We start from the raw sequence: 922,746 nt of genomic DNA on the forward strand, positions 1-922,746 counted from the left end.
TCCTTTATGGCCGCTTCACGAAGCGTATAGGAAATGTCCAGTCCAGAGTCACGCATGTTCAAACCTTGGTTCAACCCTTGGGCACCACAGCCCACTATTACAATTTTCTTGCCCTTAAGAGCGGTAACACCATCAGCGAACTCACTTGGGTCCATAAACCTACACTTTCCCAATTGGGTCAATTGTTCACGAAGTGATAGTGTGTTGAAGTAATTTGCCATTTTAACTATTTGATTTTGCTATTTATTGATTTTGAAATTCTGCTAAAATATTGGTGATCGGCATGGCCGCCTTACTCACGGCTATCCTTCCGGAGCGTACAAACTGCATGATCCCGTAAGGCTCCAATGCATCGTGCATCTCATCGATTTCGTGACGACGCCCCGTCTTGGCCAAAACAAAGAAATCCCTGCTCACGGTAACAATCTGTGAATTGCTCTCTTTGATGATGTTCTGGATCTGTCTTTCATCAAACAACAAATGGGATGCTACCTTAAAAAGGGCCGATTCTTGGTAAATGGTTTCGTCATCTGTATGATAGTAGGCCTTGATGACCTCAATCTGTTTTTCTATTTGGTTGACAATTTTTCGCGCCCAATCTTCGGTGGAAAAAATCACAATTGTAAACTTTGACACGTTCTCAATCTCTGATTTTGAAACATTTAAACTCTCAATATTAATGTGTCTCTTTAAAAATATCCCAGATATTCTGTTGAGCAAACCCACATTGTTTTCGGAATACACCGATATGGTATACCATTGATTTTCCATGCTTATTTTATTTTAACCGCAACTATGAGTCCTGTGGACCAGTCCATTTTTGTAATTGTTATATCTTTTCTTTTTTCCAATAATTCAATCAGCTCGTTCGCCTTATCCTGATGCCCTACCGGCCAATTGGGTTGCCTGCTCATATCGTCAATGACATAAAAGCCGCCCATCTTAAGTAAGGCCAGGGCATTCTCCAGATGACTGTATTTTCCAGGCCAAGCATCCGCAAAAATCAAATCGAACGAATCGCCTTGATAGGATTCCAGCCACTCCCCACCGTCAGCGCAAACAAGCTCCAAGCGGGGTTCGTCTTGAAAAAAGGCCTTGGCAATCTGGATAAGTCCAGCTTCATTGTCCACACTGATGACATGGGAATCTTTGTCCATCCCCTGCACCATCCAAGCCAATGAAAGACCAACTCCCGTACCCAATTCCAAGAAATTTCCATTGGATTTGGAAGCCACCAATGTCCTTAACAAGGAACCTACCCCCATATCCGAAGACATGGAAAAGCCCATTTCCTTGGATTTGGCAAGCAAAGCGGGATAGTTGACCGGTATATCCAAACTATTGGCCTGATTCATCTTTATTTCAATCTGATATCAGAAATGGAAGCCCCTGTTGGAACCATTGGGAACACATTGTCTTCCTTCTCTACCCGAACCTCCAAGAAATAAGGGTCTTTGGAAGCCATCATTTCCTCTACGGCATCCTTCAATTCCGAACGCTCCACTACCCTTCTTGACTTAATGTGATATCCTTCAGCGATTTTCACAAAATCAGGATTGGTCATAACGGTTGAGGCATATCTTCTTTCAAAGAAAAGCTCCTGCCATTGACGCACCATTCCCAAGTGATCATTGTTCAATACCACTATTTTCACCGGTAGATTATGCTGAAAGATAACCCCAAGTTCCTGAATGGTCATTTGGTACCCGCCATCACCAATGATAGCAACGACCTCGCGGTCCATAGCCCCCATCTTGGCGCCAATGGCTGCCGGAAGGGCAAATCCCATGGTACCCAAACCACCTGAGGTGATATTACTTTTAGTCTGTTTGAACTTGGCATACCGACAGGCCATCATTTGATGTTGACCCACGTCGGAAACAATGACCGCCTTGTGACCAGAGGCCACATTGATCTGTTCCAAGACCTCGCCCATGGTAAGTCCCGGCTTAGTGGGATGTATATCTTTCTGGATTACAGTATCAAATTCGATTTGACGCTTTTTTTCAAACTCGCCCAACCATTCCTTATGTTCATTTTTATTCACCAAGGGAAGCAGCAATTCCAAGGTCTGTTTGGCATTGCCCAAAACAGCAACATCCACCTTCACATTTTTGTTGACTTCCGCAGGATCTATCTCAAAATGAATGATCTTGGCCTGCTTGGCATAGGTTTCCAAATTTCCGGTTACCCTATCATCAAAGCGCATCCCTATGGCAATGAGCAAATCGCACTCATTGGTAAGGACATTGGGGCCGTAATTTCCATGCATACCCACCATACCCACGTTCAATGGATGGTCCGTATCCATGGCCGAAAGTCCCAAAATGGTCCATGCCGCTGGGATTCCTGCTTTCTCGACCAAAGCTTTGAGCTGTTCCTCTGCTTCACCCAAAATCACCCCTTGTCCAAAAACGATATAGGGTTTTTTGGCATTGTTGATCAATTCCGCCGCCTTTTCAATAGCACTTACTTCGATATCTGGAGCAGGTTTATAACTTCGTACACCTGTACACTTCTCATACACGAAATCCAACTCATCAAATTGGGCATTTTTGGTGATGTCCACCAAAACGGGACCCGGCCTACCGGATTTGGCAATATAGAATGCCTTGGCCATTATCTCTGGGATTTCTTCGGCCCGGGTAATCTGATAGTTCCATTTGGTCACAGGTGTTGAAATTCCAACAATGTCCGTTTCCTGAAAGGCATCGGACCCCAAGAGATGTCTTGCCACCTGTCCGGTGATGCACACCATAGGTGTTGAGTCTATTTGGGCATCGGCTATACCGGTCACCAAATTGGTGGCACCGGGACCTGATGTTGCCATGGCAACCCCAACCCTTCCACTTACCCGCGCATATCCTTGTGCAGCGTGGGTAGCTCCTTGCTCATGCCTTGTGAGGATATGGGTAAGCTTATCCTGAAACTTGTACAGTTCATCATACACAGGCATGATGGCCCCGCCAGGATACCCGTAAATAAGATCTACCCCTTCGGCCAATAAGCAATGTATAATAGCCTCAGCACCCGTAATACGTATGGAGGTGCTCTTTTTATTCTCTTTTTTTTGTGCTTTCAATGTTTCCATAAGCCTTTAATTTGGAAATACATATCCTTCCCTCTATGGGCATTTAGTGTTTGTTTTGTTAAAATAAGTCGGTAACACATCCTTTAGAGGCAGATGAAACCGTTTTTGCGTATTTGTACAGGCTCCCTGATTTTATTTTCAGCTCAGGTTGCTTCCATGCTTTTCTTCGTTGTTCCAATTCTTCATCGGAAATATTGATGTTGATGGTATTGTTCACAGCATCGATAGTGATTTCATCCCCATCTTTCACCAAAGCGATACCTCCACCTACTTGGGCTTCCGGGGAAACGTGACCTACTACAAAGCCGTGGGATCCTCCCGAAAACCTTCCATCTGTGATCAAGGCAACATCCTTGCCCAAGCCTGCGCCCATAATGGCCGAGGTTGGTTTCAACATTTCGGGCATTCCCGGAGCTCCTTTAGGTCCTTCATAACGAATGACCACCACATCTCCTTTTTGGACCTTACCGGTGTGAATTCCTTCGTTAACGGCAGTTTCGCTGTCGAAAACACGGGCCGTTCCGGTAAATTCCAATCCTTCTTTACCGGTAATCTTCGCCACAGCACCTTCCGTGGCCAAATTTCCGTAAAGGATGCGGATGTGTCCCGTCTCTTTGATGGGTTGGTCCAGAGGTCTGATAATATCCTGTCCTTCTGCCAAATCTGGGGCATCCAAAAGGTTTTCGGCCAATGTTTTTCCGGTCACGGTGATGCAATCACCATGAAGCATTCCTTTCTTCAACATATATTTAAGTACCGCTGGAACACCGCCTACCTTGTGAAGATCTTCCATAAGATATTTTCCACTGGGTTTTAAATCTGCCAATAAGGGCGTGGTCTCGCTGATTCTTGTAATGTCTTCCAAAGTAAAATCAACCTCAGCAGCGTGCGCAATGGCCATAAAGTGCAATACAGCATTGGTAGAACCACCCAAAACGGTTACCAATCGGAACGCATTTTCCAAGGATTTTTTGGTGACAATATCCTTGGGCTTGAGGTCATTTTGCAATAGGTTGAGCAAAGCGGCTCCCGCAGCTTCGCAATCGGCGCCTTTGCTTTGGTTCACCGCAGGGATTGAAGAGTTGAACGGCATGGACATTCCCATGGCCTCAATGGCCGATGCCATGGTGTTGGCCGTGTACATTCCTCCGCACGCGCCGGCTCCCGGACATGCTTTGTGGATTACTTCCTTATATTCGGTTTCATCAATGGTTCCCGCCACTTTTTGACCATAGGCCTCAAATGCGGAAATGATATCCAATTTCCTATTATTGTGACATCCCGGGGCAATGGTTCCCCCATACACCAAAATAGAAGGTCTGTTCAAACGCAATTGGGCCATCAAGGCACCAGGCATATTTTTGTCACAGCCCACAACGGTCACCAAACCGTCATAACTCATGGCTTGTACCACGGTTTCCACGGAATCTGCAATAATGTCCCTTGAAGGCAAGGAGTATCGCATCCCGGGGGTTCCGTTGGAGATACCGTCGCTCACCCCTATCGTATTGAAGATAAGTCCGACCATATTGGTAGACTGCACCCCTTTTTTCACTTCCAATGCCAAATCGTTCAAGTGCATGTTACAAGGGTTGCCCTCGTAGCCTGTACTTGCGATGCCTATAAGTGGTTTTTGTAAATCTTCGTCGGTCAACCCTATGGCGTGCAACATGGCTTGTGCAGCAGGAAGGGTTGGGTCTTGGGTCACATTTTTACTAAACTTGTTCAGTTCCATTGTCAAATTTCGTTCGAATCGAGAATTTTGTTGAATTTCTTTATGTTATTCAAAGATAGATGTTTAATAAACCCCATATTTTTAACAGTTTCGGGCTATCTAGGTCCATTTGAAATATTATCAACGCAACTCTCTTAAAATCAATTATTTATACTTAAAAAAATCCAATATTCATTTATTTTTATAATACAAAAGAAAAAGGGCCTGCATCAATCTTGATACAGGCCCTTTTCATCAACAGCAAGTCTGTATCATTCCATGTTCGGAACAATAATGACGACACCGTTGACTAGAATATTTCTTTTCATGCCCCAATGTTACAAAAAAATACTTTTATGAAAGCCCCCTATCAATTAAAAAATAAAATATTTTATCCAATCATAGGAGTTTGAAGGATAGGGTATCCCCCAACTTCTTTTGAGCAAGTGTATTTATGGCAGCTTCCGATAGTTGCAATATCCGGGGGTAGCCTCCCGTGGTCTGACCATCTTTCATCAAAATGATCAAACGTCCGGCCGGCGTAAATTGGATGGTTCCCGGCAAGGTTCCCGAAGTGAGCATGGAATGCCCATGTCCCGGAATCAGTTCCTTAAGCTGATAGGCCATCCGATTATTTTCTTTGGAAACCGTAAACGGTTTTGAAAAAATGGCGGCCAATTGTTGATCGGACAAAAGAGAAAATTCAGGCCCCTTGAACACTTCCAGTTCCTCACCCAGAAAATGGTCTTCTATCTTGACCTCGGAAATAATCGGCGCATAGGAATCGGTCTTTGTGTAAGGAATCTCTTCCCCATCCTTGATGTGTTTCTTTTTGGTGACCGGAATAAATTGGGAGCGGCTTCCTAACACTTTTGGGGTCTGAAACCCATCCTTAATGGCCAAATAGCCTCTAAATCCGTTTTCCAACCTGCCGTAAGAGAGAATGTCTCCTTTGGAGACTTGCACAACCTGATAATTTTCAATGGGAGCATTGTTCAAGGTAGCAGAAATATGCGCTCCGGAAAGACAAATGGCCGTAGGCTCTTCAAATTGGAGTGTTGGGCCCTGCATGGTAATCTCAAGTACGGCCGCATTGGGGTCATTTTCCAACAACAGATTGGCTTTTTTCACCGAATCCATGTCCATAGCGCCGGAAATGGGCACTCCTATATCCCGGTGTCCAAACCGCCCCAAATCCTGTACGGTCATAAAAAAACCGGATTTCAACACCTTAAGCATTCAATACGGTTTTCTCTGGTTTGTAAATCCCCACTTCTCCCTCAATCTTGTGCAAGTCATACTCGGCCCTTGATATTTTTTGAAACTGAATTTTATCACCCACCTTCACAAAACAGGGTTCCTCTGCTTTTGGATTGAACAATTCCACGGGGCAATTCCCTATGATGTTCCAACCACCCGGTGAATCTTGGGGATACACCCCGGTTTGTTTTCCTGCCAATCCCACAGAGCCTTTGGCGACTTGCAGACGAGGTTCCGCCCTTCTTGGGATTTCCAGGCCCGTTGGCAATCCTCCCAAATACATGAAACCTGGCAGGAAACCAATCCCATACACCACATATTGATGTGCCGTATGTTCTTGTATCAATTCGTCGGGGGATAACTTCAAGGTTTGGGAAGCTTCTTCCAAATCAATGCCGAATTCCAAATCATAACAGACCGGTATTCGCCATAAATATTGGATTCTTTTGGTTTTGGAGGCAGCTTGCCTTGAATGGCAGTCCAATACAAGTTTCTTTATGGTCTCAAAGTCCAGATGTTCTTGGTTGCAGACCATGGTCAAGGAATTGTAAGCAACGGACATCTCCCATCCGGGGAGCCCCAATTCCTTGAAAGCATCCATAAAATCAAGGATGTCCGCTAAAATAGACTCTTCCACTTGGTTGGGCCATTCCACTAGAATAGCGCGTTCTCCAAAGGGCTTAATGGTGATGGGGTAACTTTTCACTACTGTAATCGTACCTGATGGTTAGGCAATTCTCTCGAAAGATACATCAATATTTCCAATGCGGAAGCAGTATCGCCGTGTATGCATAAAGTTTGTGCCTCTATTCCGATCTTTTCTCCTGTCATGGCCAAAACCTTGCCTTCCGTTATTATGGAAACTACATGTTTCAAGACCTCCTCAGGGTTCTGGATAAGGGCATTGGGCTGTTTTCGCGAGACCAAACTTAAATCCCTGTTATAGTTCCTATCCGCAAAAGCCTCGAACCAAATTTCAAAACCGCGTTGCTCAGCCTGTTTTGAAATAACAGATTCAAACGGAACATACAGCAAGGCCTCCTTCGCATAGGGTGTGAGGGCATCCAAATAGATTTCAGCCAATGCTCTATCCTTTGCAGTCTGGTTGTACAAAGCCCCATGGGCCTTAATATGGTGTAGCTTGACCTGCTCTTCCTGCAAAACCTTCATAAAGGTTTTTAACTGGTCTTTGATACTTTCCTGAAGCTCTTGGGGTGAAATATCCATGACCTCCCTTCCAAAATTTGCCCTATCCGGGTAGGAAGGGTGCGCCCCTACCTTAATATGATGCTGCTTGGCCAACTTTACAATGTGTCTCATGGTCTCCAAGTCCCCTGCATGCCCACCACAAGCAATATTGCAGGAGCTGATGTATGGGAAAAGTGCAGCTTCATTTCCCACTCCTTCGCCTACATCGCAATTGATATCTATATACCACTGCCCCATCACAACCATCCGATTACTTTAAAAATGCTCTTTGCTCCCAAAAATATACTGAAGCCCACTATGGCAATTCCAATGATATTTTGAATCCATGTGTTTTTGTAGAGTCCCATAACCGATTTGCGATTCACGATCCACAACAGCAGAATTGCCATGATGGGAAGCAACATCCCATTGGCCATTTGTGCAAACTGTATCACCTGGATGAGCTGTATGTCGAACGACAAAAAGAATACCCCGCAAAAGAGTACAAAACTCCAAACCATTTTAAACCTTTTGTCCCGCATTCCCCCACTCCACCCAAAACAACTGCTGACCACAAATGCTGCGGCGAGTGCTGCGGTTATGGCCGAAGTGATCCCGGCAGCCAAAAGTCCGACAGCCATAAGGTATATGGCCATCTTGCCGAACAAGGGCTCCAAGCCTTTGGCCATATCCAAAACATTATTCACATCATCTATAGGAGCTGCGGAAGCCGTAACCAAGATAGCCAAGGACACCAGTCCACCCAATCCAATGGAGATGGCCGTATCCCACTTCACCGCTTTCAAGTCATTATCTGATTTCCATTTTTCCTTGACCAAGGAGGCATGGAGAAAAAGATTGTAGGGCACCACAGTGGTCCCCACCAAGGCAATAACGGTCAACAAGCTCCCTTCGGGAAGTCTTGGAACGAACATGCCTTGTAAAATATCCAGAATGGAAGGTTGGGTCAACAGGGCACAGATTACGAAACATACCCCCATGAGAGCGACCAAGCCTACAAAAATCCGCTCCAAAATCTTATAATTGCTGAACCAGAGCAACACAAAAATGAACAAACCCACCAACAAAGGATAAAATGGCATTAGCTGTTGTTGGGGAAAAAGTTGCTCCAATCCCAAGGTAGCCCCACCAATGTTTCCCGCCTCATAGGCAGCGTTGCCAATAAGAATAGCGCCCAAGACCACAGCAATGACCAGTTTTTTCACCCAAGGGTTTTTGAGCTCCCCTCTTACCACATCCACAAGTCCAGTCTGTGTCACCACCCCTATTCGTCCTGCCATTCCCTGTAGTGCGATCGTGGCTAGAATGGATACCAACAACGCCCATATAAGGGCGTAACCAAACCGAACCCCTGCCAGCGTGCACATCGCTATGGTACCCGGCCCTACGAATGCAGCGGCGACCAAAACACCCGGACCTATTTTTTTAAACATGATGGTATTGGTTTCTTGGTCTTCAAAATAAGAGGATATCTGGAGAAATGTTGTATTTCATCCAAAAAAATGCATTTCGTCTAAAAGTGGGGTGTTTTACATCGATAATTTATACGATAATGAAAAAGCGAAAGTTATAATAATCCCAAATCATACATAGACCTAAACCGAACAAATACTTATGACATGTAAGGATTGCGCCAGAAGTATCGGACACGAACAATACAGGGAATCTTTTGATTCGCTAGGTGTTGAACTTTGCGAAAGACATACCAAACTCATTAAAAGGGTTATTTTAAACAACGACACCCCCCTTGAAGCCATACAACTTTTTTACGCATTGAAAGAAGCTGGCGCCAACCCCATGCTGGAATGGTGGGACGGCAAACGTTCCGTGGACATTGCCATCTCCCGGGTAAAACTCAATATTGAAATTGACAAGGACTACAACATGATCACCCATGAACAGGCCATCAACGATCTTGAGGACGCCATGCATTCATTCAAAAACGGATTCACAACAGTAAGAATCCCCCATTTAGCGGTAAAATATTACCTAACGGATACTGTGGATAACATTTTGGGTATCATTTCCGGACTGAAGGCAAACATCAGGGCCATTTAGTTGCAGAACTGCAACTTGTTGTCCAGTTTGGTTTCTTTGTATTCCAGAATATTGATCACAATGGGGTCTTCGCCTATGTTTTCCAAATCGTTCACATAGTTTTTTCCCCTGTACTCGAAGTATTCCGTATCCCCGGCATCCAGTTTTATCATGTCTATCTTTCCGTTTCCATAACGGGTCAAGGCCAGTCCCCCTGTGGTACATACCCAACCATAGTTGGTATTGTGCTTTCTAAACGGAATACGTTCCCTTGGGGCGAGACGTAATTCCCATAGTTTTACACTTTCATTTTCAAACACCAATCGATCACTCAGCGATTGTGTTATTTCTTGATGCAGCAACTCATCTATCTTCTCCTGTTCCCACGGGTCAAAATTTCCTGCAGGATTCAATTCAACACATTGCATTCCTTCAAAATTTAAAAAACCCTGCAAAAATACACCTTAATCAACTCATAAACAGATTAATACAAGATATTTAACGTATAATTTGCGTAATCCCTTGTTTAAGATCAATCTATTGTCAAAATGATGAAATACCGAATCCATTTTTAGGATTTTTCAAATAAAACAGCTTCTACCTCCTTGACCTACAATTTTTTATCTAATTTGTAACAGGGCAAATCAATTGCTTTAAAATTTCAGATAACCAACCTCTACATCAATAATGAAAAAACTACTTTTAGCACTTCTTGCCATTGTCTTGGTAATTGTTGCCGTTTTGATCACCAACACACTATCACTGACCTCTAAGCAAGTAAATCCCGAAACACTCGTTTCGATGGACTTTTCCGAGAATGCCTATAACCGACTTTCCAAAGCCGTCCAGTTCAAGACCATTTCTTATAATGAAGAAACCCTGCCCGATTCCACAGCCTTTAATGGATTCCATGATTTTTTACGTGAAACTTTTCCATTGTTGCACCAAAACCTAACCTTGGAAAAAATCAACGACTATAGCCTGCTTTATAAATGGACAGGTTCGGACCCAGACCAACAGCCTATTATTTTACTATCGCACCAAGATGTGGTACCCGTGGACCAACCTACCCTAGCCGATTGGGAGGCCGGCCCATTTGATGGAACCATAACGGACACACACATTATAGGAAGAGGGACCATGGACGATAAAAGCTCCCTAATGGCACTGATGGAATCCGTGGAACAATTACTGAAAGAATCTTTTGTTCCTACCCAGACCATTTATCTGGCTTTTGGACATGATGAGGAATTGGGTGGCGAAAATGGGGCCAAGAATATTGCATCTTACCTGAAAGAAAAAGGAGTCCATGCAGCCATGACCCTTGACGAAGGCGGCTTTTTGGCAGAAAACATGGTGCCCGGTTTTGACAAGACGGTTGCCATGATAAATTTAGCGGAAAAGGGATATGCTTCTTTCGATTTAATTGTGGAAACCAAAGGAGGGCACAGCTCCGCCCCACCAGAACACAATACAATCGGTATGCTAGCCCAAGCTATTGTGGACCTTGAAAACAATCAACTACCATATGAATTGGTAAAGCCGTTGGATTATCAGTTTGAATATATGGGAGCGGAAATGTCTTTTTTCAAAAAAATGGCCTTTGCCAACCCATGGCTGTTCAAAGGGTCTGTTCTAAAGGCTTTAAATGCCCATACCACTACGGCCCCAACCATCATTGAAGGCGGGGTCAAGGACAACGTAATCCCTACCGTGGCCAAAGCCACCATCAATTTTAGAATATTACCCGGAGAAACCGTTGAGTCCGTAAAAGCACATGTTCAAGAAACCGTTGGGGATAAGATCAAAGTAGAATTGGCTGGATTTGCCACCAATCCATCCCCAGTGTCGGGAATTGATTCCGATGCGTTCAAAAATCTTGAGACCACCATACGCTCTGTGTTTCCGGAAGTAGTGGTCGTTCCGGGTTTGATTGGCGGTGGAACAGATGCCCGTTATTATTATGATGTTTCGGACGAAGTGTACCGTTTTTATCCCATTCGCATTGCTCCTGAAAGTTACACCCGTTTTCATGGTATCGATGAGAAAATCAGTAAAGAGAATTACAAAGAAATGGTACAGTTCAGTTATCATCTGATTCAACGTTTCAACAAGTAACCTTAACCCAACCAACCTTCCCGGTCCAAGCTTCTGTATTGAATGGCTTCGGATATGTGGGATTCCTGTATACGTTCAGAATTGTCTAAATCCGCTATGGTTCGGGCCACTTTCAAAATCCTATCATAGGCACGTGCCGATAGGTTCAACCGTTTCATGGCGTTTTTTAGCAATTCTTTTGATGCATCCCCAAGTACGCAGAATTTTGCAATCTGTTTGGTTCCCATTTGGGCATTGTAATGCAGATTCCCCATTTCCATAAACCTCCCATTCTGTATTTTTCTGGCTTCCATTACCCGTTTTCTAACGGTAATGCTATCTTCCCCTTTTCTATTTTCCGACAGTTTCTCAAAAGGAACCGGCGTAACTTCGATATGAATATCAATCCTATCCAACAAGGGACCGGAAATTCTGCCCAAATACCGTTGCATCTCCGCCGGGGACGAGGTCACTGGAGCATCCGGATCATTAAAGTACCCACCGGGGCTGGGGTTCATACTGGCCACCAACATAAAACTACTGGGGTAAGTAACCGTATACTGGGCCCTGGCAATGGTCACCTCCCTGTCCTCCATGGGTTGCCGCATTACTTCCAACACCCTGCGTTCAAATTCAGGGAGTTCATCCAAAAAAAGCACTCCATTATGTGCCAATGAGATTTCACCCGGCTGAGGATAACTTCCGCCACCCACCAAGGCCGCGCTGCTAATGGTATGGTGTGGACTTCTAAACGGTCGCTGCCCCATGAGTCCTTGGTTTCTCACTTTACCTACTACACTATGGATTTTTGTGGTTTCCAAAGCTTCGTTCAAAGTCATGGGTGGCAGTATGGAAGGAAGCCGCTTGGCCAGCATGGTCTTTCCTGCACCTGGCGGTCCGATCAAAATGATATTGTGCCCGCCTGCCGCAGCAATCTCCATGCAGCGTTTTATACTTTCCTGTCCCTTTACATCCGAAAAATCGAACGCAGGATCGTCCATATGTTTGTAAAACTCCTTTTGGGTGTCTACAAGTGTCTGTTGCAATGGAACTCCAGCATCAAAATAATCGATGACTTCCTTGATGTTACCAACACCATAAACTTTCAATCCACTGACTACGGCCGCTTCCGCAGCATTCTCTTTGGGGAGTATAAATCCTGCATACCCTTCCTCCTGGGCTTTTATGGCAATTGGAAGGGCTCCTTTTATGGGTTGAAGGCCGCCATCCAATGAAAGTTCCCCCATGATCAAATATTCCTCAATACCGTTTGACTTGATCTGATCGGAAGCCGCCAATATCCCCAAGGCCAAGGTAAGATCATAGGCAGACCCCTCTTTTCGCATATCGGCAGGAGCCATATTAATGGTGATTTTCTTTCCAGGAATCTTATAGCCTATATTTTGCAGTGCCGCGGCTATTCGATAATTACTCTCTTTGATGGCATTGTCTGGAAGGCCCACCAAATGGTAGCCCACACCTTTATCTATATTTACTTCAACTGTGATGGTGGTGGCCTCAATACCAAAAACGGCACTTCCGTAAACTTTTATGAGCATTTGGTACTTTTCGGATTAAATGAGCCCAAAAAGTAGGTGATTTCAACCAACCCTATCCTCCCGTTTGACGGATACCGGGTTTTGAGTTGACGTAACCCCTTCCCCAACCAACGGATGGGTAAAAGGGTATTGGTTTTTTGGCTATTCCTTGTTGAAAATAAGAACGGACTCTGCCGTATTTTCAATTTCTTCTTGGTTCATCATCATTTTTCGGAACTTCCCTTGCACATACATCTCCGCTTGGTCCTTGTAATGTTTGCTGAACGGATTCCCAGATTGTCCTGTGGGTAAGATGCTGATGCTGTTCTCCACGTCCGAAAAATCTATAATTCGTCTTGTCGATGGTCCTGAGTTGACCTTATAAAGCCCTGTACTGTCATAGGGAAATCCCATGTTATTGATGACCTCACGGCTTCCTTCCACAGGAAACGGTCCAACATTGAAGTATTTTCGTAAGGATTCCACCTGCCCAATGGGGTGCGGATGTTCCAAGGTATGTACTTTGTCCCACGTCCATTGGCTTGGGTCCGGACCAAAGTCCTCGACCAAGGAAGTCCATGCATCAGCAAAAGATTTTAATACAATGTCCCTGCGGGTTTCCACCATATCCTTGGTATGCACATTGTCCCACCATTTGCCTTCGGCCATATTGGCTCCCCAAGCAATCTGTCGTTTAAAAAGGTGGGTGGCCAAAAATTTATTGAACAACTCAGTCCCCATCTCATCTTCCATAGTGTTTTTCACCATAAAGTACTCGCATCGATGATACAAGGTAGGGCTTGTGCTGTTCAAGGAATAATGTCCGTTCCAGTTTTTAAGTGAGTCCACCTGTACCAACTGTTCATTGGTGAGTGTGGTGACATCGAACATCTTAATGAGTTCCGTGATCAAGGACGGATTGACGGATGAGGTCACATCCAATATCATCTCCGATGCGGATTCCTTATCCCAGTCGTCCTTGGGGTCCAACAGTTCCACAATACGTTTGGCCCTGTTCTCCGGCAAATAATACCCGGGATAGACCATTCCCGCAATGGAATCGGGTTGATTATTGGCCGAATACACATAATGCCACGGCGGATTCACAGCACTTGGGTTCTCCGAAAAATCCAAATAGCGCAAAGGTTCTTCTTTTCCCGAGGCCCCGTTGAGAATAAATTTGGTGGACAGGCTATCCGGCATTTGGTATAGTTTGGCCGTGGCCCACCAAGCCACATTGCCTTGGGCATCCCCATACATTATATTGAGACCGGGAGCGTGTATCTTGGGAAGGGCACTTTTAAATTCTTCGATGTTGGTCGCATGACTGATTCCATGTAAGGCATCCATGACCTCATTTTTGGGTTTCGTGAAGATCCAAGACATGGAAACAGGAGTTTCTTGTGAAATTTGGTCGGCAATACCATTCAATACCGGACCGTGGTGTGTGTTTTTATAGGTAAAGGAGACATCTTCCCCGTCTTTTACTTTGATGGTCTTGGTTACATATTCAAAGTCTTTCCACCCTGATGCCACCTTATATTTTGTGCTATCAGATGGATGCATCTCCTCATAATAAAAATCAATATCATCATTTTCAAACATGGTCATTCCATAGGCCAGGTTCCGATCATGGGCCAACAACGGAAATGGCACACCAGCCAAATGATAGCCATATTTTTCGTAGCTGGGCGTGCTCACATGGGCCTCGTACCATACCGAAGGTTGTGCAAAACCAATATGCGGGTCATTGGCGAAAATCACCTTACCGTTTTTTGTCTTCTCGGGGGCTATTACCCAACTGTTACTTCCAATAAACTGGGGTATGGGCAATTTTTCAAGGGCTTGGGCCACACTATTCGTGATATCCACTCCCAAAGAGTCCATGGATACTTTGGGATAGTTTTTGATCCATATCGTGGACGTGTCCGAGTCAATCGCCAAATCATTGAGGTATTCCGCACCTAGCTTGTCCCTTAAACTGCTCAACAGTGGGTCTGTTTTATGGGCCATGGCAAAACTAAAGGCCATATACCCCACGGCATCATACACATCTTCCAAAACAAAAGGTTCCTTTTCCAATCCGGTAAGGTAGAACTCTACAGGGGTGGGTCCCTTCTTTATAAACTCATTGATTCCATCCAGATAGGCTCTTGAAAGCACCACCATGTCACTATTCATGTCGAGATTGGCCACCGTTTGGGCCGAATAGTCATCAATCCCCAAGGAGAGAAAGAACTTGTCCGTCTTTACCAAATCGGGTCCGAAAACCTCGGAAAGTCTTCCTTTGGCCACCCTACGCAACAATTCCATCTGCCAAAGCCGGTCCTGGGCATGCACGTATCCCAAGGCCTTGATGGCATCAACCTCATTCTCCGCATAGATATGGGGAATCCCATAGGTGTCGTAAAAGACATTGACCTTACTTTCCAGTCCCGGCAAGGTCTTTTCTCCTGAATAATCCGGTTTAAGGGTGTTGACAAAAATCAGTGCTCCTGCAATTATGAGCACTAGCAAAGCTGCCAATGCCCAGAGTACCTTTTTTATCCTTTTCATGGAATTTTGGTTAAGTTGATTAGCATTCTAAGGTAAGTTTATTTTCTTGAATGCATTAAAAATCAACACAAAATAAATGTTATCTGTTCATGGAAAGCTGATGCTTTTCCAGACCGGACCTGAGCCATTTTTCATAGGTCTCCACATCCACATACTGGACGGCATCATTCAGGATTTCCAAATCTGGGGAAAGCAGCACATAATACGGTTGCGAAGCCGCATTGAAATTGATGGTCTGGAACGTGCCCCATTTTTGCCCTACGGTCTCTATGGACTTTATTCGACCACTATCATACTGAAAATCAAATTTTTCTGCATCCGGGAGTTCCTTTCTGTCATCCACATAAAGGGATATGAGAATATACTCCTCTTTCAATATGGGATAAACACTGGCATCACTCCAAACATTTTCTTCCATTTTTCTGCAGTTCACGCAGGCCCAACCTGTAAAATCGAGCAAAATGGGCTTGTTCACCTCTTTGGCATAGGCAACACCTTCCTCAAAATCCTTAAAGCAATCCAGTCCCAATGGGCAATCGCTCTCGGTTTCTACCACACTGTAAAAACTGGGGGGAGGAAATCCACTCAACAGTTTCAAAGGGGTCACGTTGAATATCCCCAGCACCAAATACACCGAGAATGCCAATCCTGCAATCCCAAAAAACTTTCGGGTCGCGGAAAGCTTTTGTTTGGGCCCGTCATGCGGAAAACGTAGCAACCCAAAAAGATAGAGGGTCATCAACACAAAAAGTACAATCCAAATCCCCAAGAAAATTTCACGCTTGAAGATGCCCCAATTGCCCACCAAATCCGCATTGGACAGGAATTTGAAGGCCAAGGCGAGTTCCAAGAAACCCAACACCACTTTTACGGTGGTCATCCATCCGCCGGATCTGGGGAGGGAATTCAACCAAGCGGGGAATAGGGCAAAGAGTGCAAAGGGCAATGCCAACGCCAGGCCAAAGCCTACCATCCCAATGGTAAGGTTGGTGGCCACATCGCCTTCGGCCAAGGTAGTACTTCCTAAAAGTCCGCCCAAAATGGGGCCCGTACAGGAAAAGGAAACAATGGCCAAAGTCAAGGCCATAAAAAATATGCCCAAGCCGCCTCCTACTTTGGATGAGGCAGAATCCATCTTATTGGCCCATGAACTGGGCAAGGTAAGTTCGTAATAGCCGAAGAACGAAAAAGCAAAGACCACAAAAATGACAAAAAATGCCACGTTAAGCCAGATATTGGTGGCTATGGTGTTCAGTATTTGGGAATCCACCGAATTGAACAGGTGAAAGGGCAAACTCAACAAGAAATAGATCAAGACAATGAAAAAGCCATAGAGTATGGCATTGGCCACTCCTTTGGACTTTTGTTGCGATTGCTTGGTGAAAAATGACACCGTCAATGGGATCATGGGAAAAACGCAGGGTGTGAGCAAGGCGATAAGCCCACCTAAAAAGCCGAGACCGAAAATCACCCATAGGTTGGATTTTCCTTCGGAACTCCCAAGACCGCCTTGGTTCAACAATGCTTTGTTCTTTAAATCCAAACGCAGGGATTTTCCAAGGGCAATACTGCGCCCGTCCAGTTCCTTTTGCACATCGGCAAATGCATTGCCATCCAGGGATATCTGGAAGTATTCATCTTTGGGGATACAGACCTCCTTGCAGATTTGGTAAAAGAGATTTACGGTGATTTGCCGTACTTCTGAATTGAGCAGTTTGATTTTTTGGGTGAAGATGGCCTCTTCCTTAAAAAAAGTCTCCTCTACTTCAAAAATATCGCTGTATTCCTTGATAGTCTCACTCTCTGCAGTCTTGCCTATCAATTCATAGTCCTCTCCTACTTTCTCAAAGGTAAATTCACTGGGAAGTGACCCTCCTTCGGCCGTGTATTGGGAATACACATGCCACCCGTCCATGATGACACCCTTAAAGACCAGTTCGTACTCCGTGTCCGACAGTTTGTTCACTTCATGGCTCCAAAGAGCAGGGTTGGCATCCGTTTGCGCAGAACTATGCAGGTTGGCAAACAAAAATCCGAATACAAGCAAAAAATACTTCATGAAACCAGTGTGATCTTTAAAATTTCCTTGGTCGAATCCTCAACCTTAAATCGTTCGTCCGCCCTTCGTCCCACTACCCAAACAATAATGTCATCTGAACACAACAACCATTGCTTTTCCTTGGAAATGACATCCACTTTTTCATCCTTGAAGAACTTGGACAGCTTTTTCTTCCCTTTCATTCCGTAGGGATAAAAATAGTCGCCTTTTTCCCAATTCCTTAACTGTAACGGGAAGTTTAACTTTTCCTTATCCAAATAGATGACATTTCTACCCGTATTTTCAACAGCTTTAACGTTTTGCAACCTAAGGTTGATGGGGTGTTCCAGTTCCTTGACATTATCTAAAATCCAAAATACTTCCTCCGGTCCGGTTTCGATTGGCGATAAAATCAAATGGGTACGGTCCTTTACCAGTCTATGGGTTTTGGACAGCACCTCCTTGCCGCTCATGGCGTGCAACAAGCCTTCCACATCATTCCATTCCGTAAAGCCATACGCTTGGAAGAGTTCGTATAGATACCCAGCTGTGGGTTTCAGTTCTTGCAGCTTTTCCACGCTTATTCTGATGGTATCTCCATCACTTTCAAACAGTCTTGCCCTGATTTCCTCCATGTGATGACGCACCAAGGATTGGGTTTGCTCCAAATGGGCTTGGGTTCGCATGAAGTTTTTCAAAAAGGTAGGATGCAGTGCTTTAAGTTGGGGCACAATATCCAATCGGATTTTATTGCGAAGGTATTTGCTCTCCGAGTTGCTACTATCTTCCCGCCATTGCAGATTATTGTCTTTCGCATAGGACAAAATTTCCTGTCTTGAGAAATTCAATAGTGGCCGAATTACTTTTTCATTCTGGACAGGAATCCCTGAAAGTCCCTCAATACCCGTTCCACGGGACAGATTGATCAAGAAAGTCTCTAAATCGTCATCGGCATGATGGGCCGTCATGATATAATCAAACTTCTCAGAGCCCAAAAGCTCATTGAACCATTGGTAGCGCAACTCCCTTGCCGCCATTTGAATGGAGCCTCTATGCGCTTCCGCATATTTCTCCGTGTCAAAGGATTTGACCATCACTTCAATACCCAATTCATAGGAAAGATTCCGAACAAAAGCCTCATCCCCATCGCTTTCATCCCCTCTTAATTGAAAGTTGCAATGGGCCAAGGTCACCTTTAAGTCCGCTGCAACGCATAAATGGGCCAATACCACACTGTCCACTCCCCCGCTACAGGCCACCAAAAGGGATTTTTCCTTTAGGAAAGGAAGATTGGTGCCCATATGTTCCGAAAATGGTTTCAGCATACCACAAAAATAGCAATAAAGATCAGTCGGTTTCCAAAACGTTGCGCATGGCCTTGGCCTTCAGCAAGCACTCCTGATATTCCTTTTCAGGATCCGACTTTGCTGTAATGGCACTTCCTACCGAATAGGACACATATTTGTTCGCTGCATTGTACAGAATACTTCTGATCACCACGTTAAAATCGAAATCCCCATTTGGACCAAAATAGCCTACAGCCCCACTATACAGACCTCTTTTCGTCTCTTCCAGCTCTTCGATGATCTTCATGGCCGAAATCTTTGGGGCGCCTGTCATACTACCCATGGGAAAGGTCTCTTCAATAAGCTCTACTGGGTTTTTGTCTTTTGGAACGGCAGCGATCACCGTGGAAATCATCTGGTGCACTTGTTTGTAAGGGTATACCTTGCAAAGTTCCTGAACCACCACACTTCCCTTCAATGCACTTTTGGACAGGTCATTGCGGACCAAATCGGTAATCATGATGTTCTCGGCGCGCTCCTTTTCATCTTGGGAAAGCTGTTGCTTCAACCTTTCATCTTCCGCTTTGTTTTGACTTCTTGGGGCTGTCCCTTTAATGGGCTGTGAAATCACCGTTTGCCCCACCTTTTTTAAATAGCGTTCCGGAGAGGCACAGAGCAGATATTTTTCATCCCATCGCATAAAGCAGGCAAAAGGAGGTTGGGAAATGGCATTTAGTCGCCTGTAGGTTTGCAAAGGATCGATCGTGCTGTCTTCGGCATAAAACTCCTGACAGAAATTGGCTTCGTAAATATCCCCGCGATGGATATGCTCCAAAAAACGGTTGGCTTTTTCAAAGTAAGCATCCTTATGGATGCGCATTTTTATTCGGATGGGAGTGGATGGAATTCTCTCCTGTTGCCACATTCCCCTATTTGACAAAAGTTGTCCATAATCACTTTCAATATCCTCTGCACAATGTTCCAAGTACAAAAAAGTCAATTCTTTCCCATTGAGGAGTACTATTTTTTCGGGCTGAAAAAAGTGCACGTTGCCAAACTCCAATCCATCATAATTTTGGGAATGTAGGCCCTCCAGTTCATTCTTAAGATCGTATGAAACATATCCGAACAGCCAATCCTGTATTTCCTCCATGGAACTTTTCAGTCCATCCAGTGAATCAACGACCTTGGACTTACCGGTCTTTGCCGATAGAGCTAGAACCGCATCATAGGAATGGTATTCACTACGATGTCCATTATCGTCCAACCAAACAACCTTTTCATAATTGCCCGACCAGTCCAACAAAGCTTCTTTGATCAAGGAGGGATCGGTGATGGTATAGGTTCGCCGCTTTCGCAAGGGATGTCTATTGAAGTGTTTGTAGAAAAGTGTCCAAAGCCTTTTGATGCTTTTCCTTTAACTCATTCTCTATAATATTCCCATCCTTAAAATTCTCATGGAACGATGGCAAGGAAAAGGTAGATACAATCTCGGCACCAAATCTGGGCAACATATTTTCAATCACACCCAAAGAGCCAATGCCCCCTCGTTTACCTCCCGAGGCGGACATGAGAAAGACCTTTGTTCCGTCCAAAAACTTACGGTCAATACGGGAGAGCCAATCCAGTACGTTCTTAAAATAGGCTGAAGGATTTCCATTGTGCTCGTTCACCGAAAGAATCAAGCCCTGCACTTTTTGGATTTCATCCTTCAAGTCCACCAAGGCATCGGGATATCCGTCTTGTTTTTCAAGATCCTCGCTGAACATGGGAAATGGGTGTTGGGCCATATTGAGCTCCTGAATATCATGATCTTGCACCAATGAGGTGGTATACTGAACCAATTTAAAATTGATGGAAGTTGAAGAATTGCTCCCGGCGAGTGCCAAAATTTCAGCCATTACAAGAAATGTTTGATTGTTTCGCTAAAATACCCCAATTGGGGAACAGATGCGAGTATTTTGTATAATTTTGCCCCGGAAAGCATCCAAACCCACTGCTAAACAAGTATATAGGGTAGCCAAGAGCAAATGAACGCACAGACCAACAGATTATATTTTATTGATGCCATGCGGGCGTGGGCCATCCTTATGATGCTCCAAGGGCATTTCATTGATGGGCTAATGGACCCCATTTATAGGGATACTGGAAACGCTGCGTTCAACATCTGGCTATATTTTAGAGGTATAACCGCTCCGGTCTTCTTTACGGTTTCCGGATTTATTTTCACCTATTTATTGATTCGGGTGCCTCAAAAAGGGTTTGAAAACCCAAGGGTAGCCAAGGGTGTTCGTCGCGGATTGCAGCTTTTGCTAATTGGCTATTTACTCCGTTTGAACCTTTTTGGGCTCTTCAAGGGACAAGTGTACAACACTTTCTATCTGGTGGATGTATTGCACTGCATCGGACTTTCCATTCTTGTTTTGATAGGGATTTATCTCATCACAAGTAAGCGAAAACCATATCTTTTCCCAACACTTCTCTTGGGTATTACTTTGGTGTTGTTCCTCTTTGAACCGGTTTACAAACAGTGGTCATTTTCCTTTTTGCCCAATGCCTTGGCCAACTATTTCACCAAGGCCAATGGGTCCGTATTTACGATAATCCCTTGGTTAGGCTATGCAACTTTAGGTGGGTTCATTTCAGTACTCTTCACCCGTTTCAAGGATTTTAAACACTTGTACTCGGTGGGAATTCCTTTGGCTGCAGCAGTGGGATATGTGTTGATCTATCATTCATCCAGTGCCTTTGCATCCTTGCATGGATTTACCGGATGGGAGTTTTTTGGATTGATTCCTTTGAACAACTATCTGTTCATACGGCTTGGGAATGTCTTTATCGTTTTTGCCGTGTTCATGTTCTTACGGAGATTCTTGACCAACCGTACCATTTTGAACATAGGTGCCAGTACATTATCCATCTATGTCATCCACTTTATTATTCTCTATGGTAGTTTTACCGGATTGGGGCTATATCGCTTCTTTAACCACTCCCTTACTCCCCAGACAGTGATTCCCGGAGCCATTCTTTTTATGGTGGTCTGCACCTATCTGGCCTTGAAATACAACCAACATGAAGCGGAGATAAAATCGCAGATTGCTTGGGCTTTGGCTTCCATGAAACGTCAAGCCATTGAGGTAAAGGAAGCTTCAATTCCCATGTTAAGGGAACTTTCCATCCGTGTGCGCTTGGTATTGCGCAGGTTTCTACGTACCGTTAGGGGCTAAAAAAAGCCCAAAACGTCAACGATTTTACTCGATAAACCCTTTGGGCAAATTTCCTTACAGCCTTTGGCTGATGGTATCCTTTAAACGTGTATGGCCCTATCGGCAGTAGCGGCCAAAGCAGCTTCCTTAACGGCTTCTGCAAACGTTGGGTGGGCATGGCTCATACGGGCAATGTCTTCTGCAGATGCCCTGAATTCCATGGCAGTGACCCCTTCCGCAATCAAATCCGCGCTTCGAGCACCGATCATGTGTACTCCAAGGACCTCGTCGGTCTTTTTATCGGCCAAAATCTTTACAAATCCATCAATGTCCATACTGGCACGGGCACGACCCAAGGCACGCATGGGAAATTGACCCACTTTATATTCCACCCCAGCTTCCTTGAGCTGCTCTTCGGTTTTACCCACCGCGGCAACTTCGGGCCACGTGTATACTACTCCTGGAATCAGGTTATAATCGATATGTGGTTTTTGGCCGGCCAACAATTCCGCCACCAAAGTTCCCTCTTCCTCTGCCTTGTGGGCCAACATAGCACCACGGATGACATCACCAATGGCATAAATATTGGATACATTGGTCTGAAGGTGATCGTTCACCTCTACCCTACCGCGATCATCCAATTTTACTCCGGCGGCTTCAACATTCAATCCATCCGTGTAAGGTCTTCTTCCCACACAGACCAAACAGTAGTCTCCCGTAAAGGTGACTTCCTCTCCTTTTTTGTTGTCGGCCTTTACAATGACCTCGTCGCCTTTTCGCTCCACCGATTTTACTTTGTGGGATAGGTTGAAGCCTACTTTTTGCTTCTTCATCACCTTCATCAACTCTTTGGAAAGTGCCCCATCCATTCCGGGAATAATGCGGTCCATGAATTCCACTACAGTCACTTCGGCACCAAGACGTTTGTACACTTGTCCCAATTCCAAACCAATGACCCCGCCTCCGATAACGATCATGTGCTTGGGCACCTCTTTGAGTTTCAACGCCTCTGTTGACGTGATAACTCGCTCTTTATCAATTTTGATGAAAGGCAATGAGGAGGGCTTGGAACCCGTAGCTATAATGGTATGCTTTGCTTCGATGGTCTCTTTTTCGCCATCGGCTTTATCTATGTTGATGTGGGTGGCATCCTTGAAGCTTCCAAAACCTTGGTATACATCAATCTTGTTCTTGTCCATCAAGAATTGGATTCCCTTGGTGGTCTGGTCCACAACACCCTGCTTACGGGCTATCATCTGCTCTAGGTTCACCTTTATCTCTCCAGGAATATCAATCCCGTGCTCTTCAAAATGCTTTACGGCATCTTCATAATGATGCGAGGAATCCAAAAGGGCTTTGGATGGGATACAACCTACATTTAGGCAAGTTCCCCCCAAGGTGGCGTATTTTTCAATTATTGCAGTTTTCATTCCCAATTGGGCACAACGGATTGCCGCTACATAGCCTCCAGGTCCAGAGCCAATAATGGCCACATCATATTGATTCATAGTAAATGCTTAGAGATAATTATTCGTTCGATTATCAGCTACAAAAATAACAATGTTTCTCCGATAGACCATGCATTTTTCCTTAACATATCCGAGTAAAAAAGTTGGTTGTGGCTCTAGCCGAAGAACTACACTGGGGCCAAGGGAAACTTAACAGCACCGTAGCATCCCAACCAAAGTCCACCCAAAAGAGAGAGGTGTACGCCGGACTCAAACCACATAGGTCCACCCCACTGTCCACAAAGTGCCACCATGGATAATTTTCCAACAATAAAGAGGGAGATGAAAAAATGGGGCCAAAAATTATCCCGTACCACAATCAATGAAGAAATGAAACCTGTGAGCACGGCCGAGGTGAACATAGCCAATGTACCCAGTGTCAAATCCATTGTAGAGGAAGAGCAAAAGCTCATGCCTTCAAACAAAATATCTTGGGAAAGTGTGGTGTACAGGACCAAACACAGCCCTCCAATGACCGTGGCCAACACGGTGAGAAACAATCGGGTACGGGTTTTCATGACGGAAAAAGAAGTCTTTTGATGGTTGTTCGTTTTTTGATACGCCAAAAATTACACATCCCCCTTTATCCGATGGGCTTTTTTAACATCGATTTAGGTTAAAGTTTGCTAAATGTGGACCGCAGGGCTGTTTTTCACCTCGTTGATAACGAACGAACTCTGCGTATTTCCAATATTGTTGATAGTGGTGAGTTTCGTCAACATGAATTCGCGATAGCTCTTCATATCCTCCACATGGATCTTTAAAATGTAGTCATAGTCGCCTCCTACATGGAAGCATTCGGACACCTCTTCCAGTTTAAGGATTTCCCGTTCAAATTTCAATACATTTTCCTTGGTGTGCTGAACCAATCGTATCTGACAGAGTACCATAAAGTCGCGCCGTACTTTCTCCTTATCCACCAAGGCCACATATTGGGTGATTACCCCATTGCGCTCCAATCGTCGTATACGCTCGTACACCGCCGTTTTGGAAAGTTGTAAACTATCCGCGTATTGTTTTGTGGTCTTTTTACAGTCTTCCTGAAGCAGGTGTACCAGCTTTATATCCGTTGTGTCGAGTTCCATCCTGATGAATTTTCTGTTTCTGATTGAATATCACATTAAAAATAGAACATAAATCTTTATTGTAAATAATAAGCCAATTTAAAATCTATATAACGACATAATGCTTGACTTAATGTCTTTACTTATATACTTTTCACCTAAAATTATCACACAATGGACTATAAAGCATCAGAACATATCCAAGACTTGCAATATTTTGGTGAATTTGGCGGGGTGAACCCTTCCATATCGGACTCTTCCACCTATACCTTTCTTTCCGCAAAGACCATGTTCGACACCTTTGAGGGCAATACCGAAGGTTGCTATCTGTACAGCAGACACTCCTCCCCTTCCAATCTATATTTGGGCGAAGCTATGGCCCAGCTGGAAGGCACGGAATCGGCCAATGTGTTTGCCAGTGGAATGGGCGCCATCAGTGCTGTGGTTTTTCAGCTTTGCGATACAAACGACCATATAGTCTGCAGTAGGACCATCTACGGAGGCACCTATGCCTTTTTGAAAAACTTTGTGAAGAAGTTCAATATTTCCACATCCTTTATAGATATCACCGACTTGGACATCGTGGAGCAGTCCATCACCCCAAAGACCAAGATGATCTATTGCGAAGCCATCAGCAATCCCCTTTTGGAAGTAGCGGACATTGCGGCCCTTTCCAAATTGGCCAAAAAGCATGGTATTCCCTTGGTGGTGGACAATACCTTCTCTCCCTTGAACATCAACGCGGCCCAATTGGGTGCGGACATTGTCATCCACAGTCTTACCAAGTTCATCAATGGCAGCAGTGATTGCGTCGCTGGCGCCGTTTGTGCTTCAAGCGATTTCTGCCTAAGCCTAAAAGATGTGAACAATGGAGCGGGAATGCTCATGGGAAGCACGTTGGACAGCCTCCGAGCGGCATCCATCCTCAAAAATATGCGTACACTGCACATCCGCATCAAAAAGCACAGTGAAAATGCCCTCTACTTGGCGCAACAATTTGAAAAAGATGGTTTAAAAGTGGTATATCCAGGATTGGAAAGTCACCCAGGCCACAACGTAATGAAATCCCAAATGAATCCCGAATACGGTTTCGGCGGCTTGCTTACCTTGGATGTAGGCTCTGTAGACCAAGCCAATGCCCTTATGGAACTCATGCAAACCCAGAAATTGGGGTATTTGGCGGTAAGCCTCGGTTTTTACAAGACCCTCTTCAGCGCATCGGGCACTTCCACCTCTTCGGAGATTCCCATGGAAGAACAAGAAGCGCTAGGGTTGTCGCAAGGGCTGATCCGCTTTTCCATAGGATTGGACAACAATATCCACCAGACTTATTTGGCCATGAGAGCTTGTATGGAAAAAATGGGGATTCTGTCCCCATCCACATCCACAATTGATTAAACGATAAAAAAGCCGTTTGGAGAACAAGGTTCAAAATCGTAATATTACCTCTTAACAAACTCAGACCACATGCCAAAAAAAGAGGAAGCCCCTAAGTACAGACAGGATGAGCATATTGTTGAAAATAAGGAGCTGACCATTGGGGAAGCCTTGATTCCTGTTTTTGCACTGGTGGCCATGCTGGCCTACAATGTCTACGTTTTTGGTGATGATGCCCTGAGTGGATCCAACCAGTTCATCCTTCTTATGGGAGGAGCCATGGCGGCCATCGTGGGCTTTTTCAATAAGGTATCCTACAAACAGATGATTGCCGAAGTGGCCGAGAATGTGCGTTCCACTACTGGAGCGCTGCTCATTTTATTAATGGTAGGCGCCCTATCGGGAACCTGGTTGGTCAGCGGTATTATTCCTGCGATGATCTATTACGGCCTCCAAATATTGAATCCCACTATATTTTTGGCGGCATGCGTTATTATTTGCGCCATCATTTCCATTGCCACGGGAAGTAGTTGGACCACGGCCGCAACGGTGGGTATTGCCTTGGTGGGCATTGGGGAAGCCTTGGGCATTTCTTTGGGTATGACGGCAGGCGCAGTGCTTTCTGGAGCCTATTTTGGGGATAAGATGTCCCCTTTGAGCGACACTACCAACTTGGCCCCTGCCATGGCGGGCGGCGAATTGTTCTCCCATATTCGGTACATGGCACTGACCACTGTACCCACCATTGCCGTAACCTTATTGGTGTTCATTATTATGGGCTTTACCATTGAAACCGAAGGGGTGGCCGATACAGGCGCCATCCTTGAAACCATTGGAGACACCTTTAACATCAATGGTTGGTTGTTCTTGGTACCCGTTGCCGTGATTTTTATGATCGTAAAAAAAGCGCCTCCCTTATTGGCTCTGTTGATAGGGACTTTGTTGGGAGCTGCCGTTGCGTTGATTTTTCAGCCGGATATTGTCACTACCATTGGAGGAAGCGAAAGTCTCACTTTTGAGTCGGGATATAAAGGAATTTTAAACGCCATCACCGTGGACACCTCAATTGCCACGGATGACCCCGCACTGAACGACCTGTTCTCCTCGGGAGGAATGGCAGGCATGTTGGACACCATTTGGCTGATTGTCTGTGCCATGGTCTTTGGCGGTATCATGGATGGTATAGGTGCCTTGGAGCGCATTACCGAATCCTTGTTAAAAATGGCCAAGACCACATTCGGACTTTTTGCCAGTACCGTGGGCAGTTGTTTGGCGCTCAATGTAACCGCATCGGACCAATATCTGGCCATTGTGGTCCCCGGAAAGATGTTTTCCAAAGCATACCGGGAACGTGGTCTGGCCCCGGAAAACTTGAGTAGGTCCCTTGAAGATTCAGGAACCGTAACTTCCGTATTGGTGCCTTGGAACACCTGTGGCGCCTACCACAGCGGAGTATTGGGCGTAGGGGTTATGGAATATGGGATTTATGCCGTCTTCAATTGGTTGAGTCCGTTCATGACCTTGTTGTTCGCAGCCTTCAAAATCAAGATTAAAATGTTGACCGAAAAGGCCCCTGCTTAAAAAATCAAGAGTACACTTTTACCACAGGTTGATTTCTTTGCCGAATTGTGATTTTCCACCTATTGCAATTGTCGGCTTTTCAAAAATCCATCGCTTTTTTTACACCATAAGTCTAGGCTATCCTTCCATAGGAAATACTGATTTTTTCCTTTGGGAAAGGCATTTCCCTGCGCTAATTTTGCAGTATAACCTTTATAAAAAAACACAAGAATGACATTAGTCGGAAGAAAATTTCCAAACATCGAAGTAAATGCCATTGATGAATTGGGCGACACTTTCAAAATCAACATTTTAGAAAAAGCCAAGGCCGAAAACAAGAAAATTTTACTTTTCTGGTACCCTAAGGATTTCACCTTTGTTTGCCCTACGGAGCTACACGCTTTTCAACAACATTTGGCCGAATTTGAAAAAAGGAACACTTTGGTGATTGGCGCATCTTGCGATACTGCAGAAGTACACTTTGCTTGGTTGAACACTGCAAAGGACAATGGTGGGATTGAAGGGGTAACCTACCCTATCGTTGCCGATAGCAACAGAAACTTGGCCAAGGCTTTGGGCATTTTGGACATCACAAATGAAGATTACAATGAGGAGACCGACTCTGTTCTTGTGGAAGGTGACAATGTAACCTACAGGGCCACCTATCTGATCGATGAAGAAGGTACGGTGTTCCATGAAGGCATTAACCACATGCCCCTTGGTAGAAACGTGAAGGAATTCATCCGTTTGGTGGATGCATTTGCCCACGTACAGGAAAAAGGAGAGGTATGTCCTGCCAACTGGGAAGAAGGTAAGGAAGCTATGAACGCCAACCGCGACGGGGTAGCGGAATATTTGGCCAATCACGTAAACTAAGGAACATGGTCATAGAATTGGAAAAAGACAACCTGAGCGAGCTTGTTGCCAGCAACGAGTCCGTAGTGGTGCAATACTCTGCATCCTGGTGTGGAAATTGCAGGATTATGAAGCCCAAGTTCAAAAAAGAGGCTTCGCTTAACCAAAATGTCACTTTTGTGATGGTTGATGCAGAAAAATTCCCGGAGTCACGGAAAATGGCCAATGTGGACAATCTGCCCACCTTTGCCGCCTTTTCCAACGGGACATTAAAAAATCAGGTGCAGACCAACAAATATGATGTACTAAAAACCTTGGTCAATGAAGTTGCCCATCATTAAACAACTGGTAAATTTTGTTGAGGAGCATGACGAGGATTATCTGTTGGAAACAGCGGAAACCTTGGAAAGCATTTGCGAGGTCGCCACGTTAAAGGACAATGAACTGGACACCATCGGAGAAATCATCTCCAATATCTATGGTGCCTTGGAAGTGTCCAGCGAGATACAAAAGGGGACTCCAAAGAAAGAGGCCATGAATGCCTTTATGTCTCGGGTGCTCAGTTCCATCGACAAATAAACCATACTATATTTTCTAGTCAAGAACCTTCCCGTAATGCATTATGGGAAGGTTTTTTTTAAGTACTTTTGGACCTGAACCAAATAGAAAAACATGGCTACAGTCACCTTAAAAGGAAATGAAATACACACTCTTGGAAACCTTCCCGAAAATGGTTCCCAAGCCCCGGAATTCAAATTGACAAAGAACGACCTCTCCCCTGCTTCCCTATCGGATTATGCTGGCCAAAAAGTGGTCTTGAACATATTCCCAAGTATAGATACCGGTACTTGTGCACAATCGGTTCGCCAATTCAACCAGGAAGCTGCCGAACTGGACAATACCAAAATACTTTGTATCTCCAAAGACCTCCCTTTTGCCCAAACCCGTTTTTGTGGTGCCGAGGGGATTGACAAGGTTGAGACCCTATCCGATTTCAGGGATGGAAATTTTGGAAAATCCTATAAGGTGGAGTTTACCGATGGTCCATTGCAAGGGCTTCTGTCACGCTCCGTGGTAGTACTTAATGAAAATGGACAGGTCATCTATTCCGAACAAGTTTCCGAAACTGTGGACGAGCCCAATTACAAAGCCGCGCTTGAAGCATTGATGGATGCCTAAGGAATCTTTTTTCAAGAATAGGATCCGTAGTATAGGTTATGCGCTCAAAGGCATGTTCTTGCTTTTGCGTACCGAGGCCAGTATCAAAATCCAATTTTTTATTGCCTTGGTAATGACCGTAGCAGGATTCTATTTTGAAATCTCGGCCACGGAATGGATTCTTCAACTCTTTGCCATTGGATTGGTCATGGGTATAGAGGGAGTGAACACGGCCATTGAAAAATTAGCCGATTATGTACAACCCGATCATGACCCAAAAATTGGTCTGATCAAGGATATTTCGGCGGGTGCCGTGATGATCGTATCCATTGTGGCCAGTATCATTGGATTGATCATCTATATACCCAAACTGATGTAATGACATCCAAGACCCGGTATAGCAGCGTAAATTTGTAAATTAGCCCCATAGCAAACGGATTAATGGCAAAGAAAAGGACAAAATCAAAATCCAAACCTACAACCGCCAAAAAGAAGGTCTCCTTTAGGCCTTCCAAGCAAAACAAGATTATCTTGGGCAGTTTACTGATTGTACTCAGCATAGCACTTTTCTTCTCGTTCATGTCCTATTATTTCACCTGGCAGGAAGATCAGAGCATTCTATCCGAGTTTGCCCACAGAAACGCCGAGGCCAGTAACTTATTGAACAAGTTCGGGGCCAGTGTGAGTCATTTTTTCATGTACCAAGGATTTGGCCTTGCATCGTTTGCCTTTCCTTTATTACTGGCTGTCACTGGACTATACCTGTTTTTGGGGCTAAGCGGAAAAGGTCTCATTGGTAAATGGATTTGGGGCTTCATCGGTATAATCTGGGTATCCATTGCCTTGGGTTTCTTTGCTTCGAGCCAACCTTTGTTGGGTGGACTTATTGGCTTTGAAATGAACGATTTCCTCCAAGATTACACCGGAAAAATCGGGGTGTTCCTAATCTTGATTTTCATGCTGATGGTCATCTTGGTGCAACTCTTCAATTTTACACCTGAAGGGGTCGCCAATTTCTTCCGTTCGCAACGCCAAAAAATAAAGTCCGATTTTCAAACGGAAACCACTGTTTCGGAAAAACAGGAAACGGAAGAGCACCCTATTGAGTTGGACGTGCAAGAGGAAGAAGTTGCCATTTCCGTGGACACCTACACCCACAAAAAAGATATCCCTCCCCTTCAGAATGAAGCTGGGTTGGACGTGAACCTTCCCCAAGAAGAAGAGGAGGATATCAGCCTAGAGGTTGAGAAGGTTCAAGAAGAAAAGGAGGAAAAAGACATCAAGGCCGAAAAGTTGGTCAAGGATTTTGGGGAATTCGACCCAAAGCTGGAACTCGGCAGCTATAAATTCCCTCCTTTGGAACTATTGGAAGCCCATGGTGCCGCTGGTGGCATTACCATCAACCAAGAGGAACTGGAGGAAAACAAAAACCGTATTGTAAGCACCCTAAAGAATTACAAAATAGGGATCGCGCAGATCAAGGCCACCATAGGCCCTACGGTCACCCTATACGAGATTGTCCCTGAAGCGGGCATCCGCATCTCCAAGATCAAAAATCTGGAAGATGACATAGCCCTTTCCCTAGCCGCTCTGGGAATTCGGATCATTGCCCCCATTCCTGGCAAGGGAACCGTGGGTATTGAGGTGCCCAACAAGAACGCTTCCGTTGTCTCCATGCGATCGGTGATTGCATCCAACAAGTTTCAAAAAGCGGAAATGCAACTTCCCATTGCTTTTGGAAAGACCATTAGCAACGAGACCTTTGTGGTGGATCTGGCCAAAATGCCCCACCTGCTGATGGCGGGTGCTACCGGGCAAGGGAAATCCGTAGGATTGAATGCGGTGATCACTTCGCTCCTCTACAAAAAACATCCGGCAGAAATCAAGTTTATTTTGGTCGACCCCAAAAAGGTGGAATTGACCCTCTACAACAAAATTGAACGGCATTTCTTGGCCAAGCTCCCGGATTCGGACGAGGCCATCATCACGGACAACACCAAGGTAATCAACACCCTGAACTCCCTCTGTATTGAGATGGACAATCGCTACGAGTTGTTGAAAACGGCCATGGTACGAAACATTAAGGAATACAATGCCAAGTTCAAGGCCCGTAAATTAAATCCGAACGATGGACATAAATTCCTTCCCTACATCATTTTGGTGATTGATGAGTTTGCAGACTTGATCATGACCGCGGGCAAGGAAGTGGAAACGCCTATTGCCAGATTGGCACAGTTGGCCCGAGCTATCGGGATTCATTTGATCATTGCCACCCAACGACCTTCGGTAAACGTGATCACGGGTATTATAAAGGCGAACTTCCCGGCAAGGATTGCGTTCAGGGTAACCTCCAAGATAGATTCACGGACCATTCTGGACGCCCAAGGTGCCGACCAACTTATTGGCCGCGGGGATATGCTCTACACCCAAGGGAATGATGTGACCCGTTTGCAATGTGCCTTTGTAGATACCCCTGAAGTGGCCAAAATCACCGAATACATTGGGTCGCAACGCGCCTATCCAGAAGCCCATTTACTGCCAGAATACGTAGGTGAAGACTCTGGCACGGGTATTGATTATGATATTTCGGAAAGGGATGCCATGTTCCGCGAAGCCGCCGAAGTCATCGTTACGGCACAACAAGGTTCCGCCTCCCTGATCCAACGAAAACTGAAATTGGGATACAACCGGGCCGGTAGGATCATTGATCAACTGGAAGCCGCTGGGATTGTAGGTCCTTTTGAAGGAAGTAAAGCCCGTCAGGTCTTGATTCCGGACATGTATTCCTTGGAACAATTTTTAGAAAACGAATCAAAATAATACCATGATCAAAAAACACATTCTTTTTATCGGACTTTTTACCGTTGCACTATTCTCATATGGGCAGAGCTCATCGCAGGCCAAGGCACTTTTGGACGAAGTCTACAATAAGGTGAAAAGCTATGACAACATCTATATCGACTTTACTTCCACCTTGGAGAACAGTGAGGCCAATTTGAAACAGGAAACCCATGGCAATGTTTCCCTAAGTGGCGAAAAATACTTTTTGAACTATTTTGGGGCCCAACAATTATATGATGGCACCAAGGTCTACACCGTTGTTCCCGAAAATGAGGAAGTAACCATAGAGGATGTCGATCAAGATGCCGACAATGTGAGCCCTTCAAAAATGCTCACCTTCTATAAAACCGGGCATAACTATGCCTGGGACATCTTGCAAAATGTGGGGGGAAGAAAAATACAATACGTAAAGCTCACCCCTATTGATTCCAATACCGAGATCAAATCCGTACTCTTGGGCGTTGACACACAGACCAAACACATCTACAAGCTCATCCAGACGGGAAACAACGGTACAAAAACTACCATAACCGTTAATTCTTTCAAAACCAACCAGCCATTTTCAAGTACCCTCTTTACCTTTGACGAGAAAAAATACGAGGATAAAGGGTATTACATAACACGAAACTAGCCATTGAAAATACTAGACCAGTATATATTATCGAGGTTTCTCTATAACTTCTTTAGCTCCTTTGTCATCTTGATCGTCATATTCATTTTTCAGGGAATATGGCTTTTTATAGATGATTTGGCGGGAAAAGGTCTAGGCATGGTCATTATTGGGAAGTTTATTTTTTATTTCATCCCCACTTTGGTGGACAAGGTATTGCCCCTAACCGTATTACTGTCGTCCATCCTTACCTTTGGTACCTTTGCGGAAAACTATGAGTTCGCCGCCATGAAGGCTTCTGGAATATCCCTTCAGCGAGGGATGCGAAGCTTGATAATCTTTGTCCTTTTTTTGGGAGTGGTCACCTTTTTCTTCGCCAACAATATCATTCCAAAATCGGAACAGAAAATATTCAACCTACGGCGTAACATTGCCAAGGTAAAACCTGCTGCAGCCATTACCGAAGGAGTTTTCAGCGATTTTGAAGGCACCGGTGAGGGCATGAACATTAAAGTGGAGCGAAAGTACGGGGAACAAGACCGGTTTTTGGACAATGTGGTCATCCACAAAAAAACCAACCAAAATGTAAACAATACGGTCATCAAGGCCAAAGGTGGAGAGCTGATCAGTAGTGAAGATTCCGACATTATCCAGCTGGTACTGAAAGATGGCAATTACTACGAGGAGCTGGTCCCAAAGGATAACAAGGAAAAGAGAAAACAACCCTTTGCCAAGGCCCATTTTGAAACCTACACCATCAACATAGATATTTCGGAACTGAACAACCAAGACTTGGAAGAAGACGGCAATATTACCACGGACAAAATGAAGAATGTGGGACGTTTGATCAAGGATATCGATTCATTGGGAACCAACAATCTGGAAAAAGTGGAGGCATTCTCCAAAAATATTGTCAACCGTATGGGGGCATTTCCTCCAAAATCAACTGTTGGGGACACCATTCAAACCGCAACCCAGATTCCCGTAACCAAAATTTCAAAGGATTCCCTCAATAGTGTGGACGAGCTTTTGGCATCATTGCAGGACTGGCAACAGCTGCAGGTGGTCAACAATGCCAAAAATTCGGTTTCAAGTGTCTTGACCACCGTAGTTTCCAAAAAAGAGGAACTGCAACAACGGTTCAAATTTTACAACAGTCATATCCTTTCCTTGCACAAAAAGTTTGCCTTGGCATTTTCGTGTATCATTCTATTTTTTGTGGGAGCACCCTTGGGGGCCATTATCCGAAAAGGAGGCCTGGGATTACCCATGGTGATTGCCATTGTCTTATTTTTGACCTACTATTTTATTGGAGTGTTTGCGGGCAATTACGCCAAGGAAGGTAATATACACCCAGCCATTGGGGCCTGGCTTTCTACCTTGATCATGCTTCCCTTAGGGGTTTCACTGACCAAAAGGGCCACCGCGGATAGAGGACTGTTTGGGTTTGGACATATTATAGATCGCATTAGGAGCATATTTAAACGAAAAAGAAAAGATTCTGAAGAGTAATGGTCGAGGAGAAAAAAATACAATTGCACGCCATAGAGGAAGCCATTGAAGACATCAGACAAGGTAAAGTCATTATTGTGGTGGATGATGAAAACCGCGAGAATGAAGGTGACTTTGTGGCCGCTGCCGAACTGATTTCCCCCGAAACAGTGAATTTCATGGCCACCCATGGTCGAGGGCTTATCTGCGCCCCACTTACCGAAGGGAAATGTAAAGATTTGGGACTCCACATGATGGTCACGCACAATACCGACCCGCTGGAAACCGCCTTTACAGTTTCTGTGGATTTAAGGGGAAATGGGGTCACTACGGGAATTTCCGCCTCGGATAGGGCCAAAACCATTTTGGCCTTGACCAATGCCAATACAAAGGCCCATGAACTGGCCCGCCCCGGACATATTTTTCCACTCATTGCCAAGGAAGGTGGCGTATTGCGCCGCACCGGACATACCGAAGCTGCCATTGATTTTGCCCGCTTGGCAGGATTGGAACCCGCTGGCGTCATCGTGGAAATCATGAACGAAGATGGCACCATGGCCCGATTGCCCCAACTTTTGGAGGTAGCCAAAAAATTTGACCTTAAAATCGTTTCCATCGAGGATTTGATCGCTTACCGAATGGAACATGATAGCCTGATTGAACTCAAAGAGGCCTTCACTATCCAAACCCGATTTGGGGAATACCGTCTGCGCGCCTACAAACAGACCACCAACGATCAAGTACATATTGCTTTGGTCCGTGGTAGCTGGAAGCACGGCGACCCAGTCCTGACCCGTATCAACTCTACCCTTGTGAACAATGATATTTTGGGCACCTTGACCAACAATCCGGATGAAACCTTGAACCGAATGTTCAATGCCTTGAACGCCGAGGATAAGGCTGCCATGATCTTTATCAATCAAGGGAACCAATCCAAGAATTTGTTGGGTCGCTTGGCGGAGTTCAAGAAACTTCAGGCGGAGGGGATCCACAAAGCCCCAAAAATTGATATGGACACGAAAGATTTTGGTATCGGCGCCCAGATTTTGCACGACCTCAATATTTCCAAAATCCGCTTGCTTTCAAATTCCGCACAGACCCGAAGAGTGGGGATGGTAGGTTACGGTTTGGAAATTGTGGAGTATGTGAATTATTAGGTTTTCCCAAATACAAAATTGTGGGCTAGATGGTTTTCTTGAGGATTTCCGCTATTTTTTTTGCCCTTTCCCGGACTTCGTCTTCCGTCCAACCCAATTTGATCAGACAGGAAATGGTCCGGCCCACCCAGTGGTCCGAGGCAGAAAAATCGGCCTTGGAATAATCCGGTAATCCCTCAATGACTTCCTGGGGCAGCTTGCCCAATGATTTCAACTGGGTGAGATGCTCCCATTTCCTGTAGTAGTGCCAGTTGTTGTTGTACCAATAGAAGCAGGCATCAACCCCTGCTCCGCCCAAAGCTTTGTGGGCTTGTTGGGCAATCGCTTCCGAAGGAAGAAAGAAACTCAGGAAGGAGTAGTTTTCCTCACCCCCATCAGGTACCGTCCGAAAAGTAACCTCCGGAACCTCTGACAACGCCTCCCTTAAAATGGTATAGTTTTTCTTCTGCAGGGCAATGAATTCATCCAATCTATCCAACTGGGCCAATCCCACGGCAGCATTCAACTCTGAAATTCGAAAATTGTATCCCAAAAAAGGATGGGCCTCTGCTCCCCTATCATTTCCAATATGGTCATGGCCGTGGTCCGAGTATTTATGGGCATTTTCATAATACGCTGTAGTATTGGTGATGACCGCCCCGCCTTCACCGCAGGTGATGGTTTTTACATAATCAAAGGAAAAACAGCCCAAATCCCCAATGCTACCCAAAGGTTTTCCTTTATAACTTCCCCCTATGGCCTGGCAGGCATCTTCCAAAAGCAAAAGGCCGTGTTGGTCGCAAATCTGTTGCAGTGTCTCCAAGTTGGCCATGGAACCGCACATATGCACGGGCATCACCACTTTGGTACGGGGGGTTATCGCTTTTTCCACTGCAGATGGGTCCAACGTCAAGGTATCATCTATGTCCACCAAAATAGGAATGGCGCCAAGGGCCAAAATGGATTCAAAACTGGCCACAAAGGTGAACGTGGGCATGACCACCTCGTCCCCTGCCCCTACGCCGGCACTGGCCAACGCTACCGTAAGTGCGGCCGTGCCACTGCTCAACAGGTGTACATGCTTGGACTTCATTTTAGCGGAAAGGGCAGCTTCCAGCTCCTTTGCCTTCCAATGTCCGTTACGCATTCCATCGAACCCATAACGCATCAATACCCCCGAGTCCAGCACATCCTGTACCTGTTCCCGTTCCCTATCTCCAAAAAGTTCAAAACCCGGCATACTTCCCTTGTTTAAAATTGTTTAAAAAAACCACAGTTTAATGGCCATGACTATGACCACGACCACTAAAAAGGTCTTTATGAACCCGTCTCCCTTTTTTACCGAATAACGGCTCGCCACCCATGCTCCGGAGCCATTTCCAATGGCCAAAATAAGTCCCAATTTCCAATTCACCTTATCATTAAGGGCAAAAACGGCCAAAGCGGACAGCATATAAATAAAAACCACGGCCACCTTGGTGGCATTGACCCGAACGAGGTTCATCCGGTTTACGTAGTGCATAAAAAATATCATTAAAAACCCTAGACCTGCATTGATGAATCCGCCATAGATCCCAAAAAAGAAGAACACAATAAGACTCAGCCACAGGTATTTGCCCGTGAGCCTTTCTTCCATGTCCTCCAAGCGCATCTTGGGCTTGAAAACAATGATAAGCACCACGGCCAACATGACCATGGCCAAAATCCGGTTAAAGGTCTCGCCGTTGATATCAATCGCAATCCAAGCTCCCAAAATAGCCCCTAAAAAGGCCGCAATACCCAAATATAGATTGAAAGGGAATGTGGAAACGCCCTTACTCTTGAATCCTGCAGTGGCCAAGGCCGTTTGGATAACAATGGCCACCCTATTGGTACCGTTTGCCACGGCTGGGGGAAGTCCCAAAAAGATAAGGGTGGGCAAGGACAGTAAGGAACCCCCTCCCGCCACGGTATTGATAAAGCCTACAGCAAAACCAACCGCAACCAAAAGCACATAGTGGTACCATTCCATCATGTAGACAAAAGTACTCCCTTAAAATGGGATTCATTCGTGCAAAAAATTAAAGTTTATAAACTTTTACAGAACCAAAAAAGCTTTATATATTTGCACCCGCTTAGGAGGAATGGCAGAGTGGTCGAATGCGGCAGTCTTGAAAACTGTTGAGGGTCACACCTCCGGGGGTTCGAATCCCTCTTCCTCCGCTGAGAGACATCATCTCAAAACAATGGACCCTGTGAATAATTGATTCACAGGGTTTTTTATTTCCCTTGACTTAAGGCACCAATACATTCAAAGCCCCTTCCTCTACCGAAACACTAACTTGTCTGTCCTCTAAATGGTGTAGTTCCCCATCTGCCTGCATAAAACGGTTTTCATCTTGACCCTCAAAGCTAAACTTGAGTTCCTTTACTTTAAAGTACTGTATCTTTTTGAGATATTGATTGAGCCTAAGTAGCATAAAAAGTCCAAGTATAAGGATTTCACCTTTTGTCAGGTTTTCTATAATCACCACATCCAACAATCCATCTTGCAAGGAAGCCATTCGGGTAAGTGAAATATCGTACCCCATTACCTTGGAGTTAGAAACGAAAAACATAAACGGATTTGTCTTAAAGGTCTTTTGGTTAAACTCAACCTTGATCCTTTCCTTGCTGCTAAAATCCCTGATGGACCGTACAACTGCCTTGACATAGGCCCAAAACCTGCGTTGGCCGCCGGCATTGTAATTGGAAATCACCTTGACATCAAAACCAATCCCCATATTGCTAAAGAAGGGTCTGCCGTTCACCATGGCGACATCTATACGACTTACCCTGCCCTTTTTAATGGTCTCCATCGCTGCTTTTAACCGCCGTGGAATCTTGAGACTTTCGGCCAATCCGTTTCCAGAACCCATGGGGACAATTCCCAATAGAACAGGAGTGTGGACCAAACATGAAGCCACTTCATTGATGGTCCCATCCCCTCCACAGGCCACGAGTACATCCACTCCGCTTTCAACGGATTCTTTGGCCAGTTTGGTTGCGTGTCCAGCATAATTGGAGGTCTTTACGGTTATCTCGTAAGCTGTTGCATCGAAATATCCGGACAGAGCCTTTTCGTCCAATACACTCCCCTTACCTGCAATAGGATTTACAATAAAATGGACCTGTGTCATTGTGCAAGTTTTACGTCAAGCCCGCCATGGTTATACAGATGGTCGGCCAATTGATAAAATGAAATGGTCTGGTTCAAAAATGTTGTGTCCACAGCCTCCTTTGTCAGACTATTGTCAGCTTGGTCCCATTTGTATTGGTTGGCGGTCTTACCATCTCCCAATACCATCAAATCGTCTGACTTCAACAATCCGAGCTTCCTGTAGTTCCCAATAAAGGCCCTTTGTTCCGAAGGTTCCATGCTAAAAACATCCCTTCCGAAGAAGTTGTTCCGGTACTGCCATCCCAACAGCGAGAAAACGGTTGGCATCACATCTATTTGGGAGCATTGCTGGGTAATCTGTCTTTGTTTAAACCCATCAAAATTCACCAAGATTGCAGGAATCCGATAGTTGGCGACATCCAATTCCCACTTCCCGGCACTACTGCCACAATGGTCCGCCATGATCACAAAGACCGTATTCTTATACCAGGGCTTGGTCTTGGCCTTTCGCAAGAAGTTCCCTATGGCATAATCCGTATACTTGACCGCTCCACTTCTTCCCGTTCCCGATGGAATATCAATTTTTCCCTCAGGATACGTGAAGGGCTTATGGTTGGAAGTGGTCATTATAAAATTGAAAAAAGGCACCCCTTTCTTTGAAGACCGTTCAGCTTCTTGGATGACCTTCCCAAAAATATCCTCATCGCATACGCCCCAGGCATTCTCAAACGTCACCTCATCATCTTCAATGTTTCTTCGGTCCGTGACAATATCCCCAGATGGCAAAAAGCCTCTCCCACGATCCACAATATCAAATCCATTTCCACTGAAGAATTTGTCCATATTGTCAAAATAGCCATCACCCCCATAAAAGAAAGTCCTGGAATACCCCTTGCTTTTGAAGACTTCCCCAATGGTATATAGGTCTCGGTTGTGTTCTCTTTTTACAATGCTTCTTCCCGGTGTTGGCGGTATGGCCAATGTTATGGCTTCCATTCCCCGGACCGTTCTAGTTCCGGTGGCATATACATTGGTGAAGTATGCTTCTGCCTTGGCTACGGAATCCAGATGGGGTGTCAAATTTTTGTCATTCCCAAAGACACCCAAATACCTGGCACTCAAACTTTCCACACAAATGAGCACTACATTTGGTCTCTTTTCCACCTCTCCCTTCACGAGCCGTAAAATGTTCTTTTCAGGAAAAAGAAGACTATCGGAAGGAGCCTTAATCTGTTCCTCTGCGGTAGCGAGGACTTTCCTTTCGGGCAAGGTCTTGTAGAAATCCGTGTAACTGAGTTCATTGTTCCTAAATGCCGCAAAGAAGGAATAAATGCCCGCTTTGGACAATTCATTGTTATAGCGATTGCTTGATAGTTCCGCCTGTTCGTTCTGGATGGTACCTGCAAAAAATAGCATGATGACCATGGCTATACAGGCTGGCGCCAACTTTTGTCTGAAAGTTGTGGTTGATTTAAATGTTTCTTTAAAAGTTCCCTTTCGATTGAACCACCAAACAGTAAGTCCCACCAAAAGTAACATCCCTCCAATAAGCAGTGGTAAAGGATAGGATTCATTGATATTCTTTATCACCTCATAGGTATAGATCAAGTAATCCACGGCAATAAAATTGAACCGTCTTTGGAACTCGTCCCAAAAGGTAATCTCGGCAAAAAAGGAAAAATAGATGATCAACAGACCTATGGCCAAACCAAAATAGCACACAATCCGGTCAAAAATTGAACCATATAGCCTTTGGGGCAACAGTAGAAAATATAGGGAGGCCACCACGTAGAAAAAGGACAAGGTGCCCAAATCAAAGAAGAAACCAACAAAGAAAACCTTGAGCAGTCCCCAAAACGAATGCTCCACCTGCGAAAAATCCATCAGCAAAAAGGTCAAGCGTACCAAAAAGGAGAGCCCCAAAAACACCACCGAAAAAGCGTTGATGATGGAAAAACGGGATGGAAAAATATTTTTTAACATATACAAAGTGTTCTTTTCTAATCCATTACAAACTTGAACCCAACACCAAAGTAATTGGCCTTGAGACCCGTGTTCCGGTGATAGTTGTTATACTTCAGGTCAATGCTCTTCAGGCCAAACCGCCACGTCCTGAACTTGGTGAAGATGTCCGTATAGGTAACCCCAAACCCAAATTGATGGGCATCATAGGCAGATAGGTCAAAGTCTGATGTGTAGTATTGTTCCGTGGATAAATGGGTATCGAACGGGGCAAAATAGTCTATCTGGTTCTGCGTGTAATAGCGATAGGATGGGTAGAGCGTAAAGTTTTGCGAAACCTTGATGGGCAACTCAATATTGGCCGTATGGGCCTGTAATCCCCAATCGTCAAAATAATAGCGATAATAGGTGCGTACCGTAAGTATCTCATTGAAATAGTGGTTCAGGCGAAATCCAATGGGGAATTTCAATCTTGTATCCGGCAAGCGTTCCATATCATCCGCCAGCATAAATACATCGGTATTTTGTGATGAAGTGTAATTGGGGATACTGGCAGGATTACCAATAAAGTAGTTGGAGACATCGGCAAAATAGACCCGCTGCATGGGATTGGCCAGCCACCCCTGTTGACTGACCACATCGGCAAAAATGGAAATTTGGGTATTCTTGCCCAGAATCTGTGAAAAGGATGCCGATAGCGCAAAACTGTTCCTTTTTTTATCAGAGATCAAGCTAAAACCATCAACGGGCCTCCAGGTAGCCGTACCATTTTTATTCGTGACGAGCCCATTCCTGTTCAAAATATCCACCCCAGCGAAAAACCCACTGTTAAGATTGCCCCCTACCTCCAGATAACTGTCCAACTCGGTAGGATATCTTGGCAGCCATGTATCCAAAAACACACTCCCCTTTATACTGACTTCCGTATTCTTTTCATTAAAAAGCTTGGTGATTCCTCCTCCAAAACCAACGGAGACATAATCATATTCTGAAGCGAAGGAGGCATTGGCATTCCAAATCTGGTTTCGGTCATCGGAACTATGGGCATACGCTACCGAAACACTGCCCCAAGTATCTTGTCGGGAAGCCCCGGAAGAAGCCACCCAAGGACTTCCAATGACACCGGAATAGCCTCCGTTGTTATCATCATCAAATTCGTCATCATCCCCTACTCCGCCAACTCCAGCATTTCCTGAGGCTCCACTAATGCCCGAACCGGTTTTGGTCAGGTCAAAAGGATTCAAATTGCTGGAAGAAGCCGAGGTATAGGTAGAAATTCCAACGTCAACGGTCAGCACATTATCATCGTTCAAGGGTATGCTCACCACAATGGAGGGTGCCACATCAGTCAATTGTTCTGTTCCGATACCCCCGGTAACGGAGGCATTGTTCCCGGTCTGTTCATAGTAACTGGAAAGAATATCCACCTCGGTGGATTCCAATACCCGCTTCTTATATCCTTCCGTGTTTGCTTGCTGTGCCATACCCATCAGAGGGCACAACAGCAAGATCCAGATAATTCTTTGCCTTTTTGGTTCAATTACATCCACAGCCGCCGCCTGTTTTTCCACCATTTCCCCCTGAAGCTCCTTCGCGGTAGACCTGATAGTTGATTTCGAACTTTGTAAACTTTTTATCAGCCAGGACCATATCGGGGTCATTGAGGTTTACTTTGTCATATTCATGCAGCACTACACAGGACGATAGGCTACAGAGACCATACAATGCAATTAAAATCTTCTTCATAGTTGAATTCATCTACTTTGGGTTTCCACTTCTTTTAGGGCGATATTCTTTGAGGTGACCACTTTATTGTCCTCATCCACAATAATGCACTCCACTCCTTTCAATTGGTTCACAAAATCAAGACCTGTTTCCACTCCCATAACAAATATGGATGTGGCCAGGGCATCCGCCAGTTCGGCATTCTTGGTAAAGACCGTGGCACTTAGAATCCCTTTGCTGGGGTAACCCGTTCTGGGGTCAATAATGTGGGTATAGCGCTCCCCATCAAGAATGATATACTTTTCATAATTGCCCGAAGTGACCACAGCCTGGTCCTTAATGGGCAACCAAGAGAAAACCTTATTTTTATTCAAGGGATTTATAATGGCCACCATCCAGTCCTTACCATCGGGCTGGGAGCCCCAGGCATTTAGGTCGCCCGATGCATTGATGATGCCCGACTCCACCCCGTGTTGCATTAGCAATTGCTTGGCTTTATCGGCGGCATACCCCTTGCCAATGGCACCAAAGCCGATCTTCATGCCTTTGTTCCTCAAAAAAACGGTTTGGTTTTCGTGATCCAACAGGATATTTTGGTAACCCACCTTGGAAACGGACTGCTTGATCGTTTCGGCCGGGGGCATTTGGGTAACAGAACCATCAAATTTCCAAATACGGTCCATGGAAGCATAACTGATATCAAAAGCCCCTTGGGTCAATTTGGAAATCTTCAAAGCTCGTTCAATGAGTTGAAAAAGTTCCTCGTCTACCTTTACGGGCTTCAACCCTGCATTATTGTTGATGGCAGAAGTCTGTGACTTGGGATCCCAGGAGGAAATCAGTTTTTCTATCCGGGAAATCTCCGATATGGCCAAATCCAAATACGCATTACCCTTTTCAGGGTTCTCAGCAACCACGGTGAGATCAAACCGACTTCCCATCAGTTTTAGGGTGCGCTGGTACACTTGAAGTTCGGTTATGGTATCGCTGGTTGTGCGGGACACTTCTTTGGGATGTCCCCAAAACCCCAAGCAGAAAATAAATGCGGTGGATATCACTTGCCCTATTCTCAACATAATCCAGTCTTAAAATGCGTTCAACTTGTTGAAATAGGCTTTTGGGCTCGCTTTTTCATAACCTGCCTGACCCAAGACATTCCCCTTGGGATCCAATACCACCACATAGGGGAAATACCCGTTGGGATTATATTTGGCCGCCAACGATTTATTCCTAGCTTCCTGTTCCTCGGGTAGTTTATTGCTTTTTTTTCGGGGGAAATCCGCCTTGAGCATTACAAAGTGGTCCTTGGCCAGATCTTGGAATTCCTTGGAACTCCATATTTCTCGATCCAGCTTAATACAAGGGGCACACCAATCGGAACCTTGGAAGACCAATACAATGTTATTGCTACTTTTTTGGGCCAGATCTTTGGCTGTGTCAAAGTTGGTTTGCCAATCTTGGGCCAAAACACCCTGAAAGAAAAATACACCACAGATGACCCATAGTGCTGCCCATTTTTTGTTTTTCATAATCAGATTCATTTCTTTTCCATTACTTAGACAGGTAAATAGAAAGACACCCTATTTTTTTCTAATTATTTTTGTGTGCCCCTAAAAGGGTTTCGCCAAAACAGAGCATGACAGAGGAAGACCCATCCATTTGTGAACAAAAAATCTACAATCAAATATTTCGTGCCCATTATGGGGCCGTGACACGGTTTGTATATTATAAATGTGGTGACCTTCAACAGGCTGAGGATATTGTACAAGACGTTTTTGTGAAGCTTTGGAGGTTGTGCTCCACCGTTTCCTTTTCCAAGGTAAAGGCATACCTGTACAGAGCGGCCAACAACTCTTTTCTCAATGAAAAATCCCATGAGAAAATTGTACTGAAGCACCTGCAAAGCACTTCTCCCTCCGTGGATTATGAAAATCCAGAATATTTGATGCAAATGGATCAATTCCATGAAAAATTGAAACAGGCCATAGCTACATTGCCCCAAAAGGAAAGGGAGGTGTATCTGCTGAGCAGGTTGGAAAAGAAAACCTATCCGGAAATCGCGGAACTATTGGGACTTGGTGTTAAGGCCGTAGAACGAAGAATGAGCAAGGCCTTATTGATTTTAAGGGACATTCTTGGAAAGGAATTAAAATTTTAATAGGGTAACGGATTGTTTAACTGTCTTTTACATACAAAGCGCAAATGCCTATGAAAGAAAAGTACGCGAATGAAGATTTTTTGACCCGATGGCTGGCTGGAGAGTTGAGCGATGAAGAGCTGGCGGGGTTCGAGGCATCCGATGTCTTTAGGGAACTTATGGCTATTGACGATGCGGCCAAATCCCTCAAAGGTCCAGATATTGATGTGGAAAAGGCCCTTTTGACGGTTACTTCAAAAAATCAAAACGTACAAAAGGCACCCAAGGTAAAACGCTTATGGGCATTTTCAGCAGCAGCGGCCTGTATTGCCCTCCTATTTGCAAGCTACACCTATTTCTTTGGCATTAAAACCTATTCCACGGGCATTGGCGAAAAAGAGACCATTCTTCTCGCTGATGGTTCCACAATCACATTGAATGCCAACTCATCCATATCTTATAGAAGATTCAATTGGGAGGAAGACCGAGCCGTGGATTTTGATGGAGAGGCCTTCTTTGATGTTTCATCTGGAAATGATTTTTCCGTTAAGACCCGTAAAGGAACCGTTTCTGTATTGGGAACCCAGTTCAATATCAAAAACCGAAAAGATTTTAAAGTACAATGCTATGAAGGATCCATTGAATTTAACCCATTGGATGTAAACCATCCTAGCATGAGACTTCAAAAAGGCATGGAGATATCCTTGATGAACGGGGAAATCCATCAAAGGCAATTTTCTAAAAACACCCCGGATTGGAAAAATGGATTTTCCTCTTTTTCCGAACAACCTCTTTCTGAAGTATTGGACGAACTTACCATTCAATATCCCATTCAATTTAAAATAGATGCTATTGACATCAATCGCAGATTCACTGGAAACTTTACCCATACCCATCTTGAGAATGCCCTAAAAACCACTTTGGAACCCATGGGAATCCAATATCATGTTTCTGCAGACAAAAGAATTGTTACCTTGTCTGAATAAGAAATGAGGTGTTTTATATCAGTCTTGCTACTCTTTCTTGGCATTTCCATGTCCAATGCCCAGGAAAACCTATTCTTTGAATTTGAGGAAACTCCCCTAAAAGATGTGATCCAGCGACTGGAAAGGGAAATTGATCTGCGTTTTTCCTATGCGGAAGATTTGGTGGAGCATAAAAGTATTACCGCTATTGCCGAAAACCTGTCTCTTGACGAACTACTCGGCCTCTTGGAAGCCCAGACCGGATTACATTTTGAAAAAATAGCGGAGCACCCACAGGTCATTATTGTACCCAGAGTACCAGATAAGGACATCTGCCTCTATTTTTTGGATCAAGATACCCGATTTCCCATTGCCGAGAACGAAGTAATGCTGGACTCAAGCTTGGTGATGGAAACCGACAAAAGTGGACTGATCCAATTTAAAAATACTGGAAAATCTACCTATCAACTGGAAGTTGCCGGATATCATATGGTACAGGTAATACCCAAAGAAACGTGTACCTCCGTGTACCTTGCCCCCGTTTATAAAGAACTCAAGGAGGTCGTGGTCACCTCTTACATTACCACCGGAATCGACAGAAACCGTGATGGATCCATTACCCTTTCCCAAGCGCCCTTGGGGTCCATACCCGGCCAGACCACCCCTGATATTCTCCAAAGCATCCAACTTATTCCAGGGGTTGCCAGTTTGGATGAATCAGCATCCGGCATACAGATACACGGGGGCACTTCCGATCAGAACTTGGTGCTCTTTGACCATATCCGGGTATTCAATACGGGGTATCTGTATGGCATGTTGTCCAGATTCAATCCCTACGCCACCGAGAAAGCCACTATTTTTAAGACCGCCACCAGTGCTGCTTTTGGGGATAGGGTTTCAGGTATCATTGATATCAGTACAGACGATGAGGTCGCTAAAAAATTATCAGGAGGGCTTGGGTTGGATGGGTTAAGTGTTGACGGGTATATCAAAGTACCCCTTTCAAAAAAATCATCACTGTCCCTTTATGCCCGAAATGCCTATTTGGATGTATACAAAACCCCGACCTATGAGGCCTATGCCAAGAAAATTTTCAACAATACCGGCTCTGTGACCGATATGAATGGAAATCCATTGAACGTAAGCACGGATGATAGCTACACCTACAATACCAGTGAAAATGAGTTCAGATTCTATGATCTCAATGCCAAGTATGTTTACAATCCCAACCCGAAGGACAAGATTTCCCTGAGTGCGCTAATGACCCGAAACCGAACCCTTTTCTCCTTTAGCAGTCAAGGCGAGACCAAAAAAGATTCTCTCACCACAGGGAACGGAGGCGTTAGTATCAACTGGGAACACCGCACATCCCCAACACAGACGGATCAGATCACCACCTATTTCTCGTCTTATGATTCCTACTATAAAAATGAGGAGTACATCGGACAGATGTTGGAAGAAACCAACATTAGGGGAAACAGGATCAGTGATTTTGGCTTTGAGCTTAAATCGGACAGGGTTTTAAGGAACAATGATGCACTGGGTTTTGGCTACCAACTGTCCAATACCAATTTGGAAATAGACCTGAGCAGTGTCTCCCACCTGGATTTGAGCAACGAAGTTAGTCTGCCTGTCCATGAAAGCAACTTGAAAAATGTTCTTTTTGGGGAGTACTCTATCAGAAAGGACAATGGAGGTATGTTTAGATTGGGGCTCAGAACGGTCCACTATGGCAGTTTGGGAAAAGTATATCTGGAACCCAGACTCAATATTGAGTTGCCGATCAATAAATCATTTCGAATCCGGACCGGGCTGGAAAGAAGAAACCAGCCCATCTCCCAACTCATCGAGTTCAACCAAACCGAACTGCGACTGGATAACAATCTCTGGAGGCTTTCCGATAATACCAACTATCCCCTCCTTCAGGGCAATCAGTTTTCGGCAGGCCTACTTTTTGATCGGAACGGTTGGACCTTGGATGCGGAAGGATACTATAAGGGAATAACCGGACTCACCTCATATAGTCAGGGGTTCCATCTCCCCCAGCCAGACCTCAGCGAAGGAAAAAGTCGGATTATAGGTGTTGATCTTCTATTAAAAAAACGTATTCGAAATTATAGGTTCTGGGTGGGATACGCTTTCAACGATGTGAATTTCACTTTCGATGATATCCAGGAAGATAGTTTTTCCGGGAATAATGACATTCCCCATAGTTTTCGGATATCCAATAGTCTGGATATAAAGAACCTGGAACTTTCCTTAGGGTGGCAGTACCGCTCCGGAACGCCTTTTACCCCCATAGAAAGCTATAACGAAGCAACGAGGGAGGTTGTCTTTGGTACAATCAATGAGAGTAGACTGCCCAATTTCCATAGATTGGATGCTTCGTTGACCTATCGGTTCCCCATACAACACCGGTCTTCCATAATACAGATTGGTTTTTCCGCACTGAACCTCTATAACCGCATTGTACCCCTGTCCATTATCCATAGGACCACTCAAGAAAATGACCAAGTACTCTTGGAACAGGTGATACACAGAAGCTCATTGGGCTTTACACCGAACCTCCACCTTAGGATGTTTTTTTAATGTACTTTTATAGGGAATATATCATGTACATATATCTGAGGAAGAATTTGCGCAAGCTCTGGAGCAAGCGGGATTACCCAAGCCTGTTGCCCCATTTTTCGCGGGAACACATACAGCTACCTTGCATGGAGATCTATATGATGATGGCAACCCGTTGAGCCAATTGATAGGAAGGCCAATCACTCCAATTTCAGAATCACTTCTTAAAGTTTTATCATACAAGCAGGTTTTGTAAATTAAACCTAGCATGAAAAGAAAATATTTTTTAAAATCGTTCAATCTACTGCACTAAAAGGCACCGCAATGAATCTAAAAGACCTAAATAAAATGACTTCCCATCTGGGCAATACAGGCAAAATGCCCGTATTGTTCCTAGGGCATGGAAGCCCCATGAACGCCATTGAGGAAAATGAATTTGTCCAAGGGTTCAGAAAGGTCGGCAAGGATATTCCAAAACCCCATGCCATACTTTGTATCTCGGCCCATTGGGAAACCCGTGGCACCTTTGTTACGGCGATGCAAAACCCAAGGACCATTCATGATTTTGGTGGCTTTCCCCAAGCCTTGTTCGGTGTACAGTACCCCGCACCGGGCGACCCGGAACTGGCCCAAGAAACCCAAAAGCTCATTACAAAGGCCCATGTGGGACTAGATGATAACTGGGGACTGGACCACGGTGCTTGGAGTGTGATCAAACACCTCTACCCCAATGCGGATATTCCCGTGATCCAAATGAGTATTGATTACTCCCAACCCGCCCGTTATCATTATGAACTGGCAAAGCAAATCAATAGCCTACGCCAAAAAGGGGTTTTGATCATTGGAAGTGGCAACATGGTCCACAACCTTAGAATGGTGGCTTGGAACAAGTTGAATGAGGAGTTTGCCTTTGACTGGGCAACCGAAGCCAATGAGAAAATGAAATCGCACATTCTAAGTGGTGACCATCAAAAACTCATTGATTTTAAATCGCAAGGAAGGGCTTTTGACTTGGCCATCCCTACCCCTGAACATTATTTACCGTTGCTGTATGCCCTTGCCCTTCAAGGAGAAAAAGAGAAAATAACCTTGTTCAACGATAAACCCGTAGGGGGTTCCTTGACAATGACCTCATTAAAAATCGAAGAGGCCTGATCGGGCCTCTACACTTTACAAAGTCTCAAAAAGTTCGTGCAGCGGCTTGCGCACCTTCTTTCTAAACTGCGTATGGTCTTCTTGGGAACGATAGCCCACGGGAACGATTACGCTTGCATTCAAACCTTGTTCGGCCAAACCTAGGATCTCATTGTACTTTTCCACCTGATAGCCTTCCATGGGGCAGGCATCAATCCGCAGTTCGGCACAGGCCATCAAAAGCGTGGACATGGCCAGATAGGTCTGCTTTTCGGACCATGAAATCCAAGTGGCATCGTCCATTTCCACCAGACTACGCTTGATGAGGTTCCCATACCCCTCCAATTTGTCCACTGGGGTGCCCTGTATTTGGGAAATGGATTGGATATAGGCATCCACATCTTCATCCTTTCGTTCCGTATAATTACAGAACACAAAAAGATGGGAGGCATCCGTAATTTGATCTTGGTTCCATGAAGCCGTTTTCAATTCCTCCTTGAGCCCCTGGCTTGAAATCACCAATACTTTATACAACTGCAGTCCATAGGACGAGACGGATAATTGTATCGCCTCTTTCAGCTTCTCCATATCCTCTTTGGACACTTTTAGGTTAGGATCGAATGTTTTGGTGGCATATCGCCACTTCAAATGCTCCAGTAGTTCCATCTATAATTTCTCAATGGCGATGGGAGATATCCCATGCGGATTCACATACAAAAATAACCCATTGTATAAAAATATGGTCAAAACAGCTTTCAACGTTAACTACGCCACACTTTTACGACCTAGTTGGTACCACTATTAAAACAACACCATCATGACCCGTACATCCATCATCCATCTATTGTTGAAAATCATTGCCGCTGTAATTTTATTACAGACCCTATATTTTAAGTTCACTGCCGCCCCGGAATCAGTATATATATTTGAGACCTTGGGTCTGGAACCGGTTGAACGGATAGGAATCGGGGTATTGGAACTGTTGACCGCCATCCTTTTATTGGTACCAAGAACCACAGGGCTTGGGGCGGTATTGGGCATGGGAATCCTTGGAGGGGCCATTTTTTCACACCTTACCCAGCTTGGTATTGAAGTCCAGAATGATGGAGGCACCCTTTTTATCTTGGCCGTGATTACTTTTATCATTTGCTGTTACTTGGCCTGGCACCATCGTTTTGATATCCCCATATTGAAAAACCTATTGGGAAAGTGATAATATGGAGTTAAACCCATTATCGGTTTTGGCCCATTGGAAATGGAGATTGTACCTTGCGCAAAAAAACACCTGTCCGTGGATATTACACCCGACCAAAACCTTAGCTGGGAAGATTTTCAAAAAGTACAGATGGTAGTCGGCACCATCATTTCTGCTGAAATATTCGAAGAAGTCCGAAACCCGGCCTACAAGATGATCATCGATTTTGGGGATTTGGGAAAGCGAAAGACCTCTGCCCAAATCACACAACTATACACCCCCGAAGACCTTGTTGGAAAGCAAGTGGTGGCTGTGGTGAACTTCCCCCCAAAGCAGATTGCAAACATCATGAGTGAATGTCTTGTTCTTGGCGGAATTGGGGACAACAAGGAAGTAACCCTTATGCAACCGGAGCGAAACGTAAAAAACGGAACGCGGATTGGGTAAAGCTGTGTATCTTGTGACGATATGTCCAGATACCGTCTTAATAGTCCCTTACACTTTTCCCTTTTTGGGATTTTTTTCTTTTGCCTATTTTTTTCATGCTGGCAGGTACATTCGCAGCAAGATACCAGTAGGATTGTCACGTACACCGACAAAATTATTCTGAAGGCCAATATAGATACCCGGACCGATGTGCTTCTCTATAGAAACCAAAATGAAGATGAAAGACTGGAGCTGACCCCCAACAGCAGGTACCGACTTTTTCTATCATTGGATTATGAATTCGTTGGGGTAAGTGTGGGACTCGTTCCAAAATTCATGGGCGGGAATGTTGATGAGAACCTTAAGGGCGAATCATCATTTACCGACTATCAGTTTCGGTTTTTCTTGGGCAAATGGGTCCAAGGGTTGACCTATAACAAAACTTCTGGCTATTATGTGAGGAACACAGCTGATTTTGCACCGGACTGGATAGAAGGGACCCACCCGTACATACAATTCAACAGCCTTACCAACTCACAATATGGTATGTCCACTTCGTACGTACTCAACCCAAATTTTTCATATCGGAACATTGTTTATCAAAATGAGTGGCAGAAAGTCAGTAGCGGCAGCCTTATCCCAACCTTATATTATGACTACAATACTTTTACTTTTGATGAGCTGGACATCCGCAGTAAAGAACGGTTTTTTAACTTCAGGCTTTCCCCAAGATATTTCTACACCCTGGTATTGCATGAGAATTGGTTTATTTCCGGGAATGTATCCCCTTCCCTTGGTGTTCGCTTCTCCAAAGATGTGTCCACAGAAAATGGAATCACCGAGATTGAACGGAACACTTATTTCATCCGTTCCGTGTCAAGTGGCATCAATTTGGGGTACAGTTCAGAGAAGGTAATCTTTGGAATGAACCTAACCCTTAACTCCGATTGGTATAACGAAGACAGCAACAGCAGTGTGAAGACCGACCAATTTTATGGGGTACTGTATCTAGGCTATCGTTTTGAACCTCCACGATTTGTAAAAAAGCTATTTCGCCCTTTTACAACGAACTGAGACGGGCAAGACAGGAAATAGCCCATGCTCCCATCAACCACAGATTGCGGACTTTATATATGTAAAAAGGTCATCTTTTAGCAGATAAAAGGTTAAAAATCACCGATAAACGTTATTTGAAGCTTGTCTGAATGAAAAATCTTTAAAATTTTTTCGATAAACTGTACTTTTTACTCGGTAAAAGTAAAAACCTATGAAAAATTCATAAGTATTCCCTTAAAATCTTTTTGATCTTTGTCATGTATTAACCCCCAAATCAGAATATCATGACACGTTCACTTATCTACAGCCTACTTTTTTCTGGAATACTAATGTATAGCCAAAACAGCAATGCCCAAATGGACAAGGACCTTGTAACCCATGTCATGGAGGGCAATTTATCCACCTTGGATGGTTATGTACCTTCCATGACAGTGACCCAAGACGGTCAAACCGCTTATTTCAGTAAGGCTACCTATCAAAAGCCTTTAACCGGTGTGTTCTCCAAGAAAGAACTTATCCATGAAATCTACAGGGCCGAAAACATCAATGGCGAATGGAAGAATGTGACCAAAATGGAGGTTTGCCCAAAATATGCTTCCGCCAAACACCCTACCATTTCTAATGACGGCAAGCGTTTGTTCTTTGCTTCCAACATGCGAGGCAGCTATGGAAAATATGATATTTATGTAGCCGAAGTCAAGCCAGACGGTAGCTTGGGCGTATCCAAAAATTTAGGACCCAAGGTCAACACCAAGGAAGATGAGCTATATCCAAACCTCTACAATGGAACCTTGTTGTTCTTTGCTTCCGAAGGACGGGACGGTTTTGGTGGACTGGACCTGTATGCCACACAGGTTGTATTGAACACCTTGACCCCTTCTGTAAACCTGGGAGACCATATCAACAGTGATCGTGACGACTACGCCATTCAATTGAGTCCTGAAAAAGGATTGGGATTTGTAGTCTCCAATCGAGGTCAAAACCACACCATTTCACAGTATACGGTAGCCTACGGACATGCCAAAAAAGAGGACAACCGATATGTAGCGGATAGAGATAGCAATATCCAAACCGCCATGAACACCACCCAAGAGTACACCAGTACTTCTTATGAGGATAAATAAAACATGAAATAAAAGTCGGTCAACTACCTGAGGTGTCATCTGATTCTGTTTCATAGCCGAGATTCGAAACACTCATGACCATGATAAGAAAGACAGGGGGAACTGACAGTCTATCATAGAAGCGGGTTGTATTATTTCAATCTGACCGATTTTACCAAGAATAGGATGCATTAAAATGCATCCTATTTTTTTTGTATTGTTTTGAAATATAGGTATTTGCATTTTATTCCGTTCTTCCTTATCGTTGATTTTCAGCAAAACCAACCCATTGGCCGGAATGCATTTGAACGAAAAACACTACAAAAAATTCTGTGGGAGTGAAAAAAAAACTAATTTAATTTTTGAAATAATACAAACCCAAATCTATTAGTCATGAAAACAAACTACAATTCTCGGAAAAAAGGCATACCTAAAGCGACCTACAAGCTACTTTTTTAAGGTATCCAAAACCTTTTCTATACTACATTTTGATCTGACCCTATAAGGGTCAACCTGCCCTATTTGTTTGATTCGGACAATGGCAGCATTAGATGCGTGCATTTGATATTCAATGCTATGCTTCTTTGATATGCTTTCCATTTTCCTTCCATTCAACTGGCGGAACAGGTAGTTTTTGCCCAAACTTTCCCAAAAAGGGATTTAATTACAATAACAGAATCAGATGACCCCCAAATCTATGCGTCATGAGAACTTACCCCTTACAAATTGCGATCATCGATAATGATGAAAGCCTAAACCCTATGTATAAATTGTATTTTGAAGATACAGTGGAATACGGACTGCACGGTATTTATAGGACCGTTCATGAGCTTTTGTCCAATTTTGGAAGAAAGGCCCCGGATATCATTCTATCCGAAGTGACCTTGACCGGAATTTCCGGAATTGATGGCCTGGAATACTTCCTCAGGAAAGATGAAGACTTGAAAGTCTTGATGATGAGTCGCAAAAATGATTTCAAGCTCATCAAGGAAGCCTTTAAAAAGGGAGCCAGTGGCTACCTTACAAAACCTTTGACCAAAGAAAGGCTCTTTGCTGCCGTTGCAGCACTAGATCAGCATGGTGTGGCCCTGGAACACGATGTGGCCAAAAAAATCATCCACTCTTTCCAGACCAAATCCTTTGATTCCTTTTCAAGAAAGGAAAACCAAATAGCCGAACTCCTTACCCAAGGATTCACCTATAAGATGATTGCGGACAAGCTCTGCGTTACGCCGAGCGCGGTCAATTTCCATATTCAAAACATTTACGTAAAACTCAATGTCAACTCAAAATCAGAGGCCCTTGAAAAGCTTCGAGAAATGGAAATGCGCCAATTGAACGCAGCATAAAACCCAAATCAAGCAAACAAAAAACCCTGACCAAAGTCAGGGTTTTTTATTATTTATGATATTCGAGTATTACTTCACTTCTTCGAAGTCAACATCCTCTACATTATCACCTTCCTTGGCATTTCCTCCAGCAGCGCTATCAGCACCGGCAGATGGATCAGCACCATTGGCTTGGGCCGCATCGGCCTGGGCCTTGTACATCTCCTCTGAAGCCACTTTCCAAGCCTCATTGATTTTCTCCAAAGCAGGTTCTATCACCGCAACATCTTTGGTTTCATAGGCTTTCTTCAACTCCTCCAAAGCATCCTCGATAGGCTTTTTCTTGTCATCGGACAATTTATCACCAAACTCCTTCAACTGCTTTTCGGTCTGGAAGATCATACCATCGGCCTCGTTCAGCTTATCGGCCTTCTCCTTGGCTTGTTTATCCGCCTCGGCATTGGCTTCGGCTTCGGCTTTCATCTTTTTGATTTCTTCCTCGGTCAAACCTGAAGATGCCTCGATACGGATATCTTGGGTCTTGTTGGTGGCTTTGTCCGTAGCAGAAACCTTGATGATACCGTTGGCATCTATATCAAAAGTCACTTCAATCTGAGGCGTACCTCTTGGTGCCGGTGGAATACCGTCCAAGTGGAACCTACCAATGGTTTTGTTGTCTGCAGCCATAGGACGCTCTCCTTGCAACACGTGTATCTCAACCGAAGGTTGGTTATCCGCTGCTGTGGAGAATACCTGTGACTTTTTGGTAGGAATGGTGGTGTTTGCCTCGATCAATTTGGTAAACACACTTCCCATGGTCTCGATACCCAATGAAAGTGGGGTAACGTCCAAAAGAAGTACATCCTTCACATCTCCGGTCAATACACCTCCTTGGATAGCGGCACCTACGGCCACAACCTCATCCGGGTTCACCCCTTTGGATGGTTTTTTGCCGAAGAACTTCTCAACAGCTTCCTGTACCGCAGGGATACGGGTAGAACCCCCTACCAAGATAATCTCATCTATATCACTTTTTGAAAGACCTGCAGATTTCAATGCGGTCTCACAAGGTGCAATCGTTCTTTTTACCAAGTCATCGATCAACTGCTCAAATTTGGCTCGGGTCAATGTACGCACCAAGTGTTTGGGGCCTGACGCAGTTGCCGTTACATAAGGTAAGTTGATTTCGGTCTGTGCAGAGGAAGACAATTCTATCTTGGCCTTCTCGGCAGCTTCACGCAAACGCTGAAGCGCCATGGCATCCTTACGAAGATCCATGTCCTCATCCTTCATAAACTCCTCGGCCAACCAATCAATGATTTTTTGGTCAACATCATCTCCCCCTAAGTGGGTATCCCCATCCGTGGCCAATACCTCAAAAACGCCGTCACCCAATTCCAAGATGGAAACGTCATGCGTACCTCCACCGAAATCGAACACTACGATTTTTTGATCGGTGTCTTTTTTATCCAAACCGTAGGCCAATGAAGCAGCCGTTGGCTCGTTGATGATTCGTTCCACGGTAAGACCTGCAATCTCACCAGCTTCTTTGGTGGCCTGTCTTTGTGAATCGTTAAAGTAGGCAGGAACCGTAATCACTGCACGGGTTACATCCTGACCCAAATAATCTTCGGCGGTCTTCTTCATTTTCTGAAGAATCATGGCCGATAGTTCCTGTGGGGTATACAAACGGCCGTCGATATCCACTCTTGGGGTATCGTTATCGCCCTTTACCACATTATAAGGAACTCTGTCCGCTTCCTTTTTGGATTCAGAAAATTTGTTTCCCATGAATCGCTTGATGGAATAAATTGTTTTGTTTGGATTGGTAACCGCCTGTCTTTTGGCAGGATCTCCCACCTTGATCTCTCCACCTTCCACAAATGCAATCACGGAAGGGGTGGTACGTTTACCTTCGGCATTTGGAATTACCACTGGTTCGTTACCTTCCATTACAGAGACGCAGGAGTTGGTTGTACCCAAGTCTATACCTATAATTTTGCTCATTGTATCTAAAGTTATATCTGTTTGAAATTCATTTTTGTCTCGTTCATGAAATGTCAATGATCATGCCACGGCCCAGAATATGACAAGGTGTCAGACAATCCCCTTTAAATTCCATAAATACTCACAAATTGCCATGCTGAAGCAACGGTTTAGGCATAAAATCATTAAGACTTATTTCCTGTTTTATCCCAACCGACTTGTTATATTTGGAACAGTAAATTGGACCTATGGAATGTATCAGTGTGTTTGATATGCTCAAAATTGGTGTGGGACCCTCAAGTTCCCATACCCTTGGCCCATGGCGGGCTGCGGAACGATGGATAGCCGAGCTCAAGGAACAAGAGGTATTTGATGACGTCCAACAAGTCTCGGTCTCCCTGTTTGGCTCTCTTTCCCTTACAGGAAAAGGCCACGCCACTGATATTGCCGTTGTCATGGGACTGCTGGGCACTGATCCGGTAACCGTTGCCATTGACAGTATTGATGGGGCCATGGAACACGTAAAGAACAGTTCTACACTAAACTTGGGCGGGATTCATCCCATCTCCTTTGATTTTAAGAACGATATTGTCTTTAAAAAAGAGTTTCTTCCCTTTCATTCCAATGGCATTCGCTTTGAGGCCCAGTTGACGAATGGGGAATCCGTTTCCGAAACCTATTATTCCATTGGCGGTGGCTTTGTGGTAAAGGAGGAGTTGATCCATTCCAAGGAGAACAAGGAAACGTTCAAAACCTTTCCTTATCCTGTAAAAACAGGCCTTGAGTTGCTGCAATACTGTCAGGAGCACCAAAAAACCATTTCGGAAATCGTTTGGGAGAATGAACTTTCGTTACGTCCAGCCAATGAAATTGACCAAGGATTGCAACGCATTTGGGATACTATGTTGGAATGCATGTATACCGGCTGCCACACCGAAGGAAAACTTCCGGGAGGCCTCAACGTAAAACGCCGTGCTTTTGAAATCCATCAAAAACTGAAAGGCAATGTCCCCTACTCCACTCCCCAAGAATGGTTGGAGAGCATACGGGACACCGAAGTGAGGTTCCGCCAAATCATTAAATGGGTCAGTTGCTTTGCCCTGTCCGTGAACGAGGTGAATGCCTCGTTGGGTCGGGTGGTCACCGCACCCACCAATGGCAGTGCAGGGGTTATCCCTGCGGTTTTGATGTACTATATGGTCATTGAAAACCACGATGCCGACTTTGACGATGTAAGACAGTTTCTATTGGTAGCCAGTGAAGTGGGGAGCATCTTTAAAAAAGGAGCCACTATCTCCGCCGCCATGGGAGGCTGCCAAGCTGAAATCGGGGTTTCGTCGGCCATGGCCGCTGCCGGACTTACAGAACTGATGGGCGGCACCCCCGAACAGGTATTGATCGCTGCAGAAATTGCCATGGAACACCATCTGGGACTCACCTGCGATCCCATTGGGGGGCTAGTGCAGGTTCCCTGTATAGAACGCAATGCCATGGGGGCCATAAAGGCAATCAATGCCGCAGAACTAGCACTTGACACGGACCCTAATGAGGTCAAAGTACCTTTGGATAAGGTAGTGAACACCATGTGGGAAACCGCCAAGGACATGAGTTCCAAATACAAGGAAACCTCAGAAGGTGGCCTGGCCGTAGGGGTCTTCTTGAGTGATTGCTAATCCAAACAACCTTCCTTTCCCCTAGTGTCAATAAGATAGATGACTTTCCATTCCCCATCAAAATTGACCAGTTGAAAAGAATTTATGCCACAATGACTGAAGGCATCATTCAACCAAAATTCATAGCCTACCCAAGCATTGGCCATGGTCCGATCCACCTGAATGGAAAATGAGGTGAGTTTTTCCTCAAATTTGATGCTGTCAGGAATACTGCAAATGGAAGTAAGAAATTTAGAAAATTCCTCGTTTCTGAAGCGGGTCTTGCCCTCTTGGTCCCTCCCTGTGGTCTGGAGTACCACATGATCGGCCGAAACGCTTTTTATAATGGTGGAATCCTGCTTGTGAAATCCATCAAAAAAGGTTTCAATGACCTGTTTTATCTGTTGTTCCGAATCAACTTTTGGAGGGTTTGGACTTTGGGCGGCAACCGTAAGGCATGCCATGCATAGAAATGCAAAACTTAACACTGTTCTCATGAGATGTAGTTTTTTGATTGAAGCCCAAATTAAACAAATCTGCTTACATTTAGCCCGTAAAAAAGAACCAAATGTCTGTCGCCAAGAAAGAATACAAGAGAATTACGGTAAAATCCTTGATCGAGATGAAGCAAAATGGGGAGAAAATCTCCATGCTCACCTCCTACGATTATTCCATGGCCAAAATCGTTGATGCAGCCAATGTTGATGTCATCTTGGTGGGGGATTCCGCCAGTAATGTCATAGCCGGCCATGAAACCACCCTGCCCATTACCTTGGACCAAATGATCTACCATGCCAGTTCCGTGGTCCGTGCCGCAAAAAGAGCACTTGTGGTGGTCGACATCCCCTTTGGAAGCTACCAGAGTGATTCCAAGGAAGCCTTGCGCTCCGCCATTCGCATCATGAAGGAAAGTGGTGCGCATGCCATCAAGGTCGAAGGTGGGGCAGAAATCAAAGATTCCGTAAGCCGGATTCTACAAGCAGGCATCCCTGTAATGGGGCATTTGGGACTTACCCCTCAATCCATTTATAAATTTGGCACCTATACCGTAAGGGCCAAAGAAGAGGAAGAGGCGGAAAAGTTGAAACAAGATGCCAAAATGCTGGAGGAATTGGGCTGTTTTGGTATTGTTCTGGAAAAAATACCGGCAAAATTGGCCAAAGAAGTAGCGGAAAGTGTATCCATCCCTATCATTGGGATTGGCGCCGGAAACGGTGTTGATGGGCAAGTATTGGTGGTACATGACCTACTGGGTATGACCCACGAATTTCACCCTCGTTTCCTCAGAAGGTACATGAACCTTTATGACGAAATGAGCAATGCCATTTCACAATATGTGGATGATGTAAAGAGCAGTGATTTTCCCAATGAGGAAGAGTCTTATTAGAGTGTTGGAATATTGGATTTTTGGACTTTTGGATATTTTGATATCTTTCTTCCTACAAAATCCTACTCATGCATCGATTCAAAGACTTGGACATATGGAAATTGAGCCGAGAATTCTGTTCTGATATTTACGAAGTGACAGGCAGCTTCCCCGAGACCGAAAAATTCGGAATTTCCAATCAACTGAGACGAGCAGCTGTTTCTATCCCTTCAAATATTTCAGAAGGATGTTCAAGAAAATCCAATAAGGATTTTTCAAGGTTTTTAGAAATCGCCATGGGTTCCATGTACGAAGTAGAAACACAACTCCTTATATCAAATGATTTAGGTTTTTTGTCAGACAAAAGATTGGAATTCTTAGTGGACAAATTGAACGCAATCATTAAAATGACTTCTAAATTTAAATCCATCCTTAAGTGAGTTCCAAAAATCCAAAAGTCCAAAAATCCAATACATCCAACCTCCAAGTGCTCTATGAGGACAACCACCTCATTGTCATCAATAAAAGGTCAGGGGATATTGTACAAGGTGACAAGACCGGTGATACACCCCTGAGCGATGTGGTGAAGCAATACCTGAAGGAGAAGTACAACAAACCGGGAAATGTGTACCTAGGTGTGGTCCATCGGTTGGACAGACCCACAACCGGGATTGTAGTTTTTGCCAGAACCTCGAAGGCCCTACCCCGACTGAACAAGCTTTTTTCAGAAGGAAACACCCAAAAGACGTATTGGGCCGTGGTAAAAAATGCTCCAGAGAAAGAACGTGACACCTTAACCCATTGGTTGGTGCGCAATCCTAAACAGAACAAGTCTTACGCCCATAGCAAAGAAGTCCCCAATAGCAAAAAGGCCATTTTGGAATACCGAATCCTAAAAAAATTGGATAGCTATTATCTATTGGAGATCGATTTGAAAACAGGCAGACACCATCAAATCCGGGCCCAGCTGGCGGCCATAGGATGTCACATCAAAGGAGATTTAAAGTACGGAGCTGACCGAAGCAATAAGGATGGAAGCATCCATTTACATTCCCGTAGTCTGGAATTGGAACATCCCGTAAAAAAAGAGCCCCTCACTTTTTTGGCCCCACCTCCCAATGACCCTGTTTGGAACGCCTGTCTTAACGGGTAAGCGCTAGGGCCTTTTCACGAATGATCTGGGAAACAGGTTTGTTCTCTAAGTGACTTTCCAACCAAGAGAGAATGTCCAGATACAAAAATGCCCTTTTCTCATACGGATGGTTCTCATATTTCTTAAGCTCATTGTAAAGCTTTTGAAACTCATCCTTAAGCTCGTGTGGATAGATATCCCCAAGGTTTCTTAAAAACTTGATCATTTCCTTTTGAACGGCATGTAAGTCATTCATTTTCAATAAAAATTTGTAAGTGCTCTTAAGTTGGACTTCAAGGTGGTAATCCATTCCCGCCTCATAGTGCGCCACCAAACTCAGCACTCTTGCAAAGCACATTAAATCCTCCCTCATTTTAAGATTCTTGTTGGAGATGATCTTTTTCAGATAGGCAATGCAGTTCTTATTGTCCCCGTTGCCAAAATACAGGCAGGCTATCTTATAATAAAGCAGCATAATATGATGCTCATCTATTCGCTCTCCATGCTTTTTTATACCGTATTCAATCACGTTGACCAAGTACAGCCCCTTATCAAAAGTGCCCTCCAGAAAATGAAGGTTCAACTTATTGGAGTTGATGTATAAAAAGGCCAAAGAGGCAATATTATCATTCTGCGGAAAACTTGAGCTTTCTACTTGCACTTCCAAACGATCCAGGGTTTCCCTAAATTGGGAAGAATACTTTACAAAGAAAAGCGACTCCAAAAGGTAGTGGTTCCCTTTCAGGTAAAAAACGGGGTTGAGCGCAATCATCTCCTGATGATCATAGAAAAGATCTACCCATTTGCTGGCATAACGGTATGCCGAAAGAAAATCCTGTATCAACAAACTGTACCACAAATAGGCCTTATAAAGCCATAACTTTTCCCTGAAACCTAGACTCTCCAGATTATAATCCGGTAAATGGCCCTCAAAATAGGATTTAACCTTCTGCAGGTCCTCATCGCTACGGACATACCCCACCTTGAGCATCATTCCGTATAGCTGAAGGGAAAGATTGGAAAGCTTGCTCGTCATTACATTTTGTGCAGAAAGCTCCTTGGCCTGTACCGCCAATTCATCGGCCCTATCCGGAATACTTCGGGTAATATATTGCGTCTCTATGATCTTCTCGAACTCTACAATTTCGTAAGCCACATTCTTTTCTTCATTCTCAATGGCCACCGTCTTGGCCTTATCTAAAATCTTCAAGCTTTGCTTGTACAGTCCCTTTTGATATAAAATGGTGGCAAAATCCAGTTGTTCCCTAATTTGGATCCGTATATTCTGATTTACAGGGTTCAAACGAAGGCTTACCAAAATCTGTTTGTAGAGATGCGCCTTAAGATTGGATAGTTGCGCTTTTTTCACAATACCACTTTCCAAAATTTGTCGCTCATCATAACGTCGCATTTTGTCCAACAAGTTAAAAAGAGCCAAAAATTTGGCATCTGTGTTGACCCCCAAGCGGCCCACATACAGTTTAAATTGACGCTTTTCCGATTTGGACAGCGATTTTACCAGTACAAACAAAGCATCCTTATGGGCATTTGTCATCGTAAAAAATATAATTTAAACAATTGAATATCAATTAATTAATTGACACCAAATCCAATTTAACGTTGTATAAGGTTTTGACCCTCCTTTTACCTTCTGGCCCTCCTTCTCTATTTTCGTATGAATTCGAACAACAGACAAAAGATAATGGGTAAAGATAAGGTACAAATTTTTGACACTACGCTAAGAGATGGAGAACAAGTTCCGGGTTGTAAGTTGGACACGGAACAGAAATTGGTCATCGCTCAGCGCCTGGACGAATTGGGCGTTGATGTCATAGAGGCCGGATTCCCCATTTCAAGCCCCGGTGATTTCAAATCTGTGCACGAAATCTCCAAATTGGTCAAAAATGCAACGGTCTGCGGATTGACGCGAGCCGTCAAAAAAGACATTGAAGTGGCCGCCGAGGCCCTGAAAGCAGCAAAAAAACCAAGAATACATACTGGAATCGGAACTTCTGATTCCCACATTAAATATAAATTCAACTCTACAAGGGAACAAATCATTGAACGCGCCGTTGAGGCCGTTGCCTATGCAAAAACCTTTGTGGAGGATGTTGAATTTTACGCAGAAGATGCCGGACGTACAGATAATGAATTTTTGGCGCAAGTCTGTGAAGCGGTTGTAAAGGCCGGAGCCACAGTTCTTAACATTCCTGACACCACTGGGTATTGTCTTCCAGAGGAGTATGGTGCCAAAATGAAGTATCTAAAAGAAAACGTAAAAGGTATTGACAAAGCCATTCTTTCTTGCCACTGCCATAACGATCTAGGGTTGGCAACCGCCAACTCCATAGCAGGTGTGATCAACGGAGCACGACAGATTGAATGTACCATCAACGGTATTGGGGAACGTGCCGGAAACACTTCCTTGGAAGAAGTGGTGATGATCCTTAGACAACACCCTTACCTAAACCTTGATACCGGCATCAATAGCAAGCTATTGTGGGATACCAGCCAAATGGTTTCCCAGAAAATGGGAATGCCCGTACAACCCAACAAGGCCATTGTGGGCTCCAATGCCTTTGCCCACAGTTCCGGAATCCACCAAGATGGAGTGATCAAGCAACGTGAAACCTATGAAATCATTGACCCCAAAGATGTGGGGGTCAACGAATCCTCCATTGTGCTTACCGCAAGAAGTGGAAGGGCTGCATTGGCATACCGGGCCAAAAAAGTAGGTTACGAGCTTACCAAGGTCCAATTGGATGCCGTCTATGAGAACTTTTTGAAATTTGCGGATACCAAAAAGGAAATCTTGGATGAGGATATCCACGAAATTGTGGAAACCAGTAACATTAGCTTACAAAGCCTCGCTTAATAATAAATACCAAGCGACTTTTTTGATTCCAATCCTGTCATCGTATGAACTTGAACATTGCTTTGCTTCCCGGAGATGGCGTAGGACCTGAAGTTTTGGCCCAAGCGGTAAAATGTCTACAGGCGGTTGAAGAAACCTTTAATCACAATTTTGTTTACAAGGAAGCCCTTATTGGAGCCATTGCCATCGATAAAAAGGGGACGCCTTTGCCCAATAATACCCTAAAGCTCTGCAAGGAAGTCGATGCCGTGGTGTTGGGAGCCATTGGTCACCCCAAATACGACCTCAATCCCGATTCACCCATCCGCCCTGAACAAGGCTTGTTGAAACTACGGAAAGAGCTCGGACTTTTCACCAACATACGACCTGTAATTGCACACTCGTCATTGGTTGACAAATCCCCATTAAAAAAAGAAGTTGTCTCGGGTACGGACTTTGTTATTTACCGTGAATTGACGGGGGGCATTTATTTTGGTGAGAAAAAATTAAATGCGGAAGGCACGGTAGCTTCCGACCTTTGTGAATATTCCGAAAAAGAAATCAGCCGTATAGCCCATTTGGCCTTTAAGGCCGCCAAGAACCGAAAAGGAAAGCTCACTTTAGTGGACAAGGCCAATGTGCTGGAATCCTCCAGACTTTGGCGAAAAGTGGTGACCCGAATTGGTGAAAGTTACCCAGAAGTGACCTTGGAATACCTATTTGTGGACAATGCCGCCATGCAGATTATTCTAAACCCCACCCAATTTGACGTTATCCTTACCGAAAACATGTTCGGCGATATCATTTCCGATGAAGGAAGTGTCATTGGTGGCTCCATAGGATTGTTGGCCTCTGCCTCCATTGGTGAGGAAAGTGCCCTTTTTGAACCCATCCATGGGTCCTATCCCCAAGCCAAGGGATTGGACATTGCAAACCCTATTGCTTCCATACTTTCCGTGGCCATGTTGTTGGAACATTTTGGGCTCATTGATGAGTCCTTGGCCGTCCGCAATGCCGTTGACAAAGCCTTGAAAAAAGAAATTGTCACTCCCGACCTAAAACCCAACAGTCATTTCGGGACCAACCAAGTCGGTGATTATATTGCCAACAATATTGTTGATATTGATGATGATTTCAATATCAATGACGAAAACATCCACTTGGGGAAATCCACCATTATTTAGGAATCCGTTTCGATTGTTTCTGCGGCCAATCCACGGACTGTTTCGGCGAATTGCTTTTTGAACTGCTCATATTTCTCTCCAGTTGCAGGGCCGTTGAAGCCGGTATGTATTTTTCTCACCGCTCCATTCTTATCAATATAAATAGTTGTGGGATACGACAGGATATGGTTTAACATGGGTAGTTTCTCATTGGCTTTTTGCTTGTTTGAGGTTCCGTATTGGGCCAACAATATGGGATAATCCACCTGAGCTCTTTCTTTGAGGCGCGCAATGCCCGCCAGGGCTTTATCCTCGGTCTTGGCGTACTCAAAGGCAAGGGCCACCAACTCAATATCCAAATCAGGATTGTTCTTTAAAAATTCCACATAAAACCGGGTTTCATCCAAGCAATTGGGACACCAAGAACCCATAATCTGCACCAAGACCGGCTTTCCCTCGAATCTTGAATCGGACAGGCTTACCATTTTTCCCGAAGAATCCGGGAATGAAAAGTCGAACCGATCATACCCTTCCCGAAGAAAGGTCAATGAATCCGCATCAGGGAGTTCAAAAGCTTCGTTCCTGGCCGCCATAAACTCTTCAACGGCATGATTTCCATTATAAAACTGTCCTTCAAGGGTACTGTCCGTTACCTTTGCCATGAACAGGTACACATGTGCCCCATCAAAAGCGGAAAGTTTTAAACTATCCCCGGTGACCACTCCATCCAAGTATCTGTAATCCCCCGTCTTGGTCCTAAAAGTACCTTTGACCCGATTACCATTCTGCATGAATATTCCCTTGGCCGGATATTCATTATCCGTATTGAGGTCAAAATAGGTCTCCCAAATGCCAGAAATATTGACTTGGGCATCTTGACCCACTTCAAAACGGTCTTGTTTTCCGTGGACCGCGGTGAAAGGAACGATCCGATCCAAGCTTTCCTTTATGAAATTGCCTTGGATTTGGTTTTTCGAAAAAGTACCTGACACATATCCTTCAAAAATGGGCATTTGAATCCGTATGGAATCTCCTTCAATTTCAATTTGATCAATGGCAATCACCTCATCGGCATTGTACATCTCCATACGGTAATCCCCATCATCATTCTTGAACAACGTAAAGGTAAAGGGAAGTTCTTTGGAGGAAGAAACCTTCATCTTTCCCAACCATTCACCCAACAACAATTCCTTACTTTCCTTTTTGCATGAAAATACCGTTAAAAAGAGCAAACATAACAGCGCTATCCTGTTCATATATTGAAAGATTTTTCCTAAAAGTAGAAAATACTATACAAATCTTACAAATTCCAAATAGAACACAGGGTTATTTACATTGAATCTGTTGCCCTATTGTTTTATATTTGTCCACTCTAAAATTGGGGTATGAAGATTTCTTATAACTGGCTACGCCAGTTTTTGCAGATTGATTGGGATTCACAAAAGACCGGTGAGCTTTTAACGGATTTAGGCCTTGAGGTTGAAGGCATATCCCATTTTGAGTCTGTCAAAGGCGGCCTGAAGGGTATTGTGGTAGGCCATGTACTTACCTGCGAGCAACACCCAAATGCCGATAGATTGAAATTGACCACTGTGGATATTGGACAGGGAGAACCTTTACAAATTGTATGTGGTGCCCCTAACGTGGCCGCAGGACAAAAAGTTCCGGTCGCTACCATTGGAACTACTTTGTACGCCAAGGATGGAGAGGCTTGGGAAATCAAAAAAGGGAAGATCAGAGGCGAGGAAAGCCATGGTATGATCTGTGCCGAGGATGAATTGGGACTGGGAAGCAGCCATGATGGCATTATGATCCTATCCGAGAGCTTGGAACCCGGAACCCCTTGCTCCAAAGTATTCGACATTGAAAGTGACGAGGTCTTTGAGATAGGCCTTACCCCCAACCGTTCAGATGCCATGAGCCATTTTGGCGTGGCCCGTGACCTAAAGGCCGGATTGGAACAAAAAGAGATACAAAAGGAGTTGGTTACCCCTTCCACCAGTAACTTTTCCATTGACAATAGGTCCTTAAAAATCGATGTGGAGGTCAAGGACAGTCAACTGGCCCCAAGGTATTGCGGTGTTACCATCAGCAATCTTGTGGTGCAAGAGTCGCCCCATTGGCTAAAAAATAGATTGAAGGCCATTGGCCTATCCCCCATCAACAATGTGGTGGATGTGACCAATTATGTGCTCCACGAATTGGGACAGCCCCTACATGCCTTTGATGCTTCCAAAATCAAGGGTAATAAGATTGAGGTGAAGACCCTTCCGGCGGGAACCAAGTTCAAGACCTTGGACGATGTGGAACGCGAGTTGCATGAGGATGACCTTATGATCTGCGACACGGAAAAGCCTATGTGTATTGCCGGGGTATTTGGAGGAATCAACTCTGGGGTTACCGAGCACACCTCATCCATCTTTTTAGAGAGTGCCTATTTTGATCCCGTATCCATCAGGAAATCGGCGAAAAGGCACGGTTTGAACACGGATGCCTCTTTTCGGTTCGAGCGTGGTATCGACATCAACCTTACCGAGTATGCGCTGAAGAGAGCGGCTCTGTTGATTCGTGAGATTGCGGGTGGGTACATTACTTCGGAAGTGGTAGACCTATATCCTAAGAAGCCCCAGGACCGACAAGTGTTCCTTACTTTTGATAAAATCAACTCATTGATCGGGCAGGAAATCCCGCGGGATACCATAAAATCTATCCTGTCTTCCCTTGAAATCCGTATCAACAATGTTACCGAATCCGGACTGGGCCTTACCATTCCCACCTACCGCGTGGATGTGACCCGCGAAGTGGATGTGATCGAGGAAATTTTACGGGTTTACGGCTACAACAACATCGACCACAAGGAAAAACTTACGGCCTCCATTGCCAAAACCTCGCGTTTTGAAAACCATAGGATTCAAGATGTTGTTGGAAACTTGTTGGCCGCAAAGGGTTTTTATGAAATCATGACCAATAGTTTGGTCTCTCCTGATGCCCATGCGCCTAACAAGGAGGAAGAAAAAATCAGCATGTTGAACCCTTTGAGTTCTGACCTATCAGTTCTAAGGACCTCCATGTTGTTTTCCGGACTTCAGGCCATAAGCTACAATCACAATCGGCAGAAAACAAACCTTAAGCTCTTTGAGCTTGGAAAAACCTACCATAAGATAAACGGTGAAAATCAGGAACGCCAACATTTGGCCATTTTCACTTCCGGAAATCGCACTGCAGATAGCTGGAACACCCCTGGCCAAAAAACAGATTTCTTTTACCTCAAGGGCATCGTGGAATCGTTGTTTGAGCGATTGGGTCTGCGGGACATCCAAACTACACCCTGCAAGGATGATCTTTATGCGGAAGGCCTGTCTTACCATAAAGACGGGAAAGTTTTGGCTGACTTCGGATTGGTCGGGAAATCCGCGCTAAAGATGTTGGACATTAAACAGGATGTATTTTATGCTGATTTTGATTGGGATGCCGTCTTGGAACTGGTGGGCACACAGAACATCATCTTCACGGAAATTCCTAAGTTTCCCGAGGTGACCCGCGATTTTGCTTTGTTATTGGATGATTCGGCCACATTCCAACAAGTGTTTGACATTGCTTGGAAAACGGAGAAGAAGCTTCTGAAAAAGGTGAATCTTTTTGATGTGTACACGGGCAAAAATCTACCCAAGGGCAAAAAATCCTACGCGGTGAGTTTTACGCTTATGGACGACAAAAAGACCCTTACGGACAAACAAATCGACAAGATAATGGCCAAATTACTGGCCCAATTCCAGAAAGAGCTTAGCGCGGAATTACGTTGATTACATTTGGGTAGGTAGAATCACGCTATCAATCTCATGAACCACCCCGTTCTTTAAATTGAGGTCGGCCGATGTGATACGCGCGGTGTTACCAATGGGGTCGGTAAGGACAATATCATACCCATCCATGTGGGCCAACAGTTTTTTGCCCTGAATGGTGGTAAAGCTGGCTTTACCATTCCCTCGGCACATGGCACGCAAAATACGGGATGCCGTCAAATGTCCGGCAACGATATGATAAGTAAGCAAGGACTTGAGGGCACTTTTATCCTGAGAGTTGAGGAGCTCCTTTATTTTTTCGGTGGAAAACCGCTCAAAAGCAGCATCTGAAGGCGCGAAAATGGTAAACGGCCCCGATTTCTCCAAAATCTCCTCCATCTCAGTAACCTTTACGGCTTCCAAAAGTATTTTATGATGCTCGGAATCAATGGTTTTTGTTCTTGGCACATTGCTCTGTGCAAAAGAGAACATTGAAAAGGCCATGCAAAGACCCAAAAATAGTTTGGTAAGGGGGAATTTCATCAGAGTCGGCTCAAATTTGGGACTTTAGTGGTTTTCGTATGGTTTGTCGATTAAATGCTAAAAACTTCGATAAGTTACGTTTTTTAATGGAAAAGAGTGCTGTTTTTCCAGTCATCACATTTGATTTAACACAATGTTAACAAAACATGTTTTTTCCTAACAAACAATCCCTCATACAATTCCTTAACTTTGAATGGATTGCTAAGAAAAAAGGATATGAATTTCGCCCATACGGACATTGAAAAGCAACTCTCCAGAGTCAGGGAAAAAGAAAAAAAGGAAGACCGAATTTTGCAGGAAGTGCATGAAATTTTGGAAAAGGACGTCTTGAAGGAAGAAAAAATCGTCAAGGAACTCCGTTCCAAAAATGCTCCCGCTGGGAATTCTTTTGTTTTTGACCTTTTAGAGACCGACAGAATCTATCATTTGGACCATATCAAGAAAATCTGTATCGATTATCGGCTTCGCTTTTTGGACAGTTCTTTTTTTAAAGGGGATTTCCCTCAAAGTGCCCTTACCAAAATCAAGGCATTGGAAGCCGCACATGATATCGATATCAAAGGTTACAAGATTATGGCGCCCTCCAAGCTTTTTAAATTGGAGGATAAGGACGACCCTTTGCTCTTTGCCCCCATTGGAAATGGATATTATTATTTGGTGCACAAATGGGGCAATGACCTCCACCCTTTCCGAAGGGTACTGGTCTGGCCTTTTAAAAATATAGTGAACCTCACCCTTTTTGTGGTACTGATAAGCTACTTGGTGACCCTTATGGTTCCCGACGGGCTATTTTCCAAGAAAAATACAACGGCGGAGTTTTGGATCATCTTCTTTTTCATGTTCAAGTGCATTGCCTCCATGGTCATCTTTTACGGATTTGCCTTGGGCAAGAATTTCAACCCCGCCATTTGGAACAGTAAGTACTTTAATGCCTAAGCCGTAACGGCGTACATTTTTTCCCGTTGTTCCTTGATTGCCTTGTCCGACATATAATCATCAAAGGTCAAGTAACGGTCTATGGAACCTTTGGGCGTAAGCTCAATGATCCGGTTGGCCACGGTATGTACAAACTCATGGTCATGGGTAGTGAGTAATACAGTCCCCTTAAAGTTCTTCAAGGAGTTATTGAACGCCGTGATACTTTCCAAGTCCAAGTGGTTGGTGGGTTCATCCAAAAGCAAAACGTTGGCACGGAGCATCATCATACGGCTCAACATACAACGCACCTTTTCACCTCCAGAGAGTACCGTGCATTTTTTAAGGGCTTCTTCCCCACTGAACAACATTTTACCCAAAAATCCCCGGATATAGACCTCTTCGCGCTCCTCTTCGGTCTTGGCCCATTCGCGTAGCCAATCCACCAAGTTGACATCATCCTTAAAATAATCGGAGTTGTCCGCAGGCAAATAGGACTGGGTCGTGGTAACTCCCCATTGGTATGACCCTCCACTGGCTTTGGTCTTTCCGGTAATGATATCGTAAAAAGCCGTAGTGGCCCTGGAATCTTTGGATAGGATGGCCACCTTATCACCTTTGGCCAAGTTGATGTTCACATCCTGAAAGAGCAAATCACCATCTTCAGAAACTGCGGAAAGTTTCTCCACATTCAGAATTTGATCTCCGGCCTCACGCTCCCGATCAAAGATAATAGCGGGGTATCTTCTGCTGGATGGTTTGATGTCCTCCACCTTAAGCTTGTCCAACATCTTTTTACGGGAAGTCGCCTGCTTGCTCTTGGCCACGTTGGCACTGAAACGCTGGATGAACTCCTGCAGTTCCTTTGCCTTTTCCTCGGCCTTTTTGTTCTGTTGTGCGCGTTGACGGGCAGCCAATTGGCTACTCTCGTACCAAAAGGTGTAATTTCCGGAAAAGAGATTGATCTTTCCAAAATCTATATCCGCAATGCTGGTACATACCGCATCCAAAAAGTGCCTGTCGTGAGAAACCACAATAACGGTGTTCTCGTAATTGGCCAAGAAATTCTCCAACCAGTTAATGGTCTCGTAATCCAAATCGTTGGTAGGCTCATCCATGATCAACACATCGGGGTTTCCGAACAAGGCCTGGGCCAAAAGCACCCGTACCTTTAATTTGGAATCCATATCTGCCATGGTAGTATAGTGCATGTCTTCCGAAATCCCCAAATTGGACAAAAGAGCCGCGGCATCACTATCGGCATTCCACCCGTTCATCTCCTCGAACTGTACCTGCAACTCCCCTATCTTTTCGGCGTTTTCATCCGTATAGTCCGCATACAGTGCATCGATCTCCTTTTTGATGTTGAACAAGGGCTTGTTCCCCATTACCACGGATTCCAACACCGTAAATTCATCGTACGCATTGTGGTTCTGCTCCAGAATGGACATCCGTTTGCCCGGTTCTAGGTGCACGTGCCCTGAGGTAGCGTCCATCTGACCTGATATAATCTTCAAAAAGGTTGATTTCCCCGCTCCGTTGGCGCCTATGATGCCGTAGCAATTTCCATGGGTAAAGGTCACATTGACCTCATCGAACAATACTCGCTTTCCAAACTGTACCGATAAATTGGATACTGATAACATGTACTATTTATTTTTTTGCAAAAGTAGCTAAAACCACTCCTTATTTCGAAATTTAAACGCACTTTATTAAACTGCACAAAAACAGGGTTTTACAACATTTAACTCGCCATTAACAGGATGGGGCTAAGGGGATGCTTAATTTTGTTTGTAAATGTATGGTTCCCATTATATGGTAAGATTATTACTCGGCCTCACCTTACTGTCCTTTCTAGCATGCGGGAAAAAATCCTCGGATTGTGCCGCTGTTTTCTTTGGTGGTGAGATAGTGAACCCTACCAGCGACTATGTGGTCCTGTATCGAAATGACGTTTACGTGGATTCGGTGAAACTGGACAACAACAATCGTTTCTCATTTGATCTTGAGGGAATTGAAGAGGGATTGTACCATTTTGACCATACCCCTGAACTTCAATATGTATATCTGCAAGGAGGAGACAGTCTACTGGTCCGATTGAATACCTTGGAATTTGACGAATCGCTTGTATTCTCCGGAAAGGGAAGTGAAATCAACAATTTCCTGATTGAAATGTTCCTCACCTATGAAAACGAGGAGCCCCTGATTTACGACCTCTACGAACTGGACCCTGATTCCTTCGACCAAAAGATTGATTCGTTAAAAACCCTAAAGATTGCCCACTTAAAGGAACTGGAAACCGACAATGGTCAATTTACGGGGAAAGAGCTGGCCATGGCCAAAGCGGCCATTGACTACAATAGTTATCTGTACAAGGAGAAATATCCTTTTTACCATAAAAAACGAACCGGCGAGGAAACCGTACATGAACTTGGCAGTTCGTTTTATGAATACCGAAAGAACCTCAACCTCAACAATAAGGACCTTACGTATTTTAGGCCCTATTTTGATTTTATGAAATGGCATTTTGGCAACCTATCCTACATGACCTGCATGGAGGATTGCCATACCGGAAAAGCTCCCATCAGCGACCGCCTCCACTTTAACAATCACAAGCTTCATCTTGTGGACAGTTTGGTGCAAGAGCAGGAACTCAGGGACATTCTTTTCAGGAATATTGCCGTGGATTACTTGCTGAAAGAACACAACCCCAGTGAAGAATGCCGGGTATTTATAGACAAATTCCGCTCCCTTTCTTCCAATGATGACCACAAAAAAGAGATTGACGCACTGTATTCCGGTATCAAGAGTCTTCAGCCCAACAATAGTCTTCCCGATATCGTGGTAAGGGATGTGGACGATAACGAGGTTTACTTAAAGGATGTGGTCAGCAAAAAGAAAAACACCGTCTTTTATTTTTGGACCGCCGACCAAAAAGGGCACTTTAAAAATATTACCCAACGTATCGCGCTACTGGAAAAGAAACATCCGGAATACAATTTTGTCGGTATCAACCTAAAGACGAGCCACACCCAATGGGTTAATATGCTGGAAGAATTTCATTTGGACAAGACCAACCAATATCACGGAGAAGATTTCAAGGAAATCCAGATGGCCATGATTGTGGATGGACTCAACAAATGTGTGATCACCAAAGACACCTTGATTGTCAATGCCTTTGGCAATCTTTATGCATCCTTTTAATTGACCCCATAAAAAAAGCCTCGGTCTCCCAAGGCTCTTTCTTCATCTCATTTTCTTTACTTACGAGTTTCCTTTTCGGTAATCGGCCAAGAATTTTTCAAGTCCGATATCGGTCAGTGGGTGATTCAACAATCCGGTGATGGACGATAAAGGTCCGGTCATGACATCGGCACCGATTTTTGCACAATCGATCACGTGCATGGTGTGACGAATGGAAGCGGCCAAAATCTGGGTATCAAATCCGTAGTTGTCATAAATCAACCTGATTTCGGAAATGAGGTTCAACCCATCGGTTGAAATATCATCCAAACGACCCAAGAAAGGAGAAACATAAGTCGCTCCCGCCTTTGCGGCCAACAAGGCCTGTCCTGCCGAAAAGACCAAGGTACAGTTGGTTCGTATGCCGCTATCCGAAAAATATTTCAGCGCCTTTACCCCATCTTTGATCATGGGTACTTTCACCACTATCTGCTCGTGCAGCTCGGCCAATTCCTCACCTTCCTTCACCATCGCTTCAAACTCTGTGGCCACAACTTCTGCGGATACATCCCCATCAACAATGTTACAGATGTCCACATAATGCTTTAAAATATTGTCTTTTCCAGTAATGCCCTCCTTGGCCATCAAGGACGGATTGGTAGTAACACCATCCAAAACACCCAATTGTTGGGCTTCCTTTATTTGGTCAAGATTAGCGGTATCAATAAAAAACTTCATTCCTTTAATATATAAGTGATTAGTATGAGGTATAAAACTACAATTTATAATGGTTGATCAGTAGTTTTTCGTAGAGTTTATCGGGTAAAATGTTCTTCAGCACCAAGGAAAACTTTTGCATAAAGGCTCCCACGGGATTGTGCACCTTGGGTCGTTTTTGGTTGATGATCCTGTACACCGCCTCGGCCACCTGAATGGGGTCCCCGGCGCTGTTCACATCATCATTGATGGATTCAATGGTATGGGCATACTTGTCCTCGTAGGGCGAACCGTTCAGCACTGGGGCATGGTATCTGCCTGCGGCTATGTTGGTGGCAAAATCCCCAGGGGCCACATTGGTAATGGTAATCCCAAAATCCTTGACCTCCATGCGCAACGCTTCGGTAATCAATCCCAAAGCACCTTTGGTGGCCGAGTAAAACCCTCGGAACGGCAGACCCATGTATCCTGCAATGGAAGTAATGTTGATGATGGCTCCCCCACCCTGCTGGCGCATTTGCGGCAGTACGGCTTTCATCACATGGACAGGTCCGTGAAAATTGGTATCAAATACATCCAAGATTTCTTCATGGGGGGTTTCCTCAATGGGACCGGTAATGCCTTTTCCTGCATTGTTGATCAATACATCCAAACGACCTTCCTTGGAAACAACTTCGGAAATGGCTCGTTGAATGCTCTCCACATCCTTCACATCCAGTTGGATGAGTTCAAAAGCATCAAAATAAGGGTAATTGTCCGGGTTTCGGGTGGTTCCGTAAACCGTTAAGCCTTTGGAGGTTAAAAAGGTTCCAATGGCCTTGCCTATGCCAGAGGAGCCGCCGGTGATCAAAACAACTTTCTTATCCATGGCCATCTGAGTTTAGGGAACAAAAAAAGGCAAGCTACCTACATCGCACCGCTACGACCACATACCCTTGCTGCGTTCCCGCCCTGGGGGATTCTGCAGGAGCTGGTCGTGTAGGACTTGCCTGTGCAAATATACGACCTTTTAAAATTTGCCACAATCCTATTTCATCCTTAATTTCGAAGTGTAAGTATTTTTACCATGAAACATGCACTTGAGACCATGATCAAATTAGCTTCCATTTTTGGGTTTTTACTCTTCTTCCTAGGTTGCGGCGGAGAAACCGACCCAGCCAAACTCTTCTCCATCGATTTGGAAAACAACAACATACAGCAAAACCAAAAGGTAGGGGTTGCCATCAAGAACAAGAAGGACCTTGAAATTTCCAGCATCAAATACGTTCTGGAGGGTCGGGAACTTTCTTTGGAAGGCAACCAAATTACCATCGATTCAAAAACTTTGGGAAACAAAACCCTAGTGGCCCAAATTGAAATCGAGGGACAAACCGTGGAAATCAAGGAAGATTTTCGACTCTTGGCCGCCCAAGCCCCCGAAATATACACCTACGAAATCGTGAACACCTATCCCCACGACCCCACGGCCTATACCCAAGGTTTGGAGTTCCATGACGGGACATTATACGAAAGCACTGGAAAAAAGGGAGCCTCCACCGTTAGAAAAGTAAATTTTGAAACCGGGGAAGTCCTTCAAAAAATAGATTTGGACCAAACCGTTTTTGGGGAGGGCATTACCCTTCTCAACGACCGCCTGTACCAGCTTACCTGGCAAAGTGGCATGGGCTATGTGTACCATACTTCCAATCTGGAAAAAATCAAGGATTTCAGTTATGGTGAAAGCCGGGAAGGCTGGGGACTCTGCAATGATGGCAAAAAACTGTACAAAAGCGATGGAACCGAAAAAATCTGGTTCTTGGACCCCGAGTCGCTTGAAGAAATGGGCCATATTGAAACAGCGACCAACAAATCCATTTTCAACAAGGCCAACGAGCTGGAATATGTGGATGGGAAAATCTACGCCAACGTCTATCAAAAGGAAAGCATGATGATCATTGATGCCACCTCTGGGGCCATCGAGGGAGTCATTAATTTTGGTGGGCTCAAGAGCAAGGTCAATAAAGGACCTAACTGGGACGAAACCAATTCCGTACTCAACGGGGTGGCCTACCACAAGGAAAGGGGTACTTTTTTTGTCACCGGAAAAAATTGGGACAAGTTGTTCGAGGTACATATCCGCAAAAAAGATTGATGAAGACTTACGCTGAAGTATTAAACGTGTCCGAAGGAGACCTGGACGACCTGAACCACGTGAACAACATCCGTTACGTGGAATGGATTCAGGATATTTCCAAAAAACATTGGGAAAAGGTCGCCCCACAAGCCATGCGGGAAGATATGGTCTGGGTGGTGCGCAACCACAACATCAACTACCTAAAATCCGCCGTTTTGGGCGATACCCTGCAAATCTCTACCTATATAAAGGACAATACCGGACCATTGTCCACCCGTGTGGTGGAAATCAAAAACCATAAAACGGGGCAACTGTTGATTAGCGCCCATACAGAATGGTGTCTGCTGGATGCGAAGACCTTTCGACCCAAACGCGTCCCGGAAACCGTTCATAACCTATTCTTATAGTGGTTCGGCACATACAATTTTCCTCAATCGCAGTGGGCTTGTCATAATTGCACTTGGGGTATCATGCCGCAAGGTTTTTGGTGTGGTGCCTTGTTCTGGCCAGTTGGCGTTTTCCAAGGATACCATTTACTGCAGTTTAACGATAACAATGGTCAGTTTGGAGAAAATCCACCCTATAATTTTGGCGATACGGACCTTTACCGTAACATCGTGTTGAACCAAGAACCAAACTTTTTCAACCGATCTAAAAACCAACTGACCATTCATGACAACTCTGCAGCCATTGACAAGGCCGACCCCGACGCTTCACTTTCCGTTCCAATAGATATTTTAGGAATGGATAGGACCCAAAATTCAGACTTGGGCGCCTATGAATTCACGGACAACAATTGATTTTTAACCTTTTTTTGTGAAAAAAGTAGGAAAATAGCCCGGTTTAGGGGGAAACCCATAGTTTTTTTAAGGTAAAACTGCAATGAGTTTATTTTGCACGTTAGTAACTTGCAATCAGCATTTTGCATATGGATTACACCTACACTGTCATAGATTCCAGCGCAACCTCAAAGCTTCAATTGCAGCTCTATTTGCAGGAATATGAAGACTTGGTCTGTGCAGGGGAGGCCACCAGCGCTACAGAAGGGTTGAACATTGTTCTAAAGTTCTCCCCAGACGTGGTGTTCGTGAATTTGGCCCAAGATGGTCTGGAGTATTTCCAGATGGTGACGGAACTCAACCAGTACATGCCCACACTTCCTATTATCATTGGGTATGCCACCACCAAAAAGTATGCGTACAATGCCATTAAAAGTGGCTTTTTCGACTATTGGATACTGCCTCATAATGAATTTGACGTACGTAAGACCATTATGAGGCTCCGCAAAGTGCATCCCAAGCACCACATGCCTTCTACCATTTGCCTTAAATCCTATAATGATTATAGGTATCTGGACACCAAGGATATCCTTTACCTAAAATCGGACAACAACGCCACCGACTTTTTTATGCGGGACGGCAGCGTGGTAAGCGCCTTTAAGACCCTTAAATCTTTTGAGGACAAATTGCCCCAAGGTTTCATCCGCATACACCAGAGCTATATCCTCAACGGCAACTACGTTTCCCGTATCAACTACGGCAAATCCATCTGCACATTAAAGAACGGACAAGAGGAGCTTCCGTTCTCCAAAACCTACAAGGAACAAGTGGACGGTCTTAAGGATTTTCTCTCCAAAACGGCAGTTGGCGAGTTAAATTGATCAAATTCTAACAGATTCCCGCAGAATTCTAGCAGAATCCCTACAAATTCTAAAAACTTTTCAATGGAGTAAACTTCTCGGTATTAGGTGGATAATTTGGCAGCACAAACCTATTTCATTAAACCATAAACCTAATATTATGAAAAAATTACTATCTATTTTCGCGATCGCCCTTCTTACTACTGGACTATTTTCTTGTGAAGCAGAAACCGATGTACAAGACACGGAAGCTATGGTAAAGAGCATTAGCGTGGACATTGATCAAAGTGCCACGGATGGAAAACAATCCGATTCTGAAGATAGAGGAGGGAGCAATTAATTTTTGTATTCCACTGATTCTCTATAGTTTTAGGTCATGAAAAAAACGTTTCGCCTCCTTAGCGGTACTCTCATAATGTGTGCACTTGTCGCCAACGATCAGGAAAGGTCCCCCATAGGTAACCTACAGATTCAATCGGCCCTGATAGACATGGATGACAGGAGTTCACCACCGGATAAGGTAAGGCTGAACACCTTCAGACACCATCTGTCCGGGTTCCGATCCAATACGGACGACCGGAAACTCTAAAGGATAGACCCACATACGATATAGCCCCAACCTCACTCACGGTATGGGGCTTTTTTGTTACCTTGTATGAGCTTAATATGTACTAAACCTACTGCATTTTGAAAATTGGATATTTTACCATCGTCTTGATCCTACTTGCAGGCTGTGCCAAGCGCACTCCTGAAAGTGTAGACCCCTTCTCGCAAAAGGTCGAGACCATTAAGCAATTGATCGGTTCCGCCCGGGACAGTACTGGGTTGCCCATGGAGGAACGCCAACAGTTTCTGCAACAAGCACAAGAAATTACCTTCTCCTTGCCCAATGATACTTTATTATTGAACAACCTTTCCGACATCTCCTTGGCATATAGGGATCTTCCCGACTCTTTGGCCTTTCGAAAGACCAACAAACAGGTCATGTTCATGTCGAAAGAGACAGAACTCTATACCACTTTAGGAAATTCCCACTGGGACTTGGCTTCTTTTTTTCAGTTCAATGGAGTTTTGGACAGTTCTTTTTATCACTACCAAAAGGCATTGAACAGCTTTGAATTGTTACCTGTTGACCCAACCTCCCGCTCCCTTAAAGCTAAAATGCTCTACAGCATGGGGCGTATCCAAGATTCCTACAAAGATTATCTGGGCGCGGAAACCAGTGTGACCGATGCTTTGCGGATCTTTACCGATTTAGGGGACACCAAAAGGATCTACAATTGTTACAATCTGTTGGGCATCATTGCGAGCGGTATGGGCAATAGCGACAAATCCTTGGAGTACTTCCAAAAAGCGCGTTCCTATGTAGAGGACATGGAGGGTATGGACCGCATAAAATACACGGAGCAGACCCAGAACAATATCGCCCATGAGTTTCTAAAGAAAGAGGACTATGGCCGCGCCAAGGTAGCCTTTGGAGAGTTGCTCCAGAACAAGGACATTTATACCCGGAACCCGGAACTGTACTCCTTATCGCTCTCCAGCAGGGCCTATTCCCTTTATAAAGATGAGCAGGATATGGAGACGGCCAAAAAGTTATTGGAACAGGCCATAAAAATCAACGACAGTATAGAGTACGCATTAGACCAACCAAGGGCCAAATATTATTACGCGGAAATCTTGGCCGATCAGGGCGATACGGCCAAGGCCATTGCCTATGCCCAAGAATCCCATGACTTGGCCAAACTGACCTACAACAACGATCGACTTTTGGAAGTACTGCGCCTGCTCACCAAATTGGACAGTAACAACGCCGCGGCCTACTCCAATGAGTACTACGATCTTAACGAGACCATAAAAGCGGAGGAGCGCACCAAACGGGACAAGTTTGCGCGCATACGCATGGAAACCGATGAAATTAAACAAGAGAACGTGGTCCTTACCCGCCAAAGCCAAATTTGGGCAGGGGTATCTGTCTTGACCGTCATTTTGCTTTTGGGGGGTTATATCATCTCGGTACAGAAGATCAGCAACGACAGGTTAAAGTCCGAGGAAAAGCAGCAAAAGCTCAACCAAAAGGTCTATGACCTCATGCTCCAGCAGCAGGGCAAATTTCAGGAAGGCAAACAATTGGAGCAAAAACGCATTTCTGAGGAACTGCACGATGGGGTTCTGGGCGAGATGCTGGGCATACGTCTCATTCTCAGCTCCCTCAACAACAAGGAGGACGAAGCCTCTGTGCGGAAGCGTAACGACTTTCTGGAGCGTTTGCAGCATGTGGAGGAGGACATCCGGACCATTTCGCACGAACTGAACGATGCGGCCTATAAAAAATTTCATAATTTTATCTTATCCGTGGAGGCCTTGCTCAGCGAAACAGAGGATTCCTCCATGGCCAAATGCTCTTTAACGTACAACAACAAGGTAAATTGGGACAGGCTCTGGATGGAAATCAAGATCAACGTGATCCGGATCATTCAGGAAAGCTTGAAAAATTCCACCACCCATGGCCATTCCGAAAACATAAAGGTCGCTTTTGACCTACAGGGTGATAAATTGAAAGTCACCATAGCCGATGACGGAATCGGTTTTGATGTGAACAAGGGCAAGAAGGGCATTGGCCTCAAGAACATTGCCTCCAGAGTGGAAAAGATAAACGGAACCTTGACCGTGGACAGCACCAAGGACAAAGGAACCACCATTGTAGTCACCATTCCTTGTAAGTACGAAGAAGCGGCAGCAGCCCCAAACACTGATGATGAAGATTTTGAACAAGAAGTTATTAATGCCTAAACCTAAATCCTACACAAAATAGAACACATGAACACATTGAGAATATTGGCCATAGATGACCATGAGATGACCACGCTGGGATATAAATTTACCCTAGAGGGCATGACGTTAGATGACTATGATACCATTATTGTGGATACCACCAACACCTTTGAGGAAGCGAAAAAACTCATTGAGGATTCCGTGAATTCCTTTAAATATGACTTGTTATTGCTTGATGTGCAATTGCAGAATCCGGACGAAAGTAGTGAACAGCCCCAAACCGGAGAGGAATTGGGCATCTTGGCCCGAAAAATTGTACCGGAGACCAAAATTGCCTTTATGTCCTCCTTTAGCGATAATTTTAGAATCAATGGCATTCTGAAAACCGTGGACCCGGACGGATATCTGGTAAAGACGGACATAGACCCCAAAACCTTGAAAGAGGCCATTAAGACCGTAATCCAGAATCCGCCTTACTATTCTTCCAAAGCGTTGTCCGCCATACGGAAGAAAATGTCAAACGACTTGGATATTGACGAAAAGGACCGACAGATCTTGTACCACCTTTCCAAAGGGACCAAGACCAAGGACCTTGAAAAATTCATACGGCTTTCTCCCTCTTCCATAGAGAACAGGAAACGACACATGAAAACGCTTTTTGGAACCGAGAACGAGAACGATCTTGCCTTGATTCTTGCAGCCAAAAACCGAGGGTTTATTTAGAGCGTTCTTTCCCTTTTTCTTCGGACTTAGGGAAATTGGTGACCGGTTTTTGCGGTTTATGCCCTAAAAAACCTACAAACTGTACAAAAACCCCAGAATTTTTAAGGATTTCCTTCAACCCTAAAAAAAAGATTCATTCTAACTTTAAGGGTAAAAAAAAATTAGAACACTTTTCACATGTCATTCCCAAAGAAAACAAACCTAAATTTCCACCTTAGCGGCTCACGAGTATATGAGGTCGCAAATGGGCTGGACGAGTTTCTGAAAGTTCTGGAAAGGGACTTTTTCGCAGAAGCCAAAGTGCAGTGCAATTTTGATGCGGAGACCAAGAAGACCGATCTTGTGCTCGGCATCCATCTTAATTTCGGGATTACCGAAAGTCTACATTATCTCAATAAAGGATCATGGGGAGGAATGACGTTTACAGAACATAACTCCGTGGCCTCCTCGTCTTTTAAGGATGCCCTGTTGCGCTTGAACCAACAAAACTCCTATTCCATTGATATTGCTGAAATATCATTTCACTTTAAGGACACTTCCGTTGTGGTATCCAGACTGTACGACCAGAGCATTCCGCAACAACTGGGCGACATCCTTCTGATGGTCAGCAAGCATTTTGTATACCTTACCAAAGGACTTACCGAAATGCCCTATGAAATATTTGTTCCGGTATTTGAGGATAAAACGCAAAAGGCCGGAGAGCCCTTGCAAAAGCACAATGACTACTTTGACTTTTGGGGCCTGTACTTTGAGGATGAAAAGCAGCACCAAGTAATGGTATATTCCCTTGAGGAAAAAAGACTCAACCAAGATGACCTTTTCCTATTGGAGTAGTACTGCAATACTATCACACACATAAAAAAAGCGCCGTAGTATTTACGGCGCTTTTTTATATTCTATAGGTATATGCTTATCCTTTGAACAAAGGTCTTGATTTCATAAGCTCGTTGACCTTTTTCCGTACTTGGGCAATATTGCCTTCATCTTCCGGATTGGTAAGTACTTGGTCTATGAGCTCCACGATAGTCTCCATATCCTCTTCTTTTAGCCCTCTTGTAGTGATGGCAGCGGTACCAAAACGGATACCTGAAGTAATGAACGGTGATTGGTCATCAAAAGGAACCATGTTCTTGTTCGCTGTAATGGCGGCAAGTTCCAAAGCTTTTTCGGCGTCTTTTCCCGTGATATCCTTGTTCCTTAGATCGATGAGCATCATATGGTTGTCCGTACCTCCAGAGATTACTTTGTAATCCCGCTTTACAAAAGCATTGGCCATGGCTTCGGCATTCTTTTTCACTTGGATCATGTAGTGAAGGAACTCATCGGTAAGCGCTTCACCAAAAGCCACTGCTTTGGCTGCGATGATGTGCTCCAAAGGCCCTCCTTGGTTTCCTGGGAACACGGCCAAATCCAATAGGGCCGACATTTTTCTGAGGTTACCATTCTTTAGTTTGATCCCGAATGGGTTATCAAAGTTTTTTCCCATCAAAATAAGACCTCCCCTTGGTCCCCTTAAGGTTTTGTGGGTGGTGGTGGTCACAATATGGCAATGTGGAATAGGGTCGTTCAAGATGCCTTTTGCTATCAATCCCGCTGGGTGCGAGATGTCTGCCATTAAAATGGCACCTACACTATCGGCTATTTCACGGAAACGGGCAAAATCCATGTCACGCGAATAGGCAGAGGCGCCCGCAATGATCAATTTTGGTTTTTCCCTTTCGGCAATCTCTTGGATCTTGTCGTAATTCAATGTTCCGGTTTCTTCATCCACCCCATAAAAAACGGGACGGTACAATCTACCTGAAAAATTCACGGGCGAGCCGTGGGTCAAATGCCCTCCGTGTGCCAAATCAAAGCCCAAAATGGTATCACCGGGCTTCAAGCACGCATGGTACACCGCAGAATTGGCCTGTGAGCCAGAGTGTGGCTGTACGTTGGCATATTCGGCACCAAAAAGTTCCTTGGCGCGGTCAATGGCCAATTGCTCTACCTGGTCTACCACTTCACAACCCCCATAATAGCGCTTTCCGGGGTAACCCTCCGCATATTTGTTGGTCAGTACCGATCCTGCAGCCTCCATTACCTGTGGGCTGGTAAAGTTTTCGGAAGCGATCAGTTCCAATCCTTCTATTTGTCTATCCCTTTCCTGTGCTATCAGGTCAAAAATCTTCTGGTCTCTTTGCATTTGGCAATTAAATTTAACAAGGGCTAAAATTACGAATTGCTTACTGAATAATTCCAAAAAAAAAGGAAGAGTATGTGATTTTTTCAAACAGGAATCAACAATTTCCATTTTCACATAACCCACTGAAAACAAGCTATTTTTAGGTCATTTCATCGAACATATACTACCGTTCGTCCTTTTTCGTTTATAAGTTGTGGGTTTTTGGCACAGCTGTTGAAAACAATAACACAACCAAATAAATTCAACGACCATGAAAAAAATTCTACTTTTTAGCATCATCACGCTTTTGGCAGCCTGTAGCGGTGTCAAGAAGACCTCAGAAGCGCTGAACACAGGAAACTATGTTTCGGCCATGAACAGGGCCATAAAAAACCTTGCAGAAAACAAGACCAAAAAAGGTAATCAGACCTATATCGTCCTATTGGAGGACGCTTTTGCCAAAAACACCCAAAGGGAACAAGCAGAGATTTCATTTCTTCAGAACGATGGGAATCCGGCCAATCTGGAAACCATCTACAACAAATATCTGCAGTTAAAGGAAATCCAACAACGGATCAGGCCCCTATTACCGCTGACCCTTTATGAGGAAGGACGCGATGCACGCTTCAGTTTTGTGAACTATGATGCCAAAATCCTGAATACCAAGGACGACCTTTCGGAGCACCTATACAACAATGCCCTGGGACTACTTTCCAGTGCCAGGACCAAGGCAGACTATAGGGCCGCCTATGATGACTTGAACTACCTACAGGAAATCAACCCTGGATATAAGGCCACCGTTGCCAAAATGGATGAGGCCTATAATAAAGGACTGGAATTTGTTAGGGTGGATATCGCCAACCAGACCGAACAGATCATCCCAGAACGCTTGGAGAATGAACTTTTGGACTTCAACGCTTTCGGAATCGACAACTTTTGGTTGCAATATCACACCAACCCCTTGTCCAATATAAAGTATGACTACGCCATGAACCTGGACTTTATGGAAATCAATGTTTCCCCAGAGCGTGTGAACGAGACCCAGATCATCAAGGAAAGACAGATTAAGGACGGTTGGGAATACCTATTGGACCGAAATGGAAATGTAGTAAAGGACAGCTTGGGCAACAAGATCAAAGTGGACAAAATGCGCACCGTAACCTGTAAATTCTTTCAATTTACACAAAGTAAAAGTGCCCAGATTGGCGCCAAGGTCCGATTTACCGATCTAAGGAACGGGCAGGAAATCAACGCCTACCCCTTATCCAGCCAATTTGTGTTCGAACACATTTTCGCCAACTTTCAAGGCGATAAAAGAGCCTTGGAAGATGACCTCTTGGTATACTTGAATGCCAGGGAGGTACCTTTCCCGTCCAACGAGCAAATGGTCTACGATGCCGGAGAAGATCTCAAGACACGCCTGAAAGGCATTGTCTCAAAATATCAGTTCAATTAAAAAAAGGCCCCGATTCGGGGCTTTTTTTATAGGTAATCCCCAATATTGATATCCGTAATGGCCCCATGCGAGGTGTGAAAGGAAACTTCCCCTCCCTTAACGATCAATAGTTGTGGGGATTCATGCCGCACGTTATACATGGAGGCTATGGCATTGGATAGGTCCCTATGTGCATGGATGTCCAAAAAATAGGGGTCGCAGTGTTCTTCCCAGTCATGGGAATCCTTGAACATACGCCAGGTCATCCCACTGATGCCACAAGTTGTGGAATGTTTAAAGATGAGTTGTGTTCGTTCCTTTGAACGCTCTTTTATCTCTTCCAATTGATCTTGGGTCGTCAAAGAAACCCAAGCCGATTTTGTATCTTTATTTGGAACTTTTTCGCGTTTTCCAAATACATTGTCAAATAATCCCATGCTGCAAATTTAGGCGATATGTCGAGCAGAACCAAAAACCTTACAACTGACGAAATGTCTTATAAATCCAAGGATTTACCGCCATTTTGACGGTGCTCCTTCTCTGGTAAGGTTGTTGACATCATCCATAAAAAACAGTACACTATGAACTTTAATAATTTTACCATAAAATCCCAGGAAGCCATCCAAAGGGCCCAACAACTGGCCCAGGAGCATGGCCATCAACAAATAGAGAACGAACACCTTTTCAAGGCCATTGCCGAGGTGGATGAAAACGTATTGCCGTTCATCCTAAAAAAGCTGAATGTCAATACTTCCCTCGTCAATCAGATTGTGGATAAGGAACTTCAGAGTTTTCCCAAAGTAACGGGAAGCGAGATCATGATGTCCCGTGAGGGCGGCAAAACCTTGAACGAAGCCAGTATCATCGCCAAAAAGATGGGTGATGAATTTGTATCCGTGGAGCACCTGTTGCTGGCGGTCTTCAAATCAAAAAGTAAGATTGCCCAAATCCTAAAGGATCAAGGGGTAACCGAAAAAGACCTTACCGCTGCCATTGAGGAATTGCGCAAAGGAGGGAAAGTGACCTCCCAAAGTGCCGAGGAGACCTATAATTCCTTGGACAAATACGCCAAAAACCTCAACCAATTGGCGGATAGCGGCAAGTTGGACCCTGTTATTGGCAGGGACGAAGAAATTAGGAGGGTACTGCAGATTCTGTCCAGACGTACCAAGAACAACCCCATGCTTGTGGGTGAGCCCGGTGTGGGTAAGACGGCCATTGCCGAAGGCTTGGCCCACAGAATCGTGCAGGGCGATGTTCCCGAAAACCTAAAGGACAAGATTATCTATTCCTTGGATATGGGCGCTTTGATTGCCGGAGCCAAGTATAAAGGAGAATTTGAGGAGCGATTGAAGGCCGTCATTAAAGAGGTGACCTCTTCGGACGGCAATATTGTGCTCTTTATTGATGAAATCCACACCTTGGTGGGTGCCGGTGGTGGACAAGGGGCCATGGATGCCGCAAACATTTTAAAACCTGCCTTGGCCAGAGGGGAACTCCGGGCTATAGGGGCAACCACTTTGGACGAGTACCAAAAATATTTTGAGAAGGACAAGGCCTTGGAGCGAAGGTTCCAAAAAGTCATGGTGGATGAGCCCGATACCGAGAGTGCCATTTCCATCCTTCGGGGTATCAAGGAAAAATATGAGACCCATCACAAAGTACGTATCAAGGACGAGGCGGTAATTGGCGCCGTGGAACTTTCACAACGCTATATCACCAACCGATTTTTGCCCGATAAGGCCATTGACCTTATGGACGAGGCTGCATCCAAATTACGTATGGAAATCAACTCCAAACCCGAGGAACTGGATGTTTTGGACCGAAAGATCATGCAGTTGGAAATTGAGATAGAGGCCATTAAACGTGAAAATGACAAGGCAAAGTTAAAAACCTTGAACTTGGAGCTGGCCAATCTCAAAGAGGAACGCAACGAAATTTTTGCGCAATGGGAAAGCGAAAAAACCGTGGTGGACAATATCCAAAAGACCAAACAGGACATTGAGGACTTTAAATTGGAAGCGGAACGTGCCGAACGTAACGGTGACTACGGAAAAGTGGCTGAGCTACGCTACGGTAAGATCAAGGATGCACAGGAAAAGTTGGACAAACTCCAAGAGGAACTTGCCGAGCAACAAAGCGCCGGCACCTTGATCAAAGAAGAGGTGACCTATGAGGATATCGCCGAAGTCGTTGCCAAATGGACCGGGATTCCCGTTACCAAGATGATGCAAAGCGAACGCGAGAAACTCTTGCAACTGGAAGATGTGCTCCACAAACGCGTCATCGGCCAGGATGAGGCCATTGTAGCCGTATCGGATGCCATACGTAGAAGTAGGGCCGGATTGCAGGACGACAAAAAACCCATTGGTTCCTTCCTGTTTCTAGGAACCACAGGGGTTGGTAAGACCGAGTTGGCCAAAACCTTGGCCGCTTATTTGTTCGATGATGAAAACGCCATTACCCGAATTGATATGAGCGAATACCAAGAACGCCACTCCGTAAGCCGATTGGTAGGGGCACCTCCGGGATATGTGGGATACGACGAGGGAGGTCAGTTGACCGAAGCCGTCCGTAGAAAGCCCTATTCCGTAATCTTGTTGGATGAGATTGAGAAAGCACACCCTGACACCTTCAACATCCTGTTACAGGTATTGGATGAAGGAAGATTGACCGATAATAAAGGTCGTGTGGCGGATTTCAAGAACTCCATCATCATTATGACCAGCAACATGGGAAGCCATATCATTCAGGAGAAGTTTGAAAATGCCGTGGATATAGAAAGTGCCTCGGAAGCAGCCCGCGTAGAAGTCATGGGGTTGCTGCGCAAGACCATCCGTCCCGAGTTTTTGAACCGAATCGATGATATTATCATGTTCGCTCCGTTGAACAAGAAAGACATCAAGGATATTGTTGGGCTTCAATTGAACAATTTGAAGAAAATGTTGGCCAAACAGCACATTACTTTGGATGCCACCTCGGAAGCCATTGACTATTTGGCCGCAAAAGGATTCGACCCCCAGTATGGTGCACGACCTGTAAAACGATTGATCCAGAAAGAAGTGCTCAATAACTTATCCAAAGAGTTATTGGCCGGAAAGATAAAGTCCGATAACATTGTACTTTTGGATTCATTCGATGACCAATTGGTCTTCAGAAACCAAAACGAATTGGTGGAATAAGACCCAATTTTTAAAATGAACAGCCCCCATTTTGTTAAAGTGGGGGCTTTTGCTTTTGTAAAATACCGTGCAGTATGTGTTTTTTTATATCTTAGTTACCCCTCAACCAACCTAGACCACCATGACAAAAAAAGCAGAGCGTACCACTGCCTATATTATTGAGACCGTAGCGCCTATATTCAATAGGTTTGGCTATGTAGGCACCAGTATGAGCGATCTTACCGACGCCACAGGCCTCACCAAAGGGGCCATTTACGGCAACTTTGAGAACAAGGAAGCCCTTGCCCTGTCCGCTTTTGAGTATAATCGGAACCATTTACTGGCCGTAGTTGATGAGAAACTTGATGTGGAGGGCAATGCCATGGAAAAGCTATTCTCCCTAATGGCCTTCTACAAGCAATACGATGTCTTTTCCCTACCCTTGGGCGGATGCCCCATTCTCAATGTAGGTGTGGATGCCCAAAACAACAATAAACTTTTGGCCGCGGCTGTAAAAGAGACCATAAAGGAAATTGAAGGAAAAATAGCGCTGGTACTTGAGAACGGTGCCAAAAATGGAGAAATCAAATTACCTGTTCCTCCTCTCCAGTTTGCCAAACAACTATTTACCATGATTCAAGGGGCCATTGCCATGAGCACTATGACCCGGGATCGGAAATATCTAATCAACACCATTACCTATTTGGAGCATTTGGTAGGTAGCGAGATACGGAAGTAGTCTTCCTTAATCTGCTTTCACCCTAAAAATCCAAGTTTTATCGGGGTATTTGCCTGAAAACTTACTATCCCTGGCCTTTCGGGCTTCTTCCATGGTATTGTACCGTTCCAAGTACACATAGTTATACTTGTTGGCACTTCGGTAAAAAGATTTGGGTTCCAACCCTTTTTGTTGGAGCGTCTTCATGAAATTTTCAAAATACTTTTTGGTCCCGAAGACATTGGCAATGAGGTAAAAACCGGGTACCAGACCATCGGCTTGGGCGACTTCCTCATATCTTTCATTGGGTTGAACGGCCACTTTTTCCTTTTGTAGGCGCGCTAAACTATCTTGACGCTGTTGCTCCAATTGCCGCTGCAATGCCAACGCCTGTGCTTCTTGTATGGAATCGTTTCTTCGCTGCTCCTCAACCAACAAACGCTGTCTGATCAGTTCTTGTTCCTTTTGCTCTTCCTCCAAATGTTTCTTTTCCTCCAAAGCTTCCCGTTCCTGCTGCAATTGCTCTTCCGTCATCTTTGTAATGGCAGTGTCCTCTTCTTCTTCCTTTTGTTCTTCTTCAGATTCCTTTTTCTGCTTTTCTTGCCTTGCAAAGCGATACGCCACCAACAACTCCAAAGTCGGGTCCTCCCCACTAAGCGAAGTGTCGGTCCCAAATTCCATGAGCCCCCCAACGGAAAAAGCCCCTCCGAGGGTCACTCCCAATCCTGCCGAGGCTCCATAAAAACTGTTATATCCTCCCTGCAACCATACTTTTGGCGTTGAAAGCAATCCATTGACACCAATCTGGGTATCACCATCCGGAATGGATTTAACGTACACCATAGGGCGGATAAAACTGTTACCCGTTCCTGATAAAAAAGATGTGGGAACATCGTAATTCAGGCTACCTACAATGGTCTTAAAGTTTGAGGCTTCCAAAATATCACTATCGTTAGCCCCTACCCCTATGGCATTCTCAAAGGCAAGTCCCACACCCAACTGATTGGCCTGAAGCCGGATTCCCGGGGAAAACTGTACCATAAAACCTTCGGCAGCTTCCAACTGGGTCAGATCAATCCCTACATCGGACATAAAAAAGTCATCAGCCAGGGTGCGTTGCGATGCGAAAACGTTAACCCCCGTCAATACGGCAATGCCATCACCAAACGAAAACTTGTATACATAATTGAGGTTACCTCCAATATCCAAAAAAACACCTGTGTTGTGCTGCAAAAAACCCAAACTCCCGGTAGAGACTTCACTGATTTGATGGGTGTAATTGGCAAAAATGGTGGTGGGGTCCCCGTCTATGGTCTGCCATTGCCAACGCGACCAAACTGCAAGGGAATTGGGATTGTTCCAATTCTGGGCATAGGTTGGATTAAGGAGGTTGGCATTGAACTGGGTAAGGGTATGCTGTCTAAAATCCGAGGGCAGTTCCACTTCCTGTGCCTCTCCGAAAACAAAAACCAGTAACAAAGAAAGGCGACACAAAATCTTTGGCATGCGAAAAAATAAAAATTAAACGTTACTTTTAAAATCAAAATGACAAAAACGCGGGAACTTTACAATAATACTATGCGGACCATTAAGCCTCTAATTGCCCTTGCAATTTTACTGATAGCATCCATCAGTTGCAAAGAAGATACGAAAATTGCGGAAGATCCCACCATCTCCACCTTTTATTTTATACGACATGCAGAAAAGGATCGAACAGATGCAGAAAACCCCGATCCAGAGCTGAACCAAGATGGGCTAGATCGTGCCATTCGTTGGGCCGAGGTTTTTGACCCCATTTCCATTGATGTCATTTATTCCACCAACTACGAACGCACATCCATGACCGCCGCCCCAACTTCGGTCAAAAAAAATGTGGATATTAAATACTACGACCCCAATAGCCTTGATATTGATGCATTTAAAGCCGAAAATGAAGGACGAAACGTTTTAGTGGTTGGGCATAGCAATACCACACCGGCCTTTGTGAACAAGATGATAGGGTTTGATAAATACAGCCCGATGGATGACAATGACAATAGCAGTCTTTTCATTGTTCGCATCATTGACGGTGTTCCCACCGATTTCCGATTGAAAATGGATTAATCCTTTTCCACCGTAATATCCGTAAGTTCAATTTTTGAAAGCAGTTCCAAGTCCCCGCTGCTGAACAGTTTGCCAATATCCAGGATATCCGAACCCTCTTTCTTGGGTTTGTAGTTTTCATAATCCACAAATCGGATACCGTTCACGTACCGCTCGTTGTATGCCTTCCTGAACCGTTGCCCCCCTCCATTTACATGAAAGTCATAGGCCAGGTATTCCGGTTTAAACGTTTCTTTATCAAACCAATACACATAGGTGTCGTCATAATCGTCACCACCACCGTTTTGGTCGAACGTCACCTTTACTTTGTAAAATGTTTCTCCAACAATGGATTCTTCCCCAAGGAGCTCCTTGTTTACGGCAGCATCGTTCAAGCCATACGGCAAGCGGGAAAAGTAGTGCACGGAATTAACCGAATTGGCATATTTGACCGCCATAGTATCGGGCACCGCAACTAGGGAATCGTTTAAAAACCGTTCAAAATCATTCCCGTTTTTCACATCGGTAATGGTCACGGAATCCAATTGAAATGTTCTTTTGAGTACTTTTTTACCTTCAACGAAATCAGAAAGGTATGTACGGTCCCTAAATACAAAAGAGGTGTTATGATCGGCATAAAGTCCACCTCCACTTACCGCTATGGACTTATCCACTATATCCTGGGCAATCAAATTGTTTTCTGGTTTTTCTTTACAGGCAAGGAATGTGACCAACAAAAGGGCCGCAACATATCTATTCATGGTTTGGGTTTTATAGATAATCGTAAAATAAGCCACAACATTACAATTTTCTTGGCGAAGAGTTTATATTTTTGCCCTCCATGATGAAAAACATCAACATAAAGAACAAACGGGCCCGATTCGATTACGAGATTTTGGACACCTACACCGCTGGTATTGTGCTGGGCGGTACCGAAATCAAATCCATTCGATTGGGAAAGGCCAACCTATCCCAAAGTTTTTGCGAGTTCAATAGCAAGGGAGAATTGTTTGTGATCAATATGCAGATAGATGAATACAGTCATGGCGGGCATTACAACCATATGCCCAAAGCGGAACGAAAACTACTTCTGAATCGAGGAGAACTCCGAAAACTCCGAAAAGAAGTCACTACCACCGGACTTACCATTGTCCCGCTCAATCTCTTTATCAATGACCGTGGTCTTGCCAAAATGAACGTTGGATTGGCCAAGGGTAAAAAACAGTACGATAAACGGGAAACCATCAAAGACCGGGACAACAAACGCAATCTTTCCCGAATCAAGAAAGATTTCAACAACTAGTTCTTGTCCTCCAACAAGGGCACAAACCGAAAAGCACCCAGTTCCTGTTTTTCAAATTCTTTTTCCGATTTTCGTATAAAAAGGGTCATGACTTGCTCATCTACCCCAACGGGAATCACCAACCTACCCCCAACTTTTAGTTGGGACATGAGTGCCTTGGGGACTTCCGGCGCACCGGCAGTCACAATGATGCCGTCAAACGGAGCCTCTTCCGGCAATCCCTTGTACCCATCGCCAAAAATCATCTTCTTGGGTCGATAGTGCATCTTATTGAAAAACAATCGGGTCTTCTTAAAAAGCTCCTGTTGGCGTTCAATTGTGTATACTTTGGCCTTTAAATGGAGTAATACGGCGGTCTGGTACCCACTCCCCGTTCCAATTTCCAAAATGGAATCATTGGGTTTCACTTGGAGCAATTCCGTTTGGAACGCCACGGTATAGGGTTGTGATATGGTTTGTTCCGCACTTATGGGAAAGGCTTTGTCCTGATAGGCATGATCCTCAAAACTACTGTCCAAAAACAGATGCCTTGGTATGGTTTTGATGGCCTCGATCACCTTTTTGTCCGTTATTCCCTTGGCAGACAGCGATTCTGCCAACTTATTGCGCATGCCCCTGTGCTTAAGCGTATCCTTCATGGTATTGGTCTGGTCCACGAATTTAAAAAGTTCTCCAAAAACTTTCCCTTGGTTCCCGTCTTATTTTTATGGAAGAGTGCCGCCATATCCTTATTTTTGACAAAAACAGATACTATGCTAAAAGTTGGTGTCCTGGGTGCGGGACATTTGGGCAAAATCCATCTACGTCTCCTGAACCAATCGGAAAAGTATGAACTTGTTGGTTTTTACGACCCGGATGAGATCAATGCAAAAAAGGTCGCGGCCGAATTTGGCTATACCTATTTTGAAAACATCAACACCTTGATGGATGCTGTGGATGTGGTGGATATTGTTACCCCTACCCTTTCCCATTTCGATTGCGCCAAAAAGGCCATTGAAAAAGGAAGGCACATTTTCATTGAGAAACCCATCACCAACACCTATGAAGAGGCCCAAGAGTTGCTTGCCTTGTCTAAAAAGCATGCTGTAAAGGGCCAAGTGGGACATGTAGAGCGGTTTAATCCGGCTTTTTTGTCGGTAAAGCATAAAATCGGACAACCCATGTTCATTGAGACCCATCGTCTGGCGGAGTTCAACCCAAGGGGTACCGATGTTCCCGTAGTGCTCGACCTTATGATCCATGATATTGATGTGATTTTAAGTGTGGTGGACTCTGGTGTAAAGCAAATCAATGCCAGCGGGGTATCCGTAATCAGTAGCTCCCCGGACATCGCCAACGCCCGAATAGAGTTTGAAAATGGTTGCGTGGCCAATTTAACCGCCAGTCGTATTTCCTTGAAGAACATGCGAAAATCCCGTTTTTTCCAAAAAGACGCCTATATCTCCGTGGATTTTCTGGAGAAAAAGGTAGAGGTGGTAAAAATGAAGGATGCCCCTGAAAATCCTGGTGATTTTGACATGATCCTACAAAATGCCGAAGGAGAGAAAAAACAAATCTATTTTGAAAACCCGGAAATCGAGGTAAACAATGCCATATTGGATGAGCTGGAAACCTTTGCCGATGCCATTCAAAATGAGACCACACCTGTAGTGACCTTGGAGCAAGGCGCAAAAGCCCTTCAAGTGGCCCTACAGATTATAGAATCGTTTGAAAAATAAGGTATGTCGTTCCCGACTATGCTCGAACTGACATACGTTCAATCCGAATACCATGAAAAACATAGCAGTGATCGGTGCAGGGACTATGGGCAACGGAATCGCCCACGTGTTTGCACAAAATGGATTTCAAGTCAATCTTGTTGATATTTCTCAAGCTTCCCTGGACAAAGGGATTGCCACCATCACCAAGAATTTAGATCGGATGTTGGCCAAGGAGGTCATTGACCAAGGCACAAAAGAAAGCACCTTAGGCAATATTACCACCTATACCGATTTGAAGGATGGAGTTTCCTCTGTAGACTTGGTGGTCGAGGCTGCTACGGAGAATCTGGACATCAAACTAAAGATTTTTAAGGATTTGGATGAAATCTGCGAAGCAGGCACCATTTTGGCCACCAATACCTCGTCCATCTCCATCACCCAAATCGGTGCGGTTACCCAACGTCCGGACAAGATCATTGGAATGCACTTTATGAATCCGGTTCCCATCATGAAACTGGTGGAGATCATTCGAGGATACAACACTTCGGATATGGTGACCCAGACCATCATGGACCTTTCCAGAAAGTTGGGAAAAACTCCAACTGAGGTGAACGATTATCCCGGGTTTGTGGCCAATCGCATTCTTATGCCCATGATCAACGAAGCCATTGAGACCCTCTACAACGGAGTGGCCGGTGTCCATGAAATAGACACGGTGATGAAACTGGGAATGGCACATCCCATGGGACCTCTACAATTAGCGGATTTTATTGGACTCGATGTATGCCTCTCTATTTTGAACGTGATGTACGATGGGTTCAAAAACCCAAAATATGCCCCTTGCCCCCTATTGGTGAACATGGTCATGGCCGGGAAATTGGGTATAAAGTCAGGTGAAGGTTTTTACGATTATTCCGAGTCCAGAAAAGCGGAACATGTTTCTACGCAGTTCAAATAGATTTGCATGGCCCTAGTAAGACCCTTTAAGGCCATAAGGCCTACCAAGGACAAAGTCTCCTTTGTGGCATCACGTTCGTATGAGGAATATTCCAAAGATGAACTGAAATCGGTATTGAAGTACAATCCACTTTCCTTTCTACACATCATCAACCCCGGGTTTAAGTTTGATAAGAACATTACTGGAAAAGAGCGGTTCCGATTGGTCCACAATCGCTATTTGGAGTTTTTGGAGGAACATATTTTCCAAAAAGACGAACAAGCTTGTTTTTACCTCTATCAAATTGAAAAAGATGATTTCACAAGTTTGGGGTTCTTTTGCGCCTGCAGTGTAATGGATTATCGGACGGATGTCATCAAAAAACATGAGGATACCATTCAACTCCGGGAGCGACTTTTTGCCGACTATTTGCATGCCGTTGGCTTCAATGCCGAACCCGTTTTGATGACCTACGAAGATGATAATCAGGTCCATGGGATTTTTCAAAGGGAAATCCAGCATCCACCTGAATTCGACTTTTCTACCCCTGATAGGGTAAACCACAAGATGTGGAAGATTTCAGATCCAAAAACCATTGGACAAATTGAGTCACTTTTCGACCAAAAGGAAGCTCTTTATATTGCCGATGGACATCATCGCAGTGCTTCTTCCAATCTTTTGGCCAAAAAAATGGAGCAACAAAACAAAGCCCACACCCACGATGACTCCTATAATTTTTTTATGGCGTACCTCATTCCAGAGTCAAACATTAAAATCCATGGGTTCAATCGTATGATCAAAGACCTAAATGGTCTTACCGCAAAGGAGTTCTTGATTAAGTTGGATGGATATTTTCGAATTGAAAAACAGGAAAATGGATTCCGAAGACCTCTCAAAAAACATCATTTCTGCATGTATTTGGACGGCGAATTTTATTCACTCCATCTTAGAAGGACCAACTATACCTTTACGGATGCCTTGAGCAGATTGGACACTCAAATTCTGTGCAAGACCATTTTGGAGCCTATTTTAGGGATAACGGACCTACGGAACGACCAACGCATCTCCTATGGTCATGGCAAGGGCAGCCCCATTGCGATGAAGGAACGTGTGGATGAGGGGGAATTTGCGGTAGGATTTAGCATGGCACCCATAACCATGGAAGAAATCAAGGCCATTGCCGATGCCGGTTTGGTGATGCCCCCCAAGAGTACGTATATTGAGCCTAAACTACGAAGTGGTTTGGCGATTTACGAATTTTAAAAACACTTATGTCAATACAGGATAATCTGAAAGCCATAAAAACGGAATTACCCGAAGGAGTGACCTTGGTAGCGGTTTCCAAGACCAAGCCCAATGAAGCCATCATGGAGGCCTATGAGGCCGGACAGCGGGTGTTTGGTGAAAACAAAGTACAGGAAATGACCCAAAAATGGGAAACGCTCCCCAAGGATATCGAGTGGCACATGATTGGCCATTTGCAGCGCAACAAGGTAAAATACATGGCCGAATTTGTCTCGTTGGTCCATGGCGTGGACAGTCTGCGGCTGTTGCAGGAAATCAACAAACAGGCCCAAAAACACGACCGGGTGATTCCTTGTCTGCTACAAATGCATATTGCAGAAGAGGACACCAAATTTGGGCTGGATCAATCGGAATTGCAAGAACTCGTCCAATCCGAAACCTTCAAAGCCATGGAAAATATAAAAATTGAAGGATTGATGGGCATGGCCACCTATACTTCGGATGAAACCCAAATCCGTAAAGAGTTTGCCCACCTTAAGGTTATTTTTGACTCGCTAAAGCAAGAGCTTTCCGATATTTCGGTACTCTCCATGGGAATGAGCGGGGATTATACCCTGGCCATTGAGGAAGGAAGCACCATGGTACGTATTGGAAGTAGTATCTTTGGAACCAGAAACTATTCATAAAACAGCAAAGCAGTTTCATGTACGCCATACTCGACATTGAAAGTACCGGAGGAAAATACAATGAGGAAGGTATCATGGAAATTGCCATCCATCGGTTTGATGGGCACCAGGTAGTGGACAAGTTTATCTGTCTGATTGACCCGGAACGTGAAATCCAACCCTTTGTCTCCAAACTCACGGGAATCAACAATAAAATGCTTCGTTCCGCGCCAAAATTCCATGAGGTGGCCAAACGAATAGTAGAGATTACGGAGGGGGCTATCTTGGTGGCCCATAACGCCCAGTTTGATTACCGTATCCTCAGGACCGAGTTCAGGCGTTTGGGATACGACTATCAACGAAAAACCTTATGTACCGTAGACCTGTCCCAAAAATTGATTCCGGATGCGGAATCGCACAGTTTGGGAAAATTGGCTCGTTCCCTTGGGATTCCCATGAGCGACCGTCACCGGGCCAACGGGGATGCCATTGCCACTGTTAAACTTTTTAAGCTTTTGTTAAGCAAGGATTCCGACAAGGGCATCATCAAAGAGGTCATTCGCGAAGCGGCCTATGGTGAACTCTCCCCCAATCAGCTGGATATGGTGGTTTCCCTCCCCTCGGAAACAGGGGTGTATTATATGCATGATAAAGAAGGAGACATCATTTTTCTGGGAAAGACCACCAACATCAAAAAAAGGGTCAACCAACACTTTACCAATGTGGGAGGTCTGGCCCGAAAACTCCAAAAGGAGACCAAAAGGGTCTCATACGAGCCTACCGGAAGTGAATTGATCGCCCTCTTGAAAGAATACCAAGAATTGCGGAAGACCACCCCCCGTCACAATGGAAACAAGAAAAGAAAACTCTTTTCCCATGTTGTAAGTTTCAACAAGAATGGTTCAGGGCACATTACTTTGGGCATCGAAAACGGTACTTCCCAAGCCACCCAAAAGATACGGTTCAACGGAGTTGCCTCCGCCAAGAACTTTTTAGATCGGATACAGTCCGAGTTTGACCTCTGCCCCTCTTCTTTTGATAAAAAGACAGCGGATAGCGATACCGAGGAAACCGTACATAACTGCAATGAAAAAGTCAACTCCGCCTTCAACAGATATAGCATCCACAGCAAGAACGTGGTGCTTGTGGACCGAGGCAGGGAAACCGGGGAACGAAGTTTCATCCTCATAAAAAACGGTCAACTTCAAGGCTTTGGATATGTGGAACTCAATCATCAAATGAATAATATTCATATATTGGAATCCATAATGACGACCATGTCGAATGATGAGAACACCGCATTTATCATTGAATCTTATTTGCGAAAGAACCATAGGATCAAAACCATAGCGTTAACCCCTTAACCTTGAAAGAACAGAATGCACAGCCCGGTTGGAAAATGAAACTTCATGAAATCATCTATGAAGCGGACACCCCCATGGGAAGGTTATTTGACATTGCCCTGTTCTTTTTGATCATTCTTAGTGTAATCCTGGTCATGCTGGAAAGTGTGAAGGACATTGACCAAAACTACCACAAAACACTATTGACCTTGGAGTGGGGGGTTACCATCTTCTTTAGTTTGGAGTACATTGCCCGGGTCATCAGCATAAAAAAGCCGTGGAAATATATATTCAGTTTTTACGGCATCATCGACTTTATTTCCACCATCCCATTATACATCAGCTATATTCTGGCCGGGTCGCAGGTACTTTTGGCCGTGCGGGCGTTCCGCCTTTTGCGGATTTTCCGGATTTTGAAATTGGTAAAGTTCATCGGGGAGGCCTCACAATTACAGTCGGCTTTGAAGGCCAGCCGCACCAAAATTGCCGTTTTCATCTATGTGGTCCTAATCCTTTCCGTAATCTTGGGTACTTTAATGTACCTTATTGAAGGGGACGAGGCCGGTTTTACCAGTATTCCCCGAAGCATCTATTGGACCATTGTGACCCTGACCACGGTAGGCTATGGCGATATTGCCCCACAGACCAGTCTAGGGCAATTTATGGCGACAGTGATCATGATTTTGGGATACGGTATCATTGCCGTTCCCACAGGAATTGTCACTGCAGAGTTTTCCCGTAGCAAAAAGGGACGGGCAGATGACCAAAACATGGTTCATGTAAACACCCAGGCGTGCCCAAGCTGTTCCGCCGAAGGGCATCGTGACGATGCCACGCATTGCTATAACTGTGGCCATTCATTATGAGTTCCAAAGTACTGATAGCAGTGGTGGGACCCACGGCCATAGGAAAGACCGCCTTGGGAATCTTCTTGGCGCAACACTTTAAAAGTGAAATTGTTTCCGCGGATTCCCGGCAATTTTTCAAAGAAATGGAAATTGGTACAGCTGTTCCCTCTTCCGAGGAATTGAAGGCCGTTCCGCACCATTTCATCCAACACAAAAGCATTTTTGAGCCTTATTCCGTAGGGGATTTTGAAAAAGAGACCATTGCGTTGTTGAACGCATTGTTCCAAAAAATGGATGTGGCCATCATGGTAGGTGGAAGTGGATTGTATGTGGACGCGGTAGTCTCAGGTTTGGATGAATTCCCGGAAGTAAACCCAAAAACCCGGGAGTCCCTTAACGAACGATTGGAAAAAGAGGGGCTAAAAAGTCTTCAGGACGAATTGAAAAAGAGAGACCCTGCCTATTACCGTATCGTGGACCTGGAAAACCCACATCGCTTGATACGGGCATTGGAGGTTTGCATCACCGCCAACAAACCCTATTCCTCTTTTTTGAACCAAAACAAACCCCAAAGAGCGTTCAAAACCCTGTATGTAGGCATTGCAGCACCACGGGAAACCATTTATGAACGTATCAACACCCGTGTGGACCTCATGATGGCAGCTGGATTATTGGAAGAAGCCAAAAAATTGCATCCCCACAAACATCTAAATGCACTACAAACAGTTGGTTACAAAGAACTTTTTGAATATCTTGATGGACACTGTTCCTTGGAAGTTGCCGTTTCCGAAATCAAAAAGAACACCAGACGCTTTGCTAAGCGGCAATTGACTTGGTTGCGAAAAAACGAAAACATACTCTGGGTGAACCACGATACAAAACCAACAGATATTCTTACAGCGGTATCGGACCAACTAAAAAGCCTTCACCATGACCAAGACTAAGGTGCTTGTGGTCATGGGGGTAAGCGGCACGGGTAAAACCACTGTGGGCAAGTTGCTTTCGGAACAATTGGGATATCCTTTTTTTGATGGGGATGACTTTCATCCCGAAGAAAACATCAACAAGATGGCTTCTGGAAAGCCGTTGAATGATGATGACCGAAAAGGGTGGCTCCTAAAATTGAACCAATTGGCCCTGCAACAGCACGATGTTGGGGCCGTAATAGCCTGCTCTGCGCTAAAAAAGGCCTATCGGAGCCTTTTAAGGGCCGGTATGGGAAGTGATATGCAGTTCATCTACCTGAACGGGTCCTTTGATTTGGTCAAGTCCCGTTTGGGGAACAGAAAAGATCATTTTATGCCCATTGCCCTATTGAAGACGCAATTTGAGGCCCTGGAACCTCCTTCCAAGGCCATTGCCGTATCCATAGCACAACAGCCCGATCAAATTGTGCAAGAAGTCCTAAAACAACTCAAATGACCGATACCAATTTGTTTGTTGCCGTAATTGCAGGCATTGCCATTCTTCTTTTTTTGATTTTAAAGCTTCGTATACATGCTTTTATAGCGCTCTTGATCGGAAGTATTGCCGTAGGGTTGATTGCAGGATTGGACGCCAAGCAGATGATAGACACCATCCAAAAAGGGATGGGTGGCACACTAGGGTTTGTAGCCACAGTAGTTGGGCTGGGAGCCATTTTCGGAGGCATCTTGGAAGCATCGGGTGGAGCCAAGACGATTGCGGACTTCATGATTTCCAAATTTGGGTTGAAAAATGCCCCCGCCGCCATGGTCGTATCGGGTTTTTTGATTGCCATTCCGGTTTTCTTTGATGTGGCCTTTATTATTCTGGTGCCCATGATCTATGCTCTGCAACGAAAGACAGGAAAGTCACTATTGCTATATGCCATTCCCCTTTTGGCCGGATTGGCAATAACCCATGCCTTCATCCCGCCCACGCCAGGTCCCATTGCCGTAGCCGACATCATAGGAGTGGATTTGGGTTGGGTCATTTTAATGGGTTTTTTGGCTGGAATTCCCACGGCCCTGATTGCGGGACTGGTCTTTGGAAAGTACATCTCCAAAAAAATATTCGTTGAAGCACCAAAACAGATTGAGGACCAAAAGCCCATTAAACTTCCCCAAATCGGTCAGACGCTATGGATCATAGGCCTTCCCATCATATTGATTCTCACCAACACCTTATTTTCGGCAGGGACGTTCAAAGTGGATGCATCCGTTTTGAATTTCATTGCCTTGGTCGGCCACCCTTTTTCAGCCTTGATCATTGCCAATTTGCTGGCATGGTATGTATTTGGTATCCGCAAAGGGTTTTCCAAGGACCAGCTTCTTAAGATATCGACCAAATCCTTGACCCCGGCGGGAACCATTATACTGTTGACAGGCGCAGGCGGTGTCTTCAAACAGGTCTTGACAGATACTGGAGCTGGGGAACTTTTGGCCACCTCATTGGGCAATGCCGGAATACCAATTCTGATCTTCGCCTATATCAGTGCAGCCATCGTTCGGGTCATCCAAGGATCATCTACCGTGGCCATGATCACTGCCGCCGGATTGGTTTCACCTTTGGTGGTCAATTCAGGAATGAATTCTGTGGAATTGGCCTGTATGGTCATCGCCATTGCTTCAGGGGCCAGTATTTTTTCCCATGTGAACGATAGCGGCTTTTGGCTGGTGGGACAGTACCTAGGTATTTCAGAAAAACAGACCTTTAGGTCTTGGACCGTAATGACCACCATTTTATCTGTTGTGGGAATGCTTTCCGTATGCCTGGTATACTTATTCATTTAAATCTGGAACTTTCAGCACAAAAAAAGCCGCCCCAAGGGACGGCTTCACAGTATTTAAAAATTCTTTTCTATTGATTTTCAGCTTTGATGACCAATCTGAACCCTTCTCCATGAATGTTGAGGATTTCTACCGTATCATCACGTTTTAGATATTTTCTAAGCTTGGCGATATATACGTCCATACTTCGGGAAGTAAAATAATTATCGTCTCTCCAGATTTTGGTCAATGCCAATTCACGGGGCATCAAATCATTCTCATGCAAGGCCAGCAAACGCAATAGTTCATTTTCTTTGGGAGAGAGTTTAATAGGCTCTTCATCCTTGAATTTTAGAAACCGTAGTTTGGAATTCAAATGGAAGTTTCCAATTTGGAACTCAAATTGCTTGCTGTCCGCCAAAGTGCTGGATGCCTTTCTTTGAAGTATGGCTTTAAGTTTCATGAGCAACACCTCAGAATCGAAAGGTTTGTTCAGGTAATCGTCCGCACCGGCCTTATATCCCTTGAGCACATCTTCTTTCATGGTCTTGGCGGTAAGGAATATGATGGGAACGTTCTCGTTTTTTTCACGGATTTCCTTGGCAAGGGTAAATCCATCTTTATAAGGCATCATCACATCCAAGATACAGACGTCATAATTGTCCTTTTTAAATTTTTCAAAACCTTCCATTCCGTTTTTGGCCAGAACCACATCAAAGTCGTTCATGGACAAATAATCCTTTAGGACTATCCCAAAATTTGGGTCGTCCTCCACCAATAATATCTTCTTTTTTTCTGTTTCCATAGTTTGCTTTTAAATTAGTGGGAGTTTTATGAAGAAGGTGCTTCCTTTTCCTTTTTCACTTTCTGCATAAACCTCGCCTTGATGGTCGTCTGTTATTCTTTTTACATAGGCCAATCCCAATCCATGGCCCTTTACGTTATGTATGTCACCGGTATGTTCCCGGTAAAACTTCTCAAAAACCTTTTTAAGTACGGCCTTGCTCATCCCCGCCCCTTGGTCCTGTACCTTGATAATGATATTGTTTTTCACCACCTCGGTGTACACATCTATTTTAGGGGACTCCGGAGAGTATTTTATAGCATTGTCCAAAATGTTCACGATGACGTTGGTCATGTGCATGTCATTGGCCAAAATCTCCGATCTTTCCGCATCCAGATGGGCGTTCACGTAACCTCCCCTATCTTGGACTATCAATTCCACATGGGCAATGGCGTCACCAATAATGTCGTGCAAGTCTACCCTGTCCTTACTGATATCCAGCTGGTTTTTCTCCAATTTGGATATGCGCAAAACATTTTCCACTTGGGCGTGCATACGTTTGTTCTCGTCCCTGATCATCCCCAGATACCGCAACACTTTTTCCTTGTCCTCTATGATCTTTGGATTGCGAATGGCTTCCACGGCCAAGTTGATGGTGGCAATGGGAGTCTTGAACTCATGGGTCATATTGTTGATGAAATCCGATTTGATCTCAGATATCTGTTTTTGCTTTATCAACTGGTATATCGCACTGGAATACGCCACCAAAATCACCAAAGTGAATATCAAGGACAATAGCGCCATTCCCATAATGGAGCTGAATAGGAACTTATCCATCTTGGGGAACGTAAGCAATAAAGAAAAATTGGTAAACCCTTCGCTATCCTTAAAAATTGGGGCTTTGTACATCTTGGTCCCCGAAAACTTAAACTTTTTGGACCTGATCTTGGTAGGGTAGCCTTGACTATACACCCCATACTCATAATCAATGTCAATATTCCTATTTTTCAGCTCTTGACTCAACAGAAGTTCCAATTCTTGGTTGGACACTCTTTTATGGATGGGCCTGGTCTTTGCATATTCCATAAAAACATCCTCCCATGCCGCTTTGTCTATCTTGGAAAGTCCACCTATCTTTTCCGCCCTCTGAATAGGGGTCAAACTATAACTCTTTCCATCCAATCCATATTCTTCCTTGAATATGGCCTTGGTACGCTTGCTGGTATAGTTCCTAAACGTAGTGGTATCTTCCTCTCCGCCTATGTTATCAAAGAACGTAGATGTTATATTGTAATCTTCTTCAAGGATTCCGTGGGAATAAAAAAGAATCTCATCAGAGTTTAAATCCCGGTCCACGAACAAAAAATTCCTGAACTGGGTACTTTTGGGCTGACCAATACTATCCACAAGTGAAGCCAAACGATCGGAATAGTCTTTCATCTCCTTCATTTCCACCCTACTGGCCACTTTGTCCAATATATCCGTGACTGTCCTTGAAAATTGTTCTTCCTTGTCGTTTATGGATGTCCGTATCCAATACACTTGAACGAATATGATCCCCACCAGGGACATACTCATAAGAATGACGAGAAGAACGAATAGCTTCTTGTTCATTGGGTCAAAATTAAATATTTAACATTTAGGCCTTTGGCCGTTTAACCTAACCTTAACAAAAATGTTAAAATTATGAAGAGCTCAAGGTTACAAGTCTGGCGTGAAGTTCTCCAACCTTGTTCTTTGTAGTTTCCAAATCTGTGTTGACAATACAAAACTGGGCCAAGTCCACTTTTTGGGCATCATCCATTTGGTTTCCCATGCGGTCCAGTACTTGCTGTTCGGAGATTCCGTCCCGTTCCACGACCCGTTGTAATCTCGTATTCAACGGAGCAGTCACCAAAATAACAAAGTCATATTGATCTTGGGTGCCATTCTCAAAAATAAGTGCAGTTTCCTGAATGACATATGGTGCTTTCTGTATATCCGCCCAAGCCAAAAAATGTTTCCGGACCGCAGGGTGCACTATTCCGTTCAATTGCTCCAATAATTCGGGGTCATTAAAGACCTTTTGGGCAATGAACGATCTGTTGAGCGTATCTTCTTGGTATGCATCCTCCCCAAGTAGATTTATAATCTCTTCCTTCAATTTTTTTGAAGAGTGCATCAATTTTTTGGCCTCAACATCCGAATCATAGACCGGAACACCCAAATCCATGAACATCTGCGCCACCGTGCTTTTTCCACTTCCTATGCCTCCTGTAAGCCCTACTATCTTCATTCTTGCTCCAATACAAAGTTCACCGAGGGTTCCTGCAATTTAACATCGTAAACATTTTCGGGGCTTTTGCTCAGCTTAAGAAAGAGTATATTCTTATCTGCCCCATTCAGTTGTCCATAATCCGCAGTAACCCCAAAATCATTGAGGGATAGCTCTTTTAATCGGTCTACAGTAGCCTTACAAAGCACTGTCACCACATTGGGAAAGGTCTTTACCTGATATCCTTCGGGCAGATTGACTACCTGAACGGGAACCTCGAATACTTTCTCGGAAAACCGTACTACCTTTCCCGAGACGTTGACCCTTCCATTGGAGAAGATGGTATTGTCCAATCCCTTGGGAAAAACCAAAGGGACTTCCCTTGAAAAATCAGCGGATAGGTTTGCGAGTTGAACAGGTCCCGTCACAATGGACTTCAAAGTATCCACTTCAATTCCCGGCCCCTTGACCACCACATGGCTTGGCGTGATTTCCAATGCTCCATCCAAAATGTAGTTGGGTTGAAATTGAAGGTTTAAATCGGCTTTTACGGGCACTTCCCTGGACACTACCTGATAGAGGTCAACATTCAATTGACTCTGTCCCAAATCCATCAGTGAAATGTTTTGGGACAACTGTTGTTCTATCTGCTTTTTCAAGACTGCCTCTGTCAACACATATTTCCCATTCTGATAGGTCACTTGGGACACATCCAAATCGATACGTTTCTTGAAAAAATTAAAGTACAAAAACTGAAACCCGCTGGTCCTCAACTTGGCCTCCAGGGTATTTTCCGAATTCTTGCCCAACAAAAGTGTATCCGGAAGGTTCCTGTAGTTGATGGTAAAGTCGGCCCTGGATTCATAGGATTCGGATAGATTACTTAAAAACCAAGCCAAAAAAGAACACAGCAAAAACAGTGAAAACACTTTCACTTTTCTTTGATTGAGGCCGTGCAATAGTTTTTTGAACACTTCTTACTTCTTCTTAAAAAACAGCTTTGGAAACAGTTCTTCAGGTTCCTTCTTACTAAATGTAAGCAAGATTGTGGACTTGAAAAAACCTATTCCGTATCCTGTAAACTGTGTCAACGCCGCAAACAGGGCCAAAATGGCCACTTTTAGGTTCGCGTTCTTGAGCAAGGCATCAACAAACAGCACCAAAAAATAGAAGCCGTACAACACCAATGGCAGTAAAATGCCCATCAAGGCCAACACAAGGGACACACAGAGTCCCAACATAAAAAAAGTAGGGAACCAATAGGTTGGACGTGCAGTGCCCGGATGCCAAAGGTTTAAAATGGGCCGAACCATCCCAAACTTGTTCACTTGAATGTAGAATTTATTCCAGTCAATACGCCTTTTGTGGTACACATACGCATGGGGAAACAAACGGGTATCAAATCCCGCCTTCCAAATCCGAAAGGTCAAATCCGGGTCTTCTCCGGGATGGATACGTCCAAACCCTCCCGCTTTTTCAAAAGCTTCCTTGGAGATTCCCATATTGAAGCTACGCGGCTGAAACTTTCCCACGGACTTTTTCCCACCGCGGATACCCCCGGTTGTAAAAAAGGATGTCATTACATAGTTGATGGCCTTTTGTACCGTGGTAAACGATGCATCAGCAGCATCGGGACCACCAAAACAGTGTACAAATTCCCTCTCAAGCTCCTTATCCACTTCAGCGAGGTACTGCTTGGGCAAAATACAGTCCGAATCCAAGATGATATAGTAATTCCCCTTGGCCTTTTGCATACCAAAGTTACGGGAATCCCCTGGCCCGGAATTCGCTTTGTAGTAGTAGGAAATGGCAAGGTTATCCTGAAAAGTCTTTACCACATCCTCGGAACTGTCCGAAGAGCCATCCTCTACAATGACCACTTCAAAATCTTTCTGAAAAGTCTGCACGGAAAGACTTTCCAACAACTCCCGAATTTCGTCGGGCCTGTTGTAAACGGGAACCACTATGGAGAAAAGAGTGTTCATAAAAGTATTGATGTCAGTTCGAGCGCAGTCGAGAACGCTTTAAAAATCCTGAATACGTAATATACATCTCGACTGCGCTCGATGTGACAACCGAAAACCTCTTTGGTCTAGGTTAGTTACTTGGTAAATTCATCGATTACCTCTTGGCTTACGCCTGTATTGGAAAACCCGCCATCATGGAAGAGGTTCTGCATGGTCACTTTCTTGGTCAGATCAGAAAAAAGACTCACGGTATAATCGGCACAATCAGCAGCCGAGGCGTTGCCCAAAGGCGACATTTTTTCGGCATAATTGATAAAGCCATCAAATCCTTTTACCCCTTGGCCTGCAGTAGTGGGCGTAGGAGACTGTGAAATGGTGTTTACCCGTACTTTTTTCTCTTTTCCAAAGAAATAGCCAAAGCTTCTGGCCACCGATTCCAGATACGCCTTGTTGTCGGCCATATCATTATAATCAGGAAAAGTTCGTTGGGCTGCCATATAGGTAAGGGCCACGATACTGCCCCACTCGTTCATGGCATCGGCCTTATATAGGCTCTGCATTACTTTATGGAAGGAAAGTGCCGAAACATCCCAGCCCTTTGCGGTGAAATCATAGTTCTCATCAGTGTAGTGTTTTCCTTTTCGCACGTTTACGGACATTCCTATGGAATGCAGCACAAAGTCCAATTTTCCTCCTAAGATTTCCGTGGCCTTTTCCACAAGGTTGTTTAAATCTTCCTCATTGGTGGCATCGGCAGGAATGATCTCTGAATTGGTCTTCGCCGCCAATTCCTTGATCTGTCCCATCCGCATGGCAATCGGTGCATTGGTCAATACAAATGTACCGCCTTCCTCATGCACGCGTTCAGCCGTTTTCCAAGCGATGGAATTCTCATCCAAAGCTCCAAAAATAATTCCTCTTTTTCCTTTTAAAAGATTATACGCCATAGGTGTTTTGCTATTGTTGGTTCTGCGACAAAGATATTTATTCTATTTTGAAGTTTTGTGCTTTTTGGGCAAATGTATGGTCCATGCCCTTACTGTAAAAGCTGCCTTGCATGGGCCAAGGCCGATTCGGACAGGGACTTGCCTCCCAACATCTCGGCCAATTCCTGGACACGTTCGTCAACACTGAGCTTTTTCATTTGGGTACTGGTACTCCCCTCCTGCTCTTCCTTGAACACCTTGAATTGATGCTGGCCTTTGGAGGCCACTTGGGGCAAGTGGGTGATGGAGAATACCTGCATGGTCTTGCTCATCTGTTGCATGATCTCTCCCATTTTGTTTGAAATTTCCCCGGAAACGCCCGTATCAATTTCATCGAACATCATGGTGGGTAATTGTTCGTATGTGGCCAGAATGGACTTTATGGTGAGCATGATTCGGGACAACTCCCCTCCCGAAGCTACCTTTTTCAATTCTCCGTAGTTCGAACCCTTATTGGCTGAAAACAAAAAGACCAAATCGTCTTTGCCGTTTGTTTTGAAGGTATTAGTTGGATTTACCTCAATCTTAAAACTTGCCGAAGGCATGCCCAAAGCGGACAGGTTCTCCTGCAGCATATCTTTAAGTTGCGGAATGACCGATTGCCGGGCCTTGCTTATTTTTCCGGCCCAATCGTCTACTTGCTTGGTGATTTGCGAAACCTCGGCCCGTTTGGCGTCAATCTTTGCTTCAATATTGGCGACCGCTTCCACTTTTCGGGACAGTTCTTCCCGTATTGCGATAAGTTCATCCACGGTAGCCACATGATGCTTTTTCTGTAGATCGTACAACAGCTGCAATTGTCCATTCACCGTTTCCAGACGCTCTGGATTGGCCTCCACGGCATCCTTCATGCTTTCCAACTCCGAAGCAATATCATCCGTCTCAATTAGGACAGACTGTATTCTTTCGTTGAGGGATGCGTAGGCAGAACCAAAACTTGACAGGCTTTGAAACGCCCGTTTTAAATCGGCCAAACGTCCCAAAATTCCCAGCTGCTCCTCATTCAGAAGCTGGTATCCGGCCGCCAGTTGCTCCATGATCTGCTCCACATTGCTCAACTGCTCGTATTCGTCCTCCAGCTCTTCCTGCATTCCAGTTTTTAACTTGGCTGCTTCCAATTCTTGTAATAGAAAACTATTGTACTCGTGCTCCTTATCGGCATTGGATTGAAAATCCTCCAATTCCCGTAATTCTTTTGAAGCCTTTGTATGTTGGGCCAAATGGACCTTGTATTGTTGTAGATTTTCCGAGTTGGCCGCGAGTGCATCCACCACCTTTAATTGAAAGTCGTTTTCCGTTAAACGAAGGGTCTGGTGTTGGGAATGTACATCCACCAATCTATCGCCCAAGGCTTTGAGCACATCCAAAGTAACCGGGGTATCATTGACAAAAGCCCTTGACTTACCACTGAGCAAAATCTCCCTTCGAATGATGGTCCGGTCCTCATAGTCCAGATCATTTTCCGTAAAAAAGGGTTTTAACCCATATTTGGAGATGTCGAATTCTGCCTCAATCACACATTTCTGCTCCGTGTTTTTGAGCGAAGACAGATCGGCCCGTTTGCCCAAAACCAAGGAAAGCCCTCCCAACAAAATGGATTTTCCCGCCCCTGTCTCCCCTGTAATTGTGGTAAAACCATTGGAAAAGGTGACATTGACATCGTCAATCAAAGCATAGTTTTGGATGGAAAGATTTGCTAGCAAATTGGAAAATTTTCTCCGTAAAGATAATTGTCTTTGGAGAACTGCGCTAGTAATTTATTTCGTTCCAGGTATTGGAATAAAACGGGGCCACTTTGTTCAGGGTTTCCTTAAGCTTTACAATATCGATCTTAGGCCCATCGGAAAAGATATTTTGGATTTCCTCTGATTTAGCGTCAAAGAAGGTCTGGATCAAGAAGGCATTGGGTCGTCTTTTGATTAAAGTCTCGAACAAACGAAGACTCCCGGCGATCACCTGCTTTCCGGTGCTGTTGTTGTCCCCAAGGATATCCAACCCCTTTCTGTGGTAATTGTACATAGCAATGCGGTATTCCCGGAACGAATTGCTCAAAAGATTGTCCACCAATTCAAAACGGGTACGTTCCCCGGTTTCTTGGCTCCATCCACTATAGTTTGATCCTTGCGCCTGGGTAACAATGTTCTGGGCCCTACGGTAATGATCGCCACCACCTTCCAAAGAAAATGTATCAGCATCCAAGCCCAAGACCACATACACATAGTACGAGATAACCCCAACCAAATTGGAATCGAACACATTGGGATTATACACCAACGGTTGAAATTCTTGATACTGGAAATTAAAGGCATCGTCCTTGTAGTTAAAAACCGGACTTTCATAAGAGGTGTTGAACACCGGCCGTGAGGATTGTATTTGGATATTGGCCTCAAAACGATCGGATTCGTATTGGGTCACCGTAATAAACATACGCGCATTGACCCTTTCGTTTTCCCGATAGACCCTATTGGTCCACTTGGTATTGTTCACAAAATCATTCAATGAACGCTCCAGCGTCTTGAAAATCTGCTGATTGGTCTGACCCACTTGGTCCGAATTGACCGTGATCACGCAATTGAGCTCCTGTGCGGAAACCGCCAAAGAAACAAGTAGAAAAAAAGTGGACACTAGTATGTTACGCATGGATGGCTGCAATGATTTCTTCCCAAATATCCGAGGCCACTTCGGGCTTCGTCTTCAATCCAAACGTTTTTATCCCCAAATTCTTATCAATGAAGGTAATTTTATTGGTAGCTCCGCCAAAACCTGCTCCATCATCTTTAAGGGAGTTCAGTACAATGGCATCCAGATTCTTGCGTTGTAGTTTGCCTTTGGCGTTATCAAGTTCGTTTTCCGTCTCCAAGGCAAACCCGACCAAAAACTGATGGGTCTTGGCTTCTCCCAATGAAAGAAGTATATCTGGATTGCGCTCCAATTCAATATGCAAATCGCCTTCCTTCTTCTTCATTTTCTCCTTGGCCACATGTTTGGGTCGATAGTCGGCCACGGCCGCTGCACAAATGGCAATATCGGTTTTGGCATAATGCACATGGCAGGCATCGTACATTTCTTGGGCCGAAGTGACCCTCTTCAGTTCAATGGAGGGGTGCTCTACGGATAAGTTTGTAGGTCCGGAGACCAAAACCACCTTTGCACCTAAATCGGCCGCTTTTTTGGCCAGTTCAAAACCCATGGTCCCAGAAGAGCGGTTACTCAAAAAGCGAACAGGGTCCAAAGCTTCGTGCGTAGGTCCTGCTGTGATAAGTACTTTCTTTCCTTTCAAGGGCAATCCTTCCGTCAAATGGTCTTGAAGAAAGCTTACAATGTTTTCAGGTTCTGCCATGCGACCTTCGCCGTGTAATCCGCTGGCTAGTTCGCCGGATTCGGCCGGAATCAAAATATTACCAAATGACTCCAATTTTTCAATGGAAGCTTTCGTGGAAGGGTGTTGATACATGTCCAAATCCATGGCCGGAGCAAAATACACCGGACATTTTGCGGACAAATAGGTAGCCAAAAGCAGATTATCGCATACCCCATTGGCCATTTTGGAGAGGGTATTGGCCGTTGCAGGTGCTATGAGCATGATATCGGCCCACAGACCGAGTTCCACGTGATTGTTCCATGAGATACTGCCATCTTCCTCATTGACGAAATCGGTGAGCACCGGATTCTTGGACAAGGTGGACAGTGTAAGGGGAGAAACAAAAGAGCCGGCACTCTGGGTCATCACTATTTTGACCTGGGCACCAGCTTTTATCAATAACCTGACCAGAAATGTGGTCTTGTAGGCGGCAATTCCCCCGGTAACACCTAAAAGGATATTTTTACCGCCCAACATTTCTTAGGCGTCTTTCTCTGTATTTCTGTAGTAGATTTTGTCTTCCAACCACTCCAATACGGCCAAGGCGTGTGGTTTTGGCAATTTTTCGTAGAACTTGGAAACCTCAATCTGCTCCTTGTTCTCAAAAACCTCTTCTAAGCTATCGCTGTACGTGGCAAACTCTTCCAACTTTTCCAACAATTCCTTTTTGATCTCGGAATTGATCTGGATGGCACGTTTGGAAGCTATGGAAATGGCTTCGTAAATGTTCCCGGTCTTGTCATCGAACTCATTCCTGTTCAAGGTCACTGTGGAAACCGGGGCTTTTGTATTTTTCAAATCTTGCATATGCAACTGTTTTAAAAAACTATTTATTTGGAATCGGAAATAACGGTAAACGCGCTCAACTCCTTTTGAATCTTATCGGAAAGGTTGTCGGCCTTCTTTTTGAATTTCGATTCAGGATAGTAGCGCAATAGATTTTTATACGAATCAAGAGCTTCTCTAAGACGCTCCTCCTTTTTATTGTCTACACTGTTCAAGGCCAATGTGGCCGTAGCTTCGATACGATAGTACAATGCCTCTTCCCTATAAATGGAACCTGGATTGTCCGAAACAAAGTTATCCAATGCGGTAATCGCCGAAACCAATATGGAATAATCCCAAGCACCCAATTTATTGAACTGTTTGGCAATTTCCATCTGTTTCTTCTCTTTTTTGGAAGTCAACTCCTTGGCCATGGTATTGGCCTCTTCAAAGTGCTCCGATTCTGGATAGGTATTGATAAAGGTCTGCAGCTTGGCCAAGGCCTTATCCGTATCCGTCTGATCCAAGGAATAGGCCGGGGAAAGCATATAATAGCTTTTGGCTCCCATAAAACTGGCCTCTTGAAGTTTTTCGCTCTTGGGATACGATTTCATGAAACGTTCAAACTGATATCCAGAAAGATAATAATCCTTGTTCTGGAAGTAACTGTCGGCGAAAAAGAACATCACCCTTTCACCTTGTGGTCTTCCCACATACTTTGGGGCAATCTGCTCAAACAATCGAACAGCTCTTTTATAGTCGCCTTCCTCATAGAGTTTTTCGGCCATGTCATATTTGGTCTTTACGTCCTCATTTTTAAGCGCTTTTTGATACTCGCTACAGGACGAAAGAAAAACTATCGCAAACAGAAAAGGGAGAATGGACCTCATTTTCAAAAACATTTTGCAAAATTAGTGATAATGAACGGATTTAAAAAAAGAATTTGGTACCCAAAAGTAAGGGGTACCATGGCCACTCACCAAGGTTTTGGGCAAGTTTTAACTTTATTTAGGCATGTGCCGTGTCCAATGCCCGCAAAAAAGTACCGATTCTGTTCTTGAGCGAAGCCGTGGCATCCACCAAGGGCAAGCGTACCGTAGACCTACAAAGCCCAAGGCTTTCGAAGACACTTTTTATCCCGGCTGGGTTGCCTTCCTCAAAAATGAGTTGCATCAAAGGCAATAGGCTATGGTGTATTTGATAGGCCTCATCCACACTCTCTTCCAGCCCAAGGTTGATCATTTTGGAAAATTGACTGGGCAATCCCTGTCCCAAAACAGAGATTACTCCTGCACCACCCGCCAAAACCGTAGGAAGTGCCGTAAAATCATCCCCTGAAATCACCATAAAGGCCTCAGGCTTTCCTTTGATGATCTTATCAATCTGTACCATATCACCACAAGCTTCCTTGATGCCAATAATGTTGGGGACGTCATGCGCCAACCGCAATGTGGTTTCCGGCAACATATTGCTTCCTGTTCTGGAAGGTACATTGTATAGTATGATTGGTTTTGGGGAAGCCTTGGCTATAGCCTTGAAATGCTGATATATTCCTTCTTGCGTAGGTTTGTTGTAATACGGGGAAACGGACAGTATGGCATCAAAATCGGATAGGTCAAGAGTACTCAATTCTTCTGCAACAGCCGCGGTGTTGTTCCCTCCCACTCCCAATACCAAGGGTAATCTCCCAGCATTGGTGCGTACCACAACATCCATGGCCAAAAGTTTATCGGCCTTGGACAAGGTAGCGGATTCCCCCGTGGTCCCCATGACCACAAGATAATCTACCCCACCCTGGATATTGTGCTCCACAATCTGCTCCAAGGCGTTCACATCAACCGAAAAATCTTCTGTAAAGGGGGTTACCAAAGCAACGCCCGTTCCTACCAACTGTTCCATTACAATTCTTTTAGAACCTTCAAGTATTTTTTTAACTCTCCTTTGAACAACTCAAAATCCTTCAAAGGTGTACTTAAGATCAAATCATTGACTTTGGGATCCTGTGTTCCCAAACCTACTTTCAATCGGGCTTGGGCCTTTACGGACAACAACTTCATCATGAGGTTGTCTTCCTCGTAATAATTGATCAGCATATCATATTCCCTACCCAAAAACTCCAGAACGTAACCGTTCTCTATTTGTCCCTTCCATCCCAAATCCCTATCGGAATACATTTGAATGGCATAAGGGGAGCTTTTGTCGTACTCCCGTTTGTATCCAATGATCTTTATGGCATTGGGTTTTAGGGAATATTCACCGATCAACTCATAAAAGGCCTCTGCATTCTGGAAATTATCGGCATCCACTATACAGCCTATACTGGTAATTCCCTTTTCCCGGTTTACGGGAACAGGAGGTTTTTCCATTTCCTCCTTTAAATATTTAAGCCCTGATTTAACCTTAAATTTATCTTGGAGCCCCTTTATAAACATAATTTTATGCATTTTTACAAAGGTAAATATTCTACCAAGACTACATGACAAAGATACGCAGGTGAGTGTTTTAAAATTAAAACAGTTTGTTATATTTATAACATTATGTTCTGTGGTTTCCTGCAAAGAGGGGCCTCAGCAACTTTCAAAAATCGAGGGGAAACAGCTTCCCATCAATGCTTCATTGGAGGAAGTGGATTCCATTGCATCCTTTGTTGCGCCATTCAGGAACCGGATAAACGAAGTGCTGGACAGTACTCTGGCCTATGCCCCAAAACCCTTTTTGTTGGATGATGGCAAACGCAATACCTCCATGGGCAATCTCATGGCCGATATTGTTTTTGAGGAAACCGCGCCCATATTCAAATCCAGGACGGGAAATGATCTGGATTTTGTGGTCCTCAACTACGGCGGGGTCCGTTCCATAATTTCCGAAGGAAATGTGAGTGCCCGGAATGCCTATGAGGTCATGCCCTTTGAAAACAGGATTGCCATCGTGGAAATGAGCGGTTCGGCGGTTCGGGAACTTATTTCCTTTTTGATCAATGCCTCTCGAAGGCATCCTTTTTCAGGCATGCAGATCGTATTGGACAAAAAGGGCAGTTTGGAATCGGTGAACATCCAAGGAAAGCCCTTTGATGAAACCCGAAGCTATTTTGTGGGTACATCGGACTATCTGGTACAGGGTGGACCCAGTATTGGTTTTTTTAAGGACACTATTTCCACGACCGACGTAGATTACCTCCTCCGCAATGCCATAATTGACCACTTTAGAAAAGCGGACACCTTGAATGCCGTAGTTGATGATAGATTTATACAATTGGATTAAATGAAACGAAGGGACTTTATTACCAACACGGCAGCAGCATCCACTTTGGTGGGTATGGGCGGACTGGGGCTTAGCTCCTGCTCCAACCTCAGCGGAAAAAAAATCACCATTCTCCACACCAATGATGTACACAGTCATATTGACCCTTTCCCAAACTCGCACTCCCAATATCCCAACTTGGGCGGGGTGGCGCGAAGGGCAACTTTAGTGGAGCAGATACGTAATGAGAATCCCAATACCTTGCTTTTTGATGCCGGGGATATCTTTCAGGGCACCCCCTATTTCAATTTTTATGGGGGCGAGCTGGAGTTTAAACTGATGAGCAAGCTCAAGTACGACGCCGCTACCATTGGCAACCACGATTTTGACAATGGTGTGGACGGACTATTGGCCCAAATGCCCTACGCCTCGTTTGATATGCTATCGGCCAACTACGATTTTTCCAATACGGTCATGGATGGCTATGTAAGGCCTTACAAAACCTATATGGTGGATGGCATCAAAATTGGCGTATACGGCCTCGGCATTGCCTTGGACGGGCTGGTGACCAAACGTCTGTACAAAGAAACCCGGTATTTGGACCCGTTTGAAATGGCCTTGGACATGGAACGCCAACTCAAGGAAGAGGAACAGTGCGACCTCATCATCTGCCTATCACATTTGGGATATGATTATGAAAACCCTCAACGTCCTTCCGATACGCAACTGGCGCAACGCACCCGCCACACCCAATTGATTATTGGGGGACACACCCATACTTTTTTGGAAAAACCCGATGTTCGCATCAACCAAAATGGGGATTCCGTATTGGTGAACCAAGTAGGCTGTTATGGCCTGAATGTGGGCCGAATCGATTTTTATTTTGATGCCACGAAAAAGGCCACGGCTCAAGGAGTGAGTATTTCCGTTTAGGAGCACAATTGAAAATGGGCAACGAACAACACTGTCCTCATTCAACTTGACAATTGGACTTCAACTTACCAACCATACCTCGGATAAAACCCACAATTTATCCGATGAAATGCAGCTTTCCCATCGCTTCATATTGTTAACCTAAAAAAGTGGAACAAACCCTTTGTTTTTCGTTAAATTTTTAACATTTTAGAGGAATCACACAAACCATTATATATGAAAGAAAAGACTTTTACCCTACACCCCAGACATCTTTCCCTATCCCTACTCTTTAGCTTTCTTTTGACCTCATCCATTTCATTGGCGCAAAGCCAAAAGTCCCTTCCAGGACCAATTAGTCAATTGACGGTAAACAGTAATGGTGACATTGCCTGTGAAATCCATGCTACCGATGCCGCAGCGGCAACCCATCACAGTATTGGGAGCGCACGCTCCGGACTGCGGATGAACGGAAGCGTTAAATCCGCTTCAAACACCAAAAAATCCGCGACAGGTGCCAACATTATTGTGGACTATTACAATTTTGACCCTGCGCTGCCCGTGGAAGATTTTATCATTGCCGCCACAGCGTTCCAATCCGCAGTGAATGCATGGGCAAGCCTATTGTCCTCAGATATACCCATCTATGTGGCCGCTGTTTTTCAACCTTTGGATGAAGGCATTTTGGGCTCTGCAGGTCCTACCAGTGTTTTTGCCAACGCCCCGGGGCTGGAGCGAAACACATGGTACGGCAACGCCTTGGCCGATAAGCTATCCGGAGAGGACCTTTCTCCCGAAAGCTATGATATCATCGCCAACTTCAGTACAGTTTTTCCAAACTGGTATTATGGTACCGATGGGAATACCCCTGCAGGCATGTACGACTTTAAGTCCGTGGTGCTGCATGAACTGGGTCATGGACTGGGCTTCTTCGGTTCTTTGTATGTGGACAACGAAACCGGTGTTGGAGATTATGGATTTGGCATTCCCAATCCCATTTTCCCGGCCATTTATGACCGATTGGCCCATTCAGCCGACGGAAAATCCATCTTGAAGGAAAACAAATACGGGAATTTTACCACGGAACTGGGCGATATGCTCCTTTCCGGCCCTTTGACCGCCAAGGGACCTCGAATCAAGGGAACCACCCAAGGTAAAGGCGCCCAGGTGTTCACCATATTGGATTCCGATATTTTAGGTGGTGAAATTCCGGGGCTTACCGATATTTGGTTGCCCGGCTCAAGCTATTCGCACTTGGATTATTTCACCTACGCGGGCGGACCTAACGGACTTATGGTTCCGTTTTTGTCCACAGGAGCCTCTTTTGATGGTCCCGGCCCCATTGTTCTTTCCATTTTTGATGACATAGGATGGAACGGTAAGGTGAACCGTGAAATCATGGAAAGTCCCAACGCTCAGGATGATGGAGGAGATGACCCTTCGGCCGGAGCTGATAATGTAGTGGCCGTGTATCCCAATCCTTTTTCAAGCAACATCAATATTACCTTATTGGAGGGACGGTCTATTAAAAAGGCCATCCTTACCGATGGTGGAGGCTATAAATACACGGTTCCCAAAGGGAAAATTGGCAGTGGACAGCAGACCACTTTAGACCTATCCAGTTCCAGAGGGCCTGCCGGACTGTACTTTCTTCAATTGACGTATGATGACAATTCCAGCGAAGTCGTGAAACTGTTCAAACAGTGACAATACCACCTAAATAGTATAGAAAATGCCGACTAAAAGTCGGCATTTTTATTGTTTACAGATTGGCTTCTACCAATATCCGGAGTTCCTCTTCCAAACCATATCGGGGAAAAGATTGGCCCGCTTGAGAGTACCAATATTTGGCATTCCAATCGTCGCCCTCTTTTCTATGGAGGTACGCATGGATCCAACTACCCATAGGGGTATGAAGGTCCTGCGCAATATCATGCGAAGTCTCCCAATCGCCACAGGCATCATACCAAAGGGCCTGAAGGGCCAAGGGCCATGTTTCCAAAGGCTTGCCCTGTGCTAAGGTTTTTTGAAATGACGGATAGTTTTCAGGGATCATGCGCTTACTTTTTCCATAAATTCTTGCTCCGAAATGATAGGTACGCCCAAACTCTCGGCCTTGGTCTTCTTGCTGGGTCCCATATTGTCGCCCGCAACCACAAAACTGGTCTTGGATGAAATGGATGAAGCCACCTTTCCCCCATTGTCCTCAATGAGTTTTTTGAGTTCATCCCGACTGATGTTTTCAAAAACACCGGACACTACAAAAGTCTGCCCCTTCAACTTGTCGGTTTGATTTTCCAGTTGCTCTTCGGACAATGAAAACTGCAATCCGTAGGATTTCAATCGTTCCACAAGGGCCACATTGGTGGGTTCCGCAAAGAAACGAATCACGCTTTCAGCGATTCGCTCTCCTATTTCGTCCACAGCGACCAATTCCTCTTGGGTGGCCACCATTAAAGCATCGACATTCTTATAGGCCTTGGCCAGTTTTTTGGCAACGGTCTCCCCGACATATCGGATTCCCAGAGCGAACAAAACCCTTTCAAAAGGAATGGATTTTGATGCCGCTACGCCATTCACCAGATTTTCTGCAGATTTTTCCGCCATTCGCTCCAAGGGCACCACTTGCTCCTTGGTCAGTATATATAGGTCGGCATAATTGGCAATCAGTCCTTCCTTGAACAACAATTCCACCGTTTCGCTGCCCATGCCTTCAATGTCCATGGCCTTCCGGGAGATAAAATGTTGGATCCTTCCCGTTATCTGGGTGGGGCAACCGGTGTCGTTGGGGCAAAAGTGTTGCGCCTCTCCTTCTTTCCTGATCAGCTCGGTGCCACATTCCGGGCAATGGGTAATGTATTCCGTGGGTTTTGAATCGGCCGAACGCTTCAAGAAATCCACTCCTACGATCTTCGGGATGATTTCCCCTCCTTTTTCCACAAAAACGGTATCCCCCTCACGGACATCTAACTTGGCAATCTGGTCCGCATTATGCAAGGAAGCCCGTTTTACTGTGGTCCCGGCCAACAGTACAGGTTCTAGATTGGCCACTGGAGTAATAGCTCCGGTACGCCCCACTTGGTAGGTGATTTCATTGAGCACGGTGGACACCTGTTCCGCCTTGAATTTGTAAGCCATGGCCCAACGCGGGGATTTCGCGGTATAGCCCAATTCCTCTTGATTTTGGATACTGTTTACCTTGATCACCACTCCATCGGTTTCGTAGGGTAGACTATGGCGGTGGGTGTCCCAATAGTCCACAAACTGCATCACTTCCTGGGTAGATTTGCACAACTTGGCCACGGTAGGCACCTTAAAACCCCATTGTCTTGCTTTTTCCAATACTTCAAATTGGGTCTTGATGCCCAAATTATTTCCAGTAATGCTATACAACAGACACTCCAAAGGACGTTGGGCCACCAAGGCACTGTCTTGCAGTTTAAGGCTTCCCGAAGCGGTATTCCTTGGGTTCATATAAGGGTCTTCCCCCGCTTCAACCCGCTCTTGGTTCATTTTGGCAAAACCTTCAAGAGTGAGAATGATTTCACCTCGGATGTCAAATTTTTGAGGGTAGTCCCCTTTTAATTGCAAAGGAACGGATTTGATGGTCTTGATGTTCGTGGTGACCTCATCGCCTTGAAAACCATCTCCCCGGGTCACCGCCCGTACCAATCGTCCATCCTCATAGGTGAGGCTTATGGAAGCGCCATCATATTTCAGCTCACAGGTGAATTCAACCTGCACATCACCCAAAATACGTTGGATGCGCTTTTCCCAATCCTCCAGATCTTCCTTGGAATACGAATTGTCCAACGAATACATCCGATGCTCATGCACTACCGTCTCAAAGTTCTTGGTCACCGCTCCCCCAACCCGCAATGACGGGGATGTTGGGTCATGGAACTCGGGATGCTCTTCTTCCAGTTTTTGGAGTTCCTTGAGTTTCATGTCAAACTCAAAATCCGAAATGGAAGGTTGGTCCAACACATAATATTTATAGTTATGCTCCCGGAGCTCATCCCTTAGGGATGCAATTTTTTGTTCGATGCTGCTCATCTGCTATATCTGATCTTTTTTAATCCATTTTGGGGTTGCTGTAGGCTGGTATGCCCTCATCTGGTCCAGAAGTCCTTCAGAAGTTGTATCCACTAAAAGCATATCCCTATTTTCTTGTTTCAATAGTCCTGTGGCCACCATGCCATCCAAAAATTCCAACAGCTTGGTATAATACCCATTGATATTCAAAATTCCGATAGGCTTGGTGTGCAGGCCCAACTGTGCCCACGTGATCATCTCGAACAATTCTTCAAGGGTACCAAACCCACCGGGCAGGGCAATGGTACCCTCCGAAAGTTCGTGCATTTTCATTTTCCGCTCCTGCATGCTGTCTACTACGATCAACTCGGTAATCCCGTCATGGAAAATTTCCTTGGACCGCAGGAAATCGGGAATCACACCAATAACCTTTCCTTGATGATCCAGCGCCCCGTTGGCCACCTGCCCCATAAGGCCTACTTTGGCCCCGCCATAAACCAAGGTCATATGTTCATGGGCCAATAACGTACCCAATGCATACGACTCACGGACAATGGTTGTATCATTTCCATTACTACTACCGCAAAAAACCGAAATACTTTTCATGGATTGGGATTCGCCTTGATCATCCTATCATTGCCAAAGATGTCCTTTCGGAGTTCAATTTCCGAAAAATTATGGGCTTTCAAAAGGGACTGGGTTTCTGCTCCCAAATATTGATTGATTTCCAGATACAAACTCCCTTTTTTGGTAAGTCTTCTGTTAGCAAAACGGGCAATGGCCCTATAAAACAGCAAAGGGTCTTCATCCGGAACAAAGAGTGCCAAATGGGGTTCGTGGTCGGCTACATTTTTCTTTATCTCCTTTTTTTCCAACTCCCTGACATAAGGTGGATTGGAAACGATGATATCAAAATTAAGTTCAAGATCAAGTCTAGGGTCAAGAATGCTTTGTTTCATAAAGGTAACGTCCACGGAATTGGCTTCGGCATTCTTGCGAGCTACGTCTAGGGCTTTTTCGGAAATATCCAAAGCGTAGACCTTTACAGTGGGGATGTATTTGGCCAAGGCTATGGCAATACAACCGCTTCCTGTGCCAATATCCAGTATTCTTATTTCTGATGTCCGATGTTCGTTTTCTGACATCTGATATCCGATGTCGGATGTCTGACTTTTCACATCATCCATAATCCATTGTACGAGTTCCTCGGTTTCGGGTCGGGGAATGAGCACATCTTCATTGACGGTAAACTCCATGTCCATGAAATGGGCCGTGCCCAAAATATACTGCAGAGGTCGTTCTTGCTTCAGTTGTGTCAAAGCTTCAAACAGGGGCTGCTCTTCTTCCTTGTTCACCGTGGTGTTGGGTTTCACCACCAACACAAACCGTTCCAATCCCAAGTAATGTTCAATACATCGGTAGAAGAATGCATCCACTTCCTCTTTGGGATAGACACCATCCAATTCCTTATGAAAAATGGTCTTGATTTCTTGGAGCAGCATTACAGTTTTTTTAGCATCCACACCGGACAGGAATAATGCCCTGTATTGCCCATGGGGGCATCAATATATTCGAAACCGCTGCGTTGGTAAAGTTTTTGGGCCGATTCCATGTAAGGCATGGTCTCCAAATAGCAAGCCTCAAAACCATAGGTCTTGGCCTTATCCAAGCATACCTTAATCATCTGCGCGCCAAGTCCCTTTCCCCTGGCTTCTTCCAAAAAGTACATTTTTTGAAGCTCGCACACGTTTCCATCATAGTTATCCAAAGGTGCAATTCCAGCACAGCCAATGATACGCCCATCATATTCCACAACAAAGTAATTGGCTTTGGGCATATCATAGGCGGCATACATATCATCCAAAGCCTTGTCGGCATAGGCGGTCCCAACTTTGGGCACGCCCAAATCCTCCAAAACCTTGCGAACCACTTGGGCTACCTGCGCATTGTCTTCCAGAGTGATCTCACGGATTACCGCATCCTTCATATTGCGTTTTATTGTTCTATTTTTGTTGGGTGAAGATACACCAAAAATACATCCTTCGAGGCATAGAACTGGGCAAAAAGGGACTGGGAACCACTGCTCCGAACCCCATGGTGGGTTGTGTTATCGTGCATGAAGGGAAGATTATTGGTGAAGGATACACAAGTCCGTATGGCGGCCCCCATGCAGAGGTGAATGCCATCCGTTCGGTACAGGATAAAAGCCTTCTTGCCAAAGCGACTTTATATGTAACCTTGGAGCCTTGTTCCCATTATGGAAAAACCCCTCCCTGCGCCGATTTGATTGTTCAACATGCTATTCCCGAGGTGGTCATCGGAATCAAAGACCCCCATGACAAGGTGGCCGGAAAAGGCATCCAAAAGTTGGAAGCTGCGGGATGCAAGGTCACGGTTGGGGTTTTGGAGGAAGAATGTCGTGTGCATCTCAAGCGCTTTTTGACCTTTCAGGAGAAAAAACGCCCCTACATTATATTAAAGTGGGCAGAGACCCAAGATGGTTTCATCGCCCCGGACCCAAAATTAAGGAAGAGCAACCCGGAACCGTTTTGGATCACCAACCCCTATTCCAAACAAATGGTACACCAGTGGCGCAGCCAAGAGCAGGCTATTTTGGTGGGGACCCAAACCGTATTGGAGGACAATCCAAAACTGACCACCCGTGATTGGGCCGGGAAAAACCCGGTGAGGGTGGTTTTGGACAGGGATTTGAAAATTCCGAAGGGTTTTCATGTGCTGGACCCAACGGTGAAGACCCTAGTCCTGACCCAAGTCCATGATGCCACCCGCTATTTGGAGGGCATTGTTTATGAAACCGTCGATTTTTCGAAGACGATTGCCACACAAATCTGTACTGTACTTCATCAACATGCCATAACCAGCATGATCATTGAAGGTGGTTCGCGTACCCTTCAAACCTTTATTGATGAAAACTTATGGGACGAGGCACGGGTCTTTACGGGAACATCCGTTTTTGGAAGTGGGGTCCCCGCACCAAAACTTCATGGAAAACCAATTAGTGAACAGTCCATTTTAACCGATACCTTATCCATCTTTACAAATGATTAAAAACATTATACTTGATTTTGGGGATGTGTTCATCAATCTGGACAAACCTGCCACGGCTCGGGAAATGATAAAATATGGTTTTTCGGGCGTTACCCCAGAATTGAGCCTCTTGTTTTCGGCTTACGAAAAGGGAGCCTTGGATTCCCAGAAATTTCTAGATCAAGTTTCAGGCTATTTCCCCGAAGCCAAGGAAGACAACCTAATCCAGGCATGGAATGCCATTTTAAAGGATTTTCCCGATGAGCGACTTACCTTTCTGGAACAATTGGCCGAAGAAAACCAACACCGCCTTTTCCTTTTGAGCAATACCAATGACCTACATATAGAATGTGTGAAAGAGCAAATGGGAATGGAAAAATTCAACCGGTTCAAGGAGGTATTTGAAGTGTTCTACCTGTCCTATGAAATGGGAATGAGCAAACCTGATGCGGAGATATTTGAGTTCGTCTTGGAGCAAAACGGTTTAAATCCGTCCGAGACCTTGTTTGTGGACGACACCAAGGAGAATACCGATGTGGCGGCCGAGCTCGGTATCCAGACTTGGAACCTTTTGGTGGGCCATGAAGATATCACCCAACTTAAACGCTACCTATAAATGATGGACCTGGCCCTAAGTATTCTGAGTTCCACCCTAATTTTTGTGGCCTTTAAATTGTTCGATGTGTACAAGGTCCAGACACTTTATGCCATCATCACCAATTATATAGTGGCCTGTATCGTTGGACTTTTCCTTTACGAAGGAGATGTAGAACCATCTAAAATTATCGAAGCATCTTGGTTTTGGGGCCCCATGCTCTTGGGCGTTCTTTTTATCACAGTTTTCAACCTTATGGCCAAAACCGCCCAGGTTGCCGGGGTATCTGTGGCTTCTGTGGCCACCAAAATGTCATTGGTCATTCCCGTATTGTTCGGGGTACTCTTTTATCAGGAGCATCTGTCCGCATGGCAGATAGTTGGAATTCTGCTGGCCCTTGTGGCTGTTTATATGGCTTCGTTAAAGGAGCAGCATATCACCATCCATAAAAGAGACCTGATATTGCCCGCTTTGGTTTTCTTGGGTTCAGGGATTATTGATACGAGCATTAAATATTTTGAGGAACAGCATCTGACCTCACAAGAAATCCCACTTTTCTCTTCCATGGTCTTCGGTTGTGCCGCATTGACCGGATTGGTCTTTATTGGCGTAAAATCCGTTAAAAATCCACTACGGGTCAACCTTAAAAACATTTTGGGTGGGATAGCACTGGGGGTACCCAACTACTTTTCCATTTTCTTTTTGATTCGTGCCTTGCGCTCAGAAATGCTGGAAAGCGCCGCCCTGTTCACGCTGAACAACGTGGCCATCGTCATGTTTTCCACCCTTGTGGGGATACTGATGTTCAAGGAAAAGCTTAGCATGAAGAACTGGGGCGGTGTGGTTTTGGCCGTATTGAGCATAATCCTTGTAGCTTTGTTCTAATGGAAGACGACCGGTACAAAACCATAGCAAGACCTTCATCCGAGGTTCTTTTCAAGGACCGGAAAAGCAAATTCTTCGCACAAGCCTTCCCTATCCAATCCGAGGATGAGGTAAAACCTATTGTTGAGGAACTTCGAAAAAAACACCATACTGCCAACCATGTATGCTATGCATGGCAATTGGGCGAGAAAGAACATTCCTATCGCGCCAATGATGATGGCGAGCCCAACAATTCTGCCGGAATGCCCATTTATGGGCAGATACAGTCCTTTGATGTGACCAATGTACTGGTCACGGTGACTCGAATTTTTGGGGGAACCAAATTAGGCGTTGGCGGTTTGATCCAAGCCTACCGTGCCGCAGCGCAAATGGCGCTTGAAGATTCCAAAATCATCGAAAAGACCCTGGCCACCAAATTCCAATTGCGATTTGGGTACCCTGAAATGGACAAGGTCATGCGGGGTATCAAGCAAAGAGGTTTGGATATAGTTTCCCAAAAAATGGAGATGGACTGCGAACTTATCATCTCGGTACGGGAAAGTGAAGCGGAACAAACGCAACAGTTTTTTGAGGAGATGCAGCATGTACGTATCAAGAAAATGGGATAAGGAACCACAGTTAAGTACAAACTCAAATGCAAGTTCATTTGTGGCAATTCGTGTCAAAAATAGTTGAGCCGTATTCTAAATTCTTCGCTTGTACGGCCATAACTTCCTTACACCTTATAAATACCAAGTAAAATAGAAGAATCAACTTTCCAGTTTTTCCAAAATATACTCCGGACATTTAATGGGTCGGTTGGTCTTTTTATCCATAAAGGCCAACACGGTATGTGCCGTGGCCAAAAGTTCCTTGGCTTCGTTATATATCTTATAATCGAACTCTATTTTGACCAAAGGCTTTTTGGTCAATGAGGTTTCCACGGTGATCAAATCATCATAAAGCGCAGATTTTTTATAGTCTATCTGCAAAGAAATTACGGGTAACATGACCCCATTCTCCTCCATGCTTCGGTAGGTTATTCCTAAGGCCCTTAACCATTCCACCCGACCCATTTCAAGGTATTGTGCATAATTGCCATGGTAAACTACCCCCATTTGGTCGGTTTCTCCATAACGAACCCGAAAAGAATGCGAATTTAACCTCATATTGTAACTGAAAAATTATATATTAGAGACTTGGTTAACATTTGGGCAACATGCGAAAAAAAAACAAAATATTCAATGAGCGATTCATTTTTTTTTTAAAAGATTTGTTCACATATTTGTCGCATCCATTGGGCATCTAAGTACCCCTAGATGTTACATCTAAAAGTGTTATTGCTAACCAACAAAAACAAGGAAAAACTTCATGAGTGTTACTGCTAATTCCGTATGGAACAACTGTTTGGCTTTTATCGAAGATAATATCCAACCGCAGGCATTCAAAACGTGGTTTGAGCCCATCAAGCCCATTAAGCTGACTGACAAAGCACTGAGTATTCAGGTTCCCAGCAAGTTTTTTTACGAGTGGTTGGAAGAGCATTACGTGAAGCTTTTAAAGGTGGCCTTGACCCGTGAACTGGGTAGCAACGCAAAACTGATTTACATTATCAAAATGGAAAACAAGTACGGGAACAAAGAACCGTTCACCGAACAGATTCCAAGTTCCAACCGTACCGCTGTCGCACCCCAAGAATTGGACGTGCCCATTACCTCCAAAAGTCCCGAGTTGAAAAACCCGTTCGTTATTCCCGGGATACGGAACATAAAAATAGAATCCCAACTAAACCCCAATTACAATTTCGAGAATTTCCTGGAAGGTGATTCCAACCGATTGGCAAGATCGGCAGGGATGGCCGTGGCCAATAAGCCGGGTGGAACTTCTTTCAATCCTCTCTTGGTGTTTGGCGGTGTTGGTTTGGGAAAAACCCACTTGGCACATGCCATTGGGGTAGAGATAAAGGACAAGTATCCCGAAAAAACGGTGCTCTATATCTCTGCGGAGAAGTTCACCCAACAATATATCGAATCCGTAAAAAAGAATACCCGAAACGATTTCATCCATTTCTACCAATTGATAGACGTACTCATTATTGATGATGTACAGTTCCTATCCGGTAAATCTGGTACCCAGGATGTGTTCTTCCACATATTCAACCATTTGCACCAGAACGGAAAGCAGGTCATCCTGACTTCGGACAAGGCGCCTGTTGATATGCAGGATATAGAACAGCGATTGCTGTCCCGTTTCAAATGGGGACTTTCCGCCGAATTGCAGAGTCCGGATTACGAAACCCGTATTTCCATTTTAAAGAATAAGCTGTACCGTGACGGTGTTGAGATGCCCGATGACATTATCGATCATGTGGCCAAGAACATCAAAACCAATATTCGCGAATTGGAAGGCGCCATTATTTCACTGATAGCACAATCCTCTTTCAACAAGCGTGAAGTGACCTTGGAACTGGCCCAGCAAGTTGTGGAGAAGTTCGTGAAGAACACCAAACGTGAAGTTTCCATAGACTACATCCAAAAAGTGGTTTCCGACTATTTTGAAATGGATGTGGCCACCCTTCAATCCAAAACCAGAAAACGCCACATTGTCCAAGCCAGACAATTGGCCATGTTCTTTGCCAAAAAGTTCACCAAGGCCTCTTTGGCCAGTATCGGTTCACAAATTGGAAAACGAGATCACGCCACCGTATTGCACGCTTGCAAAACTGTGGACAACCTAGCTGAAACCGACAAGCAGTTCCGAAAGTATATCGAAGACCTGAACAAAAAGTTCTCTTAACCTCCAGTACATAATGAAAACCAAGGTATTGATGGTCTGCTTGGGCAACATTTGCAGATCACCGTTGGCCGAAGGCATTTTAAAATCTAAGGTGGATTCCAACAAGGTATTTGTGGATTCCGCCGGAACGGCCGGTTACCATGTTGGCAATGCCCCGGACCAAAGATCCATTGATGTGGCGCGAAAGCATGGGCTTGATATTGGATTCCAGAAATGCAGACGGTTTTCAGAAATGGATTTCACGGAGTTCGATTGGATCTATGTCATGGACCGAAGCAATCTGTCCAATGTGATGGATCTGGCCAAAAACACGGAAGAAATCAACAAAGTGAAATTGCTCTTGGATGAGGTCAATCTGGGCATTAAGGAGGTACCCGACCCTTATTATGGAGGTGTGGGTGGTTTTGAGGATGTATATCAAATGATCGATATGGCTTGTGAGGCTATCGCAAAAAAACTAAATTAAACCTATGGAAGAAGAGGTTAAACCGGGTTTGGTCATGGGTAAGGTGTATTTGATTCCTACAACACTTGGGGACAATGCCCCGCTTGAAGTACTGCCCATTTCCATTAAGCGCACTATTGAGAACATAGATCACTATATTGTTGAAAACGAGAAAACAGCTCGGCATTTTATCAAAAAAGTGAGCCCTGGCAAATCCCAACCCGACCTACATATAGAATCCCTGAACAAGTATACGGACCCCTCCATGATTCCTTCTTATTTAGACCCTTGCATCCACGGTCTTGATGTAGGGCTTTTGTCCGAAGCAGGTTGCCCTGGCATTGCCGATCCTGGTGCCGATGTGGTCAAGGTGGCCCATGAACGAAGAATCCAGGTAGTGCCCTTGGTTGGCCCCTCCTCCATTTTAATGGCCATGATGTCCAGTGGAATGAACGGGCAGAATTTTGCCTTTAACGGCTATCTTCCCATTGACAACAAGGAACGTAAAGCCATGATAAAAAGCCTGGAACGCCTCTCAAGGGATAAAGGTCAATCCCAGATTTTTATGGAAACCCCATACCGAAACAATAAGTTGGTCCAGGAATTGGTAAGAACCCTGCAAAAAAGCACCCGTCTGTGCATTGCCTGCGACATTACGCTTCCTACGGAGTTCATCCAGACCAAAAGTGCCCATGAGTGGAGTGAAATCAATGTGGATTTGGACAAACGTCCCACCATCTATATCATTCAGGCATAAAAAAACCCAGAACAATTATATTCTGGGCTTTTCCATTCTTTATTTCTTGCCGAATCAAATCTTTGGATTCTTCTTCTGCGGAATGATGGAAACATCATATCCCGAGAACTTTTTAATGTAGTACGAAATGCTACTCCCAAAGGCATCGGCCACGTCATTTTGGCCATACGACCTAAGGTATTTCTTCACATTTCCGGCCCCAGCCAAATGGGCAGCGGCCAAAATCCCTGATTCCGTGACCACGGCCCCTCCTATACGTTTCCCTTTAAACCGTTTGATATCCCTACGCAATATCCATTTATTCCTTGCAATATTGGTATCAAAGGCCTTTTCTTGAAGCATGGGGTCGTCCAAAAAGCTCTCAATGTCATGAACGCCCATCAAGTTCAGGGTGCTTCCCCCAAACTGATATTTGCCCAAATAGCCCAATGTATTTACAACGTGGTATTTCCCTTGGGATTCCTTGAAAGCCAGCGCTTCCTTAAATCCAAAATATGCTTTCCCAAGGAACGGAGGGGTCACTTCATCAACCTCATTTACAGCAACTGAATCCTGAGGTGCAAAAAGTTCCAAGTTTTCCTCTACCTTCAGAAAATCAGGAACTTCCACATTCCTTTTCTTCGTAAGGGTATAAGAACCAAAGCTTGTCAAAACTACAATCATGGCAAGATGTAGTATAAAACCTATCCATCTTTTCATAATGCTCATATTAGTGATCTCAATACATATACGTATTGAAATTAATTTTGGCCGGCAAAGATAGGGGGAGTGTTCTTGTTGATTGGTGTAAAGCTCCTAAGATTTTCTTAAAAGAGGCCCAAATTACGTTAAATAACTGAAAATTAACGATGAATAACGTTATCTGAGTACTTTTTGCTCATTGAGCCATCGGGTATATTGCACCTTATTCCGGTTATGTTGCGCCAAAGTTTTGGCAAACATGTGGTATCCAAAGTTAGATACATCGGCCACAAAATAGAGATATTCGTGTTTTTCTGGGTTGAGTACCGCTTCTATGGAGGAGATATCGGGCATGGTAATAGGACCTGGTGGAACCCCGGCATATTTATAGGTATTGTAGGGGGAATCCATCTCCAAATCACGGTACAGCACCCTTTTAATTATGGTGTCATAATTCCCCGTTTCCTTTTTAATGGCAAAAATGACCGTGGGATCGGCCTGCAACAGGATTCCTTTTCGGATTCGGTTGAGATAAACCCCGGCTACCCTGCGGCGTTCATCCACTTTGGCCGTTTCTTTTTGTACCACGGCCGCTAGGGCTATTACCTGCTCTGGGGTAAGGTTTTGTTCTTTGGCTTTTTGCAATCGCTCTTCATTCCAAAATGCACGATACTCCTTGAGCATTCTATCACGGAAGCCTTCTGCCTTGGTGTTCCAGAAAAATTCATACGTATTGGGAAGGTACATCCCCAACTTGCTGTCTTCATCGAAATTGGTTTCTCGAAGAAAATCAGAATCATTGAATGCTTGTAAGAGTGATACACTGTCGGCCTCCAATTGTTCCGATATACGACCCGCCAAGGACTCCAAGGACTCTTGGTTGTTGAAGGATACACGAACCGGAACATTGGCACTCCGCAACGTATTGATGATCTCGTTGTTGTTCATCCCCTTTTTTAAGGCGTATTTTCCTGCCTTAATATTGGTGACATAGCCTTTTCGTTTGGCAACCGCTTCAAAGGTGGACAAATCTTTCAACAAGGGATCTAAACTGGACTTTACATCGGTGAAGGTAGCATCTGAGGCAATATAGACAAAAGCCTCATTGTTATTGAATTGCGTATTTGGACTAAAGATGGCATTATAGATTTGGTAGGCCACCAATCCGCATACCAAAAGCCCAAGCAAGGCCACTGTCCAAAGTATTTTTTTAAGATACATCCTTTTTTATCTTTTGAAACATTATCTCATTTTTGAACCCTGTACTGGTCCTGATCCATTCCTTTTTCACGCCTATCTTTTCAAATCCCAACTTTTCAAACAAATGGATACTATTGGTGTTTTCTTCCAAAATATTGGCATACAACTGATGAAGATCCAAAACGGAGAAGACATAATCGCATAACAAGTCAAGAGCTTCCGCTCCCACTCCTTTATTTCGGTTATCAGGGTTGGCTATCACTATGCCTATTCCCGCTCTTCGGTTTTTGGGATCAAAATCGAACACATCAATTAAGCCAACACATTGGTCATCTTTATCGCAAATACACAATCGCAGTTGTTTTACGTCATAAATGTCTCGATGGGCATTCTCCAAGTAAAGGCGAAGTACTTTTTTGGAATACGGCCGTAAGGTCCCACTGATTTCCCAAATGGAAGTGTCGTTTTCCAACTGATATAGAAAATCCAGATCCGTGGGTTCCAAGGCCCTCAGGTAAATATGTTCTCCCTTTAAGGTCAACATGATATTACACCTTTGAATACTTGTATGGCCGGTCCTTGCAAAAAGACATTTGTATAAGTATCATCCTGTTGTTCGAAACTTATGGTAAGGTTACCTCCTGGCGTTTTCACCTTTACAACCTTGGATTCGGTTTTTCCGGATTGATGCATGGCAATGGCCACGGCAGTGACCCCCGTTCCACAAGAAAGCGTTTCGTTTTCAACACCTCTCTCATACGTCCTTACCTGAAAGGTATCATCCGTTGATTGCTCCACAAAATTGATGTTGCTACCAGATTTTCCATAGATTCCGTACCGGAGCTTGGCTCCTTCCTTGGGCACATTGAAATGCTTCAAATCCTCCACAAGCTGCACATGGTGAGGGGAACCTGTGTCCAAAAAACTGTAATTGGGCTTTTCCCGAACCTCGGCCACATCCACCATCTTCAACTTCACCATATCCCTGTCAATAGTGGCATGGTGCAACCCATCGACCGCATTGAAAGTAGTTTCATTACCGATCACCCCTAAAAAATGGGCAAAGGCCACCAAACATCTTCCTCCATTGCCACACATACTGCCTTCGGCCCCATCGGCATTAAAATACACCATCTTAAAATCCGTGCTGGGGTCATTCTCCAGAAGAATCAATCCGTCTGCCCCTACCCCAAAACGCCGATCGCACAAATGTGCCACCAACTGGGTGTCATTTTTGGGAAATCTTCCCTGCCGATTGTCAATGATCACAAAATCGTTCCCTGTTCCTTGGTATTTAAAAAACTGTAGTTCCATAATTCGCTACAAAGGAACAAATATAGGGCATTCTTTAAGAGTTTTTTGGTAGTTAAAAACGAGTTAAACCCATAAAACCGAAAAATGAATTCTTTTAATTTTGTTAGAGCTAAATGTTAAATTAGTATTGATTATGAAGAGAATAGCTAGTTTATTTCTGGTATCCTTATTCGCAGGGGCAATCACCCTGGGAGCTTACAAATTATTTTTTGAAAAAGGCCATTACCAATTGGCCGTTTCACAAGAAGAGATTCCTTTGTTGAGCACAAGTAACCTGCCTACCTCGGCGAGGGGTGCGGGCATCAATGAGGTGGACTTTACCCTGGCCGCGGAAAAAACCGTGAACTCCGTGGTGCACGTGAAAAACTTGACCTTGAGCAAAGGCCCAAGCAGTCTATCGGATTTCTTTTATGGTTTTGAACGCCAACAGACCCCACAAATCGGGTCCGGTTCGGGTGTCATCATCTCTCCCGATGGCTATATTGTCACCAACAACCATGTGATCGACAATGCCAGTCAATTACAAGTGAACCTGAACAACAATAAGACCTATGAGGCCGAAGTGATCGGTTCAGATGCCGATTCCGATATAGCTTTATTAAAAATCAATGCGGAAGAACCACTGCCCTACTTGGCCTTTGGGGATTCGGACAATGCCAAAATTGGGGAATGGGTGTTGGCCGTTGGCAACCCATTCAACCTTACCTCCACGGTAACTGCTGGAATTGTAAGTGCCAAAGCAAGGTCTTTGGGTCGCAACCAATCCTTTATCCAGACCGATGCCGCGGTAAATCCGGGTAATAGTGGTGGTGCCTTGGTCAACACCAATGGAGACCTTATCGGCATCAATACGGCCATTACCTCGCAAACTGGCTCCTATGTGGGTTATGCCTTTGCTGTACCTAGTAATATTGCTAAAAAAGTGGTGGAGGACATTATGGAATTTGGCAACGTACAAAAAGGATTGTTGGGTATTCAAGGAGGGGACCTTACCTCTTCCCTTGCCGAGGAAAAAGGACTTAGTGGCTCGGACGGGGTTTATGTTTCCAAAGTGACCGAAGAGTCTGGCGCTGCCGAGGCAGGGCTACAAGAAGGGGATATTATCAAACAAGTGGACAACATAGCTGTCCATAAGTTTTCGGAATTATCCGGATATCTATCTTCCAAAAGACCCGGTGATGTGGTTGAAGTGGTTGTAGATCGTAATGGAAAGAATGTTTCCAAAAGGGTCACGCTCAAAAAACAGTCCAGCATCATCCTTCCCATGACCGGTTTTACGGTTAAAAACCTTTCCAAGGAAGACCAAAAGAAATTCGGAATCTCCAAAGGGGTTAAAATCATTGATGTTCCGGAAGCATACGGAAGATATGGGTTGGAAAACAAGATCATCACCGAAGTAGATGGCAATGAAGTCAACAATATTGATGATGCCAAGCGCCATTTCGGTGAGATTTCAAGGTATGGCCGCACCAGCTTTACCATGATCAATGAAAAAGGTGAAAAAGAACATATGATCCTGCAATAAAGCACATGGAAAACAAAATACGAAAGCACCTCGATCGGGGTGCTTTTTTTATATCGAATTCTTTTACGAAAACGTTTGAAATATCTAATTTTGCCAACATCTATCTAACTAAAACAATCGTTTCCAAGAGCTTATGAGCAACATCAAATCCTACGAAAAAGAGCTTGCCTTCCAAGCAGACCGAAGAAAGGCCACCACGGAATTCATAAAGATCATCAGTGATCTATGGTACGACAAGGCCATTGAGGTGGTGCTCTTCAAAAATCAAATTATTGACAAGAACGTGAGCGACATCATCAACCTGCACGAATATGCCGGGGAGTTTGTCCAGAAACCCATTTCCATTTTTGATTCGGTCGAAATTTTACGTGCCATTAACGACATCAGTCTACCACCGGCCAAATTGGACATTGGCAAACTTACCTACGAGTACCATTCCGATGACAATACCCATCTCAATGTAAAGGCATTTGTTCTGGACAAGCTAAAGGATGCCCAATTTTCCAAAGAGATCAAACCCAAGGATGTGGTACTGTACGGATTTGGAAGAATAGGAAGATTGGTAGCACGGGAACTTATGGCCAAAACCGGAAGAGGTAGTCAGTTACGGCTCAGGGCCGTTGTGGTCCGCGACCAATTGACCGAGGAAGTCCTTGAAAAAAGGGCCGCTTTGCTGCGCACCGATTCGGTTCATGGGCAATTTATGGGTACAGTGGACGTGGATGTCAAGAACCAGGCCCTCATCATCAATGGCACCACGGTAAAGTTCATCAGTGCCGCAAGGCCGGAAGACATTGACTACACCAAATATGGCATCATTGGCGCCTTGATCATAGACAATACCGGAGCCTTCAGGGATAAGGAAGCATTGTCCAGACATTTGGAATCCAAAGGGGCCAGCCGGGTATTGCTCACTGCCCCCGGAAAAGAGGTACCCAATATTGTCCACGGCGTAAACCATAAGGAGTTTGACCCGGACAAGATCAAAATTTACTCCGCCGCATCCTGCACCACCAATGCCATAACACCTATATTAAAGGTCATCGAGGATTCCTTAGGCATCAAAAAAGGGCATTTGGAAACCATTCATGCCTATACCAATGACCAAAATTTGGTGGACAACATGCACAACAAATATCGTCGGGGACGTGCTGCAGCACTGAACATGGTCATTACGGAGACAGGTGCTGGAGCTGCCGTGGCCAAGGCATTGCCTTCCCTAAAGGGAAAATTGACTTCCAATGCCATTCGGGTTCCGGTTCCCAACGGTTCGTTGGTGGTCCTCAATCTAGAAGTAAAGAACAAGACCACTGTGGAAGGCATCAACACCATCCTAAAAAAATATGCCTTGGAAGGGGATTTGGTGGAACAGATAAAATATTCCCTGAGCAATGAGTTGGTATCTTCGGATATCGTAGGAACCTCTGCACCATCCATTTATGACAGCAAGGCCACCTTGGTGTCCGGGGACGGCAAGAGTGTGGTGCTCTATATATGGTACGATAACGAATATGGATATTCGCACCAAGTCATTCGGTTGGCAAAATACATCGCCAAGGTTAGGCGTTATACGTATTATTAGTAGTGTATTGCGAAAGCGTTTCATCCAGGGTCAGAAGGTTTTTCTTTTGATTTCTGGTTTATTGATGTAATTTCGCCCTACCCTTAATCTAAATTTAATACGAGAATACTATTGACTATGAAGCATTTAAGAGTTTTATTGCCCCTCGCCCTACTTGTAACTTTCTTTTCATCCTATGCCCAAGAGGAAGAAACCTCAGAGAATTCGGACATGACCATAAAAGGCCAGTTTGAGGAGATGGAAAGAAAATCCACCAACTATAGATCTGGAAATGGTGTTCCCTATGAAGTAATTCGGCTATCCAGTCTCAATGAGGTGAAGAGCAATATTTTTGATACCATCAATACGGCGTACAAGAGCATCAAGGACCTTTCCGCAACCATAACCGGCAACGAGGCACAGATAGAAGATCTCAATACAAAACTACAGGATACCACCAATAAGCTGAACACGGTCACAGAGGAAAAGGACAGCATATCCTTTTTTGGTGCTTTGATCAGCAAAGGGACCTATAATTTCATTTTATGGTCCATCATCTTTGCCCTTTTGCTGTTTTTGCTCTTCTTTATCTACAGGTTCAGAAACAGTAACTTCCTGACGCATCAAGCCAAATCTGCCCTTACCGATCTGGAAAAGGAATATGAGGACCACAGAAGACGTGCCTTGGAGCGGGAGCAGAAAATAAGCCGTCAGTTGCAAGACGAATTGAACAAGCAGAAAAAATAAAGAAAAGGCTTCCCTCAGGAAGCCTTTCAACTATCCGTACAAGAACCTAGAATCTATCCCATGACCGTAAAAAAGGCAACCCTATCCGATTTGGAGCACATTGCCCCCCTTTTTGATGCCTACAGGGTCTTCTACGGACAGCCCTCGGACCTTGAAGGTGCCAGTTCTTTTTTAAAAGAACGGTTTACCAATGAAGATAATATTGTTTTCTTGGCCTATGAGGATGAAAAAGCCATTGGGTTCACCCAACTCTATAAAACCTTTTCATCCGTTTCCATGCAACCCCTCTATATCCTGAACGATCTTTTTGTGTTGCCCGAACATCGAAAAAACGGAGCGGGAGAAGCTTTGCTGGAGCAAGCAAAAGTGCACTGCCAGGCGATGGGCTTTAAAGGTTTGGCTTTGGAGACCGCTGCGGACAATCCAGCCCAAAAGCTGTATGAACGCTTGGATTGGAAAAAGGATACCGCATTCTTTCACTACTTTTGGAAGAATCCCAAATAACGTATCAATAAAACATGCATTATTTGCTATACATCTATGAGAATTGACATCATCACCGTATTGCCGGAACTGCTTGAAAGTCCTTTTGAGGCCTCCATACTAAAAAGGGCCCAAGAGAAAGGCCTGGTTGAGGTGCATTTACACAATTTACGGGAATACACCACCGGCAATTACCGACAGGTGGACGACTATCAGTTTGGCGGAGGTGCCGGAATGGTCTTGATGATCGAACCCATAGACAAATGCATCACCCAGCTTAAAAGCGAAAGGGAATACGATGAAATCATCTACATGACGCCGGACGGCCACACCTTGAACCAACGTATGGCCAATGAAATATCCCTGAAGAAAAACCTTATCATCCTGTGTGGACATTACAAAGGGGTGGATCAACGCGTAAGGGATATGTTCGTGACCCGGGAAATCTCTGTGGGCGATTATGTATTGTCTGGCGGCGAACTCGGTGCTGCCATTTTATGTGATGCCGTAATACGATTGCTACCCGGGGTCTTGAACGATGAGACCTCTGCCCTAACCGATACGTTCCAGGACAATCTACTGGCCCCTCCTGTATATACCAGACCTGCCGAATATAAAGGAAAGAAGGTTCCTGAGATTCTCCTCAGTGGAGATTTACCGAAAATTGAAAAATGGCGCGAGGAACAAGCTTTTGAACGCACAACGCAACGAAGACCCGATCTATTAAAATAAACCGATATGGACAACACCGACTCTATCTACTTTGCCGCAAGTGGGCTATTGCATGGCATTATACAATTGGTTGTGATAGTGGCATGCATCATCCTAGTGGTCAAACAAAAGAGCGGTGCTACGATTTTAATGTTGGTTGGACAAATTTTGGCCCTGATGTTTTCCATGGGTAGATACGTCTGGAACTTTGTTGCCGCCCGTGACGGAGTGGATTCCCTGTTGATGGCCAATAAGATCATGGCGCTTTTAGGACCGCTCCCTTATGCTATTTTTGCCATTGGATTGGTTTTGTTCGCTACAAATCAGGTGAAAAAGCAGCATCCAGAACAAGAAAGCGCTTAAAGTTCACAAAACAGCTTGCCAATTCTAAATATTGCATTACTTTTGCAATCTCAAAATCAACCTCTGACGATGTACGTGAAAGTTGATCTTGTCAAACACTTAAAAAAAACATCATGGAATCCTTAGTAAAATTTGTTGAAGACGAATTTGTTCCAAAAAAAGATTTTCCAAAATTCTCTTCCGGAGATACCATCACGGTATATTACGAAATCAAGGAAGGTGAAAAAACACGTACCCAGTTCTTTAAAGGAGTTGTAATCCAGAGAAGGGGAAGCGGTGCCACTGAAACCTTTACCATCAGAAAAATGTCCGGTACGGTAGGTGTGGAAAGAATTTTCCCCATCAACATGCCAGCCCTTCAACGTGTTGAAGTGAACAAAAGAGGTAAAGTCCGCAGGTCAAGAATCTTCTATTTCAGAGGCCTTACCGGTAAAAAAGCCCGAATCAAAGAGATTAGGGGATAACAAAACCCCGACACCAAAAAAAAGCACCTTTTCAAGGTGCTTTTTTTATGAACAATTGTTAATAACATCGGTTCATACAATGTTGATTTTTAATCGGTTACAAAATTTGGATATCTAAGACTTAATCCTATCTTAGCAGAAGAAATAATGAAAATGATACCATCAGATTCTTATTTCGATTTTAAAGTTGACGTTCTTTAAATGCTGATGTTTCCCTTTAAATTGGTAACACTACTGATCACAAAAGGAATTTCAAATCAAGGTAAGGCTCAGGCTGCTTGGGGAGAAATAATAAATTTTATGTGCGGGTGGAAGAGCAATTTTCCATCTTGATAAGATTTAGGAAACAACTGGTACCACTTTGCAAGACGTTGTTTAGTTGAAAAATTAAGGACAGAAAGCAGGGTAAACGTTAAAAGGGCAACAGATGCGGTCTTCGGATTTGCAGTTTTGTAGCAACACAAAACAAGTCTTTTAGTCCTTTTCAGAAAGCCATATCAATGTGCATACATCGATATGGCTTTTGTTTTTTCACATTCCCTCTCATTTTTGTGCCCATTTCCTTTATTCCGCACCATTCATAAGTCGTATATTTGCACCGCTCAAACAAATACATTTAAATGGCCAAAATTTATTATACCAAAACCGACGAGGCACCAGCCTTAGCAACTTTATCTTTCTTACCCATTGTAAAAGCCTATACCGATACTGCCAATATTTCCATTGAAACCAAGGATATTTCCTTGGCGGGCAGGATCATTGCTGCTTTTCCGGAGTTTCTGGACAAGGAACAACAAATCTCTGATGACCTTGCCATTTTGGGAGATTTGGCCAAAACTCCAGAGGCCAACATTATTAAACTACCCAACATCAGTGCTTCCATTCCCCAGCTTAAGGAGGCCATCGAGGAATTGCAAAGCAAAGGCTACAAGCTTCCGAGTTATCCGGATGAAGCAAAAACTGATGCAGAAAAAGACATCAAATCCCGTTACGACAAAATCAAGGGAAGTGCTGTAAACCCCGTATTGCGTGAAGGAAACTCTGACCGAAGAGCTCCAAAGGCCGTAAAAAATTACGCCAAGAAAAACCCACATTCCATGGGAGAATGGTCACCCAACTCCCACACCCATGTGGCCTCTATGGCGCATGGCGACTTTAAGGCCAATGAAAAGTCGTTGACCATGGATCATGCGGGCGATGTGCGCATCGAGTTGCAGGACAACGCAGGGAACACCAGTGTATTAAAAGATAAGATTGCCTTGCAGAAAAGCGAGGTCATTGATGCCACCGTAATGAGCAAAAAGGCATTGGTTGAATTCCTTACCAAGGAAATTGCCGATGCACGAAAAAACAATATCCTACTTTCACTGCACTTCAAGGCGACCATGATGAAGGTCTCCGACCCTATCATCTTTGGCCATGCCCTTGAGGTATATTTTGCCGATTTATTTGAAAAGTACGGTGATACCTTCAAGAAATTGGGCATCAACCCTAACAATGGTCTGGAGACCCTTTTGGACAAATTGTCCGAACTTCCAGATGACCAACACAAAGAAATTGAGCAAGCCATTGCGGCAAGCATTGAAAACGGCCCTGATTTGGCCATGGTAAATTCCGATAAAGGAATCACCAACCTCCATGTGCCCAGTGATGTGATTATCGATGCATCCATGCCCGCCATGATCAGAAACTCTGGTAAAATGTGGGACAAAGACGGAAAGCTTCAAGATACCAAGGCCGTTATTCCTGATAGCAGCTATTCCGGGGTGTACCAAGCTACCATCGATTTTTGTAAAGAGCACGGTGCTTTTGACCCCACCACCATGGGAACTGTACCCAATGTGGGACTTATGGCCCAAAAAGCTGAGGAATATGGCTCACACGACAAAACATTTGAGATTCCCACAGATGGCACCGTGAAAGTAGTCGATGCCACTACCGGAAAAACCCTGATCGAGCACAAGGTGGAAGCCGGCGATATCTGGAGAATGTGCCAGGTTAAGGATGCACCCGTACAGGATTGGGTGAAATTGGCCGTGACCCGAGCCAGAGCTACGGACACTCCCGCAGTGTTCTGGTTGGATAAGGACAGAGCGCATGATGCCGAACTTATCAAAAAAGTCAATCTATATCTTAAAGACCATAATACCGAAGGTTTGGATATCCGAATCCTATCGCCACTTGAAGCCACCAAATTTACCTTGGAGCGTATCAAGGAAGGAAAGGATACCATTTCCGTGACCGGAAACGTGCTACGGGATTACCTTACCGACCTCTTCCCTATTTTGGAAGTGGGTACCAGCGCCAAAATGCTTTCCATTGTTCCTTTGATGAACGGTGGTGGACTATTCGAGACCGGTGCTGGAGGTTCCGCCCCCAAACACGTTGAACAATTTTTGGAGGAAGGTCACTTGCGATGGGATTCTTTGGGTGAATTTTTGGCCCTTGCCGTTTCCCTGGAGCACTACAGTGAGAAAAACGGTAATGACAAGGCCAAAGTATTGGCCGTAGCATTGGACAAAGCCACCGAAAAATTCCTTGACAACGACAAATCCCCTTCACGAAAGGTAAACGAATTGGATACCCGTGGAAGCCACTTCTATTTGGCATTGTACTGGGCCGAACAGTTGGCCAACCAGAATGAAGATGCCGAACTGAAATCGGTTTTCGGTAAAGTATTTGAAGCCATGTCTTCCAACGAGGCGAAAATTGCACAGGAATTGATTGATGCGCAAGGTGCGCCAGTGAACATTGGTGGATACTATCTGCCCGATGCCACATTGGCCTCAAAGGCCATGCGTCCCAGCGATACCTTGAACGCGATTATGGAGACTATCGCCTAACAACGTATTTGAATTCATCTTTAAAAAAGGGTGTAGTGCTGATTTTAAATCTGGCACTGCACCCTTTTCAATTAGCATCTGTTTTTCAGAAAGTTACTTACCAATTTTAGCTTTTATATTTTCTATAAATGTGTATTTTGTAGGAAAATCCACAGAATGTCCAAACGATACCTGATTTTGGTTTTTGCTTTGTTTGCGAAAATTGGTTTCATACAGGCACAACAAAAATTCACATTGAGTGGTACCGTTTCGGAAGCCAATAGCAATGAAACGCTGATAGGGGTCACCATTGCCGTTCCAGCTCTTAAAACTGGTGTCACCACCAACGAATATGGGTTTTACTCCCTTACCCTTCCCCAAGGGGAATATGAAATTGTTTTGAGTTATCTCGGCTTTCAGGACATACGGCAGACCATACGTCTTGACAAGAACATAAAAAAGGATTTCAGCCTTCTGGAAGCTGCGGAAGAGTTGGAAGAAGTTGTGGTCACCGACGATGCAGAACGACTGGATATTAGAAAACCCCAAATGAGTGTGACCACCTTGGCCGCCAAAACCATCAAAAAAATTCCGGTGGTCTTGGGAGAGGCCGATGTGGTGAAATCGCTTCTGTTATTGCCCGGGGTGACCAATGCCGGTGAAGCTTCTTCAGGATTTAACGTCAGGGGTGGTGCCGCTGACCAAAACCTCATCCTATTGGATGAGGCCACCGTGTTCAATTCTTCTCATTTGTTTGGTTTCTTCTCGGTCTTTAATCCTGATGCGATCAAAGATGTAAAACTCTTCAAAGGAGGCATTCCCGCCCGATATGGCGGAAGGGTTTCATCCGTACTGGAGATTTTCCAAAAAGAAGGGAACAGCAAGGACTTTAAGGTCAACGGTGGTATTGGTGCTGTGGCCAGTAGATTATTGCTTGAAGGACCCATCATTAAAGACCGAACCGCTTTTTTAGTGGGTGGAAGGGCTTCCTATGCCCATCTTTTCCTTCCCTTGTTCGATGTGGACAATAAAGCCTATTTCTATGATTTGAACACAAAAATCAACCATAAGATCAACGATAGAAACAGCATCTTTCTGTCCGGTTATTTTGGAAGGGACCTTTTTAGCCTCAGCGAAAGCTTTGTGAACACCTATGGCAATGCCGTGGGAAATTTTAGATGGAACCATTTGTTTTCAGACAAGCTGTTTTCCAACCTATCCCTTATCTATTCCGATTATTTTTATGGATTGGAGCTTGATTTTGTGGGATTTGAATGGGATTCTGGCATTCAAAACTTTAACCTGAAGTACGACCTAAAACATTATATCAATGATAAGCTCCAGCTCAATTACGGCATGCACAACACCTACTACGTGTTCAATCCCGGAAGGATACGCCCCAATAGCCCAGATTCTGGTATTGTTGAGGAGCAACTGACGAAAAAGTATGCCAATGAAAATGCCATTTATTTGGATGCTGAGCATAAGATATCGGACAACCTCAGCATGAGTTATGGCCTAAGGATCAGTCAATTCAATAGATTGGGACAAGATGAATTCTATGTATACGAAAATGATAACCCCGTATTGTTCGACCCCTTTACCTTGATCTATCGGGAAGCGGAGCCCATAGACACCATCAACCCGGGAAAAGGCGGAACCCTTAAAAAGTTCATTAATCTGGAACCCCGTGTATCGGCATCCTATAATTTCAATGGGAAAAGTTCCGTAAAAGCCAGTTATACCCGCTTGGCGCAATATTTACATTTGCTGTCCAACACCAGTTCCCCTACCCCTTTGGATGTTTGGACCCCCAGCGGCCCGTTTGTGGAACCTCAATTGCTGGATCAATATGCCATTGGATATTTTAGGGACATCAAAGAGGGTGTTTTTTCCTTTGAAACCGAGGCATTTTACAAAGAGATACAAAATAGAATCGATTATATTGATGGTGCTAACCTTATTGCCAACAACGCCATAGAACAGATTATTTTGAATGGTGAGGCCCGGGCCTACGGCCTTGAATTCCTCATCCGGAAGAATGAAGGGAGGCTTACCGGCTGGTTGGCCTATACTTGGTCCAAATCGGAACAAAGGACACCTCCCAGAGATCTTACGGCTTTTGGAATAGACACGGGTCGCTCCGACCTTGAAACAGGCATTAATCTGGGACAGTGGTACAGCACTCCCTATGACAAAAGACACGACCTTGCACTCTATGGCAGCTACGAGTTGAGCAAAGCTTGGAGCTTTAATGGGAACTTTGTATTTCAGACCGGACAGCCCACCAATTATCCCGTGGGGCAATTTGAATTTGAGGGATTGGCTGTTCCCTATTATGGCCTGCGAAACAAAGAACGGCTGCCAGACTATCACAGAATGGACATTTCAGCCATCCTCACCCCAAAACGAAATGACCGGAAAAAGATACAATCCGAATGGGTGTTCAGCATCTACAATGTCTACAACCGGAAAAATGCGGCTTCCATCAACTTTAGGGAGAATGAGGATACCGGAAGAAATGAGGCCGTGCGAACCGCCATTTTTGGGATTATCCCATCCATAACCTATAACTTTAAATTCTAGTGTTATGAAAAAGGAAATTTTCTACATATTGATTCTGTTTTCATTGGTTTCTTGCGAGGATGTGATAGACGTAGATTTGCCCGAAACCGAACCCAAGCTCATTGTAAATGGTCTGTTACGGGTGGATAAAAGTCAGGAATTTGTTGATGTGCGCATAGAGATGCGGGAAACCACCAACTTTTTTGAGGACAACACCATAACCCAAGTGGAAAGTGCGGTCATTGGCTACGGGGTACCCAACCAATTTGGGGAACTCACCCAATTGGCCTTTTCCTCGCTGACCGAGGAAGCACCAGGAACAGGAGTCTATGTCCCTGACCCCAACTTCTCATCGGACCAACGCATACGTACTGCCGCCGTGGAACCAGGAGTGGTCTTTATCCTTCAAATACAGCACAAGGATAAAAGTTATTATGCCAGAACGGAATATGCCCCTACGGTTCCGTTGGATAATTTGGAGCAAGGGGACAATACGCTTTTTGATGAGGATGAAACCGAGGTCATTGTAACCTTTACGGACGACCCAGACACCTTGAATTATTACGTCTTTGATTTTGGGTACGGTAACTTTCAAGCGTTGGAAGATCAATTCTTTCAAGGGCAGCAGTTCCAATTTTCCTATTTCTACGACAACAATCTGAGCCCTGGTCAAACGGTTACCATAAGTATCCTAGGGGCCCATCAAGAGTTTTACAATTACATGGACCTCTTGGTGGAACAGACACAGGCCGATGGTGGAGTGTTCCAAACTCCTGTGGCCACAGTCCGGGGAAACGTGTTTGACGTCACAGGATTGGACAATATCGATATTTTTGACAATGTGCAGCGCCCTGATGAGTATGCCTTGGGCTACTTTGCCGTGGTCCAGGAATTTTCACGATCCCTTGTTATAGAATGATGCCATTTCTTATTGTACAAAGTACAACAAGAGTACCATTAAGATCCCCACGATACCTTGAAACAGGGTGCCTAAAGTATGTCCCCGCAAAGCGGTTTTAACGGTGATGTTTGAAAACTGGGAAACCACCCAAAAATAGCTGTCATTGATATGGGAAACGGTCATGGCCCCTGCCCCAACAGCCAGTACGGCCAATGATTTATCCATGGCGGAAACCAATCCAAAACTTTCCAGCAAGGGGGCAATAATCGCCGAAGTGGTAATGATGGCCACTGTGGAAGACCCTTGGGCCGTTTTCAACACCGCTGCAATCACAAAAGCAATCAACAGACCTCCCATTCCTGAACTGGATTCCAAATTGATCATGGAAGCAATGTCCATGGTGCGCAAAATGGCTCCAAAAGCTCCTCCAGCTCCAGTTATCAAAACAATGGCCCCAGCTTGCTTAAAGGCTTCCGAAACCCAGCCTTCCTTATCCTTGGCGGGTACCTTGCGCCCTAGGGAGAGGGCCAAAAACACTCCCACCAACAAAGCCATGATGGGATTTCCCAAAAAGTCGAGGAGATGAAAAACGATCCCTTCCCCCAAGGGATGGGTAGGATAATTGACAATGGATTTCATAGCGATCAGCACTATGGGTACCAAAAGCGGCATAAATGCCTGAATGGGTTTAATGGAGGTCTTGAATTCTTCTTTTTCCAAAACATCATCCACCGTTTCATCCTCTTTCAAGGATTTCCCAATAAGTCTGGCCCAAAAATAACCCGCCAGTGACACGGGAATGGACACGGCAAGACCCATGAGCAGTACCAGGCCCAAATCGGCCTCCAATAAAGCTGCTGCTGCCAAAGGTCCCGGGGTTGGGGGAACAAAAACATGGGCTGCATACAATCCCGTGGCCAAGGATATGGCGAATACCATCACCGGAATTCCTGTTTTTTTGCTGATGGCCTTGTTGAGTGAGGAAAGGATGATAAATCCCGAATCGCAAAACACCGGTATGGAAATCACATACCCAGCCAGATTGATGGCCAAAGGGGAACGTTTAAGGCCGATTATTTTTAAAATACTATTGGCAAGAACCTGGGTACTTCCGGTTTTTTCCAAATAAATCCCAATGACCGTCCCAAACGCTATCACCAGCCCAATACCAGAAAGGGTCTTTCCAAACCCCTCCGCAATGGTATTCATGATATCCGTAGGCGAAAGCCCCAAAAGAAAACCTGAGGCCACCGCCGCTATGGTCAGGGAGAAAATGGGGTGCATCTTGAATTTCACTGTTGCCACAATGATAAAGAGCACCACCAAGGCCAAAACCAATAGTTCCATGTTCAATTTTTATGCGATATCCCTTAAATATAAGCTAATATTCCTACTTTGGTCCCATGAGACATACGGATAAGGAGCTTTTGGTAAAGGGAATCAAATCGTTTGGCTATACCGTTGCCACCATGTTTTTAGGTCCCTTTCTATTGTATCAGGCTTTTAAAAATGAAAATCACCCCTTTTATATTCCCGTTTTGATACTGGGAATCCTTGTTGCGGGACTGGCCATTTATCTCGGGTTCAGGTCCGTGAATATTGTAATGGATGCCTTATTTGGAAAGAAATCAAAGGATTAATTTTTAGAGCTCGCAGGGGCGTTTTTCCATTTGTTGCTCAACTGGGCATAATCATAATCCAAAACCGATTTCTGCCGGTCCAGTCGATTTGAGGCAAATGCCCGTTGCAAAATATCCTCAATGAGATAGTCTTCGTGCACCTGTTCCGGTCGGAATTCCTCTTTCAAGCTAATGCTGAACATGCTCGCCGTGGTATTGTACCAAAAGGCCCGCCATCCACTTCGCAATTCCTTGACCAGATCAAAGGCAGTGGTACCGGTCTGCCGATAAATCAGTTTCACCAAGATCTGACCTTCGGTCCGGGTCAATTTTTTCAACTCGGCCGAAAACTCCTCTTCAATGAACTTTTGCACCTTCTTGGTATATCTTTTTTGATGTCGTCGCTTTTTAATGTGTTGTAGACTGTCGTTCAGTTCCACCAATCGCTCGGCAGCCAACTTGGCGTAGGGATACACTTTCAGGGTCTTTCTTCTCAGGATATAGTACCGGAGTTTTTCATTGCGATCGGCAAATTCCAGTTTCCCAAAGAGATACACTTCGTCCAATGCAATGGAACTGTACAGAATGGAATCCCCCTCAAACCGCACATAGTAATCCTCAATGGAATCCTTGGGATTCACCAAGGAGTCCGTTCCCATTTCCTGCGAAAAACCAAGGCCATGCAGGGTTAAAAAGACAATCAAAAAACTAGTGTGCCACATGCGGTCCATTGTTCAAAAGTCTTGCCAAAATTAAGGATAAAGGTAAGATTTGGCTATTAAATAAAAGTGAATATTAGTATGTTTGTGTACTAAATTGAACACATGGCAGCAGCAAAGATCATCAACGCTAAATCCCTTAAATTCCTTGAAAAATATCTAAACAATGCTTCTCCCACCGGCTACGAATGGGAAGGACAGAAGATTTGGATGGAGTACCTGAAACCTTATGTGGATGAGTTCATCACGGACACCTATGGGACCGCCGTAGCGGTCATCAACCCGAAGGCCAAGTACAAAGTGGTGATTGAGGGACATTCCGATGAGATTTCATGGTATGTAAACTATATTACGGACAATGGCCTGTTGTATGTAATCCGAAATGGAGGGAGCGATCACCAGATTGCACCGTCCAAGTGGGTGAACATCCATACCAAAAAGGGCATTGTAAAAGGTGTTTTTGGATGGCCTGCCATCCATACCCGTGACAGGGCCAAGGAAGAGTCACCAAAGGTGGAGAACATCTTTATCGATATCGGGGCCAAAGACAAGGCCGAAGTGGAGAAAATGGGTGTTCATGTGGGCTGTGTTATTACCTATCCCGATGAATTCCACATCCTGAACAAGGACAAATTTGTCTGCCGCGCCTTGGATAACCGTATGGGTGGGTTTATGATTGCCGAAGTGGCGCGTTTGCTCCATGAAAACAAGAAAAAGCTTCCTTTTGGATTGTATGTCACCAATTCGGTTCAGGAAGAGATTGGGTTACGTGGTGCCGAAATGATCACCCAGACCATTAAGCCCAATGTGGCCATTGTCACCGACGTTTGCCATGATACCACCACCCCTATGATCGATAAAAAGAAGGAAGGGGAAACCTCCATAGGTTCCGGACCGGTAGTTTCCTATGCCCCTGCGGTACAGAACAAGTTGCGGGAACGCATTCTGGAAACGGCCGAAGCCAAAAAAATACCCTTCCAACGATTGGCGGCATCCCGCTTCACGGGAACGGACACCGATGCCTTTGCCTATAGCAACGGTGGAGTGGCCTCTGCGTTGATTTCGCTGCCTTTACGCTACATGCACACCACTGTGGAGACCGTGCACAAGGATGACGTGGAAAATGTAATTCGTTTGATCTACGAAACTTTGTTGACCATCAAGGAAGGAGAGACGTTTAGCTATTTTGATTAAACACAGTCATTTCGAACCGAAACCCAATTGATATTCGGTAGAGCGTGAGAAATCTCACCTTTAGATTTCTTAATCGATACAAAGTATCTCATTTCATAATGACCCTTTTGAAATAAAATTGAAAGCACATCAACCTTTTTGGTTTTTGTGCTTTTTTTGATGCAATTCGTCACCTCAAACTTGTGTCAGGGTCCCGACATAAATAGATTCCTACTTTCACAGAAATTACATACTCGATTAAATTCATTTCTAAATTATGTACCATCTCGGCTGCACTCGATGTGACATTTTCTTATCTTTAAAGAACTATGGATGAACGGGTCGACATTTTGGATGAGGAAGGTAACCCAACGGGAGTGTCCTGTTTAAAATCCGAAGCGCACCGAAAAGGCCTGTTGCATCCTACCATCCATGTGTGGCTTTACACCAAAGACGGGCGGGTATTACTCCAACAACGGGGCAAGCACAAGGATACCCATCCCCTACTTTGGGATGTTTCCGTGGCCGGACATGTATCGTCCGGAGAGGATATTGAATGGGCCGCGGTACGAGAAGTGCAAGAGGAAGTAGGGTTGACCATTTCAAAAAAGGACTTGGAATCCATCGGTACCTACAAGGCCATCCATAAAATTTCGGAGGATTTTGTCGATGCTGAACTACATCATATTTTTCTATGCAAATTGAACATTCCCATCAATGAATTGACCAAACAAGACAGTGAAGTGGATGACCTGGAATTGATTCCTCTCTTTAAGTTTGCCGAAGAAACCTGGGGATTGGCCAATACGGCAAAGTATGTCCCACACGGCCCTACCTACTACAAAAAAATCGTTCAGGAAATTAAAAAGAGGCTTTGACCAGCTCTGCAAATTGACCCAAAGCATCCAGCTTGTAGGCATTCTGTTCCCCGGTCACCATATTTTTTACCACAAAGTTGCCATCAAGTAGTTCCTGTTCTCCCAATAGGATCACATACGGAACCCCTCTTTTGTCGGCATATTTGAATTGCTTCTGCATTTTGGCATCCGTTGGGTACAAATCGGCCCGAAGACCTTCTTTTCGTAGCCCTGAGACTAATTTTAAAGCCGTCAGACCTTCGTTCTTCCCGAAATTGAGGCAAAGTACATCCAAGGAAGTATCCAAGCTGTCCGGGAAGAGGTTAAATTCCTCCAAAACCAAATAAATTCGGTCCAACCCGAAGGAAATGCCCACTCCGCTCACATCTTTCAATCCAAAAATACCTGTAAGGTCATCGTAACGGCCACCGCCACCAATGGAGCCCATCTGGACCCCTTCTGGTGCGGCCACTTCAAAAATGGCCCCTGTGTAATAGTTGAGCCCACGGGCCAAGGTCACATCCAACTGCAATTGAGCCGATTGTAATCCAATATGTTCAGCGGTGGAAATGATTTCGTCCAACTCTCCCACTCCGACCATACCAACCTCAGAATCGGCCAAGAGGCTGCGTAGTTGCTCCAACTGTTCCGAAGCGGTACCCGCCATGGAAAACAAGGGCTGCGCCTTTTCAATGGCACTCTCGGAAATGCCCTTTTCCAGCATTTCTTCCTTGACCTTCTCTTCCCCTATTTTGTCCAATTTATCCAATGCCACGGTGAAATCCACCAACAGGTGTTTGGCCCCAATCACTTCGGCAATGCCGGAAAGAATTTTTCGGTTGTTGATTTTGATGGTGGCACCCTTTAATCCCAAATCGGTAAAAACCGCATCGTAGAGCTGCACAAACTCCACCTCTTGCAAAAGGGAGTTGGCCCCTACCACATCGGCATCGCACTGGTAAAACTCACGAAAACGCCCTTTTTGGGGCCTATCGGCACGCCAAACGGGTTGTATCTGATATCTTTTGAATGGAAAATCAATCTCGTTTTGATGCATCACCACATACCGGGCAAAAGGCACGGTTAAGTCGTACCGAAGCGCCTTTTCCGAAATCTTCGGTGTGAGCGATGCTGAATTTTTGGAACTATAGGTCACATCGTCCACCTTTGAGATAAAATCCCCGGAGTTCAATATTTTAAAAATCAAGCGGTCCCCCTCATCACCGTACTTGCCCATCAAGGTATCCGAGTTTTCAAAGGACGGGGTCTCTATGGGCTGGAAACCATAGGTTTCAAAATGCTTTTTTATGGTTTGGATGATATAGCTGCGCTTGGCCACTTCAGCCGGCGAAAAGTCTCGGGTTCCCTTGGGTATGGATGGTTTTTGTGCCATATAGTTAAAAATTCTCGTGCAAATATACGGGGTTTGTTAAATGTATAGAATGCTTGCGAAGTCATTTCGAACGAATGTGAGAAATCTTATCCATTGCGGGTTAGATTTCTCGTCGCTCATACTTCGCTCTGTCGAAATGACAAGACTAAAATGCCATACTGAATGAAGAGAAGTATCTCAAAGATTTCTCATCGCTCATGCTTCGTTCTGCCGAAATGACGAAGAACGGTAGCCTTCCCCCAATATCCATTGTTTGAATCCTAGTTCTGACCCAAGCTGCCAATAATTTCCTTCATCCATCAACTCAAATGGGGCATTCGTCAATTTAGGAAGGACATCGAGATGGTTTGAGGCTATATTTCAATATAAATCATTCGTTATGAGAACACCACTGCTTATCCTGCTTGCTTTAAGCCTAATTCTTATGTCTTGCTCCGGTGAAGATGGGGACGTTGGTCCGCAAGGGGAATCCGGGGAAAATGGCTATCACTGCTGGGACACCAACACCAATCGGTCCAATGACCCAGAGGAAGACACGAATGACGATGGTGAATGGAACAACTTGGACTGTATTGGAATGGATGGGCTCAATGGCGAAAATGGGATCAATTGTTGGGACTTGGATGCCGATTTTATGAACGATCCAGAGGAAGACACCAATGAAGATGGCAAATGGGATGTAACCGACTGCCAAGGAGCGGACGGCAACGCCGATGTGCAGAAAATTATTTTGGACCTTAATGACGCCGATATATATTTTTCCATTCTTGAATTGGCTGTCCCGGAACTTACACCAGAAATTTTACAAGAGTACGTATTACTGTTCCATTTTGAATATGTTAGTATAGATGCTAGTTCATATTTACCCCTTCCTGGAGGGCTGGCTCAATGGGATAGAAGCTACAATGTTGCGTTTGCCCCTGGGTTTGTGTATATCATAGTTTCAAACTTCGATGGCTCAGATACCGACCCTGGATGGTTGGGTGAATGGGACTTTTTACACATTACCCTTATAAAAATTTCTGCCTTGGAGGACAAGGGCCAAACAGCGCAAATCCAAAAAGCGCTTATGGAAGCGGACATTGTTATTGAAGATTATAAAGCCCTTTCTCCGTATTTTGGCAAGGAATGAACCCTAGTTTAGTTTGCACTTAGTGCATTTAGGTTCTCGACTGCGCTCGAACTGATAATTTTAGCGAAGTCGAAGGAGTTGTGGGAAATCTGTTTGATTTTGGGATTTCTCGTCCCTCATGCTTCGCTCTGTCAAAATGACAAGACCGATAGCTGATGTGCTGAACGGAGAGAAGTATCCCAAAAAACAATGGTTGAGATTCCTCAGTCGCGCTGCTTCTTCGGAATGACACAGAAATGCAAAGAGCCCTCTTCTCCCCTGATTTGTTCTCGACTGCGCTCGAACTGACAATTACTCCACATTTCCTCAGATATCAGATATCTGAAACCAGAAGTCTAGTATCATATCATTCCATAATCTGCTCAAACCACTGATAGAGCTCCCCTTTGGTAATGACAGCACCTTGTTTGATGAGTTCAAACTTGTCCACATTTTTATCTTCCCCATACGCTTTGGAGGCGGTGAGGTATTCCACAAAATCGGATTGGAAATTCCGTTTGAACCAATCAAAGCCCACTTTGGTGCGCAGGTCAATTTCTGGGTTCATGACCTTTACGGACAACAATTTCATTTCCTTTTCGGTCAAGTGGAACAGGTGCATGTGCATTTCGGACACATTTTCCAAATACTCCACCTTATTGAGCACCCCTTCCCATATCAAATCGCTAAAGACATCGATTTCCTCTTCGGCCACTTCGGGTTTTTCCGCTTTTAGGGTATTCCATTCCTCTGCGGTTATGGATTGGGTGGCCAAAAAATTGATGAACTCCGGATGCAATTCTTCCAACTGCTCTTTTGTAAGTCTTTTATACTTCATACCACAAAAATAAAAGGCTTTATTAAAACTTGGTAGTAGGTAAAACAAAAAGAGGGCTATGCTTTGCATAGCCCTCCAGTATTATTGGCTGAAATCAGCTTATTTGGCTTCAGCGATCACTTCAAAAGGAAAATCAACAATAACTTCACGGTGAAGTCTGATGATGGCATCATAAGGTCCAACCCTTTTGATGGCCCCTCCTTTGATACTGATGAATTTTCTATCGATTTGATGACCTTCTTTTTCCAAAGCGGCGGCCAAATCAATATTGCTGACGGAACCGAACAATTTATCACCGGCACCTGCTTTTGCAGCGATGCGGATTTCCAATTGTTTAAGCGCTTCGGCAACTTTAGCGGCCTCGTCAATTATCTTTTTCTCTTTATGAGCTCTTTGCTTAAGGTTTTCGGCCAAAACTTTTTTGGCAGATGGAGTAGCCAATGAGGCCAAACCTTGAGGGATCAAAAAGTTTCTTCCGTAACCGTTCTTTACGGTAACGATATCATCCTTAAATCCCAAATCCTGTACATCTTCTTTTAGAATAAGTTCCATTCTTCGGTATTTTTTTATTTCAACATATCGCCAACGTACGGCATTAACGCTAGGTGACGGGCACGTTTCACGGCCTGGGCCACTTTTCTTTGGTATTTCAAGGAAGTACCTGTAAGTCTTCTAGGAAGAAGTTTTCCTTGCTCATTTACCAATTTCATCAAGAAATCCGGGTCTTTGTAATCAATGTACTTAATACCTGATTTTTTGAACCTACAGTATTTCTTTTGCTTGCTGGTCTCAATGTTAAGAGGGGTCAAATATCTGATTTCCCCGTCTTTCTTTGCTTTTGCCTGTTGCTCTATAGATGCCATAACCCTATGCGTTTGCTTTTAATTTGGTTCTTCTTTTCTCGGCCCAAGCAATGGCATGCTTGTCCAATTTAACGGTCAAGAAACGCATAACGCGCTCGTCTCTCCTAAATTCCAACTCGTACGGGCCGATAGCCTCTCCAGGAGCTTGGAATTCGAACAAGTGGTAAAAACCACTTTTCTTGTGCTGAATGGGATAGGCCAACTTTTTAAGTCCCCAATTTTCCTTGGAGACCATTTTGGCACCATTCTTAATCAAGAAATCCTCAAATTTCTTGACTGTTTCCTCTATCTGTGTTTCAGACAGAACGGGATTCAAAATGAAAACAGTTTCGTAATGGTTCATTATAATATATTTTTAAAGGAGCGCAAAATTAGTAATATTTCTTTCTCCCTGCAAGAAAAGCTAAAAAACTTCGTTTAAATCCCAAGAGTTATTAACAAAAAAGAACCCAATAAACCTACGTATCGTATATGGCAATATACACAACAAAATAGACCATGTTTACATCTTTTGTTGCTGTTAAACGTGTTTTTTGTGTAATTTGCCGATGATTTAAAACCCTACAAATCACCCCATTCTATGAAATTAAAAAGTATAATTGTAGACGATTCCTCGATGCAACGGATGGCCGTTGCAAAGTTGGTCAACAATCATCCACATCTTGCTTTGGTTGCGGAGTACAGCAACGCCATTGAAGCAAAAAATGGCCTAAAGAACCACGAAATCGACCTTATCTTCCTAGATGTTGAAATGCCGATCATTAGTGGTTTTGACCTTTTAGAGGCCCTAGAGAACCCACCACAGGTTATTTTGATCACGGGAAAACCTGACTATGCCCTTAAGGCATTTGATTATGATGTTACCGATTATCTTCACAAACCCATCACACTTGCGCGTTTTGAAGCTTCTGTAAAAAGAGCAGTGGCCAAATATGAGCAAATGAACCGTGTAGATGAGGATGAAGAGCACATCTTTGTGAAAAGCAACCTTAAAAAGCGTAAGGTTATCTTAAACGACATTAAATGGATAGAAGCCCTTGGCGATTACATTAAATTGGTGACCGATGAGGCCAATATCGTAATCCTATCCACCATGAAATCTTTCGAAAAGCAATTGCCGCCCGAAAAATTTCTGAGAATCCATAAATCCTATATCGTGAATCTGGAGAAGATTGAAAAATTCAACAGTAAGAATGTTGAAGTGGGGGGCAGACAGATTCCTTTGAGTAGAAACAAAAAGACTGAATTGGCAGAAGCACTAGCCAACGTATAACTAAATGTGGTCCACATTGTAGACCAGTCTTACACTTTTATACTTGGAAATAGCATTAAAGGATTTCTCAATTCTTTTAATGCTATTTTTTGTTTGTACCAACGACTGTTGCCTGGGTATCTTGATGAGAATGTTTTTAAGATAATCCCTTCGAATACGTGCTACCGGGGGATACTCTGGACCTAAGATGTCCTGCCCCAACACGTTTCTGAGAGAACCTGCCAGCCAACTGGCGGCCTCGTTCAGCTTATTGAAATCCCTATCCTTTAAAGTGATTTTGACAATACGCACCAAAGGTGGGTATTTAAACTGCTCCCGCTCGTAATACTGCTCCGAGAACATCTTCTTATAATCATTTGTGGTGACTTGTTGCAATATTTGGTGATAAGGATTATACGTCTGTATGAGCACTTTGCCTCTTTTTTGGGTCCGCCCTGCCCTTCCTGCCACCTGGGTAAGCATTTGAAAACTACGTTCATGGGCCCTGTAATCCGGAAAGTTCAACATAGAATCCGCATTCATGATCCCCACCAAGCTCACATTTCTAAAATCGAGCCCTTTGGTGACCATTTGGGTTCCCACCAAAATATCCATCTCTTGATTTTCAAAGGCCGAGATAATCTTTTCATACGCGTACTTTCCCCTAGTGGTATCCAAATCCATTCGCCCTACGGCCACATCAGGGAAAAGATGGTTGAGCTCTTCCTGAATCTGCTCTGTACCAAATCCCTTATTGTCTAAAGTGGCACTGCCGCACGCCAAACAGGCTTGCTGCAACGCCATGTGGTAGCCACAATAATGGCAGCGAAGCTGATTTCTCCGCTGGTGATACGTTAGACTCACATCACAATTGGGACATTGCGCCACATGGCCGCAGGTGGTACACTCCACCACTGGGGCAAATCCCCTACGGTTTTGGAAGAGGATTACCTGCTCTCCCTCCTCCAAAGTCTCTGAAATGGCTTTGAGCAGCACTTCTGAAAAATGCCCCTTCATCCGCTTCTTTCGGGTCGCCTCCTTGATATCCACCAAACTGATGTCCGGCATGAGCACATTGCCATAGCGATATTGGATGGAAGCATATCCATATTTTCCTTTTTTGGCATTGTCCATACTCTCTATACTGGGCGTAGCCGACCCCAGAACAATATGGGACCCATGAAGGGAAGCCAACACAACGGCCGCGTCTCGGGCATGGTACCGTGGAGCGGGATCAAACTGTTTAAAGGAGCTTTCGTGCTCTTCATCCACCACCACCAATCCCAAATTGGAAAACGGCAAAAACAGGGAAGAACGGGCGCCAATGACAATTTGCGCTTTTTCCGCATTGGCCAATACATTGTTCCAGACCTCCACCCGTTCGTGAATGCTGTATTTGGAATGATAAACGGACACTTTATGTCCAAAATAATGTCGCAACCTATTGATCAATTGCGAGGTCAGTGCAATCTCGGGCAACAGATATAGAGCCTGTTTGCCCTCTTCCAAACATTCTTGGATGAGTTTTACATACACTTCGGTCTTTCCAGAAGAAGTGACGCCATGCAAAAGGACAGCTTTGCCCTCTGAAAAACCAGCTCGAATGGTTTCCAAGGCCTTGGCCTGATGTTCATTCAGGAGCATATGTTGGGATTCTTCCGATTGGCCGTCAAAATTCACCCGATCAGTCTGGATATGGTATTCCTTTAATACCTCCTTATCAATTAGAGTTTTAATGACTGCCCGCGAACTGCCACTCTCTTTTTCCAAATCGGCTATGGGGATAGGCTTCTTGGTTTTGGCCTGTATTTGAAACAGGGACAACACCACCTGACTCTGTTTGGGCGCCCGGGTCAGCTCATTTAACAACTGCTCCAATTGGGTCTCGTCATCATAGGTTTCGGAAAGCTTGACATATCGTACCAGTTTCGGTTTATACTGCTCGTACAGTTCTTCTTTTTGGAGCACCCCCCCTTTATGCACCAGTCCATTGATGAGTTTCAGGACATTTTTTTTGTCCACAATATCACTTACCTCGGATATTGTCAATGCGGTCCGGTGTTGCAGCGCCTCATACACCAGAAACTCATCGTCACCCAATTGCATTTCATCAATCTGGACGTCTTTGTTGGGCATGACCAAGGTCTCGCTTTCCAGCAAAAAAGCGCTGGGCAGGGCACTTCGTACCACCTCACCCAAGGTGCACATATAGTACTGTGCCATCCATTGCCAATGTTTCAATTGAATTGCATTGACCAAGGGGTTTTCATCCAAAATCTGATAGATTTCTTTAGCCTCGTAGGCCATAGGAGCATTGGTGTGGACTTGATAGGCCAAAGCCGTATATATCTTGGATTTCCCGAAGGGAACGGCCACACGCATCCCTGGCTGCAGAAAATCCGCCTCCTCTTGTGTGATCTTATAGGTAAAAAGTCGTTCCAAAGGAATAGGTAGGACGACATCCAAAAAATACTCCATACACTTATTCTTCCTTTACCCGATGCCACGTCTGGGTCCTGTATAAAAATGCCAAATAGCCCCTGACCATTAATTTATCCATATCCTCCGGATGGAGCCACAATTTTCCCCTGAAGGTCATTCCGTGTTCAGGGTCCAACATATTCGTGCCCTTATACTCATCCTTATCGTTCTTTATAAGGTTTTGAAAAATCTTCATCCCCAATACGGGTTGGTTCTTGAACTTCCCCTTACACTTGGTACAGAGCGCATTTTTCTTCCCTTTTTCCAAAATATCGATGATTCTCGCCTGCAACATCCCATTTTCGCGATAAATCTCCACAATGGCCTTTGTAGCCCCACTTCGGTCGTCCACCGTCTTCCATTTTCCGAATACGGATTGGGACCACATGTTCTGGAAAGCCAATACGGTCAAAACAAAAAAACATTTATGGAACATCTTGGTGCCTTTCATGCCGCTTCTTTAATGAATTCAAGGTGGCATTCAGTTCAAAACCCAACAATAAGATATTGGAATTCAACCAAATGAACACCATCAAAATCAACAATCCCCCCAGTGCCCCATAAAGTTCGTTATATCGAGCAAATTTTTCCACATAGATCCCAAAAAGATAGGAAGTGAGCACAAACAACAGGGTCGTCATCAAGGCCCCTGCCGAAAAGAACCTGGCCTTGCGTCCTTCGGCCGTCCCGAAATAGTAGAGAATGGAGGTGGTCAGATAGGACAGTACCATAAAAAACAGGATTTTGGCCAATTGGATTCCTACTGTATCCCCTTTTTCAATATCGGTTCCAAAGGTCTTTCCAAAGTATTCGCTGGTGTATTCCACAATATAGAACTCAAAATACACAAAGGCCACGGCACCCACAATCAGCAAAATGGACAATAACAGCCCCACCATGAATGCATAGAGGTATTGCCTAAAAAAATTCCGGGTGAGTTCCACATGATAGGAGTTTTCAAAACCGCCAAAAATGGCATTGACCCCATTGGCTACCAAGAAAATGGACAACACAAAGGCGGACGACAACAACCCACCTTGTTTCTGGTCCTTGATCTGTTGGTAGATCTCCCCAAAATAATCTCCCGTTGCCGAAGGCAGGAAAGATTCCAGAAAAAGGAGGAACTGGGCATCAAAATTTTCGTTTCCCACCCGCACATATGGAATAACAAAAGGAATAAGCGTTACCATAAAGATAAGCAGCGGGAACAAGGCCATGAATACGCTAAACGCAATGGAACTAGCCCGTGTGGAAACGGCACCTTTTACGATACCGACCACATACATTTCCATCAAATCATAGAAAGAGAGTCCCTCAAAAGCCTTGAGTTTTATGTTTTTCAATAACCGAACCAGCCAATTGACCACGGGTATTTTTTCCAACTGCTCTTCTATGGCTACAGACATCTAAACCGCTTTTAAACTAAGGTCCATGTTATATACAGAATGTGTCAATGCCCCTGAGGATATATAATCCACACCACACTCAGCATATTTCCGTATAGTATCTTCCGTAATTCCGCCCGAAGATTCGGTAAAGCACTGATCCCCTATGCGTTGCACAGCCTTTCTGGTATCTTCATAATCAAAATTATCCAGCAAAATCCTGTAGACGCCTTTGGATTGCAGGATTTCTTCCACTTCATCCAAATTCCTTGCCTCCACAATGATCTTTAAATCCTTGCCTTCGTCCCTTAAATACTGTTGGGTCTTTTGGATAGCTTTTGTGATTCCACCGGCAAAGTCGATATGGTTGTCCTTCAACATGATCATATCATACAATGCAAACCTATGGTTTTCGCCACCTCCGATCTTAACGGCCCATTTTTCCAAGGCTCGAATACCCGGGGTGGTCTTTCGGGTGTCCAAAATCTTGGCACCGGTACCTTCCAGAAGCGAAACATAGTATTGGGTCTTTGTGGCAATGGCACTCATCCGCTGCATGGCATTGAGTACCAAACGTTCGGCCTTTAGAATGCTTTGGGAACTTCCCTCCACGTAAAAGGCAATATCACCATGCTTGACCAAGGTGCCATCAGGTAGTAAAACTTCGACCTTAAGTTCAGGGTCCACATACTGAAATACTTGTTGGGCAAAGGCCACACCGGCCAGTACGCCCTCATCCTTTACCAAAAGTTTTGCCTTACCCATGGCAGTTGCCGGAATACAGGCCAATGAGCTATGGTCGCCATCCCCGACATCTTCCCGAATGGCGTTGGCAATGATCAAACTGAGTTCTTTCTGAAATTGTTCTTCGGATATCATCCACGAGGGGTTTTAACGAAAATAGTAAAAACATTCCTCCTTACCCATGCCCAGTACATGGTTCTTGTTTCAACACAAAGGATTATTTTTGGGGATGCAGATTACCTTGATCGCCATAGGCAAAACCGATGATCCTGATCTAGAACGACTTATCGCCATCTACGAAAAGCGATTGCAACACTACATCAAGTTTCAGCTACAGGTTATTCCCGATATTAAAAACAGTAAAAATCTTTCCGAAGCCCAACAAAAGGAAAAGGAAGGGGAACTGATTTTGGGACAGCTCCAAAATTCCGATGTACTCATCTTACTTGATGAAAAAGGGAAACAGTATACCTCGGTCGAGTTTTCCCAATTCCTCCAAAAGAAAATGAACAGTGGCATAAAGAATTTGGTGCTAGCCATTGGTGGTCCCTACGGCTTCAGTGATACGGTCTACAACAGGTGCAATGGAAAAATAAGCCTGTCCAAAATGACCTTTTCCCACCAAATGGTACGCTTGTTCTTTGTAGAGCAATTGTACCGAGGGTTCACGATTCTTCGGAACGAACCTTATCACCATCAATGATTAAATCTTAGACCGCTTCGCTTAAAGATTCAAGAGCAAAGACGCTGATCTCACTTGGTTCTTGAGCTTTAGCTTATTTTAGGATTTGGTACTTGGGATTTGTTGATTCAGTTATTGATTTACTTTCTCGCGAACTTTATCTTTTCTCTTTCGTCTTGTGATTCTTAACTCTAGATTCTTGACACTTGAGTTTTGCCTAGTAAAGTACCCTGAACTTAATGGTGTTTTCTATCGCCTTAAGTTCTTTGATGACGTCTTTGTTGTACTCCTTGTCCAAATCAGAGATTACATACCCTACTTCTGAATCTGTGGAAAGGTACTGACCCGTGATGTTCAAACCATACTTGGCCAACACCTCATTGATTTTGGCCATGATCCCCGGAACATTCCTATGGATATGTAAAAAGCGGTGCGCCTTGTTTTGCTTGGGCAGTCTAATATTGGGAAAATTCACCGCATCCACAGTGTTCCCTGAGTTAATGTAATCCATGATCTTGTTTGGCACAAAGTCGGCTATATCACGTTGGGCCTCCTCCGTACTTCCACCAATATGAGGTGTAAGAATCACATTGGAAAGTCCTTGCAATGGTGTTTCAAAAGAACCGTTGCTTCGTGGTTCGGAAGGATACACATCCACAGCGGCTCCGCCCAGTTTTCCACTTTTAATGGCTGCGGCCAAAGCATCGATATCCACCACAAATCCACGGGAAAGATTAATAAGCTTGGCGCCGTCTTTCATTTGGTTGATTTCACGCTCACCAATGAAGTTTTTATTCGCCTTGTTATCATCCACATGCAAGGTTACCACATCAGAAACGGACAATAAGTCTTCCAAGGTGCTGCACTTAACGGCATTACCTATGGCCAACTGATCGTTTACGTCGTAATAATATACTTTCATCCCCATGGCCTCTGCCAAAACAGACATTTGTTTTCCAATGTTTCCGTAACCTACAATACCCAAGTTCTTGCCTCTCACCTCTTGGGAACCGGCTGCGGTTTTGTTCCACTCACCGTTATGGATTTCCGTACTACGCGGAAAAATGCTTCGCATCAACATAATGGTCTGCCCTATGGCCAGTTCCACTACGGAACGGGTATTGCTGTAGGGTGCGTTGAACACCACAACCCCTTTTTTCTTGCTGTATTCCAAATCGATTTGAGTGGTACCAATACAGAAGGCTCCCACTACCAAAAGTTTGTTGGCAGCATCCAGAACCTTTTGGGTTACCTGGGTCTTGGAACGTATACCCAACACATGCACTCCCTTGATACGCTCAACTAAGTCGTCTTCGGAAAGACTGTGCTTGACCAATTCTACGGAAAACCCTTCTTCCGACAGGTTTTTGAAAGCATCGGGATGGACATTTTCAAGCAATAATATCTTGATTCGGTTCTTGGGATAGGATAAATTACGTGGCAAATCGTTCACAAATAAAAATTCATCTAGGTTAGGTGCTACGTGGTCCGCATTGTTCGTCGCTTTCTCACGGTGCACATTTTCAGTATAGGCGAAAAACTTATGGGCAATTCCGGCCTCACGCATCACATAGTCGCTATAGCCATCACCAATCACTTGGACCTCGCCATCCAAATCCAAGTTTTTTAAACACTCAATTTTCCCATTATGGGAAGCGAGAACATTGGCTTCATCGAATCCAATGATGTTTCCTTCTTCATCAAATTTAAAGGTATTGGCATAAACCCGATCGGATGGAATGTTGTACTCTTTTACTATAGGATCGATAAATTCCTTGAATCCGCAGGAAATCACATAAATATCATCCGAAAACTCTTTAAAAAAGTCTTTGTTCGATGCTATGGATTTGGAAATTTTGTGTCGCAATTCACCCACCAAACGCTCCAAATCGTTCTTGTGCGCATTCAATAATCGAATTCTTTTTTCAAGGGATTCCGTAAATGAAATGTCCCCATCGATTCCCAAGTTGGTAATTCTCTGGATCTCCTTGACAACTTCTTCCTTATTGGATTTGCCTTGAAGGGTAATTTCCGCCAAGACATCCAATGCCTCTACCCGGGTAAGGGTGCTATCAAAATCGAAAACGTATTTGCGTCCCTCTTCTACCATGATGTTCTCAAAAAATTAAGGCGTAAAATTAAGCATTAATTCCATCATCCAAATTGGAACCCGACCAAAACCTTACAGAATTGCGGATAAATCAAAAAACGCTTTTAAAATGTTTGAAATGGCACCCGAAATCCACTTTTTTGTAATGATTGCGTTCAAAACCAACGCCGGGTAATCTTGGAATACATCCGATATTCCTTTCCAAATACCTCCTCCAATGCCTTTTCTTCATTTTGAATCTGAAAATGGTTCATATATGATACAAATCCGGCAGCCAAAAGGGTGTTGAACGCATTGCCCAACCAAAGGCCAAAGGCCAGTAAAAAAAGAAGCATCCCCAAGTACATGGGGTTCCTGGTGAATACATAAATACCGTTGGTCACCAATTTTCTTGCCTTTTCGGGGCTCAAGGGATCCACCGTGGTTTTAGAGTCCAAAAATTGGCCCACTGCGATAAGTATCACTAAAATACCCAATCCACAAAGTACCATCGAAAGTGTTTTGCGTCCAAAAAAATCAAACTCCCCAAAGGGCAAAAAACTGTCCAAAACATACATCAGACCGCTAAAAACAAGTAGCACCAAAGCTGGGGGTATCCGTAGTCCCATATTCCAAAAGTTATGCTTCGAAATTACTACTTTTGAGCCTTATCTGAATTTTATAGTGTGAGACTTGTCTTTGCCACCCATAACGACCATAAACTCCGTGAGGTACAACAATTGCTTCCCAACTCCATTGAACTGCTCTCCCTAAAGGATATTGGCTGTTTTGATGAAATCCCTGAAACTGGGGAGACCTTGGAGGAAAATGCCAAAATCAAGGCCGATTTTGTGACCCAAACCTATGGTTTTGACTGTTTTTCAGACGATACGGGGCTTTTGGTGGATGTGCTCAACGGCCAACCCGGGGTCTACTCCGCCCGATATGCCGGAGAGCAAAAAAACGCCCAAGACAATATGGGCAAATTACTTTCCGAAATGAAAGGGAAAGAGAATAGGAATGCGCATTTCAAAACCGCCATCCACTTGAATACAGGTGGTAAAAGCCTTGTCTTTGAAGGGATTGTTGAAGGTGTCATCACCGAAAAAGAGACTGGAACGGGTGGTTTTGGATACGACCCCATCTTCATGCCTATAGGCTATGACAAAACCTTTGGGGAACTGTCCGCGGAGACCAAAAATGCTATCAGCCACAGGGGAAGGGCCATCCAGAAACTGGTGGACTTTTTAAAAAAGAAAGCATAAAAGCTTCCACGGAATATATTTAGCGTACATTTGCCGCTTTATTAACGCCGCCGGTATGGGCAAGGTGTTGCGATGGGCTTGAAAGGGTTATACGAAAATCGCTCTATGCAACACAACATATTTGCGATTTAAGGTATACACCGCTATGACAAAATTTGAAGCCTTGGGGTTAGATCAACCCCTATTGGATGCTATTTCCGATCTTGGATTTGAATCTCCATCCGAAGTACAAGAAAAATCAATCCCCATTCTTTTGGAACAAGACACCGATTTGGTGGCCTTGGCCCAAACCGGAACAGGTAAGACCGCTGCTTTTGGTTTTCCCATGATCCAAAAGATCCATGCGGAGAGCCGGACTACACAAGGTTTGATTCTTTCCCCTACCCGTGAACTGTGTTTGCAGATTACCAACGAACTAAAATTATACTCCAAATACATTAAAGGTCTGAACACCGTGGCCATCTATGGTGGCGCCAGTATCACCGAACAGGCCAAACAGATAAAACGTGGCGCACAGATCGTCGTGGCCACGCCTGGCCGGATGAAGGACATGATCGGCCGTGGCATGGTGGACATTTCCAAAATTGACTATTGTGTATTGGATGAGGCCGATGAAATGCTGAACATGGGCTTCTATGAGGACATCAAAGACATTTTATCCAACACCCCTCAAGAAAAATTGACATGGTTGTTTTCAGCGACCATGCCCAAGGAAGTGGCTTCCATCGCCAAAAAATTCATGCACCAACCCGTGGAAATCACCGTGGGCACCAAAAATGCAGGAGCATCAACGGTACAGCATGAGTACTATGTGGTAGGTGGACGTGATCGCTACGCAGCCCTGAAACGTTTGGCCGATGCCAATCCCGGTATCTTTTCCGTGGTTTTCTGTAGAACCAAGCGCGATACCCAACGTGTGGCCGAAAAATTGATCGAAGACGGATACAACGCAGGGGCATTGCATGGTGATCTAAGCCAAAACCAGCGTGATTTGGTCATGAATGCCTTCCGAAAAAAGCAGGTGCAAATGTTGGTAGCTACGGACGTGGCTGCTCGTGGAATTGATGTGGATGACGTGACCCACGTAATCAACTATCAGTTGCCCGATGAGATCGAGACCTATACCCACCGAAGTGGACGTACGGGACGAGCCGGTAAATCAGGTATCTCCATGGTTATTGTCACCCGTTCCGAACTGAGAAAGATCAAGGCCATTGAAAATAAAATCAAACAGGAATTTCTAAAGAAAAACATTCCTGATGGAATCGAAATCTGCGAGATTCAATTATATCACTTGGCCAACAAAATCAAGGAAACCAAGATCAACAAGGAGATTGATAGTTACCTTCCCGCCATCAATGATGTATTGGACGGTATAGACCGCGAAGAGCTTATCAAGAAAATAGTTTCCGTGGAGTTTACCCAGTTCTACAACTATTACAGCAAAACCAAAGACCTTAATAGTCAAGATGGTGGCAGGGATAGAGATGACAAAGGGACTTCCAAAGGAGAAATTCCAAATGAAGGTTCCGTGCGTTACTTTATCAATGTTGGTGAGCGCGATGGTTACGATTGGATGTCGCTGAAAGACTTTCTAAGGGATACATTGAACCTGGAAAAAGAAGATATTTTCAATGTCGACACCAAAGACAGTTTCTCCTTCTTCAATTCGGATGCGCATCTGGCCGAATTAATTATCCAAACCTTTACCGAATTCAAATTGGAAGGTCGCTTCATCAATGTGGAAATTTCTACCAAGCCCGGTGGTGGCGGTGGAAAAGGTGGAGGCAAAAAACGTGGACATCGAAAAAGTGGACACCGAAAAGGCGGAAGCAACAAACCATCCTTCAAAGGAGGAAAAAAAGGTGGATACGGTAAGAAAGGTGGCAAAAAGAGGTCTGGCTTTTATTAGTTAATTCTATATTAAATCACACGGGCTTCCTGTTTATTTTTCTTTGTTTAGTATTTTTATACCTACAAAGATTGCATGAGAAGATATCTACTTTTACTTTTTTTTCTGAGTGTTGGATTTTGCTTTGCCCAAAATGACGACGAATCCAGCGTTCAGGAAGAGTTGACCGCTACAGTAATCAACGCCCAAAGTGATTTTCCTTTGGAAAGTGTTCACATCATTAACCTTAACCAGGTAAAAGGGACCATCACGGACCAAAATGGAAAATTCACCATTCAGGCAGCTGTAAACGATACCTTATACCTTTCATACTTGGGATTTAAGACCCAAAAAGTACGGGTCACCAATGATATGTTCCGGTTCAAGGATACCAAAATAGCGCTGACCGAGCTAGCCTATGCCTTGGAAGAAGTCATCGTAAAGCCTTATCAGCTCACAGGCTATTTGGAAATCGATGTAAAGAATCTTCCCATCAACAATGCTTATCAGTACAGCATCTCTGGCCTGAACACCAGTTATGAAGGAGGCAACAAGAGCCCCAGTGCCGTGACCAAGGTCTTGGGGGCCATCTTGAATCCGGCCGACCTCCTGCGGAACCTCTTTGGTAAAAAGCCCAGACAGATGCGGAAATTACGTCAGATGAAAGAAGATGACAACATCCGGAATCTTCTGGCCTCCAAATTTGATAGAGAAACCCTCACCGAACTGCTGCAATTGGAAAAAGTGGACATCGAGGACATTTTGAATAACTGTAACTATTCAAAATCCTTCATCAATACGGCCAATGACCTGCAAATATTGGATGCCATTTCCAGCTGTTACGAAGAGTACAAAGTACTCAACCGAAAGTAACGAACACCGTTTTACGCTACACCCGCAGTGCCTTGGGACTATAAATAAATTTTAGTTTTCCATATTCATTTTATAGCTTTAGGGAAAATCCCAATGCATGAAAAAACTACTTGTACTCATGTCAATTCTGTCCATTTTGTTCGGTTGTAGGGAAGCTAAAAAAGAGCAACAAACCACAGAACAGGTAGTTGAGGAACAAAACCCCAAAAAGGAGGTTCCTTTTGTATGGGAAGGGGCCAATATTTATTTTCTGCTTACGGACCGTTTCAACAACGGGAACCCGGACAATGATATCAATTTTGACAGAACTGAGGACACTGCCGTACTCAGAGGCTTTGAAGGAGGTGACCTCCAAGGGGTAACCCAGAAGATCAGGGAAGGCTATTTTACCGATTTGGGCATCAATGCCATTTGGCTCACCCCGCTAGTGGAGCAAATCCATGGAGCAACGGACGAAGGATCTGGAAAAACCTATGGCTATCATGGCTACTGGGCCAAGGATTGGACAGCCTTGGACCCTAATTTTGGCACTCGAAAGGATTTGGAGAACATGGTAAAGACGGCCCACGCCAAGGGCATTCGCATTCTTTTGGATGTGGTGCTCAACCATACCGGTCCTGTTACCGAAAAAGACCCGGCCTGGCCAGATGATTGGGTTCGCACAGGCCCCAAATGTGATTTCACTTCCTACGAAACCACCACCGCATGCACCTTGGTAGAAAATTTACCCGATGTGCTTACCGAATCCAACGAATCCGTGGAACTTCCCGATGCCCTATTGGCCAAATGGAAGGAAGAGGGGCGGTTGAGCCAAGAACTGGACGAATTGCAGCTGTTCTTTGAAAGGACAGAATATCCTAGAGCTCCAAGATACTATATCATCAAGTGGCTCACCGACTATATCAATGATTTTGGGGTTGATGGGTTCCGTGTGGATACGGTGAAGCACGTGAACGAAAATGCATGGACAGATTTGCACAAAGAAGCCAATTACGCCTTTGAAATGTGGAAAAAGAAGCATCCGGATCATATTTTGGACAATAATCCTTTTTATATGGTCGGCGAAGTGTATGACTACGGCATTTCGGGAGGACGGGAATTTGATTTTGGGGACAAAAAAGTGGATTACTTCAACTATGGCTTCAAAAGCCTGATCAATTTTGAGTTGAAGGATGATGGCATGAAGGAATATGAAACCATTTTCAAAAAATATAGCAGCCTACTCAATACCAAACTAAAAGGAAAAAGCGTCCTTAACTATCTTACCTCCCATGACGATGCCTCCCCTTTTGACAAGGAACGCAAAAAACCCTATCGCTCCGCCAATGTTCTGTTGTTGACCCCAGGTGCTTCACAAGTATACTACGGGGACGAAACCTCCAGAACCCTTACCATTGAAGGAGCTGAAGGCGATGCCACTTTACGGTCCTTCATGAACTGGGAAGAATTGGACAGTCTGGCAAATGTTCAAAAGATTCACGAACACTGGCAAAAGTTGGGTCAGTTCCGAAGGAACCATCCTGCCATTGGAGCTGGGCGCCATAAACGTATATCCAAATCTCCTTATGTGTTTTCCAGAACCTATGTTGATGGGGACTATCGGGATAAAGTGGTGGTTGGACTTGACCTGCCCAAAGGCAAAAAATCCCTTAGTGTGAAAGGTTTCTTTGGGGATGGCACCAAATTATACGACACCTATTCAGGTACTGAAGTGACTGTTACCAAAGGTAAAGTTCTTTTGGACAATGCATTTGATATAGCCCTTTTGGAACTGGTAGAATGATCAATTTCTGGAATGTAGTGCAATCCGGTTGCCTTCGGAATCCAAGAACAATCCCATATACCCCACATCTGGACTAATTTGGGTCTTTGGTTTTAAAATTTTGCCTCCTGACGGCTCCACACGGTCCAATTCCTGCTGCAAATCGGTACAGGCAAAATAAATCAACACCCCTTCCGTATTGCTGGGCGTATACCAATCCGTATTCTGGATAAGACATCCCGCCGCACCGGTTTTGGCCTCATCCCATGGGAACCACCCCATCTTGGTGCCGCCCAAATCATGTACCTGGATGGCAACCCCAAAAACCGCTTCGTAAAAATTTTTGGCCCGGTCCATATCGGTAACGGGAATCTCAAACCATCCCACCATGTTTCGTTCCATATTACCCCTCCAAATTTGATTTTAAATTGTCCAAGCCCTCCTCAAAATCCTTTCCTACCATTTTATCCATGTTCATGAACAACATCATAATACTGAACGGAAATTTGTTTTTCCCGGAAAACCCCCAAGTCACCTTGGTGGTATCGGGATCCACGGATTCTGTAGCCAAATAGGCATCGGAAGTGGACTTCCAAGGTTTCAGGAATCGAAGTTCGGACTCAACGCGTTCACCTTCCACAATTTTGGTGATTTCCTGTTCTCCTTCGCCAACATCCTTATTCCCATTCCAATAACTGATCGCGCCCACCTCTCCATCGGTTCCCGTGAACTTTTTCTCCATATCGGGGTCTTTCTGGTTCCAAGGGGACCATTGGTCTTGATTCTTGAGAAATCGGAGGTTTTCAAAAACCTCGGATTTGGGTTTCGCGATTACAATGGATCTTGAAACATGGTACGTCTTGGGTGCAATGACCGCCAAAATAATAATGAGCAGCACAACTCCCGCCAGAATATAGAGTATCGTATTCATTTGTTTTTGAATTGGTTAGAAACTAAATGTACAAAAAACTTTATTCAGAAAGATACCGTTCAATAATTGCTTCCACACTTTTGATGGATTTCTTGGTCCAGTCCAAGCGTTTCTCAAGAATTTCGGTTTGGGTGAGTTGCCAATCCACATTGGATTTCCTGATTTTTTGGGCCAACTCTTGTATAATGATTGCTGCTGATACCGAAACATTCAGGCTTTCCGAAAAACCGACCATGGGTATTTTCAGGTATCCATCCGCTTGTTGCATCACCTCCTCACTTAAACCTTCCTTCTCCGTTCCAAAGAACACGGCAGTTTTTTTCTTCGGAAAAAAGTCAGGAAGCAGCAGGGAATCGTTATGTGGGGTCGTGGCGATGATTTGATACCCCAATTGCTTCAATTTAGAGATGCATTCAGAAGCATCCCCATATTTATGCACATCCACCCACTGTTCGGCCCCAACGGCTATGTTTTTATCCAACCGTTTTTGAAAACGATCTTCCACCACATGTACCTCTTGAACACCAAATACATCGCAACTCCGCATAATAGCGCTGGTATTGTGCATTTGGTACACATCCTCAATGCCCACGGTCAGGAATTTGGTACGGTTTTGCAACACCTCAAGGAAACGTTGCTTACGTTCATCGGTCAAATACCCCTCTAAATAGGTCAACAAATCATCATTTTGCATAAATGCCAAGATAGAAAAAAATGAAATTCCTATTTTTGAAACTCCCCTGCTCTGGTAGCCCCAAACTTCCAACTAAGAAAACTAAATAATGTCCAAAAAGAAAATAGTGGTGCTCACTGGCGCAGGAATGAGTGCGGAGAGTGGCCTCAAGACCTTTCGTGATTCCAATGGTCTATGGGAAGGTCATGATGTCATGGAAGTAGCCTCTCCCCAAGGTTTTGCCAAAAATCCTGAATTGGTCCTTGACTTTTACAACCAACGCAGGCGACAGCTTTTGGAGGTCAGTCCCAATGCAGGACACCATGCTTTGGTAAACTTGGAAAAACATTTTGAGGTGAGCATTGTGACCCAGAATGTGGACAACCTCCATGAACAGGCCGGCAGCTCCCATGTGGTGCATTTGCACGGCGAGCTGTTCAAAGTGCGTAGTACCCGGGACGAAACCCATGTATTGGAATGGAAAAAGGACTTGGTCTTGGGTGATGTGGACGCCAACGGGCACCAACTGCGCCCCCATATAGTCTGGTTTGGGGAAATGGTCCCCATGATGGAGACTGCAGCACAAATCACCCAATTGGCGGATATCTTGATCATTATAGGGACCTCCATGCAGGTATACCCTGCAGCCAGTTTAGCGAATTATGTGGCGGGGCAGACCCCAATCTTTTTTATTGATCCCAAACCCAGTGTACGACCATCGGACTTTGGGAACCTGACCATAATTTCCCAAACTGCTGTGGAAGGGGTGCCTACTCTTGTGAATCACTTATTTGATACAATGACCTGACTCCAATGGCCCAATCCAACAAACTTTTTTTCTGTGCTTCGGTAAGTCTGGCCTCTTTGTGGGTCCATGTATATTCTTTGAGAGGCATTTTGCCTTTTTTAACTTCCTCGACCAATTCTTCCAGCTTATGATCTTTCTTTTTGTCCGAATAATTTCCCCAATCCGAAAAATTAAGCTCCTCCTTACCTTCTTGGACATGGTGGTCCAACCAATACGAAATGGGTGCCACATTATTGTACCAAGGATAGACCGTGTTTCCGCTATGACAATCATAACAGGTAGACTTCAAAATCTGTTTGACCTCTGTACTAGGTTGGGTCTCGGCCTCAAAAACTGCAACATAATCACCATCGGACAGATTTTTGTTTGGTCTGTAAAACTGCATACCAATCAGGACGACCAACAAGGCAATTCCTATTTTTTTCGCTATTTTCATTCGTAATGGATTTTAACTAAAAATACACTTTTGTGACCAAACAACAGCTACATATCCATTTGCATTCAGGAAGACTTTCCAAAGTCCATATAGATCAATTGGTGGAACAATTGGTGAAACAACCTTCGTTGACCGAGTCACTCTTTCTTGAAGTTCTCCAAGAGGACAAAACAGGAACTTTCAATGCCAGCTGGACCTTTGATCATTTAATGCGGAAAAGATTGGTCTACCTATTGCCCATGATGACCCTTTTCACCAATAGCCTGTCCGAACTTCAGAGCGAATCCTGCATCCGCCCCATGGCCCATGTCTGTGAAATGGTCACAGAGGCTTATTTCAAGAAAAGAGACCTTATTTTCATCAGGAATATTGCTGATGAGCATCTTGAAAAAATAATGATCTCCTGTTTCGACTGGCTCATCAGCCCCATGAACATGGCCCCAAAGGTCTTTTCCATGACCAGTCTTTATTATTTGGGGTTCAAATTTGATTGGGTACATCCTGAATTACGCATCATTTTAGAGGATTCCTACGCCTCGGGTACGATCGGATATCAGAACAGGGCCAAAAAAACACTGGACAAGCTGGCCAAATTAAGCCAATAAACTCTACAAGTTTGAGTATCTTTGCCACTTTCAAAACAGTACGCAAAAATGTCCCTAACGCAACTCAATGCCATTTCACCGATCGATGGTCGGTATAGAAACAAAACTGAATCCTTACAAAATTACTTTTCCGAGGAAGCACTCATCAAATACCGCGTTCAGGTAGAGATTGAGTATTTCATCGCCCTTTGTGAAATCCCATTGCCCCAATTGGCCAATTTTGATGGCACCAAGTTTGAGGAGCTTCGGTCCATTTACAGGGATTTTTCTGCTGAAGATGCACAGGCCATCAAAGAGATTGAAAAAACCACCAACCACGATGTAAAGGCAGTGGAGTACTTCATCAAGCAGCGTTTTGATGCCTTGGGATTGGAAGACCATAAAGAATTCATCCATTTCGGGTTGACTTCACAGGATATCAACAACACTGCCATTCCACTTTCCATCAAGGAAGCGATGAACGATAGCTATGTTCCTTCCTATTTTGAGGTTTTTGAAAAATTGAAGGAATTGGCCAAGGAATGGGAAAACATACCCATGTTGGCGCGTACCCACGGACAACCCGCCTCCCCTACCCGTCTTGGCAAGGAAATCGATGTGTTTGTGGAACGTTTGAAAGAACAGTTCAATTTATTGAACGATATTCCCAGTGCCGCCAAATTTGGAGGGGCCACAGGAAACTACAATGCCCATAAAGTGGCCTATCCCAACATCGATTGGAAAGCCTTCGGCAGCAAGTTTGTGCAGGAAAAATTGGGTCTTTACCACTCTTTCCCCACAACCCAAATTGAGCATTACGACCATATGGCCGCTTTGTTCGATTGCCTTAAGCGCATCAATACCATCTTGATCGACCTCAACCGGGATGTTTGGACCTATATTTCCATGGATTATTTCAAACAGAAAATAAAAAAGGGAGAAGTGGGCTCATCGGCCATGCCTCATAAAGTGAATCCCATAGATTTTGAGAATTCCGAAGGGAACCTGGGACTGGCCAATGCCATTTTTGAGCATTTATCGGCCAAACTCCCCATTTCCCGATTGCAGCGCGATCTTACGGATAGTACTGTCCTTCGAAACGTAGGGGTACCCTTTGCCCATACCTTAGTTGGGTTTCAATCCACGTTGAAGGGGTTGAACAAACTCGTATTGAACCAAGCAAAATTTGAACAAGATCTAGAGGATAATTGGGCTGTTGTGGCCGAGGCCATCCAGACCATTTTACGCCGTGAAGGCTATCCCAATCCGTACGAAGCCCTTAAGGGCTTGACCCGAACAAACGAAAAGATTACCCAGAACTCTATCGCTGATTTTATTGAGACTCTGGAGGTTTCGGATGCCATCAAAACAGAATTGAAACAAATAACCCCAGCGAATTACACCGGGGTTTAATTAAACTCGAATTTCTCCGATTTGATAATTTAACTATCCCTCCTTGTGGATTTCCACTTGGTGCGGATACGGAATTTCGATTCCAGCGGCATCCAGGGCCAATTTGCAGTTTTCATAGGTGGCAAAGTACACATCCCAATAGTCCTCGGGCTTACAGAAAGGCCGTACCGCAAAGTTCACAGAGCTATCCGCCAGTTCCAATACGTTTACGGAAGGGGCCGGGTCTTCCAAGACCTTGGGGTTCGTGGTAAGCACCTTGAGCAACACCTCTTTGGTTTTTTTGATGTCCTCTCCATAGCCCACACCAATTATGGTATCTACCCGCATTTTGCCTTCGGCGGTGTAATTGATGATATTTCCATTGGCCATGGCCCCATTGGGGATAATGGCCAGCTTGTTCTGTGGAGTCACCAGTTTGGTGGTGAAGATTTCGATGCCCTTTACCACACCCAAAACACCTTGGGCCTCTATAAGATCGCCAATGCGGTACGGTTTAAAGATCATGAGCAATACCCCACCGGCAAAATTGGAAAGGGAACCTTGCAAAGCCAGCCCCACAGCCAAACCTGCCGCCGCTATCACTGCAGCGAAGGTGGTAACGTCCACGCCCAATCTTGAAATGACTATGATGATCAAAAATACTTTGAGGCCCCAGGATACCAAATCCAACAGAAATCGTTGTAAGGACTCATCATATTTACTTTTGGACATGACCTTTCTGGCGGTCTTTACAATTTTCTTGATGATCCACGCGCCTATGACGTAGATAAGGATCGCGGTGAGGAGCTTGGGTCCAAACTCCTTGGCCAATTCCAGGCCGTAATTCATCCATTCTTCTGCTTTTTCCATAGTGTAGTTGATTTGTTAGTGTTCTTGTTATGAGACACTAAGTTAAAAAAGAAGGTCACAAAACCCCGAGGATTTGGCAGATATCAATAAAAAAAGGGCAACTATTGTCGCCCCTTGGATTGTGTTGTGCCCGATTGTTATCCTTTCAAAAATTCGCCGATCTCTCCCAGTCCCTCTCCTTTGTAGTCCGATTTTTGGATGGCCTGCATGAGTTGTATGATATGGGCCGGGTTCATATCCTTGCCCAAAACGCGAACCAGGGCAAAGCCCTTGTCATCACTATCCCCGTAGATGATCACTTCATCAATGGCATCTTCCTCACCCAAATATTTTACCACGCCCTTGCCGTACTTGGAGTTGATCTTCATGAGTTCCACAAAGTCACCGTTTTTTAGGATCTCCCGCACCTTGTTGCGCTCCACTTCAAATTCTGCGGCATTGCCCGAATTCTTTTTGAACGCCAAAAGGTTGAACTTCCGAAGGGATTCCACCGCCTCCTTTTGGGTCGGGGTCAAATCCACCGCATCCATTTTAAGGATACTTGCCGGGACATCCACAACGATAAAATTGGGATTCTCCGAATTGTGCACGTAGTATTCCTGTAAACTCTGGCGTGAGGAGCAAGAAGCCAAAAGAGCCACTCCCATTACCAAAATGCCTTTTACTATATTTTTCATCTGTACTTTTTTTGATTGATTTGTTTTTAATAGAATCAGCTGACAGTGATTGGTTGATGAAACTTGATTTTTGTTACACCACAGCCCCATCACTGTCAACCGATAAATGACTTACTCTTTTTTGCCCGCCCTGTTCAACTCTTCGGGAAGGTTCATTTTTTTGGTCAAGGAATTGATCTTGTTCAAATCAATATCACCGGTCAATGAAAGCAGTACCGTCTCTATCTTTCTGCCATCGGCCTCCACTTCGTTCAGATCGGTGACCAACATCAGCAGTTCGCTTACATGGTCATCGTCCCTGCCTTGTTTAATGTAAAACTTTACATTGGCATCCTTGTCCTTCACACGCATAAGCTCTTCCATCTGGGAAGATTTTAGGTAACTGTTCACGGAGGCCCTCATATCGTCCCCTATCTTTTTGTTTTCCGTGGTAAAAACTTTCAAGCTTTTAAGGCTACTGGCGATATCCATAAAATCCCGGGCCTCTGGGTCGTTCACTTCCACATCGATTTTTGCCAATAGGTTGAACATGCTCTTGTTCACCACCACGGAGGTAACCTCATCCAAGTCTTCGAACTTATCGAACAAAGATTGTGAAAATCCCGACAATGGGAGAGCTGCGATCAAAATGATTAAAATATTCCTTCTCATGTTTTTCGTTTTTAATTGTTGTTGTAAATTTTTTGTTTTGCTTCCTCGAACTCTTTTAGGTAGGCCACTTTCTCCGTTCCTCGGCCAAAATTCTCCGCTAAAAGTTCAAAAGCCTTTTTGGTTTCCTGGTAAGCGTATTCCGCTTTCCTTCTTTCCTGGTACTCGTTACCAAAGTAAATACCAAAGGTTAAAACTGCGACCGCTGCAACGGAAATCCATTTGTATAGATTACTTCTGGTTTTTAATGGAACCTGCTTGGTAAACCGTTCTTCCTTGGCGTTGGAAAAGTAATTGAACATGGGTTTGTATGGCTCAAGGTGCGCTGGTACGCTTTCTTGTGCAAAATACTCCCGAAGCTTTTCCTCCTCAGCCACCGTTGTGTTGGCTTCAAAGTACTTTTCCAATAATTTTTCTATGTTATCCAATGCCATAGCTATGTTTTTTTATCAATTCTTCCCGTACTGTTTTTCTTGCTCTGGACAATGCCACCCGTACGGCAGTGGGCTTCATGTCCATCAATTCACATATCTCCTCAAATTCGTATTGTTCCACATCGCGTAATTGCAATACCATTTTTTGTTGTTCGGGCAGTTCCTGCATGATCCGTTCCATCCACTGCACACTGTCCTCGGCTTCCAATTGGCGTTGCAATGAAGTGGTTTCGTCACTGTAATTGCTGTGTACCAATTTTAGGTTACCGGCCTGCTTGGATTTCAATCGGTCCAAACAAAAGTTCTTGGTCATGGTCATCGCAAAGGCCTCAACGTTCTTGTACTCCGTCATGGTCTCATTCTTTGACCATAGTTTCATCAGGATTTCCTGTGTGGCGTCCTCTGCTTCCTCCCGCGATACCAAAAGGCGCTTGGCCAGTCGGTAGAGCTTGTCCTTAAAGGGCATCACCACATTTAAAAACTCTGATTGTTTCATTGGTTTGTCTTAGTTGTTTGCAGCCCCTTTATATCGGCCTACATTATCACGACGACACATATCGAAATTTGTTACAAAAAATTTGTATTCTGCTTTTATGTACCTATTTTGTACAGCAAATTTGTAAGAAATTATAAAATTTATCGCCTTACTTACCAACCTCATCACATATTTGGAACAAAAATTGAGGAATCCAATAAAAATTCAGCTATGAAAAAATATCTTCTTCCACTGTTGGGGCTAGTGTTCTTCTTTACAGCCTGCAACAATGATGACGACCAAATAAAAAATGGGGAAACTCCAAGTTTGAATCCAGGGTCTTCTGCCATAAGCCAGCATTTTATGTGGCAGGCCATGAACCTATGGTATTTTTGGCAAGGGGATGTGCCTGATCTAGCCGATGACAGGTTCTCTTCCAATAATGAATACACTTCGTTTGTAGAAGCTACCCCCAATCCAAGGAACTTTTACTACGATGTCCTTCTTTTTAATGATGACCGTTTTAGCTTTTTGAACGACGATTATACCGAATTGGTCAGCAATCTTTCTGGAGTGTCCAAAAGCAACGGACTGGAATTCAATCTTAAATATTTCCAGGATGAGTTCAATGTCTTCGGATATGTTATTTACATTGTACCTGATTCCGATGCCTCAACCAAAACCATTCAAAGGGGAGACATCTTTACACGCGTGGATGGTCAACAGTTGACCGAGGACAACTACATCAGCCTTCTTTATGGAAGCAATGATACCTACACCTTGGGGATGGCCGACATTGTTGGAGGTGAAATTGTGGACAATGACACTGAAGTGACCTTGACCAAAATTGAAAACCAAGTGGAAAACCCCATTTTGGTGGCCGAGACCTTGGATATAAACGGCACCAAAATCGCTTATTTGATGTACAACAGATTCTTGAGCGATTTTAACGAAGAGCTCAATGCCGCCTTTGGAAAGTTCAAGACGGATGGGGCTACGGAACTTGTTCTCGACATGCGCTACAACCCAGGGGGCTCGGTAAACACATCCCGTCTCTTGGCCAGTATGATCTATGGCACCAACACCAGTGAACTCTATATTAGACAACGCTGGAACGATAAGATACAAAGCCAATTAAGCACTGCACAGTTGGAAGACTATTTCGCCAGTTCCACCGGAGCAAGTGCCATAAACTCACTAAATTTAAGTCAAGTATATGTGTTGGCCACGGAAGACTCCGCCTCTGCCAGTGAATTGGTCATGAACGGTCTGGTCCCTTATATGGATGTTATCCACATCGGAGAAACCACAAGGGGAAAAAATGAATTTTCCATCACCTTGGTGGATGACCCCGAAAATGCATTTATTTATGATGAGGACCGGGAAGGCAACATCAACTCCCAGAATAGTTGGGGCATACAGCCCTTGGTGGGAAGAAATGAAAACGCAGCTGGGTTCTACGACTATACGAGTGGCCTAGCTCCCGACATTGTCCTCCCGGAAGATTTGGCCAACCTAGGTGTCCTTGGAGACCCCAATGAGCCGCTTTTGGCCCGTGCCATAGAGGAAATCACCGGAGTATCGGCCAAGAAAAGTTTTTCGGTCCAGATACCTGCAAAAGGTTTTATTAGTTCCAGGGTTTTGACCCCGGTAAAAGATAATATGTATTTGGATAAACCACTGGATGTAAACCTAACGTTGAGCAAGAACCAATATCTACAATAAGAAAAGCGGCCTAGGCCGCTTTTCTTTTTTACTCTACTGTTTGAAAGTTCAGCTGTCGACATTTACCCCTTAAGTTTTCTGGTATTTCCAGGACCTCAGGGTGGAAAATTCCGGCCAGCACTTCTATTCCGTTCACCAAGGTATTTGCCGATGATTGCGTGAACATATCATAGTCCGCAATAAAAACCTTTCCCTCCTTGACTGCCTTGATCTCATCCCATCCGGGTCGTTTCATTAACAGATGGATTTCCTCCAAGGTTCGGTCAATCCCAAAACCGCAGGGGGCAATGACCAAGACCTCTGGGTCATATTGCGTGATTTTTGACCAAGAGGTGACCACACTATCTCCGGAGGGGTTGGAAAGCATGTCCACACCTCCCGCATAGGCAATCTGATGGGGAATCCAATGACCACAGTTGAATATAGGCTGTATCCACTCCATGAGCATCACCCGCTTGGGCAAAGCCTTAGCTGAACGTAATTTATCGGTCACCGAACCAATACGCTTATGAAGTCCTTCCAAATACTTATAGGCCACCTCTTCCCTGTCCAACGCCTTCGCAATGGTAATCGCCGATTCAAAAACATCTTCCAAGGATTCAGGGCTAATGGAAATCAGTTCAGGTTGCTTCTTTAAATTGGCAACAGCAGCAGAGGTACAGGCGGTATCAATCTGGCAAACATCGCACATATCCTGGGTGAAAATAATGTCCGGGGCCATTTGCTCCAAAAGCCTTTCATCCACATAGTACAATTGCTTCCCTTGATGCTTACTGGCCGAGAAAAGCGAATCGATTTCCTGGCTGGACAAATTCTTGCCCTCAAGGATACAGCGCACCACGGGTTTCTTTTCCCGCAAGCCCTGTTCGGGGCACTCAAAGGTGATTCCCATCAAATGTCCATCGAGGCCCATATCATAGAGCATTTGGGTAACGGCCGGCAAAAAGGAACAGACTTTCAACATAAGATTGGAAAGGGTTTATAGGTTCAAATTCAATCCAAAGGCCAAATTTCTACCACGAGTGGTGAAGCCGATTACTTCGGTATATTCCTCATTCAATAGGTTATAGCCATTGACAAAGACCTTCAACCTGTTGGGTAACAATTGATGCTCCACATACAGATTCACCAAGGAAAATGCCTCCAAGGGCTCGTCCATATAAGTCATGAAATTGGTATCAAAACGTTCCCCGGTATAGGCATAGCTCAAGGATAGGTTGGTGGTTTCACAAATTTGGTAGCCCAAGGCAAAATTTACCTTGTGCTTGGGAATTCGAATGGCATTGTCCCCCTTTCGTTCCGTAAAGGTGTAGTTGGCATTGATGTCCAACACATCTACGGGTTTCCAAGACAGCTCCACTTCCACCCCAGTGGCATCGATCTCATCAGAAATGTTGATGCTGGTGAAGTTCTGGTCGTACCCGATGGCATTTTTTTCATTTCTGTTGAAATACAGGGCACTTACACGCAATCCATCATTGACCTTGTACTCAACTCCCCCTTCAAGGGTTCTATTCTCCTCGGGCTCCAAGTCTGGATTGGAACCAAAATCCCCGAACAATTGGGTCAAACTTGGCGTAATGTATGAGGTGGCATACGACCCGAACAGTTTCACATACCCATTGGCAGATGAAAAAACATAGGAAGGGTTAAGATTATATACAAAATGACTACCGTACTCAGAGTGATTGTTCCAGCGGCTGCCAAGGTTCAGGTTCAATCCAAAATCGGAAACATACACCACATTGGCATAGGGGTCAACGATATTGAAGTCCGTGTCGTTGGAAAAAGTGGCCTCATCCTTGAGATAGTTCACGCCCAAAATGGTATGCCATTTATCGTGGACCACATATTTGTTGTAAAAATCGAGCACCAAATTCTTTCCGTCCGATAAACTCTCACCATAGGTGCTTTTGGAATCCGTTTCGTAATCCGTATACGCTGCGTTCAGGTGCAACGACCCATTGCCATATGCAAAAGATGAGGCAACCCCGGCCCTCTTTTGGTCCACTCTGGAGCGGTTCGGGGCTTCCATGAAATCGGCATCAAATTCATTGGAATAACGGGTCTGGTTTCCATAAACCGACAACCTAAAGTCCTTGGAAAATTGATATCCCAATTTAACATTGGTACTGAAATGGGAAAAATTATCCTCTTCATTTTCCGGGGTCACCGCTGCGGAAAGCCCTTTGGAACTGCGGTTGGAAAAATCCACCACATAATCGAATTTATCCAAGGTCCCATTCAAGGAAACCGCATTGCTGAGATTCCCCAAATTGTAGTTTTGGTCATCAGCCGTCTGATTGGTTCCCACTGTGGATTGAAAATTCCCAGCCAATTTCTCTTTGGAGCTTTTCTTGGTAGTGATGTTGATCACAGCCGTAGCGGCATTGGTCCCGTAGAGGGTACTGGCCGCTCCCTTGATAATCTCTATGCTTTCAATATTTGCCGTGGAAAGTAATCGCAGATCGTACTCTTGGCTAAAAGATGATGGGTCGGAAACCCTGACCCCGTCAATGATGACCAAAACCTGTCTTCCTCGACCGCCACGGGCAAAAACGCCCAAAACATCGCCGTCACGTCCACGACTTCCCGTAATCTCGATCCCACTTTTGGTGTTGATGATCTGGGCCACGGTCTGGCCTTGTTTTCGTTCTAATTCCTCAGCAGTGATCTTGATCACGGTCTTTCCTGAATTCTCTCGTTTCAGTTCAAATTTGGAATCGCTCACTACAACCTCATCCAGTTGTTGCACGTGGGCCGAATCTTGTTGTTGGGCACAAAGTCCCTTGCCTGCCAAAAGGGCGGCACATAACCATAAATGATTTTTCTTCATTTCGTTTAAATCAATAAACGGGAGCGTAGTATGATGTTCATACGCAAACTTTTATCCCGAAAGTTTAACATTGTTTGTTTGAATTTGGCAGGTCTCCTGACTTGCTTTATGCGGTTTGACCTTCCCATCCCGGTCGGACAGTGGTTTAGAAGAAACCGCATCCCTTTTTAAGGGTGCCAAAACAAGTTTGGCATAAACTTACAGTTGCGGGAACAGTTCTGGATTTTCACCGGATTCCCTTTTAATCACACGTCAACAACAACGTGCAAACCAAAATTCATCGCGAAAGTAATCAATCTGTTTAATCTTTTTTTGCAAAAGTTAAATAATCTTACTTTTGGTCCATGGCAGAAAAACAATTATCCAAACTTCTCATCGGAGTCGCTTTCTTGCTCCTTATTTTGGGCTGTGATGAAAAAAAGAAGGCTCCAGCCATCGACCTAGCAACTACGGAAGAATCCCAAATCCAATACGCTACGGGCTTCACGGTCAATCATAATGGACAGTTCACGGAAATTGAGGTTACGGCGGCTTGGCCCGGTTCCGAAAAAAGCTTCAAATATGCCTTGGTGCCCCGGGAGAAGTTGGCCGTCATTACCCTACCCAGGGACGCCTATGATGCCATTGTGGCCACCCCAGTGGAACGCTTGGTGATTACCTCTACCACACATATCCCATCCTTGGAAGCCTTGGGAGTACTGGAATCCGTGGTAGGATTTCCCAATACCGATTTGATTTCCTCTCCTGCTACCCGACAAAGAATTGACCAAGGCCTGATCAAAGAGTTGGGTACCAATGAGAACATCAATACAGAGGTGGTCTTGGAACTCAACCCCGAACTAGTCATGGGATTTGGCATCAACGACACCAACAAGGCTTATGACATCATCAAACGCGCTGGAATTCCTGTGGTCTATAATGGGGATTGGGTGGAACAGACCCCATTGGGAAAAGCGGAATGGATCAAATTCTTTGCCCCTTTCTTTCAGAAAGAAATGGAGGCCGATAGCATTTTTAACGATATTGAAAAGTCTTATCAAGAGGCCAAAGTACTGGCCAAAAATGCCAAAGAACGTCCTACCGTACTTACTGGGGGACTTTACAAGGATGTTTGGTATGTTTCTGGAGGAAAAAGTTGGATGGCGCAGTTTTTAGCGGACGCCAATACCGATTATATCTGGGCCGATACCGAAGAGACCGGAGGAATTGGTCTAAGTTTGGAAGCCGTCCTCGAAAAAGCACAACAAGCGGATTATTGGTTGAATCCGTCCCTTCACGGGACGTATGAAGAATTGGAAAAGGCCAACATCCATTACCTCCAATTTTCGGCATTTTCCAATAAGAAGGTATATTCCAATGCCATCAGGAAGGGAGCCACAGGAGGTTTGGTCTTCTATGAATTGGCACCCCAACGCCCCGATTTGGTATTGAAAGATCTCATTTCTATTCTGCATCCGGGGCTCTTGACCGATTATGAACCTCATTTTTATAGGCCTTTGCAATAGATGTCGCACCCAAGATCATATCGCCTTTCCTTTGTGTTGATTTCGGTCGCGCTCTGCCTTGCATTGGTATTGAACATCAGTTCGGGTTCCGTTTCCATTCCCTTTTCTGCAACCCTTTCCGGGCTTATGGGGAAACCTTTGGAAGTATCTTCATGGGAATACATCCTTTGGGACTATCGCATCCCCAAGGCGCTTACGGCACTTTTGGTAGGTGGTGGGCTTTCCCTGAGCGGACTCTTGATGCAGACCTTGTTCCGAAATCCACTGGCAGGACCCTTTGTCTTGGGCATTAGCTCCGGCGCCAGTTTGGGGGCCGCACTGCTTTTGATGGGCACCTCCTTCATTTCAAGCTTTGCTTCCCTGTCTTTTGTGGGCGATGTGTCCCTGACCATTGCTGCCAGTCTGGGCAGTTTTTTGGTGCTGGCCGTAGTGCTAACCGTTGCGCAACGGATACGCGACACCATGGCCTTATTGGTCATTGGGTTGATGTTTGGTAGCATTACCTCGGCATTGGTAAGCGTGCTGGCCTATTTTACCAGCGCGGAAAGTTTACAAAGATTTATTTTTTGGTCTTTTGGTAGCGTAGGCAATTTGAGCACCCAACAATTATCGCTTTTAACAGGGATTGTGTTCTTGGGCGTTTTGCTCTGTATCCTCTCCATCAAAGCCCTCAATGCCTTCTTATTGGGAGAGCATTATGCCCAAAGTCTTGGAGTTTCCCTTAAAAAATCAAGGTGGATCATCATCATCGCGGCGGGTTTGTTGGCCGGTGGCATAACGGCTTTTGCTGGTCCCATTGTTTTCATCGGTTTGGCGGTACCACACCTTACCCGACAGATATTCGACACCATGGAACACCGTGTTTTAGTGCCTGCCGTATTCCTGTATGGGGCCATTCTTATGCTGCTCTGTGACACCTTGGCCCAATTACCCAACTCAGTGAACGTATTGCCCATCAATGCCATTACCTCATTGGTAGGGGCACCCGTTGTAATATGGTTGTTGGTACGAAAACGCAAAATGATATTCTGATGGAAACCGTTGAAGAACATATCCTTTCCACCAAAGAACTTGCCATTGGGTATGGTGCAAAAGTTGTGGCAGAACACATCAATTTTTCTTTGGAAGCGGGAACCTTGTGCGGTATTGTTGGGGCCAACGGAATCGGGAAATCCACCTTGCTCCGAACCTTGGCTGGTTTTCAATCCAAACTAGGAGGTCGTATCGATATAAAGGGCAAAGCCTTGGAGGACCATTCGCCATCTGAAATGGCCCAAAAACTCAGTGTGGTCCTCACCGAACCCCCGGCATCCAAAAACCTTACTGTCCAAGAACTCATTGCTTTGGGAAGACAGCCCTATACCAACTGGCTGGGAAGCCTTACCGCATCGGACAAAGAACACATCAACCAAAGTATAAACGCCTTTTTGCTCAACGATTTACGAAATGCCAAATGCCACGAATTGAGCGACGGCCAGTTGCAACGGGTTCTTATTGCCCGAGCCATGGCCCAGGACACCCCTTTGATTCTTTTGGATGAGCCCACTACCCATTTAGACCTCTATCACAAGGTTCAAATCTTGAAATTGTTGCAACAATTGGCCCACGAAAGCAAGAAAACCATCGTCTTTACCACCCATGAGATTGACTTGGCCATTCAGTTGTGCGATAAGACCTTGATTTTGGACGGCGTAAACAACCCGTTCGGAGCACCATGCGAACTGATTGAACAACATCATTTTGAACGCCTGTTTCCTTCGGAAATGATTCAGTTTGATGCCAAAACGGGCACGTTCAAGGTGAATAAGTAAGTTTGTTTTCCATTTCGGCATCCATCGGAATCCGTTATCTTTATCCGAAGAAATCTTTTCATGAGTACAGAACTGATCTATCTATTTATAGGAATCATTGCCTTGGCATTAGGGCTGTTTGGTGGCATGTACATCCAAAAGTTAAAGACCAAGTCCACCGAAAGTGTCTGGGGCGAACGGGAGCAACAACTGCATGCCTCCATCAAATCCCTCAATGATAAATTGTTGTTGGGTGATGAGGAACGCAAACAGTTACAATCCGAAAAAGAACAGCAAAGCAACCAGTTGGTGCGTTATCAGGCCGATTTGGAAAACCTTCAACTCAAAAACAGGGAACAAAAGGAAGAGGTTGAAAAACTACAGGAAAAGTTCACCAAAGAGTTTGAGGTCCTTGCCAACAAAATTCTGGAAGAAAAAAGCGAAAAGTTCACCAAGAGCAATAAAGAGAACATTGAGAACATCCTCACCCCTCTCAACAAAAAGATAAAGGAGTTTGAGGAAAAGGTGGAAAATTCGCAAAAGGAAAACATCAGCATACACTCGGCCTTGAAGGAACAGTTGCACCACCTCCAGAACCAAAACCTTAAGATAACCCAAGAGGCGGAAAACCTGACCAAAGCATTGAAAGGCGATAGCAAAATGCAGGGAAACTGGGGAGAATTGGTGTTGGAACGGGTCTTGGAAAAGTCTGGTTTGGAGAAAGATAGGGAATATAGTGTCCAGCAAAGCTTTACCCGTGAAGATGGCAGCAGGGTCTTGCCCGATGTCATCATCCATTTGCCCGATGGCAAAAAAATGGTCGTGGATTCCAAGGTCTCATTGACCGATTATGAGCGATATACCAATGCCGAGGAGGATGACCGACCTAAATTCCTGAAAGATCATATCAACTCCCTTCGAAAGCATGTGGAGCAGTTGTCCGCCAAAAAATATGAGGACCTCTATGAAATGGAAAGTCCGGATTTTGTATTGATGTTCGTGCCCATTGAGCCTGCCTTCGCCGTGGCCATAAACGAGGACGTATCGCTCTACAACAAGGCCTTTGAACAGAACATTGTGATTGTGACCCCATCTACCTTGCTCGCCACGCTTCGTACCATTGATACCATGTGGAGCAACGAAAAGCAACAAAAAAACGCCATGGAAATTGCCCGACAGGCAGGGGCCCTTTACGATAAATTTGTTGGTTTTATGCAGGACTTGACCCAAGTGGGCAAAAAAATGGATGATGCCAAAGGGGAATATAAAAATGCCATGAACAAGTTGTTCGATGGTCGAGGTAACATAGTAATCAGTATCGAAAAATTACGAACCATGGGGGCCAAAGCCAAAAAATCCTTGCCCGAGCCTATTTTAAAGCGTGCCCTCGAGGATGATTTTGAAGAAGACCCTAAACTAGAACTATAAGTCGTGAGAAAGTTTTTATTTATCGCCATTTCTGCCATAGTGCTGGGAATCGCAGCCTATTTTGCCTTTATCTACTACGTGCCCTTCAGTGAGGGCTATCGCTCCGGGGAGCTCATCAAGTTCAGCCGTAGGGGTGTGGTGGTAAAGACCTGGGAAGGGCAAATCAGTCAGGGACTTTCGGGTACCAATGTGTTTTCCTTTTCCGTGGAGGACAACCAAACGGAAATCATCGAAAAGATGAAGGAATATCAAGGTCAGTACATCAAAGTGACCTATAAGGAACGCTACGCCACCTTCTTTTGGCTGGGTGATACCAAATATTTTATCACCGAAGTGGAAACCGAAAAATCACCGCTATTCAGAAATCAATGAAAAAATTCAAGTCGTCCAAAGAAAGTAGGGTCTCCATTACCGAACTGATGCTTCCTTCCCATTCCAATTTTGGGGGCAAGGTGCACGGTGGACACATTCTTAACCTTATGGACCAAATAGCTTTTGCCTGTGCCTCCAAACATTCGCAAAGTTACTGTGTGACCGCTTCCGTAAACCGGGTGGATTTTTTAAATCCCATTGAAGTGGGTGAATTGGTCACGCTCAAGGCCTCCATCAACTACACCGGAAAAACTTCCATGGTGGTCGGGGTCCGGGTAGAGTCCGAAAATGTGACCACAGGGGAGGTAAAACACTGCAACTCTTCCTATTTCACCATGGTATCCAAAGGCACAAACGGAAAAAACAAAGCGGTTCCCGGATTGATCTTAAAAAGCAAACAGGACATCCGTAGGTTTGCCCGAAGCAAGGAACGGAAGCAATCCGCCTATAATCGCGACAGCAAATACGAATCCAACAACTTTAAGGTAAACGAGTTTTTGGAGTTTTTGGAAGGTGAAAACGTGACTATGGATTTGGACTAAGCCCTGCGGCGGCATCCTCATCCAAAAACCAAACCAGATTTCCCGATGTTGGATTGACCAAGGTAGCTGGATATGCATCGGAACCTTCGGTTTTTTCCACAATCACCTTTACTTTTTCTGCTTTGGAAGCCCCGGTGACCAAAAAAGCTACTTCTTTGGCCGTATTGATGACCTTCCCATTGATGGAAACCCTTTTTTGACCTGAATCGGGATGGGTAGCCACCACACAATGGTCTTCAGCATTCCAAAGTTCAATCTCATGGGGAAAAATGGAAGCCGTATGTCCGTCATCGCCCATACCCAAGATCACCAAATCAAATTGTGGGACTTCCTCTACCCTATCCAAATTGATTTCCAATAGGTTGGCATAGCGCATGGCTTCACCGTTGGGCTCATTTTCTCCCAATACACGGTGGATATTCGCTTCTGGCACCTCAATTTTTGAAAATAGATGCTCCACGGTCATTTTGTAGTTGCTGTCGTCATCAGTTGGAGGAACGCAGCGTTCATCTCCCCAATAAAAATGAATCTTGTTCCAATCGATTTCATCTGAAAACTTTTGGGCCAATACATCAAATACGATTTTGGGTGTACTCCCCCCGGAAAGCGCCACATGGAACTCCCACGAATTGGCCCTCTCCTTAAAATAGACTGAAAACTGCTCCGCTACCTCTTGCTTGTCTTTATATATTTTTAACTCCATCAACCTCTAATTTCATTTGTTCTTGACTAAACTGGTTCTCGACTGCACTCGAACTGACAATTATTTATTGCTTATTGTTCATTGTTATTAGCAAATCACACAATATCCGGGATCATCGGCGAGATTTTCCCCTGGGTTCCTCCAAAATCCAGATCCATTCATCAGATTATCGGCATTTTCAGGACCCCATACCCCAGCAGCATATCCGTACATACGAACATCCTTGCCATTCTTCCAATAGTCCAAAATGGGGTCTACAAACTCCCAAGCGGCTTCCACCTCATCGGCGCGGGCATATAGCGTGGCGTCTCCCTGCATGGCATCCAACAAAAGTCGTTCATAGGCCTCCATGACATAGGTTTGCGCCAAACTAGAGTAGTAGAAATCCAAATTGGCCCGCTCCACCTTAAATCCCTGCCCTGGAACCTTTACCCCGAATTTGATCAAAATACCTTCATCCGGCTGTATTCTAATAATCAGTTTATTATCCTTGCTGTCCATACCCGAGTCCTTAAAAATCTGGTGGTGCGGTGCCTTAAAATGAATCACGACTTCGGTGACCTTGGTAGGCATCCGCTTTGCGGTACGCACATAAAATGGCACCCCGTGCCAACGCCAGTTGTCCGCATAAAACTTAATGGCAGCATAGGTTTCGGTAGTGGAATTGGAATCTACCCCCTCCTCTTCCCGATATCCGTTCATCTTTTCCCCATTGATTTCAGAGGCTACATATTGGGCACGGATCGTATTGTCGAACAAGGTCTGCTCGTCCTTCATAATACGAAGCGATTTCAGGGCTTTTACCTTCTCATTGCGGATTTCCTCAGGCTGATTGCCTATGGGCGGTTCCATCACCACCAAGGATACAATCTGAAGCAAATGGTTCTGGAACATATCCCGAAGTGCCCCTGATTTGTCGTAATACCCCCCTCTTTTCTCCACACCAACGCTTTCGGCATTGGTAATTTCCACATGGTCGATATAATTCCGGTTCCACAACGGCTCAAAAATGCTATTGGAAAAACGGGTCACCAATAGGTTCTGTACGGTTTCCTTTCCCAGATAATGGTCTATCCGGTATATCTGGGGCTCCGTAAAATATTTGTGAAGTCCTTTATTGAGCTGTCTTGCCGTTTCCAGGCTATATCCAAAAGGCTTTTCCACGATCAAACGCTTCCAACCGTTGTTTTGGGTGTTCATGCCTGCTTCGGACAAATTTTGGGCGATGGTCTCGTATAATGTCGGCGGAGTGGAAAGATAATACATGATATTCCCAGAGGTGCCATAATCAGCCTTCAGGCTTTCAACACGCTTGCGAAGCGGCGCATAATCCGTGTCGTAATCCTTTCCCAAGTCCATGTAAAAAAGCTTATCGGCAAAACCTTTTACCTCACCCACATCCAGTTTTTGGATTTTCTCTTTCAAATAGGGGCTTTTATACACCACCCTATCCCGGAATGCCTCATCCGTCAGGTCACTTCTACTGGCTCCCAATACCACAAAATTGGGCGGGAGCTGCTTGGCCAAATAGAGATTGAAGAGGCCTGGAATCAATTTTCTTGCGGTCAAATCGCCAGATGCCCCAAAAATCACGAGCATTTGGTTTTCGGTCTTTTTCATACGATAGTTGATATTGGCTGAGTAATTTCTTCGGATGATCGCATACGTCATCCAATGAAGTCCTTTTATATTTGAGCATAACGAATATAAGGTTTATTTTAGGTTCTGATTTCAACAAATAGCTTACTTTAAATTGTCTTAACATAAGAAGCTGAAAACGAAGCACAATGACAGATACGTATGATTTTGGCCTAGTAGGTCTGGGAGTAATGGGACGCAATTTTATCTTGAATGTGGCCGATAATGGCTTTACCGCCTTCGGGAACGATTTGGATACCGAAAAAGTAAATGCACTGATCCAGGAAGGTGGCGATACCTCAAAAGTAAACGCCAGCTCCGATGTGAAAACCTTTGTGCAAGCTCTTACCGCCCCAAGGAAAATCATGCTCTTGGTCCCTGCCGGAAAGGTAGTGGACATAGTCATTGAGAGTTTATTGCCCCATTTGGACCAAGGCGATATCATTATTGATGGTGGAAATTCATTTTTTACGGATACGGACCGACGCGAAGCCTATTTGAAGGAAAAAGGCATCAACTTTTTTGGGGCCGGGGTTTCCGGTGGTGCCAAGGGGGCCAGAAAGGGTCCCAGCATCATGCCCGGGGGTTCCCGGGAGGCCTATCAGCATGTGAAACCCATTTTTGAAGCGGTTTCTGCCAAGTATAAAGGTGAGCCCTGCGTGGCGTATTTAGGCCCAAAATCGGCCGGAAACTATGTAAAAATGGTGCACAATGGCATTGAATATGGGTTGATGCAGCTTACTTCGGAGATTTACGACTTGCTCAAAAAAGCGGGTGGACTCTCCAATGAAGAACTCCACATAACCTATTCGGAATGGAACCAAGGGCGATTACAATCGTTTTTGGTGGAAATCACTTCGGAAATATTTACACAAAAAGACGAGCTCACCAGTAGCGACCTCGTTGATATGATTTTGGACAAGGCCAAGCAGAAGGGAACCGGAAAATGGACTTCCCAAAATGCCATGGACTTGGGCATTCCCATCCCCACTATTGATGTGGCGGTGAGTATGCGGGAAATCTCGGCTCTAAAGGACGAAAGAGTCAAAGCGGATGCGTTGTACAACCGCCCAACACCCAAAGGTGTTGACAAAAGTGACTTTACCTCCAAAGCGGAACAAGCGTTGTATTTTGCCTTTATCATAACCTATGCCCAAGGTATGCACCAATTGGCAGATGCCTCCAAAGAGTATGGTTACGAACTGGAACTGGGCGAAATTGCCAAAATATGGCGTGCCGGTTGCATCATCAGAGCAGCTCTTTTGGCGGATATCACCGATGCCTATCGTGAAGATAAGGACTTGCAAAACCTATTGCTCTCCCCTTCTTTTGTTAAAAAAGTGCAGGGAACGGTTGATGCAGCCCGTGAACTGGTGGCCTATGGTGCGGCCAATGGCATTCCCCTACCCGGATTGTCCAATGCCCTTACCTACTTTGATGCCTATACCAGCAGCCGTTTACCGCTGAACCTCATTCAGGCGCAGCGCGATTATTTTGGTTCCCACACCTATGAACGGGTGGACCGAGAAGGAATTTTCCATACGGAATGGGAGGAATAGCTCCCATCACGTATGACATTAAATAAACCTATGGACCTCATATCAAACATTCAACAATGGCTTGCCAACCATCCCTTGGCAACTGCCGTTATCAAGTATTTGGTTTGGGTCGTTTTGGTTTTTTTGCTTATCAAATGGGTGCGGCAATTGGTCAAGAAAAACCTTCCTGACAATTCCTTGAAATATAAAGCCCAAAAGGCCATTGAGGTCATCGGGTATTTCCTGATCATCCTAATCACCATTTCTTATTTTACGGGAAACATCAATGATTTTGGTCTTGCCATTGGGTTGCTCACGGCGGGCATCACCATCACTCTGCAAGAATTGATCCTGAGCATTGCAGGTTCCTTCTATATCTTTTTTGTACGGGTCTATAAACCTGGGGACAGAATCGAATTGAACGGCATTAAAGGAGATGTCATTGACATCGATAGCATTTATACCACCATGATGGAGATTGGGGAATGGGTGTCCAGTGATAATTACAGCGGCCGCATTGTCAAAATCAGCAATGCCTTTGTCTTTAAAGGGCCTGTATATAATTACTCCCTCGATTTCCCCTTTGTTTGGGATGAGTTTGACCTTCCCATCCGATATGGTTCGGATATGGAATTGGCCAAGCAAATTGTAATTTCCGTAGCGCAGGAAAAATTGTCGGAGTATGTGAAAAATTCCATTGCAGGCTGGAAAGATGTCGTCAACAAATACTACATTGAAGACGCCCAAGTAGACCCAACCCTTGCCATCACCATGACCGATAATTGGATTCAGTTCAATTTGCGGTACATTGTGGACTATAAAAAACGGCGGATGACCAAACACCTTCTCAATGAAGAGATTGGCAGAAGGATTTTAGCAACTGACGGTAAAGTGACCTTGGCATCCTCAACATTTGAAATCGTTAGAATCCCAACGTTGGAAGTCAATCAGGATAAAAGCATCGAAAAATAAAATCAAGTTTTTCCCAGTCGCTCAAAATAGTAATCAACTAATCACAATACCATGAAAAAACTGCTCAGCACTTTCATTCTCTTGGTCGCTTTTATCCCTTTGGGATATACCCAAGTACAGTCCAATTTGGAACTCTTGGACATCTTCAACATGGAGTACGTTTCGGACCCGCAGATTTCCCCTGATGGCTCCAAAGTCATTTATGTACGGAATTTTAAGGACGTCATGACCGACAGAAACCTATCCAATCTTTGGATCGTGAATTTTGACGGTTCCAACAACCGTCCCTTGACCACGGGAAACCACAATGATTTTGCACCCAAATGGTCCCATGACGGCACAAAAATCACCTTCAAATCCAATATGGCCGATGAAAAGATGAAGCTCTACCTCATGTGGTTGGATACCAAGGAAACCTTGGCCTTGACCAACACACCACAAGCTCCGGGGCAGGTTTCTTGGTCGCACAACGACCGGTATGTGGCCTTCAATATGTTTGTGCCCAAGGAAAATAAATCCATCATCAAGATGCCGGCCAAACCGGAAGGCGCCAAATGGAACGACCCACCCAAATACATAGATCAAATGAACTATCGCGGAGATGGCCAAGGATATATAAAAGGTGGAAATATGCAATTGTTCACCCTACCCATTTCCGGGGGAACGCCCAAGCAGCTTACCTTTACCGATTTTGACCACGGAGGTCCTATTTGGTCCAAAAATGACAGTCATCTTTATTTTAGCGCCAATTTCCACAAGGATGAAGAGTTTGAGGCCCTGGATAGCGAAATTTACCAAATCAGCGTAGGCTCCGGTGAAACCAAAGCCCTCACCGACCGTAATGGTCCAGATGGTAATCCCGTGCTTTCCCCTGACGGTTCCAAAATTGCCTATTTGGGTTTTGATGACCGTCTTCAAGGCTATCAACTGACCCGTCTCTATGTGATGAATGCGGATGGAAGCAATGCCCAATTGATTTCCGGGAACTTTGACAGGGATGTGGAAGATATGGTCTGGAACAGCAAGGGAGATGGTCTCTATGTTGCCTATACCGATAAGGGATTGGGGAAATTGGCGTCCATAACCTTATCCGGAAAAGTTACCGATATGGTGACAGGCTTGGGCGGACTGTCCTTGGGCAGACCTTACAATGCAGCCAGCTTTTCGGGTTCATCCAACAACAAATTTGCCTACACCTTGGGCACAACGGACCACCCTTCAGATTTGGCGGTTGTGGATGCCAAAGGGAACAGCAAACGTTTGACTGCGCTCAATGATGACTTATTTTCGTTCAAAAATTTGGGCAAGGTAGAAGAATTATGGTGGGAGTCTTCCTATGACCAACGGAAAATACAGGGCTGGGTAGTTACCCCTCCCAATTTTGACCCGTCCAAAAAATACCCCTTGATCCTGGAAATCCATGGAGGTCCCTTTACCAGCTACGGTTTTGTGTATTCTGCGGAAATCCAAGCCTATGCAGCGGCCGGTTATGTGGTGCTCTATACCAACCCTAGGGGTAGTACCAGCTACGGGGAGGAATTTGGCAACCTGATCCATCATGACTATCCCAACCATGATTATGACGACCTCATGTCTGGCGTGGATGCCTTGTTGGCCAAAGGTTTTGTGGATCAAGACAACCTTTTTGTCACTGGAGGAAGTGGCGGTGGGGTACTCACAGCCTGGATTGTGGGCAAGACAGACCGTTTTAAGGCAGCCGTAGTGGCCAAACCGGTTATCAATTGGTACAGTTTTGTTCTTTATGCCGATGGCGTACAGTTCTTCTCCAAATATTGGTTCGGAAAAAAACCGTGGGAAGATCCTGAAAACTACATGAGACGTTCTCCCCTCACCTATGTGGGCAATGTAACCACACCAACCATGCTCATGACGGGTGAAGAAGATTACCGAACCCCGATAGCGGAATCCGAGCAGTTTTATGCCGCCTTGAAATTACAGAATGTGGAAACTGCGATGGTGCGAATTCCTGGAGCTTCGCATGGCATTGCCAATAAGCCGAGTAACTTAATCGCCAAAATAGCCAGTGTGTTGGCTTGGTTTGAGAAGTATAAGGATAATGAATAATCTAGCCCGAATCAGTTAGGTTACCCAAGAGTATAATTAATTAAAACCCCCATTTACAAATGTAAATGGGGGTTCGCTTTGAGAAACCAATAGCGCATTACGTAGGCACAACAACTATTGATTTGGGGTTTTTAATTCCAGCCACCCCCCAAGGCACGATACATATGTACCTGGGCCAGCATCTGGTCCTTTTTGGTCTCCACCAGCTCCATCTTGGACTCCAAGGCTTCGCGCTGCGCCAACAATACCTCTATATATTCCACCCGTGCGGATTGGAAAAGGCGTGTAGACAACTCAATGGATTCCGTGAGGGCCTGTACTTGACCGTCTTTTAATTCATAACTCTTTTTCAGGTTGTCGATGTTGGACAACTGATTGGCCACTTCGATGTAGGCATTCAAAATGGCCTTTTCGTATTCAAAAACCGCTTGCAACTGTCGGTCCGTGGCGTTCTTATACTCCGCTTTTATGGCATTTCGGTTGATCAAGGGAGCTACCATATCGCCCATGACCGAATACAACACGGATTCTGGGGTGGTGGTAAGGTATTTGGTGTTGAACGCCTGCAATCCCAAGCCGGCCTTGATGGTAAACTGGGGATAGAAATTAGCCTTGGCCGCTTTGGTGTCCAACTTGGCAGCTGCCAACTCAAACTCCGCCCGTCGTACATCAGGCCTATTCTGCAACAATTGTGATGGAATCCCGGCATAAATGCTATCAATGGAGGTATCGATAAAGTTGTCAGACTCCCTTTGAATATGTTGCGGAGTTCGTCCCAACAAGAAATTGAGTTTATTCTCCGTTTCCACGATTTCTTGCTGGATCTCGTACTTATGGCTTTGATTTTTCAGCACCTCTGCCTGAAAACGACGAACTCCCAGCTCGGTGGCCCTTGCAGCCTGCTTTTGGAGCTTAACCATTTTTAGGGCATTCTGCTGAATCTCGAGGTTCTGCTGAATGATGGCCAACGCATTGTCCAACGCCATCAGCTCATAGTACGAATCGGCAATTTCCGAAACCAACTGGGTTACCATAAAATTCTTGCCCTCCACACTGGACAGGTATTCAAACACGGCTGCCTTTTTCTCATTGCGCAGCTTCTTCCACACATCCAGTTCCCATGTGGCAAAAGCACCGACCTTATAATCCGTCAAAGGTTCTGGGAACTCCTCCCCTTCCTTGACCTCAAGGTTTTTCTCAACGGCACCATTTCGGGTATATTCGCCCACTTTTTCCACTTCGGCTCCTGCCAAAAGGTTCACAAAGGGCAAATACTCCCCTTTTTTGGCCTGAATTCCGTTCTTGGCCATATCCACCTGCTGGAAAATAATATTCAACTCTTGGTTGTTCACCAAGGCCGTATCAATCAAGGCCACAAGGTTGGGGTCTTTAAAGAACTCCTTCCATTGTACCGCTCCTGTATTCACGGTATCTGTGGATTGGCTTTGATATTGCTCGGGCACTGTCCTGTTTTCATCCCGGATTTCACGGGTGGGCACACAGGCGTAAAAGGCCGCTGCTGCCAGCACAGCGACCCCGTATAATTTCCTATTCCGTATCATTGTCTCCTTTTTTCTTGTTGTTACCATTTCTTGTCGCCATCTTTTTCAATAGCTTATTGATTTCACGGAGTCTGGCCCTAACCTTGCTCTCTCCCTCACTGGTCCTGAACAATTCTTCAGAAATAGGTTCATGATGTTCGTCCTTGATAAGACTCTTACCTTCCGCCATTTTGGCAAAAAGGTAGTACAGTCCTGGAATCAACAATACGCCGAACAAGGTTCCAATGAGCATTCCACCCAAGGCGGAACCACCAATGGTCCGGTTTCCAATGGCTCCTGCCCCAGTGGCCACTACCAACGGGATCAAACCTGCAATAAAGGCAAAAGAGGTCATCAAAATGGGTCGGAACCGTTGTTTGGAACCTTCAATCGCCGCAGCAAGGATCGTAGCTCCCTGACGGTGCTTCTGCACGGCAAATTCCACAATCAATACGGCATTTTTACCCAACAGTCCCACCAGCATGATCATCCCGATCTGGGCATACACATCATTGGACAGCCCCATGACCTTGAGCAATAAGAATGAACCAAACACCCCAACAGGCAGGGAAAGTATCACCGCCAAGGGCAGTAAGAAGCTTTCATACTGGGCGGCCAAAACCAAATACACGAATATCAATACCACGATAAAAATGTAGATGGATTCATTACCACGCTGTGCCTCATCATAGGAAAGACCTTCCCAGGCAATATCATAGCCCCGAGGGAGGGTCTGCTCCGCCACTTCCTGAATGGCCTTGATGGCATCCCCACTGGTATACCCCGCTGCCGGTAATCCACGAATGGCCGCAGAATTGTAGAGGTTGTATCGGGTAATCTCGTTGGGGCCCAGCTTTTTTTCCATGGTCATAAAAGCCGAGTAAGGAACCATTTCCCCTTCTTCATTTTTGACATAGAATTTCTCCAAATCCGAAGGCATGCCCCGATACTCCGGCGCCGCTTGGGTATATACCTTAAAGAAACGCCCAAAGCGGATAAAGCCTTGCTCATAGGTACTCCCGATCAGGATATTGAGATTTTCCATCGCTTTTCCAATGGAAACACCCTTTTGCATGGCCACTTTGTTATTGATCTTCAACTCGTACTGAGGATAATTGGCCGCAAAGAAGGTAAACAAACCTGTCAACTCCTTGCGTTCCCGAAGGGATTCCATAAACGCATTGTTGATACGCTCAAACTCATGGTAATCCGTACCATTGGTTTTGTCCAACAATCGCATGGAGAATCCGCCGGAGGAACCAAAGCCTGGGACGGCGGGGGGCTCAAAGTATTCAATGACCGCCCCTAGGTCTTTGGTTTCTTCTTCCAGCTCTTCCATGATCTCGTGTACGGAATGTTCTCGTTGCGACCATGGTTTAAGGTTGATGAGACAGGTACCGGCATTGGATCCCCGACCTTCGGTCATAATCTCATATCCAGCCAAAGAGGATACGGATTCCACTCCTTCAGTCTCTTCACAAATTTTCATAAGCTTACGAGCCACCTCATTGGTACGCTCCAAAGTTGCCCCGGGAGGCGTTTGGATAATGGCGTAGATCATCCCTTGGTCCTCATTGGGAATAAACCCTGCAGGCAATACCTGATTGGTAAGGAAAATACCGGCACAGAACGCCAATAAGGTCCCAAAAGTGACCACTCTTCGGTTTACGATCTTGGTCAAGAAGCCCACATATTTTCCTGTAAGCTTTTCAAACTTTCCATTGAACCAATCGATGAATCGGTTTACGGGTGATTTTCTTCTGGGCTGACCATGGGTGTTTTTCAACATCATGGCACAGAGTACCGGAGTCAGTGTCAAGGCCACAATGGCTGAAATGACAATGGAACCTGCCATGGTAATGGAAAACTGGCGATAGAATACCCCTACTGGTCCGGTCATAAAGGAAATTGGGATAAACACCGAGGTCATTACCAAGGTAATGGCAATAATAGCGCCTCCAATTTCACCCAACACTTCATAGGAGGCTTTGTAGGGAGTAAGGTTCTCTTCGTGCATTTTCACGTGCACCGCCTCCACCACAACAATGGCGTTGTCCACCACAATACCAATGGCCAATACCAGTGCGAACAGGGTGATCAGATTGATGGACAGACCAAAAAGCTGCATCACAAAGAAGGCACCGATAAGGGAAACAGGTACCGCAATTATCGGTATCAAGGTAGATCGCCAATCCCCCAAGAAGAGGAACACCACAATGGCCACCAGGATGAAGGCATCCCGAAGTGTGTGAAGTACCTGATCAATGGATGCATCCAAGAAGTTGGATACGTCGTAACTGATCTTGTAATCGATGCCCGGAGGCATTTCAGCTTCCAATTCATCCAGTTTTTCCTTAACGGATTTGATCACATCGCTACCGTTACTTCCAAAGGTTTGTTTCAATACAATGGACGCTGAAGGCTTTCCATCCAAGTTGGAATAGATATCGAAGAATTCACTTCCGAGTTCCACACTGGCCACATCACCCAACTTGAGCAACTCTCCTTCTTCATTGGCTTTGATGATGATGTCCTCGTACTGCTCAGGTTCGCTGTACCGGTCTTGGTACACCAAAACATACTCCAAGGACTGCGCCTTTTTACCGGAACTTCTTCCCAAACGCCCGGGACGGGCCAAAATACTTTGGTCTTCCATGGCTTCTAGAACTTCTTCTGCTGAAATGTTGTACGCCCTCATACGATCTGGCTTCAACCAAACCCGCATGGCATATTTACGGCTACCCAAAATCTGCGCACTGGCAATCCCGTTGATCCGCTGGATCTCTGGAATCATCTTGGTGTAGGCATAGTTATAGAGGAACTTCTCATCATTGTTCTTGGAATCACTGTACAGGTTCACGTACATCAGCATACTGGGCTGTACCGGGGTGATGATGACCCCTTCACGCTGTACCAACTCGGGCAAGAGGGGCATTACTTGGTCTACCCGGGTCTTTACCCGAACCACAGCTTGGTTGGGGTCGGTGCCCGGTTCAAAGATCACACGCAATGTACCTTCGCCCGCACTGGTGGCATCGGAAGCAATATACCGCATTCCCTGTACCCCATTGATGGAGGTTTCCAAAGGAATCAAGGTCGATTTTACCAACACATCGGCACTTGACCCCGGATAGGCAATAAAGATATTGACCGTGGTCGGTGCAATTTGGGGAAACTGCGATATGGGCAGTTGTTTTATGGCTAGTAGCCCCGTAAACACAATGATCACGGAGATCACTATGGCCAAAACGGGCCTATGAATAAATTTTTTGAACATCTTATTGAAAGATTTTGGGTTCTACTACTCAGTGTACAGGTCTAGCTTGGAAAGGATTTCCTCCGGCTTTTCAAAATCGTAATGGATTTTCTCACCGCTACGAACCATTCGTATGCCTTCCAACAAGACTTTGTCATTTTCCGAAATTCCGCTTTCCACCACAAAAAGATGGGGCAACTCGGCACCTACTGTAATCTCACGTTGCTGCACTTTATCCTCCTTGTCCAAAACGAAAACATACTTTTTGTCCAATACCTCAAAAGTGGCCTTCTGGGGAATGAGCATGGCATTCTGCAAGGGAACCTTCATTAAGATGCTACCGGTCTCCCCGTGACGAAGTATTCCATCGGGATTGGGGAAAGTGGCCCTAAAGGCGATGTTTCCCGTTTCGTGGTTAAATTCCCCTTCTATGGTTTCCACGATACCGGATTGACTAAATTTCTTGTTGTTGGCCATCAAAAGGTCCACCGCTTGTTTGTTATCCTTGTTGGCGCTGGTGATATAATCCAAATATTCGGCCTCAGGAACATTGAAATAGACCCACATTTTACTGTTGTCTGATAGAGTGGTCAAGAGTTCGCCTTCATCCAGAAGGCTACCTTCCCTTGCTTCAAGGTGGTCCATGATCCCATCAAAAGGGGCGCGGACATTGGTAAAGCCCAAATGGGTTTCCGCCAGGGTCACCTCCGCTTTGGCTTTATCGTATTCCGCTTTGGCCATGGCCAATTCGTTTTCGGACACCACATTGCTGTCCGACAACAATTTGGTGTTCTGGTATTCAATTTTGGCCACTTCTGCTTCCGCCTTGGCCTTTTGAAGGTCTGCTTGATAAACGTTGGGCATGATGTGGAACATCTGCTGTCCTTTCTTTACATGCTGCCCTTCATCCACATAGATATGTTGGAGGTACCCTTTTTCAAGTGCCCTCAATTCAATATGGCGAATGGAATGAATTTGACAAACGTAGTCTTTGGTGATGGATGTGTCCATACGAATGGGACTGCTGACCAGATACTTGGTTTCGTCCTTTTTTTCATGTTTTTTGGACTCGCAGCTTGCATGGAACAGCAATACAAACATGCCAATGAAGATGGAAATTCTCCTCATAATGTTTACAGGTTTAAAAAATTGGTTTAATTGATTGTAGGGAAGTCCAAATCCAGTTTACCATGGACCTACCCCATTGTGTTGAAATTATTTCAAAGGATGGAAAGCGGTCTCATATTCCACAAGACCTACTAAAAGCTAAAAATTCTAAATTCGGAATACTTGAAACCGTATATGCCGCTTTTGGGTTGCGGTACTGAAATTAGGTTCCAAATGTCTTGGATTGGTCTCAAGTTGACCAAAGGTCTGCTCAGAGAGCGAGCCATTAAAAAAGGCAGTCAAATAACTGCCAAACCGAATATCAACGTTATAGGAAGCCCCGTTCTCGTCGCGTTCTTCCTGTTCCTCCACATCGGTGATCTCCACGAAAAGATTCTTCTCGGCCCCATTTAGAGGGATGGCAACGGTAGAATTATCGATGTGTTGATAGTCAATGATACAGGCACTTTCCGAAGTGTCTTGCGCCTCTGCATAGACATGGTTCATGAATCCTCCCAAGAGAAGGATACATATGGGAACCAAATATTGCGCTAGTGCCTTTTTCATTTGGGGAACAAAACTATGTCACGCAAACAACACGCACAAATAGTCATTGTTAATATTGGTTAAAATCGATAAACCGTCTACTTTTTTTGTCAAAAATTTTGTAAACGGCCCTGAAAAATCAATTCTCCATAAGAGCTCATGATAGTATTTTCCAAAATAGCTGAAAACCATGCAATTGTTTCCCAATACTTCAATACAAAAACTTTGAATTACCGAAATGAAAATTCAAAACGGCATGGGTAGCTCTGAACCATCATAGGGTTTTGAGTGGGCCAGCACTGGAAAACATTCTTAAACCCGCTTAAGTTTTTTGGTCTTTGGGTTGGATACCTTAGCCGTATAATCCAAAAGCAAAACACCAATGGAGCAACGAATTCAAATTGACGAAACCGAACCTTTGGCCTATAAAGCCATGTTTGGTTTGGAAACATACCTAAAACAAGGAAGATTGAGCACATTGCACTATGAACTGATCAAAATAAGGGCATCCCAACTCAATGGTTGTGCCTTTTGCATCAACATGCACACCCAAGCGGCCCTAAAAATGGGAGAAAATCCAAAAAGGTTATTTCTCTTGGATGCTTGGTGGGACACCGATCTATTCAGTGAGGAAGAAAAAGTCATCCTAAAAATGACCGAGGAAATTACCATGGTCCATGACCAAGGACTTACCCAAGAAACCTATGAAAAAGCCATAGCCCGATTTGATGCCCGCTATATTTCCCAGATCATTATGGCCATTGTTACCATAAATGCATGGAACCGAATTGCCATAAGTACCCAAAAACCCTTGGAAAACTGAGTTGATCACCCCAAACAAAAAAAGGCCCTAAATGGGCCTTTTACTATACTATTCGTGAGCTATCTACTTGCTCAAATACATTTTACGACGAGAATATAGGTTGTAAAACTCATCATCTTTTAAGCTATCAATAAACAGTATGCTTTCTCCCGTACTCTTCATTTCAGGCCCAAGATTTTTGTTTACGTTCGGGAACTTGTTAAAGGAGAAAACCGGCTGTTTAATGGCGTATCCATCCAATTTAGGGTTAAACTCGAAGTCTTTCACCTTCTTTTCCTTCAACATCACCTTGGTAGCGTAATTCACATAAGGTTCCCCATACGCTTTTGCTATGAAGGGAACTGTTCTGGATGCCCTTGGGTTGGCCTCAATGATGTATACTATGTCATCCTTGACAGCAAACTGGATATTGATCAATCCCACCGTATTCAGCGCCAACGCAATCTTTTTGGTATGGTCCTTTATCTGTTGCATTACAAATTCCCCTAAGTTAAAAGGAGGCAATGTGGCATTGGAATCTCCGGAGTGGATACCACAGGGCTCTATATGTTCCATGATCCCGATGATATAGACATCCTCCCCATCACAAATGGCATCGGCCTCTGCTTCTATAGCCCCATCCAAATAGTGGTCCAAAAGGAGTTTGTTGTTGGGAATGCTTCGCAGCAAATCCACAACATGGGCCTCCAATTCTTCTTTATTGATGACGATCTTCATTCCCTGTCCTCCCAAAACATAAGAAGGTCTTACCAAAAGTGGAAAGTTCAATTGATCGGCAAGGGCCAAGGCCTCATCGGCTGTTTCCGCTACCCCGAATTTTGGGTAAGGAATATCGTTGTTCTTCAACAAGGTGGAAAAACTGCCCCTGTCTTCGGCCAAATCCAAGGATTCAAAGCTTGTACCTATAATGTTGATTCCGTATTTGTCCAACTTTTCGGCAAGCTTCAATGCAGTCTGCCCACCCAACTGAACAATGACCCCTTCGGGCTTTTCATGTAGGATGATGTCATAAATATGCTCCCAAAAAACAGGCTCAAAGTACAGCTTGTCCGCCGTATCAAAATCCGTGGATACCGTTTCCGGATTACAGTTGATCATGATAGTTTCATAACCGCATTCGGCTGCGGCCAAAACTCCGTGCACACAACAATAATCAAACTCGATTCCCTGTCCGATCCTGTTGGGACCGGAACCAAGCACCACAATCTTCTTTTTATCGGTCACCTCGCTGTCATTGGCCACATAACGTTGGCCGTCAGCAGTTTCGATCTCTTCCTCAAAGGTGGAGTAATAATACGGTGTAACGGCCTTGAACTCAGCCGCGCAGGTATCCACCAATTTGTACACCCGATTGATGTTCAAATCCATCCGCTTGCTGTGCACTTCACTTTCCCAACAATCCAACATGTGGGCAATCTGTCTATCGGCAAAACCTTTCTGCTTCGCTTCCAACAATAGTGCTTTGGGCAGGCTTTCTATGGTGTACTTTGATATTTCCATCTCCAAGTAGTGCAATTCCTCATATTGTTTCAGGAACCACATATCTATCTTGGTGATTTCGTGGATACGCTTCAACGGGATTCCAAGCTGGATGGCATCGTAAATCACGAAAACCCTGTCCCAACTGGGCACCCTCAATTTCTCCATTATAGTTTCGTAATCCTTGTTCCCTTTGCCATCAGCTCCCAATCCATTTCTTTTGATTTCCAAAGATTGTGTAGCCTTGTGCAGGGCTTCCTGGAAGGAACGTCCAATACCCATTACTTCCCCTACGGACTTCATTTGAAGCCCCAAGGTTCTGTCGGAACCTTCAAACTTATCAAAGTTCCATCTTGGGATCTTTACGATCACATAATCCAGTGTAGGTTCAAACAAGGCCGATGTGGACTTGGTAATCTGGTTGTCCAATTCATCCAAGGTATATCCAATGGCCAATTTGGCTGCAATTTTTGCAATCGGATAACCTGTGGCCTTAGAGGCCAAAGCAGATGATCGGGAAACCCTAGGGTTGATCTCAATGGCAATGATATCTTCTTTTTCGTCCGGACTTACGGCAAACTGCACGTTACATCCCCCTGCAAAATCCCCAATACTGCGCATCATATGGATGGCCATATCCCGCATACGTTGGAAGGTTCTGTCTGATAACGTCATCGCCGGAGCAACGGTAATGGAATCCCCGGTATGGATACCCATGGGGTCCATATTTTCGATGGTACAGATGATCACCACGTTGTCGTTTTTGTCCCGAAGCAACTCCAATTCGTATTCTTTCCAACCCATCAAGGCCTTATCGATCATTACCTCGTGGATAGGCGATACTTCCAGACCGTGGCTCAACATATCGTCAAAATCCTCCGGGTCATATACAATACCTGCCCCAGCCCCTCCAAGGGTAAAGGAGGCCCGTATCACCAAGGGGAAGCCAAATTCCTGTGCAATTTCCTTTCCTTTTAGGAAAGAGGTGGCCGATGCTTGTGGAGGCATACCCACACCTATTTTCAACATCAACTCCCTGAACTTCTCACGATCTTCGGTAATGTTGATGGCGTCAATGTCCACACCAATGATCTCCACACCAAAGTCTTCCCAAATGCCTTTTTCATCGGCCTCAATACATAAATTCAGAGCTGTTTGTCCTCCCATAGTAGGTAGAACCGCATCTATATTGGGGTGGTTCTTTAAAATCTCGACAATCGATTTTGTGGTAAGGGGTTTCAGGTATACATGATCCGCCATGGAAGGGTCCGTCATGATAGTGGCGGGGTTACTGTTGATCAAAACAGTTTCTATCCCATCCTCACGTAGTGACCTAAGGGCTTGGGAACCAGAATAATCAAACTCACATGCCTGGCCGATGATGATAGGGCCAGAACCGATAATCAAAATGGATTTTAAATCTTTTCTCTTTGGCATTCTAAAAAGTGTTACTCGTTTTTGGTTTCAAGTCAAAAAAAAGGTGTTACCTAGAAAAGTAACACCTTTAATTTAAATCTAAAATACTATCATTATTTTTTATGTCTTGGCTCAGAGGAAACCGTTAACTTCTTTCTTCCCTTGGCTCTTCTTCTCGCAAGAACTTTTCTACCATTGGCAGTCGCCATGCGCTCCCTAAAACCATGCTTGTTTCTTCTCTTCCTTTTTGACGGCTGATACGTTCTTTTCATTTCGGAACTCTTTTAATGGATTGTGTTGTGGAAAGATTGTCTTCCCGAAAAATTCTGGGCGCAAATATACGAAGACTTTTTACTTTGACAAGTCCTGAACAAAAATATTTAATTTAGTTTTTACTACTTTTGCCACCTCTTTTAATCCAAAGAAAATCAACTGGAATATGTTCAACAAAAATCTTAAGCTCGTTATAGCCGGTCTCATTATAGCCTATGCCGTATACCAATTTGTGGAAGGAAACATTGGCAATGGCATTTCATTGATCCTGCTCTCCTTGGTATTCATCTTTCTGTACTTTAGGAACGAGTTTATCCTTTTGGCCTTCTTGCGCATGCGCAAACAGGATTTGGAAGGCACCCAAAAGTGGTTGGACAAGATCAAAAACCCCGAAGCGGCCTTGATCAAGAAGCAGCAGGGATACTTTAACTACCTGCATGGGATCATCTTTTCGCAAAAGAACCTTACCCAGGCCGAAAAATACTTTAAAAAGGCCCTAAAACTAGGGTTGACCATGGATTATGATGTGGCCATGGCCAAATTGAGCCTGGCGGGCATTGCCATGCAAAAGCGCAGAAAGCGTGAGGCCACCCAATTGTTGCAGGAAGCCAAAAAGTTGGACAAGAACAACATGCTTACCGAGCAGATCAAGATGATGCAACAGCAGATGAAGAAGATCTAAGGGTTCTCCACTTCTTTATTTTACTTTCTTTTTTTCGTTGGGATGGGCCATCCGTCAATCCAAATGGGGTATTGGTCAATTCATTCCGATTTTATTCTTGAATAAGTCATTTCTTCATTCCTCAGTAGGAGTGAATAAAAACTTATTTTAAAATGAAAATACCCCACTCAAATGTTTCCAATTCAATACAAATTGTAGAAGCTTCCAAGAAAAAAAGATTTTTCAATTATCTGATCGATACAATATTTTGTTTTCTATTGGCATTTGTCATTCAGGAAACACAAAAGTTGTATATAAACATATACATCTCCAAAGAATTGATTCTTATTTTTACTTCTGCCGGATATTATATATTAATGGAGTTTTTTTTAGGAAAAACAGTGGGAAAACATTTCACTAAAACAAGAGTCGTTGATTTATCTGGTAAGAATATTGACTTTAGGACTTCAATGGTCAGATACTTTTGTAGGTGGATACCTTTTGAAACATTTTCACTTGTCTTGGGTGGGAATGCAAAAGCTTGGCATGATGTAATTTCGAAGACCTTAGTGGTAGAAGATAAAATTTAATCATGTTTTCCATTGGAATCAACTAAACTTACCTTATCCAACAATAGGTAAGCATTATTCATTTTTCCATTTCATAATTTTCGCCCCACTATAACATGTACTCCCCCCTCAACCGAAACAGCCTTACCATCCATGCCTTATTTGGTATTCTTCCCTATACCTTTTCCCTTTTTATGCCCATCCGTCAATCCAAATGGGGTATTGGTCAATTGCCCGTGGCAAATTATTCAAAGAAATTATTACTTCACTTATGGTCATTATAATTCATAAAAAATAAACTGAATTGTATCTTACATTACAAACTATAAAATGAGAAGGATTTTCTATATCTCTCTCTCCGCAGCATTTTTATTGACTTCCTGTAAAAACATTTCACAATCATCAATTGAATCAGGCAAGAAAATTCAGGCTGTTGAACAAGCAGAAGATAAATTTTTTTATATAGAATTTGTTAATCTGGATAGTACAAATATATATAGGAACTCTATCGATCTGGTAAAAAAAGAACTTTTAAATAATGGCTATATCGTTGACAAAGAAAACAATAACGATTGGCAAGGAATTCGAAAAATTGATAAATCCGAGCATATAATACTTGATGAAATTAGTGAATATCACCCAAATATTCATCGGTTTATCAATTTCTCCGAGCATGATTCAAATAATGGAGATATTGAAAAAATTGTAATTAATATTAATAAACCTATAAATGATACTATCCCGAATTTTAACTATTGTTCTTACAAGAAGCTAGGGCACGAAGATTGGCAGTCAGTTTTTAATCCTGGAAACTTCAGGTATAGAGAAAGTAATGCATTTAATGAATCCGAATTAGCCAATTGGATGATTAAAACTATTGTATTACTGACATTTAAATAAAAAGCTTGTAAAAATGAATGCATAAATGGTATTAAAACGACCGTACACTAAACGATAAGTGAACCCTTAAAATCCCGTACATAGCTATCTCCCCACACTCCCCACGCGATAATAGCCTTTGTTTGGGGTTCCAATTCCCAAAACACCAAGGTTCTTTGGTTGGAATTTGGGGCTTCATATTTGTCCAAGTGGCCATCCGTCAATTCAAATGGGATGTTCGTCAATTACTAATGGGATTTTAAATCCACAAAGCTAACTTCACTTATTGTTAGACACACATCATAGAAAACAGATTCATATACTTCTAGTTGATGGAAATTGAAATAATAATTATTAAGTCATTGTCAATATGGGATGGTTTGATATAACCCTAGTTATATTAGAAAAAGCTCAAAATCGAGATTCGTTTCTTTCTTCATTCAACAAACGTTTAATGTCAATAGATGTAAAACTGGATATAGAAGATGGCGAGTTTATTTGCTATAATGATACCCGGTCAGGTGATGAAAAGGAAATTACAGACTTGTATAATGGAATGAAAACAGAAGATGTTTTGAGGTTATTATCTCAATGGCCGGGATTGGGAATATTAAGTTACAGGCACCCAAGCTTTTCCCATTATGTCACTATTAATTACTTAACTTGGGACGACAATCTCATTAATGGTTTTTCGATTGGTTTTAATGGTAAAGAAGTTTGCTTAGATCCTAAAAAAAAACAGAGTGAATTATTAATAAATAAGATAAGTCAATTTGTGGATTACAGATTTGTTGTTGGAAATATTTATAATGTTATCGATACCAGTAACAGACTATCAAGAATCGTGAAATACATTGAAAAAACAACTTTTGAATTCGATAAACGAAAAAATACCACTAACACGATGAAAAAGCATTAAAAACGACTTTACATTAACCGATAAGTCAACTTCTGAAAAATTGGCATTAAACCCAGGAAAGATGGGTAAAATCCAATACTTTAATTCACCTCCCTACACTTCCCACCCGGTAATAGCCTTTATTGGGGATTTCAATGGTGTACTTTTTGCGTGAAGCGTTGTTCAAATGGGGCTCGCGCAACCAAGGGTTATGGCGTTTCAGCACCTTGTAGTTGATCTCGTAAAGCTCGGCAAAATCGGCCCAACTGGCCACGGCGGTATCCACCTCAACGGTAAAGGTGGGGACTTTTTCGTACATGTCCTCCTCGTCCAATTGGAAACCATATTTATCACGGTTGGAGATAATCTCCTTGATGGCCAAAATACGGAACACATAGCGTCCGGTCTCCTGGCCCAATAGCAAATCGTAGTAATCATTCACCTGTTGGATGCCCATATATTTTTGGATGCCTCCGGGTCCCGCATTATAGGCCGCTGCGGTCAAGGTCCACGTACCAAAACGGTCTTTCCATTTTTTCAGGTACTCACAGGCCACTTGGGTGGCTTTTTCCACATGGTACCGCTCATCCACGTTATCGTTCACCTCCAGACCGTATTCCCTGCCTGTGGCTTTCATAATCTGCCAAAAACCGGTGGCACCCGCCGGGGAGACCACATTCTCCAAGCCACTTTCGGCCACGGCCAAGTACTTAAAATCGTCCGGGATGCCATTCTTTTTAAGAATGGGCTCAATGATCGGGAAGTATTTATTGGCCCGTTTCATGATCAAAAGGGCATTGGACTGCCAATAGGTGTTCACCAAAAACTCACGGTCCACACGCTCCATGATCTCTGGGTCTTCCTGCGGAACAGGCTCGCCCGCAAAATTCAAATCCTTTGGAATCTCTATGGCACTGATCTGATAGGTATCGGCCACATTCTTGTCCAAATCCTTAACCTCATTGGGAGGTGTCCCCTTCTTTTCAATCGTGTCCACTGAATCGGTCTGAACTGCAAATATGAGCGTACTCACCACTGCCACCAAACCAATAATCGCCAATATATTTTTAATCTGTTTCATACCAATATTCTATAAAATTTACAGTAAAGATACTATAAGAACGGCCTTATTCTAAAATAATTGGGGGGAGATTTTCATTGAACCACTTGGCCCGGTGGATGATCATGGTATGGGTTCCGTTCTTTACCGTGATGCAATTTTTGATATTGACAATGGGAAAAACCGCGTCCTTTTCACCATGGATATGCACCAAATTTTGGGGCGGTCGGGTTTGGTCCCAGTTCACGATATGATCTATGGACCAATCTATATAGGTCTTGTCCCTAACCGAAAGGTATTTTTTGTAGAGGTCCAAACGCTTTGTGGCCGTTTCCCCAAAGGCGTACTTGGCCAAAAGCTCCACATTGTTCACCAATCCCGTAGGCAAAAGCTTGTGGACTTTGGTATACTTGGCAAAAATCATCCGTTTGGGCAGTTCATCCTTGGTTTTTACCGTGGATACTACAATCACCTTTCGGGTCTGGATATGGCGTGCCATTTCCTGTACCAACATCCCTCCAAAGGATACTCCAAGTAGAACAGGGTTATCATGTGCAATCTTGCCGCACATCTTCACGGCATAGGCTTCAAAGTCCATACCCTTATCCGGAACAAACCATTCCAGGGTATGCGTCACGAAGGTATCAGTAGGGAGTTTTAGGCCATCAAATATAGATGGGTTGGCAGCCATTCCCGGCATGAGGTAGATATGGATGGGATTGTCGGGCATTTCGCACCAAATATCGATAAGGGTTAGGAAATTAGCAATTTTTTGAGTAATTTTGTACCCCTTTTGTAATGAACCTCACGTGACATAATGCTTTTTCTAAAGGGATAGTCAATTACCGCTTTGGTAATTTAGGTCAAGTCAATTTTAAAAACAATACTATATGACTGAAATTGAAATCAATGACAATAGCTTCTTGCGCCAGTTTGAGACCAAAGTGGATGGCATTTTAGCTAAAATTGAGTACTCTTCACAGGAGCGTAAAGTATTTTTGACCAAGTTGGTGATTCCTGAAGGGATTACCCAAGATGGTTTTAAAGAAGCCTTTATCAAGGCCGTTCTGCACCACATTCAGGAGCAGAATCTGAGAGTAGTTCCCACCAGCCCGCACATTGCAGGTTTTTTACGGAAAAACAGACAGTACAAAGAGATGTTGCCCGTAGGGATTCGCATCTGACCAAACCAGTATGAAAACATTAAAAACCTCTCGCTTTTGAGAGGTTTTTTTATGCCGTTACGGCATGGGGAACAAATTCAAATCGCACCAGGCCGTCCTCATCTATTTGGGTAAGCTCCACTTGGTGCAAGGTGTTCACCAATTCAGGATTCCAAGGCGCCTTGACCTTTACGTAGTTTTCGGTAAATCCGTGAATATATCCGGATTTATTCTCCCCCTCAAACAAAACAGTGCGTACCGTACCCAACTGGCTTTCGTAGAATGCCCTCCTTTTTTTTACCGATAACCCCCGAAGCATCTTACTTCGCTTGCTCCTCACTTTTTGGGGCACCACATGGTCCATTTCCGCCGCCAGGGTATTGTCCCTTTCCGAATAAGTGAACACGTGCAAATAGGAAATATCCAATTCGTTCAGGAAATGATAGGTTTCCAGAAAATGTTCATCCGTCTCCCCTGGAAATCCAACAATTACATCCACCCCAATACAGGCATGGGGCATGGTCTCCTTAATGCGTTTCACCCGGTCCACATAAAGATTGGACAGGTATCTGCGGCGCATCAGTTTTAAGATTTCATCGCTTCCGCTTTGCAGGGGAATATGAAAATGGGGGACGAACGTATCGCTTTGGGACACAAAATCAATCGTCTCGTTCTTCAATAGGTTGGGCTCAATGGAAGAAATGCGCAAACGATGAATCCCATCAATGGTATCCAAGGCCTTCACCAAATCCAAAAAGGTATGCTCGTGCTTTTTATTGCCGAATTCCCCCTTGCCATAATCCCCGATGTTGACCCCGGTCAGAACAATCTCCTTGATATCCTTTGAGGCAATTTCGCGGGCATTGTGTAGCACATTTTCTAAAGTGTCGCTCCGCGATATACCCCTTGCCAAGGGAATGGTGCAATACGTGCATTTGTAGTCGCATCCGTCCTGTACCTTTAAAAAGGCTCGGGTACGGTCGCCAATGGCATAACTGCCCACATAAAAATCCGCATCCGCTATCTCGCAGGAGTGCACCTCTCCCCTATCATTTTTGGAAAGATCGTTCAAGTAATCGGTGATCTTGAACTTTTCCGTGGCCCCCAACACCAAATCCACACCATCCACAGCGGCCAACTCTTCGGGTTTCAACTGGGCATAGCATCCCACGGCGGCCACAAAGGCATCGGGATTGCTCTTCTGGGCCTGCTTTACAATGGTTTTGAACCGCTTATCCGCATTCTCGGTCACCGAGCAGGTATTGATCACATAGATGTCCGCTTCCTCGGAAAAATCCACACGCTTAAAATCCTCTTTTTCAAAACTCCGGGCGATTGTGGAAGTCTCGGAAAAGTTGAGCTTGCAGCCCAAGGTGTAAAAAGCGACTTTTTTGTTCATTACCAAGCCTTTAATTAAGGGATGCAAAGATAGTGATTTGTTGGAAGTTGAACCATGGAGGCCAAGGACCAAAAAATATTGGATTCCATATGGTGCCCAACCACTTCAGGTGAATCCGTGCAACCATGGTACAGATGCACGTCCTGCATCTAAAAATCTTGAATCATCAACTATGGTCTTGCTTAGAAAACAAATAGGTTTTCCAGCAAAATATCACTAGCACATTGGGAGTTAGTAATTTATTTTATAAGTTTGGCTTATCGAATATTATTCTTTCGGTAGCGCACAGCATATCCCCTTTACATACGTTTCACAAGCATCGTGTTCAAGACATAGGAAATTTCCATGGTCTTGATTGAGGCTTGAGTCTGCCCTATGAGGGCTTTAAAAATCATAAAACTGAAACAGCATGAAAAAGGTTTTAAAGTATGTGTTGATTGGTCTCGGCTCTTTTTTGTTGATACTGGCAGCCAATTTTTTCATTGTGAAAAAATTAAATCAAAAGGCCATGGAAATGGCCAATTTCCATCCAAACGAAGATTTGACTGCAATCCCTTATCTGGTGCCTTCCCGATTTCTGGATGGGGAACGCTTTTTTGCCAAAATCCCTACTATTGGTGGGGACACGATTTTAGGCTTTTGTGATACCGGTGGCGGACTATCAATGTTGATGCCTGCCAAGAAAGATAATCCTGCAGTAAAACCATTGGTGAAAACTGGAATATTAAAAGGTTTCATGCCCGTTGACTATATTCTGTTCAAGGACATGGTTCCAGATTTACACTTCCCAAAACCCTCTCCTATGCCAAATTTTGTACTGCGAAAACCTTTTGCACAAATCAAGCAACCCTATTTAGTAATACCACCGGAAAACGAAGAACTAGGAATGATTACAGAAAAAATGCCTCAAATGGGAGCATTTTTGGGACAAAACTTTTTTGTGGGCAAATCTTGGACCTTCGATTATATCACCCAAAAAATTTGGCTTAACACACCTCTCAAAAAAAGTGAGTCCAACAACCCGAATGTCCAGTCCTTGGGATTCAAGAAGAACAGTAAGCATGTTTCTGTTTACGGACACCCAAGCATGACCATTGAAGTTGCAGGTGGATCCATCGACGTCTTGTTTGATACTGGAGCCTCATTTGTGCTTTCAGAAGATGGGCAACGCTTGTTCAACACGTCAAAAGAAACCCTTGGAGGTTCATTCATTGCTGCCTCCATATTTGAAGAGTGGAAGGAAAAGCACCCAGATTGGAAAATCTATCCAAAGTCCGATCTGTCAAGAGATATCATAGAAGTCCCTTCCATTACCATAGGCGAATATACGGTTGGGCCCGTACTATTTGCCAAACGTCCGGACGAAAATTGGTCAGAAGGGATGATCCGTTCAATGGACAAAGTGGTCAAAGGCGCTATTGGAGGTTCTGCACTCCAATATTTTAAAGTAACCATAGATTATAATGCAGAACTGATTAGGTTTGAACGCCAATCCTCCTCATTTGGAACAATACCAACATCTAACTAAAACACAAGTATCCCATAAACAATCACTTACCATTAAAATACATAACCGCTAAAGTTGCAACTCTCTTTGTTCATTATCAAGCCTTTAATTAAAGGGTGCAGGACCAGTGATTTGTTTTTTCGCTACCTTTAAGCACACCATCAAAGAATCCCATGCAACCTTGTAACCGGTGACCCAGTGAACATTTTCTTGAAATACTTCTTGGCATGGTTTCCCATGTTGATTTTGGCCATTCTGAACGGAACTCTCAGGGAATTTGTATTTAAAAAGTATTTTGATGAACTGGCCGCCCATCAATTGTCCACGGTTACACTCCTTATCCTATTTGCCGCCAGCATGGCCTTCATGGTGAAAACGTTTCCGCCAGAATCCTCAACACAGGCCCTTTGGCTTGGTCTCTTTTGGATGGTGCTCACCCTTATTTTTGAGTTTGGCTTTGGCAGGTTACGAGGAAATTCCTGGGAAACACTGTTACATGATTATTACATCTGGAAAGGACGTATATGGGTCCTGATTCCCATCGCCTTGGCCATAGGACCCTATCTTTTTTATCGTCTTTTTAAAAATTGATTTATTCAACCACTTTGCTTTTAATTCTTTACAAACATATCATTCCATAAAAATCCATACCTTAAACCCAATACTAAAAATCAACCTGTATGAAATTCCGTTTGCTGTTCTTGGGCCTTTCTGTTCTGGCCACCTATTCCTGTAAAAAAGAGGCCTCACCCGCTTCCTTGACCCATTTTCAAGGTGATGAAACCTACACTGTCATTGTTGGCGAAAACAAGGTAGGATATCTCAAGACCCACATTTTGGGAGATACCATTCATATTGATTATGACTATAAAAACAATGGAAGGGGACCAACCATGAAAGAAACCATCGTGCTCAACGCAGATGGCTTCCCGGTTCACTGGAACATTACCGGAAACACCACTTTTGGAAATGCTGTTGATGAGGAATACAATCTAGAAGGTCAAAATGCCTCATGGACCGATGCCACAGGCTCAGGGAGTGCAACTACAGAGACCCCAAAACTATATGTGAACCAATTTGGAAGTCCGTATGGGGATGCTTTGACAGCCCGGGTACTGCTCCAGGCCCCAGAAAATACATTGGAGGTACTTCCAGCAGGTCAACTGACCTTGCAGGAGATGGAAACCTTAAGTGTTCCCAACCCTTCAGGTGAAGGCGAATTGGCCTTGACCTCCTATGCCCTATCCGGCGCAGGGTTGGACCCTTCCTATTTTATATTGGATGATGCACAACGTTTCTTTGCCTACATCACCCCTAGATACATTGCCATCCGGGAAGGATATGAGGCCGTGGAAAAAGATATGCGGGAACTCTCCGAAAACTATTCCGCCGATCGGTACGAAAACATACAAAAAGAGTTTGCCCACAAGTATGATGGAAAAGTACGCATACGCAATGTCCGCATTTTTGACCCCGAAGCTTTGGCCCTGACCGAACCGGTTTCTGTGGTGGTTGATGGCGAAAAAATCTCCGCCATTGAGGCGCCTGATGCCCAAGGCAGTGAGGGTGAGGTTGAAATTGAGGGCAACGGAGGCACCTTGGTGCCCGGCCTTTTTGAAATGCACGCCCATACCGGCGACGACGATGCCCTGTTGAATGTTTTGGCCGGGGTCACTTCGTTCAGGGATATGGGGAACGATACCGAAGTCCTGAGCAACCTTATTGAAAAAATAGAATCCGGAGTGCTGGCCGGGCCAAGGGTTACCCGTCTCGGTTTTATTGAAGGAAAAAGCCCCTACAACAGTAACAATGGTATTTTGGTGGAAAGCAAGGAAGAAGCCTTGGCCGCCGTGGACACCTATGACAGCTTGGGCTTTTATGGGATAAAACTATACAATAGCATGAATGGGGATTGGGCTCCTGAAATCGTCAAAAAGGCGCATGACAAAGGTATGTTCGTTACGGGACACGTACCTGCCTTCTCCAACGCCAATGCCATGCTAAGAGCAGGTTTTGATGAAATGACCCACATTAACCAAACCATGCTGGGTTGGGTATTGGAGCCGGATGAGGACACCCGTACCCTATTGCGTCTCACCGCCATGAAACGCTTCCCCGAGTTGGATTTGAACAGTCCAAAGGTACAGGAAACCCTGGACCTTTTTGTGGCCAACAATACCGCCATAGATCCCACCTTGGCCATCCACGAATTGTTGATGCTGTCCCGAAACGGCGAGATTTCTCCCGGCACCAAGGATTTTATAGACCATTTGCCCCCCAATGAACAACGTGGCTTTAAAGTCGCCATGGCTCAGATTGCCGATGAAGAAGAAGACAAAGCCTATCGGGAGGCCTATCAAAAAATCGTGGAGACCATTACCCTTATGAAGAAGAAGGGCATTTTTATAGTCCCTGGGACCGATTTGGGCGGTGCATTCTTCCTGCACCGCGAACTGGAGCTCTATCAACAATTGGGCTACACTCCTGCTGAATTGCTGAAACTGGCATCCTACGACATGGCCCAATACCTCGGAAAGGACCATCTGGGCAGTATAGCACCCGGGAAACTGGCCGATTTCTTTTTGGTGCCCGGTAATCCCGCAGAAAACATCAAGGATATCAAGACCATTTCATTGGTATCCAAAGGAGGTACGTTTTACTATCCCACAGAAGTGTATCCCGCTTTTGGGATACGGCCTTTTACGGAAAAACCGGGAGTCAAGGAATAAATAACATAGCCCAATTTTCTTCCTTTCATCCAAAATTTTATTGGTATTATAGTCTTTATCCTAAATTGGTAATATGATTAAAAAATCCAACCTCACCTTAGGGATCAGCCCCCTCCTTTTCTTTTGTCTTGTATTAATAAATGGCTGTTCAAAGGGGGATTCCCCAACAGAAAAAGATCCTATAGGTCAAACCCCTGAGCCTGAGCCTGAGCCTGAGCCAGAATCTGAACCCTATTTCACTTTTACCTCATATTGGACTACCGAACAAACCAACGAAATGGACAATTGGATCATTATACATGATTCCAATGGGAATCTATTGGATTACAAATCTTATGAAGGTGGGGATACGATAGAATTTAGGGCAGAAGATGACGAGCCTTCAGGGAAGATCACCGTTACCATCCTTCAAATTGAACCCTATACCCATTATTTTGATGTGGATGGAACCTCCCAATCTTGTGAAGGCACCGAAACCTCCGCCACTACCTATCCGGATATCTCTATTGGCAGCCATTGGGAAAAAGGAAGGTATATTCCCTCCAATGTACAAGCCAGTCCAACACCCAACAATTTGGGGGAATTCACCTTGACCTTGACCAATGTTCCGGGTGAATATCCAATTCTAAACAATTCGGGGTGGAATTTGGATAATGACAACGCCGGGAATATAACCACTCTCAAATACATAGAGTTCGGGCATAACCATCAAGCTTCATATGATGGAGAGTACACTACGGTAAGTACTGAACAGGTGAAAAACTGGGAGAATACCAGCTATATGATGAGTGTGCTGCATGAAGATGAAGGGTTGAAATACCTCTTCTTCCAAAATCCTGAAGCAGGCCATGACCTAACCTTGGATTATGGTAATTTTCAAAGTTTTGATAGTTACTCATACCTACCTGCAATCCCACCAAATGATGACTACACAGTTGCCCTTAGGGCGTTTGAGAGTGAAAATAGTTTCAAGACAGATATAGGGTACTTTTGCATCTATATCAATGATGTGAACAATGGTATGCAGATACCCTTTGGGTATTTGGACCGCTTCACCCATTACCGAAGTGACGTGCGGATTGTGCGGGACAATACCGAGTACCAATACACCTTGTTCGGTCCAAAACCGGACATTAATTCCTATCCCGAAAAACCAAATGTAAGCTACACCCTTGAACAAATCAATGGGTTTGATTTGGTTACCGACCTCAATTACATCAGAAGAATTGATCACTGGGCGACACCGTGGCCGACCTCTGAGGAATTTTGTCACACGACAAGATGGTCCGTGGTAAGCAATCCACAAAATTACCCTGTGATAAATGAGTTTCCCGAAGAACTGCTCACCAAGTATCCCGATATGGCTCCTTTGGATGAAATTGAGTATTCTGGATCAATTTTTTATATGAAGGGAAGAGATTATGCCGAACATATCCGTTTTGAATTTGATTCCCATTATGACGACACTATACAATATGGCCAAGAAGTTGAAAGCTTTTGGGTAAAAAAAGAATAATCGAAACCTTTACCATGAATAAAAAATCCAATCTCGCCCCAAAAGTTATTTTGCTCTTATTTGTGAGCCTTTGTTTGGCCATTGGCTGTTCCAAGGAAGAAGCTCCTAATGAACCCCCTCCTGTAGGTTCAGAACCAGAACCAGAACCAGAACCAGAACCTGCGGTCTATTTTACTTTAACCGTTGACAACACCAATACCACAAATACTGATTATGAAGACAATTGGGTGATTGTTTACGACTCAAATGGAAACGTCCTTGACCATAAACCCTATGAAAGTGGAGAGGTGTTGGAGTTTACCGCCTTGGATTCTGACGTAACGGATAAGATTACGGTCACCTTATTTTCATATAGGGAACGAACCATAGGTTATCTGGAAGGTGAAACAAGTCTAACCTGTGAAGGGTCGTTGTCCAATTTGGTCTCTTATCCCGGCATATCCAAAGGAAGTCATTGGGTAATGTCCAGATACCCATCTAGATTGCCCAGCAGCTCTACCCCCAACAATTTGGGGGAGTTTACGTTGACCGTGGAGAATATACCTAGATCGGGTTCTGTTCCAGAGGAATATCCCATACTCAACAATTTCAATATGAATTTAGAGGGAAATAATTTCGGAAACTTATCCACCCTACGATTTCCTGAGTTTGGATCGGGGGGCACGATCACCCATAGTACCGAGTATACCAAAATGGTTGAAAATGGCATTCGAAATTTGGAAAACACCTCCTATTTGATGAGCATCTTACATGCGGAAGAGGGGTTAAAATATCTCTTTTTTCAAAACCCCGATCAGGGCAGTGACCTGACCATTGACTATGGAAATTTCCAAGCTTTCGACAGCTATGCTTATTTTCCTGTGGTTCCGGAAAACGAACGTTATACCCTGCAAATGGTAGGATATGAAAATGAAACCAGCTTTAAGACCCATACCGGGTATTTTTGTCTGGAAGTCAATGATGTCAACAATGGCATGCAGATTCCCTTGGGCTTTTTAGACCGCTTCACCCATTACAAAACCTTTTTCAACATTAACTTTGGCGATCACCGATATCATTACCGTATTTTGGGGCCAAAACCCAACATCACCTCTTTTCCAGAAAAACCGAGCTTGGCATTTACCCAGAATGGCATCAACGGTTTTGATTTCTCTACCAATGCCAATTATATAAGAAGGACTGATTATTTTGCAGGTCAAGAGCCTATAAGTGCCGAAAATTGTCATGCCACCTATTGGAAGATAGAATGTACTCAAGAGAATTATCCGCAACTGTCCGCTCTTCCAGATGAGCTGTATACCCAGTACCCCAATTTAGTGCCTTTCGACCAAATAAAATACGGCTCATCCACCATTTATCTCCAAGATAAAGAATATGATGAGTTTCTCCGTGATCAATTTGACCCTACCTATGATCATATCTTGAAGTATGGGGATATCACTGAGTATTTTACCATAACACGGGAATAACTATTTTGATTCGTATGAATAAAAAATCCAACCTCGCCCCAAAAGTTTTTTTGTTTTTATTTTTAAGTTTGTTTTTGGCCATTGGCTGCTCAAAGGAAGAATCCCCTGTTGAAAAAGAGCCCGTAGGCTCAACTCCGGACCCGGACCCGGACCCGGAGCCAGAACCGGAGCCAGAGCCGGTGGTCTATTTTACTTTTTTATCCGATGGCACCATTAATACTGCTGATAAAGATCATTGGATAATTATATATGATTCCAATGGAAATCTTTTGGACCATAAACCCTATGAAAGTGGGGAGGTTTTGGAGTTTACCGCCTTGGATTCCGACGTAACGGACAAGATCACGGTTACCCTATTCTCTTACAGAGATAGAACATTGGCTTATATGGAAGGAGACGAACCTGTACAGTGCGAAGGGTCCCATATAGACCTCACCTCATATCCTGAGGTCTCCAAAGGAAGTAATTGGGTAAATTCATTTTATTCCAGTAGACTGCAAGCCGACCCAGCTCCAAACAACTTGGGACAATTTACTTTGACCCTTGAGAATATATCCGGCGAATATCCAATACGCAATGATCTTTTCTACAGATCTGGAAATGTCAAGTGGGGCAACTTGTCCACTTTGAGACAATACATTTCGGGAGGTAGCGGGGTAATGTCATACAATTCTGGATATACGACCATGACAAGCAGGAGAATAAATTGGGCCAACACCTCCTACCTGATGAGCATCTTACATGCTGATGAGGGGTTAAAATATACCTTTTTCCAAAACCCTGATGAGGGAAGTGACCTTACCATAAATTATGAGGACTTGCAATCTTTTGATAGCTATGTCTATCTTCCTACTATTCCGGAAAATGAAAGGTATTTTATACAATTGCTTGGATTTGAAGATGAAACCAGTTTTAAAACCTACAACGGATATTATTGTTTGAGCGTTCATGATGACAACAATGGCATACAGATTCCTCTGGGTTTTTTAGACCGTTTTACCCATTACAAGACCTTTCTTGATATTGATTATGGAAATTACGAATACCACTATCAATTATTGGGACCTAAACCCAATATCACTTTCTTCCCTGAAAAACCGAGTATTGGCTTCACCCAAGATGATGTAATCAATTTTGACTTTGCAACCAATGCTGATTACATAAGAAGAACTGACTACTTTGGAGGACGGGAACCGCTGGGCCCGAATAATTGCAGTATTACCGAATGGAGCGTAGAAAGTAATCCAGAAAACTATCCTATACTATCTCCCCTTCCAGACGAACTGTATACCAAATACCCTGATTTGGTACCTTTTGATGAATTGAAGTATGAATCATCAACCTTATATCTCCAAGATAAAGAATATATTGAGTTTCTCCGTGATCAATTTGACCCTACTTATGATCATATCTTGAAGTATGGGGATATCACTGAGTATTTTACCATAACACGGGAATAACTATTTTGATTCGTATGAATAAAAAATTCAACCTCGCCCCAAAAGTTTTTTTGCTTTTATTTTTCAGTTTGTTTTTGGCCATTGGCTGCTCCAAGGAAGAATCTCCTGTTGAAAAAGAGCCCGTGGGCTCAACTCCGGACCCGGAGCCAGAACCCGAACCCGAACCAGAGCCGGTGGTCTATTTTACATTTAGTTCGGACCCCGCTTTTTTTGATACAAGTACACAGGACAACTGGATCATCTTGCATGACTCCGACGGAAATCTTTTGGACTACAAACCCTATGAAAGTGGAGATATTTTAGAATTTACTGCCCTGGATTCAGAACTTACGGATACGTTCACAGTTACTTTATTCCTACGTAGGATAAGTACCCGGTTCCTTACCGTAGATAACATACAAACATCCTGTGAAGGATCTCAATTCAACATTATTTCGTATCCCAGCGTTTCCAAAGGTAGTAATTGGCTAAAATCCCAGTATCCTACAAGATTGCCCGGCAGCCCCGCCCCAAACCATTTGGGAGAGTTTACATTGACCACAGAAAATATCCCAGGGGAATTTCCGGTGCTCAATAATTATTTTCACGATTTAGGAAACGGCAATAGAGGTAATTTATCCACCCTGCGGTTCTCTGAACATCCAAATTCTAGTTCCAGTTCCCATAGTGCTGGATACACCACCATTATCCAATCCGGCATTAACAATTGGGAAAACACCTCCTATATGATGAGCATTCTACATGCCGATGAGGGGTTAAAATATCTTTTTTTCCAAAACCCAGATGCGGGCAATGACCTGACCATCGACTATGGAGATTTTCAAGCTTTCGATAGCTATACTTATTTCCCCTTGATTCCGGAAAATGAAAATTACACCTTACAAATGGTGGGATATGAGAACGAGACCAGCTTTAAGACCCATACCGGATATTTTTGCCTTGAGGTAAACGATATCAACAATGGCATGCAGATTCCCTTAGGTGCTTTGGACCGCTTTACCCATTACAAGACTTTTTTTGACATGAAGATCAACGATAATGCCAGATACCAATATAGCATATTGGGTCCAAAACCCACCATCAGTGTCATTCCCGAAAAGCCAAGTGTAAGTTTTACCCAAGACGGTATCATCGGTTTTGATTTCACAACGAACACCGATTACGTGAGAAGGGTGAGCTATTTTGGAGATCCTGAGCCAATAATAAGTGCTGATGACTGCGATGTGACCTTTTGGGGCATAGCAAGTGACCAAGAGAACTATCCTGTTTTATCTACCTTGCCGGACGAGTTGTACACCTTGTACCCCAATTTGGAACCTATTGATCAATTGGAGTATAAATCATCCACCATTTATCTCCAAGGCAAAACATATGCAGAGTTTCTACGATTTGAATTTGACCCTACCTATGATCATATCTTGAAGTATGGGGATGTCCAAGAGTATTTTACTTTAAATAGGGAATGATTATTTTTAAGCTCACGCTCTTCCAAAAGTTATGGATAAGGCAGTCAAGAGATATGGCTTACCTATATGGCTTTTGTGTTTGACCAACCAAGGATAGTATATGAAACGTAGGCCATTTTTCAAAAAAACCACTGCCGCACTGATGGGGATAGGGTTTACCTCGGAAGCTTTTTCAAATACTTCGGAGAAGAAAACCGCCAAACCCCTAAAGGTTTGTACCACCGTGGAACAGGAAAAGGTCTTTTTCTATGCCGAGGTCATCCATGAATCCATCAAGGTGGTCCATATTGCCGACACCCATTTATTCAAGGATGATGACAGGGGAATCCCCTATCAAGAGTATAGTGGGCGCATGGCCAAAGCCTACAACCGGACCACACATTTTAAAACACGGGAACAGACCAATCCAGAAGAAGCCTTTGAAGAAACCCTGGCTTTCGCCAAAAAAGTCAATGCCGATGTGATTACCTTGGTCGGGGATATTTTCAGCTTCCCCTCCGAAGTCGCCATTGAGTGGGTATTGTCAAAATTGAAGGAAACCGGTATTCCCTACATCTACATTGCCGGGAACCATGATTGGCACTACGAGGGTATGGAAGGCCCTTTGGAAGATTTGCGCGATACCTGGATCCAGAAACGATTATTGCCCTTATACCAAGGAAACCATCCATTGATGGCCGCTTATGACATCAAAGGCGTGCGATTTTTGGCCATCGATAATTCCACCTATCAAATCAACCAGGAGCAATTGGATTTTTTTAAGGAGCACGTAGCCAGTGGGGTCCCTCTGGTCTTATTGGTACATATTCCATTATATGCGCCCGGAAAGAGTATTTCCTTTGGATGTGGCAATCCAAATTGGGGAGCGGCCACTGACCGGAATTTTAAATTGGAACGGCGTCCCAAATGGCCGGAAGAAGGACATACCGCCACCACGCTCAACTTTCACAAGGAGGTTTTCAATGCCCCTAACCTCTTGGGCATATTTACGGGTCACATCCATCAAAATTCCTTGGAAGCCATTAAAGGGAAACCTCAAATAGTAAGTGATGATAATGCCAGTGGAGGCTATTTGGATATTAGCTTTTTGCCCTTGGCGGAACAGGACAGACAACTGATATTGTAACTGTGGCCCCATAAATACCTCAATCCATTGATTCCAAGGTATTTTTCCATTACATTTATGATTTTGCCAATACCTATGTTTGAAAAAGGACCATTCCGATTTCATTACAAGAGATTATAACCATTCCAACCACCATGAAAACCAAATTCAATCCCCTAATCCTACTGCTCACCATATGGGTAGCTTCATGCACTAAGGAAAAGAGCACCAAGATGCCCAACGTGATTCTTATTATGGCCGATGACATGGGGTACGAATGCATTGGGGCCTATGGTTCTACTTCATACCAAACCCCCAATATCGACCAACTGGCCTCGCAAGGAATCCGTTTTGCCAATTGTGTTTCCCAACCTCTATGCACCCCTTCAAGGGTGAAGATCATGACAGGCAAATACAACTACCGCAATTACGATCATTTCGGACATTTAAACCTTTCGGAATACACCTTTGGAAACTTGATGCAAGATGCAGGATACGAAACCTGTATTGCTGGAAAGTGGCAATTGAACGGCTTGTCCTATAAGGACATCATATCGGATTGGAATGACAATACCAGACCCAACAAATTTGGATTTGACGAGTACTGCCTTTGGCAATTGACCAAGCCCAGAAAAGAAGGTGGTCGTTATGCCGACCCCTTGATCGAACAAAATGGTCAAATCTTGGAACGCAATTCGGATGATTATGGCCCAGACATTTTTTCCAATTATATATTGGATTTTATCGAACGGAAAAAGGACCAACCCTTCTTTGTATACTACCCCATGGTCTTGGTCCATGACCCTTTTGTTCCCACTCCGGATTCCCAGAATTGGAGTGATTCCGAAAACCGATATAAGAACGACACCACCTATTTTAAGGACATGGTGGCCTACACCGATAAGATTGTAGGCAAGATTGTTCGTAAACTCGAAGAATTACAACTGGATGAAAACACACTGATCATTTTCACAGGGGACAATGGCACACATCCCTCCATTACATCGCAACTGGTGGAAGGTGCTGTTCAAGGAGCCAAAGGAAATACCATAGATGCAGGTACCCATGTGCCCCTCGTGGCTTATTGGCCCTCTCAAATCAAAGAAGGTAAGGTGTTTAATGACCTGATAGAATTCAGTGATTTTTTCCCAACACTGGGAGATATGGTCAAGGCTGAGGTCAATTCCGATGGAAAAAGTTTTTATCCATTATTGACCGGAGGGGCATATACACCAAGGGAAACCGCATTTGTTCATTATGACCCGCAATGGGGTAAAAATGTAAACCGCTACCGAAACCAATTTGTACGTTCGTTGGATTATAAATTGTACCCAGACAGTACATTTTATCACCTGAGCAACGATCTATTGGAGAAGAATCCCTTGTTTTTAGATTCGCTTACTACCGAACAGGCTGATATTAAAACTGCTTTGGAAAAGGAATTGAAACGACACCCAGACTGGAAATAATATTACGGAAAGCTTTATCGGCCAAAATCCAGTGGGTTTTCACCTAGTACTTGCGCCATTTCTGTGTCAGTTCAAAGACCTTGTTCAGGATACTTTCCTCAACCTCGTCAAACTCCTTACCCCTACGGGCCATCATCACCTTGGCAGCCTCAGAGGCTTTTTTGGGGTGGTATTCCTTAAATCCCGATGCCCCGCCCCAACTAAAACTTGGGATGAAGTTTCGAGGGAACCCAGGAGTGTAGATATTGCTGTTCACCCCAATGACCGTACCCGTATTGAACATGGTATTGATGGCCGTTTTACTATGGTCTCCCATCATAAGACCACAGAACTGGAGCCCCGTATGGTCAAAAGTTTCGGTATCGTAATTCCATAATCGGACCTTGGCGTAATTATTCTTTAGATTGGAGTTGTTGGAAGCAGCCCCGATATTGCACCATTCTCCCAGCACAGAGTTTCCTAGATAGCCCTCATGCCCTTTACTGGAATGTCCAAAAATAACCGAGTTGTTGATTTCCCCACAAACCTTTCCATAAGGCCCCACAGTGGTAGGCCCGTAAATCTTTCCTCCCATTTTCACAATGGCGTGGTCGCACAGGGCAAATCCACCGCGGATAAGGCTTCCTTCCCAGATTTCGGCTTTTTTGCCAATATAGATAGACCCTTTGGTGGCATTCAATATACTGTGTTCAACCGTAGCTCCTTCCTCCACAAAGATTCTCTCAGGATGTATTAGACTATTGGTGTCCGATATGGGGGCACTCTTCCTCCCCTTGGTCAGCAATTCAAAATCAGCTTCCAAAGCCTCTCCATTTCTACTGAAAATGTCCCAGGTGTTTTTTAGGGCAAAGACTTCCGATTTGTATTCAACCCTTTCATAATCATCCAAGCGGAAAGGCTTTTCCGGTTCGTTTGTCCCGTAGGCAACCACCTCGTTTTTGTAGACCAAGGCTTGTCCCATCCCCAACTGTTTTATCTGCTTCACCAATGGGACATCAGGAAGGATGTTCCCTATGATCACTACATTCTCATCTGCGGCAACAAGTGGAAACTTTTTGGAGAGATAGTCTTCGGTCCGGAAACTAACCTGGGTCTGCAACCATTTTTCCCACTTTTCCCGTAGGGTCAAAATCCCTATACGAATCTCGGCCACGGGCCGGGTAAACGTAAAGGGAAGCATCGCTTTTCGGTAGTCACCATCAGAAAGGATATAGTTCATAACAGTTGTTTAGATTGCCCTAAAATTAAAAAACGCCCCTGATAAAGCATCAGGAGCGTTCATATATTTCGTTGAAAGTACGGACCTACTCGGCCTTCTTCTCTTCTTTCTTGAATTTCTTGTACTTGTTCTTGAACTTATCGATCCTACCAGCGGTATCCACCAATTTGGTCTTACCGGTGTAGAAAGGATGCGAAGTTCTTGAGATTTCCAACTTTACCAAAGGATACTCAACACCATCAATGCTAATGGTCTCTTTTGCCTCTGCAGTGGATTTGGTGATGAACACATCCTCGTTGGACATGTCTTTGAAAGCCACTAATCTATAATTCTCTGGGTGTATACCTTTTCTCATCGTCTTAAATACTTAATCTCAGAATTTTCGAGGTGCAAATTTAATGATTTCTTTGACACCTCCAACTTTAAAAATGGAAAAAAGAAAAAAACTACCTTTAGCTGTAACAAAGTTACGCTTTTGTCCACTAACAAACAGATCAACACTAAAAACTTTTTATATGGAAGAACAACAACCAAAAACCGGTAAATTCGCTCTAAATTATGGCCTTTTGTTAGGCGTGGTTTCAGTCGTGTTCGGCGTAATGCTCTATTCACAAAAACTGCATTACGAAACAAGCGCTCCCGTCATGATCGTTTCCGTTATTTTAACGGCTGTGGCCATTTTCTTGGGGGTAAATGCGTTTAAAAAAGCCAATGGGGGTTACTTGAAGATTGGCGAAGCCTTAAAAGTCGCAGTAGGTATTGCCCTTGTCTCCGCCATCATATCCCTCTTGTTCCAATACGTCCTTACGAATTTTATTGAACCCGATTTTATGGATAAGGCCATGGAAATCGCCAAGCCGAAAGCCTTTGAACAAAACCCATCCTTGACCGAGGAGCAATGGGAGAAGGGGGTGGAAATGCAAAAAAATCTTGCTTGGATGCGCTACCCAATTGGTTTGATCATTAGCTGTGTCATTGGGTTGGTACTAGGTTTGATTACCGGCTTGATCCTGAAAAAGGAAAAACCCGCCTACTAAGGCAAAAAATACTACTTTTGAAAGGAATTCCAGAAACAAGAAATGCAGATTTCCATTGTAATTCCTTTACTTAACGAGCAAGAATCGCTCCACGAACTGCATGATTGGATTGTACGCGTAATGCAATCCAATCATTTTTTATATGAGATCATTTTTATTGATGATGGCAGTACCGATGGTTCTTGGGAAACCATCACCCAACTCTCCGAAAAGAATGAACATGTAAGGGGAATCCGTTTTCTAAAGAATTATGGGAAATCCCAAGCCCTCCACGCTGGATTTAAGGCGGCGCAGGGCGAAGTGGTGATCACCATGGATGCCGATCTACAGGACAATCCCGAAGAAATCCCCGAACTGTACAACTTGATTACCCAAGAAGGCAACCAAGTGGTTTCGGGCTGGAAGAAAAAAAGGTACGATTCCGTCATCACCAAAAATATTCCCTCCAAGTTGTTCAATTGGGCGGCCCGAAAAACTTCTGGGGTAAAATTGCACGATTTCAACTGTGGCTTAAAGGCCTTTGACCATAACGTAGTAAAAACCATTGAGGTCCATGGTGAAATGCACCGCTACATACCCGTGTTGGCCAAAAATGCAGGGTTCACAAAAATTACCGAAAAGGTCGTTCAACACCAAGCCCGAAAATACGGTACCACAAAATTTGGGGCGGAACGTTTCATCAATGGATTTTTGGACCTGATCACCATTTGGTTCGTTTCCAAATTTGGTAGGCAACCCATGCACCTTTTTGGAGCTATGGGCGTTTTAATGTTCATCGTAGGCTTCGGGTTTTCCCTCTATTTGGGCATAGACAAGTTGTTTCTGAACCCAACCGGACGCCTGATCACACAACGACCACAGTTCTATATCGCCCTGACTGCCATGATTATGGGAACCCAAATGTTTTTGGCGGGCTTTATCGGTGAAATCATGGTACGCTCCAGAAAAAATGATACCCGATACACCATTTCCAATAAAATCAATCTTTAGGGTTTTGTAACCCATAATCTTTGTATTTTTAAGACAATAAATTTTAGCTAAACACTATGGACGCCATTACTTCCACAGCACACTCTTGGCTGACCGATTTTTTTGATGAAAAGACAAAAAAAGAGATCCAAAACCTGATCCAGAACGACCCAGAAGAACTCAAGGAACGTTTTTATAAAGATCTGGAGTTTGGCACAGGAGGCATGCGAGGCATTATGGGTGTGGGCACCAATAGAATCAACAAATACACCTTGGGCAAGAATACACAAGGTCTCAGCAACTATTTAAAGAAAACGTATTCCGACTCCGACCTTAAAGTTGTGATCGCCTATGATTGCAGGCACAATTCGGATACGCTGTCCAAAACCGTGGCCAATGTCTTTGCGGCCAACGGCATAAAAGTGTATCTGTTCTCCGAATTGCGCACCACCCCCGAACTATCCTTTGCAGTTCGGTATTTGGGCTGTCATGCAGGGATTGTCCTCACCGCTTCCCACAATCCGCCAGAATACAATGGATACAAAGTATATTGGGCCGATGGCGGACAAATTGTGCCACCCCAGGATGGTGAGATCATTGCGGAAATCGATTCCCTTTCCTTTGAGGACATCAAGTTCGATGCCGATGAAAGTCTGATTCAACATATTGACAAAGAGGTGGATGAGGCTTTTTTCAAAGCTTCTGTCGAGAATGGCAGTTTCAATGCCAAAGGCAAAGACGATTTCAAAATTGTGTTCACCTCCTTACACGGCACTTCAATCACAGCCATTCCAGAGGTGTTGAAGCGTGCAGGCTACAACAATGTCACCATCATTGAAGAACAGGCAAAGCCTGATGGCGGATTTCCCACAGTGGCATCCCCCAACCCTGAAGAGCCGGAAGCACTGGCCATGGCCATTGCCAAGGCCGAAGAAATTGGTGCGGACATGGTGGTAGGTACCGACCCGGACAGTGACCGCTTGGGAATAGCCGTTAGAAACCTTGAAGGAAAAATGGAACTGCTCAACGGCAACCAAACCATGGTGCTGATGACCAAATTCCTATTGGACCGCTACAAGGAAAAAGGATTCAAAGGCAACGAATTCATAGCCTCAACCATTGTGTCCACCCCCATGGTGGAACAAATGGCAAAAGCTTATGGTGTAGAGTACAAGACGGCTTTAACGGGCTTTAAATGGATCGGTAAAATGATCAAGGATTTCCCCAACTCCAAATTTATTGGGGGCGGTGAGGAAAGCTTTGGGTATATGGTGGGTGATTTTGTCCGGGACAAGGATGCCGTTACCGCTACCCTACTCGCCTGCGAAGCCGCCTCCAGCGCCAAGGCCGAAGGAGGTTCTTTCTATAAGGAGCTGATCAACTGTTTTGTACAGTTTGGGTTCTATAAGGAAAAGTTGATTTCCTTGACCAAAAAAGGCATCAGTGGCGCAGAGGAAATCAAACAAATGCTCAAGGATTTCAAAGAAAATCCCGTGGAAACCGTCCAAGGATCAAAGTTATTGTGGATTGAGGATTACAACACCTCCATCGCCAAAAATGTGCAGACCGGTGAGGAAAAAAGCATCAAATTGCCCAAATCCAATGTATTGATCTACGAAACGGAAGACGGCACCCGAATCGCCGCCCGTCCCAGCGGAACGGAACCCAAAGTGAAGTTTTACATCAGTACAAATGCCAAATTGGACAAGGCCGAGGATTTTAAATCCGTAAATTCGCAGTTGGATGCCAAAATAGACGGTATCCTTTCCGAACTGAATTTGTAGGTGAATGAACTACTTTAGAAAGATTCTCCGTTTTGCGGGACCTTACCGTAAATACGGTTTTTTGAACATTTTCTTCAATATCCTCTATGCACTTTTCAGTGCATTGTCCTATGCTGCCCTTATCCCAATGCTCAATGTGCTGTTTGATAAGACCCAACAGGTACACACCCCTCCAAAATTGGAAGGCATAGGAGGATTGAAGGATTACTTTATGGACTACATGAACTACCAAGTCACCCAATATTCGGGAAATGACCCCATGAAAGGGCTTGTTTTGGCCGTAGGACTGATTTTGTTCCTGTTCCTGTTCAAAAACATCTTCAACTATTTGGCCATGTACTTCATCACGTTTTTACGGAATGGGGTGCTCAAGGATATCCGTAACAAGATGTACGAAAAGATTGTGGACCTGCCCATTTCCTACTTTTCCGAAAAGAAAAAAGGGGACGTCATTGCACGGATCACTTCCGATGTACTGGAGATACAACATTCTTTCCTCTCCATTTTGGAATTGATCGTACGGGAACCCCTTACCATATTGTTCACGATCATTGTAATGTTCCTGATCAGTGTAAAGCTTACCATTTTTGTGTTCATTTTTATTCCCATCGCCGGAATGATCATTTCCAGGATCGGGAAATCCCTCAAACGTAAATCGGACCGGGTACAAAAAGAACAGGGCGAGTTCCTTTCCATTGTGGAAGAGACCTTGAGTGGACTGCGGGTCATCAAAGCATTTAATGCCGAATCTAAATTCTTTAAGACCTTCCAAAATTCAACCAGTCGTTTTTTCAAGTTCTCCAACTCCTTGCTGAACCGACAAAATTTGGCATCGCCAACGGGAGAGTTTTTGGGGATTTTGGTCTTTGGGGTACTACTTTGGTTTGGAGGCCGTATGGTACTGTTGGAAGGGTCGCTGGACGCCGCTTCCTTCATATCCTACATGGGTCTGGCCTTCAATATCCTGACCCCGGCCAAAGCCATAAGTAAGGCCTCTTACGGAGTTAAAAAAGGAAATGCCGCTGCGGAACGGGTATTGGAGATACTGGAATCCGAAAACCCCATTAAAGATGCCGAGAATGCACTGGAGAAAACCGATTTCAACCAAGGTATTGAGCTTCAAAACGTATCTTTCAAATATGAGGACGATTATGTACTGAAAAACTTCAACCTAAAGGTTGATAAAGGCCATACCGTAGCCTTGGTGGGGCAATCCGGAAGCGGAAAGAGCACCGTGGCCAATCTGGTCACTCGTTTCTACGATGTCAATAAAGGGGAAATCCTGATTGACGGGACCAACATCAAAAAAATCTCCAAAAAATCGCTTCGCGGGCTTATGGGATTGGTGACCCAAGACTCCATTTTGTTCAATGACACGGTAAAGAACAACATTGCCATGGGCAAGGAAAATGCCACCACCGAAGAGATCGTGGCTGCCGCCAAAGTGGCCAATGCCCATGAGTTTATTATGGACCTTCCCCATGGGTACGACACCAATATTGGGGACAGTGGCAATAAATTGAGTGGCGGACAAAAACAGCGCCTGTCCATTGCCAGGGCCGTACTGAAAAACCCACCGATCATGATCTTGGACGAAGCTACTTCGGCCTTGGATACCGAAAGTGAACGCTTGGTACAGGATGCGCTGGAGAAAATGATGAAAAACCGCACCTCCATCGTCATTGCGCACCGTTTGTCCACCATCCAAAATGCAGATTCTATTGTAGTGTTGAACAAGGGTGAGATTATGGAACAGGGCACCCATGAAGAACTGATGAAATCCAAAAAAGGCTATAAAAAGCTCGTGGAGATGCAGTCGTTCTCCCCCTAAGAAGAAGACGCACATTCGTAAAAATTAGTGCCATTCGTGTCAAACCTTTGAAAGTTCAAACATCAAGTTCAAGTACAAATGATTTTTGCATAAATACTCGTATCCGATTTCTGAGGTCTGAATATTTAATATTTGAATAGATTTCTCACAGCTCCTTCGACTTCGCTCAGGACAGGGCTCGAAATGACATCCGGTACATTCGTGCAAATTAGTGCCATTCGTGTCAAACCTTTGAAAGTTCAAATATCAAGTTCAAGTACAAATGCTTTTTGCATGAATACCCATATCCGATTTCTGAGGTCTGATTTCTGATTGTTAAAACAGATTTCCCACACCTCCTCCGACATCGCTCAGGATAGGGCTCGAAATGACAGTATCACATTGATGATTGTTCATTGTCCATTGAAAATTGACCCTTGAACCCCATCCGTCAACCCAAACGGGGCATCCGTCAATTGACACCCGTTCTTTTTGGCTTCTTTCCCTTTCTTGCCAAAAAATTTTACCCATGAAAAAAATTCCATTACAAGCATCACTTACCTTATTGTTATGCCTTTTCGCATTCTCCTGCGGAAAGGATGAACCCAACGACCCTGATCCCGTGGACACCTCCCCCTCCATTACGGGCTTTTCGCCTACATCTGGCCCTGTGGGTACCTCGGTGACCATCAACGGGACCAATTTTAGCGCCACAGCATCTGACAACACCGTAAAGTTCGGTACCGTGGCCACAAGCGTAGACAATGCATCAACCACCACACTAAAGGTAACCGTACCTGAAGGGGCACAGACCGCCAAGATCAGTGTGACCGTGGGTGGCGAGACCGCCACCAGTTCCAATGACTTTACCGTGACCAACCCCGACCCCACCACCATTGCCCTGGACCAAGAAACCATGGAGCTAAAAACCTTGGACACGAACCAACTCACTGCCACAGTAACCGGGGCCGGGGCCAATGAGACCGTGGTCTGGAACTCGGACAACGAAGAGGCGGCACTGGTGGACCAAGAAGGGAACGTGACCGCCACCGGAACGGGAACCGCTACCATTACTGCCACCGTGGACGAAGTTACGACCTCTTGCGCCATTACCGTGAACCCCGGTATCATTGTGGGCGGGACCGTAGAAAGTGATAGCGATGCTATTGGTGTAGCCTCCTATTGGATCAATGGGACCAAAATTGAACTAAACGATGGCAATAGTGAAGAGGTATCCCTTGATGTAAGCGGAACGGACGTCTACACCACTTTTGTGGAGTATAGTGTAGACGCAATTTATGTTCGGGTTATGAAGAACACCGCCCTGCACTCTACATTAGGCGGGATGGATAATAACTACAAAACTCCCTATGCCATTGATGTGGTCGATAATGATGTTTATGTTTGTGGCTTTGAATATAATGGAAGCTTCTATGATGCCAAATATTGGAAAAATGGTGATGAAATCATTTTGTCCGATGGTTCAGATGCAGTCAGTACCGATATAGAAGTACATGGAGGAAGTGTTTTTGTAAGTGGATACCAAGAAATCGACGGACAGTATGAGGCCTTCTATTGGAAGGATGGAACCCCTACACAACACAATACAATGAGTGATTTGGGCATTTCTGCATGGGACATTTTCATTGATGACCTTGGTGATATCTACACAGCCGGTAATGAGGGTGCCCCCAACCAAAACCAACCCTATGTGTGGAAAAATGGAGAGGAACTATATATTCTTGGTAATGGCGACATTGAGGGCACTGCATATGCCGTAACTGTTAAAAATGGTAATGTATTTGCAGTTAGTGAAAGTGCAACCAAAGAATGTGGACTATGGATAAATGGTAATATGGTTAGTGAATGGTCTGGTTACGCAAGGGCAATGACTGTTCTTAATGGCACCATCTATGTAGCGGGCACCAAATACGATGGCAACATCAACAGCTATACCCCTACCGTCTTTACATTTGACACTTCTGGTAACCTAATCGAGGAAATCAGCCTTCCCAGTGATGGTTCCGATGGCTATGCCACCTCCATTGTTGTTAAATAAGACATGTACTTTTTTGGATTTTGAGATTTCCCCCGCTTAAGCGGGGGTTTTCTTTTAAAAAAACATTCGTGCAAATTAGTATAATTCGTGTCAAACCTTTGAAAGTTCAAGTTTCAAAATCAAGTTCAACACTACCTAAACGCTGGGTTCCGATTCCTGATTTCTGATTGTTAAAACAGATTTTCCACATCTTCTTCGACTTCGCTCAGGATAGGGCTCGAAACGACATATGGTACATTCGTGCAAATTGGTGCCATTCGTGTCAGTATAAACTCAAGTTTCTAAATCAAGTTCAACACTACCTAAACGCTGGGTTCCGATTTCTGATTTCTGATTGGTAAAACAGATTTCCCATACCTCCTCCGACTTTGCTCAGGACAGGGCTCGAAACGACATATGGTACATTCGTGCAAATTGGTGCCATTCGTGTCAGACCTTTTGAAAGTTCAAACATCAAGTTCAAGTACAAATGATTTTTGCATAAATACCCATATCCGATTTCTGATTACAGACATCTGATCAATGAATTCCCAACCGAAGTAGATTGCTCATTGCTCATTGTTCATTGTCCATTGAAAATTGCCAATTGCATTAAACCTTTTACCCCTATCTTAGTCAAAGCACCAAATTGTACGGACAATTGATTGCCGAAGAAACCCTAATCAAAGAACTCAAACAAAAGGAAAGCCAAGCAAAGGCCTTTGAGGTGTTGGTGAACACCTACAAAGAACGCCTGTATTGGCATATCCGAAGAATTGTCCTGGATCATGACGATGCCGATGACGTGCTACAGAACACCTTTATTAAAGTATACCGGAATATTGAGGGTTTTAAAGGCGAAAGCAAGCTGTATTCTTGGTTGTACCGTATCGCCACCAATGAATCGCTGACCTTTTTAAAACAGAAATCCAAGAAAGCCGGAATCAGTGATGAAGAACTCAAAAACCGCATGGTGGAGAACCTACAATCCGATGTGTATTTTGAAGGGGACGAGATCCAATTGAAATTGCAAAAGGCTTTGGCCACCCTGCCGGACAAACAAAAATTGGTGTTTACCATGAAGTACTTTCAGGAAATGAAATATGGGGACATTTCCGAGGCCTTGGAAACCTCGGTCGGGGCCCTAAAGGCCTCCTATCATTTGGCCGTAAAGAAAATTGAATCGTATCTTAAGGAAAATTAAACCTTTGGCTTGTTTTGGAGTCAAATTAAGGACATGAAAAAGGATAAAGAAAATAGTTTCAACACCCCGGAAGGCTACTTTGAAAACTTCCATGAGCGGCTTATGGCCCGGATGGAAAAAGAAGCCCAAACGGAGTCCGTTATCCCAAAATCGGATGGTTTCGCCATTCCTGAGGGTTATTTGGATAGGGTGACCCCAAAAATCATGTCCAAAACAGTCAAGGAAAGTGGCAAGGTCATCCAGTTAAAATCTTACAGAAAATTCTACTATAGTGCCGCGGCCGCGGCCGCAGTCTTTGTTTTGGTCTTCGGCATCAACTGGAAATCCACTCCAACCGTTGCATTTGATGACTTGGCCAATGCGGAAATCGATGCGTATTTTGAAAGCAATGAACTGGATATCAATACGTATGAACTTGCCGAACTGGTCTCGTTGGATAATGTGGAACTGAACGATGTTTTGGAACAAGACCTGAATGCCGAAAATATTTTGGAATATTTGGATGAAACCATAGACGATATTGACGAACTAAACATAGATTACAGCGATTATGAATAAAAGAATACTCATACTGTTCGCTCTGTTGGCAGGAACCGCTTACTTGCATGCCCAAGGTCCGGTCAGGGACCGCATAAAGACCCTGAAAGTGGCCTTTATCACGGAAAGGGTTGGACTCACCAGTCAGGAAGCACAACAATTTTGGCCCATATACAACGCCCATGAGGAAACCTTGGAGAACATCCGAAGAAAGGAACGCCGGGAGCTTCGCTCAAGAATATCCCTGGCCCAAGACTTATCGGACAGTGAATCTTCCACCCTTTTAAACAATCTCATGGCCCTTCAGAAAGAAAAACATAATGCCGAACAAGATTTCATCACAAAAATCAGGACGGTCATCTCAGCCAAAAAAACATTACTGCTCATTAAGGCCGAAGAGGACTTTAAAAAGCGTCTGTTGCAGCAATACCGAAAACATAATGATGGTGGGTAACGCAATCTCACTACAAGAAAAAAAGAAAAGAGCCTTAAGGCTCTTTTTTTGATTAAACCTTTTTCTACAACCCAAGTCTTACCCATATAAACCCTTAAAATCCATTAGTCATGAAAAGTTTAAAAACAATTTTGATCATGGTGGCCCTTATGGGGAGTATGACTTTGGCCCATGCACAAAGAACCGTGGTAAGAACATATCCTGCATACGGAACCGTAGTGACCACTATAAACCGCCCCCATCTGGTGGTCCATAAAAACAAGAATTTTTATTATGCCGATGGCATTTGGTACAAGGCCAGAGGGAGAAGATATGTGGTCTGTGCCGCACCCAACGGGGTTAAAGTTTCCGTTTTACCGAGAGGATCGAAGGTGGTTTACGTTAACGGTAGAAGACTGTACCAATATAGAGGGGTGTGGTATAAAAGAACAGGACGGCACTATAGCGTTGTTACCGTATAGTTTTTTTGATTTGGTTAGTTGTTGAACAAAAGAGCGGCGAGATCTCACCGCTCTTTTTATTGGAAGACCAATTTCGCTATCCGATTTTTCCCGGCAGCAAAAGCGACCGTATCGTTCAAAAAGCGTAAGGTATAAAAAGACTCCTCACTCATGGATTTCCAGCTTTCACCGCCGTTGGCCGAATAGGAAATTCCTGTAAAACCTACAGCCACCAATCCTTCTCCTTCCGAATTGGGAACAAATTGCACACAACTTTTATAGCCGGGGTGTTGACCATCAGCAATCAACTTCCATGTTTTGCCACCATCTTGGGTGATGATCTTGTTGGCCGTATTGGCATCCGGTTGGGTATAATCCCCTCCTATGGCAAAACCTATACTTTCATTATAAAAATCCATGGAGTAGATTCCTTGGGTAGGTTCTCGGTGAATGATGGGACTCTGCTGTATGCTCCAAGTAGCTCCTTTATCCGAAGAATGATAGATCCTTCCTTCCGTGGTACCTATCCACACGTCATTGCCTGCAATGGCAATATTACTGTTGCTTGCCGCAAAGGCTCCTTCCCCCTCAATCCCTTCTGGAAGATTTTCGCAGGATATCTTGGACCAGGTCTGTCCCCCGTCCTTGGTAAGGATAATGGACAGACAACCATTCACGGTGTCCCCCACAGCAATCCCTTCCAAATCATTCCAAAAGGCCATGGCGTCATAAAACACGCCTTCGCCCTCTTCGGTATATACCAGTTCCATTTTACCTTGGTCACCCGTTTTGTACAACAAGGCCGGATTCGCCACGGAAAGCATAAAAAAATCTGTGGAGGTATTTCCCACGGCCCTAAACTCAGGAACTATGGAGTCATAACTCTGTACATTGGTCCGTACTTTTTGGGTCCGCACATCCACCGTTCCATAGGTACCCTTACTCCCAGCAAAGGCCAACGTATTGCTGTCCAAAAAAGTAATGGCCCTGATGCTCACCAAATCTTCATAAACCGGGGTCACGGATACCGTTTTAAACGGTTGGGATTGTTTTTCATCAACACAAGAAACCAAGATTACGGCCAATAGCAAACCAATAGAAAATCGCATAGTGGATATTTTGCTATAAAAGTAAGTAGAAATGATACCTTTGCAACTTATTTTACACCATGCGTTTACATCGAAATCTTGTTTTTGCCGTTATAGATGCCCTGAACCTCATTTTCAATGAGGGGGAATATGCCGATAAGGTCATTGAAAAAGTCTTGCGTTACGACAAGCGTTGGGGCGCACGGGACCGTGGTTTTATTGCAGAAACCACCTATGACATTGTTCGATGGAAGCGGTTGTATGCTGAGATTGCCGAGGCCCACGAACCGTTCACCCGTCCCCATTTATTCCGATTGTTCTCGGTTTGGTGTGTGTTGAAAGGGATTCGAATCCCGGATTGGAAACAGTTGGAAGGCACACCGGAGCGTCGTATAAAAGGACGGTTTGATGAGCTTTCAAAAATTCGAAAGTTTAGGGAATCCATTCCCGATTGGATGGACGAATTGGGTGAAAAATCCTTGGGAAACAAACTTTGGACCAAGGAAATCGCCGCACTCAACCAGCAGGCCGATGTAATTCTCCGCACCAACACCTTAAAAATTCAAAAGGATCAACTTCGGTCCTTTTTGGCCAAGGAAGATATTGAAACTCAAATCTTGGATGGATATCCAGACGCCCTTCGGCTCAAGGAACGGAAAAACGTATTTGTCACTTCTGCTTTCAAGGATGGACTTTTTGAAGTACAAGATGCTTCATCGCAGTTGGTAGCCCCATTTTTGGAGGTTGAACCCGGACAACGAGTAATCGATGCCTGTGCGGGTGCTGGAGGTAAAACCCTTCACTTGGCCTCCCATATGGAAAATAAGGGGCAGCTTATTGCGCTGGATATTTATGAGAGTAAACTCAAAAAGTTGAAGGTCAGGGCCCGTCGAAATGGGGTGCACAATATGGAGACCCGGGCCATAGATTCCACCAAGGTGATCAAAAAACTGTACAACAGCGCCGACCGTTTGTTGTTGGATGCGCCTTGTTCCGGCTTGGGCGTCATCAAAAGAAACCCTGACTCCAAATGGAAGCTGGAACCTGAGTTCATTGACCGTATCATGGGTGTTCAACAGGATATTTTACAGAATTACAGCAAGATGCTGAAAAAAGGTGGGCAAATGGTCTATGCCACCTGTTCCATCCTTCCCCAAGAAAATTCGGAACAAGTCAAAAAGTTCTTGGAATCCGAAAATGGAAAGGGTTTTGAGTTCATCAAAGAGAAAAACGTGTACGCTTCGGAAAGCGGCTTTGACGGATTCTATATGGCCTTGATGAAGAAGAAAGCCTGATAGGGCAACCATTTTCGTTAAAATTAGTGTCAAGCTAATGATGGTTGGAATGCCTGATTTTTGGATTGTTCGTGTAAATCTGTGTAATTCGTGTCAACCAATAAAATGTTCGATAGCTCGACAATTGGATTTTTGTCATTCTTATGGAGTGCAACGATTGAAGAATCTAAATAATCCATTTTGAAGCTGAAGATATTGTCAGTTCAAGCGCAGCCGAGATGTACCTAAAGGTTTTCGACTGCGCTCGATATGACACTTTAAAAATTTCTATTTTTTTACTGTGGGATACTCCACGCCCAATTGTTCCAAATAGGTATCGTATTGGGTCTCATCAAAGTAATACTTCTGTAATTCCGAGCGATAGGTATCCTGCTTCTCTTTGTTCAAATAGGTGGGGGGCATATCATCCGCAGCGATCATAGGTTGGTATTTGGTCTCTTTGCTCTGTTCATTGTTGAAGTAATCCCACGCTCCTTTGAGCAACTCCGGATTTAAGAAAAAGTCCAATAAGGTCATGGCTTCGGCCTTTGCCCCGGCTGTAACGCCTTTATGGGCAATGGGAGTGGCCATGGCAATGGCATTGCTCCAATGATGCCCCTGCAATCCTGGGATATTGGACGGAAAACGCATGGTAACCGTGGGCACTTTCCAAGAGATATCACCAATATCATCCGAACCACCACTAACAGGTTCCAGTACAGGAAGTCCCAGCTCGGCCAATTCGGTAGGAAGCCCTTCGATCTTTTCAGAACCCACCTCGGTTTGGACAGCTTTGGCAAGGGCTTGGTCTGCCGCAGACCAAGTAGGCAAACCTACTTCTTTGATATTTTCATACATGGTCTCCGCAATCACTTTATTGTAATGTCTGGGCCATGCTGTTCCCAAAACCCTGGAGGTCATGGTGGTTCCCGTCATTAACGCCGCTCCTTTGGCAATATCGTTGGCCTCGGCATACATCTCCATGATGCCCTCATATTTGATGTCCCTAAAATAGAACCAAATGGCTGCTTTGGAGGGCACTACATTGGGCTGGTCGCCAGAATCGGTAAAAATGGAATGGGATCGTTTCAATGGGTGTAAATGCTCTCGTTTATAATTCCAGCCAATATTCATAAGCTCCGCTGCATCCAAGGCACTTCTGCCCCGCCATGGAGCACCAGCCGAATGGGCCGCCTCTCCCTCAAAAAGATATTCCACCGAGATTAACCCTGTTCCGCGGGTTGGACCCCATGAAACCCCGAAATTATTCCCGACATGGGTAAAGATGCACATATCGATATCATCAAAGAGGCCGTCCCGAACGTACCATGCCTTGGCCGCAACCAATTCTTCGGCAATACCGGGCCAAAGAACCAAGGTACCGCCTATGTTTTCGCGTTCCATAATCTGTTTTACGGCCAAAGCCGAGGTGATGTTCAATGGGATACCGGAGTTATGGCCCTCCCCATGACCGGGAGCCCCTTCCACAATAGGCTTGTGATAGGCCACCCCTGGATATTGGGAGGCCTTTGGAATACAATCCACATCGCTTCCCAAGGCAATTACTGGGCCATCCCCATTGCTCCAAGTGGCAAACCAAGCCGTAGGAATCCCAGAAATGGAATGTTCAATGGTAAAACCGTTGTTTTCAAGAATACCGGTAAGGTATTTGGAGCTTTCCTCCTCCTGAAAACCCAACTCGGCAAAACTGAAGACCTTGTCCACCATTACTTGGGACTGTTTGTGGTGATCTTCCACGATTTGGGCAACTTCGGACTTTAATTTTTCAATTTGACGTTTGGAGTATTTTTTTTGTGCAGTTGTCGTGGCAACACCACAAAGAATAAGGAACCCGGACAACAGGGTCTTGAAAGTTTTCATACGGTTGGATTTTGAATTAACAAGTATCTTCCTAAAATACAAATAATTCGGTTTGCATTTTAACACTGCCAAGGCGATACTACTTTTTGACAATGCCTTACCAAATCCTTGCTATACTCCTTATGAAGTTTTTCAGAACATGCTTAATAAAATTAAGCTGTTCCCTTTCATCTAGCTCCAAGATCAAAAAAGTAAAGACCACAATCATCAATCCAAGAACCAAATACTTTAGGTTCTTTTTGGCCCAATATTTATTATGTTCGACTTTCATGACATATGGAATCTATCCAAAATATCACTTACATCAGGAAACTAATTCACCAATACCCCATTTGAATTGATGGTTGGGCATTTTATCCTTCAAAACATCATAAATTAATTAACACCTTTGGTGTAAAACTCAAAACGAAGAGGTTTAAAAATAAAACTGAAAACCGTAAATTTGCACTTTCTCAAACCGTTCAATCCATACATTGTATGATTCATTTTTTTGGGGACAAGGCTAACAAGGTTTTTGCCGTCCAGACCACTCAAGAAATTACTCAGGAAGATAATAGTAAACTGACCTGGTTGTTCGGCAACCAACCCAAGATAGAAGCGGCGTCACTGGACGCCTTTTTTGTTGGGCCACGTGCCGCCATGGTGACTCCGTGGAGTACCAATGCCACCGAAATTACCCAAAATATGGGCATCGATGGAATCCTGCGGATTGAGGAGTTCCACGCGGTTTCGGAAGACCATACCGGGTACGACCCCATGCTGCTCCAAAAGTATAAAGGGTTGAACCAAGATATTTTCACCATTGCCATAGTTCCTGAGCCAATTTTGGAAATTGATGACATTGCAGCCTACAACCAAAAGGAAGGACTGGCCCTGAGCGATGAGGAAGTGGCCTACTTGGAAGACCTTTCCACAAAATTGGACCGTAAATTGACCGATTCCGAGGTTTTTGGTTTCAGTCAGGTGAATTCGGAACACTGTAGGCATAAAATATTCAACGGCACCTTTGTCATTGATGGCAAAGAAATGCCTTCCTCGCTCTTTAAGCTCATCAAAAAAACCTCAGAGGCCAATCCGAATGACATTGTTTCGGCCTATAAGGACAACGTAGCGTTCATTGAGGGACCAAAAGCCATCCAGTTTGCTCCAAAAAGTGCCGATAAGCCCGATTACTACGAAGAAAAAGAGTTTAATTCCGTTCTATCCCTAAAAGCAGAAACCCATAATTTCCCCACTACGGTAGAACCCTTCAATGGTGCTGCAACAGGTTCTGGGGGAGAAATCAGGGACCGCTTGGCCGGAGGAAAAGGGTCTTTGCCTTTGGCAGGAACCGCCGTGTACATGACCTCTTATTCCCGTTTGGAAGAGAATCGTCCATGGGAAAAGGGAATGGCAGAACGTGACTGGCTATACCAAACCCCAATGGATATTTTGATCAAGGCCTCCAACGGAGCTTCAGATTTTGGCAACAAGTTTGGTCAACCCTTAATTGCTGGCTCCGTCCTCACTTTTGAGCATCAGGAAGAAGCCCGAAAATTAGGCTTTGACAAAGTAATTATGATGGCTGGCGGTATTGGCTATGGAAAAAAGGATCAAGCCTTGAAAGATACACCCAAGAAGGGAGACAGAATAGTCGTTCTAGGTGGTGACAACTACCGAATTGGAATGGGTGGTGCTGCAGTTTCCAGTGCCGACACGGGTGAATTCAGTTCTGCCATTGAGTTGAATGCCGTGCAACGTTCCAACCCGGAAATGCAAAAAAGAGCTTCCAATGCGGTTCGCGGACTACTGGAAAGCCATGACAATCCTATAGTTTCCATTCATGACCATGGAGCCGGTGGTCACCTTAATTGTCTCTCGGAACTTGTGGAAGATACAGGAGGTACCATTAACACGGACAAACTCCCTATTGGTGATCCTACCCTATCCAAAAAAGAACTCATCGGCAACGAATCCCAGGAACGTATGGGTCTCGTCATCGGAGAAAAGGATTTGGAATTGCTGGATCGCGTAGCGGCCCGTGAACGTGCTCCTATGTACAATGTGGGTGAGGTTACTGGCAACCACCGATTTACTTTTGAATCGCAAAAATCAGGTGAAAAACCAATGGATTTGGAGCTCTCGGACATGTTCGGAAGCTCTCCCAAAACCATTATGGAAGACGCTACTTCCCAACAAAAATATCCTGCCCTGTCCTATTCCTTGGAACATTTCCATGACTATTTGGAACAGGTACTCCAATTGGAAGCCGTAGCCTGTAAGGATTGGCTCACCAATAAAGTGGACCGCTGTGTGGGTGGTCATGTGGCCAAACAACAATGTGCCGGCCCCCTTCAACTGCCCTTGAACAACTGTGGGGTAATGTCCTTGGACTTCAAGACCAAGGAAGGTATTGCCACCAGTATTGGGCACTCCCCTATTTCTGCGTTAATTGATGCCAAAGCCGGTAGTAGGAACAGTGTGGCCGAAGCCCTCACCAATATCGTGTGGGCCCCACTAAAGGATGGTTTGAAATCAGTTTCCCTTTCCGCCAACTGGATGTGGCCTTGCCGCAACGAAGGTGAGGATGCTCGCCTCTACGAGGCCGTGGAGTCCCTCTCCGATTTCAGTATTGCACTGGGCATCAATGTCCCCACTGGAAAAGATTCCCTGTCCATGAAACAAAAATATAAGGATAGTGAAGTATTGTCCCCCGGAACTGTGATTGTTTCCGCAGCGGCCAATTGCAACGATATCACCAAAGTGGTGGAGCCCGTACTTCAAAAAGATGGCGGTGCCCTCTACTACATCAATATTTCCAAGGATGGGCATAAACTGGGAGGTTCGTCCTTTGCCCAGATTTTGAATGGCATTGGGGATGAAACCCCTTCGGTTTTGGATGCAGACTATGTAAAAACCGTTTTCAACACCTTACAGGAACTCATTAAAAAGAATCAGATCTTGGCTGGTCATGATGTGGCTTCCGGTGGTTTGATCACCACCCTTTTGGAACTCTGCTTTGCCGATAACGACCTTGGGGCCAACTTGGACCTTTCCAGCCTTGGGGAAACGGATATCATCAAGCTTTTGTTCAGTGAAAATGCAGGCGTAGTGTTCCAAGCCAAGGATAGCACTGTGGAAGTTACCCTCCAAGAAGCAGGCATCGATTTTGCAAAGATCGGAACCGCTACTTCGGAAGGCATCCTGAAAATCAAAAATAATGGGGTGGAAATTGGACTGAACATCGCTTCCCTTCGCGATACCTGGTTCAAGACTTCTTATTTATTGGACAACAGGCAAACGGCCAAAGGCTTGGCCAAAAATCGATACGAGAATTACAAAAACCAACCCCTTCGTTACGTTTTCCCTGAAAGTTTTGATGGGAAACTGTCATCTCGAGCGCAGTCGAGAGACAATAGCCGACCCAAAGCGGCCATTCTCCGCGAAAAAGGAAGCAACTCCGAACGTGAAATGGCCAATGCCATGTACTTGGCTGGGTTTGACGTGAAGGACGTGCACATGACCGACCTCATTTCGGGCAGGGAGACCTTGGAAGACATTCAATTTTTGGGTGCCGTGGGTGGTTTCTCCAATTCCGATGTTCTGGGCAGCGCCAAAGGTTGGGCCGGTGCCATCAAATACAATGAAAAGGCCAACAAAGTGATCAATGATTTCTTTGCCCGCCCCGATACCCTTTCCGTGGGTATCTGTAACGGTTGCCAGTTGTTCATGGAACTGGACCTCATCAATCCCGAGCACGAGACCCATGGCAAAATGACCTACAATGAGTCCAGGAAACACGAGAGTAATTTCATTTCGGTGAAAATCCAAGAGAACAACTCGGTAATGTTGTCCAACTTGGCCGGAACCACATTGGGGGTATGGATTTCACATGGCGAGGGTAAATTCAGTCTTCCCCATGATGAAAGCGACTATGGCATCGTGGCCAAATACAGCTACGAAGGTTATCCCGCCAATCCCAACGGAAGCGATTATAACACCGCCATGCTCTGTGACAAAACCGGAAGGCATTTGGTGACCATGCCGCATATTGAGCGGTCCACCTTCCCTTGGAACTGGGCCCACTACCCAAAGGACAGGAACGATGTGGTATCGCCATGGCTCCAAGCTTTTGTCAATGCCAAGGAATGGATTGAAAACCTTAAAAAATAACCCTTTGCGCCTTTCCTGAATACCAAAAAGCTTTAAGGATATGGTAAAAAATACGCTAGGGAATTGTTAAATCGATTTCTTGGAATGGCGACGATTTGCTATTTTGCAATTACCAAATAGAAACTTAGTATGCAAAACGTTACCCGATTGTTTGATTTCCCCTATTACCAGTTGAAAAAACTTCCACTGGAAAAGTCATTGGTCACCAAATACAATGGCAAATGGGTAGCAACTTCAACCCAAGAATATGTGGACAAGGCCAACGCCATTAGCAGGGGGCTACTGCGTCTGGGGGTACAGCCCAACGACAAGATTGCCATAATTTCCATGACCAACCGTACGGAGTGGAACATCATGGACATTGGGGTACTCCAAATCGGTGCGCAGACCGTTCCCATTTACCCAACCATCTCCGAAGAGGATTACGAATATGTACTAAACCATTCCGAAGCCAAGTATTGCTTTGTTTCCTGTGGTGAAGTACTGGAGAAGGTTTTGGCCATCAGCTCAAAACTTAAAAATCTAGAAGATATTTTTTCTTTTGACCAACTGGATAACTGCAAACATTGGGGGGAAGTCCTGGAAAAAGGAGCAGACAATTCCAACCAAGAGGAAGTGGAAAAATTGAAAGATGGGGTAAAGCCAAAAGATTTGGCCACTTTGATTTATACTTCGGGAACTACTGGAAGGCCCAAAGGGGTTATGCTCTCCCATGACAACATTGTATCCAATGTGCTTTCAAGTGAAACAAGGGTACCCTTTGAAACTGGAGGCAGTGCACTAAGTTTTTTGCCCGTTTGCCACATTTTTGAACGGATGATCTTGTATCTCTACCAATACTGCGGTATTGAAATCCATTTTGCGGAAGGGCTGGACAAGATCAGTGACAATGTCAAGGAAGTAAAGCCCAATGTAATGACAGTGGTGCCCCGGTTGCTGGAAAAGGTGTATGATGCCATTATTGCCAAAGGGACCCTACTTACTGGGATTAAGAAGAAACTGTTCTTCTGGGCCGTGGATCTAGGCCTAAAATACGAACCCTACGGCAAAAACGGCTGGTGGTACGAACAACAACTTGCCTTGGCCCGAAAGCTGATCTTTAGCAAATGGCAAGAAGGCTTGGGTGGAAACCTAACGGTCATGGTATCGGGAAGTGCCGCTTTGCAGCCTCGTTTGGCCCGTGTATTTGCCGCGGCGGGCATGCCGGTCATGGAAGGTTACGGTCTTACCGAGACCTCTCCCGTAATCGCGGTTAATGACGAACGGAACAAAGGCTGGAAAATAGGAACGGTAGGCCGTATCATCGATGGGGTTGAAGTGAAAATCGCCCAGGATGGCGAAATTCTTTGTAAAGGCCCCAACGTGATGATGGGCTACTACAAAGATCCAGAAAAAACGGCCGAAGTCCTTACCGATGGCTATTTCCATACCGGGGATATTGGCGAAGTGGATGCCGATGGCTTTTTGCGCATCACGGACCGTAAAAAGGAAATCTTCAAGACCTCTGGCGGAAAGTATGTGGCGCCACAGTTGTTGGAAAACCGGTTTAAACAATCCCGCTTTATAGAACAGATCATGGTGGTGGGCGAAGGCGAAAAAATGCCCGCGGCACTGATACAACCTAATTTTGAATTTCTGCACGAGTGGGCCAAACGCCATAAGGTAACGGTTGGGGAAAACTCGGATATTGTACACAACGAAAAGGTCATCGCCCGTATCCAGGAAGAAGTGGATCTGGCCAATGCCGATTTTGCCAAGTGGGAAAAGGTAAAACAGTTCCGCTTGACACCTGACGTGTGGAGCGTAGACAGTGGCCACCTGACCCCTACCATGAAACTGCGCAGAAAAATCGTGAAGGAAAAGTATCTGGACCTCTACAATGATATTTATGGGCATTGAAGTTCTAAAGAATCAACTCTTTAAATTAAAAAGGGGAAACCAAATTGGTTTCCCCTTTTTAATAATTCATTTTTTCCCTTATCAACTGTTTGTAAAGTTATTGACACTGACTGTCTCCAGAAATCTGCCATCCATAGGTATTTATGAGTTCATTTCTTGCATCTATGGCTTCTTGCCCACAAAACACTAGTTCATGTGAACCTAAAGTAATATCAGCAGGCACATTCTGCTGGGCTGACCAACCTATCAAGGTGTTACTATAATTGGCCTGGTCAAGTCCAGATGATGAAAGCATGTTATACATAGTATTCACACTTTTTATATTCCAACCACCCAAATCCTGGTTAAAATTAATAGCATTGGTAAACATCTCAGACATTTGGATGACATTAGATACGTTCCAATTGCTAATGTCACCGTTGAAGGCACTATTTGTGAACATGACACTCATATATAAAACTTCATTAGTAATCCAACCCCCAATATTACCGTCTACAAATGAAGTAGTACCACGAAACATTCCACTCATATTAAGGACCCCACTCACATCCCAAGTACTAAGATCTCCGTTGAATGAACTACAATACGCAAACATCTCTGACATGATTATCACATTTTCAAGGTTTGGTGAGTCGGTGGCTTTGTAGACCATATTTGTACAGCCTTTAAATGCTCCCGCCATGGTCTCCCACTCAATGGTGCCCCATTGATCTATGCTTTGCAATGACAAGGGTGTTGCAGCTTGTTCTATCATGTGTATGTAAGGAAAAGTTCCAACGATGGACACCGTATAAGTTCCTGCAGTTTCGTAGGTATGTGTTATGGTTTTGTCTAGATTTTCATTTGTGGACGTTTCAATGTTCCCATCCCCCCAATTAATCTGATAATCATAGGAGAGTTCAAAGAACAAACCTATCGCAATCTCTTCATTATCGGTTGTGGTCTTCCAAGTAGTCACAAAAGCATTCTTGTCATCAGAGTGGGCCTCGGGCACATCGGTTACGGTAATATACATCCATGCCTCCACAATGTTTTCCCCGTCACTTGCCGTTACAATAATACCAAATTCATGGGCGGTCTCATAATCCAAGGAGACTCCCTCTATCAATGTCAATTGGCCATCCGCTGAAATGGCAAATAACGGTTCGTTTATGGAATACCCATCATTCTGTTTAATCTCAAAGGTCAAGTCGTCGTCATCCATGGCCACCACAGTGCCAATTACATCTATGTCGCCAATGTTCTCCGCCACTTCAAAACTTTGGTCCTCCATTTGTGGGAGCTGGTTAACATCGGTCACATTAATGATCATGTCTGCCTGGGCACTATCCGTGCCATCATTAACACTCACCGTGATGGTGTGCTGTGCTTTGGTGGCAAAGTCCAAACTCTTATTGGCGGCCAAACTCAGTTTGCCATCTGTTTTCCCTATCTCAAACAGTCCGTCACTGTTGGTGGCAATGGAAAACTCAAGGGGATCGTTGTCATCATCCTGCGCGGAGACCGTACCGATCACAACGGCATCGTCAATGTCCTCATCGACCATAAAGGTCTTCCCCTCTATAGTTGGTGCGGTGTTGGTATCCGTTGGTGGTTTTGGGGCATCTTCCTTGCCACAGGAAACCACCATAAGGGCCAGAGGAACCAAATTGAGCAATCTTTTTAATTTCATTATTCTATGGATTTATAGGTTAAGGGTACAATTTGCCCAATCCAAAGGTTTTTCTTGGGGATGAATTGACGGATACCCCGTTTGAATTGACGGATGGGGATCAGTAAACCATGTTCAATTATACAATCACCAATTCTTTGATGGGGAAAATCCAAACTTTTTATGTAACTTACTATACCTCTTGCCATTTCGGGCACTGCAGAGAAATCCTTTATCCAGATTATTATTCCTTTTGAGTTAACTTAAATTTATTATGCATGCATAATAAATTTGTTTATATTTGAGGAAACCAAACCGGGCTATGAAAGATTTGACCATTGATTATGCATTGCGGGCTACATGGCAGGCGGTCAGTAGAATGTACAATGAGGAAGCCAAGAACTATGGTGTTACCATGGCCATTGGGTTTACCCTGTTGAGCATAGACCCAAAAAAAGGAACACCAAGTACTGCCTTGGGACCTAAAATGGGCATGGAGGCCACCAGCCTATCCAGAATCTTAAAAAATATTGAGGAAAGAGGATACATCCAGCGTAAACCCAACCCTAACGATGGTAGAGGCGTACTGATACATTTAACCACCTTGGGCCTGGAGAAACGGGAAGAATCCAAGGGAGTGGTGCTCCGGTTCAATGATGTGGTCAAGGAACACATCGCCGAAGAGGACTTGGTCGGTTTTTTTAACACCGTTGAAATCATAAACAAACTCATTTCCGATAAAAAAGTGTACATAAAAACAACTAATTAAAACAAACATTCATAAATGAAAAGGCATATCAATAAAGTTGCCGTCATCGGTTCTGGTATCATGGGAAGTGGCATTGCTTGCCATTTTGCCAATATTGGGGTCGAGGTCCTTTTGCTGGACATTGTTCCCCGGGAACCCAATGAAAAAGAAAAGGCCCAAGGCTTGACCTTGGAGGATAAGGTCGTTAGAAACCGTTTGGTCAACGACTCCCTTGCTGCTGCATTAAAGTCAAAACCGTCTCCTATCTATCACCAGAAATTCGCAGACCGAATTATTACGGGAAATTTGGAGGATGATATCGCCAAGGTGGCCCAAGTGGATTGGATCATCGAGGTGGTAGTGGAACGGCTGGACATTAAGAAGCAGGTATTCGAGAATCTGGACAAACACCGTACTGCCGGTACCTTGATTACCTCGAACACCTCCGGTATTCCCATCAAGTTTATGAGTGAGGGACGCAGTGAAGATTTCCAAAAGCATTTCTGTGGCACCCACTTCTTCAACCCGGCCAGGTATTTAAAGCTCTTCGAGATCATTCCAGGGCCAAAGACCTCCCAAGACGTATTGGACTTCTTGAATGGGTATGGCGAACAGTACTTGGGAAAAACCTCCGTGGTGGCCAAGGACACCCCCGCCTTCATCGGGAACCGAATCGGAATTTTCAGTATCCAAAGTCTTTTTCATGCCGTGAAGGAGTTGGGCATGACCGTCGAAGAGGTAGATAAATTGACAGGACCTGTGATTGGTCGACCTAAATCAGCCACCTTCCGTACTGTGGATGTGGTAGGGTTGGATACCTTGGTGCACGTGGCCAATGGCATTTATGAAAACTGTAAGGACGATGAACGCCATGAACTCTTTAAACTTCCAGATTTCATCAACACCATGATGGAAAACAAATGGTTGGGGAGCAAATCTGGACAGGGATTCTATAAAAAAGTACAGGGCGACGATGGGAAAAGTGAAATCCTCACATTGGATTTGGACACTATGGACTATCGCGCCAAAAAGAGTGCAAAATTTGCCACTTTGGAGCTCACCAAGACCATTGACAAGGTCATTGAGCGTTTTCCCGTATTGGTCGATGGCAAGGATAAGGCAGGGGAATTCTACCGAAAAAGCTTTGGGGCCCTATTCGCCTATGTGACCCATCGTATTCCCGAGATTTCAGACGAACTGTATAAGATTGATGATGCCATGAAGGCCGGATTTGGCTGGGAGCATGGTCCATTCCAGATTTGGGACGCCGTAGGACTGGAGAAAGGCTTGGAATTCATCAAGGCCGAAGGGCTGGAAGCTGCCTCATGGGTTGCAGACATGAAAGCGGCAGGTATTGATTCATTCTATACCGTAAAAGATGGGGCCACCTATTTCTATGACATCCCCAAAAAGACCATGGAAAAGGTTCCTGGTCAGGATGCCTTCATCATTTTGGATAATATCAGAAAATCCAACGAAGTGTTCAAGAATAGTGGCGTGGTCATCGAGGATTTGGGCGATGGAATTCTTAACTGTGAGTTCCAATCCAAAATGAATACCATTGGAGGTGACGTATTGGCCGGATTGAACAAAGCCGTGGACTTGGCCGAAAAAGACTTTCAAGGATTGGTTGTGGGTAACCAAGCGGCCAATTTCTCTGTTGGGGCCAACATCGGCATGATTTTCATGATGGCCGTGGAACAAGAGTATGATGAGCTTAACATGGCCATAAAATACTTCCAGGATACCATGATGCGGATGCGATACTCCTCCATTCCCACCATCTCAGCGCCACATGGCATGTGTTTGGGAGGTGGCTGTGAGTTGTCCATGCATGCCGATAAAGTAGTGGCCGCCGCAGAGACCTATATTGGTCTGGTGGAATTTGGCGTTGGCGTCATCCCCGGTGGGGGTGGTTCCAAGGAAATGGCACTCCGCGCTTCGGATACGTTTAGGAAAAATGATGTGGAGTTGAATGTACTACAGGAATACTTCCTGACCATAGGAATGGCCAAAGTGTCCACTTCGGCTTATGAAGCCTACGATTTGGGCATTCTACAAAAAGGAAAGGATGTAGTGGTCGTGAACAAAGATCGACAAATTGCCACGGCCAAGGCCTACGCCAAATTAATGGCTGAGGCAGGCTATACCAAACCCGTTAAACGCAAAGACGTAAAAGTACTTGGAAAACAAGCATTGGGTATGTTCTTGGTGGGAACGGATTCCATGGAAGCCGGACATTACATTTCGGAACACGATAAGAAAATAGCCGATAAACTGGCCTACGTCATGGCCGGGGGAGATCTCTCCGAAGCCAGCTACGTTACCGAACAGTATCTATTGGATTTGGAACGCGAAGCCTTCCTTTCCCTTTGTACAGAACGGAAAACCTTGGAACGTATCCAACATATGTTAAAAACCGGTAAACCCCTGAGAAATTAGATGATTTGGAATGTTAGATTTCCAGAAGAGTTATAAAACTAATCTAACCATCCAAAAGTCAAAAAATCAAAGAATCCAAAAAAATATGAAAACAGCATATATCGTAAAAGCATACCGGACCGCAGTGGGCAAAGCGCCACGGGGACTGTTCCGTTTTAAAAGACCGGATGAACTGGCCGCTGAGACCATCGAACACATGATGAAGGAACTACCGCAGTTGGACAAAAAACGCATAGACGATGTCATTGTGGGTAACGCCATGCCGGAAGCAGAGCAAGGGTTGAACATGGCCCGACTCATCTCCTTAATGGGATTGGATATTGAAGATGTTCCGGGAGTGACCGTCAATAGATATTGTGCCTCTGGACTTGAAACCATTGGAATTGCCACCGCAAAAATCCAATCCGGAATGGCAGATTGCATCATTGCAGGAGGCGCCGAGAGCATGAGCTACATTCCAATGGGAGGCTACAAACCCACCCCGGATTATGCCACTGCCAAAGAAGGGCATGAGGACTATTATTGGGGCATGGGACTTACCGCCGAAGCGGTGGCCCAACAGTTCAAGGTATCCCGGGAAGACCAGGATGTCTTTGCCTATAATTCACACATGAAGGCCTTAAAAGCCCAAGAAGAAAATAGGTTCCAAGACCAGATTGTTCCCATTGAAGTACAACATACCTTTATCAATGGAGCGGGCAAAAAAGAAACTACTAGTTACACGGTCAACAAAGATGAAGGGCCACGAAAAGGCACCAACATTCCTACCCTGAACAAGTTGAAACCCGTTTTTGCGGCGGGCGGAAGTGTTACCGCAGGAAACTCTTCCCAAATGAGCGACGGTGCAGCCTTTGTCATGGTGATGAGCGAGGAAATGGTGAAAGAATTGAATCTGGAGCCCATTGCCCGATTGGTGAACTATGCCGCTGCGGGGGTTGAGCCCAGAATTATGGGAATTGGCCCGGTAAAAGCTATTCCAAAGGCCCTAAAACAGGCCGGAATGAAGCAAAGTGACATCGAATTGATCGAATTGAACGAGGCCTTTGCCTCACAATCCTTGGCCGTTATCCGTGAGCTGGACCTAAACCCTGAAATTGTCAATGTGAATGGCGGTGCCATTGCATTGGGGCATCCATTGGGGTGTACAGGGGCAAAATTATCCGTGCAACTCTTTGATGAAATGCGGAAACGCAACATGAAAGGCAAGTACGGTATGGTGACCATGTGCGTGGGAACCGGACAAGGGGCCGCTGGGATTTATGAATTTCTATCTTAAGAAGTAAGAAAAGAGATCAGAGAGAAAAGACGTCCTAATGAAAAGACACAACTATAAAAGGATGAAAATATGGTTACTAGGATTAGAGATTGCAAATGACATTTCTGATTTGCTCCTTAAGTTTCCCAAACATGAACGATATGACCTAAGCTCACAAATAAGCAGATGCTCAATTTCAATGCCAAGCAATATAGCCGAAGGATCTTCCAGAACGGATAAATCTTTTAAGCATTTCATAGATATAGCATTGGGGTCCTCTTTTGAACTTGGAACTCAACTCTTAATCGTTAAACACAGAAATTATATTAACCCAAAAATTTTAAATACCCTTGAAGATAAAATAGGAGAATGGCAAAAAATGACCATGGGATTTCAAAATAGATTGAAATAAGTCTTTCCTCTATTTTCTATCTTCTTAAACCTTAATCAAAATGGAAACAGCAGAAAAAAACATACTGAGAGGAGGTCAATTTCTGGTAAAGGAAACCCCATGTGAGGATGTTTTCACCCTTGAAGACCTTACCGAGGAACAAAAAATGATGCGAGAAAGTACCAAGGAATTCGTAGATCGGGAACTTTGGGCGCATTGGGAACGTTTTGAGAAAAAAGACTACGCCTATACCGAGGAGTGTATGCGAAAGGCCGGTGAATTGGGCCTATTGAGCGTTGCCGTTCCCGAAGCCTATGGCGGAATGGGAATGGGATTTGTCTCCACCATGCTGGTCTGCGACTACATCTCAGGGGCTACAGGCTCCTTTAGTACGGCCTTTGGGGCACATACCGGAATCGGGACCATGCCCATTACCCTGTACGGTACCGAGGAACAAAAACAAAAATACGTCCCCAGGCTTGCCTCTGGTGAATGGTTTGGCGCCTATTGCCTCACCGAACCCGGCGCCGGTTCCGATGCCAATTCAGGGAAAACCAAGGCCGTTTTGTCCGATGATGGCAAATATTACAGCATTACAGGCCAAAAAATGTGGATTTCCAACGCGGGGTTCTGCAATATGTTCATTGTTTTTGCCCGAATTGAGGATGACAAGAACATCACCGGTTTCATTGTTGAGAACAATCCGGAGAATGGCATCACTTTGGGCGATGAGGAAAAGAAACTGGGCATCCACTCCTCCTCTACCCGACAAGTGTTCTTCAATGAGACCAAGGTACCTGTTGAAAATATGCTTTCCGAAAGGGGCAACGGATTCAAGATTGCCATGAATGCCCTGAACATTGGTCGGATTAAACTGGCCGCCGCCTGTTTGGAAGCCCAAAGACGGGTGCTCAATGAAGCGACCAAATATGCCAATGAGCGTATTCAGTTTAAAACTCCCATTATGAACTTTGGGGCCATCAAGGCCAAAATCGCCGATATGGCCACCAATGCCTACGTGGATGAGTCTGCCTCTTACCGAGCTGCAAAAAACATCGAGGACCGGATTGCTATTCGGGAGTCCGAAGGCAACTCGCACCAAGAAGCGGAACTTAAAGGTGTTGAAGAATACGCCATTGAATGTTCCATTTTAAAAGTGGCCGTATCCGAGCATGTGCAACACACTACGGATGAAGGTATCCAAATTTTTGGGGGAATGGGCTTTAGCGCGGATACCCCAATGGAATCTGCTTGGCGCGATGCCCGTATTTCACGGATTTATGAGGGAACCAACGAAATCAACCGTATGCTGGCCGTGGGCATGTTGGTGAAAAAAGCCATGAAAGGCCATGTGGACCTTTTAGGTCCTGCCACTGCCGTTGGTGAGGAATTGATGGGCATTCCATCTTTTGATACCCCTGACTTTTCCAAACTATTCTCCGAAGAGAAAGATTTGGTGGCCCGGATGAAAAAGGTCTTTCTTATGATTGCCGGTAGTGCCATTCAAAAATTTGGTCCGGATTTGGAACAGCACCAGATGTTGTTGCAATCCGCCGCGGATATTCTGATTCAGGTGTATTTGGCCGAATCTACCATCCTGCGTACCGAGAAAAATGCAAAACGTTTTGGAGAAGAAGCCCAAGCCACGCAAATTGCCATGTCCAAACTCTATTTGTACAGAGCCGTGGATATCGTCATCCAAAAAGGAAAAGAAGCCATAGTTTCTTTTGCCGAGGGAGATGAACAACGTATGATGCTGATGGGACTGAAGCGTTTCACAAAATATACTAACCAGCCCAATGTTGTGGCACTTCGCACGCAAATTGCGGATAAAGTTGCTGCAGATAACGGGTATACCTTTGACTGATGCAATTGTTTTTTGAAACAAAACAACTGAAGAGCCGCCCTTTTAGGGCGGTTTTTTTATATCCTATTTTGCAAGGTTGTATGGACAGCATACCTTTATGCTATGGAAAGGAACACTATGGAATCCCTTTATGACCAAAGGCAATTTAGGGAAATGGGTCACCGATTGATAGATCTTTTGGCCGACCATATCGACAACACCACCTCAGGGAAAAACCCAAAGACCATTGATTGGGCAGAACCCAGTGTTGAATTGGAATCTTGGAAAGATTTTTTCACCAACGGAAATGCAGACGATTTCTTTGAAAAGGTCATACAAAGAACCACCCATACCCATCATCCCAAATACATTGGGCACCAAGTGGGCGTTCCGGCCCCAATTACCGCCTTGACCGGCTTGCTGGCCTCTTTGTTGAACAACGGAATGGCTGTTTACGAAATGGGAATGTCCCCCACGGCCATGGAACGCATCGTCACGGATCATATTTGCAACAAAGTGGGTTATGGGGAAGCATCCAGAGGGTTGTTGACATCAGGTGGCACATTGGCCAATCTCACCGCATTGTTATCGGCACGGAAAGCCAAGGCAAAGCACAACGTATGGACGGAAGGCAGCTCCCAACAACTGGGTATCATGGTAAGCGAAGAAGCCCATTATTGTGTGGATCGCGCAGCACGCATCATGGGATTGGGAGACCAGGGAATCATTAAAATTCCGGTCACAAAAGATTTTACCATGGACATTTCCAAACTGGAGGAATACCACGCCAAAGCCTTGGAAAATGGGGTCCACATCTTTGCGATTGTGGGCAGCGCCCCATCCACCGCAACGGGTATTTACGATGATTTGGAGGCCATTGCCCGGTTCTCAGAAGAAAAAGGGTTGTGGTTTCATGTGGATGGTGCCCACGGAGGTGCTGCCATCTTTTCCAAGAAATACAAGCATCTGCTCAAAGGGATTGAAAAATCGGATTCCGTGGTCATAGACGGGCACAAAATGCTGATGATGCCCACCCTTACCACGGCACTTCTGTACCGGGAAGGTATCCACTCACACACCACCTTTGTCCAAAAGGCGGACTATTTATTGACCCATACGGATGAGGAAGATTGGTATAATGGAGGGAAAAGAACTTTTGAGTGTACCAAATCCATGATGGGCTTACATTGGTACATCTTATTAAAACTATACGGGGACGACATTTTTGACCAAAATGTGACCAAACTGTATGATTTGGGAAAAGAATTTGCCCAATGGATACAGAGTGATCCTAATTTTGAGTTGGCTATTGAACCCATGTCCAATATTCTCTGTTTCCGGTATGTGGCACCTCAACTGAGTTTGGAGCAGCTCAACAGCCTGAACCAATCCATCCGACAACAACTTTTAGAGGATGGGGAATTTTACATGGTCCAGACCCAACTAAGAGGAGTGCATTACCTAAGGACCAGTTTAATGAACCCCTTCACTACCCTAGAACATTTGGGGTGGTTACTGGAAAAAATCAAAACCCTTGCCGAAAAATTGATGGCTCCGGGACCTACGCAATAGATTCCAATATTTTTTCCTCGCTCTGTTTTCTTGAAAAGTTGATGGCACATTCGATCAAGGCCAAATGGGAATAAGCCTGCGGGAAATTACCCAACAAGCGCTTGGTCTTAAAATCAATATCCTCGCTAAAGAGTCCCAAATGATTGCTATGGCCCAACAAACGCTCAAAAAGTTCCAAGGCCTTTTCTTCCTCCCCTATTTTAAAGAGGCTGTTGATGAACCAAAAGGTGCAAATGGTAAAGGACGATGAGGGTTCGCCAAAATCGTCCTCATTCTTATAACGATACAATAATCCATCGTTGCTCAATCCCTCCTCAATGGCCTGTACCGTGTTCACATATTTGGGATCTCGGGCATTGATAAAACCATAGGGCTCCATCAACAATACCGAGGCGTCCAAATGGCGGGAACCATACGATTGCACAAAGGCATTGATGTCACTGTTCCATGCATTTTCATGGATATCCCTTTTGATTTCTTGCTCAAGGGCGGTCCATTTTTCAATCTTATGGGTCTTTCCAAAGATTTTGGCCACTTTAATGGCCCGGTCCAAGGCCACCCAGCACAGTACCTTGGAGAAGGTAAAATGTCGGTCTTCCCCTCGGAATTCCCAAATACCCTTATCCGGTTCTTTCCAGTGCTTACTGACAATCCAAACAATTCCTTTGGTGATGCTCCAGAGTTCCTCCACATTTTCAATATCATTGCTAAACTTCACCAACTGCTCATAGATGACATCCATAAGAATGCCATAAATATCGTTTTGTTTCTGCTTGTAGGCCGCATTTCCTATACGGACGGGCTTGGACCCCTTGTATCCATCCAAATGGTCCAAGGTCTGCTCTGTAAGTTTCTTTTCTTGATTGATACCGTACATAATCTGAAGTTTTTCATCCTTGTCCGGCATAAGGTCAATGATAAACTGCAGGTATCTTTTAGCGGAATTCTTATGCCCCAGTTCGGAAACCACCTTGATCACCATGGAGGCATCCCTGATCCAACAGAATCGGTAGTCCCAATTACGGACCTCACCAATGGTTTCGGGCAAAGAGGTCGTGGCGGCGGCCAAAACCGCCCCCGTTTTATCGTAAGTAAGCATTTTCAGGGTAATGGCACTCCGTACAATCTCCTTGTTGAATTTTTTATAGGTTGGGGTCTTATCCACCCAATCCAACCAATACACTTTGGTACGTTCCAATTCCAAGGCCATTTTTTCCGTAGTGGGCTTTAGGATCTTTTCATTGTAGCAGACCATAAAATAACCATCCTCTTTTAACGGAATCTCTACGCCCTCCAGCACCTCTTCTTTGTTGAAAGAGGTATAAAGGAACAAGGTGTCATACTTTAATTTATGGGTGAGGCTTGCCACAAAATCCTTTTTCACATGATGTTCCGTCTGTCCCAATCCGTATTCCAGTTTGGGATCATACTTCACTTTAAAGCTCGGCTTTCCCGAAACATACTTTACATACCGAACGATTTCTGGCGGGGCATTGTACTTTCCATTATTGTGTTTATGGTGCCTCGGCATAAAATCATGCACCTCAAAGACATCTTCCCCTCGGGAAAAACGTGTGATCAATATGGCCGTCCTTTCATAGTATTGTTGATGGATTTCATAGGCATCATCCACCAGAAACTCAAAGCTTCCTCCTTTTTTCTCATCCAACAACTTTGCAAAGACCGAAGTGGAATCAAATTGGGGCAGACAACACCAATCCAGCGAACCCGTTTTTGAGATCAAGGCCGCACTCCTACAATTTCCAATAATTCCATAATCCAGGTTCTCCATAGGCTAATTATCCTCAAAAGGTTTAGAATGAATTGCTTTTACAGTCGAATTTCCCGAAATTTAAAGAAACTTAAAAGTAAAACCTGTCAAAAAACACCCTTTTATGGCCAAAACTATCATAATCTCAAATCGACTGCCCGTTCAATTGCAAATCAACAATGGAAGCATCAATGCCATCCCCAGTGTAGGAGGATTGGCTACCGGAATGAAGTCGGTGCATAGTGGTAGTGAAAGCCTTTGGATAGGTTGGTCTGGCCTCACGGATGAGGATACCCCGCCCGAGCTTGAGGACGATATTGATAAGGCCTTGAAAGAAAATGGCTGTGCCAAGGTAAAACTGAATGCCCAAGAAGTGGACGGTTTTTACTTTGGTTTCAGCAATAGGACCATATGGCCCTTATTTCATTATTTTTTGAAGTATTCCGAGTTTGAACTGGATTTTTGGAACACCTATAAAGCCGTGAACCAGAAATTCGCCGATGCCATCATTGAAAAATCCGATGAGGATGACACCATTTGGGTACATGACTATCAGTTGATGCTGGTTCCGCAAATGGTCAGGGAAAAACGCCCTAATACCTCCATTGGATTCTTTTTGCACATTCCGTTTCCTTCCTACGAGATCTTTAGAACCCTCCCTTGGCGTGAAGAAATATTGGAAGGCTTGTTGGGGTCCGATCTTATTGGGTTCCACACCTATGACTATGAAAGACATTTTCTGAGTTCGGTGCGGAGATTATTGGGAATGGAAGTAAGCTTCAACGAGATTTTCATGGACAACCGTGTGATCAAAGTGGACTCTTTCCCCATGGGCATCGATTACAAAAAGTTCAGGGATGCCGCTTTGGTTCAGGGTGAACGGAAAAAAGACAACCGAAGCGATCTACAACAACGGTTGGATGACCATAAAGCCTCTGCCCCGGACACCAAATTGATCCTGTCCATAGACCGTTTGGATTATAGTAAAGGAATTGCCAAGCGCATCAATGCCTTTGAGTATTTCCTCAACAAATATCCAGAGTACAAAGAAAAGGTGCGTTTGATCATCCTTGCGGTGCCCTCGCGTTCCAACGTTCCCCAGTACCAGTTGCTCAAGAAAGAAATTGATGAGTTGGTGGGGCGTATCAATGGCGAATTATCCACTGTGAATTGGACCCCGATTTGGTACTTTTATCGTTCCCTTCCCTTTGAAAACCTCATCGACCTATATACTTCCAGTGACATTGCATGGCTTACCCCGCTTCGCGATGGGATGAACCTCGTGGCCAAGGAATACATTGCCACCCGAACGGACAAATCCGGAGTGCTTATTTTGAGTGAAATGGCCGGCTCTGCCTATGAAATGAACGAGGCCCTATTGATCAACCCCAATAATTTTGAACAGCAGGCAGATACCTTGCGCCAGGCCATTACCATGCCTCTGGAAGAGCAGCAATCCCGGAATACCTTCCTCCAAAAACGGTTGGAACGCTACAATGTGGAAGTGTGGGCCAACGAATTTATGAGTGCACTCAACCAGAAGAAAACAGCGGGACACGCCTATATTTCCCAAAAAATCACAAACGAGTGCCTCAACACCATCTCCAAGGAGTACGCTGACTCTTCAAAACGGCTGTTGTTCTTGGATTATGATGGCACTTTGGCCGGGTTCCACAAGGACCCTCAAAAGGCATTACCCGATGAAGAGCTATACGCCCTACTGGACCAATTGCACGAACAGGACAATACCACCCTCTTTTTGATCAGCGGTAGGGACAAGCAGACCTTTGGCAGGTGGTTCCTTCCCAAAAAATACAATATGATCGTGGAGCATGGGGTTTGGATTTCCAAGGATGGTGAGGACTTCAAACTCTTGGAAAATGTAAAGAGCGAGTGGATGGAAAAAATCAAACCGGTACTGGAATCTTTTGTGGATCGAACGCCCGGATCCTTTATCGAGGAGAAAAACTACTCCATGGCGTGGCATTACCGAAACACCGACCCTGACTTTGGTGAAAAAAGGGCCACGGAATTGAACACAGTCTTGACCAGTCTTATCGGGAATGACGATATTAGCGTTCTTAACGGAAACAAGGTCATGGAAGTCAAAAGCAGTAATGTAAACAAAGGTAGAGCCGCAGTGCGCATGCTGGGAGAGGATGACTATGATTTTGTGTTTGCCATTGGCGATGACTGGACCGATGAATTTATGTTCCAAGAACTTCCCGACTCGGCCATCACCGTTAAAGTTGGGCTTAAAAAGACCCAAGCCAAATACCATGTTGAAAACACCAAAAGGGTACGGGAACTTTTAAAACGGTTTGCAAAACCATGATGCAGCGATTTTGTTTTTTGCTTTGCTTGCTGGGAACCCTAAATAGTTTCGGTCAGGCTAATACCGAGGTCTACCTTTTTGACCTTGACATGAATACAAAGGATGCTCCATTGTCCAATCCCAAGAATATATCCAACAATCATGGGTATGACAACCAACCTTCATTTTGGGATGATAATACAGTATTGTTCTCTTCAACAAGGGCAGACCAAACCGATATCTTGCGATTCAACATCAACCAGGGAAGTACCTCTTCCTGGATTACCAATACCCCTACAGGAAGCGAATATTCACCTTTGAGAATACCTGGAAAAGATAACATATCGGCCATTCGGTTAGATTTGGATGGACTACAGCGATTGTATGAATATGATATCAAAACTGGGGAATCCCAACCCATTTCCGATTTGAAAATCGGTTATCATGTGTGGTACAATGACCATATTTTGGTATCCACCGTATTGGTGGCAGACCGGATGGATTTGGCTGTAATCGACCTTGATAATGGCTCCCACCGCATAGTGCATAAAAATGTTGGACGCTCCCTGCATAAAATTCCGGGTTCAGATTTGGTTAGTTTTATCAGCAAGGGGTCTTCTGAAAAGGAACTGTGGCAAATCAGATCCCTTGATGTGACCGATGATAAAATCGATTCTATCCTGACCTTGGTCAACCCAGTGGAGGATATGGTATGGTTGCCCAATGGCGCGCTCCTTATTCCCAATGACAATAGGATTTCCCTCTATAATCCAAAAGCGGGGGATACCAAAGATTTTCAGTTTTTTGACCGAGATCAAGTCTTTAAAATATCCCGAATGGCTGTAAATCCAAGTGGTACCCGATTGGCCTTGGTCACCGAGGTTTCACCCAAGGAAATTGTGCAAAGACAAGTGGATACTTTCAATAAACGGGATTTGGATGGGTTTGTCTCCTGCTATGCTGATAATGTGCTGGCACAACGCTTTCCCAACGATACCATGTATGTGGGAAAACCCAAGATGCTGGCCAATTACGAACGGTTTTACACCAACACCAAAAACGCAAAGGTTGAAGTGGTTAAACGAATTACCATTGGAAATAAAGTAATCGATGAGGAAATCACCCTAGTCGATGGTCGACAAGGCCATCAAGTGGCGTTGTATACCATTGAAGGTGGACTCATCACCTCAATGACCTTTATTTTTCCCGATCAGGAAACCGCAGATGCAGAGGCTGTTGTACAAGAACAATTGGATGCCTACAATGCCCGCGACATTGATGCCTTTATGGATACTTACTCGGACCATATCTCCCTCAATAATTTTCCCAACCAAGTTACCAGTAAGGGTAAAACGGATATGAGGGTACGGTACGATTCGTTCTTCGAAAGCACCCCCAATCTCCACTGTACCATCAAAAACCGTATGGTAATTGGGAACAAGATCATTGACGAAGAACAGGTAACGGTCAATGATTCGGTAATACATGCCGTGGCCATCTATGAGGTTGAAAATGGAAAAATTGCAAAAGTCACTTTTTTACGATGAGTCTTTTTGCTACTTTCATGGGATTTCTAAAAAAGCCTCTTTATGAAAACCCACTACCTTTTCTGCCTCATTTTGGCATTGACCTTCAGTACTGTACAAGCGCAGGACGAATATGAAAGACTGACCGTGTCTATTGGGGTGGTCGTCTCGGACCTCGAAACCTCCATTGATTTTTACACCAATATTATGGGTATGGAGGAAACCGGCGAACTGGACTTGGACAGTTCCTTTGGAAAAGCTTCTGGATTGACCGGCGGAAGGCCTTTGTTGGTAAAAATTTTAAAGCTAAAGAACAGTCCGGATGCCACAGAGTACAAATTGGTGTCGTTCGGAAACGATAAAACCGGTTTTGACAAACACATACAGGATCAAAACGGAATGCAGTATACCACCTTCTTTATAAAATCCACAGAAGACATCATAAAACGAATCCGCGAAAACAATATCGAATTTTTGGGGGACACCCCTATAAAACTGCCTGATGGAAGGACTTTTATCCTTATTCAAGATCCTGATGGAGTTTTTATTGAAATTGTAGGCAATTAAAATCCATTTTAATGAAACAAAGCATAGCGTTTATTTTTTTAATATTTAGTCTATCCATTCTAACCGCGCAGGATGACACCCGAATATATGACATCATCAATGCGGTTTCCGCGGAACGGATAGAGAAAGATGTAACCACCTTGGTCAACTTCGGCACCAGACACACTTTGAGTGATACCACCTCACAAACTAGGGGAATAGGAGCTGCAAGACGATGGATCAAATCAGAATTCGAAAACATTTCTTCCGATTGCAATGACTGTTTGGAAGTTTTCTACCAAAAGGACCTGATCAAAAAAGGCGAAGGTGCCCGGATTGTAAAGGATGTTTGGGTAGTAAACGTGGTGGCCATCAAACGGGGCACCAAATACCCCAACCGCTTCATCATCATGAGTGGGGATATTGATTCACGGGTGAGTGACCCCAATAACTTTACTTCGGACTCACCGGGAGCCAACGACAATGCCAGCGGTATGGCAGGAACCCTTGAAGCCGCAAGGGTACTTTCCCAATATTCATTTGAGAGCAGTATCATCTTTGTTGGGCTCTCCGGGGAAGAACAAGGACTTTATGGTGGCAGGGGCTTGGCCGCGCATGCCAAGCAAAACAACTGGGACATTGTTGGGATTTTCAACAACGACATGATTGGCAACATCACCGGAGTGGATGGCGTGGTCAGCAATCGGGATTTCCGTATTTTCTCGGAACCCGTTCCCCCCACCGAAACCGAGGAAGAAAGACGCGCCAGACGTTTTTATGGCGGTGAAGTGGACGGTATCTCACGCCAATTGGCCCGATATGTTTACAAAACCACCAAAACCTATATGCCCGAGATGAACCCCATGCTCATCTATCGTTTGGACCGTTTTGGCCGCGGTGGGCATCACAGACCTTTCAACGATGCCGGTTTTGCGGGGATACGTATCATGGAAGCCCATGAAAACTATACCCAACAGCATCAGGATATCCGTTTGGAGGATGGTATCGCCTATGGCGATGTCCTGAAACATGTAAACTTTGGGTATGCCAAAAAATTGACTACCGTAAATGCGATCAATTTGGCTTCCATAGCTTGGGCACCTCCCGCACCGACAACCGTTGAAATAGGAGGAATTGTAGAACCCGCAGCCAAATTAAAATGGAGCAAGGTAGACGGTGCTGTAGGATACAAGATTTATTGGAGGGATACCACCTCCCCAACTTGGGACAATCACAGATACGTAGGAGACATCAATGAGTATACCCTGACCGGCATTGTCATTGACAACTTTTTCTTTGGTGTGGCCGCTGTGGGCAAAGATGGACATGAAAGTCCGGTGGTTTTTCCAAACAAGGTTTTTAGATAAAACGAATGACGCGTCTGGTTGAGATGCTTTTATAGAATGGATATGAAACACTATTTTATACTATCAGCATTCATATTGGGAGTTTGCACCGCATCCGCCCAAAATTTTACCCGTCAGGACACCCTAAGGGGAAGCATTACCCCAGAACGGGCATGGTGGGATTTGAATTACTATGACCTCAATGTAAAGATTGAGCCTGAAAAAAAGTTCATCTCAGGACACAATCTGGTGCGCTACAAAGTGCTCAACGCCGCAAAAGTGTTGCAAATTGATCTGCAGGAACCTATGCAAGTAACATCCGTGACCCAAGATAATCAAGCGCTAGAGGTCACTTCCGACGGAAATGCACACTTCATTACCTTGAAAAAGGAACAAGTTCCGGGTGAGTTCAACACTATCAATATCCATTTTTCCGGTCATCCCCGTGAGGCCGTTCGAGCTCCTTGGGACGGCGGTTTTTCATGGAAAGAGGATACCCAGGGAAATCCTTTTGTGGCCACATCCTGCCAAGGATTGGGGGCCAGTGTGTGGTGGCCCAATAAGGACCACATGTACGATGAGGTAGATAGCATGCGAATTAGTGCAACCGTCCCGAAAGATTTGATGGATGTTTCCAATGGGAAACTGGAAAGTATAGAGGAGAATGGCGACTTTAAAACCTATAATTGGTTCGTGGCCAATCCCATCAATAATTATGGAGTGAATGTGAACATAGGCAACTATGTCCATTTTGGTGAAAAATACGATGGTGAAAAAGGTGCTTTGGATGTGGATTATTATGTGCTGCCAGAAAATCTGGAAAAAGCCAAGGCGCAGTTCAAACAGGCCCCAATGATGCTCAAAGCCTTTGAACATTGGTTTGGCCCCTACCCTTTTTACGAAGATGGGTTTAAACTGGTGGAAGTGCCCTATTTGGGCATGGAACACCAAAGTTCGGTCACCTACGGCAACCAATACGCCAATGGCTACTTGGGCCGCGACCTCTCCGGTTCCGGATGGGGCCTTAAGTTCGATTTCATCATCATCCACGAAGCGGGCCACGAGTGGTTTGCCAACAACATCACTTACAAGGACATTGCCGATATGTGGATCCATGAAGGCTTTACGGCCTATTCCGAAAATCTCTATCTGGATTACCATTACGGGCCCAAAGCCGCTTCGGAATATGTTGTGGGTACCCGTACCAATATTCGGAATGATCAACCAATTATTGGCCCTTATGGTGTCAACCAAGCAGGTTCGGGAGACATGTACTACAAAGGAGCTAATATGCTCCATACCCTCCGCCAACTCATCGAGGATGATGAATTGTGGCGCCAAATTTTAAGGGGACTGAACAGCGAGTTCTACCATAAAACCGTGACCACACAGCAAATTGAGGACTACATCAGCAAAAAGACCAAAAAAGACCTTTCCGCTTTTTTCAACCAGTATCTGCGCACCACCATGATTCCAAAGTTTGAATATCAACAAAATGGGAGTTCCATAACCTACAGGTATGTGGATATTGTGGAAGATTTTGATATGCCCATTCGTGTCTTTGTGGATGGCAACGAGCAATGGCTCTTCCCAAATTCAGAATGGAAAACCGAATCCCTCAAGGGGAATGAGTTGATTTTTGATCCTAATTTTTATATCGAAACCCAAAAAATCTGATGTGAACCAACTTCCCGAACACTATTTCCAAAACGACTCCGAATGGCGGGATTGGCTGCATGAAAACCATGATAGCTCGGATGGCATCCATCTCATTTTTTTCAAAGTGGAACACCATATGGAAAGTATGCGATGGGAGGAGGCCGTGAGGGTCGCCCTTTGCTACGGGTGGATAGACAGTACGGTGAAAAGTCTGGGCGATGGCAAACGGAGACAATATTTCTGCCCTAGAAAACCCAAAAGTGTATGGAGCAAACTTAACAAAGAGCACATCAAAGACTTGAAAGCCCAAAAATTGATGCACAAAAGTGGATTGACCACCATACAAGTTGCCAAAGAGAATGGCTCTTGGTCCGCATTGGACGATGTGGAAAACGGAGTGGTTCCCGAGGACCTTCAACAGGCATTCAATCAAAACAGGGAGGCTCAAAAGAATTTTGAAAACTTCACCCATAGTCAGCGTAAAAGCTACTTGTATTGGCTCAATCAGGCCAAGCGGGAAGATACCCGACAGAAACGGATAGCTGAGATTGTGGGAATGTCGGCCCAAAACATCAAATACCGAACCTTAGGAAGATGAAACATAGCATCAAAACATTGGTAATATCCACATTGATCCTACTCGCCTTAGCCTGTATGGACAAAAATTCCAAACAACAGGTGGACCTAGCCATAACCAATGCGCAGGTCATCCATCTTGAAACAGGGACCGTGGAGACCCAGGACATCTTTATTTCCAATGGGAAAATCCAGGCAATTCTGGATGTAGGTACCGAGAACACCTTCGAGCCCGATACTCTTATAGACGCTACCGGAAAATTTGTACTTCCCGGTTTTTGGGACAATCACATTCATCTTAGAGGTGGTGATTCGCTGGTGGCCAACAACAAAAACTTCTTGAAACTGTTCATTACCAATGGGATTACTACGGTCCGCGACGCAGGCGGGGATCTCACGCCTTCCGTCATCCAATGGAAAAACCAGATTGCATCCGAGGATTTGGTGGGACCTACCATTTATACATCGGGGCCAAAAATTGATGGTCCCAATGCCACATGGGCGGGCTCCCTTGAGGTGGAAACTGAAGAAGATGTGAAGAATGCCTTGGATTCCCTTCAGGAATTGCAGGTTGATTTCGTCAAACTTTATGACAGCCGGATTTCGGGTGGGAATTACCTCAACGCCATCAAAGAGACCCAAAAAAGAGGTATGACCGTCTCGGGCCACATGCCTTTTACGGTTACGTTGAAGGAAACTGTGGAGGCTGGCATGGATGCCATGGAACACCTCTATTATATCATGAAAGGGTGCGCCAGCAATGAGCTGGAGGTAACGGAAAAACTTAAATCCGGAAAAATGGGCTTTTGGGATGCCATGCCCGCACTAATGCAAGCGTATTCAGACTCAACCGCACAAAAGACTTTTACCATGTTGAAAGGTCATGATGTCTTCGTGGTCCCTACGCTGCATATTGGAAAAACATTGAGCTATTTGGATGAAGTGGACCATTCCAACGACCCCTACCTGACATACATGGGGCAAGGAATCATCCAAACCTATCAAGGAAGGATTACACGGGCCATGAGTGCTTCGGAAGAAGTCCGAAAAGACCGGAAGGAGTTGGATACTTTTTTTGGACAACTGGCCCAATCCCTGAACAAGGCCGGGGTGAAACTCTTGGCGGGTTCGGATAGTGGTGCCTTCAACTCCTACACCTATCCAGGTATCTCGCTCCACAAAGAATTGGAAGCCATGGTTCAGAACGGAATCCCTCCTTTGGATGCGTTGCGTACATCAGCCTATAACGGTGCACAGTTTTTGGATAAATCCAGCAACTATGGTAGTGTTTCCAAAGGAAACGTATCGGATTTGGTGATTTTGGATGACAATCCTTTGGAAGATATTCGCAATACGCAACACATTTATACGGTGGTCAAGGGAACCCAAGTGTTCTCCAAAAACCAGTTACAGGAACTATTGAACTCTGCTATCATGGATTGATGCCTATTTCAATTTTAAAACCATACACAATGATCCATTCCTCTTCAAAAATCAAGGTAAGCCCAAATATTTGGGGACTTTTATTGCTATTTCTGCTTGCCATACCTATAAAAGCACAAGTTTTATTGGTCCCTGACCGGGTATTTGATGGCGAAGAAATGCATTCCAATTGGGTAGTGGCGGTCAATGGTAATCTAATTACCTATGCTGGTCCAGAAAGTGGGCTGAAAAAAGTCAACTCCTATACCAAACAAGAGCTGAAAGGGATGACCCTGATGCCCGGAATTATAGAGGGGCATTCACATCTGTTGCTGCATCCCTACAACGAAACGGACTGGAACGATCAAGTTTTAAAGGAATCCCCGGTGGAACGAGCCATACGAGGGAGCGTCCATGCCAAAAAATCCCTAATGGCCGGGGTAACGACCATGCGCGATTTAGGCTCGGAAGGTGCCGGATATACCGATGTCTATTTAAAAAAGTGTATTGATGACGGAATCATCCCGGGACCTCGATTATTGGTAGCCGGACCTGCCATCGTAGCTACGGGGGCCTATGGGCCAAAAGGATTTCACGACGGGGTCCGCGTTCCCTTGGGTGCCGAACCCGTAAGTGGAAGGGACGAAGCCATCAAGGAGGTTAGGAATCAAATGGGGAAGGGTGCGGACTTGATCAAAATTTATGCAGATTACCGTTGGAGCCCAGGTGCAATCCCGCAACCTACCTTTTTACAGGAAGAAATCGATGCCATGGTAGCCACTGCCACCACTGCAGGCAAATATGTTGTGGCCCATGCCGGAACCCCCGAAGGGATGCGGCGAGCCATCTTGGGTGGTGCCGAGACCATAGAGCATGGGGATTGGGGCACCATGGATATTTTCAAGCTGATGAAAGAAAAAAATGTGGCCCTCTGCCCTACCTTGGCTGCCGGCGATGCCATTGAACGGTACAAAGGATGGAAAAAGGGGAAAGAGGCCGATACGGACCGCATTGCAAAAAAGAAGCAGTCCTTTGCCTTGGCCCTACAGTCCGGAGTGGACATTGTCTTTGGAGGTGATGTGGGCGTATTCCCCCATGGAGAAAATTATAGGGAACTCGTACTTATGGTCGAATACGGAATGCAGCCCCTCAAGGCTTTACAATCGGCCACATCAGTGAACGCAAGGGTATTCCATCTAGAAAATCTGGGAAGCATCAAAAACAACTTTTTGGCCGACCTCATCGCCGTGGAAGGCAATCCCCTTACCCACATTGAACAGATGCAACACGTACGGTTTGTTATGAAAGATGGGGTGGTCTATAAAAGCGAATAGACCATTCAATTCAAATAGAGAGGGTTTCCCCGCAGTCTGGTTCCAGTTAACATCCTTTTAAGAATTCCACTTGGGGTTTTTGGTATCTTTAGGCGACTAATTGACCTTAAAAATGAAAAAGCCTCTTTTCCTATTGATGCTCTTTGCATCAATATCCCTTTTTGCCCAAGAATTTTCAATGGATTTGGTTCAGGATATGAAACCAAGAAACATAGGCCCAGCCGGAATGAGCGGACGTGTTACCGCCATTGATGTGGTCCATTCCAATCCTGACATCATGTATGTGGGAACCGCATCGGGTGGTTTGTGGAAATCCACCTCTGGGGGTATCCAATGGGAACCCATATTCGACCATGAGGTTACTGCCTCCATCGGCGCGGTTGCCATCCAGCAATCCAACCCATCCGTAATTTGGGTCGGTACCGGGGAGGGAAACCCCAGAAATAGCCTCAACGGAGGGTATGGCATCTACAAATCCTTGGATGGTGGTAAAAGCTGGAAATCCATGGGGCTCGAAAAAACACGTCACATTCACCGAGTCATCATAGACCCTACCAATCCTGATATCGTCTATGTTGGGGCCATTGGCTCCCCTTGGGGCGAACACCCTGAACGGGGTGTTTTTAAAACCACCGATGGCGGAAAAACGTGGGAAAAGGTACTGTTTGTAAACAACAAAACCGGGGTGGCCGATTTGGTCATGGACCCCACCAATCCCAATAAATTGATGGCGGCCATGTGGGAACATAAACGTGACCCTTGGTTCTTCAAATCCGGTGGTGAAGGCAGTGGGCTGTACATGACCCACGATGGTGGCACCACTTGGAAACAAATCACCGAAGAGGACGGTCTGCCCAAGGGTGACCTGGGGCGTATTGGTATCGCCATAGCCCGAAACAAACCCAACGTGATCTACGCCTTGGTCGAGGCCCAAAAAAATGCCTTGTACAAGTCGGTCGACGGTGGGTTCAAATGGGAAAAAATCAACGATAAAAACGATATTGGCAACCGCCCTTTTTATTATTCCGAAATCTATGTGGATCCCCAGAACGAAAACCGGGTATACTCGGTGTTCACTTACATCAATGTTTCAGAAGACGGGGGCAAAAACTTCTCCCAATTGATGCCGGCCTACGGTGTGAGCAATGGGGTACATCCCGACCACCATGCCTGGTGGATACACCCGACCAACGGACAGTTTATGTTGGACGGTAATGACGGTGGGTTGAACATCACCAAAAATGGAGGTAAGACATGGCGATTCATTGGTAATCTACCTGTGGCACAATTTTATCATATCAATGTGGACAATGAGTATCCCTACAATGTATACGGAGGAATGCAAGACAATGGTTCTTGGCGAGGTCCCGCCTATGTGTGGAGGGACCAAGGGATTCGGAACAGCTATTGGCAGGAAATTGCCTTTGGTGATGGTTTTGATGTCATCCCGGATAAAGATGACAGTCAATTTGGATATGCCATGAGCCAGCAAGGCTACGTGCGTCGTTACGATTGGAAAACAGGAAATGACTATACCGTCCGACCAACCCACCCCGACCCCAAAGTGGAGCTCCGTTTCAACTGGAATGCAGCCATAGGCCAAGACCCTTTTGATACCAGCACGGTATATTTTGGAAGTCAATTTGTCCATAAATCCACCGATAAGGGATTGACGTGGGGGGTCATTTCACCGGACCTAACCACCAATGACCCAGAAAAGCAAAAGCAGGGTGAAAGTGGCGGGCTTACCATGGATGCCACCGGTGCGGAGAACCATTGCACAGTTATTGTCATAGAGCCTTCGCCCGTGGAGAAAGATATGTTGTGGGCCGGTACGGATGATGGCCGGGTACACTTTACCCAAAATGGAGGTGCCACATGGACCGATGTCACCAACAACATCAAAGGATTGCCCAAAGGCAGTTGGATTCCCCAAATCAAAGCATCCCAAAAAAATAAAGGAGAGGCCCTATTGGTCGCCAACGATTACCGAAGGTTCAACTATACGCCCTACGCCTACCGGACCAAGGACTATGGAAAAACCTGGACCCGTATCGTGGACCAAACTGATGTGGAAAGCTATACGCTGAGCATTTTGGAAGACCCGGAAAATCCCAATCTTATGTTTTTGGGAACCGATGACGGCCTCTACATTTCCTTCGATGCAGGTTCCAAATGGCAAAAATGGGACAAAGGATTCCCTACGGTATCCACAAAAGATTTGGCCTATCACCCCAGAGAACAGGATTTGGTGATCGGCACCTTTGGAAGGGCGGCATGGGTTTTGGATGATATCAGACCTTTAAGGGCCTTGGCGGAGAACAAGGCGCTGTTGCAAAAGGATATCAGCCTGTTTAAAAGTCCCGATGCCTATTTAGCTGCCTACCAACAACCCACGGGAAGCCGTTTTGGGGGAGATGCCCTATACAATGCCGAGAACAGGCCCTCGGGAGCCATGATTACGTACTACATCAAAGATGTAGCGTCCAAGAAAGATGACAAAAAAACCGACGAAACCAAGGATGCCGCTTCCGAAGAGGATAAACCCAAAGAGAAGACCAAAGATTCCATCTTCTTTAATTTTTATGATGGCGATAGGCTCATCAGAACCTTAAAATACAAGACACCCAAAAAAGCCGGGTTCCATAAGATTTACTGGGAATTGGACGAGAAAGCCCCTGCTTCCCCGTCAAGGACCATTGTAAAAAACCCGAGGGAGTCGGGCGGATTATCCGTTAAACCAGGCACCTATAAAGTGGTGGCGCACTATGGCGGGCAAAAGGATTCCACAAGTGTGACCGTAAAAACGGACCCGCGGTTGAATACGTCTATGGCTTCCATCAATGAGGTGTATGCCCTGGGCAAAAAATTGGAAGGCTTTACACAAACCGCCGCCGATGCCGTAAAACAATTGGTGGAGAACAAGAATTTGGCCAACAAATTCCAAAAAGAACTCCAAGACCTGGACAAGGAAAAATTCAAGGAGCAGATTGAGGCTTCAAAGAACATCATAAAAGAAATAGATTCCGTAATTGCCCTGTATTTGGGCAAGGAGGACAAGCGCCAAGGCATTACCCGAAACCCGGAGCCATCAGTGGAACAAAGACTTGGTACGGCCAGTTATTATGTGAGCAGCCGCCAGTCTGGAATCACTGAAACAGAAAAAAGATTGGTCCGCTTTGCGGAAGATGAATTAAAGTCGGCCTTGGACAAGACCAATGCCTTCTTCAACGAAAAATGGAAACCGTATCGCGAATCCATCGAAGCCTTGGATATATCACCTTTTAAAGAAACAGAAACCTTTAGTTTAGATTAATGCAGCATAGAAAAAGAAAATTGCTTTCGACCCTTTGGGTCGCACTTACCGTTACCGTAATATTGAATGCCCAAGAACCTGGAGAGGACAAATGGGGGGCTTGGTATATGTATTTTGGAACCAACAAGATTGCCGAACGCCTTAGTGTTCATACCGAGGCCCAATTCCGTTTTTATGAGACCACCAGCAATTTTAACCAGTTGTTGTTGCGTACCGGGCTGAATTACCATATCAACCCCAATGCCATTGCCACCATGGGGTATGGTTTTATCAAGACCGATGGTTCTTTTGATGAGCCCCTTGGCGGATTGGATGGTAGGGAGCATCGAATCTTTGAGCAGTTTATCCTGAAAAACAAGGTTTGGGAATTACTTTTTGAGCATCGTTATCGTCTGGAACAACGCTTTTTGGAATTAGGGAATGCTACGGACACCCAGCACAGGGCACGTTACCGTATCCAAATGACCTTGCCGCTCACCGACACCTTTTTTCTTAATTTTTATGATGAGTTGTTCATCAACCTACAGGATGACCTGTTCGGACAAAACCGTTTGTACGGTGCCGTGGGGGTTCATCTCACGGAGAACAGTAGTGTGCAGTTGGGGTACCTCAGAAACCAGTTTGCCAATGCCGTTTATGATCGGTTACAGATAGGTTTCTTTTTTAATCCCGACTTAAGAAAAGTCTTTGCCAAAAAGGCCAAGGACGAAAGTTAAATATGTATGGCCCCTTTGAGGTAATGGTGAATGGGCCTGTTTTATGTCTATTAACCTAAAAAAGCATCATGGGGCTACAAAAAGTAACATTCAACAATAGAGAGGGCCAGACTTTGGCGGGACGCTTGGAGCTGCCCGTAGACCAGCACCCACATAATTTTGTGTTGTTTGCACATTGTTTCACTTGCACCAAAAACCTTTTGGCCGTTGCCCATATTAGCCGTGCTTTGACCTCCAAAGGTTTTGGGGTGCTCCGTTTTGACTTTACGGGCTTGGGAGAGAGTGAAGGGGATTTCGAAAACACCAATTTTTCTGGCAACGTTCAGGATTTGGTGGCTGCTGCGGACTACTTGAAAGACAATTATAAAGCCCCAACCTTGATCATTGGCCATTCCCTTGGAGGTGCGGCATCTATATTTGCTGCTGCCAAAATTGCTTCCGTGAAAGCGGTAGCCACTGTGGGTGCGCCTTCCAGCCCCGCACACGTAAAGCATTTGTTGAGAAGTGAGCTCGATGAGATAGCATCTACTGGTAAAGCCACCGTAAACCTAAGTGGAAGGGACTTTACCATCAAAAAACAGTTTTTGGATGATTTGGAGAACAATTCCCTCACAGCTACCGTCAAAAATCTTAGAAAAGCGCTATTGATCCTGCATTCTCCCCAAGACCAAATTGTAGGGATACAAAATGCCGAAGAACTTTATGTGGCTGCCCATCACCCCAAGAGTTTTATTTCCTTGGATGGTGCCGACCATCTGTTGTCCAACAAAAACGATTCTATATATGTTGGTGAAGTCATTGCGGGTTGGGCTACTCGATATGTGGATATGGCACCCCATGAATCCTTAACAACCCAACATCAAGTGGTGGCCAGTTTGGATGCGGAGGACGGATTTACCACATCCATGAAGGTGGGAAATCATTTTATGACTGCTGATGAACCTATATCCTACGGAGGAAATGATTTTGGACCATCGCCCTATGAGTTGGTTTCCGCAGGACTTTCTGCCTGCACGGCCATGACCATTCAAATGTATGTGAAACGGAAAGGATGGCCCCTCACCAATGTGGAAGTGCATACTTCTTATGAGAAAACCCATGCGGTGGATTGTGAAAATTGCGAAAGCGAAGGAACAAAAATTGATACCTTTTACCGGGAAATACAATTGACAGGGGCCTTGGATGAGCAACAAAAAGCCCGAATCCTAGAGATTGCCGATAAATGTCCGGTGCACAAAACCTTGCACAGCAAAACGCAGGTAATCAACAAATTGATTTAAGTAGTAAGAGGTTTACAGTCGTAGGTGACGGATATCAAAATAATCCAATTCCAACTCAATTACGGCATTGTAGATATTGCGTAATGATTTTACATACTCTCTTTGGTTGATATAGCCTTTTAGTTTGTTTTCTTTCAAACGGTGGTATACCTTACAAAAAGACCTTTTCTTTTTGCAGTAGATCAAGAAGTTGATATAGTCCGTGGCTGTACTGACCAAAATGAGTGTTTTGTGTTGAAATACATTAGTACTTCTATAACGGCCCCACCCTTAAAATCGTATGCTTTCCTTTGGAAAACCATCAAGTGATTGATGGGGAAAATTGTTGACACCTCCCCAAATAATGATTACCTTAGACTGAACCTAAAAATTCTTTCTAATGAAAAAAATACCCGCAGCGGTAATTGGATTGGCATTGATGACCGTCTTTAGCTGCAAGCAAGTAAAAAAAGAAGCGGAAGAGACATCCGAAGAAATAGAGGAAACCGTTGAACAGGTGGTAGAAACCATGGAACCTACATCCATTTCCTTCAAAATGGAACCCAAAAGTGACAGTAATGTCAGTGGTGATGTAACTTTTATGGAAGAAAACGGCACCGTGGTAATGAAAGCCACATTGTCCGGTCTCACCGAAGGGGAACACGCCATCCACATCCATGAGAAAGCCGATTGCTCTTCGGCTGATGGAAAATCTACGGGAGGCCATTGGAACCCAACCTTCCAACCCCACGGTAAATGGGGCGCCGAAGAAGGCTACCACAAAGGTGACATTGGTAATTTTGTTGCCGATGCCGATGGTAACGCCACAGTGGATTTTGCCACTAAGGAGTGGTGCATTGGCTGTGATGATGAAACCAAGAACATTGTGGGCAAGGCAGTGATCGTACACCAAGGTGTGGATGATTTCACTTCGCAACCCAGTGGTGCTGCAGGGGCAAGGGTTTCCTGCACCGGTATTATACAGTAATGAAAAAGGGCAATCTATAGATTGCCCTTTTATTTTTTGAACATTGATATGGAAATCACAAAAGAATACTCCAATGGGGAACTTACTGTGGTATGGAAGCCCAAACTGTGCCAACATGCAGGGATTTGTGTGAAAATGCTGCCCCAAGTCTACAATCCCAAGGACAAACCTTGGATCAAGGCTGAAAATGCCTCAACACAGGAATTAAAAGATCAAATTGCCCAGTGTCCTTCGGGAGCACTGAGCCACTACACCCCTACCGCCCCATAATGAAACAAGAATATCAGCTTGTGGACAACGCGGAAGCCAAACAATTTGAGTTTGATTTGGGCGATGCCATTGCCAAAATAGAATACATCCGCGCCAAGGAAAAAATCTATCTTACCCATACCGAGGTTCCGGAATCCTATGAAGGAAAGGGTATTGGTTCCCAATTGATTCGAAAGACCTTGGAACATATCAAAGCCCATGACCTCACCCTGATTCCCCTTTGTCCGTTTGTTGCCCTGTACCTCAGCAGGCATCCGGAATGGAAATCACTGGTCCTAAAGGGAATAAACATCGCATAGACCATTTATATTGACATTCCGTCGTGAATCCATAATGGGAAAGGCTTTTTTTATATCTTTAGCTGACCCGCTATGGACTTAGACAACCTCATACAAAGATTCCAGAAAAAAGATACGGTAGCTTTTGAGGCTTTGTATGATATGTATGCGGAAAACATATGTGGAGTAATCAACGTGATTCTCAAAGATCCTGAACGATCCCAAGAGCTTTGTCAGGATGTTTTTGTGAAAATCTGGAGTAAATCGGACCAATATGACACTTCCAAAGGTCGCTTTTTTACCTGGATCCTAAACATAGCCCGCAATACGGCCATCGATGAACTGCGCTCGAAAAGCCATAAAAACCAAAAGAAAAACCTCCCAGTGGATTCTCTCGTAGGTATTCATGAAAACAGCGAAGATTTAAACGGAAAAATAGACACTATAGGATTGCAATCCCTATTAAAGGGACTTAAGGATAAATGCATTCTTTTGATTGACCTGCTCTACTTTAAAGGGTTTACACAAAAAGAGGCTGCGAAAGAACTAAAGACACCAATAGGAACCATAAAAACACGGATTAGAAGTTGTATTTCCGAAATTCGGAAAAATATGGCATAGTAAAATGGATGTGAAGGAGTACATAGCATCAGGAGTTTTGGAACTCTACGTGGCAGGCGCATTGAGCCCCGAGGAAAACTTGGAGGTACAGCACTACGCCCTACAATACCCTGAGGTGAAGTCAGAGATTGAAGCTATTGAGAAGTCCATTCTAGAGCTTACCCGGACAACCTCGCCCAAACTATCCAAAGACAGTTTTAAGACCGTCCGCGCCCAATTGGACGACGTCATCCAATTCAAGCCTGAAGCCTCGGAAAGGAAAACTCCTTGGGGCAATTATGTGGGTTGGGCAGCTTCCATATTGCTTGCAGCTGGCCTTATTGGTGTTTACCTGCAGAACAACCAGCTTAAAACCGAGATAGAGATCACCAATCAGGAAAAGGAAAATCTGGAACAAATTCTATCCACCACCCAGGAAAAGGTTATTGACAAGGAAGCGCTTTTACAACAACTTCGGGATAAGAATGTCACTGTGGTGGCGCTAGGCGGACAGGCTGTATCTCCAGATTCGTATGCCAAGGCCTATTGGAACAGGGAAGAGAGTAAGGTCATCATTGATGCCCAAGGGCTTCCTGAACCCCCACCGGGCTATGCCTATCAAGTTTGGTCCTTGAAACTGACCCCGCTCACCCCCACCAGCATTGGTCTTCTAGAAGATTTTGCCACGGATGACAGTAAATTGTTCGCGTTGTCCAATCCCAATGAATCCGAAGCTTTTGGTATTACCTTGGAGCCCGAAGGCGGTAGCGAAACCCCTACTTTGGAACAACTTTATACCTTGGGTGCTGTAGGGCCCTAAATTCACTCTTTATATTTTTTACGTTACCGGTTACTTATTTTTTATATATTTACGTAACTAGTTACACTTTTATGATGACCAATGACTTTCTCCAAGAAATAGCACATTTAGGTTTTACAGCTCGTATAAAGCGGTTGAACGAAAAGATTGTATCCAGCACCCTGGACCACTATTCCCGATTGGGATTACCTATTGAACCCAATTGGCACGTTGTCTTTTTATTGCTGAAAGAAAACGGAAGGCTCACAGTTACCGAAATGGCCAGTGCCTTGGGTTTTTCCCATCCTGCTATCATCAAGATTGTCAAAAAGATGAAGACCAAAGGGTATCTAGAGAGTCAAAAGGACTCCAATGATGGGCGCAAAACCTTTATCTATCTGTCCCAAAAAGGAGAGCGGGCTTTAAGTTCCCTTGAAGTGGAGTGGCATCGTATCCAACAGGTACTCAAGGAATTTGTAAACCCTGATTTTTTGGAGGGATTACGCCAACTGGAACAGGAATTTGACTCCAAAGGATTCCAAGAACGCTATCAGCAACGCTTTGGCCACAAAGGCTTTTACATCCGCACGGCGAAGTCCATGGAATTTGAAGCCATAGGTAGATTGATGGTGGATGTCTACTCAGGTCTTGAAGGATTCCCTAAGGCAGACAATCAGCCCGAATACTATGAAACCTTGGCCAACATAGGTGATTTTACCCAAAAATCCGGCGTTGAACTTTTGGTTGCTGTTTCGTCTGATGAAAAGGTTTTGGGAGCGGTCCTTTATTTTGAGCATATGGAACATTATGGTGCCGGGGGTATAGCAAAACAAGAAAAAAATGCTTCAGGGTTCCGTTTGTTGGCCGTTGACCTGGCAACCAGAGGAATGGGCATAGGGAAAGCCTTAAGTGAAGCTTGTATTGAAAGGGCGAAAACCCGCGGACATCTCAATGTCATCATACACAGCACCTCGTTCATGAAAGTCGCCTGGAAAATGTATGAAAAATTAGGTTTTGTTCCCTATCCAGAGTTGGATTTTAAACAAGGGAAACTCCAAGTCTATGGATTTCGCTTGCCTTTGGGGTAACCTGTTCTACCCATTATTTCCAGGTTTATAATATTGAAGGGCGTTCTGGAATTTCCAGAACGCCCTTCAGAGGATTGGTTAGTATTGAAATATCACCTACAGTTTTACACCTACCCCGAATCCAAATATCCATGGGTTGATATCCACATCAGCCACCACAGTAGCTCCCAATGCCGTAGTGGCATTAACGGTGGCATCTGTATTCAGAAACAGTTTTTTCACATCCACATTTAAAAACCATTTGTCATTGAGCATAAAGTCGAATCCTCCTTGCAATGCATATCCCACGGCGGTATCGTAATCCACATCATCGGCCACAGGTCCCTCATCCACTCCATAAAAGAGGGTAAGGTTCAATCCAGCTCCCACATAGGGCACAAAATCACCACCGGTAAAATGGTACTGACCGGTCAAGGTGGGAGGAAGCAGCCACACATGTCCCAAATCAATATCCCCAACTAAGGTCCCAACAGCTTCCACATCATGTTTTGTGGTGGCCAAAATCAATTCCAAAGACCAATTTTCATCGAAAAAGTAAGAGATGTCCAACTCCGGTACAAACGCAGTGGAAATGGATGCATCCCCACCAATGGCTTCTATATCCGCACTTTCATCTGGCGTCACCACGATTCCTCGAAGTCGGAACTGCCATGGACTACCACCGTCACTCGACGAAGCATCCTGCGCTGTTCCCATGTTGATGAATCCCATTAACGCCATCGCTGCAAAAAGTACTGTTCTTCTCATTTTTTTGAATTTTAAGATGAGACAAAGCTACAATGCGATACATGCAGGAAATATGACGTTTATCATTGGAAAATAAACGTTCACGCCATGTCTTGGACGACATTCAATTAAACAAAAGTCAATGGGCCATCTAAAAACCGGAATGGTGTCTTAAAACCACTTTTTTCGTTTAAAGATGAGTATGGAAATGAGGGTAACGACCAGCATGAGCCCTAAAAGGATAAAATAGCCGTACGGCCACTTGAGTTCCGGGATGTTCTCAAAGTTCATCCCATAGATTCCCGCCAAAAAAGTAAGGGGAATAAATATTACGGAAAAGATGGTCAAGGTCTTCATGACCTCATTGAGGCGATGGCCTTGAATACTGAAAAATAGGTTGATTTGGCTTTCCAACTCCTGGGTATCGGAATCAACATCATTGGCCAAGCCGTTGATCTGCTCCCTGAGCTCACTGAAATATTTGGTATGGAACCCCTTTACCTGTACCCTTTCCAGTCGGGTTACAATGTCCCTCAGGCCATGTGATGCTTTCCGAAAGTGCTGGATCATAGCCTTTTTTTGTTCCACTTCGAACATAAACTCCGGTGTGGGTTCCATTTTGGTGGCACGGTCCAGCATGTTTTCCATCAAAACCATTTCCTCATACTTTTCCTTATAGTTGGAAATCAAGGTCTCCAGGATAAAAAACAGGAGGTAATCGGCCCTCTTTTTTCGTATGATTCCCTTATTATCGAATATCCGTGCCCGTATCCAATCAAAATGATCCCCCCATTTTTCCTGTATGCACCACACAAAATCCTTGGCCACCACAAAAAACATCTGTTCCGACTCCAAGCTTTGGTCTTCCGTCTTTATGATTCGGGCAGCAATAAAAAGCTGTTCTTCCAATTCTATGACTTTATTGCCAAAGTTCTGGTTGAGCAATAACCGAAGGAGAAAATCGTCCAACTCGTTGTGGAGCACCATCTTCCTAAACTCTTCCGTATAGCCCAGACCATAGGTATTCACCCAAGTAATACTCTTGTCATTTTTGGACAATTGCGCATCTTCATCCATGGAAAATTTCCGATTGTAGTAATCCTCAAGGGAATAGTTGATGACCCAGGTATTATTTTCGAAATCTGTAACCATTATTGTAAAAGTAAAACGGGTTATTCGTAGTTTAGAGCAATAAGTTAACCCAAATTTAGCAAGATTGGATCATGGTGGGCGTAATGTCTTTTAAAACCGAAATTTTAGTCACAGGAATTTTACTGGTTGTTGTATTTGTTTTAAACTCTTTGACCAAAAGGGCCATACGGAGATTTGGCAGGACCAGTGCCATTGATATGAACAACAGAAAGATCATCTTTTATCTCAGTAATCTTTTCTTCTATGGCTTTGCCCTTGTTGGAATTTCACTGATTTGGGGAATGAATTTGAAGGATTTCTCCCTTTTTCTTTCCTCAACCCTGGCCATATTGGGGGTAGGTTTTGTGGCGCAATGGTCCATCCTTTCCAATTTAACCGCCAGTGTGATACTGTTTTTTAGCCATCCCTTGCGTTTGGGGGACAGAATCAGGGTATTGGACAAGGATTTTGATTGGACCGGAAAAGTGGAGGATATCAGCGGTTTTTACCTTTTTATGCGAACAGATGATGGTAGAAGGATAACCATCCCTACCAATTTGGTGATTCAGAAAGGTATTGAGATCCTGAAAAACGAAGAAGAAGATACCGATGAAGAGGAATTCATTGAAAATTGATAGGATGCGCCATAAAGGATTCATGACGCATCCAAACAACAACCAAGTAGCAACCCAAAAACCACTACTTTGCCTTCAATTTCCTGCCTATAAACTCAATATGTGATGTTCCTTTACCGGACCCAATTCGTATAGGGCCCCCGTTAGTTCCTGCTTCAGTTCTTGGACCTTTTTATTCTCGCCGTTGGCCTTATAGACTTCAGCTGCTTGACTGAGCGTGGATGGTTCATAGGTTTTTCCCTCAATATGGGTCTTTACCAGTTGTAGGGCTTTTTCCTTTTCCCCCTTTTTTAGATAACTATAGGCCAAAAGACCATACGTTTCAGGGGTAGACCTGTTTTTCACCTCCCGTTTTGCCAACTTCAAGGCTTTTTCGGTAACATCTATAGCAATGAGAAAATCCACGTTATGGGCATTGTACATCTCTCCATAATCCACATTCCCCACCTTTTTATGGAAATTATCCAGAGCTTGCAATTTTAAGGACTCATTACCCATAAATTCAGCGATTTCCGCTTTGAGCAAATCGTATTCCAGTGATTGGTGTTTATGCATGATGCTATCCATAATGCGCAAGGCCTCTTCTCCATTTCGTTCATGGGAATACACGATCCAGGCAATCCCTTTTTTGGCATAAGCATTTTGCGGATCTATCTCCAATGCTTTTAGATAGAGTTTGTATGAATTTTCAATACGACCTGCATGTCCATAAAAGTCTGCCAAATTGGTAGTGGACCATAGTAAAAGGTCCCTGTTGTTGGACATTTTTGCCCTATCATATGCCTTTTCCATAAACCGAATGGCCGTATCCAAGTCACCTTTATGATCATTCCATTTGGCCAACCGGATCAGGTATCCAAAATCCGACATGTTCTGGATACTGTCCAAATACGCATGGGCCTCTTCGTAATTGCCGAGTTCCATTTGCACATCGAACAAGAGAGCCTGCGTGGCATTGACCCCACTTCCTTGCTTTCGTGCCGATCGGGCCAATTCCAAAGCTTCCCTGAACCTATGCTGGGAGATATAATTTCTCGCCAAGGCCCTCATATACCCTGCCTTTCCCAATGCGGCCGCTTCCAATGCCTTTTCCAAGGAGCGTTCTGCCATCTTTAGGTATTTGATATCCCCGGTCCCTTGAAAGAACCGGTTGTATTCACTGGCCACATTGGCCAGTCCCATCGTTTGCAGACTATCCTGTTTTATCTTGGAATCCCATAGCTGGAAATATTTTGAGGTGGTCTTTACGGGGTTGGACGCCAAATAACGGTTATAGTCCTTTTTATCGGTCTTGAATACCCTTTCTTCTTCCTTACATGAAAACAATAGTACTGTGATCAAAAGGATGAGTTTAATTTTTGTTGCTTCCATAATCTTGTTGTTGTTTTTATAAAAAGGGAGAGGACGAATCCTCCCCCCCCTTTCCCTTTCATAGCGATTACTCGGGATCTCCCAAGTAAGGGAAACTTGTTGAAATATCTGCGGTAAGCGCAACCCCGTCCGAAGTCAATCTAGGCAAGTCTGCCATTCCATCATCATCCAAATCCTGACCACTGAAACGGTCTCCTTCCATTCCTCCAAAGAAAAGAATGAGGGACACATCTATAATGTCATCATTGGGGTGTCTGCCCGTCAAGGCCACTTCATCACCATCCGGCACCAAAATGCGACCGTCATTATCAAAATCGGTTCCTGGGTTAAAATAGGTTGTGGGCAAATCAGGGGCCACTTCCAGAACATCTGCCGCCAAAACGGTGGTCAAGGTGGCCGCATCCAATCCCAAAATATTGTTCTCGTAGTCCACATCAGCAGGGTCCAGCCCCAACTTTATGGCATACACATCATGGTATTGTTCCAACCTTGCTTGAAAACCGGCTTGAAAAGTTGTGGACATTTCTGAAGGAATTGTGGTATTGTGCGCATCTTTTACGCTGGGTTCCCCTTCCATGTCAAAACTTAAAGTGGTATTGATGCCGGGGCGCCCTATGTGGTCCACTTGGGCATAGGTTCCCGAAAAATCGGTTCCCATCATATCATCGTCATCATTCATCATCATATCGTCATCCATACCCATTTGATATGGGGCCTCATCATCATTGCTGCATCCAATGACCAATCCTAGGGTCAATATCAGTGCTGCGAAATATATTGCTTGTTTTCGTATCATCTTTTTCAATGTTTTAAGTTGCTTATTGTTTTCTATTTGTTGTCACCCAAGTTTTGTATACCGTAAGTCCCAAGGCATTGGTGGCCGTTGGGGTTCCCAGCATGGCATTGGGGATTTCCACAATAATGGAAAGGGTATTGGCCCCATCAAAAGTGTCCGCTGCCTCTTCTGGCGGAAGGAATCCACCGGGGGCCGATTCCATATCAGGGGAAATGACCGCATTGAATTGGAAGAAATCAAAAAAGAAGGGGTCCTGTCTGGGTCCTGCGAACAACGAAACCCCATTGGTGGTTTCCACAATGGGCGTTGCCCCGGAAATTTCCACATCGCCTAGAGGAGAGTCCATAAGTACTTGACTGTTCAATCCCGTCTGCGCGGGTGCAGCGGGACCGAAGAAGTACATCCTTCCATCCCTAGCAATGGCCTGAATGACCTGGTCTTCTACCAAATCCCCGTCCAAATCTATATTGATTTCGGTAAGTACATCCTCATCAAAGGTGCCATACGCCAATTCTGGCAGCACATTGGATTGGACGTCCACTACGAAAACCGTATTATCTGAACCTTCACTGGGTTCAAAGGCGTAAAAATCGGCAATATCCGAAGTGGTCCCTGCGGTCGAAGGTGCATCAATATGGTCTGCAGACACCAGAACAATTGCCGATGCGACCAAAGCACCTAGACCCATTACATACTTTGTTGTTTTTTTCATGTTACTTGTTTTTAAAGTTTCCTACACCCCTACCTACGCAACCTCTTCTAGGGTGGTTTGGTTTTTAAATGTTAAAAAAAACTTAATGGATTTTTAATGTGAGCTAGGTGCATTGTTCACCATAAAGTCGCATAATTGTTTTACTTTGGTCTGTAAATAATCACCTAATGAACCCTTCTGCTTCTGGATGGATCAAGAAGTTTGGCCACCTTGTAACCAAAGAGGCCTCATATTTTCAAGATTTTGATGGCCTGTACCACGAACTCAAAAGAAGTGGTTTTGTCTTTGGGGTACATTTAAACATTCCGTCCTTTATTGAAGCGGAGCATACCTTGAGTGAGGACGAGATAGCCAAAATCAACCTGCTTACGGCGCTCTATTTCACCTTTCAATTTGAGAAGGGAAAGACCAGCTTCAATCATTTTGTCAATACCGTTTTTGAATATTATCAGTCCTTGGAGGTGGCCCATATCTCCTTTCTGAACAAAATATTGAGTGGTAAGCATACCGAGGCCCAATTGGAAAAATTAATCGATTCCCGAATCTATTTGGGCGGCAATGCATTCAATAGGGCCTTGGGTAGTAGCCTGACCAATTCACTGCTTTATGTAGATGTCCTCATCTTTAAAAACTATTTAAACTCCAAGGAGTCCTTTAAGGAACATGCGCAACTTTTGGAGTACGTCACGATTAACATTGCCTACCATATCCTAAACTCCAAAGAAGCCAAAAAGAATGATGACAAACTCATTCAACTTTTGGATGCCTCCCTCACTTATGTGAATTTGGATGAGGCAAAATTTGATGGTACTTATCTAGACCTTTTGGACGCAAACTTTTCCTCTTTTGAGAAGGATTATTTTTTGGATATGGCCTGCTTGACCATATGGGAAGATAAGTCGATTGACTACACCGAATCCGATTACATTTTTGGTCTCGGAACCCATCTTGGAAAGTCAAAAAAAGAGGTAGAAAACACCCTCGAATATGTGAAAAAATTCTTTGAGGAAAACAAGGAGAAAATTGCTTATTTAAATGACAAGAATTTGGCCCTTCAATTCTATGATGGCATGTCCAAAAATGTGAGCAAACTTATTTTGCGAAACAGCAAAAGACTCAAAAAAGAGCTTCAGGAAAGTAGGGAATTAATGTCGCTTTTGTCTAAATCTACCGTAAAGGATTTAACCGAAGATGAGAAGAAAAAAGTGCAGAACCAACTTATCGATATTTTTAAAAGCATCCCATCCTTGGCCATTTTTATGTTACCTGGAGGGGCGGTTCTTTTGCCTATTTTCATCAAACTCATCCCAAAGTTGCTTCCTTCCGCCTTTGACGATAACCGCATAGAGGAAAATTGACCATTTTAGCTTAAAAAAGCCACTATAAGGAAAATTTATAGTGACTTTTTAAATAAATCAATTATTTGATAATCAGTTATTTTAAATCATTTATTCCAACCACAACTTAAAGTCTCTTACACGTTCCCTACTCACAATGATTTCTTGCTCATTGAAGTGGTTCAACTTCAATTGAAGCCTGGAATTTGTGTATGAAATGATGTCTTTTATATGGTTGATGTTCACATAAAATTTGCGGCTTACCCGGAAGAAAATCTTTGGGGACAACTCCTCCTCCAACTGTTCCAAAGTGGTGTCCAATAAATAATTTCTACCCTCCGAAGTTGTGGCATACGTCCCCTTGTTCTCACTGTAGAAACATTCCACATCTTCCGCGTTTATAATTTTGAGGTGCTGCCCCACCTTGACCGTAAACCGTTTTTTGTATTCGCGTTCCAAGGGGTCTGCCAACAGCTTTTTTATGTCCTCAAAATCGACCGAAATTTTATGCTGGTTCGGTTTAAAATCACAGTACTTTTTTACCGCCTTTTCCAGCTCTTCATCATCGATGGGTTTCAACAAATAATCTATGCTGTTCAACTTGAAAGCTTGGAGCGCATATTCATCAAAAGCAGTGGTAAAAATGATGGCACTTTTCACCTCGACCACATCAAAAATTTCAAAGGATAATCCGTCCGATAATTGGATGTCCAAAAAAATAAGATCAGGGTGCGGATGATTTTGAAACCACTCAATGGATTCCTCAACGGAATGCAACATCGTGGAAACCTCGACCTCCAAATCGGACAATAAACGACCCAATCTTCTGGCCGCGGGTTTTTCATCTTCAATGATGATCACATTCATTTTTTATAGGTATTTATCCATTTCCCTTTTGTCCTTTTCGATGAACTTTTGGATTTGGCGTTCTTCCCAATTCTTTCCAAACAATGGGTTAAATCCAAAAACCTTGGCCGCGTGAAAGGCCAATCCAATCCCCCAACCAAAGAGTGTGACAAAATGGGGCCATGTCCAAAAAGTGTCGGCATTGATATAAATGCTTATCAAAATAAAGGCATTGATGACCAGGTACACCATGACGTGAATGTAAAACGACTTAATTTCCTCTACACGTTTTTTGGCCCTAGTAAACTTTTCTTGCTCAAAATTTTCCATGATTATTTCCATTTTGTGGCTTCATCCTCTTCTTCTTTCATAAACTCCTTTATCTTCTTTTCCTCCCATCCCTTTCCAAAAAAGGGATTTAGGTTAAAGGTTCCAATGGCATGGAACATGACTCCTATGCCCCATCCAAAAGCAGCCCATAAAAACCACATATAGCTGAACCCATTGGTAAGATAGTTGATCAAGGCCAATACGGTCATGACCATGATGTAGGACCACACATGGGCATAAAACTTTTTAAGCTCGCCAACCCGTTCCTTGGCCCTCATGTACTTGCTTTCCCTATCCAAATTTTCCATACTAAAGACATTTTGGCTACTGCTAAATATAAACATTGTTAATATTCTTTTTGCTCCATGAACTCTTTGATCTTGCGTTCCTCCCATCCCCTTCCCAAAAGAGGATTGTAGCCTTGTGCACAGAACCACATCCCCACAAGACCTATGCCCCATCCCACTGCCGGGAAAATGATCCAAGGAAAACTTGTTGTTCTATAATTGAGGTACGCCAAAATCGGGATTACAATGCAATAGGCCAATAAACTGGAATAAAAAGCCTTTAGCTTTTCCACTTTCTGTTTGGCCCTATCATACTTTTTGTTTGAATTTTCCATAACGGTTCGTTTTTATGATTTAGTGATTACGTATGCCCCAAAATTCATCATTTACCGAAAGTGGAAGAAAAATAGGTTCGTGAACTGTCAATTATTGCGGATGAGTTGTTGGAAGATCTGAGATTGGATTTCTGAGCCGGAAAAGTCTAAAACTCATCCTTATCCATAAGTTCCTGGATTTTTTGTTCTTCCCAGCGTTTGCCCCACAGTGGGTTGTACCCAAAAGCTTCCATCCCATGCATAATTACACCAAATCCCCAACCCAAAGTGGGAAAAAATGCCCAAAGAAAATCGGTGGTCCTTAAATTGATCCACCATAAAAATGGTATCACGACACAATAGGTGATCAGGTTGCTGTAAAAGTCCTTCATGGCCTTCACCTGTTCCTTGGCCTTGGCATATCGCTTTTGTGCTATGTAATCCTTCTGCGTTTCCACAACGGTCAGTTTTTGGGTGAGTATAGGCAATGACACCCTAAACTCTACATCCGATTTTTGGATGACCACCTCCCGGTCCGTTAAAATATTGTAGCGTTGCTTAATGTTCTGAAGCCCCACCCCACTGCTCTTTTTCACCACCTGTTTTTCCTGGAGATTGTTGCTTACCACCAACATTCCACCTTCCTCGAACACTTTTATGTGCAACGGTCTGGAAGCGGTGACCACATTGTGTTTTACCGCATTTTCCAAAAGCAGCTGCAATGAAAGCGGGACTATTCTAGCCTCAGGTTGGGTGCAACTTTCCGGAATCTCAAAAACAATACTGTCCTCAAAGCGCATTTTTAACAAACGCACATAGGTCCGGGCAAAATTGAGCTCTTCATCCACCGTGACCAAGTCTTTGTTCTTTTGCTCCAATACATATCGATATACCTTGGAAAGTGAAGTAGTGAACTTTTGGGCTTGATCGGGGTCTTCTTCAATGAGACTGGTGAGCACGTTTAGGCTATTGAAGAGAAAATGGGGGTCTAATTGGTTCTTCAAGGCATCGAACCTTGCCGAAGCGGTTCCTGCAATAATCTTTTGCTCCTTTACCCGCTTTTCTTGCCAATTCCTGTAGAAATACGCCGCATAGAAGAACACAGACACCACTACGGTAATCAAAAGCGCCACGATATAGAACATGGGGTCCTCCCCTAACACAAAGGTTTCCCATGTTTCTCCTTCAAAACCCAAGTTAATGACAATGCGTATCCAAAAGATGCCCAAAAGGGTAAGTACAACTCCACCAATGCCACTGATGAATATCCGATAATTTGCAAACCTCCTCCACTGCACCCGATGGTTGATGTAATCATAGTACAGACTGTTTATGAAGGTGAGGACGATGGAGTACAACAGGTAGTGACCCACTTCCCGCATTAAATCCTTGCCAAACACCACTTCCCTACCCAAGAGCGCCTCCACGCTAATGAAAACAAGCGCTATCAATAGCCCCAAACCTATTGCGGTAAGCAATAGTTTGCCAATATATTGGATTGTTTTTTCCATGATCGCTAATCGGGTTGGTGGAAGGATACGCTTGACCATTCCACCTTAACATGATTAAAATTAACAAAAACCATAGGTTTATTCTGAAGGTTGTCCCCACTTACCTTTCCAAATTGGACAAAGTGAGAAAAAGACCGTCCGTTTTTTGATTGATGCACCAAAGTTGCAGGTTTTCCAAGAACAAGGAAAAAATGAACTACTGAACTGTGGTTTTTCCCTGACGGATCGTATCCACAAAAAAGCTCGATGACAAAAAATCATCGGGCCTTTAAATTTAAATCAAGAGAGTTAATTTTTGGAATAGTCCTTATGGATAGCCTCTTCAAAAGCTTTCCAATGGGCATCCGTCATCCTACCGGGTGTAAATAGACATATCCCTTCTGCTCCATTCTCCATGGATACTTTAATGGCCTCACCTATTTCCCCAGGCAACAGACCGTGATTTTCAGGGTCTTTTTCATCACCTTTCTTTTCTGGTTTTGGGCAGATGAACAAGCCACTGTACACAGGCGCTCCGTCCTTTGCAGTGGCGACCTCTTCGGCAACCATTTCACCGACCCATTGGGGGCCTTCCAAATAAAAGTCGTTGTAGTTCATGGGATATATGGCATCCAAGTCCCATTTGCCCCAATCCTGTCTTACCAATTTTTTCGCAATGGATGGACCCGGGAAAACCGCCCCATTGATCTTCTTGTTTTTGGAATGTACCACTTCGGTCAAACGGTTGACCATATTGGTAATCAAATCATATCGGAACTGTTTCCATTCCATCACTTGTGAAGGGTCTTCCACCTCTAGAATATCGACACCTGTTTTGTCTTTAAATGCCGAAGTACAGTCGTCACAATAGCAGTAATCAAACTGCGGAAACTCCCTATCCATCACCAATCCGTATTTGTCCCATAGACCACGGGCCAAGATCACGTCGGGAAAACGGATGTAATCCAAATGAATGCCATCCACATGCTCAACCTCTGCCACGCTTCCATACAGATCGGCCAAGAAATTGTACACCCCCTCCTTGCTTGGGCATAAAAAGGTATAGTGCGAAACATAGGCCGGTTTATCATATGCAGATTCGCCTTTACCGTTAATAGCATACCACTCTTCTTTCAACTTGGGGTTTTTGCCCTGTACCATGGTAGGGATCCAAGTGTGGAACTCCATACCGGCCTCTTTTACGAGCTTCCCTACCCTTCTGTAGGTTTCCGGGTCGTGCCCGCCATTGTACATTAGCCCATCAATTCCCTTTGCCTTTAGGTCGGCAAACTTCGTGGCCAATTCTTCGTCCGTGGCCTCTCCAGGTCCATAATCCCATGCATAAACAGGGATTTTTGTTGTTTTAGTGGAGGTTTTCTCCGCCTCTTTATCCTTACATGCTACCATTGAGATGGCCAAGACCATCACCATTAAAACTTTCCTCATTCTTTGTTTTTTTGTTTAGTTGATATGAAGTTAATCAATCCCATTGCGGAAAAATTAAAATTTAGACCAACAACAGTACAACCCAAACCAACGTCCATTAAAAAACTTTCTTTTTTTACGCACCTCTAAACACTTGGCAACCAAAGCTATTGGGCATCAACAGTAAAATTGACAACCTTTTCTTCATCTTCCCCATGCAACCTTCCAATTTCCAAAGTGTCCTTAGTGCGAGTGAATCAAAAAACGATTTCATCTTAACCTGTAATTCAAAAAATCACAAATGAAACAAAAAAAGAAAAGGCATGGCCCGGCATTTTGGCTTTTGGGTCTTTGCCTCTTATTGGGCACAATGCTCGTTCAGGCCCAAAACAATTTCACCATTAGCGGAAAAATTTCGGACGGTACCAATGGGGAGACCTTGTTTGGCACCTCCATTTTTTTACGCGGCACCGATATTGGTGCGATCAGCAACGAATATGGTTTTTACTCCATCAGTGCACCGAAGGGGACCTATACCTTGGTATTTTCATACATCGGTTACAATGAAATGACCCGGGAGGTGACCTTGGATCAAAACATGACCCTTGATGTGGAACTATTGGAGTCGTCTACCCAACTGGATGAAGTAGAGGTCACTGCTGAAGAGCCCGAACGGGCGCTACTGCGCAAACCTGAAATGAGTGTCTCCAAACTCAACATAAAGACTGTAAAGCAAATGCCTGTGGTTTTGGGCGAAGTGGACATCATAAAGTCCCTTCAGATTCTACCGGGGGTTACCAACAACGGGGAAGGTTCCAGTGGATTTCATGTTCGCGGGGGAGCTGTGGACCAAAACCTGGTATTATTGGACGAGGCCATCATATACAACACCTCCCACTTATTGGGCTTTTTCTCGGTCTTCAATGCGGATGCCGTAAAAGACCTTAAACTGTACAAAGGTGGCATCCCTGCGCGGTTTGGGGGTCGGGTTTCATCGGTATTGGATGTAAGACAAAAAGACGGAAACAGTAAAGCGTTTGCCATGACCGGGGGCATTGGTGCCATTTCCAGTCGATTGGCCCTTGAAGGTCCCATGTTCAACGACCGAGGATCCTTCTTGATTGCCGGACGTGGGTCATACGCCCACCTGTTCTTAAAATTGGCCGGGGAAGACAACAGCGCCAACTTTTACGATTTGAACTTGAAGACCAATTACAATCTCAACCCAAACAACAAATTGTACCTCTCCGGTTACTTTGGCCGCGACCTTTTCAATATTGGGGGTTCATTTAGCAGCAGCTACGGGAATGCATCGGGCAATCTACGCTGGAACCATATTTTCAACGATAGGCTCTTTTCCAACTTATCATTGATCTACAGTAACTATGATTACGAACTGGGTATTGATTTCTTTGATTTTGATTGGGTCTCTTCCATCCAAAACTACAATGTAAAGTACGACCTTAAATACTACTTCAACGATGCATTCAAGCTCGATTTTGGAGTAAGCACCATAAAGTATGTGTTTGATCCCGGTCGTATAAAACCCACTGACCCAGCTTCTGCGATCAATGAGTTGCAGCTGGACAAAAAACGGGCTTTGGAAAGTGCGGCCTATATCAACGCAGAGCATAAGCTTACGGATAGGTTAACCGCCCAGTACGGTATTCGGTTCAGTCATTTTAACCGCATGGGCGGACAACCCTTGAACGAATACCAAGATAATAGACCTTTGGTCTATAACAGCACGCTTCGCATTTACGAAAGGCAAGACCCTATTGATGAAATCAGCTATAAAAAGAGTGAGAGCATTGAAACCTTCAGCAATTTGGAGCCAAGGGTTTCCCTAGCCTATCAACTCAACGAGCTATCCTCTGTAAAATTGGGGTATTCCAGGGCAGCCCAGTACATCCATCTATTGTCCAACACCTCATCAGTAACTCCTATTGATGTTTGGACCCCGAGTGGAAAGTACATCCAACCCCAGTTATCGGACCAATTTGCCTTCGGATATTTTAAAAATTTCAAGGGCAATGTCTATTCCATGGAAGTGGAGACTTTCTATAAGACCGTGGACAACCGAATCGACTATATTGATGGTTCTGACTTAATTGGAAACAATACCATAGAACGTGAAATCCTGAACGGTGAATCAAAAGCCTATGGTGTTGAATTGTTATTACGAAAAAATGAAGGTGCCTTCACTGGTTGGTTGGCCTACACTTGGTCCAAATCACAACAGCGGACCCCCGGAGGGGACGCTGGTGGCCCGGGAATCAACAATGGGGATTGGTACAGTACTCCACATGACCGCACCCATGACGTATCACTCACCGGGGCCTATGCCCTGAACGAAAAATGGAGTTTTGGGGCCAATGCCATTTTCCAAACGGGAAGACCTGTGACCTACCCCAATGGGCAATACCAGTACGAAGGGATTTCCGTGGCCAGTTACTCCGACCGTAATGCCAACCGTTTGCCGGCTTACCACCGATTGGACGTTTCGGCCACCTACCGCCCCAATAGAAAGCCGCAAAATAGATGGAAGGGCGAATGGGTCTTTGGCATCTACAATGTGTTCAACAGGAGAAATGCCGCATCGATATCCTTTGGACAGAACATGGAAACGGGCGCCAACGAAGCCACCCGTACCGCCATTTTTGGGATTGTCCCTTCAGTAACATACAACTTTAAATTTTAAACACATGAAACCATTTTATATAGCTTGCATTGGGATATTGCTCCTGTTCGCATCCTGCACCGATGTTATTGAGGTGGATGTTCCCGAAGGGCCTGAAAGGTTGGTCATAGAAGCTTCTTTGGACTGGGAGAAAGGAACATCTGGAAACAACCAGACCATTGTACTCAGCACCTCCACCCCTTTCTTTGCCGAACAAAAAATTGTCCCTGTACTTGGTGCTTCGGTCAAGGTCATCAATACGGATACGGCTGCTGAATTCATCTTTACCAGTCAAAACAACGGAGAATACACCACCTCGTCCTTTGTTCCGATTGTTGGGGATACTTATCAACTTGAGGTCCTCTATAACGGGGAGACCTATACGGCTACTGAAACCCTGTATCCTTTGGTGGACATCATTGAAGTTTCCCAGTCCAAGGACGGCGGTGAGGATGATGAGGCTCTCGAGGTAAATGTAACATTTCAGGACCCTGAAGGGCTTGGCGATTACTACTTCCTACGCTTCAAAAGTCAGAACGACCTACTTTCGGAGCTTTATTATATCAAGGATGAATTCATTGATGGCAATGAGGCCACATTTTATTACGAAAAGTTGGAAGGTGAAGATAGTGTTGACGAGTTTAAACCCGGCGATGTTGTGGATGTGGCCTTGATGGGCATTTCGAAACAGTACCACGATTACCTTAGGCTTTTGGTGGACCAGTATGAAAATGCCGGGACTCCTTTTAGCCCCACACCGGTTCCCTTGGTGGGCAACTGTGTAAATGTGGACGACCCCAACAACTTGGCCTACGGATATTTTAGGGTTACCGAAATCATACAGACCGAGTATACTTTTGAATAAATTCCTAGGGGCATGTTGGACACCTTATATCCGACATGTCCCTTCTTTTTTACTGCAACAGTTCATCCAAGGCCATATTTCACGAAAAACCAACCGAATTGCGTAAGAAAACACCTTGTATTTGATGGGTTTCAAGCAAAAAACACATCATTCAAACCTCTGATTAACAGTTTTTTATTATATTTATAAGGACCGACTGTTTACAACCTCCCCCTTGCATTCTTCTCGGCAAGTCCCACATCTAAATAGATCTTTGTACTTGCATGTCATGTTGACCCACGCCGTTCGGAATTGAGCAAGTTGCCTTTGTACCACAGATTTCCACAACCTGTAAATCAATCTTTTGAAAACACTGACGATTCTGGCTCATTTGACCCATGAAGATGGTGCAAACTCGCTGCATGTGGAATATTTTATCACAAGGAACCCACTTGTGATAAGGACAAGACCTGATTTTTCCAATTTCAAATCAAATTAAAACATATGCCCCGGCCCTGTGGTCGGGGTATTTTTTTACTAACCTTAAATCAACAAACAATGAAAAAAATTCTTTTATCATTCGGGATGGTGGCCCTATTGTTAGGCGCTTGTCAACAAGGTCCAGTGCGGTACACCCAGAATTCCCCAGAGATTGACACTGTCAAGAAATTGATTGCCAATTATGACAGTAAAAACTACGATACCAGCATGTATGCTGATACTTCCAAAACCTATTACAACACCAATGACGATGCCCTATCGCCCTCAGAGGCTATGGATTATCACAGACAATCGGAGGTCAATTATGCTTCCAGGGGCTTTGGAAATGAACATCAAGAATATGAAATGGTGGTGACCGATGATGGTGAAACCTGGGTGAACAGTTGGTTGGAATGGGAATGCACCCTAGCCGCCAACGGAAAGGAAATTAGTGTTCCCGTTCACCTGACCTTTCAATTTGTGGACGGAAAAATTGTAAAGGAATATGGGTATTGGGACCCAACCGAGATTGTATTGGAACTCCAAAAAATTGAGGCCGAGGCCAAAATGATGGAGGAAGAGCAAACAGAATGATCAAAAACTAAACTAAAACTAAAGACAATGAAACGATTACTTTTAACCCTAGTACTGGTGCCTATGGTAATGATGGGCCAACAGACAGAGCAACCACCCATTTTTATGAATGTGATGATGACGCCGCATCCTGAAAAGATTGAGGCCTTTGAAGCGGGAATGGCAGCCCACAACAAGAAATATCATGCCAATAATCCAGGCTCAGTTAGTGTGTTTTGGGTGGCCAGTGGCGAAAATTCAGGAAAATATGTGTGGAGTATGGGCCCAACCTCTTGGGCGGCCATGGATGATGTGAGCAATTATGACGATGCCCATACCAAGGACTGGAACACCAATGTGGCCGCCAATGCATTGGCCAAAATGGAGACCACCTATTGGAAAAATGATTTGAAACATTCCAATTTCAGCAGGGATTTTAACCTGAAGAACCTTTCCATTTTTATGGTGGACGTAAAACGGTTCAAGCAAATGGAGTTCGCCTCCATTTTAGATCGCGTGCAAAAGGTTTTCAAAACCAAAGACCCAGACCATCAATGGGGAAGCTACTTCAACGAACTCCCCAATATGGATGGCCAGGATTTTGTTTGGGTCGATTTCTTTGACAAATCGGCCTGGATGGGAGAAGAGGACAAGTTCATGGAATGGTTTGAGGAAGTCCACGGTGCCGGTAGTTTTTCAAACTTTTTAAAGGATGTTGAAGCCGCCACAAACGGAGACCGTGGAGAATTATGGATCTATAGAGGTGATCTTAGCGGTACCAGTGGAGAAGTAAAAACAAGGGGAGACGGACAGTGATTTTGTAGGATTTTACCTTAAACAGTATTGAAAAGCTTGCATTTCATCGAAAAAACAAGATTTGGACGCGTATAGACACCTTTTTGCCCGTATCTATAACACGAACCTATTGATTAAACCCCATACGATGAGAACAAAAATCTTTTTTTACGCATTGAGTTTTATCCTTTTAACCTTTACAGGCTGTTCAAGCGATGGAGATGGTGGCAATGGTGACACCATGGGAAGGCTAACGGTAAAAATGACCGATGCCCCTTTTCCATTTGATATGGTAGCCGAGGCCAATGTTACTGTCTTTAAAATAGACGCAAGACTGAAGGATGGCGAAGATGACGATGAAGAAATGGATGATGATGAAAGTGGTTCCTCTTTTGTCACCCTAATGGAAGAGGAAATTTCAGTGAACCTTTTGGATTTGACCAACGGTACCACTGAAACCATGGCCGATTTGGACATTCCTGTTGGCACCTATGACCTTATACGGGTCTACGTAAAGGGAGTGAATGTGGTATTGACCGATGAACGTAGCTTTGATCTCAAAGTTCCTAGCGGCGAGCAGACCGGTATCAAAATTTTTATCGACCCTGCTTTGACCATTGCTGGTGGTCTTTCCAGTGATCTATTGCTGGATTTTGACGTAAGCCGCTCTTTTGTGGCCAAGGGCAATATGAATTCAGTTGATGGCATTACCGGCTTCAACTTTAAGCCAGTGATCAAGGTGAGTAATCTATCCACAGCAGGTACATTGAGTGGGGCGGTAACCACCATGGATGGGGAATCTTCCGTTGCTTTGGAGGACGCCCAAATTTCCATACTGGATTTGGATGAAGAGCCAGTGACCTCTGGAGCTACCAATATAGATGGGAATTATGCTATCATTGGCCTTAATGCAGGAATCTACAAAGTGTTTGCTTCCATGAACGGATTTGCGAACAGTGATACCGTTGAAGTGGAAATTGTAGCCGCAAACAAGACTGTACAAGACTTCGTCTTGGAGGCCGAAGTAGTAGAGGCAGGCAACTAGTCCCTCTTCAAAATATGTAATTGAAAAAGCGGGGCAATGCCCCGCTTTTTTTATGTTGACCTGAAATTGTAATAGGCGTGTATTCGTATCTTTGGACCATCATTCCATAACCTTACCCTAGCATGTACATTCCACATTACTACAAGAATGAAAATCTTGATGAAATAAAGGATTTCTTGATCCAGAACAGTTTTAGCATTTTGATCAATACGGTGGACGGAAAGCCTTGGGGCACCCATATCCCTCTGGAATTGGATACAAATGCGAATGGCCAGAATATCCTAGTGGGGCACATCTCAAAGGCCAACCCACAATGGAAAAACTTCAACAGCCCCTCAGAAGTGCTGTGTATTTTCAATGGACCCCATTCCTACATTTCTTCGTCATGGTATAAAGAAGAAGAGGTTCCCACTTGGAATTATATTGCCGTGCACGTCTATGGGAAAGTAACCATTTTGGATGAGGAACAGACCATGGCCTCAATGTACAAGCTTGTGGACAAGTATGAACAAAACTCGAAGAATCCCATTTCCTTGGACCATATGTCACCCAAGACCCTGCGCCAAGTAAAAGGCGTGGTAGGCTTCGAAATTGAAATCACAGAGATTCAGGCGGCTTACAAATTGTCACAGACCCGTGTGGATGATCACCCTGCCATCATTTCAGAGCTGAACGAAACCAACGACCCCGGAAGTAAGGCCATTGCCCATAAGATGAAAAAGGGATAACCCCGATCGCCTTATTCGTTGTCTTGGAAAATGGCATCGGCCCAATTGGAATATCGGGGGTTGTCTACATGCATGATCCATATCTCATCCGTGTACTTGCCCTTCATCTTGGAACGGTAGGCGGCATAAGCCTGTTCGTTTTCTTCATACTTGGCCAAATACACATAATTAAGACCGTTATCAGGATTCTTAAAATATTCGGCATCCAAGCCTTGGGCCTTGAGCTTGTTCATAAAGCTCTTTAAATAGCGTTCGTTCTTGAACACATTGGCAACAATGTAGTGTCCTTGCCCCACTCCATCCAGATTGATGAACTTTTCAATGGGTTTATAATCCCCTCCTGAAAAAGAACCCGTAGTCTTAGGTTTGACACCATTTCTGGAAGTGCTGGTTGAATTATCTGCCAACTGCGTTTGGGCCATTATTTTTGCCAAAGAATCCAAATCCTCGTTCTTGGCCAAATAGAGTTCATGGGCTTTTTGCTCAATATCAGGTCTGGTATCCCCAGTCTGTTGTTTCACCATATGCATTACCATTTCAAATCGCTTTTCCAAGTCGCGTTGCCGGTTCTGCTCCATGGAATCCATCCGGAAAATAAGCTCGTTGATCACAGCGTAGTTGTCTTCTTGTTGTGCCCTTAATTGCTCGATTTGTTCTTCCCAAAACGCCAGATCCTCTTTGTTGGAAGGTCGCAAAATGGTTGCTACATCCAATTTGCTTTTCTGTACTTCCTTTTTGGACTTCTTGGCATCGGCCACCAAACCTTCACCCTCAATGGGTTTTCTATTATCCTTGTCGTTCTCCTCATTGGAGACCATAACGTTTTTGGACAAAGTGGGTACAAAGGAATAGGCTATGGACACCTCATGGGTTACCCCAAGATTAATCAGGTTGTTGTTGATGTTCTTTTCAAAGTTATACCCAAAGGAAAGTCTTCGGTTCAGGTTAAATCCTGTTCCGGCGGAGGCTCCATAAAATTGGTCGTACCCACCTTGGACCCAGCCCAATTTGGGCAGATCCAATATAACTCCGCCACCAAAGATAGGGTCATTACTGCCCTCAAACCTTGCCCGTGCCAAAGGCATGAGCCTACCATCTTCCAAAATTCCATGGGCATTTTCAAACTCATGGGTAAACTGAACATGCCCTGAAAATGTCTTCTCCGCAATATTGGTGAGTGATTTTCCAGACTTAATATTGTAGTCTACCAAATTTTGGGCAAAAACCCCAAAATCAAACTTCCCCAATGAAAGGTTGAGTCCCGGTTGGAAGGAAATAATGGAACTTTCGGATGCTTCGTTCAACAACGGGTCGTCCTCAAGCGCCACTGCCCTATCCGGGTCCAAACTACTTACATAATAAGGGATGTTCACCCCAAAAGTAAGGCTGCTTTTCTGTCCCAATTGTATACCGTGGGAATAATTGGCCATCACTCCCAAATTGGAAATCACTCCTGATTTCTGGTTGTACAAACTCAAACCCAGACCTATCCTTTCGTTTATCTGACCACTATAACTCAAAAAGTAGTTCTGGTTATTGTCACTGAACTCTGCACTTTGACTTCTGTGAAAAAAGTTCACATACGATTTATCCTCGCGGACCGCGCTAAAGGTCGGGTTTATCAAAAACCGATTGTATTTGAGCAGATTCTGAAATGGAATATCATAGCTCACATAGGGATTGCTTTCTTGGGCCAATACCGAATGTAAGGAAAGCCAACAGAAAAGTATCAAGGGTACGATTCCACTAGAACGGAATAAGCGGAGGGGGTTCCTTAAAGAGAATAGTAGTAGTTTTTCCATAGCCGATTGGAATTTGTAGGTTAAGGTACCTGATGGGGTCAGGCATGTGTATTTGGTTCAGTCTCATTGCAAGATTTGGGAACTTGTAAGAGTTTTATTACTAATATGAGTTGTAATATTACGCAATAAATCGGTAAACAACCAATTTTTTCGTTAAACGGAGAGGTTAATTATAGATATAACGAAACTAGACCAAAAAAATTGGTTATTCCACTCAAAAAAAGAAGGTTATGACTCAAATCCTTGATATGCTTTTCAAGGTTTCCCCTTAACTTTGCAAGGCAACTTTTAACCGATTCGGCATGGCCATTTCCCCTAAAATAGTACCCTATTCCGATACCTATCGGGAGGCATTCAGGACCCTCAATGAAGAATGGATAAACACCTATTTCAAAATGGAGGAAGCAGACCGCATATCGCTGCACCATCCCAAGGAAAACATTTTGGACAAAGGTGGTTACATCGCTGTGGCCTTGTTGGAGAATGAGCCCGTAGGCGTATGCGCGCTTATCCCCAGTAAACATGACGGCTATGATTTTGAATTGGCCAAAATGGGAGTTTCCCCGAAAGCGCAAGGAAAAGGGATCGGCAAACTTTTGGGCATGCATATGGTTGACAAGGCCAAGTCCTTGGGGGCCCAGAAACTCTATCTGGAGAGCAACAGAATCCTGAAACCCGCCCTTAACCTCTATAGGAAGCTTGGTTTTGTTGAAATTATTGGGGTTTCATCGCCCTACGAGCGTAGTGATATCCAAATGGAATTGGTCTTGAAAAACGGATAAAACCGCTATTGGAATATAAACGCCGTAGCGTTCCTTCTACAATAAATATTGGACTAAAAACAGGGTTTCCACCCGGATTTATTTCCTCATATCACTAAAAATGAGTACCTTATAGTATTCAACCTATAAATCCGTTCACTATGGGAACCGTAAAGGACTTAAACAAATGGGCCAATGCCCATACCTATTATCCGTTGGATTTGTTGCGTATTGCCCTAGGGATTTTTCTTTTTATCAAGGGCATTGAATTTATGACAAATCATGAGCAGATGGCCTTGATGGCCAAGCCTTTTGAAGGTATACCGGGAGGTATGATTCTACTACATTATATTACGCCGGCCCATTTTGTAGGGGGCTTTTTAATTGTAATAGGTTTATTGACCCGTTGGGCGGTAATTGCACAGTTGCCCATTCTTATCGGTGCTGTGCTCACCAATTTCTTGGGAACCATGCACCCCACCAATTTAATCATGGCAACCTTGGTTCTGTTGGCATGCATTTTTTTTACCTTTTATGGATCCGGAAAACATTCGGCGGATTACTATCTAAAAATGCAGCAATAATCCATACAGTTACCTGAAAGTTTGATGCAGTATTGCCTGAGCTATTTTTGTGGGTATCACTTTAATGCACTACATTTAATTTACTGTTTATCAACCTAAAGCCAACACTATCAAACGCTCTGTATTCATACTACTCTTCGTATGTCTTGTTGCCACCACTACGCAGGGACAAACAGGGCTTATAGACAGTCTTCAGCAAAAATATGCCACTGTTGACTCCGACTCTCTTCGGATACGGATACTCAAGGATATTGCCTGGGAATATCTGAACAATCGCGGGAACCCCAATTTGGCAAAGAAGCATATCGATAGCTTGCACACCATCAGTCAAAATGCAAACCTTTCTTGGGGAATTGCCATGGCGGACTATCAATATGCCGTATGGGAAAGACAAATTGGAAACTACAGCAAAGCCCTGAATCATATTGATGCGTATCTGAACTATTCTGGTACCCAAAAAGAACCATTCGCCCTAGCCAACGGCCTATATCAAAAGGCCATTATTCTGGACAATCTGGGAGATTTTGACAAAAGCTTGGGAATCTACTACGATATCCTGAAAATATATGAAGACCATGACGACCAATTCAGTATTGCCACTACACTGAATGCCATGGGCGAAATCCTGAAAAAAACAGGCAAAATGTCCGAGGCCATGGACCATTACCAAAGAGCCTTGAACATCTTCAGTGCCTTGAACGATAAAACGGAAATGGCCAATTGCCTTTTTAATATTGGGGATACGTTCATGCACCAAGAAGATTATGACCAAGCCTTGGACTACTTCAACCGGGCCTTGGCCCTTGATCAAGAGACCAACAGCGATTGGGGAAAAGCATTTGATTATGAGGCTCTGGGAAAGGTCTACGGACGTCAAAAAAGATATGCATTGGCCTTAGAGCATCATAACCAAGCATTGGCCTTGAGGGAAAAATTGGGGATGAGGCTGGAGCTCTCCATGAGTTATACTGAAATAGGGTCCATCAATCTTGAAATGGGAAACTCCAAAGAGGCTGAAAAATCCATCCTAAATGCCATTGCCATAGCTAAGGAAATTGGTGCGCGTTCCCACCTTCAGGAAAACTATGACATCCTTTCCCGTATTTATGAGCGCAAGAAGGAATATGACAAGGCGCTAATCTATAAGAATAAGTTTGTGGCCTTGAAGGACAGTTTGTTCAATGAGGCCAAATCCAAACAAATTGAAGAACTCCAAGTAAAGTTTGATTCCGAAAAAAAACAGGATGCCATTACCACGCTCCAAAAAGACGCAGAGATCAACCAGTTGAAGATCAAACAGCAGAAAACCCTTCGGAACATTATTATAGGGCTTGCCGTGGCCGCACTGTTGTTCCTATGGTTCGCCTTTAAACGTTATAAGCAGGATCAGCGCGTAAAACAGGCCGACGAGGAAAAAAAACGGGCCGTCCAAGAAGAGCGAAATCGTACGGAAATCGAAAGACAGCGGGTGGCCGAGCTTCAAAAAATCGATGCCTTGAAAGATGAATTCCTCGCCAACACCTCTCACGAACTGAGAACGCCCTTGGTGGGCATCATTGGCTTATCGGAATCCCTAAAGGATGGCGTTGCAGGAAAACTCCCCCAAGCCGCCTTGGAAAATTTGGAGATGATTTCCAATAGTGGAAAGCGGCTCTCCCATTTGGTTAACGACATCCTTGATTTTTCAAAACTCAAGAACCAGGACCTGTCGCTTACCCTACAACCGGTGGATCTTTATGCCATATCCAATATCGTACTACGGTTGTCCCAGCCCCTGCTCATGGACAAAAAACTAAAGCTCATCAATTCCATTCCAAAGGATATCCCCTTGGTAACCGCCGATGAAAACCGGGTACAACAGATCATGCACAATCTCATTGGCAATGCCATAAAGTTTACCGAGAAGGGGTACGTTACCCTTTTTGCGGAGGTGAAGGATACGATGATCTCCATCTCCATATCGGATACGGGAATAGGCATTTCAAAAGATAAGCAGGGTACCATTTTCAATTCGTTTGAACAAGGGGACGGATCCACTCAAAGGACTTATGGCGGTACCGGACTGGGCCTTTCGGTCACAAAACATTTGGTGGAACTGCATGGGGGCACCATTCAGGTTGAATCGGAACCAGGAAAAGGTTCCATTTTCTCCTTTACCTTACCCGTTAGCGAAATCAAACGAAAAGAACTCAAACAAAAGGGACAAATGGGTCAAGACGTTGTTCAAACCTTGAGCCGGGGCCATGAAGATTTGGTGCCGCAAAAAATTAAGTCCAAATCTCTGGAGGGAGCCATAAAAATACTGGTGGTGGACGATGAACCCGTAAACCGAAGGGTATTGGAGAACCACCTTACCGTAGCAGGGTATGAAATTGTTGAGGCCAGTTCAGGTAAGGAAGCCCTCAAATTATTGGATGGGGAGATTCCCTTCCAATTGGTGCTATTGGATATTATGATGCCCGGCCTTTCCGGGTACGAGGTCTGCGAGACCATCCGTAAGCAATACACCGCCAGTGATTTGCCCATCATCCTGCTCACGGCCAAAAACACAGTCAATGATTTGGTCATCGGATTCAATTCCGGCGCCAACGACTACCTCACCAAGCCCTTTTCAAAAGGGGAATTGCTGAGCCGGATACGGACCCACATCAACCTGAACACCATCCATAGGGCCACATCCAAGTTTGTCCCCTCCGAATTTGTGCAATCCGTAGGAAAGGAATCCATTACCGATGTTAAATTGGGAGACCATATTGAAAAGAATGTGACGGTACTTTTTTCCGATATCCGCGATTACACCACCCTTGCCGAAGGCATGACACCCGAACAAAACTTCAAGTTTGTCAACGCTTATGTAGGTCGGATGGGGCCCATTATCAAGGAAAATGAAGGTTTTGTGAACCAATATATGGGGGATGGCATCATGGCCCTATTCCCAAAAACTCCCGAAAATGCCTTGGATGCCGCTGTTGAAATGCAGCGTGCCCTTTCCCTGTACAACAAAAGAAGGGTGGAGGAAAAAGGATACAAACCCCTATCCATTGGAATAGGCTTACACACCGGACCATTGATCATGGGAATCATTGGGGATTCCAAGCGGAACGATCCCGCCGTAATCGCGGATACCGTGAACAGTGCTGCACGGGTCGAGGGAGTCACCAAACATTTTGGGGCCAATATCATAATCAGTGAGGATAGCATACAGGTCATGGAGGATGCCACAGGATTCAATTTTAGGTATTTAGGAAAGGTTCGCGTAAAGGGCAAGCAAAAGGCGATTGAAATCTATGAATGTATCGATGGGGACAGCATTGAAAGCATTTCGCTAAAGCTGGAAACCCTGGCCCACTACACCGAAGGCATCCAAGCCTATTTCAAAGGGGAATTCAACGAAGCATCCACAGCTTTTGAGTGGGTCCTCTACAAAAACCCAGGCGATTCCGTAGCCCACTATTTTAATGACCAAGCCAAAAAATATGCCGTGTTGGGTGCCCCGGAGGGTTGGGCCTCTGGAACTGTTATGCACGAAAAGTAGTGGACAATACCGCCTAATATACCGAACTCAATTCCAGCGTATTCGAAATAGCCAAATGGCTATACCGTTCAAACCGATCATCCACATTTTGCTGGACTTTTTGAAAGAGTCTTGTAGAAGAATCATCCTCACCATCAAAAAAGGCATCAAACCGTTTTTCCATACGCAAATAGTTCTCCACAGGTAGGTTGGGTCGTTCCGAATCCAATTGTAGGGAAGCAAGACCTTTTTCCACCCTCGAGGGATCATTACGATACAACAACCACTGCCCCGATGCGACCGCAGCTTTGTGGTATTTGGACGGGTGCCTCATATCAATACCATGAGCCGGACTATGGCAATACGCGATGATGATGGATGGTCCATCATGACGTTCGGCTTCCAAAAAGGCCTTCAAGGTCTGCTCTTGATCTGCACCTAGGGCCACGGATGCCACATAAACCTCTTCATACTGCATGGCCAAAGCCCCCAAATCTTTTTTTGGTTTCGATTTTCCCTTGGCGGCGAATCTTGCCGAAGCCCCATACGGAGTCGCCTTTGACATTTGTCCGCCCGTATTGGAATATACCTCGTTGTCCAATACCAAAATGTTCACATTCCTTCCCGATGCCAAGACATGATCTAATCCTCCATAACCAATATCGTAGGCCCAACCATCGCCTCCAACGATCCATACACTTTTCTTTACCAAGCTATCGGCATTTCTGGACAGTATTCTTGCTTCGGGCATCTGGACTTTCTTCAGTATGGATTTTAATTGGTCAACACGGTTCCTTTGCCGGTTGATTTCCTGCTCCGTGGTTTGCCTCGCATTTAAAATATCCCGAACCAATCGGTCACCGATAAATCCTGAAAGCTTTTGAAGCAACTTCTGTGCTTCCAATTCCTGTTGGTCAAGGGACAATCTATACCCCAAACCAAACTCCGCATTGTCCTCAAACAAGGAGTTGGACCAGGCCGGTCCCCTACCCTCTTTGTTTTTGCTCCATGGTGTGGTGGGGAGTGCCCCTCCAAAAATGGAACTTGCCCCGGTGGCATTGGCCACCAATAATCGATCACCAAACAATTGCGACATTACTTTTAAATAGGTGGCCTGTCCACAACCATCCTCGCCCATGGGGTATTTGAACAGGGGTTCCTGCAATTGTTGTTGACTTACTTTGGAAGCATCAATACTATTTCGGCCCATCTCCGAAATGGCATCAAAATAATCCCAATGTTCCTTTTCCTGCTCCAAACGGGGTTTGGCATGGGTCATTACAAGAGCTTTTGCAGGACAAGCATCCACACAGTTATGACAACCCGTACACTGATCGGGATTTACCTGAATGGTGTAATCCAATAGATTGAGTCCTTCCATTTCGGCCAATGTTTTCATGGATTTCCACTGTAAGGGTGCTTCCCTTAAACTTTTGGCGTCATAGGCTTTTATACGGAGTGCCCCGGATGGACATGCCATACTACAGGCACCACACTGTATACACTGATCCGTATTCCAACTGGGGAGTTCTTTGGCCAGTTCCCTATCATTATATATTGAGGTTCCCGTTGGATAGGTTCCATCCACGGGGAGTAGACTCACTGGGGCTTCACCCCCCTTTCCAGCCAAAAGTCGGCCTAAAAGCGTTTGGGCAAAGTCTTCGTCCCTATTCAATTCCAGTTCGATATGTTGATCTATGGATGACGTATCCACCCTTTTGATTTCTTCACGCCCTACAGAAAAGATTTGATGGCTGGAAACAGGGTTGTTCATCATCAAATAGCTGACGTGCAAAACGGAAATGTTTTCGCCACTATTAATTATAGATTCCGATAGTCTTTCACTATGGACCACATAAAGTTTCACCTGCTTCTTTTGAATGGTCTTTTGGGTTTCCTTGGAAAGTGTATTCCACACTTCAGTGGGCTGGTCTTCGGATAGCACCACGACCACCCCTTGAAAGGCTACACGCTCCAAGACAGAGTCTTTTTCAAGAAATTGAAGATTTTCACAGGCCACAAAATCCGCATTCGACACTAAAAAAGGTGCCTTTATGGGCAAATTGGAGACCCGAAAGTGGGCCACATTTCGGGAGCTTGATTTTCTATAATCGCACTCCTCATAGCCTTGCACAAAATTGCCCTCCGTATTTCCCACATACTGCAAAAGATTTTTAAACTGCTCGGAAGTTTTTGGATTTTTAATCGAATAAAACAAGGCCTGACCATCAAAGGGAATGGCAACCTCCATTTCAGGTTTGGTAAGGCTCAAATGGGTAATATCATCGGTAATGCCTACCGTAAAATTATTCTTCGGCACTTCTTGCTTTAAATTGGAAATGATGGATTTGACCATATGGGGTGTAAATTCCTTGGAACCCAACCCATACCTACCTCCAACAATTTTGGGGAGAAAACCATTTTTATGGTTTTGCACCAAGGCTTGGGTCACATCCAGATACAAAGGTTCCCCTACGGAACCAGGTTCTTTGGTTCGGTCCAAAACGGCAATGGCCTTGCATGTTTCTGGCAGGCTATTGATAAAATGTTCCACGCTGAAAGGTCGATACAATCGTACTTTTACCAGTCCAATCTTCTCCCCTTGGGCATTCAGATGACCTATGGTCGTTTCAATGGTCTCTGTACCTGAAGCCATGGCAATGATTACCTGTTCCGCTTGGGGGTGTCCCGCATACTCAAAAATGTGGTACTGCCTTCCGGTAAGCTGGGCAAATTCGTTCATTTTTTGCTGCACGATTTCCGGACAGGCATTATAAAAGGTATTCACCGCTTCCCGACTTTGAAAAAACACATCGGAAGCTTGGGAGGTTCCCCTGATCACGGGGGTATTGGGATTCAATGCCCTGTCTTTGTGGGCTTGTATGGTTTCGATATCCATCATCTGACCAATAACAGTATCGGATACCTTCTCTATTTTGGAAACTTCATGCGAAGTTCTAAAGCCATCAAAAAAGTGTACAAAGGGGATTCTTGATGCCAAGGATGCCGCTTGGGAAATCAGTGCAAAATCCATGGCTTCCTGAACCGAGGCGGAACCCAATAAGGCATATCCGGTATTGCGAACGGCCATGACATCACTATGGTCTCCAAAAACGGACAAGGCATGTGTTGCCACAGATCTAGTGGCCACATGGATCACATTCGGGCTAAGTTCACCCGCTATTTTGTACATGTTGGGCATCATCAAAAGCAATCCTTGTGATGCCGTAAAGGTGGAGGTCAATGATCCGGTCTGCAAGGCACCGTGCATGGCCCCAGCCACACCGGCTTCGCTTTGCATTTCAAAAACCGAAGGAACATTGCCAAAAATATTTTCGTGTTGGTAAGCGCTCCATTCCTCAACCAGCTCAGACATTTCCGAAGATGGGGTAATGGGATAAATGGGAAATACCTCATTGGTACGATAGGCTACATGGGCTACGGCCTGATTTCCATTTACGATATTGTATTTCTGGTTTTGCATGGGAGCGAGGTAATTTTTGTTCGTTGGATAAAAAAATAAGCCGCCCATTTTTAGGCGGCTTATTTTGCTTGGTCTTACTTTTCAAACTCGATGGTAACCGGAGTTGGGTTGGTTATCATATCGAATACGGGAGAGAATTGTGACAAGGCTCTCAATTGCTCTTCGGAAGCATCGGATTTCACTTTGAACTTTACAGTGATACCATTGTATCCTTTGCGTACTTCTGGATCAAGTCCCAAAAATCCGTGAAGGTCCACATCACCATGCAATTTGGATTCAACACCTTCAATGTCGATACCATTGGCGGCAGCGTGATAGGCCATGGCTCCTGTTAGGCAAGAACCCAAAGCGTGCAAAACAATCTCGGCTGGGTTGGGTGCTTGGTCTTTACCTAAAAGAACCTCAACATGGTCGGCTTCCATGGTAAAGGCATCTTTTCTTACAGGATGCTCTTGTCCTACTCCATAATAATCTTGGATGCTGGTCACACAATGACCTCCCTCGATCCAGTTGTTTTTGGCCCTGAACTCGAACTTTGCCAATTCTGGGTTTTCTTGTACTGCGTTGATCGTGTCTACTAGTTGATCTACGTTTACTCCGTTCTTAATGTTTGCTGTTGTAATCATGTTTTTAGATTTTTAAGATTAATTGATTAACATTTGCTTTAGAATATGCATTTGCCGTGCCAAACAACACAACTACTTGATAATCAATTAATTCAAATCAAAAAACATAAAAGAAACACTCACGAAATTTCGTTTGTTTACGAGATTTCGTCAGTGCATTTACGAGATTTCGTCAATTTAGACCGGTCTGGAGATTCCCAGTGCCTTTATCTTGGAGTTTAGTGTGGTGGGACGCAGGCCCAATAGCGCTGCAGCACCATTTTTCCCCGAAATCTTCCATTGGGATTTCTTGAGGGCGTTTAAAATATTCTGTTTTTCCAATTGGATCAATTCTTGGGAAGTATAAATATGTTCGTTCTTGGTCTTTGGCACCATCTCCTCCAAAGGATTGGAATTTGGGATGATGTTGGACCAATCTATCCCACCGTTTTGGGAAACAATAACGGCCCGTTCTATAAGGTTTTGAAGTTCACGTACATTTCCAGGCCACCCATATTCCAAAAACAATTGCTGTTGTGCCGAGGTCAAGGATTTGATTTTTCTACCTATTTTCTTAGAGAAGTATCCGATCATGTCATCGGCAATCAAGCAAACATCCCTTCCCCTATCCCGCAAAGCGGGAATTTCAATCGGAAATACATTCAAGCGATAGAACAGGTCTTCCCTAAACTTACCTTCCTTGGACAGTTTCAACAAATCCCGATGGGTAGCAGCAATGATCCGTACATTTACCTTTATGGTCGTTGAGCTTCCCACGGGGTCAAATTCCCCCTCTTGGATCACCCGCAACAGCTTGGGCTGGAGGTCTAACGGAAGTTCCCCGATCTCATCCAAGAAAATGGTGCCTTTGTCCGCCAATAAAAATCGTCCCTTTCTACTGTTGGTCGCTCCAGTAAAAGCGCCCTTTTCATGTCCAAAAAGCTCACTCTCTATCAAATTGGCGGGGATGGCCCCGCAATTGATACGGATCAAAGGACCATTGCTCCTGGCACTGGCTTCATGAATGGCCCTGGCCACCAATTCCTTTCCCGTACCTGTTTCGCCATGCACCAAAACCGTAGCTTGGGTTTGGGCCACTTGTTGAATGAGCTCCAGCACCTTTTTCATGGAACTGTGTTCCGCAATGATACCGTGGTCATGGGTAAGCTCCTTGATTTCTTCCTGCAAATACTCGGTCTGACTTTCCAGGGAGGTGATTTTATTTTCAGCCAACAACCGATCTTCCATATTCCTAAGAATCAACGTATAAAAGGTGTCGGTATCGTTTCCATAATGACTCAAAGTTCCCTCATTGAGGGTTTCCTTTCCATTGGATCCAATAATCTTTACCATCTTGGGCAAATAAGTGTTTGAGCCTTCAGCCCCGTTCTGGCAGACGGATTCCAACAGCTGGGCCGATTCCTCATCCAAAAAGAAAAGGACGTTCCGCTGGTCCACATCTTCATTTTCCAATAGTTTTTTTGCGGAATCGTTGGCCAAGAATATCCTAAAGTTGGCATCGAACATTAGAATGGCATCCATGGCACCATTGATGAGCCCTGTCATCTTGGAGTTGGTCAATTCCAATTCCTTCTTTGATGAGGCCAAGCGCTCTTGGACCCTATCCAGCTCCCTATGCCTTTTGATGAGAACTGACATGATTCCTTTTACAAATCCGCTGTTAGAATCCATCAATTCTTGAAAATGGGTGGTCTCTATTTTTAACAGAAGGGTTTCTTCTTCCGCAGTGACCGATACCGATCGTGGTTTACTGTCAATCAAAGCATACTCCCCGAAGCACTCGCCCTTGTGAAGCTCCCCATAGATATGATCTTTATCATGCACCTTGACATGGCCTTCCAAAATAACATACATGGCCTCCCCTAGCTCTCCCTTTCTTATAATAGTCCTATTGATTGGGTATTGTTCCTCCACCCCATTTTTGCACAACTGCAACAACGACGCCTTATCCACTTCAGAAAAGAACGGGACTTCCTTTAAAAAATTCACCAAATCCATGAGTCGTGCCGAGGTCATTGTACGCTTACAAGAGGTTATAGATGAAATAAATATAGGGATTTGCCGTATAATACAGGCTTGGTCAAAATCTATTGTTCCATTTTCACGGAAGGAAACATATCTTGGTTTACCATAGATTAAACTGATGGTTTTTTATACTTTTATGCTTCAAATTTATAATTGATGACCATTACCCAACTTCAGTATGTGCTTGCTGTTGCAGAATACAAGAATTTTACCTTAGCCGCCGAAAAAAGCTTTGTTACCCAGCCCACGTTGAGCATGCAGGTACAAAAATTGGAGGATGAACTTGGTGTTTTAATATTTGATCGGAGCAAAAAACCCATTTCCATTACTGCAGTTGGAGAGAAAATTGTAAACCAGGCCAAAAATATTGTTGCCGAAGCGGAGCGCATCAAAGACATTGTGGACCAAGACAAAGGGTTCATTGGTGGGGACTATACTTTGGGAATCATCCCCACGGTAATGCCCACTTTGCTACCCATGTTCCTCAATACGTTCATTAAAAAATATCCCAAGGTCAATCTTATTATAAAGGAACAGTCTACGGATGCCATGATACGGAATATCTTGGATGGGCATTTGGATGCAGGTATTGCGGCCACTCCATTGGAAATTGAGTTTATCAAGGAACGTCCCCTCTATTACGAGCCGTTTGTAGGCTACGTTCCGCAAAGCCACCGATTGTCCCAAGAACCTATGCTCACCACTGAAGACCTGGATGTGAACGATGTGCTGCTCCTACAGGACGGACATTGTTTTAGGGATGGGGTGATCAATCTGTGTAAAGCTTCCAAAAATGTACAGGGAGAAATGTTCAAAATTGAAAGTGGCAGTTTTGAAACCTTGGTGAGTTTGGCGGATGAAGGCATGGGAATGACCCTACTTCCTTATCTGAATTCCTTGCATCTAGATCCTAAAAAACGGCCCAACATACGACCCTTTAAAAATCCATCCCCCGCCCGAGAGATCAGTTTGATCTATCATAAAAGTGAGCTCAAGATACAGATAACCGATGCCCTCAAAGACGTCATTTCAGGTATTGTCCGTGGTGCCATCGCCTTTCAGGATGTAAAGATTGTGAGCCCTTTGGCCCAAAAATAAAAAGGGCCGCTGATCAGCGGCCCGTGTTTATGCTTTTAACAATAATAATGTGGGTCGTAGTTCTGGTTTGTCCAAAATATAGAATTGTAACCAGATCTTAAGTTCCTCTATTTCGCTTGGCAGTAGCCTGGAAACAGCTTTCTTCAATTCTTTAGCGAAGAGTTTGGCATCAAAACTCACCTTTTGAAGGATTGTTTTGGTGTAATCTAACATGGCTCTGGGCATTGAATTTTTGATTAAATTGGATTAAATGGTTGCACTACTAATTTAGAAAAAATCTTAATTGTTTGTTTGTGCCCGCAGTTAAAAATTGGATAAATTCGTGTTAAATTCGATAAACTACCTCATGCAAATAACTTTCAAGTATTTGAAATACAGTATTTTAACATCATTATTCTTAGTCATCGGATGTTCTTCCGTAAAGAAAACCCTCAACACGCAGCTACAAAAAGACCCCCTAAAAAATTCATTCCACGGTCTGGTAGTGGTCGATGCCCATTCCCAAAAGACCCTATATGATCAAAACGGTGACCGTTATTTTCTACCTGCTAGCAATACCAAGGTGGTAACCTTCTATACAGGTGTGAAAATGCTTCCCAAAAACATCCCTACCCTAAAATATGCCGTGTCCAACGACACCCTTTTTATGGAAGGAACGGGAGATCCATCATGGTTACACCCACACTTAAAGGACAGCACGGCCATTCAATGGCTAAAAAAACAAGGCACCATTGCACTCTACCTCAACAATATAGAAGAAGATAGATATGGTCCCGGTTGGGCATGGGAAGATTACGACACTTACTTTTCCCCCGAAAGGGGAAGCCTTCCCTTGTATGCCAATGTGGTGACCCTGTCCGCAGTGGATAGTCTGCAAGTGTCCCCTTCCTATTTTGCCGAGAGTGTGAGCCTGCAAAAAAAGCCTAAAAGCAGGGTGGAGTTCTCCAATCAATTTTTCATAGACCCCAAGGAGCAGGACACTTTGGAAGTTCCTTACATCACGGACAAGAACATTACCAAAGCATTGTTGGAAACGGTACTGGAAAAGGAGATTGTCCTAGTGGACCATTTTCCGGATACGCCCAAGCAAACCCTTTATGGCATGGAAACCGATTCCATTTATAAACAGATGCTGTACAAGAGTGATAATTTCTTGGCAGAACAGCTGCTGATTGCGGCCTCCTCGACCATTTCAGATACTTTGGGAACCAAAAGAGCCATGGATTATATGCTGGAACACGACTATAGCGACCTTAGCCAAAAGCCCCGGTGGGTGGATGGTTCCGGATTGTCTAGATATAACCTTTTTACCCCGAGGTCCTTTGTGGAGATTCTCCAAAAACTCCATAACGAGGTACCTGAAGAGCGATTGTTCGGGATTTTTCCCATGTGGGGTCCGTCCAGTACCGTAAAGGAGTGGGAAGATCCCACCACCGAACCTTTTCTTTTTGCCAAATCCGGTTCTTTTGGCAACAACTACAATTTAAGTGGTTATGTGAAGACCAAATCGGGGAAGTTGCTCATCTTCAGCTTTATGAACAATCATTTTAGAATCCCGTCCTCCGAAGTGCGCAAAACCATGTACGAAACCCTCAAAAAGCTCTATCTCACCTATTAAAAAGGTTGTTGATTTGGGCATATTGAAGCAGCATAATGGTTTTGGCATCCTTGATCTCGCCTTTATCCATCATCCGTAGGGCTTCATTGAAATCCATTTCCAAGACTTCGATGTTCTCCGTTTCATCCTCGGCTCCCCCACCCTCGCCTACTTTCATGGCATCTTCATACTGTCCAATAAAAAAGTACAGTATTTCGGTAACGGAACCTGGGGACATATAGGCCTCGAACACTTTTTTTACCTGGTCTATCTTATACCCAGTCTCTTCCTCCACTTCCATTTTAATGGTCTCTTCGGCATTGCCCTTCTCCAAAAGTCCGGCACAAGCCTCGACCATCATCCCATCCTCATTTCCATTCAAGTAAGTGGGCATACGAAACTGTCGGGTAAGCACCACGGTTCCTTTTTGGGCATTGTACAGCAGGATGACCGCACCATTGCCTCGGTCATAGGCTTCGCGGATTTGGGTCTCCCATTCCCCATCTTCCCGTTGGTATTCAAAAGTGACCTTATTCAAGGTATACCAATTGTTGGAGAGCAATTCTTTTGTGATGTTCCTTACGTTCCCATGTTTCATACCGATGCAGATTTGTTCAAATATTGGCGAAAAGGGAGCATTTCCTTATACACCTCCACTATTTTTTCCTTGAATCCTTTTTGAAAGACCTCTTCCCTTTTCAGCTCATGGACCACCGCAAAGGTCTTGTTCCGTAATAAATGAATGTGCGGATGATCATTGGAAAATCCTTTGGGGGCATTGGTCAGTTTTTCATCTTCGTACAGGTCGCCGAACAATTTTCTGAAAGAAGGTTTATTCAATAGGGCCTGTAGCTCCTCTCCATTGTAATCTATCCCGTCACGTATACTACGCAGGGTCTTGGGGTCAGGTCGCCAAAATCCTCCAGCCAGCATGCAGTGCTTTAATCCAATTTCGATATAAAAATCAGCGGAAAGGGGCGCTTTGTCCAAACCTGCACCAAAATGGTCCTTGTATACTGGCTTGTTGGGATGGAACATGAGGTTATTATTGATTCGGTTGATGCCTTTTTTTCCAGGAGTGGGATAATAATCGGAATGCAATTGTGCCACGGTCAAATCCAAGTCATCCAACCATCCTATAAAATCATTGCGGAGGGATTTGTACCATTTCCGGTTGGCATCCATCCATTCCTTATTATTGTTTTGTTGAAGTTCTTCCAGAAATTGGAACAGGTCTGTAAAGTTCATAGTACGAACATAGGAAAAATACCTCTAAACCTTCTTCGGAAATCAGACTTCGGGCATCAGACATCAGACATATATAAAACAAAAGATTTCTCGACTGCGCTCGAAATGACATATAATTTAATCACTGAGCCCTAACTCCTAAAATTAAAACCTATTGTCCCCGTCCAGCAAATCGCCAATACCACCAAGAAGACTACCTTCCCCTTTGCCCTTTCCACCTCCTTTGGGAGCAGCGGCCCATACCCTACTGGCCAATCGGCTAAACGGCAAAGATTGGATATACACGGTACCTGGTCCCCGCAAAGTGGCAAAGAACAATCCTTCTCCGCCAAAGACGGTATTCTTGATTCCGCCCACAAACTCAATATTATAATCCACGGTTTGTGAAAAACCCACAATACATCCGGTATCCACTTTTAACACCTCGCCCGGACCCAACACCTTTTTGGCCATGGTTCCCCCGGCATGCACAAAGGCCATTCCGTCACCTTCCAGTTTTTGCATGATAAAGCCTTCGCCTCCAAAAAATCCGCGGCCCAAGCGCCTGGAAAACTCTATTCCTACCGAAACCCCCTTGGCGGCGCATAGAAATGCATCTTTTTGGCAGATGAACTTACCTCCTTTTTCCGAAAGGTCTATGGGAATGATCTTACCTGGATAGGGCGAAGCAAAGCTTACCAGCTTTTTGCCCTGACCTATGTTAAGGAAGGCGGTCATAAAAAGACTCTCTCCCGTGAGCAAACGCTTGCCTGCGGAGAACAGTTTCCCCAAAACCCCGGAATCTTGGTTGGAGCCATCACCAAAAATGGTGTCCATTTGAATATCGGAATCCATCATCATAAAACTGCCGGCCTCGGCCACAACAGCTTCTTGGGGGTCGAGTTCAATCTCTACGTATTGCATTTCTTCCCCGTAAATGTGATAGTCTATTTCGTGTGCGTTCATGTATGTTTGACTTATTATATTAAATATCTAGTTACCATCTTACAACCTGTTAGTAGGTATCCTTGGAGTATTGTTACACGTAAAAACCAAAATTCAGCACCCTTTGAGGAACCCTTCTCATTACATATGGCCTCAGACCTTCCTATTTATAAAAGACTGAATACTGTCTGATTATCCTACATTTAGTATACCAAATGAGCCTTATCCTTGATTTTGGTGGGTTTTCTCAATCAAGGTTCCCATGAGAAAATGGAACTCATCCAATTTCATGAATTTTGACACAATTGGGATGGGTTCCTCCAAGTACGTCAAGTGTATATTAACACACAAAACGGAATCAGATGCATCAATACCAAAGTCTTTAATATCACCATAATTGATTTCAATCCCGAAAAGAGAAAAATTGTGCTCTCTAAAAATAATCTTGTCATCCTTCAACCGGTAAAACTGCAAAAACGAATATATCAGGTACACGGACCATCCAATAATACCCAGAACTGCTATTAGGCATACCTGGTTGATCCATGCTTCTTTTATGGTCAACACTCCCAATCTATAGATGACAAAAGCACCATATAATTGACCTATCCCTAAAAACAGCAAGGCATATAATGGTTTAATTTTTATTATTTTCAACGGTTCTGCCATAATCATTCACTATCTTCCTACTCCTTTTTAAAGAATTCCATGGTTAGCCTTTTTGTTTTGTTACTCGTTTTCATTTGGGGATATAAGTTGACAAAAATCCTACTTAATTCAAAGGATTTGATAAGATTCGCGGAAGAATTTGACAAGCTCTCCAAGAAATACAAATTTTCAGATACGCAAAAATCGGAGCATTATCGGATAGAAGCAAACCACTATAGGATGTTCAATAAAAAAACAACTAGGTCCAATTTAATTTGGTTTTTTGTTGAAATAGGGAGCATCGTGTTGATTTATTTAGTTTTTGTAAAAAAATATTTTTCATCCGACCTATTCTAGTTCTGCTCCTCAAACCTATGATCAAAAATTAATTGTTTTTTTGGTGCAGGAAATCTATCAGCTTTTCACCTTCACCGTCCACTCAAAGTGAAAAGTGGATACTTCCACTCCATCGGCATTCACGCCTACGGATTTCATCCAACAGGTCTGCCCCTCGCCTGTGGCTATGGTTTTTTGGATGGCGTCGGCAATCAAATGACCATCCTCGCAGGTAAAGGTGATACGTCCCGTGGCCTTTTTGGTAAAGGTGGCCTTGTTGTTGGCCACGAGCATGGAGATCTTCTTACCACTTTTTTGGATTTCGTTCATGACCAAAGCCCCGGTACTCAGCTCAGCGGCCATGCCTTGAACCGCCCAAAACATGGATTTAAACGGATTCTGGTTGATCCACCGATGCTTTACAGCAGTTAACGCCTTCTGCTCATCTATATACGTTAAACGAATTCCCGTCCACCATGCGGAAGGAAGCTTTAAGAAGGTAAAAGTATTGATTTTACTGGGTGTCAGTGCCATACCATTAATTTAGGAAGTCTAAAAATAGTCAAATTTGAATTGATTTCAACTTGTTAAAAAAATGTTAATTTATAGTACTTTGTTTTGCATAGTACTGTCTTTTGGATATATATTTGCATCGTAAGCTAATAGGTGATGCTTGTCATCAACCTGAACTTGATTCAGGTTCTCATCAAAATAGAGGCCAGCTTTCATAAAGATTCTGAACTAAATTCAGAATGACAATTTGTAAATCATCAATCAAAAAATGGCTACAACATTAACCAAACACGAACGAAATCTATCCGCGATCATACACGCGTCCACCTTTTCAAAGTACTTTATTCCCTTTGGGAACTTTATACTTCCCTTGATCTTGTGGACAGCCAATAAGAAAGAGCATCAATTTGTGGATTACAATGGTAAGCAGGCGCTCAACTTTCAAATGAGCATGCTCCTCTACTCCATTGTGGCCGGCTTGATCAGCATTCCCTTTTTTATCGGTGCTATGCCCGACCTGTTCAACTGGGATCTTTTCGGCATCCATAGATTAAGTGACCTTAACAACCTAAATATCCATATAGACAGTGACAACTTTAGGCTTGGACGGTTGTTTTGGCCTGCAGGCATCAGTGGTATTATCCAAGTGGGATTGGCTTTGGTGAACGTTGTGTATTCCATCTTGGCCACCATCAGAACCAATGAAGGGGAATATTTCAAATATCCCTTCACCATAAAATTCATCAAGTAATGCAAAAGGCAAGATACATATTGGGAATGGGCATCATGGTCCTATCGCTTAGCCTTCAAGGACAGGTCACCAAGGACACTGAGTTGTACAAGACCTTGAAATCCAAGGACAGTATTTTGTTCGATGCCGCCTTCAATCGATGTGATGTGGCTACCTTGGAATCCTTGTTCACCGAAGATTTTGAGTTCTACCATGACAGAGGCGGTTTTACCGATGGCAGGGAGGCATTTTTGAAATCTGTCCGGGAGAATTGTGCGAAGCAGAATCCGGCCGAGCCCCAAAGTTCCAAACGGATCTTGGTGGACGGAAGTCTGGAAGTATATCCGCTCTACAAGGGCGGGGAACTTTATGGGGCTATTCAGCATGGGGTACATACCTTTGAGTTTTTTAACGACAGAAAAGAATATCAAAAAGGGGATATCGCCAAGTTTACCCATGTTTGGCTGTTGAAAGACGGACAATGGCAGGTAAGAAGGGAATTGAGCTATGACCATCATGCCCAGACAGTATCCAAGGAGGCAATCGTTCTTTCGGAAGGAATTTTGAACAGCTATGTGGGGGATTATGAATCGCCCCAAGCGGGAAAGGTGACCATAACCAAGGATTCCGATCACTTGCTCTTACAATCAAACGGATTTGAAGCGAATCTGTACCCAGAGGCTGAAAACATTTTTTTTCTGAAGGAAAGGGGCACCAAGTTCAAATTCATCTTGAGTAATGGCCATGAGGTTTCAAAGATGGTCATCTTGGAAAACAATACCATTGTAGACGAAGCAAACAAAATCTAAATACAAAAGGGAGTTTAATCATCAATCAAAAAACGAACAATTCATCAATCAATCATCAATCATCAATCAAAAAACCGTTTCCACTCCCCTGCTCATCACAGGGGACTGGAGTGGAAACAAAAGCGAACAGTTAATAAAATAGAACCATGAAGTTATGAACATAGAAAACACAAAAGCACAGATGCGAAAGGGGGTTCTGGAATACTGTATCCTGTCCATCCTAAAGGATGACGACAAGTATGCATCGGAAATTCTGGAGGCCTTGAAAGACGCCAAGATGCTAGTAGTGGAAGGGACCATTTACCCTTTGTTGACGAGGTTAAAAAATGCGGGGTTGCTCAACTATCGTTGGGAAGAATCCACATCGGGACCTCCACGGAAATATTACGCCCTCACCGAAACGGGCCGTTTGTTCCTCAAAGAACTCAACGGCACTTGGGATGAACTAAGAAACGCAGTGAATTTGGTAACCAACACTAAATAACAATCTAAAATGAACAAGACAGTAAATATAAATTTGGCCAATACGCTCTTCCACATAGACGATGACGCGTATAACAAGCTAAGACGCTATCTCGAGTCCATAAAACGGTCGTTTGCCGGAACTCCCGGAAGCGATGAGATCATAGCCGATATTGAAGCACGGATCGCCGAGCTCTTTCTCGAGAAAATGGAGAACGAACGACAGGTCATCACCCACAAACAAGTGGATGAGGTGATCAACGTCATGGGGCAGCCCGAAGACTATATGGTGGACGAGGATATTTTTGAGGATGAACCCAAAAAGACCTACGAACGCACCACTACTGCCCGTTCCAAGAAATTGTACAGGGACATCGATGAAAAATACATTGGTGGGGTCTGTGCCGGTCTGGAACACTACTTGGGGTTTGATGCCCTATGGATCCGTTTGATCTTTCTCCTTTTGGGGGTATTCACCGGTTTCGGGTTGATTGCCTATATCCTATTATGGATCTTGGTACCCGAAGCTGCCACCACCTCGCAAAAATTGGACATGCGGGGAGAGCCTATCAACATCAGCAATATAGAACGCAAGGTTAAAGAGGGGTTTGGTGATGTTGCCGACAAGGTAAAGAACGTTGACTACGAGAAAGTGGGCAACAAGGTCAAAAGCGGCTCCAAGACCTTTTTCGACACCTTAGGGGATATCATCATGTTCCTGTTCAAAATTTTTGGCAAGTTCATTGGTATTATGTTGATCATCATAGGCGCATCTACCTTGATCGGATTGTTTGTGGCCCTATTTACCGTAGGCATGTTCAACGCAGTAAACTTTCCCGGAGTGGATTTCTACGAAATCGTGAACACCACCGGAGCCCCGGTTTGGGCTGTTTCCCTGCTATTGTTCTTTGCCATTGGCATTCCATTCTTCTTTATCCTTTATTTGGGACTGAAGATTTTGGTAAACAACCTAAAATCCATCGGGAACATTGCCAAGTTTTCCCTTTTGGGACTGTGGTTGCTTTCCATAGGCTCCCTATTTGCCTTGGGAGTTCGCCAAGCTGCTGAATTCGCCAATGTAGGTAGTGTACACGAAGACTATGAAGTGGTGATGGAAAACCCTGCCGACACGTTGTTCATCAGCATGAAGGATACGGGCTACCAATACGGTATGGATGATGTTCATTTTGGACGCATGACCTTTACCTATGATAAGGATGACAATAGAATCCTGATTTCTGACGAAGTGGATATCAGGATTCGCAGATCGGAAGATGACCAGGTAAAGATCAATGTGCGCAAGGATTCCCAAGGAAGCTCGGTACGGGCAGCCAGGGACCGGGCCAAAAACATCAACTACAACTATGAGGTTAATGGAAATCAAATCCTGTTGGATGAACATTTGACCACCGATGTTTCCAACAAGGCCAGGAACCAAGAGGTCACGGTGACCATTTATGTGCCCGAAGGAAAAACCTTGATTCTTAAAGAATCCACCCATGGGCATATTGGCCGTGGTATAGAAAATGACAAGGATTATTACCGCAGCAGTATGGTGGGATATACCTGGGTCATGGGCAGTGATGGGGAACTCAAGTGCCAGGATTGTCCCGAAGAGGAAGAAGAAAACCCCGACGAGAGAGAAGAGGGCGGAAAGATCATCATCGATGAAAATGGGGTAAACATTGACATCAAGGACCATAACGATTCCTTTGAAATGAAAATCGGCGAAGGCGGTATTAAAGTTAAGGCCGGTGACAAAAACAACAATTGAGAAAGCATTTTCTACAGTTGGGTAAGCTTTACTGTATTAAATAGAAAACAAAAACGAGTTTTACACCGAAATAATAAGTAACAATCATCAATCAAATCACGAACAGTCCCTGATACGGGGACAAAAAACAACAACCATGACAACACTAGCAAGATTAGCAATCGCAGTACTCTTTTCCTTATTTGCTTCTTCCTGTATGATGGACATCAACTTTGGAAGCGGTAAAAAGGGTAATGGACAAGTGGTGGAAGAAACCCGAAATGTCTCTGAAGACTTTACCATGATCTCCGCCTCGGAAGGTCTGGATGTTTATGTTACCCAAGACCGCGACTTTAAGATCTCCGTGGAAGCGGATGAGAACATCATAGACTTGATCGCCACCGATGTAAGGGATGGAAGGCTTAAGATCCATACGACCGAGAACATTGGCAGGGCCACTAAAAAAATCTATGTTTCCCTTCCAGAGATCACTGCTTTGGAAAGTTCCAGTGGGGCAGACCTCATTGTTCAAAATGTCATTGAGGCCCAAAAAATCGAACTGGATGCCAGTAGCGGGTCCGACCTACAGGTTGAACTTGTGGCCGATGAGATTTCAGCAGAAGCCAGTAGCGGTGCCGACATCAAGATTTCCGGAAAGGCCAATATGCTCTACGCCGATGCCAGTAGCGGGTCCGACATCAAAGCAAGTGAATTGACCACCAAAACATGTAATGCCGATGCCAGCAGCGGCGCCGATATTTCTGTGAACGTAACCGAGTCATTGATTGCCGATGCCAGCAGTGGAGCGGATATCTCGTATACCGGTGAAGCCAGTGTACAAAAGAAAAAATCCGTATCAGGGAGCATTCATAAGTATTGAACGGACTAAACCATCCAAAATCTTGAAAACCCACTGAAATTTCAGTGGGTTTTTGCTTTTTCAACATCCGATGTGGTTATCTTAGCAAGTCCAAAAATCATTGTACAAATGCGCATAGAAATCAAAAAATACGTGTTGCAACTGCAACATCCCTTTGGCATCTCAAGAGAAACCCATGTCACCCAAGACACCATGATTGTCTGTCTTTCGCTTAACGGAAAAACAGGCTATGGGGAAGCTACCTCCAATCCGTATTACAACATCACGGTGGAAAGCATGAAGGCCGAAATAGAAAGTCTACAACAGGAGATAGAGAGCTACGATTTTGATACGCCCGAAAAGTTTCATGCATACCTAAAAGGTTTAGGGCTACAAAACTTCACCCTTTGTGCCATGGATTTGGCCGCCAATGATCTTTATGGTAAACTCCAGGGGAAGCCTCTATATGAAATCTGGGGCACCAATACTTCCAAATACCCCATTACCAATTATACCATTGGTATTGACACCATTCCCAAAATGGTTGAAAAACTACAGGAAAAACCTTGGCCTGTCTACAAAATAAAACTGGGCACATCGGATGACGTGGCCATTGTAAGGGAATTGCGAAAACACACGGATAGTGTGTTCCGTATAGACGCCAATTGTGCATGGACCGCCGAAGAAACCCTAAGAAATGCTCCTCTTTTAAAAGAGTTGGGGGTTGAATTTTTGGAACAGCCCTTAAAGGCGGATGATTGGGAAGGCATGGAAAAAGTGAAAAAGGAATGTGTGCTCCCGGTCATTGCCGATGAAAGCTGTATCGTAGAAAGCGATGTCGAAAATTGTGGCGGCTACTTTGATGGTATCAATATAAAATTGACCAAATGTGGTGGCCTTACCCCTGCCCGCAGGATGATCCAAAAAGCCAAGGAACTGGGATTAAAAGTAATGGTAGGCTGTATGACCGAGTCCACCGTAGGCATATCGGCCATTGCCCAGCTACTGCCCCAACTGGATTATGTGGATATGGATGGTCCATTGTTGTTAAAAACCGACATTGCAAAAGGCGTACAGATTCTGGATGATGGTAAACTCATTTTTCCAGAGCTTCCCGGTAGTGGAATACAATTGCTGTAATGGCGTACTTGCTGCAACACATACCTGACCGGACCATATTGGTAGATGGTAAGGAGTATCTCTATTTTGGGGGCACTGCTTATCTGGGATTGCAGTCCTATGTACCCTTCATGGACCTATTCTTGAAGAATGTGCAGCAATACGGACTTCATTATGGAGCATCCCGTAAATCCAATGTGGCTTTGGAAGTATATCCCCAAGCTGAAGAATGGTTGAGCCATTGGGCAGGTAGCGAAGCGTGTGTGACTTTGTCATCAGGATATTTGGCCGCCCAGTTGGTGGTCCAGACCCTTTTGCAAAAAGGGCATCGCCTTTTTGCAGCACCGAACGCCCATACAGCCCTCTTGGTACATGGTGTGGTGCAAACCCAAAGTTTTGAGGAGCTGCACCAGCACATCACCCTAACCTTGGAAGAAAACCCTGAAAGTAAACCTCCCGTGGTGCTTTTTGACACTTTGGATTTTTCGGGTAGACAGTTTCCCAATTTTGAGGCATTACGGGAACTTCCCTTGGAAAAAATCATTTTAGTGGGCGATGATTCCCACGGTATTGGCATTGTGGGAGAACAGGGCAAGGGTTGTTATACATTGTTGAAAGATCTAAGTCCGGCACAGCTTATGGTCTGCTGTTCCTTGGGAAAAGGTCTCGGGATACAGGCCGGGGCTGTACTGGGAACAACCGACAGCATACAAATGCTCCGAAACACAGCTTTTTATGGAGGTGCGAGCCCGGCGGCCCCTGCTTTTATGGGCACCCTTTTGGATGCCGCCCCAATTTATAGGGAAAGAAGGGCTGTTGTCATGGAGCATTTGGAGCTTTTTAAAAAATCCTTGCATTCTTTGGAAACCTTCACCCATATTGAAGGGCATCCCACCTTTGAGTTTTCCAACCCAGAATTGGCCAAGTCACTGGAAAAGAATGGCTTTGTCTTTACCAATTTCAACTATCCGGATGACAATGGGCCCATCATCAGTAGAATTGTATTGAGCGCCTACCATCAAAAAGAGGACATCCTACGATTGGCAAATGATCTAAACCGCCTGACTCGTTAAGTCCATATCACTCTAATTGGTTATTTTGCATGGATTAACCAACCAAAACATTTAAAAACACATTCATGAAGTATCCAAGCTTTCGCGAAAAAGGATTATCACTCCTACTGACGCTGTCCATTCTCTTTACGGCATGCAAAACAGATACGACCGAAGAAAATGACAAAGTCGATGCCCTTATTTCCTCTACCAAGGAAACCTTTGCACCGGACAAGCGCGTAGCCATCTTTGACATCGAAGTTGATAAAAATGCTCAAGGTTATCTTATAAAAGGTGTGACCAACCTTCCGGATGCGTTAGAATCTTTTCGAGAAGGGCTCGAAAGTCAAAAAATCAGCTATACCGACAGTATTGAAGTGCTTCCTTCTGCGAGCTTGGAAGGCAAGGTTCAAGGTGTGGTAACAGTTTCCGTGGCCAATTTAAGGGGAAATCCTGCACATTCCGCCGAAATGGTGACCCAAGCAACCTTGGGAACCCCATTAAAAGTGTATCAGAAAGAACGAAACTGGTATTGGGTACAAACCCCGGACCACTATTTGGGGTGGGTAGATAGCGGTGGATTGGAATTGATGGACCAAACCGTTTTTGGGGAATGGCAAGCCTCCGATAAGTTGATCTACACCCAAACCTATGGAAATGCCTTTGCCGAAGCGGATGCAGCATCCCAAGTGGTGTCCGATTTAGTCTTTGGCAATATTGTACAACTGGTCTCCGAACAGGGTGGTTTTTATGAAGTGAACTATCCTGATGGGAGAAAGGGATTTATTTCCAAATCAGAGGCAGCCCCCTACGCGACGTGGACCTCCGCGTTGCCCCTCACCAAAGAAGCTTTGGTGGCCACTTCCAAAAAAATGCTGGGCGTGCCGTACCTCTGGGGAGGGACCTCCGCCAAAGGTGTGGATTGCAGCGGTTTTACCAAAACCGTGTATTTTATGAACGGGATGATCATACCCCGTGATGCCTCCCAACAAATTCATGAAGGGATTTTGATTGATGATTCCAAGGATTTTGACAAATTGGTTCCCGGTGATCTGCTCTTCTTTGGAAGAAAGGCAACCGACACCAACCCAGAAAGGGTAATCCATGTGGGCATGTGGGTTGGAAACAATGAATTTATACACTCTGCCGGGGATGTGCATATCAGCAGTATGGACAAGGACTCGGAAAATTTTGATGAATACAATTACAATCGCTATCTCCGCAGCAAACGTATTCTAAACGAAACGGACGAGGGACTTTTGTACTTGAGGGAAAAGAACATCTTCTAGGTTCAAAAACATTCAACAGTAAAAAAGGCCATCCCAATTGGGATGGCCTTTTAATTATACTCTAGGTCTATTACTATTCATCCCACCAAACAGGAGCAACAGGATCCTTTTGGTTGGCCAGTACGTTGGCTTCATTCCTGTTCAACTCACTGGTAGGATAATTTGCCCTTCTGAACCATTGGCCAGGAAATTCAGTATCCGCACTTTCTTCCTCACTTCTGATTTCCAATCCGGTGAAAACATCGTCTGAAAAGTCATATCTCCTATAATCCACAAAAGTTTCAGGATTTAAGAAATTATGGATGTACTTTTCTTTCATGATATGGCTCAACATCAAGGCGCCTTCACCAACGGCAATGGCACCATCCGCCATATAATCCGCACCGTCCACTTCGTACATTTCCATACTGGCGGCAATACCGTCCATGTATGCGGTGTACGCTGCTGCGTTGGAGCCCACACTGGTCTCATTGCCTCCATTCGCCAAGAAAGCGGCTTCCGCTTGAATGAACAATACTTCGGCATAGCTAATGAGGATCAAAGGAGAATCCACGCTGGTGTAAAACCCATCTGTTCTGAAGCCTGTGTTGGCATCAGTACCATCTGGGGCCACACCGCCTCCACCACTTACGTAGCCTTTGTACTCCGCTTCATCATTGTTTTCGGCAAACAACGGAAGCCTTGGGTCTATTTCCACGGTTCCGCCTACAAAGGGAAAATACTCCCCGTTCATGGAACTCACCAATTGGCTTGCGATATCCTTGCTCAGGTTTCCTGTATTTCGGGCCAAAACCTCCTCGGAATACCAAGGGTTGATGTTTCTATCGTCATAATACATGGCGAAGTTGTCCTCGTTTGAGGTGAATCCATTTGCCACGGTGGCCAGAACATCATTTGGTGAAACAACCCCTTTGTTGACCAAATGCAGTTGATAGCGTGCTTTCAATGAATACGCGGCTCTCAGCCATTTGTCCGTATCCCCTCCATAGATCAAATCAGAGGAGCCCAAATCGAACACAGAGGTATCCGCAGCTTCCAATTTGGTGATGGCAGCATCCAACAAACTGAAAATCTGCGTGTAGATTTCCTCTTGGGTATCAAAGGTTGGGAAATTGTTCGCTGGGCCATCGCCTGCTTCAGAATATGGGATATTGTCCCAAGTATCCGTAGCGATACCAATATTGGCCGCGATGAGAATGTCTGAAATGGCCTCTATATGGGTCGCTCCATTTTCCACTGCCTTTGCCTTTATCACTTGCAGATTGGGCAAAATATAGAGATACACCTGGCTCCATAAACCATCCACTGAAGTCTGCCCGGCAGCGCCTCCGCCGGTATTCACAAAATATTGTACGTAATTGCCAAAGGAAAGTTCGGCAGATCGTTGCCCTTCCATGGTGCTGTGTATTACAGGGGCCATAAGGTCCTGCATTCGCAGGGCCTCCTCCGTGGCGGTATTGGAAGGGGTGTTCACATCAAAATAATCCTCACTGCAACTCACGGCAAACACTAGGGAGCACAGTAGAAAAACCTTATCTATACTTATTCTTACTCTTTTCATAGTCATTTTTTAAAATGCAATATTTAAACCAAACGAATAGCTTTCACTCAATGGAATGTTCAATCCAGTGAATCCATATACATTGCTACCAGCACTGTACTGGTTTCCTTCTGGATCATACCCATCAAAAGGAGTCCAGAGCAAAACGTTATTGACACTGGCCGAAACACTAACCTTTTCAAGGTTTAAATCCCTGATGATCTTACTTTGGATATCATAGGACAATGATACACTTCTGAGTTTCACCCATGATGCATCCTGTACCAAAACTTCCGAAGCACGGTTGTACGCGTTGGAATTTCTGTAGTAGTTGGCATCTATCAAGCCCTCCGTGGTATTGGGCACAAATCCTCCATTTCCGTCATCCATGACACCATCCAGTACCACATTGACATCACGTTGCAGTGTGCTCAAAGGGTTACCGTTCCTAATGGAGTTTCTTAGACCTGCATCGTACAAATCGCCTCCTTTCTTGTATTCCAACAAGAAATTAAAGCCAATACCTTTCCATTTGAGGTTACTTCCAATGGAAGAGATGAAATCTGGAAAAGCATTTCCAACTATCACTCTTTCGTCCGTGTTGATTACAGGATAACCATTGGCATCTATGTAACGTTCCCCGTTTTCATAGACCCATTTGTATCCGTAGAGATTCCCCATTTTATCACCTTCCCTCACTTCTGAGGTCACCCCGGCAAATCCAGAATCGGCAAAAATGATGGATTCAACATCGTCAGGAATTTCAAGTACCTCCCCTTCACTGGTAGACCAGTTTAGGATAAGTTCCCATCTAAGGTTTTGGTTCCTGATGATATCCGCACTCAACAGGAACTCATGTCCAAAAACTTTGTAGTCCCCTGCATTTCTGAAAATCTGGGAATATCCAGAGGAGTTGGCCACCCCTACACCAAATATTTGATCTTTGACACGGGAGTTATAGTAGGCATAATCCAACCTAATACGGTTGTCCATAAACCTAAGATCGGCACCAAATTCCGTGGACTGGTTCTTTTCGGGTACAATTTCGAAACCTCTTTGGGTACTTCTTCTGTATCCGCCAACACCACCAAAGGGAAAGTCACCATCCACTACGTAGTACTGTCCTGCTTGTCCAAATCCTGGGCCCTTACCTACTTCGGCCCATGAAGCTCTTAACTTACCAAAAGTAAATACGCTGTTCTCCCCGAATAGGTCCGATATGTCATAGGCCAAACTTGCCGATGGGTAAAAGAACGATCTGTTTTCAGCGGGCAAAGTGGAAATCCAGTCATTTCTTCCAGTTAAAGACAGGAATAATTTGTCTTTGTATCCGAATTTAAGCTCTCCAAAAACACCCATTACGCGTTCCTGTACTACACTTTTATTGATAAAAAAGTTGGTGGTATTGCCTATTTCGTTCAATCCGGGAATGTTCAATCCCTCTCCCCTAGCTTCAAGATAGGATCGTTTTGAATCGGACAATTGATGTCCAACGGTCAAATCCGTTGTAAAATCATCTGACCAAGACTTATTGAACGCTGCCAAAAAGTTGGATTCCAACCCTGTAAAATTAATATTCTGTTCCAGGATAAAACCGCCCACTTGCGAGCCGCCATCCAAATCAGGGCCCACATAACGGTTCCTGGCATCGGAGTAGTTGTCTATCTGGGCAGCGTAGGTAAAGGTAACCCAATCTTTTGGAGACCACGTCATGGTAGTGTTCCCAATCCATCGGTTTACATCATCCTCCAAATTACTGGTTTCCATAAGGTACCTTGGGTTGTCTATAATACCAAAGGAATAATCCCGCTCACTACCGTCAGGGTTCTTGTAATCATTGATAGGAAAGGTTCCTGAATAGTAGGAAAGGGCACTCATCACGGATTTATCACCACCATTGGCCCTCTTTCCTCCAGAATTGGAGAACGCTACCGAACCATCGATGGTAAAGTTATCCGTTACCTTATATCCTGCCTTCAACCTAAAATTGGTCTTTTTATAATCCGTATTGGGCAAAACCCCTTGCTCGCTGTTGTTACCCACAGAGAAATAATAATTCAACCGCTCACTGGCCCCACTAAGGTTCAAGTTGAGCTGGGAGTTGAACCCGGTTCTAAAAATGTCATACGGACTGTAGAAACGGTCATTGGACAAATCAACAATCTCTCCTCCACCCAAATCGTAGGAATCCAGTGCATATTCTGGACCCCATGAGTAGAAAGAGGTTGCGTTTTGAACCCGGTTGAAACCCGTTTCGGAGTTTGGATCGTACAATGTTCTTGGAGCACCGGAAAACCCTTCCCTATATGTAGTTTGAAGGGGGGGAGTGGTCCTCACCGTCCTGAAAGTAGTTGAAGCGGTCAAATTGATCTTCGCTTTGCCCTGCTTTCCTTTCTTGGTGGTAATGATAATCGCCCCATTGGAAGCCCTTACCCCATAAAGTGCCGTTGCCGCCGCACCTTTTAACACGTTAAAACTTTCGATGTCCTCTGGGTTAAGATCCCCCGCCCTGTTCGAAAAAGCAAACTGCTCCGAGCTGTTTGGCGAATTGGAACCTGCACTGGGTCGTACTTCACCCGCAAAGGTATCGTTGTTAAGGGCCAGACCATCCACAATGATCAAAGGTTGGTTGCCCCGGGAAGGGTCAATGGAAGTTACCCCACGGATCAAGATGTCCACCCCACCACCGGAAGTTCCCGATGTACGATTGATCTGTACCCCTGCAATACGTCCCTGCAGGGTTTCGATCGGGTTGGCCTGTCCAACAAGGTTAACATCTTCAGCACTTACCTTGGTAACCGAATATCCAAGGGATTTTTGCTTCTGTTCAACACCAAAAGCGGTTACCACCACTTCATCCAGTTGTGTTGAATCTTCTTCCATGACCACATTGAGCCTGGTCTGCGACCCAACGGTCACATCTTGCGTCTGCATTCCCAAATACGAAAATTGCAGTATCTGTCCGCTTGAAGCGGTGATGGAGTAATTCCCATCAAAATCTGTTGTCGTGCCATTTGATGTTCCTTGAACAACAATGGTCACCCCTGGTAAAGGTTGGCCCGATGAATCACTGACCGTTCCTGTGATAGTCTGCCCATAGGTGGTTAGCCCCATAAACAGTCCCATCAAAATGAAATAAACGTTCTTCATTCTTTAGTTTTTGTTATTTAATGATGAATATTGAGAAAAAAATTTAATAATCAAACAATAACTTAAAAAAATGTTGTATTTGTAAAAATATCAGGATAAGAGTGTGCAATATTCAAAAAAATCATGGAACCGCAACTTTTTTCTAATTTTTATTTCTCCTATCCATTTCAGACTCAAGAATCACCTGATTGAGATATTGTTAATTTTTTAATCCTGTTTTTGTGGATTGTTCAGTTTTTATCGTATCTTATTAAGGCTTAACAATCATTAACTTAAACACACCGATCATGAAGAAAATACTTGGATTGGTTTTATTGGTGTTGGTTTTTATTTCCGCAGCATGGCTCACACCGCCAAAACCTGAAACAATGCATTCCATTGAGGGAACATGGGAATTAAAGAGCTTTTACAGCTACGATGATGGAGTAAACATTTCGGACACGGTACCCAAAGCAGATGGATACCGACAGGTAAAGATGTATTATAATGGCAGGGTCATGTGGTCTCGTTATGTGCCACAGGATACTGTGGAATGGTTTGGGTATGGTAGCTATAAGATCACACCGGATTCCTTGATCGAAACCTTGGAATATGCCTCTTCCTCCATGATGAGCGCTTTGGATACCCTACGGGTGTTCCGTTTTGAGTTAAAGATCACAGAGGATGCCTATAGCCAAATAAGCTTTGATGAAGAAGGCAATAGGACCTTCTCCGAAAACTACGTACGAATTGATTGATTAAATCAAGGTTGCACTAAAAAAGGCACCGGAGATTCCGGTGCCTTTTTTCATTATATGAATTTAACTGTACAGCTATTTAGGAAACCAAGGTCTCCTTGCTTTCCACAGTAGCCAAATAACGTTCTGCGTCCAAAGCGGCCATACAACCTGTTCCTGCTGCGGTAATAGCCTGTCTGTATATCTTATCCTGGGCATCGCCACTGGCAAAGACACCTGGCTTACTGGTCTTGGTGGACTTGGGTTGGGTAATGAGATACCCTGTTTCGTCCATTTCCAGTTGGCCCTTGAAAATATCGGTATTGGGCTTATGTCCAATGGCAATGAAGAGTCCCGTGATGGCAATTTCCTCTTTTTCCCCAGTCTGGTTGTTTACCATTCTAAGGCCTTCCACCACTTGGTCCCCAATTACCTCATCCACTTCGGTATTGTACCGAACCTCTATATTTTCAAGACTGTTCACCCTGTGCTGCATGGCTTTTGAGGCCCTCATTTCGTCCTTACGGATCAGCATGGTGACCTTTTTGCAGATATTGGCAAGGTATGATGCTTCTTCCGCAGCAGTATCCCCACCACCTACGATGGCCACTTCCTGACCTTTGTAAAAGAATCCATCACAAACCGCACAGGCTGATACTCCCCCACCCCTTAAACGTTGTTCGCTGGGGATGTTCAAGTATTTTGCAGAGGCTCCTGTTGAAATGATAACGGTCTCGGCTTCCACGATTTTGGAATCATCCACAGTAACTTTGTGGATTCCTCCCACCTCATCGCTTAAATCCACCGCAGTGATCATTCCTATCCGCACCTCGGTGCCAAATCGCTCCGCTTGCTGTTGCAATTGCATCATCATGGTGGGGCCGTCTATCCCTTCGGGATATCCAGGGAAATTATCCACCTCTGTTGTGGTGGTCAATTGCCCACCAGGCTCCATTCCAGTGTACAGCACAGGTTTCAAATCGGCCCTAGCAGCGTAGATTGCCGCCGTGTAACCCGCAGGTCCCGAACCAACAATCAATGTTTTTACTCTTTCCAGTTGTTCTGACATAACAAAAATCTTCCTCAATATTCTATCCTACAAAAGTAGGTTTTTTGTATAGAAACTTACAAAGCGGGATTCGGCATTCCTCTTTGGATTTATTAAAAAGATGTGAACATTTATCAGCAGAGACGTAAACCATGACCATGGATAAATAAAAAAGAGCCGTTGGGAGCGGCCCTTCTTGTTTATAAGTAGATTCAGTCCATGAAAAAACAGTTTTGCCTGGCTTTTCAAAAACCGTTACAACCAAGGGGCTCAACCTCAAAAACCCCCTGGCGCAACGGAAACCTCTTTAGAACTAGAACTTAGGTAAAGAACACTATGAGTACCCTACAATTACCCCATCCTATTTTAGGAGGTTTGTGCTTTTAACTTTAAAGCATCTTGTTTTGACTGGGGTAAACTTACAGTGAATCGTTTTTTAAAATAGGGGTGAATTAACCAATGACCCTTTTGCGTTCACGAATGGCCGTTTTGAATTCATATTTTTAAAATGACTTCTACAAAAGCGCGTGAAGGAAAAGAAAATTCCTACGAAAAGTAAATTCCAACGGGAATGTTCCGCTATCTGGAGTATTTCAGCTTTTTTTCTATGGTCTCGATCATGACGTTGGCGATGTCCATTCCCGTGGCGTTCTCTATGCCCTCCAAACCGGGGGAAGAGTTCACCTCGAGTAACAGTGGCCCTCTATTGGAACGGATGATATCCACTCCCGCCACGTCCAAGTTGAGTACCTTAGCGGATTTAATGGCCAATTTTCGTTCTTCAGGGGTGATCTTTACCAAAGAGGCGGCCCCACCTTGATGGATATTGGCCCTGAACTCCCCTTTTTGTGCCTGACGCTGCATGGAGGCCACGACTTTTCCATTCACCACAAAACAGCGAATGTCCTGACCGTTGGCTTCCTTGATGAATTCCTGTACCAAAATGTTGGTCTGCACACTTTTGAAGGCATTGATGACACTTTCTGCCGCTTTATTGGTCTCTGCCAACACCACACCTTTGCCCTGGGTACTTTCCAAAAGCTTTATGATCAATGGGGAACCGTTCACCATTCGTATTAGGTCCTTGGTATCCATGGGGGATTTGGCAAAACCGGTAATGGGGATATGGATATCGTTTTTGGAGAACAATTGGGAAGCAAACAGCTTATCCCTGGACTTTGTAATGGAATCAGCGGTATTGAGACAGTACACCCCAAGGGTATCAAACTGCCGTAGTAGAGCGCACCCATAAAAGGTAACGGAGGGTTTTATCCGTGGAATCACCGCATCAAACTTATCCAGAATATTCCCGCCCCGGTACCGAATCTCAGGAGAACCTGCATCCAGTTTCATGTACACGTTTTCCACGTTCAGAAAAACTACTTTGTGTCCCCTCAACTCACCCGCCTCAACAATTCTTTTGTTACTATACAGTTCTGGGTTGCTGGCCAAGAGACCCAAGGTCAATCCCGACTTTTCGGTCATGAAAGGCCTGTACTTTCTGGTAATTTCGTCTTGGGGAACATCACCCTGACAAAAACTTTTGGAAGGATCTACCAAAAAACGTCCATTGAGGGCCTCGCGCCCCAAGAGCATGCGATACTCCATGGTATCCCTATTGGCAAGGGTCAGTTCTATTTCAAACGTTTCGTTACCAATGGTGACAGGGGTCTTGATCACTGGGCGTTCCTCGGAAATACCCTGGGAGCTCTTTACGTTTCGAACATCGTACAACTTTGCTTGGCAAAGAATGGAAATACTTCGGTTATCCTGCAATGGGTTTACTTCAAATCGCACCCAGTCTTCCAATCCTTTTGTAAAAATCTTGATTTTGTTGGCTTGAATCGAAGAGGTCTTCGCCCCTGAGTCCACCCGTGCCTTTATGGCCGGAATTCCCATTTCCTCCAAACGGCACCACTCCTCGCTGCCCAATATTTTTGTTACGTCCAAAATAAATTATGATTAATTGATCAATCGCATAATGAATAGGTCCATGACCTCGACCAAAATCAAAATAATGATGATCCATTCCAGTCTGCTGCTTTCCCTATGGTCCATTATGTCCTTGAAAAGACTTAAATTTTCCTTTATGATGTATCCTTGTTCCTTAATGGTACGATATCTTTCCTTAAGGTCAAAGGTCTGTTTTAAATTTTTGTCCAATCGGTCCAAAGCCTCATCTTCCCAAGCCACTTCATGGGAGTCGAAAATATAGAGGTTTTCGGATATCTGGTTGTTGATGTTCAATACCCTACCGATATGCTTTTTCAGTTTCTTTCCGCCCAGGTCCAACTTTCCAAAGCGTTCCAGATAGGTCGTATGGGCCCGCGTCTCTTTCATGATCTGCTCTGAAAGTCCGGCAAAATAGTCCAAGGCCACAGATTGCGAAAGATGGAGTAAGGTAAGGCGCATGGCCTCTATGTTGGATTTTGGTAAGATTACTTTATTGTTCCCTACTTTGGGCTGAAAATCCTCCGATTCCAGTTGTACCTCTATTTCTTCCGTAAGTTCCGGGGAACGCCATTCCAGACAAAACGGTTGGATCATTTCCGAAATTTGGTCTATCCCATTCCAATCATACCCGTAGAACGCTACAATTCCGTACTTGAATATATACAAATACCCTATGTCATCGGAAAAGAACAGCTCATCACGGTCCCCAAACAGAAGCTCTCCCTTGATGGCCCGTCTGCAACTGGAAATATCGATGCTTGCGGCCAAGTGTACCGCTATAGCTTTTGTATCCATTTTTACAGCGCAAAAATCTCACCGGAGTCCTTGAAGCTTTTGAACTCTACCATATACCCATTGGGGTCTTGTACAAAAAAGGAAAGGTGTTCCCCTGTTTTGTTTTGCATAAAGGTGGCTTCGGTGGTGATTTCCAAATCCAATTGGAACAATCTCGAGTATAGTTCGCCCCAAACATCCACAGGCACAATGACGCCAAAATGGAAGGAGGGCAAGATATAGTCCTCCAAGCGATAATTCTTGAAATCAAAATTAAAACTACCCGACTCGGTAAAGGTCAGTTGATGGCCAAAAAGGTCAACATCCAACCACTTTTCCGTCTGCCTTCCCAAATTGGCCTTCACCACATCTTGGTAAAAAGCTTTGGTCTCGGCAATGTTCTTACATGGCAAGGCGAGATGAAACTTGATGTCCATTATTCTTATTTTTTGCTTTTCTCTTAAAACTTTTGAAATAAGACCGTACTGCCATTCGGTCCGATTTATCCATAAAGGGCAAGGCTTCTTTCCAAGGCATCCAACTAGCAGCCGCAAACTTGTGCTTTTCCTTCACCTTGATGGGTTTTGCCTCCAAGTGTACCAGATAATAGTTTTTGACGACAGCACCTTCTTTTCCTTTTTTTAGGTGGGAAAGGTAAAATTGGAACTGCCCAGCGGACAATTTCAGCTTAACTTCCTCCCCAACTTCACGAATCAGGGTCTCCTCTTCGGTCTCCTTCCTTTTCTTGACACCGCCGGGCAAGGTATATCGAAGTGGCTTATCCACCTTTTTCAATACCAACACCTTGTCCTTATGGGTGGCTACCAACCTAGATTTGACCACTTTTTTCATTTGAAAGTGTATGGACAAGGGCAGAGGGTATCTGCCCTTATCTGATTATTCCAATACTTTTAAATCCACTATGACAAGAATGTCATACTCTTCTTCGTCTTCATCAATTGCGGTATCAACTTTGTAGGTAACCCTGAAGAGTTTCCCCACTAAATCGGTTGAGTCCAAATCGTACTTTTCGGCTGCAGAGGGTTCAATCTCCGCGAATCCATACGTAGATCCGTCCGCATCGGTGAAATCGTACAAGTCCTCCACATAACCATTAAACGTAGCCTCCACAGCAGATTCCTGGGTGGTAGGCACTTCCATAAGGGTTGCCAAGGACAAGAACATTAAAAAAATAGTCTTCATACACTAAAAAAAATTAATGATCTGTACTCATTGTTTGGACCTTTTACTGGATGCTCACTCCTCTTCGGAAGTCTCCAACCCATCCGTGTCCAGGGATGTTTCTTCGTCGTTATCGTTGTCGGATTCTTCATGGTCCTCCATGGCCATGACCAATCGCTTACTCACTTTTACCAAATACGCCGTATCATCCGTCCTGACCTCGATGCATTCCACAATCTCATTGTCACTGTTTCTGTAGGTAACAATGTCCCTATCGTCGTACCCATCCGGATATTTCTCCACCAAAAGATCCAGCACATGCCGGTTAAGTTTTTTGTAATCGACGATTACCCGTTTCAATCCTAAAGTTTGCCTGTTCTTCATCATTACATATTTAAAAGGTAGGCAAAAATCAAAGGCGCCACGATGGTCGCATCGGATTCTATGATATATTTTGGAGTATCGATATCCAATTTCCCCCAAGTGATCTTCTCATTGGGTACTGCCCCAGAGTACGATCCGTAGCTGGTGGTTGAGTCGCTGATCTGGCAGAAATAGCTCCAAAAAGGAGTTTCGGTCTGTTCCAAATCCTGATACAACATGGGCACCACACAGATGGGGAAATCCCCGGCAATACCTCCTCCAATTTGAAAAAAGCCAATGCCCTTTTCGGAGTTCTTCTGATACCAATCGGCCAAAAAGGTCATGTATTCTATTCCCGATTTCACGGTACTGGCCTTTAACTCACCCTTGATCACATAGCTGGCAAAAATGTTCCCCATGGTGCTATCTTCCCAACCAGGGACCACAATGGGCAGGTTTTTTTGTGCAGCGGCGTACATCCAAGAATCCTTTATATCAATCTCGTAATACTCTTCTAAAACGCCAGATAAGAGCAATTGGTACATATACTCATGCGGAAAATACCTTTTTCCTTCTTCCTCGGCCTTCTTCCAAAGCTTGTAAATATGCTGTTGCAATCTTCTAAAAGCCTCTTCCTCTGGGATGCAGGTGTCCGTAACACGGTTCAATCCCTTTTCCAGTAAATCCCATTCTTCCTGAGGGGTAAGATCCCTGTAGTTTGGAATTCTTTTGTAGTGGGAATGGGCCACTAAATTCATAAGGTCTTCCTCCAAGTTGGCCCCGGTACATGAGACAATGTGTACTTTGTCCTGGCGTATGATCTCCGAAAAAATCTTGCCCAGCTCCGCGGTGCTCATGGCTCCCGCCAAGGAGACCAGCATTTTGGCCCCTTGATCCAATTGTGCTTCATATCCCTTCGCCGCATCGACCACGGAAGCCGCGTTAAAGTGAAGGAAGTATTTTTGAATGAATTGTGATATTTCTCCTTTGTTATTCATCGTAATCGTCTATGGCATTGGAAGATTTCTTAAAGCTATCGTCTGCTTGCGAAAAACCTTCTTCCTGAAAATCATTTTTCTTTAAAAATTTATAACTCAACATTTTGTAGTACAGCTTTGCAGCCAAAAAATCCGAGGAACGGTCCACCTCATTGGGGCATAGCTCCACAATATCAAAACCTACCACGTTCTTCTCCTCGAACACTCTTTTTAGGAAATCCAAGGTCTCGTACCAAAACAATCCTCCGGGTTCAGGGGTTCCTGTGGACGGAAGGATGGAAGGATCAAAAGCGTCCAAATCAAAGGTAATATAGACCGTATCGGTCATCAAATCCAACGCACTGTCCATCCAAAAATCATCAGTCACCATTTCATGGGCAAAGAACACCTTATCCCTATCCATGACCAAGGTCTCGGCATGATCCATACTACGGATACCTACTTGAACGAGATTGGTAGTCTCATTGGCCTCATAGAGGGCGCAGGCATGGTTGTACTTGGTGCCAAGGTATTCCTTACGCAAATCGGCGTGGGCATCAATCTGCAGTACGGTCAAATCTTCAAAAGACTCATTAAACGCCCGGATTGCACCAATGGAAATGGAATGCTCCCCACCGAACATTGTTACCAACTTATTTCGTTTGATGTATTCTTTCACAGTTTTGTGCACCGCATTCACCATGGTCTCGGGGGTTTCAAAATCCGTGATGGGCTCAGAAAGGTAAATACCTTCCTTGTATACCTCGCTATCCGTTTCAATATCGTATAGCTCCATGTTTTCAGAGGCATCCAAAAAGGCATCCGGGCCTTTGTCCGCACCTTTACCCCAAGTACTGGTGCCATCATAGGGAACGGGCAACAATACCACTTTGGCCTTTTCGGCCGAACCGTATTCCTTTGGAATACCGGCATATGTTTTATTCGTATTCATTTTAATTGATTATTCGTATTCAGTTTTTGCTGGATACCAGCAGTTTTTTTGGGTCTATCAAGACGTTTTCATCTTTTTTGGTTCCGTATCCCAAGATGGAAAGAAACTCTTGTGCGGTCTGCTGTTCTGCAAACACGGAGGTCTCTATATTTCCATCCTCATCCTTACTGATTAGAATGTGCTTTGGGTGTGGAATAAGACAGTGCTGCAAACCGCCAAATCCACCAATGGTCTCTTGATACGCCCCAGTATTGAAAAATCCAATATATAGCGGTTTATCCTTTCTGTATTTGGGCAGATAGATGGCGTTCATGTGCTGTTCCGAGTTGTAATAATCATCACTGTCGCAGGTAAGCCCTCCCAACAGGATACGCTCATACTCCTCGTTCCATCGGTTAATGGCCAGCATGATGAACCGTTTACTAATGGCCCAGGAATCTGGCATGGTAGTAATGAACGAAGAATTGATCATGTTCCACTTTTCCCGGTCATTCTGTTGCTTCTGGTAAAGCACCTCATAAATGGTTCCTCCGCTTTCTCCTACGGTAAAGCTTCCAAACTCGGTAAAAATGTTGGGCACCTCCACTCCTGCCTCATCACAAGCCTGTTTGATCTGATGAATGATTTCATCCACCATATAGGCATAATCATACTCAAAGGCCAAGGAATTCTTGATTGGGAACCCGCCACCAATGTTCAAACTGTCCAAAGTAGGACAAACCTTCTTCAGGCTTACGTATACTTTCAAACATTTTACCAGTTCGTTCCAATAGTAGGCCGTATCTCGAATCCCCGTATTGATGAAAAAGTGCAACATCTTCAGTTCCACCTTGGGATTTCCCTTTATGGATTGATTGTAAAAAGGCACAATGTTCTTGTATCCAATGCCCAACCTAGAGGTATAAAACTCAAACTTGGGCTCTTCCTCGGAAGCAATCCGTATTCCTACCTTAAAATTGTCCTCAATGGCTTCTCCCAGAAGTTCCAGTTCCTCATAGTTGTCAATAATTGGGATGCAGTTCTTGTGTCCATTGTTGATCAATCGGGCAATATTCTGCACATATTGGTCCCTTTTAAAGCCATTGCATAGTACATAGGTATTCTTGGAAATCTTCCCGCTTTTCTTCAAATGCTCCACGATATCAATATCAAAAGCTGAAGAGGTCTCAATGTGGATGTCATTTTTAAGGGCTTCATTAAGAACATGTTCAAAATGCGAGCTTTTGGTGCAATAGCAATAATGATACTTTCCCTTGTAGGCATGTTTCTCCATGGCTTCTCCAAACCATTTTTTTGCCCGCTGTATGTTATCGGAAATCTTGGGCAAATAGGTAAACTTCAAGGGAGCTCCATAGCGCTGTACCAAATCATATAAGTCAATGCCATGGAATTGTAATTTATTGTCCTCCAATTGGAATTCCTCTTGGGGGAAATCATATGTCTGCTCGATCAAGTCGATGTATTTTGTTTTCATCTGTATTTCGCGTTGTTAAAAAACTAATAGGTAAAAATTGAATGGAAAGAGAACAGCTTCTCAGATGCGAAATTCAAATACGGTATAGGCCACAAAGAAAGGTCTCCGTGAGAAATCACGGATTACGGAGTGCATTTCGGAAGTCAGCCCTAAGATTCGGTGTCTTATCCCTAAGACGGCTTTTTGGGTAGACTTCCTTATTCCCAAAAGCCCGAACATGAAAAAAGCTTTCAAAGTATAGGCAATGCGACCCCTTATTGGGTCTCATTCATGGGTCAAACATAAACAAAAAATGAATACAACAATTTTTTTGATAAAAAAATTTTCAACCCTATACCATATTGATATTCAGCATATTGAAATCTAAAACTTCTTTCCTATAGATTACAATACCATTAAACAGTTCACAAAAAAGTGTTTCGTATCAGCCTACCAAAGGTGGTTTGTCATTTATAAAAGGCTGATGGTAATACCTCCTGCCGGTTGCACGATATAGTGCATTGGCCAAAGCCCCCATGATCGGAGGCAATGAAGGCTCACCCAATCCGGTTGGATCTATGCCATTATCCACAAAAAAGCTCTCTATTTCCTTGGGAGCTTCCATATTCCTGATCAAACGGTAGGTATCAAAATTCTTTTGGTCCGATTGGCCATTACTGAAGCTCAAGGCACTATAGGTAGCATGCCCTATTCCATCTACAATTCCTCCTTCAATTTGGTTTTTGGCACTCAACGGATTGATTACAATTCCACAATCCACCGCACACCATACCTTATCGATGTTGGGTTTGTCACCGTCCACGGTCAAGTCCATTACCTGGGCCACATAGGAGTTATGGCAATAGTAGGCCGATACGCCCCTTGATTTGCCATTGTTGGCTCCACCGGTCCAACCGGATTTCTCCCGCACCAATTTTAGGACTCCCGCATAACGTTCTGGGTCGTAATCATTGTTCTTTGGGTCTCCGACCGGGTTGTTTATGGCCCTATCAAAAAGCTCCAAACGAAAGGCGATGGGGTCTTTTCCTGCCGCCTCGGCCACTTCGTCCATAAAAGCTTGCTCGGCTCCTGCAATAAAGTTGGAGCGTGGTGCCCTCCATGCTCCTGTGGTAACATTGGTCTGTAAGCTATGCTTTTCGGCCAAATAGTTATCCACGGCCCCAGCAGGGAAACGATTTTCAAAAATCAGGTCGTCATTGGTTCCTGCACCTCTTACATGCCAAGCAATCAGATTGCCTTTATCATCCAAACCGGCTTTATAACGTACTTTGTACGATGGGCGATACGTCCCTTGGGTCATATCATCTTCACGGGTATATACCAATTTAATAGGGGCTTGCATTCTTTGGGAAATCACAGCGGCTTCCACTGCAAATGTTCCGTATAGGCGGCGACCAAATCCCCCTCCCATCCGGGTCATCATGATATCGATTTTCTCTGCTGGCATTCCCAATACGGATACCAAGGTCTTTTCCAGGAATTCCGGCGTCTGAATGGGTCCCAAAAGCTCCGCTTTTTCCGGGGTCACATGGGCGAAGAAGTTCATGGGTTCCATGGTGTTGTGCGCCAAAAATGGAGCGGTATAGACACTTTCCACAATTTTGGCGGCGCTTTTGAAAGCCTTCTCCACATCGCCGTCCTTACGTGCTGCTTCCTTGGGGGCAGTTTCCAACAATTGGTTCAATGCTTCATCATGGTAGGCACTGTTTTCCAAAGTTGAAGCTTCTTCCCACTCTATCTCCAAAGCCTTCTTGGCCTGCATACACTCCCAAGTACTATTGCCCACTATGGCCACTTGTTCTGCAATGGCTCCTCCGTCGGACCATTGTTTTTCAGCATCTTCGGGATACACCACAACTGGAAACACATCCTTGATTCCGGGCATGGCCTTGGCTGCCGTAGCATCCATGGATTTATATTTCATTCCAAATGCGGGAGGGTGCACAATCATGGCGGTGAGCATTCCTTCCCGTTGAATATCCAAACCGAACAAAGGTTTTCCGGTCACTATCTTGGGACCATCCACATTTTTTCGGTCCGTACCTACGATTTTGAATTCGCTTATTTCTTTCACCGAGACTTCTTCCGGAACCTCCAAACCTGCAGCGATGGACGCCATTTCACCATATCCAGCCGATTTATCACTGGCGGCATGATGAAGCATTCCCTCACTTGTGGTGATTTCATCCACGGGTACTTGCCAAGTCTGGGCAGCGGCCTCTTTCAACATTTGGCGGGCGGTGGCCCCTGTCATTCGCAAACTTTCCCATCCTTGACGAATGGATTGGCTTCCTCCTGCCAATTGACGGGTAAAAATGTCCGTGTTCAAAGGTGCCTGTTCCACAATGACATCCTTCCAAGCTACATCCAACTCTTCTGCCACGATCATGGGCATGGCGGTTTTTACATTTTGACCTATTTCGGGATTGGGGGACATAATGGTGACCATGCCATTATCGCCCACCTTGAGAAATCCATTGAGCTCAAACCATTCCTTGGGCATGGCATTGACCTGCTCCGGGGTCATTTTACAGGATGCCAGCCAATTGAACCCCAAAACAAGGCCTCCACTGGCCAAACCGGTATTTCTGATAAATGATCGTCTTCCTATTTTTGTCTTTACAAGTGTCATGGTAATAGTTTTATGTTGCCCGGTTGGATTATGATTCTGAAGCCATTTTCACGGCTTTTCGGATACGGAGATACGTACCGCAGCGGCAAATATTCCCGTTCATGGCCGTTTCAATTTCTTCGTCTGTTGGATTTGGATTCTTCTCCAATAAGGCCGATGCTGTCATAATCTGCCCTGCCTGACAATACCCGCATTGGGGCACGTCCACTTCCAACCATGCTTTTTGCACAGGGTGGTCCCCATTCTCGGAAAGCCCCTCAATGGTCGTGATGTTCTTGTCCCCGATACTGGATACCGGCAATATGCATGATCGTGTGGCCGTTCCGTCCAAGTGAATGGTACAGGCGCCACATTGGGCGATGCCACAACCAAATTTTGTCCCGACCATGTTTAAATGGTCGCGAAGAACCCAAAGTATGGGCGTGGAGGGGTCTACGTCCACCTCCTGTTTTTTTCCGTTGATGTTCAGTGTAAATGTTGCCATAGTCTCAAAAATTCCATTGAATTTATAAAATTTTCATCACGTAGCGGTTGTAAAAATCAAACATCTACTAAAAAATTAACATTGAAATTGATTTCCATGGGATTCCATAACTTTTTTAGACGAAGAAACAGCCTAAATCTTCCTAAATAAAGGCTTCAATCCATACTGACTTTTTTTTGGTTTCCTGCCCTTTCACAAATCCAGAAAACAACAGAAGGAGCAACAGGAGCGAACACGTTGATGCAATGACACTTTTGTTTTTCATGACAAACGTTATTTGTCATCAAAAGTAGCTGTGGCACAATGTCTTACAACAACGTATTTCAAAGGGATACTTACAAATTTCAAACAATGGTTAGATGTGCCGTTCAAAACTAGATGCCGCCATCAAAATCCACTATCGTACGGAAGGTAAGGTTGATTCGAGGCGTCTTCACCATTTTAGTGGGAGGTAAGCGGTGCAACCAATGGGTTTGGGTGGTTCCCTTCATCACCAACAAACTTCCATGCTCCAGGGCAATGGAAACCTTTTCCTTGGTGGTTTTATGTTTAAAAGAGAATTTTCTTTCCGCCCCAAAGCTCAAGGAACCAATGGTGCCATCCTTTTTTAAGTCCTTTTCGGCATCACTGTGCCAAGCCATGCCCTCTTCCCCAGAATGATATAGGTTCAACAAGCATGAATTGAAGGTTTCCCCGGTGTGTTCCTCCACCAATTTTTTAAGCTCAAGAAGCTCAGGCGTCCACGGCAATGCTCTTTTGGTGGTATTGGAATAGGTATACTCAAAAGGCAGGTCTCCATGCCAAGCCACCTTTCTTTTGGTCTCAATGCGTTTGCCATAAATGATGGCCACATCATTTTTCCAAGCAATGGCATCCATCAACTTTTTATAATACGCATTGGCTCGATCATAAGCCATAATGGACCCATGATAGTTTACAATACCATCACGGGGCAACCAATTTTGGTCAGGGTTATTTTGATTGGAGAACAAGTTCACTTTTCCATTGTTTATAGGCTATTCGCATACAGTGGCCACAGGGTCTATATCCCAAAGAAATGGCCTCTTTCCCGGTTTTGAAAAAGATACGGTTTTCCCGTTTCATGCGTTTGCCCGATGCGCATTTCAAGGTACCATAAATCTTTAACTTCCTATGGCCGGCATATGTGATTTCTCTTTGCCTAATTCCTTTTCTTACCTCAAAATCTTTCAGATGGGCGTGGTACAACATATCAACTTATTGCATCGTGAAAAATGATTCCCAAAGTATAGCGTTCCCCATGGGAAACTTCACTGACTCCATGCTTCATAGTTGCCCTGTAGTACCTTTTTTGGCCTTGTATGGGCCTAAAATTGGTGGTGAACACAAGCATATCCCCTTTTTTCGGTCTCAAGACCATTGCTTTTGACTGGGCTCTGGGTGTTTGCTGGGTCAAGACAAATTCCCCACCTTCATAATCTTGCCCCGGATTGCTCAAAAACACTACTGCTTGCAAGGGAAAGTAAACTTCTCCATACAGATCTTGGTGTAGAGTATTGAAGCCTCCTTTACCATATTTCAAAATCAAGGGAGTGGGCTTCAACTGGTTTTGTTCCTTGCATTGTTCCATCAGTTCTTGATGGGCATTGGGAAACGTCTTTTCCATTTTCAACACTTTCATCCAAAGGTTGGCTACGGGTACGAGATAAGGGTATATGGTCTCCCGAAGGGTCTGGATGTTCTTGGGTAAAGGATAATCAAAATACTTGTACTCCCCCAATCCAAACCGGTAACGTTCCATGACTACGGTCTTTCTGTAACCACTAGGATTGCCATACAGCTCCTTTAACCCCTCACACTCCTTTGGAGTGAGTAAATTTGGCACTAAGGCGTATCCTTTGGCATGCAGACTTTCTTCCACAAGGGACCAGTCCACTTTATGGATTTTTGATATGAGGTCATTCATTTTTAATGGATTCTGTTTGAATTAGCTTGAGGTCTCCGTTTGAGCCGCTTCCCAACCGATGATGGCACTCTTTCGGGTAGTTCCCCACATGTATCCACCGAGCTGGCCCGAGGATTGGATGACCCGATGACAGGGAATCAAAAAGGCAACGGGATTGTTTCCTATGGCCGTCCCTACGGCCCTAGCCGCTTTGGGTTGATCAATTCTTTGCGCAATTCCTCCGTAGGTGGATAGATTTCCCATGGGAATCTTAAGGAGTGTTTCCCACACTTTTAGTTGAAACGGGGTACCGTTCAGGTGAAGTTTTATCTGGTCCAACCTCTCCCATTCATGCTGAAAGATAAACAGGCCATCCTGTTGGTTTTTGTCCAACATTTGATGATACTTGGCCTTTGGAAATCTGGATTTCAAACCCTCGAATGCCTGGGTCTCATCACGGATAAAGGACATATGGCAAATTCCTTTGGGGGTCGATGCCACCAATAAAGGGCCAAATGGACTTTCGGCAAAACTATAATTGATGGTCAGGTTCTCGCCTCCATTTTTAAACTCACCCGGGGTCATCCCCTCAATGTTTATGAACAGGTCGTGGAGTCTACTGGTTCCCGAAAAACCGGTTTCTTGGGCCGTATCGAACAAGGTGGCCTGTCGTTCCTTCAGCAGCTGTTTTGCATATTCAACACTGATATACTGCATGAATTTTTTAGGACTCACGCCCGCCCATTCCGTAAAAAGACGTTGAAAATGGTATGGACTCAAATGCACGGTCTCGGCCACTTGATTCAAGGTGGGCTGCTCCTTGAAGTTATCCCTGATAAAATCGATGGCCTTTGCTATTCGTTTGTAATTGTAATCTGCCTGGGTTTCCATAACTATACGATTTGAAACCAAAAGTATAGGGCTTCACTTTGTTTCAAAACCCGATTCTTGCTCATTTGGAAACCACGGATTGTCACTCCAACATTTCTTGGCTTTTTCTCAACAGCTCCACTACCCTTTCCTTGAGGGCCTCCGGCTCGACTATCTTGGCAAAATCCCCGAACATCAAATACCATCGGGCAAAACCGTTCTCCAAATCCATGGACATAAAGGTCATCTCCACAAACTCTCCCTTTTGGGTTTCCGAAACAAAACCGTAGTGTTTTCTGCTTCCTTGTATGTATCTGGCCACGGTTTTATCCACCAATATCCTGACCTTTGTCTTTGGTGGTTTCTTTTCCTTTTGACGGTACTCATCCAAGGTGCCGTGGTCCAATACAAAATCAAGCGGTGTTCGCTCAATCCTGTGGATTCTGTCGGTTCGGAAATATCTATAATCCTTCCGCAAATGGCAGTACCCCAAAATGTACCAAAACTCATTTTCGTTGAAAAGTCCCACGGGTTCTATCTTCCGTTCCGACGGTATTTCTGTCTGAAGGGCCCCATATCGTAAAAAGACCTGCTTTTTTTCCGCAATGCTCTCGAACAGAATCTCTAGAGCGTTGGGAACCTTTTCATTAAAGAGTTCCTTGCCAGGCATAATGGACACTTGGGACTCCAAAGCCTCGACCCAGGCTTTCTCCCTTCCCCGCAAAACGGATTTAAGCTTGAACATGGCCGATTCGTGATAGGCCCCCAACGATTTGTCGGTAAACTTTTGCATAAGCTTTTCGGCAGCCACAAAGCTTCCGGCTTCCTCGCGGGTGAACATTACCGGGGGCAATCGATACCCTTCCATGATGGAATAGCCCACCCCTGCTTCGCTGACAATGGGTACACCCGATGCCTCCAAGGTACGAATGTCCCTATATATGGTTCGCAGGCTTACATCAAAGCGATCGGACAATTCCTGTGCCTTTACGATACGCTTGGATTGCAGTTGGATCAAGATCGCCACAATCCTATCAAAACGTTTTACGGTATCCATTCCCATAATTGAATGCGCTATCTCCCAAAGATAGGATTTCAATCCAAGGACGGGAGACCATTTCCATTTCATTTTAATTCGTTTTAAAATCCATTTTATGGAAGCTGCCCGTATCTGGATTTCCATGGAGCGCGCGCAACTTCACAGCTTACAAAATTCTGTATGGGATATGACAACCCTATGTCAGCACCATTTTTTTTGATGGCGTTTTTTGCTGTTGACAAAGGGCTGTCACACCCGGCTTCTACCTTTGGTTCCACAATCAAAATCTAAATCATGTATCATGGAAAAAACAATGGAACAACAAAAAGAAACAGTACAAGTTATCACCCCTTCCCAATTATTGGAGCATTGGCAAGGACACAGAAGGGTCACGCGCCGGGTCATCGAAGCATTTCCAGAAAAAGAACTCTTTACGCACTCCATTGGAGGGATGCGTCCATTTTCGGAAATGGTGAATGAACTTTTGGGTATTGCCGTTCCGGGGCTACAGGAAATTGTTTCAGGTAAGACCACAGAACTTCAGGAACATTTTGACCACGGAAACAGCAAGGCAAAGGTTCTGGAAGCCTGGGATGCCTCCACGGAAGAAATCACCAAGCTTTGGAACAAGATCACTTTGGAACGCTTTCAGGAAAGCATTGTCCTATTTGGTCAGTACGAAGGTTCCGTGCAATCTTCTATCTTCTATTTTATAGACAATGAAATCCACCATCGTGGACAAGCATATGTTTACCTGCGGTCTTTAGGGATAGAGCCCCCATTTTTTTGGGAAAGGAACTAAAGACACCTATATAATATGAAGACCGTTTTAGTGTTTAAAACATCCGTTCTTGACCAAAAAGGGGTGAAAAGGCTCAAACCTAAGTTGAATCAGCTGGTAAACAAGAATGGGGAATGGAATTTTGATCTGGAGGATTGTGACAACATTCTCCGGGTCGAAACCAAAAATATTGGAGCCTTTACCATCTCTTCCCTCCTCCAGGAAAATGGATTTGTTTGCGAGGAATTGCATTAATTTCCGCAAAACCATTCCGCAGTCCCCGCGTTAGGTTGTTTCTAAACTGAAAATGCAACTACACCTTTCCTGAAATTTGTAGGAAATTACATTCAATCCGCGGGTCTAAAAGTTAAATCTTCATCCTGCTAAAGATTTATTTTGCTCACTTGGATAAGGCCTCCCATTTACCGGAGGCCTTATCAATCAAGGCTCTTGAATCATTTCGCCATACCCTCATTAAAGCTCTGTTAAATATTTCACAAAATGAATCCCATATAAAAAGTAGGACTTACGTTTTTTTTTCTATATTAGGAAAATATTATCAACCTCTTAACATAATGTCATTAATACATAGCATTTCGGAAGGTTACGATTATAATGATAAGAAAAGTTCTTCTCAGGATTTTTCGAAGTCTTTTGATTGTGCCATGGAATGGAAGCTGTTTTGTGACGGCAGCGAGTCTGCTTTTGTTAAGATATACAACCACTATTTTCAGTCTCTCTATAATTTAGGCAGGCAATTTTCAGGAGACACCGACCTCCTTAAGGATTGTCTTCAAGAAACTTTCATTTCCATTAGAAAAAAGAGACATGATCTACACAAGGTAATATCCGTAAAGGCTTTTCTAATTAAATGCTACCGAAACAAAATCATTACCGAGCAAAAGAAGCAAAAGAAGAAAAATAAAAAGATGGACTTTGACCTGGCCAATGAATCTTTCGGCTTTTTGGTCACCCCATCCCATGAAAGCTTACTTGTAAACAAGCAGTTTCATACAGAACAGGTAACTTTAATACAAAAATCCCTGAACAAACTGACCCAAAGACAACGTGAGGTAATTTATTACTTCTATTACAATGGGCTTTCGTATTCCCAAATTAAAGAGGTTATGGGCTTTTCCAGTGTAAGGGCCGTGAGGAATTTGATGTACCGATCACTTTCCGAGTTAAAAAAATATGCTGAGGCTCCAGTAAAACAACAATAGTCAATCTTGTTTCAAAACCTTGCCCAGCACTTTCAAAAACTTTAGTTAATGCCAATATACTGGTCCCCAAATAATTCCACAATCAACCGAAAAATCAGTTTCGACATTCTACGCACCACATCCCTTTTTATTGTTAAAAAATATACTGGATTCTCAACAAATCAAAAGCATATCTGCGTAGAAAACAGAATCTTGAATTTTTTTTTAAAAAAAAGTTAATCTTTTTTGATGTCATTTGAGAATTTTTGATGTCATATAGATACAGTGCCAAAGTTTATGGATTATCACGAACACGAATTGGAAGATTTCATGGCTGACCCAGAGTTTAGAAACTGGGTGTTGAAGCCAAATCCTTCCAACCATTTCTTCTGGAAGAAATGGTTGGCTGCCAATCCGTGCAAAAAAAGGACGGTCTTGGTAGCAAGGGAAATCATCCTTTCTTTCAAATATCGTTCTTCAGAAGATATAGACCTTATTGATCAAGGTGAGATCCTTAAGTCTATTTTGGCAAAGAGGGACACGCAGATTTCACCAAAGAAAACAAGTAGTTCCCTTATGGCATTCCAAGCTGCTGCCTGTGCTTTGATCATGGCAGCACTGACCATAGGAATGAAATGGTCTTCATCCACGGAGATTGTTCCCACATTCAGTCCGGCAAAACTTATTGTAAAGGAAAATTTCCGGGGACAAAAATCAAGAATCACATTACCTGACGGGTCAACCGTATACCTTAATAATAATAGTAGGGTTTCCTACAGTTCCAGTTTTGTTCACAAAAGGGAGATTTTTTTAGAGGGTGAGGCTTTTTTCGAAGTGGTAAAAGACCCTTCGAGACCTTTTGTGGTCAACTCCAATGGTTTATTGACCAAAGCTTTGGGGACGTCTTTTAACATAAGGGCACCGCAAGGAGAAAAAGTTGAAGTTGGACTGGTTACCGGAAAAATTTTGGTGTCCCCCGTTATATCGGACGATTCGGGCTCAAAAGTCATTGAAGACCTTGGAGGCAAGGCAACTTATGATACCCATGACGGTAAATTGGACATATCCTCTTATCCCGATATGGATTTTTATCAGTGGACCAAGAGGATATTGGTATTTAAGGCAGCAAGCTTCAAGGAGGTCAAGGAAACCTTGGAAAATTGGTACGATGTGGACATTTCCGTACGGAACCTGAACAGGGCCATTACGTATACTGGAAAATTTCCGGCGGAAAGTTTGGAAAGCGTATTGGAACAAATGGCTTATGCTGAGCGCTTTTCCTTTAAAATGGACAAGAAAGACTCAAGAAAAATAACAATCAATTTTAATAACTGAAACCTTTAAACTTTAAATCTATGGGAATGAAAAACTCGACGTAAAAATAAGTTTGCTCCAAAGAAAATGGCACTTTCGATGGAGGCAAACTTATCATCAAAAGTTCAATTAAAAAATATATCAACTAAACCGACGTAAAAGTATGAAATTTAAACTAACTAAAACGATCGCTGTGCTCTCAAGAATCTTTATTTTGCAACTAGTATTTTGCTATTTTGCAATGGCCAATGAGGGGTATACACAAAGCTTGAAAGACATTTACCTCCAGTGGAATTCCGCTAAGCAAGTGGATGTATTGGATGTCTTTGAAGAAATTGAGAGTCAATCGGCTTTCAAGTTCAATTATGACGAAAGAGATGTCAACAGAAAGGCAAAACTCGTCATTACCTCAGGTTCATACTCTGTTTATGACCTGTTGGAACAAATAAGCCGGGAGGCCGCCCTTAATTTTAAAAGGACCAACAGCACTATTGCTGTTAGCCCAAGACCTAAGAAGGAAACTCCTGTAATTGTGGAAAAAGAGGTGGTTCAAAAAACAGTGACAGGTACTGTTACTGCCGCTTCAGATGGTATGCCCTTGCCTGGGGTGAGCATCTTGGTGCAAGGAACTACCAACGGTACCCAAACTGATTTTGATGGAAACTATACCATTGAGGTTTCCCAAGGGGAAGTCTTGGTATATTCCTATTTGGGAATGTTGTCCCAAAGTATCACTGTAGGTGCCTCCAACTCAATCGATATTGTAATGCAGGAAGACGCCAGCCAATTGGACGAGGTGGTTGTTACCGCATTGGGTATCAAAAGACAGGAAAAAACCCTAACGTACGCCCAACAGACTGTAAAGTCTGATGAGTTGACCAAAACAAGGGATCCCAACTTCATGAACGCACTTTCCGGTAAGACCGCAGGTGTTGAAATCAAGAAAAGTAGTTCAGGTGCCGGTGGATCCACCAAAATTTTGCTTAGGGGTAACAAATCCCTTAGTGGAGATAGTTCTCCCCTATTCGTAATCGATGGTATTCCAATGGCCAACAACAAAGGAGGCCAGCCAGGTATGTGGGGTGGTACTGACGGTGGTGATGGACTTTCCGCTTTGAACCCTGATGATATTGAAAGTATCAGTATCCTTAGAGGTGCCAATGCCGCCGTACTTTATGGTAGCCAAGGTGCCAATGGTGTTGTATTGATCACTACCAAAAGTGGTGCAGAAGGAAAAACTACAGTTACCGTTAACAGTAGCTATACCTTTGAGCACTATTTGGAATTGCCCGAACTACAATTTAAGTATGGTGCCGTGGGTACGGCCAAAGAAAACTGGGATACTACTCCTGGCAACTATGAAAGTGATTATGTTGAGGACTTTTTCCAAACTGGACACAACTTCTTCAACTCTGTAAGTGTAAGTGGTGGTACAGAAAAGACCCAAGCGTATTTCTCTTATGGTAACATCAGTGCTTCAGGGATTACTCCTAAGAACAAGTACTTGAAGAATAACTTTACTTTCAAGCAATCCACAAAATTGTTTGATGACAAGCTTACTATTACTTCAAACGTTATTGGAGCTTTTGAAAGCAGCCACAACAGACTGCCTTCAGGGTATTACCTGAACCCGCTTACAGGAATTTACTTTTTCCCAAGAAACCGTAATTTCAGCGCATTCAAAGAAAATTATGAGTTTTTTGACCCTACCAGAAACTTAATGAGACAAAGCTGGTTTGTTTCGGATCACCACCAATCCAATCCCTATTGGATCATCAACAAGCAGCCTCAGATGGATAAGAGAGACCGTTTCATTGGTAACCTTACCCTGAGCTATGACATTGCTGACAACCTTAACATTCAAGCAAGGGCCAACTATGATTACGCCACTGTATTGAAAGAACAAAGACATGCGGCAACGTCCAACTCTACCAACGTGCATCCAAAAGGTGCTTGGAACTATCAGAAATATGAAGATAAATTGCTTTATACCGATGTTATCTTGAACTACAACACTGATTTGAGTAGTGATCTTAGTTTCAATGCTTCTTTAGGTGCCAGCCACCAGGAGACCAATTATGGTGTTGGTGTTGCTGTTGGTCCAGATGGAAACGGAACAGGAACTTTAGGGCTTCTTTACCCAAATGAGTACTTCTTTGATAACTTGCCCACCAACGTACCTGTAGTTTCCACTATTGGCTCAAGAGCAATCAAAGAAGGAGTTTTCTTGAACGCACAGTTTGGCTACAAAGAAATGTTGTTCTTGGATCTATCCGGACGTAACGACTGGGCCTCTACCTTGGCGCTTACCGGTAACGATTCTTACTTCTACCCATCTGTTGGTGTTACTGCTCTATTAAATGAGATGTTCACTATGCCACAAGCCATTAGCTTTTTTAAACTAAGAGGATCATGGACCCAAGTGGGCAATGAGGTACCTTACAACAGGATCAACCCTCAGAATAGCATTGCCGCCAATGGTGGTGTGGACAGGAATACTGTAAAACCATTCTATGATGCCGATCCAGAAATCATTACCAGTGCTGAAGCAGGATTTGACCTGAGATTGTTCAACAACAGACTTGGGTTGGATTTCACCTATTACTCCATCACTAGTACAGACCAATACCTCGAGGTGCCAACAGTTTCAGGTGAAGGAGGATATACTACTGAATATATCAATGCAGGTGAGATCAAAAACAGCGGGGTTGAGATTACTTTGAACACAACCCCAATCCAAACACAAGATTTGGAGTGGAACTCTTCATTGAACTTCACTTCCAACAAGAACGAGGTGGTTGATATAGGACCGGATGATGAGAGAATCTTCAACTTAGGTTCTTCTGAAGGGTACTTTTCCAGACTTGTTGAAGGTGGTAGATACAACGACCTATATGTTTACAAGTTCTTAAGGGACGATCAAGGCCGTATCTTATTTAGCAATGGTGCTCCAAGAAAGACAGACCTTCCTGAACTTATTGGTAACTTGGATCCTAAGTTTAGCTTGGGTTGGAACAATAGCATTTCGTTCAAGCGCTTCACTTTTGGAGCTTTGATCAATGCCAAATTCGGCGGAAAAGTATTTAGCCAGACCCAATCCATGTTGGATGGTTATGGAGCTTCCAAAGTGACTGCAGACGCTCGTGATGCTGGATCGGTGACCGTAAATGGTTTTGATGAGGATTCTGGAACGGCTATTACAAGTGTCAATCCTGAAACTTGGTACAGAGCTATAGGTGATAGGAACGGTGTTGGTGAGGCGTACGTATACGATCGTACCAACATTAAATTGAGCCAGCTTTCCGTTGGATACAACTTTGATTTGTCGAATTCAAGTTTACCTATCAAAGCAGCTAGTTTGTCATTCATAGGAAACAATCTGTTCTTTTTCTACAAAGATGCCCCATTTGACCCTGAATTGGCGATGAACACGGGTAGAGCTTCACAAGGTTTGGATAACTTTAACTTGCCATCCACAGGAACCTATGGGTTTAACCTAAAACTAACTTTCTAAAAAATACAGTATGAAAAAGTTTTTATATCTATTAACTCTGGTAGCGGCTTTTAGTTCATGTACCGAAAATTTTGAGGAAACGAACACAAACCCTTACGAGATATCCAATGAATCGCTAAAACAGGACTTTAACCATGTTGGGGCTTTCTTTCCGTCAATGCTTAACTCTATTTTCGGAAATCAGATCGATCACAACTTGACCAATGTTTCATATGCACAACATTTGGCGCAACCTTCTGTTTTTACGGGTAACGTCAACAACACTACCTATTACATCCGATGGAACGGTTATTGGGGACGTGAGTATAGGGATATCATGGCTCCGGCCAAACAGGTTATCGAAATTGCAGAAGAAGACGGATATACAGTGTTCGTAGAATGGGCCAACTTGATCAGGATTCTGTCCATGTCAAGGGTTACCACATATTATGGTCCAGTAATCTATACGCAATATGGTAATGATGGTCCTGGAGTGTATGATAGTGAGCCTGAGTTGTACAATGCATTTTTCAGTGATTTGGATCGAATCATTGCTGAGTTCAGTGCCAATATGGACTATACTGGTCTTGCGGCCTTTGACGCCACGTATGAAGGCAGTGTGTCCCAATGGGCCAAGTTTGCCAATTCATTGCGTTTGCGTTTGGCCATGCGTATCTCCAAAGCAGATCCTGCTTTGGCTAAGACCCAAGGAGAAAAGGCTTTGGCCGATCCAGTAGGCTTGATTGAAACGAATGCAGATAACATGAATATTTCCTTGTACGGAAACAAGTTTCACCCTGCCCAAATTTGTTATGAGTGGAATGATACCCGTATGAGTGCCACCATGGAATCCATTTTAATAGGTTACCAAGATAATAGGATACATAGTTTTTTCCGTCCTATCTCCGTTGCTGACCTAGTTGAAGACTATGCAATTTCTGTAGAAGCTGCCACAACTTTACGTGATCAATTAATTGCCGCTCACCCAGATATGCCATATAAAGGCATTCGAAATGGAGCTGAACTTATAGCCAAGGATGACCATACGCCTTTTTCCAAAATTCATAAGGATTTCAATGAACCATCTAAAGTTACCTCTAGAAAAGTACTTAGTGCCGATGAGGTATTCTTTATAAAAGCAGAGGCCGCCCTACGTGGTTGGGCTGGTGCAGGTGATGCACAGACCAACTATGAAAATGGGGTCAAAGCTTCCTTTGAACTTTGGGGTGCAGCAGGTGCAGATGCTTATCTTGATGATGATAGCAGCTTGCCTATTGATTATGATGATCCTGTTTATCCAGATCCAATCAACGATTTCACCAACCAAATCACAACTACGGTTGCATGGGATGAAGTTGCTTCGGATGAAGTTAAACTGGAAAAGATCATCACCCAGAAATGGATAGCAGCCTATACCAACGAGATGGAGGCTTGGGTAGACTTTAGACGTACAGGATATCCTAAACTGCCACCAGTTTATCAGAACAGCAGTAATGCTGACTGGGGTGTTGTTCCTTCTGGCGAGTTTATCAAAAGGATGCCTTTTGTTAACGACGAACGTGAAAACAATCCCGCAGGTGTTGCGGACGCAACCTCCAAACTTGGAGGTCCGGATGAACTCAATACCCGCCTATGGTGGGATACCGGAGGTCCCAACTTCTAAATAAATGGGAAAACCCAAAAAAAACCTGTGGGATTCCCCACAGGTTTTTTCTTTTTAATTGCAACCTAATTTCATCTCAATCCCTCGAAAAATGCGCTTTACGTATATCATTGGTGTGATAGGTGCCTTGGCACTTACCTCATGCCTAAAGGATAACCCTGCCCAATTGTTTTCTAAAATGTCTTCTGCCGATACAGGTATCAAGTTTAAAAACCTGGTCATGGAAACCGATGATCTCAATATCCTCACCTATGGCTATATCTATAATGGTGGTGGTGTGGCAGTAGGCGACATTAATAATGACGGATTGATGGATCTCTACTTCACCGGAAGTATGGTGGGTAGTAGATTATATGTGAACAAAGGCAACTTTGAATTCGAGGAAATCGCTGAAAAAGCAGGCGTTTTTGCAGAAGGACTTTGGAATACCGGTACATCCATGGCCGATGTGAACGGTGACGGATTAGTGGACATTTATGTTTGCCGCTCCGCAGCAAAAGACGCTTCAAAAAGAAAAAACCTATTGTTCATCAACAACGGAGACCTCACCTTTACCGAAAAAGCCACTGAGTATGGCTTGGACGACATGGGATACTCCACAGAAGCCAATTTCTTTGATTATGACAGAGATGGCGACCTTGATGTGTTTGTACTCAACCATTCCGTACAACCCTATTCAAGTTTTAGAAATACCTCCAAGGAACAGCGGTCCAAATACATTCCTGAATACGCAGACCGCCTATACCGGAACGACAACGGAAAATTCACCGACATCAGTTCCGAAGCTGGAATCATTTCCAGCGTGTTGGGATTTGGTTTGAGCGTGTCCATAGGCGACATCAACAATGATGATTGGCCAGACATGTACATTTCCAATGACTTTCACGAACACGATTTTTTATATCTCAACAATGGCGACGGTACTTTTACCGAAAGCCTAAAAAAATATATGGGCCACACCTCCTATTTCTCAATGGGTTCAGATGTGGCCGACATCAACGGGGATGGCAAACTGGACATCGTGACCCTTGATATGTTGCCCGAAGGAAACTTTAGGCAAAAAATGGTCTCAGGACCGGACAACTATGACAAATACGAGTTTCTGGTGGAATCCGATTTCCACCACCAATATATGCGCAATATGCTGCATATAAACAATGGCAACTCTTTCTCCGAAGTAGGACAACTTTCCGGAATCCATGCCACAGATTGGAGCTGGGCTCCCCTACTCACCGACTTTGACAATGATGGCCTTACCGACCTTTTTGTCACCAATGGTCTTAAACGGGATTATACCAATATGGACTTTATGAACTTTGCCGTGCAAAAACGTCTGGAAGAAATGGATTCCGGCGTGGATATGGCCATAAAGGACCTACTACAAGAAATACCATCCTCCATTGAGGAAAATTATGCCTACAAGAACCTTGGGCATCTCCAATTTGAAAAAGAGACCACAGCCTGGGGCCTGGGAGGAAAATCACTCTCCAGTGGGGCCGCCTATGTTGACTTGGACAATGATGGGGATTATGATCTTGTGGTAAACAATATGGATGAAGAGGCCTTTATCTACCGTAACAACACGGAAAAAGTCACACAGAACAACCATCTCAAGGTACAATTAAAAGGAAAAGGCAAAAACACCTTGGCCATTGGCTCCAAGGTAATCCTTAAAGCAGACACCTTAAATCTGCAACATGAGCTGTATACCTCAAGAGGGTTCCAATCCTCTGTGGACCCATCCATAATTTTTGGACTTGGAACCATAGATACCATTGCTGAGCTTAAGGTTATCTGGCCCGATGGTAGCATCACCCAAAAAAATAACCTTGCCGTAAACCAAACGCTGCATTTAGATCAAACTGAGGCAACGGTACAAGAAAATACCGTTGAAGAGATAGCAACCCTATTTACCGAAATTACACAGGATAGCCTGGTTGCCTTCAACCACAAGGAAAATAAATACATTGATTTTGAAAGGGAGGTGCTCCTCCCCCACATGCTCTCCACCCAAGGCCCTAAATTGGCCGTTCAGGACGTCAATGGCGACGGTTTGGAGGACATTTACATTGGTGGCGCAAAAGACCAGGCCGGTGCATTGTTCATTCAGACACCCAACGGCAGCTACCTTTCCAAAAATGAAGCAGTTTTTGAAGGTGACAGCAAGTTTGAGGACATTGGGGCCGTTTTCTTCGATGCCAATGGTGATTCGCTACCCGATCTCTATGTGGTAAGCGGCGGAAATGAATACGATACCCTCCCTGGCAATTATACAGATAGACTTTACATCAATCTAGGCAATGGCCGATTTGAAAACCAGAGCACACTTCTTCCCAAATTGAGCTTTAGTGGATCATGTGCCGTTGTGGGCGATGTGGATGGAGATGGGGACCAAGACCTCTTTATTGGTGGTCGCTTGGAACCCGGACGATACCCACTGGCTCCCAAAAGTCAGATTCTTTTGAACGATGGAAAAGGAAACTTCTCCGATGGCACCGATGCCATTCTTGGGGAAAATTCCAATTTGGGAATGATCAACGATGCTGTGTTCACGGATTTCAATGCTGACGGAAGTTTGGACCTTATTGCAGTTGGGGAGTTCACCCCGGTAATCTTCCTAGCCAACAAAAATGGAAAACTTGTACCGGAAACCCCTGAAGGGCTGCAAAACTCTGATGGCTGGTGGAACAGCATCACTCCCATTGACATCGACAATGATGGCGATATGGACTATGCACTGGGCAATTTTGGTCAAAATTCCCAATTGAAAGCCAGTGATACGGAGCCTGTTACCCTTTATGCGGATGATTTTGACGACAACGGCTCTTTGGACCCCATTCTTTGCTGTTATCTGGGTGGAAAGAACCATCCTGTTTATTCCAAGGACGATATTGGCTCCCAATTGGCCTACCTTAAGAGCAAATATGTCAATTTTGCTGACTATGCCTCCCAGACCGTTTCTGAGGTTTTGGGCGAGGACAACTTGGCCCGGGCACAAAAATTTGAGGCCCACACCTTTAAAACATCCATTTTAAGGAACAATGGCAATGGCTTCAGCTTTGAACCACTGCCTATTGAAGCACAGTTCGCTCCAATTTATGCCATAGTCCCTTTTGATGTGGAAGGTGATGGTGATACCGACCTGATGTTATTTGGTAATTTCTTTGAAACCAGGGTCAAATTCGGCAGGTATGATGCCAACCATGGACTTGTACTCACCAATGACGGAAACGGTCATTTCACCACAGTGGAACAGTCCAAGACCGGCATGAACATCACCGGACAGGTACGGGATGCCAAACTCCTAAATGGTTCAACGCTGCTTGTGGCCCAAAACAATGGCCCGCTATTGCTTTATAAAAACAACTCGACAAACTAAAAATGAAACTTTTTCTTTACTCAGGCCTCCTACTCTTTTTTATAAACGGATATTCCCAGGCTACCATTACCGAGGAAACCATGTCACTGGACACCTATGGGTTTGACACGCCAAACCCGGCCCCAATTCTTACGGAAAACCCAAAGATCTACCCCTATTTCAAGTATGAGGGCTATTCCCATACATCCACAAAGAAAAACTGGAATGTGGTGAAGTTGGAAAACGAGTATATCGAAGTTTACATATTGCCAGAGATTGGTGGAAAAGTTTGGGGCGCTGTGGAAAAGAGCACAGGAAACGAGTTTTTGTACAAAAATGAAGTGGTAAAATTCAGGAACATTGCCATGAGAGGACCTTGGACCTCGGGTGGTATTGAATTTAATTTTGGTATCATTGGACACCATCCCGCAACGGCCACACCCGTGGATTACATGACCCGAACCAATAGCGATGGCAGTGTAAGCTGCATAGTGGGCAATCTGGACCTACCCTCCCGTACCTATTGGCAGGTAGAGATCAAACTGGAAGAAGACAAGGCCTATTTTGAAACCAATGCCTCATGGTACAATGGAACGCCATTAGATCAGTCCTACTACAATTGGATGACCGGTGCAGCCGTGGCCACAAATGACCTAGAGTTCTTTATTCCCGGAAATGGCTATTTGGAACACAACGGTACTTGGGAGAAATGGCCCATTGATGATCAGGGAAGAAACTTGGCCCTCTACAAAAACAACGATTTTGGACCAGCAAAGTCCTATCATATTGTAGGGGACTACCAAAACTATTTTGGAGGATACTACCACGACAGAAACGTAGGTTTTGGCCATTTGGCCCCTTATGAGCAAATGCCTGGGCAAAAACTATGGCTTTGGGCCCTATCGCGTTCAGGAGGTATTTGGGAAGACTTATTGACCGATACCGATGGACAATACATTGAATTTCAGGCCGGGCGTTTGTTCAACCAGTACTCTCCCGGGACTGAAAACCCCATAACACAGGCCAATTTTGACCCGTATGTCATGGATTCTTGGAGCGAACAATGGTTCCCCATCAAACAAATTGGCGGTATGGAAGCCGCTTCAAAATATGGGGTGCTCAACGTGGAACGCAACGGGAATTCGGCCTATTTGGGAATCAATGCGCTTCAAGCATTTGATGAATCGTTACAGATTTTGGTAAACGGAAAAGAAGTATCCGTTGAAAACCTTCGATTACAACCCATGCAGATTTTTGAAAAGACGATTACCTGCAAGGACACCGATATTTTGGAAGTCAATCTTGGGAAAGGGAAGCTATACTACACGTCAAAGAGTAAAACCTTGCTTAAAAGGAGTTTCGAACAAGATGCCGACCTACAAATCTCGGAGGTGGAAAAACTATACCATGAAGCTTCGGAAGCCATTAAGTTCAGGGAATATGCCGTAGCCGAAGAACAATTGAAAGCGCTTTTGGCTTTGGACCCCTCCCATCCGGGCGGATTGGCCCTCAGTTCCATTTCGGAATACCGAAAAACCAATTATAGCAAGGCCTTGGACTATGCAAACAAGGGCCTACAGCTGGATATATATGACCCTACGGCCAATTATTTATCGGGAATAGCCTATTGGGCCCAAAATGATGCCCTAAACGCTTTGGAAGCTTTTGGATGGTCCGCAAGATCCATACAATACCGTTCTGTTTCGTATGCGCAGATGGCGGAAATCCATTTGCACGAAGGCAATCTGGAAACTGCCAAGGACTATGCCAAAAAAGCCTTGGATTACAATCAACATAATCTCAATGCAAGACAAGTTCTCTTGGTTGTACATAGGAAGATGGCCAACACCAACGCCTTCAATCAACAAATCCAAGAAATTTCCAAAATCAGCCCCATCAACCATTTTGCGGCCTTTGAGCAAATACTTCTATCGCAAAAAGACCCAAGCAACGTGCTGAAGGGTATTCAAAACGAATTCCCCAATGAGACGTTGTTGGAACTTGCCCTCTCCTACATCAATTTAGGTCAGCAAGAAGCCGCCACCCAAGTGCTGGGCGTAACAACAGATCCTAAGTCCCAACTTCTCATGGCGTACTTGGACCGAAACAGTACAACCGGCAAGAGTGCCGAACTTTTGGAGGAACTTTCCAAACAGTCCCCGGATTTTGTATTTCCGTACAGAAGGGAAACGCTACCCGTTCTGGAATGGGCTGCTTCAGCCAACCCAAATTGGAAGTTCAAATATTATTTGGCGCAAAACTACTTGTCCGTTGGTTTGGATGATAAGGCAAAAAATGCCCTTGAGGAGTGTGGTGAAGCACCAGACAATGATACGTTCTACAGATTTAGGGCAAAAGTGTTCCACAATGAGCCTTACGCCGTTCAGCTAAAGGATTATGAGAAGGCCCTTGAACTCAATGACGGCTATTGGAAAAATTGGGACGATCTTATGCTTTTCCTTTTGAAGCACGACAAAAATGAAGCTGCGGCCAACTTGGGGAAAAAGGTGGTCCGAAAGTTTCCGAAGAACTACAACGTGGGATTAAGCTATGCGAAGGCCCTAGTAGCCACCAATGTGTATCCCAAAGCGATTTCAATCCTCAACAATATCCAGATATTGCCTTTTGAACATGCTTCCGAAAGTAAAAGGGTCTATACCCAGGCACACATTTACCAAGCCAGAATGTATATGGTCAAGAATCAGTTTTCCAGAGCCATCCCCTTATTGGAGGCGTCAAAAAAATGGCCGGAAAACTTAGGTGTTGGCGCGCCCTACAATCCTGATGACAGAATGGCGAACTACTTATTGGGGCTTTGCCATTCCAACATGGGAAATACCTCAAAAGCCGATGCTGCTTTTAAAGAAGTGGCCGATTATGAAACCGCAAGTACCCCTAGGATGAATGACATCTTTTCTGCATTGGCCATGAAAAAGTTGAACCAACAGGATTCCTTGCAAAAACTTCTGGAAAAAATTAAGACGGGTGCGGACAAAAACCAGAATGCCGCCATCGTTTGGGCCTTGTACAACCAAAACAAGGACCAGGCCAAAAACCTAATGGTTTCAGAAGGTACGGATGAAAGACTGATAGACATTTTAACGGATTTATAATTTAAAAGAGTATGGTTTTCAAGCACAAAATCAGGAGCATTATTCTTTCCTTGGGCGTTGTTTTTTGTTTGACGCAATGCACGGAACCGGGACGTCATGGAGGACTTTTTCTGCCCGATGGTTTCGCCTCTGTGGTGGTTGTGGACAGTATTCCTGAAAGGGTACGCCACATGGATGTGACCGAGGACAATATTCTTTACGCCAAACTCAGAAACTCCAAAGAAGAAGGCGTTGCAGCGGCTTTACAGGATACTGATGGCAATGGCGAAGCTGACATCATCAAAAAATTTGGAGGAAGTAGTGAGCCCCAACGTTGGAGCTATGCCACTGCCATGCGAATCTATAATGGTTACATCTATTACAGTTCCGAATTGGTGGTGTATCGACAAAAACTGAGCCCCGGCAGCTTGGTTCCGGAAGGGGAAGTCGAGGTGATTTTGACCGATGACCATGAACATGGCAAGCACGAGCATATTGCCAAACCTGTGGCCTTTGATGACAAAGGAAATATGTATGTGCCCTTTGGAGCACCCTCAAATGCCTGCCAAGATCCAAAACGTACCCCGGGTGTTTCTGGAATGGATCCCTGTCCGCAATTGGAAGACCACGGAGGCATCTGGAAGTTCGATGCCAACAAGTTGGGGCAGACCCAAAAAGATGGTGTAGAATATGCAACCGGTATTAGAAGTGTGGTAGCCCTTACTTGGAACCCCGCAGATGGCGAACTCTATGGGGTAATGCACGGAAGGGACGACCTTTTGCGTTTATGGCCCGATAAATATACCCCATGGGAAAGTGCGCTTTTGCCCTCAGAGGAATTCATGAAAATCACCGAGGGATCGGACTTTGGATGGCCGTACTGCTATTATGACCAAATCAAGGGTAAAAAAGTCTTGGCTCCAGAATACGGTGGGGATGGTGAAATTATAGGAAGATGTGACCAGTACGAAGACCCTATCATGGGTTTTCCAGGGCATTGGGCCCCCAACGATGTGGTTTTTTATCAAGGGGATCAATTTCCCGATCGCTATAAAAATGGGGCTTTCATTGCCTTCCATGGATCCACCAATAGGTCTCCTTACCCCCAATCGGGTTATTTTGTGGGATTTGTCCCTTTCGAAAATGGTAAGCCCAGTGGGGATGTAGAAGTATTTGCCGATGGTTTTGCCGGCGTGGACCCTCTAGTAAGCGTAAGGGATGCGGTATATCGCCCCATGGGAATTGCTTTTGGCCCCGATGGTTCCATGTACATCTCCGACTCTGTAAAAGGAAAGATTTGGAAAATCATCTTTAATGGCGACCGCAACAATTTTGGGGAAGAGCAATTATTGGCCATGGAAGATCGCAAGAAACTCTCCCATATCAGGACACCCGATGAAATCAAGGACAACCTCATTTCAGGAGGACTGGTGGGAGGCCCAAAGGCATATCAGACCTATTGCAGTGCGTGCCACCAACGAAATGGTAAAGGAGCGCCGGGTAGATTCCCTCCCCTTACCGGTACCGATTGGGTAACCGGAGACAAGGAAAGACTCATCAGTGTAGTGCTTCGGGGTATGGAAGGCAGCCTAAAAGTGGGAGATGAAGTATACAATGGCATGATGCCCCAACACAGCTTTTTGAGTGACCAAGAAATTGCCGAGGTACTCACCTACATTAGGTCCAATTTTGGTAATGACGCCAGTTCTGTAAGTAAAAATGAAGTGACCAAATTAAGGGAACAACTCCAAGAGAGTGGTGAAAATGGTCCAATACAAGTGCAAACAGATTAACATTTATAAATAAAACCAACTTATGAAAACAAAAATTCTTTGGATAGGGAAATTGTATGCAACATCCTTCATCTTCTTATTTACCATGGTGACCATGGCCCAAGATTATGACATCTTGATCAAAAATGGGCATTTGATCGATGCCAAAAACAACATTGACAAAGTCATGGATGTTGCCATAAAAGATGGCAAAATTGCTGAAGTTTCCAATAGCATATCCAAAAACAAAGCCAAGACCGTAATCGATGCCAAGGGACTTTATGTAAGTGCCGGCTTGATAGACATCCATAGCCATAATTTTTATGGTACCGAATCCAATGCTTATTTGAGCAATGGTTTTTACGCTGTTCCACCAGATGGTTTCACCTTCAGAAGCGGTGTTACCACAGTTGCCGATGCCGGGGGTGCCGGTTGGAGGAACTTCAGACAGTTTAAAGAGCAGGTGATCGATAGATCCAAAACCAGGGTACTATCGTTTTTGAACATTGTAGGTTCTGGAATGAAAGGTGGCCCTATAGAGCAAAACCTAAGTGATATGGATGCCCGGATGACCGCCATGGTGGCCAGACAGTTTCCCAACGATGTGGTTGGGGTAAAATTGGCACACTTCAGTGGATTTGATTGGACACCCGCAGAAAGGGCTGCAGAGGCAGGAAGACTTGCCGATATCCCGGTTATGATCGACTTTGGTGGAAGTGAGCCCGAATTGTCTTTGGAAACACTCTTCATGGAAAAGTTACGTCCCGGAGATATTTTCACCCATGCCTATGGTCACGTAGATGGCCGTACCCCCATTGTGGATGAAAATGGAAAAGTAAGGAACTATGTTTTTGCCGCACAAAAAAGAGGGATCATTTTTGACGTAGGCCATGGTGGTGGAAGTTTTGTTTTCGAGCAAGTTGTTCCAGCCATGGAGCAAGGTCTGAAACCCAATTCCATCAGTACCGACCTTCACACTGGAAGTATGAATGGAGGAATGAAGGATATGGCCAATATCATGTCCAAGTTCCTAAACTTGGGTATGTCGTTAAGCGAAGTTATCACCGTATCAACTTGGGAACCGGCCAAAATCATTCAACGAACCGATTTAGGACATATTTCTGTAGGGGCTGTGGCCGATGTTACCGTATTAAACCATAAAAAGGGAGAATTCGGATTCATCGACACCAGGAATACCAAAATGGAAGGAGATCAGAAAGTAGAATGCGAACTCACCATCAGGGATGGTAAAGTGGTCTACGACCTCAACGGTCTTTCAAAACCTGCTTGGAGCAAATAGTGAATCCGTATTTCAATAAAAACAAATCCAATAAATAGTAAGAACATTTTTAATATAAACAACCAAAGATTATGAGCAGAAGAAAAGTTTTAAAAACGCTTTCCGCCCTACCCGTTGCGGGCGGATTAATGGGAACCGGATTGTTGTCCGCAAAAACCCTTGAAACAACGGTCACCCAAACCGCGGGCCGGAATTTCTTCAAGGAGTTGGGCGTACGTACATTTATCAATGCTGCAGGCACCTATACCTCCATGACCGGATGTCTAATGAGAAAAGAAGTGACCGATGCCATTAAATATGCAACCACTGAATACGTAAACCTGGACGATCTACAGGACAAGGTTGGCGAACGTATTGCCGAATTGCTCGATTGTGAGTATGCAACCGTTTCCTCCGGGTGCTTTGGAGCCATGACCATTGGATTGGCCGGTGTTATCTGCGGAATGGACAACAAAAAGGTAAGCCAGCTTCCTGACACAACCGGATTGAAGAATGAGGTTATTGTACAAAAAGGACATGCCATTGGATATACCCATGCCCTATTGAACACTGGAGCAAAAATTGTTGAGGTGGATGGTGTCAAGGAATTGGAAAAAGCCATCAATAAAAACACGGCAATGTTTTGGTTCCTTAATGCAAACACCGCTAACGGTAAAATTAAGCACGAGGAATTTGTAGCCCTTTCCCAAAAGCATGGTATTCCTTGTATGATTGATTGCGCTGCTGATGTACCTCCAGTGGAAAACTTGTTCAAGTACACCAAATTGGGCTTTGATTTGGTATGCTTTTCAGGAGGAAAAGGAATCCGTGGACCTCAGAGTGCCGGGCTTCTATTGGGTAAGCGTAAGTACATTGAGGCAGCAAGATTGCACTGCCCACCAAGAGGTACTACCATTGCCAGGGGTATGAAAGTGAACAAAGAGGAAATTTTGGGTATGTTGGTTGCTTTGGAGGTTTACTTGTCCAAAGACCACGAACAAGAATGGAAACTTTGGGAAAGCCAAATCGAATTGATCAGTGAAAGTGCCAAATCCGTTGCAGGTGTTGAGACTGAAATCCATGTACCTCCGGTTGCCAACCATGTACCCAGTCTAAGAGTAACTTGGGATGAGAGCATTGTGAAAATCACAAAAGAGGAAGCCCGTAAACAACTTCGTGAAGGTCACCCATCCATCCAAACCGTTGGAGGTAAGGATGATATAGGTATTACCACTTGGATGATGGACCCAGGACAAGAACGCATTGTTGCACAACGCTTGAAGGAAATATTGGCTAACGCATAAATAAGTCTGATATGAAACGTACAATCGCTTTTCTTGCCGTGGTCTTGATAGGAGCTGTCTCCTGTCAACCCAAACAAGAAAATTCAACCACAGTTGAAAATGAACCCGTAAAAAAAGAGGAGGTGATTGATCCCAGTTATAATCCTGAAGCAAAAATTCAGGAGCTGGGCATAACGTTGAGTGAGCCTTCTCCACCAGTCGCCAATTATGTGAATGCCGTCCGTGTTGGGAATCTGATTTTCCTTGCCGGAAAAGGTCCCCTTAAACCCGATGGCAACAACATCACTGGAAAAGTAGGTGACGATCTTTCCATTGAGGATGGATATGAAGCAGCTCGAATTACGGGAATCAACCAACTCTCCGTTCTGAAAGGGGAATTGGGCAACCTCAATAAGGTGAAACGTGTCGTAAAAGTGAAGGGAATGGTGAATGCTGCACCCGATTTTACGGACCACCCCAAGGTAATCAATGGGTATTCCGATCTAATGGTCGCCGTTTTCGGTGAGCGCGGAAAGCATGCCCGTGCCGCCGTGGGAATGGGTTCTTTGCCAAGCAATATTGCGGTTGAAATTGAAATGATAGTAGAGGTACAAGACTAAATCAACCAACACTATATAAAAGGGAAGGTAGAATTGCTCTTATGGGCAATTCAATCTTCCCTTACTTTTTTCAGCTCTTGGATATACTCCCTTGGTGATTTTCCCGTGTATTTCCTGAACACCGTTGAAAAGTATTGCGAAGAATTAAACCCCAAAGCATAGGCCACCTCGGTCACGGAAGACTCCATTGGCAATATTTCCTTGGCTTTTTCCATACGTTTTCGGTTAATGTATTCCTTCGGGGTATTCCCCGTGTTCAGCTTAAACCATGCCTTAAAATACCCTGTGGACACCTGGATCAGGTCGGCCAGCTCATCCACATACATATTTCGATATAGATTCTTCTCTATGAAATCGTCGATCAGTATAACCCGTTGGGAAACCTCAGCTTCCAGTTTCCGTTGGGAAAGGTCCAAGGTATCCAATAAGAGACGAAGCAACAGCGCTTCCCTTCGAATTTCACCCAAATCCATTGCTTTATGGGTCGACAAGGCAAACAGTTCCACCAACAGCTCCTTGACCTGCTGCGCACCTCTAAAAGGAATATTGGAAGCCTCCTCCAGCCTTTGCAAAAGCAAACTACTTTTTGTTTGGGGAAGATGGCATAGCTTTCCCCCATCCCCTATAAGTTTCAACTGTATCCAATACAGCTCACCCTTTTCCTCGGGCATCCCACCCGTGTCATGGGCCCTATTGGGAGGGACTATTAAAATGTCACCGCCTTTTAGGTAATGTCTGTGACCTTCCACGATATACTGTTGCACCCCATCAAGGCAATAACAAATTTCAATCATATCCGCATGGAAATGGGTTTCCAAACCCGGATTTGCCCTTGCATACCTGTAATGCCCAAATTGTTCCACCCTCGGAATGCGGTGCTGATGGGGCAAAAGAACAGTTCGGGTGGATATCTCTTTCATTAAATGTTCAAAAAAGTAAGGTTGTACAAAAATAGTAGCTATTTTGGATTGGAGTTCTGATTTTTGGAAAAACGAAATATCATGGAAAATATCAAAGAAACTTTCAGCGTAGAAGGCTATGTGGCCATCCCTTCACTATTGACAGCCCATGAGGTTGAGGAGCTACGAACCATATACAATCAACTCCTATCTGAAACGGAGAAGACCAAAGGCTTGCGCAGTGACTTGGCCGGTAGCACCAATGGAGATGGTAAAAAAGTAGAGCGCATCACCCAAATTATGCGACCCAGTATGATCGAGGAAAAACTAATGGCACATAATGCCTATAAAAAAGCCTCGGAATGGGCCAAGCATTTGCTTGGAGAGGACATGGAACTTGATTTTGATATGTTGATCAATAAAGCACCCCATACTGACACCGAAACACCATGGCACCAAGATGCTGCCTACTGGATTGATTTGCCAGATAAGCGAGCCGCAAGCTGTTGGATTGCATTGGACCATGTGCATGAAGCCAATGGTTGTATGTGGTTTTTGCCTGTTGATGAAAAAAAAGTGCTCCCCCATCAAAGTCTACCCGGAGGTGGAGCCCTCTATTGTGAAGCCGATACCGCGAATGCCAAACCCATTCCTTTGCAGGCTGGTGGATGCACCTTTCATGATGGGCACACCCTGCATTACAGCAAGGGTAATAGTACGGATGGACAACGCAGGGCATTGATTTTGAATTTCAGGCCAAAACAGATGATCCTTTTGGAACGGGAACAGGGAATGGACCATACGGGCAATCGCGAAAAAAGGAGTTAACAGCCTGTTTACTATATACTCCCAAACATAAATCGCATAATAGCCTAGAAATGATTCAAGTAAAGAAGAATGCTGAATGATACATGACCAAGCCCAGTCCGTTAAACAGGACCGGGCTTGGCCAACTGGTATAGAGAACTAAAGTCTAGCGCTGCGTTTCTACGTAGCGTCTTTCCACTTCTTTCCAATCGACCACATTCCAAAAAGCATCGATATACTCTGGTCTTTTGTTTTGATAGTTGAGGTAATAGGCATGCTCCCAAACATCCAATCCCAAAATGGGAGTACCTTGGTCTGGGGCCGTATCCATCAGTGGATTGTCTTGGTTTGGAGTGGATGTTACTTTCAATGCACCATCTCCATCAACGATCAACCAAGCCCATCCAGAACCAAAACGGGTTGCTGCAGCATTGGCAAAGGCCGTTTTAAACGCTTCCACCGATCCAAATGCACTTTCAATGGCCTCGGAAAGCTTTGCCGGTAATTCGGTACCAGCTGGTGTCAAAATGGTCCAGAACAGACTGTGGTTGTAGTGACCACCGCCATTGTTTCGGATACCACTGGACAAATTTGAGATCTTTCCAAAGAGACTTTCCAAATCAGAGTCCTCAAGTTTGGCCTCTTCCAATGCAGCGTTAAGTTTGCTCACATAGCCTTGGTGATGCTTGGTATGGTGAATTTCCATGGTTGTTGCATCAATATAGGGTGCCAAAGCGTCATAACTGTACGATAATTCCGGTAATTTGTAACTCATAATATGTAGATTTGAATAAAATGACTTTTAAAAACAATACAAAGATATTACATTTGTCAAATAAACCAAATAATCACTTTGTTTATTATGAATAATAGTGTTCCAGAAAACGAACGGGCTATTTGGATACTCAAAAATGAGGGTGAAAAAACGTTGAAAGATTTGGCCCAGTCCCTTGGTGTAACTACGGAAGGTGCTCGGTTTCAGCTTTTAAAACTCTCCAATGATGGCTATGTAAAATCTGAAAGCAGGGCCTTGGGACGAGGACGCCCACAACAATTCTGGTCTTTGACAAAAAAAGGGCATGGCAAGTTCCCCGATTCCCATTCGGAGCTGACCTTGAGATTGATCAACACCATCAAGGAGAACTTGGGAGAGGAAACTTTGTCCCAACTCATCAATTCAACAGGAGAGGATAACCTACGGAACTATCGCAAGATGATTGTGGAAACGGACCCTTTGGAGTCAAAAGTTGAAAAATTGGCCGAATTACGTGAAAAAGAGGGCTATATGGCCCATTACGAACAAAATCAGGATGGTGATTACCTATTGATAGAAAACCACTGCCCCATTTGTGCCGCTGCCACATTATGCCAAGGTTTTTGTGCCACGGAACTGAATACCTTCCAATCGGTTCTTGGACCCAACGTCAAAGTGGAACGTATAGATCATATTCTTGCTGGGGCCAGGCGCTGCGCCTATTTGATCCAGGATAAAACAAAAAGCTAACGCAAAACCACCATTCGCTCTTCCTGTATCTTCCCGGGGCCATGGAAAAGCCTTCCTTATCCATTATAAACCCGCCAAAACCTTCAAATTAAGTCCTTATCGAATTTTAAGGATCAATAAAAGGCCTATCTTGTAGAGACTAAACCTCAACCATTAAGAGCATTGCGAATACACAGCGACTGTAAAGGTCATGTCACATCAGCCTCTTTTAAGATACTAATCCTGATTCTTTGTATTGGGACTTATGTATCTGGTTATACCCAAAATTCATCCACCACCCACAATAGATTTTCTTTCAACGACCTTACCGTAAACGACGGGCTTTCCCAAAATAGCGTGGTGAGCATAGCCCAAGACACTACCGGGTTTCTTTGGTTTGCCACACAAGACGGGCTCAACCAATATGACGGAAAGGAATTTAAGATTCTCCAAGAGCAGTTCGAAGATGTTACCCGACCTTCCTATAGCAAACTGGGCAAAGTTTACATTGATTCAAAAAATACCCTCTGGGCCATTACCAACCCCGGAACCTTGAAATTTTATGACGAAAAAAAGGGGAGGTTTCAAAAAGTGGAGGCCTTGGACAGTGCAAGCGTTATTTATGAGGATTCCAAGAAGAACCTTTATGTGGGCACTTTTGGAAGAGGGCTCTACAGGATATCACATGATACAGGGGACACCTTATCCATCCTGGACAAAGCGGTCCAAAACCCAAATATTCACGATCTCATAGCATACAAAAATGACCTCTGGATCGCAGCTTCGGGCGGAGTGTTCAAACTGAATCCCAAAGAGCATACCTTGAACGAAATTCCCAGCATACCCGACACCAATTTCAGCTCCTTTGCGCAAAAAGACAATACCATTTATGTAGGAAGTTATGGAAAAGGACTCTTTATGGCTTCCAACGATAATGATGGCTTGGAGCAGTTCAACGGGTTTAAAGAAAAAATGTTCCCCAAAGATTTGGTAATTCTGGACCTATTGATCGATCAGCATGGTAAACTTTGGGTGGCCACCTATGGCCAAGGGCTGTACATTATTGATTTCTCTTCCGAACGCATTAGTCATTTTATGGCGAACAAGAACAACCCGAACGCCATTCACTATAACGACATACTCTCCTTATTTGAAGATGCTTCCGGAACCGTTTGGTTGGGAACGGATGGGGCGGGTCTCAGCTATTTTGATCAATATTTGGCAAAATTCAACACACTTACCAATAAACAACTTCCAAGGGACATCCATGTTGATGTTATCCGTGCCATTGCAGAGGAAAATGGGACCATCTGGCTTGGGACATCGGGAAAGGGCTTGACGAAAATTAGGCTGGGCACACAACAGTACAGAACCATCAAAGCAGAAAATTCCAATTTACTGGGAGACCGAATCATGTCCTTACACTATGATGGTACCACCTTGTGGATAGGCCATCAGGACCACGGTCTACAATTGATGGATTCCAACGGAGGCATTGCCACTGCCCAAGGAACACAGAACTTTACCATTTGGAAAATCCTTGACGCCCCGAAAGACCGCCTATGGCTATGCACCCGCAACCATGGCTTGATCCTCTACGATAAGATAAACGGAAAAACCATCCAATATACCGCGGAAAACTCTGGGCTAAGCTCCAACAACATACGAACCGCGGAAACGGGAAAATCAAACTTCCTTTGGATTGGGACCGAACAAAACGGTCTTTTTCTCTTGGATGTGGCCAGCAACACAATTACTGGGGTCACATCGATTCCCGATAAAATCAAATCCCTCTATTACAGTTCCGATACCCTTTGGATAGGCACCAATGGCAATGGGCTGAAATCCTATGTTCCATCCAATGGAAACATTCAACACTTTACCACCCAAGATGGTCTCCCCAACAATGTCATCTATGGTATCTTGCCAGATGCACAACATAATTTATGGCTGAGTACCAACAAGGGGATTTCCAAATTTTCCGTGACCAATGGAAATCCCGACATTGAAAACTATGAAAACTACGATGGCCTGCAATCCTATGAATTCAATACCGGGGCCTATTTTAAAGCAGACGATGGCACACTGTATTTTGGAGGACTGGAAGGACTCAACTGGTTTAAGCCCGATCAACTGGAAACCAACCCTTTTAAACCCAAAACGGTAATCACCAATGTAAAGATTTTCAATGCCAGCCGTAACCTTACCGAGAATGTCCCCTTAAAGCATACACAAAATACCATCACCTTTACGTTTTCATCCCTGCAATTTTCACAACCCAATTTAAACGAATACAAATACCGTTTGACCGGCTACGATGAAGATTGGGTGTATGCAGGAAACAACAATGAGGTCCGCTATACCAATTTGCCTCCTGGCGAATACAATTTTCAGGTAATGTCCAGCAATTATGATGGTGTTTGGGGCGATATACCCGCTTCCTATGATTTTGAAATAGAACAGCCGTGGCACTTTACCAACATGGCCATTGCTGTATTCACCACATTTATCTTCCAAGGGTGCTTTATTGCCATTGGCATTTTTATGTTGCTGTTGTATTTCAGGTTACGGAAACAGGACTATCTATTGTACGGTATTTACATTTTGATATTTGCCACCTATTTCTTTTTAAGAATAGATCTTGAACTGGAGTTGCAGCTGTTTTTTGAAAATTATGACACTTCCTATTATTTTTTGGCTCCGTTGGTATTCTTATTATCAGGGGTTTTTATAGCCTTCGTGGACTCATTTGCAGAGATCAGGGAACATCATGCCAAATTTTCACGGGAACTCAAATGGTTTTCCGTCGCCACCTATTTGGCGGCAATTTCCATATTCTTTTATGTGCTTCTCACCAAGGATTTTTTACTGGTAAAAAGGCACTTGAACCTGCTATTATTGCCTTTGCACCTATATGGGATCTACGCCGTGATCAGGGCCTTCATTGTGGTAAAATCCCCTTTACGATATTATATTCTCTTGGGGAATTTTTTCCTCATCGGGTTTAGCATGGTGGGGTTGAACTTGGGGAATCAGCATTCATTTTCAGGGGGTGTGGAATCCAATAACGTTTTTGGCTTTTACAGTTTCAATATCACCCAGTTGGGTGTTTTCTTGGAACTACTGGTATTCTCCCTGGGGTTGGGACACAAGTTTTATCTGGTTGAAATCGAAAAAAACAGATTTCAAAAACTTGATGAACTAAAGACCAAACTCTACACGGATATTTCGCACGAAATTAGGACACCCCTTACCCTAATTTCTGGCCCCATAGAGCACCAACTGGGCCGAACAGGACTTTCCACCGAGGACAGAAAAGAACTGTCCCTAATAAAAAACAATGCCCAAAGGCTTCTGGGGCTGGTCAACCAAATGTTGGACCTCTCCATGATAGATTCCGGCCACTTACAGCTCCATATTGCCAAGGGAGACCTTAGGGGATTGTTGATACAGTTGGTTGAGGCCTTTAGATACATCGCCAAGGAAAAACACATCACCATTACCTACGACTTCAAAAAGATGGACCATGCTTGGTTTGATAGGGACGTGATTGAAAAAATAGTATCCAACTTATTGTCCAATGCCGTAAAATACGCTCCAAAAAACAGTGAGGTCTTGGTCAATGCGGAACGGACGGAGGACAGTTTTGTCTTTTCCATACTGAATTCCACCAGCGAAATGGAAATTGAGGATTTGGGCAAGCTGTTCCAGCGTTTCTACCAGAACAATGAGTCCACCGAAGGCGTTGGGGTGGGACTGGCCCTAGTCCGGGAATTGGTCACCCTATCCAATGGGAGCATCATTGCCAACAATATTGGAGAAGACAAGATTCAATTTACCCTTACCCTGCCCATTACCCAAACGGGTTATGATATGGACACCCCTAATGATTCCTTCGCAGCAGAAGGTGATTCCATAAACTCGGTCCAAACCATACCACAGGTCACCCAAAAACCCTCTTTACTCATTGTTGAGGACGACAAGGATGTCTTATCCTATACCGTTTCCATTTTTAAGGGTGAGTACAAGATCATGACGGCGGGGAACGGAAAAGAAGGTGTTGAAATGGCCCTGAAAAATCTTCCCGACCTGATCATAAGCGATGTCATGATGCCTGTTCAAAATGGCATAGAACTCTGTGACCAAATAAAGAGCAATGAGCTTACCAGTCACATTCCAGTGCTATTGCTTACCGCAAAGACCAGTGAAGAAAGTCAGCTTAAAGGGCTAAAAACAGGAGCGGATGCCTATGTGACCAAGCCTTTCAACCCCAATATTTTAAAAGTTCGGGTAGAAAAGCTTTTGGAGAACAGGGAACGACTTCGGGAACATTACTCCAAAACCTTTAAGGTAAATCCCGGTCTTGTTCCCACCAAAACGGAGGCCGAATTTTTAAAGCGTCTCCAACAGGTGCTGGACGATCACATTACCTCTTCGGAATTTACCAGCGAAAAATTCTCCGAGTTGATGCACATGAGCCGTTCACAACTGCACAAAAAGCTCAATGCCATCACGGGAATGTCCACAACAGAATTTGTTCGGGCACAACGCATCAACTTGGCCACAGACCTCTTGCGCAAATCCGACGCCCCAATTTCTGAAATTGCCTATCAGGTTGGATTCAACACACCCTCTTATTTTAATAAGTGTTTTAAGGAAATCCAGGGCTGCACTCCTGTTGAGTTTCTTTCCAAGTAGCCCTAAAACAGGCTTTTCTCCCCTTTGGAAACATATGTTACATCATTGAAAACATATGTTACATCCCCGTCTTTTCCCGTAAGATACCTTTACGACAAGTATCATTTTTAGGCATAGGCCACCCCAGGCACCATGAAAGATAAAAAGGGACACGATAAAATTTACCTGAGTATAGACCACCTAAAAAATGGAACATACCAACTGAACATCCTATTGGCAAACAAAGTTGTACAGACCTTGGAAATCCATAAAGAAGGAACCCTAACATCAAAAATGTAACGGACGGGAACGCCCCCCTCCCATCCCTTACCTCAATTAAACATAAAGAACCATTAATACGATCATTATGAAAAGAAGAGTGAAACTATTGCTGATATGTAGCTTGGCCGTATCGTTTTCCACACAGGCCCAATTTTTGAAAAAGCTGAAGAAAAAAGCCGAAAATGCAGTTGAGCGCACCATCCTGAACCGTACGGACGAAGAAGTATCCAAAGGAACCGATAAGGCCATCGATTCCATTACCCAAGGAAAAAAAGAGGGCAAGACCAGTGGAAAAACCACTAGCGGAAGCACCTCAAAGAATATTGGGGAGACGGAAAAAAACTTGGACCAGAAAAAACAGGATCAAGCCAAGGAAGCCGCCATGCAGAAAAAAATGGCCGGTCTCTTAGGTGGGGGTGGACTCAAGGGAATCCCCGATGTCTATGAGTTTTCCTATAGGGCCACCATGAAGATCACTACCCAAAAAGAGGATACCGAAATCCAATATTGGATGGAACCCGGTCAACGCTATTTTGGCAATTGGCACAAAGAAGGCAAGATGAGCAATATCACGGTGATGGATATGGAAAACCAAGCCATGGTAATGTTTACGGATGATGGGGAACGCAAATCGGCCATGAAGATTCCTTCCAGTAAAAAAATGATGGAAAAACTCACCAAAAAAATGGAGGAAAAGAACCAAAATGCCAAAGAAGACATTAAAATCACCCCCATTGCCGACAAGACCATTTTGGGGTACCGTTGCAAAGGGTATCAGATAACCAGTAAGGACGGTATTTCCAAAGTATGGATCACCAATGAGACTCCAGTGGGGTACTTGGGTGGCATAGCCAATGCCGAAAATCTTCCCTCCAGCGTATTACCTCTTGGCGAGAACACCATGTTCATGGAAATGCAATTTGAATCGGCCAAGAAGCAAAAGGACAACTTTAGCATGGTATGTACCGAACTCAAGGAAGAAAGCATGACCATAAAGAAAGAAGAATACGCCACCATGGGCGGGTTTTAATAGGATTGAACCTCTAAAATGTACGACATGAAAAAAATATTGGGATACACCATACTCTTCCTGTTCTTAAGTACAGGAGCAAGGGCACAGGAATTTGACCTTGGGGACATCATGGGCGAAGCACAGGAATTTTTTGGAGAAGCGCAGGAAAAAGCGGAACACCAAGCAGATACTGAGGCCCAGAAAAAGTTTGAGGCCGCATTCAAGGATAAGTTTAAAAAATGGGGAGAATACTTGAATGAACTTGACGGCTATTCAGCCGACACCAAATGTGCCTATATGATCTTTAAATATAAAATAGAGTACGATGCCCTTGTCAAAGAAACTACAGCTGCTACAAACTGTTCAAAGAAATATGACCTGTATGGTATGCAACTAATGGCAAAATTGTCCTCAACAAGTATCATTTATTGTTCTGAAGATTTATTTAATCTTATAAACTATAGTTTGGGGGGGGAAGAAATCGAAAATAGGGATGCCAGGGTCCGTACTTTGGAGAAAGAGATTTTTGATATCATCAAAATTAGTCGCAATACACACAGGAGGGATGCAATGAGCTTGAGAGACCCGGAACTATCCGATTTTGAGGCCACATTTTTGGAGGTCTTTGGTTATAAAAATCCTGATTTGATGGAAGACCACTTTAATCATGAAGCGGATGACTCGATATTAGCAGAGATCAACGGTGTTCTTATGGCATATTTTCATCCCGCACAGCTCCTTGCCAGTACAATTTCAATTAGCAAGGAAATGGATAAACTTAAACCCTGTGCAGGTCTTTAACATCAAACACAACACCATGAAAATCAATACACCATACTTTATCCCTTTGATTTCACTCCTTCTCATTTCCTGTGGGAGCAAAGAAGAAAACAAAAAAGAACCGGAAACATCCGTCACTACCGAGCTTGTCAAAATAGTCAAGGACACTCAGGAAAACCGGGAAACACTGGTCCATGAAACCCCGCTTACCAAAGAGCAGTTTGCGGCTTGGTTGCCCGAAACAGTATTGGGGATGCCCTTGACTTCCTCAACCATTAACATGCTTCCGGGAATTGGTTCCTGTGGTGCTACCTACAGTATACAAAACAGAAGGGTGCGGGTAATGATCATTGATGGCGCTGGCGAAAAGGGAAACAATGCAGTGAGCACCTACCGGATGTCCAGCACCATGGAATATGACGAAAAGGGCTCTTGGGGCAGCACCAAGACCACCACCATCAATGGAATTAAAGTAAAGGAATCCGCTTTAAAAAATGGCAAGTTCAATCTGTCCATGTTCTACGACAACCGATTTGCCGTTGATGTGGAAACCTATGAAGTAAGCCACGAAGAATTGGAACAACTCGTCAAGGAATTGAATTTAGGGCAGCTTCACTGATCTCATCAACCTTATCTGTATGAAAGACCATAGCACATTATTGATTTCCGATGCCTCTCGAAGGGATTTTTTCAAACAACTGGTATTGGGCGGTTCCGGACTGTACCTATCTCCCTTGTTGTTTCAAAGCTGTACCAGTGAGGATTTGGGCAGGCCTCCCTTTGGAATTTGGGAAGACATGATCAAAATGTTGGAACAAAGCCCAGACCACTTGATGGCACGGCGCAAAACCCTTGTGGCCTCCAAAGACCCCAAAGCTATGACGGATTTTGTAAGGGATAGTTTCCAAGCAATACCGTCCTATCGGGATTTTTTATCGCAAATTGCACATTACACCCAATACGGGACAGAGATGGCCTTACGCTGTGGACTGGCCACCCCAAGGGAGAAGGCCGAAATATTGAAAGATATGTTGATAGAGGCCGGCTTTGAGGCCAAAGTGGTGTGGGAGCACACGAATATTTCATTGGAGGAATCCAAAGCCATTGTTTTTAAAAAATACATCCCGGAATTTGATCCCCCCATTTCCAATCGGAAAATGCGAAGATGGCACAAGGCATTGGATATTACAGAAACAGGAGAAAGCTTTGAGGTCATCCCCGATTGCATGGAAAAGTCTGAGGCATTGGCCCATGATCTCTTGGGAAAAATTGACAAAAAATATATCCGGGAAGCGGTCATCAACCAAAAAATTCATAAAAATGGGGTTCCCTCGGTAGTCTTCACCGAAAATGGGGAAGAGAAATATGCCCATGTGTTCGACCCCACAGTGCCCTTCGGTCAGCTGCACCCCACCAACGAAGAGAAAGAGTTCGATAATGCCACTGCACTAAAAAAACCTAAGGAACAAAATATTACCATAAGCCTTTCGTGCAGGAACGTTATGGACAAATGGAACGAGACAACCCTAGTTTCAGGAACTTGGAAACTATCCGAACTCCTTGGAAACCAGCTTCAGGTGCAATTTTTGAACAATATGACATTTGGGAATCAAGCCACAAAAACGGTATCCCAAATATGCAATTTCACCCCATGTCTGGCCCTGCAGGATATCTATAAAGATGTGGCCTATTTGGAAGAGCGTTCCTTTTTAGGTGAACCCATCACCTTGGAAGGCGAAAAAGTGCTGGAACGATACAATCCTGCCGTACTCTCAGAAGAAGATTCCGCAGTAGCTATTGGCTACATTCACTCTTTTGAGGGAAAGGTACTTCCACAAGCCTATCCAAAGGTACGATTGGAACTGGAACCCAAAGATGCCGAGGGGAATATCATTGGCGGACTTTCGGCTTCCAATTTTGAGTTGGTGGACAATGGGGAATCACCCATAGGGTGGATGCAACAGAACTCCATTTCCCCCAAAATACTTTTGTTATACGACACCTCCTTGAGCATGCCGGTAGAATATCGGGGTAAAGGTATCAAAGAGTTTTTGGTGCGAACTGAAAATATGATACGGGAAGCCTATCCATCTGCCAAAATAATACTTCAAGAAACAGGTTCAAACGTCTACACTTCCCTGTTAAATGCAAAACAAGTGGATGCCGACCTTATCTTATATGCAACGGACGGGCATAACAGTGATGAGTACGATGAGTCATATCAATCCATTTATGATGCAGGCCCTCCAGCCATTTTGCTCAATGTATTTTCGGTAGACACATTCTACAAGCCCCTAAGGGAAAATATGGACTTTGTTGAGATTGCTGCTGATGACCAGGAAAAGACCATAGCTGAAATCAAAAATTTTGTGGGTCAATTAAAGTTTCCCACCTATGTACTTACCTACAATTCCTTTGATGAAAATGAAAGTCACAAGCTCATGGTAAAGGTCAAGGGAACGGAACACCAAATTGAGCTGTCTTTCACCTTTCCAAAAAATGAAAATATATTGGGAAACCGGATGATTGGGCTCTACCTGACCATAAAAGGAACTGGTTTGAGTCCCATAAAAAGGGTTTTGGCCGGATATGAACCGGATCTTGACAAGCACGGGAATGCGTTAGGCCCAAACCGACAAATGATAGACGAAGTCCACCAAATGTTATTGGGCGGTGCGGTCATGTCCTTTGAACGGGAAGCCCCTACCCTTTCACTTCAACTTACCGAATATTTAAAGACCCTGATGAGCAATCGGGAATGGTTTGAGGCTTTTCAAGATAATGAAACTGACATGGCATTGGAAGCATTGGGAAAGGGGACCTTAAGTTATCCGTCAATTTTGCTGACCATGATGCAGCCCTTGCAAGATCAGGTCACGGAAAATGCAATAACCTATCCCAGTGGGTTCAGAACTTGCCTCATCAAGTGCATTCCTGGCTATTACAGCAAAACCACCAGGATGTCCTTTGATTATATGCCTACCTCCGAATACCTTTCCATAACATACAGTGGCTTGAATACTTTTGAGGAAACCGTTAAAAAAACGGCTCAATTGGCCATTCTGGAAGCACATATGTTCAGCGATAGCGCCTATTCCCAATTGCATAACAAACCATTGCTTTTGAATAAGGATAGGGGAAACCATGAAGCGTTTGTCAAAAAAGCGTTGAAAGAAGATTTTCCCTATTTCTACCCTTTGGTGTATGGTGGTTCCGAGTTGAAATTTATGGATACCTCATTACAAACAAGGTCCTTTTGGAAGATAGACCCCTTGAGGGGTGAGCTCTATGGTATTCTCCCCGACCAGACCGGAGGCGGCAGCAGTAGTACCGAAGAGCAATTGCGCAATCTCGAAACCGTGATGAAAGAGTACAATAAAATACTGACAGCCATAAAGGTGGGAATGGCCATTCCCGGAATTGGCTCGGCCCCACTTTCCATAGTGGCGGCCTACAGTTTCACCTTGGTGAGGCTTTATGCCATAGCCTCGGAAGCCATCATCTTGATGTCAACGGAAAAAATGGATGAACAACTTTCGGCTGCCATGCAACAACTCGCTTGCAATGTTTTAAAGGCGATTACGGTTTCCAGGGTAAAAGGGCCTTTGTCCAAAGGCAATAGTGGGATTGAATTTCTAATAGCGGCCATGGGAAGCAATGCTCCCATCTGCTAACCAAACCTACCCATCTCCAAAGCCGTTTCAATGTCGTTGGCCAATTCTTCCACCACCTTTATATTGTCCAACTTTCCGGATGGAAAAGAAAACAGTCCGTCACGATTCAACACCGCCAAATACATCTGTCTATGCTGAAAAGACAGAAATATGGGGCGATCAAACTTTTCTTTGGGCGCTGTCGCTCCACTAACTTGACCACGCAGCTGCGTCACTTTTAGCAGTATTTCCTTTTCGTGTGCCATGTACTTATTGAGCATGGCCACAAGGTTCGGGATTAAATCGAACCGCTTCTTCAGATAGATTTCAATACTGCCAAAGGCTTGTACCACTTGATTCTTCCTAGCACTGATTTGGTTGTTGGCGATGATGGCAATAAGGCCAATAAGCGCCACAACGGAACCAATGATTATAATTTTCATACCCATGTTTTATTCGTTTTTGTATTCCTCACCATTGAATTTCAACCCTGAGGTTTTGGTTGAGGTCGTTTCTTTTGAGATACACTCCCCGCTTTTATCTTCTTCGTTTATGGTCTCGGTAATCTTGCTTTTTACCAAAAAATCAAACCAACCGTTGGTCTGCTCGGCTGATGGGATGAGCAACTTCTCAGTGCGAAGAAATTGCCCCAAACAATCGGTATCCCATTCGCCACCGTACTCCATGACACTATAATTGCTCAGAATTTTTTGCAGGGATTGGCCCGATTCCACAAAAAGCGATAGGGTCTCATTCTCATACGGATTGGCATGGGACATCCCATAATAGTATACCCGTATGCCAAAGGCCCTCTTAGCTTCAGTGACATGATAGGGGGCTGTATCGATTTTTATCTCTTTAAGCACTATGGCATCAGAGACCCATTGATTGGTTTTGGCACTTTCAAAGAATCTATGTGTTATTTCCCCTGTATGGGCATTGGCAATCACAATATGACGGTTGAGTTCAAAATAGTGCTCTCCCTCATCAACGATTTCGGGAATGACCATAATCTCACCACCGGGGTATTGAGGCATGGCCTTAGCGGTGACCAAACTCATATCAACGGCCAATGGGTGAATTCGGAGTTCATCTAAAATGGACAAAACCAAAGTGTACTCCGCAAGGGTTTCACTTAATGTTCTAGAATCCATCGCTTCTATTATTCCATCTCCATGGATGCTGTATTCCTTTTGCTCAATCTCCTTTTTTTCGGACCAAAAAATATGGTTCACCGTAAGCTTGTCCGCGCTTATCCTGGATTCCACTCTGGACATGCCTTCGGCTATTTCGTCATAAGCCACCAATTGATGGTCAATGATGTTGCCTTCAAAGTCATAGTTGATCAATGTGGATTCCATTTCGTGATCACCCTTTCTGTAGGTCACAACCACGGTATGAAAGCTTGGGGACAATTCCAGTCGGTATAAGTCCATTGCCCGATAATTGGAGCCTTCATCATGGAAATCGGGATATATTCCTTCTATGCCAAGCGCCTTGTCATTAATCTCGCTTATATCGTCTTCATCAATAAAACGGTCAAAATTCGTTGTATCGATTTGAGGTATTTGTTTGGTCTTTATTAAGGCCATTGCCTCTTTAAAACCAAGGGTTGTTTCCCCATGGTCGACTACCGGTTCCAAATGGACTGTTTTTTCTTCCGGTTCGGCAACCTCTGGTCCCTTATTCTCTTTTGGCTTTTGATTACAGGAGACCAATAAGGTCACTGATAGCGCATATACTAATTTCATAGCTTTTAAATTAGATTTATGGTTTTTTCCAACAGATAGTGCAACGTGGCCACCGAGATCAGTATGACCAATAGGGCGATTATCCGTATCCCAAGTTTGTTCTTGCTCAAAGTCCATTTCCTGTTGATGAGGAAGACATCAAAAATTATAAATAGGACAGCTACAATACCCCCAATGATCAACCCAATACGAACCAACCCAAAGAGGTATATTTTACCAAGGAAAAAATTCCAAGTGTTTGTGGGTTCTGGTGGCGGGCCCAGCACAACATACATATAGCCAATCCCAAGGAGAAGTGCAGCCATGGTCCATAGCGCGTACTCCCAAATAGTTTTGGCCCACTTTTTCCGTGAAATGGTTGCTTCCCTGTTCATTTTTTGGACCGGGAATTGGATTTGACAGGGACCATCTCCCACAAAATCTCTGTTTTGGACACCTCCCCTTTGTCAAAATAAATTAGTTCACCGCAATACTGTCCAGAACCATTTTCACAGGGATTCCAATGGAACTCTGCCAACCGATAATTGCTATACATGGACAATTCTTCCACGACAAAACCACTGGGATCTTCCTCATTTTCCAAAAAATAGGCCGTACCTGCATCTGCAAATAGGTTGATACCCCAGCTCTTGCTGTATTGATAAAAACGCAAGGAATAATTGGAAGCAGCTTTTAAAGTGGAGACACTCTCATTGCTTTTATTCACCTGTTCAATGACATATTCCTTAATGGCAGCATTCAGCTCCTTTTTGTCCTTGATCGGGTATTTAACTAGATACAAATCAGGATATACCTTGGATGGTATGAAATGCATCTTTTTAAAAAAAACATTGTTAACACCCATAATCAAGAGTACTATACCACACAGTGAAAGGCTTACCATGGCATGCCCTTTACTTTTGAACATAAACCGGAGCAATTTGTAGCCCAGAAAAACCAATGCGACCAACAAAAGAACCAACATGATGGTGATCAGTATCTCCATTTCAAAGTTTTTGGTTGCGTAGTGTTGACATCAGCGCTATTGGTCATCGTAATGCCTTTTGATTTCACTTAGGATTGCGTAAACGATCTTGTCATTTTTTTCTATTTCCCTTCTTTTCCAAAAGGTGTACTTCCAATATTGCCCATGGGAGTTTTGGGTGTCCGCTTTAAAATAAATATCCTCAAAGAAGGCCTCTTTGTTATTCTGATCTGCAATTTCTTCGTAGGCGGATAGACATTCATCAACTCTTTTTTCAAAGACTTTTTGGTACAGACTCTTGGGAATATTTTTTAAGAGATGGGTCTTATACCGATCAAATGCCCTTTGTAAATTGCTTGGGTTTCGATATCGGTTTAAAAAAACAAGGTTGAGCCTGTTGGCCAACGAACTTCGTTCAGAAAAGAGATTGTCCAAAAAAGTATGGTCCAAAGCAAGGTTATCATAGTCAATACTGGCACCGATCACGGCATTTATAAAACCCTGTTCCCCAAAATCATCTACCACTACATCCAATATCGTATTCAAGCACAGGGCATCAAGTTCACCAGAGGCCTGAAATTTTTGCATGCACGGGTTGATGACGGCATACTCGGGTTTGCTTAAATCAATGGATTGATAAATGATGGTATTGCCGTAAATTAATTCTTCCCCGGCAGATTCCTTTGCAATCATCTCATTTTCCAAAAGAACCTCATTTAAATGCTCGTCTTCTTGTACCTGCTCCATCAACTTGAGTGATTCACGTGAAAAATAATAGGCTGCTCCTACCAAGCCAAGACCCATAATAACCAAGATGATGACTGCTTTCTTCATTTCAATCTTTATAATGATCTTGGATTTCCTTTAAAATGGCATAGACCTCAGAGGCATTGTTTTCCCCAAATCGCCGGTCCCAAAAACTAAAGGGCCATGAATACTCGAAAGAGCTGGTATACTCCAATGATGGAAAATCCAAGAAAACCTCATCCGAAACATCGTACATTCTATAAAACTCTTCATAGTTCAACGTTGAGGTAATGGTGTCGTGTATTTCTATCAAGTCATCCACCATCCGTTTGCAGAGTTCATCATATTTGCTTTTGGAAAAAAACGTAAAGACGTATGCCTTATTCTGTTTCCAGAGATCGGTAATATTTTCCGCAGACCGATCTACCGTCTTTGCTTTTTGGGAGATGTAGAGCAATTGGCAAGCACGTTCAAAAAAAGAATAGTTTCCTGCATCCCCCAAATCACCATAATCCTCATCCAAATCAGGGTGTTCGTAAACGGCGGGCACAACATAGAGTGCGCTATAGTTTGATCTTTGGTATGTTTTGGTATTCACATCATAGTCAAATGCGATGGTAAAAATGGTATTCCAGTAGTTTTCACTGTACTCTTCATTTTCCATATGGCGCATTATCTCATCCCTTATGGTATTCTGATACGAAAATTGATCCCTGCCATTCAGCCCTATTTCCAATAAGAAAACTTCGTAGCCGCTCAAAGCATTACGATAATCTTGGAAATACTTAAACCCGGCGTATTTGTTTTCAGGACTACTATTATTTTCAACAATCTCTACAATGCTTTTCTCATGTAGGTTGTACCTTTCCACTCTTTTTTGATAGGCAGCATATTCCATGTACGCATAAACCGATGCGGCCGTAACAAAAAGTCCGGTCGCAAATAACACTATCATGGTAACGGCTTTCTTTTTGGACGTGGCCAAAACCACCCCTATAAAGGCACAGAATAGTACCGATGCCATTACTATTTGCAGGGCGAGCGTCATTTCCGTATAGTTTTCAATTATATCGATCTATTATTAAACTTATACGCTATCTTATCTATTTACTGAACTGGGTCATCTTGGCCCCAAAATCATTCACGAACTTATTGTCCAACTCATCTGCCCTAATAGCCAGCTGCGTAATGTTTTCTAACACACTATCCGCAGTTTTAGAGTACAGATCGCTTATGTGCACACGGTATGAAAGGAAAATCTGGTTATCGGAAATGGACAGTCGGTGTTCGCCCGTATCCGCGGTCAAGATATACTCGTATACTTCGGCCAAGTTTGTACGGGGCAGGTCGTTCAAAGGAGAGGTGGCGAACAGGTAATTGTTATCATAGACAAACATTCTTATTTCTGCACTTCCCTGATGAAAAAACCAGCGTTCCCTTCCCGATCGTGCCAAAACGGGGTTCAGTCCCAGACCATGAATGGCTTCTTCGACCGTTAGGCTAAAATCGGACAATGGGCTTTCTTCAAACAACCCCTCGTCCATATCGTTCCCACAATTGGGACAATACTGCGTCTTTTCAACCATAAGGCCATTACAACTGGGACACCCAATGGTAAGTCCATCGAACAGTTCGCCAACGATCATAAGCTCTTCATGGAGTGTTTCCATGGGTATGGCAAAACCCATATTGTCCGCATCGGAAAACTTGGAGGTCACGATTCCCATAAGTTCCCCTTTTTCATTGACCACTGGGCCACCACTATTTCCTGGATTGATGGCAGCATCGGTCTGTATAAAATCACTTCCCCCTATCATCTGCCGCGGGTTGGAAACAATACCTTCGGTTACCGTGAAGGGCATACCAAAAGGATACCCCAATACCAATACCTTGTCTCGTGTGGAGGCCTCTGTTTGATGCCTTGTCACAACCGATTGGGAAGGTTTTGGCAGTGTTTCCGCCTTTAAAAAGGCAATATCCTTTCCGGGATTTACATACACCACCTGTGCCAAATATCTATTCCTATCCCCATCCTCCACGCTTACCGAAAGACTACCGGACACCACATGGAAATTGGTCACGATCACGTCATCTTGCAAACTATAAAAACCGGTTCCGGAACCATTGGCGGTGTTGATCCTATAAACTGAATTTTCAATATATTGAATTGCGTCCATTGCTTACTTGGTATTTAAATTGGCCATCATTTGCTGTATTGCCGCCATGGATTGTTGCATTTGCGCACCCATGATCTTTGATAGGTCCATTCCAAATTCATCACCAAAAATGGAGTCCTCCATAATGGATTCCATTCCTTTCAATAAAATGGGAGCTGCTTGGTTGTATTCCAGCCCGCTGGCCTCACTCAAGGCATCGGTTATGGGTTTGCTGATGTCAGAATTCAACAAGTTGTAGTAGAACAGACTATAAAAACAGGATTGCATTAGGTTACAGGCATCCTCAAATCGGGAATTGGCCATCATCTCTTGTACCTCCCCATAGCTATCCTCCCAGTTTTCTCTGATACTCTCTTTTTTACTGCTGTATTTATAGGGAACAAAGGTTTCTATTTGGTATAGATCTTCCGAGAATTTATCCTTTGGATAGTTTTTCAACTTTTCCAAACTCGACTTGCCGTGGAGCAATCGGTCCTGGAAAGGAATCCTTCGGTCGTAAAGGCCATCCACTGCCTTTTCCACCAAGGTACGCAGATAACCTTGGGGTTCTATGTGGAACTCTATTTTTTTAAGTGTGGTGTTCAGGGTGTACCACGCGTTGTTTCCATGACGTTTTTCCATGTAACGGTCCAGACGTTGTATGCCTTCTTCAAGGATTTCCTGACAATTGGCATAAGCTTCCTGTTTTACTTCCTCTGAAAAAGGCATTGTCTTTGGTGCTTGCAGATGGGCAGCATCAAATTTTTCGATGAACTCATCATCAAAGCTATCTGCATGATAACAGATTTCCCGAAAGACCCCGTAGATTTTGTACGGTTCACATAGGTCGATGGGGCATGAGAACGTAAAATAGACCAGATTATCCTCCAAAGCCACATTGGCCAAGTTGAGCGGATACATGCGTAACTCCGACAACCGTCGCATTAAGGGCACTTTCTTGGCATTTGAAATATTTAAAAAAGGACATCGCACCTGCAGTCCATCCGATGTTTGGGTAATGGAGAGCACCACGGAACCATGCGGTATCTCATACGTATTTCCCGTTTTCTTGTTTTCAAAATGGTTGCCGACATATTCCATTAAGGTGGGTACCACCTTATCGTATTGTTTGTTATTGAAAAATGCCACCGCTTCATCCCATTTTTCATCTTGTCTTGTGGATGATTTCTTGGTATTTATGGGTGGAAAATACGCGCTGCTTTTATCCATTTTTGTTTTGTAATTAATTGGATTACATCCTTAGCTTTAAGCTGCTAAATTTTTAATTTCACCCTCTAATTCTTCAAATGCTTGTTGTTGGGGTTTTACTAAGATGGCCTGCTTTATTACTCCGGCAATCACTTCTAAGATGTTTCTACGCGCCTTTACACTTTTTCCGAAATAGGCATTCATTAATTTATTGGGAATGATATGATTTATTTTTACCGTGTTTTCATTCACAAAAAATAGTTTTACGGCGTGCATGCCACTTTTTTTAAGCACAATACATTGCGCCATTTGCCCGCTGGTGTCCGTACGATGTTCCCAAGTGTCATATTCTTTTGAGCATTCGTAACTAGAACTTTTTAAAAGTTCATAAAGGGCATCCAAATTGGTATAGTTGGGCTTAAGCCGAATTAGATTTTCCATAGTTTTCAATGTTTTTGGCTATAATTTAAAAGCCACAGATGGTTATGACCATCTGTGGTACTAATTTTTAAAAATCCGTAAAAGCTCTTATAGCCCTAACACTCAAAAAATCATTATCCTTTGGAATATTAAAGCCTTGATTAATATTCCACCAAATCGCATCATTAATATCAACTTCAGTTGAACTCCAATAGGAATTTGATATAACGTCTCCTCCATTTGATGTTATAGCGTTACCAACTATTGATACGTTTGAGTAAAGCTCATTCAATTCGTCTGCACTTGGCAAAAACCAGTCATCAAATCCGTTTTCATTTAAATTAGAAGCTATTTCTGCAGCACTTCCAGAAGCACATGAAGAGGCCATTATTATATCTGTATTTGTCTGTCCGGTACCTATAGCTGTTCCTGTTGCTCCAGTGGCAATTCCTAAACAACCCCATGGAACATTTGTTGCTTGTACATTTAGAGAGACAACCAATCCACTACTATTATTACTAGCAGGGTCTATCCAAAAAATGACACCCCCATATTTAAATTCCCCAATCTCGTTTAAGTCATTAAGCGCCACGAACGCATTGGCGGAAACAGTTTGGGTACCGTTGCTTACTGAAATGGTGGCCAACATATTGGGGTTGGTCTCAAAATCGAAAAGCGTTTCGTCCGCCACTGATAATTCACCTGTATTTTGATTTATGTTAAAAGCTCCTGCAGGGTTTTGGAACGTAATGGTGTACGTTAAATTAGAACCACTTGACTGTAGAACTCCAATAACATCCCCGTTAGATGGGTTTTCATCAATAGTCAAGTTGGTATTTGTTGCAGATACTTCATCCACATCATTTAAATTAATTGTGGCTGTAGCACTAATGGATTCCGTACCATCGGTAACAGAAATATCAGCTGTGATTACGGGGTTGGTTTCAAAGTCGAACAGATTGGGGTCAAGGACCGTCAACTCTCCCGTACCTGTATTTATGGCCATGGCACCCATTGGGCTTTGTGCAGTAATGGAATAACTGAGAGTGCCATTGCCATTGGCTTGAATGTTTCCTAAAACCTGGCCATCGTTTGGATTTTCATCGACAGTAACTGTAAAATCCTGAATGGTAATTTCAAGGACATCGTTTAGGTTTACCGTAACCGATACTGGGTTTTGGGCATCCTCCATGGAAACCGTTGCAGTCAAGGTTGGATTTGATTCGTAATCGAACAACGTGGCGTCTGCCACAGTGAGTTCTCCCGTACCGGAATTGATACTCATGGCGCCTGTTGGCGACTGCGATGTTATGGTAAAACCAGAGGCACTTCCATTGGTCTGTAAAGTACCTATGGATTGTCCATCGACAGGATTTTCATCCATGGTTACTTCGAGACTTTGCGCCGAAACCTCGCTTACATTGTTCAGATTGACCGTAACAGTTACCGTATTTTCCGCATTTTCCGCAGTGACCGAAGCTGTCAAAGTAGAGTTTGCCTCGAAATCGAACAAAGAGGCATCGTCAACGGTCACCTCACCGGAAGTGGGATCAATACTCAACGCACCCGAGGGCGTTTGGGAGGTAATACTGAAACCTTGGCCTGCACTCCCATCGGTTCCTATGGTTCCAATCACTTGTCCATCTGTGGGATTCTCGTCAATGGTGACTTCCAAGTCTTGTAGGCCGACCTCAATATTTGAACCTGCATCATCGTCATTACTACAACCAATGGTTATAAGTAGGACAGATAAAATAAATAAATAGGATTGTTTAATTTTTTTGTTCATGATTTTGGGTTTGATGTTTATGATATTCATTTCTTTACTAATTCAAGTGGGTAAGCACTCCATTTAACCCATAGCTAAATGTAAAAGTGGTTCCCCCGTTTTCAGGCTTGAGCATTACCACATATTCCATTTTCTCCCTATTGCCGTTTTTGGGCATCTTTATGAAGGCCATGTGCAATGAAGGGTTTTCAATGTCTTTTTCTGTAGTTAGCTGTTCCTTGGATTTTTCCACGAGTTCCCCCAATTGACCTAGATTGACCATATCACCCAATTGAAACATAAAATCGGCCGCCTTGGTACCCTCTGGTATTTCCAAGGTTATTTCAGAAGTTTGGTTCCAGTTGCCCAATGAGTAGGTCCACTGCCCCATTTTTAAAGATTCGGGGGCATCGGTAACCGTAACACCCACAATATTGCCTATGGTTTCATTGTAGGTGATCGTTAGATCCGTATAATGGGCCCCGTCCCCAAACCTGCTTTTCAGGATATTTTCAATAGTCCCAAAACCTTGGGCATTGGCCTCTTGCTTATTGGTTCCCCCACAGGCAACCAGTAGGACCACAATAAAACAAATAAGGCTGTTTTTCAGTTTTTCCATGATGTACGTTTGAGGTTTCAATCCTCGTTGTCCCTCCCGAACAGAAAAAACAAAACACCTCCCACGAGTATCAGTAGAATCCTAATGACCCATCCCGCGGTACTGCCCCAGATGTCTATCCAGGACAAAAGCCTAATGTTATAGTTGAAAATTGACAACACCATGGATATAATTCCCATTGCTGCCAGCACAAGTCCTCCTTGGCCTAATTTTACTTTGATATTTTCCATACTAATTGTGGTTTGTTCCATTTCCAGCTTAGGACAGCCCTGGGAAAGAAGGTGTTTTCTGTAGGTAGTTCCAAGTAAGAAATGGTTTTCGCAGGTTAAAGCTGCGCCAAAATAATTTCTCGGGAAATGGGGAATGTATATTCGGGAACCCTCAATAAATATTTGTTGGGTCCAAATCGGAATTCGTTTTGCAACGAACCGTAAATGCTATGGAATCTAGGTTTGAAAAGTAAGAAACTAAGGATGGTTGTAATTAAGAAAAGAAGTCAAGAAACCCTCTTTTTTTCGAATGGAAACAGGTATTTTTTTTCCATTTTTCAAAAAGATAATACCCGATTTATCATACTTGTCAATGAATTTCAAGTTTACCATGAACGACTGATGAGGTCTTGTAAAGGACACCTTTTCAAGCTGTTGTTCATATTCCTTTAAGGGTTTTGAGGCCACATACTTTTTTCCATTGTCCAGGTGGAACGTGGTATAACCTTTATCAGATTCACAGTACAGTAGCTCTTGCAAATCTATTACCTGAAAACTATCACTCAGGGACAGCACTAAAGTAGAATCGTTTTTGTGCCAAACTTGTTTTACCGTCTTTATCTGTTTTTTTTGTTCGGTTACGGGCAGTCTTTTGACTTTTTCCAAGGCCAATTGCAGTTCTTCAACATCCACAGGTTTCAACAAATAGTCAACGGCCCCAATCTTTAACGCCCGCAAAGCGTATTCTTCATATGCGGTGATGAAGATCACTTTGAAATCCAAATGTTCGGTCTGGTCCAAAAAATCAAAACCGGAACCGTCACTAAGGTTGATGTCCAAAAAGATTAGGTTCGGCTTACAAGCATTGGTCACCACTACCGCTTCTTTGACAGAACCGCATTCCCCTATGACCTCCACATCGGTTTCAATGGATTTCAACAAATTGAGCAGTCCTTTTCTAATATATTCTTTGTCTTCTACCAACAGTGCTTTCATGCGGCCTCAAGTTTTTTATAGGGTATCACCAATGTCACGACCGTACCCCTTTCGTGGTACCTTGCCCGGTCTTCAATGGTAACCGATCCATTCATTTTAAAATCTTTCGACAATATTTTTAGACGCTCCGAGGTTATGGCCGTTGCCAATGATTTCTTTCCGTTCCCTTTGTTTTCTTTATGGGAATCAATGCCAATCCCGTTGTCGGTTATCGTACAGATCAACGCTCCGTTTACATATTTGATAAGGGTTGCCAATTCCCTATCACCCTCAAGATCGGTAAACGCATGTTCAATGGCATTTTCAATGAAAGGCTGAATGAGCATGGGGGGGATTTCAAACAAAGAAGTGTCTAGGGCTTCATCAATTTCAATGGTATAATTGTATGCATCACTTTCCAGGTTATGAAGCTCAAGATAGTTTTCCAAAGCCCTGATCTCTTGCGAAAGTAGTACCATTTTATCCCGTGAATTTTCCAATGTTATCCGCAAAAGCCTAGAAAATCTTGACAAATAGCGAACTGACTTTTTCTCTTCCTTATTGAGTATCATGCCTTGTAGGACGGACAACGAGTTGAAGATAAAATGTGGTGTCATTTGTGATCGCAACAATTTTTGCTCCGTGACAATATTCTGGTTTTTGATCTTGATGGTATGGAATTTCTGATAGAAGACCATGGACCCCAACAAAATCGACACCAATAAAATACCAATAACCGCCCAAAGGTAATTTTGACGAGATCTGACCAGGTCTTGTGATGTTGTCATCACCGTTTTGGTCAGCTCCAGTTCCCGGATACTGGCAGAATCCAAGGCCTGCTTGTACTTGTATTCATATTCCAACTGGGCAACCTTTTCCACATTCTCTTTATTAAAAAGGCTATCGTTCAATGATTTGAATCGCTGGTGGCTTTCAAGAGCATCCTTGTAATTTCCTGTATTTTTGTAAATTTCGAAAAGCAGTTCCTGCGCCATACTTTGGTATAATAAAAGACCATGGTCTTCGGCCAACTTCTTGCTTTTTAAGGCATTGGTAAGTGCTTTATTATAGTCATGTTGATTTGCATTTACCTTCGCTAACCCCCAGTAAGAAATACATAAACCTTTTTGGTTTTGGATCTCCAAGCTTATCTTTCTTGATTGTTCATAATATTCATAAGCTTTCGTATAATTTTTTGTCTCCAAATAAATATACCCAATATTGTTCAAGACAAAAGATTCACCTCGTTTATCATTGACCTCTTTGTAAAGTTTTTGGCTTTTTTCCAAATATTCATAGGCCAGTTCAAGATTGTTCTTTTCTTTATAGGCCAAGCCGATATTACTAAGGGTTTTTGAGTTTATTCCTTTATTGGCGCTTCCCGAAAGTGTCAGGATTTCTTCGAACAGTTCTATGGCCTTGTCATATTTTTTCAGTGCCACATAAATATTGCCCATATTGCCCAATGTTAGCAGTACACGGCTTGTATTTGAATTTTTTTTTGCTATTACAAGAGTTTGGTTACAATAATCAAGGGCTACAGGATAGTTTCCTTGGTTGGAATACGTAACGGAAATACCATTTAAACAGGATGAAATTCCTGATGGATTCCCAATTTCTTCATTTAATTTTAATGCCCTGAATAGGTATGACCTTGCCTCATTGTAATTGTCCATTTCTATGTAAGACCACCCCATCTCATATTGGACCTGGGCTATTTCTAGCTTGTTATTGATCGTTTCAAAAATTTCAAGCGATTTTTTGAAATAGGCCACTGCTTCATTTTGATTACCATTATAGTACATGTAAATACCCATGTTCTTGTAGCATGCAGCAATACCTTGGTTCCAAGCAATACGCTCATATAATTCAAGGGCCTTGGCATAATTTGAAAAGCCTCGTTCATAATTTGATTCATAGGCCTCTAGCAAACCCCTTACGTAAAAATTCTTGGCTTTTCCTTTGATGTAGTCAAGAGAATCTGCAAGCCGCTCTGATTCTGCCAAATATCCTTCCGCTATGGCGCGATCTTTTTCCAAATACCCATCAACCAAATGATGTAGGAGGTCCACCCTAACAATATCTCTTGTTTTATGATTTTCCAGTTCAACTTTAAGGCTATCTATTTTGGGGCTTTGGGCTTGCATGTTTCCAATAGATAAGAACAAAAAGAACCAGCCAAAGAGTTTCAGGTAAAGTAACCTCCGTGTTGTTACACCTGCTTCGTTCATGGATGAGGATAGACAAACCATAGCAATCAACACATTACCCTGAAAACTGGTTTGTACATTCATATGTTATGCCACTATTGGACCGAAAGGACAAAATACGGCATTTAAATTTCGTTCGAAAGGTTATAAGGGTAGTTTTCTTTACAATGCACTACTGTAAATGTACATCTGTGAGATTGGGATAAATATCTGCAGACCCTGAACACATATTCGACAATCATTGCCATTCCCATTTGGTCTTCCTTTCGAATAATTGGTCACTACATGGTTTCAACTCCGTAATGGTCGTATAACAGGAATACCAAGAAGTTTACAGGAAAGGTGGCTCCAATAGTATCTAAGGATTCCATAAAAAAACACTGAAAATCATAAGATTAACAGTGTTTTGATTTTACCTGAAAAGGTTAAGTCGGGATGATTGGAAGAAAGCGTAACTTACAACACTCAAACAATCAATATTTTACACTTGTCTTAAAAACTGGTTAACCGAACTCTAAACTGTCTATAAAACAGTACATTCAGAGGCAAAACTTATGGATGTTTTACAAAGTAAATTTAATGATATTTCTTAAGAAACGGTTTAACATTAACCTAAGAGTAAGTTTTGCATGTTGAATCCCAACAAGTTTTAAATAATTTTATCAAATCTCAGTTTTATTTGTATTTCCTTGATGAATTAGATTTGACGTAGCCTATTCCGCTTTAAAATTCCAGACTGGGCCAATGGAAACACCTCCTTTTCCATCCTTGGAGACTATTTTCCAAAAGTATTGATTTCCTGTTTCGATTGATACGGAATATGTCATACTTTGATGTTCTTCTTCATAAAGAGGTGGATTCGCATCTGTACCAAAATATAAATCGAACATAAGTACATCCCCATCCTCATCACTGGTGAACCATTCCAAGGTGATGGAATTTCCTGTAACATTTGCATTTAAGACCGGTGCAATAAGTTCTGGTTGCGATGGCAGATTATTGGTTGTGGCCTCAGCTTCGGTATAAAATTTCCAGACATTGCTAAATTCGCTTCCATTGGAATTATTATCCAATGCCTTTACCCTCCAAAAAAGGGTGCTCCCCTTCTCCAAAAGAATATCAGCTGACAAATTGGAAGTAGAAATCTCACTTGCTTTACTGGAGAAATCTTCGTCATACGCCACTTCCACCATATATGTTATTGGATCACCGTCAACATCCTCTGAAGCGTGCCAACTAAACTCAAGTTCATTGTCTATGCACAGAAGATCATTGGTAGGGTATACCAACAATGGCACTGAAGGCGGGTTGTTTTCACTTATGGGATCATCATCAGGCGGGTCAGTTTCCTCGCTGCCTCCTTTGCTGCAACCCACAACAAACAATAATAGCATGATATACTGCCAGTTTAAACCTAATCTCATTTTTTTACTATTTTATGTGTCCTTTCTGTCCTACCTATTATTTTAACAAAATACATCCCTCTTGAATATTGGTCCATATCCATAGTGAATGAATTGTTTTGAACTTTTTCCGTGAAAGACTTCAAAAGACCTCCTTGAACATTGTACAATTCAATCGTAACATCTTCATTGCTTTCTGGAACCAAAAAAGTAGCATTGGAGAAAACAGGGTTGCGATATGAATCTTGCAAGATATCTTGTCCTATTTTGAACGAATATGTTCCCTCGCAATCATTTTTGGACGCTATGGATATTTCATCACCATCACCAACATTTATGGAAAAACTGCTTTCCTCAAACTCATCATATTCTTGTTGATTAACAAAAATCTTGTACGGTGCCGTACCTTTATTCATAGTAATATTCAAACGTTGCGTTAGACCCATTTCCTGAGAACTTATTTTTGCCTCCAAACCTTCAGATTCAAGAATTGTAAACTCATAGCAGTATTGTATACCATAACCACCCTCTGTTACACAGAAAGGATATGTGCCTGGTGCCAAATCCTCAATTAAAAGTGTACTCGCAAAAACATATGAATTGCCGTCCATGAGTAAAATATAATTTGAACTTTCCATGGCCTCAACAGCCAAGGTGCCATTGCTTTTATCGGGGCAGGTTTCATCTGAGACAGTAATCTTAAAATTATCCGATGCAAGTGCATCCAAAGTTATAAACGTCTCCGCTTCGGAATAGAAAACAGTGCCGTTGGAACCCGTTGCCCTAACTCTATAACTATATTCTGTTTCAGGCACAAGACCTAACAATTGGGCCACAAAGAGTGTGGTAAAACCAGTATTGGAAAATCCTGGGTCAGCATACGCAATCCTATCAAACTCCCCTCCAATTCCATATTCCACAACGATGGATCTTAGATAACCATCATTTGTATATACCTTACCCATAACCTCCGCAACATTCCTTTTTACATTTTGAACCCCATCATTTTCTACAATTGTTTTTGGGGATAGACTAAAAAATCCAGTGGGTCCGTATACCACTTTATCACCTTGTCGAGCCCTAATTCGGTATTGATAGGTTTCCATTTCATTCAACCCCGTTAATATGGTGGAAACAAAATAAGAGGTTCCAAAAGCAATACTGTTGGGTGAGACCTCACCTTGATTGGAAAAATCTTGAAATCCATATTCAAAAACAATCTCAGTCAGGTCCTCCTTATTCGCAGCTATATTAGCCCTTAAAGTCAATTCAAGATCAGAGACTATTGGGTTATAGTTGTCCACCCGAAATTCCGGTCTAGTGGTAAATAAAACAGTATCACTATAGACAGTTTCGTTGTCATAAACTGCTTTTGCTCTTATGGAATAGGTAGTTTCAGGCTGCAGGTTGATTAATGATCCTGAGACATTCACCCTATCATCGCTTATTGTTACTGTATTGGGAGTACCAGAAATTTCATTTTCATCATCTTCCGAATCTATGCCGTATTCAAATGAAATATTTGTAAGGGGCTTATTATTTGAAATTACATTAACAATCGGAGTAGCTGAATTTGCCCAAATTTCAAGAACTGGGCCCATACTAAAACTATAATTTTCGAGTGTTGTGACCGTTCCAATATTACTGTAATATTCCTCGCCATTATATGTGGCCACCGCTCTATAGGTATAGGTAGTATTTGGTTTCAACGTTTCCGCCGTAGCGGTTAGAAATCCTATGTTCTCATTTTTTTCAATAGTTCTATTAAAAGGCACGATTTGATCAAACGACCCTTCCTCTCCATATTCAAGCCTTAGATTTGTAAGTGTACCTGAGTTAGAGGCAAATATACTTTCTATACTTACCGATGTAGCTCTAACATCAGTAGCTTCACTTACTCTCACAACCACATCCTCAGCAGTAACTTGACTCCTAAGAATGTTCCCGTTTATTCCCACTATAAAAATTTCATCCTGTTCAGTAATTGTGATGTCCCGTAAGCCATAAAGGGCATAAACTAAGTTCCAAGTATAACCCCCATCTTCCGTTTTATAGATGTAACCTGAGTCTTCAACAACATAACCAACATTCTTGGAATAAAATTGAATTTTCTCATAATAACCATAAGGTAGCTCCAATTTTGTCCAAGTACTACCCCCATTTTCTGTTTTATAAAGAAGTCCTTCATCTCCAACCAAATAACCAGTCTCCAAATCCAAGAAATGAAAATCTTTAATATTCTCTTCAATGGTAAAAACCTGTGACCAATTTTCCCCACCGTCAATGGTTTTAAAAATTACGTTGTAATAATTGCCCACTCTGCTGCCAAATCCCACATCTTCATTTAAAAATTGTATCCGGCCTAGGGATTCGGAAAGCACAACCCTCCAGATTTCTCCACCATCCGTAGTTTTATAGGTTCTTCTTTGATTGAAACCGCCACTGATGAAACCAAGGTTTTCATTTACAAACTCTAGGCAATTGGCTCCCGAAGATTCAAAACTGAGTCCAAAATTTTCCGGTTTGACCCAAGTTTTTCCACCATCGGCAGTTTTATATATTTGACCTGCTCTGGATGATGTACCTGTACTACCACCTGCTATACAAAATCCAATATTTTCATCAATAAAGTCAAACTCTTCTGTATAAGAGCCCTCATTCGGTGTGCCTAAGTAGTCCCAATCCTGACCATTATTTAAGGAACCAAAAAAATCAGAACCGACCTTAATTATTCCATTACCATTGGGCAAAAAATCAATTTGGTCTACCCTTCCATCTATGGGCGAGTAAAGATCCCAGATTTCACCTGAGTCCGTTGTCTTTGCTATTCTTCCCCTGTCGCCAACTGAGAATCCTTCATTTTCGTTAATAAAATAAACTCCATACATATCGGTTGAAGCAACATATGCGCTTTCAAAAGCTATACGTGTCCAAGTATCCCCACCATCGATAGTCTTATAAACGCCATACTCACCAGCACCGAAACCTATCTGATCACTGATAAATTGAAAAGAATAGATTGCTTGATATATACTCGTAGCTATCTCCTGCCAACTTTCACCACCATCAACAGTTTTATAATATTCACTATGCTCCCTTGTGGCAAAGCCCTCATTTTCATTTTTAAAGTAAACCGTAAAAAAGGAATTTGGTATAAAATTGGTGAAATCTGCTGTCACGTACCAATTGTCCCCTCCATCCACAGTCTTTAAAATCTGGCCATCGTCAGACACTGCATGGCCTACTAAATTGTTGGTGAAAAAGGTTTTGTTGACACGGGAATTGGGAATATTTTTTTGTACCCAATTATTTCCCCCATCCACTGAAACATAAATTGAATTATTTCCCGAGACGATTATAGTTTCAGAATCAATAATATTTACTGTGTTCAAAGACTCCGTAAACCCCACATTGATCAATGTCCAATTTGACCCAGAGTCTCCAGTTTTCCAAATATTACCTCCATACCCCGCAATAACACCAAGGTCTTCCCTGAATTCAATATCGCTACCTCCCGATAATGATATTTTTAATTCCCAAAAATTACCTGAATCAACCGTTTCATAAAGTCCATTACTGGTGATATAAAAACCATGTGTTTCTGATACAAAGTGAATATCCAAGCCCCTATCCAAAGTAGGTTTGGGATTTAAAACTTCCCAATTCTCCTGTCCCAGGGCACAATATGCCGCAAGAATTGACACTAAAATTGAAAGTAGATGTTTGTTCATATTTTTAACTTATAAAATCAATCAAAAACGGCTGTTATCTTACGTCCTCTTCTCCCATCCTCAAGAAACCAAATCTCCGTCTCGGTAGGTTCTTTTCCATAATATGAGGGAAATACCGGAAATCTATCCAAAACGACCCTCATGTTTGTTTTCTCAGGGTTAACTGATATATCGGAACCTCTAGGATCCATCAAATAAATTGACCCATTGGGAGCAGGAATGGCAATGTAAGCAGTCAAATTCTCACCAGTTACCACCATTTCTTCATTGAGATGATATACCTCTTTGTCCACAGTCAGTGGCAATGGTGCATCTTCTTGTTTTATATCCACGGTGACACTAGAAATGGTTTGGACACCATTCACCTCATACAATATTTTGTAATTGGAATAGGTTGGCGTGGCATCGGGAATGACAGTATTTATGTATGAGTTTTCAGTCAGCCCATTCATATAATCAGAATATTGCACAATATCGAGTGGGTAGGTATTCGTTCCATCAAACAAATAAATACTAGACCCTGGTAGCGACAAGTCGATAAAACTTCCAGAAATACTCATTTCCGCCCCTACAAAGAACTTTGGCTGAAAGCTATAGCCGCCAATATTTGTAATACGAGGCATGTTGGCTATGACCTTATATTCCTTCTCCTCCCCATTCTCAGCTGTTACGGTATACACCACTGGGTTAGTGAAATCTTGAATTGAATTCAATTCGGGCGATAGTGAGGCATATTGTGAAATTGAAACCTGAGCTTCCAAATCAGTCAAATCATTTTCCCCAAAATCAAACGTAATGATTCCTAATTCCTCATCAATACTAGCCTCTACCATTGTTGTTCCATCTGTTACGGTGAACGATTCTATATTCCTTTCCTCACTCAATGGTCTGTTATTTACAATAACCCTATAGATTACTGGTGTACCGTCTGAAGCAGTTATGATATAAGGAACTATCCGAGAAAAGTCTTGAGCAATATCGGGAGACGGGTCAATAGAGGCCCCTTCAGAAATTTGGACTGTTGGCTTAAGGTTTGTAAGCTCTGCTCCAGCCACATTAAACTCAATTAACTTTTCTTCCTCATCAATGGTTCCTGCTATTGGCTCACCGTTCATCTCAAGTTCAAATAACAACACTGAGTTTTCTGAGTTCAATTGGGCATTGTTGACAATCACCTCATAGATCCTTTCATTTCCATTCTCCGCAGTCACTGTATAGAAGATTGAAGAGTTAAAATCTTGGGGGATAGAACTAGATGGTGTTAAAGTGGATTTAGCAGATACCGTGACTTTGGGCGCAAGGTTCTCCAAAATGGCATTCTGCATGTTAAACTCAATCGTATTTGAAGTATCATTAACATTCCCTTGAATAAATTCGCCATTAACAGGCAGTTCGAAATTCAAGACATAATTCTCTGAACTTAACGGAATCTCTACCGATTCTTCATCTTTTGAACAACCGATGATTAAAAACAAAATGAGGGTTTTGGTTAAATACTTCTTCATAAATCAATTAAAACCGATAATATTAGGGTATACAATAATGTCTCCATTTCCCTTGACAAATGATGGCGATGTTATAACATAATCCCCAATAGTCATTTGCCAAAGCGTATTACCACTTGTGGCGTCCAAACATAGTAAGGTTCCTTCATTGTGACATACATATAGTTTGTTTTCAAAGACGACTGGTGCAGCGACCACTGAACCGGAAACATCTCTTTTCCATAGTTCATTTCCATTGTTGGCATCTAATGCTATAATTGAACCAACACCATTACCTGTAATTCCCATATAAAGTGTTTCATTCTCCAAAAAGGGTGTTGATACGGTTCCCCAGGTGAGTTCTTTTTCCCATAGTATTGACCCGTTTATGGGATTAATGCCATAGATCGCATACAATCCCATAACAATCAACTGTTGGTTATAGAATGTGAAAGACGAGGGGTTTCTGATAGTAAGAACCCAATTTTCTTCCCCTGTGTCTTTATTCAGAGAATACACATTACCGTCGTCTCCAAAAATAATGGACTGCCCTATAACAATTGGCGTGCGTCTGTAGAATGGAACTGCACCTGAAGGAAAACTTTTCAGATTATATTGCCACTCTATACTTCCGTTAAATTTATTAATGGAGAACAGAATGTCTCTTCTACCGACCAGAGTATACAGATGACTCTCCGTCATCGTGCTAGGGGTGATTGTTGACGATATGTTCGAAACATATGTTTTCCAATTTTCACTCCCATCTTTAGAATTAATTGAATATAGGCTTCCGTATTCCTTAAAATAAATTGTATTGAGATCATTGTCCACTAAAGGGTCCGCATATCCCGAATAGTTATTGGATGTAATACTGTCATATACCTGAACTTCTTTGCCCGTTAAAAGATCTAATCCGATTAATTTCTTATCCCAAGACGATAGCACTTTGTTTTCGTGAAATACTGGTGCATAAAAGTTATCGAGGGATTTACCAACCCAAAGTATATCCTGCAGTTTAGTATCAATCGCATACAACACTCCGGAAAAGTTTTTTACAAACAATAGTTCACTGGTGGGCGTCTCTATATCAACTTCCAGTTTACTTGTACCTCCATTTTTATCCGTGGCGAAAATGATTATTTTCTCAATAGAGTTGTAGCTATAGGGAATTGTTATTTCTGATTCACTTAACTCTCCAACTTTAACTTCGTTTTTGTAAACGATATATGAAATCGCATCCGAATCCTCGGCATCCGTCCAATCAATGGTAAATTCCCTTCCAATAAACTCCACCCCAAGAAATTGCATTTCACCTGGAGGAGAATTATTTAACCCTAAATTGGAATTTACAACCACGGTATAGTACCTTTCCAATCCATTCTCCGCTGTTACAGTATATCTAACAATATTATTGAAGTCTTGGGGCGTTTCAGGGTTTGGTATGATGGTGGCTTTATTGGAGTATTCAATAATTGGAGTTAAGGAAGTTGGCAAATCCCCCTCAAATTCAATCGTTATTTTTCCATTCTCAGAATTGATTTGGGAACTGTAGGTGTTACCATTTATTTGAAGCTGAAACTTACTGATTGAGTTGTCAGAACTTTTGATTTCATCTTTGTTGCATGAAGATATCAGAACTGTAATGGACAGAAAAAAAATAATGCTAAAAAGGTCAGTTAGGCTTTTTAGCAGAAAGGCTTTTCGGTTGATAGAATGCCTCATCGGCTAAGTTTAGTTTAAGAATTTACTTGCAAAATAAATATTAAAAATAAACTTGCAACTAATCTATCGATTAAGCTGTCATTTATTAGTTTAAATACAATATTGAGATTTTTTTATTTTTTAAGTTAATTCTATGAAATTTTCAACCTAATTTATTTCCTTGATGTAGCAATTAAAAAGTGAACGAAACGCAATGGAGTGCTGCCAGCGTCCCAAATTCTTATCCCCAACTTTTGCGCATGGATCCTATCGGGTTTTTGTAGCGTTCCGGTAGATAAGCGTAAAGCAAAAACCCGATAGAGCGCAACCTACTTCTTGGATTTCAGTAGCCCATATCCTCACCCGCTCCCCTTGCCCTATTGATACCCTTTTCAAGAGCCTTGATGATCTTGGCAGTCATTTCGACTTTATTGGTCGATATACTGGGACCCTTGCGCCCATTGTCTTTAAAAGTTTAAAGGCCATGTCCATTTCCCTGGTGGGCAGTCCCATGACCTTGGCAAAGAATTTCCCTGGTTCCTTGGCATGGGCCTTTCTTCCAACATTGGATTCCACGTAGTTCCGTTTGAACCCCTTTGTCCTGTCAAAGGTCTTTTCGGCTGCTTGGTAAAAACTGTCACGATCAAACCCTCTCTTGACCGTCTTTCGATTCAGTTCCACTTCGGATGCCTTGTGGTTTGCCATGGGGGAAAGTGTATAGGTGTCCGTTACGTCCCTTCTGCTCCAATACCCTTGCATAGATTATTCCGGTAGGCAATCAATTGTTTCAATGTTTTTCCGCCCTCGTCTTCCCCAAAAAATCTTGCTTTGATAGATAATGGAGTGATTACTTTTTCTTCTGCCATCATCAATCTATGGGCCTCATGTAGTCCTGTATAAATTTGGTCGAGATACTTGTTCAGTGAAATCACATAACTGGAAAAACCCTTGCCCCTTTTACGGTTATTGTCCCATAAATTGGCTTTTATTTCCCGATTTATGCTAAAATCGGTGCGTTCACCATCGATGGTGATCCTACAATAGACAATTAGGTTCTCGGATTGAACCTTGTGCTTTCTTGTAAAGAAATTGATTGTTAAACGATTGTTTTTCTGCATGTTGCAACGTTTTAAACTGTTAATACTGTGAAAGTCAAAACACAAGCAGAATGCTTCAAGAAGTCATCTAAAATTACAACATAAAGTGTAATAGTCTGTTCCCGATAAGAACACCGTTGATATGATTTTAGATGATATGCCTAAAAACACAAAACACTGAAAATCATATGATTAACAGTGTTTTTATTTTACTTAAATAAGGTAAGTCGGGATGACTGGATTCGAACCAGCGACCACACGCACCCCATGCGTGTACGCTACCAGACTGCGCCACATCCCGAAAACGGATTGCAAAAATATAAATTTTACTGATATTACCTCGCCAATTCCTGAAATTAAAAAAGGAAAAAACAAGCCTTTGGAAATACTGTAAATCCCATAAGTACAATTCACAGGTTTGCTGCACTGAAAACAAGACCATACCAAGACTTATCTGTACAAGGTGAAATGCCCCACAAATCGTTGTTTCTCCCGGTCATTGGCATTGACCACGTACCAATAGTCACCCGTGGGCAAGGGTTTCCCCTCGTAGTTTCCATCCCATTTCTTCACTTGGTCCAAATGGGCCACTACCCTACCGTATCGGTCATAGATAATGACTTCAATGTTGGGAAAAAACTCACGATTGCCCGGGTACCAGTAATCATTCAGGTTATCGCCATCCGGGGTAAAGAAATCCGGCATTTCCGGCATTCCCTCAAAGTCAAACGGCATTACCAAATTGGCCACGCATCCGCGTTCATCACGAACCATAATGTTGACATTGGCATCTACACTGATGTTAAAAGTGTTGGTTTCACCATACGATTCCCCTTGGAAGAAATATTCGTATCCGCCATAACCGCCCGTTGCCATGGCAGTCACCTCATTGGGACCTGTTTTAATTGCCTCCAAGGTTAAAGGTTCATAGGCTTCAACTTCAAACTCCACAAAGGTTACACATCCATTTTGGTGATAAATGAATACAGTATGCTCCCCTGCGGGAAGGTCGCCAAAAGTACGTTGCTCGGTAGCCAGGGAAATATCATCCACATCCAAGGCAAACAGTAATTGGGAAACTTGGGAATTATCTGAAATATTGATACGAACAGTGCTATTCGGGAAAATACCATCACAACCATACTCTACCACAGGTTCGGCTTCTATTTCAATCCCAATGCCTATGTCGGCAACAACGGTGGTTTGACAACCATTGGCATCCCTAACAAAAATCACATAGGTCTCCCCTCCTTGGAGATGGTCGAAAAACAGACTGTCATTCTGGACAAAATCGGCATCATCGGCAGAATTCACGCTGGTAAAATACGGTGCAGTGCCCCCCGTTACGTTCAAGGTCAAGGTACCATCGCCATCCCCCAGACATACTTCCGGGGTGGTAGAGGCCACACTTGCCACCAATTCGGCCGGTTGGGTAATTTCCACCGTTCTGGTAATGGTACAGCCCAAGTCGTCCTGAATGATAATATCGTATGTTCTTGGAGACAAATCGTTGAACGTTTTCCGATTCGGATTGCTGGGGTCATCCCCTTCAAAGAACTCACTCAATGTATCGGAAATGGAGTACCGAATAGCTCCCGTACCACCACTGGCCTCGATGATGATCTGTCCGTTGGCATCGCCGGCGCAGACCACGGGTACCGCTTCAAGATACTCTAATACCAAAGGTGGTTTGGGGTCTATTACTATGGGGTCGGATATGGCCTCACATCCGCCACTTTCTGCATATACATAATAGGTTCCGGGGTTCAACTCCCTAAAGATCCCTGAACTTTGTGCCGGGCGTACCATGGTGGCAGGGGTCACTGGCAAGGTGTTGGAGCTTACCAAAGTATACATATAACTACCAATCCCCCCAAAGGCTTCGGAACGGATAATTCCGGTTGCCTCTCCTGCACAATTGATGGTAGCGTTGGTCAAATCCAGTGCAATCACCAAAGGTGCAGCGGGGTCCAAGGAAATTTGGTTGGATTTTTCAAACGGACATCCGTTTGAATTCTGCACATCGTATTGGAATGGACCTGGGTCCACCGTAATGTCCTCGGCAATTACAACGCTGGTCATACCGGCACCAAAGGCCACAAATGGGTCCGATGTACCTGCCCTGCGGTAGAAATATTCCACTCCGGGTTCTGGATTGGTCACGGTGAGTTCCATTCTACCCAAATCCCCACATCCAGGTGGTTGCAGCTCCACAAGCTCGGCGACTATGATTTCTGGGTCATCAATGGTAATAAGATCTGTGGTGAAACTACAGTTCCATCCATCAAAAATGGTAATTCTGTAGTCCCCGGCCGAAAGGTTGGCAAACGTTGGTGTGGTCTGCAACCCACTATTGGTTCCATCCGTAATCCTATTCAACTGATAGAGGTAATTTCCGGGGCCTTGTCCCCCAGACACCAAATCAGCTTGTATTATGGCATTGTTGTCATTGTTACAGGCCAGCCCCTGCACGATTTCTATGTTTGCGGTAATTCCAACTGGTGGTGGCAAAAAGATGTCCCGACCAGCCTCACAACCTCTTACATCCTTAACGTTTACGGTATAGGTGTCGGTGGATAGATTTTCAAAAACAGGGTTGGTGTTGGGATAATCCACCAAAACAGTCCCATCTGACGCTACCAATTGATATTGGTACGTACCCCAACCGCCATCCCCGGTCGCCGTAATCTCACCCAAACCGGGAACATTACAGGTTACTGGTGAAGTTTCTATAGCATCAACAGTAAGTGCCCTGTCCGGGGAACGCACCGTGGTTACATTGCTGATCACATCACAGAACGGGGAATCCAGAGCCTCAATATGTACCACCAAGTTTCCAGCAGGTACATTCGGAATCAACTCTGGTGAGTTGATGGGTGCATTGGTATCAAAACTACCGGTAACCCCTGTAGAAGTCTCTACTCCAGAGTTATCCCTCGTGAACACCTCGTAATTGTACTGTCCGCTATAGTTGTTGATTTCCAAGCTGATGACCCCATCACTTCCATTAAAACACATCACTGGTTGCACTTCGGCAATCACCGCCTCAATGGTATTATATTCCGGCATGTTGACCGTGGCCGTTAGATAGGCACATCCGCCACTACCCACATCGGTCACAGCAAAAATGTAGTCCCCAGGAGTAGCAATATCCCAGGTTACCCGGTCTGAACCTCCTGAACTTCTTGCAGGTTCAGAACCCAAAGGAAGAATTTCCACTTCATAATTTCCAGGCCCCTCATTGATGATAATATCAATGGTGCCCGGATTGACCCCTGTGCCCGAAGCGTCACAGGTAATCTGATTTATATTGTAGCTAAACGTGATGTCCGTGGGGCTGTTGATGGTAACCGATGATGTGTCCTCACAGCCATTCTGGTCCCTAACGGTGAGGGTTATGGTCTGGTTGGTACCATTGTCAATCACCTCAAAAGTGTTACCCGTCTGAAAATTGGTGCCATCAAACTGGGGCGTACCATCATTCATGCTATACGTATATGGTCCGGTTCCCGTACTGGTCCCAGTGCCATCGCCATTGGTATCCGTAAAGATCGTGATTGTGGCCGTACTGAACTGGTTGCTCGATGGATTACAGCTGAACTCGGTATGGATGGCATTGGACTGCAGCAAAGAGGGCTCATCAATGATGATGTTGCCCGATCTATCGGTACAACCTCTATCCGACACCACCTCAACCTGGTAGGTGTTGGGTTGAAGATCATCAAAAACCGGTGAACCTTGAGGTCCTGCAATCACGGTTGATCCCGACCCTAAATACAGCACGTAGTTTAAAGGAGTGTCCGTATCACTTCCCGGTTGCAACTCCACCGAAATGGTACCATTATCGGCTCCATTACAGGTAACATCACTGCTTGGCGTGGCCGTGATCACCGGAGAGTTTACGGTACTCACATTGACTATGGCTTCATCGGAACAAAGAGGAGTGGTATTGGAGCTCAAATCGGTCACCAAAATATTGTAATCTCCGGGCAAAACACTGTTGAACACATTGGTATATTGTGGCGAACCGATATTGGCCAAAGTTCCCGCGTCCCGCAATTGATACTCAAAATTACCACTACCACCCGTAGTGTTCACGGTAATGACCCCATCCCCGGCATTACAGGTGGGAAATGAAGTGGCATCGGCGGAGATGGCAAAGAAATCGAACACCTCTGCCGTAACCGTGTTGGTACAGCCATTGCCGTCCCGCACGGTAATCAAATAGGTTCCGGGGTTGGGCACGGTAAAAGTGGTTCCTGTCTGGAATCCACTTCCTATGTCATATTGAAATGTATTCTCAGGTTCAGGTCCAGAAGTCAACGGGGACACCATATGAATCTGATAGCCACTAGTGGCTGTACATTGGTTCACCACGTCTATGACTGGAGTAGGTACCCCAGCTTCTTGGGTAACCGTTAATGTGGTAAATGCGGTACATCCACTGGCATCCTGCACATAAAAATCGTAATCCGAAGGATAAGGTCCCGCTATCTCAAAAGTAGTTTCCGGGGAAAAAACGGTAGGTTCAGCCGCTCCCGTGGGCACATAGGCATAATTGAACGGCCCGGTACCACCAAAACCGCGAACCGTGACCAAAGCACCGGCATTACAGGTCGCCTCCACAAAGTTATCGATGGCAATGGAAGGGGAACTAAAGCCAATAAAGACCAAGGTACTTCCACTACATCCTGTATCGGTATCGTTGACGATAATCTGATAGTTACCAGGTGTCAGTCCTGTAAACGTATCCGTAAAAGGGAGTGATTCATTGGTAAAGGAGGTTGGTCCTGACAGTGTAGCTCCCGTATCTGTATTTTGTAGGGCAACCGTAAAGTTCGCAGGATTGTTTGGCAATCCCGAAACCTCATAGGTAATGGTTCCGCTTCCCGATACATCGCAAGAGGCCGAAGTGGTCGTTGCCGTGACCGTAACAGTACTTGGTGCGGTAATAGGTTCTATTTCCTCTATATAAATACATCCCAAGGCATCCATCACTTCCACAAAATAGGTAACCCCAAAAGTTACTTCTGCTGAGAAATCGTGAATATCCACCCCATTGACATTGGCCGGCACAAAGGCACCTCCGCCCACAAGTCTAAATTGGTATGGTGCCGTACCTCCAACCGCCTGTACCCTGTATGAAAGAAAAGGGTCGGTACAGTTTAGTGGAGCAGCGTCCAAAGGAATCAAATCCAAGCTGTTTTGGTCAAGGACCACCTCATCACGGTCCTCACAACCCTGTGCATCCGTGGTAACGATGGTGTAATTTCCAGCAGGAAGGTTGGGGAAATTTACGGTGGTACTTGCCGTACTCATGGAAGAGGCCACCAAATTCCCGGCCACATCCAATAGGACATAATCAAACGGAGCAACTCCATTGTTGATCGTTGTGGAAATGGACCCGTTCACGGACCCTGATGAACACACCGGGTCTGTAGGGGTCACTGTGGCATCCAAAGGAGAACTGGCCCCAATGGTGACATCATAGGCTGGGCTTACACAGCCCCTACTGTCTCTAATGACAAATCCGCCATGGGTTCCCGGGCCATATCCCGAGAAGATATTCTGTGTACTAAAAGTAGCCCCATTATCATTACTGAACTCATATGGGGGAATCCCTTGGCTCGTATCCGGAATGAGCTCCACAATGCCACTGGTATTGTCACCACATTGGGTATCCGTACCCACTACCGAACCTGAGATGGTCTCTGGCGGAGAGATGGTCACTATATTGGTTTCGTTGGTACAGCCCTGGGCATCCGTAATCAAAAACTGGAATGTGGTATCCGAAATGATAGATCCATCATTGGGAATACTGTACACAAATGAGTTTCCTGTGATGTTGTTATTGTCCGAAGTATACGGGGCTCCATTGATACTTACTTCATAAATATCATAGTTTCCTGCCGAAGTATATCCATTGCTGATGTTCACCTGAATTTGGGCAGGTGGCCCGGCACAATCCAACTCCTGAATGGTGGTGGCATTGGCGATTACCTGGGGCTCAATGGTCGCTGTGACCGTATCCCGACAATCGTTGCTGTCCATAACCTCGATGGTGTAGGTGCCCGGGGTAAGCCCAGAAAAACTATTGCTTCCGACCCATGCCCCTCCATTGATTCGATATTGATAGGGAGCAACGCCCAAGGTGGCATTCACCACCAAAGTGGCCGCGGTAAAATTATCATAACAAAAATCTGAAGCTACTGTATCCAAAGTCAAGGTAGGTGCTTCCAATTGGGTCAAGGTAAAGCTATCCGTTACCGTACAGCCATTGGCATCGGTTACGCTTACCTGATAGGTCCCATCTTGGGAAAGATTGGAGAAAGTACTTCCATTTTTTGGGCCTCTAGTGGACCCATTCGGCTGGGTAAGGGTATAGCGGTTACCGCCCCATCCCCCAATGGTATTGATTCGCACAGCTCCGATGTTTCCATTTTGACAGCTCATATCGGTAACATCCAAACTCGATATGGCAAAGGCTGTTGAAGGTTCCTCTATAACCAAAGTGGCGGTGTCGGTACAGTTGGTCTCTTCATCGGTCACGGAAATCACATAACTACCCGCCGCCAATCCTGTGACCGGTATAATACTTCCATTCTGACCGGTAAAAACGGTTCCCCCATCAATACTATAACTGTAGGTGGTATTGAACCCATCTACCAAGAACCGACCTTCCCCATCGGAATCCCCAACACAGGTGACCACTTTGGTCTGTTGGGCGGTTACTCCAATGGAACTGATATCGGTAATGGCATAGTTCTCGTCATAGGAACACCCTTCATTATCGGTCACCCTAAAGGTGTAGGTACCCAATCCTAGTCCGGTAAAGGTGTCATTGTTCCCATTATTGACCACACTCGCAGCCGGGGCAATAATCTCATATGTATACGGTCCAGTTCCCCCGGTAACCGTAAGTTGTAGGGAAGCCGTAGTGGTGATACAATCCAAACTGGAAATGGCAAAATCCAGATTGGTGGGTTTGTCCAAAGCATTGAAAACAATATCCGGCAGTGTTTGAACGCATCCATTGGCATCCCGTACCAATGGGGTATAGGTTCCCACTCCCAAATTAGGAAAGACGGTGTTTGTACTGAATCCGGCCCCTACGCTGTATTCATAAGGTGCTGTTCCTCCAGAAACCCCGGAAATGGTAATTTGTCCCCCATTTTCATTGGAGCAGGTAGGAACCGTGTTTGGTGTAGCCGTTGCCACAATGGTCGAAGGCGTTCCAATGGTAGCCACTTGTGGTGTTGTGGTACAGGTAAAGGAGTCCTGTTCGTATCGCAAAACCACATCGTAGTTGCCTGGGGCCAAATTGGAGAATACGTTACTTATTTGAAAGGTAGCCCCATTATTGATGCTATATTCAATTTCATATCCAAATCCATTGGTGACATTGATGGTAACCCTACCATCATTGGCACCACCACAATTGGCATCTTCCTCGGTGATGTTAAAAATTGGCGGTGGAATATCCGGAACATCTACAGAGGCGCTCCGCTGGCATCCATTGGCATCTTCCACCAAAACATTGTAAGTGCCCGGTGTAGACACTGAAAAACTGGTGGAACCGGCATAGGTGGAGCCAAAAGGGGCCCCATCCACACTGAAACGGTAAGGAGCGGTTCCTCCTGAAGTGGTCAGGTTTACATTTACCGAAGTAGCCCCACACCCAAAACTATCGGAGGCCGTGGCAGATACTGCCAAGGGACTTATTCCATTTCCTATGGTGATGGCATCTCCGTTGATATCTGTTGTGATGGTCTCAGAACAATTATTCGTCTCTACCCGGATGCTATAGGTGCCTGGACTGACATTGGCAAACGTATAGGTATCGGCTCCGTTGGGTCCAAAGGTATCCACGGTAACCCCGTTCTTCACCAATCGGTAGGTATAAAACCCCGGAACACCGGATACTTGTACATCTATACTTCCCAACTCCCCACTACAAAGAATGTCATTGGCGGTCACATCCACTGTAATGTCCAAATCGTTGACTGTAACACTGTTTGATGGAAAAACACAGGCACTGGCCGAAACATTTTTCAAACGTACATATACCCTGTAACTTCCTGATGCGGTAATATCGAAGAAGGGTGCATCTTGGTAAGGCCCTGCCGGACTGTTCAAACTGTATTCATATCCCGCAGGAACATTGGTCACCTCTACCCTACCCGGATTGCCACATACAATATCCTCCTTGATCAATTGTGGGTCCAATGGGTTTAAGGTCGATTTAAAATAATAGTATTGACCAGAGCCCACCCGTACCCTGAACTCTCCTGCCGTGGAAAGATCATAGGTAGGGTCTATTCCCACCGTATTCCAAGTACAGGCCCCATTTATGGTGGGACAATCATCCACCACCGTTGGCGCACAGGTATTGGGGTCCAATTTTTGCCATTGATAACTTGCACCTGACTGACTGAGCGTTAGGGTCCTAACGTCACTGGTTCCGCACAGGAAAAATTTGGCAAGAGTGCTTCCATCGTTGGGACAGACCACTTCTTGATTGGCCCCTTGGATAATGGTAGCGAACATACTTGCACTGGCAAAGGAATGGGACATATCCAGCTTGGACTCAGAGGCATCAACAGTATGCACTGAAGTCCCTTCTTCCATCTTGGATTCAGAAACCTTGGATACAATATGGGTGAGCATCTTTTTGACTTCCGTCTTGGCTAATACCGTGGAACAAAAAATGGATATGGATACCACCAACACGGCATATAGCAGATGCCTTGTCTTTTGAGGGAGCATAGGTTAAGTCTTGTTAGGACAGAATATTCAGATTTGGGACCTTAATATTCTAAATCGTAGTTATCTATACTTATAAAATTCTCTTTATCTTTTCAGCAATCAACTACTAAAAAGTAGTCGTTCATCTATAAAATCTATTATTTCAACGTAAAACTATGAAAAAAAGTGTGGTGTTTCTGTATTTTTTCGTTGTACTGCTCGGTACATCTTGCGCCCAAGTCCCCGATAAGGGCATTCATTTTCCAAAAACCATTGATTTTACTGTGGAACCCGTGATTACCGGTATTCAAAACCCATGGGGTATGGCTTTTCTTCCCAATACAGGTATTTTGGTGACCGAAAAATCAGGGGAACTGATTCTTCACAACAATGGAAAAACAACGAAAATCGGGAATATCCCAAAAGATATCTATGCGCGTGGACAGGGCGGTTTGATGGATATAGAACTACATCCCAATTACAAAGAAAATGGGTGGATCTACTTCTCATATGCTTCCAGTGCAGGGGACCAAAAAGGAGGGAATACGGCCATTTTCAGGGCTAAACTTTCCAAAAACAAACTTGCACAGACCCAGCTTCTTTACAAAGCCGAGCCCAACTCCACCAAAGGACACCACTTTGGTTCCCGCTTGGAGTTTGATACAGATGGGTATTTGTATTTTTCCATTGGAGACCGTGGGGACAGGGACATAAACCCCCAAGATATCACCAGGGATTGTGGCAAGATATACCGAATACATGACGATGGGCGTATCCCCAAAGACAATCCGTTTGTTGGAAAAACCGGCGCAAAAACTGCTATTTACAGCTATGGACATCGAAATCCCCAAGGATTGACCCTTCATCCCGAAACGGGAGAATTGTGGGAGCACGAGCATGGTCCAAGGGGTGGGGACGAAATCAATATCATCCAAAAAGGGAAAAACTACGGATGGCCCGTCATTACATTCGGCATCAACTATAGCGGCACAAAGATTACGGATGAAACCTCGAGACCCGGCATGCAACAACCTATATACCAATGGACCCCTTCCATTGGTCCGTCCGGAATGACCTTCGTTTCTTCCAGCAAATACCCCAAATGGAAGGGGAATCTATTGGCAGGTTCCCTATCCTTCCAATATTTGGAACGCTTGGTCATTGAAAATGGCAAGGTCACCTACCGTGAAAAATTATTGGACGGCCTGGGAAGAATCCGAAACGTAAGGCAGGCTCCAGACGGATTCATTTATGTGGGCATAGAAGGCAAGGGGGTCTATAAATTGGTCCCCAAGTCTTGATAGGCAGACTTATTTTAATGCGTCAATCGCAGCCTTAACGGAACCGTATTGCTTTAAGGCCTTTTGAGCCTCCTCATATTCCAGTCCCAGTTCTTCCATGACATAACGGGTACCACGGTCTACCAATTTGATGTTGCTCAACTGCATGTTCACCATTTTGTTTCCCTTAACCCGTCCCACACGGATCATAACCGCTGTGGAAATCATATTGAGCACCAATTTTTGACTGGTCCCACTCTTCATACGGGTACTTCCAGTCAAGAATTCCGGTCCTACATTGATTTCAATGGCAATATCGCTTTCGGTTGCCAAAGGTGATCCAGGATTATTGGTGATGCCCGCAGTAAGGATACCATGCTTCTTGGCATCGGCAATACCTCCCAAAACATAAGGTGTGGTTCCGGATGCAGCAATACCTACAAGGACATCATTTTCATTGATGTTGTGTTCCATCAAATCTTTCCAGGCCTGCTCCCTGTCATCTTCGGCCAACTCTACCGATTTGCGGATGGCAACGTCCCCACCAGCCATCAACCCAACTACCCTGGTATGGGGCATTCCAAAGGTTGGGGGAATTTCTGAGGCATCCAGAATACCCAAGCGCCCGCTGGTACCGGCTCCGATATAGAACAAGCGCCCTCCCTTTTTGAAACGGGGGGCAATCTCATCCACCAGTTGTGCTACTTTGGGCAATACCGCTTCCACGGCATGGGCCACTTTTTTGTCTTCATTGTTGATGTTGGTCACAATATCCAAGGCATCCATTTGGTCCAATTGGTCATAAAGTGACGGTTGTTCAGTGATTTTGATGTGTTTTTCCACTTGGTTACAGTAATTGTATGTTCATATTCTTAAATGCATTGAGTTTAACATCCCATGGCTCCAGTTCGGTAATCAATACGTCTATCTCTTCAACGTCACATATCTTAAAACGTTGCAGCGAACCGATCTTTTCGGATATACATGGGGATACCACTTTTCGGGAACTATGGATCATAGCCTTTTTCATTTGCACAATTTCCCAATCGAACTCCGTGAGTCCCTCAACCGGGTGCAAGGAATTGGTCCCCAAAAAACAGATGTCCACCTTGATTTCAGAAAGCATATTGATGGCACTGCCCCCAATGGCAATCTGGGAGTCTTTGGACATTCGCCCCCCTATAAAAATAACTTCAATATTGCTCTTGGTCAACAATTGCACGGCAATGGGCAAACTGGGTGTAAAACAGGTCAGTTTAAATTTCGAGGGCAAACGCTTGGCCAACTCCAAATTAGTGGTTCCACCACTCAATAAAATTACCTGGCCCTCCTTGATCAAGGAAAGACATTTTTCCGCAATCCGGGATTTCTCCTCCAGCGAGTAAATGGTTTTTCCAATAGGATTATAATTGTTGAAGCCCAATGAAATGGCTCCACCATGCACCTTTTTCAGCAACTTGGAATTATGTAGCTCCTTAATGTCCCTTCGCACCGTATCTACCGAAACATCCAACAAATTGGCAATATCGGTCAACAATACCCTATTGTGGATGCCCACTTCATTGAGAATAAATCGATGCCGCTCTTCTTTTAGCATATGGAGGGTAAAGTTAAATAAATCCTAAAAAGATTGCTTATTACAGCAATATATTGCAAAAATAAGCAGATATTCGGATAATATCGATTAAAATTGCTTTTACTTGCAATCTTTTGCTGTTTTTACATATATTTGGAAGTAGAATTTCGATTTTTTGCAAGAGTGCTAAAGACTTTTATTTATTCATTATTCCTAAAAAAGAATTCTTAATGATTAAAATCAATGAAGTCCTTGGGATTTTGGCAAACCATCAAATTCGCCACGGAAAATATAGCTCCACCCAAAGCCATTGACCGTGAACTAGCTAAATACTATTAACTCTTAATTAAACTACTCAGATTTATGGGAAAACTTCATGATTACTTAGGAAAAATGAGGTTCCGATTGGCTTTACTGGCCCTTTTGGCAACAACGTTGAGCGCGTTTGGCCAAAGTCAGTATACCTTGACGGGGACCGTAACTGAAAGCGGCACTGGACTTCCAGTGGTAGGCGCATCAGTATTTATTGAAAACACATCGTTCGGTACCGTTACCGATTTTGATGGAAACTACAGCTTTACAGCTTCATTGGAATCCGGATCACACAGCCTATCCTTCAGTTCGTTGGGCTTTTCATCCCAAAAGATAGCCATTGATGCCGGTGGCAACCTTACCATTACCACAGATGCTGTCCTTGCAGAGGATTTATTGAGCTTGGATGAGGTGGTCGTAACCGGTACTGGTGCCGGAGCCAACAAAAGAGCCTTGGGGAACGCCATTTCTTCCGTAAAATCAGAAGACTTGGTGGACAATGGGGCCACGCAAATCGACCAGGCCATTGCCGGTAAGATCACAGGAGCCTTGGTACAGCAGAACTCTGGTGACCCTGCAGGGGGTATCAGCATCCGTTTACGGGGACCCAGTACCATTTCCGGTAATTCGGACCCCCTTTATATTGTGGATGGTATCATCATAAGCAACTCCAGTAATGAGCTCGTAGATTTAGGGGGGAATACCCAGAACCGTTTGGCGGATATCAACCCTAACGATATAGAGAAAATCGAGATTATCAAAGGTGCCGCTGCTGCTGCCATTTATGGTTCTAGGGCGAGTAACGGGGTAGTTCAGATCTTTACCAAACAAGGAAGAAGTGGGGAACCCAAGTTTTCTTTCATGACCAATACGCGTATCAACGAGCTACGCAAGGAAATCGATTACAATACCGTGCCTTTGGCGTGGACCGCTCCAACCGACCGTTCCGACCTGAACACGGTTGCTGCAGACCGATATAATCTTCAAGATGAAATCTTTGAGTCTGGCTTTGGTGTGGAAAACTACCTTTCCATGACCGGAGGAACCGAAAAAACTTCCTATTACCTTTCCGCTTCCCATTTGAGCAACGATGGGATTGTGAAAAACACCAACTTCAAACGATATGGGTTCAAGGCCAACCTTACCCAACAAGCCTTTGATTGGTTAAAGGTCACCGGTGGTTTCAATTATGTGCGAAGTGTAAGTAAGGATGTGCCCAATGGAGGGATCAACAATGCCTATGGCGCCATCACCGGATTTGTTTTCAGTGATAACTCGGTAAACCCGGCTCCGGATGAATCCGGCGTGTATCCGGTAACCTCTCTATTGGTTCCCAGGACCAACCCTGCTGAGGCCGTTGCCCGATTCGATTTTGGTCAGAAGACCAATCGTTTCATCACCAGCGTTGCCTTGGATGCCAACTTTACGGATAATCTGAGCGCCAAGTACACCTTGGGTATGGATTATTACAACCAATCCGCCACAGCCTACATCCCCATCAACAATACATCACCTAATGCCGATGGATATGCAAGACGGTCGGATTTGAACAGCTTTCAATACAACTCGGATTTGAACCTTACCTATAAAGCCGATATTACCGATGCCATCGCATCCACTTCAACCGTTGGGGGATCATGGCAATATGAAGAGCGTGACAGGGTAGGCATCAATGCCACAGGTCTTCCTCCTGTTGTGGAGACCGCTACTGGAGGTAGTATTTTGGAGCAAGGCGAAACACGTTCCCAAATATCCTATTGGGGTGCCTTTTTCCAACAATCCTTCTCGTTCAATGACAAAATTTACGTCAACGGAGCCGTTCGTATGGATGGCGCATCAACATTCGGTGAAGACGAAAGAAACCAGTTGTACTTCAAAGCCAGTGGTTCTTATGTGGTTTCCGATGAAGACTTTTGGAAAAGTACCTTCGGTGGAGCCTTCAACCTGTTCAAGCTAAGAGCTTCTTGGGGACAGGCTGGCAACTTGACCGCTTTGGGCGCCTTTGATAGATTTTCAGTCTACAATCCCGATGCCTTGACGGGTTCGGTGAGTTTGATTCCTTCCACTGCCCAAGGTAACGAAGACCTTAAACCAGAACGTCAAGATGAGATTGAAATTGGTTTTGATGCTGGATTGTTGAACAGCCGATTGGGTATTGAGTTCTCCTATTACAAACAAAAAGTGACCGATCTATTGCTTCCAAGAGTTTTGGCTCCTTCCAGTGGATTCGGTTCTCGTTTTGAAAATGTGGGGAATTTGGAAAATACCGGTGTTGAGATCCTATTGCGTGGAGCTCCTATAAAAACCCAAGACTTTAGCTGGGACGTTACCGCCACCTTCTCCAAGAACAAGAACGAGGTGACCAACGTTGCCGGAGGTGGAAGATTGGCCTTGGCTGGAAGTTTCTCAACCAACTATGTTATTGAAGGAGAACCCTTGGGTGTGTTCTACAGACAGTTTTACGCCAGAAACGAAGATGGTTCCATTGCATTGGATGCCGATGGGTATCCTTACAGAGGTACTACCGAGGATGGTGAATCCTCAAAAGTATTGGGCGATCCCAACCCAGATTGGTTTGGTTCTTTCATCAACGAATTCTCTTATAAGAACTTTGGACTTCGCGTACAGTTCGATGCCGTTCAGGGATACGATGTCTTCAACTGGAACCGCAGATTGCTGGACAACGTAATCTTTGGTGGTGGTGCCCAAGTAGGGCAAGAACTATTGGGCAATTTGCCTAAAGGATATGGAAGTGCACAGGCCAACATCTTTGAAGAATTTGTAGAGGATGGTTCTTTTGTAAAACTACGGGAAGTGGCCTTGAGCTATGACTTTAAGCCCAAATGGGAGTGCATAGACAACGTGAAAATAAGTTTGGTGGGAAGAAACCTGATTTCTTGGGACGATTACTCCGGATGGGATCCAGAAGTAAGTGCCGCCGGACAGAGCAACGGAGTACGTGGATTTGATTTTGCCACCGTGCCTATTCCAAGAACCTATCAACTAGGCTTTAACGTTAGTTTCTAATCCAATAAAAAATTGATGATGAAAATATATAGATATACAAAACTAAAACTGATGTTATTGCTTGCCTCCGTGGTGGCGATCACATCATGTGAAACCGATTTTGACAATCCGAATGCCGCAACGGATGACCAAGTATTCTCCTCAAGGGAGGGTATCTTGGCTGCGACCATAGGGATGCAACAACTCTATTCCACGACCGGTTTGCGATGGATCGTAGAAACCCCAGCGATTACCGCTAGGGAGGGAGGTATTACCACCACTTTCCAAAACATGATCGAGCTGGAAGACGGAGGGGACATTCCCAATTCCAACTCCAATGTGGTCGGACTTTGGTCCACCATGCTTCGTGTGGTCGGTATTGCAGAGGATATAGCTGAAAATGCAGCAAACGTGGATATTGATGCAGGAACCCAAAGTGGATTGATTGCCTATGCCAAACTCTACCAAGCTATGAGTATTGGTGCTATGGCACAAAATTATGAGCAGGTGATCGTGGCCACTTCAGAGGACAACCCACCTTTCGTTTCAAGGACCGAAGGTTTCAATACTGCCATTACCCTATTGACCGAGGCCAAAGCAGCCATTGCCGCCAATCCCATATCCGGAGAGTTTCAATCCGAAATCTTGAGAGGGGATATCGATTTGGCCAATACCATTGATGCCATGCTGGCAAGGTTCAACCTTTATGCGGGCAATTATGAAGCTGCCATCAGTGCCGCTTCCGCTGTGGATCAAACCTCTGCCTCTGTATTCACGTACGATTCACAAAACCTGAATCCCATCTGGAGTAGGGTGTATCAGAACAGCGCTCCTAACTTTAAGCCTAGGGACAATTTTGGTTTGCCAGATTCGTTTACGTTCGATGCCAATGATGGTCGGTTTGATTTCTATCTTATCCCATTGGACACGATAAACCAAAACCAATTGCCCATTGAGGACTTGGCTGGTTTCTTTGATGGAGATACTGAATCCATTCCGGTTTATCTTCCCGATGAGATGAACTTGATCATTGCCGAGGCAAATCTAAGAAAGAGCACACCCGATACCGGCGCAGCCATTACCGCATTGAACGAGGTCTTGACCGACACCGATGACGTGTTTGGCGTAAATGCCGACGTTGCCGCTTATGCGGGGGACACCACTGTGGACGCCCTTTTGGACGAAGTTTATAAAAACAGACGTGCAGAATTGTTCTTGACTGGTTCTAGCTTGGAGGATAGCAGAAGGTTCGGAAGACCCCAACCCTCTCCAACGGTACAGAACTTTGACGAGGAACGCAACAGGAATTTTTATCCTTATCCGAATACGGAAAGGGACAACAATACCAATACACCGGCCGACCCGTCAATTTAATCAAAGTAAATTATTTGAGTTGTTAGTTGTTTTAATTTAATCCAAGTGAAAAGGCCTACATTTAGTGCATCGTAGGCCTTTTTTTATTCTTATGAAGCGTATATTATACATACTTCCCGTTATTTTTTGTTTATCCTGTGCCGTGACCAAAGCTCCAAGAGAAGAGTTTAGGGGAGTTTGGATCGCCACTGTGGCCAATATTGATTGGCCCAAGAATCCCAAGGACCCTATTGAGAAAAAGAAAAAGGATTTCATTGAAATACTGGATTTTTACCAAGACTTGAACTTCAACGCCGCCATTGTCCAGGTCCGTACCGCAGGGGATGCCCTGTACGATTCGGATTTTGCACCATGGTCCGAGCACTTGACCGGAAAAGAAGGTGAAGCCCCCGAAGGATTTTCCAATCCTTTGCAATGGATGATATCGGAAACCCATAAAAGGGGCATGGAGTTCCATGCATGGCTCAACCCTTATAGAACCACAATTGATTTGGACACTTCCTCCCTTTCCAAACAACATGACTTCCATCAGCACCCGGACTGGATGGTAAAATATGGGAAAAAGTACTACTACAACCCAGGGTTACCCGAAGTTCGACAGAAATTCAGTAAAATCATTGAAGAATTGGTCACTGGATATGAAGTGGATGCCATCCATTTCGATGATTATTTCTATCCCTACAAGGTCAAAGGAGAAGTTTTTAAAGATTCCATCACTTTTGCTACCTATGGCCTTCCCAATCAAAATATAGAGGATTGGCGCCGTAGTAATGTGGATTCCTTGGTGAAAGATGTACACCACACCATTAAAAAGAACAAGCCATGGGTACAATTTGGAATCAGTCCCTTTGGTGTATGGAAAAACAAGAGTACAGACCCCAAAGGTTCCGATACCCAAGCAGGACAGACTACCTATGAGGATTTGTATGCCGACCCCCTACTCTGGGTGGAAAAAGGTTGGCTGGATTATCTGGCTCCCCAAGTGTACTGGAGCATGGATTACCCAGTTGCCTCCCATAAAAAAATCACTACGTGGTGGGCCAACACCACTCCCAATACCCACCTTTATATTGGAAACGGCACGTACAAAATAAAGAACAACCCGGACAAAGCATGGAAACGAAACAACGAAATCCCCAAGCAATTGGCCTTTGGCAGACAACAGAGCAATATCAACGGAAACATCTTTTTCAGCGCAAAATCCCTAATTGGACAACATGAAAAGGTCACCCAAAAACTTCAGGAAAAATTTTATAAGCTTCCGGCGCAAAATCCCGGTCCGCTGAACCACATCAAAAGGACAGTTGCGATTCCCGTGGTTGAATCTGTACAAAAACATGGCAATCAACTAAAAGTTTGTGTTTCGCACGATGATTCCATTCCAAGATTTATCCTTCTCTACGAACTGAATTCAAAGACCCAGGAGCCAAAAACACTTATTGGAACAGCGTATCTTTCCGAGAGTCAGGATTTGGGTTGTGTTCAAATTGGGTTGGAAAGTAAGAACATCAAAAAGAACATAGGCTTGGTGATTCGTGATGCTTATGGCAATGAAAGCCAGACCCAACCCTTGGAACAAAATCCAGTGGATTAGAAAACATAAGAAAAAAACAATAAAATGGATGTAGCAAAAAAGGACAAAAACGCATGGCTCTGGGTTCCCTTTCTCTATTTCACCCAAGGTATCCCATACGTATTGGTGGTAACCGTTTCCGTTATCATGTACAAACGCTTGGGCATTGGAAATGCAGAAATTGGACTCTACACCAGCTGGCTCTACCTCCCGTGGGTCTTAAAACCGCTTTGGAGCCCCTTTGTGGAGTTGAACGGCACTAAGCGCAAATGGTTCTTGGTCATGCAGTTGATCATGTCCTTGGCCTTTTTGGGCATTGGTCTCTTTTTGCCTTCCAACGCATTTTTCACCATTACTTTGGCCTTTTTCTGGATGGCAGCCTTTGCCTCAGCCACGAATGACATCGCCTCCGATGGTTACTATATGATCGGGCTTTCACAAAAAAAGCAGTCCTTTTTTATTGGTATGCGGAGTACCTTTTACCGATTGGCCATGGTGACCGGCCAAGGGCTTTTGGTGATTGTTGCCGGCTTTTTGGAGCACAAGTATGGAAATAACACCAAAGCGTGGTCCTTGACCATGATCGGTGCTGCGGTATTAATGTTAATCCTGACCGCGACCAACTTTATGGCTGCACCAAAATTCGAAGCGCCACCTACCAAAGATTCTGAAAAGCCCACTAGCTTTTTGGAGGTATTTGCATCCTTCTTTAGAAAAAAACACATTGGAATATCCCTTTTGTTTGTCCTTAGCTATCGCTTGGGCGAATCGCAATTGGTAAAAATGGCCTCTCCTTTTCTCTTGGACAAATTGGAAGTTGGAGGACTCAGTTATTCCACCGAAGCCGTAGGTACCATTTATGGTACGGTTGGGGTCATCATGCTGTCTTTGGGTGGAATCATTGGAGGAATCCTTATCTCAAGGGATGGATTAAAAAAATGGATGTTCCCCATGTTGTTGTCCCTAAACCTGCCTAACATTCTTTATGCCATTTTGGCCATCACCCACACCACTAGCATATATGCCGTGGTGGGCACCGTGGTGGTAGAGCAGTTTGGATATGGATTTGGATTTGCTGCATTTCTGGTCTTTCTCATTTACGTGGCCGAAGGCGCTTCAAAAACATCGCATTATGCCATTGCGACCGGCTTCATGGCCTTGGGCATGATGCTACCCGGTATGCTCAGTGGATACATCCAGGAATGGTTGGGATACGATGGTTTCTTTGTATGGGTAGTGATTGCCGCCATTCCAGCGTTCCTCCTACTCCGATTTATTGAATATCCTGCCGATTACGGCAAAAAGACAAGCGAATTAGATGCATAAAAAAATACTTCCATATACCTCGGGCCAAAAAGACCTATCCTTACGGCAAAAGGTCGGGCAATTGTTCATGCCTGCCGTATTTATAAACGATACGGAAGAAGAGGTTACCAAAATGGAGCAATTGATCCAGGATCACCATGTAGGAGCCCTGTGCTTCTTTCATAGCAGGGCCAGTGCAGCCACCAATTTTGAGGGAAAAAAGAAGGTTGTTCACAACGAAAAAAGTTATGATCGGCTAAAAACCCTCATTGAACGCTATCAAAAAGCGGCACAACAGCCTCTGTTGATTGCCATTGATGCTGAATGGGGTTTGGCCATGCGGATTGAAAATACCTCCCAATACCCGTATGCCATCACCTTGGGGGCCCTGACCAACAACTTGGACCTTATAGAACAGGTTGGCCAGCATATTGGACTGGATTGCAAAGAAGCAGGCATTCATTGGAATTTATCTCCAGTAGTGGATATCAATAGTAATCCCGAAAACCCCGTAATAGGATACCGATCTTTCGGAGACAGCAAGGACGAGGTGCTTTCCAAAGCTGGGGCATACCTAAAAGGTATGGCAAGTTCAGGAACCTTGAACTCCCTCAAACATTTCCCAGGGCATGGCGATACCGCCACCGATTCCCATTTGGGACTTCCCGTAATCGACAAATCCTTGGAAGAACTCCAAGAAAATGAATTGTACCCTTTTCACCAACTGATACAAAACGGAGTGGACTCCGTCATGGTGGGGCATTTACTGCTTCCACAACTGGACAGCGAGGAACCTTCCACGACTTCATCAAAGATTATCACAGATTTGCTACGCAATACACTGGGGTTTGATGGAGTGGTCATCTCCGATGCGCTGAACATGCATGCCGTTTCCCAGCGATATCCCGAAAAGGGCAAGTTGGAGGCAACCGCCTTTGCCGCTGGAATGGATATGTTATGCTTTAGCGAACATGTGCCCGAAGGCATTACCGAAATCCTAAAAACCGCTACCGAAGCACAAATTGAACAAAGTTTTGAACGCATTTGGCAGCTGAAGGAAAAGACATTTTCCCATTCAAAAGATAGTTTTCCGTCCCAAAAACCTTCAGAGCTAAATCGATTATTGGCGCAAAATACCCTTACCGAACTCTACGGTGACATCGAGAAGGTTTCCAAAATCAAGAGTGGTGCATTTCTCAACCTGTCGGTGAACAATAGCAGCTGTAATGGGTTTTCCGTAAAAATCGAGGAGGACCTCGGCCAGAAACAATGGGATTTGGCAAAAGACAAAGCAACCCTTGAAACATTGTTGGAAAAGCATCAAAATGTGGTGCTGTCCATCTTTCCCCCTGCCGTAAAGCCCAAGAACAATTTTGGTTTTGAGAATGAAGTGTTGGATTTCATCAAATACCTCATTGCACAGAAAAATGTACTCATCTATCTTTTTGGAAATCCATATGCCTTGGATATCATGGGACTGTCACCTACATCAAATGCGGTTGTAGTGTATCAGGGTTTCCCGGAATTTCAAGAAGAGGCCTTCCAACATTTCATTGGAAAGTTGATGGCCAAAGGAAAGCTACCCGTACAACTTAAAACCTTTCAGCCATGAAAACCGACATCATTTCATCATGGGAGAAAAATGCATTGGAATGGATCAAGGTCATCCAGAACCAAAGCATCCCCTCCAGAAAGTTCACCAACGTGGCCATGGTGGAAACCCTCAAAAATCTAAAGGGCAAGAAAATTGCCGACATAGGATGTGGTGAAGGTTGGCTAACTCGGGAAATGACGGCCTTGGGATGGGAGGCTACCGGCTTGGATGCCATAGCAAGCCTAATTTCCGAAGCCAAGACCAAAGGAAAAGAAGCCTATCATGTAGCCACCTTTGAGGACATTATATCGGGAAAAACCATTCCCAATGCACCATTTGATGTAGCAGTTTTCAATTTCTGTCTGTATCTGAAGGATGACCTTGTTCCCCTTTTACAAAACACCTTGGACCATTTAACCGATGGAGGCACTGTGGTGATTCAAACCCTGCACCCTTTTTTTCTGGTGCAAAACGGTATGCCCTACAAAAGCCAGTGGCTCACCGATTCCTGGAAAGGTCTTCCCGGCAACTTTGAGGATGGCCATTCATGGTACGCCAGAACGCTGGAGGATTGGATCAACGAATTGAATGATTTACAGCATGGAGGGGTTTCTATTGAAGAAGTGGTAAACGATGAAGAAAAACCCATTTCCTTGATCATCAAAATTAAAAAAGCATGAGCACCTATAAAGTTTTAGGGTTGATGTCCGGCACCTCCTTGGACGGATTGGATATGGCCTACTGTCATTTTACAGAGGAAAATGGACGTTGGAAATTCTCCATTGAGCGCACAAAAGAGGTTTCCTATACCGAGGAGATGCGGGAACACCTTAAAAATGCCATTTTCCTATCCGAGGAAGACCATGCCCAACTCCACAAAGACTATGGGGTATGGTTGGGAGAACAATCCAAACGCTTTATTGACGAAGAAAACTTGGAAGTGGATTTTATTGCCAGTCACGGACATACGTCGCACCATAGACCGGAAGATGGATTCACCTTTCAACTTGGCGATGGTCAACTGTTGGCCAATATCAGCGAAAAACAAGTCATATGTGATTTCAGGACCAAGGATGTTACCTTGGGTGGCCAAGGAGCCCCGTTGGTGCCTATTGGGGACAAATTGTTGTTCCACGAATATGATTTCTGTCTTAACCTGGGTGGCATCAGCAATATCTCATTTGATGACAACGGGGTTCGGATAGCCTATGACATTGGGTTGGCCAACATGCCCTTAAACTACATTACCCAAAGAATGGAATTGGATTATGACGAAAATGGGAACCGGGCCAGAACGGGAACATTGGACCATGACCTACTCCAAAAATTGAACAGTTTGGCGTACTACAAACTACCCTATCCAAAATCCACCGGATATGAATGGTTCACAGGGGAAATTGTCCCTTTGATCAAAGCTTCCGAAGCCACCAACATTGATCTACTTCATACATTTATCCACCACAATTGCGAGCAGATTGCCAACGAGGTAAAAAAGTATGCGGTAAAGACCCCCAATAAATTATTGGCGACGGGAGGTGGAGCCTTGAACCAGTTTTTTATGGACACACTACAAGAAAAATTGGGAAGCACTGCAACCGTTTCCACACCAAGTAAAACCTTGATTGCCTACAAGGAAGCCTTGGTCTTTGCCCTCATGGGGGTTTTACGCCTTAAAGGTGAAACCAATGTGCTGCGTTCGGTTACAGGGGCTCGTGAAGATTCCAGTAGTGGGGAGATTTTTTATCCTATCCAGGATTAAGCAGTCACCATTCTTCTGGGTTTTCTGCGCACCAGCATAAATATCAATACCGAAAATAGCCCGCAAACGGCCAAGCCCACAAACAGGGGCCAAACACTGTTTTTTACAAACTCCCCAATAAAGGTGGCTATCGGAATAGAAAAAACTGTGGAGACAAATCCATTGATGGCCGCTCCAATACCTGCGATATGTCCAATCGGCTCCATGGCTATGGACCGGAAATTTCCCCACATAAATCCCAAACAAAAGAACTGTGCGGACAAGAATGCCACCAATACATAGATACTTGGGTTTGGCGAATTGAAAAAGAACAAGGTGTACACCAAAGCTATAATGGTAAAGGCCACAGTGGCCATAAAGGAGAGCTTACGCATTCCAAAACGCATCACCAAGGTGCCGTTTAAAAAGGTAGAAAGTCCAATGGAAATGGCCAATCCCGCAAAAATATAGGGAAATACCTCCTTGAGGGCATATTGGTCCTCAAAAATATGTTGGGCCGAACTCAGATACACCAAAAACGCTCCGGTGACCAAACCAGATGCAATGGTAAAAGCCACGGTTTCCTTGTGACGCACAAACTCCTTCAACCCATCAATGAACACATGTCCGGAGAATGGTATCTTAAACTCTGGGTGAAGGGTTTCAGGTTGCCGTCTCCAAAACCAAAGCGCTATGATAAGGGCAAAAACCAACTGAATATAGAAAATACCTTTCCACCCAAAACTATCCAGAATCAACTTTCCAATAGCAGGGGCTACCACGGGCACCAAAATAAAGAAGGCCGTTACAAACGACATGATCTTGGCCATATAGTCACCTTCATAGGTATCCCTGATGATGGATATGGATATGGTCCTTGGTGCCGAAAGTCCAATACCTTGTAGGATCCTACCCAGTACCATTACCTCTAGTGATGGCGCATACAAACAAACAATACTGGCCACTAAAAACAGGATAAACCCGGTATATACCACGGGTTTCCTCCCATAGCAGTCGGACAATGGACCAAAGAACAATTGTCCCAACCCCAGTCCCAAGAATATCATGGTGACCAGCATTTGGTTGTCCCTGGAATCCAAACTATTGATATCGGCCCCAATATTGGAAATGGCCGGCAACAAAGCATCAATGGCCAAGGCCACAATGGACATCAGGGCGGCCATTAATGCTATAAATTCAAAATTAGGTTTTTGGGTTTCTTTTTGCATGCTGCAAAATTAGGCATACCCCGCGGGCCCACGAAGCTTTTAAGAAAGTATTAATGTAATGTTTACGAATCAAACGTTGTAGGTAAATAAAACTCATCTTACCGATATTCGAAAACACCATTTTTATGACTTTTTTTGATTTCGTTGTGTCTGGTTCGATGCCTATCTTTGAGAAAACCAAAAACTAAATGGACCTTTTAAAGACCTTGGTCGTAGGTTGTGGCAATATGGGAACTTCCCATGCCCGTGCCTACCACAAACTGGATGGATTTGAAATTGTGGGACTTGTGAGCCGCGGTGCCAAAAGCCGTGAACGATTGTCCAATGAATTGGGAGGGGTGCCCACCTTTTCCGATTATACTGAAGCCCTGGCAACCGCAAAACCGGATGTGGTATCCATCAACACCTATCCCGATACCCATTTTGACTATGTAAAACAAGCTTTGGAATCCGGCGCCCATGTGTTTGTGGAAAAGCCCCTTGCCCTAACGGTCGAAGAGGCCCAAATTCTGGTGGATTTGGCCCATCAACTCGGAAAAAAAATGGTGGTGGGATATATTCTCAGGGTGCATCCTACGTGGACCAAGTTTGTGCAAATGGCCCAGAGTCTGGGCAAACCCTTGGTCATGCGGATGAACCTCAACCAACAAAGTTCTGGCGAACAATGGCATACCCATAAACAGCTTATGAACTCCATGTCGCCCATTGTGGATTGTGGGGTCCATTATGTGGATGTCATGTGTTCCATGGTGCGTTCCAATCCTGTCAGCGTCTCCGCCATTGGGGCCCGATTGACGGAAGAAGTGGACAAAAACATGTACAACTATGGCCAGTTGCAGGTCCGTTTTGAGGATGGCTCCGTAGGTTGGTATGAGGCCGGCTGGGGACCTATGATGAGCGAAACCGCTTTTTTTGTCAAGGACGTCATAGGCCCAAAAGGCTGTGTTTCCATCAATGATATGGATAAAGGGGAATCCGGCGATATTGAAGGCCACACCAAGACCGGAAGCTTAAAACTGCACCATAGCCAGTTGGACAGTGATGGGCATTTTGTAAAAAATGATGAAATCATTGACACTGCCGATGAGCCAGACCATGATGGTCTCTGTCTTTTGGAACAGGAATACCTGCTCAATGCCATTGTAAATGATGTAGACCTCACCGACCACTTGAACGATGCCGTGAACAGCCTCAAAGTGGTGTTGGCTGCGGATGAATCGGTGAAAACGGGAAAAACAGTAATCTTATAGTAAAATGTCAGGTCGAGCGCAGTCGAGACCTTTTCCTTAAAACTTTGTTATGTTTGGTGTCAGGTCGAGCGCAGTCGAGACCTCTTCCAAATATGAAATTTTACTACGTATATCTACTATTATGCGCCGACGGTTCAATCTACACGGGAATTACCGATGCCATTGACCGATGGATTGCTGAACACCAAAACGGAATCAACAAAACGGCTTATACGTATCGAAGAAGACCAGTTCAACTTATTTTCAACAAGAATTCAATGATGTGTTACAAGCCATCTTTTTTGAAAAGAAATTAAAAAAATGGAGTGCCAAAAAGAAAATGGCATTAGTAAAAGGTAATTTGGACTTGCTTCAAATTTTGTCTGAATGTAGAAATGCGACACATTGCAAATACCGTCCTGACCAAGATTAAGGTCTCGACTGCGCTCGACCTGACAATTTCACACTCAATCTTGACTTGATAACCTTCATTTCTATTAAAAAATTTGTTACAACGGTATGTTCCCATGTTTTTTCCTAGGTGGTTGCACCTGTTTCTTTTCCAACATGGCGAAGGCTTTCAACAATTTTCGTCGGGTGTCTTTTGGCAGGATGACCTCGTCGATAAATCCACGTTGTGCCACTCGGTATGGATTGGCAAATTTTTCGGCATACTCTGCTTCCTTTTCCTTGAGTTTGGCCTCTGGGTCGTCCGAAGCGGCAATTTCGCGCCTAAAGATAATCTCGCTGGCACCCTTGGCTCCCATTACGGCAATCTCGGCACTGGGCCATGCAAAATTGAAGTCGGCACCGATATGTTTTGAGTTCATCACATCATAGGCTCCTCCATAGGCCTTTCGGGTAATTAGGGTGACTCTGGGCACCGTGGCCTCGCTCAACGCATACAATAGTTTTGCACCATGCATGATGATACCGCTCCACTCCTGATCGGTACCTGGCAAAAATCCAGGAACATCGACCAAAACCAATAAGGGAATATTGAAGGCATCACAAAACCGGGTGAAACGGGCTGCTTTTCTAGAACTTTTCACATCCAACACACCAGCCAAGAACATCGGTTGATTGGCAATAATCCCCACACTTCTACCTCCTATTCGGGCAAAGCCCACAATAATATTCTCGGCATACTCCTTATGGATTTCGTAGAAGGACTCGGTATCAATGATGCCCTTGATGACCTCATGCATATCATACGGTTTATTGGGATTGTCCGGCACAATATGCGACAGTTCTTCCCGCACCTCATCGCCCAAAACATAGTCCTGTAATTTGGGTGCCTCGGTATTGTTCTGCGGCAAATATTCCAACAGTTTTTTGATATCGTCCAGACAGGTGGCATCATTGGAGGAGGTTTTATGGGCTACCCCAGACTTGGACGCATGGGTACTGGCACCTCCCAATTCCTCAGAAGTAACCTCTTCATTGGTAACCGTCTTAACCACATTGGGTCCTGTAACGAACATGTAACTCGTCTCCTCCACCATCACAATAAAATCCGTCATGGCAGGGGAATACACTGCACCTCCCGCGCAAGGGCCCATCACTGCGGATATTTGGGGAATCACCCCCGATGCCTGCACGTTTCTATAAAAGATATCGGCATAGCCCCCCAACGACCGCACGCCTTCTTGGATTCGGGCTCCCCCAGAATCGTTCAACCCAATGATTGGTGCCCCGACCTTCATGGCCAAATCCATTACCTTACAGATTTTTTCCGCATGGGTTTCTGACAAAGCACCTCCAAAAACGGTAAAATCTTGGGCATACACATACACCAACCTACCATTTACGGTTCCATAACCAGTGACCACTCCATCTCCATAGTACATTTCCTTCTCCATCCCAAAATCCGTGGTCCTATGGGTTACCAAAGCTCCCATCTCTTCGAAGGACCCCTCGTCCAACAGATAATGGACGCGTTCCCGGGCCGTTAATTTCTTTTTATCGTGTTGCTTTTCTATGCGTTTTTCTCCTCCACCCAAATGAGCTTTGGCCAACTTTTCCTGAAGTGCTTTTATTTTTGGTTCCATGGATTCAGTTTTTGGGCAGTTGAACTATTTTTTGGTCCTCAAGGTAGCTGTGGAAAGCCACCAATGCAGCAATTTCCATCTCTTTGGCCTGTTGCTGTTTGACCACTTCCGGGGCATAGTGGGTCTTCACAAAATGGGTGTCAAAATCCCCGGAACGAAAGGCCTCATGGGAAAAGACAAAGCTTCCAAAGGACAACGTAGTCTCAACTCCTTTTATCTTGTACGTCTTGATGGCGTTGAGCATCAATTCAATGGCCTCCTCACGGGTCTTGCCATAGGCAATCAGTTTGGAAAGCATGGGGTCATAATAAATGGGGATATCCATCCCTTCCGCAAAACCATTGTCTACCCGAATGCCTTCACCATCAGGCAATTGATAGGTTTCCAATCGGCCCACACTGGGGAGAAAATCATTCAAGGGGTCTTCGGCATATACCCGTAACTCCACCGCATGTCCATGAATTTTGAGGTCTCCCTGTTTCATGGGCAACTCTTCCCCCCTTGCCACGCGTATCTGCAGTTCCACAAGGTCCATACCAGTAATCATTTCGGTAACTGGGTGCTCTACTTGAAGTCGGGTGTTCATTTCCAAAAAGTAAAAATTGTGGTCGGCATCCATCAAAAACTCCACCGTTCCGGCCCCAACATAGTCGCAGGCCTGGGCCACCTTGACCGCAGCCATGCCCATTTCGTCCCGAAGCTTGGGGGTTAAAATAGAGGATGGCGCTTCTTCCACCACCTTCTGGTGTCGGCGTTGCACACTGCATTCCCGTTCAAAAAAGTGAAGGATGTTACCGTGGGTATCGGCCATTACCTGGACCTCAATATGCCTTGGCGAAGCCACATACTTTTCCACAAAAACGGAACCATCACCAAAGGCGGAGCTGGCTTCGCTAATGGCACGCTTCATGCCCGATTCCAAATCACTTTCCTTTTCCACGATACGCATACCCTTACCTCCACCTCCGGCAGAGGCCTTGATCAAAATGGGATACCCCACTTCATTGGCAATCTCACGGGCGGTGGCCACATCGGTAATGGCTTCATCTATCCCTGGCACCATGGGTATGCCGTACGCTTTGACAGCCTCCTTGGCGGCCAGCTTACTGCCCATCATACGAATGGCCTTTGATTTGGGTCCGATGAACACCAACCCGTTTTTCTCTACTGCTTCAGCGAAGTCGGCATTCTCACTCAAAAAGCCGTAGCCTGGGTGTATGCCATCAACATTCAACGTTTTGGCCACCTCAATGATTTTGTCTCCCCGCAAATAGGATTGGTTGGAAGGTGCCTCACCAATACAAACCGCTTCATCTGCCATTTGCACATGGGGTGCGTTCCGGTCTACGGTTGAATAGACCGCCACGGTACGTATGCCCATCTTCTTTGCGGTTTTCATCACCCGGACCGCAATTTCCCCTCGGTTGGCAATCAATATTTTCTTCATGGTCTCCTATTCAAATTCTATGAGCAATTGTTTTTTGTCCACCGCATCACCTTTTTTCACCCCAATTTTTTTGATAATCCCACTCCTAGGCGAAGCAATGATATTTTCCATTTTCATGGCTTCCAAAATCAAGAGTTGATCGTCCTCCTGAACTTCTTGCCCCTCACTGACCAAGATATCCAGAATCAGTCCCGGCATGGGTGCCATAATGGAATCGATGCTCTTTTGTCCGTTGGAAGCAAAACCCATGGCCTTGATGAGTCCATCCAAAGGGGTGTTTATGGATACTTGATGTTCCGTCCCGTTCACGCTGACGGTATAGGTACGGGCATTGAATTGCGCATCCACCATTTGAATTTGGTAGGAGATGCCATCCTTCAGGAGATGAAATCCATTGGGGCCTGTTTTTATGATATCCAGCGAAGCAATATCCTCTTTTGACAGTTGAAATTCAGAAATTCCATCAACCACAACGGTATACGGATTGTCCATAAATAGTGTTCCTATAGGTTAGTTTGATAAATATAAGATTAATGCCCCAATCGGCATAAAGGCAGTTGGGTTATACAATACCATCAACCACAAATCCCGTCAAATGTTTACTTTTGGGACTAAAATCTTCTTTATGCTGATTCTAGGGATTGCCGGTGGAACAGGTTGCGGAAAAACTACCGTGGTAAACCAGATTGTGGACCAATTGCCCACAAACGAGGTGGGTATCATCTCGCAGGATTCGTATTACAACGATTTGGCGCATTTGACCAAAGAGGAACGGAGCAAAATCAACTTTGACCATCCCAATTCCATAGATTTTGACCTATTGATTTCGCATTTGGAGCAATTGAAACAAGGTAAGACCGTAAATAAACCCGTGTATTCCTTTGTAGAGGAAACCCGTTTGGAAGAAACCATTCCTACACCCCCGAGAAAAGTGATGATCGTTGAGGGGATTTTGGTACTGAGCAACCCGCAGCTTCGGGATTTGTTCGACATCAAAATATTTGTACATGCCGATTCCGATGAACGATTGATCAGAAGATTGCAACGGGATATCCGGGAACGTGGACACGATTTGGAAAAAGTACTGACCCGTTACCAAACTGCGGTAAAGCCCATGCATGAGCAATTCATAGAGCCGTCAAAGGAATTTGCCGATATCATTATCCCCAACAACCATTACAATACGGTTGCAGTGGATATGGTAAGGACCATCATCAACAACAAACTGGTGTAGCACATGAAGTTAAAGGAACTGAGAAATAAGCGGTGGTTCAAGGTCATGACCAATATGTATGTTCTGGTGTTGACCATTTTTGTGATTTGGATGGCTTTTTTCGACACCAATTCCTTTTTGATTCACTGGGAACTTCGCTCGGAAATCAAAAAGCTGGAGAAACAGAAGGAGTTTCTAAAAGGGGAAATTGCCAAGGACAAGGAAATCTTGGAAAAAATGTCCAATCCGGGGGAAATGGAAAAATTTGCCCGGGAGAAATACTACATGAAAAAGGAGAATGAGGAGATTTTCCTTATTGAATATGAAGACAGTCTAAAAATCAAGGAAGATGAGTAAGACAGGCCTATTCGAAGAATTTCCAGAGGTATCCGCCAAACAGTGGAAACAAAAAATCCAGTTCGATCTCAAGGGAGCTGATTACAACGACACCCTGGTTTGGGAGTCCTTGGAGGGGATAGCGGTAAAACCCTTTTATCATGAAGAGGACCTGCAAAACATTAAAGCCCACCCAACTTCCGCTTCCCGAAAATGGCATGTAGGTCAAACCATTTATGCAGGTGATTCGACAAAGGCCAATGCAAAAGCATTGAAAAGCTTGGAAAAAGGAGTTGAAAGTTTGGTGTTCACCATTCCAAATGAGCAGGTTGATTTTAAAGCCTTACTCCAAGGCATTGAGTTGGAAAACATACCATTGCATTTTAATTTTCAGTATTTAGCGACACAGCCCATCAAAAACCTTTTGGAGATTTTGATGGGTAAAAATGTTGAGGCCTATCTCAACATCGATTTGATCGGGCATCTGTCCCGTGACGGAAACTGGTTTCATAACCTTGAAAAGGACCACGCCATTTTGGAAGAAATCCATGGACTTGCCACCACATACACGTCAGTGGTCACCTTTGGTGTGGATATGGCACTCTATCAAAATGCAGGGGCCAATAGTATTCAACAACTGGCCTATGGATTGGCCCATGCCCATGAATACCTGAATCATTTTGCCACTTTAAATACTGACCAGAAATCATTTCCCATAGTATTCAAGGTTGCCGTGGGAAGTAATTATTTCTTTGAAATTGCCAAGCTAAGGGCCCTACGTTGGCTTTGGGGCAGTCTGGCTTCGGAATATGGGATTGATAGCGATTGCCACATTATGGCCATCCCCACCAAACGGAACAAAACCCTTTACGACTATAATGTGAACATGCTCCGTACCACCTCGGAAAGTATGTCGGCCATTCTGGGTGGGGCCGATACCGTGTGCAACCTTCCTTATGATGCCATTTATCATAAAGACAATGCATTTGCAGAACGTATTGCCCGAAATCAACTGTTATTATTGAAGGAGGAAAGTTATTTTGAAGACGTTTCTGCCGTTGCCAATGGAGCCTACTTTATCGAAAGCGTCACCGAGCAATTGGCGGAAAAAGCTTTGGCCCTTTTCAAACAGATTGAAAAATCCGGTGGTTTTTTAAGTGCGCTCAAAAAAGGGACCATCCAACCAAAAATAAAGGAAAGTGCAGTAAAGGAACAGCAACTTTTTGATGAAGGGAAAATTGTACTTCTGGGCACCAATACCTATCAAAACCCACAAGACCGAATGAAAAATGACCTGGAACTGTATCCCTTTGTAAAAACACAGCCCAGAAAAACCTTGATAGTACCCATCATTGAAAAACGATTGGCCGAAACCTTGGAACAAAAAAGACTGGATGATGAGTAGAAAAGACCTTCAACATTTGGAACTGGCTGTCAGGTCGAGCGCAGTCGAGACCCCAAGTGCTGAGCACGAAAACTTCGCTGCGGGCATATCCCCTTTTCTTCGTGGACCTTACTCCACCATGTATGTTCGCAGGCCATGGACCATCCGCCAATATGCCGGTTTTTCAACGGCAGAAGAGAGCAATGCCTTTTACAGAAGAAATTTGGAAGCGGGTCAAAAAGGCCTTTCCGTGGCCTTTGATCTTCCCACCCACCGAGGGTACGACTCGGACAATGAACGGGTGGTAGGCGATGTGGGTAAGGCAGGAGTAGCGATTGACTCGATCGAGGACATGAAAATCCTGTTCGACCAAATTCCCCTAGATCAAATGTCGGTATCCATGACCATGAACGGTGCCGTTATCCCGATCATGGCCTTTTATATTGCGGCGGCAGAGGAACAGGGCGTGTCCATGGAAAAACTTTCCGGAACCATCCAAAACGATATTCTCAAGGAGTTTATGGTACGGAACACCTACATTTATCCGCCTACCCCTTCCATGCAAATTGTGGCGGATATTTTTGAGTTTACGAGCAAAAATATGCCCCGTTTCAATAGCATCAGCATTTCGGGGTACCATATGCACGAAGCCGGAGCTTCCGCGGCCATGGAGTTGGCCTATACCCTGTCCGATGGTATTGAATACATCCGGACCGGGATCAAGGCAGGGTTGAAAATTGATGAATTTGCCCCTAGACTTTCCTTCTTTTGGGGCATTGGGATGAACCATTTTACCGAAATTTCCAAAATGCGTGCCGGTCGTATGCTATGGGCCAAATTGGTAAGTCCGTTCAATCCCAAAAATGAAAAATCGCTTATGCTTCGTACACATTGCCAGACCAGTGGATGGAGTTTGACCGAGCAAGACCCCTTCAACAACGTGGCACGGACCACTATTGAGGCCATGGCAGCGGTATTTGGTGGCACCCAGAGCCTTCATACCAATGCGTTGGATGAGGCCATTGCCCTTCCGACCGATTTTTCGGCGCGGATAGCCCGGAACACCCAAATTTTCTTGCAGCAAGAGACCCATATCACTAAAACCGTGGACCCGTGGGCTGGAAGTCAAGTAGTTGAAAAATTGACTGAAGAGATTGCCGAGGAAGCTTGGAAATTGATTCAAGAGGTGGAGCAACTGGGCGGCATGACCAAGGCTATTGAAGCCGGAATTCCCAAAAGACGGATTGAGGAAGCTGCAGCCAAGAAGCAAGCACGAATCGACAGTGGACAGGACGTCATCATTGGCGTGAACAAATACCAACTGGAAGATGAGGATGAACTCCAAATTTTGGAGGTAGACAATGCCAAAGTGCGCCAACAGCAAATGGAGCGACTGGAACGAATCAAATCGACACGGGATTCCAAAGTGGTTCAAGAAGCCTTGGACAACATTCGATTGGCCGCCAAAAAAGCCAATCAGAACGATACTGACCGTGAAAATTTGTTAGCTTTAGCGGTACAAGCGGCCAAAGCACGTGCTACCTTGGGCGAAATCAGTGATGCCATGGAAAGTGCCTTTGGGCGTTACAAAGCAAAAATCCAATCCTTTACCGGCGTGTATTCCAAAGAGATCAAAAACGACAAAAGTTTTACCAAGGCCCAGAAAATGGCCGATGAGTTTGCGGCACAAGAAGGTAGAAGGCCTCGAATCATGGTCGCCAAAATGGGTCAGGATGGGCACGACCGTGGCGCAAAAGTGGTCGCTACCGGGTATGCCGACCTTGGCTTCGATGTGGACATAAGCCCATTGTTCCAAACGCCTTCCGAAGTGGCCCAACAAGCCGTTGAAAATGATGTCCACGTATTGGGCATTTCGTCCTTGGCAGGTGGTCACAAGACCTTGGTGCCCGAGGTGGTCAAAGAACTAAAAAAGCAGGGACGGGAAGATATCATGGTCATTGTGGGCGGAGTCATCCCCAAACCGGATTACCAATACCTGTTGGACCATGGTGCAGTAGCCGTATTTGGTCCTGGCACCAAAATTGGGGACACCGCCATTGAAATCTTAACGATTTTGATGGGATAATCACCCTTAACCATCTCATAAATATAACTTTAACTTTCTTTAACGCAGATTGGCATGGTTATTCACCCACTGTTAACAAAATACATTTTTTAGCATCTTAAATAATCGTATTTTTAGCACCTAACTTACTATGAAATGGGCAAGATTATTGCTATTGCAAACCAAAAGGGCGGTGTGGGCAAAACCACCACCACGGTAAACCTTGCAGCCTCCCTTGGTGTATTGGAAAAGAAAGTGTTGTTGATTGATGCCGACCCCCAGGCAAATGCGACTTCCGGTCTTGGTATAGATGTGGACTCCGTTGAACACGGCACATACCAACTCTTGGAACATACCATGCCCGTGGAAGATGTGATCATCCAGACCGATTCCCCAAATGTGGATCTGGTACCTGCACATATTGATTTGGTGGCCATTGAGATAGAACTGGTGGACAAGGACAACAGGGAATACATGCTGAAAGAGGCCCTCAAAAACTTGGGCGATCGTTATGACTTTGTTTTGATCGACTGTGCCCCATCTCTGGGACTACTGACCTTAAACGCACTTACCGCAGCAGATTCCGTAATGATTCCGATTCAATGCGAATATTTTGCATTGGAAGGTCTTGGGAAACTATTGAACACGGTAAAAAGTGTCCAGAAAATACATAACAACGATTTGGATATAGAAGGCATGTTATTGACCATGTACGATTCAAGGTTACGCCTATCCAACCAAGTCGTGGAAGAAGTGAAGAAACACTTCGCCGATATGGTCTTCGATACCATTATACAGCGAAATGTAAGGCTGAGTGAAGCACCCAGTTATGGCGAGAGCATCATAAAATACGATGCCAGCAGTAAGGGTGCCTCAAATTATCTTAACTTGGCCCACGAAATTTTGAAGAAAAATAAGGAAACAGTTTAAATGGCGAAAGCAACCAAAAAACAGGCTTTGGGTAGAGGCCTGTCCGCTCTATTGAAAGACCCCGAGAACGATATCCAATCGGTTGGGGACAAAAATGCGGACCAGGTCATAGGCAATGTTGTCGAACTGGATATAGAATCCATTGAGGTAAACCCTTTCCAGCCACGATCCAATTTTAATGACGAAGCCTTGGAAGAACTGGCCAGTTCCATCCGCGAATTGGGCATTATACAGCCCATTACGGTTCGGAAATTGGATTTCAACAAATTCCAATTGGTTTCCGGGGAGCGTCGTTTCCGTGCCTCCAAATTGGTTGGGCTCGAGACCATTCCTGCCTATATACGCATTGCCAACGATCAAGAGTCCTTGGAAATGGCCTTGGTGGAAAACATCCAACGCCAAGACTTGGACCCCATCGAGATTGCCCTCTCCTATCAGCGCCTTATCGATGAAATCCAGATTACCCAGGAAAAATTGAGTGACCGTGTGGGAAAAAAACGCTCCACCATCACCAATTACCTTCGCCTTTTAAAATTGCACCCCATTATCCAAACCGGAATGCGGGACGGTTTTATCAGCATGGGACATGGAAGGGCCCTGATCAATATCGAAAAGAAAAAGGAGCAGATTGCCATATATGAGAAAGTGGTCTCCGATGGCCTTTCGGTACGGGATACGGAGCAACTGGTGAAATCACTTAAGAATCCGCAAGGCGATTCGGGAGAAAAGAAATTAAAATCATCCAAGGAAACCCCCGGATTTGTTTCCAAAGGTATGGACGAGCTCAAGGAATACCTTTCTACCAAGGTAGACATTACCTCATCCCAAACGGGGAAGGGCAAAATTGTAATTCCCTTTCATTCGCAAGAGGAATTTCAGCGTATAAAAAAATTATTGACAGGTGAATAAAAACCTATTCTTCTTGTTGTTTTCCATACTGTGCCTGTATTCGGGTTTTGCCCAAGAGGAAGGCGAAACGGAAGATGCGGAACAACCCCATCCTTCCGAGATCGACTCCTTGGCACAAAATCTGGAGGGTGCAGGAATCACGCTTGAGGAAGTCACCTACGAAAAGAAGAAAATCAATCCCCTTGCCCCCAGTAAAGCGGCATTCTATTCTGCCGTGTTCCCGGGACTGGGACAGATTTATAACAAACGGTATTGGAAAGCACCCATCGTGTGGGGTGCCCTAGGGACCGCCATCTATACCTATTCGTTCAACAACACCGAATACAGGGGGGCGCGGGATGCCTTTAAAAGAAGACTGGCCGGGTTCACGGATGACGAATTTTACGACATCAACGGAGACGGCGAAGGCCCTGACGTGTCAGACGAGGCCCTACAAGATGCCCAAGAGCGCACCCAGCGCAGCAGGGACCTTTCCTTAGTGATTACCATTGCCCTCTATGCCCTGAACATTATAGATGCCAACGTGGACGCGCACCTAAAGCAATATAATGTTGATGATGATCTTGCGATTGATTTTAAACCCTATTTGGATATAAACCCCTTTACCCAGGAGCCAAACTACGGCATGGCCCTGGTCATTAAATTTTAAGCTATGAACATTGCTCTCTTTGGTTATGGGAAAATGGGAAAAATGATTGAGCAAATTGCCCAAGACAGAGGACATACCATTGTTGCAAAGATAGATGTGGACACCAAGGAAATCCCCTATGACGACATGGATGTCGCCATAGATTTCAGTACGCCCGAAGCTGCATTCGACAATATTACCGGTTGTTTTGAAAATGGCGTTCCCGTAATTTGTGGCACCACTGGTTGGCTGTCCAACTACGAAAAGGCCATTGATATCTGTAATAACAACCAAGGGGGCTTTATCTATGCCTCTAATTTCAGTTTGGGCGTGAATATCTTTTTTGAGCTGAATGCCCATTTGGCCAAAATGATGTCGGGATTGGAACAGTACAACGTTTCCATGGAAGAAATCCATCACACCCAAAAACTGGACGCCCCAAGTGGAACGGCCATTACATTGGCGGAAGGCATCATTGCCAACACCAACTATGAGGGTTGGAAACTGGACCAAACCGATGAAGGCACCATCCCAATCACATCCAAACGGGAAGGCATGGTTCCAGGCACCCATAGCATATCCTATAATAGCGCGGTGGACTCCATAGAAATAAAACATACGGCCCACAATCGCGAAGGCTTTGCTTTGGGAGCGGTTATTGCTGCAGAATGGATACAGGGCAAAACAGGTATCTTCACCATGAAAGATGTGTTAAACCTGTATTAAAAAACGTAACAACAATAAAGACATTAAGTCTTACAAAGAAACTTTTATATGAGCGGTACACAATGGATCATTTTTATATTGATCATCCAAATCATCCATTTTTTGGGTACATGGAAACTTTATGTAAAAGCAGGACGTAAAGCTTGGGAAGCTGCCGTTCCCGTATACAATGCTGTCATTTTGATGAAGATCATCAACCGACCTTGGTGGTGGGTGCTGCTCTTGTTCATCCCCATTATCAATCTATTGATGTTCCCAGTGGTATGGGTAGAGACCATCCGTAGTTTTGGGAAAAATTCGCTGTTGGACACTTGGTTGGTGATACTGAGCCTTGGGTTCTACACTTACTACATCAATTATGCGGAAGATGTCAGCTATATTGAAGACCGCAGCCTTAAACCACGAACCGGCCTTGGCGAGTGGGTCAGCTCCATAGTCTTTGCCATTGTGGCGGCCACTTTTGTACATACTTATTTTATTCAACCTTATGTTATTCCCACCGGATCATTGGAACGCACCTTGCGTATCGGTGATTTTCTGTTCGTGAGCAAGTTCCATTATGGAGCAAGGATTCCCATGACCACTTTGGCGGCCCCAATGGTGCATGACACGCTTCCCGGCATGAAAAAAAGGTCCTATTTGGCCGATGTAAACCCAGAAACCTATAAAACTTCTTGGATCAACAAGCTACAGCTGCCCTATATGCGCATCCCTGGCTTTCAAAAGGTCAAGAAAAACGATATTGTGGTCTTTAGCCTGCCCTCTGATACACTCTACCAATTTTTTAAAGCCGAAAAAGCGGTAAAAAAGCCCATCGACAAAAAGTCCAACTATGTAAAACGATGTGTAGGTACCCCTGGGGATTCTTTGCAGGTAATAAACGGCTATGTCTATATCAACGGGGAAAGGCTTCAGCTATCCGATCGGGCCAAGCCTATGTATAATTATGACATCTATGCCCAGAACGGTGTATCCAGCAGACTACTAGAAGAAGTGGATGCTTCGGATTATCTGAGGACCTATATTTCCGGAAACCTCAACCAGAATCAGTACAACGCCTTGGCTCCATTTGTTTTGGGGGCCAATAGGACCCAAGATGGCAAAATAGAGCTTGTTACCGAGGAAAAAGGAATCCCTACAGAAGTCATCCGTCAGCTTAGGTTATCCTTGACGGAAGAAAAGCCAAGATCTCGCGTTGCAAATCTAACGGATGAGATGGTAACCCAACTACGGGAGAACCAGGCCATAGATTCAGTGGTCAAAACCGATGATGGAAAAGGGGTCTATATGGGCGCCTTCCCACAAAAACCCAACCTATACCCTTGGAACAATGATAACTTTGGGCCGATTTATATTCCCAAAGCAGGAACGACCGTGGAAATCAACTCCAGGACCATCCCATTGTACAAAAAAATAATCCGGGACTACGAGCACAATGATGTAAAGGTATCCGGGCAAAAGGTGCTCATCAATGGCGAAGAGGCCAATTCCTATACATTCAAACAAGATTATTATTGGATGATGGGAGATAACAGGGACCATTCCGAGGACAGTAGGACTTGGGGCTATGTACCGGAAGACCACATAGTGGGCAAACCTGTTTTTCTATGGATGAGTTTTGACAACTTCAACGAGGGAATATCCAACTGGAAGCCGCGTTGGGACCGTATTTTCACAACGGTAGGGGGCAGCGGGCAACCCATTTCCTATTTCAAATATTTTGTGGGTCTGATCGTAGTTTGGATCCTGTTTGATTTTATCAATAAACGAAGAAAGAAAAAGACAGAGTAACACACCCTGTCGCGCAAAACACCACGTTCTTGAAACTTGTACTGCATCCATCCTATTTCCCCAACATAGCCACGTTTTCTGCCATGGTCCAGAACGGTGTGGTCTGGGAAGCACACGACAATTTTCAAAAGCAGACCTACCGGAACCGCTGCTATATCTGCACCGACCAAGGGAAGCACATGCTCAACATCCCCATTAAACATGTGGGAGGAAAAGAAGGAAGGCAAAAATATGCCGAGGTGGAAATGGACAACAGCTATCCGTGGAAGAAAATCCATTGGCGCACCTTGGAAACCGCTTACAGGACCTCTCCCTTTTTTGAGTTTTACGAAGATGACCTAAGACCTTTGTTTGAGGGAAAGGATACCTCATTGTTTCAATTCAACCTAAAGGCCATTCACATCCTTGGTGATTGTTTAGGAGTGGAAATTCCAACCGCCCAAACCAATGCATACGAAGTTACCCTTTCACAAAACGAGGATGCCCGATTTCTGGTAAATGCCAAAAAAGAAATGGCAATGGAACTGGATGCATATCCACAGGTCTTTGACGACCGGCATGGGTTTATTCCCAACCTAAGCATTTTGGACCTGTTGTTCAATGAAGGGACCAATGCCCTATCCTATCTAAAAGAGCAATCCTTGGAGTTTTTGCATGCTTAGACATTTCATACATTATGGCATCCATTTTTTAGTGCCCATATTCATTGCGCTTTTGTTTTTTAAGGACAATAGATTCCGAGTGGCTGTTATCCTTTTGTTGGGAATTGTAATTGATGTGGACCATCTGTGGGCAGAACCGTTGTTTGACCCCAATCGATGTAGTATCGGATTTCATCCCCTGCATAGTTATTGGGCTATTTTGGTGTATGCGGCCCTTCCATTTTTTAAACCCACCCGAATCATTGGTCTGGCCCTGCTCATTCATATCTTCGCGGACCTGACAGATTGCCTACTGATCTGACCCAAGCTGCAATGTGGCCATCACGGGATAGTGATCGGACAGTTTTTCATTGAAGTTTTGGTGGGATACTATCTCAAAGTCCGAATCAGCCAAAATATAGTCTATTCGAATGGGGAATCCTAAAAGGTTATAGGTCCGCCCAAACCCTTTTCCCCTTTCCAGAAAAGAGTCCTGCATATCCCCCTTCACAATCTTATAGACATTGGAAAACTGTGTATTGTTAAAATCACCGCAAACGATATTCGGGTATGGACTGTTATCCATATGCACCGCAAAAATCTTAGCTTGTTCCAATTGCTTGGCAAAGGTCCTTACCAAGCGTTTGTAATTTTTTTCAGATTCGTCCCCATCCGAGAGCGTTTCGGCCCTTGGAACTATGCTGAAGGATTGGAGATGCAGATTGTACACTCTTACGGTATCGTTCATGTAAAGTATATCTGCGTATATGATATTGTTTGCCGTCTCCGGTAAATCCAACGAACCATTTCCCAATATGGGATATTTTGAAAATATGGCCTGAACAGATCTTGGAGTCTCATACGGTGTTTCACTCCGATATGGATACTGGTCCAGTTGCCGATACCGTATTCTACTATGTTCTTGAATACAAAGGATATCCGGATCGTTCTCCTTGACAAATGAAATAATCCGGTCCCCAATATTGGGGTCCTTCATCCATCCATATTTATTGAAGCCCCAAACATTATAAGTCATTACCTTAAGGCTTGAAGAGGTGGGCTCCCCTGCCTCATCCCCCATTTTATAGAAAGGTCCAAAACCAAAATACCCTATCAACAATGCAATCAAAGAGACCCATAGTTTGCGCTTGCGTTTGACCGCCCAGTATCCCAAAAACAACATGTTGAGCATAAATAGAAAAGGGACAAACAAGCTCAGGGCAGAAAATAACGGCAGAATCTGAAATGAAAGGTAGGAGGACAAACAGGTAACGAGCAATAAAAAGGCAATCAATATATTGATTGCATAGACCACCCTATTCAATATGGAGGTTGATTTTTTCATGTGTTACTCTTCCTTGCCCGCTTTAAACAAAAAGTCTTTTTCCTCTTTGGAAAGGCTTTCATACCCAGACTTGCTTATTTTATCCAAAATGGAATCGATTTTTTTCTGCCGGGCCATCTTGTCATAGTCACCGGAGCGTTTCCCCGAGGTATCTTTTTTGTACACCGTTTTCATGGGCGCTTTTTTCTCCCTTGGTTTAAAAAGCTGGGCAATGGCCTCCCTAAACCTAGTGAAACCCGCTCCAATGTCTTTTCCATTAACCAGCTGTCTGGCATACACATACCCTAAAAGGGCACCTCCCAAATGCGCCAGCCTGCCCCCCACATTTCCTCCGTAGGGTATTTGGATCAAATCAACCAAGACAAAGAACACACCCACATACCATAATTTGACATTGAAGAAAATCACTCGGACTTCTTGATTGGGTATATACGCACAGATAAAAATAAGCACGGCTGTGACTCCTGCCGAAGCCCCGATCAATGCCGTGTTGGTATGCAACAAAGTTGGAAAGACATTATAGCTCAAGAGAAAAACAATCCCTCCTATAATTACGCCCAAAAAGTAAACATTCAGAAAACGCTGATTGTCAAAAAGGTTCAAAAAAATCCTTCCGGTAAAATAGAGCATGAGCATATTCCAAAAAATATGCCCCAGTCCCGCATGAAAAAAGGAATAGGTGACCAAGGACCAAGGTTGTCCAAAAAACTCCAAAAAATCCTTGGGCAAATGGAACCAATGGGAAACCGAATGACCCAACAAGGCAGTGGAAAGTCCATCCAGGATAAAGATCAGCACATTGATGGCAATGAGCTTTTCGGCAATGTTCAACCGAGCAAATTGATATTGTAATCCGCCGTTTGCCATAGCCTAGTCCCAACGATTATTGTTAAACTGGTTCTTTTTCCAGTACCACATCATGATAAACCCGATCAATGCTCCTCCAATATGGGCAAAGTGCGCTACTCCTGTATTCACATTGCTGATACCGAAAATTACATCCCCTGCAATCAACAAGGGTACAAAATATTTGGCTTTGATTGGTACCGGAAGAAAGATGAGCATCAATTTGGCTTCGGAATACATAAAGGCAAAAGCCACCAAAACCCCATAAATGGCCCCGGAAGCTCCAACAGCGGGAACATTATAGGCCGACAGAAAACTATCAATCGTGCTTTTGGAGGCCAGATTATACCAATCAGGACTGTACTGCCCTGCAGATATGATATCCATAATCTGTGTTCTGGCCAAACCTGCACTTTCCAATGCATTCAGCCCTTCATTGAAGAAATAATAATTTACCCCAGTATGCAAAGCTGCGGAGCCCAAGCCGGCCGAAAAGTAAAAGAATAGGAATTTATTACGACCCCAGACCCGTTCCAAAGGGGTGCCAAAGGCCCAAAGCGCATACATATTGAACACAATGTGCATAAGGTTACCATGCATGAACATGTGGGAGCCTACCTGCCACCATTCGAAATTGCTGTTCTTAGGAAACCAAAGGGACATCCATTGGTACATTTGGTCCCCATACAATTGTGTGGCAAAAAACATGATCACATTAATGATCAACAAGTGTTTTACCGCTTCGGTCATTCTACCCATCTAACTAAATTTTTTATCGATATCCCCTTCGGAGATAATGGTATATGTCAATTTTTGAAATGGACTCAAGGTCGGTTCCTTACAGGCAAACAAATTGTTCACCAAGGCCAACTGCGATTCTTGGTCCAAGAGCTCCCCTGTTTTCACGGCCAGGTTCTTGGAAAGTACTTTGGCCAAGACTTCAGCTTGGGAGACAGCACCTTCGTTAAATCCTTCTGCATAGTCCGCGATCAAACGATCCAATACCGTGCCAATCCCGCTTTCCGGTACCATCAAGGGCACCCCTGTCAGTTTTACAGTCTCTTCCTCCAAACTTTCAAAGGCAAAACCAATATTTGTCAGGCTGTCCTTAACTTCCCTCAATATCCCCAATTCCTGTGGGTTGAAGGTAAGCTCCAACGGAAACAACAGCTGTTGGCTCACCCCTTCCTTTACCGTGATCTCTCCCAGAAACTTTTCAAAAAGAATCCGTTCGTGCGCCCGGTTCTGGTGAATGACCAGCATCCCTGACTTGACCGTGCTCATCACAAATTTACGACGTAGTTGGAACGTGGTGGCCATGTGTTCGCCAACCCCATCATCGTCATACAAGCTTGTCTGTGCATCGCTGTCCGATTCAATGGCCACACTACTAAAGTTATCCGTGTCCACCTCTTGATCTAGGCCTTCATACAGGTTTTCCCAGCCTTTGGAACTGGCTCTTTGAAAGCCTCCACCACTTTTTCGTTCCTTCTCCTGAAAGGGATTGAATGTGGCATCCACCGTTACTTTGGGCAAAACCGCCCCTTTTTCCTTGTACGCATAAGGCGTGTCCAAGTTGGGGTCATGGTCAAAATCCAATACCGGGGCCACATTGAATTGTCCCAAGCTATGCTTTACGGTCGACCGCAATATGGCATACAGTGTATTTTCATCATCAAACTTCACCTCTGTTTTGGTAGGATGGATGTTGATATCGATGGAAGACGGGTCTACCTCCAAATAAATAAAATACCCGGGATAGGTATCCGGTTTGATAAGCCCTTCAAAAGCTGCTACCACCGCGTGGTGCAAATACGGGCTTTTGATAAAGCGATCATTGGCAAAGAAAAACTGTTCCCCCCTACTCTTTTTGGCAAATTCGGGCTTACAGATAAAACCGGAAATCTTTACCACTTCGGTTTCCTCGTTCACGGGCACCAAGCGATCTTCCATGCGACTCCCAAAAATATGGGCTATACGTTGGCGCGGCTTTCCTTTGGGCAGATTGAAAATCTCTGAACCATTGTTGTAAAAATGGAACTCGATGTTGGGATGCACCAAAGCCACTCGATGGAACTCGTCGGTGATATGGCGCAATTCCACCTGATTGGACTTTAAGAAATTCCGTCGGGCCGGGATATTAAAAAAAAGGTTCTTTACCGATATGGAAGTGCCCTGGGGTGTGGCCACCACTTCTTGGGACACAATTTTACTTCCTTCTATCTTTATGTGGACCCCCACCTCATTGGTTTGGGTACGGGTCTGCATATCTACATGGGCGATGGCCGCAATGGAGGCCAATGCCTCTCCCCGGAAACCTTTGGTATGCAAGTTGAACAAATCCTGTGCCGATGAAATCTTGGAAGTGGCATGCCGTTCAAAGGACAACCGGGCATCGGTTTCGCTCATCCCCATCCCATCATCCACCACTTGAATCAATGCTTTACCCCCATCTTTTACAATCAGTTTGACTGTAGTCGCCCCTGCATCAATGGCATTCTCCATAAGTTCCTTGACCACCGAGGCCGGACGTTGGACCACTTCCCCTGCTGCAATCTGGTTGGCAACATGGTCCGGTAAAAGTTTAATGATGTCCGTCATTAGGGATTTAGGAATATGGATAAATCAAAGTCGATCACAAAAAGGAACAACAGTACCAAAATGGCCACAATAATGAGAAAACGAAGCTTCATGTTCTTATCACCTTCCATTTTTAGATCTTCCTTGGCCGAACCGATTTTGTTCAACAGCCCCCTCTGCGTATGTGCAGTACTTCGAAATTTATCTAGTTTGTGTTCTATTTTATACGGATTGCCCTCGCCCTTGTAGTAGCGCGGCGAGTAACTGAACGATTTATTCTTTTTAAGTTTGAAAGGATTTCGCATGGCATTTGTATCCGTGTAACCTCAAAGGTACTTAAAATAGAAAAAAAGGATCAGGGGATGCTCCCAAAAAATGTTAACAGGGCTGGATTGCCCCGATCACAAGATTTATGGATTTTTTTGAACCTGAACTTGTTCCTTGTACTTGACGTTTGAAATCTACCTTCCCAAAACAGCCATCTGAATAGCGGCAATGGCAGCTTCCGTACCCTTGTTCCCATGTCGGCCGCCACTACGGTCTTGGGCCTGTTGCAAGGTATTGTCGGTCAAGACGCAGAAAATTACGGGAACATTATAGGCAACGTTCAAATCCTTGATACCCTGTGCCGTGGCACTACATACAAAGTCAAAATGACTGGTCTCCCCACGGATGACGCTCCCAATGGCAATAACGGCATCCACCTGTTGGTCCGTTATCATTTTTTTGCAGCCAAAGGTCAGCTCAAAGCTTCCGGGGACGTTCCAACGAACCACGTTTTCGGGCAAAGCACCACAGTCTACCAAAGCATCTTGAGCGCCTTGATAAAGAGCCTCCGTGATTTCATGGTTCCATTCAGAAACAACAATCCCAAACCGAAGTTGCTTCGCATTTGGGATTTTGGTCTTATCGTAAACGGATAGGTTTTTGTTCTCGGTGGCCATAGGTTAGTTTTTGGCCAATCCGATAAGCGCGTCTATGCCTACTCCTTCCGAGGATTTCGGATAGTCTGACTTGATACGCTCAAAATAACCAAGCGCTTTACTTTTCTGGTCCAACTCAAGGGCCGCAACCCCTGCCTTGTACAAAAATCTTGGTGTAGTGAACTCATTCTCGCTATGGGCGATGGCTTTTTCGTAAAAGTCCAAGGCGTCCTCGGTTTGGTTCAATTGGGAAAATGCATCCCCAATACCTCCTTTGGCCATGGCTCCCAATACGGCATCATCCGAAGAAAAGTTCTCCAAATGCGCAATGGCCTCCTGATATTGCTGTAGGTTCAAATAGGTCATCCCAGCAGAATATTCTGCCAAGTTGGCCGCTTTGGTACCACTGTATTCCTCAATGATGTCCAAAAATCCATATTTCCCTTCGGCACCGTTCAATGCTTTGGTAAAAAGGGAATCCTTTTCAGTTTCGCTGGCCAGGGCCTGATCAAAATATTGCTGTGGATAAAAAAGCTCATTGGCCGCAGTGGCCTCTTTGGGCTTCTGGATGAACTGGTGGTATCCCAAGTAGGCCAATACCCCCAATGCAATGGCGCCAATAACCCCCAAAATATAGTTTTGGTTCTGTTGTACCCACGCCTCGGTCTTGGAAGCACTCTCGTCCAACGTGTTGAACACCTCTGCCGTTGTGCTGTCCTGTTCTTCAACTTGGGCTTCCTCTGCCTTGTTTTTGGGTTTAAAGCCTCTTCTCTTGTATGTTGCCATGCGTCATTTTATTGGTCGGGCAAAAATAAAGTTTTTATCCAAAATCAAAAGGCAATTTATTCGTTATTTTTGGAATCTTTAACCGGTCCGCAAAATCACAGAACCCTTTTGGTCCCATAAACGTTTATGTTTTTAAGACATTTATCCTTAGTGAATTACAAAAACTTCGATTCCAAGACCTTGGATTTCGACCCTGTGATCAATTGCCTAGTGGGCGATAATGGGGTGGGAAAGACCAACATCTTGGATGCCATATACCACCTCTGTTTCGGGAAAAGCTACTTTAATCCCGTAGCTACCCAGAACATTAAGCACGACACGGATTTTTTTGTGGTGGATGGGGAGTTTGAAAAGGAAGGCAGGACCGAAAAAATCATCTGCAGCTTCAAAAAAGGGACTAAAAAAGTCATCAAGCGGAACGGGAAGGCCTATGAAAAGTTTTCGGAACACATTGGCTTTTTGCCCTTGGTGATCATATCGCCTTCGGACCGGGACCTCATCTTGGAAGGCAGTGACACCCGTAGAAAGTTCATGGATGGGGTGATTTCGCAATCCGATAAAGCTTATCTACAGACCCTCATCAAATACAACAAGGTGTTGACACAGCGAAACTCCTTGCTGAAGTATTTTGTGGCCAACCACACCTTTGACCCCAACACCCTGGCCATCTACAATGAGCAATTGCACAATTTGGGTACCGAGATCCACAAGAAGCGAGTGGCCTTCATCGAATCCCTCATCCCTATATTTCAAAAACAGTACGCCCATATTTCCGAAAAGGACGAACAGATCACCCTCTCCTATGAAAGCCAACTTTCCGAAGAGAATCTTCTGAACTTACTGGAAAAGAATATTGACAAGGACCGTGCCCTGCAATACACCAGTGTGGGCATCCATAAAGACGATCTGGATTTCACCATTGGTGGACATCCTATCAAAAAATTCGGAAGTCAAGGCCAGCAAAAGTCCTTTTTGATCGCCCTGAAACTGGCCCAGTTCCATTTTATCAAGGAGCAGGCCAGCACCACTCCCATTCTGTTGTTGGATGATATTTTTGACAAATTGGACGAAAACCGGGTCTCCCATATCGTGGGCCTCGTAAAGGATGATAATTTCGGACAGATCTTTATCAGTGATACCCATGCGGACCGCACCGAAAATGTGGTCAAGAACATTCACCAGAGCTATAAAATCTTTACCTTGTAACATGGCACGGATTCTATTTTTTCTTTCGATTTTGATGGTATGGGGATGCCAAGAAAGCTCCATTGCCAAAGAAGATCTGCGGTATCTCAACGGGTATTGGGAAATCGCCAAGGTTGAATTCCCTGACGGTTCCAAAAAGGAGTATGGGGTAAACCCCACCATAGATTTTATCCAACTGGAAAATGGAACAGGGTTTCGTAAAAAAATGCAGCCCAGTTTTGATGGCACCTACAAAACTTCCCATGATGTGGAACTGCTCACCGTTAGCCAAGTGGACGCCATTTTTGTCCTTCGCTATTCCAGTGAATTCAGTGATTGGGAAGAAACCTTGACGCAGGTGGACTCCACCTCCTTCTCCGTAGTGAACCAAGAGGGTGTCACCTACTCCTACAAACGCTTTGAACCCATTAAAATCCCAAAGTGATGGCCAAAAGACACAATTCCCATCTGCCCCTAAGCGAAGCCCTGAACGAGTTTATCAAGGAAAATAAGCTCCAAAAGGGAATGGACAAGGTAGATGCCCGTGAAGCTTGGTCCCGATTAATGGGCAATGGGGTAAACAACTATACCACCGCGGTGGAACTCAAAAACGACACCTTGTTCGTCTCCCTATCCTCTTCCGTACTGCGGGAAGAACTGAGCCTAGGCAAAAGCAAGATCATTGCCATGATCAATGAGGAACTCGGGAAGGAATTGGTGAAAAAGTTGGTGTTACGGTAAAAAACCATCGTTTCTTTTCTTCATCCGTCAATTCAAACGGGGCATCTGTCAATTCATCGCCCTAATTGAAACCTTAAAGCTGGATATTGGAGGTTTAACCCTTAATCCAGCTATTATGAAATTGAAAAGTCTACTTTATTTGTGTCTTTTTGTTGTGGCAGTGGTGTCCTGCGGCAAGGAAGATACCCCCGATCCACCAGCCGACACCAATACCGCCCCGAACATCAATGCCCAAAGCTTTACCGTGAGCGAGGACAAGACCACCATTGGCACCGTTCAAGCGGATGACGATGATGGAGATGCCCTACAGTTCTCCATCAAGACCAATGACAATGGTCTTTTCGCCATCAACACCCAAAACGGTGCCCTAAGTCTGGCCGAAGGTAAAAGCTTGGACTTTGCCACCGCAGCCCAACATTCCATTACCGTGGGCGTGGACGACGGCGAGCTCAGCGCCGAGGCCACCATCACCATCAACGTGACCGAAGTGGGCACCCAGAACCTAGCCCCTGAAGGCGAACAAAACCAATCTTTTGAAGTCAATGAGGGCATTACCCAAAGTGATCTTGTTGGAGCCATTGCAGCTACGGATCCCGAAGAACAGCCCCTCAGCTATGAGATCACCACCAATGACAATGACCTTTTTGTGATCAATGCAAACGGGGAACTGAACCTTGCCCCGGGAAAAAACTTGGATTATGAAACCGAAGGATCCCACTCCATTACCGTGCAAGTGAGTGATGGTAGTCTAACCTTGGACGTGACTGTTACCATAGCGGTGGCTGATGACAATATTCCCATGAAGGACGAAGTTGCCTCCTTCATAATCACTTGGCAGGATGACGGCATGGACTCGGCCTATTTGGGATTGAACCCAGATTACAACACCTATGACTTTACCATAGATTGGGGCGATGGTACCAAGGAAAAATATACGGGAAGTCAAGACAATAATGTTATACAGCATCATTATGAGGTTGTGGCCACCTATTTCATTGCCATACAGGGTACTTTCCCTGCGTTACAAATGTCGCAATTGATTGCCGATAACAACAACAAGCTTATGAGTATTGAACAATGGGGCTCCATTGCTTGGCAAAGCATGAACCATGCTTTTAAGGATTGTGCAAACATGGCATACAATGCCACCGATGTGCCCGACCTTACCCATGTTACGGACATGACCGGTATATTCCATCACGCCCAAAACTTTAATGGAAACCTTGGTGGTTGGAACACCAGCACTATCACCAACATGGATAGCATGTTCTTCAATGCGCAATCTTTTGTTGGCGATGGCCTGGATGATTGGGATACCCAAAATGTGACCAACATGCAAAGCATGTTTGATCACGCTAAGTCTTTCAATGCAGACATAAGTAGCTGGGATACTGGCCAAGTAACCACTATGGAAAGTATGTTCGCAGAGGCATTTTCCTTCAACCAAGATTTGAGCAACTGGGATACCGGTGAGGTTACCAACATGAATTATATGTTCGTCGGCGCATTCCTCTTTAACAGTAACATAGTTGGATGGACCACCCATAAAGTGCAAACCATGTCCGGAATGTTTTTGGGTGCTTCCGCTTTTGACCAAAATCTTGGTGCTTGGGATATCGGCGTCGTCACAGATATGACAAACATGTTCACCGGCTCAGGCATATCCCCAGAAAACTATTCCTATAACTTACTAAATTGGAGTTATCAAACCGTACAACCAGATGTTCCATTGGGAGCCGCAGGGATTTTCTATTGTAGTGTAGTTGTCTTTGACACAGCCAAACAGACCTTACAAGACCAAGGCTGGATCATTACCGATGAAGGACCAACACTCTGTAATTAACACCACCTCTGAATAAAACAGGGCCGCTCTTTTGGAGCGGCCCTGTTCACATGTACGTTCATATTTCGTTTAGTACACTTCCCTTCCCGAGAAATGGAAAGCGCCCTCAATGGCCGCGTTCTCATCGCTATCGGAACCGTGCACGGCATTCTCGCCAATACTGGCGGCATATAACTTTCTAATGGTGCCTTCCGCAGCCTCTGCCGGGTTGGTGGCCCCGATCAACGCACGGAAATCGTCCACCGCATTATCTTTTTCCAAAATGGCCGCCACAATGGGACCTCTGGTCATAAACTCCACCAACTCCCCAAAAAATGGGCGCTCCTTGTGGATGGCGTAGAACTCTCCGGCATCCCTTCGGCTCAATTGGGTGTATTTCATGGCCACAATCTTAAATCCAGCAGCCGTTATTTTTTCCAAAATCGCACCAATATGGCCGTTTTCAACCGCATCTGGCTTGATCATGGTAAATGTTCTATTTCCAGTCATTTTTTAAAATTTTGCGCAAACTTACGGTTTTTCAACCAACAGGCAAGGCTTAATAGGCTTGTTTTAGCTCCTGAAGCACAGCACCCTCCTCTCCCATGATCTTAAAACGTACCTCTTTGGTTTCAAGGTTGATGGCAATAGTGCCGTAGCTGGTCCTTGAGACCACCTCCCCCACCCGAAACGGATTGGGCTCCCCCGAAAAACTGGAATAGGAGTGTGTGAGTCCGCTACTGGTAAAGTCCACCAAGGGATAGGGCAAGCCCGGAACGCTTTTCCGGGAAAACTCGGAAATATGTCGGTCCCCGGACAGAATCATAACGCCTTTTGCCTTGGAATCCACAATGAGCTTTTCCAGCTTTTCCACCTCTTTGGGGAAATTCCCCCAAGTCTCGAACCCATGCTCTCCAGATAAAAACTGGATGCTGGACATGATCAGGTTAAAGTCGGCATCGGAATGGTTGAGCTCTCCTTCGAGCCATTTCCATTGCTCGGCACCCAAGACGGTGGCATCCATATCCAAATTGGGACTGTATCGTTTTTTGGAAACGGTATCCTTGACCAAGGCACTTCGGAAATAACGGGTATCCAAAACCAAGATTTTCACTTTGCCTTTGGGTGTTTCGTAGGCATGCGAAGCATATACCCCTTCCCTTGTCCTTCTGGGGCTGTTTTTAGGCACCTCCATAAAATCCAGGAACACCTGTTGGCTCTGGCTTTTTACCAAAAACTCTTCCCCGCCATCGTTGACCCCAAAATCATGGTCGTCCCAAGTACCGATAATAGGGACTTTTGCCTTCAATTGAGCATACCCTTCAACACTATCCTGTAGGGCATAGATGGCCCTGAGTTTTTCCATATTGTCCGTATCGGCGTAGACAATATCCCCGCCCCAAACCCAAACATCAGGGTTCTCGTTCAAAATATCGTCCCAAAACGAATTGGGCTCCTGAGGCATGTTACAGGAACCAAAAGCCACCAAAAAAGTGGAGCTTGGCACATCCTGTTTCTGTTTGCATCCCAAGAGGACAACCAATAGGCTCAAGTAAATGGAAATAGGCTTCATAGATTCAGCTTGCTTTCAAACAAAAATAAGATATCACGAGTTACCTCTATATTATATTATTGTATCTTTGGCCGCATGAATTTAGCGGACATCTCAACAGTTAAGTCTATACTTTCCCAACCTCAAAAAATCGTTATCATCCCCCATAAAAACCCAGATGGTGATGCCATGGGTGCCTGTTTGGGGCTTTATGCTTTTTTAAAGGGAATGGGGCAGAATGCCCGTGTGGTCGCGCCCAACGACTATCCCAAATTCCTGAAGTGGATGCCAGGGCATGACACCGTAGTGAACTTTGAATGGGACAACGGTGAGGCTCAAAGACTGTTGGATGAAGCCACGGTCATTTTTACCTTGGATTTCAATGACTTTTCACGTACCGGGCAAATGGCATCGGTATTGGAGGCCAAGGAAGCTGATTTCATTATGATCGACCATCACCAACAGCCCAGCGACTATGCCAAGGTCACCTATTCCGACGTGAGCATGAGTTCCACCTGTGAGATGATCTATAATTTCATTGACTTTTTAGGGCAAACCGATAGCATTACGGCAGACATTGCCTCAAACCTGTATACGGGGATCATGACGGACACCGGTTCGTTCAAATACCGGTCTACTTCCAGTAAAACCCATAGAGTCGTGGCCGACCTTATTGAGCGTGGCGCGGACAATATGGAAATCCACAGACAGGTTTTTGATACCAATTCGCCTTCCCGCCTGCATTTGTTGGGCGTGGCTTTGAGCAATATGGTCATTCTTCCGGAATATAGAACGGCTTACATTACCCTTACCCAAGAGGAGTTGGATGCCAACGATTTTAAAAAGGGTGATACCGAAGGTTTTGTGAACTACGGCCTTACGTTGGAAGGGATTATTTTTGCGCTCATTTTTATTGAGAACAAGGATGAGGGCATCATAAAGATTTCCCTGCGATCCGTAGGGGATTTTTCGGTGAACGAATTTGCCCGAAAACATTTCAATGGTGGCGGACACGACAATGCCGCCGGGGGTAGAAGTGATTTGTCCATGGACGAGACCCTGGAACAGTTCAATGAAATCCTAAAAACCTATAAAAGCACATTGAATCCATGAGAATAGCTTTTATTCTGATAACGGCGATCCTATTTGTGGCCTGCGGAGGCCCGGAACCCCGAAGACCCGTGGAAGTAAAATCCGGCAGCTTTTTTAAGGAAAGCGTGGAACGCAACAAGGCTTTGATTGCCGAAGAGGAAAAACTGATCCAGGAAATCATTGCCAAGGACAGCCTGCATGAGTATTTAGCCAGTCCCAATGGGTTCTGGTACTATTTTGAAACCCAAAACGATACGGCCACCTACCTTCCCAAAACCAATGACCAGGTGTTGTTTTCCTATAATCTAATGACCTTGGAAAACGATACCATCTATACAGCGGAAAGCATAGGTCCAACTTCTTATGTTGTGGACAAGGAGCAATTGTTCCCTGGACTTCAAAATGCGGTAAAACTCCTTAAGATTAGCGAAAAAGCCACTTTTATTTTCCCATCTTTGCAGGCTTATGGCTACCAAGGGGACAATAATGCCATAGCCCCAAGGACGCCTGTAAAATCATCTGTGGAATTACATACGATCATTATTCACAAAGACAGTCTAAATTAAAATCACACATACCATGAAGCATACCTTAGTATTCATCGCTTTGTTTTCCCTCGCTTTTGTTGGGTGTAAATCCAGCAAATTTGCTGATTTGGGGGATGGCATCTATGCTGACATCCAAACCAGCCAAGGCGATATCATTGTAAAACTGGAATACCAAAAGACCCCGGTCACCGTGGCCAACTTTGTATCCTTGGCCGAAGGCAACAGTCCTTTTGTTTCGGATAGCTTGAAAGAGAAGAAATATTTTGATGGGCTTATATTCCACAGGATCATCAAGGATTTTATGATCCAAGGCGGCGACCCTTCCGGCACAGGACGTGGAAACCCAGGGTATAAATTCAAGGATGAGTTCAACGATTCATTAAGACATTCCAAAAAAGGGATGCTTTCCATGGCCAATTCCGGGCCCAAAACCAATGGAAGCCAATTTTTCATCACTCACAAAGCCACTCCTTGGCTCAATGACAAGCACACCGTCTTTGGCGAAGTGGTTAGTGGTATGGATGTGGTGGATTCCATTGCCAATGTACAAACCGACCCTAGGGACAGACCTATGGTTCCTGTGGTCATGAAAAAGGTAGAAATTGTCCGCAAAGGAAAAGAAGCCAAAAATTTCGATGCCGTCAAGATCATGGGCGACTATTTTGAAGAGGAAAAAGTTGCAGAGGCCACCTTCCAGAAAATGAAGGAAGAACTGATTGCCGAATTTGCCCAACAAAAAGAAGCAGGAGAGGAAACTCCCACAGGTCTTATCATCTATAGCGTGACCGAAGGAGAAGGGGAACAACCCAAAGAAGGACAACAGGTGATGGTGAACTATGCAGGATACTTGGCCAATGGTGATCTGTTTGATACCAATATCCAAGAAGTCGCCGAAAAATTCAATCAATTGAGCCCAGGCAGAAGGGACCATGGCGGATATGCCCCGGTTTCCATGGAATACAGTACTCAGGCTAGATTGTTCCCAGGGTTCAGGGAAGGACTTCTTACCATGAAAGTGGGGGACAAAGTTCGCATCTTTATGCCTCCTCACTTAGGTCTTGGTGCCCAAGGTGGTGGCCCCATTCCACCAAATTCCGATCTTATCTTTGATGTGGAGATCACCGCAATCTCGCAATAGACCACCCATTAAAAACATAAAAAGCCGTACTTTTCCGTGCGGCTTTTTTTATGCGTTCAATCATAGATGAAAGACAAGGTCAAAACCATCATAGCCATAGCGCTTCCTATCCAAATTGTATTGGTAAAATGGATGGCGGCCTGCCCTGATTTTGTTGAGACCTATTACAGCAATGGATTGTATCCGCCCGTATCCAAATTTTTGAGATTGCTCTTGGGATGGATTCCATTTTCCGTGGGAGACCTGTTCTATTTTACCCTTGGCATTCTTGCCATTCGGTATTTGTATAAACATTGGAAATCCATCAAGGACAGACCTCTCAATTTTCTAAAAGACATTGCCGTGGTACTTTCCATGACCTATTTTGCCTTTCATTTGCTTTGGGGAATGAACTATTATCGGCAACCCATTACTTGGAAATTAGGCATGGAACGGGAGTACACCCTCAAAGAACTGACCCAGTTCACCCAATACCTTGCAGAGAAAACCAATGCATATCAACAACAGATCACTGGGGACAGTATTGAACCGGTACAGATACCCTATTCCCGAAAAGAGATTTTCAAAAAAACCGAAGAGGGCTACGCCATATTGAAAAATGACTATCCGGACCTTGAATATAGAAACCCAAGCCTAAAATCCTCGCTTTTCAGTATTCCACTCACCTATATGGGGTATGGTGGATATTTGAACCCCTTTACCAATGAGGCACAAGTGAACGGCATTACCCCATTGTTCCGTATGCCCACGGTAAGCGGACATGAGGTGGGACATCAACTAGGGTACTCCGCGGAAGATGCTACCAACTTCATCGGGTACTTGGTCACGGTACAAAACAACGACCCCTATTTTAAATATGCCGCTTACCACAATGCCTTGGGATATTGCCTATCCGACCTGTCCCGAAAAGATGAAGAAACTTCCAAACAGATCATTGCCACATTGCATCCTGGGGTAAAAAAGAATTTTCAGGAACTCAGGGATTTCTGGGAACAGTACCAAAACCCATTGGAACCCATGTTCAAGTCCATCTTCAGCACCTTTTTAAAAATCAACAATCAAAAAGAAGGCATCCATAGTTACAATTCGGTAGTGGGACTTATGATCAATTTCCAATTCAAAAAAGAGACTTTGCACTAGGGTTGTGCAATACCTCCACTTCCTTTACCTTTAAACCGACTAATTCAATTGACATAAATATGAAAATGAAACTCTTGGCACTGACCTTTTTGTTGGGTGGTGCTTTTTTAATGGCACAAGATTATTTTCCAAAAAATGATGGTGTCAAGGCAAAGAACAACAACTACACGGCATTCACCAATGCCAAAATTTACGTAAGCCCAACCCAAATCATCCAAAACGGCACCCTGCTCATCCAAGATGGCAAGGTGGTACAGGTGGGCAAATCCGTAACCATTCCCAAAAATGCCATTGTTGAAGATCTTCAGGGAAAGTTCATCTATCCCTCTTTCATCGATGTATTCTCGGATTATGGTATGGGCAAGCCCGAAAACGCCGATGGTAGTGGCAGGTCTTCACAGTACAATCCAAACCGCGAAGGGTTTTATTGGAACGACCACATTATGCCAGAAAATAGTGCTATTGGCAGTTTTACCTATGACAAGAAAAAGGCTGAAGAACTCCGTAAGGCAGGTTTTGGGGTGGTCAACTCACATATGCAAGATGGCATAGCCCGCGGTACAGGTGTTCTGGTTGCCCTGAACGATGCAGGCAGCGAGGCGCAAAGAATCCTCTCCGATAAGTCCGCCCAGTATTTTTCATTCGAGAAGAGCGTCACTTCAAGGCAGTCCTACCCTACCTCCATCATGGGGGCCACGGCCTTGATGCGACAGTTGTACTATGACTTGGATTGGTACAACAAAGGAAATATTGAAACCACGGACCGTTCTTTGGAAGCCCTGGAAGAAAACAAAGGCCTAAGTCAGATTTTTGCTGCCGGGGGCAATGGCAATATTCTCCGTGCGGATAAGATTGGGGACTTGTTCGGAATCCAATACACCATTTTGGCCGGAGGCGATGAATATGAGCGCATAGCGGACGTAAAGGCCACCAACGCCCGATTAATAGTTCCCTTGAATTTCCCCGATGCCTATGATGTTTCCAACCCTTACGAAGCCCAATATGTGGCCTTGAAAGATATGCGTCATTGGAACTTGGCCCCCTCCAACCCAAAGGTTTTGGAAGACAATGGGGTCCAATTTTCATTTACCTTACATGAGTTGAAGTCACCATCGGACCTTAAATCCAAGTTGATGAAGGCCATCACCTACGGCCTTTCAAAAACCAAGGCCTTGGAGGCATTGACCACGGTACCGGCATCCATTTTGGGAAAATCGTCTGAAATAGGTTCCCTACAATCCGGGAGTCAAGCCAACTTTTTGATTACTTCAGGAGACATTTTTGATGAAGGGACCACACTCTACGAAAACTGGGTTCAGGGAAACAAGAATGTCATCCAATCGAAAGACCAGAAAGATGTCCGTGGGGAATATACCCTTGCCGCCAATGGACAGACCTATACCGTTTCCATTACCGGGGAAGCGAACAAACCTAAAGTGGAGTTGAAAAAAGGTACAGAAAAAGTCTCTTCCAAATTGGAATACACCACAGATTGGTTGAACGTCTCTTTTTCCGAAAACGGGACCGAATCCTATCGTTTTGCAGGTAAGATTGCATCAGGTTCTGATGACATTTCAGGAAAAATGGTCCTCCCCAACGGAACTGAAACCACGGCCACCCTGACCAAGACAGGTCCATTCAAGGAGACTGCCAAAACTTCTGACGACAAAAAACCAGAACTTATGGCGGTCACCTACCCCAATGTGAGCTACGGGTACAAGGCAAAACCCCAACAGGAAAGCATCCTTTTTAAAAATGCCACTGTTTGGACCGGCAATAGCATTTTGGAGAACACCGACGTCCTCGTGAAAAATGGAAAGATTGCCAAGGTGGGCAAAGATTTGCGTGCAGGAGGTGCCACCACCGTGGATGCCACAGGCAAACACCTCACAGCCGGAATCATTGATGAACATTCGCACATAGCGGCCTTGTCCATCAACGAAGCAGGACACAATTCCTCCGCGGAAGTCCGCATGAAGGATGCCATTGACCCAAAAGACATGGACATCTACAGAAACTTGGCTGGTGGGGTCACTACCATTCAATTGTTGCACGGTTCGGCCAATCCCATTGGAGGGCGTTCTGCCATTCTCCGATTAAAATGGGGTGAAAATGCTGATGGGTTGGTATTTCCGGGCTCTCCCAAGTTCATAAAATTTGCCTTGGGTGAAAACGTAAAACAGTCCAACTGGGGTAGTTACTCCCGCTTTCCACAAACACGGATGGGCGTGGAACAGGTCTATACGGATTACTTCCAACGTGCCAAGGAATACGATGCCAAGAAAAAAAGCGGACAACCGGTTCGACATGACGAGGAAATGGAAGTACTTGCCGAAATTCTGAACAGTGAACGCTTTATCAGCTGCCACTCCTATGTACAGAGTGAGATTAATATGATGATGAAGGTTGCGGAGAAATTCGGTTTCCGAATGAATACCTTCACCCATATTTTGGAAGGCTACAAAGTGGCCGATAAAATGGCCGAGCACGGCGTAGGAGGTTCCACTTTCAGTGATTGGTGGGCCTATAAGTTTGAAGTGAACGATGCCATCCCTTACAATGCCGCCATCATGGCCAGCCAAGGAGTTACCGTGGCCATCAACAGTGATGACGCCGAAATGTCCCGAAGGTTGAACCAAGAAGCTGGAAAAACGGTGAAATATGGAGGCATGTCCGAGCTTGAGGCTTGGAAGACCGTGACCTTGAATCCTGCAAAACTGTTGCATTTGGATGATAGGGTCGGAAGTGTTGAGGAAGGAAAAGACGCCGATTTGGTGCTTTGGAGCGACCATCCCCTATCCGTTTATGCCAAAGCCGAGAAAACCTTGATCGAAGGTACCGTGTATTTCGACCTGGAGAAGGACAAGGCCATGCGCCAATCTGTACAACAGGAAAGAAACCAGCTCATTAATATGATGCTGAACGAAAAGGAAAAGGGGGAAAAGACACAGACCCCAGTCCAGAACAAGAAAGAACGATTTGAATGTGAAACCCTTTAATACGCAAATCATGAAACAAATAATAACCATCATATGTCTCGTTTTTGGGGTTTTACTACAAGCACAACAAACCCCTGCTGCCCCACAGACCGAACAAGTTGCCATTTTTGGTGCCACGGCCCATATTGGTAATGGGGAAGTGATAGAAAATTGCACCATCATTTTTAATGATGGTAAGATAACGGCCATAGGAGCGGACCTTATGGCACCAACCATTGGCACCATGATCAATGCCCAAGGAAAGCATGTATATCCCGGTTTTATAGCTCCGTCCAAATCTTTGGGCCTTGTGGAAGTGGATGCAGTGCGCGCGAGTAACGACCAAGATGAACTTGGGGAAATGATTCCCAACATACGCAGTATAGTTGCGTATAATGCAGAGTCGAAAGTAGTAGAAAGCATGCGACCCAATGGAGTGCTTTTGGCACAGATAACCCCAAAAGGCGGTAGAATCTCGGGAACCTCAACCATTGTACAGTTTGATGCCTGGAACTGGGAAGATGCTGCGATAAAATGGGATGACGGCATCCATTTGAACTGGCCTTCCCTGTTCAGAAAAGGAAGCTCCTGGCTGGGAGAACCCAATGCCTTTTTGCCCAATAAAAACTATCAGGAACAGGTTGATGAGGTGCTGACCTTCATACAAAATGCCAAAGCGTATGGAGCAGGAACATCCCAAGAACTCAACCTCTCCTTTGCGGCCATGCAAGGTCTTTTTAACGGCTCACAACGCTTGTACATCCATGCCAATGGGGAAAAAGAAATCATGGATGCCGTTACCAGTGCCAAAAAAGCTGGCATACAACATAGTGTTGTGGTAGGTGGATACCGGGCCCATAAAATCACCGACTTTTTAAAGCAGAACAACATCCCGGTATTGGTCAGTGAGCCCCATGCCCTTCCCCAATTTGATGATGATGATTACGACTTTCCGTATAAATTACCCAAATTGTTGGTAGACGCCGGTCTATTGGTAGGTCTACAAAACGAATCCATGTCCAACTTCCAGACCCGAAACCTTCCCTTTTATGCCGGACAGGTGGCCGGGCAGGGCTTGGATAAAGAAAAGGCTCTTCAACTACTTACAGGGAACACTGCAAAGATTTTAGGCATCGATGCCGATTACGGTACCTTGGAAGTAGGCAAAAACGCCACTTTATTCATCTCCGAAGGAGACGCTTTGGATATGCGCACCAATCAGCTTACCAAAGCCTTTATCGATGGTAGGGACATTTCGTTGGAAACCCACCAAACCGAACTTTGGAAACGGTATATGGGCAAATACGATAGCGAAGGAAAATAAAAAAAGAGCGGCGTTCAAATGAACGCCGCTCCCCTTTTAACAAATCTCCAATAGTAATCAGTTCGTTTTGGCTTCTACAGATACAGCCCCTTCAGGTCTGGCATAAAATTCTTTGGGTTTGGGCGTTGCACTCAAGGCCACATCAGTAAAAACCACTGTGCTTTTGGGGTCAAGAATAGTTCTTCCTTCGTAATTGTACCACGTAATGGATTTGGGCAGTACCAATCCGTTTACGGTCTGCCAATCATCATACCGAATCCATTTTACATTATCCGATTTCTCCCCTGTACGGTAGGTGACCGTATAGCCCAACCATGTCATTTGATGGGTGTCCGGGTCAAAATGGATGTAGTATTCATCCTTTGACGAGACGCCTACTCCAGATTCATAGGCAATCCTTACACCGGGATATTCTTTCCCTTCAAACCTCAACGCGTCAGTTTCGCCATACACTATACCATCATCTGCCAAAACGAATGGCATGGCATAGAAGTAGAACATCAGGTTATGGTAGAAGGCCGCATCCCCCTTATAGGTTGATTCCGGGTCCAATAACCATATTTCGGTACCATCAAACCCCATGGAGACCCCCTTGGAATCCACCCGGTCCCTTCTGGACCAAAGGTCCACCGTATGGGTTTCAGGGTTATCAGGATGGGGGATAACAAAAGATAAGGTTCTTTGTTGCTTCCACAGTTCCAATCCACCATGACCCTCAAAAACCTGCTTCATGGCATCAGGGTAATGGGAAGGTTGTTCGGTCGCTTTTTCCGGAACAGAACTTTGGACAGCTTCCGGTTTGACATTAGGTTTGCATGCCCCTAGAATCATAACTAGGGCTAGGATGGTTATTTTTTTCATGGTCAATAAATTTCACGATTGGTCGAAAACCCCTTTTATTAATTACAGGAATCTCTATTTTTGGACTGTGATGGAAGCCAAATTGATCAGCAGTCTCCAAAATCCTTTGGTAAAAAAAACACTGCTCCTTAAAGAAAAAGCCCGGGAACGGAAAAAAACCGGCCGTTTTGTCGTGGAAGGCAGGCGCGAGATGGAACTGGCCCAAAAAGGGGGGTATGTGTTGGAAACGGTGTTTTTCTGTACTGAAGTCTTTGCTGAAACAGACATCGATTCTTTTTTAGGGAATCTGCAAACCGAATTGGTCCAACTTACCCAACAGGTTTATGAAAAACTCGCCTACCGGGAAACCACGGAAGGAATTCTGGCCATTGCGAAAAGTAAGTCCCACGCCTTGGATGGGATTCAATTCAAAAACAAATCCCCTTTGATTCTTGTGGCCGAAGCCCCTGAAAAACCGGGCAATGTGGGAGCCTTGCTACGAACCGCGGATGCAGCTGCCCTGGATGCCGTGCTGATTGCCAATCCCAAATCTGACCTGTACAACCCTAATATTATCCGTTCCAGTGTGGGTTGTGTCTTTACCAATACCATTGGAATGGGGTCTACGGAAGAGATCATTAACTTCCTTAAAGCGAACCATGTAACCATCTATTGCGCTGCCTTATCGGCCTCCAAAAACTATGTGGAATGTAACTTTAAACCCGCTACGGCCATTGTTGTGGGCACCGAGGCTACAGGCCTAACAGAAGATTGGCTGCAAAACTCTGACCAAAATATAATCATTCCAATGCAGGGTGAAATCGACTCCATGAATGTTTCCGTATCGGCGGCAATACTTATATTTGAAGCCAAGCGGCAACGTGGATTTTAAGCTATGGAGAAAAATCTACTCTTTTATGTAATCCTTGCGATTTTGGTCATCCAGTATTTGGTGCATTTGCTGCTGGAATATTTGAACGCCAAACGATTCAAATCCAAAGTACCTCAAGAACTTTCCGATGTTTTTGACGAAGCGGAATACCAAAAATCTCAGGAATACAAAAAGGCCAACTACCGTTTTGGATTGCTTTCTGATGGATTTTCGCTTGTCCTTACCCTGGTTTTTTTATGGTTTGGGGGATTTGAATGGGTAGACCAACTGACACGCTCCTTCACAGAGAACCCCATTCCCATGGCATTGGTATTTTTTGGGTTCATTATGTTGGGCAGCGCAATCATAGGGCTACCATTCTCATACTACAAAACCTTTGTGATCGAAGAAACCTACGGCTTTAACAAGACCACAAAAAAACTGTTCTTTTTGGACAAGCTCAAAGGAGCTATCCTTACCATTCTTTTTGGTGGTGGAATACTTTCATTGTTCATGCTCTTTTACCAATGGACCGGTCCAAATTTTTGGCTTTATGCATGGTTGCTCATCGGAGCGGTCATTCTTTTCATCAACTTGTTCTACAGCAGACTCATCGTACCCTTGTTCAACAAGCAGACTCCCCTTGATGATGGTAGCCTAAAGAATGCCATTGAAAATTACGCCCAAAAAGTGGGCTTCGAACTCAAGAATATCTTTGTGATCGATGGGTCCAAACGATCCACCAAAGCGAACGCTTATTTTTCCGGATTGGGCAAGGAAAAACGCATTACACTGTTCGACACGTTGATCAACGACCTCGATGAAGAGGAAATCGTGGCCGTATTGGCCCACGAAGTAGGCCATTACAAAAGAAAGCATATCATATTCAACCTTTTGGCCTCTTTGGGCTCTATGGGCCTTACCCTATACATCCTGTCGGTATTCATCAACCACCCGGAAATTTCAAGGGCCATTGGGGTATCCATTCCGAGTTTTCATGCAGGGCTTATTGGGTTTGCTTTATTGTACAGCCCCATTTCGGAAATCACTGGACTTGCCATGAACTATCTGTCACGAAAATTTGAGTTCCAAGCGGACGACTATGCCAAAATGACCTTTGCGGCCACTCCGCTGGTCACCTCGTTAAAAAAGCTTTCCAAGAACAGTTTGAGCAATCTCACCCCGCATCCCGCATACGTTTTTGTCCACTATTCCCATCCCCCATTGGTTGAGCGCATCAGGAACTTAAAGGCATAGTTTTTGTTGTTTAGCTGTAAAGATTGTGCTAACTTTAATATACTATGACGGAGGCAGCCATTGAAAAAGAAAACAAAGAGATTGCCAAGCAATACAAAGAATTGCTTCGCATCAGCTATCAGACCTTGTCCGATGAGGATAAAAAACTGATACGCTCCGCCTTTGACGTAGCCGTGGATGCCCATAAGGAACAACGTCGGAAATCTGGTGAAGCCTATATTTTCCATCCCATAGCCGTGGCCAAGATCGTGGCCTCTAAAATTGGCCTCGATGCCGTTTCCATCGCCTCTGCCCTACTTCACGATGTAGTTGAGGACACTCCCTATACCTTAGCGGATATTGAGCGTATGTTCGGCGAAACCGTGGCCCGTATCGTGGATGGACTTACCAAGATCGCCCACCTTAAAAAGGATATGGACATTAGTCAGCAAGCAGAGAATTTCCGAAAAATGCTGCTGACCCTTCATGACGATGTCCGGGTAATCATCATCAAAATTGCCGATCGGTACCACAACATGCTCACCATGGATTCCATGCCCGAGCACAAGCAGGTAAAAATCGCTTCGGAAACCTTATACATTTATGCTCCATTGGCCCACAGGATTGGTCTGTACAACATCAAGACCCACTTGGAGGACCTTGCCCTAAAGTATACGGAACCCGAAGTCTACAAGGACATTCAGGCAAAAATCGTGGACTCTGAGGAGGACCAAATGGCCTATATTGAGGATTTTTCCAATGTGATCCGAAATTCATTGGACAAGGAAGGTCTCAATTATTACATCAAAGGGCGGATGAAATCCATTTTCTCCATCCGAAGAAAGATGAAGGCACAAAATGTCTCCTTTGATGAGGTATATGACAAGTTTGCCATACGGATCATCTATAAATCCGATCGCAAGAATGAAAAATTTCTGGCCTGGAAAATCTATTCCATAGTCACGGATCACTTTACCCCCAACCCCGTTCGCCTCAGGGACTGGATCACCTCCCCAAAATCAACGGGATACGAGGCATTGCACATCACTGTTATGGGTCCAAAAGGCCGGTGGGTAGAGGTACAGATACGCAGTGAGCGGATGCACGAAATAGCCGAAAAAGGCTATGCCGCGCACTTTAAATACAAACACGGGGACCAGAAGGAACAGGGAATTGAAGGATGGCTCAACCGCTTACAGGAAGCTTTGGAAAGTGCCAATGGCAATGCCGTGGACTTTGTGGAAGAGTTCAAACTCAACCTGTATTCCAAGGAAATTTTTGTGTTTACCCCCAAAGGAGACCTCAAATCCATGCCCAAAGGAGCCACAGCCTTGGACTTTGCCTTCCACATCCATACCGAAATAGGCATGAAAACCCGTGGGGCCCGAGTAAATGGAAAGTTGGTACCCCTAGGTACCCAGCTCAAGAGTGGGGACCAAGTGGAGATCATCACCTCGGAAAGTGCCAAACCCACCCAGACTTGGTTGGACTATACCCAAACGGCAAGGGCTCGTTCCAAGATCAAATCCTCTTTAAGTGAGGAAAAGAAAGCTGTTGCCGCCGAAGGAAAGGAAATCCTACGCAGAAAGCTAAAGTCACAAAAGATAACCTTGAACGAGGATGCCATCAACAAGTTGGTCACCTATTTTAAGTTAAAGACCAGTCTGGATCTTTTCTACCGGGTGGGTATCGGGGTCATAGACAATGATAAGCTAAAGGATTTTGCCTCATCCTATCATAACGCCTTCCTTAATTTCTTTAAAAATAAAATTCGCCGGAATCCTGCACCCAAGGATGTTGACAAGGATGAAATCACCATCAAATATGACATGCTCGTATTTGGCAAGGAAGAGGAAAAGCTAAACTATAAGCTCTCGCAGTGCTGTAATCCCATTCCGGGTGACGATGTTTTTGGTTTTGTAAGCGTAAACGATGGCATTAAGGTACACAAGAAGAATTGTCCCAACGCCATTTCATTACAATCCAACTACGCCTATCGAATCATGTCGGCCAAATGGATAGATTCCACACAGGAAGAGTTTTCGGTGGACATAAAATTGACCGGGATCGACAATCTGGGATTGGTCAACGACATTACCCGAATCATCTCGGACAATATGCACGTGAACATGCGCAGCCTCAACTTTAATGCGGACGGCGGCACTTTTACCGGAAAGATCACCTTGGTAGTGAAAAACAACAACATCCTAAAAAAGTTGATGGATAATCTTAAGCGGGTCGAGGGAATAGATAAAGTGACCAGAATTTAATTTTTAGCTGTACCTTTGTGCATTAGCATAGGTAGAGAAAGCCATGGGGAACAATAAAAATCAGGAAATCGTAAAAAACGTGTTCACTGCCTTCCTTGAGGAAAAAGGACACCGCAAAACACCGGAACGCTACGCTATCCTACAAGAAATCTATGAGAGTGATGACCACTTTGACGTGGAATCCCTCTACATCAAGATGAAAACCAAAAACTACCGGGTAAGCCGGGCCACCCTCTACAATACCATAGAATTGCTGATGGAATGCAAACTGGTACGCAAGCACCAATTTGGAAAAAGTCAGGCGCAATACGAGAAATCCTATTTTGATCGCCAGCACGACCATGTGATCTTGACCGATACCGGTGAGGTGGTTGAATTCTGCGACCCTCGCATTCAATCCATCAAGAAAACCATTGAGGAGGTTTTCGACATCAAGATCAGCAATCACTCATTATATTTCTACGGCACCCGAAACAAAGAAGAAAACCTAACAGAATAACCCACAAATTTCATGGTAGATTTATTGCTTGGACTCCAATGGGGAGACGAAGGAAAAGGAAAAATTGTTGATGTACTGACCAAGGAATACGATATCATAGCCCGTTTTCAAGGGGGTCCGAACGCCGGACACACCTTGGAATTCGATGGCATTAAACACGTATTGCACACCATCCCTTCCGGGATTTTTCACAAAAATGCCATCAATATTGTGGGCAACGGAGTGGTCATAGACCCCGTGATCTTTAAAAAGGAGCTGGAAAATCTGGACCAATTCAACATTGATATTGTATCCAAGCTATTGATATCCAGAAAAGCACACCTGATCCTACCCACCCACCGTTTATTGGATGCCGCTTCGGAAGCCTCCAAGGGAAAGGCCAAGATCGGATCTACCCTTAAGGGTATTGGCCCTACGTATATGGACAAGACCGGACGTAACGGAATGCGAGTGGGCGATCTGGAATTTGAGGATTGGAAAACCAAATACCGTGCCTTGGCGGACAAGCATGAGGCCATGATCAATTTCTACAACGTGGAAATAGAGTACAATTTGGCCGAATTGGAAGCCGAATTCTGTGAAGGTGTGGAAAGGTTGAAAACACTGACTTTTATAGACAGCGAGGAATATATTTTCAAAGCTCAGGCCGAAGGCAAAAAAATATTGGCCGAAGGCGCACAAGGCTCCTTATTGGACATTGATTTTGGCACCTACCCTTTCGTGACTTCGTCAAACACCACAGCCGCAGGAGCTTGTACCGGTTTAGGGGTAGCTCCCAACAAGATTGAAAGGGTATTGGGTATTTTTAAAGCCTATACCACACGTGTGGGCAGCGGACCTTTCCCCACAGAACTTTTTGATGCCGATGGCGAGACTATGGGTCGGGTAGGCAACGAATTTGGCGCCACTACAGGAAGACCAAGACGTTGTGGATGGTTGGATTTGGTAGCATTGAAATACGCCGTGCAAATCAATGGGGTTACTGAATTGATGATGATGAAGGCCGATGTACTCAGCGGCTTTAAAACCATCAAGGTATGTACTGCCTACGACTATAATGGCGAAAAAATCCATCATTTACCCTACAACATTGAGGAGAAGAACGTGACCCCCATTTATGAGGAACTAAAAGGTTGGGGCAAAGATCTTACCCAAATGACCAAAGCAGAAGAACTCCCTGATTCCCTAAATGACTATATCTCATTTTTGGAAGAACACCTTGGGGTTCCCATAAAGATTGTTTCGGTAGGTCCAGACAGACTTCAGACCATACACAGATAAACTTTTTAAGGAAAGGTTTTTAAAACAGCCCTGAACACGCCAAATGAAACTACTGTTTTCGAAGGCCGTTCAGGGTTTCTTTGTGACTTAAGTCACTTCCCGGACAACCTCTTTCCCTTAAATTTGCATCAGTAGTAAAACATCAAAACCGTAACACGTAAAAGAAAATATTATGTCAAACCTGAATCAAATTGGTCTCGATAAAAAAGCTTCAAACGCATTGTCCGAAAAACTGAACGAACTTCTGGCGAACTACCAGATTTTCTATATGAATGCAAGAGGGTTCCACTGGAACATCAAAGGGGAAAAGTTTTTTGAACTGCACTTAAAATTTGAGGAACTTTACAATGATTCCCTCCTAAAAATCGATGAAATTGCGGAAAGAATCCTGACCCTTGGATTTACCCCGCTCCATACCTTTTCCGATTATTCCGAACTATCCACCATCAAAACTGCCAAAAACGTATCCGACGGCAAAGAAGCGGTAAGTCAAATTTTAAGCGGATACGAGGTGCTACTACCTTTGGAAAGGGAACTTTTGGAAATGTCCGGCGACTCCAACGATGAGGGCACCAATGCCTTGATGAGCGATTATATCCGGGAACAGGAAAAGCTGGTCTGGATGTATTCTGCCTACATGAATGGATAGCAAAATCAAGACAATCCTTTGTCCAAATCCCAAAGCTTTCTAAAGTCCATGGGCAACTTGCTTTAAAAGTCATACTTTTGAACAAAATTCTGCGGATTTGAAAAGGATTTCTTTTTTCATTTTGGTCCTTCCCTTTTGCATGGCCACGGCCCAAGAGGAAGCATCACAGACCCAAGGTAGGCAAATCAATATTGTATATGGGGCCAACTTCACTAAGGATGAAGTTCAATTTCCAGGGGCATCCATCTTTAGCAAAGACGATGAGCGCCAGGTACAGTTTGAACACCAAGGAGCCGACCTATGGTGCGACTACGCTGTTTTTTATAATAAAGAAAATAGATTAAGAGCTATTGGAAATGTAAGGCTGCAACAGGGCGATTCCATTGAAATGAACAGTGCAAGATTGGACTGGAACGGCAACACCAGTTTGGCCAAGGCATGGGAAAACGTAGACCTTTCCGATGGAAAAATGACCCTGACCACGGACACCCTCTATTTTGATCGGGAAAAGCAGATTTCCTACTACAATTCAGGTGGAAAGGTAGTGGACTCGGTCAATGTGCTTACCAGTAAAATTGGCACTTACTTTACCGAGCTTAAAAAAGTCCAGTTCAAGAACAAGGTCCATATAGACAACCCTGAATACATCATCGACTCGGAGCAATTGGATTACTACAGGATTTCCAAAAACGTATACATGTACGGCCCCTCCACCATTACGGGGGAAGATTACAAAATTTACTGTGAGCGTGGTTTTTACGATACCAAGGTGGAGCAGGGCTATGGAATAAAAAACACCCGAATTGATTACGACAATAAAATCATCAGAGGGGATAGTCTTTATTTTGACAAGGCCACGGAGTATGCCTCGGCCACCAACAACATCAAAATTACGGACACGATCAATGATGGGGTCATCAAGGCGCACTATGCCGAGGTGTTCAAGGGCAAGGATTCTGTTTTTGCCACCAAAAGGGCAGTTTCCATCAGCTTGGTCCAAAACGATTCACTGTACATGCATGGGGACACCCTCATGGCCACGGGCAAAACCGACGAGCGAATCGTGCGTACCTTCCGCAATGCCAAATTTTATAAAACCGATTTGAGTGGAAAATGCGATTCCATCCACTTCAGTGAAAAAACCGGTATCACCCAATTGATCACCAATCCCATACTTTGGAACGTGGACAATCAAATTACAGGAGACAGCATTCATCTGATTTCGGACTTGGAAACGGAAAAACTGGATTCTCTCAAAGTGTTGGAAAATGCATTTATCATCTCATTGGACACCATCAGCGGAACAGGCTACAACCAGGCCAAGGGAAAGGACCTTTTTGGAAAGTTCATTGAAAATGAACTTAAGATCATAGACTTGGTCAAAAACACCGAGGTCATTTATTACGTGTACAACGATGACGAGGAACTCGTTGGTATTGATAAGACCATTTGCAGTAAAATACGCTTGCTCATGGCCAATAACGACATTGAGGACATTACCTTTTTTGTAAACCCCGATGGCGATATTTTCCCCGAAAAGGATTTACCTGTTGAAAGTAGAAAATTAAAAGGCTTCATCTGGCGTGGTGATGAACGCATCCTGTCCAAGGAAGAAATCTTTGATGAAGATGACAACAACATCGAACTGGTAAAGATTCGGGGCATTGAAAATCCCATTGATATTGATGCCGAGGAAGAGGAACGGAGCAAGAATGAAAACGACCCCGTCAACAACATCAATTCCAAAGCCACAAAACCTAAAAAGACACAGGTCCAAAAAGTGTAGACCCCCTAATGTCAAAAGAGGACTTTTTTACATATCAGGCGCAGACTTCCCCACACCCCTTAGGCTTGGAAATTTCCCATGCCAAGGGCAGCTACATCTATGATACGGACGGCAATGCCCATTTGGATTTTGTTGCCGGTGTGTCCGCTTGCGGATTGGGTCATTGTCACCCAAAAGTGGTGAAGGCCATAAAAGACCAAGTAGACCGTTACATGCATGTCATGGTCTATGGCGAATACGTTCAGCAGCCTGCCGTGGAGTTCACTAAACTACTGGCAGCACACCTTCCCAAGGATTTGGAGACCACTTATTTGGTCAACTCTGGAACCGAAGCCATGGAAGGTGCCCTAAAATTGGCCCGAAGATATACGGGGCGAACCCAAATCATTGCAGCTCACAGGGCATATCATGGCAATACCATGGGAAGCTTGAGCATCATGGGCTTTGAGGAGCGTAAAAGCGCATTTAGGCCCCTGCTGCCCGATGTTCGGTTCATCAACTTCAATGCTATTGAAGATTTGGAAAAAATCACGGACAGGACCGCTGCTGTGGTCTTAGAGACTATTCAGGGTGGTGCCGGCTTTATTCTCCCCCAAAATGGATATTTGGAAAAAGTAAGGGAGCGTTGCAACGAGGTGGGAGCCCTCTTGATCTTGGATGAAATACAACCTGGATTTGGGCGTACCGGAAAGCTCTTCGCCTTTGAGCATTTTAATTGCATCCCTGATATTTTGGTAATCGGAAAAGGAATGGCATCGGGATTGCCCGTTGGCGCCTTTGTGGCCTCCCACAAAATGATGTCCACCCTTCAAGACCATCCCAAACTGGGACACATTACCACTTTTGGCGGAAATCCCGTCATAGCCGCTGCCAGTTTGGCTACTTTACAGGAAATCACTGGATCACAGCTTATTGAAGACACCCTTGAAAAAGAAAAACTGTTCCGAAAGCTTTTGGTACATCCTTTGATTGAAGAAATACGGGGCAAAGGATTAATGCTCGCCTTGCTATTGCAAAACAAGGAAATCGTTGATCATTTGATCCTGACCGCCGCCAAGGAAGGATTGATTCTTTTTTGGTTGCTCTTTGAGCCAAAGGCGGTTCGGATATCACCTCCATTGACCATTTCAATGAAAGAAATTGAGAAAGGTTGCGACCAAATTCTCGACATTTTAAACCGCTATAAACCGGCCACTGTTAACTAATTTGTTGATAACATACCCCAAAGTTGGACCAATTCACCTATGCAAACGGTTAATTTTAAGTCCATAGTCAAACCAAACAAGTTCCTATGGCGTTAGATTCTAACGAACATCCTGACAAATCCATTAGCAAATTCGAGTCCATGCTTCGGACAGATGATGTCTACTTTTTTGATGCAGAGGACTTTGAAGAGATTATTCACCACTACCTCAACAACGGTAAAATTTCCTTGGGCAAAAAGGCCATCCAAATTGGGTTGGAGCAACATCCAAATTCCCTTGAATTGAAGTTGTTACAGGTAGAGGTACTTGCTTTTGAAGACAAATATGAGGCCGCTGAAAAGTTGTTGGACGAAATCCAAAACCTGGATGCCTACAATGAGGAAATCTATATACAGCGTGCCAACCTGCAATCCAAGCAAGATAACCATCAAGAAGCCGTAAACCTGCTTTTGGAAGCCCTCCATCTTACGGATGACAGCTTTGATATCCATTCCCTGTTGGGCATGGAATACCTGTTCATGGACGATTACGAGAAGGCCAAACGAAGCTTTATGAAATGCGTGGAGTACGATGACCGCGACTATTCATCGCTCTACAACGTGGTGTACTGCTTTGAGTTTTTAGAGGATTTTGATGGGGCCATCCACTATTTGAACGATTATTTGGAGCGAAATCCCTACTGTGAGGTCGCTTGGCACCAATTGGGCAAAATGTACTATGCCATGGAGATGTACCCAGAGGCGTTGACCGCTTTTGATTTTGCGGTCATCTCCGACGATTCCTTCATTGGTGCCTATTTTGAAAAAGGGAAAGTGCTCGAAAAATTGGGGCGTTACAATGAGGCCATTGAAAACTACGAGACCACCATCACCATAGAAGACCCAACCTCCCACGCTTTCCTACGATTGGGAAAATGCCATGAAAAATTGGGCAATACAGATTTGGCCAAATATTACTACTACAATACCGTGCATGAAGACCCTTTATTGGACAAAGGATGGTTGGCCATTACCGACTTCCATTTTAGTTTGAAGGATTATGAGAAGGCATTGTACTACATCAACAAAGCCATAAATATTGACGGGGAAAACACCCTGTATTGGAAGAAGGCTGCAAAGATCTATTTCGCCATGGAAAATTATGACGAAGCTGATTTTGCCTACAAACAAACCGTAGATTTAGGGAACTATGAGTTGAGCACTTGGAGAAACTGGGCCGAAACGCTCAAGAGGATCGGGGATTTGGGTTCTTCCATCCAAGTAGCCCTCCAAGGACTGGAGTTTTACCCGGAAAATCCAGAACTCACCTACAAATTGGCCGGGCTCTACCTGAAAAATGGGGAAATGGCTGAGGCCAAGAAAAAATTGGCGGAGGGTATCCAATTGGATATGGACAAACTGCAACTGTTTGATGAGGAATTCCCTGAGTTCAGTGAAATCAAATGGGTAAAGGCCTTTGTATCCAAAATCAAGAAGACCTCCACCTAACCTAAACATCACATCCCAAATCCATGCAAGTACGACGATTAGCCGACTATATCATTATTACCCTTAAAGGAATGGCCATGGGCGCCGCAGATGTTGTTCCCGGGGTCTCGGGAGGCACCATCGCATTTATCTCCGGCATTTATGAAGAGCTCATTTCTTCCATCAATACCATAAATCCATCATTGATTCAGGTAGTGCGCAAAGAGGGCATAAAGTCCGCTTGGAACAAAATCAATGGCAATTTCCTGCTTTCACTTTTTTTGGGAATTTTCATCAGTGTGTTCTCCCTAGCAAAATTCCTAAGTTGGCTGCTGGACAACAAACCTGTTCTACTCTGGTCATTTTTCTTTGGACTGGTCCTGGCCAGTATCTTTTTTGTTGGGAAGGAAATAACACGATGGACTTTGGGTACGGTGGTAATTTTACTTTTTGGTGCTGCCTTGGCCTATTTTATCACGGAGCTTCCCGCCAGCGAGAACATCGACAGCTTACCCTATCTTTTCATGTCAGGAGCATTGGCCATCTGTGCCATGATCTTACCCGGAATTTCAGGAGCCTTTATTTTGGTGCTGCTGGGGTCGTACAAGACCATCTTGGACGCTGTTCATGAACGCGACATAAAGATAATCCTGACCGTGGGACTAGGTGCCATTTTGGGATTATTAAGCTTCGCCCGTTTGCTCAAATGGATGTTCAACCATTATAAAAACCTGACGTTGGCCTTATTGACCGGTTTCATATTGGGTTCGTTGAACAAAATCTGGCCTTGGAAAAAAGTATTGGAAACCAAGACCTTTGGCGATAAGACCATTGTTGTGGACGATATCAATGTCTGGCCCTCCGCCTTTGAAGGGGACAATCAGTTAATCCTTGCCATAATCCTAGCCATAATCGGTTTTTCCCTTATTTTTATCCTGGAAAGGGTAGCTTCCAAAAAATAGACAAATCGAATTGGGCAAATGCATCAACCTAGAACATTTCTGGATAATTTCTTTTTGGTCATCAAAGGTCTCTGCATGGGGGCGGCCAATAAGGTTCCGGGGGTTTCAGGCGGCATTGTGGCCTTTGTGGGCGGATTTTATGAGGAATTTATCTATTCACTCCAAAAACTCAACTCAAAGGCCGTTAAATTGCTTTTCAATGGTCGGTTCAAGAGTTTTTACCAATACACCAATGCCCAGTTTTTAATGCTCCTCATTTTCGGGATGCTGGTGAGTTATTTCAGTGTTTCCCGAATCTTGGATTATTTCTTGGAACACAACGAACTTTTCGTTTGGGCCACCTTTTTTGGGATGATATTGGGCTCCATCTACTACATTGGCAAAGATTATGAAGATTGGAACCAAAGGACCATTCCCGTAGGGATTGTAGGTCTGTTGATTGGAATTTCAATCAGTTTTTTAAATCCGGCCACGGAGAACGACAACCTATTTTTTATCTTTTTCTGTGGGATCATCAGTGTTTCGGGAATGACCCTCCCCGGACTTTCTGGGTCTTTTATATTGATTCTTCTAGGGAATTATGTCCTGTTATTGGTCGATTCCGTAAATGCACTATACGATACCTTCTCCGACATTTTCGCAGGGGATTTTGGTTTTTTGAACAACGCGGAACGAATGCAGACCCTAAAAATATTGGGCATCTTCACCTTGGGTTCGGCCACCGGACTGGTCACTTTTTCCCATTTGCTCAGTTATGTCCTCAAACACTATAAAGCCTCCACAACGGCGGCCATCTTAGGGTTTATTACCGGTTCTTTAGGGGTATTGTGGCCTTGGAAACGTACCATGTACAAAATGAATGCTATGGGAAATCCATTATTGGATTCCAATGGCGACAAGATAATCCTCAATTACGAACGCTATCTTCCCAATTTGGGCCTTCCGGAAACATGGTGGGCCATACTTTTTGTGATTTTGGGAATTTTGGTATTATTGCTCTTGGACTGGTATGGAAAAAGCAGAAAAGAAAGAAAACAGGTACGGACTACTCGGTAAAAACATTTCATACTCCTTTTCCCAAGGATATTTTACCCAAAAATTCAAGGACTTGGGGTTGAACGGCCACAGTTATGAAAACTTTGACCTTCAGGAAATCACCGAACTGGAGCAAGTCCTGTCCCAAAACCAACTCAAAGGGCTCAACGTGACCATTCCCTACAAAGAAGAGGTCATTACCTATTTGGATGAAATGGATGCCCAAGCCGAAAAAATAGGTGCCGTGAACACCATTAAATTCACCAAGCAGGGCCTAAAAGGTTTCAACACCGATGCGCATGGTTTTAAAAAATCATTGGAGCCCTTTTTAAAGCCCCACCATACCAAAGCCCTTATTCTTGGGACTGGGGGAGCCTCCAAAGCTGTGCGTTACGTATTGGATGAACTGGGCATAACCAACACTTTTGTCTCAAGAACCAAAAAAGAGGGGCAGCTCTCCTATGGCGAATTGGATGGGAACATCCTTGGGGAATATACCCTGATCATTAACTGTACTCCGCTGGGCACCCACCCCAATGTGGAGAACAAACCCGACTTACCGTATCAGTTCATTGGTAATGACCATTTACTGTACGACCTTATCTACAATCCCGAAAAAACCACTTTTTTGGCCCTTGGAGAGGCCAATGGGGCTACCATCTGCAATGGGTTGAAGATGTTGCAATACCAAGCGGAAAAAGCATGGGAAATCTGGAATACCCCCTAAAAAAAGCGAAAAACATACCGTTCAGGGCAATCGATACAACAAAAAAGTTGTGCAAAAGAAGAATCAATACTTTTGCTATTAGACAATTAAGTTGCTAAATTGGCTATAATTATCATCAATCCAACGGTAAAGAGACTACTAATGCAGGAAAATGAACATAAACTTCAGCAAGCTGAAGGTGGCGCAGAGAACATATCGGACACTACAAAAAAAACCTTGGAAGAAAGCCCCATTTCTGAACCAAAACCGTCCGACAATGCCGTTCCTGAACAAATAGAGAACACAACCCCCAAAGACAGCCCGGAGGAGACCGGAGATGCAGAAGCTGAAAAAGTAGTCAGCCAGGAGGCTTCGAACACTTCAAATGAAAGTGCTGCCGAGCAAACCGAGGATACCAAGTCCGAAGATAATACCCCGCCCGATTCCGAGGATTCCAATGAGGCAATCGATGAGATTGATGCCGACAATGCCGAAGATGCCGAGGATTCCGACAATGAAAAAAGGCATTTTATCCCCATGTTGGATTACCACTCCATGTCCATGGAAAACCTGGTAGGTGAACTCCAGCGATTGGTGCGGAATGAAAAGATACAAGCCATTGGCAAACACGTAAGTTCCATTAAATACGAGTTTGACCAAAAATTCCAGGAGTTTTTGGAGCACAAAAAGGAGGAGTTTGTTTCCAAAGGAGGAAACGAAGTGGATTTTAAATACAACTCCGTGGCCAAAAGGCAATTCAATGAGGTGTATTCGGACTATCGTGAAAAACGGGACCACTATTACAAGCAATTGGAGCAGACCCTTAAGGACAACCTCCAAAAGCGCTTGGACATCATTGAACAACTGAAAGGGCTCATTGATGTTGAAGAGGACATCAATACCACTTACAAAAACTTTAAAGATCTTCAGGAGAACTGGAAAAATGCCGGTCCGGTACCACGGACCAGTTATAATGATGTTTGGCGCACCTACCACCACCATATGGAAATTTTCTATGATTTCCTGCACTTGAACCGTGAGTTGCGCGACTTGGATTTTAAACACAATTTGGAGGAAAAACTCAAATTGGTGGAACGTGCCGAAGGATTGGTCAATGAACCCGACCTTACCAAGGCCTTTAGGGAACTACAGACGCTTCACAAAATCTGGAAAGAAGATATAGGCCCCGTGGCCAAGGAACAGCGCGAAGAGGTCTGGGAGCGTTTTAGCAACGCTACCAAGGCCATGCACCAGCGTAGGCAAGAGCATTTTCAAGAACTGGAAAAGGTCTATGAGAAGAACCTTGAAAAGAAACAGGAAATCATTGGTAAAATCGCAAGCATTGCAGAAAATGTAACCGAAAACCATAGAGCGCTTCAGCAACAGATCAAAGAAGTGGAGGCACTCAGGGATTCCTTTTTCAAAGCTGGAAAAGTTCCCCAAAGGGTCAATGAAGAAACTTGGAACGCCTTCAAGGAAGCTGTACGGAAGTTCAACAGGAACAAGAACGCTTTCTATAAAAACCAAAAAAAGGAGCAACACCAAAATCTGGAAAAGAAAAGAGCTTTATTGGAACTGGCCACGTCATTGAAAGAAAGTGATGACTGGGGTGCGGTAACCCCAGAAATGAAGCGTATCCAGAGTGAATGGAAAAAGATTGGCCACGTGCCCAGAAAGTATTCCGACAAAATCTGGAACGAGTTCAAAAATGCCTGCAACCATTATTTTAATCGCTTGCACGCCGAAAAGAATGAGAGCCATAAAGAGGAGTACGAAAACCTTGACAAGAAAATGGCCTGTTTGGACCGCCTTCGGGATTTTCAATTGAGTGGGGACCGTGAAAAGGATTTGGAGACCCTGAAAAAATTTCTGGCCGAGTGGAAGGAGTATGGGCGTATCCCCTACAACAAAAAACACATTAACGGTAAGTTCAACAAGATCACGGATGCCCTTTTCAATAAATTGGGTATAGGAAAACAGCAGACCGAACTGCTCAAGTATGGCAATAAGGTACAGGAACTTGCCAAAACCGAGGATAACCGGGCCATTGGCAATGAACGGGTCTTTATTAGACGTAAAATTGACGAAAGCAAGTCCGAAATACGACAATTGGAGAACAATCTTCAGTTTTTCTCAGGAGATTCAGAAGACAATCCGTTGGTGAAACAGGTAGTCGATAACCTGAACAAGCAGAAAGACGCCCTCCAAACTTGGAAGGAGAAACTTAAAAAGCTGAACATTCTAGAGAACAAATTGAACAGGGAAGCGGAAGAAGAGGAAAATTCATCCGAGGAAGAATAAGCCGCCAACCCCTTCTTTTATACGTATTCAGACTCCCTAAAGGATTCTGCCAAAGTCTTGTAAGAATATCAAGATTCCCCCTACTAATCCCATTCACTGGGATCAAACCCGTTAATACCAAGATATGGATGCATTGAACCAAAGCATTGAGGCCCATTATCTCAAGGAAAATCTTTATGGGGAGATTTTAAACAGATTGAAGGAGAAGGGCGTGGACCTAAATCACGTACAACGCAGTGACATTGCCGGGGTGGACGAGTTCCATGTACGTGGGGCCGCAGTCTCCAAGGAATTGGCATCCACCATTCCCTTAAAAGGTCTGAAGATATTGGATATGGGCAGCGGTCTTGGAGGTCCTTGCAGACTACTTGCGGACGAATATGACTGCCATGCCACAGGGATAGACTTGAGTACAGAGTTTGTCCATACAGCCAATGCCCTGTCCAAATTGGTAGGGCTTTCCCAAAAGACCCATTTTGCACAAGGCAGCGCCACAGAACTTCCTTTTGAAGACAACTCCTTTGATGTGGTCTGGACCCAACACGTGCAGATGAACATTCCGGACAAACAGAAATTTTACAGCGAAGCGTACAGGGTGTTACGCCCTGAAGGGCATTTTTTGTTCTACGATATTTTCAGAAAAAACGATGACCTTGTTACCTACCCCATGCCATGGGCGGCCCATGAAGGATTAAGTTTTCTCTTCAAAGGTGAAGAAATGGCGAAAATAATGGCAGAACTGGGCTTCACTTTGAAATCAAAAACAGACCAAACCGAAGCTGGTATTGAATTCTTCACCTCTCTTTTAGCCCGAATCAAGGCATATGGACCTCCAACTCTGGGGTTGAATGTTCTGATGGGGGAATCCACCAAACCAAAGCTTACCAACCTTTTGGAACACTTTCAGAAAGGCGTATTGCTATTGGAAAGCGGTGTTTACCAAAAGTAAGCCTTATTTAGCCACGTTCACCGAACGGGTCTCACGGATAACCGTGACCTTTACCTGACCCGGATAGGTCATATCCGTCTGTATCTTCTGCGAAATTTCAAAGGAAAGTTCAGCTGCCTTGTCATCGTTTACCTTTTCACTTTCCACGATTACACGAAGCTCCCTACCGGCTTGAATGGCGTAGGCCTTTTGCACTCCATTGAATCCAAAGGCAATATCCTCCAAATCCTTCAAACGTTGAATATAGGAGTCCAATACTTGTCTACGGGCTCCCGGGCGGGCTCCACTAATGGCATCACAGACCTGAACGATGGGTGATATCAAAGTAGTCATTTCAATCTCATCGTGGTGGGCTCCAATCGCGTTGCACACTTCCTTCTTTTCACCATACTTCTGGGCCCATTGCATTCCCAAGATAGCGTGTGGTGTTTCCACTTCTGCTTCGGCCAACGGCACTTTTCCAATATCATGCAAAAGTCCAGCACGCTTGGCAATTTTTGGGTTAAGTCCCAATTCGGCTGCCATTACCCCACAAAGTTTGGCCACTTCCCTAGAGTGCTGCAATAGGTTCTGGCCATAGGAGGAACGATATTTCATCCGCCCGACCGCCTTGATCAATTCAGGGTGTAGACCATGGATACCCAAATCTATGACGGTACGCTTTCCTATTTCGGCAATCTCTTCATTGATTTGCTTCTCGGTCTTTTTAACGACTTCTTCAATACGTGCCGGGTGGATTCGTCCATCGGTCACCAAACGGTGCAAGGACAGACGGGCAACCTCTCTCCGTACCGAATCGAAACAGGATAGGATAATGGCCTCTGGCGTATCATCCACAATGATTTCCACTCCCGTGGCCGCTTCCAAAGCCCTGATATTTCTACCCTCACGTCCAATGATGCGTCCTTTGACGTCATCGGACTCCAAATTGAAGACAGAAACACAGTTCTCCACAGCCTCCTCAGTACCGATTCTTTGGATAGTATTGATTACAATTTTCTTGGCCTCTTGTTGGGCAGTAAGCTTGGCCTCTTCCAACGTAGTTTGCAGATAGGCCATGGCATCCGACTTTGCGGTTTCCTTCAAGGATTCCAACAATTGGCTCTTGGCATCCTCAGCGGAAAGCCCTGAAATCACCTCCAATTGTTGCACTTGGCTTTTATGCAATTTTTCAACTTCGGATTGTTTCTTTTCAAGGATTTCACTTTTATAGTCAACCTCCTTGATCTGCTGCTCCAATCGTTCGTTCAATTTTTTATTCTTGGCGAGTTCACTGCTTACCTGCGACTCTTTATCCCTGGTCCTCTTCTCCGCCTCACCGATCTTCTTATCCTTATTGATGATGACCTTCTCATGCTCGGCCTTTAGTTCCAAGAACTTTTCCTTGGCCTGGAATATCTTATCTTTTTTAATGCTCTCTCCCTCCTTCTGTGCCTCTTTTACAATATCCGATGCCTCTTTTTTGGCATTGGATATCACTTTGGTAGCCTTTCCCTTCTCCATCATCTTGGCTATGGCAAATCCTATTGCCAGCCCTACAACAGCCGCCGCAACAATTATTATGATATTATCCATTTCGATTATGTTTGGTTATAAAAAAAAAGCCCACATTGGTCGAAGTTTTGTACAAACTCCAAATTACAGGTTTAGGGCTAACAAGCTGCTCAAGGATCCCTATACAGGTAGGGCCTGCTTTTACAACCTAAACTCACCCTCTTGAATTATAATAGTGTTGAGTTTGTCAAAAAAATGATACCAACGTGGGCAGTAACATTGTTTATTTTAAAGAACTTATTCCCCTAGTTTGGAATATACCAAATCGTTCAGGGCCTTGAGCCGTTCCATGGCGGCCTTTGTTCCTTCGGACTGGTCTATTCCGCCTTGCTCTATTTTTGAAGCGAACTGTAAGGCACACATGGCCAAAACGTCCTGCTTGTCCCGAACCGCATAGTTTTGCTCGAACTTTTTGACCAAACTTTCTATGTTTTTGGCCGCTTTCCGCAATCCTTCCTCCTGTTTGGGATCTATCGTCAACGGATACACCCTATCAGCAATGGAAAGCTTTATTTTGAGCTTTTCTTCCATCTTATCGGTACTATCAATCCGCTAACTTGGCAATGCAAACATCCAGTTCACGGATCAACGTATTTATTTTGAGCTTAGCTTCTGTTTTGCTAGTATTACTACCCAGCATCGTGTTTGCCATTTTTAAGGAATTGTACTTTTCTTCCCATTCCAGAACGGCTTCCTGTATGCGTTTGTTTTCTTCCTTTTCCAGGTTCAATTCTTCTTTCAACTTGGCATTGGCCTGATGCAACAATTCCATTTTGTGCAACAGTTTGCTCACTTTGTTTTCCAAAGAATCAACAATCTCAACAAGTTCGCCCATATATGCAAACATCAATGCGTATCACACAAAGTTAACCAACCTTGGGTAACTTCGCAATACTTTTTGGATTTATTCTTAAAGCACTAATTTAACCCCATGGACCCATGTTTGACCCTTTTTACAAATCAAAACATTGGTTATTTTCGTATTTAATTATAAAACATTGTATGCGTCTCAATTTTTTTGGAGTCTTCTTTTTGCTTTCCCTGATACTTGTTGCACAAGAAAAATACCCTACGAACACTTTTCGGTCCCCTTTGGAAATTCCAATGGTCCTTGCCGGCACTTTTGGGGAGTTACGGTCCAACCACTTTCATTCCGGAATAGACATAAAAACCCAACAACGGGAAGGTCTGCCCGTTCTCGCGGTTGCCGATGGCACCGTGACCCGGATAAAAGTTTCGCACTGGGGGTACGGGAAAGCCCTCTATATAGCGCATCCTAGCGGACACACCTCGGTTTATGGCCACCTAAAAAAGTTTGGTCCCGAAATAGAAGAGTACGTAAAAAAAATCCAGTACGACAAACAGTCCTACGAAGTGGAAATATTCCCTGAATATGGCGAGTTAAAGGTTGATAAAGGTAACATTGTTGCATTTTCCGGAAATACAGGGGGATCCTCCGGCCCACACCTCCATTTTGAACTACGAAGCAGTGTTTCCGAAAAACCTACCAACCCCCTACTCTATGGTTATGAGGTAAGGGATGCCACAGACCCTTCCTTGGTGGGACTCTTTGCCTATCCCCTATCCAATGACGCTTTGGTGAATCGGAGCGCCCAAAAAATACAGCTGAATTTTACCAGACAAGCCGATGGTTCTTTTTTGGCCGATAAGGTCACTGCCCTTGGCACCATAGGTTTTGGAATCAACAGTTTTGACCGTCAAGACATGGCCGCCAACCAAAATGGCGTCTATGCCGTTAAGCAAACCGTAAATGGCCGGGTCTATCTGGAGTATGATTTTGAATCGTTCTCCTTTGGAGAGACGCGGTACATCAACACCCTGATAGACTATGCCCATTTTGGTAAATATCGGCAGCGCATCCAAAAATGTTTCAAGGAACCTTATAATCATCTAAGCATATACAAAACCCTCTACAACAATGGAAAAATAGATATTGAAGAGGGGATGTCCTATACCGTGGAATTGCTGATTTCCGATATAGAGGGCAACGAAACCAAACTCGTCATCCCGGTTGAAGGAAAGCAAGAGGCCGTTAAAATCAAAAAAGATGATACCACCACCAAGGATTTTATCATTGCGGACAAACCCAACAACTTTGACCTTGGGGCTGCCAAGGTCTACTTTCCCGCAAACACCTTTTATGAGGATTTTTACATGAGCCTGCAAAAAGGCAAGGACACCATTACCATACACGACAACAGTGTTGCGGCCCACCGAAACTTCACCATCAGCTTTGACCCCTCCCAATACCCTTTGGAGGAAAGAAGACAATTGTTCATAGCCCGTTTGGACGACCACATGAGACCCTCCTATTCCAAAACCTACAAGCGGGACGGCTCCTTTACCACCCGAACACGGGCTTTGGGCATGTACACTCTGGTAAAGGACAGTGTTGCCCCTACCATATCCCCAAAAAACTTCAAGGAGCAACAATGGCTGAGCAATTATAGCTACCTGAGCTTGAAAATTTCGGATGACCTTAGCGGAATAGACACCTATTCCGCCACCATTAATGGCAAATGGGTCTTAATGGAGTATGAACCAAAAACGAATACCATTACCTACAATTTTGATGACAAGATCTTGAACGACACTCAATGTGAGCTCAAAGTAACCGTTACGGATAATGTAGGCAACTCCAGTACCTATACGGGCACCTTTTTTAGAAAATAACAGCTTGATTCACCCCAAGTCCATAGCCGTATTTTTAGTGATGCTTTGGACGGTGACGTTCCAAGGACAAATAGCCACGATTTTTGGTGCTGTTTTGGATGAAAATCATTCGCCCGTACCCAATGCAAATATTATTTCCGGAAATAAAGGGGCAATACAGATCCCTACGATTTTCAGAATAGATTAAGAGATTATAGAAGGGCCAATATGGGAATTTCCTATATTTTTGCAAACGAAAAAAACAAACATCCTGAAGGACATTGGCTCCACATGTTCAAGGAGTTCACTGTTGGTTTTGAAATTTTCAATGTGTTCAACAACCAAAATTCCATAACCAATACCTGGGTGAGGGACGTAGATACCCATAGGCAATTTGCCGTACCCAATTACCTGACAAGCCAGGTCCTTAATCTCAAGTTTGAGATGCGATTTTAAATGCAACTGATGAAAAAAATCCTTCCTCTTATCCTGTTTTTCACCGTTTCGTTGGCAATGGCCCAGAAGAACATCTATGAGAACATAAATTTTGACGAACTCACCGAAGACCATCGTGTGCTGGCCATCATCCCTTTTATTGCCCATTTGGAACTCAAGGAAGCTGTGGACCGTGATGAACTAAAAACATTGGCCCAGAGGGAAGGGTATGCGGTACAGAATGCTTTTGAAACCTATTTTTCGAAACGGAAAAAACGGAAAAAGTTCAATGTAGACTTTCAAAATGTAGCCAATACCAATGCCATTCTTGCCCAGAACGGCATCGATTACAACAATCTTGACATCCATACCACCCAGGAGCTGTGCAACATTCTCAAAGTGGATGGCATTATCAGCGGCAACCTCAACCTCAATATCCTGTTATCCGAAGGAGTACCCACCAATTTTAGTCTCTTGGACTACTTCAGTGGAGATGCCAATTATGGTAGGATCGGGGTAAAGATAAGCGATGGTGAAACCGGAAAGCTGTTATGGAAATACGAAAACGAAATCACCAAAAAAACAGGCAAGAACACCACGGAACTCATTGACAAGATGATGAAAACCGCTTCACGAAAATTCCCTTACGACAAAGAAAAGAAGCGCAAGAACAAAGGGTGATCAACTCTCGGCGAACTCCTTGAGCACCCCAATGGTATAATCCAGTTCTTCCTTGGTGTTGTATTTGGAGAAGGAAAAACGCAAAGAAGGCTTTTCCAATTCCGTATCCGAAAGAATCTCGGTAAGTACATGCGACCCTAAATTGCTGCCAGACTGGCAAGCACTTCCTTTGGAACAGGCAATCCCTTTCATATCCAAATGAAACAACAACATCAACCCCTTCTGTTTATCAAATGGCAAACGCACATTGACCAGGGTATAGGTGCTTTTCTCCATATCTCCGGAAAGCCCGTTGAAGACGACATCGGGAATTTCTTGTTGTATTTTTTCTATAAAATATTGCTTTAGCTCTCTGACCAACTGGGTTTCTTCCTCTAAATCTTCATAAGCCTTAATAAAAGCCTCTTCCAAGCCCACAATATTATGAAAAGGTTCGGTGCCCGCCCTATGCCCACGTTCTTGGGAACCCCCAAAAATCAATGGTTTCAATCCCGAGTTTTTTCGGATAAAGGCAAAACCTATTCCCTTTGGCCCATGAAACTTATGGGCTGCAGCGGTCATAAAGTCTATGGAAATTGTTTGCACATCCCATGGATAATGCCCAATGGATTGTACGGTGTCGGAATGAAAAAGTGCGCTGTGTTCCTTGCATAGGGCACCAATGGCCTCTATATCAATAATATTACCTATCTCGTTGTTGACATGCATTAAACTGACCAACTTTTTGGATTCATCCTGTTTCAAAAGACGTTCCAAGTGATCCACTTTAGGATTACCCACCTCATCCAAGTCCACATAGGCCACGGTAATACCATACTCCTTTTCAAGTTCTTCGGCGGTATGGAGCACGGCATGATGCTCTATTTTGGAAGTGATGATGGTTTTGACATCCAAATCCCTTACGGCACAACGCAAAATCATATTGTCCGCCTCAGTTCCTCCAGAGGTGAATATAATTTCCGAAGGTTGGGCGTTCAAGGTTTTGGCAATGGTTTTGCGTGCTTTTTCCACTGCTGTCTTGGCGGATCTACCGTAACTATGGGTAGAGGACGGATTACCGTAGAATTGGGTAAGCGCCTCTTGCATCCGTGCAATTACCTCATCCCTTACCTGCGTTGTGGCAGCGTTGTCCAGGTATACTTTTTGCATAGTCCAGTTGTCAAGTTAAGTGGGTCAAAAATAGGGGAAATAAAGTTAATTTCTTTTAAAGTAAATCCTAGGTTTGGGGTATTATATTGGAATTGCTTTAAATTTGGCGCATGAGAAAACTTTTCTTTTTAGGTGTTTGCTTTACAATGTTTTGGTCTTGCAGTGATGGTGACCTACAAATCGAGGCTATTGATTTTGACGAAGGCTCCATTCAGTTCTGTTCGGGCCAAGAGGACATTGAAACCACATTGTTCTTCAAAATAAATACCAGTGAGGCCCTAATCTTGGACCTCCAGTCCAACCTTATAAAAAATGAACCTTCCCAAAGTCCCATTACCAGTAGCATAGGCAGTCAATCCAGCTTGACCTACAGGTTTTTTTCCGGGGAGGTGGCCAGTTCCTATTTCTGTAGTGAAATCCCCCCAGCTTCCCCAACGGTCATTGAAGAGATCAATGCAACCGATGGAGTGGTCCAAATCATAAGCACCTTGGATACAGTGACCCGATCCACCAAAACCTACAACCATGTCTTTACCATTACCGAGGTTGTATTGACCAATGGGTCCAATGAAAGCATCATAGATCAAACCGGAATAGATTTCGGAGATTACGAGACCAGTGTGGAGAGCAGTGTTGGACTCATTTTCACCAACTTTGAAGATGTTTCCATCGACTCATGTGGGGTCTCCAACGACCAAATTGTATTATCAAAGGTTCTTAAAGACGAGTTCCTCTCTTTGACCATGCCCATCTCTTTGTTGGAAAATGTAGAAACCGGGGACACTCCCAGGGAAATGGATTTATCCGAAACTATAGTGTTCAGGAATGGTATTTCCGGTTCCATTTTGTCTTCGGAAACCGTTTGTGCTGGAATCGATACCTCAGAACTTAAAAATGAGTTTTCCACCACGGAAGGCAAGATATCGGTAACCACCACCGCATCGGAACCTGATGAAAATGCCATTGTGACCTACACACATACCATTTCATTGACCAATTTTGTGCTTCAGGACATGAATGGTTCCAGTGCCGGCACATTTGAGGAAGCCTATGTTTTTGGTACGTTCACCACTACCTCGGAATAGCCTAAGCATTCTGAAAAATATAGACCTCAGTGGCACCTAGCCCATATTTTTGGTAATCGGCATCGTAGTATTTGATGTTCTCGTACTGCTTGAAAAGATAGTATAGCTCTTCCTTTAGAATGCCCTCGCCCACCCCATGGATAAAAACCACTTTCTGTATCCGTTTGGCAATGGCAAAATTCAACTGTCTTTTTGCGGTTTCCAGTTGTAAGTTGAGCACATCAAACTTTTCAAGGCCTTTGGTCGATTTCACCAATTGATGAATGTGCAGGTCCACTTCCATTTTAGGTGCATTCCGTTGTTTGGGCTTTGCGGTTGGGCCCGTTTTTCGTTTGGGCCGTTCTTTTTCCTTTTTCACTTGGGCCACCTCAAAATTGGAAACCCTGATATCTCCAGATACTTTTACCAACTCCTTGATGGGAAACTGCATAGGGAAACCTTCTGGGGTAACAATGGTTGCCGTATTGTCCGAAATGGCCTCCACCGTTCCGGAAATGGCCTCATCCAAGACCTCTACCCTATCCCCAATCGTAACACGCTCTCTATGACCCATCTTAAAAAAATGCCAAAAAAGTTAATCCCATAAGCAAAAATAATAGTATTTTTCTTGACCTTTATAGCAACCATGAACCTATCACTGACCATTCAAGCACTTCTTTTAAATGATTACATGCTACCTTGCCTCAACAAGGAATTGCTTGGATTGGATTGCCCTGGTTGTGGCCTGCAACGCTCCGTTTCATTCTTATTGGACGGGGAACTTTGGGCCGCTTTTAAAATGTACCCTGCACTGTTCACATTGCTTCCACTGTTTGTAGTACTGATCAGCGGTGAGGTATTTCATATGAAGTATAGTAACCGTTTGGTCATTGGGCTCAGCATTGCAAGTGTTGCGCTCATATTGATCAATTACACCATAAAACTGATATTATAAAACTTTACATCATGGAACAAAAAAAATTACCCAACGTTACCTTGGCCTTGGTTTTGGCCATTTTATCCTTGCTTTGCTGCTGCTTTGGAGGAGCACCCGGACTAATTTTGGCGGCCATAGCTTTCTTCTTGGTCAAGAAAGATGAAAAGTCCTATGCCGAGAATCCGGAGGGATACTCCAACTACAGCACCTTGAAAACGGTCAAGATCCTTGCCATCATAGGAATGGTGCTGGGTCTACTTTATCTTATCTACACCTTTTGGTCAATCAACCAAATGGGAGGCTGGGACGGCTATATGGAACGTGTCAATCAAATGATGGAACAATATCAATAAATAATCAATCATAACAATGGAGAATAACCAAAACATGCCGGCTAAACCAAACAACTATATGGTTTTGGCCATCTTAAGTACCATTTTCTGCTGTATTGCAACAGGAATTGCCAGTATCATTTATGCTTCCAAAGTAAATGAATGCTACGCCAGAGGTGAATACGCAGAAGCAGAAAAAGCTTCAAAAAATGCAAAGATGTGGGCCTTCATCGGAATCGGTATTTCCGCTTTGGTCTGGATCATCTATATTGCCTTTTTTGGATTTGCGTTTTTAGGAGCCATGTCCAATGCGGGTAGCTACTAAAAAAACAGTATTTGTAGGATTGGGAGTATTGTCCATCGGGGCAATACTCCTTTACTTTTCATTCAATCCAGAAAACGGGTTGTTATTTCCCAAATGTCCCATACATGAATACCTAGGGATCTATTGTTCCGGCTGTGGAAGTCAAAGGGCCATTCATGACCTGTTACATTTACGTATCGGGGATGCCGTGAGCCACAATATTCTGATATTGCCCGCACTGTTTGTGCTCGCACAACACTTTCTTGTAAAGTTTGGTATCCTTAACGGGAAAAGTCTATTGAATTATCGGTATGCCCCTTTGGTATTGCTGGCCGTTGTATTGCTTTTTATGGCACTCCGTAACTTAAAAATCGGACCTTTTGAATATTTGGCCCCTTAGTTGGCCACTTCGCTGATAAACTTGAGACGGTACAATCTAAGCTCATCATCTTCATAATCGCCATCAAATTCCTCAATGGCCTGTGAAATGGAATCCGTATCGGCCTCCAAAAAGTATTCGTGAATTTCTTCCTGTTGGTCTTCATCCAAAATTTCATCGATCCAATAGCCTAGGTTCAATTTTGTACCACTGAAGACAATCTGTTCCATTTCCTTTATGAGCTCGGGCAGTTCCAACCCCTTGGCAGAGGCAATGTCGTCCAAAGGCAATTTGCGGTCCACGCTTTGGATCACATATAATTTCAAGGCCGAATTGGCCCCTGTACTTTTTACCACAAGGTCGTCTGGACGCATAATGTCATTTTCCTCCACGTACTTGGCGACCAATGCCACAAAAGGCTTTCCATATTTTTTAGCCTTCCCCTCCCCTACGCCCTGGATATTGAGCATCTCTTCCATGGTAATGGGGTACTTTAGGGACATATCCTCCAAGGAAGGGTCCTGAAACACCACAAAAGGAGGAACGCCTATTTTTTGGGCTTCTCTTCTTCTGAGGTCCTTCAACAATTTTAACAGATTATCATCGGCACTGCCTCCTGCAGATTTCCCAGCTGTAACCACCGCTTCATTACCGGTCTCGGTATACTCGTGGTCCTTGGTCATCATGAAGGATTCGGGATTCTTTAGGAATTCTTCCCCAGCTTGGGTCAGATTCAAGATTCCGTAGCGCTCTATTTCCTTTTTCAGTAACCCGGCCACCAGTACTTGTCGTACCAAGGCCATCCAATACATTTTATCCTTGTCTTTCCCAATCCCAAAAAATGGTTTTTCATCCGTCTTGTGCGATGAAATCATGGCATTTACCTTACCCACCAACACCTTTACGATTTCCTTGGTCTTGAACTTTTCATTGGTATCCTTTACCACCCGCAGAAGCTTCATCACCTCCTCCATGGCCTCTTCTTTGGGTTTGGGATTTCTGGCATTGTCATCCATATCTGCCCCTTCCCCATCTTTCTCATCAAATTCTTCCCCAAAATAATGCAGGATGAATTTCCTCCGTGAAATGGACGTCTCGGCATAGGCCACTATTTCTTGCAACAGGGCATTTCCTATTTCCTGTTCGGCCACAGGTTTGCCAGACATGAACTTTTCCAGTTTCTCCACATCCTTGTAGGCATAAAAGGCCAAACAATGTCCTTCACCACCATCCCTACCGGCCCTACCGGTTTCTTGGTAATAGCTTTCTATACTCTTTGGAATATCGTGGTGGATGACAAAACGTACATCCGGCTTATCTATCCCCATCCCAAAAGCAATGGTCGCCACCACTACATCCACTTCCTCCATTAGGAACATATCCTGATATTTGGAACGTGTCTTGGCATCAAAACCGGCATGATAGGGTACCGCACTGATACCATTCACCTGAAGCACTTGGGCCAACTCCTCCACACGTTTTCTGCTCAAACAATAAATGATACCGGATTTTCCCTGGTTCTGCTTTACATATCGAATTATATCCGCATCCACATTTTGGGTCTTCGGGCGGACCTCATAGAACAGATTGGGCCTATTGAACGATGCCTTGAACACTTTGGCATCGGTCATCCCCAAATTTTTGATGATGTCTTCCTGCACCTTTGGTGTGGCTGTGGCCGTAAGTCCAACGATGGGAATATCATCCCCCAATCGGTTGATGATTCCTTTCAGGTTTCGGTATTCTGGCCTAAAATCATGGCCCCATTCCGAAATACAGTGGGCTTCATCCACCGCAACAAAAGAAATGGTGACACTTCGTAAAAATTCTATGTTCTCTTCTTTGGTCAAGGATTCAGGCGCCACGTACAAAAGTTTGGTAAGACCATTGGTCATATCTTCCTTCACCTGTTTCACTTCGGTCTTGGTCAAGGACGAGTTGAGCACGTGTGCTATGCCCGGTTCCTCGGATATTCCCCGAATGGCATCCACTTGGTTCTTCATCAAGGCGATCAAGGGCGATATGACGATGGCCGCCCCCTCTTTCATAATGGCCGGGAGTTGATAGCACAACGACTTACCCCCGCCTGTTGGCATGATCACAAAAGTGTCATTCCCCTCAAGCACGTTCTGTATTACATTTTCCTGAAGTCCCTTGAACTTTGAAAAACCAAAAATCTTTTTTAGTGAGGTATGCAACTCAGTATTCGTAAGACTCATTTCAGCATTTTCGATTTTAATTCCACCCCTTGGAAAGGGAAAATGGATTTTAAATTTTCAACGTCATTTAAAAGTAGGAAGTATTCTATCTTCCATAAATGGACATAAAAGATAGTTTGATTAGCTTTGTAAACTTAAATATAAGACATTCTTTTAGGAATACAATCAGTTAATCCGTTAATTACCTTGAGCGACATCCAGTCTATTTTATCCATCGCAAAGCGAACCCTTGAAACGGAGAGCAAGGCCATAGCCAATCTTATGGGCCTGCTCGATGAAGAATTCGCCCATGCCGTACAGTATATCTTGGAATCCAAAGGCCGAGTTGTGGTCTCTGGAGTGGGCAAAAGTGCCATTGTAGCCTCAAAAATTGTGGCTACCCTGAACTCTACCGGCACCCCGGCCATTTTTATGCACGCCGCAGATGCCATTCATGGCGATTTGGGCACCATCCAAGAGAACGATATTGTCATTTGCCTATCCAAAAGTGGAAACACCCCGGAAATAAAGGCACTGCTCCCCCTGATCAAAATTGGGAAAAACAAATTGATCGGGATTACCGGGAACATGGAATCCGTTTTGGCCAAACAGGCAGATTTTGTCCTGAACACCTTTGTGGAAAAAGAAGCCTGTCCCAATAACCTAGCACCCACCACCAGTACCTCGGCCCAAATGGCCATGGGAGATGCCTTGGCCATTTGCCTATTGGAACTTCGGGGCTTTTCCAGTAGCGATTTTGCCAAATACCATCCTGGCGGCGCATTGGGCAAAAAGTTATATTTGCGGGTCGCCGATATTGTGGTTAACAACCAAAAACCACAAGTCGATGTCAACTCAAATGTAAAAGAGGTGATCGTTGAGATTTCGGAAAAGATGTTGGGCGTTACCGCAGTCATTGAAAATGACAAAGTGGTTGGGGTGGTCACCGACGGGGACATCCGAAGGATGCTCAGCAAATATGACAACATCAATGGGCTCACGGCCAAGGACATCATGACATCCAATCCAAAATCGGTAGAGGTTGACACCCTGGCGGTAAACGCCTTGAAACTACTTCAAGAAAAAGGGATTTCCCAACTATTGGCCTTTGACAATGGGGCCTATGCTGGGGTAGTCCATATCCATAACCTTATAAACGAGGGAATCCTATAATGGCAAAAACAGCAAAGAAAAATCCAGATGAAATGTCCTTTTTGGACCATTTGGAAGAATTGAGATGGCACTTGATACGCTCCACCTTGGCCATCGTTATTATCGCCTGTATGGCATTTGTTTTCAAGGGGTTTATTTTTGACACCATTTTGTTCGGTCCCAAGAATATGGACTTTCCCACTTACAAGTTCTTTTGCAGGATTGCCACCTATTTCGGCATTGATTCAGAATTTTGCGGTGATACCATGCCATTTACCATTCAAAGTAGGTTGATGGCAGGGCAATTCTCGGCCCATATCTGGACCTCCATTTGGGCAGGTATCATCCTTGGCTTTCCCTACATTTTGTACGAATTGTGGAAATTTATCAGCCCAGGACTTTATGAGAATGAACGTAAATATTCCCGTGGTTTCATCCTAACGGCATCTTCCCTGTTCTTTTTAGGGGTGCTTTTCGGGTATTACGTGGTAGCTCCCCTATCCATTAACTTTTTGGGAACCTATCAGGTCAGTAAAGAGGTACTCAATGAAATTGACTTGGCCTCCTATGTAGGCGCTGTTCGGTCCTCGGTGATTGCCTGTGGGATTATGTTTGAACTCCCCATAATTATTTACTTTTTAACCAAAGTTGGACTGGTGACCCCGGAAATCCTAAAAAAGTATCGAAAAATAGCCTTGGTAATTGTTTTGATCCTTTCCGCGATCATTACACCTCCCGATGTAACCAGCCAAATTGTGGTGGCCGTACCGGTGCTTATTTTGTACCAGATCAGTATCCGGATTTCCAAGGTGGTGGTAAAGAGAGAGGCCAAAAAAGAAAAAGAGAGAAAAAATGCCAAATAGTGTAGATGAGTTCAACGCCTATCGTTCCAAAATGAACGAAAAATTGCTTGCCGAGAACAACAAGCTCATCAAGCGTATCTTTAATTTGGACACCAATGCCTATATGGCCGGTGCTTTGGATGTAAAGACCAAAGAACTGTTGGGATTGGTCGCTTCTGCCGTTCTCCGCTGTGATGACTGCGTAAAGTATCATTTGGAGCATTCCAAAAAGGCAGGGGCCAGTAAGGAAGAGGTCATGGAAACTTTGGGCATTGCCACTTTGGTGGGCGGTACCATTGTGGTTCCCCATTTGCGAAGAGCCTATGAATTTTGGGAAGATTTGGAAGAGCATGATGCTTAAAAAAAACCAAAAGACCATCCCATAGAAACAGAATATGTTTAGTTTTGGCACATTTCTATGAAGCTACGCGCAGATAATATCATGAAGGCCTATCGTGGCCGAAAGGTCGTAAAAGGCATTTCACTTGAAGTAAACCAAGGTGAAATTGTAGGACTTCTAGGACCCAACGGAGCTGGTAAAACCACCTCGTTCTACATGATCGTAGGCCTCATAAAACCCAATGGAGGCCAGATTTTCCTCGACAATATGGACATCACCGCCTTTCCCATGTACAAAAGGGCGCAGAACGGTATTGGGTATTTGGCACAGGAGGCTTCGGTGTTTCGAAAGCTGAGCATTGAAAAGAACATCCTTAGCGTGTTGCAGCTCACCAAACTGAGCAAAAAAGAGCAGCACATGAAAATGGAGTCGCTCATTGATGAATTTGGTCTGGGGCATATCCGAAAAAACCGGGGCGACCTTTTATCCGGAGGCGAACGCCGACGTACCGAAATTGCCCGCGCCTTGGCAACCGATCCAAAATTTATTTTGTTGGATGAACCCTTTGCCGGGGTAGATCCCGTGGCTGTGGAAGACATCCAACGTATTGTGGCCCAATTGAAGAACAAAAACATTGGTATTCTGATCACGGACCACAATGTCCAGGAAACCTTGGCCATTACCGAACGATCTTACCTGATGTTCGAAGGAGGTATCTTAAAAGCAGGGGTTCCCGAGGAACTGGCTATGGACGAGATGGTTCGAAAGGTATATTTGGGGCAAAACTTTGAGCTTCGTAAAAAGAAATTGGACTTTTAGTCCTTTTCCTTCCACTTTTTCACTTTTACTTGAATTGAGGGGGATAACTCCTTTAAATGCGTAATGAACCCCATCCTATCTTTGGGTGAGACAACTACACTATTGTATCTATCATAAAGAATTTCAAGTCTTTGCAAGGATGCAGCCGGAGCTGAAATGGGATTATAGGTTTCCACAATTCCGGTAATCGATGCAATGGGAATCACTTTTTTGAACCAGAAAAAGGATTTGACCACCAACACCTCCTCCTTGATTTCATAGGATATGGAATATAATACGGCAACAAATAAAATCAAGATTCCGATTGGGACGACCAATTTTATCCAATCCCCATCTTTAATCACGGGAACCATCCCGGCACCAGAAATCAACAGAACGGGAATAAGCAGTTCCAACCCTACTTTGGAAGGGTATACTTTACTATTCCCATACTTTTTCTCAGCTTCGGCCATTCTTTTGGAAGTTCAGTACCGAAACAATCAAGTAAAATGCAATGATCAAAGGAATGGCCAGAAACTTGAGCGTCATCAGCATAATCAGGCTACCTATCAAAAATAAATATCGAACCGCATTGTCTTTAAAACCCCAATTGTCAAACTTCAAGGCAAAAAGTTCAATCTTGGAATTCAGCAAATAAGCACTGACCAAAGTCAAGCCTATCAAAAACCATTGGTTCAGGATGATGCCACTGAGCACTTCATTGTTGTGATACAACAAAATAAGGGGCAAAGAAAGGACTAAAAGGGCATTGGCCGGTGTGGGAAGTCCCCTAAAAGAGGACACTTGATTCTCGTCCACATTAAAGTTCGCCAACCGATATGCCGAAGACAAAGTGATTACAAATCCCAAAAAGGGCAGCAAAGTCATTTCATCGTCATGTCCAAAAAAACCAAGGTTCCATCCGCCACGTTCCGCCATATTGAGCAACTGGAACATGACAATTCCCGGCACCAATCCACTGGTGATCATATCGGCCAGGGAATCCAACTGCACCCCTATCTCACTTTGCACCTTCAACAAACGCGCTGCCAATCCATCAAAAAAATCGAAAAATATCCCAATAAACACAAAAAGGGCAGCCCATTCCAAATGGTTGAGTACCGCAAAAACCGTTGCCACACAACCACTGAATACATTGAGGAGCGTTAGAAAATTGGGAATGTACGATTTCATAAACTTCAATTTCCGTAAAAATAAGGCAAAAAGATTTTGATGTTCGGCTGAGCCGTATTTATTCTGATATTTGCCCAGACAAATCAAACCATGAAGGCAAGAACCCTCTTTTTCACCATACTGCTTCTACTAGGGGTGCGGGCCTTGGCCCAAGCTCCCCAACTCTCGGAAAGGTCACAGATAAGCCTCCTTACCTGCGCCGCTGGCGATGAACTTTACTATGCCTTTGGCCATAGTTCATTCCGGGTCCAGGATTCTGTCTTGGGGATAGATGTGGTCTACAACTATGGTACTTTTGATTTCAATCGCCCTAATTTCTACCTGAACTTTGTCAAGGGAAAATTGATCTACTCCCTCTCCAGACGTAGCTTTGATGATTTTCTTTTTGAGTATGAAATGGAAAAAAGATGGGTCAAGGAACAAATTTTGGATCTCACCCTTGAACAAAGAAATCAACTACTCGCTTTTTTCGAAAACAATTACCTGCCCCAAAACCGTGACTATCTTTATGACCCGCTACTGAACAATTGCTCCAGTATTACCGGAGACATCTTAAAAGACCAATTTGGGGAAGCCATTGTTTTTGATGGTTCCTATTTGGATCAACAATACACCTTCCGCCAATTGGTACGGCAATTTATGGATGTCAACTCTTGGTCCATGTTCGGCATAGATTTGGCCTTTGGCTCTGTGGTAGACCGAAAGGCCACCGTACAGGAGCATATGTTTTTGCCTTACTATGCCATGGAACAGATACGGCATACCTCCTTAAATGGAAAACCGTTGTTGAAAAGGGAGCGATCGGTCTTGGATTATGCCGAACATATCCAACAAAGCTTTTTTCCGCTGACCCCATTATTTTGGTTTGTTTTGCTATTGGCATTTACGGCCCTTATCACTTATTTTGACCATAAGCACCAAACACGGAGTCGTTGGCTGGATTTCACCCTTTTCTTCATCACCGGATTGGTGGGCACCTTTTTGTTGGTATTATGGCTAGCGACCGACCATACGTCTACACCCAAAAACTTCAATGTATTGTGGGCGTTCCCATTAAATGCAATTGTAGCTTTTGTTTTTGCCTTTCAGGACAAATTGCCTGCATGGTCGTCCAAGTATCTATGGACAGTATTGGCCCTCATTGGACTCACACTGGTGCTCTGGATATTCAAAGTGCAAATTTTTTCACCTGTCCTGATTCCCTTATTTTTGACCCTGGCCATCCGATATGGGTATCTCATTCGGTATTCCAAACTTTAGGACCAAACCGCATCCATGAATTTACTAACGGTAGAGAACATATCTAAATCGTATGGGGAGCTGGTCTTGTTCTCCGATATTTCCTTCGGAATAAACAAGGACCAAAAAATAGCCCTCATCGCCAAAAATGGGACTGGAAAGACCTCCATCCTCAATATCATGTCCGGAAAGGATGCCACCGAAACGGGTCAAGTGACCATGCGTAAGGGGATTAAAATGGCCTTTTTGGAACAAGAGCCCGAGTTGGACCCCAGCCTCACCATTGAAGAGACCATTCTGGCCACGGACAATGAAACGTTGAGGGTCATTTCCAATTACGAAAAGGCGGTGGAAAACCCCGAGGATACCGAACGCTACCAAAAAGCGTTTGAAGCCATGGAACGGCTCAATGCTTGGGATTTTGAGACCCAATACAAGCAAATTCTCTTTCAACTCCAATTGACCCAGCTAGATGCCAAGGTAAAAACACTCTCAGGTGGGCAACGAAAACGCTTGGCCCTGGCCAATGCCTTGCTCAACAAACCAGATTTACTCATTCTGGATGAGCCCACCAACCATTTGGATCTTGAAATGATCGAATGGCTGGAAGCCTATTTTGCAAAGGAAAACATCACCCTGTTCATGGTGACCCACGACCGATATTTCCTAGATCGGGTCTGTAATGAAATCCTTGAACTGGACAACAATCAATTGTACAGCTACAAGGGAAATTACACTTATTTCCTTAAGGAAAAGGAATCCCGTATGGAACGGGAAGAAGTGGAACAGCACAAGTCCAAACAACTGTATAAAAAAGAGTTGGACTGGATGAGAAGGCAACCCAAGGCCCGAACCACCAAGTCCAAATCCCGGATTGATGATTTTAGCGAAATCAAGAAACGGGCACACCAACGCCGTAAGGAACATGAGGTGCAACTGGAACTGAACATGGAGCGCTTGGGCAGCAAAATCCTGGAATTGCACAATGTATCCAAAGCGTATGGCGAAAAGACGCTGCTATCCAAATTTGATTACACCTTCACCAAAGGGGAACGCGTGGGCATCATTGGGCAAAATGGCACGGGCAAATCCACATTTTTGAACATCATCACCCAGCAAGAACAGGTGGATGGAGGAAAAGTAGTGGTGGGCGACACCTTAAAATTTGGTTACTACACCCAAAAAGGCATTCCGGAGAAAGAAGGACAGAAGGTCATTGATGTCATTCGCGAATTTGGGGACTACATCCCCCTAAAAAAGGGCAAGCAGATTTCCGCCCAACAACTTCTGGAACGTTTTCTTTTTGATAGAAAAAAGCAGTACGATTTTGTTGAGAAGCTCAGTGGCGGGGAGCGCAAACGCCTGTACTTATGTACAGTGCTCATTCAGAATCCCAATTTTTTGATTCTGGATGAACCCACCAACGACTTGGACATTGTTACCCTGAACGTGTTGGAAAGTTTCCTTTTGGATTTTCCGGGTTGCTTGATCGTAGTATCTCACGACCGTTATTTTATGGACAAAATTGTGGACCACTTGTTTGTTTTCAAAGGGAATGGGGTAATCGAAGACTTTCCGGGCAATTATACCGATTACAGGGTGTACGAGAGCAGCAAGATTGCCGAGGAACGGGAAAACAAGGGTAGTGCTTCGGAAAAATCGGAAAAAACCCATTGGAAAGACAAAGACAACAGTGGGAAGCTCTCCTATATGGAGCAAAAAGAATACAGACAATTGGAAAAGGACATTCAAAAATTGGAAGAGCAAAAAGAGGTGTTGCAGAACAAGTTCACCAATCCCGATTTGAGCGGTGACGAAATCAACCAACTTTCCATTGAGCTCAAAGAAGTATCGGATACCATTGAAGAAAAAACGGAGCGTTGGTTTGAACTTTCCGCTATTTTAGAAGGATAACTATGTGGTTCAAGCTTTTTTCTTTCCTAAAATTCCTATTCAAATCCAAGAACGAGCATGGGGTCCACTCTCCTTTCGTATTCGGCTATGTAACGCAATGTCTGTACAACAAACAAAAGTTCAATCAAGATAAAACCGCTGATGTATTTCTGAAAAGCATTAGTTATTTCAATATCAAAACCCTATACATCAACGAAAATCCAGACTTTGAGGAATTGGTCAAGGCGCAATACCCAGATATCCGCCCCAGCGAGAACACGGTAGACCTATTGTTCACGAAGCATTTGGACGCTTATGGTCTTGATAGGCTCCTTTCCAGCGGAAAATTGCACAATGACAGTATGGTCTTGATAGACGCCATTCACGAAGACCCCGAAAGCGAACACGAATGGAAAGACCTTATTGAATCGCCAAATATCACCGTAAGTATAGATATGTTCCATTGTGGCGTCCTATTTGTTCGAAAAGAACAGGTCAAGGAACATTTCACCATTCGGATATAAAGAAGTAATTTTAGGTATGGAAAATGCAGCAACAGATAACACCATTTGGTACGTTCTGGCCGTATTGGGGCTCATTTATTTGATCATTGTATTCCGAAACAAAAGGGGCACCAAACGCAGAAGGTCCCGCAAGTTTATGGAGGGTAAACGGCAACATGAGCGAGACAATTAGCAATTAGCAATTAGCAATTAGCAATTAGCAATTAGCAATTAGCAATTAGCAATTAGCAATTAGCAATTAGCAAAAATACATTTTAGCCATCCATACAACTGTTCATTGTTTATTGAACATTGATAATTGTAAAAATGAAAATATACACTAAAACCGGGGACCAAGGTACTACCGCCTTATTTACTGGCACCAGAGTTCCCAAGCACCATATCCGCATAGAGAGCTACGGCACCATTGACGAACTCAACGCATTCTTGGGACTGCTCCGCGATCAGGAAATGGATTCCCATTCCAAAAAAACGATTACCCTTATCCAAGAAAAACTGTTTACCGTAGGGTCTATTTTGGCCACAGAGCCTAAAAAGGACAGTCGCCTTAAAATTCCACGCATCAATGCCGATGATATTGCATTGTTGGAAAGGGAAATGGACTCCATGAACGAAAATCTTCCCCAGATGACACATTTTATCTTGCCGGGAGGACACCCAACCGTGTCATACTGTCATATTGCCAGAACGGTTTGCCGAAGGGCGGAACGCATGATTTCATATTTGAATGAAAACGAACCCCTTCCCGAGACCCTGCTTTCCTATATCAACCGCCTTTCCGATTATCTGTTTGTCTTGGCACGAAAGTTGTCCAAAGATGTTAAAGCCGATGAAGTCAAGTGGATCCCGGAGAAGTTGGACCAATAAATTCGTTTTTTTAACGTTAGAGTTTTGCCAACTCCAAAATAATTTTTAAATAATGTTGTTTTTACTTGACAAATTGGGTTTAAAAATTATTTTTGCAAAAAATTTAAAATCAAACCGTTACTATGTACTGGACATTAGAACTAGCTTCATATTTAAGTGATGCGCCTTGGCCAGCCACCAAAGACGAACTGATAGATTACGCAATCCGTACCGGAGCACCGTTGGAGGTTGTTGAAAACCTTCAATCCATGGAAGAAGAGGGCGGCGAGATATATGAGTCCATCGAGGAAATCTGGCCCGATTATCCTACGGAAGAGGACTACCTCTGGAATGAGGATGAGTATTGACCTCTGAATACACAAAGCACGTTAAAAAGTCTCATTTGAGGCTTTTTTTTATGTAATTTTGGCAGCCTAGCAAAAGATTTCCAACATAATCCCATCAATGGAACAGCTTTTGCCACTCAAACAAAAAAACAATTCATGAGTTTTATCAATTCCGTATTGAAGGTTTTTGTGGGTGATAAATCAGAGAAAGATGTCAAGTCCCTACAACCTTTGGTCAAAGAAATAAGATCCTTTGAGCAACAACTGGAAGGACTGTCCCACGACGAACTTAGACAAAAGACCACTGCCTTTAAAGCCCAGATCGCAGAAGACTGTAAAGAGGTGAATGAAAAAATTTCGGCTTTACAGGAAGAAGTCCAAAACTCCACCGATATTGATCGCAACGAGGAAATCTATGCTGAAATAGACAAACTCAACGAAGAAGCCTATAAGATTTCAGAAAAAACATTGAGTGACATCCTTCCAGAGGCTTTTGCCGTGGTTAAGGAAACTGCCAAGCGTTTTGCCAACAATGAAACGCTTACGGTAACCGCTTCGGAATTTGACCGCGCTCTTTCCGGTGATAAAGACTATGTTACCTTGGAAGGTGACAGCGCCATTTGGAACAATTCATGGGATGCCGCCGGCAAGGAAGTCACCTGGGATATGGTACATTATGATGTACAGTTGATTGGAGGTATTGCACTGCACGAAGGAAAAATTGCCGAGATGCAGACGGGGGAAGGAAAAACTCTCGTGGCCACCCTCCCACTCTACCTAAACGCCTTGGCCGGTAAAGGGGCGCACTTGGTCACCGTTAACGATTACTTGGCCAAAAGGGACAGTGCCTGGATGGCGCCCATTTTTGAATTCCATGGCCTATCCGTGGATTGTATAGACAAGCACCAGCCCAATTCCGATGGAAGACGGGCCGCCTACAATGCCGATATCACCTACGGTACCAATAACGAGTTTGGTTTTGACTACCTGCGCGACAATATGGCGCATACCCCGGGAGATTTGGTACAGCGTCCCCACCATTATGCCATTGTGGATGAGGTGGATTCCGTATTGATTGATGATGCAAGGACCCCTTTGATCATTTCTGGTCCCGTGCCCGAAGGTGATCGTCACGAATTCAATGAATTGAAACCAAAGGTTTCGGACATTGTCCAGAAACAACGCCAATATCTGACAGGCGTTTTGGCAGAAGCCAAGAAACTTATCGCCGCTGGCGACACCAAGGAAGGTGGATTCCTATTGCTTCGTGTACACCGCGGACTTCCCAAGAACAAGGCACTTATCAAGTTTTTGAGTGAGGAAGGCGTGAAACAACTGCTACAGAAGACCGAGAACTTCTACATGCAGGACAACAACCGGGAAATGCCCAAAGTGGATGCCGAGCTGTTGTTCGTCATTGATGAAAAGAACAATCAGATTGAGTTGACCGATAAAGGAGTGGATTACATCTCCGGGGATCAGGACAAAGATTTCTTTGTAATGCCCGATATCGGCAGCGAAATTGCCAAAATAGAAGGACAGGAACTTGAGATTGAGCAAGAGGCAGAACTCAAGGAAGAGCTTTTCAAGGACTTTGCCGTGAAGAGCGAACGAATCCATACCATGACACAGTTGTTGAAAGCCTACACGCTTTTTGAAAAAGATGTGGAATACGTGGTCATGGACAACAAGGTAATGATCGTGGATGAGCAAACCGGACGTATCATGGACGGTAGACGCTATTCCGATGGACTCCATCAAGCCATTGAGGCCAAGGAAAGTGTGAAGATTGAGGCCATGACACAGACCTTCGCCACCATTACCCTACAGAATTATTTTAGAATGTACAACAAGCTGGCCGGGATGACCGGTACAGCCGTTACCGAGGCAGGTGAGTTTTGGGAAATCTATAAGTTGGATGTGATGGAAATCCCAACCAACCGTCCCATTGCGCGTGACGACCGTCATGATTTGATCTACAAGACCAAACGTGAAAAATACAACGCCATCATTGAAGAGGTAACCACCCTTTCCTCTGCGGGAAGACCTGTCCTTATTGGTACCACATCCGTGGAAATATCCGAATTGCTCTCCAAACTCTTGAGCGTTCGTAAGGTTCCACACAACGTATTGAATGCCAAACTCCACAAGAAAGAGGCTGACATTGTAGCCGAAGCAGGAAATGCAGGCGTGGTCACCATTGCCACCAACATGGCCGGTAGGGGTACGGATATTAAACTGACCCCCACCGTAAAAGAAGCTGGAGGTCTGGCCATTATTGGTACGGAACGTCACGATTCCAGACGTGTGGATAGGCAGTTGAGAGGTCGTTCAGGACGACAAGGAGACCCAGGAAGTTCCCAGTTCTATGTTTCCTTGGAAGATAACCTCATGCGTTTGTTCGGCTCGGACCGGGTTGCCAAGATGATGGACCGCATGGGCTTGGAAGAAGGTGAGGTGATTCAACATTCCATGATGACCAAATCCATTGAACGTGCCCAGAAAAAAGTAGAGGAGAACAACTTTGGCATCCGTAAACGTCTTTTGGAGTATGATGACGTTATGAATGCCCAAAGAGAGGTGGTCTACAAGAGAAGAAGACACGCATTGCAAGGGGAACGTCTTAAAGTGGACATTGCCAATATGATCTATGACACTTGTGAGGTCATCGCGGAAACCAATAAAATGGCCGATGATTACAAAAACTTCGAGTTTGAATTGATCAAGTACTTTTCCATTACCTCTCCTATTGGTGAAGAGGAGTTCAAGAAATTGAGCTTCCAAGAAATTGCCAATACCATTTATAAAGGTGCCTACGATTTCTACCAACAGAAAATGGAACGTAGTGCCAGTGCAGCATTCCAAGTCATTAAAAAGGTTTACGAGGACCAGTCCAACAAGTTTGAACGTATCGTGGTTCCCTTTACGGATGGCATCAAAAGCTTGAACGTGGTCACCAACCTTGAAAAAGCTTATACCACGGATGGCAAGCAGTTGATCACTGATTTTGAGAAAAACATCTCCTTGGCCATCATTGATGATTCGTGGAAAACGCATTTGCGCAAAATGGATGAGTTGAAACAGTCGGTACAGTTGGCCGTACACGAACAGAAAGACCCTTTATTGATCTACAAGTTCGAGGCGTTTGAACTCTTCAAGGAAATGATTGACAAAGTGAACAAAGAGGTGATTTCATTCTTGTTCAAAGGAGAATTGCCTTCAGAGAATACCAATCAAATCCAGGAGGCACGAAATGTTCGCAGGCCCAAGGAAAATCTTCAGACTTCAAAAGAAGAAATCCCGAATAGCGATGAATTGGCCGCACAGAACAGGGCCGCGGGACAAACCCAAAGGCAAAGACCATCTGTGACCGAGACCATAACTCGTGAAAAACCAAAAATTGGCAGGAACGACAAGGTCACGATAAAAAATGTGATGTCCGGGGAAAGCAAAACCTGTAAGTACAAACAAGCCGAACCCCTTATCGATAAGGGCGAGTGGGTACTGGTAGAGGACTGATTCCTTCCTACATAAAGTTTTAAAAGCGGCAGCGATTTACGCTGCCGCTTTTGATTATATCAAAAAACATATTTAGATTTACACCACAAACACCCCGTAACGAGCTACTTTTACTACTTCAATGAATCAACCTTTAGCGTAGTAGAGGAAAACATCAAGCGTAGCATATGAAGATTCCTATTAAGGACAGATATCGTTTACAAGATAAGATTGATTTGATACTTAAAGTTAATTATAGTTCTTCGGTGTTCGCGTTTATCCTCGGGATAATATGCCTCTTCTTTTTGGATATCCAAGGCATGATTCCTTATGCCTGTTTTGGTTTTGCCTTCTTGAACTTGTTAAATACGGTTCTGTATAAAAAGCACGGAAACCTTATCCTTACCTATAACCTCACCTCCATCTTGGCCATGATCGGGGCCACTATGGTGACCATTTATAGTGGAGGAATACAAAGTCCGTTTGTTTTTGTTTTGGCCATTGTGGTCTTTGCAGGCTATGTCACCACCAAAGTGTTTGGGCAACTTTATCTAATCATCAACCTTTCGGTTCTGGCCATTTTGTTCTTATATGATGTAGGCAACTTTAAGGTCACCGAAAACACCATTCCTTTGGAAGCTAGGGACTGGTTTGCCTTTTTAAGTGCTGTCTTTGCAGTATATCTTTTAGGTGGGGTCTTTGGGAAAAATCTGCTAAGGGCACACCATAAGTTGTACAAATCCCGAAATGAGATCCAAGAACGCATTGAAGAAAAAGAAATCCTGCTTAAGGAAGTCCATCATAGGGTAAAGAACAATCTACAGACCGTATCCAGTCTTTTGAGCCTGCAATCCCGGGCCATAGCTGATGATAAGATCAGTAACATCATCAAAAGCAGTCAGAACAGGGTGGTTTCCATGGCCATGGTGCATGAGATGCTCTACAAGCGGGACGATTATCTTTCAAAAATTGAACTTAAACCCTATGTCCAGGAGTTATGCGATTACCTCGTACGTTCCGTAAAAGGGACCTCCAACAATGTCAAGGTAAATCTGGACATTGATGACAACAAACTGAGTATCGACACCATCATTCCCCTTGGGCTGATTATCAACGAAACCATCACCAATGCCCTTAAGTATGGTATTACCGAAGGACATGATGGCGAAATCCATGTGTCCCTGCACAAGCTTCCCAATGACCGTTACGAAATGTACTTGGGAGACAACGGTATTGGATATTCAGAGGATATCAATCCAAGGACATCAAACTCCTTGGGATTAAAGCTCATCTATAACCTCACACGCCAGCTTCGTGGTACCATTAGCCGGGATTATGACAAGAAAGGAACCTACTATCGTATAGAGTTTGAGGAAATTATAGAGGAATTCAACTCGGTTGATTAAACGGTTTTTTTATCTTTAGAAGATTATCATTAATCTTCATCGCATGTCAAAAAAACTACTCCTAGGCATATTCTTTGCCTGTATCACCTTTTCAGTCTCCGCCCAAGATTATTTTTTTAAGAAATTCCATCCCTTCAATCCAGAAGTACCTTCGCCAGAAGAATTCTTGGGGTACGGTATTGGGGACCGGCATACCCGTCACGACCTTATCGTGGCTTATTTAACGAAGCTTTCCGAGGTTTCCGACAGGGCCAGTATCCACCAATATGGACAGACCCACGAGGGGCGGAAATTGGTCATCCTGACCATTACATCACCCCAAAACCTCAACAATTTGGAGCAATTGAAACAAAAACACCTTCAATTTACAGATCCTTCGCAAAACCCAACCAACTATGATGAAGTACCCATTTTCATCAATTTGGCGTACAATGTCCACGGCAATGAGCCTTCAAGTTCCGAGGCCGCTTTACTGACTGCCTATACCTTGACCGCCTCCAACCATCCCGAAATATTGAACTATCTGGACAAAGGGGTCATCTTTATTGATCCTACCATTAATCCAGACGGAAGGGACAGACATACCCAGTGGGCCAATATGTACCAAGGCAACCCATTGGTGGCCGACCCTGCAGATGCCGAACACAACGAATACTGGCCCATGGGAAGGACCAACCATTATTGGTTCGACCTGAACCGGGATTGGTTATTGGCCATCAACCCGGAAAGCCGGGGCAAACTCAACTGGTATCATGATTGGTACCCCAATGTAGTCACCGACTTTCATGAAATGGGCAGTCAGAGCACCTATTTCTTTGAACCGATGAAGACCAACGGCTCATTAAATCCCATTATGCCCAAGGAAAATTACGAGGACCTCAACAATCTGTTTGGGGATTATTTCTCCAAAGCATTGGATAGTATCGGTTCCTTTTACTTCACCAAAGAAGTCTTTGATGGCACGTATCCCGGTTACGGTTCCTCCTACCCCGATCTTCAAGGCGGTTTGGGAATCTTGTTTGAACAGGCCAGCTCAAGGGGTCATAAACAAACTACCGATTTTGGGGAAATCACCTTTCCTTTTACCATCAGAAATCAATATACGTCAAGCATCACCACGGTCAAGGCTGCGGTTGAAAACAAGGCCATGTTGCGCAAATACCAACAAGATTTCTTCAAAAGTGGGCTTACCAATGCCTCCAAAAGCAGAATCCAAGGGTATACCTTCGGGGATGATTACGATGCCAACCGGGTAAAAGCGTTTGTAGATAAGCTGCTGTTGCATAAAATCGATGTCTATAAATCCGGGAACCGGTTTGTGGTCCCTACACGCCAACCCCAATACAGAATGGTCCAGACCATGTTCGAGACCTATGACAAATACCGGGACAGTGTCTATTATGATGCCTCCGCTTGGTCATTGGCCAATTTCTACAACATGAAATACAGTCCGGTCAACAGTTTGAACTTGGGTGAAAAAGTAACCTCCACCAAGAGTCTGGTGAACACTCAGGCCGTACAAAGGTCGGAGTATGCCTATATCATTGATTATGATGATTACAATGCCGTGGCGGCCCTCAACTATTTACAATCCAAAGGATTGGTGCTGTCCTCTGCCTTTAAGCCCTTCACAGTAAAAACCACAGTTGGGAACAAAAGGTTCAACTATGGGGCCTTGGTGGTGCCCGTTAGCCTACAGCAAAAGAAAGATGCAGATACCGTGTACCAATTGGTCCAAGAGGCACAACAAAAATTTCAGGTCCCCACCTATTCCATCCCTTCAGGTTATAGTGTACAAGGGGTTGATTTGGGCAGTAGGTACATTTCCCCCATAACCAAGCCCAAAGCCGTAATGCTTATTGGACAGGGTACCCGCTCCTATGAAGCCGGTGAGGTCTGGCATCTGTTGGACACCCGTGTGCATATGCCCATCACCAAAGTTCCCATGCGAAATTTTGGCGGATTGGATTTGGACAAGTACAATACACTGGTGATGGTCTCCGGATCTTATAATTTTTCGGAAAGCCAATTCAACAAAATCAAGGATTGGGTAAGCAAGGGCAATACGCTTATTACGATAGGGACAGCCTCCGAGTGGGCCATCGACAAGAAGTTGGTAACGGAAAAACTGACCAAAAAGGAGAAAGACTCTACGGCTACCGTGGAACGCAAACCTTATGTGGATGCTCCCGAGAACATCGGCAAGGAAAGTGTGGGCGGTGCGATTTTTAAAGTCGACATTGATGTGACCCACCCCTTGGCTTTTGGATATCGGGACACTACCATTCCGGTCTACAAGAACAATTCCGTTTGGCTGGCGCCAAGTAAAAATGCCTATGCCACCGTAGGGAAATATTCCAAGAATCCACATGTGGATGGCTTTATCACGGCCAAGAATATGGAAGAAAACCTAAAACCTTCGGCCTCTTTATTAGTTAGTGAGGTAGGTAGTGGTCGTGTCGTATTGTTTGCGGACAACCCCAATTTCAGGGGATCATGGTATGGCACCAACCGTTTGTTCCTCAACGCATTGTTTTTGGGCGATAAAATTGAAGTTCCTGAATAACCAACACCAGATATCATGAAAAAAATACTTTTCCTTGTACTATCACTCCAATTTCTTTTGGCTACAGGTCAAGAGAGTATGAGTGAAGGACCATTTTCGCAACTTATTATCAGAGGGGTAACCTTGATCAATGGCAACGGTTCACCGCCAAGAGGTCCTATAGACATTGTTGTGGAGAAGAATAAAATCGTGAACATTCAGGTAGTAGGCTATCCCGGAGTAAAGATTGATGCTTCCAAAAGGCCCAAGCTAAAACCCGGGGGCAAGGAGTTGGATTGCTCCGGTATGTACCTCCTTCCCGGATTTATAGACATGCATGGCCATATTGGTGGTGAAGCCCAAGGTGCTGACTCCGATTATGTGTTCAAACTTTGGATGGCGCACGGTATCACCACCGTAAGGGAACCTAGTGGTAGAGGTGTGGACTGGACGCTCGACCTCAAGCGAAAAAGTGAAAAGAACCAAATCATCGCTCCCCGTATTTATGCCTATACTGGGTTTGGTCAGCAAGGTGGGGATTTCAATCCCTTGAACGGTTCTGCCATAAGCACTCCCGAGCAAGCACGGAAGTGGGTGCGCGCCAACGCCGAACGGGGAGCGGATGGAATCAAGTTCTTTGGTGCCCCTCCGGAAATCATGACCGCTGCTTTGGATGAAAACAAAAAATTGGGGTTGCGGTCCGCATGCCACCATGCCCAAACCGACGTGGCCCGTTGGAACGTCCTTAATTCTGCCCGTGCAGGTCTAACCACCATGGAGCATTGGTATGGGCTTCCAGAGGCGCTTTTTGAGGACAGAACCGTTCAGGATTATCCGCTGGACTATAACTACCAAAATGAGCAGCATCGCTTTGAAGAAGCCGGGAAATTATGGGAACAGGCTGCCAAACCGTATTCCGAACATTGGAACAAGGTCATGGATGAACTTATCAGCTTGGATTTTACGTTGGTACCCACCTTCAATATTTATGAAGCCAGCAGGGATTTGCATCGCGCCAGAAGGGCCGAATGGCATGAGGACTACACCTTGCCTTCCCTTTGGGAGTTTTATCAACCCAGTATGATCTCCCATGGTTCCTATTGGCACGATTGGGGCACTGAACAAGAGGTGGTGTGGAAACGCAACTACAAGCTCTGGATGACCTTCATCAATGAATATAAGAACCGGGGTGGTCGTGTGGCCACGGGATCGGATTCCGGGTTTATATTCCAGCTGTACGGATTTGCTTATATCCGGGAAATGGAATTGCTCCGTGAAACCGGGTTCCATCCTTTGGAAATCATTCGATCAGCCACGCTGAACGGCGCCGAAGCTTTGGGTGCTGCGGATAAAATAGGCACTGTGGATGTGGACAAGATGGCCGATTTTGTAATACTCTCAGAAAATCCTCTCCGAAATTTCAAGGTACTCTATGGCACCGGGGCCATTAAACTTACCGAGAATAATGAAGTGGTTCGCGTGGGCGGGGTTACCTATACCGTTAAGGACGGTATCGTCTACGACGCGAAGGCACTTTTACGGGACGTAAAGAAACAAGTACAGCAAGCAAAAGAAAAATTGAACTACAACCTAAAACAACCGGGGTCAAAATAGCGTCCATAAACGATTTTGGGATTAAAAATTTAGTATTGGCAGGATAGCGGTATCAACTACTGACGTCCTGCTTTTTTATTGGAACATTTTTTTTCGAAACGAAAAGACTATCGAAGCCATTACAAAGGCAAAGCTTAAAAACAACGCGAACGGAACGATAATACCCATCATCATGATTAAGCCAATTTAGCTCTGTCCTTTTTAGTTTTGAAAGAAAGTTCTTTTTTAACCCTGGAATTTTTGAATTTGTACAATCTAGCTACTTCAGTTTCACCTTTAGTTTGCTTTTGAATATCGATGTTCAATTCAACTCCTGCAGCAACAGTATCAACTTTTACTTCTTTGGAAGTGTCTTGGGCCATAGCTACTGTTCCGATGAAAATTACTGCGATGATGGTTAAAATTGTTTTCATGATTTGGGTTTTTATTACGAAGTAAAGCTACCCTCACATGGCCCCTGAAGCAGATTTCCGTCGCTAAACCCCCCTTTTTTTTCGGTGTAGAAACTTTTCTTGGACAAAGTGTTTTTTATCGTCGATGAACGTTTTTGGGTCAAAAAACAACACACCGACCGGGTGTGCATTTCATCGATCATTTTAAAGGCGCCATCTCTGTAAACCACTGTAAACAAAGGGATTATTTGTAGGAAAAGAAATACAGAAAAAGGATTTAAAGTGGTAAAAAACCTACAAAAATGACTTCTGACACGAATGCGGAAGAGTCACAGGAGAATGTTCAAAAACCTCCAATTAACACTTTTTAACACACCTCCTCGTAATAGTTGCTATCTTATCCCTACTAAGCAAAAAACAACACCATGAAAATCGTACAGATTCCTTTTTTGGTTTTGCTTCTTTTGGTTTCCACAAGCTGCCAGTCCAAGACCAAATCCAACAAGCAAGAACCCACTCAAAAAGAACAAAAAGAGAGTTTTGAACTATCAGGGCTTTCTTTAGACAAACTTCAAAACTATGAGACCGCCTATTTTGCCAGCGGATGCTTTTGGTGTGTTGAAGCTATTTTTGAAAGTGTAAAAGGAGTCAAAGAAGTCTATTCCGGATATTCGGGTGGTAAGAAAAAGAACCCTACCTACGAGCAAGTCGGCCGAGGGCTCACCAAACATGCCGAAGCCGTTGAAGTATTTTATGATCCCAATGTGGTATCCTTTACTGAATTGGTCCAGGTTTTCTTTGGATCACATGACCCAACTACCCTAAATCGGCAAGGACCGGACCGAGGCGCACAATATCGATCCATTGCGTTCTATAAAAATGACACCGAGAAAAAGATCATTGAGGACTACATTGCCAAACTGGAGGCGGCAAATGTATTTGGGAAGCCCATAGTTACCGAAGTAAAGGCATTTGATAAATTCTATAGGGCCGAGGATTACCATCAGGACTATGAGAAAAATCATCCCAATAATCCATACGTACAACAAGTGTCCATTCCCAGATTGAATCGGTTCAAGGCAAAATTTAAATCCTATTTAAAGGAAGATCCCCATTAAGTGGTGCCTTTGATAAAGAAGTAAGAGATGGCCCAAATAGGAAATGCTGACAGATAGAAGAGTTGAGTGGTTCCTTACGGCCGGGAGAGGAAAGTAGGTTCTTATTGCTTTAAGACAACATCACTGTACCTTGAATTGATGGTGATGGATTTATCATCCGATTTGCTGATATAATATCCCTTGTGTATTTGCGCATTATGGTTTTTTGAGGTTTCCAACACCATGGTTTTGGGGTACGTAAATTCCGAAGCGGTCCCGTTCACATAAATCGCAAATGGTACTGAAGGCATTTTAAATTCAACCTCTGCGTTCTCTACCGAAACATCCAGGTTCGTGAAACTGTCGGACACCGCATCAATGCTGAGTGCTCCCAGGGTACTGTTCACCAAGGCCTTTCCTTTCAAACGCCCAATGATCACGTTGGAAGACACCGAGTTCAGTTGTAGCTCCTTCACCTCGTTCAGGTTTACATTTTCCGCAAAATCCGTTTGCAGTTGGCCATAGTTCCATTGTTGCACCACAATGGGCGAATAGGAAGCCTTGATGCTGGTCTTATGACCATCAATGGTAGAGGCAAGCAAGCTTGCGTAGGACAAGCTTGCGTTGATATTCTTGGTGTTTGCGGCCAACTTCACCTCTCCGTGCCGAACATCCATTTTAAGTTTGATGTATTTGGGCATTTTGATCTTGATGCGTTTTTTTACCTTATACTCCTTGTGTTCACCATCTTTTGAAGAAAAATAAAATACATTGGGACCATCGTTATGGATGCGCATTACCCTTTCATTCTCGCGTCTTATTTCTTCCCGTTGGTTTCTCATCTCCTCCCGCTGGGCCTTTACTTCCTGTCTAATCTCCACACGGAGCTGTTCACGATCTTTCATAAGCTGCTTACGGTCCTCTTGCATCTGCTTTCGCATTTCCTCCCTTTCCTTGGCCCGATCCTTCAATTGATCGCTCCACTCCTCAAAGCGTTTCTTGTATTCCTTGTCGAAATTCTTGTCAAAGTCCTTTTTCCACTCCTTCAAATATTTGTCCCCATCCTTTTTATAGGCATCATAATCAAACTCCATAAAAGGCATCGGGGGCATTGGAGGCAGTTCTGGAATGACCACTATCTCGGGAATTTCCGGTATCTCGGGAATTTCAACCTCAGCCAAGATATGTTCCACGGAGGGTACATCGGGAACAACAAAGTTAAAATTGTTGAAATCGTATACCATGGGACCAAAGCTATTCCCTTGGGTATGCACTTCAATTTCTTTGCTGTTGCCCATGATCTTGATCAGATCCTTCTCAAAATACGATGTGGCTTCTTCGTCCGTGGCTCCTTCCAGTTCCACCACAGCGGTGACTTCCACTTGGTCCTTGTCCCAGGTTTCAAACTCAATGTCCGCATAACTGGTATTGAGGTTGATAACGGCCTCCTTATCCACATTGAAGGTCTCCTTGTACGTTTTCGATTTCTCCTGTGCCCGGATGGCGGGCACCGCCATCACAAAGAGCATCAGACTAAACCATATTTGATGATTCCTGTTCATTTTTTGATGATTTTAATTGATTTAACTTTGATTTTAATCGCTGCAACAACTGCAACCGCAATTGAAGATTTTTCACCAAGGCACCAATGGTCTGGTCATTGGGACCCATTTCGTTAAGCTCCTTGTTCAATAATCTGTATTCGGCATCCAGTTCGGCCAAACGCCCCATATAGCTATCCAGCACCTCCTTATTCTCCGAATCGAATTCCAGATCGGAAAGTTCGAGATTGATATTGGTGAGGTAATAACTCTCCACTTTCTTCAAATCTGGGGACAAGTCGCCCAAAGAAAAGGGCTGTTGGGTCTTGGTCTCGTTTTCCACTACGGGGTTCTTGACAGGGAGTACCTCTTGCTCCCTTGACAAAAAGAAAATGGTAATCCCCAAGGCAACCACTACCGAAGCCGCTACCCGCATCCAGAACAACTGAATGGGTTTCCTTTGGGGAGAAGTTGGAAGTTCTTTCTCCAATTTGGACAGAAACCGGGCCTCATGCCCTTCTTTCATGCTGTGTGCCCTTTCTCGCTCTTTGGCGAACATTTCCTTAAGATCCTGTGCCATAAGCCATATTTTTTAAAGTTTCTTTTAATTGTGCCTTTCCCCGAAGCAATCGGGTCCTTGATGCCGAATCCGAGATGTCCAATATTTCAGCTATCTCTCCGTGATCATATCCTTCTACCAAATAGAGCTGCACCACGTACTGGTATTTGGGAGGCAGCTCCTCAATGGCCTTTTTTACCTCTTCCATGGAAATTCCATCTTCCACCTTCCAATCATCCTCTTCCGCTACCTGCATGTAATTCTCGTTCAGCTCAACGGTTCTTTGGTGTTTCGACTTTAAAAAGTCTATGCTCCCGTTCACCACTATCCGCTTTAACCATGCCCCGAACGTTACTTCCCCCTTAAATTGATCTATCCGTTCAAATGCCTTGATAAAGGATTCTTGGAGCACATCCTCTGCATCATCCGGATTCTTCAGAAAGCGCATGGCCACCCCGTACATGCCATTGCAATACTGGCGGTACAGTTTTATCTGGGCCTTACGGTCGTTGGCCTTGCATCTTTCAACCAGATCAATTTGAAACACGGTCGGTTCTATGTTTGGTTAATTTGTTGTTCTCTGTAAGGACGATGGAAAAAAAGTAACGTTGCAAAATAGTCTTCTTTTGGCGGTTTTTTAACAAAAAAATCCCGTTGAGCGCTCAACGGGATTCCTTTCAATATGTATAAATTCAACTCTTACTCGTCCATAAGAAGATTCAAGTGTACGGTAATATTATCCCGTGTGGCCTTGCTGTACGGACAAATCTCATGGGCTGCATTGATCAAGGTCTCCCCCATTTGCTTATCCACGGTAGGAAGATAGGAATCCAAGGTGGCTTCCAAATAAAAACCATCTTCTTCCTTATTGAACTCGATCGTGGCGGTAACACTATAATCGCCCAAATCCTCAATATGGTGCTCCCTGGCCACAGCCTCCAAAGCTCCTGCAAAGCAAGTGGAATATGCCGCAGCGAAAAGTTCTTCGGGATTGGTGGATGCTGCATTGGGTTTTCCTTTGGAATTGGGCATGCTGATATCAAAATCGATCACACCGTCCTCACTCTGCACATGCCCTGACCGTCCCCCTGTGTTGGTAGCCTTACTCTCAAAAATAGTTTTCATCTGTAAAATGTTTATTAAGTTCCTAAAATGGATGGGGCAATGCCCACCTTCCATATTTATATGAGAAGTTACCATTTGTAGACGGATGTCCCTAATTACAGTTATTAAATTTGTGTGAAATAGTATGGATTCTGCCTATTCGGAAGCAGTTGCCACAATCAAACCCAATACGGGATAACCCGCAAAAACTTTATACCTTAGTGGTCCGACTCCATTACAAAACATCTTGGCCAACAAAAAAAACACAACTCCCGGCACCATTTCCAAAATCCAGGAACTACGGAAACAGGAAATTTCCACGGACACCTTGACCCAAGGCATCTTTGAAGGAAACAAAGCGCTATTGGCCAAAGCAATTACCTTGCTGGAGAGTACCAATCCTGAGCATTTTGAAAAGGCCAACACTGTTATAGAAAAGTGCCTTGCCCAGCCTAATTCCAGCATCCGTCTGGGAATTACCGGTGTTCCGGGAGTGGGAAAAAGCTCATTTATTGAAGCCTTGGGCACCTTATTGACCTCAAAAGGAAAAAAGGTGGCCGTTTTGGCGGTAGACCCCACAAGTTCCTTGAGCAAAGGCAGTATTCTTGGAGACAAGACCCGAATGCAATCCCTCTCCAAGGACCCCAACGCCTTTATCAGGCCCTCCCCTTCAGGCAGTTCTTTGGGAGGAGTGGCCCAAAAGACAAGGGAAAGTATCATCTTGTGCGAAGCAGCTGGATACGATGTCATTCTGGTGGAAACCGTTGGTGTGGGACAAAGTGAAATTGCGGTACACAGCATGGTGGATTTCTTTTTGCTCTTGAAATTATCCGGAGCGGGCGATGAACTGCAGGGCATTAAACGGGGCATCATGGAAATGGCCGATGCCATTGCCATCAACAAGGCCGATGGTGACAATTTGGAACGGGCCAAACTGGCTGCCACTGAATTTTCAAGGGCCCTCCACCTCTATCCACCCAAAGCCAATGGATGGGTTCCCAAAGTTTTGAAATGCTCTGCCACCGAGAATAGAGGCATTCAGGAGATATGGGGCATGGTTGAAGATTTTGTGGGACAGAATCGGGAAAATGGCCATTTCATAAAAAACCGGCAGTTGCAGAACCGAAATTGGTTCATTCAAACCGTTGATGAACAGATCAAACAATTTTTTCATCAAAAAGAATCGTTCAACAAGGCCCAGAAAAAAATGCTGAAGGCTATTGACGAGCATAAAATCTCCCCCTTTTATGCCGCAAAGGTCCTATTGGAAGATATTACCAAGGAACTTTAAATAAAAGCAATAAATTTGCAAAGATTTCAACACGAATGAGCACCGTAACCGATTCCCTTTTATCCATAGTAGTCCCGTTGTACAATGAAGAGGATAACGTAGTACTTCTTACCCAAAAGATCCACGAGAGTCTTGAAGGATACAACTACCAAATTGTCTATGTGGACGATTTTTCAACGGATAAGACCCGTATAAAGGTCAAGGAAATGGATGACTCCAAAGTCCATTTGATCGAGTTGAAGAAGAACTATGGACAAAGTTTGGCCTTGGCCGCCGGTATTGACTATGCCGAAGGGGAATACATCATCACCATGGATGGGGACCTTCAAAATGACCCTTCCGACATTCCCCAAATGTTGACATATGCCGTAAGTGGGGAGTACGATGTGGTCACGGGCATCCGTCAGAAAAGAAAGGATTCCCTCATTAAAAAAATCCCCTCCAAGATTGCCAATTTCCTGGTTCGGAGGGTGACCAAACTGGATATTAAAGACAATGGCTGCGCCCTAAAAGTCTTCACTAAGGATATTGCCAAAGGACTCAACCTATATGGTGAAATGCACCGTTTTATCACACTTTTGGCACATTTGGAAGGCGCCCAGATAAAGCAAGTTCCCGTAAAGCACCATGCCCGCCATGCCGGGGTTTCCAAATATGGGTTGGAACGGGTGTTCAAGGTTGTGGCCGATATGATGTTGCTGCTCTTTATCCGAAAATATTTTCAACGGCCCATTCACCTCTTTGGAATTTTTGGCGTGTTGCTGATCATCCTCGGTATCTTCATCAACCTATATCTGCTTATCGTAAAGCTTGGTTTTGGTGAGGATATAGGTAGTAGACCCTTGCTCATTTTTGGGATGATGTTCATTTTAGGGGGCATTCAACTCTTCACCATTGGTATTGTGATGGAGCTATTGATCCGCACCTATTACGAATCCCAACAGAAACGACCCTATCGCATCAAAAAAATCTCTATCGGTGACGGAAAAGCTGCGTAAAAAACTCATTACGGCACTTAAAATCATCATCAGTGCGGTATTGATTTACTTTATTTTCACCAAAATAGACCTCAAGGACGTTCTGCAGACTTTAAAAAAGAGCGACCCCATCTATCTGGTTTTGGCCATTCTTTTATTTATCCTTTCAAAAGTATTGGCTGCTTTTAGGCTACAGCTCTACTTCCATCAGATTGGGGCAAAGATCAGCCAATTGGCCAACTTAAAGTTATATCTATTGGGCATGTTCTATAACCTGTTTCTCCCCGGTGGAATTGGTGGGGATGCCTACAAAGGCTATGTGATTCAGAAAGAATACAAGCCCGGGACAAAGAAAGTGGTCTCTGTGCTGTTGGTAGACCGGTTGAGCGGCATGCTGCTGTTGTTCGTCTATGCCTGTACCTTGGCGCTCCTATCGTCCAATGTTTTTTTTAATGGATTGAGTGGACTCGTTGCTTTGGGCATTCCAACCAGTATTATCGTGTTTTGGTGGATTAACAAACGCTTTTTCATTTCTGGATTTCCTGTTTTTTGGAAATCTTTGGGCTATTCGGCCCTGGTGCAATTGGCCCAGTTGGTTTGCGTATTGTGTATATTGAAATCGTTGTCCATTGGATTGGATATCGTGGAATACCTTTTTGTCTTTCTGGTTTCTTCCATTGTGTCGGTGATTCCATTGACCATTGGTGGAATAGGAAGTAGGGAGGTCACCTTTTTATATGGTGCGGAGTGGTTAGGTTTGAATGCCAGTACTTCCATTGGCATCAGTTTTACTTTTTTCCTGATCACGGCCTTGGTTTCCCTTATGGGAATGTATTACCACTTTAAAAAGCCAAAATTGGAAACCGTTTCCTAATCCAAATGCACCAAATGCATTCGGTTCAATTTCTTCTGACGGGTGTTGGGGTTCAAGAATTTAATCTGAAGGCGGGTAATCCGAAATTGGTCCACTGTAATCTGCTCGTGCCAATGGTAGTTATCATTCTGAAGTTTTTCCAGTTCACTGTCCGTGGCATAGACCCAAATGTCATGCTTGTCCGCCAAATCCGATAACGAAACAATCTTGACCGGCTTCTGGTTATAAAAATCAAGGGCCCAGGTATGTCCTTCCGAAATCTTATAGATCTTATCCACAGGAATGTTGTTCTCCGCAACTTTTTCTGCCATAGTGGAACCTCCTTGGTATTGAAGTAGGCGGGGATAAAAATGGGTGTTGAGCAATCCATTCAGTAAGAGTGAGCTACAAACCGAAATGGTCAAAATCCTAAGGTAAGGTGCCTCTCGCTTCAAACAATAGTAGATAATACCCGAAAGCGCTGCCAACAACACCAAATACCCGTACCAATGCTCCAGTTTGAACACATAAAAGCAAACCAAAACGGTAAAAACAAAAACAAAACTCAAGATGAAATACTGTACTATCACCAATACTTTAGCCACCTTTTCCTTTTGTTCATGATGGATTCGATACAGATACCCAGCTGAAAGCACCGCATACAAAGGTATGAGTATGTTCATGTAATGCGGCAGCTTAAACTGAGCAAAACTGATCAGAAAGAAAAGAATGGTGATGCTGCCAAAAGTTAGGAACTCCAATTGTGGCTTGTAGGCAAACTTGGTTTCCCAAAATGTTTTGAGCTTTGTCCAGTAGGCTATCAAGGCCAAGACGGTCCAAGGCAGAAATACCCATAAAAAAGTATGGAAGAAGAAAAAGAAATCGCTGCTGTTCTTGCCTACGCCTTCGCCACTCATCCGCTCAAAACTCTGTTCCCAAAAAATAAAAAAGATACCGCTACGGTGGTCTTTTCCTCGAATGACCTTTTCCGGGTGCAGATCAAATTGGTGATAGTAGGCGTAGAGCATAGGGGTTATGGTCAGTCCAAAAACCACCAAAGCCACCAACACTTTCCAGTTGAGCAATCGCATCCATTTTCGGGTATAGGCCAAGTGGCAAAGTACCGAAACCCCAATGACCACCAGGGCAATCTGGCCTTTGGTTGAAAAAGCCATCCCAGCTCCAAAAGCACCCAAGACTATACCCTTAAGGGTATTCTTCTCGATGTATGTAGCCAACTGCCAAATGGAAAAAATGGTAAATCCGGTCAAAACTGCATCGGTACGCACATCGATATTCGCCAATACAATGGTTTGGGCCGTCATAAAAATAAGGGCGGCGAATCGACCCACATCCTTGTTGTATAGCAATTTTCCCAAACCATGGCAGCTATAGGCCCCCAGTAGGGTCGCCAAAATCCCGGGGATTCTGTAGGCCCAGTCGTGAATCCCAAAAATTTTATAGGAAAGTGCCGCCAACCAGTAGTGCATATGCGGTTTGTCCAAATATTCTTCAGGTCCCTTGAAGAGGCTCAAAAAATCATTTTCTTGCACCATCCGCATGGCCATGACGGCAAACTGCGCGGAATCGTTCTCGAAAAGGGTCACGAACATTCCAGCGATATAGACCAGAACTATCAGGGTAAGTAAAAACCAGTATCTGGTCGTTGAAATCATGTCCCTATTTTTTGGAATGCAAATATAGCCAACTTGGCAAACAACCACCCGAACAACAGGCCTACAACAGCCCCTGTGAGTACATCCAGGGGGAAATGTACCCCAATGTAAATTCGGCTATAGGCCACCAAACAGGCCCATATCATAAGGATGAATCCCATGTATCTCACCTTCCCACAGAACAGGACCGTGAAAAAAGTGGCCGGCCCAAAAGAATTGGCCGCATGGGCGGAAAAGTAACCAAACTTCCCTCCACAATAGCTTTTCACCAAACGCATGATTCCACTGATTTCCGGATCATGGCAAGGTCGCAATCGGCCTACGCCATATTTAAAAAAATTGGATAGTTGGTCCGTGCAGGTAATCAAGAGGGCCACGCTCACCAGAATAATGCCCGTCTTTTTCCATCCAAAGTTTTTATAGGAAAGATAGAGCAGCAGAACATAGAGCGGAAACGAATTCTTGGTCTTGGTCATGAACATCCAAAAACCGTCCCAAGTGGGGGTCCCCAATCCGTTGAGGAAGAGAAAAAGGTCTTTATCGTATTGTAGCAGTTGGTCCAGCATTACGCATCGTATCGGGAAACTTCGCGATCGTAGAATGCGGTGGCCGCCTCAATAAGGCTCTCCGCCTCGTCGGCAAGTTCTGCCTCATCTTCTTTTGAAAATTCCTCCATCCATTCCACTTCATCATTTTCCAGGTTGATAATGAACCTTGGATACTCGGTATGGACGATAAATATCGCATCGGGATGATCGGTGTTGTCCGCTAAAAGAAACTTGGGCAATTCCATAGTATTTTGATTTAAAATTCGGCCTATAAAAACCAAATCAGTCCTGTATCAATTTTTTGGTCAAATAGATGAATCGAATATACAACAATACCGCCGATGCTGTAAGCCCGGACAGCAATCCTATCCAAATCCCGGTGCTTTTCAAATGGGTATGCAGACCCAAGTAATAGCAAATGGGGAATCCGATCAACCAATAGGCCACAAAAGTAATCAAGGTAGGGACCTTTACATCCTGAAGTCCCCTAAGAGCACCCAAGACCACCACCTGCAATCCATCGGATATTTGAAAAAATGCGGCCACCAACAATAACTTGGCCGCAATGACAATCACTTCGGTATTATCCATTTGATTGACAAGGTCGTCCACATCCAAATAAATGGTAGGGAACCAATGTCTCCCGATCAAAAAGAGAGCGGCAAAAACAATTTCCAACAATAGGGTGAGGAAAAAAATGGATTCGGCAATTCTTTTGAGTTCCTTAAAGTTTTGTAGTCCCTTTTGATTGCCCACACGGACCATGGCCGCCACACTGAGTCCCATTCCCACCATAAAGGTCATACTGCTCAAGTTCAATGCTATCTGATTGGCCGCTTGGGCATTTTTACCCAATACCCCACTCAACCAAATGGCAGCGGTAAATATGGCTACCTCAAAGAACATCTGCATGGCCGAAGGAAATCCAAGACTGATGATTTTGTTCATCACCTTCTTCTCTATCACCTTAAAATTGAATCCGGTCACATAGGGTTGAAACTTTTCTTTTCTCTTCAGTAGAAACCAGATGTATCCCACCATGATAAACCGAGAGGCCAAGGTACCGATTGCAGCTCCAACGATTCCCAACTTGGGAAAGCCAAACGAACCAAAAATCAATAAATAGTTAATGGAAATGTTCACCACATTGGCCAAAATGGTGGCATACATCGGGTATTTGGTCTGCGACAATCCTTCCGAGAATTGCTTAAACGCCTGAAACATGACCAAAGGAACCAAGGAGAAGGCCACCAACTCCAAATAGGGTATGGCCAGTTCCACCACTTCCGGGGGCTGCTGCATGGCATGCAATAGAGGCTTGCAAAGCAAAATGATCCCAAAGAGGGACAACCCCAATAAGGTACACAGGACCAATCCATGTTTGAGGGCACTTTTACCATCTGCCTGATTTTTGGCTCCATCGGCTTCAGCCACCAAAGGGGTAATGGCTGTTGAAAAACCAATGCCCAAGGACATGGCTATGAACACAAAACTGTTCCCCAACGATACGGCTGCCAGCTCAGCGGTTCCCAACTGCCCTACCATGATATTGTCCGCGAAAGCCACAAAAGTATGGCCCAACATACCCAAAATTACAGGATAGGAGAGCTTAAGATTGTATGCAAATTCCTTGGTGTACCGTTGAAACATGGCCATGACAATTGGAACCGACAAATATAGAACCTTTGCTACGTTTGAGCGAATTAAAAAATTGAGAACTCCTTAGAAAAAATCTTTAGAATGCTTTTTCCAAAATGGATTGCATCTCCGGGAAATTTTCATCGGTATCGCCATATTTTTGACGTTCCTCCACGATGGCTTTTTTCATTTCCGATATGATATCGGCATACTTGGGGTCCCCATACGCGTTGTGGAGTTCTTTGGGGTCATTTTCCAAATCATAAAACTCCCATTGGGGCTCCGTAGGTTCGGAAGATGCTCCACTCATACCCAGTCCCTGTCCATAGAAAAAAGCAAGCTTGTAACGATGGTTTCTCACGCCAAAGTGGGCCGGTCTTTTGGGCTCGTGCAACCAGTAGCGGTAGTACATTTGCTTTCTCCAATCGGCGGGAGTATTTCCGCTTAGGATTTCCCGAAAACTTCTCCCCTGCATATAAGATGGCTTTTCTATTCCGGCATAATCGGCCAAAAGAGCCGGAAAATCAATGTTCAAGATAATATCATCTATACGCTGCCCACCTCTGATTTCCTTGGGATATCGGATTACAAAAGGCATTCTTAGGGATTCCTCGTAGATCAAACGTTTATCAAAAAAGCCATGTTCGCCCAGAAAATAACCCTGATCGGCCGTATATACGACCACGGTATTATCAGCCAAACCTTCTTCCTCCAAAAAATCGAGCAGCCTCCCTATATTGTCATCAATGGCAGCACCGCTACGCATAAAATCCTTGACCAATTTTTGGTAGATTTTTTTACGTTTCTGGACACTGTCCAAACCATCCAACGGATAAGGCAACCCCGGATAGTAGGTCCAGAATTCTTCCGGCCTTTCGGTTGCGGCCTGCCAACGATCGGCCAAGCGCTCCAAAATTTGTCCATTGAATGTCCTTCCCGTGGTTTCTGGACCAAAATCCAGTAAAGATTCGGGTTCTGGAATTTCTTGATCAACATATAAATCCGCAAATCGTTCCGGATAATCAAAAGGCTCATGCGTAGCCTTAAAATGAGTGAACATCAAAAAGGGTTTCTCGGTATCCCGGTTTTTGAGGTGTTCAATGGTCAGGTCGGTGATGACATCGGTGGAAAAGCCTTCGTATTGTTTTCCTTGGGTTCCATCAGAACCATCCACCCAATTTTCCTTGGTCTTCAAGATAGGGTTCACATAAACCCCTTGTCCCGGCAAAACTTCAAAATGGCCAAAGCCTTCGGGCTGTCTGTACAAGTGCCATTTCCCTATCACCGCGGTTTGATATCCAGCCTCACCAAAGGTTTTTGCCACATTGGGGTGCCCCACGGGAAGCGGTTCCCTTAAGGTGTACACTTGATTCAGGTTACTATACTGTCCTGTGAGAATGGTGGCCCGGCTTGGGCTGCAGATGGAGTTGGTACAAAAGGCGTTGTTGAGCACCGCACCTTCCTTGGCCAACCGTTCAATATTGTTGTTCTGCACATACTCTTCCAAGATTCCGCCATAAATCCCCCAAGCTTGTGAGGTATGGTCATCGGAAAGAATAAAGAGAATATTGGGCTTTTCGTCCGTTTTGGGTTCTTCCTTGGTCTTGCAGCCCCATGCCATTGCCACCAAAAGAAGTAGCATTGACAGATTTTGTACTCGGTTGAATTGTATCATACTTATTGAACTTTTTGCATTTTCTTGGCCTCTTCCCAATACACATCCATTTCGGCCAAGGTCATTTCCCTTAAGCTCTTCCCGAGCTCTTTGGCCTTTCCCTCCAAATACTGGAAGCGATCTATAAATTTTTTATTGGTCCGTTCCAGCGCATTTTCCGGATTCACTCCCAAAAAGCGGGCGTAATTGACCATGGAAAAGAACACATCCCCAAATTCGGATTCCATTTGGTCGGCATTATTGGATTTGATTTCTTCCTGCAGTTCACCCAGTTCTTCCTGTAATTTTTCAAATACCTGTTCCGGATGTTCCCAATCGAACCCCACCCCTGCCACTTTTTCTTGGATCCTATTGGCCTTGACCAAAGCCGGAAGGCTCTTGGGGACCCCTTCAAGCACACTTTTCTTTCCTTCCTTGAGTTTGATGTTCTCCCAGTTCTGCTTTACCTCTTCTTCGTTTTCCACCTTAACATCGCCATAAATATGCGGATGACGGTTGATCAACTTTTCGCAGATGCCATGGGCCACATCGGCCATATCAAAATCTTGGGTTTCTGAACCAATTTTGGCATAAAATACAATGTGCAGCAACAAATCCCCCAATTCTTTTTTGACTTCTTCCAAGTCATTGTCCAAAATGGCATCGCCCAACTCGTAGGTTTCCTCTATGGTAAGATGCCTTAGGGATTCCATGGTCTGCTTTTTATCCCACGGACATTGCTCCCGTAACTCATCCATTACGGTAAGAAGTCGGTCAAACGCCGCCAATTGTTCAGCTCTTGGGTTCATTCCTCTGGTTTTGTCCAAAAATACAAAGACCTTGAAAAGGCAGACACGAAATTTATTCCATATTTATAAAGAGTTTACCCATTTTTTCAACATTTATTAAAATAGACCACAAAAACCTAAGGGGGTGCTATGCTGAAAATCGTATTTTTGAAAAAATGGCAAGCATGAAATCATTGTTATGGGTAGGGATGTGTTTCCTAAGCGTAACCATATCGGCACAAGAGATCATCAAACTACCCAAAGATGGCAATCCTCCCGTTGAATGGACCTCCCCAGAAACGGAATACTACTCTGAAATTTGGCAAGCACAAGTCACTACCAATGTCTCGGAACCTACCTTGCAGGTGTTCCGTCCCAAGGAAGAAACAAATACCGGAACAGCGGTAATCGTGGCTCCTGGAGGTGGATTGTATGCCTTGAGCACCACCACCGAAGGTAGCCAAGTGGCCCAATGGCTCAACGAAAAAGGCATCACTGCTTTTGTTTTAAAGTATAGATTGGTCCCCACAGGCGAGGACGGTGTTGCCGAAATCGAGGAGCTTTCGGCCAATGATCCAGATAAGATAGGGGTTGAAGCTGGAAAAGTGCTCCCCTACTCCATCCAAGATGGCCTAAATGCTGTGGACCATGTCCGAAAAAATGCTGAATTATATGGAATCAAACCCGACAAAATTGGTTTTATGGGATTTTCTGCCGGTGGAGCGGTCACCGTTGGGGTAGGCTATAACTATACTGAAGAAAGTAGACCCGATTTCTTGGTCCCTATCTACTATTGGTCCTATGTGATGCCAGTCCAGGAACCCAAGGCAGATTCCCCTCCCATGTTACTTATCTGTGCCTCTGACGACCCCTTGGGATTGGCACCAGGCAGTATCGCCCTATATTCTTCTTGGCTGGAAGCGGGCAAACCCGTGGAGATGCATATGTACAGTAAAGGAGGCCACGGTTTTGGGATGCGGAAACAAGGACTTCCCTCCGACACATGGATTGAACGGTTTTACGAATGGAGCCTTGCCCAAAATCTTGTCAGCACCAATTAAATCACCCTTATGAATAAATTACTCCTACCATTATTATTACTCCCTTTTTTACTGCATGCCCAAGACATCCAACGCTACCAAAAGGAAGTGGAGACTATCCAGAAAAACAATGATTCCATTTGGGATGCCACAAAACCCACCTTGGTCTTCACAGGGAGCTCCAGTGTTCGCATGTGGAAAGATGTACAACAACGGTTTCCGGAATACCAAATCCTAAACAATGGTTTTGGAGGTTCACAATTTTCCGACCTTCAACACTTTTTGGATGAGTTAATATTGGATTATGACCCCGTAAAGGTGTTCATCTATGAAGGAGACAACGATATCAGTGCCAAAAAAAGGCCAAGGGCCATCCTAAAATTATCCGAGGAAATCCTGCATACCCTACAACAGGAGAGGCCACAAATGGAAATTGTACTCATTTCCGCCAAACCCAGCCTATCCCGGTGGCATTTGAGACATAAGTACAAACGTTTGAACAGAAAACTCAGTAGATTGGCCGCAAAGACCAATGGTGTTGAATTTGTGGATGTATGGACACCTATGCTCAACAACAGAAAAGTAATGGATGACATCTTCATTGAAGATGGATTGCACATGAACAAAAAGGGTTACGACATTTGGCAGCAAACCCTCAAAGATTATATCAACCTTAATACAAACCTTAATTAATTATGATCTCCAGAATTTCAGTAGTTCTTTTGGCTTTGGTTGCCTTGGTTGCCTGTCAGCCAGCAAAGCCGGAAATCAATTTTCCAAAGACCGATTTGGGAGCAGCCCCATTGATTCCCAAACCTGTAAAGACCGTGGCCACGCACAGCGCCTTCGGATTGGACCAAAACACGGCCATTTACACTTCCACGACCGACCCGAAGCTTGAAAAGGTTGGGCAATTTCTTTCCGAAAAAATCAAATGGTCCACTGGGTTGGATCTTGCCGTGAATGCCACGGACGATTCAAAATCCGTGGAACGGTTCATCTACATCAATTTGGCCGATGATGCCAGCTTGGAAACAGAAGAGTCCTATCAATTGGACATTAAAAAAGATTCCATCCTATTGAATGCCAAGACCGCTGCGGGAGCTTTTAGGGGAATACAGACTCTACGACAGCTCATTCCTGAAAAAAGCAACGATACCTTGACAGACCATGCCCTTTGGCCCATCCCTTCGGGACAAATTGTGGACAGTCCAAAGTTTGAATACCGAGGTGCCATGTTGGATGTGGCCAGACACTTCTTCACCTTGGATGAAGTAAAGAAATACCTCGATATCTTGGCGTATTACAAGTACAACACCCTGCATTTGCACCTGACCGATGACCAAGGATGGCGTTTGGAGATCAAATCCTGGCCCAAATTGACCGAAGTGGGTGGTGAATTTGAAGTGGGTGGTGGTAAAGGTGGTTTTTACACCCAAGAAGAATACAAGGAGCTTGTGGCCTATGCCGCAGATAGACACATCACCATAGTCCCTGAGGTGGACATGCCGGGACACACCAATGCCGCTTCAGTAAGCTATCCATTCCTTAATGGAAATGGAAAACCTGTCAAAACCTACACTGGCACCCAAGTGGGCTTCAGCACCTTTGATGCCCAAAAAGATACCGTATATAGTTTTCTGGATGATGTAATCGGTGAGATTGTAGAACTGACCCCTGGCCCATACTTTCATATGGGAGGTGATGAAAGCCATGTTACCAAGAAAAGTGATTACATCCTGTTCGTGGAAAAGGTGGAGAAAATCATCCAAAAACACGGTAAAAAAATGGTGGGATGGAACGAAGTGGCCCAAGCCGACATCAGCTCTTCCAGCGTGCTCCAACTTTGGAACGAGGCAAAATATGCCACCAAGGCCGCACAAGATGGTTCCAAAATTATTTTATCTCCAGCGGAAAAAGCCTATCTGGATATGCAGTATGATTCACTTTCCAAATTTGGATTGCACTGGGCCGCGTATATTCCTGTTGATGAAGCTTACAACTGGAATCCCGAAACTTACATTGAAGGGTTGCCCAGAGAAAGCATTTTGGGTATTGAAGCCCCACTATGGTCCGAGACCATAAGCAATAGTGCCGAAATGGAGTACTTGGCCTTTCCACGCGCCATAGGGTATGCCGAATTGGGCTGGTCCCCTGCAGAGCACTGCAATTGGGAGGACTACAGACAGCGCTTGGCGCAGCAGGTAGCGTACCTCAATAAAAAACAAGTAGCTTATTATCCCACCAAACTGGTGGATTGGAAAGAGGAGTAATTATTCTTCTTCACTGGAGGCGACGGCGGATTCTTCCCCTTCGCCTTCAGTTTTTTCTTCCACAAAATCCGTGATGTTGTTATCGGTAAGAAGATTGTACCACTGGATAATTTTCTTGATATCACTGGCATACACCCTATCCTCATCATAGTTGGGCAGTACACTGAAGAAATATTCCTCCAAATCTATTTTGTCTGCCTTATGGCTAACGGAGGTTTTTTTCCCTCCTTCTTTCTCCTTGATCTTCTGAAAGACTTCCCGTAAAGGCATTTCTTCCTCCAAGGTGTAGATGGCAATTTCCGACAAGACACTCACATTGCTCTGCATTCCAACGGTAATACGCTTACCGTCCAAAAGGGATTCACCCACAAAACCACTTCTGGTCTGGGTCAATAATTTGTAAAGTCCTGGTTTACCACCTATCGATAAAATCTTGTCCAATGCCATTCAAAATAAATTTATGCGCGCAAAAATATGTTTTTATCGCGAACGCCGATTTTTTTAACGTGCTTTTTTGATATTGGGAAATCGCATCTTGTAGTCCACACTGATCTTTCCCTTGGAAATTTTATCCAATCGGTTTTTCAAAAGACGCTTTTTAAGGGATGATAGCTTGTCCGTGAACAAAACCCCCTCTATATGATCATATTCATGCTGGATGACCCGGGCCAACAGACCATTGTAGGTTTCCTTGTGAGGTTCAAAGTTTTCATCCAAATAGCTAATGGTCACCTCAGGTTTGCGCTTTACATCTTCCCGAATATCCGGAATGCTCAAACAACCTTCATTAAAATCCCATTCGGTTCCGCTTTCTTCTTCAATTTTGGCATTGATGAACACTTTTTTGAAACCTTTCAATTGCTCCTGTTCTTCTTTGCTGAGATCTTCATCATCTGAAAAAGGGGAGGTATCCACCATGAACAAGCGGATGGGCAATCCCACCTGTGGCGCCGCCAACCCAACACCATGGGCATTGTACATGGTCTCCCACATATTGGGAATCAACGTGTCCAATTTGGGGTAGTCTTTTGTAATATCGGTTGCGACCTTACGCAAAACGGGGTCACCGTATGCTACTATGGGTAAAATCATAAATCAATTTCTGTTAAGGTATGCCTGCAATATCAGCGTGGCACTTATTTCATCGACCAGGCCCTTGTCCTGACGTTTTTTCTTTTTCATTCCGCTGTCCAGCATGGATTGAAATGCCATTTTGGAAGTAAATCGTTCATCTTGGCGTTCCACAGGAATATCTGGAAACTGGTCCATAAGTTTTTGCAAAAAGGCTTGAATCAACGCTTCAGATTCAGAAGGGGTATTATCCATTTGCTTGGGCAATCCCACCACAAACCGTTCCACCGACTCGGTTCCCACATAATCGATAAGGAACGAAATCAAGTCCTTGGTCTGGACCGTGGTAAGACCAGAGGCTATCAATTGCAGCTCATCGGTAACCGCAACCCCCGTTCTCACTTTTCCATAATCCAAAGCCACGATTCTTGCCAAATCAATTTTTTTGGCAAAAATAACCCTAAAAATGTTATGCCCTTAAAATAGGCCTTAATATTCTCAGGAGGGGGTTATCTTTGTCAAAATTTTAAGAAAAAATGACAGATTTAAGGGCACTTATTGAAAAAGCATGGGACAATAGGGAATTGTTGTCTGAGGAAAAAACCCAGAATGCCATCCGCGAGGTAATCAACCTAATTGATTTGGGAGAACTGCGATGTGCGGAACCCACAGAAGATGGTTGGCAAATCAATAAATGGGTAAAAAAAGCAGTAGTCCTTTATTTCCCCATCCAAAAAATGGAGGTGCTCGAAGCTGGCATTTTTGAATACCATGACAAGATTCCATTAAAGAAAGGATATCAGGAAAAGGGAGTCCGTGTGGTTCCCCACGCGGTGGCCAGACACGGCGCCTATATCTCCAAAGGAACCATTCTTATGCCCAGCTACGTTAACATAGGTGCTTATGTGGATGAAGGTACTATGGTAGACACATGGGCCACAGTGGGTAGCTGTGCCCAAATTGGAAAGAACGTCCATTTAAGTGGTGGCGTAGGTATTGGCGGGGTATTGGAACCCTTGCAGGCAGCTCCCGTAATTATTGAGGACAATGCCTTTATAGGTTCCCGGTGTATTGTTGTTGAAGGGGTACGGGTTGAAAAAGAAGCCGTTCTCGGAGCCAATGTGGTCTTGACCGCCTCCACCAAAATCATTGATGTTACCGGAAATGAGCCTGTGGAACTTAAAGGAAGGGTCCCAGCAAGATCCGTGGTCATTCCAGGAAGTTATACCAAGCAATTTCCTGCAGGGGAATACCAAGTGCCTTGTGCCCTGATCATTGGAAAACGAAAGGAAAGTACGGACAAAAAGACCTCACTGAACAATGCGTTACGTGAGCATGATGTAGCTGTATAACAACCTTAACGGGCAATCGCGACTGCCATTCCCAAAAAAGCTCCATTGGGTTGTTTTCTTTAGCTTTTTAAAAAAAAAAAGAAGCAACCCATTCGGGTTTTCATACTCTATTGTATATAATACAACTATAAAACCATTCAAAAAGTAGGGGATTTTGATGTTCAATTGTTGTAAGAAAAATAAACGGCTGAACAATTTTATGCCTGTTTTTTTGTTATAGTTTTGTATTTACTAAACCGTATGCCATTGAAAATGCCTGAATTGAGTACCCCAAAGCAAAAAATATCAGCGTTGATCATTACCTACAATGAAATGGGTTACATTGAAAAATGTATCGATTCCGTTTCATTTGCTGATGAAATTATCGTTGTTGACTCGTACAGCACCGACGGCACCTACGAGTATTTACTGGCGCATCCCAAAGTAAAGGTCATACAAAACCCTTTTGAGAATTTTACCGCCCAAAAATCATTTACCCTAAAACAGGCAAAAAATGATTGGGTCCTATTTTTGGATGCTGACGAGGTGGTGACCCAAAAATTACAAAACGAAATTACAGCCACCATAAATGACCCTGAAGCTTGCGAAGCCTATTGGTTTTATCGCAAGTTCATGTTCCAAAACACACCTCTTAATTTCAGTGGATGGCAAACAGACAAGAACCATAGACTCTTCAGGAAAAGTAAAGTGCGTTTCACCGACAAAAAATTGGTGCATGAAACGCTGGAAGTGGACGGTTGTTCCGGTATCTTAAAAGAGAAACTTACCCATTATTGCTATAAAGATTACGAAGATTATAAAGGCAAAATGCTTAAGTACGGACAGTTAAAGGCCAAAGAGGACTTTTACAAGGAAAAGCATTTTAACTATGTGCTCATGACCGTGAAGCCCCTTTGGAAATTCTTCAACCACTACATTATTCGATTTGGTTTCTTGGATGGCAAAAAAGGCATCAAAATCTGTTACCTAAACGCCCTTGGGGTATTGGAAAGGTTCCGTGAGCTTAAGCGACTGGAAAAGAAAAACGAATTGGCCTACTATTTGGTGATGCCATAGTACGTCCAAACTGCCTTTTTGGACTTTGTCTCTTTACGAATCAATTGATTTTTAGCAATCGCTTCTGGGGTTTTGTACCCCCTCTTATGGTCCAAATGAACGCAGACCGCACTATATCTAAGCTGTTTTGACCTAATTCCAAAATTGAACAGACGCTCTCCCAATTCCCTGTCTTCACCTCCATACTGCATACGCTCATCAAAACCATTCACATTAAGAATATCCTTTTTCCATGCTGAGGAATTATGACCGTTCCAACTGGCATTGGTCGGTGTAATTGTATTCAAAAGCTTTGAAATAAACCCACTTGCGGTCAATTTGTTGTTCTTAAAGGTCTTGGGGATACCCTTTTCCTTCAACCATTGGATATTGAAACAGTTCTGTTTTTCAATATCTTCCAAGGTAATGGCCTTTGAAATATTCATGGGTAGCATATAGTACCCCCCAGAAATAAAACACCCCTGCTCCTTATTGATGTAATGCACCTGGACAAAATCTTCCCTGGGGATACAATCCCCATCGGTCATGATAATGTAGTCGGCATCACACACATCAATGGCCTTGTTCAGGATTCGGCATTTCTGGAATCCGTCATCTTCTTGCCAAACATGCTTAATGTCATAGAAGACCTGTTCCCGCATTTCCTCTACCATCTGTTTCGTTTCCGGTCCCGAACCATCATCGGCCACAATAAGCTCAAAACCCTTGTATGTTTGGCAGTTGAAACCCCATAGGACTTTTTTCAACCATTCCGGGTTGTTGTAGGTACTTACTATGACACTTACCTGAATCACTGAATATTGTTTACTTTTGAGTAATTTTACAAAAGTAGTTTTTTGCCATTCATCTCCAATAAATTCCTTCTATTAATCTGACCCGTATGTCCAGAACCTATGTGGGATCCACCATATATCACATTTATCTTGCACTCCTGCATATCCTAAAAGATTCGAGATACGAAACGGAAAACCTAGGGGAAAATCTTCTTTTTTTGGTAGAGAGTACCCCCATGATCGAAACCCTTATCCCCAACCTAAAAAAGCATTTTTTTAGGGACGTCCACATTATATCGGAACGGAAAGACCATGTTTCCGACCTTGGGAAATTCAATTATTCATTTCGAAGGAAACAAAAACTTATTCCTTATCTGGAGTCCAAACATCCTATTCTTGCCAAAGAAAAGTCCTTTATCCAAAATTCGGACATCTATCTATGTGATACCGATTCGTCCAAAAGCTATTTTCTCTACGAGTTTGGAAAAAAGGACCTCAATATGATAGAGGATGGTGCCCGTACCTATAGCCAGCGGCACAGTGGCTTTGAACAATTCATAAAGACCTATCTTACCAGGACGCCCGTTGGTGGTGGTTTTGATAAAGAGATAAAGACCATTTTTGCCCAATTCCCTGAAAAATTGCCCCGTCCACTCCCCAAAAAGGCTGTTGAGCTGAACATTAAAAAAGAGGTGGCCAAGCTGGATGAGAAAACCAAACAGGAAATTTTTTCCATTTTTCTGCCAGAAAATGCCTTTGCCATCAAAGGGGACAACAATGCACTCATCCTGACCCAGCCCATATCCGAGGACAAGGTCATAAAGAGCGAGGCCGAAAAAATAGCCATCTACCGGGATGTGATTTCCAAGGTACCTTCGGACATGAATATCATTTTGAAAACCCATCCAAGGGAGACCACTCAATACGAAAACCATTTTAAGGACATTACCGTGTTACCAGCGCTTTTCCCAATAGAAATATTAGGGCTACGTGAAGGTTTTTTCTTTGAGCGGGGCTATACCTTGTTTTCCACCGCACTCTCCAATTTGGAAATTGTTAAGCACAGATTTTTTCTGGGCAAGGATTATTTGGATAAATTTACCGTTAAAGCAACCAAGAACCTGATAAAGAACATGGACGTTCATCCATAACATTCAGTTATGTCAAAAAAAAGCATCGGATTCATACCACTACGAAAAAACTCAAAGGGCATCCCTGGCAAGAACAAAAAGAAATTGCTGGGCAGACCCTTGTTCACCTGGGTGTTGACAGAAGCCATCTTCTCAAACCTTGACGAGGTCTATGTCTTTACCGATGACGATGACATCATCGATTACATCTCCCAGCATTTTAAATGGGCACCCAAGGTAAAACCCTTGAAACGCTCCGATGAAAATGCCTCGGATACGGCTTCCACCGAAGCGGCCATGTTGGAATTTTGTGAGTCCGCGCAGATTGATTTTGATGTGTTTTGCCTGTTGCAGGCCACATCACCTCTTACTAAAAGGAACGACATCAACGCCGCCTTGGCCAAATTGAACGATGATGGTTTTGATGCCGTCCTCAGTGTGGTAAATACGCACCGCTTTACTTGGTCCAAAGACGGCAAACCGTTGAACTACGACTTCAAAGCAAGACCAAGACGACAGGATTTTGATGGACTTCTTATTGAAAATGGGGCGGTCTACTGCACCAAAAAAGAAGCACTCCTGGAGTCCAAAAACAGGTTGAGTGGCTCCATTGGCCTTATTGAAATGCATGAGGAAACCTTGGTGGAGATTGATTCCGAAACCGACTTTCAGATTATTGAACAATTGCTGATTTCCCATTTCAAATCCAACAAATCGGCACAACGCATCAACCACTTTATTTTGGATGTGGATGGTGTTTTCACGGATGGAAGTGTCACCTTCAACAAGGAAGGGGAATTCTCCAAACGCTTTGACATGCGCGATGGTATGGGACTGGAAGTGTTGCGCGAGCACGGGGTAAATGTCATGGTCATGACCTCCGAAAATTCCCAAGTAGTGGGTCAGCGTATGAAAAAATTAAAAATAACGGATACCTTTTTGGGGGTAAAGGACAAATACTCTTTTCTGGAAAACCTTTGTTCCGAAAGAAATATTTCTCCAAAGGAGATTGCCTATATTGGGGACGATGTAAACGATTGGAGCAACATCCTTAGGGCCGGTTGGTCTTTTTGCCCCTCAAACGCCACCAAACCTATCAAATACCATGCAGATATGGTTTTAAAGAACAAATCTGCACAAGGTGCCATTCGCGAGGCTTGCGAATTTATCATCAACTATAATCTAAGATTCAATGACCTATAAAGAACCCTATATCATTGCCGAAATCGGATGCAACCACAAAGGCGACATGAAAATTGCCAAGGAGTTGATCAACATGGCCAAGATTTTTGGTAATGCCAACGCGGTAAAATTCCAAAAGCGGAACAATAAAGAATTGCTCACCGAGGCGCAGTACAATGCACCCCACCCCAATCCTATCAACTCTTACGGCGATACCTACGGGGCGCACCGGGAGTTTTTGGAGTTCGATGTGGACCAACACCAAGAATTGAAGGACTATTGCGAAGAAGTGGGTATTACCTACTCCACTTCGGTTTGGGAGACTACCTCCGCCAAGGAAATTGCTGGATTGAATCCCGACTTTATAAAAATCCCATCTGCCTGTAACAACAATTTTGAGATGTTGGGATGGCTGTGCGATAATTACAATGGAGAAATCCATATCTCAACAGGAATGACCACCAAGGATGAGATTAAAATCCTTGTGGACTTTTTCGATGAACGGGGAAGGGGCAAAGACTTGGTCGTCTACAATTGCACCTCGGGATATCCGGTCCCTTTTGAAGACGTCTGCCTCTTGGATATTCTGACCCTTCAGGAAAAATATGGGGACAAAGTCAAAAGCATTGGATTTTCTGGGCACCACTTGGGAATTGCCATCGATGTTGCCGCCTACACCCTGGGCGCCCATGTCATAGAAAGGCATTTTACCCTAGACCGAACATGGAAAGGTACCGACCATGCCGCTTCTTTGGAACCCATGGGTCTTAGAAAGCTGTGCCGGGACCTCAGGGCCACCCACAAAGCACTGACCTACAAACAAAAAGACATTCTGGATATTGAAAGCGTTCAGCGCGAAAAGTTGAAATACAAAAAATAAATGGGTGCCGATTTTAATGAAGAGCTGCAAAAATGCTTCGAGGTTCTGAATCAAGGCGGACTGATCCTTTACCCTACCGATACCGTTTGGGGCATTGGTTGCGATGCCACCAACCCTGAAGCCGTCCAGAAAGTATATGCCCTTAAAAACAGGGAAGACAGCAAGGCCCTTATTTGCCTTGTGGCCAATCAGGCCATGTTGGAGCGCCATGTAAAAGAGGTGCCCGAAGTGGCCTATGACATTATGGATTTGGCTACCAAACCCACTACCATCGTATTTGATGAACCCATTGGTGTGGCCCAAAACCTGGTTGCCGAAGACAATACTTTGGCCATACGGGTGGCTTCAGACAAATTTTGCCAGTACCTCATCAACAAATTTAGAAAGCCCATTGTATCCACATCAGCCAATATCTCTGGAGAACCCACTCCAAAACGGTTCAAGGATATCGGCCCTGAAATTTTAAAAGGAGTGGACTATGTGGTAAATTTGCCGGACGAAAACAAAGATCCTTCCCCATCATCCATTATAAAATTGGGCAATGATGGGCAGGTGAAGGTAATCCGGGAATAAAATGACGCAAGAATTCCATAAAGAGGCCATAGAACACCCTATTTTTCAGCTTATCGGAGAAGCTTCCGATGAATTGGGCGTGGACTCCTATGTGATTGGTGGATATGTCCGTGATTACTTTTTAAACCGAAAAACGCCCAAGGACATTGATATTGTTGCCGTAGGCAGTGGAATTCAGCTTGCCAAAGCCGTGGCCAAAAAACTAAAAGGAAGACCGGACATCTCGGTTTTCAAGAATTTTGGGACGGCCATGATCAAACACAAGGATTTGGAACTGGAGTTTGTGGGCGCAAGGAAAGAAAGCTACCACCGGGACAGCAGAAAACCCATAGTAGAGGATGGCACTTTGGAAGATGACCAAAATCGACGTGATTTCACCATCAATGCCATGGCGCTGGCGTTGAACAAAGCCAATTTCGGGCAACTTTTAGATCCTTTTGATGGATTGGCCGATTTGGATAGGGAAATCATCCGAACTCCTTTGGAACCGGGCATCACTTATTCTGATGACCCTTTGCGGATGATGCGGGCCATCCGGTTTGCCTCCCAACTCCATTTTACCATAGAATTGAAATCGCTCCAAGCCATTTCTGAAAACCAAGAACGCATCAAGATTGTTTCCGGGGAACGCATTGTGGACGAACTCCATAAAATATTGCTCAGTGAAAAACCATCCGTGGGTCTTTCGTTGCTGCACAAAACAGGGTTATTACCAATCATACTTCCTGAATTGACGGCTTTACAGGGCATAGAGGAAATTGAAGGGCAGCGTCACAAGGACAATTTTTGGCATACCCTTGAAGTGGTGGATAACATTTCCGAAACTACGGACAACCTTTGGTTGCGATGGGCAGCACTTCTTCATGATATCGGGAAGGCGCCCACAAAAAAATTCCATAAGAAAATCGGGTGGACCTTCCATGCGCATGAATTTGTGGGATCCAAAATGGTTTACAAACTCTTCAAGCGGTTACGGATGCCCTTGAACGAGAAAATGAAATTTGTGCAGAAAATGGTATTGATGAGTTCTAGGCCCATTGTCCTGGCCGAAGACCATGTTACCGATTCTGCGGTACGTCGATTGGTATTTGATGCCGGCGATCATGTGGACGACCTCATGACCCTCTGCGAGGCGGATATCACCACCAAAAATCCCAAGAAACAAAGAAGGTACAAGAACAACTTCCAATTGGTCCGCCAAAAAATAGTGGAAGTGGAAGAACGGGACCACGTTCGCAATTTCCAGCCCCCGGTTTCCGGTGAGGAGATCATGAAAACCTTCAATTTAAAGCCCTCAAAGGAAATCGGCATCATCAAAGAGGCCATTAAAGAAGCCATTTTGGAAGGTGAAATTCCCAATGAATATGAGGCCGCTTACCAGTTTATGCTGGAAAAAGGCAAAAAATTGAACTTAAAAGTCCAATCGGAATGAAAACGAACAAAGCTGTTGTGTATTGGTTGTTGACGGGCTGCGCGCTCATTTTTGTGATGGTATTGGTAGGCGGAATTACCCGTCTTACCCATTCCGGGCTTTCCATATCGGATTATAAATTGATCCATGGCACCCTTCCTCCCATGAACGAGCAAGCATGGCAGGAGGCATTTGACCTGTACAAACAGTACCCAGAGTACCAAAAGCTGAATTCCCATTTTGATATCGAAGATTTCAAGGATATTTACTTTTGGGAGTGGTTGCACCGCTTCATTGGAAGGTTTATTGGCATTGTCTTTATTTTACCTTTCCTCTACTTTTTGTTCACTAAAAAACTGGACCGGCCTACCATTAAAAAATGTTTGGTCCTTTTGTTTTTAGGTGGATTTCAAGGCTTTTTGGGTTGGTATATGGTAAAAAGCGGGTTGGTGGACCATCCCGATGTGTCCCATTTTAGGTTGGCATCCCACCTCACCATGGCATTCCTTACCTTCGCGTTCAGTCTTTGGGTGGCCTTGGACCTGATCTACCCCACTAAAAAAGAAATCAACCGCAGTATACGGAACCTTATCCGCGTTGGGTATGTGGTTTTATTGCTCCAAATTATCTGGGGCGCCTTTGTGGCCGGATTGGACGCCGGTTTTATCCATAATCATTGGCCCATGATGAGTGAGGGAAAATTAATGCACGAGACCGTTTACATAGAACATCAGCCTGTAATAAAGAACTTTTTTGAAGGCAAGAGTGGTGTGCAATTTGTGCACCGCTACTTGGCCTACATTGTGGTTGGATTTATAGCACTTATCTGGTATAAAACCCGAAAAGTGGTACGTACACCCCTTCAGGAAAAAGGATTGAAATTGTTGCTGGCCTTGGTCGGTTTACAATTTGTTCTGGGAGTATTTACGCTAATATATGCGGTTCCCCTGTGGTTGGGCATTGCGCACCAAATCGGAGCATTTTTCCTGTTGGCGGCCATGACCTTTACCTTACATCGGTTCACCAAATAACACCTATTTGTCGTAAATTTGTGCCCACTCTAAAAATTTTTGGATGATTTATAAAATCAGGATTATTCTTGATGCTGAGGAAGATATCTTCAGGGACATTGAAATTGAGGATAACAATACATTGGAAGAATTTCACAATGCCATAACCCAAGCCTTTGGTTTTGAAGGTGGTGAAATGGCCTCTTTTTATACCTGTGATGAGGAATGGAACCAAGACGAGGAAATCGCCCTGTTCGATATGAGCGAGAACGGTTCCGATGTCCGGTTGATGAACGAAACTGTCCTTGACGATGTAATGACCGAACAATCCCCAAAGTTGATTTATGTGTACGACTTTTTCAGTATGTGGACTTTCTTTGTGGAATTGGCTGACATTGTGGACAAGGAAGACGGAAGGGTCTATCCGAACATCCTCTTCAGTTTTGGGGAACTCCCGGATTCCCCACCAGAGAAAAAATTCGAATCAGATCCCGATGCTTCCGTTGATTTTGACAATCTTCTGGACAGTTACGACGACATGGATTTTGACGAAAACTGGAACTAACAACCCCTAACCCCTAACCCCTAACCCCTAACCCCTAACTCCTAACTCCTAACTCCTAACTCCTAACTCCTAACTTAAAAAATGCTAAACCTATATTCCGCCCAAATTGAAAGTATCTCCCTCCACAGAGTGGGAAACAAGAGCAAGAACGAATCCGCCTTTTTGTCCGCGGAGCCCTTTTCATTGAATGATGAAATGGCCGGATTGCTCAAAGAATACTTCTTTAAGCCTTTTCGGGAGAAGGAAGAAAACTATTTTAGGTTCTTTAATGACGTGGATTTGGAGTTCAATGAGGTGTACAAATCAGTTGCGGAATTGTTCCTGGACCACGGAACGGCACATCAGGCCTCCAAAAAAATCACCACACACCTGTTTGAACAATCCAACCACCCCCACATCAAAAGCGGGGAAGTGTATGTAGTGCATTTTTCGGACATGGTCATCGACAATAAAAAGACCGATGCCGTTGGTATTTTTAAAAGTGAGCTGAAGCATGATTTCCTTCAATTCCAGGAAAAGGAACAGAATCTGGAAATTTTAATCCGACAGGGCATCAACATCAATAAACTGGACAAGGGCTGTATCATTTTCAATATGGAGAAGGAAGAAGGGTTCAAAGTTTTGTCCGTTGATAGTAACCGTTACGATGCCAAATATTGGCTGGAGAACTTTTTGGGTCTTGTTCCCCTGACCGATGAAAACTTTTATACCAAAAACTACCTTAAGTTCTGTCAAAACTTCGCCAAGGACGTGGTATTGCCCGCCGAGGACAAACAACAGGAAGTACTGTTCATGAACCGTGCGGTGAACCACTTTGCCAAGAACGATGCCTTTGAGGAAACCTCTTTTTTAAATGAGGTGATGGAAAACCCGGAATTGATTCCCGAGTTTAAACACTACAAGGTTGAAAAAGGCCCCAAATACAGCATTGAGGACGTTTCCAATTTTGATATTGCCAACAAGGCTGTATCCGATGCCCGGAAAAAAATCAAGAATGTCATCAATCTGGATACCAACATCCAGATAAAAATGGATTTCATCAACCCGGAATCCGCCCAAAAATTTGTGGAAAAGGGTTGGGACGAGGAACGACAGATGTATTACTATTTGGTGTATTTCAACAAGGAACAGAAGAGCTAGAATTTCTTCTCGATGATCTGTTTCATGCTCACATCCTCATAATTTCGTTTGACAAAATCCAACGCAAGGGACAACACCTCTCCCATGGTTGTGCTTTTCTTGAAATCCATATCCTTGGTAAGGTCATAGATTTCGAGCTTTAGTTGCTCAATGTTCTCTGGTAACGATATGGTATCCGGCTTAACGGCAGCAATCAACCTACGGATACGGTTTCCCGAACTTAATATCCGCTTTGCCACAATGGAGCGTTCCTCAATTTTATATTGATCCACCGAATCTTTCTGCAGTTTGGTACGTACCAGTTCCACCATTTTATAATTCTCCTTAAAAAACTGGGGGCGGTATACCTTTAATTTCCCTTCAAAGCACTGCTGGTCAAAATCAATGGCCCTGATCTTATAGACCACATGGTCAAAATCATGGACCGGAACAATGACATAGTTATAAGAACGCATATCACCCAATAACCGAATCATACAACGCTCATTGAACTTCACAAACTCTTTGGCCAATTGGGCCTTTTCGGATTCGGAACATTTGGGCAACATGTCCTTGATAAAAACATCCCCCGGAATCCCTGCAATATGTTCTTCGATAAGTGTTCCCTTGTAGACCAAAAAGTTAAGATTGTACGGAGAGAGCATATGCTCCAACTCCAAGCCGTATATCCGTGACGCATCAGTCTTCTTTACATAAAAATAGGTGTAGTTGTCGTTGAGGATGTTCCGTACTTTGATGCGGAAAGGTTGGGAATTCCCGAAGGTGCAAAAATCAATGGCATCAACATTCAAGTACTCCAGAATTCGATCACTACCATCCGAATGCAAAATAGAATACACCTGCTTTAAACTCATATCGATTTCCTGCCGATCAAAATCCGAATAATACACCCTTACCCAAAGTGTGTCTTCCTCGTTGGCATCGTAGACCACCACGGAACCCGAAAAACGGAGCAAATCATCATAAAAAATGGGAATCTCTATCTTTCTATTGTATTTATGGAGATAACTATCCAGTTTTTTATGGACCGGATAGGCAGGCTTTTTCTTGGACATCAGTCTTTCCTCGGACATTCTTTTCCTATTTTGTAACAAATTACGCTATACCTCGTCAAGTTACTATAAACTAATCAAAAAACGATTCCATCTTGGAGACTATACTCACCGTAAATCACCTCACCAAAAAATTTGGCCCATTGACCGCGGTCAAAGACCTTTCTTTTACCATAGAGAAAGGTAACGTCTATGGTATTTTGGGACCCAATGGCAGTGGCAAGTCCACCACCTTGGGCATCATTTTGAACGTGGTGAACCGGACTTCCGGTGATTTTAGTTGGTTTGATGGCTCCACCTCTACCCATGAGGCCTTGAAGAAAGTAGGCGCCATTATAGAGCGCCCCAATTTTTACCCGTACATGACCGCTATCCAAAATCTTAAGCTGGTGTGCAAGATCAAGGAGGTGCCCGAAACCAAGATTCAGGAAAAACTGGAATTGGTGGGTCTTTGGGACAGGAAAGACAGTAAATTCAAGACCTATTCCCTAGGGATGAAACAGCGTTTGGCCATTGCTTCTGCGTTGCTCAATGACCCTGAAATCCTTATTCTGGATGAGCCCACCAACGGATTGGACCCTCAAGGCATCCATCAGATACGGGAGATCATCAAAAAAATCGCCGGACAAGGCACTACCATTCTTCTCGCCTCCCATTTGTTGGACGAGGTGGAAAAGGTATGTTCCCATGTGGTTATCCTTCGGAAAGGTGAAAAACTGTATTCCGGTCTTGTGGATGGTATGATGGCCAGCTATGGTTTTTTTGAACTTCGTGCTGCAGACATGGAACAACTAAAATCCTTTTTGGAACAGTATGCCAGTTTTGGGAAAATTGATAGTTACAATGGTACCCTCACCGCCTATCTGAAGGAAGAAATGGACGCTGAATCGCTCAACAAAATATTGTTTGAAAAAGGCATAGTGCTTTCCCATCTGGTAAAACGCAAGGAAAGCCTGGAGCAACAATTTTTAAACCTGACCAAGAACAACTAATCCACCAAACGAATGCTACGTCTCCTACAAATAGAATTCATAAAGCTTTGGAACAATAGGGCCAGTAAAGTACTGATCATCTCCTATTTTATCCTATTGACTTCCATTGCGCTGATTGCCGCCATCAAGTTTGACATTGGCCCAGTGCAATTCCACTTGGCCGACCAAGGTATTTTTAATTTCCCCTATATCTGGCATTTCAACACCTTTGTAGCTGCCATTTTTAAACTGTTTTTGGCCATAGTCATCGTTTCCATGATGGCCAATGAATATAGCAACAAGACCATCAAACAAAATCTGATAGATGGGTTTTCCAAAAAGGAATTCCTCATGTCCAAGGTACTTACTGTGATTTCCTTCGCCTTGATTTCAACCGTTTTTGTGTTTGTGGTGTCCTTGATTTTGGGGTTGACTTATTCAGACTACAACGAGTTGTCCATCATTTTTTCAGATTTGGAGTTTTTATTGGCCTTTTTTATAAAGCTGGTCGGCTTTTTCTCCTTCTGTCTCTTTTTGGGCATTTTGGTAAAACGATCGGCCTTTGCCCTTGGGTTCTTGATTCTTTGGACCATATTGGAGCAGGTTGTCTTTGGCCTACTGGGTTGGAAGGTCATGAGTTGGCCCGCCGCCAAACGGGTTAAGGATTTCTTTCCTTTGGAATCCATGATGAATTTGATCAAGGAACCTGGTTCCAGACTTTCCGCAGTACAGAATATTGGGGACCAGATCGGGGAAAACCTTCGGTTTGATTACCACACCTACTGGTACGAGTTTTTGATTGTTATCTGTTGGACGGCCATATTCATCTATTTGTCCTACCTACTACTCAAAAAGCGTGATTTGTAGTATCTTATGATGATTTAATCATCTTGGATGTTAAAAAAAGCACTCTTTTTTTTCACCTTTTCCTTTATGGTCTTTGCTCAGGCACAGGTCTGTCCCAACTTGGTCAGTCCCGCTGAAGGTTCCTCCAATGTTCCTGTGGATACGGCCATCAGTTGGCAACCTGATGAGGATGCACAGGCCTATATTGTTTCCTTGGGAACCACTCCGGGAGGCTCCGATCTCTTGGCTCCACAATTTTCTGGGGGAACATCCTACACCCCTCCGTTGGGGCTACCAGAGGATACGGACATTTATGTAACCATCACATTGTTCTTTTTCGACCAACCCAACATCACCTGTCCCAGCAGGCAGTTTAGAACCGGACCATTGACCTCGGCCCCTACTTGTACCCAATTGACCAATTCTTTGGATATGGCCGTCAATATAAACCCCTCCACTAATATCTCATGGGCCTATGTGTCTGGAGCCACTGGGTACCGCATAAGTTTGGGTACTACCGCTGGCGGCACAGATATTTTGGACGATTTTGACGCGGGAAATACGTTGACCTTCAACCCTATTGATGACCTCCCCCCGGAACAGACCATATACGTCACCATAACACCCTATAATAGAATTGGGCAAGCCATAGGCTGCTCTTCCCAACAGTTCACTACCAGTGCCGTTTCTGAATTGCCCAACTGTACCAGCATGATCTATCCTCCCAACGGCGAGATCAACGTGCCACTTACACCCTTGCTTCAATGGAATGAAGTTCCAGATGCCATAGGGTATCGGGTAACCATAGGGTCATCTCCCAACCAAAGCGATATCTTGGACAATGCCACATTTTATACCAATTCTACGCTGGTAATTGACTTTGAGCCCAACAACACTTTTTTTATCAAAGTGACTCCTTTCAATGATGCCGGAGAAGCCGTGGGCTGCATTCAGGAAAGTTTCACTACCCTATTGGGTTGTGGGCCCTATTTGGATATAGACTCAGGAGAATTTGTAACCCTCAACCCAAAAATCAATTTTCCAGAGACCGTTTCCTTTTGCGAAGACCAAGCTCCTTTAAACATTTCTTCAAGTGATGACGCAGATGGTTTCCGATGGTTTCACATAGATCAATTTGGCCAGGAAACCTTAATTTCGGAAGAAAGGGAAGCCTCCATTCTAGAAGAAGGAACCTACAAGTATGAGGCCTACACATTGGTTTCCCAAAATGGCAATGAGATAGAATGTCCTACAAGCATGGAATTCAATGTTGTCTCTTCCGAAACTCCGACCATTGACCGTTTGGACTTTGTTGAGAATACAAGTTCACTCCAAGTTACCGTGCATACCTCAGGGGCCGGAAACTACGAGTATGCCGTGGACAATAGGAATGGTCCCTATTCCGACAGTAATATTTTCAGTGGATTGGAACCCGGTTCACATACCTTTTATGTGAGGGACAAAAATGGGTGCGGCATTGCAGAGAAGACATTTACCCAAGATCTCACCGTAGAAGGGTTTCCTAAATTTTTCACCCCCAACGGGGACAACGTCAACGATTTCTGGCAATTCATTCAACCCCCAGAGGGGGATGAAATCATATTAAAACGCATTTATATTTTTAATCGGTATGGCACTCTTTTAAAGGAAATCTCCCAAAATTCAAGTGGTTGGGACGGCAATTTCCGGGGGCGACCGTTACCCGCCGGGGAATATTGGTTCAAAGCCATTGACGATTCCAACAGGGAAGTCCAGGGACACTTTGCCCTAAAGCGATAATATTTCCCATTCGCTTTATTATAGGCCTGTCCTTTAGTATTTTTATCCTATGAAATTTCAGGTAGTATCAGACTTTAAACCGACCGGTGACCAGCCGCAGGCGATAAAACAATTGGTAGAGGGTATTGAAGGCAATGAACGTCATCAAACCCTACTGGGTGTGACCGGTTCCGGGAAGACTTTTACCGTGGCCAACGTGGTGGAATCCGTACAACGGCCTACGTTGGTATTGGCCCACAACAAGACCCTGGCAGCTCAGCTGTATTCAGAATTCAAGCAGTTTTTTCCGAACAATGCCGTGGAATACTTTGTATCCTATTACGATTACTACCAGCCCGAGGCTTATATTCCCACCAGTGGATTGTACATAGAAAAAGACCTTTCCATCAACGAGGATATTGAAAAACTCCGGTTAAGCGCCACTTCTTCCCTCCTTTCGGGGCGTAGGGATGTATTGGTGGTCGCTTCGGTTTCCTGCCTGTACGGTATTGGTAACCCCATTGAATTTCAAAAGAACGTCATCTCCATCCACAGGGACCAAGTGATTCCAAGGACAAAATTCCTGAAACAATTGGTGCAAAGCCTCTATTCCCGTACCACGGCTGATTTCAGAAATGGGAATTTCAGGGTAAAGGGCGATGTGGTGGACGTATTTCCCAGTTATGCGGACCATGCCTTCCGCATTCATTTTTTTGGGGATGAAATCGAGGAAATAGAAGCCTTGGACCCCTTCAACAATAAGGTCATTGAAATCTATGATTCCTTGAACATTTATCCGGCGAACATGTTCGTTACCTCTCCGGATATACTCCAAAATGCCATTCGACAAATACAGGATGATTTGGTAAAGCAAGTGGATTATTTCAAGGAGATTGGGCGACCCTTGGAAGCCAAACGCTTGGATGAACGAACGAATTTTGATTTGGAAATGATCCGTGAGCTTGGGTATTGTTCCGGAATTGAAAACTATTCCCGCTATCTGGATGGCAGGGAACCCGGCACCCGACCTTTCTGTTTATTGGATTATTTTCCGGACGATTACCTTATGGTGGTCGATGAAAGCCATGTGACTATTCCCCAAGTCCACGCCATGTACGGTGGGGACCGCTCCAGAAAGGAAAATCTAGTGGAATACGGATTCCGACTTCCGGCAGCCATGGACAACCGCCCCTTAAAGTTTGAGGAGTTCGAGACCCTCCAAAACCAAGTCATCTATGTAAGTGCCACTCCAGCAGATTACGAACTGGAACTGAGTCAAGGTATTTACGTGGAGCAGGTCATTCGCCCTACGGGGCTTTTGGACCCCATTATTGAGGTGCGACCCAGTGCCAATCAAATTGATGATCTGGTGGAAGAGATCCAGCAACGTGTGGAATTGGATGAGCGTACCCTTGTGACCACGCTGACCAAGCGAATGGCCGAGGAACTGACCAAATATTTGGCGCGAATAGACATTCGATGCCGCTATATACACAGTGATGTGGACACCTTGGAGCGGGTAGAAATCATGCAGGATCTTAGAAAGGGACTTTTTGATGTTCTGATCGGGGTAAACCTGCTCAGGGAGGGATTGGATTTGCCTGAAGTCTCCCTTGTGGCCATTTTGGATGCGGATAAGGAAGGATTTTTGCGAAGCAATCGTTCCCTCACCCAAACCGTGGGCCGTGCCGCCAGAAACCTCAACGGGAAGGCAATCATGTATGCGGACAAGATTACGGAAAGCATGCAAAAAACCATTGACGAGACCAATTACCGTAGGGAAAAACAAATGGCCTATAATACGGAGCATAACATTACCCCGAAGGCCTTGAAAAAGAACTTGGACAATGCCTTGGCCAAAAACTCAGTCTCCACTTATCATTTTCAAAAAGAAGAATTGCGGGCCGCGGAACCCGATTTGGCGTACCTGACCCAAGATCAACGTGAAAAACTGATACGGGACAAGCGAAAGGCCATGGAAAAGGCGGCCAAAGAGCTCAATTTTATGGAAGCCGCCAAACTACGTGATGAGATAAAGATGCTCCAGGAACAGGAATAAAAGAAAGCGCGCCCCGAACAGTACTGCAGGAGCGCGCCAACTAACTAACCAACTAATCCAACCATCATGAAACACCTATAGTTGGTGCTCTTCATATTTTTCTTATCCGATTGAAATCAATCGTTTGGGTTTGGGCAATGCCTCTTGTTTTTTGGGCAAGGTCAACTTCAATATGCCGTCCTCGTATTTTGCATCGATTTTGGAACCGTCCACAGTTTCCGGCAAGGTAAAGGCCCTTTTGAAGGAAGAATAGGAAAATTCCTTTCGGGTGTAATTATCCTTGGCCTCTTCATTTTCAGATTTCATTTCGCTGGAAATGGTAAGGACATCATGGTCCACCTCTACGGTAAAATCATCTTTCTTGACCCCAGGAACAGCCAGTTCCAATTCAAATTCCTTTTCATTGTCCTTGATATTGACCGCGGGGACCGTAGTGTTCCACTTATCGGTTCCTCCAAGCCAATCAGGACCCATAAAATCATTTAACAGGGATGGAAAAATTAGATTGTTTCTTTTTACTATACTCATGGCGATTTATTTTTTAGGTTAAACTTTCAATCACCATGCATAGGGCAAATTGTATACCACTAGCTACTACATGTCTATTTGACATGTTCTTAACATAAGATTATGACAATATGTCATTAATTGTAATGTGCCTTGAAAATATTGATCAATACATCTGGCGGAATGACCTTATCGGGATAGTTGTGCATCACTTCGAGTACTTGACTGATGGCAGCTGGAGGAAGTCCCATATGAAGACCAATGTTGTAGAGGGTGCTCACTTCCTTTTTATGCTGTTCTTGGTCAACGTTCATCAAGAGCAACAACCTGTGGAACTGAACTATACGCTCGGCTTGGGTTTTAAGGATGACTTTAGGGGATTTTTCACTCAAAAGGTGGTCAAAGACTTTTTTTTCGACACCAAGGTTCGTTGCAACCTTGAGCAAAAATTGGTATTCGGATTCCTTCAAAGTATGATCCACCCTTGCAAAGGCAATCATCTCCGAAAGAATACTAAGTTTTTCCTTGTAGGTACCCATGGGCGCTCACTATTTAACAGGTTCCTCTAATACATAACTCCAAAACACCCATTTTAGTACATTAAAAGCCGTTTTGGAAATCCTTGTCCAACACGGATTTTTACACCGAATCCCATATTCTTTGACGAACAGAAAAAGGGTTTAAGCTAAAACCTTATAAAATAAAAAGGGCAACGTTTAAAACGTTGCCCCATATCTTGAATACAAAGGGAGATTATCCCAAAACTTCTTTTACTTTATCAGCAGCTTCCTGGAATTGTACGGCAGAATGTACCGCCAGTCCAGAGTTGTCGATAATTTCTTTGGCCAACTCCGCATTGGTACCCTGCAACCTAACAATGATAGGAACCTTGATGGCGTCTCCCATATTCTTATAGGCATCTACCACACCTTGGGCCACTCGATCACAACGTACGATACCACCAAAGATGTTGATCAATATCGCTTTTACGTTGGGATCCTTAAGAATGATCCTAAAGGCCTCTTCTACCCTTTTGGCATCAGCTGTACCTCCTACATCCAAAAAGTTGGCAGGCTCACCACCGGCCATTTTGATCAAATCCATTGTGGCCATGGCCAATCCGGCACCGTTCACCATACATCCTACGTTACCATCCAAATCCACATAGTTCAATCCCACTTCACGCGCTTCAACCTCAATAGGGTTTTCCTCGCGAAGGTCACGCATTTCAGCATAGGTCTTTCTTCTGTACAACGCATTGTCGTCAATGGATACTTTGGCATCAACAGCCATGATTTTATCATCCGAGGTCTTCAATACCGGATTGATCTCGAACAAACTGGCATCACTTTGCTCATACGCCTTGTACAACGCAGTGACAAATTTTACCATTTCCTTGAATGCAGTTCCGGAAAGCCCTAGATTAAAGGCAATACGTCTTGCCTGAAAAGGCAAAAGTCCAGTTGCGGGATCTATTTCTTCGGTAAAAATCAGGTGAGGAGTCTTTTCGGCCACTTCCTCAATATCCATTCCTCCTTCTGTGGAGTACATGACCATGTTTCTTCCTGAAGCCCTATTCAACAAAACGGACATATAAAATTCATTGGTCTCACTATCCCCAGGATAATACACATCCTCGGCAACCAAAACTTGGTGTACTTTTTTACCTTCAGCAGATGTTTGGGGCGTAACCAGGTTCATCCCGATGATGCTCCCTGCCAATTCCTCAACTTCTTTCAAGTTCTTTGCCAGCTTAACACCTCCTCCTTTGCCACGGCCTCCAGCATGCACCTGGGCCTTGATCACGTGCCATCCGGTACCTGTCTCCTGTGTAAGTTGTTTGGCGGCATCTACCGCTTCATTGGCGTTTCGGGCAACAATTCCGCGTTGTATCCTTACTCCAAAACTGGCTAAAATTTCTTTTCCTTGATATTCGTGAAGATTCATCTGTGAATTAACTTTTGTTTGCCGACAAAAATAGAAAACCCCACTGAGAAATAGAAGGTGAAAAAAGAATAATTGCCCTCCAAGGCCACAACTATAACAATTAGATAGGATTTTATAGGATTATCCCATCAAATTTTAAAGTCCTGGAAGTCCAATGGATCAAAATTCTTGAAATGACCGTTCATTTCAATAACGGTCTTGGTATGGTTCACTTGGTTTAAAATGGCTGTAGTGGACTCCAAATGGTTTTTGATGAACAGCAACCGATCAGTCTCATTGGAAATCTGCAACAGTTCATACTCTTGTTCAAAAGAGAGTCCCATCTTATGGGCCAAGGAATAACTACTGAACTGTTTCGGGGAGATTTGGGTAAAGGGCACATCCATAAGCTCGTACAACTCCTCCACCTTGGCCAACACTTCGGCCCTCAGGTTTTCATCGGCACTGCTCTCCATATCCAAAAAATCAACGTCCCCGCCCGCATAAAGCTTTCCTTCCATTTGGTTCTCAAAGGAACGTATCTTAAAAACTTGCCGGGCCACACAGACCACATCCATTTCGCCATTGTCGTACGTGGTCACCACCTCGGCCAATTGTACTTCGGTACCATAGGAAAGGGTGTCATTGATAAAAACAGGAATCCCAAAAGTGATCGCTTCCTTTCTACAATCTTTGATCAACTGCTTATACCGCTCTTCAAAAATGTGGAGCGGAACGGTTTCACCAGGAAAAAAAACAGATTGTAAAGGAAATAGCGGTAGTCTCATTGTTGGAGTTTGCCTAAATGTACAATGCGAAACCCAAAAGAGCAAGTCCAAAAACACACTGATTGTTATTTTTGAAACAATTTGTTATAAATATATTTGTGACGTTTTTATTCTTGTAGAACCCAAGTACAAGGCTTAGTTTTGCGCGAAAGACTAATGATATGAATTCCAAAAATTTATTGAAGCTCGCCGGTGAGTTCGGAGCCCCATTATACGTTTACGATGCTGAAAAGATAGCTTCGCAATACCACAGATTGACCAAAGCCTTTGAAGGCGTATCCAATCTTAGATTGAATTATGCTGCCAAAGCACTGTCCAACATCAGTATCCTAAGGTTCATGAACCATTTGGGAAGTGGCCTGGACACGGTCTCCATTCAAGAGGTGAAGTTGGGACTTCTGGCAGGTTTTGCCCCTGAATCCATCATCTTTACACCCAATGGGGTCTCTTTGGAAGAAATTGAGCAGGCTGCAGCACTTGGGGTTCAAATCAATATAGACAACCTGTCCATTTTGGAGCAGTTTGGAAGCAAGCATCCGGACATCCCCGTTTGCATTCGGATCAATCCCCACGTAATGGCGGGAGGGAATTCAAAAATCTCCGTAGGACATATCGATTCCAAATTTGGCATCAGCATACATCAGATTCCACATTTGCTCCGAATTGTGGAACTTACCAATATGAACATCAATGGTATCCACATGCATACCGGAAGTGATATTTTGGACATTGACGTATTCCTTTACGCCTCGGAAATCCTATTTGAAACGGCCAAGAACTTCAAAGATTTGGAATTTATAGATTTTGGCAGTGGTTTTAAGGTTCCCTACAAAAAAGGGGATATCCAGACCAATGTAGAGGAATTGGGCAAAAAATTGACAGACAGGTTCAATGAATTCTGCGCCGAATATGGCCGGGAGCTTACATTGGCCTTTGAGCCCGGTAAATTCTTGGTAAGCGAGGCCGGATACTTCTTGGCCAAAGTGAATGTGGTAAAACAGACTACATCCACGGTTTTTGCCAGTGTCGATTCAGGATTCAACCACCTGATTCGCCCTATGCTGTATGGCTCAACGCACGAGATTGTCAATATTTCCAACCCCAAAGGAAGGGAACGGTACTATTCTGTGGTCGGCTATATCTGTGAAACGGATACTTTTGGCAGCAATCGCAGGATCAATGAAATCTCCGAAGGTGACATTCTTTGCTTTAAAAATGCCGGGGCCTATTGCTTTACCATGGCCAGCAACTATAACTCTAGGTTTAGACCTGCCGAGGTGTTATGGTACAACGACAAAGCCCACCTTATCCGGGAGAGGGAGACCTTTGACGACATCCTAAAAAACCAAGTAGACGTAAAGGAACTTTTTGAAGCACCCAAAAAGGAAGCCGTAAAATAAATGGAGGTCATAGCCCTGCTGCTTGCCACCGTGTTCATCTTCCTTTCGGGACTACATTTGTATTGGGTCCTTTTTGGCATCAAGGATCCTACCCAAGTGCTGCCTACCAATGAAGACGGCAAACTGTTGATGGGACCCGGAAAAATAGGGACGTTGCTCGTAGGGTTGTTTCTGGCATTTTTTGCATCCGTTTACCTCAACAAAGTATTGGAGTTTTTCAGTTTTGACGGATTGACCTATATCTCCTTTGGAATTGGTTTTCTATTTCTGGCAAGAACCATTGGGGATTTTAAATATGTTGGCTTTTTCAAGTCTGTGAAAAGCACCAATTTTGCATTCATGGACACGAGATATTACTCCCCATTAAGCTTGATGGTCACTGTGCTCATCTTCGTTCTGGAGATTTGGGGATGAATACTTTTTTGGCACAATTTTCGTTAGTTTTGTAATGATCGGTAGACCAATACCTCAAAACATCAGCACTATGCGCACAATTTTTACCCAAATCAGTTTGTTGTTTCTTCTTTTTGTAGGGTTTCAAGCCCAAGCACAGGATATCAATTGGATGTCTTGGGAAGAAGCCGTGCAATTGTCCCAAACCGATGCCCAGCCCAAAAAAATATTCATCGATGTATACACCGATTGGTGCGGATGGTGCAAAAAAATGGATAAGGACACCTTCCAAAATCCTGAAGTATCTGCGTATATGCAGGATAACTTTTACATGGTAAAATTGGACGCCGAAGGCAAAGACCCTATCGAATTCCAAGGGAAGACCTTTAAGTTTGTATCTTCTGGAAGAAGGGGCTATCATGAGTTTGCTGCCGCCCTATTGCAGGGAAAATTAAGCTATCCCACAGTGGTCTTTTTGGATGAGGATTTAAAAATGCTCTCCCCGGTACCCGGATACCAAAAAGTGGAACCCTTCCTTCAAATTGCCCGTTATTTTGGGGACAATATCTACAAGGATAAGGATTGGCAAACGTATGCCGGGAAATAAACCCAACTACTTATATTACCTGCTGTAATTTGGACTTTCCTTGGTGATGGTCACATCATGCGGATGGCTTTCATGGATTCCGCTGGAGGTAATTTTCACAAACTTCCCTGTTTCTTTCAAGGTTTCAATATCCTTGGCACCACAGTAGCCCATTCCGGCACGAAGACCACCAATAAATTGGTGCATGCTTTCGTATAAGTCACCCTTATAAGGTACACGGCCCACTATACCTTCCGGAACCAATTTCTTGATATCATCCTCCACATCTTGGAAGTATCGGTCCTTACTACCCGATTTCATGGCCTCTACAGAGCCCATACCTCGGTACGACTTGAACTTTCGCCCTTCATAAATGATGGTTTCCCCTGGGGATTCCTTGGTACCCGCCAACAAGGAGCCCAACATCACGGTATCCGCACCTGCCGCAATGGCTTTGGGAATATCACCTGTATACCGTATGCCTCCATCAGCAATGACAGGAACGCCTGTGCCCTTAATGGCAGCAGCTACTTCCAGAACTGCGGAAAACTGCGGAAATCCAACACCTGCCACCACACGGGTCGTGCAAATGGAGCCTGGCCCAATACCCACCTTTACGGCATCGGCACCGGCTTCCACCAAATATTTGGCGGCTTCACCCGTGGCAATGTTACCCACAACCACTTCAAGCTCTGGGTAGGATTTTTTAACCTCCTTCAAAATACTGACCACACCTTTGGTGTGACCGTGTGCCGTATCGATGATAATGGCATCCACCCCGGCATTTACCAAGGCACCTGCCCTGTCCACCGCATCAGCGGTTACCCCAATGGCAGCGGCTACCCGCAAACGTCCATACTGATCTTTATTGGCAATGGGCTTTTGGGTAAGTTTGGTAATGTCCCTAAAGGTGATAAGACCGATCAATTCATCTTTGTCGTTCACCACGGGTAGTTTTTCAATCTTGTTCTCTTGAAGGATAACCTCGGCTTGTTGCAATGAAGTTCCCTCTCCTACAGTCACCAAATTTTCCGAAGTCATGACCTCACCAATGGGGCGGTCGTCGTTTTTCTCAAAACGCAAGTCCCGATTGGTCACAATACCAATCAATTTTTTGTTCCCATCCACAATGGGAATCCCCCCAATACTGTGCTCCTTCATATTAGCCTTGGCGTCCCTAACCGTAGAATTTAGGGGAAGGGTCACCGGATCCATGATCATGCCGCTTTCCGCTCTTTTTACCTTGCGGACCTTAAGCGCCTGCTGCTCTATGGTCATGTTCTTGTGCAATACTCCAATTCCTCCTTCGCGCGCCATGGCGATGGCCATACGTGATTCAGTCACCGTGTCCATTGCTGCAGAAACAATGGGAACATTAATGGTAATGTTTCTAGTAAACTTGGATTGGATATTGACTTCCCTGGGAAGTACTTCGGAGTAGGCCGGCACAAGTAGGACGTCATCATAGGTCAATCCTTCGCCAACAATTTTGTTAAGGTGGGCTTCCATTGCAATTACGAATTAATTGCGTGCAAATATACCACCTTTTTAATTCATATCTATCTATTTTGACATTTGCTTCATTAGAGATGTAATTTATTTTTATTTAGACTTATTATAAATAATTAATATCTTTATCGTCCAAGACCATCTATTATGTGTGAATCCCTAATTATTCTTGATCAATCCAAAAATGGTATACTAACGTTTTGCAACCGAAGTAAACTCTTCCAATTGATCTTTAACAACCTATGTTTTGAATTATATGAATGGGAACTGGAAGCGTTTAAGGAATACCTCTTCCAATTGGATGCATCGTATTGGGAAAAACAATTGAGACATTGGTCCCAACAGCGTAAAATTCCCATTTCCGTAGGCAAGAACCATTTTATCATCCTAGTGAACAAGGAAGAACTATTCGAAATAAAACAACTGCTACGCTATAAAAAACCCCGGCCTGAACTTATCGGGTACCACGATATTGACTATCGATTTATTGAAAACTAACAAGTTCTGGAAATCAGTTGCTCTCCAAAGCTTATCGTTTTTGGGAGGGTCTGGCACACTGCCACAAGACCACTGCTGCAGAACAGGTAAAGGTAAAGGTCATCAATATACCGGAGAAAATAACCACATATTTAAACCAAGGTATACCCTTCCACATGAGATAAATTCCTCCAAAGGTCAAAATCACGGACAGAAAAGGTTCGATGGTCAAAAAAAGCTTCCATTTTTTAGGCAAGTGGGTCAGCCATACCAATCCGCCCAACAAAAAGAAAATCATGGACATGGACAAAATATGCGTGTGGACAATGGTGAGCATTTCCCGGTCTCCCTTCTTGAACTTCATCACAGTTGCTTCTTCATCTTCTTCATTGCCCAGATAATTTTCCTCAATGCCTGCGGGCGATGTGGAATCGGTTTCCTTGATAAAAAGCAATCCTGTAAAGAACCCTATGGAAAGTATAATCACAAAAACACCTATGAACAGGCGGATTTCTTTGGGAAAAGTGGACAATAAACCGTTATATATCATTATAAATGTCCTTTATCCTGAAGTATTCCGATGGTCTGGAGCAGGTTGTCCATGGATCGGGTCATGGAATTTACCGAAATGGTCGCACCGGAAATGGCATCGATGTTGGACTCAGGACTCACACGATCCCCACCTGTCTTCCCCAAAAATTGCTTCAACCATCTTTTACTCCCAATTTCCCCTCCGTATTCTTCCCGGTACACCAATACTTTTGTATTGATGACTTTTACGGCATCATCAAATAGCACCAAATAATCAAAATTTGCTGTTTTGCTTGGGGCCTGGTCGAAAAACGCATACCCCAAAGTTGAGTTTCCAGCAGTGATTCGATACAAGTTTTCTCCTGAAATTTTGGTAGGCAGCTGTGCATTTACATCCGCAGAAATACTAATGGGCTGCATGGCAAAATCTGCCACCTCAAAGGTCTTTTCCACTTCTTTCAGCACTCTTTTGTTCACCTCCTTGGGAGCTGTGAATGCAAGGAGCATCAAAATAAGGGGAATAGCTACATAGGGTTTTGCCGATTTCATCCCACAAATATATTAATTTAGACTCATTATGAATAAAAATAGGGCGGAATATTACGTCCGCCCCCATCCATATTTTTTTAGAACCAAACTCCTATTCCGAAGTTCAAACGGTCTTGCACATCTGAGTTGTCAGCGGCATTGCTTCGGAACTGATAGTCGCCTTTGACCACCACCCCTGGTGCGATGTGGTAGGTCAATCCCGTGGTTACATCGGTCCGGTCATAGGCTTCATTTTTTGTCAAACCACCTTCGGTATCCGCATGGGTATTGTACATCTCGTAACGGGCAAAAGCAAAAAGCTTTTGTCTATTTCCGGCAGGAAGGACATTATAAGCTCCTTCCAAATACCAACCCTGCAAGGCACTTCCCAGATTACTTCCGGTCAAATCGTTGTAGGCATCGGTATCGGATAAAGAAGCATGGATGAATTGCCCCCTAGCCGTAAAGTTTTGATACGCATAACGGGCATCCAATCCAAACATGGCGATGCCAATATCAGCGCCATCAAATTCCTCTACATCATCATCGGCTTGGGTACGTCCAAAATAGGTTGAAAAGCCCAAACGCAGTCCGGGAATGCCGTAGTAATCCAACTTGGTGGATAGGTTGGGGCTATCAATGGTGGATTGGATTCCCTTTTGTCTTCCTCCACGAAGACCACTGGAACCGCTCAACTTTCCGGCAACACCGCCTTCACCATCGGCTTCGGCAGATTTAAACCCATTAAAAAGATAGGCCTGATATCCCAAGGAAATGGAGTTGAACCTTCCGGTCACCCCTACCCCAAGCTCACGCCAAGTGGTAGGAACAATGGAATTGTCCAAACCAGGGCGCTCGGTTCCATTAAACGTGGTGGGTTCATGGAATTCGTTGATAATTCCCATGGGCACCAACATTAAACCTCCTCGGATGTTAAGGTTGGGGGCTGCATTATAGTTCACAAAAGCCTGTTCTACATAGACCTCTTCAACATGCTCAAATTCCACTTCCGTAACAAATTGGGTACGGTCGTCAAAGCGATATCCAAAAAGGAGTACCAAACGTTGCACATCCAGTTCCCCGTTATCCCCTTCGGGTTGGTTGTACAACATTTCACCATAGGCCCCTACAGTTACTGCAGAAGCATAATTCCCTGAAAGTAAACGCTGTGCGGCGTTGATCTGTTTCTGAGGATCCAGCTGGATAGAGTCGGTTTTGGTCTGTGCGAACGAGAATGACGCACATAGTAAAGCAAATAGAATTGTTGTTTTTTTCATGGTGTTTTAATAATTGCGCGGCAAATATATTTCTACACTACGAAGCAGCCAAATTTAATTAGACTTAGTTTAAATAAAATTAAAGATGTAACGTTTGGGAGCCATTACGTTGAATACCTCAATGGTAGGCGGAGAAAAGTTCGGTCGCTTTGTTGTAAGCTGCTTCAAAGACCATCCAGTTTACACCGGTATTGGCTTTTTCCGCAGTAAAATAGGAAAGCATTTTCTCGGTGGGCATATTTCCGGTGAGCTCATCCTTGGCCATGGGGCAACCTCCAAAGCCCTGCACCGCGCCATCAAATCGTCTGCATCCTGCCTTGTAAGCAGCATCCACTTTTTCGTGCCACTTGGTCGGGGTGGTGTGCAAATGTGCCCCAAATTCAATGTCGGGATATTTAGGAATAAGATTGGAAAATAAATAGGATATGGTTTCGGGTGTGGAACTTCCAATGGTGTCTGAAAGCGATAAAATTTTAGTGCCCATCTCGGCCAATCTTTCGGTCCATTCCCCTACTACCTCAACATCCCATGGATCACCATACGGATTTCCAAACCCCATGGAAATATAGGTCACCACTTCTTTATCGTGGGCATTGGCCAACTCCAGAATACCCTTTAGGGTATCTACCGATTGTGCTATGGTCTTATGGGTATTTCGCATTTGAAAGTTCTCGGAAATTGAAAAAGGAAACCCCAAATACCTTATGGCCCCATGCTTACAAGCATCTTCAGCGCCTCTAATATTGGCCACAATGGCCAGGAGCTTGGTCTTGGTCTTGGAAAGGTCCAACCGCGCCAAAACCTCTGCAGTATCCTGCATTTGCGGAATGGCCTTGGGCGAGACAAAGCTGCCAAAATCCAAGGTGTCAAAACCACAACCCAAAAGCGATTGGATATACCTTGCTTTCTCCTCGGTGGGGATAAAGGATTTGATGCCCTGCATGGCATCCCTTGGACATTCTATGAGCTTGATCTTTGACATAGGTTGCCTGTAAAATTACCACTATTTATCCGATAGCAATAGATAAATGGCGATTCCCAAAAAAACTACAATCTGAACCCATTTCAGGTAAATCCCTGCCTTGGGGTGGCGCATTAAATAGGTTGAAATGTTTCCTGCCAATACGGCAATGGTTCCAAAAATAATGAAGGCCACCAACATGAAAAGCAGGCCTAGCACATAAAACTGCATCACGGTTCCCAATGTTTCACTGAACAGAAATCCTGGGAAAAATGCCAAAAAGAAAATAGTGACCTTGGGATTGAACACATTCATGGCAAAACCGGTCTTGAACAGCTTAAAAGTTCCTTGGGAGGGTTGCTTTTCCTTATCCAATAGAATGGAAGCGTCACTTCTGTAGACCTTTATGGCCAAATACACCAAATAAGCCGCACCAAACAACTTAATGCCCAAAAAGAGGCTATCACTTCGCTTTATGACCTCTGACACGCCAAAAGCCAGCAAAGTGGTATGCACCAAACATCCGCTCACCAAGCCCACCACAGTGGCCAGTCCAGCCTTGACACCATTGGATATGCTTTGGGTCAGCACAAATATATTGTCCGGTCCAGGGGAAATGGCCAAAGCCGCCGAAGACACCAAAAAACCAATAAGAACGGAATAATTCACGGACTCAGGGCTCATTAGTATCAAATAGGGCATCTTGTACTAGGATGTGCGGGCCAAAATGGCCTTGTTGATTTTTTTGATCAGGGCAGGACCTTCATAAATAAACCCCGTGTACAACTGGACCAAGTCGGCGCCGGCATCCAGTTTTTCAAGGGCATCTTCAGGAGAATGTATACCCCCCACCCCAATAATGGGAAATGCCTTGTTGCTCTTTTCCGCTAAAAACCGAATGACCTCGGTACTTCTTTGGGTCAATGGTTTACCACTAAGCCCACCCTTCTCTTCGGAAAGAATAAGATGGGATTTTAGACCCGCTCTGGAAATAGTGGTATTGGTCGCAATGACCCCATCAATTTCAGTGGTCTTGACAATGCTGATAATATCCAAAAGCTGGTCATTGGTCAAGTCCGGGGCAATCTTTAAAAGGATGGGCTTCTCCTTTAGATTGGATTTTTTGGCCTGCTTACCGTTCTGCTTTTTAAGTTTTTTCAAAAGATTAGTCAAAGGTTCCTTATCCTGAAGCTCCCGTAAACCGGGTGTATTGGGAGAACTCACATTGACCACAAAATAATCCACATGGTCAAATAGGGCCTCAAAACAGATGAGATAGTCCTTAATAGCTTGGTCATTGTGCGTGACCTTGTTCTTGCCAATGTTACCTCCAACAATTACCCTGTGCTTTTTCTTGAGTTGTTCCACCGCTTCAAAAACACCGTTATTGTTGAACCCCATACGATTAATGATGGCCTTGTCCTGCCGCAACCGGAACAATCTTTTCTTGGGATTTCCAGGTTGGGGTTTGGGGGTAAGCGTACCTATTTCCACAAAACCAAATCCAAAATCGGAAAATTCATTGTAGAGCTTGGCATCCTTGTCAAAACCTGCGGCCAAGCCAACAGGGTTCTTAAATTTTATTCCAAAAACCTCCCGTTCCAATTTGGAATTCCTTACTTCAAAAATACTTCTGAACAAAGGTCCCAGTCCCAATTTCGAAAACAATTTTATAGCCCAAAAAGAGAAGTGGTGCACTGCTTCCGGATCAAACAAAAACAGAATTGGGCGGATGAGGATTTTATACATTCAACAGATTTTCAACAAAAATAAAAACTCTTAAAACAGAACACACCATATCATTTATTTTTCGTCAACCGACTTATTTACATGGATAGGGCGCAGGGTAAGCTGATCGCACAATTTCACATAAAAACCGTATTGCTTTGGATTGAAAATTGACAGTAGCCTTTTATCCATCATCCGGATGTTCAGCTTCATACTGTCCATAATGGTTTTGTATTCGCGGGAAACGGTCATCAACACTTCAGGCGGGCTTTCTTCATGCTGCTTTAGAAGAAATTCGGCCCGGTTTCTGAGGATTTCATTTCGAATTTTCAACTCTGCACTCCAATTCTTAAGGCTTTCCTTTTGCTCTTCATTCAATTGAAACACTTCCGCGATGGTCTCATCATCCATACCCCCCACCCCCAAAGCACACTCCTCCTGGGCCGACCCAAGAAACATCGACAATAGGAAAATGAACAGAACAGCTCCCTTCAATTTAGGTTGATTTTAAAAAGTAGGTGAAAAGATACTTTTTTAAGTCTCACTTTCTTAATATCACGATTGAATAACCATTATTTTTGATGAAAAGCACAGCATGGAAAAACTTTTGTCCCGATTTCTGGATTATGTAACCACCGACACTCAAAGCGACCCCTATTCCAAAACCACACCAAGTACCGAAAAACAATGGACTTTGGCCAAAAAATTGGTTCTGGAGCTGCACCAAATTGGTTTGCAGGAGGTTTCCATTGATGAAAATGCCTACATCATGGCAACCTTGCCGGCCAATACGGACAAAAAAGTACCCACCATAGGTTTTATCTCGCATATGGACACTTCTCCAGATTTCTCGGGAAAGAATGTAAAACCACAACTTGTAAAGGATTATGACGGCAAGGATATTGTCCTGAACAAAACAAAGGGCATTGTGCTTTCCCCTGACTATTTTGAAGATCTATTGCAATACCAAGGACAAACCTTGATCACTACGGATGGAAATACTTTATTGGGTGCCGATGACAAGGCGGGCATCGCCGAGATTATCACGGCAATGGAATATTTGGCCCAACATCCTGAGATCAAACACGGAAAAATACGCGTGGCCTTTACCCCAGATGAGGAAATAGGCAGGGGTGCCCATAAGTTCGATGTGAAAAAATTCGGAGCTGACTGGGCCTATACCATGGACGGCAGCCAAGTGGGCGAGCTGGAGTATGAAAACTTCAATGCGGCCAGTGCCAAGATCATTGTCAAAGGAAAAAGTGTCCACCCTGGCTATGCCAAGAACAAGATGGTCAACGCCATTGCCATTGCCAACGAATTTTTAAGCCTTCTCCCTCCACGGGAAGTACCCGAACATACCACGGGCATGGAAGGCTTTTTCCATGTGCATAAAATCAAGGGGGAAATAGAGAATGCCCAAATCGATATGATCATCCGCGATCACGATGCCATACATTTTCAGGCCAGAAAAGAACTGTTGACCAGTATTGCGGACAAGCTCACCCAAAAACACGGGGATTGCATCACGGTGGAAATCGAAGACCAATACCGCAACATGCGCGAAAAGGTAGAGCCAGTATTCCATATTGTGGAGATTGCCCAAGAGGCCATGGAGTCTTTGGGTATTGAACCTATCATAAAACCCATTAGGGGCGGAACGGATGGATCCCAGCTGAGTTTTATGGGGCTGCCCTGTCCCAATATTTTTGCAGGGGGACACAATTTTCATGGAAAATATGAATATGTTCCTTTGGAAAGTATGGAAAAGGCCGTTAAGGTAATCGTGAAAATTTGCGAACTTACGGCCAGTCAGATCAAATGACATGGAAAAATCCGGAAAAATAAAAGCCTATTACGATAACGACCATCCGTTCAAGGAAGGTATTGCCCAACTCCGAAAACTGGCCCAACAAACGGAATGTGAGGAAGATTTTAAATGGAGTTTCCCCGTGTATACCATCCAAGGCAAAAATGTATTTGGCATCTGCAAGTTCAAAAACCATTTTGGGGTCTGGTTCTTTAACGGAGTGTTCCTGAAAGACCCCAAAAAGGTATTGGAAAATGCCCAAAAAGGAAAAACCAAGGGCATGCGGCACTGGAAGTTCCCCACATCGGACACAATTGATAAAAAGGGTGTTCTTGCCTATATGAACGAAGCCATTGAAAACCAGAAAAAGGGCTTGGAGGTCAAAGCGGAGAAAACTTCAAAAGTGACCATCCCGGCACTGCTTCAAGAAAAATTAAAGGAAAGCAAAGACCTGCAAACCGCTTTTAAAAATTTTACTCCCTACAAGCAAAAAGAGTTTTGCGAATATATCTCGGAGGCCAAACAGGAGCAGACCAAGCTTAGACGGCTGGAAAAAATACTCCCCTTGATCCAAAAAGGGGTGGGCCTACACGATGGCTACCGTTAAATAACCCCATCCGTCAACCCAAACGGGGCATCCGTCAATTCTTCCCTGATGCACCCAACCCAATTTCCCAACTTCACTATTTGAACTGAACAGGTTTCAGTAATCAAATGCTAAATCAACATTGAAGACGATGTCCAGTTCCAGCAGTGGGCACAACGCTTGTTTTAACATCCGGCCATATGATATCCAATAGGTTCAGGAATGACAGAAAGCCTTTGATAAAACTAAAGGCCATTCAAGTAGAGGCAATACAGGATATTGAGGCAAAAATCCTGAATGGGCACTATACCTTCGAAAATTGCCCCTGCCCCATCTGCAAGGTATCAGATACAGAAGTTCTGTCTGAAAAGGACCGATATGGATTGGAATTCATGGTCGTGATGTGCAAAACATGCGGTTTGATCTATACGAACCCCTGGATGACCCAAAGGTCTTACACTGATTTTTACAACTCCGAATATCGAAGGTTATACGGTGGTACCCATACCGCAACTGCCAACTTCTTTCAAAAACAGTACGAGCAAGGGCGACAAATCTTTGATTTCATCCAATCAACCTTTCGCGATAAGGATTTTATTGGTTTAAAGGTTTTAGAGGTAGGTTGTGGCGCCGGGGGCATTCTTCACTATTTCAAACAACAAAAATGTACGATTTTGGGAGTAGATTTGGGTAAAGAATATATTGACTATGGAAGAAGTCATTTTGGGCTGAATCTACAATATGGATCTTTAGATAATGTAACGGACTTCACTCCCGATGTGGTTATATATTCTCATGTGATGGAACATATTTTGGATTTGGAATCAGAATTGTTGACCTTAAAAAGAATAGGCCATGCTGAAACCCTTTTTTACATTGAGGTTCCCGGAATAAAATATATTCCCAAAAACTATAAAATGGATGCCTTGCGGTATTTCCAAAATGCGCATACATTCCATTTTACCCTCACTTCATTGACCAATCTATTCAATACCTATGGATTTGAGCTAATCAAAGGCACTGATGAAGTTAAAAGTATCTTCCGTCAAACCCATGGCGGGAAACATAAAATTACCAATGAGTACCCCTACATCTATAATTTTCTCAAAAAAATGGAGGCCAAAAGGTATTCGTACTATTTTAACCCCAACCTTGCCAAGAGGTTTATATTAAAGTTCTTTTCTAAGATTTCAGCAAAAAAATAGAAGGCTCAACCTGACCCTTTAATGCGCACCATCTAGTTTTTATAATCAGAAAAAGCCATATTTCTTCCTGATCAAGCCCTAAAAAGTCCCATACATCAATTCAAACAGGGCATCCGTCAATTCTTCCCTGATGCACCCAAAGCCTATTACCAACTTTACTATTGTACGGGATGTGCTTCACTAAATAACATGAAGACTATATTCAGTTTTTACTTGCTATGAAATGGGCAATCGAGCAAATTACATATTGAAAAGAGGAAGTGGACTTGATATTTTTTACTCTCACTGGAGAGCAATCAATATTGCCCAGGATTTAATGTTGGGAGAAAGAAAATTCACAACGCTTGTCCAACAATTCAGTAAGGCTAATGAATTACTCAATGAGCCATGGATGGAAGCTTGTGTCTTATTGGATTTTGACCAAAAAAGGTTAACCTTTTGGGAAACAGAAGTACTATTTGAAACATCAATCCGTGAAGAGTATTTAAATCAATTAAAAAGTATTTGGACTGGTTGGACCATCAAGTTTGCCTATAATGAAATGTTCGATATTGAGAATGAGCTTTCAATCCAATATACAGCTAAGCAAAAAATAGATTTAGAATATGGTTCATTAGAAAAATTGTCCGATTTTTCTAATAATGAAGACTATTTTTCTTGTCTGATCATCATTAAAGAAAGTGGTAAGCATTCTGTAAAATATGTCAATGGCGGACACGAAGAAGAAATAGCGCTAATTGGGGAATTGGTCATTGATAAATTAAAACTGATGGAAAACAGGAAACTGAAAAGAGAAGGAAATGATGACTTTTTTGGCCTTTTAATTATTGATATTGACAAGAAAAACCTTTGGGTCAATACGTCGATAAATGGGTTAAAGCATCAGTTACGCTTTTTGTGGAAAAATTGGAATATCAATACTGGGAATTTTGGCTATATCAAACTGTTAAGAGAAATCGGAGTCGATACAATGGAGTTGGAATTAAGTCCAGAAAATGTAAAAAAATCAATTACCAAAATAGCCAATGGGAACGACAATTTCAATCCAAATGATTTGGCAGAAAAGCTTATTGGTAAAATGGGTGAAAATATTCAGTTCAACGAACACTTTTTTGAAAATGTAAACCCCAAAAAACTTTTCAAAAAAGAATGAAGTGATTATTCCTCCATAATCTGCAAAAAAACTGTCAGCCCATGCAAATGATCCACATGATCCGGGGCGGTATTGCCCACAAACGCCCGTACCTCAAAATTGCCCTTTTGGGTTTCGGATACTTGCTGCATGCCCATGGGACCCCATTCCAATATAGGGTTTCGTTGTAATCCGAGTTCGTTGATCAACCAATCCGCGGTCTCGGTAGTACTGGCATAGGTTCCCGGAAAAATTTCGGAATGCGTGATCAATATCTTCTTTTCACCCTTGACTGCTTTTTGGGCAAAAGCCAAGAAACCTTTCATTTTTTCCGCATTCAATTGCCCTCCTTGGGCCAAAGGGGTGGAATCGGGAATGTAATCGGTGTGCAGCCCATCCAAGAGTAAAATGCCATCTATTTTGGCTTCATGGGCTTTCAACAACTCACGGACGGCACCATATCCGGCACTAAAGGAGCTAAAATACACTTTTCCGACCCTATCCACACCCAACTTGTCCTGTATGGCCTTCAACAAACGGGGATAGACCGCCACATCGACAAAGGGCGCTGCATAGACCGAAGAACCCGAACCTTGTTGCACCACGGCCAGGGCCATGGGCTTTTCCAAGTTATGAACGGCCTGCATGGCCACAAAAGGCGCTCCATGAAAGTGGATGAGCAAATCCAATTCTTGAACTCCATTGGCAGCGGGAGGCATATACACCGTCACCGGTTTGGATAATATACCCTCCAACACCATCTTGGTACCCGGAGGTTCTTCGTTTTTCAATCGGGCGTGTTCCCGAATATGGTCCTGCATGGGAGAAGGTGCCTGCCTCATTTGGGGAACAACTTCCTTTTTTGAAGTGGCACAACCCAGCATCAGCATGCCTACAAGCCCCAAGCTTATTACTTGGGAACGGAAAGTAACATATGTATTCATAAAATTGATGGAGGCTTACTTTTTGGGCATTTTCCAGCCGTTGTGATATTCGTTGGTCAACAATGCATCGGCTTCCTTATGGTTGAACTGACCTTTTTGGGCATCCCAAAACAAGCGTTCTCCCGTTTTATAGGCCACATTGCCCATATGGCTGACCACGGCGGCATCATACCCCACTTTAATTGGGGCATTGAGAATGCTTTTGTCCCTTTTCTTGATGGCTTCCAAGAAATTCACTGTATGCAGATCCAAACCATTGGCTTTCACCGTTTGCAGGCCTACTCCAGCTATTTTGGGACCCAAATCCTCGCTCCAGTTAGGGCGATTTTTCTCTGGGATTACCTCCCAACCTCCACGGTCCAACACTAAAGTTCCATTGTTGCCTATGAAGGCGATACCATGGTTTCTTCCATAGTTTCCGCCATCAATGCCATTGGCATGTTCCCAAAGGAGTGAAAACCCATCGAACTCATAAACGGTCTGTAGGGTATCCGGAGTCTCTGCGGCATCGTTGGGATAGGCAAACTTTCCACCCATGGCCATCACGGATTTGGGCGTAGAGGCCTTCATACCATAGAGGGCATAGTCAATCAAGTGTACGCCCCAATCGGTCATCAACCCTCCTGCGTAGTCCCAAAACCATCTAAAATCGAAATGGAACCGATTTTTATTGAAAGGTCGGTCCTGTGCAGGGCCCAACCACATTTTATAATCCACGCCTTCCGGTGCGGGACCGTTGGGCACTTGGGGAATGGATTTCATCCACCCTTGGTACGCCCAGGTCTTTACCAAACGTATCTGCCCCAATTTTCCGGAATGTACATAGTTTATGGCATCCACAAAATGGGGTTGACTGCGTTGCCACTGTCCTATCTGTACCATTCGATCACTGGTGTCCACGGCAGACAGCATGGCTTCGCATTCGGCTATGGAATTGGCAATGGGCTTTTCGCAATAGACATCCTTGCCGGCATCCACCGCATCCACCAACTGAAGACAATGCCAATGATCGGGGGTTCCCACGATGACAATATCAATATCCTTATCGTCCAACATTTTCCGATAGTCGGTATACCACTTCGGTTTTTTGATATTGGCCTTTTCCAAATCCGCGGTCTTGGCCCGAAGTACATTTTCATCCACATCACAAAGGGCCACCACCTCCACCTCGCTGTTCTTCAAGAGGGAGGTAAGGTCGGCAAAACCCATTCCGTTGCACCCGATAAGTCCCACTTGAATCTTGTCATTGGGACTCACCGTCCTTCTCAATGAAGCCAAGATTTCAGTGGGAAAGAACAAGGAGGTTCCCATACCGACCGTATACAATGATCCTTTTCTAATGAATTGTCTTCTAGTGCCCATGTTGTCAAATTTTGAATAAGATACAAAAAAACGTCCCCCGCAAACTCAATTGCAGGGGACGTTTTAAACTATGTTGCTCTAGAAGCCTTTATTTGTCCGAAGCAGCGTTCAATTTTTTGCTCATTTCCATGGAAATGGCGGAACGATCAAACTTTAAACGGCCAGCCATGGTTTCAATGACACAAGAGAAATCCTTGTCGTTCATTTCCACAATCTTGCCATGGAGTCCGCTTTTGGTGATGATGCGGTCTCCTTTTTTCAACTCCGAAGTAAACTTCTTCTCATCCTTCTGACGCTTGATCTGAGGGCGAATCATAAAGAAATACGCCACGGCAAAAATCAATATCAGAGGTAAAAACTGTCCTAAACTTTCCATTAAGGTATTTTATCTATTTAACAGGACCAGCTGCTGCTGCTTCCTTAGGATTAACAAAGGCCTTGATTCTTAAGATCTCGGTTCCTTTTTCTGTGTTGGCCGTAACAGTAATGGTTTTGGTCACCTGATTTTGTCCAGAACCATTGAATTTCACCAACAATTCGCCAGTTTCTCCAGGTGCAATAGGTGCATTCTTTGGATATTCCGGTACGGTACAACCACAGCTACTCTTTGCATCGGTGATGATCAAAGGGGCATTACCGGTGTTGGTGAATTTGAATGTAGTCTCTTGTGGAGTGCCTTGGGCTATGGCACCAAAATCGTGCTCGGCCTTTTCAAAGCTCATCACGGGAAGTTGCTTTTGCGCTTCATCCCTTGAAGTTGCGCTTTCCACATTGTCCGCAACGATTTTGTTGGAAGCCTTGTCCTTGCAGGAAACGCCCATCACGGCAACCGCCATGATCAAACTAAAAACTGTTGTTATTCTTTTCATGATAATAATTTGTTTTTCCAAAAATACTCAAATATTGTTTATTGTAGTCCTCTACCTATTTTTTGAAGTCTTCCATCGGATTTGTATTCCTTGGCCAACTTGTCCAAAACCCCATTGATAAAGATACTGCTCTTGGGCGTGGAGTACTCCTTGGCAATTTCCAAATACTCATTTAACGTCACTTTCTCCGGAATGGATGGAAAATTGAGCAGCTCACAGATGGCCATTTTAAGAATGATCAAATCTATTTCGGCAATACGGTCATTGTCCCAATTGGGGGTTTTCCCTTCAATTTCCTTTTCCCATTTGGCGTCATGGAGTAAGGTCTTCGTCAACAAATCATTGGCAAAGACCATATCCTGTTGGTCCTTGAGCAACGTGGGGATAAAATAACGTTCTCCTGAGGTTTCAGTGGCCTTGCGCAAGCGTTTGGCCAAATAGGTGTTCACTATGGGAAAATCGTCCACCCAAGTGAGTTTGTCATCCTCAAAATACTCATAGATCTTATCGTTGGGGGCTATAATTTCCTTGAAAAGCTGAAGCACTACTTCCCTATCGTCCTCATAATCGTTCTTTCCATTGGTCATGTACGCTTTATAGATATCGCTGGCCACGACCTCTTTGTACAGAATCTTCACATACTCATCGTTTAAGTACCAGTTGTCCAGTTTTCTTTTGGAAAGTTCACTTTTGAGGAGCTCATTCTCCGAAATCTGGAGCAACAGCCGGTTCTTCACGAATTTTTCGCGATCAGGATAACCATCTTCTTCGGTGGCAAGGTATTTTTTTGTGGCATGACTGGCATGTTTGGCGGCCAGATGCTGCAGTTCGGCCAAGAGGCTCAGTACCAACAAATAGAGCACGTACATATTTTCAATGCTCACTCTTAGGAATTTCTCCTGTTTCTGCAAGGAATCGTCCTTGGATTGGACCAGTGCATAGATGCACTGCATCACTTTTACTCTGATATGCCTTCTAGTAAGCATTTTTAAAGAACTTTTAAAGTCATTGATTGGCTTTCACTGCGCAAAAATAACCTTATATTTCGATGTGGCCTACCAAAGTTGTTTTCTTATCAGTTTTATAACATTTATTTTTGGATCAATGGTATATCTTTGTTCGATTGTCAATCATCAGACCTACTAAAAAACTACCTTCCCTCCTATGAAGGAACTGAAACACCTTAATAAATACTTTAAAAAATACTGGTTTAAGCTATTGATGGGGGTTTTGATCACCATCGTTGCCCGATTGTTCTCTTTGGTCCTACCCCATTACGTGAACAATTCCATCCAGATTGTAGAAAAGTACACGGGAAATACCATTACGCTTGCCGAAGCCAAACAATCTTTGTTCCATTACATATTGATTGTTGTTGGCGCAGCCCTACTTTCGGCACTGTTCACTTTTTTGATGCGGCAGACCATTATCAACGTATCCCGGTATATTGAATATGATTTGAAGAACGAGGTTTTTGACCACTATCAAATCCTAAACCTTGATTTTTATAAGAAGAACCGTGTAGGGGACCTCATGAACCGTATCAGTGAAGATGTCAACCAAGTGCGTATGTACGGAGGACCGGCCATTATGTACGGTATCCAGACCCTTACGCTTTTTGCCTGTTTGATCCCATTGATGTTCATAAAGGCACCGACCTTGGCGGCCTATACCTTGTTGCCCCTTCCGGTTTTATCGGTCTTGATCTATCAGATCAGTAAAATCATCCATAAGAGAAGTACCAAGGTCCAGGAATTCCTGTCCACCCTGTCCACTTTTACCCAAGAGTCTTTCTCAGGGGTTTCGGTCATCAAAGCCTACAGCATAGAACCACGGATCAACCAAGAGCTCAGGAACCTGGCCACGGAAGGCAAGGATACCAGCATGGCGTTGGCCAAGGTAAACGCTTGGTTTTTTCCTTTGATGGTACTCCTTATCGGAATCAGCAATACCATTGTCATCTACGTGGGGGGCATGCAATATATTGATGGAAAAATAGAGTCCTTCGGAATCATTGCGGAGTTCATTCTATACGTGAACATGCTCACTTGGCCCGTGGCCATTGTGGGATGGCTTACCTCCATCATCCAAAGGGCCGAAGCGTCCCAAAAACGAATCAATGAGTTTTTAACGATTCAACCCACCATTATCAATGAGGTAGCAGAACCCACACCCATCAAAGGGGATATTGAATTCAAGAATGTGTCCTTTACCTATGACGACACCAACATTACTGCCTTGGATAACGTATCCTTTAAAATTAAGGCTGGGGAGACCGTGGCCTTTTTGGGAAAAACCGGGTCTGGAAAATCTACTATCCTGGATTTAGTGGCCCGCCTGTACGATACCACTTCAGGAGAGGTTTTGGTGGATGGTATTCCCGTTCAAAAACTCAATCTGAACAGTCTACGGAGTTCCATCGGCGCGGTACCACAAGATGCTTTCCTCTTTTCGGACACCATTGAGAACAACATCCGATTTGGCGATGAGAATGCCTCATTTGATGAAATTGTGGCCGTAGCCAAAAAAGCCGTTGTCCATGACAACATTCAAGGGTTTGCCAAAAAATACGACACCATTTTAGGAGAGCGGGGCATCACCCTAAGTGGAGGACAGAAACAGCGGGTCTCCATTGCGCGGGCATTGCTCAAAGACCCTAAAATCTATCTTTTTGATGATTGTTTATCCGCCGTGGACACCGAAACCGAGGAAGAAATCCTGAACAATCTTAAGCATGCATCCCAGAACAAGACCACTTTAATTGTAAGCCACAGGGTGTCTTCCGCCAAAAATGCAGACAAGATCATTGTCCTTGAAAACGGTAAAATCATTCAAGAGGGCACTCATGACCAGTTGAACAATGTTGATGGATATTATAAAGAACTCTATATCAATCAGCTTTCAGGGAAAGAATAATAAAAAAGTTGCTGAATTAGCTTTTTTTTTACATTTTTGGTAGAATTATACAACATAAGAAACTAATTACAACACAAGACCACATGGGCGAGAAAGATATCATGGATCAGGAAGAGATTTATTCCAAAGTCTTACGGGCCGGGAGAAGAACCTACTTTTTTGATGTAAGGAGCACCAAGGCCGGCGATTACTACTTAACCATTACGGAAAGTAAAAAGTTTACCCATGATGATGGTTCTTTCCACTACAAAAAGCACAAGATTTACCTATACAAGGAAGATTTTACCGCTTTTAAGGAGATCATGGAAGAGATGATGGATTATATTATTGACGAAAAAGGTCAGGAAGTAATTTCTGAGCGTCATCAAAAAGACTTCAAAAAAGAAGAAAACGACATCAGCGAAAACGGAACCGCTTCAGGGAGTTTTACCGATGTGAGCTTTGATGACATTTAACAACATCATCTTATTAAAAAAAGAAGAAACGGCCTGCCAATGCAGGCCGTTTTTTTATTTTTATCAAACGACTAATTCAAAATGACCTCATGAAAAAAATCAACTTCCTATTCCTGGCGATAATCATGGGCCTAAATCTAAGTGCCCAACAAGTCACACTGGACTATTATCTCCCCAACAATATCTCGTACAATAGCAGCATCCCTAAACCCGCCGAAATCATCGGCCATGAGGTTGGGGAATGGCATGTGACCCATGATAAATTGGTATTCTACATGCAACAACTCGCTGCATCCAGCGACCGGATTAGCATTGAAAACCGGGGAACCACTTTTGAAGGAAGGCCTTTACTACTACTTACAGTCACTTCACCAAAGAATCATCAAAATCTGGAAACCATACGCCAACAACATGTAGCACTTTCCGAAGGAAATGGCAATACGGACACCGCCAACATGCCCATTGTGGTCTATCAGGGCTTTTCCATCCATGGAAATGAACCCAGTGGTGCCAATGCCGGATTGGCCTACGCCTATTACCTTGCTGCGGCCCAAGGTCCAGAAATTGAATCCCTTTTGGACAACACCATTATCCTTATGGATCCCAGTTTCAACCCAGATGGACTACAGCGCTTTGCCTATTGGGCCAATATCCACAAGAGTCAGAACCTAAATCCGGACAGCAACGAGAGGGAGTACCACGAGGTTTGGCCTGGTGGACGCACCAATCACTATTGGTTTGATATGAACCGGGACTGGTTGCCTGTACAATTACCGGAGAGTAGGGCCCGAATTGAAACCTTTCACCAATGGTTGCCCAATATTTTGACCGACCACCATGAAATGGGCACTAACTCCACCTTTTTCTTTCAACCTGGGGAGCCAACACGGGTACACCCATTGACCCCGAAAATCAACCAAGAACTCACCAAGGAAATTGGAAGCTATCATGCCAAGGCCTTGGACAAAATTGGTTCATTGTACTATTCCGAAGAAAATTACGACGACTACTACTATGGCAAGGGTTCCACATTTCCTGATGTGAACGGCGGCATCGGGATTCTTTTTGAACAAGGTAGTTCGCGGGGCCATATCCAGGAGAGTGACAACGGCCTCCTGACCTTTCCTTTTACCATACGAAACCAGTTTACCACAGCACTCTCTACCATAGAAGCCGCACAAAACATGCGAACCAAGATTTTGGATTACCAGCAAGGGTTCTATGCCGACATGCGCAACGAAACCTCTCGCAGTAAAACCAAGGCCCTGATTTTCGGGGACAGCAAGGATGCTTCCAAAACTTGGCATTTGGCAGAAATTCTTAAAAGACACAAAATAAAGTTCCATGAACTGGCCTCAGATGCCACCATCAATGGAAAAGCTTTTAAAAAAGGGCATAGTTATGTGGTTCCCATGAACCAGAAAAACCCAAGATTGATCAAGGCGATGTTTGAGAAGCGAACCACTTTTACGGACAGTCTCTTCTATGACATTTCGGCCTGGACCTTTCCATTGGCTTTCAATGTGGATTATACTGAACTTAACTCCCTGTCCAATGCAGGGCCAGAAGTAATCGATTTTAAACGTCCCGTAGGGAGTGTCAGTCAAAAAAGCAACTACGCCTATGTATTTGAATGGCATGACTATTACACTCCAAAAGCCCTGAACAAAATATTGGAAAAAGGATTGCGGGCAAAGGCCGCCAAGTCCCCATTTACTTTGGAGGGCACCCGGTATGATTATGGTTCCATCATGGTTCCGGTACAGAACCAAAAATTGGATACCGATGAGCTGTACGCCTTTTTAAATACCGTAGCCCAAGAAAGTGGCATCCATATCAGCGGGGTTTCCACGGGCCTTACCCAAGGCATAGATTTGGGGAGCAATGATTTTGAAGCCTTGAAACAACAGAAAGTAGCCTTATTGGTAGGTGAGGGTACCCGCTCTTACGATGCCGGGGAAATCTGGCATTTATTTGATACTCGGTACGATATGAAAATCACCAAAATAGATACCCGCTACTTCAACAGTGTCGACCTTGATTCCTATACTGCCTTGATCCTTACGGGAACCGGTTGGGGAGGTGGTACGCTTTTGGATAAAAAAGGTGCCGAAAAGGTCAAGGAATGGGTGAAAAATGGTGGTACCATTATTGGATACCGAAACACGGCCAATTGGTTTAAAAGCAATGAGTTCCTGGACCTTGTTCTACGTAAGGACACCTTGGTCGCCAAGAACATTGCCTTTGACCAAAAGGAGGATTTTCAAGGGGCCCAAGTTACGGGTGGTGCCATTTTTGAAGCCAAATTAGATCGTTCACATCCTATCAATTATGGATATAAAAATGATAGGTTGGCCTTGTTCCGAAACACCAACATCTATTTGGAACCGGAAAAGAACAGCTATGACAATCCCATCCAGTATACCAATAACCCGTTACTAAGCGGTTATATTTCAAAGGAAAACGCCGAACTCATCAGGAACAGTGTTCCGTTCAAAGTCAAACGAATGGGCAAAGGAAGGGTTGTACTATTTACGGACAATACCAATTTTAGGGCCTTCTGGTATGGCACCAACAAACTGTTGATGAATGCTATTTTCTTTGGGCCGATGATGTAATACCCATTTTTACAAGCACAAGATTTACCACGGCATGCCCAAATACAAAAAGGCATGCCGTTTTTGCATGGTACAAATGCCATAGGAGCACAAAACAAATACCATAGACCAATGGATAGACCAATAGCGCAAAACCAAAACGAAACGTAGCTTCAAATTCAGCTTCGGGAACCTTGGGCTTCAACACACTTCTCCACAACAAAACAAATGGAAGGTTCCATAACGTAAATATTACCTTTCGAAGGGAGTTCCCAACGTTCTTTTTTTCATCGACCTCCATTGAAAGATCTCCTTGGTCAATCAATACATTTACCGCTACAGGGTCAAGATACTGCTCACCATTTTCTCCCAGATTTTGTACTACACTATCATACTCTGTATTGGGGATATGGGTAGTACATTGCATGAGACCTTGCTGAACTTCTTCTTTTAGTCTGTTAATAAAATCAGGAGCAGTTTTATGGTCTTGGACAGAGATGGGATTCCCAAAAACCAAGGTCGCTGAATCCCCAGCTTGTTGGGGATAGGCATAGTTTTGTCCAATGGGCACCAACTGGATATCCCAATTTGGGTTTTGTTCCAAAGTGGCTTCAACAATACGGGTAAACCCTTTGCTAAGGGGTCTTACCCGTCTTTGCAAACTATGGTTAGCTTCGGGAAACAACACAATGGTGTGGTTGGCTCCCAGCAATTGGCCGCATTTTTCAAACACCGCCTTATTTTTGGGAACACTGGACTTACCATCCCTTATCCGATACACCGGCATCATTTGCAAAAAACTGAAAAAAGACTTAAAAAAAGAGGTCTTGAAAACATCGGATCGGGTCAAAAACCAAGGCTTTCTGCCACAATATACCGCAATCAGGAGCACATCCATAAGTGCATTCTGATGGTTGGAAAGAAACAACACCGGCCTATCCAAAGGAATAGTACTCCTACCCACTATCTTGATTTTCCGATAATAGAAAAACAAGCCTACAGCAACCCAAAGCTTAAGGATGGAATATGCCAATTGCCTCATTATACCAGTTCCTCTTTTTCAATGGGCCTATATCCCCAGACCGTTCCCAGCACCAATCCGGAAACGAGATGCCAAATTCCCCAAAAAGCGGTCAACAAGGCCATACCTCCCAAGCCATCAAAAAACGTAAAAATCAACAGCAGTCCCAATCCTGAGTTCTGGATACCGGTCTCTATGGTGATGCAGCGGATGTTCTCTTGGGACAATCCCAACGATTTCGCAACGGAAAATCCGGTCAACAGTGCCACCAGATTATGTACTACAACCAGCCAAAAAACGTAGAGCACATACTCCATAAAAACATCGATGTTCCTATATAAGGCCAAAAACACCAAGACCACAAAGAACAACAAAGAGCCTATTTTAAATCCTCTTGCCATTTTCTTTGCGGTACGAGGGGCATAATGGTTGAACAACATTCCCAACACCAAGGGTATGCCCAACAAAAGGGCCACCAATTTCACCATGTCATAAGGAGAAATGGAAACTTCCTTTAAAATGGAGGCCGTTGGCCCATACATTCCGCCCCAGAAACTTAGATTGACCGGGGTCATAAAAATGGCCAATAGCGTTGCAATAGCAGTCAAAGTGACCGACAAAGCTGCATTTCCTTTGGAAAAATGGGTGAAGAAATTGGACACGTTGCCCCCTGGGCAGGCCGCCACCATAAACATGCCCAACGCCATACTGGGTATGGGTTCCACCATCCAAACCAAGGCAAAGGTGATGGCCGGTAGCACCAAAAACTGACAAAAAACACCTGCAATCACCGGTTTTGGGGTCCGTAACAGGCGTTTGAAATCATTAAGGGTAATCTCCAAAGCCACTCCAAACATGACCAAGGCCAAGGCAATGTTCAAGGTCCAAAGCGATTTCTCATCAAAATTGATGTGTACCGTATCTATGATTTGCTCCAAAACAATGGTGTTACCATCACAATATACAGGATTCTTTCCATTAGAAGAAAGCTCATGAATTTTATACCTTTAAACCCTAAAAAAAGATATGGCCCGTACCCCAAGTAACATGCTCGCATTGGGCACCAAAGCCCCAGAATTTGAATTATTGGACACCGTATCCAATGAGACCCTTTCCTTGGAAAAACTGAAGGGAAAGAACGGAACCGTGGTAATGTTCATCTGCAATCATTGTCCTTTTGTGATCCATGTAAACCCAGAACTATCCAAATTGGGAAAGGAATACCAAGCCAAAGGAATTGGCTTTGTCGCCATTTCCAGTAATGATGTGGTCAATTATCCGCAAGATGCCCCTGACCTTATGAAGGAGAAGGCCAAGGCAATGGAATATTCTTTTCCATATCTCTATGATGAGACCCAAGAAGTGGCCAAGGCCTATGATGCCGCCTGCACCCCGGATTTTTACCTGTTCGAAGCAAATTTGGAGCTGGTTTACAGGGGACAACTGGACGATTCAAGACCAGGGAATGGCCTGCCCTTGACCGGTAGCGACCTGCGCAATGCCATGGATGCCGTTTTAAACGGAAACGCTGTCGATTCCAATCAGAAACCCAGTATTGGCTGCAATATTAAATGGAAATAAATGAAGCTCAATCCCAAAGAAGCACTCCAACAATTATCAGCCCAGGACGTTCCTTTTATAAACTTGTTTGAGCATGGCACCTTGTCCGTTGAGATCTATAAACCGGAAAAGGTGGACCTTCAACAACCCCATTCCAGGGATGAAGTATATGTGGTCATTTCGGGAAGTGGTGAGTTTTTGAACAATGGAGAAAGAACTACCTTTTCGCAAGGTGATTTTCTTTTTGTTCCTGCCGGGGTCGAACATCGATTTGAAAACTTTACTGATGATTTTGCCACTTGGGTACTTTTTTATGGCCCTGAAGGAGGGGAAAATAACCCATGAGCATGGAAGTCACTTTAGAAATTGTAAATCTAGCCAGATTGGACACGTACTGTTCGGTTGGGCAAAAATCGTATCGGGAGCATTATCTCCATTTGTGGGAGAATGAGGACCCAACCCCCTACATTGCCCATAGCCTTGAAAAATCTGTCGTAATGCAGGAGTTAGAGGACCCCAATGCGGCCCACTACCTTGTAAAAGTTGGACAGGAAGTCGCTGGAATTGTAAAATTGGTCAAGAATTGCGGTATTGATGAGCTTTCTGATGACATTTCCCTAAAAGCAGAAAAAATCTATCTACTGAAAGCCCATTCCGGCAAGGGACTGGGCAAAAAAGTGCTTCAACTGATTAAACAGGAAGCCTTGGCGCTAAAAAAGAAAGTGATCTGGTTGGATACCATGCAAAAGGGAAATCCCATTCAGTTTTATCAGAAAAATGGATTTGTGGTAAAACGAGAAAGCGAGCTTACCTTGGCTGGAGCCAAAGCTTCTGAAAAAGCCATGTACATTTTGACCAAAACCCTTTAAATCACCACCCTTTTCGTTCCAAAAGGTTCTTGATATGGGCGAAATGGTGACTACCGTGCCATGCGTAGCGTCCAATATTCTCTTTTAGGGTGGTCTCTTCATTCCCATCCGGATGGGTAAACTTCCGTTGAAGTTCTTCTTCTGACAGCCCTTTCAACAGATAGACCAACTTGGCATGTACTACCTTCAAATGGTCCAATGACATCTGTATAGGAGCCGATTTGGAATCAAACAACGCTGTCCAAGCCTTCTCATCATACGGTTTGATCAGTGGGTTATCTTCGGTAAGCGCCCACTTAAATCGGATGTAGCTATGGTGGTGACTGTCCGCAATGTGGTGTACCAATTGCCTTACGGTCCAACCCTCTGGCCTGTACGGAGTTTCCAATTGATCCTCGGAAAGCGGCAGGACCATTTCGGCCAAGCGTTGGGGAAGATTCTCCAAAACAGTGATCCATTCATCCAAATGGTGCTGTGTGATCGGATTGGGAATTTGATAATGCCCAATAGGGTAACGAAGTTGCTCCAATTGTTCTTTTTCCATATACCAAAAATAAGGAACTCTTCCACAGAATAGGATAGCGTTCAATCATAAAACGCAGAAGCGACCTCAATTTTAATACACTTTTAACGCCATGAAAAACATGCAATTAAATTATCTACTAATTTTGTAGGACAACTATTTTTTAATCTAAAAACAAAACATATATGGCCGCATTACGATTGGGCGATACCGCTCCTGATTTCACTGCCGCAACTTCCGAGGGCACATTGAACTTTTACGACTATCTTGGTGATGGTTGGGGCATTCTTTTTTCGCATCCCGCTGATTTTACCCCGGTATGCACAACAGAACTGGGCACAGCTGCCAAGTTCAAGGGCGAATTTGACAAACGCAACGTAAAAATGATGGCATTGAGCGTTGATGGTGCCGAATCCCACAAAGAATGGATCAAGGATATCAACGAAACACAGAACACTGTGGTCAATTTCCCCATCATTGCCGATGAGGACAAAAAAGTGTCCGACCTATATGATATGATCCACCCCAATGCAAACGATACGCTTACCGTTCGTTCGGTATTTATCATTGGCCCGGACAAAAAGGTAAAATTGATTTTGACCTATCCTGCATCCACGGGACGGAACTTCTACGAGCTTTTAAGGGTCGTAGACTCCCTACAATTGACCTCAAACCATAAAGTGGCCACACCCGCAAACTGGAAAAATGGGGAAAAGGTTGTGGTCAGTCCGGCCATTCCCACCGAAGAAGCAAAGCAAATCTTTTCGGGTGGGGTTGAAGAAGTTAAGCCGTATTTGAGGTTGACACCGGACCCCACTGCATAATCTTTTTTTAAGAAAAAATAACAAAAACCCTAATTATCAATAAATTAAACGTACATTCGCTGCTCAAATTAATTTTTTAGTATTTATTATGAGTAAAGGAACAGTAAAATTCTTCAACGATTCAAAAGGTTATGGCTTTATCACTGAAGAAGGTTCAGAAACAGATCACTTTGTACACATTTCAGGTCTAATCGATGAAATTAGGGAAGGTGACGTTGTAGAATTCGAACTACAACAAGGTAAAAAAGGATTGAACGCCGTAAACGTACAAGTTATTGATTAAGGTACAAACGCTCTTTTTTATAAATAAAACCCGGGTTTTTCCCGGGTTTTTTATTTTTTAAAAATTTGGACGCAACCTCTTTCCTTTTTTATATCTATCCTATAAAGACGTTCCCCCATAACCATTAAATAAAAATGCTATGAACACTTTTTTTGGGATACTCCTTCTCCTTTTGGTTGTTAACGCATTGCTACTTATTCTGAGTGTCAACGGTTCAAAAAAGGGCTTCTTCGGTGGAATTTTTCACAAAAATTAGGCCTCAACCTAAATATCAAGACAATACGGTAGGGGTTTTCCACGTTCAATTGTTATCATAGAAAGACAATATCCTATTATGGGCACATTCTTTACCGTTTTACTGCTATTACTTTTCCTGAACTTCTGCTTGCTTTTGGTCAGTGTCAATAGAGCCAAATAAAAAAAGCCTCCTGTTTTGGAAGCTTTTTATGTTGCACATCTCTGGAAGTTATTTATTTGACACCCATAAGTTCCACATCAAAAATCAAAGTGGCATCAGGTGGAATAACCCCTCCTGCTCCCGCACTTCCATAGGCCAAGTGTGAAGGAATCACAAAACGGGCCTTATCACCCACTTGCAATAGTCCAATCCCTTCATCCCATCCTGGAATAACCTGACCTACACCCAAGCTGAAGTCAATGGGTTGATTTCTTTTATAGGAGGAATCAAAAACCTGTCCATCGGACAAACATCCCTCATAATGTACAGAAACCGTGCTGCCTTTTTGAGGTTTGGCCCCACTCCCTTTTTGAATGATCTTGTATCGAAGACCACTATCGGTTTTGTCAAACCCAGCTGCCAATTCTTCCATCTCCGCTTCCGCTTTGGCCTTGGCTTCCGCAATTCGTTTCTCCCGGGCTCCCTCAAAGGTCCTGAAAGCCTCAATGGCATTCCAATTTTGGGCATCATCCCCTACCCTTACAATTTCCAAACTTTCAATTGTATCGCCTTGGGCAATGGCGTCCACTACTTCCTGCCCATGCTCCACATGTCCAAAAACAGTATGCTTGTTATCCAACCACGGTGTGGCCACATGGGTAATAAAAAACTGGCTCCCATTGGTACCAGGACCTGCATTGGCCATGGAAAGTACTCCCGGCCCCTCATGGGTCAACTCTGGGTGGAACTCATCATCAAATTTATATCCCGGGTCACCAGTACCGGTTCCCAAAGGACACCCCCCTTGAATCATAAAATCCGCAATCACCCTGTGGAACTTCAGTCCATCATAATAGGGTTTGCCCTGGGGTTTTGCCGAATTTTCCATGTTACCTTCTGCCAAAGCCACAAAATTACCCACGGTACCCGGGGTTTTGTCATACGTAAGCTTTACCAATATTTCACCTTTGGAGGTGTTGAATTTCGCGTAGATGCCGTCTTCCATATCTTCTGATTATAAAAATTATTGGATGTTATCTTTTACAAGATTGCAAAGGTAGGGGTTTTAAAGGGCAATCCCTTGAAGGTCCGATCTTTTGCCAAATAAGAAGTATTTTTATAGAGCAAAATTCACTGACCCATGAAACAGCTCGTCATCATCTTCCTCGTATTGGCAATAACAATCTCATGCCAAAACAAAACGGATACCCGTGGGTTTACCATCCAAGGAACCGCAAAGAATGTACCTGATGGAACCCATATTCTCCTGTACTTCTTTCCCAACACCCATAAAGTTGTGGATTCCACGGTTGTCATGGGTGAAAAGTTTCAATTTAAGGGAAATCTGGACCGTCCTACCTTGGCCCATGTACGAATGCCCAATAGTAGGGATGACAAGACCTTCTGGTTGGAAAATGCCGAAATACTAGTGGTTGGCGAAAAAGGACGTTTTATGGATGCCGAAATCACCGGCTCCAAAACACAAGATGAGTCCACCTTACTTTTGGCACGCAAAGATTCCCTATTCAATGAAATGGAAAAATTGGAGGCCATGGTAACGGACAGCAATAGGGACTCCCTTTTTACAATCTATGAGCAAATGCAGAATGTGGAGGTGGGCATCAACCAAAAGTTTATCGCGGAATATCCTGAATCCTATGAAAGCCTTACCCGATTGAACTGGTCCAAGGAACGTCTTGGGGGCCATAAGACCGAGCAATTGTTTTCTTCCTTGGGCACGGAACTACAGACTTCGGAGGAAGGAAAGGCCATACAGGAATTCATTGCCAAGAACCAGACCCTTGCCATCGGTGACACCTATGTCGATTTTAAACAGTCCGACCCAGATGGACAAATCGTCCGACTTTCTAACGTAAAAGGGAAGTATACCCTATTGGAATTTTGGGCCTCTTGGTGCGGACCATGCCGAAGTTTCAATCCTGAACTGGTGGAACTCCATGAGCAATACAGGGACCAAGGGTTCGAAATCTTGGGAGTTTCCTTGGATTCCGATGAAGGTCGATGGAAAGGGGCCATTGAAAAGGATGGGCTCACCTGGACCAACGTAAGCGACCTAAAAGGAGGCAACAATGAAGCCGCCATGATCTATGGGGTACGGGACATCCCGGACAATTTCCTCATTGATGAAAACGGGAAAATCGTAGCACGGTTTATCCGCGGGGACGCCCTAAAAAACAAGCTCAAAGAAGTATTTGAAATCAAATAGGAAGACCCTTTAAAATAAAAAGCATGGAAGACCCTTGGTTAAAACGATGGGACGAACGGTATAGCAACACGGCATACGCCTTTGGGGAAAAACCCAATGAGTATCTGCGAGAACAATTACAAAAACTCGAACCCGGGAACATCCTTTTTGCGGCTGAGGGCGAAGGCCGCAATGCCGTGTACGCCGCCAAATTGGGTTGGACCGTTTCCGCGTTCGACATCAGTACCGAAGGACGCAAAAAAGCTTTACAGCTTGCTGAAAAGAACAAGGTATCCTTGAACTATGAGGTGGGACAACTACCCGACCTCGCTTATACTGAAGGGCAGTTTGATGCCATTGCACTGATCTATGCCCATTTTCCAGCCTCCATTAAATCCGCATACCATAAACTACTCAGCAGCTATTTACGCAAGGGAGGAACGGTGATCTTTGAGGCTTTTGGGAAAAAGCATCTGCCGTACCGGGAGAAAAATCCCAAAGTGGGCGGCCCAAGGGATTTGGAAAGCCTTTTCTCCATCGAAGAATTGCTCGAAGATTTTACGGATTATGAAATCACCGAACTTGTAGAAAAGGAAGTTGAGCTCAACGAAGGGCTTTACCATTCGGGAACCGGTTCTGTGGTGCGGTTTGTGGGACGGAAAAAATAAAATTACCCCCATCACCCTTTTTAGAAACTGAAAACCCCGAACTTCCACCAAAAACCTGCCGGATGACAAAAATCACCTCAAAGCCCAACTGCGGAAACTCCCCCAAAATGGCATTCCTGAAAGAATTCAACATTGCCTTTGCCAAAGCCAATGTGAAGTTCCTTCTGGACAGCGTAACGGATGATATCGTCTGGACCATTGTTGGGAATGGAAAAATAGAGGGTAGAGAGCAATTTGCCGATGCATTGGAACAAATGACCACCGAAAACATATCGGAATTGATCTTGGACCAAATCCTTAGCCATGGAAAAGAAGGGGCTGTACGCGGGACCATGGTGATGCGGAACGGAAAGCAGTATGCCTTTTCGGACTTTTATGAGTTCAAAGGGGCCAAAGGCGAAAAGATTAAAACCATGACCTCCTACGTCATCAAACTATAAACGAACCGCAGAGATTCACAAGGAATGAAATCGAACATTGAAACCATAAAGGAGCTGTACCAAGACTTCTCCAAAGGAGACACCAACGCCATAAAGGAGAAATTTGCCCAAGACATTGAATGGATCCAAATGAAGGGCTTTCCCAATGGAGGGCACCATATTGGGTTTGATGCCATTCTCAAGAACGTGTTCCAGAATTTTGGCGAGAACTGGACCTCTTGGGCCGCAACCATTGACGAATATGTGGATGCAGGCGAATCGGTCTTTGCGATTGGACAGTACAAGGGCACTTATGGCAAAACAGGAAAATCCATGACCGCGGATTTTGCCCATCGGTATGTCCTGAAAAATGGAAAGATCACCAAGTTTACCCAATATACGGATACCAAATTGGTGGCCGATGTGATGGAGTGATCACCTTAAAACCTAAAAAGCTCCAACAAGGGAACCTCAAGAACTTGGGCAATTTCATATAAGGTGTAGACCGTGGGATTTACTTTTCCATTTTCAATCTTCTCCAAAGCTTGGCGGTCTTTCTTGCATGCACGTGCTAAATCGGCTTGGCTCCACCCCTTTTCTTCCCGGAGTTGAACCACGCGTTTTCCCAGCTTCTTTTTTAAACCTTCTCTGTTCACAAAACAAATGTCAACTATTAATGTGACACTTTTGTCATACAAAAGTTTGACAACTCGATTAAATATTTTATTATTGTCATATAATTGTATGACAATTGAGTAATTTCAAGACCCTAAAAATCCATTCCAAATTCCGTCGCCGTACCTGGGACAACATTCTGGTGCCCGAAATACGGTTGGAGGGCCATTGGCTCAAGGAACTTGGTTTTGAGGAGGGAAAAACGGTACAGGTGATCATGCAGGAAAAAAAGCTTACCCTTGTTATTTTGGAACAAAATCCCGACCAATCCACCTCATAGGATCAAACCGTTCCCAAACATGCATATAGCCTACAAACGCCTCCCCGAAGTGGAAAATTCGCAGCTCATTGCCTTAATGAACCATCCCTTGGTCCGCCGCCAAATGCCCTTGCTAAAAGAAAAATTCACCGAGGAGCACTGCAAGGCCTTTATCGCTGCCAAGGAACAACTGTGGCAGGAACACGGGTACGGGCCATGGGCCTTTGTGGTGGATGGCACGTTTGCAGGTTGGGGCGGTCTACAGCTCGAAAATGGGGAGGCCGATCTGGCCTTGGTCCTCCATCCGGATTATTGGGGACTGGGCAAAAGCTTGTATAAAGGCATCATTAAAAAGGCTTTTGGGGAGATGGGACTGCCTTCGGTAACCGTATTGTTCCCGCCCACGCGCACCCGCGTACAAGGTTTGCTTCGCTTGGGGTTTGTAAGGGAACGTGAGCTCCATATGGGCAATGAACGGTTCATCAGGTACCGCTTATGGAACCCAAATGCGGGAGAATCCCATAAGTCTTAAATTTCTGGAAATCTCATAAATTTTGCCGATTTTTATAGGATTGTTTGTACCGATTTTACAGTTGTATGGGGAAAAGAAAAAAGCAGGCGAAAATTTTACGGGTTTTTAGAAAAGTGCACCGTACCACGGGTGCCTTTTTATTTGTGTTCTTCTTTTTCATATCGGTCTCCGGCCTGTTGCTGGGCTGGAAGAAAAACACCGCCGGGATGATCCTTCCCGAGTCGCAAAAGGGCACTTCCACCGATCTACGGGACTGGCTCTCGGTGGACAGTCTGCACACCATTGCCTGCAACACCTTGCACAACTCCGTTTCGCCACAGCTTTCCTTGGAACTGGACCGGATTGATATGCGAAAGGACAAGGGCATGGTAAAGTTTGTCTTTGTGGACGAATACTACGAGGTACAGTTGGATGGCGCCACAGGCGATGTACTTTCCATTGGCCAGCGCCATTCCGACTTTTTGGAAAAAGTACATGACGGCTCCATTCTGGACCGTTATCTGGGAACTTCGGGAGTGATAAAATTGGTATATACTACCGTCATGGGAGTTTCGCTACTGGTCTTTACCATTACCGGTTTTTGGCTGTGGTACGGCCCCAAAAAAATGCGAAAGACCACAAAGCCAAAGCTTGTTTCAACCTCAAAGTTGGGGTGAATGGTCATTTTGGTATATTAGGCGTATGATCTAACCCTAAATACCAAACATTATGACCAAAGGACGAATGGAAGCTTTCAGCGATGGCGTACTGGCCATCATCATCACCATCATGGTTTTGGAAATCAAGGTTCCCCACGGGGAGGAATTCACGGACCTTGTACCATTGATCCCGGTTTTTTTGAGCTATGTGCTCAGTTTTATCTATTTGGGCATCTATTGGAACAACCATCACCATATGATGCATACGGTAAAAAAGATCACCGGAAAGGTACTTTGGGCCAATCTGCATCTTTTGTTCTGGCTCTCCTTGGTTCCCTTTGTGACCGGATGGATGGGTGAAAACCATTTTGCGGAAAACCCAATTGCCCTATATGGTGTCATCCTTTTGATGGCGGCACTGGCGTATTTCTATCTTCAGTACACCATCATTAAAACACAGGGAGAGGACTCCGTATTGAAAAAGGCCGTAGGCAAGGACTTGAAAGGCAAACTTTCCCCTATTCTATACCTTATTGGAATCGCTTTTGCTTGGATCACCCCATGGGTATCCGGGGCCATGTTTGTCTTGGTGGCCCTGATTTGGCTCATCCCCGACAAAAGAATCGAACGGATGTTGGAAGGTTAACCCTTGGTTATCCTTTTATTTTTGAAGTTGGAATGGCACCGTATTTATCCATTAGGTACACCAGACTGGCCATGGAGGCCGCGCCCAGTTCCAGCTCGCGTTTGTTCACATGCTCAAAAGTGTCGTTCTCGGCATGGTGATGGTCAAAATACCGTTGTGAATCGGGCACCAGACCGGCCAGGACAATATCGGGGTTTTTCATGGGGCCAATGTCGGCACCACTATACCCTTTCACGAACAAATGGATCAAATAAGGCTCGAACAAGCTTTTCCAGCTTTGGATCTGGTCAAAATTTTCATCGGAACAATCCAGTGAAAAACCCCTTGGGGTAAATCCACCTGAATCGCTTTCCAAGGCAAAGACGTGGTTTTCGTTCTTGCTTTGGGCCACTTCAGCATATTTGTTACCTCCGCGGAGGCCGTTTTCCTCATTCATGAACAACACTACGCGAATGGTACGCTTGGGCTTGTATCCCGTTTTCTTCAACAATCGAAGAACGTCCATGCTCTGTACACAGCCAGCACCATCGTCATGGGAACCATCACCCAAATCCCAAGAATCCAAATGTCCACCTACGACCATGACCTCGTTGGGATAGGTACTTCCCTTAATCTCGCCAATGACGTTATAGGATTGTACATCCTCGTATTGCTTGCAATTCTGCTTAAAATAAAATTTGATGTTGGGATTAAGTTTTAAGGTAGTGCTCAACAAATCGGCCCCGTTGGTACTGATGGCCGCCGCCGGAATCCTTTGCGAAACGGGCGTATCGCCATAGCTCATGGAGCCTGTATGCGGATAATCATCCGAACGCAGGTTCATGGAACGCACGATTACACCAAGTGCACCATACTTTGCCGCCTCGGCCGCACCGGAATACCGTTGGTCCACACAACCGGAATACGACGCGAAAGTACTGATCAGCGTAGGATCCATAGGTCGATTGTAAAAGACAATCTTTCCTGCAATTTTGTCCTTACCCAGTTTTTGAAGGTCTTCTATCCCCTGCACCTCAACAATATTGGCCTTTAGGCCACCATCTGGTGTGGCCACGGAACCTCCCAAGGCACAAATGGGCATGTTGGTAGTGAGTCCGGGCTTGGTCTCCATGTAGGCAAACTCGGGGAGTCCCCTCACCCATTTGGGTACCATTACGGGCTGCAACCATACTCGGTCCAAGCCCAAGGAATCCAATTGACCTTTGGTGTACTCCACAGCCTGTTGGGCCTGCACCGAACCTGACAAACGACCACCAATCTGGTTGGAAAGGTAATTCAACCATTCGTACGCCTGCCCATCGGTTAGGGCTTTATCGTATATGGCCTTGATCTGTTTTTCGTCGTCCGATTGTGAAAAAAATGGGGTACTTGCCAGCAAAAGGGCCAAAAGGAGTACTTTTCTCATGGGGATTCTTTTTCCAGTTCTTGTTTAAAGGTTTCTAAATTAGCCTTTATTTTATCATCGAGCTCGGGTTCCTTGATATCTTTGTACTTTTTTAACGCTTCCAGCATCACGGATGCCACAATGACCCGGGCCGCCTCCTTATTGTCCGCAGGAACCACAAACCAAGGTGCGTGGTCCTTTGACGTTTTGTTCAGGGCTTCCTCATAACATTTTTGATAGTCGCCCCAAAGTTTGCGCTCTTCAAGGTCACCGGGGGAGAACTTCCAGTTTTTTCGCTTTAAATGGATTCTTCGTAATAATCGTTGACGTTGTTCTTCTTTGGAGAGATGCAGAAAGAACTTGAAGATCACGGTCCCATTTTCCGCCACATGCTTTTCAAAATCATTGATTTGTCTGTAGCGTTTCTCCCAAAAAGCATCATCTATATCGGAAACGGACTCCACATCCGGTAAATTTTCACCCAAAATATATTCGGGGTGTACCTTGGTGACCAGTACATTTTCATAATGGGTCCTGTTGAACACGGAAAACTTGCCCCGTTCCGGTAAGGCAACATAATGCCGCCATAAATAGTCGTGCCGCAACTCTAAAGGTGTGGGCACCTTAAAACTATGCACCACAACTCCCCTTGCATTAAAGTCTTTGAAGACTTCCCTGATCAAGCTGTCCTTTCCCGCGGTGTCCATGCCCTGCAAGCAGAGCAAGACCCCATATTTTCCATGGGCGTACATGGTATCCTGGAACTCCCCCAAATCCTTCCGGATATTCTTGAGCGCTTTTTTCAATTCCTTTTCAGAGGCTCCAAAATCCTGATATGTAGTTAATTGAGATAAATCTATCTCTTCTTTTACCCTATATGCTTCCGTATTGATTCTTTCCATGGGATTGAATATAGTCCATTTTATCCACTCTTTCAACTGATAAAAAACTGTCGTTCATCGACATTTTTACCGTTTATGGGACAAGAGTGCTTTTTTATCGATTTTATTCCACCTTCGCTCTGGCTTGCCCCTAACTTAGTGAAACCTAAAAACGCAACGTCCCAAATCCAATGCGTTATGAAATATAGAAAAATTACCCTACTTATGGTCTTTGCCATGGTCCCTCTAGGCCTGTGGCCCATGACATCGGCATCAAGCGCCAATGCTTGTGAATATGCCAATTCCAACCTCGAGTACATCAAAAGTAAAATTGAGGATGCTGTTGTTGCCAAAGACTTTGGAATGGCAAAATACCATGCCTACAAAGCTTTGAACGGTATCGAAAAAACCCGGTCCAACTTTTTGGATTGCGGTTGCGAGGGCACCATTGAAAGTCTTGAAAATGTACTTACTGAACTAAAGATTGCCACTAAGACGGATTCTTTCAAAACTTCCAAAAAATCACTGCACCTTGCCTTGGAGAACACTATGATAGGCATCAAGGTTTTACGCGTCTATGAACAGGAAAACGCCAGTGTCTACAGCAACTCCATGTTGGTAATGAATACAAAAGAAGCCTTGGACAACCAAAACGGAATGTTCCTTACCCATGAAGGTGCTGTAAAACAACAGGTACACAATTGTCTTTTGGGCTTTGAGTCTTCCTTGGAAAAAGTGGTGAAAGAAGTGGATTGCGATGAAGCCAGAAGGTTTGTCAACAATATTTATGAGGAATCCCGGTTGATTTTGCTCAACACAGAGCTATCTCCACACAAAAAGGAATACCATCAACGGGTAAAGACCCTGACCCAGGACGCCTTGACCCAGCTCGATGATTGTGCCGTTATCGACTGATCTATTTACTGGCGAAGAGTTTTACGTCTTCCTCTGACACCTCCTTACCCCCTAGAATAATGAGTCGCTCCACCACATTACGGAGCTCCCGCACATTACCGGTCCAATCATAGCTCTTGAGCAATTCGGTGGCCTTTTTTGAAAAATCCTTGGGTGCAGTGCCTTGTTCCGAAGCTATTTTCTTGGCAAAGTGTTCAATAAGAGTGGGGATATCGTCCCGTCTGTCGTTCAACGCAGGTACCTTTATCAAAATCACTGCCAAACGGTGGTAAAGGTCTTCCCTAAAATTACCTTCCTCTATTTCCTTTTTTAAATCTTTGTTGGTAGCGGCCAATACCCTAACATCCACTTTGATGTCCTTGTCCGAACCTACCCTGGAAATTTTGTTTTCCTGGAGGGCCCGAAGCACCTTGGCCTGTGCCGAAAGGCTCATATCCCCTATCTCATCCAAAAAGATGGTGCCTTTGTTGGCCGCCTCAAACTTTCCTGCCCTATCCTTGACCGCGGAGGTAAAAGCTCCCTTCACATGTCCGAAAAGCTCACTTTCTATAAGTTCTGAAGGTATGGCCGCACAGTTCACCTCAATAAAGGGGGCTGCGGACCTAGGGCTTTTTTGATGCAGCCAGTGGGCCACCAATTCCTTTCCGGTACCATTGGATCCTGTTATCAAAACCCGGGCGTCGGTCGGGGCCACTTTTTCTATCATTTCCTTAATGACCTCAATTTCTTCACTATCACCCACCATTTCATAGTTCTTGGACACCTTCTTCTTGAGTATCGTATTCTCTACCACCAATTCCTTTCGGTCCAAGGCGTTACGCACCGTGGTAAGCAATCTGTTAAGATCCGGTGGTTTTGAGATATAGTCAAAGGCACCCATTCGCATGGTGTTCACGGCGGTATCCAGATCACCATGCCCGGAAATCATGATAAAGGGGGTTTCCGGTTTTATTTTCTTTGCGGCCTCCAATACTTCCACCCCATCCATTTTGGGCATTTTTATATCGCAAAGGACCAGATCAAAGTCTTCTTTTTTAATGGCCTCGATACCACTCAACCCATCTTCGGCCTCTTGTACATTATACGTATCGCTCTCTTCGACCAAAATTTTAACCAAAACCCGCCTAATGGCGGATTCGTCTTCTATTACCAAGATTTTAGACATACACGTGTTTTAAAAGATTCCTATTTTGAACCCAGTCCTAATATAAAAATTTGCCTCATTATTCAACAAATAAACATCGCCTTGTTTGTCGTTCCGCAACTTTCCTTCTTGTTCAAAAGAGCGTCCGGCCATTAGAAAAAGGGACATGTTCTTGGTTATATTGTACTGATATCCCAGCGTACCTACCAAGGCGGTCAATGATATTTTAGATGCTATTTGATTATAGGGCAAAGCAATATTGTCCTGGATATTCATAAAATATCCATCCAAGAATAGTGCCAATTCCAAAGAATGCTTTTCATTGAAGTGATGGCGAAAGTTGGAACGGGGTATTCCCATGGTATAGGACCATTTGGGATGAAACTTCTTGTAGTAATTGATCAAGGGCAAGGGCACTGGAATACCGGTGGTACTGTTATAGGTGAGCCCCAGTACTATTCGAAAAGGCTTATCGGCATCGGGCTGTTCTTTCCAAAATGCAGCCGTGGCGTTCATAAAAAAATCATCGGTAATGGTTCCGCTTGTAAAATTGGAGGCCATTCTCGGGGTAAGAATCGCCACAAAATTCCAACTGGGATTCCATTTGGTAATGAGCCCCAAGTTCATGTCCACTACATGAAAACGAATCAGTTCACTTTTATCAAAAGGAAAGTCTTGGGAGTATCCAATATCAAAACGGTTGTACTCCATACCTGTAATCAGGTAATCCTTTTTGGCATTGATCTTTATGGGCAGATTGAACAGGAACTTGTACCGCTGGGTCTTGATTCCCGAATCGTTTTCAGGAATGTTAAGGTATTCCACTCTTAAAATATCGGTACTCTGACCCAACGCTTTTGGACCCAAAAGTACCATAAGGGCTGTTAAACATCCCCCAATTATTGAATTGCGTGCCGAGGTCTTTATTTTTTTAAGGTTTTTGCTGAATGATATGTACATCTCGCTGCGGAAACGGAATACTTATATTGTTCTCTGCGAACAATGCATTGATCTTATACCGCATTTCACTCTTTACCCGCGGATCGCTAAAGCTATCATTGGTAAAAAAATGTACGGAAAACATGAGGGCCGAATCCCCAAAATCATCAAAAAGCACAAAGGGTTTGGGATTTTTCAGGATTTGTTTTTGTTCCGCGGCCACCCTCTCCAAAATCTGGGTCACCAACTGCACATTACTCCCATAGGCCACTCCTACACTTACACTTTCGCGCGTGGTGCGGTGGTTTTGGGTGTAGTTGTACATGATATCACTGATGAACTTGTGGTTGGGTATGATCACCACCTTGTCGTCCCGGGTTATGGCCCTTGTGGTTCTGAGCTTTATCTCAAAAATCTTGCCCACTTTGTCATCCACCTCCACAATATCCCCCACTTGAAGGGATTTGTCCACAATGATCATAATACCTCCAAGAATATCCTTGAAGAGTTCCTGCAGCGCCAAACCCAAACCCACGAACAGGGCGGCAGAGGCTGTTATGATCAACGTGATGTCTATTCCCGCACCACTCAGAGTGACCAGGATCACCACTAGATAAATTACATAATTGGTAAACTTGAAGACGCTGGAAAACTTTTGTTTGTCTTCGCGCTCCATTTTATGGGTAAGTAAATATCTGATCCATTTAAGGGCAAACTTGGCCACCACAATACTGATGGTCAGCAATAGAAGCAATCCAATAGTAAGGTTAATGGTCTTTTCCCCTTCACCGATATGGAATCCGAGGTTGAGGAAATCCTTTATGGAACCCCATATATCCTCTTTGATGATCTCCTCTATTTCGTTATCTACCTGCATGTCAATATCGTAACCACTTGATCAACTCCTTATACGTTGGTTTTTTGCCATACATCAAGATCCCTACCCTATATATTTTAGCCGCCAAGGACACAATTCCCAAAAAGGTAATGATCAATAGGGCTATGGACACCAACAATTGCCATAAAGGTACACCACCTTCTCCAATTCCCCCAGGCAAACGCATCAACATTACAATGGGCGAGGTGAGTGGAAATAATGAGAAGCCTACTGCAATAGGTCCATGTGGGTTACTGAAAACAGAAAAGAACCCCACATAAATGGCCAACATAAGCGGCAAAATAATCGGAAAAATAAATTGCTGTGTGTCTGTTTCATTGTCCACGGCGGCACCAATAGCAGCATAAATGGAACTGTAGATCAGATAGCCCAGCACAAAATAGATGAAAAACGATACGATCAACAATCCCCAAGGAATATCCAATATCTCCCTGGCATACGTCATCATCTCACTATCCATGGTGGCCAGTTGCGACATCTCGTTCATGGCACCGGGGGGCATATTGGAACTCTCCGCCATGGATCCCAAATCAATCCCAAAAAGCATCACGGCTAAGAAGAGCAACAGTGAGGCGGATATCAACCAGATGGTAAACTGGGTAATCCCGGCCAGGGAGGTACCAATGATCTTGCCCAACATCAGTTGGAAGGGTTTCACCGAAGAGATGATCACCTCTATGATCCTACTGGTTTTCTCCTCAATGACACTGCGCATTACAAATCCACCATAAATAATAATGAACATCATGATGGCATAGCCAAAACCCCCTCCAATAAACGCCTTGATCTCATTGATACCCTTTACGCTCTTTTCGCCATCAAAGGTGGCCAGATTGATTTCAAAAGGTTGTTCCACTTGTGAAAATTGATCTTGGGACACCCCTAATTTTTCCAATCGGCCTTGGCGCAACCGTCTTTGTATGATGCCCTCCAGATGCTGGGTCATCTGTGTATTGGGATTGTCCTTGGTATACAGATAGGCAGATTTTGCCACTTGTTCCACGTCTTTTCCATAGGGGAGATACAATAGACCATAATACCCCATGGAATTAATCGAGTCCTTAGCATCATCCAAGCTAAGTCCATCCAAATGGATATAAGAGATTTGTTCCGTAGGTTTAAATTCCTGATGAAAAAAAGCACTTTCATTGAGAATGGAAATCACCCGTTTCTCATTGTCGTTTATCTTGGTGAGGTAGGCAATCAATACAATCATGCCCACAATCAAGAGGGGGCTAAGAATGGTCATGACAATAAACGAACGGTTCCTCACCTTTGCCAAATACTCCCGTCTAATAATCAAACCCAACTTACCTATCATTGTCCTTCTTGTTTACGGTTTGAATAAAAATATCGTTGGCCGAGGGTATGGTTTCCTCAAAACGGTTCACATTGGCCACACTGGAAAGCTCTGCCAATATTTTAGCAGTGTGGGAAGACGGCAATTGCACCCTAAAATCCAATTGGTTTTCTACACTATCAAAACTGGAAGATAGGATGTTGTGGTTTTTGTTCAAGTTCTCCATCAAAGCGTCTGCATCTTGCTGGATTTCCAATCCTACATTAAAAATATTGTTCTTATAGGCTTTTTTGATCTCAGAGAGTTTGCCATCCAATATTTTCTCCGACTTATGAATCAGGGCAATGTATTCACAAAGTTCCTCAACGGATTCCATACGGTGGGTGGAAAAAATAATGGATGTTCCCTTTTCCTTAAGCTGAAGAATCTCATCCTTGATGATATTGGCGTTTATGGGATCAAAACCACTGAAAGGTTCATCGAAAATCAACAGTTTGGGCTCATGGAGCACGGTAACTATAAATTGGATCTTCTGGGCCATCCCTTTGGAGAGCTCTTGGATTTTTTTGTTCCACCAATCCCCAATATCCAAACGATCAAACCAATATTTCAAGCGCTTTTTGGCTTCAGCCTTGGAAAGACCTTTGAGTTGTGCCAGATACAAGGCCTGTTCCCCCACCTTCATGCTCTTGTACAAACCGCGTTCTTCCGGCAAATATCCTATATAGGATATATGTTGCGGTGCCAAGGGTTCCCCATTGAACAAAATCTCACCGGTATCCGGATGTGTTATTTGGTTGATGATACGTATAAAAGAGGTCTTACCCGCCCCATTGGGACCTAGTAGACCATAGATGCAATTCTTAGGTATATTGAGTGAAATGTTGCTCAGCGCGGTATAGTTCCCATATGATTTGGAAACATTTTTGGCAACAAGGATGTTATCCATGCATACATTTTTTTCAAAGATATGTATTTGCCCAAAAAGATTGGTTTTCCCCTAAAACAAAAACCCACCCTTAAAAATTTCAAGGATGGGAAAAAAATTGCTATGAAAAAGAAAATTAGATATTGGTCACCCAACATCAGTTTCAAATATACGTTTTTTATTTAAACAGCAAGTTTTTTCTTCTTAGGAGAACATGTCTTTCACCTTTTCAAAAAAGGATTTGTCCGATTTTTCGGGCTTTGGGACAAAATTCTCATCACTCTGCATCCGTTCAAAAAACTCCCGTTGTTCCTTGTTCAGCTCCTTAGGAGTCCACACATTCACATGGACCAAAAGGTCTCCACTGCCATAGCCATTAATACTGTTGACCCCTTTTCCGCGGAGCCTCAGTATTTTTCCGGATTGGATTCCAGGCTCCAGTTTTATGCGAACCTTGCCTCCAATGGCATCAATTTCCTTGGAACTTCCCAACACAGCCTCCGAAATACTCACATAAAGATCGTAGTGCAGGTTATCTCCTTCCCTTTTTAGGGTTTCATGTTCAAGGGTTTCAATAGCTACCAAAAGGTCTCCCGCGATTCCATTTCCAGGAGCGTCATTCCCTTTTCCAGATACTTTTAGCTGCATGCCATCCTCAACACCCGGTGGAATTTTAATGGAAACGGTCTCTTCCTCTACCTTAAGTCCTTGGGCGTCTGCCCCTGAAGGACGATGATCTATGGTCTGACCGGAACCGCCACAGGTATGACAGGTGGTCGCGGTCTGCATTCGACCCAAAATAGTATTGGTAATCTTGGTAATCTGTCCACTTCCATTACAGGTTGAACAGGTTTTGTAGGTTACGCCGTCTGCCTGAAGTTTTCTTCTCACCTTCACCTTCTTCTCCACGCCATTGGCCACTTCCTCCAAAGTCAGTTTTACCCGGATACGCAGATTACTTCCTTTCATCCTACGCTGGCCTCCACCACCAAATCCGCCAAATCCGCTGAAACCTCCTCCAAAGGCACCTCCAAAGATATCCCCAAACTGACTGAAGATATCGTCCATGTTCATACCTCCGCCACCAAATCCGGAACTACCATCGAAAGCAGCATGACCAAACTGGTCGTATCTTGCTCGCTTGTCCGGGTCGCTCAACACTTCATAGGCTTCGGCGGCCTTCTTGAACATCTCCTCTGCCTTAGTATCCCCAGGGTTTTTGTCCGGATGGAATTCAATGGCCTTTTTTCTGTAGGCTTTCTTTATTTCTGCAGCGGATGCTCCTTTTGAGACCCCCAATATTTCGTAAAAATCCTCCTTCATAAGCTATTAGTTGCCAACAACCACCTTAGGGTGCCGAATGATACGGTCTCCAAGCTTAAAGCCTTTTTCGACCACATCAATGATTTTACCTTTCAATTTTTTATCGGGTGCCGGAATTTGGGTAATGGCATCGTGTACTTCCGCATCAAACGTGTCGCCTTCCTTCACCTCAATCTGCTCCAAGCCTTTATTCTTTAGGGTTTCCTTGAACTTATTGTTGATAAGCTCAACGCCTTTGAACATTTCTTTGTCATCGGATTTTGCAAGCTCCTTCAAGGCACGGTCAAAATCGTCCATTACGGGCAACAGGGAGACCATGACTTCCTGTCCGGCCGTTTTGAACAGCTCCATACGTTCCTTTGAGGTTCTTTTCTTAAAGTTTTCAAACTCGGCAAAAAGCCTCAAAAACTTATCCTTCTCCTTGGCCAGTTCCTCACGTAGCCCCTCCTCTTCGGAAATCTCTTCTGCACCGTTCATATTTTCATCGTTCAGCTCAGGATTGACCGTTTGGGCTTCTTCAGAAAACCCTTCCATATCCTCAACTTTACCTTTCTTGCTCATATGCTTCTGTTTTATTCTTTTTTAGGAATGGCAAAATTACTGCCAATTGCTCGAAAATGTCAAAATGTCACCACAAAACATAAAAAAATCCGCTCTAAGCGGATTTATCCTTTGCAAAAAACTTCATCAACCCATCACACAAGCTCTTCGGAAACAGAATCTACCGAGGCATTTTCATCCTTTTCGGCATAAATATGTTGCAGTGCCAAACAAATATTGGGGTGTTGAAAGGCGAACCCTTCGTTTTCAATCTTTTTACTGCTCACCCGCTGACTGGCCAACAGCAGGTATGACATTTTACCCAAAAGCATTTTCAGGACGAACTTGGGCACATGGGGCAACCATAATGGCCGATCTAAATTACGTGCCAGTTCTTTGGTCATTTTGGCATTGGTCACCGGGTTGGGGGCCACACCATTGTATACCCCATCAAGATCATTTTCCAAGATGAACACAAATAATTGTGCCAAATCCTCAATATGGATCCATGATTGCCATTGTTCACCGCTACCCAACGGTGCCCCAACATACTTTTTGACCGGGAGCGCCATTTGGGGCAAAGCCCCTCCTTGATCGGACAATACAATCCCTATCCGAATCTTGGAGACATTGACTCCCAAATTTTTAAAGGTATCCACCTCCGCTTCCCATTTTTGGGCCACTTCACCTACAAAACTGTCATCCACTTGGGGTTCCTGTTCATCGTAAAACTTAGAGAGGGAGTCTGGATAAATCCCAATGGCAGATGCCGAAATCAGCAATCCAATGGAAGAATCCAGTTTTTCCATGGCCCTATACAACGTCTGTAGGCTGTTGATACGGCTCGAAAGCACCTTTTTTTTATGAATCGGCGTCCAACGTTTGGCAATACTTGCCCCAGCTAGGTTGATAATGGCATCGACCCCATCAAAACAGGCCATATCCAATTCACCTTTACTTGGGTTCCAATAAAAGCCCCGATAATCTTCGGATTGCTCAATTTTCCGTTTTTGTGTCGTTAAGTAATTCACGGTAATACCTTTGGACTGCAATACCTTGACGATTGCCCCACCGATTAAACCCGTAGCTCCTGTAATCAACACCTTCATACAATCATTTTAATGCAAATTTACAGGTTTAAAGTGCTGTTCCTTAGGTATTAATTTAGGTTTAACACAAATATGCCGACTTTAAGTGAATTTAAGATAATGAAAGGTGGCCCCGTTAACAAAGCCTTGATACGATTCAATCTTTAGTGGCTCGAAGCATTTCCCGTTTCCCCGGTGGACCGGGCAGCCGCTCTACGGTAAAGCCCACATGCTGCATGGCCCTTCGTACGCTTCCCTTGGCGGCATAAGTGACCAGAACCCCATTGGTTTTGAGTGCCCGATACATCTTTTCAAAAATTTCCTCGGTCCATAATTCTGGTTGTACCCGAGCACCAAAGGCATCATAATAAATTAGGTTGTACGTATCCGAATCGGTTATTTCCTTGAAATCTTTCTGCTGTTTGTGCAATGAAAAATCTTGGGTAATCAACGTACTCTTTTCCCAAGGGGACCGATGCATTTCCTCGAACTTCTCTTGATGGTCCAAGGCATTCAATTGGGTACAATAATCCAATTCCGCAATTTCTTCCATGGATACCGGGTAGGCCTCTACCCCAACATAGGTTATGTCCAGTTGTTGTTTTTTGGATTCCAAAAGGGTTATCAAGGCATTCAATCCAGTTCCAAAACCAATTTCCAGAAGTTTAATATTGGTGTTATTGAACAGTCGTAATCCGTGCTCGATAAAAACATGGTAAGCCTCTTGGATCGCCCCATGCTTGGAATGGTACTGTTCGTCCCAATCTTCTATTTGGATGGTCTTTGAACCATCACCGGTAGTTATGATCTTTCGTTTCAAATTCAATCTTTGATGAGAACCCCTTCGGCCTCAAACCGAAGTATCCGTTTGGGCTCTTTGATTTGATTGATTTCTTCCTCCGAAGCACCGCTATCCTTTGCATAATGCTTTTGGTCATCCACCGACATTTCCTCCAAAAAAGCAACGCCTTGCATCAATACCTTTTTATCCGCGGCATCTTTGGGCACAAAAAAACCGTAATCTTTGAATCTTACGAACACTTCTTCTTCGGGAGCAATCTCTACCTTCATCCAACATCCCTTTGCCTGACAAACTTCCCTGATCTCTCCAGACAATTGTGTTTGCAAGGAATCCTTAGCGGTAAGACCTGTATAAATGGCCTTGCCTTCATTCACTTTTTCAGATATGGCAAACTCCTCACCATAATACGCGCCTTCCCCCGAGTGCTGTGCCAAAACGACTCGTATGGAAAAGACTAAAAAAACAGTACAAAAAATGTTAAAAGACCTCATTTTAGACAATATTTGAACAATTCTCGACAAAGAACAGAAATTAGAATTACGAAACCTCTAAAACTAACAATAAATAGCTAATTTTAACCTTCCAAAGTTAATGATATGGAAGCGGTAATGAACAACATCACGGTCGAGAAGACAAAAACATCCAAAATCCATGATGTGGATTTTGAAAACCTTTCTTTTGGAAGCACGTATACGGACCATATGCTGGTCTGTGATTTTGAAAATGGAGAATGGAAGGCTCCAAAGATTGTCCCTTACCAACCCATTACCCTGGATCCCTCGGCAAAAATTTTCCATTATGGCCAATCTATTTTTGAAGGGATGAAGGCTTACAAGGACGAGGACGATAAAATATGGCTCTTCCGTCCTTTGGAAAACTACAAGCGATTGAACAAATCAGCCGAACGATTGGCCATTCCTGAGCTACCTGAAGCCTATTTTATGGACGGGCTTACCGCCCTGTTGCAATTGGAGAAGGATTGGGTTCCCACAACCCCCGGCAGCTCCCTTTACATACGTCCTTTTATGTTTGCATCGGGAACGGGCTTTCATGCCTCACCGGCCGATGCCTACAAATTTATTATAGCCTGTGCCCCATCCGGAGCCTACTTTTCCGGAAGTGTCAAGGTATTGATAGAGGAAAAATACTCCCGTGCCGCCAATGGTGGGGTTGGGTATGCCAAGGCTGGAGGAAATTATGCAGGACAGTTTTACCCAACGCAATTGGCCGCGGAAAAAGGATACCAACAGGTTATTTGGACCGATGACAATGCCCACGAATTTATCGAAGAGGCAGGGGCCATGAACGTGTTTGTACGCATCGATGACACCTTGCTCACCGCACCTACCAATGACCGTATCTTGGACGGCATTACCAGAAAAAGCATCTTGGACATTGCCAAAGATGAAGGTATCAAGACCGAAGTACGTAAGGTTTCCGTAAAAGAAATAGTGGAAGCCGCGAAAAATGGTTCCTTAAAAGAAATGTTCGGTGCAGGTACGGCTGCGGTCGTCTCACCAATAGGAGCCTTTGGATACAAGGGAGAGGATTATGACCTTCCCGAATTGGAAGACAGTTATGCATCCCGTCTCAAGAAGAGAATTACGGATATCCAATATAATAGGGCCGAAGACAAATTCGGCTGGCGATATCCTGTACTTTAAAAAAACAAAAGGCACCTAAAGGTGCCTTTTTTATTATTGGTCCATGATGGATTGGATATCGGGTTTAAAATAATTTGGACCCTTCATCACTTTACCATCCTCCCGGTAAATAGGCTTTCCATCTTCTCCCAACTTGCTCATGTTGCTACGTTGGATTTCCTCGAACACCTCCTCTATTTTATACTGCATCCCATGTTCCAGAATGGTCCCACAAAGAATATAGAGCATATCCCCCAACGCATCCGCTACTTCAATTAGGTCCCCTTCATTGGCCGCTTCCAGATATTCTTTATTTTCCTCATCCATAAGGTTGAACCGCAAAAGGTTCTTTGCTTCACCCAAATCGGCCATAGGTTTTTTGGACACTCCCAGACCAAAGGAAATGTGAAACTGCTCCACCGCCTTTATTTTACTTTCCATTACACTTGTTTTGATTTAGCTTTGCATAAAAATATAAAATATGTTCAGCTCAGGGCAGTTAATTTTCGCCGTACTTTTTATTATTTTCTTTGTGGCCGCCATTTCTTTTACTTACCGAAAGGACAAAAAGCTTCACAAAAAAAACTATACCGGGGTAAAATGGGTCTTGATTTCATTCATAGTATTCATTATTATCCTATTCTTGATCAAAAACTTCCTCAAAAATTAACATTGAACATAAGTTCCCAACAAAAATGGGGGCATTGACAACTTTTATTACCTCATTCCAACCAAAATATAGGAAAATACGTACTTTTGTAAAACAATTGTTCAGCCAGAGATAGATGACCACATTTTTTAGCCTTCTTCTTATTTTACTCGCCATTAATGCGTTACTGTTGATTTTTAGTGTCAATGGAGGCTTGGACGACCTTAGAAAACCCATTCGAAAAATTTCTGAGGTATCCGTTAGAAAACTATTCCCAAGCGAGTCTACCGAATCTGAATACAAGAAAGCGGTATAGTTTGTACCTTTGGGTATGAAACAGGCCATTCTTGTTTTTTTGGGTGGAGGGTTTGGCAGCGTTTTACGATATGCCATTTCAAAACCTCTGAATCCATTATCCCCTAATTTTTTTCTGGGCACTTTTTTAGTCAATATAATGGGGTGCCTACTTATAGGATTTATCTTGGGTCTATCGGCCAGGGGAAACATTCTTTCCCAAAACAGCACCTTGTTTTTGGCTACCGGTTTCTGCGGCGGGTTCACTACTTTTTCTGCTTTTGCCTTTGAAAAACACTTCCTACTCCGAAACAGTGAACTACTTCATTTTTCCATTTATCTGATTTCTAGTATCACCGTAGGTGTTTTGGCTGTTATGCTGGGCCTATGGTTATCAAAATTGGGTGAGTAGCCCATTATTCCCAAACACGTATCATTTATCATTACTTTTCGACGAAAACCACGCATAAGCACACTATTTGACTGGTTTTTAACACACTAAGTCATTATTTCTTGGTTCCACACCCAAAGAAGACCACAGATATTCCACAAAAAGTACATTTAAAATGTCATACCCTAAAAAAATAGGGGGTAGTTTTCAAATTTCATTAAAAATTAAACAATACCCCCTCCATTAATCATGGTCTTTTTTCAATTAACATATATTTGGCAAATCAATTAACTGTTTTACTTATGAAAAAAATCGAGGCGATTATTAGAAAATCAAAATTTGATGAGGTCAAAAAAGCCCTTCATCAGATTGAGGTCAACTTCTTCAGTTACTGGGATGTAACGGGAGTGGGAAATGAAAAACAAGGACATGTATACCGAGGAATATCCTATAGCACCAGTGATATCCAAAGAAGGTATTTGGTCATTGTGGTTTCGGATGATTTCTTGGAAAGGACCATCAATGTTCTATTGGATACCGCAAGCACAGGAAATGTGGGTGATGGAAAAATCTTTGTTTCCGATATGATCGAAGCTTACAGGATTCGGACCAAGGAAAGTGGTAGCGCAGGAATCAACTAAACAAACAGCCAAAAACTCAAAAAAACTTAGATTATGATTGTACAAGGACAAGAAGCGATAGATAAAGCTATTGAAACCATCAATGGCGATATGAGCGCATTATGGATAACCATTGCGGCCATTCTAGTATTCTTTATGCAGGCAGGGTTCACCTTGGTTGAAATTGGATTTACCCGCAGTAAGAATTCAGGTAACATTATCATGAAAAACTTTATGGACCTATCCATTGGTTCCATTATGTTCTGGGCCGTGGGTTATGCCATTATGTACGGCAGCGATTTGGTGGGTGGTGGTTTTTTTAGATCCAGCCCTTCCGATCAAGGGTATTTCTTTTTCAGTGCCACGGATTGGCACAACCTGTTCTTCCAGACCGTATTCTGCGCAACGGCTGCAACCATTGTTTCAGGAGCCATAGCGGGTAGGACCAAATTTTCAACCTACCTTATCTTTTCAGCCTTACTTACCACTTTGATTTACCCCATATCCGGTAGCTGGTATTGGCCCTTTGACGATGATGCATGGTTAAACACTGCCGGATTTATTGATTTTGCCGGTTCCTCCGTGGTCCATGCCGTTGGTGGCGCTGCCGCTTTGGTGGCTGCAATTCTTGTAGGTCCTAGGATTGGAAAATATGTAGATGGAAAAGCAAAAGTCATTGCCGGTCACAACATGGCCTTTGGCGCCCTCGGTGTATTCATCCTATGGTTGGGATGGTTCGGTTTTAACGGTGGTTCCCAACTGGCTTGGGGCGGCGACAATACGGTCAGTGCGGTCAGTGTGATCATCAACACCAATTTGGCCGCGGCCATTGGAGCCATTGGAGCCCTTTTCTTTACGTGGTTCAGGTATGGCAAAGCGGATATCTCCATGACCCTGAACGGTGCTTTGGCCGGCTTGGTGGGCATTACCGCCGGTTGTGGGGCCGTAAACACTTTTGGAGCATTGGCCATTGGCCTTGTTTGCGGTATAGTAGTGGTAAGCTCCATTGAATTTATTGACAAAAGGTTAAAAATTGATGATCCCGTGGGTGCTATTTCTGTCCATGGTGTATGCGGCTTTTTGGGGACCGTACTCGTAGGTCTTTTTGCCTTGGATGGTGGATTGTTCTACGGTGGTGGCGCCAAACTCCTTTGGGTACAGACCTATGGATCGCTATCCTATATCCTATGGTCCGCTTTAGCTTCCTTCATCATCTTGTTCATTTTGAAAAAGACCATGGGTCTAAGAGTTTCCGAAAAAGAGGAAATCGAAGGTTTGGACCTTCACGAACACGGAATGGAAGCCTATCCGGAGCATATTTCCTCCCAAAACAACTAAACTAACCTTTCCAAACTAAAAACGGAGCGTTTGGCAGAACGCTCCGTTATATAATCTTTTCAAACTAACTCTATTTACTAACCGCATGCCCTTCCATGAAGGGCATCTAAATCGATTCCAAGATGAAAAAGATTACGAATGCAAATTACGCAAAAAAAGTCGCTTTTCCAGCACTGGCGCTGATTTCTATGGGACTGCTCGCCCAAGAAGAAGAAAAGCCAAAATTCAATTTTAGTGGGACCGCTGATGTGTATTACAGATCTAATATCACTGCTCCCAATGGCGAAGAAGCCATTGCCCCGGGATCCTCATTTGCCAATCTGGATGGCTTTGCCTTGGGCATGGCCAACCTTATTGGAACCTATGAAGGTGAAAAGGTGGGCTTTGTAGCCGATCTGGTATTTGGCCCTAGAGGGACAGACGCCACTTTTGCTTCGCCCATGTATTCCGCAACAGGTGACATTGTGAACCAGTTGTATGTCTATTGGAATGTAAGCGAATCTGTGACCCTTACCTTTGGTAATTACAACACCTTTTTGGGATATGAGGTGATTTCCCCAGCGGCCAATTTCAATTACAGCACCTCTTATTTGTTTTCCTACGGCCCTTTTAGCCATACCGGTTTAAAGGCCGATGTTGATTTGGGAAACGACTGGTCCGCCATGTTGGCGGTCATGAACCCAACCGATCTGACCGAGTTGAACGGCACCGGGGATTATGCCGTAGGCGCCCAATTGGGATATTCGGGGCAATTCCTGAATTTCCTGTATAGTCAGGGTGGCTTTGAAGTGGATTACACCGGCGGTTTTGACCTTACCGAAGAGCTCTTTTTAGGTATCAATGCTGCCCATTTCAGTCAAGAGGACAACGGGGGCACCTTTACCGGATTGGCGCTGTATCCACAGTACAAAACCTCAGAAACCTTTTCCGTGGGCCTTCGTGCCGAATATTTCATGGAAGGGGACTTCTTCGGGGCCATTGGCGATCAATTCGATGCCGATGGTGATGCCAGTGTATTTGCCCTGACAGTTACGGGAAGTGCAACCATTGGGGATTTGATCCTAAAACCGGAAATTCGGTTGGACAGTGCTTCAGAAGATGTTTTTATAGATAATGACAGGGCTCCAACAGGCAGTTTGGCCTCGGTCCTGGTCGCAGCAATATATTCTTTTTAATCCCAGGGAATATCTTTTGTTTCAATACAAAACGACTTTTTAGTCTTTATTGAAATCTTTCACTCCTGCCCTCACTTTAGTTCTCAAATAATTTTGCCTCGGCACTAGAGGGCAGGAGTATTTTTTGTTATACACGCAATAGGGGTTATACGCCCTATTGAAGTCAATCACCAAAGTGTCTCCCTCCGGGATGGATAAATCTATATATCTGCCACCCCCATAGGTTTCGTCTCCATTGGTGTCATCCAAAAAAGGAAGGAACAGATAATCCTCATACCCTTCTTCCTCCACCAAATCCAAACTTCTATAGACCTCCAGTTTATGTGCTTCCCCATTTAGTCGGAAATGGGCAATTCCATACACTACTTCCCTACTTTTCCTGTCCGTGGTAGTAGGCAACAAAAACGGAACAGCATCCGGGGTAAGCACCAATTTCGCAGTGACCACATAAGTGGTATCCGGGTCATAAAAATCCAATCCTTCAAAATCTTTGCGATACTTGTCCGGCAAGGGGGAGGTTTCAGGATCCTTGAAGCTTTCGTTCGTCTCTTTCTGATAGTTTAAAATAGCTGTCAACCCAGATGACTCAAAAGAGTTTGTCTTGACATCATCATGATATTTTTTACCTCTTCCGCAAGCCATCAACAAGACCGCAAAAACCACAAAAGAATACTTCATGCGCATAATTTTATTGCAAAAGTAGCGGAAATGATTCTTAATGCTACCTTAGTGCCACTATGATAAAAAAAGTATCCTGTTTTGCCCTAATTATTTTCCTGACTGCCTGTGCGCATAAGAGACCCGAAGGGAAGGTTGACCGCGATGTGAACCGACAATTACCCATCTTAAAGCCCAATCGGTACAACGTAGGGTTCTTGATCATGGACGGAGTGTACAACACCGAGTTTACGGCACCTTATGATATCTTTCAACATACCCAGTTCAGGAAGGGCATCAAGGCCATGAACACCTTTAGTGTGGCCAATACTTTGGAACCCATTACTTCCTTTGAGGGCATACGAATACTCCCAGATTTTGATTATACCCAAGACTCCATTCCCAAAATCGATATTTTGGTGGTTCCCAGTGCCGAACATCATTTGGACACCGACCTACAGGATACCACCATGCTGAATTTTGTGCGCAAGGTAAGTAAGGAGGCCCTTTTTGTGACCTCACATTGCGATGGGGCTTTTGTATTGGCCAAATCGGGGATTTTGGACAATGTGGCTTCCACCACTTTTCCAAGTGATATAGAAAAATACAGGGCAATGTTCCCGCATCTCAAGGTAAAGGACAGCGTTTTGTTTGTCCATGATGGAAAATTCATCACCTCCACGGGCGGAGCAAAAAGTTTTGAAGCTGCTTTGTACTTATGCGAACATCTCTATGGAAAAGAAATTACGGAATCCATTGCAGGTGGTTTGGTCATTGACTGGAAGCTTGATTCCGTACCAAAATCTATTCCTCCTCAATAGTGTCGTACAAGGCATCCTTCAAATATTTGGACACCAATGTATTGAACTCCAGCGTAATTCGAAATAATGCGGTATGCTCCAAACCATACAATCTTTCCTTGTCCTTGAATCCTTTCTTTAGGGCCTCTTCCAAATAGAACAAAGCGGTGCCAAAATCCTCATTTTTAGCACTTAAAGACACGGTCTTTAGGTAAAAATCAAAATTTTCCGGTTCCAATAATGTCTTTAGCATGTACAAGAATGCAAGGGCATCTTCATCTACCATTTCATTGGAGAGCACCATTTGGATGTTGTCTGCTGCCAAAGCATTCACAAATCCCAATAACCTATTACCCATTTCCACTTCAAAGGTGTTTGCACTGGAAACGAACTTATTGACCTCGGTCATTTGGTAGTTCCACCAACCCAAATTATTAAAGTTATGGGTCAGCATATCCTCTTCCATATAGTATTGGTAGTCTTGCTTGAGCAACGACTCCTTCAGGAAGGCTGCCTGTTCTTCGCGTCTCATGGCCCTGTACTGCTTATTTTTCCTTACTTCCCTTTGCACCAGTCGCAAGGAATCCAAATTTTTATGGGCCCCATACATGCTCATCATTTCTCCCAAATACTGTTCCGCCCAAATAAACTTTCCTGAATTTTTTAGTGTATTGACCTTTTCAAGGTCTTCCTTGAATGCATTCTCAATATAAACCGAATCCTTTGGCACCCATTTTCTTCCCATGGCCTGGAGGGTGAACAATTGCATTCCTTTACTGAGGTAGTCATTGGTAGGCCATTCGTTATTTCCCTCAAATAATAAGATATGGTTTGGAAACTTGTAGGTATCCAATAGCTTCTCATCCGCCAATAATGTGGGATAGTTATAATTATTTCTATTGACCATGCCAATAAAATGGAAAGACTGCCTACTATTCAACAATTCCGTATTGGCCAAGGAAGCACTGATGACCATGACCCCTTTTATTCCTTTGATAAAAGTAGGCACCAAGCTTGCAAAACGTCCACCAGAAGCAGCCCCCGCCGTATAAATTCTTTCATTCTTAATGGGCAACATTCCCACAACACTCTCAATGGTCCCCAAAGTGGTCACCATATTGTTGGTGATTGAAACGCTGTCCAAAACCTTTGGCGCAGCCAATACATAACCTTCCTTTTCGGCAGATGTCAAAAACATGGACAAGGCCTGTCTCCCTTTCCCTTCCATGTCAAAAACCACAAGCAATGGCCACTGCCTATCCGTGGTAAAACCGGAGGGTAGAAATAGTGAAAAAGTACTTGAAAGGGAATCGTTAACGGGCAAGTTTTCTATGATTTCCCCTTTTTTTAAGGTTAGTTTTTGTGCCGATACAGATGTCAGACAAATCACCGAAAGAAAAAATATAGCGTATGTTTTTTTCATAGTTCTATTGCAACAAAAATCTAGCCAAAAAAGAACTTCACGCCAATTACTTTAAAAGTAATAAACTTCACTTCTTTGCCTTGGCATTCTTAATGGGGGCATGGGCCACGATGTTGGACAATACGATATGCGTTCTGCACTCCCCGTACACAATCAGTTCATCAATAAATTTTTCCAAATGGGCCTGATCTTTCAACACCACTTCCATGATGATGTTCTCATTTCCGGTGATGCGGTAACAATTGACCACTTCCTGAAAAGATTTCACCTTGTCCAAAAAGGGTTTTAACTTGCCCATAAAGGCTCTCAACATAATAATGGCTTTGAGCTGATGCCCGGCCAATACATAGGAAATATTGGCCCCGTACCCTTCAATGATTCCCAGGTCTTCCATTTTCTTCACCCGTTCTGCCACCGCGGGCGGGGTAAGCCCTACTTTACGGCCAATATTGGCAAAAGATTCCCTCGCATTGCGCTGCAAATGCCCTAATATTTGCCAATTAAGTTCATCTATCTTCATATATTAAGAAAAAAGGCCATTATATTTTCTTTTTAAAGGTAGAACTTGTTTTTCTCTTTTGAAAATAAAGTCATGATTTTTAATTCGTGCGTAATTTTATAGGACAAAATTGCTTTGAAAACCATGGAGAGAAGTTCTCTTAATTCTTTGGGTGTATACCGTAAATCTTTGGCCTTGCGCGATTTGAGCGAGGCCGTAGCTTCCTATTTTTCCTACAACAAGGAGATTCTGTCATTGCGCAAGATTGATAGTTTCAGGGATGACATCTCCCAATCCCTTAAAAATGATGCCCTTCTCATTACCCGGGAAGTGGAACAAGCTGCCTTGAGCAACTCTTATTCCGTTCGTATGCGCAGCTTAAATTACATCAACATCATGACCCGAAACATTTTGGCCTATTGTAACGGCTTGGAGCGTGACGGGGTCAAGGAAAAGGAGTACCTCAACCTGCTTCGCAAGGAAATCAAAATTTTCAGGACTTCCTTTAAAAAATGGAGAAGGTCTTTCCATAACCGGAACGACTAATTCCCCTTCTACATATTGCGTCTATATTGTCCACCTACTTGGAACAGGGCTGTAGTGATTTGACCCAAGGAGCAGTACTTGGCAACTTCCATTAATTTTTCAAAAATATTTCCATTTTGAATGGCCACCTGTTGAAGTTCCGCCAATTGAATTCCAGCCATCTCCTTTTCTCTTTTATGCAGCTGTTTTAAGGTTTCAATCTGGTTCTTCTTTTCTTCTTCCGTTGCCCTAATCACTTCTGCTGGCAATATGGTGGGCGAGCCTTTGGAACTCAGGAATGTATTCACCCCTATAATTGGGTAGTCCCCAGAATGTTTTAATGTTTCGTAGTAAAGACTCTCTTCCTGAATCTTGGAACGTTGGTACATGGTCTCCATAGCGCCCAAAACCCCACCCCGTTCCGTAATTCTATCAAACTCCATCAACACGGCTTCCTCTACCAAATCGGTAAGTTCCTCTATGATAAAAGACCCCTGTAAAGGGTTTTCGTTTTTGGCCAACCCCAATTCCTTATTGATGATCAACTGGATGGCCATGGCCCTGCGAACGGATTCCTCGGTAGGAGTGGTAATGGCCTCATCATAGGCATTGGTGTGAAGAGAATTGCAGTTGTCGTAAATGGCATAAAGCGCCTGGAGCGTGGTACGAATATCGTTGAAGTCAATTTCCTGGGCATGCAAGCTCCTTCCCGAAGTTTGAATATGGTACTTCAACATTTGGGCCCTAGGGTTGGCCCCATATTTTTCTTTGAGCGCCTTGGCCCAAATCCTTCGGGCTACCCTACCAATTACGGCATACTCAGGGTCCACCCCATTGGAAAAGAAGAATGATAGGTTGGGACCAAACTTATCAATGTCCATTCCCCGGCTTAAATAATATTCCACATAGGTAAACCCATTGGAAAGGGTAAAGGCCAATTGCGTAATGGGATTGGCCCCGGCCTCCGCAATATGATAGCCCGATATGGAGACCGAATAGAAGTTCCGCACTTGATGCTCAATGAAATATTCTTGCACATCACCCATTAACCGCAAGGCAAACTCGGTGGAAAAAATACAGGTATTCTGCGCTTGGTCTTCCTTTAAAATATCGGCCTGCACCGTTCCCCTGACCTGGCTCAGGGTTTCCTTCTTGATTTTTTCATACACCTCTTTGGGCAATACTTGATCTCCGGTAACTCCCAATAGCATCAACCCCAAACCATTGTTCCCTTTGGGAAGGTCACCAAAATAGGTAGGACGGGACGTTCCCTTCTTTTTAAAGATATCGTCCATCTTTTTATCCACCTCCTTTTCAAACCCTTTTTCCTTGATGTACTTCTCGCAATTTTGGTCAATGGCGGCATTCATGAAGAAACCCAATAGCATGGGTGCCGGTCCATTGATGGTCATGCTCACAGAGGTCATAGGGTTGCTCAAATCAAAACCTGAGTATAGCTTTTTGGCATCGTCCAAACAACAGATAGACACTCCCGCATTGCCAATTTTTCCATAAATATCCGGTCTGTGGTCCGGGTCGTTCCCGTAAAGTGTCACGGAATCAAAGGCTGTGGAAAGGCGTTTTGCCGGCATATCCAAGCTTACATAATGGAACCTTCGGTTGGTGCGCTCCGGACCACCTTCCCCAGCAAACATTCGTGTAGGGTCCTCCCCTTCGCGCTTGAAGGGATACAGCCCTGCGGTATATGGAAACTCTCCGGGTACGTTCTCTTGTAAAATCCAACTGAGGATATCGCCCCAAGCCTTGTATTTAGGCAAAGCCACTTTAGGGATTTCACTTTGGGAAAGCGACTGGGTATGGGTTTTAATACTGACTTCCTTATCCCGTACTTTGAAGGAATAGAACTCAGCTTTATATTTCGCCACCTTATCCTGCCATTTTAAGATAGCTTCCCAATGTTGGTTCATTAGGCGCATCTTCACCTTATCAAATTCCTTGATCAATAGTTTCAATAAGCTCTTTTCATGCGCATCATTGGATTGGGAAAGAATTTTTTCCTCATTCAAACCGGATTTGTCCAAGAGTTGCTCTTCAGCTTTATCTTGGTCCATTTCCAGAAGGCTGGATAGAGTGAGAAAAATACCGTACAGCTTTTGGGCCACCTTGGCTTGTTCCGCTGCTTTGGAATCATAGGAGCGGTTGTTTTCGGATATTTCCGAGAGGTATCGGGTCCGAGAGGGTGGAATCACATATATCTTTTCCGCCATTTCCTGGGTTACCTCAAAATGGGATACCAAGTGGGACTCCGCTTTCTCCACCAAGGTATCCATGACCATTTTATAAAGGTTGTTCATCCCGGGATCATTGAACTGTGAAGCAATGGTTCCAAAAATGGGAAGGTCCTCCTCCTTGGCATGCCACATGCCGTGGTTTCTTGCGTATTGTTTTTTCACATCACGAAGCGCATCCAAAGCCCCCCGTTTATCAAACTTGTTGATGGCCACCACATCCGCAAAGTCCAACATATCTATTTTCTCCAACTGGGTGGCGGCCCCAAACTCTGGGGTCATTACGTAGAGTGACACATCGCTATGCTCCAAAATCTCGGTATCGGACTGTCCTATCCCCGAAGTTTCCAGCACAATCAAATCATATTTTGCGGCCTTGAGAACCTGAACTGCTTCGGACACATGTTTGGAAAGGGCCAAATTGGACTGCCGGGTGGCCAATGACCTCATATATACCCGCTCATTATGGATGGCATTCATCCGAATTCTATCCCCCAATAGGGCACCTCCCGTTTTTCGTTTGGAAGGATCCACAGAAATGATGCCCACATGTTTATCTGGAAAATCCGCTAAAAAACGACGTACCAGTTCATCTACCAAACTAGACTTTCCGGCGCCTCCCGTTCCTGTTATTCCCAAGACCGGCACGTTCTCCGCAACGCGTTGTATTTCATCTTCATATTTTTCAAACGCTTCATGCCTGTTTTCTGCCAAGGAAATCAATCGGGCCACAGTATTGACATCCTTCTCTTCCAACGCTTCCCCGACCTTTTTCCCTTTGGGAAGCATCAGGTCGGGGACTTGGGTGTCACAGCGCTGCACCAAATCATTGATCATACCTTGCAATCCCATCTGCCGACCATCATCCGGTGAGTAAATACGCTCTATCCCATAGGCCATCAATTCCTTTATTTCCTCAGGGAGGATAACACCTCCCCCACCGCCAAAAATCTTGATATGCCCCGCTCCCCTTTCCTGAAGTAAATCGAACATATACCTGAAGTACTCATTGTGCCCTCCCTGATATGAGGTCATGGCAATGGCATCGGCGTCTTCCTGAATGGCGCAGTCCACGACTTCGGCCACACTTCTGTCATGTCCCAAATGAATCACCTCGACCCCAGTAGCTTGGATAATACGCCTCATAATATTGATAGCCGCATCATGACCATCAAAAAGCGAGGCTGCGGTCACAATCCTGATTTTATTCTGGGGTTTATAGGGTTTGGTTTGTTCCATTTTCAATAAAGGGTCTTTTTTGGCTATGCAATTTACAGAAAATGCAAGTCAAATTTGATTTTGTTCAGAATATTACAAAAAACAACGGGTGTGTGGTCTTCCTTTTTTGAATGTTATAATTTTATCGGTCTAATTTAGTTCATGAAGCTCACTATACTTATTCATTGCCCGGACCAATCCGGTATTATACGCTCGGTAACCACATTTCTTCATCAACAGGAAGGGAACGTAATTTATTTAGATCAGCATGTGGACAAACAAGCCGGGGTATTCTTTATGCGACTGCAATGTGAGTTTGAAACTGAATTGGTCCTGGATGATTTTAAGGAAAAGTTTGATACCACCCTTGCCAATGAGTTCAATATGCAGTGGGATATCCATATGGAGGCCCATAAGCCTAAAATGGCCATTTTTGTATCCAAATACAACCACTGTCTTTATGACCTTTTGAGCAGGTTCAATTCAGGAGAATTAATGGTGGACATTCCTTTCATCCTGAGCAACCATGAAGATTTGGCCTATGTTGCGGAGCAATTCCAGATTCCTTTTTATCATGTTCCCGTTACCAAGGAAACCAAAGAAAGTGCAGAAGCCGAACAACTCAGGCTATTAAAGGAACATCAGGTGGATTTTATCGTTTTGGCGCGGTATATGCAAATCATATCAGACCAATTAATTGACACCTACCCGCAGAAAATAATTAATATCCATCACTCTTTCTTACCTGCTTTTGTAGGGGCCAAACCCTATCATGCTGCTTTTGAACGCGGTGTCAAGATCATTGGTGCCACCAGTCACTATGTTACCGCGGAACTGGATGCTGGCCCTATCATAGAACAAGATGTCACCGCAGTGTCCCACTCACACTCCATAAAAGATTTTATTGCCAAGGGAAGGGATTTGGAACGAATTGTGCTTTCCCGTGCCGTGCAACTTCATGTAGCGCGAAAAACCATGGTCTACAATAACAAGACGGTTATTTTTTCCTAAAAATTCCCAGATATTAACCTCATCAAGGGCATATATTATATATTTTCACCCCATAACTATAAAAAATACACCATGAAACGAGTACTGCTATGCATTCTACTATTTCAGTTTGTAGGATGCACCGAACTGCAACAGGTAGTAAACCAATTGCCCCAAGGGACCACGGGAATAGGAAATGCGGAAATTGCCCAAGGTCTTAGGGAAGCCCTGAACATGGGCATTGAAAAACAGGTGAACAAGCTGGCCCTGGAAAATGGTTTCTTTAAAAATGAACTGGTAAAAATCTTACTGCCCCAGGAGTTACAAAAAGTGGACAAGACCTTACGGGATGTAGGCTTGGGGAGTTTGGCCGACGAGGGCCTCAGAATTATCAACCGTGCCGCAGAAGATGCGGTAAGCGAAGCCACTCCTATTTTTGTTGAAGCCGTCAAAGGAATCACCTTTAATGATGCCAAACAGATTTTACTGGGAAATGACAATGCGGCCACGCAGTATCTGGAAGGGTCTACCAAGGCCAAGTTATACCAAAAATTCAACCCCATCATTAAAAATTCATTTCAAAAAGTGGGGGCGGATCAAATTTGGAGCAATATCATTACCAAGTACAATAATTTGCCCCTTACCAATAACGTAAACCCGGATTTAACGGATTATACGACCAACCAGGCCTTGTCTGGAGTGTATACTATGATTGCGGTGGAAGAGAAGGAAATTCGGACAAAAATTTCCTCCAGAACAACAGATTTGTTAAAAAAGGTGTTCGCTCTTCAAGATTAATCATAATTTTTTCAGAATTACACAATAAGAGGAAAAATTTATCGTTATAAACTCAATAAAATTAGATATTTATAACAAAATCCTAAAGTTAAATTAACCTAAGTCCAAGGGTTAAACAGGAATTTTGCAACAGTTAGAATTATCTGAGTTAGCATTTTTTTGAGTTAGTTAGTTTAAAACCGGTGTTCGCACCGGTTTTTTTGTTGCACCTTCCCCGAACAGTATCATTTCTTTTTATACAGCCCGTCAAATGCCACTGACACCACCTTTTCTCCTTGCAAAACTTCCCAAAGCTGCCGAACGGTGCCATCATCATTTTTAGTCCACGTAATTCGATTTCTGTACATTAGGCCATCATCCTTGGCAAACTCACCGGAAGTCAATATCATCTGGTTTCCCACCCTATTTCCTTTCAATTTTAGGTGTGCACCGGTATTATCCACCCACAACTGCTCCCATTGCTGCTCAGCTATATTGAAAAAGTTAAGACTGGTACCCGTGTACCCTGGTGTGGCACTGGTCCAATTTTCACGGATCACACATCCGTCTTCCTCCCAACTTATTCTACTTTCCCCAGCAGGAGTACCGTTGGTGGAATTGGTAACCATCCATTCCCCAATCCAAAAATCAAAAGCTTTTTGATTCTCCGAACAACAATTGCAATTGGCATTGTTCTGGGTATGGGCTTGGAGAAAAAACAACAGGACAAAAGGCAATATCATTTTTTTCATACCACTGGATTTTAGTTTTGTTGGAACGATCAAACGACTCTCCTAAAGGTACGTTAATTAATCCCTTACAAAATGTAAAGGAGTCCCCACAAACCGCCCCTCAATGTTAAATTTTAGATAAAGTACCTGATTTTTAGACGTATACCCCTTACACCTATAATCCACGGGCCCGTTTTGACCGTATCTTTGTTATAACAAATCTTGAGGTATGAACAATCAGTATTGTAAAGTTGGGGCAGTGACCCCGATCACCAGCGGAAATCAAGCCATCTCCATTTTGGAATTCAGATATAACAACTTTCTTGAAAAAGCGGCCAATGTTTCATCTATGGACACCCACCTTGGCGAGTTTTTCAAAAGGAAGGCCCAGGGCATCAAAAAGATATTGGAAGCTTTGCGTTAAGACCCTTGATGCAATTTTTCCAATTCAACGGCCATATCCATTTGGATGGCTTTAGCTTTGTCCGCAGCAGCATCTGCGAAATCCAACCCTTGGGAAGCATAGAGAATTCCCCGGGAAGAGTTGACCAATAGCCCAACATTTTGGGTCATTCCGTATTGGCAGACTTCCTGTAAGCTTCCTCCTTGCGCACCCACTCCAGGTACCAACAAAAAACTTTCCGGTACTATTTGCCTGATTTCCTCAAGATAGGTGGCCTTGGTAGCTCCAACCACATACATTAACCTTTCCGAATTTTTGTACGTCTTAGAAGTCTTTAAAACTTCCTTGTAAAGTTCTTCGTCCCCAATTTTCTTGGTCTGAAAATCAAAAGCCCCTTGATTGGATGTCAGAGCCAATAAAATCACATGTTTGTCTTCAAAATCCAAAAAGGGTTCCACAGAATCGCGGCCCATATAAGGTGCAATGGTGACGGAATCAAAATTCAAGGTTTCAAAAAAGGCCTTGGCATACCGTGTCGATGTATTTCCAATATCTCCCCGCTTGGCATCTGCAATCGTGAAAATTTCAGGGTGGTTTTTATTCAAGTAGTCCATGGTCCTTTCCAAGGATTTCCAACCTTGGATACCATAAGCTTCATAGAACGCAATATTGGGCTTGTAGGCCACACAATATTCATGGGTAGCCTCTATGATGGCCTTATTGAAAGCAAAAATAGGGTCTTCCTCTTGGAGCAGGTGTTGGGGGATTTTCTCAAGATCGGTGTCCAAACCAACACACAGAAAGGATTTTTTTTGATGGATCTGCGAAACTAACTGCTCTATTTTCATGGATAGGTGTTCTAGACCGACTGCTAACGGTTAAAAAATTTCTGAAGCTTCTTTTAATTTCTCGGTGTTTTCCACCAACATCAACTCATCAATGATCTTTTGGATATCCCCATTGATAATGTTCTGCAGATCGTACAGCGTAAGACCTATTCTATGGTCCGTGACCCGACCTTGGGGATAATTGTATGTTCTGATCTTTGCTGAACGGTCACCACTACTCACTTGGGAATTCCTTTTAGCGGCATCCTCGGCCTGTTTTTTGGCCAGTTCCATGTCGTACAATCTGGATCGAAGTACCCTAAAAGCCTTATCCTTGTTCTTGTGCTGGGATTTTTCATCCTGGCACTGTGCCACCAATCCTGTGGGTATGTGCGTCAATCGAACTGCGGAATAGGTAGTGTTCACCGACTGTCCACCTGGACCTGAGGAACAGAAATAATCGATTCTAACATCCTTGGGGTCTATCTGCACATCAAAATCCTCGGCCTCTGGAATTACCATCACCGTTGCGGCACTGGTATGTACCCTACCTTGGGTCTCTGTCTGTGGCACACGTTGTACCCTATGCACTCCGGCCTCAAACTTTAAAGTACCATATACATCTTCGCCAGAAACCTCAAAATGGATTTCCTTATATCCACCACTGGTTCCTTCACTAAGGTCAATGATATTGGTACGCCATCCTTTGGATTCGCAGTATTTGGAATACATGCGGTAAAGGTCTCCCGCAAAGATACTGGCCTCGTCACCACCGGTCCCGGCCCTGATCTCCATGACCACATCCTTGGCATCTTCCGGGTCTTTAGGGATGAGCAAGAACTTTATTTCATCTTCCAACTTGGGCAAAGCCCCTTTGGCCTCCTCCAATTGCATTTTGGCCATTTCCACCATTTCGGCATCGCTTCCATCCGCAATGATCTCCTCGGCCTCGGTAATATTGTTGGCAAGGTTGATATATTCCTCCCGTTTATCCGAGAGTACTTTCAGGTCCTTGTATTCCTTGTTCAGCTTGATGTATCGCTTTTGGTCGGCAATTACATCAGGCTGAATGATCAAGTCCGAAACCTCATCAAAACGCTGTTTTACAATGTTGAGCTTGTCTAGCATAGATCCATCCTCGTTAAGGTTGCGAATTTACGATTTTTGGTTGGATTGTGTTTCGCTACTTTGTCTCAGTTCCCCACAAAAGTGGTCCCCAAAGTAAGGATAAAGGCATTAAGACCATCACTACGATCATACTGACTAAAACGTAGATCTATGGTCTTCAACCCAAAATTGAGCACCTTGGCACTGGTAAAGATGTCCTTGTATTGGACCCCTACCCCATATTGATGGGCATCGTACTTGGACAGATCGTAATCCGAGGTGTAAAATTCAGACGTGGAGAGGGCCGTTTCCTTTGGATGGAAATAATCGGCCGCAGTTTGGGTGTAATATCGATACGCGGGATAGAGTGTAAACTTATCCGTGAGCTTAAAAGGAAGTTCCAAATTGGCCGTATGCGAGGTAATGCCCCAATCATCCCAATACAGACGATAGTAGGATCGCAATACCAAAAAATCGTTCACATAGTAATTGAGGCGCGCGCCAAAAGGAACCTTCAATCTACTGTCCGGCAAGCGCTCCACATCGTCCGCCAATTGAAAATCATCAATAAAAAAATCTTCCGTATCCCCAAAGTACACCCTTTGGAAGGGAGTACTCAACAGACCGTTCTGGGATACTAAATCCACAAAAAGGGCCCCTTGCACTCTTTTGCCCAATATTTGGGAAAAACTCAAGGAAAGCGAATACGAGTTTCGATTTTCCTTATCGAACTCGGTGAAGCTGGGCATGTAGGGCCCATTTCCCGCAATCCTATCATCAAAGAAACCTGGCCTGAGCTCAATGGGGTAAATAGCGTTCCATTTATCCAAAAAGACCGTACCACCCAAACTCAACTCCGTGTTCTTCTCATTGAACAATTGGGTGTAATTACCGCCAAAACCAATGGAGAAATAATCGTATTCCGAAGACAAATATGCATTGGCACTCCAAATGGTGTTACGGTCTTGGGAGCTATGTTGATATGCAGGTTTAACATAGGCCAATACGTCTTTTCGGGACTCCCCGGAAGAAGCATCGAATGGGGTCACATTGAGCCCGCCATCCAAGGGGTTTACATTACTGGATGACGCAGAAGTGTAGGCCGATAGCCCCACATCAACCGTTAGTACATCGTCCTCGTTCAAGGGCATACGCAATACAATGCTCGATGTGGCATCCGTGAGATCCTCGGTACCCTCTCCCCCAGTTACCGCTGCATGCTTGCCATCTTGATTGTAATAACTGAACAGCAGGTCTACCTCACTGGTTTCCAATACGCGTCTTTTGTAACCGGTATTGTCTTGCTGGGACCAACCCATGGCAAAACACAGAAAAAAAATCAGGATACTTGATTTCTTTTTAAGGTTGTTATGGAACATCACTGGCGCATCAATTTAATTACAACCGCAGCCCCCTCCCGTTTTGCCACCATTGGCCCCGGAAGAAGCTTCTCGATAAATATGGAAATTGGTCTCGAACCGTTCACAAGGTCTGGCACTCAATTGCATTTCAGCGTCATTGATGTAAGCTTTGTCATACTCACGCACCACCACACAAGAACTGGAACAAATCAATATCAGAACAAAAAGAATGGGTTTTACCATGGTTAAATTTACGGATTCGTATCAAAAATAATCCCTGAACTCCTGTGGATTTTATTATCGGAGTCCACCACCACCGCTTCCACACCATCTATTTGATTGATCATATGGATTCCGCTATCCTTTCCCATGATAAAAACAGCGGTTGCCAAGGCATCGCAAAGCTCAGCCTGTTTGGCAAAAATGGATACACTGTTGATGCCCGTGGTGGGATATCCCGTTCTGGGGTCAATGATATGGGAATATTTTTTCCCTTTGAACATTATAAATTTTTCATAGTTGCCCGAAGTGGCCACAGAAGATTCCACAATAGGCAGCCAACTGAACACCTTTTCCTTGCTCAATGGATTGGCAATGCCCACCAACCACTTCTCTCCGGTCACTTTGGTACCCCAAGTGGTCAGGTCGCCCGATGCATTGATGATTCCTCCTTTGACCCCCTTGGAAGACAAAAGCTCCTTGGCCCTATCCGCGGCATATCCCTTTCCAATGGCACCAAAGCTGATGCGCATACCAGGCTCCTTTAAAAAGACCGTTTGTTCACTTGGGTCCAGTATAATTTTTTGATATCCTATTTTGGCAATGGAGTTTTTGATTTCCATTTCAGATGGGATAGTGTCCATGGTTCCGTCAAACCTCCAAATCCTGTCCATAGAGGCATAACTGATATCAAACGCACCATCGGTTATTTCCGAAATCTTTATGGAGCGTTCTATAAGTCCGTAGAGCTCTGGACTGACTTTTACGGGTTGTATCCCCGCATTTTTATTGATACGCGAGGTTTCAGAGGCTTCATCCCATGACGAGATTATTTTTTCAATCCGTTCAATTTCCGAAACAGCCTCATCAATGTCCAAGTAGCCTATCTCTTCGTTAGGAGCCACCACGGTAATCTCGAACCGGGTTCCCATTAACTTCAGGGTTTTCTTTACCGTAATATCCTTTCGGTCCAACTGCCCCATGGACAGCAGACAAGATAGGCTGCAGCAAAGGACCAAAAACATTCTCATTGTATAAAACCGTTCAAAATGGAGATGTATTTTTTTGGCGTTGTCCTCACATTAAACCCGGTCTTTCCCAAAACAGATTGATGTTTGTCCAAAACCACAACCAATGGAAAATGCCCTTTGGGATTGTACTTTTCAGCAAGGGAGGTATTGGTTTCCGCCAAGGCTTGTGGGAGTTCATTTTTTTTCTTCCGGGGGAAATCAGCATTGTACATCACATAATGTTCCGATGCATAGGTCTTAAACTCCTCGGATTCCAAAATTTGTTTCTTTAAACGTATGCAAGGTGCGCACCAATCGGACCCGGAAAACACCAAAACAATAGGTTTGTCCTCGGCATTGGCCAAGGTCACCGCCTCATCAAAACTGTTTTGCCATTCTTGGGCCTGCAGGCTACCAAAGAACACAAAGCACACAATGCCTAGGAACTGTTTCATGGATTTGGGCTAAAAATTGATACTTATTCAAAAATGCGAAGGACACTGCCTTCGAGTTCGGTATTATAAATTTTCAGGGTTTTGGCCGGTTTGCTATCTACTTGGTTCAGCGGTGTCCCATTTTGGGCAAATCGAGAACCGTGGACATCACAATAAAAAATCCCTCCATCTTGATTGACAAAACGCACTTGATCATAGGATTCGTGGCTACACACTTGACTTGCGGCCACATAGTTGCCTTCCAAATTTTTGGCGATTACCACTAAATTTTTCAGGATAAAGCCTCCATTGGCCACAAGGGCCTGGGCTTCTTGGGATGTGAGGTCCACTGTAAAATCCACTCCGGTGGGCTCTTCCACAATATTGCCATCCACTTCATCCTTGGAGCATCCATGTATACAGGGAAATGTAAGGGCAAATGCGGCACCTGCCCCCAAACTTCGAAGAAATTCCTTCCTTTCCATAGCGTGAGGTTTATAAAAGAACGTGAAATCAGGCTAAATCGTATACCTAATATTCAAACTTTCCGTATGCGCTTTGAATGGTCAATTTTTTCCGATCAGAAGCCTCAACCCTACCAATTATCTGGGCATCCACATCAAACTGTCGTGAAATGGAAACAATGTCCCCAGCTATCTTTTCATCCACATACAATTCCATACGGTGACCACAATTGAACACTTGGTACATTTCTTTCCAATCGGTACCGGATTGCTCCTGAATCAGCTTGAATAGTGGCGGAACAGCGAACATATTGTCTTTAATGATATGAAGGTTCTCTACAAAGTGGAGAATCTTGGTCTGTGCCCCACCACTGCAATGCACCATTCCGTGAACCTGATCGGTATTATATTTTTCCAGCACCTTTTTTATGATGGGCGCGTAGGTCCGGGTAGGCGAAAGCACCAATTTTCCCGCATCCAAAGGGGAATCGGGCACCTTGTCCGTCAATTCCACTTCCCCTGAATACACCAATTCCTCCGGTACCGAGGCATCGTAACTTTCGGGAAATTTTTGGGCCAGATATTTTCCAAATACGTCATGACGGGCAGAGGTAAGTCCATTACTTCCCATTCCCCCGTTATATTCCGTTTCATAAGTGGCCTTACCAAAAGAGGCCAACCCCACAATGACATCCCCGGGCTTGATATTGGCATTATCCACCACCTTGGAACGTTCCATCCGGGCGGTAACCGTGGAATCCACAATGATGGTCCTCACCAAATCCCCTACATCTGCCGTTTCACCGCCAGTGGAATGTATGGTGATCCCATGCTTTTTTAAATCAGCAATGAGTTCTTCGGTTCCATTGATAATAGCTGAAATGACTTCTCCCGGAATAAGGTTCTTGTTCCTTCCAATAGTGGAAGACAGCATAATATTGTCCGTAGCTCCCACGCAGATAAGATCATCCACATTCATGATAAGTGCATCTTGGGCAATCCCTTTCCAAACGGAGATATCACCGGTTTCCTTCCAATACATATAAGCCAAGGAGGATTTGGTACCTGCGCCATCGGCGTGCATGATCAAACAATGCTCCTCGCTTCCAGTCAAATAATCCGGGACAATTTTACAGAAGGCTTTGGGAAAGAGACCTTTATCAATGTTCTTGATGGCATTGTGCACATCTTCCTTGGAGGCCGAAACCCCTCGCTGTGCATATCTTTTACTGGTTTCCGATGACATTTCTTTGCTTTGGGCAAAAATAACGGAAAGCCACGAATTAATCGTTAACCGTTCTTTTCTATTTTGCGAACAACAACTCGCTATATTTGGTAAATGGCCATAAATCGTCCGCTATGAGTTTTTCCAGTTTATCGGACTGTTCACGGATGGCATCAAAATAGGGTTTGACATTATCGCAATACGCCTCCGCTTTCTTTTGGGCCGTGGAAAGCCCATTGGCCCGCTTTCGCGCTTCGGTCATCTCATCGGTCAATTTCTTGATTTCAACAATGTGCTCTCCAACCTGCTCCAAGATATTCAATTGGGGTTCTGCCACCTTTTTGTGAGCCGCTCCATAGACCTCCTTCAAACCGGAAACGTTCTCCAACAAGGTATTCTGATAGCGAATGGCGGCTGGGACAATATGGCTATAGACCATCTCCCCCAATACCCTTCCTTCTATTTGAATATGGAATATATAAGCTCCCAGTTCCACTTCTTGGTGGGCCTTGAGCTCCACTTCGTTCATAACCCCCATATCCTTGAACAGGGCCACGCTTTCCTTGGAAGTAATCACCTGCAGTGCTTGGGGAGTGTTCTTATTATTGCTCAGCTTTCGCCTACGCGCCTCCAACTGCCATTCTTCCCCATAGCCATCGCCCTCAAAACGGATTCGCTTTGATGTTTTTATGTACTCACGCAGCACATTGAAAACAGCTTCGTCCTTTTTGAGGTTCTTTTTGTCAATGAGCGCATCCACCTCTTTCTTAAAATCGGTGAGCTGTTTGGCCATAATGGTATTGAGAATGGTCATGGGCTTGGCACAATTGGTCTTGGAACCCACTCCCCTCATTTCAAACTTATTGCCGGTAAAGGCAAAGGGAGAGGTTCGGTTTCGGTCCGTATTGTCCAATAAGATTTCCGGGATTTTTCCAACCACATTGAGCTTGAGCTCCGTTTTCTCCTCTGGCGACAATTTTCCTTTGGAAACCCCTTCCAATTCATCGAGCACATCGCTCAGTTGCTTTCCTATAAAAATGGAAAGGATCGATGGGGGTGCCTCATTGGCCCCCAGTCTATGGTCATTGCTGGCCGATGCTATGGAAGAACGCAATAATTCTTCATAGGTATCCACGGCTTTTATGGTATTGACAAAAAAGGTGAGAAATTGAAGGTTCTTCATCGGGGTGGTCCCAGGACTGAGCAGGTTCACCCCGGTATCTGTGGCCAAAGACCAGTTATTATGTTTTCCCGAACCATTGATTCCCTCAAAGGGCTTTTCATGAAAGAGCACCCTAAAGTTATGTTTATCCGCCACCTCTTCCATAACATCCATCAACAATAGGTTATGGTCCACGGAAAGGTTGGCTTCTTCAAAAACAGGGGCGAGCTCAAACTGGTTGGGAGCCACTTCATTATGCCGTGTTTTTACAGGAATGCCCAACTTGGTACATTGTTTTTCCAAATCACTCATAAAGCTGAGCACTCTTGGAGGTATCACTCCAAAATAATGATCGTCCAATTGCTGGCCCTTCGCCGCCAAACTCCCTACAAGGGTCCTACCGGCCATTACCAAATCCAACCGGGATTGGACCAAGGCCTTGTCCACCAGAAAGTATTCCTGCTCCCATCCTAAAGTGGCATAAACTTTACGTACATTCTTATCAAAGTACTGCGCAACATCCGTGGCCGCTTGGTCTATGGCATACAAAGCCCTTAACAAAGGAGCCTTATTGTCCAACGCCTCTCCGGTATACGCTACAAAAATGGTAGGAATACAAAGTGTGGTCTTATAAATAAAAGCAGGGGAAGTAGGATCCCACGCTGTATAACCTCTTGCCTCAAAAGTGTTTCGTATACCGCCGCTTGGAAAACTGGAAGCATCGGGTTCCTGCTGTACCAATTGTGCACCGCCAAACTTTTCCATGGCCTTACCGTCTGACATGATATCAAAGAAAGCATCATGTTTTTCCGCGGTGGCCCCGGTCAAGGGTTGAAACCAATGTGTATAATGTGTGGCCCCCATGGATAACGCCCAGGCTTTCATGCCCTCCGCTACCTGGTCGGCTATTTTTCTGTCTATCTTGTTGCCCTGAAAAATGGCCGATTTTACATTTTCAAAAGCTTCCTTGGTCAGAAATTGAAGCATCTTGTCTTCATTGAATACATTTCTACCAAACAAATCGGAGCGCTTTCCAGTCTCCTCCATCTTTATATGCTCTCTTTTACGGCTTTCCAGTAAAGCCTCAAATCTCATTTTTGGCATTCTCAAAAAGTTTAGTCTACAAAGCTACAATTAACAATTTAATAATTTATTTGGCTAAAAATACTTTTTTTTCATGCTACCCCCGTTTAAACAGGGGTAATAAAAATTATATTGCCATTTTAGTCATTTTAACCCTCCAAAAGATATATTATCAAATGAAAAAACTATTTTTGTCAATCGTGAATTTGAGAACATATAACTACCAAAATTATGAGCAAATCTAAATTAGAGTATTTATGGTTGGATGGTTATGAGCCAACAGCCAACATTAGAAGCAAAACACGAATTGAAGAGGATTTTAGTGGTAAATTGGAAGATTGCCCAATGTGGTCTTTCGATGGTTCCTCCACCAAGCAAGCCGAGGGTGGTTCTTCTGACTGTTTGTTGAAACCCGTTGCTATCTATCCCGACCCTGCAAGAAGAAATGGGTATTTGGTGATGACCGAGGTGATGAATCCAGATGGGACCGCCCATGTGAGCAACTCCAGAGCCACCATTGATGATGAAGATGATGATTTTTGGTTCGGTTTTGAACAAGAGTACTTTATCATGGATACAGCCACACAATTGCCACTTGGTTTCCCTGTTGGTGGTTATCCTGGCCCACAAGGTCTTTACTACTGTTCTGTAGGTGGACGAAACACTTGGGGCAGGGATTTGGTTGAAGAGCATGCCGACCTATGCTTGGAGGCTGGACTACAGTTTGAAGGTATCAACCAAGAGGTTGCTGCCGGACAGTGGGAGTTCCAGTTGTTCGCCAAAGGCGCCAAAAAAGCCGGTGATGAAATCTGGGTGGCTCGCTACCTACTTCAAAGGTTGACAGAAAGCTACGGATATTATATTGAATATCACCCAAAACCTATCAAAGGGGATTGGAACGGTTCCGGGATGCACGCAAACTTCTCCAATACACTTTTGAGAACTTGTGGATCCAAAGAAACCTATGAAAAAGTATGTGAGGCCTTCCGACCTGTAACCAAAGAGCACATTGAAGTGTATGGTGAGTTCAATGATGAGCGTTTGACCGGTAAGCACGAGACTGCTTCCATCAAAGATTTCAGTTACGGTGTATCCGATAGGGGTGCTTCCATCCGTATTCCAATCTTGACCGTTGAGAAAGGATGGAAAGGATGGTTGGAAGATAGAAGACCTGCTTCCAACGCAGACCCATACCGAGTAGCGGCCAGAATCATCAAAACAGTGAAATCTGCCGACGTATAGCACACACCAACGTTTGTGTATAAATTAGTTGTTGATTTGAAAACCGTCCCTCTTGAGGGGCGGTTTTTAGTTTAGGGTAACATATACAAAGGTCACATAAAAGGCCAATAGTATTAAACCGTCCCGCCAGCCCAAGCGCAATCCCTTTGGAAAAAACACCAAGGGCAATATCAAAAGGGAAATTCCCAACATCCAAAAGATATCACTGGAAAGCAATCCTTGGTCCACCACAGTGATCGGGGTGATTATGGATGTAATTCCCAAAACCGCCAAAAGGTTGAAAATATTGGAGCCTATCAAATTTCCCAAGGAAATGGCCTTTTCCTGTTTTAACACAGCAATTACCGAGGCTGCGAGTTCCGGAATACTGGTTCCCACAGAAACCACCGTTATACCAATAACACGATCGCTCACGCCAAAAGCCGAGGCCATGCCCACGGCCCCCTCGATAAGAAGTTCAGACCCTCCCCAGAGCGCAGTACCCCCTATACCTAAATACAATGCGGTCTTATACATGGGCAAATACTCATCATCCTCGGGCATTTCATCCACAACAGCGGTTTTTTGAAACCGGAGCAGATACACCAAAAAGATAAACAAAAAGGAGACCAGGATAATTCCTTCGTACTGCTGTAAGACCCCATCAAAATAGATGAAACCGCAAAACAGTAGGGAGGCCACCATCATAACCGGCCAATCCGTGGTATAAAAACTTTTTCGCACATCTATACTTCCCATAAGTACCGTAATGGCCAACACCAGTCCCAAATTGGCAATATTGGACCCCACCACGTTGCCCAAAGCCAAATCAGGGAACCCATCCAATGCCGCTTTTATACTCACAATAAGTTCCGGGGCCGAAGTGGCAAAGGAAACCACGGTCATGCCTATCACAATTTTAGGAATGGCCAGACGGAGCGAAAGGGCCACAGCAGATTTTAACAACCAATTTCCTCCCGCGATAAGCAATACCAGACCAATAATTATGTAAAGTGTATTTTCCAAGTAGTACGATTTTGTGGCAAAGATATGGGAAGATTTATTGTCTTGAATAGGGTGGCCAAAAAGCTTATCCAAATTCAATAAGACCCCCTACAAATTTCCTTGTTCCATCTATAAGAAACTGTACTTTCTCTTCAATGAAATCATCCAAAACACCCCATTTTTAAACGAAATCCCCCTAGGTTTTTAAGAATGGTCCAAAAATGGCCCTACAAATATTACATTTTATAATTCATATTGTTATTTCATATTTCAATATGAAACTTTTTTCAAGGGAAGTACAAAATATCCAAGGAGCATCTCATTTAAAAACCTACAATTTTGTATGCAATTGTATAGATTTTCGTTCAAAAGTTTGGAGACATGATTTCTGTCATTTTAAATTGAAAAAAGTAATCGGCCAACAATCATTTTTTAACCTAAAAATCAATCCAATAATGATTACCATTGTCAAAATTTTTGTGATGCTCTTCATGCTTATCATTGAAACCATTTTTGTCTGATGCCCATTAAGAATTCAAGGCTTTTTTGTACATCGGTTCACATGCCAAACATTCCCATGAATGCGGAATTTCACTTTTATTAAAAGTTTAGCATATAAATGCCATTGATTTGATTATTTTACACCTCTAACAAATCAACTCAAAAAAAGTGAAAAAAATAACAATTTTAGCCACGGCACTTATCGCCATGGCTTCTTGCAAAAACGAACCGAAAACTGAGGAAACCCCCTCAAAAAGTGCTGAGTTTGCCACTGTATTGGACAACTATTATGAGGACGGGCTCAAGTTGAACCCCCTACTGGCCACTATGGCTGGCGACCACAGGTACGACGACTCTTTTCCCAATATGCTTTCCGATGTGTACCAAGAAGAATCCAAAGCATATTATGAAGGCTATAAGGAAAGACTCTCCCAATTTCCCGATGAAAGCCTCACTGAAAGTGAGCAGATGAGCAAGGCTATCCTATTATGGGAATGCAACATTAATCTGGATGAGTTCAATTTTAAAGCGGACCTTACTCCCATTGACCAAATGTGGTCCCCCAATTTATTTGTGGGGCAATTGGCAAGTGGCTCCAGCGCCCAGCCCTTCAACACCGTGGAGGATTACGAGAATTGGATGAAACGGGTAGATGGTTATCTGGAATGGCTGTCCAGCACGGAAACCAAAATGAAAGAGGGCATGGAAAAAGGCCATGTACTCCCAAAGTCATTGATTGTAAAAGTCCTTCCCCAGCTCCAGTCCCAAACCGGAAAGGATTTGGACCAGCATCTGTTCTACCAACCCATAAAAAATATGCCTGCCGATTTTACCGAGGAACAAAAGGCCTCGTTAACCGCTGCGTACAAAGACATGATCATCAACAAGGTCATTCCTGCCTATGAAAACCTCTACAATTTCATGAGCACCGATTATCTTGAGGCAGGTCGTGAATCCAGCGGCATACAGGGCGAACCCCATGGGGATGCCTATTATGCCCATCAAATCAAAAAATACACGACCACCAATATGACCGCCGCAGAAATCCATGAATTGGGATTGAGCGAAGTGGCCCGTATACGTTCCGAAATGGAAAAAATAAAGGAACAAGTGGGTTTTGAAGGGGACTTAAAGGCGTTTTTCGATTACGTTCGAAACAATAAGGACCTTATGCCCTTTACAGACCCTCAACAGGTAATAGACAATTTCAATGCGATCCACGAGCGCATGAAACCACAGATTGAAAAACTGTTCGACAAAAAGCCGAAAACCCCTTTTGAGGTAAGGCGCACCGAGGCATTTCGTGAGAATTCGGCTAGTGCCGAATACAACCAGGGATCCCTGGATGGTACACGTCCCGGTATTTTTTACGTACCCATTCCTGATGTGACCCATTACAACACCTATTCGGACGAATCCCTATTCCTGCATGAGGCCATTCCCGGGCACCACTATCAAATCTCATTGACCCAAGAGAACGAGGAACTCCCAGAATTCAGGAAAACCCTTTGGTACAGCGGCTATGGCGAAGGCTGGGCCCTTTATACCGAATCATTGGGCAAAGAATTGGGACTGTACACGGACCCTTACCAATATTTTGGAATGTTGGGCGCCGAAATGCACCGCGCCGTTAGATTGGTGGTGGATTCCGGCCTACACTCCAAAGGATGGACCCGTGAGGAGGCCATTCAATACTCTTTGGACAACGAAGCTGAATCCGAAGCCAGTATCACCTCAGAAATTGAGCGCTATATGGCCAACCCCGGTCAGGCCCTATCCTACAAAATAGGACAGTTGAAAATCAGGGAACTTCGCAAAAAAGCCGAAGATGCCCTTGGGGAAAAGTTCAACATTGGGCAATTCCACAACCAGGTTTTGGAAACCGGCTGTGTTCCCTTGGCATTATTGGAAGATAAAATTGACGGTTGGATCGCTTCCAACCAATAGGATTTTAAAAAAGGGCCAATTGAATTGGCCCTTTTCTTTTACCATAACGGTTGCCCACAACCCAATATCTTGGTTATATTTGTTTTGACCAACACCTAACACCATGCTTTTCAAAATCTTGGCAAAAATAAACAAGGTAGTGCTTCCTTCCTATACCAAAAAAGGATTGGACCTATCCAAGGCCTCCAAATTGCAACTGGCCATTATAGGCTGGCGGTATTATGTTACCAAAAACGCCTTGGACTAATACTGTAAAAGGGCCTCTATCTGATAACCATTCAGTTTTTCGGCGCCATTTAGGAAGGTTAGTTCTATTAAAAAATTGCACTGCACCACTTCCCCTCCCAGCTTTTCAATCAATTTGCAAACGGCATTGGCCGTTCCACCAGTGGCCAACACATCGTCGTGCACCAACACTTTCTCGCCTTCTTTTATGGCATCGGTATGAATTTCCAAAATTTCAGAGCCGTACTCCAGTTCATAGGACTCCGAAATGGTAGTATGGGGCAGTTTTCCCGATTTTCTTACCGGAACGAATCCGGCTCCCAGCCGGGAGGCCAACAATGGTGCGAAGATGAACCCCCTACTGTCTACCCCCACCACTTTATCAACATGCATATGGCCTGCAAAACCGCAAAGCACATCACAGGCTTTATTGAGCGCTTTTGGATCACTTAAAAGAGGGGTAATATCCTTGAAGATGACACCGGCTTTGGGAAAGTCTTCTATATCACGAATGTAGGAAGCTAAATCCATAGATTTTTTTGACAGGTGAGGTTTTGTAGTAAAGTTAAAAAGAAATATATTTGCAGCCCTGTTAAAAGGCCGCGTGGCGCAACTGAATAGCGCATCTGATTACGGCTCAGAAGGTTGCAGGTTTGAATCCTGCCGCGGTCACTCCGGATTTATACAAGAATCCAGTAAAAAAGCCTGTAAATTCATAGTTTACAGGCTTTTCTTTTTCACACCAAAGATGCAGCTTTCCAATCAGCATTATGGATTTTGGATACGGTTTCCATCGACATCAAACAATTCAGTTGTATTTAAACCATGATTGTCATGATAACTTCTCTTTTCAATGGCAACCCCAGTATCCTTTCTATTCATGAGGTTGTGGTCCGTATCCAGGTATCGCTTCTCCAAAATTAGACCCAAAGGGTCTCTACTATATTCCACACGGTGTACTCCGGAGGTCTTATGTACCGTTTTTAAACCTTCCTTATCCAAGTACGTCTCAGAAAGTAGAAATCTTCCATCTGTGGTCCATTCTGCCACATATTTGGAGTATCCACCGTTTGCATTCTTGGGATTTCCATCGCCATCCTGAAATTCCAACAGGGTGTTATTCCCAAATCCATCGGTTTCAAAATGCCAACGCTCCGCCCCGGACCAATGGGTCGCTGGATTCTTCTCTTGGTCAAAAAATACAATATCCTGCAAATCATAACCATTCCACACATTCTGTTCCCCGGCAGTATGGGAAGGCCCAATGGCAGGTTTTCCGTTTGCATCAAAAACCTCCCAACGGTCAAAACGCCCTTGGGAATCGTAGTAATACTTAAAAAAAGCCGCTCCATTATCGGTATTGACCAAATTACCCTCTGAATCAATATTCTCTAGAGTTCCGAAGTATCCTTGCCCATCAAAGGTCATACGGGTCCGTAAAAACTGAAAATCCCCCCGCAAAGGAACGAGTTCCCCATTGCTGTCCAAACGTTCTTCAATAAGGCTTCCATTGGGTTCATGGAACCATTGATACCTGACCACACCAAACCAATCCGTTGCAGGTTCACCATGGACATCGGTAAAGGTCAGGGAACGGTTTTTCCCCAATGCATCCTTTTCATAAATCTTGGCATACACATTCCCCATCACCGAAACCCGGTTCCCAAAACGGTCAAAAAAATGGTGTACTTCCTTATCTGGGGAATGGATGATTTTGGTGTGCGGGGCATTGATGTTCAGGTTTCCAAATCGACCTTCAAACTCCTTGTATTCCTTTCCAATACGAACATGGGTCGCGATGACCTGATTGTTTGTATTATAGTCCACTTTAAGATTGATTCGATGCATGGCCTCCTCTTTGGTAATGGGATACCCTCCCTTTACAGGTTGATATGGAGATTCCCAAAAGGGCAACACGGCATAGTATTCACTCCTATGGGGGCCATTCTGTTGTTGCCCATGACCTAGATTGGAAATTATGGCAAAATAGGCCAAAATCAGTGTCTTTGTTATTTTCATGATAGGTAAGGTTATACTTGACTCAATAGCCCAAATATGGATGTAGCCTGATGTTTTTTTGTCCTGTTTACAAAAAAGTGGACATCCATTTATATGAATTTTAACATATTACGAAAGACATAGGGGTTAACTTGGGCCCAAACCAAAACACATGGAGCCTTCCGTAGCATTGACCATTTTTTCCGGGGCAGCCATCTCCAGCGGATTGATGATGGCCCTTTACTTTATGTTGATGCGCAATGAAAATAAATGGGGAGATCTTGCCATGGGATTCTTGTTTTTGGCCTTGGTGATGCGACTTTCCAAGTCCCTGTTCTCCTATGTTTTTCACGGGTCTTCCGTAATGGGTATTTCATTTGGGCTATTAGGCTCGGTTCTTATGGGACCGTTGCTGTTCCTCTACTTTACATACACGCTTACGGGGGAGAAAAAGTTTCAATGGCAGCACCTTTTACATCTGATCATTCCCTTCATCGCATTTATCCTTGCAGCCAATGAGGTCTTTCCAGCATTTGGACTTTACGTTTGGGCAGGGCACTTTTTAATGGGGTATCTTATTGTTGTGGGGTACCGCTTTGTGTTTGCCAAATGGTCCAAGGAGGGGATATCAAAATGGCACAATTCCCTGTTTTATGGGGTTCTTGGATTATGGCTGATATTCTCTCTCCAGTTGTACATTTCCAGTAGGACATTTTACATATGGGGCATTGTATTGGCCTCCCTTACTATCTACATCCTATTTTTTATGGCATTGAGAACCCCCATGTTCCGAAGTAAAAATCGCCAAGTGGTCACTCCAAAAGAGGTGAAGGACAAAATAATACATGCTCTTGAAGTGGAACGGGCTTTTGTGCAACCAGGGATTTCCATTGCACAGTTCTCCAAAATGATTGATACCCCTGCTTACTTGGTATCAAATGGGGTGAAATCCATTTATGGGAAAAGCTTTAAGGATGTGATCAACAGCTTTAGGATTCGGGAAATCACTTCCAAACTCTCCCATATGGATTTTGCCCATGAAAAAATTGAAAATCTAGCCTATGATGCAGGTTTCAACACATCTTCTGCTTTTTACAGTGCTTTTAAAAAGGAAACCAGAATGACCCCAAGGGCCTATCAAAAGCAACAGCAAAACAAATGCTCCTGACCATAGCACGAATCGCAAGTCTTTGAAGGAATTTCTAGTCGTGTGAACTTTACGGACCTTGAACACGATTGTCATTTACATCGTACAACTCGATTTCGTTTGGACCATGGTTGAAGCATAACTTGGCCAACAAACCATTTAAGAATTCTTCCTAATACGATAAGGTATTGTAGCCTTTGGCCTGTAACTGCAACATACGGATAGATGCGGCCGGCACCGGTTCCACTCCAGGAATCAATTGATCTTTGGTCATTTCGTGCTTGGCCATGGCCACGCTGCATACGGTAATCCTTAGTTTTGATATGTACTTCTCCACCAAAGCTTCAAGCTCGGAACCCTTTACAAGCCCCTTTACAAACTTACCTTTGGTAATAACTTCGTAATCCGTCACCTTGACCCCATTATCCACCAATACATCATACATATTCAAAACCACTTTGAAATGCTTCACATCACTGACCACAAAGGCATATTGACTTGTTTGTTGCAAATCGGACACAGCCTGGTCATCCAACTTTAGCTGCCCATACGACATAGAGGTACCTAGAGTTGTCATAAAAAAGGTTAGAAGAAATAATATTCGAATGGTTCCCATGATGCTTTACTATTTTATTTTTTTGATATATGTGTAAAAATACGGCTATTGATTTTGCTCCTAAACTGAAAATAGTCCCATGTGCAACAATTGGCCTCGATGCTTACCAAACCATAATTTTATATATAGAACAGATTTATCCTTTTAAGGAATCCAAGTTCCTGCGCGCTTCTTTCAATTCCAACTGCAAGCGTTGATTTTCTTCGAGATATTCCAAGCGAATGCGCTCCATCTCCCGCTCAAAATCATCTGCAGGAACATATTGAGGCTCAAATAAACTCTCTTTTAAAATACTGAACAAGGTGAACAAAAAGCTTATGGCCACTGCAGCTATGAGTCCAAAAAGCAATGTTTTTTCCTTTTTGAGTCCTGGGGACTTCTTCTTGAACAATTGCTTTTCCTCTTTGACCTCCTTTTTTGCCGTAGGCAATTGCCCCAAAAAAACATCCCACCTTTCCTCCTCCTTGACATACATGTCCATAAATCCCCCATCATCCAAAAAATCCTGGGTGCTGGGCGTTGAGGCCAACAAAAATATCTCCACCCCATTACCACTCATAATATCCAGTAAATTGGGGTCGTACTCCTGTATGTCCTTTATCAAACGCTCAACAAAGTGTAGGCTGTAATTGGGTCGGAGAAATTCATCGTAGAGGGTCTGTATCTCAAAATAATCCTTTCGGTCCAATGCATATTCCAGAAAACGGTCCTTTAGTTCTGCCTTAAAAAATTCGCCCATTCCCTAGATACGATGTTTTACGATACTGCATTGGTTTTGATGTGTAAAATTAAAGTGACTGGCTCATTATTACCTCAAGTCACAAGTAAAGAATTTGTGATTTTTATTCCATTGTTCGGCAAACACATTAAAATATATGACCTCTTTCAGGAACTTTCCCTGAAAAGGAAAACACGTATTACAAACTTGTTGGGATAAAAATGAACGGCGTAAATAAAAAACGCTTTAAACGATTTCAGCGCTCAATCCGGCCTCCAATAATTGGGAACATTTGGGCTCAAGATAGGAATACTCCCCAGTCTTCACCGTGCATTTACCATTATAGTGTACGATCAAGGAACATTGTTCGGCCTGTTCGGGGGTATGTTCACACACTTTGATCAAGGTTTCAATGACATGGTCAAACGTATTCACATTGTCATTGAACAATACTATCTCATTCTGCTCTACAACCTCTTCCTCGAGAAGCAGGTCTTCCGATTCTTTTTCCCTAGTGCCCATAATCATTGGAGTTAAAGCCTTTCTAATTTACATATTTTGCTGAAATCCAATTGTTCTTTTCCAGATTTTTTTCAAATTGTAATCCGTAGGCTGCACATTTTGAGGAAATTGCATCCAAATCCTCCAAATAAAAGCCACTTAATAAAAGTGTTCCCCCTGAAGTAAGGCACTCCACATAAACAGGAATATCTTCCATTAAAATATTGCGGTTGATGTTGGCCAAGATGACATTGTATTTTTTTCCCTTCAACAAACCACTATCACCTTGAAAGGCCTTAATGCTCTCACAGTCATTCCGTTCTATATTTTCTTGGGTATTTAGATAGCACCATTCGTCAATGTCAATGGCATCCACAGGTCCTGCCCCCTTCTTTTTGGCCAAAATGGCCAAAACCCCGGTTCCGCAACCCATGTCCAATACCGATTTCCCTTGGACATCCATATCCAGAATATGCTGGAGCATCATATGGGTGGTTTCATGGTGCCCGGTTCCAAAACTCATCTTGGGCTCGATCACAATATCGTACTCCACTTCAGCTACGGGGTGGAACGGAGCACGCACCATACACCTATCCCCAACAGTGATGGGATGGAAATTACGCTCCCATTCGGCATTCCAGTTTTGTTGTTGGATTTCTTTTTGGGTCCAAGAAATTTTAAAACCCGGTTGCTGCAGGATATAAAGTCCATCCAAAATATCCTCCCGCCAATCCGATTTTAGAATATAGGCCAAAAGTCCGGTTTCGTTCTCCACAAAACTTTCAAACCCCACCTCTCCCAGTTCGGCAATCAAAATATCCGTTGCCGGTTGGACAGGTTCTATCGTAAAATCATACTCGAGATATACCAATCCCATAATTTCCGATCAAATGGCGTTGATGATGGCCACAAAGTCCGAAGCCACCAAGGAAGCTCCTCCGATCAATCCTCCGTCCACATCGGGTTTGGAAAAAATCTCCTCTGCATTGCCCGGTTTCACACTTCCTCCGTAGAGAATGGAAACTTCATCGGCAATGGAAGCATTATAGGCCTCCGCAATGGTTTTTCGGATAAAGGCATGCATTTCTTGCGCCTGCTCTGGGGAAGCCGTCTCTCCAGTACCGATAGCCCAAACAGGCTCGTAGGCCAAAACGATGTTTTTCCAAGCGCTGGCCTCCAAATGGAACAATCCGTTTTTCAATTGGCTTTCCACTACGGAAAAATGGTTGTCGGATTTCCTGTCTTCCAATTCTTCACCAAAACAAAAAATGGCTTTCAACCCTTTGGCAACAGCGGTGTCCATCTTTTTGGCCAACAGTTCATCGGTTTCGCCAAAGTAAGAACGGCGCTCAGAATGACCCAAGATAACGGTGTCCACATCAAGGTTCAACAGCATATCCGCGGAAATTTCACCGGTGTACGCTCCATTTTCAGCAAAATGCATGTTCTGGGCCGCCACTTTGATGGTGGAGGATTCCAAGCTTCGTTGGGCCGTTTCCAAGTTCACAAAAGTGGGGGCTACGATAACCTCCGCTTTGGTGTCGGGCAGCTTTGCGGAAAGTTCGGCCAACAAAGCCTCGGTCTCTTCCCTGTTCTTGTTCATCTTCCAGTTTCCTGCCACTATCTTCGTTCTCATGTTTTGTTGTTTTGTGGGTTATGTTTAAAGCGTAAGTTTATCTAAATCGTTATAATGCACCTTTTGCTGGATGGTGCCCTTTCGTAAAACCAATATTGCGGGATTGGAGCGCACAATGGTCTTCAATGTGGTCTCATCCGTAAAGTAAAAGTCGAAATCCAATTTATATTTTTGTTCCACCTGATTGGCCAAATCGTCACTTGAAGCCGACATGCCAATCACCGTATACCCTTTTTTCTTTGCTTCATTGGTCACTTGGGCCACTTCGGGGAAAAAATCGTAGTTGCTCTTGGCCAGATCATAGGCCACTACCATAATCAGCTTATCCTCCTCCAAAAGTTCGGCAGCATAATCTTGACCGTCCTTTTCAATGGTAAAATCATGGATGGGAGGTTCGTACCCCGCTTGAATCTGTGTAGTCTCCACATCTATGAACTCGCCTTCCACACTAGGGTATTCCCCATTGGTGACAATGGTTTGCTCGCCCCCGTTTACTTTGAAACGCCAAGCGTATTCGTACAGGGGTTGTGGTGCATCATCCGGAACCGTCATCCCCTCCTGAATGTTGGCGCCAATTTTATAGGGCCGGAAATCCACGGATGGTAAATGGTTGAGAACATGGTTGGCAAATAACATACAGGCCAACAAGGATACTCCGCCCACTATCCAGTTGGTTTTTGTATTGAAAAGTGGAGTGATGTATTTCCGTCCATAAAACAAAATCAGAATAAAAACCAATAACACCACATCTTTGGTGAAGGATTCCCAAGGGGTCAGTTTTACGGCATCACCAAAGCATCCACAATCGGTCACTTTATTGAAATAGGCCGAGTAAAACGTAAGGAAGGTAAAAAATACGATCATCAGCAAAAGACTCCAAACCGTAAGCTTCGGCTTGAACCCGATAAGGAGTAATACGCCCAAAATCACCTCGACAATCACCACCACTATGGAAATGCCCAAGGCCATGGGCAGAAAAAAAGGCAAGTCCAACACCCCAGGGCTAAAATATTCCTCCAATTTGAACGAAAATCCTACGGGATCGTTCAGTTTAATAAGGCCACTGATAATGAAAAGCACCCCTACAAAGATTCTTGAAATCCAAACCAAATATTTCATGTGTGTTTCAAAATAAATTCCAACTTAGCAAAAACCTTAATCTGACACAAATCACACAAATTTTCACCAATGGATTGATGGCTATAGGTATGATATGTAATTGGTAAAAAACTCAACAGTCTTTTTTGTCTTGGTTCTTGACTCTTTTCCCTTTTCTCCTTAATACAATTTCCCTTATCATCTTCTTTTATTTGGAATTTAGATGAATAAGTGCAAAGACTGCATAGTTGATCATATCCTGATAGTTGGCATCCACACCTTCACTTACCAATGTGGCACCTTGATTGTCCTCAATCTGCTTTACACGAAGCAATTTCTGCAGAATAAGGTCCGTCAGCGAACTCACCCGCATATCGCGCCAGGCCTCTCCGTAATCGTGGTTTTTGTCCTCCATCAACTTTTTGGTGATGGCCACTTCGGCATCATATAGGGCAATGGCTTCCTCGGCGGTCAGATCGGGTTGTTCGGCCACTCCTTTTTTAATCTGGATCAGGGCCATGATGGCATAGTTGATGATCCCAATGAATTCTGATTGTTCTCCTTCGTCCACCTTTCGCACATCGTTCTGTTGAAGGCTACGGATGCGTTGGGCCTTGATGAAAATCTGATCGGTCAGGGAGGGTAGGCGCAAAATCCGCCAAGCGGTACCGTAGTCCTGGGCTTTTTTTAAAAACAATTCCCGGCAGGTATGGATCACCGCATCGTACTGTTGGGAAGTCTGCTGCATGTATTGTTGCTAATTTGCGTAAATTTCGTCCAAATAAAAGTGCTCTGGGCACTTTGCCAAAGATAGTGAAACCCAACAAAGGAGATATTTTTTATGACCATAAACTGTAAAGGTGAGCTTATAGATCTTACGGTGCCCAAAGTGATGGGCATTCTTAACCTTACCCCGGATTCTTTTTTTGATGGTGGAACGTACAAGGATGAGAGTTCCATATTGAATCAGGTGGATTACATGTTGAACCATGGGGCCACCTTTATTGATATGGGTGCCTATAGCTCACGCCCTGGAGCGGAACATGTGAATGAGGATGAGGAGTTGAAACGCATGCTGCCGGTCATAGAATTGATCCTAAAAAAATTCCCAGATACCTTGATCTCTGTGGATACCTTCCGGAGCAAGGTCGCCTCGGAAAGTTTGGAACGGGGTGCGGCCATCATCAATGATATTTCCGCAGGCAATTTGGATGAGGAGATGTTCAAAACGGTCGCCCAACACCAAGTACCTTATATTATGATGCACTTGAAAGGCACTCCACAATCCATGCAAAAAGAGGCCACCTATACCGATTTGATCAAAGATCTTAGACATTACTTTTCCGAAAAAGTACAGGAAGCCACTTCCCAAAAAATAAATGACATCATTATAGATCCCGGGTTTGGCTTTGCCAAGACCACCGAGCAAAACTACACCTTGTTGAACCACTTGGATCTTTTCAAGACCTTTGACCTTCCCCTTTTGATCGGGTTGAGCAGAAAATCCATGATCTATAAAGTATTGGATTCCAATCCAAAGGAAGCTTTGAACGGCACAACTTCCCTCCACACCATTGCATTGTTGAAAGGGGCAAATATTCTACGGGCCCACGATGTCAAGGAGGCTATGGAATGCGTAAAACTGGTATCGGCCCTAAAAGCCAATGCCCTCTAGTTTTTGGTTCTTCTATTTTTGCTAATTTTACAAAAACACCGCGGTTGGATTTTCTAAATTTTCTAGAGTTTAAAATCACAGATATCATAGACATCGTCTTAGTGGCCGCGCTACTGTACTACGTGTACAAATTGGTACGAGGCACTGTGGCCATCAATATCTTTATTGGAATCGTCATTGTTTGGGCCTTGTGGAAGCTCACGGAACTGCTGCAAATGAAAATGATCAGTAGTATGGTGGGTGGGTTCATGAACATTGGGCTTATTGCCTTGATCATTGTGTTCCAGCAGGAAATCCGGAAATTTTTATTGATGGTAGGCTCCACCAATCTGGCCTCCAAACGAAATTTTATCCGTCATTTCAAGTTTTTGAAACAGGAAGCCATGCCCTCGGACACGGATGTGGATGCCATTGTTGGCGCCTGCGACCGTATGGCCGACACCAAGACAGGGGCCATCATTGTAATAGAGCGCAACAATTCCTTGGATATTGTCAAGTCTACCGGGGATGTCATGAACATTGAGATCACCCAACCTATTCTGGAAAGTATTTTCTTCAAGAACAGCCCGCTCCATGATGGCGCCATAGTGATCCAGGACAATTTTATTACGGCCACCAGGGTAATTTTACCCGTTTCCAATGACCGCAACATTCCGTTGCGTTTTGGTTTGAGACATAGGGCCGCCGTAGGCATAACGGAGAAAACAGATGCCGTTTGTTTAGTGGTGAGTGAGGAAACCGGTTCTATCTCCTACATTAAAAATGGGGAATTCATTCCTTTTAAAAATTTGGATGAGCTTACTGCCCTCATCAAAAAAGATTTAGGGTAATGCAGTGCAAAAATTGCCATACCAGTTTAAACCCTGACTATGGTTATTGCCCTTCTTGTGGAGCTAAAGTAATCCGTAATAGATTGACCTTAAAAAGTGTGACCCAGGATTTGGGCTATCTGGTCTTTAATCTGGATAACACGCTATTCAAGACTTTTAGACATCTTTTCACCCAACCAGAGCGTGTCATTACCGGCTACATCTCCGGAACCCGAAAAAAACACATGAGTCCAATCAGCTACTTTGCCATAGCTATAACGTTGGTTGGAATTCTGTTTTTTGTGCTTCGGAATGTATACCACATTGATTTGACACCGGGTAACCTCACCAGCAACGGGAAGACACCAAACATGGATTACATATTCGACTATCAGAGTATCATTACCTATTTGATCGTCCCGATGTATGCCTTGATGACATGGTTGCTTTTTTTCGATAAGAAGAAATTAAATTTCACGGAACATCTGGTGGCCAATGCATACATCACCGGTCAGGTTTCCATGGTTCAGGTGATTGTTTGCCTACCCGTATTTGGGCTGACGAACATGAGATATGATCTTTTTACCTGGCTTTTTTTACTCTTGACAGTAACCTACCAATTCTATGTATTCAAAAAAATATACCAAATTGGCTTTGGGAGCACTTTTCTCCGTGGTTTTTTCTACCTAATTCTCTTTGTTATCCTTATGCTGGTCATTGGAACACTGATCCTGTTCGTTTCCATGGCGGCAGGGCGAATATCCATCGAAGATTTTAGGACATAGGATCAGGCAACTTCTTCAGCAAGGAACTGTGCCTCATATAGGTCGCTGTAATACCCTCCTTTTTTCACAAGCTCTTTATGGGTGCCTATTTCAACGATTTGCCCTTGATCCATGACAATGATCTTACTGGCTTTTTTAATGGTAGCGAGTCGGTGGGCAATGATGATGGATGTTCTTCCTTCAGTAATCTTGTCCGTAGCCTGTTGGATCAATTGCTCGGAATAGGTGTCCACAGAGGACGTGGCCTCATCCAAGATCAAAATGCTGGGATTGCTTACGTAGGCCCTCAAAAAGGCAATCAATTGGCGCTGTCCACTGGAAAGCATGGACCCTCTTTCCTTTACATTATATTGGTATCCCCCGGGAAGGCTGGAAATAAAATCGTGCACCCCTATTTGCTTGGCGGCATCCTCTATCTGGGATATGGTTATGGACTCATCACGAAGTGAAATATTATGGGCTATGGTGTCCGCAAACAGGAATACATCCTGCAGTACAATGGCAATATGGGACCTAAGGGATTTCAGGGTATAGTCCTGAATATTCATACCATCCACTAAAATCGAACCTGAATTGATCTCGTAAAACCGGTTGAGCAGGTTGATGATGGTGGACTTTCCGGCTCCCGTTGCCCCAACAATGGCCACGGTCTCACCAGCGTCCACCTTAAACGAAATACCATGGAGTACTTCTTCATCCTTAATGTAACCAAACCGTACATCTTTGAACTCGATATCTCCTTTGACTTCTGCTTTCTCCACATCGCCTTCATCGGCAATATGACTATCGGTATCCAAAATCTTGAACACCCGGTTGGCAGCCACCATTCCCATTTGAAGGGTATTGAACTTATCGGCAATCTGTCGCAATGGTCGGAACAAAAGGTCCATCAGAAAAAAGAAGGCAAAAATGGAACCCGTATCATTAAGGGCCACATTTTCAATATTCTGGATCACCCCAAAATATACCACCATACCAATTCCTATGGAATAGGATATCTCGGCCACGGGGAAGAAAATGGAGTTGTACCAAACCGTCTTGAGCCATGCATTCTGATGTTTCTCGTTGATGGCCCTGAACTTTTCCTTTTCGATTTCCTCCCGGTTAAAAAGCTGCACGATCTTCATCCCGGCGATGCGTTCCTGCACAAAGGAATTGAGGTTGGCCACTTGCGAACGGACCTCGATAAAGGCCACTTTCATGGCTTGCTGGAACAAACGTGTAGCGATCAAGATCACGGGTAAGATGGCAAACACGATCAAGGCCAGTTTCCAATTGGTGTATAGCATAATGGCCGCACCCAACAACATTTTGAGCACATCGGCCACGATCATAAAAAATCCTTGACTGAAAATTTCACCGATACGTTGCATATCCGCAACGGCCCTTGTGACCAAAACCCCAATTGAGGAGTTGTCAAAATAGGTCATCTTAAAGCTCATCATCTTTTCAAAAAGACGGATACGGATATCCTTGATCACGGATTCTCCCAAAAGGTTGGCGTAATAGCTGAACAAAAGTTGTGTGACCACCTGTCCCACCAAGACGGCCAACATAAAAAGTATGGTGGTCAACAATTTTTGACTGTCCTTGTTCTCCAAGGCCTCGTTGACGATGTCACGCACCAAGATGGGAATTTCCACCGCAAAAGCTGCCGAAAGTATGGCCGCAAGTGCCACTACCCAAAAGATGCCCCTATAGGGCTTGGTGTGTGCAAAAATCCGTTTGAACAGACCAAAATCAAATGCTTTTCCTATTTCGTCACTTTTGCTCATCAAATAGTTCTTTTGGATATAAAACCTTGGTCAAATATAATCCTTTTGCCGGGACGGATACCCCTGCCTCTCCCCTATCCTTACTCTCTAATATCATCTTGATATCCTCTGGGTTTATCTTGCCCATCCCTACATCCAGCAACGTTCCCACTATGGCCCGGACCATGTTCCTCAAAAAACGATCTGCCGTGATGGTGAACACCCATTTATCATCCTTCTTTTCCCAAGCAGCCTCTTTCACGTCGCACAAAAAGGTCTTTACATCGCTATTGGATTTGGAAAAACACTCAAAATCCTTACGCCCCAATAAAAGGGAAGCGGCTTGGTTCATCGCTTCCAAATCCAGGGAATGCTTTGCATAATGGGCAAAGTCGAAATAAAAGGGGTTCTTTTCCTGAACCAACCAATACTCATAGGTCCGTTCAACCGCATCAAACCGGGCATGGGCTTCGGGAACCATGCGAAATATCCCTTGAACGGAAACATCTTCGGGCAAAAAGGCATTGAGTCTATATACTAGCTCCTGCCCGTCCCCAATATCATCAAAATCGAAATGGGCAAACATCTCCTTCGCATGCACACCGGTATCGGTCCTGCCCGCCCCCACGACACTCAATTTCTGTCGCAAAAGAGTGGACAAGGCTTTCTCAAGCACTTCCTGCACGGTAATGGCATTGGGTTGGTTCTGCCATCCGTGGTATGCTTTCCCGAAATAGGAAAATTGGATAAAATATCTCAAAGGAATCCCTTACTTTTAAGTCGTTAAAGATAATCCAATCCCCTCCAACACGAACCCAAGCCTTGTTTTTTAGCATATTTTTAGCGTTATGACCAAGATTCTTTTGCTTTCGGACACCCACGGACACATGGACCCCATCATCTTAAAATATGCGGCACAGGCCGATGAAATATGGCATGCAGGGGACATTGGAAGCTTGGAGGTGACCGACCAATTGGAGGCCTTAAGACCTGTTCGCGGGGTACATGGCAATATTGACGACCATGTGATTCAAAAGGAATTTCCAGAAAACAACAGGTTTATGTGTGAGGGCGTGGATGTATGGATCACACATATAGGGGGCTATCCGAACAGATATAATGTCAGGGTACGCGATGAGATTCGCCACAATCCCCCAAAACTCTTCATCTGTGGGCATTCCCATATCTTAAAGGTGATGAACGACAAAAAACTGGGACTGCTCCATATGAATCCAGGAGCGTGCGGCAAACATGGGTTCCATCAAGTGCGAACCATGCTACGGTTTGTGATCGATGGGGATAAAATATCTGATCTGGAGGTGATTGAATTGGGACAACGGTAATCTAAAACAAAAATCCCGACCTAGGCCGGGATTTTCTTCGCACTAATACTACTAAGATGTTAGGTTTAACGTAAGCGATCAACAGATTTTACAAGATCTTCATCCTTTTTGATAGCCCTGTTGGCCAGGACCAGAAAAACGATAGAAAATACAGGAATCAGCATCCCAATACCCTTCTCAGAGACCTGGGTCTCTCCGGATAGACTTAGCGACCGATAAACGAAAAATCCTAGTAAAAAAAGATTCAATATCATATTCAATCTGTTTACCACAAATTGATTTTGTCTGTTCTTGTACATCAAAATGGATACTACGGCCAAGACCGCAGATACATAAAACACAATGCTGACCAACACTTCATTTTGGGCATAGATTTCCGCTCCATCAACCGTTACCCACAAATTCAGAAAAAAGGGAAGTACACCCGTCAACAGGGCCACTACCAGCAAAAAAAACGTCTGAATCCGTTGAATCATTGTGCAAATTGCTTTGGAAATGCAAAAATAGGCGTCTTTTTGAAAAATGAGCCCTTATTCTTAAAAAATAATTTGTATACTTGTGGCGTTATTAGCGAAGTACTTACCCAGGAAATCTTTCCTCCAGTAGCACCCCAATAACTTTTACTTCAATTATTTTCAGATTTAGACACGTTTAACTTATTCATCACTTAATGTTCGAGATTTCAGATCTAAAAGCTAAAAAGCTTCCTGAACTGCAAGAAATTGCAAAGGGCCTTAATGTTCCCAAATTCAAGTCCTTAAAGAAATTGGACTTGGTATACCAAATTCTTGATGTACAGGCATCCAACCCAAAAGCGGTAGTAGAGAGCGCAGCTGCTCCTGAGAAAAAAGCTGCAACTCCCAAACCCCGACGCGAAAGAACTCCACGCCCCAAGGCGCAAGCTCCTGCCCAGGAGCAAAAAAACACCCCCAAAGAAACCACTGAGAATATAAAAGAAACAGGTTCCGAGGAGAAAAAAGAGGAAAACAAAGTACATGCTCCCAAAAAAGAGCACAAACAGAACAGTCCACAAAAAGGGCAAAACAACAGGAGAAACAACCAACACCAAAAAAGCAATTCGCACGACAAAAAGAACAATAATTTTGACAAAGACTTGAAAAACAGGTACAAAGAGCCTGAATTTGAGTTTGATAGCATTATTGAGAGCGAAGGTGTATTGGACATCATGCAAGATGGATATGGGTTCTTGCGTTCTTCGGACTACAACTACCTTTCCTCTCCCGATGATATTTATGTATCGCAATCCCAAATTAGATTGTTTGGTCTAAAATCTGGAGATACCGTTTTAGGAAACATCAGACCTCCGAAAGAAGGTGAAAAATATTTCCCTTTGATCAAGGTGAACAAAATCAACGGTTTGGACCCACAAGTGGTTCGTGACCGCGTTGCTTTTGAGCACTTGACCCCTTTGTTCCCAAAGGAAAAATTTAAATTGGCAGAAAGACAGAGCACTATCTCAACACGAATCATGGATTTGTTCTCACCCATTGGTAAAGGGCAACGTGGTATGATTGTATCACAGCCCAAAACAGGTAAGACCATGCTCTTGAAGGATATCGCCAATGCCATTGCCGCCAACCATCCTGAGGTATACCAGATTATCCTGTTGATTGACGAACGTCCTGAAGAGGTCACCGACATGCAACGTAATGTACGTGGCGAGGTGGTCGCCTCTACCTTTGACAAGGAGGCTTCCGAGCACGTGCGCGTAGCCAATATTGTATTGGACAAAGCCAAAAGATTGGTGGAATGCGGTCATGATGTGGTTATCCTTTTGGATTCCATCACACGTTTGGCCCGTGCCTACAATACGGTACAGCCTGCTTCCGGAAAGGTATTGAGTGGTGGTGTTGATGCAAACGCCCTACACAAGCCCAAAAGGTTCTTTGGTGCTGCCAGGAATATTGAGAATGGTGGGTCTCTTTCCATCATCGCCACAGCATTGACAGAGACCGGTTCCAAAATGGACGAGGTTATCTTTGAGGAATTCAAGGGTACGGGTAACATGGAACTTCAGTTGGATAGACGTATTTCCAACCGAAGGATCTTCCCTGCCATCGACCTTATTTCTTCCTCTACGCGAAGAGATGATTTGCTATTGGATGAAAATACCATTCAACGTATGTGGATCATGCGCAAGTATTTAGCGGACATGAACCCGGTTGAGGCCATGGAATTCATGGAACAGCGCATAAAGCAAACCAGGAACAACGAAGAGTTCCTATTGACTATGAATGAATAGTTATTTTTTTTAAAATACTGTAATTCAATAGTTTAAAAACCCTCAGGAAAATTCCTGAGGGTTTTTTCTTTACCCGTTTTAAAGAAAAAGCATATCTTTAAATCGTTTCCTCAAAACCGAACTTTAATACTTTGAAAAGATGAAAAAAAACAGAAAAATAGCAGCTATTGGTCTAGGTGCTTTTTTACTCATGCTTGGAGCGTGTCAGCAAGCTCCAAAAAAGGAAGAATCCACAGAATCCAATGCCGCTGAACAATCCCAAGAAAGGATTGAGCCCCCCAAAGGAATCATTTCCTTGGAAGAATCAAAGTCCCTTTACGACAATTACACCAAGAACAGGGCTGAAATCATTCAACAGTTTGAAGCAGAACGCAGCCCGGAAAGCAAGTTTGAAGTTGCCCGGTTCACCGCATTCAGCTACGAAGAAATCAAACAATACATGGCTTTCTTGGAGCAAGAAGCCCAAAATGCCCAAGTGGACATTTCTTCGCTTCGTTTTTATTTTGCCAATTATCCAGACCAGGAAGATTTCCCCGATGGGAAAAAAATTGTGCATCCCAGACAGAACTCACTTTTTATCGTTCCCGCCATGAAAGCGGATGGCGGTGAATACGGGTTCTATATTGGTGCTGATGGCAAAGCAAAACTCATCAAGAATGCCGTAGGGCAAACCGAAGTGGGTAGCACCATCGACAACAAACAAAAATCGCAGGCCAGTTTTGTTCCCAGCCTTAGTAGCCCCGCAAGTACCGCAGGAGAACAAAGCCTTGCCTTAAATAGAGGGAACTCATCCCCTCCACCATGGACTGATTATTAATTAATAGACCGTCATGGTCCAAGAGCTCTACACTTTTTTAAAGGATCAGTACTACCTTCCTTTGTACTTGTTGACATGGCTGATATCGGTATTTACGTATAGACGGTATTTTGACACCGTTTTGAAATACTTACCTATGTTCATTGCCTACACCTTCTTTACGGAGTTGCTCGGCTATTTCATTAAGTATTATGAAGACTTCCAGTTCTTCTCGGATGAGCGGTACGCTTGGCGCAATATCATCATTTATAATATCTACCAGATCATTACATTTTTGTTTTTCTGCCGGATATACTATAAAACCATTCAATCCAAGCAGTATAAAAAATGGATACAATACGGGGTTATTTTGATGCTATTGGGGTATGTGATAAACATTTTCTTTAAAAATCCCTTTTATGAAGGCCTCTTCTATGGAGATATTGTAGGATCTTGGGTTTTGATCATGAGCATCATTTTTTACTTTAAGGAAAAAAGGCGGGAAATCAATCCCTATCCGCAAAAGAACAACCTGTTGTTTTGGATAAGTTTGGGCAGTCTCATCTTTTATCTGACAGTACCCTATATATTAATGATTGGCCACACCAATGCAAACCTGTGGTTCTATTTACATTTGCGAAGCGCCCTGCTCTTTCTCATTCTGGTCATGTACATCTTTTTTATCATTGGTTTATTGTTGGGTCAGCGAAAAGCCTTCCGTTGAACATATCCAAAGAAGAGAAAAGTTCAAACCATAAAAAAAGCTCCCAATATGGGAGCTTTTTTATACTGAATCATGGCCAATGTTACATTCCTGCAACTCTGCTCATCAATTTGCTTTTCAAGTTGGAAGCCTTATTGGTGTGGATGATATTCTTCTTCGCCAATTTATCGATCATTCCAACAACGGTAGGCAACAAAGCCTCTGCAGCTTTCTTGTCTTCTTCGTTACGCAATTTCTTGATGGCATTACGCACGGTTTTGTGCTGATACCTGTTGCGCAAGCGTACTGCTTCGTTTCTTCTGATTCTCTTTAATGCTGACTTATGGTTTGCCATTGCCTAAATTTATACTTTCTAAATCCTTTTTTTTGTAGCCCGTAGGGGAATCGAACCCCTGTTACCAGGATGAAAACCTGGCGTCCTAACCCCTAGACGAACGGGCCGTAATTAATTTGAAAACCCGATCAAAGACCAGTGTTTTCCAGTATTCCATTGAACTTTGTAGCCCGTAGGGGAATCGAACCCCTGTTACCAGGATGAAAACCTGGCGTCCTAACCCCTAGACGAACGGGCCATAAGGTTGCACAATTGCGGATGCAAAAATACAACTATTTTTAAGTCTTGCAACAGTAATTATTATTTTTTGCACCTACTTAATAAGCCTTTGCAAACAATACCCTTTGGGTTGATGGTTTTCCTGTTACCATACAGACTCCCTCTTCCTTTTCCTCATTCAACGGAATGCAGCGAATAGTGGCCTTGGTCTCTTCCTTTACCCGCTCTTCGGTTTCGCCCGTTCCGTCCCAATGCGCGGAAACAAATCCACCCTTTTCCTCAATCACCCGCTTGAACTCCTCATAGGTATCCACCTGGGTGATATGATCTTTTCTATATGCCAGGGCCTTATTATAAATGTTCTCTTGGATGTCATCCATGAGCGACACCACCTTTTCCACAACATCTTCCGCCTTTACAGACTCTTTTTGCATGGTATCCCTTCGAGCCACTTCATAGGTTCCATTTTCCAAATCGCGTTGCCCAACGGCCAAACGCACGGGAACTCCTTTCAACTCATATTCATTGAACTTGAATCCCGGTTTATGGGTATCCCTTTTATCATATTTAACGGAAAGTCCCTTGGAACGCAGTTCTTTTACCAAGGGTTCCACTTTTTCAGAAATGGCATCCAGTTGGTCCAATCCTTTATAAATAGGCACAATCACCACTTGAATGGGCGCCAGTTTCGGCGGAAGCACCAAACCATTGTCATCACTGTGCGTCATGACCAAAGCTCCCATGAGTCGTGTGGAAACCCCCCAAGAGGTAGCCCATACATATTCCTGTTTTCCTTCTTTATTGGCGAATTTCACGTCAAATGCCTTGGCAAAGTTCTGCCCCAAAAAGTGCGAGGTTCCTGCTTGGAGCGCCTTTCCATCCTGCATCAATGCCTCAATACAGTAGGTTTCCTCCGCTCCTGCAAAACGCTCACTGGCCGTTTTGGTTCCCTTCATTACCGGAACACCCATATGCTCTTCAACAAACTCGGCATATACGTTCATCATCTGCTCCGCTTCGGCCACGGCTTCTTCCCGAGTGGCATGGGCCGTATGGCCTTCTTGCCATAAAAACTCCGCCGTGCGTAAAAAGAGACGCGTACGCATTTCCCATCGCACCACATTGGCCCATTGGTTCACCATGATGGGCAAATCGCGATAGGACTGCACCCATCTTCTATACGTATCCCAGATAATGGTTTCAGAAGTAGGACGCACAATGAGCTCTTCCTCCAACTTGGCATCCTCGTCCACTATGATCCCACTACCATCTTCTGCATTCTTCAGACGATAGTGTGTTACCACTGCACATTCCTTCGCAAAACCTTCTACGTGACTTGCTTCCTTACTTAAGTAAGATTTCGGAATGAATAAGGGGAAATAGGCATTCTCATGACCTGTTTCCTTAAACATTTTATCCAATTGGGCCTGCATCTTTTCCCATATGGCATAGCCATAGGGTTTAATGACCATACACCCTCTAACTCCCGAATTCTCAGCCAAATCTGACTTTACGACAAGTTCATTATACCATTTGGAATAATCCTCTGCTCTACTCGTTAAATTTTTACCCATCTACTATAGTTTGGCACAAAACTTGTGATTTCATTAGCAAAATAATTCGGTAAAACTAGTTATTTTTAATATGTTCAACAATAAAAATTGCGCAATGATAAAGTTACTACCCCACAGAAAATTCCAAGCTTTTGCCATACTCCCAGTGGCCACCCTCCTTGTGGCTTCCTGTGGATCGTATCAGCAAGCTTCGTATTACGAAGATGGCATTTATTCCAGCGGTGACCGCGTGGTCCGTGTAGAGAAAAAATCTGCAGAGGCCATGCGCATTGAGGAACAGGAACAAAACATATATGGCGATTATTTTGGCCAAAAGGCTGATGAATATGCTGAAATATTGGACGAGGAAATCTTCACCGATATTGACAACTATTCCAGTCAAATGCAAAACGATACCATTCCATTAGGCGAACAAACCGACTATTTCGCCTACAACAATACCTATAATGGCAATCCTGGATGGGGGGACAACCCTACCAGTCTTACCATCAACGTGTACGACAACAATTGGGGATGGGGCGGCTATTACGGCTGGAACGACCCTTATTGGAGTTTTGGATGGGGCTATCCCTACTACAGCTGGGGATGGGGCTGGAACAGGCCTTGGAGATATAACCGTTGGGGCTGGGGATATGCAGGTTACTACGGCTGGGGTGGTTACCCCTACTATGGTGGCTGGGGATACGCAGGCTACTATGGTGGTTGGGGCGGATACTACAACTACGGCTGGAGACCCTATTATAATAACAACTATTACGGCAGAAATTATGCCTATAATCGAACTCGTAGGGGGTACAACACCATTCCCGGTACAACCCTTAGAAGAAGTTCCAATTTGGCCGCTAGGACCAGAACAAGCGGATACACCTCAAGATACAGGACGGACAGTGGACGTTCCAATTTAAGCAGAAGAACGGCTACTTCCTCAAGGAGCTCCAGAACTTATAGCGGTTTGGGCTCAAGAAGAACCGTGAGTGCCGATGCCATAGCACGGAACAGGGATTACAGAAGCAGTAGAAGTACGCGGACCACTCCCAGATATAGCAATGGTGGTTCCAGTACATACCGATCTTACGGAAGCTCTCCTTCCACAAGAAGCAGTGGCACCTACAGACGAAGCGGAACCGTGAACCGTAGTTCTTCCTCACCAAATTATCGTAGCTCCGGCAGAAGCACCAGAAGTTACCAATCTTCACGTAGTAGTGCTCCAAGTCGAAGCAACTACAGCAGGTCTTCTTCTGGATCAAGTTCAAGAAGCAGTGGCTACCGAAGCAGTGGCTCCAGCTCCAGAAGTAGTGGAAGCTACCGAAGTTCCGGAAGCAGCTCCAGAAGTTCTGGAGGTAGATCTAGCGGTGGCTCGCGCTCATCAGGAAGAAGTGGCGGAAGACAGTAAATCCCAGAAATCCATCTTAACTCATTAAAAAATTGAAAATGAAACGAATCTCAACTTTCATAATGGTATTGGCATGCACTTTTGCAACGGCACAAACCATAGACGATGTCTTGCGATACAGCACCGAAAATATTCAGGGAACGGCCAGGTTCCAAGCCATGGGCGGTGCATTTGGCGCACTTGGTGGCGATTTATCGGCCTTAAATGTGAACCCTGCCGGCTCAGCGGTATTCAATTTCAGTGAACTGAGCGTCACCGGATCCAACTACCACAGAAACAATGACGCCCTTTTTGGGAACAGCCTTCGAAATACCACAGACAATTCACTGGAATTCAATCAAATTGGAGGGGTTTTGGTTTTCAAATCAGCAAACAGTCCATGGCAGAAACTTGCATTGGCCTTCAACTATGACATGGTCCAAAACTTTGACGACAAATTTGTTGCTGAAGGAAATACCGCTTTGGGCATAGACAACTACTTTTTAAACTTTGCGCAGGGACAAGCCCTAGGCCCCTTGCGTGTGCAACAAGGTGAATATATAGAGGATGCCTATCTGGACATTGGGTCCAGTCTTGGATTTGGTGCCCAACAAGCCTTTCTCGGGTTCCAAGCAGGTATTATTGAACCTACCGCGGACGATGATAACAACACTTCCTATTTTTCCAATGCGGAATACAACAGTGTCAATCAGGAATACCGACAGAGCACCAGCGGCTACAACAGCAAGTTTACCGTGAACTTTGCAGGGCAATACCAAGAAAATCTTTATTTGGGAGCTTCCTTGAACTTCCATAATATTTTGTACGATAGAGTCACTTTTATGGATGAAACTGGATACAATCAGGATTCACCCGTGCAATTCACCACCTTTGACAATCTTTTGCACACAGAGGGATATGGATTTTCCTTCAGTTTGGGCGCCATAGCCAAATTGAACGAAAGTGTCCGTGTTGGCGGTAGCTATCAATCCCCTACCTGGTATGAGTTGACGGACGATACCTCGCAGCGCATCAACTCTTCATTGGCGGTGTCCGACATCAATTTTATTGACTTTGGCATCGTGAACCTCTACGAAGAATATCGAATCAAGACTCCGGGTAAACTTACCGGAAGCGTTGCGATTGTATTTGCACAGGATGGCCTCTTGAGTTTTGACTATGGATACCAAGACATGTCCCAAGCGGAACTTAGACCTACATCAGATCCAAATTTTTCTTCGGAAAACGATTTTATCGCAGACGCCTTGGGCGTGGTGAACACCTATCGATTGGGTGGGGAATTCCGTATTGATGAAGTAAGTTTGAGAGCGGGATATCGCTACGAACAAAGTCCTTACGAAAATGGGGAGATCATTGGAGACCTGAATGGTTTCTCTGGAGGTATTGGCTATAGCTTTGGTGGAAGCAGACTGGATTTGGCCTTTAGCCGAACAGAACAGGATGTAAATACCTTCCTGTTTGATTCCGGTATCAACAGCGCTGCCATGATCAATAGGATCAACACCAATATCTCCTTGGGATATACGGTCAAGTTCTAACGTAACGTATTTTGAAAAAACACAAGGTCGGAGGAATTCCGGCCTTTTTCTTTTAGCGCACTAGGGAAAAATGTCTGCGAACGGACCGCGCCACCAATACGCCTTCGTCTTCACGATCATATTCCAACTTAAACCAATAGTCCGAAGAAGGCAAGTCCCTTCCATTAAACGTACCATCCCAACCGGCATTGATATCCAACTGTTTCAACAGCTTGCCATAGCGGTCAAAGATGAATACCGTTGGATTGGACAACTGGTCAATACCATACACATTCCAATTGTCGTGCACCCCATCCCCGTTGGGCGTAAAGAATTTGGGGTAGCCCACCACCAAAAATGGAATCGGGTCCGACATTCCGCATCCATTCTTATCATTGATGACCACCTCGTTCATTCCAGGAGGCACATCCATAAAAATGGGGTCGTCCTGAAACTCCCCACCATTGATGGCATATTCATAATCCCCATCGCCGTCAGGTACAAACTCAACGTTATAGGGATCGGTTTGGTCGCTGTACACCAAATCATCCAGAATGGTTACCGTTAAACTTGGGATACCGTAATACGTAATTAAAATATCATCCGTAATGGGAGCACCAAAGGTGTGTTCAATGGTTACTCGATATCGTCCGGAATTGGGGCTGGTCACCGTATATTCCACCTCAGTAGGGCCGCTGGCCAGAACGGTTTCATAGGTTCCATCATCATCAGCATCAAGTTCCCAAGTCACGTTGGTAATATTGGGTCCGGCAGGAGAGTTTAGTGCACTCAAAACAATATCAGGATCACCTTCACAGGCCGAAATATCCAAACCCAAAAATTCATCCCGAAGGGTACAATCCAAGGCCGTATCTTGATCATTATCCACCGAAGTCCCTGTAAATGTCAGGATAAACGACTCGGGGTCATCATCAAAATTGGTGTTATAATTGTTGATGTACAAGTAGTAAATTTCACCTGCGGTGACATTTAGCCATTCATCATAGGTGTTTTGGCTCTGCTTTACAAAGGGAGCTCCTTCCCTACCATCCACAGGGTTAATTCCAATCCCTGTAAAACCGGTATCATTGGTCTCATAATTGCATCGAATGGGTTGGGCCGTTCCGTCACCCACTAGGGTACAAAAGTTTTGTCCCGTGGTCTGGTCAAAAGGTCCATATACCGCAAAATCCCACTCTGCCGTGATAATCCCACCTGGACTGGGAAGCGCTTCAATATCAAATCCAATTTGCCCATCGGTACCTGCCCTAAAAACATACCAGCCTGTATTGTGCTCAATATTGGCCGAGCTATTGCTCCCTTTCTCCAAACAACCGGTCTGGATAATCACCTCGGGGTCAAAATCGTCTATATCCCCACTACCATCAGTGGTTCCCATAATAGGGGCATCTGCACACACAGGAATAGCTGTTCTACAATCTGGGGAGTTTTGAGCGCTTGCTGCCAAGAAGGAAAGTAAAAAGCAACATACAGCGCTAAATAGAGCTCTCATAGAATTTTTGGGGCTAAAGGTTATGCTACATATAACCTCTATAACTCCATAGTAAGCTCTTTTAGTATTTTTTGTCGAAAAAATATGCCGTTAATCGATGAAATGCATTTCCACTACCGCACCAAAGAAAAATGACTCTGCAGATATTTGGCGTTCACTCGATTACCGTTATCATCCAGATAGGACAATTTGAACCAATAATCGGTGGAGGGCAATGGCTGACCATTCAAGTTTCCGTCCCATCCAGCATCAAACTCGGTCATTTGTTTGATCAATTTCCCATAGCGGTCATAAATAGTGACTATGGGCGAACTCAATTCTGAAAGTCCTTCCACATGCCACTGTTCATTGAGCACATCTCCGTTTGGCGAAAAGCTGGACAGATAACCCACTACCACAATATCTTCCTTGACCTCACCGCACCCATAAATATCACGCATGGTGACTTCATGTCTTCCGGGAAGGACATCTTCAAAGGTATTGCTGGACTGAAAATCCCCATCATCCAATCGGTATTCCAGTTCGGTATTGCTTTCCGTGATGATCCTAACCGTATTCCTTGGTTTAAAGTCATCGATTTCCACGTCCGTTATCACCGGTAATTCGGAAATATTCACGGTAATGGTCTTAGTGGTTTCGCAAGAGGAACCACTGGAGGTATGGGTCACGGTGACCGTGTATTCCCCTTCTTGGGATACCATAATACTTGGACTTTGTTCCCCGGTACTCCATTGATAGGTAAAGTTGGGATTGGGCATGGTTTCCCCTATGACAATGGCACCAGCCCCTTCACAAATCACCATTTGTTCGGAAAAGGTCAGTTCAGGGACCTCAATGCCGTCCAACAGAAAACTTTCGGATGCATCATAACAATCCGGATTGGCCAATGAGGTGGTCCGTACATAAACGGTTTCTTGCCCTGGGCTTTTGGCGTATTGCTTTTCCAGCGGATTAATTCCTGTATCGGCATCAGCCTGCGAACTATGGTAGCTCACTATAAAATCGTTCGGGTCTTGGGAGCCCAAGGCCTCCGTATCTTTTGTGGAAAGGTCAAAAATCGTATCGGGCGTATGGCAAAAAGCCACATCACTCATGGTGTTGGTTACAGGGACTGCATTGAATCCCACTTGGACATCACTTATGATGGTTCCGGTACCGGTTGTGACCACAACCCGATATTGCGCGGAATTGGGCACGGTATAGGTAGAAGTATTTGCCCCGGAGATCAATTGGAATCCACCACCCGCATCCCTGTACCACTCATAACTTACTGCACCAGAGGTGCTGGCATCCAATACTACGGTTTCATCAGCACAAGCGGCGATAGGCGGTCCCAAAAGATTGTTGATGATGGAGCAGTCCAAGGCATCGTAGGGATTGGTCAACCAAATTTCACCGGTAAACTGTATGGAAAATCCAGAATTGACATTGCTGAAGTTATTGATGAAAAGATAATAATCCTGCCCAGCTTCTACTTGGAGCCAGTCTTCATAATGGACGGATTCCTCATCACCGGTAGGGTCCTCACCCACCCCAATAAACCTTTTGCTATCGCTGTTGTCAAAAAAATTGCAACGGACAGGTTCCCCCAACGCATTACAATCACTGGCTTGGTAGAGTGCAAAATCCCAATCTTCCGAACTATTATGTCCAATATTGAACCCCAATTGCCCTGAAGCATTAGTACGAAAACGGTACCATGCGGAGTTGGATTCTATGGTGCCCGAAACCGTCTGTTCCAAGCATCCGCTGGAAGCGGCCCCATTAAAATCATCTGCACCAAAATCATTGGTCCCCCCGTTAACGGGCGTATTGTTACAAATGGGAATGGCAGTGGCACAATCCGGCGATACTTGGGCATATCCAATTTGCCCAACAAGGCAACAAAATAGTATTTTTAAAAAGGGTTTCACCATAAAAGACTGTAGGTTTGGGCATTATAAAAGTAGAAAGTCCCCCTCCTTAACAATAATTTATGTTGTCAAACCCCCGCTATCAGATGTTAAATAGTTCATTAATGTATATCTTTGCTTTCTTGAAGAAACAGCTATGAAAATAGAGCAGGCATTGGAAGAACAGTATGAAGACAGGGGCAACGATCATGTTGGCTCTTCAACCGAGACCCCTATGAGGGAGGATGCTTTTGTATTGAGCGATGAGGAAAAAATTGAACGGATACAGAAAAGTGTACGTGAAATTATGTTGACCTTGGGTCTTGATTTGGATGATGACAGTTTGGCCGGCACCCCTAAGCGGGTCGCCAAGATGTACGTAAAGGAAATTTTTGGCGGACTGCACCCCAAAAGAAAGCCGGAATCCTCCACATTTGAGAACAAATACAAGTACGGCGAAATGTTGGTGGAAAAGAACATTGTTCTGTATTCCACTTGCGAGCACCACTTATTGCCCATTGTGGGTAGGGCGCATATTGCCTATATTTCCAACGGTACGGTTGTTGGGCTTTCCAAAATGAACCGTATTGTGGACTATTATGCCAAACGTCCCCAAGTACAGGAACGATTGAACATTCAAATCGTGAAAGAGATGCAGCGCGTACTGGGCACCGAAGATGTAGCCTGTGTTATTGATGCCAAGCACCTTTGCGTAAATTCAAGGGGAATCCGTGATATTGAAAGTAGCACCGTGACATCCGAATATGGCGGAAAATTCAAAGATGAAGCCGTAAGACGGGAATTTTTGGATTACATCAACCTGGATACCGACTTTTAATCCTACCTTTTTAAATGCAACCTTACAAAGACCAAAACCTAAGAGTACACAATTCACTTTCAGGAAAAAAAGAAATTTTTGAACCTATAAACGAAGGCCATGTGGGCATGTATGTCTGTGGCCCCACGGTGTATAGCAATGTGCACCTGGGCAACTGCCGTACTTTCATGTCCTTCGATATGATTTTCAGGTACTTTAAACATTTGGGCTATAAGGTTCGCTACGTGCGCAATATTACCGATGCCGGGCATTTGGAGAACGATGCCGACGAAGGTGAGGACAAGATTGCCAAAAAGGCCAAGTTGGAGCAGATTGAACCTATGGAAGTGGTACAGCGTTATACGGTGGATTTCCATAACACCCTGCAACAATTCAACTTATTGCCCCCAAGCATTGAACCCACTGCCACCGGGCACATTATTGAGCAAATAGAGATCATCAAGGATATCCTGGAGAAAGGATTGGCCTACGAGGTCAATGGTTCCGTGTATTTTGATGTGGTCAAGTTCAATAAAGATCATGAATATGGGAAATTGAGCGGAAGGAAGTTGGAGGATATGATTGCCAATACCCGTGAGCTCACGGCCCAAGATGAAAAACAAAACCCTCAGGATTTTGCACTTTGGAAAAAAGCCGAACCACAGCACATCATGCGTTGGCCCTCACCTTGGGGCGATGGTTTCCCAGGCTGGCATTTGGAGTGTACCGCCATGAGTACCAAATATTTGGGGGAGACCTTTGACATTCACGGCGGGGGGATGGATTTAAAGTTTCCCCATCACGAATGCGAAATTGCACAAGCTGAGGCCAGTACCGGAAAATCTCCGGTAAAGTACTGGCTCCATGCCAACATGCTTACCCTCAATGGAAAGAAAATGTCCAAATCCACGGGCAACAACATTTATCCCTCTGAAATCATCAGCGGCAACAACGATATCCTGAGCAAGGCGTATTCACCTGCCGTGGTGCGCTTTTTTATGATGCAGGCCCACTACACGAGTATCTTGGACCTCAGTGATGATGCCCTTCAGGCTTCGGAAAAGGGATACAACCGATTGATGGATGCCCTAAACGGCTTGGAAGGGTTAAAAACGGGCTCATCCTCTAATTTTGATGTGGAAGCATGGAAGCAAAAATGCTATGATGCCATGAACGATGATTTCAACACACCCATCCTTATTGCACATCTTTTTGATGCCGTAAAACATATCAACCTAATCAAGGAAGGTGACGAAACCATCACTGAAGCGGACAAAACGTTGCTCTTATCCACCATGAACAGTTTTGTTTATGATGTTTTGGGCATTGAGAACCAATCCATGGGCCAAAATGACTCCAACGCTTTGAATGGTGTTATGGAATTACTGATTGAACTGCGCAATGAAGCCAGAGCCAACAAGGATTTTGCCACTTCGGACAAAATTAGGGATGAATTGACCACCTTGGGCATTCAGTTAAAGGATGGAAAGGACGGCACAACGTTCAGCATCAATTAACAGGATCATCAACTATCAACCCATAAACTTGGACTGGTATTCTCCGGGAGACGCCTTGATTTTTCGCTTGAACAACCGATTGAAGTAGGAACGGTTTTCAAAACCACATTCCAGATAAATTTCCTTTATCTTTTTGTTGGGGTCCTGCAACAACTTTACGGCCATTTTAATCCGTTCACTGTTGATGTATTCGATGGGCGTTACTCCCAATTCCTCTTTAAAGGTCTTATGAAAATGGGATTCGCTCATGCAGGCCTTTTTACTCAGTTCACCTACCGATAAGTTTTCATGCAAATGAGTGGAGATATAGTCGACGGTATAAGCCAGTCGGTTGTGGCCGGCCAATTTTGAAGCATTCTCCCCAATGGTCTTTTTTCTGCTTCCCTGCAGAATCCGGATAATCAACTCCTGCAGCATATTGTCCACAAAGAAATCCTTGGAGGGGTGGTTTTCGGTAAAGAGGTACAGCAACCTTTGGATAATACCATAGATACTGGCATCATTGGTAAAATGGAAATTGTAATCGACAAAGGCCCATTCAGACCCATCGTGCTTGGGCATGGTCTCGTTCATGAGTCCAATGACCCTGCGTATCTTCTCGTCGGATATGGCCATGGCCAAACATCGGGTAGGGTTATCCTGATCGGCCTCTGGAAAATCTATGCACATCATTTCATTGGAAGGTAAAATCAAGGATTCTCCCGGTAAAAAATCGAATGCCTTTTTATCGCGAAGATGCATCACCTTCTTTCCAATGAGCATGGAAGCCAGTACGGGCTGGTCAAATTGTAGCAAAACCCGTTCCGCCTGCAGATGCGTTTCAAACACATGCATGGCAGCATTGTTCAAGGTGTAAGAGGTTTGGTTTTCCACCAAATGCTCCAGTTTTCGTTCCTTATAAAATCGTTCGGAAAGCTGCATACCAATAATTACTTCGTAATATTTAAACCTAATACTTATTAAATATAAAAAATTACGACCCAATAATTGTTAAAAATACAACCATAAACAGGATTGTGCACTAAAATAATAGAATACGTCAGATGACCGGATGTCAAATTCAATACTTTTAGTATCAACACATTGGGTCTTAGGCCCTTTCAAAAATTAATTACACAAACACCCAGTATTATGAGCAATGTACAAACCACGGAACGTAGCGTTTTGGAAAAACCTGCGTTCAAAAATCAGTATGAAAATTATATCGGAGGTAAGTGGACACCACCTACCAAAGGTGAGTATTTTGAAAACATCTCGCCTGTGGATGGACAAGCATTCACCAAAATCGCACGATCTACGGCCGAGGATATCGAAAAAGCTATTGATGCCGCTTGGGAAGCCGCACCACAATGGAACAGCTCATCGGCCACCTACCGCAGCAACCTACTGTTGAAGATTGCCGATGCCATGGAAAAGAATCTTGAGATTTTGGCCCGGGCAGAAACTTGGGATAATGGAAAACCACTACGGGAAACCCGTGCCGCAGATCTTCCATTGGCCATTGATCATTTCAGGTATTTTGCCGGAGTGATCCGGGCCGAGGAAGGTTCGGTCAGTGAATTGGATTCGAACACAGTCTCCATGAACATTTTGGAACCTTTGGGCGTGGTGGGACAGATCATTCCTTGGAATTTCCCACTACTTATGGCTGCTTGGAAAGTGGCCCCGGCACTGGCCGCCGGGAACTGCGTGGTACTAAAGCCCGCGGAGCAGACCCCTGTGGGTATTCTCGTGTTCATGGAACTGATCGAAGATATCCTTCCTGCCGGAGTACTCAATATTGTCAATGGATTTGGGGTTGAAGCCGGAAAACCTTTGGCCTCTAGCCCACGTATCAACAAAGTGGCCTTTACCGGAGAAACCACCACAGGACAATTGATCATGCAGTACGCTTCAAAAAACATTACCCCCGTAACTTTGGAGTTGGGCGGTAAATCCCCCAATGTGTTCTTTGAAAGTATTATGGATGCGGATGATGAATTCTTTGACAAATGTCTGGAAGGCGCCGTGATGTTTGCTTTGAACCAAGGGGAAGTCTGCACCTGTCCATCCCGAATGCTGGTCCAAGAAAGCATTTTTGACCAGTTCATCGAACGTGTGGTAGAGCGAACCAAAGCTGTAAAATTGGGGCATCCCCTAGACCCGGACACCATGATGGGCGCCCAGGCTTCCAACGATCAGTATGAGAAAATCCTTAACTACATCAACATAGGAAAAGAAGAGGGCTGTGAGGTACTTACCGGCGGTGATGCCGCCTACAACGAAGGACTCGAAGGTGGTTACTATATTCAGCCTACCATCTTAAAAGGGAATAACAAAATGCGGGTTTTCCAAGAGGAAATCTTTGGTCCTGTGGTCTGCGTCACCACTTTTAAGGATGAAGCCGAAGCCTTGGAGATAGCCAATGACACCCTATATGGATTGGGTGCCGGGGTATGGACTCGTGATATGCACCAAGCCTATAAAATCTCTAGGGAAATACAAGCCGGTAGGGTTTGGGTAAATTGTTACCACGCCTATCCTGCACATGCTCCCTTTGGAGGTTACAAAAAATCTGGTATCGGTAGGGAAACCCATAAAATGATGCTCAATCATTACCGACAGACCAAAAACATGCTGATTTCCTACGACAAAAGTGCTTTGGGCTTTTTCTAAAACACAGATGATGACAGAACGCGTTTTGGTTTCGGAAGATGCCATGAAAATCATAGACCAGCTAAGGAAAGAACATGGCGAGCTCATGTTTCACCAAAGCGGAGGCTGTTGCGATGGCTCCTCTCCCATGTGCTTCCCAAAAGGGGAGTTGATGCTCAATGAGACCGATGTGTGGTTGGGGGCCATCCACGACTGTGATTTTTACATGAGTAAAGACCAGTTCGACTATTGGCAACACACCCAACTTACCGTTGATGTGACCAAGGGTCGCGGTTCAAGCTTTAGTTTGGAAATTCCCATGGGTATCCGTTTCGTAATCAAATCCCGAATGTTCACGGACCAAGAACGGGAACATTTGACCCCGATTCATTTAGCGTCAGAAGAAGTATGATTCTTGCCCCGACTTAAGTCGGGGCTTTTTTTTACCTTGCATGTCCTTATCCCTTACGATGAAACGAATTTTGATAGCCCCCTTTGTATTGCTGGTAAGAGCCTATCAACTGCTTATTTCCCCATACCTTCCCGCTACCTGTAGGTACTCCCCCACCTGCTCCCAATACACCTTGGAAGCCCTAAAGAAACATGGTCTGTTCAAAGGAGGGTGGCTCTCCCTAAAACGAATAGCAAGTTGCAATCCATGGGGAGGCAAGGGATACGACCCTGTACCTTAACTACAACCCTACATTGGTAAACCCTGTAAACTTTTATAAGCAGTAACACCAACAGAGCTCAAAAATGCAATAATCCAACGGCCCGTCCACTCAAAGTAGTTATATTAGTCCAAAAATTAAGTACGATGTATTTTCTTGGTTTTAATTGGAATCCCGAAGGAACACTGTTCAAAATAGGATTCATTCAGATAAAATATTATAATCTGCTTTGGATTGCCGCCTTTGTAGTAGGATGGTTCATCATGAAACGGATTTTCCAAAGAGAGAAAAAGTCCATGGAACAATTGGACTCCCTTTTCATATACACCGTGGTTTCCATTATGCTGGGCGCTCGTTTGGGCCATGTATTTTTTTATGACTGGGCGTATTATAAAAACCACTTGTTGGAAATTCTTTTGCCCATTCGGGAGAGTGCCAATAGTTCGTTGTTCGGTTTCATCAACGGGTATGAGTTTACCGGTTTTACCGGATTGGCCAGCCATGGTGCCACCATTGCCGCCATCATTGGGGTATGGCTCTACTGCAGAAAATGGGATAACATAGGAGTGGTCTGGTTATTGGATAGACTGGTCATTCCTTCTGCCATTGGTGCTAGTTTTGTTCGTATCGGTAACTTTTTCAACTCCGAAATCAATGGAAAGATTGTGGACAAATCCTTTTTTCTGGCCACTCGATTCATCCGGGATTCGGATGACATGCCCTCATACAAGGCTATGGCTTTGACCCAAGAAAAAACGGCAGGAGCCGCGTACAATGCCATTGAACACAATCCAGATTTTGTCGAAGTTTTGCAATCCATTCCTTACAGGCATCCAGCACAATTATATGAGGGGGTTTGCTACCTATTTGTATTCGTTATCCTGTATCTACTCTATTGGAAAACAGACAAGGGAAATAAACGAGGTTTCCTCTTTGGGTTGTTTTTGGCGCTTTTGTTCTCCGTTCGTTTTGTGGTGGAATTTTTCAAGAAAAGCCAGGGCGGTTTTGAAGAAAACCTAGGCCTTTTTTCCACTGGGCAATGGTTGAGCATCCCTATGATCGTTCTTGGGATTCTTTTCATGTACAAACCACTTCCATCCACCAGATATCATTGATTATGCGTTACCTGTCCATTGTTCTTTTTGTCCTCACTGTAATTTCATGTAAAACACAAAACAAGAAGGAAATCAAGACGACTACCATAGAATTCAAAAAAGAAGGGGAACTTTCCATTCTGCAACGTGAAACGGATTCCCTTTTGGTCCATTTTGATATTGAAATTGCCGATACCGACTACGAGACCCAAACCGGTCTCATGTACCGGGAATCCATGGAACAAAATCAAGGAATGCTCTTTATCTTTCCCGATGTTGCCATGCACTATTTTTACATGAAGAACACTGAGATTCCTTTGGACATCATTTATATTGATGATGCCCGTAAAATTGCCAGCTTTCAGAAAAATGCGCGACCCAATGATGAAACCAGTCTTTCCTCAGAAGTCCCTATCAAATACGTCTTGGAAGTCAATGCCGGGCTTTCCGATACATTGGGACTACAAGTGGGTGACAGCATTGCCTTTACCAAAAAATAATGTCGAAATATCTCCTGGAAGGCCAAACCACGGAACGATTGCTCTTTCGATGCATTCAACCATCGGATTTTGATGATTGGTTACCGTTTTACCATGAGCCAAAATCCACCCAGTTTTGGGAAGGACTTCCTTCGGATCCCATTGAAGCGTGTCAATTGCAATTTGATCGCATTTTTGAACGCTATGAAAATGATTTAGGCGGCATGAACGCTTTGGTCCTTCAAAAAACCGGACAATTGGTGGGTATCTGCGGCCTACTTGTCCAAACAGTGGACCATTTGGAAGAATTGGAAATTGGCTATTCCGTATTGCCCCAGTTTTGGCAACAGGGTTTTGCGATTGAAGCGGCCCAAAAATGCAAGGAATTTGCTTTCGATCATCATTATGCCGATTCCTTGATTTCCATCATCCATGTCAACAATGTTCCTTCGCAAAAAGTGGCCTTGAAAAATGGCATGTATTTACAAAAGACCACTTCCTACAAAGACAATCCCGTCCATATTTTTAGGGTAGATCGGACATAATCTCTAATTTCATGCCTTGAATAGAGATTTTCCTCCAAAGCATGCAAACCACCAGAAATTTTGCCGTTTTAATCAATAATGCCTCCAACACATCCAGCTTGATCCACGATTTATTGCATCAAGTTTCCATAGAAGGCTTTGAAGAATTGACCCATAAAAAAGGAGCATTATTTTCCCGAAAAGAGATAGAACGATTCATGGATGAGGAAGAAAGGCATGACCTCAAAATCTTGACCCATTCCACCCATCAGTCCCTTAAATCCATGAGCAGTGGGGAGCAGAAAAGAGCATTGCTCAACCATTTAATGGCACAAAACACTGATTTTCTGGTTTTGGTGAATCCATTTGATAACTTGGACGTGGCCACGCAAACCTATTTAAAGGAAGAGTTTTGCTCCATAGGAACAAACAAAACCTTGGTTCAACTGGTAAGCAGGTTGGAAGACATCCTACCCATTACCACGGACTTTTTTAAACTGGAAGGTGATACTTTGGTTCAGTACGCCTCCAAAGAATCCTTTTGGGAAGCCAATCAACAGAGCATGGCATCATTTTCTGGGTCTATCCCCCCTCCTTTGGACCCTATTCCTCTTGACGATTTAGAACTGGTCCATTTTGATGGCGTATCGGTCAGTTTTGACGGCCGTAAAGTCTTGGACACTATTCAATGGCAGGTAAAACAAGGGGAGTTTTGGCAACTGATAGGCCCCAACGGCAGTGGAAAAACCACCCTTTTATCCATGATTACCGGAGACAGTCACAAAGGGTATGGGGAAAAGCTTTCTCTTTTTGGCAAGAGAAAAGGTAGCGGGGAGAGTGTCTGGGACCTCAAAAAAAAGATTGGTTATTACACTCCGGCCATGACCGACAAATTTGGAGGGTACCACACTCTGGAACATATGGTCATCTCGGGGCTTCATGATTCCATTGGCCTTTATGTGCTGCCCACACAAACCGAAAAACTATTGGCCCGCGAATGGCTTAAGGTTTTGAATCTGTATGACAAAAGAGACCAACTATTTAGAGAGCTTTCGGCAGGGAACAAACGGTTGGTCATGACCGCCCGTGCCATGATCAAACACCCTCCTCTTCTTATTTTGGATGAACCCACTGCCGGACTGGACGATGCCGGTGCTGCCCTTTTTGTGGCATTGGTCAATAAAATTGCCCAAGAAAGCCATACCACCATTATTTTTGTTTCACATAGGACCGAAGCCGGGTTGAACCCCCAATTCAATTATGTGCTGGAGATGAAACCCACAGGTTCGGTTGGAAAAGTAGTCCATCATGAAAATCAGTAGAGCTACCGAGGCAGACGCCACCAGTATTGCCCTTTTGGGAAGGTTTACCTTCACCGAAACCTTTGGTCACCTTTTTAGGGACAAGAACGACCTAATGGAGTATTATGAGCGTACCTTTGCTGTGGAAAAGCTGGCCAACAGTTTAAAAAAGGGCAGCAATGCGTACTGGTTGGCTCATATTGATCAGCTTCCAGTGGGATATGCAAAACTTAAATTGCACTCTCCTTCCCCATTTATTGATTCCAGAAATGTGTGCCAGCTCCAAAAGATATACGTGCTCAAGGATTTTTTATCCCAAAAAGTGGGTTTGGCCCTCCAGACCGAAGTACTGAACAAGGCCCTATCGGATGGTTTTGAGCATATCTGGCTTTCCGTACTCAAGGAAAACAAAAGGGCCATTGCATTTTATGAAAAGAATGGCTTTGAATTCCTCGGAAGCCACTCTTTTCAAATTGGGTCCGAACATTTTGAGTTTCATGCCATGGGCAAAAGACTCGTCTAAGCGGGGCAGAAAAAAATAACACATACCGATGCAAAAAAATAAAAGCCGCTCTTTGAGCGGCTTTTATTTATATAATCTAAAACTTGATCTATGCTGTCAATGCAGCAATTTTCTTCTTCAAAGAATCGAACATTACTGGAGTTGCGATGAACACGGATGAGTAGGTACCTACAACAACCCCGATGATCATGGCGAACATGAATCCTCTTAAACTCTCCCCTCCAAATATGAAGATGGCCAATAATACGATCAACGTGGTCAAAGATGTATTCAACGTACGGCTCAACGTACTGTTCAAAGCTTCATTGATGTTCTCACCGGCTTTCCAACCTTTAAGGCCCACTATTTCCCGGATTCGGTCAAACACCACCACGGTATCGTTCAACGAGTAACCGATTACCGTTAGAATGGCCGCAATGAATGCTTGGTCAATCTCCATGTTAAAAGGCATAATACTTCCTGTTAACGAGAAGATTCCCAATACGATCACCACATCGTGGAATACCGCTACAACAGCTCCCAAAGAAAACTGCCATTTTCTAAATCGCAATAAAATATATAGGAACACTACTGCCAACGATCCCAAAATGGCCAAAAAGGCATTTTTCTTGATGTCGTCCGCAATGGTAGGTCCTACTTTCACCGATTGTAAGATTCCAATGGACTTTTCAGATGCTCCAACAGTAAAGTCTTCAAAGGAAGTACCATCGGGCAAGTATTTTTGCAAAGTGGTGTAAAGCATATCCTGAATTTCATTGTCAATCTCTACACCCTCTTCGTCCACCTTATATGGAGTGGTAATCTTAATTTGGTTGGCATCCCCAAAAGTTTTCACATTGGTTCCACTACCAAATACCTCGTTCAATTCTGAAGCGATCTCTGACGGGTTCACCGCTTTTTCAAAACGAATCTGATACGAACGTCCACCAATAAAATCAACCCCTTGCTGAAGTCCATTGGTGAATAGGGAAAATGTACTTACCACCAATAAAATTCCAGAAATAATATAGGCTATCTTTCTTTTGGACAAGAAATCGATATGCAGATTGCTGAACAAGTTCTTGGTAATCGCCGTGAAGAAATCCAAACGTCTACCTTTTTTGGCCGTGTAGGCCTCAATCATCAATCGAGTCACAAAAATGGCCGTGAACAAAGACGTTACAATACCAATCAATAAGGTAGTGGCAAATCCTTTAATGGGTCCCGAACCAAAAATGAAAAGAATGATCGCGGTCAATCCAGTGGTAATGTTCGCATCCAAAATAGAAGACAGTGCATTTCCGAAACCATCCGCAATGGCCTGGGCCTTTCCTTTCCCTCGAATCAATTCTTCTTTTACCCTTTCAAAAATAAGCACGTTGGCATCCACGGACATACCAATGGTCAACACGATACCTGCTATACCGGGAAGGGTCAATACCGCCCCCAAACTTGTCAATACCCCAAAAATCAATAGAATGTTGAATATTAGGGCAATGTCTGCAAAGACACCTGCTCTTCCGTAGTAGAAAATCATCCATACCAATACAAAGAGCATGGCTATCATGAACGACGTGAAACCACTATCAATGGCCTCTTGTCCCAATGATGGTCCAACCACTTCGGATTGGATGATTTCTGCAGATGCGGGAAGTTTACCGGCACGCAATACGTTGGCAATATCCTTGGTCTCATTTACCGTAAAGGTTCCTGTAATCTCGGAACGTCCACCTGAAATGGGTCCTGTGGAAACTCCAGGCGCTGTATAAACTTTATTATCCAAAACAATGGCAATACCGGTTTGGTTGCCATAAGCATCCCCAGTAAGTTTTTCCCATTCCTTGGCGCCTCGGGTGTTCATGGTCATGTTCACCGCAGGCTTGTTGTATTGATCAAAAGTATCCTGGGCGTCGGAAACCACATCCCCACTGATTCTTGGAACCCCATCCCTATTCGATTTAAGGGCATATAATTCCACTACTTCAGAATCTTGGGCCGGTCTCTCCCATAGAAACTTTACAAACTGAATGTCATTAGGCACCAATCTCTTGATCTGTGGCATTCTTAAATACCCACCAATTTCTGCCGTGTCGGCCACCAAAGCCCTTGCAATGGCATGGCTTCCCGGATTGGCAGGAATCAATTTACCCAACAATGGATTGGTCTCTTGAGTCATGTCCAAAGAATCTTGGGCCACATCGGACAATAAGGAATCTATTTCAGATTCTGGCTTGGCAATTACTTCCTCAACCACTTCCGGCTCCAAAATCTCTTTCAATCTTTCATTGGCACTAACCAGGAAGGCACCCAAACTTTGGTTTCCTTGCTCATAGGTTTCCCAAAACTCCAACTGGGCGGTACTGGATAGCAATTCCTGTGCACGGGCAATATCCCTAGCACCTGGAAGTTCCACCAAAATACGGCCAGAGTTCCCTTCCCTTTGAATATTGGGCTGGGTTACCCCAAAACCATCGATACGCTCACGGAGTACCTCAAATGCAGAAACAATGGACTCATCAATCTTTCTTCTGATGATAGGCTTTATCTCATCATCGGACATTTGAAAATTGATATCATCACTTAGGCCCTTATTGGCGAAAATATCCGGGGAAGCCAGTTTGGTATCTCCCTTGATATTGTCAAAAGCTTCAAAAAACAACTCCAAATAAGTAGCGTCGCTATTTTTGGAAGCATTATCGGCATCGGCCAATGCTTTGTTGAAAACCGGGTTTTTGGTATTGTTGGCCAAACCTTTCAAGATGTCCTTTACGGAAATCTGCAGGGTAACGTTGATCCCTCCTTTAAGGTCCAACCCCTTGTTCAGCTCCTTTTTCTTGGCATCATCATAGCTGGTAAAGCCCAAAACAGTGTTGTCACTGATGGAATCCAAATACGATGCCTCTAAAGCTTCACGCTTGGCGACATAATCTTCCTCAGCTTCCGAAATTTGGCTAACAGCGTAAGCCTCAGCATCCTTTTCCAACTTACTTGTGATAAAAGTAAAGGATAACTGATAGACACTCACCAAGCCAAAAAGGATCGCGAAAAGCCTTATAAGTCCTTTATTCTGCATGGATTATTAAATTTTTAGAAGTTTTCTTAAACAGCGTGCAAATATATCATTTCCGATAAGATTTGCCAATAGAAATTCATGTAATTGCAATTCTACTTAACAGTTACGCCATAAAAACAAAAAATGTCATTTTGAACCAGAGGCAAAATCCTGGAATCATTTCCCGGAGATCCACCACTTTTTTGGCTCAAAATGACACTTTATATGGTATCCTGACCTAAATTACAGTTGGAGCAGTCCGTTGGTTTTTTTAACCCCTTCGGCACTTTCCTGCATCTTGGTCTTTTCGGCATCGCTAAGCTCAATCTCAACGATTTTCTCTATACCGTTTTTACCCAACAACACGGGAACTCCAATACAGATATCATCCAATCCATATTCTCCTTCCAAAAACGTGGAACATGGGTACATTTTCTTCTGGTCACATGCAATGGCCTGCACCAATCCGGAAACCGCAGCTCCGGGAGCGTACCAAGCACTGGTTCCCAACAACTTGGTCAATGTGGCGCCACCAACTTTGGTCTCTTCAACGACCCATTGCATTTTATCTTCGGAAAGGAATTCCGAAACTTTTACACTATTTCGTGTGGCATGTTCAATTAGAGGTACCATACCCACGTCACTGTGTCCACCGATTACCATTCCATCCACATCAGAGATGGGTGCTTCAAGCGCTTCTGCCAATCTGTACTTGAAACGGGCACTGTCCAAAGCACCACCCATACCAATGATTCTGTTCTTGGGAAGACCTGTGGCCTTGTGCACCAAATAGGTCATGGTATCCATAGGGTTACTCACTACAATGATGATGGTATTTGGGGAATGCTCCAAAAGGTTGGTAGCCACAGTCTTTACAATTCCTGCATTGATTCCTATAAGTTCTTCACGCGTCATTCCCGGTTTACGTGGAATTCCAGAGGTAATTACCGCAATATCACTCCCCGCTGTCTTGGAATAATCATTGGTGGTTCCGGTAATCTTGGTATCGAAACCATTCAAGGATGCCGTTTGCATCAAATCCATGGCCTTTCCTTCGGCATACCCTTCCTTGATGTCCAACAAAACAACTTCCGATGCAAAATTTTTCATTGCAATATACTCCGCACAGCTTGCTCCAACTGCGCCTGCTCCAACTACGGTAACTTTCATGTTTATAGGTTTAAATTTTAATCGCTCAAAAATAAGGCATTTAGCCCAGAAAAAAACTGACTTTCACCAGTTTTAGTGCTTCAAATCTTGACACGTAACACAAATGGACAAAATCCATGAAATTGTTAACAAAATATGCAGTTCATCGAAGATATGGTCCAAATTGATCATTGACATCACCCAGAATACAATAGTTTCCTACAAACCTGCGTTCTAATAGTCCCAAAATCAGTTTTAACCTACTTAACCTATGAAGAAGCTCTTTTCATTGCTGGCCGTAATAGGTATTGTTGCTTTGAGCAACTGTAGCCAAATACCAGAGAACAACGATCCCATATTGGGCATCTGGGCCAACACACAAACCTCTACCATTGAGGGAAAAGGTTCCAGCACCACCCGCGAAGAATGGATTTTCAATGATGTTTACCTTGGAAGATACCAGAGCTATTCCAATTCCAAACTGGTTTTTTATACCGATTTTAAATGGTCCGAAGAAAACGGCACCTACTCCATAATTTACGGTGACCCACAGGTTACCGATATCACGGTCAATTTAGAACATGCAAGCGACCCTGAGATTTTAACCCTGGAAAATGGTTCGGTCTTTGCCACCAGGGATTAACTGGCAAGACTACCTATATGAGAATAAAAGGCCCCAACATAGTTGGGGCCTTTTTAATTGACATGGGTCAAACGGTCGGTTATATTTTCGGTTTATCTAAACCCAAAGTTTACTCCAAAGGTAAAGGTGTTGAATTCCCCTATGTTGTAATCGGCATTGAGCCTGAAAAATCCCAGTTTTAGTTTGGTGCCGACATTGGCCACCACTCCGCTAACTTTATTGCTGATTTTGAACGGGTCTTCGTAAGTGGTCTGGAATGGTCCGGACTGCACTTGGTAGGTTCCCAAAACATCCGTGTCGGATTTTCCGGTGATGTATCCCAATCCACCATAGAAATTGATTACAGGCAAGCGTGTGGACGCCACAGCGCTGAAATTCCATGAGCTGAACTTGGCATCGATACGTTGGTTTTCCCCATCAATGACATCGGTATTGGTAAAATCATATTCCCCGCTTAAATTGGTATACCCGATTACCGCGGAAATGGCAACGGGAAGTATCTTATCGGCCGGAAGGTGTTTGGTGAAATCGTGTTGGATTCCAAATCCAAAGAGACCAATCTTCACATCATCCGTATTGATTTTGGGCAAAAACCGTGCTTTCACTTCGGTTCCCTTGATGAGGCCTACGCTGGCCTGAATGTATCCTGAAGGCACAAAGTTGAGGTCCTCGGAAGCCAAACCGGACGGCAATTCAAAGTCTACGCGTTCCGTAACACCGGGAGCTATCTCTGCTTCCACGTACACCCCTACTCCCTGAATATCCCCCAAAGCGGTGGATACCAATTTGGATGTGCTTCCATCTTCAAACTGGAGGTTTTCATAATCGTTCGTATCCAGAGTGAACGCTTTTTTGTTGTCTTTGTTCTTGAATCCTGTGAGGTTTCCAATAATTGAAATCTCGAAACCGCCCAAGGGCTTTGCATCGGCCGTATTATACCATCCGTTGGAGATGCTATAAACCCCGGCTTCGGTAACTGGATTTAACCATGCTGTGGTAAACCGTTCGGCATCATCGAGCCCTGCGGCCAGAATGTCGTTGAGGTTGGATTGGGCCATTGCCAAGGAAAAATTGCACAATGACACCAAAAGAATTATTCTTTTCATTTTGTAAAATTTTTCCTAAAACTAAAAAACTCGCCTTTTTGGGGCGAGTTTTTGTTGTGAAACGGTTGTTATCTATGCATCTATGTTGGCATAGACGGCATTTTTCTCTATAAATTCCCTCCTTGGAGGCACCTCATCACCCATCAGCATGGAGAAGATTCGGTCAGATTCCGTGGCATTGTCTATAGTTACTTGGCGCAACGTCCTAAACTCGGGATTCATGGTGGTATCCCATAACTGTTCAGCATTCATTTCACCAAGACCTTTGTAGCGTTGGATACTTGCCCCACCGCTCATGGACTCAATGATTTGATCCCTTTCCTTGTCATTCCAAGCATAGCGTCTTTTGGCACCTTTCTTTACCAAGTACAATGGTGGAGTGGCAATATATACGTGTCCACCCTCAATCAATTCACGCATGTATCGGAAAAAGAACGTAAGAATCAAGGTTTCAATGTGGCTACCATCCACATCCGCATCACACATGATTACGACTTTATGGTAGCGTAGCTTGCCCAAGTTCAACGCCTTGCTATCTTCTTCGGTACCAATGGTCACCCCAAGCGCGGTATAAATATTCTTGATTTCCTCGTTTTCGAAGACCTTGTGTTGCATGGCCTTTTCAACATTGAGGATTTTACCCCGAAGTGGCAGGATGGCTTGAAAGTTCCTATCCCTACCTTGTTTGGCCGTACCTCCCGCGGAATCTCCCTCCACCAAGAACACTTCGCACTTGGTAGGGTCCTGTTCCGAACAATCCGAAAGTTTTCCAGGCAACCCCCCCACACTCATGGGGTTTTTACGCTGCACCAACTCACGGGCCTTGGCAGCTGCATGTCTTGCCTGTGCGGCCAGCTTTACTTTCTCTACAATCTGTTTGGCATCTTCAGGATGTTCTTCCAGATAATCGCTCAACATTTCAGAAACGGCCTGGCTAACGGCACTGGTCACCTCGCGGTTACCCAGCTTGGTCTTGGTCTGCCCTTCAAATTGGGGTTCTGCCACCTTTACGGACACAATGGCCGTAAGTCCTTCCCTAAAATCGTCGCCGGATATTTCAAACTTCAGCTTGTCCAACATACCGGAGTTATCGGCATATTTCTTTAGTGTGGTGGTAAGACCCCTTCTAAAACCGGACAAGTGGGTACCTCCTTCGTGGGTATTGATATTGTTCACATAAGAATGGAGGTTTTCCGTATACCCTGTGTTGTAGACCATGGCCACTTCAACAGGGATTCCGTTTTTCTCTCCTTCCATGGAGATCACACTTTGGATCAAGGGTTCACGGTTTCCATCCAGGAATTTGATGAATTCCTTCAATCCTTCTTCGGAGTGGAAGGTTTCGGAAATAAACTCTCCTTTATCGTCCTTGTGACGCTTATCCGTCAATGTAATGGTGATGCCTTTGTTCAAATAGGCCAGTTCACGCATTCTATTGGATAGGGTTTCGTAGCTATACTCCGTGGTTTGGGTGAAAATGGTGTCGTCTGGCACAAAAGTGACGATGGTACCGGTTTCATTACTGTCCCCAACACTTTTGACCGGGTACAGTGTTTTTCCCCTTTTGTATTCCTGCTCCCAAATCTTACCTTCACGGTAGACGGTTGCCTTCAAATGTTTTGAAAGTGCGTTCACACAGGATACCCCGACCCCGTGAAGACCCCCGGATACCTTATACGAGTCCTTGTCGAACTTACCCCCGGCACCAATCTTGGTCATGACTACTTCCAAGGCAGATACGCCTTCTTTTTTATGCAAGCCTACAGGGATACCCCTTCCGTTATCCTTGGTGGTGATGGAGTTGTCCTCGTTGATGACTACATCAATGGTATCACAATATCCAGCCATGGCCTCATCGATGGAGTTGTCCACTACTTCATATACCAAATGGTGCAATCCTCTGACCCCTACATCGCCAATATACATGGAAGGTCTCATACGTACGTGCTCCATACCCTCAAGGGCCTGGATACTATCCGCCGAGTACTGTTTTTTATTCGCTTCTTCGCTCATATATTCTTGTGTTTGCCTTCAAATTTTCAAATCCTACAAATATAAGTAATACCCTTATGAAATAGGCCCTTGAAGCCTCTTGAACCCCCTAAGTTATCAACAAAAAAATGTGGAAAACCAACAACTTCCCGGTCTGCACAACCAAAGCGTAACAAAAACAAAAAGCCCCTTATCCAAGGGGCTTTTCCGACTAATTGAAAATGAAACAAAACAACATCTTCCTTCTACATAATCTTAAAATTCTTATTTAACATAGGCATCGGTGTGCACATTGGCCACAGCCCTACCTGATGGGTCGTTCATGTTCTTGAAGGCCTCGTCCCACTCCAGTGCGATCTTGGTGCTACAGGCCACGGAAGGCTCTTGTGGCACACTCAACGCTGCCGCATCGGAAGGGAAGTGACTTTCAAAAATGGAACGGTAATAGTATTCTTCCTTGGACGTTGGGGTCTGGATAGGAAATTTAAAGTGGGCGTTGGCCAATTGCTCATCGCTCACCTCTTCCTGTACCATGCTCTTCAACGTGTCTATCCAGCTGTATCCAACACCATCTGAAAACTGTTCTTTTTGTCTCCAGGCCACACTTTTGGGCAAGTAGGATTCAAATGCTTTACGCACCACCCATTTCTCCATACGCTCTCCATTGATCATCTTATCTTTTGGGTTGATTCGCATGGCCACATCCATGAATTCCTTGTCCAAAAACGGAACTCGGCCCTCTATGCCCCATGCCGCCAAGGATTTGTTGGCACGAAGACAATCATACATGTGGAGCTTATCCAATTTTCGTACGGTTTCCTCATGGAAATCTTTTGGACTTGGTGCCTTGTGGAAATACAGGTACCCACCAAAAAGCTCATCAGCGCCTTCTCCTGACAGGACCATTTTTATTCCCATAGACTTAATGACCCTGGCCATTAGATACATGGGCGTGGAGGCCCTAATGGTGGTAATATCGTAGGTTTCCAAGTTATAGACCACATCCTTGATGGCATCCAAGCCTTCTTGAATGGTGAATTTTATTTCGTGGTGTACGGTCCCTATATGATCGGCCACTTTTTGGGCAGCGGCCAAATCCGGCGAACCTTCCAATCCTACCGAGAAAGAGTGCAATTGTGGCCACCATGCATCGGCAGTATCACCAGACTCAATACGCTTTTGGGAATATCTTTTGGCGATAGCGGAGGTAACCGAGGAATCCAATCCTCCGGACAATAGAACCCCATAAGGCACATCGGACATCAACTGACGGTGCACCGCATCTTCCAAAGCTTTTTTCACCTCGGCAATGCTGGTCTCGTTTTCCTTAACGGCCTCATAGTCCATCCAATCCCTCTGGTACCATCTTTTAAATTCGCCATCGGAGCTGTGTAAGTAATGTCCGGGAGGAAAAAGCTCTATTTTGGAGCATGTTCCTTCCAAAGCTTTCAATTCCGAGGCCACATAAAAGGTCCCGTTCTTGTCCCATCCAATATATAGGGGAATAATTCCCATGTGATCTCTGGCGATGAAATATTCATCCTTCTCACTATCATAAATGGCAAAACCAAAAATGCCGTTCATCTCATCGATAAAGTCCACTCCTTTTTTCTGATAGAGTGCCAAAATCACCTCACAGTCGGATTCAGTTTTGAACTCGTACTCTCCTTCAAACTGTTTTCTGAGTTCCCTATGGTTATATATTTCGCCATTGGCAGCCAAAACCAGCTTGCCGTCGGCACTGAACAAAGGTTGCTTTCCTGAAGCTGGATCTACAATGGCCAATCGCTCATGGGCCAAAATAGCTTTGTCATCTGCATAAATTCCACTCCAATCCGGACCTCTGTGCCTAACTTTTTTTGACATCTCCAGTAATTGTGGTCTAAGTACCTCTGTACTTTCCTTCACATCAAATGCGCATACAATTCCACACATAAATCGAGTATTAGTAACAATTTCTATGCAAATATGACCCTATATGTTTTCAAATAAAATAAATAATCAATATTTAATTTCATTATGTTACATTTAAGTAGATATATAAGACGTATTGAAAGCACATATTGGGTTTTTATTGAAAAATTGAACACTTTGTAAGGTTCCTAAATTTTAACGTCTCTTTATTAAAACAGCTTGTGTTTACATCCTAGTTTTGAAAACAACTAAAATCGCAATCATGAAAAATGTATTCTTATTTACTTTTTTAACCTTGGCGTTGGTATTTACTTCTGAGCTAACGGCACAGAACTTCAGTGGATTGGACAAAAGTCCGGCCGATATTGCCACCTATCCTACCAGCTATAGGGAATCCGACAAAGCCATAAAAGTCATTTACAGTCGTCCTCAATTGAAAGGACGCAGCATTTCAGAGCTTGCCCCTGCCGGAAAGGTATGGAGGACCGGAGCCAACGAATGCACGGAAGTCATTCTGTACAAGGATGCCAACATTGGTGGAAAAACCGTTAAAGCAGGTACCTATTCGCTTTTCACCATTCCCGGTGATGACGAATGGACGGTTATCCTGAACAGTAACTTGAACCAATGGGGTGCCTACTCGTATGATAGTGCTGCCGATGTGGCAAGGGTTACCGCAAAAGCCGGTACCGATGATGAGGAATTGGAGGCTTTTTCCATCACTTTTGAGGATGAAGGCGACATGGTCTTGGGATGGGGAACCACCCGTGTTTTCTTGCCTATCAGCTATTAAAATCCATTGCTATGAAAAAGGAAAAGGAGGCATAAGCCTCCTTTTTTTATTTCACTTGTTTTCCCGCAACATAAACTTGATCTGCCGTCAGTTGGGGAACCTGCTCTATGGGAACGCTCATAATATCCTCACTCAAAATCACAAAGTCTGCAAGTTTCCCGGGTTCTATGCTCCCCTTCTCTTGTTCCTCAAAGTTGGAATGGGCCGCCCAAATGGTCATTCCTTTTAAGGTTTCTTCACGGGACAGGGCGTTTTCCATTTGAAATCCTCCTTCGGGATAGTTATTGACATCCTTCCGGGCCACGGCAGCATAAAAGGTTAGGAACGGACTCACTTGCTCTACGGGAAAATCAGTTCCCAAAGCCACCGTTCCCGCTTTGTCCAGTAACTCTTTGAAGGCATAGGCCCCTTTTACGCGATCTGGCCCCAAACGGTCCTCGGCCCAATACATATCGCTGGTGGCATGGGTAGGTTGTACGGATGGAATGATTCCTTTTTCAAAATAATCGAAATCCACAGGAGAGATTACCTGTGCATGTTCCACCTTCCAACGACGGTCTTGTTTTCCTTCCAAGGCCTTTTCATAGGCCCGTAGTACCACTACATTGGCCGAATCCCCAATAGCATGGGTATTCATTTGATAATCCGATGCTGCAATACGCTCTGCCAGAGCCCCAATCTGGTCTACCGGAGTGACCATGGCCCCATAATGGCCAGGCTGATCGGAATAGGGAGCCCTTAGCGCCGCCCCTCTAGACCCCAATGCACCATCACCATATACTTTTACGGAGCGTACATTCAATTTATCAGTTTTAATGATTCCCTTGTTCAGGAAATAATCCAAGTTGTCCGGAGAACTGCTCACCATGGCGTATACCCGAATGGACAAATCCCCAGCTTGCTGCAAACTATCAATGAGCTCGATGGTCCCTCGGTCCAAACCAGCATCATCCACTGTGGTCAATCCATAATCGAAACATAATTTTTCGGCATCCTTTAGCGCCTGGATTTGAGCTTCCCTTGCAGGTTCTGGCATAATGGCATAGACCATTCCCATGGGACCATCCACCAAAACCCCTGTCAATTCCCCATCTTTTTTGATGATATCACCCCCTACAGCCTTAGTTTCCGAAGTGATTTCGGCCAAATCCAAAGCCTTTTGGTTGACCAAAATTGCATGTCCGTCAATTCGGTTCAGTACAACGGGCGTATCCGGAAACAATTCATCCAATCTGTCCTTAGTGGGAAACTCCTTCACTTCCCAATCGTTCTGGTCCCATCCCCTTCCGTAAATAAAATCGGCTGGGCGTTCTTTTTGAAAGGCCACCACCTTATCCAATATTTCCTCAAAACTGGTGGTCCCTACCAAATCCACTACTTGTTGGTTTAGTCCCAATGCATAAAAATGGCAATGGGCATCAATAAAACCGGGAACAATGGTCTTGCCTTTGGCATCCAGTTCTTCCTTGGCGGTATATTTTTGATAGATGTCCGCAGTTTCCGTCACGGCCACAAATTTTCCATCTTTGATGGCCATACAACAGGCCTTGGAAAAATCGCCATCAACGGTATAAATATTGGCATTGTAAACAATTAGGTCCACTTCTTCTTTTGGGTTACAGGCCAAGAAGAAACCTATGGATAACAGGAGGATATACTTTTTCATGGAACGGATGGTTTCCTCCAAAAATAGAAAATGTAGGGAATATTCAAGGGTTACTCATCCACAAACTCGGTCATCACGAATTCCACCCGGCGATTTCTTCTTCGGGCTTGGTCCGTAAGGGTAGTGTCCAAGGGCACTTTGTCCCCATATCCTTTATAGGAAATCCTATTTTTTTCGAGGCCAAGCCCCAAAAGGTATTTGGCCACACTACTGGCCCGCTCCTTGGATAGGACATCATTATAGGAATCGGAACCCAAATCGTCCGTATGCCCACTGATGGATACTTTGAGGTTGGGATGTTTTTTCAGGTATTCAAACACATCCTGAAGGCTTTGCTTGGCCTTGGGCTGTAGATCAAACCGGTCAAATTTAAAATTGACATGATCCAGCACATAGACTTCATTGGGTTGGTATTCGGGACCTAAGTAAGTTAACGAAATATCATCCAAATAGTAATAGGCATAGCCTTCCGCATTGGAATCGTTGTTTTTAAAATCGAGATAATGTGTTGCGGCATTGCTCATGAAATTCCCCAGAATTAGGTGTGTTTCAAATCCTTTGGCCACAATATCCATGGTAAGCTCCGTCCAATCTTGCCGGTCATCATAAAAATGGGGTGCAGAAAACTGCTTGATATGGGTGGTCTGCACAATCTGAGACGTCAACGCTCTGTGGGAAAGTTGCCTTTTGGTATGGATGGACAGGGGCTTTTCCGCAAATACGGCACCCATATCCATTACAGCCCCATCCGATTTTTCGGAAAGGCTCATGACCAATCGCAACCGATATCGATGTCCTTTTTGCAAGGTTTCGGTCAAGGGTACTTGAATGTATTCCCTGTAATCCTTTGGGGCATACAGATACATTCCTGCATAAGCAGTGCCCTCAAATGCCTCCTGTTTCCCTTTAAAGTTCATGGGGATGCCCAATTTGGTCCTGCTACATTCGTTGAAATAGTCCGTGGTTCCCAAGGTAGGTGCGCTCCAATGTTCCGCATCCTTGTTCAGGTTACTCATTTTAACGGGACAGGTCTTGTAATCCTCAAAACCACCATTACGAACCAAGTTCTGGGCCTTTGTTGAAGAAAACATCAGCACAAGGCTAATGGAAAGCACTATGTGAAAGTATCGTAACTGCATGGTGTTCCAATTAAATTGGAGCAACCAATCATGGTACACATTTGGGACTGGCGCAAGATTTACAACGCCATTTTTAACAAATTATTGCGTATTTACCTACAAATCAGAAGTCAAACTTGTATGACACCCCTGCCAACGCCTGAAAGCCCTGCACCCTAAAATTGGCCCATCTTTGGTAATCGCTATTGGCAATATTGGAGGCTTTCACAAAGACCGAAAGCTGCTCATTGATATGGTATCCGGCATGGGCATTGGCATCAAAAAAGCTATCCAAAGTAACTATGGCCGACGGAAACTCAAACGGCTCCGCTCCCACGGTCGCCTGCGATACCAAATCATCGCGCTCACCTACATAGAACAGATTGGCCCCAAAATACCATTGCTCATTGATCTGATAGTCCATGAACAAAGAGCCCTTTATGGTGGGCAGGTTCCAAGCAGGATTATCCGTTTCGGTATCGTAGTCATAAAATTCTGCATTGACGCCTAAACTAAAGTTACGATTGACATCCACGTTCAACTCCCCAAAAATGCCCAAAGTTTTTACATCATCATAAAAAACCTGGAAGGAATTGCCATAGTAATAGCTTTTTTCATCGTCCCGAAGCAGGTTCTGCGGATTCAAGAAGAAAAGTGGTTTTCCGTTCTCTGCCGTGTACGACCCCTTGATGTTATACCCAATATTGGAAGTCAACTGTCCTTTGAGTCCCACATAGCCTTCATACTGCTGGTCGGTGGGCATTACACTCAATGTGGGTGACACATAGGGGTTATCCATTACAAAATCGTGATAGGAATTTTGTTTCAGTTCGCCCTCGATTCCTCCATAGGCGATCACGTTTTCGTCCAACACCCTGTAAGAAGCTGTAACCGCCGGGTAAATATAGAAATTGCTATCGCTGTTTTCCGTATCCAATCCATATACAAAACTGGCCCCGAGGTTTACGGTAAGATCATCCCTTAAAATCAAAAGGCTTGGGGTGACCCCTGCTTGCAATTGACTATAGTTGATTTCTCCGTCATTGGCCGTATTGTTCAGGGAGGCATTCTTGAAATTTCCATTTACAAAATCCACCTTGGCCCCAATGGTCACCAGTTCTTCGGTAATGGGCAACTCCAAAGTGGGCTTGATGACCACCCGGTTCTCCCCGGATTCAGTGGCATCCCAAAAGCGGCGCAACAAGATATTTCCGGTCTTGAAGAATGAATCCTCCATATTGAGATGCGCCTTAGCCTCAGCATTGAAATAATTTTGCTGTTCGTCCATGGCGGCCACGGTAGTTTCATCGAACGCATCATTCTGGATACCGTACCAATTGTAGAGTTGATGCTGCAATCCAATGCTGGCACCCCAATCCATATATCGGTCCTTTTTGGCGTAGGAGGCGTTCATTTTGGTGTTGTAAAAATCGGTTTCCAGGGGGGTTGAATCCAAATCCCCACGGGAAGATTGATGGGTCAGTCCAAAATCCAACAAATCCTCTCCCCGATTAAATTCTCTGCTGGTGTACACATCCACAAGGGCATTGTTATAGTTGCCCAACCCTACCGAAGCATAGGAGTTGTACAAGGTGGGTGGCGGCGTCCGCTCCACTCCCGAGGCTTTTCCTTTGGCCGGGGTGAAGGTCGAGGCCACAGGGACCGAAAAAATACTGTAATCGATTTTCTTCTTTTGCAGTACTATGGAATCATTGAGATTGGGGGCCGACTTTATCTTGAAGGCATCCGAAACGGTGGGGGAATACGGTTTTACCACCGTTACCGTCTCCGTACCAATGTCATCGGTTTCTTGGGCGACAACGATTCCACAAAGGCTCAAAAATAGTAGTGAAAATATATAGGTTCTCTTTTGCATGCTGTGTCTCGATTTAATTTCCGTTGGGGTCTACTGAAGAATTGCTTTCGGCTTGTTTGGCCTTGATCACGGTGAGCTCCCCTTTGGCTTCGGCCACGATTTCATCAAACTCGGCAAAGTTGCTGATCACACTTTCCAAGATATAGGTGGCCTGGAAGGCATCGCCCAAATTGTAAAAGTTCTTGGCCATGATCACCAGTCCTTTACCGCCCCATTGCTTATAGGCTGAATAGTCTTTTGCCAATTTTTGCACGGCTACATTCGAGCCCTCAAAATCCTGTTCTTGGTTCTTGAAATAGGCATCGTAATACCAAGCTTCGGCCGCCAATTCACCGGTGGCAATTTTCTTCACATCTTGATACGCGGTCTTGGCCAAGGCCTCATTGTTGGTTGCGATGGCAGATCGTGCTATCATGATTTGGGCATCACTCTTGATTCTATCATCAATTTTGGGCGCTTTCAACACCTTTTCCGCATAGGCAATGGTCTGACGGTAATCTTCCTGCCCATAATACCCTTTCATCAAATTGGATTGGGCAAAGGTTCTGTTTTCCACAATGTCCGCCCTGCTTTCCAACTGTTTTAGATAGGGAATGGCACTTTTGTAATCTTGCTTTTCCACGTAGATTTCGCAAACGCGGGTAAGGGCCTGTTCGGTGTATTCCCCATTTCCACTATTGGCCACCGCCTGATATTTGGGTAGGGCCTTGTCCTTTTCTCCTTTGGAGAAGTACAATTGGGCCAATGAAAAATTGGCGTTTTGGGCGTGGAGTCCGTTGGGAAATTCCTTTAAATAATCTTCATATCCCCGAATGGCGGCATCGGTTTTCCCTTCCACATATTTTCGGTCGGCCGATTCAAAACTGGCATTGTCCAGCTCAGCGTCCGTGACTTCCACAAAATCCAGATTACGGGCCCAAGCGGCGTACTCACTTACCCTACCTTCGTCCACATAGACCAATTTGGCCGTGGCCACCGCCTGTTTGGCCTCTGGGGTATTGGGATACTTCTGGACCACTTCCTTGAGCTTGTCCAATGCTTGTTGGTTCCTACTGGCATTGTAGTGCACCAATCCCTGCCTCAACATTCCCCGAGGAGCGAACTTGCTCTGTGAATATTCTGAGACAAGTCGGTCATAGGTTCTCAATCCTTCGTTTTCCTGGCCATTTTTGATCAAGGAGTTCCCCAATTCAAAAAGGGCATCGTCCCGCAAGGTAGAAGATGGATATCGCCTTAAAAATTCGTTCAAGCCTTCAATTTTGGCCGAATTGTTCCCCAAAAATCCGCTACTAAGTGTTTTCTGAAAGGCGGCATAGTCCCGCTCCGGTCCGTTCATTTTGGAAGATTCGTCATAGGCCCTCATGGCCAATTGGTATTTGCTGGTCACAAAGTAGCTGTCCCCCAACCGCAAATAGCCATCGTTCTTCCGTTGTTCATCAAGGGCATTGGAATTGACCACATTTTTGAAATATGAAATGGCGTTGTTGTAATCCTTCAACTTAAAATAGCAGTATCCCAGATTATAATCCAGTTCTTGATACTCGGGCATGGATCGGGCCGCTGGAAGACTTTGGAGTTTTACAAAATCTGCCAAAGCTTCCTCAAAACGGTTCAATCTATAGGCCGATTCTGCCTTCCAATACAGGGCTCGAGCTTCAAATCCTTTATTTTCCGCGCTCCTCAACGATTTGGAAAATCGTTCCGAAGCGGCCTCATAATCTCCATCGATAAAGAGTTCCACCCCACGATAGAAAGCCACTTTTTGGTAGGTCTCCCTACTCGCGTAGTTTTTATTTTCCTCCAACAGCTGCATGGCTCCCTCAAAATTTTTGGAAGTGATATAGGAATCCACCAAAAGTTCTTGGATTTCCAACTGATGGGCATCTTTTGGATAGGTTTCCAAATATTGGGTCAGTACCTGTGGAACAGGTTCGTAGGCATTTCCAACTTCATAACTGAGCCTTGCGTAGTTGAGAAAGGCATCTTTTTGGATTTCTGGACTGAAGTCCATTTGGGAAGCATTCCGGAAGGCATTGAGGGCCTCCGGTTTCCTATCCAGTTTCAAGTAGCATTCCGCCAAGTGATAATAGGCATTTTGGGAGACATTGTTGTTGCCCCCTATAATTTTATTGAACTGTTGGATGGCATTTTCATAGTCACCTTGTTTATAATGACTGTAACCCAACAGATAGTAATCCGTGTTGCTCCATTTCCCCCTTTTGCCCTTGTATTCTTCCAAATAAGGAATGGCTGCAGCATATTGTTCCAGGTTGAAATAGCTTTCCCCAATAATTTTATTGAGTTCGGAAACTTCTTGCCGGTTGGACTTGGGCAATTGCTTTTTGGCCATGGCAATGGCCTCCTCAAATTTCCCCAGTTTAAAATTCAGGTCCGCTTGGTAATACGATAATTTTTCGTTTAGCACATCCTGATCGGTAATCTGGTCGAAACGTGCGGTGGCCTGATCATAGTCATCTTGCTCATAGGCGATGTAGCCCAAATAGTACTTGGCCTGCGATCCATATTTTTGGGAAGTGCTCACCTTGTTCAAATAGCGTTCGGCCTCTTGTGGTCTTTTTGAAGCATAAAGGGCATATCCGTTATTGAAATTGAACCGTTCCCTATCTGAATACGCCATGGATGATTCGTCTACTTTCTTATACCATTTTAGGGCATAGGGGTATTTTCCGGTCTCGAAATAGTAATCGGCCACATCCAAAAATGCGGAATTCCGTTTGGTAGAGGTGGGATAACGCTCCACAAAATCCTCCATCATTTTATCGGCTCCGCGTTGGTTCAACCGGATGGCGGCATTGGCAGCATAGTAAGCGCTATTGGCCTCGGTCTCTTGATCCTTGGTGCTGGCCTTTACCGTCTCAAAGATGGTCTGTGCCGCTTGGTACTGTTGGTTGTTGTACAGTGCCAAGGCATCTTGGTACGCTTTGTTTTCGTGGGTATATACTTTGGTTTCCTGTGCCGAAAGCACAAAAAAAGTTCCCAATACCATGGGAATAAGGAGAAGGTTTTTTCGATTCATAGTGTTCTACGCTGTTCTCGACTAACTTTTACCATAACGTCAAAATTTGAGCCAAAGTATGTTTGGCCCGTAATATGTCGAATTTATAAGGGTATTCCTTGGTGGTTTTTCAAGAATTGCTACTTTTGGTTCCAAAGCTCAATTACCTCTAGAGCTTTCATACCTCAAAAATAACAATGTCATCAACATCTTGTCCAAGTTAAGGACAATCTGTGGCGTTTTTTTTTGTTTTCATAGTTCAACCTCACTATACCGATCAAGGGCCACAACCTCTTTTTGTCTTTGATTTAACACGTTGCTCATTTTATGTTTAATCCAATACGCAAAGTCATGACTTATGCCATTATTCTTTTTATCGTACTTCTTTTGTTGGTCATTTTTTTGTTCAACAATTTAATCGCCAAAAAAAACAAGACCCACGAGGCTTATAGCAGTATAGATGTTATGCTGAAAAAACGAACGGACCTGATTCCCCAACTGGTAAAAACAGTCAAAGGGTATATGGTCCATGAACGGGAGACCCTTTCCGAAATCACCAAATTACGGGAAAAAATCGTGACCCAAAACCTTACCGATGAAGAACGGTTGAACCTAGAAAGCCAAATGAACCAAATGTTGGGAAAACTCCATATAGCCGTTGAAGCTTACCCCGATTTAAAATCGAGTGAAAACTTCTTGCTACTCCAGTCCAGTTTAAACGAAGTGGAAGAACAGCTCTCTGCCGCAAGAAGGACTTATAATGCAGCCGTGAATGCCTTTAACAATGCCTTGGAAATGTTCCCATCCAACTTTATGGGCAAAATTATGGGGTATTCCCCAAAAACCTTTTTCATCATTGATCCCTTGGAAGCGGAACTCCCAACAATCTCCTTTGACTAAAATTTTAGGACTATGGACTTTACCACCACAAGAAAAAAGTTCCTTCCCATATTAGAAAAGGCAGAGCGTCTGCGCAAGCGCTATCGATTCTTTAAAATTGGCAGTGCATTGTTCATTGTCATCATTCTCTTGGGATCTACCTCGTTACCAATGGTTCTTTACACCAACAATGCCACTTATCTCAAATGGATGACCAAGCTTTCCGAAGCCCATTCATGGTTTTCCTTCCAAACCTTCATGGTGCTGTACTGGATTCCATTTTTTGTGTTTTTGACCACTTCGCAACGCTATAAAAACAAGTATAAAAAGGTGGAAAGGGAAATCCTCAAAACCCTTCTCACAAAAATGGCTCCGGGATTTGCATTCAATGAAAACCTACAGATCACTTCCAAAGAAATAGAAGCTAGCAAACTGATTACAAACTATCTACAGGTTGCTACCACAAAAAGCCATACACAACACAAGGTCCATAACCTCAACTTTGGCCTCTTATCAGGAAAAATAGGAGATACTTCCATAAAGATTGGAGATGTAAAAATCCTTAATCAAAGTCTTTACGGTTCCTATCTTATGTACATCCCCTTTTTCACACATTTTTTGTTGTTCTCTACTTATCTGAGACCATGGCTTTCCAAAAAACATAGTTTTGAACAAACTGGCAGTAGTTTCTTGGGCATGTTTGCCATTATGGACTTCAACAAGAAATTCAACGGCACCACCATTGTTCTTCCCGATCGGTTTGAAAAAAAAGTGGGGTACTTTGCCAAGACCATTCAACAATTGAACCTCAACCGAGACTCACTGGTTGAACTTGAAGACCCTGAGTTTGAAAAAGAGTTTGTGGTCTACAGTAATGATCAAGTGGAAGCGCGCTATATCCTGACCCCTTCCCTGATGCAACGAATCACGAACTTAAAAAGAAAGGTCAACAAATCCATTATGCTTTCTTTCAAGGAAAACAAGTTGTACATGGGAGTTCAGCATCCCCATGGCTTTTTCAGTTTGAACGAAAGCAAAAACTTGACCACCTCCAATGCCATTGAACTTTTTTATGAAGACATCAACGCCGCCATGGACATTGTAGAAGATTTGAACCTGAACACCAAAATCTGGGCACAATGACCTTGTTTACCCTCCAAAACTTGCATTAACGATTTATTTTGATACTATTACGGTAAATTCAAATACTTTTGTATTGTTTCCTGAAGAGATATTATGCCTGAAACCATCGTAAAATTAGAGGACGTAGCCGTATTCCAAAATGAAAACCTTGTACTGCAGAACATTGATCTTGAAGTAAAAAAAGGTGAGTTTGTATATGTCATCGGAAAAACCGGCAGTGGTAAAAGTAGTTTTATGAAAACCCTTTATGCCGATATTCCCCTAAAGCAAGGCAATGGACAAGTGGCGGATTTTGACCTTAGAAAACTTGAAGAAAAAAATATTCCTTACCTGCGCAGAAAACTAGGTATCGTTTTTCAGGATTTTAAATTGCTCCCCGATCGCAACGTGAACAACAACCTTCTTTTTGTGCTCAAAGCCACTGGTTGGACAGACCCGTCAAAAATGAATGCCAAAATCGAAGAGGTTCTGGACAAGGTGGGCATGAAGTCCAAAGGATTCAAATATCCCCATGAACTTTCCGGCGGGGAACAGCAACGTATTGCCATTGCCCGTGCCCTTTTGAACGATCCGGAGCTTATCTTGGCAGACGAGCCCACGGGAAACCTTGACCCACAGACCAGCGTGGAGGTCATGAAAGTGCTTCAGGAAATCAACCAGAATGGTCGCACCATAATCATGGCCACCCATGACTACGCATTGATCTTGAAATACCCACATAAAACCTTGAAATGTGACGGAAGCAAGGTTTTTGAAGTCGTACAGAAGGCGGTTTGAGTTCTTTGAGGACCCAAAAATGAAATTAACCTTGCACTAGAAGGTATTCGCCTCATTTTTTTAATCTTTGATTCTCATTGGACTAGGTTTAATGATCAACCTAAACGTAAAGATTTGAAAAATCGTAACCTTTGGATCAACCTCTTAATTGGCATGGGATTGCTCAGTGTTCCCATACTGACCTCCCCTGACTTTGGCTCATTCCAGAATATGGCCAAGGCACCTGGTTTTCAACGCAGTGTTTTGGCATACTCCCTTCTATTTGCCTTCTTCTATCTGAACTACCATGTTTTGATCCCCAAATTTTATTCAAAGAAAAAAAGATGGATCTATGCCGCTCTTTTGCTGGCTTGCTTTTTGGTTGTTTCCTATATCCCCGATCTGATCATAAACAGCCCAAAACCTCCATCTGCCCTCCCTTTTCACAATAATCCACCGCATAAGACCGCTCCCATTGATCTTTTTGGTTTCAGGGACACCTTCATTATCCAGTTTTCCATGATCGCCTTCCTTTCAATCTTGCTTCGATTGGACCATAGGCTCAATACCATTCAAAATGAGAAATTGAAAGCCGAGGTGAACTATCTAAAAGCCCAAATCAATCCCCACTTTTTGTTCAATACCCTGAACAGTGTTTATGCCCTTACCTTAAAGAAATCGGATGAAGCGCCATGGGCAGTATTAAAACTATCGGAAATGATGCGCTACGTGGTCACGGAAAGTCATACTGAAAAAGTATCCTTGGAACGAGAAATCCAGTACATAACGGATTACATTGACTTACAGAAGCTTCGAATGGGGAACCATACCAATTTGGTCTATGAGATACAAGGAAACCCCATTGGGCAAAAAATCGCTCCCATCATATTGATCAACTATGTGGAAAATGCGTTCAAATATGGTGTAAACCCGGACGAACTTTCAAACATCCGTATTTTTATCCATATCGAATCCCATAGTGTTGAGCTTATTGTTGAGAATAAAATCACTGTAAAGAACACCAGTTTTATGGAACCAACCACGGAAGGAAACAAAAACACCAAGAAGCGACTGGATTACTTTTACCCCGAAAAATACCAGTTGCACATAGACCAAAGAGACAATTTTTATATGGTGAATCTGTTAATCGACCTTTCATGATAAAAGCCGTGGCATTGGACGATGAAGTATTGGCTCTGGAAATCATCCAAGCCTACTGTGACCAAATCGAATATTTGGATCTGGCACACACTTTTACCGAACAAGGCAAAGCCATTCGCTATCTCAACAAATTTGATGTGGACCTACTCTTTCTGGACATTAGAATGCCTGGACTCAATGGACTGGAACTTTACAAATCCTTGAAACAGCAAACCAAGGTAATATTTGCCACTGCTTATGATCATTACGCCTTGGAAGGTTTCAATGTAAACGCCACAGATTATCTGTTAAAGCCATTTTCATTCCAACGCTTTCAGACCGCCGTGGAAAAAACCAAAAGACAGCTTGATCTGGAACGGGCCAACCCCAACGTTCAAACCCACCTGTCTATCCGTGCGGACTATAAACTACACCATATTTCCCTTGAAGACATTATACTGATAGAGGCTTTTGATGATTATGTGAAGATTATTTTGGAGGACAACACCAAAATTGTGGCCAGGTCCACCATGAAGGACATCTATGAAAAACTCCCCAAGCCGATGTTTCTAAGAGCACATCGCTCCTTCATTGTGCCAACAAAAAAAATCAATGGTATCTATAAAGATGTGGCCAAAATTGGTGAATTCGCCATTCCGTTGGGTAAGTCGTACAAAGCCAATATTTTAGAAAACCTTTAACAACCCTACTCTTTTTACCTCACCTTTTTAGACATTGACCGCAATAATTACCATCAGCTTTGATGCCTATATAGATTTACCCCATAATCATTAAACTATTGTGATATGAAACGAAAGGAATTTCTAAAGGGCATGGGGTTGGCCGGTTTATCCGTGACCAGTTTATCACTTTTGACCTCCTGTTCAAAAGACAATGAAGACTCGCTTTACATAGATGATGAATCAAGCACTGATACCACTTCAGAAAGTGATACGGGGTCTACCACCGATGACACCACCTCTGGAGACTGCGAGGTAACTCCAAGCGAGACTGAAGGACCATTTCCAACCCACGACCCAGAGGATTTGGAACGTGTGGACATTGTTGGGGACCGTACTGGGATTGATTTGGACATGAACATCACCATCCGCAACGTCAATGATAGCTGCAACGCACTCGAAGGCGCCCTAGTGGATGTATGGCATTGCGACAAGGATGGAAATTATTCGGAATATGGGGGCAGTGGCATGCAGCCCACCAACTATACCAATACCAGCTTTTTACGTGGCAGACAGGTAAGCAATTCCAGTGGAACCGTAGAATTTGCCACCATCTTTCCGGGATGGTATAACGGACGGTCAACGCACATACACGTTCATATCTATGATGCGGATGGCAACTCACTATTGGTTACCCAGATTGCCTTCCCCGAAGGGGAGAACAGTGCAGTGGTACGTGTAAATGCGGCCACCGAATATGGCTATACCAAAGGTATGAGCGGGTACACCTACCATTCCCAAGACAACGTTTTTAGCAATGGCGTAGATGAAGAATTGGCCAGCGTAGGGGGCAGTGTTTCTGAAGGATTTACACTCACCCATGACATATATGTTAGGGCCTAAACCATTTTAAAGATGATTGTCCAACACCCTGCCCAACTATTTTTAGGCCACAAAAGAGCATGTGATCAATCGGAACAATACAGATGCCTATCCGTACCACTACAAAATAATAAAAAACTTAAAAAAGTTGTGCGGCTTTCCGATGAGACCTTGGCTCCAAGAGCATTCAAATCCTTTACTGCCGAGGAAGACATTTCCCTTATTTTGATTCCCTTGGTAGGTAGCATTACATATGGTTCCAATAGCGCAAATGAAGTGTGTGTATTTCCAGAGGAATTGCAAATCATTAACCTTAAAAAAGGAAATACCTTCCGCATTACCAACAAAAATGAAGATGCGTTGGTCAACTATCTTCAGATTTGGGTGAAAATGGACTTGGTCCCGGAAAAAATAATTTTTGACACCTATTCCCACAACCAACTGAACATCGTTTATGGGAAAAAGCATGTGAATATACTTTTTGGGGTCTTTGATGGAAGAAGGGAAGGTTTCTTTACCACCTCTGAACAAAAAAACACCCTTTTGACCTTTGTGATCAACGGTGCTTTTGAGGTTCAAAATCGGTTGTTGGAATCTCGGGATAGTTTAATATTAAGCCAAACAAGGCTATTGGAGCTAGAGGCACTTTCAGAAAATGCCATTGTTCTGATACTGGAAGAAAATAATTGATGTTGACTTGGTTTTGTTTTTTGATCTTAAAGGCCAGACTCTTACCAAAAGTAACTGTTCTGGTCTTTTTGTTTTAAAAACCATATGGTCTTCAAAATACATTATTATCATTCCCAAAAACTTTTTTGTTTCTTTGCTCAAACAAAAATTCCTCCCATTTATGGAAATTCTTGGTATTGATATCGGTGGATCAGGCATTAAAGGAGCCTTGGTGAATGCAGAAACTGGCGAAATGTTGACCGAAAGACACCGTATTCCCACTCCAAAGTCCAGAAAACCAAAGGAAATGGCCAAAGTCGTAGCTGAAATTGTGGAACACTTCAACTACAGTGGCCCTGTGGGCTGTGGCTTTCCTACCATAGTAAAAAATGGGGTCTGCATATCTCCCGGTAATTTGGACCCAAGTTGGGTAGGGGTCAATATTGATGAACTGTTCACCGAAGCCACTGGACATGAGGTCACGGTTTTGAACGATGCCGATGCTGCTGGTTATGCTTCCATGAACTACGGCGCCGGAAAGGGACAGGATGGCCTTGTGATCATGATAACCATTGGTACCGGATTGGGCAGTGGAGCTTTCTACAATGGTGTCCTACTTCCCAATTTTGAATTGGGGCAGATTCCCTATAAAAAATACAAGAAGATTGAAAAGTGGGCCGCAGCCTCTGCCAAGGAGCGTGAAGGGCTCAGCTACAAAAAGTGGGGCAAGCGTTTCAACAAATTCCTGAATTTGGTGGAATTGATCGTAAATCCCGACTTGATCATTGTTGGCGGAGGTACCTCAAAAGACTGGGACCAGTTTAAACACTTGATTGATGTTGAAACCAAAGTAGTGAAAGCGGAACTTATGAACCATGCCGGAATCATTGGGGCTGCCGTAGGATGTTTGCGCGAGCAACATCACGGACACTTGCATTGATTTTTATCACCAAAACAAGTTCTCGTACCACACCGCTGTCAATGACAGCTCAATCCATAATGCCAAACAAGTGTCCCTAAAGTCCTATTGACTTTTTACCCTATCTTGTTTCGCTTGCGATCTACTTCCTTTAAATAGATTTTTCGGAGTCTGATATGGTTGGGGGTTACTTCCACATACTCATCTTTTTGAATGTATTCCAAGGCTTCTTCCAATGAAAACTTGATGGCCGGTACAATTTTGGCCTTGTCGTCCGCACCTGCGGAACGAACATTGGAAAGTTTCTTGGTCTTGGTCACGTTGATGGTCATATCGTCTCCCCTAGAGTTTTCACCGATTACCTGACCTTCGTAGATTTCCTCTCCCGGGTCAATAAAAAACTTACCTCTTTCCTGCAATTTATCAATGGAATAAGGAATAGCAGTTCCATTTTCCATGGAAATCAAGGAACCGTTCAATCGCTGTGCAATATCCCCTTTCAAGGGTTGGTATTCCTTAAATCGGTGGGCCATGATGGCCTCACCCGCAGTGGCGGTCAATAATTGGTTTCGCAATCCAATAATCCCTCTTGAAGGAATCATGAACTCGCAGATCATTCGGGAGCCTTTGGCTTCCATGCTGATCATTTCCCCTTTTCTAATGGAAACCATTTCCACGGCCTTTCCGGAAACCTCTTCCGGCAAATCTATGGTAAGGTGCTCCATGGGTTCACATTTTACCCCATCCACTTCCTTGATGATTACTTGCGGCTGTCCAATCTGAAGTTCGTATCCTTCCCTACGCATGGTCTCGATCAATACGGAAAGGTGCAATACCCCACGACCAAATACCATGAATTTATCGGCACTGTTGGTCTCTTGTACCCTTAGGGCCAAGTTCTTCTCCAACTCCTTTTCCAATCTTTCCTTGATGTGTCTTGAAGTAACAAACTTTCCATCTTTTCCAAAAAATGGACTGTCATTGATGGTGAACAACATACTCATGGTAGGTTCATCAATGGCAATGGTCTTCAACTTTTCAGGGTTCTCGAAATCCGCCACGGTATCCCCTATTTCAAAACCTTCCATACCAACAATGGCACAAATATCACCTGCGGTCACTTCGGAAACTTTTTGTCTGCCCAGACCTTCAAAAGTGAACAACTCCTTGATACGGGTCTTTACAATACTTCCATCCCGCTTCACCAAGGAAATCTGTTGTCCTTCCTTTAACGTACCTCGCTGCAATCTACCAATGGCTATTCGTCCGGTAAAGGATGAAAAATCCAAAGAGGTGATCAACAATTGCGTGGAGCCTTGCTCTGGTTTAAATTCTGGGATATGTTCCACCACCATGTCCAAAAGTGGCTCAATATTCTCTGTAGGCTTTTGCCAATCGGTACTCATCCAGTTGTTCTTGGCAGAACCATACACCACTGGGAAATCCAATTGCCATTCTTCTGCACCCAACTCAAACATAAGGTCAAAAACCTTTTCATGCACCTCTTCGGGCGTACAGTTTTCCTTATCCACCTTGTTGACCACCACGCAGGGTTTCAATCCAAGGTCAATGGCCTTTTGCAATACAAAACGGGTCTGTGGCATAGGGCCTTCAAAGGCATCCACCAACAACAATACCCCATCGGCCATATTGAGTACTCGTTCCACCTCCCCACCGAAATCGGCGTGCCCAGGAGTATCTATGATGTTGATTTTGGTGTCTTTGTATTGAACGGAAACGTTCTTGGAAACGATGGTGATTCCACGCTCCCGCTCCAGGTCATTGTTGTCCAAAATTAAATCGCCCTTGTTCTCGTTATCCCGGAACAACTGACAGTGGTACATAATTTTATCAACCAAAGTGGTCTTGCCGTGGTCTACGTGGGCAATGATTGCAATATTCTTGATTTTGGACATAACCTATTTTTTTAAGGCCGCAAAGATACTGCTATTTTCCACTTGTCAATACGCTAAAATGTTATTTTTATCTTATTGATTTTGTGCAAGTTCTGAAGTTAACGCCCCACACACCATCTTTTTTCGCTTACAATCCAGCCCAAACTCAAATTTACCACCGGATAAATGCCCCCTTTAAAAGGTCCTACATAGTACCCGGCTCCGGCATCAATGGAGAAACTTATTCCGGAATCATAGCTGCGCTGCACGCCATATACCAGACCTCCATAGCCATGAACACCATCCACAATCCTATTCTCCACCACACGACTCCCGGGCGAAAAAATCGCTACCGAAGGAGCCAAGTAATTCCCTGAGTTTCCATAAATGGGTTTTCTTCTACGCTCCCTTCCATTGAAATTATGATAATATCGGTTTTGGACCGTGATGGCCGGGAAAAAATCAAGATTTTCCATAGGTGCCTCACTGGCAGGTTCCAAGGCCATCTGCCAAGCTACCCGTACATCCAAGGTGCTGTTCACTCCCAGACCCATTTCGTACTCCACCCCTGGGTTAAAAACATTGATCTTGATCTGCCGTATCTCACAATTCATACCGTATTGGGCAAAGGAAGAAATACTGGAAAACAAGAATACCATAAAAAGAAAACGACGCATGGTAGGTTAATTTGGTATTCTTATAACATTTACTTTTTCAAAATAGTATTTTTGTTGAAAATATATGCCCATGCGACTAGATGCCATTCCCCAAATAAAACATGCCGATAGCAACAACTTTTTTCTATTGGCCGGTCCCTGTGCCATTGAGGGCGAGGAAATGGCCATGCGTATAGCGGAAAAGGCAGTGGCCATCACGGATAAACTGCAAATTCCCTATATATTCAAAGGAAGTTTCAAGAAGGCCAACCGTAGCCGCATAGATTCCTTCACCGGGATCGGGGATGAAAAGGCATTGAAAATTCTTAGAAAAGTCTCCGAGACCTTCAAGGTACCCACGGTCACCGACATTCATGAAATCTCAGATGCCACAATGGCCGCTGAGTATGTGGATGTGCTTCAAATACCGGCATTTTTGGTACGCCAGACCGATTTGGTGGTTGCGGCTGCAGAAACCGGGAAGGTGGTCAACTTGAAAAAAGGGCAATTTATGAGTCCCGAAAGCATGAAACATGCCGTGACCAAGGTCACGGAAACAGGTAATGAACAGGCCATAATAACCGATAGGGGTACCATGTTCGGCTATCAGGACATGATTGTTGATTTCAGGGGTGTCCCCACCATGAAGCAGTACGCACCTGTGGTATTGGACGTGACCCACTCCCTACAACAGCCCAACCAGTCCTCTGGGGTTACCGGAGGTAGACCTGCATTGATCGGCACCATGGCCCGGGCCGGTATTGCAGCAGGTGTGGACGGTCTTTTTATGGAAACCCATTTTGATCCAGCCAATGCCAAAAGTGATGGGGCAAACATGTTGGATTTAAGTTTATTGGAAAAATTACTGACCGATTTAACGGCTATCCGACGTACCATTAACTCCCTTTAGAATACTGTTTCAATCTCACGTACACCACAACCTGATGTTTATCAGTTGATTACAATTATTTAACAACTTTATTTTTAATTAGTCTAAATATTCCTTGCTCGGATAGGAGCTGGACTATACATTTGCAATCAAAATTTATTTAGACCAATTATAAATAAAATGAACCGTATACTACTCATCATTGCTTTGGCCTCTACTTTTTTGGCCCAAGCCCAATCCGGAAACTTAAGAGGAAAAGTAACCGATCAAAACAATAACCCGCTCGGCAACGTGAATATTGCCGTATCCAATACCAGTTTAGGCACAAATACAAATTATTCAGGGGAATATGAGATATCCGATCTTGCCCCTGGCCCCTATACGTTGACCTTTTCCATGGTAGGTTATGGCACACAGAACCAAACCGTGACCGTTTACGCCAATCAAACCACGAACGTACAAGCCATCACTTTGGTGGAGCGCCAAGAACAACTGAACGAGGTAGTGGTTGAAGGAACCCAAGTAAACACATTCGCCCGCAAAGCAAGTGTTTATGTATCCAAGATGCCTTTAAAGGACATTGAAAACCCACAGGTATACAATTCCATCTCCACAGAATTGTTGCAAGACCAAGTGGTCACCAATTTTGATGATGCCCTTAAAAACGCACCCGGAATTGACAAACTTTGGGAATCAACGGGACGTGGTAGTGACGGTGCAGGCTACTTCTCCCTACGCGGTTTTGCCGTACAGCCCACCATGATCAACGGATTGCCCGGTTTGACCAATGGTAGTCCCGACCCTGCGAACGTCGAGTCCATTGAAGTCATCAAAGGCCCTTCGGGAACTTTGTATGGTAGTAGCTTGATTTCCTATGGTGGTTTGATCAACATCAACACCAAAAAACCATTCTACGGTTTTGGCGGGAACATCTCCTACACTTCTGGCAGTTATGGATTGAACCGGGTGAGCGCCGATGTAAATACCACTTTGGGCAACCAGAACAATATTGCACTTCGTGTGAACACTTCGTACCACACCCAGAACAGCTACCAGGATGCCGGATTCAGGAAATCTTTCTTCTTTGCGCCATCCTTGGCGTTTCAGGCCAGTGATAGGCTTTCGTTCAACATCAACACTGAGTTTTACAATGGTAGAAGCACCAATCAAACCATGTTGTTCGTAGATCGTGGTTCGCCACTTCGTGTGACCAATCTGGATGAATTGGGTTACGATTACAAACGTTCGTACACTAGCAACGATTTATACATCGACACACCAACCTACAGCCTTCAAGGTCAGATGAACTATATTTTGAGTGATTCTTGGACCTCCCAGACCGTAGTTTCAAGATCTAATGCAAAGTCCGATGGTTACTACTCCTACTTGTATGAGGTAACCTCAACCGTGGAAGGTCTTTCAGGTGCTCCAATAGCCGATGGCATTATTTTGGCCCGCTATACCAGCAACCAAAACTCAGAGACTTTGGGAACTGACATTCAACAAAACTTTATAGGGGATTTCAATATTGGAACCATGCGCAACCGCTTGGTCGTAGGATTGGATTATTTTAAAACAAGAACCATTAACAACAGTACAGGCTACGGAAACCAAGGTTTCACCTATGTGGGATCAAACCCGGATGAGTTCCAAGCCGTTGTCCCTGCCCTACATGCTTATTACGGAACTCCAATGGGAACCGGTTTGTACGACTCGGGTGTATTGACCCAGGCAGGTGCCGATGCAGGAATCGCAACCTTGGCCAATCCAGGGGCCCAATTCAGTGAAGCGGAACAAGAGATCTTTAGTGCTTACGCTTCCAACGTCATCAACCTTTTGCCAGAATTGTCTGCAATGGCCAGCTTGCGTGTAGACCGTTTTTCCAATGACGGGTACAATCAGACCGCATTCTCACCAAAATTTGGAGTGGTATACCAACCTATTCTGAACAAAGTTTCCCTGTTCGCCAACTATATGGACGGATTTAGCAACGTAGCTCCCGTAACCGAGCTATCAAACGGAAACACATCCGTAAGGGCATTGAACCCAGAGCACGCCAACCAATTTGAGGTGGGTACCAAGTTGAATTTGTTCAACGATAAACTTTCTGCCACTTTGAGCTATTACGATATTACCGTGAGCGATATGGCACAGCGAATCGATACCGATGCCAACAACTATTTCTACACCCAAGATGGGGAACAAAGCAGTAAAGGTTTTGAAGCGAGTATTATCGCCTCACCCATTGACGGATTGAACATTGTCGCCGGTTATAGCTACAATGACAGCGAATTGGTTGAGGGAGCAGATAGTTTCACCGGTTTTAGACCCGAGAGTGCAGGTCCAATGCACCTGGCCAATGTTTGGGCCAGCTATCGGTTCACACAAGGGACCTTGCAAAACTTTGGTCTTGGATTTGGTGGTAACTACGCCAGCGAAAATAAAATTTTCAATAGAACCAACGGTACGTTCGCCATTGACGAGTATACCATTCTTAATGCATCTACCTTTTATGATGCCAAAGACTTCAGAATTACTTTAAAACTGGACAACATTGCAAACAAAGACTACTACAAAGGTTGGTCCACCATCAGCCCTCAAAATCTAAGAAGTCTTTCAGCAAACTTCACCTATAAATTTTAAGAGAAAAACCATGAAAAAACTCATTGCCACCATATTGTTGGTTACCCTCCCCGTACTGTCCGCCTCTGCACATTATTTATGGATAGAGACCAACGGAACAGGCACTTTGGGTCAATCCCATGAAATCCGTGTACACTTTGGGGAATACACCTACGGGGTCGTTGAAGAAGTGGAAGGGGAAGCTTTCCCGGCCGTTTCAAAGTTTACCCTTTGGGTAATTGCTCCCGATGGCTCAAAAAATGTACTGAACACCGCTCCCAAGAAAGACCATTACCTAGCCCATTTTACTCCAAGTGAAAATGGGGTGTACACCATAATGCTCAATAATGATGAGATTGATGTCATTGATTACACCCAGTATGATTTTGGCATCTTCAAAACCCATTATCACTCGACCGCAAAGGTCCAGATAGGTAGTGCTGATGCCGATACCAACACAGCGAATCCCAATGGTATCGTGATAAAGCAATTGGCCAATAACGGGAATGAGGTTAAGCTCCAAGTACTGTACAAAGACCAACCCTTGGCCAAAAACGAACTGCAAGTCTATGTAGCGGACCTTTGGTCAAAAACCCTGCACACCGATGACAACGGTGAAGTATCCTTTGCCCTGCCCTGGGACACCAAGTACATTGTAGAGACCACGACCAAAGAAGAAGTACCTGGCTCGTACAAAGGAGAAGACTATCAGTTTATTTGGCATTGCGCCACCTATTGCATAAAACAATAAGCTATGGTGACCCTCATTTCATTGCTCACTTTTATGGCCTTTTATCTGCTTTATGGCACCTCTAAAAAGATGGCCACCATAGGTGAACTGGGTATTGGGAAATGGACAGGTGAACACAAAAAAATAGCTCAAGCAGCCAGTTTGGCCCTAATGATTTTTTCATTGGGGCTTAGCTGTTTTTTATGGGGGCTTGGTTCCGGCACCTTTACTTTTTTCATCCTCTTGATGACCGTTGCCAGTTTGGTGATTCTCTTGGCCCCTTTGCGATTATTGAACTACCCGTTTTTGGGTATCCTTTTTATAGGCTCTATCCTTTTTGAAACCTTACTGTTTTAACTATGCCCGCCAACAAAAAATATTTGACTCCATCGCCATCGCAACGATTTGCCAAAATAACCGCTGCCATTTTAGGTGGTCTTATGGTGGCCGTTATGTTCCACATGGCATTGGCCAGTTGGTTCAACCACGTTGCCATAATAATTACCAGTACCTTTTCCGCTTTCATTCTTTGGGCGGTTCTGATGGTCTTGGCGTTTTTGGGCAAAAATGGCTGGAAGGTCTGGGGCATATATCTCTTGGCAAGTTTGGTGCTCTTTGCCATCTTTTATTTTGGAAAACAAACCAACCCACTTGTTTAAACCCATGGGAAACCGCATTTACAATATTCTATTCCATACACATACCGTAAGTGGTATTGTGATCAGTGTGGCACTCTACGTCATTTTTTTCACGGGATCCTTCTCCTTTTTTCGGGATGAAATTGCCAATTGGCAACGTGGACATTCCGTAAGTCAGGATGATGCATTGCCCAGCAGCTTGGATGGGCACCTTAACGACCTTTCCAAAGAATACAATTTGTACGGTCGGGAGGTGGAATTAAGACATTATTACAACGAAAGAAGCATTTCCGTCAACTTGGGGGCTTCCAAGGATTCATTGGCATCAGAAGAGGAAAAAGCACCCGTATTTTTCTATTTGGACCCTGAGGCCAAGACCAAGACCGACAGCTACGCAAGCAATTACCATTTGGGGGAATTCTTATACCGACTTCACTTTCTCGATCAGATCCCCTACCCCTACGGCCGTTACTTGGCCGGATTGGTGGCGTTCTTTTTCCTTTTCGCGATCATTACCGGGATCTTGGTGCATTGGAACAAGATTGTTTCCAATTTTTATGTCTTCAGACCTTGGGCCAAAATAAAAGCAATGTGGACCGATGCCCATACCGCTTTGGGGGTAATAGGGTTTCCATTTCAGTTTGTATATGCCGTTACCGGCGCCTTTTTCCTGTTGAAGGGCATATTGATTCTTCCTCTCGTAGCTGGACTTTACGATGGTGATCAAAACCAATTGTTTGAAGATTTGGAATACAACCACCCTGTTTACGAATTCCAGAACGAAAGACTGGACCAAACCATCAACTTGGACCAATATGTTGCCGAAATGAAAGAAGAATGGGGTGATTTTAGGGTTACGGAGACCCATATCTTCAACTATGGCGACCAAAATATGCACGCCGCCATTAGCGGATATCTTGGGTATGACACCAAACTGAACGGTCTGGGATACCGTATTTATAAAATTACCGATGGTTCCATTGCACAGGAAAAAGTACCAATTACCCAAACTTCTTATTTGGATGGGGTAAAAAACATGATGTTCCGCCTCCATTTTGGCGATTATGCAGGCTATGGCCTACGAGTGATCTCCTTTATTCTTGGACTGGTTTCATGCTTTGTGATCCTCTCCGGGATTATGATTTGGTTGGTGGCACGCGACAAAAAGAGCATCCCGGAAAAACGCCGAAAGTTTAACCAACAAGTGGCGAATTGGTATATGGCCATCTGCCTTACCTTGTTGCCCGTTACCGCTTTGGAATTTATTATCGTAAAGTTTGCTCCCACAGTGAATATGGGTTTTCTCTACCAAACCTATTTTCCAATTTGGTTGGTGGCAAGCGTGTTCTTTATCCTTAAAAAGGATATTGCCTTTACCAACAAGTGGACCTTGATCTCCGGTGGAATTTTGGGCTTGTTGGTTCCCATTGCCAATGGAATCGCAACCGGTAATTGGATGTGGCTGGCCTATCAAAACGGATATCAACATATCCTTTTGGTGGATTTGCTTTGGCTGGTTTTGGGTATTGCATCCCTTTGGATCGCTTTCTTCAAACTAAGGACAGAAAGGGCCAAACTGACGCCAACCCAAGGTTGATCATTTATAAAAACCTTTATGGTTTACGGTTTCCGCATCTTTGATGACAGCCACAAAGACTTCCGCATCAAGATCCTCCAGAGTATGATACCGAAGTGAGCGCATTACTTTTCTACCCTCGGTGACCATTTTATCCAAATGAACGCTAAGGTGTGCCGAACTCCAAAAGCCTACATCTACATAACCTTTTTTAGGGGACACATTTAGGTAACAAAATGGTTTCCCCTTCAGATAGTAGAAAGGAATGCGATACTTGTATTTGAGTTCCACATCAGGTACCTCACTCTCCACCAAAACCTGCAGTTGCAGTAATATACTTTTAAAAGGTTCCTCTTGGTTGATGATGTAGTCTTCAGCTGGATTCATATTCTAAAAATAGCCCAATTGTCAAAAAAATTATTTTTATTCAATTTTTATTTTAACTTTGAATTTCAAAGTACTTTAAGATGGATTCAAAAAAATACTTGGATGACATTTCCCAAATCAAAGATATGATGAGTCGTTCTTCACGATTCATATCTCTAAGTGGCTTATCTGGAATACTGGCCGGACTTTATGCCATAGTAGGGGCTTTTGTAGCCCAAATGTTTATCATAAAGGAAGTAGAAGGCCATATTACCCTTCACAGTTGGAGCTTTAAAATAATCGTCGCCATATTGATTACCGTAGCTATACTGAGCATTGTAACCGCCTATTTATTGACCACCAGAAAGGCTAAAAAGAACAATGAAAAAATATGGGACAAAACCACCAAAAGATTACTCATCAACTTTTTGGTCCCATTGGTTACGGGAGGAATTTATATTCTAATAAAACTCAATAGTCAACATTATGGCCTTACTGCATCACTCATGCTTATTTTCTATGGTCTCGCTTTGATAAATGCCTCAAAATATACCATAGGCAATGTAAAGTATCTGGGATATGGGCAAATTATTCTAGGTCTGATATGTGCCGCCCTACCTGGTTACGGTTTCTGGTTCTGGGTTTTGGGTTTTGGAATTTTGCACATAGTATATGGCACAATAATGTATTTCATGGAAGGAAAAGTGTAGTATGGGACTTATTGACAACATAAACAAGCTGTTCGATCATCGAATCCGGCTAGGCATCATGTCAATTCTATTGGTCAATGATGAAGTTGATTTTAATCGACTCAAGGAGCTATTGGATGTTACCGACGGTAACTTGGCCAGCCATACCAAAACATTGGAAAAAGCGCAATACATAAAGATTGAAAAGTCATTCATAGGGAAAAAACCCAACACAAAATATAGAGCTACCACTTTGGGCAAACAAGCTTTTAAAAAACATATTGATGCCTTGGAGCATCTCATCAGAAATCCAGAATAATTTTTTTATCATTTTACTTTGAAATTCAAAGTACTTTAAATTTACTATTATGTCATCACAAAAACAAAAAATCGGAAACTGGCTGAAACATTCCATATCAGCAAAAATGATTACGGTAGGATTCTTGATCCTCATTTTATTGATCCCATTAAGCTTTGTCAAAGATCTTATTAGGGAGAGGGGATATCGCCAAACGGAAGTGGTGGAGGAAATCAATTCCAAATGGGGAGGTACGGTCATCTTAAACGGCCCCATACTCAAAGTGCCCTATCAACAGTATGTAGAAGAAAAAATCTACGATGAGAACTCCAAAACTTTTCTCAAAACCCAAAAAGCCATACGGCACAACGCTTATTTTTTTCCTTCCAAATTGGATGTCGATTCCGAAGTCACAACCCAACCGCTAGAACGCGGCATATACAAATCTGTTGTGTATACGGCCGGCTCTGAGGTAAAAGGGATGTTTTCCCATTTGGATTTTTCCGAAAAAGATGTGCAGGACAAAGACATATTATGGGACAAGGCAACGGTCCTGTTTGAAGTGAGCAATTTAAAGGGAATCCGAAATACAGTTTATGTTTCTCTCAATGAAAAAGAGTATGTCCTAAACCCAAGGTTTGACAATTCCTTCATGAGCACCCTTGAGTCAGGCCCAATCACCAATCTAAGCGAGATACAAGAAAGACCAATCTCTTTTAGCTCAAAACTCACCATTAATGGAAGTAGTAGATTGAAATATGTTCCCATAGGGAAGGAAACCTTCGTCTCCATGAAATCCAACTGGCATTCCCCCAGTTTTAATGGAAACTATCTCCCAAATACAGAAGGCAAAAAAATAACCCCGGAAGGTTTTGAGGCTACTTGGAAAGTCTTGGAAACAAACCGAAAATTCGGGCAGCACTTTTTTGATGCACTTCCCGATCTGACTGAATTTGCCTTTGGCACAGAATTCCTTATTCCAGTGGATGACTACCAAAAAACAGAACGAACCAGCAAATATGGTTTTATGATCATAGGGCTCACCCTCTTGGTTTTCCTATTGATACAGATCAGCAGTAAAATACCCATCCACCCTTTTCAGTATCTCATGATAGGGCTTGCACTGGTAATGTTCTACACCCTTTTGATTTCAATATCTGAACACCGTAATTATTTATTCGCCTATATGGTTTCTGGAATCTCCGTGGTGACCTTGATTACGGTTTACTCCAAATCGATTCTTAACAACTCAAAATTCACCTTGCTCATTTTTGGTTCCATGGCAAGTCTTTACACTTTTATATTCGTAATCATCCAATTGGAAGATTTCGCTTTATTGGTGGGAAGCATAGGGTTGTTCATTATTTTATCCGTTATTATGTTCACCTCTCGAAAGATTGATTGGTCCGGAACCCAAACCTAATTTTCATTCTTCTAAACTGCCCTGTTTTTTCAGGGCAGTTCACAACAATTTACTATTTCTTAACCCAAATTATTTTTCCTGCAAAGTGATAATACCCAGGTGTTTCATACATTTGAAAAAACCAAAGACCATGAAACTCCAACCTCTCTTTTTGTCCCTTTTTACTTCTGTTGTGATTTTTGCCCAGGAGCATACGCATACCAGCTCAAGAGCGTTAACCTTTCCCGATGTTCCCAATTTTAAGACCTTAAAAACTGATTTCCACCAGCACACTGTCTTTTCGGATGGAAATGTATGGCCCACCATTAGGGTCATGGAAGCGCTACGGGACAATTTGGATGTGATTTCATTGACAGAGCACTTGGAGTACCAACCCCACAAGCAAGACATTCCCCATCCCGATAGAAACCGTTCTTTTGAACTGGCCCTGGCCGAAGCAAAGGACCATGACCTTTTGATCATCCACGGCTCAGAAATTACCAGAGGGGCCCCCATGGGCCACAACAATGCCATTTTTATCCAAGACGCCAACAAGCTCTTGCACGATAAAGCGGAAACTGTTTTTGGTGAAGCCAAAAAACAAGGGGCCTTCGTATTTTGGAACCACCCAGCATGGTATCCGCAATCCCCAAAAGGAAACCCGATTTTAAGCGATTTTCAAAAAGAGCGTATCAAAAAAGGGGAATTGCAGGGCATAGAGGTCATCAATATGGGAGACTACGCGGAAGAATCCTTGGCATTGGCCTTGGAAAACAACCTTACCATAATGGGCACCAGTGATATCCACGGTTTAATTGATTGGGACTATACCGAAAAAGGCCACGACCGTCCCATTACCCTCGTATTTGCCAAAGAAAAAACTGCAGCCTCGGTGAAAGAAGCCTTGTTTGCAGGACGTACCGTTGCCGTTTACAATTCCCTATTGGTGGGAAAGGAAGAGAACTTATTACCCCTGCTCAAAGCATCTATTTCCATTGAGGAGGCCACATACATCAACAAAACCTCCATTTTAAAGGTCACCCTAAAGAATTTATCGAGCAGTGATTTGATTTTTGAGAACCAGATGCCCTATACCTTTTACTCCAGTCCCGCGGTGTTCACCGTTCCGGCAGAGGGCACTAAGGTGATCCAAATAAAAACCTTGGAAAGATTGGACTCCCTGTCCTTAAACCTAAAGGCGTTGGGGGCCTATGTAGCACCCAAACAGCACCCCGTGGTTGAGTGGGACATAACCGTTGAAAAAGAGGATTAAGCTACGGAAAAAAGTTCGTGTCCGTTGATTTCCGTATCAAAATCGATACGGATTTTTTCAATATGATCCGCTGGGGTCTTGTCCGATATCCACACCCATTGGTTTTTCATATCCACATCAAAATGAAAACAGGAAAAATCGGTACAGCAATCCCCATCGAACTTGGATAGCAAAAACTTGGTGATTTTAGGCCTAAGCCTATATTCCATGTCTATGCATGCCCGTTTAACGGAAGAATCGGCATGGTCTGACAATATCCAATTGAACTTCATTTTCAGCAAAATAAGAGAATCAATATACTAAAAAAAACGCTATGTAGCACAAGGTGTTCCGTATACCGATGAAATGGACTATTCCACCCCCTCCACGTACTCTTGGAGATAAGTGAAGCGAGGCGTCAACTTTCCATTTTGGGTCATCCGGGCCCGTTCCAAAATACCATCCTCATCCCCATTGAAGAAAGCAGGGATCACATACTTGGAAAACGCTTCCCCAAAACCATTGCTGGCGTCCCTGGGCAGCTCACAGGGAAGGTTGTCCACTGCCATGACCGCAATGGCCTTTGAATCCATAAAATCGATTTCCATTTCAGAAATGGGATCATACCCATATACAGGGTCCGCGATGGTGGACGATCGTATCGTGGTAGCCACCGGGCCATCAATATCACAACTTATATCGGCCACCACCTTGATGTTGAAATCAGGATGTTTTGCATCTTCCCTAGTATAAAGGTATGGGGCGCCATCCCCATAAAAATGACCTGCAATATAAAAGTCGGTCACTTTGGCAAAACGGAAGAAGTTGGATTGATATTCCTGTGGATTTTGAAAGAAATCGGCCTTGTTGCCACGCACCCCATCTTTTCGCTTGTTGTATTCGGATGCATCAATCTGGCAGTATACGGGCTCTTGATAGGTTTTGTTCAAATAATCCGAAACATTGACCCGCTTTATTTCCATGGCATCCAACATTTCCCGGGCACCGTTGCCTACCCTTCCCCTACCGGTCAAAACAATTTTGATAGCGGGCAGTTGAATTGCTTTCAATGCTTTGATCAATGCTTGTTGATCTTCCAGGTCCTCTGCCTTGGGCAAGTTGAACAGTGCAAACTTCAAACCATAGGTCCTTATACCATTATAAGCGCCCACGATACCGGCATACCGCCCGAAAGCCACCAGACGTTGCTCTTTGGTATTGGTGATTACTTCATGATCGTAGAGTTCAATATTTTTCTCCAGAATGGCACGCAGCAAATCCCGATTATAGGGTTGCTTTTTTATGGTGTGCGAAAAGAAGAAATACTTTTTATGGGGAAGAAGGGCCTCAATAGGCACTTCCTTTACACCGAGCAATACATCACAGTGTTCCATGGAGTCGGTTACAGGAATATTCCTTTCTTGATATTCTTCATCCGAAAAGACCCGTATTGGGGAGGTTTCCACCTCTATTTGGGCATCAGGAAAGCTATCCAGGACTTTTTGACATTCCGCAGGAGACAAGACTACCCTGCGATCTGGCGGGTTTTTCCGCTCACGTATAATTCCGAACTTCATACTACGCTTTGGTATAATTGTTGACCAAAATAAGAGTATTGAACAGGGTAAGCAAACTTTTGATTAACTTTGCCATCCTTTTGAAAAAAGTTCTTTATTGTATTGGGGCCGACTGGTTTTGACAGCGAGACCAATGGCTATGTAAGCATGTCGAGCTATGGGAATGATGCTCGTTAATTCAATGTCTCAACTTTTTTAAATGGCGAGTCTAACTACGCTTTAGCTGCTTAATTGACTGAACTATAGTAAGTCCAAGCCTAGTCCCGCAAGGCGGGAAAGCTGAATGTCCCTTGGTAGCCCTTGTTGACGGCGACCTTTTTTGGGGCACCATAAAAGTCAACACCGGATTGTTGTGGCTTCGGCAGGAATCCTAAACTAAAGAAGCTAAGTGTACGATAGGCGGTCCTTGGTCGGTCGTGCATCGAAAATTGAACTTGGACTAAGCATGTAGAAAGCCTAGTTATTGCTTGTTTGGACGAGGGTTCGAATCCCTCCGGCTCCACTAAAACATCCCCAAAACGAAATATTAAACCTGTAAATTACTGATTTACAGGTTTTTTTTATTTTATTTAGTTTCATTTAATCTCAAATATTAGCGCTAAAAAAGTTACCTATTCGGTGAGCATTTTTTTCAACTAAAAACACTCACCGATTTATTTGTAATTAATTGATTTTGTGTTAAATATAAAAATAGTATTTTTCCTTTTCATACCTTTACTTTCGTTAAAAAAGAGACCAAAAATGAGCCATTCTTTCTCACAGTTATTTTACCTTAAAGGAAAACACTTTGAAAAAGATGTGAAAGTCCCTATATATCTACGTTTAACGGTAAATGGCCAGCGAAGTGAATTGAGCGTTTCACGCAAAGTTGATCCACAAAAATGGAGTGCTCGGACGGGAAAAATGAAGGGAACGAACCTTGAAGCAAATGAATTGAACCAATATTTGGACACTGTCAGAAGTAGAATAAACAGAATCCATCGTCAACTCGTAGAGGACAATAAACCTTTCACCTCATCCGATGTTAAAAATCTGTATTTAGGTAAAGGTGAAAAACTTAAAATGCTCTTGGAACTCTTTGATGAGCATAACCAACAAATGGAGAAACTTATTGATATTGAATTTGCCTTGGGCACCTATAAACGTTACCATACCACTAGAAGCCATGTAGCTGAATTTATCAAAACTGAACTGAGAAAATCAGATATTCCTGTCCGAGATGTAGATTTGAAATTCATCAAAGGATTTGAATACTTTCTTAAAACGACCAAAGAATGTAATCATAACTCAGCTTTGAAATATGTAAACAATTTCAAGAAGATCATCCGAATGGCCGTGGCACATGAATGGATCAGTAAAGATCCTTTCTACAATTATAAAGTACAGTTCAAAACAGTGGAAAGGGAATTCCTATCCAAAGAAGAATTGCAAGCCTTAGTGGACAAAAATATTAACGGAAAACGCCTAAATATCGTCCGGGATATGTTTGTATTCTGTTGCTATACCGGGCTTTCCTATATCGATGTTCAAAAGCTACATACTGATAATATCGTAAAACATATTGACGGGAGCCTTTGGATAAAATCCAAACGCACCAAGACTAAATCCAGATTGGGCATTCCCCTACTCCCAACCGCCCTGGAAATCCTTGAAAAATATCAAGACCACCCCAAAGTTGTCAACGGTGATTGTGTACTGCCTGTTTTAAGCAATCAAAAGTCCAATGCCTATTTAAAAGAAATCGCTGACCTTTGTGGCATTAAAAAGAATCTCACCACCCATTTGGCCCGGCACACCTTTGCCACCACGGTAACGCTTTCCAATGGAGTTCCTATTGAAACTGTCGGGCAAATGCTCGGCCATAAAAATCTAAGGACCACCCAACATTATGCTAAAATCATCGATAGAAAGGTGAGTGATGATATGCAGGTTTTAAAAAAGAAGTTGGGCATCCAAGAGAAGGTTAAAATAAAGAATTCCTGAACTTCTGTCCCAATCTTACCTCAACTTTTGCACATGGTTCCGGTTTCAATTTTATAGTGTTCGGGAAGAAAAGCGTAAAGTAAAATTGAAATAGGGTGCAATGACCTTTTTACAATATTGCTTGAGTTCAATTCCTTCTTATGTAACAAGGCTCTTCAAGTTTTCTTTGTCTTGCAAAGAAAAAATGAGTAGCAAGAGGATAGCGCGCAAGCGCAGCGCTATTAATTCATTTTCCTTCGGAAAAGCCCATTTTTAAAGAGATTGTTGAGAATATTAATTGACTGCGATTAAAGTGTTTTTCACTGAAAAGTACTCTCGGCCCAGTAAAATCAATAGATTTTTCACGGAAAAAAGTTTTTTTGAGGTTTGTTCAAAGATATCTATAGTAGTATATCTATGGGGAATTCATTTTAACGACCATTTTCCCATTTTTGGTGAAAAAATGCTCTCAGCCCAGTAGAATCAATAAATTTTTGATGAAAAAATGATTATTTGGCGTTAGGGTCAAGCTTCGATATGTCTTCAATCTTTTGAGCATCTGAAATTTAAGGATTAATCCCATTTTTAGCATAAAAACGAGTTCAGCCCAATATAATCAAGGAATTTTTAGCGTAAAAATCAAAAATAAGAGTTCTATTTGGAGCAAAAATGCTTTTGCTATTCCTTAATCATTCCTCTTCCTTAGCCTTCTTTTCCTCCCGATAAAAAAGGTTCAAATGGTCCATCAAAGCCTCTTCCCCAACTGGCATCAATCGGTTGGCTATGGTCATCGCTTGATGGATGAATTCCTCTTCGTTTCGGTCCATTACATCGTCCGAGCCAAGATCTGGATTTATTGCCCTCATGGAAAGGTATATCAATGCGCGAACGGTCAACAACAAATCGGAATGACCATCAATGTAAAAGAAGGTAGGTTGGAACTTGTCCTTGAACAATGGATGGGGAACCAAGGTAGGGGAATGGTCATTTGAGTGGAGTCTCAAATCCTTTATTAGCTTTTTTTCATTTGGGTTCATGTCAATGATTTGTTAGGGAGTGGTCGTGTTTTGTTCTGAAAGTAGTTTTTGGACCTTGTCCAAGAATTCCATTTCATCATGGGGTATCAAATCCAGTATGTATCCCAAAACCTCACTTACATTGTGGTGGGGTTGGGGAACATTGCGAGTAGGGATATATTCATTTTCCAATGCAACGATGCAGACCTTTATCAGGTTGGAGATCATACAAGAGGTTTCACAATATCCCTCGGTAATGAGTTCCGTGCTGTACAAGCCCTTTTCAGGGAGATAGGGTTTTAAGGCATGGAAATACATTTTTTCCAGTTCCTTCAGTTGACCAATAAACGAAGCCTCATTATTGTTCCCTACGTTCTCGGTCACTTTTGGGAATGCTTTCTCAAAATCCTTTCCGATTCCCTCTATCCGGTCTTTACACTGAACAAGATGCCTATGGAAAATTGATTCGACTTCTTGGATGAAATCCTTCATCTGTGATTTGATGGCCTTGGTCTGTACCTTAGTGATTTCAAACTCATTGCCATAACGGGCAACGCTATAGGCGTGTTCCAAAAGGAACAGTAGTTCATTACTCTTTGTCTCAGAAGATTCCAAAAAGGGTTGTAGGGTGGGAAAGAAGTGCTTGCAATAGTTGATATGGCTGATTATACTGTGTGTCACCATGCTCCTTCCTATGCACATCTGTTCGATAAACCGGAATGAAAGTTCAAAGGCTTGATGCATGTTGAAAGTGGCAATGGAATAGTCCCCTTCCTTGATTAAGATGTCCGCAGTATTGGCAAAGGCATTTACTTTTGCCAATTCCGATTTATAGTAGCTAGAAGCCCTCTTGATGAGGGTCTGGTACGCCATTGTTGAATAATCCATGATGTTCTCCCCCTCGGGATGGGCGAAGACGGTCTTTCCGAGGCAGCAATGTTCCAAGAAATAAAGGGAGCCCCTTTCAAGGCCTATTTCGGATTGGTTCTCCGTGTAGACCCTTATCCTGAAATCAGAGTGCTTCTTTCCTTTTTTTGCAACTAGGGAACGGATCTCATTTGGTAGGGGATTGTTGTTGACATCCACAAAAAGAGTAAGAAAATAATATTCGGTGTTTCCTTCAATTTGCTTCTTTGATAGAAATGCCCTGTCAATGGTAATGATGCTCAGGATGCTGTCGAGCAATACGGACAGCTCTTCCGCCTTTTCAAAGTTTTCCGGTATGTTTGTGCCATGTGTCATAGGATTATGGTTTAAAGGGTTCGAAAATCAAAATTCATATTAAGGCCACATTTCCGAGTACCGCACTAAAAGAGATTGTACTTTAGTGATATTGAATTGTATTTTACAATCGGATTATTGTACGAAACACCCTATATTTGAGATATGGAGACAATGACCAAAAACAATCATATAGGCAGAAAGATCAGTAGGATAAGGGAACTCCGCGGAATGAAACAGGAGACCCTTGCCGAAGAACTAGGCATCAGCCAACAGGCCGTTTCCAACATCGAGAACAGCGAAAAGGTGGACGATTTGAAATTGGAAGAGATTGCCAAGGCCTTGGGAGTAACTAAAGAAGGTATTGAGAATTTTTCGGAGGAGAATGTTCTGAATATTATTTCAAACACTTTTACCAGTAATGATAGTTCTACTATCAACGCAATTAACGTTCAGCCAAATTTTAATCCATTGGATAAAGTTGTTGAACTATATGAACGCCTTGTCCAAGCTGAAAAAGATAAGGTTGCCTATTTAGAGAAACTTCTAAATAAAAAGTGATTTTGCCTCGCTCAGTAAATTAGTTTGGTAAGTTTTGGGACGCTTGCAGCACTTCGCTTTGCTCCGTTCGCGTATCTTATTAATTCTCCTTGTATCTTGACTAGATTTTACTTCATCCAAATAGGCAAATTATTCTGCTCAAAAATTCTCTTTGGTTTTTTAGTTCCTCATAATCAGTAAGTTAATTATTCTATTGGTTTTATCAGTTCTGTATTTACTTATATAATTGCTGATCCGCCTTGTCCATTATTGCTAAACCATAATAGGCTATTTTCTATGACAACTGGTTTAAAATAAGAAAGGGGACCAGGTTCTAACTTTCTAATCATCTGGCATTAACTAATCAGAGCTTTTTTTCTTCTTAAATTATATTAGTCTCCTTCTTATGTGGATACCCCGATCTTTAGGACAGGTTTTCTACAAAACTAATATAATTATCAAGCTGCTCTTTTAAATAGATCAATGGGTTTTTCATAGTCGATGGACTGGTGTCTTCTTTCATTGTTGTAATAATCAAAGTACTCTGCCAATAACAGTTAAAGGTCCATACCGTCCCTTGGAGGGTTCAGGTATATCTTCTCGTATTTCACGTTTCTCCATAGCCTTTCGATAAAGGCATTGTCCGTGGCCCTTCCCTTGCCGTCCATGCTCAGGCGTATTCCCTGACCCAAAACATAATTGGTGAACTCCTCCGCGGTGAACTGGCTTCCCTGATCCGTATTGAGGATCTCCGGTGTCCCGTGCTCACCTATGGCCTCTTCCAATGTTTCCCTGCACCATTTTGGGCACCCATGGTTTAAATAGGAAAAGGAACACCACTAACGCAACACCGATGATCAAACCTCTCCATTGCCTTTTTTTCAGTACATTTTTTATCTCCCTCAAAGGGTCATTATCCATAATAATTGTGTTTAATTGCAAAGATGGGATTTAGCATCCCCAATATATTATACCTGATCGGTCAGGTCTTACATAAATCACACTATGTCAAGCCTTGGTACATGGCCCTTTCCCATATTCCGGTAACCAAAAAATCCAGAGTTGTGAAAGAAAAGGTGAATCCAATAGAAAAGGGATTATGGGAATTTGGCCTTTGGCGAAAGACCATTCCTGGAACAAAGAGTGTTTTAAGCCCCTCCGAAGCGTTTCGGGAGCGTTTTATCATTATCTGGCATTATGGACTTTACAGCACTTTGCCGGTAAGGGGACAATTTCAAAATCTTAGGCCATTAAATGGCCCACATCACCCATTTTACCTGTCTTAGCGCCATGTTAAACCCATCCCTTTTATGTAAAGCTTAGACTATCTTTACATGCTATATCCAAGTGTTTATAAGGGAGCGTTTTGCCCCCATCACTAATAGTTAAATAGAGAAGAGTTATGAAGCCGAAAAAGAAAGTGCCCCAGGACAACAATCCGAGCATTGACAGACCGATAAGTCGTCATGAGAGCTGGAAAAACCATCGAAGGCACACCGCTCCGTTGCTAATGCGTTTTTCTTAATACCAAAAATAGTAAAGAGGGTTTTCGCCCTCTTTTTTTGTTGAATGTATTCTTGTCCAAGATATCCATTTCCCCAGTGTATCTCGGCATTTTTTAGGTTATGGTACCATACATGGCATATTCCCTTTCTTTTCCAATGGCCCACATGACATTGCCATAATCAAAATGCCAATATTCTTTCAGATCACACACAAAATCTTCTTCTTCAAACAATCCGATCAACAGGGCCCTATTCTTCTTCGCTTCAGGGCCAATGCCCGGGTGGTAGGGGTAACATTGCTTTGAGAGCTTGATTTCCAGACCAGTATTCGTTCCAAAATCCATGACGCAATCTTGAACGGCATCATAGGTCAATGCATCTATTGCACCGCCTGTGGTATGCATTGACTCTCTGGGCGGAGCAATAAAATGGCTGACCATCTCTTCGATCTCTTTCGAAGGCTTTTCAGGATACATCCTTTGCATCCGTTGAAAGGATATGAATTTGGTTTCCCAAAGTAGCTGTTGATGTTCAAAGGACCTCCATGCGGAGCGAATGATCAGAATCTTGTTCTGTGCGCCCAACTTTCGACTTATTCGGGCTATTTTTTCGATCATATCCTCCCGGACCAGATATTGATAATCATCCATGAACGAAGGTTCAAAAATCAAATCAAGGCCTGTCTCTTTTAAGCTTTTAAGGGCGGTGTGATTTTCCCGGATCGGAATGGTCGGGACCAAGATCTTGTTTCGGGCATCTTTGGCCTCCACGGCTTCACAATACTTCTTGGCATTTTTGATAGTTGACATGGTTTTTTATTATATGTATAGAATTCAGCCCTCTCAAGAGGGCATTGTAGTCAAGGTCGAATGTCACGGTATCCCCTACCGTTAAATTTGCCTTATTGTTATCCACCACAATATGATCGCTACTTGCCCCTAAAATGGCCACCTCTTCTTTTGGCACAATTCCGGAAACCAAAACATCCTGTTGGCCAATGCCCAAAATGGCCCTGCTCATTAATCCAATATCTTTAAAACAGGGGATTTCACCGTTCATGTTTTGATAGGCTTTACCATAAGGCATGGAAGGTTTTTGTTTTGCCTCTATTACCTCGGTCACAAGGGTAAATATATCGGTGAAAAGCCCAGGGATGGGTTCCCTGCAAAGTGCTTCCCTACCAAGAAAAATAGATTCTCCCAAACGCAAACTATTAATTCTGCCCAGTTTTTTTGACGATTTGAACCAATGATAATTTGCGGAGTTCCCCCCTGACACAATGTTCAAGCAAATACTGAACTTGTTTTCTAAATGTACTGCTATGGAGGATAGCTCGGTCATCTTATCAAGGTCGGGAGCTATTCCATTGAAACACGCAAGGTTTGTACCGATCCCAATCAAAACGATGCCTTTCAAGCCGATTACTTCCCGTACCATATTCTCCATTTCCGAAGGCATGATCCCCTCACGCAGATCTCCAAGTTCCACCATTAGGATCACTTTATGGATACTATGATTTTTCAAGGCATGCTTTGAAAGTTCCTTGAGCACTATGAGTTCCGAATTCAGGCTGATATGGACATGGGTGGCCACTTTCTCCACTTGGCTGAGTGCGGGTGACCTTAGTAACATGTACTGTGCCCTTATACCGGCTTTACGCATTCTCAATATGTTTTCCAATCTGGAGTCCGCAAGGATTTTGATGCCATTGTCCACCAAGATCCTAGCAATGGCCGGATTTCCGCCAATGACCTTGGTAACACCTATTATTTTGATGCCTTTGGAGCCATATAGTGTTGTCAATTTTTGGACGTTATGTGCAATTTTCGCGGAATCGATATCTATTCTCGGAAGATTCAAACGGAAACCGATTCCCTTACAAGCTCTGGAAATGTCCTGAGCAATGCTTTTACCAATTTATCGCACCCATACTTCAAAACATCTGTGACGGGCAGATTAAATTCGGATTCATATCTCTTAATGAATTGGCTTATTTCGGCATTGTCCATCTTTTCATGATTAATGGTAATAGCTATGATTCTGGCCTTGGAGAATGTCTCAATCATTTCAATCTCACCTACTAGCCCCAACATTGGAATTTTCGGATAATCACAATAGCTTTTTCGCTTGGGAGGGTGTTGTAAAATAATGGCATCGGGCATTGCACCTCGCAATATGGCACTTGAAGAGGTAAATGCGGGATGGCTCAACGCCCCTTGACCTTCTACTACAATGATATCAGGTTCCTCTTTCTCACAGGCATTCAGAATGGCATGCTCAACTTCTCCCGTGGCAAACCCAGAGGTCAGTACGTCCACTGCCACTCCATATTCGGAACCTTGGAGGAGGCCCGTTTGACCGGTGGTGACAAAAACGGCATTTAAGCCTTCATTCCGAAGTGCTTCCACTAAAAATAAGGCAGTGGTTCTTTTGCCGACCGCACAATCAGTTCCCATGACCGCTACGATTGGAACCTTTATGTATTGGATACGTCCTGTAAAATTGTGGAGGTTTTCACGTGCAGGTGGTTTTCGCACATCTTGGATGGAAACTCCATATTCATGGGCCACCCGAACAAATTGTGGGTCATCGTTAAAAAATTCGGGAAGACCATTGACAATGTTCATCCCATTTTTGATAGCCGTAAAAATAACCTCTCTCTGTTCATTGCTCAAAAATGAGGTAAGTGGTGCGATACCATAGATAAAATATTTTGGAATACTGCCCAGCTTTTCCAGGGCACTCCCAATGTTCTTAAAAATTGGAATTGCCCTTTTCACGCCATCAAGATACTCTCCTGCATCTTGTCCGGCTTTGGTACTGTCCACTACCCCAACAATGGTATACTTTTCCGATTGCCTAATGAGTCCATTGGCCACTTTACCGTCTATATTCCCAAATTCGTTTTCACAATAAACCAATGCGCTTTCTTTCATACTATTTGTTGTTGACATTTAACAATCGACAGATTGCCTAAATAGGGTCTAAGCTCGCTGTCGAAATAAACCAGTTCATTTGCGGTAGGGTCGTTGTGGATGGCACAGTAGTAGACCTTGCGGACATACAATCGCACAACAAGTGTGACACAGGGCCTTACCTTTGCGTAAACAAGGTCTCCTTTTTTATATCTTTTTTCTATGTAATCCTTTTTCATTGGATATGCTTTTGTGTAGATGAAATAAACTGGTCATTCATTTTTTATAGTGGTACATAGCATCTTAAACTTATGATTTGCTTCAAAGGAGCAGGATGTGGATGCAGGGATAATTATGGAATCCCCTCTCCGCATAAAAGTGGAATTACCGTTTATGACCACCTCGGCCTTTCCTTCAATGATATGGATGAATCGAATAAAAGGGGATTCATTATGGGACAACACCTTGCCATAATCAAATGCGAATGCCTGTATGATACAGTTGTTCTGGACACTTATGTTTTTTACCACGATGGCATTGGAGTTGAACTCCAGTATATCCGCTAGGTTAAACGTCTTGGATTCCTCAAATTCACCCCTGTCCATAATCAATGGTATTAAGATCAATGTCCCTTTTTCTCTATTCCGACCAATCTTTGGCATTCCGTTTGGCCCTTTTTGCCGCCTTTTTTTCTTTAGGGGTTTTTTCTTTAGGGGTTTTTGAAGGTGGGGTTTTTCCCGATTTTTTCTTTCCCTCTCTTTCTTTTGACATAGCGTATTTATTTAAGTTATGATTGCTTCATGGCAATGTGCTTGCCAGTACGAGCATTGTTATGAACAGAATAAAATAGATGACACATTTTCGCATCAGGGTATTGATTTAACATTATTGGGGCCCGTTCTGTGTTTGTGGTTTCAAAGCCATGTTCATAGAGGCCTTGGGCCTTTTTGGAGTTTGGCACTTTAGGTTTAAAAAGGGCAGTGTTTTTTAGTTCCTGCCCTTTTTTGAGCCCCTGAGAAAAAAATCAGAAGCATTTACTCACTTACTAAATCAGTAGAATTTTTGAAACAGAAGGCTGTACAAATTATATAGGCCCCTTTAATCTTTTCTGGTCTTAAATGAACCAATGTGAATTTTTGTCTGTTTTTAATTCTTCAGTTATTCGGCCGCTTCTTCCATTATAAAACATGGGTCTACAGAAGCTCCTGAATTTTTCAAGGACAAGGTGGATAAAGTTTTTTCTTTTCATAGTATATCATATTAGCTGTCCGCTTTTTAGTCAAAACCGAACAACACAAAGATGGCACATAGAATTTGAGAGGCTTCAACATAAATCTTTATTAATCTTACATATATCATAGGTCTATCGCATACTGATCTTAAATTCTTCATCAAAACGACCCTAGTTCCCAATGAGACACTATATCATCTGATTATATTCCTTCCCGGTAATCTTTGCTTCTCAAAAACCCTGAGCTGTACCTTGAGAAATTTATAATATTCCTCAAATTCGATTTTGGACATCCCTTTGTTTTCATAGTCCAAAAAGAGTGGTGTTTCCGATAAATTGTCGTATATTACAGGGAACTCCATTTGAAAGGAAAGCGTCAAATCAAAAATCCCTTTCATCAGTTGATTTCCTTTTCTTTTATTTTGCATAGCCTTACTTTTCTTGCTCGATGGAAGGTAAGTTTAAATCCGCTTCTGTTATTTATATGATTTCCAGCAAAAGTTATATAAATCACATAGTTACAATCCCATCTCTTGGCTTTTCCTTGAACAACAAACACAAAAAAAATGTTGCTATTCATAAAATACATGGTGAGCCTGCGCTGCAAAATGGTGGTAAAGGAGGAGCTCAAAAAGCTTGGCCTTCATTATGTCAATGTGGATCTTGGAACCATAGAGATCTTGGAGGACATCACTGATCTTCAAAGGGAGCAGCTACGTGAAAGCCTCATGAAATACGGTCTTGAACTTCTTGATGACCATAGGAAGATCATCATTGAAAAAATCAAGTCGGTGATCATCGAAATGATCCATTATTCGGATGAACTACCCAAAGTGAACTATTCTGACTACATCAGCGAAAAATTGGGATATGATTATACCTATTTGGCAAACACGTTTTCAGAAGTAAAGGGAATCACCATTCAGCAATTCATAATCATGAACAAAATAGAAAGGATAAAGGAACTTTTGCTCTACGATGAGTTGAACCTGACCGAGATATCCTATTTACTGCATTACAGCAGTGTCTCACATTTATCGAACCAGTTTAAAAAAATTACGGGACTGACCCCTTCCTATTATAAAAAACTGAAAAAGAAGCGCTTTAAAAACCTGGAAGATCTGTGATTGTCTTGGAAAAGGAAGATTGCCCAGGCTAAATTCCCGGGATGCAACAAATGTCATTCCGACACCTATTAACTATACCATAAATGTGGGAAAACTGCAACTATTCCTCTTCCACATGTAATACATTATCCTTAAAAATCCCGCACCTTTATCCGGACGACGGGGAATGCCTAAAACCCCTATTACCTCCCCGTAAAATTTTAGCTATGGAAAATAATATAGAGGTAGAAAAATCAAAAGTCTTTATCATTGTCGAGATCATTGAATACATTCCCAATGCTGTGGTCATCAAGACCATCATAAAAAAAACCACTGGGAATGTCACTGCGGTCTCTTTTGATTCAGGTGAAAACCTACCGGAAAAAACATTGCCATTCGATACGTTCATCCAAATCATAGAGGGCAGGGCCGAAATCTTGATCGACGGCAATTCGCAAACCTTGGAGACGGGACAGGCCATTATCATTCCTGCCCATTCAAAAAATGTCATAAAGGCCAATGAACGGTTCAAAATGATCTCCACTATCATTAAAAGTGGTTATGAGTAGCCCCATCTTAAATAAAGTCATCAATGAACAACATTAAAATAGTCTGATATGTATATGTATCCCTTGATTGGCCTTCCCATATTGATCTTTTTATTGATAGGGATTAAAATTGTCCGCCCCACGCAGAGAGGCCTAATAGAAAGATTGGGGAAGTACTCAGGTTTTGCCGGTCCCGGGTTCCATTGGATCATCCCGATCGTTGACCGTATGTTCATTGTCAACGTTACGGAGCAAATGGTGGATGCGGAGCCCCAAGAGATCATCACCAATGACAACCTGAATGCCAGCGTGGATGCCCAGGTATATTTTAGGGTAAAGGATAACGAGGAAAGTGTTAAGGGATCTATCTACAATGTAAACGATTATAGGTATCAAATCGTAAACCTTGCCCGTACAACCCTTAGGAACATTATCGGAACCTTGACCTTAAAATCCGCCAATAGTGAGCGGGGAAAGATCAATGCGGACCTATATAAAACACTCCACACGGAAACCATGGGTTGGGGCATTGAGATCGTGAGAACGGAGTTAAAAGAAATCGATCCTCCAAAGGATGTACAGGAAACCATGAACAAAGTGGTAAAGGCGGAGAATGAAAAAATTGCGGCCGTAGATTCTGCCACAGCTGCGGAAACTGTGGCTGACGGTATAAAAAGGGCCAAAATAAAAGAGGCCGAAGGATATAAACGGGCCAAGATACTCCATGCCGAAGGCGAGGCCGAAGCGATAAAGCTCGTAAACGAGGCTGCCGATAAGTTTTTTATCGGCAACGCACAGATCCTTAGAAAGCTGCAAGCTGTGGAAACTTCCTTACAGACGAACACCAAAATAGTGGTGCCCACTGGCACTGAACTGGTAAACATAATCGGGGAAATGGCCGGCACAGTTCTTCCTATGACCAAAAAATCCAAAATGGAATAAAGCAAAAGTGCAATATAAACCTTCAAAACCATGGAGAAAAAGAACGTTTTGGTAATTGTTGCGCACCCAGATGATGAAACCTTGTGGTGTGGGGGCACCGTGCTTATGCATCCAGAGCATACATGGTTCATTGCCTGCCTTTGCCGAAAAAATGACAGTGATCGCGCCCCAAAATTTAAAAAAGCGTTGGCGGCTTACAACGCCAAGGGTCGTATGGGCAATCTAAACGATGGCGTGGAGCAAAAACCATTGAACAAAAATGTGGTAAAGAAAGCTATCTTGAATCTACTGCCCGAACAGAAATTTGACCTTGTCCTAACGCACAGTCCTACAGGTGAATATACACGACATTTACGTCATGAAGAAATAGGCAGGGCGGTAATCGAGCTGTGGAACGAACAAAAAATTTCCACGAATCAGCTATGGACCTTTGCCTTTGAAGACGGATACAAAAAATACTATCCCCAGGCAATAAAGGGGGCAAGTATCCATCATATGCTTTCAAAAAACATTTGGCAGGAAAAATATCGGATAATCACTGAAATATATGGGTTTGACAAGACAGGGTTTGAAGCAAAGACAACACCCAAGGAAGAGGCCTTCTGGAAGTTCGAAAACCGGATAGATGCCCAAAAATGGCTGGAGCACGAAGGAATTTAACAGCAACCCCCTAAAGATTTAGGAAATGAAAGTCCTGGTCCTTTACGATTATCCACCTTCCCCCGGCGGTCTTGCAACGCAGGGCGACCTGCTTTATCGTGGGCTTTTGGAACTTGGCGTGGACACATATGCGGTCCACTTTGAATCGGCACAGGAAAAAGAGTGGTATTATAGATGGTTTGAACCCGATGTGGTAGTGGGCATTGGTTATTGGGGCCATACCCCTCACTTGGTACTGCACCCCCAGCGCTATGGCATCGAGCCCATACCTTGGTTGGTTGCCGATGGCTATATTGCCAACTACCAAGAGGTCCTGAACGATCTGCCCCTGATTCTGGTGACTTCAAACTGGGTCAAGGAAATGTATGTAAGGGATGGCATCAAGGCATCAACTATCGAGGTGCTGCCTGTAGGTTGTGATACCATGTCTTTTGTCCCCTTTGACAAAAACGATCCTAAAATTGTGGCGGTACGTGAATCATTGGGCATTCCCCCCGACCAGTTAATGATCTTGACCGTTGGCGGTGATGCCGCTTCAAAAGGTGCCCAGGAGGTCATGCAGGCCTTGGCGATCATTGACGCCAAGGCCCCTGACTGGAAATACGTCTGCAAAGTATGGCCACAACCGAGGACCAAGGCCCAGAACCTCCTAGATCTGGAAATGGCCACCCATTTAGGCATTGAAAAGAATGTCACCTACGCGACCAATACCGTTTCCAGAAATTTCATGCCGTATCTTATTGGCGCATGTGATATTTATGCGGCCCCCTCACGTCTTGAAGGGTTCGGTATGCCCCAGGTGGAGGCGGGAGCTTGCGGAAAACCTGTCATAGGGATCAAGGCCATGGGAATGTTGGACACACTTTTACATGAAAAAACGGCCTTTCTCGCCGAGGTGGCACAAAAAATCGTCGTTAAGGAAGTGCTTTTGGGAAAAGAATCTGGTTTTGAAAACAAACACAAAATCGTGTTCGATATTCCCAGAACGGTCGATTACCGGGCCAATGTGCAGGAAATTGCCAAGTATATGCTCCTGCTCATGGGCAATGAACAACTACGGATAGCCATGGGCCGTGCCGCAAGGGAACATGTGGTGGAACATTTTGATTACAGGGTCGTGGCCAAAAAATTCATCCAAATTATACAGGATAAACTAGGTATAGATTAAATGACCTCGGAAAACAAACAATTCATAAAATCCGCGGAAAGGGCCGCTCTGGAAGTGCTCCTGCACAATTCAAAGGGGCCGTTCCTTGATCTGCCGCGAACAGCCGGTTGGGGATATCCCGAACCCTATACCCGTGACCTTTTGATCTCCGTCTTAGGGATTGCTGTAACAAAAAATGCCGTACTGTTGCAAACTGTCCGCCATGTTTTGCTGATGTTGGCCAAAAACCAATCCAAGCGAGGCCATATTCCCTCTCTGGTCCATGATAGGGAAGATCGGGGTGCCAGCGATACCACCCCCTTGTTTCTAATTGCTGTCGGAATCTTCAGGAAAGTGGCCAAGGAACCTTTTTTTTTAGAAGATTCCATAAAAGATGCGCTTTTATGGATGGAATACCAAAGTCCATCGGACCAATACATGGTCTCACAAATGCCCACCAGCGACTGGCGTGACGAACAATGGGTATTGGGACATGGACTGTTTGTAAACACTTTGGTCCACACCTATTTAAAATTGTTCGGTAATACAAAAAGAGCCGAAAAATTAAGGCTTCAAATGGAACGACCAATCTTTTGTCCGGATAAAATAAGCAACAAAGAACCTGAAGGGCTGACCATTGACGGTCAACCCTATTACGCCTTATGGTCCTATAAGGTATACAGTAGCGAGCGTTTCGACCTATTGGGCAACAGTATGGCCATTTTATCAGGTATTGCCTCACCATCAAGGGCAAAGGCCATAATCGATTGGGTTGAAACATCGTGTTCCACAATGAGAAAAACAAAGGAGCTGTCCAATGACCTCTCCCCTAATTTTTTCCCTTTTATCCAACCAGGCGATTCGGATTGGGTCCCTAGGTACGCTGATTTCAACCAACCTGGAAATTACCACAATGGCGGTATATGGCCTTTTATAACCGGGTTTTACATTGCGGCCCTTGTGGCCAACAAAGACTATGGTTTGGCGGAGACAAAACTTCTGGCATTGACCCGGCTTATCAAAAAAGCCAGGAACAAGGAACTTGAATTCGGTTTCAATGAGTGGTACAAGGCCCAGGACGGAAAACCCATGGGGCAGGACTGGCAGACTTGGAGCGCATCAAACTACCTATATGCAGCGCAATGTGTGGCAGAAAAAAGGACGCCATTTTTCGACGTCCTCAGGTAATGGTCCTAAAAAAGAATCTTATAAAAGGCTTAACGTCCATTAAGGGCAAAACCATACTCTTTATTTCCTTAAAAAAGATGAGCCGTCTTTTCACACGACATCGTTTACCTTAAAATATTCTCCATATCAATTAATTGATCAAAGCATAATAGTAATTGACCTCCAATTCATTTTTTACTTGACTGATGCCAGGAGTATTCCATGCAATACGGCCAGCCTCTTCTTTTTGATACCAAGAATGTACATCTCCGGTAAGTGTTACCGTTGTTCCAGAAACCATGACATGGATATCGTGATCATCAATGGACCAATTTCTTCCAATGGCATCCTCGACATCCCGTTGTTCGATGGCGTCATGCGACTCCGGAATGATTCTAATATTATTACTTATTCCTTTAATTCCGGTCAGATAGCGTATGGCATCCATTGCAGCTTCTTTTTGATAATTCCATGAAAGCTCACCTTCTAGGGTAACCCATCCATCCTCTACTTTTATGGTCACCTTGTCATCGGGTACGGAACCATTCAATTTTAATGCTCTCAAAACTTTTTTTGCAATTTGCTCGTTACTTTTCTTAAATGAGTCATTAAACTTTACCTCAATGTTTTCCACAAGGGCATTGACCCCAATCACGCTTTTTGCCACATTTTCAGCCTCCATTTTTTTTGTGTAGCTATCCACCACACCTGTCAAGGAAACCATACCATCCTTGGCCGTGACACCAATCTCAGTTGCATGTAATAGAGGTTCCCATTTAATGGCATTTTCGACATCCTTCTGTAATATTTTGTTACTTTTCATAATAAGCTATTTTAAAGGTGTGAATTATTTTTCACAACCTTATAAAGGTCTTATATATAATCAGCACTACCATTGTACACTTGTGAAAAGCAATTACAAAAATCACACATTGACTTACCTGTGGAATCCTATATTCCCGTATTAATGTCAAAAACGCAATTCAAATAATTGGGCACTGCTCAATCCCAATATCCATTAATCACGGAAGGAATCTGTGATTTATGCAACTCAATTCCTTTTTTATTCAACTTTTTTTTGTTGATTTTCAATATCTTATGATTGTTTCCCGATATAGATTCGGAAAACCGGATTTCACTAAACCAAAGAAAATGTCAAAAGGAAATAAGACCCCTGCAAAATCCAACAAACCCAAACTCGCACTGAGCCTAAAGCAAAAAAGGGAGCATAAGGATGTCAAGATAAACATTGAAAATAGAAACCACAAGAGGCATATCCCATAGAGGAGTAGTCACCTTGTTCCAACAAAATCCTATCCAAGATGAAGCTAGCCTATATCGGTACCTATCCACCACGCGAATGTGGTATTGGCACGTTTACCCAAAACCTTGCCCACTCCATGTTGGAAAACGGCAAGGGGGTCAAAGAAATCATGGTTATTGCCATGAACGACCATAACCAGGACTATCCCTACCCTCCCGAAGTAAAATTGAGCATCAACCAAGAACAACAGACCGATTATCTGGAAGCTGTAAACTACATTAACCTCAGTGGGGCGGATGCGTGCATACTTGAACATGAATTTGGTATATATGGAGGTCTGGGTGGAGTTTATATCCTACCCCTCCTACACCGCCTGAACATCCCGTTGATCACAACCTTACATACCATTCTGGAAACACCATCCTATAATGAAAGGGCCATCTTAAAGGAAATTTGCAAAATGTCCGATAAAATTGTGGTGATGAGCCACAAGGCCATCCATTTTCTTGTTGGGATATATAAGGTGCCCAAAGAAAAAATAGTGCTTATAGAACACGGTGTCCCGGACATCCATTTTGATAAGGAGGAGTCGAGAACGGAATTTAAACTGAATGAAAGGAAGTTGCTCCTGACCTTTGGCTTCATCGGCCGCAATAAGGGCATTGAAACCGTGATCAAGGCCTTGCCACAAATCATTGAAAAACATCCTGAAGCTCTGTACATCGTCTTGGGAAAAACGCATCCCAATGTGTTGCGGCATTCAGGGGAAGAATATCGAAATTATCTCCAGGTCCTTATAAAATCATTGAAACTCAATGAGCATGTATTGTTGCTCAATGAGTTTATAGATGAGAACGAACTCTTTAAATATCTTTCTGCCTGTGATATTTACATCACCCCCTACCTTAGTGAGGCACAGATCACCAGTGGCACACTTTCCTATGCCATGGGTGCGGGTTGTGCCGTAGTCTCCACCCCCTATTGGCATGCCGCGGAATTGCTTGTGGAAAACAAAGGGCGCCTTTTTGATTTCAACGACTCTGATGGCCTGTCCGAAGTTTTAAACGAATTACTGGAAAATCCAGAAAACCTGCACGAGATCCAAGAACATGCAACGGAATATGGGCAAGACATCACCTGGCCCAAAGTTGGTCAAAAATATACCGATCTTATAACACAGGTACTATCGAGACCCAAGGTGCCCTTGCCAAAGAAAGAAAACGTCATAGATCCTTTGCTGTTGCCCCCATTTTCCCTGGTCCATATCAAAAGATTGACCGATGACACCGGTATTATCCAACATGCAAAATTCGGGATTCCCAACTTAAAGGAAGGCTATTGTCTGGATGATAATGCCCGGGCTCTTTTAATGGTCTGTATGACCTATAAACAGAAAAAAGATCCACTTGCCCTGGAGTTCATGCCCGTATATTTGAGCTATATCCATTACATGCAGAACAAGGACGGTACTTTTCGTAATTTTCTGAGCTTCAACCGTAATTTTTTGGATGAAAAAGGTTCCGAGGATTCCTTTGGGCGTACCATTTGGGCCCTGGGATATCTTTTGGGAAATGCGCCGAACGATGCCTATTATCAAACAGGCAAATTGGTCTTTTTCGATGCCGTTCCCAACTTTGACAGCATCAAATCCATAAGGGGGATCGCCAATACCATGATCGGAATCAGCTATTATCTAAGGACGAATGCTTCCGATGATGCCATGAAAGGGACCTTGCACAAGTTGGCCAATATACTGGTTTCCCATTATGATCAAAACCATACCGAAAATTGGAAATGGTTTGAATCGCTTTTGGCGTATGATAACGGTATTTTACCTTTAGCACTCCTACATGCGGCCGAGGTTCTGGAGGACGGGGATATTTCCAAAGTTGCCTTTGACACCATGGATTTTCTTACCGAGCATACAATGAAAGATGATTATTTGTCCGTTATCGGAAACAAGGATTGGTATGTAAGGGAGAAGGAACGTTCCATGTTCGCACAACAGCCCATCGATGCCGAGGCCATGGTGCTGATGTACCATCAGGCTTATGTATTGACAGGTGACCGGGATTTTCTAAAAAAATTGTTCACCTCGTTCATGTGGTTTTTGGGCGAAAACGATATGCGTATGAGTCTGTATGATTTTGAGACCAAAGGGTGTTGTGATGGTTTCGAGAATTATGGCGTGAACCGAAATCAGGGGGCCGAGAGTTCGTTGGCCTATCTTATCTCCCATCTAACCGTACTACAGGCCTATGAAGAGTCTTTTCAATTAGAGGAAATCAAGACCTCAAAAGCCAAAAAATCGACTATAAATGAATTGCAAGACTGATGGGGACAGTGGCAAAATCTTATCGTTATTTTTTTAACGCATCGAACAGTGCCTCCATTTCGACAACGGCATAGGTAGCTGAGTAATCCGATATGGCATAAGGGAGTATCAAACTGTCATTATGGATGATAGATCCACAGGAATAGACCACATTGGGCACATAACCTTCCCGTTCTTCTTCCAAGGGCATCAACAGAGGCTCTTCCAAACGACCAATTTCTTTTGACGGGTCCTCAAGATCAAACAAAGAAGCGGAGATACAATACCTTCTCATGGGCCCCACACCATGCGTAATGACCAACCATCCGTGTTCGGTCCACAAAGGGGACCCACAATTTCCTATTTGTGTGAATTCCCATGGGAATTTTGGTTTTTGGAGAAGGATGGGATCGTTCCATAATGTGGCCCTTTTTGAATACATGAGATAATTGTTCACTCCATCGATCCGGGAAAGCATCGCGTATTTCCCCTTGATCTTTTTGGGGAAAAGTGCCAAGTTCTTGCCTACGGCGCCATTTCCATGCAAAGGCATGATCCTGAACGTATAGAAATCATCCGTAGAAAGAAGCTTTGGCAATATGGCATGGCCATTATAGGCGGTATAGGTGGCATACACCTTTACGCTGCCATCATTTTCCGTAAAGCGGACAAAACGGGCATCTTCAATTCCCCTGCTTTCCGATTCCGAAATAGGGAATATAACGCGTTCGCTCAAATCGGAATCATGCTCAAACGCGATGTCGTAATAGGAATCCACCAGCCAGGTAATTTCTTCAAGTGCCAACCTTTTTTCAAGACTAATGGCCGTGTCGTCCATTACTTTCCTTACCGCGTTCTTTAGCACGTAATACTCGAATTTATCCGGTAGGTCCTCCATGATACTTTTTGAATACTTTATGGGGATGCGCATCTCCCGCATCTTTTTAACAAATCGTCCTTTATCATAGAGTTTCTTATGGGAGATTTCTGCCATGTCGATCGAATTGCCTACACCCATCAAATGCAGGTCGTTGTTTTTATCGATTATCCCCCTTCTGAAAACTATGGAAGAAATATGCCCTTCCCCTGTTGCCCGAAACGAAAGGATCACGCGCATTTCACCCTCTTCCAAATAGGACTGGTCAAAATCTTGGATGATGGAGGGATTAAAAAAAGCGGCGGACTCTATGGAATACTCCATGGTAAGGTAAGAACCGATGAGCAATTTTCGCTCCATGGAAATAGCATCAAAATCCATGTTCATTTGCCCAATGATATTCCTGATGCCATCACAATGTTTATGGAAAAGCTTGGTGATGTTACGGTGCCTACTTGCAAATTCCCTTAGGGTCTGTTCCAAGGATTCCCGCACTTGACTTTCGCTCATCCCAAAGATCAGGGACAGCAAATCCTTGGTCCGCTGTTCCCCGTTCATAAAGGAGCGGGCCACCACCCTACTGGCATCTGGCAGAAATTTTACGTGCTTACGTGTTACGGAAACCCTCATAAGTATAGAAAAAAATAGTAGGATAGATTATAAAAAAGTAATCGAGCCATTTTAAAAACATCATGTAGCGTATTTGTTCCAGGCTATATTTTCTCAAATACAAGCCTATAATGATCCATTATCTCTTTTTCAAAGCATATTTTGTTGGGGCTGATCTTAAAGACGGCTACTTGATGCCTAAATTCCTTGTCCATGATGTATTTGGGAACCAAGGATAGATAGAGCCAATATTTTTTCAGGTTGAACTTCCTGAACTTCTTTCGCCATTGGCTTATCGTCTCAATGTAGTCCAGTCTTCCACTGCTTTTCGAGATCAATTTAAAATTCGGTTCTGCATTCCGTATCACCATTTCAGGTCCATAGGGCAACCATGAGCCCGGAAATTCTTTGACCATCAGCGCCATGACATGGGCCGCGGAGCCTTTTTTGGCCTTGACATCCAGTTCTTCATAATCGATCATATTTTTACTGAACGTCATGGTCTGCATATAGAACCTCCCACCTTTTGGCAACAAATTGGAAACGGTCTTAAAAAAGTCACTGTACACTTTCTCTTGTTTTCCTTCTTTCCATTCCTCAACGGAACAGAAATGTTCCAATCCCCCAATGCAGCTAATGGCATCAAACATTCCAAAATCTTCCGGTACGATGTAGCGACAATCCTTCACAAGGACCTTCATTCCATGCTTCTGACAGGCTTCCGCCTGTCCCTCGGACAAGGTCAAGCCTGTGCAAATGCCTCCCCTATCTTGGGAAGCATATTTGATAAAGGGGCCCCAGCCGCAGGCCATGTCCAAGACTTTGCTTCCATATTTAATATATAAGCTATCCGCTATAAACCGATGTTTTTCCATTTGCGCCTCTTCCAAGGACATTGAAAAATCACCATCGTACTTGGCTCCGCTGTAATCGGCGGTTTCCCCCATGCTCAAACGGAATATCCTGTCTATGGTAGTGTAGGTAAAATCCAAATCCTTTTTATCAGCCATTTTTTTGTTTAAGTTTTAAACGTTCAATTCTTTTGAAGGCATCCTTGGGGTGCCTTTCTTATAATTGCGGTTTTATTTCTTTTCCGCATGTTGGTTTCAGTTAAAAACACCGAGGTTTAAATAAGGATACGGTAGTTTCCCAATTGAATCGTGAAGTGTTCGTAAGCAAGTACACATCCCTCACCTGTTTTTGGATGTCAAGTACCTGTGTAGGATGCTATGCATGATTTTCCTAAAGGTAGTCATTTAACTGTTCCCATGGACACTGGACCTACTATTCTTTACAAAAGGTAATTTATTTGATTACAGCAATTTAACATACTTTTTAAAGGACACGTTATAATTAAGCCTACCTTTAGTATCAATCGTCCCGTGCAACGTGCAATCCATTACCGGATTTCATTTTGGTCATGGTTTGGTCCTGCCCCCACGGAAAAACAATGCAATAGTGCAATAAACGGTTTAAGCCACGTTTTTAAGGAATAGCGACCAGGTTATCTGATGTTATTCTTGATGTAAGTATTCGTCTTCATTATAGATATCCCATTTAATTTCCTCACAGTTCCACAAGTTTCAAACAACAACCAAACCTTTGGTTTGCAATAGGGACTCATGATAAAAACGCTTCCATTGCAATGGAAAACGGACAAAGGCTTTAAAAAAAGAACAGTATCAAAAATCCAAAATTTGCGAAAAGAGGAGGATCCGACTTTTCAAGAGCATTAAAAACAAGGGTCAACCAGTATTTTGATTCCAAGGGAATCAGTAAATATGCCAATAAGAGCATGATTGCCAAATCAGTCTTAATGTTATCGCTATTTGTGGTTCCCTTGTTACTCATCAATTTGGGAATGGCCTCAAGTCCCTGGCAACTTTTTCTGCTCTATTTTATAGGAGGACTTGGAATGGCGGGAATAGGAATGGGGATCATGCACGACGCCATCCATGGATCGTATTCACGAAACAAGACCGTTAACCGATATATGGGATACACCATGAACCTGGTGGGTGCCAGCTCGGCCGTATGGAGGATACAACACAATTTTTTGCACCATACCTATCCCAATATCACGGGATCGGACGATGATATCAATGCGCCCTTTTTTCTGCGATTTTCCCCGAATGCCAAGAGATATGTGTTGCACAGGTTCCAATTTATATACGCCTGGTTTTTTTATAGTATATCGACGATTTCCTGGGTCACCACCAAGGATTTTGTCCGCATGAACCGCTATAGGAAAATGGGCTTTTTGAACAAGCGCAATGAGTTCCAAAGGGAAATCCCCATACTGATTTTGTGGAAGCTTGTCTACTATACCTTCGCGCTCGTCCTACCATTGATCGTGGTCCCCTTAGCTCCCTGGATCATCATACTGGCTTTTATAAGTATGCACCTGGTGACCGGATTTTTGATCAGTACCATATTTCAGGTTGCGCACATCATGCCCAGTTTGGAGTTTCCCATGCCGGATGAAAACAATACGGTCTCAGGCGATTGGGCGATGCACCAAATGGCCACAACCACTAATTTTGCGCCAAGGGGCGCCCTCTTCTCATGGTTGATAGGAGGGTTGAACTACCAAGTGGAACACCATCTACTGCCCAACATCTGTCATGTACACTATAAAAATCTATCCCGTATCGTGGCAGAGACCGCCAAAGAATTCGGTATGCCCTACCATTGTCAAAAAACCTTTGGCAGTGCTATTTGGAATCATATTAAGATGTTGCGCTCCTTGGGAAAAAATGTTCCGGTAAGCACTTAACGGACGCGTATCCCCTATTTTTGGTGTACCCTGACAGCATTCGGGTTGGTTTGAATTACAGTAAATTTCCGTTCCATGCTGAAATGCACACAAAATGGTAAAAAACAACAACCTTCCTAGACTCCAATCCGTCCCATTACAAGGCCATCAGGTATAGGCCCGGGTTGTATGGGTTTTTCGATGGGCTTGGATGGGTTTGGTCCAAGGCTCCAATTTTTTGCAGGAATTGCCAAAGGGCCACATTGGTTGTTTCTTCTTTTATCACCCGTTCCAAGAGATTTGTCCCCAACGGCCAAACAACTGTGAAGAATACGGGACCTGCCCCTAGGGAAATGTGTGAATCATGCAACTAATACAGTTTACTGCATAACACTTATCAATGGTTATCGGACCATCTTTGTCCTGTGAAATGTTTCACTTAAAAATTTAAATCATGAACTACAAGACAAAAAAAATATCAACCCTGATCTTTGGATTGGCTTCCGTTGCCATGGCCGTCATAGTGTTCAATGGCTGCAAATCGCCCGCCAAAGACAAGGAGACAACACATACAGATGAGGCCAAGGAAAATCTAGTGGAAGCAAAGGAAAGTCTTGATGAGGCCAAGAAAGAATATGTCCTTAGATATGAGGCTTTTAAACTGGAATCGGACAATAAAATTGCAGAAAACGATAAGGTCATTGCCGAATTAAAGGCAAAAGCCAAAAAGGAAAGCAATACTGCCAAAAAGGATTTTGAAAAAGAACTTGCCTTATTGGAACAAAAAAACCAATCGTTGAAAGAAAAAATGAGCTACTACAAGGATGAGGGCAATGATGAATGGGAATCATTTAAGGCTGAATTTGATCAAGATATGGATAGCTTGGGGCAAGCATTAAAAGATCTGACCAAAAATAATACGAACTAATTTCTACAAAAAGCTAAAATTATGGCAAATCTACTGTACACGGTGGCCGTAGTGTTAATCATCACATGGGCCATTGGATTTCTTGGATATCATGCTGGAGGAATCATCCATACCCTATTGGTCATCGCGATCATTGCAATCATATTAAGTATGGTTCAAGGACGAAAATCCAAGTAACCAACAACTTATACGTAATAACGACAAGTACAGCCTCCCGAGTATCCAAGAACATACAGCGATGTTTTTGGATACTCTCTTTTATGCCATTATTTTTTAGTGGGAGCTCTTTACCCCCTGATTCAATTGTGAATAAAAAGCAATACCTTTTACTGTGGACCATTGCGATGCCTATTTTGGCATGGCTCGCCTATTTTGGTATTCCGCTGGATCTGGGGGAACCATATTCTCTGTTCCTTGGCATTTTACTGATAGGATCTGTCATTGCTGCGGTACACCATGCTGAGGTAATCGCCTATAGGGTAGGAGAACCTTTTGGCACATTGTTGCTGGCTTCAGCGATTACGGTAATTGAAGTGGCACTGATTGTTTCATTGATGTTGAGCGGGGGACGGCTTGAGGCAGTTACGCTTGCCCGTGATACGGTTTTGGCATCAGTAATGATAATCCTCACGGGGATAATAGGAATCTGTATATTGGTAGGGGCGATACGTTACAAGGAACAGGTGTTCAGCCTCCAAGGCGTTAGCGCGGCCTTGGTCACCCTTACTTCCATATTGGTGTTCGCCCTTATCCTTCCCAAATTCACTCCAAGTCTTAATGGTTCCATTAACAACCCCCTACAGTTGATTTTTGTTGCGATAGCTTGTCTTGTCCTGTATATCACATTTGTAATGGTGCAGGCGGTACGACATCGTGCCTTTTTTTTATCCCCGGAAACCACTGAGAACAAAAATATACTGCCCTCTCCTCCGACAGTGATGGAAACACTCATTAGTGCCCTTTTGTTGGTTTTGTGTCTCGGGATAGTAGTACTGCTCGCCAAAGCCCTTACATCCGATATAGAAAACGTCGTCTTGCAAGCAGGGGCACCAAAATCCCTGGTAGGGGTGATCATAGCAGCGGTAGTGTTATTGCCCGAGGGACTTGCCGCCTATCGCGCTGCCAGAAAGAACCGCCTCCAGACCAGCCTCAACCTTGCCCTGGGCTCCGCTCTTGCCAGCATAGGCCTCACTATACCAACCGTTGCTATTGTATCCATTATAACTGGAATGAAAATAACACTTGGCATTGATACAAAAGCCATGGTTTTATTGGTACTGGCCCAATTTACCATTGTACTTTCATTGGCCACCGGGCGTACCAATGTGCTGCAGGGAATCGTACTTTTAACAATCTTTGTGGTGTATCTTTTTGCAATTATCTCCCCATGACATGGCCACTTGGCACCGCTATGTGGATTCGAGTCCATGCTTCCAAATATCATGATGATATAACCAACGGTAAATACTTTATCCATAGTTTTTTTGGCGTGACCAAATACCATGTGTGAATTATGCAATTCATTTTGATCATTGTGTATCGTATTGGTCAGGTATAAGGATGATCTTTATGCTATCGTGAAAATTCATTCACAACATAAAAACAATTCCTATGAAAACGAATGCAGAATTACAGGTGGATGTTCAGAATGCCATTAAATGGGAGCCTTTGTTGCATGCAGCTGAAATTGGGGTCACGGCCAAGGATGGTATTGTTTCCTTAACAGGCGTTGTGGACAGCTACATAAAAAAAATGGAAGCGGAAGATGCGGCCAAAAAAGTCATTGGCGTGAAAGCCTTGGTTGAAAATATTGAGGTGAGATTTCCGAGCAAGTGGACAAAAACGGATGTCGAAGTTGCCACTGAAGCTTTGGAAGCTTTGAAAGCCAACTATTGTGTCCCCGACGATAAGGTGACCATGAAAGTAGAGGATGGCTGGGTCATTTTGGAAGGTGAATTACCTTGGAATTACCAAAGGGAAGCCGCAAAAAAAGCCATACATGTCCTTAAAGGCGTAAAAGGGGTGAAAAATAACATCAAGGTCAAATCCGAAAGCAACGGGACAATTGAACAAAATGCTATTGAAAGTGTACTGAGAAGAAGTTCGATCGATGACAGTGGTATCGATGTATCCGTATCCGGTACAACTGTCACATTGAGTGGAACAGTAAACTCTTGGTATCAAAAAGAAGAAGCGGGCCGCATTGCATGGAAGACTCATGGTATTTGGGATGTGAAAAATGAACTTTCAGTTGAATATGATTATCATCTGGTCGATTAACACCCCCAAATGATGGGGAGACTTTCCTATATCCATTTTCTATTGCTCGATTAGGGGGTCCACAATGCATTCCAAACTTGGCTTTTTCAACCCCAATGGAGATTTTCCACCCATTCAATTGGGAAAAAACAGAAGGGATTAGATTGGAGCATGGAAACGGAAGTGGGTTGAAGGAAGCCCGGATATTTCCAATATTGGGCCTGACGATTGGAAAAAGCCATGGGAAACGAGATGAAAAATGGATAACATTAAAACAGAACATCATGAAAATAGTAACAGGGCTAATTGAAATCAACCGGCAGGGGGTTGTCAGGGTATTGGCAAAAAATTTAGCGGACGAAACGGTACTTTACATCAAGACAAAAAAGGCCCATTGGCATGTTGAAGGAGCCGATTTTTATGATAAGCATAAATTCTTTGAACTTCAATTCAAACAATTGGATGAAATCATGGATAGCGTCGCGGAACGCATACGTTCCATTGGCCACTATGCACCGGCTACATTAAAATCGTATCTAAATTTGACCCATCTGACAGAGTCAGAAAGTGAGAAAAACGATAGTCAAGGGTTCATCAAAGAACTACTGGCCGATCACGAACGTATTATTATGGATTTACGAGGTCATATAAAATCGTTTACCGATGATTTTCATGATGCGGGCAGCAGTGATTTCATTACCAGTCTTATGATTACCCATGAAAAAATGGCTTGGTTCCTGCGTTCACATTTAACTAAATAAAGCCACTATGTATTACAACAGTTATCATTTTTTGGGAATGCACTTTATATGGTGGTTCGTTTGGGGCATCCTACTTTTCTGGATTTTTGCCATACCTTATAAAATTCCCGGGCAAAGAACCAAGAAAGACACCCCAAGTGATATACTGAAAAAACGCTTTGCTTCCGGGGAAATCAATAAGGAAGAGTACCAAGAAACGAAGAAAATCCTAGAAGGTTGACCATCCCTTTGCCCTAAGAAAACAAGTCCCATATGGATCTCCCCCCAATAGTTCACCCACTATAATCATCCACTTGCCCTTCCCTTGATCATGTTCCAATGGAACTCTCGAAGATATCTGGGAGTAAAAATAAAGGATATCCCTTTGATCCCGAGAATAGAATCAGGGTAGGTTTTCCACGGCGCGGCAATGTATAGACCTCCCCACAACATAGCAATCCCGAACAGCCAACATTTCATCACTGGCCACTGGCCTGGTACTGGTCCCATTGAATAAAAAAACAAGTATAACCCTTTAATAACGAAAACATGAAAAATTTAAAACTGATCGCGAGTATGATAGTACTGCTTGCCATGATGCAGGCGCACGCCCAAAATGGACCGACAGGGGTCCTGAACTCAACCACTACCAACACCTTCAACTATATCAAAGAAGGTGTTAAAATGCCTTATTCCGTTACGGTACAAGAGAGCCGGAATTACAAAACCATGTTTGACCTTGCAGATATAGGAAAAGTTGATAAAAACAGGATAAATACTCCTGTCAAAGTATCGAAACTCATTACCGTCACAAACAATGCCAATCCAAGGGACAATAGTGTCATAGCCTTACGATATGACAAACGGGTTGCAGATACCTTTAAATTGGTGTCCACTGAAAAGGGGTTTGCCATATCTGTAGATAATAGGACCATGGAATATATCATGGGCAAGGGAATCCAGTTTGCGAATACAGCGGATAGGGAATTCTTTATGGTTGACGAATTTGATGGTATGGAATGAATGGAATTTATTTGATTTGTTGATGCGGAATCCCTAGAAATAGGGATTTTTCTATTTATTGTGGCAGTAATCGCCCTAATTTCTACGCCCTTCCTTTACCCCTTTTTGGCCCAAGGGCAATAAGATGGGCCAAAGGAAACTTTGTCCATCAAATGCCCGGTTACCCAATGGATGCCCCTTGGCTTGTCAATCAAAAACTGCCTTGAAACAATTGATATGGGAACTTTGATCGATGAATTTTCCATGGGTACAGAGGTAATGGGAAATAACCCTTATAGTGTGCAAGAAAGTCAAAGGGACAATTCCCTTTCAAAATACACCTCTTCCTTATCATCCGGAGAATCCTTGACATAGCAGTAGTATATTTTATTCAGGAATGCCCTGACGATCAATGCCTTTCTTGGGTTTTTACTGGAATAGACGGTTTGTCCCGCTTTGTACAGTTTGTTTACAGTGGATTTTTTGTTCAGTCGCAAACATTTCAGGGTTAAATTCAAGTCTATGAATATCATTTTGAACCTATGCGTTGCAACAATCAAATAATCCGTAAACTTTGGGATAACTACGGTGTCCCCCAATTTCAAGAGGGTCGTTTCGTTGTCCATGGTTATTTGGGCCTTACCCTCTATGATCTCAAAAAATATGGATTTTGTAGACCCCTTGCCCTCCAGTTCCATTCCCTCATCAAAGGACATTGCCTTGATCTCCCCCGTTTTTTTCTTTAGTATCGAGATCGTGGATATGGCGTTGGGCGCATAGGCCGATCTTTCTGTTATGTCATGGGAAATCATCTTTGAAAATTGTGTGTCGATCATGGTATGGAATGTTAACGTTAATAGGGGTATTTATATCTTGAAAACCATTATGGCTTTTTATCATGGGGCCTTTGCCCAGAACCTTTGATCAAGAACCAGATGTACTTTCTATTGGGCTTCAATCAGTTCGGCGTTTTAATTTTTCTTGAAAATCGCTGATCACCCCTCCTTTTAAAAGGACTTCCATCTGTCGATCGCTCATGGTATGTACTGCTTCAAATGCAAACGATTGTCCGGAGGCATCGGTTACCCTTATGGGGATACTGGTCCTGCTTTTGATACCAGCTCCCAAGTTTTCAAAACTTAGCACATTTCCTTGTTCTATTTTATCATAATCTTCTTCATGTATAAATTCAAGGGGGAGTATACCGAAGTTTATCAGGTTTTGCCAAGCAATCCTTGCATAGGACTTGGCTATTACACATACCTGCCCCAAATATTTCGGGGCCAAAGCAGCGTGCTCCCTACTGGATCCTTGGGCATAATTTTCGCCTGCTATGACGACATGCCCCCCATATATAGGTCTGGACTTGATCGCCATTTCGTAAAAAGTGGTGTCTATCACTGAATAGGTATACTTGCTGATTTCAGGGATGTTGCTCCTAAATGGCAGCACATCCGCTCCTGCTTTGAGAATTTCATCAGTGGATATATTGTCACCCATTTTTAACAACACAGGGATATCGTATTGATCAGCCATAGGTAAAAAATGTGGCAGCTCTTTTATGTTGGGACCTTTCTTCAATTGAACTTCAGACCCGTCTTCAAGTGGTGCCACCAAAAGGTCGGAATTTATGATCTCTTTTTCGGGACTAGAATAGGTAGGATACGGTATATCGAATAATTTTCCCAAATCCCTGGGATCGGTAATTTTCCCTGTCAAAGCTGATGCGGCTGCCGTTTCAGGACTGCACAGGTACACTTGGTCATCTTCAGTTCCTGACCTGCTGGGAAAATTCCTTGGCATAGTCCTCAAGCTGATGGTATTTGAAGATGGGGCCTGTCCCATACCAATACAGCCCATGCATCCTGATTGGTGGAACCTAGCCCCTGCCTTGATCAAATTTGCAAAACTATGGTTCTTGATCATATTCAGGATAAGCTGTCTCGATGTTGGGTTGATATCAAAGGACACCCCATTATTGACCGATCTGTTTTTAACAATATGACCAGCGATCCAAAAGTCCCGTAGTCCGGGGTTGGCAGATGATCCAATTACGACCTGGCCAACGGGTCTTCCGGCCACCTCTCTTACGGGGACCACATTTCCCGGACTGGACGGCAGTGCAATTAAAGGTTCCAACCCATCCAGGACAATTTCTTCGTTTAGGTCATATTTACAATCCTTATCTGAAATGATTTCGACCCAGTCCTCAGGTCTCCCCTGCGCCTTTAAAAAGCGGTATGTTTCATGGTCACTGGGAAAAACCGTACTGGTGGCACCCAGTTCCGCTCCCATATTGGCGATAACATGCCTGTCCATGGCACTAAGGTTTTTCAATCCGTCACCATAATATTCTATAATCTTGCCGACACCTCCTTTTACCCCATACCTCCGCAACATTTCCAGGATGATATCCTTGGCACTGACCCACTCGGGAAGGTTCCCCGTAAGCTTCACTCCCATGATCTGTGGCATTTTGACATAAAACGGTTCCCCGACAATCACCGACGCCACATCAAGTCCTCCCGTTCCTATGGCGAGCATTCCAAGCGATCCAGCGGCACAACTGTGGCTATCGGAACCAACCAGTGTTTTTCCAGGGATTCCAAACCGTTCCATGTGGACGGGGTGGCTTACACCATTGCCGGGACGGCTGTACCATAAACCAAACCGTTGAGCTGCTGTATAAAGAAATAAATGGTCGTCCGCATTCTTATGGTCGGTTTGCAACAGGTTATGGTCCACATATTGGACCGCTATTTCTGTTTTAGCCTTTTTAAGGCCCATGGCTTCCAGTTCAAGCTGGACCAAGGTTCCGGTTGCATCCTGTAAAAGGGCCTGGTCGATCCTTATCCCTATTTCCCTTCCGGGGATGGCTTCGCCTTCAATAAGGTGGTGGTCAATCAGTTTTTGGGTCACATTGAATGGGTTCATGGCCTTCTATGTTTTTTACTGGACGAAAAATCAGGGAGCCACTTTCTTATACTGTTCCGTAGGGGGAAGGTGGATATCAAAAATCGGGCAGGAGGTTTCCTTATTAAGTTACGTAAATTTTCTGGATAATTTCGATTTTTCGGGAGAATTCATGGCCATGGCTTTTCAGGATGGAAGAGACCATATTAACGAATGGTCATTATGGAGTGCCAGGTTTATCCGACCTTCCCGTTTTAGCACCTATCCTGATAATTGATGAATGTAAAAGCTTCACTCAAAGTTAAGCCCACGAATTCATAAATCCATATATACCAGTAAAAAGAGATATAGTGCAATAAACGGTCAAAGCGAACCACTGAAAACGGAATTCTTTAAGCCATCCAAAAAACCGTTTCAGACTATGTCATAAAAGAGTTTATATTAATTTTTGCTATGCTCTCTTTAACCCGGCGCGGGTGGTATACTAAGACCGTCCTATCCAGCATTTGACGCATTTCAGTTCTTAAAAGGATAATAACCTGCGAGCATAAGATTCTAGTAGTTACCTACATTTCCCATATCATATTTGGTATAGAGGTCCTGGCCTTAGGAACAATGATTAAATTAAATAGTTCCGCTTTGTTCTTAATGAAATATTTTTCTTTTTCAACATTACCACAAATCGACCCCTTTTACAGAAAGGTTGTACAATTCTCAAAAAAATAGAATTGCTTATTGTGAATCCCTTATGTTTCGCACGAAAGAGGAAATATCAAAATCAAGGACACCCCCTTTAAGTCACTGTAATAATTTAAATATATAATCGGATAATATCCGATTATATGCCTTTTTTTTCACATTAAATTGTTACATTTAAATACTTTAATCGGAAATAATCCGATTATCATGTGAAAAAACATTAATATGGATTTTAGAGCATTAGTAAAGGAATATGCCGAAGGCCCAATATCAAGACACCTGATTCTGGGGCTACTACATGAGTATCAAAGTCCGAACGACAAAATCAGTGAATTGATCAAAAACAAGGAACTTATTTCCATTAGAAGAGGTCTTTATGTCATAGGCCCCAAAATAGACCTGCCGTCACCCGAGCCTTTCTTGATAGCCAATCACCTAAGAGGGCCAAGTTATGTATCATTGGAATCCGCTTTGTCCTATTGGAACATCATTCCGGAGCGCTCCTATGAAATAAGTTCCGTAACCCTAAAAACCTCCAAAACCTATAAAACCCCTGTTGGACGGTTCAGTTACCGACACTTAAAAACTCCTTATTATTCATATGGCCTAAAAAGTGTAGCTTACTCCAATAAACAAACTATCATTATTGCTTCTCCCGAGAAAGCCATATGCGACAAAATTGTCCTGACCGCAGGTATCAATCTTAGAAGTATCAGTCAAACCAGAGCATTGTTATTGGAAGATTTCCGAATGGATATCGAAGTACTGCGTACATTGGATACGCAGGCCATTGAAGCATGGATAGAAAATGCACCAAAAAAAAATAGCTTAAAAACCCTCATCCAAACCCTAATTGCATTATGATCAAAGAATGGATTGCTGAATATGGCCCAAAAAATGAAGAGGAGATACTGTCCGCATTGCGTGAAATCATGCAGGAAATTACCCTGGCAGGTCTATCAAGGACCGATTTTTACGAAAAGGCTGCTTTTTATGGGGGAACCGCACTGCGAATCTTTTATGGCCTTGATCGATTTTCAGAGGATTTGGATTTCTCCCTACTACGACCTGATCCCAATTTTTCCATTGAGCCCTATTTCAAAGCCATTGTGGATGAATTCAAATCATTGGGGCTCAATGTCAGCATAAGGGAAAAACAAAAAGCTGAAAAGTCCTCGATAGACTCCGCTTTCTTGAAAGCTGAAACCATATGGCAAGAAATTGTGTTGGAGGACATTATCAAGGAAACCGGGGTCCGTTCCAACAAGACCTTAAAAATAAAAATAAAAGTGGACCGAATGCCCCCTTTAAATTTCAGCACCGAAGAAAAGCTGCTACTTCGTCCATTTTCCTTTTATGTGAAATGTTACACTAAACCCAGTCTATTTGCAGGGAAAGTCCATGCCCTACTTTTCAGAAAGTGGAAAGATAGGGTAAAGGGAAGAGACTGGTATGATCTGGAATGGTACATTAAAAAGGGTATTGATCTGGATATCGATCACTTTTTGGCTAGAGCCAAAGATACGGGTGACTGGAAAGAAGACAGCATTTCACCTGAAGATATCATGGAATTGCTCCATAAAAAAAATCGAATCCGTTTCTTTTAAAAGTATCAAAGAGGATGTCGTAAGGTTTATTAGAAATGATGTTGTTTTAAGTATTTGGAGCCCTGAATATTTCAAGGATCTAATAGAGAAAATGAAATTTGGGAATACCTGATAAATAAAATATTTGGAGGAATTATAAAATTAAAAGGGCACTTTTAAAGCTTGAAAAGAATCAAAAAAAGATTAGTTCCAAAAAAAGATTCCACATGTGCACATTTTCAATGAAAAACAGTTGATCCAATCCACTCCACTAAAGCACATCCAAAACAAAACGTAAACCTTTAAATTATTGATTTACAGGTTTTTTTTATTTTATTTGTTTCATTTGACACATTTTTATTTTTATACCCTTTAAGGTATAATCACTATAAAAAAAACATGTTTTATACCCTAAAAGGTATAATTTGAATTATTTTATCTATATTGTACCCGCTAAGGTATATCTATGGAAGATTGGAATAGAAATAATCCCATAGCTCAATTTATCAGGAAAAGACGTAAAGCACTTAACTTGACCCAAGTTGAACTTTCAGATACCACTGGAGTTGGGCTACGATTTGTCCGTGAATTGGAGCAAGGAAAACCCAACTTGATGACGGATAAGATCAATCAGGTACTTTTATTCTTTGGACATGAATTAACCCCTACACCCATAAGTGATGAGACAAGGAGAAATTTGGGTGGATAATAATTTGGCAGGAATCCTGATGGAAGATGAGGAAGGGTATCACTTTACCTATTCCAATGAATATCTGAAATCAGAAAATCCCATTGCTGTATCCCTGACATTGCCCTTGCAAGAGAAACCATTTCATTCAGATTTTTTGTTTTCTTTTTTTGATGGATTGATACCCGAAGGCTGGCTATTGGAAATTGCACAAAAGAATTGGAAACTAAATCCACGGGACCGTATGGGGCTTTTATTGGCCACCTGTAAAGATTGTATCGGCAACATAAGTGTATTGGAAAAATGAGCAACTGTCTAGCCTGTCAAAAACAACTTTCCCCTGAAGAGGAACTATATCACCCAGATTGCCTAAAGTCCTTTTGGCAAGAAGACACGCCCGTACTTGCATTGGATTATGAACTTTCACAAATTGAGGAACTGGCCAAAGAAAATGTGGCCCAACGCGTCATTGTAACCGGGGTTCAACCCAAGCTTTCGTTGGGCTTCACCCAAGAAAACAATTCCAGACTGACCATTGTCGGCGCTTTGAACGGAAGATACATTTTAAAACCACCCTTTTCCGAATATCCTCAAATGCCTGAGACGGAAGCATTATCGATGTTGTTGGCACAGGCATGTGGCATTGATACGGTACCTTTTTTGTTGATTCCACTAAAAGATGGGTATTTGGCCTATCTGACCAGAAGAATAGATCGGGATGCAAAGAGTAACAAATTTGCCATGGAAGACGCATGCCAGTTTACAGAACGCCTCACTGAACATAAATACAGAGGTTCTTACGAACAGATTGCCAAAGCCATAATGGCCTACTCACAAAACCCATTATTCGATGTAGTCCGATTTTATGAGCAAGTCATTGCATCATTCTTGATGGGAAATAATGATATGCATCTTAAAAACTTCTCTCTTATTGCAAAGAATGGAAAATCTTACTCCTTGGCTCCTGCCTATGATATGATTTCAGCCCAATTATTGATACCTGATGATCCTGAGGAGTTGGCCTTGACCTTGAACGGTAAAAAAAGAAAAATCTCAAAAGAAGATTTCGATATGGCAATGGCCAAAGCTCGCGTTCCTCAAAAGGCAATGGAAAACCTTTGGAGCAGAATGGTAGCGGGAGCAAAAAAATGGCCCTCTTTAATTGATGAAAGCTTTTTAAAGGAAGAACAAAAAAAGAAATTCAATACTCTAATTGAAGAAAGGGTAAATCGAATCAAATAGGTTTAGAATTAAGTACAGTTCTAAGTAAACAGTCCCTTCATTTATGTAAAGTCACCTATTCGGTGAGCATAAAATTTTGAAAGGCCGAAAATCCCTTATTTATTAGGGTTTTGAGCTATAGGTTCTGGAGCCTCCGGCTCCACTGAAACACCATCAAAAAAAAAACATTAAACCTGTAAATTACTGATTTACAGGTTTTTTTATTTTATTTGATTCGGAATCTCCTGAAAAAGAACGACCACAAGTTTCCGTTTACAAAAAAGTTTAAGGAGAGGATTGTATTGGGCCTCCAACACATTGGCTTCCGGCCGTTATGTCGCCACTTTTAAATCGTGTTTGAAACTGCCCGCTTACGGATTACATTTTTCCTATATAGCTTTTAAGCGAACTTATTGATCTTGCCATAAGCTTATAGGTCCCTTTGATGCTCAAGGACATTACTTCAGAAATTTCACTATAACTTAAAAGGGCATAGAATTTCAGATGAATGACCTCCCTTTGTCTATCCGTTAATTTTCCCATGGCCAATAAGACCTTTTGTCTTTGATCGTCAAAAATCTGTTTCTCTATTAGACTTCTTTCAAATGATGGAGTCACTTGATTCTTATAAACCTGTTTGGAACCAAAATCTGTACGCTGAATTCTTCTTTTTTTACATTCAAAAATCAATTTTCTTCTTATGGATTTAAATAAATAGGATTTTATGGAACGTACCTTCCCCAACCTATGCTTGGCATTGAACAATTCAACGAACAAGTCTTGCACACAGTCTTTGACCAATTCTTCATCCCGTATCAACTTCATTCCATAGTTATACATCATTCCCACATATTGCGTATAGATCATGGAATAGGCGACCTCGCTTCCGGATTGGAATTCTTCCCAAAGTCGTACTTCATCAATCTCTACGTTATTGGAGTCCTTACCGTTGAGTATGACGTCATCCTTTTTTTCAACAAATAAATTATGTATCCCCAATTTCATATCAACATAATTATTTACCAACTGATTTGCATTGTCCTATCAATTATAAAATCATCCTTAACGCTGTATTGATCCAGAAAAACCAATCATTCATATGTGAATGAAGTAAGTTATATGTAACCGCTTACCGCCATTTAAACCAGCTGAAAGCATAGAGGCAAACCTACTTTTGCATTTACTGACCTGGTTCAATAAATAGACCTTTTTTTCTTTACTTATCCCATAGAGTCAATCCTCTAAAAAACAATCACTAAATTGATTTTCAGAATCTAAGACCTCTCCACAATCTGCATTAACGCCTTTATGTACCCAAATGCATACGCATGACTTTGGAGGCCACTTGCAGGATCTTCATGATGTGGCACATGATCGGGCATTACCATTTCGTTGTAACCAACATCCCTCAATGCCTTTATGATCTCAAAGAAGTCCATATCACCATTGTCCGGGTAAACCTCTTCAAAATCATTAAAGCCACCTTTTATGTTTCGAAGGTGTATATTGAAAATTTGGTTCCGCTCACCGACCCATTTAATAATGGGCAAGATTTCGGTCTTCGGGTCTTTTAAGCCTTCAGCTGTAGTGCCCAGACACAGGTTGAAACCATGGTTGGGACTGTCGTACAACTCGGCAAAACGTTGAATTCCCTTGAATACATCTGGGCTGTTCCATCTTGTTATGCCCCTATAATTTACGGAAGTAGGTGGATCGGCAATATGGTTGGCAAGTTTTATCCCATATTCGTCCGCAACAGGCAAAACCCTATCCAGAAAATATGTGATGCGCTCGAACATCTCATCAACATCTACCCTTCCCGCGCTAGTGAGCCCCTCATTTTTTGCCATGGCCTGTTCATAGTTCCAACTTCTGTAATAACTGTTGCCCCGTGTTGCATCAAGTTGATCATGCGTTCTAAGTATTGGCAGTAAAATTGTATTGTACATCAGTATTCTAACCCCAGTTTTTGCAGCGACAGTTATCATTTGCTGAATCATCTCTATTTCCCTGTCCCTTTCTGGGTTTTTTCCCAACATTATATTTGGGGTCCTAACCCTATCAACCCCTGCTGATGAAAGGGGAAGGTGGTAGGCATCCAAGCTTATTCCATACTTTTCACAGGCTTCCCTTTTTGCCAAGCTATCATCTAGGTCCCATCCAACACCTTCAATAAATTTTGGTGAACCCCCATCCATATTGAATACCCCGTACCTTGCCAAGAATTCCAAATTCTGCTTACCGGTACCTCCGTGTTGGCACCCCAATTTCATCAGAAACGGTTTTTTATCCACCTCCTCGGCCTTTGCCATCTCATTTTGACTGTCGGAAGCATTCCCTGACCGCCCACAAGCCGAAGTGACAAATCCAACAGAGCTTAACCCTAATCCTCCCTTAACCATGGTTGCGAGAGCATTTCTTCGATCTAAATTTTGGAAATCTTTCATTTGTTCTAATTTTAATTTGAATAGTTTTATTATCTAAATTTTGCCTATTTATCGGGTGCACCAGCCTACCATCTTTGAAGTTTAAACTCCCATTGGGGATCAACCTTTTTCATTTCAATTTCATCATTCCGCTCTTTTAGACCGCTGTTCAAGAATTGTTGATGCAATCTCTGTAATTGGTCCCTATCCAACTCTACTCCAAGTCCCGGTCCTTCCAGTACATCCACAAATCCATTTTCAATTTTTATCTTACCCCCTTTTATTACTTCATCAACTTGCCATGGATAGTGGGTATCCAAAGCATAATCAAGGTGTGGCACGGCAGCACCCAAATGCACCATGGCCGCCATGGAAATACCTACGTGACTATTGGAGTGCATGGAAAATCCTCTTCCAAGGGTATGGCAGATTCTGTTCAGTTCGATGCATGCCCTTAATCCTCCCCAAAAATGGTGGTCTGACAAAATAATCCGCTCCGATTCCAGGGCTATACTTTGGGGAATGTCCTCAAATGACGTGGTGCACATATTGGTTGCCAGAGGAATATTGATTCTCTTCGCCAACTGCCCCATTTCTTCCTGTCCCCTTACCGGGTCTTCAAAGTATTCCAGTAAACCCTCCAGTTTTTTGCCATATTTTGTGGCCGTTTTCAAGGACCATAGGGCATTGGGATCCAACCGCAAAGGAACATTTGGTCCAAACTCTTCCCGGAGAGCCAAGATGCATTCATATTCCTCTTCCGGGGGCTTTACCCCTCCCTTCAATTTTATGGACTGAAAACCAAATTCTTCACACATTGCCCTTGCTTGGGACACGATCTGTTTTGGGGACAATGCCTCCTCTTGCCGAGCCTTCAACCATCCGGACTGATCATGATCCACCTCAAATCCCAAATCTCCACCTGCACCTTCATATTTGTAGAACAAGTAGGCCGAAAACGGAACTTTTTCCCTTGACCTACCTCCTAAAAGATCAACAACCGGTTTGTTCAGTTTTTTTCCAATACAATCCAAGCAGGCCACCTCAATGGCGCTGAACAGATGTACCAACAACCGCTGGTCCCAAGGTGTTTCACCCCTTGAATCCTCAACGCCACCCAGCTTTTCCCGAATCAAGTTCTTAATGGCGTTGAATTGAAATACATCCATACCGATAAGATGGGGTTTCAATTCTTCCATGGCTTTATAGGTCCTATCGCTACCCGGAATCTCACTCAACCCAACAAATCCCTGATCCGTGACTACTTCAACAATGATTCTCAATGCATAAGGTGCATGTAACCCCGCCGCATTGAGAAGCGGTGGGTCACCTATGGCAATTTGCGTGGAAATCAGGTCGGTTATTCTCATTTTTATTTTGACTCTTATCTAATGTGTGTTTTATAGACCTGACAAAGAGGCCAATAACAGGTATAGACTACTATGGTCCAGTTCCCCATTTCCTTGGGCTATGATAGCATCCATGTTTGCTGCCACCTGGGCACTCCCAAACAACGGAACGGAGAATTCCCTGCCTGTCTGTAAGGCAATATTCATATCCTTTCGATGCAGTTTGATCTTAAAACCTGGTTTAAAATTGTTGTCTATGATTCGTTGGCCATGTAGATCAAGAATCCTGCTCTGCGCAAATCCCCCCAACAAGGCTTCCCTCATCTTAGCTAGGTCAACCCCTGCTTTGTTGGCCAGGGCAAAAGCCTCAGCCACTGCTTGAATGGTCATTCCCACAATGATCTGATTGCAAGCCTTTGTAGTTTGTCCTGCTCCAGCTCCACCAATCAAAACCGCACTTTTACCCATTACATTGAAAATGGGAAGAACTTCATTGAACGCATCTTCGTTTCCACCTACCATAATGGAGATGGTCGCATTTTCAGCTCCCACTTGTCCTCCGGACACCGGGGCATCCAACGCCTGAACATTCTTATCTTGAAATGCTTGGTATATCTTCAATGCCGTTGCCGGGGCTATTGTGGACATATCTACGAAGATTGTCCCTGGTTTGACCCCTTCAATGATCCCGTCTTCCCCAAGAACCATCTTCTCCACTTCGGGCGAATCCGGCAACATGGTAATGATCACATCGCTGTCTTGGGCCAACGTACTGCATGATGTATAGGATTTCGCTCCAGCCTCCACCATTTCCTTGGCAGCCCCGCTTTTTTCCAATACTGAAACCGAATAGCCTGCTTTAATAAGGTTCAAGGCCATTGGTTTTCCCATGATTCCCAATCCAATAAATCCTATTTTTTTCATTTTATATTATCTTAAGTTAATATCACGTGTTCTTCTTTTATACAATATGGAGCTATACCAATGGCCATATTTGAGCGGCGATCAATATGACCACCAACCCAGTGAACCCCATTATGGTCAACATTGGTGAAAATGTTCTCAAAACTTCTTTTTCCGTCAGATTGCTCATTTTGCACACAATCCAAAATCCGCTATCATTCATCCAAGGAAATATCTTTGAACCACATGCAATGGCAAGTCCCACATACAATTGATGGTATCCCAAATCCATTGTCCCTGCCATACCCGCCAAAATTCCGGATGCTGTTATCATAGCTACAGTGGCCGAACCTTGAGCGGTTCTCACCACCAGTGAAATGAAAAAGGCCAGTGGTATTATTGCCATATGAAAACCCTGGGTCAAAGCCCCTATTCGGCCGCTTATACCAGTCTGTTGGAGCATTGCCCCAAAGGCTCCACCAGCAGCAGTGATCAAAATAATGACCCCGCCACTCATCAAGGCTGTCTGAATAGCCTTTACCAAGGCAGACTTATCTTTCTTCTTTTGAAGGAAAACCAAAATTAATCCCGCCAATGCCCCAGCAATCAATGCCGTGTTCTTTTCGCCAAAAAAATGAATTAGCTTTATAGGGAAGCTTGTAGCGTTACCGACATTTATAAATGTATCCATAATAGCCTTCAGGGTAATGAAGACCAGCGGAATCAATACGGGCAGCAAAGACAGCCATAAACTCGGTAAATGTGAGTCCGATTGCAAGGACAGCTCTTTGATGTCCTTTAAGGGAGCATCAACAGAATCCCGGAGTGGTACTGGCCATTTTCGATTTGCCCATACTGCGTACATATACCCTGTGATAATGGTCAGAAGCCCCACTAGGGTACCTCCCAGCATCATCATGCCAATGGGAATGTTCATTTCACTTATCAGGAACAAGGGACCGGGAGTTGGTGGCACCAAAGAGTTTGCCATGGCCGCTCCTGCCGTAACGGCAAGTATCAATAACAGATAATTTTTTCCCAACTTATTGGCCATTGCTTTTGCCAAGGGTATCATGAGATAAAAGACCGTATCAAAGAAAACCGGTATACCCAGAAAAAAGCTACCCCCCAAAAATGCCATGGGGGCTTTCTCCAGACCTGTGAACTTAATTAGTGAACGTATTATTTTTTCCGCTGCACCACTATCCAACATACATTTTCCAATGATAGCCGCCATTGCGATGAGAATCCCAATTTTTCCGCATGTTTCGCCCAAAGCGATGGAAATTCTTTTTCCTATATGCCAATGGGACATTTCAATCGCCATTTTACCGGATACGCCCTTACTCAATGCAAAAGCCTCGACGGCGGAAGCAGGTGTTAAAAAGGCCACTACGAATGCGGCAATCAGCAATGCAATGAAAGCATGTAACCTAAGGCCTATTATTCCACCCACGACAATGATTATACCTACTAGAAGAATAAATAAAGGGTCTACCCAGAAACTTAATGGCTCCATATACTATTGATTTGCATTTTTATGGGAATTGAGAGCCTTTGCCATCTGTTTTGCTCCCTGGACCACAAAACCTGCATCTGAACCACAGGCGAAAAACCTGACCCCCATATCATAAAAGTGTTGATAATCATTGGGGTCAAACAATAATATTCCCGCAATCTTATCCGCCTTTTTGGCCGCTGCTATTATCCTATTGATGGCGGCCATATAATCTGGGTGCTCCAGTTGACCAAAAATTCCCAGAGACATGGTAAGATCAGAAGGTCCAACAAACAAAATATCGACACCGTCCATACCTGCAATTTCCTCGACATTGTCCAAGGCTTCCTTGGTTTCAATTTGAAATATGCCCAAAATGTTTTCCTTGGTTCCTTCCCTGTATGCATTAAAATTACCTCCAAAGCCGGTTGCCCTGACCATTTTGGCCACTCCCCTTTCCCCATCCGGGGAATAGTATATCCCATTAATAGCCGTTCTTACATCGGAACTGTCTTTTACTTGAGGTACCATAACTCCTTCCGCCCCAATATCAAGCGCTCTCTGGATGCGCCTCTTATCATTGCTTTCAACACGAATGACAACACCTGCTTTACTTGACTCCAAAGCTTGTAACTGCGAGATGGCATCCTTCTCATTTCCGCTCCCATGTTCCAGGTCTATCAAAACCCAATCGAACCCGGCTTGTCCAATGATCTCAGCGGTCAAGGAGCTTCCTAGATTCAACCAACACCCGTTCAAAACTTCACCTTTCAGAAGTCTCTTTTTTAAATTCTTCATATTTAGTCCTATTAGCCTTTGTTAGCATCAATATGTTTTTGTCCTCTTTTTTATGAAATTAAGCACCCGATCAATTAAATGTTAATTTTTTATTGTTTATGTTTTTATTAGTACTTAAAATTATGTTAATGACAATATTTTTTATAAAGAGTAAGATTTTTTGTTTTTACCCCATGATTTTATTCTTTTTTATAAATCCTGCGTCATACATCCAATTCAAATCCAGTTTGCAAATCAGATACAGTTCCCGACCATATTATTTAGCTGTCCATAAAACACTTACAGACCCTTAATACCTAAAAGGCATCAATGAAGATGTCCCATTCCATTTTTATCATCAAAAACAGAAAGAGAACAATCGCCAAAATGGTCCAGACCATTCAATTGATAAGCGTAATCATTATATCCATTACGTTTGTCTGTGTGGGGCCTGTCCTGATCCATCCTCCCTCTTTTTTAAAAAAGTGATACGAATCAAAATCATTGATGTGTTTATTGATGTCCACACCTAATGCTTCTGCGTGCTCCACTGTTGTTGAGTCTACCACAGCGCCTACAGCATCCGTTGGTCCATCAGTTCCATCTGTTCCGCCAGACATCATCGTTATATTTGGATAATCCTTCAATAAAACCGACATTATCAAGGCTAAATGTTGGTTCCTACCTCCCAAACCATCCCCAGTGACCACAACTGTGGGCTCACCTCCAAAAAGCAAACATGTTTTTATAGTATTTACCTTCTTGGCTTCTTCAAGAATGGATTCTGCTACCTGTGTCACATCTTCGCTAAAATCATCCTTTACCACAAGGGATGTATAACCCAATGCCATTGCCCTTTCTTTGGCTCTTTCCAATGCCATTTTGTTGCTGCCGATAATCAGATTTGTTGTTCTACGAAATACCTCATCCGATTCCTTTAGTGTCTCTTCCCTTTTTTTGTCAAGACCTTGTTGAAGAATCTTGTACAATTGAACAGGCACCTTATCAGCGATTCCGTACTTGTTCAGAATGGAAACGGCATCCTTAAAGGTTGTTGGATCGGGAGCTGTTGGTCCAGAAGCTATGGTACTGGGTGAATTCCCAATCACATCGGACAAGATAAGACTGAACACCCTGGCCGGATACGCCACTTTGGACAACAGTCCTCCCTTAACCTTGGACAGATGTTTTCGAATGCAGTTTATTTCCTCAATACTTGCACCAACCTTTAAAAGCAATGTGTTCAAGGCCATTAAATCCTCTATGCTGCTTCCTTCCGGGATATCTGTAAAAAGTGCCGACCCTCCTCCGGATATTAAACAAATGACCAGGTCATCTTCCCTGGCATTTTTTACAATTGAGAAAATCTCATCAGTAGCCAACACTCCATTTTTATCGGGCAAAGGATGACCGGCTTCAACAATCTTGACTTGTTTTAAAGCCAGACCATGTCCATATTTGGTGATTACACAGCTTTTCTCGATTCTATTACCCAAAATGGTTTCCAAGGCTCGAGCCATTAAGGCACTTGCCTTTCCAAAACCAACCACATGAACATGCCTAATTTTGGATAGTTCAATGAAAACCTCCCCGATTTTTAGTTGATCCCCCAGCAGTACAATATTCTTATATACCAGTTTTTCTGGGTTTGCCCCTTCCAGCCCTGCTGAGAATATTTCAATGATCTCTTGTTTTTTATCCATTGTCCGGGGTATTGAAATGCGTCATAAATGGTCAAGAAAAGGTCATTCCTGTTGCTTCCACAATTTCGGGGATGACCTTATCATCTTGATTTGATCCTGACTATTCTATATCCCACCAAATCCTGGTATCGAGGATATCCGGGCCTTGCTCACCTATAGCGTCATTCATGTTTTGGGAGTTCACAGTGGTCTCGCTGTCCGGGTAGGTCAATCTTCTAATAAAGTCCTCTGTTGTTAAATCGCTACCCCCAAAAGGATTGGGTTCCAACATTGGATAACCGCTTCTTCTGAAGTTTGCCCAACTTTCAGAGCCATTAAGAAATGTAGACACCCAATACTGTGTATTAATTTGTTCCAGTTCATTGCCCAGCGTTAAGTCGTGGCTGACGAGGTAATCATCAATCTCATCATCAGGAATGGTTGTGTTTCCCGGCCAGTCAGAAAATTGCTCCATATTGGCCCTTATAGCCTCCTGATATAAGGCACTTGCATCACCAGAAACCCAATTCCTTACAACCGCTTCGGCATACAACAATAATGTTTGCGAGTAGGTCAGGATAAAAGTAGGAGCGTCCGGGCTTCCCAACCTGGTCTTGTCCAACTGACTATAGGCGTAGTAACTTGCTACTCCATCCGCTTCTGCAATTGGTACAATGGTGGTATTGTTATACCCTTGCGGAATCCCTATCTGATTGGCCGGATCCCGATCGGCATTCTGTTCAACCTGATCATTTCCGGACTGGGCACCTACATACCTAACCGCTATGGCATCCAACCTGGGATCATTGTTGTCCTGTAAATAATTTACAAACTCCTTATCCAGGTAATAGAACGCGGATTGCCCTCCATTCAATGGGGTTCCCAAAGGGTTTCTAAAATTTGCATCGTGTCGTATCAAAGCATTGTCAAGATTGGAAGTAAAGACACCTCCCGTAATGGCCTTTACCACATATTCCTGGGCTTTAGACGGATTCACTTTGGTTAATCTCATTGCCGCCCTCAACATCAATGAATACCCAAATTTCTTCCATGCTTGTATGTTATTGCCATTTCGACTGTAAAGGACCTCCTGGTTCACAGCATCCTTAGAAGGATCAAGTGTGCCCGATGCACTTTCCAGCTCACTTAGTATATCATCATAGATCAATTCTTGAGAAACATATTCAGGAAAAGAATTGCCTTCCAAAAAGCCTTTGGAAGCATCAAAATAAGGGATATACCCATAAGTGTCCGTTAAAATCATGAATTGATGGGCGCGATAGATCCTCAACATAGAAAGCAAATTGGTCTTGGTGGGATCATCCGCAATGGCATAAATACCATCTGTAAGATTCTTGATGACATCTCCATATCCAAGATTCCAAAGGACCTCTGTCTGAGAAGGGTTGTCCAAGTTAAAATTTGCACCAGCGCCAACACCAGGCACCGGCGTGGCCATCTGTCTTACAATGGTTACTTGGTACGTAAGATTGTTGCCATAACCGGGCGCGCTGTTAACAATGGCATGGTTAAGTTGGAGCGTGGGATCTATTTCCGTTAACCGGACTTTGTCCGTATTCAACTCATCGAAGTCTTTGTCACATGAAACAAATAACAAAACTATAAGGAAAGTAATGAATGTATATTTAGTTGAATTCTTCATGGCCTTTGTATTAAAATTTCATATTAACGTTAAATCCAATATCCCGGGTTACAGGTAGACCAGTTGCTTCCAGGCCTGCAAAATTGTCGCCAATACTACCGTTCTGGTCAGGGTGTATATGCGGCACCCATTTTTTGAGCACTGCCACATTGTTTGCGGTCAGGAAAAGCTTAAGTCCCTTGATAAATTTGACCCGTTCAACATATGAGCTCAAATCATATCCGACAGACACTTGTCTTAGCTGCCAAGATCCCGCATTGAACACGGATTGTTCCGATGCCCTATAGCTCCGTACCACTTCATAATAGGGTTGTATTTCGGCAGGTGTGGTATTTACACTTCCGTCTGGATTTACCCCTTCACCGATAACAAATCCTTGATCTCTCCCAACAAGGGTCGCCTTGTCCAATCCATGCCTATAGGCATTCATATGGGTTCCGGAGATCATTTTATGCCCCAGTTTAAAGTCTATCAAAAAAGAGAGGGTAAGGTTCTTGTATTTAAAGCTATTTGTGAATCCACCAAACCATGTGGGCAATGCACTTCCAAATTCAAGCTGTTCCTCAGATCTTAGACGAAGTCCCGTATTGGGGTCGATAACTATATTTCCTTGGTCATCCCTAAGCCATCCATAACCATACAATTGCGACATTGGCCTACCCACGACCTGTCTCAATTCCCCATGAAATTGTGAATTTCCAACAGTTATATAATTGTCGTCCACACTGTCACCCAAACTCAACACCTCTGAGGTATTGTATGATGCATTTACCGAACTGTTCCAAGTGAAATTGGCCGTCTTTATCACATCAGCGGATGCCAACATCTCCACACCTTTGTTTTCACTCTCCCCAACATTGATCAATCTTGTTGAATAACCAGAAGCGATTGAGGTCTGTGCACTAAGAATCTGATCGGAAGAGAGTTTGTGGTAATATGAACCTTCCAGTCTTAAATTATTGAAGAGGATCAGTTCCAAACCAAATTCCTTCTCCGTGACACTCATGGGCTTTAAGTTTGGATTTGGAACGGTATTGGTATTTATACTGCCCAATGGCAGATTTGAAAGTTGGAGTGGGTTTACCGTATAAAAAAGATTGTTGGAGTACGGCGCCACGTCCGTATCGCTACCCACTTGAGCGTAGGCAAGCCTAATTTTCCCAAAAGAAAGCCATTCCGGCAATCCCTTAAGCGCTTGGGTAAACACAAAACTACCCGTAATTGAAGGATAGAGAATACTTCTGTTATCCGGTGAAAGTGTGGAAAACCAATCATTTCTCAAGGTTCCGTTCAAGTATAAGAATCCTCCATAAGAAAGCTCCGCGGAGCCATACAGTGAGTTGACCTTCCTTTTGGTAAGCCTATAATTTGGGGATACGGTACTGGCATTCCCTATTGTATATAGATCTCTTGTGTAAAAATTCTGTCCTAAAATGGTATTTACATCGGATTGGGTATACATATGGTTCCCTCCCAAATTAAGTGAAGTACCAAATTTTCCAAAACTTTTACTGGCATTGACCAAGAAGTCCGCGTTCAGCTCCCTAAAACGTCTTTGATCCTGTACATACTCACCATTGAAAAACCCGGGGGGTGGTGCAGCCTGCCGCCGTGACCCAGTGGGTAAATTATATTCCACATCCCGGATATAATAATCCTGACCAATCCGCCCTTGTACAAAGAGCCAATCGGTGATGTCAAATTTTGTGGTCACATTTCCATACACCCGATCGCGCTTGTTGTTCTCAAACCGTTTGAGGGCGAAATAAGGGTTTGTCCTATTGGTAAACCTGGACCATGAAACCTCATCGCCATTCTCATCGCTACTATACTCTTTCAACAGATCCAGTGGCATGGTTGAGGATATGGTATAAATTACGACAGGGCTATAATCCTGTTCGGCCACATTAGGTGGATTTGTACGAATCTCATTGGAATAATTCATGTTCCCGGAAACTGTGAACTTTTTGAGCCTTTGGGTAAAACCAATATTAACGGTCCTTCTATTGTATTCAGAACCTGGCAATATGGCTTGTGCATCCATATTGGAAGCGGAAAAATTAAACCCTCCATTCTGCCCCCCGGAAGCCACCGAAATGGTATTTGTCAAAGACGAGCTATTTCTATAATAATCCTTTATTTTATTTCGTTGTGGTTCGTATGGCACCTCCAAACCGTCAAACAAAATTTGAGTGCCCCCAACCTTTTCCCCAAAACTCCAGACCCCTGAAGTTGGGAACGGGGAATTTGGACGCTGACCGCCTTCACCCTGTCCGTACTCATACTGATAATCCGTAAAGTCAAGAGGGGTTCCATTTGTGTAGATTGAATTCCATGTAACCTCAACCCCTCCATCAACGTTCTGTCCACTCTTTGTTGTGATCATTATTACACCATCCTTGGCCCTGGACCCATATAATGCGGATGCAGCAGCGCCCTTTAGAATGGTCATGTTTTCAATATCATCGGGGTTAATACTACTGAGTCCATCCCCGCCATCGGAGTTCCGGTTACTTCCTACTTCACCGTTGTCGGTATCCACACCATAGGATATGTTACTGATGGGAACGCCATTCACAACGATCAATGGAGAATTGGAATTTCCAAATGAAGAGACTCCCCGTATGCGTATCTTGGAGCTGCCCTGAGGACCGGTACCCAGACTTGAAATGTTTACTCCAGCTACCTTACCACCCAATGCATCCATAAAATTAGGGGTCCTATTCACGGTAAAATCCTCAGAATCCACCTTGCTGGTTGCATAACCCAGAGATTTCTTGTCCCGCTCTATCCCTAGCGCCGTAACCACTACTTCGCCCAATGCCTGTGCATTTTCCTCCAGAACCACATTTATGGTTGAACGCCCATCCACAAGCACTTCCTTGGTAACAAACCCGATATAGCTGAACACCAACACCGCATTCTGCTCCGGAACCTCAATAGAGTAGTTACCGTCAAAATCCGAAGTCACACCTATGGTGGTGTTCTTCACCAAAATACTTGTCCCCGGCAAAGGGGCCCCATTGACATCATTGATGGTTCCCGATACCGTTATTTGTTCATCCTCTTTTTGATTTTCCAGACCCACTCCATTGGGAGTCAATGCCGATGTGGTTTTTGGGCGTAATAGTATTTGCTCCTTTATGATTTTAAAATCAATCTTTTCATTTAGAAACAATATTTTCAGGGTCTCCTTTATGTCCAGCCCGTTTACCTTGATATTAACTTTATGATTTAAATCCAGTTCTTTCTTGCTGTAAAAAAACTTAAATTCCGTTTCTGACTCAATTTTATGAATGACCTCTATCAACGGGGCCCCTGTAAAGTCCAAGTACAGCTTTGTTTCCACAGAATCGCTTGGCCCGGCATTCAAATGATAAAGGCCCATCAAAAAAAGAAGGCAAGCGAATTTCTTTTTTAAACCGAGATTAAATCGCGGAAAGGTCACCTTCCCTAAGGCTTCCATGTCCAATGAAGTTGTTTCCATTTTTTAAAGTTTTAGTTGATTTTATTCAAGATTTAGATAATCCAAATCCTCTGGCATTGGTCATTCTTTTTCTATAACAATAATGGTGTTCTTATCTATTTGATATTCAAACAGGGTATGCTGTTGAATCACATTCAAGATTTCATCCAAGGGTTCCTTGGTAAATGTGCCCGTAAACCGTTTGTTCTTGAGTTGGCCCAGTCTATTTTCAATCTTAACATTGAAATGCCTTTCCAGTCTTTTTAGAATATCATCGAACGTACTATCGGAAAAGATCAATTTCCCTTCCTTCCAACCGATATAGTTGCTCACATCCACTTCATCAACAACTATTTGTTCCTTTTCTATGGAAGCCCGTTGACCTGGTTCTATTATGATGGGTTCTTGATTATTATGGTTGTTTGCCTTGTACACACTGACACTTCCCTCAATTAAAACCGTTGTGGTTACGGATTCGTCCGGATAGCTGGACACGTTGAACTTTGTGCCATATACTCGGGTATTCATATTATCCGTAATCACCGTAAATGGACTATTCTCATCCTTTTCAATGGAAAAGAATGCCTCACCTTCCAAATAAACCGTCCGGGGACTGTTCGCTAAAAATGTCACAGGGTATCTTAACTTGGACCCAGAATTAAGGGTCACTTGGGATCCATCGGACAATACAAGCTCAAAGGTCTTTCCATAGGGCACCATGAGCTCATTGTAGTTGATTCCCTTGTGCACTTTCGACCCTTTTTTACCATAAATCAGTTTATTTTGCTCCTTGCTCGCTATGCTTTCCCCATTGGCATTGGGCAAAACTTTGGATGAAGTTTCATCCAGTATCTCTACCGATCCATCCCCCAATTTTAAGATAATGTCGTCCTTGGACACCATTTGCGCACCATTGTCCACTGTAGCATTAAATACTCCCATTTGAAAGACAAATAAGGTACTGGCCACCAATCCAATGAATACCGCTGCAATCTTCAGGACATATTTCTTGTTCAAATACGATTCTCGATTGGTGAAGAATTGGTTTTTTCCCGACTCTTTTCGTTTATTGATGATATTCTGCCAGATCATATCCAACTCGTCTTCCTTGAGAACATCATCATCTTTGTAGTTCATCAAACGCAAGAGATTCGCTGCACTTTTAACTTCATCCATCTTCTCAGGATGGTTCAAAATCCAATTTTCCCAAAAGCTCTGGGTCATGGGATCCGGGTTCAAAACCCATTTCTGGAAATATTCATCCAATAGAAAGTCTGTCTCGGAGTATGAACTATATTTCATGTTATATATCTCTCAAAAAAGTTGATACTTAATTAGGGTTTCTATAATAAAGAGGTGTGAAAATTATTTTTACCCCAAAAAATATGCGCATAAATTATAGTATTCACATTTCAAAAAGATGGGATTTCATGAAAACCTCAGTAAAATTGGCAGTTCAAGGGCTAGATAAATATTTTGAACATATGCAATCGAAGACCGAAATTTTGCCTGGCACTTAGCCTTATCGGCAAATATTCACCTAGAAACAAAGGTTAGAGGGACAGAAAAATTATAAAATGTACTGAGATGGAAATTTACAGAACATATACCCAATAAAATACCCTAATCTTAGCAAAGGATTTTATTGGGTATACAAAAGTGAAGAAGTGGATAAACCTGCCAATGTCAAAAATCAGCGGTTTTCATAAAAAAAACGGGAAGTAAAACAGCTAGTTTTAGGCACTCATATCTATTCAAGGTACAACTGAAGGATTCCTTGAAAAATTTAATTTCGAAGATCTTTTTCTCACATAGATTCATGCCATAAACTTGCCCATAAAAGAAGGGGAGTGAAAATTTCACTCCCCAACAATCAAAAACTAAACTAACTCAAAAGTAGGCCACTCATATAAGTTAAACGTGTTACAGGACACTACTCAAAATCACCCTATGAAACCTTTCTTGTTATCACGGAAATCTAAAAAAGGCCCGATAGTTTGCCTTCCCTGGACATCATGCGTTCCAATGCCATAATGTTACGCATGAGATAACGGGGTGTATGATAATGTTCAGCACTTTTAATTGACAATTCATCCAACTTCCTATCACCACCAAAAACCCAAAAGGCCAAGTCTGGTCTAACCATCTTCTCCTGGACATAAGTCTCCGTTTCCACAAAGGAATTCTCAGCCCATTTCTCACCCGAATGCTCAAGCAACAGCAAATCACCGATCAATACTTCTTGCTCACACCAGGCCGATTTTCTTGACACCCAGTCATAGTTGTCTATATTGGTAAGAATCACAAAATGTCCTCCATAAACATCATCTGCGGCAATATCCACATGCCTCTTGAAAACTTCCTTTGCACGGGCATAGAGATATGCATCTTTTCTACGCACGGCTTCAGCCAAAACAAAGGCAGCAGTTTCTATGCTATGTCCAATAACAGAGAATTGTCCAAACTCATTATCCGGTATGGTTAAATCATGGTTTATAACCTCCAGCAATATTTTGGATTCAGGATGGGTATGATTGTCCAAAATGGCATTGATACAACGATTGGACAGATTTTCAAATCTTTCATCCGGACCTTGCTGAAGTAGTTGTGTGGACAGACTTAGAAAAATCATCCAATGCCCAAGCACTCTAGTTCCCACTATCTTGGCATCTCCCGGAGCATAGGTCGTATAAACATAATCTGGTTGGTCATATCGGTCCACACAGTGCAGGATAATCTCTTTCGCAAGATCAAGATATTTCTTTTCACCAGTGGCCTTTGAATACTCTGCCAGTCCTTCGGCAACGAACAAATCCCCATAAATATCACCTGGTCCTGTAAGAGGTTTTCCTTCACGACTAAAAATGTCATTCCAGAAATTATCATCCGTGGGCCTCAGCGGCAAAATAAAATCGATGGCCTTACGGGCAATTTCCAGATAGCTCGGATTGGGATCCAAATTATTGTACAGAAAAGAATACACCCAAATTCCCCTACCCTGCATCCAGGTCTTTTTATTGGTATTCACAGGCTCCCGGGCAGAGACGTCAAAATTGATCATAAACCCTCCGTTGTCGTAATCTATAATAAAACGATCCATATTGGGAAGAAAGCGGTCAAAAAGTTCTGTTTTATACCTCTTGTGAATCTGCTCCAAAGATTCTTCTCCAATTTTTTGGGTAGAGCCACTATCCTCCAATGTCATGTTTTCTGGTTTTGAATTGAAATCCGCGCAACTTGACACTCCAGCCATGGCCAAAAGACCAAGTCCGGACAACGAATTTTGTTTTATAAAATTTCTCCTTGATGAGTTTTTCATTTCTATATTTTGTTTAAAATTTTTAATCCAATTGAACAGTCATATTTAAAACTTACCGGTTTAAAGCCAATCTCCAACGATATTAAATCCAATTGTTTAAAGTCAATTATGGAAAACATATTTCCCCAACAACACCTGTTTTCCCTTTGGGATTGCTTTGGAAATTGCAAAAGACTAAACTTAAACTGTAGGATAAAATCCAAAAAGAATCTATACCGTACCTTAAAATGAAAATAGACTTAACATCTAATCTTTTGCGTCCCACCACAACTTAGTGACCGCATTATCCGGACCACCCAATAAACTATTTGCGGCTTCTTCAACTGCATCCCTATTATTATTATACTCGTTCCCCACATAAGGAACCCTAGATGGAATTTCATCAATTGAGATGCCCGGGTTATCACTCTCAAGACGATTGTAAAGGGTAGGATACCCCGTTCTTCGTCTTTCTGCCCACGCTTCTTCACTATCTGGAAACAGAGCGATCCACTTTTGCGTAATAATCTGTTCCAATTGTCTTTCCTCTGAACCGCCTGCATCGAACCTAACGGGAACGGAGGAAACCGCTGAACTAGCGGAATCATAGCCTACAGGAATATTAGTGCTGGTAACAAAGTCTTCGCCCGAAAGGTTATTGCCGTCATAGCCATACTCGGAAAGAGATTTCGTAACAGCCTCTTGATATAGACTTTCGGCAGAGCCTCCCATATTCCAGCCAGAAAGCGCCCCTTCCGCGCGTAAAAAATAGGCCTCCGCGGCACGGAGCAAAGGCCAATCCGGTCCTTTGTCCCCAACAATCATGTAGGCCGGCCCCATATTGGAACTGTTTGTATTCAGTCCCAAACTCTGTTTATCGGATTTAGACTGACCATTTCGTATCCCTTCCCAATCAAAGGTCATTCCCACGGGGTCATCGGAAGGGTCTGGATTGTCTGCTGGCGAAAAATAATCTGTAATCCTTGGATCCTCATATCCCTTTAAAATACTTTCCATATCCGCACTCATTCTAAAGTCGGACCAAGGTGTCATCCTATTGTAATTATTGACAAAGGGAATAGCCGAATGCACATAGGAATTATCGGAATTGTCCTCTATAACACCATCGGCTACCGCAATTTCTGCCTGTGTTCTAGCCAATTCCGGTTCCACATACTTGACTCTTAATGCCAACCGTAGTCGCAAGGTGTTCGCCAATTTCAACCACTGATCCACATTTCCTGAAAAAACTACATCTTGGGCACCTAAAAATGAGATTTCGCCGCTATGGCTTTTTAAAATTCCAACAGCTTCCTCCAATTCCCCAAAAAAGTCTTTGTAAATATCTTCTTGCGTGTCATAAGGAACTGAAAATTCACCATTTCCAAAACTGGAATAGGGTATTGGGCCCCAAAAATCCGTTATTTTATGGTAGACATACACCTTGTAGACCTTCATCATGGCATTTTCAATATCCAATCCATTCTCCTCGGCAAAGTCCTCGGCGTATTTAACCTTGGGAGCCACACTGCCATAAAACCCATCCCAAAAGACGTTCAACCATTCCCCGTGCATTACAAATCTGTCCGAGAAAAAATCTGGATGCGTATGCGCCGTGTAATTGGCATACATGTCCGAAAATCCACCATGCCCCCTTAAAAAAGGCATGATATTGCCAAAATAGACCCCACTGAACAGGGCTCCCCTAAACACATATCCATAAGAAGATTGATCTAGCTGATCAACCGATAAGGTTTTAGGGTTGGTGTTCACATCATTGAATTCATTGGTACACCCTCCCAGGCCCAATGCCATGATCAAAACAACTATAACAAGTTTATCTAAATATTTCATTATCGTTTAAATTTTATTAAAATCCTATATTTATTGAAGCACCAAAAGAACGAGTGGTAGGCAAGGAAAGAGACTCTCTTCCTTCTGCTCCATTGGAAATATCGGTCACCATTTCTGGATCAACATCGGAGGCATTATAGAAGAAAAACAAATTTCTTCCCACCAACGATATCCTTGCCGATTTAAATGGTGTTTTGGAAATCAATCTTTCCGGCAAACTATACCCTAAAACCAACTCACGAAGTCTAACATTGGTAGCATCGCGCACAAAAGCCTCACCAACCGGTGCGCCCAGTCCGCCTAAATGGTTCCAGAGATTTTCTGCTGAAATTGAAGTAGTATTCGGGCTACCATCTTCTGTAATGGCTGTTTCCCCGTCAAAAATATTTTCCCCAAAGACCAAAGAACCATCCCTTCCTTGAGCTGTATAGTCAAGTACACCGGCACCGGCCAATATGGATTCTGTAAAAGAGATAAATGAACCTCCTTTGCGCATATCAACCAATGCACTTAAAGAAAAGTTCTTATACCTAAATGTGTTGTTAAGACCCGCAGTCCAATCCGGGTTATAATTGGCTACTTTTACATCTTGACCAACGGTAATTTCGGGAAGTCCATTGGCATCCACCACTATCCTTCCTTGATCGTCCCTTACAAACCCTCTTGAATAAATGTCCCCGAAAGGTTGGCCCGCAACTAGCTTGTATGTCCTGATATAGTCACTTGCCTGGGTCAATTCATCAAATCCATCAGCGATATTCAATACCGTATTCCTGTTTGTGGATAAATTCAAATCTACATCCCATGAAAAGTCAGGATTATCCACAATGTAAGAACCTAGAGCAAATTCAAAGCCTTCATTCTCCACATCAGCTCCATTCTGAAAGACACTGGTAACCCCAGAACCAATAGGTACTGGAGATGCGAACAACTGGTCGTACGTATTGGTTTTATAATATGTCATGTTAAACCTTAATCTATCGATCAGCCTAAGGTCCATACCAACTTCAAATGAATTAGTAGACTCTGGTTTTAAACTATCGTTCGGAAGTGTTGTACTTAACGAAATTGTCCCGTTATTGATTGAAGCGTTTCGGGAAAGCATATACGGATTGGTATCATTACCCACTTCAGCATAAGAACCTCTAAGTTTGAGATAGGATATGGCTTCTGGCAAATCAACCAATTCACTTACTACGGCCGATAATCCAACTGAAGGGTAATAATAAGACCAACTATCGGAAGGTAAAGTTGAACTCCAATCATTCCTACCGGTAACGCTTAAAAATATTGCATTTTTATATGAAATATCCCCATAGGCGTACACCGAGTTGACTTCCTTCTCCAAATAATAATTATCTGTTGGTATTGGATCTGTGGTGTTTGATATGGCAAACAAATTCTCAATTTGGAAATTTACACCTGAAGCGCCCAACCCATCTGCCTTGAATCTTCTATTATTGGCACCCAAATTCAGATTCACCTGAAAATCGTCATTCAAGAACGTGGTGTTATAACTCAAGAGCAAATCTGTATTCCATTCAAACGAATCGGAATATAAACGGGAATAACTACCATTGTCTGCAGTGACATAGGTGTCATTGTTCATTTTGGTCTCACTCTTTGAGTTGGTTCTATCCAGTGCGGATCGTACTTGGACCGAAAGATTGTCCAATATGTCGTAGTTTAAACTCATCATAGCAAGAACCCTCTCAGAAATTCTTGGACTTACAACATTGTTCCTGGTCCAATATGGGTTTCCTGCTCCGTTAAAGCCCGGACTGTAAAAATGCTGTCTTGTTTGGCCTGCAGAGTTTACAAACTGATAATGCTCCAAATCCTGTGTTCTGATATTTCTAGGTATTTGATATAGATACCTTACAGGGTTATTGAAACTTTCCCCTGTAAACAAAACATTGGAATAATCTTCCCTGATATAGTTCAATTTGGAATCAAGCGTCAAACGATCTGTAAGATCCGAAGACCACCTTACAGCCATGTCATTCTTGTTAAGATCATTGCCAGCAATTATCCCCGAAGCATCGGTGTGGGTGTATGAAAAAAATGCATTGGACTTCTCAGAATTGATATTAACGGAAAGATTGGCGGCCAAACTTGTCCCTGTCTGAAAGAAATCTTTAATATTGTCTGGTTGGGCAGTGTAAGCATAAGTGGAGTTGCCTCCCAATTGATTTTCTATATAATTGGGATCGTTGGACCAATGGTTCACCAATGAACCGTCAAACCTAGGTCCCCACGATGTAACAGCATTTTCGGAATAAATACCGTTTGCGCCTTGCCCATACTCATTCTGATATTTGGTTAGGATTATAGGAGCATTTCCCATAAAGGTGAACCCAAGACTTGAACTGATTCCTTCTTCTGCTCCTATTCCGGATTTTGTCTCTATGATAATGGCTCCGTTGTTGGCCCTACTACCGTATAATGCGGCCGCATTTGCTCCTTGCATCACAGAAATGGATGCTATGTTATCTGGACTTAAATTGGAAATATCGCCATTGAGAATTATCCCATCAACAACATAAATGGGTTGGCTACTTCCATTTATGGAACGATTTCCCCTAAGGGTAACTTTAGATGGTGCCCCAACTCCAGAACCCGTGGTGGTAACCCTAAGTCCGGCAACCTTTCCAGTTAGACCATTGACCATGTTAATGGGTCTAGCTTCAGTAATTTCATTGGGATCAACACCCTCAGTAGCATAGCTCAACGATTTTTTACTTCTGGTAATACCCAAGGCAGTCACTACCACTTCATCCAATCCAGCCGCATTTTCCTCCAATACGATCATAAACTCAGATTTTCCGTTGACCGCTATTTCCTTTGTTGAGAAACCCAAATAGGAAACCACAAGTAGGGCATTCCCATCGGCCAAATCAATGGTAAAGTTCCCGTCAAAATCGGCAATTACGCCATTGGTGGTACCTTTCTCCAAAATATTGGCCCCGGAAAGTGGAACACCACTTTGATCCAAAACGGTGCCGCTTACACTAAATTGGGGATTCTTTAATGTATTGTCTTTCCCCTCACCCTTTGGGTCAACGACCGCCAATTTGGAATCATAAAGAAAGATCTGCCTATCTATTATCTTATAGGCCGTATTGGTAGCTTTGAAAACTTCGTCCAAAACCGAGACTACCCTTACCTTCTCGCCTTTCACACTTATTCTTCGCTGCAGATCAACATCTTCAGTGATATAAACAAGTCTAAAATCTGTTTTACCCTCGATTTCATCCAATAGCCGAGCAACAGAAACATTCTCAAGATTCAAGGTGATTTTGGTTCGTTGGGAATATGTGTCATTCGCCACCATTGTCAACAATGATGTGAACATGAATAAAAAACTAAGCTTCATATGTAAACCAAGCTTTATTGATAGTAGAGACTTCCTCTCCTGGGAAGATTTTTTTTTCATAATTTTGTAATGTTTAATTGTGGTTGTTTTACTTTAAGCAATCACTTAGATATCGGAAAATGGTGACTCATTTTCCGATTTTTCTTTTTCAAGAAATAAGCAATCACATTTTTCAGGTCATTTTCTCTAGGTTTTTTTCATATCTGGTTGCATTTTTCGGTTTATTTAATAATTATCTCATTCTGATTTATAGTGTATTGTATTCCATACATGGTCTTAAAATATTCTAGGATTTTTTCCACCGGCATGTTTCCAAAGCTCGCATTGAACTCCTTCTTTCCCAATTCTGTATTTTCATTGACAATGGTGACATAATATTGCCGTTCCAGCTTTTTAAGAATTTTATCGAATGTCATATTCCTAAAAACCAAGTCGCCGTCCAACCAAGAGGTATATATGCTGGTTACGACCGATTCAGTGGTTATATTTCCTTGTTTCCCGCTATAGTTCCCTTTCATTCCCGGGGATAAGACTATTGCCCCTCTCTTGTCCTCACCATGTTTTTTATCATAGAGCTCAACAGAACCCTTTACCAAAACAACTTCCTTTACCTCTTCCTCGGGATATGCAGAGACATTGAATTCGGTACCCAATACTTTAATGTTCAATTCACCAGAGTTGACAACAAAAGGGTTTTCCTTGTCTTCCGCAACTTCCAAAAAGGCCTCTCCAGTTAAATAAACCTCGCGATTTTCTCCGTTCTTGAATTTTGTGGGATACCTGAATGATGAACCCGCATTTAAATGCACGATCGTTCCATCTGACAGTTCCAATTGAAATTTTTTCCCATATGGGACTTTCAATGTATTGAACACGATTTCATCTATATGGTCCTGTTTTCCATATGTGATTTTACCACCAACATGCTTACCCAAGACCTTACCGGCAGAATCTTCCAGCACCATGGATTCATCTTCGGAAATTACCTTTATGCTTCCGTCCCCAAGTTCCAAGGTCACAAAATCCTCTCCAGGAACAATTATTTGATCTACACTGTCATGAAAAAAAACCTGTTCCCTTAAAAAATAGCCGAGTGTCAAGAAAAGAACCGCCACTGCAGCATATTTATATAAACTCAGAATTCTTCCTTTGCCCGACCTTTGCTTATCCTTCTTTATTTGGTCCAACAAAAGTTTCTTTGATCCTTCCATATCATATTTTTTCATACGACTGTCAATTGCATAATTAAGTTTCACAAAATCCGTGAACTGGTTTTTGTTGACGGGATTCTGCAACAATTCATCCAACTTCTCCAACTCAGTTCCAGAAATGGAGTTCAGTATAAATTTAACAATAAGCCTTTGGGCAGTTTTCAGCTTCATTTAATGATTATATCTTCTACATACACGGAGTCAAAAGAAAAAACCCTTGCTTTTTATTGTTTTTTTTTATTATTTGTTAACATTAACCGACCGCAAAACCATCATGAACTATGAATATGGAATGAAAGGCCAATCGAAATCACTGATGATTGACCTAAAAAAAGGAAATGAACAAGCTTATGCCCATTTGGTAGAACTTTATCACCACCAACTATGCGTTTATGCAAACAGTCTAATCCATGACAACCTGGCTGCAGAAGATATCGTTCAAAATGTATACTTCAAGATTTGGAAAAAAAGGCACATGCTAAAAAACAATTTATCCATCAAAAGCTATCTGTACAAATCGGTATACAATGAATTTATAGACCAGTACAGAAAGAATAAATCTGTTTTGGCCCTTGAGAAAAAATATATTGACACCTTGGATTTGGTGGTCGATTCAAATGATGATGATTATATAAGGACAATGATGGGACATTTGGACGTGGCCATTGATTCTCTACCCCCTAAATGCAAAAGAGTTTTTATTCTGAGTAAAAAAGAAGGACTCACCAATGTAGAAATAGCAGAGCATTTAAATATTTCCAAAAAAAGCGTAGAAGGACAGATCACGAAGGCTTTTGTTATATTACGAAATAAATTGAAAGACAAGTTCAATGTAATCCTTGTGTTGCTGGCAGGGTTGGATTTTAAAAGAAAAGGACTAGCGTAGTTGCCATTGCAATCAATTTTCCTCACCCAGCATGGATTCATATGGTTAGGCAATAATCCTATTGAGATTAAACCCTAAACAGGTGAAAAACATCTTTTCCAAAAAAAGATATTTCTACCGAAGAGCACAAAGAACCTACATGATCATTACACTTTAACATCCTATCATTTCCTGGCCTTCTTCCCCACCGATCCATCTTTGGAATCAAGTTGAAAAGTGATCACCTCCCCGTTATTTCGTGCAATGATTATGGTCTCCGTTTTGTCATGCATAACCAATTTGACAATATCCCTTACCTCTCCTTCAATTCCCAGGTTGTTATTCCCAAAATCCGTCAACCTGAAATTTCCATTACCATCCCCTGCAAAGAAACTTCCCTTACTTGCATCATATCTCCCATATTTTACCCTGGTACCATAAAAATTCCCTGCGACCAGCAAATCAAGATTTCCGTCCTTGTCAAAATCATCAGCCAAAATCCCATAGATTGGTGAAAATTGGGCTTCTACAGGCAGTTTAGATAGCTTGAATTGACCATCTCCCAGATTCTCCATATAGCTTGTGGCAAAAGTTTTGGCCTCAAACACTTCAGAACCTTTCAATTGTTCCTCTGTGAAGATATTGTCGATTTTTTGATCAGCATAGTCAGAATAGCTTACGTATTTTGATTTGAGTGCACTAATTTGCCCAGTCATGTCATCCTTTGAGAAGACAGGGTAACTTTCCCCCATGACATAAGAGCACAAAATTGGATCAAGAAATCCGTTATTATCAAAGTCATTGACATAAAGCTCAACAGGTTCAGAAGTCGAAGCCTTAAGTTGCGAATTCAAGCCAAAGTTTCCCAAAACATAATCCAAGTCTCCATCATTGTCAAAATCGCCACTTGCAATTTTATTCCACCATCCCGAAGAGCCTTTAGTTCCGCAACTTTCAGAGACATTTACCAAGAGGCCTTTACGGTTTTCAAACACGCGGATTTCCATCCATTCACCAACAATGAGAAGATCGTTATCCCCATCTCCATCATAATCGGTCCAAAGGGCATCGGTAACCATGCCCAAAAATTCCAAATCAGTATTTACCAAAGTGGTGACATCCTCAAAATTACCTTTGCCGTTATTCTTAAGAACATAGCTCCTTGGTGTCGTTGGATACCTCCCTGGAACCAGCCTACCTCCCACAAAAAGATCCAAGTCCCCGTCGTTGTCAAAGTCGCTGGCAGTGACACAAGAACCACTTGTGTGCATCAATGGCAAAGATTCCATATTCTTACTGAAGTGTCCTTTGCCATTATTGAGGTACAACCTGTCCTGTAATTCTGGAGAATCGGGGTCAAAATCATTGCCCCCGCTTACCACATATAGATCCATATCCCCATCACCGTCAACATCCAAGAACAAGGCTCCCAAATCTTCCGACATTTTATCCTCTACAAAATCATTGCCTCCGTAGGATACAAAATCACCCATTCCCGTTTGAACAAAAAGTTCTCCGGGACTGCCTTTAGCGCCTCCAATAAAAACATCTTCCAATCCATCGTTGTTCACATCCGCTTTGGCGATTTTTGGACCTTGGGTCGATAACTTATGGGGTAAAAGCTGTTCTCTGCTAAAATCGATGAAATTGTTTTCCTTGTGTCTATACGGAATCACCTTGCCCGTAGTGGCATCCTCAACGCGATCATCGATTCCATCACCTGTATTTTGGATGGTCTTAGGGGCCTTGGCTTGATCTAATACCAAGGTCTGATTTGCCTTCACCCTTTCCATGATCTGAATCTTGGAATCTGGCCATATGATTTTGAGTCCATCAATGGTGTCGGAACTGCCCAGGCCAAATACCAAGGTGTAATCCACAGAAGATTGAAAACCCCGGGTGGGCATCATTTCCTGCATCAATTCTTTGTCTTTCAGAGTAATAACCACTTTGGCCCCAACTCCAAAGGTATTGCATCCGAGCCCCTTGAGACGAACCCTCAAGTAATTGTTATTGGTCAGGGTTTCACTATTGTTTTTTAAAACAAAGGCTTCCTGATCTATGTTATTGACCACCAAATCCAAATCTCCATCATTGTCCAAATCAGCGTAAGCCGCTCCATTGGACAAGGACTCCACATCAACGCCCCATTCCTGGTTAACCTTGGAAAAGGTAAGGTCACCATTATTCCGAAAGGCATAGTTTTCCAGTATGGAGGAAGGCATATTATCCAAAAGTTCCGTTACCGCCGTTTGCTTGCCCGTCTTATTTTCAGTCATTTTCTGTTGCACGGCATAGTTGAGAAAATCCATATTGGTATAGTCCCTTTTATATCCATTGGTAATATAAATATCCTTATGGCCATCATTATCAAAATCCGAGAACAGGGCGGCCCAACTCCAATCAGTATTTGAAACCCCGGAGTACTGGCCAATCTCCGAAAAGGAATTTCCACCATTGTTCAATTGTAACATATTCCTCATGGTCTGGTTATAAAACCCGGATTCTACCAACAAATTATACTTATCGTAGTTGTCTGGACCTGATACAATCTTTTGTCGATAATTACTCTCAGGAAGCATATCCAAGGTCATTATATCACTATAACCGTCATTATTGAAATCCGCTATATCTGATCCCATTGAAAACAACGGCACATGACCAATATAATCTTCCAATTGCTCCGAAAATGTGCCATTCTTATTGTTGATGTAAAGGTAATCCTGTTCATTATAGTCATTGGAAATATAGATATCCAACCAGCCATCATTGTTCAAATCCGAAACAGCAACACCCAAACCAAAACCCAATACGTTCGATATGAGTCCGGCTTCATCACTGACATCCACATATTTCCCATTTTCGTTTTTATACAATTTATCTGAATATGACGTGTTCTTCCGCTTTTTCATCTTGGCGGTTATTTGCCCGAATCCGGCATAATCCTGTGTAGAGTGGTTAAGCACGTACAAATCTAAGTCTCCATCCTTGTCATAATCAAAAAAGACTCCTTGGGTGGAGTAGCCCGGGTCATCAATACCATATGCTGAAGCCATTTCCGTGAAGGTGAGGTCACCATTATTGATGAACAATAGATTCCTTCTTTTATTGGGATCGGATGCGGCAGACCTACAAACATAAATATCCAAAAACCCATCACAATTAACATCCGCCAAGGTAGTTCCAGTATTCCACACCCCCTCTGCAAACACTCCAGCTTTCTCTGCAATTTCCTCAAACTCCAAATTTCCTTTGTTGATATATAAACGGCTTCCCACCATATTTCCAGTGAAATAAATATCAGCAAAACCATCATTGTTAAAATCACCTATGGATACCCCTCCCCCATTGTATAAATATCCATAACTCAACACATTGAAATCATCGGTCTCTTTTATGGTGTTCACAAATTCCACCCCTGTATCTCTTGGTGAAAGCATGGTGAACAGTTTACCAGTATCGTATCTTTTGCAAGAAAGAAACATGATAAAGCTTAGAATATAAATGCTATTATGCCTATTCATTTTATCCAGATTTAAAAATCAACCGTCAGATAGGGAACAATCTTGGGACAGGTAAAAAACCCTTCCTAAAATCGCTTCTGAAAAGAAGCTTCAAAGTTTATAGGGTTCAATCATTGGTCTTTGGGTTTACACCATATTTTTGAACGGTTTGTATTTAAAAGACGAAGCCGAACCGGAGTACCCTTAAAAACTTTATTATGTATCCATTTTAAGGATTCCAACGACTGTATAAGGCCGCAAACGGAAAGATTATCCCAAAGGAAGATATGGAGGCCCATATTTAAACCTCATATGTGGTTGTTTTTGGTATGATGACCCCATAGACGGCTTTGGTAACTAAACCACATGATTCTTTTCCAGCTTGTCCATCAATTCCCATAAATACAACACCCCTCTTGGCACATGGAAACACCCTTTCCATTTCCCGCCCTTCAGGTGATGCGTCACCTTACCTTCCCGGGACAAATAGCCAAACCATTCCCCATGGTCTTCATCCACAAAATGCGACCATGTATATTCATGTAGTGTCATCAACCATTTCCAACAGCGCACATCGCCGGTCAAATAAAACCCTTTTGCACAGGCTATCATGGCCTCGATATGGGGCCACCAAAGTTTATGGTCCCATTCCAATTGTTCGGGAGGATGTCCCTTGAGATCCATAAAATAAAACAGCCCCCCATATTCTGAGTCCCAACCGTACTCCAATGTGGATATCACGGCATCCGTGCACTTTTGGATAAGCCCCCTATCATTTTGTCGTTCAGCAATATCCATTAAAAACCATAGGGTTTCCAAACCATGCCCCGGATTGACGAGTCTTCCTTGAAATGTATCACTGAAACTGCCGTCCATGCCCACATTCTCCATAATCAGGCCATGCTCGGGCTTATAAAAGTAGGATAGAATCTTCCTTTTGACACTGTTAAGCTGATCGTCCACCACCTTGGCATCCAGAATATGGCTGAGTTCCAATACTAAATTACTCAGGATCATGGGCAAGCTTAAACTTTGCAGCTCCCTGGTACCTGGATATGTCTTTTCGTATTTTCCTTTTGGATTATCCTGCGCATCAAGGATGGTATAAAAAGTTTGGGTTGCTATGGCAGTATGTTCGGTTTTTCCCGTGATTTTCCCCAGCTGGCCAAATGCCATGGATGCAAAACAATCTGAAAAGATATTATAGGGTTGTACCAAAGGACTTCCTTTTTTATCCAAGGAAAAGTACCATCGCCCTGATTCGCTTCTACCGAATTTCTGTAAAAAATTGGCACCATGGACCGCTATATCAAGCCAATCTCCCTTTGGTTCGACTTCATTGTAAAGTTTGGCAAACATCCACACCTGCCTACATTGGAGCCATACAAACTTATCTGTATCATACACACTCCCATCCACACCCAAACAGGTGTAAAACCCTCCATCCTCTTTATCAATGGAATGTTTCTCCCAAAAAGGCAGGACATGCCCCAATAGATTTTCTTTGTAAATCTCCTTATACTTTCCAAAATCCTCTTTCCCTACGACCAAAATCTATAATTTTTTGTTTTCCTTCCTTTCTAAACTTGTGTGAAGGCATGAAACAATATTAATTTTTAATTACTAATAATGCAATAATTAATAAATTATTTTATTAATATAGTTATGCAGAATAAAAATCAAGTGCATTTGATAACCCTTTAAAACACTCCTTTCTAGTGATTTAGCAACAATCCATAAAAACCCATCAACAAAACCGCATCGCTCGGATAATCTGTTTTTATTGCCATTATAGTTTTCTTATTATTTTTATCATCGCTCCTCGGTCTAAAAAAGAAAGAATGAAACAAAACAAGCACAGTATTTTCAACGATATTCCGGACGAGCAGAAAAGCGGTGTCGTTTTCAAAAACCACCAACTCAAAAAGAAGATCATTAAGCTACTGGACAAAAAAGGAGCCACAACGATCAACGACATCTCAAAAAAATTCAATTCCAGCTCCCCCAAAGTAAACAAGCTCATCCAAGAACTCATTGATGAAGGACTCATTGAAGATCTTGGCAAAGCAGAGACCGATGTCGGTAGACGCCCCCATCTTTATGGGCTCATTGGTGATTCCATGTATTTTTTAGGGGTTGATTTGGGACGTAATTCCATAGAAATAGGGCTTATGGATTTCAATGAGAATCCCATCCATTTTTCGAGGGATATAGAATTCAACTTGGAAAACTCGGAAAAATCCCTACTTCAATTGTGTGACATCATCAACCGTTTTATAGACCAAAATCCCGGTTGGAGAAACAAAATTGTACGCATCGGTGTTAACCTTTCTGGTCGCGTTAACCATTTAAGTGGATACAGCCATAATTTTTTCAACTTCACCAAAACCCCGTTAAGTAGCATACTTGAAGAAAAAACCGGAGTCCCCTGTTTTATTGAAAATGACACCCGGGCCAGGGCTTTTTATGAATTTTACAGCCATAAATCCAAGGACAGTGGAAACATCCTTTACATAAACGCAGATTACGGTCTGGGGCTGGGAGTTTTGGCCCAAGGAAGACTTTTGTATGGAAAATCAGGCTATGCAGGGGAGTTTGGGCATATTCCCTTTTTCGAAAATGAAATCATCTGCATATGCGGTAAAAAAGGCTGCTTGGAAACGGAAGTTTCAGGAAGGGCTCTTGAAAAACAGTTCAAGGACAAACTCAAGGAAGGACAATCTTCATCCCTACAGCATAGCTTTGCAAACCTTGAGAACATCAGAATGGACGACATCATCAAAGCGGCCAACAATGATGACACCCTATCCATTGAACTCATTGGGGTAATGGCCGAAAAGCTCGGAAAGGGAATCACTACTTTGATACATTTATACAATCCGGAACTGATTATTTTTGGAGGCGCCTTGGCAAAATCCAAAGACCATTTTTTCCTTCCCCTTCAAATGACCGTCAACAAATACTCCCTAAGCATTGTTAGGGCCGACACGCAATTGGAACTATCAAAAGGCACCGAGGGAGCCGGGGTATTGGGCGCCTGCTATTTGGCAAAGCACAAGGTTTTAAATCCAAACCCCTCCTAACTTTATTGTTCCCAAAACCGCTCTATCTCCTCAAGGGTCTTGCCCGTTGTCTCCGGAACCAGTTTCCATATGATGTACATGTAGGGGAAACACATTACCGCAAACAACACAAAGGTTCCCTGAGGGCTCAACACCTCCAAAAGCCACGGTGTCAACTGCCCTACGATAAAGGTTCCCGTCCAAAGTGAAAATCCTGCAATGGACATGGCCATACCCCGTATTTTGGTCGGGTACATCTCAGAAAGTAGCACAAAAATCACAGCGGATATGGAGATGGCCGTAAAAAAAACATATGCCAGGAACAAGATCAACAACACATAGGATGGGATATTCCATTCAGAAGCTTTCACAAAGTAGCCCGAGATGAGCAGTAACGTAAGTATCATCCCGGTCACACCAAAATACACCAGTTTCTTTCTCCCCACCTTATCAATGATGTATAGCGCAAGAATAGTGGTAAGTACATTGACCCCCCCTACAAATACCTGATAAAACAAGGCATCCCCACCAGACATCCCACTTTGTTCGAAAATGGTGGGACCATAATAGAGCACGGCATTCACTCCCATGAACTGCCCCAATATGGCCACTGCGGCACCAATGAGTATCGCCTTCAAAAAATTGGGACGCAACAACAGCCTCCAATTTCCTTTATCCGCCTCACCCAACGAAAGCTTCATCTCATGTACTTCTTCCTGAATTTTTGCAGGAGAGCTGTAAATCTTACCCAGTACCATTGTCGATTTATTTTCATCACCCCTAAAGAACAACCATCTAGGACTTTCCGGTAAAAGGAATACCATCAACAAAAAGAGCAGCGCAGGAAACGCCTCCATGCCCAACATTCCCCTCCATACCTCCTCCACAAGCAGTTTATTCCATTGAGATCCTTCAAGTTGGCCAACGCTATCCGAAAAATCGAGCAACTCGAAATTCACAAGATAAGCCGCCAAAAAACCGACGGTAATCGCCAATTGATATAAGGTGACCATTGCCCCCCTGTATTTCGCAAAAGCTATCTCCGAGATATACATAGGGGAAATGATAGAGATCATCCCGATACCAATCCCGCCACATATCCGAAACAATACCAGCTGGAGCATATCCGTTGCCAACGCACAACCTACGGCCGATACGAAGAAAAAAACGGAGGAAATCAACATAGCCTTTTTTCTACCAATCAAATCACTGATGTAACCGGCGACCAACACGCCCCCAATAGAACCGATCAAAGCTGAACTGACATACCACCCCTGTAAGACGGAATCCAACTCAAATTGTGAAGCCACCATGGTTATGGTTCCAGAAATCACTGCAGTGTCATAGCCAAAAAGGAAACCCCCAAGGGCCGCCACAGCCGAAATAAAAACCACATACCCCAGATTGCCTTCTTTGCCGATTTGATCAAGATTCATAATACATGCTTAATGAGTCGCAACTTAATGATATTTATTTTTATAATATATCTTATTAATAATTTTTTTTACAAATACAGGTACAAAAACCACCCCAAGACCCGTTTTTCAAAGTTTATATCCCGAAATACTCCCTATATCGGTTATATAGATGACCCGCTTGGAGATATGCCGATTGCGGGCTCATGAAATGTGAAAATTCAAAGGTAATGGCCTTATGATAATTTGCCCGTTGCGCCGCTTCGAGCTTCATTCTCAGCTTATCAAATTTTATAGGAAAAAACTTTATGGGCATATCCCTACTGAAGGATTCAGCATTGGTCCAACACTCTATTCCATAGCGATCGGCCAATTTTTTGTTCACTCCAAAGAACGCATCCAATTCGTCATAATCAATATGCCCGTCTTGAAAGGCACAGGCATCCACGACTTCATGGATTCCGGAAAATATTTCGTCCCACTCTTTTTCATGCTCCACAACGGAAACCGCTTCGGATTTGGTCAACGTTCCCGAAGCCGCGGCCACGGCCTTTTTTCCATCAATCCAAGGGGAAATCAATGTGGGCAATCCTCCCGAGACATCCTTGCAATGTTTGCCCAACTTGTGAAAAGATGTAATGGCTCCCTTGGTCCTTCTGCTGATCTCACCACTTAAGTACCAGCCTTGAAAACTTTTGTATCGACTACCGTAATTCTTCCAAACCTCATCGATTACATAGAGATTGGAATCTATTTCCTTGGTCAGATCCCCAGTATCCCAATATTCCCCTGAGTCGTATAGTCCAAAATAGAACTTCATTTTATACTTCTCAGCCAATCGGAGGAACAACTCCAACAAATCGACCGAAGGCCTATAACACCCTTTTGAAAGAAGGTATTCCGAGGGATAGGTGATAAATTTTCTATAACCGGACCTGATCATGATCACCGTATCTATTCCAATTGCTTTCATATGCCGAAAATCCTGCTCCCATTCCTTTTCTCCCCAATTTTGATGGGGAATGTCATGGGATATCTCATCAAGAAAAGTACCTGTGATCTGCAGACCCTGCTGTTTTGGAACAATCAAATTTGATTCTTCCATGACAAACTCCGGCTCGGAGGCATTTAAATATGGTTCTGCAAATAAAGCCGTTCCACCGAGCACGGCATTTTTCATGAATTGTCTACGTTTTGAGTCTTGTTTTCCCATAAAAAGTTCTTAGTATCCTGCAATTAAGTTTAAGTGAGTTATTTATAAGGTCAGGAAATATGAGGCATCAAAGTGATTCCAAATAATCCGGGTCACTAAAATATACAATTCACCCCACACATTGCCCACCCTAAAAGAATCCATTGAATACATCTATTTGAATTGTTGACCACACCCCATAAACCCGCATCATCTGCGCAATAATGATATGTTTTCCCTAAAATCATGTGCAATGACCATCAAAATCGCATCAAAATGCACGTATTCCATGTAAATAGTCCTGCAAATCCTTAGTTTAGCATTTTATTCCACGTAATGAACAAGGACAAAAGACAAGACATCATTCTCAATCTGGTCAATTCCAAAAGAAAAGTATATTCCAATGAATTGGCCATGGAGCTAAATGTTTCCGAAGACACCATACGAAGGGACCTGAACAGCCTTTCGGCCGAAGGTCTGATCAATAAGGTGCACGGTGGCGCCATTAGTAAGACCCAAAAATATTACAGCTACAATCACAACCTTATCATCAACAATGACAAAAAGGAATCGATTGCAAAAAAGGCGGTGACCCTTATTGATGATGGCGCATCCATGATCATAAGTGACGGCACAACCAACCTGACCATGGCACGTTTTCTGCCCAACGATATCCGGGCCACCGTTTACACCTATTGTTTGCCCATTGCCATGGAATTGGCCAATCGCCCCAACATTGAACTTTTCTTTTTGGGCGGAAAAATCAACAAAAACTCTTTGGTCACCATTAGCTTGGACGTCATCCAAAAAATCTCCAGACTCAAGGTCGATTATGCTTTTTTAGGCACTGGTAGCATTACCCCTGAAGGCATTACCGAAGGTTCTTATGAGGTGGCCAGCATTAAACGGGAATTTGTAACCGCCTCAGACCAGACCATCTCCTTGGTAACTTCGGACAAACTCGACCGAAAACAGAGCCATATTGTGTGTGACATTGATGAAATCTCAACCTTGATCACCGATTTGGACCCTACTGACAAAAGGTTGGATGCGTATCGGGCCACAGGTGTTAAACTACTCTAGATCCATAAACAAAGTCTCCCGCTGTCACCGGTTCTTTTTATCCAACACCTCGGCCAAGGGCACAAAATCGTAGCCCTTACCGCTCAAGACAATTATAAGCTCTTCCAGCTTGGCATACAGTTTATCCGTCCGTTTGGGGTCCGTGCCCACATGCGTCAAAAGCAAGAAACCATTCAACCCCTCCTTTGCTTCATAAGCTAAAATGGATTCCATGATTTCATCACTGCTCCGGTAGTTTTTCATATCTGGAGTGGTGTAATCTGCGTGGGAAATGGTCCCAGGCGTATAATTGATCAATCTTAAGTCCATTTGATTGGTCCATTGCGTAATCTCGCTGCTGTTCCATTCGTAAGGGGGCAAGAAAAAGGGAGCGTCCTCTTTTTGCACCCCATGTTGCGCCATGATTTCATAATTGTCCAACAAATCCTGCTGAAACTCTTCTTTACTTACCAACAACTTCTTTTGGTCAGACCAGTCGTTGTAGAGCAAGTGCTTATCCGAATGTGCACCCAAGTAATGCCCTCCGTCCTTTAATTTCTTGATCAAGCCGGCATACTTTGGATTTCGATAAAAATTCCCGGTGAAAAAGAACGATCCCTTGATTTGATGTTTGTCCAACACCTTCAATATAGTGAACAACCCATCAGCGTATTGATCTCCGGTAAATGTTAGGTTGATTTTCTTTTCGGATGAGTTTCCCCGTATCAACGCCCCACTATCATCATAGGTGAAATTCGCTTTTTGATGCCCTGTTTTTTGACTTCTGCCCTCCATGGAAGATAAATAATATACCAAAGAGGCTGTTCCATCCATGGTAGGTTCGTTGGTGGAATAATCCCCAACATCGTCATGATAGACGACCAAATCGGACTGAAACTCCGCATAACTGTCCTCCTCTTCCAACTTAATACCGATAAGACTATTGAAAATAGAGCCATACACAGGTCCATCCACCAACCCTCCGTAGGTGGCATATCCTTCCAGAACGGTCAAAGAGGAATGGGGTTTTGCAGGCGAATCGGCGTGCTCTGGCAACCCAACGACCATACTTGTTCCCCAAGGATTACATCCAAACAGCCAATCCCTAAGGGCCGCCTCCATTTCCAAATAAGTGTCATCCCCAGTAAGTTCATGGTACATATGCGATTGTGTGACCGCGGCGGTGACAAAGTTATTGGAACACCAGACAAAGGGCGTTCCTATAAGGAAAGCATTGTCCTTTCCGCGCTGCCGAATGGCTTCCAAACCTTTCTTGTACAATTCGGCCATATCTTTGGCCTTCTCATTTTTTCCTGAAATACCTAGCTCAAAATGCCCGGCATTTAAAAAAGGGTAATATTGATAATGTCGAACGGTATCCCTTCCCATCCATGGGGAAACCTGTTCTTGATCGGCAAAATCAATCCCTTCCCTTTTATACCTATCATCTCCTGTAAGATTGTAGAGGGCCCCTGCAGCCAGTTCCATATCGTCATACCAGTTTTCCTCTTCATAAAAATAAGGGCCCTTGCACGGTGCCGTCTGACTGACCCCTGGATTCTTCTTGCCAAAATCATAAGCATTCACCGCTCGGGAAAGAAGATCCTCGGTATAATTTGGATAAAATTCTTTCAACACCATACCTCCCATGGCAAAAGAAGAGGCAAACTTGCCGGCCGTGGAGGCAACTCCAGTGGAACGGTTTTGGTATTTTTTCAGGCCTTGTTTTTCTGCTGAGGCCAAATAGACCGGTCTACCCTTTCTGCTCTCATCGTAGATCACAGTATCCTTGTTGGGCAAACGGTACCCGGCATGGTCCCTATCATCCGCAATTTGGTTGTAGTACTCTTCTGGGGAAGGATTCATTTTTTTAAGCCAATCCATCCCAAACTTGGCCTCATCTATTACATCTGGAATGCCATTTTTCCCTGGGAGTCCGTTGGCTTGGAACCTATCCCCGAACGCTTCCGGATTTTCCCTGTAGGCCAACAACAATTGGTATACCGCATTGGCCGAAGTGGCCGTGTATTGCAGATAATCCGTGGCATCATGCCATCCGCCGGTGACATCGATACGTTCCCCTTCCCTTTTGGGATTATAGATGATATAACCATCATCCAAATGACAGGAATCCGTTAAAAACGGATTATATCCGCAGCGCTGTTGCCGCATATATTTTAAAAGGAAATCCGCAGTATTGTCATAAACATTGGCATTGATATCAAATTCTGGAGACGTAATGGCATTGACCTTGATAAAATACCTTCCCTTTTGCTCAAAATCACTGAAATCCAATCGATACGATGACTCAAAAGGTCCGTAAGCACCCTTGGGCGTTACCTTTTGGGATGAATAGACCTGTTTTCCCGTGACCGCATCCACCAAGGAAAAAGAGGTTACATCCACCTTTGCCTTGGAGCCCAATACGGCCACTTTTATGGATTGGGGCAAATACCCCAAATTGTTTATCCGTATCCAAGATTTTTCTTCTTGGGCACTAGCCAAGGTCAAACAAAAAAGAAAAAGAACCAACAGCCCCCTGTTTTTCATATCAAAAAGTAGTTTAACGATCCAATCAATCCTTTTTAAGGTCATTGAAGTTGATCAAATCAAAATTATAATTCAAATAGTCCCTATGGATTCTCCCAACATGATCAATATCCCATTGTCTGTCCCTATTAAGGCTGGAATAGCAACTTGGGTCATAGGTGCCGGGATGAAAGACCAACTCATAGGTCTTTCCTTTTTTCAGCCCCTTTAGCCAATCATCTATTTCCGAAAAATCTTCCACGGAACCATAAAAGTATTTTTTGTCCGGCATTACCACTCCCCTAAAAGCCTTACCATGATTCCGGAACGGCAATCCTTTCTCGCGACAAAACTTTGCCACAATGGAGTGGTACTTGGTGTGCAAATGCTCTTTGTGCACATCCAAATGGCTGGGAGCTATACCAAAAATATCAATGAATTTCTGGTATTGCCCCTCCACTTGTTGCTTATGTTTGTCATACGTGAATTCAACATGCAGGCCAACGCTGATATCGCTGTATCCGTTCAGGTATTTCAGCTCCTTCACTGTTGCGGCCTGGCTATCCGAAATTCGGTTTACCATCACCGTTGTGGAAGTGATATTCTTTTCCAACAGAAGTTGAATGATACTCCCATTGAAATGATCGCTCATTCCAAAATCATCCGCATTGATTATCAAGTACGCCATGTTTCAATCTTAAACTCCTGCGATTCTCCTCTTATATTCACTCAACGCATCTGCCAATCGCTGTTTGGAGGTTGAATCCCCTGGCACGTTGTGCGATGGATGGATATGGAGCTTGACTCCTCTATCGGCCAATATTTCGGCCACTGTGGTAACGGTCATCCACACCGCCGTGATAAATGCCATAGTGGAAACCGGACCTACTTTGTCCACATGGTTCTTTAACGGTACCGATGCATCTTCGGCAGGGGCACAGGTATCCACTACCAAATCGGCAAGTTGAAACAATGTTTTCCCGCAAGAATGTTTGGTGGTCTTTTCCTTGGCTTCGGCCGCCGAACCGAACACGATGACCTTCATACCTTTTTCCTTGGCATCCAAGGCAATATCAATATTTACAGCATTGACCCCGGTATGGGAGAACAGCCACATGGTGTCTTCCTTATCAAAGTTGTGTCCTTTCATGATCTCACGGCCATAGCCTTCCACCCGCTCCAAAAAGATGAATTGATCTACCCCCATTTGCCCAACAATGTTGGTAAAAAAGGTAAGGGGCAGCTCCACAATGGGATGAAAGCCCACAAACCCACCAATTCTGGGATACATTTCCTCAATGGGCAGTGTGGCGTGGCCACATCCAAAGGTATGTACCCATTTCCCCTTTTCTATTGAATCGGCCATGATCTCGGCCGCTTTTTGAATGTTCTCCATTTGAGTTTCCTCGATTTCGGACATTACATTCCTGGCATTGTTAAGCCACTGTTTTGCTAACATTACTGATATATTTAATATTAAAATTGATTTAATTTTCTTCGCAATCCGAGTATCAGTCCACCCATGACCAAGACCAACAGCATCAGAAGCACCGGATAAAACCCTATACCGAAGTATTGTGAAACCCATCCCATAAGATGGTTACTCAACACGTTTCCTATCAATGCTATGGTAATGACCAGACTAAAGGCCGTACCCGTCAATTCTTTATACATCTTTCCCACATAGCCCAACACCACCGGAAAACCAGCAGCTAGGCCAAATCCAAAACCTACAAGGCCGATCAAGGAAAGTACATGGGTTTGAAAAATCCAGATGACGGATGCACTTACCATAAGAACACAGATACTTAAAACCAATACTGTATATGGATTCATCACTCGTAATATTTTCCCCAACAACAATCGGGCAACACAAAGTCCGGCCACAAAAAGGGACAGGGTAAACAAAGCATCCGTTGCCTCAAACTGTCTTTCGGATTCCAAAAACGTTGTGGTCCAATTATTGGCTATCCCTTCCAGTCCACTTTGAAAAAACAATACAAAGCCCAATAGCAATAAAATAGGATCCTTCAACATTCCTAAGCTCTTCGCAATTGGGAATCCTTGTGCATTTTTAGGTCTGGGAAAAACCGTTAGCACAAAAAGTGCCACGGGCAGCAACATCCCCGCACCCATCCAAAAAATGAGCACATCCAACTCCAAATATTTTTTCAAAAAACCCACCATAGCCGGTACACCCAAAGCACCTACCCCATAGAAAACCCCCAGCAAGCTCAAATTGGCACTGTGCTTGTCCTTGCTGATATCGGAAACAAGGGCATTGGTGGCACCGTTCAAAATTCCACCTCCCAGTCCGATCACAACAATGGCCCAGTTCAAATGATTTGACTGAGCCGCAATACCAAGACCTTCAAATCCAAAAAAAGAAAGGAGTCCACCGATGATCAATATAAGCTTGTACCCAAACCGATCTACCAAGGGACCAAAAACAATAGACCCCAGTAAAATACCAAAAGGCAACAAAGACAGGGTAGCTCCAGTTTCGAGTTTGCTCAGATAGATTTTTTTTGAAATGGAAGGCAGCAATGATCCCAAGGAAATCATCACGACCCCAAACAACAACATGCCCAGACATGCTGCCACAAAAACCACTTTGTAATTGTATTTTGAGTCTTCCATCTCCCAAATTAAGCTCTGTCCTTCAATGACTTAAGTGCCAAATAGCCCGCCCCGACCAGTCCAGCATCCCCTTCCAAAGTAGAAGCTTCTATAGACACTTTGCCAAAACTGATGGGTTGGGCCCATTGCTCGGACACCGATATGATCTTATCCATAAATTGGGAAGCGGGACCAAATACGCCTCCTCCAAAAATGATTTTTTCCGGATTGAATGTGCTTATCAAATTGGCCGCAAAGACACCCCAATAGGAAATGGCTGTTTCCAAAGCAGAAACTGCAATCGGGTCATCTGCCTCATAAGCTTTGAATACATCTTCTGCGGAAAGGGCATCCTTGGATATTTTTCGTAGACCACTCTCAACCTCAGGGGATTCTTCCAGAAGTTTGGCGGCATAACTTGAAATTCCACTTCCCGATGCATATTGTTCCAAATTTCCTCGTTGACGGTCAGTGGAAGAGAGCGCCACGTCCATTCCCATCCATCCAATGGAACCTGCAATGCCATGGGCCCCGTTCAAGACCGTGCCATTGGCCCAGATACCAACACCTATCCCTGTACCCACGGTAACGAACAAGGCATGCTTACAGCCTTTGGCCTTTCCTTTCCAAACTTCAGCAAGAATGGAACAGGAACGGTCATTGTCGATAGCCACCGGTATTCCCGAGATGTTTATCCCCTTTTCAACCACATCCTTTAATTTAAATTCTTCCCATCCGGGAATATTTGGCGCCCAAACCGTGTTGGTGTTTTCATCATATATTCCAGGAACACAAATCCCAATAGCGGTGACCTGCCATCCTTCCTCCTCCGCTGTATGCAAAAGCTCATTCAACAAATCCACAATCAACACCCCAACGGCTTCACCCGATCTACCCTCAAGCTTCTTTACTTCTTTTGTCAATAGGGCACCCTCGAGCTGAAAAATACCTCCGGCAGCTTTGGTCCCTCCCAAATCAATGCCAATCACCACCTTCTTATCGCGCTCCATACTTTTTGATTTCTTTAATAACATGCACAATGTAAGCAAAAAATACATTCATTGTACTTTATCAATACAATTTATGCTTTTTTAATGCGCATTTATTTTTTAATTAATCAAATAAATGCATAAAACATGCAAACAAAGTTTACAGATTAAACAAAAGCCCTTACGCCAACAATACTCTTATGGACTATAGGGCCCCAGCACCATCCTTTTTCGTTATCTTAGTTCGCACCACCCACCTAAACAGACTTTTATGAGAATTTTATTCCTGTTGCTATCCTATTTCTTACTGCACACCACCTCCATATTGGCCCAAGAAGATTCAACACCTTTTGAAAATCTTACATTTCGTTTTATAGGGCCCGAAGGCAATAGGGCCATTGCCATCGCAGGGGTGCCGGGCGATCCTATGGTCAATTATATTGGTGCGGCATCGGGCGGACTTTGGAAAACCATGGATGGAGGTATCAACTGGAATCCCATTTTTGACGACCAAGAGGTTTCATCCATTGGGTCCTTGGCCTTGGCACCTTCCAACCCCAACATTATATGGGTGGGAACAGGTGAGACTTTTGTCATCCGTCCTGCCCATGCCATGGGTGATGGCATCTACAAATCTGAAGATGCAGGAAAGACCTGGAAAAGAATGGGCCTCGAAAAAACGGGGCGCATTGGCCGGGTAATCGTTCACCCTACCAATCCGGACATTGTCTATGCCGCTGCATTGGGCCATACCTACGGTCCCCAAAAGGAACGTGGCGTGTACAAAACCACTGATGGTGGAAAAACTTGGAAACAGATTTTGTTCATCGATGAGCATACGGGAGCCGCCGAACTGGCCATCGACCCAAAAAATCCAGACCGACTGCTCGTAGGCATGTGGTCGATTCATATCAATACCTGGGGGCTGAACAGCGGGGGATCTGGAGGCGGTGTTTACCGTACCACCGATGGCGGCAATTCTTGGGAAGCGTTATCCAAATACGGTTTGCCCGGAGGAAAAAACCACCCCGTTGGAAAAACGGCCGTGGCCATTGCCCCTTCACAACCCGACGTGGTCTACGCCCTTTTTGAAATTGATAGTCCCGCCCTATACCGTTCAGAGGATTTCGGGAACACATGGACCCTTCAAACCCGAAACCATGATATTGCCGAAAGGGCACCGTATTACACTCGAATGGCCGTTTCTCCGGATGACCCTGACGAAATCTATTTTGCAAGTGTAAAATTCAGCACCTCAACAGATGCCGGAAAAACCATATCCGGAGGATATGCCGCAGGTGGGGACAATCACGATATTTGGCTGGACCCCACCAATGCGGACCGCATGATGGTTGCCCATGACGGTTGCGCGAGCATCACCCTGAACCACGGGGTAAGCTTTCAACGCATTGTCCTGCCCATTGCCCAAATGTACCATGCTGCGGTGGACGATAAAATCCCATACAATGTATATGGAAACCGTCAGGATGGGTATTCGTACAAAGGACCCAGCAATAGTCTTCAAGGTTATATTCCCCTTGGTCTTTGGGAAGGTGTGGGAGGTTGCGAAAGTGGATTTGCCCAACCCGACCCTTTTGACAATGATATTGTTTGGTCCGGTTGCTATGATGGTGGACTTCAACGGTACAATGCCCGAACTGGCCATGCACGTGATGTGCGTGTTTGGCCCGAAGCCGGATATGGATGGGAACCCGGCAAATTAAAATACCGTTGGCATTGGAACTTTCCGTTGGCTTTTTCGCCACATACCCCACATCGGGTTTATGTAGGGAGCCAATTTGTGCATAAAAGTGATGATGACGGACAAAGCTGGCAGGTCATTAGTCCCGATTTGACCTTAAACGACAAAACACACCAACAAAATTCTGGCGGAGTGGCCATTGATAACCTAATGACCTTTGATGGCGCTACGCTATTCAGTATTGCGGAGTCCAAATTGGAGCCGGGACACATCTGGACCGGCAGCAATGACGGACAGGTACATTTGACCCAAAACGGCGGGGAAACCTGGGCCAAAGTGACCCAAAACATTCCCAACCTCCCCAAATGGGGTACCATCGCCAATATAGAACTTTCCCGATTCAAGAAGGGAACAGCATATATTACCGTAGACCTTCATCAAATGGGTGATTTTGATCCGTATGTGTACAAAACTTCCGATTATGGCCAAAGCTGGAAATTGATCAGTGGCTCAGTGCCTAAATCCGTCCATAGTTTTGCCCATGTCATCAAGGAAGATCCCAAAAGGGAGGGCATGCTCTATTTGGGAGTGGACAATGGCATCTATGTGAGCACCAATGATGGGCAAAATTGGATGCGTCTGCGAAACAATCTCCCTCCGGCACCGGTATATTGGTTGGAAATACAGGAGCGGTTTGATGATTTGGTCGTGGGAACCTACGGCCGGGGGTATTACATTCTGGACAATATTTCGCCCTTACGCGAATACGATATGGATGCCCAAGACAAGGATGCCCATCTGTTCAGCATACGTCCCTCCTATCGGTTTCAGGAAAAACAGAGCATAAAGACCGATGGCCCCAGTCTCAGTGCTGGGACCAATCCCGCATATGGGGCAGACATCAACTATTTTTTAAAGGACAGTACCGATCAAAAAGTGATAATCCAGATTCTTACCTCCAATGATGAAATCGTGCGCACACTTCCAGGAAAGAATGACGCCGGCATCCATAGGGTGATGTGGGACCTTAGATACGAACCCACTTACAAACCCAAATTGCAATCCATCCCCCCTGGCCGACCTTGGGTACAACTGAACGGTGAGGGTTGGCGCCCCTTGGTGACATGGGATTTGGATTTGATGCGGGGACAATACGGTCCCAGAGTGGTGCCAGACACCTATAAAGTAAAACTGATTGTTGGGGAAACGGAATATGTTCGGGAAGTAGAAGTCCTGAAAGACCCTTCCACTGAAGGAACTTTGGAGGACATCCAAAAACAAGTGGCCTTTTCCCTTGAGCTCAGAGATGCCATCAACGTGGCGGTGACTATGATCAATGATATTGAATCCATTCGGGCCGAACTGAAGGAGATCATTCCACAGTTGCGAAATAAAAATGACATTAAAAAGGCGGAACAACTCCGGTCCATGGCTGAAGCGATTGCAGGTTCCTTATATGACATCCATTTGACCGGTGCCCGGGAAGATGCATTTCGGTCACCCATGAAATTATACGGTCGTTTAAGTGCCCTTGCCAGCGATATCACCGGAAACGGTGTGGACTTTAGACCCACTGACCAACAAGGGGAGGTCTACTCCATTTTCAACAAAAGGCTCAAAGATGTTGATGACAAATTCAAATCCTTTATGAGAGTAGAGGTCAAAAACTTCAACAGTCAATTGAAAAAAAGTGAGCTTCAGATACTATTGGACAAGAAAATAAAATCCTAATCAACGTAACAGACCCTACAAAACCTGAAATCCATGGGCATAGGGATCATCATCATCTATGATAATCGTGTTATACCCAGTTATCTGGGCCCACCCCTGAATACTGGGTACAATGGCATTGACATTGGTCAAGGTAGTCTCCTTTTCAACTCGCCCAATAAACTTACTCCCGATAAAACTTTCATGGATGAAGTCTTCCCCTACCTTCAACTTGCCCTTGGCATGCAACTGCGCCAAACGGGCCGATGTTCCCGTGCCGCAAGGCGAACGATCAATGGCCTTGTCCCCATAAAACACGGCATTTCTCCCTGACGAGGTTGGATCCAAAGGATTTCCTGTCCACATCATATGGCTGACATCCCTAATCGTGGCATTCTCAGGGTGGATGAATCTATCGGGGTATTTTGCATTGATACGTTCCCGGACCACCTTGGAATATTGAATGATCTTGGATGCCGAAAAATCATGCACCCCGCTAAAGTTATCCTGAGGGTCCACAATGGCGTAATAGTTCCCGCCATAGGCCACATCAAAGGTAATTTCTCCCAACTCCGGGCATTCCACCGTAAGATTTTCGGCTGCCAAATAGGATTTTACATTCACCAATTTGACCCAATCCACTTTCTTTCCTGTCTGTTGGTATTCGATCTCGACTAAACCTGCAGGGGCCTCCATTCTAATTTTTCCAGGGATTTTAGGCTGAATTAATCCTTCCTCCAAAGCAATAGTAATGGTTCCAATGGTCCCATGCCCGCACATGGGCAAACAGCCTGAGGTTTCAATAAAAAGAATCGCGATGTCATTTTCGGGCTCGTGTGGTGGAAAGAGGATACTGCCACTCATCATATCATGTCCCCTGGGCTCAAACATAAGCCCTTTTCGAATCCAGTCAAATTCCTTGAGGAAATGCTGTCGTTTTTCACTCATATTCTGCCCCAAAAGGATAGGACCTCCCCCTGCCACCAAACGTACAGGGTTTCCACAGGTGTGGGCATCCACACAAAAAAACGTCTTTCTTGCCACGGCTAGCGCTTCAACTAAATTATATCGTGTTTAAAAATACAACCTTACCTCAAGTAATTGGGCAACAATTCTTCAGGGAAGGATTGGTAACTGATCGGCCTTGCCCATCTTTTGATGGAATGGATGCCCACCGCAGTGAACCTAGAATCCGTGGATGCCGGATAGGGTCCACCATGCTGCATGGATGGACACACTTCAACCCCAGTGGGAACACCGTTGTATATGATACGCCCTACCCTATTTTGGAGCACATCGACCAAGGTTTCCAAATCCAAATCATCATCTTTTTCAGCAATCAAGGTTCCGGTCAACTGGCCTTCCAAGTTTTCAATGACCTGAAGGAGTTCTTCTTCATCCTTACACTGTACCACCAATGAAAAAGGTCCAAAAACCTCCTTGTGCATTTTGGGGTTGTCCAAAAAATCGGCCCCTGAAACCGTGGCAACTTCCGCTGGGGCATCATTGACCTTCACATCTTCACTTCTTTTGGCTATACTTTCAACCCCTTTTTGCGATGTCACCTCCTCACCATTTTTCTCGTACCCTCTTTTTATATTGGGGTGCAACATGCACTGTGGTGCAATGGCCACGGTCTTTTCAGCCAATGTTTCGACAAAGTTTTGTGTATTGGCGTCCTTGATGGTCAGCAATAATCCTGGATTGGTACAAAACTGCCCTGTTCCCAATGTAATGGAATCCGCATAGGTTTGGGCAATTTCATCGGCCCTTCGGGAAATGGCCTTGGGGGTGATGACCACGGGGTTGATACTCCCCATTTCCGCGAAAACGGGAATAGGTTCCTCCCGTTGCGAAGCCAAATCGAACAGTGCCCGACCTCCATTGATACTTCCGGTAAACCCTACTGCCTTTACCTTGGGATGTTTCACCAAGTTTACTCCCACGTCCACACCTCCGTTGACACAGGAAAACACCCCATTGGGCATTCCAGTCTCTTGGGCCGCCTTGACAATGGCCGAAGCCACCAATTCCGATGTACCCGCATGCATGGGGTGCGACTTTACGATTACCGGACAACCAGCCGCCAAGGCACTTGCGGTGTCCCCGCCTGCCGTGGAATAAGCCAACGGAAAGTTGCTCGCCCCAAATACCGCCACTGGCCCCATGGGAATCAAGGTTTTTCTTAAATCGACTTTGGGGATGGGCTTTCGGTCCGGTTCGGCCGCATCAAACGTATTTTCCCGCCAATCGTCCTGGGCCACCAACTCGGCAAAAGAACGCAATTGAAAAACGGTCCGTCCCCTTTCTCCCTTGGCTCTTCCTTCGGGAAGTCCGGTTTCGGAGATATATCTTTCCACCAATTCTTCATCCAACTCCAAAATATGATCCGCAATGGCATTCAAGAACGCCGCCCGTTGTTTTCCTGGAATCTTTCTGTAGGTCTTGAAAGCGTTCCAAGCCAATTCAGCGGCCATATCCACTTCCTCTGGGGTGGCTTCCACAAAAGTTGAAGGATTTTCCGTATTCAATTTTGGGTTCAAGGTCGTGAATTTCACATCCCCTTTCCCACTCAAGTTGTTTCCAATGTAGTTTTTACCTGTAATCATTATGCGTTACTGCTGAGATTTTTATAATCGGGCAATACGGGTCTATTCTTTAGGCCAGTTTCAATGATTTTCAACACCCGCTGTCTTTCCCCGCCTTGCAAAGGCAGTCTGGGAAGCCTCACATTCTCCGTACCTATGCCCGTGGCCACTTCGGCCAATTTTATGTTCTGCACCAATTGTGGACTGATATCCAATTCCAGCAAGGGCATAAACCATCTATAAATTTCAAGTGCCTCGTTGATTCTTCCCGCCTTTACCAATTCGTAAATGGCTACCGTTTCAGCTGGAAAGGCACAGACCAGACCGGCCACCCAGCCATCGGCCCCTATAGCCAGACTTTCCAGACCCAAGGTATCCACACCCGTGAACACTTTTACGCGGTCCCCAAAGCGGTTCTGCAATCGGATGATATTGGTAATATCCCTTGTTGATTCCTTTATCGCTTGGATATTGCTGCATTCCAGCAAATCTTCCAACATATCCAAAGTTACCTCAATTTTATAATCCACAGGGTTGTTGTAGAGCATTATGGGCAACGAAGTATTGTTGGCAATGGCCTTGAAATAGGTCACCGTTTCAAAATCGGTGGCCCTGTACCGCATGGGAGGCAATACCATGAGTCCGTCTGCACCTGCCTTTTCCGCCTGTTGTGCCATGAGAATGGCATCCTTGGTGCTTTGCTCCGCAACATTCATGACCACTGGGATTTTCCCATTCGTTATGGCCAATGAGGTTTTGATCAGGGTTTCTTTCTCATCCGGTTCAAGGGTACTGGCTTCCCCTAGGGTACCTCCCAAGATAATTCCATGGACACCTGCCTCCATCTGCGCCTTGATGTTCTTTTCAAACATGGCAAGGTCCAACTGATCATTGGTGGTGAACTTTGTGGTAACTGCTGGCATTACGCCTTTCCATTGTAGCATAACGGTATGTTTTAATCACAAAATTAGAAGAGACAGACCCAATCTTCGGTCTGAAAATTACCCAGTTCCAATACTATATTATCCTTTAAATATATTTTTTATGTATTTTATGATGATTTTTGTATCATTCTTATGAAAATACTACCCTTTAAAATACCCAAACCCAAAGATGAAGCCTTGGTGTACCAAGAGGACCGGGAAAAGGTTTTCTATGATCAACTCCATCAACATGCCGAAATCCAGATAAGCTATATTGAAAAGGGAGAAGGCACCCTCATTGTTGGGGATTCCATTAACGAATACAAGGCCAACGACATTTTGGTCATAGGAAGTTACGTTCCCCATGTTTTCCGCAGTGACACCCATACCACGAATACATCCGTCATGCGCACATTGTTCTTTGACCAAGGTTCCTTTGGAAAAGATTTTTTTGACCTTCCCGACCTTGCAGCCACCCACCCCTTCTTTCAACAATCGGTATACGGGATGAAAGTGGTTTCCCATAAGGAAAATACCATCGCTCTTTTTAAGCAGTTACGGCAACAGAACAAATTGGAACAAATTGCCTCCCTACTTTTGATTATCAACCAAATAGCGAAATCCGAAACCCAACCTCTCTCTTCATTTGTGTACAACAAGGCTTTTTCGGACGATGAGGGAAAACGCTTGAATAAGGTATTCGATCACGTCATGGATCACTACCACGAGCAAATTACCTTGCAAGAGGTTTCGGAAATAGCCCATATGAGCAAAAATGCCTTTTGCAGGTATTTTAAAAAGCGTACCAACAAGACCTTCTTTCAGTTTTTGATTGAAATACGGATAGAGAATGCCAGCAAACGTATCATCGGGCAACCCGAACTTCCTATTTCCTTGGTTTCTGAGCAGTGTGGGTTTAGCAACCTGGCCAATTTCAACAGAAAATTCAAGGAACTGAAAGGCTGCACTCCCACCCAATACAGGGCCCAATTTCAATAGAAAAGGACCCAAACCAAAATGGTCGGGTCCTTTTCATGAACATAAATAACAACCCTACCAAATAGTTATGATTTCCTCACGCCGCATTTTGCTGCCTTTGGGAATATCAAAAGCTTTGATGAATTCCTCGAAATTGGAGAGTGCACCGTTGGCCCGGTAAAAACTAGGGGAATGCGTATCTGTTTTAACTAAGTTTTCCAAGGACTTATCCCGATACTTACCTCTCCACATTTTGGCATAGGCAAGAAAAAATCGCTGCTCATCCGTTAGTCCATTGATGACTTGGGCACCTTTTTCGGCCTGATTGATCTTCATGGCTTCAAAGGCAATGGCCAGGCCTCCCAAGTCGCCAATATTCTCACCCAAGGTGAGCTTGCCGTTCACGTGGATGGAATCCAACACCACGTAGGCATCGTATTGCTCTTCTATCTTCTTGGCCCTTGCCTCAAACCGTTCCCTATCCTCTGGAGTCCACCAAGATTTCAGGTTTCCATCGGCATCATACAGGCTGCCATTGTCATCAAATCCATGGGTAATCTCATGGCCAATGATAACCCCTGCCGAGCCATAATTGGTAGCATCATCGGCATCATAATCAAAAAAAGGTGGATTAAGAATCCCTGCGGGAAAGACAATTTCATTCCGATAGGCAGAAAAATACGCATTGACCGTGGGTGGGGTCATGCCCCATGCATTGGGATCAACCTCATCCCCCAAACGGTTCAATTGCCGCAAATAGTCATGCTCCCTCAACCGGATTACGTTGCCAAAGTAATCATCGGCCTTGATGTCAACCGCAGTATAATCCAACCATTCATCGGGATATCCTATTTTCACCCCCATCTTATCCAGTTTATGACGGGCTTGGATCTTGGTCGCTTCGGTCATCCACGTATATCGGTTTATCCTTTGATGGAATGCTTGTTTCAAATTATCGATGAGTCCAATCATCTTGTCCTTGTTCCGCTTGGGAAAATACTTTTCCACGAAGAGCTTGCCCAAGGGTTGACCCAAATTTATGTCTGTAGAGTTCTGTGCCAGTTGCCAACGTGGAAACTCTTCCTCCACCCCATTCAACGTGGTTTGGTAAAAAGCAAAGCTTCGATCTCGGATGGCATTGTTCAACATGGGGGTTGTTCCCCGAATCACTTTCCATTGCATATACGTTTTCCAATCCGCAATGGAAAAATCATCCAACATCCGGTCGAACATGGCCAAAAACTCCGGTTGGTTCACGATGACATAATCTACTTCCTTCTTCAACCCCAAATCCTTAAAATACTTAGGCCAATCCACATTGAAGGTAAGCTGGTTGAGCTCGGCCATGGTCTTTTTGTTATAATTCCTTTCCGAGTCCCGAAGTTGGACCGGGCTTCTATGGATTTGGGCCATCCGGGTTTCCATTTCGACGATTTTTTGGGCCGCTTCCCTTTCTTTTCCTTGGTGTAATTGCAGCATTTTGAAGATATCCGTCATCAGTTCCAGGTATTTATCCCGAAACTCCTGATACTGTGGATTGTCTTCCAAGTAGTAGGCCCTGTTGCCTAGACTCAAGCCAGACTGACTCAGATAAAGGGCGTACATGGAACTGTTCTTGGCATCCAGAACGGTATAAGTGCTAATGGGTGCCTGAATGCCTTTGGCATATAATTTTGCGGTCAGTGTCAAGTAACCCTCTTTGGTGTTAATCTGGTCCACTTCATCCAAATATGCCTTTAAAGGCTTCAGTCCCAGATTCTCCAATCGTACCGTATCCATACAACTGGCATAGAAATCGGTCACCATCTGTTGCGTTGAACCCTTTTCATAAGGTACATTGCTCTCTGTTAGTTCTTTAAAAATCCCTTTGATGCGGTCCTGGTTTTCAAAATAGACCTCATGGAAGCTGCCCCAAGAGCCATAGGCGGCTGGGATTTCCGTGCTGTCCAACCATTGGTGGTTCACGTAGGTGTAGAAGTCGTCTTGGAGCTGTTGTTTCTCCTGTGCAAAGGCCATGGTTGTGGCCATCAAGGCCAAAACTGCCATCATCCTGTTTTTCATATGTTCGTTTTTTGAGTTGTTGCTGTGTTTTCTTTCCGATATCAATCCCAAACAAATTTCCATGAGCCATCCTCTTGGCGCTTCCAAACGGTATGGAACACCCCTTTGGCCTCCGCTGGATTGCCTTCGGCATCCTCATAGGAAAATGTGTAATACCCAAAGGTGTAGCCTAGGTCCCCGGATTTGGACACTTCTATAAACTCCGGCTTCCAAGCCAATCCTTTTGAGGTTTGGTTCTGCATAAAATCGGCAATGGCCTGCTTGCCCTCAATGAGTTGATTATTTCTCATGAGAACAGCATCTTCGGCGGCGTAGGCCACAAAGGCCTTGTTCATACCCTCTTCCTTGGCCATTTGTGCAAAAGCGGCCTCGGCATCGGCAATTTGTTGTTTCCACGTCTCCAAAACTTGGGGAAGCGGTTCTTGGGTCTGGCCACATGCCATGAGCAGTACCATGACCAAAACAGTGTATACATTGACTATTTTCATGACTTCAAATTTTAGTGGTTGGGGTTCCAATTGGGCTGGGCCTTTTTCCCGTTTACGGAATATGTATTGACCTCCTCCAAATCGGTTCCATTTTTATATCGATATTCAAATCTATGAACTCCTATTTGAGCATTGTTGACCGGGTTTTCATTAGCATCCAAATAGCTACGCTCCACCAACCTTCCTTTTTCATCATAATGGTTCTCTTCTATGGCATAACCGCCCGATCCGTTGACCATTTTGCCTTCTAGATTATGATAAGAGCCACGGACAGGTCGCCCTTTGGAATCAAATTGGGTCTTATATTCGTTAATCTTATTCGCGCCGAGTCCTATGAGGTTTCCTTCTTTGTCAAAGAAAGACCTTGCGGCCAAAAACCTCCCATCAACACCATAGGTGGTTTTGATAATGCCAATACCACTGTTGGAATTGGCAGACCCATCCTCCGTGTTTCGAAAAGTCCGTTCCACTTCATTGCCGTGTTCATCAAAACGATACACTACTTTATGAACTCCCCAGTTGGTGAGTTGTGGTTCATTGTCCTCATCAATAAAAGTGGCTTCCTGTTCCGAAAAAAAATCGGAAGGGATATAGGCTATTTTGGCAATATTGGTCATACCCCGTGTTAATCTACCATCCCTATCGTAGTTGGACCATTCCGTAAGTTGTCCGTGGGCGTTGTATCGAACCTTGGTGGTGATCACATTCGCTTCATCGGGTGTGGGGGTCTTGCCTTCTGTTCCCAAATTGGTCATTTGGGCCAGTAGACCATGCGCATTATAGGAGAACAGGGTCACAAAGTATTGGAACTCTGGGCGGTTTCGGACAAGCTCATCTTTCGTATTGTAACGCCATTCCATTACATTACCGTTCGATAGGGTCTCCCAAGCGTATTTGGCGATGCCAAAATCATTTTCAATGATGTTCCCTGCAATATTGTGAAAGGTCAGACCTGTTCTTTCTCCCTTCCCATTCAGGGCAAATCTCGCTTCGTACACATCTCCTGAAACCAAGGTTCGGTGACCAAACTCGTTGTAAAATGTTCGAATTTCTTCATTTTCTTGATAGTCAATCTTGATTTTGGGTGCCCGTACAAATCGGTCCGAAAATGGAACCAGTTTACCATTGAGCATATAGCGACACTCTACCAACCTTCCCTTTTCATCATAATCCAATTCAAAATGTTTTTTGTTGTCCACATCATGCTTCTCCATCTTCTTGGTTCCTCTGATATCGGCAAAAGGGGTTTCCCGGAACACAATACCCATGGCATATTGGGTGTGCTGTGCGGTTACCTTCAATCCACAACTCAACAGCATCAGTATTATCCAGAATAGGTTCGTTACTTTTCTCATTCAGCTCTTTTTTTCTGGTTTGATGTAATCATAAAGCCAATCGATAGGTGAGTTTCATCAAGAAAATGTTCTCCGGTTTTTGTCCAAAAATGCCCGACTCCAACCCGCGGGTCAAACTATCCGCTGGATCCATAAAATTGGATATCCCCTGCGACCAGACCAAGAACAGCTCCGATCCCGGGATGTATTCCCAACGCACCACCAAGTTGGACCGAAACTCCACCAAGGAAAAATCTGGATCATCAAAGCTGTAATCAATGGTTCCGTCCAAATTTTCGTCCACCACATACATTCCCGTATCCGACTGCTTGGTTATCTGTCCCTCTTCCAGCAATTGATAGCGATCAAAAAGGCTTTCAGCCACTGGATTGGTGATGTAATTGAAATGGGAATACCGCCCCCGAGCAATAAAAGGCTGTCCATAGTATTGAATGGTGAGGTTGGGGTTTATGGTGTAGTTCACCCGAATGGCCGCACTCAATGTTTTATTGTCTATTTCCGAAGTAACGTACCTAGGCATCCCATTGAATTGGGTCTCGGTTACATATTGGGTCTTATGGGGGTATCTGGCATACTGTGGACTAAAGGATACGCTCAGGGCATTGGAGGGTTGATAGGTAATCCCGCCCGTAAATTCAAAAATGGTAAAGTGACCTTGCTTGCCTTCCGAATAGAGCAGATCGGCACTGAACCGCAGTTTTTTACGCAAATCGGTATTGGCAATGAACCAGACAAAATTCTCCCGTGAGAGTTTAAATCGTGGACCACCTTGCAAGTGCGCTGTACGATAATTAATAGGGATATGGCCCCCTCCCACATCAAAGCCCCAGTTGTTCAAAAAAGTGCCATCGGCCCCAAATTGGTATTGCATGCGATTGCGGTTCCCCTCAAAATCAAAACTATTGAAGTAATTAAAATTGGCCCCTATTCTCCTAAACTTTCCCATCTGACGGGTAGATTCGTAGGCCACCGTATTGTATTGACGAAACTCATCGGTCTGACGCAAAAATCCGATATCATTGATCTCGAGCTCCGGAGATTTCCAGAAAGCGCCAATGGTATAGCGCAAATTGCCACCACCCACTTTTCCATACTCCAATTTCCCTCCGGTTCCCGCCAAGGAGGTTCGGGTGGAATCCACCTCCACATGACCCGCATCGGTACGTTGGAACAAATGGGTCAAAGTATTTTGGGTTGCGGCAATAGCCTCCCTGCTCCCCTTTACCTTACTAAAAATGGAATAGCCCATGAGGTAGTAGTTGCGATTGTTCCATTGGTGTTTAAAGTCCAACCCACCCGAATAGGCATCAGTATGCAGGAAATTGAGTTGGTCGGGCACATCAAACCTATTGGTGGCGGTGACAATACCGCCTATGTACGAATTGTTGTTATTAAAGTCTTTTTGCAATCGACCCACAAAATAGTTGGTGAGCGGTTCCACCAATTCCTCGCTTCGCTCCCCATTGGTATCGATTTCAGCATATTCCTTGGCCGTTAAGCTCTCCATAACCCCTATGGACCATCCTTCCTTGGTCTTTCCCGAAAATTTGGCCGCCCCCAGGATGGTGGTGTTTCCCGGTCGGTCCACATACTGGTCCCCGGTAACATTGGGGTACCCTTGTGGGGTCCTTCCTATGCGCCTTGAATAGAACAGATTGTCCGAGGCATGCGAAAATCTGTAATCAAAAATGTTCTTGTTCTCCACGAAAAAAGGACGCCGCTCCTGAAAAAATATCTGAAACCCGTCCAAGGCAATGGCCGATGGGTCGGCCTCCACTTGTCCAAAATCAGGGTTCACGGTCAAATCCAACGTAAGGTCGTTGGTCACCCCTATCTTGGCATCCACTCCTCCGTTCAATTTAAAATCATTGCCATCCCTAAAGGGATTTCCCTCTTCCTTTTCATAGGTTTTGAGCTGCGTTACCGTAAAAGGTTGTATTTCCAACTGATTTTGCGGGGTAAGGTTTTTTAATCCATGGAGCTCCCCAAACTCACTCACCCAGCCCGGGGCATCTTGGGGAATGCGTTGCCAAACGGAGCGCTCCTCATTTCTGAAATAACGCCGTAAAACCTGGAGTCCCCAGACCTGCTCCTTATCTGCATTAAACCGCAGTTGGCTCAATGGAATTCGTATTTCGGCGGTCCAACCCTCATCATCTATCTGGGTTTTTGTAACCCAAATGGGGTTCCAACTGCTGTCCCAATCTTCCCCGTTGTTAGAGATAAATTCATCTCCCCGTACCCCGGCCACCGTAGCCGTAAAGGAAAATGCAGTTCGAAGATCATGATAACTGTCAATCTCCACTTCCACCCAATCGCCATCAAAGGTATCCCTACGGCCCATGCGCCGAACAATACTGTCCGGCGCCGCATCAAAGGCCCGTATGCCGAAATAAATGTATTTGGCATCGTAAATAATCTTAAACTTGGTTTGAAAGCTAGGTGGGGTATTTTCATCAGGTCTCACCTCGATAAAATCGCCGCCCCACTCCACAAGATCCCAAACAGGGTCATCCATGGTCCCATCTATAACCGGCGTTCGTCCATCTTCAATGGCCATGGTGGTATATTTCTTTTTTTCAATGATCTGGGCTTCCAAGACCTGGATAGAGGCCAGCAAAAGAGCTGGCCACAAAAAAATCTTTCCCATGTGATTGTTTTACGCACCAGCCCGCATTGACTTCAATCCTGATGGATTGTTTTTGATATAGGTGATGACTGTCGTTTTTTGATTGATTTGATTGACATTTCCGGCTAAATTTAACTGATGCCCCCTTCCAACTTTCCAAAAAGAATTGGGTACCTGTTATTTTGATACGAGTGCACAAGTATCTGATTTGAAATGCCCTTATCCTGAAATGGAAAGGCCAATTTTCAGTTTCTGTACCCCAATTGTTTCCTATTTTCGCCTAAATTGCATCGATGGCATATAGGGTAATCATTGTAGATGACGAATTGTTGGCCCGTAAACGGATTGTCGAATTGTTGGGCACAAGGAAAGAGTTCCTGATTGAGGCAGAATGCGCCAATGGGGAGGAAGCCATTGAACAAATCAACACTCTGGCCCCCGACGTTCTTTTTTTGGATGTGGAACTGAAAGATCTTACCGGTTTTGATGTACTCCAAAGCGTTTCCCTCCAGAGCATCCCGCTCATTGTTTTTATTACCGCTTATGATAGTTATGCCATCCAGGCCTTTAACAACTATGCGCTGGATTTTCTGCTAAAGCCCTTCAAAAACCATCGCTTTTTTGAAACCTTGGACCGTATAGAGGAACGAATGAAACTCAACAACTACGGGACCGACATGAGGCAGTTTTTGTTGGATATCCAAGGAAATCTTGGAAACCCGCCAAACACCATGGCTTCACGGTTTCCCATTCGCGAGAACAACCGAACGGTTTTTTTGAACAAGGACCGTATCAAATATATCTGCGCCTCCAGTTATTATTCGGATATCCACAGTATTGAGAAGAAATATACGGTTAGGGATTCGCTGAAGAACCTAATGGTACAGTTGAATACTTCCAATTTTGTACGGATCCACCGATCCACGATCATCAATGTGGACCATATGTTGGAGTTGGTGCATTCGGATTACAACGAAATGGATGTTCGGATGCAAGATCAGGAACTGTTCCGGATCAGTAAATCATATAAAAAGGATTTTCTTAAAAAATTGGGGTTGGCACCATGAAGAAGCTTTTGAAGAAATACGGGGAAAGACCTTTGATCATCTATTTGGTGGTCTTTTACACTTTTATTGCCCTTGTGGATTTTATGCGGAGCTTTTACTTTTTGTACAGTGGCCCAAGGCGCGTCACCAACGATTTTACCGGGCTGGTTTTGGTAAGTGTTGTGGATTGGGCCTTTGTAATCCTTTTTATGTGCTCCGTTTCCTTGCTCACCAAATACCTTCTGATGAAACGGGTGTCCTGGACAAAGATCATCCCATTGCACATTGTGTTGAGTATTTTACAAAGCTACCTTGTTGGGTTTATCTCACCTTTGTTGCTCACTTACGAACTGATAACCATTGAACTAGGCTTTTTTGAAAAGGTCACCCATACCTTTTTGTTCAATGTGACCACCAACATCTTGCTCTACAGTTCCATGATTTTGATCATTTATGCCTATTTCTATCTGCAGCAGGTAAAAAATCAGGAGATACGAAACAAGGTTCTGGAGAACAGTCTGATCAAGTTCAAGCTCAAAACCTTGGAAAGTCAGCTCAACCCCCACTTTCTGTTCAATACCCTGAACAGTATTTCCAGCCTTATCCCAAAAAATCCGGATACCGCCCAGGACATGGTGGCCGATATCAGTTTTTTATTGCGAAAGTTCCTGAGTATCGATGACAAAAATTTCATCACCATTCGCGAAGAACTGGAAATCCTGGAGTACTACACCAATATTTTAAAGCAGCGTTTTCAAGAGGACCTGGTCATCACACAGGAGGTTGAGGAGTCCATTCTGCATAAACAGATTCCCCGACTGTTGATACAGCCTATCATCGAAAATTCCATCAAGCATGGATTCTCACAGGAAAACAAAAAATTGAACATACACCTGTCCATTCAGAAAAAGGAAGGCTCCATTTTGCTGTCCGTGGAAAACAATGGGAAAAAAATCCCTAAATACCCCATCTACTCCAACAGTGGTATCGGCATCATCAACATCAAGGAACGGTTGCAGGCACTGTACCACGGAAAATCCGATTTTTATTTTGAAAATATGTCCCATGGAGTAAAGACGGTGATCACCATTCCCATGGCCTAGAACGTTCAATGCATTTTTTTGGGGATTCACATCAAATATCTATGCAACAGATTCTATTTTATCCAATTACGTTTAGAAAATCCGAGTTTAGCAACAGTTTTCAAAACAATGGTTTTGTTTGATGATTTATGCTAAAGCCAACTATTTAAGTTGGCTTTAGTTCTTATAGCTACTGAAGTATGGTTAAAAAAATAGGGGTACTGCTATTTCTTGCAGTCGTAGGGCAAGCATTTGCACAAACTTCGTTCAAGGGAAAAATAGTGGATTCCAATAATGCCGCCATTGCCTTTGCCAATGTGGTGGCCATGAATAAATCCGATTCTACCCTGTTGAAAGGTGCCATCACCGATATGGACGGGTTGTTCAACATCGATATACGCCAACCACAAAACAGTTATTTATCCATTTCCTACGTAGGCTTTCAAACCAAAACCGTAACCGATCTGTCCAACACCAATTTGGGGAACATCACTTTGGAAGACCAGACCCAAGCGCTTGAAGAAGTTGCCGTGGTAGGTCAAAAACCCTTTATCCAAAAAGAACAGGACAAGCTGGTACTCAACATCGAGAACAGTATCGTGAACACGGGAAACTCCACCATGGAGTTGTTGGAAAAAGCCCCAGGAGTCATCATAGATCAAGATGATGTCATCTCCCTCAGTGGCCGTACCGGAGTGCGAATCTATATGGATGGCAAGGATACCCGTTTACAAGGGGAACAACTGGCCAATTTGTTGCGGAGCCTGCCTTCGTCCAATATTGAGAAAATAGAGATTATCACCAATCCCTCGGTTCGTTATGAGGCACAGGGTAACGCCGGAATCATCAACATCGTCACCAAAAAAGGGAAATTGTATGGGACCAATGGAAGCCTTACCCTTAGCCCGGGGTACGGACGATATTTTCGTTGGAACAGCGCCATGGACTTTAACCATCGGACTGAAAAATTGAACCTCTACGGTCAATATTCCTATACCGATCGCAATCAATACCAAGAAATTGTCATTGATCGGATATTTTTGGATGGGGACCAGCCACAAGGGTATTACGATCTTCAAAATGATTTTGAACTGCCCCTGAAAACACACACCGGAAGGCTTGGGTTGGACTACACAGTAAGCGAGAAGACCACACTCGGGGTTTTGTTCACCGGACTCAACAATAACACCAAAAATATTTCCACCAGCAACGTATTAGGGTACAACACGGACTGGAATCTAATTTCGGAGGAGAACACCGCTACGGATATCGCCTCCGAATGGAACCAGTTTACGGCCAACCTCAACGCCAGACACAACTTTGGGAACAAAAGTGTCCTCAATTTCAATTTTGATCATGCCCGTTACAGCAATTGGTCCGACCAAAAGTTTGTGTCCAATTTCGACTTTTTTGAAAGCAATACCACTGCACAGGATGTTCTTTTGGGAGACGTGGACGGTTTCCTGAACCTCACTGGGATCACTGTGGATTACGAACTGCCCTTTAAAAATGGAGACCGTTTTGAGGCTGGTTGGAAAAATACTTGGGTGAAATCGGACAATGACCTTGCCTATGTAAACGAGAACAACGGGGTTACCACCCCAAACACCAACCTTAGCAACCATTTCATCTATGATGAAGATATTTACGCGGGCTATGTGAGCTACAACATCAACCGTGAAAAATGGAATGCGCAAGTGGGGTTACGCGCCGAAAACACCTCAGTTATTGGCAATCAGGTCACCACCAACACGGTCAATACAATGGATTATTTGAACCTGTTTCCCACGGCTTCCTACAACTATACTTTTAACGAAAAGCATACCTTGGGTGTATCGGCGGGCCGGCGTATTGACCGCCCCGGTTATGGTCAGCTCAATCCCTTCCGGACCTTTGTGAACACCAACACCTACCGTGAGGGAAATCCCTATCTGCAACCCCAGTTCACATGGGTAAGTGAGGTCAATTATACCTTTAAGCAGCGTTACTATTTTGCCTTTAATGTGGGCATCACGGAAGACCATTTGACCATGGCCATCATTCGTGATGGAGACCAAGAGGTGGTCATCGTGCGTCCCATCAACATCGATAGGCTGAAGAGCTACTCCTTTGTGGCCAGTCTTCCCATACAGTTCAGCAATTGGTGGCAGAGCAATTGGAACCTCAACGCATCCATCAATGATTTTGATGGGGAGATCAACGGATTCAATTTTGATCGCAGCAATCCTGTCGTAAGCCTCAACACCAACCATAGTTTTGGCTTAGGGAACGGCTACCGATTGCAGGCCGGGGCGTTTTATCTCTTCCCACACTATGGAAGTATTACCCGGGCCGAGACCATTTCGTCCTATTCTGTTGGGCTCCAAAAAAACCTGTTCAAGGATGCCATGACCCTACGGTTCAACATCAACGATATTTTCTGGAACCAATATCCCACCGGAAGAACGGCTTTTGGCAATCTGGATGATTCATTCACCAGCTACCGGGACACCCGTTATGCCACGCTTTCCATTTCATGGCGATTTGGAAAACAGTCGGTACAGCCCGTTCGTAGAAGACAGTCCGAAATCCAACAGGAAATGGACCGGGCTCGACAACAAAACGAGGGATAACCATACATTTCCGCTTGGGGTTTGCTTTAAAAAAGTTCTAACTTTAATGCTCGAACTTTTGCGAAGTTGTATACCATCATCGACATAGAGACCACTGGGAATGGCATTAAGGGGAACAAAATCACCGAAATCGCCATTTTTAAGTTTGACGGCACCCAGATTGTGGAGGAATTCACCTCCTTGGTGAATCCGCAGTGCCCTATCCCTTATTTTATTACCGGACTTACAGGAATTGATGACCAGATGGTGCAAAATGCACCCACCTTTCCTGAAATTGCCGAAAAGGTTATGGTCCTGACGCAAGACTGCATCTTTGTGGCCCATGCCGTGAATTTTGATTATGGGGTAATCAAAGAGGAGTTTCGGCAAATTGGAATGGATTTTACCCGAAAAAAACTGTGTACGGTACGCTTGTCCCGAAAACTGATTCCCGGATTACGATCCTACAGCTTGGGAAAACTCTGCTCCGCAGTTCAAATTCCGTTAACGGACCGACACCGAGCCCGAGGTGATGCACATGCCACCACCCTATTGTTCCAAAAGCTGTTGAACACTCCCAATGCGGAACCGGTGTTCCAAAAGTTTCTCAATGCCCGAAGCCAAGAGGCCACTTTACCGCCCCACTTGCCCAAATCGGTTTTTAATACGATTCCGGCCCAACCGGGCATCTACTACTTTAAAAACCAAAATGGGGAGATCATTTATGTAGGTAAAGCCATCAACTTAAAGAAAAGGGTGCTCGGACATTTTTACGACAAGAGCGCCAAGGAAATCCAACTCTGCAGCGAAACGGCCGATATTGATTTTAAACTGTCGGGGAGTGAATTGGTGGCATTGCTCATGGAATCTGCGGAAATCAAACGTTTGTTTCCCTTGTACAACCGGGCCCAAAAGCGAACGGTTCGGCAATATGCCATTTTTCAGTACGAGGATAGAAACGGAATCACCCATTTGGCCTACAATACCCTAAAAGGGGCACCCAACCCTATAAAGATTTTTTACAACCAAACCGATTGCAGGGCCTATTTGCATGAAATGTGCAAAAATTTTGCGCTATGCCCCAAGTATTGCCATTTGCAACAAACGCAAGCGGCCTGTTCGCATCATGAGATTACCCGTTGCGAGGGAATATGTCGGGGTGAGGAACCCGTCGAGGATTACAACCAAAAGGTAAAAAATGCCATTCGAGAAACGAAATCCTTGGAATCTGAGGTCAGGATCATCAAGGAGAAAGGTAGAAACCCAGAGGAAAGCGCGGTGGTACTCATTGCAGAGGGGGTATACAAAGGGTATGGTTTTATTGACCAAGAGATGGAGGTGTCTTCTTTGGAAGATATTGAAGCGCACATTATTCCACAGAAACACACTTTGGAAACCCAACGCATTGTGGAGGCCCTATTGCCCAAGTTGGAGTCTTTTGTCCTGTAAGGGATTGACACGAATTTCACGAAGGTTTCCCTGCTATTCTGAGCGCAGCAAAGAATCTTTTTTTTAAACACGAATTGCACAAATTGACACAAATATATCCTTTGTCATTTTGAACCTTCCAATCTATTAGGGAGTGAGAAATCTAGCATGGAAAAGAGATTTCTCAATCGCAAGCTCCCTCGAAATGACAACCTAGGTAACCTCAAGTCTTTATGCGGACCTTAAAAACAGCGTCCGTATCTTTTAAGTACTGAAACCCCAGATGCATATTCTGTTGGTTTACCGAATACGGATAGAATGTAATGGGCTCAATGCAGAGCATGTTACGTACTTCGGTCCAGCACATGAACTGCCCAAAACCTTCGGTTTCTATGGTGATATTCTTTTCGTCTTTAAGTGTAATGGCAGTGCAATCTTTCACATGGAAGGCTCGGTTGCCCACCTCCAATACGTCATCCAATGAAATTTCCTTATTATTGGCGAGAATCTTGGGCGTGTTTGAATAAAGCTTGAATGCCGGGTGATAGCCCAGCATAAAGGGCATATCCGTTTCCCCGGAAATTGTGAAGGTAATTTCCAAAGTATCTCCTTTCAACAAAAAGGATTTTTTAAACCCGAAGCTATAGGGCCATACCAATTCTGGTTCGGGGGATTTTTCCGGGTATTTGGAATTTTTCACAGGAGTATTGGCCATGTAATCCTTTTTAAAAACCGCCGAGTCCACAGTTTGGGAAAGCAGCTGATATTCCAGCTCCCGAAACAGTCCGTGCTGGTCCTGAATGGCATTACCTTTTGGTACTTGAACGCGATAACCTGCTTCGTTCACAGGACCAATGATCGGAAACATTTCAGTGTCCGAGTTTCGCCATCCCGGACTTCCTTTTTGATGGATAAACTCATGGCCGTCCACTACAAAGCTTACCAACTCACCTGCATCTATGCCCACAGTGGCACTTTCACTTTTTAACTGGACCATGGATTATTGGTTTATCAATCGGTAAATAAGGATGGCGGTACGCTTGGTCAAGGCTTCAATGGTGTTAAGATTAACGGTTTCCTCGGGTGTGTGCGCCCCTGTGCCCATGGTGCCCAGACCATCCAAGCAATCCACATATTGCGCCACGAAGGAAACATCGGCCGCCCCGCGTTTTCCCGGGTCATAGGCCAATACTTCACCTTGCTTTAGATCTAAGCTTACTTGGTTCAGGGTATTCAACAATTGGAGATTGCCCTCCGTGGGCTTCATGGCGGGGTAACTATCCGTAAAACTGATGGTCGCCGAAGTATGTGGCAGGTTCTGCCCCACAATTTCGCGCATTTTGTTCCTGGCCCGTTCTTTCTGTTCTTCAGAAATGAACCGAAGTCCACCCCTGACCATCGCTTTTTGTGCTACTACATTGGTCTTTCCAAACACATCTCCCTTACTTGTGGAAGCATCAAAATTGACAAAGGTTCCGCCTAAAAGGGTTCCGGGGTTGAAGGTCAGTAGGTCCTCTCCTTTGACCTCGGTATAAAATTGGTGCAGGATACGTGAAATTTCAAAAATGGCCCCAGCGCCTACATCTTCATTGAAAATCCCGGAGGAATGGGCCCGTTTACCCTCTACTTCCACTGCCCATCCCGAAGCACCCCTTCGGGCCACGGTGGCATTGTTGAATCCTGTGGACGTTTCAAACCCGAGGGCAATATCGCTTCGCTTTGCTGCTTCAATCAAATCCTTCCGGCTAATGGACAACGGTTTTCCGGTACTTTCCTCATCCCCTGTGAAGGCTGCGATGATTTGGGCATCTTTCAACAGGCCGTTTTCCTGCAATGCTTTGAGGGCATATAGCATAATCACATCGCCTCCTTTCATATCGTTTCCGCCCGGTGCATGGGCAATGCTATCGTTCACCATTTCAAAGGTCTGAAAAGGACTATCTTCCTCAAAAACAGTATCCAAATGCCCAATAAGGAGCAGTTTTTTGCCCTTTTTGCCCGAGGTTTCGGCAAATAGATGGCCGCCCCTGTCCATATCATCGGGCATTTCTATCCATTGGGTATTAAAATTGATGGCATCAAAGGCATCCTTGAAAACCATGCCCACTTCCCTGACCCCTTCGGCATTCAGGGTACCACTGTTGATGTTCACGACTTTCTCCAAGAACTGAATGGCTTCCGTATTGTTCTTTTCAATGGAAGCGATGATTTTCTTCTCGGTCCGGGAAAGTTTTTGTGCGGTGATGGAACATGTTACAATAAGGGCAACGAAGGTTGCCAAGTGCTTGAGGCTCATAATACGATGTTTTGCCCCGAATTTATCAAATTTTACTCGATAAACCCTTTTTCGCGCATCCAATCGTCATTGAACATTTTGCCTACATACCTACTCCCATGATCATGGAAGAGCACCACGACCACATCGTCCTTGGTAAAATGTTCCTGTAATTGCAATACCCCTTTGATGGCCGCTCCAGCAGAATTTCCCAAGAACATCCCTTCTTCCCTTGCCAAGCGGCGGGTGTAAATGGCGGCATCCTTGTCCGTCACCTTGGTAAAACCATCAATGATGTCAAAATCCACATTCTTGGGTAGGATATCCTCCCCTATCCCTTCCGTGCTATACGGATAGATTTCGTTCTCGTCAAAAATGCCGGTTTCATGGTATTTTTTAAACACCGAACCATAAGTGTCAACTCCCCAAACCTTGATATTGGGATTTTGCTCTTTGAGGTATTTCCCAACTCCCGAAATGGTACCTCCGGTTCCCACACCCACCACAAAATGGGTGATCTTGCCATCGGTTTGTTTCCAGATTTCAGGTCCCGTGGTCAAATAATGGGCCTTGGTATTGCCTGGATTGTCGTATTGATTCACATACCACGAATTGGGAATTTCAGTGGACAGGCGTTTTGCTGTGGAATAATAACTTCGAGGATCGTCAGGGGCTACATCGGTAGGGCAAACATACACCTTGCTGCCCATGGCTTGGAGGATATCTATCTTTTCCTTGGACTGTTTGTCACTGATCACACAGATCATTTTGTACCCTTTTACCACTGCAGCCAGGGCCAAACCCATTCCGGTATTGCCCGAAGTTCCTTCGATGATGGTCCCGCCGGGTTTCAGGATTCCCGCAGCCTCGGCATCCTCCACCATTTGAAGAGCCATACGGTCCTTGACCGAATTTCCGGGATTGAAAGTCTCATATTTAGCCAATACCAAACAGGGCAATTCCGCTACCAATGTGTTGATTTTCACCATTGGAGTATTTCCAATCGTCTCGAGAATGTTGTTTGCATAATCCATAGTCCATACAAATATAGGTTTTTGGATAATCCGCTATACTTGACACTTTATAGTTGCAAAAATAGGCGGGGCCTTACTCGAACTTAATGGCTTTTACCGGGGTAATCTTGGTGATGATGTACGAGGGTACCAGCAGCATCAGCAGACACAATGCCATAACACCCAGATTCAAGAGTAGCACCATAGGTGCATCCAAATACACGGGAATGTAGTCAATGTAGTACTCCTCGGGATTAGGAAATTTGAACATGCGGTATTTGTTCTGAAGGAACAAAACTCCCAATCCGATCACATTGCCCCACAACAATCCAATGGTGATCAAATAGGCGGCATTGTACAAGAACACTTTTCGGATGCTCCAGTTGGCCGTCCCCAACGCTTTTAGTATCCCAATCATTTGGGTGCGTTCCAAAATCAGTACCAAAAGGGCCGTGATCATGTTTATTCCACCCACTATGACCATGATACCAATGATCAGGGCGATATTAAAATCGAACAATCCTATCCATTCAAAAATCCGATAGTACTTGGACTTGATGTTCTGGGTATCCAAATTGGAAACGGTTTTACCATAAATCTCATTGCTTTTCTCCTCAAGTTGGTCAAAATCGTCCAGAAAAACCTCAAAATTGCCCACTTGGTCCTCGTCCCATTTGTTCATGCGTTGGATATGTCTGATATCCACAAACACGTAGGTGGCATCGAACTCTTCAAAACCGCTGTCATAAATTCCAACGACTTTAAACTTTCTGTTGTTGGGTACTTGATTGGCATCCCCATCCTTCAAGAAAAAAGAAAAGAAGGAGTCACCCACTTTCAGTTGGAGACGATTGGCCATAGTTCTTGAAACCAAGGCTTCTTCATTGAGTTTTTCGGTGAAATTGGGCAATCTGCCATCCACAATATATTCGGCAAAGACCGACCAATCGTAATCCTTGCCCACACCTTTGGCCAGCATCCCCTCAAAAGTGTCTTCGGTACGGATGATCCCACCTTTGGTGGCCACGGCCTGCACATGCCGTACCCCTTCCACATTCTTAAACTCAGGATAAAAATCCTGCTGGAGTGGTATGGGTGAGAGGGAAACCTCGGAAATGTTATTGTCGTAATTGGAAATTTGGATATGGCCATTGAATGCAGCCACCTTTTCCCGTATCTTGCGTTTCAATCCAACGCCAGTAGCCAAAGCGATGAGCATCATGACCACGCCAATGGCAATTGCGGCAATGGCAATTTTTATTATAGGGGCAGAAATGCTAATTTTATCTTCTTTCCCTGTGATCAGGCGCTTGGTAATAAACAATTCTAAATTCAACGAATGCCCATTTTATCTATTTTCAAAAGTACAGTTTTATTGTTGGTTTTGGTGCTTTCCTCCTGCAGGGAACAGCAAAAAAAGGAGAATTCTGAAGTCGCAACGGTTCAAACAGAGCCTGTCCCGGAAATCAAGGTAGCTGCCAATAGAACGGAAGTTTACCTGCCTTTGCTCCAAGGTAAAAAGGTGGGAGTTGTGGCCAACCAAACCAGTGTGGTCTTTAATGATAAAGGGCATGTACACTTGGTGGATTCCTTGCTTTCACTTGGGGTCGATGTAAAACAGGCCTTTGCCCCCGAACACGGATTTAGGGGTGAAGCCGATGCCGGGGAACACGTTACTGATGGAGTGGATGCCAAGACAGGACTTCCCATTATTTCCCTCTATGGCAAAAACAGAAAGCCTTCCAAAGAGCAATTGGACCAATTGGATGTAATGGTTTTTGACATCCAGGATGTGGGTGTTAGATTCTACACCTATATCGCCACCCTTCAACTGGTAATGGAAGCCTGCGCCGAACACAATACTCCCATCATTGTGTTGGATAGACCCAATCCCAACGGACATTATGTGGATGGGCCCACCATGATGGAGGAACACAAAAGCTATTTGGGACTTAATCCCATTCCACTGGTATACGGGATGACCATAGGTGAATACGCCCAAATGTTGAATGGTGAAAACTGGTTGGAAGATGGGAAAAAAGCTGACCTAACCGTTATCACCCTTGAAAACTATACCCACGAGTCTGATTACCACCTACCTATACGACCTTCCCCCAACCTTCCTAGCGATGTGGCCATTACCCTCTACCCCAGTTTAGGGCTTTTTGAGGGAACCAACGTCAATGCCGGCCGGGGAACGGAGTTTCAGTTTCAACGATATGGAGCTTCTTTTATGGATAGTACCCAATATGATTTCAGCTATGTGCCTGCTCCCAATTTTGGGTCTAAAACCCCTAAGGAAGATGGAAAAACCTGTTATGGAAAAGACCTTTCCAAAATGGAACGGATGAACGAGGTTTCGGTGAAATGGGTCATGGATGCGTACAACAATACCTTGGACAAATCCAAGTTTTTCCTTACCAGTGGATTTACCAAACATGCCGGTACACCTTTGCTTCAGCAACAAATTGAGCAAGGCCTCTCTGAAACTGAGATCAAGGCCACATGGCAAGATGACCTTACGGCTTTCAAAAAAATCCGGGAAAAATATTTGATTTACGATTAACCTTCCGTGGTTGGTCGTCTATATTTATGAAAGGGTTGTTTTAGCAATCCTTTGATACTGCTGTTCTCCTTTTCATCCGGAAAGGTATCCACGCCGTACACAATTTGGTCGGTGTCCATGGTCATATAGGTCCCGAACAGACGGTCCCAGATAGAAAAAATATTACCGTAGTTGGAATCGGTGTAGGGCAATTGGTAGTGATGGTGCACTTTGTGCATATCCGGGCTTACAATGACCCAGCTTATGGCCATATCCATTTTTTTAGGCAGTCTAATGTTGGCATGATTGAACTGCGAAAGCACCACCGACAAGCTTTGGTACAGCATGATGATACCAATAGGGGCTCCAACAACAAAAACCCCAATCAGGGTAAACGCATACCGAATTAAACTCTCCAAAGGATGGTGTCTATTGGCAGTAGTGGTATCCACGTTATGGTCCGAATGGTGCACCAAATGGACCATCCACAGCGGTTTTACCTTATGCTCCACCCAATGGGCGGTATACGCACCGATCAAATCCAAGAACATGACCCCAAGCACCACATAGAGCCACAAAGGCATTTCTGGGAGCCAATTGATGATCCCAAAATCATTGGTCACGGCCCAATCCGAAGTTTTCAGGAGTAAAAAAGCCAAAGGAAAATTCACCAAAATGGTGGTCATGGTAAAGAAAAAATTGGGGACGGAGTGCCTCCATTTTTTATATGGTACGCTAAAAAGAGGCATGATGCCCTCCAAAATCCAGAAAAAGGTAATTCCACCCACCAAAATAAGGCTTCGATGCCAAGAGGGAATGGTTTCAAAATAGGCCATTAACTGTTCCATATTCCCAAGATATGAAAAATCATCAAAGCTTGATGCGCTTTTTCATTTCTTCCACAATATGAAAAGCGGCGGGGCAAATGGCCACATTCTTCAGCGTAAGGTTGTTGATCTGCTGGAATTTTTTCCGGTCCGTATGCGGAAACTCACGGCATGCTTTAGGCCGTACGTCATAGATGGAGCAATAGTTATCCACTCCCAAAAAAGCGCAAGGCACTTCCTGCAACACATAGTCGTTCTCCTCGTCCATCCTAAGATATTGATCAATGAACTGGGAAGGTCGCAATCTAAAGTGTTTGGCAATTCGTTCAATATCCACGTTGGTAAAAAGGGGGCCCGTGGTCTTGCAACAATTGGCACAGGAAAGACAGTCCGTTCGCTCGAACTCCTCATGGTGCAATTGCTGCATGGTATAATCCAAATCCTTGGGAGGTCGCTTTTTTAGTTTGGCGAAGAATTTTTTGTTCTCGGTATGTTTCTCCTTGGCCTTTTTGGGCAGTTCTTCAAGATTTTCATCCATAACAAACAAACTTATCCATTTTAAACCTTACTCTGCAATTAAAGTCACACCTTTGTAGCAGATAAATCCCCACCATGGCAGATGTTTTTGGAATGGCCTTGATGGATTACCACCAAGGAAACTACACAGAGGACATTATCACCCACTCTTCCTTGGATGAGGAGGACACCATTCCCCTTCCCTATTTGTTCCGTGACTATGCAAAAATGCCCCCATTGGAAAAAAAAGCGCTTGCCTTGGCCAACGGAAAAGTGCTCGACATTGGTTGTGGAGCGGGAAGTCATTCCTTATATCTTCAAAAAAAGGGTTTGGAGGTCACTGCTTTGGATCACTCCGCTGGAGCGATTATGGTTTGCCAAGAACGAGGGGTTAAATCAACGGTGAACAATGCCATCCTCGACTATACCGATGAAAAATTTGATACCTTGCTCTTGCTCATGAACGGTATTGGTTTGGCCGGTAAGCTCAACAATTTAGGGAGGTTTTTACAACATTTGGCTTCATTATTGCTGCCCAATGGACAGATATTGCTGGATTCCAGCGACATCATTTATATGTTCGACCAAGATGAGGATGGGGGCTATTGGATTCCCAATACTGGTCAATATTATGGGGAAGTGGAGTTTACCATGACTTATAAAGGACACAAAAGTGATTCTTTTACATGGCTTTATTTGGATTACAATACCTTGTCCAATGCATGCTTGTCCCATAATCTGAATTGCGAGCTGGTGAGTTCAGGACAGCACTATGATTATCTGGCCCGAATCACCAAAAAATGATACTAGATTCTGTAATGCAACGTTTTATCTTATATTCACTGTTATGAAAAAGAAAAACTTCCTTTATCTCCTTTCGGGAATGGCTTTGTTCATAAACTGTTCCAAGGATAGTGATATTACATCGGACCCCAACTCCCAAGGAGTGAACAAATCGGCCAATCTATTGGCCACGGGAGCATCCGCCAACGACCTATTGGCCAATACCAATTACAGTAATTTATTGATTGAGATAGGCTATGTGTCCGGGTTTCGGCCAACCGCGGAGGCCATGGCTGCCTTTGAAGCATTTTTGAGGGCCAGAACCTTTAAAGCATCCATTGAGTTTACCTACAAAGAACTTTCCTCCCCCAACCAAGAGTCGTTGACCAATGAGGAAATAGCAGAAATGGAAAGTGAAAACAGGACCGTCTACAACACAGGCGATACCATGACCCTATATATCTATTTTGCAGACTCACCCTCTGAAAATGATGACGAAAGTGAAGGTCTGGTGACCCTAGGCGCAGTGTATCGAAACACCTCCATGGTCATCTATGAAGCCACCATACGTGAGCTGATCGGAAACAGTGTCACCATCAGTGTGGCTGATGTTGAGACAGCTACCTTAAATCACGAATTTGGCCATTTATTGGGGCTTGTCAACCTAGGGACCACTCCCGTTAACCCAGGACATGAAGACACCGAGGTGGATGAAACCCAAGGTGAAATTGGAAACAACCACTGCAATGTGGAAGGGTGCCTTATGCGCGCTGAACTACAATTTGGCGGTTCTTTGGCCAAAATGATGCGCAGCAATGTCTCCAAAGGCTTGGCCGCAATCCCAGAACTTGATGCGGAATGCATTTTGGACCTTCAATCCAACGGGGGACGCTGATTACTATAAATTAAGGGATATTCAAATATTTATGGGTCTGCAACGAAACTTTCCATTTGGGGTGTTGCATCACATAGTCCACAATCATGGGGACTATTTTTTCGCGAACACTCCATTCCGGCTGTAAATAAAGGATACAATCTTCTTTGACCTTAGCGGCCTGTTCTTCGGCAAAAATAAAATCATGCTTATTGTAGACAATGACCTTTAGCTCATCTGCCTTTTCATAGATTTTGTCTTCGGGTAATTTGTTTTTTTTTGGAGAAAGACAAATCCAGTCCCAAATCCCGGTGAGGGGATAGGCTCCCGAAGTTTCAATATGGGTTTGCAGGTTCCTTGCTTTCAATCCCTCGGTCAAGGGACCCATATCCCAAGTCAAGGGTTCCCCTCCCGTGACCACTATGGTATTGGAATATTTTGCCGCATGGTCCACAATCTGGTCCACAGCCGTTGGAGGATGGGTCTCGGCATTCCAGCTTTCCTTCACATCACACCAATGGCATCCAACATCGCACCCCCCTACCCGTATAAAATAAGCAGCCGTACCTTTATGGTATCCCTCTCCTTGAATGGTATAAAATTCCTCCATCAAGGGAAGCATCAAGCCCTTGTCCACCAAATCCATAACATTGTCTTCAACCATAGTGCAAAGATAGGCATAGTCTTGTTCACCGCATCTTTTCTCTTTCCCATAAATTCCCCTATTTTTATCCCAAATTCATCGCAATGGACAACAAAGAAAAATTCTTTGAGCAAATAGAGCAGGGGTATACCACCAAGGGTGACTATATTACAGTTGGAGCGGGTATGTTGGATGGGGAGACCATTACCAACGCATTTATAAAGATTCCCTTGAAAACCCTTAACCGCCATGGTCTCATTGCAGGTGCCACCGGTACGGGAAAGACCAAAACGTTGCAGGTACTTGCCGAAAATCTATCCGACAAAGGTATCCCTGTCCTACTGATGGACCTTAAAGGGGATCTTAGTGGAATTGCCCAACCCAGTCCCGGACATCACAAAATTGATGAACGACATGAAAAAATAGGACTCCCTTTCGAAGCCAAGGGGTTTCCTGTTGAGATTTTATCCCTATCCGAACAGGATGGCGTACGTCTACGGGCCACCGTTTCCGAGTTTGGACCTGTGTTACTCTCGCGAATTTTGGACCTTTCGGTAACCCAGGAAGGTATTGTGGCCGTAGTCTTCAAATATTGTGATGACAACAAGCTACCACTGTTGGACCTGAAGGATTTTAAAAAGGTCCTCCAATATGCCACTGGAGAGGGCAAAGAGGAATTCCAAAAAGATTATGGTCGTATCTCCACCAGCTCTACGGGTACCATTCTGCGTAAAATCATTGAATTGGAACAACAGGGGGCCGATATTTTCTTTGGGGAAAAATCCTTTGATGTGGAAGATTTGGTGCGTATCGATGAGAATGGAAGGGGGTATGTGAACATTATTCGATTGACCGATATCCAAGACCGACCTAAATTGTTCTCAACATTCATGTTGAGCCTATTGGCCGAAATCTATTCCACTTTTCCCGAACAAGGCGATAGTGAACGACCCGAGTTGGTCCTCTTTATCGATGAGGCCCACTTAATTTTCGACAATGCTTCCAAAGCCCTTTTGGACCAGATAGAAAGTATTGTAAAGTTGATTCGTTCCAAGGGTATTGGACTCTATTTTGTGACCCAAAACCCCACCGATGTGCCCGATGAAGTGCTGGCACAATTGGGCCTTAAGGTACAGCATGCGCTCCGCGCCTTTACCGCCAAGGATCGGAAAGCCATAAAGCTCACCGCACAGAACTACCCCATTTCCGAGTTTTACGACACTGCGGAAGTCCTTACTTCATTGGGAACGGGGGAAGCCCTGGTCTCAGCATTGGACGAAAAGGGACGGCCCACCCCTTTGGCCGCCACCATGATGCGGGCACCCATGAGCCGTATGGATATTTTAACCGATGCCGAGCTCAAGGACGTTCTGGACCAATCCAAATTGATCAAAAAATACAATGAGGAAATCGATAGGGAAAGTGCCTATGAAATCCTCAATGAAAAAATTGAAAAAGCCGAAAAAGAGGCCGAAAAGGAAAAAGAACATAAAACCACTTCCAGTAGATCCACTACCCGAAGGAGCACACGGATGAATCCTGTGGTCAAAGTATTGACCAGTGCCACCTTTATTAGGGGAGTTATGGGGGTATTGAAAAAAGTAATTCGATAACAACTTATGAAAAGAATAGTACAGGCCTTAACCGTTATGGCCACCTTATTGATAGCATCCTGCGAAAAAAATACCACATTCCTTATTACCGAAAACAGTGTAGGCCCGCTGGAGAAAAGCTCAGCTGTTTCTGAATTGGAAACCCTATTTACAGGGGATTCCATTGTGCGGGACACTGCTTTGGCCCAGCTGGGTTCCAGCAACAAAAAGATAGAAGTCTTTGAAAAAGGGGGACAGCATTTGCTGACCCTAACTCCAAGTACCGATAGCATTCCCACCATTACCAATGTGAGGATCATGGACCCCAGATATCTATCGGACAAAGGCATTGGTTTGCAGAGTACGTTTGGGGAAATTCAGAAAAAATATCCCATTAAAAAGATTGTGACCACTTTGAACAGTATCGTGATCTTTCCAAAGCAAAGTAATCTGTATTTCACCTTGGATAAAGAAGAGTTGCCCGCCGACCTGCGCTTTACCACATCAAATATTGAGGCCGTGCAAATCCCCAACGAGGCCAAGATCAAATATTTAATGTTAGGTTGGGAATAACCAAACTACGGATTAAATCAAACCGTAGCGTTCCCGATTGGCCAGTACTTTTGGACTGTTGGCCTGCATCCATTCGGTAAGCTCCAGTAATTTCCCCACATAGGATTGCCCAAATTCCGTGAGGCTATACTCTACCCTAATGGGTACTTCGGCATAGGCTTTTCGGGAAATATAGCCATCGGCCTCCAGCACTTTCAGGCGTTGGCTCAAGACTTTGTTGGAAATACCGTACACATACTTTTTGAGTTTATTGAAACGCAGTTCCGGAAAATAGCCCAACCACAGAATGATCAACGTACTCCATTGGTCCGATGCCACAGACATCACATCCCGGACCGGACATAGCTCAGGTGGGTTTTTATAATCAATGTGCCCGAACATTTTTTCCAACTTTTTTGACATCCTAACTTTCTGATTTTCAGCAATAGTTTCTGTTTCCATACTTAGTTGGGGTTGAGTGACTTCTTTTTTCTTTGGAAATGAATCAGTAATTTTAGTTTCCATTAAAGAGTAAGTTACAAAAAGTAACCATAATGAAAAAATTGCTGAACAAAATAGTTCCCTTGGCTTACGGACAATATTTCAATGTCTATACCCTTGTTGCCCCTAAAAAAGCGGCTCACAGAGCGTTTTGTTTGTTCTGCACGGTTCGAAAAGGACGTGTACAGCCCCAACAGGCCCAATATCTGGAAGAAGCCAAGCATACTGTTGAAGAAGTGGCAGGACATGAAATACAATCCTATCACTGGCCCGGTGAAAAGGAAACGGTGTTATTGGTGCATGGATGGGAGAGCAACACGTTTCGCTGGCGGAACCTTATCAAAAAACTCCAGGAGGCCAACTTCAACATTATTGCCTTTGATGCGCCATCCCACGGCCACTCTACCGGCAACCTCCTCTATGTACCCCTCTATGAACAAGCCGTACATCATATGGTCAAAAAACACGACCCCAAACACCTCATTGGACATTCCGTGGGAGGTATGACCTTGATGTACAATGAATATAAAAACCCCAATCCTAAGGTTGAAAAAATCATCACCATTGGATCCCCTTCCGAGTTCCATGAAATCATGGACCACTTTCAAAACATATTGAAGTTCAACGACCGTGTCATGAAATCCTTGGACCGCTATATCCTAGACCGGTTTGGGTTTCGGATAGAGGAATTCTCCACATCCAAATTTGCCCAATCCAACCAAAAACAAGGGTTGCTGTTCCATGATGTGCTGGATGCCGTTGCCCCCTACCATGCCTCGGCAGCAGTACATGAGCAATGGACCGGGAGTACTTTGGTAAGTACCGAAGGACTGGGCCATTCCATGCACCAAGATGATGTGAACAATCAAATCATAGAATTTTTGGAAGCCTAGGGAAGAAATCCTAATTTTCAGAAAAAATCACCATGCAGCAAATTACCCCCTTCCATGTTGCCATTCCCGTCCACAATCTGGATGATTGCAGGACCTTTTATAGGGATGTTCTAGAGTGTGAAGAAGGCCGAAGCAGTGACCATTGGGTAGATTTCAATCTTTTTGGTCATCAGTTGGTCATCCATTACAAACCCAAGTCGGAAGAAGAGCTCCATACCAATCCGGTTGACGGCAAAAATGTTCCCGTACCCCATTATGGAGTGGTCTTGCCTTGGAAAACGTTTGAATCCTTCTCAGAAAAATTGAAGGACAAGGGGATTGAATTCATCATTGAACCCTATATCCGATTTAAGGGAGAAGTTGGGGAACAGGCCACTATGTTCTTTTTGGATCCTGCAGGAAATGCCCTAGAGTTCAAGGCTTTTAAGGATATGGGACAATTGTTCGCCAAATAAAATCAATCCAATAGTAATCCTTTACGTCTCACCCACAAGTGGGCAAATACCATGTTGGGCACCCAGCAAAGCCAGGCCACAATCTTGTAGGCAATCAAGAACTCACCAAAGGTCAATGTCAGTAACGGCAACCAAATACGAAGTGTTACCGCTGCAAAACAGGCCGCATAGCTGTAAATCATCATTCCCTGATGCAAGGACAGGTCTTTTTTTCTGATGGCCGTGTATGCCCGTCCTGTGGTGTACAACCAAATCAGACCCAGACCAATAAACCCAAGTGAAGGGATAATTCCTCCCGTTGCATAAAAGCCCAAATATACTCCGCAGACTCCACTGATCATGGCTGAACCCACATACACCTTTCCCAAGGTTCGATGTAGGCTAAGGTGTTTGGAACGCAAGCTTTTGCTAAACTGCGACCATCCCATCAACAAGGCCAAGCCTCCAAAGGAAATATGCCCGTAGAAAGCTATACGCCAAATTTGATTGGCCAAAAGCTCCTTGGTTTTCCCGGCCAGAAGACCAAAATCCCCAGAAGCAAAAACATAGGACAAGGGGTATAGTCCAATACCAATGGCCAATAAAGCGAATACCATCCAAGCTACCCTGTTTCTAACCGTACCGGCCATACCTTTTGATTTTCAGGTAGGTAAGTTATCGAATATTTGGTTGAAAAAACAAGAATCAAAAACCTAAATCGTTATATACAGTGATGAACCGGCCATTGTGCCTCCCAAATCCTATCATCATGAAAATAATATTACTCTTGATCACCGTACTTTTTTCGTCTATGGCGGTAACCAGTTGCACCAATGAAGAGGGCGAAACCGAATTTGATCATATCACTCCTGATGAGGAGCAACAGACTCTACTGAAAAGTATGGAGGCCGAAAATGTGAATTAGGCCTCTTTGGTCTTGTGCCTTTCCCTGGCCAAAAGGGTGTTCTTCAACAACATGGCAATGGTCATGGGGCCCACTCCTCCAGGAACCGGGGTGATGTAGGATGCTTTTTTACTTACATTTTCAAAATCGACATCACCGGTGATGTAATACCCTTTTTCCTTGGTTTCATCAGGAACACGGGTAATGCCCACATCGATGACCACTACGCCGTCCTTGACCATATCTGCCTTAAGGAAATTGGGGACTCCCAATGCCGAGACCACAATATCGGCTTGTAAGGTAATCGATTTAAGGTCCTTGGTCCTACTATGGGTCAAGGTTACCGTGGCATCGGCTGCCTTTCCTTTCTGACTCATCAAAATACTGATGGGCCTTCCCACAATATGGCTCCTACCGATCACTACGGCGTGTTTTCCAGAGGTGTCCACATCGTATCGGCGCAGTAGCTCCATAATACCAAAGGGAGTAGCCGGAATGAACGATTCCATATCAAGCGCCATTTTACCAAAATTGGTGGGATGGAAACCGTCCACATCCTTATTGGGGTCAACGGCCAACAATACCTTTTCCTCATCAATATGTTTGGGCAGGGGCAACTGAACAATATATCCGTCAATATCCGGATTGGCATTAAGTTCCGCTACCTGCTTCAATAGGGCATCTTCCGTGGTGTCTTCGGGAAGGTGGATCAAGGTGGACTCAAAGCCTATTTTTTTACAAGAACGCACTTTACTGCCCACATAGGTTAGGCTAGCGCCATCATTCCCCACCAAAACAGCGGCCAAATGGGGTACTTTTTCCCCTCTTTCTTTCATCTGGGCCACCTCAACGGCGATCTCTTCTTTGATTTGGTTTGATATTTTCTTTCCGTCAAGGATTTCCATGGTCTGGTTTTGGTTTTTTTGGTAATTAAATAGTGGTTCTATTGTCTGATTTCAGATATCTGATTTCCGAAGTCTAGTGTCTGATAAAATTATCGCATGTTCTGCATCATCTGCATCATCTTCTTGCCGCCTCCGCCTTGCATCATCTTCATCATTTTGCTCATTTGGTCAAACTGTTTCAGCAATTGATTGACTTCTTGGATGGAAGTACCGCTTCCCGCAGCAATACGTTTTTTCCTGCTGGCATTGAGTTTTGAAGGTGTAGAGCGTTCATCAGGCGTCATGGAATGGATGATGGCCTCGATATGTTTAAAGGCATCGTCATCAATATCCAAACCTTTTAGGGCCTTTCCCGCACCGGGAATCATTCCCATAAGATCTTTCATGTTCCCCATGCGCTTGATCTGCTGAATCTGACTTAGAAAATCATCAAAACCAAACTTGTTCTTGGCAATTTTCTTTTGGATTTTACGGGCCTGCTCCTCATCGAACTGCTCCTGGGCACGTTCCACCAAGGAAACCACATCTCCCATTCCCAAAATACGGTCGGCCATCCTTGAAGGGTGAAAAACATCAATGGCCTCCATTTTTTCACCGGTACCGATGAACTTGATGGGCTTGTCCACCACGGACTTGATGGAAATGGCAGCACCCCCTCGGGTATCACCATCCAGTTTTGTTAAGATGACCCCATCAAAGTTGAGCACATCGTTGAAGGCCTTGGCCGTATTCACCGCGTCCTGACCTGTCATGGAATCCACTACAAAAAGGGTCTCCTGGGGCTCAATGGCTTTATGGATGTTGGCAATCTCGGTCATCATCTGTTCATCCACGGCCAAACGGCCAGCGGTATCCACGATCACCACATTGCAACCCAAACTTTTGGCGTGTTTTATACCGGCCTTGGCTATGGCCACGGGATCATTGTTCTCCCGATCGGAATATACCTCGACCCCTATTTGCTCCCCAACTACATGCAACTGGTCAATCGCGGCGGGACGGTACACATCACAAGCCACCAATAACGGCTTTTTGCTTTTCTTGTTTTTAAGGTAATTGGCCAATTTTCCAGAGAAGGTGGTCTTACCGGAGCCTTGTAGACCGGACATCAAAATCACGGATGGGTTTCCTGACAGGTTGATATCCTCGGCATCGCCCCCCATAAGCTGCGTAAGCTCGTCCTTGACAATCTTGACCATAAGTTGGCCGGGCTGCAGGGTGGTCAATACATTCTGACCCAATGCCTTTTCCTTTACGGTATTGGTAAATTCCTTGGCTATCTTAAAGTTGACATCGGCATCCAAAAGGGCCCTACGAATTTCCTTAAGGGTCTCCGCCACATTGATCTCGGTAATCTGCCCATGTCCTTTGAGGACGTGGAGCGCCTTATCCAGTTTATCGCTTAAATTGTCGAACATGTTCTTACTTCAGTTTAAAAGAGGGACAAATTTAAGAATAATAAAAAAGAAAAGGACGGCTTTGGGGAGAGCCGTCCTTTTCAAACTAACAGATTGGGGTAATTTTATGGTTTTTCGAAGACCAATATCTCCGTAGAACTCTCTTGTTCGTGTACCAATTCAATTCTGTTGGCTTCCACCATGTTGATGTACCAGTCCTCGGTAAGTTCTCCCAAAGAGCCTTCTGCACCTAAATTCAAATAGAATTTCAGCACTCCATCATGGTTTCTCAACACCCTCCACAAGCCGGTATTTATCACACTGGCATCCATGGATACCTCTACTTGGTTCAGCGTGTCAAAATTAAAGTCCATGGAACTGTATTCACTGGTAATGTCCACACTATTTTCCTTGTATTGGGCCACCACCCATGGTCCACCCATCATGATGTTTCTGATTTCGGCCACGTCCTCATCATCGGCATTGTCATTACAGACCCGTTGCAGAATCAATTCATATCCAATATCCTCAACATCAAATTTGAGCCTATCATTGGCAAGGTCTCTTAAAGGCCATTCAAAGCTGACCCCTGGCTCATCACCCATAGTAATCATAAGCGACAAGACCAACTGGCTGTTAAGACCAATCTCCCAAGTACCTTCTGAAGTGGATACCCCATTGCTGAGGGTGACCACACCTTCTGCCATGAACTTGAATTCATAACCCAACAATCTTTCGATTTCCTCACCTTGGTTTTTCACCTTTTTGATGATCCACGAGCATTCACCCAGAATAGCCCTTAAAGTTTCAGGATCAGGTTGTTCGCCTAAATTGAGGTCGCATCGTTGTTTTAGGACAATTCTATTTCCTCCTTCAGCGAAGAGTTTGATCTTCCCTTCTCCTATTTCATAGACCACCCATTCCAAGTTAAAATCAACAAGGGTATCAAATTCCAAGGTCAGCAAGGGTCCATGATCGGACTGGGTTGTACTCCAAGTACCATTAATGGTATTTCCCGTGGCTACTTTTACAACTACGGAACCATCTTCAGCAAAAGTCATCAAGTATTCAAAATATTGACCGGTTTGGTCCACATCGTCACGAAGTACTTCTCGCACTTCCCATGGGCATTCCACCAAATAGGCATCCAAGCGCTCTTTGGTAAAATCATCATCGTTGTAATCATCATCATCGTCCTCGTCACAATCGTCCTTGGCATTGCTCAGGGCAGCGGCCAGTGCCGTATTGTTCTCGACAACAATTTCAGTACCGTCATATTTTTTCAGGGTAATAGGAAAGTCGATACTCACCAAGGCATTATCCTCAAGTTCTGAGAAGAACTTTCTCATTTGTTCATCGCTTTCAATCTTGACCTCCCCGGACAATTGGTTGTTCACATCAAAAGTGAAGAGCGTGATGGGGTAGACAAAATCGATACATTCAATATCATCATCGTCACCTCCTTCAAGGCATTCCCTGGCCATTTCTTCCAGTTGATCCTTGCTTTGGATTATAATTTCACTGTAATCGGAAAGGGTAATAGTGATTGGGAAAATGATATCCAAAATATCATCATCATCATCCAACTCATCAAAGATTTCTTCGATGGTGTGGAGATCCTCCTTTGAATCGATGGTGACCTGGATACCGTTCACCTCAACGGTATAGGGAAACTTAAGGGCAAAACAGCTGGCCCGATCCACAATATTGTCATACGAGCCATCTTGGGCGGATGTTTTTTGGATCAATTGGGCCGTGTTGGAATTGGCAATGATGGTTTCTTGTTCTTGGGGACCTCCAACTTCTTCGAACTCATCTTGGCAAGCGGTAAAATTTAGTGCCAAAAGAAAAAGGCCGGCGTAAAAGAAGTTGCTTATCAACTTTTTCATAACAATTTGAATTTTGGGGTTAGAATTCATTCTTAAAACAACTCCCTAAAAAAAAACCCTACCCTTTCTTAAATTTTTTAAAATATCTTTGAGATGGAAACAAACTTCTTCCCATGAGCAATGTTTGCGAAGACCACATCTTCAGTTCCTTATTCAAGGCCCATTCCAAAACGGTATTCAATTACATCTATTATAAGTTTGGCAATGCCGAAAAAGCGAATGATGCCGTACAGGAAGCTTTTGTAAAGCTTTGGGAGAATTGTGCCAAGGTAAGCCCGGAAAAAGCAAAATCCTATGTCTATACGGTAGCCAACAATCTGTATTTGAATGTGATCAAGGCCGAAAAAGTGCGGTTGAAGTATGCCAATGCTGTGGACGACCATTCTTCCAACCTCTCCCCAGAGTTCTTGATGGAGGAAAAGCAATACCAAGAAAAATTGGAAAGTGCATTGGCTTCCCTTCCCGAAAACCAACGCACCACTTTTTTATTGAATAGGATCGATGGAAAAAAGTATGCGGAAATTGCCGAGATGGAAGGGGTAAGCATAAAGGCTATTGAAAAACGGATGCACTTGGCCTTAAAAAGTTTGCGGGAACAAATAGATGGGATATGATACAATGGACAATTCACAATTAGCAATTATCATTAACTATTATTGAACATTGCTAATTGAACATTGTAAATTGAAAAAGTAGGGTTTTTTAAAAGAGTGTTGTTATAATAAGGTAAAGCATAGAAACCATGCAAGAAAATTACTTGGCAAAATGGCTTAGCGGAGAGCTTTCCGAGGAAGAGCTCGCGGAATTTAAAAAGTCCGACGAGTATGCTTCCTATCAAAAGCTCAAGGAGGTTTCAAGCACATTGAAAGCTCCTGATTTTGATATGGACCAAGCTTTTGAGCGCATCAACGAGGAGCGCATGGGCCAAACCCCAAAGGTCATTACCCTCAACCCGTTCAAAAAATTCCTGAAGGTAGCTGCTGTCATCGCTATTATGCTTGCCGGTTCCTATTTCTACCTCAACACTTTGGATGAATCCATCAGCACGCAATTTGCGGAACGTACCGAGGTGACCCTTCCAGACAACTCTGAGATTTTCCTCAATGCCGATTCCCAGATTTCTTATAGCAAAAAGAATTGGGACAAGGAACGAAACGTATCCTTGGACGGGGAAGCCTTCTTTAAAGTAGCCAAAGGAAAAAAATTCACCGTGGCAACAGACCATGGAACCATAGCGGTATTGGGCACCCAGTTCAATGTGGAAAACCGCAAAGGTGTTTTTGAAGTCACCTGTTACGAAGGCTTGGTAAGTGTTGTGTACAATGACCAAGAAACCAAACTGCCCGCTGGTGCTTCGTTTTTGGTCATCAACGGGAAATTAGTAGATACCTCCCAGCCCAAGGAAACCCAACCCTCTTGGATGAACAATGAAAGTAGCTTTGAGGGCATTCCGTTGGAATATGTGTTCGCCGAGTTGGAAAGACAGTTCAATGTCCAGGTAACAACTGAAAATGTGAATACTGAATTGCTTTTTACAGGCACTTTCAACAACACAGACCTCAATATGGCGTTAAAAAGTATAAGTACCCCCTCCCAAATCCATTACAAAATTGAGGGTGATAATGTACTTTTCTATGCTGGGAACACTCCGCAATAGCCAGTTCTGCCTTTTGTTGGGCTTTTTACTGTTCTTCCTTACCCTACCCGCCCAGGAAAAACAGCAAACCTCTATGGGCCTTATTCCCTACATAAAAAGCTTGGAGAATCGGTTCAATATCAAATTTTCATATCTCAATGAGGATTTGGATGATTTCTCCCTTATCGTTCCCGAGAACAAAGTCAGTTTGGAAGATATTTTGGACCATATCGAATCCAAATTCCAGATACGGGCAGAAAAACTCGATGAACGCTATTATACCCTGACCAAAAGTTCCCATGTATCCCTTTGCGGAACCGTATTGGACAACTTTGCCGAAAACACCATTCCAGGGGCCTCCTTGGAAATCTTGGGGACCCAAATAGCACAAACCACGGATGCCGATGGGAGTTTTTCCATGAACAACATACCTAGGGACGCCTCCTTGAAAATTCGATATTTGGGTTACCTCACCAAGTACGTCACCATTGAAGAATTGATCAGCCAAGGACCCTGTGCAAAAATCCTGATGGCCCCGCACTACGAACAATTGGATGAGGTCATTGTGTACAAATATTTAACCACTGGTATCATCAAAGAGCAAGATGGGAGCATTACCCTGAACACTGCAGAATTTGGAATCCTACCTGGGCTGATTGAACCGGATGTGTTACAGACCGTTCAAGCGCTGCCCGGCATAAAGAGTATAGATGAGACCGTATCCGATATCAATGTGAGGGGTGGCACCAACGACCAGAACCTCGTACTGTGGAACGGCATAAAAATGTACCAGTTCGGGCATTTTTTTGGGTTGATATCCGCTTTCAATCCCTATCTGACCGACATGGTGTCCGTTATAAAAAATGGGACGCCCGCCGCCTTCGGTGATGGCGTGAGCAGCGTCATCCAAATGGAAACCAATAACCACATTACCGATGGTTTTGAAGGTGGTGCCGGTTTCAACTTTATCAGTGGGGACATTTTTGGTCAGCTTCCATTGAACGATAAAGTCGGGCTTCAATTTTCTGCGAGACGCTCCACTACTGATTTTCTGAACACTCCCACCTACAGCAAATTCTTTGACCGGGCCTTTCAGGACAGTAAGGTCATCGACGAAAACAATGTTACCGTGGACGATAACATTTCCCGGAACGAGAATTTCTTTTTCTATGATTTTACCGGAAAACTGCTCTATGACCTCAATGACAATCACAAAGTAAGGTTCAGCGCCATCCACATCAACAACAATCTGGAATATGTGGAAACCGATGAAACCAATGACGAAACCACCCAGAGTATTTTGGAACAGACCAATATTTCCGTTGGCGGGCAATTACAAAGCCAGTGGAGCGATAGGTTTTCCACCAACCTTAACCTGTATTATTCCAGGTACAATTTGGATGCCCAAAGCATTTATGCCAACGAATTTCAGCAGTTGGAACAAAAAAACATTGTGGACGAAAGGGCCGTTAAGCTCAACACGGAGTATCAGTTCTCTGACCAACTGCAATGGACCAATGGTTTTCAATATATTGAAACAGGGATCATCAACCGGGCTTTTGTGACCCAACCCAGTTTTGATACCAACATCAAGGGCGTTATCCGTATCCATTCACCCTATTCCGAAATTGGGTACCGCACTTACGAAAACACATTCATTGGAAAGTTTGGTGCCCGGGTCAACTTTATCGAAAACCTGTACACGTTCAACAAACTATTGGTGGAACCGCGCATCAACCTCAACTTTAAGTTGGCCAATTATTTACGCGCCCAGGTCTTGGGGGAATTTAAAAGTCAGACCACCAACCAGATCATCGATTTGGAACAAAACTTTTTGGGGGTTGAAAAACGCCGATGGACCTTATCCAACGATGACACCCTCCCGGTAACGCAGAGCATGCAAGGTTCGGTAGGCATCAATTACGAAAAGAACAATTTTTATCTGGGTCTTGAAGGGTTTTATAAGAATGTGGATGGCATCAGCACCCGCACCCAAGGTTTCCAGAACCAAAATCAATTCAGTGGGGAAATTGGCAGCTATGACGTAAAGGGGATTGAGTTCCTCATCAATAAAAGAGGCGACCATTACAGTACATGGTTGAGCTATACGTACAACAAGAACGATTATACTTTTGACTCCATTGTACCCCACAGTTTCCCCAACAATCTGGACATCCGGCATACCATTACCTTTGCGGGCACCTACACCTACCAGAACTTAAAATTGAGTTTGGGGGTCAATTACCGGACCGGAAAGCCCTATACCGAACCCTTGGATGGGGACGAGGCCTTGGACAATTCTTTTTTCCCGGCCAGAATCAATTATAAATCCCCCAACAGCAGTCGTCTTCCCGAATATTTCAGGGCCGATGCCTCTGCCATCTATAGTTTTGACCTCACCCGAAGGATACGTGCCAATGCCGGGGTATCCCTCCTGAACATGACCAACCGAAAAAACAGCTTGAACCGGTATTACCGCGTCAATGATGAAAACCAGATTGAAGCCGTGGAAAGCGTTTCCTTGGGCATTACCCCCAATGTGAGTTTTAGGGTGAGTTTCTAGGCCAGATGGTCCAAATCAAGGTTGAACATCTTCTTGAGTGTTTCAAAGAGTGTTGGAAAATCCCTTTTAAAAAGTTCCGGGGTTTCCATAAAATTTTCACAGGCCACCGCAAAAAACTCCAGTATGTTCACCTTGGCATAGTCCCTAAAGTAACTGGTGGACTCCATCCGCGATATAAAACTTTCATCCGAGAGCATCCTTTGCATCCTTCGAAATCCAGCTTGAAATTTCAAGGACTCCCATGAATTCCTGCCTTTTGTTTCGTGGTACAGTGCATGTGAGAATTCATGAATTGCGAGGTTAACATTGTCATCCGATAGCTCAAAACCCTTTTCTAGATTGTCCGCAGCGAAAACAACAGTTTTAAGACCCACGTTGTACTCCCCAAGATGATGCTTCCTATTGATCAAGGAATAATATTCCGAGGGATAGATCACTATACGGTGCACGGACCTTCTAAATTTATAATTTCTCATTCCCAGCGTCAACAAACAACTTGCCGTACTGACCAAAAGTCTTAATTCCTGTTTATGACCAACAGGACCTCTAAAAGTAAAGTGCTTCCTTGTCCTGAACCAAGAAACCCTTGTGAATAAAATTTCACGCCGTTCCAAATCCAATCTATTGATCGAGGGGATTTTGGACTTGATGATAAAAATTTCCTTTGGGGTAAGTGGCTTTGGTCTATTAAAAGGATTTAGCTCATAAAGGTCAATGGCATAATTGACGATATAAACCAAATAGGAAAGTATAAAGAGAATACAGGCTATGGCTAATATGTCAACCCCAGTGACTCCCAAAACTACATCCGCTCAGGAACATCTATACCCAATAGTCTAAAGGCGGACTGGATGATTTCCCCCACTTTTTGGGACAGCTGTACCCTGAACTGTTTTTTGGTTTCATCGGGCTCGCCCAAAATGGATACCTGCTGATAAAAGGAATTGAACTCTTTCACCAAATCGTAGGTGTAATTGGCAATAAGGGCAGGGCTGAAGTTTTCCGCAGCCAACTGAACCGTTTCAGGAAACTGCTGGATTCCCTTCAACAACTCCTTTTCCTTTTCATGAAGGGAAAAGGTCATGTCGAGCGCAGTCGAGACATCAAAATTGGCCTTTCGGAGTATGGATTGAATCCTCGCATACGTATATTGGATGAACGGTCCCGTGTTGCCCTGAAAATCCACAGACTCCTCCGGATTGAACAAAATCCGTTTTTTGGGGTCTACTTTCAGGATGTAATATTTTAAGGCACCCAACCCAATGGTCCGGTACAATTGATGTTTTTCTTCCTCCGAATAGCCTTCCAGTTTGCCCAACTCGGCCGAAATGGCCTCTGCGGTCTCCTCCATGTTGGTGATGAGGTCATCCGCATCCACCACGGTGCCTTCCCTACTCTTCATCTTGCCACTGGGAAGGTCCACCATACCATAGCTCAAATGGTACAATTGTTCCGCCCAAGTATATCCCAATTTCTTCAGGATGAGGAATAGCACCTTAAAGTGATAGTCCTGCTCATTTCCAACGGTATAGACCATCCCGTTGATATCCGGAAAATCCGTGACCCGTTGGATGGCGGTACCAATATCTTGGGTCATGTAGACCGCGGTACCATCGGAACGCAATACGATTTTCTCATCCAATCCCTCATCGGTAAGGTCGATCCACACACTGCCATCTTCTTTTTTAAAGAAGACCCCTTTCTCAAGCCCATCCTTGACCACATCACGACCCAACAGATAGGTATCGCTTTCATAGTAGAGTTGATCAAAATCAACACCAAGGTTTTTATAGGTGGTATCAAAACCGGCATATACCCAAGCGTTCATTTTCTTCCAAAGGGAAACCACCTCGGCATCACCCGCTTCCCATTTACGGAGCATTTCTTGGGCTTCCAACAAAATGGGGGCTTCTTTCTCGGCTTGGTCCTTGGCCATTCCATCAGCGACCAACCCGTCAATCTGTTCTTTATAGGCTTTGTCGAATGCCACATAGTATTTTCCTACCAAATGGTCCCCTTTCAAGCCTGAGGATTCAGGGGTTTCCCCATCACCAAATTGTTGCCAGGCCAACATGCTTTTGCAGATGTGGATGCCCCGGTCGTTGATGATCTGGGTCTTGTACACTTTCTTTCCCGAAGCTTTTAAGATTTCGGCCACGGAATACCCCAATAGGTTGTTTCGGATATGCCCCAAATGCAACGGTTTGTTGGTATTGGGTGATGAATATTCCACCATCACGGCATCTTTGGACCCCGCTTCGGCATAGCCATAGTTTTTTACGTCCTTGATGTTGTTGAAAAAATCGAGATAGTAGCCATCTTCGATAACGACGTTCAAAAAGCCCTGCACCACGTTGCACTTGGCCACCTCGTCCACATGCTCCTGCAAATAATCCCCGATTTGGGTGCCAATCTGTACAGGGTTCCCTTTGATGTGGCGCAACAGGGGAAACACCACCACGGTGATATCCCCCTCAAAGTCCTTTCGGGTAGGTTGAAATTCCACTGTGGGAAGTTCCACTTGGTACAGTTCTTTTACGGCCGCAATGACCTTCAGGCTCAAATCGTTCTGCAAACTCATCTCTAAAGCATTTCAGCCCGCAAAACTACACATTTTTTTGCGCTTTTGTCACAGGATTCCTTTCCCCAAGCGTAACACATACACACATTTTTGAGTATTTTTAAGCATGCTTCTGAACGTCTCTTACTCCAACAAGGACATCACCCGAAAAATTGACGAGTCGGTAGGCAAGCCTTTTCCCTTAAGGGAAAGGTTCTCCATGGGCGGTATTGGCTCCCCAAAACTCTTTATCACAGAAACCAGCATGGAAATCCAGAACCTGCTCATTTTGGACAACAACCTCAACACCTGCAACATAGAACTGCGACCCAAGGGCATCATTGTGCGGTTCCGTTCGCTGTTGGAAACCTACGGGCTCATTATCCCCTACTACAAACTGACCCTGTACAAAGGCGAAATGGCGGTGCATTCCATTCATATGGACCATCATTTCATCAAGGTCATGTCCGACACCAAGGCCGTTCAAAAGTTCTTTAAGAAGCTACTGGACCAGAAAGCAAACAACGCACCAACCTCTATTGAAGACCTATGAGTTTGTTTACAAAAAATCCGAGAGTCGACATAAAGCCCTCGCACATTGATCAAAAATTGCACCGTGCGGGATGGATGGTCGTGGCCTTCAATACGGTTTTGGTCCTTGCGGTCTACATGGACCTGCCGGAGACCATCCCCACCCATTTCAATTTTCAGGGCGAAGTGGACGGGTACGGGCATAAATCCACCCTTTGGGTGATTCCCATCCTCAGTGCTGTGCTACACCTGATCATGGGGCTTGTTGTCATGAAACTGAAACCGTGGCTTATGAACTATCCGGTCAAGGTCACCGAGGAAAACGCCCCCAAACTCTATCCGTTGGCCCTTCGTATGCTTGCAGTGATGAACTTCTGTTTTGTGATAGGCTTTTTGATCACCACCGGGATCATCCTCCTAAAACTCAAGGGCTGGGTAGACACCTTGGAAGTGAAACTTTTGATCGCCCTATGGGTATTCAATGGATTTCTACCGCTTTACTATGCCTATAGAATGGTAGTGGTGGCAAGAAAAGAGGTCTAGGTTCAATTCGAGTAAATCCGTGTCATTCGTGTCAAACCAAAAAAAAACGTCATTTCGACATGAGATGCAAAGCATCGATTGAGAAATCCCAACTAACCCATAGATTTCTCACATTCGTTCGAAATGACAGAAGACATTGGAGAAAATCCGCGTAATTCGTGTCAAAAACCAAAAGAGATTTCTCGACTGCGCTCGAAATGACAACAACAGGCAAAACGTCATTTCGACATGAGATGCAAAGCATCGATTGAGAAATCCCAACCAACCATAGATTTCTCACATTCGTTCGAAATGACAAATGCATTTGTGAAAATTCGTGTCATTCGTGTCAAACCATTACGCGTTTTGTCATCTTGAGCGCAGTCGAAAGGTGGACAAAACATCTCGACTGCGCTCGATGTGACAAAAAAAGCAAAACGTCATTCCGACATGAGTCCCGAAAGCGGTCGGGACGATTGAGAAATCTGAATCCAAAAAGAGATTTCCCACAACTCCTTCGACTTCGTTCAGGACAGGGCTCAGAATGAAAAGTGATAGGACCATAACCATTCTCACTGTTATTCCCGCGCAGGCGGGAATCCACCAGCCCAAAACAAAATGGATTCCTGCTTTCGCAGGAATGACATAGAACATTCGAGTAAATTTGTGCCATTCGTGTCAAACCAAAAAGAGATTTCTCGACTGCGCTCGATGTGACAAAAAAAGCAAAACGTCATTCCGACATGAGGTGCAAAGCATCAATTGAGAAATCCCAACTACCCATAGATTTCTCACATTCGTTCGAAATGACATAGAGGATTCGAGCAAATTCGTGGCATTCGTGTCAAATCCCAAATACCCTGTTACAAATCCCCTCTTGCATCGTCTTACTCTAAATGCAACCCTTTGGCAGTTGCCCTGTCTTTATAAAAAACACATCAAAAACGAACAGATGACCTTGCCCAACACCAAGATCTTCCCAATATTATGTTTCCTCATGGCCCTGCCCATGACCGCCCAGACCATCAGCTCCCGGCTGGTGGATGCCAAGACCCAAAAAGGCATTCCGTATGCCACGGTGCAGTATGGCGAACACCAAGGCACGATCACCAACGATGAAGGCCGTTTCAGCTTTACCTTGGAAGCCGCTTCCGCACCCGATTCCATCCATATCTCCTCCATGGGGTACGCCAAACAGGGCTTTGCCCTTGCCCAATTGCAGGACAGTGTGGTGCTGCTCCAGCCCAAAGCCATAGAACTCAGCGGCGTGTACGTGTTCGACAAGGAACTTACCGTGGACGAGATCATCGAGAAAATGGTGGAGCGCCTTCCGCAGAACATCAACAAGGAACCCGTGAAACAGCGCTTCTTTTTGCGGCAGTCCGAGCTGGCCACCATCACCAAGGTGGACTTCGGGTTTGAGGAATCCAGCATTGCGGAGCTCAATAAGGAACTCATGGACAGCATTGCGGCAAGCATCCCCAAAAATGCCAAAACCTATACCGAAAGTCTGGGCGACCTCTACAAGCACAACGGCAAATACAAACTGGACATCATCAAGGCGGCCGACCTGTACGACAAGAACCAAGTGGGCTCCTTTGAGGAACTGGGCGAGCGCATGCAGACCATTTTTAAGCAGAACATAAAACCGGATTCCTACCTGAAGATCAAATCGGGCATTTTTAGCCAAAAGGTGCAAGTAGATTCCATCCTCAGCGAAATGGCGGAGGAAGAGGCCCAAAACCTACAGGACGAAGTTGAAAAGGACACCATCTCCGGTCTGGTGGATTCCCAACGAAGCGCGTTCAAGGAACTACTGAACGAACTCTACTACCAAGAGGACAGCAAGTTGGACCTTACCCGAAAGACCCGAAAGTATGCCTTTACCCTGGCCGGCTATGCCGAAATGGACGATGCCGGAGTCTACGTGATCGACTACGAGCCCAAGCGGGGCAGTGCCGAGTTCAAGGGCCGCCTCTACATCAACATCGCCGACTTTGCCATTATGCGGCTGGATGTGCAGAACACCGAGCGTCTGCGCAATTTTAGGCTGCTGGGCATTACCTACCGCGAAGTGCTCTACAAGGGCACCATGCGCTTTGCCCAACTGCCCAATGGCAAGTACGACCTCCGCTTTATGGACTTTACCTTTGGCCGCTACTTTGCCGTGGACCGACCGCTAAAAGTGATTGAAAAGAACAAGCACGTAAAGGGCCGCCGCAAGCAGAACGAACTCTCGCTGAACATAGATTTTAGGATGAGCCCCACCCAAAAATGGGAATTGGTGGTGTTTGACCAAGAAGTGATGCCCGAAGACCGGTTTACCAACTTTAAAGAGGACAAGACCGTACGCGCCACCTATATGCCCACCTACGACCCCGGGTTTTGGCAAGGCCATACCATTATGGAGCCCAACCAAGCCATACGGGAATTTACTGTGGAAGAATAGTTGTAAGGGTTGAGTTTTTAGTTCTCAGGTTCACCTTTCACCCAACACCTTTTACCCCACTTGTCATATATGACATGTACCCATCGCCGAAAAACGCTTTTCTTACTCCTATTATGGAAAAAGACGAGACTTTTAAAGAATGGATTGTGGACGGCTACGGCTCTCCCGAAAAATTGGCCCAAATTTTAGAGTTTGGAATTTTTATGTTGTTCTTTTTGGAAGAAGACACCTTCTCCCGAAGGGAGGTGCAAGATGTGGTGGAAGCGATTAGGGGGATTATGATTGAATTGAGGGTTTAGTCCAATGCATTTTCACCACTTACTTACGAAGAGCTTTAAGAATCCTTTCCTCATTGATTACGATATCTCTGAACAAAACATATGGAAACTCTTGATATGTGGAATCCTTAAATGCTTCAAAAATATTACGAAGTGATGCTGCTGGAACAAGTGATAGATTCATTTCAGTATCCAGTTCACAGTCCGCTATAAAGTCATCGCTAAATTCAGGTGATACAAGTAATATCTTAGCAATTCTCAGGTTATTTTTGATAGCGAGATTTTGATAAGACTTTAACTGCCTAGACACTGTACTAAATTTGTTATAACCCCTTTCTTTAACCGATTTACATTCAACTATAATTATTTCATCGTTACCTAGGTTCAAAAGAATATCCATCATATCCTTTTTTGTATTTAGTTGATTTCTAAACTTATCATCCACATTAAAACCTAGTCCTTTGAAAATAACTTTAGTCAGTTCTTCAAATTTTAACCCAAGTTCGCTTTCCTTAATTGCAATCCCATTTTCCTTCAGTTGATTTAAATCACGATAAGCCACGTTTTCATAATTCTCCAAGTAAAGGTTTTCAACATCTTTATAAAATTCAAGAATATTAAGTATGTCGTCCCCTCGTTGTTTAATTCCATTTTCCCTAATAAACATTTTGAGGTCCTCCTTGGAAATCAAATCAAGAATATCTCTAGGCTTTATGTTATAGTCAAGCAGAAAATCAGCTTTCAGAACATACTCCTCTTGAAATTGGAATTGTTCCCTTATCTGCATATTTAATTTTGGAAGAGTTACGTTGAGTTCAGACAAGAGCTTGTCAAAGCCATCCAAAGAAATTCCCACTTTCTCATCACGCTCAACATTATCAAAATACTTGATTAGGCTTTCAATTTTTTCATCTAACGTAGCTCCTTTTAGATTCTTAATATTTAATCCTTTTTCACATAATTCATTAAGTATCTTTTTCCTTTGGGTTAGAGTACTATCTGATTTATAAATTTTTGAGAGCAATAAATTTGTGAATGGAACTCCCTCTTTTATTATTCCTTCAATTTTTTGAGAAAATGTATGGTTTCTATCAATGTTATGCTCCCTTGCTATTTGATTTATTATGGGCTCTCTCAATAATTTGAGCGTTCTACGATAGAACTTTTCTGCAACTTCTTTTTCTCGAACTTCTCTCAATATCCTAACCATTTCATCCGCCACATAAATCGTATTCTCTTTGTTAGAATAAAATATAACTCCAATGTTCTTTAACTCTTTAATGACGTCTTGAATATCCTTTTTCTTAATTGGGAGTATTGAGTAATTAATCAATTTAATCTCCTCCTGAGAAAGGCCTAGTTGCTTGGATAGGGTTAGTAATATTGATAGCTCATCTGATGTTATTCTTGGGTCCCTATTACTTTCCACATCATTCTTATATGCTGTATAAAGACAAGACTTGTATATTTGATAATCTCGTTTTCTTATCTCACTTAAATCAGATTTTTCGTTCTCAAAGTCAGCATTTAGTGATTTAATTTTTGAATTTAAGTTTTTGATTTCTGCTTCATATAGCCGCGAGAACCAATCTTGTTTCATTATGCAGTTTCCATCTTTAATTATTATATCAATTAAGATGTCCAACTGTGATGTAATCTCTTGAAATTCAGATTTTATATGCTCTTTGAATTCACTAGAAATCAGAGTAAAAATGTTAGCAATATTCTGACTATCAACAGATTTCAATCCCTTATCTGATGTAATCAGAATCTCATTAATTTCCTTTTTGTTTTTTGGATCCTTAGATATGATATTATCTATGATTTTAATGAAAGAGTTTTTTTCAATTGAGCCGAGTTTATCTAGTATTTTCTCTAACCTCATCCGATTATTTATTTAATAATTAAAGAGTCTTATTGAAGTAAAATTAGGGGAGGGAAACTTCTAAATATCAACCCAATATAATATTTTTTACCAAAATATCTTACAAGGTATAGCGAGAAAGCCTATAGCGGTTTCAATAGGTACGCTTTAAAAATACAAAGGGTCAAACTTTGGCCCTTTCTTTTGGCTGTCTTTTCGTCATACCTTATAATCCACCATGGATTTCATGGTTCCCACGCCCAATGTCAACAGCACCAATCCAACAGCAAAGGCTCCACTCGCCAAGGCCAGGTCCAATCCATTGGCCCAATCGTATTGGCCAAGCCAGCCATACGGCTCTTCCCATTTGTCCAACGTCAAGGATTCAACCAAGAACACCAAGAAAAAATAAAATGAGACCATGACCTGCTCTATGCCCTTTTTTACAGTCTTTGCATAATGTATGTCGTCTTCAGTGAGAAGACCTCTATTGGTGAGAATGGTGTTTATCCTACCCATTTCGACATGTGTAAATGAAATGAGAAAACTTACTACGGCAATGGCCAATGCGGCCATTGTGGCCGCCAAGGTTGTGTCCAAAGGTTCGTCAAGGCTGTTGTACCAACTTATGCTGCTTGGGGCATTGGTGGTTTTGGTTTCCGGGACCTCGTTGGGCTCTTCCGGGGGCAAGACCTCTTGCACCGCTTGGGGCACGGAATCCAATATGGAGTCCTTTTTAATGGATTGCCCAAAGGTACACACGGCAAAGATCAGGGTGCAGACCGCTATAACGCGTTTTGGTTTTGGTTTCATACTTCAGTGCTTTAAAACGTTACTCTATTTTTCTACGCTATGTTCTGTTCCTTTTGGAACAGAACATCAAAAAAAAAAGCTTGCCATTATGCATGGGTATTTCCAGTCTCCGGTTTGGGGCGGTAGAACATCCTTGGCCATGTCCCATTCCTAGGACGGCATTTCAAAAAAAAAGGTTTTGGGGGAAGTTGTTAAAAGTTAGACCAATATAATATTTTTCACCAAATTATCTTACAAGATATGACGAGAAAACCTATAGCGGTTGACAAATCGCAATAAACACTATTCAATGAACAATGGCCATCTTGTCATTCCCGCGCACGCGGGAATCCACCAGCCCAAAAGAAAAAGATTCCTGCTTTCGCAGGAATGACATAAGGCATTCGTGAAAATTCGTGCCATTCGTGTCAAACCCCGAAAAGAGATTTCTCGACTGCGCTCCAAATGACAAAACCAGGCTAACCGTCATTTCGATATGAGATGCAAAGCATCGATTGAGAAATCCCAACTACCCATAGATTTCTCACATTCGTTCGAAATGACATAGAGGATTCGAGAAAATTCGTGCCATTCGTGTCAAACCATAAAAGATTTCTCACAGCTCCTTCACTTTATGCTCAGGACAGGGCTCGAAATGACAAGTGCAGATTTCCTGTTATCTTCGAAAAAACAAATGGATTCCCGCCTGAGCGGGAATGACAAATTAAGACGTATTTACAACTTCTTAAAACATAACCCACTATTGGCGGTCTCCACAGGGCTGCTGTTGCTGTTCTCGGCAGTGGTGTTCCTGTTCACGGAGTGGAGCTACCAATCCATTGAGGTGCTTTCGCTCTGGATGCGGGGCCACTTCGGGTATTTTTACCTGTATCTGGGCCTCGGTTGCGTACTGCTGCTCTTGGGCATTGCCGTATCGCCCTGGGGCAAACTCAAATTGGGCAAAACCAACGAAAAACCGGAACATTCCACTTGGGCGTGGGCCAGTATGCTCTACAGCACCGGCATGGGAGCCGGAATTTTGCTCAGGGCGGTGCAAGAACCCGTTTTTATGCAGCAAAACCCGCCTTTTGCCTCCAACACCACCCCGGAAATCCTCGCGCTTGAGTTCACCTTTTACCAATGGGGCTTTACCGCTTGGGCCTTTTACGGATTGTTTGCCCTGATCATTGGCCATGCGCTCTTTGCCAAACACCAAAAAGTATTGGTAAGCAGTTCCATCCCTCAAAAATTCAAGGGCACCAAACGCGCCAATGCGGTGGATATTTTAGCCATCATCACCACTGTTTTTGGGTTGATCGCCGCCATTGGTCTGGGCACCGCCCAGATTACCGGAGGGCTTAACCATGTGTTCCATTCCGAGTTGGGGGTGACGGTTACCCTACTGCTGGCATTGTTGATTTCAGCCATTGCGTTTGTCTCGGTGTGGTTGGGGGTGGACAAGGGCATCAAACAGATTTCCAAGTTCAATATTTTGGTGACGTTGCTATTGTTGGCCTTTGTGTTCGTCAATAGCAATATGGGGGATATCCTTCTTTCCTTCGGAAAGGCGTCTTGGCACTACCTTATGGATTTTGTTCCGATGAGCATCGCCGTGGGGCGCTACAACCCCGGCATAGACTTCCTCACTGATTGGACGTTTTACTATTGGGCCTTCTGGTTGGCCTGGGCACCCTTTACCGGTATTTTCATCGCCCGGATTTCCCGAGGGCGTACCTTGCGGCAAATGTTACTGGGCGTATTGATCATCCCTTCGCTGGGAACCTTCTTTTGGTTTTCGGTCTTTGGCACTTCGGCCTTTGAAATCATTGAAGGTTGGAGTAGTTACCACAATGAGTTTGGCAGTGTGTTCTCGTCCATCTTCATCTTTTTTGGGGAATACCCGCTTTCGGGACTGCTCAATGGCATCACTATTTTATTATTGGTGAGTTTTTTGGTCACTTCGGTGGATTCCGCCGTATTTGTGTTGAGCATGTTCACGGACAAGGGTAATCCCGATCCCCAAAAGAAGCATCGACTTATCTGGTCCATCTTTATTTTGTTGGCCACCTTGGCGCTCATTCTTCTTGGCAATGCCAAACCGGATATTGATGTGCTTACTGCCGTTCAGAAACTGCTCATTATCACTTCCCTGCCCTTTGCCTTTTTTATGGTGTTCATGGCTGCGGTGTTCTTAAGCGGATTCAAAGGCAATACTCAATGATCAATTAACAATGGGCAATGACCAATGCCTATCCTATCATTTCGATATGAGATACAAAACATCGATTGAGGAATCCCTTCCAACCTTTAGATTTCTCACATTCGTTCGAAATGACATAAGGCTTTCGAGATAATTCGTGCCATTCGTGTAAAACAAAAAATAGATTTCCCACAGCTGCTTCGACTTCGCTCAGGACAAGGTTCGAAATGACCCATAGCATTCGAGAAAATTGGTGCTATTAGTGTCAAAACCTCAGAAGAGATTCTTCGCTTTGCTCAGATTGACGTCAAAGCATTCGAGAAAATTGGTGCCATTCGTGTCGAACCCCTACGCTTTAGGCAAAAACACCTCTGCCATCATACAACGTGCACTGCCACCACCGCAGGTCTCAATGGTATCCAGCGGACTGTGGATGATGGTGCAATGTTTCTCAATGGTCTTGATTTGATTATCACGAAGACTGTTGTATGCAGCTGAACTCATCACCATAAACCGTTGGTCATTGGCCCCGATTACTTGGAGCATGTTCCCTGCAAAGCGGTACATCTGATCTTCGGTAATGTCTATGATTTCCTTACCGTCCATCTTAAGATGGTCCACTACATTCTTGCGCTCCTTTTTGTCATCGATCGTGGCCAAACAAATCACCGCAAAGGTCTCGGCCATGGCCATCATCACATTGGTGTGGTAAATGGGCAAACGCTGCCCGTCCACGGTCTGGTTGGCCGTAAAAATGACGGGGAAACAGTCAAAATCCTCACAGAACTCAATAAAAAGTTCCTCATGGGCCCGTTCGGATAGGGCGCAATACGCCTTTTGATGGACCCGGTCCAAAAGAATGCTTCCCGTTCCTTCCAAAAATACACCTTCTTCCTCGGCCTCGGTATAGTCCATGACATTGTTGATGGCAAAACCTTGGTGCTCCAGAATGTCCAAAATGTCCTCCCGGCGTTCCTTTCTTCGGTTTTCGGCAAACATAGGGTATACACAAACCGTCCCATCTTCATGAAAGGAGACCCAGTTGTTCGGAAAAATGGAATCCGGGGTGTCCTGTTCCTTGATATCGTCTACCACGACCACATGGACCCCATGGTCCCGAAGCTCCTGCACAAAAGTGTCAAACTCTTGCTGCGCCTTCTGGTTGATCTCCGTGTTCTTTAGGTCCAAGTCTTCCTGAAAATAATTGTTGACGGCCGTTTGTTCGTTCATCCGGAAAGCCACCGGACGAATCATGAGAATGGTATTGGTGATCTGTGCTCTCAATGCTTGTTTTGTTAAGTTTCTCTAGGCAAAGGTGGGTATTATTCCCGAATCAAAGGCATGGTACTGCAACGAAGTAACCCTTCTTGTTTGGCAATTTCGGCATAGGGGATTTCCTCTACGGTAAAACCTTGCTCCCGTAACCAGTTGTTCAGTCGGGTAAATCCTTTTTCGGACACCACCACTTCGGGTGAAATGGAAAATACGTTGCTGAACATTTGGTACATCTCGTCCTTGGTAATCTCAAAAACATTGTCTTTTCCAAAATAGTCCACTAACCATTGGTATTCCTCTTCCAACAGAAATCCGTTTCTGTGCAAAATGGCCTTATCCTTCCCCACCGGCTGAAAACAGCAATCCAAATGCAAGGCATTTTCCTTAGGGTCGGTGTTGGATTTACGCAGTTCAAAAGACTTTACGGTTTTGTGGGGAAACATCCTTCGGATGTACTCCACGGCTTCCTTATTGGTACGGGCCGTGATAAAATCTGGGTAATTCGGGCCGGTGTAGGTTCCAATAAAGATATGATCGTTCCAGGGCATTACATCCCCTCCTTCGATATGGACTTCTTCCGGAGGGCGAATGACCTTGTTGGGGTCTATTTTGTCCAACACCTCATGAATGGCCACAAACTCCCGTTCGCGATCTGGGAGGATATTCGCGTGGAAAAGTTTGTCCTCTATCACAAAAGCAATATCTCGGGCAAAAATCTGATTGCAGTCCTCTAATACTTCTGGGCGATATACCTCCACTCCATGTTTCTGGAACACTTGGGCAAAGGCATCCATTTCCAAGATCATATCGGCTTCCTTAGGGTAGGTTCCTGCCAAAATATGCTCCAAGGATTTGGGATCATAGGCCTCATCAGGACTAGGTATGGGACCACAGCTCTTGGCCGTACCCAAAATTACCGCCTTCAAGGGGCTGGTTTCATCCAAAATATTCAATTGCATCATACCGGGTTATGCTATTATTGATACATGAGTATCAAGATACATGGGGTTTTCCCTGAAATTTTAAGGCAAATCTAGTGTTTTACTATCTATTTTCCGTTTGTAGGAAAAGAAAAAACCATAGTCTTTTTATGGGTTTCCTTTAGTTGACATTAGCAATTAGGCAAAATCTTAATAATTTGATTATCATGTTATTAAAAACCACTACTTCATGCATTTTTTTACCCTAGAAATGTGAAGACTACTTTTTTAATTATTACATTTGTACTAAGATTTTTCTTACAAAATGAAAAAAGTGTTTTTTTCTTCCATATTGGTCGTAGGGCTGGTTGCCATCCTTGGTCAAATCAATGCCAAGCATTACGGAGGTCTCTTTTCAGACGACACCAAGGCTGAGCATAAAGAGCCTGTGGTGTATTCCGCAAAATTCAAGGAATGCATCGATATGAAGGATTTCCCCAAAAAGAAAACCTCAAAATATGAAGCTGCTTTTGAAGAAAGTGGCAGGGATATGGAGATGGTCGAAGCTTCCCTAAAAAAATTCAGGGCTTCTCTGGACTCTACCCTAAAAAACTTGAGCTATATAGACGCGCACGAATTTTTGCACGCACGGTTTGAACAATCCAAAGCGTTTGTGTCGCTTCATGACGATATCTCCAAAACACAAGAATACTACCACCGCGAAATTATGCGGATATGCTATGACAATGATCGGCTCCTAAATCTTGATTCGGGTAACTTCCATTAAAGGTTCTACAAAAAAGGCGATTGAAAATTCAATCGCCTTTTTATTATGCTGCCTATCTTTTTTCCAAGGGAACAAAAGACCTCAAGTTTTCGCCAATATAAATCTGACGTGGTCTTCCGATAGGCTCTTTTCGAAGTCGCATCTCTCTCCATTGTGCAATCCACCCGGGTAATCTTCCCAAAGCAAACATCACGGTGAACATTTCGGTTGGGATGCCCAACGCCCTGTAAATAATTCCGGAATAGAAATCCACGTTAGGATATAGTTTTCTATCCACGAAGTACTTATCCTCCAAAGCTTCTTTCTCCAATCCTTTGGCAATGTCCAAGATAGGATCATTTATTCCCAAGTTGCCCAATACTTCGTCGGCAGCTTTTTTGATGATCCTTGCCCTCGGGTCAAAGTTTTTGTATACTCGGTGTCCAAAGCCCATCAATCGGAAGGGGTCATTCTTATCCTTGGCCTTGGCCATATATTTTTTGGTATCCCCACCATCTTCCTGTATAGCTTCCAACATCTCCAAAACGGCTTGGTTGGCCCCACCGTGCAATGGCCCCCATAGCGCAGAGATTCCCGCTGATAGCGAAGCAAACAAACCTGCATGGGACGATCCCACAATACGTACCGTTGATGTGGAACAGTTTTGCTCATGGTCTGCATGCAAAATCAATAGTTTGTCCAATGCGTTGATGGCAATAGGGTCCTTCCTATATTCTTGGTTGGGCCTTTTGAACATCATTTTATGGATGTTCTCCACATAACCCAAACTATCGTCACCATAATCCAATGGCAGTCCTTTTTTCTTGCGCTGTGTCCAAGCGACCAAAACCGGAAACTTGGCCAGAATACGTACAATGGAGGTATACATAGCCTTTTCGGAAGAGACATCAACAGAACTTGGATTGAATGCTACCAAGGCACTGGTCAAGGAGGATAGGACACCCATGGGATGCGCCGATTTTGGAAAGCCATCCAAGATTTTTTTCATCTCTTCATCCACTTGTGATTCCTCTTTGATATCACTGTGGAATTTTTCCAATTGTTCTTTATTGGGCAATTCGCCAAAAATCAACAAATATGCCACTTCCAAAAAGTCGGCCTTTTCCGCCAGCTCTTCAATGGAATACCCTCGATACCTTAAAATCCCTTGTTCTCCGTCCAAAAAGGTAATGGCACTTTCGCAAGACCCGGTGTTCTTGTACCCTGGATCCAAGGTCACTATCCCACTTTCCGCCCTCAAGTTTTTTATATCAATTGCCAATTCATCTTCAGTACCTTTCACCACGGGAAATTCATACCGTTTCCCTCCATATTCGAGTATAGCTGTATCCGACATTTTATGTTTTAATAGATTAGTAAAAATAGAGGTGGAAAAATACGAAAAAGCAGAACCATTAACAATTTACAATTACTATTTGTGTTGGTATTAACAGTAAAATACCAATTGCCAAAAAATTGTTACGATTCTAATCGGTATAGGACCTTGTAATACTCATCCACAGACTTCTTCCATGTAAATCGCATGCGTTTGGCGGATGTCTGTATCTTCTTCCACATAGGCTTATCGTTTTGATATACATCCAACGCTTGGTCCAGAACTTCCAACATGTTCTTGATCTTTTCCTCATAGTTCTCGCCATCAAAACTGAAACCGGTCTTCATGTGTTTAACGGTATCTTTCAATCCACCCGTATTGTGCACCAGACAAGGGTTTCCGTTACGCATGGCCAACATCTGACTAATACCACAAGGCTCAAAAAGGCTGGGCATAAAATAAAGATCCGATTCCAGATAAATGGAGTCTATCAAGTTTTCCGATTGACCGTTGGTAAAAATGAAGTTTTTATGTTCGTAGCTCAATTTTCGGAAGAGCTCCTCATACTCCGGAGCCCCAGTGCCCAACAGCATGAAGATACCGTCCACTTTTTCCAGCTTCTTTAAAATCTCCACAAAGGCTTCCGGGGAACGCATAAAAAAGTAAAACTTTTGCTCGGTCAACCGGGCCACACTGGAGGCAATGAACTTGGGTCTGTTATCCACAAATTCCATGATCTTTTCACCCGTATGGGCCAGAAAATCCGCCTTGTACTTTTTGGACTCTTCCTGCAACCATCTGAACAAGGCCTTTACCGTATTTCTATATATAAAGCCTTTTGATTCCTTGTTGATGTTTTTGTAATTGCATCCGTTCAGGATGCCAAACAACCTTCCTTCCTTATCCGCTTTTTGTAGGTCTCTTTCCAGTCCCTCTCCCCCTATGAATTCCGGTGGTGAGCTGGGCAATAAAATATCTTCTTTGTAGGATGGGGAAACGGTGTGCACCGCATCGGCAAAACGGATTCCCACGGCCATAAGGTTAATGCAGTCCTTATATCTATAATCCATGAGTGCCTTATAATCAATGGGGACATTGGGGAACCAGTTTTTCACGGACGAATAGTTGTCATCAAAAGGTCGTATGCCCTGAATCGCCAAATTATGGATACTATATACAAACCGTATGTCCTTTAGGTTTTTGTACTCGGGATGATATTGCCTTAAAAACAATAAGAGACTGGAATGCCAATCGTGCAAATGGACCACATCCAAATCGCCAAAGGCACCTTTTTTTATGGCCTCGGCCACTGCGGCACAAAAAATGAAATATTTAATGGCATCGGTATAAAAAGGCTCTTCGGGGTCATTATGGTAAATATGGGCAATATCCCCTGCCTCAATCTCTGGGTGGTGCAACACATAGTGCACAATATTTGGGTATTCCTTTTTGGGCTTTACCTCATAGAGTTCTGCCATGTATCCCAAGCCCCTAAGGCTAAAGTTCAGGTTGGTCCTGAGCAGCTCTCCATGATGTAACCTTCCGTAGGAAGGCACTACAACGTGTACCTTGTCTCCACGTTCGGAAATCATCCTGGGCACATCCCGGACCACATCACCCATTCCTCCGGCCTTGCAATTGGCCAGTCCATCATTTTCCGCAGCAACAAAAAGGAAATTGTTCATAGGTTCGTTTCAGTTTGTTCAGTTACAAACATTAATTTATACAAAGTTTGCTACTGTTACAAATAAAAAGCCTTTCTCTGTTGAGAAAGGCTTTTCCAATGCTAAAAAAACATTATGATTTATTTTACCTTAAAGGCTTTTTCCTTTGGATAGTAGGCAACGCTTCCCAACTCTTCCTCTATACGGAGCAATTGGTTGTATTTTGCCATACGGTCACTTCTTGAAGCTGAACCGGTCTTGATCTGACCTGTGTTCAAAGCCACGGCCAAATCGGCAATGGTGTTGTCCTCGGTCTCCCCGGAGCGGTGCGACATTACTGAAGTATACCCGGCATTTTTGGCCATGTTCACGGCAGCAATGGTCTCTGTAAGCGTACCAATTTGGTTTACCTTGATCAAGATGGAATTGGCAATACCGTTTTCGATACCTCTGGACAAACGCTCTACATTGGTCACGAACAAATCGTCACCTACCAACTGTACCTTGTCACCAACCTTATCGGTTAGCATCTTCCAGCCATCCCAGTCGTTTTCATCCATTCCGTCCTCAATGGAGATGATTGGATATTTTTCACAAAGATCGGCCAAGTATTGGGCTTGCTCTTCAGAAGTCCTTACCATTCCCTTATCTCCTTCAAACTTGGTGTAGTCGTACTTTCCATCTACATAAAATTCCGCAGATGCACAGTCCAAAGCAATCATGACATCATCACCCAATTTATATCCAGCCTTTTCAACCGCTTTTGCAATGGTATCCAAAGCATCTTCGGTACCACCTTCCAAAGTAGGGGCAAAACCACCTTCATCACCAACAGCGGTACTCAAACCACGATCGTGCAATACTTTTTTCAGGTTGTGGAAAATCTCGGTCCCCATTTGCATGGCGTGGGTAAAGTTTTTGGCTTTGACCGGCATTACCATAAACTCTTGGAATGCGATAGGAGCATCGGAGTGCGACCCACCGTTGATAATGTTCATCATGGGCACGGGAAGCGTGTTGGCACTTACCCCACCTACATAACGATACAAGGGCATACCCAATTCGTTGGCAGCAGCTTTGGCCACAGCCAAGGAAACCCCTAGAATGGCATTGGCGCCAAGCTTGGATTTGTTGGCAGTTCCGTCCAATTCTATCATGGTCTGGTCTATAAGGTTCTGCTCAAATACAGAGGTACCCACCAATTCTTCGGCAATGATCGAATTGACATTGTCCACAGCCTTGGCCACACCTTTACCCATATAGGTATTTCCTCCATCCCTTAGTTCAACAGCTTCATGCTCTCCTGTTGAGGCGCCTGAAGGTACGGCAGCCCTTCCCAAAATTCCATTTTCGGTAACTACATCTACCTCTACCGTAGGATTACCTCTTGAATCCAATATCTGTCTTGCATGAATGTTGATAATAATGCTCATTTTTAACTAAATGTTTGTTGTTTTTATTAATTGGGCTAAGATACGAAAGGTGTCTCTTTTAACCCCATCTTACAGCCCATAAAACGTGCTAAATAACCTAAAAATAAACTATAACGTTTTAGTTTTTTCCAGTCTTGATCGCATCAAAAAATTGGTCGAAAAGGTAATCGGCATCGTGTGGTCCAGGACTTGCTTCTGGGTGATATTGCACAGAGAACACCTCTTTATCCTTCATCCGTATTCCGGCCACCGTTTGGTCGTTCAAATGGGTATGGGTAATCTCCAAATCGGGGTGGGCCTCGGTCTCTTCCCTATTGATGGCAAAACCGTGGTTTTGCGAAGTGATTTCTCCCTTCCCTGTCACCAAATTAAGGATAGGATGATTGATTCCCCTGTGCCCATTGTACATTTTATAGGTGGAAACCCCATTGGCCAAGGCCAATACTTGGTGTCCCAAACAAATCCCAAAAAGCGGTTTGTCGGAATTAATCATTTTCTTGGCTGCGGCAATGGCATCCGTCAACGGTTCTGGATCACCAGGTCCGTTGGAGATGAAATACCCGTCTGGGTTCCATTCCTTCATTTCCTCAAAAGAGCTGTTGTATGGGAAGACTTTAATGTAAGCTCCCCTTTTCGCCAAGTTTCGCAGGATGTTCTTTTTGATCCCAATATCCAAAGCGGATATTTTGTATGTTGAATTTTCATCACCATAGTAATAGGGCTCTTTGGTGGACACTTTGGAGGAAAGTTCCAAACCTTCCATACTTGGAACGCTTTTCAACTCTTCCTTTAGGGCGTCTATTTCATCCACTCGGGTAGATATCAAAGCGTTCATGGCCCCATGGTCCCTGATGTAACTTACCAAGGCTCTAGTATCCACATCCGAAATGGCCAAAAGGTTATTCTTGTCCAAGAACTCCAAAAGGCTCATATTGGCGCTGGGCCTGGAGTATTCGTAACTGAAATTTTTACAGATAAGACCTGCAATCTTAACGGAGTCAGACTCGATCTCATCGGCATGCGTGCCATAGTTTCCTATGTGGGCATTGGTGGTCACCATCAATTGCCCAAAATAAGAGGGGTCGGTAAAAATTTCCTGATAACCGGTCATCCCGGTATTAAAACAAACCTCTCCTACAGCGGTGCCTTCTTTTCCTCCCACGGCCTTACCATAAAAAATGGTTCCATCGGCCAACAATAGTAATGCTCTTTTTTTCGCGTGATACTTCATTTGTGTGCTCTAATTTCAGTTATGACAAAAAAACATAAAAAAAGGATAAGTTCTCACTTATCCTTTTTCCACTAATACAATAGTTAATAACATTGTTCTTATTCTTCAGAATCGTCGGTTTTGGTTTCGGCCACTGGCGCAACAGGCTCAGCTTTCTTAGTTCCTCCCCTTCTACTTCTTCTTGTGGTCTTCTTCTTGGGCTGACCTGCATTGTACAGCTCATTGAAATCCACCAATTCTATCATGGCCATATCGGCGTTATCCCCTAGTCGGTTACCCAACTTAATGATTCGGGTATATCCACCTGGTCTATCAGCAACTTTTTCAGCTACGCTTCCAAAAAGTTCTGTAATGGCCTCCTTGTTCCTTAGGCTACTGAAAACAATCCTTCTGTTGTGCATACCTTTTTCGGCAGTTTGGTTGTTCTCTGTCTTGGCCTTGGTGATCAAGGGCTCCACAAATTGTTTCAAAGCCTTGGCCTTGGCAACTGTGGTGTTGATTCTCTTGTGCTCTATAAGTGAGCAAGCCATATTGGCCAACATCGCCTTTCTATGGGCCGATTTTCTTCCTAAGTGATTAAACTTCTTTCCGTGTCTCATTGTTTCAATTTATCATCTTGCTACCAAATCCCTACGTTATTGGGAGAGCAAAATATGATTATTAATCTTTATCTAGTTTGTATTTGGAAAGGTCCATACCAAATTGTAGGCCTTTGTTGATGACCAACTCTTCCAATTCGGTCAAAGATTTTTTACCAAAGTTCCTGAACTTCATCAAATCGTTCTTGTTGAAGGAAACCAAGTCTCCCAAAGTATCCACTTCGGCAGCCTTAAGGCAGTTCAAGGCTCTTACGGAAAGGTCCATGTCTACCAATTTGGTCTTCAACAGCTGACGCATGTGCAAAGATTCCTCATCGTAGGTCTCTGTTTGTGCTATTTCATCAGCCTCAAGGGTGATGCGCTCATCAGAGAACAACATAAAGTGATGGATCAAAACCTTGGCAGCTTCGGTCAACGCATCTTTTGGGTGGATGGAACCATCGGTAAGAATCTCGAAAACCAATTTTTCGTAATCGGTCTTTTGTTCTACCCTGAAGTTCTCAATGCTGTATTTTACGTTTTTCACCGGAGTGTAAACGGAATCCACGGCAATGCTTCCCAAAGGTGCATTGGATTTTTTGTTTTCCTCGGCAGGAACGTAACCACGTCCTTTTTCTATAACGATCTCAAGGTTGATGCTCACTTTGGGATCCATGTTACAGATCACCAACTCTGGGTTGAGTACTTGGTATCCTGAGATAAATTTTTGGAAATCACCAGCGGTCAATTGTTCCTTTCCACTAACGGAAATGGAAACAGTCTCGCTCTCAACATCATCAATCTGTCTTTTAAAACGAACCTGCTTAAGGTTCAAAATGATTTCAGTTACGTCTTCAACAACGCCTGGGATAACAGAAAACTCATGTTCAACTCCATCTATGCGCACAGAAGTGATGGCAAAACCTTCCAAAGAGGAAAGCAATACCCTTCTCAGCGCATTCCCAACTGTTAATCCATAGCCAGGTTCCAAAGGGCGGAATTCAAATTTCCCTTCGAAATCTGTTGAATCGATCATTATAACTTTATCGGGCTTCTGAAAATTAAGTAATGCCATAATTGGATTAATGTTGAATTCTTATTTAGAGTACAATTCGACGATCAGTTGTTCCTTGATGTTTTCAGGAATCTGAAGTCTTTCTGGAATGGTTACAAAAGTTCCTTCTTTTGTAGCCGAGTTCCAAGTGATCCATTCGTAAACACTACTGTTGTTGGCCAATGAATCTTCGATGGCTTGAACGGATTTGGATTTTTCCCTAACACCTACTACATCACCTGGCTTCAATTTGTAGGAAGGAATGTTCACTACATCACCGTTTACGGTAATGTGACGGTGCGATACCAACTGGCGCGCTCCTCTTCTGGAAGGGGAAATACCCATTCTGTAGACCACATTGTCCAAGCGGGATTCGCACAATTGAAGCAATACCTCACCGGTTACTCCTTCTTTTCTTTTCGCTTCTGCAAAAAGGTTACGGAACTGACGCTCCAAAATACCATAGGTATACTTGGCCTTTTGCTTTTCGGCCAACTGAACGGCATATTCCGATTTTTTACCACGGCGTCTGTTGTTACCGTGTTGTCCTGGAGGATAATTTTTCTTTTCAAAAGACTTGTCGTCCCCGAATATCGCTTCTCCAAACTTTCTAGCGATCTTTGTTTTTGGTCCTGTGTATCTTGCCATCTTCTTTAAAAATTGGAAAGTGCGATTATGAATTAAGGCTTATCCTTCGATAATCTAACTGCACCTTCGGTGAAGACCCTATTGGGCCGTTGAATATACTAAAATTAAACTCTTCTTCTTTTGGGTGGTCTACAACCGTTGTGTGGAAGTGGTGTAACATCTACAATCTCGGTAACTTCGATTCCCGAATTGTGGATGGAACGGATGGCAGATTCCCTACCGTTTCCTGGTCCTTTCACGTATACCTTAACTTTGCGCAAACCTGCTTCGTGGGCGATTTTTGCACAATCCTCTGCTGCTATCTGGGCAGCATAAGGGGTATTTTTCTTGGAACCACGGAATCCCATTTTTCCTGCGGAAGACCATGAAATCACATCCCCTTTTTTGTTGGTAAGGGATATGATGATGTTATTAAAAGATGCAACAACGTGTGCCTCGCCAGTAGATTCGACGATCACTTTACGTTTTTTTGCTGTTTTGGTATTTGCCTTTGCCATATTTTTTAGTTTCTAGTGTTAGCTCTTAGTTATTGGAATCCTAGACTTTTACATTTCAAACAGATTCTTCTAACGTCTAAATACTAACTAATGACTGTTACTGCTTATTATTTAGTTGCTTTTTTCTTGTTGGCAACCGTCTTTCTTTTTCCTTTTCTGGTCCTAGAGTTGTTCTTGGTACGCTGACCTCTAAGCGGCAATCCTGCTCTGTGGCGAATTCCACGGTAACAACCGATGTCCATCAATCGTTTGATGTTCAATTGGGTCTCTGAGCGAAGTTCACCTTCAATGGTATAAGCGGAAACAGCTTCCCTGATACGACCGATTTCATCATCGTTCCATTCAGAAACTTTTGTATCCTCACTTACTTGGGCGGTCTTCAAAATCTCTTGCGCCCTACTTTTACCTACTCCGAAGATGTAGGTAAGTGCAATAACGCCACGCTTTTGTTTAGGTATATCTACACCTGCAATTCTTGCCATAATTACCCTTGTCTTTGTTTAAATCTAGGATTCTTTTTGTTGATTACGTACAATCTGCCTTTTCTGCGAACTATTTTGCATTCGGCACTCCTCTTCTTTATTGATGCTCTTACTTTCATCGTAATTAGTATCTATAAGTAATTCTTGCTTTCGTTAAATCGTATGGACTCATTTCCAACTTTACCTTATCCCCGGGGAGCAACTTGATGTAGTGCATCCTCATTTTCCCGGAGATGTGTGCCGTTACCACGTGTCCGTTTTCCAATTCTACCCTGAACATTGCATTGGACAATGCTTCAATGATAGATCCGTCTTGTTCTATTGCTGGCTGTTTTGCCATAAATTATGCTACTTTTCTATTCTTTCCGGTTTTCATCAAACCGTCGTAATGTCTGTTCAACAAATACGAGTTCACTTGTTGTACGGTATCTATTGCCACACCAACCATGATCAACAATGATGTTCCTCCGTAGAACAGTGCCCATCCGGCCTGTACATCCATCAACTTTACCACGATGGCCGGCAAAACGGCCAACAGTGCCAAGAACACGGAACCGGGAAGGGTGATCAATGACATGATCTTGTCCAAATAATCACCAGTTTCCTTTCCAGGTCTGATACCAGGAATAAAACCTCCACTTCTCTTCAAATCATCTGCCATTTTATTGGTAGGCACGGTGATTGCCGTATAGAAGTAGGTGAAAATGATGATCAATACTCCAAACAAGATGTTGTAGGCCAATCCGAATATATCGGCAAACTGAACCTCCATCCATTGTCCCACAGTTGTATTGTTGAATGTTCTTCCCAATAAACTTGGTGCAAACATAATAGCTTGTGCGAAAATGATAGGCATTACTCCAGAGGCATTCAATTTTAAAGGAATGTACTGGCGCGCTCCCATTACGTTTTTCTCGTATCCACCTGAAGCTGTTCTTCTAGCATATTGTACCGGAATCTGTCTTACCGCCATTACCAAAAGTACACTGGCCAGGATGACCAAGAACCAAACAATGACCTCAATCAACATAAACATGATACCTCCTGTGTTATTGGTAGTCCTTGAAACAAATTCCTGAACAAAGGACTGTGGCATGGTGGCAATAATACCGATCATGATCAATAGGGAGATACCGTTACCGATACCTTTATCCGTGATTTTTTCACCCAACCACATGGCAAAAACACATCCGGTCACCAAAATAATCACTGCTGGAACAATAAAGTCCAACCCTTTGCCCAATACAAAGGCACTATCTGGAACTCCAAGTGCTCCAAGTCCGTACAAATATGCAGGAGCTTGAACAATACAGATACCAATGGTCAACCATCGTGTAATCTGGTTGATGGTCTTTCTACCACTTTCCCCTTCTTTCTGCAATTTTTGCAGATAAGGAATGGCAATTCCCATCAACTGTACCACAATGGATGCGGAGATATAAGGCATAATCCCCAGTGCAAATATTGATGCATTGGCAAAAGCTCCTCCGGTGAACGCATTAAGCAATCCCAAAATACCATCCTCGGCGGCCGTATTCAATTGGGTCAATTGCGTAGTATCAATACCAGGAAGGACAATTCGGGTACCAAAACGGTATACCAACAACAACCCTAGGGTAAGGATGATACGTTGTCTCAGTTCCTCAATCTTCCAGATATTTGATATGGTATCTATAAATTTCTTCATGCTATACGAATTCCTTATAAACTTATTGCTTCGCCTCCTGCAGCTTCAATGGCAGCTTTGGCGGAAGCCGTAAATTTATGTACAGATACTTTTAGGCCGGCTTTCAATTCACCGTCACCCAAAATCTTAACCAAGTCATTTTTGTGGGCCAATCCGTTTTCCACAAGCGTTTCCAAAGTAACTTCTTTTTTCACAGTTCCATTGTCCACCAATTCTTGTAGTTTACCAAGATTGATTCCTCTGTATTCCTTTCTGTTGATGTTTTTGAACCCAAACTTGGGGACACGTCTTTGCAAAGGCATTTGACCTCCTTCAAAACCAATCTTTTTGGAATATCCTGATCTGGACTTGGCACCTTTGTGTCCACGGGCGGCAGTACCTCCCTTACCGGAGCCTTCTCCCCTACCTAAGCGTTTTCCCTCTTTGTGAACAGCGCCTTCCGCTGGTTTAAGATTGTGTAAATCCATGTTCCGTTATATTTTAAGCTTCCTCTGTGGAAACCAAGTGTTTTACCTTATTTACCATTCCAAGGATACTAGGTGTTGCTTCATGCTCAACAACATGCCCGATCTTGCGCAGTCCAAGGGCCTCCAAAGTCCTTTTTTGGTCCTGTGTCCTTTTGATAGCGCTCTTTACTTGTGTAACCTTAATCTTTGACATAATATCCTCGTGTTTATCCTTTAAAGACTTTTTCCAAAGAAACTCCTCTCTGCTTGGCCACGGTATCGGCACTCCTTAACTGCAACAAGGCATCAAAGGTAGCTTTTACCACGTTGTGTGGGTTGGATGAACCTTGGGACTTGGACAATACGTCTTGTACCCCAACAGCTTCCAATACGGCCCTTACAGCTCCACCGGCGATTACCCCGGTACCATGTGATGCAGGCTTAATGAAAACCCTAGCACCGCCATATTTTCCTTTTTGTTCGTGGGGAAGTGTGGCTTTGGTCAAAGGAATACGAACCAAATTCTTTTTGGCATCCTCGATAGCTTTTGCAATTGCAGTGGCTACTTCCTTGGATTTTCCCAAACCATGTCCAACAACACCGTTTTCATCACCAACAACAACTATGGCTGAAAAACCAAAAGCTCTACCACCCTTGGTTACTTTGGTAACCCGTTGTACACCAACCAAACGGTCTTTCAACTCAAGTCCTCCTGGCTTTACTATTTCTACGTTCTTGTAATTCTGGTACATAGTCTTATTAGAATTTTAGTCCTGCTTCCCTAGCTCCTTCAGCCAATGATTTAACTCTTCCGTGATAAAGGTTACCACCTCGATCAAAAGACACGGTCTCAACCCCTAGCTTAAGCGCTTTTTCCGCTATGGCCTTACCCACATTGGTTGCGACCTCACTTTTGGTTCCTTTGGCTTCCACATCCTTATCGCGTGATGAGGCTGCAGCCAAAGTTACTCCCTTGTTGTCGTCGATCAACTGGGCATATATTTCCTTATTGCTTCTGAAGACAGACAATCTTGGTCTTGCCTCAGTTCCGAAGGATACCTTTCGTATTCTTCTTCGGATGCGTAATTTTCTTTCAGTCTTAGATAATCCCATAGTCTTAATTATTAAGCTGATTTACCTGCTTTTCTTCTCAATTGTTCACCCACAAACTTGACACCTTTTCCTTTGTAAGGCTCTGGCTTACGGAAGGATCGTATCTTGGCGGCCACCTGACCTACCAATTGCTTATCGTGGGATGTTAGTTTTATGATAGGGTTTTTCCCTTTTTCGGAGACGGTCTCAACTTTTACCTCTGGAGCAATGTCCATAACGATGTTATGAGAGAATCCGAGGGCCAAGTCCAATTTCTGACCTTGGTTGCTGGCTCTGTATCCAACACCCACAAGTTCCAATTCCTTGCTCCATCCTTGAGAGACTCCTTTTACCATATTGGCAAAAAGGGCACGATATAACCCATGCTTTGCTTTGTGTTCCTTGGAATCAGAGGGTCTTTCCACCAAAACGTTACCATCCTCAACCTTTACATCAACTCCAGAGAATTCTTGGGAAAGCTCTCCCAATTTACCTTTTACGGTAACCAAGGTATCTTTCACCTCTACGGTGACTCCTTCTGGAATTGCAACTGGACTGTTACCTATTCTTGACATTTTCTTCTCTTTTCTCGATTAATATACGTAGCACAATACTTCACCACCTACATTCTCCTGCTTGGCCTGCTTGCTGGTCATTACACCGTGGGATGTAGACACAATGGCTATCCCCAAACCGTTCAATACCCTTGGTAGTTCATCTGAACTGGAATACTTTCTCAAACCGGGCTTACTTACCCGTTGCAGTTTCTTTATAATGGGCTCCTTGGAAAACTTATCGTACTTAAGGGCTATTTTGATGTTCCCCTGTGCACCGTCATCCTCGAACTTGTAACTCAAAATATAGCCTTGATCAAACAATATTTTGGTAATTTGTTTCTTTAGATTGGAAGCGGGAACGTCCACTACCCTATGACCTGCCATGTTGGCATTTCTGATTCTGGTCAAATAATCTGAAATTGGATCTGTAAGCATTTCTTTTCTTTATCTAAATTACCAACTTGCCTTTTTAACTCCTGGTATCAAACCTTGATTGGCCATCTCCCTGAAAGTAACCCTTGATATTCCAAAAGTTCTCATATAACCTCTTGGTCTTCCTGTCAATTTACAACGGTTACGCATACGTACCGGAGATGCATTCTTAGGCAACTTCTGAAGGGCTTCGTAATCTCCAGCCTCCTTTAGCGCCTTTCTTTTCTCGGCATATTTTGCAACCATTTTTGCCCTTTTTCTCTCACGGGCTTTCATTGATTCCTTGGCCATACTAGTTCTTTTTAAAGGGTACTCCCATTTCGGTTAACAATGATTTTGCTTCTTTATCGGTTTGTGCCGATGTAACAAACGTGATGTCCATCCCGTTGATCCTATTGATCCTGTCTATATTGATCTCTGGGAAGATAATCTGCTCAGTGATACCCAAGTTGTAGTTACCTCTACCGTCAAAACCAGTAGCTTTAACTCCTTGGAAATCCCTTACCCTTGGTAGGGCAGATGTGATCAATCTATCCAAGAATTCGTACATACGCTCACCTCTCAAGGTAACTTTGGCTCCAATGGGCATTCCCTTTCTCAATTTAAAGGTAGCAACGTCCTTTTTGGAAAGAGTGGCAACTGCTTTCTGACCTGTAATGTTGGTCAACTCGTCCACTGCATGATCAATAAGCTTCTTGTCGGAAACAGCTGCTCCAACACCACGGCTTACCACAATCTTTTCCAACTTGGGAACCTGCATTACGTTACTGTAACCGAATTCTTCGGTAAGCGCCTTTATTACACGCTCTTTATATTCCTGCTTTAATCTTGGTATATAACTCATGACTAAATTACTTCATTGGATTTTTTGGAAACCCTTACTTTTTTTCCATCTCTTTCTTCGTACCCAACTCTGGTTGCATCACCAGATTTTGGATCGATCAAGGAAAGATTGGAAATATGTATTGGCGCCTCCTTTTTGGTTATACCTCCCTGAGGGTTTTGTGCGCTCGGCTTTTCGTGCTTGGATACCTCATTGACACCCTCCACGATAGCTTTGTTCTTTTCACGGAATACGCGAAGCACTTTACCTTCACTGCCTTTGTGGTCTCCCGCAATGACTCTTACTGTATCCCCTGTTTTTATTTTCAACTTCATCTCTCTGTATTCTTTTACAGCACTTCGGGTGCCAATGAAACAATCTTCATAAACTGCTTGTCCCTAAGCTCCCTTGCAACCGGTCCAAAGACACGGGTTCCTCTCATTTCACCAGTAGGGTTCAACAATACGCAGGCATTGTCATCAAAACGGATGTAAGAACCGTCGGGTCTTCTGACCTCTTTTTTGGTTCGAACAACCACTGCAGTGGAAACAGAACCTTTCTTTACAGTACCGTTTGGAGTAGCCTCCTTAACCGTGACAACAATCTTGTCACCCAATGAAGCATACCTTCTCTTTGTTCCTCCAAGTACGCGGATGGTCAAAACTTCTTTTGCACCAGTATTGTCCGCAACCTTTAATCGTGATTCTTGTTGTACCATAATTATTTAGCTCTTTCAAGGATTTCTACCAACCTCCAGCACTTGGTCTTACTCAAGGGCCTGGTTTCCATTATCTTAACGGTATCACCTTCGTTGCAATCGTTCTTTTCGTCGTGGGCAACATACTTCTTGGTCTTCAAAACGAATTTACCGTACATAGGGTGTTTTACTCGCTTTACCTCAGAAACCACAATTGATTTCTCCATTTTGTTGCTGGTAACAACGCCTATTCTTTCTTTTCTTAAATTTCTGTTTTCCATAAGGCAGAACCAATTATTGTAATTCCCTTTTAGTTAATTCTGTTGCAAGTCTAGCTACCGTCCTTCTTGCCTTTCTAATCTGTAAAGGATTTTCCAAAGGAGTTACGGCATGTGCCATTTTAAGATCGGCATGTTGTTTCTTGAACTCGGCCAACTTCTCCTTTAGCTCTTCAATTGAAAGTTCTTTTACTTCTGATTGTCTCATCTTTCTTCTCAATTAAAAATTAAGCGGAATAATCCCTAGCTACGATAAACTTGGTTTTGACTGGCAATTTCTGGGCCGCTAGCCTAAGGGCTTCTTTGGCCACATCCATTGGCACTCCAGCAACTTCGAACATGATTCTTCCAGGCTTCACAACAGCTACCCAATATTCTGGAGCACCCTTACCCTTACCCATACGTACCTCAAGAGGTTTCTTGGTGATAGGTTTGTCCGGGAATATTTTGATCCACAACTGGCCTTGCCTTTTCATGTACCTTGTCGCAGCAATACGTGCAGCCTCGATTTGACGGGAAGTAATGAAGTGTGAATCCATGGACTTGATACCGAACATCCCATTGGAAAGTTGGTGTCCTCTTTGTGAGATTCCTTTCATACGCCCCTTCTGGGCTTTACGAAATTTCGTTCTTTTTGGCTGTAACATCTTACCTTACTTTATCTTATTACTTTCTACGGCGTGGTTTTTTACCTCCATCTTGTTTACCGCCTTTTCCTCCTTGACTCTTGCTCAATCCTACCAATGGGGAAAGTTCTCTTTTTCCATAGACCTCACCCTTCATGATCCAAACCTTGATACCCAATCTACCATAGGTAGTGTGAGCTTCGTGCAATGCATAATCTACATCGGCACGGAAAGTGGACAATGGGATTCTTCCCTCCTTGTAAGATTCAGAACGTGCCATTTCAGCTCCGTTCAAACGTCCAGAAATCTGGATCTTGATTCCTTCGGCATTCATACGGATTGCCGCAGCAATGGCCATTTTAATGGCTCTTCTGTATGAAATCCTGCTCTCAATCTGTCTTGCAACACTGGCAGCAACCAAATTGGCATCAAGCTCAGGTCTCTTGATCTCGTGAATATTGATCTGAACCTCTTTGTTGGTAATTTTCTTAAGCTCTTCCTTAAGCTTATCAACTTCTTGACCTCCTTTACCAATGATGATACCTGGACGAGCCGTGGTAATGGTAATGGTGATTAATTTCAAGGTTCTCTCTATGATAACCCGTGATACACTGGCCTTGGCCAAACGTGCATGCACGTACTTTCTAATTTTATCATCCTCAGCCAGCTTATCGCCGTAATCGTTTCCTCCGTACCAGTTGGATTCCCATCCTCTGATAATTCCCAAGCGATTTCCTATTGGATTGGTCTTCTGTCCCATATTCTATTTTCTAGCTTTGAACGTTGTTATTGGATTCCAAAATCATGGTCACATGATTGGAACGCTTTCTGATTCTGTGGGCCCTTCCCTGAGGAGCAGGACGCAAACGTTTCAACATGGTTCCACCATCCACTCGGATTTCCTTGATATAAAGATCAGCATCCTCAATGCTGGCATCTTCATTCTTGGCCTCCCAGTTAGCAATGGCAGAAAGCAATAGTTTCTCCATTTTTCTGGAAGCTTCCTTTGAGTTGAACCTCAAGATGGCCAAAGCCATTTCGATTTGTTTTCCTCTTACCAAATCTGCCACCAATCGCATCTTTCTTGGAGATGTTGGGCAGTTGTTAAGCTTTGCAATAGCAAGTTGCTTCTTCTCTTCCTTTAACCTTTCGGCCATTTGTCTTTTACGAACTCCCATAGCTTACTTACTTTTTACCTTTGTTTTTGGCTCCTGCATGACCCCTAAAAGATCGTGTAGGTGAAAATTCTCCAAGTTTGTGACCTACCATGTTCTCGGTAACATAAACGGGAACAAATTGCTTACCGTTGTGGACCGCGATGGTCTGTCCTACGAAATCCGGCGTTATCATTGAGGCTCTAGACCACGTTTTGATAACCGTTTTCTTTCCTGATTCTATATTGGTTTGGACTTTCTTCTCCAGACTATGATGAACGAATGGTCCTTTTTTTAACGAACGTGCCATTTACTTTTTCTTTTATTTCTTTCTACGTTCTATGATGTATCTATTGGTATCCTTGGTCTTGGAACGGGTTCTGAATCCTTTTGCGGGAATACCGTTCTTAGATCTTGGGTGACCTCCGGAAGCCCTTCCTTCACCACCACCCATTGGGTGATCGACAGGGTTCATGGCTACTGGCCTAGTTCTTGGTCTTCTACCCAACCATCTGCTTCTACCAGCTTTACCGGACACCAACAATTGGTGATCGGAGTTGGAAACCGCACCAATGGTAGCCAAACAAGTGGCCAATATCATACGGGTTTCACCAGAAGGCAACTTAATGGTAACGAACTTACCGTCCTTTGCCATCAACTGGGCAAATGTACCGGCACTTCTCGCCATGACCGCTCCTTGACCAGGTCTCAATTCTATGCAAGAGATAATGGTACCCAATGGAACCTCGCTCAATGGAAGTGCATTTCCAATTTCAGGGGCAGAACCTGTTCCGGATTGGATCGTTTGTCCTACCTGCAAACCATTTTGGGCAACCACATATCTTTTTTCACCATCCTTGTACTCTACCAAGGCGATAAATGCAGTTCTGTTGGGATCGTATTGGATAGAAACCACAGTGGCCTCAACTCCCTGTTTGTCCCTTTTGAAATCGATGATTCGATATCTTCTCTTATGACCCCCACCTCTATGGCGCATGGTCATTTTTCCTTGACTGTTCCTACCACCTGACTTTTTTAACGGAGCAAGCAAGCTTTTTTCCGGCTTATCAGTAGTAATCGCGTCAAATCCGTTTACTACTCTAAAACGCTGCCCAGGGGTTATCGGTTTTAATTTTCTAACTGACATTTCTCGTCTTTATAGATTACTGTAAAAATCAATAATATCACCTTCAGCCACATCAACAATTGCTTTTTTCATCGCATTTGTCTTACCGTGCTGGATTCCGGTTTTTGTATAACGACTCTTACGCGCTGGTCCATAGTTCATGGTTCTCACCTTTTCCACAGAAACACCATAAGTAGCCTCTACCGCTTCCTTGATTTCCAACTTGTTAGCCCCAGGCTGAACATAGAAACCGTAACGATTGAAAAGCTCGCTGTCAGCGGTCATCTTTTCCGTAATAATCGGTCTTATCAACACACTCATGATACTTTTATTTCTTTAGGTTCGATTCAATTCCTTCCAAAGCGCTTTCGGTCAATACTAAACTGTTAGCGTTAACTATTTTGTAAGTATTTAATTCTGAGCCAGTTACAACTTCGGAGCGTTCCAAATTACGCGACGACAAATATACGTTATTATTTGTATCGCCCAACACTATAAGGGACTTTTTATTTTCCAGACCCAAAGAGGTTAGGAAAGCTACAAAATCCTTGGTCTTTGGAGTTTCAAAATTGAAATCTTCCACAACCACTACGGATTTCTCCTTGGTTTTAAGGCTCAAGGCCGACCTACGGGCCAATCGCTTTACGTTTTTGTTCAATTTTTGGGTATAGTCCTTTGGTCTTGGACCGAAGATTCTACCTCCACCTCTAAAAACAGGGGATTTAATACTACCGGCCCTTGCGGTACCAGTTCCCTTTTGCTTTTTGATCTTACGGGTACTCCCGGCAATCTCAGCTCTCTCTTTAGCTTTGTGGGTCCCTTGTCTTTGATGCGCCAAATACTGCTTTACATCCAAATAGATGGCATGCTCATTGGGCTCTATGGCGAAAACATCGTCAGAAAGGTCTACCTTTCTTCCGGTCTCTTTTCCTTTGATATCTAAAACTGCAACCTTCATTACTTCTCAATTGTTACGTAAGCATTCTTGTGCCCTGGAACACATCCTTTCACTACGATAAGGTTTTTCTCAGGAACCACTTTCAATACTCTCAAGTTTTGGACTGTTACTCTATCGCCACCCATTCTACCGGCCATTTTCATTCCTTTGAAAACTCGGGCAGGATATGATGCGGCACCAATGGAACCAGGAGCTCTCAATCGGTTGTGCTGACCGTGGGTCGCTTGACCTACTCCACCAAAACCATGACGCTTAACAACCCCTTGAAATCCTTTACCTTTTGATGTACCAATTACATCAACAAATTCACCTTCCACAAATAGGTCCGCACCTACGACGTCCCCTAATTTGTATTCACCTTCAAAATCTTGGAATTCAACGACTTGTTTCTTTGGAGAAGTACCTGCTTTCTTAAAGTGGCCGGTTTCGGCCTTGTTAGCACGTTTTTCTGCCTTGTCATCGAAACCAAGCTGAAGGGCACTGTACCCGTCAACCTCTTCGGTTCTGACTTGGGTAACCACGCATGGTCCAGCTTCGATAACGGTACATGGAACGTTCTTTCCATTCTCGTCGAAGATGCTGGTCATACCGATTTTTCTTCCTATTAACCCAGACATATTTAACTAATTATTAATTGTTTACTTTTCTTTATTTACGCCAATTTCTTGGCAAAAAAATTGGGTCAAGAAAAACATTCTGCTCTGACCCAGATTTTTTTCTTTCACCGTTTTTCCCGAACCATCGTCCGAGACATGTAATTTTTTTAGTTTTAAGTGTTGAGTTTTAACTTCAATGCTTAAAACCCAACACCTACAACTTTTATCAGACCTTGATCTCAACCTCAACACCGCTGGGAAGCTCAAGCTTCATAAGGGCATCAATGGTTTTTGATGAAGAGCTGTAAATATCCAAAAGCCTCTTGTAAGAGCTCAATTGGAACTGCTCTCTTGATTTTTTGTTCACGTGGGGTGAACGCAAAACCGTGAATATCTTCTTGTGCGTAGGCAATGGAATGGGTCCAGTTACCACAGCACCGGTCGTTTTTACTGTTTTCACGATCTTCTCAGCAGATTTGTCCACCAAATTGTGATCGTAAGATTTCAATTTTATTCTAATTTTTTGACTCATCTTGCTGAAATTAAGCGGTTACTCCTTTAGCTGCTTTAATCACCTCTTCCGCAATATTGGAAGGAGTTTCTGCATAGTGTGAAAATTCCATGGTGGATGTTGCCCTACCTGAAGACAATGTTCTCAAGGAAGTTACATATCCGAACATTTCCGATAGTGGAACCTCTGCTTTTACCACTTTGGCACCAGCCCTATCATCCATGTTGTTCACCTGACCTCTTCTTCGGTTCAAGTCACCTACAATATCACCCATGTTCTCTTCAGGTGTAAGCACCTCCAACTTCATGATGGGCTCCATTAGAACGGCACGGGCTTTTTTGGCAGCCACTTTGTAACCAAGCTTCGCAGCCAACTCAAAGGACAAGGAATCAGAATCCACAGGGTGGAAAGATCCATCCTTAAGGGTAATTTTCATGCTATCCATTTCAAAACCAGCCAACGGCCCGTTTTTCATAGCTTCCTTGAAACCTTTTTCTACAGATGGGATATATTCCTTTGGAATGTTACCACCTTTAATTTCGTTGACAAATTCCAATCCGGCTTTGGTCTCGTCACTTGCAGGCTCCATCGTAAATACGATATCCGCAAATTTACCACGACCACCGGTTTGTTTCTTATATGTTTCTCTGTGATCCGCTGTAGCAGTAAGGGCTTCCTTGTACTCAACCTGTGGTTGACCTTGGTTCACCTCTACCTTAAACTCACGTCTTAAACGGTCCACGATGATATCCAAGTGAAGCTCACCCATACCAGAAATAATGGTCTGTCCTGAAGCTTCGTCTGTTTTCACCTGGAAGGTTGGATCTTCTTCCGCCAATTTGGCCAAAGCCATACCCAATTTATCCACATCAGCCTTGGTTTTTGGCTCAACCGCGATACCAATAACGGGATCGGGGAAGTTCATACTTTCCAAAACTATAGGTGCATTTTCAGCAGACATGGTATCTCCTGTCTTGATATCCTTAAATCCAACAGCCGCACCAATATCACCAGCCTCAATATAATCGATGGCGTTTTGTTTATTGGAGTGCATCTGATAGATTCGAGAAATACGCTCTTTCTTACCTGAACGGTTGTTCAAGATGTAAGAACCTGCATCCAAACGACCAGAATATGCTCTAAAGAAAGCCAAACGACCTACGAAAGGATCGGTAGCAATTTTAAAGGCAAGTGCCGCAAAGGGATCTTTAGGATCCGGCTTTCTGGTAACTTCCTCACCAGTATCAGGATTGGTTCCTACAATATCATCTTTATCCAAAGGAGAAGGCAAGTAGCGACAAACGGCATCCAAAAGGAACTGAACCCCTTTGTTCTTAAAGGAAGAACCACAAACCATAGGAATGATAGCCCTGTCCATTACCGCAGCACGCAATGCAGCATGCACTTCTTCTTCTGTGATGGAATCTTCATCCTCGAAGAATTTCTCCATCAAATTCTCATCATATTCTGCAACAGCTTCAATCAAGGCAGCTCTGTACTCCTTCACCTCATCCAACATGTCAGCAGGAATATCCACAACATCAAATGTAGACCCGAAGTTATCATCGTGCCATACGATCGCCCTGTTCTTGGCCAAATCCACAATACCTTTAAAGTCGGCTTCGTCACCAATAGGCAATACAATTGGCACCGCATTGGAACCCAACATCTCACGAACCTGCTTGCACACGTTCAAGAAGTTGGAACCTTGACGGTCCATTTTGTTCACGAATCCAATTCTAGGCACTTTGTAGTTATCGGCCAATCTCCAGTTGGTCTCGGATTGTGGCTCAACACCATCTACCGCACTGAACAAGAACACCAAACCATCCAAAACACGTAAAGAACGGTTTACCTCAACGGTAAAATCCACGTGTCCGGGAGTGTCAATAATGTTAAAGTGGTAATCCTTGGTATCAGGCAATGGCTGCGCGTTCTCCATTGGGAACTTCCATGTACAAGTAGTAGCCGCGGAAGTAATGGTAATACCACGCTCCTGCTCTTGCTCCATCCAGTCCATGGTAGCTGCACCATCATGCACCTCACCAATTTTGTGACTCACACCTGTATAAAAAAGAATACGCTCTGTAGTAGTTGTTTTACCAGCATCAATGTGAGCTGCAATACCTATATTCCTTGTATATTTTAAATCTCTTCCCATTGTAATGATTAGAATCTAAAGTGTGAGAATGCTTTATTGGCCTCGGCCATTTTGTGTGTATCTACTCTTTTCTTCACTGCAGCACCTTCCTCCTTGGCAGCTGCCAAAATCTCAGAGGCCAGTTTCTGCGCCATGGATTTCTCGTTACGCTTTCTTGCGTAAAGAATCAACCACTTCATTGCAGTGGATATCTTTCTATCTGGACGAATCTGCATTGGAATCTGGAATGTCGCACCACCCACTCTTCTACTTCTTACTTCAACGTGCGGCATAACATTGGAAAGAGCATCTTTCCATAGCTCCAAAGCGGTTTTTTCCTCGTCCGTGTTCTTTTCATCAACGATATCAATTGCATCGTAGAAAATCTTGAATGCAATTGACTTTTTACCGTCCCACATCATCATGTTCACGAAACGTGTAACAAGCTGATCGTTAAATCTTGGATCTGGTAAAAGTGGTCTTTTCTTTGCCTGCTTTTTTCTCATTGCTTCTTCTTAAAGTTGATTACTTTTTGGGACGCTTAGCACCATACTTTGATCTTCGCTGCGTTCTTCCCGCCACACCGGCAGTATCCAACGCCCCGCGAACGATGTGGTATCGCACACCAGGCAAATCCTTTACTCTTCCGCCTCTAACCAATACTATCGAGTGCTCTTGGAGGTTGTGACCTTCTCCAGGGATGTATGCGTTCACCTCTTTACCGTTGGTCAACCTTACCCTTGCAACTTTACGCATTGCAGAGTTCGGTTTCTTTGGCGTAGTGGTGTAAACCCGCGTACAAACCCCTCTTCTTTGAGGACACGAATCCAAAGCAGCCGATTTACTCTTCTTGGTAATTGTGGCCCTTCCTTTTCGTACTAATTGTGAAATTGTTGGCATTAAAATTCCTATTTAAAACTAAATAACCCCCATTTTGAGGGCTGCAAATGTAGTGATATTTCATTAGTAATCAAATCCCTTAAAGATTAATTTCAAATATTTTTTATTGTTCATTATATTTTGAAGCATTTAATGCATTCACCAATACTTGTAAAATGATGCAAACAATCATTTTTGACAAAAAAAAGCACCCCACAAGGTGCTTTCCCCAATAGCTTGATCTTTTCATTGACTGGCCACAGCAACCAGGTCGCCCATCAAGTCTGCTTTTCTGAAAACAGAAACTAAATCTTCTGCGTTTTTAAAACCTATACCCTTTTTCTTGATATACCTGGCCAATTCTTTTTTAGAAGGGTCATTAAAAAAATCCAATACTCTATTCTTGCTCAACTTAACAAACATGGGGTCGTTATCCAAAACAGCGACATAGTACTCCATCTTGTCCGAAAAGCGTGGCGGAAAATCAGTCCCATGGGATGTCTTTGCGTATTTCCCGTCGCGATAGGTTTTGCGCAATCTCTCATAGACCGTATATGTGTTTCCGGAATAGATAGACACCACGTAGCCCCTTTTAATATTGTTTTTCTCATCCTTAAAGGTGAGATATTTATACTCCCGTCCATCCACCACACAAGAGACATCCTTATCCCGAATAAGCGATTCCGCAGTAATACTATACTTGTTGCGCTTAACCTCCAAGTCATCGTTAAAAGCATCATATCGCACATAAAATTCTGCCACTTCCTCCCCATTGTCATAAATGGCAGCCTTTTTAAACTCCTTTACATAATATGCACTTCCCTGCACCTTGGCGTAACCATCCGCCTTAGTAAAGCTCACATCACCAAACTTATTCTTCAAGTCAGAGAAGAAGTTCATTACCGTAGGGTTGTTTCCCATTGAGGCCTGGGATGTGCAACAAAGACCCAGTCCAGCCCTGCCAGCCTTATCGCCTCCTGGAGCAAAGGCAGGATTCATTAACTGGTATTGTCCAAAAACTGATACCCCAAACATTAAAAGAACACAAGAAATCAGTTGCTTTTTCATTCCTTTTTATTTTTAGATTAACTTCAAAAAAACCTCGTTTCAATCTTTATGAAACGTTCGCATCCGACCATAGCCAAATATCGCAATTCCCATTTCTTTTCAATTTACATAAATTTTTCATATAACATGCTGAATTAGAACAAAATACAATTGTTTCTGCAATGAATTTACATATGCAAAATAGATTTGGGCTATTCATAGCCCTAACATTCATAAACTTTTCTTTGACGCACCTTTAACCATGCTTCAGTTCAGCTTCAGGGAATACAGAAATGGCCACTGAAGTTTTTACGTTGAAGAAAAAGAAGGGAAGGACTTGACTTTAAGGAATATTCAGTTTTATCCAAAAAACCGATGGGCACAGATTTTGAATATTGTTAAAATTCTGTCTTGTCGATTTTTTACTACAACGTGTTGGCGTAAGTAAACAAATTCAACAAGTCATCGTCGTCATTTACATTGGGGCGTTTGTCCTTAAAATAACCTTTGATAGCCTTCTGGTCCCCCTCCGAAAACACGGAAAGCACATCGGATTTTTTAGTTTTCATAAAAACCGGCATTTCACCTGTACGGGAAACATAGTATTCGGTCCTGTCCAAAAACCGGTGCGGAAATGATTTCTCCAAGGAGTTCCTAGCCTCCTTACCCTCCTTGAACACTTTCCTGTGTTTTACAAAGAGCGTATAATCCCCTCCCGCCACCACCGGCGTCAGATATCCTTTTTGGGATTCCCCATCCTCATCGGTATACATTATATAATGATACTCATTGCCATTTACAGAGCATGAGTACACCGGATGCTTCAACATGGACCTTACCACATCAGCACCCAAACTCTCCTTCAACTCCACTTCATCATTATAGGCATCATATCTAATGTAGAGTTTCTTGAAGGCCACACCTTCATCGTAAAGGGTCCCCAAAGTGAAGTTTTCATTGAGATAAATGGTTCCATCAATATCCTCCAAGGTAAGGTTTACCTCCTCACCCAAGCGACCGAACTTAATCCTCATATCATTATAGAGGTTCTCCATGGAAGGGTTGTTCCCGAACGCTTGATCTGGGTTACGAGCAGTCTGGATAACCCCCCAAGGTTGAATAATCTTATTTTGGGCCATACCAACCGCAAAACCAAAAACCACGAAAACAGCAATAAAATATGGTCTCTTCATACATCCTAAATTTAAGACCTCAACCAACCTATCGTCCAGAAGAAAACGGACGTATAATATTATAAGGTATTGGCATAGGTGAACAGATTCTGCAAATCAGCACTGTCGTTCACATTGGGGCGCTTTTCTTTTATATAGCCTTTGATTGCATTTTGATCTTCATCCAAAAACATGGAAAGCACGTCGGATTTTTTGGTTTTCATAAAAACCGGCACCTCACCTGCACGGGAAACATAGTATTCCGTCCTGTCCAAAAATCGGTGCGGAAATGATTTCTCCAAGGAGTTTCTGGCCTCTTTTCCTTCTTTGAACACTTTTTTATGCTTCACAAAAAGATTGTAACCTTCTCCGGTCACTACCGGTGTTAGATATCCTTTTTGGGAATTCCCATCCTCATCGGTGTATATGGCATAATAATAGTCATTGCCATTCATGGAGCATGAGTATACCGGATGCTTCAACATGGACCTTACCACATCAGCACCCAAACTCTCCTTCAACTCCACTTCATCATTATAGGCATCATAACGCATGTACAATTTCTTGAAGGCCACACCTTCATCGTAGAGCGTTCCCAAGGTAAAGTTTTCATTGAGATAGATGGTGCCATCAATATCCTCGAGGGTAAGATTCACTTCTTCGCCCATTCTCCCAAATTTAACCCGCATATCATTGTACAGGTTTTCCATGGAAGGATTGTTCCCGAACGACTGCTCCTTACTCCAAGTAATTCCGGAAATGACACTATACGATTGGACCTTGGCCTGACCCGCAGCAGTCATCACCACAAACCAAACACATCCTGCAGCAACAAATAACTTTCCCATAATCCTTTCTTTAAATAAACGACAACTGTTGTTTAAAGGGTATTCGCATAGGCAAACAAGTTGGCAAGGCCCATATTGTCTCCTAAGTTGATATGCTTATCCTTCATGAATTGTTTGACCTTTTTTTGATCTTCATCGGAAAACATGTCAAGCACTTCAGATTTCTTGGCCTTCATATATTCTGGCGTTCCACCATTCACGGATACGTAGTACTCCACCTTATCCAAAAATCGATGGGGGAATCCCTTATCCAAAGAAGTTTTTGCAGGCTTGCCTTCTTTAAAGACTTTTACACGTTTTTCATAGAGCACATATTCTCCTCCTTTCACCAATGGCGAAAGATAACCTTTAACAGTAGCACCTTTGTCATCAGTGTATTGCATATACATAAATTCATTCCCATTGATAGAGCAGGAATACTCTTCGTTTTTCACCATGGACCTAGTGACATCCGAATCGGGGCTTTCCCTTAATTCCACTTCATCATTATACGCGTCAAAACGCATATACATTCTCTTAAAGGCAATACCGTTCTGATAAAGCCCACCAATTTTAAAAGATTCGTCTAGGTATATGGTTCCATCTATATCCTCCAAGGTAAGGTTGACATCTTCACCCAAACGGCCCATTTTGGTCCGCATATCATTATAGAGGTCCATCATCCATGGGTTATTGCCCATATCAGCATCTTCAGCGCCGGTACCTTTCATCAGAGCAAGTCTGTTTTGGGTAAACATACCTCCCTCACCGGGAGAATGGATATTTCCTTGGGCATTTGCAAATGAAACCATCAATGCAAATAGTGCAAAGGAAAAGACACGAGCTTTATTGGTATAACAAGTTTTCATCTTACTTCTATGATTTTTGATTTAAGTTAAATATATAAAAATTAAGGAGTTAAACATAACAATCCTTAGATCTATTTAGAAGAGACACACCCATAAAGAGTCCATTCATGCACCAAAAAGAGTCATAAAGCCTGCAATTCCCACAAACACCATACTGAACCACATCATAGCCAAAGCAAGCCCTACTCAAAAGAAACCCTCAATAGTCCCCATATATATTAAGGTATACTAACAAAATGTTAAACCCTTTTTAAGAAGCACAATTAAGGATGTTGTTGCAAAACACCTTATTAAGTGAACTAAATGGATGTTTTTTTAACAACACCTAATTTTTATAGGTTAAAATTAACAAGTTTTTTAAATACATGCACTCATTTTATTGTTAACGCATTTGCTAACATCATCTTAAAAATTTAATAAAATTAGTTTGGATTATTAACATGAAATTATGATTTTAGCGCCTAGCTAATTCAAATAATTTAAAAATGAGAACAAAACTTAATGGATTGTTAACGCTGTTATTGGCGTTTGTTGTGCATCTATCCTTTGCACAAGACAAGACGATTACAGGTACTGTCACGGACGCCGATGGGCTGCCGCTGCCTGGGGTCAACATTGTCGTCGAAGGGACCACCAACGGTACCCAAACGGATTTTGATGGAAACTATTCAATCAGTGCAAGTCAAGGTCAAACACTACTTTTCACTTATATAGGCCAAAGAGCCACAAGTAGGGTTGTTGGCGCAGGAAGCGTGGTCAATGTTCAAATGGAAGAGGACACCCAAGCCCTTGAAGAGGTAATTGTTACTGCCCTTGGTATCAAGAGGGAGAAGCAAGCCTTGGGATATGCGGTTGCCGAAGTAAGTTCTGAACAGCTGGAGGAAAAAGCCGAAGGTGATTTGGGACGTGTACTTATGGGTAAGGCCTCCGGGGTTAACATTACCCAACAGAGTGGTCTTTCCGGATCCGGTACCAATATCATTATACGGGGTTTCAACTCCTTTAGCCAAAGTAACCAACCTTTGTTCATTGTGGATGGTGTACCATTCAACGGTGACACCAACCCATCTGGTAGACAAGGTAGCCGTAATGACTTCATTAATGGTAACAACGGTTCCAGTAGGTTCTTGGATTTGGACCCAAACAGTATTGAAAGCGTGAACGTATTGAAAGGTCTAGCGGCCTCCACCCTTTACGGATCTCTAGGTAGAAACGGTGTGATCTTGATCACCACCAAAGCTGGTTCTGGAGGAGAAGGAGCTAAAAAGACCGAAATTACGGTTACTTCTTCCATGTTCTTCAATGAAATAGCCTCAACACCAAAATATCAAAACGAATACGGTAACGGTTTTGACCAAGCTTTTGGTTGGTTCTTCAGTAACTGGGGACCTAGCTTTAGAAGAGAAGGTCTTTCCGGCTGGGGCAACAGCTCCGCTTTTGATGCCAATGGAACACTGGCCCACCCTTATTCCACTTCCACGGATGCCATTCAGGCTGCCTTTCCAGAGTATCAAGGTGCCCGATATGTGTGGAAGCCCTATAAAAGTTTTGAGAATTTCTTTAAGACCGGTACGGTTACCAATACTTCCATCAATGTTGCGGGAGCTTCTTCAGATGGAAAAATTTCCTACAACGTGAACTACGGTTACCTAAAAGACCAAGGTTTCACCCCTGGAAACAGCCTTAACCGAAACAACTTTGGCGTAGGGGGTAGAGCCGTATTGAGCAACAAGTTCACGGTTTCAGGTACTTTAAACTACGCAAGGACCAAGTTTATCTCCCCACCAGTTGCCTTGAGTTTGGGTAACGGTGCCACTGGTAGCGGTTCCTCAGTATTTGGAGACCTTTACTTTACACCGCGTTCGGTTGATGTTCTTGGATTACCTTACCAAGATCCAATTACCGGAGGAAGTGTCTATTATCGTCAGAACAACTCCATCCAGCACCCCTTGTGGACCGTGAACAACTCTGGTACACAACAACAAACCAATAGGGTGTTCGGTAACATGGCTATACAATATGACCTAAGCGAGAACCTAAACCTTTCTTACCGTGTTGGTATTGACAACTATAGCGAGAACAACGTTAACTACCAGAACAAAGGTGGTGTAAACAGTAACAGTAATGACATTAGGCTTCAGAGCGGTGTCTACGAAACTTGGAACAACACCAATACCATTTGGGACCACAACTTGGCATTCAACGGTGATTTTGATTTGACTGAAACCGTTGGAAGTACTTTCAACTTAGGTTTCAACGGAAGAAGGGAAGTATTTAACCAAACCGGTGTTTCCAGTGATGGTCAGCAGGTGTTTGGCGTACTTCGCCACTTCAACTTCTTGAACAATAACGAAATCCAACAGACCTCAGAACGTAACGTAATTGGTTTGTACGGACAGGTGGAATTTGATTATGATAATTTTGTCTTCGTTACTTTGGCAGGAAGAAACGACTGGGTATCCAACTTGGATAAAGCCAACCGCTCTTTGTTCTATCCTAGTGCGAGTTTGTCATTCGTTCCAACAACCGCTTTTGACGGATTGAAAAGTGATGTATTGAACTACTTGAAAATTAGGGCCGGTTACGGAACCTCCGCTGGTTTCCCTGATCAGAACTCTGATTCTTACCCTGTAGCCAGTAGATTGGTTTTGGATACACAAGATTTCCAAGACAATACCGGAAGAAACATCGTGACCAATACTACTCCACTTAACTTGGGTAATCCTGAATTGAAACCTGAGCAGGTATCAGAAATTGAACTAGGGGTTGAATCCAGATGGTGGGACGGAAGAGTTACTTTGGATGCTTCCATCTATCAAAGGACCACTACAGACCTTATTGTAACACAACCATTGGATCCATCATCCGGATATTACAGGACCACTACCAACGTAGGTGAGATTAAAGGTGAAGGTGTAGAGCTTGATTTGGGTCTGAATCTAATCCGTAGCGATAGTGATGGATTTAACTGGAACTCCAACGTAAACTTCAGTGCCACCGAAACTACCGTTGAGGATTTGGGTGCCGATACTGATTTGATCGTATACTCTGGTTATTCCAACTTGGGTAACGCAGCTATCGAAGGTGAACCTCTTGGGGTAATCTACAGTAGCCGAGTATTGAGGGATGATGATGGAAACCTTGTGGTTAACTCTGCTGGTGACTACGTGTTCGATTCCCAAGATGGTATCATCGGTGATCCCAACCCGGATTTCACCGTGAACTTTAACAACCAGTTCTCTTATAAGAATTTCAACTTTGGATTCCAGTTTAACTGGACACAAGGTGGTGACATCTACTCCGGTACAATTGCAACATTGTTGGGTAGAGGTTTGATTGAAGAGACTGTTGACAGGGAAAACACATTTATCCTTCCTGGTGTTCAACAGAGTGATGGACGAGTGAACGATGTACAGATAAACAACTCGGATTACTACTTTACAAACGTTCTTTTCGGTCCTAGTGAACTGCAAGTTTACGATGCAACCTTGCTAAGACTTCAAGAAGTTTCCTTGGGTTACTCAGTACCTAAGAAGTTCTTGGATAAAACTCCATTTGGAAGTCTTTCTTTCACAGTTTCTGGATTCAACCTATGGTATGATGCCATAAACACTCCGGATGGTGCCAACTTTGATCCTAACACATCTGGTACTGGTGTTGGTAACGGATTCGGGTTTGATTTCTTGAACGGACCTAGCTCCAGGAGATATGGATTTAGTGTTAAAGCAACATTCTAAGATGAAAAAAATAGTTATAAAAATGAAAAACATAAGCACATATATAGCATCGGTCTTGTTTGTTGGGTCATTGATGGTATCCTGTGAATCCACCGAGTTGGATCTTACACAGGACCCTAACTACCTGACTCCTGAACAGGCAAGCCCCGATTTCTTTCTGAACTCCATTCAGGAAGATTTCGCAAGACAGATTGATGGGGAGGCCACGGGTGACCCCAACGATAACTTCACTACAGGTGGTAACGTAACCGGTGATGGATTCTCCATCTTGGGAAGTGAATTGACTCGTTTGATGCCTTTCGGCTCAAGGGATTATAGAGGTGGTTATCAAGATATTGATACAGACGATGAATGGGACAACGCCTATCGAGGTATATTGTTCGACATTCGCTCAATGACCCCCCTTGCCGAGGAAGCTGGTTTGTCCAGACATTTGGGAATGGCCCAATTCTTTGAAGCTTATACTTTGGTGACTTTGGTAGATTTCTTCGGGGATGTACCTTACTCAGAGGCTTTGCAAGCTCCAGAAATTGTGAATCCTAATTTGGATAGCGGTGAATCTGTTTACGCAGCCGCATTGTCTTTATTGGATCAAGCCATTGTAAACTTCACCAATGAAACGGCTTCACCTCCAACAACAGATTATTTTTATGGAGGGGATTTCGAAATGTGGGTAAAAGCAGCCAACACCTTGAAATTGAAGATTTATGTCCAGACCCGTTTAGTGGATGCTTCTGCTGCGGCTAGCTTCAATGCCATCATTACTTCGGGAGATTACATTATGGACACTTCAGAGGATTTTGATTGGAATTGGCCAGGAACAAGTGCTTCCCAACCCGATACAAGACACCCTAACTATGGTATCAACTATGCTTCGGCCGGTGCCGCGCATTACATATCCAACTGGCTGGCCAACATAATGGACACCACGGATGACCCAAGGTTACGGTACTACTTCTATCGTCAGACCATTAATGTACCTGGGCAGTCTGGGTTCCCTCCAAACGAGGAACTTTTGACCTGTTCTTTGCAAACCCCACCCGCACACTATGTTACAGGAGGGTTTACATTCTGCGCCTTGCCTAACGGATACTGGGGTAGAGATCATGGTGATGACGAAGGTGGACCGCCAGATGGTTTGTTGAAAACTACTTTTGGCGTATATCCAGCCGGTGGACGTTTCGACGATGATAGCTTCGAAGCCATTGCACAAGGAATCAATCCTGCTTCATTTGGGGCTGGAGGTAAAGGAATCACTCCGATTTTGGATGCCTATATGGTTGATTTCTGGAGAGCAGAAATGGCTTTGGCAGCCAACCAGCCAGGAGTAGCGGCCACCCATTTTGAAAATGCCCTTGTAAAGCAAATCGCCAAGGTTCAATCTTATGTAGCCAATGATGGAAATGCAGACCTGTCCTTTGAGCCAACAACAGGAGCAATCAATGATTTCGTTCTTGCCACCATTACTGCATTCAACGATGCAACTGGAAGTGAGAAGTGGGATGTATTTGGCGAGCAGTATATGGTAAGCCACTACGGAAATGGTATTGAGACCTATAATTTCTATAGAAGAACAGGATATCCTAGCACCATGCAGCCCAACAGGGAACCAGAACCAGGAGCGTACATTCGTTCCATGTACTACCCCAACCAAGCTGTTACCAGTAATCCCAACATCACACAGAAGTCCGATCAGACCGTACCTGTGTTCTGGGATACCAATCCATCAAGTGGATTCCCATTCTCTAACTAATAGGCATAGAACGTAAAAAAATTAAATCATGAAAAAATTTAAAAAACATATCTCATTGCTTTTTTTCGTTTGCATTGCCTTCTCATGTAGCGAAGAAAAACTTATTGACAAAATCTACAGCGATACCACAACCGGTATTGTGATCAGGACGTTGACCGATCCAGATACCATTTCTTTTGACATTTTTGATACTTCACCCACTTGGGACATGGAAGTTGAAATACAGGATAAGGAAAATGGATCCACGCTATCTGAAGTTAGATTGTATTTCACTTTCATTGACAACAATGATGATCCTTCTGATGATACTTCAACAGAGGCTTTGGTGGCAACCTACCCTGCTTCACACTTTTCAACACCAGGTGAGTTTGGATTGCCAACAGGAGTTCTTTCCTTGTCATACGCAGAGGCTTTATCCACTGCGGGCATCACAGTTGCCGATGTACTTCCAGGGGACACTTTCTTCTACAGAGTGGAAGCTGAATTGACCGACGGTAGAGTATTCACCAACGATGCCAATGGTACCGTATCCGGTGGTACATTCTTTACTTCGCCATTCCAGTATTCTGAATCTTTGGAAGATGGTATTGAATTTGAAGTAGCTGACGAAAACAGAAACGTAGTTGATGTTACGGAAGGCGCTACTAATGACGACTTCTTGTTCACAGTTAGTATAGATATGAGCGACCCAGCCTTTGCTGAAGCTGACTACATAGAGTCCGTAACCGTATATCGTTCATTTTCCGACAGAAATATTTTGGAGGGTGAAGAAGACATGTCAGAACCAGAAGCTGTTTTCCGTACATTTCCTTTAACTGACTTTACGGATACAGATGGCGTTATGACCTTGGAATATGGTTTCCCACAGACTGAACTGTACGGTCCAGATCTTGCTTTCGAAGATTTGTTGCCCAATGACCAATTCCGTTTGCGTTATGAAATCCTGACCACAGATGGACGTCTCATTACAACTACAGAAGCTGGAACAGAATACTATTTGACTTACGACGTATTTGAATGTGTCCAATTGAATGCAGATGCTCCCTATCCTGGTGAATATACATTTGACATGAAGGATGCATATGAGGATGATTGGAACGGTGGTTACCTGACTGTGGTCCTTGACGGCGTAGCACTTGAAGATACATTCGCTGCTGTAGGTGCCGGAAGTACTGGCTCATTTACAGTACCAGAAGGTACCACAACATTCGAATTCTTCTACACCAGTGGAGATTGGGATGAGGAGAACACTTGGATCCTTTATGATCCTAATGGAAATCCAGCTGCTTCAGGCGGTCCGTACCCTAATGGAAACGGTTTGCCCCCAGCTGAATATCCAGGTGGCGAGATATTGGTTTGTGAATAAGAAGGAACATACCATTCTATAATTTAAAGGGCACCAAATAGGTGCCCTTTTTTGATTATATTTAATAAAAACTCCTATGAATCGTTTCCATCAAATAGTTACAGTTTTCTTACTGGTATTTCTCATATGCTCGTGTGAAAACAACGATAATTCCACCTTTAACGATGACAATGATCCGTCCAATGAAACGCCGACGGATGACCAGCCAACAACAGACGATGAACCAAACACTGATGACGACCCCACAACTGTCGGAGATCAGGCAGGAACTGTGGAGTTTTTAAACAAGGACTTGGTATACGATGGCTACATTCTTATAAATGATGCAGGCAATGACAGGGCTTATCTGATAGACAAACAAGGCATCATCCAACATGAATGGGATTTGCCAAATGGCATTGGAAATGATACAGAGCTGCTTCCCAACGGCCAATTGTTGGGTATTTTAAAAGCTGAGAACCCCAAAATAGAGTACGGCGGCCAAGGCGGAAAATTACAATTGGTCAATCCCGACAACTCTGTGGCTTGGAATTTTGATTATACCAATGAAGACCATATTACCCACCATGATGTTGAACGGCTTCCCAATGGAAATGTGATTACCCTTGTATGGGAGAAATTGGCCGCTGCAGACGCCGAAACTGCAGGATCAAGTCTTGGTATTGATATTTACCCTGAGGCCATAATAGAGGTAGACCCAGAAACCGATGAAATCGTTTGGGAATGGCATGCTTGGGACCATCTCGTCCAAGATTATGATGATACCAAAAACAACTATGGTTCAATTGCAGACAATCCAAGACTCATCGATCTTAATTATGTACTGGACATGGAAGGTGACATTATGCACGCCAACGGCATTGAATATGACGAGGAGAACGATTTAATCTACCTAAGCATCAATTTTTATAGCGAGGTTTGGGTAATAGACCACAGCACCACAACAGAGGAAGCTGCTTCCCACAGTGGAGGCACCTACGCTGTTGGAGGCGATTTGGTATATCGTTTCGGAAACCCTGAAGCCTACGGCAACCCCATGGGCCAACGTCTCTTTCACAATAACCACCACCCTCTACTGCTATCCGGGGATGACTTGGGAAAAATATCCATGTTCTCCAATGGAAATGACATCCAGCAATCCACAGCCTATGAATTAGTACTGCCAAACCCTTTGGACCTTCTTGCCAATACCGATAATGAGCCAACCGTGGATTGGAGTTTTACAGACCCGGACCTGTATTCCGGTAAAGTATCCGGCATGGTGAGGCTTCCCAATGGCAATAGGATGATTACTGAAGGTGATTTTGGCGTTTGGGAAGTTACCGAAGCAGGTGAGGTAGTCTGGAAGTTCAATACTGCAGGCTTCTTTTGGAGAGCATATCATTACGACAAAGATGACCCCGCAATTGTTGCTTTGGGACTCTGAACCCTAAGAAGTATCACACCCTGCCTTCTTTTGATTTTTGCAAAATGATGAAAGAATATTAAAATTTATTGAATTTGGAGCCCTGATTTCCATCAACAGCATATTGATATATAATCCAAAGGGATAACATTGGCTTTTAAGAGAATTTTATGATATATTAACTTAAAATTTTCTTAAAATGAACAAACCCCTACTAACAGCTCTTCTAAGTGTTCTAACATTCGCTTGCAATGATCAAAAAAAAGATGATTCTGCATCATCGACCAAGGACACTACAGAAGAAAATATTGCCATATTTCAAAAAGTCGACCCCAATACCAGTCACATTACATTTGCCAATAATATTACCCACGATGTTGGCAGCCTAAGCAATCTTTTCGATTACGATTACTTCTACAATGGAGCCGGTGTTGGCGTGGAAGATTTAAATAATGACGGTCTTCTGGATGTGTTCTTTTCCGGAAACCAAGTCAATAATACCCTATACCTAAATCAAGGCAATCTAACGTTCAAAGATGTTTCGGAACCTGCCAATATCAATGCCGGAAAGGTATGGTCCAATGGGGTAACCTTTGCAGACATAAACACCGATGGCTGGATGGACATTTATGTGTCCCAAGGTGGCCCAAACACCAGAGACAAACGCAAAAACTTGCTGTTCATCAACCAACAAGACGGAACCTTCGAGGAAAAAGCGGAAGAATATGGCCTCGCGGACATGGGCATTAGCACCCAATCCGTATTTTTTGATTTGGATAAGGATGGTGACCTTGATTGTCTTGTCATGAACGAGAACGAGCTTTATGGCCTAGATCCAATTTCTTTTAACCAATATGTCAATTCAAATGAGGAGACCGCCTATTTCAATTCCTCCCATTTGTACCGAAACGATGGCGGAACTTTTTCCGATATCACCAAAGCCGCTGGACTAAACAAGCCCATCTTTGGATTGGGCCTTGCTGTTGCCGACATCAATGAGGATGGGTGGATGGACATCTATATGGCAAGTGACTATTACTTGCCCGATGCCCTTTACATCAACAATCATGACGGCACCTTTTCCGACCAAATAAAAGAGGCAACCGACCAGATTTCCTTTTACGGTATGGGAATAGATATTGCCGACCTCGACAATGATGACCTTCAAGATATTTTTGTATTGGATATGGCGGCCAACGACCATGTCCGCTCCAAAACATTGATGGCATCCATGAACACCAAACGGTTTGATTATTTGGTCAATAAGGCAGGATACCACTATCAATATATGTACAACTCCTTACAAAAGAACATGGGCCAAAACAAGTTCAGTAACATTTCGCAATTATCGGGAGTGGCCAACACGGATTGGAGTTGGTCCGTGCTCATGAACGATTTTGACCTTGACGGAAACAAAGAAATCCATGTTACCAACGGGTATCGTCGGTATGCGCTGGACAATGATCTACAAATGAAGGTCTTTGAAGCGCGACAAAAATATGGGCAAAACGTGCCTTTGGAAGTTAAACGGCAACTCTATGAGTCCATGCCTTCCGAAAAACTGCCCAATATCATGTACAAGAGAACCTCAGACCTTATTTATGATGACGTGGCCAAAGATTGGGGCTTGGCAGATTTTTCTTTCAGCAACGGGGCGACCTCTGGGGACTTGGACAATGATGGTGACCTGGATATCATCATCAACAATATGGATCAAGAAGCCTTTGTGTATCAAAATCTCTCCGTGGAAAAGGAATTGGGCAATTTTTTAAAGGTAATTGCCAAAGGAGATACTTCCGAAGAATTTGCCAAGGTAAAAATCAGCGTGGGCAATCAGTCCCAAATGATTGAAATAAAAAGGGTACGGGGGTATCGTTCGGCCCAAGAGAACAGTGCACTCTTTGGTCTGGACCAGAATCAAACCGTGGACACCGTTACCGTTTACTGGAAATCGGGCATGATGGAACAAAGACTCAATGTACCGGCCAACACCACATTAACCTTTACCAAAGCAGACGCCGCAGAACGCATCCAACCCACGCATGAAAAAATGAAGTACTTTGCCCCAAGTCAAATCAGGGGACTGGATTTTGTACACCAAGAAAATGTATACGACGATTTTGAGGAAGAAATCCTCTTACCCTACAAACAATCCAATATAGGACCCTTTTTGGCCAAGGGCGATATCAACGGTGACGGTTTGGAAGATATCTTCGTAGGGGGCGCCTCTGGGCAATCTGGGCAGTTATATGTGCAATCCAACAACGGGTTTTCCAAGATCAACTCCCCCGCCCTTGTCAACGATGCCCAATTTGAGGATATGGAGTCGGTTTTCTTTGACTTTGATGGAGATGGGGACATGGACCTCTACGTAGTGAGCGGAGGCAACGAATTTGCCGAAAACTCTTCGTACCATACAGACCGTATCTACCTCAACAATGGTCAGGGTCAGTTTTCCCGAGCGCAAAGCGATGTGCTCTCCCAGCTCCCTAAAAATGGTAAATCGGTGGCCATCATCGATTTTGACAAGGATGGGGACAATGATATTTTGGTGGGGAACCGTGTGGTACCCAAACAATACCCCAAACCCCAAACCTCCGTGCTTTACGAAAACATTGGTGGTAAACTAGTGGACGTCACTGAAAAAGTAGCTCCTGAATTTTTGGATTTTGGTATCGTCAACGATTTACAGACCACGGACATCAACAACGATGGCTGGCCAGATTTCATCGCCGTGGGCGAATGGACTGGAATCGGAGTATTCCTTAATCAGAAAGGAATCTTTAAAAATATAGGGAAAGAAAATGTCCCCCTAAGTGAAAAAGGATGGTGGTTCTCCGTGACCGAAACCGACGTAAACCATGATGGGCTCAAGGATTATATCCTTGGGAATGTAGGGCTGAACATCAAGTTCAAGGCATCGGAAGAAAAACCCTTTAAAGTATATGCCACGGATTTTGATGAAAATGGCACCAATGACATTGTTCTGAGCAAAAAATACCATGGCACCTACGTCCCCGTTCGGGGAAGGGAATGTTCTTCGCAACAAATGCCCTTTATCAAGGAAAAATTTGAAACCTACTCTGAATTTGCCAATGCCAGCTTGGTAGACATTTACGGCGATAAACTAAAAACTTCCTATGAAAACAGTGTCACCGAACTTAGGTCCATGGTGCTGATCAATAAAGGTAATCTTGTTTTTGAAAAACATGCCCTTCCCGTGGCCGCACAAACGTTCCCCATCTTGGATGTCGTGGTGACGGATGTGAACCATGACGGTTTTGAGGATATCATTGCCGCGGGTAACATCTATGAGACCGAGGTTGAAACCCCAAGATTGGATGCCCTCTCCGGGGTAATTCTCCTTTCAAATGGAAAAGATGGGTACATCAGTGTGCCCTATCAAAACTCCGGGCTTTTCATGAACGGTAATGTAAAAAGTATTGAATGGATCACCACAAACCAGGGAACTTTCCTATTGAACACAACAAATAATGGTCCTATGGGCATTCACAAGATCTCTTCTTGATATATTTGCACTTTGAGATACTAACATGAGTGACCAAATTTACGGCATAAGGGCAGTCCTGGAAGCTATAGGCGCAGAACAGCCCATAAATAAGATATTCATCCAAAAGGGGCTTAAAGGTGAACTTTTCAAGGAATTGGAGACGACCATCCGAAAAAATGGCATCAGTACCTCCTATGTCCCCATTGAAAAGCTCAACCGCCTTACCCGGAACAATCACCAAGGAGTGGTCGCCCAGATTTCCCCTGTCAAGTTCCATGTATTTGAAACGCTGGTTGAAAACATCCTTGCCCAAGAAGAAAAGCCTTTTTTCCTGCTCTTGGACCAGGTCTCCGATGTGCGAAATTTTGGGGCCATTATCCGGACCGCGGAATGCTGTGGGGTACACGGTATCATTGTACCCAAAAATGGAGCGGCACCCATTACGGACGACACGGTGAAAACTTCGGCCGGAGCTGCTTTTACCGTGCCCATTGCCAAAGTAGACCATTTAAAGGATGCGTTGTTCTATCTGCAATCTTCCAATATACAGGTGGTAGCCGCTACAGAGAAGACCGAGGACGAAATCTACGCTGTGGATTTTAACCAACCCACCGCAATCATTATGGGCTCCGAGGACAAGGGTATTTCCCCCTCCATCCTTAGCATGGTGGATCATAAAGCGAAACTGCCTCTTTTGGGGAGCATTGGTTCCTTAAATGTCTCTGTGGCCTGTGGGGTGTTTTTGTACGAAGTGGTGCGACAAAGAAAATCGTAACCTTACGCTTCCCCGTCCTTTTTGTAGTGATACTTTATTTTGATTGGTTCATCGGGCTCCTCCTTCTGTTCGATGAAATTCCCATCTTCATCAAAATGCTGTAGGAACGGGTCGTTCTCTTCACGATAATCCTCCCTTTCCCAATCGTACTTTTTTTCAAGGGGAACCTTTACCCGTATGGTCAATGCCAACAATAGCCCCGTTAGAAATCCTGCCAAATGTCCTTCCCAAGAAATATTATCCTTGACAGGAAAAATATACCAAATCATACTCCCATAGATAAAAACCACCACCAAGGAAAGCGCCACCAACCGAAAATGTTTCGCGAAAATTCCCTTGAAGAAAATAAAACTCGCCAAAACATAAATGACCCCACTTGCCCCAATATGGTACGATGGCCTTGCGATAATCCATGTCAGCAGTCCTGAAACAAGGATTCCCAAAACCAACACCTTCAAGGCGGCCCTCTGGTAAAAATAAAAGAGAAATGCCGTTAAGATGGCCAAGGGCAAGGTATTGTTATAAAGATGTTCCACCGACCCATGGATAAAGGGACTCAATACAACTCCCCTTAACCCTTCCAGTGTTCTAGGGTATATGCCATAGTCGTTAAAATTGACCCCGTATTGGATTTCAATCCAAAACACGATCCAAATGGAGAGCACTGCCACCAATGGAGCCAGCAGCACCCCATCCGAAAACCTGAAATGTTCGTTCGTTTTCATGCAAATGCTAAAATCAAATTTCCGACCATACCGTTGAAATTACACAAATTGTCATGTTTCCAAAAAAAGTACAGCCCCAAAGAAGCATCGCTTCCCTCTAAATTTGTTTTATTTTTACCGTTATGAACGAACCCTTGGCAGAACGCATACGTCCAAAAACCTTGGAGGATTACATCAGTCAACAACATTTGATAGGTCCCCATGGCTCATTGACCAACCAAATCAAGAACGGTGTTATCCCCTCATTGATTTTTTGGGGTCCTCCGGGAACGGGAAAGACTACGCTTGCCAATATCATTGCCCATGAAAGTCAAAGACCGTTCTACACCCTGAGTGCGATAAGCAGTGGTGTAAAGGATGTGCGGGAAGTCATTGAAAAAGCCAAACAGAGCGGTGGATTGTTCACTTCCAAGAACCCCATTTTGTTTATTGATGAGATCCATCGTTTTAGCAAATCACAACAGGACTCCTTGTTGGGTGCCGTTGAAAAAGGTTGGGTCACCCTGATTGGCGCCACAACAGAAAACCCAAGTTTTGAAGTAATCCCCGCCCTTTTGTCCCGGTGTCAGGTCTATGTATTGAATCCCTTTGGTAAAGAAGATTTGGAAGCCCTTTTGGAACGCGCCATGAAAACTGACGCCTCCTTAAAGAACAAAAAAATCCAACTGAAAGAGACCGAAGCCCTGTTGCGGCTTTCAGGAGGTGATGGCAGAAAACTTTTGAACATTTTTGAGTTGATCGTCAATTCGGAAATGGGAAAGGAAGTGACCATTACCAACGAATCTGTATTGAACAAGGTCCAAAAGAACACGGTTCTTTATGATAAAACCGGAGAACAGCATTACGATATCATTTCGGCATTCATAAAGTCTATCCGAGGGAGCGACCCCAATGCTGCAGTTTATTGGCTGGCCCGTATGATCGAGGGGGGCGAGGATGTAAAGTTCATTGCCCGAAGAATGGTCATTTTAGCTTCGGAAGACATTGGAAATGCCAACCCAACCGCCCTTGTTATGGCCAATACCACGTTTCAGGCCGTAAATACCATTGGGCATCCCGAAGCTCGAATCATCTTGAGCCAGTGCGCCACTTATCTGGCTAGTTCCCCAAAAAGCAATTCCAGCTATATGGCCATCAACCTTGCACAACAGAAAGTGCGGGAAACGGGCGACCTGTCAGTTCCCATGGCCATCCGAAACGCACCCACCAAACTTATGAAGGACTTAGGATACGGAAAGGGATACGATTATGCCCACAATCACGAAAACAACTTTGTAGACCATGAGTTTCTACCCGATGAAATCAAGGGAACCCCTTTCTACCAACCCGGCAATAATCCAAGGGAAAATGCCATGCGGGAGTTTTTAAAAAAACGTTGGAAGGACAAATACGGGTTTTAAAACTTGATGTTGAGCTCCTTTAGCTTCTTTTCCCCATTTTCCGAGTACTCCAGAAACCATTTCCCGTCCTTTTGAAAGACTACGGCATTGCCGGCATAATCGGTTAAAAAGACATTCTCAATGGATGTTTCCTCAAGCTTCAAGACCACTTTAGGGGTACTGTCCACCAGTTGATACCCATTAGCTGTAGGTTGGGCATACAACACTTCGGAGGCGAGTGGTTCTGCCTTCACTTTTTCTTCTGCCTTTACCATATCCGAGGGTTTGGGCTCCAAGCTTTTATAGCTCTGGTTTTCAGGTGTAGCTTCTTGCTGAACCACTTTGGTTTGTACGGGTTCATCCAAATTTTGGACATCGTTTCTATAACTTACCGTAATGGGCTTTTCCTGTACTTCTTCTTTTAGGCCATCTTTTTTGGGCACATACTTATAGTCCATTCCATCCAATGAAACAAAGGCTTTTTCCAACGCCTCCCTGTAAGCCGGCAGGTACTCCTTTATTCTACTTACACCTTGCATGGTCCTATAGACTTCTTTAGCTTGGCAATCTATCAACGCTACGCTTACTTTGGTTGAAAACATGGGGGATTCATCAACCAAACTGGCCGTTAATCCCAGACATCTATTGTTGGCCAAATCTTCAGGCAGTGCATCATCATATACCGCAGTAAACCCCTTTTTGGTAAAAAGATGCTTTACAATGGTACTGGTCTGGTATTGATTTTGGGACTTAAATCCCTCAAATCTCTTCGGGACTATAATGTATTTATAGTCGTTCAATTGTCCGTTCACCAAATTGCTTGCCCCAAGGACAAACACCAATATGTACAATAGTTTAGATTTCATATAGTGTGTATGCTCAATTATCGTTCCAAGATATGATATTAAATCCGAACTGTAAAGAAGCATAATGGCTATCAGCAACATTCCTATAGCTCAAAAGATTGTCGCCCAATACATAAAAGTTAACCGGCCCAGCTTGAAGGTTGAGCCCCAACCCTATATTGGTCCATGAATATTTGTCAACCGTATAGGTGGTCTTCAAAGACAAGGTTCTTCCCAACCTTTTTTGATAAAAACCGGTCAGGGCAGGCTGAATACCCCTGGGCCTTTTCATTAAGAACAGCTGCCCTCCAACACTATTTCTGTAAATACCGGACATTCCACCTCCCCTTTCCATATTGACCCCACAACCACAGTTTTCGAGGGAGCGTCCATTTTCTTCTCCAAAATCATATCGGATGGATCCATAAACCTTTACCGGTCTCAAGGATATGTACCCCGAACTGTTTTCTTCATAAGGAAGGGATTCTTCTATATCGTCCACCAATTCCTGCCACAAATCATTGTTGACATCATTGATATCCTCAGGTAAGAATACCGTGATTCCTTCTGTACTGGCATTTCCGCGAAGGGTATAGTTCTGGATATCTTTTGAATTGTAGATAAACCCAACATCAAGGATACTTGCGGTAATGGTGGTTTGGGGGTTTAAATTATAGCTGAAACCTGCATCGAACCCAAGGCCCAGATTACCCCCCAATAAGACCCTTTTGGTAAAAAGACTGGTCAAGTCTTTGGTAGTGGTGGACGTATCTTCGTCCAAAATATCATAAAAACCCTTGACCCCGGCGGTCTGTAGCTCCATATCGGCAACCATACTGCTCACATAAACATTGTTCTGTCCAGGGCTGGTCCTAAAAGAACCCGCGTTGTGTATGGATTGAAATTGAAAAACACTGGAATACAGTTTGGCCCGTGCCCCAACGGTAAGGTCGTTGCTTATTTTCCTATTGACCCCAAAATGAAAAACGTTCACCATTTCACCCCGTAGGCTAAGGTCCCCAAGGTCAAAACTCCTGCCAATATTGGCACCTCCATTACCTTCAAAAGCAAGTAAGGCCAAATCTTTGGGCCAATAGACAATGATGTCGGTCTCCCCGTACATTCCAAAGGAATAATAGTCATCAGGCCTGTTTCGACCCCTAAATCCAACATAAAATCCTTCTACCTGGCTGGTGGTACTAAAATCGTCTTTACGTGTCATTGCATCCAACACACGCTCCCGAACCTTTGTGGTGAAGTCAATTCCGTCATCTGCGAACAAATCGTTTACGGTAACGCCACTTGTTCCGGCCTGAAAAGAGAGGCCCGACAGTAGTGGTATTCCCACATGCCATTTTTCCGAAGTCTTTACCCCCGGGTTTAGCATAAGTGCCTGTGGAATCTCATTGAAATCGTACAGCAACTGTTTATTTTGCGCACAAAGCGCATGCATTCCTAACCAAACAACAAAAATGAGCCTGATTCCTTTCCTCATTTTAATCGGAATAAAAATTCAGCTCCAGAGCTTAGCTTTACTTTGGGGTCTGAAGTTGAAGAAACACTGGTACTGTCACTTAGATTCCCCCCTCTTATCCGTAGACTTGACGTTGTTGTCAAGATATCGATGCTCTTTCCTCCTGGCCCATAAAATACATCCCGGGTAAAAACTTCAGGCATGTTGGGTTCCACGGTAAAGGACTCAACGTCCAAAACATTACCGTCTTCATCCAAAAACTCTATGGTAATTCCCAACCTTTTGCTGGTAGTGTTCTCAAGCTCATAATGGATGGTCCCTTCCAAAAGTCGTTCGGCAACAAACTCTTCATTGAAGGCGTCGAAATTTACCGTCTGTGCATAAAAAACCCCAACATCACCTGCAGCGTTAATGGTTGCCTCATCCGATTCCAGATAAAAAATACCCGAAGCCAAGGTAGGGGTTATGGAAAGGTCTTCGAACTGATCAAAATCCTGTTTCTCGGAACATGAATTGAGCAGGAATGAGAAAAAAATGAGTGCCACCAACAAACGGCAAAATAATCCTTTCATAGATTAAAATTCATTTTCAAGTGAAACCATGGGGCATGCCGTACCCTATGTTAACTCTATAAAATGCTTTTTATTTCAATGAGATTGTTAATTGTTTTGCAGTGGTCGTGACCTGGTTCTTTGTTGGAATTAAAGTGAAGCGCCTGCATCTTAACTGTTTTGGCACCAATAATATCCGCTTCAAGGCTATCCCCGATCATTAAGGTGTGCTTGGCTTCTACTTTCGCCCTGTCCAATGCCAGCTTAAAAATGTAGGGATCCGGTTTTTTTACACCGGCCATCTCAGAGTTGACCACATGACCAAAAAAATGATGGATGTTACTTCCCTTGAGCTTTTTTTCCTGCACTTCCTGAAAACCATTGGTGATGATATGCAGTCGGTACTTGGGTTCAAGATATTCCAATACCTGCCTAGCATTGGGCATTAGATGGGTAAATGAAGACAGATGTGCTATATATTCATGGGCCAGTTCATAGATAAGCTTATCCGGTATTGTAGCCGCCATAGTATCGAACGTGCGCCTTAATCTCTGAAATCGGAGTTCTGACTCATCAATCCTATTCTCCCGATAGAGTTTCCAATATTCAAGGTTGATGGGAGCGTAAATCCTCAAAAAGTCATCCAATTCCACAGAAACCCCATTCTCTTTAAAAATCCTCTCGAAAGTAAGGGCAGAATTCCTTTCAAAGTCCCACAGCGTGTGGTCCAGATCGAAAAAAACATCGGTAATCCTGTGCTCAAACATAATATCTCTTCAGAAACGATTGATATAGCTCCATCCAATCAATCTTATGGTTGCTGCCCAAAAGCTCATTGGAGAAAATAATGGTCATATTCCCATTTACTTGCTTTATCCATCTATATACGTTGTCCATTTTTGCGAATATCTCCTCTTTATTCCTATAATTTGTCAATGCATAATCATGGACCGTAAAAGGATGCACCTTTAAAGGTTGTCGCACCTCCATGTTGATATCATAAAAATGGAAAGGGGTACAGGTACCGGCCCTAAACCCTATTTCATGGGTATACCCCATGGAAAAATCATCCGTAAACTCCGTTTCCACCAAATTCCGATACGTGGTGGGCACGCTTACCCTGTTATACCTAAGTCTGGCATAATTGATGGGCCTATTAATGAGATTGCCCAATTGTTTTTTTTCCTCTTTCAATACCGACTTGTCCGTTGAGGACAAAAACGATGTACTTAGGGAGACCACACTATAATCCGCCACTGATTTTATAAGATATCGAAACTTATTGTTGTTGGGGGATATGTTCTTGTCATGGGCGGAGTGCTTTGCAAACTGAAAAAAGAACATGGTTTTAATGGGCAGCTTTTTATGGATGTCCACCAATTCGTAAAAATTGTCATAGGGATCTTTGCTGAAGCCCAACAAGACCGAAAATCGCTTTGCGACATCCCTTAACTTAAAATTGCCCAAATCAAGTAAAAAACCTCCCAGACTTCTCATAAACCCACGCATGGCATAACAGTGCGAGGTGGTAACGTTAATGATCGATGTAAAACTGCACTCCCTTTGCCCAACTTCCATATCCGGAAACCGTTCCTTAAGGGCATCCAAAAGTTTATAAGCCCATATATCCACTACGGGGAGTTGCAGAAAATTGTTCTGGTACGCCAAGCTTTCCTTTACCGGAAACCTTCCTACGCTATCCTTCACATGGGGCAGATATTCTTCATACCGGCTCAAAAGGAAAAAGCTTGCTGAAAAAATATCATAAGGGATAGAGCTTTTCTCTCCACTCATAAAAAAACAGGGAACACCGTCCCAATCACCCACTTTAATTTCCAGGTCATTGATGCCTTGTTCAAACAAAAGATCATTACTTCGAATAAAAAACTCGTTCTGCAAAGGCTGCTTGGAATAGGTCATTTTAGGCCCTGAATGTTTGATAAAGTCCTCTACCCTTGTGGTGAACGAAATTTCCACACCCAATATCTTCTCGAAAAGCTGACGGGCGGTATACGTAAGTCGATTGGTAATCTTATGGGTAAATATCAATAGCATAAGTGGCGATAATCATAACATGCCTTGATCGGCAAAACTCAAATAATCGTGTCGTGTCAAAATCAAATGGTCCAATACTTTTATGTCCAAAGCCTCCGAAGCATGCTTCAGTTTCTCAGTAATATGTTTGTCCGAGGCGCTGGGTTTCAAGGTTCCGGAGGGGTGGTTATGGGCCAAAATTATCCCCACGGCACCCAACTCCAAGGCCTGTTTCAAAACCAATCTCACATCTACCAAAGTCCCTGTAATACCTCCTTTGCTCAACTGGGACTTATGGATAACCTTATTGGAATTGTTGAGGTATACGATCCAGAACTCCTCATGTTGCAACTCTCCCATGATCGGATACAAAAGCTCAAAAGCATCCCTGCTCCCGGATATCTTGGTGATTTTTCCGGTATCTTGCATTCGTCTGCGCCTCCCTACTTCCAAAGCCGCAGCTATGGTAACAGCCTTGGCTTCCCCGATGCCCTTGAACTTCATCAATTGGTTCACTGATAGTTTCCCCATCTCACCTAAATTGTGATCCACGGAAGCCAATATACGTTTGGACAGCTCCACGGCACTCTCGCCCCTATTCCCTGAACCAATGAGAATTGCGATCAATTCGGCATCGGACAGGACAAAACTACCTTTATGCCGCAGTTTTTCCCTAGGCTTATCGTCATCTGCCCAATTTTTGATCGAAAAGGAAACCAATTTTTCTTGCATCCTCTAAAGATAGGAGATTAAATTTATGTAATTTTCGTAGTAAATCTTATCCTATGAAATCTTTGTTCAACACTGAGGCCCATGTTGAAATCCTTTCCCGAATTGATAAACTTTCGGAATCCACCCAGAGGCAATGGGGCAAGATGGAGGTTGGACAAATGCTTTACCATTGTCAGTTTCCCCTAAAGGTGGCTTTGGGCAAACTTACAATAAAAAAACCCAATCCTTTTATGAGAATCATGTTCAAAGTTTTTAAAAAGAGCATGTACAATGACAAACCTTGGAAGCACAATTTACCTACTGCGCCGGGGTTTAGGGTCAAGGACGGAAAAGATTTTCCAAAGGAAAAACAAGCCCTGGTTACCCTTATCAATGATTTTTATGGGGAGCGACATATTAGGGACCGGGGACCCCACCCCGCTTTTGGCGACCTCACTTACGATCAATGGGGACAAATACAGTACAAGCATCTGGACCACCATTTAAGGCAATTTGGGGTTTAATCTTTCATCTCTGGGCTGCCACTTTAAAAGAAGCTATGGCCTCATAGAAATCATCTTCATCCACACCCATTTGTTGGCAAATCCATTTGGCCCCGATCAAATTGTCCAAGGACTTATTTTCTGAAATCTCCAAGGGCATTTCACCTTCAGGTGTATCCAGAAGAACCATACCGTTTTCAACACGGTAATCCGGGGATTGGTACGGAAATTTTCGGATAGGGTTTTCTGTAGCCTCAACCACTTTTTTCACCTCAGGGTCTTCTTCATTATAGGTAATGCTTCCTCCCTTTATGATACCATCCACAAAAATCTTGAACTGTTCCAGAGGGTTTTCCATAATTGAAACCTCACTATCATCACTCTTGACCATCCCACTCAAAAGGGCAATATTGGGTTGATACACCTGAAATCTAGGCCTTGAATCTAAAACCGATGAAAACTGCTCGCCACCCTCCAATATCACAAAGTCATTCTCATCGGTAAAGTGCACGCTGCGTTCAAATCCTTCGAGGCGAGTTTCCATCATATAATCCACCTCAACAGCATTGTAGTGCAGTACATGCAAAATCATGGAAACAATCTCCGCCTTGCCATCTCCTGCCACAACCACCCGGGTCTTGTATTTGGATTGCCCATACACGAATGCTGGATAGGAAAAAATCTGCAATCCCAATTCTTGTGCTTTATGCAGTTCCGGGTTATCCAATGGTACGTGCGGTGCCAAAACCACGGCATCCAAATGGTCATGGATTGTTTCGGGGTTCCACCCCATGGTTTCTGGAAGAAGCCCAAAAGGCTCCAATCTACTTTTCAGGGATTCTTCAGCACCGCTATCGCTCCCGGTAATGATGTGCCCATTGTCCCTCAACGTCAAGGCCATATCACTCAGGACAGCTTCCCCAATACCTATAAAGTGTATTTGCATCAAATTGATTTATCTTTCAAAAATAGGTATTGATAAAACCAATCCAAACAAACACCCAATCTTATTAATTTCTATCTTGGGAAAAACTTGAACAGATGAATCTATCACAAATTCAATCCAAGGAAATCATGCCGGGTTATCATGGAAAATTGGTACACGGGGATACCATATCCTGGGCCTTTTGGAGGGTGGAAAAGGATGCCGAGGTACCGGAACATTCCCACCACCATGAACAGATCATGCATGTTGTGGAGGGTGATTTTAAATTTACCCTTGATGGAAATACAGCCGTCTACCGTTCTGGGGATGTGGTGGTAATTCCTTCCAACAGTCCCCATAGTGGAAAAGCGTTGACGGCATGTAAATTAATGGATGTTTTTAGCCCTGTTCGGGAAGAATATAAATAAGTATGAATATATCCCTTAAAGGAAAGACCGCTCTTGTGGGCGGCAGTAGCAAAGGAATTGGCGAGGCAATAGCCCGACAATTGGCCGAAAGTGGTGCAAGCGTTACCCTAATGGCCAGAAATGAGGAAAAAATGAAGTCCATCATCAAGGAAATGGACACTTCCTCAGGGCAAGAACACCAATTTTTGGTTGTTGATTTCTCTAATTTTGAAATTTTCAAAAAGACTATTTCCTCGTTTTTCAAACATAATGATGTAGATATTCTAGTCAACAACACACAAGGGCCTTCGGCAGGTGGCGCACTGGAAAAATCCATTGAAGACTACCAACAGGCCTTTGATCTACTCTTTAAATCGGTTGTACTCACCACGGAACTGGCCTTAAAACATATGCAAAAGAAAAAGTGGGGACGCATTATCAATGTGGCATCCATCTCGGTCAAGGAACCTTTAAACTACTTGGCCTTGTCCAATTCCATTCGTGCAGCCGTGGTCACTTGGTCTAAAAGTTTGGCCTATGATATTGCCCAAGAGGGTATTACAGCCAACAGTATTTTGACTGGATATTTTGATACGGACCGCATTGCCCAACTCAACACAAAAAAAGCGGAAAAAATGGGGGTCACTCCTGAGGAAGTACGCTCCACCATGGAGGAGCAGGTGCCCATGAAGCGTATTGGAAAACCCGAAGAATATGGATATCTGGTAGCATTTCTGGCCTCGGATAAGGCAGCGTACATTACTGGGACCAACATCCCCATTGACGGAGGGCTCCTAAAATCTTTATGAGAATTTTTTTATTTATAACAAAATATTTTTAGGGTTAAATTATCATATATTCAATTTTTAGGTATTTTTATTGCTCAACCAATAAAAATAACACCCATGAATTCAAAAGTTTTTTTGATAGTTCGAATCCTATTGGGACTTTTTGTTCTGGTTTTTGGACTCAACAAGTTCCTGAACTTCTTGCCACCCCCAGGTGACCTGCCAGATGCGGCCATTACCTATTTTGGCGCAGTTTCATCAACCTATACCCTTAAATTAGTCGCCATTGTAGAAATTTTGGCAGGACTTGCCCTTATTCTCAACAAATATGGTGCACTTATGGCCGTTATATTGATGAGTGTATCCGTAAATGTTGTATTGTTCCACGCCACCTTAGCTCAGGCAGGTATAGGTCCCGGTCTGGGTCTATTGATTTTGAATATTGTGGTCTTAATTGGCTATAAGGATAGGTACAAGGACCTTTTACGCCCTTAATGTATTGATTTTATCATATCGAGCGAAGTCGGGATGTGTTGAACACATCCCGACTTCGCTCGAATTGACATCAAACAGTATCGCTCTTTTCCTTTTTTTGATTATAGACTCATACGATCCTTAAAGATGTAGGATTGTCTTCGTGAAACCTCTATTTCTTCCCCATTTTGCATGGTAAGCTTGAGTTTTCCGTTAAACCATGGCACCACTCCTTCAATAAAATGGGTATTCACGATCTGCTGGCGGTTGGCCCTAAAAAAAGATGCTTCGGGAAGTTTTTCCTCCACTAGGTTCAATGATTTGTACAGCAAAGGCTTTTTATCCCCAAAAAACACGCGGGTATAGTTGCCCACAATCTCAAAATGGGAAATATCCCCAATCTTTACCAACCAGCACGATTCCCCATCTTTGATGAAAATCTGACTGCTCTCCTTGAGTCTTTTTGACTTATCGGCTCCTGTTTGGACAGACTCCAATTTTGTCCGCACCTTTTCCATGGCCATGTCAAATCGCTTTTCACTCACAGGTTTCAGCAAATAATCCAAGGCATTGTACTCGAAGGATTTTATGGCATACTCGTCAAAAGCTGTGGTAAATATGGTAATGGGCACCTCATCCAACATCTCCAAAAGCTCAAAGCCATCTTTCTCGGGCATGTTGATATCCAAAAACAACAAATCCGGTGAAGTACTTTGAATAAGCTCAAACCCTGCATCCACATTTTCAGCCTCTCCCAGGAGATCAATATCATCATGCTTTTTGATCAGCTCCTTCAACTCGTTCCGGGCCAATCTGGAATCCTCTACAATAACAGCTTTAATGTTCATGCCAGTGGAATTTTAATGTTGGCCACCACCTCATCGGAAACTTCTTCCAAATTGAAGGAAGCTCTATGGCCATAAAGCAATTTTAACCGCTGCTCTATGTTTTGCAGCCCCAATTGAGTGGAATCTTTGGCTATCTTGAGTTTGCCCGTATTACGGACCTCCAGTATCAACTGTTCTTTTTCCTTTTTGATGTTCAATACAATGGTTCCTCCTTGTTTGAGGTTGGAGATACCGTGCTTGGTGGCATTTTCCACCAATAGCTGTATGATCATGGGTGGGATTTGTAGGTCAAGGGTTTCGCTATCCACATTCTTGACAAATTCCAAACGATCTTCCAGCTGGATTTTGGATAGCGCTATGTAATTGTCCACCATTTCCAGTTCTTCCCGGACCGAAATGGCATTGTTGCTGTTCTTGGTCAGTGAGAACCGTAAGATTTCTGAAAGTTTGGTGAGCATTTCCCGGGATTTTTCCACGTCTTCCAACATCAATCCCCTAATATTATTGAGGCTGTTGAACATAAAGTGGGGGTTTATCTGACCCTTCAAGGTATTCAGCTGTGCTTGCTTCAGGTGGGTATTGAGTTTCAAGCGTTCTATCCGGTCCCGATTAAGTTTAAGAAGCAGCTTGATTACCAAATAGGTCACCGTCCAAGCCCCAATAAGAAACAGGGAGTTGAGCACCTGTACCCCAACATTGTCGTGATACTTGAACATCTGGAGTTCTGAAGGAGTCAACGCCGGACCAAACTCAACATAGACATACCCAAAAACAAAGTTCAAGACTCCAAACAAAGTGGCCGCCATTAGATAGGAAACCAGAATCTTCACAAACTCGTTAATCCCAAAAGCGTCAAACTTTATGGTTCTTTTAAGGTACAGTCGCAACAGCGAAGTTGCAAAAATACCTAAAATCGTCCCCATGACCACGGAGTAGACAAGCAGGGACATACTTATCTGTTTCACTACAAAAACAGAAACCAGATTGATGAAACCCCATCCCAAAATCTGAAGGATCCAAAAGGCTTGCTCTCGTTTTTTAGTGCTCAATTCCATGGATATGGTCTACGGTATCCCAAATATACTTTAAGCAGTTCAACCTATGGGAACGCCCTTTACTGATTTTGTGTTTGCTTTTTCCAGAATGGTCTGCCACAAGATTTGCTGGAAGTAAGAAAAGCTACCCATACCAAGGACATGCCCGTATAAAAGAAAACAAAATAATCATCATAGGCCCAGGCATTGTACCTACCATAGATTCCGGTCAGGACCCCGATGATCCCTAGGGTCAAAATAACTTTACGTTCGGTATTCAATTTTCGCATTGTTTAGATTTTTAAAATTCACAAATTGCTTTTTACAAGAAGATGTCCACCAATAGGGTTATCATCAATCGTACAAGTGCTATCATTGCTTTGGGTTTTAGGATTTTGTACGGAGCTAAATTACAGGGCTTTACATTGGCACACACCTGAATTATGGGCAGCGGTAAAAAAGACCCAGTGAACGGTAATCATAATTTTCCAAAAGAAAAAAAGGAGCTAAAAAAGCTCCTTTTAAATTGAAAATCAGTCCTATAAATCAATCCTTCAACGGCTGGGGAATTTCCTGTTGTCCCAAATGTTTCGCATAAAATCCCATCATGGCCTTATAAAGTTCAAGACGGTTTTCCTCTTTACCAAATCCATGGCCCTCATCATATTTTACCATGTAGGGCACGTCATAACCTTTTCCTCTCAAAGCGCTTACAATTTGGTCCGATTCATCTATATTGACCCTTGGATCGTTGGCTCCCTGCACCACAAACAAAGGTTTATTCATTTTATCAATTTGATACACCGGGGAAACCTCTTCCATAATTTTCTTTTCTTCGGGAACATCCTCATCATACCATATTTCCTTAATGATCTTTAGGTAGGGTTTCCAATACGGAGGAATGGTCTTCATAAAAGTGAACAAATTGGATACCCCCACATAATCCACCCCACAGGCGTAGAGATCAGGGGTCTTGGTCAAGCCTCTCAATACAGCGTACCCTCCATGACTGCCTCCATAAATTGCGGCTTTGTCTGGATCGACCCAGCCTTGTTCCACTACGTATTGCAGTCCGTCCTCCACATCATCCATGGCCTTTCTTCCGATCTGTTTAAACCCAGATTCCAAGAATTCCCTGCCATACCCCCCGGAAATCCTAAAATTCACCTGAAGGGTGGCATAGCCCCTACTGGCAAATAATTGCGCTTCCGGGTTAAAGCCCCAAGAATCCCGGATGCCTTGCGGGCCTCCATGTGGGTTTACAATAACGGGCACCTTTTGGCCGGCCAAAGCTGCTTTGGGCAAGGTAATATACCCATGTAGGGTAATCCCATCCCTACTGGTAAAGGTTATGGGGCGCATTTCGGCCATATCCTCCTTTTTCAACTGGGGCATGGTGTTATATAGCTCTGTAAGTTCATCCTTTGCCACATTGTACGCGTAATACATACCATACACCCGATCACTGTCCACGTAGAGCATGTACAGGTTTTCATCTTCAGTGCTGTCCAAAATACTGTACTGCATTCCAGGAAGTTCCTCATTTACTTTAGCATTCATTTTTTTAAAGACCTCACTTACCGGAACCACAACACTTTTTTCTCCCTCATAGGTAAAATAGTCCACTTCATGGTTTCTGGTTCTGGAGAGTCTCATGTTCTGCACATCATATTGATCATTGGAAAAGACCTTCTTTATGACCTTGTTCTCCTTAAGATCGAACAATTGTACTTCTGCTTTATCATTGTCCAAATTGGAGACTACATAGGCATCATGCGGATATTCTGTTGCGTAGTTAAAGCTGGTGATGAAAAAGTTGTCCTTCCAATTAAGCTGTTTCAACACTTGGAAACCTCCATTGCCATCCTCATAATAGGTATCCTGTTCCACTCCATCCCGAAGGCGCGTAAATCCTTTGAGCTTTCCGTTTCTATCAAAATCATATCCCAAAATAGGATTGGCCGGGTCATCATTGGTATATAATTGGGTCAGTTCGCCGGTGACCACATTCAGTTTAAAAGGCTCAAAGACCTGGGCATTGTTCTTGTTCATAGAAACAATGATATGCTCCTTATCATCGCGCAGCAGCTCCGTGAAATCTGCCCGTACCCCATCAAAGGGAGTGAGGTCCTTCAAGTTGCTTCCATCCAAGTCCACCGCATAAATATGATAGTTTTCATTACCTCCCTGGTCCATGGAGAAATATAACCTTGTGGTATTGAGCCATCCGTATATCCTTACCAACTCATCCTTTTCCTCAATAGCTTTTTTCACCTCGTTCGTCTCCAGGTTTTTGACATAAATATGACGTTTGCCATTCTCATCGCTTTCCCTGTAGGACAAGTACTTTCCATCCGGGGAAAATCGAAATGTGAACCCCTTGGGATTGCCAAAATAATCTTCCACCGTGTACCGATAATCTCCTTGATCCAATGCGGCCAAGGAAACCAGCTCTTCTTGGGAACTGGCCAAGGTAGTGTCGCCAGGTTTTTCTTGGGCGTGAAGGGCAACTCCCAAAAACATGATTAGGGAAACCCCACAGACCCATTTGATCCTTTGTGTTGTTTTCATACGTGTTGAATTAAGTGTTTCTCTTGAAAAATAATGTTATAACAAATTAGACTGTTCGCACATATCTTTGTTACAAAAACCAACAAAAAACTGATAATTAACCACAAACCTCCAATCCTAAGGTTGATTGCATTCTTGTCTTTATCTTGTTTCTGGGGGAAACTTTGACAATGTTTTTTTGACCAAGGCCCTCAATCTTTCTTCACGAACGCTCGGGGAAGCGTTATCGCGATAGCCACTTTCAGTGGAAGCCTGCCAAAACAATGCATCACGTTGGGCATCCACAAAATCAAATAGTATATGACGCTGTATTCCGGAATTTCCAATGGGCAATCCAAGGGAAACACCGCCACCCACATTTCTGCCCGTGCCACCAATACCAACACCCACGGCACTATTGGAACCACTGCGGTATTCACTGCTTTGAATGTTGATGAAAAAATCGGGCTCCTCGGCCAAACGGTACCCTTTGAGTTGCAAGGTGGAATCCAAAATTCGAATGAGGCGCCTTTCGTCTAATTGGCTCAAGCCCGAATCCAGATCAGAAAAATAATTGTAGGTGGTATAGCTGGTAAAGTCCGTTCCCCTATCGTAATCGTAATTGACCCGAATGGAGACACAAGAGGCCAATAGGCAGCACAATACAATAATCCATAGGTTTCGCATGGCAGATAAATCTGGATTACTTAAAAATAAGGATTATTTGGCTTGAGTGGGAGAACAGATGCCTTTATTCGTTCAATAGCGCCCAGAGCTTATCCTTGAGCTTCTGAATGCCCAATTGGCTTACTGATGAGATAAATAGATAATCAACATCCTTAAAATCGGCCTTCATTTCCTCTCGCATTTCCTCAATGAGCTCCTCATCCAACATATCGCATTTGGAAATGGCCACAATGCGCTGTTTGTCCAACAACTCCGGATTGTACCGTCTCAGCTCATCCAAAAGAATGGCATATTCCTGACTGATGTCCTTACTATCGGCAGGGATTAGAAAAAGTAAGGTGGCGTTGCGTTCAATATGACGCAAAAAGTAGTGGCCCAAGCCTTTGCCTTCTGCAGCCCCTTCAATAATTCCTGGGATATCGGCCATGACAAAACTTTGGAAATCCCGATGTTCCACAATACCCAAATTGGGTTTTAACGTGGTAAACTCGTAATTGGCGATCTTGGGCTTCGCCGAGGTCATCACAGACAGTAAAGTGGATTTCCCGGCATTGGGGAATCCCACAAGACCCACATCGGCCAAAACCTTAAGCTCCAAGGTTAAATGCACCTCCTGCCCAGGGATTCCGGGTTGTGCATATCTTGGAGTCTGGTTGGTAGGGCTTTTAAAATGCCAATTGCCGCGACCTCCCATTCCACCTTCCAGGACGATTTTCTCTTCTTGGTCCTCGGTAATCTCAAAAAGAACGGCATTGGTCTCGGTATCCCGTATCACGGTCCCAAGGGGAACCTCCAAATAGGTGTCGGCACCATCGGCCCCAGTACTCCTATTCTTGCTGCCATGTTCCCCATGACCTGCCTTAAAATGTTTTTTGAACTTGTAATGGACCAAGGTCCATAGGTTTTTGTTCCCCTTCACGATTACGTGGCCTCCACGGCCACCATCACCACCATCCGGGCCTCCCTTGGCAACATACTTTTCCCGATGTAAATGCGCAGAACCCTTGCCTCCGTTCCCGGAAGATACATGCACTTTCACATAATCCACAAAATTGCCTTCGGTCATGTCAATGGTTTTTTTAGCAGAAAGGTGAAGGGTAAAATGTTACCTCCGTCTTAGTCCAAAGCGTCTATTACCTTGCCCAAACGCTCGGTAATTTCTGCAATATCCCCAATTCCGTTTACGGAATGGAATTTCCCCTGCTTCTCGTAATACGCTTTTAAAGGGGCTGTTTTTTCGTTGTATTCATCAAAACGATTACGGATTTTGCTCTCATCTTGATCATCGGAACGGCCACTGCTCTTCCCTCGCTCCAACAAACGGGCAATCAACACCTCATCATCGGCTTCCAGGGCGATTGTGGCATTCACCTTCATATCCTTGGACTCCAAAAAATTGTCCAAAGCCTCTGCTTGTGCAGCAGTTCGGGGGAAACCATCAAAAATAAAGCCTGACGCTTCTGGGTTTTTCTCCACTTCGTCCTTTAGCATATCAATGGTGACCTCATCGGGAACCAAGTCACCTTTATCGATATAGGATTTGGCCAAATTGCCCAATTCCGTTCCGTTTTTAATGTTGTATCGGAACACATCCCCTGTGGAAATGTGTTTCAAATTGTACTTCTCTTTCAAGAACCCGGCCTGGGTCCCTTTTCCTGCTCCTGGCTTTCCAAAAAGCACTAGGTTGATCATATCTGCTTGGTTTAATTGGTATACTTCCCTCAAATTTCTACCCATTTCATTATAGTCCAGACCATAACCCACAATAAAATTATCCGGGATTTCCAATCCCACATAATCAATGGCGTATTCACCATTATAGATTTCGGACTTGTAAAAAAGGGCAGCAATTTTAAATTCCTTTACATTGGTCTGGGAGAACAGGTGCACCAATTGTTTCAATGTTCTTCCCGTATCGACCACATCCTCCAAAATAATGACGCTCTTTCCTTCCATGTCTTCCTGTACGTCCAACAAGGTCTCCACAATGCCTGTGGAGGTCAATCCTTGGTAGGAGCTCAACCGCACAAAAGAAACTTGGCAAGGGTGTTGATACGCCTTTAAAAAATCGGCCACAAACATGAAGGCCCCATTGAGCACCCCTACAAAAAGGGGGGTCTCATCCTTGTAGTCCTCCGCGATGTCCGCCGCCATCTTTTCGATGGCCGCAAGGATTTGTTCTTCCTTTAAGTAAGGTTTAAACAACTTGTTGTTTAGCTTGATCAACGTATCATTATTTTGGTCAGGTTGGCAAAGATAGCATTTTTTGGGGGTGGTATGCCCAGCATCTTTCATCCCTTCAAGGAATTCATGTATTTTTGCAGTCATTCCAATTTAATGATCCATGGATTTTTTCTCTTCCAATTTTAAACTCGGTATTTTAGGGGGTGGGCAATTAGGTAAAATGATGCTCTACGAAACCCGAAAATGGGACATTCATACCAAGGTCATGGATGCTTCACCCGAAGCGCCCTGTAAAATCTCCTGCAATGAGTTCGTGGAAGGCAGCCTTATGGATTTTGATGCTGTTTACAATTTTGGAAAGGATGTGGATGTCCTCACCATTGAAATTGAAAATGTGAATGTGGACGCCCTAGAGAAGTTGGAACATGAGGGCAAAAAGGTATATCCCCCGACCAAAGCGTTGCGGACCATACAAAACAAGGCCACCCAGAAATTGTTCTATACGGACCACAACATTCCAACGGCCCCGTTCATGCGTTTTGCCTATACCTCCGAGATAAAGGACAGTATTTCCAACGGTGGCCTCCAACTCCCTTTTGTTTGGAAAAGTGCCCAATTTGGATACGATGGCCAAGGTGTGAAGGTGGTTCGGAAAATGGAAGATTTAAACGGTCTTCCCAATGTGGAGTGCATTGCGGAAAAAATGGTGGATTTTAAAAACGAATTGGCCGTTATCGTAGCACGCAGCACCAAGGGTGAAGTAAAAACATACCCTGTGGTGGAGATGGAGTTTCACCCAGAGGCCAATCAGGTTGAGTATGTTATCTGTCCAGCTAGAATTGAGGATTCCGTGGCGCAAAAGGCCACTGAAGTGGCCCTCAAGGTGGCCGAACATTTACAACCCGTAGGGTTATTGGCCGTGGAATTGTTTCAAACGCAGGATGACCAAATTCTGGTCAACGAAGTGGCCCCACGACCGCACAACAGTGGACATTACAGCATTGAGGCCAGTTACACCAACCAATTTGAACAGCACATCCGGGCCATTTTGGGCCTCCCTTTGGGAAAAACGGATAGCAAAGTGGCAGGAATCATGGTAAATTTGGTCGGTGCCGAAGGTCATACCGGTGATGTGGTCTACGAAAATATGGACGCCATTTTGGAGATGGACGGGGTAACGCCCCATATCTACGGAAAAAAACAGACCCGGCCATTTCGTAAAATGGGACATGTGACCATAGTGGACGAAGATATGGCCAGAGCCCGAGAAGTGGCCCAAAAAGTAAAAGAAACCATCAACGTTGTAAGCAAATAACACTATGAGCAAAGTAGCCGTAATCATGGGAAGTACCAGCGACCTACCCGTTATGCAGGACGCCATCGATATTTTGAAAGAGTTCCATATTGAGGTGGATGTGGACATTGTCTCCGCACACCGAACCCCGGAAAAACTTTTTGATTTTGGTAAAACCGCCCATACAAAAGGATACTCGGTAATTATAGCCGGGGCAGGTGGAGCAGCACACCTTCCCGGAATGGTGGCATCCTTGTCCCCTTTGCCAGTAATCGGAGTCCCTGTGAAGAGTAGCAACTCCATAGACGGATGGGATTCCGTATTGTCCATATTGCAAATGCCCGGCGGGGTTCCTGTAGCTACCGTAGCCTTGAACGGTGCAAAAAATGCCGGCATCTTGGCCGCTCAGATCATTGGAAGTTCCAATAGCGAGGTTTTAGGCAAGATAGAAGCTTACAAACAAGGACTAAAAGACAAAGTCATTAAAGGCGCAGAGGAAGTGAAGAAAAAATAGTCCAAAAACCACATGAGCTATAACCAAATTGGAATTTTACTGGGGATATGTGCCGTTCTCATTATCCTTCTAACATGGAAGAGAATCCATAACCCATATCTAAAAAGTTTATGGAAAAGTGGATTATTGGCTTTTTCACTTTATGCAGTTCTTCTTATGGCAGTTGAAATTCGGTGGCACTATATTAAAGCTCATGCCGAAAGCTTTGACTTAAATGGCAATGGCTTTGTAGATTTAAACGAATATTCCGATGAGGCCCTAAAAGCCATGAACAGAGTTACGCAAGACACAGCAAGAGGATTTGCCTTCATCACTGTTGCTCTACTTTCCGGTATAATATCGTTTACATATTTATTGGTGGATTTCACCGTCATAAGATTGAAATCAAAAAACACAAGAATCAATTATGAATAATCCATTGTTGGAGCCATTTGACCAAGCTCCATTTTCCAAAATAAAAAGTGAACATTTTACCCCTGCCTTTCTTCAAGCCATTGAAGATGCCAGGGCAGAAATAAATGCCATTGTAGAAAACCCCGAAGCACCCACCTTTGAGAACACGCTGGAGGCTTTGGATTTTTCAGGACAACAATTGGACAGGATTTCCAGTATTTTTTTTAACCTGAATTCCGCGGAGACCAATGAGGAAATCCAAAAGATAGCACAGGAGGTATCCCCTTTGCTTTCGGAATTCAGCAATGACATCACCCTGAACCAACCGCTTTTTGAACGCATCAAAACAGTTTATGGGCAAAGAGAGAACCTCTCCCTCACCCCTGAGCAACAGACCTTATTGGAAAAACGCTATAAAAGTTTTAGTAGAAACGGTGCAAACTTGAACGAAGCGGATAAAAAAAGACTTCGGGAGATTGATACCGAACTGTCCAAACTAAAACTGAAATTCGGTGAAAATGTACTTGCCGAAACCAACAAATACGAAATGTTGCTGTCCAATGAAGAGGACTTACAAGGTCTTCCCGAAGGCAGTAAAGAGGCCGCTGCACAATTGGCACAATCCAAAGACAAAGAAGGTTGGTTGATCACCTTGGACTACCCTAGCTATATTCCTTTTATGAAATATGCCGAGAACAGGGCGCTTCGCAAGGAATTGTCTTTGGCATTTGGCAGCAAGGGATTCCACAATGATGCCTTGGACAATCAGGAAAATGTGCTCCAAATTGTTGCGCTTCGTCATGAACGCGCCAACCTATTGGGCTATGCCACGCACGCCCATTTTGTCTTGGAAGAACGCATGGCCGAAACTCCTGAAAAGGTGTTGGAGTTTTTGAATGAACTTTTGGAGAAAGCCAAACCTGCAGCGGAAAGGGAGTTTGCAGAATTGGAGGCCTATGCCAAAGAATTGGATGGTATTGACCAATTGGAAAAATGGGATAGTGCCTTCTACTCTGAAAAATTGAAACAAAAACTGTTCAATTTGGACGATGAAAAATTGAAACCCTATTTTAAACTGGAGAATGTGATCGGTGGGGTTTTCAAAGTTGCTGAAAAATTATTTGGCCTTATCTTCAAAGAGGTTTTTAATGTGGACAAATACCATGATGAGGTAAAGACCTATGAGGTCTATGACGATTCAGACAATTTTGTTTCCCTTTTTTATGCCGATTTCCATCCCCGTCCCGGAAAACGTGGAGGGGCTTGGATGACCTCGTACAAACCACAGTACACGCTCAACGGCAAGAATAGCCGCCCCCATGTTTCAAACGTATGCAACTTTACAAAGCCTACTTCTTCCAAACCCTCATTGCTCACCTTTAATGAGGTAACCACCTTGTTCCATGAATTTGGGCATGCCCTTCATGGAATGTTGGCCAATACGGTCTACCCTGGCCTTTCGGGAACTTCGGTATATTGGGATTTTGTGGAACTACCCAGTCAGGTAATGGAAAACTGGTGCTATGAAAAAGAGGCCTTGGAACTTTTTGCCTTTCACTACGAAACGGGGGAACTAATTCCTATGGAATTGGTGGAAAAAATAAAGGAGTCTGCCACTTTTCAAGAAGGCATGGCCACTATCCGACAATTGAGTTTTGGCTTTTTGGACATGGCTTGGCATGGTTCGGACCCATCCAACATCAAAAATGTAAAAGATTACGAAACCAAAGCCTTTGAAAGTACCGCTTTGTTCCCGGATACCGCAGAAACCTGCATGAGCACTTCTTTCTCCCATATTTTTCAAGGCGGGTATTCCTCTGGGTATTACAGTTATAAATGGGCCGAGGTTTTGGATGCGGATGCCTTTGCTTATTTCAAGGAAAAAGGGATTTTCAATAAAGAAATTGCGGATAGGTTCAAAGAACATGTGCTTTCCAAGGGAGGTACGGAAAATCCAATGGAACTGTACAAACGTTTTAGGGGTTCCGAACCTAAAATAGATGCCTTATTGGAACGGGCCGGGCTGCTGGAAACTAAGGACTAGCAGCACACAAAAAACGGCTCGTTACTTCCGCTGTTCCAAGAAATTATTCCTATGGTGGCAATGACCGCAAGCGCGCCCAGGGCTGAGGCCACAATGGTTCTTCCGACGGAATATTTCCGTATTCGGCTTTCGGTAATCATGGATTTCTGAATGGTCATCTCGGTGTTGTCCTGTACCACCACCAAGGTCGAATCGGTAACCGCTACAATAAGCACCTTTTCCATCTTACGGTCCCCCATCCTGATTTCATACCGCTTCCCAACCACATAATCGGGATTCTCGGTATTGAGTTGCTGATAGGTATAACAACTGTTGAGCAATATCAAAATAGACAATACATATGCAATTTTGACCATAACCGTAGCATCTAATAAAATGGTTACTTGCTGATTTTCATAAATTTACAAATAAAAACCACACGCCCAACCCATAGCTATTTCCATAAATCAAAAATTGACTCCCTGTTAATCTTAGATTAAAGGAACATTCCAATTGCCATCAATACCTTTCCTTTGAACGTTTTGCAACAAATTGGGTATAAGATCATTCGGTAAAATCCATTACTTTTGACACTTCTAACAACTATGGCCGAGCATCAACTTCATCCGGACAATTGGGTAGACCAATACGCAGATTATCTGTTCAACTATGCCGTGGCTCGCGTCAGTGATGCCGAAATTGCCAAGGATTTGGTACAGGAGACTTTTTTTGCCGGACTCAATTCTGCCAAAAACTACAAAGGTGATGCGGCAGAACGGACATGGTTGATTGCTATCTTAAAGCGTAAAGTCATTGACCATTACCGAAAAATAAATTCCAAAAAAGGAAAGGCAGAGGTTCGGATAAACTATACCGCCAGTTCAGATTCGGAGGGAGATTGGATCGAAGAACAAGTAGCGGACCCTTTCAGCCAAGATGGAGACAATACACTTGAGAATGAAGAACTGGGGGCGGCCATACAGGAGTGTATCTCCAAGCTGCCCCGTAAACAGGCCATGGTATTTCAAATGAAAACCATTCAAGGCATGAGCACTGAGGATATCTGTAATGAATTGGATATTAATCCGTCCAACCTATGGGTAATGATCCACAGGGCAAGAACGGCACTTATGGGTTGTTTAAATGATAATTGGTTTTAGCTATGAAGATTTCATGTGAAGAGGCATCACATATCTGCACCAAATCACAGTACAAGGAGGCCAGCTTTTGGGAAATCCTAAAGCTTCGCTTGCACATACTGTATTGCAAGACTTGTGAACATTACTCCAAGCGAAACGGCACCCTTACTTCTTTGTGCGATAGAGCGGGATTGAATGTCCTTTCCAAAGAAGACAAGGAGAGCATGAAAAAAGACTTGGAAAAAAGGCTTTAAAAAAGCCCGTTCAATACCCAAAAAAGCAACAACCACAAAATGGGCAGTCCTTCTACCCAAAACGAAGCAAAATAGCGTCCTTGCATCTTCCTGTGGGACCATAACACAACAACCAATACAACACCCAAGATCAATCGCATGACTATTTCATAGGGATGGATAACATCCTTGAAGAACGTCAACACAAAGAAAAGGACCACCAGAACCATTCCCAACTGCTGTGTACTTTTAACACCCAAAACCTGAGGCAGGGTCCTGAGGTTTTCATCATCCCATTGAAGGTCCCTTATTTCAAAGGGTAATATGAGCACCACCACCAAAATAAAACGTTGCAGGAACCATATCCACACATCCCAATCCAAAGGAACTTGGGCATCCATAATAGGTAGGAGCACCGTAAACCCAACCCAAACCAGGGCCACAATATAAATTTTAAAACCTCCCAAGTTTCTAAGGTTTTTGGCCTCGGGCAACAAGGGTACCGCATACAATGTGGACACCAGCCCCAAGAGCCCAATGGCCACCCATATGTCACGATCTAATTGAAGGAAGAAATAAACCGCAAAGCCAAAAGACAGAAAGCTGAAAACCTGTATGTATTTATGGTACACATTGGAAACAATCAGGTACTTATAGGCCTCCACCCCATACTTGATAAAATTGTAGCATACAATCACCCCAAAAAAGGTAAAGCCCATCAAGGAAAAATCCCAAGGAGCCTCCAACAGGTCAAAGGTGACCCCCATAAGTGAAACCACGGCAAGGGCTACATGCACACTGGCATCCAAATAGAAATCAAAAATTAATTTTAGGCTTCTCATCACACAAAACAGGAACACCCCTGCCCAAGGTTAATTGGTGGTTAACAACTTTGGTTTGGAGACTACCAAAATTGCTTATTTTCATTGAATTAATCCCTAATTTTGTGCACTTTATTGGATTGAACATGAACACAGAAACATTTGCCGCCAGACACATTGGCATTGCTGAAAATGACCTCTCCAAAATGTTTGGGACCATTGGGGTCGACAATATGGAGCAATTGATTTATGAAACCATTCCCGATGATATCAGATTGAAGGAACCCTTAAACCTTCCCAAAGGGATAAGTGAACATGAATTTTTGGCCCATATCCAAAAATTATCGGAAAAAAACCAGATTTTCAAAAGTTATATCGGATTGGGGTATCATGAATCCCTTACCCCATCCGTAATCAAAAGAAACATCTTGGAGAACGCAGGATGGTATACGGCATACACTCCCTATCAAGCGGAGATAGCACAGGGAAGGCTGGAAGCCCTACTGAATTTCCAGACCATGGTCAGTGACCTCACTGGAATGGAATTGGCCAATGCTTCCCTTTTGGATGAAAGTACCGCGGCCGCGGAAGCCATGACCATGCTGTTTGAGCTTCGGTCAAGGGAACAGAAAAAAAATGGAGTCGTAAAATTCTTTGTTTCGGAAGAAATCCTTCCCCAAACCTTGAGCTTGCTCGAGACCAGGGCCATTCCGTTGGGTATAGAACTGGTGGTTGGCAATCATGAAAACTTTGGTTTCTCCGAGGATTTTTATGGAACCATCCTCCAATATCCCGGTAAATTTGGCCAAGTGAACGACTATGCAGGGTTTGTACAAAAGGCCAAGGCCAATGAGATTAAAGTGGCTGTTGCCGCCGATATTTTAAGCTTGGTGCTACTTACCCCTCCCGGTGAATGGGGTGTTGATGTGGTTGTTGGAACCACCCAACGCTTTGGTATTCCACTGGGGTATGGCGGACCCCATGCCGCATTTTTTGCCACCAAGGAAGAATACAAAAGAAATATACCTGGTAGAATCATTGGAATCACCAAGGATACCGATGGAAACCGTGCCCTGCGTATGGCCCTCCAAACCAGGGAACAGCATATTAAAAGGGATAAGGCCACATCCAACATCTGTACGGCCCAAGTACTTTTGGCCGTAATGGCAGGAATGTATGCCGTTTATCACGGTCCCAACGGATTAAAATATATTGCCGGCAAAGTGCATGGACAAGCGTCACAATTGGCCAAAACATTGGAATCCTTTGGTTTTGAACAACTGAATTCCTGCTACTTTGACACCATTAGGGTCAAAGTAAAAAATAGCATCGCGTTGCGGGAAATCACGGAAGGTCATGGTATCAATCTTAATTATATTGATGCCGAAACGGTTTCCATATCCCTCAACGAGGCCGTTTCCGAAGAGGACGTTAAGACCATTGCTCTTTGCTTTGCGGAGGCCCACGGTATAAAAACACACGATGCAGTCCCCCTTGCTTCAGAAGGGATCATTCCAAATGCACTACAGCGTAAAACACCATTCTTGGAACATGAGGTGTTCAATGCCTACCATTCCGAAACGGAGTTGATGCGTTATATCAAAAAATTGGAACGAAAGGATTTGGCACTGAACCACTCCATGATCTCTTTGGGAAGTTGTACCATGAAACTGAACGCTGCCTCCGAAATGCTGCCTTTAAGCTGGGCACACTGGGGAAACATCCATCCTTTTGTACCCCTAAAACAGGCGCAAGGGTATCAGGAAATGCTCAAAGCATTGGAATCCCAATTGAACACGATTACCGGCTTTGCCGCTACCTCTTTGCAGCCCAATTCGGGAGCACAAGGAGAATATGCCGGGCTTATGGTGATAAGGGCCTATCATGAATCGCGAGGTGAGGGGCACCGAAATATATGTCTTATCCCTGCATCGGCGCATGGAACCAACCCGGCTTCGGCCGTTATGGCGGGCATGAAGGTCGTAGTGACCAAAACCGATGAAAAAGGGAACATTGATGTGGCCGATTTGGAAGAAAAAGTACAGTTACATTCCGAAAACTTGGCCGCTTTGATGGTCACTTATCCATCTACTCACGGCGTTTTTGAATCGTCCATAAAACAAATTACAAGATTGATCCACGAAAACGGCGGACAAGTGTATATGGATGGTGCCAATATGAATGCACAGGTTGGACTCACCAATCCGGCTACCATTGGCGCCGATGTATGTCACCTGAATCTCCACAAAACCTTTGCCATCCCTCATGGAGGTGGGGGCCCTGGAGTAGGTCCTATTTGTGTGGCGGAACAATTAAAGCCGTTTTTGCCAACAAACCCTGTGATTGAAACCGGTGGTGACACCCCTATATCAGCAATTTCCGCAGCGCCTTGGGGAAGTGCCTTGGTGTGCCTGATTTCATACGGATATATCAAAATGTTGGGAACAGGAGGTCTTACCAATGCCACCAAAGCCGCCATCCTCAACGCCAATTACATCAAAGACCGCCTCAAAGGCAAGTTTGATGTTCTCTATACCGGGGAACGTGGCAGGGCCGCACATGAAATGATCATTGATTGTAGACCGTTTAAAGCCAATGGCATTGAGGTTACCGATATTGCCAAAAGGTTGATTGATTACGGGTTCCACGCCCCCACAGTTTCATTTCCAGTGGCGGGGACACTTATGATCGAGCCCACAGAAAGTGAAAGTTTGGCCGAATTGGATCGTTTTTGCGATGCCATGCTATCCATCAGAAAAGAAATTGATGAAGCCAGTGCGGACAATCCCAACAACGTTTTGAAGAATGCCCCACATACCTTGGGAATGATCACCCATGACGTTTGGGAGTTTCCGTATAGTAGACAACAAGCTGCATTCCCATTGCCCTACGTGGCCGAAAACAAGTTTTGGCCCAGCATCCGAAGAACGGACGAAGCTTTTGGGGATCGTAATTTAATGTGCACCTGTGCGCCCATTGAGGCCTATGCAGAAGCATAGTTAAAATGCTGCATACATTGATAAAATGCCCTGTTTCAATTTGAGAATCAGGGCTTTTCTTTACACCCTGTCTTTAAAACCGTATCTTGGACATCATATTCCTTATTATGCATGCATAGTAAAAGTGGATAGGTAGCAGTACCTTATACGCATTAAAACCTCAACATGAAAATAGGTATCACCGGCACTGGAAGCCATATCCCTTCCTTGGTCACCAAAAACGAAGATTTTTTGGAGCATGAATTTCTGGAAGCGGATGGGTCTTCCTTTCATCAGGACAATGCGGTCACCATAGAAAAGTTCAAGGCCATTACCGGTATCCAGGAACGGCGTTATGCAGACCCCGATTTAAAGACTTCGGATTTAGGGTTCATTGCCGCAGAAAAAGCGCTTGTAGATGCCAAAGTGGACAAAGAAACTTTGGATTATATCATTTTTGCGCACAATTTTGGGGACATGACCTATGGAAAAATCCAAGGCGATACCTTGCCCAGTTTGGCCACTCGGGTAAAACATCTGTTACAAATTAAAAATCCCCGCTGCGTTGCCTATGACGTCATCTTTGGCTGCCCAGGTTGGATTGAGGGGACCATACAGGCACACGCTTTTATCAAAAGTGGAATGGCCAAAAAATGTCTGGTCATTGGAGGGGAAACCCTTTCCCGTGTTGTAGATCATCATGATAGGGACAGTATGATTTTTTCCGATGGTGCGGGCGCCACCATTATTGAAGCCAATCCCGATTCCGGAGAGATACTTTCCCATGTATCGGCCACCTATGCCAATGAGGAAGCCTATTATCTCTATTTTGATAAGACCAACTCGGCCCAAGGTTGTACGGATACCCGATATATTAAAATGCAGGGGCGAAAAATCTATGAGTTTGCCTGTACCCATGTTCCCCAGGCCATGAAAGATTGTCTGGACCAAAGCGGTATTGGGATTGATGAGTTGAAAAAGATATTCATCCATCAAGCCAATGAGAAGATGGATGAAGCCATTGTAAAGCGTTTCTATAGGCTTTATGGTAAAGAGGTCCCTGAAAACATTATGCCCATGAGCATCCAAAAACTAGGAAACAGCTCTGTGGCCACGGTTCCTACGCTGTACGACATGGTATTGAAAGGTGAACTTCCGCAACATCGATTAAAAAAGGGAGATGTTGTTATCTTTGCAAGCGTTGGTGCCGGAATGAACATCAATGCCATTGCTTATAGATACTGAATGTACGAGAACAACTTTCCCAACAAACGCTACAAACATACCTTGGCGTTTTTGCAAAAACATGTGAATCCCTCCGAATCCATTTTGGATCTGGGCGTGGAAAATCCATTTTCGGAAATCATGAAATCCCAAGGATTCCAAGTAGAAAACACCCAAGGAGAGGATTTGGACGTGAATTTTGGCGTGGTTTCCCAATCCAGTGCTGAAGTGGTCACTGCCTTTGAGATATTTGAGCATTTGGTGGCCCCGTTCAATGTACTAAAGGAAGTCAAGGCCCAAAAATTGGTGGCCAGCATTCCCATGCGACTCTGGTTTGCATCGGCCTACAGGAGCAAGACAGATCCTTGGGACCGCCATTACCACGAATTTGAGGATTGGCAATTTGATTGGTTGTTGGAAAAAGCCGGATGGACCATAAAAGATTCCGCCAAATGGACCAACCCCACCAAAAAAGTTGGGATACGCCCCCTTTTACGCCTTTTCACGCCACGGTACTACATCGTCTATGCCGAACGGTGATTCTCATCAATTTACAATAGACAATTATCAATGTTGAATTCGGTATTGTCATTTCGAGCGCAGTCGAGAAATATCTGTATGGAGTTTCAATATCCATTCCTAAGGAGATTCTTCAGTCACTACGTTCCTTCAGAATGACAGAAACCACAAAACTATATTGGGAATTATGGTTTGTTTTTTGGAATTTTAGCAAATGCAGATCAGCATTATCATCCCCGCACACAACGAAGCAGCTTATCTAAAGGACTGTTTGGATTCTTTTGTGGCACAGACCCATGTTCCCGACGAGGTCATTGTGGTGGATGACAATTCATCGGACAATACCTACGCCATTGCTTCGGATTATGCAAAAAAGAACCCTTGGATCAAAGTAGTACAGCGACAATCGGTGGACGAGCACATCCCTGGAAAAAAAGTGGTGGATACGTTCAATTTTGGACTCCAGCATGCTTCGAACTATAATTTAATAGGCAAGTTCGATGCCGACATCATCCTGCCCCCTACCTATTTTGAATCCGTTTTGAATGCATTCCAGTCCAACTGGAAACTAGGTATGTGTTCTGGGTTGCTCTACATTAAAAAAGGGAATGGATGGGTCTATGAGAACATTGCGGACAAATCCCATATCCGTGGTCCCATAAAACTGTACCACAAGGCTTGTTTTGATAAAATGGGAGGTCTCCGCCCCGGTGTGGGTTGGGACACTGTGGACACCCTTTTGGCCAAATACCATGGTTTTGATACCCAAACCCTACCCCAACTGAAGGTAAAACACCTCCGGCCTACAGGGCATGGGTACAGCATCAAAAATTATCAGGCCAAGGGCGAAGCCCTATACAGAATGCGTTATGGTCTTGTGCTCACCAAGATTGCTGCTCTAAAAATGGCTTGGCAGGCCAAAAGTCCCAAACTGTATCTTCAAACCAAACTAGGTTATCTAAAGGCATTCTTCCAACGGCAAAAGCGTTATGTTTCCCAGGAAGAAGGTGTCTTTATCCGAAAGTACCGCTGGAACCTGGTCAGAAAAAAATTACTTTAAAACCTCCCCTATCGGCTTGCCCGTAGTCCCGTTGGGGAACGCAATGCCCAAAAGGGATGCAATGGTGGGGGCAATATCCGGTATTTCGGTACGGTTTACGGTACTGCCCTGTTTAATGCCCTTTCCATAGAGCAATAAAGGGGCGTGGGTATCGTAAATATGGGGCGATCCATGAGTAGAACCCGTTCTTCCGTAGGAAGCAAAACCAGGTCTGGGCACCATGAGCACATCTCCCGAACGTTTTTGGTTGTAGCCGTTCTGTAGAATGTACGGAATGCCATGGGTATAATCGCCCTCCCACATCTGGTGGCCCGTATATACTCTGAAAATACCATCATACCCCAACACTTCTTGGGCGATGATCTCTTCCGCATCGTCCAAGTCTATATCCAGATTGTTCAACACCTTATGATCCAAGAATATCTGATAATTGGAGATGTTCTTTATCACATCCGTGGTTCCAAACCTATATTTTAAAAATTCCATGAGCTGTTCGCGCATACCTCCCATATCCAAATACCCCGCAGGAATTTTTTGATCTTCCAAATAGGCAGGTACATTTATGGCCGCATGATCTGCGGTCAAGAAAACGGTATACTCACCTGCTCCCACCTTTTCATCCAAAGTAGCGAACAAACGGGCCAAATCACGATCCAATCTTAGGTAGGTATCTTGGATTTCCTTGGAATTCACCCCAAAAAAATGTCCAACATAATCCGTACTGGAAAAACTGATGGCCAAGAAATCCGTAATGGCATCCGCACCCAGATTTTCACCTTCCAAAGCTGCCAATGCAAAATCTGCTGTAATGCTATTGCCATAGGGGGTTACTCTTAACAAACCGAACTTACCATTGGCTTCCCAAAGTTTTGGAAGGTCATGGGGAAACGCGGTGTTGACCTCTCCATCAATCTTTCCCTCGTAAACGTTGTCATCCGTTCCACTCTGCACATAGGTTTCAATGGGTTTTAAGGTTTCCCATGGTTTTTTGTACGATTCAACTACATCCGAGGCATTAAAATCGTTTACCCATTGTGGTAGGGCATCCATGTAGTACGAACTAGTGATCCAGTTTCCTTGCTCCCCACCTTCAAACCAATAGGCCGCATTAGCCATATGACCTCCAGGAAGCACCGCTCCCCTATCCTTCAAGGCCACGGCAATCACCTTGCCCCTCTGTTGGGTGTGCAATCGCAATTGGTCGGTCACCGTAGTGGTAAGCATTCTGTGGGGTGACATTTGACCCGCATCTGAAGTGGTACCCACCGATTGGTAACTGTTGTCCCCCGCACAGTAGACTTCCTCGCCCGTTGTTTTATCGTACCAAGCATTTCCAATAATGCCATGGGTAGCCGGAGTGGTCCCCGTATATACGGAAGCATGGCCCGGGCCCGTACTGGTAGGCGCATAATTAAAATGATGGTTTTTGCAATTAAATCCTTCGTTTACCAATCTTTTAAAACCTCCTTCACCATATTGGTCCCAAAAACGGGTAAGATAGTCGTATCGCATTTGGTCCACCACAATTCCCACTACCAGTTTTGGTGATTGGGCAATGGGGGCTGGTGGTATCACAGCCACGACTTCATCTTTGTTTTTCTTTTTACGTTGACCGAAGGATACACCACCAATGCATAGCATTAGCAATACGATAACAAGACTGGTTTTTTTCATGGATTTTATTTCAAACGGATACAAAACTATTCATTTATATTTTTTAAAAATTTAATTCAAGGTTAAAAGCGTGACAATATTCTTATTTTTATGGCCGCAAGTCTATTTTTAGCACATGAACTACCTTGAAGCGATCGGGAAATACTTCATCATGATACGTGAAGTATTTAAAAAGCCTACCAAGTGGCCCATCATGAGGACCCTGATCCTAAAGGAAATCGATGAACTCATCTATGGCTCCATGGGCATCATCATTTTTATTTCCTTTTTTATTGGTGGGGTGGTCACCATACAAACTGCTTTGAACCTGAACAGTCCCTTTTTGCCCAAAAGCCTTATTGGGTTTGCTACCCGGCAATCTGTGATCTTGGAGTTTGCCCCAACCTTCACCTCCATTATTATGGCTGGTAAAGTGGGCTCCTACATTACTTCGAGCATTGGAACCATGCGGGTCACGGAGCAAATAGATGCATTGGATGTCATGGGGGTCAACTCCCTGAACTATTTGGTTTTTCCCAAGATCATTGCCATGCTCATGTACCCCTTTGCCGTGGCCATTTCCATGTTTGTGGGTATCTTGGGCGGATGGGTTGCCGCGGTTTTCGGTGGGTATGCCCCCAGCGGTGAGTTCATAAAAGGCTTGCAACTGGATTTTGATTCGTTCCACGTCACCTATGCCTTTATAAAGACCATTGTGTTCTCCTTTGTCATTGCCACATTACCATCATACCATGGTTTTTATATGAAGGGCGGTGCCTTGGAAGTGGGTAAGGCCAGTACCACCTCGTTCGTGTGGACCAGTGTGGTCATTATTATCCTGAATTATGTGCTAACACAATTGCTCCTGGGCTGATGATAGAAGTAGACAACATACACAAATCGTTTGGCGACAACCATGTTTTGAAAGGGATATCCACCCGTTTTGAACAAGGCAAGACCAATCTCATCATTGGGCAAAGTGGTTCGGGAAAAACGGTTTTCCTAAAATGTCTTTTAGGCCTTTTTGAACCTGAAGAGGGGAAAATCTGTTATAACGGTCGTGTCTATTCTGACCTTACCATGAATGAAAAGCGCGATCTTAGACAGGAAATGGGCATGGTATTCCAAGGAAGCGCTCTATTCGATTCCATGACCGTGGAAGGCAATGTCATGTTTCCTTTGGAAATGTTCACCAAACAGTCCAAAGCCGAGATGCAGGAACGTGTGGATTTTGTATTGAAACGGGTAAATCTCATTGATGCCCACACAAGATATCCATCAGAAATTTCCGGGGGGATGCAAAAAAGAGTGGCCATTGCCAGGGCCATCGTCATGAACCCCAAATACCTGTTCTGTGATGAGCCCAACTCAGGATTGGACCCTAAAACGGCCATCCTAATCGACAATTTGATCCAAGAAATTACCCAAGAATACAATATCACCACCATCATAAATACCCACGACATGAACTCGGTGATGGAAATTGGGGAAAAAATCCTCTTTTTAAAAGACGGTTACAAAGAATGGGAAGGCACCAATAAGGAAATCTTCAAAACAGACAACAAGGCGGTCACCGATTTTGTCTACTCCTCGGAACTCTTTAAAAAAGTGCGACAAATGTACCTGGAAGAACGTAATTAGTTCTTCAGATGTCAGACTACCGATATCGGATATCTGACTCCCAATATCTTAACCTAACCTTAATTTGTGCAGGTGGCTTTTATTGACTGAAAATTGCCAACTTTCAAAAAAAAAAAAAAACCAACCATGCCTCGTTTTACATTCATTCTTCTAGTCCTATTATCCGTTTCAATTTCTGTAGCCCAGGACAAACCCACCATTTATATTGATATTCCTACCCAGCAGAAACCTTGGAACCATATTGATTGGAACGCTTCGCCGGAACAATTTCAGTTTGCCATCGTTACGGACCGCACCGGCGGTCACAGACCTGGTGTTTTCCCCACTGGCGTAAAAAAGCTCAACCTTCTACAACCTGAGTTCGTGATGAGCGTTGGTGACCTTATAGAGGGCTATACGCGCGATACGGTACGGTTAAACCAAGAATGGAAGGAGTTCAATGGCTTTATTTCCCAATTGGAAGCTCCTTTCTTTTATGTGCCGGGCAACCATGACATCACCAACGAGGTCATGGAAAAGAAATGGAAAGAAATGTTCGGGGTGTCCTATTATCATTTTGTGTACAAAGATGTTCTATTTCTCTGTCTAAATTCAGAAGATAATATTCGTGGAGCCGGTAAAGGCACCATTGATGATGAACAATACGAATACATTAAAAAAGTACTGGAAGAAAATAAGGATGTAAAATGGACCCTTGCTTTTTTACACCAACCACTGTGGGTCCAAGAAGATACCAAGAGATGGAAAGATGTCGAGGAATTGCTACAGGGCAGACCCCATAATGTGTTTGCCGGGCACTATCACCGATATTGGAAAACACAAAGAAACAATGGGAAATATATCGCCTTGGCCACAACAGGTGGAGGCAGCGCATTGAGGGGCAAGGCGTATGGCGAATTTGACCATGTGGTTTGGGTCACCATGACCGAAGAGGGCCCTATCCTCGCCAATCTGTTCTTGGATGGCATTTGGGACGAAGATGTGGTTACCGAAGAATTGGTGGACCTCGTCAGGAACCAACCCTTCCCCGTTAAAATAGAACCGGTTTATGTTGATGACCAACATGCCAAAAACGTGGCAGGTAAGGTTCGGGCCACCAACAATTCCGATACTCGTATGCGGGTACGGCTTAAAGGTGTTTCCAATGATGATCTACTATATCAACTTGAACAGACCGACATCATAGTGGAACCCAATGATGTTACCGTTTTGGATTTGAACATTCAAAATGTTGACCAAAAAGCGTTGGAAGACCTATCCGCCATGCAAATTGAGGTCGATATCACCTACTTATTCGAAGGAAAGCCCAATGTGGAATTTTCATCCACTTTAAATTATCTACCCTTTTACAAATACTCTGTTGGGAAAGCCAAAAAAGTGAAGCTTGATGGTAATTTAAAGGAATGGCCCAAAGCTGATTGGAGCTCAGTGAAACAAATGGATGGCGCTCCTTTTGACTTTGATGGCCCATCCGACTTTGAAATGAAATTTGCCACAGCTTACGACGATGATTATTTCTATGTAGCGGTAGACCTCCAGGACAACGACCTTTATATTGATGAAGAAGCCTCCCATTCGGCCCAAGATGCCATTTTGATCGGTTTGGATGCAAGACCCATTCAGGCTAGCGCCTTTAACGCAGGTTCCGGGAGAGGAAGGGACTGGTTTGCCCTATTAAGGACTTTTAAGGAAAATGACCCGATTTACCGTGAAGATTTACTTCCTGAGGATGTAACGTCAGTCGTAAAAAAGACTGAAACAGGCGCTCAAATGGAAGTAGCCATACCTATAGCGTATCTAAACAAAATGTATGGAAGCACATGGTCCTCCTTGCGTTTGGGTGTGGGTTACTATGATTTTGATTCGGATGACGAAGGAGCCACCACACATTTCTGGTTTCCGGCATGGAATGGGAAAAATGATGTTCCAGGATCAGGAATGCTGTTCAAAGAGTAGTCTTTAGTCTACTTCTTTGATGACCAAGGTCGAGTCTTGAAGCCTCAGCTTCAACCAAGTCAATATTTTCTTGGTGTCCGCCTCCTTTTGGGAGTTTGCCACAGCCTTTTTCCATTGCACTTCAAAAACGGGGATGGTGTCCAATTTGTTGAAATCTGTCCGTAACTGATATGAGAACCCCAGCCCTGTTATGTTTTCGTAGTTGGCTTTGGCCTCGGCACTGATTTCCCTAAAGGGAATCTGCTTTCCAACATTCCGGGTCAGATTGGATACTTCTTCCTCCAGTAATCGGATTTGCTCATCCTTGTTCAACAATTCGGCCTTGTTCTTCTCATAAAGTTCACTTACATAATTGAACTTTTCCTGGGAATCGTCCTTACCTCCTTGAATGATGTGCAACTCGGCATCCTTTAGTCTGGAATATTGACTTTTTTGGGTTCTCCAGGTGTTCACCACATTTTCTGGAATAAGCTCATCGCCCATACAGACCAACTCTATCAATGGCGCTTCCCCATCATTATATTCCAATTTCGTCAAATTGTCCACATACCTTCCCGCTCCATTAAATTGATATACCTCGATGGTTTCCCTCAAAAATTCCTGTGCCTGTTTGGTAAAAAGGGATTCCTGAAACACTTGATAAAAGGTAAATCCCGCCGGAATCATCACCAAAATACCTGTGATGGAAGCCACCCTGGCGATAAACCTTCGCCTTTGCGAATTGGCGTAGCGCACCATGGGAAACCGTAAAAATTTGATGACCAAAAAAGTGGCCAACCCAATAAATATGGTATTGATGATAAAAAGATACATGGCCCCTGCGGCGTACCAAGGTTTACCAATGGCCAGACCAAAACCTACGGTACATAGAGGCGGCATAAGTGCAGTTGCAATGGCCACTCCAAATATCACACTGGCTATGGTACCTTTTTTGGCCCGTGCAATGACCAATGCCAATCCCCCAAAGAAAGCAATGAGCACATCGCGAATATCCGGTTTGGTGCGGGCCAACAACTCAGAAGACTCGTCCCGAAGCGGGAAGAGATAGAAAAACAGGAAAGCCGTAATCACACTCAACACCACCATTACGGTAAAATTTTTCAACGATCTTCGCAGGGTATCAATATCATTGATGGCCAAGGACATGCCCATCCCCAAGATGGGACCCATCAAGGGAGAAATCAACATGGCTCCGATAACCACTGCCGTAGAGTTGGCGTTCAACCCGATGGAGGCTATAAAAATGGAACAGATCAAAATCCATGAGGTATGCCCTTTAAAAGGGATATCCGCGGTAATGGATTCCTTGGTGGCCGCAGCATCCGTATTGGTCCGAATCTCCAAAAGTTCGGACAGGAACTTTCTGACACTTCCCAACAATCCTTTAAAATCTTTTTTTACATCCTCCCCACTATCATGTTGTGGGGGTGTAGCCCCTGCAAATTGATTTTCATCCATAAATTATGCAAACTGATCTCCAAACTTTTTCTTGACTTGTTCCAGTACTTTTTTGATATCCTGTTGTTTTTCCTTGGGATAAATCAACAGCACTTCTTCCTTATCCACAATGATATAATCCTCCAATCCATCAACCACAACAATCTTTCCCTTGGGAGAGCGAATCATATTTCCTTTGGCATTGTCCAAAAGGGTCTTGGCATTGATCACGGCATTGTCAGCATCATCCTTATCCAATTTATCATAGAGCGCACCCCAGGTACCTAGGTCGTTCCAATCAAAAGTGGCCGGTAAAGTATAAATGGATTTGGATTGTTCCAAGATAGCATAATCTATGGATATGTTTTCCGCCTTGGCGTAATTTTCTTGTATAAAATTCCGTTCCCCATCCGTGTTGTAAACAGAAACTCCATCTGCGAACAGCTTGTACTGGGTGGGCTGATATTCTTTAAAGGCATCCACAATGGTTTGCACGCTCCACATAAAAATACCTGCATTCCACAGGAAATTGCCTTGGGCCAAAAATTCCTTGGCCGTTTCATAATCGGGTTTTTCCCTGAATTGGGACACTTTTTTCACTTTTTGGTCACTGCCCTTTTCAAATTCGATATACCCAAAACCAGTGTTTGGAAATGTAGGTTGAATTCCCAAAGTGCAGAGCACTTGCTCCTTTTCACACTTTTGAAAGCAGTTGATGACGTCTTGTTCAAAAGCCTCTTCACCCTCAATCCAATGGTCACTCGGCGCCACGATCATCACGGCATTGGGGTTCATTTTTTGAATTTTCAGGGAAGCATATAAAATACAGGGAGCTGTATTACGCATAGCGGGCTCCAGAACTACTTGATCGGGTTTTACTTTTGGCAACTGCTCCAAAACCAAGTCGTTGTATCGCTCGTTCGTCAAAATCAGAATATTTTTGGTAGGTATAAACCGGTTCAAGCGATCAAAGGTTTTCTGGATCAAGGTCTTTCCAGAACCCAGCATATCATGGAATTGTTTGGGATGGTCCGTAGTACTCACGGGCCAAAACCGTGATCCCACACCTCCAGCCATTAATATTGCGTAATAATTCTGGTTCATTTTAATTTATTTCGTGTTGTCATTTCGAACGTATGTGAGAAATCCAAGAAACAATCAAATCGAGATTTCTCAATCGCTTTGCTCATTTCGAAATGACGTTATTTTCTTTTATATAAAAAAACTCAATTTGGAGTTATTGTTTACCTCTCAACTCCGCTCAAGGTGACAATTATTCTACCAACTCCACCTCAGCATTGGGTTGAAACAAATATAATCTGCCCGTGGCTAATTCCACGCACTCGTACCGCTTTACTTTTTTCTTTCCCTTTTTATACAATCTACCATTGTACAACCTAAATACGCTACCCATGGGCAACTCATACACATAGCTATGCTTTCGTTCCTCTACATCAAAAGCCTTAAGGGCAATGGACAAACGCGCATCTGTACTACTACTGGCCTTTGGGTTTTTAAAGTGATGGGCAATAATGGGCAACAACTGAGATGGAAACACCTCAGGTCTGATAAAAGGGACCATTAAATGCTGAAAAGTACGTTTCCATTCCTCGCCATGGGGTTTTATTCGGCGACCGTAGGTTTCAAAGGCAACCAAATGCGCTATCTCATGGACGAGTGTGATCAGAAACCGGTATTTATTGAGCGAGGCATTCACGGTAATCTGGTGGAGCCCATTGGGCATTCTTCGATAATCCCCATGTCGGGTAACCCTATGGCTTACAATTTTCAAATGCACACCATGGGTCTTGATCAACTCAAAACAAGGAGTCACGGCTCGTTCCGGCAAGTATTTTTGGAGGGTGGTTTCCACTGAGACAAATTTACAGGTTTGCCAGAGACCTCAGGTATCTCAAAAGACAATTCTAAAAGAATCCTTCCCATTAAGGTGTGCTATTACTTACCTGCAACAACTTCCCGTTGTACATTTTGTGCCCGGTCAAAGCAAACTCCTTAATATACAAAGCCATTTCCAATGCAGTTACGGGGGCTTGATAGCCCGGAAAGGCCTCTTCCAGCATCTCAGTCTGCACGGCACCCAAGGCCAGCACGTTAAAGCTAGGTCCCGTTTCCTTAAACTCCTCGGCCCAAAGTTCGGTCAGGGTAATGACCGCCCCCTTGCTGGAGCTATAGGCCGATAGTCCGGGAAACTTTACACTGCCCTGTACCCCACCCATGGAACTGATAGTGACCACATGGCCTGTCTTGCCCATGTTGGGAAGCACCTTTTTGGTCATCTCGGCCACGCCGAACACGTTTACTTTGTAAACGGCCTCAAATTCCTCTGGAGTGATGTCCAAAAAAGGTTTATTCAACAGACGCCCGGCATTGTTGATTAGGACGTCCACGGACCCCCACTGTTTTAGGAATTCATCCACTTTATCAAAATCCAATGGGTTTCCCAAATCAAAAGAAAAGGCATGGACATTGGGAAGTTTTAAATCAGTAATGGGTTGGGCGTTTCTGGACAATGCCAATACCCGATGCCCTTCTTGGGCAAACAGTTTGACCAATTCAAAACCAATTCCCCTGCTTGTTCCTGTAATGATGATGTTTGCCATAAATTTCATGATTTATCATTCCCTCAAAAACGGGAATCCAAAAAAATATAGATTTCTCACCCCTAAAAGGGGATTCGAAATGACATTCTATTCTGCTACTTGTATTTCTTGGGTAGGTGCGTTGGCAATTCCCTCCAAAACAGGAATGGATTTGTTCACCAAGTTTGCCATATGTTCAAAATCCATGATATCTACCTCATCCCCTACTTTGTGATAATGGTCAAAGTTGGTGAAATCAAAGGTGCAAAACGTGTGAGAAGGCACTCCAAACTCTTTGTGGAACGGATAGTTATCGGACCGTTGAAAGAGATTGTACTCTTTGGCCGTTGGTAAAAATCCAATCAGCTTTTCCTTGGCATAGGTGTTGCACACCTCGGCAAGATTGGAGTTGTCATAACCCGTGATATACATGAAATAGTCCTTCCCTACCAAAGGCACCCCGGTCATTTCAAAATTGAGCATGGCATACAGGTTCAGATTCTGTTCCTTCAATTTTTTGGCCAGATGTTCAGACCCCAACAGTCCTTTTTCCTCTGCACTGAAGAGGGCAAAAATCAGGCTTCGCTTGTTACTTTTCTTGGTACCAAAGTATCGGGCCAATTCTATCACCGAAGCTGTTCCTGAGGCATTGTCATTGGCCCCGTTGGCAATCCCGTCCCCATTTTCAGGTGCAACGGTCCCTATGTGATCATAATGGGCACCGATGACAATATATTCGTTCTTCAATGTAGGGTCATTGCCTTCAACAACTCCAACAATATTATAGGCTGGAGCCTCAAAATTGGCCAAGGTATCGCGATACGATTCAAAATAGGAAGCCACTCCATACGAACCAAAATAATCTTCGATATACTTTGCGGCCATCTCTATCCCTTCGCTTCCAGAATCCCTTCCCTGTAACTCATCCGAGGCCAGAAAGTTCATAATGGACCCAATCCTGTCTGCATTGGAGAATGTCTCTGAACCTTTTTTTGGCAAAGCAGTCAATGATTCTGCGGATGCTGCCGTACTTGCCCGTGAAGCAGGAGATGCCAAGGTGGTGGTTTCCTGTATCTGGGTAGAACCACAGCTGAGCACCAATAGGGAAACAAAAGTGTATAAAATGGACTTCATTGTTTTCGTTTTTTGAATTTTCTAAAGATAAAAAAAGCATCCTTAAAAGGATGCTTCTTTATATTGGTATGCTTTTTATTACTTCAAAAAGGCACTATGCCAACATGGTCACAGGGTTTTCCAAATAAGCCCTCAAGGTTTGAAGGAATTGGGCCCCTGTAGCTCCGTCCACGGTTCTGTGGTCGCAGGCCAAAGTAATCTTCATGGTACTTCCTGCTACAATCTCCCCATTTTTCACCACGGGTTTGTCCACAATGGCCCCAACGGATAAAATGGCCGAATTGGGTTGGTTGATGATAGAGGTAAATTCCAATATTCCGAACATTCCCAAGTTGGAAACGGTAAAGGTGCTCCCTTCCATTTCATCGGGCTTGATCTTCTTGTTACGGGCCCTACCGGCCAAATCTTTAACGGCTACTCCTAGTTGGGTCAAGGAAAGTTGATCCGCAAACTTGATTACGGGAACCACAAGACCTTCATCCACCGCTACGGCTACCCCCATATGTACATGGTGTTTGTATACCGTGGTATCCCCGTTCCATGAGGTATTTACCTGTGGATGTTTTTTCAAAGCCATGGCACAGGCTTTCAACACCATATCGTTGAACGACACTTTAGTGTCGGGCAGATTGTTGATCTGTGTACGCGAAGCTTTGGCATTGTCCATATCCACCTCAATGGTAAGGTAGTAATGCGGTGCAGAGAATTTGGACTCGCCCAAACGCTTGGCTATTACCTTACGCATGGTTGAATTCTTCACCTCTTCCATGCTCTCCTCACCAACAGGCAAGCTAATTGGTGCAACAGGCGCAGATGCCTCAGCTGTTTTTTCAACGGCCGGCGCGGCTGTTTTGGAAGGTTGGAAGTTTTCCACATCCTTCTTCACAATTCTTCCGCCATCGCCAGAACCTTTCACCTGGGCTAGGTCAATTCCTTTGTCTCCTGCTATTTTCTTGGCCAATGGAGACGCAAAAATGCGTTGTCCGTTTGGCGCGGCAACCACTTCTTCTTTTGTGGTTTCCTCTTCTTTTGTTTGTTCTTGTTGGGCTTCCGCTTTTGGGGCAGTGGCAGTGGCACCTCCACCAGATTGTGCTTTCAACACGGCATCTACATCAGTTCCTTCCGGGCCAATAATGGCCAAAAGCGAATCTACAGGAGCTCCCTCTCCTTCTTGAATACCAATATGCAACAAGGTTCCGGAGTAGAAAGACTCAAACTCCATGGTAGCCTTATCGGTTTCGATTTCGGCCAAGATATCACCCTCTTCCACAGTATCACCCACCTTTTTCAACCAACTGGCCACGGTACCCTCCTCCATGGTATCACTCAATCGGGGCATGGTAATGATCTCTACGCCTTCTGGCAAAGCCGCAGGCTCACTTGCCGTTTGGGCAGGTGCAGAGGCTTCGGTTTGGGCCTCAGGAGCTGCTTTTTCTTCTTGTGGAGCAGCACCTCCATTGAGCAGGGCAGAAATGTCCTCACCTTCCTCTCCAATAATGGCCAAAAGTGAATCAACCGGTGCACCATCCCCTTCTTCAATTCCAATATGGAGCAGGGTTCCTTCATGAAAGGATTCAAATTCCATGGTGGCCTTATCGGTTTCTATTTCGGCCAAAATATCGCCTTCTTCCACTTTGTCGCCTACTTTCTTGAGCCACTTTGCCACAGTACCTTCCTCCATGGTATCACTCAATCTGGGCATGTTGATTACTTCTGCCATCTACTTATAATTTATGTTGTAAAAATGGATAGTCTTCTTGTTCGTAAACCATATCGTACAATTGTTCTTTTGGCGGGAAATCTGATTCCTCTGCGAATTTTTCACATTCGGAAACCAAATTCTTCACTCTTTTGTCAATTGCCTTGATCTCCTCCTCAGTGGCATATCCTTTTTCAAGAATAACATCCTTTACCTGGGTTATGGGATCTATTTTTTTGTACTCTTCTACCTCTTCCTTGGTTCTGTAGTGTTGTGCATCTGACATGGAATGTCCACGGTAGCGGTATGTTTTCATTTCCAAGAAAGTAGGGCCTCCTCCTGTTCTGGCACGCTCCACAGCCTTGTCCACTTCCTTGGCCACAATGGAAGGATCCATTCCGTCAACAGGACCACAGGGCATCTCATAGCCCAATCCCAGTTTCCAGATTTCAGTGGAGTATGATGTTCTGGCCACAGAAGTTCCCATGGCATACCCATTGTTTTCACAGATGAAAACTACGGGCAGCTGCCATAACATGGCCAAGTTGAATGCTTCGTGCAAGGAACCTTGACGCACAGCACCATCGCCCATATAACACAAGGTGACGGAATCCCTATTAAAATATTTATCGCCAAAGGCCAATCCAGCTCCCAAAGGAATCTGTCCCCCAACAATACCATGTCCACCATAGAACCGGTGTTCCTTGGAGAAAATGTGCATGGATCCCCCCATACCTTTGGAGGTTCCGGTTACTTTTCCGTATAGCTCCGCCATAACACGTCTTGGATCAACTCCCATACCTATAGGTTGAACGTGGTTACGGTACGCGGTGATCATTCTGTCCTTGGTAAGGTCCATAGCGTGCAAAGACCCCGCCAAAACGGCTTCCTGCCCATTGTACAAATGCAGGAATCCACGAACTTTTTGCTGGATATATACAGCGGCCAATTTGTCCTCGAACTTTCTCCAGAACAACATGTCCTCATACCATTTCAAGTAAACTTCTTTGGTGATTTTTTTCATCAACGATACAATTATGTGAAATTCCCCTGTGGTGGGGAGGAGCAAAAATACATATATATCTGTTTTGGAAAAAGTATTGGTTTAAGAATCGCTCAAAAATGAGCTATTGAAGGCCAATGGCAAAATATCTGCCATGGAGGTACATTTGTAGACAGGGCCTTTTTCCGCCTTCATCAAAAGGGTTATGGGCGATTTTTGTTTTTGTTCGTATTCCATGATGGATTGCCTGCAATTACCACATGGGGCGGCGGGCATTTGAAGCACATGGTCTTGGGACGCAGCACTGATGGCCACTGCCTTAAAGGCCACTCCGGGATATTTTGCGCCAGCCTGGAACACCGCCACACGCTCCGCACACAGGCCTGATGGATATGAAGCATTTTCCTGGTTGTTTCCTATGACCACCTCCCCGTTTTCCAACAAAACGGCTGCTCCCACATTAAACCTTGAGTACGGTGCATAGGCATTTTCACGGGCCTGTTCAGCCATGTGCAACAATTTTTGTTCGTTTTGTGACAACTCAGAAGTGTCCTCAAAAACCAAAAGTTCAAATCCTATCTGTCTTTTTTTCATTTTGACCCATGGGTGTTTCCCAAAAATAAGAAAACCTGTCCATGGACAGGTTTTTCTTCTATGTTATGTATGGTTTGATCAATCATTATAAAACTCTTCCCCAAAATTAAAGGTAAGCGAGAAACGCAATGTGTTTTCCAAGGGGTTCTTCACTTGGGAGGTAGAGAACAAGTATGATAAATCTATTTGTGCTGTTTTAAACTTGAATCCGGCCCCCAACGTAAAAAACTTTCTGGAGCCTTTTTCCTGACTTTCATTAAAATATCCACTTCGGAGCATAAAAGTTTCCCTAAATCGGTACTCTGCCCCGAGCGCCCAAGTAATTTCCTTGAGTTCTTCGCTAAAACCATCGGGAGCATCCCCGAAGGATTCAAAAATCCCGCTAAAGAAACTAATGTTCTGGTATTCATCATTATCTTCCGCGGTAATGACACCGTCCCCGTTGAAATCCCTAGGGGTAGGTACCAACAATTTGTTGAACTCCGTGCTCAATGCCAACACATTGTCTTGGTCGAAGATAAAATCGAATCCTCCCCCAAACTTAAGATTGGTGGGCAAAAAGTTTTCCTGACCGCCTTCATCATATTGAAGGGACCCTCCTATATTGGATATATTGAATCCACCTCTCCAGCGTCCATCGAAACTTTCATAGGCAATTTCCCTGGAACGGAAAAAACCGGAAATATCGACCGCAAAGGCATTGGCCGCCCGGGAATCTTGTGTACCATCCTGAAATCTAAGATTGGAGCTGATGAACCTACCTCCCACAGCCATGGAAAATGTCTGGCTGAGTTTTAGGGCATAGGTCCCATCAATGGCAAATTCATTGGGTTTTACCAAGGTTGGATTCTCATCTATGGTCTGCCGGAGCTCTATTTCCCCCAATCCAAAATATCGGATACTGAAGGCAAAGGCACTTCGCTCATTGAGCTTATTGTAAAAATTGGCGTTCAAAAGGGACACATCGTTGACAATGCTTTCCAAATAAGGGGTATAACTGATTCCGACACCGGTCTTTTGGGTCGCAAATGCGTACTTGGCAGGGTTCCATTGTTGTGAATAGGCATCGACTGAAGTTGCCACCCCCATATCTCCCATACCCGATGCGCGAGCATCCGCGGCTATGGTCAAAAATGGAACGGCCGTAGTGATTACCCTTTCCTGCTGTGCTTTCACACATGGGGCCATAGCAAGCAACACCACCACTGTAAGTAACTTTTTCATTCTTGTCTTTTAGTGCTTAGAAAAGATTTGAGGTTTCTAGCTATTAACATATTACATGTGTAAACGGGTTTTTGACCAAATTCGTGTGATCGTACCCGCTTTTTTTACTTCAACGTTCCACTAAAAGTATACATTAAAGTATTATTACAGGTCTACGATTGTATAAAACCGTTAAAACTCGGTGACATCCATACTATTTTGGCAGAGCATGCGTTAAAAAAGTGTAGCAAAGGCGAACAACGTCCTTGTCACAATTATTTTAAGAGCGCAAAATATTATGGCAAAAACATCGTTTTAAGCCATTGTAAGGATTAAAATAATCAAAACCAGTTGAAGTAGCTGAAGGCAAAAAGCCTTAATTTTTAAAGTACTCAAGCCCAAATTATGAAAAAACACTTTATTAAAGTTGTACTTTCTTCCGCCGTTGTGATGGCAAGTTTTTCAAGTTGTAAAAACTCTTCATCCTCTTCAAAGAATGTATCCAGAGCCACGGGATGGAAAATAAATGCCAAGGAAGGAGGTTTTCAATACAATTCGGATTTCAAGGAGCAGGAAACTCCTCCGGGAACCGTATTCGTTGAAGGTGGAACCTTTACCAAAGGAAAGGTACAGGACGATATCATGCATGATTGGAACAATACGCCCACGCAACAGCACGTGCAATCGTTCTACATGGATGAAACCGAGGTGACCAATGTAATGTACCTCGAGTACTTGGATTATCTGAAAGCGGTATACCCGCCGGACAATCCCAACTACGCCAACATCTACAAAGGGGCATTGCCCGATACCTTGGTCTGGAGAAACCGATTGGGCTTTAACGAGACCATGACCAACAACTACCTGAGGCACCCGGCCTATGCCGAGTATCCTGTGGTTGGGGTAAACTGGGTACAGGCTTCCCAATATGCCGAGTGGAGGACCGATAGGGTCAACGAGGTCATGTTGGAACGGGAAGGCTATCTGGCAGACGATGCCAAATACAAAGTATTGAACGGCGAAATAGGTGGTACGTTCAGCACAGAGGCTTACTTGAACAATCCTGAATCCGTGTACGGTGGTCAGATAGACTCCTTACAAGGAAAACAAAAGCGTGATTCCATCAATGCCTTCGCCAAAAGAAGTAGCGGGGTGATCATGCCCGAGTACAGGCTTCCCACCGAAACCGAATGGGAATATGCCGCACAGGCCCTTGTTGGGACCAGAGAGTACAATAACTACAGAGGTAGAAAAAAATATCCTTGGGAAGGGGACTACACCCGAAACGGTCAGCGTGTAGGTCGTGGAGACCAGTTGGCCAACTTTAAGCAAGGAAAAGGGGATTACGGCGGTATTGCCGGTTGGTCCGATGACGGTGCAGACATCACCGCCCAAGTAAAATCATACAAACCCAACGATTTTGGTCTATACGACATGGCCGGTAACGTGAGCGAGTGGGTGGCCGATGTATACCGTCCCATTGTGGATGACGAGATCAGCGACTTTAACTACTACCGTGGAAACGTCTTCATGAAAAAGGCCATAGGTGAGGATGGAAAAGTAGAGATCCTTGAGGACCAAATCGTATATGACACTTTGCCCAACGGTAAAATTGTGGCCGTAAACCTTCCCGGAGAGATCAAGGAAGTACCGGTTGGCGAGGAAGAAACGTATCTAAGGACCAACTTTGACCATAGCGACAACCGTGGTTATCGTGATGGTGACCCAGGTTCTTCAAGATTCTTCCAAAGGTTCAGCGATGAATCCGATAACAGAAAAATGTACGATTCGCCAAAGCATAAGGTAGAGCGTGATTCCACCGGAAACCTTATCCGTCAGTACGACACCTCCAACTACAGGACTTCATTGATCAATGATGAGGTACGGGTATACAAAGGAGGTTCGTGGAGAGACCGTGCTTTCTGGTTGGATCCCGCACAACGAAGATATTTGCCTCAATATATGGCTACGGATGACATCGGGTTCAGATGTGCCATGTCTAGGGTTGGATCTAAATCCAAGTCCAAGAACAAGAGTGTGAGGCACAAGAAAGCAAAATAATAATAGCTAGAGTATTTTTAAAAGGCCCTGACGTTTAGTTGGGGCTTTTTTTTATCTTCGATTTATGACAATGAAACAGCTTCACGAGCTCTTTTTGGAGCATCCCGTTATCTGTACGGACACGCGAAAGATAACCAAAGACTGCCTGTTCTTCGCGCTCAAGGGACCCAACTTCAACGGCAATGCCTTTGCCAAAGATGCCTTGAAAAAAGGAGCCGCCTATGCCATAATTGACGAGGAGGAGTTCAACGCTTCTGGCCAATACATCCTCTGCCAAAACGTACTGGAAACCCTCCAGGAACTGGCCCTGTACCACCGAAAACAGAGCAAGGCCCGCATCATTGGGCTTACCGGGAGCAATGGCAAGACCACGACCAAGGAGCTCATCAATGCCGTGCTCTCCAAAACATATAGGACCATTGCCACCCAGGGCAACCTGAACAACCATATTGGTGTGCCCCTCACCCTTTTGTCCATTACGGACGATACAGAGATTGCCATTGTGGAAATGGGGGCCAACCACAAAAAGGAAATCGCTTTTTTGAGCAACATCGCCCAGCCGGATTTTGGCTATATCACCAATTTTGGAAAGGCCCACCTCGAAGGTTTTGGCAGCGTGGAAGGCGTTATCGAGGGAAAAAGTGAGCTGTACGACCATTTAATGGCCAACGACAAGTACATTTTTATGAATGCCGATGACCCCATACAAGTGGAAAAATTGGGCAGCTACGTAAAAAAGATGGGCTTTAGCACCGAGGACCACCAGTATTACAACATCCAATATATGGGGGCCAACCCCTATGTGGTCTTGGAGGCCGAAGGCACCCGAATGGAGACCCAACTCATTGGAAAATATAATTTTCCCAATTGCTGTGCCGCCATTGTGATGGGCAAATACTTTAATGTGCCGCTGGAGGACATCAAGGCGGCCTTGGAAGCCTACGCCCCGCAGAACAACCGCTCGCAGATCATGGAAAAGAATGGCCACCACATTATCTTGGATGCCTACAACGCCAACCCTACCAGCATGCGGGCCGCCTTGGAAAATTTTAACCTGATGGAGGCCCCAAACAAGGTGCTGATCATTGGCGATATGTTTGAACTGGGCGAAACGGCCACGGAAGAACACCAAGCCATTGCCGATCTGACCGCCGGGCTGGATTTTGGCTCCGTGTATCTGGTGGGCGAAAACTTCTTTGGCACCACAACCGCTTTGAACACCTACCGATCGTTTGATGACCTAAAGCAGCATCTGGCTAAAAACCCCTTGCCCACAGGCACCTTGTTGATCAAGGGATCGCGGGGCATGGCCTTGGAACGGGTGTTGGAGATACTGTAGTAAACCCAGCATTCATTCGAACTTTATATAATGTCGCTATTTCTTCACTAGGTGGATAAGGGGATATTCCTGAAGAATCTCCAATCAAAACGGAAATTCCCCGGTTGGCGACCATTGTGGTCCTTCCGACTTAAACACACGCTCTTTAAAAGGCGATGCGATGTAAAAAGGAACGGATGGCACCAAAACGTTTTGAATGTATTCTTGGTAAGAAGTAAAGGCCGAGTAGTTTTCGGCCGCGCCTTGTTTTATTTCAAAAGATTTGTTTGCAAACATCGAGGTGACCGCTTCAGGAAATAACCCTTCAGGTATTTCAGGTATGACCGGATTCGCGTTTTGACCATCAAAAATAAATTCCATTTTAACTGATGGATTTTCCGGTGTAAGCATTCCAGTTCCTGAACTTGTACCAGCTAAACGAAGACGGCCAACTTCAAAATTGGGCAACCCCGTAAAGCTTAGTTGCTGATTGATGAAACTATAATCGACAGCTGCATTAGGTACGGTAATCACGGCCGGTATGGTACCGGCACCTTCAAAGGTATAGTTCAACAACTGACCCGAGTACGTAGTATAGTCAAACACATCCGGAAAAATATATTCATTGGTATATGAACCACCAGGCCCGATGTAGTCCGAATAGAGCAAATGGCCACTTCTGGCACGGTACATAGCCTCATTTTCGTACCCGGTGATTTTAACCAATGTATTTTGATATGTTCGATTTAGTTCAAAGCTATTGGTTAACACATTGGTATTGGTAAAATCCTCTGGAACCAAGGATGTTCTAGTTTGTAAGTCACTAATAAGTGCCCATTGATAGCTATTCTCAATATTTGAATTAAAATAACTAATGAATGTATTGTTCGTTCCCAAATCATTGCTGAACTTCGTGGAGACATGACCCGAAAATTCACCGTTGACATAAATCAGTGAATTCCAAGGCCCCGAAGCTCTCATTTGGTATCCATTCTCAAAAAAAGGCACAGCAATATTTAGTGCTGCCGGGGAAAGCCCTCCGGACTTTTGATTTAAATTGATTTCATCACCAAGCATGTTCAACGTAAGATTGTTGTATACATAAAAGGTGAATATAGTATTGTTAAAGTCCTCGATAAAGGAAATTGTAAACTCCGTATCAGGATTCACCGCTTCCATGGTGCAAAATGACATTGTTTCAATTTCGCCGGAGTCGTGCGTTTTGCTATCCATATAGTTTCCATCTTTATCCGAGATCACCACATGCACCTTCTCAACACTCTTCCTCATAAAGTCATTCGGAAAGTTAATTCTAAAGAACTGGTTAGAAAGGGTAATGGCAATAGAGTCTTTTGAGACATTACCCGAGGCATCCTCCATGGTGAATTTTAGATTTCCCGTACCCGTTGGCAATACTTTTGGGTTCAACAAGAAAGTGAAGTCGGTCGTATTTGCTTTTTCCAACAGCAATAGATCATCTAGATACACCTGAAGTCGTTCAAGGCTTGTACCCAAGTCCGTTATGTTTGGTTGTACTTGGATTTCATTACAGATCACTTCATTATCGGAGATATTGTCCAGCCTAAGAATGGGACCTTCATTATCTATCTTTACAGGAAAGGTTTTGGTTCCTATAACTTTCCCATCGGCATAGGCATCAACCTTTAAACTATACTCACCGTCCTCATAATCCTGCGTCTCAATTTTTATGGTATAAGGTGGTGCATTGAATTGATCAACTATCCCATTATCCAAAAAAACCACCAAACTGGATATAGCTTCGGCCCCCTTTACCGTGATGGTAATTTCATCGGATGTAATGACATTATCACTTTCAATATTCAGTTCAATGAGAACATTCTGATCTACCTCCTTCTCTTCCCCATTCGGAGAATCCTCATTCGTGCATGCAATCAATAAAAAAAGGGTCAGGATGTACAGGATTTGCTTTTTGATCATGTTCTTTTGGATTTTCACCTAGACTATTCGGTAACTGTGCGTAGGTCCTTACAATTTTAAGTCAAAAAAACAACTTTGGCAACATCCATTTAGGGCAATATTCATCACGATTTTAACCGCCTATAAAAAACAGGTGCCCACAAAGCCCAGGGAGCACCAACGCAACCTACGGTTCACCAAAAGTGTTCTTGGCATCCCTTGCCCAAGGGCACCTTGCTGATCAAGGGATCACGGGGCATGGCCTTGGAACGGGTGTTGGAGTTGCTATAAATCTATCGTTGGTGAACTATGCCAACGCTCCCGTATAACCTTCAGTTATCGGTTTGGTTTACTTTGTTTTTATATTCATTTATTATTTCATCATCCCACACTTGAGCTTCTATGTATTTGTCATATTTTAAACTTTCTTGGGTTTGGGATTTTTCTTCTGTTGGAAGTCCATACGCATTGATCAGATCACTGATCTCACTCAACAAAAAAACCTGTCCATTACAGTTCTTTCTATACGTTGCCAGTTTTGGTTGGTCATAAAATTGAAATGAAACCATACTGTCTGGATAGGTAAAACTGATGTGGTCAGATCTAAAGTCGGTCAATGGTATTTTTATTACCCCAGGGTTTTCATACCAAGATTTTGCCCAATCACATTCGCCTAAAGTAAAATAGAAAGGGTCGTCCCTATTTGGTTTTCCACCTTTAGAGATAAATTGTTTTTTAATCCTTTTCTCCAGCGAAAACCTCAGAGCCATATAGTTGTCCGGCCTTTTGCTGTTAAACCCTTTGGATATTTTATTTTGAATGCTTTCCGCTTTTCCCAACCCGTGCTCCGTGATATTTCTAAATGGCCCATTGTCACGTTCGTAATAATGGAACAAAAATTTAGGGGTGTTCATATTTTTCTTAAATAAAGCTTACGCTCTCGGCCATAGGTTTTTGTGTGCTCTCAATTACTTATAGCCAATGTTGGCAACTGGCTTTTTTTCATTATGATTTTTTCCCTTTAAGTAAAGCATAAATTGCCATTGCGTGACCGTGTCCGAGTTCAAATTCTTGTTTTAACCAATCTGTTATTTGAGTTGCTTTTACTCCGTCTTTAATCTTACCGTTTTCAGTAAATCCTTTTTTTTCGGCTAGCTCTTTAAAATCAGCGGGTGATTTTCCTGTTTTTGCTTGAATATTATCAAGATATGCTTGAAATGACATATTAATTTGATTTATTAAGTTTATGAAATGAAATGTATGATGCGATTAAAATACCTAAAAATATAAGAGGAAAAAATGATTGAAAATCCATTCCGTCTATTGCAAAATGACTGATACTTGCAAAGATAAAGTCAAATGCAAAACCTGCATAAGCCCATTCCTTAATTCGTTTTGGTACTTGCGGAATGATTAATGTCAATGCTCCAAGTATTTTGAAAACAACCAAAGCATTGCCAAAATATTCAGGATAACCTAAATGTCTTATTCCCTCTTTTGCAATTTCAGTTTGTGAGGTTAAAGCGGGCATTACTCCTTCCATTATAAAAATGATAACAGTAGTTGTCCAAAAGATAATTTTGTTTGTTTTAGTCGATGTCATAGTTCACTTTGTAAATTTTATAATTATTTGATTAGTTCGTTTATTTTTTCAGCTTGTTGCCAACTTGTTTATATAAGCATAAAACACATCCATACACCCCAAAAACGGAATACAACCGATGTATTTGTTACGCTTTTAATCTTACTTGGTCGAGACAATTAATTCCCTTGCATCCACATCCAACACTTT

General features: G+C 44.0%; 858 protein-coding genes, 5 tRNA genes, 3 other RNA genes and 1 riboswitch (2 of these 867 cut by a window edge). Of the genes, 436 read left to right on the plus strand and 430 right to left on the minus strand.

From position 1 onward, the window contains the following. The 9 genes from ilvC to F8C76_RS04995 all read right to left on the minus strand — a co-directional run. A protein-coding gene (gene ilvC, locus F8C76_RS04955; protein WP_129652523.1) for a ketol-acid reductoisomerase crosses the window boundary here: on the minus strand, window positions 1-221 show its start. The gene continues 1,255 nt to the left of window position 1, outside the view; the window shows 221 of its 1,476 coding nt (coding positions 1-221); its start codon is at window positions 219-221; the stop codon falls past the left edge of the window. 22 nt (window positions 222-243) lie between these two features. Further along, window positions 244-771, minus strand: coding sequence for an acetolactate synthase small subunit (gene ilvN, locus F8C76_RS04960; RefSeq protein ID WP_129652524.1), 528 nt, complete (start codon window positions 769-771; stop codon window positions 244-246). Window positions 772-773: 2 nt separating this feature from the next. After that, on the minus strand, window positions 774-1,355 hold the full coding sequence (locus F8C76_RS04965; protein ID WP_152130713.1) for an O-methyltransferase: 582 nt from the start codon (window positions 1,353-1,355) through the stop codon (window positions 774-776). A gap of 2 nt (window positions 1,356-1,357) precedes the next feature. Then, on the minus strand, window positions 1,358-3,091 hold the full coding sequence (gene ilvB, locus F8C76_RS04970; protein WP_152130714.1) for a biosynthetic-type acetolactate synthase large subunit: 1,734 nt from the start codon (window positions 3,089-3,091) through the stop codon (window positions 1,358-1,360). A gap of 58 nt (window positions 3,092-3,149) precedes the next feature. After that, window positions 3,150-4,826, minus strand: coding sequence for a dihydroxy-acid dehydratase (gene ilvD / locus F8C76_RS04975; protein WP_152130715.1), 1,677 nt, complete (start codon window positions 4,824-4,826; stop codon window positions 3,150-3,152). A gap of 378 nt (window positions 4,827-5,204) precedes the next feature. Continuing rightward, on the minus strand, window positions 5,205-6,044 hold the full coding sequence (locus F8C76_RS04980; protein ID WP_152130716.1) for a 5-oxoprolinase subunit C family protein: 840 nt from the start codon (window positions 6,042-6,044) through the stop codon (window positions 5,205-5,207). Further along, entirely contained in the window at window positions 6,037-6,771 is a 735-nt protein-coding gene (gene pxpB, locus F8C76_RS04985) for a 5-oxoprolinase subunit PxpB (RefSeq protein ID WP_152130717.1), read from the minus strand. The genes F8C76_RS04980 and pxpB overlap by 8 nt, the downstream gene beginning before the upstream one ends. Continuing rightward, on the minus strand, window positions 6,771-7,511 hold the full coding sequence (gene pxpA, locus F8C76_RS04990) for a 5-oxoprolinase subunit PxpA (protein ID WP_152130718.1): 741 nt from the start codon (window positions 7,509-7,511) through the stop codon (window positions 6,771-6,773). The genes pxpB and pxpA overlap by 1 nt, the downstream gene beginning before the upstream one ends. Continuing rightward, a complete protein-coding gene (locus F8C76_RS04995; RefSeq protein ID WP_152130719.1) occupies window positions 7,511-8,707 on the minus strand; it encodes an Nramp family divalent metal transporter in 1,197 nt (398 codons plus the stop codon). The genes pxpA and F8C76_RS04995 overlap by 1 nt, the downstream gene beginning before the upstream one ends. 181 nt (window positions 8,708-8,888) lie before the next feature. On the opposite strand from F8C76_RS04995, the gene F8C76_RS05000 reads away from it, so the two are divergent. Continuing rightward, the gene (locus F8C76_RS05000) at window positions 8,889-9,332 is read left to right on the plus strand and encodes a hypothetical protein (RefSeq protein ID WP_116217812.1); all 444 of its coding nucleotides are present in this window, start codon (window positions 8,889-8,891) and stop codon (window positions 9,330-9,332) included. On the opposite strand, the gene F8C76_RS05005 is transcribed toward F8C76_RS05000, so the two are convergent. Then, window positions 9,329-9,739, minus strand: coding sequence for a hypothetical protein (locus F8C76_RS05005; protein ID WP_116217813.1), 411 nt, complete (start codon window positions 9,737-9,739; stop codon window positions 9,329-9,331). The genes F8C76_RS05000 and F8C76_RS05005 overlap by 4 nt on opposite strands. Window positions 9,740-9,998: 259 nt before the next feature. On the opposite strand from F8C76_RS05005, the gene F8C76_RS05010 reads away from it, so the two are divergent. Further along, the gene (locus F8C76_RS05010; protein WP_152130720.1) at window positions 9,999-11,429 is read left to right on the plus strand and encodes a M20 family peptidase; all 1,431 of its coding nucleotides are present in this window, start codon (window positions 9,999-10,001) and stop codon (window positions 11,427-11,429) included. Between the two features lie 2 nt (window positions 11,430-11,431). On the opposite strand, the gene F8C76_RS05015 is transcribed toward F8C76_RS05010, so the two are convergent. The 6 genes from F8C76_RS05015 to F8C76_RS05040 form a co-directional block, all read right to left on the minus strand. After that, the gene (locus tag F8C76_RS05015; protein ID WP_152130721.1) at window positions 11,432-12,967 is read right to left on the minus strand and encodes a YifB family Mg chelatase-like AAA ATPase; all 1,536 of its coding nucleotides are present in this window, start codon (window positions 12,965-12,967) and stop codon (window positions 11,432-11,434) included. A gap of 141 nt (window positions 12,968-13,108) precedes the next feature. Beyond that, window positions 13,109-15,502: a penicillin acylase family protein gene (locus F8C76_RS05020; protein WP_152130722.1), complete on the minus strand. Its 2,394-nt coding sequence runs from the start codon at window positions 15,500-15,502 to the stop codon at window positions 13,109-13,111. Window positions 15,503-15,581: 79 nt separating this feature from the next. Continuing rightward, the gene (locus tag F8C76_RS05025) at window positions 15,582-17,561 is read right to left on the minus strand and encodes a protein-disulfide reductase DsbD family protein (RefSeq protein WP_152130723.1); all 1,980 of its coding nucleotides are present in this window, start codon (window positions 17,559-17,561) and stop codon (window positions 15,582-15,584) included. Further along, window positions 17,558-18,865 (minus strand): tRNA lysidine(34) synthetase TilS, encoded by a 1,308-nt coding sequence (gene tilS, locus F8C76_RS05030; RefSeq protein WP_152130724.1) that lies wholly within the window; start codon window positions 18,863-18,865, stop codon window positions 17,558-17,560. The genes F8C76_RS05025 and tilS overlap by 4 nt, the downstream gene beginning before the upstream one ends. Before the next feature lie 22 nt (window positions 18,866-18,887). After that, window positions 18,888-20,186 carry an anthranilate synthase component I family protein gene (locus F8C76_RS05035; protein WP_152130725.1) on the minus strand — a complete coding sequence of 433 codons (1,299 nt, stop codon included), beginning with the start codon at window positions 20,184-20,186 and terminating at the stop codon, window positions 18,888-18,890. A 7-nt stretch (window positions 20,187-20,193) separates the two neighbouring features. Further along, on the minus strand, window positions 20,194-20,727 hold the full coding sequence (locus F8C76_RS05040; RefSeq protein ID WP_152130726.1) for an NADPH-dependent FMN reductase: 534 nt from the start codon (window positions 20,725-20,727) through the stop codon (window positions 20,194-20,196). Window positions 20,728-20,856: 129 nt separating this feature from the next. Here F8C76_RS05040 and F8C76_RS05045 point away from each other — a divergent pair, with 129 nt between their 5' ends. After that, complete coding sequence (locus tag F8C76_RS05045) at window positions 20,857-22,053, plus strand: acyltransferase family protein (protein ID WP_152130727.1); 1,197 nt, start codon at window positions 20,857-20,859, stop codon at window positions 22,051-22,053. Between the two features lie 80 nt (window positions 22,054-22,133). Here the strand turns inward: F8C76_RS05045 and lpdA are convergent, their stop codons facing one another. The 3 genes from lpdA to F8C76_RS05060 all read right to left on the minus strand — a co-directional run bounded on the left by lpdA (window position 22,134) and on the right by F8C76_RS05060 (window position 24,625). Further along, entirely contained in the window at window positions 22,134-23,540 is a 1,407-nt protein-coding gene (gene lpdA / locus F8C76_RS05050) for a dihydrolipoyl dehydrogenase (RefSeq protein ID WP_152130728.1), read from the minus strand. Between the two features lie 128 nt (window positions 23,541-23,668). Then, the gene (locus tag F8C76_RS05055; protein ID WP_152130729.1) at window positions 23,669-24,058 is read right to left on the minus strand and encodes a hypothetical protein; all 390 of its coding nucleotides are present in this window, start codon (window positions 24,056-24,058) and stop codon (window positions 23,669-23,671) included. A gap of 108 nt (window positions 24,059-24,166) precedes the next feature. Beyond that, window positions 24,167-24,625, minus strand: a complete 459-nt coding sequence (locus tag F8C76_RS05060) for an Lrp/AsnC family transcriptional regulator (protein ID WP_129652542.1) — start codon at window positions 24,623-24,625, stop codon at window positions 24,167-24,169. 153 nt (window positions 24,626-24,778) lie between these two features. Between F8C76_RS05060 and F8C76_RS05065 the strand changes: the two genes are divergently transcribed. The 11 genes from F8C76_RS05065 (at window position 24,779) to ribB (ending at window position 35,653) form a co-directional block, all read left to right on the plus strand. Further along, window positions 24,779-26,002, plus strand: coding sequence for an aminotransferase class I/II-fold pyridoxal phosphate-dependent enzyme (locus tag F8C76_RS05065; RefSeq protein WP_152130730.1), 1,224 nt, complete (start codon window positions 24,779-24,781; stop codon window positions 26,000-26,002). Between the two features lie 69 nt (window positions 26,003-26,071). Next, a complete protein-coding gene (gene nhaC / locus F8C76_RS05070; protein WP_152130731.1) occupies window positions 26,072-27,562 on the plus strand; it encodes a Na+/H+ antiporter NhaC in 1,491 nt (496 codons plus the stop codon). Between the two features lie 210 nt (window positions 27,563-27,772). After that, window positions 27,773-28,417 carry a peroxiredoxin gene (locus tag F8C76_RS05075; RefSeq protein ID WP_152130732.1) on the plus strand — a complete coding sequence of 215 codons (645 nt, stop codon included), beginning with the start codon at window positions 27,773-27,775 and terminating at the stop codon, window positions 28,415-28,417. Between the two features lie 5 nt (window positions 28,418-28,422). After that, window positions 28,423-28,737, plus strand: coding sequence for a thioredoxin family protein (locus tag F8C76_RS05080; protein WP_129652546.1), 315 nt, complete (start codon window positions 28,423-28,425; stop codon window positions 28,735-28,737). Further along, window positions 28,718-28,975 carry a DUF6952 family protein gene (locus F8C76_RS05085; protein ID WP_129652547.1) on the plus strand — a complete coding sequence of 86 codons (258 nt, stop codon included), beginning with the start codon at window positions 28,718-28,720 and terminating at the stop codon, window positions 28,973-28,975. Before F8C76_RS05080 ends, F8C76_RS05085 begins: the two co-directional genes overlap by 20 nt. A 93-nt stretch (window positions 28,976-29,068) precedes the next feature. After that, window positions 29,069-29,575 carry a thiol peroxidase gene (tpx, locus tag F8C76_RS05090; protein ID WP_129652548.1) on the plus strand — a complete coding sequence of 169 codons (507 nt, stop codon included), beginning with the start codon at window positions 29,069-29,071 and terminating at the stop codon, window positions 29,573-29,575. Further along, entirely contained in the window at window positions 29,568-29,933 is a 366-nt protein-coding gene (locus tag F8C76_RS05095) for a diacylglycerol kinase (protein ID WP_152130733.1), read from the plus strand. The genes tpx and F8C76_RS05095 overlap by 8 nt, the downstream gene beginning before the upstream one ends. Window positions 29,934-29,995: 62 nt before the next feature. Beyond that, the gene (locus F8C76_RS05100) at window positions 29,996-32,374 is read left to right on the plus strand and encodes a DNA translocase FtsK (RefSeq protein ID WP_152130734.1); all 2,379 of its coding nucleotides are present in this window, start codon (window positions 29,996-29,998) and stop codon (window positions 32,372-32,374) included. A gap of 4 nt (window positions 32,375-32,378) precedes the next feature. Next, a complete protein-coding gene (gene lolA1, locus F8C76_RS05105; RefSeq protein ID WP_129652551.1) occupies window positions 32,379-33,026 on the plus strand; it encodes an outer membrane lipoprotein periplasmic chaperone LolA1 in 648 nt (215 codons plus the stop codon). Window positions 33,027-33,029: 3 nt separating this feature from the next. Beyond that, window positions 33,030-34,517: an LptF/LptG family permease gene (locus tag F8C76_RS05110; RefSeq protein ID WP_152130735.1), complete on the plus strand. Its 1,488-nt coding sequence runs from the start codon at window positions 33,030-33,032 to the stop codon at window positions 34,515-34,517. Continuing rightward, window positions 34,517-35,653 carry a 3,4-dihydroxy-2-butanone-4-phosphate synthase gene (gene ribB, locus F8C76_RS05115; RefSeq protein ID WP_152130736.1) on the plus strand — a complete coding sequence of 379 codons (1,137 nt, stop codon included), beginning with the start codon at window positions 34,517-34,519 and terminating at the stop codon, window positions 35,651-35,653. The genes F8C76_RS05110 and ribB overlap by 1 nt, the downstream gene beginning before the upstream one ends. Before the next feature lie 25 nt (window positions 35,654-35,678). Here the strand turns inward: ribB and F8C76_RS05120 are convergent, their stop codons facing one another. Beyond that, on the minus strand, window positions 35,679-36,872 hold the full coding sequence (locus F8C76_RS05120; RefSeq protein ID WP_152130737.1) for a DegT/DnrJ/EryC1/StrS family aminotransferase: 1,194 nt from the start codon (window positions 36,870-36,872) through the stop codon (window positions 35,679-35,681). 21 nt (window positions 36,873-36,893) lie between these two features. Continuing rightward, window positions 36,894-37,646 (minus strand): sulfite exporter TauE/SafE family protein, encoded by a 753-nt coding sequence (locus tag F8C76_RS05125; protein WP_152130738.1) that lies wholly within the window; start codon window positions 37,644-37,646, stop codon window positions 36,894-36,896. Window positions 37,647-37,749: 103 nt separating this feature from the next. Here F8C76_RS05125 and F8C76_RS05130 point away from each other — a divergent pair. Beyond that, window positions 37,750-37,834, plus strand: a tRNA-Ser gene (locus tag F8C76_RS05130). 71 nt (window positions 37,835-37,905) lie between these two features. On the opposite strand, the gene F8C76_RS05135 is transcribed toward F8C76_RS05130, so the two are convergent. The 6 genes from F8C76_RS05135 to F8C76_RS05160 all read right to left on the minus strand — a co-directional run bounded on the left by F8C76_RS05135 (window position 37,906) and on the right by F8C76_RS05160 (window position 43,987). Further along, window positions 37,906-38,790 carry a diacylglycerol/lipid kinase family protein gene (locus F8C76_RS05135; RefSeq protein ID WP_152130739.1) on the minus strand — a complete coding sequence of 295 codons (885 nt, stop codon included), beginning with the start codon at window positions 38,788-38,790 and terminating at the stop codon, window positions 37,906-37,908. Beyond that, window positions 38,787-40,754 carry an LTA synthase family protein gene (locus tag F8C76_RS05140; RefSeq protein WP_152130740.1) on the minus strand — a complete coding sequence of 656 codons (1,968 nt, stop codon included), beginning with the start codon at window positions 40,752-40,754 and terminating at the stop codon, window positions 38,787-38,789. The genes F8C76_RS05135 and F8C76_RS05140 overlap by 4 nt, the downstream gene beginning before the upstream one ends. Before the next feature lie 17 nt (window positions 40,755-40,771). Continuing rightward, a complete protein-coding gene (locus F8C76_RS05145) occupies window positions 40,772-42,307 on the minus strand; it encodes a DUF3570 domain-containing protein (RefSeq protein ID WP_152130741.1) in 1,536 nt (511 codons plus the stop codon). After that, window positions 42,270-42,479, minus strand: a complete 210-nt coding sequence (locus tag F8C76_RS05150) for a DUF4266 domain-containing protein (RefSeq protein ID WP_129652559.1) — start codon at window positions 42,477-42,479, stop codon at window positions 42,270-42,272. Before F8C76_RS05150 ends, F8C76_RS05145 begins: the two co-directional genes overlap by 38 nt. Window positions 42,480-42,487: 8 nt before the next feature. Beyond that, window positions 42,488-43,399, minus strand: a complete 912-nt coding sequence (locus F8C76_RS05155; RefSeq protein ID WP_211372138.1) for an FAD:protein FMN transferase — start codon at window positions 43,397-43,399, stop codon at window positions 42,488-42,490. A 144-nt stretch (window positions 43,400-43,543) separates the two neighbouring features. Beyond that, window positions 43,544-43,987, minus strand: a complete 444-nt coding sequence (locus F8C76_RS05160) for a thioredoxin family protein (protein WP_152130743.1) — start codon at window positions 43,985-43,987, stop codon at window positions 43,544-43,546. A 107-nt stretch (window positions 43,988-44,094) separates the two neighbouring features. Here F8C76_RS05160 and F8C76_RS05165 point away from each other — a divergent pair, with 107 nt between their 5' ends. The 4 genes from F8C76_RS05165 to ygiD all read left to right on the plus strand — a co-directional run bounded on the left by F8C76_RS05165 (window position 44,095) and on the right by ygiD (window position 49,283). Further along, a complete protein-coding gene (locus F8C76_RS05165) occupies window positions 44,095-44,616 on the plus strand; it encodes an RNA polymerase sigma factor (protein WP_152130744.1) in 522 nt (173 codons plus the stop codon). A 50-nt stretch (window positions 44,617-44,666) separates the two neighbouring features. Then, on the plus strand, window positions 44,667-45,581 hold the full coding sequence (locus F8C76_RS05170; protein ID WP_170283980.1) for a FecR family protein: 915 nt from the start codon (window positions 44,667-44,669) through the stop codon (window positions 45,579-45,581). A 24-nt stretch (window positions 45,582-45,605) separates the two neighbouring features. Continuing rightward, window positions 45,606-48,149: a TonB-dependent receptor plug domain-containing protein gene (locus F8C76_RS05175; protein WP_170283981.1), complete on the plus strand. Its 2,544-nt coding sequence runs from the start codon at window positions 45,606-45,608 to the stop codon at window positions 48,147-48,149. A 303-nt stretch (window positions 48,150-48,452) separates the two neighbouring features. Then, window positions 48,453-49,283 carry a 4,5-DOPA-extradiol-dioxygenase gene (gene ygiD / locus F8C76_RS05180; RefSeq protein ID WP_152130747.1) on the plus strand — a complete coding sequence of 277 codons (831 nt, stop codon included), beginning with the start codon at window positions 48,453-48,455 and terminating at the stop codon, window positions 49,281-49,283. 15 nt (window positions 49,284-49,298) lie between these two features. Here the strand turns inward: ygiD and F8C76_RS05185 are convergent, their stop codons facing one another. Continuing rightward, window positions 49,299-49,928, minus strand: a complete 630-nt coding sequence (locus F8C76_RS05185) for an NAD(P)H-dependent oxidoreductase (protein WP_152130748.1) — start codon at window positions 49,926-49,928, stop codon at window positions 49,299-49,301. A gap of 151 nt (window positions 49,929-50,079) precedes the next feature. Between F8C76_RS05185 and F8C76_RS05190 the strand changes: the two genes are divergently transcribed. From F8C76_RS05190 to F8C76_RS05210, 5 genes are all read left to right on the plus strand, one after another. Then, entirely contained in the window at window positions 50,080-50,475 is a 396-nt protein-coding gene (locus tag F8C76_RS05190) for a DoxX family protein (protein ID WP_152130749.1), read from the plus strand. Window positions 50,476-50,517: 42 nt separating this feature from the next. Then, entirely contained in the window at window positions 50,518-50,904 is a 387-nt protein-coding gene (locus tag F8C76_RS05195; protein ID WP_152130750.1) for a tRNA-binding protein, read from the plus strand. A gap of 21 nt (window positions 50,905-50,925) precedes the next feature. After that, window positions 50,926-51,957, plus strand: coding sequence for a DUF4421 family protein (locus F8C76_RS05200; protein WP_152130751.1), 1,032 nt, complete (start codon window positions 50,926-50,928; stop codon window positions 51,955-51,957). Between the two features lie 266 nt (window positions 51,958-52,223). Further along, the gene (locus tag F8C76_RS05205; RefSeq protein WP_152130752.1) at window positions 52,224-53,063 is read left to right on the plus strand and encodes a PD40 domain-containing protein; all 840 of its coding nucleotides are present in this window, start codon (window positions 52,224-52,226) and stop codon (window positions 53,061-53,063) included. A 683-nt stretch (window positions 53,064-53,746) separates the two neighbouring features. After that, window positions 53,747-54,391: a response regulator gene (locus F8C76_RS05210; RefSeq protein ID WP_152130753.1), complete on the plus strand. Its 645-nt coding sequence runs from the start codon at window positions 53,747-53,749 to the stop codon at window positions 54,389-54,391. Between the two features lie 69 nt (window positions 54,392-54,460). Here the strand turns inward: F8C76_RS05210 and dnaK are convergent, their stop codons facing one another. Further along, window positions 54,461-56,377 carry a molecular chaperone DnaK gene (gene dnaK / locus F8C76_RS05215; RefSeq protein WP_152130754.1) on the minus strand — a complete coding sequence of 639 codons (1,917 nt, stop codon included), beginning with the start codon at window positions 56,375-56,377 and terminating at the stop codon, window positions 54,461-54,463. Window positions 56,378-56,604: 227 nt separating this feature from the next. Between dnaK and F8C76_RS05220 the strand changes: the two genes are divergently transcribed. Next, on the plus strand, window positions 56,605-58,029 hold the full coding sequence (locus tag F8C76_RS05220; RefSeq protein WP_152130755.1) for an L-serine ammonia-lyase: 1,425 nt from the start codon (window positions 56,605-56,607) through the stop codon (window positions 58,027-58,029). Here the strand turns inward: F8C76_RS05220 and F8C76_RS05225 are convergent. Further along, window positions 58,026-58,505, minus strand: a complete 480-nt coding sequence (locus F8C76_RS05225; protein WP_152130756.1) for a nuclear transport factor 2 family protein — start codon at window positions 58,503-58,505, stop codon at window positions 58,026-58,028. The two genes, F8C76_RS05220 and F8C76_RS05225, sit on opposite strands and share 4 nt — an antisense overlap. Before the next feature lie 71 nt (window positions 58,506-58,576). Between F8C76_RS05225 and panB the strand changes: the two genes are divergently transcribed. From panB to F8C76_RS05240, 3 genes are all read left to right on the plus strand, one after another. Next, a complete protein-coding gene (gene panB / locus F8C76_RS05230) occupies window positions 58,577-59,395 on the plus strand; it encodes a 3-methyl-2-oxobutanoate hydroxymethyltransferase (protein ID WP_129652577.1) in 819 nt (272 codons plus the stop codon). A gap of 68 nt (window positions 59,396-59,463) precedes the next feature. After that, window positions 59,464-59,814, plus strand: a complete 351-nt coding sequence (locus F8C76_RS05235; protein ID WP_152130757.1) for a four helix bundle protein — start codon at window positions 59,464-59,466, stop codon at window positions 59,812-59,814. Next, the gene (locus F8C76_RS05240) at window positions 59,811-60,527 is read left to right on the plus strand and encodes an RluA family pseudouridine synthase (protein WP_152130758.1); all 717 of its coding nucleotides are present in this window, start codon (window positions 59,811-59,813) and stop codon (window positions 60,525-60,527) included. Before F8C76_RS05235 ends, F8C76_RS05240 begins: the two co-directional genes overlap by 4 nt. Here F8C76_RS05240 and F8C76_RS05245 read toward each other — a convergent pair. Continuing rightward, window positions 60,517-62,061, minus strand: coding sequence for a hypothetical protein (locus F8C76_RS05245; protein WP_129652579.1), 1,545 nt, complete (start codon window positions 62,059-62,061; stop codon window positions 60,517-60,519). The two genes, F8C76_RS05240 and F8C76_RS05245, sit on opposite strands and share 11 nt — an antisense overlap. 147 nt (window positions 62,062-62,208) lie before the next feature. On the opposite strand from F8C76_RS05245, the gene F8C76_RS05250 reads away from it, so the two are divergent. Together F8C76_RS05250 and leuB are read left to right on the plus strand one after the other, a co-directional pair. Beyond that, window positions 62,209-63,381, plus strand: a complete 1,173-nt coding sequence (locus tag F8C76_RS05250) for a 2-isopropylmalate synthase (protein ID WP_116217851.1) — start codon at window positions 62,209-62,211, stop codon at window positions 63,379-63,381. 44 nt (window positions 63,382-63,425) lie between these two features. Then, a complete protein-coding gene (gene leuB / locus F8C76_RS05255) occupies window positions 63,426-64,544 on the plus strand; it encodes a 3-isopropylmalate dehydrogenase (protein ID WP_152130759.1) in 1,119 nt (372 codons plus the stop codon). On the opposite strand, the gene F8C76_RS05260 is transcribed toward leuB, so the two are convergent. Continuing rightward, entirely contained in the window at window positions 64,541-65,779 is a 1,239-nt protein-coding gene (locus tag F8C76_RS05260; protein WP_152130760.1) for a peroxiredoxin family protein, read from the minus strand. The two genes, leuB and F8C76_RS05260, sit on opposite strands and share 4 nt — an antisense overlap. 129 nt (window positions 65,780-65,908) lie before the next feature. Between F8C76_RS05260 and pheT the strand changes: the two genes are divergently transcribed. Then, complete coding sequence (gene pheT, locus F8C76_RS05265) at window positions 65,909-68,326, plus strand: phenylalanine--tRNA ligase subunit beta (protein ID WP_152130761.1); 2,418 nt, start codon at window positions 65,909-65,911, stop codon at window positions 68,324-68,326. Here the strand turns inward: pheT and F8C76_RS05270 are convergent, their stop codons facing one another. Then, entirely contained in the window at window positions 68,327-68,848 is a 522-nt protein-coding gene (locus F8C76_RS05270; protein ID WP_152130762.1) for a fasciclin domain-containing protein, read from the minus strand. It abuts the gene before it with no gap. A 216-nt stretch (window positions 68,849-69,064) separates the two neighbouring features. Between F8C76_RS05270 and F8C76_RS05275 the strand changes: the two genes are divergently transcribed. After that, window positions 69,065-69,784 (plus strand): hypothetical protein, encoded by a 720-nt coding sequence (locus F8C76_RS05275; RefSeq protein ID WP_152130763.1) that lies wholly within the window; start codon window positions 69,065-69,067, stop codon window positions 69,782-69,784. Here the strand turns inward: F8C76_RS05275 and F8C76_RS05280 are convergent. Beyond that, window positions 69,781-71,409: an ABC-F family ATP-binding cassette domain-containing protein gene (locus F8C76_RS05280; RefSeq protein ID WP_152130764.1), complete on the minus strand. Its 1,629-nt coding sequence runs from the start codon at window positions 71,407-71,409 to the stop codon at window positions 69,781-69,783. The genes F8C76_RS05275 and F8C76_RS05280 overlap by 4 nt on opposite strands. A gap of 169 nt (window positions 71,410-71,578) precedes the next feature. On the opposite strand from F8C76_RS05280, the gene F8C76_RS05285 reads away from it, so the two are divergent. Further along, on the plus strand, window positions 71,579-72,967 hold the full coding sequence (locus F8C76_RS05285; RefSeq protein WP_242502039.1) for a TlpA family protein disulfide reductase: 1,389 nt from the start codon (window positions 71,579-71,581) through the stop codon (window positions 72,965-72,967). Between the two features lie 60 nt (window positions 72,968-73,027). Here F8C76_RS05285 and fsa read toward each other — a convergent pair whose 3' ends face one another. The 3 genes from fsa to ffs form a co-directional block, all read right to left on the minus strand. Then, window positions 73,028-73,684 carry a fructose-6-phosphate aldolase gene (gene fsa / locus F8C76_RS05290; RefSeq protein ID WP_129652587.1) on the minus strand — a complete coding sequence of 219 codons (657 nt, stop codon included), beginning with the start codon at window positions 73,682-73,684 and terminating at the stop codon, window positions 73,028-73,030. Between the two features lie 37 nt (window positions 73,685-73,721). Beyond that, window positions 73,722-74,531 (minus strand): SDR family oxidoreductase, encoded by an 810-nt coding sequence (locus tag F8C76_RS05295; protein WP_152130765.1) that lies wholly within the window; start codon window positions 74,529-74,531, stop codon window positions 73,722-73,724. Window positions 74,532-74,555: 24 nt separating this feature from the next. Continuing rightward, window positions 74,556-74,654, minus strand: an RNA gene (ffs, locus tag F8C76_RS05300) — signal recognition particle sRNA small type. Between the two features lie 75 nt (window positions 74,655-74,729). Between ffs and F8C76_RS05305 the strand changes: the two genes are divergently transcribed. From F8C76_RS05305 to F8C76_RS05340, 9 genes are all read left to right on the plus strand, one after another. After that, window positions 74,730-75,794, plus strand: coding sequence for a glutaminyl-peptide cyclotransferase (locus F8C76_RS05305; RefSeq protein ID WP_249042362.1), 1,065 nt, complete (start codon window positions 74,730-74,732; stop codon window positions 75,792-75,794). Beyond that, window positions 75,794-76,183 (plus strand): acyl-CoA thioesterase, encoded by a 390-nt coding sequence (locus F8C76_RS05310; RefSeq protein ID WP_165357212.1) that lies wholly within the window; start codon window positions 75,794-75,796, stop codon window positions 76,181-76,183. Before F8C76_RS05305 ends, F8C76_RS05310 begins: the two co-directional genes overlap by 1 nt. Window positions 76,184-76,246: 63 nt before the next feature. Then, complete coding sequence (locus tag F8C76_RS05315) at window positions 76,247-76,576, plus strand: choice-of-anchor Q domain-containing protein (RefSeq protein ID WP_152130766.1); 330 nt, start codon at window positions 76,247-76,249, stop codon at window positions 76,574-76,576. A gap of 128 nt (window positions 76,577-76,704) precedes the next feature. Beyond that, window positions 76,705-77,436 carry a LytR/AlgR family response regulator transcription factor gene (locus tag F8C76_RS05320; RefSeq protein WP_152130767.1) on the plus strand — a complete coding sequence of 244 codons (732 nt, stop codon included), beginning with the start codon at window positions 76,705-76,707 and terminating at the stop codon, window positions 77,434-77,436. Window positions 77,437-77,575: 139 nt separating this feature from the next. Continuing rightward, window positions 77,576-77,755: a hypothetical protein gene (locus F8C76_RS05325; RefSeq protein WP_152130768.1), complete on the plus strand. Its 180-nt coding sequence runs from the start codon at window positions 77,576-77,578 to the stop codon at window positions 77,753-77,755. Between the two features lie 75 nt (window positions 77,756-77,830). Next, window positions 77,831-78,004 (plus strand): hypothetical protein, encoded by a 174-nt coding sequence (locus tag F8C76_RS18690; protein ID WP_170283982.1) that lies wholly within the window; start codon window positions 77,831-77,833, stop codon window positions 78,002-78,004. 98 nt (window positions 78,005-78,102) lie between these two features. After that, a complete protein-coding gene (locus F8C76_RS05330) occupies window positions 78,103-80,208 on the plus strand; it encodes a tetratricopeptide repeat-containing sensor histidine kinase (protein WP_152130769.1) in 2,106 nt (701 codons plus the stop codon). A gap of 27 nt (window positions 80,209-80,235) precedes the next feature. After that, complete coding sequence (locus F8C76_RS05335; protein ID WP_129652595.1) at window positions 80,236-80,913, plus strand: response regulator; 678 nt, start codon at window positions 80,236-80,238, stop codon at window positions 80,911-80,913. Window positions 80,914-81,090: 177 nt separating this feature from the next. Continuing rightward, a complete protein-coding gene (locus F8C76_RS05340) occupies window positions 81,091-81,747 on the plus strand; it encodes a hypothetical protein (RefSeq protein WP_152130770.1) in 657 nt (218 codons plus the stop codon). A gap of 76 nt (window positions 81,748-81,823) precedes the next feature. Here the strand turns inward: F8C76_RS05340 and glyA are convergent, their stop codons facing one another. Next, window positions 81,824-83,098: a serine hydroxymethyltransferase gene (gene glyA / locus F8C76_RS05345; protein ID WP_152130771.1), complete on the minus strand. Its 1,275-nt coding sequence runs from the start codon at window positions 83,096-83,098 to the stop codon at window positions 81,824-81,826. Between the two features lie 250 nt (window positions 83,099-83,348). On the opposite strand from glyA, the gene F8C76_RS05350 reads away from it, so the two are divergent. Beyond that, entirely contained in the window at window positions 83,349-84,533 is a 1,185-nt protein-coding gene (locus F8C76_RS05350) for a hypothetical protein (RefSeq protein WP_152130772.1), read from the plus strand. 26 nt (window positions 84,534-84,559) lie between these two features. Here F8C76_RS05350 and ytxJ read toward each other — a convergent pair whose 3' ends face one another. Continuing rightward, a complete protein-coding gene (ytxJ, locus tag F8C76_RS05355; protein WP_152130773.1) occupies window positions 84,560-84,949 on the minus strand; it encodes a bacillithiol system redox-active protein YtxJ in 390 nt (129 codons plus the stop codon). 144 nt (window positions 84,950-85,093) lie between these two features. Between ytxJ and clpB the strand changes: the two genes are divergently transcribed. Next, on the plus strand, window positions 85,094-87,694 hold the full coding sequence (gene clpB, locus F8C76_RS05360; protein WP_152130774.1) for an ATP-dependent chaperone ClpB: 2,601 nt from the start codon (window positions 85,094-85,096) through the stop codon (window positions 87,692-87,694). Between the two features lie 121 nt (window positions 87,695-87,815). After that, window positions 87,816-88,412 carry a TetR/AcrR family transcriptional regulator gene (locus F8C76_RS05365; RefSeq protein ID WP_129652601.1) on the plus strand — a complete coding sequence of 199 codons (597 nt, stop codon included), beginning with the start codon at window positions 87,816-87,818 and terminating at the stop codon, window positions 88,410-88,412. Between the two features lie 6 nt (window positions 88,413-88,418). Here F8C76_RS05365 and F8C76_RS05370 read toward each other — a convergent pair whose 3' ends face one another. Then, the gene (locus F8C76_RS05370; RefSeq protein ID WP_152130775.1) at window positions 88,419-89,897 is read right to left on the minus strand and encodes a PorP/SprF family type IX secretion system membrane protein; all 1,479 of its coding nucleotides are present in this window, start codon (window positions 89,895-89,897) and stop codon (window positions 88,419-88,421) included. Window positions 89,898-89,936: 39 nt separating this feature from the next. Here F8C76_RS05370 and F8C76_RS05375 point away from each other — a divergent pair, with 39 nt between their 5' ends. Then, window positions 89,937-90,494 (plus strand): SixA phosphatase family protein, encoded by a 558-nt coding sequence (locus F8C76_RS05375; RefSeq protein ID WP_249042363.1) that lies wholly within the window; start codon window positions 89,937-89,939, stop codon window positions 90,492-90,494. Here the strand turns inward: F8C76_RS05375 and F8C76_RS05380 are convergent. Next, a complete protein-coding gene (locus F8C76_RS05380; protein WP_170283983.1) occupies window positions 90,491-91,234 on the minus strand; it encodes a DUF6503 family protein in 744 nt (247 codons plus the stop codon). The genes F8C76_RS05375 and F8C76_RS05380 overlap by 4 nt on opposite strands. A gap of 80 nt (window positions 91,235-91,314) precedes the next feature. Here F8C76_RS05380 and smpB point away from each other — a divergent pair, with 80 nt between their 5' ends. After that, the gene (gene smpB / locus F8C76_RS05385) at window positions 91,315-91,776 is read left to right on the plus strand and encodes an SsrA-binding protein SmpB (RefSeq protein ID WP_129652605.1); all 462 of its coding nucleotides are present in this window, start codon (window positions 91,315-91,317) and stop codon (window positions 91,774-91,776) included. On the opposite strand, the gene F8C76_RS05390 is transcribed toward smpB, so the two are convergent. Continuing rightward, window positions 91,773-92,414: a protein-L-isoaspartate(D-aspartate) O-methyltransferase gene (locus F8C76_RS05390; protein WP_129652606.1), complete on the minus strand. Its 642-nt coding sequence runs from the start codon at window positions 92,412-92,414 to the stop codon at window positions 91,773-91,775. The genes smpB and F8C76_RS05390 overlap by 4 nt on opposite strands. A 114-nt stretch (window positions 92,415-92,528) precedes the next feature. Here F8C76_RS05390 and F8C76_RS05395 point away from each other — a divergent pair, with 114 nt between their 5' ends. From F8C76_RS05395 to F8C76_RS05435, 9 genes are read left to right on the plus strand one after another with little or no spacing between them, the layout of a single operon-like run. Continuing rightward, a complete protein-coding gene (locus F8C76_RS05395) occupies window positions 92,529-93,494 on the plus strand; it encodes a Gfo/Idh/MocA family protein (RefSeq protein WP_129652607.1) in 966 nt (321 codons plus the stop codon). Between the two features lie 52 nt (window positions 93,495-93,546). Then, entirely contained in the window at window positions 93,547-94,434 is an 888-nt protein-coding gene (locus F8C76_RS05400) for a 3-hydroxyacyl-CoA dehydrogenase family protein (RefSeq protein WP_152130778.1), read from the plus strand. Between the two features lie 6 nt (window positions 94,435-94,440). Further along, the gene (locus F8C76_RS05405; RefSeq protein WP_152130779.1) at window positions 94,441-95,676 is read left to right on the plus strand and encodes a DUF1015 domain-containing protein; all 1,236 of its coding nucleotides are present in this window, start codon (window positions 94,441-94,443) and stop codon (window positions 95,674-95,676) included. An 8-nt stretch (window positions 95,677-95,684) separates the two neighbouring features. Next, window positions 95,685-96,344, plus strand: a complete 660-nt coding sequence (locus F8C76_RS05410; protein WP_152130780.1) for a YggS family pyridoxal phosphate-dependent enzyme — start codon at window positions 95,685-95,687, stop codon at window positions 96,342-96,344. Between the two features lie 17 nt (window positions 96,345-96,361). Beyond that, window positions 96,362-97,687, plus strand: coding sequence for an exonuclease domain-containing protein (locus tag F8C76_RS05415; protein WP_152130781.1), 1,326 nt, complete (start codon window positions 96,362-96,364; stop codon window positions 97,685-97,687). 35 nt (window positions 97,688-97,722) lie between these two features. After that, window positions 97,723-98,532 (plus strand): ion transporter, encoded by an 810-nt coding sequence (locus F8C76_RS05420; protein ID WP_129653329.1) that lies wholly within the window; start codon window positions 97,723-97,725, stop codon window positions 98,530-98,532. Next, window positions 98,529-99,458, plus strand: coding sequence for a tRNA (adenosine(37)-N6)-dimethylallyltransferase MiaA (gene miaA / locus F8C76_RS05425; RefSeq protein ID WP_152130782.1), 930 nt, complete (start codon window positions 98,529-98,531; stop codon window positions 99,456-99,458). Before F8C76_RS05420 ends, miaA begins: the two co-directional genes overlap by 4 nt. Next, the gene (locus F8C76_RS05430) at window positions 99,445-99,936 is read left to right on the plus strand and encodes a gluconokinase (RefSeq protein ID WP_152130783.1); all 492 of its coding nucleotides are present in this window, start codon (window positions 99,445-99,447) and stop codon (window positions 99,934-99,936) included. The genes miaA and F8C76_RS05430 overlap by 14 nt, the downstream gene beginning before the upstream one ends. Then, window positions 99,933-101,267, plus strand: coding sequence for a GntP family permease (locus F8C76_RS05435; RefSeq protein WP_152130784.1), 1,335 nt, complete (start codon window positions 99,933-99,935; stop codon window positions 101,265-101,267). The genes F8C76_RS05430 and F8C76_RS05435 overlap by 4 nt, the downstream gene beginning before the upstream one ends. A 67-nt stretch (window positions 101,268-101,334) precedes the next feature. On the opposite strand, the gene F8C76_RS05440 is transcribed toward F8C76_RS05435, so the two are convergent. From F8C76_RS05440 to F8C76_RS05500, 13 genes are all read right to left on the minus strand, one after another. After that, window positions 101,335-102,048, minus strand: a complete 714-nt coding sequence (locus tag F8C76_RS05440; protein WP_116217884.1) for a response regulator transcription factor — start codon at window positions 102,046-102,048, stop codon at window positions 101,335-101,337. A gap of 9 nt (window positions 102,049-102,057) precedes the next feature. Continuing rightward, entirely contained in the window at window positions 102,058-103,641 is a 1,584-nt protein-coding gene (locus F8C76_RS05445; protein WP_129652616.1) for a sensor histidine kinase, read from the minus strand. 70 nt (window positions 103,642-103,711) lie between these two features. Beyond that, entirely contained in the window at window positions 103,712-104,302 is a 591-nt protein-coding gene (gene coaE, locus F8C76_RS05450; RefSeq protein ID WP_152130785.1) for a dephospho-CoA kinase, read from the minus strand. Continuing rightward, complete coding sequence (locus tag F8C76_RS05455) at window positions 104,299-105,216, minus strand: CdaR family protein (protein WP_152130786.1); 918 nt, start codon at window positions 105,214-105,216, stop codon at window positions 104,299-104,301. The genes coaE and F8C76_RS05455 overlap by 4 nt, the downstream gene beginning before the upstream one ends. 42 nt (window positions 105,217-105,258) lie before the next feature. Next, the gene (locus tag F8C76_RS05460) at window positions 105,259-106,266 is read right to left on the minus strand and encodes a glycosyltransferase family 2 protein (RefSeq protein WP_152130787.1); all 1,008 of its coding nucleotides are present in this window, start codon (window positions 106,264-106,266) and stop codon (window positions 105,259-105,261) included. A 116-nt stretch (window positions 106,267-106,382) separates the two neighbouring features. Continuing rightward, window positions 106,383-107,195, minus strand: coding sequence for an enoyl-ACP reductase FabI (locus F8C76_RS05465; protein ID WP_129652620.1), 813 nt, complete (start codon window positions 107,193-107,195; stop codon window positions 106,383-106,385). 89 nt (window positions 107,196-107,284) lie between these two features. After that, window positions 107,285-108,937 (minus strand): DNA repair protein RecN, encoded by a 1,653-nt coding sequence (gene recN, locus F8C76_RS05470; protein WP_152130788.1) that lies wholly within the window; start codon window positions 108,935-108,937, stop codon window positions 107,285-107,287. Between the two features lie 46 nt (window positions 108,938-108,983). Beyond that, window positions 108,984-109,874 carry a type IX secretion system protein PorD gene (porD, locus tag F8C76_RS05475; RefSeq protein ID WP_152130789.1) on the minus strand — a complete coding sequence of 297 codons (891 nt, stop codon included), beginning with the start codon at window positions 109,872-109,874 and terminating at the stop codon, window positions 108,984-108,986. Next, window positions 109,867-111,072: a bifunctional phosphopantothenoylcysteine decarboxylase/phosphopantothenate--cysteine ligase CoaBC gene (gene coaBC / locus F8C76_RS05480; protein WP_152130790.1), complete on the minus strand. Its 1,206-nt coding sequence runs from the start codon at window positions 111,070-111,072 to the stop codon at window positions 109,867-109,869. Before coaBC ends, porD begins: the two co-directional genes overlap by 8 nt. Window positions 111,073-111,075: 3 nt before the next feature. Next, window positions 111,076-111,402 (minus strand): DNA-directed RNA polymerase subunit omega, encoded by a 327-nt coding sequence (locus F8C76_RS05485; protein ID WP_116217893.1) that lies wholly within the window; start codon window positions 111,400-111,402, stop codon window positions 111,076-111,078. A 23-nt stretch (window positions 111,403-111,425) separates the two neighbouring features. Then, on the minus strand, window positions 111,426-112,262 hold the full coding sequence (locus F8C76_RS05490; RefSeq protein WP_152130791.1) for an outer membrane protein assembly factor BamD: 837 nt from the start codon (window positions 112,260-112,262) through the stop codon (window positions 111,426-111,428). Window positions 112,263-112,368: 106 nt separating this feature from the next. Further along, window positions 112,369-113,259: a 4-hydroxy-tetrahydrodipicolinate synthase gene (gene dapA / locus F8C76_RS05495; RefSeq protein ID WP_152130792.1), complete on the minus strand. Its 891-nt coding sequence runs from the start codon at window positions 113,257-113,259 to the stop codon at window positions 112,369-112,371. Beyond that, a complete protein-coding gene (locus F8C76_RS05500; protein WP_116217896.1) occupies window positions 113,259-113,792 on the minus strand; it encodes a DUF6913 domain-containing protein in 534 nt (177 codons plus the stop codon). Before F8C76_RS05500 ends, dapA begins: the two co-directional genes overlap by 1 nt. Before the next feature lie 112 nt (window positions 113,793-113,904). Here F8C76_RS05500 and F8C76_RS05505 point away from each other — a divergent pair, with 112 nt between their 5' ends. The 3 genes from F8C76_RS05505 (at window position 113,905) to F8C76_RS05515 (ending at window position 117,219) form a co-directional block, all read left to right on the plus strand. Then, a complete protein-coding gene (locus F8C76_RS05505) occupies window positions 113,905-114,621 on the plus strand; it encodes a 5'-nucleotidase C-terminal domain-containing protein (protein ID WP_249042364.1) in 717 nt (238 codons plus the stop codon). Next, complete coding sequence (locus F8C76_RS05510; protein ID WP_152130794.1) at window positions 114,622-115,533, plus strand: bifunctional metallophosphatase/5'-nucleotidase; 912 nt, start codon at window positions 114,622-114,624, stop codon at window positions 115,531-115,533. 216 nt (window positions 115,534-115,749) lie between these two features. After that, entirely contained in the window at window positions 115,750-117,219 is a 1,470-nt protein-coding gene (locus tag F8C76_RS05515) for a T9SS type A sorting domain-containing protein (RefSeq protein ID WP_152130795.1), read from the plus strand. Window positions 117,220-117,274: 55 nt separating this feature from the next. Here F8C76_RS05515 and F8C76_RS05520 read toward each other — a convergent pair whose 3' ends face one another. The 5 genes from F8C76_RS05520 to F8C76_RS05540 are packed head-to-tail and all read right to left on the minus strand — an operon-like array spanning window position 117,275 to window position 121,534. Continuing rightward, the gene (locus tag F8C76_RS05520; protein ID WP_152130796.1) at window positions 117,275-117,568 is read right to left on the minus strand and encodes a hypothetical protein; all 294 of its coding nucleotides are present in this window, start codon (window positions 117,566-117,568) and stop codon (window positions 117,275-117,277) included. Next, window positions 117,565-119,568: an NAD-dependent DNA ligase LigA gene (gene ligA, locus F8C76_RS05525; protein WP_152130797.1), complete on the minus strand. Its 2,004-nt coding sequence runs from the start codon at window positions 119,566-119,568 to the stop codon at window positions 117,565-117,567. Before ligA ends, F8C76_RS05520 begins: the two co-directional genes overlap by 4 nt. A 3-nt stretch (window positions 119,569-119,571) precedes the next feature. Continuing rightward, complete coding sequence (locus F8C76_RS05530; RefSeq protein WP_152130798.1) at window positions 119,572-120,153, minus strand: LOG family protein; 582 nt, start codon at window positions 120,151-120,153, stop codon at window positions 119,572-119,574. Further along, window positions 120,150-121,049 carry a peptide chain release factor N(5)-glutamine methyltransferase gene (gene prmC / locus F8C76_RS05535; protein ID WP_152130799.1) on the minus strand — a complete coding sequence of 300 codons (900 nt, stop codon included), beginning with the start codon at window positions 121,047-121,049 and terminating at the stop codon, window positions 120,150-120,152. The genes F8C76_RS05530 and prmC overlap by 4 nt, the downstream gene beginning before the upstream one ends. After that, the gene (locus F8C76_RS05540) at window positions 121,049-121,534 is read right to left on the minus strand and encodes a GNAT family N-acetyltransferase (RefSeq protein WP_152130800.1); all 486 of its coding nucleotides are present in this window, start codon (window positions 121,532-121,534) and stop codon (window positions 121,049-121,051) included. The genes prmC and F8C76_RS05540 overlap by 1 nt, the downstream gene beginning before the upstream one ends. A gap of 29 nt (window positions 121,535-121,563) precedes the next feature. Here F8C76_RS05540 and ribD point away from each other — a divergent pair, with 29 nt between their 5' ends. The 4 genes from ribD to F8C76_RS05560 are packed head-to-tail and all read left to right on the plus strand — an operon-like array spanning window position 121,564 to window position 124,683. Next, window positions 121,564-122,616, plus strand: a complete 1,053-nt coding sequence (gene ribD, locus F8C76_RS05545) for a bifunctional diaminohydroxyphosphoribosylaminopyrimidine deaminase/5-amino-6-(5-phosphoribosylamino)uracil reductase RibD (protein ID WP_152130801.1) — start codon at window positions 121,564-121,566, stop codon at window positions 122,614-122,616. Beyond that, window positions 122,609-123,211 (plus strand): HAD family hydrolase, encoded by a 603-nt coding sequence (locus tag F8C76_RS05550; RefSeq protein WP_152130802.1) that lies wholly within the window; start codon window positions 122,609-122,611, stop codon window positions 123,209-123,211. The genes ribD and F8C76_RS05550 overlap by 8 nt, the downstream gene beginning before the upstream one ends. Then, window positions 123,212-124,075 carry an EamA family transporter gene (locus F8C76_RS05555; protein WP_152130803.1) on the plus strand — a complete coding sequence of 288 codons (864 nt, stop codon included), beginning with the start codon at window positions 123,212-123,214 and terminating at the stop codon, window positions 124,073-124,075. Beyond that, entirely contained in the window at window positions 124,075-124,683 is a 609-nt protein-coding gene (locus tag F8C76_RS05560; protein ID WP_152130804.1) for an IMPACT family protein, read from the plus strand. The genes F8C76_RS05555 and F8C76_RS05560 overlap by 1 nt, the downstream gene beginning before the upstream one ends. Before the next feature lie 141 nt (window positions 124,684-124,824). Here the strand turns inward: F8C76_RS05560 and F8C76_RS05565 are convergent, their stop codons facing one another. Next, window positions 124,825-125,223, minus strand: a complete 399-nt coding sequence (locus F8C76_RS05565) for an acyl-CoA thioesterase (protein ID WP_116217911.1) — start codon at window positions 125,221-125,223, stop codon at window positions 124,825-124,827. Window positions 125,224-125,425: 202 nt separating this feature from the next. Between F8C76_RS05565 and dnaA the strand changes: the two genes are divergently transcribed. The 3 genes from dnaA to F8C76_RS05580 are packed head-to-tail and all read left to right on the plus strand — an operon-like array spanning window position 125,426 to window position 128,052. Then, window positions 125,426-126,850, plus strand: coding sequence for a chromosomal replication initiator protein DnaA (gene dnaA, locus F8C76_RS05570; protein ID WP_116217912.1), 1,425 nt, complete (start codon window positions 125,426-125,428; stop codon window positions 126,848-126,850). Between the two features lie 13 nt (window positions 126,851-126,863). Next, window positions 126,864-127,316, plus strand: a complete 453-nt coding sequence (locus F8C76_RS05575; protein ID WP_152130805.1) for a low molecular weight protein-tyrosine-phosphatase — start codon at window positions 126,864-126,866, stop codon at window positions 127,314-127,316. A gap of 4 nt (window positions 127,317-127,320) precedes the next feature. Continuing rightward, entirely contained in the window at window positions 127,321-128,052 is a 732-nt protein-coding gene (locus F8C76_RS05580) for an SAM-dependent methyltransferase (RefSeq protein ID WP_152130806.1), read from the plus strand. Window positions 128,053-128,106: 54 nt separating this feature from the next. Here F8C76_RS05580 and F8C76_RS05585 read toward each other — a convergent pair whose 3' ends face one another. The 4 genes from F8C76_RS05585 to dapF all read right to left on the minus strand — a co-directional run bounded on the left by F8C76_RS05585 (window position 128,107) and on the right by dapF (window position 131,247). Beyond that, window positions 128,107-128,751, minus strand: a complete 645-nt coding sequence (locus F8C76_RS05585) for a hypothetical protein (protein WP_152130807.1) — start codon at window positions 128,749-128,751, stop codon at window positions 128,107-128,109. Window positions 128,752-128,910: 159 nt separating this feature from the next. Next, window positions 128,911-129,954 carry an endolytic transglycosylase MltG gene (mltG, locus tag F8C76_RS05590; protein WP_152130808.1) on the minus strand — a complete coding sequence of 348 codons (1,044 nt, stop codon included), beginning with the start codon at window positions 129,952-129,954 and terminating at the stop codon, window positions 128,911-128,913. Continuing rightward, window positions 129,944-130,477: a GNAT family N-acetyltransferase gene (locus F8C76_RS05595; RefSeq protein WP_152130809.1), complete on the minus strand. Its 534-nt coding sequence runs from the start codon at window positions 130,475-130,477 to the stop codon at window positions 129,944-129,946. The genes mltG and F8C76_RS05595 overlap by 11 nt, the downstream gene beginning before the upstream one ends. After that, on the minus strand, window positions 130,471-131,247 hold the full coding sequence (dapF, locus tag F8C76_RS05600; RefSeq protein ID WP_152130810.1) for a diaminopimelate epimerase: 777 nt from the start codon (window positions 131,245-131,247) through the stop codon (window positions 130,471-130,473). Before dapF ends, F8C76_RS05595 begins: the two co-directional genes overlap by 7 nt. Window positions 131,248-131,380: 133 nt before the next feature. Here dapF and F8C76_RS05605 point away from each other — a divergent pair, with 133 nt between their 5' ends. The 10 genes from F8C76_RS05605 to F8C76_RS05650 all read left to right on the plus strand — a co-directional run bounded on the left by F8C76_RS05605 (window position 131,381) and on the right by F8C76_RS05650 (window position 143,407). After that, window positions 131,381-132,772 carry a trypsin-like peptidase domain-containing protein gene (locus F8C76_RS05605; RefSeq protein WP_152130811.1) on the plus strand — a complete coding sequence of 464 codons (1,392 nt, stop codon included), beginning with the start codon at window positions 131,381-131,383 and terminating at the stop codon, window positions 132,770-132,772. A gap of 133 nt (window positions 132,773-132,905) precedes the next feature. After that, window positions 132,906-134,354 carry a glyceraldehyde-3-phosphate dehydrogenase gene (locus tag F8C76_RS05610; RefSeq protein WP_152130812.1) on the plus strand — a complete coding sequence of 483 codons (1,449 nt, stop codon included), beginning with the start codon at window positions 132,906-132,908 and terminating at the stop codon, window positions 134,352-134,354. 117 nt (window positions 134,355-134,471) lie between these two features. Then, complete coding sequence (locus F8C76_RS05615; RefSeq protein WP_152130813.1) at window positions 134,472-135,080, plus strand: tRNA (guanine-N1)-methyltransferase; 609 nt, start codon at window positions 134,472-134,474, stop codon at window positions 135,078-135,080. Between the two features lie 60 nt (window positions 135,081-135,140). Further along, complete coding sequence (locus F8C76_RS05620; RefSeq protein ID WP_152130814.1) at window positions 135,141-135,584, plus strand: GNAT family N-acetyltransferase; 444 nt, start codon at window positions 135,141-135,143, stop codon at window positions 135,582-135,584. Window positions 135,585-135,620: 36 nt separating this feature from the next. Next, the gene (gene trmD / locus F8C76_RS05625) at window positions 135,621-136,295 is read left to right on the plus strand and encodes a tRNA (guanosine(37)-N1)-methyltransferase TrmD (protein WP_152130815.1); all 675 of its coding nucleotides are present in this window, start codon (window positions 135,621-135,623) and stop codon (window positions 136,293-136,295) included. 6 nt (window positions 136,296-136,301) lie between these two features. Beyond that, the gene (locus F8C76_RS05630) at window positions 136,302-136,637 is read left to right on the plus strand and encodes a hypothetical protein (RefSeq protein WP_152130816.1); all 336 of its coding nucleotides are present in this window, start codon (window positions 136,302-136,304) and stop codon (window positions 136,635-136,637) included. 113 nt (window positions 136,638-136,750) lie between these two features. Next, window positions 136,751-137,101, plus strand: a complete 351-nt coding sequence (gene rplS, locus F8C76_RS05635; RefSeq protein WP_116217924.1) for a 50S ribosomal protein L19 — start codon at window positions 136,751-136,753, stop codon at window positions 137,099-137,101. Between the two features lie 620 nt (window positions 137,102-137,721). Continuing rightward, entirely contained in the window at window positions 137,722-139,944 is a 2,223-nt protein-coding gene (locus F8C76_RS05640; protein WP_152130817.1) for an NADP-dependent isocitrate dehydrogenase, read from the plus strand. A 156-nt stretch (window positions 139,945-140,100) separates the two neighbouring features. Continuing rightward, the gene (locus F8C76_RS05645; protein ID WP_152130818.1) at window positions 140,101-142,509 is read left to right on the plus strand and encodes a TonB-dependent receptor; all 2,409 of its coding nucleotides are present in this window, start codon (window positions 140,101-140,103) and stop codon (window positions 142,507-142,509) included. Between the two features lie 4 nt (window positions 142,510-142,513). Further along, window positions 142,514-143,407, plus strand: coding sequence for a DUF4249 family protein (locus F8C76_RS05650; protein WP_152130819.1), 894 nt, complete (start codon window positions 142,514-142,516; stop codon window positions 143,405-143,407). Window positions 143,408-143,416: 9 nt separating this feature from the next. Here F8C76_RS05650 and F8C76_RS05655 read toward each other — a convergent pair whose 3' ends face one another. Beyond that, the gene (locus F8C76_RS05655) at window positions 143,417-144,736 is read right to left on the minus strand and encodes a GntP family permease (RefSeq protein ID WP_152130820.1); all 1,320 of its coding nucleotides are present in this window, start codon (window positions 144,734-144,736) and stop codon (window positions 143,417-143,419) included. A gap of 56 nt (window positions 144,737-144,792) precedes the next feature. Between F8C76_RS05655 and F8C76_RS05660 the strand changes: the two genes are divergently transcribed. Beyond that, entirely contained in the window at window positions 144,793-145,029 is a 237-nt protein-coding gene (locus tag F8C76_RS05660; RefSeq protein ID WP_129652652.1) for a DUF6095 family protein, read from the plus strand. On the opposite strand, the gene F8C76_RS05665 is transcribed toward F8C76_RS05660, so the two are convergent. Then, the gene (locus F8C76_RS05665) at window positions 145,026-145,730 is read right to left on the minus strand and encodes a DUF4294 domain-containing protein (RefSeq protein ID WP_439108294.1); all 705 of its coding nucleotides are present in this window, start codon (window positions 145,728-145,730) and stop codon (window positions 145,026-145,028) included. The genes F8C76_RS05660 and F8C76_RS05665 overlap by 4 nt on opposite strands. 102 nt (window positions 145,731-145,832) lie before the next feature. On the opposite strand from F8C76_RS05665, the gene F8C76_RS05670 reads away from it, so the two are divergent. Together F8C76_RS05670 and F8C76_RS05675 are read left to right on the plus strand one after the other, a co-directional pair. Next, complete coding sequence (locus F8C76_RS05670) at window positions 145,833-146,921, plus strand: M42 family metallopeptidase (protein ID WP_152130822.1); 1,089 nt, start codon at window positions 145,833-145,835, stop codon at window positions 146,919-146,921. A 308-nt stretch (window positions 146,922-147,229) separates the two neighbouring features. Further along, a complete protein-coding gene (locus F8C76_RS05675) occupies window positions 147,230-147,778 on the plus strand; it encodes an NUDIX hydrolase (RefSeq protein ID WP_152130823.1) in 549 nt (182 codons plus the stop codon). Here the strand turns inward: F8C76_RS05675 and hisS are convergent. Then, window positions 147,762-149,150: a histidine--tRNA ligase gene (hisS, locus tag F8C76_RS05680; RefSeq protein ID WP_152130824.1), complete on the minus strand. Its 1,389-nt coding sequence runs from the start codon at window positions 149,148-149,150 to the stop codon at window positions 147,762-147,764. The genes F8C76_RS05675 and hisS overlap by 17 nt on opposite strands. A gap of 379 nt (window positions 149,151-149,529) precedes the next feature. On the opposite strand from hisS, the gene F8C76_RS05685 reads away from it, so the two are divergent. Then, window positions 149,530-150,282, plus strand: a complete 753-nt coding sequence (locus F8C76_RS05685) for a hypothetical protein (protein WP_152130825.1) — start codon at window positions 149,530-149,532, stop codon at window positions 150,280-150,282. 346 nt (window positions 150,283-150,628) lie between these two features. On the opposite strand, the gene F8C76_RS05690 is transcribed toward F8C76_RS05685, so the two are convergent. The 4 genes from F8C76_RS05690 to rpsF all read right to left on the minus strand — a co-directional run bounded on the left by F8C76_RS05690 (window position 150,629) and on the right by rpsF (window position 152,305). Next, a complete protein-coding gene (locus F8C76_RS05690) occupies window positions 150,629-151,099 on the minus strand; it encodes a DUF6495 family protein (RefSeq protein ID WP_129652658.1) in 471 nt (156 codons plus the stop codon). A gap of 99 nt (window positions 151,100-151,198) precedes the next feature. Beyond that, the gene (rplI, locus tag F8C76_RS05695) at window positions 151,199-151,651 is read right to left on the minus strand and encodes a 50S ribosomal protein L9 (protein WP_129652659.1); all 453 of its coding nucleotides are present in this window, start codon (window positions 151,649-151,651) and stop codon (window positions 151,199-151,201) included. Between the two features lie 14 nt (window positions 151,652-151,665). Next, entirely contained in the window at window positions 151,666-151,962 is a 297-nt protein-coding gene (rpsR, locus tag F8C76_RS05700; RefSeq protein WP_116217935.1) for a 30S ribosomal protein S18, read from the minus strand. A gap of 4 nt (window positions 151,963-151,966) precedes the next feature. Beyond that, window positions 151,967-152,305 (minus strand): 30S ribosomal protein S6, encoded by a 339-nt coding sequence (gene rpsF / locus F8C76_RS05705; RefSeq protein WP_116217936.1) that lies wholly within the window; start codon window positions 152,303-152,305, stop codon window positions 151,967-151,969. A gap of 237 nt (window positions 152,306-152,542) precedes the next feature. Here rpsF and F8C76_RS05710 point away from each other — a divergent pair, with 237 nt between their 5' ends. Next, window positions 152,543-153,235 (plus strand): LytR/AlgR family response regulator transcription factor, encoded by a 693-nt coding sequence (locus F8C76_RS05710; RefSeq protein WP_129652660.1) that lies wholly within the window; start codon window positions 152,543-152,545, stop codon window positions 153,233-153,235. Here the strand turns inward: F8C76_RS05710 and priA are convergent, their stop codons facing one another. From priA to nadC, 4 genes are read right to left on the minus strand one after another with little or no spacing between them, the layout of a single operon-like run. Beyond that, window positions 153,236-155,692 (minus strand): replication restart helicase PriA, encoded by a 2,457-nt coding sequence (priA, locus tag F8C76_RS05715; protein WP_152130826.1) that lies wholly within the window; start codon window positions 155,690-155,692, stop codon window positions 153,236-153,238. It lies immediately after the preceding gene. Window positions 155,693-155,696: 4 nt separating this feature from the next. Further along, window positions 155,697-156,146, minus strand: a complete 450-nt coding sequence (locus tag F8C76_RS05720) for a DUF2147 domain-containing protein (RefSeq protein WP_152130827.1) — start codon at window positions 156,144-156,146, stop codon at window positions 155,697-155,699. Further along, a complete protein-coding gene (locus F8C76_RS05725) occupies window positions 156,121-157,101 on the minus strand; it encodes a YihY/virulence factor BrkB family protein (protein ID WP_152130828.1) in 981 nt (326 codons plus the stop codon). The genes F8C76_RS05720 and F8C76_RS05725 overlap by 26 nt, the downstream gene beginning before the upstream one ends. Then, window positions 157,102-157,959, minus strand: coding sequence for a carboxylating nicotinate-nucleotide diphosphorylase (gene nadC / locus F8C76_RS05730; protein WP_152130829.1), 858 nt, complete (start codon window positions 157,957-157,959; stop codon window positions 157,102-157,104). A 94-nt stretch (window positions 157,960-158,053) separates the two neighbouring features. Between nadC and rlmH the strand changes: the two genes are divergently transcribed. After that, complete coding sequence (rlmH, locus tag F8C76_RS05735; RefSeq protein WP_152131476.1) at window positions 158,054-158,527, plus strand: 23S rRNA (pseudouridine(1915)-N(3))-methyltransferase RlmH; 474 nt, start codon at window positions 158,054-158,056, stop codon at window positions 158,525-158,527. Window positions 158,528-158,723: 196 nt separating this feature from the next. On the opposite strand, the gene serA is transcribed toward rlmH, so the two are convergent. Further along, window positions 158,724-160,616, minus strand: coding sequence for a phosphoglycerate dehydrogenase (gene serA / locus F8C76_RS05740; protein ID WP_152130830.1), 1,893 nt, complete (start codon window positions 160,614-160,616; stop codon window positions 158,724-158,726). A gap of 155 nt (window positions 160,617-160,771) precedes the next feature. Next, window positions 160,772-161,224 carry a methyltransferase family protein gene (locus tag F8C76_RS05745; protein WP_152130831.1) on the minus strand — a complete coding sequence of 151 codons (453 nt, stop codon included), beginning with the start codon at window positions 161,222-161,224 and terminating at the stop codon, window positions 160,772-160,774. 57 nt (window positions 161,225-161,281) lie between these two features. Here F8C76_RS05745 and F8C76_RS05750 point away from each other — a divergent pair, with 57 nt between their 5' ends. The 4 genes from F8C76_RS05750 (at window position 161,282) to F8C76_RS05765 (ending at window position 166,407) form a co-directional block, all read left to right on the plus strand. After that, window positions 161,282-161,860 (plus strand): non-canonical purine NTP diphosphatase, encoded by a 579-nt coding sequence (locus tag F8C76_RS05750; protein WP_152130832.1) that lies wholly within the window; start codon window positions 161,282-161,284, stop codon window positions 161,858-161,860. Between the two features lie 145 nt (window positions 161,861-162,005). After that, entirely contained in the window at window positions 162,006-163,772 is a 1,767-nt protein-coding gene (locus F8C76_RS05755) for a DEAD/DEAH box helicase (RefSeq protein WP_152130833.1), read from the plus strand. A gap of 75 nt (window positions 163,773-163,847) precedes the next feature. After that, on the plus strand, window positions 163,848-164,624 hold the full coding sequence (locus F8C76_RS05760) for a carboxypeptidase-like regulatory domain-containing protein (protein ID WP_152130834.1): 777 nt from the start codon (window positions 163,848-163,850) through the stop codon (window positions 164,622-164,624). 97 nt (window positions 164,625-164,721) lie between these two features. Beyond that, window positions 164,722-166,407: an alpha-amylase family glycosyl hydrolase gene (locus tag F8C76_RS05765; RefSeq protein WP_152130835.1), complete on the plus strand. Its 1,686-nt coding sequence runs from the start codon at window positions 164,722-164,724 to the stop codon at window positions 166,405-166,407. On the opposite strand, the gene F8C76_RS05770 is transcribed toward F8C76_RS05765, so the two are convergent. From F8C76_RS05770 to F8C76_RS05780, 3 genes are read right to left on the minus strand one after another with little or no spacing between them, the layout of a single operon-like run. Then, complete coding sequence (locus tag F8C76_RS05770) at window positions 166,408-166,788, minus strand: VOC family protein (RefSeq protein WP_170283984.1); 381 nt, start codon at window positions 166,786-166,788, stop codon at window positions 166,408-166,410. 1 nt (window position 166,789) lies between these two features. Continuing rightward, a complete protein-coding gene (locus F8C76_RS05775; protein WP_152130836.1) occupies window positions 166,790-167,317 on the minus strand; it encodes an SRPBCC family protein in 528 nt (175 codons plus the stop codon). Between the two features lie 40 nt (window positions 167,318-167,357). Next, window positions 167,358-168,011: a TrmH family RNA methyltransferase gene (locus F8C76_RS05780; protein WP_152130837.1), complete on the minus strand. Its 654-nt coding sequence runs from the start codon at window positions 168,009-168,011 to the stop codon at window positions 167,358-167,360. Window positions 168,012-168,099: 88 nt separating this feature from the next. Here F8C76_RS05780 and F8C76_RS05785 point away from each other — a divergent pair, with 88 nt between their 5' ends. Beyond that, the gene (locus F8C76_RS05785; protein WP_152130838.1) at window positions 168,100-168,798 is read left to right on the plus strand and encodes an SIR2 family NAD-dependent protein deacylase; all 699 of its coding nucleotides are present in this window, start codon (window positions 168,100-168,102) and stop codon (window positions 168,796-168,798) included. Here the strand turns inward: F8C76_RS05785 and F8C76_RS05790 are convergent. Then, entirely contained in the window at window positions 168,761-169,234 is a 474-nt protein-coding gene (locus tag F8C76_RS05790; protein WP_152130839.1) for a heme-binding domain-containing protein, read from the minus strand. The genes F8C76_RS05785 and F8C76_RS05790 overlap by 38 nt on opposite strands. 32 nt (window positions 169,235-169,266) lie before the next feature. Here F8C76_RS05790 and F8C76_RS05795 point away from each other — a divergent pair, with 32 nt between their 5' ends. Together F8C76_RS05795 and purB are read left to right on the plus strand one after the other, a co-directional pair. After that, a complete protein-coding gene (locus F8C76_RS05795) occupies window positions 169,267-169,839 on the plus strand; it encodes a hypothetical protein (protein ID WP_152130840.1) in 573 nt (190 codons plus the stop codon). Between the two features lie 48 nt (window positions 169,840-169,887). Further along, window positions 169,888-171,231, plus strand: a complete 1,344-nt coding sequence (purB, locus tag F8C76_RS05800) for an adenylosuccinate lyase (RefSeq protein WP_152130841.1) — start codon at window positions 169,888-169,890, stop codon at window positions 171,229-171,231. Window positions 171,232-171,264: 33 nt separating this feature from the next. Here purB and F8C76_RS05805 read toward each other — a convergent pair whose 3' ends face one another. The 5 genes from F8C76_RS05805 to F8C76_RS05825 form a co-directional block, all read right to left on the minus strand. Then, complete coding sequence (locus tag F8C76_RS05805) at window positions 171,265-172,080, minus strand: mechanosensitive ion channel family protein (protein WP_152130842.1); 816 nt, start codon at window positions 172,078-172,080, stop codon at window positions 171,265-171,267. A 137-nt stretch (window positions 172,081-172,217) separates the two neighbouring features. Further along, window positions 172,218-172,757, minus strand: a complete 540-nt coding sequence (locus F8C76_RS05810) for a GFO_1091 family lipoprotein (protein ID WP_152130843.1) — start codon at window positions 172,755-172,757, stop codon at window positions 172,218-172,220. A 111-nt stretch (window positions 172,758-172,868) separates the two neighbouring features. Continuing rightward, complete coding sequence (locus F8C76_RS05815; protein WP_152130844.1) at window positions 172,869-173,408, minus strand: GFO_1090 family protein; 540 nt, start codon at window positions 173,406-173,408, stop codon at window positions 172,869-172,871. 11 nt (window positions 173,409-173,419) lie between these two features. Then, a complete protein-coding gene (locus F8C76_RS05820) occupies window positions 173,420-173,839 on the minus strand; it encodes a PG0215 family putative anti-sigma factor (RefSeq protein WP_152130845.1) in 420 nt (139 codons plus the stop codon). Then, on the minus strand, window positions 173,826-174,335 hold the full coding sequence (locus tag F8C76_RS05825) for a GFO_1088 family ECF-type sigma factor (RefSeq protein WP_129652681.1): 510 nt from the start codon (window positions 174,333-174,335) through the stop codon (window positions 173,826-173,828). The genes F8C76_RS05820 and F8C76_RS05825 overlap by 14 nt, the downstream gene beginning before the upstream one ends. A gap of 210 nt (window positions 174,336-174,545) precedes the next feature. Between F8C76_RS05825 and F8C76_RS05830 the strand changes: the two genes are divergently transcribed. Then, window positions 174,546-176,039, plus strand: a complete 1,494-nt coding sequence (locus tag F8C76_RS05830; protein WP_152130846.1) for a GFO_1087 family putative carboxy terminal peptidase — start codon at window positions 174,546-174,548, stop codon at window positions 176,037-176,039. 28 nt (window positions 176,040-176,067) lie between these two features. Here F8C76_RS05830 and F8C76_RS05835 read toward each other — a convergent pair whose 3' ends face one another. Continuing rightward, the gene (locus tag F8C76_RS05835) at window positions 176,068-177,003 is read right to left on the minus strand and encodes an ABC transporter substrate-binding protein (RefSeq protein WP_152130847.1); all 936 of its coding nucleotides are present in this window, start codon (window positions 177,001-177,003) and stop codon (window positions 176,068-176,070) included. Window positions 177,004-177,018: 15 nt separating this feature from the next. Further along, window positions 177,019-178,875, minus strand: coding sequence for a TonB-dependent receptor plug domain-containing protein (locus F8C76_RS05840; RefSeq protein WP_152130848.1), 1,857 nt, complete (start codon window positions 178,873-178,875; stop codon window positions 177,019-177,021). Between the two features lie 69 nt (window positions 178,876-178,944). Then, window positions 178,945-179,165, minus strand: a riboswitch (cobalamin riboswitch). 54 nt (window positions 179,166-179,219) lie between these two features. Here F8C76_RS05840 and F8C76_RS05845 point away from each other — a divergent pair. Genes F8C76_RS05845 through F8C76_RS05870 form a run of 6 tightly spaced genes read left to right on the plus strand, consistent with a single transcriptional unit; the run spans window position 179,220 to window position 184,512 of the window. After that, on the plus strand, window positions 179,220-180,380 hold the full coding sequence (locus tag F8C76_RS05845; protein WP_152130849.1) for an ABC transporter substrate-binding protein: 1,161 nt from the start codon (window positions 179,220-179,222) through the stop codon (window positions 180,378-180,380). Beyond that, window positions 180,381-181,412: an iron chelate uptake ABC transporter family permease subunit gene (locus F8C76_RS05850; RefSeq protein ID WP_152130850.1), complete on the plus strand. Its 1,032-nt coding sequence runs from the start codon at window positions 180,381-180,383 to the stop codon at window positions 181,410-181,412. Continuing rightward, window positions 181,412-182,191, plus strand: a complete 780-nt coding sequence (locus F8C76_RS05855) for an ABC transporter ATP-binding protein (RefSeq protein ID WP_152130851.1) — start codon at window positions 181,412-181,414, stop codon at window positions 182,189-182,191. Before F8C76_RS05850 ends, F8C76_RS05855 begins: the two co-directional genes overlap by 1 nt. A 60-nt stretch (window positions 182,192-182,251) precedes the next feature. Next, window positions 182,252-183,598, plus strand: a complete 1,347-nt coding sequence (locus tag F8C76_RS05860) for a DNA recombination protein RmuC (RefSeq protein ID WP_152130852.1) — start codon at window positions 182,252-182,254, stop codon at window positions 183,596-183,598. 3 nt (window positions 183,599-183,601) lie between these two features. After that, the gene (locus tag F8C76_RS05865; protein WP_152130853.1) at window positions 183,602-183,970 is read left to right on the plus strand and encodes a DUF8785 domain-containing protein; all 369 of its coding nucleotides are present in this window, start codon (window positions 183,602-183,604) and stop codon (window positions 183,968-183,970) included. After that, a complete protein-coding gene (locus tag F8C76_RS05870; RefSeq protein WP_116217966.1) occupies window positions 183,967-184,512 on the plus strand; it encodes an acyl-CoA thioesterase in 546 nt (181 codons plus the stop codon). The genes F8C76_RS05865 and F8C76_RS05870 overlap by 4 nt, the downstream gene beginning before the upstream one ends. Here F8C76_RS05870 and pgl read toward each other — a convergent pair. Both pgl and zwf read right to left on the minus strand, forming a co-directional pair. After that, window positions 184,496-185,215 carry a 6-phosphogluconolactonase gene (pgl, locus tag F8C76_RS05875; RefSeq protein WP_152130854.1) on the minus strand — a complete coding sequence of 240 codons (720 nt, stop codon included), beginning with the start codon at window positions 185,213-185,215 and terminating at the stop codon, window positions 184,496-184,498. The two genes, F8C76_RS05870 and pgl, sit on opposite strands and share 17 nt — an antisense overlap. 87 nt (window positions 185,216-185,302) lie before the next feature. Further along, window positions 185,303-186,835: a glucose-6-phosphate dehydrogenase gene (gene zwf, locus F8C76_RS05880; protein WP_152131478.1), complete on the minus strand. Its 1,533-nt coding sequence runs from the start codon at window positions 186,833-186,835 to the stop codon at window positions 185,303-185,305. Window positions 186,836-187,002: 167 nt separating this feature from the next. On the opposite strand from zwf, the gene gnd reads away from it, so the two are divergent. From gnd to F8C76_RS05895, 3 genes are read left to right on the plus strand one after another with little or no spacing between them, the layout of a single operon-like run. After that, window positions 187,003-188,412 (plus strand): NADP-dependent phosphogluconate dehydrogenase, encoded by a 1,410-nt coding sequence (gene gnd / locus F8C76_RS05885; protein ID WP_152130855.1) that lies wholly within the window; start codon window positions 187,003-187,005, stop codon window positions 188,410-188,412. Between the two features lie 30 nt (window positions 188,413-188,442). Next, the gene (locus F8C76_RS05890; RefSeq protein ID WP_152130856.1) at window positions 188,443-189,363 is read left to right on the plus strand and encodes a mechanosensitive ion channel family protein; all 921 of its coding nucleotides are present in this window, start codon (window positions 188,443-188,445) and stop codon (window positions 189,361-189,363) included. Between the two features lie 51 nt (window positions 189,364-189,414). Next, on the plus strand, window positions 189,415-191,448 hold the full coding sequence (locus F8C76_RS05895; RefSeq protein ID WP_152130857.1) for a S9 family peptidase: 2,034 nt from the start codon (window positions 189,415-189,417) through the stop codon (window positions 191,446-191,448). 131 nt (window positions 191,449-191,579) lie between these two features. Here the strand turns inward: F8C76_RS05895 and F8C76_RS05900 are convergent, their stop codons facing one another. The 4 genes from F8C76_RS05900 to F8C76_RS05915 all read right to left on the minus strand — a co-directional run bounded on the left by F8C76_RS05900 (window position 191,580) and on the right by F8C76_RS05915 (window position 197,919). Further along, a complete protein-coding gene (locus F8C76_RS05900) occupies window positions 191,580-193,010 on the minus strand; it encodes a TolC family protein (RefSeq protein ID WP_170283985.1) in 1,431 nt (476 codons plus the stop codon). Next, window positions 192,997-196,266 carry an efflux RND transporter permease subunit gene (locus tag F8C76_RS05905; protein ID WP_152130859.1) on the minus strand — a complete coding sequence of 1,090 codons (3,270 nt, stop codon included), beginning with the start codon at window positions 196,264-196,266 and terminating at the stop codon, window positions 192,997-192,999. Before F8C76_RS05905 ends, F8C76_RS05900 begins: the two co-directional genes overlap by 14 nt. A gap of 24 nt (window positions 196,267-196,290) precedes the next feature. Then, window positions 196,291-197,373 carry an efflux RND transporter periplasmic adaptor subunit gene (locus tag F8C76_RS05910; RefSeq protein WP_152130860.1) on the minus strand — a complete coding sequence of 361 codons (1,083 nt, stop codon included), beginning with the start codon at window positions 197,371-197,373 and terminating at the stop codon, window positions 196,291-196,293. 147 nt (window positions 197,374-197,520) lie between these two features. Then, complete coding sequence (locus tag F8C76_RS05915) at window positions 197,521-197,919, minus strand: hypothetical protein (protein ID WP_152130861.1); 399 nt, start codon at window positions 197,917-197,919, stop codon at window positions 197,521-197,523. A gap of 361 nt (window positions 197,920-198,280) precedes the next feature. Here F8C76_RS05915 and F8C76_RS05920 point away from each other — a divergent pair, with 361 nt between their 5' ends. Then, a complete protein-coding gene (locus tag F8C76_RS05920; RefSeq protein ID WP_152130862.1) occupies window positions 198,281-198,721 on the plus strand; it encodes a carboxymuconolactone decarboxylase family protein in 441 nt (146 codons plus the stop codon). Between the two features lie 63 nt (window positions 198,722-198,784). On the opposite strand, the gene carB is transcribed toward F8C76_RS05920, so the two are convergent. Both carB and rpmH read right to left on the minus strand, forming a co-directional pair. Next, window positions 198,785-201,637: a carbamoyl-phosphate synthase large subunit gene (gene carB / locus F8C76_RS05925; RefSeq protein ID WP_152130863.1), complete on the minus strand. Its 2,853-nt coding sequence runs from the start codon at window positions 201,635-201,637 to the stop codon at window positions 198,785-198,787. Window positions 201,638-201,729: 92 nt separating this feature from the next. Continuing rightward, a complete protein-coding gene (rpmH, locus tag F8C76_RS05930) occupies window positions 201,730-201,888 on the minus strand; it encodes a 50S ribosomal protein L34 (protein ID WP_082433296.1) in 159 nt (52 codons plus the stop codon). 167 nt (window positions 201,889-202,055) lie between these two features. Between rpmH and F8C76_RS05935 the strand changes: the two genes are divergently transcribed. The 4 genes from F8C76_RS05935 to F8C76_RS05950 all read left to right on the plus strand — a co-directional run bounded on the left by F8C76_RS05935 (window position 202,056) and on the right by F8C76_RS05950 (window position 204,917). Further along, complete coding sequence (locus F8C76_RS05935; protein WP_152130864.1) at window positions 202,056-202,571, plus strand: DUF2892 domain-containing protein; 516 nt, start codon at window positions 202,056-202,058, stop codon at window positions 202,569-202,571. A gap of 152 nt (window positions 202,572-202,723) precedes the next feature. After that, the gene (locus tag F8C76_RS05940; RefSeq protein WP_152130865.1) at window positions 202,724-203,140 is read left to right on the plus strand and encodes an RDD family protein; all 417 of its coding nucleotides are present in this window, start codon (window positions 202,724-202,726) and stop codon (window positions 203,138-203,140) included. A 309-nt stretch (window positions 203,141-203,449) separates the two neighbouring features. Next, window positions 203,450-204,019, plus strand: a complete 570-nt coding sequence (locus F8C76_RS05945; protein ID WP_152130866.1) for a hypothetical protein — start codon at window positions 203,450-203,452, stop codon at window positions 204,017-204,019. A 349-nt stretch (window positions 204,020-204,368) separates the two neighbouring features. After that, window positions 204,369-204,917, plus strand: a complete 549-nt coding sequence (locus F8C76_RS05950) for a hypothetical protein (RefSeq protein WP_152130867.1) — start codon at window positions 204,369-204,371, stop codon at window positions 204,915-204,917. 85 nt (window positions 204,918-205,002) lie between these two features. Here F8C76_RS05950 and F8C76_RS05955 read toward each other — a convergent pair whose 3' ends face one another. Then, on the minus strand, window positions 205,003-205,977 hold the full coding sequence (locus F8C76_RS05955) for a lytic transglycosylase domain-containing protein (protein WP_152130868.1): 975 nt from the start codon (window positions 205,975-205,977) through the stop codon (window positions 205,003-205,005). Window positions 205,978-206,023: 46 nt separating this feature from the next. Continuing rightward, complete coding sequence (locus F8C76_RS05960; protein WP_152130869.1) at window positions 206,024-206,686, minus strand: alpha/beta hydrolase; 663 nt, start codon at window positions 206,684-206,686, stop codon at window positions 206,024-206,026. Window positions 206,687-206,846: 160 nt separating this feature from the next. Between F8C76_RS05960 and F8C76_RS05965 the strand changes: the two genes are divergently transcribed. Next, the gene (locus tag F8C76_RS05965) at window positions 206,847-207,140 is read left to right on the plus strand and encodes a GNAT family N-acetyltransferase (RefSeq protein ID WP_129652708.1); all 294 of its coding nucleotides are present in this window, start codon (window positions 206,847-206,849) and stop codon (window positions 207,138-207,140) included. 49 nt (window positions 207,141-207,189) lie between these two features. On the opposite strand, the gene mtaB is transcribed toward F8C76_RS05965, so the two are convergent. After that, the gene (mtaB, locus tag F8C76_RS05970) at window positions 207,190-208,518 is read right to left on the minus strand and encodes a tRNA (N(6)-L-threonylcarbamoyladenosine(37)-C(2))-methylthiotransferase MtaB (protein WP_152130870.1); all 1,329 of its coding nucleotides are present in this window, start codon (window positions 208,516-208,518) and stop codon (window positions 207,190-207,192) included. A gap of 409 nt (window positions 208,519-208,927) precedes the next feature. On the opposite strand from mtaB, the gene F8C76_RS05975 reads away from it, so the two are divergent. The 9 genes from F8C76_RS05975 to F8C76_RS06015 all read left to right on the plus strand — a co-directional run bounded on the left by F8C76_RS05975 (window position 208,928) and on the right by F8C76_RS06015 (window position 221,239). After that, a complete protein-coding gene (locus F8C76_RS05975) occupies window positions 208,928-210,046 on the plus strand; it encodes a hypothetical protein (protein WP_152130871.1) in 1,119 nt (372 codons plus the stop codon). Between the two features lie 177 nt (window positions 210,047-210,223). After that, window positions 210,224-210,616 carry a hypothetical protein gene (locus F8C76_RS05980; RefSeq protein WP_211372119.1) on the plus strand — a complete coding sequence of 131 codons (393 nt, stop codon included), beginning with the start codon at window positions 210,224-210,226 and terminating at the stop codon, window positions 210,614-210,616. 89 nt (window positions 210,617-210,705) lie between these two features. Further along, complete coding sequence (locus F8C76_RS05985; RefSeq protein WP_152130872.1) at window positions 210,706-212,754, plus strand: amidohydrolase family protein; 2,049 nt, start codon at window positions 210,706-210,708, stop codon at window positions 212,752-212,754. Window positions 212,755-212,827: 73 nt separating this feature from the next. Then, window positions 212,828-214,270, plus strand: coding sequence for a hypothetical protein (locus F8C76_RS05990; protein WP_152130873.1), 1,443 nt, complete (start codon window positions 212,828-212,830; stop codon window positions 214,268-214,270). A gap of 14 nt (window positions 214,271-214,284) precedes the next feature. After that, a complete protein-coding gene (locus F8C76_RS05995) occupies window positions 214,285-215,739 on the plus strand; it encodes a hypothetical protein (protein ID WP_152130874.1) in 1,455 nt (484 codons plus the stop codon). Window positions 215,740-215,753: 14 nt separating this feature from the next. After that, window positions 215,754-217,199, plus strand: coding sequence for a PLP-dependent aminotransferase family protein (locus tag F8C76_RS18695; RefSeq protein WP_170283986.1), 1,446 nt, complete (start codon window positions 215,754-215,756; stop codon window positions 217,197-217,199). A gap of 14 nt (window positions 217,200-217,213) precedes the next feature. Further along, window positions 217,214-218,665, plus strand: a complete 1,452-nt coding sequence (locus F8C76_RS06005) for a hypothetical protein (protein ID WP_152130875.1) — start codon at window positions 217,214-217,216, stop codon at window positions 218,663-218,665. Between the two features lie 100 nt (window positions 218,666-218,765). After that, window positions 218,766-219,791, plus strand: coding sequence for a metallophosphoesterase family protein (locus F8C76_RS06010; RefSeq protein ID WP_152130876.1), 1,026 nt, complete (start codon window positions 218,766-218,768; stop codon window positions 219,789-219,791). A 134-nt stretch (window positions 219,792-219,925) separates the two neighbouring features. Further along, window positions 219,926-221,239 (plus strand): sulfatase family protein, encoded by a 1,314-nt coding sequence (locus F8C76_RS06015; protein WP_211372120.1) that lies wholly within the window; start codon window positions 219,926-219,928, stop codon window positions 221,237-221,239. Between the two features lie 43 nt (window positions 221,240-221,282). On the opposite strand, the gene F8C76_RS06020 is transcribed toward F8C76_RS06015, so the two are convergent. Together F8C76_RS06020 and F8C76_RS06025 are read right to left on the minus strand one after the other, a co-directional pair. Then, window positions 221,283-222,458: a GlmU family protein gene (locus tag F8C76_RS06020; RefSeq protein WP_152130877.1), complete on the minus strand. Its 1,176-nt coding sequence runs from the start codon at window positions 222,456-222,458 to the stop codon at window positions 221,283-221,285. 85 nt (window positions 222,459-222,543) lie between these two features. Further along, window positions 222,544-222,813, minus strand: coding sequence for a type B 50S ribosomal protein L31 (locus F8C76_RS06025; RefSeq protein WP_129652715.1), 270 nt, complete (start codon window positions 222,811-222,813; stop codon window positions 222,544-222,546). A gap of 73 nt (window positions 222,814-222,886) precedes the next feature. Between F8C76_RS06025 and F8C76_RS06030 the strand changes: the two genes are divergently transcribed. The 9 genes from F8C76_RS06030 (at window position 222,887) to F8C76_RS06070 (ending at window position 232,752) form a co-directional block, all read left to right on the plus strand. Further along, entirely contained in the window at window positions 222,887-223,495 is a 609-nt protein-coding gene (locus F8C76_RS06030; RefSeq protein ID WP_249042365.1) for a DUF4199 domain-containing protein, read from the plus strand. Between the two features lie 42 nt (window positions 223,496-223,537). Continuing rightward, entirely contained in the window at window positions 223,538-224,485 is a 948-nt protein-coding gene (locus tag F8C76_RS06035) for a glycosyltransferase family 2 protein (protein WP_152130878.1), read from the plus strand. A gap of 56 nt (window positions 224,486-224,541) precedes the next feature. Then, window positions 224,542-226,248, plus strand: coding sequence for a phospho-sugar mutase (locus tag F8C76_RS06040; protein WP_152130879.1), 1,707 nt, complete (start codon window positions 224,542-224,544; stop codon window positions 226,246-226,248). Window positions 226,249-226,252: 4 nt separating this feature from the next. Then, window positions 226,253-228,079, plus strand: a complete 1,827-nt coding sequence (locus tag F8C76_RS06045) for an ABC transporter ATP-binding protein (RefSeq protein WP_152130880.1) — start codon at window positions 226,253-226,255, stop codon at window positions 228,077-228,079. Window positions 228,080-228,587: 508 nt separating this feature from the next. Beyond that, a complete protein-coding gene (locus F8C76_RS06050) occupies window positions 228,588-230,117 on the plus strand; it encodes an IPT/TIG domain-containing protein (protein ID WP_152130881.1) in 1,530 nt (509 codons plus the stop codon). 640 nt (window positions 230,118-230,757) lie between these two features. Next, entirely contained in the window at window positions 230,758-231,300 is a 543-nt protein-coding gene (locus F8C76_RS06055) for an RNA polymerase sigma factor (RefSeq protein ID WP_152131482.1), read from the plus strand. A gap of 33 nt (window positions 231,301-231,333) precedes the next feature. Then, window positions 231,334-231,858, plus strand: coding sequence for a hypothetical protein (locus tag F8C76_RS06060; RefSeq protein ID WP_152130882.1), 525 nt, complete (start codon window positions 231,334-231,336; stop codon window positions 231,856-231,858). After that, window positions 231,851-232,291, plus strand: a complete 441-nt coding sequence (locus F8C76_RS06065; RefSeq protein ID WP_152130883.1) for a hypothetical protein — start codon at window positions 231,851-231,853, stop codon at window positions 232,289-232,291. Before F8C76_RS06060 ends, F8C76_RS06065 begins: the two co-directional genes overlap by 8 nt. A gap of 110 nt (window positions 232,292-232,401) precedes the next feature. Next, window positions 232,402-232,752, plus strand: coding sequence for a DUF6515 family protein (locus tag F8C76_RS06070; protein ID WP_152130884.1), 351 nt, complete (start codon window positions 232,402-232,404; stop codon window positions 232,750-232,752). Between the two features lie 56 nt (window positions 232,753-232,808). Here F8C76_RS06070 and F8C76_RS06075 read toward each other — a convergent pair whose 3' ends face one another. Beyond that, window positions 232,809-233,840 (minus strand): WD40/YVTN/BNR-like repeat-containing protein, encoded by a 1,032-nt coding sequence (locus F8C76_RS06075; RefSeq protein WP_152130885.1) that lies wholly within the window; start codon window positions 233,838-233,840, stop codon window positions 232,809-232,811. A 59-nt stretch (window positions 233,841-233,899) separates the two neighbouring features. Here F8C76_RS06075 and F8C76_RS06080 point away from each other — a divergent pair, with 59 nt between their 5' ends. Further along, window positions 233,900-235,114, plus strand: a complete 1,215-nt coding sequence (locus F8C76_RS06080) for an RsmB/NOP family class I SAM-dependent RNA methyltransferase (RefSeq protein ID WP_152130886.1) — start codon at window positions 233,900-233,902, stop codon at window positions 235,112-235,114. A gap of 267 nt (window positions 235,115-235,381) precedes the next feature. Here F8C76_RS06080 and F8C76_RS06085 read toward each other — a convergent pair whose 3' ends face one another. Then, window positions 235,382-236,974 (minus strand): amidohydrolase, encoded by a 1,593-nt coding sequence (locus F8C76_RS06085; RefSeq protein WP_152130887.1) that lies wholly within the window; start codon window positions 236,972-236,974, stop codon window positions 235,382-235,384. 477 nt (window positions 236,975-237,451) lie between these two features. On the opposite strand from F8C76_RS06085, the gene purL reads away from it, so the two are divergent. Both purL and F8C76_RS06095 read left to right on the plus strand, forming a co-directional pair. Then, entirely contained in the window at window positions 237,452-241,126 is a 3,675-nt protein-coding gene (gene purL / locus F8C76_RS06090; RefSeq protein WP_152130888.1) for a phosphoribosylformylglycinamidine synthase, read from the plus strand. Window positions 241,127-241,255: 129 nt separating this feature from the next. Next, window positions 241,256-243,025, plus strand: a complete 1,770-nt coding sequence (locus tag F8C76_RS06095; RefSeq protein ID WP_152130889.1) for an AMP-dependent synthetase/ligase — start codon at window positions 241,256-241,258, stop codon at window positions 243,023-243,025. A gap of 97 nt (window positions 243,026-243,122) precedes the next feature. Here the strand turns inward: F8C76_RS06095 and F8C76_RS06100 are convergent, their stop codons facing one another. Next, window positions 243,123-244,697 carry a BspA family leucine-rich repeat surface protein gene (locus F8C76_RS06100; RefSeq protein ID WP_152130890.1) on the minus strand — a complete coding sequence of 525 codons (1,575 nt, stop codon included), beginning with the start codon at window positions 244,695-244,697 and terminating at the stop codon, window positions 243,123-243,125. Window positions 244,698-244,998: 301 nt separating this feature from the next. On the opposite strand from F8C76_RS06100, the gene F8C76_RS06105 reads away from it, so the two are divergent. The 6 genes from F8C76_RS06105 (at window position 244,999) to F8C76_RS06130 (ending at window position 252,930) form a co-directional block, all read left to right on the plus strand. Beyond that, window positions 244,999-245,445: a MarR family winged helix-turn-helix transcriptional regulator gene (locus F8C76_RS06105; protein ID WP_152130891.1), complete on the plus strand. Its 447-nt coding sequence runs from the start codon at window positions 244,999-245,001 to the stop codon at window positions 245,443-245,445. A 15-nt stretch (window positions 245,446-245,460) separates the two neighbouring features. Next, complete coding sequence (locus tag F8C76_RS06110) at window positions 245,461-247,866, plus strand: 3-hydroxyacyl-CoA dehydrogenase/enoyl-CoA hydratase family protein (protein WP_152130892.1); 2,406 nt, start codon at window positions 245,461-245,463, stop codon at window positions 247,864-247,866. Between the two features lie 85 nt (window positions 247,867-247,951). After that, window positions 247,952-249,142 carry an acetyl-CoA C-acyltransferase gene (locus F8C76_RS06115; protein WP_152130893.1) on the plus strand — a complete coding sequence of 397 codons (1,191 nt, stop codon included), beginning with the start codon at window positions 247,952-247,954 and terminating at the stop codon, window positions 249,140-249,142. 37 nt (window positions 249,143-249,179) lie between these two features. Further along, window positions 249,180-249,533 (plus strand): four helix bundle protein, encoded by a 354-nt coding sequence (locus F8C76_RS06120; protein WP_152130894.1) that lies wholly within the window; start codon window positions 249,180-249,182, stop codon window positions 249,531-249,533. A gap of 40 nt (window positions 249,534-249,573) precedes the next feature. After that, window positions 249,574-251,379, plus strand: a complete 1,806-nt coding sequence (locus tag F8C76_RS06125) for an acyl-CoA dehydrogenase FadE (protein WP_211372121.1) — start codon at window positions 249,574-249,576, stop codon at window positions 251,377-251,379. A gap of 102 nt (window positions 251,380-251,481) precedes the next feature. Beyond that, entirely contained in the window at window positions 251,482-252,930 is a 1,449-nt protein-coding gene (locus F8C76_RS06130) for a pyridoxal phosphate-dependent decarboxylase family protein (RefSeq protein WP_152130896.1), read from the plus strand. On the opposite strand, the gene F8C76_RS06135 is transcribed toward F8C76_RS06130, so the two are convergent. Beyond that, the gene (locus F8C76_RS06135) at window positions 252,920-254,722 is read right to left on the minus strand and encodes a glycoside hydrolase family 15 protein (RefSeq protein ID WP_152130897.1); all 1,803 of its coding nucleotides are present in this window, start codon (window positions 254,720-254,722) and stop codon (window positions 252,920-252,922) included. The two genes, F8C76_RS06130 and F8C76_RS06135, sit on opposite strands and share 11 nt — an antisense overlap. A 103-nt stretch (window positions 254,723-254,825) precedes the next feature. Here F8C76_RS06135 and F8C76_RS06140 point away from each other — a divergent pair, with 103 nt between their 5' ends. From F8C76_RS06140 to F8C76_RS06190, 11 genes are all read left to right on the plus strand, one after another. Further along, window positions 254,826-257,036 (plus strand): bifunctional alpha,alpha-trehalose-phosphate synthase (UDP-forming)/trehalose-phosphatase, encoded by a 2,211-nt coding sequence (locus tag F8C76_RS06140; RefSeq protein WP_152130898.1) that lies wholly within the window; start codon window positions 254,826-254,828, stop codon window positions 257,034-257,036. 89 nt (window positions 257,037-257,125) lie between these two features. Further along, window positions 257,126-258,562, plus strand: a complete 1,437-nt coding sequence (locus tag F8C76_RS06145) for a nuclear transport factor 2 family protein (RefSeq protein WP_249042366.1) — start codon at window positions 257,126-257,128, stop codon at window positions 258,560-258,562. 42 nt (window positions 258,563-258,604) lie between these two features. Further along, the gene (locus tag F8C76_RS06150; RefSeq protein ID WP_152130899.1) at window positions 258,605-259,108 is read left to right on the plus strand and encodes a VOC family protein; all 504 of its coding nucleotides are present in this window, start codon (window positions 258,605-258,607) and stop codon (window positions 259,106-259,108) included. A gap of 11 nt (window positions 259,109-259,119) precedes the next feature. Continuing rightward, window positions 259,120-260,454: a M28 family peptidase gene (locus F8C76_RS06155; protein WP_152130900.1), complete on the plus strand. Its 1,335-nt coding sequence runs from the start codon at window positions 259,120-259,122 to the stop codon at window positions 260,452-260,454. Between the two features lie 42 nt (window positions 260,455-260,496). Further along, entirely contained in the window at window positions 260,497-262,110 is a 1,614-nt protein-coding gene (locus tag F8C76_RS06160) for a M1 family metallopeptidase (protein ID WP_152130901.1), read from the plus strand. A 1-nt stretch (window position 262,111) separates the two neighbouring features. Next, window positions 262,112-262,690: a YdeI/OmpD-associated family protein gene (locus F8C76_RS06165; RefSeq protein ID WP_152130902.1), complete on the plus strand. Its 579-nt coding sequence runs from the start codon at window positions 262,112-262,114 to the stop codon at window positions 262,688-262,690. Then, complete coding sequence (locus tag F8C76_RS06170) at window positions 262,687-264,111, plus strand: amidohydrolase family protein (RefSeq protein ID WP_170283987.1); 1,425 nt, start codon at window positions 262,687-262,689, stop codon at window positions 264,109-264,111. Before F8C76_RS06165 ends, F8C76_RS06170 begins: the two co-directional genes overlap by 4 nt. A 29-nt stretch (window positions 264,112-264,140) precedes the next feature. Next, the gene (locus F8C76_RS06175) at window positions 264,141-265,424 is read left to right on the plus strand and encodes a metal-dependent hydrolase family protein (RefSeq protein ID WP_152130903.1); all 1,284 of its coding nucleotides are present in this window, start codon (window positions 264,141-264,143) and stop codon (window positions 265,422-265,424) included. A 112-nt stretch (window positions 265,425-265,536) separates the two neighbouring features. After that, window positions 265,537-268,740: a WD40/YVTN/BNR-like repeat-containing protein gene (locus F8C76_RS06180; RefSeq protein ID WP_152130904.1), complete on the plus strand. Its 3,204-nt coding sequence runs from the start codon at window positions 265,537-265,539 to the stop codon at window positions 268,738-268,740. Continuing rightward, complete coding sequence (locus tag F8C76_RS06185; RefSeq protein WP_152130905.1) at window positions 268,740-269,456, plus strand: DUF2490 domain-containing protein; 717 nt, start codon at window positions 268,740-268,742, stop codon at window positions 269,454-269,456. The genes F8C76_RS06180 and F8C76_RS06185 overlap by 1 nt, the downstream gene beginning before the upstream one ends. A gap of 68 nt (window positions 269,457-269,524) precedes the next feature. Continuing rightward, a complete protein-coding gene (locus tag F8C76_RS06190) occupies window positions 269,525-270,736 on the plus strand; it encodes a bifunctional alpha/beta hydrolase/OsmC family protein (protein ID WP_152130906.1) in 1,212 nt (403 codons plus the stop codon). A gap of 12 nt (window positions 270,737-270,748) precedes the next feature. Here F8C76_RS06190 and F8C76_RS06195 read toward each other — a convergent pair whose 3' ends face one another. After that, window positions 270,749-270,955, minus strand: coding sequence for a hypothetical protein (locus F8C76_RS06195; RefSeq protein ID WP_152130907.1), 207 nt, complete (start codon window positions 270,953-270,955; stop codon window positions 270,749-270,751). A 160-nt stretch (window positions 270,956-271,115) separates the two neighbouring features. On the opposite strand from F8C76_RS06195, the gene F8C76_RS06200 reads away from it, so the two are divergent. The 6 genes from F8C76_RS06200 to F8C76_RS06225 all read left to right on the plus strand — a co-directional run bounded on the left by F8C76_RS06200 (window position 271,116) and on the right by F8C76_RS06225 (window position 274,738). Then, window positions 271,116-271,703 carry a superoxide dismutase family protein gene (locus F8C76_RS06200; RefSeq protein ID WP_152130908.1) on the plus strand — a complete coding sequence of 196 codons (588 nt, stop codon included), beginning with the start codon at window positions 271,116-271,118 and terminating at the stop codon, window positions 271,701-271,703. Between the two features lie 48 nt (window positions 271,704-271,751). Then, window positions 271,752-271,973, plus strand: coding sequence for a (4Fe-4S)-binding protein (locus F8C76_RS06205; protein ID WP_152130909.1), 222 nt, complete (start codon window positions 271,752-271,754; stop codon window positions 271,971-271,973). Further along, entirely contained in the window at window positions 271,973-272,272 is a 300-nt protein-coding gene (locus tag F8C76_RS06210; RefSeq protein WP_129652747.1) for a GNAT family N-acetyltransferase, read from the plus strand. The genes F8C76_RS06205 and F8C76_RS06210 overlap by 1 nt, the downstream gene beginning before the upstream one ends. Before the next feature lie 72 nt (window positions 272,273-272,344). Next, window positions 272,345-272,872: an RNA polymerase sigma factor gene (locus F8C76_RS06215; RefSeq protein WP_152130910.1), complete on the plus strand. Its 528-nt coding sequence runs from the start codon at window positions 272,345-272,347 to the stop codon at window positions 272,870-272,872. A 4-nt stretch (window positions 272,873-272,876) separates the two neighbouring features. Continuing rightward, window positions 272,877-273,671: an anti-sigma factor gene (locus F8C76_RS06220; protein WP_152130911.1), complete on the plus strand. Its 795-nt coding sequence runs from the start codon at window positions 272,877-272,879 to the stop codon at window positions 273,669-273,671. 71 nt (window positions 273,672-273,742) lie between these two features. Further along, the gene (locus tag F8C76_RS06225; RefSeq protein WP_152130912.1) at window positions 273,743-274,738 is read left to right on the plus strand and encodes a bifunctional helix-turn-helix transcriptional regulator/GNAT family N-acetyltransferase; all 996 of its coding nucleotides are present in this window, start codon (window positions 273,743-273,745) and stop codon (window positions 274,736-274,738) included. A gap of 96 nt (window positions 274,739-274,834) precedes the next feature. Here the strand turns inward: F8C76_RS06225 and F8C76_RS06230 are convergent, their stop codons facing one another. Continuing rightward, complete coding sequence (locus F8C76_RS06230) at window positions 274,835-275,485, minus strand: OmpW/AlkL family protein (protein WP_152130913.1); 651 nt, start codon at window positions 275,483-275,485, stop codon at window positions 274,835-274,837. A 150-nt stretch (window positions 275,486-275,635) separates the two neighbouring features. Beyond that, window positions 275,636-276,616 carry a CorA family divalent cation transporter gene (locus F8C76_RS06235; RefSeq protein ID WP_129652752.1) on the minus strand — a complete coding sequence of 327 codons (981 nt, stop codon included), beginning with the start codon at window positions 276,614-276,616 and terminating at the stop codon, window positions 275,636-275,638. Window positions 276,617-276,813: 197 nt separating this feature from the next. Between F8C76_RS06235 and F8C76_RS06240 the strand changes: the two genes are divergently transcribed. Next, window positions 276,814-277,230, plus strand: a complete 417-nt coding sequence (locus tag F8C76_RS06240) for a mechanosensitive ion channel family protein (protein ID WP_249042367.1) — start codon at window positions 276,814-276,816, stop codon at window positions 277,228-277,230. An 87-nt stretch (window positions 277,231-277,317) separates the two neighbouring features. Here the strand turns inward: F8C76_RS06240 and F8C76_RS06245 are convergent, their stop codons facing one another. The 3 genes from F8C76_RS06245 to F8C76_RS06255 form a co-directional block, all read right to left on the minus strand. Continuing rightward, window positions 277,318-278,601, minus strand: coding sequence for a tetratricopeptide repeat protein (locus tag F8C76_RS06245; protein WP_152130915.1), 1,284 nt, complete (start codon window positions 278,599-278,601; stop codon window positions 277,318-277,320). Between the two features lie 67 nt (window positions 278,602-278,668). After that, the gene (locus tag F8C76_RS06250; RefSeq protein WP_152130916.1) at window positions 278,669-279,397 is read right to left on the minus strand and encodes a DUF4331 family protein; all 729 of its coding nucleotides are present in this window, start codon (window positions 279,395-279,397) and stop codon (window positions 278,669-278,671) included. 22 nt (window positions 279,398-279,419) lie between these two features. Beyond that, complete coding sequence (locus tag F8C76_RS06255) at window positions 279,420-280,109, minus strand: DUF4331 family protein (RefSeq protein WP_152130917.1); 690 nt, start codon at window positions 280,107-280,109, stop codon at window positions 279,420-279,422. 167 nt (window positions 280,110-280,276) lie between these two features. Here F8C76_RS06255 and F8C76_RS06260 point away from each other — a divergent pair, with 167 nt between their 5' ends. After that, on the plus strand, window positions 280,277-281,467 hold the full coding sequence (locus tag F8C76_RS06260) for an LETM1-related biofilm-associated protein (protein WP_152130918.1): 1,191 nt from the start codon (window positions 280,277-280,279) through the stop codon (window positions 281,465-281,467). 90 nt (window positions 281,468-281,557) lie between these two features. On the opposite strand, the gene F8C76_RS06265 is transcribed toward F8C76_RS06260, so the two are convergent. From F8C76_RS06265 to F8C76_RS06290, 6 genes are all read right to left on the minus strand, one after another. Then, the gene (locus F8C76_RS06265) at window positions 281,558-282,313 is read right to left on the minus strand and encodes a LytR/AlgR family response regulator transcription factor (protein WP_152130919.1); all 756 of its coding nucleotides are present in this window, start codon (window positions 282,311-282,313) and stop codon (window positions 281,558-281,560) included. 3 nt (window positions 282,314-282,316) lie between these two features. Then, a complete protein-coding gene (locus F8C76_RS06270) occupies window positions 282,317-282,622 on the minus strand; it encodes a 2TM domain-containing protein (RefSeq protein ID WP_152130920.1) in 306 nt (101 codons plus the stop codon). Between the two features lie 2 nt (window positions 282,623-282,624). Further along, window positions 282,625-282,930 carry a 2TM domain-containing protein gene (locus F8C76_RS06275; RefSeq protein WP_129652759.1) on the minus strand — a complete coding sequence of 102 codons (306 nt, stop codon included), beginning with the start codon at window positions 282,928-282,930 and terminating at the stop codon, window positions 282,625-282,627. 38 nt (window positions 282,931-282,968) lie between these two features. After that, entirely contained in the window at window positions 282,969-283,244 is a 276-nt protein-coding gene (locus F8C76_RS06280) for a 2TM domain-containing protein (RefSeq protein WP_129652760.1), read from the minus strand. Between the two features lie 146 nt (window positions 283,245-283,390). Beyond that, the gene (locus F8C76_RS06285) at window positions 283,391-284,734 is read right to left on the minus strand and encodes a 2TM domain-containing protein (protein ID WP_249042368.1); all 1,344 of its coding nucleotides are present in this window, start codon (window positions 284,732-284,734) and stop codon (window positions 283,391-283,393) included. 288 nt (window positions 284,735-285,022) lie between these two features. Continuing rightward, window positions 285,023-286,159: a glycoside hydrolase family protein gene (locus tag F8C76_RS06290; protein ID WP_152130921.1), complete on the minus strand. Its 1,137-nt coding sequence runs from the start codon at window positions 286,157-286,159 to the stop codon at window positions 285,023-285,025. Window positions 286,160-286,439: 280 nt separating this feature from the next. On the opposite strand from F8C76_RS06290, the gene F8C76_RS06295 reads away from it, so the two are divergent. The 6 genes from F8C76_RS06295 (at window position 286,440) to F8C76_RS06320 (ending at window position 293,283) form a co-directional block, all read left to right on the plus strand. Beyond that, window positions 286,440-288,839 carry a TonB-dependent receptor gene (locus tag F8C76_RS06295; RefSeq protein WP_152130922.1) on the plus strand — a complete coding sequence of 800 codons (2,400 nt, stop codon included), beginning with the start codon at window positions 286,440-286,442 and terminating at the stop codon, window positions 288,837-288,839. A 4-nt stretch (window positions 288,840-288,843) separates the two neighbouring features. After that, complete coding sequence (locus F8C76_RS06300; RefSeq protein WP_152130923.1) at window positions 288,844-289,683, plus strand: DUF4249 domain-containing protein; 840 nt, start codon at window positions 288,844-288,846, stop codon at window positions 289,681-289,683. A 537-nt stretch (window positions 289,684-290,220) separates the two neighbouring features. Continuing rightward, complete coding sequence (locus tag F8C76_RS06305) at window positions 290,221-290,736, plus strand: nuclear transport factor 2 family protein (RefSeq protein ID WP_152130924.1); 516 nt, start codon at window positions 290,221-290,223, stop codon at window positions 290,734-290,736. Between the two features lie 27 nt (window positions 290,737-290,763). After that, window positions 290,764-291,531 (plus strand): hypothetical protein, encoded by a 768-nt coding sequence (locus F8C76_RS06310; protein WP_152130925.1) that lies wholly within the window; start codon window positions 290,764-290,766, stop codon window positions 291,529-291,531. Window positions 291,532-291,658: 127 nt separating this feature from the next. Next, complete coding sequence (locus F8C76_RS06315) at window positions 291,659-292,555, plus strand: DUF4382 domain-containing protein (protein WP_152130926.1); 897 nt, start codon at window positions 291,659-291,661, stop codon at window positions 292,553-292,555. A 122-nt stretch (window positions 292,556-292,677) separates the two neighbouring features. Further along, window positions 292,678-293,283 carry an FMN-binding negative transcriptional regulator gene (locus tag F8C76_RS06320; protein ID WP_152130927.1) on the plus strand — a complete coding sequence of 202 codons (606 nt, stop codon included), beginning with the start codon at window positions 292,678-292,680 and terminating at the stop codon, window positions 293,281-293,283. 11 nt (window positions 293,284-293,294) lie between these two features. On the opposite strand, the gene F8C76_RS06325 is transcribed toward F8C76_RS06320, so the two are convergent. After that, a complete protein-coding gene (locus F8C76_RS06325; RefSeq protein WP_152130928.1) occupies window positions 293,295-295,085 on the minus strand; it encodes a PorP/SprF family type IX secretion system membrane protein in 1,791 nt (596 codons plus the stop codon). A gap of 302 nt (window positions 295,086-295,387) precedes the next feature. Between F8C76_RS06325 and F8C76_RS06330 the strand changes: the two genes are divergently transcribed. The 3 genes from F8C76_RS06330 to F8C76_RS06340 all read left to right on the plus strand — a co-directional run bounded on the left by F8C76_RS06330 (window position 295,388) and on the right by F8C76_RS06340 (window position 299,965). Then, entirely contained in the window at window positions 295,388-295,867 is a 480-nt protein-coding gene (locus tag F8C76_RS06330) for a GNAT family N-acetyltransferase (RefSeq protein WP_152130930.1), read from the plus strand. Between the two features lie 140 nt (window positions 295,868-296,007). Next, complete coding sequence (locus tag F8C76_RS06335) at window positions 296,008-296,430, plus strand: DoxX family protein (RefSeq protein WP_152130931.1); 423 nt, start codon at window positions 296,008-296,010, stop codon at window positions 296,428-296,430. A gap of 289 nt (window positions 296,431-296,719) precedes the next feature. Then, complete coding sequence (locus tag F8C76_RS06340; protein ID WP_152130932.1) at window positions 296,720-299,965, plus strand: tetratricopeptide repeat protein; 3,246 nt, start codon at window positions 296,720-296,722, stop codon at window positions 299,963-299,965. Window positions 299,966-299,978: 13 nt separating this feature from the next. Here F8C76_RS06340 and F8C76_RS06345 read toward each other — a convergent pair whose 3' ends face one another. The 3 genes from F8C76_RS06345 to F8C76_RS06355 form a co-directional block, all read right to left on the minus strand. Then, window positions 299,979-303,428: a 4Fe-4S binding protein gene (locus F8C76_RS06345; RefSeq protein ID WP_152130936.1), complete on the minus strand. Its 3,450-nt coding sequence runs from the start codon at window positions 303,426-303,428 to the stop codon at window positions 299,979-299,981. A 74-nt stretch (window positions 303,429-303,502) separates the two neighbouring features. Beyond that, a complete protein-coding gene (locus F8C76_RS06350; RefSeq protein WP_152130938.1) occupies window positions 303,503-304,054 on the minus strand; it encodes an OsmC family protein in 552 nt (183 codons plus the stop codon). A gap of 177 nt (window positions 304,055-304,231) precedes the next feature. Further along, the gene (locus F8C76_RS06355; RefSeq protein ID WP_152130940.1) at window positions 304,232-306,070 is read right to left on the minus strand and encodes a sigma 54-interacting transcriptional regulator; all 1,839 of its coding nucleotides are present in this window, start codon (window positions 306,068-306,070) and stop codon (window positions 304,232-304,234) included. Between the two features lie 165 nt (window positions 306,071-306,235). On the opposite strand from F8C76_RS06355, the gene F8C76_RS06360 reads away from it, so the two are divergent. After that, window positions 306,236-307,177: a LysR substrate-binding domain-containing protein gene (locus tag F8C76_RS06360; protein ID WP_129652775.1), complete on the plus strand. Its 942-nt coding sequence runs from the start codon at window positions 306,236-306,238 to the stop codon at window positions 307,175-307,177. Between the two features lie 27 nt (window positions 307,178-307,204). On the opposite strand, the gene F8C76_RS18955 is transcribed toward F8C76_RS06360, so the two are convergent. Beyond that, entirely contained in the window at window positions 307,205-307,402 is a 198-nt protein-coding gene (locus tag F8C76_RS18955) for a hypothetical protein (protein WP_116218058.1), read from the minus strand. Window positions 307,403-307,523: 121 nt separating this feature from the next. Here F8C76_RS18955 and F8C76_RS06370 point away from each other — a divergent pair, with 121 nt between their 5' ends. After that, window positions 307,524-308,795, plus strand: a complete 1,272-nt coding sequence (locus F8C76_RS06370) for a D-alanyl-D-alanine carboxypeptidase (RefSeq protein ID WP_152130942.1) — start codon at window positions 307,524-307,526, stop codon at window positions 308,793-308,795. On the opposite strand, the gene F8C76_RS06375 is transcribed toward F8C76_RS06370, so the two are convergent. The 5 genes from F8C76_RS06375 to F8C76_RS06395 form a co-directional block, all read right to left on the minus strand. Then, window positions 308,785-309,372: an NUDIX domain-containing protein gene (locus F8C76_RS06375; RefSeq protein ID WP_152130943.1), complete on the minus strand. Its 588-nt coding sequence runs from the start codon at window positions 309,370-309,372 to the stop codon at window positions 308,785-308,787. The two genes, F8C76_RS06370 and F8C76_RS06375, sit on opposite strands and share 11 nt — an antisense overlap. Next, window positions 309,369-310,022: a DUF2461 domain-containing protein gene (locus F8C76_RS06380; protein WP_152130944.1), complete on the minus strand. Its 654-nt coding sequence runs from the start codon at window positions 310,020-310,022 to the stop codon at window positions 309,369-309,371. Before F8C76_RS06380 ends, F8C76_RS06375 begins: the two co-directional genes overlap by 4 nt. 144 nt (window positions 310,023-310,166) lie before the next feature. Next, entirely contained in the window at window positions 310,167-310,967 is an 801-nt protein-coding gene (locus F8C76_RS06385) for a TIGR00266 family protein (RefSeq protein WP_152130946.1), read from the minus strand. 201 nt (window positions 310,968-311,168) lie between these two features. Then, a complete protein-coding gene (locus tag F8C76_RS06390; RefSeq protein WP_152130947.1) occupies window positions 311,169-311,615 on the minus strand; it encodes a hypothetical protein in 447 nt (148 codons plus the stop codon). A gap of 393 nt (window positions 311,616-312,008) precedes the next feature. Continuing rightward, entirely contained in the window at window positions 312,009-312,464 is a 456-nt protein-coding gene (locus tag F8C76_RS06395; protein ID WP_152130949.1) for a DUF4442 domain-containing protein, read from the minus strand. A 247-nt stretch (window positions 312,465-312,711) separates the two neighbouring features. Between F8C76_RS06395 and F8C76_RS06400 the strand changes: the two genes are divergently transcribed. The 8 genes from F8C76_RS06400 to F8C76_RS06435 all read left to right on the plus strand — a co-directional run bounded on the left by F8C76_RS06400 (window position 312,712) and on the right by F8C76_RS06435 (window position 320,516). Next, window positions 312,712-313,194 (plus strand): DUF4870 domain-containing protein, encoded by a 483-nt coding sequence (locus F8C76_RS06400; RefSeq protein ID WP_152130950.1) that lies wholly within the window; start codon window positions 312,712-312,714, stop codon window positions 313,192-313,194. Continuing rightward, window positions 313,194-313,982 (plus strand): nuclear transport factor 2 family protein, encoded by a 789-nt coding sequence (locus F8C76_RS06405; protein ID WP_152130952.1) that lies wholly within the window; start codon window positions 313,194-313,196, stop codon window positions 313,980-313,982. The genes F8C76_RS06400 and F8C76_RS06405 overlap by 1 nt, the downstream gene beginning before the upstream one ends. Before the next feature lie 154 nt (window positions 313,983-314,136). After that, the gene (locus F8C76_RS06410; protein ID WP_129652784.1) at window positions 314,137-314,466 is read left to right on the plus strand and encodes a PadR family transcriptional regulator; all 330 of its coding nucleotides are present in this window, start codon (window positions 314,137-314,139) and stop codon (window positions 314,464-314,466) included. Between the two features lie 9 nt (window positions 314,467-314,475). Next, a complete protein-coding gene (locus F8C76_RS06415; protein WP_152130954.1) occupies window positions 314,476-316,218 on the plus strand; it encodes a PspC domain-containing protein in 1,743 nt (580 codons plus the stop codon). A 136-nt stretch (window positions 316,219-316,354) separates the two neighbouring features. Next, the gene (locus F8C76_RS06420; RefSeq protein WP_129652786.1) at window positions 316,355-317,077 is read left to right on the plus strand and encodes a head GIN domain-containing protein; all 723 of its coding nucleotides are present in this window, start codon (window positions 316,355-316,357) and stop codon (window positions 317,075-317,077) included. A gap of 108 nt (window positions 317,078-317,185) precedes the next feature. Continuing rightward, a complete protein-coding gene (locus F8C76_RS06425) occupies window positions 317,186-318,196 on the plus strand; it encodes a dipeptide epimerase (RefSeq protein ID WP_152130955.1) in 1,011 nt (336 codons plus the stop codon). Further along, the gene (locus F8C76_RS06430; RefSeq protein ID WP_152130957.1) at window positions 318,196-319,248 is read left to right on the plus strand and encodes a PLP-dependent aminotransferase family protein; all 1,053 of its coding nucleotides are present in this window, start codon (window positions 318,196-318,198) and stop codon (window positions 319,246-319,248) included. Before F8C76_RS06425 ends, F8C76_RS06430 begins: the two co-directional genes overlap by 1 nt. A gap of 65 nt (window positions 319,249-319,313) precedes the next feature. Beyond that, a complete protein-coding gene (locus tag F8C76_RS06435; protein WP_152130958.1) occupies window positions 319,314-320,516 on the plus strand; it encodes a C40 family peptidase in 1,203 nt (400 codons plus the stop codon). Between the two features lie 73 nt (window positions 320,517-320,589). Here the strand turns inward: F8C76_RS06435 and F8C76_RS06440 are convergent, their stop codons facing one another. After that, window positions 320,590-322,077: a SusD/RagB family nutrient-binding outer membrane lipoprotein gene (locus tag F8C76_RS06440; RefSeq protein WP_152130959.1), complete on the minus strand. Its 1,488-nt coding sequence runs from the start codon at window positions 322,075-322,077 to the stop codon at window positions 320,590-320,592. A gap of 9 nt (window positions 322,078-322,086) precedes the next feature. Then, window positions 322,087-325,206: a SusC/RagA family TonB-linked outer membrane protein gene (locus F8C76_RS06445; RefSeq protein ID WP_152130960.1), complete on the minus strand. Its 3,120-nt coding sequence runs from the start codon at window positions 325,204-325,206 to the stop codon at window positions 322,087-322,089. Window positions 325,207-325,493: 287 nt separating this feature from the next. Here F8C76_RS06445 and F8C76_RS06450 point away from each other — a divergent pair, with 287 nt between their 5' ends. Then, window positions 325,494-325,943, plus strand: a complete 450-nt coding sequence (locus F8C76_RS06450) for a hypothetical protein (protein WP_152130961.1) — start codon at window positions 325,494-325,496, stop codon at window positions 325,941-325,943. Window positions 325,944-326,022: 79 nt separating this feature from the next. Here the strand turns inward: F8C76_RS06450 and trxB are convergent, their stop codons facing one another. The 17 genes from trxB to F8C76_RS06535 form a co-directional block, all read right to left on the minus strand. Beyond that, window positions 326,023-326,991 (minus strand): thioredoxin-disulfide reductase, encoded by a 969-nt coding sequence (trxB, locus tag F8C76_RS06455; protein WP_152130962.1) that lies wholly within the window; start codon window positions 326,989-326,991, stop codon window positions 326,023-326,025. A 558-nt stretch (window positions 326,992-327,549) separates the two neighbouring features. Continuing rightward, window positions 327,550-328,923, minus strand: a complete 1,374-nt coding sequence (gene rimK, locus F8C76_RS06460; RefSeq protein WP_211372140.1) for a 30S ribosomal protein S6--L-glutamate ligase — start codon at window positions 328,921-328,923, stop codon at window positions 327,550-327,552. Window positions 328,924-328,932: 9 nt separating this feature from the next. Then, entirely contained in the window at window positions 328,933-329,718 is a 786-nt protein-coding gene (locus tag F8C76_RS06465) for an RMD1 family protein (RefSeq protein ID WP_152130964.1), read from the minus strand. Window positions 329,719-329,720: 2 nt separating this feature from the next. After that, window positions 329,721-330,134 (minus strand): VOC family protein, encoded by a 414-nt coding sequence (locus tag F8C76_RS06470; protein ID WP_129652796.1) that lies wholly within the window; start codon window positions 330,132-330,134, stop codon window positions 329,721-329,723. Further along, window positions 330,100-330,549: an NUDIX hydrolase gene (locus F8C76_RS06475; RefSeq protein WP_129652797.1), complete on the minus strand. Its 450-nt coding sequence runs from the start codon at window positions 330,547-330,549 to the stop codon at window positions 330,100-330,102. The genes F8C76_RS06470 and F8C76_RS06475 overlap by 35 nt, the downstream gene beginning before the upstream one ends. Window positions 330,550-330,594: 45 nt before the next feature. Continuing rightward, window positions 330,595-330,900: a hypothetical protein gene (locus F8C76_RS06480; RefSeq protein WP_129652798.1), complete on the minus strand. Its 306-nt coding sequence runs from the start codon at window positions 330,898-330,900 to the stop codon at window positions 330,595-330,597. A gap of 54 nt (window positions 330,901-330,954) precedes the next feature. Then, window positions 330,955-331,263 carry a hypothetical protein gene (locus tag F8C76_RS06485; RefSeq protein WP_129652799.1) on the minus strand — a complete coding sequence of 103 codons (309 nt, stop codon included), beginning with the start codon at window positions 331,261-331,263 and terminating at the stop codon, window positions 330,955-330,957. A 2-nt stretch (window positions 331,264-331,265) separates the two neighbouring features. Next, on the minus strand, window positions 331,266-332,240 hold the full coding sequence (locus tag F8C76_RS06490; RefSeq protein ID WP_152130965.1) for a deoxyhypusine synthase family protein: 975 nt from the start codon (window positions 332,238-332,240) through the stop codon (window positions 331,266-331,268). Further along, window positions 332,233-333,171, minus strand: a complete 939-nt coding sequence (gene speB, locus F8C76_RS06495; protein WP_152130966.1) for an agmatinase — start codon at window positions 333,169-333,171, stop codon at window positions 332,233-332,235. Before speB ends, F8C76_RS06490 begins: the two co-directional genes overlap by 8 nt. A gap of 19 nt (window positions 333,172-333,190) precedes the next feature. Then, window positions 333,191-334,645, minus strand: coding sequence for an arginine decarboxylase (locus tag F8C76_RS06500; protein ID WP_152130968.1), 1,455 nt, complete (start codon window positions 334,643-334,645; stop codon window positions 333,191-333,193). Window positions 334,646-335,069: 424 nt separating this feature from the next. Then, window positions 335,070-337,277: a xanthine dehydrogenase family protein molybdopterin-binding subunit gene (locus F8C76_RS06505; RefSeq protein WP_152130970.1), complete on the minus strand. Its 2,208-nt coding sequence runs from the start codon at window positions 337,275-337,277 to the stop codon at window positions 335,070-335,072. Between the two features lie 28 nt (window positions 337,278-337,305). Beyond that, window positions 337,306-337,761, minus strand: a complete 456-nt coding sequence (locus tag F8C76_RS06510) for a (2Fe-2S)-binding protein (RefSeq protein ID WP_116218087.1) — start codon at window positions 337,759-337,761, stop codon at window positions 337,306-337,308. 374 nt (window positions 337,762-338,135) lie between these two features. After that, the gene (locus F8C76_RS06515; protein ID WP_152130972.1) at window positions 338,136-338,759 is read right to left on the minus strand and encodes an alpha-ketoglutarate-dependent dioxygenase AlkB family protein; all 624 of its coding nucleotides are present in this window, start codon (window positions 338,757-338,759) and stop codon (window positions 338,136-338,138) included. Then, complete coding sequence (locus tag F8C76_RS06520) at window positions 338,734-338,991, minus strand: Ada metal-binding domain-containing protein (RefSeq protein ID WP_152130974.1); 258 nt, start codon at window positions 338,989-338,991, stop codon at window positions 338,734-338,736. Before F8C76_RS06520 ends, F8C76_RS06515 begins: the two co-directional genes overlap by 26 nt. Before the next feature lies 1 nt (window position 338,992). Then, window positions 338,993-339,706, minus strand: coding sequence for a 2OG-Fe(II) oxygenase (locus F8C76_RS06525; protein ID WP_211372122.1), 714 nt, complete (start codon window positions 339,704-339,706; stop codon window positions 338,993-338,995). Window positions 339,707-339,727: 21 nt separating this feature from the next. Next, on the minus strand, window positions 339,728-340,576 hold the full coding sequence (locus F8C76_RS06530) for a methylated-DNA--[protein]-cysteine S-methyltransferase (RefSeq protein ID WP_152130976.1): 849 nt from the start codon (window positions 340,574-340,576) through the stop codon (window positions 339,728-339,730). An 82-nt stretch (window positions 340,577-340,658) separates the two neighbouring features. Next, window positions 340,659-341,618 (minus strand): helix-turn-helix transcriptional regulator, encoded by a 960-nt coding sequence (locus F8C76_RS06535; RefSeq protein WP_249042386.1) that lies wholly within the window; start codon window positions 341,616-341,618, stop codon window positions 340,659-340,661. A gap of 277 nt (window positions 341,619-341,895) precedes the next feature. On the opposite strand from F8C76_RS06535, the gene F8C76_RS06540 reads away from it, so the two are divergent. The 12 genes from F8C76_RS06540 (at window position 341,896) to F8C76_RS06595 (ending at window position 361,451) form a co-directional block, all read left to right on the plus strand. Then, on the plus strand, window positions 341,896-342,396 hold the full coding sequence (locus F8C76_RS06540; protein ID WP_152130979.1) for a DinB family protein: 501 nt from the start codon (window positions 341,896-341,898) through the stop codon (window positions 342,394-342,396). 15 nt (window positions 342,397-342,411) lie between these two features. Continuing rightward, entirely contained in the window at window positions 342,412-342,630 is a 219-nt protein-coding gene (locus F8C76_RS06545) for a hypothetical protein (protein WP_152130980.1), read from the plus strand. A gap of 320 nt (window positions 342,631-342,950) precedes the next feature. Beyond that, window positions 342,951-343,598 carry an RNA polymerase sigma factor gene (locus F8C76_RS06550; protein ID WP_152130981.1) on the plus strand — a complete coding sequence of 216 codons (648 nt, stop codon included), beginning with the start codon at window positions 342,951-342,953 and terminating at the stop codon, window positions 343,596-343,598. A gap of 276 nt (window positions 343,599-343,874) precedes the next feature. After that, window positions 343,875-344,912 carry a FecR family protein gene (locus F8C76_RS06555; protein ID WP_152130982.1) on the plus strand — a complete coding sequence of 346 codons (1,038 nt, stop codon included), beginning with the start codon at window positions 343,875-343,877 and terminating at the stop codon, window positions 344,910-344,912. Window positions 344,913-345,105: 193 nt separating this feature from the next. Next, the gene (locus tag F8C76_RS06560; protein ID WP_170283988.1) at window positions 345,106-348,405 is read left to right on the plus strand and encodes a SusC/RagA family TonB-linked outer membrane protein; all 3,300 of its coding nucleotides are present in this window, start codon (window positions 345,106-345,108) and stop codon (window positions 348,403-348,405) included. Window positions 348,406-348,415: 10 nt separating this feature from the next. After that, window positions 348,416-350,047, plus strand: a complete 1,632-nt coding sequence (locus F8C76_RS06565; RefSeq protein WP_152130984.1) for a SusD/RagB family nutrient-binding outer membrane lipoprotein — start codon at window positions 348,416-348,418, stop codon at window positions 350,045-350,047. A 91-nt stretch (window positions 350,048-350,138) separates the two neighbouring features. Continuing rightward, window positions 350,139-353,426: a VCBS repeat-containing protein gene (locus F8C76_RS06570; RefSeq protein WP_152130985.1), complete on the plus strand. Its 3,288-nt coding sequence runs from the start codon at window positions 350,139-350,141 to the stop codon at window positions 353,424-353,426. 2 nt (window positions 353,427-353,428) lie between these two features. Next, complete coding sequence (locus tag F8C76_RS06575; protein ID WP_152130986.1) at window positions 353,429-356,518, plus strand: DUF5107 domain-containing protein; 3,090 nt, start codon at window positions 353,429-353,431, stop codon at window positions 356,516-356,518. 11 nt (window positions 356,519-356,529) lie between these two features. After that, complete coding sequence (locus tag F8C76_RS06580) at window positions 356,530-358,290, plus strand: PQQ-dependent sugar dehydrogenase (RefSeq protein WP_152130987.1); 1,761 nt, start codon at window positions 356,530-356,532, stop codon at window positions 358,288-358,290. Window positions 358,291-358,312: 22 nt separating this feature from the next. Next, entirely contained in the window at window positions 358,313-359,569 is a 1,257-nt protein-coding gene (locus F8C76_RS06585) for an amidohydrolase/deacetylase family metallohydrolase (RefSeq protein ID WP_152130988.1), read from the plus strand. 71 nt (window positions 359,570-359,640) lie between these two features. Next, window positions 359,641-360,852 (plus strand): aminotransferase class V-fold PLP-dependent enzyme, encoded by a 1,212-nt coding sequence (locus F8C76_RS06590; protein ID WP_242502048.1) that lies wholly within the window; start codon window positions 359,641-359,643, stop codon window positions 360,850-360,852. An 11-nt stretch (window positions 360,853-360,863) separates the two neighbouring features. After that, window positions 360,864-361,451 (plus strand): RidA family protein, encoded by a 588-nt coding sequence (locus tag F8C76_RS06595; RefSeq protein WP_152130989.1) that lies wholly within the window; start codon window positions 360,864-360,866, stop codon window positions 361,449-361,451. Between the two features lie 50 nt (window positions 361,452-361,501). Here F8C76_RS06595 and F8C76_RS06600 read toward each other — a convergent pair whose 3' ends face one another. Next, window positions 361,502-362,371, minus strand: coding sequence for an AraC family transcriptional regulator (locus F8C76_RS06600; RefSeq protein ID WP_152130990.1), 870 nt, complete (start codon window positions 362,369-362,371; stop codon window positions 361,502-361,504). Window positions 362,372-362,452: 81 nt separating this feature from the next. On the opposite strand from F8C76_RS06600, the gene F8C76_RS06605 reads away from it, so the two are divergent. After that, window positions 362,453-363,178, plus strand: a complete 726-nt coding sequence (locus F8C76_RS06605; RefSeq protein WP_152130991.1) for a phytanoyl-CoA dioxygenase family protein — start codon at window positions 362,453-362,455, stop codon at window positions 363,176-363,178. Window positions 363,179-363,323: 145 nt separating this feature from the next. Here the strand turns inward: F8C76_RS06605 and F8C76_RS06610 are convergent, their stop codons facing one another. Further along, entirely contained in the window at window positions 363,324-363,932 is a 609-nt protein-coding gene (locus F8C76_RS06610; protein WP_211372123.1) for a superoxide dismutase, read from the minus strand. Window positions 363,933-364,019: 87 nt separating this feature from the next. Between F8C76_RS06610 and F8C76_RS06615 the strand changes: the two genes are divergently transcribed. The 7 genes from F8C76_RS06615 (at window position 364,020) to F8C76_RS06640 (ending at window position 375,065) form a co-directional block, all read left to right on the plus strand. Beyond that, window positions 364,020-364,661 (plus strand): helix-turn-helix transcriptional regulator, encoded by a 642-nt coding sequence (locus F8C76_RS06615; RefSeq protein WP_152130993.1) that lies wholly within the window; start codon window positions 364,020-364,022, stop codon window positions 364,659-364,661. 162 nt (window positions 364,662-364,823) lie between these two features. Continuing rightward, window positions 364,824-369,338 (plus strand): two-component regulator propeller domain-containing protein, encoded by a 4,515-nt coding sequence (locus F8C76_RS06620; RefSeq protein ID WP_152130994.1) that lies wholly within the window; start codon window positions 364,824-364,826, stop codon window positions 369,336-369,338. A 132-nt stretch (window positions 369,339-369,470) separates the two neighbouring features. Further along, a complete protein-coding gene (locus F8C76_RS18700; protein WP_170283989.1) occupies window positions 369,471-369,617 on the plus strand; it encodes a hypothetical protein in 147 nt (48 codons plus the stop codon). A gap of 67 nt (window positions 369,618-369,684) precedes the next feature. After that, a complete protein-coding gene (locus F8C76_RS06625; RefSeq protein WP_152130995.1) occupies window positions 369,685-370,629 on the plus strand; it encodes a DUF4412 domain-containing protein in 945 nt (314 codons plus the stop codon). A 27-nt stretch (window positions 370,630-370,656) separates the two neighbouring features. Then, window positions 370,657-371,412 carry a hypothetical protein gene (locus F8C76_RS06630; protein ID WP_152130996.1) on the plus strand — a complete coding sequence of 252 codons (756 nt, stop codon included), beginning with the start codon at window positions 370,657-370,659 and terminating at the stop codon, window positions 371,410-371,412. A gap of 16 nt (window positions 371,413-371,428) precedes the next feature. After that, the gene (locus F8C76_RS06635) at window positions 371,429-372,010 is read left to right on the plus strand and encodes a hypothetical protein (protein WP_152130997.1); all 582 of its coding nucleotides are present in this window, start codon (window positions 371,429-371,431) and stop codon (window positions 372,008-372,010) included. Between the two features lie 19 nt (window positions 372,011-372,029). Next, entirely contained in the window at window positions 372,030-375,065 is a 3,036-nt protein-coding gene (locus F8C76_RS06640) for a hypothetical protein (protein WP_152130998.1), read from the plus strand. Here the strand turns inward: F8C76_RS06640 and F8C76_RS06645 are convergent. The 22 genes from F8C76_RS06645 to F8C76_RS06750 all read right to left on the minus strand — a co-directional run bounded on the left by F8C76_RS06645 (window position 375,062) and on the right by F8C76_RS06750 (window position 406,254). Next, on the minus strand, window positions 375,062-375,487 hold the full coding sequence (locus F8C76_RS06645; protein WP_170283990.1) for a LemA family protein: 426 nt from the start codon (window positions 375,485-375,487) through the stop codon (window positions 375,062-375,064). The genes F8C76_RS06640 and F8C76_RS06645 overlap by 4 nt on opposite strands. 9 nt (window positions 375,488-375,496) lie before the next feature. Continuing rightward, a complete protein-coding gene (locus tag F8C76_RS06650) occupies window positions 375,497-376,795 on the minus strand; it encodes a PA3715 family protein (protein ID WP_152131000.1) in 1,299 nt (432 codons plus the stop codon). Window positions 376,796-376,800: 5 nt separating this feature from the next. Then, window positions 376,801-377,169, minus strand: a complete 369-nt coding sequence (locus tag F8C76_RS06655) for a hypothetical protein (RefSeq protein ID WP_152131001.1) — start codon at window positions 377,167-377,169, stop codon at window positions 376,801-376,803. After that, complete coding sequence (locus F8C76_RS06660) at window positions 377,166-377,780, minus strand: hypothetical protein (RefSeq protein WP_152131002.1); 615 nt, start codon at window positions 377,778-377,780, stop codon at window positions 377,166-377,168. Before F8C76_RS06660 ends, F8C76_RS06655 begins: the two co-directional genes overlap by 4 nt. 36 nt (window positions 377,781-377,816) lie before the next feature. Beyond that, on the minus strand, window positions 377,817-378,593 hold the full coding sequence (locus tag F8C76_RS06665) for a hypothetical protein (protein ID WP_152131003.1): 777 nt from the start codon (window positions 378,591-378,593) through the stop codon (window positions 377,817-377,819). 1 nt (window position 378,594) lies between these two features. After that, entirely contained in the window at window positions 378,595-379,554 is a 960-nt protein-coding gene (locus F8C76_RS06670) for a hypothetical protein (protein WP_152131004.1), read from the minus strand. Between the two features lie 55 nt (window positions 379,555-379,609). Then, window positions 379,610-380,683 (minus strand): trypsin-like peptidase domain-containing protein, encoded by a 1,074-nt coding sequence (locus F8C76_RS06675; protein WP_152131005.1) that lies wholly within the window; start codon window positions 380,681-380,683, stop codon window positions 379,610-379,612. Between the two features lie 3 nt (window positions 380,684-380,686). Then, window positions 380,687-381,892: a type III secretion system chaperone family protein gene (locus F8C76_RS06680; protein WP_152131006.1), complete on the minus strand. Its 1,206-nt coding sequence runs from the start codon at window positions 381,890-381,892 to the stop codon at window positions 380,687-380,689. 36 nt (window positions 381,893-381,928) lie between these two features. Beyond that, window positions 381,929-382,312, minus strand: coding sequence for a hypothetical protein (locus tag F8C76_RS06685; protein ID WP_129652845.1), 384 nt, complete (start codon window positions 382,310-382,312; stop codon window positions 381,929-381,931). A 67-nt stretch (window positions 382,313-382,379) separates the two neighbouring features. Next, window positions 382,380-384,080, minus strand: coding sequence for a hypothetical protein (locus F8C76_RS06690; protein ID WP_170283991.1), 1,701 nt, complete (start codon window positions 384,078-384,080; stop codon window positions 382,380-382,382). 37 nt (window positions 384,081-384,117) lie between these two features. Then, window positions 384,118-384,678 (minus strand): hypothetical protein, encoded by a 561-nt coding sequence (locus tag F8C76_RS06695; protein ID WP_152131008.1) that lies wholly within the window; start codon window positions 384,676-384,678, stop codon window positions 384,118-384,120. Between the two features lie 17 nt (window positions 384,679-384,695). After that, the gene (locus F8C76_RS06700; RefSeq protein ID WP_129652848.1) at window positions 384,696-384,908 is read right to left on the minus strand and encodes a hypothetical protein; all 213 of its coding nucleotides are present in this window, start codon (window positions 384,906-384,908) and stop codon (window positions 384,696-384,698) included. 237 nt (window positions 384,909-385,145) lie between these two features. Beyond that, window positions 385,146-385,883, minus strand: coding sequence for a LytR/AlgR family response regulator transcription factor (locus tag F8C76_RS06705; protein WP_152131009.1), 738 nt, complete (start codon window positions 385,881-385,883; stop codon window positions 385,146-385,148). Further along, complete coding sequence (locus tag F8C76_RS06710; protein WP_170283992.1) at window positions 385,880-388,009, minus strand: tetratricopeptide repeat-containing sensor histidine kinase; 2,130 nt, start codon at window positions 388,007-388,009, stop codon at window positions 385,880-385,882. Before F8C76_RS06710 ends, F8C76_RS06705 begins: the two co-directional genes overlap by 4 nt. 776 nt (window positions 388,010-388,785) lie before the next feature. Continuing rightward, complete coding sequence (locus F8C76_RS06715) at window positions 388,786-389,496, minus strand: fibronectin type III domain-containing protein (protein ID WP_152131011.1); 711 nt, start codon at window positions 389,494-389,496, stop codon at window positions 388,786-388,788. Continuing rightward, the gene (locus tag F8C76_RS06720) at window positions 389,493-393,206 is read right to left on the minus strand and encodes a YCF48-related protein (protein ID WP_152131012.1); all 3,714 of its coding nucleotides are present in this window, start codon (window positions 393,204-393,206) and stop codon (window positions 389,493-389,495) included. The genes F8C76_RS06715 and F8C76_RS06720 overlap by 4 nt, the downstream gene beginning before the upstream one ends. Window positions 393,207-393,223: 17 nt before the next feature. Further along, a complete protein-coding gene (locus F8C76_RS06725; protein ID WP_152131013.1) occupies window positions 393,224-394,711 on the minus strand; it encodes an SGBP N-terminal domain-containing protein in 1,488 nt (495 codons plus the stop codon). 3 nt (window positions 394,712-394,714) lie between these two features. Beyond that, complete coding sequence (locus tag F8C76_RS06730) at window positions 394,715-396,412, minus strand: PQQ-binding-like beta-propeller repeat protein (protein WP_152131014.1); 1,698 nt, start codon at window positions 396,410-396,412, stop codon at window positions 394,715-394,717. A 396-nt stretch (window positions 396,413-396,808) separates the two neighbouring features. After that, window positions 396,809-397,096, minus strand: coding sequence for a DUF5712 family protein (locus F8C76_RS06735; RefSeq protein ID WP_152131015.1), 288 nt, complete (start codon window positions 397,094-397,096; stop codon window positions 396,809-396,811). Window positions 397,097-397,119: 23 nt separating this feature from the next. Further along, the gene (locus F8C76_RS06740; protein ID WP_249042369.1) at window positions 397,120-397,509 is read right to left on the minus strand and encodes an Arm DNA-binding domain-containing protein; all 390 of its coding nucleotides are present in this window, start codon (window positions 397,507-397,509) and stop codon (window positions 397,120-397,122) included. Window positions 397,510-397,715: 206 nt separating this feature from the next. Further along, a tRNA-Pro gene (locus tag F8C76_RS06745) sits at window positions 397,716-397,789 on the minus strand. A gap of 149 nt (window positions 397,790-397,938) precedes the next feature. Next, window positions 397,939-406,254: a T9SS type B sorting domain-containing protein gene (locus F8C76_RS06750; RefSeq protein WP_152131016.1), complete on the minus strand. Its 8,316-nt coding sequence runs from the start codon at window positions 406,252-406,254 to the stop codon at window positions 397,939-397,941. A gap of 155 nt (window positions 406,255-406,409) precedes the next feature. On the opposite strand from F8C76_RS06750, the gene F8C76_RS06755 reads away from it, so the two are divergent. Continuing rightward, window positions 406,410-407,534 carry a PQQ-dependent sugar dehydrogenase gene (locus tag F8C76_RS06755; RefSeq protein ID WP_152131017.1) on the plus strand — a complete coding sequence of 375 codons (1,125 nt, stop codon included), beginning with the start codon at window positions 406,410-406,412 and terminating at the stop codon, window positions 407,532-407,534. A 9-nt stretch (window positions 407,535-407,543) separates the two neighbouring features. On the opposite strand, the gene murQ is transcribed toward F8C76_RS06755, so the two are convergent. Beyond that, window positions 407,544-408,356: an N-acetylmuramic acid 6-phosphate etherase gene (gene murQ / locus F8C76_RS06760; protein WP_129652853.1), complete on the minus strand. Its 813-nt coding sequence runs from the start codon at window positions 408,354-408,356 to the stop codon at window positions 407,544-407,546. 4 nt (window positions 408,357-408,360) lie between these two features. Next, complete coding sequence (locus tag F8C76_RS06765; protein ID WP_152131018.1) at window positions 408,361-409,110, minus strand: DeoR/GlpR family DNA-binding transcription regulator; 750 nt, start codon at window positions 409,108-409,110, stop codon at window positions 408,361-408,363. A gap of 342 nt (window positions 409,111-409,452) precedes the next feature. On the opposite strand from F8C76_RS06765, the gene F8C76_RS06770 reads away from it, so the two are divergent. The 7 genes from F8C76_RS06770 to F8C76_RS06800 all read left to right on the plus strand — a co-directional run bounded on the left by F8C76_RS06770 (window position 409,453) and on the right by F8C76_RS06800 (window position 420,012). Beyond that, the gene (locus tag F8C76_RS06770) at window positions 409,453-412,428 is read left to right on the plus strand and encodes a SusC/RagA family TonB-linked outer membrane protein (protein WP_152131019.1); all 2,976 of its coding nucleotides are present in this window, start codon (window positions 409,453-409,455) and stop codon (window positions 412,426-412,428) included. A 51-nt stretch (window positions 412,429-412,479) separates the two neighbouring features. Beyond that, window positions 412,480-413,781 carry a RagB/SusD family nutrient uptake outer membrane protein gene (locus F8C76_RS06775; protein WP_170283993.1) on the plus strand — a complete coding sequence of 434 codons (1,302 nt, stop codon included), beginning with the start codon at window positions 412,480-412,482 and terminating at the stop codon, window positions 413,779-413,781. A 91-nt stretch (window positions 413,782-413,872) separates the two neighbouring features. Further along, window positions 413,873-415,375: a glycoside hydrolase family 10-like protein gene (locus tag F8C76_RS06780; protein ID WP_152131021.1), complete on the plus strand. Its 1,503-nt coding sequence runs from the start codon at window positions 413,873-413,875 to the stop codon at window positions 415,373-415,375. A 24-nt stretch (window positions 415,376-415,399) separates the two neighbouring features. Then, window positions 415,400-416,680, plus strand: a complete 1,281-nt coding sequence (locus F8C76_RS06785) for an MFS transporter (RefSeq protein WP_152131022.1) — start codon at window positions 415,400-415,402, stop codon at window positions 416,678-416,680. Then, window positions 416,673-418,271 (plus strand): glycoside hydrolase family 3 protein, encoded by a 1,599-nt coding sequence (locus F8C76_RS06790; protein ID WP_152131023.1) that lies wholly within the window; start codon window positions 416,673-416,675, stop codon window positions 418,269-418,271. Before F8C76_RS06785 ends, F8C76_RS06790 begins: the two co-directional genes overlap by 8 nt. After that, complete coding sequence (locus F8C76_RS06795) at window positions 418,268-418,933, plus strand: class I SAM-dependent methyltransferase (protein ID WP_152131024.1); 666 nt, start codon at window positions 418,268-418,270, stop codon at window positions 418,931-418,933. Before F8C76_RS06790 ends, F8C76_RS06795 begins: the two co-directional genes overlap by 4 nt. Continuing rightward, window positions 418,930-420,012: an anhydro-N-acetylmuramic acid kinase gene (locus F8C76_RS06800; protein WP_152131025.1), complete on the plus strand. Its 1,083-nt coding sequence runs from the start codon at window positions 418,930-418,932 to the stop codon at window positions 420,010-420,012. Before F8C76_RS06795 ends, F8C76_RS06800 begins: the two co-directional genes overlap by 4 nt. On the opposite strand, the gene F8C76_RS06805 is transcribed toward F8C76_RS06800, so the two are convergent. Then, window positions 420,009-421,220: a multidrug effflux MFS transporter gene (locus tag F8C76_RS06805; RefSeq protein WP_152131026.1), complete on the minus strand. Its 1,212-nt coding sequence runs from the start codon at window positions 421,218-421,220 to the stop codon at window positions 420,009-420,011. The genes F8C76_RS06800 and F8C76_RS06805 overlap by 4 nt on opposite strands. Window positions 421,221-421,408: 188 nt before the next feature. Here F8C76_RS06805 and F8C76_RS06810 point away from each other — a divergent pair, with 188 nt between their 5' ends. Both F8C76_RS06810 and F8C76_RS19035 read left to right on the plus strand, forming a co-directional pair. Further along, window positions 421,409-422,470, plus strand: a complete 1,062-nt coding sequence (locus F8C76_RS06810; RefSeq protein ID WP_152131027.1) for a Gfo/Idh/MocA family oxidoreductase — start codon at window positions 421,409-421,411, stop codon at window positions 422,468-422,470. 92 nt (window positions 422,471-422,562) lie between these two features. Beyond that, complete coding sequence (locus F8C76_RS19035; protein WP_313847395.1) at window positions 422,563-422,766, plus strand: GIY-YIG nuclease family protein; 204 nt, start codon at window positions 422,563-422,565, stop codon at window positions 422,764-422,766. A 192-nt stretch (window positions 422,767-422,958) separates the two neighbouring features. On the opposite strand, the gene F8C76_RS06820 is transcribed toward F8C76_RS19035, so the two are convergent. Genes F8C76_RS06820 through F8C76_RS06830 form a run of 3 tightly spaced genes read right to left on the minus strand, consistent with a single transcriptional unit; the run spans window position 422,959 to window position 426,439 of the window. After that, on the minus strand, window positions 422,959-424,500 hold the full coding sequence (locus F8C76_RS06820) for an acyl-CoA carboxylase subunit beta (RefSeq protein WP_152131028.1): 1,542 nt from the start codon (window positions 424,498-424,500) through the stop codon (window positions 422,959-422,961). Between the two features lie 4 nt (window positions 424,501-424,504). Continuing rightward, window positions 424,505-425,947 carry an acetyl-CoA carboxylase biotin carboxylase subunit gene (accC, locus tag F8C76_RS06825; protein WP_152131029.1) on the minus strand — a complete coding sequence of 481 codons (1,443 nt, stop codon included), beginning with the start codon at window positions 425,945-425,947 and terminating at the stop codon, window positions 424,505-424,507. Between the two features lie 6 nt (window positions 425,948-425,953). Next, a complete protein-coding gene (locus F8C76_RS06830; RefSeq protein ID WP_152131030.1) occupies window positions 425,954-426,439 on the minus strand; it encodes a biotin/lipoyl-containing protein in 486 nt (161 codons plus the stop codon). Between the two features lie 133 nt (window positions 426,440-426,572). On the opposite strand from F8C76_RS06830, the gene udk reads away from it, so the two are divergent. From udk to F8C76_RS06885, 11 genes are all read left to right on the plus strand, one after another. Beyond that, window positions 426,573-427,181, plus strand: a complete 609-nt coding sequence (gene udk, locus F8C76_RS06835) for a uridine kinase (RefSeq protein WP_152131031.1) — start codon at window positions 426,573-426,575, stop codon at window positions 427,179-427,181. A 3-nt stretch (window positions 427,182-427,184) separates the two neighbouring features. Continuing rightward, window positions 427,185-427,517 (plus strand): FtsB family cell division protein, encoded by a 333-nt coding sequence (locus tag F8C76_RS06840; RefSeq protein WP_116218148.1) that lies wholly within the window; start codon window positions 427,185-427,187, stop codon window positions 427,515-427,517. Next, entirely contained in the window at window positions 427,510-428,901 is a 1,392-nt protein-coding gene (locus F8C76_RS06845) for a methylmalonyl-CoA mutase subunit beta (RefSeq protein WP_152131032.1), read from the plus strand. Before F8C76_RS06840 ends, F8C76_RS06845 begins: the two co-directional genes overlap by 8 nt. Next, on the plus strand, window positions 428,894-430,966 hold the full coding sequence (gene scpA, locus F8C76_RS06850) for a methylmalonyl-CoA mutase (RefSeq protein ID WP_152131487.1): 2,073 nt from the start codon (window positions 428,894-428,896) through the stop codon (window positions 430,964-430,966). Before F8C76_RS06845 ends, scpA begins: the two co-directional genes overlap by 8 nt. Window positions 430,967-431,101: 135 nt before the next feature. Further along, entirely contained in the window at window positions 431,102-431,875 is a 774-nt protein-coding gene (locus F8C76_RS06855; protein WP_152131033.1) for a ParA family protein, read from the plus strand. After that, window positions 431,876-432,784, plus strand: a complete 909-nt coding sequence (locus tag F8C76_RS06860; protein ID WP_152131034.1) for a ParB/RepB/Spo0J family partition protein — start codon at window positions 431,876-431,878, stop codon at window positions 432,782-432,784. Next, window positions 432,777-433,433: a DUF5683 domain-containing protein gene (locus F8C76_RS06865; protein ID WP_249042370.1), complete on the plus strand. Its 657-nt coding sequence runs from the start codon at window positions 432,777-432,779 to the stop codon at window positions 433,431-433,433. Before F8C76_RS06860 ends, F8C76_RS06865 begins: the two co-directional genes overlap by 8 nt. A 3-nt stretch (window positions 433,434-433,436) precedes the next feature. Beyond that, on the plus strand, window positions 433,437-434,138 hold the full coding sequence (dapB, locus tag F8C76_RS06870) for a 4-hydroxy-tetrahydrodipicolinate reductase (protein ID WP_152131035.1): 702 nt from the start codon (window positions 433,437-433,439) through the stop codon (window positions 434,136-434,138). Window positions 434,139-434,186: 48 nt separating this feature from the next. After that, window positions 434,187-435,929 carry a signal peptidase I gene (gene lepB / locus F8C76_RS06875; protein WP_152131036.1) on the plus strand — a complete coding sequence of 581 codons (1,743 nt, stop codon included), beginning with the start codon at window positions 434,187-434,189 and terminating at the stop codon, window positions 435,927-435,929. Window positions 435,930-435,958: 29 nt separating this feature from the next. Beyond that, window positions 435,959-436,591, plus strand: a complete 633-nt coding sequence (locus tag F8C76_RS06880) for a WbqC family protein (RefSeq protein WP_152131037.1) — start codon at window positions 435,959-435,961, stop codon at window positions 436,589-436,591. After that, complete coding sequence (locus F8C76_RS06885; RefSeq protein ID WP_152131038.1) at window positions 436,584-436,892, plus strand: DUF6122 family protein; 309 nt, start codon at window positions 436,584-436,586, stop codon at window positions 436,890-436,892. The genes F8C76_RS06880 and F8C76_RS06885 overlap by 8 nt, the downstream gene beginning before the upstream one ends. Here the strand turns inward: F8C76_RS06885 and F8C76_RS06890 are convergent. From F8C76_RS06890 to F8C76_RS06920, 7 genes are all read right to left on the minus strand, one after another. Further along, window positions 436,881-437,915 (minus strand): endonuclease/exonuclease/phosphatase family protein, encoded by a 1,035-nt coding sequence (locus F8C76_RS06890; RefSeq protein ID WP_152131040.1) that lies wholly within the window; start codon window positions 437,913-437,915, stop codon window positions 436,881-436,883. The two genes, F8C76_RS06885 and F8C76_RS06890, sit on opposite strands and share 12 nt — an antisense overlap. Window positions 437,916-437,918: 3 nt before the next feature. Continuing rightward, the gene (locus F8C76_RS06895) at window positions 437,919-438,782 is read right to left on the minus strand and encodes a rhomboid family intramembrane serine protease (protein ID WP_152131041.1); all 864 of its coding nucleotides are present in this window, start codon (window positions 438,780-438,782) and stop codon (window positions 437,919-437,921) included. Window positions 438,783-438,785: 3 nt separating this feature from the next. Further along, window positions 438,786-439,520 carry a rhomboid family intramembrane serine protease gene (locus F8C76_RS06900; RefSeq protein WP_129652877.1) on the minus strand — a complete coding sequence of 245 codons (735 nt, stop codon included), beginning with the start codon at window positions 439,518-439,520 and terminating at the stop codon, window positions 438,786-438,788. Then, window positions 439,521-441,362, minus strand: a complete 1,842-nt coding sequence (gene mutL / locus F8C76_RS06905; protein ID WP_152131043.1) for a DNA mismatch repair endonuclease MutL — start codon at window positions 441,360-441,362, stop codon at window positions 439,521-439,523. After that, entirely contained in the window at window positions 441,362-441,646 is a 285-nt protein-coding gene (locus tag F8C76_RS06910; protein WP_152131045.1) for a riboflavin synthase subunit beta, read from the minus strand. Before F8C76_RS06910 ends, mutL begins: the two co-directional genes overlap by 1 nt. A gap of 156 nt (window positions 441,647-441,802) precedes the next feature. Then, window positions 441,803-442,285, minus strand: coding sequence for a 6,7-dimethyl-8-ribityllumazine synthase (gene ribH, locus F8C76_RS06915; protein WP_152131046.1), 483 nt, complete (start codon window positions 442,283-442,285; stop codon window positions 441,803-441,805). A gap of 3 nt (window positions 442,286-442,288) precedes the next feature. Continuing rightward, window positions 442,289-443,050 carry a tetratricopeptide repeat protein gene (locus F8C76_RS06920; RefSeq protein ID WP_129652880.1) on the minus strand — a complete coding sequence of 254 codons (762 nt, stop codon included), beginning with the start codon at window positions 443,048-443,050 and terminating at the stop codon, window positions 442,289-442,291. Between the two features lie 126 nt (window positions 443,051-443,176). On the opposite strand from F8C76_RS06920, the gene recF reads away from it, so the two are divergent. From recF to F8C76_RS06940, 4 genes are all read left to right on the plus strand, one after another. Beyond that, window positions 443,177-444,256: a DNA replication/repair protein RecF gene (gene recF / locus F8C76_RS06925; protein ID WP_152131047.1), complete on the plus strand. Its 1,080-nt coding sequence runs from the start codon at window positions 443,177-443,179 to the stop codon at window positions 444,254-444,256. Between the two features lies 1 nt (window position 444,257). Continuing rightward, window positions 444,258-444,680 carry a hypothetical protein gene (locus F8C76_RS06930; RefSeq protein WP_152131048.1) on the plus strand — a complete coding sequence of 141 codons (423 nt, stop codon included), beginning with the start codon at window positions 444,258-444,260 and terminating at the stop codon, window positions 444,678-444,680. Further along, entirely contained in the window at window positions 444,680-444,976 is a 297-nt protein-coding gene (locus tag F8C76_RS06935; protein WP_152131049.1) for a DciA family protein, read from the plus strand. The genes F8C76_RS06930 and F8C76_RS06935 overlap by 1 nt, the downstream gene beginning before the upstream one ends. A 115-nt stretch (window positions 444,977-445,091) precedes the next feature. Continuing rightward, window positions 445,092-446,819, plus strand: a complete 1,728-nt coding sequence (locus F8C76_RS06940; RefSeq protein ID WP_152131050.1) for a BspA family leucine-rich repeat surface protein — start codon at window positions 445,092-445,094, stop codon at window positions 446,817-446,819. A 69-nt stretch (window positions 446,820-446,888) separates the two neighbouring features. On the opposite strand, the gene F8C76_RS06945 is transcribed toward F8C76_RS06940, so the two are convergent. Both F8C76_RS06945 and F8C76_RS06950 read right to left on the minus strand, forming a co-directional pair. Further along, window positions 446,889-447,308, minus strand: a complete 420-nt coding sequence (locus F8C76_RS06945; RefSeq protein WP_129652885.1) for a nucleoside-diphosphate kinase — start codon at window positions 447,306-447,308, stop codon at window positions 446,889-446,891. 49 nt (window positions 447,309-447,357) lie between these two features. After that, window positions 447,358-448,371 (minus strand): alkaline phosphatase D family protein, encoded by a 1,014-nt coding sequence (locus F8C76_RS06950; RefSeq protein ID WP_152131051.1) that lies wholly within the window; start codon window positions 448,369-448,371, stop codon window positions 447,358-447,360. Between the two features lie 75 nt (window positions 448,372-448,446). Here F8C76_RS06950 and F8C76_RS06955 point away from each other — a divergent pair, with 75 nt between their 5' ends. The 6 genes from F8C76_RS06955 to F8C76_RS06980 all read left to right on the plus strand — a co-directional run bounded on the left by F8C76_RS06955 (window position 448,447) and on the right by F8C76_RS06980 (window position 456,570). Next, window positions 448,447-449,463, plus strand: coding sequence for a DHH family phosphoesterase (locus F8C76_RS06955; protein ID WP_152131052.1), 1,017 nt, complete (start codon window positions 448,447-448,449; stop codon window positions 449,461-449,463). Beyond that, window positions 449,460-450,008 carry a gliding motility-associated peptidyl-prolyl isomerase GldI gene (gene gldI / locus F8C76_RS06960; RefSeq protein ID WP_152131053.1) on the plus strand — a complete coding sequence of 183 codons (549 nt, stop codon included), beginning with the start codon at window positions 449,460-449,462 and terminating at the stop codon, window positions 450,006-450,008. Before F8C76_RS06955 ends, gldI begins: the two co-directional genes overlap by 4 nt. A gap of 13 nt (window positions 450,009-450,021) precedes the next feature. Beyond that, the gene (locus F8C76_RS06965; protein ID WP_152131054.1) at window positions 450,022-451,128 is read left to right on the plus strand and encodes a peptidylprolyl isomerase; all 1,107 of its coding nucleotides are present in this window, start codon (window positions 450,022-450,024) and stop codon (window positions 451,126-451,128) included. A gap of 66 nt (window positions 451,129-451,194) precedes the next feature. Then, window positions 451,195-452,268 carry a DUF3810 domain-containing protein gene (locus F8C76_RS06970; protein WP_152131055.1) on the plus strand — a complete coding sequence of 358 codons (1,074 nt, stop codon included), beginning with the start codon at window positions 451,195-451,197 and terminating at the stop codon, window positions 452,266-452,268. 59 nt (window positions 452,269-452,327) lie between these two features. Beyond that, window positions 452,328-455,267 carry an amidohydrolase family protein gene (locus F8C76_RS06975; RefSeq protein WP_152131056.1) on the plus strand — a complete coding sequence of 980 codons (2,940 nt, stop codon included), beginning with the start codon at window positions 452,328-452,330 and terminating at the stop codon, window positions 455,265-455,267. Window positions 455,268-455,277: 10 nt separating this feature from the next. Then, window positions 455,278-456,570: an amidohydrolase family protein gene (locus F8C76_RS06980; protein WP_152131057.1), complete on the plus strand. Its 1,293-nt coding sequence runs from the start codon at window positions 455,278-455,280 to the stop codon at window positions 456,568-456,570. Between the two features lie 57 nt (window positions 456,571-456,627). Here F8C76_RS06980 and F8C76_RS06985 read toward each other — a convergent pair whose 3' ends face one another. Beyond that, window positions 456,628-457,431, minus strand: a complete 804-nt coding sequence (locus F8C76_RS06985; protein WP_152131058.1) for a DUF6503 family protein — start codon at window positions 457,429-457,431, stop codon at window positions 456,628-456,630. Between the two features lie 70 nt (window positions 457,432-457,501). Between F8C76_RS06985 and F8C76_RS06990 the strand changes: the two genes are divergently transcribed. The 14 genes from F8C76_RS06990 (at window position 457,502) to F8C76_RS07055 (ending at window position 474,626) form a co-directional block, all read left to right on the plus strand. Then, window positions 457,502-458,302 (plus strand): TrmH family RNA methyltransferase, encoded by an 801-nt coding sequence (locus F8C76_RS06990; RefSeq protein ID WP_152131489.1) that lies wholly within the window; start codon window positions 457,502-457,504, stop codon window positions 458,300-458,302. A 3-nt stretch (window positions 458,303-458,305) separates the two neighbouring features. After that, window positions 458,306-459,538, plus strand: a complete 1,233-nt coding sequence (locus F8C76_RS06995) for a M48 family metallopeptidase (protein WP_152131059.1) — start codon at window positions 458,306-458,308, stop codon at window positions 459,536-459,538. A gap of 44 nt (window positions 459,539-459,582) precedes the next feature. Beyond that, the gene (locus tag F8C76_RS07000; protein ID WP_152131060.1) at window positions 459,583-461,787 is read left to right on the plus strand and encodes a RelA/SpoT family protein; all 2,205 of its coding nucleotides are present in this window, start codon (window positions 459,583-459,585) and stop codon (window positions 461,785-461,787) included. A 43-nt stretch (window positions 461,788-461,830) separates the two neighbouring features. Continuing rightward, a complete protein-coding gene (locus F8C76_RS07005) occupies window positions 461,831-462,286 on the plus strand; it encodes a Fur family transcriptional regulator (protein WP_129652897.1) in 456 nt (151 codons plus the stop codon). A gap of 12 nt (window positions 462,287-462,298) precedes the next feature. Beyond that, window positions 462,299-463,567: an adenylosuccinate synthase gene (locus tag F8C76_RS07010; protein ID WP_152131061.1), complete on the plus strand. Its 1,269-nt coding sequence runs from the start codon at window positions 462,299-462,301 to the stop codon at window positions 463,565-463,567. A gap of 172 nt (window positions 463,568-463,739) precedes the next feature. Continuing rightward, complete coding sequence (locus F8C76_RS07015) at window positions 463,740-464,216, plus strand: Dps family protein (protein WP_129652899.1); 477 nt, start codon at window positions 463,740-463,742, stop codon at window positions 464,214-464,216. Window positions 464,217-464,355: 139 nt separating this feature from the next. Next, on the plus strand, window positions 464,356-466,002 hold the full coding sequence (locus tag F8C76_RS07020; protein WP_152131490.1) for an OstA-like protein: 1,647 nt from the start codon (window positions 464,356-464,358) through the stop codon (window positions 466,000-466,002). An 8-nt stretch (window positions 466,003-466,010) separates the two neighbouring features. After that, the gene (locus F8C76_RS07025) at window positions 466,011-467,207 is read left to right on the plus strand and encodes an aspartate aminotransferase family protein (RefSeq protein WP_152131062.1); all 1,197 of its coding nucleotides are present in this window, start codon (window positions 466,011-466,013) and stop codon (window positions 467,205-467,207) included. An 86-nt stretch (window positions 467,208-467,293) separates the two neighbouring features. Beyond that, window positions 467,294-468,694: a tetratricopeptide repeat protein gene (locus F8C76_RS07030; RefSeq protein WP_152131063.1), complete on the plus strand. Its 1,401-nt coding sequence runs from the start codon at window positions 467,294-467,296 to the stop codon at window positions 468,692-468,694. Between the two features lie 23 nt (window positions 468,695-468,717). After that, complete coding sequence (locus F8C76_RS07035; RefSeq protein ID WP_152131064.1) at window positions 468,718-469,635, plus strand: polyprenyl-phosphate transporter; 918 nt, start codon at window positions 468,718-468,720, stop codon at window positions 469,633-469,635. A gap of 18 nt (window positions 469,636-469,653) precedes the next feature. Next, on the plus strand, window positions 469,654-470,691 hold the full coding sequence (locus tag F8C76_RS07040; RefSeq protein ID WP_129652904.1) for a DUF368 domain-containing protein: 1,038 nt from the start codon (window positions 469,654-469,656) through the stop codon (window positions 470,689-470,691). Then, the gene (locus F8C76_RS07045) at window positions 470,645-471,397 is read left to right on the plus strand and encodes a shikimate dehydrogenase family protein (protein WP_152131065.1); all 753 of its coding nucleotides are present in this window, start codon (window positions 470,645-470,647) and stop codon (window positions 471,395-471,397) included. Before F8C76_RS07040 ends, F8C76_RS07045 begins: the two co-directional genes overlap by 47 nt. A 141-nt stretch (window positions 471,398-471,538) precedes the next feature. Continuing rightward, complete coding sequence (locus F8C76_RS07050) at window positions 471,539-473,677, plus strand: DUF349 domain-containing protein (protein WP_152131066.1); 2,139 nt, start codon at window positions 471,539-471,541, stop codon at window positions 473,675-473,677. Window positions 473,678-473,801: 124 nt separating this feature from the next. Continuing rightward, window positions 473,802-474,626 (plus strand): class I SAM-dependent methyltransferase, encoded by an 825-nt coding sequence (locus F8C76_RS07055; protein WP_152131067.1) that lies wholly within the window; start codon window positions 473,802-473,804, stop codon window positions 474,624-474,626. A 3-nt stretch (window positions 474,627-474,629) separates the two neighbouring features. On the opposite strand, the gene rny is transcribed toward F8C76_RS07055, so the two are convergent. The 4 genes from rny to F8C76_RS07075 form a co-directional block, all read right to left on the minus strand. Continuing rightward, the gene (gene rny, locus F8C76_RS07060) at window positions 474,630-476,201 is read right to left on the minus strand and encodes a ribonuclease Y (protein ID WP_152131068.1); all 1,572 of its coding nucleotides are present in this window, start codon (window positions 476,199-476,201) and stop codon (window positions 474,630-474,632) included. Between the two features lie 53 nt (window positions 476,202-476,254). After that, window positions 476,255-476,364: non-coding RNA, 6S RNA (gene ssrS, locus F8C76_RS07065), on the minus strand. 53 nt (window positions 476,365-476,417) lie between these two features. After that, complete coding sequence (locus tag F8C76_RS07070; protein ID WP_116218193.1) at window positions 476,418-476,711, minus strand: cell division protein ZapA; 294 nt, start codon at window positions 476,709-476,711, stop codon at window positions 476,418-476,420. Between the two features lie 13 nt (window positions 476,712-476,724). Then, the gene (locus tag F8C76_RS07075) at window positions 476,725-477,015 is read right to left on the minus strand and encodes a coiled-coil domain-containing protein (RefSeq protein ID WP_116218712.1); all 291 of its coding nucleotides are present in this window, start codon (window positions 477,013-477,015) and stop codon (window positions 476,725-476,727) included. A 167-nt stretch (window positions 477,016-477,182) separates the two neighbouring features. Between F8C76_RS07075 and F8C76_RS07080 the strand changes: the two genes are divergently transcribed. The 3 genes from F8C76_RS07080 (at window position 477,183) to F8C76_RS07090 (ending at window position 479,969) form a co-directional block, all read left to right on the plus strand. Beyond that, window positions 477,183-478,874 (plus strand): M23 family metallopeptidase, encoded by a 1,692-nt coding sequence (locus F8C76_RS07080; RefSeq protein ID WP_152131069.1) that lies wholly within the window; start codon window positions 477,183-477,185, stop codon window positions 478,872-478,874. 207 nt (window positions 478,875-479,081) lie between these two features. Further along, on the plus strand, window positions 479,082-479,309 hold the full coding sequence (locus tag F8C76_RS07085; RefSeq protein WP_152131070.1) for a hypothetical protein: 228 nt from the start codon (window positions 479,082-479,084) through the stop codon (window positions 479,307-479,309). A gap of 9 nt (window positions 479,310-479,318) precedes the next feature. Beyond that, complete coding sequence (locus tag F8C76_RS07090; RefSeq protein WP_152131071.1) at window positions 479,319-479,969, plus strand: hypothetical protein; 651 nt, start codon at window positions 479,319-479,321, stop codon at window positions 479,967-479,969. Here the strand turns inward: F8C76_RS07090 and F8C76_RS07095 are convergent, their stop codons facing one another. Next, entirely contained in the window at window positions 479,970-481,118 is a 1,149-nt protein-coding gene (locus F8C76_RS07095; RefSeq protein ID WP_152131072.1) for a cysteine desulfurase family protein, read from the minus strand. Between the two features lie 110 nt (window positions 481,119-481,228). Between F8C76_RS07095 and F8C76_RS07100 the strand changes: the two genes are divergently transcribed. Further along, complete coding sequence (locus F8C76_RS07100; protein WP_152131073.1) at window positions 481,229-482,203, plus strand: hypothetical protein; 975 nt, start codon at window positions 481,229-481,231, stop codon at window positions 482,201-482,203. A 1-nt stretch (window position 482,204) separates the two neighbouring features. On the opposite strand, the gene F8C76_RS07105 is transcribed toward F8C76_RS07100, so the two are convergent. Continuing rightward, window positions 482,205-482,756, minus strand: coding sequence for a DUF8465 domain-containing protein (locus tag F8C76_RS07105; protein WP_152131074.1), 552 nt, complete (start codon window positions 482,754-482,756; stop codon window positions 482,205-482,207). 54 nt (window positions 482,757-482,810) lie between these two features. Between F8C76_RS07105 and F8C76_RS07110 the strand changes: the two genes are divergently transcribed. The 4 genes from F8C76_RS07110 to F8C76_RS07125 are packed head-to-tail and all read left to right on the plus strand — an operon-like array spanning window position 482,811 to window position 484,155. After that, complete coding sequence (locus F8C76_RS07110) at window positions 482,811-483,137, plus strand: DUF2752 domain-containing protein (protein ID WP_249042371.1); 327 nt, start codon at window positions 482,811-482,813, stop codon at window positions 483,135-483,137. 11 nt (window positions 483,138-483,148) lie between these two features. Further along, the gene (locus F8C76_RS07115) at window positions 483,149-483,472 is read left to right on the plus strand and encodes a CCC motif membrane protein (protein WP_129652915.1); all 324 of its coding nucleotides are present in this window, start codon (window positions 483,149-483,151) and stop codon (window positions 483,470-483,472) included. 34 nt (window positions 483,473-483,506) lie between these two features. Continuing rightward, complete coding sequence (locus F8C76_RS07120; protein WP_129653343.1) at window positions 483,507-483,776, plus strand: CD225/dispanin family protein; 270 nt, start codon at window positions 483,507-483,509, stop codon at window positions 483,774-483,776. Further along, a complete protein-coding gene (locus F8C76_RS07125) occupies window positions 483,760-484,155 on the plus strand; it encodes a DUF2752 domain-containing protein (RefSeq protein WP_152131075.1) in 396 nt (131 codons plus the stop codon). Before F8C76_RS07120 ends, F8C76_RS07125 begins: the two co-directional genes overlap by 17 nt. Here F8C76_RS07125 and recQ read toward each other — a convergent pair. After that, entirely contained in the window at window positions 484,152-486,353 is a 2,202-nt protein-coding gene (gene recQ / locus F8C76_RS07130; RefSeq protein ID WP_152131076.1) for a DNA helicase RecQ, read from the minus strand. The genes F8C76_RS07125 and recQ overlap by 4 nt on opposite strands. A 186-nt stretch (window positions 486,354-486,539) precedes the next feature. On the opposite strand from recQ, the gene F8C76_RS07135 reads away from it, so the two are divergent. The 4 genes from F8C76_RS07135 to lptB are packed head-to-tail and all read left to right on the plus strand — an operon-like array spanning window position 486,540 to window position 489,485. Further along, the gene (locus F8C76_RS07135) at window positions 486,540-487,505 is read left to right on the plus strand and encodes a KpsF/GutQ family sugar-phosphate isomerase (RefSeq protein WP_152131077.1); all 966 of its coding nucleotides are present in this window, start codon (window positions 486,540-486,542) and stop codon (window positions 487,503-487,505) included. Then, window positions 487,505-488,347 (plus strand): twin-arginine translocase subunit TatC, encoded by an 843-nt coding sequence (gene tatC / locus F8C76_RS07140; protein WP_129652919.1) that lies wholly within the window; start codon window positions 487,505-487,507, stop codon window positions 488,345-488,347. Before F8C76_RS07135 ends, tatC begins: the two co-directional genes overlap by 1 nt. Next, window positions 488,337-488,687 carry a carboxymuconolactone decarboxylase family protein gene (locus F8C76_RS07145; protein ID WP_116218205.1) on the plus strand — a complete coding sequence of 117 codons (351 nt, stop codon included), beginning with the start codon at window positions 488,337-488,339 and terminating at the stop codon, window positions 488,685-488,687. The genes tatC and F8C76_RS07145 overlap by 11 nt, the downstream gene beginning before the upstream one ends. Before the next feature lie 57 nt (window positions 488,688-488,744). Further along, window positions 488,745-489,485, plus strand: a complete 741-nt coding sequence (lptB, locus tag F8C76_RS07150) for an LPS export ABC transporter ATP-binding protein (protein ID WP_129652920.1) — start codon at window positions 488,745-488,747, stop codon at window positions 489,483-489,485. Here the strand turns inward: lptB and F8C76_RS07155 are convergent. Continuing rightward, window positions 489,482-489,937, minus strand: coding sequence for a PH domain-containing protein (locus F8C76_RS07155; RefSeq protein ID WP_152131078.1), 456 nt, complete (start codon window positions 489,935-489,937; stop codon window positions 489,482-489,484). The genes lptB and F8C76_RS07155 overlap by 4 nt on opposite strands. Beyond that, window positions 489,924-490,658 (minus strand): CDP-alcohol phosphatidyltransferase family protein, encoded by a 735-nt coding sequence (locus tag F8C76_RS07160; RefSeq protein WP_152131079.1) that lies wholly within the window; start codon window positions 490,656-490,658, stop codon window positions 489,924-489,926. The genes F8C76_RS07155 and F8C76_RS07160 overlap by 14 nt, the downstream gene beginning before the upstream one ends. A gap of 90 nt (window positions 490,659-490,748) precedes the next feature. Here F8C76_RS07160 and F8C76_RS07165 point away from each other — a divergent pair, with 90 nt between their 5' ends. From F8C76_RS07165 to F8C76_RS07205, 10 genes are all read left to right on the plus strand, one after another. Continuing rightward, window positions 490,749-491,918 carry a lipoprotein N-acyltransferase Lnb domain-containing protein gene (locus F8C76_RS07165; protein ID WP_152131080.1) on the plus strand — a complete coding sequence of 390 codons (1,170 nt, stop codon included), beginning with the start codon at window positions 490,749-490,751 and terminating at the stop codon, window positions 491,916-491,918. Window positions 491,919-491,933: 15 nt separating this feature from the next. Beyond that, on the plus strand, window positions 491,934-493,811 hold the full coding sequence (locus F8C76_RS07170) for an ABC-F family ATP-binding cassette domain-containing protein (RefSeq protein ID WP_152131081.1): 1,878 nt from the start codon (window positions 491,934-491,936) through the stop codon (window positions 493,809-493,811). A gap of 2 nt (window positions 493,812-493,813) precedes the next feature. After that, window positions 493,814-494,314 carry a hypothetical protein gene (locus tag F8C76_RS07175; protein ID WP_152131082.1) on the plus strand — a complete coding sequence of 167 codons (501 nt, stop codon included), beginning with the start codon at window positions 493,814-493,816 and terminating at the stop codon, window positions 494,312-494,314. A 16-nt stretch (window positions 494,315-494,330) separates the two neighbouring features. Further along, on the plus strand, window positions 494,331-494,486 hold the full coding sequence (locus tag F8C76_RS18705) for a hypothetical protein (protein WP_170283994.1): 156 nt from the start codon (window positions 494,331-494,333) through the stop codon (window positions 494,484-494,486). Between the two features lie 134 nt (window positions 494,487-494,620). Continuing rightward, window positions 494,621-495,181, plus strand: coding sequence for a cob(I)yrinic acid a,c-diamide adenosyltransferase (locus F8C76_RS07180; RefSeq protein ID WP_152131083.1), 561 nt, complete (start codon window positions 494,621-494,623; stop codon window positions 495,179-495,181). Between the two features lie 122 nt (window positions 495,182-495,303). Continuing rightward, a complete protein-coding gene (locus F8C76_RS07185) occupies window positions 495,304-495,528 on the plus strand; it encodes a DUF2795 domain-containing protein (protein WP_013551418.1) in 225 nt (74 codons plus the stop codon). A 135-nt stretch (window positions 495,529-495,663) separates the two neighbouring features. Continuing rightward, on the plus strand, window positions 495,664-499,026 hold the full coding sequence (gene secA, locus F8C76_RS07190) for a preprotein translocase subunit SecA (RefSeq protein WP_152131084.1): 3,363 nt from the start codon (window positions 495,664-495,666) through the stop codon (window positions 499,024-499,026). Between the two features lie 167 nt (window positions 499,027-499,193). Beyond that, window positions 499,194-500,411, plus strand: a complete 1,218-nt coding sequence (locus tag F8C76_RS07195) for a sensor histidine kinase (RefSeq protein WP_129652928.1) — start codon at window positions 499,194-499,196, stop codon at window positions 500,409-500,411. 43 nt (window positions 500,412-500,454) lie between these two features. Continuing rightward, window positions 500,455-502,977 carry a M14 metallopeptidase family protein gene (locus F8C76_RS07200; RefSeq protein ID WP_152131085.1) on the plus strand — a complete coding sequence of 841 codons (2,523 nt, stop codon included), beginning with the start codon at window positions 500,455-500,457 and terminating at the stop codon, window positions 502,975-502,977. Between the two features lie 15 nt (window positions 502,978-502,992). After that, on the plus strand, window positions 502,993-504,570 hold the full coding sequence (locus F8C76_RS07205; protein WP_152131086.1) for an amidohydrolase family protein: 1,578 nt from the start codon (window positions 502,993-502,995) through the stop codon (window positions 504,568-504,570). Window positions 504,571-504,746: 176 nt separating this feature from the next. Here the strand turns inward: F8C76_RS07205 and F8C76_RS07210 are convergent, their stop codons facing one another. Further along, the gene (locus tag F8C76_RS07210) at window positions 504,747-504,983 is read right to left on the minus strand and encodes a hypothetical protein (protein WP_152131087.1); all 237 of its coding nucleotides are present in this window, start codon (window positions 504,981-504,983) and stop codon (window positions 504,747-504,749) included. Between the two features lie 404 nt (window positions 504,984-505,387). Between F8C76_RS07210 and msrA the strand changes: the two genes are divergently transcribed. Next, complete coding sequence (msrA, locus tag F8C76_RS07215) at window positions 505,388-506,080, plus strand: peptide-methionine (S)-S-oxide reductase MsrA (RefSeq protein ID WP_152131088.1); 693 nt, start codon at window positions 505,388-505,390, stop codon at window positions 506,078-506,080. Window positions 506,081-506,181: 101 nt separating this feature from the next. Here msrA and F8C76_RS07220 read toward each other — a convergent pair whose 3' ends face one another. The 4 genes from F8C76_RS07220 to F8C76_RS07235 form a co-directional block, all read right to left on the minus strand. Continuing rightward, window positions 506,182-507,621: a hypothetical protein gene (locus F8C76_RS07220; protein ID WP_152131089.1), complete on the minus strand. Its 1,440-nt coding sequence runs from the start codon at window positions 507,619-507,621 to the stop codon at window positions 506,182-506,184. Continuing rightward, window positions 507,593-508,180 (minus strand): hypothetical protein, encoded by a 588-nt coding sequence (locus F8C76_RS07225; protein WP_152131090.1) that lies wholly within the window; start codon window positions 508,178-508,180, stop codon window positions 507,593-507,595. The genes F8C76_RS07220 and F8C76_RS07225 overlap by 29 nt, the downstream gene beginning before the upstream one ends. Continuing rightward, entirely contained in the window at window positions 508,164-508,706 is a 543-nt protein-coding gene (locus F8C76_RS07230; RefSeq protein WP_116218221.1) for an RNA polymerase sigma factor, read from the minus strand. The genes F8C76_RS07225 and F8C76_RS07230 overlap by 17 nt, the downstream gene beginning before the upstream one ends. Before the next feature lie 152 nt (window positions 508,707-508,858). Then, window positions 508,859-509,284, minus strand: coding sequence for an Ohr family peroxiredoxin (locus F8C76_RS07235; RefSeq protein ID WP_152131091.1), 426 nt, complete (start codon window positions 509,282-509,284; stop codon window positions 508,859-508,861). Window positions 509,285-509,510: 226 nt separating this feature from the next. Here F8C76_RS07235 and meaB point away from each other — a divergent pair, with 226 nt between their 5' ends. The 3 genes from meaB to F8C76_RS07250 are packed head-to-tail and all read left to right on the plus strand — an operon-like array spanning window position 509,511 to window position 512,405. Further along, window positions 509,511-510,554 carry a methylmalonyl Co-A mutase-associated GTPase MeaB gene (gene meaB, locus F8C76_RS07240; protein ID WP_152131092.1) on the plus strand — a complete coding sequence of 348 codons (1,044 nt, stop codon included), beginning with the start codon at window positions 509,511-509,513 and terminating at the stop codon, window positions 510,552-510,554. A gap of 35 nt (window positions 510,555-510,589) precedes the next feature. Further along, window positions 510,590-511,552: a glycosyltransferase family 2 protein gene (locus F8C76_RS07245; RefSeq protein ID WP_152131093.1), complete on the plus strand. Its 963-nt coding sequence runs from the start codon at window positions 510,590-510,592 to the stop codon at window positions 511,550-511,552. After that, the gene (locus F8C76_RS07250) at window positions 511,533-512,405 is read left to right on the plus strand and encodes a lysylphosphatidylglycerol synthase transmembrane domain-containing protein (RefSeq protein WP_152131094.1); all 873 of its coding nucleotides are present in this window, start codon (window positions 511,533-511,535) and stop codon (window positions 512,403-512,405) included. The genes F8C76_RS07245 and F8C76_RS07250 overlap by 20 nt, the downstream gene beginning before the upstream one ends. Here F8C76_RS07250 and F8C76_RS07255 read toward each other — a convergent pair. The 6 genes from F8C76_RS07255 to mazG form a co-directional block, all read right to left on the minus strand. Further along, on the minus strand, window positions 512,402-514,060 hold the full coding sequence (locus F8C76_RS07255; protein WP_152131095.1) for an ArnT family glycosyltransferase: 1,659 nt from the start codon (window positions 514,058-514,060) through the stop codon (window positions 512,402-512,404). The genes F8C76_RS07250 and F8C76_RS07255 overlap by 4 nt on opposite strands. Then, the gene (locus F8C76_RS07260; protein ID WP_152131096.1) at window positions 514,057-514,626 is read right to left on the minus strand and encodes a phosphatase PAP2 family protein; all 570 of its coding nucleotides are present in this window, start codon (window positions 514,624-514,626) and stop codon (window positions 514,057-514,059) included. Before F8C76_RS07260 ends, F8C76_RS07255 begins: the two co-directional genes overlap by 4 nt. Beyond that, window positions 514,626-514,853 (minus strand): DUF8828 family protein, encoded by a 228-nt coding sequence (locus F8C76_RS07265; RefSeq protein WP_152131097.1) that lies wholly within the window; start codon window positions 514,851-514,853, stop codon window positions 514,626-514,628. Before F8C76_RS07265 ends, F8C76_RS07260 begins: the two co-directional genes overlap by 1 nt. Before the next feature lie 37 nt (window positions 514,854-514,890). Next, entirely contained in the window at window positions 514,891-516,258 is a 1,368-nt protein-coding gene (locus tag F8C76_RS07270; RefSeq protein ID WP_152131098.1) for an MATE family efflux transporter, read from the minus strand. 85 nt (window positions 516,259-516,343) lie between these two features. Continuing rightward, window positions 516,344-517,888, minus strand: a complete 1,545-nt coding sequence (locus F8C76_RS07275) for a sulfatase family protein (protein WP_211372124.1) — start codon at window positions 517,886-517,888, stop codon at window positions 516,344-516,346. A gap of 35 nt (window positions 517,889-517,923) precedes the next feature. Beyond that, window positions 517,924-518,709: a nucleoside triphosphate pyrophosphohydrolase gene (mazG, locus tag F8C76_RS07280; RefSeq protein ID WP_152131100.1), complete on the minus strand. Its 786-nt coding sequence runs from the start codon at window positions 518,707-518,709 to the stop codon at window positions 517,924-517,926. A gap of 164 nt (window positions 518,710-518,873) precedes the next feature. Here mazG and F8C76_RS07285 point away from each other — a divergent pair, with 164 nt between their 5' ends. The 3 genes from F8C76_RS07285 to F8C76_RS07295 are packed head-to-tail and all read left to right on the plus strand — an operon-like array spanning window position 518,874 to window position 522,001. Beyond that, entirely contained in the window at window positions 518,874-519,749 is an 876-nt protein-coding gene (locus F8C76_RS07285; RefSeq protein WP_152131101.1) for an alpha/beta hydrolase, read from the plus strand. A gap of 9 nt (window positions 519,750-519,758) precedes the next feature. Next, entirely contained in the window at window positions 519,759-520,421 is a 663-nt protein-coding gene (locus tag F8C76_RS07290; RefSeq protein WP_152131102.1) for a GDSL-type esterase/lipase family protein, read from the plus strand. 2 nt (window positions 520,422-520,423) lie between these two features. Then, the gene (locus tag F8C76_RS07295) at window positions 520,424-522,001 is read left to right on the plus strand and encodes a beta-N-acetylhexosaminidase (RefSeq protein WP_129652948.1); all 1,578 of its coding nucleotides are present in this window, start codon (window positions 520,424-520,426) and stop codon (window positions 521,999-522,001) included. On the opposite strand, the gene F8C76_RS07300 is transcribed toward F8C76_RS07295, so the two are convergent. From F8C76_RS07300 to ruvX, 3 genes are read right to left on the minus strand one after another with little or no spacing between them, the layout of a single operon-like run. Continuing rightward, window positions 522,002-522,448, minus strand: a complete 447-nt coding sequence (locus tag F8C76_RS07300; RefSeq protein ID WP_152131103.1) for a DUF5606 family protein — start codon at window positions 522,446-522,448, stop codon at window positions 522,002-522,004. It abuts the gene before it with no gap. 54 nt (window positions 522,449-522,502) lie between these two features. Beyond that, complete coding sequence (def, locus tag F8C76_RS07305) at window positions 522,503-523,093, minus strand: peptide deformylase (RefSeq protein WP_129652949.1); 591 nt, start codon at window positions 523,091-523,093, stop codon at window positions 522,503-522,505. Between the two features lie 3 nt (window positions 523,094-523,096). Further along, window positions 523,097-523,507, minus strand: a complete 411-nt coding sequence (gene ruvX / locus F8C76_RS07310) for a Holliday junction resolvase RuvX (RefSeq protein WP_152131104.1) — start codon at window positions 523,505-523,507, stop codon at window positions 523,097-523,099. Between the two features lie 101 nt (window positions 523,508-523,608). Between ruvX and F8C76_RS07315 the strand changes: the two genes are divergently transcribed. Together F8C76_RS07315 and F8C76_RS07320 are read left to right on the plus strand one after the other, a co-directional pair. Beyond that, window positions 523,609-524,424: a 2,3,4,5-tetrahydropyridine-2,6-dicarboxylate N-succinyltransferase gene (locus F8C76_RS07315; RefSeq protein ID WP_152131105.1), complete on the plus strand. Its 816-nt coding sequence runs from the start codon at window positions 523,609-523,611 to the stop codon at window positions 524,422-524,424. 252 nt (window positions 524,425-524,676) lie between these two features. Further along, a complete protein-coding gene (locus F8C76_RS07320; RefSeq protein ID WP_152131106.1) occupies window positions 524,677-525,480 on the plus strand; it encodes a glycosyltransferase family 2 protein in 804 nt (267 codons plus the stop codon). Here the strand turns inward: F8C76_RS07320 and F8C76_RS07325 are convergent. After that, the gene (locus F8C76_RS07325; protein WP_152131107.1) at window positions 525,462-526,274 is read right to left on the minus strand and encodes a glycosyltransferase family 2 protein; all 813 of its coding nucleotides are present in this window, start codon (window positions 526,272-526,274) and stop codon (window positions 525,462-525,464) included. The genes F8C76_RS07320 and F8C76_RS07325 overlap by 19 nt on opposite strands. 86 nt (window positions 526,275-526,360) lie before the next feature. Here F8C76_RS07325 and F8C76_RS07330 point away from each other — a divergent pair, with 86 nt between their 5' ends. From F8C76_RS07330 to F8C76_RS07365, 8 genes are all read left to right on the plus strand, one after another. Continuing rightward, window positions 526,361-527,404: a glycosyltransferase family 52 gene (locus F8C76_RS07330; RefSeq protein WP_152131108.1), complete on the plus strand. Its 1,044-nt coding sequence runs from the start codon at window positions 526,361-526,363 to the stop codon at window positions 527,402-527,404. Between the two features lie 9 nt (window positions 527,405-527,413). Next, window positions 527,414-528,586, plus strand: a complete 1,173-nt coding sequence (locus F8C76_RS07335) for an acylneuraminate cytidylyltransferase (protein ID WP_152131109.1) — start codon at window positions 527,414-527,416, stop codon at window positions 528,584-528,586. Next, window positions 528,576-529,445: an N-acetylneuraminate synthase family protein gene (locus tag F8C76_RS07340; RefSeq protein ID WP_152131110.1), complete on the plus strand. Its 870-nt coding sequence runs from the start codon at window positions 528,576-528,578 to the stop codon at window positions 529,443-529,445. The genes F8C76_RS07335 and F8C76_RS07340 overlap by 11 nt, the downstream gene beginning before the upstream one ends. Continuing rightward, on the plus strand, window positions 529,446-530,018 hold the full coding sequence (locus F8C76_RS07345) for an L-threonylcarbamoyladenylate synthase (protein ID WP_152131111.1): 573 nt from the start codon (window positions 529,446-529,448) through the stop codon (window positions 530,016-530,018). Between the two features lies 1 nt (window position 530,019). Further along, window positions 530,020-531,450 carry a CCA tRNA nucleotidyltransferase gene (locus F8C76_RS07350; protein WP_152131112.1) on the plus strand — a complete coding sequence of 477 codons (1,431 nt, stop codon included), beginning with the start codon at window positions 530,020-530,022 and terminating at the stop codon, window positions 531,448-531,450. Beyond that, window positions 531,447-532,460 carry a COX15/CtaA family protein gene (locus F8C76_RS07355; RefSeq protein ID WP_152131113.1) on the plus strand — a complete coding sequence of 338 codons (1,014 nt, stop codon included), beginning with the start codon at window positions 531,447-531,449 and terminating at the stop codon, window positions 532,458-532,460. The genes F8C76_RS07350 and F8C76_RS07355 overlap by 4 nt, the downstream gene beginning before the upstream one ends. A gap of 43 nt (window positions 532,461-532,503) precedes the next feature. After that, complete coding sequence (locus tag F8C76_RS07360; protein ID WP_136565839.1) at window positions 532,504-533,004, plus strand: IS1096 element passenger TnpR family protein; 501 nt, start codon at window positions 532,504-532,506, stop codon at window positions 533,002-533,004. A gap of 81 nt (window positions 533,005-533,085) precedes the next feature. Beyond that, window positions 533,086-534,144, plus strand: coding sequence for a nucleoid-associated protein (locus F8C76_RS07365; RefSeq protein WP_152131114.1), 1,059 nt, complete (start codon window positions 533,086-533,088; stop codon window positions 534,142-534,144). Here the strand turns inward: F8C76_RS07365 and F8C76_RS07370 are convergent. Continuing rightward, complete coding sequence (locus F8C76_RS07370; RefSeq protein ID WP_152131115.1) at window positions 534,141-535,217, minus strand: hypothetical protein; 1,077 nt, start codon at window positions 535,215-535,217, stop codon at window positions 534,141-534,143. The genes F8C76_RS07365 and F8C76_RS07370 overlap by 4 nt on opposite strands. Before the next feature lie 74 nt (window positions 535,218-535,291). On the opposite strand from F8C76_RS07370, the gene F8C76_RS07375 reads away from it, so the two are divergent. From F8C76_RS07375 to uvrB, 4 genes are read left to right on the plus strand one after another with little or no spacing between them, the layout of a single operon-like run. Continuing rightward, window positions 535,292-536,188 carry an ABC transporter ATP-binding protein gene (locus tag F8C76_RS07375; protein ID WP_152131116.1) on the plus strand — a complete coding sequence of 299 codons (897 nt, stop codon included), beginning with the start codon at window positions 535,292-535,294 and terminating at the stop codon, window positions 536,186-536,188. A gap of 12 nt (window positions 536,189-536,200) precedes the next feature. After that, window positions 536,201-537,034 (plus strand): ABC transporter permease, encoded by an 834-nt coding sequence (locus F8C76_RS07380; RefSeq protein WP_152131117.1) that lies wholly within the window; start codon window positions 536,201-536,203, stop codon window positions 537,032-537,034. 27 nt (window positions 537,035-537,061) lie between these two features. Next, the gene (locus tag F8C76_RS07385; RefSeq protein ID WP_152131118.1) at window positions 537,062-538,792 is read left to right on the plus strand and encodes a T9SS type B sorting domain-containing protein; all 1,731 of its coding nucleotides are present in this window, start codon (window positions 537,062-537,064) and stop codon (window positions 538,790-538,792) included. A gap of 49 nt (window positions 538,793-538,841) precedes the next feature. Beyond that, complete coding sequence (gene uvrB, locus F8C76_RS07390; protein ID WP_152131119.1) at window positions 538,842-540,830, plus strand: excinuclease ABC subunit UvrB; 1,989 nt, start codon at window positions 538,842-538,844, stop codon at window positions 540,828-540,830. Between the two features lie 102 nt (window positions 540,831-540,932). Here uvrB and F8C76_RS07395 read toward each other — a convergent pair whose 3' ends face one another. From F8C76_RS07395 to F8C76_RS07410, 4 genes are all read right to left on the minus strand, one after another. Next, window positions 540,933-541,358, minus strand: coding sequence for an Hsp20/alpha crystallin family protein (locus F8C76_RS07395; protein ID WP_129652966.1), 426 nt, complete (start codon window positions 541,356-541,358; stop codon window positions 540,933-540,935). Between the two features lie 116 nt (window positions 541,359-541,474). Beyond that, window positions 541,475-541,876, minus strand: coding sequence for a TerB family tellurite resistance protein (locus F8C76_RS07400; RefSeq protein WP_152131120.1), 402 nt, complete (start codon window positions 541,874-541,876; stop codon window positions 541,475-541,477). 214 nt (window positions 541,877-542,090) lie between these two features. After that, a complete protein-coding gene (sucC, locus tag F8C76_RS07405; RefSeq protein ID WP_116218257.1) occupies window positions 542,091-543,284 on the minus strand; it encodes an ADP-forming succinate--CoA ligase subunit beta in 1,194 nt (397 codons plus the stop codon). Between the two features lie 128 nt (window positions 543,285-543,412). Next, on the minus strand, window positions 543,413-544,051 hold the full coding sequence (locus F8C76_RS07410; protein ID WP_152131121.1) for an LON peptidase substrate-binding domain-containing protein: 639 nt from the start codon (window positions 544,049-544,051) through the stop codon (window positions 543,413-543,415). Between the two features lie 161 nt (window positions 544,052-544,212). Here F8C76_RS07410 and lysA point away from each other — a divergent pair, with 161 nt between their 5' ends. The 3 genes from lysA (at window position 544,213) to F8C76_RS07425 (ending at window position 546,451) form a co-directional block, all read left to right on the plus strand. Beyond that, complete coding sequence (gene lysA, locus F8C76_RS07415) at window positions 544,213-545,451, plus strand: diaminopimelate decarboxylase (RefSeq protein WP_152131122.1); 1,239 nt, start codon at window positions 544,213-544,215, stop codon at window positions 545,449-545,451. Continuing rightward, complete coding sequence (locus F8C76_RS07420) at window positions 545,452-545,865, plus strand: DUF3995 domain-containing protein (RefSeq protein WP_129652970.1); 414 nt, start codon at window positions 545,452-545,454, stop codon at window positions 545,863-545,865. A gap of 70 nt (window positions 545,866-545,935) precedes the next feature. Then, entirely contained in the window at window positions 545,936-546,451 is a 516-nt protein-coding gene (locus F8C76_RS07425; RefSeq protein ID WP_152131123.1) for a thioredoxin family protein, read from the plus strand. 15 nt (window positions 546,452-546,466) lie between these two features. Here the strand turns inward: F8C76_RS07425 and guaB are convergent, their stop codons facing one another. After that, window positions 546,467-547,939 carry an IMP dehydrogenase gene (gene guaB, locus F8C76_RS07430; RefSeq protein WP_129652972.1) on the minus strand — a complete coding sequence of 491 codons (1,473 nt, stop codon included), beginning with the start codon at window positions 547,937-547,939 and terminating at the stop codon, window positions 546,467-546,469. A gap of 147 nt (window positions 547,940-548,086) precedes the next feature. Here guaB and F8C76_RS07435 point away from each other — a divergent pair, with 147 nt between their 5' ends. Continuing rightward, on the plus strand, window positions 548,087-548,437 hold the full coding sequence (locus tag F8C76_RS07435) for a DUF6686 family protein (RefSeq protein WP_129652973.1): 351 nt from the start codon (window positions 548,087-548,089) through the stop codon (window positions 548,435-548,437). A gap of 31 nt (window positions 548,438-548,468) precedes the next feature. Here the strand turns inward: F8C76_RS07435 and F8C76_RS07440 are convergent, their stop codons facing one another. The 7 genes from F8C76_RS07440 to F8C76_RS07470 all read right to left on the minus strand — a co-directional run bounded on the left by F8C76_RS07440 (window position 548,469) and on the right by F8C76_RS07470 (window position 553,936). Further along, a complete protein-coding gene (locus F8C76_RS07440; protein ID WP_152131124.1) occupies window positions 548,469-548,966 on the minus strand; it encodes an Aq_1264-related membrane protein in 498 nt (165 codons plus the stop codon). After that, a complete protein-coding gene (locus F8C76_RS07445; protein WP_152131125.1) occupies window positions 548,966-549,496 on the minus strand; it encodes an FMN-binding protein in 531 nt (176 codons plus the stop codon). Before F8C76_RS07445 ends, F8C76_RS07440 begins: the two co-directional genes overlap by 1 nt. A 77-nt stretch (window positions 549,497-549,573) precedes the next feature. Further along, window positions 549,574-550,752 carry a putative porin gene (locus tag F8C76_RS07450; RefSeq protein ID WP_152131126.1) on the minus strand — a complete coding sequence of 393 codons (1,179 nt, stop codon included), beginning with the start codon at window positions 550,750-550,752 and terminating at the stop codon, window positions 549,574-549,576. 118 nt (window positions 550,753-550,870) lie between these two features. After that, window positions 550,871-551,734, minus strand: a complete 864-nt coding sequence (locus F8C76_RS07455; RefSeq protein ID WP_152131127.1) for a hydroxymethylglutaryl-CoA lyase — start codon at window positions 551,732-551,734, stop codon at window positions 550,871-550,873. Between the two features lie 21 nt (window positions 551,735-551,755). Beyond that, window positions 551,756-552,415, minus strand: coding sequence for a LysE family translocator (locus F8C76_RS07460; RefSeq protein ID WP_249042372.1), 660 nt, complete (start codon window positions 552,413-552,415; stop codon window positions 551,756-551,758). 6 nt (window positions 552,416-552,421) lie between these two features. Beyond that, window positions 552,422-553,462 (minus strand): quinone-dependent dihydroorotate dehydrogenase, encoded by a 1,041-nt coding sequence (locus F8C76_RS07465; protein WP_152131128.1) that lies wholly within the window; start codon window positions 553,460-553,462, stop codon window positions 552,422-552,424. Window positions 553,463-553,516: 54 nt separating this feature from the next. Continuing rightward, window positions 553,517-553,936 (minus strand): hypothetical protein, encoded by a 420-nt coding sequence (locus F8C76_RS07470; RefSeq protein ID WP_129652978.1) that lies wholly within the window; start codon window positions 553,934-553,936, stop codon window positions 553,517-553,519. 100 nt (window positions 553,937-554,036) lie between these two features. On the opposite strand from F8C76_RS07470, the gene pepT reads away from it, so the two are divergent. The 4 genes from pepT to F8C76_RS07490 all read left to right on the plus strand — a co-directional run bounded on the left by pepT (window position 554,037) and on the right by F8C76_RS07490 (window position 558,195). Then, window positions 554,037-555,266, plus strand: a complete 1,230-nt coding sequence (gene pepT / locus F8C76_RS07475) for a peptidase T (protein WP_152131129.1) — start codon at window positions 554,037-554,039, stop codon at window positions 555,264-555,266. A gap of 1 nt (window position 555,267) precedes the next feature. Next, a complete protein-coding gene (locus F8C76_RS07480) occupies window positions 555,268-555,858 on the plus strand; it encodes a YdeI/OmpD-associated family protein (RefSeq protein ID WP_152131130.1) in 591 nt (196 codons plus the stop codon). Between the two features lie 179 nt (window positions 555,859-556,037). After that, on the plus strand, window positions 556,038-557,042 hold the full coding sequence (locus F8C76_RS07485; protein ID WP_152131131.1) for a class I SAM-dependent methyltransferase: 1,005 nt from the start codon (window positions 556,038-556,040) through the stop codon (window positions 557,040-557,042). 223 nt (window positions 557,043-557,265) lie between these two features. Beyond that, entirely contained in the window at window positions 557,266-558,195 is a 930-nt protein-coding gene (locus F8C76_RS07490; protein WP_170283995.1) for a hypothetical protein, read from the plus strand. Window positions 558,196-558,200: 5 nt separating this feature from the next. Here F8C76_RS07490 and F8C76_RS07495 read toward each other — a convergent pair whose 3' ends face one another. From F8C76_RS07495 to nusB, 5 genes are all read right to left on the minus strand, one after another. Next, on the minus strand, window positions 558,201-559,118 hold the full coding sequence (locus tag F8C76_RS07495; protein ID WP_152131133.1) for a hypothetical protein: 918 nt from the start codon (window positions 559,116-559,118) through the stop codon (window positions 558,201-558,203). Between the two features lie 15 nt (window positions 559,119-559,133). Beyond that, complete coding sequence (locus tag F8C76_RS07500; protein WP_152131134.1) at window positions 559,134-560,480, minus strand: Gfo/Idh/MocA family protein; 1,347 nt, start codon at window positions 560,478-560,480, stop codon at window positions 559,134-559,136. Between the two features lie 88 nt (window positions 560,481-560,568). Then, window positions 560,569-560,856 carry a preprotein translocase subunit YajC gene (yajC, locus tag F8C76_RS07505; RefSeq protein ID WP_116218275.1) on the minus strand — a complete coding sequence of 96 codons (288 nt, stop codon included), beginning with the start codon at window positions 560,854-560,856 and terminating at the stop codon, window positions 560,569-560,571. A 13-nt stretch (window positions 560,857-560,869) separates the two neighbouring features. After that, entirely contained in the window at window positions 560,870-561,349 is a 480-nt protein-coding gene (locus tag F8C76_RS07510; protein WP_129652984.1) for a DUF1573 domain-containing protein, read from the minus strand. Window positions 561,350-561,387: 38 nt separating this feature from the next. Beyond that, window positions 561,388-562,335 (minus strand): transcription antitermination factor NusB, encoded by a 948-nt coding sequence (gene nusB / locus F8C76_RS07515; protein ID WP_152131135.1) that lies wholly within the window; start codon window positions 562,333-562,335, stop codon window positions 561,388-561,390. Window positions 562,336-562,513: 178 nt separating this feature from the next. Here nusB and F8C76_RS07520 point away from each other — a divergent pair, with 178 nt between their 5' ends. The 3 genes from F8C76_RS07520 to F8C76_RS07530 all read left to right on the plus strand — a co-directional run bounded on the left by F8C76_RS07520 (window position 562,514) and on the right by F8C76_RS07530 (window position 567,338). Beyond that, window positions 562,514-564,265, plus strand: a complete 1,752-nt coding sequence (locus tag F8C76_RS07520) for an ABC transporter ATP-binding protein (RefSeq protein ID WP_152131136.1) — start codon at window positions 562,514-562,516, stop codon at window positions 564,263-564,265. A gap of 83 nt (window positions 564,266-564,348) precedes the next feature. Further along, the gene (locus F8C76_RS07525; protein ID WP_129652987.1) at window positions 564,349-564,720 is read left to right on the plus strand and encodes a PUR family DNA/RNA-binding protein; all 372 of its coding nucleotides are present in this window, start codon (window positions 564,349-564,351) and stop codon (window positions 564,718-564,720) included. A gap of 89 nt (window positions 564,721-564,809) precedes the next feature. Beyond that, complete coding sequence (locus F8C76_RS07530) at window positions 564,810-567,338, plus strand: M14 family zinc carboxypeptidase (RefSeq protein WP_152131137.1); 2,529 nt, start codon at window positions 564,810-564,812, stop codon at window positions 567,336-567,338. On the opposite strand, the gene F8C76_RS07535 is transcribed toward F8C76_RS07530, so the two are convergent. Together F8C76_RS07535 and F8C76_RS07540 are read right to left on the minus strand one after the other, a co-directional pair. Then, window positions 567,313-568,359, minus strand: coding sequence for a 1-acyl-sn-glycerol-3-phosphate acyltransferase (locus F8C76_RS07535; protein ID WP_152131138.1), 1,047 nt, complete (start codon window positions 568,357-568,359; stop codon window positions 567,313-567,315). The genes F8C76_RS07530 and F8C76_RS07535 overlap by 26 nt on opposite strands. Next, window positions 568,359-569,276 carry a bile acid:sodium symporter family protein gene (locus tag F8C76_RS07540; RefSeq protein ID WP_170283996.1) on the minus strand — a complete coding sequence of 306 codons (918 nt, stop codon included), beginning with the start codon at window positions 569,274-569,276 and terminating at the stop codon, window positions 568,359-568,361. Before F8C76_RS07540 ends, F8C76_RS07535 begins: the two co-directional genes overlap by 1 nt. Before the next feature lie 88 nt (window positions 569,277-569,364). Here F8C76_RS07540 and F8C76_RS07545 point away from each other — a divergent pair, with 88 nt between their 5' ends. From F8C76_RS07545 to F8C76_RS07555, 3 genes are read left to right on the plus strand one after another with little or no spacing between them, the layout of a single operon-like run. Beyond that, window positions 569,365-569,919 (plus strand): thioredoxin family protein, encoded by a 555-nt coding sequence (locus F8C76_RS07545; RefSeq protein ID WP_152131139.1) that lies wholly within the window; start codon window positions 569,365-569,367, stop codon window positions 569,917-569,919. After that, window positions 569,920-570,243 carry a cupin domain-containing protein gene (locus F8C76_RS07550; RefSeq protein WP_152131140.1) on the plus strand — a complete coding sequence of 108 codons (324 nt, stop codon included), beginning with the start codon at window positions 569,920-569,922 and terminating at the stop codon, window positions 570,241-570,243. Window positions 570,244-570,245: 2 nt separating this feature from the next. Then, on the plus strand, window positions 570,246-570,767 hold the full coding sequence (locus F8C76_RS07555; protein ID WP_170283997.1) for a GNAT family N-acetyltransferase: 522 nt from the start codon (window positions 570,246-570,248) through the stop codon (window positions 570,765-570,767). 1 nt (window position 570,768) lies between these two features. On the opposite strand, the gene F8C76_RS07560 is transcribed toward F8C76_RS07555, so the two are convergent. After that, window positions 570,769-571,311, minus strand: a complete 543-nt coding sequence (locus F8C76_RS07560) for a YfiT family bacillithiol transferase (RefSeq protein ID WP_152131142.1) — start codon at window positions 571,309-571,311, stop codon at window positions 570,769-570,771. 164 nt (window positions 571,312-571,475) lie between these two features. On the opposite strand from F8C76_RS07560, the gene F8C76_RS07565 reads away from it, so the two are divergent. Next, window positions 571,476-572,114: a peroxiredoxin gene (locus F8C76_RS07565; protein ID WP_152131143.1), complete on the plus strand. Its 639-nt coding sequence runs from the start codon at window positions 571,476-571,478 to the stop codon at window positions 572,112-572,114. Window positions 572,115-572,202: 88 nt separating this feature from the next. After that, window positions 572,203-572,397 (plus strand): cold-shock protein, encoded by a 195-nt coding sequence (locus F8C76_RS07570; protein ID WP_116218286.1) that lies wholly within the window; start codon window positions 572,203-572,205, stop codon window positions 572,395-572,397. Window positions 572,398-572,867: 470 nt separating this feature from the next. On the opposite strand, the gene F8C76_RS07575 is transcribed toward F8C76_RS07570, so the two are convergent. Further along, entirely contained in the window at window positions 572,868-573,800 is a 933-nt protein-coding gene (locus F8C76_RS07575; RefSeq protein ID WP_152131144.1) for a peptidylprolyl isomerase, read from the minus strand. Window positions 573,801-573,935: 135 nt separating this feature from the next. Here F8C76_RS07575 and F8C76_RS07580 point away from each other — a divergent pair, with 135 nt between their 5' ends. From F8C76_RS07580 to F8C76_RS07595, 4 genes are all read left to right on the plus strand, one after another. Then, window positions 573,936-575,021, plus strand: a complete 1,086-nt coding sequence (locus tag F8C76_RS07580; RefSeq protein ID WP_152131145.1) for a TlpA disulfide reductase family protein — start codon at window positions 573,936-573,938, stop codon at window positions 575,019-575,021. Between the two features lie 23 nt (window positions 575,022-575,044). Next, a complete protein-coding gene (locus tag F8C76_RS07585) occupies window positions 575,045-575,668 on the plus strand; it encodes a class I SAM-dependent methyltransferase (protein ID WP_152131146.1) in 624 nt (207 codons plus the stop codon). Between the two features lie 62 nt (window positions 575,669-575,730). Continuing rightward, complete coding sequence (locus tag F8C76_RS07590; protein ID WP_152131147.1) at window positions 575,731-576,108, plus strand: nuclear transport factor 2 family protein; 378 nt, start codon at window positions 575,731-575,733, stop codon at window positions 576,106-576,108. A 24-nt stretch (window positions 576,109-576,132) separates the two neighbouring features. Continuing rightward, window positions 576,133-576,522, plus strand: coding sequence for a nuclear transport factor 2 family protein (locus F8C76_RS07595; RefSeq protein WP_152131148.1), 390 nt, complete (start codon window positions 576,133-576,135; stop codon window positions 576,520-576,522). A gap of 5 nt (window positions 576,523-576,527) precedes the next feature. On the opposite strand, the gene F8C76_RS07600 is transcribed toward F8C76_RS07595, so the two are convergent. Beyond that, the gene (locus F8C76_RS07600; RefSeq protein WP_152131149.1) at window positions 576,528-576,743 is read right to left on the minus strand and encodes a helix-turn-helix transcriptional regulator; all 216 of its coding nucleotides are present in this window, start codon (window positions 576,741-576,743) and stop codon (window positions 576,528-576,530) included. 95 nt (window positions 576,744-576,838) lie between these two features. Between F8C76_RS07600 and F8C76_RS07605 the strand changes: the two genes are divergently transcribed. The 4 genes from F8C76_RS07605 (at window position 576,839) to F8C76_RS07620 (ending at window position 578,837) form a co-directional block, all read left to right on the plus strand. After that, complete coding sequence (locus F8C76_RS07605) at window positions 576,839-577,042, plus strand: SymE family type I addiction module toxin (RefSeq protein WP_152131150.1); 204 nt, start codon at window positions 576,839-576,841, stop codon at window positions 577,040-577,042. A 19-nt stretch (window positions 577,043-577,061) separates the two neighbouring features. Continuing rightward, window positions 577,062-577,553 (plus strand): GNAT family N-acetyltransferase, encoded by a 492-nt coding sequence (locus tag F8C76_RS07610; RefSeq protein ID WP_152131151.1) that lies wholly within the window; start codon window positions 577,062-577,064, stop codon window positions 577,551-577,553. Between the two features lie 65 nt (window positions 577,554-577,618). Further along, a complete protein-coding gene (locus F8C76_RS07615) occupies window positions 577,619-578,209 on the plus strand; it encodes a PepSY domain-containing protein (RefSeq protein ID WP_152131152.1) in 591 nt (196 codons plus the stop codon). A 52-nt stretch (window positions 578,210-578,261) separates the two neighbouring features. Continuing rightward, window positions 578,262-578,837, plus strand: a complete 576-nt coding sequence (locus tag F8C76_RS07620) for a TMEM175 family protein (RefSeq protein WP_152131153.1) — start codon at window positions 578,262-578,264, stop codon at window positions 578,835-578,837. Between the two features lie 7 nt (window positions 578,838-578,844). On the opposite strand, the gene F8C76_RS07625 is transcribed toward F8C76_RS07620, so the two are convergent. Beyond that, window positions 578,845-580,242, minus strand: coding sequence for a M20/M25/M40 family metallo-hydrolase (locus F8C76_RS07625; RefSeq protein ID WP_129653009.1), 1,398 nt, complete (start codon window positions 580,240-580,242; stop codon window positions 578,845-578,847). After that, window positions 580,239-581,123, minus strand: a complete 885-nt coding sequence (locus F8C76_RS07630) for a PPK2 family polyphosphate kinase (RefSeq protein ID WP_152131154.1) — start codon at window positions 581,121-581,123, stop codon at window positions 580,239-580,241. The genes F8C76_RS07625 and F8C76_RS07630 overlap by 4 nt, the downstream gene beginning before the upstream one ends. Before the next feature lie 177 nt (window positions 581,124-581,300). Between F8C76_RS07630 and F8C76_RS07635 the strand changes: the two genes are divergently transcribed. After that, complete coding sequence (locus F8C76_RS07635; protein ID WP_152131155.1) at window positions 581,301-582,017, plus strand: hypothetical protein; 717 nt, start codon at window positions 581,301-581,303, stop codon at window positions 582,015-582,017. Window position 582,018: 1 nt separating this feature from the next. Here F8C76_RS07635 and F8C76_RS07640 read toward each other — a convergent pair whose 3' ends face one another. The 10 genes from F8C76_RS07640 to F8C76_RS07685 all read right to left on the minus strand — a co-directional run bounded on the left by F8C76_RS07640 (window position 582,019) and on the right by F8C76_RS07685 (window position 591,413). Further along, the gene (locus F8C76_RS07640; protein WP_152131156.1) at window positions 582,019-583,182 is read right to left on the minus strand and encodes a sigma-54-dependent transcriptional regulator; all 1,164 of its coding nucleotides are present in this window, start codon (window positions 583,180-583,182) and stop codon (window positions 582,019-582,021) included. A 9-nt stretch (window positions 583,183-583,191) separates the two neighbouring features. Beyond that, window positions 583,192-584,037 (minus strand): DUF6268 family outer membrane beta-barrel protein, encoded by an 846-nt coding sequence (locus F8C76_RS07645; protein ID WP_152131157.1) that lies wholly within the window; start codon window positions 584,035-584,037, stop codon window positions 583,192-583,194. A gap of 55 nt (window positions 584,038-584,092) precedes the next feature. After that, window positions 584,093-584,977, minus strand: coding sequence for a mechanosensitive ion channel family protein (locus F8C76_RS07650; RefSeq protein ID WP_152131158.1), 885 nt, complete (start codon window positions 584,975-584,977; stop codon window positions 584,093-584,095). Between the two features lies 1 nt (window position 584,978). After that, the gene (locus F8C76_RS07655; RefSeq protein WP_170284013.1) at window positions 584,979-586,316 is read right to left on the minus strand and encodes an ABC transporter permease; all 1,338 of its coding nucleotides are present in this window, start codon (window positions 586,314-586,316) and stop codon (window positions 584,979-584,981) included. Beyond that, window positions 586,309-587,247 carry an ABC transporter ATP-binding protein gene (locus F8C76_RS07660; protein WP_211372125.1) on the minus strand — a complete coding sequence of 313 codons (939 nt, stop codon included), beginning with the start codon at window positions 587,245-587,247 and terminating at the stop codon, window positions 586,309-586,311. Before F8C76_RS07660 ends, F8C76_RS07655 begins: the two co-directional genes overlap by 8 nt. Before the next feature lie 183 nt (window positions 587,248-587,430). Beyond that, the gene (gene dnaJ / locus F8C76_RS07665; RefSeq protein ID WP_152131160.1) at window positions 587,431-588,549 is read right to left on the minus strand and encodes a molecular chaperone DnaJ; all 1,119 of its coding nucleotides are present in this window, start codon (window positions 588,547-588,549) and stop codon (window positions 587,431-587,433) included. 6 nt (window positions 588,550-588,555) lie between these two features. Beyond that, entirely contained in the window at window positions 588,556-589,110 is a 555-nt protein-coding gene (locus F8C76_RS07670) for a nucleotide exchange factor GrpE (protein WP_152131161.1), read from the minus strand. A gap of 134 nt (window positions 589,111-589,244) precedes the next feature. Further along, window positions 589,245-590,198 carry a TIGR01777 family oxidoreductase gene (locus tag F8C76_RS07675; protein ID WP_152131162.1) on the minus strand — a complete coding sequence of 318 codons (954 nt, stop codon included), beginning with the start codon at window positions 590,196-590,198 and terminating at the stop codon, window positions 589,245-589,247. Between the two features lie 136 nt (window positions 590,199-590,334). Continuing rightward, on the minus strand, window positions 590,335-590,997 hold the full coding sequence (gene mnmC2, locus F8C76_RS07680; RefSeq protein WP_152131163.1) for a tRNA (5-methylaminomethyl-2-thiouridine)(34)-methyltransferase MnmC2: 663 nt from the start codon (window positions 590,995-590,997) through the stop codon (window positions 590,335-590,337). A 2-nt stretch (window positions 590,998-590,999) separates the two neighbouring features. Further along, window positions 591,000-591,413, minus strand: coding sequence for a DUF4920 domain-containing protein (locus tag F8C76_RS07685; RefSeq protein ID WP_249042373.1), 414 nt, complete (start codon window positions 591,411-591,413; stop codon window positions 591,000-591,002). Between the two features lie 162 nt (window positions 591,414-591,575). Here F8C76_RS07685 and F8C76_RS07690 point away from each other — a divergent pair, with 162 nt between their 5' ends. Beyond that, the gene (locus F8C76_RS07690) at window positions 591,576-592,643 is read left to right on the plus strand and encodes a branched-chain amino acid aminotransferase (RefSeq protein WP_152131165.1); all 1,068 of its coding nucleotides are present in this window, start codon (window positions 591,576-591,578) and stop codon (window positions 592,641-592,643) included. 33 nt (window positions 592,644-592,676) lie between these two features. On the opposite strand, the gene F8C76_RS07695 is transcribed toward F8C76_RS07690, so the two are convergent. Further along, the gene (locus tag F8C76_RS07695; protein ID WP_129653021.1) at window positions 592,677-593,063 is read right to left on the minus strand and encodes a pyrophosphohydrolase domain-containing protein; all 387 of its coding nucleotides are present in this window, start codon (window positions 593,061-593,063) and stop codon (window positions 592,677-592,679) included. A gap of 40 nt (window positions 593,064-593,103) precedes the next feature. Between F8C76_RS07695 and F8C76_RS18960 the strand changes: the two genes are divergently transcribed. The 6 genes from F8C76_RS18960 to F8C76_RS07725 all read left to right on the plus strand — a co-directional run bounded on the left by F8C76_RS18960 (window position 593,104) and on the right by F8C76_RS07725 (window position 597,089). Next, window positions 593,104-593,292, plus strand: a complete 189-nt coding sequence (locus F8C76_RS18960) for a hypothetical protein (RefSeq protein WP_129653022.1) — start codon at window positions 593,104-593,106, stop codon at window positions 593,290-593,292. A gap of 115 nt (window positions 593,293-593,407) precedes the next feature. Continuing rightward, window positions 593,408-593,587, plus strand: a complete 180-nt coding sequence (locus tag F8C76_RS07705; RefSeq protein ID WP_129653023.1) for a hypothetical protein — start codon at window positions 593,408-593,410, stop codon at window positions 593,585-593,587. Between the two features lie 15 nt (window positions 593,588-593,602). Further along, window positions 593,603-593,977: a fluoride efflux transporter CrcB gene (gene crcB / locus F8C76_RS07710; RefSeq protein ID WP_152131166.1), complete on the plus strand. Its 375-nt coding sequence runs from the start codon at window positions 593,603-593,605 to the stop codon at window positions 593,975-593,977. 281 nt (window positions 593,978-594,258) lie between these two features. Next, window positions 594,259-594,597 carry a P-II family nitrogen regulator gene (locus F8C76_RS07715; RefSeq protein ID WP_116218313.1) on the plus strand — a complete coding sequence of 113 codons (339 nt, stop codon included), beginning with the start codon at window positions 594,259-594,261 and terminating at the stop codon, window positions 594,595-594,597. A gap of 33 nt (window positions 594,598-594,630) precedes the next feature. Further along, entirely contained in the window at window positions 594,631-595,914 is a 1,284-nt protein-coding gene (locus tag F8C76_RS07720; RefSeq protein ID WP_152131167.1) for an ammonium transporter, read from the plus strand. 122 nt (window positions 595,915-596,036) lie between these two features. Further along, a complete protein-coding gene (locus tag F8C76_RS07725) occupies window positions 596,037-597,089 on the plus strand; it encodes an outer membrane beta-barrel protein (protein ID WP_152131168.1) in 1,053 nt (350 codons plus the stop codon). Between the two features lie 39 nt (window positions 597,090-597,128). Here F8C76_RS07725 and F8C76_RS07730 read toward each other — a convergent pair whose 3' ends face one another. Continuing rightward, the gene (locus F8C76_RS07730) at window positions 597,129-597,767 is read right to left on the minus strand and encodes a DUF1684 domain-containing protein (RefSeq protein ID WP_152131169.1); all 639 of its coding nucleotides are present in this window, start codon (window positions 597,765-597,767) and stop codon (window positions 597,129-597,131) included. Between the two features lie 59 nt (window positions 597,768-597,826). Here F8C76_RS07730 and F8C76_RS07735 point away from each other — a divergent pair, with 59 nt between their 5' ends. Further along, entirely contained in the window at window positions 597,827-598,567 is a 741-nt protein-coding gene (locus F8C76_RS07735) for a DJ-1/PfpI family protein (protein WP_152131170.1), read from the plus strand. Here F8C76_RS07735 and F8C76_RS07740 read toward each other — a convergent pair. Continuing rightward, complete coding sequence (locus F8C76_RS07740) at window positions 598,551-599,969, minus strand: alpha/beta hydrolase (protein ID WP_152131171.1); 1,419 nt, start codon at window positions 599,967-599,969, stop codon at window positions 598,551-598,553. The genes F8C76_RS07735 and F8C76_RS07740 overlap by 17 nt on opposite strands. Window positions 599,970-600,036: 67 nt before the next feature. Continuing rightward, window positions 600,037-600,489 (minus strand): Lrp/AsnC family transcriptional regulator, encoded by a 453-nt coding sequence (locus F8C76_RS07745; protein ID WP_116218319.1) that lies wholly within the window; start codon window positions 600,487-600,489, stop codon window positions 600,037-600,039. Window positions 600,490-600,612: 123 nt separating this feature from the next. Between F8C76_RS07745 and F8C76_RS07750 the strand changes: the two genes are divergently transcribed. Continuing rightward, complete coding sequence (locus F8C76_RS07750; protein WP_129653031.1) at window positions 600,613-601,014, plus strand: hypothetical protein; 402 nt, start codon at window positions 600,613-600,615, stop codon at window positions 601,012-601,014. 8 nt (window positions 601,015-601,022) lie between these two features. Here the strand turns inward: F8C76_RS07750 and F8C76_RS07755 are convergent, their stop codons facing one another. Beyond that, complete coding sequence (locus F8C76_RS07755) at window positions 601,023-604,481, minus strand: methylmalonyl-CoA mutase family protein (protein WP_152131172.1); 3,459 nt, start codon at window positions 604,479-604,481, stop codon at window positions 601,023-601,025. Window positions 604,482-604,622: 141 nt separating this feature from the next. Between F8C76_RS07755 and purU the strand changes: the two genes are divergently transcribed. After that, window positions 604,623-605,471 (plus strand): formyltetrahydrofolate deformylase, encoded by an 849-nt coding sequence (gene purU / locus F8C76_RS07760; RefSeq protein ID WP_152131173.1) that lies wholly within the window; start codon window positions 604,623-604,625, stop codon window positions 605,469-605,471. A gap of 72 nt (window positions 605,472-605,543) precedes the next feature. Further along, window positions 605,544-606,248: a DUF4197 domain-containing protein gene (locus F8C76_RS07765; RefSeq protein ID WP_152131174.1), complete on the plus strand. Its 705-nt coding sequence runs from the start codon at window positions 605,544-605,546 to the stop codon at window positions 606,246-606,248. A gap of 224 nt (window positions 606,249-606,472) precedes the next feature. Here F8C76_RS07765 and F8C76_RS07770 read toward each other — a convergent pair whose 3' ends face one another. Further along, entirely contained in the window at window positions 606,473-606,979 is a 507-nt protein-coding gene (locus F8C76_RS07770) for a hypothetical protein (protein ID WP_152131175.1), read from the minus strand. A gap of 208 nt (window positions 606,980-607,187) precedes the next feature. Between F8C76_RS07770 and F8C76_RS07775 the strand changes: the two genes are divergently transcribed. Further along, window positions 607,188-607,382: a hypothetical protein gene (locus F8C76_RS07775; protein ID WP_129653041.1), complete on the plus strand. Its 195-nt coding sequence runs from the start codon at window positions 607,188-607,190 to the stop codon at window positions 607,380-607,382. Here the strand turns inward: F8C76_RS07775 and pyrF are convergent. The 9 genes from pyrF to F8C76_RS07820 form a co-directional block, all read right to left on the minus strand. Then, window positions 607,379-608,209 (minus strand): orotidine-5'-phosphate decarboxylase, encoded by an 831-nt coding sequence (pyrF, locus tag F8C76_RS07780; protein WP_152131176.1) that lies wholly within the window; start codon window positions 608,207-608,209, stop codon window positions 607,379-607,381. The genes F8C76_RS07775 and pyrF overlap by 4 nt on opposite strands. 30 nt (window positions 608,210-608,239) lie before the next feature. Beyond that, a complete protein-coding gene (gene prfA / locus F8C76_RS07785; RefSeq protein ID WP_152131177.1) occupies window positions 608,240-609,316 on the minus strand; it encodes a peptide chain release factor 1 in 1,077 nt (358 codons plus the stop codon). A 65-nt stretch (window positions 609,317-609,381) separates the two neighbouring features. Then, the gene (locus F8C76_RS07790) at window positions 609,382-610,674 is read right to left on the minus strand and encodes a DUF3570 domain-containing protein (RefSeq protein ID WP_152131178.1); all 1,293 of its coding nucleotides are present in this window, start codon (window positions 610,672-610,674) and stop codon (window positions 609,382-609,384) included. A 15-nt stretch (window positions 610,675-610,689) separates the two neighbouring features. Continuing rightward, on the minus strand, window positions 610,690-610,899 hold the full coding sequence (locus F8C76_RS07795; RefSeq protein ID WP_152131179.1) for a DUF4266 domain-containing protein: 210 nt from the start codon (window positions 610,897-610,899) through the stop codon (window positions 610,690-610,692). A gap of 8 nt (window positions 610,900-610,907) precedes the next feature. Beyond that, window positions 610,908-611,906 (minus strand): FAD:protein FMN transferase, encoded by a 999-nt coding sequence (locus F8C76_RS07800; RefSeq protein ID WP_439108295.1) that lies wholly within the window; start codon window positions 611,904-611,906, stop codon window positions 610,908-610,910. Beyond that, complete coding sequence (locus F8C76_RS07805) at window positions 611,903-612,340, minus strand: thioredoxin family protein (protein WP_152131180.1); 438 nt, start codon at window positions 612,338-612,340, stop codon at window positions 611,903-611,905. Before F8C76_RS07805 ends, F8C76_RS07800 begins: the two co-directional genes overlap by 4 nt. A 23-nt stretch (window positions 612,341-612,363) precedes the next feature. After that, the gene (locus F8C76_RS07810) at window positions 612,364-612,804 is read right to left on the minus strand and encodes a QcrA and Rieske domain-containing protein (protein ID WP_129653046.1); all 441 of its coding nucleotides are present in this window, start codon (window positions 612,802-612,804) and stop codon (window positions 612,364-612,366) included. Between the two features lie 46 nt (window positions 612,805-612,850). Next, window positions 612,851-614,029 (minus strand): AIR synthase related protein, encoded by a 1,179-nt coding sequence (locus tag F8C76_RS07815; RefSeq protein ID WP_152131181.1) that lies wholly within the window; start codon window positions 614,027-614,029, stop codon window positions 612,851-612,853. Window positions 614,030-614,087: 58 nt separating this feature from the next. Further along, on the minus strand, window positions 614,088-616,274 hold the full coding sequence (locus F8C76_RS07820) for a glutamine synthetase III family protein (RefSeq protein ID WP_152131182.1): 2,187 nt from the start codon (window positions 616,272-616,274) through the stop codon (window positions 614,088-614,090). A 210-nt stretch (window positions 616,275-616,484) separates the two neighbouring features. On the opposite strand from F8C76_RS07820, the gene F8C76_RS07825 reads away from it, so the two are divergent. Continuing rightward, window positions 616,485-617,495, plus strand: coding sequence for a glutamine synthetase beta-grasp domain-containing protein (locus F8C76_RS07825; protein WP_129653049.1), 1,011 nt, complete (start codon window positions 616,485-616,487; stop codon window positions 617,493-617,495). A 66-nt stretch (window positions 617,496-617,561) separates the two neighbouring features. Here F8C76_RS07825 and F8C76_RS07830 read toward each other — a convergent pair whose 3' ends face one another. After that, entirely contained in the window at window positions 617,562-618,500 is a 939-nt protein-coding gene (locus F8C76_RS07830) for a calcium/sodium antiporter (protein WP_152131183.1), read from the minus strand. A 648-nt stretch (window positions 618,501-619,148) separates the two neighbouring features. On the opposite strand from F8C76_RS07830, the gene F8C76_RS07835 reads away from it, so the two are divergent. Both F8C76_RS07835 and F8C76_RS07840 read left to right on the plus strand, forming a co-directional pair. Further along, the gene (locus F8C76_RS07835; protein ID WP_439108296.1) at window positions 619,149-620,927 is read left to right on the plus strand and encodes a DUF885 domain-containing protein; all 1,779 of its coding nucleotides are present in this window, start codon (window positions 619,149-619,151) and stop codon (window positions 620,925-620,927) included. Between the two features lie 103 nt (window positions 620,928-621,030). Then, window positions 621,031-621,174 carry an SsrA-binding protein gene (locus F8C76_RS07840; protein WP_129653051.1) on the plus strand — a complete coding sequence of 48 codons (144 nt, stop codon included), beginning with the start codon at window positions 621,031-621,033 and terminating at the stop codon, window positions 621,172-621,174. Here F8C76_RS07840 and F8C76_RS07845 read toward each other — a convergent pair. Then, the gene (locus F8C76_RS07845) at window positions 621,171-621,683 is read right to left on the minus strand and encodes an adenine phosphoribosyltransferase (protein ID WP_152131184.1); all 513 of its coding nucleotides are present in this window, start codon (window positions 621,681-621,683) and stop codon (window positions 621,171-621,173) included. The two genes, F8C76_RS07840 and F8C76_RS07845, sit on opposite strands and share 4 nt — an antisense overlap. A gap of 67 nt (window positions 621,684-621,750) precedes the next feature. Between F8C76_RS07845 and F8C76_RS07850 the strand changes: the two genes are divergently transcribed. Next, a tRNA-Arg gene (locus F8C76_RS07850) sits at window positions 621,751-621,824 on the plus strand. 96 nt (window positions 621,825-621,920) lie between these two features. Here F8C76_RS07850 and F8C76_RS07855 read toward each other — a convergent pair. Next, window positions 621,921-623,171 (minus strand): hypothetical protein, encoded by a 1,251-nt coding sequence (locus F8C76_RS07855; protein ID WP_152131185.1) that lies wholly within the window; start codon window positions 623,169-623,171, stop codon window positions 621,921-621,923. A gap of 151 nt (window positions 623,172-623,322) precedes the next feature. Between F8C76_RS07855 and F8C76_RS07860 the strand changes: the two genes are divergently transcribed. Then, window positions 623,323-624,318, plus strand: coding sequence for a helix-turn-helix domain-containing protein (locus F8C76_RS07860; protein WP_152131186.1), 996 nt, complete (start codon window positions 623,323-623,325; stop codon window positions 624,316-624,318). A gap of 151 nt (window positions 624,319-624,469) precedes the next feature. Here F8C76_RS07860 and F8C76_RS07865 read toward each other — a convergent pair whose 3' ends face one another. The 7 genes from F8C76_RS07865 to F8C76_RS07895 form a co-directional block, all read right to left on the minus strand. After that, complete coding sequence (locus F8C76_RS07865; RefSeq protein ID WP_170283998.1) at window positions 624,470-624,874, minus strand: DsrE family protein; 405 nt, start codon at window positions 624,872-624,874, stop codon at window positions 624,470-624,472. A 175-nt stretch (window positions 624,875-625,049) separates the two neighbouring features. Beyond that, entirely contained in the window at window positions 625,050-625,652 is a 603-nt protein-coding gene (locus tag F8C76_RS07870; RefSeq protein ID WP_152131188.1) for a hypothetical protein, read from the minus strand. A 225-nt stretch (window positions 625,653-625,877) separates the two neighbouring features. Then, a complete protein-coding gene (locus F8C76_RS07875) occupies window positions 625,878-626,153 on the minus strand; it encodes an ATP-dependent Clp protease adaptor ClpS (RefSeq protein WP_116218345.1) in 276 nt (91 codons plus the stop codon). 22 nt (window positions 626,154-626,175) lie between these two features. Continuing rightward, a complete protein-coding gene (gene prmA, locus F8C76_RS07880; RefSeq protein WP_152131189.1) occupies window positions 626,176-627,009 on the minus strand; it encodes a 50S ribosomal protein L11 methyltransferase in 834 nt (277 codons plus the stop codon). A gap of 9 nt (window positions 627,010-627,018) precedes the next feature. Next, the gene (tpiA, locus tag F8C76_RS07885; RefSeq protein WP_136565742.1) at window positions 627,019-627,768 is read right to left on the minus strand and encodes a triose-phosphate isomerase; all 750 of its coding nucleotides are present in this window, start codon (window positions 627,766-627,768) and stop codon (window positions 627,019-627,021) included. A gap of 24 nt (window positions 627,769-627,792) precedes the next feature. Continuing rightward, window positions 627,793-628,887, minus strand: a complete 1,095-nt coding sequence (locus F8C76_RS07890) for a BT_3928 family protein (RefSeq protein ID WP_152131190.1) — start codon at window positions 628,885-628,887, stop codon at window positions 627,793-627,795. 187 nt (window positions 628,888-629,074) lie between these two features. Further along, entirely contained in the window at window positions 629,075-629,614 is a 540-nt protein-coding gene (locus F8C76_RS07895) for a DUF1599 domain-containing protein (protein ID WP_116218349.1), read from the minus strand. A 93-nt stretch (window positions 629,615-629,707) separates the two neighbouring features. Between F8C76_RS07895 and folP the strand changes: the two genes are divergently transcribed. The 3 genes from folP to F8C76_RS07910 are packed head-to-tail and all read left to right on the plus strand — an operon-like array spanning window position 629,708 to window position 632,135. Further along, window positions 629,708-630,541, plus strand: a complete 834-nt coding sequence (folP, locus tag F8C76_RS07900; RefSeq protein WP_152131191.1) for a dihydropteroate synthase — start codon at window positions 629,708-629,710, stop codon at window positions 630,539-630,541. Between the two features lie 44 nt (window positions 630,542-630,585). Further along, the gene (gene cdaA / locus F8C76_RS07905; RefSeq protein WP_129653062.1) at window positions 630,586-631,371 is read left to right on the plus strand and encodes a diadenylate cyclase CdaA; all 786 of its coding nucleotides are present in this window, start codon (window positions 630,586-630,588) and stop codon (window positions 631,369-631,371) included. Next, window positions 631,371-632,135, plus strand: coding sequence for a DUF3667 domain-containing protein (locus F8C76_RS07910; protein ID WP_152131192.1), 765 nt, complete (start codon window positions 631,371-631,373; stop codon window positions 632,133-632,135). The genes cdaA and F8C76_RS07910 overlap by 1 nt, the downstream gene beginning before the upstream one ends. Before the next feature lie 2 nt (window positions 632,136-632,137). On the opposite strand, the gene F8C76_RS07915 is transcribed toward F8C76_RS07910, so the two are convergent. Further along, complete coding sequence (locus F8C76_RS07915; protein WP_152131193.1) at window positions 632,138-633,910, minus strand: ABC transporter ATP-binding protein; 1,773 nt, start codon at window positions 633,908-633,910, stop codon at window positions 632,138-632,140. Next, entirely contained in the window at window positions 633,897-634,649 is a 753-nt protein-coding gene (gene truA / locus F8C76_RS07920; protein ID WP_152131194.1) for a tRNA pseudouridine(38-40) synthase TruA, read from the minus strand. Before truA ends, F8C76_RS07915 begins: the two co-directional genes overlap by 14 nt. 88 nt (window positions 634,650-634,737) lie before the next feature. Here truA and F8C76_RS07925 point away from each other — a divergent pair, with 88 nt between their 5' ends. Further along, entirely contained in the window at window positions 634,738-635,232 is a 495-nt protein-coding gene (locus tag F8C76_RS07925; protein WP_152131195.1) for a metallophosphoesterase family protein, read from the plus strand. 65 nt (window positions 635,233-635,297) lie between these two features. Here F8C76_RS07925 and F8C76_RS07930 read toward each other — a convergent pair whose 3' ends face one another. Then, window positions 635,298-635,708: a DUF4293 domain-containing protein gene (locus F8C76_RS07930; protein WP_116218356.1), complete on the minus strand. Its 411-nt coding sequence runs from the start codon at window positions 635,706-635,708 to the stop codon at window positions 635,298-635,300. A 194-nt stretch (window positions 635,709-635,902) separates the two neighbouring features. On the opposite strand from F8C76_RS07930, the gene rho reads away from it, so the two are divergent. From rho to F8C76_RS07945, 3 genes are all read left to right on the plus strand, one after another. Then, a complete protein-coding gene (gene rho / locus F8C76_RS07935; protein WP_152131196.1) occupies window positions 635,903-637,495 on the plus strand; it encodes a transcription termination factor Rho in 1,593 nt (530 codons plus the stop codon). 139 nt (window positions 637,496-637,634) lie between these two features. Continuing rightward, on the plus strand, window positions 637,635-638,312 hold the full coding sequence (locus F8C76_RS07940; protein ID WP_152131197.1) for a hypothetical protein: 678 nt from the start codon (window positions 637,635-637,637) through the stop codon (window positions 638,310-638,312). Between the two features lie 13 nt (window positions 638,313-638,325). Beyond that, on the plus strand, window positions 638,326-639,015 hold the full coding sequence (locus F8C76_RS07945; protein WP_152131198.1) for a hypothetical protein: 690 nt from the start codon (window positions 638,326-638,328) through the stop codon (window positions 639,013-639,015). 82 nt (window positions 639,016-639,097) lie between these two features. Here F8C76_RS07945 and rpsT read toward each other — a convergent pair whose 3' ends face one another. The 4 genes from rpsT to proS all read right to left on the minus strand — a co-directional run bounded on the left by rpsT (window position 639,098) and on the right by proS (window position 641,142). Continuing rightward, entirely contained in the window at window positions 639,098-639,349 is a 252-nt protein-coding gene (rpsT, locus tag F8C76_RS07950; RefSeq protein WP_129653071.1) for a 30S ribosomal protein S20, read from the minus strand. Window positions 639,350-639,384: 35 nt separating this feature from the next. After that, window positions 639,385-639,456: transfer RNA gene (locus tag F8C76_RS07955), tRNA-Glu, on the minus strand. Window positions 639,457-639,515: 59 nt separating this feature from the next. Then, window positions 639,516-639,587: transfer RNA gene (locus F8C76_RS07960), tRNA-Glu, on the minus strand. 79 nt (window positions 639,588-639,666) lie between these two features. Then, window positions 639,667-641,142 carry a proline--tRNA ligase gene (gene proS / locus F8C76_RS07965; RefSeq protein ID WP_152131199.1) on the minus strand — a complete coding sequence of 492 codons (1,476 nt, stop codon included), beginning with the start codon at window positions 641,140-641,142 and terminating at the stop codon, window positions 639,667-639,669. 94 nt (window positions 641,143-641,236) lie between these two features. Here proS and F8C76_RS07970 point away from each other — a divergent pair, with 94 nt between their 5' ends. Continuing rightward, on the plus strand, window positions 641,237-642,535 hold the full coding sequence (locus F8C76_RS07970) for a hypothetical protein (protein WP_152131200.1): 1,299 nt from the start codon (window positions 641,237-641,239) through the stop codon (window positions 642,533-642,535). Window positions 642,536-642,573: 38 nt separating this feature from the next. After that, entirely contained in the window at window positions 642,574-644,073 is a 1,500-nt protein-coding gene (locus F8C76_RS07975; protein WP_152131201.1) for an OmpP1/FadL family transporter, read from the plus strand. 52 nt (window positions 644,074-644,125) lie between these two features. Here F8C76_RS07975 and F8C76_RS07980 read toward each other — a convergent pair whose 3' ends face one another. Together F8C76_RS07980 and F8C76_RS07985 are read right to left on the minus strand one after the other, a co-directional pair. Then, window positions 644,126-645,520: a T9SS type B sorting domain-containing protein gene (locus tag F8C76_RS07980; protein ID WP_313847396.1), complete on the minus strand. Its 1,395-nt coding sequence runs from the start codon at window positions 645,518-645,520 to the stop codon at window positions 644,126-644,128. Window positions 645,521-645,678: 158 nt separating this feature from the next. Next, window positions 645,679-647,481, minus strand: a complete 1,803-nt coding sequence (locus F8C76_RS07985) for a T9SS type B sorting domain-containing protein (RefSeq protein WP_152131203.1) — start codon at window positions 647,479-647,481, stop codon at window positions 645,679-645,681. Between the two features lie 133 nt (window positions 647,482-647,614). On the opposite strand from F8C76_RS07985, the gene folE reads away from it, so the two are divergent. Together folE and cysS are read left to right on the plus strand one after the other, a co-directional pair. Further along, on the plus strand, window positions 647,615-648,295 hold the full coding sequence (gene folE, locus F8C76_RS07990) for a GTP cyclohydrolase I FolE (protein ID WP_129653077.1): 681 nt from the start codon (window positions 647,615-647,617) through the stop codon (window positions 648,293-648,295). A gap of 14 nt (window positions 648,296-648,309) precedes the next feature. Continuing rightward, a complete protein-coding gene (gene cysS / locus F8C76_RS07995) occupies window positions 648,310-649,791 on the plus strand; it encodes a cysteine--tRNA ligase (RefSeq protein ID WP_152131204.1) in 1,482 nt (493 codons plus the stop codon). Window positions 649,792-649,806: 15 nt separating this feature from the next. On the opposite strand, the gene F8C76_RS08000 is transcribed toward cysS, so the two are convergent. Beyond that, on the minus strand, window positions 649,807-650,712 hold the full coding sequence (locus F8C76_RS08000; RefSeq protein ID WP_152131205.1) for an AraC family transcriptional regulator: 906 nt from the start codon (window positions 650,710-650,712) through the stop codon (window positions 649,807-649,809). A gap of 210 nt (window positions 650,713-650,922) precedes the next feature. On the opposite strand from F8C76_RS08000, the gene exaC reads away from it, so the two are divergent. From exaC to F8C76_RS08040, 8 genes are all read left to right on the plus strand, one after another. Continuing rightward, window positions 650,923-652,446, plus strand: coding sequence for an acetaldehyde dehydrogenase ExaC (exaC, locus tag F8C76_RS08005; protein ID WP_152131206.1), 1,524 nt, complete (start codon window positions 650,923-650,925; stop codon window positions 652,444-652,446). A 10-nt stretch (window positions 652,447-652,456) separates the two neighbouring features. After that, the gene (locus tag F8C76_RS08010; protein WP_152131497.1) at window positions 652,457-652,837 is read left to right on the plus strand and encodes a DUF779 domain-containing protein; all 381 of its coding nucleotides are present in this window, start codon (window positions 652,457-652,459) and stop codon (window positions 652,835-652,837) included. Window positions 652,838-652,895: 58 nt separating this feature from the next. After that, window positions 652,896-653,117 carry a membrane protein insertion efficiency factor YidD gene (gene yidD, locus F8C76_RS08015; RefSeq protein WP_116218370.1) on the plus strand — a complete coding sequence of 74 codons (222 nt, stop codon included), beginning with the start codon at window positions 652,896-652,898 and terminating at the stop codon, window positions 653,115-653,117. Window positions 653,118-653,242: 125 nt separating this feature from the next. Continuing rightward, entirely contained in the window at window positions 653,243-654,211 is a 969-nt protein-coding gene (gene lgt, locus F8C76_RS08020; RefSeq protein WP_152131207.1) for a prolipoprotein diacylglyceryl transferase, read from the plus strand. Window positions 654,212-654,213: 2 nt separating this feature from the next. Continuing rightward, window positions 654,214-654,690, plus strand: coding sequence for a DUF192 domain-containing protein (locus F8C76_RS08025; protein ID WP_152131208.1), 477 nt, complete (start codon window positions 654,214-654,216; stop codon window positions 654,688-654,690). After that, complete coding sequence (locus F8C76_RS08030) at window positions 654,690-655,214, plus strand: GNAT family N-acetyltransferase (protein WP_152131209.1); 525 nt, start codon at window positions 654,690-654,692, stop codon at window positions 655,212-655,214. The genes F8C76_RS08025 and F8C76_RS08030 overlap by 1 nt, the downstream gene beginning before the upstream one ends. Window positions 655,215-655,255: 41 nt before the next feature. Continuing rightward, a complete protein-coding gene (locus tag F8C76_RS08035; protein ID WP_152131210.1) occupies window positions 655,256-656,515 on the plus strand; it encodes an ATP-binding cassette domain-containing protein in 1,260 nt (419 codons plus the stop codon). Then, a complete protein-coding gene (locus tag F8C76_RS08040) occupies window positions 656,502-657,017 on the plus strand; it encodes a GNAT family N-acetyltransferase (protein ID WP_152131211.1) in 516 nt (171 codons plus the stop codon). The genes F8C76_RS08035 and F8C76_RS08040 overlap by 14 nt, the downstream gene beginning before the upstream one ends. 88 nt (window positions 657,018-657,105) lie before the next feature. Here F8C76_RS08040 and secDF read toward each other — a convergent pair whose 3' ends face one another. Further along, complete coding sequence (secDF, locus tag F8C76_RS08045; protein ID WP_152131212.1) at window positions 657,106-660,069, minus strand: protein translocase subunit SecDF; 2,964 nt, start codon at window positions 660,067-660,069, stop codon at window positions 657,106-657,108. Between the two features lie 222 nt (window positions 660,070-660,291). After that, window positions 660,292-661,218: a malate dehydrogenase gene (mdh, locus tag F8C76_RS08050; RefSeq protein WP_152131213.1), complete on the minus strand. Its 927-nt coding sequence runs from the start codon at window positions 661,216-661,218 to the stop codon at window positions 660,292-660,294. Between the two features lie 250 nt (window positions 661,219-661,468). Between mdh and F8C76_RS08055 the strand changes: the two genes are divergently transcribed. Next, window positions 661,469-661,840 carry a hypothetical protein gene (locus F8C76_RS08055; RefSeq protein ID WP_152131214.1) on the plus strand — a complete coding sequence of 124 codons (372 nt, stop codon included), beginning with the start codon at window positions 661,469-661,471 and terminating at the stop codon, window positions 661,838-661,840. A gap of 92 nt (window positions 661,841-661,932) precedes the next feature. Here the strand turns inward: F8C76_RS08055 and F8C76_RS08060 are convergent, their stop codons facing one another. From F8C76_RS08060 to asnB, 3 genes are all read right to left on the minus strand, one after another. After that, a complete protein-coding gene (locus tag F8C76_RS08060) occupies window positions 661,933-662,946 on the minus strand; it encodes a DUF6588 family protein (RefSeq protein WP_152131215.1) in 1,014 nt (337 codons plus the stop codon). 72 nt (window positions 662,947-663,018) lie between these two features. Beyond that, entirely contained in the window at window positions 663,019-664,959 is a 1,941-nt protein-coding gene (gene gyrB / locus F8C76_RS08065) for a DNA topoisomerase (ATP-hydrolyzing) subunit B (RefSeq protein WP_152131216.1), read from the minus strand. A 243-nt stretch (window positions 664,960-665,202) separates the two neighbouring features. After that, entirely contained in the window at window positions 665,203-666,873 is a 1,671-nt protein-coding gene (asnB, locus tag F8C76_RS08070; protein WP_152131217.1) for an asparagine synthase B, read from the minus strand. Window positions 666,874-667,114: 241 nt separating this feature from the next. On the opposite strand from asnB, the gene F8C76_RS08075 reads away from it, so the two are divergent. Beyond that, the gene (locus tag F8C76_RS08075) at window positions 667,115-667,645 is read left to right on the plus strand and encodes a DUF2911 domain-containing protein (RefSeq protein ID WP_152131218.1); all 531 of its coding nucleotides are present in this window, start codon (window positions 667,115-667,117) and stop codon (window positions 667,643-667,645) included. 46 nt (window positions 667,646-667,691) lie between these two features. On the opposite strand, the gene F8C76_RS08080 is transcribed toward F8C76_RS08075, so the two are convergent. The 4 genes from F8C76_RS08080 to F8C76_RS08095 all read right to left on the minus strand — a co-directional run bounded on the left by F8C76_RS08080 (window position 667,692) and on the right by F8C76_RS08095 (window position 675,342). Continuing rightward, window positions 667,692-669,311, minus strand: a complete 1,620-nt coding sequence (locus tag F8C76_RS08080) for an amidohydrolase (protein ID WP_152131219.1) — start codon at window positions 669,309-669,311, stop codon at window positions 667,692-667,694. Window positions 669,312-669,361: 50 nt separating this feature from the next. Further along, a complete protein-coding gene (locus F8C76_RS08085) occupies window positions 669,362-670,450 on the minus strand; it encodes an OmpA family protein (RefSeq protein WP_152131220.1) in 1,089 nt (362 codons plus the stop codon). Window positions 670,451-670,553: 103 nt separating this feature from the next. Then, window positions 670,554-672,305 carry a TonB-dependent receptor gene (locus F8C76_RS08090; RefSeq protein ID WP_152131221.1) on the minus strand — a complete coding sequence of 584 codons (1,752 nt, stop codon included), beginning with the start codon at window positions 672,303-672,305 and terminating at the stop codon, window positions 670,554-670,556. Between the two features lie 13 nt (window positions 672,306-672,318). After that, the gene (locus F8C76_RS08095; protein ID WP_152131222.1) at window positions 672,319-675,342 is read right to left on the minus strand and encodes a tetratricopeptide repeat protein; all 3,024 of its coding nucleotides are present in this window, start codon (window positions 675,340-675,342) and stop codon (window positions 672,319-672,321) included. Between the two features lie 330 nt (window positions 675,343-675,672). Here F8C76_RS08095 and F8C76_RS08100 point away from each other — a divergent pair, with 330 nt between their 5' ends. The 8 genes from F8C76_RS08100 (at window position 675,673) to ppgK (ending at window position 682,410) form a co-directional block, all read left to right on the plus strand. Then, entirely contained in the window at window positions 675,673-676,221 is a 549-nt protein-coding gene (locus F8C76_RS08100) for a LemA family protein (RefSeq protein ID WP_152131223.1), read from the plus strand. A 12-nt stretch (window positions 676,222-676,233) separates the two neighbouring features. Next, on the plus strand, window positions 676,234-677,343 hold the full coding sequence (locus F8C76_RS08105; protein WP_152131224.1) for a DUF3137 domain-containing protein: 1,110 nt from the start codon (window positions 676,234-676,236) through the stop codon (window positions 677,341-677,343). 93 nt (window positions 677,344-677,436) lie between these two features. After that, window positions 677,437-678,120, plus strand: coding sequence for a cell division ATP-binding protein FtsE (locus F8C76_RS08110; protein WP_152131225.1), 684 nt, complete (start codon window positions 677,437-677,439; stop codon window positions 678,118-678,120). Window positions 678,121-678,234: 114 nt separating this feature from the next. Next, a complete protein-coding gene (locus tag F8C76_RS08115) occupies window positions 678,235-679,260 on the plus strand; it encodes a sensor histidine kinase (protein WP_152131226.1) in 1,026 nt (341 codons plus the stop codon). Next, entirely contained in the window at window positions 679,257-679,940 is a 684-nt protein-coding gene (locus tag F8C76_RS08120) for a LytR/AlgR family response regulator transcription factor (RefSeq protein ID WP_152131227.1), read from the plus strand. The genes F8C76_RS08115 and F8C76_RS08120 overlap by 4 nt, the downstream gene beginning before the upstream one ends. Window positions 679,941-680,045: 105 nt before the next feature. Further along, window positions 680,046-680,822, plus strand: a complete 777-nt coding sequence (locus F8C76_RS08125; protein WP_152131228.1) for a dioxygenase family protein — start codon at window positions 680,046-680,048, stop codon at window positions 680,820-680,822. Window positions 680,823-680,951: 129 nt separating this feature from the next. Further along, complete coding sequence (locus F8C76_RS08130; RefSeq protein ID WP_152131229.1) at window positions 680,952-681,491, plus strand: pirin family protein; 540 nt, start codon at window positions 680,952-680,954, stop codon at window positions 681,489-681,491. A 160-nt stretch (window positions 681,492-681,651) separates the two neighbouring features. Beyond that, complete coding sequence (gene ppgK / locus F8C76_RS08135) at window positions 681,652-682,410, plus strand: polyphosphate--glucose phosphotransferase (RefSeq protein WP_129653103.1); 759 nt, start codon at window positions 681,652-681,654, stop codon at window positions 682,408-682,410. A gap of 95 nt (window positions 682,411-682,505) precedes the next feature. Here the strand turns inward: ppgK and typA are convergent, their stop codons facing one another. Further along, window positions 682,506-684,305 carry a translational GTPase TypA gene (gene typA, locus F8C76_RS08140; RefSeq protein WP_152131230.1) on the minus strand — a complete coding sequence of 600 codons (1,800 nt, stop codon included), beginning with the start codon at window positions 684,303-684,305 and terminating at the stop codon, window positions 682,506-682,508. Between the two features lie 98 nt (window positions 684,306-684,403). Continuing rightward, window positions 684,404-684,961, minus strand: a complete 558-nt coding sequence (locus F8C76_RS08145; RefSeq protein ID WP_152131231.1) for a hypothetical protein — start codon at window positions 684,959-684,961, stop codon at window positions 684,404-684,406. Between the two features lie 70 nt (window positions 684,962-685,031). On the opposite strand from F8C76_RS08145, the gene kdsA reads away from it, so the two are divergent. The 6 genes from kdsA to F8C76_RS08175 all read left to right on the plus strand — a co-directional run bounded on the left by kdsA (window position 685,032) and on the right by F8C76_RS08175 (window position 691,416). After that, a complete protein-coding gene (gene kdsA / locus F8C76_RS08150) occupies window positions 685,032-685,850 on the plus strand; it encodes a 3-deoxy-8-phosphooctulonate synthase (RefSeq protein ID WP_152131232.1) in 819 nt (272 codons plus the stop codon). A gap of 159 nt (window positions 685,851-686,009) precedes the next feature. Beyond that, window positions 686,010-688,472, plus strand: coding sequence for a TonB-dependent receptor (locus tag F8C76_RS08155; RefSeq protein WP_152131233.1), 2,463 nt, complete (start codon window positions 686,010-686,012; stop codon window positions 688,470-688,472). 10 nt (window positions 688,473-688,482) lie between these two features. Then, the gene (locus F8C76_RS08160) at window positions 688,483-689,202 is read left to right on the plus strand and encodes a DUF4198 domain-containing protein (RefSeq protein ID WP_152131234.1); all 720 of its coding nucleotides are present in this window, start codon (window positions 688,483-688,485) and stop codon (window positions 689,200-689,202) included. A 3-nt stretch (window positions 689,203-689,205) separates the two neighbouring features. After that, window positions 689,206-689,538 carry a hypothetical protein gene (locus F8C76_RS08165; protein WP_152131235.1) on the plus strand — a complete coding sequence of 111 codons (333 nt, stop codon included), beginning with the start codon at window positions 689,206-689,208 and terminating at the stop codon, window positions 689,536-689,538. 2 nt (window positions 689,539-689,540) lie between these two features. Next, window positions 689,541-689,840 carry a hypothetical protein gene (locus F8C76_RS08170; RefSeq protein WP_152131236.1) on the plus strand — a complete coding sequence of 100 codons (300 nt, stop codon included), beginning with the start codon at window positions 689,541-689,543 and terminating at the stop codon, window positions 689,838-689,840. 4 nt (window positions 689,841-689,844) lie between these two features. Further along, window positions 689,845-691,416: a PepSY-associated TM helix domain-containing protein gene (locus tag F8C76_RS08175; protein ID WP_152131237.1), complete on the plus strand. Its 1,572-nt coding sequence runs from the start codon at window positions 689,845-689,847 to the stop codon at window positions 691,414-691,416. On the opposite strand, the gene F8C76_RS08180 is transcribed toward F8C76_RS08175, so the two are convergent. After that, on the minus strand, window positions 691,417-691,782 hold the full coding sequence (locus F8C76_RS08180) for a DUF1801 domain-containing protein (RefSeq protein ID WP_152131238.1): 366 nt from the start codon (window positions 691,780-691,782) through the stop codon (window positions 691,417-691,419). An 80-nt stretch (window positions 691,783-691,862) separates the two neighbouring features. On the opposite strand from F8C76_RS08180, the gene F8C76_RS08185 reads away from it, so the two are divergent. The 4 genes from F8C76_RS08185 (at window position 691,863) to F8C76_RS08200 (ending at window position 695,423) form a co-directional block, all read left to right on the plus strand. Next, window positions 691,863-692,471: a hypothetical protein gene (locus tag F8C76_RS08185; protein WP_152131239.1), complete on the plus strand. Its 609-nt coding sequence runs from the start codon at window positions 691,863-691,865 to the stop codon at window positions 692,469-692,471. A gap of 1 nt (window position 692,472) precedes the next feature. Next, window positions 692,473-692,769, plus strand: coding sequence for a winged helix-turn-helix domain-containing protein (locus F8C76_RS08190; protein ID WP_152131240.1), 297 nt, complete (start codon window positions 692,473-692,475; stop codon window positions 692,767-692,769). A gap of 49 nt (window positions 692,770-692,818) precedes the next feature. Beyond that, a complete protein-coding gene (gene creD, locus F8C76_RS08195; RefSeq protein WP_152131241.1) occupies window positions 692,819-694,171 on the plus strand; it encodes a cell envelope integrity protein CreD in 1,353 nt (450 codons plus the stop codon). A 130-nt stretch (window positions 694,172-694,301) separates the two neighbouring features. Next, complete coding sequence (locus tag F8C76_RS08200) at window positions 694,302-695,423, plus strand: Sb-PDE family phosphodiesterase (protein WP_152131242.1); 1,122 nt, start codon at window positions 694,302-694,304, stop codon at window positions 695,421-695,423. Here the strand turns inward: F8C76_RS08200 and F8C76_RS08205 are convergent. Both F8C76_RS08205 and F8C76_RS08210 read right to left on the minus strand, forming a co-directional pair. Next, complete coding sequence (locus F8C76_RS08205) at window positions 695,420-695,695, minus strand: hypothetical protein (RefSeq protein WP_152131243.1); 276 nt, start codon at window positions 695,693-695,695, stop codon at window positions 695,420-695,422. The two genes, F8C76_RS08200 and F8C76_RS08205, sit on opposite strands and share 4 nt — an antisense overlap. 78 nt (window positions 695,696-695,773) lie before the next feature. Then, window positions 695,774-696,979 carry an NAD(P)-dependent oxidoreductase gene (locus tag F8C76_RS08210; RefSeq protein ID WP_152131244.1) on the minus strand — a complete coding sequence of 402 codons (1,206 nt, stop codon included), beginning with the start codon at window positions 696,977-696,979 and terminating at the stop codon, window positions 695,774-695,776. A gap of 104 nt (window positions 696,980-697,083) precedes the next feature. Here F8C76_RS08210 and ssrA point away from each other — a divergent pair. Then, window positions 697,084-697,484, plus strand: a transfer-messenger RNA (tmRNA) gene (gene ssrA, locus F8C76_RS08215). A gap of 236 nt (window positions 697,485-697,720) precedes the next feature. After that, window positions 697,721-698,962, plus strand: coding sequence for a site-specific integrase (locus tag F8C76_RS08220; protein ID WP_152131245.1), 1,242 nt, complete (start codon window positions 697,721-697,723; stop codon window positions 698,960-698,962). A 668-nt stretch (window positions 698,963-699,630) separates the two neighbouring features. On the opposite strand, the gene F8C76_RS08225 is transcribed toward F8C76_RS08220, so the two are convergent. Both F8C76_RS08225 and F8C76_RS08230 read right to left on the minus strand, forming a co-directional pair. Further along, complete coding sequence (locus F8C76_RS08225; protein ID WP_152131246.1) at window positions 699,631-699,945, minus strand: hypothetical protein; 315 nt, start codon at window positions 699,943-699,945, stop codon at window positions 699,631-699,633. A gap of 45 nt (window positions 699,946-699,990) precedes the next feature. Continuing rightward, window positions 699,991-701,199 (minus strand): HEPN domain-containing protein, encoded by a 1,209-nt coding sequence (locus F8C76_RS08230; RefSeq protein WP_152131247.1) that lies wholly within the window; start codon window positions 701,197-701,199, stop codon window positions 699,991-699,993. 144 nt (window positions 701,200-701,343) lie between these two features. On the opposite strand from F8C76_RS08230, the gene F8C76_RS08235 reads away from it, so the two are divergent. Next, window positions 701,344-701,739, plus strand: a complete 396-nt coding sequence (locus F8C76_RS08235) for a helix-turn-helix domain-containing protein (protein ID WP_152131248.1) — start codon at window positions 701,344-701,346, stop codon at window positions 701,737-701,739. Window positions 701,740-702,275: 536 nt separating this feature from the next. On the opposite strand, the gene F8C76_RS08240 is transcribed toward F8C76_RS08235, so the two are convergent. After that, the gene (locus F8C76_RS08240) at window positions 702,276-702,503 is read right to left on the minus strand and encodes a DDE-type integrase/transposase/recombinase (protein ID WP_152131249.1); all 228 of its coding nucleotides are present in this window, start codon (window positions 702,501-702,503) and stop codon (window positions 702,276-702,278) included. Between the two features lie 159 nt (window positions 702,504-702,662). On the opposite strand from F8C76_RS08240, the gene F8C76_RS08245 reads away from it, so the two are divergent. Beyond that, window positions 702,663-703,004: a hypothetical protein gene (locus F8C76_RS08245; RefSeq protein ID WP_152131250.1), complete on the plus strand. Its 342-nt coding sequence runs from the start codon at window positions 702,663-702,665 to the stop codon at window positions 703,002-703,004. Between the two features lie 332 nt (window positions 703,005-703,336). On the opposite strand, the gene F8C76_RS08250 is transcribed toward F8C76_RS08245, so the two are convergent. From F8C76_RS08250 to F8C76_RS08270, 6 genes are all read right to left on the minus strand, one after another. Beyond that, on the minus strand, window positions 703,337-704,032 hold the full coding sequence (locus tag F8C76_RS08250; RefSeq protein WP_152131251.1) for a M15 family metallopeptidase: 696 nt from the start codon (window positions 704,030-704,032) through the stop codon (window positions 703,337-703,339). Continuing rightward, complete coding sequence (locus tag F8C76_RS08255; RefSeq protein WP_152131252.1) at window positions 703,998-705,083, minus strand: alanine/ornithine racemase family PLP-dependent enzyme; 1,086 nt, start codon at window positions 705,081-705,083, stop codon at window positions 703,998-704,000. The genes F8C76_RS08250 and F8C76_RS08255 overlap by 35 nt, the downstream gene beginning before the upstream one ends. Continuing rightward, a complete protein-coding gene (locus F8C76_RS08260) occupies window positions 705,080-706,159 on the minus strand; it encodes an N-acetyltransferase DgcN family protein (RefSeq protein WP_152131253.1) in 1,080 nt (359 codons plus the stop codon). The genes F8C76_RS08255 and F8C76_RS08260 overlap by 4 nt, the downstream gene beginning before the upstream one ends. A 251-nt stretch (window positions 706,160-706,410) precedes the next feature. Then, on the minus strand, window positions 706,411-706,743 hold the full coding sequence (locus F8C76_RS08265) for a cupin domain-containing protein (RefSeq protein WP_170283999.1): 333 nt from the start codon (window positions 706,741-706,743) through the stop codon (window positions 706,411-706,413). Window positions 706,744-706,777: 34 nt separating this feature from the next. Then, a complete protein-coding gene (locus tag F8C76_RS19005) occupies window positions 706,778-706,909 on the minus strand; it encodes a hypothetical protein (protein ID WP_283016253.1) in 132 nt (43 codons plus the stop codon). A gap of 654 nt (window positions 706,910-707,563) precedes the next feature. Further along, the gene (locus F8C76_RS08270; RefSeq protein ID WP_152131255.1) at window positions 707,564-707,797 is read right to left on the minus strand and encodes a hypothetical protein; all 234 of its coding nucleotides are present in this window, start codon (window positions 707,795-707,797) and stop codon (window positions 707,564-707,566) included. A 138-nt stretch (window positions 707,798-707,935) separates the two neighbouring features. On the opposite strand from F8C76_RS08270, the gene F8C76_RS08275 reads away from it, so the two are divergent. From F8C76_RS08275 to F8C76_RS08300, 6 genes are all read left to right on the plus strand, one after another. After that, the gene (locus F8C76_RS08275; protein ID WP_207211072.1) at window positions 707,936-708,496 is read left to right on the plus strand and encodes a helix-turn-helix domain-containing protein; all 561 of its coding nucleotides are present in this window, start codon (window positions 707,936-707,938) and stop codon (window positions 708,494-708,496) included. A 206-nt stretch (window positions 708,497-708,702) separates the two neighbouring features. After that, a complete protein-coding gene (locus tag F8C76_RS08280; protein ID WP_152131256.1) occupies window positions 708,703-709,044 on the plus strand; it encodes a cupin domain-containing protein in 342 nt (113 codons plus the stop codon). A 48-nt stretch (window positions 709,045-709,092) separates the two neighbouring features. Further along, a complete protein-coding gene (locus tag F8C76_RS08285; protein ID WP_152131257.1) occupies window positions 709,093-709,965 on the plus strand; it encodes an SPFH domain-containing protein in 873 nt (290 codons plus the stop codon). A gap of 30 nt (window positions 709,966-709,995) precedes the next feature. Further along, window positions 709,996-710,625 (plus strand): PIG-L family deacetylase, encoded by a 630-nt coding sequence (locus F8C76_RS08290; RefSeq protein ID WP_152131258.1) that lies wholly within the window; start codon window positions 709,996-709,998, stop codon window positions 710,623-710,625. 25 nt (window positions 710,626-710,650) lie between these two features. Next, window positions 710,651-711,793 carry a glycosyltransferase family 4 protein gene (locus F8C76_RS08295; protein ID WP_129653140.1) on the plus strand — a complete coding sequence of 381 codons (1,143 nt, stop codon included), beginning with the start codon at window positions 710,651-710,653 and terminating at the stop codon, window positions 711,791-711,793. Beyond that, window positions 711,794-712,960 carry a glycoside hydrolase 100 family protein gene (locus F8C76_RS08300; RefSeq protein WP_152131259.1) on the plus strand — a complete coding sequence of 389 codons (1,167 nt, stop codon included), beginning with the start codon at window positions 711,794-711,796 and terminating at the stop codon, window positions 712,958-712,960. A gap of 130 nt (window positions 712,961-713,090) precedes the next feature. Here the strand turns inward: F8C76_RS08300 and F8C76_RS08305 are convergent, their stop codons facing one another. Further along, complete coding sequence (locus F8C76_RS08305) at window positions 713,091-713,762, minus strand: BON domain-containing protein (RefSeq protein ID WP_129653142.1); 672 nt, start codon at window positions 713,760-713,762, stop codon at window positions 713,091-713,093. Between the two features lie 499 nt (window positions 713,763-714,261). On the opposite strand from F8C76_RS08305, the gene F8C76_RS08310 reads away from it, so the two are divergent. Then, on the plus strand, window positions 714,262-716,538 hold the full coding sequence (locus tag F8C76_RS08310) for a glycosyltransferase family 4 protein (protein ID WP_152131260.1): 2,277 nt from the start codon (window positions 714,262-714,264) through the stop codon (window positions 716,536-716,538). Between the two features lie 25 nt (window positions 716,539-716,563). Here the strand turns inward: F8C76_RS08310 and F8C76_RS08315 are convergent, their stop codons facing one another. After that, complete coding sequence (locus F8C76_RS08315; RefSeq protein ID WP_129653144.1) at window positions 716,564-718,024, minus strand: glycoside hydrolase family 130 protein; 1,461 nt, start codon at window positions 718,022-718,024, stop codon at window positions 716,564-716,566. 83 nt (window positions 718,025-718,107) lie between these two features. Next, window positions 718,108-719,013: an SAM-dependent methyltransferase gene (locus F8C76_RS08320; RefSeq protein WP_152131261.1), complete on the minus strand. Its 906-nt coding sequence runs from the start codon at window positions 719,011-719,013 to the stop codon at window positions 718,108-718,110. Between the two features lie 806 nt (window positions 719,014-719,819). Here F8C76_RS08320 and F8C76_RS08325 point away from each other — a divergent pair. Next, entirely contained in the window at window positions 719,820-720,779 is a 960-nt protein-coding gene (locus tag F8C76_RS08325) for a fatty acid desaturase family protein (protein ID WP_152131262.1), read from the plus strand. Between the two features lie 136 nt (window positions 720,780-720,915). Here F8C76_RS08325 and F8C76_RS08330 read toward each other — a convergent pair whose 3' ends face one another. Beyond that, the gene (locus F8C76_RS08330) at window positions 720,916-721,128 is read right to left on the minus strand and encodes a hypothetical protein (RefSeq protein ID WP_152131263.1); all 213 of its coding nucleotides are present in this window, start codon (window positions 721,126-721,128) and stop codon (window positions 720,916-720,918) included. 84 nt (window positions 721,129-721,212) lie between these two features. On the opposite strand from F8C76_RS08330, the gene F8C76_RS08335 reads away from it, so the two are divergent. The 7 genes from F8C76_RS08335 to F8C76_RS08365 all read left to right on the plus strand — a co-directional run bounded on the left by F8C76_RS08335 (window position 721,213) and on the right by F8C76_RS08365 (window position 725,708). Next, on the plus strand, window positions 721,213-721,686 hold the full coding sequence (locus F8C76_RS08335; RefSeq protein ID WP_129653148.1) for a sll1863 family stress response protein: 474 nt from the start codon (window positions 721,213-721,215) through the stop codon (window positions 721,684-721,686). A 21-nt stretch (window positions 721,687-721,707) separates the two neighbouring features. Further along, window positions 721,708-721,863: a lmo0937 family membrane protein gene (locus tag F8C76_RS08340; protein ID WP_129653149.1), complete on the plus strand. Its 156-nt coding sequence runs from the start codon at window positions 721,708-721,710 to the stop codon at window positions 721,861-721,863. Between the two features lie 128 nt (window positions 721,864-721,991). Continuing rightward, window positions 721,992-723,077 carry a calcium:cation antiporter gene (locus tag F8C76_RS08345; protein ID WP_129653150.1) on the plus strand — a complete coding sequence of 362 codons (1,086 nt, stop codon included), beginning with the start codon at window positions 721,992-721,994 and terminating at the stop codon, window positions 723,075-723,077. A 220-nt stretch (window positions 723,078-723,297) separates the two neighbouring features. Then, window positions 723,298-723,966 (plus strand): BON domain-containing protein, encoded by a 669-nt coding sequence (locus F8C76_RS08350; protein ID WP_152131264.1) that lies wholly within the window; start codon window positions 723,298-723,300, stop codon window positions 723,964-723,966. A 263-nt stretch (window positions 723,967-724,229) separates the two neighbouring features. Then, a complete protein-coding gene (locus F8C76_RS08355; protein WP_129653152.1) occupies window positions 724,230-724,706 on the plus strand; it encodes a Dps family protein in 477 nt (158 codons plus the stop codon). A gap of 7 nt (window positions 724,707-724,713) precedes the next feature. Continuing rightward, window positions 724,714-724,926 carry an SHOCT domain-containing protein gene (locus F8C76_RS08360; RefSeq protein WP_129653153.1) on the plus strand — a complete coding sequence of 71 codons (213 nt, stop codon included), beginning with the start codon at window positions 724,714-724,716 and terminating at the stop codon, window positions 724,924-724,926. 308 nt (window positions 724,927-725,234) lie between these two features. Next, entirely contained in the window at window positions 725,235-725,708 is a 474-nt protein-coding gene (locus F8C76_RS08365) for a hypothetical protein (RefSeq protein WP_129653154.1), read from the plus strand. A gap of 290 nt (window positions 725,709-725,998) precedes the next feature. Here the strand turns inward: F8C76_RS08365 and F8C76_RS08370 are convergent, their stop codons facing one another. Both F8C76_RS08370 and F8C76_RS08375 read right to left on the minus strand, forming a co-directional pair. Beyond that, on the minus strand, window positions 725,999-726,523 hold the full coding sequence (locus F8C76_RS08370; RefSeq protein ID WP_129653155.1) for a cupin domain-containing protein: 525 nt from the start codon (window positions 726,521-726,523) through the stop codon (window positions 725,999-726,001). Between the two features lie 118 nt (window positions 726,524-726,641). After that, on the minus strand, window positions 726,642-728,621 hold the full coding sequence (locus F8C76_RS08375) for an aconitate hydratase (RefSeq protein WP_129653156.1): 1,980 nt from the start codon (window positions 728,619-728,621) through the stop codon (window positions 726,642-726,644). Between the two features lie 903 nt (window positions 728,622-729,524). On the opposite strand from F8C76_RS08375, the gene F8C76_RS08380 reads away from it, so the two are divergent. From F8C76_RS08380 to F8C76_RS08400, 5 genes are all read left to right on the plus strand, one after another. Continuing rightward, window positions 729,525-730,163: a type IV toxin-antitoxin system AbiEi family antitoxin domain-containing protein gene (locus F8C76_RS08380; RefSeq protein WP_152131265.1), complete on the plus strand. Its 639-nt coding sequence runs from the start codon at window positions 729,525-729,527 to the stop codon at window positions 730,161-730,163. Further along, the gene (locus F8C76_RS08385) at window positions 730,160-730,906 is read left to right on the plus strand and encodes a nucleotidyl transferase AbiEii/AbiGii toxin family protein (protein ID WP_211372127.1); all 747 of its coding nucleotides are present in this window, start codon (window positions 730,160-730,162) and stop codon (window positions 730,904-730,906) included. The genes F8C76_RS08380 and F8C76_RS08385 overlap by 4 nt, the downstream gene beginning before the upstream one ends. Window positions 730,907-731,351: 445 nt before the next feature. Next, entirely contained in the window at window positions 731,352-731,594 is a 243-nt protein-coding gene (locus F8C76_RS08390) for a helix-turn-helix transcriptional regulator (RefSeq protein ID WP_129653157.1), read from the plus strand. Then, window positions 731,566-731,880, plus strand: coding sequence for a HipA N-terminal domain-containing protein (locus tag F8C76_RS08395; RefSeq protein ID WP_152131266.1), 315 nt, complete (start codon window positions 731,566-731,568; stop codon window positions 731,878-731,880). The genes F8C76_RS08390 and F8C76_RS08395 overlap by 29 nt, the downstream gene beginning before the upstream one ends. Then, window positions 731,877-732,815, plus strand: a complete 939-nt coding sequence (locus F8C76_RS08400) for a HipA domain-containing protein (protein ID WP_152131267.1) — start codon at window positions 731,877-731,879, stop codon at window positions 732,813-732,815. The genes F8C76_RS08395 and F8C76_RS08400 overlap by 4 nt, the downstream gene beginning before the upstream one ends. A gap of 357 nt (window positions 732,816-733,172) precedes the next feature. Here the strand turns inward: F8C76_RS08400 and F8C76_RS08405 are convergent, their stop codons facing one another. The 14 genes from F8C76_RS08405 to F8C76_RS08470 all read right to left on the minus strand — a co-directional run bounded on the left by F8C76_RS08405 (window position 733,173) and on the right by F8C76_RS08470 (window position 756,468). After that, the gene (locus tag F8C76_RS08405; RefSeq protein ID WP_152131268.1) at window positions 733,173-733,799 is read right to left on the minus strand and encodes an RNA polymerase sigma factor; all 627 of its coding nucleotides are present in this window, start codon (window positions 733,797-733,799) and stop codon (window positions 733,173-733,175) included. A gap of 269 nt (window positions 733,800-734,068) precedes the next feature. Then, a complete protein-coding gene (locus F8C76_RS08410) occupies window positions 734,069-735,241 on the minus strand; it encodes a mannonate dehydratase (RefSeq protein WP_152131269.1) in 1,173 nt (390 codons plus the stop codon). Between the two features lie 65 nt (window positions 735,242-735,306). Next, window positions 735,307-736,590, minus strand: a complete 1,284-nt coding sequence (locus F8C76_RS08415; RefSeq protein ID WP_152131270.1) for an enolase C-terminal domain-like protein — start codon at window positions 736,588-736,590, stop codon at window positions 735,307-735,309. A gap of 30 nt (window positions 736,591-736,620) precedes the next feature. After that, entirely contained in the window at window positions 736,621-737,493 is an 873-nt protein-coding gene (locus tag F8C76_RS08420) for a 2-hydroxy-3-oxopropionate reductase (RefSeq protein ID WP_152131271.1), read from the minus strand. A 52-nt stretch (window positions 737,494-737,545) separates the two neighbouring features. Then, window positions 737,546-738,991, minus strand: coding sequence for a GntP family permease (locus F8C76_RS08425; RefSeq protein ID WP_152131272.1), 1,446 nt, complete (start codon window positions 738,989-738,991; stop codon window positions 737,546-737,548). 3 nt (window positions 738,992-738,994) lie between these two features. Beyond that, on the minus strand, window positions 738,995-739,768 hold the full coding sequence (locus F8C76_RS08430; protein WP_152131273.1) for an HpcH/HpaI aldolase family protein: 774 nt from the start codon (window positions 739,766-739,768) through the stop codon (window positions 738,995-738,997). A gap of 380 nt (window positions 739,769-740,148) precedes the next feature. After that, window positions 740,149-741,450 (minus strand): glycerate kinase type-2 family protein, encoded by a 1,302-nt coding sequence (locus tag F8C76_RS08435; protein WP_152131274.1) that lies wholly within the window; start codon window positions 741,448-741,450, stop codon window positions 740,149-740,151. Between the two features lie 100 nt (window positions 741,451-741,550). After that, on the minus strand, window positions 741,551-743,092 hold the full coding sequence (locus F8C76_RS08440; RefSeq protein WP_152131275.1) for a SusD/RagB family nutrient-binding outer membrane lipoprotein: 1,542 nt from the start codon (window positions 743,090-743,092) through the stop codon (window positions 741,551-741,553). Between the two features lie 10 nt (window positions 743,093-743,102). Beyond that, complete coding sequence (locus tag F8C76_RS08445; RefSeq protein ID WP_211372128.1) at window positions 743,103-746,579, minus strand: SusC/RagA family TonB-linked outer membrane protein; 3,477 nt, start codon at window positions 746,577-746,579, stop codon at window positions 743,103-743,105. Between the two features lie 60 nt (window positions 746,580-746,639). Continuing rightward, the gene (locus F8C76_RS08450) at window positions 746,640-747,860 is read right to left on the minus strand and encodes a FecR family protein (protein ID WP_152131276.1); all 1,221 of its coding nucleotides are present in this window, start codon (window positions 747,858-747,860) and stop codon (window positions 746,640-746,642) included. A gap of 676 nt (window positions 747,861-748,536) precedes the next feature. Then, complete coding sequence (locus F8C76_RS08455) at window positions 748,537-749,877, minus strand: AGE family epimerase/isomerase (RefSeq protein ID WP_152131277.1); 1,341 nt, start codon at window positions 749,875-749,877, stop codon at window positions 748,537-748,539. A gap of 246 nt (window positions 749,878-750,123) precedes the next feature. Continuing rightward, window positions 750,124-751,710: a SusD/RagB family nutrient-binding outer membrane lipoprotein gene (locus tag F8C76_RS08460; RefSeq protein WP_152131278.1), complete on the minus strand. Its 1,587-nt coding sequence runs from the start codon at window positions 751,708-751,710 to the stop codon at window positions 750,124-750,126. A gap of 16 nt (window positions 751,711-751,726) precedes the next feature. Further along, complete coding sequence (locus F8C76_RS08465; protein WP_211372129.1) at window positions 751,727-755,065, minus strand: SusC/RagA family TonB-linked outer membrane protein; 3,339 nt, start codon at window positions 755,063-755,065, stop codon at window positions 751,727-751,729. A gap of 242 nt (window positions 755,066-755,307) precedes the next feature. After that, the gene (locus F8C76_RS08470; protein ID WP_152131279.1) at window positions 755,308-756,468 is read right to left on the minus strand and encodes a FecR family protein; all 1,161 of its coding nucleotides are present in this window, start codon (window positions 756,466-756,468) and stop codon (window positions 755,308-755,310) included. A 103-nt stretch (window positions 756,469-756,571) separates the two neighbouring features. Between F8C76_RS08470 and F8C76_RS08475 the strand changes: the two genes are divergently transcribed. Further along, window positions 756,572-757,183 carry an RNA polymerase sigma factor gene (locus F8C76_RS08475; RefSeq protein WP_249042374.1) on the plus strand — a complete coding sequence of 204 codons (612 nt, stop codon included), beginning with the start codon at window positions 756,572-756,574 and terminating at the stop codon, window positions 757,181-757,183. A gap of 164 nt (window positions 757,184-757,347) precedes the next feature. Here the strand turns inward: F8C76_RS08475 and F8C76_RS08480 are convergent, their stop codons facing one another. Then, on the minus strand, window positions 757,348-760,602 hold the full coding sequence (locus F8C76_RS08480) for a VCBS repeat-containing protein (RefSeq protein WP_211372130.1): 3,255 nt from the start codon (window positions 760,600-760,602) through the stop codon (window positions 757,348-757,350). A gap of 420 nt (window positions 760,603-761,022) precedes the next feature. Further along, window positions 761,023-762,216: a n-acyl-d-glucosamine 2-epimerase gene (locus F8C76_RS08485; protein WP_152131281.1), complete on the minus strand. Its 1,194-nt coding sequence runs from the start codon at window positions 762,214-762,216 to the stop codon at window positions 761,023-761,025. A 290-nt stretch (window positions 762,217-762,506) separates the two neighbouring features. Here F8C76_RS08485 and F8C76_RS08490 point away from each other — a divergent pair, with 290 nt between their 5' ends. Then, a complete protein-coding gene (locus tag F8C76_RS08490) occupies window positions 762,507-763,748 on the plus strand; it encodes an ROK family protein (protein WP_152131282.1) in 1,242 nt (413 codons plus the stop codon). Between the two features lie 2 nt (window positions 763,749-763,750). On the opposite strand, the gene F8C76_RS08495 is transcribed toward F8C76_RS08490, so the two are convergent. Further along, entirely contained in the window at window positions 763,751-765,163 is a 1,413-nt protein-coding gene (locus tag F8C76_RS08495; protein WP_152131283.1) for a sugar porter family MFS transporter, read from the minus strand. Window positions 765,164-765,278: 115 nt separating this feature from the next. Beyond that, a complete protein-coding gene (locus F8C76_RS08500) occupies window positions 765,279-766,355 on the minus strand; it encodes a DUF4434 domain-containing protein (RefSeq protein WP_152131284.1) in 1,077 nt (358 codons plus the stop codon). 315 nt (window positions 766,356-766,670) lie between these two features. On the opposite strand from F8C76_RS08500, the gene F8C76_RS08505 reads away from it, so the two are divergent. Continuing rightward, entirely contained in the window at window positions 766,671-767,417 is a 747-nt protein-coding gene (locus tag F8C76_RS08505; RefSeq protein ID WP_152131285.1) for a DeoR/GlpR family DNA-binding transcription regulator, read from the plus strand. 24 nt (window positions 767,418-767,441) lie between these two features. Here the strand turns inward: F8C76_RS08505 and F8C76_RS08510 are convergent, their stop codons facing one another. Genes F8C76_RS08510 through F8C76_RS08530 form a run of 5 tightly spaced genes read right to left on the minus strand, consistent with a single transcriptional unit; the run spans window position 767,442 to window position 773,554 of the window. Beyond that, window positions 767,442-769,946, minus strand: a complete 2,505-nt coding sequence (locus F8C76_RS08510; protein WP_152131286.1) for a bifunctional glycoside hydrolase family 9 protein/polysaccharide deacetylase — start codon at window positions 769,944-769,946, stop codon at window positions 767,442-767,444. A 25-nt stretch (window positions 769,947-769,971) separates the two neighbouring features. Beyond that, window positions 769,972-770,613, minus strand: a complete 642-nt coding sequence (locus F8C76_RS08515; RefSeq protein WP_152131287.1) for a ChbG/HpnK family deacetylase — start codon at window positions 770,611-770,613, stop codon at window positions 769,972-769,974. A gap of 9 nt (window positions 770,614-770,622) precedes the next feature. After that, on the minus strand, window positions 770,623-771,384 hold the full coding sequence (locus tag F8C76_RS08520) for a sugar isomerase domain-containing protein (RefSeq protein WP_152131288.1): 762 nt from the start codon (window positions 771,382-771,384) through the stop codon (window positions 770,623-770,625). Window positions 771,385-771,401: 17 nt separating this feature from the next. Continuing rightward, complete coding sequence (locus F8C76_RS08525) at window positions 771,402-772,565, minus strand: MFS transporter (protein WP_152131289.1); 1,164 nt, start codon at window positions 772,563-772,565, stop codon at window positions 771,402-771,404. Between the two features lie 8 nt (window positions 772,566-772,573). Then, window positions 772,574-773,554: an ROK family protein gene (locus F8C76_RS08530; protein ID WP_170284001.1), complete on the minus strand. Its 981-nt coding sequence runs from the start codon at window positions 773,552-773,554 to the stop codon at window positions 772,574-772,576. Window positions 773,555-773,804: 250 nt separating this feature from the next. On the opposite strand from F8C76_RS08530, the gene F8C76_RS08535 reads away from it, so the two are divergent. Beyond that, window positions 773,805-776,966, plus strand: a complete 3,162-nt coding sequence (locus F8C76_RS08535; protein ID WP_152131291.1) for a VPS10 domain-containing protein — start codon at window positions 773,805-773,807, stop codon at window positions 776,964-776,966. Between the two features lie 15 nt (window positions 776,967-776,981). On the opposite strand, the gene F8C76_RS08540 is transcribed toward F8C76_RS08535, so the two are convergent. The 3 genes from F8C76_RS08540 to F8C76_RS08550 are packed head-to-tail and all read right to left on the minus strand — an operon-like array spanning window position 776,982 to window position 780,477. After that, entirely contained in the window at window positions 776,982-777,989 is a 1,008-nt protein-coding gene (locus F8C76_RS08540) for a 4-hydroxyproline epimerase (RefSeq protein WP_152131292.1), read from the minus strand. 44 nt (window positions 777,990-778,033) lie between these two features. Then, complete coding sequence (locus F8C76_RS08545; RefSeq protein ID WP_152131293.1) at window positions 778,034-779,554, minus strand: aldehyde dehydrogenase (NADP(+)); 1,521 nt, start codon at window positions 779,552-779,554, stop codon at window positions 778,034-778,036. Further along, the gene (locus F8C76_RS08550) at window positions 779,554-780,477 is read right to left on the minus strand and encodes a dihydrodipicolinate synthase family protein (protein WP_152131294.1); all 924 of its coding nucleotides are present in this window, start codon (window positions 780,475-780,477) and stop codon (window positions 779,554-779,556) included. The genes F8C76_RS08545 and F8C76_RS08550 overlap by 1 nt, the downstream gene beginning before the upstream one ends. A gap of 132 nt (window positions 780,478-780,609) precedes the next feature. Here F8C76_RS08550 and F8C76_RS08555 point away from each other — a divergent pair, with 132 nt between their 5' ends. Then, window positions 780,610-781,455, plus strand: coding sequence for an AraC family transcriptional regulator (locus F8C76_RS08555; RefSeq protein WP_152131295.1), 846 nt, complete (start codon window positions 780,610-780,612; stop codon window positions 781,453-781,455). A gap of 54 nt (window positions 781,456-781,509) precedes the next feature. Here F8C76_RS08555 and F8C76_RS08560 read toward each other — a convergent pair whose 3' ends face one another. From F8C76_RS08560 to F8C76_RS08575, 4 genes are read right to left on the minus strand one after another with little or no spacing between them, the layout of a single operon-like run. After that, the gene (locus F8C76_RS08560) at window positions 781,510-783,495 is read right to left on the minus strand and encodes a M13 family metallopeptidase (protein WP_170284002.1); all 1,986 of its coding nucleotides are present in this window, start codon (window positions 783,493-783,495) and stop codon (window positions 781,510-781,512) included. Between the two features lie 41 nt (window positions 783,496-783,536). Further along, entirely contained in the window at window positions 783,537-783,983 is a 447-nt protein-coding gene (locus F8C76_RS08565; RefSeq protein WP_152131297.1) for a YybH family protein, read from the minus strand. Between the two features lie 11 nt (window positions 783,984-783,994). Further along, window positions 783,995-785,338: a hypothetical protein gene (locus tag F8C76_RS08570; RefSeq protein WP_152131298.1), complete on the minus strand. Its 1,344-nt coding sequence runs from the start codon at window positions 785,336-785,338 to the stop codon at window positions 783,995-783,997. A 28-nt stretch (window positions 785,339-785,366) separates the two neighbouring features. Further along, entirely contained in the window at window positions 785,367-787,988 is a 2,622-nt protein-coding gene (locus tag F8C76_RS08575; protein ID WP_152131299.1) for a DUF5916 domain-containing protein, read from the minus strand. A 272-nt stretch (window positions 787,989-788,260) separates the two neighbouring features. Here F8C76_RS08575 and F8C76_RS08580 point away from each other — a divergent pair, with 272 nt between their 5' ends. The 4 genes from F8C76_RS08580 (at window position 788,261) to F8C76_RS08595 (ending at window position 794,135) form a co-directional block, all read left to right on the plus strand. Further along, the gene (locus F8C76_RS08580; RefSeq protein ID WP_152131300.1) at window positions 788,261-789,034 is read left to right on the plus strand and encodes a LytR/AlgR family response regulator transcription factor; all 774 of its coding nucleotides are present in this window, start codon (window positions 788,261-788,263) and stop codon (window positions 789,032-789,034) included. Then, window positions 789,031-790,116: a sensor histidine kinase gene (locus tag F8C76_RS08585; protein ID WP_152131301.1), complete on the plus strand. Its 1,086-nt coding sequence runs from the start codon at window positions 789,031-789,033 to the stop codon at window positions 790,114-790,116. The genes F8C76_RS08580 and F8C76_RS08585 overlap by 4 nt, the downstream gene beginning before the upstream one ends. 179 nt (window positions 790,117-790,295) lie before the next feature. After that, window positions 790,296-792,707 carry a TonB-dependent receptor domain-containing protein gene (locus F8C76_RS08590; protein ID WP_152131302.1) on the plus strand — a complete coding sequence of 804 codons (2,412 nt, stop codon included), beginning with the start codon at window positions 790,296-790,298 and terminating at the stop codon, window positions 792,705-792,707. A 66-nt stretch (window positions 792,708-792,773) separates the two neighbouring features. Next, window positions 792,774-794,135 (plus strand): exonuclease domain-containing protein, encoded by a 1,362-nt coding sequence (locus F8C76_RS08595; RefSeq protein WP_152131303.1) that lies wholly within the window; start codon window positions 792,774-792,776, stop codon window positions 794,133-794,135. A 202-nt stretch (window positions 794,136-794,337) separates the two neighbouring features. Here F8C76_RS08595 and F8C76_RS08600 read toward each other — a convergent pair whose 3' ends face one another. The 4 genes from F8C76_RS08600 to F8C76_RS08615 form a co-directional block, all read right to left on the minus strand. Then, entirely contained in the window at window positions 794,338-795,111 is a 774-nt protein-coding gene (locus F8C76_RS08600) for an aldose 1-epimerase (protein WP_152131304.1), read from the minus strand. A 3-nt stretch (window positions 795,112-795,114) separates the two neighbouring features. After that, window positions 795,115-796,410, minus strand: a complete 1,296-nt coding sequence (locus F8C76_RS08605) for a M20/M25/M40 family metallo-hydrolase (protein WP_152131305.1) — start codon at window positions 796,408-796,410, stop codon at window positions 795,115-795,117. A 32-nt stretch (window positions 796,411-796,442) separates the two neighbouring features. After that, complete coding sequence (locus tag F8C76_RS08610) at window positions 796,443-797,423, minus strand: PLP-dependent cysteine synthase family protein (RefSeq protein ID WP_152131306.1); 981 nt, start codon at window positions 797,421-797,423, stop codon at window positions 796,443-796,445. A 73-nt stretch (window positions 797,424-797,496) separates the two neighbouring features. After that, window positions 797,497-798,738, minus strand: a complete 1,242-nt coding sequence (locus F8C76_RS08615; RefSeq protein ID WP_152131307.1) for an ABC transporter permease — start codon at window positions 798,736-798,738, stop codon at window positions 797,497-797,499. Between the two features lie 3 nt (window positions 798,739-798,741). On the opposite strand from F8C76_RS08615, the gene F8C76_RS08620 reads away from it, so the two are divergent. Beyond that, the gene (locus F8C76_RS08620; protein ID WP_152131308.1) at window positions 798,742-799,968 is read left to right on the plus strand and encodes an exo-beta-N-acetylmuramidase NamZ family protein; all 1,227 of its coding nucleotides are present in this window, start codon (window positions 798,742-798,744) and stop codon (window positions 799,966-799,968) included. Here the strand turns inward: F8C76_RS08620 and F8C76_RS08625 are convergent. Further along, a complete protein-coding gene (locus F8C76_RS08625; protein WP_129653204.1) occupies window positions 799,965-800,795 on the minus strand; it encodes a sterol desaturase family protein in 831 nt (276 codons plus the stop codon). The genes F8C76_RS08620 and F8C76_RS08625 overlap by 4 nt on opposite strands. A 22-nt stretch (window positions 800,796-800,817) precedes the next feature. Next, window positions 800,818-801,312 carry a YkgJ family cysteine cluster protein gene (locus F8C76_RS08630; RefSeq protein WP_152131309.1) on the minus strand — a complete coding sequence of 165 codons (495 nt, stop codon included), beginning with the start codon at window positions 801,310-801,312 and terminating at the stop codon, window positions 800,818-800,820. Between the two features lie 74 nt (window positions 801,313-801,386). Here F8C76_RS08630 and F8C76_RS08635 point away from each other — a divergent pair, with 74 nt between their 5' ends. Together F8C76_RS08635 and F8C76_RS08640 are read left to right on the plus strand one after the other, a co-directional pair. Next, a complete protein-coding gene (locus tag F8C76_RS08635) occupies window positions 801,387-802,094 on the plus strand; it encodes a class I SAM-dependent methyltransferase (RefSeq protein WP_152131310.1) in 708 nt (235 codons plus the stop codon). Window positions 802,095-802,137: 43 nt separating this feature from the next. Beyond that, on the plus strand, window positions 802,138-802,968 hold the full coding sequence (locus F8C76_RS08640; RefSeq protein WP_152131311.1) for a hypothetical protein: 831 nt from the start codon (window positions 802,138-802,140) through the stop codon (window positions 802,966-802,968). A gap of 10 nt (window positions 802,969-802,978) precedes the next feature. On the opposite strand, the gene F8C76_RS08645 is transcribed toward F8C76_RS08640, so the two are convergent. Beyond that, on the minus strand, window positions 802,979-803,611 hold the full coding sequence (locus F8C76_RS08645; RefSeq protein ID WP_152131312.1) for a 7-carboxy-7-deazaguanine synthase QueE: 633 nt from the start codon (window positions 803,609-803,611) through the stop codon (window positions 802,979-802,981). Window positions 803,612-803,694: 83 nt separating this feature from the next. Between F8C76_RS08645 and F8C76_RS08650 the strand changes: the two genes are divergently transcribed. Together F8C76_RS08650 and F8C76_RS08655 are read left to right on the plus strand one after the other, a co-directional pair. Continuing rightward, window positions 803,695-805,203 (plus strand): helicase HerA-like domain-containing protein, encoded by a 1,509-nt coding sequence (locus tag F8C76_RS08650; protein ID WP_152131313.1) that lies wholly within the window; start codon window positions 803,695-803,697, stop codon window positions 805,201-805,203. Between the two features lie 6 nt (window positions 805,204-805,209). Then, window positions 805,210-805,755 carry a hypothetical protein gene (locus F8C76_RS08655; protein WP_152131314.1) on the plus strand — a complete coding sequence of 182 codons (546 nt, stop codon included), beginning with the start codon at window positions 805,210-805,212 and terminating at the stop codon, window positions 805,753-805,755. Between the two features lie 12 nt (window positions 805,756-805,767). Here F8C76_RS08655 and F8C76_RS08660 read toward each other — a convergent pair whose 3' ends face one another. Continuing rightward, complete coding sequence (locus tag F8C76_RS08660; RefSeq protein ID WP_152131315.1) at window positions 805,768-806,196, minus strand: winged helix-turn-helix transcriptional regulator; 429 nt, start codon at window positions 806,194-806,196, stop codon at window positions 805,768-805,770. Window positions 806,197-806,288: 92 nt separating this feature from the next. Here F8C76_RS08660 and F8C76_RS08665 point away from each other — a divergent pair, with 92 nt between their 5' ends. Both F8C76_RS08665 and F8C76_RS08670 read left to right on the plus strand, forming a co-directional pair. Then, window positions 806,289-807,128, plus strand: a complete 840-nt coding sequence (locus F8C76_RS08665; protein WP_152131316.1) for an alpha/beta hydrolase — start codon at window positions 806,289-806,291, stop codon at window positions 807,126-807,128. 32 nt (window positions 807,129-807,160) lie between these two features. Beyond that, entirely contained in the window at window positions 807,161-807,583 is a 423-nt protein-coding gene (locus F8C76_RS08670; RefSeq protein ID WP_152131317.1) for a VOC family protein, read from the plus strand. A gap of 2 nt (window positions 807,584-807,585) precedes the next feature. Here the strand turns inward: F8C76_RS08670 and F8C76_RS08675 are convergent, their stop codons facing one another. Continuing rightward, a complete protein-coding gene (locus F8C76_RS08675) occupies window positions 807,586-808,212 on the minus strand; it encodes a DUF2306 domain-containing protein (RefSeq protein ID WP_152131318.1) in 627 nt (208 codons plus the stop codon). A gap of 119 nt (window positions 808,213-808,331) precedes the next feature. Between F8C76_RS08675 and F8C76_RS18710 the strand changes: the two genes are divergently transcribed. Continuing rightward, window positions 808,332-808,487: a hypothetical protein gene (locus F8C76_RS18710; protein ID WP_165357278.1), complete on the plus strand. Its 156-nt coding sequence runs from the start codon at window positions 808,332-808,334 to the stop codon at window positions 808,485-808,487. Here the strand turns inward: F8C76_RS18710 and folD are convergent. The 3 genes from folD to F8C76_RS08690 form a co-directional block, all read right to left on the minus strand. Then, window positions 808,484-809,371, minus strand: coding sequence for a bifunctional methylenetetrahydrofolate dehydrogenase/methenyltetrahydrofolate cyclohydrolase FolD (gene folD / locus F8C76_RS08680; protein ID WP_152131319.1), 888 nt, complete (start codon window positions 809,369-809,371; stop codon window positions 808,484-808,486). The genes F8C76_RS18710 and folD overlap by 4 nt on opposite strands. Before the next feature lie 89 nt (window positions 809,372-809,460). Then, the gene (gene ffh, locus F8C76_RS08685) at window positions 809,461-810,789 is read right to left on the minus strand and encodes a signal recognition particle protein (protein WP_152131320.1); all 1,329 of its coding nucleotides are present in this window, start codon (window positions 810,787-810,789) and stop codon (window positions 809,461-809,463) included. A gap of 104 nt (window positions 810,790-810,893) precedes the next feature. Beyond that, window positions 810,894-812,657 carry a hypothetical protein gene (locus tag F8C76_RS08690; protein WP_152131321.1) on the minus strand — a complete coding sequence of 588 codons (1,764 nt, stop codon included), beginning with the start codon at window positions 812,655-812,657 and terminating at the stop codon, window positions 810,894-810,896. 113 nt (window positions 812,658-812,770) lie between these two features. Here F8C76_RS08690 and F8C76_RS08695 point away from each other — a divergent pair, with 113 nt between their 5' ends. From F8C76_RS08695 to F8C76_RS08705, 3 genes are all read left to right on the plus strand, one after another. Further along, entirely contained in the window at window positions 812,771-813,271 is a 501-nt protein-coding gene (locus F8C76_RS08695) for an RNA polymerase sigma factor (protein WP_152131322.1), read from the plus strand. Between the two features lie 128 nt (window positions 813,272-813,399). After that, window positions 813,400-814,314, plus strand: coding sequence for a FecR family protein (locus tag F8C76_RS08700; protein WP_152131323.1), 915 nt, complete (start codon window positions 813,400-813,402; stop codon window positions 814,312-814,314). After that, a complete protein-coding gene (locus F8C76_RS08705; protein WP_152131324.1) occupies window positions 814,292-816,856 on the plus strand; it encodes a TonB-dependent receptor in 2,565 nt (854 codons plus the stop codon). Before F8C76_RS08700 ends, F8C76_RS08705 begins: the two co-directional genes overlap by 23 nt. Here the strand turns inward: F8C76_RS08705 and F8C76_RS08710 are convergent. Continuing rightward, entirely contained in the window at window positions 816,853-817,596 is a 744-nt protein-coding gene (locus F8C76_RS08710) for a zinc-dependent peptidase (RefSeq protein WP_170284003.1), read from the minus strand. The two genes, F8C76_RS08705 and F8C76_RS08710, sit on opposite strands and share 4 nt — an antisense overlap. A gap of 62 nt (window positions 817,597-817,658) precedes the next feature. Next, window positions 817,659-819,437, minus strand: a complete 1,779-nt coding sequence (argS, locus tag F8C76_RS08715) for an arginine--tRNA ligase (RefSeq protein ID WP_152131326.1) — start codon at window positions 819,435-819,437, stop codon at window positions 817,659-817,661. A 106-nt stretch (window positions 819,438-819,543) separates the two neighbouring features. Here argS and F8C76_RS08720 point away from each other — a divergent pair, with 106 nt between their 5' ends. The 4 genes from F8C76_RS08720 (at window position 819,544) to F8C76_RS08735 (ending at window position 823,217) form a co-directional block, all read left to right on the plus strand. Then, window positions 819,544-819,969: a hypothetical protein gene (locus F8C76_RS08720; RefSeq protein WP_152131327.1), complete on the plus strand. Its 426-nt coding sequence runs from the start codon at window positions 819,544-819,546 to the stop codon at window positions 819,967-819,969. Continuing rightward, window positions 819,966-820,490 (plus strand): DUF1648 domain-containing protein, encoded by a 525-nt coding sequence (locus F8C76_RS08725; protein ID WP_152131328.1) that lies wholly within the window; start codon window positions 819,966-819,968, stop codon window positions 820,488-820,490. Before F8C76_RS08720 ends, F8C76_RS08725 begins: the two co-directional genes overlap by 4 nt. Window positions 820,491-821,421: 931 nt before the next feature. Beyond that, window positions 821,422-822,918 (plus strand): carboxypeptidase-like regulatory domain-containing protein, encoded by a 1,497-nt coding sequence (locus tag F8C76_RS08730; protein WP_152131329.1) that lies wholly within the window; start codon window positions 821,422-821,424, stop codon window positions 822,916-822,918. A 113-nt stretch (window positions 822,919-823,031) separates the two neighbouring features. After that, window positions 823,032-823,217, plus strand: coding sequence for a hypothetical protein (locus F8C76_RS08735; protein ID WP_152131330.1), 186 nt, complete (start codon window positions 823,032-823,034; stop codon window positions 823,215-823,217). A gap of 19 nt (window positions 823,218-823,236) precedes the next feature. Here the strand turns inward: F8C76_RS08735 and F8C76_RS08740 are convergent, their stop codons facing one another. Together F8C76_RS08740 and F8C76_RS08745 are read right to left on the minus strand one after the other, a co-directional pair. After that, a complete protein-coding gene (locus F8C76_RS08740) occupies window positions 823,237-825,081 on the minus strand; it encodes a hypothetical protein (RefSeq protein ID WP_152131331.1) in 1,845 nt (614 codons plus the stop codon). Window positions 825,082-825,279: 198 nt separating this feature from the next. After that, on the minus strand, window positions 825,280-825,873 hold the full coding sequence (locus F8C76_RS08745; protein WP_152131332.1) for a hypothetical protein: 594 nt from the start codon (window positions 825,871-825,873) through the stop codon (window positions 825,280-825,282). Between the two features lie 673 nt (window positions 825,874-826,546). Here F8C76_RS08745 and F8C76_RS08750 point away from each other — a divergent pair. Next, window positions 826,547-828,073 carry a BCCT family transporter gene (locus F8C76_RS08750; protein WP_152131333.1) on the plus strand — a complete coding sequence of 509 codons (1,527 nt, stop codon included), beginning with the start codon at window positions 826,547-826,549 and terminating at the stop codon, window positions 828,071-828,073. 327 nt (window positions 828,074-828,400) lie between these two features. Here F8C76_RS08750 and ctlX read toward each other — a convergent pair whose 3' ends face one another. Both ctlX and F8C76_RS08760 read right to left on the minus strand, forming a co-directional pair. After that, window positions 828,401-829,306 (minus strand): citrulline utilization hydrolase CtlX, encoded by a 906-nt coding sequence (gene ctlX / locus F8C76_RS08755; protein WP_152131501.1) that lies wholly within the window; start codon window positions 829,304-829,306, stop codon window positions 828,401-828,403. Window positions 829,307-829,374: 68 nt separating this feature from the next. Continuing rightward, the gene (locus tag F8C76_RS08760) at window positions 829,375-830,289 is read right to left on the minus strand and encodes a dimethylarginine dimethylaminohydrolase family protein (protein ID WP_152131334.1); all 915 of its coding nucleotides are present in this window, start codon (window positions 830,287-830,289) and stop codon (window positions 829,375-829,377) included. 283 nt (window positions 830,290-830,572) lie between these two features. Here F8C76_RS08760 and F8C76_RS08765 point away from each other — a divergent pair, with 283 nt between their 5' ends. Further along, a complete protein-coding gene (locus tag F8C76_RS08765; RefSeq protein WP_129653229.1) occupies window positions 830,573-831,034 on the plus strand; it encodes a hypothetical protein in 462 nt (153 codons plus the stop codon). A 52-nt stretch (window positions 831,035-831,086) separates the two neighbouring features. On the opposite strand, the gene F8C76_RS08770 is transcribed toward F8C76_RS08765, so the two are convergent. The 40 genes from F8C76_RS08770 to F8C76_RS08965 form a co-directional block, all read right to left on the minus strand. Then, entirely contained in the window at window positions 831,087-832,370 is a 1,284-nt protein-coding gene (locus F8C76_RS08770) for a citrate synthase (protein WP_152131335.1), read from the minus strand. 122 nt (window positions 832,371-832,492) lie between these two features. Then, complete coding sequence (locus F8C76_RS08775) at window positions 832,493-834,034, minus strand: glycogen synthase (protein ID WP_152131336.1); 1,542 nt, start codon at window positions 834,032-834,034, stop codon at window positions 832,493-832,495. A 119-nt stretch (window positions 834,035-834,153) separates the two neighbouring features. Beyond that, window positions 834,154-835,446 (minus strand): phosphopyruvate hydratase, encoded by a 1,293-nt coding sequence (eno, locus tag F8C76_RS08780; RefSeq protein WP_116218568.1) that lies wholly within the window; start codon window positions 835,444-835,446, stop codon window positions 834,154-834,156. A 118-nt stretch (window positions 835,447-835,564) separates the two neighbouring features. After that, a complete protein-coding gene (carA, locus tag F8C76_RS08785) occupies window positions 835,565-836,677 on the minus strand; it encodes a glutamine-hydrolyzing carbamoyl-phosphate synthase small subunit (RefSeq protein WP_152131337.1) in 1,113 nt (370 codons plus the stop codon). 98 nt (window positions 836,678-836,775) lie between these two features. After that, window positions 836,776-837,276 (minus strand): 50S ribosomal protein L17, encoded by a 501-nt coding sequence (gene rplQ / locus F8C76_RS08790; RefSeq protein WP_129653234.1) that lies wholly within the window; start codon window positions 837,274-837,276, stop codon window positions 836,776-836,778. A 61-nt stretch (window positions 837,277-837,337) separates the two neighbouring features. After that, window positions 837,338-838,330, minus strand: a complete 993-nt coding sequence (locus F8C76_RS08795) for a DNA-directed RNA polymerase subunit alpha (RefSeq protein ID WP_116218571.1) — start codon at window positions 838,328-838,330, stop codon at window positions 837,338-837,340. 21 nt (window positions 838,331-838,351) lie between these two features. Then, window positions 838,352-838,957 carry a 30S ribosomal protein S4 gene (gene rpsD, locus F8C76_RS08800; protein WP_129653235.1) on the minus strand — a complete coding sequence of 202 codons (606 nt, stop codon included), beginning with the start codon at window positions 838,955-838,957 and terminating at the stop codon, window positions 838,352-838,354. A gap of 104 nt (window positions 838,958-839,061) precedes the next feature. Next, on the minus strand, window positions 839,062-839,454 hold the full coding sequence (gene rpsK, locus F8C76_RS08805; RefSeq protein ID WP_129653236.1) for a 30S ribosomal protein S11: 393 nt from the start codon (window positions 839,452-839,454) through the stop codon (window positions 839,062-839,064). Window positions 839,455-839,561: 107 nt separating this feature from the next. Beyond that, window positions 839,562-839,936, minus strand: a complete 375-nt coding sequence (gene rpsM / locus F8C76_RS08810; protein ID WP_116218574.1) for a 30S ribosomal protein S13 — start codon at window positions 839,934-839,936, stop codon at window positions 839,562-839,564. A gap of 2 nt (window positions 839,937-839,938) precedes the next feature. Then, window positions 839,939-840,055, minus strand: a complete 117-nt coding sequence (gene ykgO / locus F8C76_RS08815) for a type B 50S ribosomal protein L36 (RefSeq protein WP_013621733.1) — start codon at window positions 840,053-840,055, stop codon at window positions 839,939-839,941. Between the two features lie 5 nt (window positions 840,056-840,060). After that, window positions 840,061-840,276, minus strand: coding sequence for a translation initiation factor IF-1 (gene infA, locus F8C76_RS08820; RefSeq protein ID WP_008613577.1), 216 nt, complete (start codon window positions 840,274-840,276; stop codon window positions 840,061-840,063). A 3-nt stretch (window positions 840,277-840,279) separates the two neighbouring features. Further along, on the minus strand, window positions 840,280-841,623 hold the full coding sequence (gene secY / locus F8C76_RS08825; protein ID WP_152131338.1) for a preprotein translocase subunit SecY: 1,344 nt from the start codon (window positions 841,621-841,623) through the stop codon (window positions 840,280-840,282). Between the two features lie 14 nt (window positions 841,624-841,637). After that, the gene (rplO, locus tag F8C76_RS08830) at window positions 841,638-842,090 is read right to left on the minus strand and encodes a 50S ribosomal protein L15 (protein ID WP_152131339.1); all 453 of its coding nucleotides are present in this window, start codon (window positions 842,088-842,090) and stop codon (window positions 841,638-841,640) included. A gap of 13 nt (window positions 842,091-842,103) precedes the next feature. Beyond that, window positions 842,104-842,283, minus strand: coding sequence for a 50S ribosomal protein L30 (rpmD, locus tag F8C76_RS08835; RefSeq protein WP_207211079.1), 180 nt, complete (start codon window positions 842,281-842,283; stop codon window positions 842,104-842,106). A gap of 13 nt (window positions 842,284-842,296) precedes the next feature. Continuing rightward, window positions 842,297-842,821, minus strand: coding sequence for a 30S ribosomal protein S5 (gene rpsE / locus F8C76_RS08840; protein WP_116218578.1), 525 nt, complete (start codon window positions 842,819-842,821; stop codon window positions 842,297-842,299). Window positions 842,822-842,828: 7 nt separating this feature from the next. After that, on the minus strand, window positions 842,829-843,182 hold the full coding sequence (gene rplR / locus F8C76_RS08845; protein WP_129653237.1) for a 50S ribosomal protein L18: 354 nt from the start codon (window positions 843,180-843,182) through the stop codon (window positions 842,829-842,831). Between the two features lie 11 nt (window positions 843,183-843,193). Further along, complete coding sequence (gene rplF, locus F8C76_RS08850) at window positions 843,194-843,736, minus strand: 50S ribosomal protein L6 (protein WP_152131340.1); 543 nt, start codon at window positions 843,734-843,736, stop codon at window positions 843,194-843,196. 18 nt (window positions 843,737-843,754) lie between these two features. After that, a complete protein-coding gene (gene rpsH, locus F8C76_RS08855) occupies window positions 843,755-844,153 on the minus strand; it encodes a 30S ribosomal protein S8 (protein ID WP_129653239.1) in 399 nt (132 codons plus the stop codon). Between the two features lie 18 nt (window positions 844,154-844,171). Next, the gene (gene rpsN / locus F8C76_RS08860; protein WP_116218582.1) at window positions 844,172-844,441 is read right to left on the minus strand and encodes a 30S ribosomal protein S14; all 270 of its coding nucleotides are present in this window, start codon (window positions 844,439-844,441) and stop codon (window positions 844,172-844,174) included. 1 nt (window position 844,442) lies between these two features. After that, a complete protein-coding gene (gene rplE / locus F8C76_RS08865; RefSeq protein ID WP_116218583.1) occupies window positions 844,443-844,994 on the minus strand; it encodes a 50S ribosomal protein L5 in 552 nt (183 codons plus the stop codon). A gap of 2 nt (window positions 844,995-844,996) precedes the next feature. After that, entirely contained in the window at window positions 844,997-845,308 is a 312-nt protein-coding gene (gene rplX, locus F8C76_RS08870) for a 50S ribosomal protein L24 (protein ID WP_152131341.1), read from the minus strand. Between the two features lie 14 nt (window positions 845,309-845,322). Continuing rightward, window positions 845,323-845,691 (minus strand): 50S ribosomal protein L14, encoded by a 369-nt coding sequence (rplN, locus tag F8C76_RS08875; protein WP_106145060.1) that lies wholly within the window; start codon window positions 845,689-845,691, stop codon window positions 845,323-845,325. A gap of 2 nt (window positions 845,692-845,693) precedes the next feature. Next, entirely contained in the window at window positions 845,694-845,951 is a 258-nt protein-coding gene (rpsQ, locus tag F8C76_RS08880; RefSeq protein ID WP_014032003.1) for a 30S ribosomal protein S17, read from the minus strand. Window positions 845,952-845,964: 13 nt separating this feature from the next. Continuing rightward, window positions 845,965-846,156 carry a 50S ribosomal protein L29 gene (gene rpmC, locus F8C76_RS08885; protein ID WP_116218585.1) on the minus strand — a complete coding sequence of 64 codons (192 nt, stop codon included), beginning with the start codon at window positions 846,154-846,156 and terminating at the stop codon, window positions 845,965-845,967. A 19-nt stretch (window positions 846,157-846,175) separates the two neighbouring features. Beyond that, a complete protein-coding gene (gene rplP / locus F8C76_RS08890) occupies window positions 846,176-846,595 on the minus strand; it encodes a 50S ribosomal protein L16 (protein ID WP_152131342.1) in 420 nt (139 codons plus the stop codon). Between the two features lie 19 nt (window positions 846,596-846,614). Further along, the gene (rpsC, locus tag F8C76_RS08895; protein WP_116218587.1) at window positions 846,615-847,334 is read right to left on the minus strand and encodes a 30S ribosomal protein S3; all 720 of its coding nucleotides are present in this window, start codon (window positions 847,332-847,334) and stop codon (window positions 846,615-846,617) included. Window positions 847,335-847,344: 10 nt separating this feature from the next. Then, window positions 847,345-847,752 (minus strand): 50S ribosomal protein L22, encoded by a 408-nt coding sequence (gene rplV, locus F8C76_RS08900; protein ID WP_129653241.1) that lies wholly within the window; start codon window positions 847,750-847,752, stop codon window positions 847,345-847,347. Window positions 847,753-847,759: 7 nt separating this feature from the next. Beyond that, entirely contained in the window at window positions 847,760-848,038 is a 279-nt protein-coding gene (gene rpsS / locus F8C76_RS08905) for a 30S ribosomal protein S19 (protein ID WP_116218589.1), read from the minus strand. Between the two features lie 12 nt (window positions 848,039-848,050). Then, the gene (gene rplB / locus F8C76_RS08910; RefSeq protein ID WP_152131343.1) at window positions 848,051-848,875 is read right to left on the minus strand and encodes a 50S ribosomal protein L2; all 825 of its coding nucleotides are present in this window, start codon (window positions 848,873-848,875) and stop codon (window positions 848,051-848,053) included. Between the two features lie 9 nt (window positions 848,876-848,884). Next, the gene (gene rplW / locus F8C76_RS08915; RefSeq protein WP_129653243.1) at window positions 848,885-849,175 is read right to left on the minus strand and encodes a 50S ribosomal protein L23; all 291 of its coding nucleotides are present in this window, start codon (window positions 849,173-849,175) and stop codon (window positions 848,885-848,887) included. A gap of 7 nt (window positions 849,176-849,182) precedes the next feature. Then, on the minus strand, window positions 849,183-849,812 hold the full coding sequence (rplD, locus tag F8C76_RS08920) for a 50S ribosomal protein L4 (RefSeq protein ID WP_116218592.1): 630 nt from the start codon (window positions 849,810-849,812) through the stop codon (window positions 849,183-849,185). Next, a complete protein-coding gene (rplC, locus tag F8C76_RS08925; RefSeq protein WP_129653244.1) occupies window positions 849,812-850,429 on the minus strand; it encodes a 50S ribosomal protein L3 in 618 nt (205 codons plus the stop codon). The genes rplD and rplC overlap by 1 nt, the downstream gene beginning before the upstream one ends. Before the next feature lie 205 nt (window positions 850,430-850,634). Then, window positions 850,635-850,940: a 30S ribosomal protein S10 gene (gene rpsJ / locus F8C76_RS08930; protein ID WP_007094989.1), complete on the minus strand. Its 306-nt coding sequence runs from the start codon at window positions 850,938-850,940 to the stop codon at window positions 850,635-850,637. 10 nt (window positions 850,941-850,950) lie between these two features. Then, complete coding sequence (gene fusA / locus F8C76_RS08935; RefSeq protein ID WP_152131344.1) at window positions 850,951-853,080, minus strand: elongation factor G; 2,130 nt, start codon at window positions 853,078-853,080, stop codon at window positions 850,951-850,953. Between the two features lie 8 nt (window positions 853,081-853,088). Beyond that, the gene (gene rpsG / locus F8C76_RS08940; RefSeq protein ID WP_116218595.1) at window positions 853,089-853,565 is read right to left on the minus strand and encodes a 30S ribosomal protein S7; all 477 of its coding nucleotides are present in this window, start codon (window positions 853,563-853,565) and stop codon (window positions 853,089-853,091) included. 19 nt (window positions 853,566-853,584) lie between these two features. Next, the gene (gene rpsL, locus F8C76_RS08945; protein ID WP_013305196.1) at window positions 853,585-853,959 is read right to left on the minus strand and encodes a 30S ribosomal protein S12; all 375 of its coding nucleotides are present in this window, start codon (window positions 853,957-853,959) and stop codon (window positions 853,585-853,587) included. Between the two features lie 225 nt (window positions 853,960-854,184). After that, entirely contained in the window at window positions 854,185-855,006 is an 822-nt protein-coding gene (locus tag F8C76_RS08950) for a hypothetical protein (RefSeq protein WP_152131345.1), read from the minus strand. Window positions 855,007-855,410: 404 nt separating this feature from the next. Then, complete coding sequence (locus tag F8C76_RS08955; protein ID WP_152131346.1) at window positions 855,411-856,178, minus strand: hypothetical protein; 768 nt, start codon at window positions 856,176-856,178, stop codon at window positions 855,411-855,413. Window positions 856,179-856,237: 59 nt separating this feature from the next. Further along, window positions 856,238-857,005 (minus strand): hypothetical protein, encoded by a 768-nt coding sequence (locus tag F8C76_RS08960; RefSeq protein WP_129653248.1) that lies wholly within the window; start codon window positions 857,003-857,005, stop codon window positions 856,238-856,240. Between the two features lie 32 nt (window positions 857,006-857,037). Further along, on the minus strand, window positions 857,038-857,853 hold the full coding sequence (locus F8C76_RS08965; protein WP_170284004.1) for a hypothetical protein: 816 nt from the start codon (window positions 857,851-857,853) through the stop codon (window positions 857,038-857,040). A gap of 485 nt (window positions 857,854-858,338) precedes the next feature. On the opposite strand from F8C76_RS08965, the gene F8C76_RS08970 reads away from it, so the two are divergent. The 6 genes from F8C76_RS08970 (at window position 858,339) to rlmB (ending at window position 870,400) form a co-directional block, all read left to right on the plus strand. After that, on the plus strand, window positions 858,339-861,590 hold the full coding sequence (locus tag F8C76_RS08970) for a SusC/RagA family TonB-linked outer membrane protein (RefSeq protein ID WP_152131348.1): 3,252 nt from the start codon (window positions 858,339-858,341) through the stop codon (window positions 861,588-861,590). A gap of 22 nt (window positions 861,591-861,612) precedes the next feature. Beyond that, a complete protein-coding gene (locus F8C76_RS08975; protein WP_152131349.1) occupies window positions 861,613-863,343 on the plus strand; it encodes a SusD/RagB family nutrient-binding outer membrane lipoprotein in 1,731 nt (576 codons plus the stop codon). A gap of 28 nt (window positions 863,344-863,371) precedes the next feature. After that, window positions 863,372-864,709 (plus strand): hypothetical protein, encoded by a 1,338-nt coding sequence (locus F8C76_RS08980; protein WP_152131350.1) that lies wholly within the window; start codon window positions 863,372-863,374, stop codon window positions 864,707-864,709. A gap of 76 nt (window positions 864,710-864,785) precedes the next feature. Beyond that, entirely contained in the window at window positions 864,786-866,135 is a 1,350-nt protein-coding gene (locus F8C76_RS08985) for an aryl-sulfate sulfotransferase (RefSeq protein WP_152131351.1), read from the plus strand. Between the two features lie 178 nt (window positions 866,136-866,313). Further along, on the plus strand, window positions 866,314-869,643 hold the full coding sequence (locus F8C76_RS08990; RefSeq protein WP_152131352.1) for a VCBS repeat-containing protein: 3,330 nt from the start codon (window positions 866,314-866,316) through the stop codon (window positions 869,641-869,643). 25 nt (window positions 869,644-869,668) lie between these two features. Then, window positions 869,669-870,400: a 23S rRNA (guanosine(2251)-2'-O)-methyltransferase RlmB gene (gene rlmB / locus F8C76_RS08995; RefSeq protein ID WP_152131353.1), complete on the plus strand. Its 732-nt coding sequence runs from the start codon at window positions 869,669-869,671 to the stop codon at window positions 870,398-870,400. Between the two features lie 2 nt (window positions 870,401-870,402). Here the strand turns inward: rlmB and F8C76_RS09000 are convergent, their stop codons facing one another. Beyond that, window positions 870,403-871,125, minus strand: a complete 723-nt coding sequence (locus tag F8C76_RS09000) for a rhomboid family intramembrane serine protease (RefSeq protein WP_129653255.1) — start codon at window positions 871,123-871,125, stop codon at window positions 870,403-870,405. A gap of 122 nt (window positions 871,126-871,247) precedes the next feature. Between F8C76_RS09000 and F8C76_RS09005 the strand changes: the two genes are divergently transcribed. Further along, complete coding sequence (locus tag F8C76_RS09005; protein WP_152131354.1) at window positions 871,248-872,525, plus strand: replication-associated recombination protein A; 1,278 nt, start codon at window positions 871,248-871,250, stop codon at window positions 872,523-872,525. Here the strand turns inward: F8C76_RS09005 and F8C76_RS09010 are convergent. The 6 genes from F8C76_RS09010 to radC are packed head-to-tail and all read right to left on the minus strand — an operon-like array spanning window position 872,522 to window position 878,140. Next, window positions 872,522-873,370 (minus strand): hypothetical protein, encoded by an 849-nt coding sequence (locus F8C76_RS09010; RefSeq protein ID WP_152131355.1) that lies wholly within the window; start codon window positions 873,368-873,370, stop codon window positions 872,522-872,524. The two genes, F8C76_RS09005 and F8C76_RS09010, sit on opposite strands and share 4 nt — an antisense overlap. A gap of 13 nt (window positions 873,371-873,383) precedes the next feature. Next, the gene (locus F8C76_RS09015) at window positions 873,384-874,844 is read right to left on the minus strand and encodes a DUF5723 family protein (RefSeq protein ID WP_152131356.1); all 1,461 of its coding nucleotides are present in this window, start codon (window positions 874,842-874,844) and stop codon (window positions 873,384-873,386) included. Next, window positions 874,841-875,395, minus strand: coding sequence for a hypothetical protein (locus tag F8C76_RS09020; protein WP_152131357.1), 555 nt, complete (start codon window positions 875,393-875,395; stop codon window positions 874,841-874,843). The genes F8C76_RS09015 and F8C76_RS09020 overlap by 4 nt, the downstream gene beginning before the upstream one ends. A 56-nt stretch (window positions 875,396-875,451) precedes the next feature. Then, window positions 875,452-876,141, minus strand: a complete 690-nt coding sequence (locus F8C76_RS09025) for a YjjG family noncanonical pyrimidine nucleotidase (protein ID WP_152131358.1) — start codon at window positions 876,139-876,141, stop codon at window positions 875,452-875,454. Continuing rightward, window positions 876,134-877,429 carry a polysaccharide deacetylase family protein gene (locus F8C76_RS09030; RefSeq protein ID WP_152131359.1) on the minus strand — a complete coding sequence of 432 codons (1,296 nt, stop codon included), beginning with the start codon at window positions 877,427-877,429 and terminating at the stop codon, window positions 876,134-876,136. Before F8C76_RS09030 ends, F8C76_RS09025 begins: the two co-directional genes overlap by 8 nt. Window positions 877,430-877,441: 12 nt before the next feature. Next, on the minus strand, window positions 877,442-878,140 hold the full coding sequence (gene radC, locus F8C76_RS09035) for a RadC family protein (protein WP_152131360.1): 699 nt from the start codon (window positions 878,138-878,140) through the stop codon (window positions 877,442-877,444). A 53-nt stretch (window positions 878,141-878,193) separates the two neighbouring features. Between radC and F8C76_RS09040 the strand changes: the two genes are divergently transcribed. Next, window positions 878,194-878,643 (plus strand): DUF1569 domain-containing protein, encoded by a 450-nt coding sequence (locus tag F8C76_RS09040; RefSeq protein ID WP_152131361.1) that lies wholly within the window; start codon window positions 878,194-878,196, stop codon window positions 878,641-878,643. A gap of 4 nt (window positions 878,644-878,647) precedes the next feature. On the opposite strand, the gene F8C76_RS09045 is transcribed toward F8C76_RS09040, so the two are convergent. Beyond that, window positions 878,648-879,568, minus strand: a complete 921-nt coding sequence (locus tag F8C76_RS09045; RefSeq protein WP_152131362.1) for a Mur ligase domain-containing protein — start codon at window positions 879,566-879,568, stop codon at window positions 878,648-878,650. A 95-nt stretch (window positions 879,569-879,663) separates the two neighbouring features. Here F8C76_RS09045 and F8C76_RS09050 point away from each other — a divergent pair, with 95 nt between their 5' ends. The 3 genes from F8C76_RS09050 (at window position 879,664) to F8C76_RS09060 (ending at window position 881,237) form a co-directional block, all read left to right on the plus strand. Beyond that, complete coding sequence (locus tag F8C76_RS09050) at window positions 879,664-879,975, plus strand: cupin domain-containing protein (RefSeq protein ID WP_129653265.1); 312 nt, start codon at window positions 879,664-879,666, stop codon at window positions 879,973-879,975. A gap of 2 nt (window positions 879,976-879,977) precedes the next feature. Continuing rightward, entirely contained in the window at window positions 879,978-880,763 is a 786-nt protein-coding gene (locus F8C76_RS09055; RefSeq protein ID WP_152131363.1) for an SDR family oxidoreductase, read from the plus strand. Between the two features lie 96 nt (window positions 880,764-880,859). Continuing rightward, entirely contained in the window at window positions 880,860-881,237 is a 378-nt protein-coding gene (locus F8C76_RS09060) for a DoxX family membrane protein (RefSeq protein WP_152131364.1), read from the plus strand. 101 nt (window positions 881,238-881,338) lie between these two features. Here F8C76_RS09060 and F8C76_RS09065 read toward each other — a convergent pair whose 3' ends face one another. The 7 genes from F8C76_RS09065 to F8C76_RS09095 form a co-directional block, all read right to left on the minus strand. Then, window positions 881,339-882,064 (minus strand): LytR/AlgR family response regulator transcription factor, encoded by a 726-nt coding sequence (locus F8C76_RS09065; protein ID WP_152131365.1) that lies wholly within the window; start codon window positions 882,062-882,064, stop codon window positions 881,339-881,341. Then, entirely contained in the window at window positions 882,061-883,119 is a 1,059-nt protein-coding gene (locus tag F8C76_RS09070) for a sensor histidine kinase (protein WP_152131366.1), read from the minus strand. The genes F8C76_RS09065 and F8C76_RS09070 overlap by 4 nt, the downstream gene beginning before the upstream one ends. A 59-nt stretch (window positions 883,120-883,178) precedes the next feature. Further along, complete coding sequence (locus F8C76_RS09075; protein ID WP_152131367.1) at window positions 883,179-883,388, minus strand: hypothetical protein; 210 nt, start codon at window positions 883,386-883,388, stop codon at window positions 883,179-883,181. A gap of 256 nt (window positions 883,389-883,644) precedes the next feature. Next, window positions 883,645-885,669: a S9 family peptidase gene (locus F8C76_RS09080; protein WP_152131368.1), complete on the minus strand. Its 2,025-nt coding sequence runs from the start codon at window positions 885,667-885,669 to the stop codon at window positions 883,645-883,647. A 141-nt stretch (window positions 885,670-885,810) separates the two neighbouring features. Next, window positions 885,811-886,335 (minus strand): DUF4136 domain-containing protein, encoded by a 525-nt coding sequence (locus tag F8C76_RS09085; protein WP_129653272.1) that lies wholly within the window; start codon window positions 886,333-886,335, stop codon window positions 885,811-885,813. Window positions 886,336-886,399: 64 nt separating this feature from the next. Beyond that, the gene (obgE, locus tag F8C76_RS09090; protein WP_152131369.1) at window positions 886,400-887,401 is read right to left on the minus strand and encodes a GTPase ObgE; all 1,002 of its coding nucleotides are present in this window, start codon (window positions 887,399-887,401) and stop codon (window positions 886,400-886,402) included. A 50-nt stretch (window positions 887,402-887,451) separates the two neighbouring features. Further along, a complete protein-coding gene (locus F8C76_RS09095; protein WP_152131502.1) occupies window positions 887,452-888,561 on the minus strand; it encodes an adenylate kinase in 1,110 nt (369 codons plus the stop codon). Between the two features lie 118 nt (window positions 888,562-888,679). Here F8C76_RS09095 and F8C76_RS09100 point away from each other — a divergent pair, with 118 nt between their 5' ends. The 4 genes from F8C76_RS09100 to F8C76_RS09115 are packed head-to-tail and all read left to right on the plus strand — an operon-like array spanning window position 888,680 to window position 892,764. Beyond that, window positions 888,680-889,834: a 5-(carboxyamino)imidazole ribonucleotide synthase gene (locus F8C76_RS09100; RefSeq protein ID WP_152131370.1), complete on the plus strand. Its 1,155-nt coding sequence runs from the start codon at window positions 888,680-888,682 to the stop codon at window positions 889,832-889,834. 4 nt (window positions 889,835-889,838) lie between these two features. Then, the gene (gene purE, locus F8C76_RS09105; RefSeq protein ID WP_152131371.1) at window positions 889,839-890,327 is read left to right on the plus strand and encodes a 5-(carboxyamino)imidazole ribonucleotide mutase; all 489 of its coding nucleotides are present in this window, start codon (window positions 889,839-889,841) and stop codon (window positions 890,325-890,327) included. A gap of 12 nt (window positions 890,328-890,339) precedes the next feature. Next, complete coding sequence (locus tag F8C76_RS09110) at window positions 890,340-890,741, plus strand: hypothetical protein (protein ID WP_152131372.1); 402 nt, start codon at window positions 890,340-890,342, stop codon at window positions 890,739-890,741. After that, window positions 890,734-892,764, plus strand: a complete 2,031-nt coding sequence (locus tag F8C76_RS09115; RefSeq protein ID WP_152131373.1) for a M3 family metallopeptidase — start codon at window positions 890,734-890,736, stop codon at window positions 892,762-892,764. The genes F8C76_RS09110 and F8C76_RS09115 overlap by 8 nt, the downstream gene beginning before the upstream one ends. Here F8C76_RS09115 and F8C76_RS09120 read toward each other — a convergent pair. Beyond that, window positions 892,761-893,120, minus strand: a complete 360-nt coding sequence (locus tag F8C76_RS09120; protein WP_152131374.1) for a hypothetical protein — start codon at window positions 893,118-893,120, stop codon at window positions 892,761-892,763. The two genes, F8C76_RS09115 and F8C76_RS09120, sit on opposite strands and share 4 nt — an antisense overlap. A gap of 228 nt (window positions 893,121-893,348) precedes the next feature. Between F8C76_RS09120 and F8C76_RS09125 the strand changes: the two genes are divergently transcribed. Both F8C76_RS09125 and F8C76_RS09130 read left to right on the plus strand, forming a co-directional pair. After that, a complete protein-coding gene (locus F8C76_RS09125) occupies window positions 893,349-893,903 on the plus strand; it encodes a sigma-70 family RNA polymerase sigma factor (protein WP_152131503.1) in 555 nt (184 codons plus the stop codon). Between the two features lie 2 nt (window positions 893,904-893,905). Continuing rightward, a complete protein-coding gene (locus F8C76_RS09130) occupies window positions 893,906-894,136 on the plus strand; it encodes a hypothetical protein (protein WP_129653278.1) in 231 nt (76 codons plus the stop codon). Here the strand turns inward: F8C76_RS09130 and F8C76_RS09135 are convergent. After that, window positions 894,133-894,957: a UbiA prenyltransferase family protein gene (locus tag F8C76_RS09135; RefSeq protein WP_152131375.1), complete on the minus strand. Its 825-nt coding sequence runs from the start codon at window positions 894,955-894,957 to the stop codon at window positions 894,133-894,135. The genes F8C76_RS09130 and F8C76_RS09135 overlap by 4 nt on opposite strands. A gap of 125 nt (window positions 894,958-895,082) precedes the next feature. Here F8C76_RS09135 and gcvP point away from each other — a divergent pair, with 125 nt between their 5' ends. From gcvP to F8C76_RS09155, 4 genes are all read left to right on the plus strand, one after another. After that, window positions 895,083-897,935, plus strand: a complete 2,853-nt coding sequence (gene gcvP, locus F8C76_RS09140; RefSeq protein ID WP_152131376.1) for an aminomethyl-transferring glycine dehydrogenase — start codon at window positions 895,083-895,085, stop codon at window positions 897,933-897,935. A gap of 165 nt (window positions 897,936-898,100) precedes the next feature. After that, on the plus strand, window positions 898,101-899,159 hold the full coding sequence (locus F8C76_RS09145; RefSeq protein WP_152131377.1) for a 3-oxoacyl-ACP synthase III family protein: 1,059 nt from the start codon (window positions 898,101-898,103) through the stop codon (window positions 899,157-899,159). Continuing rightward, window positions 899,160-899,678 carry a class I SAM-dependent methyltransferase gene (locus F8C76_RS09150; RefSeq protein ID WP_152131378.1) on the plus strand — a complete coding sequence of 173 codons (519 nt, stop codon included), beginning with the start codon at window positions 899,160-899,162 and terminating at the stop codon, window positions 899,676-899,678. Window positions 899,679-899,871: 193 nt separating this feature from the next. Next, window positions 899,872-900,717, plus strand: a complete 846-nt coding sequence (locus F8C76_RS09155; RefSeq protein WP_152131379.1) for a glycosyltransferase family 2 protein — start codon at window positions 899,872-899,874, stop codon at window positions 900,715-900,717. Here the strand turns inward: F8C76_RS09155 and pafA are convergent. Continuing rightward, window positions 900,709-902,391 carry an alkaline phosphatase PafA gene (gene pafA / locus F8C76_RS09160; RefSeq protein ID WP_152131380.1) on the minus strand — a complete coding sequence of 561 codons (1,683 nt, stop codon included), beginning with the start codon at window positions 902,389-902,391 and terminating at the stop codon, window positions 900,709-900,711. The genes F8C76_RS09155 and pafA overlap by 9 nt on opposite strands. A gap of 115 nt (window positions 902,392-902,506) precedes the next feature. Here pafA and F8C76_RS09165 point away from each other — a divergent pair, with 115 nt between their 5' ends. The 3 genes from F8C76_RS09165 (at window position 902,507) to F8C76_RS09175 (ending at window position 905,967) form a co-directional block, all read left to right on the plus strand. After that, window positions 902,507-903,244, plus strand: a complete 738-nt coding sequence (locus tag F8C76_RS09165) for an MlaE family ABC transporter permease (protein ID WP_116218634.1) — start codon at window positions 902,507-902,509, stop codon at window positions 903,242-903,244. After that, window positions 903,244-904,011, plus strand: a complete 768-nt coding sequence (locus F8C76_RS09170) for an ABC transporter ATP-binding protein (RefSeq protein ID WP_152131381.1) — start codon at window positions 903,244-903,246, stop codon at window positions 904,009-904,011. Before F8C76_RS09165 ends, F8C76_RS09170 begins: the two co-directional genes overlap by 1 nt. A gap of 126 nt (window positions 904,012-904,137) precedes the next feature. Beyond that, a complete protein-coding gene (locus F8C76_RS09175; RefSeq protein ID WP_152131382.1) occupies window positions 904,138-905,967 on the plus strand; it encodes a metallophosphoesterase in 1,830 nt (609 codons plus the stop codon). Between the two features lie 3 nt (window positions 905,968-905,970). On the opposite strand, the gene F8C76_RS09180 is transcribed toward F8C76_RS09175, so the two are convergent. From F8C76_RS09180 to porV, 9 genes are all read right to left on the minus strand, one after another. Beyond that, entirely contained in the window at window positions 905,971-907,425 is a 1,455-nt protein-coding gene (locus F8C76_RS09180) for a DUF389 domain-containing protein (protein WP_152131383.1), read from the minus strand. Window positions 907,426-907,428: 3 nt separating this feature from the next. Then, window positions 907,429-908,508, minus strand: coding sequence for a mannose-1-phosphate guanylyltransferase (locus F8C76_RS09185; protein ID WP_152131384.1), 1,080 nt, complete (start codon window positions 908,506-908,508; stop codon window positions 907,429-907,431). Between the two features lie 169 nt (window positions 908,509-908,677). Next, the gene (locus tag F8C76_RS09190; RefSeq protein ID WP_152131385.1) at window positions 908,678-909,277 is read right to left on the minus strand and encodes a SprT-like domain-containing protein; all 600 of its coding nucleotides are present in this window, start codon (window positions 909,275-909,277) and stop codon (window positions 908,678-908,680) included. 70 nt (window positions 909,278-909,347) lie between these two features. Further along, entirely contained in the window at window positions 909,348-910,025 is a 678-nt protein-coding gene (locus F8C76_RS09195; RefSeq protein ID WP_152131386.1) for an SDR family NAD(P)-dependent oxidoreductase, read from the minus strand. 87 nt (window positions 910,026-910,112) lie between these two features. Next, window positions 910,113-911,138: a M28 family metallopeptidase gene (locus F8C76_RS09200; protein WP_152131387.1), complete on the minus strand. Its 1,026-nt coding sequence runs from the start codon at window positions 911,136-911,138 to the stop codon at window positions 910,113-910,115. A gap of 94 nt (window positions 911,139-911,232) precedes the next feature. Continuing rightward, complete coding sequence (locus F8C76_RS09205; RefSeq protein WP_152131388.1) at window positions 911,233-912,858, minus strand: dihydrolipoamide acetyltransferase family protein; 1,626 nt, start codon at window positions 912,856-912,858, stop codon at window positions 911,233-911,235. Window positions 912,859-912,862: 4 nt separating this feature from the next. Continuing rightward, window positions 912,863-913,861: a pyruvate dehydrogenase (acetyl-transferring) E1 component subunit alpha gene (pdhA, locus tag F8C76_RS09210; protein ID WP_129653294.1), complete on the minus strand. Its 999-nt coding sequence runs from the start codon at window positions 913,859-913,861 to the stop codon at window positions 912,863-912,865. An 81-nt stretch (window positions 913,862-913,942) separates the two neighbouring features. After that, window positions 913,943-914,434: a cytidine deaminase gene (gene cdd, locus F8C76_RS09215; protein WP_152131389.1), complete on the minus strand. Its 492-nt coding sequence runs from the start codon at window positions 914,432-914,434 to the stop codon at window positions 913,943-913,945. Window positions 914,435-914,512: 78 nt separating this feature from the next. After that, window positions 914,513-915,658, minus strand: a complete 1,146-nt coding sequence (gene porV, locus F8C76_RS09220) for a type IX secretion system outer membrane channel protein PorV (protein ID WP_152131390.1) — start codon at window positions 915,656-915,658, stop codon at window positions 914,513-914,515. Between the two features lie 384 nt (window positions 915,659-916,042). Between porV and gldJ the strand changes: the two genes are divergently transcribed. Together gldJ and F8C76_RS09230 are read left to right on the plus strand one after the other, a co-directional pair. Continuing rightward, the gene (gldJ, locus tag F8C76_RS09225) at window positions 916,043-917,698 is read left to right on the plus strand and encodes a gliding motility lipoprotein GldJ (protein WP_152131391.1); all 1,656 of its coding nucleotides are present in this window, start codon (window positions 916,043-916,045) and stop codon (window positions 917,696-917,698) included. Between the two features lie 64 nt (window positions 917,699-917,762). After that, window positions 917,763-919,037, plus strand: coding sequence for a UDP-N-acetylmuramoyl-tripeptide--D-alanyl-D-alanine ligase (locus F8C76_RS09230; protein WP_152131392.1), 1,275 nt, complete (start codon window positions 917,763-917,765; stop codon window positions 919,035-919,037). 84 nt (window positions 919,038-919,121) lie between these two features. Here the strand turns inward: F8C76_RS09230 and F8C76_RS09235 are convergent, their stop codons facing one another. The 5 genes from F8C76_RS09235 to F8C76_RS09255 form a co-directional block, all read right to left on the minus strand. Next, window positions 919,122-920,975 (minus strand): hypothetical protein, encoded by a 1,854-nt coding sequence (locus tag F8C76_RS09235; protein ID WP_152131393.1) that lies wholly within the window; start codon window positions 920,973-920,975, stop codon window positions 919,122-919,124. Window positions 920,976-921,286: 311 nt separating this feature from the next. Next, the gene (locus F8C76_RS09240; RefSeq protein ID WP_152131394.1) at window positions 921,287-921,868 is read right to left on the minus strand and encodes a hypothetical protein; all 582 of its coding nucleotides are present in this window, start codon (window positions 921,866-921,868) and stop codon (window positions 921,287-921,289) included. A gap of 91 nt (window positions 921,869-921,959) precedes the next feature. Continuing rightward, window positions 921,960-922,178 (minus strand): DUF4287 domain-containing protein, encoded by a 219-nt coding sequence (locus tag F8C76_RS09245; RefSeq protein WP_152131395.1) that lies wholly within the window; start codon window positions 922,176-922,178, stop codon window positions 921,960-921,962. A 1-nt stretch (window position 922,179) separates the two neighbouring features. After that, window positions 922,180-922,557 carry a DoxX family protein gene (locus F8C76_RS09250; protein ID WP_152131396.1) on the minus strand — a complete coding sequence of 126 codons (378 nt, stop codon included), beginning with the start codon at window positions 922,555-922,557 and terminating at the stop codon, window positions 922,180-922,182. Between the two features lie 141 nt (window positions 922,558-922,698). Beyond that, window positions 922,699-922,746 carry the final stretch of a helix-turn-helix transcriptional regulator gene (locus F8C76_RS09255; RefSeq protein ID WP_152131397.1) on the minus strand. Its footprint extends 159 nt past the window's final position, so 48 of the gene's 207 nt are visible here — the last part of the coding sequence; its start codon lies off the right edge, out of view — the gene reads right to left on this strand; the stop codon is at window positions 922,699-922,701.

It is taken from the genome of Flagellimonas olearia (assembly GCF_009184425.1).
Lineage (GTDB): Bacteria > Bacteroidota > Bacteroidia > Flavobacteriales > Flavobacteriaceae > Flagellimonas > Flagellimonas olearia.

What these genes read in the sequence shown, in the direction of transcription:
- ilvN (WP_129652524.1), bottom strand. Translation starts at nt 771, where the DNA reads ATGGAAAATCAATGGTATACCATATCGGTGTATTCCGAAAACAATGTG.
- F8C76_RS04965 (WP_152130713.1), bottom strand. Translation starts at nt 1,355, where the DNA reads ATGAATCAGGCCAATAGTTTGGATATACCGGTCAACTATCCCGCTTTG.
- ilvB (WP_152130714.1), bottom strand. Translation starts at nt 3,091, where the DNA reads ATGGAAACATTGAAAGCACAAAAAAAAGAGAATAAAAAGAGCACCTCC.
- ilvD (WP_152130715.1), bottom strand. Translation starts at nt 4,826, where the DNA reads ATGGAACTGAACAAGTTTAGTAAAAATGTGACCCAAGACCCAACCCTT.
- F8C76_RS04980 (WP_152130716.1), bottom strand. Translation starts at nt 6,044, where the DNA reads ATGCTTAAGGTGTTGAAATCCGGTTTTTTTATGACCGTACAGGATTTG.
- pxpA (WP_152130718.1), bottom strand. Translation starts at nt 7,511, where the DNA reads ATGGGGCAGTGGTATATAGATATCAATTGCGATGTAGGCGAAGGAGTG.
- F8C76_RS04995 (WP_152130719.1), bottom strand. Translation starts at nt 8,707, where the DNA reads ATGTTTAAAAAAATAGGTCCGGGTGTTTTGGTCGCCGCTGCATTCGTA.
- F8C76_RS05000 (WP_116217812.1), top strand. Translation starts at nt 8,889, where the DNA reads ATGACATGTAAGGATTGCGCCAGAAGTATCGGACACGAACAATACAGG.
- F8C76_RS05005 (WP_116217813.1), bottom strand. Translation starts at nt 9,739, where the DNA reads ATGCAATGTGTTGAATTGAATCCTGCAGGAAATTTTGACCCGTGGGAA.
- F8C76_RS05010 (WP_152130720.1), top strand. Translation starts at nt 9,999, where the DNA reads ATGAAAAAACTACTTTTAGCACTTCTTGCCATTGTCTTGGTAATTGTT.
- F8C76_RS05015 (WP_152130721.1), bottom strand. Translation starts at nt 12,967, where the DNA reads ATGCTCATAAAAGTTTACGGAAGTGCCGTTTTTGGTATTGAGGCCACC.
- F8C76_RS05020 (WP_152130722.1), bottom strand. Translation starts at nt 15,502, where the DNA reads ATGAAAAGGATAAAAAAGGTACTCTGGGCATTGGCAGCTTTGCTAGTG.
- F8C76_RS05025 (WP_152130723.1), bottom strand. Translation starts at nt 17,561, where the DNA reads ATGAAGTATTTTTTGCTTGTATTCGGATTTTTGTTTGCCAACCTGCAT.
- tilS (WP_152130724.1), bottom strand. Translation starts at nt 18,865, where the DNA reads ATGCTGAAACCATTTTCGGAACATATGGGCACCAATCTTCCTTTCCTA.
- F8C76_RS05040 (WP_152130726.1), bottom strand. Translation starts at nt 20,727, where the DNA reads ATGGCTGAAATTTTGGCACTCGCCGGGAGCAATTCTTCAACTTCCATC.
- F8C76_RS05045 (WP_152130727.1), top strand. Translation starts at nt 20,857, where the DNA reads ATGAACGCACAGACCAACAGATTATATTTTATTGATGCCATGCGGGCG.
- lpdA (WP_152130728.1), bottom strand. Translation starts at nt 23,540, where the DNA reads ATGAATCAATATGATGTGGCCATTATTGGCTCTGGACCTGGAGGCTAT.
- F8C76_RS05055 (WP_152130729.1), bottom strand. Translation starts at nt 24,058, where the DNA reads ATGAAAACCCGTACCCGATTGTTTCTCACCGTGTTGGCCACGGTCATT.
- F8C76_RS05060 (WP_129652542.1), bottom strand. Translation starts at nt 24,625, where the DNA reads ATGGAACTCGACACAACGGATATAAAGCTGGTACACCTGCTTCAGGAA.
- F8C76_RS05065 (WP_152130730.1), top strand. Translation starts at nt 24,779, where the DNA reads ATGGACTATAAAGCATCAGAACATATCCAAGACTTGCAATATTTTGGT.
- nhaC (WP_152130731.1), top strand. Translation starts at nt 26,072, where the DNA reads ATGCCAAAAAAAGAGGAAGCCCCTAAGTACAGACAGGATGAGCATATT.
- F8C76_RS05075 (WP_152130732.1), top strand. Translation starts at nt 27,773, where the DNA reads ATGACATTAGTCGGAAGAAAATTTCCAAACATCGAAGTAAATGCCATT.
- F8C76_RS05080 (WP_129652546.1), top strand. Translation starts at nt 28,423, where the DNA reads ATGGTCATAGAATTGGAAAAAGACAACCTGAGCGAGCTTGTTGCCAGC.
- F8C76_RS05085 (WP_129652547.1), top strand. Translation starts at nt 28,718, where the DNA reads ATGAAGTTGCCCATCATTAAACAACTGGTAAATTTTGTTGAGGAGCAT.
- tpx (WP_129652548.1), top strand. Translation starts at nt 29,069, where the DNA reads ATGGCTACAGTCACCTTAAAAGGAAATGAAATACACACTCTTGGAAAC.
- F8C76_RS05095 (WP_152130733.1), top strand. Translation starts at nt 29,568, where the DNA reads ATGCCTAAGGAATCTTTTTTCAAGAATAGGATCCGTAGTATAGGTTAT.
- F8C76_RS05100 (WP_152130734.1), top strand. Translation starts at nt 29,996, where the DNA reads ATGGCAAAGAAAAGGACAAAATCAAAATCCAAACCTACAACCGCCAAA.
- lolA1 (WP_129652551.1), top strand. Translation starts at nt 32,379, where the DNA reads ATGATCAAAAAACACATTCTTTTTATCGGACTTTTTACCGTTGCACTA.
- ribB (WP_152130736.1), top strand. Translation starts at nt 34,517, where the DNA reads ATGGTCGAGGAGAAAAAAATACAATTGCACGCCATAGAGGAAGCCATT.
- F8C76_RS05120 (WP_152130737.1), bottom strand. Translation starts at nt 36,872, where the DNA reads ATGCCGGGTTTTGAACTTTTTGGAGATAGGGAACGGGAACAGGTACAG.
- F8C76_RS05125 (WP_152130738.1), bottom strand. Translation starts at nt 37,646, where the DNA reads ATGATGGAATGGTACCACTATGTGCTTTTGGTTGCGGTTGGTTTTGCT.
- F8C76_RS05135 (WP_152130739.1), bottom strand. Translation starts at nt 38,790, where the DNA reads ATGACACAGGTCCATTTTATTGTAAATCCTATTGCAGGTAAGGGGAGT.
- F8C76_RS05140 (WP_152130740.1), bottom strand. Translation starts at nt 40,754, where the DNA reads ATGTTAAAAAATATTTTTCCATCCCGTTTTTCCATCATCAACGCTTTT.
- F8C76_RS05145 (WP_152130741.1), bottom strand. Translation starts at nt 42,307, where the DNA reads ATGGTGGAAAAACAGGCGGCGGCTGTGGATGTAATTGAACCAAAAAGG.
- F8C76_RS05150 (WP_129652559.1), bottom strand. Translation starts at nt 42,479, where the DNA reads ATGAAGAAGATTTTAATTGCATTGTATGGTCTCTGTAGCCTATCGTCC.
- F8C76_RS05155 (WP_211372138.1), bottom strand. Translation starts at nt 43,399, where the DNA reads ATGGGAAGTCGGTTTGATCTCACCGTGGTTGCTGAGAACCCTGAAAAG.
- F8C76_RS05160 (WP_152130743.1), bottom strand. Translation starts at nt 43,987, where the DNA reads ATGAAAAACAAAAAATGGGCAGCACTATGGGTCATCTGTGGTGTATTT.
- F8C76_RS05165 (WP_152130744.1), top strand. Translation starts at nt 44,095, where the DNA reads ATGACAGAGGAAGACCCATCCATTTGTGAACAAAAAATCTACAATCAA.
- F8C76_RS05170 (WP_170283980.1), top strand. Translation starts at nt 44,667, where the DNA reads ATGAAAGAAAAGTACGCGAATGAAGATTTTTTGACCCGATGGCTGGCT.
- ygiD (WP_152130747.1), top strand. Translation starts at nt 48,453, where the DNA reads ATGAATCTAAAAGACCTAAATAAAATGACTTCCCATCTGGGCAATACA.
- F8C76_RS05185 (WP_152130748.1), bottom strand. Translation starts at nt 49,928, where the DNA reads ATGGAACTACTGGAGCATTTGAAGTGGCGATATGCCACCAAAACATTC.
- F8C76_RS05190 (WP_152130749.1), top strand. Translation starts at nt 50,080, where the DNA reads ATGACCCGTACATCCATCATCCATCTATTGTTGAAAATCATTGCCGCT.
- F8C76_RS05195 (WP_152130750.1), top strand. Translation starts at nt 50,518, where the DNA reads ATGGAGATTGTACCTTGCGCAAAAAAACACCTGTCCGTGGATATTACA.
- F8C76_RS05200 (WP_152130751.1), top strand. Translation starts at nt 50,926, where the DNA reads ATGTCCAGATACCGTCTTAATAGTCCCTTACACTTTTCCCTTTTTGGG.
- F8C76_RS05205 (WP_152130752.1), top strand. Translation starts at nt 52,224, where the DNA reads ATGACACGTTCACTTATCTACAGCCTACTTTTTTCTGGAATACTAATG.
- F8C76_RS05210 (WP_152130753.1), top strand. Translation starts at nt 53,747, where the DNA reads ATGAGAACTTACCCCTTACAAATTGCGATCATCGATAATGATGAAAGC.
- dnaK (WP_152130754.1), bottom strand. Translation starts at nt 56,377, where the DNA reads ATGAGCAAAATTATAGGTATAGACTTGGGTACAACCAACTCCTGCGTC.
- F8C76_RS05220 (WP_152130755.1), top strand. Translation starts at nt 56,605, where the DNA reads ATGGAATGTATCAGTGTGTTTGATATGCTCAAAATTGGTGTGGGACCC.
- F8C76_RS05225 (WP_152130756.1), bottom strand. Translation starts at nt 58,505, where the DNA reads ATGAGAACAGTGTTAAGTTTTGCATTTCTATGCATGGCATGCCTTACG.
- panB (WP_129652577.1), top strand. Translation starts at nt 58,577, where the DNA reads ATGTCTGTCGCCAAGAAAGAATACAAGAGAATTACGGTAAAATCCTTG.
- F8C76_RS05235 (WP_152130757.1), top strand. Translation starts at nt 59,464, where the DNA reads ATGCATCGATTCAAAGACTTGGACATATGGAAATTGAGCCGAGAATTC.
- F8C76_RS05245 (WP_129652579.1), bottom strand. Translation starts at nt 62,061, where the DNA reads ATGACAAATGCCCATAAGGATGCTTTGTTTGTACTGGTAAAATCGCTG.
- F8C76_RS05250 (WP_116217851.1), top strand. Translation starts at nt 62,209, where the DNA reads ATGGGTAAAGATAAGGTACAAATTTTTGACACTACGCTAAGAGATGGA.
- leuB (WP_152130759.1), top strand. Translation starts at nt 63,426, where the DNA reads ATGAACTTGAACATTGCTTTGCTTCCCGGAGATGGCGTAGGACCTGAA.
- F8C76_RS05260 (WP_152130760.1), bottom strand. Translation starts at nt 65,779, where the DNA reads ATGAACAGGATAGCGCTGTTATGTTTGCTCTTTTTAACGGTATTTTCA.
- pheT (WP_152130761.1), top strand. Translation starts at nt 65,909, where the DNA reads ATGAAGATTTCTTATAACTGGCTACGCCAGTTTTTGCAGATTGATTGG.
- F8C76_RS05270 (WP_152130762.1), bottom strand. Translation starts at nt 68,848, where the DNA reads ATGAAATTCCCCCTTACCAAACTATTTTTGGGTCTTTGCATGGCCTTT.
- F8C76_RS05275 (WP_152130763.1), top strand. Translation starts at nt 69,065, where the DNA reads ATGAATTTCGCCCATACGGACATTGAAAAGCAACTCTCCAGAGTCAGG.
- F8C76_RS05280 (WP_152130764.1), bottom strand. Translation starts at nt 71,409, where the DNA reads ATGTTATCAGTATCCAATTTATCGGTACAGTTTGGAAAGCGAGTATTG.
- F8C76_RS05285 (WP_242502039.1), top strand. Translation starts at nt 71,579, where the DNA reads ATGGTAAGATTATTACTCGGCCTCACCTTACTGTCCTTTCTAGCATGC.
- fsa (WP_129652587.1), bottom strand. Translation starts at nt 73,684, where the DNA reads ATGAAGTTTTTTATTGATACCGCTAATCTTGACCAAATAAAGGAAGCC.
- F8C76_RS05295 (WP_152130765.1), bottom strand. Translation starts at nt 74,531, where the DNA reads ATGGATAAGAAAGTTGTTTTGATCACCGGCGGCTCCTCTGGCATAGGC.
- F8C76_RS05305 (WP_249042362.1), top strand. Translation starts at nt 74,730, where the DNA reads ATGAAACATGCACTTGAGACCATGATCAAATTAGCTTCCATTTTTGGG.
- F8C76_RS05310 (WP_165357212.1), top strand. Translation starts at nt 75,794, where the DNA reads ATGAAGACTTACGCTGAAGTATTAAACGTGTCCGAAGGAGACCTGGAC.
- F8C76_RS05315 (WP_152130766.1), top strand. Translation starts at nt 76,247, where the DNA reads ATGCCGCAAGGTTTTTGGTGTGGTGCCTTGTTCTGGCCAGTTGGCGTT.
- F8C76_RS05320 (WP_152130767.1), top strand. Translation starts at nt 76,705, where the DNA reads ATGGATTACACCTACACTGTCATAGATTCCAGCGCAACCTCAAAGCTT.
- F8C76_RS05325 (WP_152130768.1), top strand. Translation starts at nt 77,576, where the DNA reads ATGAAAAAATTACTATCTATTTTCGCGATCGCCCTTCTTACTACTGGA.
- F8C76_RS18690 (WP_170283982.1), top strand. Translation starts at nt 77,831, where the DNA reads ATGTGTGCACTTGTCGCCAACGATCAGGAAAGGTCCCCCATAGGTAAC.
- F8C76_RS05335 (WP_129652595.1), top strand. Translation starts at nt 80,236, where the DNA reads ATGAACACATTGAGAATATTGGCCATAGATGACCATGAGATGACCACG.
- F8C76_RS05340 (WP_152130770.1), top strand. Translation starts at nt 81,091, where the DNA reads ATGTCATTCCCAAAGAAAACAAACCTAAATTTCCACCTTAGCGGCTCA.
- glyA (WP_152130771.1), bottom strand. Translation starts at nt 83,098, where the DNA reads ATGCAAAGAGACCAGAAGATTTTTGACCTGATAGCACAGGAAAGGGAT.
- F8C76_RS05350 (WP_152130772.1), top strand. Translation starts at nt 83,349, where the DNA reads ATGAAAAAAATTCTACTTTTTAGCATCATCACGCTTTTGGCAGCCTGT.
- ytxJ (WP_152130773.1), bottom strand. Translation starts at nt 84,949, where the DNA reads ATGGGATTATTTGACAATGTATTTGGAAAACGCGAAAAAGTTCCAAAT.
- clpB (WP_152130774.1), top strand. Translation starts at nt 85,094, where the DNA reads ATGAACTTTAATAATTTTACCATAAAATCCCAGGAAGCCATCCAAAGG.
- F8C76_RS05365 (WP_129652601.1), top strand. Translation starts at nt 87,816, where the DNA reads ATGACAAAAAAAGCAGAGCGTACCACTGCCTATATTATTGAGACCGTA.
- F8C76_RS05370 (WP_152130775.1), bottom strand. Translation starts at nt 89,897, where the DNA reads ATGCCAAAGATTTTGTGTCGCCTTTCTTTGTTACTGGTTTTTGTTTTC.
- F8C76_RS05375 (WP_249042363.1), top strand. Translation starts at nt 89,937, where the DNA reads ATGACAAAAACGCGGGAACTTTACAATAATACTATGCGGACCATTAAG.
- F8C76_RS05380 (WP_170283983.1), bottom strand. Translation starts at nt 91,234, where the DNA reads ATGAATAGATATGTTGCGGCCCTTTTGTTGGTCACATTCCTTGCCTGT.
- smpB (WP_129652605.1), top strand. Translation starts at nt 91,315, where the DNA reads ATGATGAAAAACATCAACATAAAGAACAAACGGGCCCGATTCGATTAC.
- F8C76_RS05390 (WP_129652606.1), bottom strand. Translation starts at nt 92,414, where the DNA reads ATGAAGGATACGCTTAAGCACAGGGGCATGCGCAATAAGTTGGCAGAA.
- F8C76_RS05395 (WP_129652607.1), top strand. Translation starts at nt 92,529, where the DNA reads ATGCTAAAAGTTGGTGTCCTGGGTGCGGGACATTTGGGCAAAATCCAT.
- F8C76_RS05400 (WP_152130778.1), top strand. Translation starts at nt 93,547, where the DNA reads ATGAAAAACATAGCAGTGATCGGTGCAGGGACTATGGGCAACGGAATC.
- F8C76_RS05405 (WP_152130779.1), top strand. Translation starts at nt 94,441, where the DNA reads ATGGCCCTAGTAAGACCCTTTAAGGCCATAAGGCCTACCAAGGACAAA.
- F8C76_RS05410 (WP_152130780.1), top strand. Translation starts at nt 95,685, where the DNA reads ATGTCAATACAGGATAATCTGAAAGCCATAAAAACGGAATTACCCGAA.
- F8C76_RS05415 (WP_152130781.1), top strand. Translation starts at nt 96,362, where the DNA reads ATGTACGCCATACTCGACATTGAAAGTACCGGAGGAAAATACAATGAG.
- F8C76_RS05420 (WP_129653329.1), top strand. Translation starts at nt 97,723, where the DNA reads ATGAAACTTCATGAAATCATCTATGAAGCGGACACCCCCATGGGAAGG.
- miaA (WP_152130782.1), top strand. Translation starts at nt 98,529, where the DNA reads ATGAGTTCCAAAGTACTGATAGCAGTGGTGGGACCCACGGCCATAGGA.
- F8C76_RS05430 (WP_152130783.1), top strand. Translation starts at nt 99,445, where the DNA reads ATGACCAAGACTAAGGTGCTTGTGGTCATGGGGGTAAGCGGCACGGGT.
- F8C76_RS05435 (WP_152130784.1), top strand. Translation starts at nt 99,933, where the DNA reads ATGACCGATACCAATTTGTTTGTTGCCGTAATTGCAGGCATTGCCATT.
- F8C76_RS05440 (WP_116217884.1), bottom strand. Translation starts at nt 102,048, where the DNA reads ATGGAAACAGAAAAAAAGAAGATATTATTGGTGGAGGACGACCCAAAT.
- F8C76_RS05445 (WP_129652616.1), bottom strand. Translation starts at nt 103,641, where the DNA reads ATGAACAAGAAGCTATTCGTTCTTCTCGTCATTCTTATGAGTATGTCC.
- coaE (WP_152130785.1), bottom strand. Translation starts at nt 104,302, where the DNA reads ATGAAGATAGTAGGGCTTACAGGAGGCATAGGAAGTGGAAAAAGCACG.
- F8C76_RS05460 (WP_152130787.1), bottom strand. Translation starts at nt 106,266, where the DNA reads ATGAACACTCTTTTCTCCATAGTGGTTCCCGTTTACAACAGGCCCGAC.
- F8C76_RS05465 (WP_129652620.1), bottom strand. Translation starts at nt 107,195, where the DNA reads ATGGCGTATAATCTTTTAAAAGGAAAAAGAGGAATTATTTTTGGAGCT.
- porD (WP_152130789.1), bottom strand. Translation starts at nt 109,874, where the DNA reads ATGCGTAACATACTAGTGTCCACTTTTTTTCTACTTGTTTCTTTGGCG.
- coaBC (WP_152130790.1), bottom strand. Translation starts at nt 111,072, where the DNA reads ATGTTGGGCGGTAAAAATATCCTTTTAGGTGTTACCGGGGGAATTGCC.
- F8C76_RS05485 (WP_116217893.1), bottom strand. Translation starts at nt 111,402, where the DNA reads ATGCAAGATTTGAAAAATACAAAAGCCCCGGTTTCCACAGTGACCTTG.
- F8C76_RS05490 (WP_152130791.1), bottom strand. Translation starts at nt 112,262, where the DNA reads ATGTTTTTGAAAATGAGGTCCATTCTCCCTTTTCTGTTTGCGATAGTT.
- dapA (WP_152130792.1), bottom strand. Translation starts at nt 113,259, where the DNA reads ATGGAACAGTTGGTAGGAACGGGCGTTGCTTTGGTAACCCCCTTTACA.
- F8C76_RS05500 (WP_116217896.1), bottom strand. Translation starts at nt 113,792, where the DNA reads ATGTTTATAAAGGGGCTCCAAGATAAATTTAAGGTTAAATCAGGGCTT.
- F8C76_RS05510 (WP_152130794.1), top strand. Translation starts at nt 114,622, where the DNA reads ATGAAACGAAGGGACTTTATTACCAACACGGCAGCAGCATCCACTTTG.
- F8C76_RS05515 (WP_152130795.1), top strand. Translation starts at nt 115,750, where the DNA reads ATGAAAGAAAAGACTTTTACCCTACACCCCAGACATCTTTCCCTATCC.
- F8C76_RS05520 (WP_152130796.1), bottom strand. Translation starts at nt 117,568, where the DNA reads ATGATCCCTGAAAACTATCCGTCATTTCAAAAAACCTTAGCACAGGGC.
- ligA (WP_152130797.1), bottom strand. Translation starts at nt 119,568, where the DNA reads ATGAGCAGCATCGAACAAAAAATTGCATCCCTAAGGGATGAGCTCCGG.
- F8C76_RS05530 (WP_152130798.1), bottom strand. Translation starts at nt 120,153, where the DNA reads ATGAAAAGTATTTCGGTTTTTTGCGGTAGTAGTAATGGAAATGATACA.
- prmC (WP_152130799.1), bottom strand. Translation starts at nt 121,049, where the DNA reads ATGCTGCTCCAAGAAATCAAGACCATTTTTCATAAGGAATTGGATGGT.
- F8C76_RS05540 (WP_152130800.1), bottom strand. Translation starts at nt 121,534, where the DNA reads ATGAAGGATGCGGTAATCCGTGAGATCACTCTGGAAGACAATGCGCAG.
- F8C76_RS05550 (WP_152130802.1), top strand. Translation starts at nt 122,609, where the DNA reads ATGATTAAAAACATTATACTTGATTTTGGGGATGTGTTCATCAATCTG.
- F8C76_RS05555 (WP_152130803.1), top strand. Translation starts at nt 123,212, where the DNA reads ATGATGGACCTGGCCCTAAGTATTCTGAGTTCCACCCTAATTTTTGTG.
- F8C76_RS05560 (WP_152130804.1), top strand. Translation starts at nt 124,075, where the DNA reads ATGGAAGACGACCGGTACAAAACCATAGCAAGACCTTCATCCGAGGTT.
- F8C76_RS05565 (WP_116217911.1), bottom strand. Translation starts at nt 125,223, where the DNA reads ATGAGGTTAAATTCGCATTCTTTTCGGGTTCGTTATGGAGAAACCGAC.
- dnaA (WP_116217912.1), top strand. Translation starts at nt 125,426, where the DNA reads ATGAGTGTTACTGCTAATTCCGTATGGAACAACTGTTTGGCTTTTATC.
- F8C76_RS05575 (WP_152130805.1), top strand. Translation starts at nt 126,864, where the DNA reads ATGAAAACCAAGGTATTGATGGTCTGCTTGGGCAACATTTGCAGATCA.
- F8C76_RS05580 (WP_152130806.1), top strand. Translation starts at nt 127,321, where the DNA reads ATGGAAGAAGAGGTTAAACCGGGTTTGGTCATGGGTAAGGTGTATTTG.
- F8C76_RS05585 (WP_152130807.1), bottom strand. Translation starts at nt 128,751, where the DNA reads ATGAAAAGATGGATAGGTTTTATACTACATCTTGCCATGATTGTAGTT.
- mltG (WP_152130808.1), bottom strand. Translation starts at nt 129,954, where the DNA reads ATGTATCTTAAAAAAATACTTTGGACAGTGGCCTTGCTTGGGCTTTTG.
- F8C76_RS05595 (WP_152130809.1), bottom strand. Translation starts at nt 130,477, where the DNA reads ATGTTGACCTTAAAGGGAGAACATATTTACCTGAGGGCCTTGGAACCC.
- dapF (WP_152130810.1), bottom strand. Translation starts at nt 131,247, where the DNA reads ATGGAACTACAGTTTTTTAAATACCAAGGAACAGGGAACGATTTTGTG.
- F8C76_RS05605 (WP_152130811.1), top strand. Translation starts at nt 131,381, where the DNA reads ATGAAGAGAATAGCTAGTTTATTTCTGGTATCCTTATTCGCAGGGGCA.
- F8C76_RS05610 (WP_152130812.1), top strand. Translation starts at nt 132,906, where the DNA reads ATGAGCAACATCAAATCCTACGAAAAAGAGCTTGCCTTCCAAGCAGAC.
- F8C76_RS05615 (WP_152130813.1), top strand. Translation starts at nt 134,472, where the DNA reads ATGAAGCATTTAAGAGTTTTATTGCCCCTCGCCCTACTTGTAACTTTC.
- F8C76_RS05620 (WP_152130814.1), top strand. Translation starts at nt 135,141, where the DNA reads ATGACCGTAAAAAAGGCAACCCTATCCGATTTGGAGCACATTGCCCCC.
- trmD (WP_152130815.1), top strand. Translation starts at nt 135,621, where the DNA reads ATGAGAATTGACATCATCACCGTATTGCCGGAACTGCTTGAAAGTCCT.
- F8C76_RS05630 (WP_152130816.1), top strand. Translation starts at nt 136,302, where the DNA reads ATGGACAACACCGACTCTATCTACTTTGCCGCAAGTGGGCTATTGCAT.
- rplS (WP_116217924.1), top strand. Translation starts at nt 136,751, where the DNA reads ATGGAATCCTTAGTAAAATTTGTTGAAGACGAATTTGTTCCAAAAAAA.
- F8C76_RS05640 (WP_152130817.1), top strand. Translation starts at nt 137,722, where the DNA reads ATGGCCAAAATTTATTATACCAAAACCGACGAGGCACCAGCCTTAGCA.
- F8C76_RS05645 (WP_152130818.1), top strand. Translation starts at nt 140,101, where the DNA reads ATGTCCAAACGATACCTGATTTTGGTTTTTGCTTTGTTTGCGAAAATT.
- F8C76_RS05650 (WP_152130819.1), top strand. Translation starts at nt 142,514, where the DNA reads ATGAAAAAGGAAATTTTCTACATATTGATTCTGTTTTCATTGGTTTCT.
- F8C76_RS05655 (WP_152130820.1), bottom strand. Translation starts at nt 144,736, where the DNA reads ATGGAACTATTGGTTTTGGCCTTGGTGGTGCTCTTTATCATTGTGGCA.
- F8C76_RS05660 (WP_129652652.1), top strand. Translation starts at nt 144,793, where the DNA reads ATGAGACATACGGATAAGGAGCTTTTGGTAAAGGGAATCAAATCGTTT.
- F8C76_RS05665 (WP_439108294.1), bottom strand. Translation starts at nt 145,730, where the DNA reads ATGTGGCACACTAGTTTTTTGATTGTCTTTTTAACCCTGCATGGCCTT.
- F8C76_RS05670 (WP_152130822.1), top strand. Translation starts at nt 145,833, where the DNA reads ATGGCAGCAGCAAAGATCATCAACGCTAAATCCCTTAAATTCCTTGAA.
- F8C76_RS05675 (WP_152130823.1), top strand. Translation starts at nt 147,230, where the DNA reads ATGGATGAACGGGTCGACATTTTGGATGAGGAAGGTAACCCAACGGGA.
- hisS (WP_152130824.1), bottom strand. Translation starts at nt 149,150, where the DNA reads ATGGCACAAAAACCATCCATACCCAAGGGAACCCGAGACTTTTCGCCG.
- F8C76_RS05685 (WP_152130825.1), top strand. Translation starts at nt 149,530, where the DNA reads ATGAGAACACCACTGCTTATCCTGCTTGCTTTAAGCCTAATTCTTATG.
- F8C76_RS05690 (WP_129652658.1), bottom strand. Translation starts at nt 151,099, where the DNA reads ATGAAGTATAAAAGACTTACAAAAGAGCAGTTGGAAGAATTGCATCCG.
- rplI (WP_129652659.1), bottom strand. Translation starts at nt 151,651, where the DNA reads ATGGAACTTATTCTAAAAGAAGATGTACAGGATTTGGGATTTAAGGAT.
- rpsR (WP_116217935.1), bottom strand. Translation starts at nt 151,962, where the DNA reads ATGGCATCTATAGAGCAACAGGCAAAAGCAAAGAAAGACGGGGAAATC.
- rpsF (WP_116217936.1), bottom strand. Translation starts at nt 152,305, where the DNA reads ATGAACCATTACGAAACTGTTTTCATTTTGAATCCCGTTCTGTCTGAA.
- F8C76_RS05710 (WP_129652660.1), top strand. Translation starts at nt 152,543, where the DNA reads ATGAAATTAAAAAGTATAATTGTAGACGATTCCTCGATGCAACGGATG.
- priA (WP_152130826.1), bottom strand. Translation starts at nt 155,692, where the DNA reads ATGGAGTATTTTTTGGATGTCGTCCTACCTATTCCTTTGGAACGACTT.
- F8C76_RS05720 (WP_152130827.1), bottom strand. Translation starts at nt 156,146, where the DNA reads ATGAAAGGCACCAAGATGTTCCATAAATGTTTTTTTGTTTTGACCGTA.
- F8C76_RS05725 (WP_152130828.1), bottom strand. Translation starts at nt 157,101, where the DNA reads ATGTCTGTAGCCATAGAAGAGCAGTTGGAAAAAATACCCGTGGTCAAT.
- nadC (WP_152130829.1), bottom strand. Translation starts at nt 157,959, where the DNA reads ATGATATCCGAAGAACAATTTCAGAAAGAACTCAGTTTGATCATTGCC.
- rlmH (WP_152131476.1), top strand. Translation starts at nt 158,054, where the DNA reads ATGCAGATTACCTTGATCGCCATAGGCAAAACCGATGATCCTGATCTA.
- serA (WP_152130830.1), bottom strand. Translation starts at nt 160,616, where the DNA reads ATGGTAGAAGAGGGACGCAAATACGTTTTCGATTTTGATAGCACCCTT.
- F8C76_RS05745 (WP_152130831.1), bottom strand. Translation starts at nt 161,224, where the DNA reads ATGGGACTACGGATACCCCCAGCTTTGGTGCTACTTGTTTTTAGCGGT.
- F8C76_RS05755 (WP_152130833.1), top strand. Translation starts at nt 162,006, where the DNA reads ATGACAAAATTTGAAGCCTTGGGGTTAGATCAACCCCTATTGGATGCT.
- F8C76_RS05760 (WP_152130834.1), top strand. Translation starts at nt 163,848, where the DNA reads ATGAGAAGATATCTACTTTTACTTTTTTTTCTGAGTGTTGGATTTTGC.
- F8C76_RS05765 (WP_152130835.1), top strand. Translation starts at nt 164,722, where the DNA reads ATGAAAAAACTACTTGTACTCATGTCAATTCTGTCCATTTTGTTCGGT.
- F8C76_RS05770 (WP_170283984.1), bottom strand. Translation starts at nt 166,788, where the DNA reads ATGGAACGAAACATGGTGGGATGGTTTGAGATTCCCGTTACCGATATG.
- F8C76_RS05775 (WP_152130836.1), bottom strand. Translation starts at nt 167,317, where the DNA reads ATGAATACGATACTCTATATTCTGGCGGGAGTTGTGCTGCTCATTATT.
- F8C76_RS05780 (WP_152130837.1), bottom strand. Translation starts at nt 168,011, where the DNA reads ATGCAAAATGATGATTTGTTGACCTATTTAGAGGGGTATTTGACCGAT.
- F8C76_RS05785 (WP_152130838.1), top strand. Translation starts at nt 168,100, where the DNA reads ATGTCCAAAAAGAAAATAGTGGTGCTCACTGGCGCAGGAATGAGTGCG.
- F8C76_RS05790 (WP_152130839.1), bottom strand. Translation starts at nt 169,234, where the DNA reads ATGAAAATAGCGAAAAAAATAGGAATTGCCTTGTTGGTCGTCCTGATT.
- purB (WP_152130841.1), top strand. Translation starts at nt 169,888, where the DNA reads ATGTCCCTAACGCAACTCAATGCCATTTCACCGATCGATGGTCGGTAT.
- F8C76_RS05805 (WP_152130842.1), bottom strand. Translation starts at nt 172,080, where the DNA reads ATGGAAAAAGCAGAAGAATGGATGAATTACGGCCTGGAATTGGCCAAG.
- F8C76_RS05810 (WP_152130843.1), bottom strand. Translation starts at nt 172,757, where the DNA reads ATGAAAAATATAGTAAAAGGCATTTTGGTAATGGGAGTGGCTCTTTTG.
- F8C76_RS05815 (WP_152130844.1), bottom strand. Translation starts at nt 173,408, where the DNA reads ATGAGAAGGAATATTTTAATCATTTTGATCGCAGCTCTCCCATTGTCG.
- F8C76_RS05820 (WP_152130845.1), bottom strand. Translation starts at nt 173,839, where the DNA reads ATGGCATTGGATAACATAGAAAAATTATTGGAAAAGTACTTTGAAGCC.
- F8C76_RS05825 (WP_129652681.1), bottom strand. Translation starts at nt 174,335, where the DNA reads ATGAAACAATCAGAGTTTTTAAATGTGGTGATGCCCTTTAAGGACAAG.
- F8C76_RS05830 (WP_152130846.1), top strand. Translation starts at nt 174,546, where the DNA reads ATGAAAAAATATCTTCTTCCACTGTTGGGGCTAGTGTTCTTCTTTACA.
- F8C76_RS05835 (WP_152130847.1), bottom strand. Translation starts at nt 177,003, where the DNA reads ATGTTGAAAGTCTGTTCCTTTTTGCCGGCCGTTACCCAAATGCTCTAT.
- F8C76_RS05840 (WP_152130848.1), bottom strand. Translation starts at nt 178,875, where the DNA reads ATGAAGAAAAATCATTTATGGTTATGTGCCGCCCTTTTGGCAGGCAAG.
- F8C76_RS05845 (WP_152130849.1), top strand. Translation starts at nt 179,220, where the DNA reads ATGGCAGAAAAACAATTATCCAAACTTCTCATCGGAGTCGCTTTCTTG.
- F8C76_RS05850 (WP_152130850.1), top strand. Translation starts at nt 180,381, where the DNA reads ATGTCGCACCCAAGATCATATCGCCTTTCCTTTGTGTTGATTTCGGTC.
- F8C76_RS05855 (WP_152130851.1), top strand. Translation starts at nt 181,412, where the DNA reads ATGGAAACCGTTGAAGAACATATCCTTTCCACCAAAGAACTTGCCATT.
- F8C76_RS05860 (WP_152130852.1), top strand. Translation starts at nt 182,252, where the DNA reads ATGAGTACAGAACTGATCTATCTATTTATAGGAATCATTGCCTTGGCA.
- F8C76_RS05870 (WP_116217966.1), top strand. Translation starts at nt 183,967, where the DNA reads ATGAAAAAATTCAAGTCGTCCAAAGAAAGTAGGGTCTCCATTACCGAA.
- pgl (WP_152130854.1), bottom strand. Translation starts at nt 185,215, where the DNA reads ATGGAGTTAAAAATATATAAAGACAAGCAAGAGGTAGCGGAGCAGTTT.
- zwf (WP_152131478.1), bottom strand. Translation starts at nt 186,835, where the DNA reads ATGAAAAAGACCGAAAACCAAATGCTCGTGATTTTTGGGGCATCTGGC.
- gnd (WP_152130855.1), top strand. Translation starts at nt 187,003, where the DNA reads ATGACAGATACGTATGATTTTGGCCTAGTAGGTCTGGGAGTAATGGGA.
- F8C76_RS05890 (WP_152130856.1), top strand. Translation starts at nt 188,443, where the DNA reads ATGGACCTCATATCAAACATTCAACAATGGCTTGCCAACCATCCCTTG.
- F8C76_RS05895 (WP_152130857.1), top strand. Translation starts at nt 189,415, where the DNA reads ATGAAAAAACTGCTCAGCACTTTCATTCTCTTGGTCGCTTTTATCCCT.
- F8C76_RS05900 (WP_170283985.1), bottom strand. Translation starts at nt 193,010, where the DNA reads ATGATACGGAATAGGAAATTATACGGGGTCGCTGTGCTGGCAGCAGCG.
- F8C76_RS05905 (WP_152130859.1), bottom strand. Translation starts at nt 196,266, where the DNA reads ATGTTCAAAAAATTTATTCATAGGCCCGTTTTGGCCATAGTGATCTCC.
- F8C76_RS05910 (WP_152130860.1), bottom strand. Translation starts at nt 197,373, where the DNA reads ATGAGGAGAATTTCCATCTTCATTGGCATGTTTGTATTGCTGTTCCAT.
- F8C76_RS05915 (WP_152130861.1), bottom strand. Translation starts at nt 197,919, where the DNA reads ATGAAAAAGGCACTAGCGCAATATTTGGTTCCCATATGTATCCTTCTC.
- F8C76_RS05920 (WP_152130862.1), top strand. Translation starts at nt 198,281, where the DNA reads ATGGAGCAACGAATTCAAATTGACGAAACCGAACCTTTGGCCTATAAA.
- carB (WP_152130863.1), bottom strand. Translation starts at nt 201,637, where the DNA reads ATGCCAAAGAGAAAAGATTTAAAATCCATTTTGATTATCGGTTCTGGC.
- rpmH (WP_082433296.1), bottom strand. Translation starts at nt 201,888, where the DNA reads ATGAAAAGAACGTATCAGCCGTCAAAAAGGAAGAGAAGAAACAAGCAT.
- F8C76_RS05935 (WP_152130864.1), top strand. Translation starts at nt 202,056, where the DNA reads ATGTTCAACAAAAATCTTAAGCTCGTTATAGCCGGTCTCATTATAGCC.
- F8C76_RS05940 (WP_152130865.1), top strand. Translation starts at nt 202,724, where the DNA reads ATGAAAATACCCCACTCAAATGTTTCCAATTCAATACAAATTGTAGAA.
- F8C76_RS05945 (WP_152130866.1), top strand. Translation starts at nt 203,450, where the DNA reads ATGAGAAGGATTTTCTATATCTCTCTCTCCGCAGCATTTTTATTGACT.
- F8C76_RS05950 (WP_152130867.1), top strand. Translation starts at nt 204,369, where the DNA reads ATGGGATGGTTTGATATAACCCTAGTTATATTAGAAAAAGCTCAAAAT.
- F8C76_RS05955 (WP_152130868.1), bottom strand. Translation starts at nt 205,977, where the DNA reads ATGAAACAGATTAAAAATATATTGGCGATTATTGGTTTGGTGGCAGTG.
- F8C76_RS05960 (WP_152130869.1), bottom strand. Translation starts at nt 206,686, where the DNA reads ATGCCCGACAATCCCATCCATATCTACCTCATGCCGGGAATGGCTGCC.
- F8C76_RS05965 (WP_129652708.1), top strand. Translation starts at nt 206,847, where the DNA reads ATGACTGAAATTGAAATCAATGACAATAGCTTCTTGCGCCAGTTTGAG.
- mtaB (WP_152130870.1), bottom strand. Translation starts at nt 208,518, where the DNA reads ATGAACAAAAAAGTCGCTTTTTACACCTTGGGCTGCAAGCTCAACTTT.
- F8C76_RS05975 (WP_152130871.1), top strand. Translation starts at nt 208,928, where the DNA reads ATGAAAAAGGTTTTAAAGTATGTGTTGATTGGTCTCGGCTCTTTTTTG.
- F8C76_RS05985 (WP_152130872.1), top strand. Translation starts at nt 210,706, where the DNA reads ATGAAATTCCGTTTGCTGTTCTTGGGCCTTTCTGTTCTGGCCACCTAT.
- F8C76_RS05990 (WP_152130873.1), top strand. Translation starts at nt 212,828, where the DNA reads ATGATTAAAAAATCCAACCTCACCTTAGGGATCAGCCCCCTCCTTTTC.
- F8C76_RS05995 (WP_152130874.1), top strand. Translation starts at nt 214,285, where the DNA reads ATGAATAAAAAATCCAATCTCGCCCCAAAAGTTATTTTGCTCTTATTT.
- F8C76_RS18695 (WP_170283986.1), top strand. Translation starts at nt 215,754, where the DNA reads ATGAATAAAAAATCCAACCTCGCCCCAAAAGTTTTTTTGTTTTTATTT.
- F8C76_RS06005 (WP_152130875.1), top strand. Translation starts at nt 217,214, where the DNA reads ATGAATAAAAAATTCAACCTCGCCCCAAAAGTTTTTTTGCTTTTATTT.
- F8C76_RS06010 (WP_152130876.1), top strand. Translation starts at nt 218,766, where the DNA reads ATGAAACGTAGGCCATTTTTCAAAAAAACCACTGCCGCACTGATGGGG.
- F8C76_RS06015 (WP_211372120.1), top strand. Translation starts at nt 219,926, where the DNA reads ATGAAAACCAAATTCAATCCCCTAATCCTACTGCTCACCATATGGGTA.
- F8C76_RS06020 (WP_152130877.1), bottom strand. Translation starts at nt 222,458, where the DNA reads ATGAACTATATCCTTTCTGATGGTGACTACCGAAAAGCGATGCTTCCC.
- F8C76_RS06025 (WP_129652715.1), bottom strand. Translation starts at nt 222,813, where the DNA reads ATGAGAAAAGGTATACACCCAGAGAATTATAGATTAGTGGCTTTCAAA.
- F8C76_RS06030 (WP_249042365.1), top strand. Translation starts at nt 222,887, where the DNA reads ATGGAAAAAAGAAAAAAACTACCTTTAGCTGTAACAAAGTTACGCTTT.
- F8C76_RS06035 (WP_152130878.1), top strand. Translation starts at nt 223,538, where the DNA reads ATGCAGATTTCCATTGTAATTCCTTTACTTAACGAGCAAGAATCGCTC.
- F8C76_RS06040 (WP_152130879.1), top strand. Translation starts at nt 224,542, where the DNA reads ATGGACGCCATTACTTCCACAGCACACTCTTGGCTGACCGATTTTTTT.
- F8C76_RS06045 (WP_152130880.1), top strand. Translation starts at nt 226,253, where the DNA reads ATGAACTACTTTAGAAAGATTCTCCGTTTTGCGGGACCTTACCGTAAA.
- F8C76_RS06050 (WP_152130881.1), top strand. Translation starts at nt 228,588, where the DNA reads ATGAAAAAAATTCCATTACAAGCATCACTTACCTTATTGTTATGCCTT.
- F8C76_RS06060 (WP_152130882.1), top strand. Translation starts at nt 231,334, where the DNA reads ATGAAAAAGGATAAAGAAAATAGTTTCAACACCCCGGAAGGCTACTTT.
- F8C76_RS06065 (WP_152130883.1), top strand. Translation starts at nt 231,851, where the DNA reads ATGAATAAAAGAATACTCATACTGTTCGCTCTGTTGGCAGGAACCGCT.
- F8C76_RS06070 (WP_152130884.1), top strand. Translation starts at nt 232,402, where the DNA reads ATGAAAAGTTTAAAAACAATTTTGATCATGGTGGCCCTTATGGGGAGT.
- F8C76_RS06075 (WP_152130885.1), bottom strand. Translation starts at nt 233,840, where the DNA reads ATGCGATTTTCTATTGGTTTGCTATTGGCCGTAATCTTGGTTTCTTGT.
- F8C76_RS06080 (WP_152130886.1), top strand. Translation starts at nt 233,900, where the DNA reads ATGCGTTTACATCGAAATCTTGTTTTTGCCGTTATAGATGCCCTGAAC.
- F8C76_RS06085 (WP_152130887.1), bottom strand. Translation starts at nt 236,974, where the DNA reads ATGAAAACTTTCAAGACCCTGTTGTCCGGGTTCCTTATTCTTTGTGGT.
- purL (WP_152130888.1), top strand. Translation starts at nt 237,452, where the DNA reads ATGATTCATTTTTTTGGGGACAAGGCTAACAAGGTTTTTGCCGTCCAG.
- F8C76_RS06095 (WP_152130889.1), top strand. Translation starts at nt 241,256, where the DNA reads ATGCAAAACGTTACCCGATTGTTTGATTTCCCCTATTACCAGTTGAAA.
- F8C76_RS06100 (WP_152130890.1), bottom strand. Translation starts at nt 244,697, where the DNA reads ATGAAATTAAAAAGATTGCTCAATTTGGTTCCTCTGGCCCTTATGGTG.
- F8C76_RS06105 (WP_152130891.1), top strand. Translation starts at nt 244,999, where the DNA reads ATGAAAGATTTGACCATTGATTATGCATTGCGGGCTACATGGCAGGCG.
- F8C76_RS06110 (WP_152130892.1), top strand. Translation starts at nt 245,461, where the DNA reads ATGAAAAGGCATATCAATAAAGTTGCCGTCATCGGTTCTGGTATCATG.
- F8C76_RS06115 (WP_152130893.1), top strand. Translation starts at nt 247,952, where the DNA reads ATGAAAACAGCATATATCGTAAAAGCATACCGGACCGCAGTGGGCAAA.
- F8C76_RS06120 (WP_152130894.1), top strand. Translation starts at nt 249,180, where the DNA reads ATGAAAAGACACAACTATAAAAGGATGAAAATATGGTTACTAGGATTA.
- F8C76_RS06125 (WP_211372121.1), top strand. Translation starts at nt 249,574, where the DNA reads ATGGAAACAGCAGAAAAAAACATACTGAGAGGAGGTCAATTTCTGGTA.
- F8C76_RS06130 (WP_152130896.1), top strand. Translation starts at nt 251,482, where the DNA reads ATGGAAAGGAACACTATGGAATCCCTTTATGACCAAAGGCAATTTAGG.
- F8C76_RS06135 (WP_152130897.1), bottom strand. Translation starts at nt 254,722, where the DNA reads ATGGAGAACCTGGATTATGGAATTATTGGAAATTGTAGGAGTGCGGCC.
- F8C76_RS06140 (WP_152130898.1), top strand. Translation starts at nt 254,826, where the DNA reads ATGGCCAAAACTATCATAATCTCAAATCGACTGCCCGTTCAATTGCAA.
- F8C76_RS06145 (WP_249042366.1), top strand. Translation starts at nt 257,126, where the DNA reads ATGAATACAAAGGATGCTCCATTGTCCAATCCCAAGAATATATCCAAC.
- F8C76_RS06150 (WP_152130899.1), top strand. Translation starts at nt 258,605, where the DNA reads ATGAAAACCCACTACCTTTTCTGCCTCATTTTGGCATTGACCTTCAGT.
- F8C76_RS06155 (WP_152130900.1), top strand. Translation starts at nt 259,120, where the DNA reads ATGAAACAAAGCATAGCGTTTATTTTTTTAATATTTAGTCTATCCATT.
- F8C76_RS06160 (WP_152130901.1), top strand. Translation starts at nt 260,497, where the DNA reads ATGAAACACTATTTTATACTATCAGCATTCATATTGGGAGTTTGCACC.
- F8C76_RS06170 (WP_170283987.1), top strand. Translation starts at nt 262,687, where the DNA reads ATGAAACATAGCATCAAAACATTGGTAATATCCACATTGATCCTACTC.
- F8C76_RS06175 (WP_152130903.1), top strand. Translation starts at nt 264,141, where the DNA reads ATGATCCATTCCTCTTCAAAAATCAAGGTAAGCCCAAATATTTGGGGA.
- F8C76_RS06180 (WP_152130904.1), top strand. Translation starts at nt 265,537, where the DNA reads ATGAAAAAGCCTCTTTTCCTATTGATGCTCTTTGCATCAATATCCCTT.
- F8C76_RS06185 (WP_152130905.1), top strand. Translation starts at nt 268,740, where the DNA reads ATGCAGCATAGAAAAAGAAAATTGCTTTCGACCCTTTGGGTCGCACTT.
- F8C76_RS06190 (WP_152130906.1), top strand. Translation starts at nt 269,525, where the DNA reads ATGGGGCTACAAAAAGTAACATTCAACAATAGAGAGGGCCAGACTTTG.
- F8C76_RS06200 (WP_152130908.1), top strand. Translation starts at nt 271,116, where the DNA reads ATGAAAAAAATACCCGCAGCGGTAATTGGATTGGCATTGATGACCGTC.
- F8C76_RS06205 (WP_152130909.1), top strand. Translation starts at nt 271,752, where the DNA reads ATGGAAATCACAAAAGAATACTCCAATGGGGAACTTACTGTGGTATGG.
- F8C76_RS06210 (WP_129652747.1), top strand. Translation starts at nt 271,973, where the DNA reads ATGAAACAAGAATATCAGCTTGTGGACAACGCGGAAGCCAAACAATTT.
- F8C76_RS06215 (WP_152130910.1), top strand. Translation starts at nt 272,345, where the DNA reads ATGGACTTAGACAACCTCATACAAAGATTCCAGAAAAAAGATACGGTA.
- F8C76_RS06220 (WP_152130911.1), top strand. Translation starts at nt 272,877, where the DNA reads ATGGATGTGAAGGAGTACATAGCATCAGGAGTTTTGGAACTCTACGTG.
- F8C76_RS06225 (WP_152130912.1), top strand. Translation starts at nt 273,743, where the DNA reads ATGATGACCAATGACTTTCTCCAAGAAATAGCACATTTAGGTTTTACA.
- F8C76_RS06230 (WP_152130913.1), bottom strand. Translation starts at nt 275,485, where the DNA reads ATGAGAAGAACAGTACTTTTTGCAGCGATGGCGTTAATGGGATTCATC.
- F8C76_RS06235 (WP_129652752.1), bottom strand. Translation starts at nt 276,616, where the DNA reads ATGGTTACAGATTTCGAAAATAATACCTGGGTCATCAACTATTCCCTT.
- F8C76_RS06240 (WP_249042367.1), top strand. Translation starts at nt 276,814, where the DNA reads ATGAACAACAGAAAGATCATCTTTTATCTCAGTAATCTTTTCTTCTAT.
- F8C76_RS06245 (WP_152130915.1), bottom strand. Translation starts at nt 278,601, where the DNA reads ATGGAAGCAACAAAAATTAAACTCATCCTTTTGATCACAGTACTATTG.
- F8C76_RS06250 (WP_152130916.1), bottom strand. Translation starts at nt 279,397, where the DNA reads ATGATACGAAAACAAGCAATATATTTCGCAGCACTGATATTGACCCTA.
- F8C76_RS06255 (WP_152130917.1), bottom strand. Translation starts at nt 280,109, where the DNA reads ATGAAAAAAACAACAAAGTATGTAATGGGTCTAGGTGCTTTGGTCGCA.
- F8C76_RS06260 (WP_152130918.1), top strand. Translation starts at nt 280,277, where the DNA reads ATGAACCCTTCTGCTTCTGGATGGATCAAGAAGTTTGGCCACCTTGTA.
- F8C76_RS06265 (WP_152130919.1), bottom strand. Translation starts at nt 282,313, where the DNA reads ATGAATGTGATCATCATTGAAGATGAAAAACCCGCGGCCAGAAGATTG.
- F8C76_RS06270 (WP_152130920.1), bottom strand. Translation starts at nt 282,622, where the DNA reads ATGGAAAATTTTGAGCAAGAAAAGTTTACTAGGGCCAAAAAACGTGTA.
- F8C76_RS06275 (WP_129652759.1), bottom strand. Translation starts at nt 282,930, where the DNA reads ATGGAAAATTTGGATAGGGAAAGCAAGTACATGAGGGCCAAGGAACGG.
- F8C76_RS06280 (WP_129652760.1), bottom strand. Translation starts at nt 283,244, where the DNA reads ATGGAAAATTCAAACAAAAAGTATGATAGGGCCAAACAGAAAGTGGAA.
- F8C76_RS06285 (WP_249042368.1), bottom strand. Translation starts at nt 284,734, where the DNA reads ATGGAAAAAACAATCCAATATATTGGCAAACTATTGCTTACCGCAATA.
- F8C76_RS06290 (WP_152130921.1), bottom strand. Translation starts at nt 286,159, where the DNA reads ATGAGGAAAGTTTTAATGGTGATGGTCTTGGCCATCTCAATGGTAGCA.
- F8C76_RS06295 (WP_152130922.1), top strand. Translation starts at nt 286,440, where the DNA reads ATGAAACAAAAAAAGAAAAGGCATGGCCCGGCATTTTGGCTTTTGGGT.
- F8C76_RS06300 (WP_152130923.1), top strand. Translation starts at nt 288,844, where the DNA reads ATGAAACCATTTTATATAGCTTGCATTGGGATATTGCTCCTGTTCGCA.
- F8C76_RS06305 (WP_152130924.1), top strand. Translation starts at nt 290,221, where the DNA reads ATGAAAAAAATTCTTTTATCATTCGGGATGGTGGCCCTATTGTTAGGC.
- F8C76_RS06310 (WP_152130925.1), top strand. Translation starts at nt 290,764, where the DNA reads ATGAAACGATTACTTTTAACCCTAGTACTGGTGCCTATGGTAATGATG.
- F8C76_RS06315 (WP_152130926.1), top strand. Translation starts at nt 291,659, where the DNA reads ATGAGAACAAAAATCTTTTTTTACGCATTGAGTTTTATCCTTTTAACC.
- F8C76_RS06320 (WP_152130927.1), top strand. Translation starts at nt 292,678, where the DNA reads ATGTACATTCCACATTACTACAAGAATGAAAATCTTGATGAAATAAAG.
- F8C76_RS06325 (WP_152130928.1), bottom strand. Translation starts at nt 295,085, where the DNA reads ATGGAAAAACTACTACTATTCTCTTTAAGGAACCCCCTCCGCTTATTC.
- F8C76_RS06330 (WP_152130930.1), top strand. Translation starts at nt 295,388, where the DNA reads ATGGCCATTTCCCCTAAAATAGTACCCTATTCCGATACCTATCGGGAG.
- F8C76_RS06335 (WP_152130931.1), top strand. Translation starts at nt 296,008, where the DNA reads ATGGGAACCGTAAAGGACTTAAACAAATGGGCCAATGCCCATACCTAT.
- F8C76_RS06345 (WP_152130936.1), bottom strand. Translation starts at nt 303,428, where the DNA reads ATGCAAAACCAGAAATACAATATCGTAAATGGAAATCAGGCCGTAGCC.
- F8C76_RS06350 (WP_152130938.1), bottom strand. Translation starts at nt 304,054, where the DNA reads ATGATTACAACAGCAAACATTAAGAACGGAGTAAACGTAGATCAACTA.
- F8C76_RS06355 (WP_152130940.1), bottom strand. Translation starts at nt 306,070, where the DNA reads ATGACCTCGGCACGACTCATGGATTTGGTGAATTTTTTAAAGGAAGTC.
- F8C76_RS06360 (WP_129652775.1), top strand. Translation starts at nt 306,236, where the DNA reads ATGACCATTACCCAACTTCAGTATGTGCTTGCTGTTGCAGAATACAAG.
- F8C76_RS18955 (WP_116218058.1), bottom strand. Translation starts at nt 307,402, where the DNA reads ATGCCCAGAGCCATGTTAGATTACACCAAAACAATCCTTCAAAAGGTG.
- F8C76_RS06370 (WP_152130942.1), top strand. Translation starts at nt 307,524, where the DNA reads ATGCAAATAACTTTCAAGTATTTGAAATACAGTATTTTAACATCATTA.
- F8C76_RS06375 (WP_152130943.1), bottom strand. Translation starts at nt 309,372, where the DNA reads ATGAAACATGGGAACGTAAGGAACATCACAAAAGAATTGCTCTCCAAC.
- F8C76_RS06380 (WP_152130944.1), bottom strand. Translation starts at nt 310,022, where the DNA reads ATGAACTTTACAGACCTGTTCCAATTTCTGGAAGAACTTCAACAAAAC.
- F8C76_RS06385 (WP_152130946.1), bottom strand. Translation starts at nt 310,967, where the DNA reads ATGAACGCACACGAAATAGACTATCACATTTACGGGGAAGAAATGCAA.
- F8C76_RS06390 (WP_152130947.1), bottom strand. Translation starts at nt 311,615, where the DNA reads ATGGCAGAACCGTTGAAAATAATAAAAATTAAACCATTATATGCCTTG.
- F8C76_RS06395 (WP_152130949.1), bottom strand. Translation starts at nt 312,464, where the DNA reads ATGGCACTGACACCCAGTAAAATCAATACTTTTACCTTCTTAAAGCTT.
- F8C76_RS06400 (WP_152130950.1), top strand. Translation starts at nt 312,712, where the DNA reads ATGGCTACAACATTAACCAAACACGAACGAAATCTATCCGCGATCATA.
- F8C76_RS06405 (WP_152130952.1), top strand. Translation starts at nt 313,194, where the DNA reads ATGCAAAAGGCAAGATACATATTGGGAATGGGCATCATGGTCCTATCG.
- F8C76_RS06410 (WP_129652784.1), top strand. Translation starts at nt 314,137, where the DNA reads ATGAACATAGAAAACACAAAAGCACAGATGCGAAAGGGGGTTCTGGAA.
- F8C76_RS06415 (WP_152130954.1), top strand. Translation starts at nt 314,476, where the DNA reads ATGAACAAGACAGTAAATATAAATTTGGCCAATACGCTCTTCCACATA.
- F8C76_RS06420 (WP_129652786.1), top strand. Translation starts at nt 316,355, where the DNA reads ATGACAACACTAGCAAGATTAGCAATCGCAGTACTCTTTTCCTTATTT.
- F8C76_RS06425 (WP_152130955.1), top strand. Translation starts at nt 317,186, where the DNA reads ATGCGCATAGAAATCAAAAAATACGTGTTGCAACTGCAACATCCCTTT.
- F8C76_RS06430 (WP_152130957.1), top strand. Translation starts at nt 318,196, where the DNA reads ATGGCGTACTTGCTGCAACACATACCTGACCGGACCATATTGGTAGAT.
- F8C76_RS06435 (WP_152130958.1), top strand. Translation starts at nt 319,314, where the DNA reads ATGAAGTATCCAAGCTTTCGCGAAAAAGGATTATCACTCCTACTGACG.
- F8C76_RS06440 (WP_152130959.1), bottom strand. Translation starts at nt 322,077, where the DNA reads ATGAAAAGAGTAAGAATAAGTATAGATAAGGTTTTTCTACTGTGCTCC.
- F8C76_RS06445 (WP_152130960.1), bottom strand. Translation starts at nt 325,206, where the DNA reads ATGAAGAACGTTTATTTCATTTTGATGGGACTGTTTATGGGGCTAACC.
- F8C76_RS06450 (WP_152130961.1), top strand. Translation starts at nt 325,494, where the DNA reads ATGAAGAAAATACTTGGATTGGTTTTATTGGTGTTGGTTTTTATTTCC.
- trxB (WP_152130962.1), bottom strand. Translation starts at nt 326,991, where the DNA reads ATGTCAGAACAACTGGAAAGAGTAAAAACATTGATTGTTGGTTCGGGA.
- F8C76_RS06465 (WP_152130964.1), bottom strand. Translation starts at nt 329,718, where the DNA reads ATGGATACAAAAGCTATAGCGGTACACTTGGCCGCAAGCATCGATATT.
- F8C76_RS06470 (WP_129652796.1), bottom strand. Translation starts at nt 330,134, where the DNA reads ATGGACATCAAGTTTCATCTCGCCTTGCCATGTAAGAACATTGCCGAG.
- F8C76_RS06475 (WP_129652797.1), bottom strand. Translation starts at nt 330,549, where the DNA reads ATGAAAAAAGTGGTCAAATCTAGGTTGGTAGCCACCCATAAGGACAAG.
- F8C76_RS06480 (WP_129652798.1), bottom strand. Translation starts at nt 330,900, where the DNA reads ATGAAGACTATTTTTTTAATGTTCTTGTCCTTGGCAACCCTTATGGAA.
- F8C76_RS06485 (WP_129652799.1), bottom strand. Translation starts at nt 331,263, where the DNA reads ATGAAGAACAGGCAAACTTTAGGATTGAAACGGGTAATCGTCGATTAC.
- F8C76_RS06490 (WP_152130965.1), bottom strand. Translation starts at nt 332,240, where the DNA reads ATGAATAACAAAGGAGAAATATCACAATTCATTCAAAAATACTTCCTT.
- speB (WP_152130966.1), bottom strand. Translation starts at nt 333,171, where the DNA reads ATGAATACGAATAAAACATATGCCGGTATTCCAAAGGAATACGGTTCG.
- F8C76_RS06500 (WP_152130968.1), bottom strand. Translation starts at nt 334,645, where the DNA reads ATGAAAACAAAATACATCGACTTGATCGAGCAGACATATGATTTCCCC.
- F8C76_RS06505 (WP_152130970.1), bottom strand. Translation starts at nt 337,277, where the DNA reads ATGACACTTGTAAAGACAAAAATAGGAAGACGATCATTTATCAGAAAT.
- F8C76_RS06510 (WP_116218087.1), bottom strand. Translation starts at nt 337,761, where the DNA reads ATGGCAACATTTACACTGAACATCAACGGAAAAAAACAGGAGGTGGAC.
- F8C76_RS06520 (WP_152130974.1), bottom strand. Translation starts at nt 338,991, where the DNA reads ATGTTGTACCACGCCCATCTGAAAGATTTTGAGGTAAGAAAAGGAATT.
- F8C76_RS06525 (WP_211372122.1), bottom strand. Translation starts at nt 339,706, where the DNA reads ATGAATGACCTCATATCAAAAATCCATAAAGTGGACTGGTCCCTTGTG.
- F8C76_RS06530 (WP_152130976.1), bottom strand. Translation starts at nt 340,576, where the DNA reads ATGGAAACCCAGGCAGATTACAATTACAAACGAATAGCAAAGGCCATC.
- F8C76_RS06535 (WP_249042386.1), bottom strand. Translation starts at nt 341,618, where the DNA reads ATGGGAATGGATACCGTAAAACGTTTTGATAGGATTGTGGCGATCTTG.
- F8C76_RS06540 (WP_152130979.1), top strand. Translation starts at nt 341,896, where the DNA reads ATGGAAAAAACAATGGAACAACAAAAAGAAACAGTACAAGTTATCACC.
- F8C76_RS06545 (WP_152130980.1), top strand. Translation starts at nt 342,412, where the DNA reads ATGAAGACCGTTTTAGTGTTTAAAACATCCGTTCTTGACCAAAAAGGG.
- F8C76_RS06550 (WP_152130981.1), top strand. Translation starts at nt 342,951, where the DNA reads ATGTCATTAATACATAGCATTTCGGAAGGTTACGATTATAATGATAAG.
- F8C76_RS06555 (WP_152130982.1), top strand. Translation starts at nt 343,875, where the DNA reads ATGGATTATCACGAACACGAATTGGAAGATTTCATGGCTGACCCAGAG.
- F8C76_RS06565 (WP_152130984.1), top strand. Translation starts at nt 348,416, where the DNA reads ATGAAAAAGTTTTTATATCTATTAACTCTGGTAGCGGCTTTTAGTTCA.
- F8C76_RS06570 (WP_152130985.1), top strand. Translation starts at nt 350,139, where the DNA reads ATGCGCTTTACGTATATCATTGGTGTGATAGGTGCCTTGGCACTTACC.
- F8C76_RS06575 (WP_152130986.1), top strand. Translation starts at nt 353,429, where the DNA reads ATGAAACTTTTTCTTTACTCAGGCCTCCTACTCTTTTTTATAAACGGA.
- F8C76_RS06580 (WP_152130987.1), top strand. Translation starts at nt 356,530, where the DNA reads ATGGTTTTCAAGCACAAAATCAGGAGCATTATTCTTTCCTTGGGCGTT.
- F8C76_RS06585 (WP_152130988.1), top strand. Translation starts at nt 358,313, where the DNA reads ATGAAAACAAAAATTCTTTGGATAGGGAAATTGTATGCAACATCCTTC.
- F8C76_RS06590 (WP_242502048.1), top strand. Translation starts at nt 359,641, where the DNA reads ATGAGCAGAAGAAAAGTTTTAAAAACGCTTTCCGCCCTACCCGTTGCG.
- F8C76_RS06595 (WP_152130989.1), top strand. Translation starts at nt 360,864, where the DNA reads ATGAAACGTACAATCGCTTTTCTTGCCGTGGTCTTGATAGGAGCTGTC.
- F8C76_RS06600 (WP_152130990.1), bottom strand. Translation starts at nt 362,371, where the DNA reads ATGAAAGAGATATCCACCCGAACTGTTCTTTTGCCCCATCAGCACCGC.
- F8C76_RS06605 (WP_152130991.1), top strand. Translation starts at nt 362,453, where the DNA reads ATGGAAAATATCAAAGAAACTTTCAGCGTAGAAGGCTATGTGGCCATC.
- F8C76_RS06610 (WP_211372123.1), bottom strand. Translation starts at nt 363,932, where the DNA reads ATGAGTTACAAATTACCGGAATTATCGTACAGTTATGACGCTTTGGCA.
- F8C76_RS06615 (WP_152130993.1), top strand. Translation starts at nt 364,020, where the DNA reads ATGAATAATAGTGTTCCAGAAAACGAACGGGCTATTTGGATACTCAAA.
- F8C76_RS18700 (WP_170283989.1), top strand. Translation starts at nt 369,471, where the DNA reads ATGAAAGATAAAAAGGGACACGATAAAATTTACCTGAGTATAGACCAC.
- F8C76_RS06625 (WP_152130995.1), top strand. Translation starts at nt 369,685, where the DNA reads ATGAAAAGAAGAGTGAAACTATTGCTGATATGTAGCTTGGCCGTATCG.
- F8C76_RS06630 (WP_152130996.1), top strand. Translation starts at nt 370,657, where the DNA reads ATGAAAAAAATATTGGGATACACCATACTCTTCCTGTTCTTAAGTACA.
- F8C76_RS06635 (WP_152130997.1), top strand. Translation starts at nt 371,429, where the DNA reads ATGAAAATCAATACACCATACTTTATCCCTTTGATTTCACTCCTTCTC.
- F8C76_RS06640 (WP_152130998.1), top strand. Translation starts at nt 372,030, where the DNA reads ATGAAAGACCATAGCACATTATTGATTTCCGATGCCTCTCGAAGGGAT.
- F8C76_RS06645 (WP_170283990.1), bottom strand. Translation starts at nt 375,487, where the DNA reads ATGAAAATTATAATCATTGGTTCCGTTGTGGCGCTTATTGGCCTTATT.
- F8C76_RS06650 (WP_152131000.1), bottom strand. Translation starts at nt 376,795, where the DNA reads ATGAAATTAGTATATGCGCTATCAGTGACCTTATTGGTCTCCTGTAAT.
- F8C76_RS06655 (WP_152131001.1), bottom strand. Translation starts at nt 377,169, where the DNA reads ATGAACAGGGAAGCAACCATTTCACGGAAAAAGTGGGCCAAAACTATT.
- F8C76_RS06660 (WP_152131002.1), bottom strand. Translation starts at nt 377,780, where the DNA reads ATGGAGATACTGATCACCATCATGTTGGTTCTTTTGTTGGTCGCATTG.
- F8C76_RS06665 (WP_152131003.1), bottom strand. Translation starts at nt 378,593, where the DNA reads ATGAAGAAAGCAGTCATCATCTTGGTTATTATGGGTCTTGGCTTGGTA.
- F8C76_RS06670 (WP_152131004.1), bottom strand. Translation starts at nt 379,554, where the DNA reads ATGACGCTCGCCCTGCAAATAGTAATGGCATCGGTACTATTCTGTGCC.
- F8C76_RS06675 (WP_152131005.1), bottom strand. Translation starts at nt 380,683, where the DNA reads ATGGACGCAATTCAATATATTGAAAATTCAGTTTATAGGATCAACACC.
- F8C76_RS06680 (WP_152131006.1), bottom strand. Translation starts at nt 381,892, where the DNA reads ATGGATAAAAGCAGCGCGTATTTTCCACCCATAAATACCAAGAAATCA.
- F8C76_RS06685 (WP_129652845.1), bottom strand. Translation starts at nt 382,312, where the DNA reads ATGGAAAATCTAATTCGGCTTAAGCCCAACTATACCAATTTGGATGCC.
- F8C76_RS06690 (WP_170283991.1), bottom strand. Translation starts at nt 384,080, where the DNA reads ATGAACAAAAAAATTAAACAATCCTATTTATTTATTTTATCTGTCCTA.
- F8C76_RS06695 (WP_152131008.1), bottom strand. Translation starts at nt 384,678, where the DNA reads ATGGAAAAACTGAAAAACAGCCTTATTTGTTTTATTGTGGTCCTACTG.
- F8C76_RS06700 (WP_129652848.1), bottom strand. Translation starts at nt 384,908, where the DNA reads ATGGAAAATATCAAAGTAAAATTAGGCCAAGGAGGACTTGTGCTGGCA.
- F8C76_RS06705 (WP_152131009.1), bottom strand. Translation starts at nt 385,883, where the DNA reads ATGAAAGCACTGTTGGTAGAAGACAAAGAATATATTAGAAAAGGACTG.
- F8C76_RS06710 (WP_170283992.1), bottom strand. Translation starts at nt 388,009, where the DNA reads ATGCAAGCCCAAAGCCCCAAAATAGATAGCCTTAAAGTTGAACTGGAA.
- F8C76_RS06715 (WP_152131011.1), bottom strand. Translation starts at nt 389,496, where the DNA reads ATGAGATTAGGTTTAAACTGGCAGTATATCATGCTATTATTGTTTGTT.
- F8C76_RS06720 (WP_152131012.1), bottom strand. Translation starts at nt 393,206, where the DNA reads ATGAACAAACATCTACTTTCAATTTTAGTGTCAATTCTTGCGGCATAT.
- F8C76_RS06725 (WP_152131013.1), bottom strand. Translation starts at nt 394,711, where the DNA reads ATGAAGAAGTATTTAACCAAAACCCTCATTTTGTTTTTAATCATCGGT.
- F8C76_RS06730 (WP_152131014.1), bottom strand. Translation starts at nt 396,412, where the DNA reads ATGAGGCATTCTATCAACCGAAAAGCCTTTCTGCTAAAAAGCCTAACT.
- F8C76_RS06735 (WP_152131015.1), bottom strand. Translation starts at nt 397,096, where the DNA reads ATGGCAAACCACAAGGCATCCGAAGTGGAACTGAATCGAAAGACGGTC.
- F8C76_RS06740 (WP_249042369.1), bottom strand. Translation starts at nt 397,509, where the DNA reads ATGCAGAAAAACAATCGTTTAACAATCAATTTCTTTACAAGAAAGCAC.
- F8C76_RS06750 (WP_152131016.1), bottom strand. Translation starts at nt 406,254, where the DNA reads ATGCTCCCTCAAAAGACAAGGCATCTGCTATATGCCGTGTTGGTGGTA.
- F8C76_RS06755 (WP_152131017.1), top strand. Translation starts at nt 406,410, where the DNA reads ATGAAAAAAAGTGTGGTGTTTCTGTATTTTTTCGTTGTACTGCTCGGT.
- F8C76_RS06765 (WP_152131018.1), bottom strand. Translation starts at nt 409,110, where the DNA reads ATGCTAAAAGAAGAGCGGCATCGATTTATTCTCAATGAAGTGGGCATC.
- F8C76_RS06770 (WP_152131019.1), top strand. Translation starts at nt 409,453, where the DNA reads ATGGGAAAACTTCATGATTACTTAGGAAAAATGAGGTTCCGATTGGCT.
- F8C76_RS06775 (WP_170283993.1), top strand. Translation starts at nt 412,480, where the DNA reads ATGTTATTGCTTGCCTCCGTGGTGGCGATCACATCATGTGAAACCGAT.
- F8C76_RS06780 (WP_152131021.1), top strand. Translation starts at nt 413,873, where the DNA reads ATGAAGCGTATATTATACATACTTCCCGTTATTTTTTGTTTATCCTGT.
- F8C76_RS06785 (WP_152131022.1), top strand. Translation starts at nt 415,400, where the DNA reads ATGGATGTAGCAAAAAAGGACAAAAACGCATGGCTCTGGGTTCCCTTT.
- F8C76_RS06790 (WP_152131023.1), top strand. Translation starts at nt 416,673, where the DNA reads ATGCATAAAAAAATACTTCCATATACCTCGGGCCAAAAAGACCTATCC.
- F8C76_RS06795 (WP_152131024.1), top strand. Translation starts at nt 418,268, where the DNA reads ATGAAAACCGACATCATTTCATCATGGGAGAAAAATGCATTGGAATGG.
- F8C76_RS06800 (WP_152131025.1), top strand. Translation starts at nt 418,930, where the DNA reads ATGAGCACCTATAAAGTTTTAGGGTTGATGTCCGGCACCTCCTTGGAC.
- F8C76_RS06805 (WP_152131026.1), bottom strand. Translation starts at nt 421,220, where the DNA reads ATGCAAAAAGAAACCCAAAAACCTAATTTTGAATTTATAGCATTAATG.
- F8C76_RS06810 (WP_152131027.1), top strand. Translation starts at nt 421,409, where the DNA reads ATGGACCTTTTAAAGACCTTGGTCGTAGGTTGTGGCAATATGGGAACT.
- F8C76_RS19035 (WP_313847395.1), top strand. Translation starts at nt 422,563, where the DNA reads ATGAAATTTTACTACGTATATCTACTATTATGCGCCGACGGTTCAATC.
- F8C76_RS06820 (WP_152131028.1), bottom strand. Translation starts at nt 424,500, where the DNA reads ATGGAACCAAAAATAAAAGCACTTCAGGAAAAGTTGGCCAAAGCTCAT.
- accC (WP_152131029.1), bottom strand. Translation starts at nt 425,947, where the DNA reads ATGAAGAAAATATTGATTGCCAACCGAGGGGAAATTGCGGTCCGGGTG.
- F8C76_RS06830 (WP_152131030.1), bottom strand. Translation starts at nt 426,439, where the DNA reads ATGGACAATCCGTATACCGTTGTGGTTGATGGAATTTCTGAATTTCAA.
- udk (WP_152131031.1), top strand. Translation starts at nt 426,573, where the DNA reads ATGCTGATTCTAGGGATTGCCGGTGGAACAGGTTGCGGAAAAACTACC.
- F8C76_RS06840 (WP_116218148.1), top strand. Translation starts at nt 427,185, where the DNA reads ATGAAGTTAAAGGAACTGAGAAATAAGCGGTGGTTCAAGGTCATGACC.
- F8C76_RS06845 (WP_152131032.1), top strand. Translation starts at nt 427,510, where the DNA reads ATGAGTAAGACAGGCCTATTCGAAGAATTTCCAGAGGTATCCGCCAAA.
- scpA (WP_152131487.1), top strand. Translation starts at nt 428,894, where the DNA reads ATGAGTAGAAAAGACCTTCAACATTTGGAACTGGCTGTCAGGTCGAGC.
- F8C76_RS06855 (WP_152131033.1), top strand. Translation starts at nt 431,102, where the DNA reads ATGGGCAAGATTATTGCTATTGCAAACCAAAAGGGCGGTGTGGGCAAA.
- F8C76_RS06860 (WP_152131034.1), top strand. Translation starts at nt 431,876, where the DNA reads ATGGCGAAAGCAACCAAAAAACAGGCTTTGGGTAGAGGCCTGTCCGCT.
- dapB (WP_152131035.1), top strand. Translation starts at nt 433,437, where the DNA reads ATGAACATTGCTCTCTTTGGTTATGGGAAAATGGGAAAAATGATTGAG.
- lepB (WP_152131036.1), top strand. Translation starts at nt 434,187, where the DNA reads ATGAGCGGTACACAATGGATCATTTTTATATTGATCATCCAAATCATC.
- F8C76_RS06885 (WP_152131038.1), top strand. Translation starts at nt 436,584, where the DNA reads ATGCTTAGACATTTCATACATTATGGCATCCATTTTTTAGTGCCCATA.
- F8C76_RS06890 (WP_152131040.1), bottom strand. Translation starts at nt 437,915, where the DNA reads ATGAAAAAATCAACCTCCATATTGAATAGGGTGGTCTATGCAATCAAT.
- F8C76_RS06895 (WP_152131041.1), bottom strand. Translation starts at nt 438,782, where the DNA reads ATGGCAAACGGCGGATTACAATATCAATTTGCTCGGTTGAACATTGCC.
- F8C76_RS06900 (WP_129652877.1), bottom strand. Translation starts at nt 439,520, where the DNA reads ATGGGTAGAATGACCGAAGCGGTAAAACACTTGTTGATCATTAATGTG.
- mutL (WP_152131043.1), bottom strand. Translation starts at nt 441,362, where the DNA reads ATGACGGACATCATTAAACTTTTACCGGACCATGTTGCCAACCAGATT.
- F8C76_RS06910 (WP_152131045.1), bottom strand. Translation starts at nt 441,646, where the DNA reads ATGCGAAATCCTTTCAAACTTAAAAAGAATAAATCGTTCAGTTACTCG.
- ribH (WP_152131046.1), bottom strand. Translation starts at nt 442,285, where the DNA reads ATGGCCACCGAGAACAAAAACCTATCCGTTTACGATAAGACCAAAATC.
- F8C76_RS06920 (WP_129652880.1), bottom strand. Translation starts at nt 443,050, where the DNA reads ATGGCAACATACAAGAGAAGAGGCTTTAAACCCAAAAACAAGGCAGAG.
- recF (WP_152131047.1), top strand. Translation starts at nt 443,177, where the DNA reads ATGTTTTTAAGACATTTATCCTTAGTGAATTACAAAAACTTCGATTCC.
- F8C76_RS06930 (WP_152131048.1), top strand. Translation starts at nt 444,258, where the DNA reads ATGGCACGGATTCTATTTTTTCTTTCGATTTTGATGGTATGGGGATGC.
- F8C76_RS06935 (WP_152131049.1), top strand. Translation starts at nt 444,680, where the DNA reads ATGGCCAAAAGACACAATTCCCATCTGCCCCTAAGCGAAGCCCTGAAC.
- F8C76_RS06940 (WP_152131050.1), top strand. Translation starts at nt 445,092, where the DNA reads ATGAAATTGAAAAGTCTACTTTATTTGTGTCTTTTTGTTGTGGCAGTG.
- F8C76_RS06945 (WP_129652885.1), bottom strand. Translation starts at nt 447,308, where the DNA reads ATGACTGGAAATAGAACATTTACCATGATCAAGCCAGATGCGGTTGAA.
- F8C76_RS06950 (WP_152131051.1), bottom strand. Translation starts at nt 448,371, where the DNA reads ATGAAGCCTATTTCCATTTACTTGAGCCTATTGGTTGTCCTCTTGGGA.
- F8C76_RS06955 (WP_152131052.1), top strand. Translation starts at nt 448,447, where the DNA reads ATGAATTTAGCGGACATCTCAACAGTTAAGTCTATACTTTCCCAACCT.
- gldI (WP_152131053.1), top strand. Translation starts at nt 449,460, where the DNA reads ATGAGAATAGCTTTTATTCTGATAACGGCGATCCTATTTGTGGCCTGC.
- F8C76_RS06965 (WP_152131054.1), top strand. Translation starts at nt 450,022, where the DNA reads ATGAAGCATACCTTAGTATTCATCGCTTTGTTTTCCCTCGCTTTTGTT.
- F8C76_RS06970 (WP_152131055.1), top strand. Translation starts at nt 451,195, where the DNA reads ATGAAAGACAAGGTCAAAACCATCATAGCCATAGCGCTTCCTATCCAA.
- F8C76_RS06975 (WP_152131056.1), top strand. Translation starts at nt 452,328, where the DNA reads ATGAAAATGAAACTCTTGGCACTGACCTTTTTGTTGGGTGGTGCTTTT.
- F8C76_RS06980 (WP_152131057.1), top strand. Translation starts at nt 455,278, where the DNA reads ATGAAACAAATAATAACCATCATATGTCTCGTTTTTGGGGTTTTACTA.
- F8C76_RS06985 (WP_152131058.1), bottom strand. Translation starts at nt 457,431, where the DNA reads ATGAAAAAAATAACCATCCTAGCCCTAGTTATGATTCTAGGGGCATGC.
- F8C76_RS06990 (WP_152131489.1), top strand. Translation starts at nt 457,502, where the DNA reads ATGGAAGCCAAATTGATCAGCAGTCTCCAAAATCCTTTGGTAAAAAAA.
- F8C76_RS06995 (WP_152131059.1), top strand. Translation starts at nt 458,306, where the DNA reads ATGGAGAAAAATCTACTCTTTTATGTAATCCTTGCGATTTTGGTCATC.
- F8C76_RS07000 (WP_152131060.1), top strand. Translation starts at nt 459,583, where the DNA reads ATGACGGAGGCAGCCATTGAAAAAGAAAACAAAGAGATTGCCAAGCAA.
- F8C76_RS07005 (WP_129652897.1), top strand. Translation starts at nt 461,831, where the DNA reads ATGGGGAACAATAAAAATCAGGAAATCGTAAAAAACGTGTTCACTGCC.
- F8C76_RS07010 (WP_152131061.1), top strand. Translation starts at nt 462,299, where the DNA reads ATGGTAGATTTATTGCTTGGACTCCAATGGGGAGACGAAGGAAAAGGA.
- F8C76_RS07015 (WP_129652899.1), top strand. Translation starts at nt 463,740, where the DNA reads ATGTCAAACCTGAATCAAATTGGTCTCGATAAAAAAGCTTCAAACGCA.
- F8C76_RS07020 (WP_152131490.1), top strand. Translation starts at nt 464,356, where the DNA reads ATGGCCACGGCCCAAGAGGAAGCATCACAGACCCAAGGTAGGCAAATC.
- F8C76_RS07025 (WP_152131062.1), top strand. Translation starts at nt 466,011, where the DNA reads ATGTCAAAAGAGGACTTTTTTACATATCAGGCGCAGACTTCCCCACAC.
- F8C76_RS07030 (WP_152131063.1), top strand. Translation starts at nt 467,294, where the DNA reads ATGGCGTTAGATTCTAACGAACATCCTGACAAATCCATTAGCAAATTC.
- F8C76_RS07035 (WP_152131064.1), top strand. Translation starts at nt 468,718, where the DNA reads ATGCAAGTACGACGATTAGCCGACTATATCATTATTACCCTTAAAGGA.
- F8C76_RS07040 (WP_129652904.1), top strand. Translation starts at nt 469,654, where the DNA reads ATGCATCAACCTAGAACATTTCTGGATAATTTCTTTTTGGTCATCAAA.
- F8C76_RS07045 (WP_152131065.1), top strand. Translation starts at nt 470,645, where the DNA reads ATGGAAAAAGCAGAAAAGAAAGAAAACAGGTACGGACTACTCGGTAAA.
- F8C76_RS07050 (WP_152131066.1), top strand. Translation starts at nt 471,539, where the DNA reads ATGCAGGAAAATGAACATAAACTTCAGCAAGCTGAAGGTGGCGCAGAG.
- F8C76_RS07055 (WP_152131067.1), top strand. Translation starts at nt 473,802, where the DNA reads ATGGATGCATTGAACCAAAGCATTGAGGCCCATTATCTCAAGGAAAAT.
- rny (WP_152131068.1), bottom strand. Translation starts at nt 476,201, where the DNA reads ATGGATAATATCATAATAATTGTTGCGGCGGCTGTTGTAGGGCTGGCA.
- F8C76_RS07070 (WP_116218193.1), bottom strand. Translation starts at nt 476,711, where the DNA reads ATGGAAGAAAAGCTCAAAATAAAGCTTTCCATTGCTGATAGGGTGTAT.
- F8C76_RS07075 (WP_116218712.1), bottom strand. Translation starts at nt 477,015, where the DNA reads ATGGGCGAACTTGTTGAGATTGTTGATTCTTTGGAAAACAAAGTGAGC.
- F8C76_RS07080 (WP_152131069.1), top strand. Translation starts at nt 477,183, where the DNA reads ATGCGTCTCAATTTTTTTGGAGTCTTCTTTTTGCTTTCCCTGATACTT.
- F8C76_RS07085 (WP_152131070.1), top strand. Translation starts at nt 479,082, where the DNA reads ATGGGAATTTCCTATATTTTTGCAAACGAAAAAAACAAACATCCTGAA.
- F8C76_RS07090 (WP_152131071.1), top strand. Translation starts at nt 479,319, where the DNA reads ATGAAAAAAATCCTTCCTCTTATCCTGTTTTTCACCGTTTCGTTGGCA.
- F8C76_RS07095 (WP_152131072.1), bottom strand. Translation starts at nt 481,118, where the DNA reads ATGCAAAAAGTATACCTGGACAACGCTGCCACAACGCAGGTAAGGGAT.
- F8C76_RS07100 (WP_152131073.1), top strand. Translation starts at nt 481,229, where the DNA reads ATGAGAAAACTTTTCTTTTTAGGTGTTTGCTTTACAATGTTTTGGTCT.
- F8C76_RS07105 (WP_152131074.1), bottom strand. Translation starts at nt 482,756, where the DNA reads ATGGGTCATAGAGAGCGTGTTACGATTGGGGATAGGGTAGAGGTCTTG.
- F8C76_RS07115 (WP_129652915.1), top strand. Translation starts at nt 483,149, where the DNA reads ATGGAACAAAAAAAATTACCCAACGTTACCTTGGCCTTGGTTTTGGCC.
- F8C76_RS07120 (WP_129653343.1), top strand. Translation starts at nt 483,507, where the DNA reads ATGCCGGCTAAACCAAACAACTATATGGTTTTGGCCATCTTAAGTACC.
- F8C76_RS07125 (WP_152131075.1), top strand. Translation starts at nt 483,760, where the DNA reads ATGCGGGTAGCTACTAAAAAAACAGTATTTGTAGGATTGGGAGTATTG.
- recQ (WP_152131076.1), bottom strand. Translation starts at nt 486,353, where the DNA reads ATGAGTCTTACGAATACTGAGTTGCATACCTCACTAAAAAAGATTTTT.
- tatC (WP_129652919.1), top strand. Translation starts at nt 487,505, where the DNA reads ATGGCAAAAACAGCAAAGAAAAATCCAGATGAAATGTCCTTTTTGGAC.
- F8C76_RS07145 (WP_116218205.1), top strand. Translation starts at nt 488,337, where the DNA reads ATGCCAAATAGTGTAGATGAGTTCAACGCCTATCGTTCCAAAATGAAC.
- lptB (WP_129652920.1), top strand. Translation starts at nt 488,745, where the DNA reads ATGAAGCTACGCGCAGATAATATCATGAAGGCCTATCGTGGCCGAAAG.
- F8C76_RS07155 (WP_152131078.1), bottom strand. Translation starts at nt 489,937, where the DNA reads ATGGCCGAAGCTGAGAAAAAGTATGGGAATAGTAAAGTATACCCTTCC.
- F8C76_RS07160 (WP_152131079.1), bottom strand. Translation starts at nt 490,658, where the DNA reads ATGAAATCGTACATTCCCAATTTTCTAACGCTCCTCAATGTATTCAGT.
- F8C76_RS07165 (WP_152131080.1), top strand. Translation starts at nt 490,749, where the DNA reads ATGAAGGCAAGAACCCTCTTTTTCACCATACTGCTTCTACTAGGGGTG.
- F8C76_RS07170 (WP_152131081.1), top strand. Translation starts at nt 491,934, where the DNA reads ATGAATTTACTAACGGTAGAGAACATATCTAAATCGTATGGGGAGCTG.
- F8C76_RS07175 (WP_152131082.1), top strand. Translation starts at nt 493,814, where the DNA reads ATGTGGTTCAAGCTTTTTTCTTTCCTAAAATTCCTATTCAAATCCAAG.
- F8C76_RS18705 (WP_170283994.1), top strand. Translation starts at nt 494,331, where the DNA reads ATGGAAAATGCAGCAACAGATAACACCATTTGGTACGTTCTGGCCGTA.
- F8C76_RS07180 (WP_152131083.1), top strand. Translation starts at nt 494,621, where the DNA reads ATGAAAATATACACTAAAACCGGGGACCAAGGTACTACCGCCTTATTT.
- F8C76_RS07185 (WP_013551418.1), top strand. Translation starts at nt 495,304, where the DNA reads ATGTACTGGACATTAGAACTAGCTTCATATTTAAGTGATGCGCCTTGG.
- secA (WP_152131084.1), top strand. Translation starts at nt 495,664, where the DNA reads ATGAGTTTTATCAATTCCGTATTGAAGGTTTTTGTGGGTGATAAATCA.
- F8C76_RS07195 (WP_129652928.1), top strand. Translation starts at nt 499,194, where the DNA reads ATGAAGATTCCTATTAAGGACAGATATCGTTTACAAGATAAGATTGAT.
- F8C76_RS07200 (WP_152131085.1), top strand. Translation starts at nt 500,455, where the DNA reads ATGTCAAAAAAACTACTCCTAGGCATATTCTTTGCCTGTATCACCTTT.
- F8C76_RS07205 (WP_152131086.1), top strand. Translation starts at nt 502,993, where the DNA reads ATGAAAAAAATACTTTTCCTTGTACTATCACTCCAATTTCTTTTGGCT.
- F8C76_RS07210 (WP_152131087.1), bottom strand. Translation starts at nt 504,983, where the DNA reads ATGAAAACAATTTTAACCATCATCGCAGTAATTTTCATCGGAACAGTA.
- msrA (WP_152131088.1), top strand. Translation starts at nt 505,388, where the DNA reads ATGAAAATCGTACAGATTCCTTTTTTGGTTTTGCTTCTTTTGGTTTCC.
- F8C76_RS07220 (WP_152131089.1), bottom strand. Translation starts at nt 507,621, where the DNA reads ATGAACAGGAATCATCAAATATGGTTTAGTCTGATGCTCTTTGTGATG.
- F8C76_RS07225 (WP_152131090.1), bottom strand. Translation starts at nt 508,180, where the DNA reads ATGGCACAGGATCTTAAGGAAATGTTCGCCAAAGAGCGAGAAAGGGCA.
- F8C76_RS07235 (WP_152131091.1), bottom strand. Translation starts at nt 509,284, where the DNA reads ATGAAAACTATTTTTGAGAGTAAGGCTACCAACACAGGGGGACGGTCA.
- F8C76_RS07245 (WP_152131093.1), top strand. Translation starts at nt 510,590, where the DNA reads ATGAGCACCGTAACCGATTCCCTTTTATCCATAGTAGTCCCGTTGTAC.
- F8C76_RS07255 (WP_152131095.1), bottom strand. Translation starts at nt 514,060, where the DNA reads ATGATTTCAACGACCAGATACTGGTTTTTACTTACCCTGATAGTTCTG.
- F8C76_RS07260 (WP_152131096.1), bottom strand. Translation starts at nt 514,626, where the DNA reads ATGCTGGACCAACTGCTACAATACGATAAAGACCTTTTTCTCTTCCTC.
- F8C76_RS07265 (WP_152131097.1), bottom strand. Translation starts at nt 514,853, where the DNA reads ATGGAATTGCCCAAGTTTCTTTTAGCGGACAACACCGATCATCCCGAT.
- F8C76_RS07270 (WP_152131098.1), bottom strand. Translation starts at nt 516,258, where the DNA reads ATGTTTCAACGGTACACCAAGGAATTTGCATACAATCTTAAGCTCTCC.
- F8C76_RS07275 (WP_211372124.1), bottom strand. Translation starts at nt 517,888, where the DNA reads ATGCTACTTCTTTTGGTGGCAATGGCATGGGGCTGCAAGACCAAGGAA.
- mazG (WP_152131100.1), bottom strand. Translation starts at nt 518,709, where the DNA reads ATGAACCCAAGAGCTGAACAATTGGCGGCGTTTGACCGACTTCTTACC.
- F8C76_RS07285 (WP_152131101.1), top strand. Translation starts at nt 518,874, where the DNA reads ATGAAATCATTGTTATGGGTAGGGATGTGTTTCCTAAGCGTAACCATA.
- F8C76_RS07290 (WP_152131102.1), top strand. Translation starts at nt 519,759, where the DNA reads ATGAATAAATTACTCCTACCATTATTATTACTCCCTTTTTTACTGCAT.
- F8C76_RS07295 (WP_129652948.1), top strand. Translation starts at nt 520,424, where the DNA reads ATGATCTCCAGAATTTCAGTAGTTCTTTTGGCTTTGGTTGCCTTGGTT.
- F8C76_RS07300 (WP_152131103.1), bottom strand. Translation starts at nt 522,448, where the DNA reads ATGGCATTGGACAAGATTTTATCGATAGGTGGTAAACCAGGACTTTAC.
- def (WP_129652949.1), bottom strand. Translation starts at nt 523,093, where the DNA reads ATGATTTTACCCATAGTAGCATACGGTGACCCCGTTTTGCGTAAGGTC.
- F8C76_RS07315 (WP_152131105.1), top strand. Translation starts at nt 523,609, where the DNA reads ATGACAGATTTAAGGGCACTTATTGAAAAAGCATGGGACAATAGGGAA.
- F8C76_RS07320 (WP_152131106.1), top strand. Translation starts at nt 524,677, where the DNA reads ATGCCTGAATTGAGTACCCCAAAGCAAAAAATATCAGCGTTGATCATT.
- F8C76_RS07330 (WP_152131108.1), top strand. Translation starts at nt 526,361, where the DNA reads ATGTCCAGAACCTATGTGGGATCCACCATATATCACATTTATCTTGCA.
- F8C76_RS07335 (WP_152131109.1), top strand. Translation starts at nt 527,414, where the DNA reads ATGTCAAAAAAAAGCATCGGATTCATACCACTACGAAAAAACTCAAAG.
- F8C76_RS07340 (WP_152131110.1), top strand. Translation starts at nt 528,576, where the DNA reads ATGACCTATAAAGAACCCTATATCATTGCCGAAATCGGATGCAACCAC.
- F8C76_RS07345 (WP_152131111.1), top strand. Translation starts at nt 529,446, where the DNA reads ATGGGTGCCGATTTTAATGAAGAGCTGCAAAAATGCTTCGAGGTTCTG.
- F8C76_RS07350 (WP_152131112.1), top strand. Translation starts at nt 530,020, where the DNA reads ATGACGCAAGAATTCCATAAAGAGGCCATAGAACACCCTATTTTTCAG.
- F8C76_RS07355 (WP_152131113.1), top strand. Translation starts at nt 531,447, where the DNA reads ATGAAAACGAACAAAGCTGTTGTGTATTGGTTGTTGACGGGCTGCGCG.
- F8C76_RS07360 (WP_136565839.1), top strand. Translation starts at nt 532,504, where the DNA reads ATGATTTATAAAATCAGGATTATTCTTGATGCTGAGGAAGATATCTTC.
- F8C76_RS07365 (WP_152131114.1), top strand. Translation starts at nt 533,086, where the DNA reads ATGCTAAACCTATATTCCGCCCAAATTGAAAGTATCTCCCTCCACAGA.
- F8C76_RS07370 (WP_152131115.1), bottom strand. Translation starts at nt 535,217, where the DNA reads ATGTCCGAGGAAAGACTGATGTCCAAGAAAAAGCCTGCCTATCCGGTC.
- F8C76_RS07380 (WP_152131117.1), top strand. Translation starts at nt 536,201, where the DNA reads ATGCTACGTCTCCTACAAATAGAATTCATAAAGCTTTGGAACAATAGG.
- F8C76_RS07385 (WP_152131118.1), top strand. Translation starts at nt 537,062, where the DNA reads ATGTTAAAAAAAGCACTCTTTTTTTTCACCTTTTCCTTTATGGTCTTT.
- uvrB (WP_152131119.1), top strand. Translation starts at nt 538,842, where the DNA reads ATGAAATTTCAGGTAGTATCAGACTTTAAACCGACCGGTGACCAGCCG.
- F8C76_RS07395 (WP_129652966.1), bottom strand. Translation starts at nt 541,358, where the DNA reads ATGAGTATAGTAAAAAGAAACAATCTAATTTTTCCATCCCTGTTAAAT.
- F8C76_RS07400 (WP_152131120.1), bottom strand. Translation starts at nt 541,876, where the DNA reads ATGGGTACCTACAAGGAAAAACTTAGTATTCTTTCGGAGATGATTGCC.
- sucC (WP_116218257.1), bottom strand. Translation starts at nt 543,284, where the DNA reads ATGAATCTTCACGAATATCAAGGAAAAGAAATTTTAGCCAGTTTTGGA.
- F8C76_RS07410 (WP_152131121.1), bottom strand. Translation starts at nt 544,051, where the DNA reads ATGAGACTACCGCTATTTCCTTTACAATCTGTTTTTTTTCCTGGTGAA.
- lysA (WP_152131122.1), top strand. Translation starts at nt 544,213, where the DNA reads ATGAATTCCAAAAATTTATTGAAGCTCGCCGGTGAGTTCGGAGCCCCA.
- F8C76_RS07420 (WP_129652970.1), top strand. Translation starts at nt 545,452, where the DNA reads ATGGAGGTCATAGCCCTGCTGCTTGCCACCGTGTTCATCTTCCTTTCG.
- F8C76_RS07425 (WP_152131123.1), top strand. Translation starts at nt 545,936, where the DNA reads ATGCGCACAATTTTTACCCAAATCAGTTTGTTGTTTCTTCTTTTTGTA.
- guaB (WP_129652972.1), bottom strand. Translation starts at nt 547,939, where the DNA reads ATGGAAGCCCACCTTAACAAAATTGTTGGCGAAGGATTGACCTATGAT.
- F8C76_RS07435 (WP_129652973.1), top strand. Translation starts at nt 548,087, where the DNA reads ATGTGTGAATCCCTAATTATTCTTGATCAATCCAAAAATGGTATACTA.
- F8C76_RS07440 (WP_152131124.1), bottom strand. Translation starts at nt 548,966, where the DNA reads ATGATATATAACGGTTTATTGTCCACTTTTCCCAAAGAAATCCGCCTG.
- F8C76_RS07445 (WP_152131125.1), bottom strand. Translation starts at nt 549,496, where the DNA reads ATGAAATCGGCAAAACCCTATGTAGCTATTCCCCTTATTTTGATGCTC.
- F8C76_RS07450 (WP_152131126.1), bottom strand. Translation starts at nt 550,752, where the DNA reads ATGAAAAAAACAACAATTCTATTTGCTTTACTATGTGCGTCATTCTCG.
- F8C76_RS07455 (WP_152131127.1), bottom strand. Translation starts at nt 551,734, where the DNA reads ATGTCAAAGATCAAGCTCATAGAATGTCCAAGGGATGCCATGCAGGGC.
- F8C76_RS07460 (WP_249042372.1), bottom strand. Translation starts at nt 552,415, where the DNA reads ATGCCCTATTTGATACTAATGAGCCCTGAGTCCGTGAATTATTCCGTT.
- F8C76_RS07465 (WP_152131128.1), bottom strand. Translation starts at nt 553,462, where the DNA reads ATGTATAAAATCCTCATCCGCCCAATTCTGTTTTTGTTTGATCCGGAA.
- pepT (WP_152131129.1), top strand. Translation starts at nt 554,037, where the DNA reads ATGGAAAAACTTTTGTCCCGATTTCTGGATTATGTAACCACCGACACT.
- F8C76_RS07480 (WP_152131130.1), top strand. Translation starts at nt 555,268, where the DNA reads ATGGAAAAATCCGGAAAAATAAAAGCCTATTACGATAACGACCATCCG.
- F8C76_RS07485 (WP_152131131.1), top strand. Translation starts at nt 556,038, where the DNA reads ATGATATCCAATAGGTTCAGGAATGACAGAAAGCCTTTGATAAAACTA.
- F8C76_RS07490 (WP_170283995.1), top strand. Translation starts at nt 557,266, where the DNA reads ATGGGCAATCGAGCAAATTACATATTGAAAAGAGGAAGTGGACTTGAT.
- F8C76_RS07495 (WP_152131133.1), bottom strand. Translation starts at nt 559,118, where the DNA reads ATGAATACATATGTTACTTTCCGTTCCCAAGTAATAAGCTTGGGGCTT.
- F8C76_RS07500 (WP_152131134.1), bottom strand. Translation starts at nt 560,480, where the DNA reads ATGGGCACTAGAAGACAATTCATTAGAAAAGGATCATTGTATACGGTC.
- yajC (WP_116218275.1), bottom strand. Translation starts at nt 560,856, where the DNA reads ATGGAAAGTTTAGGACAGTTTTTACCTCTGATATTGATTTTTGCCGTG.
- F8C76_RS07510 (WP_129652984.1), bottom strand. Translation starts at nt 561,349, where the DNA reads ATGAAAAGAATAACAACAGTTTTTAGTTTGATCATGGCGGTTGCCGTG.
- nusB (WP_152131135.1), bottom strand. Translation starts at nt 562,335, where the DNA reads ATGCTTACTAGAAGGCATATCAGAGTAAAAGTGATGCAGTGCATCTAT.
- F8C76_RS07520 (WP_152131136.1), top strand. Translation starts at nt 562,514, where the DNA reads ATGAAGGAACTGAAACACCTTAATAAATACTTTAAAAAATACTGGTTT.
- F8C76_RS07525 (WP_129652987.1), top strand. Translation starts at nt 564,349, where the DNA reads ATGGGCGAGAAAGATATCATGGATCAGGAAGAGATTTATTCCAAAGTC.
- F8C76_RS07530 (WP_152131137.1), top strand. Translation starts at nt 564,810, where the DNA reads ATGAAAAAAATCAACTTCCTATTCCTGGCGATAATCATGGGCCTAAAT.
- F8C76_RS07535 (WP_152131138.1), bottom strand. Translation starts at nt 568,359, where the DNA reads ATGAGGCAATTGGCATATTCCATCCTTAAGCTTTGGGTTGCTGTAGGC.
- F8C76_RS07545 (WP_152131139.1), top strand. Translation starts at nt 569,365, where the DNA reads ATGGCCCGTACCCCAAGTAACATGCTCGCATTGGGCACCAAAGCCCCA.
- F8C76_RS07550 (WP_152131140.1), top strand. Translation starts at nt 569,920, where the DNA reads ATGAAGCTCAATCCCAAAGAAGCACTCCAACAATTATCAGCCCAGGAC.
- F8C76_RS07555 (WP_170283997.1), top strand. Translation starts at nt 570,246, where the DNA reads ATGGAAGTCACTTTAGAAATTGTAAATCTAGCCAGATTGGACACGTAC.
- F8C76_RS07560 (WP_152131142.1), bottom strand. Translation starts at nt 571,311, where the DNA reads ATGGAAAAAGAACAATTGGAGCAACTTCGTTACCCTATTGGGCATTAT.
- F8C76_RS07565 (WP_152131143.1), top strand. Translation starts at nt 571,476, where the DNA reads ATGGCCGCATTACGATTGGGCGATACCGCTCCTGATTTCACTGCCGCA.
- F8C76_RS07570 (WP_116218286.1), top strand. Translation starts at nt 572,203, where the DNA reads ATGAGTAAAGGAACAGTAAAATTCTTCAACGATTCAAAAGGTTATGGC.
- F8C76_RS07575 (WP_152131144.1), bottom strand. Translation starts at nt 573,800, where the DNA reads ATGGAAGACGGCATCTACGCGAAATTCAACACCTCCAAAGGTGAAATA.
- F8C76_RS07580 (WP_152131145.1), top strand. Translation starts at nt 573,936, where the DNA reads ATGAAACAGCTCGTCATCATCTTCCTCGTATTGGCAATAACAATCTCA.
- F8C76_RS07585 (WP_152131146.1), top strand. Translation starts at nt 575,045, where the DNA reads ATGGAAGACCCTTGGTTAAAACGATGGGACGAACGGTATAGCAACACG.
- F8C76_RS07590 (WP_152131147.1), top strand. Translation starts at nt 575,731, where the DNA reads ATGACAAAAATCACCTCAAAGCCCAACTGCGGAAACTCCCCCAAAATG.
- F8C76_RS07595 (WP_152131148.1), top strand. Translation starts at nt 576,133, where the DNA reads ATGAAATCGAACATTGAAACCATAAAGGAGCTGTACCAAGACTTCTCC.
- F8C76_RS07610 (WP_152131151.1), top strand. Translation starts at nt 577,062, where the DNA reads ATGCATATAGCCTACAAACGCCTCCCCGAAGTGGAAAATTCGCAGCTC.
- F8C76_RS07615 (WP_152131152.1), top strand. Translation starts at nt 577,619, where the DNA reads ATGGGGAAAAGAAAAAAGCAGGCGAAAATTTTACGGGTTTTTAGAAAA.
- F8C76_RS07620 (WP_152131153.1), top strand. Translation starts at nt 578,262, where the DNA reads ATGACCAAAGGACGAATGGAAGCTTTCAGCGATGGCGTACTGGCCATC.
- F8C76_RS07625 (WP_129653009.1), bottom strand. Translation starts at nt 580,242, where the DNA reads ATGAGAAAAGTACTCCTTTTGGCCCTTTTGCTGGCAAGTACCCCATTT.
- F8C76_RS07630 (WP_152131154.1), bottom strand. Translation starts at nt 581,123, where the DNA reads ATGGAAAGAATCAATACGGAAGCATATAGGGTAAAAGAAGAGATAGAT.
- F8C76_RS07635 (WP_152131155.1), top strand. Translation starts at nt 581,301, where the DNA reads ATGAAATATAGAAAAATTACCCTACTTATGGTCTTTGCCATGGTCCCT.
- F8C76_RS07640 (WP_152131156.1), bottom strand. Translation starts at nt 583,182, where the DNA reads ATGTCTAAAATCTTGGTAATAGAAGACGAATCCGCCATTAGGCGGGTT.
- F8C76_RS07645 (WP_152131157.1), bottom strand. Translation starts at nt 584,037, where the DNA reads ATGGTACTTTTGGGTCCAAAAGCGTTGGGTCAGAGTACCGATATTTTA.
- F8C76_RS07650 (WP_152131158.1), bottom strand. Translation starts at nt 584,977, where the DNA reads ATGCAGGTAGATAACGAAATAGAGGAGATCATCAAAGAGGATATATGG.
- F8C76_RS07660 (WP_211372125.1), bottom strand. Translation starts at nt 587,247, where the DNA reads ATGGATAACATCCTTGTTGCCAAAAATGTTTCCAAATCATATGGGAAC.
- dnaJ (WP_152131160.1), bottom strand. Translation starts at nt 588,549, where the DNA reads ATGAAGGAGGATTTTTACGAAATATTGGGGGTCTCAAAAGGAGCATCC.
- F8C76_RS07670 (WP_152131161.1), bottom strand. Translation starts at nt 589,110, where the DNA reads ATGAGCAAGAAAGGTAAAGTTGAGGATATGGAAGGGTTTTCTGAAGAA.
- F8C76_RS07675 (WP_152131162.1), bottom strand. Translation starts at nt 590,198, where the DNA reads ATGAAGGTGTTGATTACAGGAGCTACGGGTTTAATCGGTGGGGCAATC.
- F8C76_RS07690 (WP_152131165.1), top strand. Translation starts at nt 591,576, where the DNA reads ATGGAAGCGGTAATGAACAACATCACGGTCGAGAAGACAAAAACATCC.
- F8C76_RS07695 (WP_129653021.1), bottom strand. Translation starts at nt 593,063, where the DNA reads ATGGAAAGTAAAATAAAGGCGGTGGAGCAGTTTCACATTTCCTTTGGT.
- F8C76_RS18960 (WP_129653022.1), top strand. Translation starts at nt 593,104, where the DNA reads ATGTTCAGCTCAGGGCAGTTAATTTTCGCCGTACTTTTTATTATTTTC.
- F8C76_RS07705 (WP_129653023.1), top strand. Translation starts at nt 593,408, where the DNA reads ATGACCACATTTTTTAGCCTTCTTCTTATTTTACTCGCCATTAATGCG.
- crcB (WP_152131166.1), top strand. Translation starts at nt 593,603, where the DNA reads ATGAAACAGGCCATTCTTGTTTTTTTGGGTGGAGGGTTTGGCAGCGTT.
- F8C76_RS07715 (WP_116218313.1), top strand. Translation starts at nt 594,259, where the DNA reads ATGAAAAAAATCGAGGCGATTATTAGAAAATCAAAATTTGATGAGGTC.
- F8C76_RS07720 (WP_152131167.1), top strand. Translation starts at nt 594,631, where the DNA reads ATGATTGTACAAGGACAAGAAGCGATAGATAAAGCTATTGAAACCATC.
- F8C76_RS07725 (WP_152131168.1), top strand. Translation starts at nt 596,037, where the DNA reads ATGAAAAAGATTACGAATGCAAATTACGCAAAAAAAGTCGCTTTTCCA.
- F8C76_RS07730 (WP_152131169.1), bottom strand. Translation starts at nt 597,767, where the DNA reads ATGAAGTATTCTTTTGTGGTTTTTGCGGTCTTGTTGATGGCTTGCGGA.
- F8C76_RS07735 (WP_152131170.1), top strand. Translation starts at nt 597,827, where the DNA reads ATGATAAAAAAAGTATCCTGTTTTGCCCTAATTATTTTCCTGACTGCC.
- F8C76_RS07740 (WP_152131171.1), bottom strand. Translation starts at nt 599,969, where the DNA reads ATGAAAAAAACATACGCTATATTTTTTCTTTCGGTGATTTGTCTGACA.
- F8C76_RS07745 (WP_116218319.1), bottom strand. Translation starts at nt 600,489, where the DNA reads ATGAAGATAGATGAACTTAATTGGCAAATATTAGGGCATTTGCAGCGC.
- F8C76_RS07750 (WP_129653031.1), top strand. Translation starts at nt 600,613, where the DNA reads ATGGAGAGAAGTTCTCTTAATTCTTTGGGTGTATACCGTAAATCTTTG.
- F8C76_RS07755 (WP_152131172.1), bottom strand. Translation starts at nt 604,481, where the DNA reads ATGGAACAAACCAAACCCTATAAACCCCAGAATAAAATCAGGATTGTG.
- purU (WP_152131173.1), top strand. Translation starts at nt 604,623, where the DNA reads ATGAAGCTCACTATACTTATTCATTGCCCGGACCAATCCGGTATTATA.
- F8C76_RS07765 (WP_152131174.1), top strand. Translation starts at nt 605,544, where the DNA reads ATGAAACGAGTACTGCTATGCATTCTACTATTTCAGTTTGTAGGATGC.
- F8C76_RS07770 (WP_152131175.1), bottom strand. Translation starts at nt 606,979, where the DNA reads ATGAAAAAAATGATATTGCCTTTTGTCCTGTTGTTTTTTCTCCAAGCC.
- F8C76_RS07775 (WP_129653041.1), top strand. Translation starts at nt 607,188, where the DNA reads ATGAACAATCAGTATTGTAAAGTTGGGGCAGTGACCCCGATCACCAGC.
- pyrF (WP_152131176.1), bottom strand. Translation starts at nt 608,209, where the DNA reads ATGAAAATAGAGCAGTTAGTTTCGCAGATCCATCAAAAAAAATCCTTT.
- prfA (WP_152131177.1), bottom strand. Translation starts at nt 609,316, where the DNA reads ATGCTAGACAAGCTCAACATTGTAAAACAGCGTTTTGATGAGGTTTCG.
- F8C76_RS07790 (WP_152131178.1), bottom strand. Translation starts at nt 610,674, where the DNA reads ATGTTCCATAACAACCTTAAAAAGAAATCAAGTATCCTGATTTTTTTT.
- F8C76_RS07795 (WP_152131179.1), bottom strand. Translation starts at nt 610,899, where the DNA reads ATGGTAAAACCCATTCTTTTTGTTCTGATATTGATTTGTTCCAGTTCT.
- F8C76_RS07800 (WP_439108295.1), bottom strand. Translation starts at nt 611,906, where the DNA reads ATGAGAATGTTTTTGGTCCTTTGCTGCAGCCTATCTTGTCTGCTGTCC.
- F8C76_RS07805 (WP_152131180.1), bottom strand. Translation starts at nt 612,340, where the DNA reads ATGAAACAGTTCCTAGGCATTGTGTGCTTTGTGTTCTTTGGTAGCCTG.
- F8C76_RS07810 (WP_129653046.1), bottom strand. Translation starts at nt 612,804, where the DNA reads ATGGAAAGGAAGGAATTTCTTCGAAGTTTGGGGGCAGGTGCCGCATTT.
- F8C76_RS07815 (WP_152131181.1), bottom strand. Translation starts at nt 614,029, where the DNA reads ATGTCATCGGAAACCAGTAAAAGATATGCACAGCGAGGGGTTTCGGCC.
- F8C76_RS07820 (WP_152131182.1), bottom strand. Translation starts at nt 616,274, where the DNA reads ATGCCAAAAATGAGATTTGAGGCTTTACTGGAAAGCCGTAAAAGAGAG.
- F8C76_RS07825 (WP_129653049.1), top strand. Translation starts at nt 616,485, where the DNA reads ATGAGCAAATCTAAATTAGAGTATTTATGGTTGGATGGTTATGAGCCA.
- F8C76_RS07840 (WP_129653051.1), top strand. Translation starts at nt 621,031, where the DNA reads ATGCTTTTCAAAATCTTGGCAAAAATAAACAAGGTAGTGCTTCCTTCC.
- F8C76_RS07845 (WP_152131184.1), bottom strand. Translation starts at nt 621,683, where the DNA reads ATGGATTTAGCTTCCTACATTCGTGATATAGAAGACTTTCCCAAAGCC.
- F8C76_RS07855 (WP_152131185.1), bottom strand. Translation starts at nt 623,171, where the DNA reads ATGAAAATAACAAAGACACTGATTTTGGCCTATTTTGCCATAATTTCC.
- F8C76_RS07860 (WP_152131186.1), top strand. Translation starts at nt 623,323, where the DNA reads ATGGAGCCTTCCGTAGCATTGACCATTTTTTCCGGGGCAGCCATCTCC.
- F8C76_RS07865 (WP_170283998.1), bottom strand. Translation starts at nt 624,874, where the DNA reads ATGACAACTCTAGGTACCTCTATGTCGTATGGGCAGCTAAAGTTGGAT.
- F8C76_RS07870 (WP_152131188.1), bottom strand. Translation starts at nt 625,652, where the DNA reads ATGGGCGAATTTTTTAAGGCAGAACTAAAGGACCGTTTTCTGGAATAT.
- F8C76_RS07875 (WP_116218345.1), bottom strand. Translation starts at nt 626,153, where the DNA reads ATGGGCACTAGGGAAAAAGAATCGGAAGACCTGCTTCTCGAGGAAGAG.
- prmA (WP_152131189.1), bottom strand. Translation starts at nt 627,009, where the DNA reads ATGGGATTGGTATATCTCGAGTATGATTTTACGATAGAACCTGTCCAA.
- tpiA (WP_136565742.1), bottom strand. Translation starts at nt 627,768, where the DNA reads ATGAGAACGAAGATAGTGGCAGGAAACTGGAAGATGAACAAGAACAGG.
- F8C76_RS07890 (WP_152131190.1), bottom strand. Translation starts at nt 628,887, where the DNA reads ATGAAATATTTGGTTTGGATTTCAAGAATCTTTGTAGGGGTGCTTTTC.
- F8C76_RS07895 (WP_116218349.1), bottom strand. Translation starts at nt 629,614, where the DNA reads ATGCAGCAGACTTCCCAACAGTACGATGCGGTGATCCATACCTGCCGG.
- folP (WP_152131191.1), top strand. Translation starts at nt 629,708, where the DNA reads ATGACCATAAACTGTAAAGGTGAGCTTATAGATCTTACGGTGCCCAAA.
- F8C76_RS07910 (WP_152131192.1), top strand. Translation starts at nt 631,371, where the DNA reads ATGCAGTGCAAAAATTGCCATACCAGTTTAAACCCTGACTATGGTTAT.
- F8C76_RS07915 (WP_152131193.1), bottom strand. Translation starts at nt 633,910, where the DNA reads ATGAGCAAAAGTGACGAAATAGGAAAAGCATTTGATTTTGGTCTGTTC.
- F8C76_RS07925 (WP_152131195.1), top strand. Translation starts at nt 634,738, where the DNA reads ATGACCAAGATTCTTTTGCTTTCGGACACCCACGGACACATGGACCCC.
- F8C76_RS07930 (WP_116218356.1), bottom strand. Translation starts at nt 635,708, where the DNA reads ATGATTCAACGGATTCAGACGTTTTTTTTGCTGGTAGTGGCCCTGTTG.
- rho (WP_152131196.1), top strand. Translation starts at nt 635,903, where the DNA reads ATGTTCGAGATTTCAGATCTAAAAGCTAAAAAGCTTCCTGAACTGCAA.
- F8C76_RS07940 (WP_152131197.1), top strand. Translation starts at nt 637,635, where the DNA reads ATGAAAAAAAACAGAAAAATAGCAGCTATTGGTCTAGGTGCTTTTTTA.
- F8C76_RS07945 (WP_152131198.1), top strand. Translation starts at nt 638,326, where the DNA reads ATGGTCCAAGAGCTCTACACTTTTTTAAAGGATCAGTACTACCTTCCT.
- rpsT (WP_129653071.1), bottom strand. Translation starts at nt 639,349, where the DNA reads ATGGCAAACCATAAGTCAGCATTAAAGAGAATCAGAAGAAACGAAGCA.
- proS (WP_152131199.1), bottom strand. Translation starts at nt 641,142, where the DNA reads ATGGGTAAAAATTTAACGAGTAGAGCAGAGGATTATTCCAAATGGTAT.
- F8C76_RS07970 (WP_152131200.1), top strand. Translation starts at nt 641,237, where the DNA reads ATGATAAAGTTACTACCCCACAGAAAATTCCAAGCTTTTGCCATACTC.
- F8C76_RS07975 (WP_152131201.1), top strand. Translation starts at nt 642,574, where the DNA reads ATGAAACGAATCTCAACTTTCATAATGGTATTGGCATGCACTTTTGCA.
- F8C76_RS07985 (WP_152131203.1), bottom strand. Translation starts at nt 647,481, where the DNA reads ATGGTGAAACCCTTTTTAAAAATACTATTTTGTTGCCTTGTTGGGCAA.
- folE (WP_129653077.1), top strand. Translation starts at nt 647,615, where the DNA reads ATGAAAATAGAGCAGGCATTGGAAGAACAGTATGAAGACAGGGGCAAC.
- cysS (WP_152131204.1), top strand. Translation starts at nt 648,310, where the DNA reads ATGCAACCTTACAAAGACCAAAACCTAAGAGTACACAATTCACTTTCA.
- F8C76_RS08000 (WP_152131205.1), bottom strand. Translation starts at nt 650,712, where the DNA reads ATGCAGCTTTCCGAACGATTTTATAAGGAACGAAAACTGGAGCATTTG.
- exaC (WP_152131206.1), top strand. Translation starts at nt 650,923, where the DNA reads ATGAGCAATGTACAAACCACGGAACGTAGCGTTTTGGAAAAACCTGCG.
- F8C76_RS08010 (WP_152131497.1), top strand. Translation starts at nt 652,457, where the DNA reads ATGACAGAACGCGTTTTGGTTTCGGAAGATGCCATGAAAATCATAGAC.
- yidD (WP_116218370.1), top strand. Translation starts at nt 652,896, where the DNA reads ATGAAACGAATTTTGATAGCCCCCTTTGTATTGCTGGTAAGAGCCTAT.
- lgt (WP_152131207.1), top strand. Translation starts at nt 653,243, where the DNA reads ATGTATTTTCTTGGTTTTAATTGGAATCCCGAAGGAACACTGTTCAAA.
- F8C76_RS08025 (WP_152131208.1), top strand. Translation starts at nt 654,214, where the DNA reads ATGCGTTACCTGTCCATTGTTCTTTTTGTCCTCACTGTAATTTCATGT.
- F8C76_RS08030 (WP_152131209.1), top strand. Translation starts at nt 654,690, where the DNA reads ATGTCGAAATATCTCCTGGAAGGCCAAACCACGGAACGATTGCTCTTT.
- F8C76_RS08035 (WP_152131210.1), top strand. Translation starts at nt 655,256, where the DNA reads ATGCAAACCACCAGAAATTTTGCCGTTTTAATCAATAATGCCTCCAAC.
- F8C76_RS08040 (WP_152131211.1), top strand. Translation starts at nt 656,502, where the DNA reads ATGAAAATCAGTAGAGCTACCGAGGCAGACGCCACCAGTATTGCCCTT.
- secDF (WP_152131212.1), bottom strand. Translation starts at nt 660,069, where the DNA reads ATGCAGAATAAAGGACTTATAAGGCTTTTCGCGATCCTTTTTGGCTTG.
- mdh (WP_152131213.1), bottom strand. Translation starts at nt 661,218, where the DNA reads ATGAAAGTTACCGTAGTTGGAGCAGGCGCAGTTGGAGCAAGCTGTGCG.
- F8C76_RS08055 (WP_152131214.1), top strand. Translation starts at nt 661,469, where the DNA reads ATGAAGAAGCTCTTTTCATTGCTGGCCGTAATAGGTATTGTTGCTTTG.
- F8C76_RS08060 (WP_152131215.1), bottom strand. Translation starts at nt 662,946, where the DNA reads ATGAAAAGAATAATTCTTTTGGTGTCATTGTGCAATTTTTCCTTGGCA.
- gyrB (WP_152131216.1), bottom strand. Translation starts at nt 664,959, where the DNA reads ATGAGCGAAGAAGCGAATAAAAAACAGTACTCGGCGGATAGTATCCAG.
- asnB (WP_152131217.1), bottom strand. Translation starts at nt 666,873, where the DNA reads ATGTGTGGAATTGTATGCGCATTTGATGTGAAGGAAAGTACAGAGGTA.
- F8C76_RS08075 (WP_152131218.1), top strand. Translation starts at nt 667,115, where the DNA reads ATGAAAAATGTATTCTTATTTACTTTTTTAACCTTGGCGTTGGTATTT.
- F8C76_RS08080 (WP_152131219.1), bottom strand. Translation starts at nt 669,311, where the DNA reads ATGAAAAAGTATATCCTCCTGTTATCCATAGGTTTCTTCTTGGCCTGT.
- F8C76_RS08085 (WP_152131220.1), bottom strand. Translation starts at nt 670,450, where the DNA reads ATGCAGTTACGATACTTTCACATAGTGCTTTCCATTAGCCTTGTGCTG.
- F8C76_RS08090 (WP_152131221.1), bottom strand. Translation starts at nt 672,305, where the DNA reads ATGCAAAAGAGAACCTATATATTTTCACTACTATTTTTGAGCCTTTGT.
- F8C76_RS08095 (WP_152131222.1), bottom strand. Translation starts at nt 675,342, where the DNA reads ATGAATCGAAAAAACCTTCTCCTTATTCCCATGGTATTGGGAACTTTT.
- F8C76_RS08100 (WP_152131223.1), top strand. Translation starts at nt 675,673, where the DNA reads ATGACTTATGCCATTATTCTTTTTATCGTACTTCTTTTGTTGGTCATT.
- F8C76_RS08105 (WP_152131224.1), top strand. Translation starts at nt 676,234, where the DNA reads ATGGACTTTACCACCACAAGAAAAAAGTTCCTTCCCATATTAGAAAAG.
- F8C76_RS08110 (WP_152131225.1), top strand. Translation starts at nt 677,437, where the DNA reads ATGCCTGAAACCATCGTAAAATTAGAGGACGTAGCCGTATTCCAAAAT.
- F8C76_RS08120 (WP_152131227.1), top strand. Translation starts at nt 679,257, where the DNA reads ATGATAAAAGCCGTGGCATTGGACGATGAAGTATTGGCTCTGGAAATC.
- F8C76_RS08125 (WP_152131228.1), top strand. Translation starts at nt 680,046, where the DNA reads ATGAAACGAAAGGAATTTCTAAAGGGCATGGGGTTGGCCGGTTTATCC.
- ppgK (WP_129653103.1), top strand. Translation starts at nt 681,652, where the DNA reads ATGGAAATTCTTGGTATTGATATCGGTGGATCAGGCATTAAAGGAGCC.
- typA (WP_152131230.1), bottom strand. Translation starts at nt 684,305, where the DNA reads ATGTCCAAAATCAAGAATATTGCAATCATTGCCCACGTAGACCACGGC.
- F8C76_RS08145 (WP_152131231.1), bottom strand. Translation starts at nt 684,961, where the DNA reads ATGCGTCGTTTTCTTTTTATGGTATTCTTGTTTTCCAGTATTTCTTCC.
- kdsA (WP_152131232.1), top strand. Translation starts at nt 685,032, where the DNA reads ATGCGACTAGATGCCATTCCCCAAATAAAACATGCCGATAGCAACAAC.
- F8C76_RS08155 (WP_152131233.1), top strand. Translation starts at nt 686,010, where the DNA reads ATGAACCGTATACTACTCATCATTGCTTTGGCCTCTACTTTTTTGGCC.
- F8C76_RS08160 (WP_152131234.1), top strand. Translation starts at nt 688,483, where the DNA reads ATGAAAAAACTCATTGCCACCATATTGTTGGTTACCCTCCCCGTACTG.
- F8C76_RS08165 (WP_152131235.1), top strand. Translation starts at nt 689,206, where the DNA reads ATGGTGACCCTCATTTCATTGCTCACTTTTATGGCCTTTTATCTGCTT.
- F8C76_RS08170 (WP_152131236.1), top strand. Translation starts at nt 689,541, where the DNA reads ATGCCCGCCAACAAAAAATATTTGACTCCATCGCCATCGCAACGATTT.
- F8C76_RS08175 (WP_152131237.1), top strand. Translation starts at nt 689,845, where the DNA reads ATGGGAAACCGCATTTACAATATTCTATTCCATACACATACCGTAAGT.
- F8C76_RS08180 (WP_152131238.1), bottom strand. Translation starts at nt 691,782, where the DNA reads ATGAATCCAGCTGAAGACTACATCATCAACCAAGAGGAACCTTTTAAA.
- F8C76_RS08185 (WP_152131239.1), top strand. Translation starts at nt 691,863, where the DNA reads ATGGATTCAAAAAAATACTTGGATGACATTTCCCAAATCAAAGATATG.
- F8C76_RS08190 (WP_152131240.1), top strand. Translation starts at nt 692,473, where the DNA reads ATGGGACTTATTGACAACATAAACAAGCTGTTCGATCATCGAATCCGG.
- creD (WP_152131241.1), top strand. Translation starts at nt 692,819, where the DNA reads ATGTCATCACAAAAACAAAAAATCGGAAACTGGCTGAAACATTCCATA.
- F8C76_RS08200 (WP_152131242.1), top strand. Translation starts at nt 694,302, where the DNA reads ATGAAACTCCAACCTCTCTTTTTGTCCCTTTTTACTTCTGTTGTGATT.
- F8C76_RS08205 (WP_152131243.1), bottom strand. Translation starts at nt 695,695, where the DNA reads ATGAAGTTCAATTGGATATTGTCAGACCATGCCGATTCTTCCGTTAAA.
- F8C76_RS08210 (WP_152131244.1), bottom strand. Translation starts at nt 696,979, where the DNA reads ATGAAGTTCGGAATTATACGTGAGCGGAAAAACCCGCCAGATCGCAGG.
- F8C76_RS08220 (WP_152131245.1), top strand. Translation starts at nt 697,721, where the DNA reads ATGAGCCATTCTTTCTCACAGTTATTTTACCTTAAAGGAAAACACTTT.
- F8C76_RS08230 (WP_152131247.1), bottom strand. Translation starts at nt 701,199, where the DNA reads ATGACACATGGCACAAACATACCGGAAAACTTTGAAAAGGCGGAAGAG.
- F8C76_RS08235 (WP_152131248.1), top strand. Translation starts at nt 701,344, where the DNA reads ATGGAGACAATGACCAAAAACAATCATATAGGCAGAAAGATCAGTAGG.
- F8C76_RS08245 (WP_152131250.1), top strand. Translation starts at nt 702,663, where the DNA reads ATGGGATTTAGCATCCCCAATATATTATACCTGATCGGTCAGGTCTTA.
- F8C76_RS08250 (WP_152131251.1), bottom strand. Translation starts at nt 704,032, where the DNA reads ATGTCAACTATCAAAAATGCCAAGAAGTATTGTGAAGCCGTGGAGGCC.
- F8C76_RS08260 (WP_152131253.1), bottom strand. Translation starts at nt 706,159, where the DNA reads ATGAAAGAAAGCGCATTGGTTTATTGTGAAAACGAATTTGGGAATATA.
- F8C76_RS08265 (WP_170283999.1), bottom strand. Translation starts at nt 706,743, where the DNA reads ATGGACAGGGGTGAATTTGAGGAATCCAAGACGTTTAACCTAGCGGAT.
- F8C76_RS19005 (WP_283016253.1), bottom strand. Translation starts at nt 706,909, where the DNA reads ATGTCAAAAGAAAGAGAGGGAAAGAAAAAATCGGGAAAAACCCCACCT.
- F8C76_RS08270 (WP_152131255.1), bottom strand. Translation starts at nt 707,797, where the DNA reads ATGCAAAATAAAAGAAAAGGAAATCAACTGATGAAAGGGATTTTTGAT.
- F8C76_RS08275 (WP_207211072.1), top strand. Translation starts at nt 707,936, where the DNA reads ATGTTGCTATTCATAAAATACATGGTGAGCCTGCGCTGCAAAATGGTG.
- F8C76_RS08280 (WP_152131256.1), top strand. Translation starts at nt 708,703, where the DNA reads ATGGAAAATAATATAGAGGTAGAAAAATCAAAAGTCTTTATCATTGTC.
- F8C76_RS08285 (WP_152131257.1), top strand. Translation starts at nt 709,093, where the DNA reads ATGTATATGTATCCCTTGATTGGCCTTCCCATATTGATCTTTTTATTG.
- F8C76_RS08290 (WP_152131258.1), top strand. Translation starts at nt 709,996, where the DNA reads ATGGAGAAAAAGAACGTTTTGGTAATTGTTGCGCACCCAGATGATGAA.
- F8C76_RS08295 (WP_129653140.1), top strand. Translation starts at nt 710,651, where the DNA reads ATGAAAGTCCTGGTCCTTTACGATTATCCACCTTCCCCCGGCGGTCTT.
- F8C76_RS08300 (WP_152131259.1), top strand. Translation starts at nt 711,794, where the DNA reads ATGACCTCGGAAAACAAACAATTCATAAAATCCGCGGAAAGGGCCGCT.
- F8C76_RS08305 (WP_129653142.1), bottom strand. Translation starts at nt 713,762, where the DNA reads ATGAAAAGTAACAAAATATTACAGAAGGATGTCGAAAATGCCATTAAA.
- F8C76_RS08310 (WP_152131260.1), top strand. Translation starts at nt 714,262, where the DNA reads ATGAAGCTAGCCTATATCGGTACCTATCCACCACGCGAATGTGGTATT.
- F8C76_RS08315 (WP_129653144.1), bottom strand. Translation starts at nt 718,024, where the DNA reads ATGAGGGTTTCCGTAACACGTAAGCACGTAAAATTTCTGCCAGATGCC.
- F8C76_RS08320 (WP_152131261.1), bottom strand. Translation starts at nt 719,013, where the DNA reads ATGGCTGATAAAAAGGATTTGGATTTTACCTACACTACCATAGACAGG.
- F8C76_RS08325 (WP_152131262.1), top strand. Translation starts at nt 719,820, where the DNA reads ATGTTATCGCTATTTGTGGTTCCCTTGTTACTCATCAATTTGGGAATG.
- F8C76_RS08335 (WP_129653148.1), top strand. Translation starts at nt 721,213, where the DNA reads ATGAACTACAAGACAAAAAAAATATCAACCCTGATCTTTGGATTGGCT.
- F8C76_RS08340 (WP_129653149.1), top strand. Translation starts at nt 721,708, where the DNA reads ATGGCAAATCTACTGTACACGGTGGCCGTAGTGTTAATCATCACATGG.
- F8C76_RS08350 (WP_152131264.1), top strand. Translation starts at nt 723,298, where the DNA reads ATGAAAACGAATGCAGAATTACAGGTGGATGTTCAGAATGCCATTAAA.
- F8C76_RS08355 (WP_129653152.1), top strand. Translation starts at nt 724,230, where the DNA reads ATGAAAATAGTAACAGGGCTAATTGAAATCAACCGGCAGGGGGTTGTC.
- F8C76_RS08360 (WP_129653153.1), top strand. Translation starts at nt 724,714, where the DNA reads ATGTATTACAACAGTTATCATTTTTTGGGAATGCACTTTATATGGTGG.
- F8C76_RS08365 (WP_129653154.1), top strand. Translation starts at nt 725,235, where the DNA reads ATGAAAAATTTAAAACTGATCGCGAGTATGATAGTACTGCTTGCCATG.
- F8C76_RS08370 (WP_129653155.1), bottom strand. Translation starts at nt 726,523, where the DNA reads ATGATCGACACACAATTTTCAAAGATGATTTCCCATGACATAACAGAA.
- F8C76_RS08375 (WP_129653156.1), bottom strand. Translation starts at nt 728,621, where the DNA reads ATGAACCCATTCAATGTGACCCAAAAACTGATTGACCACCACCTTATT.
- F8C76_RS08380 (WP_152131265.1), top strand. Translation starts at nt 729,525, where the DNA reads ATGGATTTTAGAGCATTAGTAAAGGAATATGCCGAAGGCCCAATATCA.
- F8C76_RS08385 (WP_211372127.1), top strand. Translation starts at nt 730,160, where the DNA reads ATGATCAAAGAATGGATTGCTGAATATGGCCCAAAAAATGAAGAGGAG.
- F8C76_RS08390 (WP_129653157.1), top strand. Translation starts at nt 731,352, where the DNA reads ATGGAAGATTGGAATAGAAATAATCCCATAGCTCAATTTATCAGGAAA.
- F8C76_RS08395 (WP_152131266.1), top strand. Translation starts at nt 731,566, where the DNA reads ATGAGACAAGGAGAAATTTGGGTGGATAATAATTTGGCAGGAATCCTG.
- F8C76_RS08400 (WP_152131267.1), top strand. Translation starts at nt 731,877, where the DNA reads ATGAGCAACTGTCTAGCCTGTCAAAAACAACTTTCCCCTGAAGAGGAA.
- F8C76_RS08405 (WP_152131268.1), bottom strand. Translation starts at nt 733,799, where the DNA reads ATGAAATTGGGGATACATAATTTATTTGTTGAAAAAAAGGATGACGTC.
- F8C76_RS08410 (WP_152131269.1), bottom strand. Translation starts at nt 735,241, where the DNA reads ATGAAAGATTTCCAAAATTTAGATCGAAGAAATGCTCTCGCAACCATG.
- F8C76_RS08415 (WP_152131270.1), bottom strand. Translation starts at nt 736,590, where the DNA reads ATGAGAATAACCGACCTGATTTCCACGCAAATTGCCATAGGTGACCCA.
- F8C76_RS08420 (WP_152131271.1), bottom strand. Translation starts at nt 737,493, where the DNA reads ATGAAAAAAATAGGATTTATTGGATTGGGAATCATGGGAAAACCAATG.
- F8C76_RS08425 (WP_152131272.1), bottom strand. Translation starts at nt 738,991, where the DNA reads ATGGAGCCATTAAGTTTCTGGGTAGACCCTTTATTTATTCTTCTAGTA.
- F8C76_RS08430 (WP_152131273.1), bottom strand. Translation starts at nt 739,768, where the DNA reads ATGAAGAATTTAAAAAAGAGACTTCTGAAAGGTGAAGTTTTGAACGGG.
- F8C76_RS08435 (WP_152131274.1), bottom strand. Translation starts at nt 741,450, where the DNA reads ATGGATAAAAAACAAGAGATCATTGAAATATTCTCAGCAGGGCTGGAA.
- F8C76_RS08440 (WP_152131275.1), bottom strand. Translation starts at nt 743,092, where the DNA reads ATGAAGAATTCAACTAAATATACATTCATTACTTTCCTTATAGTTTTG.
- F8C76_RS08445 (WP_211372128.1), bottom strand. Translation starts at nt 746,579, where the DNA reads ATGGAAACAACTTCATTGGACATGGAAGCCTTAGGGAAGGTGACCTTT.
- F8C76_RS08450 (WP_152131276.1), bottom strand. Translation starts at nt 747,860, where the DNA reads ATGAAATATAGTTCATACTCCGAGACAGACTTTCTATTGGATGAATAT.
- F8C76_RS08455 (WP_152131277.1), bottom strand. Translation starts at nt 749,877, where the DNA reads ATGAAAAACTCATCAAGGAGAAATTTTATAAAACAAAATTCGTTGTCC.
- F8C76_RS08460 (WP_152131278.1), bottom strand. Translation starts at nt 751,710, where the DNA reads ATGAAATATTTAGATAAACTTGTTATAGTTGTTTTGATCATGGCATTG.
- F8C76_RS08465 (WP_211372129.1), bottom strand. Translation starts at nt 755,065, where the DNA reads ATGTTCACATCATTGTTGACAATGGTGGCGAATGACACATATTCCCAA.
- F8C76_RS08470 (WP_152131279.1), bottom strand. Translation starts at nt 756,468, where the DNA reads ATGAAGCTGAAAACTGCCCAAAGGCTTATTGTTAAATTTATACTGAAC.
- F8C76_RS08475 (WP_249042374.1), top strand. Translation starts at nt 756,572, where the DNA reads ATGAACTATGAATATGGAATGAAAGGCCAATCGAAATCACTGATGATT.
- F8C76_RS08480 (WP_211372130.1), bottom strand. Translation starts at nt 760,602, where the DNA reads ATGCTTTCACCAAGAGATACAGGGGTGGAATTTGTGAACACCATAAAA.
- F8C76_RS08490 (WP_152131282.1), top strand. Translation starts at nt 762,507, where the DNA reads ATGAAACAAAACAAGCACAGTATTTTCAACGATATTCCGGACGAGCAG.
- F8C76_RS08495 (WP_152131283.1), bottom strand. Translation starts at nt 765,163, where the DNA reads ATGAATCTTGATCAAATCGGCAAAGAAGGCAATCTGGGGTATGTGGTT.
- F8C76_RS08500 (WP_152131284.1), bottom strand. Translation starts at nt 766,355, where the DNA reads ATGGGAAAACAAGACTCAAAACGTAGACAATTCATGAAAAATGCCGTG.
- F8C76_RS08505 (WP_152131285.1), top strand. Translation starts at nt 766,671, where the DNA reads ATGAACAAGGACAAAAGACAAGACATCATTCTCAATCTGGTCAATTCC.
- F8C76_RS08510 (WP_152131286.1), bottom strand. Translation starts at nt 769,946, where the DNA reads ATGAAAAACAGGGGGCTGTTGGTTCTTTTTCTTTTTTGTTTGACCTTG.
- F8C76_RS08515 (WP_152131287.1), bottom strand. Translation starts at nt 770,613, where the DNA reads ATGGCGTACTTGATAATCAATGCGGATGATTTTGGAATGAGCGATCAT.
- F8C76_RS08520 (WP_152131288.1), bottom strand. Translation starts at nt 771,384, where the DNA reads ATGTTAGCAAAACAGTGGCTTAACAATGCCAGGAATGTAATGTCCGAA.
- F8C76_RS08525 (WP_152131289.1), bottom strand. Translation starts at nt 772,565, where the DNA reads ATGGAAGACTCAAAATACAATTACAAAGTGGTTTTTGTGGCAGCATGT.
- F8C76_RS08530 (WP_170284001.1), bottom strand. Translation starts at nt 773,554, where the DNA reads ATGGAGCGCGATAAGAAGGTGGTGATTGGCATTGATTTGGGAGGGACC.
- F8C76_RS08535 (WP_152131291.1), top strand. Translation starts at nt 773,805, where the DNA reads ATGAGAATTTTATTCCTGTTGCTATCCTATTTCTTACTGCACACCACC.
- F8C76_RS08545 (WP_152131293.1), bottom strand. Translation starts at nt 779,554, where the DNA reads ATGATTACAGGTAAAAACTACATTGGAAACAACTTGAGTGGGAAAGGG.
- F8C76_RS08550 (WP_152131294.1), bottom strand. Translation starts at nt 780,477, where the DNA reads ATGCTACAATGGAAAGGCGTAATGCCAGCAGTTACCACAAAGTTCACC.
- F8C76_RS08555 (WP_152131295.1), top strand. Translation starts at nt 780,610, where the DNA reads ATGAAAATACTACCCTTTAAAATACCCAAACCCAAAGATGAAGCCTTG.
- F8C76_RS08560 (WP_170284002.1), bottom strand. Translation starts at nt 783,495, where the DNA reads ATGAAAAACAGGATGATGGCAGTTTTGGCCTTGATGGCCACAACCATG.
- F8C76_RS08565 (WP_152131297.1), bottom strand. Translation starts at nt 783,983, where the DNA reads ATGAAAATAGTCAATGTATACACTGTTTTGGTCATGGTACTGCTCATG.
- F8C76_RS08570 (WP_152131298.1), bottom strand. Translation starts at nt 785,338, where the DNA reads ATGAGAAAAGTAACGAACCTATTCTGGATAATACTGATGCTGTTGAGT.
- F8C76_RS08575 (WP_152131299.1), bottom strand. Translation starts at nt 787,988, where the DNA reads ATGGGAAAGATTTTTTTGTGGCCAGCTCTTTTGCTGGCCTCTATCCAG.
- F8C76_RS08580 (WP_152131300.1), top strand. Translation starts at nt 788,261, where the DNA reads ATGGCATATAGGGTAATCATTGTAGATGACGAATTGTTGGCCCGTAAA.
- F8C76_RS08585 (WP_152131301.1), top strand. Translation starts at nt 789,031, where the DNA reads ATGAAGAAGCTTTTGAAGAAATACGGGGAAAGACCTTTGATCATCTAT.
- F8C76_RS08590 (WP_152131302.1), top strand. Translation starts at nt 790,296, where the DNA reads ATGGTTAAAAAAATAGGGGTACTGCTATTTCTTGCAGTCGTAGGGCAA.
- F8C76_RS08600 (WP_152131304.1), bottom strand. Translation starts at nt 795,111, where the DNA reads ATGGTCCAGTTAAAAAGTGAAAGTGCCACTGTGGGCATAGATGCAGGT.
- F8C76_RS08605 (WP_152131305.1), bottom strand. Translation starts at nt 796,410, where the DNA reads ATGAGCCTCAAGCACTTGGCAACCTTCGTTGCCCTTATTGTAACATGT.
- F8C76_RS08610 (WP_152131306.1), bottom strand. Translation starts at nt 797,423, where the DNA reads ATGGATTATGCAAACAACATTCTCGAGACGATTGGAAATACTCCAATG.
- F8C76_RS08620 (WP_152131308.1), top strand. Translation starts at nt 798,742, where the DNA reads ATGCCCATTTTATCTATTTTCAAAAGTACAGTTTTATTGTTGGTTTTG.
- F8C76_RS08625 (WP_129653204.1), bottom strand. Translation starts at nt 800,795, where the DNA reads ATGGAACAGTTAATGGCCTATTTTGAAACCATTCCCTCTTGGCATCGA.
- F8C76_RS08630 (WP_152131309.1), bottom strand. Translation starts at nt 801,312, where the DNA reads ATGGATGAAAATCTTGAAGAACTGCCCAAAAAGGCCAAGGAGAAACAT.
- F8C76_RS08635 (WP_152131310.1), top strand. Translation starts at nt 801,387, where the DNA reads ATGGCAGATGTTTTTGGAATGGCCTTGATGGATTACCACCAAGGAAAC.
- F8C76_RS08640 (WP_152131311.1), top strand. Translation starts at nt 802,138, where the DNA reads ATGAAAAAGAAAAACTTCCTTTATCTCCTTTCGGGAATGGCTTTGTTC.
- F8C76_RS08645 (WP_152131312.1), bottom strand. Translation starts at nt 803,611, where the DNA reads ATGGTTGAAGACAATGTTATGGATTTGGTGGACAAGGGCTTGATGCTT.
- F8C76_RS08650 (WP_152131313.1), top strand. Translation starts at nt 803,695, where the DNA reads ATGGACAACAAAGAAAAATTCTTTGAGCAAATAGAGCAGGGGTATACC.
- F8C76_RS08655 (WP_152131314.1), top strand. Translation starts at nt 805,210, where the DNA reads ATGAAAAGAATAGTACAGGCCTTAACCGTTATGGCCACCTTATTGATA.
- F8C76_RS08660 (WP_152131315.1), bottom strand. Translation starts at nt 806,196, where the DNA reads ATGGAAACAGAAACTATTGCTGAAAATCAGAAAGTTAGGATGTCAAAA.
- F8C76_RS08665 (WP_152131316.1), top strand. Translation starts at nt 806,289, where the DNA reads ATGAAAAAATTGCTGAACAAAATAGTTCCCTTGGCTTACGGACAATAT.
- F8C76_RS08670 (WP_152131317.1), top strand. Translation starts at nt 807,161, where the DNA reads ATGCAGCAAATTACCCCCTTCCATGTTGCCATTCCCGTCCACAATCTG.
- F8C76_RS08675 (WP_152131318.1), bottom strand. Translation starts at nt 808,212, where the DNA reads ATGGCCGGTACGGTTAGAAACAGGGTAGCTTGGATGGTATTCGCTTTA.
- F8C76_RS18710 (WP_165357278.1), top strand. Translation starts at nt 808,332, where the DNA reads ATGAAAATAATATTACTCTTGATCACCGTACTTTTTTCGTCTATGGCG.
- folD (WP_152131319.1), bottom strand. Translation starts at nt 809,371, where the DNA reads ATGGAAATCCTTGACGGAAAGAAAATATCAAACCAAATCAAAGAAGAG.
- ffh (WP_152131320.1), bottom strand. Translation starts at nt 810,789, where the DNA reads ATGTTCGACAATTTAAGCGATAAACTGGATAAGGCGCTCCACGTCCTC.
- F8C76_RS08690 (WP_152131321.1), bottom strand. Translation starts at nt 812,657, where the DNA reads ATGAAAAAGTTGATAAGCAACTTCTTTTACGCCGGCCTTTTTCTTTTG.
- F8C76_RS08695 (WP_152131322.1), top strand. Translation starts at nt 812,771, where the DNA reads ATGAGCAATGTTTGCGAAGACCACATCTTCAGTTCCTTATTCAAGGCC.
- F8C76_RS08700 (WP_152131323.1), top strand. Translation starts at nt 813,400, where the DNA reads ATGCAAGAAAATTACTTGGCAAAATGGCTTAGCGGAGAGCTTTCCGAG.
- F8C76_RS08705 (WP_152131324.1), top strand. Translation starts at nt 814,292, where the DNA reads ATGCTGGGAACACTCCGCAATAGCCAGTTCTGCCTTTTGTTGGGCTTT.
- argS (WP_152131326.1), bottom strand. Translation starts at nt 819,437, where the DNA reads ATGAGTTTGCAGAACGATTTGAGCCTGAAGGTCATTGCGGCCGTAAAA.
- F8C76_RS08720 (WP_152131327.1), top strand. Translation starts at nt 819,544, where the DNA reads ATGCTTCTGAACGTCTCTTACTCCAACAAGGACATCACCCGAAAAATT.
- F8C76_RS08725 (WP_152131328.1), top strand. Translation starts at nt 819,966, where the DNA reads ATGAGTTTGTTTACAAAAAATCCGAGAGTCGACATAAAGCCCTCGCAC.
- F8C76_RS08730 (WP_152131329.1), top strand. Translation starts at nt 821,422, where the DNA reads ATGACCTTGCCCAACACCAAGATCTTCCCAATATTATGTTTCCTCATG.
- F8C76_RS08735 (WP_152131330.1), top strand. Translation starts at nt 823,032, where the DNA reads ATGGAAAAAGACGAGACTTTTAAAGAATGGATTGTGGACGGCTACGGC.
- F8C76_RS08740 (WP_152131331.1), bottom strand. Translation starts at nt 825,081, where the DNA reads ATGAGGTTAGAGAAAATACTAGATAAACTCGGCTCAATTGAAAAAAAC.
- F8C76_RS08745 (WP_152131332.1), bottom strand. Translation starts at nt 825,873, where the DNA reads ATGAAACCAAAACCAAAACGCGTTATAGCGGTCTGCACCCTGATCTTT.
- F8C76_RS08750 (WP_152131333.1), top strand. Translation starts at nt 826,547, where the DNA reads ATGGATTCCCGCCTGAGCGGGAATGACAAATTAAGACGTATTTACAAC.
- ctlX (WP_152131501.1), bottom strand. Translation starts at nt 829,306, where the DNA reads ATGATTCGTCCGGTGGCTTTCCGGATGAACGAACAAACGGCCGTCAAC.
- F8C76_RS08760 (WP_152131334.1), bottom strand. Translation starts at nt 830,289, where the DNA reads ATGATGCAATTGAATATTTTGGATGAAACCAGCCCCTTGAAGGCGGTA.
- F8C76_RS08765 (WP_129653229.1), top strand. Translation starts at nt 830,573, where the DNA reads ATGAAAAAAGTGTTTTTTTCTTCCATATTGGTCGTAGGGCTGGTTGCC.
- F8C76_RS08770 (WP_152131335.1), bottom strand. Translation starts at nt 832,370, where the DNA reads ATGTCGGATACAGCTATACTCGAATATGGAGGGAAACGGTATGAATTT.
- F8C76_RS08775 (WP_152131336.1), bottom strand. Translation starts at nt 834,034, where the DNA reads ATGAACAATTTCCTTTTTGTTGCTGCGGAAAATGATGGACTGGCCAAT.
- eno (WP_116218568.1), bottom strand. Translation starts at nt 835,446, where the DNA reads ATGAGCATTATTATCAACATTCATGCAAGACAGATATTGGATTCAAGA.
- carA (WP_152131337.1), bottom strand. Translation starts at nt 836,677, where the DNA reads ATGAAGTATCACGCGAAAAAAAGAGCATTACTATTGTTGGCCGATGGA.
- rplQ (WP_129653234.1), bottom strand. Translation starts at nt 837,276, where the DNA reads ATGAGACACGGAAAGAAGTTTAATCACTTAGGAAGAAAATCGGCCCAT.
- F8C76_RS08795 (WP_116218571.1), bottom strand. Translation starts at nt 838,330, where the DNA reads ATGGCATTACTTAATTTTCAGAAGCCCGATAAAGTTATAATGATCGAT.
- rpsD (WP_129653235.1), bottom strand. Translation starts at nt 838,957, where the DNA reads ATGGCAAGATACACAGGACCAAAAACAAAGATCGCTAGAAAGTTTGGA.
- rpsK (WP_129653236.1), bottom strand. Translation starts at nt 839,454, where the DNA reads ATGGCAAAGGCAAATACCAAAACAGCAAAAAAACGTAAAGTGATCGTC.
- rpsM (WP_116218574.1), bottom strand. Translation starts at nt 839,936, where the DNA reads ATGGCAAGAATTGCAGGTGTAGATATACCTAAACAAAAGCGTGGCGTT.
- ykgO (WP_013621733.1), bottom strand. Translation starts at nt 840,055, where the DNA reads ATGAAAGTAAGAGCATCAATAAAGAAGAGGAGTGCCGAATGCAAAATA.
- infA (WP_008613577.1), bottom strand. Translation starts at nt 840,276, where the DNA reads ATGGCAAAACAGCCAGCAATAGAACAAGACGGATCTATCATTGAAGCA.
- secY (WP_152131338.1), bottom strand. Translation starts at nt 841,623, where the DNA reads ATGAAGAAATTTATAGATACCATATCAAATATCTGGAAGATTGAGGAA.
- rplO (WP_152131339.1), bottom strand. Translation starts at nt 842,090, where the DNA reads ATGGATTTACACAATCTTAAACCAGCGGAAGGCGCTGTTCACAAAGAG.
- rpmD (WP_207211079.1), bottom strand. Translation starts at nt 842,283, where the DNA reads ATGTCAAAGATTAAGGTTACACAAGTAAAGAGCGCTATCAAAAGGACA.
- rpsE (WP_116218578.1), bottom strand. Translation starts at nt 842,821, where the DNA reads ATGTACCAGAATTACAAGAACGTAGAAATAGTAAAGCCAGGAGGACTT.
- rplR (WP_129653237.1), bottom strand. Translation starts at nt 843,182, where the DNA reads ATGGGATTATCTAAGACTGAAAGAAAATTACGCATCCGAAGAAGAATA.
- rplF (WP_152131340.1), bottom strand. Translation starts at nt 843,736, where the DNA reads ATGTCAAGAATAGGTAACAGTCCAGTTGCAATTCCAGAAGGAGTCACC.
- rpsH (WP_129653239.1), bottom strand. Translation starts at nt 844,153, where the DNA reads ATGCTTACAGATCCAATTTCAGATTATTTGACCAGAATCAGAAATGCC.
- rpsN (WP_116218582.1), bottom strand. Translation starts at nt 844,441, where the DNA reads ATGGCCAAGGAATCAATGAAAGCCCGTGAGAGAAAAAGGGCAAAAATG.
- rplE (WP_116218583.1), bottom strand. Translation starts at nt 844,994, where the DNA reads ATGAGTTATATACCAAGATTAAAGCAGGAATATAAAGAGCGTGTAATA.
- rplX (WP_152131341.1), bottom strand. Translation starts at nt 845,308, where the DNA reads ATGAAGTTGAAAATAAAAACAGGGGATACAGTAAGAGTCATTGCGGGA.
- rplN (WP_106145060.1), bottom strand. Translation starts at nt 845,691, where the DNA reads ATGGTACAACAAGAATCACGATTAAAGGTTGCGGACAATACTGGTGCA.
- rpsQ (WP_014032003.1), bottom strand. Translation starts at nt 845,951, where the DNA reads ATGGAAAACAGAAATTTAAGAAAAGAAAGAATAGGCGTTGTTACCAGC.
- rpmC (WP_116218585.1), bottom strand. Translation starts at nt 846,156, where the DNA reads ATGAGACAATCAGAAGTAAAAGAACTTTCAATTGAAGAGCTAAAGGAG.
- rplP (WP_152131342.1), bottom strand. Translation starts at nt 846,595, where the DNA reads ATGTTACAGCCAAAAAGAACGAAATTTCGTAAAGCCCAGAAGGGGCGT.
- rpsC (WP_116218587.1), bottom strand. Translation starts at nt 847,334, where the DNA reads ATGGGACAGAAGACCAATCCAATAGGAAATCGCTTGGGAATTATCAGA.
- rplV (WP_129653241.1), bottom strand. Translation starts at nt 847,752, where the DNA reads ATGGGAGTTCGTAAAAGACAAATGGCCGAAAGGTTAAAGGAAGAGAAG.
- rpsS (WP_116218589.1), bottom strand. Translation starts at nt 848,038, where the DNA reads ATGGCACGTTCGTTAAAAAAAGGACCATTCGTTCATCATAGTCTGGAG.
- rplB (WP_152131343.1), bottom strand. Translation starts at nt 848,875, where the DNA reads ATGTCAGTTAGAAAATTAAAACCGATAACCCCTGGGCAGCGTTTTAGA.
- rplW (WP_129653243.1), bottom strand. Translation starts at nt 849,175, where the DNA reads ATGAGTGTGTTGATAAGACCGATTATTACGGAAAAGATGACCGCTGAC.
- rplD (WP_116218592.1), bottom strand. Translation starts at nt 849,812, where the DNA reads ATGAAGGTTGCAGTTTTAGATATCAAAGGAAAAGAGACCGGAAGAAAG.
- rplC (WP_129653244.1), bottom strand. Translation starts at nt 850,429, where the DNA reads ATGTCTGGGTTAATAGGAAGAAAAATCGGTATGACCAGCATCTTCGAC.
- rpsJ (WP_007094989.1), bottom strand. Translation starts at nt 850,940, where the DNA reads ATGAGTCAAAAAATTAGAATAAAATTGAAATCTTACGATCACAATTTG.
- fusA (WP_152131344.1), bottom strand. Translation starts at nt 853,080, where the DNA reads ATGGGAAGAGATTTAAAATATACAAGGAATATAGGTATTGCAGCTCAC.
- rpsG (WP_116218595.1), bottom strand. Translation starts at nt 853,565, where the DNA reads ATGAGAAAAAAGCAGGCAAAGAAAAGACCACTTTTACCAGATCCAAGA.
- rpsL (WP_013305196.1), bottom strand. Translation starts at nt 853,959, where the DNA reads ATGCCAACAATTTCACAATTAGTACGAAAAGGAAGGGCCACAATTACC.
- F8C76_RS08950 (WP_152131345.1), bottom strand. Translation starts at nt 855,006, where the DNA reads ATGAAAAAGCAACTGATTTCTTGTGTTCTTTTAATGTTTGGGGTATCA.
- F8C76_RS08955 (WP_152131346.1), bottom strand. Translation starts at nt 856,178, where the DNA reads ATGAAGAGACCATATTTTATTGCTGTTTTCGTGGTTTTTGGTTTTGCG.
- F8C76_RS08960 (WP_129653248.1), bottom strand. Translation starts at nt 857,005, where the DNA reads ATGGGAAAGTTATTTGTTGCTGCAGGATGTGTTTGGTTTGTGGTGATG.
- F8C76_RS08965 (WP_170284004.1), bottom strand. Translation starts at nt 857,853, where the DNA reads ATGAAAACTTGTTATACCAATAAAGCTCGTGTCTTTTCCTTTGCACTA.
- F8C76_RS08970 (WP_152131348.1), top strand. Translation starts at nt 858,339, where the DNA reads ATGAGAACAAAACTTAATGGATTGTTAACGCTGTTATTGGCGTTTGTT.
- F8C76_RS08975 (WP_152131349.1), top strand. Translation starts at nt 861,613, where the DNA reads ATGAAAAACATAAGCACATATATAGCATCGGTCTTGTTTGTTGGGTCA.
- F8C76_RS08980 (WP_152131350.1), top strand. Translation starts at nt 863,372, where the DNA reads ATGAAAAAATTTAAAAAACATATCTCATTGCTTTTTTTCGTTTGCATT.
- F8C76_RS08985 (WP_152131351.1), top strand. Translation starts at nt 864,786, where the DNA reads ATGAATCGTTTCCATCAAATAGTTACAGTTTTCTTACTGGTATTTCTC.
- F8C76_RS08990 (WP_152131352.1), top strand. Translation starts at nt 866,314, where the DNA reads ATGAACAAACCCCTACTAACAGCTCTTCTAAGTGTTCTAACATTCGCT.
- rlmB (WP_152131353.1), top strand. Translation starts at nt 869,669, where the DNA reads ATGAGTGACCAAATTTACGGCATAAGGGCAGTCCTGGAAGCTATAGGC.
- F8C76_RS09000 (WP_129653255.1), bottom strand. Translation starts at nt 871,125, where the DNA reads ATGAAAACGAACGAACATTTCAGGTTTTCGGATGGGGTGCTGCTGGCT.
- F8C76_RS09005 (WP_152131354.1), top strand. Translation starts at nt 871,248, where the DNA reads ATGAACGAACCCTTGGCAGAACGCATACGTCCAAAAACCTTGGAGGAT.
- F8C76_RS09010 (WP_152131355.1), bottom strand. Translation starts at nt 873,370, where the DNA reads ATGAAATCTAAACTATTGTACATATTGGTGTTTGTCCTTGGGGCAAGC.
- F8C76_RS09015 (WP_152131356.1), bottom strand. Translation starts at nt 874,844, where the DNA reads ATGAGGAAAGGAATCAGGCTCATTTTTGTTGTTTGGTTAGGAATGCAT.
- F8C76_RS09020 (WP_152131357.1), bottom strand. Translation starts at nt 875,395, where the DNA reads ATGAAAGGATTATTTTGCCGTTTGTTGGTGGCACTCATTTTTTTCTCA.
- F8C76_RS09025 (WP_152131358.1), bottom strand. Translation starts at nt 876,141, where the DNA reads ATGTTTGAGCACAGGATTACCGATGTTTTTTTCGATCTGGACCACACG.
- F8C76_RS09030 (WP_152131359.1), bottom strand. Translation starts at nt 877,429, where the DNA reads ATGCTATTGATATTTACCCATAAGATTACCAATCGACTTACGTATACC.
- radC (WP_152131360.1), bottom strand. Translation starts at nt 878,140, where the DNA reads ATGCAAGAAAAATTGGTTTCCTTTTCGATCAAAAATTGGGCAGATGAC.
- F8C76_RS09040 (WP_152131361.1), top strand. Translation starts at nt 878,194, where the DNA reads ATGAAATCTTTGTTCAACACTGAGGCCCATGTTGAAATCCTTTCCCGA.
- F8C76_RS09045 (WP_152131362.1), bottom strand. Translation starts at nt 879,568, where the DNA reads ATGCAAATACACTTTATAGGTATTGGGGAAGCTGTCCTGAGTGATATG.
- F8C76_RS09050 (WP_129653265.1), top strand. Translation starts at nt 879,664, where the DNA reads ATGAATCTATCACAAATTCAATCCAAGGAAATCATGCCGGGTTATCAT.
- F8C76_RS09055 (WP_152131363.1), top strand. Translation starts at nt 879,978, where the DNA reads ATGAATATATCCCTTAAAGGAAAGACCGCTCTTGTGGGCGGCAGTAGC.
- F8C76_RS09060 (WP_152131364.1), top strand. Translation starts at nt 880,860, where the DNA reads ATGAATTCAAAAGTTTTTTTGATAGTTCGAATCCTATTGGGACTTTTT.
- F8C76_RS09065 (WP_152131365.1), bottom strand. Translation starts at nt 882,064, where the DNA reads ATGAACATTAAAGCTGTTATTGTAGAGGATTCCAGATTGGCCCGGAAC.
- F8C76_RS09070 (WP_152131366.1), bottom strand. Translation starts at nt 883,119, where the DNA reads ATGGAATTGAGCACTAAAAAACGAGAGCAAGCCTTTTGGATCCTTCAG.
- F8C76_RS09075 (WP_152131367.1), bottom strand. Translation starts at nt 883,388, where the DNA reads ATGCGAAAATTGAATACCGAACGTAAAGTTATTTTGACCCTAGGGATC.
- F8C76_RS09080 (WP_152131368.1), bottom strand. Translation starts at nt 885,669, where the DNA reads ATGAAAACAACACAAAGGATCAAATGGGTCTGTGGGGTTTCCCTAATC.
- F8C76_RS09085 (WP_129653272.1), bottom strand. Translation starts at nt 886,335, where the DNA reads ATGCGAAACCTATGGATTATTGTATTGTGCTGCCTATTGGCCTCTTGT.
- obgE (WP_152131369.1), bottom strand. Translation starts at nt 887,401, where the DNA reads ATGACCGAAGGCAATTTTGTGGATTATGTGAAAGTGCATGTATCTTCC.
- F8C76_RS09100 (WP_152131370.1), top strand. Translation starts at nt 888,680, where the DNA reads ATGGATTTTTTCTCTTCCAATTTTAAACTCGGTATTTTAGGGGGTGGG.
- purE (WP_152131371.1), top strand. Translation starts at nt 889,839, where the DNA reads ATGAGCAAAGTAGCCGTAATCATGGGAAGTACCAGCGACCTACCCGTT.
- F8C76_RS09110 (WP_152131372.1), top strand. Translation starts at nt 890,340, where the DNA reads ATGAGCTATAACCAAATTGGAATTTTACTGGGGATATGTGCCGTTCTC.
- F8C76_RS09115 (WP_152131373.1), top strand. Translation starts at nt 890,734, where the DNA reads ATGAATAATCCATTGTTGGAGCCATTTGACCAAGCTCCATTTTCCAAA.
- F8C76_RS09120 (WP_152131374.1), bottom strand. Translation starts at nt 893,120, where the DNA reads ATGGTCAAAATTGCATATGTATTGTCTATTTTGATATTGCTCAACAGT.
- F8C76_RS09125 (WP_152131503.1), top strand. Translation starts at nt 893,349, where the DNA reads ATGGCCGAGCATCAACTTCATCCGGACAATTGGGTAGACCAATACGCA.
- F8C76_RS09130 (WP_129653278.1), top strand. Translation starts at nt 893,906, where the DNA reads ATGAAGATTTCATGTGAAGAGGCATCACATATCTGCACCAAATCACAG.
- F8C76_RS09135 (WP_152131375.1), bottom strand. Translation starts at nt 894,957, where the DNA reads ATGAGAAGCCTAAAATTAATTTTTGATTTCTATTTGGATGCCAGTGTG.
- gcvP (WP_152131376.1), top strand. Translation starts at nt 895,083, where the DNA reads ATGAACACAGAAACATTTGCCGCCAGACACATTGGCATTGCTGAAAAT.
- F8C76_RS09145 (WP_152131377.1), top strand. Translation starts at nt 898,101, where the DNA reads ATGAAAATAGGTATCACCGGCACTGGAAGCCATATCCCTTCCTTGGTC.
- F8C76_RS09150 (WP_152131378.1), top strand. Translation starts at nt 899,160, where the DNA reads ATGTACGAGAACAACTTTCCCAACAAACGCTACAAACATACCTTGGCG.
- F8C76_RS09155 (WP_152131379.1), top strand. Translation starts at nt 899,872, where the DNA reads ATGCAGATCAGCATTATCATCCCCGCACACAACGAAGCAGCTTATCTA.
- pafA (WP_152131380.1), bottom strand. Translation starts at nt 902,391, where the DNA reads ATGAAAAAAACCAGTCTTGTTATCGTATTGCTAATGCTATGCATTGGT.
- F8C76_RS09165 (WP_116218634.1), top strand. Translation starts at nt 902,507, where the DNA reads ATGAACTACCTTGAAGCGATCGGGAAATACTTCATCATGATACGTGAA.
- F8C76_RS09170 (WP_152131381.1), top strand. Translation starts at nt 903,244, where the DNA reads ATGATAGAAGTAGACAACATACACAAATCGTTTGGCGACAACCATGTT.
- F8C76_RS09175 (WP_152131382.1), top strand. Translation starts at nt 904,138, where the DNA reads ATGCCTCGTTTTACATTCATTCTTCTAGTCCTATTATCCGTTTCAATT.
- F8C76_RS09180 (WP_152131383.1), bottom strand. Translation starts at nt 907,425, where the DNA reads ATGGATGAAAATCAATTTGCAGGGGCTACACCCCCACAACATGATAGT.
- F8C76_RS09185 (WP_152131384.1), bottom strand. Translation starts at nt 908,508, where the DNA reads ATGAACCAGAATTATTACGCAATATTAATGGCTGGAGGTGTGGGATCA.
- F8C76_RS09195 (WP_152131386.1), bottom strand. Translation starts at nt 910,025, where the DNA reads ATGGCAAACATCATCATTACAGGAACAAGCAGGGGAATTGGTTTTGAA.
- F8C76_RS09200 (WP_152131387.1), bottom strand. Translation starts at nt 911,138, where the DNA reads ATGAAGTCCATTTTATACACTTTTGTTTCCCTATTGGTGCTCAGCTGT.
- F8C76_RS09205 (WP_152131388.1), bottom strand. Translation starts at nt 912,858, where the DNA reads ATGGCAGAAGTAATCAACATGCCCAGATTGAGTGATACCATGGAGGAA.
- pdhA (WP_129653294.1), bottom strand. Translation starts at nt 913,861, where the DNA reads ATGAAAAAAATCACCAAAGAAGTTTACTTGAAATGGTATGAGGACATG.
- cdd (WP_152131389.1), bottom strand. Translation starts at nt 914,434, where the DNA reads ATGAAAAAAAGACAGATAGGATTTGAACTTTTGGTTTTTGAGGACACT.
- porV (WP_152131390.1), bottom strand. Translation starts at nt 915,658, where the DNA reads ATGAAAAAGTTACTTACAGTGGTGGTGTTGCTTGCTATGGCCCCATGT.
- gldJ (WP_152131391.1), top strand. Translation starts at nt 916,043, where the DNA reads ATGAAAAAACACTTTATTAAAGTTGTACTTTCTTCCGCCGTTGTGATG.
- F8C76_RS09230 (WP_152131392.1), top strand. Translation starts at nt 917,763, where the DNA reads ATGACAATGAAACAGCTTCACGAGCTCTTTTTGGAGCATCCCGTTATC.
- F8C76_RS09235 (WP_152131393.1), bottom strand. Translation starts at nt 920,975, where the DNA reads ATGATCAAAAAGCAAATCCTGTACATCCTGACCCTTTTTTTATTGATT.
- F8C76_RS09240 (WP_152131394.1), bottom strand. Translation starts at nt 921,868, where the DNA reads ATGAACACCCCTAAATTTTTGTTCCATTATTACGAACGTGACAATGGG.
- F8C76_RS09245 (WP_152131395.1), bottom strand. Translation starts at nt 922,178, where the DNA reads ATGTCATTTCAAGCATATCTTGATAATATTCAAGCAAAAACAGGAAAA.
- F8C76_RS09250 (WP_152131396.1), bottom strand. Translation starts at nt 922,557, where the DNA reads ATGACATCGACTAAAACAAACAAAATTATCTTTTGGACAACTACTGTT.